The following is an 846,349-nucleotide window of genomic DNA, read 5'->3' as shown; positions in this document are numbered from 1 at the left end:
TACAACCGGTCGGAGGTGTCGTAGTCAGTGGACACGGTCTCCGGGTTGCAGTTGATCATGATGGTTTCGTAGCCGTCTTCACGCATGGCCAGGGCCGCGTGAACACAGCAGTAGTCAAACTCGATGCCCTGCCCGATCCGGTTGGGGCCACCACCAATCACTACGATCTTCTCTCGATCGCTGGCGTCGGCCTCGCACTCTTCCTCATAGGTGGAGTACATGTACGCGGTGTCGGAGGCAAACTCGGCGGCGCAGGTATCCACGCGCTTGTACACCGGGCGGATACCCAGGTCATGGCGCAGCTTGCGCAGGCTTACCTCGGAGATGCCCAGCAGTTTGGCCAGACGGGCGTCGGAGAAGCCCTTGCGCTTGAGGCGGAACAGGGTGGCCTGATCGATGTCGGCCTTGCCGGCGCTCTTAAGGGCCTGCTCTTCCTTGATCAGATCCTCGATCTGCACCAGGTACCAGGGGTCCACCTTGGTGTGAGCGAATACGTCCTCGACACTCATGCCGGCCCGGAAGGCGTCACCGATGTACCAGACGCGGTCGGCGCCGGGCACGTTCAGTTCCCGGGTCAGGGTTTCCCGGGCGTTTTCCGAGGTCAGTTCTTCCAGCTTTTCATCAAAGCCTTCGGAGCCTACTTCCAGGCCGCGCAGGGCTTTCTGCAGGGACTCCTGGAAGGTCCGACCGATGGCCATGACTTCACCCACCGATTTCATCTGGGTGGTCAGGCGGGCGTCGGCCTGGGGGAACTTCTCGAAGGTGAACCGCGGGATCTTGGTGACCACGTAGTCGATGGACGGCTCGAACGAGGCAGGGGTGACGCCGCCGGTGATTTCGTTGCGCAGTTCGTCCAGGGTGTAGCCCACGGCCAGTTTGGCGGCGACCTTGGCGATCGGGAAGCCGGTGGCCTTGGAGGCCAGGGCCGAGGAACGGGACACCCGCGGGTTCATCTCGATCACGACCATACGGCCGGTGTCCGGGTTGATGCCGAACTGGACGTTGGAACCGCCGGTTTCCACACCGATCTCACGCAGGACCGCCAGGGAGGCGTTCCGCATGATCTGGTATTCCTTGTCGGTGAGGGTCTGGGCCGGGGCCACGGTGATGGAATCCCCGGTGTGAACGCCCATGGCGTCGAAGTTCTCGATGGCGCAGACGATGATGCAGTTGTCGTTCTTGTCGCGAACAACTTCCATCTCGTACTCTTTCCACCCGATCAGGGATTCGTCGATCAGCAGTTCGTTGGTGGGCGACAGATCCAGGCCGCGGGTACAGATTTCTTCGAATTCGTCGCGGTTGTAGGCGATACCACCGCCGGAGCCGCCCATGGTGAAGGAGGGGCGGATGATGCACGGGAAGCCGATGTCGTCGGCCACTTTCCAGGCCTCTTCCATGGAATGGGCGATGGTGGCGCGGGGGCATTCCAGGCCGATCTTCTTCATGGCCTTGTCGAAGCGGTCCCGGTCTTCGGCTTTGTCGATGGTGTCGGCGTTGGCGCCGATCATTTCCACGCCGTGTTTTTCCAGAATGCCGTGGCGCTCAAGATCCAGGGCGCAGTTCAGTGCGGTCTGGCCGCCCATGGTGGGCAGCAGCGCATCCGGCTGCTCTTTCTCGATGATCTTCTCGACAGTCTTCCAGGTGATCGGCTCGATGTAAGTGGCATCGGCCATGACCGGGTCGGTCATGATGGTGGCCGGGTTGGAGTTCACCAGGATAACCCGGTAGCCCTCTTCGCGCAGCGCCTTACAGGCCTGGGCTCCGGAGTAATCAAACTCGCACGCCTGCCCGATCACGATGGGGCCGGCGCCCAGGATCAGGATGCTTTGGATGTCGGTACGTTTTGGCATGTCTTGGTAAACCTGTCAGCAACTTTTGAATTCTTGCAGCGCTACATATGGCGCCCGTGAGCTTTCCGTGGCGATCGACCTCAGGCCGATCGCGCTTCCATCAGGCGGATAAACTCGTCAAACAGCGGGGCCACATCATGAGGACCGGGGCTGGCTTCCGGGTGCCCCTGGAAGCTGTAAGCTGGCTTGTCGGTCCGGCGGATGCCCTGCAGGGTACCGTCAAACAGGGACTTGTGAGTCGCCTCGACGTTGGCCGGCAGTGTTGCCTCATCCACGGCAAACCCGTGGTTCTGGCTGGTGATCATCACGGTTCCCTTGGCGATATCCTGCACCGGATGGTTGGCGCCGTGGTGGCCATGGCCCATCTTCATGGTTTTCGCACCGCTGGCCAGGGCCAGCAGCTGGTGCCCCAGGCAAATGCCAAACACCGGGATCTCGGTTTCCAGGACTTCCTTGATGGCGGTGATGGCGTAATCGCAGGGCTCGGGGTCACCGGGGCCGTTGGAGAGGAAAATGCCGTCCGGATTCATCGCCAGCACTTCGGAGGCCGGGGTCTGGGCCGGCACCACGGTAATGTCACAGCCGCGGGAGGCGAGCATGCGCAGGATGTTGAGCTTTACACCATAATCCCAGGCAACCACTTTGAACCGGGATTCCTTACGTTCACCGTAGCCCTCGCCCAGGGACCACTCGGTCTCGCTCCAGGACCAGATCTTGTCGGAGGTAACTTCTTTCGCCAGATCCATGCCTTTCAGGCCGGGGAAGGCTTTGGCCAGCTCCAGCGCGCGCTCGGCGGTGGCGTTTTCTCCGGCCACGATGGCACCGTTCTGGGAACCTTTGTCCCGGAGGATGCGAGTAAGGCGACGGGTATCAATGTCAGCGATACCAACAATGTTGTTGCTTCGCAGGTAGTCGTCCAGGCTTCCCTTGCTGCGCCAGTTGCTGGCCAGCAGCGGCAGATCGCGAATAATCAGGCCGGCGGCCTGGATGCGGTCTGACTCGATGTCTTCTTCGTTCACACCGGTGTTACCAATGTGCGGGTAAGTCAGGGTTACGATCTGGCGGGAGTAGGACGGGTCGGTCAGGATTTCCTGGTAGCCGGTCATGGCGGTGTTGAACACCACTTCACCGCTGGTTTCTCCGTCGGCGCCAATGGCGCTGCCGTAGAACAGGCTTCCGTCTGCGAGTGCAAGGATTGCGGGTGTGCTCAAGGCTTGTATCCTCATCGAGTGGCGTATCGGTTCGTCACGAACAGGAACGCAAGCGCAAATTCAGGTTGCAAAAAAGCGAGACGGAGTCTTAACTCGGTCCCGCTTTTTCAGAAACTTTGTGCAAAGGTACGCTTGGTGCAGTCAAACCGCCTTATTGTAAAAAATATGGCGGTTTGTGTCCATGAGAAATGGACTCACTTCAGATCAAGCACGTCCTGCATATCATAAAGCCCCGCCGACTTGTCCTTCAGCCACAATGCCGCCCGCATGGCGCCCTTGGCAAAAGTCATCCGGCTGCTGGCCTTGTGAGTCACTTCGATGCGCTCACCCTCGGTGGCGAACAGAACGGTGTGATCGCCCACCACGTCACCGGCACGAATGGTCTCGAAACCGATTTCCTTGCGGGTGCGCTCACCGGTAAAGCCTTCACGGCCATAGACGGCGCATTCTTTCAGGTCGCGACCCAGTGCGTCGGCGACAACTTCGCCCATGCGCAGGGCCGTTCCGGAGGGCGCGTCTTTCTTGTGACGGTGATGTGCTTCGATGATTTCCACATCGTAGTCGTCACCCAGGGTTGCCGCGGCGGTGCGCAGCAGGTTGAGGACTACGTTGACACCCACACTCATGTTCGGGGCGAACACCACTGGCGTTGCTTCGGCGGCCAGAGCCAGCTGCTGTTTTTCGGCGTCAGACATGCCGGTGGTGCCAATGACGAGCATCTTGCCGTTGGCCTTGCAGAATTCAGCATTCTCCAGGGTCAGATCCGGAAAGGTGAAGTCGATGAGAACATCGAAATCGTCCTTCACATCGGCCAGGCTTCCGGCCATTTTCACGCCGGTTTTGCCAATACCAGTCATCTCGCCCGCATCGGCGCCGATCAGGCTGCTGCCCGGCTCGACGACCGCAGCGCCCAACTCAAGGCCTTCAGTGCCGTCAACGGCTTCGATCAGGACTTTTCCCATGCGCCCGGCGGCGCCGATGATTGCTACCCTCATGCTCGCGTTCCTTTTTGTCGGGCCGATCAGAATTTCATTTCGTCGAAGAAGCTTTTAACGCCTTCAAACCAGGAGCTCTTCTTCGGGCCATGCTCGGTGCCGTTGCTGCCATCCAGGGTTTTCTGGAACTCTTCCAGCAGTTCTTTCTGGCGCTTGGTGAGGTTCACCGGCGTTTCCACGATCACGCGACACAGCAAATCACCGGCCGGACCACCCCGAACCGGGCTGACGCCCTTGTTACGCAGACGGAACAGTTTGCCGGTCTGGGTTTCCGCCGGAATCTTCAGCTTCACCCGGCCATCCAGTGTCGGCACTTCGAGCTCTCCACCCAGGGAAGCATCAACGATGCTGATGGGCACTTCGCAGTAAAGGTTCCGGCCATCGCGCGTAAAGATGGAGTGTTCGCGCACTGCGATCTGTACATACAGGTCGCCCGGCGGCCCACCATCGACGCCCATCTCGCCTTCGCCAGAAAGGCGAATGCGGTCGCCGGTGTCCACGCCGGGGGGCACTTTAACCGACAGTGTTTTCTCTTCCTGAACCCGACCCTGGCCATGACAGGCTTTGCACGGGTTCTTGATGATCTGGCCCGAGCCTCGACAGGTCGGACATGCCTGCTGCACCGTGAAGAAACCCTGTTGCATGCGCACCTGACCCATACCCTTACAGGTACCGCAGGTTTCCGGCTGGGAGCCTTTCTCGGCACCGCTGCCGTCGCACACTTCACATTCACGATGCCCCGGAATCTTGATCTGGACCGTCTTGCCTTTTACAGCTTCCTCCAGATCCAACTCCAGGGTGTAGCGCAGGTCGGCGCCACGGGTGTTGCGGCCACGACCACCGCCACCACCGAAGATATCACCGAACACATCGCCGAAAATATCCGAGAAGCTGGCACCGCCGCTTCCGAATCCGCCACCGCCGGCCTGGCCGTCCACGCCGGCATGGCCGAACTGGTCATAGGCAGCCCGCTTGGACGGCTCTGCCAGTACTTCGTAGGCTTCGCTGGCCTCTTTGAACTTGTTCTCGGCTTCGGTGTCGTCCGGGTTACGGTCGGGGTGGTACTTCATGGCGAGCTTTCGGTAGGCTCGCTTGATTTCCTTCTCGTCCGCGTCCCGGGAAATCCCGAGAATCTCGTAATAATCGCGTTTGGCCATGCTTTTAAAACCCTGTTTTTAAACGCGGAAAACGCGGGGAGCTCCCCGCGTTTTCCAACTGCCTGATGTACGTCAGATTTACCGCTTGTCGTCGTCTTTGACTTCTTCGAACTCAGCGTCGACGGCGTCGTCAGACTGCTGGCCCTGGGCCTGCTCCTGCCCACCGGCCTGCTGCGCCTGATCAGCCTGATCTGCATACATCTTCTGGGCCAGCTCGGAAGAGACTTCAGTCAACTTCTGAGTCTTGGCTTCGATGTCTTCCTTGTCGGAACCTTCCAGAGCTTCTTCCAGCTCTTTGATGGAAGCCTCGATAGACTCTTTCTCGCTGTCGCTGACCTTGTCACCGGCATCTTTCAGGGTCTTGCGAACGGCGTGAACCATTGCATCACCCTGGTTGCGCACCTGAACAAGCTCTTCGAACTTGCGATCTTCCTCGGCGTTGGCTTCGGCATCGCGAACCATCTTCTCGATTTCATCATCGTTCAGGCCGGAAGAGGCCTTGATCACGATGGACTGTTCCTTGCCAGTAGCCTTGTCCTTGGCGGACACGTTCAGAATACCGTTGGCGTCGATGTCGAAGGTAACTTCGATCTGCGGTACGCCACGGGGTGCCGGCGGAATGTCTGCCAGGTCGAAGCGGCCCAGAGACTTGTTCTGGTTCGCCTGCTTGCGCTCACCCTGAACCACGTGAATGGTTACGGCAGTCTGGTTGTCGTCCGCTGTGGAGAAGGTCTGCGACTTCTTGGTCGGAATCGTGGTGTTCTTCTCGATCAGCGGAGTGGCTACGCCACCCATGGTTTCGATGCCCAGGGTCAGCGGGGTTACGTCCAGCAGCAGCACGTCTTTCACGTCGCCAGACAGAACGGCTGCCTGGATCGCAGCACCCATGGCCACGGCTTCGTCCGGGTTAACGTCCTTGCGGGCTTCTTTGCCGAAGAACTCTTTAACCTTCTCCTGAACCAGCGGCATACGGGTCTGACCGCCGACCAGGATAACCTCGTCGATTTCACCGGCCTTCATGCCTGCGTCTTCCAGAGCCACCTTACAGGGCTCGAGGCTGCGCTGAACCAGGTCTTCCACCAGGGATTCCAGCTTGGCACGGGTCAGCTTCACGTTCATGTGCTTGGGACCGGACGCATCGGCCGTGATGTACGGCAGGTTCACGTCGGTCTGCTGGCTGCTGGAAAGCTCGATTTTCGCTTTCTCGCCAGCTTCTTTCAGACGCTGCATCGCCAGGGAGTCGCCACGCAGGTCGATGCCGCTGTCTTTCTTGAACTGGTCTGCCAGGTACTCGATGATTTTCAGGTCGAAGTCTTCACCGCCGAGGAAGGTATCACCGTTGGTGGCCAGAACCTCGAACTGGTGCTCACCGTCCACGTCGGCAATTTCGATGATGGACAGGTCGAAAGTACCACCGCCCAGGTCGTATACAGCCACGGTGCGGTCACCGCTCTTCTTGTCCAGGCCATAGGCCAGGGCAGCCGCGGTCGGCTCGTTGATGATCCGCTTTACTTCCAGACCGGCGATCTTGCCTGCATCCTTGGTGGCCTGACGCTGGCTATCGTTGAAGTAGGCCGGAACGGTGATAACCGCTTCGGTCACTTTCTCACCCAGGTAGTCTTCTGCAGTCTTCTTCATTTTCTTGAGAACTTCTGCAGACACCTGCGGCGGCGCCATCTTTTCGCCTTTCACTTCTACCCAGGCGTCACCGTTGTCCGCCTTGGTAATTTTATAAGGCACCATCTTGATGTCTTTCTGAACAACATCGTCCTCGAAACGACGACCGATCAGACGCTTGATGGCGTACAGGGTATTGTTCGGGTTGGTTACCGCCTGACGCTTGGCTGACTGGCCCACCAGGGTTTCACCATCATCGGTGTAGGCGATGATGGACGGGGTGGTGCGATCACCCTCGGCGTTTTCAATTACCTTCACCTTATCGCCATCCATGATGGCAACACAGGAGTTGGTCGTTCCCAGATCGATACCGATAATTTTGCTCATTGAGTCACTCCAATTCTTCTGAATGCTTTCCCGGAGGGGATTAGCCTCCGCTTTCGCTATTTACTGGCTATATTGGCGCTTTAATCGGCTTTTCAAGCCTGCTCATCAATTTTTGGTGCGTCTTCCGCCTTGGCGACCATCACCATGGCCGGCCGCACAACCCGACCATTCAGCAGATAGCCTTTCTGAACCACGGCAACCACACTGTTTGGCTCTGCATCAGGCGCGGGCACCATGGACATGGCTTCGTGCTGCTGGGGATCGAACGGTTCGCCCACAGGGTTAAGCTGCTCAACGTTGAACTTCTTCAGACTGGACATGAACAGATTCAGTGTCATTTCCACACCTTCACGGATGGACGCAACCAACTCGCCCGATTCCTCGTGCCCTTCAGTGCTCTCGACCGCCTTCTCAAGACTGTCCGCAACCGGCAGCAACTCCTTGACGAACTTTTCAAGGGCAAACTTGTGAGCTTTCTCCACATCAATTTCGGCGCGACGCCGAACGTTCTGCATCTCCGCCTGGGAGCGCAGCATCTGCTCCTGAAACTCCTGAACCTGAGCCTTGAGCGCTTCCACTTCGGAGACTTCGCCGTTTTCTCCAGCCTCGCCTTCGGCTGATTGGGCTTCCTCTTTGGCAGCCTCGAGGGCTTCGTTCAGTTCCTCGTGCTCGTTCCGGTTCTCGTCAGTGCTCATGGCTACTCCTGCTTGTTCGAATGCGGCCCACTATCAGTGGCCGGTTAAACATGGGCTCCGGCCGCAGCGAGCCGGAAAATGTCGTTGCGAACGGATATGGGGCCCGCTCTTCAGGTTTCAACCACCAATGCCTGCATTCCTGAAGAAAATCCCATCCGCCGATTTGCAAACAACAAAAACCCTGTATATATTCACAGCAACTGTATACATCCACAGTGTTTTGCCGGTCTCAGGAAAAACGCGGAGGTTATCTGCATGCTGACTCAACTTACGGTTTCCAATTACGCCATCGCCGAACGGGTGGAACTCCACTTCAACAAGGGCATGACGGCGCTCACCGGCGAGACCGGCGCTGGCAAATCTATCGTACTGGACGCCCTGGGCCTGGCCATGGGCGGGCGCGCAGATGCCGGAGCAGTCCGCCATGGCGCCAAGCGCGCTGATATTACCGCCACCTTCGACGTGTCCGGCATTCCCGAAGCGGGAGACTGGCTCGCCCAGCACGAACTGGATGACGACAACGACTGCATCCTGCGCCGGGTGATCAGCAAGGATGGCCGCTCCCGGGCCTACATCAATGGCCAGCCCTGCCCACTGAACCATTTGAAGGAACTTGGCGGGCTGTTGATGGACATTCACAGCCAGCATCAACATCAGTCGCTGTTACGCAAGGACACCCACCGCAAACTGGTGGACGAGTTTGCCGGCGTTGAAGCCCTGGCCGCCGACACCCGCGAGGCCTGGAAAACCTGGAACCAGATCCGCCAACGGCTGACCGAGCGTCGGCAGAACGCCGACGAAGCGGAGGCCAAGCTGCAACTGCTGCGTTACCAGGTGGAAGAACTGGACCGCCTGGCTCTGGAAGACGGCGAACAGGAACAACTGGAACAAGAGCAGGCGCAACTGAGCCAGGCCGACGCGGTTCTGCACAGCAGCCACCAGGCTGCGCTGCTGTGCACCGAAGATGAGACCAGCGCAGCCGACCTGGTTCGCCAGGCACTGCAACAACTGGAACAGCTTCCCGTGGACGTGCCCGCGCTGGCCGACACCATCCAGATGTTGAACGAAGCCCAGATTCAGATCAGCGAAGCCGGCGACAATCTGCGTCATTTTGTCGAAGATTATGAGGCCGATCCGGCTCGCCTGGCGGAAGTGGAAGAGCGGCTCAGCGCTATTTACCAGATGGCCCGCAAACACCGGATCACACCGGAGGAATTACCGGAATTGCACCAGCAGCTGAGCGCCGAGCTGGCGGAGTTGGACGGCGGCGAAGGCAGCCTGGAACAGCTGGAAGCAGAACTGGAAAGCCAACGAGCACGTTTCGACGATCTGGCCGGCAAGCTGTCAGAAGCCCGCGCCAAAGCAGCAGCCGAACTCGATCAGCGGGTAGCAGCCGAACTTGCCCAGCTGAGCATGCCCAACATGCAGTTCATTACCCACCTGAATCGCAGCAACAGCGAAGAACCGATGCCCCACGGCCTGGAAGAGATTGAATTCCTGGTTAGCGCCAACCCGGGGCAACCGGCGCGGCCACTGGCCAAAGTGGCTTCCGGCGGTGAACTGTCGCGGATCAGCCTTGCCATCCAGGTGGTGGTAGCCCAGACCTCAACCACGCCGACGCTGGTCTTTGATGAGGTGGACGTAGGCATTGGCGGTGGCACAGCCGAAGTGGTTGGCCGACTGCTCCGGACGCTTGGCAGCAATGGCCAGGTATTGTGCGTTACCCACCTGCCGCAGGTAGCAGCCCAGTGCCATCAGCACCTGTTTGTCAGCAAGTTTACCGAGCAGGATGCAACCTTCTCGAAAATCGAGACACTGGACGATCAGGGCAGAATCAGTGAAGTGGCGAGAATGCTGGGAGGCGTTGACATGACCGAACACACGATCGCTCATGCCCGGGAAATGTTTTCGAAGGGGCAGGCAACCCATCACTGAGCCGCGAGCTACTTTCCACTACCCCTCTCGATCCTGAGAGCTGTTGGGGCGGGCAAAACCCGCCCCTTTTTTCGTCAGGCCGACTGGATCAGGCTCAGGACTTGATGGGCTTTACGTACAAAATCAGGCTGTGATCGACGATTTCGTAACCGTGCTCTTCGGCAATCTTCTTCTGGCGCTCTTCAATGATCTCGTCGACGAACTCGACGACTTCACCAGTCTGGGTGCAAACCATATGGTCGTGGTGATCGTCGCCAGCCATCTCGAACACGGCGTGGCCGCCTTCGAAGTTGTGGCGGAGAACCAGACCCGCCGCCTCAAACTGGGTCAGCACCCGGTAGACTGTTGCCAGCCCCACGTCATCGCCTTGATCCAGAAGCTTCTTGTACACATCTTCGGCACTGAGATGATGCTCTTCCGCAGTCTCCAGGATGTTGAAGATCTTTACGCGTGGTAGCGTCACTTTCAGACCGACTTTTCGTAATTCGGCGTTTTCAGATGACATGTTACTATTCACTCTTTGGTGTGCCTCACGGCTTCCGGTATGATGAAGCCGCCATTGAACGGTCAACCCGTGTCACACCTGCCTCTGGCAGGCGATTTCAAGATAGAGGATTTCCCCCGGCGATGCAAAAGCTCACAGCTCTGATTCTCACTCTCGTTCTATCCGGTTGCGTTTTCCCCGGCGTTTACAAGATCAACGTCCAGCAGGGGAACATCGTTACCGATGAGGAGCTGACGCAGCTGACCGAAGGCATGCCCCGCAGCCAGGTGCACGCCGTGATGGGAACGCCCCTTATGCTTAATCCGGTGGATCCGTCCCGCGAGTACTACGTGTATACGTTCCAGAGAGAGGGTGGAGACATCCAGGAACAAAGAATTATCGTGTACTACGAAGACGACCAGTACGCCTACTACGAGGCCCAACTGCTGGAAGAAACACCGGCTTACTGAGCCTGGTCTTTCTTTTTCGCCCGGTTCAATCGCGCCTGTTTGGGATCGATCTTCAGCGGGCGATACAGCTCCACCCGGTCGCCTTCACGCAGTTCGTGGGCCGCCGGGTCTTTGATCACCTTTCCGAACACACCCATATCGATGGTGTCAGGGTCAATTTCCGGAAAAATATCAGTGATTCCGGACAGCTTGGCGGCCTCAAGAGCACTCGTTCCCTCTGGCACATTCACCGGAATAATTTCCTGCCGGTCAGGCCTCGCATAGGCCACTTCCACCTGAATCATGCACCCTCCTTACGGTACAACTCATCGGCACGACGACAGAATGCATCTACCATGGTATTCGCCGCCTGACTGAATACCGGCCCGAAGGTCATCCTTGAAAGCGATCCGGAAAACTCGAACTCCAACGTAAGGATCACCTTGCAGGCATTCTCATCCAGGGATTTGAAGTGCCAACGGCCCGTCAGGTTTCGAAAAGGGCCGTCCACCAGATTCATCTCGATTGCCTCTGGCATCAGCAGCTGATTTCGGGTCGTCAACTTGTGGCGAACTCCACCCTTGGCGATCTCCAGGGACGCAGTTATCTGCTCTGGCTCCTGCTCGTGAATCTCCGCTCCCGCACACCAGGGCAGAAACTCCGGGTAACGGGCAATATCGTTGACCAGGTGAAACATGCGCTCGGCAGAGTGCATAACCAAAGCTGTTTTATCGATCTGATGGGGCATTGGAACCGGTTGTCCTGCTTGCAAACACGCTGTGAAAAGGTTGCAGACTTCTAGAAAGGAAGACAGCCTCAATCACACGCTATGATAAAGGATATCGTCCTGTTTTGGGGCTTTTTCGCCTGGCTTACCACCGCCTTCGTCCTTTTCGGACGACTTCTGGTCGGCCGCAGGCGTCGCACTGTCTCCTTCCGCCTGCTCATCGGATTCTGCTGATTTGCCAGCAGGCGAACGATCGGTCGATGGCGCCTCCTCAACCTCTGAGAGCAAGCTTGCGGGCCGTTCGCACCAGGCCGCCGCATTGCCATTGCTGCAAAGATTGGCCAGTGAAAAGGCCGTGTACTGCACCCCTATCCAGGCGACGACCAGAGGCAGTACAAGGCGCATCACCCAGAACCAGATGCCGGTAAACAGCTTCGGTGCAGCGCCCAGCATGGTACCGGAAAGATGCCTGGTCAGGCACCAGCCTGTAAACAGCGCTACCAGGATGGCCACAAGGGGAATCAGCAAACCACCGGTGACCAGTTCAAGCCAGCGGAACAGGGTAGCGCCGCCAATGCGCTGTTCGGCCCAGACATTGAATGAGAGCAGAGAGGCAAGCCCCGCCAGCCACACTGCCAGGCCAATGAGCAACACCGACAGTTTTCTCGGCGCGCCGGTCCACTCCCGGAACCAGCCAACAATCGGCTCAAGCAGATTCAGGGATGTGGTCCAGACAATCAGCACTACCAGCAAAAATACGGCCGCAATCACGAACTGGCTTGCCGGCAAATGGGCCAGAGTGACCGGCATGGAGACGAACAACAGGCTGAAGCCTCGCTCACCGTCAAAGCTGTTGCCGTCGGTCGCAATCGCGAAGATCATCAGGCCTGCCAGGATGGCCACCAGGGTATCCATCAGCACCACCGCCAGAATCGAGCGCTTCAGACGGGTGTGGGAGGTGGTGTAGGAACCCAGTATAGCCCAGACGCCCATGCCGAGACCGAGAGTGAAGAAGGCATGAAACAGCGCCGCCTTGAGGCTCTCCCAGGACAGATCCTCAGGATGCATTGCCAGGATGTGATCGATGGCGCCGTCGACCCGCCCGTGCCAGGCTGCCAGGGCAAAGAGCACAAGCATCAGCACCAGGGCGCCCGGCACCACCACTCGCAGGGCCCGCTCCAACCCTTTCACCACCCCCTGGGCCGAGACCCACAACACCAGCAACAGAAAAAAGACATGCCAACCCATGAAAACCCGGTATGCCTTGGGGTCGGACACCAGGCCGGCCAGAATGCCGGTTGCCTCCGGCTCGCCGGCACCGGAAAATCGGCCGAGCGCCCCGAAAAACACGTAAGCCAAGGCAATGGCGCCGAACACAGCGGTGAACGAAAGCACCAGGAACGCCGCCAGTATGCTGAGCCGGCCCACCGCCATCCAGGCACGGGACTGCTTGGCACTGCGGATCAGCCCGTCCATAGCGAGGACAATGCCGTGACGGGCATAGCGGCCAATGGCCGCTTCGGTCACCATCAGCGGCAGGGTAACCAGCAGCAGACAGGCAAGGTAAAGCAGGATGAAGAGGCCGCCACCATGCAGGCTGGCCAGGTAGGGGAACTGCCACAGATTGGCAAGCCCCACGGTAGCGCCCACCGCGGCCCAGAAGAAGGTTGATTTTCGGGTAAAGGACCCGATATGTGTCTGATACGGCGTAGGCATTCGCTTCCCTGAGGCCACTGAACAGGTCGGGGAGAAGGTCTGGGCCAGTATTGTAGCTGAAGGATCCCATCGCACACGAGCCAGAAACCGCCACAACGCTGAATTCGTGACCGGTCTGGCAGTGTTGGGCTACAATGCGCCTTTTTCCGGCTGCAGCAAAGCCGGCCCGTTCATTCGTCCGACCCCGGATTCATTGATTCATGAGCAAGAAAAAACCCGGAACGCCGAGCAACACGATTGCGCTGAACAAGAAGGCGAAGCACGAGTATCACATCGAGGAACGCTTTGAAGCGGGCCTCGCCCTCTTGGGCTGGGAAGTGAAATCCCTCCGCGCGGGCAAGGCCCAGCTGGTGGACGCCTATGTGCTGCTCAAGGACGGCGAAGCCTGGCTGCTCGGCTCCCACATTACCCCGCTGATCGCGGCATCCACCCACGTAATCGCAGACCCGACGCGTACCCGCAAACTCCTGCTGCACGCCAAGGAAATTGCCAAGATCGTCGGCAAGGTGAACCAGGCCGGTTATACCTGCATTCCGCTGGCGTTGTACTGGAAAAACAACAAGGTGAAGTGCGAAATTGCCCTGGTTAAAGGCAAGAAGCTGTTCGATAAGCGCGCCACCGAGAAAGAGCGCGACTGGAACCGCCAGAAGCAGCGTATCCTGCGCGAAGCCAACGTTTGATTCCATTCCCCACGAATTAGCAAATACCTGACGCCGGTCATGGCCGGCGTCGGCGGGTATGTCGCATACTCACTCTCTTTGTTCAGAGTTCCTACAGGCCTATACTCGGGAACTCTGGTGCAGGGCAAAGGGAGCCGCTTATGTCACCCAAACAGATACCAATGTCTGCCGTGGACCGCGCGTGGCTGCGCATGGACTCGCCCCAGAACCCCATGATGATCTGTGGGGTGTGGACTCTGGAGCGCCCGCTTTCAATGAGCCGCTTCCGGCATACGCTGGAGGAGCGATTTCTCTGCTTCGACCGGTTCAGGCAGCGGGTGATAGATACGGGCGACCGGGCCTACTGGCAGGACGACCCGCTATTCGATCTGGACAACCACCTGCACCGCATCGCCCTGCCGGGCAAGGCCGACAAATCCGAACTCCAGAAGCTGGTCAGTGATATGAACAGCACCTCGCTGGATTTCCGGCAACCGCTCTGGCAAATGCACTACATCGACAATTACGGCAACGGTGGCGCCCTTCTGATCCGTATCCACCATTGCATTGCCGATGGCATTTCGCTGGTGCGGGTAATGCTGTCACTCACCGACAAAACGCCGGAACCCAGGCTGGGGAAAGTGGCTCGCAAGCGTCGCTCGAAACACCGCCAGAGATCGACCTTCCAGAGCTTTCTGCACCGTGCCGTAGACAGCGCGGAAGCCGCCACCAATCAGGCAAAACTGTTCATCCAGTCTGTTCGGGAAGAGCCCAACTACCCGCTGAAACTGGCGACGACCGCCAGTGGCGTGGCTCTGGACCTTCTCAAACTCGGCCTGGCTCCGGTAGAGCCCAAAACCGGTTTGAAGGAACCCCTATCCGGACGCAAGCAGGTCGCCTGGGCGGATCCTCTCGATCTTGGGGAAGTGAAGGCCTGTGCCAAGGCCCTGGGCGGCACCATCAACGATGCCCTGCTCTGCACCGTCACCTTGGCTCTGCAACGACATTTCAAGGCCCACAAGGAAACCATCCCCGAATGCGGAATCCGCGTGGCCGTGCCCTTCAACTTGAGGCCGCTGGATCAACCGATAGAAACCCTCGGCAACAGGTTTGGCCTGGTACTGGTCACGCTGCCGGTGGAGATACGGGATCCGCTCATGTGCTTCCGCCAGGTGCAGGAGAACATGAACCGGCTCAAGCGCTCCTATCAGGCCCAGGTCACCTACAGCCTGCTTGATATTTTCGGGCGAGGCCCCGATGTTATTGAGCGGCGGGCACTGGATCTGCTGAGTAACAAGGCGTCCGCCGTGCTGACCAACGTGCCCGGCCCCAAAGAGCCTCTGTACCTGGCAGGCAGCAAGGTGACCCAGCCCATGTTCTGGGTGCCCCAGAGCGGCAGTATCGGTATCGGCATGAGTATTCTCAGTTATGCAGGCACCGTGCAATTCGGCATTACCGTGGACAAAGCCATTCATGCCGACCCCGATGCCGTGATGAGCTACTTCCGGGAAAGCTTCGAGGCACTGAGCCACGCTGCTCTGGCCGGCCGGCAGGATGCCATTGAACGCAAGGCAAGCTAGGACTGTAGGTACATCTACAGCCCTGAGAGCACAAAACTGCAACAAACAAACCTTGAAGTCCGGCAAACCGGACACATATACTGAACATAAGGGGACGACATGGCTTCGACGCCGGTGGCGAACCCTTGAGTGCATGTCGAGATGGCAGCCAATCTCGTTAATCCAAAGCTGCAACGCAATAGTCGCAAACGACGAAAACTACGCACTAGCAGCGTAAGCTGCTAGTCGTCCTGACCGGGTCGCCCGTAGCCCGGAAGCAACATCTCAGGACGTCATCGCTTACGGGATGCTCCGTTACCCAGAGTTCACTGGTTAACGGCTAAGATTTAAAGAACTCGGTTCTTGCACCCTGGCTCTCGGGTCGCTTGAACTTAAATCAATAGAGAGACGCTAAACATGTAGACCTCAAGGCTGAGTACTGGCGGACGCGGGTTCAATTCCCGCCGTCTCCACCAAACAACCAAGAGAAAGCCCCTGATTTCAGGGGCTTTTTTTCGTTATGCGTTCTGAAAAACCTGGCCGAACATCAACGAATCGCCAACGGGCATGCGCCCGAACCCATCTGCACCTCAGCCAGCCAAAAATCGCCGTTACCGCAAACATACCGATTCACAATGGCCGCAAAGGTCCCGTCGTCCAGCATTGCCTGCAGCACACGATCAAAATCCGCCACAAACTCGGAACTGACCGATGCTTTGGAGGAAGCGAAGAACGCCGGTTTATTGGACACGACCATCGAGCTGGGAGTAATCATGCCCGAGAGTCCCAACGCCTGAATTTCGTACAGGCCCGTGAGTCTGCTGGCGACCACACCGTCTACCCGGTTGCGGGCCAGCATTTTCCAGAGCGACTCCCGGCGGGAAACATACTGTATGTTTTTTTCGTAGTCCGGATTCTGGACAAGGGCACTGTATTCGTCGCTGTAGGACACGTTGATCTGGGCGCCGAGCCGGAAGTCCGATTTCAGCAATTCTCTCAGGCCGACCGGGTCGAATCTGGCCTCGTCAGAGCGCCGGATAAACAGGATATTGGGGGATACCAGGCCCACCACGTTGGAGTAATAGGCATATTGCTCTCTTTCGGGCGTCCGATAGGCACCGGAGAGCATATCCACACGCCCGTCACGCAGCTCCAGAAGCGCCCTCGCCCATGGCAGTTTCTTCAGAGTAAGACCGCACCCAAGCCGCTCCATGGCTTCACGAACCAGATCGGCGTCAATGCCAACCACCTCGCCCTCCTGGACCATGAAGTAGGGAGGATCATCATCCCAGCGCAAGGAAATGTCGCAGTCGGCATAGCTGGAGGCTGAAAAAAAGAGAACAGAAACCGGGACCAAAGCAAACTGACGCATGAACGGTCCGAACGAGGGCGAGGGCAAAAACCGTGAGAACGGAACTCCGTTACTCTTGCCTTGATACATCTTTGGTGCCGCCAACAAAGAGAGTTAGCTTCACTATAGACCACTGAGGCCCTCTCTCAAAACCGTCGACAAGACCGGTCCAGCACTTACGCTTCCGTCATACTGTGGTCATGCAATCACCATCAAATCAGGGTAGTGTCTGGAGCACACGGTAACGGAGCCCTGACCAACCCCATGAACCAGCCAGACGACCCAGCCAGCCTCACAGAGCTTCTGGAACGCCTCCGCTCGAATACCGCCGGACAGGTTCAGGTGTCTGTGGGCGATGTACTGGAAGCCGTCGGTGAGCGCTCATTCGGCCCGCTGGTTCTGATTGCCGGCGTGATCACCCTGGCGCCGCTGATCGGTGACATCCCCGGGGTACCCACCCTGCTGGGGCTGATGGTGCTGCTCACACTGGGACAACTGGTGTTCCAGCGACATTCGATCTGGATTCCGTCGAAGCTGGCCCGCCGGAACATTGAAAGAGAAAAGCTTGCCAGGGGCCTGGACTGGATGGTCAAGCCAGCCCGCTTTATGGATCGCTGGACGAAACAGCGGCTGCTCTGGCTGGTTCGCGGGCCGGGGCAATATCTTATCGCCATCATTTGCATGGCCGTTGCCGCTGCCATGCCACTGATGGAGGTAATCCCATTCAGCGCCAACGGTGCCGGCATTGCCCTGATGGCCTTTGGCCTGGCTATTGTGGCGCGGGATGGCCTGCTCGCCCTGGTGGCGATCATGGCGACCGGTGGCACTGCCTGGTTCGTTTGGAACAATCTTCCCTGGTGACACTCCTGCAATGAAAGGGTCTGTCACCATTTGAAACAATCCTTCTGAATCCCGATTTACGGTAAAGCTGCTACTATTGCTACATACCCTTGGCTTGCGGGCTTCAAAGGTGCCCGTTATTCAGCTTGCTGAACCCATTTCTTGAAAAGCTCCTGCCTCAGGGGCTTTTGCAGTTGAAAGGATCCGGTTTTATGTCCAGCAAAGCGAAGCAGACCCAGAAACTTCTGCTGTTCCGGCTTTCCGGCGAACGTCTGTTCGGGATCGGTACCCTGAAGATCCGGGAAATCCTGCCTTTCATGCGGCTGACAAAACTGCCCCACAGCCATCATGCGGTCATCGGTACGGCCACCTTCCGGGGTTCCGCCGTTCCGGTGATTGATATGGCCGCGGCCGTGGGCTACCCACCGCTGAGCAGGGAAGAACAGGAAAAGGCCTCGATTATTATCACGGACATCCAGCGCCAGGAAATTGGTTTTCTGGTGCGCAGCGTTCAGCAGATTATCGAAACCGACTGGAAGCAAGTGATGCCGCCGCCCAAGGCCCTAGGCAACAAGGCCTTTATCACCGGCCTGCTGGACGTGGATGGCGATATCATCCAGCTGCTGGACGTGGAATTGCTGCTGGCCAAGGTGTACCCGGAATCCCTGGACACCCAGGAGGTGGTTCTCACAGATGTGCAGAGCGAGACCCTCAAGGCCCTGAACATACTCATGGTGGACGATTCCCAGGTGGCCCGGAAGCAGCTCTCGGACGTGCTGGACAGCAAGGACATCCCCTATCAGGTAACGTCCAATGGCGATGACGCCCTGCAGATCCTGCTGCGCGATCACGAACTGGGCCGGCCCACGGATATTCTGGTCAGCGATATCGAGATGCCGGGGCTGGACGGGTACGAGCTGGCGTTCAATGTGCGGGACAATTCAGCACTGAAGCAGCCCTACATCATTCTGCATACATCATTGAACAGCGAAATGAGCCTGAGCTACGCCAATCAGGTTGGTGCCAACGAAGCCCTGACGAAGTTCGATGCCGAGGAACTGCTTCAGGCCATGCTCAGAGGTGCTGAACAGGCCCGCTAGGGCCTGAGCTGCTGGATGAATTCCTCAGCATCGGCGCGCATCTCAGCCAACTTTCTCTGCCACTCATCCTGATAACGTTCCTGGGTATCCTCACTCAGGCGGGTGAAGCGTTCGCCGGTTTCCGCCACCGTGCGGCTGGCGTTGGCGAGGGATTCCATGGTCGGTTCGCCCAATTCATCGGCCCGGCGATCCAGGTCCTGGGCAGCCTGTTCCAGGATCACCCGGTCATCCTCCGGTGTCGGCTCGCTGTCTTTCAGGGCTTCCTCCACCGACCGCTCAAGTTCCCGCATGGCTTCCTGCAGTTTCTGACCGAATTCATCCATGGCGCTTTCTGCCTGCTGGCCCATTTCATCAGAATAGGCTTCCAGGTCGCGAGCCAACTGCTCCATTTGCTGCTCAAACTCATCAGACGATGAGGAGAAACGGGCACTGAGCTCCTCGCCAAGCCGACTTAGCTCACCCATGATGCTGTTGAACGGTGAGGGATTGAGGATGGCCTCGCCGGTGCGGTCGTAATCCACCAGCCATTGCTCCTGGAGGCGCACGAGGTAAGTCACCAACTCCAGCCGCTCACCCCCAGTACCCGCCTCGGCGGGCAGGCGGGTTACGATGGTGGCTTCCCGATCTTCGATGATGACCCGCCCGAACGAAGGTACGGCATCGGTCCAGCTCCGCTTATAACCGTCGAACGCGGCGGTGTCCGACAGAGTGGAGTATTCCATAACGTCGCCAGCATCATTCTCGGCCATGGCCTGCCAGAACGCCGCCGCCACTTCCTGGGGCGTCTCGGGTCTACTGCAACCTGCGAGAATAGTGAGTGCAAAAACGGCGATCAGGCCACGGGTAAGGAGAAGGATCATTGCTGTGCTACCTCGGGTTCAATATCCGCAGAGCATGATACACCCCTTACAACCTGCAGGTCAGTTCCGCCAGTTCCTCGTCAAACACCCGCCGGTTTTCACTGTAATCCACCGGCACCTCCACCAGATGGACACCGCCTTCTGCCAGGGCCTTTTCCAGGGTTGGCTGCAAATCCTGCGTGCGGGTTATGCGATGGCCTTTGGCACCATAGGACTCGGCATAGGTGACGAAATCCGGGTTGCGGTAGTCCAGCCCGAAATCGGTATACCCCTCCTGCCCCTGCTTCCACTTGATCATGCCGTAGGCGCTGTCGTTGATAATCAACACCACCAGGTTGAGGTTCAGACGTACCGCCGTTTCCAGCTCCTGGCTGTTCATCATGAACCCGCCGTCGCCACACACCGCCATCACTTTCAGGTTCGGATACAGCATGGAGGCCATCATGCCGCTTGGCAGGCCAGCCCCCATGGAAGCCAGAGCGTTGTCGAGCAGCACGGTGTTGTTGTCGTAGGCCGGGTAATTGCGGGCAAACCAGAGTTTGTACATGCCGTTGTCCAGCGTGATGATCCCGTCCTCGGGCATCACCTGCCGGACATCGTGGACAATGCGCTGGGGAATCACCGGGAAGCGGTCGTCCTCGGCCCGTTCCTGCAGGTGGGCGTCCACCGCGTCTTTCACTTCCATCAGGCGAGTGAAGTCGTGGTTGGCGCATTGGCCACAGTTTTCGGCCATGTATTCCACGCTGTTGGCGATATCTCCCACCACTTCGTGCTGGGGAAAATAAACCGGGTCGACATCGGCAGCACTGAAGTTCACATGGATGACCTTCTTGCCGCCGGGCGTCATGAAAAAGGGCGGTTTCTCCACGACATCGTGGCCGACGTTGATCACCAGATCTGCCCGGTCGATCGCACAGTGCACAAAATCGCCGGCCGAGAGGGCCGCGTTCCCCAAGTAACGGGGGTGCCGTTCATCCACCACGCCCTTGCCCATCTGGGTGGTGAAGAACGGGATGCCGGTGACGTTCACCAGATGCAGCAGCGCCTGGGAGACCCGTTTCCGGTTGGCGCCGGCGCCGATCATGATCAGCGGGTGCCGTGCCTCGCGCAGCATTTCGCAGGCCATCTCCAGACTTTTCGGGCTGGCTGAGGGGCGGCGGGCATCACTGGGCTTGAAGATATGGGTGTCGGATTCAGGCACTTCGTCAGCGATGTCCTCCGGCAACTCCAGATGCACCGCACCCGGACGCTCCTCGGAGGCCAGGCGGAACGCTTCCCGCACCTTGGCGGGAATGGTGTTGGCATTGGTGATCTGCCGGGTGTACTTGGTGAGCGGACGCATCAGGTCCACCACATCCAGAATCTGGAACAGCCCCTGCTTGGAGGATTTGATGGGCTTCTGGCCCGAGATCATCATCATGGGCATTCCACCAAGCTGGGCATAGGCAGCTGCGGTTACAAAGTTGGTGGCACCCGGCCCTAACGTAGACAGGCACACACCCACGCGCCCCGTCAGGCGCCCATAGGTAGCGGCCATGAAACCGGCGGCCTGTTCATGTCGGTTGAGTACCAGCTTGATGCTGGAGGTTCTCAGGGCCTCAAGGAAGGCGAGATTTTCCTCGCCGGGCACCGCGAAAATGTATTCAACGCCTTCGTTTTCCAGCGCCCGGATAAACAACTCGGCCCCGTTACGGGCCGGCGAGTGTTCGTTGGCCATGGCCTTCCTCTTGATCTGTGGATTCCGGGTGATCGGCAGGTACCGGGATCAATCGGTTCTGGGCGGCTCCGCCTGAAGCGCTTCTGCCGGTACGCGATCCTGACCCCAGCTGCGATATACACCCTCTGTTACGCGCCGGAGGGCGTCTTCGTTCACTTCCGCAGGCTCGCCCCGCTCCAGGGGATCATAATGGAAGATGTACAGCCGCGATGTGAACTGCTCGAAAGGCAGCGACGACTCGCCGAAACGCTCGCCGTAACCGGAGGTGCTTACCTTGACGCCGTCGCCCCAGTTCTGGCCGCTGTCGTTGTTGGGGTTGAAGAAGTAAATCCGCATCTCTCCATCCGGGTCGAGCGCGGCCCGGAGAATGGTGATGGCGTGCCAGCCGATAAACCGGGCGGCACTGTCGGTAACGGCGATACCCGCCGGCTGCGGATGAATCAATGGCTGATTGCCATTGTAGTAGGGGTGATAGCTGGCGTAGAAGTGGCGGATAAAGCCTTCCAGATCGTGCAGTTTGCCAGTCGCCACATCGACGTTGATGGCAAAGCCGCGGCCAGCCGACCAGCCGTGGAATTCCGGGTTTACCCATTTATGGGGATCACCCTCGCGCTCGACACACAATCGGCCCATTTCCACATAAATGCGGTCCAGGTGTGGCACCACCACCAGCGAAACCGGATCCAGATCGAGTGTTACCTCGGAAGCCACGCCACCGACACTCCGGGCCGATGACACTGGCTGGCCCTCGAAGTGCATGACGATCTCGTTATCACGGGCGGCCCAGGCCACCATCTGCAACAGATAGTCCGGATCGTTGTAGGCCCACATAGACAAGGCGCGGGCCGACTGGCAAGTGGGGTTATTGCCCTGCCCTACACCCAGGGGCTGCCCGAGCATGTTCAGCACGCCCTGGATCAGCCAGGCACCGGGTTGTGGCTGGTAGCCATAGGCCAGCTCAAGGCGTTCCCGGGCGTGGGGGCAGAGGGACAGACGGGCCTGGCGCCAGAGCGCCGGCGCGACCGGAGGTTGATAGAGAATGCCCCGCTCCAGCAGCAGCGCCAAGCCATAGATGCCCTGGGCCGTTTCCGGATAAATACCTTCCTCGATCAAGGTGTGCACCAGCTCCCGGTAACACAACAGGCAGTCCCGGCCGGTACTGGACAGACCAAGCGCTTCACTTAGGAGGGTGTCCTGGTCGGCCAGAATGAACCGTATGAACGCGGCGTGGTAGGGCGACACCAGCCCGGTGTCGTGCATGGAACGCGCGAATCCGGTGGCCTCGTTCTGCAGGGCCTGGGCATCCATGGTTTCCAGTCTTTGCTGGTACACCACGGTTCCCGGGTCTTCACTGCAGGCGCGGGTGGGCCCGTAGAGGCTTGAGATCAGTCGGTCGGCACCTCGACCTGCGCTACCCAGGTCGGCGTGCGGGTCGGCCCGGCACAGAGCAATCTGCGTGATCATCCTGCGCACGTCCGACACCTGGATTGGTCGCTGTTCGAGGATCCGCCAGATTTCCTCGATCAGACTGTCAATCACATGTTCGTAGCCGATGTGGTGGGCCACATACTGAACAACAGCCTGGCTGATCAGTGCCAGCTTGCCCTGCTCCCGCTCGGCCTCACCGGTCATACCGAACAACAGACCCAGGTTGATGGCCAGCACCTGGGTCAGGTAGTGATGGGCCTGTTCGGATGAAACGGAGGGATGGAGGTAACTGCCCCGGGCCACGGCCAGCAGCCTCAGCTCGCTGAAGGCCTCGATGACCACGGTATCGGCATTCTGGCTTTGTAGCGAGTGGGTTGTCAGCGTGGGGAGCAGTATCCCGGGTTCGGCCCAGTCCGTACCGGCAAACACGCCGGCCAGTTCGAGGCGTTCGGCGCGCTCCTCGATAACCTGGCAGCCACCAGGCTGCAGCAGGACCCGTCGGGCGGTATCCAATACGCGCGGTAGCTTGCCGGCCCTGGCAAAGGACCGGCTTTCTTCCATGGCCTGGATTGCATCATCCAGACGTTGAACCAGCTTCTCGAAATTGACAGCTGGCGCTGCGCTGCCCGGTTGGTGATCGCTCAAACGATAGTCCTCAGGGCCTGGCACCAAACCCGTTTGTTATTAATGCTTCTCCTGATTATACATAGAAATCGAGGTCTTCCTGATGTTTCAGGAGGTCCCGCATGACGTAAGGATCTTCACCGAAGAAATACACCAGCCCCCAGTGGGTACCGAACGCAGTACGCTTGGTAACGGTTTCTTCCAGCGGCGGCGTCAGCTCGTGAGACTCGAAATATTCGTGATTTTCGGTCTCTTCCGGGATCTCCAGCCTGCTGACCACCCGGCGGCGCGGATACACCCCGAAGCAGCCGGCATAACCCTTGGCATCCACCACTTCCTTCGGGAAAAAGGCTTTGATTTCTTCTTCGGTGGTTTTCGGATCGAAGGCCAGGATCAGGCCCTGATAGGCGTTGAAGCCATAGGCCTTCTCCAGCAACTCGAACACCTTGAAGCCCGGCGGACGATAGGCCACCTCGCCAAAGTACATGGTCCGGTCGCTGGTTACGAAATACTCGGGATGGATAAATCCGAACTCGATATCAAAGGTCTTGATCAGCTTCTCGATTTCGCCCCGGATCTGGTCCCGGTATTTCTCGAGGTCGGGTGTTGCCGGCACGAACACGGAGTAGCCCAGGGTTACATACTCGGAGATATTCAGGAAGGCGATCTTGCCGTTGTGGATCCAGGCCTCGACCGCAAATTCCCAGCCATCCAGGTGCGACTCCATCAGAACCGGAAATTCTTCTTCCGGGATGGTGTCCACTTCGTCAGGCGTGCGGATCACCCGGTGGCCAAGACAGCCGGCCTTGTCGAACGCCTTGAGGTGGATCGGGTCGTTGGGGTCGCCATCCAGTTTCAGCAGAGTCTGATTTACCCGCTTGAGGAACCGGATAACGTCACCCTTGTCGTGGGCCTCTTCGAAGATACCCACCCGGATGCCACCGAGCTGGGCCCGGCGCTTCATCAGCGCCTTGTCACGCAACAACATGGCCTGACCGAACAGGCGCGGCTTGTCCATCAACACCGAGTTGATGGCACCGGCCCACTCCACGGTTTCCTCAAACAACGGGATGGCAACGTCAACGCCCATCTCCTTGAGGGTCTGTGCAATCTCCACAGAGCGGTCGTTCAGACGCTCAAAATTCCAGGGCACGTAGGGGATGTCGTGCTCTTCGCAGTAGGCTTCCGCCCAATCCGGTGCCACGACAACATACCGACGGTCAAATTTGTCGGCCGCTTCTACCGCATTCAGGCTCCAGCCCAACAGCGCAATGTACCCTTTCTCAGGATTGTACTTTTGCTCACTCACAGGCTCTCTCCTTTCCTAAGGGTTGCCTTATAACCCTACGCGGTAGCTGTGAAATCGCAAATTTCGCCCCCTTCTAAAACGCGAAAAGCACCGCGATCAGCGGGATAAAACCCAGTATTCGCAGTGCCTTTCGGTTTCTTAGACCGTTTGGGAATATCAGCCCAGTTTCAGGGTCGACAGGGTCCTCGCGCGGACTTCAGTCAGCAGTGCTTCGTCTTCAACCAGGGAGTGGCCGTAGGACGGCACCAGCTCTTTCATGCGCTCCTGCCACTCCGGCGTCTTGATCTTTTCCGGGAAGCAGCGCTCGATCACATTGATCATGGCGTTGGCTGCGGTAGAGGCCCCGGGGGAAGCGCCAAGCAGTGCTGCCAGGGTCCCGTCCTTGGCCGCCACGATTTCGGTGCCGAACTCGAGCTTGCCACCGCCGCCATCAACCTGCTTGATGATCTGCACCCGCTGGCCGGCCATACGCAGCTGCCAGTCTTCTTCCATGGCGTCCGGGAAGAAGTTGCGCAGCGAGGCCACCCGGTCACTGTGGGACTGGAACACTTCCCCGATCAGGTAGCGGGTCAGGTCCATGTTGCTCTTGCTCACCGAGAGCATCGGCTTGAGGTTGGTGGATTTCACCGAGCCGATCAGGTCAAAGATGGAGCCCTGCTTGAGGAAGCGGGTGGTGAAACCGGCAAAGGGGCCAAACAACAGGGCCGGCTCGCCGTTGATGATACGCGTGTCCAGGTGCGGCACCGACATGGGTGGCGCGCCAATCGGCGCCTTGCCGTACACCTTGGAATCGTGCTGCTGGACGATGTCGGGCTTGCCACACACCAGCCACTGACCACTGACCGGGAAGCCGCCATAGCCGCGGGCTTCCTCGATACCGGACTTCTGCAGCAGCGGCAACGCACCACCACCGGCCCCGAGGAAAACAAAACCGGTCTCCAGCTTGGTCAGCTCTCCGGTCTTCTGGTTCTTTACGCGAAGCTTCCAGCGGCCATTGTCCCTCTGGTCAATGTAGTGCACCGGCGAGCTGAGCATCAGCTCGAAGTTCGGCTGGGTTTCCAGCCAGCTCACCATGCTGCGGGTGAGAGAACCGAAATCCACATCCGAGCCGTGCTTGATCCGGGTCGCGGCAACACGCTGCATCGGGTCCCGGTTATTGACGATCAGGGGCATCCATTCTTCGAGATCCTTCGGGGACTCGGTGTATTCCATATCACGGAACAGATGATGGGCGCTCAGGCGCTCGTAGCGGCGCTTGAGGAAGGCCACGTCCTTTTCACCCCAGACAAAGCTCTGGTGTGGCGTGCGGTTAATAAAGGTGGATGGCTCGGGCAGGATGCCCTGCTCCACCAGATAGGACCAGAGCTGCAGCGACACCTCGAACTGGGCGTTGATCTGCAGGGCACGATCGATGGTCACGTCGCCATCGTCGGTTTCAGGGGTGTAGTTAAGCTCACAGTATCCGGCGTGTCCGGTACCTGCGTTATTCCATCCATCTGTGCTCTCATGGGCAACGTGGTCGAGACGCTCCACCATGACGATGTCCAGGGACGGATCAAGCTGCCTGAGCATCATGCCGAGAGTGGCGCTCATGACGCCACCACCGACCAGCACTACGTCTGCCTGTCTAACGGCCATTGGTTTTCACCCTAGCTAGTGTTGAGCCTTTTTGCCCCCTCACGATCAGCAAGGAGGCCTGTCGAAAGCCGGTCGGGCGCGAGGTAAACGGCGCCGCCGTCTGCTTCCGGTCTGAATGTGCGCGCAATTATCCCGATTTTCGCCGGGATAATAAATTGCGATTGTCAATCGTTGCGCCCTTATCAGGCTTTTACTGGTTCCACTTGCCGATACGTGCACTTGCGAACAGTGGTTTGCTTCGGGCCAAAGGTCTAAAATCCGCCCGCATGATCTGTCTGGCCGGCTTCGGCCTCTACTCTGACAAACCAGGACGGGATTTCCCAAATGTCTGCCCTTGATGCGATTCTGATTGTTCTCGCGGTTCTGGCGCTGTTGGGCGTCATATTTGAAGAAGTCATCCACATCAACAAAGCCAAGGTAACGCTGTTCTTTGGCACCATGAGCTGGATGCTGCTCTTCCTGTTCAGTGATAGCCCGGATGAAACGTCTGCCATTTCCGCCGGCCTGTCCGAGAGCATTGCCGAAATCGCCGGATTGTGGCTGTTTCTCGTCGCAGCCATGACATTCGTCGCCTACCTGAATAAGAAGGGTATGATCGAAAACGTGATTTACCTGATCATGCCGAAACAGGTAAGCGAGAGGCGGCTACTTTTCCTGACCGGTCTTTTTTGTTTCATTTTCTCCTCTTTGGCAGACAATATCACCGCCACTTTAGTCTCATGCTCGCTGATTCTGTCGCTGGATCTGGAGCTGAAAAAGCGCATCCAGTTCGTCACGCTGGTGGTTTTTGCGGTCAACTCAGGCGGCGTTTCCCTGATCACCGGCGACGTTACCACTCTGATGATTTTCCTCGCGGAAAAGGTGGAAATACTGACTCTGCTGACCCTCGCGATCCCGGCCTCGATTACGGTTTTCATCCTTGCTGTCTTCCTCTCACGGGGCCTGACAGGTACTGTGACACTTCGTTCCAACACCACCCCGGTGCGACGGGTTGATGCGGTCATCAGCGGACTGTTTTTGTTAACAATCCTGAGCACGATCGCCGGCAATGCCCTGTTCGGAATTCCACCGGTTCTGACCTTTCTGTTCGGCCTGTCCATCATGTTCCTGGTATCGCGATTCATGAGTGACGACTCGGACCTGGACCCGATTCTCGAATACATCCGTATCATCGAATTTGAAACCCTGCTGTTCTTCCTCGGCATCCTGCTGCTTGTGGGCATGCTCAAGGAGATTCATGCACTGGACTCGTTGGTGGCCATCTACGATGTCCTGCCACCGCTTTACGCAAACTACCTGATGGGTATCTTCTCGGCGGTGATCGATAACGTGCCGTTGACGGCAGCACTGCTGAAGGCCGGCATCGACATGAGTCCCGGCGAATGGATGGGACTGACTTACGCCGTGGGCGTGGGCGGCTCGCTGCTGGTGATCGGTTCGGCCGCCGGCATCGTGGCAATGAGCAAGGTCCCGGGGCTGACCTTTGCGGCTTATATGCGGTATCTTGCACACCTCCTGGCAGCCTACACCCTTGGCTATGCCGGGGTTTTCATGCTCGGACGTTTCATCAACTGAGGTCTATCTATGCTAATGGCATTTGGCGCAATCATCGCCGGCCTGGTACTGCTGGTCTGGAGTGCCGACAAATTTGTCGAGGGCGCTGCGGCGACCGCCAAACATCTGGGCATGCCCACCCTTTTGATCGGCATGGTGATTATCGGTTTCGGCACCTCGGCACCGGAACTGGCGGTCTCCGCCATGGCCGCCTCCGACGGCAACCCCGGCCTGGCGCTGGGTAACGGCTATGGCTCCAACATCACCAACATTGCCCTGATTGTCGGCCTCACGGCGGTTATCGCCCCGATCGCGGTGCACTCCCAGGTCATCCGAAAAGAGTTGCCGCTACTCATCGGACTCACTCTGATTGCCGGGGTCCAATTGTTGGACGGCCAACTCTCGCGCCTGGATGGCTGGGTGCTTCTGGCGGTCTTCGCGGCAGTCATGGGCTGGTCCATCTACCAGGGCCTGAGAGGCAAGGCCGACCCCCTGGCCGGTGACGCCGATGCAGAGATCATCGCCCATCCCATGCCCCTCAAAACCGCTGTTATCTGGCTGGTGATCGGCCTGGTACTGCTGATTGTCAGTTCCCGCCTGCTGGTGTGGGGTGCAGTCACGATTGCACAGAGCCTGGGTGTCAGCGACCTGGTTATCGGCCTGACCATTGTTGCCATCGGCACCTCCCTTCCCGAGCTTGCCTCGGCCCTGGCGGCGGTCAAGAAGAACGAGCACGACCTCATCCTGGGTAACATTCTGGGATCCGGCATCTTCAACACTCTGGCCGTGGTGGGGCTTGCCGCGGCTATCGAACCCCTGGCGGTGGATCCGGAAGTGCTTTACCGGGACTGGACGCTGATGCTGGCACTTACGGTGGGCCTGTTCCTGATGGGCTACGGCCTGACTGGCTGGCGCAAACTGGTGAGCCGAGTGGATGGCGGCATCCTGGTACTGGTCTACGTTGCCTATACCGGTTATCTGTTGTCCACGGTGGTGGCTGCAGGCACCGCCTGATTTAGCGTAACTGTGTGAGGCCGGTGCTAACCGGCTTCACCATCCCCCAGCAACTCAGTCAGCCTTGCGCGCACCTCGGTCATCACCTCATCCAGGTCGGCCTTGGTCTTGCCGGCCGTCTCCAGAGGCTCACCCACCCGGACGTCCACCGGTTGGCCAAGGTTGATTTGCCAGGTGCGGGCCGGCAACACCCGATGAATGCCACGCACGGCCACAGGCACAATCACCGCCTCGGTATCCAGCGCCAGATGAAAGCAGCCTTTCTTGAAGGGCAGAAGCTTGCCATCCGGTGAACGGGTCCCCTCAGGTGCGGCCCAGAGCACGATTCCGCTCTCCATCATGGCACGGGCCTTTTCCAGGTCTCGCACAGCACGTTGTCGGTTGGAACGGTCCACCGAGGGGAATTCAGCTGCACGCATGGCCTGCCCCAGCAGTGGAATACTGAACAGTTCCTTTTTCGCCAGCATTCGAATGGAGCCCGGCAACGACACGAAGGTGACCGGGATGTCGTAGTGGCTGGCATGGGTGCACATGATGATGTAGCGCCGGCCATCACCAAAATCCGGCACCTGGCCTCGCACCGTCAGACTGGCACGAACCAGCCGTAACAGCGACGCCGACCACTCCCGACAGTATTGATCAACGATGGGCCGGTTCAGCCTCCCGAACAGCGCCCGGAGCAACACCAACAGGGAGAAGAGTGCGGTTAGTCCAACACTGCCAAGAACCACACCCGCCCGCCGAAGAAGCGTTGCCGACTCCGTTAGCGGATTCATCTTCAATCGAATCATCACAGCGCCCTTCTCTGTTTCCCGGTTTCGCTCCCGGCCTTGCCGGGAATCTCAATAGCGGCGAATTATAGCGACTGAAAAACCCGTTGGATAACGCACAAAAGCATTGATTAATTTTTGATCATTATCTATAAGATATAAGGATATAACTCCAAAGAATCGAAAGAGCAGTCCCACCGTTCGACGACAAGCCTAAAAAGGAGACGGATCATGAAGCAGGAAACAGCTCTGATGCGTGGCCCGAATGACCCGGGCCTCCAGAACCCTACCCGGCGCACCCTGCTGCTTGGCAGCGCCGGGGCCATGGCGGCGGTTTCTGTGCTGGGGTTTACGCCTCTGGCCAAGGCCGATGAGCCAAAATCACTGCCGGATTACGCGGCCTGGAAAGAACGCAACGCCCTGATCGTTCACAGCACCAACACCATGGAAACCCAACGGGGGGCCATCGGCAACGGCGTCATCACCGCCAGTGACCGTTTGTTCGTACGCAACAACCTGCCGGCACCACCGGCCTCGGTGACCGACAACCCGGATGTCTGGGAGGTGCGGATCGAGGGCGTCAAAAACCCCCGAACCCTGACAGTCGGTGACCTGAAGCAAATGGGCGTAACCACCGTTGCGTCTGTACTGCAGTGTTCCGGTAACGGCCGGGCGTTTTTCCCTCACGGGGCAGGTGGCACCCAGTGGTCTGTTGGCGCCGCTGGCTGCATCATGTGGACCGGGGTGCCATTGAAGGACGTTGTAGAGGCTCTGGGCGGTCCTGTCGAAGGGGCACGCTACATCACCAGTACCGGCGGCGAGACACTGCCTGACGGTCTGGACCCGAAAACCGTGATCGTTGAGCGCTCGGTTCCCACCCGAGCCATGGAAAGCGCCCTGCTGGCCTGGGAAATGAACGACGAACCTCTGCCCCATACCCACGGTGGCCCTCTGCGCATGGTGGTGCCGGGTTACTACGGCGTGAACAACGTGAAGTACGTCAAGAACGTTGCCTTCACCGAAAACCAGACTGACGCCAAGATCCAGGCCTCCGGTTACCGGATTCGTGATGTTGGTGTAAAAGGCGCCCCGGATCAGCCCTCCATGTGGGAAATGAACGTGAAATCCTGGGTGACCGCCCCTCTGGAAAGCGGTCGGATCGGCCGAAACATGATTTACGGTGTGGCCTTTGGTGGCACCGTTGCCCTGGAAAAAGTCGACGTTTCCGTGGATGGCGGCAAAACCTGGAAACAGGCTCGCTTCCTGGGCCCGGATCTGGGTCCCTACGCCTGGCGGCCGTTTGTACTGGCAGCCGATTTAACCGCTGGAGAGCATCGAATTGTCAGCCGGGCCACAGACGTGGAGGGCAATACCCAGCCTGAGGGCCGGGTCGAGAATGAACGTGGTTACGGCCACAATGGCTGGAGCGACCACGGAGTTACGGTTGCCATCAGTTGATGACTGGTCGGGTCGGCCGGGAGTACGTCGACCCCGATCTTTGCGGAATGCAACAACATGAGAAAAACTGCATTATTTTTCGCGGTAGCCCTGATCGGGCTACCTTCACTGGTTGTAGCCAGTGAGCTGGAGAAAGGAAAGCAGGTCTTCACCCAGGAGGCACAACCCTCCTGCACGATATGCCACACACTCGCCGACGCAGGTTCAGCAGGTGCCGTCGGCCCGAACCTGGATGAACTCAAGCCAACCCTGGAACAGGTGGCCAATGCCGTCACCGGCGGGGTTGGTATTATGCCCGCGTTCAACGAGTCGCTGTCTGAGGAACAGATCCGGGCGGTGGCACACTATGTAGCCACTGTGACAGGCGGCAGTATATAGAATGGGGGCCTGGCGGCCCCCATCACTTCTCAGGCGTTTTCCTCAAACACCATGGCAACCGAGTTCAGGCAGTAACGCTGCCCGGTTGGCGGCGGGCCGTCGGGAAAAACATGGCCAAGATGACTGTCACATCTGGGACAGCGGATTTCGGTGCGGGTCATGCCCAGACTGGTGTCCTCGATGTACCGGATGTGTTCCGGGTCAAAGGGCTGGAAGAAGCTAGGCCAGCCGGTTCCCGAGTCAAATTTCGAGTCCGAACTGAACAGAGGCAGATCGCAGAGCCGGCAGTGGTAAACTCCGGCTTTCTTGTTATCCAGCAAGGTCCCGCAGAACGGGTGCTCGGTACCATGGTCCAGCAATACACGTCGCTCTTCCGATGTCAGATCTGCCGCCTTTTCCTCAACCTGAGCTTCGGTCAATGGCGTCAGGTCATAGCCTGCCTTGGATACTCCCATGGTCTGCCTCCTCAGGCGGTACTGCCTGTGTCGTTGTCTGTAAATTCCGGCTTCAGGCGGTCAGGATAGCTGTCTACGAGCTTTTCCATTTTCGGCGCGGCCACGGCCATGATGTAGGGCTGATAGGGGTTCCGGGCCGCAAAATTCTGGTGATATTCCTCGGCCGGATAAAACGCTTCGAGCGGTTCCAGGGTAGTCACTATCGGATCCGGGTATACCCCGGCCTGATTTAGCTGTTGGATGTAGGCCTCGGCCACTCGCCGCTGTTCCGCCGTTTCATAAAACACCGCCGAGCGGTACTGGGTGCCCCGGTCGTTACCCTGGCGATTCAGCTGGGTGGGATCATGGGCAACCGAGAAGAATACCTTGAGCAGCTCGCCAAAACTGACCTTGGCAGGATCATAGTGGACATCCACCACTTCGGCGTGGCCGGTAGTACCCGAGCACACGGCCTCGTAATTGGCGGAACTGGCATGACCGCCGGCGTAACCGGATTCGACGCTGGTGACGCCATCCATTGCCAGGAAAACCGCCTCCACACACCAGAAGCAGCCGCCCGCCAGCACAACCCGCTGCTCACCTTCTGCCGCTGACAGATCCTGCTCGGGGTCGGGAAAACGGCTGCGCGGAACGTTGAGACCCGGGATACTGCACGATGTCGTCATGATGACCTCTGCGTTCAAGTTTTCTGCCTGTAACGGCCCGATTGTGGCTGGAAACCTGCGGATTTGCCAACCCTTGTACCCGCCGGCGTTAGCCGGCTTATATGTACGCTGTTCAAGGCAGCAGGATCACCCCGCCCAGCGCACTTAGCGGCGCCAGCAGCCAGACCGGCACCCGCCATACGGCCAGGCACAACCAGAGAACCAGCACCAACCCCAGGTCCAGGGCGCTATGGACTGCCGAGGTCCATACCGGATCATAAAGCGCTGCCAGCAACAGGCCGACCACGCCAGCGTTGACGCCGGCCAGAGCAGACCTTGCCCGACGGTGCTCGCGAAGCCAGCTCCACAATGGAAGACCGGCAAAGACCAACAGGGTTCCGGGCAGAAAAACTGCGATAACGGCGACAACACCACCGATAGCACCGGCCTGTGAACCACCCAGAAATCCAGAGAAAGAAAACAGCGGCCCCGGCATAGCCTGAGCAACGCCATACCCCGCCAGAAAGGTGTCCGCGGCCATGGCACCGGAAGCCACGAAGCCTTCCTGCAACCAGGGCAGCACAACGTGCCCGCCACCAAACACCAACGCGCCGGCCCGGTACATTTCCGCAGCGATCCAGCCGAGGCTACCTGTCGCCTGTGGCAGGAAAGAAACCAGCAACAGGACCGCAAAAGCCACGGCAAGAAGCGCAGGCTTCCGGGATTGCAAAGGCACCTGAAGCGGTTCGGATGCCGCACTGCTCCCCAACTGCATAACAGAACCGACAGCTCCGGCGATGGCCAGGGCCAATATCTGCATCCAGGTTTCGCCGATTATCAGTAGACTCACGGCAACCAGCAAAGCCATGGCGATTCGGGGACGGTCCGGACACAGGGTTCGCCCCATCTGCCAGACGGCCTGGGCCACCACCGCCACAACAAACAGTTTGAGGCCGTGTATCCAACCGCCACTGCCGGCCTCGGGCCAGGCGCTCAACCCCAGCGCGAAGCTGATCATGATCAGCGCCGAAGGCAGGGTAAATCCCAGCCATGCTGCGAAGGCACCGCGGTAATGGCCGCGCAGGAATCCGATGGTCAGACCCACCTGGCTGGACGCCGGACCAGGCAACAGCTGGCACAGGGCCACGACTTCTCCGTAGGCACTGTCCGAGAGCCATCGCCGACGTTTCACGAACTCATCATGGAAGAACCCAAGGTGCGCTGCCGGCCCGCCAAACGAGGTCAGCCCGAGCCGGAGGAACAACAGAAAAATCTGCCACGAGGACAGCTCTTCTTCGCCTGGTGATGCAGTCATAAATACTCTGACTCTGATCGTTGGCCGGTTCGGCCTGCCAATATGTCATCAAACATGAACATTATGTCGTTTTGGTTGCATACCTTCGAGGGCCATCCATAATGAGAGTCAGGGTTTGCCACATTGCATATCGGCCATGCCCCGCTCGGCATACAAAGGAAGAAAAATGACGGCAAGGGCTCGCACACCGGAAAACCAGGATGAACTCCTGGAGTACCGCCTGAGCCTGCGGCTCGGCCCTGTTCACGCCCGCCAGAGGCTCGGCATTGAACGGGAGGCTGAAGCGAAGGTATTCGGGCAGGATCACAGCTCCTTCCATCTGGAAAACTGGGCCACGGCGCCCGGGTTTATACGCACCTGTCTGCGCATGGTTGGTCTCTGGGGCCGCGGCCAGAGCAACAGCCGACGTCTGAACACCGTGCATAATCGCTTCCACCTCCCCGGCCTGCCCGAGGCCTTTGAAGGCTTTCGCATTCTGCACCTGACCGATCTTCACGTGGACATGGACGAAGCCAACCTGCAGGCGGTGCTGCGCCAGATTGAACCACTGGACTATGACCTGTGCGTGTTGACCGGCGATTACCGGAAACTGACCTGGGGCCCCATCGAGGGGGCCCTGGACGGCATGGCAAGGCTGCGGGATGGCATAAAGGGGAAACCCTACGCCGTGCTGGGTAACCACGACAGCGTTCGCATGGTACCGGCGCTGGAAGACATGGGCTACCAGCTGTTAATGAACGAAATGGCACCCATTGAGCGCGACGGCCAGACCCTGTACCTGGCGGGCGTCGACGATGCCCACTTCTTCAAAGTCCACAACCTGCACCAGGCCGGTGACAAGATCCCGGCAGGGGGCACCAGCATTCTGCTCAGCCACACGCCGGAGATCTGGCGCGAGGCCGCCCACGCGGGCTATGACGTCTTTCTTTGTGGTCACACCCACGGCGGGCAGATCTGCCTGCCCGGTGGCATACCGGTGACCCTGGATTCTGACTGCCCGCGAACACTCGGACGAGGCTACTGGCGAATGAACGGTATGCAGGGCTATACCTCCCCCGGTTCGGGCACGTCTGTTGTCAATGTTCGGCTCAACTGCCCACCGGAAGTCACCCTTCACACCCTGACCCGTGGGCCGGATTAATGAGGTTGCCGACGGATCCCGAGGCGGTACAGCAGCGGTGAGCCGAAAATGTTGGACAGGGTAAAAAGCACCACCACAATCAGCACCACCCAGAAACTCACCGGCAGCCAGGCCATGGCCAGCAACATGGGCAGGAGTGCTTCAGGAATCTGATCCAGACCGATGGCCCTTGCGCTGGAGGCCAGACCCAGCCGACGCTTGATAAAACTGCTCAGCATATCTCCAGCCAGCCCGAGCAGGCCGAACAGAAGCCCGAAAAGGAACCCCAGACCGGTAAACAGCGCAAACACCGCACAGGCAAGTGCGCCGGAAACCACCCCCCGCCAGGTTTTGCTTTCACCGAAGACGGGCCGGCCATCGGACCAGAGTCTTCCGCCATCAACCGGCGCTGACCAGCGGTTTTTCAACAACCCGGCAGCGACCACCGGTGTACCGTTGGCCAGCACCAGCATCAAAAACAGCTCCAGAACGATCAGCAAGCGTTTGCGCCTCTCTGAAACGGCCGATCAGGCAATCCCGCCCCGGGTCAGCTTGAGCGGGTCCATCAACTCCTCAAGCCGTTCCCGGCTGAGGCCGCTGCGCTCCTCCGCCACATCAATGACCGGACGCCCCGTCTTGTAGGCCTCCTTGGCGATGTCTGCCGCCAGGCTGTATCCGATTTCCGGATTCAGCGCGGTTACCAGCACCGGGTTCTTGCCCACACCTGCATTGAGGTTGTCGGCATTGACCGTAAAGTCCTTGATCGCTTTGTCTGCCAGCATGATGGCTGCATTGGAGAGCAAATCGGTCATATCCAGCAGGTTCCCACCCACCAGGGGCAGCATCACGTTGAGCTGGAAATTACCGGACTGGCCGGCGATGGCCACAGCGCTATCCAGCCCCATCACCTGGGCGCCCACCATGGCAACGGATTCCGGGATCACCGGATTGACCTTGCCGGGCATGATGCTGCTCCCCGGCTGCAATGCCGGAAGACTGATTTCAGCCAGACCGTGAATCGGACCACTGTTCATCCAGCGCAGATCGTTGGCGATCTTGGTGAGCACAATGGCTGCACCGCGCAGCTGCGCCGACAGCGCCACCGGGGCGTCCACCGCGCTCTGGCCGATAAACTTGTGATCGAGCGACGTAAACGGATAACCGGTATTGGCCCGCAGGAACTTGACGAACTGACCGGAAAATTCCGGCAGCGCATTGATTCCGGTACCCACTGCCGTACCGCCCTGGGGTACCGCCAACAGTTCATCAGCGGCGGCCTCTACCCGCTTTTCAACGGCCAGAAGCTGTTCGCGCCAGGTCTTCAGCTCCTGGCCCAGCGTCACCGGCATGGCATCCATCAGGTGGGTTCGACCAGTCTTAACCTGACTGGAGAATGCCGCCTCCTGTTCATAGATCACTCCGCACAGATGCGACAGTGCCGGCAGCAGCTTCTCCTTGGCCGCAATCACCGCGCTCACGTGGATGGCCGTCGGAATCACATCGTTGGAGCTCTGGCTCATGTTCACATGATCGTTCGGGTGCACCTCGAAACCTGCATTGCGGGCAATACTGGCGATCACCTCATTCACATTCATGTTGGTGCTGGTGCCAGAGCCGGTCTGGTAGCGGTCCACAGGAAACTGATCGGCGTACTCGCCTTTCACAATATCCTCACAGGCCTGGGCAATGGCATCCCTGAGATCGTTATCGAGCAGACCCAGGCTGGTGTTGGCTTCTGCGGCTGCCCGCTTGATCTGCGCGACTGCGGCAATGAACGCCTGGGGCATTGGCTGACTACTGACCGGGAAATTCTCCACGGCGCGCTGGGTTTGCGCGCCCCAGAGCGCATCCCCAGGTACCTGGACGTCTCCGAGGCTGTCCGTTTCCGTTCTGAATTCGCTCATATTCCCTCCTGTCCGTCCATTTGCTGGTGGGCTTTGGGCGTGTACGATCCAGGGCCGGCCCTGGCTCAACCGCCGCCCTGCGACCTGAGCCGAACATGGTCGCAGATGCCCGTAACCTGTTCAAAATTCAGGATCAGGGTATGAACCGTGTTGGTGTAGGTATCATGTAGGTGGAATTTGTAGCGGTGCTGCTTTTCACCCTGCAGGAAGGCGTCGTATTCGCGGACCAGTTCACGCACATCGCCCCCGGAATCCTTGCTCCAGGTGGCATTGAACGGCCCCAGAACGGCACCGCCAGCCAGGCAGACTGTCACTTCGTGGTTCGTCAGACCATTTTCCGGAACTGTCATGGTTTTCTCCCTTTCGATAAACCTGTGATAAGTGTAGTCGCTCCTGACTTTGAAACAGGCCATAGTGCCAAGTCCGTCACAGAACAACGCTTCCAACATTGGACAGGCCCCATTTGTAAGAATTTCCTACACCACTAATTCTCTGCCGTTGCTAGTCTCTTCCAAAACCCATCAGCAGGCCCCCGCACAACAATGGCTACCAGCACAGTGGCGGAGATCCTTCTCCGATATGACGATGACCAGGAACGGCACCATTTCGAAACCCTGTTTGGCGACGATTTCGCGATTCAGGCATTCGCCTCTGATCAGACTGCCCTCGATCACCTCGCCTCCGCTTCCACACTACCGGCCGCCATCGTACTGATGCCTGACCAGCCTGATGGTCACCTCGAATCGTCGCTGCTATCAGAGGTCCGTGACCGCTACCCCTCGATCCTGAAGATACTGATCGGGGATGCCATTGCCCTGAACCTCCTGGTGACGCTGCTTGATGATCAGTTGATCGATCGCTGTTTCGAACAACCAGTCGATCTGGATGTCATCCGGTCTCACGTGTTGGCCGCCGCCCTAACCCGGGAAGCGCAATCATTCGCTCCGGATACCGGAGAGGCCCCGGAGGGCCCCAGCCCGGCGATTCTGATTGTCGATGACGAACCGACTGCCACCCGTTACCTGTCGAGGCAGCTGGCGCACATGCAGACCGAGTTCCGGGTGCTGAGCGCCATCAGTGCCGAAGAAGCCCTTCTTACCCTCCGGGGTGACGGCAGTGTTGCCGTGGTGATGACCGACCAGAGAATGCCCGGGATGCACGGCAAAGAACTGCTGGACGAACTCCGACAGTCGCATCCGACCATTGTCCGTATTCTCACGTCGGCCTGGGGCGAAGTGGATGTGGCGATGGATGCGGTGAACGAAGGCCGGATTTTCAGGTACCAGAGAAAACCCTGGCGCGCCGATGAACTGTTGAACCTTTTCCGCAAGGCACTGGCCCATCATCGTGCCCTGGTTGCAACACGGGACAGCTCCCGCTCAATGGCCGAGCAACAGTTTGCGGAACTGCGCCAACAACGACATGCCCGGCTGCTCGAACACCTGTCTGACAGAGTGGACAGTGTTACCGGCGAACCGACAACCGCCGATTTTCTGGACGCCCTGACAAGCATCCGCACGCTTCCGGCCCAGCCGCCTCACCTGCGGGCGAGCCGGGAAACCGCCCTGGAGCATGATCTGATGAGAGACTTTGTCGGGTTGGTGGGCCGGCAGTTGGACAACCTGGAACCAGACGCACCACCCAACCCCCTGACCAGACGAGCCTTTGCAAGGGCCCTGACCGACGCATTGGACAACCCCGCCGCCGCGAGCGAAACACAAACACCACTTATGATGCTCTGCCATTCACTGGCAACGCTTCTGAATGCGTCGGGCCTGAAGGCCACTGCTTTGGAGATCACTCAGGCCGGGGACCACCTAACTGTAACCAACCCAAATGCGTTTCATATTTACAGCCACCTGCTGGCGCCCATTACCCGGCTTTCACGCCCATTATTGGAACAGCAAACCGCCCTGCTGATGCTGTTCGTAAGTAGCCGGCTGCTGGCAGGCGACATCGATACCGACGGGGGCGACCAGAGTCTCTGGGTCAGCCTGCGACTGCCGGCCAGGGCCGACTGATGGTGGCGGGCCAGCGCAGACTCAGGCTGTACGTCACCATCGGGCAACGCCTGCTCCGTGACAGCCTGCTGTTCCAGATCCTGCTGGACAGCGAGGTCGAACTGGTCGGCGAATCCGAGACCGGCGTTGCAACCCTCAATCACCTGCAGGCGGCCAGGCCGACGGTGCTTTTGATTGAAGAAAACCTCCAGGACAACGACGGGCTGACCATCGCCGAGCATGCACTGACGATGAACCCTTCTCTCTCGGTATTGCTGATTTCGGACACGCCGGTCAGCAACGGGCGAATGGCGATCTATCTGGAAGCGGGCGTCAAGGCCGTGGTGTCCAAGGATCAGCCAATTCAGGAGTTGATCAAGACCCTGTTCTACATTCGAAACGGACAGGTTTATATCGGCAATTGGCGCCAGCAGCCCGAACCGGCGGGCGTGCTCGCATACCAGGCCCTGTCCGGACGGGAACGGGAAGTGGCGCAGCTTATGGCCAGCCGGCTTCCGGTGCGGGACATTGCCGGCCGGCTTGGCGTGTCCTGCAAAACGGTGCACTCCTACAAGGATCGGATATTCGTGAAGCTCGGCTTCGAACGCCTGCCCGAGCTGATACTGTTCATGCAACGACACCAACACGGAGCCGCCGAGTGAAACTGCTTTCCGGCATCGATCAGATCCGCCAACTGCCCGCTTGGCGCCAGCGGCGCTTCGAGCGCTTCTACCACACCCAGTATCGCTACCGGGTGCTGCCGCTGTTCGCTGACGTTTACCTGGTCATAGCCTTCATCGGCACCCTGCTGTTCCTGGGCGGGCTGGCGCTGAACCCGGACGCACCGGATATTTTCGGCACCTACCTGATCTACACAGCGATCCTGACCGGCCTGATTGCCGCTCACCGGTTCACGCGCCTGCGCCGGTCCGCGCCGATGATCGTCTACCTGGTATTTTTCAACATGGCCGTGTTCAGCTACCTGGGGTACATCACAACAGGTGCGACTCTCGCTCCCATCGTGGGGCTGTTCTTTTTTATCAGCTCCGTGGGCATCATTACCCTGTCTCTGCTGCACACCAGCCTGATTATCCTGATTAACCTGTCCCTGCTGGTGCTTTGCACGTTTTTGGCGGTAGACAGCCACGAAGTGGCCGAGACCCTGATCGGTATTCTGACCAACTGGCTGATTCTGATGTGCCTTGTCGTCGCGCCCCTGTCGGCCTGGTTCCTGTCGCAGTTCCTGCGCAATCTGCTGGCTCTCCAGTTCCTGCTGCGCGACCGGAACCGCCAGCTGTCCCGCACCCTGGAGACCCTGAAAGTCACGGAAGAGAGACTGGCCCAGGAGCAGAAACAACAGGCTCTGAGCCATATGGCCAAAGGACTGCTGCACGAAATCATGAATCCGCTGAACTGCGCCAGCCAGGCGGTGGATTTTGCAAGCTCGGTAAACCGGGATTCCGAAGTGGCAGATGCCCTGACGGACGCCAGCACGCACCACAAACGCATCGCCGATATTGTCTCTGACCTGATCGAATTTTCTCGTCCCGTGCCGGAACACAATCTGGAAACAGCCGATCTGCGCAAACTGGTGGCCACCGCAACCGGGTTTTGCCGGCATCAACTGAGAGGCGTGGAGCTTCACATGGACATTCCGGACGGGACCCTGCTTCCCTGCTACCCATCGGCGCTGACCCAGGTGTTCGTGAACCTGCTGCTAAACGGTGCCTCAGCCGTCAGCAACAGCAACGGGCACGGCAAAATCGAGATAACCGCCGAAAGCACCGACACCGCGCATCGCATCCGGATCCGGGACAACGGCCAGGGCATCGCGCCGGAGGATATCAAGCGCCTCGCTGATCCGTTCTATTCCACCAGCGATACACCGGACAACCTGGGGCTGGGCCTGAGCATCTGCCAGACCATCATGCGACATCACAAGGGCAGCATGTGGATTACCAGCGAGCCCGGGCAATGGACAGAGGTAACCCTCACGCTGCCTAAAACCGCAGTATGGCGCGGAGGGTAACAGCGTCTCCGTCCGGCGCGGCCATCAAGGTATTGCCGCGAATATCCGGTATCAGATAGTTGAGGCGCAGCTGGAACACCTCGCCCAGATACCAGGCAAAACCCAGTAGCGTTACATTCGCCTCGCCCCCCAGGTTCCTGTCTCGCAGGTCTACCGCACTGTGCCGGGCGACCAGTTCCAGGGCGCCCGCCCGATGCCGGGGTTCAATCCGGTCAAACTCTCCGCGGCTGTAATAGCGTTGATCGTCAGTCAGGAACACACCGGCCTGAAGGTAAGCGCCAGCGAACTGCCAGCGTGACCCGTCGGTTCGCCGCACGTTCTGGGCCATGGCTTCCGCCACGAGGGTCAGGCGATTATAAAGCCAGGCGGCTTCAAGGCCCGCCAGCCAGGCATCACGGGCTTCAAATCTCGGGCTGCGGATGACATTATCGGCGCTGAACACCTCCCCCTCATCCTTGATCTGGAAACGGCTGTCGCCGAGGTCACGGTAGGAGACCGCCGTGCCAAGATGCACGGTCTGGGTCTCTGAACGAACAGGGGCACGGGTCAGTCTCGCGGTTACGGCGTGAGTGGAGCCGCCATCGGGTTCATCGGTAAACAGACCCAGTGACCAGGTGCCTCGATTGCGATACTGCCCCGCCATAATACCGGTGGATCGCCCGGGTGCGAACGCCGAACTCACCAGCGAACGCTCGCTGGTGTTCAGGTTGGTGTAGCTTGCGAGGCGCTCCAGGCCGAAAGGTTCTTTGAAGCGCCCCACCTGGGCTTCGAACCGGCTCGGGCCATCGTAAACAAGGTAGGCATCACCAAGATCCAGCTCTTTCTTGTCGGCTTCGATCTTGTAGCTGCCGTCCAGCTCTGCCTCCCAGCGCTTTCCCCAGCTCAGTTCCAGTTCAAGCTTCGCATTTCGCAGTACGCCCCGGGTGGTGCTGGGCTCGCCATCCTCGTCATAAAACGCACCGTAATGGTCGACACCGGCGGCAACATAACCACCCAGTTCGGCTTCCAGCGGTGACGCCATAACAAGCAGGGGCTGCAGGCTAAACGCCAGGGTCAGACCGATAACCAGCAATGCCCATTTCAGCTCAGCGAACATGATCGGGCTCCTGTCGAAAGTGCATTCTCAACAAGGCGGTGTCCCGCAGGTAACTGACCGACACCACATCCACCCGGAACACATCCAGACCGGTGCGATCACGAAGGTCGGCAATGAGCAGTTCCCGACGGTCCCGATGGACGTTCTCGATCTTTTCGTACTCCACCTCTCGCTCGCTATGCCTGGGCAGCAGCACCCGGGTTTCGAGCACCAGCGCCAGGACAATGACCAGCAGATTGAGACACACCAGCTCCAGGTGGTGCATCGTGCCAACCGCCGCCAGCAGGGCCATGGCAATCACCAGAAACAGATAGGTCATTTCCTTGATGCCCAGCGCCTCGGTTCGGTACCGAAGCATAGAAAAGACAGCGAAGAGTCCGAAGGCAAAACCCATGGTGACGGTGACCGAATGCAGCAGGGCGGTCACCAGAAAAACGCCGACCCCGAACAGAATGAACGAGGCGGCGTTCTCCCTATGGCGGGAAAAGGCGTAGTAGCAACGGATCAGCACGAACACCGAAGCGGTATTGATTAAAAGCCGGATCACAAAATGGAAATCAACTGCCGATTCCATGGAGTCTCCTCAACAACGGTTTGAAGCGATTGGTTTTGCATTCGTGGCCGAACAACAGGCTGGTGCCAACGCAGTACTTGCTGAACTGCACGGGTCGGCAGCCAAGCTGACCAAGCCGGTCAAGCAGGGGGGAGCAGGGGATTTTCCGATCATACTTGACCTCGAAAACCGCAACGTCGGGCAAGCGAATACCGCTCTGGCGGTCGGCCGAATGAAACGCCAGTCCGGTATCCAGGGTGATGCGCTCAGTCCCCCTTGGGCTCATCAGGGTCATCCGACGATAGCTGACAAAAAGAGCCGGCAGCATCCTTGCCACCGGAAGGCCCAATTGCTCTTCCAGAAAATGGCTCACATGACCGCTCGCAACGGTTCGCGAGGTGAGCGGTAAACGGTTCTTGATGGTTCTCTCCCGATTGCTCTTTTTCTTCACCTCCAGGAAGCTATCCCCGGTTTCGCGGTAGTGGCGGACGCGGAACTTGAACCGGTTCAATTTGCCGTTGTGGTGATCCAGGTACAGCTGACGTCCGGGAGTGTCGAAATACAGGGTGTCGTAGGTGAATCGCCGGTTGCCGTCGATCTCCAACATGGAGTAGTGGTGCTCCAATCCACGCAGGCAAGCATCCAGCCGGTGGGCCGGCACCAGGAACTTGGTGTCGACCCGGTTCATCAAACGGGCCTGCATCTGATCAGCCAGGCTGTGCCCGCGGAATCCTTCCCGCGGGCCGGTGACGGCCATGTTCATTGGATGCCCGAATCGTATTCCAGGGTGGCATCCAGGGTCAGTTCCACGTCTCCCTCACTGGCGCCGGTGCCTGCTCGGGTGATGGTCATCGTGCCCTCCGCGCCCAGGGCCAGGGTACGCACATCGCCGGGCTGGCTTTCGTCCACTTCGAACAGCAGAGCGTTGGTGGCAAAGCCGTGGAACTGATGGGTACCGGGCACGTAATCGGATGCCTCGATAAACAGTTGCAGCACGTAGGGCGTGAAATTGTCGTTAACATCCGCGCCAATCAGCAGCAGGCTTATGACGGCCGGCTTCGACTCTCGATCGACCGAGTACACCAGGCTGTCCACCTCAAAGGCAGCAAAAGTCAGGCTCGCATTCACCGACTGACCACCCGGCAGCGTAAAGCGGAAGGCTCCCGTGTCGGCACCGCCCTCGGACTTGATGCTGCCGGTCAGGCTGGTTGTCGCCGGGGCACCGCAGTCAGGCTCTGTATCCGCAAGCCGATATACCTCCCCGGTGGGCGTTTCTTCGGCGATGGCCTGTTCAATGACGGCCCTGCGCGCTGGCCGGTAGTCGCCATCGCCGGGCTCACCGCGGCCGTTGATAAAGGTTTTCAGGCTGGCTGCCGCGTCCGCGGTGGTTCCCGTAAGTTCGCGAATCCGCTCCACTTCCGCCAGTAATGCGGTTTCGTCCCACTGGGTGGCCAGCAGGTCTTCGAGCTCGGCCTCATAGCGCGCCCGGTACTCGGGGATATTGAACAACCGGTCGGCCAGCGAGAAATTGCGATAGAGCACCCCCGTCAGGGGCTTGAGGGGATGCGCGCCACGGAATGCCGTATCGGCACCCCAGGGAATAAAATGGAACAGGCCGTCTGCGGGGTCCCGGTAGATGTGGAAGTTGTTGGCGTTACCCGTGGCGGAATCCCAGGCGCCCAATAGCGTTTCCACCGCCCAGAACCGGATAAACTCATCTACATCCACCAGCTGCGGCAATACATTCACCATCTGCTCATCGGGCAAAGCCAGAGCATCGGTAACCGCCTGCAGGTCAGTACGGTCGTTCTCTTTTTCGTTGGTTTTCTTCTCGAAACGCTGGCTCAGCCAGGTGCCGAAATCCGCCGTCTGGGCCTCGTACTGGTTGCCATCGTCGTCGCCGAATGCCCGTGCCAGAAACGGCTTCTTGATGGATTCGACATTGGTAAACACACCCAGATCCTGCCCATTCACCGACACCCTGGCGTAGTTGCATTTCGGCGCGGCGAGCCCGGCCTGGCGGAACTGGTCATAGGCCAGGCACTGGCGGGCATTGGATGGGTCCTGACGGTTATTGTTCAGGGTCATCCGGGTCATGTTCTGATAGGTGCGGCCAGGCCAGAGATCGTCAAAATCGAGCTTGAGAGAGGGAATGCTGGGGCTCAGCGAACCCATGTAGCCTTTCTTGCGCACAATCACCCGGTCCATGCGGTCACCGTCGATGGTGACACTGGCGGAAAATTCCGTGTAGTCGAACTCGGGGACACATTCCCGGTCGGTGCTGGCCAGGGTGCGGGCTTCCGATTTCAGTTGGCTGAAATCGGCAGGGCTCATGGTGACCGACACGTTTATCAGCCGATCAGGATCGTAAAGTTCGGCATCGCCGCCGATATTCACGGGCTCCGCAGGTGGTTCGAAATCGGAAGGGCTCGAAACCTCGGTGTCTCCACCTCCGCCACCACAGCCGGCCAGCAGCGCCATGCCGACAAACGCCAGTGACCAAAGCCCGTGTCCATAGCCGGTTTTCCGGCCAAACGTTGTTATTTTCATCTGTTACTCCCTCAGATGTTCTGAAACCTGCCGGTGTCGAAAACCGGTTGAGGGAGTATTTCGCGAAGGGGTTTGGGCTGTATGTAAGAACGTCTTACAGGAGCTGTCAGGCCGGGGCAGACGTCAGCAGGCTGGTCATCAGGGCCCTGAGCCGGTTCGGCTTCACCGGCTTGTTCAGGATTGGCAGGTACTGGGCGCGCAGTATCTTGCGGGTGTCGTCGCTGCGATCTGCGGTGATGATGGCGGCAGGAATATCCTTGCCAAGGAAGCGACGAACACCGTGCACGGCATCGTAGCCGGTTCGCTCATTGTTCAGGTGGTAATCCGCGAGAATGATCGCGGGAATCCGCCCGGTTTGCTCGAGAGTCTCTACAGCTTCGGCCTTGCTGGCGGCCGTCAGTACCTCACAGCCCCATCTCTCAAGCAGCAACTGCATGCTCTCAAGCACCGCCGGCTCGTTGTCGATCACCAGCACCGGTACGCCGTCAAAACCATCGGCGAAATTGTTCAGCGAATCGGCGCGAGCCAGATCCGGGCTGGCCTGGGCGGGTTCCAGTGGCAGGGTCAGTACGAACCGGGAACCACGGCCGGGCCTTGAGGCCACATCAATATCGTATCCGAGTACCCGGACCATCCGTTCCACGATGGCCAGACCAAGACCGACACCCTGACGCCCGCCAGTACCCTGGGGCAACAGCTGGTGAAACTCGGTGAAAATGTCCCTGAGCTTGTCTTCCTCGATTCCGACACCGGTGTCCCAGACTTCAATTCTCAGACGTTCGCCCCGAGATCTCAAAGCCATGACAACCCCACCCTTGCGGGTGTAACGGAAGGCATTGCTGAGCAGATTACGGAGGATACGGATGAGCATGCGCTGATCCGTTCGTACCATCGCCGGAATGGTCCGAACCCGGAACCCGAGGCCGGCATTGCTGGCAACGGCCTCGAACTCCTCTCCAAGGGATTTGGCCAGGGTGGCCACATCGGTATAAACCAGGTCCGGCTTCATTGCCTGTTGGTCAAGCTTGGAAATATCGAGCAGGTCTGCAAGTAGGTCTTCCGCGCCCTCCAGAGCCCGATGAACCTGGTGAACCATGCGGGTTTCCTGCTCGGGGAGCGTGCTGTCTTGAAGCGCGGAGATCATTAGACGGGCGGCGTTCAGGGGCTGGAGCAGGTCATGGCTGGCCGCGGCAAGGTACTTGTCCTTGCTGCGGTTGGCCTCTTTTGCCGCCTCCATGGCAACAAAGAGCTCGCGCTCAACCTTCTCGCGCTCCTCAATCTGGTAACGAAGACCCACGTTGGCATTCTGCAGCTCTTCAGTCCGCTCTTCGACGCGCCGCTCCAGGGTGGCGTTCAATTGCTCCAGTTTCTGCCGGGCCAACACTCGCTCCGTGATGTCCGCGACGAAAGCTTCCACCACTTCCGGACCAAGATCCGGGCGCCTCAACAGGGTGACCGCAACGTGGACCGGTGTGCGATCAGCACGCTGGAAGCGGGTTTCCCGGGCACTCAGGCTGCCCTCATCGAGGAGCTCCTGACGTATCGCATCGAACTCACTGGAACTGCAGAACAACTGTTCACGAAGCCGGATGACTTTCTCAGTTAACGCCTCGGGGCTGTCATAACCGCAGATTCTGGCCATGGCTGGATTACAGGCCAGAAATCCGCCTCGCAGGTTGGCCTGGAAGATTCCGTGCAGGGCATTCTCGAACAACCACTTGTAGCGGTTACGTTCCTGCTCCAGCTCGTCAATGCGTTCCTGCAGAGCGGGGTAATAGTTCTTACGGACAGACTGGCTGCCCAGCCCCAGAAGATCGCCAATTCCGTAGCCGCTGTCGTTTTCGCCGTCCTTGATGTCAGAGGGCTTCTTCATAGACAACCTGGACATCCCGCAGCGATGACTTACGGGGGTTGGTGAGAATACAGGGGTCCTGCAGGGCAAATCCGGACAAATGCGGTATGTCGGATACCGAAACACCAAGCTGGGCCAGCCGTGCTTCAAGTCCAACCCGACGTTTGAGTTCCACAATGCGGTTCATTAGTCGCTTCTTGATTTCCGGTTTGGCCATGCCACGGGTATCAATATCCATAGCCTCGGCGACCCGCCGGAAACGGTCCTCGGCAGACTGGAAGTTGTAAGCCACCACGTGCTCCAGGAGCAGCGCGTTACACAGGCCATGGGGCAAATCCAGGAACCCGCCCAGGCTGTGGGACATGGCGTGTACCGCCCCTAGAATGGCATTGGAAAACGCCAGCCCCGCCTGCATCGAAGCCAGCATGATCTGTTCCCGGAGGTAAGGATCTGCGGTGTTCTCCACCAGCAGTTCCAGATTCCGATTGATCAGGCGAATGGCCTCCAGAGCATGGGTATCGGTCAGCGGGCCACTGCCTGTGGACACATAGGCCTCAATGGCATGCACCAGGGCATCAACGCCAGTGCAGGCGGTGAGGTAGGCATCCATGGTCTCGGTGACTTCCGGATCGATCAGGGACACATCCGGCACCACGGCCTTGCTGATGATCGAGAATTTGAACCGGCGGTTGGGGTCCGAAATGATCGCGAACTGGGACACATCCGCGGAGGTGCCCGCCGTGGTGGGAATCAGGATCAGTGGCGGTGACGGGTTGGTGATGGTGTCGACGCCCTCGAATTCCAGGATACTGCGGCCGTGGGTCGCGACAATACCGATACCCTTGGCGCAATCCATGGGGCTGCCGCCGCCGATGGCGACGATGACATCGCATTCACTGGATTTATAGAGTTCGGCCCCGGTCATCACCTCATCCACCTTGGGGTTAGGTGATACGCCGGTGTAAACGGTCGAGCGGACACCCGCATCGGTCAGCAGCGTTACGATTTCATTGACCCAGCCAGCGGCCGCCACGCCGGGATCGGACACCAGAAACACATGCCGGGCACCGAAATTACTGGCGAAGTTGGCCACGGACTTCCGGGAGCCAGCACCAAACACAATTTCCGGTGACACAAACTTTCGCAAGGAAGAGATATCGTGACTCATCAGACTGCACCCGACCGCTTATTTTTATAGGAATAGTCGAGAGTTTAACTCAAGTTCTCTGTGCGATCATTGGCCTTTTGGCTATGCTTTCGGTAGAAGCTGAACATCCATTCGAGCATACCAGCCTGGTTGCCCTGGCGCCGGAAACCGTGCCCTTCATCTTCGAACCAGTGCAGCTCCGGCGCCCGGCCCGCAGCTTTCATGGTTTCTATCATCGCCCGGGTCTGTTCCGGCACCACCACTTTATCCTGCCCGCCCTGGAAAAAAATCATGGGCGCGGTGATACGTTCGGCTTGAAGCAAGGGCGTTCTTTCCTGCCACCGCTCAGGGTATTTGTCTGGCGAGCCCAGAAGCCAATCCAGGTAACCGGATTCGAAGCGATGGGTCATGGCCCGTAAACGCATGGGATCCGTGACACCGAACATGCTGGCGCCGGCGGTGAAACGCCGACTCCGTATCATCGCCATCAGGGCCGTGTAACCGCCGGAGCTGCGCCCTTGGATAAACACCCTCTGGCCGTCCGCCAGGCCAAAAGAGGCCAGGTGATCCGCTGCGCGCTCCATGTCCTCGACGTCCACCTCGCCCCATCGGCCCTGCAAGGCCATCCGGAATGACCGGCCGAACCCGCTGCTTCCCCGGTAGTTGATCTCGGCCACTGCAAAGCCCCGCTGGCACCAGTACTGAACCTGGGGATTGAACACCGGGTAGGCCGCCGACGTCGGGCCGCCATGGGCGATCAGAATCAGTGGCGGGAGGTCTGCGGAAGCGAGTCTCGGGGTGTAGAAAAACCCGTGGATGGAGCTTTCACCCGGCTTCAGTGCCGGAACCTCGATATCCAAAGGCAGAGCAGCACGGGCACCTGCCATGGCCTCTTCGCCTCCGGCAATGGTTCGAACCTGCCCGGTCTTTGCATCAATCATCAGAACCGCATCCAGACGGCTGGCGGCTCGTCCGATGCAATAGAGTTGTCCGCCAGCCGACTGCAGGCAGCGAAAGTCACCGAAGTCCCGGGCAACCCGGATTTCTTCACCGGTATCGCCGGAGCTCAACCAGAGCTCGCCGGTGCCATTGCAGTAGCGGACTCTCGCCCAACCACCCTCGCCTGTCGGGCAATGATGGGATTCGCCCAGTTGCCAGGGTGCGTTGGCGTGATCCCGCGCCGGCGCAGCGATAGTCTTCCAACCGCCCTCGCCCGAGGTCTCGATACGCCAGGGTTGCCACCAGTCTTCATGATCAGACAGTGCCCACAGCTCATCACCATCAAATACCGGCTGCTGAACAGACCCTTCGGTGGGCGTCGGCCAGTCCCGGCATTGGTCCAGGAGACCGTCACTGCCAACGTTTGCTGTCCAGAGCCGGGTGCGCAGCCAGGGCATATCCGGGAGCTGCCAGCTCGTCCAGGCTATCTCTCGGCCATCGGCAGAAACCGCCGGCGCGCTATAGAAGTCCTGACCCGAATGAAGCACCGTTCGTTCACCGGCCATGGAAACAGCCACCAGTTGCTGCTGGCCGCCGGCCTCCCGCACGGCGAGAACCCGTTCCCGGGATTCGTCGGCCACCAGACCGCCGTAGGCCGCGTCCGGGTCATCGGTCAGGCTGATGCATTGGTCTCCGGTGTGGTTGATGCACCGTATCTGCTGATCCTCACCCACAATGAAAACACCCATGTTTGACGCTGCGACAGCACCGCCACCGTAGCCATTCACCCGGCTGCGAATTGCAAGATGATCGGGGCCAAGACGGACCGGGCCATGATCGGAGAGATGCCAGAGCGTGTTGCGGCCCCTCGCCGGGTCAGTCTGCAGCCAGAACAGACCGGCCGAAGACACGGTCAATTCCCCACGCTGGATATGCATTGCGCAGGCCTCGTAGGCACTCATCACTGATTTGTTATGAGCAAGACCTGCAAAAGTAGAAGCTGAAATAGAGCTTTCCAGCCCGGCCAGGGAATCTTCAGCCCCGGAAGAATAACCGTGAATTGTCCGCATTTCGGTAAACCAGTCCAGTCAGGCCGGCCGTGGCGTGATCCGCAGCTTTCCTGGCTGCCAGTATTCGATCATGATACGACGATTTGTTGCATACTGGATCTGCATTATCCGCATTACCGGTCAAAAGATAGGCCTGGCAGCGACAGCCGCCGAAGTCTTTTTCCTTCTCATCGCAGGAACGACAGGGCTCCGGCATCCAGCTGTCGCCGCGGTAATGGTTGAATCCCGGGCTGTCGTACCAGATGTCCTGAAGATCCATGTCCCTGACATTGGGGAAATCAATGGGCAGAAGCCGGGCGCTGTGGCATGGCAATGCTGTGCCATCCGGCGCCACGGTCAGGAACAGATTGCCCCAGCCGTTCATGCAGGCTTTCGGCCGCTCCTCGTAATAGTCGGGAGTCACAAAGATCAGCTTCATGGCGGAGCCAGATTCCTGAAGCCGCTGCCGGTACTGGTTCACTTCCAGTTCCGCCTGCACCATCTGGGCTTTCGAGGGCATCAACCCTTCCCGGTTTTCAAACGCCCAGCCGTAATACTGGCAGGTGGCCAGCTCCACGTAGTCCGCACCCAGACGCTCGCAGAGGGACATGATGTCGTTCATCTGGTGGATGTTGTGCCGGTGGATCACGAAGTTGAGCACCATCGGGTAGCCCGCTTCCTTCACTGCCCGGGCCATGGCCAGCTTCTGGTCAAAGGCCTTGCGGGAGCCAGCCACGGCATTGTTCAGCTCCGGATCCGAAGCCTGGAAACTGACCTGGATATGGTCCAATCCGGCCTCGGCAAAAGCATCCACCTTGGCCTCCGTCAGGCCCAGCCCTGAGGTAATGAGGTTGGTGTAATACCCCAGGTGCCGCGCTTCGGCGATCAGCTCCACCAGATCCTGCCTTACCAGGGGCTCGCCCCCGGAGAAGCCCAGCTGCGCCGCGCCCATTTTCCGTCCCTGTCGAAGCACACTTACCCACTCCTCGGTGGTCAGTTCCCGTTCAGTCTGGGCAAAATCCAGCGGGTTGGCGCAATAGGGGCATTGCAGCGGGCAGCGGTAGGTCAGTTCTGCCAGCAGCCACAGAGGCGGCCCGGCATCATGCGGGTTATTGGGTTGATTGTGCGCGTGGGAGCAGCTCATGACAGTTCAATCCAGTGTTGTTGCCGGGCGTCCTTCAAGAACTCACTCACGTCTTGGCCAAGGGGGCCCGCGTCCGGGAACTGCTGTTCGAGGCTGGCGACGATGTCGGCCACGGTACGCTGACCGTCCACCTCGTTGAGAATGGCGCCTGCACTGCCGTTGAGCTTTACCATGCCCTCGGGGTACAGCAACACATAACTTTCCTGGGCCGGTTCCCACTGGAACCGGAATCCCCGGCGAAATCTTGGTATCTCCTGCATACCCACCTCCATCACAGACCCCGGTGCCAGACCTGGTCGTCGGTCACGGTGTGGTATGGCGGGGTACGGTGGCCGTAGGCCATGGTCATGGCATCCAGCATGGTCCAGAGAATGTCCAGTTTGAACTGCAGGATCTCCTGGGCCCGGGTCTGCTGGGCCTCGGTGGTGAAGTGGTCCAGGGTGATGGTCAGACCATGCTCCACGTCTCGTCTGGCTTCCGACAGGCGCTTGCGGAAGTAGCTGTAGCCGCTCTCCTCAATCCAGGGATAGTGGGCAGGCCAGCTGTCCAGTCGGGACTGGTGGATTTCCGGGGCAAACAGTTCGGTCAGGGACGAACAGGCCGCCTCCTGCCAGGTCGCCCGGCGGGCGAAGTTCAGGTAGGCGTCCACCGCAAAGCGGACACCGGGCAACACGTGGCGCTGGTCAATCACTTCCTCCCGGCTCAGGCCCACCGCTTCGGCCAGGGATAGCCATGCCTCAATGCCGCCGACGTCGCCGTCGTGGCCATCGTGGTCCAGAATCCGCTGCAGCCAGAGCCGGCGCACACCAGCGTCCGGGCAGTTGGCCATGATGGCGGAGTCTTTCTGGGGAATCTTGATCTGGTAGTAGTACCGATTGGCCACCCAGCCGCGGATCTGTTCGGGCGTGCACTGCCCGCCGTACATGGCTTTATGGTACGGGTGGTGGATGTGGTAGTACTGGCCCTTGGCGCGCAGGGCCTGCTCGAAATCCGTCCGGTTCATGGCGGTGTTGGCTTTGGCGTTCATGGCTGCCCCGACAGGTCGATGTGCATTCCGTCCCAGGACACCTCGATACCATGGCGGGTCAGCTCCGCCCGTTCCGGGGAATCCTCATCCAGGATCGGGTTGGTGTTGTTAATGTGTATCAGGATCTTGCGGCTGGCCGGCATGGCATCGAGCACCTCGATCATGCCGCCCGGGCCGCTCTGGGCCAGATGGCCCATGGCCTGGCCGGTCTTCGTGCCCACTTCCTGGCGGATCATCTCGTCGTCGTGCCAGACGGTCCCGTCTACCAGCAGCACGTCGGCCTGGCGCATCCAGCCGAGAATACAGTCATCCGGCTCGCCCAGTCCGGGGGCGTAGAGCACAGTCTGGCCGGTACGGGTGTCTTTCAGGAACAGACCAATGTTATCGCCCGGGTGTGGGTTGTCCCGGCGCGGTGAATACGGGGGTGCGTTGCTCAGCAGCGGAATGGCGGTCAGCTCGATGGATGGTGCGCAGGGAATGGTAAAGCGCGTCTGCTCGGACGCCTCTATGCGCTGCCAGTTCAGGCCACCGTTCCAGTGCTCGAGCATGGTGAAAAGGGGAAAACCACCGCTGAGGTCTTCATGCACCTGTTCGGTACACCAGACGTCCAACGGCAGTCCCTCGCGCAGGGATAGCAGGCCGGTGGTGTGGTCCACCTGGCTGTCCATCAGCACAATGGCATCAATACCGGTATCCCGCAGAGCACGGGCCGGCTGCATCGCTTCGAAGGATGCCAACTGAGCGCGAATGTCGGGGGACGCGTTAAACAGAATCCAGTGCTCGCCGTCTTCACTGACAGCAATGGAGGACTGGGTACGGGCCCGGGCGTTCAGGGTACCCTTGCGGAAGCCGTCGCAGTTGGCGCAGTTACAGTTCCACTGGGGAAAGCCACCGCCTGCGGCGGAGCCCAGAACGTGAATAAACATGGTGGGTCACTCCACAAGCAAAACGGCCAGCGCAAGGCTGGCCGCTTCAGCACTCAGCGGTTGGCGAAGTACATGGTGACTTCGAAACCGATGCGGAGATCTTCGTAGGCTGGTTTGGTCCACATAATGCTCACCTCTATTGTCATGATTGTTAGCGCATTGAGGGTGAATCAACGACATTGCCGATAACCCAGTTCCCATCCTATCGGCCGGGGCAAGGGGCCAATATGGTACTTTGGAACTGTTTTGGTGCCTCCCTAGGTCGCAAAAACCCGAAGTAGACTGGCGCCCTGGCCTGAAACGAAAAAAGGCCCTGGGAAGGGCCAAAAGAGAGTGACAGAAAAACCCGAACTCTCGTCAGAGAGTCGCCCCGGCCAGACACCGGGGGATGAAGGTGCACGTCCACTGTGCTGACTCACAGGCGGGCCCGTGTGGGAGGCCCGCCTACCGCTCACAAATTCAGAAGAAACCCAGCGGGTTGATGTCGTAGCTGACCAGCATGTTTTTGGTCTGCTGGTAATGGTCCAGCGCCATCTTGTGGTTTTCACGACCAACACCAGACTTCTTGTAACCACCGAAGGCGGCATGGGCCGGGTACTGGTGGTAGCAGTTAGTCCAGACACGGCCCGCCTCTATGGCGCGCCCCATCCGGTAGGCACGGTTGATGTCGCGGGTCCAGAGGCCGGCACCCAGTCCGAACTCGGTGTCGTTGGCAATGGCCAAGGCCTCTTCTTCGTCCTTGAAGGTGGTCACACCCACCACCGGGCCGAAGATCTCTTCCTGGAATACCCGCATGTTATTCCTGCCTTTCAGGAGGGTGGGCTGGACATAGAAGCCATTGTTGTACTCACCTTCCATTTCTTCGCGACCACCACCGGTCAGCACTTCCGCACCTTCCTGCTTGCCAATTTCCAGATAGGACATGATCTTGTCGAACTGTTCCTTGCTGGCCTGGGCGCCCACCTGCACATCAGTATCCAGCGGATTGCCGCGCTTGATGGACTTCGTACGCTCAACGACCTTGGCCATGAATTCGTCGTACATGTCTTCCTGGATCAGCGCGCGGGACGGACAGGTGCACACCTCGCCCTGATTGAAGAACGCCAGCACCAGGCCTTCCACACACTTATCGATAAACTCCGGCTCGGCTTTCATGATGTCGGAGAAGTAAATGTTGGGGGATTTTCCGCCCAGCTCTACGGTAGACGGAATAATATTCTCGGCAGCGCACTTCAGAATATGGGAGCCAACCGGAGTGGAGCCGGTGAAGGCAATCTTGGCGATACGCTTGCTGGTGGCCAGAGCCTGACCGGCTTCAATGCCGTAACCGTTGACGATATTTACCACGCCTGGGGGCACCAGATCGCCGATCAGCTCCATCAACACCAGAATGCTGGCCGGGGTCTGCTCGGCTGGCTTCATTACGGTGCAGTTGCCAGCCGCCAGGCATGGCGCGAGCTTCCAGACGGCCATCAGGAGCGGAAAGTTCCAGGGAATAATCTGGCCGACAACGCCCAGTGGCTCGTGGTAATGGTAGGCAACCGTGTTGTTATCAATGGCACTGGAGGTGTCTTCCTGGGCACGGATGCAGCCGGCGAAATAACGGAAGTGGTCCACGGCCAGCGGCAGGTCAGCGTTGATGGTCTCACGCACCGCCTTGCCGTTATCCCAGGTTTCGGCAACCGCCAGCATCTCGATGTTCTGCTCAATGCGATCGGCAATTTTCAGCAGGATGTTGGAGCGCTCCGTGGTGGAGGTCTTGCCCCAGGCCGGCGCGGCCTTGTGAGCCGCATCCAGGGCCAGTTCAATGTCTTCAGCGCTGGAGCGGGGAATTTCACAGATCACCTCACCGGTAACCGGGGTGATGTTCTCGAAGTACTGACCCTTCACCGGCGCGACCCACTCGCCACCGATGTAGTTCTCGTAACGGGATTTGAAAGAAACGACGGAGCCATCCTTTCCTGGTTGTGCGTAGATCATGGTCTCGACCTCTTGTTGTGTTTGTCGCAGGGCAACGCGGCCTTTCGCGTTTACTCATTCAATGTAGACCTCAATCTTCGAGGTTTGAATGATGCGATGGAGGCGAAAAACTCCTCCCTTGGTAGTAGATGGCTCGAAGGCCACGCCACCAGTGACCCGGCTCCGAAATCAAACTCCGAAAATAAACGCACGAAAAGCGCACTGATTGATGCACCAAAAAAGTGCACCCGCCCAGGCAGGAAGCACCTATACTCCACGCTCGGACCACGACCTCAATTAAATCAAACAGTTGGCGATTGGCATGGACTCTGCAGTGAACAGCGTACGCAGCGAGACGTCGGTTACTGAAACCACAATCAAAGCGCCACAATCTGACCAATGGTCAACTAGGGTTCCGGTCTGCCAACAGTGAAAGCAGACGACTGGTCCGAGAGTTGACGACCTTTTCCAAGGTTACACGGCGGGACAAAAGCCCGGGAGGATCGCTCAGTTACTGACGCCTCTCGCTTTTTTGGATGCCCTAACCAGGAGGAAAAGGCCATGTTGCAAACCGCAGCCTCCCCGTATGCAACACCCCTCTACGACGATCTGATTCCCGGCGGATCCCACTGGTCCTTTATCATGCGCCGCGGCCATGTGCTGCGCCTGATTGACGAAACCGGCGGGGCCAACGTCGGCATGTTGATGTACAACCCCGAGAATCCCCTCGAGCGTTACAACATGCCGGATACCCTGAAGAACCAGCACACCTTTCTGCTTACCAAAGGCCATGTCTTGTTATCCGACATGGGCCGGGTCTTTGCCTCCATCATCCGCGATGACCTCGGCTGGCATGACACCGTCGCCGGCACCTGCAATGCCGACCTGGTGGAAAAGCGCTGGGGCCAAAAGACCTACCAGGAAGCCCACAACCACTACCACCGTAATGGCTTCAACAGCTTCCTGAACGAGCTGGCGAAGTACGGCCTGGGCAAGAAAGACCTGACCGCCAACCTGAACTGGTTCAGCAAGGTGAAAACCGATGACGACGGCAACATGACCTTCGCCGAGGGGCACTCCCACGCCGGCGCCACCGTCGACCTGCGCTTCGAGATGGACACCATCGTGGTACTGCACACCTGCCCGCACCCGATGAACACGGCCAGCGAATACCCCCGCCATCCGCTGCGCTACCAGTTGTTCAAGGCAGCCCCAGTGACCGACGCCGATCCGTGCAAGATCTCGTCACCGGAGGCCGCCCGGGCCTTCGCCAACACCGCGCTCTATCACCTGATGCAGTAATGGGAGGCCCGATATGATCAAGCAAAGCAATTTGAAGCCTGAGAACGCTGCCTTCCGCGAAACCGTCCCGGCGGGCGAGTATTTCCTGAAAGTGGTAAAAGCCGGCGAAACCGTCCGCATTCTGGACCTGGAAGGCAACCAGGCCGCCGACACCCTGTTCTACAACGCCCACAACCCGACCGAACGCTATAGCGCCGTCGACACCATCCGCGAGCAGGGCAACGTGTACCTGACCGCCGGTTCGAAGCTGATGTCCTCGGAAAACAACGTGATGCTGGAAATCACCGCCGACACCTGTGGCCGGCACGACACCCTGGGTGGCGCCTGTGCCGCCGAGAGCAACACCACGCGCTACGCCCTCGAGAAAAAGTGCATGCACGCCTGCCGCGACAGCTGGCTGGTGGCCGTCACCGAACACGAAGAACTGGGCATGACCAAGCGGGACATCACCCACAACATCAACTTCTTCATGAACGTGCCAGTGACCGCCGACGGTGGTTTGACCTTCGCAGATGGCATTTCCAATGCCGGTAAATACGTGGAGATGGAAGCGAAGATGGACGTGCTGGTGATGATCTCCAACTGTCCGCAGCTCAACAATCCCTGCAACGGCTGGAACCCGACACCGATTGAGGTGCTGGTATGGAACTGACCGGCGCCCTCAATAACCCCGACAAAGTCCTGATCGCCAACCGCGGCGCCATCGCCTGCCGGGTGATCCGTACCCTGCGTGAGATGGGCCTGACCTCTGTTGCAGTCTACGCGGAAGCGGATTCCGATTCGCTGCATGTGCGTCAGGCGGACGAGGCCTATTCCCTGGGCGAGGGGCCAGCAGCGACCACCTACCTGGATCAGGACAAGCTGTTTGAAGTCATCCGTAAAAGTGGTGCCGGCGCCATTCACCCTGGCTACGGCTTCCTCAGCGAGAATGCCGATTTTGCCCGGCGCTGCGACGCCGAGGGCGTGGTTTTCCTGGGCCCGACACCCGAGCAGATGGAGCAGTTCGGTCTCAAGCATACGGCCCGGTCGCTGGCCCAAAGCGCCGGCGTACCGCTGTTACCAGGCACCGACTTGCTGACCAATCTGGAGGAAGCGCTTAAAGCCGCTGACACCATCGGCTACCCGGTGATGCTGAAAAGCACCGCCGGCGGCGGCGGTATCGGCATGTCCCGCTGCTACGGACCGGACGATCTGAGCAAGAGCTTTGAGTCGGTCCAGCGCCTGAGCCAGAACAACTTCAGCAACAGCGGCGTGTTCCTGGAAAAGTTCGTGGAACATGCCCGCCATGTGGAAGTGCAGCTCTTCGGCAATGGCGAAGGTCAGGTCCTGGCCCTGGGCGAGCGGGATTGCTCCGCCCAACGTCGCAATCAGAAGGTGATTGAAGAAGCTCCGGCACCCGGACTCACCGAGGACGTCCGCTCCCGCATGCACGCAACTGCCCGTCAGCTGGGCGAGAGCATTGCCTACCGCAGCGCTGGCACCGTTGAATTCATCTATGACCCGGACACCAACGAATTCTATTTCCTGGAAGTAAACACCCGCTTACAGGTGGAGCATGGTGTGACCGAGCAGGTGTATGGCGTGGACCTGGTTCGCTGGATGGTGGAACTGGGCGCCGGCACTCTGCCCGACCTTTCCGAACTGGGCAGCAAGCTTGTGCCTTCCGGCCACGCTATCCAGGCCCGGATCTATGCGGAAGACCCCAACAAGGATTTCCAGCCCGGGGCCGGCCTGTTGACCAATGTCGCCTGGGCAGACCAGGACAGCCTTCGCGTCGACACCTGGATTCAGCCTGGCACCGAGGTCTCGCCGCTTTACGACCCCATGCTCGCCAAGGTCATCGTGCATGAGGCCGATCGCGAGTCTGCCCGTAAGCGGCTGATTCAGGCCCTGGATGACAGCCAGCTCTATGGCATCGAAACCAACCTCAAGTATGTACGCCAGGTCCTGGACGATCCGCGTTTTGCCGAGGGCCGTCTGTTCACCCGCACTCTGAATGAATTCGATTACCAGCCGGCCACCGTGGATGTGATCAGCGGCGGCACCCTGACAACTGTTCAGGACTACCCCGGTCGCATCGGCTACTGGGAAGTCGGCGTGCCGCCGTCCGGCCCTTTCGACAGCTATTCCTTCCGTCTGGGTAACCGCCTGCTGGGCAATTCCGAAGGGGCTCCGGGCCTGGAAATCACCCTTAAGGGACCCGTGCTCACCTTCAACCGCGCCACCCAAGTTGCGCTGACGGGCGCCCAACTGGACGCGACCCTGAACGATGAACCGGTGGCGTTCTGGCAGGTAATCAACGTGCCCGCCGGCGCTACCCTGAAGCTGGGCGCCACCACGGCGGACGGCGCCCGGGCCTACGTGTTGTTCCGTGGAGGGTTGGACTGCCCCGAATACCTGACCTCCTGCAGCACCTTTACGCTCGGGCAGTTTGGTGGCCACTGTGGCCGCGCCCTACGTGCCGGTGATGTGCTGGCCCTGGCGGATTGCGAGCCAACCGGCCCGGCCGCCCTGCCTGCCGAACTGAAACCAACCATCGGCAAGAACTGGAAACTGCACGTCACCTATGGGCCCCACGGCGCGCCGGACTACTTTACCGACGAAGACATCAACACCTTCTTCGCCAGCGACTGGGAGATCCACTACAACTCCAGCCGCACCGGTGTGCGCCTGATTGGCCCGAAACCGCAGTGGGCGCGCAGTGACGGCGGCGAGGCCGGCATGCATCCGTCCAATATTCACGACAACGCCTACGCCGTGGGCACCGTGGACTTCACCGGCGATATGCCGGTGATTCTCGGCCCCGACGGCCCCAGCCTGGGCGGCTTTGTCTGCCCGGTTACGGTGATAAGCGCCGACCTTTGGAAACTGGGTCAGCTGAAAGCTGGTGACAAGGTGCAGTTTGTTCCGGTTAGCCAGGACCAGGCCGTGGCCCTGCGGGAAGCCCTGGACGAATCCGTGGCCACCCTGACTGCAGCGACAGCCCATATCAAACCGATCGCGCCAGCCTCTCCGATTCTGGCATCACTCAGTTCCGATGAACACGAGACCGGCGTGGTCTATCGGGCCGCCGGCGACAACTATGTGCTGGTGGAATACGGCCCCATGGAGCTGGATATCCGCCTGCGTTTCCGTGCCCATGCGCTGATGCTGTGGCTGCGGGAGCAGAATCACGAGGCTATTCTGGAGCTGACTCCTGGCATCCGTTCCCTGCAGGTGCACTACGACAGCCAGAAACTGAATCAGCGCACGCTCCTGGAACTGCTCATAAGCGCCGAAAAGGCACTGGAAAAACAGCCCGAGTGGGATGTGCCCGCGCGCATCGTGCATTTGCCCCTGTCCTGGGACGATGAGGCCTGCCAGACCGCCATCGCGAAATACATGCAGTCGGTCCGCAAGGATGCCCCATGGTGTCCCAGCAATCTGGAATTCATTCGCCGCATTAACGGGCTGGATAGCATCGACGAGGTCAAACGGACGGTGTTCGATGCAAGCTACCTGGTCATGGGCCTTGGCGACGTTTATCTGGGCGCGCCGGTCGCCACCCCGCTGGACCCGCGCCACCGGCTGGTGACCACAAAATACAATCCGGCCCGCACGTGGACCGCGGAAAACTCCGTGGGCATTGGCGGCGCCTACCTGTGCATCTACGGCATGGAAGGCCCGGGCGGCTACCAGTTCGTTGGCCGCACCCTGCAGATGTGGAATCGCTATCGCACTACCAGCCTGTTCGAGGCTGGCAAGCCCTGGCTGCTCCGGTTCTTTGATCAGGTGCGCTTCTACGAAGTCAGTGCCGAAGAACTGCAGCAGATCCGGCGGGACTTTCCCAACGGCGATTACCCGATAAAGGTCGAGGAAACCCGCTTCAACCTGAAGGACTACGAGCAGTTTCTGGCGAACAACAACGACGAAATCCAGACCTTCACCGCCAGGCGCAAACAGGCTTTCGATGAGGAACTGCAGCGCTGGATCGAGTCGGGCCAGATCAATTTCAGTTCCGAAGCACCGATCGAGGATACCGGCGAAGACGACATTGCCAACCTGCCAGCAGGCCAGCACGCGGTGGAAAGCCACGTAGCCGGCAACCTCTGGGAGTGCCTGGTCCAACCCGGCGACACCATCGATGCCCAACGGCCGGTAGCGGTCATTGAATCCATGAAGATGGAAATCGAGTTACTGAGCCCCGTAACCGGACGCGTGGTGGATGTGCGTCGGGAAGCGGGACAGGCGGTCTCGCCCGGAACACCGGTCGTGATCGTCGAAGAGATTACCGAGTAATGCCAGCAACCCAAAAAAACTGAAGAAAGACCAACCCTGCAAACACGGGCAAAGCCCGAGGAGAGACACCATGACTACACGCGACATCACCAAACGCCTGGCGGCCGGTCTGTTCACGGCCTCCCTGGGACTGGGATCCATGGGCGCAATGGCCCAGGAAAGGGACTCCTTCAGCATCGCCTGGACCATCTACGCCGGCTGGGTGCCCTGGCAGTATGCCGAGGACTACGGAATCATGAAGAAATGGGCGGACAAGTACGATATCGAAGTGGATATCGTGCAGGTGAACGACTACATCGAATCCATCAACCAGTACACCGCCGGCCAGTTTGACGGTGTGGTAGCCACCAGCATGGACGGCCTGTCAATACCGGCCGCTTCCGGCGTGGACACGACTGCACTTATCGTGGGCGACTACTCCAACGGCAACGACGGCCTCGTATCCAAGGATGCCAAGACCATCGAAGAACTGGAGGGTGAAACCGTACACCTGGTTGAGCTCTCCGTATCGCACTACCTGCTGGCACGGGCACTGGCAAGCGTCGGTCTCGAGGAGCGTGATCTGAGCGTGGTGAACATTTCCGATGCCGACTTGGTTTCTGCGTTCCAGACCGACGATGTCCGCCACGTGGCTACCTGGAACCCGCTGCTGGCCGAAGTGGAAGCCTATCCGGGAGCTACCAAGCTGTTCGATTCAAGCCAGATTCCCGGCCACATCAAGGATCTGACCCTGGTGAACACCGAAACCCTGGAAGATAACCCCAAACTTGGCAAGGCACTTGTAGGTGCCTGGTTTGAAACCATGAGTATTCTGGCGTCCGATTCCGAGGAAGGTGAGGAAGCCCGGGCGTTTCTGGGTGAGTTGTCCGGCACCGACCAGCTTGGCTACGAAGCTCAGCTGGATGGCATGAAAATGTTCTGGAAGCCGGAGAATTCTGTGGAGTTCATCCGCAGCGATGAGGCCCGTGAGGCGATGGACAGCGTTCGACAGTTCTCTTTCGAGAAGGGCCTTCTGGGTCAGGGCGCCATGAGCCCGGACTTTGTCGGCATCGAGTTCCCGGATGGCTCCATTATGGGTGACACCGGAAATGTGAAGCTTCGGTTTAACGACAGCTACATGGAGATGGCGGCTGACGGAGAGATTTGAGCAAGCCCCACCCCAAGGGTGAAGACCACGGGCACGAACATTCGTGCCCGTTTTTGTTTAAACTTCGCGGGAGGGTTGGTGTGGGGGAGCCTTTCCAAAACTGTGCGGAGCCATGGATGGCGGAGCCCAAGCGTCACATGGATGTGCCGCAAGGAGCGTGTTTTGGAAAGGCTCCCCCACACCAACCCGAAACTCCCAAGCCAGATTGAATAGACGACTCTCATGCGCCGTACCAAGGAAGATGCCGAGAAAACACGCCAGACGGTATTGGAAGCTGCTTTAAAACTCTTCAGCCGAGATGGTTACTCATTGACGACTTTGAGCCGTATCGCCAAAGAGGCCGGCTGCAGTCGGGGGCCGATCTACTGGCATTTCGAGAACAAGGACGACCTTTACGAGGCCGTACTGGCCTACTCCCAGGAACCGCTGGAAGCCCTGGTCGCGGAGTGTTCGGGCATGCGGGAAACGCCCATCGAAGCCATGGATCATTTCATAGAACGCTGGCTGGGCTTGCTGGCCAATGATCGCAAGTACCGTCAGTCCTTTGAAATTCTGCTGAACAAAACCGAACTCACCGATGCCATGAGTCGGACACTGAAACGGGAACGGGCGCTGACCCGGTCGATTATCGCCATGTTTCGGGATCTGGTGAGCCAGGCCATCGAGCGGGGCCTGATTAGTACACGGGAAGAGCCGGAGGACCTGGGACTGCTGAGCTACACCTATCTGATGGGCATTACCCAGACCTGGCTGTTTGCGCCGAAGCTGTTTTCACTGAAACAGGAAACGGCGTTTTTCCAGCGACAATTCTGGCGACTGTTAGGCAAATCCAACTGAATGGCTCATTCGGCCAGCTAATTCTTTCACCATTCCGGCACCATAATCTTTTGCATTGTTTTACCCTCTGGCGCCATTGCTCGGCTAAGCTAATTGTGAGCAACCTCGTTTTTCACTGGATTGGCCAGAGACTTTTACCGTCCCACACAACGCTCATTGGCTGGGTGTTGGCGGTTAATTTAAAAGGAACTTTTCGCTGTGACAAACGCCAGCATTCCCTACCCTTCAGATTCCAACACGGAACTCGCTTTTCCTTTCCCAGCTCTGGGAGGTGAGGACCTTCAAGCGTATAACACGCTTGTCAGCACCCTTTACCGCTGCCTCCATGACAACACCGGCTTTCAGCCCTTCTTTGATGCGTTCAAACACCATTTCAAAGCCCTGCAAGGTGGCATTCTGGGGCTCACCAGTAACCCTCAGCGCATGATATATGGCTGGACGTTTGGCTACCCGGAAGGGTTCGAAGAGTGGTATATCAACAGTGATCTGCCGGAACGGGACGAAGCGCTCACCCACTATGTAAAGCTTCCACCACGCCAGTTTGACTCCCTCCTTCGTGGTGACACCAGCCGTAGCATTCTCGATATTCTCAGCCCGGAAAGCCGTGCCTGGGTCGAGGAGGCTGGTATGGTCGATAGTGCCGGCATGTTGGTTACTCGTGAAACCGGTACCAATGTGGTATTCATTGCCAACCGACACAAAGAGTTCGGTCCCTACACTTCAGACGAACTTCTGCAGATGAATCTGTTGGCTCCGCATATCGAGAATGCCGTTGCTCTGCACCTGAAACTGTATGAGACGCGCAGCGACAATGAAAACCTGGCGACAGCACTCAACCACGTGAAAAAACCGCTCATTGTCTTCAATGCACTGGGCAATGTTGCCCAGGCAAACGACGCGGCGCAGGCTCTGATGGAAAACAGCAAAAGCCTGTCCATCAACGACTCCGAAAGACTGCAAAGCTCAGACAGTCAGATTACCCGCAAGCTTCAGGATGCCATTACCACCTGCATCGTCCTCTCGCACAAAGGCATTCTCTCACCACAAACGGTATTTACTTGTCGCGGCCAGGAGCGTATCGCGGTCTGTTTGACGCCACTGATTGCTGATAGCGCTGAGAATAACGGCGTATTGGCGGAGCTGTTCAGTTTTGACTCCTCGCTGGAACCAGATCATGACCGATTGCAGACGCTGTTCCACTGTACACCAACGGAGGCGGCTGTCGCCGCGCTTCTGGCCCAGGGCCTGAGCGCCAGTGATGTCGCCGAGAGAAAACAGATTTCCATCCATACCGCCCGCCAACACATCAAGAGCCTGCTCGCGAAAAACGGCTATCGCAAACAGACGGAGCTGGTGTCCATGCTGGTGCGGGCATTGGCGTAGAGCGCAAGCCGTCACTTGAACCAATAATTGTTTTGCCGCTTTTACAGTTGCCAGACAAACAGTTACACATTTCAGAAAAGCTATAGGTTCAGAGCACTTAGTCGCTTTTCGGTGCAGCATACGTCGCAGAATCGGCCTCTCAATCATGCCCATCCCTAAAATGGGTCATGTCTTGATATAAATCCGATGCTAGTTTCCCGATTACCCAATCAATCTGATATTCATCAAAAAGGTGTGGTTATGGGAAAGTTCAAGAAGTTGACTCTGGCGACGGCCATTTCCTCTGCGTTCGTTCTTACCGGTTGTGGTGGTAGCAGCGGCGGTTCTTCCAATGACAGCAACACGGGCGGCACAACCGCCACTGAAACGGGCATCTTCGTTGACGCCGCAGTTGCCGGCATCAATTACACCACCTCACCAAGCGGCACATCCGGCCAAACCAACGCACTGGGCGAGTACAATTACGAAGCTGGCGATACCGTGGTCTTCAGCATCGGCGGCATCGACCTGCCGGCCGTCGAAGCCACCGGCCGCATCACCCCGGCCGACATGGGTAGCGGTTCTACAGACTGGAGCTCTGACCAGACCGTCGTGAACATCCTGCGCCTACTGCAGACCCTGGATTCCGATGGCGATGCCAGCAATGGCATTACCATTTCCGACGCTGTGCATACCGCTTTGCAGGATATGGATCTCGACCCCTCGCTCAGCGAGGCGGACTTCGAAACCCAGGCCAACACGGCCATCAACGCCACCGGCAAGACCCTGATTGCAACAGCAGATGCGGTTGAACACTTCAAGAGCTCCCAATCCGGCGACCTGGTTGGCAGCTGGGTCTTTGAGGAAGCTAATGGCAACGTCAACGTGCTGACTTTCCTGAATGACAGCGAATACCTGATTGCACACTCCAAGGCTGATGACGGTGACCAGCGGGCCGCAAGTGCGGAGTACGGCACCTACACCTGGGACAGTGCCTCCGGTCAACTCGAGCTGACACTGATTGACGAATCAGACCTCAGTGGTGGTCTGATCGACAACAATTCCCCCGCAACCTGGACAATGCAACTGAGCGACGGCGCACTCATGCTGACGTCTGTCGGAGAAAGCGAAGAAGTCAGGTTTGAAGCAGTGCGTAATGCCCAGCAAAGCCTGATCGGTAGCTGGTACCTGGGCGAAGGTTTTAACGAACAGAAGCAAATCGATCGTCACAACGTGCTCACCATTCTTGATGACAGCAACTATGTTGTTGTCCACAATGACAATAGCGAGGTCTACGACGGCGACGTCGTCGAGCCGGTTTCCTCAGAGTGGGGCACCTACAGCTTCGACGGTTCCACGTTTGCGGTAACCTCCGTGTCGGCGGAACTGGACGGCCCGGGAGGCCTGTTTGACGACCCGGCGAAAGACGAAGGCGGAAATGGTTTCGTCGATGGTCCGTCAGAACTCCACCCGACAGGACAACTGACCCTTTCCGACAACCTTCCTGTTGCCGAAGGAGGCGAGCCATTCACCCTCCGTCGCCTGGGCCGTTATGCGGTCACGCTGAAGGACTTCGACGGCGACACCAAGCAGGTCTACGTCGAGGCCAGCGGCAACGACTTTATCGGTGGCGTTACCCAGACCCTCAGCTTTGCCGATATCGATGGCCGAACGCCAGCCGAGGCCGGCATCTACAACATGGATGCTCCGGATAGCGCGACCATTGATCTGGTGCTGAACCAGGATGGCAGCGGTTACATGGACTTTGATGTCACTGGCGACCAAAACCAGATCGACAGCAACGGTTGGTCCGTCCTGACTTCCGGCTCCCTCACCTACGTGGAGGGCGGCGCGGAATGGACCTACCTGCCGATTGAAGGTGACAGCCCCTACACCACGCTGGTGTACCAGGGCGACATGGATCTCATGTTCATCACGGAAGTGACCGAGGCCCCCCAGTAAAGCAGGAATCTTCTGCCCAATCAGAGCCCGTAACGTGGGCTCTCGAATGACTGAGGAACCCCGGTTTTCCGGGGTTCGCTTTGTTTGGCGTTACGCTCACGATTACGAACCTTGGCACTCTCTTTCAAGTAATTTCCGTTTGCGATCCAGCCCCCAGCGGTAACCGCCCAGGGAGCCGTCACTGCGCAACACACGATGGCAGGGAATCAGCACGGCGATGCGATTGCGACCGCAAGCCGAGGCCACAGCTCGAACGGCTTTGGGCTCACCCAGTCGCCTTGCCAGTTCCGTATAACTCACGACCTCGCCCTCGCGAACGCTCAAAAGAAGCTTCCAGACCCGTGTCTGGAAAGCAGTGCCACGGATATCCAGAGGAACCTCCGGGCGAGGCGTGTTCTGGCTGAGGTGGTCGTCCAGGGCGACAATCCAGGCATCCAGTTCTGGTGACATCTTTGCCTCAGAGGGGGAGAGTCGTGCCTTCGGGAATTCCTGTTTTAGCTGCTCTCGCAGGGCCACCTCGTCGTCCCCGAATTCGGCAAAACATACACCTTGATCAGTGGCGGCCATCATCAACAAACCAAGTGAGGATTGCCGGCAGGCATAGGTAATGGTTTCACCCTCTCCCCCCTTGCCGTAACGGGACGGCGGCATGCCGACCTGTCGGTCAGCCTTGCCATAGACGCGGCTGATCGAACCAAAACCGGCATCGTAGATTGCCTCAGTCACCGTTTGACCACGCTTCAGGCCCTGCTTGTAGAGGTTCAGGCGCAGCGCGTCCTGATAGGCCTTTGGCGAGACACCGAAGGCTTCCTTGAACACCCGCTGTACCCGCGATGGCGACAACCCAGCGACAGCGCCGAGGTCGGCAAGGCTCAACGATTCATCTGGCCGGCTCTCGATGTATCTGGCCAGAGCAACCATTCGATCGGCAACAGGGGTGGATGATTCCGCCTCGCTATCTCTCTCGTCACGCATCGGGATTCGGGAACTTGCCATGCTTTGACTCCTTCATGTGCACACAACCCAGCATCCCTATGATGCGCGTTTGCCTCGCCCCCTTCCATCCGATTCTTGCGGGCGCTAAATTGACGGTCAATCAACAACAAAACCAGACGTTTTCGAGGAGTCAGCATTATGTCCGAGCAATTGGCAATTCCATCCAAGAAGGATGAAGTAAGTGAGGAGGAGTGGCAGCTTCGCATTGACCTGGCCGCCGCCTATCGCCTGATTGCTCTCTACGGCTGGGACGACCTCATCTTCACCCACCTCTCCGCGCGGATTCCCGGTGAGGAGCATCATTTCCTGATCAACCCCTACGGCATGATGTTCGAGGAAATTACGGCTTCCAGCCTGGTGCGCATCGACCAGGACGGCAACAAGATCAATCCGGAAGATTTCGACATCAATCCGGCCGGGTTCACCATTCACAGCGCTATCCATGCGGTTCGCGAGGATGCCGCCTGCGTCATGCATACCCACACCACCGCCGGCGTGGCAGTTTCGGCGCAAAAGGAGGGCCTGCTGCCCCTGTCCCAACAAAGCCTGTTCCCATTATCCGGGCTGGCGTACCACGATTACGAAGGTGTGGCGCTGCGGGAAGACGAGAAAGCGCGCCTGCAGGCAGATCTGGGCCAGGCCCGGTTCATGATCCTGCGCAACCACGGACTGCTGACCACAGGCCCCAGCATTGCCGACGCCTTCCTGAATATGTACATCCTGCAGCGCGCCTGTGAGGTGCAGATCCAGGCCATGTCTGGTGGGCAGCCACTGGTGCGTATTCCGGACACCATCCTGAGCTCGATTCGTGAGCAGGCAAAGAAGGTCACCAGGGGCATGGGCGGCAACCTTGCCTGGCCCGGACTTCTCCGGAAGCTTGACCGCATCGATCCTGGCTTCCGGAGCTGACACCCTCCCGGACAGCTATCAGAACATTTTCAGGTAACGATCCACCTCCCAGGAAGATACGTGGTTCTGATAGCTCTCCCACTCGGCTTTCTTGAAGTCCACGAAGCTTTCGAACATGGCGTCACCGAAGACTTCTTTGGCCAGCGGATCGGCCTCGAATGCCTCCACCGCCTCGCCCAGGTTCCGGGGCAGATACTCGATGCCCTGCTCGGCGATTTCAGCATCGCTGTAGTTATACATGTTCTCGTGGTGGGGAGCGCCAGCGTCCAGGCCCTCACGAATGCCTTCGAGGCCCGCGGCCAGGATCAAGGCGCTACCGAGGTAGGGGTTGCACGCTATGTCGGCGGCCCGGCACTCGATGCGCCCGCCCATGCCGGGAATCCGGATCATGTTGGTGCGGTTATTTGAGCCATAACACATGAACACCGGCGCCCAGGTGGAACCGGACATGCTGCCCTGGCGCACAAGCCGCTTGTAACTGTTGACCGTAGGCGCGATCACAGCGCTGATGGCTGCGCCGTGTTTCAGTACACCCGCAGTAAAGTGATAGGCGATCTTGCTGATGCCGCAGTTGTGCAGATCGTCGCCCTCAGGCTCGAACAGGTTCTCGCCGGTTTTCAGATCCGCCAGCGACATATTGTAGTGGGCGCCACTGCCGGTGCGGTCGGCAAAGGGCTTGGGCATGAAGCTGGCGAAAGCGCCATGTTTGCGGGCAATCTCGTTGGCCATCATCCGGAAGAACACCAGGCGGTCGGACATGGTCAGGGCGTCGGCGTATTTGAAGTCGGTCTCGAACTGGCCGTTGGCATCTTCGTGATCAAACGAGTACACATCCCAGCCCAGTTCGTTCATGGCGTCTACCAGCTCATCCATGATCGGCAGGTTGTCCATGAGGGTGCGGGGGTCGTAACAGGGTTTGCCCAGGTTGTCGCGATCGCTCAGCGGCGCAAAGCCCCCATCCTCGGTATCCCGGAACAGGAAGAACTCCGTCTCGATGCCGAGGTTGAAGCGATACCCCATATCAGCTGCAGCACTCAGCTGGCGCCGGAGAATATTCCGGGAACAGGCCTCGAAAGGTTGGCCGTTCAGGAACAGGTTGCCCGGGAACCAGGCCAGCTGGCGATTCCAGGGGCAGATCGCCAGCCCATCGGGATCCGGCATGGAGGCCACCTCGTCGTCAGAGATATCCTGGGGCACGCCATCCAGGGCCGCGCCGGTGTAGAGCTCCGAGCCTTCCATCATTTGCCCCAGATGGGCCAAAGGCACGAACTTGCCTTTGGTCACACCATGGATATCCACATAGCTGGCAATGGCGTATTTCACGCCCGCCTCGCTGAGTTTCTCTTTCAGGGCCTGGGTATTGGTCAATTCCGTCATCCTGCTTTCTCTCCGGCCCGGCATGCGGGCAATCAGTTGGGGTTCTGGCACATTTCTTTCTTGGTTTTTGCCATTCAACATACATGCCAGCGTGTATATATAAGAGCGAAAGCGAGAAACTTCAGGCCACCAGCCAGCCTGAAAGCGAGGACAAAATGACGTCGAAGCAATGGCTTATAGAGGATTTTGAGGCGGGAGACCTGCCCCTGACCTCCGGCGAAACGCTTTACTCAGCAAGATTGCGGTACCACCGGATCGGCGAGCTGAACGCACCAAAAGACAACCTGATTCTACTGCCGACGTACTACGGTGGTGCAGCGGCGGGTAATTACCCGTGGGTCGGGAATAACAGCCCACTGGATCCGGAGCGTTACTGCATCGTCACTCCCTCCCTGTTAGGCGCCGGTGAATCATCCTCTCCCTCCAATACCTCCGGAGAACAGGGCGGCCCGTGCTTTCCCGCGGTGTCCTTATACGACAACGTGATGCTGCAAAAGCGGTTGGTGGAGGAGGCCTTTGACGACGCCGGCATTGCATTGGTGATGGGCTGGTCCATGGGCGGGATGCAGGCGCTGCAATGGGGCTGCCTGTTCCCTGGTCAGGTCCGCGCGGTGCTGGCCACCTGTTGCACCGCAAGGTGCTATCCCCATAACCGGGTATTTCTGGAGGGTGTAAAAGCGGCCCTGACCTGCGACCAAACCTATGAGGGTGGCCGCTACCGCACACCACCTGAGCGCGGACTACGAGCCTTCGGCCGGGTATACGCCGGCTGGGCCTATTCCCAGACGTTCTTCCGACAAGAGCTCTGGCGCAACCAGGGGTTCAACTCGATTGAAGAGCTGCTGGATTTCTGGGAAAAGGATCATCTGGGCCAGGACGCCAATGATCTGCTCTCCGTTCTGGACACCTGGCAAAAGGGCGATATCAGCGACAACCCCATATTTGGCAGGGATTACGAAGCGGCCCTTTCTGCCATCGTCATGCACACCCGGATGATGCCCAGCACGACCGATCTCTACTTTACCGAAGACGACGCCCGCGAGGATGGCAGCCGGATGCCCGGCGCAACCGTGGAGCCGTTGAAGTCGGACTGGGGCCACATCGCAGGTGGCGCCGGCCGGGAGTCCGCCAGCCATGATCGCGTCCTCGCGGCTGCCCGTTCCCTACTTTCGGGAGAGGCATCATGATTGAACACCCGAACCTGCAATGCACCAACCCGGTGCACATTTTTGCCGAGGCCTTTGCAGGAATGACCCGTTTCCGCCCTCTTCAGGAATATGGCATGCCATCTGCACTGTATCGGACTAACGGTTTTCAAAACCCCGATCCGTTTACAGCACTGTTCACAACACCGCAGACCAAGCGGCGAACACGACGGAAACAATGGGTGACTAGGGTTCCGGTCCGGGCAGTCAAGATTCCCGGATGGCTGGTCCGAGAGTTACCGACCTCTGGGGAGGTTACACGGCGGGACAAAAGCCCGGGAGACTGAATCGCAAGGGACGCTGTTACCCGCGATGAACTTGCCGTGTTGTGTAACCAGAGGAGACGATTCATGCGAATGATCAACCATCACCCCGGGCGAGTGTCCGCCACGCTGCTGGGTTTGCTTCCCTTCCTGTTGATCATGCTCATCTACAGCCTCGCCTCCCAGGAGCGGCTGGCAGAAAACCCCAATGACAAACTCCTTCCCGGCCTTGAGCAGATGACCGCCGCCGTGGAACGCATGGCGTTCCAGGAAGACCGCCGTAGCGGTGATTACCTGATGGTACAGGACACCACTGCCAGCCTGGCACGCCTCGGGATGGGCGTCGGCATCGCCGCCTTGCTGGCGTTGGTGGTCGGCATTCTCAATGGCGTATTGCCACTGGTCAGGGCCAACCTGGCGCCACTGGTTTCGGCACTGTCCATGGTGCCGCCGCTGGCGATATTACCCATCCTTTTTATTGTGTTCGGGCTGGGTGAGCTTTCCAAAGTCATGCTGATCGTAATCGGCACCGCGCCGATCATGATGCGCGATGTGGCCCAGCGGGTTCGCGAACTACCCGGCGAACAACTGATCAAGATCCAGACGCTGGGCGCCAACTCCTGGCAGGTTATTACCCGAATGGCGATGCCGCAGGTGTTACCGCGACTGATCGATGCTGTACGCCTGAGCCTGGGCCCGGCCTGGCTGTTTCTGATTGCTGCCGAGGCGATTGCCTCCACCGAAGGCCTGGGTTACCGGATTTTCCTGGTTCGGCGCTACCTGGCCATGGACGTAATCCTGCCCTATGTCATCTGGATCACCATTCTCGCCATCGTCATCGACCAGTGTCTGCGCCTTGCCAATCGCAGACTGTTCCCCTGGTACAACGCAGGAGGCCACTGATGAGCTTTATCACCGTCAACAAACTCTGGAAAGAATACGGCGACCAGGTGGTTCTGGAAAACCTCAGCCTGAGCGTGAAACAGGGGGAGTTCTGCACCCTGGTGGGCGCCTCCGGTTGCGGCAAATCCACCTTTCTGAAAATGCTGCTGGGCCAGGAAACCCAGACCCGTGGCGAACTGCTGCTGGAGGGCGAAGCCTTTCCCGGGGAACCCGACCGCAACCGGGGCATCGTGTTCCAGCGCTACTCGGTATTCCCGCACCTGACCGTGCGCCAGAACGTGCTGATGGGCCTGGAACTGGAACAGAAACCCTGGCTGGGCAAACTGTTCGGAAGCGCCCGCAAGGAGGCGCTTGAAAAGGTGGATGCGATGCTGGAGTCCGTGGGCCTGAGCCCCTCTGCCCACAAGTGGCCACATGAACTCTCCGGCGGCATGCAACAGCGCCTGGCCATCGCCCAGTCCCTGATCATGCGGCCACGGGTACTCCTGCTGGACGAACCTTTTGGTGCGCTGGATCCCGGTATCAGGGGCGACATGCACGACCTGTTGCTGAAGCTGTGGCAGGAAACCGGCACCACCATTTTCATGGTTACCCACGATCTCAAGGAAGGTTTTTACCTGGGTACCCGGCTGCTGGTGTTCGACAAGGTGCGGAACGACCCGCACGACCCACAGGCCTTTGGCGCGACCATCACCTACGATCTGCCGATCGGCCAGACCGACCGGCGCCTGTTCGAAGACATTAACCAGTCGGTCAGTGAGACAGCCCGGAATCAGGCGGCCTGATGTCATTGACTGCGCAATAAAAAAGGTCGCCCGAAGGCGACCTTTTTACTTCTGTCCGGATCAGTTGCTGGCAACCCGATCCTTCGGCAGTTTGAAGGTCCAGACCATACCGCCCTGGTTGAAGTCCTTCACCACCTTGGCGACTTCGCCACCCCAGAGCGGAACCGCGCCGCCCCAGCCGGAGGCCACAGAGACGTATTGCTCGCCGTCCATGGTCCAGGTGACAGGCGTGCCTACCACACCGGAACCGGTGTTGAAGCGGTAAAGCTCTTCGCCCGTCTTGGCGTCGAATGCCTTCAGATGGCCCTCAGGAGTACCGGTGAATACCAGACCACCGGCCGTGGTCATCACGCCACCCCACAGTGGAGCGGTGTTCTCGTAGCGCCAGACTTCCTCACCGGTTTTCGGGTCCATGGCCCGAAGTACACCAATGTATTCATCGTTGGCCGGCTTGATGGTAAAGCCTGCACCGAGGAACGCAGCGCCTTTCTTGTAGGATACCGGCTCATTCCAGATATCCATAGACCACTCATTGGAGGGCACGTAGAACAGGCCGGTCTGCTGACTGAAGGCCATGGGCATCCAGTTCTTTCCGCCCAGGAACGCGGGCTGCGCTACAACGGTTTCACCTTTTTTGCCGTCCATATCAGCCGGGTTACCCGGACGACCGCCTTCGGTGTATATGGGACGACCGGTCTCGGGATCCAGGCCTTTCGCCCAGGTGATCTTGTCCACGAACGGGAAGCCGCGAATAAAGTCGCCGTTCTCACGGTTCAGAACATAGAAGAAGCCGTTACGGTCCGCCGTGGCCGCCGCTTTGACGGTTTTGCCGTTTTCTTCGTAGTCGAAGGAGATCAGCTCGTTGACACCGTCATAATCCCAACCATCGTTCGGCGTGGTCTGGAAGTGCCACTTGATGCTGCCATCGTCCGGATCAATCGCCAGGCGGCTTGAGGAGAACAGGTTGTCACCCGGGCGCAGGTGTGAGTTCCAGGGAGCCGGGTTACCGGTACCGAAGAACAGGGAATCCGTGTCCGGATCGTAGGTGCCACCCAGCCAGGTTGCCGCGCCACCGTTCTTCCACATTTCGCCGGGCCAAGTTACGCCGGCTTTGCCACCGGAAATACCGTTTTCGATCTTCTTGCCGTCCTTGTAGACGTAGCCCATGTGACCTTCAACGGTAGGACGGGTCCAGACCAGATCGCCGGTATTGGCGTCGTAGGCTTCAACCTTGCCGACAATCCCGAATTCACCACCGGAAACGCCGGTAATCACCTTGCCCTTGACGACCAGGGGCGCCGCGGTGATCGCGTAGCCGGCCTGGTAGTCAGCCACCTTCTTGATCCACATCGGCTTGCCGGTGTCCTTGTTCAGGGCCACCAGTTTCGCGTCCAGGGTTCCGAAAATGATTTTGTCGCCGTAGATGGCGGCACCACGGTTAACAACGTCGCAGCAAGGCATGATGCCGTCCGGCAGACGGGCATCGTACTGCCAGATCTCTTCGCCGGTTTTGGCATCGATGGCGTAGATGCGGGAGTAGGAAGCGGTCACGTACATGACGCCGTCCTTAACCAGCGGCTGGGATTCCTGGCCGCGCATTTTTTCGCTGCCGAAGGAGAAAGCCCAGGCCGGTTGCAGATACTGAACGTTGTTGGTGTTCAGATCTTCCAGGATGCTGTAGCGCTGTCCCTGGGTACCCATGCCGTAGCTGACAATGTCCTCAGGGGTCTTGTGATCGTTGATGATGTCTTCGTCGGTTACCGCATGGGCCCCGTAGGATACTGCCATGGCCAGGGCGCTGGCCGCGATGCGAATCCCGAACTTGTTGGTTCTCATGGTTGCGCTCTCCAAGTCTCTTGTTTTCAGTTCTCTTGAGTTCGTTTCAGGCCGAACCGGGAACTTTTCCCGCCTCTGATACGATTCTTGGCTTTGTGGAAAAAACCAACAATTGCTCGCCCGAACAGGTTTTCTAATCACTTGGTAGTACGACTACCCCGGAACTTGAGGCCGGCGCACACCGATCGAACCATCAGAGCTCCCCTTCCGCCCTTGCTATAGCCTGTTCATCCAGAAACGCCCGATAGTAGCCCGGCACGCTGTACCTGAGATTCTGCTCAACCATGAGCTCATTCATTTCACCGGTTTTCACCAACCTGTCGACGATGGCTTCCAGGGCGTAGCCCAGCTGGCGATGGGTGTGTTTGATCGCCATGCCCACATCCCATACCTGTTTGCCAATACCAGGGAAGCCGTTACCGGCCGACTTGAAGCCGTCGTTCTCGGGTTTGGCCAGTTCATGGTCAATTTCCGAGCGCATACCCATGACGGCACTCACCTCGCCCCTACGCATGGCCTCGAACGCTTCGGCGACTTTGTGGAAATGGCGCACGTTCTCTCGCATGCGACCGCCAAACGCGGAAGTCAGGTAAAAATCGGGAAGGGTGTCGATCTCGACGCCGATGGGGTTGTATTGAAAGACCGCCACGGTTTCGACGCTCTCGAGCTTTTCGGGGTTGTAGGCGATCTGCCAGGTTTCCTGCTGATAAGGTCCGAACAGCACCACCTGTTCGTTGATGTACTCACCGGTGGAATCCTGCATATAGGCGTAGGTCTTATCGTAGGGCACCCGCAGCATCACATCGGCGAGTCGTTGCTTGGCCAGGTAATGCCCTTTCCAGACGTTGTTGCGCAGGTCGTCTCCGAGGTTTTCATCCGGGGTGATCCAGTGGACTTTGAACTCCACGCCCATTTCCTCGGCAATCCGGCGACCGAGTTCGACGTCGATGCCCCTGGGCTCACCATCCACCTCGTAAGAGTACGGAGGGAAATTCTCGTAGACGCCGACTTTCAGATAGCCGGAGTCCAGAATGATGTCGTAGGTGCGTTCGGCAGGTCGATTCAGGAGTTCGTTGCCGTCGTTAACTTCCTGAGCCAGGACCACCTGGGCAAACAGCAAAAGGGCAAGCATTCGAGTCAGTGTTTTCATTGTTATCTCCCAACGACGAAGGGCCGGCACAAGGCCGACCCGAATTCAGGCATACGTTTTGGTAGACGCCGCAACGGTTATTCCGGCTTAGGCAGCGATTCCACATACGTGCGGATTGCCCACATGGCATTCTGATCCATGCTTTTCTTCCAGGACGGCATGCCACGGTCGGTGCCATTCATCACCCGACCGATGTAGTACTCGTCGTCCCACTCGGTCAGCTCCCGGAGATCCGGTGTCAGACCGCCAGACATCGCCCGGATGCCATGACAGGCTGCACAGTTACCGGCATAAGCGCTTTCGCCGATTTTGGCCGCCTGGGCGTTGAATTCGCCGAACTCATTACCTTCACGGAAGGGGTTTTCGATGCGCACTTCGTCGCCCAGCTCCGGCAGATTGCCCGTATCCACTTCCTGTGGTGTGACATTGCCGTGCGCAATCGCGAAACCGGCCACGCCAGCCATGGCGGTTGCCATGATCGCTTTGAGTGAAAAGGACATTCCCATTGGTCTTACCTCTGTTATTGGATTCCCCGTGGTTGGCTATTGGATTTGTCTGATGCCAACTTGCTGATCCCCAGTCTAGGAATCCAGGAACCCAATCCGAATGCCACTTTGGGGGTTTTGGCTTAGTTCCTTGGTAGTAGACGGTCGGAGCGAAGGCCAAAGCACGAGGCATCCGGAAAAAACCCGGAAACTGACCACTTTTCATGATGAAGGCTGCGTTTCGGGAACTTTTCCCGGCTTTTAAGGCTATTTTCCCGCAACCCCGATGGCTTTTTCCGTCGCCACCAGCACGAGTACGCGCCAATACTCGGAGCGTCGATGCCATGAGCAAGACGATGGTTACAACAAAAACCAAGGGGAAAGATTATGAACATCAAAACACGCAAACACCCGCTGCTTCGCGGGATTGGAATGGCCCTGGCCCTGAGCTCAGCGGCCGGCCTCGCCAGCCAGGTTCACGCCAAAGACGTGACCTGGGACGACATTGCCAATGACGCGCAGACGCCGGAAAACGTCCTGGGCTATGGCATTGGTCCGAAGGCACAGCGTTACAGCCCCATGACCACCATCAACCGGGATAACGTCGAGCGCCTGGTTCCGGCCTGGTCGTTTTCGTTTGGCGATGAGAAACAACGGGGCCAGGAATCCCAGGCCCTGGTTCATGATGGTGTGGTCTATATTACCGGCTCTTACTCGCGTCTCTTCGCGCTGGACGCGAAAACCGGTGAACGCCTCTGGGAATACACCCACCGCCTGCCTGAAGGCATCCGCCCCTGTTGCGACGTGGTGAATCGCGGAGCGGCGATTTTTGGCGACAAGGTGTTCTTCGGAACCCTCGATGCCGGCATCGTTGCCCTGAACAAAGACACCGGCAAAGTGGTCTGGCGTGAGAAGTTTGCCGATCATGAAGCCGGCTACACCATGACCGGCGCCCCCACCCTGGTAAAAGATCAAAAAACCGGGAAGGTCCTGCTGATTCACGGCTCCTCGGGGGATGAGTTCGGCGTTGTTGGCAAATTGTTTGCCAGGGACCCGGATACCGGCAAGGAAGTCTGGATGCGACCATTCGTTGAAGGCCACTACGGCCGCCTCAATGGCGAAAAGAGCACGCCGACCGGCGACCCTCGTGCGCCCAGCTGGCCAGATGATCCCAACACCGAAACCGGCAAGGTGGAGGCCTGGAGCCATGGCGGCGGCGCCCCCTGGCAAAGCGCCAGCTTTGACGCGGAAACCAACACCATCATCATTGGTGCCGGCAACCCAGCGCCCTGGAATACCTGGAAACGCACATCCCCCGGCGGTGACCCTGCCGACTACGACAATTTGTACACCTCCGGCCAGGTGGGTGTAGACCCCACTACCGGCGAAGTGAAGTGGTTCTACCAGCACACGCCAAACGATGCCTGGGACTTTTCCGGCAACAACGAGCTGGTGCTGTTTGAGTACGACGAGAACGGCGAAACAGTCAAAGCTACGGCCCATGCCGACCGCAACGGCTTCTTCTACGTGGTCGACCGTGAGAACGGTGAATTCAAGAAAGGTTTTCCGTTTGTGGACAACATTACCTGGGCTGAACGCATTGGAGAGGATGGTCGTCCTGTAGAGCGGAAGGGGCAACGCCCGCCACCGGTTGCTGAAGGCGAAACCCGCGGCGAATCCATCGAGGTGTCTCCTCCATTCCTGGGTGGTAAGAACTGGAATCCCATGGCGTACAGCCAGGATACCGGGCTGTTCTATGTACCCGCCAACCACTGGAAAGAGGATTACTGGACCGAGGAAGTCACCTACAAGAAAGGCGCCGCCTACCTGGGCCAGGGTTTCCGGATCAAGCGCATGTATGACGACCATGTGGGCATCCTTCGCGCCATGAATCCGCTCACCGGTGAGATCGAGTGGGAGCACAAGGAGCGGCTGCCGCTCTGGGCCGGCGTCCTGACCACCAAGGGTGGCCTGGTGTTCACCGGGACCGGCGACGGTTTCCTGAAAGCCTTCGATGCGGAAACCGGGGAGGAGCTCTGGAAGTTCCAGACCGGCTCCGGAATCATCTCCTCGCCGATTACCTGGGAGATGGACGGTGAGCAGTACATCGGGGTTGCTTCCGGCTACGGCGGCGCGGTTCCTCTGTGGGGTGGCGACATGGCCGAGCTGACCAAGCCCATTTCTCAGGGCGGGTCTTTCTGGGTCTTCAAGATGCCCTCCTGGGCACAGGCCTCCCGCTAATTTTCCTCCGGTTCGGGCCTGGCGTCTCGCCAGGCCCCTTTTTAAGATCGATTCGGGAGTGAACCCATGAGACCCATCATAACAGCCTCACTGATACTCGCGTTTACACCAGCGCTGGCCGGCGATTACATGGCCGACCTTGATCAGGCGCCGGTCATCAACGGCTGCAAACTGGAAAGGGAGACCCGTTGCCCCGGCGCTGACCTTAAGGGCGTGGACCTGTCGAACATGGATCTGCGCTCCGCCAACTTCCGCGGTGCCAACCTGTCGGGCGCCAACCTGAGCCACACCAGCCTGCGAGGTGCCAACCTCGACGGGGCAAACCTCGACAACGTCACCGGATACCGCCTGCAGGTCTACCGGGCCAGCATGCGGGGCGCGTCACTGAGGAATGCCCGGTTACAGGGGATGCAGGGCGAATACCTGTTTGCCCAGGGTGCGGACTTCAGCGGCGCAGATCTGACCGGAGCAAACTTCGACTTCTCCCGCTTTTCAGGTGCCACGCTGGTCAACGCCACCATGCCGTTCAGCAGTTTCGAGATTTCCTGGATGCCGAAGGCGAATCTGGAGGGGGCCAACCTCAGGGGGGCAAACCTTCAGGAAGCCAAGCTGGGGCTGGCGAACCTGGCGGACGCGGACCTGACCGGAAGCCGGATCCACTACGCCACCTTCGAGGGCACCTACATGGAGGGCTGTACCGCCTGCCCCTTTGATTGGTGATCCGGGGCGGGCTCAGACCCGCCTCGCTTCCTCCAGTTGGCCATAGCGAATCAGGCCGGCATCGACCGCCAGGTGAATCAACTCCACGGAGGACGAAACCTGCAGCTTGCTTTTCAGCCCCGCCAGGTGGTTGGACACGGTCTTGCTGCTGACACACAGGCGTTCGGCGATTCCGCCCAGGCTCTCCCCTCTGGCGTACATCAGCAATACTTCCATTTCCCGCTGGGTCATATCCCGGAGGCGGTGATCGACCGGCCGCTCCTGATTCATCGCCAGACGTGTGGCAATCGGATGCTCGATGTACGGTTGGCCCGATGCCACCCGCTTCACAGCTTCCGCGAGTTCCTCGGGCGCGCAGCTCTTGGAGACAAAACCGAGCCCTCCCACATCCAGCGCCTGACGCACCATGGGCAATTCATCGTGCATGGTAAAGAACAGGATCGCCGCCCCCCGCCAGCGCTGGCGCAATCGTCGCCCAACCTCCAGCCCGGAGATATCCGGCAACCCCATATCCAGCAGCACCACATCGGGCCGCAGCTCGCCATAGCGGGCCACGGCATCCTGACCGTTGTCGACCTCGGTGATGGCCACTGCCGGCAGCATGGAGCGCAGCAGATTGGCAATGCCCTGTCGCACGACCTGGTGGTCATCCACAATCATCAGTTTCATGAAACACCTCCGGTACCTGGAGTCAGCGGCACGGCCAGCCGGATTCGGGTTCCCTCGCCCAATCGGCTCAGAAACTTCACTTCGCCCCCCAGGCAGCGGGCTCGCTCGCACATGGAACGCACGCCCAGGCCGGCATTGCCGGGCAGTTGATCATTGCCCACGCCATCATCGCGCAACTCGATGCTCAGCTCGTTATCATTGCGGGCAACGGCCAGCGTGGCGCAGGAAGCTTTTGCATGACGGGAAACATTATTCAGGGCTTCCTGAAGGAAACGATACAGGTGGGTCTGCTGCTCCCCGGTGAAATCGGGCAGGCGCTCCTCCATCGCCAGGCGACATTCAAGCCCGCTGAGCTGTTGCCATTGTTCAGTCAGATGGCGAATGGCACTGCCGAGGCCCAGCTGTTCCATCACCAGGGGATGCAGCTCCTGCAAAAGGTGCCGGAAGTGTTTCTGGACAGTCTCACAGTGTTCCGCCAGATCCCTGGCCTGCTGCTTCTGGCGGTCACCGAGGTCCGGATCGTAGAGCAGACTGCGGGCCTGGGCCCGAATGCCCGTCAGGTACTGGCCGAGATCATCGTGCAGCACCCGGGCGATGTGTTCGCGCTCCCGATCCTGTAATTGCAGGAGTTCGTTAAGCAGTCGGCTCACCGTTTGCTGTTCCGACTCGAGGGCCCCGGCCATGGAATTGAACCGGCAAACCAGCGCGTCCAGTTCCTGTTCGCCCTGACGGGGAAGCCGGGATGTCAGTTGACCTGTCGAAACCGCACCCATGGCCTCTGACAGACTGGCAAGAGTACGTACGCCGCGCCGAATGATGAAAAACAGGGCAAGAAAACAAAGGCCCATACCAATGGCATAGGCGCCCGAAATCAGGAGGAACCCTTCCCAGATTTCCTCCACCTCATCGGCGGGATCAACCTGCCAGCCGTTAATCAACGGCCGCGAGGCATCGCCGGCAATCAGCTCGAAAAACCAGGCCGGCACGTCCCCGCCTTTTCCGGATTCCTCGTTATCAGACGGCCTCAGATGACGAAGACCACTGACAACGGATCCGGGAAGACGTTCGGGGCTATCGAGACTCTGAGCCAGAACGGTAACGCCATCAAGTTCCCGCTGAACATCATGTCTGGCCTGCTGGGTATAGAGCAGCGCTCCAAGCAAGTAGACGAGCAGGAAAACCGCCAGCATCAACAGGGAAATCTTCCGGTATACGGTCATTGTTTTTATCCGTTGCGAGTAAACAGCGTCTCTACATCCATGCTAAGGGCGGGAGAATTCACCGGAATAGTTCTTTAGTACCGCCACTTTCCTACTTTCTGAATATTTTCGCTGCTTTTGCCCTTCTCTAAGCTGGAAGCACAACAACAAACCGGAGAAACCCATGTCTGTTCTTTCCCGGACAACGGCCACTTCACTGATCGCCCTGGTAGCAGCAACACCGTTGAAGGCGGAATCCCTCGATGTGCAGATCGGCTATCTGCAGTGGGTGCCGGATCAGGGACCGGTGCTGTCCAATGTGATCCCGGAACCTGAGGACGCCGGCCTGAGGGGCGCAGAACTGGCCATCAACGACAACAGCACCACCGGCAGGTTTCTGGGCCAGACTTACTCGATGCAGAGTAACGTGGCGGACTCGGAAGAAGCAGCTATTGCGGCCTTTGATGCCATGCGCGAGAACGGCCTGGAGTTGTTCGTGGTGAATGCGCCGGCGTCAACCCTGAAAACCCTTACCGAAAAAGCCGGTGATAACACCCTGATCTTCAACGCCGGGGCCAAAGACGATGCCCTACGCACCGGCCAGTGCCACGTCAATCTGCTGCACACCATGCCCAGCTATTCCATGCTCACGGACGCCCTCGGCCAGTGGCTGAATCAGCGACGCTGGGATGAGGTGTTTTTGATTACCGGGCCGACCGACGCCGATAAGGGCTGGGCCGATGCCTTCCGCCGCTCTGCCAAGCGCTTCGGACTCGAGATTGTCGAGGACAAGCCCTGGACCTTTGACGCTGATCTCCGCCGCACGGCCTCCAAAGAGCTGCCGCTGTTCACTCAGGCCAGCGATTACGACGCGGTGGTGGTGGCCGATGTGCGGGGCGATTTTGGCGAGTACGTGCCATTCAACACCTGGCTGCCACGCCCGGTGATGGGCACCCAGGGCATGTCGCCGGTCACCTGGCACCGGGTAGTGGAGAGCTGGGGCGCAGCGCAACTGCAGAACCGGTTCCGCGAACTGGCCGATCGGAACATGAACAGCGAAGACTACGCCGCCTGGGCGGCCATTCGCGCCATCGGTACTGCCGTGACCGACCTGAATTCCGCGAAGCCCGGCGAGATCCGGAACTTCCTGTTCAGCGACAAGTTCCAGCTGGCCGCGTTCAAGGGTCGCAAAGTCACGTTCCGGGACTGGAATGGCCAGATGCGCCAGCCCATTCCCCTGGTTCACCCCAGAGGGCTGGTGGCCACCGCGCCGTTCGAAGGCTTTCTGCACCCGAATACCGAACTGGACACCCTCGGCTTTGACCGGCCCGAGAGCGAGTGTCGGATCAACGGCTGACCCGCGGGTTGCCCATTTTCAGAACAAGAAGGAGTTACCCCATGAAAACCCTGTTCAAGCGCACTGCCCTGGCCGCGATGATCTGCCTGTCGACACCGGCTCTGGCCAGCGTGGCCTATGTCTCCAACGAGAAAGACAACACCCTCTCGGTGATTGATACCGAGACCCAGGAAGTGATCGAAACCATCGATGTTGGCCAGCGCCCCCGGGGCATCCTGCTCTCCAAGGACTACAGCAAGCTCTATATCTGCGCCAGTGACGACGACACGGTGCAGGTACTGGACCTGGCCACCCGCAAGATTGTTGACACCCTGCCCTCGGGCGAAGATCCGGAGCAGTTTGCGTTGCATCCGAACAACAAGCACCTGTACATCGCCAATGAAGACGATGCCATCGTGACCGTAGTGGACGTCGACACCAAGGATGTGCTGGCCCAGATCGACGTGGGCATCGAGCCGGAAGGCATGGCCGTGAGCCCGGACGGCAAGTGGGCGGTGAACACCTCCGAGACCACCAGCATGCTGCACTGGATCAACACGGAGACCTTCGAGATCGAGAAGAACATCGTCGTAGGTCAGCGGCCTCGCCATGTGGAGTTCACCAGGGACAGCAAGATTGCCTGGGCGTCTGCCGAAATCGGAGGCACCGTGCACATCATCGACGTGGACAACCTGGAGCAGATCCACGAGATGTCCTTCAAGGTACCCGGCGTAAACCAGGATCGGGTCCAGCCGGTGGGCATTGAACTGACCTCCGATGGCAAATACGCGTTCGTGGCGCTCGGCCCCTCCAACCACGTGGCCGTCGTGGATGCCCAGACCTACGAGGTTCTGGACTATCTGCTGGTTGGCGCCCGGGTGTGGCAGCTGGATCTCGACAAGGACGAAAAGCACCTCTACACCACCAACGGCGTGTCCGGCGATGTGTCTGTGATCGACGTGGAAGACCTGAAGGTCATTAAATCCATCAAGGTAGGCCGCTACCCGTGGGGTGTGGTGATCGATCCAACCTCATGACCATTGAAGCGAGCAACCTCAGCTTTCGTTACGGCGACAAGCCGGTGCTCCGGGAGGTCAGCTTTGCGCTGACCTCTGGCCGTTTTCATGCCCTGCTCGGGCCCAACGGCGCGGGTAAGTCTACCCTGTTTGGTCTGCTCACACGGCTTCTGGCTCTGCAGCAGGGCGACATTCGGCTGGGTGGCCAATCCCTGAAAAAGCAGCCGGCCGAGGCCATGCGCCAGATCGGCGTGGTGTTCCAGCAGAACGCGCTGGACCTGGACCTGACCGTTCGCCAGAACCTGCAATACCACGCCGCTCTGCACGGGCTGTCCCGCAAAGAAGCCAGAGCCAGGGGTGATCGGGAACTGGAACGCTTCAACCTGCTGGAGCGCGCCAAAGATGCCGTCCGCCAGCTCAACGGTGGCCATCGCCGGCGAGTGGAAATCGCCCGGGCTCTCCTGCATGAGCCCTCGCTGCTGTTGCTCGACGAACCCACGGTGGGCCTGGACGTTGCAAGCCGCAAGGCGCTCAACGAACACGTTCGAACGCTGTGTGAAGAAGACGGCCTGACCGTACTCTGGGCCACCCACCTGATTGAAGAAGTTCGCGCCGACGACCGGGTACTGATCCTGCACCAGGGCCAACTGCTGGCTGACGGTAATGGCCAGGCCATCTGCGACGCCGAAGGCACCCGCGATCTGGCCGAAACCTTCCACGCCCTGACCGGAGCCGGTTGATATGAAAGCAGCTCACTACTGGCACTGTTTTGTAGGTATCCAGACACGGGAATGGCTGCGCTTCTGGCAGCAGCGCACCCGCTTTGCCAGCGCTCTGGTCCGGCCACTGCTCTGGCTGGTGGTGTTCGCTGCCGGGTTCCGGGCGGTGCTGGGCATTTCCATCATCCCGCCCTATGAAACCTACATCACCTACGAGACCTACATCGCCCCCGGGCTGTGCGGAATGATCATCCTGTTCAACAGCATGCAGAGTGCCCTGTCCATGGTTTACGACCGGGAACTGGGCAGCATGCGGGTGCTGCTGATGAGCCCCCTGCCCCGGCCTTTCCTGCTGGTCACCAAACTGCTGGCTATGGGTGTGGTGTCCATCGGGCAGGTGTATGTGTTTTTGCTGTTGGCTCTGCTGGTGGATGTCGAGCCGCCGTTGTGGGGCTACCTGGCGGTGTTGCCGGCGTTGATTCTGACCAGCCTGATGCTGGGCGCGCTGGGGCTGCTGATCGCCACCTGGATCAAGCAGCTGGAGAATTTCGCCGGGGTGATGAACTTTGTCATCTTCCCGATGTTCTTCATGTCTTCGGCGCTCTATCCGCTCTGGCGCATGAACGAGGCCAGCCCCTGGCTGTACTGGATCTGCCAGTTCAACCCGTTTACCCACGCGGTGGAGGCGATCCGGTTTTCCCTGTATCTGGAGTGGAATCCGATGGCTTATGGGATTACCGCAGGTGTGACTGTTTTCCTGGCGTTTTTTGCCACAGCCGGCTTTCGTCCGCAACGCACGAAAATACTGGGCGGGAAGCATGCATAATGCCCGAAAGCTGACTTACACGGATTCAGGAGCCGGCCAAATCCAGGCCACGAAGCCTGCCAAGCAGCCCGTCGACCAACCCGGGTTCGCCTACCGAACTATCCCACTGTAACTGAGCGGGCTTGCCGTCGAGATACCACAGACGGTTCGCCAGGATCTCCGCATCCCCGCCATCATGGGTAACGCAAATCATCGCCATATCCGGATGCGAATCCAGAATCCCGGCTATCAGCGCCTTGAGTTCACCCGCCATGACCGGATCCAGTGACGCAAACGGCTCGTCCAGCAGCAGCAAGTCAGGTTTCACGGCCAGGCAACGGGCCAGTGCCGCCCTTCTGGCCATTCCCAGGGAGAGCTGATCCGGCAGGTAATCGCCGTAACCCGACAATCCCACCTGTTGTAACAAGCCCTTGGCCTCCTCTTCGCTGGCGCCAACCAGCCTCAGATTCGCATCCAGACTTCTCCACGGCAGCAGACGATGCTCCTGGAACAGATAGCCCACCCGAAGTTTGTCGCGCCCAATAACCGCCTCCTGTGGAACCGATTTGTCGAGACCGGCAATGGCGTTCAGCAGTGTGGTCTTGCCGATACCCGAAGGTCCAAGCAGGCAGATGCGGTCGCCTCGGTCGATGGTTGCAAACACCTCGCCAAGCACCGGCTGGCCGAAATCACGGCCGGCGATTCTGAGTTCAAGCATGGGCCGCCTCCGGCTGACGCCAGCGGCTGGATCGACGCTCGAGGGGCTGCAGGATGGCCAGTTCGATCAGCTGAACAACGGCTATGAAGGCCAGGCTATAGGCCAGAATGGCGGCCACGTCGAATACCTGAAACGCCATGTGTAGCTGGAAGCCGACGCCGCTGGAGCGGCCCAGCAGTTCCACTACAAGAACAATCTTCCAGATCAGGGCCAGACCACCCCGGGTGGCGGCCATGAGGTAGGGAAACAGCTGCGGCACCCACACTTCGCGCAACCGTTGCCAGCGGGTGAACTGGTACACGGTGGCCATTTCCTCAAGCCGGTAGTCGAGGCTGCGGGCGCCTTCGCGAACCGTCACCGCAACGTTGGGCACTTTATTGATCACGACCGCCATCACGGCAGCCACTTCCACCAGGCCGAACCAGACATACATAAGGATGATGGTGACCAGCGCCGGCAGGTTGAGTAACAACACCAGCAAGGGATCGAACAGGGCATTGGTGGTTTGTGAACGGCCCATCACGATGCCGATGGCGGTGCCAATAACCATGGCCAGAATAAAGGCGACCAACACACGGGCGAGGGTCGCGCCCAGATGATTCCAGAGCTCGCCTGTCGCCGATTCCCGAGCCAGGGTGTCCAGTACACTCAGGGGCGTTGGTAGCAGAGGCGACTGAAGTAGCCAGGCGGTTATCGCCCAGAGCACAACAAAAGAGGGCAGAACTATCCAGTAGCTCCATAGCGGCGGGCGGCCGACTCGGCCTTTCACGGCTGGCTCCGGTAAAACAGAGAAGCCGGCATAAGGTTGTTCGGGTCGGCGCCGGTGAGGGTCATCAAACGCTGCAGGTCCGCGATTCGCTGGTCTGTTTGGGGCGCAGGAGTCCCGGCGACGAAGCCCTCACGCAATGCCGTGAAGATGCCATCTTCAGGATTACCCATCAGGGGACGCAAGCGTTGCCAGGGTGATTCACTGTTCGACAGCTCGGCTTTGGCCTGTTGCAGGGAGGCTGCGAAACCATCAATCAGGGGGCCATGCTCTTGCGCCCAACGTTCTGAAAACACATATCCAAGCACCGGCAGGTTGCGATCCAGGTCAAGCTCAGTGAGCAGATCGGCCATGCTGAAAGCCGACCGCCAGCCACCCTCACCCCGGAGCCGGGCCGCGAAATGCCAGTAGGTGACGATTACGTCTACCTGTCCCCGCTTTAGAGCCTGGCTGAGCAGCGGCGGAGCAGCAAACTGGATCTTTGCGGATTCCTCCAGGTCGATGCCCTGCCGCTGCGCGACTTTCTGGAGCAGTATCCAGCCCTTGCTGTCCGGTCCACCGGCGACGCCGATGCGCTTACCCTGCAGATCTTCCACTGAGCGGATCAAAGAGGATTCATCAACGACGATATCGCCTATCTGGGATGAAAACGGAACATAAAGGTAGGGCGTGCCCGCCTGGAACCGGGACTGCGCCCACAGCAGGTCGGCCACAGCGCCATTCACCGAGCCGCTGGTGACCGCCAGCCGGGAGGCCGGCAGGTTGGCTACCGGTTTCAGGTCCAGCCGGTAGCCATTCTCCCGATCCAATCCCCGATGCAGTATGTGGTCAAGCTCCCAATGGGCCGTGCCGAAATGCAATACGCTGACGGACAGAACGGGCAGCTCTGAGGCCCTCTCCCCCGCCTGAGCACCACCTGCGAGACTGAAGATAAGGCACACCAGGGCGGCCACTCCCTTTTTGATCCAGCGATCGGCAAAAGAGGGTTGGGAGACTGGTGTTTTTGTTGGTTGTAGGCACATGGCTTCACGATACGAAGCCCATAGCCCGGCAAGAATAGTACTTTGGTGCCTGTTTTTTGGTGCGATGGTCGCATTCAACCCGAGACCAAGATGGCGTGTAATGAAACCATCACAATAATAAACAGAGGATCGGAACCGATTCCGGCGATTCTCTGCACAGGAGGCCGCCATGCTGAACGAGCTCGATGCCGCACTCTCTACCGAAAACTGCCATCATGCTTCCGAAAACCGCTATCATGATTCGGAAAAGATACCCGATACTGAAAACAAACAGGTAGACCCATCCATGGAGCCGGCTTACAAGATTCTGATTGCCGACGACCACCCACTGTTTCGTGAGGCCATCAGCAGTGTTATCGCTTCTGGTTTCGAAGGCAGCGAGATCATCGAAACCGACGATCTGGACAGTGCTCTCGACATTACCCGTGAGAACGACGACCTGGACCTCATCCTGCTGGACCTGAACATGCCCGGCATGCATGGGCTTAACGGCCTGATCACCCTGCGCAACGAAGCCCCGACCATTCCGGTGGTGATTGTCTCTGCCGAGGAAGACAAGCAGGTGGTGCTGCAAGCGATTACCTACGGTGCCTGCGGGTTTATTACCAAATCCTCGCCCCGGGCGCAGATGACCGAGGCCATCCAGCAGATACTGAACGGCAATGTCTACCTGCCCTCGGACATCATCCGAACCGGCAAGGAAAGCAATACCCGGCGCAGTCGCAATGAAGACAACCCGATTTCACCGGAGCTGCTCAACTCCCTGACCCGCCGCCAGCTACTGGTGCTCGAGCGCATGTCCAAGGGCGAATCCAACAAGCAGATCGCCTATAACCTGAACATTGCCGAGACCACGGTGAAGGCCCATGTGTCGGCGATACTGCGCAAGCTGGGGGTTCACAACCGGGTGCAGGCGATTCTGTCTGCCAGTGATGTGGATTTCAGTCAGTATCTGAAGCGGTAAGAGAGCCCTGCCTTGTTTGTCGGATTACGCCTTTGGCTAATCCGACCTACATTGCTTTGCCACCTCCCGAGTAGGTCGGGTTAGGCGAAGCCGTAATCCGACAACCATCTGTGCGCTCAGCTTCTCAGCAGATGACTCAACGCACTGCGTAACTTCAGGGGCTTCACCGGCTTGTTCATCAACAGGTGCCCAAGTTCGCGGATATGCTGCTTGAGCTCATTGGTGTAGTTGGCCGTAATCATCACTACCGGAGCCGGGCATGTCCTTCGCCCATTGATCTCCGCCACCACATCCACGCCGTTTTCATCGTTGTCCAGGTGATAGTCAGCCAGGATCAGGTCCACCGCACTGCTGGCTGGATCGAGCTGGCGTTCGAGATCCTCCAGAGACACCGCCGTCACCACCCGGCAGTCCCAACCCTCAAGCAGGGTTTGCATGCCCTGGCAGATCGACTGGTCGTTGTCGATCACCCAGATCCGGGCCCCGCCAAGACCACTATCGAAAGACACGGCCCGGTTCTGGTCGGCCGTCGGTTGCCGGGGCTTCAGTTTGCCGACCGGGACCCGAACGCTAAAGACTGAGCCCCTGCCCTCGATGGAATTCACCGTCACCTCGTGTCCCAGCATTCGGGAGATTTTGTCCACGATGGCCAGGCCAAGTCCAAGGCCTTTATCGGGCTGAGAGCCTGACGGGCGGATGCGTTTGAATTCCTGAAAGATCTCGGTGAGCTTGTCTTCGGGAATACCGGGGCCGGTATCCCACACCTGCAAAAGCACATGATCCTTTTGCCGACGAACGCCGAGCAGCACCCGGCCATTGCCGGTATAGCGGATGGCGTTGGTCAGGAAATTCCGGAGAATTCGCGCCAGCAACTGGGAATCCGACTCCACGATCGCCGAGCTGGCAACAAAGTCCAGTTGCAGGCCCTCGGCCATGGCCATCTGCCGGAATTCCCGGGCGATATTGTTGAGCAGATCGCGTAGATCGAAGGCGGTGACATCCGGCTTGATCACGCCGGCATCGAGCTTGGAGATATCCACCAGGGTGCCCAGCAGGTTTTCGACATCGTCCAGCGAGGTGCTCACCGACCGGACCAGGCCTTCCGCCTTGGGCCCGAAAGACTGTTCCAGCAGCGCACTTGTGAACAGGCGCGCTGCATTCAGAGGCTGCAGCAGGTCGTGGCTGACCGCAGCCAGGAACTTGGTTTTCGAGAGGTTGGCCCGCTCGGCCTCCAGCTTGGCATCCCGAAGCCGTGCCTCCACGGCAGCCCGCTCGGTGATTTCCTGGCGCAGCTGACTGTTCAGACCCGTGAGCGCCGCAGTACGTTCCTTCACCCGCCGTTCCAGGTTGTCATAGGCCTGTTCCAGTGCCAGTGCGGTCTTCCGGCGGTCGGTGATGTCCCGGATCAGTACAAAGAAACCGATGATGTCGCCCTGCTCATCGAAGTTCGGCACATAGGAGCGCAGCATATGGCGCACCTCACCCTGCTCTCCGGTCTCCTCGAACTCAAAAGTGACGTTGTGGCCGTCCATGACATCAAGAATCTGGGGAAGTAACCGCTGGTAGAATTCCGGCGAATGGACCTCGTTGAGCCGTTTACCCAGTGGCGACTCGCCTTTGCGCCCGTACCAGGAGGCATAGACCTTGTTGCAGAACTGGATGGTCATGTCGGCCCCGATGTAGGCAATCAGCGCGGGAACATGGTCGGTCACCACCCGGATCCAGCGCTCGCTCTCTTCCAGCGCCTTGATCCGCCGGGCCATTTCGCTGTTCTTCACATCGGTGATGTCGGAGTAGAGCACGACCAATCCACCTTCCCGGGTCGGTCTCTCGGTCACCTGAACCCAGCGGCCGTTGGCCAGCAGGAACACCACGCCTTCCGAGTCGGGGTGGCTGTGCTCCTCGAGAACCAGACCGCAAGCCACCGCCTGCCGCTTCACCTCTGAAATCCGGGTACCCTGGCCCGGCGCATCAACGCCGGCGTGGCGCCAGTAACTGCGGAACCGGCTGTTGCTCTGGATCAGGCAATGCTGGTTATCGAACAGCACAAAGCCATCGGCAATACTCTCGATGGCGTCGCTCAGTCTCTGACGGGTGGTTTCGGCTTCTTCCCGGGCGCGGTTCAGGGCCTTGTTGCTGCCCTTGAGCTGGTCCATGGCCTGATTCAAAGCCTCGGTTCGCTCGCGAACCTGCTCGGCCAGTACCACCGAGTGTTCAAAGGCGGCATAGGGCTCCGGCTTGTGGGCCGAGCCGGACTCCACCCGAACAATCAGAGCATCACGAATCCGCTTCAGGCGCTCGTTCTCTGCCTCAAGCTCGGCAATCCGCCGGTCCCGTTCGTCCTCGACGGGTGCTTCAATCTTGTCCGGAACGGACATCAGGCTGGCCAATGACCACCCCCGTAAACGTCTGGTTGATGTGCATACCGTCGAACTGCTCGCCGTAGGTATTAAAGCCAATCACATTGTGGTGGCGGAGGAACTCCGAGACCGCCTCCACCTCGCCGGTCAGCTCTGCCTCCAGGCGCCTCAGAAAGCAGTCGCAGCCGATAGTGACCAGGGGCGGCCCGACGACCTTCTCCGCCGCCTCGATCTGCGTGCGAACGCTGTCCAGCAGGGAATCCGGCTCCATGGCGGTCATTACAATCCCGGTTTCCACCGCACAGTAGAAGGTCAGGCTCTTGTCCGGGTTCACCCGCTGCACCGAGCGGACAAAATAGTGGCCGCCGATTTTCACGCCCATTGGCCGCAGCGCGAACACCTTGCGATCCAGGGCATCAACATCTACACCTACCGCCCGGGCATAGGCATCGGCCGCCGGCTCGGCATTGAGCTCGTACACCGTGCGGCTTTCCGCGCAGGCGTCCGTCACTACCAGCTTTTCACGACGCTCAACCATGTGGTGTGTGGAAAACACCCGGAAATCCAGTGGCGTGTTCACCAGCAATACCGTGGCGGCTCCGGTATGGAACTCGCCATCAAAAAACACATGGGTGTTGGCCAGGCGTTCATCGTCGCCGGCGGAACCGCCAAACTGGGGAATGCTGCCAAGGGCCGAGTTGAGCGTTGCCAGCACCAGCTCTTCACGGCTGGACAGGCCGTCCAGCAGCGTGATGGCAAAGGTGTTGCCCTTGACCGGTGCCAGCCTGGCATCCCGGCAAGTCGAAAGCAGGCCGTCGATCACGCCCTGGGCATCCTGCAGGGTGAACCGGTCCAGTTCGCGGATCAGCTCACAGTCGATGGCGAAATAGCGGCGGTCGAATCCGATGGCGGTGATGCATCCACGCCCATAGCCCTCCGGGGTGATCTCCCCGGCGGAGGTGCAGCCGCAGACGCGCACGCCCGGAAAGCTGTGTTCAAGGGCACTACCAAGTCGACCCAGGTCGTACTCCGCTGAACAGAAGAACAGCACACAGCCAAGGTGCTCGTGGCTGAGCTGGCTGGCGAGATTGGTAGCGGCCAACATCGGATCGCGAACACTGGAGCTCGCTACCCGGACCGCGGGCAGGGTCGTCGCTGGCTTCATAAACGCAGATCCCGAGAACGGATGACTTTTCACCGATTCTACGGCATCCGTAAACGCAGCCAATGCGACTTCAGTGCTTTTAATGGGCGCGCCAAAATGATCGTAAGCCATTGATTAAAATGCCTCCTGAATCAATGTCTGATGGCGCTGCCGGTTTCCCTTCAGGCAAACCGGCACTTTAGTCTTAGACAAACCGGCGCGGCGAGCGGCCTCCTGCCACCCGCAACGCCGGATAGTGCTTAGAACATCACGATGGCGCCAAGGGCGATGGTATCCGCCTCAGTGGTGGTTGCACCGGTGGTGCGGTTGTTGTCTTCGTACATGTTGTACTCGGCCACCAGCTTGAAGTTGCTGTTTACATCGTGGAAGAAGCCAAGCGTGGTGCTCTCGGTCTCCAGGTTCAGGATTTCCGCATCCGTCTCGCCGTAGGACAGCACCACACGATTGGCTCCGAAGGCGTAGGAGCCCTGAACCAGGAAGCCGTCGGCATCGTCTTCGGTCACCGCACCGTTGCCGATCAGTACCGGGTTGTCACCCTTGGAGGTGAAACCAGAAGCGGCCAGGGTCAGCCCCGCGACCGACGCCTTGACGCCGTAGCCAAGGCCTGTGCTGTCGACGGTGGTGGTGCCGTTTTCGGCAGACTGGTAGCGCCCGTTCACCCACCCGGTAATGGCCACATCGTTAAGGTTGGTGTTGTAGGTTACCTCGGACTCGAAACGGGGCGCTGAGTTTTCATCGTTGGCGCCGGTCACCGTGTCGGCGGGATCCAACACGCCGGCCGCGATTTTGAGGCCGCTCATATCCGGCGAGCGGTAGGTAATCTGAGCTGAGGGTGTCGGGTACGGATAGCCAGCGCGGATATTGCCGAAGGAAACGCCACCGGCAACGCCCGGGGAACCGAATCCCATCAGGATCTCGTCCAGGAAGATATTGGATCGGGCGTACAGGCCGAAGTCCTTACCGATCAGCACCTGGCCAAAATCGCCGTCCACCGTAGCGTAGAACTGCCGCACATCGATGGCAGTATCAGTGGGCGTGTCGAGGCTGTCATTGATAGTGGTCCAGAACGAAGAACGTCCCCCCAGGGTCAGATCACCCATGTCCTTGCTGAAGTTAAAACCGATAGTGTTCGGCAGGAAGCCCATCTTGATGCGGGAATCCCGAACGTCGTTCTGCTTGTCGTCGCGGTTTACGTAGAACGCGTTGAAGTAGCCATCCACGGAAAAGCTGGTGCCATCCTGGTTATACAGCTCGACAGCGGCATTGGCCCCTGCGCTTGCGCCCATGGCTGCTGCCATGGCGATGGCTAACCCTGACTTTCTGACGTTATTGTTTTTCATAGTTCCCCCGGTTGTTTTTGGAAATCTGGGATCGGAGATCCGGGTTATCCGGACACTCCAGGCGCGGTCTGTCGCCTGAATTCCATAGTCGGTGATGCACGGGAGGGGGAAAATGCTTCCAGGGAGCAGGTTTTCTGCTCATTTGGGAGGCAGTGGAAATGAAACTTTGGGAGTACGACCCGGCGGGTTAATCGCCGGGGAACTGCGCCAGTTCCTGCAGACAGTCGTTGAGGAACTCTTCGGGATCGGCCATTACTGCCTCATCGGCCACGACGCCAAACTGTACCTGGCCGGCGTAGCTGACAATGCTGATGCCCAGGCCGATGTCGCCGGCCTGGGGAACCCAGAACATCTGCTCAGCAATCCGGCAACCGGCAATGTAACGGGCCTCCGGGGTGCCCGGCACATTGGACACCACGGCACTGGCCTTGCGGTAGAACACCTCGGCCAGGGGCTCCCGCCAGGGCTCCGGTACGACAGTCGCACTTGCTGCCAGCCCCCAGGCAATGCCCGGCTGCCAGCTTTTCTTCAGGCGGCGGGTTTCATGCTTGATCCGGTACAGTCTCTCAAGGGGACTTTCGCCATCCACCGGCAGAGGCACAAACACCGTACCGAAGTAGTTGCCCAGGGCACCGGGAGCCGGCTTGAGCTCCTCCGGCAGGCGGCTGCGAATATCAACCGGAACGGCGGCATGCAGCACGGCTTCATCGAGGTCCTCGCCTTCAATGCCCAGGCGGGTTCGCACAGCCGCGGCTACACAACTCAGCAACACATCGTTGATGGTCACGTTGGTGATTCGGGCAATGCTCCGGAAACGTTCCAGAGGCACAGGTTCCGACCAGCGACAATGCCGTCGCCCGAGCAACGGGCGCCGGAGGTCGGTGTCTGAATCCTCCGGCTCCACCAGAAATTCCGAAAATTCATGGACCAGCTTGAGACTGTTCTGGGCAACCCGCTCCACCAGCCGGCCAGCATCCTGCCACTGGTTACCACCGGATTCATCGGCTCCTGCACCGTCATGGAGTTCTTCCCGGGAATCCCCGGAGGCCATCAGTTGACCGAGCCAGACCTTTGCCGCAGCGGTCCAGCGTGACAGCTCCGCGGTCTCGGGTGCGCCGTAGATGGCCGGATGCTGCTGGGGGGAAGGCGGACAGAGGCGATCAAAAATCCCCAGCAAGGACAGGCCATCGGCGTAACAGTGATGAATACGCAAAAGGAGCACCGCCCCGCCCTCGGCATTGGGCGCCAGCCAGAATTTCCAGCGTGGGCGATACATGGGCAGAGGCTGGTTCAACCGCACCGACACCCATTCCTGCAGGCTTTCCGGAGTGAAACGATCTACCACCACGTCAAGATGGTGGCGGACATCAAACATGGGGTCTGGCTCCCACCACCAGGCAGGCGAGCGCTTGACCGGCATGTACCGGAAACGCTCCCAGGCCATCCAGTACACACGGAGGAACTCTCGGAAACGGGGTGCGGTAAGACCATCAACCCGCAGCATCACGGTGATGGTCATGGGGTTTTCCGGGCGTTCCAGGGCCAGCCAGGCCGAATCCGCAGGTAGCAGGAGATGCGATTGTTCGTGACTCAAACCCGAACGTCCCTGGAAAAGTGGTGGAGGTAAGTAAAAACCGAACTCCGCATTGTGCCAGACAAGCCCCGTCGGCTCCATATGCGGCACCAGCGCACGCTGTTACAAAAAATTACACGTGAGTAACTGTTCAGTCCTATACTGGTTATAAGACTTGGTGCCATGGTTATTACACGCTGCCGATCCGTGATCGATTGGCCCTGAGACATCAAAAACTCTGCACTCAGAGCCAGTAACAAAGCGAGTTGATCGGGGTACAAAAGGCTTACCAGCACACCCTAATTCCAATAACAGGCCATTGCCGTGCTGGAAGGGAGAGCAGTTATGAAAGCGAGCCATGTTCGCAAGCTGATAAAACCGATTGAGAGCGCCTACTCGGAAATGTTCTCCGGGCGGGTGTATCGCGTTGGCAAGGGCGCGGTGTCCGTTCGCAACCACAGTGGCAAGGCCGAACAAACCGTGATCGGCGTGCACGGCTTTCTGGAAAACCACTGCTACTTTACCCAGGCCTACGAAGCACCCACCACTGAGCTAATTCTGCTCACCTGCAGCAATTACCACATTCCGGTGAACGGTGTTACGCCGGAGGCCCCGGACTGGGAAGTGCCGATCAAGCACCTGGAAGGCACCATCGAATACGATGCCTGCATTCTCAACCAGGCGCTTTCCAGCCTGCCCACGACTGACAACATCCGGGTACATGGTCACTCCCGGGGCGGGGCGGTGATCCTCGAGGCCATCAAACAATGGCCCGACCTGTATGAAGACGTTGAAGTGGTGCTTGAAGCGCCCGTACTTCCCGACGGCCGACTCTCGGCGCTGGTGACCACCATTCTGGAGCCGGTAAGCCATGGCATGTGGCCCTGGCTGATTCGTCTGATCAACAGCGCGCCCTCGTCTGCTTACGGACAGACCTTCTTTGGCAAGATGAACCCGCGCAAGAAGCAATTGCTCAGCAAACTGTTCTCTGCCACCAAGGATCATTTGACCATTGTTCGTAACATCGAAAACATCATGGACTGGATGGCGCGAACGGATACCAGCGTCTACAGCCACGTGCGCCACGGCACCTTCCTGATTCCAGCGGTAGACCGCATCCTGGATCGCTCATCCATGCTCGCCAGTGCCCGCCAGAGCCCGACCACCATGCGAATCGTCGAAACCGAGGCGCCGAGCCACTTCATCACCCTGGACAGCAAGGAATGGGTCCCGGGGTTCGAAACGCTGCCCGCAGCCGCACAGGGCTAGCCCGGGCATTGCCCTGCTGCAAGACCGCCGCAGCTCCGCTAGACTACGCTCTTTTCCTGAGGTTTAGTGGAGCCATCGCCCATGTACCGTGAGCGCCTTGTCGCTACCGAAGCCCGCACCGAAAGCGCTCGCCGGCTGCAAACACTGCTGTTGGACTACCATGATTTCAGGCGTCTGAAAGCCGAGCACCCACTGGTGGAGAATGCGTTCCACCTCGCCGACTGGCAGGCGGAACGGCTGAAGGCAACCCATGAAGACCTTTACCACCACCCCGGCTACCATCACGGCCTGGAGTTCCTGTTGACCGATCTGTACGCCCCCGCCGGCATGACCCGCCGGGACGACAATATTGATCGAGTGTTCCCGAAGATGGTGAAGTGGCTGCCGGATAATCTGCTGGACACGTTTGCCGGGCTGGTGGAGCTGAACCTGATCACCCAACGGCTGGACCTTGAGCTTGCCGAGCTGTTAGAGCAACAGGGCATCCGGGCCGACTCAATTAACACTGACGACTATTGTGCCGTCTACCGCCAGAGCCGGATGCTGAGTCAGAGGGAAAGACAGATCTCCCTGGTAGCCGAGGTAGGGCAGCAACTTGATCGCTATGTCCGCAACCGCACTCTGGGGTGGCTGCTGTCGATGACCCGGAGCCCGGCGGAAATGGCCGATCTGACCGATTTGCACAGCTTCCTGCACCGGGGCTACTCCGCCTTCCGCAAGATGGACGATGTGGAACTACTGATCGACCGGCTGGTGTCCCGGGAACAGCAGGTAATGCGCAACATTCTGAACCATCACCCGGACCCGTTCAGCCTGCCGGGCGACCTTTAAGCCGACATGCAGCAACGAATCAGGCCTTGATGATCTGGTCCAGCTGCGAGTGGATTTCCTGCTCGATGCGGGATTTGAAGGGCCGCAACATCAAGCCCAGTTCCAGATGAATGTGCAGATCCGTCGGGGTAATGTTCAGGTGCCCCTTGACGCCGCTTCGTTTGAATTTCAGGTGATCGCCTTCCCACTGGTAATGCACGTCGAACTGGCTGGAAAGGTCTTTGGCCAGGGATTCGGCAGCCTCTCTGGCGTGTTCTTTATCCAGGGCATGCGGGCGGTGTACATCAATGACGGACATGAAAACGTTTTCTCTCGGATTTGGACGAATTTACAGTTTAGGGCGCTATTTAACGCACCGCCACCCTTGTAGCAACCCCGTCAGCGGTTAGAATACGGGGTTCAGATTCTGACAGGACATCTCCCATGAGCGAGCAGCAAACGCCAGCCAACCAGGCCGCAAACAATAACGGCCAGGATGACGTCACCCACTTTGGCTTTCGCAATGTACCGAAAAGCCAGAAGGCGAGCCAGGTGGCCGAAGTATTCCACAGCGTGGCGGGCAAGTACGATCTCATGAACGACCTGATGTCCATGGGGATCCACCGGCTCTGGAAACGCTTTACCATTGAGCTTTCCGGGGTACGGCCCGGCCATCAGGTACTGGATATTGCCGGCGGCACCGGCGACCTCACCATGAAGTTTTCAGACCTGGTTGGTCCCTCCGGCAAAGTGGTGCTGGCTGACATTAACGCTTCCATGCTCCAGGTGGGCCGCAGCCGACTGACGGATCGTGGTTACGCCGGCAACATTGAGTACGTACAGGCGGATGCCGAGCACCTGCCATTCCCGGACAACAACTTCAATGCGGTCTCCATCGCGTTCGGTCTGCGCAATGTCACCGACAAGGACCAGGCCCTGCGTGACATGACCCGGGTTCTCAAGCCCGGTGGCAAGCTGATGATCCTGGAGTTTTCCAAGCCCACCAATCCGTTGCTGAGCAAAGCCTACGACACCTACTCGTTCTCCGCTCTGCCACTGATGGGTCAGCTGATCGCCGGCGACAGCGAAAGCTACAAGTACCTGGCCGAATCCATCCGCATGCACCCCGACCAGGACACCCTGAAAGGCATGATGGAAGATGCCGGCCTGGTGAACTGCAAGTACTACAACATGACCGGCGGCATTGTTGCCCTGCACGTGGGAATCAAGCCCTGATGTTTCCCGGCCCCACCCTGCTTTCGGCTGTCTCCGCGATCCTGGAAAGTGCCCTGAACCGGGCCCTGGAACTGGATCCGGCGGGGCATCGTGCCCTGATGGAAGCATTGGCGGGCCCGGTGCAGTTTAATGTCACCGATCCGGTTCCCCTGACCTACACGCTGGATAGGGCCGGAGAACGTATCCGGGTGGGCAGCCAACCTGTGGACCAACCGGCTCTTGAGATCACCGGCAAACCCATCGCCTTTGCAGCACTGGCCACCGGTGATGATCGGGTCTTTGCCGACGGTCGCCTGGAAGTGACGGGCGATACAGCGCTGGCCCACCAGCTGCAGCGCGCACTGAACCAGCTTGAGCCGGATTGGGAAGCCGCCATGGCCCAGCACATCGGTGATGTCCCCGCGCACTTTCTGGGCAAACGCATTCGCAGCGCCATCCGGTGGAGCCGGCAGGCCTTTCAGTCGCTGAATGCCAACATCGAAGAATATGTGCATGAAGAAAGTCGTGCCTTGCCCGGGCGACGGGAACTGGAAGCCACGTTCGAGGATATCGACGAACTGAATCTGCGCACCGAAAGACTGGAAGCCCGACTGAACCTGGTTGAGAACCGCGGCAAGACTGACGAACCGGAGAACCTGTGACCCGCCTGCAACGCCTGTTTCGAATTGCCTGGGTATTTTGCCGCTACCGGCTGGACACGTTCCTGCCCATCGCGGAACTGCCAGCGCCCCTGAAGGTGTTCTTCCTGCTTGCGCCATGGCATCTGTTCCCCAAACCCAAGCTAGACAGGGGTGATCGACTGCGGCTGGCCCTCGAGGAACTCGGGCCGGTGTTTGTAAAGTTCGGCCAGATACTCTCGACCCGACGGGATCTGTTGCCGGATGACATGGCCGAATCCCTGAAAAACCTTCAGGACCGTGTGCCGCCATTTCCGAGCGATGAGGCCCGGGGCATTATCGAAACCTCGCTGGGCGCCCCGGTGTCGGACCTGTTTGCCGAATTCAGCCCGGACCCGCTGGCCTCCGCCTCGGTTGCCCAGGTGCATGCAGCCACCCTGCCCAACGGCCAGAAAGTAGTGGTAAAGGTACTGCGCCCGGGTATCGAAAGGGTGATTCGCCAGGACCTTGCCCTGATGTACCTGATGGCCGGCCTGCTGGAAAAATACTGGTCCGAGGGCAAACGCCTGCACCCGGTGGAAGTGGTTGCCGACTACGATTCCACCATTCACGACGAACTGGACCTGCAGCGTGAAGCCGCCAACGCAAGCCAGCTGCGCCGGAATTTCGAGAACTCCTCCCTGATCTATATCCCGTTTATCGACTGGGACTACACCCGCAAATCCGTGCTGGTGATGGAGCGGATTCACGGCATCCCCATTGCCGATACCGCCGCCCTGAAAGCCGCCGGCGTCGATATGAAGGTGCTGGCCGAAAAAGGCGTGGAGATCTTCTTTACCCAGGTGTTCCGGGACAGCTTCTTTCACGCCGACATGCACCCGGGCAACATCTTCGTGGATACCTCCAACCCCTCGGATCCTCGATATATCGCCATCGATTTCGGCATCGTTGGCACCCTGGCACCGGACGACCAGAGCTATCTCGCCCGCAACCTTCTGGCATTTTTCCGTCGTGACTACCGGCAGGTTGCGCAGTTGCATATCCAGTCTGGCTGGGTACCACCGGATACCCCGGTGAACCAGTTTGAAGCGGCCATTCGTACTGTCTGTGAACCGATTTTCGAGAAGCCGTTGAAGGACATCTCCTTTGGTCACTTCCTTTTGCGCCTGTTCCAGACAGCGAGGCGATTCAACATGGAAGTGCAACCCCAGCTTGTTCTGCTGCAGAAAACCCTGTTGAACGTGGAGGGGCTGGGTCGACAGCTCTATCCGGATCTGGATTTGTGGAGTACCGCACAACCGTACCTTGAAACATGGATGCGCAAACGGATTGGGCCGTCGGGGTTGATCAAGTCGCTGCAGTCCCACCTTCCGTCCTGGCTGGAACAGTCGCCAGAAATGCCGCAACTGGTGCACGACGCCCTCCTCCAGCTGCGGCAGGCCGGGCCCACCGAGCCGCAGAACCAGGCTACACTGGAGTTGCTCCGTGAGCAGCAGGTTCGCACCGAGCGGCGCTGGCGGCGGGTTACACTGGCGGTACTTCTGGTTGCCGGAGGCATTCTGGGCACCCAGCCTGAGGGCCAGCAATGGCTTGAAAGCGTGCCCACCTGGAGCTGGGCCCTGTTTGCAATTGCCGGTGGACTCATGCTCCGCGGCAGCCGATAACCGACAAAGATTTCAGGATTCACAAAAATGCAAAATAGCTCGGATAACGTCGAGACCCCTGACTGGCTGGATGCCATTCGCTGGACAGAGGACGGCCTGGTGCCAGCCATCGCCCAGGATGCCGAAACCGGCGATATCCTGATGATGGCCTGGATGAACCGGGAATCGCTCAGGCTGACCGCCGAAGAAGGCCAGGCCATTTACTGGTCCCGCTCTCGAGGCAAGCTCTGGCGCAAGGGGGAAACCTCAGGACACCAGCAGGTCATTCGGGACATTCGACTGGACTGCGACGAGGACGTCATCCTGCTGAAGGTGGAACAAAAGGGCGGCATCGCTTGCCATACTGGCAGGCGCAGCTGCTTCTACCGGACCCTGGAAGATGGTCAGTGGGTCAGCGTTGACCCGGTGATCAAGGACCCCGGCACTATTTACGGCAGCAACTGAGGAGCACGGACAGTGAGCGATGTACTGGAAAACCTGGCGCGGGTTCTGGAGGCCAGGAAAGAGGCAGACCCGGAAACCTCCTATGTAGCCAGTCTCCACGCCAAGGGTCTGAACAAGATTCTGGAGAAGGTCGGGGAAGAGTGCACCGAAACCCTGCTGGCCGCCAAGGACGCAGAACACTCCGGTGAAACCCGGGATGTGGTTTATGAAACAGCCGACCTGTGGTTCCACAGCTTGGTGATGTTGTCCCGACTGGGCCTTGGCCCGAAGGACATCCTGGATGAGCTGGCCAGCCGGTTCGACCTGTCAGGCCTGGAAGAAAAAGCGTCACGGGAAAAGTGAGCGGTAATACCTCTAAAGGGGTTTCCGCGTAACCGTTCTGGTAACGTACAATGTCATTGAACAGAAACATTAAAACGAGGACCCCGTAATGGGTATCAGCATCTGGCAATTACTTATCGTACTCGGCATTGTCATTCTGTTGTTTGGAACCAAGAAACTGCGCAACATCGGCAGCGATCTGGGTGGCGCCATCCGCGGCTTCAAGAAGTCCATGAACGATGAGGACTCCAAGGCCGAGAACCAGGAATCCCTGGAAGGCAAGGAAAACGAGCAGCCGCAACAACAGGCCGCGGCCGAAGACAAGCCCCGGGACAAGTCCCACAGCTGAGACCAGGCTGAATGTTCGATATCGGCTTTCTTGAGCTGCTGATCTGCGGCGTCATAGCGCTGTTGGTACTCGGCCCCGAGCGCCTGCCCACGGCTGCCCGTGCTGCGGGCCGCTGGGTGGGTGGCGCGCGACGTATGGTCAGCCAGTTCACCTCGGAACTGGACCGGCAATTGAAAGCCGATGAGCTCCGCGAAGAGCTTCGCAAGGCAGGCGATGTTGGTCTGGATGATGTGCAGAAAACCGTGCGTGGCGCCCTCGACGAGGCTAAAAAGTACGAGCACATGATCCTGCCCGATAACGAAACCCAGAAGCCAAGGCCCGCGCCGGCGACACGACGTGTGTCTGGCCAGCCAAAGCCCTCCGAGTCTTCTGACCGGGAGCAGGCTGGTACCAGCGACGCTCCGCAGACGCCGGATACAGGCTCTGCCGGGAACGACCAACCCAAAAACGAAACCCCGCAAAGTCCGCCGGATAACCGTTCATGAATGCAAAACCCGACGGCAACCAGATGCCTCCGGAACACCAGGAAATGCCTCTGATCGAGCACCTGCTCGAACTGCGCAACCGCCTCCTGAAGATGGTTTTAGCGGTACTGGTGTGCTTCGCGGCCATCTATCCGTTTGCCAACGAGCTCTACCTGTTCCTGTCTGAACCGATCCGCTCCCTGTTGCCGGTTGGCCAGACCATGATCGCAACGGATGTAACCTCGCCCTTCTTCGCGCCGTTGAAGCTGGCGCTGGTACTGGCGGTGTTCGCCGCCATCCCGATCATTCTTTACCAGCTCTGGAGTTTTATTGCACCGGGCCTCTATGCCCACGAGAAGCGGCTGGCCTTTCCTCTGCTGTTTACCTCGGTAATCCTGTTCTATGCCGGCGCGGCATTCGCCTATTTTGTTGTATTCCCCCTGGTGTTCGGCTTCTTTACCGCGATCGGTCCGGAAGGCATCGTCGAATTGCCGGACATCACCAGCTATCTCAATTTCGTGCTCAAGATGTTCTTCGCCTTCGGTGTGGCCTTCGAGATTCCGATCGCCACCGTGCTGTTAATCCTCACCGGGGCCACCACGCCAGCGGATTTGGCGGCCAAGCGCCCCTATGTGGTGGTTGGCTGCTTTATCATCGGCATGCTGCTGACCCCGCCTGACATCATCTCCCAGACGCTGTTGGCTGTTCCCATGTGGATCCTGTTCGAGGTCGGCATCCTGTTCGGGCGACTGGCAAAACGGGAAGTGGCAGACGCGGACAGCGATGAGCCTGCCGGCGAATGAATCTGGCGTTACTGTTTGATGAGGATTTCATAGCACCCGACCGGGCCATATTAAGCGGCCGGCGCCTGGCTCACCTGCACTCGGTGATCAAAGTCGTTGCTGGCGATACAGTGCCGGTGGGCCGCGAGGGTGGCCAAATGGGCACCGGAGAGGTCGTCCGACTGACCGATACCGAGGCGGAACTCCAGGTAACCCTGGACCAGCCTCCCCCTGCACCACTGCCTCTCACCCTGGTTCTGGCGATGCCCCGACCGAAGATGTTCCGCCGGATACTGCAGACCTGCGCCGCACTTGGCGTGAAAGACCTGTGGTTGATCAACAGCTACAAGGTGGAAAAAAGCTTCTGGCAAACACCGTGGCTCTCAGACCAGCAAGTGCGAGAAAACCTCACCCTGGGGCTTGAGCAGTCCAAAGACACCCTGATGCCCCGGGTGCAGATCCGCAAGCTGTTCAAACCCTTTGTGGAAGACGAGCTTCCGTCGCTGGTGGCAGGCAGAAAAGCCCTGGTAGCCCACCCCGGCACGAGCACACCCTGCCCGACGCATCTGAACCAGCCGACGGTACTCTGCATTGGCCCCGAGGGTGGTTTTACAGATTACGAAGTAGGCAAACTCGAAGACGCCGGTTGCCAGGGTGTCCACCTCGGCCCCCGCATCCTGAGAGTGGAAACTGCGGTACCAGTGCTGGTTAGCCGGCTGTTCGACGCCTGTCTCTAGCAGCCTGCCACCACCGGGCCAGTGGCGTAATCATGGCCACCAGTAACGCCCCGGCCAACACCCCGAACAGGCCGTTGGCTATCGTCGGCACGAGAGCACCAACCACACCACTGAATCCCTCGGCAAAGTGATGAATGGCGTCGTAGACCGGCGTGAATCCGTGGGTGAGAATGCCACCACCCACCAGGAACATCGCCAGGGTGCCAAGAATGGAGAGCGTCTTCATCAGATAGGGGGCCAGCCATAGAATACCTGCGCCCAGCTTCTGGAGCACGGGGTTGTCCTGCTGACTGAGGTAGAGACCGCCGTCGTCCAGCTTGACGATCCCTGCCACCAGGCCGTACACAAAAACTGTGATCATGATGGCAACCACCGCCAGCACCATGAACTGCATGCCGATCGTCTGGGTTGTTACGGTGCCCAGCGTGATGGCAATAATCTCCGCAGACAGAATGAAATCGGTACGGATGGCGCCCTTGATCTTGTCTTTCTCGATCGCCCGAAGGTCGGTTTCCGGATTCTTCAGGGCTTCACGCAGCTGCCCTTTGCGCTTCTGATCTTCCTCCCGATGCAGAAACTTGTGCACCAGTTTCTCGAAACCCTCGAAACACAGGAAGGCACCGCCAAGCATCAGCAACGGCGTGACCAGCCAGGGCATGAAAAAACTGATCGCAAGGGCCGCCGGCACCAGGATGGCCTTGTTGATCATCGACCCCCTGGCTACAGCCCAGACCACGGGTAACTCCCGCGCAGGTTTCACGCCAGTTACCTGTTGGGCGTTGAGCGCCAGATCGTCACCCAGAACACCCGCCGTTTTCTTGGTGGCGGTCTTGGTCATCAGGGCGACATCGTCCAGCACCGTGGCGATGTCATCGATCAGAACCAGAAGACTGCTTCCTGCCATTACAGAATTCCTTTTCTGTTCAACCGTTAAGACCCATGGCCTCGGCCGCAATGCGGTTTTTCACCGGGCCCAGCTGATTGAGCCAGCGCAAACCGGTGTTGCGCAGCCAGCGTACCGGCAACTCATCACGACCAAACAGCTGCTTGAACCCCTCCATGGCCGCCATCATGGTCAGGTTTTCACCTTTCCTCCGGCGCTGATAGCGCGCCAGAACCAGTTCATCCGCTGGCCCCAGGCCTGCTTTCCTTGCCCGCGAAAGCTCGTCCAACAGAGTGCGTACATCGCCAAAGCCCAGATTGGCGCCCTGCCCCGCCAGCGGGTGAATGGTATGAGCTGCGTCGCCGACCAGGGCGAAACCGGGCGCAATGTAGTCTTTCGCGTGGCGCTGGCGAAGCGGAAAAGCAAACCTTTTGGAGACTGCCTGAACCGTTCCAAGCTCGCGCTCGATCGCCTGCTCAAGCTCGGCCACAAATTTCGTGTCCTCCAGAGCCATCAGGCGCCTGGCTTCGTCGGTATCCTGGGACCAGACAATGGAGCAGAAATGCTCAATGCCCGATTCGGGCAGCAAAGGCAGGAACGCCAGCGGCCCAGTCATTGAAAACCGTTGCCAGGCGGTAAAGCGATGACTCTGACTGGTTTGCACCGTGCACACGATGGCCTGTTGGTCGTAGTCCCATTCGCGGGTTGGCAAACCTACCCACTGACGCAAACGGGAATTGGCACCGTCACACCCCACGACCAATCCGGCCGCCAGGGATCGGCCACCCTCCAGCTCAAGGGCGTAACTCCCTGAGGACCGCCTGCAGCCGGTAATACTTGCGCCCTCGATCAGCTCAACCGGGCTTTGCTCCAGGGCGCGGAACAATGCCCGCACAATACTGCGGTTTTCGACGATCGTCCCAAGGGCCCGTGCCTGAAGCTCGGCAGCTTCAAACTGTATTCGCCCAGTACCATCACCATCCCAGACTGTCATGGTCTGATAAGGACAGTGTCGACCGGCGGTCACCTCGGACCAGACTCCGAGCTGCTCCAGCAAGCGTTGGCTGGCGACCGAAATGGCACTGACCCGAGGCTCGAAATCGACAACGGTGGCGGCAGGCTCCGGTGCCCTGACCAGGGTTTCGTGATCGGAGCCCTCCACCAGCGCCACATGCCAGCCCTGACGTGATAGCCCGAGAGCCAGGGCGGATCCGATCATGCCCCCGCCGGCCACCAGAATATCGAAGGTTTTCACTTCACTCATGACCAGGCGCCTCCCGGCCCAGATTTCCAGGCCGGTCAATCACCGCCCGGCGCCCTCCCAGGCCCATGGCCTTGCGCGCAAACCAGCGCTTGGCCCCGGGCAACAGATCAAGCCCCACCAGACCGGCATCGCGGGCAGCAGTTACCGGCAACATGGAGTGTCCGAACAGGCGTACAAGAGAATCCGAGAAGCGTACCGTCTGCTGCCAATCCTGGCGATGCAGAGCGTGGTAACGTTTGAGGACCTCGAGATCCCCGATGGATCTGCCCTGTTCTTCCGCCAGCCGGAACTGCTCCACCAGAGTCATCAGCCCTCGCAGGGCCAGATTGAATCCCTGCCCGGCAACCGGATGCAGGGCATGGGCCGCATTGCCCACCAGGGCAACCCCGGGGCGCACCGGCTCGTCTACCGTCGTCAGGGTCAGCGGGTAATGGTGACAGGTACCAATGCGGGTAAACCGGCCAAGACGCCAGCCAAACCGGTCCTGGAGCCAGCGGCATTTTTCCTGGTCGGGAAGTTCAAGAACTTCCTGCAATGCCTCGTCGGACAGGGTCCAGACCAGTGCCGACTGGTGCCCTGCACGCGTGGGAGAACCATGGGGCAAAAGCGCCATGGGGCCGGCATCGGTGAATCGTTCAAAGGCAGTGAAACCGTGGCTGTCACTTGTGGAGACATTGGCGATCAGGGCATTCTGGCCATAGCTGTGACGATCCGGCCTGAAGCCAAGCTTCTCACGCAGTCCGGAGCGACCGCCATCCGCCACCACCAGGCAGCGAGCCGTCAGTTCCGGGGCATCTTCGCCATCCTCCGACAGCCGGACCCGAACGCCGCCGGGAATGGGCGTCATATCAGTCACCTCTGCCGGCGCGCGCCACTGGACGTTGGTCTCCAGCAACTCACGCATCAGGCACAACCCCATCCAGCGGTTGTCAGCTACATAACCAAGGGCCTGCTGACCATGCTCGGCGGCATGCAACCGGGTGGCGCCGAAATGCCCCCGATCCGACACATGGATATGCTCAATGGGCGTGGCATGCTCGGCGAGACGATGCCACAGCCCAAGCTCTTCAAAAATCAGCCGGGAGCCCCACGCCAGAGCAGTGGAACGTGCGTCGTAGCTGGGCTGGTAACTGTCCGGCAGGGCATCGGGAGATAGCGGAAAGGCCTCGACTACGGTCACGTGCAGCGACGGCACCATCCGGGCCAGCGCCAGGGCGAGGGTTGCTCCGGCAAGGCCACCACCGGCAATGATCAGATCGGTATCGGGCTTGGTCACAGGGTGTCAGTCCGCCATCAGGGCTTCGATTTCGGCAATGGTTTTCGGCACCGCTTCGGTCAGGACCCGACAGCCGTCTTTGGTCACCACCACATCGTCTTCGATACGAATACCAATGCCACGCCATTTCTCATCCACATCGGTGTTATCCGGCGCGATATACAGCCCGGGTTCAACCGTCAGGGCCATGCCTGGCTCCAGCTGGCGCCAGGCATCACCGACCTTGTAATCGCCGACATCGTGCACATCCAGGCCCAACCAGTGGCCGGTGCGGTGCATGAAAAAGGGTTTGTAGGCTTCATTGGCAATGGCGTCTTCGAGGGTGCCAGACAACAACCCGAGATCGATCAGGCCCTGGGTCAGCACTTCCAGCGCCGCTTCATGGGGGCGGTTCCAGTGGTTTTCCGGCGACACAGCCTCAATGGCCCGATACTGGGCAGCCAACACCACCTCATACAACGCCCGCTGCTCGTTGCTGAACTTTCCGCTGACCGGGAAAGTGCGGGTAATGTCGGAGGCGTAGCACTGGTATTCACAGCCGGCATCAATCAGCACCAGATCGCCGTCTTTCAGCGGTGCACTGTTCTCAATGTAATGCAGGATGCAGCCATTGCCGCCTCCGCCCACAATCGACGGGTAAGCCGTTGAACGGGCGCCGTGTTCCATAAACGTGTGGATAAGCTCGGCCTCGAGGTTGTACTCGAAGCCACCCTTGCGGGCCCGCTTCATGGCGCGGCAGTGGGCTTCGGCGCTGATCTGGCCCGCCTTGGCCATAATCTTGATCTCGTTGGCGCTCTTGTAGAGCCGCAGGTCATGAAGCAGGTGCTCCAGGGACACGAATTCGCCGGGCGGATGGGCGCCGCTGCGAACCTTGCTGCGAATCATCTTTACCCAGTCCATCACCCGGGCGTCAAAATGATCGTCCTTGCCCAGGGGATAATAGACCCGGCTGCGCCCCTCGATCATGCCCGGGAGTATGTCGTCGATGTCGGCGATCGGGAACGCATCGTCCAGGCCGTAGCGTTCAATGGCGCCTTCCGGGCCCACCAGGAACCCGTCCCAGAGTTCCTTCTGAGGATCACGCTCTTTGCAGAACAGAACCGATTCCCCGTGTTCACGGCCAGGGATCAGGGCCAGCACGGCCTCCGGCTCGCCAAAACCGGACAGGTAATGAAAATCACTGTCCTGGCGGAACGGATGCAGCACATCGCGATTGCGAACGCGCTCCGGGGCGGCCGGAATAATCGCAATGCTGTCTGGCGCCATGCGCTCCATCAGCTTTCGACGGCGCTCGGCAAACTCCTTCACGGGAATCATGGAGTTCATAGTCTCTCCTGCAATCAGGACCCTGCTCAGTGCAGGGTCGGCGAATCAGACTTCGGCGGTTCGGGGGCGTTGAATTCGGTAAAGACGGCAAGCGCCCCAAGCCGGATGTACTCGGTAATCTCCAGCAACTGCTGCTCGCTTTCGTCGTCCGCTTCTTCCTCGTCGGACAACTGACTGATGGCGACCATATCCTCGATCAGCTCCCGGATCTCATCCGGTGCCTGGCCCAGCGATTCACCTGCTGACAATGCCATGCCTTCGAGAAATCCCCGCACCCAGGAAACCAGGGCCTCGAGGCGCTGCTCAATGGCGTAGTCGTCATCCGGTAACAAAGGATGGAAACTCATGTCTGCTGATTTCAAGAGCTCCAGTGTCTGCTCGTAGGCCCTGTTCATGAACGGAGCGAGATCGTCAGACTCCTCGACTGCGTCTTCAGCCAGGCCCATGTGCTCACATACCATGGCCAGCCACTCCGGCTCATTGATACGGGATCCGGCCGCCAGGCGACCACAAAGCGCACCGTGCAATTCGGATGGGTGGCTAAATGCCTTGTGAGCGGTAAAAACGTTGGCCCAGCGCTCGAATTCTGCGGCGCGGGCAGCACCGGAAGTGTCGGTTTCTGACATGAAACAGGCGAATCCTGTGTTGGTGGATTAGACGCCTACTTTAGCATTCAGGCGCCCTCAAGGCACTGCCTGTTGATTTTTAACCGGCGAGAGAACAATATGTTATAACATATCAATTAACGTGGAACTTCCTGCCATGAAGCGATCAAAACTCAACGCCGTATTTCTGGCTACCAGCAGTGCTCTGATGGCCCTTAGCGCGAATGCCAGCGACAATCCGGGAGCTCACCAACATGGTCATGCCGAACTGCAGGTAGCACTGGATGGCAATCAGATCGATCTGATTTTCACGTCGCCCGCCTACAACTTGCTCGGATTCGAACACCGCGCCCGGACAGACGACCAGAAGGCCCTGGTCAAGGAAACCGAAGAATGGCTCGAGCGCACACCGCTGATCAACACGCCAGATGCCAGCTGCAAGGTGGCGAGCGCTGAGGTTTATCATGAGGCTGGAGATGGGTCTGGCGACCACCACAACCATGGCCATGACAGTAATGGACACGACCACCACGAGCATAACGAACACGAGCATTCGGAAGGATACGGCCACTCGGATTTCGAAGTGACCCAGGTTCTGAATTGCACCGGACTGGCATCCGCAGAAGCGCTGCTGATTCCCCTCACCGAGCGTTTTCCCGAGATTGAAGATCTCGGTGTCCAGTGGGTGTGGTCAGGAGGTCAGGGATCAACGCGCCTCGAACAGCCAGAAAGCAGTTTCAGCCTGAAGGGCCAATAAGGCAGAGGACAGAGTTTTGCGAGCCCTACTCCGTATAGGGCTCAACATTCGTTGCAACCATCGAATAGGACGAGGTGCCAATGTCATTTTCGGTGCGGTCGATCACCAGCTTGCCTTCGATCCAGACCGGATCGTACAGGGCCTCAAGGGTGAAACCTTCCTTGTACTTCACGTGAATGATCTGGTTCGGCGGTGGTGGCGGCACATGAATACAGGCGCCGTAGTAAGGCACCAGGAAGAACTCCAGGATGCGCATGTCCTCGGTTGTTTTCAGGGGCACCACAAAGCCGGGGATGCGCCCCTCCACGTCGCCCATTTCCGGCACAACCCGGCCGGTCATGATCTCGTCCGGCAGCAGCGGCGGGCCATCGCCCTCGTGTTCAATCTCTGGCATATTCTCCAGCAGCGCCAGGTCCTCGGCAGGCATCAGCTCGAGCCAGTCGATTTCCCTGGTTTCGGCCTGACTGGCTGCCGGGAGCAAGAGCGCCAGGACAAGCGCAGTGATCGAGGGCAGCGCAAAGCGCGAACGCGCCGGGGCAAACATCATTGGACCACAAACTCCTGATACGGAAACTGGGAAACCGCCATCATACACCGGGCAGACAGCAACCAACATGACCAGCAAGACAGACTCAACCAGCAACAGTTCCCGAAGTACGTCAACCGCGATTGACGTCAGCGGGCTTGTGTTTTCCTGGGACCCGGCACAGGCACCCCTCAGTTTTCCGGATATCAACCTCAAGCGCGGCGAGCACCTGTTTCTACACGGCCCCAGCGGCAGCGGCAAAAGCACACTCCTGAGCCTCCTGGCGGGCATGCTTCGGCCCCACGCCGGCTCAGTGCGGATACTGGATACCGACATTCACCGGCTCGGCGCCGGCGCCCGGGACCAATTCCGCGCCGACCATCTGGGTGTTATCTTCCAGCAGTTCAATCTGGTGCCTTACCTGACGACCCGAGCCAACGTCACCTTACCCTGCGGATTGTCTGAACTGCGCAAACAGCACACCGAACCGACGGTCGCAGAGGAAGCTGAGAGATTGCTTGCCGCCCTGTCGATCCCCGAAGATCACTGGCAGCGAAAAGTCACCAGGCTGAGCATTGGCCAGCAACAGCGGATCGCAGCCGCCCGGGCACTGATTGGCGCGCCGGGTCTGATTCTCGCGGACGAGCCCACCTCAGCGCTGGATGCTGACAACCGTGACCGGTTTCTGGAACTGCTTCTGCACCTTGCCCACCGGCATAACACCTCCGTGCTGTTCGTCAGTCACGACCAGTCCCTCGCCCGCCATTTCGGTAATCAGCTGGAACTGCGGGGTAACCGGACATGAAAGCACGCCTTGCTTTGACACTGGCCCTGGCCAGCCTGTGGCACCGGAAAAAGGTACTGGCCCTGGTGTGCCTGACGCTTACCCTGAGTGTTTCCTTGCTACTGGGCATCCAGTACCTACGTACCGAAGTCAAACAGTCTTTCACCAGCACCATCAGTGGCACCGACCTGATCGTCGGCGCCCGCAGCGGTCAGCTAAACCTGCTGCTGTACACCGTGTTTCATATTGGCGATGCCACCAACAACATTCGCTGGTCTACCTACCAGAGCCTGAAGGATGATTCTCGCCTCGAGTGGCTGATTCCGATTTCCCTTGGAGACAGCTACCGGGGCAATCGAGTGGTCGCTACCGACGAGAACTTTCTGAAGCACTTCCGTTACGGCCGGGATCTGCCGCTTGAACTGGCAGAGGGCCAGTGGTTTGAAGGGGTCTTTGATGTTGTGTTGGGCGCAGGCGTAGCACGGTCGCTGGCTCATCAGGTGGGCGAAGAAATCATACTGTCCCATGGTGGCGGCAGAACCAGCTTCTCCAACCATGAAGACACGCCGTTTACGGTTACCGGCATACTGGCGCCCACCGGCACGCCGGTGGACCAGGCGGTTTACATTGGTCTGGATGGCATGGAGGCCATGCACGTGGGCTGGGAATCCGGGGTCGCCATTCCGGGCCGGACAATTACCCGGGAGCAGGCGGAAGGCCGTGATTTCACCCCCGATGCCATTACCGCCGCGTTTATCGGCATCGAAAGACAGGTGCTGACCTTCCGGATACAACGGGAAATCAACCAGTTCGCCGGTGAGCCGCTGTCAGCCATACTACCTGGCGTTGCGCTGAGCGAGCTCTGGCGGCTGATGGGCCAGTTCGAGCGGGCGTTGCTGGGCATCACCGTATTCGTCGTGATTACCAGCCTGATTGGACTCATCGCTGTTCTGTTAACCATACAGGCGCAACGGGCCCACGAAATTGCCGTACTCAGAGCTACCGGTGCATCTCCAGCGCTGATCGCCTCGCTATATATCATTGAATGTGTTGCCCTTGCTGTCGCGGCCTGCGTGCTGGCCCTTGCCATTGGTATGGCAGGCGTCTCACTGGCAAGCCCATGGCTGCTGGCCAACTATGGCCTGCAGATCGCGCTGCGTCCGCTGACTTCCGAGGAATGGGCATTGCTCGCTTCGGTGCCAATCGCAGCCTTCATCGTGGCGCTCGTACCGGCCTTCAGCACCTGGCGCCAGAGCCGCCGGCTGGGCTTTGGCGAACCCGCAGATCAGTGATGCGCATCACGCAGGGAACGCAATGACAAGCCTGTAAATTGACCGACTTAGCGTCCACACTTATAGTTAGTTGCAATTACCTCAAACCACTGCTGGGCACGTCATGGAACAGTCCGAAGTACAGGCATTAGCGGACAAGCTGGACAGGCTGATTGAGCGCTGTCAGAAACTTGAGCGGGACAACGCCACATTGCGGGAGCTGCAAGATGACTGGAACCGGGAACGGGCCCAGCTGGTGCAGAAGAACGATCACGCAAAGCACAAGATCGAAGCTATGATCAGCCGCCTTCGGGCCCTGGAGCATCACTGATGGCACAGCAATCCACCACGGTTGAGGTGAAGATCCTCGACAAGGAATACCTGGTCGCGTGCCCGGAAGAAGAGCAGGAAGCACTGCTGCGGGCTGCCCGCCACCTGGACAGCAAAATGCGCGAAATCCGTGCCAGCGGCAAGGTGTTCGGCACCGAGCGCATTGCCGTTATGGCAGCTCTGAACATTACCCACGAACTGCTCGAGCGGGACACCATGTCGGACGCCACCAGCACGCTGCTGCGTGCCATGGACAGTAAACTCGACGGTGCCCTGGGTGACGGCTCGGGCCGCTGAATCGGCAGAGAATCGGAGACAGGTGTTGCAATCGGCCCCGCCACTGCCCGTATAATAGAACCAACTTCCTGGGCTGTTCGGGATAGTCGGATACGTCCTCGAGCCGATGCGCACTACCCAGGTGGCTACTTCAGGGCATTGTGAGCACGTCCCCGACAGGGGAAAGCCTAATATGTCACAGCGGCCACCGACCTTGAACTCTGGGTTCAAGGGCCACATCCGATAACGGCAGCCCGGGAAGCTTTATTTTGAGCCAGTTTATCGAGCCTCAACCGTTCCAGACCCATCCTGACACCTTCTCACGCAGTGAACTTCGCAAGCACCTGCGAAAGCATCGCCGTGCGCTGAGTTTCGAGCAACAGCAACAGGCCGCCGAGTATCTCGCACTCAACCTGCTGAAGAATCCGGACCTTCACCGCGCCCGGCATATTGCCATTTACCTGCCCAATGACGGCGAGATTGATCCCCACGTCTACCTGGATATCGCCCGCCGCAAAGGCATCCGTTTCTACCTCCCGGTACTGCATCCGATCCATGAAGGCAGGCTGGTTTTCAGCCCCTATTACGACGGCGTGGAGCTCACTGCGAACCGGTTTGGCATACCCGAGCCGGCGTTCAGCAAAGGCCTGCGACGCCCGGCCTGGGCATTGGATGCGGTACTGTTTCCGTTAGTGGGATTTGACGAACAGGGCGGAAGACTGGGAATGGGTGGGGGCTTCTACGACAGAACGTTCGCCTTCAGCCGGATACGACCAAGGCTGGCGCCGAAGCTGATTGGCCTGGCCCATGATTTTCAAAAAGTGGAAAAGCTGCCAACAGAGCCCTGGGACGTGCCCCTGCACAGCGTGGTGACCGATAAACGACGTTACCGGTTCAGCGGCTGATTCATGACCTGAACGGAGCCGACCAGATTGGCCGCTCTTGCGTCTTTGTCTTCAGAGGCGTGGATGGATGTGAAACCAGTAATCACAAGGCCGATGGCAAAAATCAGCACAATGGCTTTGATGATGTCAGGCTTGCCGCCCATGGCTTCAGTTCCTCAAAATGCGCTTTAAAAGTGTCGGGAAATCAGTCAGCTATTCTTGACTTCAAGAATCAGAAGAAAGACTAACACCTATCTGCGCTTTTACAATTTTTGACAGATTAAAATTCAGTAAGCTTTGAAGTGAGGGACCGGCCAGGGTCTGACAGGACTTTCCAAAACGCGCTGTGGATACCTCCCTGTACGCTTGGCTCCGCCATCCATGGCTCCGCACAGTTTTGGAAAGCCCTGCCAAACTCTGACCTACCCAGAGTTAACCTGAACGCGCGTTCCCCTGCCCAAGAAACAGCTGATAAGCCTCATTATCCGTCATGTTTTCATAGCGGAAACCGACCTTATCGAGCATCTTCTCAAAATCCTGCACTTCATCGTCATCTACCTGGGCTCCCAGCAGAACGCGGCTGTAGGCCGCCCCGTGGTTGCGGTAATGGAACATGGAGATATTCCAGCGGGTACCCAGCGACATCAGGAACTTCAGCAACGCCCCCGGGCGCTCCGGGAATTCGAACTGGAACACTTTTTCGTTGGTGATAGTCGGCGCATGACCGCCCACCATGTGGCGAATGTGCTGCTTGGCCAGATCGCTGTCAGTCAGATCGACGACCGAATAGCCGTTCTCCCGCAGATCCTGCACCAGGTCTTCACGGCCGTGGCCGCCCGCTGCGATCTGGATGCCCACGAAAATGGTGGCATTGGTGGCGTCCGCGTAGCGGTAATTAAATTCGGTGATGCTGCGCTTGTGCAGGGCGTTGATAAAGGTTTTGAAGGCACCCGGCTTTTCCGGGATGGTCACTGCCAGGATTGCCTCGCGCTTCTCGCCCACTTCCGTACGCTCGGAAATGTAGCGAAGGCGGTCAAAGTTCATGTTGGCACCGCTGAGGGTGGCAATCAGGTTTTCGCCCTCCACTTTCTCCCGCTCGATGTACTTCTTGATGCCCGCCACACCCAGGGCACCGGCCGGCTCGGCAATGGAGCGGGTGTCCTCGAACACATCCTTGATGGCGGCGCAGATTTCGTCGGTGGATACGGTGATCACCTCGTCCACGTAGTCTTTACAGATTTCCCAGGGATGCTTGCCGATCTGCTTGACCGCCACGCCATCGGCAAAGATGCCCACCTCGTCCAGCACTACCCGCTTGCCGGCCTTCATGGCTGCCTGCAGACAGTTGGAGTCCTCCGGCTCAACGCCGATCACCTTGATTTCCGGACGCAGGTACTTGATGTAAGCAGCCATGCCAGCGATGAGACCGCCGCCACCAACGCAAATAAAGATCGCGTGAATCGGCTTGCTGAACTGCCACATGATCTCCATGGCCACCGTACCCTGACCGGCAATGACATCCGGATCATCGTAGGGCGGGATGTAGGTGTAGCCGTGTTTCTGGATCAGCTCCTGGGCGTGAGCAGCGGCTTCGTCAAAGGCGTCGCCTTTCAGGACCACTTTGGCACCATGGTCACGCACCGAACGCACCTTGATCTCCGGCGTGGTCTGCGGCATTACAATTACCGCCTTGATACCGAGGTTCTTGGCCGCCAGCGCCACACCCTGGGCATGATTGCCAGCAGATGCACAGATCACGCCCTTGGCCTTCTGCTCCTCGGAAAGCTGCGCAATCCGGTTGTAGGCACCGCGAATCTTGAAGGAAAACACCGGCTGAAGGTCTTCACGCTTGAGCAGAATATTGTTGCCAAAGCGCTTTGACAGACTACGGGCTTCAGTCAGGGGTGTTTCGATGGCCACGTCATAGACGCGCGCATCGAGAATCTTCTTGATGTAGCGTTGCGGCATAGCAGTTCCGGCTTTTGGTTGGTGTGTGATGGCTGGCTGAGAAAAACCCACAGTGTAGAAAGTTTGCACGGCAGCCGTCTATAAGCAGAGGGTGCTTAAGCGTTATAATCCGCCTAAATCCAACCTGATTTGCAGCCGGAGCCCCAGATGACCCAGGACGAACTGAAAAAAGCCGTCGCCAAAGCCGCCATTGACTACATCGCCCCTCGCCTGGATATCGACAGCGTGATCGGTGTGGGCACTGGCAGCACGGCCAATTTCTTCATCGACATGCTCGCGGAACTGAAAACCGAATTCGACGGCGCCGTCGCCAGCTCAGAAGCGACCGCCGAGCGCCTGAAAAGCCACGGAATCCCGGTTTATGATCTCAACAGCGTCAGTGGGCTGGAGTTCTACGTGGATGGCGCTGACGAAACCAACGAACGCCTGGAACTGATCAAGGGTGGCGGCGCCGCACTGACCCGGGAAAAGATCGTGGCAGCGGTGGCCAAGACGTTCATCTGCATTGCCGACGACTCCAAAATGGTTGGTATCCTTGGCGCCTTTCCCCTGCCCGTGGAGGTCATCCCCATGGCCCGAAGCCATGTTGGCCGGGAGATTGTAAGACTGGGCGGCGACCCGGTTTATCGTGAGGGGGTTGTCACCGATAACGGCAACATCATCATCGATGTCCACAACATGGATATTTCCCAGCCGATCCGGGTGGAAGAGCAGCTCAACAACATTGTTGGCGTGGTCACCAACGGCCTGTTCGCCCGCCGGCGCGCGGATCTGTTGCTGCTCGGCACCAAAGACGGGGTGAAAACTATCTCCAGCGAGGGCGCCTGACCGATTTCTATCACTGCTCGATTGTCGAAGCTGGCCTTTCGGGCCAGCTTTTTTATTGCCTGGAAGATCATAAACCAAGCGCTTGCTTGGTAGCAGCTTTTCGGCGAAACTGCCCTGCATTGATTCCGATCAGAGGGAGCTCCACCGTGTCCGACTACTTCAACGAAACCCACCATCAGGTCCGTGCGACCGCCCGCAAGTTCATCGAAACCCACGTACTGCCCCACATCGACGACTGGGAAGAAGCGGGCGAATTTCCCCGGGATCTCTACAAAAAAGCCGGGGATGCAGGCCTACTTGGAATTGGTTTTCCCGAAGCATTGGGTGGCATCGGGGAAGGCGACATTTTCCTCAAAGTGGCTGTGTCTGAAGAACTGATGCGTTCCACCTCCGGCGGCCTGGTGGCCGGCCTGGGCTCCCTGGATATCGGCCTGCCGCCGGTCGCCAAATGGGCGAAAAAGGAAGTCCGGGAAAAAATCGTGCCGCCGGTTCTGCGCGGCGAAAAAATCGCCGCCCTGGCAGTGACCGAACCCGGCGGCGGTTCCGATGTCGCCAACCTGAAAACCCGAGCGGTCCGCGATGGAGACCATTACATCGTCAACGGCAGCAAAACCTTCATCACCAGCGGCATGCGCGCCGACCACTACACCGTTGCCGTGCGCACCGGCGGCGAGGGCCACGGTGGCATCAGCCTGTTACTCATCGACCGCGACATGCCCGGTTTCTCCACCGGCAAGAAACTGCGCAAAATGGGCTGGTGGGCCAGCGATACCGCAGAGCTGTTTTTCGAGGACTGCCGGGTTCCTGCCGACCGCCTGATCGGCGCCGAAAACGCCGGCTTCATCGCCATCATGAGCAACTTTCTGGCCGAGCGCCTGAGCCTTTCCATCATGGCCTATATGACCGCCCAACTCGCCTACGAGGCAGCACTGGAATACACCCAGCAACGCAAGGCATTCGGCCGCAACATTGCAGGCTTCCAGGTGACCCGCCACAAACTGGTGGACATGGCCACCCAGATCGACGTAGCCCGTGAATACACCTACCGCTGCGCGGCCCTGATGCAGGCCGGGAAGAACCCCATCAAGGAAGTGGCCATGGCCAAAAATTTCTCGGTGGATGTCTGCGAAAAGGTCACCCGGGAAGCGGTGCAGCTGTTCGGTGGCATGGGGTACATGCGTGAAACCGTCGTCGAGCGCCTCTACCGTGACGCCAAAATTCTCTCCATCGGCGGCGGCACCACCGAGATCATGAAGGAACTTATAGCCAAGCAGATCAAGCTTTAATCTACCTTTACTTCACCGGCCTTTGAGCCCTGCCCCAGCTTGCCAATTTCGGGGGCGGGGCATGTCAGTGGCTTTTCCAAAACACGCTACGAGCACGTCCATGTGCGCTTGTTTCGGGCCATCCATGGCCCTCTACAGTTTTGGAAAAGCCACTGACACGCCCCGTTCGAACCCGGTGCAGCCCTCATGCTAAATAATGCGTTCTTGGTTTCGGGCTTACTTCAGCGGCCTTCCTCAAAGGTTCGGGCGGGTATCTGGCGGGACCTTCCGAAAACGTGGAGCGCCAAGGATGGCGCGACCGAGCCCTACATGGACGTATTCACGGGCGTTTTTCGGAAGGTCCCGCCAGATAGCCGCTTGCACCAAACTCAACGACCAAGGTTTAGTTTCGAACTGCAGGATACTCCCGTATAATTGCGCCCACTTTTTAACCGCAGTTAAACGTACCGTTAACGTACCAGGAAGGATCGCACATGCAATTCGACAACATCCCCGCAGGCAAGAACCCGCCGGAAGACATCTACGTTGCCATCGAAATCCCGGCCAACAGCTCCCCGGTGAAGTACGAACTGGACAAAGACATGGGCGCCCTGCTGGTAGACCGTTTCATGGCCACCCCCATGTTCTACCCGGCCAACTATGGCTTCATCCCGCACACCCTGGCCGACGACGGTGACCCCCTCGACGTACTCGTGGTCACACCCTACCCCGTGCAGGCCGGCTCCGTGATCCGTGCCCGTCCGGTGGGTGTTCTGAACATGGAAGACGAAGCCGGTGGTGATGCCAAGCTGGTAGCGGTACCCCACGACAAGCTGACCACTACCTACCACGATGTGAAGGAAATCACCGATCTGCCGGAGCTGCTGCGCGACCAGATCAAGCACTTCTTCGAGAACTACAAGACTCTCGAGCCGGGCAAATGGGTGAAGGTGCAAGGCTGGGATAACGCAGAAGCCGCCAGGAAAGCCATCGTAGATTCCGTGAACGCCTACAAAGGCTGAGCCGGACTTTTCGTGGCATTAAAAAACCGGGCCTTGTGCCCGGTTTTTTAATGTCTGGCTGGAAGCCCGTTGACCTCAACCCCGGGACAGCAGATCCCGCATATCACTGATTGCCGAGTTCGCCCGTGAAAGGTAAGCGGCCATCGTGAGAGAGTGATTGGCCAGCACGCCGAAGCCACTGCCATTCAGAATTACCGGGCTCCACATTTCGCCCTGGGCACCCTCAAGCTCGATAATGACCTGCCGTACGCTGGCCATGGCGTTCTTGTCCTGGAGAACTTTGCGAAAATCCACTTCGATCGCCCGGAAGATGTGCAGGAGCGCCCAGGAACTGCCTCGGGCCTCATAGAACACATCGTCAATCTTGGTCCATGGCGTTTTGATATCTTCTCCCGTGGTTTCTTCAGCCAGAGGATCTCCCGCATCCATATTCACCACGGCATCAGAAACGGAAGCTTTGCCCACACTTTCCCCCAGAGTCCGGGAGAGGCTGCCCAACCGGGTTTCCAGGTCTGCCAGCCAGTTACTCAGGTTGTCTGCACGCGCGAAAAACTGGGCATCAGCCTGTTCCGGGTTCGACAGACGATCAAGATAGCGCTTCAAAGCGGTGATACCCCGGCGGTACTCAGCCTCTGTTGAGGGAATGGCCCAGCTCTCGCTGTCGAAGTGGAACTGGGGCTCGGCAATGACCAGATCCTGATCCTCGGCCGACTGACTCTGGGAGCGGCTGATATCTTTGCGCATGGCACGCGAAAGGTCACGGAGCTGAACCAGCACGCCATATTCCCAGTTGGGCATGTTGTCCAGCCAAAGCCCGGGAGGGAAAACGTCGTTGGAGATGTAGCCACCAGGCTTGTCCAGCAGGGTTTCGCCAATTCGAATCATGGTCACCGTGGTGGCGAAGCCGGTGATGGGTTCCCTTTCCATGGAGTTGGCCACCGACCGGGTATGTTCGCGCACCGAGAAAGTTTCCGGCTCGCTGCTCCAGAACATGCCAAGCACCAAAGCCACCAGCAGGTAGACCACAACCAGCGCCAGAATCAGTTTGCCGATCACGCCGCTGCCACCGGCATAATCCTGAACATCGTCTTTCTTGTCCTTGAAGTACTGTCTGATTTTGCCTGGCATATGACTCTTAATCCCCTGTCTGTTGATTATCAGCGGCAAACGGCCGACCAAGATGGTAACCCATGGCTCCGTCGACACCCAGCTTACAGAGTACCGAGTATTCCGCGGCTGTTTCCACTCCTGTAGCGAACACTTTCACGCCGCGGCTGTGTGCGATGGCCACAACGGACTCTATGTAGAAGCGGTTATCCTCGTGGGTGTCGATGTCATGGATGAAACTGTTATCGATACGCAGGCCCTGAAACCTCAGATTTCTGAGATAACTGAATGGCACGCCACCAACGCCGAAGCGGTCTACCAGTACCGGCACCCCCAGGCGCCCCAGCGCCCTGACCAGCAGGCCCACTGCCGTGCGGTGATGGTGAATGGTCTGTTCGGAGATACCTATCCAGAGATTTCGGGCCAGAGAACCGGCCTGCCCCAGTTGTTCAAGCAAGTCCGTACGAAAGGCCTCGCTGGCCACGGACGCATTGCCAAGCGAGACGGCCAGTGGCTGATCGGGCAGGTCTTTCAAACGATCCAGTACCCGCTGTACCAACAGTCGATCAATATCGGAAATCAGGCCGAAGCGCTCGGCCATGGGCACAAAGGTACCTGCCTTCAGGGCCCCTTCAACGGAATCAATGCGGGAGAACACCTGGTGATAAACCGGCATGAGACGACCTTCGTGGACCATGGGTTGGAGCCAGAGCGAAAGTGTCTGTCGACGGATCGCCTCACTGATGATTACCCGCCAGGTCTCCAGATTGTGATGGCCATCCTTCTCGGGATCCGCCAGGTGACAGCCCGTGCCGTTGCTACTCTGGGCGGTCCGCAGGGCTTCGTCCGCAGCAGCCATGAGATCGCGGGCCCCGCGGCCCTCAAGCGTTCTCGCCAGCCCGGCATGCACGGCTGTATCCATGGGTGAGGCAAGATCCGAATACACCCCGTCGAGATCATTTACCAGTTGCCGACACCAGACACCGGCGTCGGCCGGCATGACACCAGGCAGGAAAATGGCAAACTCGGCACCGGTTCGTCGACCGGCAAACGATCCGGCATGCTGCCTGACGAACTCTGCAATCACGGTGGCCACTCTTAGCAGCAGCCGATCCGCTTCGCTCCGGCCATAGGCCTGGTTATACCCGGAAAAATCCGCCAGCTGAATCAGCATGAGAACCCCGGGCGCGGCCTTTTCCTCGGATTCCACTTCGACTTTCAGGCGCTGGTCAAAGGCACCCCGGCTGGCCAGCCCGGTGACCGAATCCTCGTTATTGACCCGCCGCAGGTGCTGGATGAGTTTGGCCTGGCCCTCGAAAAGCTGGCCCAGATCACCCGCCATCTGGTTCATGGCGTCCGTGACCTGGTTTATTTCACGGGTCGACTTGATCGACACCCGCTTCCTGAAATCCCTCTGGCCCAGGGCCCTGGCCTGATCCTCAAGAGCATGCAGCGGCCGCAGGGTCCGGCGAAGCAGCAGGAAAACCGCAAAGAGTCCAATACCGCCAATAACCGCAGTACTGGCAGTCAGACCAATGGTGATTCGCCAAAGGTCTTCGTAGGCCCGACCGGGGTGGCTGATTACCTGAACCGTGCCAAGTCTGCTCCAGCCGCGGACCACTGCTGCCTCGGCGATCGGCAGGGGTAGATCCGCAAAAGTGCGGAACCAGGCCGGCACAGCGACCTTGTTCAGAGTCATTGCGCGCCCGGCAACCTGCTCACCCTGATGATTCAGGTAGCTGACGGACAGGTATCGCCCACTGTCGAACACCGCATCAATCAATGACGCTGAAGCCACCGGGTCACGGCCATCGATGGCGTTGGAGAGTGACAATCCGATGGCCGTAGCCCCGTCACGGGCGTGGCCGGCCAACTGATCGGAGACATAATTCCGGAAGTACCCGAAGCTGGTAATGAAAACCGCAACCAGCAGGGTTACCAGCAAACCTCCGGTCAACACCAGAAGCATTGTTCGCAGAGTAACCACACCCTGCTGCCTGCGTTTCAAGAGGATTTGCTTCCGTGCCATGGGGAGCTTCTCCGGATTGGCTGTGAGCCAGCCGGCCAGGTGTTTGTGACCTGCACCGCAGAGTTGACAAACATTTACATAGCGCAACCTACGCCGACAACATTAAACACTATAGACTCTGCAAAAAGACTAAGGTTGAAAAATCGTCCGCACCGGGGAAGGACGACCAATAACGAAAAAGAGACAGGCCCGAGCCACATGAACGACGAAAGCCAGAAAGAAAAACTCAGGCAGCATTTCGCACGCCGTGTAACAACCCAGGCCCGGGTTGTTCTGGACACCTGGCAGAAAATTCACGAAGACCGGGACAAGGCCGCCGCCCATCGCAACGAGTTTGCCGCTGCCACCGACAAGCTGGTGCGTTACGCCCAGCGCTTCGAAATGGAAAGTCACGCCAGGGCCGGGCAAACCACGCTGGAATTGATCAACCAGTGGGAACCGGGTTCGGCACTGGACGAAGGCCTTGAGCGACAGCTCCAGGATGCCATCGAAACCCTCTCCCAGAGCACCCTGCGCAGGACGGACCGCAATAGTTCCGAGGCGCCTCACCAGTTTCGCCGCACCCCGGTCTACATTGCTCTGGCCAACCAGGAAATGGCAAGCCGCCTCATCCGGCAACTGGAGTTTTTCGGGTTTCGGGCTTCGGCCTTTGCCAACGCCGATGAACTGACCGAAGCCTGTGCACTCCACAAGCCCGAGACCATCCTGGTGGACGTAAATTTCGGCGGTTCTCCCAACGCCGGCATTACCACCATCGAACACCTGCAGGAACGTCACGATACGCCCATCCCGATCATCTTCATGAGCGATGAGGATGGCTCCATCGAAACCCGTCTGCAGGCCTCACGGTGCGGCGGGGAAGAGTTCTTCTATCCCGCCGTCGATCCGGGCCAGTTGATCGAGAAGATCGAAACCTATACCCACGGCAATACCGTGGAGCCTTACAAGGTTCTTGTTCTGGACGACTCCCGGGCCCAGGCCAAGTACATGGAAACGGTGTTGAAAAAGGCTGGCATGACCGCCCACATCATCACCGACCCGATGCAGATCATCCACGCGCTGGAAGAGTTCTCCCCGGAGATCATCATCCTCGACATGTATATGCCGGGCTGCACCGGGATGGAGATCGCCCGTGTCATCCGTCAACAGGATCGCTTCCACAGCGTCCCCATTATTTACCTGTCGGCAGAGGAAGACGTCAGCAAACAGCTCCATGCCATGAGTCTGGGGGGCGACGATTTCCTGACCAAGCCAATCGACCCGAAACACCTGATAGCCACCATCCACAACCGTGGCCGCCGCGCCCGCTCTCTACTGGCACTGATGATCCGTGACAGCCTGACTGGCCTGTTCAATCACACTCACACGCTACACCTGCTGGACCAGGAGATTGTGCGGGCTCGCCAGAAAGAGCAACCACTGTGCTTTGCGATGATCGACATCGATTACTTCAAGAAGGTAAACGACACCTTTGGCCATCCGATCGGCGACCGTGTGTTGCGAAGCCTGTCGATGTTCCTCAAACAGCGCCTGCGCAAAACCGATCACATCGGCCGGTATGGCGGTGAGGAATTCGCCATTATTCTGCCCAACACCCGCCCGAGCGATGCCCGGAACGTTCTCAATGAAATCCGGGAGCGGTTCTCGGAGCTCCAGCAGCCCGCCGGCGACCGGGAATTCAACGTCACCTTCAGTTGCGGAATCGCAGCCTGGGATGACGACACTTCCCAGGCATTGTGCGAGCGGGCAGACCGGGCGCTCTACAGCTCCAAGGAACTGGGCCGCAACTGCGTGACTCTGGCCGACACCTGATTCCGGGCCGTTCCGGCCCGCATCCCCCCGCGCAGACCTTCCAGAACAAATTTCGGTCGGGCATGGCTGAGTCCCTGCCCGGCTGCTACCTTTTATGAAACCAACGTCGTATAGAAGTTAGATCCTCCGTTCACGACAATGATTGTCATCAGCGGAAAGATCCCGTTTCGATTCATTTGCCGTCTTTTTTACGACCAATGGACAACAGGGAAGATTGTCAAAAAGTGTTGATCTGAACAAAACAAGCACGCACCATTGGGGGAACATGCCGTTAAATTCGGCGATCCTGTAAAAAGACACCAAGGCAGACAGAACCATGTCGACAATTCTCGTACTCCATGGACCCAACCTGAACATGCTCGGCACACGCGAGCCAGAGGTCTATGGCTACGAGACGCTGGCAAACATCGACGACCGGTTGCGTTCACAGGCGGCGGAGCACGGGCACCATCTGCTGCATCTGCAATCGAACGCCGAATACGAACTGATTGAACGGGTTCACGAGGCCCGGGCAGAAGGCGTGGACTTTATCATCATCAATCCAGCCGCTTTCACCCACACCAGCGTTGCCCTTCGGGATGCCATGCTGGCTTCGGGAATTCCTTTTATTGAAGTGCATCTTTCCAACGTGCATGCACGGGAACCGTTCCGGCATCACTCCTATTTCTCGGATATCGCCGAAGGCGTTATCTGTGGGCTGGGTAGCCAGGGGTACGATCTTGCACTCCAGGCGGCCCTGACACGCATTCACCGATAGACCTGACAAAACGGGACTGGACTGACTATGGATATTCGTAAAATCAAGAAACTGATCGAGCTGCTCGAGGAATCCGACGTCGAGGAGCTGGAGATTCACGAGGCGGACGATTCGGTGCGTATCTCCCGCCGCCGCGAGCCGGCCGCCGGCGCCCAGTACGTAAGTCATTACCCGGCCCCGGCGCCTGCACAGCAGCCAGCTCCGGCCCCTGCGGCGTCGGCCCCGGAGACTGAAGAGCCATCAGCGCCAGCGGGTCCGTCCGGACACACTGTAAAATCCCCCATGGTCGGCACGTTCTATCGCTCGCCGTCGCCCACCGCCAAGGCGTTCGTGGAAGTTGGCCAGACGGTCAACGTGGGTGATGTCATCTGCATAGTGGAAGCCATGAAGATGATGAACCAGATTGAGGCCGACAAGAGCGGCACAATCCAGGACATCCTGGTCGAGAATGGCCAGCCGGTTGAGTTTGACCAGCCCCTGGTCGTCATTTCCTGAACGCGGTGATAGCTACTCATGGCCATGTTAGAGAAAGTTCTGATCGCAAACCGGGGTGAAATTGCCCTCCGGATTCTGCGCGCGTGCAAGGAGTTGGGTATCAAGACCGTGGCAGTTCATTCCCAGGTCGATCGCGACCTGATGCATGTGCGCCTCGCTGACGAGTCGGTCTGCATTGGCCCCAACAGCGCCACCGACAGCTACCTGAACATCCCGACCATCATCAGCGCCGCCGAGGTAACCGATTCCGTGGGTATTCACCCCGGCTACGGCTTCCTTGCCGAGAACGCCGATTTTGCCGAACAGGTTGAAAAGAGCGGCTTCCGCTTCATCGGCCCCAAGGCCGATACCATTCGGCTGATGGGCAACAAGGTGTCTGCCATCAACGCCATGATCAAGGCCGGTGTTCCGACTGTGCCGGGATCGGATGGCCCGCTGGATGACGACGAAGAGCGGACCCTGAGAATTGCCCGCGAAATCGGCTATCCAGTGATGATCAAGGCCGCCTCTGGCGGCGGCGGACGCGGCATGCAGGTGGTGCACTCGGAGGCGGCCCTGTTAAAAGGTGTCCAGATCACCCAGAGTGAAGCCAAGAACGCCTTCGGCGACCCGACCGTTTACCTCGAGAAATTCCTGGAAGCTCCGCGCCACGTGGAGGTTCAGGTTCTGGCCGACATGCATGGCAACTGCATCCATCTGGGCGACCGCGACTGCTCCATGCAGCGCCGGAACCAGAAGGTCATCGAGGAAGCCCCGGCCCCGAACATCAACCAGGAATCCCGGGAGCGCACCCTGAAGGCCTGCGTCGATGCCTGCAAGGAAATCGGCTACGTGGGCGCTGGCACCTTCGAGTTCCTGTACCAGGACGGCGAGTTCTATTTCATCGAAATGAACACCCGGGTCCAGGTGGAACATCCCGTCTCCGAGATGGTCACCGGCGTGGACATCGTGCGTGAGCAGCTACGCATCGCCAGCGGCCTGCCACTGCAGTACACCCAGGACGACATCCGGATTTCCGGGCACGCAATGGAGTGCCGGATCAACGCCGAAGATCCGAAAACTTTCATCCCCAGCCCTGGAAAGGTCAAGCATTTCCATGCGCCTGGCGGGAATGGAGTGCGGGTGGATTCCCACCTGTACAGCGGCTACACGGTTCCGCCCTATTACGACTCCCTGGTGGCCAAACTGATCACCTGGGGCGACGACCGAGACATTGCCCGGCGCCGGATGAAAAACGCGCTGGACGAACTGGTGGTCGAGGGAATCAAGACCAACCAGCCTCTGCATCGGAAACTGGTACGCGATGGTGGCTTTAAACAGGTAGACTTCACCATCCACTACCTTGAGAAACTGATGCGGGATTAAACATGCCCTGGATACAACTCCAGATCCCGGCTGATCCGGACAACGCGGATCAGCTGGAAGATCTGCTCATGGAGATGGGCTCCGACGCCGTCTCCATGGAGGATGCCGCCGACCAGCCCCTGTACGAGCCCGACCCGGGCACCACCCCTCTCTGGAGCCAGACCACCGTCACCGGATTATTCGACTCCGATCGGGATATCGAACAGCTTTGCGCCGATATCCGGGATGCCTGGCACCAGCAGACCCAGCAGGCCTTGCCGGAAATCGAAGTAACGCTGGTTGAGGACAAGGACTGGGAGCGGGCCTGGATGGACGATTTTCAGCCCCTGAAATTCGGCGAGCGACTCTGGATCGTGCCCAGCTGGCATGACGCTCCGGACCCGGATGCCGCGAATCTGATGCTGGACCCCGGCCTGGCCTTCGGTACTGGCACCCATCCGACCACAGCCCTGTGCCTGGAATGGCTCGATGGCCAGGACGCCCAGGGTAAGCAGGTCATCGATTATGGCTGCGGCTCCGGCATTCTTGGCCTGGCAGCCCTGCTGCTTGGCGCCGACCATGTTATTGGCGTTGATACCGACCCACAGGCCCTGGAAGCCAGCCGGGAAAACGCCCGGCGTAATGGTGTCGAAGACAGCAAGCTGGACCTGTTTCTGCCAGAAGACGAACCCGAGACCAAAGCGGACATCATGCTCGCCAATATCCTGGCCCAGCCTCTGATCGGCCTTGCCTCTCACCTTGCTTCCCGGACCAGACCCGGCGGCGACCTCGTGCTATCCGGCATTTTGTCAAGCCAGGCCCGGGAAGTGATGGCCGCCTACGAGCCCTGGTTCGTAATGGACGAGCCCGAACAGCGGGAAGAGTGGATACGCCTCACAGGACGGCGCAACGACAGATGACGAAACCGGTCTTAACGACTAAACTCCGACACTCGTAGCCCAGTCGCTTTCAGGAAGAAGCATGACCCAGAGCAGCCTGCAGACACAGTGCCCCAATTGCCAGACCCGGTTCCGGGTAACCGAAGAACAGCTTGGCATTGCCAAGGGCAAGGTACGCTGCGGGAACTGCATGAAAGTGTTCAACGCCATCGAACACCAGGTTATTCCCGGCGGCGATAAACCACGAACCCAACCCAGCCCCGAGCAACCGGCGGGCACCCAATCACCGGCCGGCTCCGGCGTCAGCGAGGAAGATTTTGTCTTTGCTGACAACCCGGAAGAGGATGCGGCGGAAGGCCGGTACGCCGGCACAAAGCTGACCTTTTCCGATGACGAGCTCAGCGACAGCTTCCGCAGCTTCGACGAGCGCGACGAAGCAGACTACAAAGACGCTGAGACTGACAGTTCCGACGAGAATGTGGATGAAAGCTGGGCCGAAGCCATTCTGCAGGATGACGAGCCAGCGCAACGGAAGCCGTCTGCTGCAGAGCGGCCAGAACCGGAGCCCGAACCCGAGCCCGAGCCCGAAGAGCCAGCGTTCGAGCCACAAACCAGACGGGAACCCGACCACGAGTTAAGCCTCGAGGAAGAACCGGTGTTCGAGCAGACCCAAACACCCGCTTCCCGGGGCGACCGGACCGCCAAAGAGCCTGATCCTTTCGATGACTTTGTGGAGGAATCCGGTTTCGATTTCGATGAGCCGGATCGACCGGCCGACACCTTCCATGCCGACCCACCCTTCCGGGACCTGCGTCGCGACCCCGTTGCCGTCGATTCGGGCGGGAGCGGCATTCGAACCATCGTATGGAGTGTCATTGTGCTGGGCCTGATCGGTGTTCTGATCGCCCAGGTCACCTGGTTCCAGTTCGACCGCCTGTCGGCCATTCCCGAGTTGCGGCCGTTTTATGAAAAAGGGTGTGAACTGGCCGGATGCGAGCTCAAACCGCTGATCAATGTTGAGGCGATACAGAGCCGGAAACTGGTGGTTCGGACCGATCCGGATAACCGCTCGCAACTGGTGGTCGATGCCGTGATCATCAACCGGGCCGACTTCGAGCAGCCGTTCCCCGCCATTGCCCTGACCTTTTCCAACCTGAATGGCGATGTTGTTGCACAAAGCCTGTTCACGCCCGAAGAATACCTGGCCGGCGAGGGTCGAGAGCTGGAAGCCATGCCCACGGATACCCCCGTGCGCATTGCCATCAACATTCGGGATCCGGGCCGTGACGCAGTGAATTACAACATCCTCTTCCGCCCCCACACTCCCTGATCGAGTCAGGAAGTATTCACTCGACAGAGATGGCCGACGGCCATCGCACAGAACAAAAGTCAACCAGAAAGGGCGAAAAATAATCAGTTTTTTCACCGCCCAGCCCCTTCAATCATGGTCCACCCGGCGGTATCATTACCGCCCTTCGGATGCTGGATCGGTTACTTATTGAACAACCGCTCAGCCCGACCTTTGCTTAACCCGCTGTGACACGGACTCAGATCATGCTGCCAACGGCAAAAATCGGGCCGTACACCTTGCCCAACCCCTTGATTGTTGCGCCCATGGCTGGCGTAACAGACCGCCCTTTCCGTCTGCTTTGCCGGAGATTGGGCGCCGGTCTGGCGGTGTCGGAGATGGTCATAGCGGACAGCAAACTCTGGCATACGCGCAAATCCCGGACACGTCTGAATCATCAGGGTGAGCCGGAGCCCCGTTCGGTGCAAATCGCCGGCGGTGATCCGCAGATGCTCGCCGACGCCGCACGTCAGAATGCGGAATTCGGTGCCCAGATCATCGACATCAATATGGGTTGTCCGGCCAAGAAAGTCTGCAACAAGGCCGCCGGCTCTGCTCTGATGAAAGATGAAGCCCTGGTGCGCGACATTCTTGAGGCGGTGGTTCAGGCGGTTGATATTCCCGTCACCCTCAAGATGCGTACCGGATGGGACCGGGACAATCGCAATGCACTGGTCGTTGCCCGAATGGCGGAGGATGCTGGTATTCAGGCTGTTGCCATTCATGGCAGAACCCGTGCGGACAAGTACGAAGGCAACGCCGAGTACGACACCATAGCCGATGTGAAATCCCGCATCAGCATCCCGGTGTTTGCCAACGGGGATATTACATCCCCTGAGAAAGCCCGGGACGTGCTTCGACACACCGGTGCCGATGGCTTGCTGATAGGCCGTGCCGCCCAGGGTAGCCCCTGGATTTTTCGGGAAATCCGGCATTTCCTGGAAACCGGCAGCCACATGGCCGCACCGGAGCTGGACGAGGTCGAAGATATTCTGACCGAGCACCTCCAGGCACTGCACGCCTTCTATGGCGAGACCATGGGTGTGCGCATTGCCAGAAAACACGTGGGCTGGTACCTGCAATCCCACGATCCGGGTAAACAGTTCCGCAAGCGCTTCAACGCCATCGACGATGCGCTGGAGCAGAGAGACACGATTCAACGGTATTTTGCAGGCTTACGAAATGGAGAGGTATTCGCAGCATGAGCGCTGAGACTTTGGCAAACGATAACCTGAGCACCCCGGCCAACGATGATATTCATCAGTTGCAGACGGTGAACAGCAGCGGCAACACCGTCACCCTGCGTGACAGCGTGGAGGTTGCCCTGAAAAACTACTTCGCCCAACTGGACGGCGCTCCGGTGACCGAGGTCTACCAACTGGTACTGTCCGAGGTGGAAGCTCCGCTGCTGGAGCAGGTGATGAAATACACCCGCAACAACCAGACCAAGGCCTCCACCATGCTGGGCCTGAACCGCGGCACCCTGCGCAAGAAGCTGAAGCAGTACGGTCTGCTATAATCCAGACACCCTGATTTGACGAGGGCCTCCCGGACACCATTCGCGAGGCCCTTATTCGTTCATCTCCAGCGAAGAAAGTGACCCATGGCAAACCAGGCTAACACCTCCGTCCGTCGCGCCCTGATCAGCGTGAGTGATAAAACCGGCATCGTCGATTTCGGGCGTGCCCTGACCGAACGCGGCGTCGAGCTGCTCTCCACCGGTGGCACCTTCCGGCTCCTGAAAGAAAACAACATCCCGGTTACCGAAGTCTCCGACTACACCGGTTTTCCCGAGATGATGGATGGCCGGGTAAAAACCCTTCACCCGAAGATTCACGGCGGGATACTTGGCCGTCGGGGCACTGATGATGCGGTCATGTCCGAGCATGGCATCAACCCCATCGACATGGTCGTGGTCAATCTCTACCCCTTCGAGGAGACGGTTGCCAAACCCGACTGTGATCTGGCGACTGCCATTGAGAACATTGATATCGGTGGTCCGACCATGGTTCGCGCTGCGGCCAAGAACCACAACGACGTTGCCATCGTGGTGAACGCCTCTGACTACAGCCGGGTCCTTAAAGAGCTGGACGCCAACGATGGTCAACTGAGCTACAGCACCCGGTTTGATCTTGCGGTCAAGGCATTTGAGCACACTGCGGGCTACGATGGCGCCATTGCCAACTACCTGGGTGGCCGCACGCCGGACAACGACAACGCTGATTTCCCCCGTACCTTTAACGCCCAGTTCGTGAAGGTCCAGGACATGCGCTATGGCGAAAACCCGCATCAGCGCGCGGCCTTCTACGCCGAGCGTAACTCGAAGGAAGCTTGCGTAGCCACGGCCAAACAGCTCCAGGGCAAAGAGCTCAGCTACAACAACGTAGCCGACACCGATGCCGCCCTGGAATGCGTGAAGCCCTTCGCCGACCCGGCCTGTGTGATCGTCAAACACGCCAACCCCTGTGGCGTAGCCATCGGTGCAGATATCCGTCAGGCCTACGATCTGGCCTTCGCCACCGACCCCACCTCGGCGTTTGGCGGCATCATTGCCTTCAACCGGGAGCTCGATGCAGAGACCGCCAAAGCCATCATTGACCGCCAGTTTGTGGAAGTGATCATCGCCCCCACCGTCGCTCCGGAAGCGGTGGAACTGGTCGCCGCCAAGAAGAACGTGCGCCTGCTGGCCTGCGGCGAGTTTGATGGTGAACGCGCCCGTTCCATGGACTACAAACGGGTAACCGGCGGCCTGTTGGTCCAGGACCGGGATCTGGGCATGGTGGCCATGGAAGACGTCAAAGTGGTCACCGAGCGCCAGCCCTCCGAGCAGGAACTCAATGACCTGCTGTTTGCCTGGGAAGTAGCCAAGTACGTTAAATCCAACGCCATTGTCTATGCCAAGGCCGGCCGCACCATTGGCGTGGGCGCCGGCCAGATGAGCCGGGTCTACAGTGCCAAGATTGCCGGCATCAAGGCCGCGGATGAAGGTCTGGAAGTGAAAGGGTCGGTGATGGCCTCTGACGCCTTCTTCCCGTTCCGGGACGGCATCGACGCCGCCGCAGCAGCCGGCATTACCGCTGTGATCCAGCCTGGTGGCTCCATGCGCGATCAGGAAGTGATTGATGCGGCCAACGAACACGGCATCGCCATGGTCTTCACCGGCATGCGCCACTTCCGGCACTGAGGGATACGCAACATGAATATTCTCGTTATTGGCTCCGGCGGCCGCGAACATGCCCTGGCCTGGAAAGCCGCCCAGTCACCCAAGGCAGACCGTGTTTTTGTGGCGCCCGGCAACGCCGGCACGGCACGGGAAGGCGGCCTGGAAAATGTCGACATCGACGTGATGGACCTGGACGGACTGGCCAACTTCGCCGCCACCAACCACGTTGGACTGACCATCGTCGGCCCGGAAGCGCCGCTGGTGGCAGGCATCGTGGACAAGTTCGAACAGCGTGGCCTGCGGGTATTCGGCCCGAGTGCCGGCGCCGCGCAGTTGGAAGGCTCCAAGGCCTTTACCAAAGATTTTCTGGCACGCCACAAGATTCCGACGGCCGGCTATGGCAACTTCACCGACGTTGACGAGGCTCTGGCCTATGTCCGTCAGCAGGGCGCCCCTATCGTGGTCAAGGCTGACGGCCTGGCCGCCGGCAAAGGCGTGATCGTGGCCATGACCCTGGAAGAAGCCGAAGACGCCATTCGCGACATGCTGGCAGGCAACGCCTTCGGTGATGCCGGTAGCCGCGTGGTCATCGAGGAATTCCTTGACGGCGAGGAAGCCAGCTTTATCGTGATGGTGGATGGCAAGCATGTACTGGCCATGGCCACCTCCCAGGATCATAAACGGGTGGGCGATGGCGACACCGGCCCCAATACCGGGGGCATGGGCGCCTACTCCCCCGCTCCGGTGGTTACCGCCGATGTGCACCAGCGCATCATGGATGAGGTCATTTACCCGACTGTGCGTGGCATGGCATCTGAGGGCCACCCCTACAAGGGTTTCCTTTACGCTGGCCTGATGATCGACAACAGCGGCGCCCCGAAAGTGATCGAATTCAACTGCCGCTTTGGCGACCCGGAAACCCAGCCGATCATGCTGCGGATGAAGTCCGATCTGGTGGAACTGTGCGATGCCGCTATCGACGGCAAGCTGGACCAGTGTCCCTCAGAGTGGGACGACCGGGCCTCCGTGGGTATCGTACTGGCAGCCGGTGGTTACCCGGGCAGCTATAACAAGGGCGATGCCATCTCCGGCCTGCCGGAAACCGAAACCGAGGGCGAGAAGGTGTTTCACGCCGGCACTCGCCTGAACGGAGACCAGGTCGTTACCAACGGTGGCCGTGTACTTTGCGCCACCGCACTGGGCAACACCGTTACCGAGGCTCAGAAACGGGCTTATGAACTGGCCTCACGGATCCAGTGGGACGGCGCTTTCTATCGCAAGGACATCGCTTTTCGGGCCATTGCCCGCGAACAGTCCTGAGCCCTGGCAGAACCAGTCGGCGAAAACACAGCCCGGTCATTGACCGGGCTTTTTTATGGAGTAATGTAAACGCCTCGCAACGGATGCCGACAAGCCAACCCAAAGGAGCCCCTGATGCCACGCCCGCTAACCCTCAATCTGTTCCTGATTCTGACTGTCTCGCTGGTTCTGAGCGCCTGCTCACGCCAGGGCATCTACGAGACGGCCATCGGGCTCGAACGGTCCTCGGCGGGCCTGGAAGCAGATACCGTGACTGTCGATAGCATGGATATCGCCTACCTGCGGAATCACGAGGCGGTGGATGGCGACACCATCGTTATGATCCACGGGTTCGGGGCCAACAAAGACAACTGGACCCGCCTCGCCGGCCACCTGACCGGCGATTTCAATGTCTACGCGATCGATCTGCCCGGGCATGGTGAGAGCAGCAAACCCCTCGATATCGGCTATCGCCTGGAAGACCAGGCCGGTTACGTCGCACAGATTCTCGGCGCGCTTTCCGTCGATGACGCCCACATTATGGGCAACTCCATGGGGGGTGCGATTACGGCTCTCTATGCCGCCAACCATCCCGGTAAAGTAAAATCGGCGGTGCTGTTCGACCCGGCGGGTATTCTCGAGTATGAAAGCGAGCTGGTGGATCTGGTGATGGAGGGAGACAACCCCCTGATCCCCAGGAAACCCGGTGATTTCGAGCGACTCATGGAATTTGCACTTGAGAAAAAGCCCTTTGTGCCCTGGCCGATCATGGGTGTAATGGAAGAGCGGGCCATTGCCAATCGGGAAGTGAACGAAGTCATTTTTGCGGCCATCCGGGACGCCGGTTTCGAGTCGGACTTCCGCGACGCCATCACAGAGATTCAGGCGCCGGTCCTGATCATCTGGGGCAAAGAGGACCGGGTTATAAACTACCGCAACGGCGAGGTGTTTGCGGAAGCAATACCGGGTAGCCGCCTGGAGCTGATGGAAGGCATTGGTCACGCACCCATGGTGGAGGCCCCCGCAGAATCGGCAGAACTGTTCCGAACCTTTATCGGGCAACCAGCAGAATGAAGCCTTTGGGGGTTACTTTGCCTGCCTTCCACCTTCTGCGAGTACACGAGCAGAGGAAAACAGGGTAGCCTAGCAACTATTGTGTTTTTGACATCCGAATTGATACCCCATGCCTGAAGCGATCTGGATTACCTTTGCCTTCGGCCTTGGCCTGCTGGTCAAGCTTGTTGGACTCCCTCCGCTTGTTGGCTATCTGGCCGCAGGCTTCGTGCTCAGTGGCATCGCCGAGGCAACCGGTGTTGTGATCGAGGAGACCAACGTTCTCCAACACATCGCGCACCTTGGGGTACTCCTGCTGCTATTCACCGTCGGGCTTAAACTGAAGCTCCGTTCCATCGTCAGCCCGGAAGTGATTGGCGGTAGTTTGCTTCATTTCGGAATTACCTGCGCGGTCTTTACGCCCGGGCTGTACCTGCTCATGGATATCGAATGGTCGACAGCCTTGATGCTGGCCATTGCCCTGTCCTTCTCGAGCACCGTACTGGCGGCGAAGGTGCTTGAATCCAAACGGGAGCTACGGGCATTCCACGGTCGGGTCGCCATCGGCATCCTCATCATGCAGGACCTGATTGCCCTGGTCGTCATGAGTCTCGCGGCCGGGAAGACACCTTCCGAGTGGGCGCTGATTGTGTTCGGGTTGCCGCTACTTCGACCTCTTCTGTTCCGACTGTTGGATGCCAGCGGCCACGACGAACTGCTGGTTCTCTTGGGCTTGCTGCTTGCGCTTGTGGTCGGCGGACTTGGCTTCGAAGCGGTTGGTCTGAGTTCCGAGCTTGGCGCACTTGTTTTCGGCGCCATGCTGGCCAATCACCCTCGCTCCCAGGAGCTTTCCAAATCGCTCTGGAGCGTCAAGGAAGTGTTCCTCGTGGGCTTCTTCCTGCAAATCGGCATTGGCGGGCTGCCCGATGGCGACGCGCTCCTCTTTGCCGTGATTGCCGGCCTGGTCCTTCCGCTGAAAGGCATTCTGTTCTTTTTCCTGCTACTGGCCTTCCGCCTGCGGGCCCGCAGCGGCTTCCTGAGTGCGCTGGCACTGACCAACTACAGCGAATTTGGCCTCATTGTCGCCAGCGTTGCCTTGCCTGAATGGCTGGTACCTCTGGCCATTTCGGTGTCTCTGTCGTTCCTGGTATCAGCGCCCATCAACCGGTTCGCGCACGGCCTTTACGAACGCTACGCCCAGGGGCTTAGCCGGTATGAGGGCAGCAAGCATCATCCGGACGAACAACCGCTGTCATTGGGCGACACCCGGGTGCTGATCATGGGCATGGGGCGGACAGGCACCGCTGCCTACGACTGGCTGATCGATGACCAGCCCAAACTGATGGGGCTCGACTCCGACCCGGCTAAGGCCCAACAACACCAGAAAGAGGGCCGCAACGTGGTCTTTGCTGACGCGGAGGACGCTTCTTTCTGGAATGGTTTGCACATGCCGGCAGTGCAATCGGTGATCCTTGCCATGGGTGATATCGAGGGCAAGCTCATCGCCGCGCGTATGCTTCGTAAGCTGGGGTTCAAGGGGTTTATCGTGGCACACACCATGTATGAGGACGAAGCAAAGCAGATCCGGGAAGCTGGCGCCGACGAGGCTTATCTGACCATGAGCGAGACCGGCGTTGCGCTGGCCAGCCACCTGATCGACGAGACACCGGCAAAACCGTCCCTGGTGACGGGCAATCCGGAGTAGTGGAATCGGCCCGAACGCCTAACGTTTACTCTCGCTCAAGTGCACAGGTCCTGAAGCCGGTATAGACATCATTGCGCTGGGGCAGATAAGCCTGACGATAGGTGCCGCGGATCAGACAGGATGATGTCGCGCACCCGCCACCTTTGGTGACCTTGTGATCGCCGAACTGCAAGGTGGACATGAAAGGGTACATGTCCACCTTGAAGCCGTCATAAGGGAGGAACTGATCACTGGTCCACTCCCAGACCGTTCCGGTCATCTGGCGGCAGCCAAAGGGACTGTCGCCCTCAGGAAAATCAAACACCGGGTTCTGGGCCATGGCTCTCCCGTCCAGATCCGCGAGCTGACTGGTCGGCGCCTCATTCCCCCAAGGGAATCGCCGGAACGGCTCGCCCGGACGATTCCCCAGAGCGGCAACTTCCCATTCGTGTTCTGTCGGCAGCCGACGCCCTGCCCAACGACAATACGCCTCTGCTTCCCAGAACGTCACATGGGTAACCGGAGCGTCCGGATTCAGGGGCTGCCACCGGTCGAACACTCGCTCCTGCCACTGCTCATCATGCCAGCGCCAGTACAGCGGGTGACGTGGAGCGCGGAACAGGGGTTCCCGACTGCAATGAACAAGGGCCACGTCGGTTTCGGTCTGAAGCCATTTGCGTCCGCCAAATGACCAGAGGTCAGGGCGCCGATAGCCGCCGTCTTCCACGAACTCCAGGAACTGGCGGTTACTGACCAGGCATTTCGAAATGGCGAAAGCATCCAGCTTCACGCTGAAGCGCGGCTTTTCATTGTCAAAGGCGAAGTCGTCACTGGCATACCGTTGGGATTCGCCCGGCATCCCGATCAGCCACTCCCCCGCCGGAACCACCGCATCTCCGTGATGCGGTTCACCCGGTGCAGGCCGGTACAGATCGGTGTCTGGCGGCGCCGGGTAACCGATGGTCTGACGGCACCAGATCATCGACTCGATGTGCATGTTCTGGTGGTAGATCGCGTAGCGGTAAAGGTAACGGGCCTGATCGGTCAAAGGCTCTTTTTCGATCCGTTCAGCCACACGGTCATAGATAAGATTGAAGTAATCGAGGGTCTTCTGGCGCCCGGGAAACAGCTCCCGGTTCCAGCGATCCCGGTGCTCGATATGGAACGAATCCCAGAGATCGTCCATGGATGGATCGTGGCTGGGCGTGCCATCCAGCAGATTGAATACAAACACCTCGTAGAAGAAGGCAGCATGCCCCATCTCCCAGAGCGGTGGATTCACGCCCGGATGGTAGGGAACATCCAGCGCGCTTTCCTGCAGAGAACCTACAAGGGTTTCAGTACGCTTGCGTGTCCATTCAAGCTGATCCAGCAATTCCGCCTTTGCCGCATCGATTTGCTCAATCGCTGTCATCTTGCCAACCACTTATCATCAACGGTTTTGTCAGCATACCAGAGAGTGCCAAACCGCGTTAAACGGACTCACCCCCAGACTGCCAGAATGACAGGGACTGCCACCAGGGCCACCAGTAAAGACAGCGGAAGCCCCAGGCGCCAGTAATCGCCAAACCGGTAGCCACCGGGTTCCATAACGAGCGCGTTGGACTGGTGCCCCACGGGCGTCAGGAAGGCGCAGGAGGCGCCAATAGCCACTGCCATCAACATGGCGTCTGCGGCAATGCCCAACTGGCCCGAAAGACTCAGTGCAATGGGGGCGACCAGAATGGCCGCCGCCGCATTGTTCACGACGTTCGACAGCAGCATGGTCCCCATCAGTACAATCGTAACGACCACCCAGGCCTCGCCCCCGGAGCCAAGCATCAGCATCCAGGACGCTATCAGCTCCGCGCCACCGGTGGTTTCGAGGGCCTGACCCACCGGAATCATAGCCGCCAGCAAAACGATGACCGGCCAGTCGATCGCACGGTAGGCTTCCTGATTGCTGAGCACGCCACTGAGAACCATTGCGACGGCACAGGCAACCAGGGCAACAGGCGGCGACAACCAGCCCACAACGATTCCTCCGATAGCAGCCACAAACAGTCCACCGGCCAGTAAGGCGTTGCGCTCACGGCCGAACCGGAGTCCTCGTTCTGCCAGCGGAAGGCACCCGAGTTCCTGAAGGGTAACGCGCAGGGTGTCCTCCTCACCTTGCACCAGGAGAATATCACCAGCCTGAAAGCGAATGTCCCCCAGGCGGCGCTGCAACCGCTGCCCCTGGCGTGCAACCGCCACAATATTGAGGCCATTCTGCTCGCGAAGATTCAGCCTGTTGGCGGTTTTCCCGATCAGGCCTGATTCCGGCGTGATGACCGCTTCCAGCAATCGGACATCACCCTCGGACAGAGACTTTTCGCGCGGTTTTTCCGGTGCACTCTCCTGCTCGTCAGCCTCTTTGTAGGAGAACTCCTCTACATTCGCCAACTCAAGACCAGTGCTGTCGAGAAATTCCTGCAAAGCGTCGGTATCCGCCTCCACCAATAGCAGATCGCCACCACGCAAAACGGAAAACGTCGATGGTGCCAGAGACCGCTTGTCATCCCGGATCAACGCCAGCACCACCACATCCTTGTCGGCGTCAGCCCGGGTCAGCAGGCCATGGAGTGTGGCGCCAACATGCGAGGAATCGTCGGGAACCCGGAGTTCGGTCACATAATCCCCGACACTGAACAGCTTGCCGCCATCATCGGGTTTGCCTCGTCTTGGCGTCAGGCGCCACCCGACCAGCGTGATAAAGGCAATGCCTGCCAGGGTAATCGCCAGGCCTACCGGCGCGAAATCAAACATGCCAAAGGATCCCGCTTCCCGATAACTGGCAATGATGATGTTCGGGGGCGTGCCAATCAGCGTCATGGTTCCCCCCAGCAGAGAACCAAATGCCAGTGGCATGAGCAGCAGCGACGGAGAGCGCCCCGCTTCCCGGGACATCCAGATTGCCACCGGCATAAGAAGCGCAAGCGCACCGACGTTGTTGATGAAGCCCGAGCACAGGGCCACCACAGACGTCAGCATCAGCACCTGCAGGGTCGGCCGGTGCCCCACCTTACCGAGCAGGCGCGCCAGGCGGTCAACCACGCCGCCATTGACCAGCCCCTGGCTGATCACCAGAACCGCAGCCACGGTCACAACAGCCGGATGGCCGAAGCCATCGAATAGCTGATCTGCCGGCACGATCCCGGCGATGGCAACGGCGAGAAGCGCCATCAGGGCGACCAGGTCAAACCGGATTCGATTCCAGACGAACAGCACCAGGGCGATGCCCAGTATCGAAAAAACAATAGCCTGACTGACGCTCACTGTAACTCCATGCTTTCAGTCCCTGCCCGTCTGGTTTGCAGTCTGTGTCGGCAAACTTTACAGGGAGCCAGGAATGACAGAACCCTCTCTCTTTAAGCTCCTGAAAGGCCTACAAGTGTATAAACTGGCATACAAACTGAATGTCCGCCAGCAGGAGTTGTTTGCCTGTTTCCCCCAGCCGTATGCGGTCACAGGGCAGTGATCGGATCGAGCAGTTCCGGTATTACCAACATTTACTGAACGTCCAGCAGTTCGTTTTCCAGGCAAAGTCTCAGGGAGAGTCGCCATGAAGGAAAAACGACCGCTCGTTTGGTTGTCGGCGGTGTACCCGTGCCTTTCTGTCAGCGGGCCCTTGCTCAGGGACTGGCAGCTTGTTCACATTCCCATTTCAGACAAGCCCACGTCAGGTGAGACGCCCGTCCATGGGGCCAGAGTCGGCGTGTTTGATCTTGGCTCGTTAAGCGCCGATCAACTGACCCACCTGCCCGAATGGCTGGACACGATTCCGGTCCAGCACTGGATTGCCACGCTGGAGCCTCACCAGATCCGGAGCCCGGACGCCTGTGCCCTCATTAACCGTTACTGCACGGACTACCACACGAGGCCTCTGCAGGCCGAACGCCTCAATGCCATTCTTGGCCACCTTTGGGGTATGTCTGAACTTCAGGCGGAGGCGTCACGGACCAAGCCCGCCTGTTATCACGACGTTGCTCTTGAGGGTGACTCGGTGGCGATCCGACATGTCAGAGCGTTATTGCAGAAATTTGCCCGCACGGAGGAATCCGTACTGATCTATGGCGAGAACGGGACCGGCAAAGAAGCCGCAGCCCGTTTCATACACGATCATTCACCACGTAAAAACAAGCCACTGATCGCCGTGAACTGTGCAGCCCTGCCCCGCTCACTGACCCAAAACGAGCTCTTCGGCCACGAAAAAGGCGCTTTTACCCATGCCATGAGCGTCCAGAAAGGGCGCATTGAAGCCGCCAATGGCGGCACTTTGCTATTGCTCGGTGTCGACGAGCTTGAATCAGAGCAACAATCCGCCATTCTGCGCTTCCTCCAGGAAGGCCTGATCGAGCGCCTGGGCTCCAACCATCCCATCAGTGTCGACACTCGACTGATTGCAACAAGCACCAAGCCGCTTGAACAGCTGGTCAAGACCGGGGCCTTCCGCAGCGACGTATTTTACCGGCTTGGAAGCCTGCATGTGTTGTTACCACCGTTGCGGGAACGCAAGGAAGACATTCCCATCCTGGCCAGCCGGATACTGTCGGCCACACCCTCAGCCAGAGGCACCAGGCGCCTCACGGACGATGCAATGATTTGCCTGGCCGGGCACCCCTGGCCCGGCAACCTCAGGGAACTGCAGAACCGTTTGCGTCAGGCATTATTGCTGGGAGAAAGCCCACAGATCGGGGCCGAAGACATGGGGTTTTCCACCAACCCGGCGGATAACCACGACCGAAACCGAGACCTCTCACTGGATGCTTTCCGCTCCAGAGCCGATCGGCAGGCGATCTCGGTAAGTCTCGCGCTTGCCCACAACAACGTGTCGGCAGCTGCCCGGCTGCTGAATATTTCACGGGTTTCGTTCTACCGGCTGATGGACAAGCACCACGTGCCCCATGGCCCCTCAACCCGGCTCCAGAAAGACAGCTGAAGGAGTTTCGCATGAACAAAAACACACTATGGCTCATCCCGCTTGTTTCTCTGGGTCCGGCGATGCTGGTTGAAGCCGCTCAGGCAGACCGGGATACCGCCCCCCTGGCCACCGAAATCCGGACAACCTCTGACGCGGGTCACGACCCGGCGACCGATATCGCCTCCATAACCGCCGACCGCGGTATCGTCACCCGGCCGGGCCGGTTTTCCATTGAGCCATCCTTTTCCCATGCCCATAGCAACTCGACGGCAGTCGCGATCGAAGGCTACACCGTCATCCCTGCGCTGTTGATCGGACTGATCAATATTTCAGAAATCCAGCGCGATATTTTCGTCGGCGCCGTGTCACTCAAATACGGATTTACCAGCAAGTTTGAAGCGGCGGTCCGGGTGCCTTACCTGAGCATCAACGAGGACCTGAGAGAGCGTGAGGTTTTCCAGGGCACTCCGGTGGATACCCTGCGTGAGTCTTCTGGCGAGGGTCTCGGTGATCTTGAAGTATCAGCTCGCTATCAACTGACTGATGGCCTCGGGGGCTGGCCCTACGTAATCGGCGCGCTGCGTGTCAGGGCGCCAACCGGTGAAGGCCCCTACGATGTTAACCAGCGGGTCATCGAGGATAATCAGGGCAACCCGATTGGCGTCGAGCTGGAGAGCCGGCCAACAGGTTCAGGCTTCTGGGCATTCGAACCCGGACTCTCTTTCATCTACCCCACAGACCCGGCCGTGTTGTTCGGCAATCTGAGCTATGTCTGGACCCTCAAAGAGGAGCAGGGCTTTGAAAATGGCGGCACCGTTGACCCCGGCGACATCGTGCGCTTCGGCTTCGGGATGGGATTCGCGTTTAACGATCGCACATCATTCAGCCTCGGCTACGATCACTCGATCATTCGAAAAACCACATTCGAGAGAGACATTGATCTCTTCGAATCCAATTTCGACCGAATTCAGATCGGGTCTCTTTCATTCGGGCTGTCCCAGCGCCTGTCGCGATCCACATCTCTTAACCTGACGGTAAGTATTGGCGTTACGGAAAACGCGCCCAACAGCGAGATTACACTCAAGCTTCCAATCAGTCTCTAGCGTGGGATCGGGGTTCTTTCAGCGGCCAAGCAACTGAATCAGTTGATCACTGAATCGGGCCGGGAACTGATTTCCCGCACCCAGGTTATTCAGCTCGATATTCAACTGATGCATATTCTGAATGACAGTGCTGTCCAGGCTGTTCTGAACCACCGTCATCCAGCCACTGGGACCTGCCATATGGCTGGTCACCCGCGCACCACCACTACGGTTGGCACTGATCACTTCCAGTACTGTTTCCATCTGGTGGTCCAGCAAACGGTCATTAACGGGCTGGTTGAGGTTGGGAATAGTCAATCGGTTGATTACCAGGGTGTCACCATTAATACCAACAACCTGTTCCAGACCAATACTGATCTCCAGATTATCCATCAGGAAGCCACCCCGGAACTCCGAAAGCTCCCTGTCACTGATGGGGTCAACTCCGGGGTTCAGTTCCGCGTGAGCCATTGGCGTCAGGGCCAAACAGGCAATAACGAGTAATGCGACCGCGGGCATCCTGCCCTTCATGATCATCACCATTCCCTCGTGGAGGGCCAGTAGGGCAGCGTGTGACCGAGAGATGGCCCCCCGAGCCCTTTTTGCAAAGGGGCCCTGGCCACCTGTGGCCAATGGCCGTCGTCAAGAAAGTGGTCACGCCCCTGATCAAGGTGACTGCGGATAACGAAGGCAGTGCCATCCCAGTATTCGCTGAATGTTTCGTGGGGATAGACTTTCAGACCCCGGGCAGGATCGCCTATCAGTACCTCGTCATCGCTGATGCCCTTGATCAACACAAAATGACGGAAACCCTCGATGTTCAGCAAGACAATCATCGGCAGGCGCACCTTCTCCCTTAGCCCTTCCAATGGCAAGCGAAACCCATCGGCCCGATACCCTCTGGACCCCAGGTAACGTTTCATATCCAGCATGGAGAACCCATGCCGGCGCACCTTCTCTTCATCTGCCAAGGCCAACATGTCGATAAAGACTTCGTGCTCGGTGACCTGATCCTCGTAATGAAACGACAATAACGAGGCCACTGCCGCAGAGCCGCAACTGAAGTCGTACTGCTGGCGCAGAACACTGTCGAAGCGACGGCTTTCAAAACTCGTTACGGTAAGACGAAAATCCCCGCCTATACCGGGAACCATGACCGATCCGGCAAATGCGGTGGACCACAGCAGCCCGGCACTCGCGCAAACCGCGACAAGAACCTTCCTGGTCATGGCCCACCTCCGTCAGTGATTGATCAGTATGTTGATCTGGGTACTGTCCTGAATGACCACCTGATTACCCGTGTTCTGGATAACCGTGGCGACTCCGCTCATGTTGCCGAAGGCGTTGTCGGAAATACTGTTATTGCCAGTGACAACGTTTCCGGACAGCAGGTTATCGGAGACGTTCGCATTCTGCTGGTTATTGTTGATCTGCCATTGCAGCGGGATTCCCTGGCGACCGCTGGCATCTTCCAGTTGATCTTCCGACAGGGAATGGGCGTCCATCCACTCCTCGGCCGAAGCATATCCCGCTCCTGTAACCAATAGCGCCAGCAAGGCAGCCTTCAGTTTCCATCTGATGACGTAACCCATGGCAGTTCTCCCGGAATAACCGGGCCGCACCCGCCAAGGTGCGGCCTGGATTCCTTACTGGCCGCCACCACCGGTGGACAGGTTCGACATTACACTGACATTTGCCTGTGTAACGCTGCCGTTGCCGGCATTCTGGGCAAAGGCGCCAACGCCGGTGTAGTTCGCTGAGCCGCCGGCGATTTCGTTGCGGTTGCGAGCCTCGGTGTAGGATGCTCTGCCGTTGGCATCGCCATAGGTGGTTGAAGAGCCCGATACACTGCCGTCCAGATCAGCGTTGTTCAGGAACACGTCCAGATCCAGTGCCAATGAGTTATCGGAACTGTCATTACCGCTGTCGGAGACAGTCGTATTCCCGCTATCGGCAATGTTAGTGGAGTTATCGGAACTGTCGTTGCCACTATCCGAGACGCTGGTATTACCGCTGTCCGCTACGTTGGTGGAGTTGTCGGAATTGTCGTTTCCGCTATCCGCAACGTTGGTGGAGTTATCGGAACTGTCATTCCCGCTGTCTGCCACATTGGTAGAGTTGTCGGAATTGTCGTTTCCGCTATCTGCTACTGCGGTATTGCCGCTGTCAGCAACGTTGGTGGAGTTGTCGGAATTGTCGTTTCCGCTGTCCGCAACATTGGTGGAATTGTCGGAACTGTCATTTCCACTGTCGGCGACATTGGTGGAGTTGTCCGAACTGTCATTGCCGCTGTCCGCGACATTGATGGAATTATCGGAACTGTCGTTTGCGCTGTCTGCCACATTAGTGGAATTGTCGGAGTTATCATTTCCGCTATCGGCCACAGCTGTATTTCCGCTGTCAGCTACGTTGGTGGAATTGTCCGAATTGTCATTTCCACTGTCGGAAATCTTGAACGAATCGGCCACGTCGGTGCTGTTGTCGGAATTGTCGTTGCCACTGTCCGCAACATTGGTTGAGTTATCGGAACTGTCCGTGGAGTTGTCGTTGCCACTGTCGGCAATCTTGAACGAATCAGCCACGTTGGTGCTGTTGTCCGAGCTGTCAGTGGAATTGTCGTTACCGGAGTCAGTGTTGCCGGATTGGTCGTTGTTAGCGGTGGAGGTGTTGTCCGCATTGGTATTCGGATCACCGTCCCCGCCCTGATCGGCATAGGCAAAACCGGAAACGCCCATTGCCATCGCGATGGCAGCTGCTAGCAGTGTTTTTTTGGTATTCATGATGTCATTTCCTTTGAGTTGTTGGCTTTTAAGGGATCCGACCCAACCCGCTAGCCTTCGGGTAAGCCAAGGTTCAGACCCGCCAGAACAAAGGAGCGATTCCCGTGCCAATACCGAAAATTCGCATTCATAGCATTGTTTTTAATGGTTTTTCCTTTGAGCGCCTGAAATCCATCCGGTCTTGGTGATGACGAAACTGTTTCAGCGATGAAACAGCGAGTGCAAATGAAAAGGGGGATATGGGAGGTTTATGCGGTCGTTTCAGACACATACAGAAGAAATGAGGTGTCAGAAAAACAAAACCCCGCACAAGGCGGGGTTTTGTGGTTTGAAGCGAACCGGTCAGGCCCGCCTCAGCAACATCCGAACCGTCGATTAACCGAACTGGTTCATGGTGTTGTCTTTACCACCGGCCTTCAGGGCCGCATCACCAGCGAAGAATTCCTTGTGGTCGTCACCGATGTTGGAACCAGCCATGTCCTGGTGCTTAACGGTAGCGATACCTTGACGGATTTCCTTGCGCTGTACACCGGCAACGTAGGCCAGCATGCCTTTGTCACCGAAGTAGCCCTTGGCCAGGTTGTCGGTAGACAGGGCCGCAGTGTGGTACGTCGGCAGAGTGATCAGGTGGTGGAAGATACCCGCTTCGCGAGACGCGTCACGCTGGAAGTTCTGGCACCACTGGTCAGCCAGCTGACCCAGCTCAGTGTTGTCGTACTCTTCGCTCATCAGCTTGTCACGGTCGTAGGCAGATACGTCCTTGCCTTCTTCCTTCCAGGCGTCGAATACCTGCTGACGGAAGTTCAGGGTCCAGTTGAAGGACGGGCTGTTGTTGTAAACCAGCTTGGCATCGGGCACCACTTCACGGATGCGGTTAACCATGCCGGCGATCTGGCCAACGTGGGGCTTCTCGGTTTCGATCCACAGCAGGTCAGCGCCGTTCTGCAGGCTGGTGATGCAGTCCAGAACAACACGGTCTTCGCCAGTGCCCGGACGGAACTGGAACAGGCCGGAGGCCAGACGCTTGGGCTTCATCAGCTTACCGTCAGACTTGATGACCACGTCGCCGTTGTTGATCTCGGAAGCGTCCTCGATGTAGTCGCCGTCGAGGAAGCTGTTGTACTGGTCGCCCAGGTCGCCCGGCTCGTCGGTAACAGCCAGCTTCTGGGTCAGGCCAGCGCCCAGGGAGTCGGTACGGGCTACGATAACACCGTCATCCACGCCCAGCTCGAGGAACGCCAGACGAACGGCGTTGATCTTGGACAGGAAGTCAGCATGGGGAACGGTTACTTTGCCGTCCTGGTGGCCACACTGCTTCTCGTCAGACACCTGGTTCTCGATCTGGATGCAGCAGGCACCGGCTTCGATCATCTGCTTGGCCAGCAGGTAAGTGGCTTCGGCGTTACCAAAACCGGCGTCGATGTCGGCAATGATCGGCACAACGTGAGTTTCGTGGTTGTCGATCTGTTTGATCAGCTCTTCAGCCTTGGCGTTGTCGCCAGCTTTCTCGGCTTCTTCCAGAGCGCGGAACAGGTGGTTCAGTTCCCAGGCATCTGCCTGACGCAGGAAGGTGTACAGCTCTTCGATCAGGCCGGATACAGCGGTCTTCTCGTGCATGGACTGGTCAGGCAGCGGACCGAACTCGGAGCGCAGGGCGGCAACCATCCAGCCGGAGAGGTACAGGTAACGACGCTTGGTGGTACCGAAGTGCTTCTTGATGGACAGCAGCTTCTGCTGACCGATGAAGCCGTGCCAGCAGCCCAGGGACTGGGTGTACTGGGAAGTGTCCTTGTCGTAGTTCGCCATGTCTTCGCGCATGATCTTGGCGGTGTACTTGGCGATGTCCAGACCAGTCTTGAACTTGTTCTGGGCGCGCATGCGAGCGGCGTGCTTCGGGTTGATAGCGTTCCAGGTCGGGTGCTGCTTCAACAGGGAAGCAATCTGGTCAACGTCTTGTGCGTAGGGCATGGTCTCAATCCTTTCTACGTTGGTTTTCTAAGTCGTTAGGGAGAAGCGTACAGCAACTTCCGAAGCCAACAACCTGCTCACTTTTTGAGCAAAGCGATGACGTTGAGGGTTACTTTAGTGGTTTCAAATTTATAATTGAAATTTATATGATCTATTTTCGGCATTTTCCTGGTGAATGACGAATTGACGCCGGTCTTGAGCTGGATCAACACGGGAACCATGGCTACTGTTACGGTGTCCAACGAGCACTTTTAACCGGAACCCACCAGGCGCAAACAGTGTTCTATCTGCAAGCTTTCAGTCATTCCTTGCTGCATGCCCTGAAAAATCTGTTTCCGATCATCGCCGTCGTTGTCTTCTTCCAGCTTCTGATTCTCCAGCAAATACCCGAGAACATCTTTGTGATGGCGGCAGGCCTGCTGATTGTGGCAGTGGGTGTCGCCCTGTTTCTTCAGGGTCTGGAGCTCAGCATTTTCCCGGTCGGGAAAAGCCTGTCCAATCAGTTTGCCCGAAAGGGCTCGGTACCGGTGCTGTTGTCGTTCGGCTTCGCCATGGGTTTTTCCGCCGTGGTCGCCGAGCCGGCGCTTATTGCGGTAGCCCAGCAGGCCGAGGAAATCAGCGAGGGCAAGATCAAGTCACTGACGCTCAGGATTCTGGTAGCGGTGTCCGTCGGGCTGGTGGTTGCCCTGGGCGTGTTCAGAACCATTTTCGGTTACCCGCTGCAGTGGTTCATGATCATCGGCTATATCGTGGTGGTGATCATCACCTGGTTTGCGCCGCCCGAGATCGTGGGCCTTGCCTACGATTCCGGTGGCGTTACCACCAACATCGTTACCGTTCCCCTGATTGCCGCTCTGGGTATTGGCCTGGCAGCCTCAATCCGGGGGCGCAATCCGCTACTGGACGGCTTCGGTCTGGTAGCCCTCGCCGTCATGGTTCCGATGATCACCGTTCAGCTGTACGGGATTGTTGTGTATTCCGGTGCCCCCGCAGACCCGGTAGCTTTGCCAACGGCGGCCCAGACTGAAACAGTCGACCAGACACCCGTTGTGCTGGGCATGCTGCTCGATCTTGCCTGGATGGTCCGCGACGTCCTTCCCATCATCATTACTATTTTGTTTTTCCAGTATCTGGTTCTGCGTCGCGGGCTGACCAATCCCCGCAAGATCCTGTTCGGATTTGCGCTGGTGGTGCTGGGGCTGTATGCCTTCGTGGTCGGGCTCAAGCTTGGCCTGTTTCCCATCGGAACAAGCATGGCCCGACAGTTGCTGGGCATGGAGGGGTATCTGTTCGTCTACCTCTTCGCCTTCATGATCGGCTTTGCCACCACCATGGCCGAACCCGCGTTGATCGCGATCGGACACCAGGCGGAGCAGGCGGCCGCCGGCACCATCAACGGCAACGCCATCCGGATTATCGTGGCGGTCGGCGTCGCGGTGGGTATCACCCTTGGCGTTCACCGGATTATCAGTGGCGATTCCATTCACCATTACATCATTGGCGGCTATATTCTGGTCATCGTCCTGACCGCGCTGGCCCCCAGGTACATCATCCCCCTGGCATACGATCTTGGTGGGGTCACCACCTCAGAGGTGACCGTACCTCTGGTGACCGCACTGGGTATTGGCCTGGCAAGCAGCATCGAAGGCCGCAACGTGCTCATCGACGGTTTCGGCCTGATCGCCTTCGCCTCCATCTTTCCGATTGTGACGGTGATGAGCTACGCCATCATTGTTGAAATGCTCGCAAAGCAGAGGAAAACAGACCCATGAAATTTTCGGTACTGGTAGCAATCGTTCCCGAGGATCAGGAGCAGGACTGCGTTGATGCCGCAAGGGATCTTGGTGCCGGCGGCATCACGGTGCTTTCTGGTCGCGGTATCAGCAATACCGCCAAGAAAACCTTCTTCGGTCTGACCTACGATGGCAGCCAGAGCATTCTGCTGATGGTCCTGGAAAAGAGCCTTTCGCTCGATATTCTCAAAGCCATCCAGAAGATACTCATGCCTGACCATAGCGATTCGAAGGGGCTTGTATTCACACTTCCCCTGGAACATCTGGGTGGGATCGACATGTCACAAGTCGAAAAATTCGAACAACACCTGAAAGATTCACTGTAACCGGAGAACACCCATGAAACTGGTCAAAGATGTGATGGTTCGGGACGTGATCACCATCTCTCCGTTTGCCAGCATCCGCGAGGCGCTATCAAAGATGAAGCAGCATTCTTTGAAGTCGCTGGTGGTGGAAAAGACAAGCGAACACGATGCCTGGGGCCTGATCACCTACACCAATGTACTGAAAACCGTCATCGCCGAAGACGGCGATATCGATCTTCTCAACGTTTATGACGCCTGCGCCAAGCCGGTGATCAGCGTTGGTGAGAACCTGAACGTTCGGCATGCGGCAAGCCTGATGAGCAAGTACCGGGTAAAGCGCCTCCTGGTGCTGGCGGATAACGACCTCAAGGGCTTTGTGGTCATGGACGACATCATGGCGGCCCTGCTCGACAGCATCGACTGAGGGCGCTCAGGTCAGGCACAACACCACCAGACGGTCGCCCGGCTGCAACTCCAGGTACTCCTTACGGGACGGATTCAGTTGCAGGTGACGCCCACGTTCATTGGCCTTTTTGCGAAAGACACCGAGGGCAAGCTCACCCTCAGCGGCAACCGTCTTCTCCAGCACCTGAAAGGTCGCACTGGCGGGCAAGGGGTAATCCGCCGGGTCCCGGAACTGGATCTCGGCACCACCCACGGTAAACAGTTCATCCAGCACGATCCGAAGCTCCCGCCGCAGGGCCACCTGAGCCAGTACGTGACTCAGAATCATGGGACTGATCAACATTTCACTCTGGTGCCCATACAAGAGGTGGCGGTTGTCCGGGTCACTCAACTCCATGATCAGCTGGGGCCGTCGGGCAAAATCGGCCAGGATGTCCTCGAGCTGAAGATACCCCACCATTGCACGGGCATCGGCCTCTTCGCCGGAGGCCAGTCGGTCGCTACTGAGCAGGATCACCGTATCGTAGCCCGCTGGCCCGATCCGGCGCAGTTCTCCCTCCACCATATAATCCGCCTCGATATGCCGGCAGGTCAGGCGATCGGCATTCTCCACGTACTGGGCAATCGCCTGTTCCCGCTCGGCTTTCGGAACCACGGAAACCAGGTCCACCTCGAAGTGACGGTGTCCGTAACTGAGGAATTCCGCAATCAGGCTGGGCACCCGCCGATTCCACCCCAGCACCAGGACCCGGTGGTTGGCCTGGTCAGAAGGCCGGTCGACGCGCACCGCCTGCCCCCTTTCCAGCTCCGGCAAAGGTGTCTTTTTGGGATCGGGTTCGGTCTCGGAGTAGTCCCGGGCCATGATCACCACCCGATCGGCCGGATCAATTCGTGAGTCTGAGGGTGCCAGCAGCTGCACGTCCCAGCCTGCACCGCGCTGTTTCAAAAGGCCCAGCACGATAACCTCGGGCCGGGCCGCGGCCAGCTCACCAAGCGTTATTCCGCCCAGCGACTCTCCGCCCCGGATGTAGATCTCGTTGCCCTCACCGGCCGTGAGCAATTCGTTGTATACCTCTGATAGCCCGGGATGAAGAATATTCTGAACCATCAGACGACTGATCGTGGCATCGCCCGCTACCACTTCCACCGCGCCGGGATAGGCCCGCTCAATCACCGGAAGCTTGCGAACGTCCTGGATCTCGGCCACAACGAAAGGCAAGGAAGACTTGAGCTGTCTGGCCTGGGCCGCAATGGAGAGCAGTGCCTTGACGGTTTCCACATCCGAGGTCACCAGGCTTCCGGCCTCATGGGCGGCGCTGGGGACGATAACCGCCGCGGCATCCAGACAGGCCACCCGATGCAGGGCGTCCGGCTGGATTGCCGAGCCAGAACGCAGGATGATCTGCCGGGCCCTGCGACCGATGCCCGGTTCACTCCGCAGCTCGTGAACCTGGGCTGCGGAAGCCTCCTCCGACAGCACAACAAGATTCAGTTTCTGGGCATCGTGCTTTTCCAGAAAGCGGCGCATCCGGCCACTGGAGCCCAGCAATTCAGAAAGCAAGGGCAGGGTCTGGCTGGTCCAGCCCAGCACCACCACATGGTTTTTAAGAGTTACCGGTGTGAGACCGCGTTCCAGGTCCGCCATCTTGGCTATCAGCCATCGGGTCAGGATGGCCACCAGGGTGCCCATGAACACCACGTACCCCAGAACTGTCAGCAGCGTCGAGACGATTCGCTGCCAGGTGCCGACATCATCCCCCAGATATCCGGGATCGGTCAGCCGAAGGAAAGCCCACCAGATGGCTGAGCCCGGCTCCTCGAAGTCTCCGCCCTGGGGCACCACCAGAAGGCCGCCAATCAGGGAAATCAGGCCGATGAACACACCGACCACAAGAAGCTGGAACCCCGCCCCCTTTACCAGTTGGCGTTCCAGTATGAATTTCACTCGGTCGATCAGCCGGAAAGGCAGCATGGCATTCCTTCTTTTGCGCGTAGTCTTATCGCCTAAGGGTAAACCATTCCGGGACTTCGGGAATCAATGTTTTATCCGGGTGGCTGGCCAGATGCAGCGCCGGGTTCAGCAATCAGCCGCAAGGCTTCGTCCAGGGAGGGCGTGTAGCGGCTCACACCAGGCACCGGCATGACACCGGCGCGAGAGAGGGCTCGCAACGGCTGGAACTGAAGATCGGCGATCACAATTTGCGTACCGTCCCGCTCACAGGTGGCAATCAGTTTGTTCAGGGCAGACAGCCCTCCGGCATCGAGAATGGTGACGCCGTCCATATAGAGGACGAACCCGCGCGCGTTTCTGGCCATCAGCGCCAGCTCTCCGAAAATCCGGTCAGCGGCGGCAAAGAACAAGGGACCATTGATCTTGAAGACCTGCCACCCCTCGGGCAGTCGAGCTTCCGCAATCCGTTTGCTCAGCGTGATATCCGTGACCTTGGTCATCTGGGCCATTTCCCGCATGAACAGGACGGCCGCCAACAAGACTCCGGTGGTGATGGCAATTACCATGTCCAGCAGCACCGTAAGCGAAAAGCAGGTGATAAAAACCAGGATATCGCTGCGCGGCGCGGTTTTCAGCAGATGCAGTGACTTGGGCGCCTCACTCATGTTCCAGGCCACCATAATCAGCAGGGCCGCCATGGCCGGCATAGGCAGATAGGCCAGAAGGCCCGCCAGAGAAACCAGGGCAAGCAGCACCACCAGAGAGTGCACCATGGCCGATACAGGGGACTCGGCGCCAGCGCGGTAATTGGCGGCAGAGCGGGCGATAGCGGCGGTCGCGGTAATGCCTCCGAAAAACGGCGTGATGATGTTGCCAAGCCCCTGCCCCATCAGCTCGCTGTTGGCGCTGTGGCGTTTTCCGGTCATGCCATCCAGTACCACGGCACAGAGCAGGGATTCGATGGCGCCGAGCATCGCAATGGCAAACGCGGCAGGTAGCAGGTCACGAACCAGCGACCATGACAAGCCAATTGGCTCGCCTGATGCCCCCGCCTGCTGCCAGGGCCAGGCAAACTCTGGCAGGAAAGGCGGAATACCCGCCCCCATCGAGCCATCGGGCAGCAGATAGCTGAACCTTGAACCAATAGTTTCGACAGCAGCGCCCTGCGTATTCAGCCACAGCGCCAGAAGACTCCCGATCACCACAGCCGGCAGATGCGGAGGCACCGGGGTTTTAAATCTTGGCCAGAGCAACATTACAGCCAGGGTGACACCGGCCACGAGCGTGCTCATGGCATCAAACTCCGGCAATGCCCCTGCCAGCAACGCCAGTTTATCCCAGTAGTGCTCGGGCATATCGCCAACCGGCAGACCCAGAAAATCCCGGACCTGCAAAGTGGCAATCACCACCGCAATGCCTCCGGTGAACCCCAGGGTGACAGACTCCGGAATGTACTCGATGAATCGCCCCAGCCGCATCAGAGCCATGATCATCAGCAAAACGCCGGACATCAGGGTAGCCAGCAGCAAACCACCCAGACCATAGCTCTGGGCGATCGGATAGAGAATAACAACGAAGGCAGCCGTAGGCCCGGAGATACTGAACCGGCTGCCACCAGTCAGTGCAATTACAAACCCGGCAATAATGGCGGTGTAGAGCCCGTACTGTGGCGCAACACCACTGGCAATCGCCAACGCCATGGCCAGAGGTATGGCAATAATGCCCACCGTTACACCGGCCATCAGATCCCGTAGAAAACGCCTTCCGCGATAGGGCTCATCGATGCAGGCTTCTCGGAATGCGTGGGCTATCCGGAGTGAAAACAGGTGGGCGCGATGCGGCATAAAAGACTCGTTAATTGCAACTGATGCCTGTAAATTATATGCTCATAAAATATTCATTCAATGTTAATATGATTAACATATTTGGCAATCACCAAAGGTTATGAACAACTCCATGGAAAAGCGCACTGCCCGTCTGACGTTACTGATCGACCCGGAAAAAAAGGCCGCCTTTGAAGAACTGTGCAAGCAGGAAGACGTAACCCCGTCCCAGAGGGTGCGCCAATTCATCCGGGAATACGTGGAAGAAAGGCTGGGCCCCGACTGGCGAGAAGAACGCGAAAAAAGATCCTGAATGTGATCAAAACGTAAGGACTGTCATGAACGTTTTTGCGCCAGCCCTGCTCATTGCCACACTGTCCGCCCTGAACGGATGTACTGCCATGCCTTCATCAAAAGACCCTGATGCGGTTCTGACAGCACCGCAGACCCAGTACGATGCCCGCATCATTCAGCCTGAAAACAACACCGTTCTGACGCCTGAACAGCTGGCGCAGAAGCTGATCGACACAGATGTGGTCATTGTTGGCGAATACCATGGGCACCACGGCTCACATCTTCTTCAATCGCGGCTTCAGACCACCCTGTTCCAACAACGGCCAGAGCAGATTCTCAGCATGGAACAGTTCAACCTGGACCGTCAGGACCAGCTGAACCGCTACCTGGAGGGAGAAACCGGCGAAACCGAGATGATTGAAGATGCCGATGCCTGGGATAACTACCGGGCCTCCTACCGGCCACTGGTGGAATTTGCCCGCCGGCATAATCTGCCGGTGATCGCGGCGAATGCGCCGGCAGACGTCGTGCGCTGTGTCGGCCGGAAAGGTCCGGAATACCTCGAGCGTGTCTCGGACAGCCTGAAACAGAAGTTGCCCTCCGCCCCCTTCATGGACACCCCGGCCTACCGGGAAAAGTTCATGGCAGCCATTGGTGCGAGCCATCAGGCAGACGACACCATGAGCGAGCGCATGGAAAACACCTACAAGGCTCAGCTACTTCGCGACAACACCATGGCTGCCCGCATTCTGCAGGCCCGGGCAGAGCATCCGGGGCACCAGGTGCTGCACCTGACCGGCACGTTTCACAGTGAAGACGGCCTGGGAACCGTGGCGCTGTTGAAGCAACGTGCGCCGGAGCTGTCTGTCGCAGTAATCAGTCCGGTGTTCTGGCCATCGGACATCAACCAACCACCACTGGACAGCAATCGCCCGAAAGGTGACTTCGTTTACTTTATCCAACCCCTGCCCGAGGAATTCCGGGATGCCGAGCGGGAACGCGAAGCCATGAGGGCCCGTTTCAGCCGATCGACCGACAGGTCCTGTGACTAAGGTGACCTCTACCTACCGGAAAGGTCCGGTTCCAGCTTGAGGGCCTCATCGAATATGGAAAGATCCTGATCGCTGAAAAGAACAAACCGGACCAGGCGAACAGAGTTGAGATTTGCCAGGGTGTCGGCGACCGTTTTCATGGCCACAGCCGCTGCGTCTCTCAACGGATAACCGAAAACCCCGGTAGAAATGGCGGGAAAGGCAATGGACGACAGGTCGCGCTGGTCCGCCAGGCGCAGCGCGTTCCGGAAACAGTCCGCCAGCAGACGGTCTGACGGCTCATCCACCCCATAAACCGGGCCCAGGCAATGGATGACATGCCCGTTAGGCAGGTTGTGGGCGGAGCTGATCACCGCCTCGCCAGGACTGATGGGCGCCAAAGTCCGGCACTCCTCTGCCAGACCGGGGCCTGCGGCACCGTGAATGGCACCGGCCACACCACTGCCGGGCAGAAGTTCGGCATTGGTCGCATTCACGATGACATCGATATCCGGTTGTGCGGCAATATTGCCTTTGACGCACTCAACTTTCACAGCCGTCATGATTCCTCCCTTCCAGCTTTTGGGGTGAAGCGCTAATCTTGTTCCTGATATTCAGGATAGCAGCCATCAACCGGACGCTTTCCGGGACTTTCCGGAACTCTCCGGTGATGCCAACAGGGACACTCCATGAAGCTTCTTGCCTCGCTGATTCTCGGCATCAGCGCCATCATCTCCGCCGCCCTGATCAGTGACGGCCTGACTGACCTGAAAACCGGCGACCGCTATGTCACCGTCAAGGGTGTGGCTGAACGGCAAGTAACTGCAGATCTTGCCTTGTGGCCCATTCGCTTTGTTGCAACAGGGGCGTCGCTGAGTGAGGCCCAGGACAAGGCCAGAAGCAGCCGGGATGCAATCATTGCCTTCCTGAAACTGCAGGCCATTGACCAGGATGCGGTCGAACTCCAGCGCCTGGATGTCACCGATACCCGGGCCAACCCTTACCAGGCCAATAACGGCGAGCAGAAATTCATAATCAGCCAGACCCTGATGGTCCGTAGCACCGATATCGCCCGGATCCGCCAGGCCGCACAGGGGGTCAGTGAACTGGTGGACTCGGGAGTGGTGCTCTCTTCGGACTACGGCCCATCGGGGCCTACCTATCTGTTTAACGGACTCAACGATATCAAGCCCGAGATGATCGCCGAAGCCACGGCATCAGCGCGGGAAGCGGCAGCCCAGTTTGCCCAGGATGCCAAGGCGGAACTCGGGGGTCTGCGACGCGCCAATCAGGGTGTGTTCCAGATTCTGGCCCGGGATCAGGCACCGGGCATCATGGAAGGACAGCAACCCGTCAAAACCGTTCGCGTGGTCTCGACCGTTGAATATTACCTTCGCTAGCCGCGCGGGTTACTGGGTAGCCACCATCTCATCGGTAACCTGATATTCACCCGCCAGCCAGCGCAGAACCTCGTTGGCTGCAGGGTGGTCGAAGGCATCGTAGGTGTGCTGCAGACTCTGCCGCTTTTCAGCACTGATCCGGCCCAGGCCGGCGTCCTGCAGTACCAGCAAATCCGCCTGCAGCTGCGCCGCCAACTCCCGGCCCAGCACCTCCCGGGCCGCGTGGCGGAACGCCTGGCCGTATTGATAGGAGGGTCCCAGGCGATAGGATTCTGCCAGCGTGATGGCCGGAACTGCCGTTAACGTCGGCTGCAGTGCCGGATTGATCCCGTGGGCTGCCAGATGCGCGGCATTGGCCGCCGGTCGCCCGGTGAACGCGCGCAGGTGCAGATGCTGCGACATCCGGTCACCGTCATTGACCGGGTAATTGTCCCAGAGTACTGGCTTGCGCCCGAGCAGGTCCCCGATCCGCTTCAGGTGCCCGGGCGATACTTCCCTAGAGCACACCTCCTCCCCGGTCCAGAAGATATTCACCGAATGGTCCAGTTTGCGCCCGAGAGTCTCCAGATAATCTGCCGGACGCTCTCCAAACACCCGATCCAGTACGGGGTCGTCAGAATAGTAACTGGGACAGACGCTCAGAAACTTGATGGCTGTGTGCTCACGAACCCAGTGCACTATGTCAGCCTGAGTACCGGCAAGGTCCGGGGTATCGGAACGCATGTCGTCAAACAGGATCGCCAGTTCGTCAATGCCGATACGTTCCAGCAGCGCGAGCTTGTGTGCCAACGCCGTGCGGGCCTCGTCGTCGAACCGGTTGAATATCTCGAACGGGCTCAGCCCTATGCCAAAACGCATCCCCTCGTGACGACAGAAACGGGAAAACTCGGCCAGCTCCGAGGCCATAGCTGGCGGGTGTGGCTGCTGCCATTTTCGCCGGAGGAAGGCATCGGCCTTGGGAGCATAGAGATAAAAGCCGTAACCGTGGGGAGCCAGGGAGCGGACCAGGTATCGACGTTCCTGCCAGGTCCACATGGGGCCGTAGAATCCTTCAATGATGCCTAGTGTCGTTGTCATGGCCTATTTCCATTTCGCTGATGCCGGAGCCCGGCGGGTACCCCATAACCCTCAATTTTGACTAGACTTCTCTCTAATGCCAACTACAAACGATCCGCCCCGGTAAGGAGCAAAGCAATGGAGATAACAACTTTCGAGGACCTGATCGACTGGACACGTCAGCTGCACGCGCATCTGTCCCGTAGCCTTCATGAATCGGCCAAACTGAACAATGACGAGAGAGCCTCCGCGTTGCTCGATTACCTGTCGCGCCATGAGTCGCTGCTGGAGAAAGCCGTGCGTGAATTCGAGAACCAGGCCGAACCCAAGGCCATGAGCACACGCCTCTACGATTACCTGAACAACCAGCACAAACCGATTGGCCCCAGCGCCGACTCCTACACCCATTACGCGTCCATGTCTTTCGAGGACATCGCCCGGGAGGTCTTCCAGTTTCACGACCAGGTCATGGACCTCTACGATTCACTGATCGGCAAGGCGGAAATCCCCGAAGCCAAGTCGCTGCTGGAAGACCTCCTGGCGCTGGAAGAACACGAGGCGATGCGCCTCGCCAGCCAGATTGGCAGGATGCAAGACCTCTGATCCACCTTACGACCAAGGTCGTACATGCACCGGTTTTTGATTTCGTTTGTTAACGATAATTGCTAACGTGAACTAGCATCAAGAGTAGTTTTCCCCCAAAAGGGGGAACGCTCGACCCACAAAAAAGATAAGAGGATAGAAGAGCAATGAAGATCCGTTCTGTTCTTTCCGCGGCTGTGTTGGCTGTGGCAACTACCTTTGCCTCCTCGCAGGCGCTCGCCCAAGACACGTTCACCCTCCGCCTTGCGGAAACCTGGGGACCTAACTTTCCGATTTTCGGTGACACCACCAAGCGTTTCGCCGAAACCGTAGAAAAAATGTCTGACGGCCGCCTCAAGGTCCGCATTGATTCATCCAACAAGCACAAGGCGCCCCTCGGCATTTTTGACATGGTCAAAGCCGGCCAATACGACATGGGCCACTCTGCTTCCTACTACTGGAAGGGCAAGGTCCCCGAGACCCTGTTCTTCACCAGCATGCCGTTTGGCATGAACGCCATGGAACAGTACGCCTGGTTCTATCATGGCGGCGGCATGGAGCTGATGCAGGAAGTCTACGAGCCCCATAACATGCTGTCCTTCCCGGGCGGTAACACCGGCGTTCAGATGGGCGGCTGGTTCCGCAAGGAAATCAATTCGCTGGAAGACCTTCAAGGTCTGAAGATGCGTATTCCCGGTTTCGCCGGTGAAGTGTTCGCGGAAGTTGGCGTTAACCCGACCAACATCGCTCCGGGCGAGCTTTACACCGCTCTGGAACGTAACACCATCGATGCCGTTGAGTGGGTAGGTCCGGCCCTGGATCTGCGTCTGGGTTTCCAGCAGATTGCCGACTACTACTACACCGGCTGGCATGAGCCTGCGACCGAACTTCAGTTCCTGGTGAACAAGCGCGTCTGGGACAAGCTCCCGGCTGACCTGCAGGAAATCATGCGTGTTGCCATGCGTACAGCTTCCTACGACATGCTGGTTCACTCCCAGCACGCCAATGCCGAAGCCTGGGCCAACATTCGCGAGGAATATCCGAATGTCCAGATCAAACGTTTTCCGGACGAAATCTTTGATGCCATGTATGAAGCCAACAACAAGCTGCTGAAAGAAGCCGCTGCTGAGAGCGACATGGCTGCCAAGATTATCGACTCCCAGGAGAACTACCTTGAGCAGAGCCGCGCTTATACCAACATTTCCGAGCGCGCCTACCTCAACACGATGGCCGAAGTCGAGTAAGATATAGGCTTTAACGGAGCCGGGATCGCTCTCCGAGTGATCCCGGCTTTGTCGTTTATAGCAACGGATAAAAACGCCAGCTCTCCTGGCGGGGGATCATCAATGCGGTGGATCATCAAACTGGACGACGGGCTTGCCCGGCTGTCCATCTTCTGTGGGTGGGTTGCCTGTGTCGCAATGATACTGATGGCAGCCAACGTCTTTTACGACGTAGTGGCCCGCTACGCTTTCAACAACGTTTCAATCGGCATGCAGGAAATGGAGTGGCACCTCTATTCTGTGGTGTTCCTGCTGGGTATTCCCTACGCATTACGCACGGATGGTCATGTTCGGGTCGACGTTTTCTACACCAAATGGGGCAACAAGGCCAAAGCCTGGGTCAACCTGATTGGCGCCCTGATCTTTGTCATTCCATTTGCCTATCTGATTGGCATCTACGGTTACGATTTCGCGCTGGACTCCTACAACATGGGAGAAGGCAGCGGTGATCCTGGCGGCCTCCCGCACCGCTGGATCATCAAATCCGTTATCCCTGTCAGTGCCGTATTCATCGGCATTGCCGGACTGAACATGGCCACCTACGCCCTGCGAGTCATGGCAGGAGACAAGGAATACGAAGGTGAGCACAGCGCAGGAGGCCTCGCATGATCGGTATGATTATGTTCGGTGTCGCCCTGCTGATGCTGATGCTGGGCTTCCCCGTCGCTTTCACCTTCGGTGGCGTCGCACTGTTCTTCGGAATCTTCGCAGAGGGTATGGATCTCTTTGCCTTCATGCCCTATCGCATCATGAGCGTGATGCAGAATACCGTTTTGATGGCCGTGCCGCTCTTTATCTTCATGGGTGTCGTGCTTCAGCGCACCCGTTTGGCGGAGCAGCTGTTGACCTCTATGGGTCGACTTTTTGGTGGCCTTCCAGGCGGTCTGGCGATTTCGACCATCCTGGTTGGTGCCCTGCTCGCTGCTTCCACCGGCGTCGTTGGCGCCAGCGTGGTAGCCATGGGCCTGATTTCCCTGCCGGTCATGTTGGCCCACAAATACGACAAACGGCTTGCTACAGGCACCATTTGTGCGTCCGGTACGCTCGGCCAGATCGTTCCGCCCTCGATCATCCTGATCATCCTGGGTGACGTGCTTGGCCTTCCGGTCGGGGACCTGTTCAAGGCAGCGGTCTGGCCCGGCATCGTGCTGGTCGGGCTCTATATCGTGTATATCCTGGTTCTGACCAGGCTGAAGCCTGAAACCGCTCCGGCCATGCCGGATGAACCGGGCGTGTCCCGCAAGAAGGAAATCTTCAACGCGCTGCTGGCAATCATTCCGCCGCTGGCATTGATTGTGGTGGTTCTGGGCTCGATCTTTACCGGCATTGCAACACCCACGGAATCGTCCGCACTGGGCGGTGTTGGTGCCATCGTACTGGCCATCATCTACCGACAGTTTTCTTTCAAGATGGTATGGGATGCGTCCAAGGACACGGTGAAGGTAACTGCCATGGTCTTCGCGATCCTGATTGGTGCCACCGCTTTCTCCATGGTGTTCAGCTACACCGGAGGCGACTACCTGCTGGAAGAGTGGCTGCTCCAGCTGCCCGGTGAAAAGTGGGGCTTCATCATCCTGGCCATGGTGGTCATCCTGGTACTGGGTTTCTTCATCGATTTCGTGGAGATTTCCTTCATCATCGTGCCGATCCTTGCGCCGGTGGCCGAGGCTATGGGCATCAACATGCTCTGGTTCGCGATTCTGATTGCAATGAACCTGCAAACCAGCTTCCTGACGCCACCATTCGGGTTTTCGTTGTTCTATCTGAAGGGGGTAGCACCGCCCGAGGTGCGAACAACGGACATCTACAAAGGCGTGCTGCCCTTCATCCTGATACAGATGTTTGTGCTGGCACTGATAGTCATTTTCCCAGAATGGTTTGGTATGAGTTCCTCATACTGATTCGAAAAATACCGGGCCTGAGGGCCCGGTATTTTTTTCTGTCCCTCTCATTTCCTGCGCCTCTATTCTCACGATAGTTTTCTTCTTCATACGCCTCACCTGACAAAATCTGACTGTTTTCTATACTGAACGGACAAGCGGTGATTCTCAGACTGGTATTCGGGAACCCTGGAACACGCACGTCGGCAAAACATTGATGTTGAGGTTATGAAGGGAGAGTGGAGTCCATGAACCAGAGCACTGCCCAGAAACCCCGTGACCACGGGCAAGAATCCAAGAGCCATGTTCTGACCCTGCCACTGGAAAGCACCCACGTGGACCGGTCACCGCACACGTACGAGCGCTGGCTGATTGCCAAGCTGATGCGCATGGCCGGCTCACCGCCACTCCGGTTCCGGCTCTGGAACGGCGATGTCATCGAACCGGATGGCCAACATGCACAGTTCACTCTGCACCTCACCGACCCCAAGGCCCTGTACGCACTGGTGACCAACCCCAACCTGGCGTTCGGCGATCTCTACAGCGCAGGTCGCCTGGAGGTGGAAGGCGACCTGCCCGACCTGATGGAAACCCTCTACCGCTCAGTTCATCAGGCGCGCCAGAAGTGGCCGAAATGGCTGGAAGCACTCTGGCGCAATCACAACCCCCGGTCCACCGGAATCTCCGAAGCCAAAGAAAACATTAACCATCACTATGACCTGGGCAACGAGTTCTACCGGCTCTGGCTGGACAGCGCTGAAATGCAGTACACCTGCGCCTATTACGAGAGCCCCGAGCTGACCCTGGAACAGGCTCAACTGGCCAAGCTGGAGCATGTCTGCCGCAAGCTGCGTCTCAAACCCGGCATGACCGTGGTCGAGGCAGGCTGCGGCTGGGGTGGGCTGGCCCGTTACATGGCCCGTAACTACGGCGTCAAGGTGCACTCCTACAACATCTCAAAAGAGCAGCTGGCCTTTGCCCGGGAGGAGGCCCGCAAGCAGGGGCTGGATCATCTGGTGGAATACGTCGAGGACGACTACCGCAACATCAGCGGCCAGTACGATGCCTTTGTCTCCATCGGCATGCTCGAACACGTGGGAAAGGAAAACTACGAGGCGTTGTCCGAACTCATCAAGCGGAGTCTGAAACCCGACGGGATTGCTCTGCTCCACAGTATTGGCCGCAATCGCCCGATGCTGATGAACGCCTGGATCGAAAAACGCATCTTCCCCGGCGCCTATCCGCCCAGCATCGGCGAATTCATGGAAATCTGCGAACACGGCGATTTCTCGGTGCTGGATGTGGAGAACCTGCGCCTGCATTACGCCCAGACCCTGAGCCACTGGATGGATCGTTTCAACGAGAACGAAGATAAGGTAACGGCTATGTATGATGGCCACTTTACCCGGGCCTGGCGCATGTATCTGGCGGGCTCCATCGCTGCGTTCCGCGCCGGCTCACTGCAACTGTTCCAGGTGGTTTTTACCCACGGCGACAACAACAGTCTGCCGCAGAACCGCCGGGACCTGTATGAGTTTCCAGCGGCACCAGAGGAGGCCTGATGGATTATTACGACCTGATCATCGTGGGTGCCGGCCCAGCCGGCTCCACCCTGGCCAGTGCCCTTGAGACCAGCGGCAAAAAAGTACTGATCATCGACAAACAGGATTTTCCCCGGGATAAAACCTGCGCGGGCTGGGTGACTCCTGCCGTCATGGAAACCCTGAAGATTGATCTCGACGAGTACGCCAACGGACGGACACTCCAGCCCATTCGCCGGTTTCGCATTGGCATGATGGGGCAGCCGGCCGTGGAAAACGACCACGGCGATGTGGTCAGCTATGGCATTCGCCGGTGTGAATTCGACGATTATCTGCTCAGCCGCGTCACCGGTCCGAAACAGCTCGCCACGCCGGTCAAGTCCATCGTCCGGAAAGACGGCAACTGGCTCATCAACGACACCTGGGAAGCCCCCCTTGTCGTGGGTGCCGGCGGGCACTTCTGCCCGGTTGCACGGTTGCTTGGCGAAGGCCCGGGTAGCCACGAGACCGTTGTCGCCGCCAAGGAGGTGGAATTCGAAATGACACCCGAGCAGGCTTCCGCCTGCGAGGCCCGGGGCGACACCCCGGAGCTCTGGTTCTGCCGCGATCTCAAGGGTTATGCCTGGGTGTTTCGCAAGGGCAATTACCTGAATATCGGGCTGGGCCGGGAGGATAACCACAAGCTGAGCGGTCATCTAGAGGCTTTTGTCGATGAGATGAAGTCCGCCGGGCGCATTCCGGAGGACCTGCCCGGGCGTTTCAAAGGCCACGCCTACCTGCTTTATGCCCATGCCGAGAGGCCACTGGTGGACGACGGTATTCTGTTGATTGGCGATTCCGCCGGCCTGGCTTACACCCAGAGCGGTGAAGGCATCCGGCCCGCCATCGAATCGGCGCTGCTGGCGGCAGATGTGATACGGGACGCGCCGGATTATTCGGCCTCCTCATTGCAGATCTACGGCGATGCCATTGCCGAACGCTTTGGCAATCGGGCGGCAGACACGGATCAGGGCTGGCAGGTCCCGGACTGGATCAAGACGCCACTGGCCAGCAGCCTGATGCGCTCGCACTGGTTTACAAGAAAGGTGGTTACGGAGAAGTGGTTCCTCCATCAGGAAGTGCCGCCGCTGAAAGCCGCTGTCTGAGGCGGAAAACAAAAAAACCCGGGAGGATCGATAACGATGCCCCCCGGGTTTCTTTCAGACCCTGAACTCAGTTCGCCGTCAGTTCAATCACGTCAATACCGTACAGGGTGGTGGTTCCGCTGATTTCATTTCCCACTGCCAGCAAGGGCTGCCCATTCGGGCTGTCCTCGGCAGCGATGAAGGCAATGCCCTCCGGACCAAGATCTCCGGCCATACCGGCCTGCAGGTCTGCATCCGACACTGAGAAATCCCGATTGTTCAGGTACTGGACGAATTCCGGATTCTGGGGATTGGTCACGTCGTAAACCATGATTCCGCCAATTCGCTCAAGACCGATAAACGCGAAGGTCTGGCCGTTGATTGTGCCAACCGTGACGGCTTCCGGCTCAGGACCTTTGTCATCAGATCGGTTGTCGAAATTGTTCTCGTCATTGGTGGCGTTGAAGTTCTCAGGCAACAGACTGGCGGTGATCCGCTCGAATTCGCTGCCGCTGTCAAAGACCCTCTGGCCATCGGCAGACCAGATAGAGAAGGATCGTGCGCCGTAGGTGTAGATTTCGCTGTATTCGCAGTCTACTTCCGGATCTGTCGCCGGGTCAGAGGGATCGCAGCCATTGCTGACGCCCAGGGTCGAGGTCACGTTGATCCGGCCTAGGTTCTCCTCCAGCTGTCGATCGGCCGCATTTGGGAAGGCCGTGGCATCCAGGGTCAGATCCCCGAGCCGGAACTCTTCGGAGAAGCCATCGTAGTCCCGGGAATCACCCTCGTTGGCGGTGATGTAGTAGGTCTTGCCGTTGTAGCCGTAGCTGGTGATCGCGTCCGGCATATACATACCTTTTACCGGCCAGTTGCGAATGTTGATGCCGCTATCCCGGTTGCTGACGTCCAGCTCGTTTCCTATCACGCTGTGGTCCTTGAAACCGAGGGGCAGGATCGCATTGATCACCCCGGCCTCGATATCCAGCTCGGCTACGGCGTTGTTCTCCTGCAGGGCGACCCAGGCGGTCTTGTTGTCGAGGGAGACCGCAATGTACTCCGGCTCCATATCCTGGGCGACGGTTGCTCCCGGCCCAAACACCCGCACACCGCTGGCTTTCAGGGCCACCTCATCGGCATTGAAGGCTTCGAATCCTGCGGTGGTTACCGTTGCACCGGCAACGCCCGCTGACAGATCAATAATGCTGACGGATCCCACCGGATCGTTGGTGTAGTCGTCGCTTGGTTCACCCTCGTTGGCGACCAGCACTTTCATGCCGTCCCGGGTAAAGGTAACCATATCGGGCAGCGCCCCTACCGTAACTTCAACAACCTTGCCAAGATCAGTGGTGTTGTAGAAAACGACCTTGCCGTTGTCCTGCTTGACGTCGGCTTCGATGGCCACCGCCACCAGGCTGCCGAAGACAGCCACATTGTTGGCGGATGCACCCTCGGCGGTCGCATCGATGGTCTGCAAGAGAACCGGTTGGGATGGATCCTGGATATCAAGCACGTCTACCGTGGAGGCACCGGCGTTTACAACGAACAATCGCTGGTTGGCAGCATCGTGGGCAACAATTTCGGCAGCTCCCACGTCGAACACGTCGCCCGGGGCCTGATAGGTGCCCAGAACATTGAGTTCGATCAGTGATTTGCTGGTGCCGTTGATACCATCAGCGCCATCGTCACCATCATCGGTACAGGCGCTCAGGCCCAGCAGGGAAGACAGGATGGTTGCGGAAAGCAGGGTCTTACGGAACATGACATTGTGCCTCTGGCATTGCTTGGTGTAGGGAATCCCTACACACGCTAGGGCACAGGCGTGACAGTTCAGCGTCAGTTCCGAGTCATTGCGATTACGAATTGGTGAAAAGAACAAAAAAATGGCGACCCGAAGGTCGCCATTCCGTAACTTCAATCGACTCAGTGACCGAGGTAACTCCGATACATCCAGACAGTCTTTTCCTGCTGAGAGATGTAGTCACTCATAAGGGCAACTGTGCCTTCATCTTCCGCGTCACCCGCCAGACTGAGCAACGCACGCTGTTTGCCGATCAGTTTGGCAAAGCTTTCCACGATGTTCTCCATCGCTTCCTTGCCATCCGAAACATCTTTGCGCTCCGGCACTTCAGAGCGCTCAATGTAGGTGCTGTAGGCGTGAGCCGGCCGATGGCCAAGCGTCAGCACGCGCTCTGCAATCTCATCGATCTTGAGCAACAGATCATCGTACAGCTCCTCGAATTTGACGTGCAGCTCGAAGAAGTTGTCGCCCTTGATGTTCCAATGGTAGCCACGGACATTCATGTAGAAGATCTGGTAGTTGGACAAAAGATCATTCAGGGAATCAGCCAGTTGCGCTGTTTTCTCAGTATCAAGACCAATAAAGTTCTTACCCATAACGCATCTCCTTGGCAATTATGCGTGACGTTTTAAAAAGTATACGACCGACCAAACTCGGTCGGGAAGTTTAGTTTGCTAATCTCGTCAATAGCGACGATGAATAATGCTATGGAAGAAGTCAAATAAATAGTTCGAGCCTATCCCCACTCTCAATACAATTCATTTAACAATCATTCTCACCCGGCCTTAAATGGAGATGAACCACGAACGAAACCGGAGATGACCATGAGCGCGTTAAAACTGTTTGTACATAACCATGGCAGGAATGGCGACCAGTCGCTGATCAAAACGGTAACGTTCGCCCTCACCCACTTTACAGTGGCATTCACCGTGGCTTATCTGCTCACGGGTGACATCCTGATTGGCAGTTTGATCGCCATGGTGGAGCCAGCCATCAACACCGTTGCCTATTTCTTCCATGAAAAGATCTGGGCACGCCGCCAGCGGAACGCAAGGACAGCGACCGGAACTTTATCCCGGACTCAGCCCCACACCTGTTGATTCTGATCAAGGGCCGGCTCAAACACCCGGCCCACAATCGGTGCATCCCTCTTCTGGCGCCGGTCCGATACTGAGATTTCGGTTGAGGTCTTTCAGGGCCGTCCGCACCCCTTCCTCGATAACCGGATGGTAAAATGGCATCTCCAGCATTTCGCTGACGGTCAGTCGTCGCTGGGCCGACCATGCGAGCAGATGGGCAATATGCTCCGCCGCAGGACCGAACATCTCGGCACCCATGAACAGGCCGCTGCCATGCTCACCATAAACCCTCAGTAGCCCCCGGTTTTTGCCAATCACCCGACTGCGCCCCTGATCCTCGAACGATACCTCGCCCACAGCAAAACAGCCGCGACACCGCTCGTCCACCTGGTGAATGGTCAGGCCTACGGTCGCAATCTGCGGATCTGTGAATACCACCGCCAACGGGGTACGGCGAAGCCCGGTTCGCACATCCGGGTAAGACCCCGCGTTGTCGCCCGCTATACGGCCCTCGTCGGCCGCCTCATGCAACAGCGGCAGACTGTTATTGGCATCGCCGGAGATGAATATGTGGCTCTGGCCACAACGCAGGGTATGGGGATCAAACAGGGGCATACCCTTCTCACCCAGCTCGATACCGGCGTTCTGGATATCCAGCCCGTCCACATTCGGGCGACGGCCGGTGGCTGCTAACAGGTAATCAAAGGTTTCGATCTTTTCACCGGCATCCCCGTCCACAAACGTAATGGCAACACCGTTATCAACCCGCTCAACGTTCTTGACCTCCGCATCGGGATCCAGCGGGAACTCTTCGTTAAAGGTTTTAAGGGCGTAGTCCCGGATGGAGTCATCCTGGATGGGACCGACAGACCCGCCAACCCCGAACATTCGCACCCGGACACCAAGCCGGCTCAAGGCTTGCCCGAGCTCCAGGCCAATCACGCCCGGACCAAATACCGCCACCGAGTCCGGCAGATCCTGCCACTCGAAAATATCATCATTCACCACCAGCCGGTCTTTAGCCTCTTTCAGAAACCCGGGAATGTTGGGCCGTGAACCGGTAGCGATAATGATCCGGCCGGCCTGCACCTCAAGGTTGTTGCCAACCACCAGATGATTCGGACCGACAAACCGGGCGTGACCTCTCAACCGGTGCGCCTCCGGAAACTTCTCGACCGAGTTAATCACGCCAGAAACGAAACGGTCCCGCTCGGTTCGCACCCGTTCCATAACCCGTTTGCCATCAACTCTGATCGCTCCGGCAGACACGCCAAACAGGTCGCCAAGCTGCATCTGATGTGCGTTTTCGGCGGCCGCAATCAAAAGCTTGCTGGGCATACACCCGACTCTTGCGCAGGTGGTTCCGTACTGCTCGCCCTCAATCAGTACTACTCTGTCGGTCGCCTTGCGCACACGCTGATACGCCACCATTCCTGCGGTACCGGCTCCGATGATGGCAACGTCTACGGCTCGCTTTTCCATACAAGATCTCCTGACAGGCGTTCCCGGCATCGGGGAACACGGAAGGTTGGAACGGGTGAGACCTCAGTATAGAAGCCATGGCAGGTTTCACCCATACCGTGAAAAAAGACCGGATTCAGCCTATGCTGTCAGCCTTTTCAGACCTTGGCAGGCGCAGGAAAGGAGTTGGAACTATTCAGAGTTACTGGCCGGAATTTCTGACGGTGGCCCTCGTCCACTTGCTGGCAGTGGCAAGCCCCGGCCCGGATTTTGCGGTGATGCTCAGACAGGCGCTCTGCCAGAGCCGAAGGAACGCCCTGCTGACAGCCATCGGTATCGGCGGGGGAATTCTGGTGCATGTCTGCTATTCCTTGCTCGGAATCGGACTGCTGATCCAGCAATCGATCATGCTGTTCAATGTTCTCAAGGTGCTGGGGGCACTCTACCTTGCCTGGATTGCCGTTCAATGTTTGAGGGCCCGGGCCGGTGGCGTTCATGTAGAACAGGCCCCGACGGGAGGACAATCCGGTCTTGCCGCCCTGCGACTGGGTTTCCTGACCAATGCCCTGAATCCCAAGGCAACGCTGTTTTTTGTCTCCCTGTTCTCTGTTGTGATCAGCCCGGGCACGCCCATTGCGCTCCAGGCCGGCTACGGCATTTACATGGCTTTGGCCACGGGGCTGTGGTTTGCCATGGTCGCTGTTTTCTTCACCCTGCCCCGGATCCGCAGCGGGTTTAACCGGTTTGGCCACTGGCTGGACCGGCTGATGGGCGGTGTTCTGCTGTTACTGGCTGGCCAGCTGCTACTGTCTACAGTGAGCGGATCAGAGCCTCCGTCTGCGCCCATCCTAGACAAGGATCGGTAATCGAGCAGCCGTAGCGCAGGTCTTCACCATCGTCCTGGCGGCCCGGTTCCAGGAAACTTTCCAGCATCAAACCACGGATATGCTGGTTGCCGGCACGGCGCTGTGCCATTACTTCCCGGGCGATATCCAGCTGTCGTTCGGCCTGCTTGCAGGCATTGTCATGGCTGCAGTCCACCATCACCGCAGTCGACAATCCGGCTTCTGCCAGGGCCCCAACGGCCTGTTCAATACTTACAGCATCATAGTTGGTAATACCGCGGCCACCGCGCAACACCAGATGGGTATCAGGGTTGCCCCGGGTGGTAATCATGACCGGCGCCCCGGTCGCGGACACCCCAAGGTGGTGATGAGGATGGGATGCCGACTTCATGGCGTTGGTTGCCACGGCAATACCGCCATCGGTGCCGTTCTTGAAGCCGGTGGGCATCGGCAGGCCACTGACCATTTCACGATGTACCTGGGATTCGGTGGTTCGGGCACCAATGGCAGTCCAACTTACCAGATCACCCAGGTAATCCATGGCGGAGGGGCTCAGGGCCTCGGTGGCCAGCGGCAAACCCATCGCCGCCAGATTCAACAGCAGTCGGCGGGAGCGACGTAGCCCCTCATTCAGATCACCGTCCCCTGTGCGCTCCGGATCGTACAGCAGCCCTTTCCAGCCGACCGTGGTCCGGGGCTTCTCCAGATACGCCCGCATAACGATAAGAAAGCGGTCGCTGACATCGTCCGCCAGGGCCTTCAGCTTCTTCCCGTACTCTAGGGCCGCCACCTCATCGTGTATGGAACACGGCCCCATTACGATCAGGGTTCTGCTGTCCTCGCCCTGCAGAATGTCCCGGATGGCCTGTCTCTGCTCTTCTACCTGTTGGACGACAGCGGCACTGGCCGGCATCTCAAGCCTGAGCTCCGCGGGCGTCGGCAGAACCACTTCCTGTCGGTGCCGGACCTGGGGCTCCGCATCCTGGTGTGTCAGTTCAGTGTTCAAGGGCATGTTCATGTCAGTGTTCCCGTTTCCCTGCGTCAGAATCAAAAAAGCCCCGGCTGGGCTACCAGTCGGGGCTTTTTGAGTCCGGTGGCAGCCTGGGTTTTCTGCCGGGCTGCCTTCCTCGTTATTCGTTCGATGAAGATCCTAGGGGCGGCCCCGGCACTGGCTAAAATAAAAGCCATAACCAAACCACCAGAAAAACACAGCAGCGACGGCAGCCGCCGGCTTGGCGCCGAAAGCTTGCAAAACATTCAATTGACAGGTCGCGTGTGTCGTCTTCATGCTTTTCAATATATACCCCTGGTTTTCACCTTGGCAACCCGTGTGTCGGAGTTTTTTCGACTCCGACAGAAGGATTGGAGCACTGAATGGCCGTTATTGTCCGAGGATACCCCCTGCAGCTTTTTCTTGTTCTGCTGCTGGGACTTTGTTCCAGCCAGGCCCTGGCCCAGGCGGAATCTCGCGTGTACCAACTCAATAACCGACCAGGCGACGATGTGGCGGTGCAGATCCGCGAGCTTTACCAGGGCTCGCCGGTAACCGTGACCGCCCGGGGCCAACAACTGGTGGTACGCGGTGAACCGGCCCTGCTGGACGAAATCGGACGGCTTGTCGAAACACTGGATGTGGCGCCAGTTCAGGTAAGGATCACTGTTCGCTCCAGAACAGACAGCGGCGGCAAGCGCTCAGGTGCCGGCATTTCCGCGTCGAACGGCCAGGCTGAACTCTCAGCCGAACGTCGCGTTACCACGACCGGCAGCGCCCAGGAGCGGACTCTGGTGATGCAGGATGGCCAGTCGGCACACATTACCTCGGGCCAGATCCGGACGATTCCAGTCGCCATTCGCGGCGGTCGTAATCCGGCGGCCTTCCTGCAACAGGTCGAAACCCGCAGCGGGTTTCTGGTCAGTCCCCAGGTCATTTCCGATCAGGCGGTGGAACTGAGCATTGTCTCGTTCGAGGAGGAACCGGCAAACCTGGACGGATATGAAACGGAAGCGGTCGTTACCATCCGACGGGTTGAGCCGGGACAGTGGGTGTCACTGGGTAGCACAGCAACCCGTTCCAGCCAGGAGCGCAGTGGAATTACCTATCAGGTGAACAGTAGCCACTCGGACAATCGCAGCTTTGAAGTCCGAGTGGATATTCTGCCCTGAATCAGGCCTGTCGCTTGCCGAGAAGGATCTGTTTGGCTTCGTTCAGTTTGGCTGCAAGGTAATCGTTTCCGCCCCGGTCGGGGTGAAGTTTCTGCATAAGCCGGCGATGCGCCATCACGATTTCCTCTTCAGAGCAGCCGGCTTTTACCCCGAGGATATCGCAGGCCTCTCGTTCTGACATCTGCCCCGCCAGATCAGTGTCTGAGCCAGAGTGATTGCTCGCCTGCTCACGGCTTTCCTGCCCCTGTTTTCTCCCCATGAACCGGTTGATTTCCGGAGCAAATTTCAACAAGGCGGGAAGCTTGCGCAAGAGGGGAATCACAGCCGCAACCGCCGCCGTGAGCACGTGCACGCGTCCAGTCAGGACCATGAACACCAGCAAGGCTCCACCGACCACGAGGATCACCTTCCAGGTGGCCGCTTTTTTCTTTTCGGCGGACAACGCGCCCCACTGTTTCAGAATCACAAACACGGCGGCTGCCAACGCAAGCCCCAGAATCCACTGCATGGTTGATCCTCACCCTAAATACCGTCGTAATTCTGTCACTGACGCGAGATACATTACCAGTAGTCTGCAGGGAAAGCCGCCCCCCATGAAAACACCCAGACAGCCTTGATACTTGTCAAATCCGGCGAACCCGGAGTCTAGATAGAAATACTTACAACCCGGTGACAATAGCGACCCTGATTTTGTAGGATGCTATGCTTCCCAAAATCTGACACAGATCCCCAGGACCCGAACCATGCGCACTGCTTCCCGCTTTATAATCGTCATTATTTTTCTCGGCGTAGTGCTCGGAGGCATCTTCGGCTACAAGTTCTACCAGTTTGGCCAGATGCAAGAGCAGATGTCCCAGCCTCAGCCACCCGCCCAGATTTCCGCGGTTGAAGCCCAGAAAGAAGCCTGGACGCCCGCCATCAAGGCTGTTGGCAGTGTTGAAGCCATCAACGGCATCCAGGTGGCCAACGAAGTGCCCGGCGTCATTGAAACCATCAATTTCGAATCCGGTGACCAGGTCAGTCGTGGCGATGTATTGATCCGGATTGATTCAGCAATCGATGAGGCCGCCCTTAGGACACGCCGCGCCGAGGCACAGTTGGCCGAGCAGGAGTTCAAGCGGGTGTCCGACCTGCTCCCCAAACGCGCAGTATCCCAGTCCCAGTACGATGAAGCCAAGGCCAATTTCGACGCGGCCCGCGCAAGGGTGAATGAAGCCGAGGCACAACTGAACAAAAAAATCATTCGGGCGCCCTTCGATGGCACGCTGGGCATCCGGATGGTCGACCAGGGTGAGTACATTGCCACCGGCACTCCGATTGTCGAGATCAACATGCTGGACCCGATCTACGTCGACTATACCCTTTCCGAGAAAAACCTGCCGAACGTGAAGACCAGCTATCCGGTAGTCGCCACTGTCGCTGCCGTTCCGGAGCAGGATTTTGAAGGGTCCGTCAGCGCCATCAACACCTCGGTCAACCCGGAAACCCGGACTGTCCGTGTCCGCGCCACGCTCTCCAATCCGGATAACCTGCTGCGTCCCGGCATGTTTGCCACCGTCCTGACACAGCAGCCGGAAGACAACGAGGTTGTGACCGTGCCGCGCACTGCAATCTCCTACAACACCTATGGCGATTTCGTGTTTGTGGTAGAGGAGAACGACGAGGGCAATCTTGTCGTTGACCGCCGCACGGTAACCACCGGCGAAACCCGAAACACCCGTGTTGCAGTTCTGTCCGGCCTGGAAGCCGGCGAAACCGTCGTTGAGAAAGGTTTGCTGCGTCTGCGCGCTGGCCAGCAGGTGGCCATACAGGAAGAAGACCAGAAGCAGGGGGCGTCTGAGTAATGCGCTTCACCGACATATTTATCCACCGTCCCGTCCTGGCGACGGTGGTCAGCCTGCTGATCCTGCTCCTGGGCGCCCGGGCGGCCATGGAAATGGAGATCCGGCAATACCCCGAGCTCGAGAGCACCACCGTAACGGTCACTACGGCCTATCCCGGTGCCAGCTCAGACCTGATCAAGGGCTTTATCACCACACCGCTGCAGCAGGCCATCGCTGAAGCCAGTGGCATCGACTATCTGACATCCACCAGTTCCCAAGGCACCTCCACCATCGAAGCAAAGATGGTGCTGAACTATGACGCCAACGCGGCCCTGGCGGAAATACAGGCCAAGGTGGCAAGCCAGCGAAACGTCCTGCCGGCCGAAGCCCAGGATCCGGTGATCACCTCCACCACCGGTGATTCGACGGCGCTGATGTACATTGCCTTTTACAGTAACGAGTTGGCCGTACCCCAGATCACCGATTACCTCACCCGCGTGGTCCAGCCCAGACTCCAGGCGCTCTCCGGAGTGGGCAAAGCGGAACTGCTGGGCCGCAAATTCGCCCTGCGGGTGTGGCTGGATCCGGAACGCCTGGCGGCGGTGGACATGACACCCCAGGAGGTGGTGGCCAGACTCAGGGCCAATAACTACCAGGCTGCCGTCGGTAACACCAAGGGCACCTACACCGAAATCAGTATGACCAGCGACACCGATGTGGGTGATCCGGATGCGTTCCGCAACCTGGTGGTCAAGCAATCCAATGGCACCCAGATCCGCCTGCAGGACATCGCCCGGGTTGAGCTGGGTTCTGAAACCTACGATCAACTGGCTCTGTACAAAGGCCAACCGGCCACCTATGTCGCTATTGAGCTGGCTCCCGGAGCCAACCCTCTGACGGTCGCCGGTCTGGTAAAAGACCAGTTACCGGATATCGAAAGCCAGTTGCCTTCCGGGCTGGATGTGCGCCTGGCGTACGATGCCTCGGACTTCATCGAGGATTCCATCAACGAGGTTATCCAGACACTGCTGGAAGCCATGATCATCGTTCTGGTGGTGGTATTCCTGTGCCTCGGTTCCATCCGGGCGTCGATTGTTCCCTCCGTCGCCGTGCCACTGTCGCTGGTTGGCGGTGCGTTCATCATGCTGATGTTTGGTTTCTCGCTGAACCTGCTCACCCTGCTCTCCATGGTGCTGGCCATCGGCCTGGTGGTGGATGACGCCATCATCATGGTAGAGAACGTGCACCGACACATTGAACAGGGCGAATCGCGCTTCGATGCCGCCATAAACGGTGCCCGTGAAATGGCGGTGCCTATCATCGCCATGACCACAACGCTGGTGGCCGTCTATGCACCCATTGGTTTCATGGGCGGACTGGTGGGCTCGCTCTTTACGGAGTTTGCCTTCACGCTCGCCGGCACGGTCGTTATTTCAGGTATCGTGGCGCTGACCCTCTCACCAATGCTCTCGGGCATGGTTCTCAAGCCTCACGGCAACCCGGGGAAATTCGAAAATCTGGTAGAACGGTCTTTCAATGGAATCGCGTCGGGGTACAAATCAGCCCTGTCGTCCCTGATGCAAACCAAATCAGTGGTGATCTTCTTTGCTCTTGTAGTGCTTGGCTCGATCTACTTCATGGTCATGATGAGCCAGAACGAGCTCGCGCCCACTGAAGACCAGGGGATTCTGTTCTATCAAGGGCTTGGACCTCAGACTTCAACGCTTGATTATCTGACCGAGCATGGTGATGAGATACAGGAGCGCATGTCGACCGTTCCGGGTTACAACGAAGACTTCATGATCATCGGCATCACCGGACCGAACGCCGTGTTTGGCGGCTTCAAGATGGCTCCATGGAGCGAGCGTGACATCAGCCAGTTCGAAGCTCAGCCTTTGCTGGATGCGGAGCTCAAAAATGTCACCGGTCTTCAGACGGCGGTTTTCCCAAGGCCCTCACTGCCCGGTTCCGGCGGTGGCCTGCCGTTCCAGTTCGTGATTACCACCGGCAGCAGCTATGAGCAGCTGGACCAGGTTGCGGATGAGCTGCTGGGCAAAGCCATGGGCAGCGGCAACTTCATGTTCCTGCAGAAGTCCATCAACTTCGATCGGCCGATCACTCGCATCAACGTTGATCGGGACCGGGTTGCCGACCTGGGCCTATCCATGCAGGACGTCGGCCAGAGCCTGTCGAGCATGCTGGGCGGCGGATACATCAACCGGTTCAGCATGGAAGGTCGTTCCTACCAGGTGATTCCACAGGTTGACCAGCAGTTCCGGCTGGACGCCCAGGCGCTCAATGAGTACTACATTCGTGCCGACAACGGCGAACTGGTGCCACTGGGCAGCGTGGTGAGCTTCAGCCAGGATGTTGAACCGTCCAACCGGACCCAGTTCAACCAGCAGAACTCCCTGACACTCCAGGGCGTGGTTATGCCGGGGATTGCCGCCGGCACTGCCATGGACTTCATGGAGCAGACCGCAGCAGAGGTTTTCCCCCAGGGCTTCAGCTACGACTACACCGGTCAGAGCCGACAGTTGGCGACCCAGGGTAGCGCCCTGATGGTGACCTTCTTCCTGTCGCTGCTGGTGATTTACCTGGTGCTGGCGGCCCAGTTCGAAAGCTGGCGCGATCCGTTCATCATCCTGGTTTCGGTACCCATGTCGGTTGCCGGCGCCATGGCGTTCATCGTGCTTGGCTTCGCCACCATGAACATCTACACCCAGGTGGGGCTGATAACGCTGATCGGGGTGGTCTCCAAAAACGGCATCCTGATTGTCGAGTTTGCCAACCAGTTGCAGAAGGAACGCGGACTTAACAAGGTGGATGCAGTGATTGAGGCGGCGGCGATTCGCCTGCGGCCAATCATCATGACATCACTGGCTCTGATCTTTGCCATGGTGCCGCTGCTGATTGCCATTGGCCCAGGCGCGGAAAGCCGCTTTGCCATCGGCCTGACTATCAGCGCAGGTCTCGGTATCGGCACCCTGTTCACCATCTTTGTCTTGCCGGCGTTCTACATCCTGCTGGGCCGTGATCATCACGGTTCAGCCTCCGATGAGTACGGCAACGGGTCCGAATCCGAGGGTAAATCGGCCCCCGTCCACTGACCCGGAGTAAGACATCAGGCCCGGCCACGGCAACGTGAGCCGGGCTTTTTTTGTGAATCGCCTCAGGACAGCATCAGATCCGGCTCATCCACGATCTGTTTGCCAGCTCCACTGCCTTGAAGGTTTCGCCGCCATTGAACCGTTTCTCTGGGCAATTCCCCGAAATGTTCACGGTACAGGGCCGCGAACCGCCCCAGGTGGGAAAAACCTGCATCGGCGGCATACCATGAGATGTGTGGCACGTCGCACTGGCAGTCCACCAGACGCTGACGCACCCTTAGCAGCCGGTTTCGCTGGTACAACCGGTAAGGTGTCATACCAGTTTCCCGTTTCATCAGATAGTAGAGGTTACGTTCGCTGACGCCGGAATGGCTGGCCAGTTCCTGAAGGTTGAAGTCCCAGCTCGGCTCGCATCTGATTTTTTCGATGGCTCTGAGTAACCGACGATCGAGTTTCGGGCACTGACAGGTAAAATCCGATTTCACCGGGGAACGTGTCAGGTTGAGGAAAAGGTCATTCGTGAGCCTGATGGCATCTGAATCATCCCGAAAGAAGGGTGCCCGATGAAGATAACAGGTGATGAGCTCTTCGTACTTTGACAAACAGGCGTCACTTGCATCGTGAACAGTCGGGGCCGACAAGTCCGGTTCCAGCCTGACAATCAATACCCTCGATCTCGGCGTCAAACGCAATCGAAACCGGTCTTCCGGCCATGCCAGGGCCAGCCCGCTCAGGTATTGCCAGGGCTCATCGCGTGTTGCGATCTCAGGGTTGCCGGCCCTCGGTAACAGGAAAACAGGCTCAGTCGCCCGGCAGCCTGTAATTTCCATTCCCTCCTCGGCATACAGACAGATCAGGCGGCCACGCTCAGTGGTCAGCGTCGACAAGGCACCTACCTGATGGCCACTGCCCTCAAACAGGGAACAGTCTATGTCGTCACACCCGGACAACTCACGAATCGCGGCCAGCCACTCAGCAATGGAGGCACGATTAAGTCGAAGATAGGCATCGAGTTCCAGTTCTGGCGCAGTATTTGGCATAGAGATCCGGGATCAGAGTTTGCCCCTTATTAAAACAATCGGGGTGTCCGACCTAGCCAAATCTTGCAAAATGCCGATGGAAAGGCATTGAACTGACCTAATCTTGATTTCGATCAAAATATAAGGAGATCAGCTCCTGCCAGGGCGCTGGCCTGGCCATCAGGAAACCCTGCCCACGGTGGCAGTTCAACTCCCGCAGTTTGTCGTACTGGTCCTCGGTTTCGATACCTTCGGCAACCACTTCGAGATCCAGGGCCTCGGCAATTCCCAGGATCGCCGAGACAATTCGGGAATCGCGGCATTTTCCACCAAGGCGCCATATGAACTGACGATCAATCTTCAAGACCTGGACAGGAAGCGCATGCAAATAGGCGAGAGAAGAGTAACCGGTCCCGAAATCGTCGATCGCAACCACCACGCCCTGCTCGCCGAATTCCTGCAGCCGGTTCAGACATTGCCGCGATAAATTCATCAGATGGGTTTCGGTTATCTCGATTTCTGGTATCCAACCCACACCACGAATGCGCTCAAACAGCGGCGCCAGCAAGGCCTCCAACCGGGAATCGGTAATCTGACGCGCCGAAATATTGATCGCCAGGCCAAGCCCTTCAGGTAACCTTTCAGTCTTGTCTGAGAGATCGGCTAACACACACCGCACCAGATGCTCGGTCAGCTCATGAATGTGGCCCCGCTGTTCGGCAATGGCAACAAAATCCCCCGGTGATACCGGGCCGAATTCCGGATGATTCCAGCGAAGCAGCGCCTCCACCACAGCGACCTCTCCAGTCGAGAGGTGGTACTGGGGTTGATAGACCACGCTGAATTCCTCCGGGGCGGTCTTCACCGATGCGATCAACGCCTCGGAAAGACGCTGCCTGTAACGCCCCCTTTCGGTATCCACAGCACTGTAAATCCGGTAGCAGGACCGCCCCGCCATCTTGGCCGAGTACATTGCCCGATCTGCATTTTGCAACAGCTCAGCCCCGGTTCGGCCATGACCCGGGTAGACAGCAGCGCCAACCGACGCCGACAGAAAGTACTCCCGCGCACCTACGATGATCGGCGCCTGGAAAATCTGCGTCATGCGCTGACATACATTCTCCAGGTCCTCATCATTCTGAAGTTCGATGATAACCGCGAACTCGTCGCCGGAAAGCCGCGCAACCACATCGCCCTTTCGCAAAACGCTCTTTATACACTGGGCAGCCTGCTGAAGCACCTGATCGCCGCACTCATGTCCGTGCAAGTCATTAATTGACTTGAAGAAATCGAGGTCAACGTACACCACCGCAAAACATCCACCGTCACGCTCCCGCTGAGCCACACGAGCTTTGAGAAACTCCTGGAACAGCGAACGGTTCGGCAGCTCCGTCAGCGGATCGTAATAGGCCAGCGAAGCCAGACGTTCATCGCCGGCAGCAATGTCGCCAACATCGGTAAAGACACCGGCAAAGAACTGTCGTCCGTCGCGGATCACAGGATAAATCGTCAGCCATTGGGGATAGGTTTCGCCATTCTTGCGGCGATTCCAGATCACCCCTTCCCAACGCCCGTAATCACTCAGGCTTTTCCACATGGTTTGATAGAACTCCGGCGAATGAAGCCCGGAGCTGAGCACCGACGGCGCCTGACCAACCACTTCCTCCGCCTGGTACCCGGTTACCGACCGGAACATCCGATTCACATAGGCAATTCTGGGCTCGGTCGTCGACAGCATGATTGCCCTGGGATGGTTATCCACCAGCGCCCTGAAGTCTTGTTGTTGTAATGCCTGCATGCACCGCTCACTCCCTTTGTGCAGCCCTGAACCTGGTCAGACCAGTTGCAGTCACCAGCATAATCAGTATCTGTCGCCAACCTAGCCACATATTGCAAAAACACAATTGCTACGACCAAAGCAGAAGAAAACGTGAAGAAACGTTCAATTTTTGCAATAACCGGATATCGAACAGACAGAAGGAGGCCGATAGTTAGTCAACGTGACAAAAACCGATACCGAGGCAAGAATACTTCATGCGAATCAACGAACCCGTCACCCAAAAAGAACGGGGATACCCGGACCACTATCACCTGATCACCACCACCGACCTTCGCGGCAAGATCACCGCCGCCAATGAAGAGTTCGCCGAAGTCGCTGGCTACACAGTCGACGAACTGGTCGGTCAGCCCCACAACCTGATACGGCACCCGGACATGCCACCGGGCGCCTTCGAGAATCTCTGGCAGACCATAAAATCCGGTGAATCCTGGCGGGGTATGGTGAAAAACCGCTGCAAGAATGGCGATCATTACTGGGTGGACGCCTTTGTCACTCCGATCCGTAAAGACGGTGAAATTGTTGAATTTCAGTCTGTTCGCACCCGTCCCCGGCCAGACCAGGTTGCCCGGGCTGAAAAACTGTACGCAGCCTGGAACCGGGGCAAGGTGCCACGGCGATACCTGGCGATCAGCCCGCCGTTGTCACTGAAAATCGGCTGCCTCTATGGACTGCTCGCTTTCGCACTTGCCTGGTTTGGCCTGTCCGAGCTGACCCTGCCTCACCTGCTGATGTTGCAGGGGCTCGTGTTGTCGGTATTCATTGTCTTTTTCTGGCTGACGCTGCCGATGATGCGCAGTGCCAGGGCGGCCTGCTGCGAAGCGCATCCGGCCATGCCCTGGGTCTACACCGGCCGTCGGGATGAGGGTGCGTGGATCGAATTCGATCGTCAGAAACGGGACGCGGTACTCAGGGCGGTTTCCGCCCGCATGCATGCCAACGTCGGCAAGCTCCATGGCCGGAAACAGCGCACCGTCGAGTGGGTTGCCAACTCGGTGGCCAGCATTCGCAGCCAGCAGGATGATATCCAGGACATAACCCGGGCCTTCGAGGAACTGGCAGAGAGCGTTCGTCGGGTCAGTGAGCTGACCGCCCGTACTCACGAGGCAACAGACGATGCCCGCCAGTCGGCCGGCCAGTGTCGTGGCCAGATGAGGTCCATGAACCAGTCATTGTCGGATTTGAAGGAACAGCTTTCCGTTGCCAATGGACGCATGCAGACGTTGTCTGAAAAGAGCGATGCAATCGGCATGGTCCTGGACGTCATCTCGGATATCGCCGAACAAACCAATCTGCTGGCGCTGAATGCCGCCATCGAGGCCGCCCGGGCCGGCGAGTCAGGACGCGGCTTTGCCGTCGTTGCCGATGAGGTGCGGGGCCTGGCCCAGAGAACCCACGAATCCACCCGGAAGATCGAAGAGATGATCGGCGCCCTGCAAACCGAAACCCACGAAGTGGTCGAGGTGATCAACAGCGGCACCCAATGCTGTCAGCAGACGGCTGACATCGCCAGTGAAGCCAGTGAAACCCTGGAGGCGACACTGAAAGATGTCGATGTCATAACTACCTGCACCCACGAAGTCGCAGGTGCCACCGAGCAACAGGCCGCATTGAGCGTACAGGTGGAACGCCAGGCGGCACGGCTTCTTGAGCTGGGAAACCGCTCGGTCCAGAGCAGTGAAAACGCCCAGGAAGAATCCGAACACCTGGGCAATAACGTGGATCAGGCACAGCTACTTACCAGCCATTTCCTGCAGATGCTGGTCGATCGACTGTTACCGGCACCCGTACCTGAAAGTGGTAAGCGATTCCCCGAGCCGACACAATAGGGTAGGCTGGCGATCAATCCTCTGACCAACCGTGGAAGATCGCTGAAACCGTGACTCTTGGAACCCTGTTCTGGCTGTTCGTAGCCGGATTCGCTGTCTGGTACTGGTGGCGCGCCAAAGCCATCAAGGATTTCGTGCTCCAGGCGGCGCATAGCTACTGCAAAAGCATGGACGTGATGCTGCTGGATGATGCGGTATTCCTCCGTGGTCTCTGGTTCAAGCGCGACGACCAGGGAAAGATCCGCGTGTGGCGCCGTTTCCTGTTCGATTTCACGTCCACCGGTGAGGAACGCTACACCGGGCGTATCATCATGCTGGGCCAGCGCATCCAGCATATGGAACTGGAACCACACCGGTTTTCCTGAATACGCAGCGTCCCTGTCCTCACCCATTTGGGCGATTCCTGATCGTTCTTTACACACCAATAATCGACATCGCATCGACGACCGTCGGCTGCCTGATGCAGCCGTCAACAAAAACAACAGGAGTCACACATGCGTATTCGATTTACCACAGCAGTACTGCTGGGGCTGGCCTTGCTGTCCGCCTCGTTCTCAAGCTTCGCCGGCTATACCCAGACCCGCCATCCGATCGTTCTGGTTCATGGTGTCACCGGGTTCAACACCATTGGCGGTCTTGTAAATTATTTCCATACCATCCCCTGGAATCTTGAGCGCAGTGGCGCACGGGTCTATTCCGCCAGCGTTTCTTTCGTCAACAGCAGTGAGCAGCGGGGCCAGCAACTGGCGAACTACGTGAACAGCCTCGGGCATTCCAAAGTCAACCTGATGGCCCACAGCCAGGGCGCGCCAACCTCCCGGGTAACCGCAGCCCTAATTCCTCACCGCATTGCCTCTATCACCTCCATCGATGGCGTCAACAAGGGCTCCAAAGTAGCCGATGTGGTTCGGGGCATCCTGCCACCCGGCAGCTACGTCGAGGGCGGCGCCAACGCCATTGCCAACGCCCTGGGGGACCTGGTGAATGCATTGTCCGGTGCGGACAATCCTCAGAACGGACTGGCAGCCCTGGAGACCCTCACTACACCCGGAACAACCAGCCTCAACGACGCCCTTGGCTGGAAAGGCGTCAACAGGAATAGCTGCGCCGGCACCAGTGAAGATGTCTGGATCAATGGCAACCGCATCAAGTTCTTTTCCTGGACCGGGCGGGGCGTGTGGACCAATGTGTTCGACATTACCGACCCCTTCCTGGGCGTGACCGCCCTGGCTTTCGGCAGCGAGCCCAACGACGGTCTTGTGGGCGTCTGCTCCACCATGATGGGCCGGGTGATCGGCACCCACTACGACATGAACCATGTGGATGCCATCAACCACCTTCTGGGTGCGCGTTCTCTGTGGACCAATCCGGTCACCCTTTACCGCACCCAGGCCAACCGGCTTAAAAACCGCGGTCTGTGAGGTAACCATGAAACGGACATCCATCGAAGCCCGTCGATGGCTGTTTCCCGGTGCCCTGTCGGCCATTCTGGCCGGCAGTGGTCTCTGGTACGGCCTCACCGATACCGCACCATCACAAGCCAGCAGCGCGGTTTCAAAGCCAACGCAATCCGCCACCCTGGCCGACTCAACAAGACCTTCGCAGGAGTCTGGCGAGCAACGGGGCTTAGAAAATCTCAGTCAGGAGTCTGAGCCTGCCACGACTCCCGATTCGCTCGGACCGCAACCCTTTGCCGCCTCACTATCAGGCACGGAAATCGACGGTGCGCTGACCAGCGATGACAACGGTGAGCTTGTCATCAACCTCCAGGTCCGCGACTTCTTCGATTACTTCCTGAGCACAGTCGGCGAAGTCTCTCCGGAAACAGCCATTCAACAGATCGAGGCGATGGCCCGGACTCACTTGCCAGAGCCCGCATCTACTCAGGCACTGGCGTTGCTGGACCAATACCTCGCCTATAAGCAGGCATCCCTTCAGGTCATGCAGGCGCGCCTCGATCCTGCCCGGGCAGCCGAGCCGGCCTATCAGCTGGCTGCGCTGGGCGACGCCCTGGCACAGCTCAAGCAGCTGCGGTCTGCCACCTTCAGTTCCGAGGCCCACCGGGCTTTCTTCGGGCTCGAAGAGGCTTACAGCGAATACACCCTGGCGACCTTTGCCATTCAGCAACGCACGGACCTCAGCGAGCAGGGCAAACAGGCGCTCGTCCAATGGCACCGCAACCAGCTGCCGGAGCAACTGAGAACGACGGAACAACACCTGCATGCCAGCAGCCGGCAGCAGCAGGCCCGAACTGCAGCCATCGAATCGGCGTCTTCGCCCGAGGAGGCCGGACGGCAGCTGGCCGAGCTGGGCGTGAACCAGCAAGGCGTCGAGAGCGTCGTGAATTACCTGAAGCAGCGGGAACACTTTGACCAGCGTTTCAAAGACTTCCGGGAAGCGGTGGACCGGGAAGCCTCGTCAGGACTGGCTGAAGCTGATCTGGAGAAACAGCGGGAGGCATTACTGGAGCGACATTTCCCGCAGCAACAGGACAGAACCTGGGCACGACTGAAAATGCTGGGCAACGGCTGACCAGAATGTGCTCGGGTTCCCGAACACGTGGGCCGTGCCAGATACAATCCGGAGACCCACGCGATACTGGACACGGCCATGACGACCGAGCAGATCGAACAGCAGCAGACCGCCGGATTCCGCAACCTGCGTTTCACGCCAGACCTTGAAGAGGCCTACCGGCGATCACGGGCCGGCCTGATCAGGCATCGGGCCAGGCCAGTCTCGATCGCCGGGCTGATCCTGTTTTTGATCTACGCGGTGATGGATGCACTGACCCTCCCTGCCGAGCTGGCCCAGGTCACGATATCCATCCGGCTCGCCATTACCTGCCCTGTAATTGCCATTGTGATCTGGCTCGCCTACCGTCCAGTTCCTTCCGACATCAACTTTGAACGCATCTATACCCTCGCCTATCTAATGGGTGGCCTGAGCGTGGTGGCGATCATCGCGGCGGCGCGGCAGGCCGGTTATCCACTGCCCTACGAGGGCATGATCCTGATGCTCATGTTCGGATACTTCGCCATGGGGCTGCCGTTTTTCAGCGCGTCCCTGGTGTCACTGGTGCTGGTGATCAGCTACCTGATGATCGAGCTGTTAAACGGCATGTCCGGCGCCGCCCTCGCCACCAATCTGTTCTTTCTGACCACGGCCAACATCATTGGCATGGTAGGCGCCTGGACCAGCGAGTACCGTCACCGTGCACACTTCCTGGATCGTCAACTGCTGGATCGACTGCACCAGGCAACCAGGGATGAAAGCCGGCGAAAAACCGAACTGATCACCGCGGCCAGCCATGACCTTCGCCAACCCCTGAACGTGATCGACATAACGCTAGAGAACCTTTCACCTGCCCCGGACGGATCCACCACCCGGCAGTTGAAGGATATGGTCCGACATCTTCGCCGCCTTCTCGGCACCGTCTTTGACAGCGCCAGACTGAATGAAGGCATGGTGCAGGCTGATATCCGGCCCACCCCACTGGCGACGATTTTCCGGGACCTGAATGATCTGATGGCTGATTCATCGGGCAACAGTGACGTGACAGTAAAAATCGACCAGGGCACTGGCAACCTCAGAGTCATGGCCGATCCGTCCCTGCTGTCCCGGGTGCTCCAGAATCTGCTGTTCAATGCGGTGCAACACAGCGGTGGCAATCGTATTCACCTGTCCGCACGCAGCGTGGGTACGCAAGTTCTGTTGGAGGTTTCGGATAACGGAACCGGCGTGCCCCCCGAGCTGAACGATTCCCTGTTCTCCCCCTACGTCAGGGGCCAGGGCCAGACAGACTACCCCGGCCTGGGTCTGGGCCTGACCATCGTAAAGGAATTCGTTGTCCTGATGCAGGGAACCTGTGGCGTCGAAACAGGGACAGGACGGGGGTCGGTGTTCTGGGTGCGGCTACCGGCGGCCCTCACAGCCAACCGCGTGCACGAGCCAGATTCACGCACTCCGTCCGGTTATGAACACCAAGCTGGGTGAAGATGGCCTTGAGGTGAGTTTTTACCGTGTGCTCTGTCAGGTTCAGACTCTGGCAGATGCGTTTATTGGGGAAGCCCTGTGCCAGGAGGAGAAGCACATCCATTTGCCGTGGCGTCAATGACAGATCCTGCGCCACGGGTTCCAGACCGCCCGGGAAATAACCCTCACCACGACTCACAGACCGAACCATACTCACCAGAGCCGACCGACCGGCAGATTTCGCCAGAAAACCACTGGCACCGGCCGCCCTTGCTGCCCGCACCGTCGCCTCATCTTCACTGCTTGAAATGATCACCACCGGAGGTGGGTCCCGGTGGACTGCCAGTCTCGGCAGCAAGGCCAGCCCCGTCTCACCCTGGAGTGCAATATCGAGCAGGATCAGCTGAAAATCGTCCTGGCGGGCCAGGAGACCTGAGGCAACCTCAACCGAGCTGGCCGTTATAACAGATTCGGCCAGCCCCTCCTGCCGGATTAAACCGGCCAACCCCTGGGCAAACAGGGCATGATCATCAACCAGCAACACCTTGTTCAGAGGAAGCGGCTGAGTGGGACAGGCAACAGACTGCCCCGTTTCTGATGTGATGGCATCCATGGATGAGCCTCTGCCCGCTGTGTTTATTTTTGTTACGGCGGATGACTCACTATAGGCCAGCGCGCCCTTGCTCTCCGCGTACTGCTTAACATTTTTCTACAACCCCCGCCCGGGTACCTCCATTGTGTGGGACCAATGAAACACAACTGTCATATTCCTGAAGCATCCTTCTCGGCTCCAACCAACTGACTGGTAAAGGATTTTATCAAAATGCCGCGATTTACACGGATGACCTCAAAACTGCCGGGGCTGCTACTGCCAACGATAATGGCGTTCCAGGCCCAGGCCTATGATCTGGAAATTCATGGTTCCAATACCGTCGGCGCTACCCTGGCACCCATGCTGGTCACCAGCTACCTGGAAGAGCACGGCGGCGGGCAGGTTACGTCCAGGGGCACGGGCGTGGAGAACGAAAAAGTTCTGCGCACACCGGTGAACAACCGGGCGACGGAGGTGCTGGTGGCAGCGCACGGTTCAAGCACCGGCTTCAAGGCCCTGGCCGCCGGCAAAGCCCACATCTGGGCCTCTTCCCGGCCGGTAAAACCACAGGAGGCCGAGCAATTTCGTGCCAGGGCCGACCTCAATGCGCCAGAGAGCGAGCACGTCATTGCCATCGATGGACTGGCGATTCTGGTTCATCCCTCCAATCCCGTCAGCAAAATGAGTATCGAGACCCTGGGCCGGGTATTCTCCGGACAGATCCGGAACTGGTCAGAGCTGGGCGGCCCGGATCGCCCCATTCAACTCTACGCCAGGGACGACCGTTCCGGGACCTGGGACACCTTCAAATCCCTGGTACTGGGGAAAGAGTTCGAACTGGACAACACCGCCAGGCGCTACGAATCCAACGACCAGCTATCCGATGACGTTAGCCGGGATCCCTCCGGCATCGGCTTCTCCGGCCTGGCTTCGGTTCGAGACAGCAAACTACTGGCCATCTCGGAAGGCAATGCGCCAGCTCTGCGCCCCAATCAGCTCACCGTCGCCAGTGAGGACTACCTGCTGTCACGTCGATTGTTCATGTACACGCCGGGAAGTGATGTCCCGCCGCTCTCCGCCGGCCTGATCGGATTCGCCCTCGGCCAGCAGGGGCAGGCACTGGTGGCCGAATCCGGGTTCATTTCACAGAACCCCATCGCGGTGAAGCCGGAGTTCGACGACTCGACGCCCGAAAGCTTTCGCCGACTGACCGGTAACTACCATCGTCTGACCGTCAATTTCCGCTTCTCCGAAGGCCGAACCAAGCTCGATAACAAGGCGCGCCGCGACCTGCTGCGGGTTCAGCAGTACCTGCTCCAGAACGGTCGATCCGCTGATGACCTGTTATTGATCGGGTTTGCCGACACCCAGAGCCACGAGCTGCGAGCCCAGATGATCTCCGAACTTCGGGCCCTGTCGGTCCGCAAGGCACTGCAGGAAGTGAACGTGCCGGATGTTGCCTACACGGGTTATGGCCAGTACATGCCAGTGGGCGGCAGCGGCAACTCTCGCAACGGGCGCGTGGAAGTCTGGATCAAATCCCGTTAGCCGCGACCAAAGTCTGATGCCAAACTGCGGCAATCACCTATCCGCTGCGGCATCACACCTATGTTTGGGTTTTCTATACTAACGAGGTCATTTCCAACCAACAGACAGGGACAATGGACATCCAAAACGACCACCGTTACGCGATCAACCTGAACGTTCGGGGCATTCAGCCCTCAGCCACCCTTCGCATCAATGAGCTGAGCAATCACCTCAAATCCGAAGGCAAGGACATTATCAAACTCGGGCTGGGGCAATCCCCCTTCCCGGTGCCCGATCGCGTGGTGGAGGCGCTGAAAGAGCACGCCCACGAAAAGGACTACCTGCCGGTCAAGGGCCTCAAAGGCCTGCGTGAGGCCATCGCCGGTTACATCCGCCGGAGCGAACGCATGCACTGTACCTGGGAGGACGTGCTCATCGGCCCGGGTTCCAAGGAGCTGCTGTTCATGCTCCAGCTGGCCTACTACGGGGACCTCCTGATCCCCCGCCCGAGCTGGGTTTCCTATGCGCCGCAAGCCCGGATCATCGGGCGCTCCGTACACTGGCTGCCGACCCATGCCGAAAACAACTGGCAACTGACCGCCGAAGAGCTGGATATCATCTGTCGCGATGATCCCTCGCGGCCCCGGATCCTGATCCTGAACTACCCGTCCAACCCCACGGGTTGCACCTACACCGACGACCAGCTGCTGGCCATCGCCAACGTGGCCCGCAAATACAAGCTGATTCTGCTGTCGGACGAAATCTACGGCGAAGTGCATTTCGAGGGCAGGCACAAATCCATCGCCCGCTATTACCCCGAAGGCACCATCATCAGTACGGGTCTGAGCAAGTGGGCCGGTGCCGGTGGCTGGCGCTTGGGCACATTTATTTTCCCCCGGGAATTGAGGCCGCTGCAGGACGCCATGGCGATCATCGCCAGCGAGACCTATACCGCCACCAGCGCACCAATCCAGCACGCAGCGATCGCGGCGTTCAACGGCGGTGAGGACATTGATGAATACCTGAAACAGTCCCGCCGTGTGTTGAAGGTTGTGGGCGAGTACATGCATCGCCGCCTGACCGAGATGAGCGCCGTGGTCCAGAAACCGGAAGGTGCGTTCTACCTGTTCCCCGACTTCTCCGGGTTCCGGGAGCAACTGGCCAGGAAAGACATCAAAACCAGCCAGGCCTTCTGCCAGGCTCTGCTGGAAAACACCGGCGTCGCCATCCTGCCCGCCAGCGACTTCGGCTTTGTGCCGGATCATCTTGGGGCCCGACTGGCCTTCGTTGACTTCGATGGAACCGAATCCCTGCACCTCGCCGGCACTGACTATGCCGAACAGGAGCTGGGCGACGACTTTGTCAAGCAGGCGTGTCCAAGACTGGTTCTGGCCATGGACAAGATGGAGCAGTGGCTGAACAGCCTCTGATTCTGCCGTGTTAGACTGGCGTCCTCATTCCTAGGGGATATCAACGGGGGCGCCATGTCTGATTCTGTTTCTCTGCTCGAGATTACCGACTTTGCCGAAAACCTGGCCCGCGAAGCCGGCGAGCTGATTCGCCGCGAGCGGGACAACAACGCCCTGCGAACCGACTACAAACACCAGACCGAACTGGTCACCCACGCCGACGTGATGGCCGACGAATTCATTACCGGCGCCATCCGCAAGCGTTTCCCAGACCATCGAATCCTCTCAGAAGAAACCATGCCGGACCTGAGCCAGGCGGAAGAACTGGACACTCCTCTGTGGATCGTTGACCCCATCGACGGCACCGTGAACTATGCCTACGGCCACCCCCAGGTGGCGGTGTCCATTGCCTATGCCGAAAAAGGTCGGGTCCAGGCCGGTGTCGTCCACGCACCCTTCCCTGGCGAAACCTTCCGGGCAACCCGCTCAGAAGGCGCCACTCTCAACGGCCGCCCAATCCGGCACAGTGGCGCCACGGTTCCTCGTGACTCCCTGTTCGCCACCGGTTTCCCCTACACCAAAGACGCCCTGGAACCGTTGGTCAAACGCCTGGACGCCATGATTCACCAATGCCGCGACCTGCGCCGTATTGGCTCCGCGGCCCTGGATATCTGCTGGGTGGCCTGTGGCCGCCTCGACATCTACTACGAGAACGTCAGCCCCTGGGACTTCGCCGCGGCCCGCCTGATCGCCCTGGAAGCAGGCGCCACAGCTGGCCACTTCAGCGAGATACCTGAGGGTTATCCAGCCGACCTCTGGGGTCGCGATATCCTGATCTCGGCGCCGGCGGTTTGGGAGCCTGTTCGGTCTATTTTGCGGTCTGCCTCAGGGTACGACTGAGTGTGCAGGTAGGATTGAGGAGATATATCTCAAGAGTCTGATAGGCGGGGGCAGGAAGGGCTTTCCCGAAATGTCGGCGGCCATGGATGGCCGACGCCAAGCGCACATGGACGTGCTCGTAGCGGTTTCGGGAAAGCCCTTTCTGCCCTCGCCTAAACTCCAGACCAAGCAGGCTAGGAATCTTTAAGAGGCGAACGAAAAGGTCAGCCCCAAACACCCTCAGCAACCAACCCCCAACTCTCGTCGAAGTCAGTAGAAGGCAACCGCGAGAACGAAGACCGGATAAACCGCTGAATGCGGCCTTCAACGAACACCAGGACAAAATCGGCACCGCGGGCAGACGTAGTTCTTGGACGAAGCCCCTGGCGGATCTCACCCTCCTTGAGGGTTTGGCGCACCTGGGTTTCCAGGCGCTCGAAAAACTGGGAGGCACGCTTGCGCAAAGTGTCGTTCTCGCCCATCAGGGCATCTCCTGTCAGCACACAACACAGGCCAGGATTGCGCTCAGCGAACACCAGGACCAGGTGCACCAGTTGCTGAAGGCGAACCCGCACATCCTCCTGCTCCTGAAGGATCACCTGGCAGCGAGAGAACACCGCCTCCTCAGCAAACTCGATAAGTGCCTCGAACATCTTCCGCTTGCTGGGAAAGTGTCGGTACAGGGCCGCTTCGGTAACGCCAACGGATTTGGCAAGGCCGGCGGTGGTGATTCGGGCTCCAGGATCCGTCTCCAGGAGTTCCACAAGGGCATGAAGAATCGCCTCACGGCGACTGGGTTTCTGATCAGTCATGGCAGGACAGCAGCGCTCTGATTTATCGTTGTCGGGGCCGGTCGTTCAGCGCCGGCCCTCGGTTATCGTTAGTCAGGATTGTGCCCGAGATCAGAAGAAGGTGCCATCAATGGGCGAGGACGCACTGGCATAGAGTTTCTTCGGCATCCGGCCTGCCAGGTAGGCTTCCCGGCCAGCCTCGATGGCGAGGCGCATGGCATTGGCCATCTTGATCGGGTCTTTGGCCTGGGCGATGGCGGTATTCATCAATACGCCGTCGCAACCCAGCTCCATGGCGATGGTGGCATCTGAGGCAGTGCCGACGCCGGCGTCGACCAGTACGGGTACCTTCGCGTTTTCAACGATCAACCGGATGTTGTACCGGTTCTGGATACCCAGCCCGGAACCGATGGGCGCACCCAGCGGCATGATAGCCACACAGCCCATATCTTCCAGGCGCTTGGCCAGCAGCGGGTCGTCCGAGCAGTAGACCATCACCTTGAAGCCATCCTTGATCAGCTCCTCAGCGGCCACCAGCGTTTCGGTCATGTTCGGGTAGAGGGTCTTCTCCTCGCCGAGGACTTCCAGTTTCACCAGATCATGGCCATCGAGGAGTTCCCGGGCCAGCTTACAGGTGCGCACGGCATCCTTGGCGGTGTAGCAACCGGCGGTGTTCGGCAAAATGGTGTAGTGATCCGGGGAAACTACGTCCAGCAGGTTCGGCTCATCCGGATTCTGGCCGAGATTGGTGCGGCGAACTGCAACGGTAACAATTTCTGCACCGCTCGACTCGATGGCATGACCGGTTTCCATCATGTCACGGTATTTGCCGGTGCCAACGAGCAGACGGGACTGGTAAACCCGCCCGGCAATTTCTAGCGGTCTGTCTTCTGGAAGCTGGATTTCGGATGTCTCTGTCATAAAGTTCCTGAATAATTTGAATACGGGAGGATGGAAACCGCTGTGGTTGCCGGGCCGGGCGGACCGGCCAGTTTAACCGCCGCCAATCGCGTGAACGACTTCCACACGGTCGCCATCGCTCAGGGTAAATTCCGGGTGTTGGCTGCGTGGCACGATGTCCTCGTTTACCTCGACCGCCAGCCGCTTGCCCGCGAGAGCCATCTTTTCAATCAGCGTGGCAACGGTTGCGCCTTTCGGCAGCTCCATTGCATCGCCATTTACCTGAACCTGCATCGTGACTCTTGCACCTCTGTATTCATCACTTGTTCCGGCGGAGACCGGAGGTTATTAACAGCGCCCAGCCCAACATGAAAAACATGCCGCCCAGAGGCGTAATCGGGCCGATCCAGCGGATGTCCGTAAGCACCAACAGGTAAAGACTGCCGCTGAACAGCAGAATCCCGGCGAGGAAAAATCCAGCCGACCAACCAAGCCATTTCCGGGGAAGCCCCTGCCCGCTGAGCAAAGCCAACAGAACCAGCGCAATGGAATGATACATCTGGTATGTGACGGCGGTCTGGAAAACTTCAAGCCCCCGGTCACTGACCAGGCCGCGCAGGCCGTGGGCGCCGAAGGCGCCTGCCATTACCGCCAGAAGCGCCAGGAAAGCTCCCGCGACCAGAGGCCATACGAGGACCCGCCGGGGTTGATGTACGGACTCAGCAGTCACAGTGGATCTTTTCTCCGGTATCCAGATTCATCATGGTCAAGGCACCGCCCCAGACACAGCCGGTATCCAGTCCGATAAACCGGTCGCTGCCGGTTTTTCCTTCCAGGGCTGCCCAGTGGCCAAACACCACTCGGACATCGTCATTGCGCGGGAAATAAAACCACGGCTCGAAGCCCTCCGGGGCGCTGTCAACGGTTTCCTTGGCCGCCAGCTCCAGGGTGCCGTCCTCCGCAATGAAGCGCATGCGGGTAAAATAGTTGGTAATAACACGCCAGCGATCCATACCCTGCAACCTATCGTCCCAGCGCTCGGGTTGGTTGCCGTACATATGGGTGAAGTATTCCTCGGCGGCATCGCCCCGGATCACAGCTTCCACTTCCCGGGCGCAGTCCATGGCCTGACTGACCGACCAGACATGGGGCAAACCGGCGTGGGTCATCACCAGATTCCGGGCCGCATCGTGAACACAGAGTTTCTGTTGCCTTAGCCAATAAACAAGCCGGTCGTGATCGGGCGCGTCGAGGATATCCGACAGGGTGTCTTTGCGACGGGTCTGGTGGCCGCCCATCGACACCGCAAGCAGATGCAAATCGTGGTTGCCAAGCACCACAACCGCAGAATCCCCGAGGCTCTCGATATACCTGAGAGTTGCCAGTGAGGACGGGCCACGGTTGATCAGGTCGCCGGCCACCCACAAACGGTCTCGGGAGGGGGAGAAATCCACCTTGTCCAGGACGTCTCTCAGGCGTTCGTAACAGCCCTGAATATCGCCAATGGCGTAATCAGTCATCACTTACCTCGTTTGCGGGGCTGGCGGCCCCCTTCTCTTCGAAAAGCAGATCCGCGATGGCCACGTAATCGGCCAACCCCAGATTCTCCGGGCGCAGACCGTCATTGATTCCCAGGCTCTGGAGCTGTTCAACCGAGACCATACCGCCCAGGGCCTTGCGCAGGGTTTTACGGCGCGCGTTAAAGGCCGTGCGAACCACTGCCTGGAGCGTCGCCAGATCCTTCGCGGGATGGGGCAATGTTTTATGAGGCACCAGCCGGACGATGGCAGAATCCACTTTCGGCGCCGGGTGGAACGCGCCGGGTCCCACCTCGAACAGCGGCTGCACCCTGCAAAAATACTGGGTCATGATACCAAGGCGACCGTAATTGTTGTCGCCGGGCACCGCGGCCATCCTCTGAACCACTTCTTTTTGCAGCATGAAGTGCATGTCCTGCACCACGCCGGCCTGGGACAGCAGGTGGAAAATCAGGGGCGTGGATATATTGTACGGCAGGTTACCGATGATCCGCAGGGGACGATCCACCATGAGCTGGCTGAAATCGAACTTGAGCGCGTCCGCTTCGTGAATCCGGAACTCGGGATAGTTGAAGAACTTGGTGCGCAGCACCGGAATCAGGTCGCGATCCAGCTCCACTACCTGCAGCCTTGGATTCACGGCCAGTATCTCTTCGGTCAGCGCGCCCAGACCGGGACCAATTTCCACGATGGCGTCATCGGGTTTCGGATTGATCGCGCGGATGATCCGCTCGATGGTCCCTGGATCATGGAGGAAATTCTGGCCAAACCGTTTTCTGGCCTGGTGGCCGGCTTTGTTGCTCACGAACGGGTCTCTTCAATTGCAGATTTACGACAACGAGCCATTTGCTCGCCCACCTTCAAGGCCGTATGCAGGCTGCCGGCATCAGCCCGGCCGGTGCCAGCGAGATCCAGGGCCGTGCCATGGTCCACCGAGGTTCGGACAATGGGCAGGCCCAGGGTAATGTTTACGGCGCGCCCGAAGCCCTGAAACTTCAGTACCGGCAGTCCCTGATCATGGTACATGGCCAGAACCGCGTCGGCCTGGTCCAGCCAGTGCGGCGTGAAGAGGGTGTCGGCCGGCAGCGGTCCGGTCAGCGAAAGGCCTTCCGCGCGCAGACTCTCCAGAGTGGGCTCAATGGTGTCGATCTCTTCCCTGCCAAGGTGGCCGCCTTCCCCGGCGTGGGGGTTCAGGCCGGCCACCAGAATTCGGGGCCGCGCAATGCCAAAGAACTTTTTCAGATCGGTATCGAGAATCCGAGTCACCTGAGTCAGGCGGTCGGGGGTAATGGCGGCGGAAACATCCTTGAGCGGTAAGTGGGTGGTTACCAGCGCAACGCGCAGCTCTTCGGTCGCCAGCATCATAACCACTCGCTCCACGCCGCAGAGCTCCTGCAGGAATTCGGTGTGGCCGCTGAACAAAATGCCGGCATCATTGATCACGCCTTTGTGGACAGGCGCCGTTACCATGCCATCAAACTCGCCATCCAGGCAGCCATTGGCGGCAACCTCCAGCGTCCTGACCACATAGGCACTGCTGCCGGTATCCAGCGAGCCTGGCTGGTCATTGGCGCAACCTTCCACGTGCAGCACCGACAGCAGGCCCGCCTTCATTTCCGGCGCCTCTCCGGGCTGCCAGGGACGCAGTTCAACCGCCAGATTCATTTGCTTCGCGCGGGCCTCCAGCAGCGGCCTACTGGCAACCACCACGACACCACAGGTTCTGGACTCCAGCGCCAGCTGGAGGCACAACTCCGGACCAATTCCCGCAGGCTCGCCGGCGGTGAGCGCCAGAACCACAGGATTACTCATCAGGAGACCGGCTCTTGTTCTGCAGGTTCGTCCTTCGCGTACTCGCCCTTGAACTCGATAAAGGCCTCGTCGCGGATCTCCTGAAGCCAGTTTTGCAATTCGGTCTCGAACTTGCGCCGGTAGATGGCCTGGCGCGCCTCGGCGTCGCGCACATCACCGCTGATATCTTTCTGACGGCGCTCCTGAACCTGCAGGATGTGCCAGCCAAACTGGGAGCGGAACGGCCCTTGGAACTCACCGATATCGGCATTCAGCATGGCCTGCTCGAACGCGGGCACCATCTGACCGGGACTCACCCAGCCCAGATTGCCGCCATCGGAACCGGACACCGGGTCATCCGAATACTCCTTGGCCAGGGCACTGAAGCTGGCACCGTTCTGCAGTTGCTGATACAGATCCCGGATCATGGTTTCCGCCTGGCTGTCGGTGGTTGCTTCGGAAGGCCGCACCAGAATATGGCGAACGCGATGCTGCCGGATCAATTGCTGCTGCTCGCCCCCGCGTTTATCCATGACCATCACCAGGTGGAAGCCGCTGTTGTTTTCAAGAACTTCCGACGGTTGACCCACCGGCAGCTCCGGCACCACCGGGGCAACGAGAGACGGCAGCTGGCCTTCGGCACGCCAGCCCATATCGCCGCCTTCCAGGGCATTACTGGCATCGGACTCGGCAACAGCCACCTCGCGAAAATCACGGCCGCTGGCAATCTCATTGCGCAGACGCTGGGCCTTTTCCCGGGCCGCATCGACCTCCGCCTCGTCGGACGGATCATCAACGCTGACAAAAATATACGCCAGCCGGTACTGGGCGTTATTGCCACCACGGGCCTCCAGGCTCTCCAGATAGTTTTCCACTTCCCTGTCGGTTACCCGTACCCGGTTGCCAACCTGGCGCTGCTGAACGCGGCTGGTCAGCATCTCCCTTCGAATCTGCTCGCGGGCCTGGTTGTAGCTCACGCCTTCGGCGGCCAGCTGGTTTTCAAACTGGGCCAGGCTCATGCCGTTGCGCTCGGCAATGTTGGCCATGGTTTCGTTCAGCTCGTTATCGCTGATACGCATACCTGCGCGATCCGCCATCTGCATCTGGATGGATTCGGTGATCAGTTGATCAAGCACCCGCTCTTCCAGGATCTGCCGCGGCGGCAACGCCGTGCCCTGGGCGCTGAGACGACTGGTGATGGTACTGATTCGCGCTTCCAGCTCGGTCTGCAGGATGACATCCTCGTCGACAATGGCCACCACCTGATCCAGCAGCTTGCGCTCGGCCTGAACAGACAGCGGAGCCAGAACGGCAAGAAGAACCAGTAACGCTTGTACACCATGGCGAAGGGTCGCCTTCATAATCACCTCTGCAAATAGAATTTGAGCTTTTCTGGCGTTTTGGGGGCCTTAGTCCGGGATCCACTCAGGGAGTTCCAAAACGACGACGCTCCCTTTCATCGAAACCGTAAATGGCCTCGGAAATACTCGATGAAGCCCCATCACTGCCACCAAGGCCCTTCAGCTGGATCTGGAACAGTATACGGCTATCGAGCTCCCGGTCGTCGGTCAGATAGTTCTGGTGAACAACCTGAACACTCCAGCAGCAGTTATTGTATTCCAGTCCGGCCAGGGATCCGACGGTCCGGTCAAGGTCGGAATCATAGACCCAGCGGCCGATCAGACTAACACGGTCCGATACTGGGAAAACCGCCGCAATGTCCGACTGTTCCAGTTCGTCCCGGCTGTAGGTGTGCCCCACACTGGCCAGGTAGCGATAATCACTGGAGTGAAAGAGCAACTGACTCCGGCCTTCCTCCGTGTTACCCGTATCCGGATCCCACAGCCCGGAAGAACGGATCTCGAGGGTATCCAGCGGGTTTAGCACCACCTCGCCCGCCAGGGGAGAACGACTCCGGGTACCGGCACCCTCACCAAACAGGGTCACCTCCCGATCCTCAAAATACTGAACCTGGCCAATACTGAACCGGGCGCGCTCGGCGCCGGTAAGCAGATCATTGAAACCGCTGGTCAGGGCAACGGTCAACTGATTGGCATCACCGACGCGGTCACCGCCGGTGAAACGGTCCGGACGAAACAACTGCTCGAAACGAAAGGTCTGGAGGTCGGTGTCGAAATCCGGGATGTCGTTCTGGTCCGGATCGGCATCGGCCCAGGCGTAATAGAGGCGGGGCTCAAGGGTCTGGTTATAGGGCACATCGAACAGGCTGCTCTGCCGGTCGAAATACAACCCGTTATCCCATTCGGCAACTGGCACGGTGCGATCGAAGGCGCCATCGCCCAGGGTGTAGTCACCCAGATCGTAGCGAGTGTAATCCAGGCTCACCGAGGGCCGGCTGAATCCCCACAAGGCCCGCATCGGCAACGCCAGCTCCGGTCGCGCCCGGAAGCGCTGGCCGTTGGCACGATCGAGACCGGTCAGGGCCTCGTTATCCCGATAGAAGACCGTGTACTGGCTTTCCACACTGGCTTCCACAACACCGGCATCGGTCTGCCCCGCATAGATAATTTCAGGCAGCTGGGCATAGGGCTTGTCAACGTCGGCGATGCGGTCGCTGATGGTCTGGTAGTCATTGAGGTAGGCGTCAAAGTACTGCTGGTCGCTCCGGAAAGTCACCCCGCCCTTTCTCTGCAGGTGGGTGGCCTGGTTGATCTCCAGGCTGCGGTTGAGGTCGCTGAGATAGTCCTCGTCGCTTACCACGGAAAAATCCCCGTAGCCTCGCCAGCCACCGCCAAAGGCAGCCCGGGTAGTGGCATCCAGGGCCCAGCGCTCTCCGGACTCCCCGGGATTCTCCTCCTCGAACGCCGAATCATTGCCGATATATCCAAGCTGCAGGGTGGTTTCCCCGAGCGAACTGAGGTGCCGACCTTCAACTTCGTTGAACAGACCCCGGCCATGAATGTACTGGGGCGTCAGGGTTGCATCGTAGTGGGGTGCCAGATTGAAGTAGTAGGGAACAGCGATGAAAGCGCCACTGCCAGCACTGGAGGAGCCGAACTGAGGGTACAGGAAGCCGGATTTGCGGCGATCATCAATGGGGAAGCTGGCCCAGGGCCAGTAAAAAACCGGTACATCCAGGACTTCCAGCCGAACATGCTTGGCAGTGCCAAACCCCTCCGCCCGATCCAGGCGAATGTCCGAGGCGACGATGGCCCAGTCATTCTGTCTGGGGCCGCAGGTGGTGAGCAAACCATCTTGAATGACCACCTGCTCCTCGCTGATACGCGACAGGCTGCCGGCATTGCCACGCATTTCCGGCCCATGCAGCAGAAAGGTCGCCGTATTGATGTCTAGGCGACCGGTTTCCACATCATAATTAGCGTCCTCACCAGTCAGTAAAAAGCCTTCACCTCGACTGACCAGTGGCCCCTGGACCGAGACGGCGCCGCGCTCCTGACTGTAACGGGCTTCCGAACCGGTCACCTGGAAGCCGCCCTGGCGAATCCGGACGTCGCCCTGGAGAAACAGCTCGCGATCGATCTCATACCGCGCATTCAGGCCACTGGCTTCCAGCGGTTGTTCGGCATCGCTGCCATTGGCAAACGCACCGCCAACTCCGTCGGCACCACCAGAAGGCAAGTAGCCCCCTTCGCAGAACAAAGGCAGCGAAGACCGAACCTCATCTGGCAGTTCCGCCCTGGGGCGCCAGTCAATTTCCGCCGCCGACGGCGCTGCCTGGGCATAACCTGCGGAACTTCCACCCCCCAGAAACGCGGCCAGCAGCAAATGGCCATACCGGCTCTGCCACCGGCTTTGCGGTGATTGCAGTGGGCGTTCGGGACATGGCACGGTGGCTGGATCCTGTTCCGGGTGAATTGGAGGACGGGCGATAATAACCGCCGACTAGTTTACACGTGCCCTCCGGGGTTGTTAACGGAAACTCCGCTGCAAAACCGATTTACCCTCTTTATACTCCTCTGCTAACTTTCGCTGTCAGCGACAACTTATTTTCAGGATCGCAACCCGAGTTATGGATACCCGCCTGCAGTTGCTGACCAACTGGGTCAGACAGTTCCCCGGCTTCGAACAGAGCGAAGCCGAACCGGTCTCCGGCGATGCCAGTTTTCGCCGCTATTTTCGGGTCTGGCAGCACGCCGGTCAGGCGAAGACCAACGGTGGCGATGTTCCGTTTATTGTTATGGATGCGCCCCCGGAACACGAAGACTGCGAACCCTTCGTGGCCATCGCACGGCACTGGCATCAGCAGGGCATTGCCGTGCCCGAAATCGTCCAGGCTGATCTGGAACAGGGCTTCCTGTTGCTGGAGGATTTTGGCGACCGGCTGATGCTTGGCCAACTGAACGAGAAGTCTGCAGACCGGCTGTACCGGAATGCCCTTGAGGAACTCACTCTCATTGCCCGCCAGCCCTCTCCCGAGGCGTACCCACTGCCTCCCTACGACGCCACCCTCCTGGAGCGAGAGATGGCGCTGTTTCCGGACTGGCTACTGGAACAGCATCTGGGCATGCAGCTGGAAAACAGTGAGCGGGCGCTGCTGGACACCACGTTTTCCATGCTTCGGGAAAGTGCGCTGGCGCAACCGGAAGTAACGGTTCACCGGGACTACCATTCCCGCAACCTGCTGGTCCGCCCCAACGAACCGCGCCCCGGCGTCATCGATTTCCAGGATGCCGTCACCGGTCCGGTCACCTACGACGTCGTGTCCCTGCTGAAAGATTGCTACATCCAGTGGCCGGAGGCACGGATCTGCGACTGGCTGGAGGTGTTTCGACAGGGCAGCCGGGACGCAGGACTGCATCGGGCCGATCCGGAAACCTTCCGTCAGTGGTTTGAACTGATGGGCATGCAGCGCCACCTGAAGGCCGCCGGGATTTTCGCCCGGCTGTCGATCCGCGATGGCAAACACGGTTACCTCAATGACATTCCGCGCACCGTGCAGTACCTGATCGTTGCCAGCAGCCGGCAGCCGGCCCTGCGCCATTTCCACGAATGGCTCAGCGATACGGTTATGCCGCGCATCGAGGTGAGCATTGGCCCGGCCCCCGGCCAGGAGCATTCGCACCAGTGAAAGCCATGATCCTCGCCGCCGGCAAAGGTGAACGCATGCGGCCGCTGACCCTGGCCACACCAAAGCCCCTGCTCAAGGCCGCCGGCAAGCCTCTGATCAGCTATCACCTGGACCACCTGCGGCGAGCGGGATTCCGCGAGGTGGTCATCAACCACGCCTGGCTAGGCGACCAGATTGAGGAAACGCTGGGCAATGGCGATCAGTTCGGCCTGTCAATTCAATACTCCCGCGAGGGCGAGCCCCTGGAGACCGCCGGCGGCATAGTGCGCGCCCTGCCCCTGCTGGCCGATGATGAAACCGACTGGTTCCTGGTGATCAATGGCGACATCTGGAGCGATTTCGACCTGGCCCAACTGATCCCGCCGGCCGACGCCGACGCGCTGCTGGTGGTTACCCACAATCCGCCACACCATCCCGAGGGAGACTTTCATCTGACGGATCAGGGATTGCTCATGGACGACGGGCCGGACAAGTTGACCTTCACCGGCATCAGCCTGTTGCGCCGGTGCCTGTTCGACGGCCTGACAGATCGGGCGGGAAAGCTAGGGCCGGTGCTTCGCAATGCCATGAGCGATGGCCGTGTGAGAGGCCTTTACCATCCGGGAAAATGGGTAGACGTGGGCACCCCGGAACGCCTGCAAGCGCTGGACAGCCAACTGGGCAGAACGGAATCCGAAAGCCATGGCAGGCAGTAACAGACAACCGGTGTTGCCGGCCCGGATGGAAGCCGAGTTTTCCAGCCTGATGCGGGAACTCTCGGCGTGCGGCCACCAGGCTCCAGCGCTGATCGAACGCGCCCGCCTGCCCCGCTGGTGCAGACGCCCCCTGTTTTTCTTTCTGGGTTACATCGCCAAATCAGAGGGTCGTGTGACCGAAGCCGACATCGGCTATGCCGAATCCCTGATAAAGGCCATGAAGCTGTCCAAGCGTCAACGACGGCGCGCCATTGGCTGGTTCCAGGACGGCAAGTCAGCCGGGCAACTGCCCTTCATCCGCGGCCTGGCCATGCGCCTGTCCCGCCGTCTGTGGCCAGCACCGGCCCTGAAAACTGCCATCTGCCTGTGCCACGCCAGTCAGCTTAACGGCCGGCCCGGTAAGCCCAGACGCTACCGGTGCGAGGATGCCATTGATCAGATTGGTCTGCCGGTCAGCGTCACCGAGGACATCTTTGACAGCTATGCCAGCAAAGTCTGGACCCGGCACAGTGAGAATCTCTCCAGACCTACCAGTTATCAGCAAGCCTGCGAGATTCTAGGGGTTACCCGACGGGATTCTCTGGAGGTGATAAAACGGGCCTACCGCAAGAAGGTATCCGAGTGCCATCCGGACAAACTGGCCCAGCAGCAGATAAGCGCCCGTGACCAGAACCTCGCCAAAGAACGTCTGCTCTACTATCAGCAGGCCTGGGAGCTGATCAAGCGTCACAACACCTAGGCCACGCCTAGCGGGACTCAAGCCAGGCGGCAACGCGGCTGGCGACCGTATCGCCCAGAGTTCCGGGTGCGGGTGTGAGCCAGGGCACCGGCTGTCGCTCAAAGCCACTCATCCCGGCCCGACGCAACCTCATGCCAACACTCCAACCTGATCGATCATCAACGTCTCCGGAGGGATACAGCTCCAGCAATTCCGTGCCCAGCGACTCGAGACGTTCCGGCAGATCTGGCCTGTCGACCGGGTAAAACTGCGGAGCCACCCAGACAAGCGCAGAAGCATTGCCACCCTCCAACACCTGGTTGGTCACGTGTATGCTGGCCCGCCCGACTCCCAGAACAGCCGGTGCCTCATAGCCCCGCTCCACCAGAAGAGCCAGTCCGGCCGCGAGCATCTGGTTGATTCGATTTCTGTAGCGCGCCTCGAGATCGTCGGCGCTCTCTGAGGCCATAACGTCAATCATGACCGATTCCGATGCTTGCTGCTCCTCTGCATCCGCTTCAGCCGCCGGTTTCTCTGACACCGGCCGCATCAGGATCTCACTCAGTACCGGCGAAGGCGATTCCAGGCCCAGCGTGAGCACGGCCCATCCCCTCGAAGCCAGCCCCGCCGCCAGCGCTCCGGTCACCCCGGAGGCGGCGGTTTCGCCCTCGTCCGACAGAACCAGCACGGCACCACGGGCCGGCAGCCGGGCTTCCGGATAGAACAGCCCCAGCGCCCGGTCCCCCTCCTCAAGTTCCAGCCATACCGCCGCCTCGGGAAAGCTCTGGTTCAGGGAGCGCTCCCCGGTGCCCGTCCAGACCAGGGCCCGGCTTGCAGAATCGGTAGCCGGCGCCGCCGAATCTCCAGGCTCGGCGGCCTGATCACCCTCTTCCTGGCCGAAGACAGCCGAGGGCACGGCAAACATCAGGGCCAGGATGACAGACCGGAACACGACCGGCCGGTAAAACTCGAATCTCTGCACAGATACTGATCCTTTGACTGCGAAAAAACGCGACTGAGCTGTTAGACTAGCAGCCATCCTGAATGTGCGGCAGGGACCGCTGACCACGCCATTATCCATTGTTGTGAGAGAGCCGTCATGAACCCTTACCTGATTGCCCCATCCATCCTGTCCGCCGATTTTGCCCGCCTTGGCGAGGAAGTCGACAACGTGCTGGCCGCTGGCGCAGATGTCGTGCACTTCGATGTCATGGACAATCACTACGTGCCCAATCTCACCATTGGCCCCATGGTCTGCGAGGCCCTGCGCAAGCATGGCGTGACCGCCCCCATCGATGTCCACCTGATGGTATCGCCGGTGGACGACCTGATCCGTATGTTTATCGACGCCGGCGCCAGTTACATTACCTTTCATCCGGAAGCGACCAACCACATTGACCGATCACTGCAACTGATCCGCGATGGTGGCTGCCAGGCCGGCCTGGTGTTCAACCCGGCCACGCCCCTGCACTACATGGATCATGTGATGGACAAGCTGGACATGGTACTGCTGATGTCCGTGAACCCCGGTTTCGGCGGCCAGAAGTTTATACCGGGCACCCTCGACAAGCTCCGGGAAGCCCGCAAACGCATCGATGCCAGCAACTACAACATCCGCCTGGAAATCGACGGCGGCGTGAAGACCGAGAACATTCGGGAAATCGCCGAGGCCGGTGCCGACACCTTCGTGGCCGGTTCCGCCATCTTCAATACGGACGACTACAAGGCCACCATCGACGCCATGCGCGAAGAGCTGGAGCAGGCCCGCAGGGTGATCAGCCAATGAGCCTGGCGGGTTTGTTCAACGCCCGCTGGCCAGGGGTTGCCCTGTTCGATCTGGACGGCACCCTGGTGGACAGCGCGCCGGATCTTGCGGCAGCGATTGATCAGATGCTCGAGCATCTTGGCCGCTCCCCCGCCGGGATTGACCGGGTGCGGAATTGGGTCGGCAACGGCGCCAGCGTGCTTGTGCGCCGGGCCCTGGCAGGCCAGGTGGACTGGGAACCGGCGCGGCCGAAAGACGATGCCCTGTTCAACGATGCCCTGGCAATCTTCTATCACGCCTATGGCACCATCAATGGCCGGCATTCGGTGGTATATGCCGGCGTCGAGGCCTGTCTCACACATCTGAAAAACCAGGGCTGCCGGCTGGGCATTGTCACGAACAAGCCGGAACAGTTTGTGGCGCCGCTGCTTGAACAGATGGGGCTGGACCACTGGTTTGATCTGACCGTGGGTGGTGACACCCTGCCGGTCAAGAAACCGGACCCGACGCCCCTGCTTCATGCCATGGAGACGCTGGGGGGAACCCGGGGAACCACGGTAATGGTGGGCGACTCCGGGGCGGATATTAACGCCGCACTGGCAGCGGGCATTCCCTGCGTGGCGGTCCGCTACGGCTACAATTATGGGCCAGCCGTAGATACCCTGGGCGCGGATGCGGTTGTTGATTCGCTGGCCGAGCTTTTGTAATCTCACAAGGAACTTACATTGAGCACTTCTTTACGGGAGATTCCTGCCGTGCAGGGACTGAATCTGACTGCAGCGCGAGGCATCCTGACAACCCGCGCAACACGATGGTGGCGATGGCGCACCGGCTGAGCAAGCCCGGCGGCCGACCGGCTCCTGCCCGTCGAGCCCGCAGCACCTGATGGAAGCACTGGCTTCCGTCCACAATGCAGATCAGATTTCAGGAAACCGTACCATGACACCCGAGCAATTCTCCGAGCTCGCCAACGCCGGCTTTAACCGCATCCCTGTGTACCGCGAGGTTCTGGCCGACCTCGATACGCCTCTGAGCACCTACCTCAAGCTCGCCAGCGGGCCGTATTCCTATCTGTTCGAGTCCGTTCAGGGCGGCGAGAAATGGGGCCGTTATTCCATCATCGGCCTGCCCAGTCATGAAGTGCTAAAGGTTTTTGACCACCGGGTGGAGATCAGCCGCGGCGGCGAGATCGTCGAAACCGAAGAAGTCGAAGACCCTCTGGCGTTTGTCGAGGCCTACCAGAAGCGCTTCCACGCGCCCGACCTGGACGAACTACCCAGGTTCAACGGTGGCCTGGTGGGCTACTTCGGCTACGACACCGTGCGCTACATCGAAAAGCGCCTGCGCCAAAGTTGTCCACCGGACATGATCGGCACGCCGGACATTCTGCTAATGGTGTCCAACGAGATCGTGGTGTTCGACAACCTGCGTGGCAAACTGCACCTGATTGTCCATGCTGACCCGGCCGTTGAGGGCGCCTTCGAGAAGGCACACAGCCGCATTGATGAGTTGGAGAAGCACCTGCATCGGCAAACCGCCGACGCGCCGCGCACGCCTCAACACCTTCGCGGCAAAGCCGTGGACGAGAGCGACTTCGTCTCCGGCTTTACCCAGGACAAATTCGAAGCGGCCGTGGACAAGATCAAGGGCTACGTGCTCGACGGCGATGTCATGCAGACGGTGATTTCCCAGCGCATGTCGATTCCCTTCGAAGCACCGCCGCTCAACCTGTACCGCTCACTTCGGGTGCTGAACCCGTCACCGTACATGTACTTCCTGGATCTGGAGGACTTCCACATCGTTGGCTCCTCCCCGGAAATCCTGGCCCGGGTGGAGGACGAGGAAGTCACCGTTCGCCCCATCGCCGGTACCCGCAAGCGCGGCGCCACCGATGCCGAGGACAAGGCCCTGGAAGCGGAACTGCTTGCCGACCCGAAAGAGATTGCCGAGCACCTGATGCTGATCGACCTGGGCCGCAACGACGCCGGCCGGGTATCGGAAACCGGCACGGTCCGGCTCACCGATAAAATGATTGTCGAGCGCTACTCTCACGTGATGCACATTGTTTCGAACGTCACCGGCCGGCTGAAAGACAACACCAGCTGCCTGGACGTGCTTCGGGCCACCCTGCCCGCCGGCACCCTGAGTGGCGCGCCCAAGATCCGGGCCATGGAAATCATCGATGAACTGGAGCCGGTGAAGCGTGGGGTCTACGGTGGCGCCGTGGGCTATCTGTCGTTCAACGGCAACATGGACACGGCTATCGCCATCCGTACCGCCGTAATCAAGGACAACACCCTGCACATCCAGGCCGGCGCCGGCGTGGTGGCCGATTCGGTGCCCCGCCTCGAGTGGAAGGAAACCATGAACAAGGGCCGCGCCATTTTCCGGGCAGTGGCCATGACTTACAACGATTTCGACCACTGAGGCGGAGGAACGGATTATGTTGCTGATGATCGATAACTACGATTCCTTCACCTACAACGTGGTGCAGTATCTGGCCGAGTTGGGCGCCGATGTGCAGGTGTACCGGAACGATGAAATTACCATAGAACAGATCGAGGAACTGAACCCGGAACGGCTGGTGATTTCCCCTGGCCCCTGTACTCCGAACGAGGCCGGCATCTCCATGGAGGCCATCCGGCATTTCGCCGGCAAGCTGCCGATCCTGGGCATTTGCCTGGGCCACCAGGCTATCGGCCAGGTCTACGGCGGTGACGTTATCCGGGCCGGCCGGGTCATGCACGGGAAGGTGTCCCCGGTCTTCCACAAGGACACCGGCGTATTTCGGGGCTTGAGCAACCCGCTGCAGGCCACCCGCTACCACAGCCTGGTCATCGACAAGACCACCCTGCCGGACTGCCTGGAAGTGACCGCCTGGACCCGCAACGACGACGGCTCCATCGAGGAAATCATGGGGGTTCGCCACAAGACACTGCCGATTGAAGGGGTGCAGTTCCATCCGGAGTCTATTATGACGGAACAGGGGCACGAACTGCTGCGCAACTTTCTGAGATCACAATAAGAGGCCGACACATGGACATGAAAGAAGCTCTCAACCGCATTGCCTCCAACCTGGACCTGTCCCGGGAGGAAATGAAGGACGTGATGCGCATCGTCATGAAGGGCGAGGCCACCGACGCCCAGATTGGCGCGTTTCTCATGGGGTTGCGCCTGAAGAGCGAAACCATTGATGAAATCACTGGCGCCACCGAGGTGATGCGCGAGCTGGCCACCGGAGTAACGGTGAAGGCTGAGCCTCTGGTGGACATCGTCGGCACCGGCGGCGACGGCGCCAACCTGTTCAACGTGTCTTCCGCCGCCTCGTTTGTGGTAGCCGCTGCCGGCGGCTTTGTGGCCAAGCATGGTAACCGGGCGGTCTCGTCCAAGAGCGGCAGTGCCGACTTGCTGGAGAAGCTGGGTATCAACCTGAGCATGAAACCGGAAGAGGTGGCCCGCTGTGTCGAGGAAATCGGTGTCGGCTTCATGTTCGCTCCGGCTCACCACGGCGCCATGAAACACGCCATCGGCCCCCGCAAAGAGTTGGGTTGCCGGACCATTTTCAACATCCTGGGACCCATGACCAACCCGGCGGGCGTCAAGCGCCAACTGGTGGGCGTGTTCAACCGGGAACTCTGCCGCCCCATGGCGGAGGTGCTGCATCGCCTTGGGGCCGAGCACATCATGGTGGTTTGCTCCAAAGACGGCCTGGATGAGATCAGCCTGGCCAGCGCCACCCACGTGGCGGAACTGAAAGACGGCAAGGTCACCGAATACGACATCACCCCGGAGGATCTTGGCATCAAGAGCCAGGCTCTGGTGGGCCTGACCGTGGACACCGCCGACGATTCCTTAAAGCTGATCAAGGCAGCTTTCGGTCGTGGCCACGATGAAATGGCCGAGAAAGCCCGGGACCTGATTGCCCTGAACGCCGGCGCAGCCATCTACGTCGCTGGTTTGGCCAAGACGCCGAAAGAAGGTGTCGATATGGCCCTGGACGCCATGGGCTCTGGCCTCGCTGCCGGCAAGATGTCGGAGCTGGCTGATTTTTCTCAGTGCTTTTGATCCTGGTCTGCTGACTTCGCAGCCGGACGAGCCGGAGCGGAGGGAGCTTCCAAAACACGCCCGTGAATACGTCCATGTAGGGCTTGGCTGCAGCCATCCATGGCTGCAGACAGTTTTGGAAGCTCCCTCCGCTCCGACTCTCGCTAACTTTGTACAGGCCCGTTATGACTGAACGACATTTGGACAAGACTCCCACCATTCTTCGCAAGATCGTTGACCGTAAGTGGGAAGAAATTGACGAGCGGAAACCAAAAGTTTCGCTTGCTGACCTTAAGGCCATGGCTGGGGATCAACCGGCAGCCAGAGGTTTTGCCAACGCTTTGCGCAGCCGGATTGAACAGCAGACTCCCGCTGTTATCGCCGAGATCAAGAAAGCCTCACCAAGCAAAGGTATTTTGCGGGATCCGTTCGAGCCGGCAGTGATCGCCGAGAGCTATGAAAACGGCGGAGCGGCCTGCCTGTCCGTGCTCACCGATCACGACTTCTTCCAAGGGCATGAGGATTATCTGGTTGCCGCCCGCAATGCCTGCAGTCTGCCGGTAATCCGCAAGGATTTCATGGTGGCGCCCTACCAGGTCTACGAAAGCCGGGCCATAGGCGCCGACTGCATCCTCCTGATTGCAGCCTGCCTGACCAAAGACCAGATGCAGGAGTTAGAAGGCATTGCCCATGAGATTGGCCTGGATGTGTTAGTCGAAGTGCACGATGGTGAGGAACTGGACGATGCGTTGACGCTGACGACGCCTCTGGTCGGCATCAACAACCGCAATCTGCACACCTTTGATGTGTCTCTGGACACCACGTTTGATCTGCATGAGCGTATCTCCCAGGACCGGCTGACAATTACCGAAAGCGGCATCATGACGCGCAGCGACGTAGAAGCGATGACTGCTCGCGGGATTTACGGTTTCCTTGTGGGGGAATCATTTATGCGGGCGGAAGAGCCCGGTCAGAAACTCCAAGAATTGTTTTTTCCAGAAGGCTAACTCACAAGTTTGAACAGTTCAGCGGGTACGACCTGCCAAAATCGTGCGGAGCCATGGATGGCGGAGCCGAGCGTACAGGGAGGTATTCACAGCGTATTTTGGCAGGTCGTACCCGCTGGACTGTGCACAAAAGTACGCAGCAGGCAATTGATACTAGGCTTCGGCCAAAGCCTCCTGCAAAAGTTCCAGAAGATGCGCCGGCATGCCCTCGGCCAGCTTGAGTGCTGCCTCGTGCCCACGGGGCGACATCTTGCCCCAGGTCCGGCGGACAATGCGTAACCACTTTTCCCGGTCGTAGTCCGCCTTTTCCTCATAGAAATCCGCGAAGTACTTCTCCAGGAACACCATGCAGGCCACGTCCTCCAAGAGTTGCGTATCGGCATCCTGCCTTAGCTCCCGCTTGGTAAGAATGGTCTCCACCCGCTCACACTCCTCCTGCGGATAACCGCACTCCGCCATGATCTCCGCCGCCCGCCGGCCATGCATCCGGCCACAGGCCTGGCGCCATTGATAATAGGCTTTACGGCCTTCCGGATAGTCCTTCCGGGGCATGGTCCAGCGCTCAATGTGCTGGGCCCGGCAGGCGATCTGCATGCGTTCGGAAGGGTCGGATTCAAGCTCGAACAGCCAGCGGGTCATGTGCAGGCTGTAAGCGTATTCCTTCGGCAGGTGTTCGTCGCCAAAGGGTTCCAGGTTGGGATCGGCCTGGTTTGCTGTGTCGATCGCCGCCAGCGCGCACTGGAGTCTTGAATCCATTGTGGTCATTTACGTCTCTCTTTCGCTTACGACCTCAGGCCTGGGCCGAGGGGCGGGCCTTGATTCGGTCGTACCAGGCCTGCAGATTGGTCTGCTCCGGCTGGATCCGGATACCTACTACTCGGGCAAAGGCCACTGTTGTGAAGGCGTTGATATCAGCAGCTGTAAATCGATCGCAGCAGATGTATTCCTTGCCCTCCAGTTGTTTGTCGAGGAAATGCATGAACTTCTCGACACTCTTGCCGCACTCTTCTCCCCACTCCTTGATCGGGTTCATCCGGTCCTTGAAGTAGCCGGTGGTGTGCTGGAAGCACATGCCGGTAGGCATGAAGAAGAACAGCTCAATCCACCGCAGCCATTGCTCAAGCTGCGCCTTTTCGAGCGGAGTATCACCGAGAAGGCTCGGTGTATCCGGGTAGCTTTCCTCGAAATAACGGCAGATGGCCATGGTCTCGGCGATGCAGGTGCCGTCATCGAGCTCCATTACCGGCACTTTCTTCATCGGGTTTCGAGCAACAAATTCGGGGGTCAGGTTTTCACCCTTCTGCAGGTCGATTTCGATGAATTCGGCCGTGTCCAGCAACCCCTTCTCAGCCATGAACATACGGACACGACGCGGGTTGGGGGCGGTTTTGGTTTCGAAGATTTTCATTATTATGGGCTCCGTTCCTTATCAATGACGGCTTTGGCGGTTCAAAACGAGAAGACTGACGGGAAAGAAGAGTTGCGTCAAGCAACCGGCGTTACCGGGGCAGCCAGTTGCGGAGCTGCTGGATAATCCACTCCGGGTCGTCCAGCGGGAGATCATGCCCGGCATCAGGATGCAGTTTCATGGTCCATTGCCAGCGTTCTTCCAGCGCGGCACTGCAGCGCCAGTGAACAATGCGATCACCCCGACTGGCCAGCAAAAGAGCGTCTGGCATCGGTCGTTTTTCATCAGGCTTGTAGCGAGCGGCCGCCGTCAACTGGTTGAGGGCGTTCCGGGGATTGACAGGGCGTCGTCGCTGAATGCTGTACCACTGCTTTGCCAGTGACAATGGGACCTCTCGATTGGAAGTAAGTCTGAGGATGTCCCGCTCGCGATCAAACAGCTCCCTGCGCCCCAGGAGTCGTAGCACCCGAGGCCAGGCGCCCGGCCGCATGCGCTGCCAGGGTGGACTGAAACCCGAACTGGTATTGATCAGCACCAGGTTCTGAATCTGACCCTCGGGGACATGCTGGGCCCAATCAAGGGCCACCATGCCGCCCATCGAGAGTGCCAGGACGCTGAAGGGTCCGGGAATATGGCTGACCTGCCTGGAGACCTTCTGCCGGATAGCGGCCACGGTTGACGGGCTGTTTTCCAGATAGTGCACTCCCGTTCCGGGCAGATCGACCGTATGGAAAAGTTGATCGGGAAACGCCTCACGCAGACGGGACGGAAAGTTTCCCCAGTGCGCGTGTTCCCGCGTCAGCCCCCGCAACAGAATCCAGTGCATACAAGTGTTCCGTTTGATGAGTGCCCGGGCCCACCGAATCGCTAATTCGAATCGCGATACCAGTGCATGATCGCGGCCTCTCTCAGCATGGACTCCTCTTCGCGAACCGGCAACCAGTTCTCATGGCTGGCCGCGGCGTTAACCAGAAAATCCAGCCAGGCCAGGTGGCTGCGTAAAACCCGCTTGTGGCGATGGGGAACCAGGGGGTTGAAAAAACCATCCAGTCGAAGCAACTGGCGCGGACGCTTGCGGATCCATCGCCAGGACCCCATTTCCAGGGTGAGAGGCAGAAAAACACCGGCATTTTCACGATTGACCTGCTTGTAGAAGTAGTCCCACAAATCACCGTGTGTCAGGTAATGTCGGGATTGGGGCTCAAACCGGTAATCGTGGTTGGGATACGCCTGCTCCCAGATCAGTTTCAGCGCCATAACCGAAGCAATCCGGCGCATCGGTCGCCGCCGGTAGGCATAAGGAAACCAGATCTGATCCTGCATACCGAAACCGGAATGACAGTCCAGCGCCACGCTAAACGGTCGGCCGGGCAATAATTCCTCTATCACGGCCTCCAGCGCCTGGTTTTCAGGCTCCATGCCCTGCTCCGGATCGCCGGTGTACCACGGCAGGCGGGGGGAGATGCGCTGCCCCCCGAGCAGGAACGCACTGCGGTCCTGGGCAGTAATCGGCGCGTTGCGCATCAGATCCACACCATTGGGATTGCTGCGCTGATTCAGGTACATGCCGCCCGGATTGAGAATCGGCAACAGGGTAATGCGTACTTTCTGCAGTAGCCCGGCCAGATGCTCGTCCCAGGTTACCCGGGCGAGCAGCGACTTCAGCCACGCCATCACCACCTGACTGCCAATGCGCTCCAGCCCATGCACGCCCCCCACAATCAATACCGCCGGCACATCCGCTCGGGATGAGCCGATATCGACCCGGTAGATGGGTAGCGACAAATCCTTCAGGGCAATGCGCTCAACCACTCGCGTGGCTACGAGTTCCGGTGCTTCTGCCAGCAGACGTTCAAGACCGATCAGCTCCGGGAGAAAGGTTCGTAACAGTCTCCGCTGGCGACCATCACGGCTGCCCTGCTCCTGGGTAATCGACGTGTGAGGCGTCAGGTCGCGCAGCTCTGTCATGGCAATCTCCGGTATCAGTTCCGCGGAGTGTAGCCGCTGATTGCTACAGCTTATTGACAGCTATCGGAACGCATAATCTGTCTGATTTATAGATACATTTGGAATACGCCCTTGTAACTAAGCTGAGGTTCGTTATCCTAATATTAGGTATTAACCGAGATGTTCTGATTTGTTCGACCATAACAGCGACCATAAAACGGCTGTTCTCCCGATCCGTCCGGATCGCGGCACCCCTGTATCGGAACTAACACCGACCACACCCTTCAAAAATCACAAACCCTGAAGAAGGAGAAGTGACTATGCGAAAGCTACAGTCTGCTGCACTGCTTTGCGCGCTATCCGTACCCGTCGCCGCCCAGGCTGATTGCGGCGAAGTATCCATCACCGAAATGGGCTGGGCATCCAACACGGTCGTCACCAACGTGGCCACCTTTATCATGGAGCAGGGTTACGGCTGTGACGTCACCATTGTCCCTTCCGATACCGTCCCGGCTGTCACCTCGGTTGCCGAGAATGGCGAGCCCGACATCGTCACCGAGCTGTGGCTCAACTCCGCGGGCGAGGCCTACCTGCGCCTTGAAGAGCAGGGCAAGGTCGAGCGCCTCGGCAAAGTCCTGGATCCGGGCGGCGTTGAAGGCTGGTGGATTCCGACTTACCTTGCGGAAGAGCACCCGGAACTGAAAACCATCGAAGGCGTGATGGCTAATCCCGAGCTCGTTGGTGGCCGGTTCAACAACTGCCCGGACGGCTGGGGCTGCCGTGTTGTCAGTGACAACCTGATCCGCGCCCTGGATCTGGAAGAGTCCGGCATTGAGGTATTCAACCATGGTTCCGGCGAGACCCTCGCATCCTCCATGGCGTCTGCTGTCCAGAATGAGGAACCCTGGTTCGGCTACTACTGGGGCCCCACCGTTCCTCTCGGCAAGTACGACATGACCCGGGTTGACCTGGGCGAGATCAAACCGGACGTGCACCAGAAAAACCAGACACCGGATGTCGATAACCCGGGTGTTTCAGACTTCCCTGCGGCCACAATCCTGACGTCAGTAACCACTGACTTCAAAGACCGCGAGCCGGAAGTGGCCGAGATGCTCAGCAAGCTGACCTTCAAAACCGAGACCATGAGCGGCATTCTGGCCTGGATGGACGCGAACAATGCCTCCGGCGAAGAAGCTGCGGTTTATTACCTCAGCAACAACAGCGACGAGTGGTCAACCTGGCTTAACGACTCCGCCCGTGAGCGTCTGGCCAACGTTCTCAACTGATTGACCTGCCCCTCCCGGGGCATCCTCAGGGATGCCCCGGGCCGTTTCCCGAAAACCGTTCTGATTGCAGACGTGCGCAGGAGAGACTGACCGCCCATGGCAACCTACGACCCCCTTTTTTCATCGCTTGGCCTTGAGCAATGGTGCTCGGAAGGTCAGAGCAGCGGCCCGATGTCGATGGCCGATCTGCTGAACAAAACCAAGGGAGAGAGCGCCGAGCCGGCCTCTGTGTGGGAACTCCCGTTTCCGTCCATGGACGCCCTGAACGAATCCTGTGCCGCTTTCCCCCAGTCCAGGGAGCTTACCAAGGGCCTGGAACAGGGCTTTCTGGCCATCAAGGACAGCCTGAGCCTGGTTCTGGACCCGCTTACCCAACCGCTTAGCTGGTTCCTCGACGGCGCGCTGTACGCCATGCTCAATACCCCCTGGTGGATCGTGATTCCACTGTTATTGGCGGTTGTTTACCTGGTCACCAAATCCTGGAAACTGGTGCTGTTCGTCGGCGGCAGTATCGTGCTGCTGGCATTTATCGACCATTATGATTACGCCATGCAAACCCTTGCGATCATCTTTGTATGCGCCTTCCTGTGCGTATTACTGGGTGTTCCCATAGGCATTGCCATGGCGCGAAGCAACCCCCTGCAGCGCATGATCGTGCCGATTCTGGACATGCTGCAGACACTGCCACCCTTCGTATACCTGATCCCGCTGATCTTCCTGTTCAGTGTCACCGAATCGAAGCTTTACGGTATCGCCATCATCCTCTACGCCATCGTTCCGGTGATCCGGCTGACGAATCTGGGCATCCGCCTGGTGGATAAAGACGTGATTGAGGCTGCAGACGCCTTTGGCATGACGCCCCGACAGAAGCTCTACAAGGTGCAGATCCCGTTGGCGCTGCCCAACATCATGGCCGGGGTCAACCAGACCATCATGATGAGTCTTGCCATGGTCGTCATCGCATCCCTGGTATCGGCGCCCGGGCTTGGCGTTCTGGTCCTTCGGGGTATCCGCAACCTGGAACTGGGTGTTGGCCTGGTATCCGGCCTTGGCATCGTTATCCTGGCGGTTATTCTCGACCGGGTAACCAAGGCGTCCCTGGCACGAATCAACGTCTCCCAGAAGCAGTGAGGAACGCCCCATGGCAAAAGACATCAAGATTTCGATCCGAAACCTTTACAAGATCTTCGGCCCGACCCCGGATGTTGCCCTGGAGCACGTTCGCAAGGGCATGGGCAAAGCCGAGTTGCTGGAACAGCAGCGACACGTCCTCGGCCTTCGGGATATCAACGTCGACATGCATGATGGCGAGATCACCGTAATCATGGGCCTGTCCGGCTCCGGGAAATCCACTCTGATCCGCCACCTGAACCGGCTGATCGACCCCACCGCTGGCGAAATCCATGTCGACGGTGAAGACATCATGAGCTACACCGAGGAGCAGCTTCGAAAGCTGCGTCGTGAGCGGATGTCGATGGTATTCCAGAAGTTTGCACTGCTGCCCCACAAAACCGTGCTCGAGAACGCCGGCATGGCCAAGGACATTCGCGGCTACACAACCGCGGATTTTGAGGCCGATGCCCGGAAATGGCTCGCGCGGGTTGGCCTGGAAGGCAATGAATACCAGTATCCTCACCAGTTGTCCGGTGGCATGCAGCAGCGCGTGGGTATCGCCCGGGCCCTGGTGTCCGATGCCCCGATCATGCTGATGGACGAAGCCTTCTCGGCACTGGACCCGCTGATTCGCTCCGACATGCAGGATCTGTTACTGGAGCTGCAGGAAGAGTTGCAGAAAACCATCGTATTTATCACCCACGATCTGGATGAAGCCCTGAAGCTGGCGGACCACCTGGTCATTCTGAAAGACGGTGAGGTGGTACAACAGGGGGATCCCCAGGAGATTCTGCTCAATCCCGGCGACCCCTACATTGTCGACTTCATCAGCGATATCAACCGGGCGCGGGTGCTCAGGGTTCGTTCTGTGATGAGCCCGCCGGACGACGCTGACTCAGAGTTTGCCGGCGATATCTCGGAAAAAGACAATCTTGAGTCGATTCTGCTGAAATCGGATGGTGACATGTCCCTGAATTTCCGGGTTGTGCGGGACGGGCAGCACGTTGGCACCCTGCACATGAAGGATCTGGCCAAGGCGCTCGTGCCAACCGCGGCATCTGCCGAACGGGACAAAACCGCGGCCTAGCATTACAAAACGACATCCAGGGTCTATGCTTCAGGGAAAGCCGACGGTATCGGCATCCCGGTTTTATTACCATGGCAAAAACCCTGGCTCTTTTCATTGCGTTCTTTCTTGTCGCCTGCTCGCAGCCAGAGGACCCGCCACCACTGGTTCCTGAAACAGCAGCAAAGGTAACGAAGACCGCTCCCGCGGCACCAGCACCCTCAAATCCGCGCCAGCGCGTTGTCATCGCCGCCGATCCGTGGTGCCCCCATAATTGTGAGGCCGGTTCCGAGCACGAAGGCTACATGATCGATATCGCCAGGGAAGCGTTCAGCCTGGCAGGTATCGATGTGGAGTATGTCAACATGAGTTGGGCTCGGGCCCTGCAACAGGCCAGGGACGGCTATATTGACGCTGTTGTCGGGGCCCTTCCGGGGGACGCACCGGACTTTGTATTCCCGGACGCCGCAACCGGCTACTCAACGATTGCGCTTTACACCCACCCGGACAACGATTGGCAGTACGGTGGCATAGAGTCGCTCAGCGAGCTCACACTGCTTGCAATCAATGGCTATGCCTATTCGCCGGTATTGAACCGATATATCGAGCGCCACCAGGATGACCCGGAACGGGTCTGGATACTGTCGGGCCCGGCGCCACTCAGCAGGGCGATTGAACTCCTGCATCAGCAGCGGTCTGACGTATTCCCGGAGGATCGGTACGTAATGAATTGGCAGTTGCAGCAGGAAGGCGACACCGAGAGCCTGAGAATGGCTGCGGTAATCCACGAGTCACCGATCTACGTGGCGTTTTCACCGGTCGGCCGTGATTCCACCCAGCTCGCAGCACTCCTGTCTGAAGGGGCAAGAGCACTGCAAAGGAGCGGGCGGGTATCAGAGATCCTGGCTCGCTACGGCGTATCGTGGTCGGACTGAAACGCCTTGATTGTCTTGCCGTCGGCCGTCGACAGAAGCAGCTCACCATGTTTCCCGATACGCACTGAACTCACCTGATCCAGCAGGCTGAGGAACCGATCCTCCTGGTTCATCAGCGCGGGCGCGCAGGCCATGCGGGTCGATGCGACAGGTCCGACTGCGATGCCCTCGCCTCTAAGCTGGTAGCTGCCGGTGTACCGGTTGCATGAGGCTCGACCGGCCATCCGGTTGTCCTCAAGAAACTCGATGGTGATCCGCGACCGATCGATGATGCCGGCGCCAGCAAGATCCTCGACAACCCACACCGCACCGCGCAAGAGCCGTTGCCGATCCCCGCCACACCCGGTGTATTCATCATCGCCGACCGTCAGGCGCACCTGTGCCGGGTATTGCGCTCCGGACATACTGTCTTCGCAAAGCTGCCGGGCCACCGTGAGCGTGATGGGCAGGTCATCCAGTGTTGCCGTAAATTCCCGCCCATGGCGGTTGGCTGTTTTCACTTCAACCGGAACACGGCGGGTGCCCTGTTCCTCGAAAGGGCGTGTTAACAAAAGCTCGCCGCCCTCAATCGTCGCGTGCCAGAAAGGCTCATTGCCCCTCGCCTCGAATGGCATTTCCAGATCACCTGGCTGCAGGCACTCCGGGTAAGTCTGCCCACGTATGGTCAGGGTCGCTTTTTCACCTTTGTTCCAGAAACGGGTCTGGTCATCACCCGGGGCAACATACAAGGCCCCCGACGCGCTCACTTCCGGCTTGAGCAAAATCCGCCGATCCAGATAGTCCACACTGATCAGATCGCTGTTCTCGCTCCCGGATACCGCGATATCAAGTTGCCCGCAGGCATAGCTTCCGGAAACCGGCTGACTGGTTTCGGGTAGAGAAGAGCAGGCGAAAAGAGCAAGGCCCGAGGCCGTAACGACGGACAACATCAATACTCGTCGTGAGTGCATGGTCAGTTCCCTTGTAGGCATGTTTTCGGGCTACATTCTAGAACCCAACGACTGGCGAGGCCACCGCGAGTATTCGACGAGGCTTCTTCTCGCGCCTCACCGACAGTATGCTAGAACGCTGAACCGAGGAGACAAGCCCATGGCACTGAAACTGTACCAATTTGCCATTTCCCACTACTGCGAGAAAATTCGCTGGGCCCTGGAATACAAGGAGCTGAACTACGAAACGGTAAACCTGCTGCCCGGACAGCATGTAAAAACCATCCGGAAGCTGACCGGCCAGGCTTCTTCGGTCCCGGTGCTGGAGCACGATGGTCAGGTGGTCCAGGGCTCGGCGGCCATCCTGGATTACCTGGATCAGGCCTTTCCCGAGCATTCCCTGACACCGGAGGATCCGGACCTTCGCGAGCAGGCGCTGGCCTGGGAACGGCGACTGGACGAAGAAGCGGGCCCCGCCATTCGCTGCTACTCCTACCACCACTTCCTGCAGCGACCCAAAATCGTAGTGCCCATGCTGGCTGCCGGCACGCCCTTCTATAACAGGATTCTGCTCAGCCTGGCGTTCAGCCGGGTTGATGAAGTGATGCGTCAGTGGATGAAGATCAACGAGAAAACTTCAGAAAAATCCAGGCAGGTCATGGAGGATCTTCTCACTGAGCTGGCAGCGATCTATGCCGAGCGCCCGTTCCTGGTTGGCAATCAGTTCACCCGCGCCGACCTCACGGCCGCCGCCCTGTTTGCACCCATGTTCCAGCCAGCGCAGTACCCGGTTCCCTGGCCGAAACCTGCCCGGATTCCCAAAGACATCAAGACCTGGCTGGACCAGTGGCAACCTCAGATCCGGGCTCTGGAGAAAGTCTACAGTGATAATCGCCGGCCAGACTGAATCGGATCCTGTCGGAAATCGCCAGCCAATCTGGCGTGAACCGACATTCCGTTGGCCCAGCTGCGTGCGAGAATGGTCCTGTTACCAATGGAACCCGGCAGGAATTCGATGGCTCTGACCGACATGATGCTGGCCGTACTGGAAGAAAGCGGCCTGCTTGCCCTCTGGAAGGCGGCCTCTCCCTGGCTGGCGCTGGATGAACGGCAGCTGATCTTTGTGATCGCCACCCCCGTCTTCGTGGCCGTTACACTTTGGGAATACCTGAAGATTCGCCACGATCCGCGGCTGATGGATAGCCGTGAAGCGATTCGGAACTTCGCCCTGGGTGCCGGCTATCAGGTTACCGAGCTGCTCTTCGCCGGGCTGATTGCGTTTCCTGTCTACGCCCTGTGCTATCACTATCGGCTATTTGACCTGGAGCTGAACGGGTTCACGGTCCTGCTGACCTTTGTGGGCGTGGATTTCTGTTTCTACTGGATGCACCGGGCCAGTCACAGGGTACGCTGGTTCTGGGCCGCCCATGTGGTGCACCACTCCTCCGAGCGGATGAACTTCTCCACCGCCATGCGCCAGAATGCCACCAACATTTTCAACGGCATGTGGATTTTCTATCTACCCCTGGCACTGCTGGGGCTCAACCCTGTCTGGATCGGTGTGGCCTATGCACTGTCACTGGTGTACCAGTTCTTCATTCACACCACACTGGTCGGGAAGCTGCCCCGCTGGCTTGAACTTGTTTTCAACACCCCGAGTCACCACCGGGTTCATCATGGCCGCAACCCCGGCTACATCGACCGGAATTACGGCGGCACCCTGATCCTGTGGGACAGGTTGTTCGGCACCTTTGTTGACGAAGACGCCCAGCATCCGCCCGAGTATGGCATCACTCGGCCCGTCCGCTCCAACAACCTGATCGTGCTCTGGACCCACGAATACGTGGACCTGTTCCGCGACATGGCACAGCCAGGCGGATTATTGTCTCGCCTCACCCACCTATGGAAACCGCCGGAGTGGCAACGCCCGGCCACAGTGAAAAATAACAAGGAAACGGGCCGTGACAATCAACGAACATCCCCTGACGCTGAACGCCGGTGATGACCACACGATAACCGGGACAGTCTTTACCCCGGCGACACCAGGCGCCATTCTCATCATCAGCCATGGCATGGCCGAACACGGCGACCGTTACCAACCACTGGCCCACTGGCTTGGCGAAAACGGCATTGCGGTCATCACCTACCACCACCGCGGCCATGGTCGGAGTTGCCCTCCCGAGAGCCTGGGACACTATTCCGACCAGGGTGGCTGGGCCTGTGTGCTTGCCGACCTGCACCTGGTTGTTCAACACGCCCGCGCGCAATTCCCGCGGCTGCCAGTCAACCTGCTGGGCCACAGCATGGGTTCCTTTATCGCCCAGGCCTATGCCCAGACCCATGGCGACCAGCTGGACGCCCTGATTCTCAGCGCCACCAACCGGATTGACCGGGGCCATCTCGTGGCGTCCAGGACCCTGATCGGCCTGATTCGACTGGTTCGTGGCAAGCGGCACCGCAGCGGTCTGGTGGCCCGAATGACCTTTGAGCAGTTCAATCGCAAGTTCCGCCCGAACCGAACCGGGGCCGACTGGCTCAGCCGCGATCCGGACCAGGTGGACCTCTACGTTGCCGACCCTCTGTGCGGATTCGATTGCACGGTTGGCCTCTGGTGGGACTTTATTGGTGGTATGCTAGCGCTTGCGCCGTCTGCCTTCCGGAAAGATCTTCCCGTGCACCTGTTTTCCGGCACCGCGGATGCGGTTGGTGAGATGGGGCGTGGCGTACGCCGACATTTCCAGACAATCCGCGAAGCGGGGGTGGAGCATGTGACCCTGCGATTGTTTGAAGGCGGGCGTCATGAGATGCTCAACGAAACCAACCGGGAGGAGGTCTGGGAGTATCTCCGGTCCCTGTGCCTGACCTCGGAGTCGCCGTGGACGTCAGAGCAACCAGGGATGTCACTCCCGGACACTTGCCATCAATGATTGAACGAATAAGGATGTTGTGTGGGTTATCCTCGAGGCCGCAGGATCTTCCGTACCCTGATACTGTTTGTGCTGTCCGGCTCCGCGATTGCCGGAGCAGTGGCGGGCGAGGTTAGTCTCGGCGTCGCCGCCAACTTTACCGACACCACCCGGGAACTGGCCAAGCGCTTTGAAACCGAAACCGGTCATACCGTTTCAGCAAGCTACGGCTCCACGGGCAAGCTTTACGCCCAGATCAAAAACGGCGCCCCGTTTGATGTTTTCATGGCCGCAGACGCTCTGCGACCGGCACTGATTGAGGAAGAACAGGCGGGCGTTCCTGGCACCCGCTTCACCTACGCCCGGGGCAAACTGGCGCTGTGGAGCCCCACGGTCGCCGCCTTTGACAATGCCGAAGACTATCTTGCCCGCCAGCCGTTTTCGCGGCTGGCCATTGCCAACCCGAAAACCGCTCCCTACGGTCTTGCTGCACAACAGGTTCTGGAGCACCTGAATCACTGGGAGGCCCTGCAACACAAACTGGTCCGGGGGGACTCCATCGCCCAGACTTTCCAGTTTGTGGTCAGCCGCAACGCCCAGGCAGGCTTCGTGGCCCTGTCCCAAATCAAGGCCTGGCACGAAGATGATGGCACACTGTGGCACATACCCCAGGCCTATTATCAGCCCATTGACCAACAGGCCATCCTGTTGCAACACGGTGCAGACAAAGCCGCGGCCAAGGCCTGGATGGATTTCCTGAAATCAGACACCGCAACCACCATCATCCGAAACTACGGGTACGACACGGCCAACTGATGCTTGAAACCTACTGGGACCCGGTCTGGCTGACACTCAGGCTGGCCACGACGACAACCCTGCTGCTTTTACTGATCGGCACCCCCATTGCCTGGTGGCTGGCGCGAACCCGACACTGGCTTCGTCAACCGATTGCGGCCGTCGTAGCACTGCCCCTGGTTCTTCCGCCCACTGTGCTGGGGTTCTATCTGTTACTGGTCATGGGGCCGGAAGGCTGGGTTGGCCAACTGACCCAGTCGTTGGGTATCGGTCTGCTGCCGTTTACCTTCGAGGGTCTGGTGGTCGCGTCGGTCATCTATTCCCTGCCCTTCACCGTCCAGCCCCTTCAGAACGCGTTCGAGGCCGTCGGGGAGGGTTTCCTGGAGGTCGCTTCCACTCTCCGCGCAGCGCCCTGGGACCGGTTTCTGTTCGTTGCCGTGCCCCTGGCCCGGAACGGCTTCCTGACCGCAGCCGTATTAACCTTCGCCCATACCATTGGCGAGTTCGGGGTGATCCTGATGATCGGCGGCAACATTCCGGGTGAAACCAAGGTACTGTCGGTTGCCATCTACGACCATGTGGAGTCGCTGGAATACACCGAGGCCCATTGGTTGTCCGCCGGCATGGTGGTGTTTTCATTCGTGGTTCTGGTAACGCTCTACGCGCTGAACGGCAAAGCCCGCTCCGGAGCGATCAGATGACCGCCTCCAGCACCATCGACGCCCGCTTCCAATGCACGTTCCCCGGCTTCAGCCTGGACGTTGACATAACCCTGCCAGGCACAGGCATCTCCGCGCTGTTCGGGCACTCCGGGTGTGGCAAAACCACCCTGCTACGGTGCATGGCGGGCCTGCAAAGTGCCCCGGGTTCCATGACCGTTCTCGGCGAACCCTGGCAAACCGAGACGTTCGTTCGACCAGTCCATAAACGGCCTCTGGCTTATGTATTCCAGGAAACCCACCTGTTCCCTCACCTGAACGTGCGCAGGAACCTGGAATTCGGGTACCGGCGCATCCCGGCTGGCAACCGGCAGATCGGGTTCGACGAGGCAGTACGTTGGCTTGGCCTGGAATCTCACCTGGACCGCATGCCTGTCGGCCTCTCTGGAGGTGAACGCCAGCGGGTGGCAATCGCCAGGGCTCTGCTGACCAGTCCCCGGCTGTTGCTGATGGATGAGCCGTTGTCCGCCCTGGACCTCAACAGCAAACAGGAAATCCTCCCGTATCTCGAACGACTGCACGATACGCTGGCCATTCCGATCATCTACGTTTCCCATTCAACCGAAGAAGTTGCCCGGTTGGCGGATCATATTGTGATGCTGGAGGAAGGTCGTGTGGTTGCCCAGGGGCCACTGCGGGAAACCTTGGCAGGCATCGATAATCCTTTTCGCGTTCAGGACGACGCTGGTGCCTTGCTGGAAGGCCAGATTATCGAACTTGACGATCACTGGCACCTGGCACTGTTCCGGTTCGAGGGCGGCCAGCTCTGGTTACGGTGTGAGCATCGCGTAAAGCCGGGAGACCGGGTTCGGGTTCGAGTGTTGGCCCGGGACGTCAGTCTGGCCCTGAGCGAAAATTCCGACCAGAGCATCCAGAACCTGGTGCCTGCGGTCATCGACCAGATCGACCCGGATATTGCTCCTGGCATCAGCCTGGTGCGACTTCTGGCCGGACCGACGCCAATATTGTCCAGACTGACCTCCAGGGCCGTCGCCCAGCTCGGTCTTGAGCCAGGCATGAACGTCTGGTTGCAGATCAAATCCGTTGCCGTGATAGGGTAGCGCTGGCGGTCACAGCCGGCCAGGATGGTGGCTGCCAAACGCAAAAAGACCGCTGTTGATAGCGGTCTTTTCAAAAACAGGATGAACAGCAATAACGCTCAGCGCGTGCCGTAGACCACCATGGTCTTGCCCTTGACGCGCACCAGTCCCTGATCCTCCAGCGTTTTCAGCACCCGACCAACCATCTCCCGGGAACAGCCGACGATCCGCCCGATTTCCTGGCGCGTGATCTTGATCTGCATTCCATCCGGGTGAGTCATGGCATCCGGTTCCTTGCACAGGTCCAGCAGTGTACGGGCAACACGGCCGGTGACATCCAGGAACGCCAGGTCGCCGACCTTACGGGTAGTCTGGCGCAGTCGCGAGGCCATCTGTTCGCCAATGAAGTACAGGACCCTTGGATCCTGCTGGGCGATTTCCCGGAATTTGGTGTAGCTGATCTCCGCCACCTCGCACTCGGTTTTCGCCTTCACCCAGGCACTGCGGGAATCCATGTTGTCAAACAGGCCCATCTCACCGAAGAAGTCGCCGGCGTTCAGATAGGCCATGATCATCTCGCGACCATCATCATCCTCAATGATGACGGTTACTGATCCCTTGACGATGTAGAACAGTGAATCGCTCTTGTCACCGGCATAGATAATCGTGCTCTTGGCTGGGTAACGACGACGATGACACTGCGAAAGGAAATAGTCGAGATGCTTGGTTTTCTGCTCAACCGGCTTGACGATAGTGGCCATAATGCGAGTCGTGCCTCCTCAGATACTGGCGGGTCCCAATGTTTTTTATGCACCCGGCTTTCCTTGCGGGTTCGTTCTTTTTTACTGCAAAACTGCGCAACTTATAACAAGAAGGTCTGTTGCGGGCAACCGGAAAGAGTATACAACATGTATCCGGGATCAGCCTGCCTGGCGAGGCCGGTTGTGCTAGCATCCCGTCACAGATCATTTTCATCCGGGCCACCGCAAGTGTTGGTCCCGTCTTATTACAACGGAGAGTCGTCCCATGAAAGCAACCATTGACTGGACCGGCAACGCCAGTTTTAAAGCCACCAGCGGCAGCGGCCACAGTGTCCAGCTGGATGGTCCACCGGACCACGGCGGCCAGAACCTGGGTCCGCGCCCGATGGAAATGCTGCTGATGGGTCTGGGAGGCTGCTCTGCGTTTGATGTCATGAGCATCCTGAAGAAAAGCCGCCAGGACGTGACCACCTGCCATGCCGAACTTGAGGCAGAGCGTGCCGACGCGGTGCCCGCCGTGTTTACCCGCATTCACCTGCATTTCGTGGTAACCGGCAAAAACCTCAAGGAGAACCTGGTCAAGCGGGCCGTCAGCCTGTCGGCAGAAAAGTATTGCTCAGCTTCCATAATGCTGGAAAAGGCGGGCGTTGAGATCAGTCACACCTATGAGGTGCATGAGGCAGAATAGCAGGCCTGACAAGGCGCTTCGACACCATCCATGGGCCAGATTCCGTGGGTCGAATGCAGCGGAAATCACGGATGCTAAAATGTCATTGCAAATACTATTCAACGTCACTTGCGGTGTGCATAATACGCACCCTCTCCGCCGGTCTGCGCAAAAGGTGAACAACCCGGTCAGTAGTCGGTGGCGGCCTCGGCAGAGCGCAGCAATGCAGCTCTGCAGTCATTCATCTCCACGATCCGGAGGGGCTGAGCATGGAATCAAAACTCCAGCTGCATGGTTTTAACAACCTGACCAAATCCCTGAGCTTTAACATCTACGACATCTGTTATGCGCAGACCGAAGAGCAACGCAAGGCCTACATTGACTACATCGATGAGATGTACAACGCCGAGCGTCTCACCCAGATTCTGACCGACGTGGTCAAAATCATTGGCGCCAACGTCCTGAACATTGCGCGCCAGGATTACGAGCCACACGGCGCTTCGGTCACCATGCTGATTGCCGAGCATGAACTGACCAATGGCGAAGAACCGGACAACGAGGAATCCCCGGGGCCGCTGCCGGATACCATCGTTGCGCACCTGGACAAGAGCCACGTCACCGTGCACACCTACCCGGAAAGCCACCCCCATGATGGCGTAAGCACCTTCCGGGCTGACATCGATGTCTCCACCTGTGGTCTGATCTCACCGCTGAAAGTGCTGAACTACCTGATCCACAGCTTCGATTCTGATGTCGTCACTGTGGACTACCGGGTTCGCGGCTTTACCCGCGATGTGGACGGTACCAAACACTACATTGATCACGACATCAATTCGATCCAGAACTATCTGACCGAGGATACCCAGAACGCGTATCAGATGATCGATGTGAACGTGTACCAGGAAAACCTGTTCCACACCAAGATGATGCTGAAGAACTTCAATCTCGATAACTATGTCTTCGGGGTAAACGCCAGTGATCTCGACCCGGCGGAAGCACAGTCCATCGAAGACCGCCTGCGCCGTGAGATGCTTGAGATTTTCTATTCCCGCAACGTCGAATGATCGCCTCCCGTGACGCTCCGCCCGGGGCGTCACGGGTCCTTCAGTTTTTTTGATGTCACCCGCCAGAATTCTGCGTTTTATTCTCCCCTCGTCTGCCGTTTTAATGGAGTCATGAGCTAACGAGAGGAGGACACCATGACCCTGCGCTCCCTGAAACAGATTATTCCAGCCCTGGAAACTTCCGACGGTGCCGGCGTGCGCATCAAGCGCTCCATCGGCCAGCAACAGAATATCCGCCTGGATCCGTTCCTGATGCTGGACGAGTTCGGCTCCGCCGAGGCCGCCGACTATATCGCCGGTTTTCCATCGCACCCTCACCGGGGTTTCGAGACGGTGACCTATATGATCGAGGGGCACATGCTGCACGAGGATCACCTGGGGAACCGCGGCGACCTGCGCAATGGCGGCGTTCAGTGGATGACCGCCGGCCGTGGGATCATTCACTCGGAAATGCCGCAGCAGGAAGAAGGCGTGATGCGGGGTTTCCAGCTCTGGCTGAATCTGCCCGCGGCAGAGAAAATGACAGAAGCGGGTTACCGCGATATCCAGCCGGAAGAGATCCCTGAGATCGTCTTTGAAGGCGGCAAGGTAAAGCTCATCGCCGGCAACATGGAGATCGAGGGCCAGCTTCACGAGGGCTCAGTAGCGGATCGAAGCACCCAGCCAATCTACGCTGACATCCATCTCGAATCGGGTGCAAGTGTGACGCTGCCGGTTCCGGAGGGTCACAATGCCATGCTGTACCTGTACGAGGGCACCGCCAACCTGGCCGATCGCGCACTTCAACGCAGCGCTGCCAACATTCTGGGTGACAACGGAGACCGGATTGCTCTCACTGCCGGAGAATCTGGGGCGCGCCTGCTGCTGATCGCCGGCAAGCCCATTGGTGAACCTGTGGTCCAGTACGGCCCGTTCGTGATGAATACCCGGGAGGAAATTGAGCAGACGCTTCGGGATTACCGGGACGGCCGACTGACGGCCTGACGGATCAGGCGAATGGCTTTCTTGCCATCAGCCGCTGCACCATGGGCCTGACAATCAGGTCCATGGCCAGCGGCATTTTTGTGCCCGGAATCACGAGGGTGTCGTGTCGGGAAAGGCTGCTGCCAGAGATCACCTGCAGCAGGTAAGGAAAATCCACTTCAGATTGATCGCGGAACCGGATAACCAGCATGCTCTCGTCCTCGGTCGGAACGTCCCGGACAACAAAGGGATTGGACGTGTCCACCAGTGGAATGCGCTGGAAGTTGATGTGGGTATGAGAAAACTGGGGAACGATATCGTGAACATAGTCATCCATGCGGTTGATGATGGTTTCCACCACCGCTTCCTGGCTGTATCCCCGCTTGTGGGTGTCCCGGTGGATCTTCTGGATCCATTCGAGGTTCACAATGGGCACCACTCCGATCAACAGGTCCACGTACTGGGCAATATTGCAGGTTTCGCTGACGACGCCGCCATGCAGCCCCTCGTAAAACAGCAAATCCGTGTCCGGGGGTAAGGGCCCCCAGGGCGTGAAGGTTCCGGGCTTGTGTCCGGCTTCCACCAGCCGTCGGTCCTCGTCGTGGACATATTGCCGGTAACGGCCGTTACCGGTGTGACCGTAATCGTAGAAAAGGGCTTCGAGCTTGTCGATGTGATTGGCCGCCAGCGCAAAGTGGTTACGCTCACCGAACTGGCCCTTCGCAGCGAGCCTGGCCATCTGTTCACGGTTGTAACGGTGGAAGCTGTCCCCGCTGACCATGGCGGCGTTCAGCCCTTCACTGGCGAACATCCGGCTGAAAATCTGGCCGGTGGTGGTGGTTCCCGCACCGGATGAACCGGTTACCGCTATGATCGGATGGCGTTTTGACATAGGGGCAGATTGCCGGAATCAGGTGAGACTGTCGAGTAAACGGGGCTTCTCGACCACGAAGCCCTGGGCATAGTCGACACCCAGCTGCCTGAGCATGTCCAGGACGTCCCGGGACTCAACCTGGGAAGCAATCACTTCCCGACGCATGTAATGGGCCATATCCACCATAGAGCGCACCATTGCCCGATCGGTCTCGCTGGTTGCAAGCTGGCCGGTAAAGGCACTGTCAATCTTGATCAGATCCACGGGCAGGGAACGCATGAACTCGAACGAGCTTGGGCCACTACCGAAGTTGCCCAGACAGAACCGGCATCCGAGTTCTTTCATCTCGATAATGAAATCCGCGACTGACTGCACGTCGTTGATCGCCGAGGCTTCGGTCAGCTCGAACCACAACCGTTCTATGGGCGCATCCTTCTCACTCAGCTTCTCGTAGATGAACTCCAGCAGCGATTGATCGTTCATGGAGTAACCGGACAGGTTGATGCAGACACCACCAAAATGCCGTGGGTCCGGTGCCTGCTCCCTGAGCCAGTCCAGCATGTGGCCGACCACCCAGCGATCCACCGCCTGCATACGGTCATAACGCTCGGCCATCCGAACAAAGTCCCGACCGGTAATGAGGTTGCCGTCGTCATCGTACATGCTGATCAGCACCTCGTACTGCGCCGCCATGGAGGCTTTGGCGTGCAGAGGTATGATCTTCTGGCAACGCAGCAACATGCGTTCCTCATTCAAATCACTGAGACTGGCAACCTTGGCGGCAATCTGTTCCTGGCGAGCCTGATCCCCGGCATCAAGCGCATACTCCGACACCTTTCCATGACCCTGCTGCCGGGAAGCTGCCAGGGCCTCTTCAGAAGCCCGCAACCAGCGTTCGGCACTGACCAGTGCCGGCAAGGTGGGAACGACGCCGGCGCTGGCCGAAAGCCGGTAATCCCTGCCGCCAAATCTGAACTCGGCGGCCTCCACTGCCTTGACCAGATCCCTGGCGGCATCACTGGCACTCTCGGAGGGCACCAGCATGGCAAACTCATTGCCCGCCAGCCTGGCCACAGGCATACCATCCCCCACGTGACTGCGCAGAATATCCGCCACCCGTTTGAGGGTCTCATCGCCGGCCTGGTAGCCGGCAGTATCGTTCAGCAGGCGGAAACGGCGGAGATCCAGACGCACCAGGGAGCGCTCGTCTTCCCGGCGGGCCAGTTGCTGATCCAGCATCCGTTCGAACTCCCGGCGCCCCAGAAGTCCCGTCAGCTCATCATGGGTGGAAGCCCAGGACAGCTGGTCGTAGACCTTGCGAACCATGCGGTCGATGCTCTCATCCACCAGTGGTCGCTCGTACTGACTATCGGGGACGATAATCCCCTTGCGCATCTGACGGGCCAGGGCCTCAAGCTCGAGCTCCACCACCCGCATGCCCTGATGGTTCACAAACACGAACCGGCTGAACCCGCGGGCAATCCAGACCAGACGGATGTACTGGGGCTCCTTGGGGTTTTCCTGGTCCCGCAGCCAGTCACCGGTGCGCAGTTGCTGGGCCCGATTGATCCAGCGCTGAAGGCTGCGCTGTTCACGATCGGACAGTTTTTTCGTGTCCGGCTGCTCCGGCTTGGCCGGCGGCACCTCAACCAGCTCGGGGCTTTTTTCCGGGCTGCGAACCAGGAACTGCTTGAGCTCGTCACGGATCTGGGATGAGGGCATATGGTTACTGGAAATGGAAGCCAGGCCATCCTGAATGACCCGCAGCAATTCAGGCAGGTTAATCGTGCTGTTGGGGTCGTCGGCGAACGACAGCAGGGAATCAATCACCGCCAGGTAATCCTGCCAGAGCTGGCTGTCAGGCCCCTGTCGGATCCAGGTCAGCGAGAGCAGATCACGCCAACCGCCGTCCAACAGGCTCAGCACCGCCCTGGGAACCTTGCGCCCGCCCAGTTTCTGGTCCAGCACGTCGGCCACGGCCTTCTTGGATTCCGCTACCTTCTGGGCGCCTTCTGCTGCGGCCGTCACACGCTCCACATTCCTGCGATAGACAAGATTCTGGCGATCGATCAGGGTGTCCAGCTCTTGGACCGTATGCTCAAATACTCCGGTATCCTGCTCAAAATCCGTGGTGATCCGCTGCACCAGCTCATCAACCCGACGCTGGACCACCGGATTGATCCGGCCACCCTTGACACCCAATTGAGCCAGGCGGTTCATCACCCCACGAACCGGGCTGTCCTGGTCATCAAAAAACGCAGGGTCCCTCATGACCACTTTCAGAACGGGCACTTCCAGCTGCCGCATGCGCTGCTGGGCATATTCACTGAGTTTGGGGCTTTCCACCACCGACTTGAAAAAGCGGTCGACCACATCAACCGTTTCCTGCTGTTCTTCATCCAGCCTGTTGTCACCGCTCGCCTTGACCTTCTCTACCACACGGTCTTTTAACGGCGCGAGCTCTTCCCCGGCTTCGACGGTCTGTGACTGCAACTGCTGGAGTTCTCGCTGGAGCTCTCCGGGCGACAGTGGTCTGGCGTTTGGCTGGAACGGCATGGGTTCCGGATCGCCCCGGGCCACACGGCTCGCACTCAGGGTATTGAGAAGATTGCGTACAGTTGCAAATGCAGTCTGCGCGGCCTGGGCATAGCCCCGGAATTCGCCACCCAGCATTCCGGGTTTGCGGCGAGGTTGCGCCGATCTGGCGCTGTCCTGTTCCGCCTCTGGGGCTGGTTCCGATGCGTCAGGGGCACTCTCCGCCGATACCGGCTCTGGCTGAACCGTCTCCTTCTTTTGCTCCGGCTTCGCCCCGGCCTGCTCGCTCAGATACTTGCTGAGATCCAGGTCCGGCAAAACGCCGTGTCGAATCAGGATATCGTTGAGTTCCTTGTAAAGAGGCCCCAACTGCTGCAGCACGGTCTGCTCGAAGACCCGCAGGCAGACTTTCTCCACCTCCCGGGAAGCCTTGAGCTGATTTAGTCCATTGTGGAAGGCTTCACAGACCAGGGATGGTCCGAGAGGGTTGTGGTGGCCGGTGGCATTGGCGATGCCAAGCTTGTCCAGCCGGAGCTTGAGCTGCAGAAGGTCGCCGCGGTACTGGGTATCCGCTTTGGTCACCATCACCCGGATGGTCAGCCAGTCCTCGAACTCGCCCTTGTCCACCACCGAGAGCTCGGAGCCGGGAAAGCCTTTTGGGGCAGGCTTCAACGGCGATTCCAGGCTTCTCGCCATCTGGTGCCAGATGACCCGTTGCCGGGCCTGGATCTGCCCCGAGGCGTCCATGTATTCATTCGCCTGTTGATCATTTGAGGCTTTCTGGGCCGCCTGTTTCAGGCCCTCCACCATCTGCACAAAACAGGCGTCCATCAACGGCTCGATGAACTGGATCACCGCCTTGGCGGACTGATGCAGAACAAACTGGATCCGGTCGCTGGGGGCCCGGAGAGAGGAGCGATCCTGTCGGCGGGAGCCACCGCACTGCTGCAGCATGGCATCAACCGCTTCCGGGTTCGGGCGGCTGAAATTGACCCCCATGGCGCCATCAATCCGCCGGACAATACTGACGTGCAGTTCATGGCGGCGGGCGCCATCCAGGCCACGAAAACGAACCACCAGTTCCGGCGGCGTGCCGGATGCAAACGCCCGATCCAACTTCTTCGAGGTTTCACTCGAATAGCGAACGAAAAGGCCCTCTGCACAAAAATCGGCGATCTGGCACGGCCACGCCTCACCGGTTCCCAAATCAATCTGAGCGGCAAGCTTGATAGGTTGGCGGGGGCTGCTACGACGTTCTCTCGGATCCATGAACTACCTGATATCTCGCAAAGCCGGAACAGTCACCGGGGACACTGCCCGGTACCGACTCACGTCCCTGAAACGATGGCGGATGCCACCGGCTGCTACTATAGAGACCATGATTGTACTATAGCGGCCTGGCCCCCACAGGCAAACCAATCCACTATAACATCCTGACCCATGAAACAGCTTAGTCAGATCTATCTACTTTTGCTACTGGTAACAATGCTTAACGGCTGTTCGACCATTGGCTACTATTCGCAAGCTGTCAGTGGGCATATATCGTTGATAATGGCCGGGGAACCGGTGGAGAAGATCCTCGCAAATAATGAAAACCCACTGGAGTTGCGAGGAAAACTCTCGCTGACACAGCAGGCCCGACACTTCGCCGCCCAACGACTGGCCCTACCGGTGGGAGACGCCTTCAGCGACTACGTGGAGCTCAACAGACCCTGGGTGGTGGTCAATCTGGTGGCCGTGCCCGAATTCTCGCTGGAGCCACACCGCTGGTGCTACCCCGTTCTCGGCTGCCAGGCCTACCGGGGGTACTTCAATCTGGAAGATGCGCGTGCCGAGGAGGCGCAATTCCAGGACAGAGGCTTCGACACCTTCATTGGCGGTGTGACGGCCTATTCCACCCTTGGCTGGTTTGATGACCCGCTGCACACCGGCTTTACCCGATTGGCGGCAGACCGCATGGTCGCGCTGATGTTCCATGAACTGGCCCACCGGGTGGTCTACATTGCCGATGACACGGCCTTTAACGAAAGCTTCGCCACCGCCGTGGAGCTGGAAGGACTGAGACTCTGGCTCTCGGAGCAGGGCACCCCCGGTCAGTTCCGGCAAGCCCTGGACCGTCTCGCCCGCCGCAACCAGACACTGGCCCTGGTGGAGGACTTCAGCGCCCGCCTGCAGGCACTGTACGCCGAACAGGACCGCTTGTCTGATGACCAACTGCGAAACCGGAAAACGGCCATTTTCGAAGACCTGGCGCTAGCCTATCAGGAGCTTTCCGCAGACTGGCCCGAGCCGGGCCCTTTCGGACCCGCACCGGTCAGTCTGAACAATGCCAACGTTGCGCTGTTTCGCCAGTACAACCAGCATGTACCGGCATTCCGGCAGATGCTTCGAAATGCAGACTACGACTTTGCGAGCTTTTACAAGGCCGTCGAGACGCTGTCGGAGCAACCGGAACCCCAGAGGTCTGAACACCTGGCGGCCCTGTCACAGCGGTTTGAAGAACACCTTTGAGTTCCGCTGGGTATTGTAGGAGGCCAGCTTCGGCCCGGGCAGGGCCTGCACGGTGGAAGGCTGGAAGCCCCGCTCCCGGAACCAGTGCTCCGTCTGGGTGGTGAGCACAAACAGCTTCTGGATGCCCTGCCCCCTGGCCAGCTTCTCCACCATCGCCAGAATCTCGTCACCCCGCCCGGCGCGGCGATAGTTTGGATCCACGGCAAAACAGGACAGCTCGCCGGCACCTTCCTCGGGGTAACTGTAAAGAGCGGCACAGCCCACGATGGTCCCGTCTCGCTCTGCCACGACAAAACGGTCAATTTCGGTTTCCAGCATCTCCCGGGAACGGCGCACAAGAATGCCCTGCTCCTCCAATGGCTGAATCAGTTCCAGAATCCCGCCAATATCCTCAACCCTGGCCTGGCGGAACTGTTCGTAGTGATCGCCGCTCACCAGCGTGCCGGCACCGTCCCGAGTGAACAGTTCTTTCAGCAACGCCCCGTCGTCCACATAGCTAATGATGTGAGCACGCCGTACGCCCTTCACACAGGCATCACAGGCCGCCCTGAGCAGATCCGCATCGTGACCGGTTACCGCACCGGAAGCCAGACGTTCGGACGCCTGACGCGCTGACAGCTCCCTGATCAGGCTGCTGTCCTCTTCCTGCAAGCCGGGATCATCGATAAACACCATCAGCTTTTCGGCCTGCAGCGCCGCCGCTACCTGACTACCAACATCCTCGTAGGAGAGATTAAAGGCGTCCCCGGTGGGCGAATAACCCATCGGCGGTAATAGAACAATGTGCCCCAACTCCAGCAGTTTCTCGATGCCGGCCACATCCACCCGGCGCACCTTGCCGGTGTGGCCAAAATCAATACCATCCAGCACACCCACCGGCTTGGCGGCCACATAATTACCCCCACTCACCCGAATACGGGCATTGTGCATCGGCGAATTCACCAGCCCCATGGAAAGGTGGCTTTCCAGGTAAGCTCTCAGGCCACCGATGGCCTCCATCACCATGCCAAGGTGCTCTTGCGGTGTAATCCGCAGCCCTTTGGCAAACGACGATTCCACCCCGGCGCCATCCAGCCGCGCCTGGATTTGCGGGCGGGCACCGAAGGCAACGACCAGCCGCACGCCAAGGCTGCTCAGCAGCGCGATGTCATGGATGATGTTGATAAAATTCCCGTGTTCAATCGCATCCCCCGGTATGGTCAGCACAACCGTACGCCCGCGGTGGGCGTTGATGTAAGGGGATGAATGGCGGAATCCATGCAGCCAGTCGTTTGATTTCAATTCGAATACTCCAAGCTTTTTTCTTTACGCGGCCTGCAATTCAGTTTGACGAACACTGTCGGAAGCCCTCTCCAAAACCGTGGAGCGCCAGGGATGGCGCGACCGAGCCCTACAGGGACGTATTTACGGGCGTGTTTTGGAGAGGGCTCCCGACAGTGTTCAGCCCCCTATTTGACCCGGACTCCGTCTTAAAGGCAAAACTGTCGGATAAGCCCTCGCAGTACTTTAACGGTTGGCTCCAGCTGGGACAGCTCTATAAATTCATCCGGTTGGTGCGCCTGATCGATGGATCCGGGGCCCATGACCAGGGTTTCCAGGCCGAGTTTCTGTAACCAGGGCGCTTCTGTGGCGAAAGCGACTGCGTGGGCCGTGTGACCGGTGAGCTTTTCACAGGCTTTGACCAGGGCCGCATCGGCCGGGGTTTCGAAGGGTGGCACGCCGTCGAAGAGTGGCTCGAATTCCAGCGACAGCTCCCGACGCTCCGCAATCGGCTGGACCTTGCTCAGGATGGTCTGGCGCAGCGTTTCCATGTTCATGCCCGGCAGTGGACGCAAGTCAAAGTGCAGCTCGCACTGGGCGCAGATGCGGTTGGGGTTGTCACCGCCGTGGATGCAGCCCAGGTTCAGGGTTGGAAACTGCACTTCAAAGTTCGGGTTCCGGTATTTTTCCTGCCAGCCTGACCGGAGTGCCAGCAATTCTGTGAGCGCTTCGTGCATTCCTTCCATGGCATTGCGGCCGAGGGCCGGGTTGGAGGAGTGGCCGGACTGGCCCTCGAATTTCAGGCGCTCCATCATGATGCCCTTGTGCATGCGCACCGGTTTCAGGCTAGTGGGCTCGCCGATGACCGCGTAGCGGGCCTTGGGCTTGCCGGCTTCGGCCAGGGCCCGGGCGCCATCCATCGAACTCTCTTCGTCGGCCGTGGCCAGTATGATCAAGGGCTGCTTGAGATCTTCGTTCACAAAGGCCCTGGCCGCCTCGATGGCCAACGGAAAAAAACCTTTCATGTCACAGGTGCCCAGCCCGTACCAGCGGTTGTCCCGCTCGGTCAGGGTAAAGGGATCGCTCTGCCAGCGTTTGTCATCAAAGGGCACTGTGTCGGTGTGGCCGGACAGCACCAGACCACCCGGGCCGCTGCCGAGGGTTCCGATCAGATTGTACTTTCCGGGCATCCCCGGCACTTCCAGGATTTCCACAGAAAACCCGAGAGCCTCGAGCCATTCGGCCAGCGTTCGCACCACGGGCTCATTGCTGTGATCCCACTTCGCCGACGCGCTGCTGATGGAAGGCAGCGATATCAGGCGGGCAAGCATGTCACGAATGCCCGGCACCGTTGCGGATTTGCTATCGGACTGCGACATAGTTTCCTCTCAGATTCCCACTGGAATCATTGTGCACGGCCACGACGCCAGACTTCAAAGTTGACGATCGCCCTGGTCAACATCGGATAGGCGACTTCACCACCGGCAACCACGCGGGCCACTTCCAGCTCACGCTCGCTGACGCTCACCAGACGACCCTCCACAACATTATCGTTGGACAGGGTTACCCGAACCTGCCGGTCAATCCATTGTTCGGCGCTCTCCAGTTCCGCCGGGTACCAGCTTTCGGTCTCAGGATCTTCTCTTGGCACCACTGGCTCAACCGCCACTTCTGGTGTTTCCTGAACAACAGGCTCGGCCTCGGTCAGAAAGACGTCCGGTACGCCGGCACCATTGTAGCGAACTTGCCAGCTTGGGCCCTGGCCACCGTTGTCATCCACTCTGACAGGAACACCAAACATGGACTGATCCGGTTGCAGGTTCACGGTAAGCTCACCGCCCTCAAGCAGCCACTGCCGGTAAAGCGCCTTCAGCTGATCGCTGGCGGCCAACCCCCGGGCTTCGAGTCCAGCAACCAGCGCGGCCACCGCCCGCCCGGCCCATTCGCCGGTTTCAATGCCGGCTTCGCGGGCACAGTAGGCGGCGATTCGGCGCATCAGGCCGCCATCGCGCAGGGTCAAACGCATAGGCTCGTCACCGTCTAAAACGGACAGTTCGGAATCCTGAACCCGGATTCGGGCATCAGTCCAGTCCAGTTCGAGACTACCGGTGCTGATGGTATTCAGCTCCGCGTGGAGATTGCCTTGGGTCTGGCGCACGAAACCATCGCCGGCCAACGCGGTGATGCCCATGCGGATCAGATCGCCGCTCCCCAGTTGCTGCCGCGGATCTGGCGCACATGACAGGACAAACAGCGCCGGATCTCCCTCACTGTTAACGCCCTCTGCGGTGACCCAGTTCCGGAGCATGGTCGGGTCCAGAGTCAGGCCAAGGCCATCTAGTCTCAGGGTCCACTGGGCCGGCAGACTGGTCGGATCGGCGAGAGCAGACAGCAGGTCAACGGGTGAACCAGTATCAAACTCCGCCCGGGCGATATCCAGCGGCTGGGTAAGCTCGAAATCCTGCCAACTGGCATTGTTGAGAACCAGTCGGCCCTCAATACCGGAGCTGATGCTGCCTCGATGCAGCACACCGTAGGATTCCAGCGCCTGTCTTGCTTCAGCCATGCGCTGGTCTGCCAGCCACCAGACACCTGCCTTGAACGCGGCAAAGCCGATCAGAACCAGTACTACCAGCGTCGCAAGCAGGCGCTTCATCCGGAGACTCCTTGTCGGGTGCCGTCAGTTACGTGAAATCAGGGTGCCGACACCCTCATCGGTGAAGATCTCCAGCAAGCACGCATGAGCGACCCTGCCGTCGATGATATGGGACGTGCGTACACCATTCTCCACCGCACTGAGGGCGCACCGGATCTTGGGCAGCATGCCGCCATGAATCGTACCGTCTTCGATAAGCTCGTTAACCTGCTTGGCCGTGAGCCCGGTAAGCACCTTGTCGTCCTTGCTCTTGAGTCCGGCCACATTGGTCAGCAGGATCAGCTTTTCGGCTTTCATGGCCTCGGCCACCTTGCCTGCCACCAGGTCAGCGTTGATGTTGTAGGAAGCGCCATCGGGCCCCACGCCAATTGGTGCGATCACGGGAATCAGGTTGCTGCGAGTAAGCATGTCGATAACATCCACGTTCACACTGGCAACCTCACCAACATGGCCGATGTCGATGATTTCGGGCCGCTCCAGTTCGGGAGAACGGTTGACCACCTCCAGCTTGCGGGCCCGGATCAGGTTCGCATCCTTCCCGGTGAGCCCCACCGCCATGCCACCGTGGGAATTGATCAGGGAAACAATTTCCTTGTTGACCTGGCCACCGAGCACCATCTCCACCACGTCCATGGTTTCAGAATCGGTGACCCGCATGCCATTGACGAACCGGGACTGGATATTCAATCGTTCCAGCAACTCTCCGATCTGGGGCCCACCGCCGTGGACAACGATCGGGTTAATCCCTACCAGTTTCATCAACACCACATCACGGGCAAAACTGCTCTTCAGGTCTTCGTTTTCCATGGCGTTACCGCCATATTTGATGACCACGGTCTTGCCGGTAAATCTTTGAATATAGGGCAGCCCCCGGCTCAGTACCGAAGCCACCTGCATTGCTGTTTCACGATCCAGCGCCATGTTTTTGCCTTGTTAATCCTGAGTTGTTATCGATCTGCAAATCGTCAGTGGGCTTTCAAATCAAAACTCTGCCACCAGATCCGGCGCTGCCTTCTGCAGCTGGTCCCGGAACACAGACTTGATTCGCTCCAGTGCGTCCTCGGTCTCCGCCTCGAAGCGTAGTACCAGCACTGGCGTGGTATTGGATGCCCGACACAGCCCCCAGCCGTCGGCGTAGTCCACACGGATGCCATCAATGGTGCTTATGTTGCCGTCACCAAAGTCACCGGCCTCGCCGAGCCGTTTTATGATGTCGAACTTGGAGCTTTCGGTCACTTCGACATTCAGCTCCGGGGTGCTGATATCGTCCGGGAAATCCTCGAACACCTCATCACTGTGCCGGTCTTCAATACCCAGGATTTCCAGCAGGCGGGCGGCGGAATAGAGCCCGTCATCAAAACCGTACCAGCGCTCGCCAAAGAAGATATGACCGCTCATTTCCCCGGCCAGGAGCGCGCCAGTCTCTTTCATTTTTGCTTTCATCAGTGAATGTCCGGTTTTCCACATGATGGGCCGGCCGCCCGCTTCGGATATCACACCGGCCAGCCTGCGGCTGCACTTCACGTCATAGAGAACGTCAGCACCCGGATTGCGGGACACCACATCCCGGGCGAACAACATCATCAGGCGATCTGGCCAGATGATCTTGCCGGAATTGGTGACCACGCCGAGTCGATCGCCATCGCCGTCGAAAGCCAGCCCGATGTCAGCACCTTCCGATTCGACACGGGCAATCAGATCCGCAAGGTTTGCCGGTTTGCCGGTTTGCCGGGATCCGGATGATGGTTCGGGAAGTCACCATCCACCTCGCAGTACAACGGAATCACCTCACAGCCCAACTCTTCAATGAGCATGGGTGCGAGTTCGCCGGCAATGCCATTGCCGGCATCAACGACGACCTTGAGCGGTGCCGCTACCGCAATATCGCCAACAATCCGGTCCAGATAGGCACGGCGGACATCCTCGGTGCTCTGACTGCCCCGACCGCTGGCAAAATCGCCGGTCTGAATTCGCTGATACAGTTTCTGGATGGCTTCCCCCGAGAGGGTTTCCCCGCCCAGCATGATTTTCAGACCGTTATAATTGGAGGGGTTGTGACTGCCGGTGACCATGACGCCAGAACCAGTCTGGAGTTCGTGGGTGGCAAAATAGAGTACCGGTGTGGGCACGGCGCCCACATGAATCACGTTGCACCCGGTGGCCATCACTCCACGAGCAAGGGCATCCGCAAGATCCGGGCTCGAATGGCGACCGTCATAACCAATGCAGAGGCTGTCGACACCACGCTCCAGGGCTTCGGAACCAATGGCCCGGCCGATCACCTCAACGCCCTCGGCAGTCAGGGTTTCGCCGACAATGCCTCGAATGTCATAGGCCCGGAAAATATCCTGGGACAGCTCTACCTGAGGCAGTGCCACCTCTTCTACATCCGGGGTGTCGCCCGAACCAAAGACGGTATCTTCGCCACTGCCAAAACCGAGAACGTCCTCATCGCCATCAAGCATGTCGATATCGAGCATGTCCTTTTCCTGGAACAGAGGTTCATCGCTGCCCTTGGCGGTACCTGCACCGGCCTTCCCGGCAGCAGCCTGCTTTGGCTTCGCCGCTTCGCCAGCCTTGGCGACCCGCTTATCGACAACCTGCGACAACCGGTACAGCACCTCACCGGTTGACGCCACCATATCCCAGCGGAAGGTCGGCAACTTCACCCGCTCTCCGCCAAAAACCTTGTGAGCCCACTGGATCAGAGCGGTCACATCCTGGCGCAGACCTTTCTGGGCTCCGCCCAGCAGGACCCAGACAATAATGGCTGCGATCAGCGCGGGAACCCCAACCAGAATAGCGATCATAAACGTATCCACCGGCGCTGCGGAGGATCTGGCGGGGGTATAGGTTACCGTCCAGTCAGGATTGCCGAGCTTCCGGGATTCGGCGCTTCCGGATCCGTTGCCATTGCTGACTACGGTGCGGGACGAACCTGACACCGTCTGGACCAGCGCCAACTGGCCGCCGAGGCTGGAATTGACCACTTGCAGCAACGGCTGGATCTGGGCGGAGTCGAAGATGATCAGCAGGCTTCCGATGACCGCATTGCTTGTCGGGTTCCGCACCGGGGTGGCCATCTGGAAAAACCAGCGATCATCCCTCGGGAAGGCGTCCGGGAAGAGCCGCTGGCCGGTTTCAGCGCGCCGGGCCAGTTCAAGGCCCGAGAACCCCAACAGCCCCTCATTGCTTGAGGTACGGGGAATGTCACGGTAGGGAAACAGATGGACTGCCTCTATGCCGGGCAGTGAATCCGCCAGCTGCACTTCGGTTGGCGGTATCTCGTTCGGGCTGCTCAGCGCCTGAACCACATGCGGCTGGGTGGCAAGACCATTGACGCTTTTCTGGACCTGGTCGAAATACTGGTTCAGTCGAAGCGCTGCGGCATCGGCCTCGAGCGCTTTCAACGAGCCAAATCGTTCCGTTGCCGAAGGCTGGACCACCAGAAAATGAAGCAATGCAACGGCAATTACGCTCGCCAGAACCACGACCAGTGACTGGTTTACTGCCACGGTATTCAGCCGCTTGAGCTTGGGGCCCGAGGCACTGGCCTTTTCCTTTTTTACCGCCTTCTTCGACGGTTTTTCATCAACGGACGCGTCGGCATCTTTCTTTTTACCCAGCTTCATAGTCCATCCTGCAGTTGTAATTTTATCGTCCTGGACAAGCATTTACCCGCAAAGTATAGACGCCGGCGCGTGGTTCTGCGTGGCCGGCCTCCTGGTCACCGCGTGCCGGTGGAGCCAAAGCCGCCGTCACCACGGACACTGGCGTCAAATTCCGAAACCACCTCAAAATCCGCCTGGACGACCGGCACCAGTACCAACTGGGCCAGGCGTTCGCCTACATCCACGGTAAAGCTGGTGCGCCCACGGTTCCAGCAGGACACCATCAACTCGCCCTGGTAATCCGAATCGATCAACCCCACCAGATTGCCAAGGACAATGCCGTGTTTGTGGCCGAGCCCGCTTCTGGGCAGGATCATGGCCGCCAGGGAAGGATCTGCAATGTGGATCGACAAGCCGGTCCGGATCAGTTGGGTATCGCCCGGTTCCAGGGTCAGCGGCTCATCCAGGCAGGCTCTCAGATCAAGGCCCGCGGAGCCTTCGGTGGCATATTCGGGAAAGGGAATCTGGTTACCGATACGGTCATCCAGAATACGTACCTGAAGATTTTTCCTGCTCATGAGGTGTCCTGTCGATTGTGGTACCGGAACGCTTCGCTGAATTAGCGGGCGGCCTGGTCGAGATGTTCGCTTATCATTGCCACCAGCTCCCGGGCAATGTTCGTTTTGCTGTTCGGGCCGATAGACGTCTGACCACCTGGCCAGAACACGGTTACCGCATTATTGTCGCTGTTGAAACCAAGGCCCGGCGCCGATACGTCGTTGGCCACGATCATGTTCAGCTTCTTGCGCTGCATTTTGTCGATGGCATAGCTGGCCACGTCAGTGGTCTCCGCTGCGAACCCCACTGTAAAGGGCGCGTCGTCACGCCCGGCAATGGTTGCCAGCGTATCCGGGTTGCGCACCAGCGAGAGTGCCATGGCCTCACTGGATTTCTTGATCTTGTCTCCGGCGCAGGTTTCCGGACGGTAATCCGCCACCGCCGCCGTCGCAATAAAAAGATCGCAACCCTCATCCACGGCATTCGAGGCTTCTCGCAACATGTCCTCGGCCGTTAGAACCTGGCGCACTTCAACACCGATCGGAGGCGCCAGGGCCACCGGTCCGCTGACAAGAATCACCCGGGCGCCCGCCTTGCTCGCTGCACTGGCCAGGGCGTAGCCCATTTTCCCGGAACTGTGGTTACTGATATAGCGAACCGGGTCGATGGGCTCTCGGGTCGGACCTGCCGTAATCACCACGGTCTTACCGGAGAGCACCCCCTCGCTACCCCGATCAATAAGACCGAAAATGGCCTCTGGCTCCAGCATTCTCCCGGGACCGGTATCACCACAGGCCTGGGCGCCCTGGTCGGGCCCCCACAATTCGATTTGGGGATCTTCTTCCAAAAGCCGGATATTTCTCTGGGTACGGGCGTTGCTCCACATGGCCTGATTCATGGCCGGCACCACGGCGATGGGCGCCTCGGTTGCACAGCAGACAGTGGTTAGCAGATCGTCTGCCATCCCCTGGGCCAGACGGGCGATGAAATCCGCCGACGCCGGCGCTATCACCACCTGATCGGCCCATTTGGCCAACTCGATATGCCCCATGCCCGCTTCCGCCTCCGGGTCCAGCAAGGAGGTCCGAACTGGCTCGCCACTCAGAGCCTGAAAGGTCAGTGGTGCCACAAAAGCTTCTGCTCCTCGGGTCATCACAACCCGCACCTCATGGCCGGCCTTTTTCAGCTGACGCACAAGTTCGGCGCTTTTATAGGCTGCAATACCACCGGTCACTCCCAACAGGATTCGTCTGGCGGCCATAGGGGCTCCGTTTCCGCATAAAATGAAAGGCTTATAAGATAGCATGCTCAGGCCACAGCGACAGCCTGCCAGGCCAGGCATACGTTTACCGATTGTTACTTTTTGAAGTAACCTTTGTAACCCTGACAGGCCCGTCGCGGCGCAGGAAGCGCCCGGGGCCGGACTTGACCATCGCAAGGAAGCCAAGATGACAGATTCCACCTGGCCCACGGACGAACGTCCGCGGGAACGCCTGCTCGCCCACGGGGCGCCAACCCTCTCCGACGCCGAACTGCTCGCCATATTCCTGCGCACGGGCACCACTGGCATGCCGGTGATGGCACTGGCGCGCCACCTGATTGAGGAATTTTCGGGGCTCCGGGGGCTACTGACCGCCTCCCAGCGCCAGTTCTGCAATGTCAAAGGCCTGGGAACCGCCAAATACGCCCAGGTTCAGGCGGCCATGGAAATGGCACGCCGGGTCATGGAGGAACCACTACGCCAGGGGGACCCCCTGCGATCTCCCGAGGATACTCGGCGTTTCCTCACCAGCCGGCTGGGCACCTATCCCCACGAGGTGTTCGCAGGCCTGTTCCTGGACAATCGTCATCGCGTCATCCAGTACCGTGAGTTGTTCCGGGGCACCATTGACGGCGCGGCCGTCTACCCAAGAGAAGTGGTGCGACAGGCCCTGGAAGACAATGCCGCGGCAGTGATCTTCGCACATAACCATCCCTCGGGCGTGGCAGAGCCCAGCCAGGCCGACATTTCACTGACCCGTCGGCTGAAAGAGGCGCTGGGTCTGGTGGATATCAGGGTTCTTGACCATATGGTTGTTGGCCATGGTGAGGTAATATCCCTCGCTGAACGGGGTCTGCTGTAAAACCGTCTTCACGATGGTGAACGTCAATGCCGGAAAACTGGCCAAATTCCCAACAATTTTTTGCGTTGGGGTGCGAGTTCTGGTATAAAAGCGTCCCTTTCTGGCGGCGTCTGGCGAGCAGCGTTCAGTTTAGAGGCGCGAACGGGGGCGTGATGGCTCCTTTGCAACCAGAGACGCATTAAAAACGAATTCGTATTATTAAGACCATTGCTCAGGTCGGAGGCAAGTATGTCCAGAGTTTGTCAGGTTACCGGTAAGCGTCCGGTATCCGGTAACAACGTTTCCCACGCGATGAACCACACTCGTCGTCGTTTTCTGCCGAATCTGCAGAACCACCGTTTCTGGGTTGAGTCCGAGAAGCGTTTCGTGAAGCTGCGCGTTTCCACCAAGGGCATGCGCATCATCGATAAAAAAGGCATTGACGCTGTGCTGGCCGATCTTCGTGCCCGCGGCGAGAAATTTTAAGGAGCCGCATCATGCGCGAGAAAATCAAGCTGGTTTCATCAGCAGGTACTGGTCACTTCTACACGACCAAGAAGAACAAGCGTAACACTCCGGAAAAAATCGAGATCAAAAAGTACGATCCGGTTGTCCGCAAGCACGTTGCGTACAAGGAAGCCAAGATCAAGTAATTCCTGATCCGGCATCCACATAAAAGCCCGGCCAATGCGCCGGGCTTTTTTGTGGCTCTCTGACACTCAGAACTTCTCCAGGTAACCCTCGGGTAACGCCACGTCCATGGCAATAGGAAGGTGATCTGACATCGGATAGCTGACCACTTCTGAACGTCGGATCTCCAATGAGGGACTCACCAGAATATGGTCGAGGGCCTTCTCGGGCCGCCAGCTAGGAAAACTGTGGGCTGTGTCTGGCAAGGGCACCAGATCGGTTTCCTTGAGGGGTGTCTGGGTAAGCAGCTGCTCCGCATGAGCGTTCATGTCTCCCATCAGAACCACATGCTGGTAATCAGCGATCAACTCCCGGATGTAGCCTAACTGGCGTTGCTGGGCCGTCTTGCTCAGAGACAGATGCATCAGCACCAGCACCAGAGGGTCATGCTCGGTGCCATAGCGGGCGATGATCGCCCCCCTGCCCGGGATCAGCCCCGGTAACTTATGCTCGGTAACGTCGAGGGGCCGGTACCGGCTCAACAGACCATTGCTATGCTGAGCGATCTGGCCAAGATTCCGGTTCAGCTGCTGGTACCAATAGGGAATGCCGGCCGCTTCGGCCAGGTATTGCACCTGGTTGATGTAGCCGCTGCGCAAACTGCCGCCGTCGCACTCCTGCAAGGCCACCACGTCGTAGCTGCGCAGCAGAGAGGCAATCCGGTCCAGATTCTCGATTCGATTGCGATGGGGCAGTATGTGCTGCCAGCTTCGCGTGAGATAGTGACGGTAGGAAGAGGTATTGATACCCACCTGAATGTTGAAGGTGAGCAGGCGAATGTGTCGTTGCGGCTCAAACTCGGGGACATGCTCGGTCCCGGAGCAGGCACCCCTCGGCCCGCCGGCCGGCTTCAGGATGCCATTCAACTGCTTTCTTATATGCTTGTACATAGTGGCGGTCTCAACCGGCCGGCTGCTTGTTGAACTCGGTTCTGGCTCTTTGGCGCTCCCTTACTCCACCTCGCCCCGCTCTTTGGCGACAAGGTAGTCCACCACTTCCAGAACGGCCTCGTGGCTACCGGCCATGGATGCACTGACAGTGTACTTGCCATTAACCAGCATAGTCGGAGTTCCGGTGATCCGCGCGCCACGGATTTTCGACTGGGCTTTCTGCATGCGGGCATTCACACCGAAGCTTTTATAGGTGCTGACAAATTCATCCGGATCCACGCCATAATCTGCAACGAAGTCCGCCAGGGCTTCCGGCGAATTCAGGGGGCGGCGCTCGCCAGCAAGCGCATCGAACAGCGCATCATGGACCTTGTCCAGCTCACCCATGGCTTCCAGGGCGTAAAAGGCGTAGGCATGGGGCTCCCAGTTTCTGCCGAGCGCCGCAGGAATCTTCACATAGTTGACGTAATCCGGTGCATCGGCCGCCCAGGCCTCAACCAGGGGCTTGAAGTTGTAGCAATGGGGACAGCCATACCAGAAGACTTCGGCTACTTCGACACCAGAATCGCTATCGGTTCTTACCGGGTTATCCAGACGATTGTAATGAGCCCCTTCTTTCCACTCTGCGGCGTTGGCCAGGCCAGAAACCGACAGTGCCAACAGGAGCAGGAAAACCATTCTGAAGGATCGAAACATGAAACATCTCCGGTTATTTGAATATCGTTTTGGGAGGATTATGACCCAGCGTACCTGAAAAGTTCCACAGGTCGGCAGTTACAGAAACGAAAGGCAACAAAAAACCCCGCACCAGGCGGGGTTTTCGGTACAGTCCGGCGATTTCAGTTCAGGCCGGAGATGTAGCTGGAAACCGCTTCGATCTCGGCATCGGTCAGCTTCGAGGCGACATCCATCATGATCGATGCGTTCGTGCCGGCATCCCGGGAACCATCGCGATAGGCATTCAGCTGCTTGATCAGATACTCTGCGTTCTGACCACCGAGAGCCGGGTAACCGGCCGGCTCGTTGCCAACACCTTGCGGGTTATGACAGCCGGCACAGGCCGGTACGCCCGTTGCCATGTTGCCGCCACGGTAAAGTGCCGCACCCTGATCGACCAGATCCGGATCAGCCTGACCAACCACCATGTCCTGGGCGTTAAAGTAGGCAGCCAGGTCCTGCAGATCCTGGTCGTTCATGTTGTCCAGAATACCGGTCATTTCCGCGATATTCCGCTCTTTGTCCTTGATCAACACCAGTTGGCGATACAGGTATTTTTCGCCCAGACCGGACAGCTTGGGATAAGACCCCATAATGGGCTTGGCACCATTCTGGCCGTGACAACCGGCACATACCGCTGCGTTCTGTTCGCCTGCTTGAGGATCTCCCGCCCCGTGCGCCATCGCCGTGAGGCCAACACCGAGAACTACTCCTGCGATCAGTTTTTTCATGCTCGCTCCGCTTCTCTCATCTTTTAAGGGTATTCTTCGCTATGCAGCCGGTAGGCGCTGACCAGTTCAGGCTCAAAACCGGGGCTGACAGCGGTCGCGCGCAGCGCGCCGCCCGGAATTGGTGTAGCATTATACATTAATCCCTGCTAACTGAAATCCAAAGGAAAGCCAACCGCTGTGGACCCTGATCTGACTCAAAAAAGCCTCTCTTTCAACAGCGCCCGATTTCTCATCAGCGCTTCCCGTCTGGATGAGTGCCCGCCGGATTTCGGTGCCGAGGTCGCCTTCGCCGGCCGCTCCAACGCCGGAAAATCCAGCGCCCTGAACGCAATCACCGCCAACGGCAAGCTGGCCCGGACCAGTAAGACTCCCGGGCGTACCCGGCTCATCAACTTCTTCTCTCTCAACCGAGAGAACTGCCGAATGGTCGATCTTCCCGGATACGGCTACGCCAAAGTATCCAGGGACATGAAAGACGACTGGCAGCAACACCTCGGTCACTACCTGAATGACCGGCGCTGTCTGCGTGGCCTGGTTCTGGTGATGGACATTCGTCATCCGCTGACCGATTTCGACCAAATGATGGTGGAATGGTGCGAGCATAACAACCTGCCGCTGATGATTCTGGCCACCAAAGCCGACAAACTGAAGTTCGGCCAGGCCAAAACGGCCATGCTCGGCATCGCAAAGGATCTGAAAGCGTACACCTGCGTGGAACACCTGATCATGTTCTCTGCAACGTCAAAACGGGGCGTGGATGAGTGCCGGGAGGCGTTGATCGACTGGCTGGAAGGCCATCCCGGGGACGAAGGCGCCAGCCTCTGATGACATAAAAAAACCGGCCTGCCAGGTAGCAGACCGGTGAAACGTCAGGGTTTGCGACGTGCTAAAACCTGAGATCGCACTCAGGAGACGCAAGGAATGTCCGAATTCCCAACGTCACCCTTGTGACTCTAATCTTCGCGCAAAGTTCCAGGCTAGATCATTTTTTGACCAGATCTTCGGGTTTCACTTACACACTGCGGAACCTGGAACATCTCAGTCGTGCAATGCCGGGCGGTATTTTTCTCTCAGGGCCATCACGCGCTCCCGATACGCCGGTGTCAGATAGGGAATTTCGAGTGTCAGCACCTGATAGATGCCCTGCTTCAACTCGGTGAGGGTAAGGCAGGCGGATTCCTCGGCTGCATGGGCTGTTTTCAGGAACGCCATCCAGTTGGTAATCACCAGCCACACATTGAGCGACATCGCCGACCGCAGGTCCTCCTCCTGGGGCTCAATAATGCCGGCTTCCGCCAGTTTCTCGAAGATCCGACTGATGGATGCCAGGCAGCGATTGGTGAAATCGCGATAGTCCTGCCGCAACCTTTGATCGCTGTCCAGAAGGTATTCCAGATCCCGGTGGAAGAATCGGTAACTCCAGAGACCGTCAAAGACCGATTCCAGATAAAAGGTCATGTCGTCCAGGGTCATGGCCCGGTCTTCCGGAATATCCAGGTAGAAATCCACCAGCTTTTCGTATTCCAGGAAGATCTCGTAAATGATGTCCGACTTGTTGCGAAAGTGGTAATAGAGGTTGCCCGGCGAAATGGCCAGGTGCGCTGCAATGTGATTGGTGGTGACGTTGCGCTCGCCCCGTTCGTTGAACAGCTCCAGGCTGGAGAGCAGTATTTTGTCTCTTGTCTTCATAGACCCGTCGGCGTTTGTTGTTGTACAGCTCACAGATGGCCTGATTCGCCATCCGGCCCCGCTTGACTCACTAGAGTATATACTCTAATAATACCCCCAGACGCAAACTGAACACTTTTTCGCCAATTGTTCAGTATCCGAAATGCCAGGCCGCGAACCAACTCTGGTCGCCGCCACAGAGGAGCAAGCATCATGGGAGCCACTGTCGTTCAGCTCACCGAGAGCAAGAAACAGATCCAGCACACCCACCGGGTGTTCGAAGATCAGAAAAAGGCGTTCCGTAACAACCCCATGCCTTCCCTGGCGGAGCGGCAGGAGAACCTGAAGCGCCTTAAACGGGTACTGCTGAGCAACCAGGACCGGCTACTGGATGCCATTGACCGGGATTTCAGTTGCCGTTCGAAGGACGAATCCCTGATTGCCGAGGTCATGCCGTCAATCCAGGGCATCAACTACACGCTCAGGAACCTCAGTGGCTGGATGAAGCCATCCAAACGCCATGTTTCCGTGCTGTTCCAGCCTGCCAGCAACAAGGTCCACTACCAGCCCAAAGGCGTGGTGGGTGTGATCGTGCCCTGGAACTATCCCCTGTATCTGGCGGTGGGTCCTCTGGTCGCATCCTTGGCCGCAGGTAACCGGACCATGATCAAGATGTCGGAATACACACCCCATACCTCGGCCCTGTTCAAGGAACTGATCGAAGCCAGCTTCCCGGAAGACCTGGTCTCGGTGATTACCGGGGAGGCTGACGTGGCTGCGGACTTCTCGTCGCGCCCGTTTGACCATCTGCTGTTCACCGGCTCCACGTCAGTAGGCAAGCTGGTCATGAAGGCAGCGGCTGAGAACCTGACGCCGGTCACCCTGGAGCTGGGTGGCAAATCCCCGGCCGTGGTCTCGCCGGATGTACCGATGGAAGACGCTGCGCAGCGGATTGCCTTTGGCAAGGCGTTCAACGCAGGCCAGACCTGCGTGGCGCCAGACTACGTGCTTTGCCCCGCCGACCGGGTTCAGTCGTTTGTCGACGAATTCCGGGCCCGCTTTTCCGAGATGTATCCGAGCCTGCGGGACAACGACGATTTCACCGCCATCATCAATGAGCGGCAGTACGATCGCCTGCAAAGCTACCTGGAGGACGCCCGGGAGAAAGGCGCCGAGCTGGTGGAAATCAATCCGGCCCGGGAAAATCTCAAGGATGGCACCCGCAAAATTCCTCTGACACTGGTCCTGAAAACCACGCCGGACATGAAGGTGATGCAGGATGAGATCTTTGGTCCCATTCTACCGGTCGTCAGCTATGGTGGGCTGGATGAAGCCATCCATTACATCAATGACCGCCCGCGGCCCCTTGCCCTGTACTTCTTCGGATACGACAAGACCCAGCAGCAGCATGTGGTAGACAACACCCACTCTGGTGGCATGTGCATCAACGATTCACTGATGCACGTTGCCCAGGACGACCTGCCGTTTGGTGGCATCGGCGATTCCGGCATGGGGCACTACCATGGCCGCGAAGGGTTCCTGACCTTCTCCCATCACCGCGCCATTTTCACCAAGCAGAAATTCAACAGCGGCAAGTTTGTCTATGCGCCCCACGGGACTGCGGCGCACAAGATGGTTTACAAGTTCTTTATCCGCTAGGGCCCATTTGTGGGAGTCTGTCGAGGGCCGGTTCTGCCTTCCGAAACACGCCGTTAATACGTCCGTGTAGGCTTGAGCAAAACATCCCTGTTTTGCACAGTTTCGGAAGGCAGAACCGGCCCCCGACGATCAGGCAACGTCAGTGCCTTCAATAGAACAATAACGAGAATACACCCATGCAGAAACAGACCCCTGATCCGTCAGGACACCCTCAATTTAACGATCTCAACCGCCGAAGCTTTCTCAAAACCGGACTGGGCGGCGCTCTTTTTCTTGGTACCGTCAGTGTCACCGCCGGGCTGAGCGGTTGCGCGACGCAACCAGCGGGCAGACTCAGTGCCGTTGGCACCCGTATGGATGCCAGTTACCAGTTCCGGTTTTTGACCGAGGATGACATAGCGCTGTTCGAGGCCCTGCTGCCCGCCATGATTGGCCGGGGCTTGCCAGAGCAGCCCCAGGCCAGAAACATGGCTATTGCCGGAACAATCGAGCGTATTGATGCCGGCATCCACAAGTTCGGACCGGCCAACCAGAAGGAACTGCGGCGATTGTTTGATCTGTTGAACTTCGGGCTCACCCGCGTGACCGTTGCCCGGGTCTGGTCCAGTTGGCCGAATGTAACCACAGAGGAAGCGGATGCGTTTCTGGAACGCTGGCGCACCAGCCGTATCGGGCTGTTCAACAATGGCTACATAGCGCTGACCAAGATCAGCAACGTGGCGTTTTATGGCTATCGCGATTTCTGGCACTTGTCCGGCTACCCCGGACCGCCCCGGTATGCTGTCGACGCACTACCACAATTCCAAAACGCCTGATTGCCAGCTGATCTGACGGAGCAAAAGCATGTCATTAACCGATCGTATTGCCCGGGGCCTGGAATCGGGCTGGAAAGTCACCGATGGTGCTCGACTGACGGAAAGCCTGACCACGGAAGCCGACGTTGTTGTTATCGGAACCGGCGCCGGTGGTGGGACCACTGCAGAGATTCTCGCTCGCAGCGGATTGTCCGTCATCCTCGTTGAAGAAGGCCCGCTGTATTACCAGAAAGACTTCAAGATGGACGAGCAGACCTCCTACGCCAACCTCTATCAGGAAGGCATGAGCCGGGTTACCCGGGACGGAGCGATCGCCATTCTTCAGGGCCGCTGTGTTGGCGGCTCCACCACGGTGAACTGGACCAGCAGTTTCCGCACACCGGAGCCGACCCTGAACTATTGGGCCGACCAGTTTGGACTGGAAGACCTCCGCCCGGAGGCCATGGCGCCCTGGTTCGACGGTCGGGAAGAACGGCATTCCATGTCGCCCTGGCAGGTAGACCCCAACGTCAACAATGACATCCTGCGCCAGGGCTGTGAGAAACTGGGCTACAGCTGGCAGATCATTCCTCGCAACGTCAAAGGTTGCTGGAACCTGGGTTATTGCGGCGTCGGCTGCCCGACCAACGCCAAGCAGGGCGCCCTCATGACCACCATCCCCGGTGCACTCGACAACAACGCCCGCCTGTTCCACAGCCTGCGCGCCGACCGCCTGGTCATGAACCAGGACAAGATCGACCACCTGGAAGCCTCTGCCTTTGCGGATGATGGCGTCACCCCAACCGGGATCAAGGTCACGCTCAAAGCCCGACACTTCGTGGTCGCCGCCAGCGCCATCGGCAGCCCCGGCCTGCTGCTCCGCTCCGACATCCCGGACCCGAACCAGCGCATCGGCAAGCGCTCATTCATCCATCCGGTCAACGCCACCGTCGCCCAGATGCCTCAGCGCGTCGATCCGTTCTACGGCGCGCCCCAATCCATCTACTCCGACGAATTCAACTTCCGCGACGGCGTCGACGGACCCGTTGGCTACAAGCTCGAAGTACCGCCCTTGCATCCTGGCATGTCCAGCGGCGTCATCCCCGGCCACGGCGAAACCCAGATCAACAACATGGCCGGTCTGCCCCACATGCAGTCCGTGATCGCCCTGCTCCGGGACGGCTTCCACCCCGAAAGCCCCGGCGGCACAGTATCCCTACGCGACGACGGCAGCCCGGTACTGGATTACCCGGTCACCGACTACCTCTGGGAGGGCCTCCGCAAGGCCTTCCACACCATGGCCGAAATCCAGTTCGCCGCCGGCGCCGAAAAAGTCCGCCTCATGCACCTGGATTCCGACTGGTACACCAACTGGACCGACGCCAAAGCCGCCATCAACCAGCTCCCCATGGCGCCCCACCGCGTCCGCCTGTTCACCGCCCACCAGATGGGCGGCTGCGCCATGGGCGCGGATCCGGCAACCTCGGTCGTCAACGGTTTCGGCGAGCACCACCACGTCAGCAACCTCAGCGTGCACGATGCCTCGATTTTCCCCACCAGCATTGGGGCCAACCCGCAGCTGTCGGTTTATGCTTTGGCGGCCAGAAACAGCACCAGACTTGCACAAAGACTGTCTTGATCAGTGGGCTAACACTGCCCGTCGGGGAGACTCGCACGGGGATAACAGAGCCGGCTGGAAGGGCTGATCCGGGAATGTGAGAAGCCAGGGATGGCTTCGCTCAAGCGCACATGGATGTGCTCGTAGCGTTTCCCGGATCAGCCCTTCCAGCTGGCACTACCGCATAGCCGACATGCATCCTCCATTGTCCTGGCCGCCAACTACAGGTAGCCAAAAAATGCTGCTATCCTAGGCCCTTGCAAAGAAAGGAGCTGTGCATGTCCAAAGTCATCTACCCGGGCACCTTCGATCCCATCACCAACGGCCACACCGACCTGATCGAACGTGCCGGCCGAATGTTTGATGAAATCGTCGTCGCCATCGCCTACAACCCCAAGAAACAGCCACTTCTCGACCTCGAAGAACGCTGCGAACTGGTCCGCCAGGCAACTGCGCATCTCCCAAATGTCAGCGTCACCGGCTTCAGCAACCTGCTGGCCGATTTTGTCCGCGAACAGGGTGCCACCGTGATCCTTCGCGGTCTCCGGGCGGTGTCCGATTTCGAGTACGAATTCCAGCTGGCCGACATGAACCGCCGGCTCGCGCCTGAAGTCGAGAGCGTTTTCCTGACACCGGCCAACCACCTGTCCTATATATCCTCCACGCTGATCCGCGAAATCGCATCCCTGGGCGGCGATGTTTCGGAATTCGTCGATCCGGCGGTCGAGGCTGCCCTGAAAAAGAAGTTCAGCTGAACCTGAAACAAAAAAAGCCCCGATCAGCGGGGCTTTTTGTTGGCACTGAGCCAGCGGCATCAAAGCAACGGCGGCAAGGGAATCTCCACCCCGTTCACGTCCAGCACAAGCTCTTTCATACTGGCATCAAGCACCAACCGGTCGCCTTGCTCCACCAACAGCCCCTGCTTGATCAGCGGCGCCAGCTGTAACCGGAATTCCGGGTATTCCTCCGCGAGCGCAAGTGGCAGACTGAGATCCATTTCGCCGGTCAACTGCTGCATCACCATCAACATTTCAGCTTTCTGATCCGCCGTCAGCTCCGGATGGGCGATACGGGCGCTGCCCTCAATCACACCCTCCGGGGTGGTTACCGTCAGCTCTGGAAAACCAACCGAAAATCCGGCTGCTGCCAAATCCCGAACGGCGGCATTCACCTGCTGCATGGCGGCCATTTGCTGCTCAAACTGTTGGGGCCCGCCAGACGCCTGACCAATGGCCAGCGCCTGCATGGACGAAAGACTCTCGGTCAGGTTGCTCCAGGCAGTCACATCCAGCCCCGACAATGCGAACACCAGCCTTTGGGGACCATAACGCTCATCAGAGGCTGAAACGCCAGCGACCTCAAACGTCATTCGTGAATTGAGGCGCTCGCCATCATTGACCGGCTCGCTACTGCTTCGAACCGAAATCTCCTGAAGCGTGAACGGGGCTTCCGCCGTTGGGGTCACAGCAACCGATTCCACCGCAATCTCGCCGGAGCCGGTCCAGACTTCACCGGTCAGATGACTCATGGTCTGCTCGAGGCGGAAGTCGCTGACCCGAATATCCAGGTCCGGACCGGACAGGCTTAGCGCCGGCCAGACCATCAAGGCATCGGCCTGTGAACCAGCGTCGCTGATTTCAATTCTTGCCAGACCACCACTCGAGGCCAGGGTCTCTCCGGTCTCCGTATCTGTTACGGTCATCTCGGGCGCTTCGAGCTCGAGCACAGCGGTACCCCAGAGACGGGTTTCCAGGGTCAGTCTCGGCTCCTCACCAAAGAACCAGTCCGTATCGCCGGCGGACCAGCCATCCTCAGGCTGGAAGTCCATCAGACTGCCGGTTACGCCGTGACTCACATTGGCTCGATAGGCAAGCCTCTGGGATTCACCGGTTTCCGGATTGGTCAGGTTCACCGAACCACTGAACCGGGCACTGAGAATTCCCCTCTCGTAGTTATTGGTTTCCATGCGAAGGAAGGGTTGCGCACTGTTCACCTCCGCTGTTGCCTGGTGCCACTGCTGCTCAGTAACGTAGCCCACGACCCAGGGCAGGCCGCCAGCTACAGCCAGCACACCAGCGCCGGCAATCATCCATTTGGCGTTCAAACACATTCTCCAGTTCGGGGATCAGGTTTTTCCGGTCAGCCGTTCAAGCAACACCAATTGTGAGGCAAGGCGCTCTTCACCTTCTGCAGGCTGGTTCTGAATATAACTGCCGTCCGGTTGCAGTACCCAGGACTGGCAATTGTCGGCCAGGTAGGTATCCAGATCTTCTCTGACCCGGGCGGCAAGATCAGGATCGTCCAGGGGAAAAGCCGTCTCCACACGGCTGAGTAGGTTCCGCTCCATGCCATCGGCACTGGAACAGTAGACATCCGGCCGGCCATTGTTGCCAAAATAGTAAACACGGGTGTGCTCCAGGAAACGGCCAATGATGGACCTCACCCGAATATTCTCCGAGAGGCCTGGCACTTCCGGACGCAGACAACAGATACCACGGATGATCAGATCGATTTTCACCCCAGCCTGCGAAGCCCGGTAAAGCGCCTTTATCAGCTGGATTTCCGTCAATGCATTGAACTTGAGGATAATCCGGCCCTTCTCGCCATAGCCTGCTTCCCGCTCAATCAGGCTCAGGAGCCGGGAATGCAGGGTAAAAGGCGCATGGAACAGTTTCTTGATCTTCAGGGCTTTACCCATGCCGGTAAGCTGCTGGAACAGCTTGTTGACGTCGTCACCGATAGACTCATCACAGGTCATAAAGCTGTAATCGGTATACAGGCGGGCATTACCGGCGTGATAGTTACCGGTGCCCAGGTGAACATAACGACGCAGGCGCCCCTCTTCGCGACGGACAATCAGGATCATCTTGGCGTGGGTCTTGTAGCCGACCACACCGTACACCACGATCACCCCGGCCTCCTGCAGCCGGCTGGCCAGCTCCAGGTTCTCCGCCTCACTGAAACGGGCCCGCAGCTCGATAACAGCGGTAACCTCTTTGCCTCGGCGCGCGGCGTCCGCCAGGGCTTCAACAATTTCTGAATCGGCGCCGGTGCGGTAGAGGGTTTGTCGAATCGCCAGAACCTGGGGGTCCTTGGCGGCCTGGCGCAGCAGATCCACTACCGGGCTGAAATTCTCATAGGGATGCAGCAGCAGGATTGGACGCTTGCGGATGGCGTCGAACATTGATTCCTTGCTGCGAATCTGCCTGGGAATGGACGGTGAAAACCCGGAATAGGTCAGATCCTGACGGTCTACCAGCCCACCGACTGCCATGAGCCGCGTCAGGTTGACCGGGCCATGCACCTGATACAGATCCCGCTCGGTCAGACCAAACTCCTTGAGCAGGAACTGAACCAGCTCTTCCGGGCAGTTGTCGGCAACCTCAAGGCGCACACCATCACCGAACCGGCGGCTGAGCAGTTCACCACGAAGGGCCGAGGCCAGGTCTTCCAGGTCATCCTCCAGCTCAAGGTCAGCGTTTCGGGTCAGCCGGAACTGATAGCAGCCTTTCACCTCCATTCCGGGAAAGAGCTCATCGGCATGGGCGTGGATCATGGACGACAGGAACACCAGGTTGTCGCCACCGTTACAGACATCATCAGGAAGCCGGACCAGACGTGGAAGCGAACGGGGTGCAGGCACGATCGCCATACCGGTTTCCCGGCCGAAGGCATCCTTGCCGTCCAGTTCCACAATAAAGTTCAGGCTTTTGTTGACCAGGCGGGGAAACGGGTGCGACGGATCCAGCCCGATGGGGCTGACCACCGGAAGGATCTCCTCTTCGAAGTAAGTGCGCACCCACTCCGCCTGCTCCGGCGTCCACTCCCGGCGACGGACAAAATGAATGTTCTCCTGTTCCATTTCCGGAATCAGAACATTGTTGAGGATGTCGTACTGTTCGCGAATGTACTCGTGGGCAACACGGCTGATTTCCGCCAGCGCCTGCTCGGGCATCATGCCGTCGGCACCAACGGTTTCCCGGCCGTACTTCATCTGCTGCCGCAGGCCGGCAACACGGATCTCGAAGAACTCGTCCATGTTGCTGCTGAAGATGCAGCAGAAAATCAGACGGTTGATCAGTGGGTGGGTCGTATCCAGTGCCTGCTTGAGAACCCGGTAATTAAACTGGAGCTGGCTCAGTTCACGGTTGAAGTAGTTTTCGTTGGCGTCCAGGTTGATTTCCTCACCAACCGGGGGCACGTTCACCGGAGCAGGCACACTCCGCTCATCCCCTGCCGTCTGATTCTTCGCCGTATCCGTTGTCATGATTCCTCGATTCCAGTTTGCTCGCCGCTACCGGCGAATGACTTGCTTGACCTATCCGTGTTTTCGATCCCGCATCAGTCGGGCCGCGCGCACCGCAAAGTAGGTCAGGATTCCGTCGGCCCCTGCCCTTCGCATGGCCATCAGGCTCTCCATCATTACCGCATCGCCATCCAGCCAGCCGTTCTGGGCTGCCGCCATGTGCATGGCATACTCACCGCTGACCTGATAGACAAATGTCGGCACCCGCAATTCCGTCTTCACCCGATGCACGATATCGAGATACGGCATGCCGGGCTTGATCATCACCATATCCGCGCCTTCGGCCAAATCCATGGCAACCTCATGCAATGCCTCATCGCCGTTGGCAGGATCCATCTGATAGGTGGACTTGTTGCCCTTGCCGAGATTGGCCGCAGACCCCACCGCATCCCGGAAAGGTCCGTAATAACTCGAGGCGTATTTGGCAGAATAGGCCAGGATTTTCGTATTCACATGACCGCCGTTTTCCAGGGCTTCGCGAATGGCACCTATCCGCCCATCCATCATGTCTGACGGCGCCACCACATCGGCACCGGCGTCGGCATGGGAAAGCGCCTGATTGACCAGCGCCTCGACGGTGACGTCATTCAGCACATAGCCGTCGTTGTCGATGATGCCGTCCTGGCCATGGGTGGTGAAAGGGTCCAAGGCTACATCGGTAATCACACCGAGTTCCGGATGCGCTGCCTTCAGGGCGCGAACCGCCCTCTGCGCCAGCCCCTCAGAATCCCAGGCCCCGGAGCCGGACAGATTCTTGTTTTCGGACGGAACAACAGGGAACAGCGCAATCGCCGGGATACCCAATTCCACCAGCTCCGCCGCCTGCTCAACCAGCAGATCAATACTCAGGCGCTCCACCCCTGGCATGGAAGGTACCTGTTCCCGCTGTCCCTCGCCCTCCAGCACAAACACCGGATAGATCAGGTTGTCCGGCGTGAGCTGGTTTTCCCGAACCAGGCGACGGGAAAAGTCGCTGGCCCGGTTACGGCGCAGGCGGGTGGCGGGAAACGCACGGGGAGTCGGAATCGGCACTGACAACCTCCTGAATGGCTGAACAAATAATCTGATGGGCCAGCGCGGCATCGGCCGGGCGCCCTTTGCGTCATCATACACGGCCAGCGCCGCTGGTTGCAGACTCCCTCAGCAGGATAAGGCGATTAAATGACAGGCTGATTACCGGATCGAATCCAACGCCCGGGCACGGATCCGTTCGGTTTCATTGAAGTGGCTGGCTCTGAGTCGCTCCAGCGCTTCCCTGCGTTCCGGTTCGGCCAGCCCGGAGGACAACAACCGGTCCCGCTCCCCGGCATAGGCCTGCCAGCGGCGGTCCCAATCCTGTTGTTCCGCCTCAAGCCGGGCCAGCCTTTCCGCTGCTGCATCACCAAAAGCTTCCCGGCGCCAGGCCTCAAGAGCCCTGGGGTCATCCGACAGCTCCTGACGAACCTGCTCATAGTCCGCAAACCGGCGTGTTTCCTCCCGGGCCTTGCGGAGGGGTTCCGGAAGGGAGGACTCAGCCTGGCGCAGGGCTTCGGCTTTCTGCTCGTCGGTCAGACTGTCATCGCTTGCAATCCTGAGTTTCTCGACCTGGAAACGATCCACCGCTTCATCGTCGGCAAAAAAAGCGTTGGCCGTGTCGGCGTCCAGCCAGGTACGGCGCAGAGCCTGGATCTCTGCCATCCTGCGCTGCAGCTCCCCGGCCCCGAGCCCGGAAACCTCTCCGTAGCTCTGCTCCAGTTCCGAAACTGCCAGCTTGTAGTCCAGATAGGCGCCAAGGGTTACCAGGGCCTGGGCTCTCGCCGGCTCATCGAGAACCGACAGGGCCCTCTGTATGCGAGCCACCAACTGCGGCAGGGATTCCTCGCCCAGGGCAGAGAGAAAATACTCAAACAGCTGTCGCAGTTGCGGGGTTGGTATGAGATTGCCCAGCCGGTCCGTTCGGGCCCAACCGTCCGGCACTGACGTACCCGCCAGCGAGGCTGGTAACTGCTCAGGAACAGGAACCGAGGACGCGTTGTTCACCAACTTCGATGGTGCGGCAGCAACATCCTCCCGGGCCACTGATATCGGCGGTTCCCCGGTGGTCTGCGGCGCATTCGAGTCGCCATGGCTGGCAAGATCTGCTCTCATCAACCAGAAGCTGACAACAGCTGCTATTATCAGTAGCAAAACAAGCAAAAGACGGAAATGGGACTTCATTGCCACAGGAATTCCGGGTCTTCGGGTGACTGACGGCTTGCCCAGGTTACCGGCGCAAAACCACAGAGAATGAGGATAAACGAGGCTGGCCAGTCATACCGAGACAGGGATCAAAAATGGAGCCGGGGCGGAGTGCCCCGGACTGCCGCGCCAGCGTTCAGAGGGAGCGGTTGTTAAAACCCACATCCACCTTTCGCGGCGTGTCAGAGCGGAAGGAGGTATCCACCTCCTGAATTTTTCCGCCCTGGCTCAGGAAGGCTTCGATGTCTGCCTGCAACTGTGCACGAACACGTGCACGGCCGGCTATGGAATGGTTGTCGTCACTGTCGCTGGTCCAGCCTCCGGACTGCTCCAGGTTGCTTTCGTCGAATTCACTCATGATCTTTTCTCCATCAACGAAAACAGATGGTCGAGTGCTGCGACCCCGCAGGGGACCTCACTCCGTATCGACGAAGTCCGCCTGCGGCCTCGCCTTGGCGTCTTTATAATCTGCTTTTGGTGACCACGCTATTTCTTGGCAACGTCTTTTTTGTAATTTTTTGTAAACATTGACAACCAATTGAATTGCATGCGGAAATTTTACATTCGTCAGTAGATCAAAAAATTGACAAAAAGAATGAATAATGATTCACTATTTGTAGGGAGCCGGAATGGCCTATCGAGAAACAGAGAAAATGCGCCAGCGTAAAGCCGAGGCGCGAAAACGAATCGTGGAGTGCACTTATCAGTGCGTGGCCGAGGGCGGCTTCAGAAGCGCCCGCATTACCCGGATAGCCGGTTTGGCCGGCGTTGCCACAGGAACTATTTACCGGCATTTCGAGTCCAGAGAGGACCTGTTCGCGGAAATTTTCCGGTTGGCAACCCAGCGTGAAGTCGACAAGGTTGCCGAGGCCCTTGGCTCCCCCGGGAACGCAGCTGAACGACTGGAACGGGCACTCAGACAATTCGCCGAGCGGGCACTGAAAGGCCCGCAAATGGCCTGGTCGCTGATTGCCGAGCCGGTGGACCCGAAAGTCGAGGAAGAAAGGCTGGCGTATCGCAAGGCCTACGCCAACCTGTTTGAGAAAGCGATCCGCGAAGGCATTGAAGAAGGATGCATCCCGGATCAGGACGCTCTCCAGAGCAGTACATGCCTGGTCGGCGCCATCGCGGAAAGCCTGGTTGGCCCACTGTCACCCACACAGACCAGCCAGGCGAACAGCGCAAAAGAAGACAACAATGACCCGCTGGTCAATTCCATCATTCGCTTTTGTATGCAGGGGTTGACCGGCACCAGGAGGTAGCTATGAACGCGCGGCAGCCCCAGCCAGAGATGCCATTAAAAGACCAGGAAGATCGCTATCTGGCCAGCACCCACGAGGTCTTCAACCAGCCTCCGGCTCTGGAGAACTACAACCTGTTCGAGCAGGATATCGCCCTGCAGGAAGCAGCCCTCCGTGAAGGGGCCGGCAAGGCAGCCGAGGATCTCAAGGCATTCGGGGCTCTGGCCGGAGCAGCGGAAACCATCGACCTGGGGTTTCGCGCCAACGCCAACAAACCGGTGTTCAATACCCACGACCGCTACGGCCACCGCATTGATGAAGTGGACTTCCATCCGGCCTACCACGAGCTGATGCGCATCGCCTTCGACAACGGCCTGCACAGCAGCCCCTGGAGCCATCCAGGACAGGGTGCACATGTTGCCCGCGCTGCCAAGTACTACATGCACTCCCAGGTAGAGGCCGCCCACTGCTGCCCCGTGACCATGACCTTTGCCGCCATTCCGTCGATCCGGAAACAACCGGAGCTGGCGGCGGACTGGGAAGCTCGGATACTGGCCGACAGCTACGATCCCCGCAACCGGCCGGACAGCCAGAAAACCTCGGTTACCATCGGCATGGCCATGACCGAGAAACAGGGTGGCAGCGACGTTCGTGCCAACAGCACCAGAGCCTACCCGATCGGCACTGGCGGCCCCGGCCAGGCCTATGAGCTGGTGGGCCACAAATGGTTCGTTTCTGCCCCGATGTGCGACGCCTTTCTGGTGCTGGCCCAGACACAGGGAGGCCTGTCCTGCTTCCTGATGCCCCGCTGGCGCCCGGACGGCACCAAGAATCCCTGGCAGGTCCAGCGTCTGAAGAACAAGATGGGCAACGTCGCCAACGCCTCCAGCGAAGCCGAACTGCGGGGCGCACTGGCCTGGATGGTTGGCGAGGAAGGCCGTGGTGTCCCCACCATCATTGAAATGGTTGCCATGACCCGCTTCGACTGCATGATCGGCAGCTCCGCCGGCATGCGCCAGGCCATCGCCCAGGCCAGCCACCACTGCCGACACCGCAGCGCCTTTGGCGCCCGCCTGGTCGACCAGCCCCTGATGCAGAACGTCCTGGCCGACCTGGCCCTGGAAAGCGAAGCGGCGCTGGCCTACACCATGCGCATCGCCCGCGCCCTGGACAACCAGGACAAGGAACACGAGCGCCTGCTGGCACGCCTGGCCACCCCCGTCGGCAAATACTGGATCTGCAAGCGCACACCGAACCATGCCTACGAGGCCATGGAATGCATCGGCGGCAGCGGCGTGATGGAAGACTGCATCATGCCCCGGCTGTTCCGGGAATCGCCGGTCAACGCCATCTGGGAAGGCAGCGGCAATGTCCAGTGCCTGGATACCCTGCGCGCCCTGCAAAAAGAGCCCGACACCCTCGACGCCTTCTTCAAGGAAGCCGCCGAAGCCAAAGGCGCCGACCGCCGCTTCGACCAGTTCCTGGCCCAGCTACAACACGACTTCGCCGACATCAGCGATTTCCAGTACCGGGCCCGAAACCTCGTCGACCGCATGGCCCTGGCCCTGCAGGGCTCCCTGCTGCTGCGACACTCGGATGCCGCCGTCGCCGACGCCTTCTGCGCCTCTCGCCTGCAGTCCAATGGCGGGATGAACTACGGCAACCTGCCCTCGGGCACCGATCCGGCAGCCATTATCAAACGGGCGACGCCTGTAGTAGGCTAGACACAACAGAATCCAACTGAGAGATCGAGAACCGGCGGGGAACTCCTTTCCAAAACCTTGCGGAGCCATGGATGGCGGAGCAGAGCGTACAAGGACGTATTCACAGCGTGTTTTGGAAAGGAGTTCCCCGCCGGTTCCTGCACCCAAGTCTATGTCTGAAGCACTCAGAAAACTCCTGCGGGAAGGCCACGCTCCCCAGCAGCCAGTCATCACCCCCCACGTGGGCGTGCTGACCCTGCACTTCCAGCTTTACGGCTGCGACGACCTCAAAGCCAAGCGCAAAGTCTTCACCGCCCTGAAGGCCGTCTGGGGCAAAGAACCCGACCTGGCCGTCGCCGAAACCGCCGACCAGGAGGCCCTCGACTGCGCCACCTGGACCATTGCGGCCCTTGGCACCTCATCCCAGCAGATCACCCAACGCCTCGACCAGATCGAAAAAGCCATCGAAGAACGCGTGGATGCTGCCATACTGGATATACACCGGGAGATACTCTGACCGGAAAATCCCGGGCAGCAGCCGTGTGGCGTAACCCGTTGTCAGGCCGTATACTACGCCCCCTCAGGGATGCCAGTGCGCCTGCCAGCGGCGGGCGACCAGAAACCAATGCCGGACATGAATGCCGGCCTTATCCGCAGGGCATCCGGAACCGGCCCTTCGGATGACCACTGAGTGTGAGTGGCACCTATGACCGGAAAGAAAAAATCCGCCCAGGCTTCGGTAGAGGCCATGTATCGCGTATTCACGGTGCCTGAGGCGCCGGAATCGACGCTGAGCCGGATTGACCAGAACATCTCCAGCAATCTTGCAGGCTTTCTGCAGGAGCACATCGTAGCGGTTGAGCGGGATCTCTCGGATGTGGAGAAAGACTTCTCCGATTACAGCATCCCCGAGAAGCCTGTCTTCGTGTCTGAACAGGCCCAGTTCCTGCTCGACAAACTGGTGGCCAACTCCGTTCACACTGCGTCGCCGGCCTTTATCGGGCACATGACCTCAGCGCTGCCGTACTTCATGCTGCCGCTGTCAAAGATCATGATTGCCCTGAACCAGAACCTGGTCAAAACCGAAACCTCCAAGGCCTTCACGCCCATGGAACGCCAGGTACTGGGCATGATCCACCGCCTGGTATACCAGGAAGACGGCGCCTTCTACCGCAAGTGGATGCACGACCCCCGTTACGCCCTGGGGGCCATGTGCTCCGGCGGCACGGTCGCAAACCTCACCGCCCTGTGGGTTGCCCGCAACCGGGCGTTCCCCGCGGAAGGCAGCTTCCGGGGTCTGCACCAGGAAGGCCTGTTCCGCGCGCTGAAATACTACGGCTACGAAGGCGCCGCCATCGTTGTCTCGCGCCGCGGCCATTATTCCCTGCGCAAAGCCGCCGACGTACTCGGCCTGGGCCGCGAGTCCCTGATACCGGTGGATACCGACGACGAAAACCGCATCAATACCGATGCCCTGCGGGACAAATGCCTGGAACTGCAGCGTCAGAAGATCAAAGTCATGGCCATCTGCGGCGTGGCCGGCACCACCGAAACCGGCAACGTCGACCCTCTGGACGCCATGGCCGACATCGCCCGGGAATTCGGCGCCCACTTCCACGTGGACGCCGCCTGGGGCGGGCCGACCCTGTTCTCCCGCACCTACAAACACCTGCTGCGCGGTATCGAGAAGGCAGACTCCGTCACTTTCGACGCCCACAAACAGCTCTACGTCCCCATGGGCGTTGGCTTGGTGGTATTCCGCGACCCGAGCCTCGCCAGTGCCGTTGAACACCACGCCCAGTACATCATCCGGAAAGGCTCCCGGGATCTCGGCAGCACCACCCTTGAGGGCTCGCGGCCGGGCATGTCCATGCTGATCCACTCCGGCCTGAAAATCCTGGCCCGGGAAGGCTACGAGATCCTGATCGACCAGGGCATCGACAAAGCCAAGACCTTCGCGGACATGATCGAAGCCGAATCGGATTTCGAACTGGTCACCAGGCCCGAACTGAACATCCTGACCTACCGCTACTGCCCGGAAAACGTCCAGGAAGCCCTGGCCATTGCCGACCCCCTACAGGCGGAAAAGCTCAACACCTGCCTGAACCGGATCACCAAGTTTATTCAGAAAACCCAGCGGGAACGGGGCAAGGCATTCGTGTCACGGACGCGCCTGGAACCGGCCCGTTACTTCAACTTCCCGTGCATCGTGTTCCGGGTGGTACTGGCCAACCCGCTGACCACCAAAGAAATCCTGGCGGACATCCTCTCGGAGCAGAGAGAGTTGTCACGGGATGAGGGTATCGAGGATGAGATCAGCATCCTGCATCAGATGGCGGATGCGGTATTGAAGCAGGCAACGCCAAACGCCAAACAGGCTTGAGTACGGCGGGAAACACTGGAGCCTGAAGAGTCGGCTGGGGGGACGTTTCAAAAACTGTGCGGAGCCAGGGATGGCGGAGCCAAGCGTACAGGGACGTATTCACAGCGTGTTTTTGAAACGTCCCGCCAGCCGACTCCTCCCCGAGCTTTCAGGCCAAGAGCCTGGATTAGATCAGTAAAGCGCCTCTTCATCATCCAGCACATCGTGGATGATATCCAGGAACATCTTGTCCGCCTCACTCCAGTTCTCCGGAATCCGGATGTTGGTGCTGGCGCTGATCTCCTGTGCAATCAGCTCCTCGGCATTCGGCTGACCGCGATGCTTGCGAGCGATCTCCATGGATTTCACGGCAATAGTCGGATCGCTCAGAACCTTCTTGATAAAGGTCCTCAGCTCATCAATCATCTTCGCCTGACGGCTCTCAACGGATGAACTCATACTTCACTCCATGGACAAATAGGCTTGAGGGGTGAAACACCCCTTTTGAAAGATAGTATGACCAAACTCGGTTTATACAACCAGCCCGGTCAGATCAACAAGCCCCGCAGGGTGAAGAACAGAATCGCCGCCATGATGGCAGATGCCGGTACGGTGATGATCCAGGCTGCGGCAATGCGCACCAGATGCGAACGCTTCACCATTTCTTCCCGATAGATCTTCTTCAGGCGCTTGCGCTCCGACTTGGACAGGGGTACCTGCTTTTTCTTCTTCGCCTGTTTCAGCAGATTCTCCATCTCCTCAACCGAGGCATTGCGGAAATCATCCAGGAAAGGCTTTAGACGCTCCTGCTCTGCCGGATCATGGTGTTCCATGATCTTGTGCAACTGGGTTGCATAGTTGGACTTCAGGTACTCGCGAAGGAAGCCAACGCCGAACACGCCACCGATTGCGATATGGGTGGAGCTGACCGGCAGACCCAACTGGGACGCAAGAATGACCGTCAGTGCCGCTGACAGGGCAATACAGAAGGCCCGTGTCTTATCCAGTTCGGTGATCTCACTGCCAACGGTCTTGATCAGTCTCGGCCCAAACAGCATCAGGCCAACAGCCAGGCCCAGCGCGCCCACCATCATCACCCACATCGGGATACTGGCGGAAGTCACCACAGAATTCGCGGACAGGGCATCGTTGATCGCCGCCAGCGGACCAATGGCATTGGCAACGTCGTTGGCGCCATGGGCAAAACTCAGCAGTGCCGCAGCAAAAATCAAAGGCCAGGTGAAGAGGGTATTCACGCCTGCTGAACTGTTCTCCATGGTCGATGCCATGCGCCCCACCAGGGTACGCATGATGAAAAAGACCACGGCAGCCGCGGCAAGGCCGACGAGCGTAGCCTCAAGAAAATCGACTTTCACGATCTTCTTGACGCCCTTGATCATCAGATAGGTGCCAAAAGCCCACGCCATAATCGCGACCAGCCAGGGCACGAACGTGCGGGCGGCCGGAATGACTTCCTTGCGATAAAGCACGGTCTTCTTGATCGCGAACAGGAAGAGGGCCGCCAGCGCACCACCAAGAACCGGGGAAATCACCCAGCTGGCGGCAATCTTGCCCATCACCGCCCAGTCAGCGATCCCCCAGCCACCGGCGGCAATACCGGCGCCCAGAACGCCGCCAACGATGGAGTGGGTGGTGGACACCGGTGCACCCATCCAGGTGGCCAGGTTCAGCCAGAGGGCGCCCGCCAGCAGGGCAGCTGTCATCAGCCAGACAAAAGCCCGACTGTCTTCCAGATTGGAGGGATCGATGATGCCGCCCTTGATGGTGGACACCACGTCACCGCCGGCGATAATCGCACCACCGGCTTCAAAAATTGCAGCGATAACGACAGCCGCCCCCAGGGACAAGGCCCCGGAGCCCACGGCAGGGCCCACGTTATTGGCAACGTCATTGGCGCCGATATTGATCGCCATGTATCCGCCAATGACCGCAGCGGCCATCAACAGCATACTGTTGGGCATTCCCTGACTGAATGATCCGACAGTCAACCATACGCCAAGTAAAAAAAGCAGGCTGATGCCGACCCTGTATCGTTCCGTGGTAGGGCTGGTAAGAAGGGTATCCAGGTATCCGCTCGAACGGGCCATAACAGATCAGGTCTCGTTTAGTCTGTGAGGATTGGGGGCGACCTCAGTCGCGCGGCAACTATAAAATTTTTGACATGAAAATGAAATAAAACGGTCACAATTCGCACAGACTAAACACATCACAGACTGGAGTGCAAAAACCCATTAAATTGACTCATAATTCCAAAATTAGCGTCAAAATTACAAAAACAGCAAAATAAGGTCCTCATGCCCCATTCACCCTCCTCCGGACAGCTGGCTGCCGGCGAGCGGGAAGACGGCCAGGTTTCGCGACTGCTTACCTGGCTCTCGGCAACCGCTATCGTTTTTCTTATTGGCATCGGAACCAAGGCCTGGTTTGCCGGGCACTTGACCCATGCCTGGGTGCTCTGGTCATTCATCGGCCTGATCGCGCTGAATATGCTGTACTTCGCCAGCACCGGAAACCGTGCGCGCCAGAAAGCCGGGATGATCGTGATTGTGGGGCTGCTGTTCACCTACCTGATCGCCTCCGGCGGCGAGAGCAACACCGGGCCACTCTGGTTTTATGTCTTCCCTCCTCTGCTGTTTTATCTGACCGATCTCAAAACCGGCACGGCCGTTCTGCTGTTCTGTTACCTGATTGCCGTCGTGGTATTCCAGTTTCCGGAGTTGCCCCTGGTCTCCGCGGAATACAGCATGGATTTCAAGATCCGTTTTTTTGCGGCCCTGACCTTTGAATCGATTTTCTGTTTCGTCCTTGAGGCCAGCCGACTGAAAGCACGCAACGAACTTCTGATCCTTGCCGAAACCCACGAGCACGCCGCCCGCACCGATGAGCTCACCGGGCTGGCCAATCGCCGTGAAATGCAGAACCGCCTCAACATGGAGTTTTCCCGTTACCAGCGTTCCGGCCACCATTTTTCCATTGCCCTGATCGATCTGGACCTTTTCAAACAGATCAACGACCGGTTCGGACACGACGCTGGCGACCATGTCCTGCGGGAGTTCGCCGCATTGATGCGAACCGTGATTCGCCAGGCGGATGTCGCGGCCCGATGGGGAGGTGAAGAGTTTCTGGTCTTGTTGCCGGACACTTCCCTGCTCCAGGCCCTCACGCTGGCTGAGCGATTACGGTCCCAGGTTGCCCGCCATCCGTTCCGGTTCAGTGATCAGGCCTTGCCGGTGACCATCAGTGCCGGTGTCTGCTCCATTGCCAAGGCCCGCTCCCTCGACGATCTGCTCAAGCAGGCCGACCTGAACCTCTATAACGCCAAGGAAGCCGGGCGCAACCAGATAGCACCGCGGGTTCGAAGCCAGGAAAGCGGGACCTCCGCCAGTCTCTCGCCTTGAGGCAGCAAATTACTACCGCTATGATCGTGCGCCACCGAACAACCGTAACGTCATTTCCATGGCAGCGAACAGGTAACCTATGACATCACTCAGAATCCTGGTGGGCAGCGTCTACGGTGGCGCACTCCTGACGGCCAGAACCATCAAAAAGGAGCTGGAAAAAGAGGGGCACCACGTGACCGTGCTGGAAAATCCGGCGCTGGATGACATCACCTCGAACGATGATCCACTTCTGGTGTGCACCTCCACAACCGGGCAGGGCGAACTGCCGGCGAACCTGTTGCCCTTCTACCTGGACCTTCGGGATCAACTGCCCCAGCAGCCAGGCCGGCCGTTTGGCATTATCGTGCTGGGCGACAGCTCTTACGGTGATACCTTCTGTGGCGCCGGCGACCTGATTGAGGAAGCTCTGTACGAGACTGCCGCCCGCAAGGTTGGAGACACGCTTCGGATTGATGCACTCGAAACCATGGAACCGGAAACCGAAGCACTGCCCTGGGTCCGGTCGTGGCTGGAGCAGGTATGAGCCACAGCTACAAAAATTTGCCAAACAGGACCCGCCGGTGACTTGAGCCGCCAAAGGCGACACGCCATACTCGTCTGGACAACGACAATTAAACGGTACGACGTGGCATCCATTTACTGGCTTCGTTTACTGATAACGCTTCTGCTGTTATCGGGTCTGGCCGCCCCATCCCTCGGGGCTGAGGTTTCCTATGTTCCGCAGATCGAGTATCTGCGCACCGCCACCGATAACAAGCTCACAGCCAGTGAAGCCCTGGCTTCCGACGACTGGCAAACGCTCGAGGAAGAAAGCCCGAATTTTGGCTATATCCAGGACATCGTCTGGCTCCGGTTTCCGGTGGGCCACCCTGCGACGATCAATCTGCTGGAAGTTCGTTACTCACAACTGGACGAGCTGACCTTTTTCCTGCTTGAGAACGATCGGATCGCACAGCGCGTGGAAACCGGCGATCACGTTCCCTTTGACCAGCGCCCGATACTGCACCGTCATTTCCTGTTCCCTTTTGAACAGAGCATTGCCAGCGAGTATGAGATATTGCTTGAGGTGCGCACAGACGGTGCCATGCAGATTCCGGTGCGACTCTGGAACGCCCAGGCGTTTTTCGAGCACTCATCCACGGAAGACCAGATGCATGCGGTCTATTACGGCATCCTGATCACCGTCATTTTCTTCAATCTGTTTATTTTTGCCGCTCTACGAGAGCCGGTATACCTTCTCTACGTTCTTTCAACACTGGGCTACCTCCTGCTGATTGGCAGCCTGAACGGGACTACCTTTCAGTTTCTCTGGCCCCACAGCCCCGCCCTACAGAATCAGATCATGTTGCTGGCGGTGCCCTTCTCTCTGCTGTTCACGCTCATTTTTTCCCGTTCGTTCCTGAAGCTTGAAGCCACCGGCCCCGTTCTGAACCGGCTCGTAGTGTTCATGGTTTCCGTGAATGCAGTAGTTGGACTTATGACATTCTTCCTGGACTACAGCACCGGCAGTCGCCTGACCGTAGCCCTGGCAATACCCAGTTGTCTGCTGCTCACTGTGCTGGGGCCGGTGCAATGGTGGAAGGGAAACCCGCAGGCCGGCTATTACACCGTGGCCTGGGCCGCATTGACTCTGGGCAGCGCGATTACGGCGGCTAACAAATACGGTTTGCTGCCCAACAATTTTGTGACCACTTACGGTATGCAGATCGGATCGGCACTGGAAGCCATTCTGCTAACCCTGGCTCTGGCGGCACGGCTTTATCAGGAACGGCAGGACAAGGTCGAGGCGCGGGAAGCGGAACTGAAGGCTCTGGCGGCACGGCGGTCAGCAGAGCTGAAGCTGATGGATCATGCTTTGCACAACCCCCTCACCGGCCTTCCCAACCGGGGCAGTCTGGAGATGATGCTGAATGATCTGATGATTCGCAGCCCGGAGCGACGCTATGGCATTGCGGTCATCCACCTGAACAACCTGCAGTCGGTCACCAAAACCCTGGGGCATCGCAACAGTGACCGGATTCTGGAACTGGCATCCAAGCATTACAATGCCGTGGCGCGGGAGCTTCCGGGCACCCTACCGGTGGAACAGAGTGACCAGCGCAATTTTTACCTGGCATCACTGGATCCTCAGACCTTTGCGTTCATTGTCGACGCCGATGCCACAGGCGCCGTGCCGAGGGCCATTCTTAAGGCTCTGGAAGGCATACGCTACCCGATAGACTATCTGGGCATGCAGATTCCCCTGGACCCAAGACTTGGGGTGGCCATCTTTCCTGAACACGGCACGGATGCAAACACCCTGATACGCCGTGCCGTCATCGCCGAAGGCTCGGATTCCGCGTTAGAGCGGGGTATTGCCTATTACAAGTCCAAAAAAGACTCTTACAGTGCCGACCGGCTGACCATGGTGTCGGAGCTGCGACACGCCCTGAACACCAACGAGCTTGTCCTGTTCATGCAGCCCAAGCAGAGCCTGAAGACAGGTCGGATTGTCGGAGTTGAGGTTCTGATTCGCTGGCCTGGCCGGGCGAAACCGATCCGCGCCGATGAGATAATTACCCTTGCGGAACAGACGGGCCTGATCAAACCGCTGACCCGGTGGGTACTCGAGCAATCACTGGAGCTGCGTTCACGGTTGCTGGATCGTGGCTGGCCTATGAACATATCCATCAACATCTCGCCCAACAACCTGCGGGAACCGGACTTTCCCATTTTCGTTCAACGTTTGATGAACAGCTATCACAGCCATCAGGGCGCCATTATTTTCGAAGTAACCGAAACCTCCATGATGCAGGACCCGGGCAACTCTCTGAAAGCCCTCAACTCTCTGAGCGCCACGGGTATCCCGGTATCAATCGATGACTTCGGCTCCGGGTATTCCTCCCTGTCCTATATCAAGCAGTTGCCCGCAAGCGAGATCAAGATCGATCGTTCACTGGTTACCGAGCTCACCACCGAGGCGGAAGACCGTGTGATTGTCCAGACCACCATTGAAATGTGCCACAGCCTGGGCTACCAGGTGGTGGCAGAAGGCGTGGAGGATGACGTCACAGCCAATCTGCTCCGGGACATGGGCTGCGACATGATCCAGGGCTACCTGCTGACGCCGCCGCTGCCGTTTGATGAACTGTTGGAGTGGCTGGAGCGCAGTCAACAACAGCCCGAGCGGCGCAAGCTGGGGTGACTGGCTAGGACCTCTGCCGGATCAGCGCTTCCTGGGTGGTGGATGCCACCAGCACCCCCTCCTGATTGAAGAAATTACCGCGATTGAAACCCCGCCCGGCCGACGCGCTGGGGCTGTCCTTGTCGTACAGCAGCCATTCGTCCATGCGGAAATCCCGGTGGAACCAGATCGCGTGATCCAGGCTGGCCACCTGCAGCCCCTTACTCATGAAGGTCAGGCCGTGTGGGTTCAGTGAAGTGCCGAGAAACTGGAAATCCGATGCATAGGTCAGCAGGCAGCGGTGCAGCACGGGATCGTCGGGAAGATGCCCCTGTGCGCGGAACCAGCTCTGTTTATGGGGCGGGCGCTTCTCCGGCTTCAGGGGGTTGACCGGGTTCACCGGCCGAATCTCGATTGGGCGGTCGCGGGTCAGGATCGGCCGCATTTTTTCCGGCACCTGGGGGGCCAGCAGTTCGCCCCACTCCTGTTCCGAGCGCAGTGTTTCCGGGTCCGGCGCATCCGGCATGGTCAGCTGATGCTCGAAACCCTCCTCGGCCACCTGAAAGGACATCGACCCGGTCAGGATTTCCTTGCCATCCTGACGGGCAATCACCCGACGTACCGAGAAACTGCCACCATCGCGGACGCGCTGGACCTCGTAGTCGATGGGCATGCTCTGGTTACCAGGGCGCAGAAAATAGGCATGGAGGGAGTGGCACAGGCGACCTTCGACCGTCCGACTGGCCGCCATCAACGCCTGGCCGAGCACCTGGCCGCCAAACACGTTGGGAAAGCCCAGATCCTCACTGTCACCCTGGAAATGATCGTCACCGATGGGCGAGAGATCCAGCAACTCCACCAGTCTCTTGGTTACCTCAAGCATGCCTGCTCCTGTGATTTCGTTAGCACACGAAGGAGTTTTCTACCGCAAGCGGCGAAATTTCGCAACGGAAAGCCGTGATCGGTCATTATAAAACAGCCCCGTGGGAACGGGGCTGTCGCATGGAACGGGAGAGTCAGCCGTGTATCGGTGGCACTTCCTTCGAGAGGGCCTGCTTTTCCATGGCAAAGCTGCCGGTCACCGCAAATCCAAGGACATCGCCACCGGGGCTCTTGAACAGTGCCTTGACGCTGGTGCCATCCTGCTCCACCTCCCAGCTGCCCTCGGCCTCCGAGGGTGGCGGGCAAACCGCCGTGGGACAACAGGGGGTTTTGATCATCACCGGCATGGTGCCGTAGCTCACTTCAGTGCGCTCACCCAGCAGCGTTTTGGCAAGCGCCCGGGAACAGGCCATCAGCGGCAACACATACAGCAGGACGTGTCCGTCCACTTCGGCGCAGTCGCCGAGTGCGTAGACATCCGGTGCCGAGGTCTCCAGAGCGCGATTGACGACGATGCCACGGGACGTCTCGAGCCCGGCAGCCCGGGCCAGATCGGTCCTGGGACGCAGGCCGACAGCGGACAGTACCAGATCTGCCTCGAGAACTTCGCCATTGGCCAGGGTAAGACTGACACCATTACCCTGGCGGTCCACCCGTTCAACCACGGTACCCAGGTGAAAGCCAACCCCCAGATTCTCCAGCTCCTGCTGGACAGCGCTGGCCGCAGCCTCCGGTAGCAATCCGGGCATCACCTCCTCGGAGGGTGCAATTACCTCAACGTCATAACCGCCGTTGCGAAGGTCGTTGGCAAACTCACAACCGATCAGACCGGCCCCCATGATCGCCACCCGCTTACCCTCGCCCAGGGCTTCCCGGAAGGCGCGATAATCCATCAGGTCATTGATCGAGAACACATGCTCCTGAGCATCCCCGTCGAGGCTGAGCCGGATTACATCGGCACCCCAGGCGAGGACCAGCTTGCTGTAGGCAAGGCGTTCATCACCGAGAATCAGTTCGTGGGCGTCGGTATCAATGCCGGTAACCGTGGCAAAGGTGCGGATCCGGACGTTCAACTGCTCTGCCATGGCGGCGGTCGCGCCCTGGGCCAGCCCGTCAGCATCCTTCCCCTTGGTAAAGCCGGTGGACAACATGGGCTTTGAATAACTCACACCATCGTCGGCGGTCACCATCAGAACCGGTGACTCCTTGTCCTGCTTGCGGATTTCCCGTGCCAGCGAATAGCCGGACAACCCGGTACCAACGATGATGATGGGGGCCTGTTCAGTCATAACCGCATTCCTGTATTTAACGAACCCTGGCAGATTTCACCTGCCGCGCGCCGGTCAAGATCAGCCGATCTCGATCATCTCGAAGTCTTCCTTACCGACACCGCAATCGGGACAGACCCAGTCTTCCGGTACATCTTCCCACTTGGTACCAGGCTCAATGCCGTCCTCGGGCCAGCCCTCGGCCTCATCGTAAATCAGGCCACAAACCACGCACTGCCACTTCTTCATAGGTTTTCTCCAAAAAATCAGTCGGGCGCAATAATAATTGTCGGACAATCATGCACGCAAGTGTTTAGTTCGCATAACAGATACGAACAACTGTCGAATCAGGCCATCATACCCATCGCTCCGGAATTGACCAATGCCAATACCGACGGCCCCGCCGGGGGTTTTCTGCCAATAGCCACAATTACAGATCTGACAACAGAAGCCGCCCCTCCCTTCTGCCGCCCCTCTCCGGTATAATCGCCGGTTTTACGACAGGACCGACCGATATGACCGATACCGTCGCCGAAATGAACCGGGTAATGGCCGAGGCCGACTGCCTGGTCGATGAACAGCAGGTACAGACTGCAATCGGCAACCTGGCCGACGATATTACTGCCCGCCTGAAAGACAGCAACCCCCTGCTATTCTGTGTGATGAATGGCGGACTTATCCTTACCGGACAACTGCTTCCCAGACTCCGGTTTCCGGTCCAGGCCGAATACCTGCACGCCACCCGTTATCGTCAGGAAACCACAGGCGGCATCCTTGAGTGGAAGTTACAGCCCGAGGCCGACATGAACGGCCGTACCATCCTGATTGTCGATGACATTCTTGATGAGGGCACCACCCTGTGCGCCATCGCCGACTACTGCCGCGCCCACGGCGCCCGTGAAGTGCTGACGGCGGTTCTTGTCGACAAGCAACACGACCGCAAAGCCCGCCCGGATCTGAAAGCCGATTTCACCGGTCTGGAAGTGGAAGACCGATTCCTGTTCGGCTACGGCATGGACTACAAGGGCTACTGGCGTAACGCGCCCGGCATCTATGCTGTCAAGGGACTCTGACATCGACAGCCGCCTGACCATACCTCCGACGGACTGGTACCAATCGCTGACGGCTGCCGGCCTCCGAAATCCGAAAGTGCATGGGCCCGCCCGGTACTGGCTGCAGGTGGAGGGCTCATTTACCCGGGCCCTGCAGAAACAATGCAGCTGCTCCTTTCACGTTGAGGTCCGCCGCGAGGGTTTTGCAACGCCCACACAGGAAGAGGCCCGACATCTTGGCATTCCACACCGGCAGTTCGCGTGGATACGGGAAGTCAGCCTGTGTGGTGATAACCAGCCCTGGGTTTTGGCCAGAACGGTCATTCCCCTGAACTGCCTGGAAGGTGAGGGCCGACGACTGCTGCACCTGGGAAACCGGCCGTTGGGCGCCTACCTGTTCACAAGCCCCCATTGGCAACGGGGACCACTGGAAACCGGGCTCTGCAACCCGGCACTGCCCGGCCAGCCGGAACTGGCCCGTCGCTCCCTGTTCAGCGGCCACAACAGCTCCCTGTTGGTTGGTGAATACCTGCTGCCAACCCTGTTTCAGCGAAGCACGCTTTAACCGGCCTCCTGCGACTGGCTATAATCGCTGTTCTCATTCAATTCCCAGAACACCAGACGGACGCCCGCCATGCTGCCTGATGTTGTGCCAGAACCTATCCAGCGCCGGTTGGCCGATTATGCCAGCCTGCTGAGAATCGACCGCCCGATCGGCACCCTGCTCCTGCTGTGGCCAACCTACTGGGCGCTCTGGCTGGCCGGTGATGGTAGCCCCGGGCTTGGCAACGTTATTGTGTTCACCCTGGGCGTCTTCTTCATGCGTGCGGCCGGCTGCGCCATCAACGATTTCGCCGACCGGGACTGGGACAAGCACGTCAAACGCACCAAGGATCGCCCCCTGACCGCCGGCCGGGTCAAACCCTGGGAAGCGGTGGCGCTGTTCGCCGGCTTGTGCCTGGTTTCCTTCCTGATGGTGGTTCTGTTCACCAACCCGCTGACTCTGTATCTCTCCTTCGGCGGTGCGCTGCTGGCGTTTATCTACCCGTTCATGAAGCGCTACACCCATTTACCCCAGCTATTCCTCGGCGCAGCTTTTTCCTGGGCCATTCCCATGGCATGGGCGGCGGAAGCGGGGGAGCTGAGCCAGCTCACGTGGCTGCTCTTCACCGCGAACGTGCTCTGGACCGTGGCCTACGACACGCTCTATGCCATGGTGGACCGTGACGACGACCTGAAAGTGGGCATCAAATCCACGGCCATCCTGTTTGGCGATGCCGATAAAGCGATCATTGCCATGCTGCAGGGCATGGTGGTGCTGATACTGATCATGGTAGGCCACCGCGCTGAACTGGGCACTTTCTATTACCTGGGTGTTGTGGCCATGGCCTGCCTGTTCGTGTACCACCAGTACCTGGCGCGGGAACGGGAACGTGAGGGTTGCTTCAAGGCGTTTCTCAATAATAACTGGGCCGGCTTTGCGGTTTTTGTGGGCCTGGTGATTGATCTCATGGTCAACTGAACCTGTCATATACTTGTAACACTTGAGCGTTGTAATGAGGCAGCAACAAATCAAGGTCTGACACAGGTTAACGCCCATGAATGGAAAAACTGTCCTGATCGTCGATGACGAGGCACCGATTCGCGAGATGATCGCCGTGGCCCTCGAAATGGCAGATTATGACTATCTGGAGGCAGAGGATGCCCGGGAAGCCCATGCCCTGATTGTCGACAAACAACCGGATCTCGTGCTCCTCGACTGGATGCTACCCGGCACCAGTGGTGTGGAACTGGCACGTCGCCTGAAGAAAGAGGAAGCGACGGCCGACATTCCCATTATCATGCTCACCGCCAAGGTTGAGGAAGACAACAAGATCCAGGGCCTGGAAGTGGGTGCCGACGACTACATCACCAAACCCTTCAGCCCACGGGAGTTAGTTGCCCGTTTGAAAGCGGTCCTGCGTCGTGCAACGCCACCGGGCGTAGACAGTCCGATTGAAGTGGAAGGCCTGACCCTGGACCCGGTCGGTCATCGCGTCACCACCCAGGAGGGTGCCCTTACCATGGGCCCCACCGAATACAGACTGCTACAGTTCTTCATGACCCACCAGGAACGGGTATATACTCGCTCCCAGCTTCTGGACCAGGTCTGGGGTGGCAACGTCTACGTTGAGGAACGGACAGTCGATGTACACATCCGCCGGCTCCGCAAGGCGCTCGGCGACAAGTACGACCACCTGATCCAGACGGTACGGGGAACCGGCTATCGTTTCTCGACCAGAGCCGCGTAAGTAACTCCGGCCAGCTGAGCATCGGCCCCGGAACGGACACAAGGCAGTTTTTGATGCAGCACAACTGGTCGCGATACCTGCGCTACATTATCGGTGGCCTGATTGGCTCTACCCTGGTTGGCCTTTACTTCGGAGAGCCTGTCTACGGCCTGACCTTTGGTCTGATTGTCTACCTGTGGTGGACGCTGCTTCAGGCCCGGCGCCTTTACCAGTGGCTGACCAACCCCAGCGCCACCGACGAAGCACCCCAGAGTATCGGGCTCTGGGGCGACATCTTCGACAATCTCCACAAACTGCATCAGACCCACCTGAGAACCCAGGACCGGTTAAGAGCCCAGATTAACCGGGTGCAGGAGTCCACCAACGCCATGCGCGATGGTGTGATCATGACTGACTCCCGGGGAGCCATGGAATGGTGGAACGGTTCCGCGGAATACCTGCTGGGCTTTAGGCGAAATACCGACCAGGGGCAGTACATCCATAATCTGATCCGCACGCCAGCGTTCAAGACCTACTTCGATTCGCGGGATTACCGGGACCCCCTGGAAATACATTCGCCGGCCAAGCCTCACATCCACCTGCAGATTCAGATCAGCCTGTTCGGTGATGACGATCGCCTGATCGTCGCCAAGGATGTAACCCGCCTGTACCAGCTCGAACAGATGCGCCGGGACTTCGTCGGTAACGTTTCCCACGAGATGCGCACGCCTCTGACCGTCATCAGCGGTTACCTGGAAACCCTGGTGGACAACGCTGAAGACCTGCCCCCGAAGTGGCGCCGCGCCATCAACACCATGGCCGCCCAGTCATCCCGGATGGAAGCCCTGATAACCGACCTGATCCTGCTATCGCGGATCGAAACCGGGGAACAGACGGTGAACGACACGCTCACGGACGTGGACCAACTGCTGACTCAGATCTGCCATGACGCCCGGGCACTCAGTGGCGAAAAACAGCACGAGATTTCCGTGCATATCGGCGACCACCGGTTGCTCAAAGGCGATGAAAGCCAGCTACGCAGTGCGTTTTCGAATCTGATTTTCAATGCCGTGAAGTACACGCCTGCAAACGGCCAGATCAGCGTATCCTGGTCGACAAACCGGGAAGGCGCTCACCTGTCCGTGAAGGACACCGGCATCGGCATTGATCCGGTTCACATACCTCGCCTGACGGAACGCTTCTACCGGGCCGATCCCAGTCGCCATAAGGATACCGGCGGCACTGGCCTTGGCCTGGCAATCGTCAAACACGTATTGCTCAACCACGATGGCAACCTGGAAATTCGCAGCCGGATTGGCGAGGGCAGTGAATTTATCTGCCATTTCCCCCGGGAACGACTGGTCGAACGCATCCCGGAGAGTGCGGAAGGCTAGCGCATACCCGCACGGAAACGGGCGACAAACCTCGATAAGTCCTCAAGCTTTTTCGGGTCTTCATCGACAAAACGGATGGTGACGCTGACAAAATCCGTGTCCTGGCGTTTATCCACCGCCTGCAACTGGTGCACGTAACCATTGAGGCGGGCCATCTGGCCTTCGCCGGTCTCGATATCGACCACCGCCTGATCGAGAATGCCCGGAAACACCTGATCCCGCTTGGCAATCACCCGCACCTCGGTCAGGTTGATATCCTTGACCACCGATTTCAGGGTGCTTTCCGCAAAGCGTACCGAAGCCATGCTCATGGAACCGCGGGACGGGGTCTGTTTGGGCGTTGCGGCAGGGGCTGCCTGCGCAGGTGACGAAGGGGTTGAAGCAGGAGGGCTATCCGCCACGGTGTCCGGCTTGCGGGTGAGCAGATTGGCCGACTCCTTGAACGCATCGGCCGGGCTGGCCATGGACTTGCCACTGCGATCCATGGCGTCTTTCAGTTTGCGGCCCATCACCTTGATGATCTTTTTGCTCAAGCCCTCGGGACTGAACGGCTTGCCCAGGTATTCGGAAACGCCCCCCTTGACCGCTTCAATTACATGATCCTTGTCGCCGCGACTGGTGATCATGATAAACGGGACGTTTTCATATTGCGGCTGCTGGCGCATCCACTGCAACAACTCCAGTCCCGACATTTCGGGCATCTCCCAATCGCACAGGATCAGGTCAAACGCCGTCCGCGACATCAGCGACTGGGCCCGACGGCCATTCTGGGCATCGGTTGTCTCAATCACCGGAAAACGCTGGCGCACGGTTCGTTTAACCAGATCACGTACAAAGCTGGCATCATCAACGACCAGCGCTTTCAGCATTGCCATGGTTCAGACCTTCCCCTAGCTACAACCCGAATCTATGGTCCAACTATAGAACAAAGACTCGCGCCAGAAACCTGCCGGCAACAAAAAGACGACAATCAACAGAGTCCGGGAACCCGCAGGTTAAAGAATTGTCACTCCACCGGGCCCCGGACAGTGTTTCTCCGGCTGGAAAACGCGCTAACATGGGCTCAGGATCATTCCACCATCAGCCTGATAGAGGTTTTGTGTGCTGACCAGACCTGCAAGGATTCTTCGCCAGGGCTGCCTGACCAGCGGCTTGTTGTTTTCCGGTTTTCTCTCTTTCCTGTCACTGCCTGTTCTCGCCCAGGACGGCGCTTATTCCGAGCCGGCAGGCTTTGCTGAATGCAAAGCACGGCTTCAGGAGCAGGCCATTACTGCCGGCGTCAGCAGCAAGACCGCCAGCGAGGTGATGTCCGAGGTCAGGCACCTGGCCCGGGTGATCGAGCTGGATCGGCGTCAACCGGAGTTCACCACCACATTTGCCGATTACCTGAACCGGCGCGTGAACGACGCCCGGGTCAGCAAAGGCCGTGAGCTTCTGAAGGAACACCAGGAGCTGCTGGCCAGAGTCACGCGGGAAACCGGCGTGCCTGCGCCCTATCTGGTAGCCTTCTGGGGCCTGGAAACCAATTTTGGCAGCTATTTCGGCAAGATGCCGGTGCCCAGCTCCCTGACAACACTGGCCTGCGATCCGCGCCGCAGCACCTTCTTCACCGAGCAGCTGATCGCCGCCCTGCGCATTATCGACGAGGGCGCCATTCCGGCCGACCAGATGGAAGGCTCCTGGGCCGGCGCCATGGGCCATGTCCAGTTCATGCCCACCGTATTCCTGAAACACGCGGTGGATGCCGACGGCGATGGCCGGAGGGATCTCTGGAACAGCCTGCCGGACGCCATGATGTCGGCCGGCAGGTTCCTGGAATCCATGAACTGGAATGGCGACTATCGTTGGGGGCGTGAGGTGTTGCTGCCAGCGAATTTCGACTATTCCCTGGCAGATGGGCGTCGCCTGCCACTGAAAGAATGGCGAGAAATGGGGATCACCGATGCCTTTGGCAATGCCCTGGCCCGTGAACCGATTGATGCCGCCCTGGTGGTACCCGCAGGACATCGCGGCCCGGCGTTCCTTGCCTATGACAACTTCCGCGTGATCATGGGCTGGAACCGCTCCGAGTTCTACGCCATAGCCGTTGGTCATCTGGCGGACCGGATTGCCGGTGCCGGCAAGTTGCAGAACCCTCCGCCCGTGGATGCTCCAGCGCTGTCCCGCGACAACATCATCAGCCTGCAGAAAGCCCTTCAGCAAAAGGGCTATGAGCCCGGCAAGCCCGATGGGATCATGGGCCCGGCAACCAGGTCTGCGATCCGGCAGTTTCAGGCCGCTAACAACCTGGTGGCCGATGGCTATCCGGGAGAAGCGGTTCTGGCGCAGCTGGGAATACCGGCAGGCCAGTGATCCACGGGAGAGCCTTGGGCCTACTACTGCAGGTACCTTTCTTGACGCGAGACTGATCTGATATGGACTCCATAACGCAGGCTGCCCTGGGCGCCTCCCTGGCCGGCGCCGTAGCCGGCAAGACCCTTGGCCGCTCGGTTTTGCTGACGGGCGCCGTGCTGGGCACCCTGCCGGATCTGGATGTGGTCATCGACTACGGAACAGCGGTGGCTAACTTCACCCAGCATCGGGGGTTCAGCCACTCTCTCTTCATTCTCGCCCCTCTGGCGGTGGTGCTTGCCTGGCTGCTCTGGCACTGGAAACCGCAACTAAGTTTCCAGCGATGGCTAGCGCTGACTGGCCTGATCCTGATCACGCACCCACTGCTGGACTCCTTTACCACCTACGGCACCCAGCTGTTCTGGCCCATCGGCCCTCCGGTGGCCATCAGCAGCATTTTCATCATCGACCCGCTCTATACCCTGCCCCTGCTGGCCGGCTGTCTGTTATTCCTGGCCCGGCCGCCTGCCAAATCGGCGGTCATCGCGGGGCTGGCCGTCTCCACTCTCTACCTTGGCTGGAGCCTGATTGCGCAACAGGTCATTACCCAAAGGGTGCAACCCGCGCTCGCGGAAGCCGGGCTGGACGACCCCGACCTGCTTGTTCAACCCATGCCTTTCAACACCCTGTTGTGGCGCGCCACGGCTCTGCAGGGTGACCAGCGGGTAGAGATTGTTACCGGCTTTCTGGACGGCGATACCCCTCTGAATCTTGAATATTTTCCGCGCCGCACGGATCTGCAGGAGGCAGTGTCGGATCTGCCCGAGGCCCAGCGCCTGGAATGGTTCACCCGTGGCTTCCTGGATTACGACCAGGTTGGTGACCGCATCATGGCCACCGACATCCGGCTGGGAATTCCCGGCGCGCACCCCTTTACCTTTGTTCTGGCAACCCGGAATGGCAGCGGTATCGACCCGACGGCAAGCTTCCGGACTCCCCGACCCGATGTGAACACCGAAGCCCTGGGGCTGCTCTGGTCCCGGATGACGGGAGAAACCCCGGTGCTTTGCCTGGCCAGCCTGAGCTCGCCAGCACCGGGACAGCGCTGTTGAATCGCATGCGACTCGACCAGTTTATTGCCACCAGTACCGAACTCTCCCGAAAAGACGCCAAACGGGCTATTAGCCGAGGTGAGGTAACGGTCAATGAACAGATCTGTAAGGGCGCCAATACCCGGTTGGCGGGCCATGAACGGGTGGCATTGTCCGGCAAACTCCTGAACCTGCCGGGAGAGCGCTACCTGATGATGAACAAGCCAGCAGGGGTGGTGAGCGCAACAACCGACAGTGACCACCCAACGGCACTCGACCTGTTGCCTTCAGATGTCACCCGGAACCTGCACATCGCCGGCCGCCTGGACGCAGACACCACCGGCTTGCTGCTGCTGACCACTGATGGCAAGTGGTCCCATCGGGTCACCTCACCACGAACCGATTGCCCCAAAACCTACCGGGTAACGCTGAGCGAACCGCTGACCGACGCAGCGGCACAACAACTGGAGCGTGGGGTGGAGTTGCACAACGACCCGAAGCCAACGCGACCGGCCGGGGTAAAGGTTCTGGAAGAACGAATCATCGAGCTCACGATTTCGGAAGGGCGCTACCATCAGGTCAAGCGTATGCTGGCAGCGGTTGGCAACCACGTCGACGCGCTGCATCGACTGAGGATCGGGAAGGTTGAACTGGATACAGCGTTAGGACCGGGTGAATACCGGGAACTGACCCCAGAGGAAAAAGACAGCCTGGCGTGACATTCAGGTGCGCTCGAAACGCTGCGCCTTCAGGTTCTTGCGCACGGCTCCGGCCTCGAACACCTCGCCATTCATCGCGATATAGACTCCCGGTGGCAACAACTGCACTGCGGCCCAGGCAAACCCGATATTGAATACGGCATCGGTTCGACGCATGCGGGCCGGCTGCATGGCGCCGGTCAATACAATGGTCTTGTCCTTGAGGCGGGCCAACACTGCGGCCGTATCGGCCATGGTATCAGTGCCGTGGGTGATCACGATCCGGTCACAGTCACATTCCGTCGCCGCCGCCAGCACCAGTTGGCGGTCCTCATCGGTCATTTCCAGGCTGTCCTTGCGCAGCAGTTCCCGCAGGCGATAGCCCTCGTGGATGTTGGATTCCGACAACAGCTCCGGCAGCATGCTGTGCCCCACCTCGAACTCGCTGTTGGCATCGAAGTACACCTTGTCGATGGTGCCACCGGTCGTAAAGATCTGGATCATGGCGGAGTTCCTTTCAGGATCAGTTCACACTGACCGTGCTGTTACCTGCGGTCGCATAGGCCGCATTCTTTTCCTGTTCATAGCGTCTGGCCGCCGCAGCCACCGAACCCCGGGCTCCGGTATCGAGCCAGCGCTTGATACGCCCGGCATCGCCCATGGGCGAGCGCGTACCCAACGAATCCAGCAAAACGGTCACAACCTCTTTCCCGTTCATCTTCGAGATCATGACCAGACAACGCCCGGCCTCGGAGAGGTAGCCAGTCTTGCTCAATCCCACACCCCAGCTGTCGCGATGAACCAGGGCGTTGGTGTTACCAAACGACAGGCTGTAACGGGGCTGGCGGAACTGGCCACGGAAGTAACCGGTGGTGGAGTATTCACGGATTTCCGGATATTCAGCCGCGGCGTTTACCAGCTTCACAAGGTCCGCAGCGGTTGAAAGATTCTCGGACGACAGTCCGGTCGGATCGACAAACCGGGTGCCGGTCATGCCCAGGGCCACGGCCTTGGCGTTCATCGCCTCGATAAAGGCATCGAATCCACCGGGGTGGCTGCGGGCCAGGGTGTAGGCGGCAAAATTTTCAGAGGACATCAGTGCGATGCGCAATACATCTTTACGACGCATCTCCGAGTCGATACGGATCCGACTGTAAGCATTCGCGGCGGCGGGCGTGTGCCGCTCCCGGAAAACCAGCCACTCATCCAGCGGCTCTCCGGATTCCAGGACAACCAGGGCGGTCATGACCTTGGTGACCGAGGCAATGGGTACGGATCGGTCCGCATTCTTGCCGAAAATGAGTTCGTTATCGCCGGCCACCGCGACCGCCGCATTCACCGAAGCGAGCCTGGGGCCATTTTCTGTTTCCGCCTCCCGCTCCTGGGATTCGCCCCCCGTTTGATGTGCCACAAGCACCCCGGGCAGCCAGAGCAGCATCAAGATCACGATAGGAGAAAAGCCGGCAAGTCTCATTTGTACAGATCCTGTGATTTATTCATGCGTAACACTATCGGTCCAGAAACAGACTTCTACAGATATGGCGGTCAGGTCTAACTATAACAGCGAATACCTTGTTTGATCAGGTGAAAAGTTTCTTGCGCCAATTTCACACAGCGAATGCACGTGCGTTTAGAATCCATTAAAATTCTGCCTGATTCATTGAGTTAGAAAACACCACTCAGCGGGAATTGCACTTCATATGGACGACGGCACACAACAGACTGAAAAGGCCGTGCTGTCAGAACTCCGAGCCCAATCAGGGCTGACACCATTCCGACGCTGGCTGCCCTTTCTGTTTCTTTTCGCTTCTATGGCCTACGGCCTTCTGGCAGCCTTGCTCCATCAACCTGCAAACCCGCTTTCGCCGCTGCCGCATGTTGACGCTCCCGCCTCAGCACCTCAGTCCCCTCGCATTGTGCAGATCGACTATCTGGTTGCACCTCTGGAGCAAGTAATAGACAACGAAAACTGGCGCCGGCAAAACTGGCAAGCAGCCCCTTCAGAGAACTCCGGCATTGGCTACTACGACGGCCCCGTCACCTTCAAGGTGACCGTGGAAAACCCCGGAACCGAAGACGTCGAACAGTGGGCACTGGTATCCGCACCTTACATCGACCGGCTCAGGCCCGCCATTCTCGATGAAAACGGCGTTTTCCAGAGGCTTCGCGAAATGGGAGACATCTACCCGTTCGGTAACCGGCTGGTCTCGCTACCACCATGGATCTGGCCAGTTTCATTACCAACGGGCACGTCCACACTCCTGTTCGAGGTTCAGAATACAGGCCCCACGTTGCTGCCCATTACCATTATGGAACCGAACAACGTCGTGAGCAGCATCGCAGGCACCATGGCCTGGAAGGCATTCATTACCGGCCTCCTCGTCTTTGCATTGTTGCTGAACCTCAGTTTCATGATGAAGTTCAGGCTTCCGGGACTGGCCTGGCTGGGCGTTCTCACGCTATCCGTTATTCACGTGCAGCTGGTCATGGAGGGCTTTGGACTCTGGTTAATCTGGCCAAACTTACCGGAAGTAAACGCACTACTGAACATCAGCTTGTGTCTTTGCCTCATCTCACTTTGCCAAATCACGCCAAACTTCATCCAGGTCTCTAGACTCCCGAGGCTGCTACTGAATGCGACGAGTGTGCTCGGCCTGTTGCACCTACTGGCCATGCCATTGCAGCTATCGTTGCTCGGGCAGGACTCCTTCCTGATACTGGCCCTGGCCGGTGGTTCAATGATTCTGGCCCTGGCTCTCAAACAGGCCCGGCACGAGGTGTATGCCCGCTACTTTGCTCTATCACTGCTCTGTATTCTCCTGGGCACAGTGATATCGGCAGCCCGGACTGTCGGCTGGGTCCCGGTGAACAGTTTTACCGACTCTGCATTCTTTATCGGCGCGGCGGCCGCGTCTCTCATTCTGACCAGTGGCATTGGCCGTCAAATACTGGAAGAGCGCAAAAAAAGGCTGAATTCCGATATTCGCGCCCGCCAGGAACGAAAGCTGCGATCTCACGTTGAGCAGAATTATAAAAAACTCCTCAAAACCCATAGCGTAACCGGCAAACCCAATCGGGCCATGCTGGAGGAGTCATTGGTCCAGCTTGATAGCCAACAGCGGCCCTACACCGTCGCCATGATTCAATTGACCCGCTTTAACGAAATTGAGCAGGCACTTGGCTATCGTACGGCAGAGGATCTGCTCAGAAGCTATCTGTGGGAGCTGGACGGATTTCTCAAACGGATCATGGGGGATCGGCTGATCATGGTTGACGGCTATGCGCTTGCCAGCATTGATACCAGCAACCATGCCTTCGCCTTTTACCAGAGCGATACTGCAGACACTGATACGGAAAAACTGAAAACCATCGTGAACTGGTTGGGAGAGAACTTCCGCGAGGGCCGATTTTCGCTATCCTGGAGCCCTTCCGTGGGTATTGCTCATGCGCCGGAACATGGAGTCGACGCGTCAGCAATCCTGTCATCTGCCGGCTTTGCTGCCCTGAACACGCATCAGTCCCTGACGGTTTACGACCCGGCTATCGCAGACTTGCAGTACCAGCAGCAAATGCTGATGCTGGATATCGAAGAGGCGCTGGGCAACGGCTGCATATGGCTGGAATACCAACCGACAGTGCGCATAAAGGACGCAAGTATCGCGTCATTGGAAGCCCTGATCCGCTGGCAACATCCGGATTTCGGGACGGTTGCCCCGGATCGATGGATCCCGTTAGCCGAACAGGTCGGGATGATTCACCATGTTACGCTCTGGGTGGTCGACCGTGTCTGTGAAGACATGAGCGCCCTGAAGTCTCGACACGGAGACCACATTGCAGTCGCGGTCAATATTTCTGCAAACGATCTCACCTATCCAGACTTTCTTGAAAAGGTGAAGGGGATTGTTCAGCGCCATGGAGCACAGCCCTCCGACCTGATTCTGGAGATTACCGAAACAGCGATGATGGCCGACACAGTCCTGGCACAGGAAGTCATTCGGACCCTCAGCCACAGCGGGTTCAGAATTGCCGTCGATGATTTTGGGACGGGACACTCTTCGCTGGGAACCCTTGCCACATTCGAGCTGGACGAGTTGAAAATCGATCGTAGCTTTCTCAGTGGCATACTCACCCAACCGGCCCGACAACGAATATTCCGGGCGGCGCTGGACCTGGGTGAGGCCCTGGAGCTGGATGTCGTAATCGAAGGCGTGGAGGAGGAAGCTATCGCCGCCTGGCTGCAGCAGTTCCCCGGCCTTTACGGCCAGGGATATTACTGGGGTAAGCCAGAACCGTTGAAGAGCTGAGCTCCAGTTATATCACGGCAGATCGGTCACCGCCCCTTTTGAGGCCGAACTTACTGTTCGCGAATACTTCGCCAGTGTGCCTCGAGTAAATCGCGGAGGCGGCGCCTGCCAGGCCTGGCGCCGGCGTTCCAGCTCTTCACTGGAGACGTCCAGCTCAATCCGGTTGCTGACGGCATCAATGGTAATGGTGTCGCCATCCTCAACCAGTGCGATGGGGCCGCCCTCGGCCGCTTCCGGCGTAATATGACCAACTACAAACCCATGGCTGCCGCCGGAAAAGCGGCCATCGGTTATCAACGCCACATCACTACCCAGGCCCTTGCCCATGATGGCGGAGGTTGGGCTCAGCATCTCCCTCATGCCCGGTCCACCTTTGGGGCCTTCATAACGGATAACCAACACATCACCGGCCACCACCGTGCCGTCGAGAATCCGCTCCTGGGCCTCTTCTTCCGAATGGAATACCCGGGCACGGCCGGTAAAGTGAGTACCTTCCTTGCCGGTAATCTTCGCCACTGCCCCGGTTGGCGCCAGGTTCCCGAACAGGATCCGTAAATGGCTGTCCGCCTTGATCGGATTATCAAAGGCATGAATAATGTCCTGTCCCTCCGGATAGGGCGCCACGTCGGCCAGGTTTTCCGCAATGGTCTGGCCGGTTACAGTCAGGCAGTCCCCATGCAGCAGCCCATGATCGAGCAGCATCTTCATAAGCGGCTGAATGCCGCCAATGGCCACCAGCTCCGACATCATGTAGTGGCCACTCGGGCGAAGATCCGCCAGCACCGGCACCCGCTTGCCAATCTCGACAAAATCCTCCAGTTCCAGATCCACACCGATCGTACTTGCCATGGCCAGCAGGTGCAGCACCGCATTGGTGGAACCGCCCAGGGCAATCACCACGGTGATGGCGTTTTCGAAGGCTTTGCGGGTCATGATGTCGCTCGGTTTGATGTCTTTCTCCAGCAGATTCAGCACTGCGGCACCGGCACCACGACAATCCGCCGCCTTTGTATCTGATACGGCATTCTGCGCGGAACTTCCCGGCAGGCTCATGCCCATGGCCTCGATGGCCGACGCCATGGTGTTGGCGGTGTACATGCCACCACAGGAGCCTGGCCCCGGTATCGCGGTTTCCTCGATCTGCTTGACCTCGATCAGATCCAGGTCGCCACGGGCATGGGCACCCACGGCCTCAAACACGGAGATGATATCGGTATGGTTCTCGCCGGGCATGATCGTGCCGCCGTAGACAAACACCGATGGCCGGTTCAGGCGCGCCAACCCCATCATGCAACCGGGCATGTTCTTGTCACAACCACCGATCGCCACCAGGCCATCGAAGCCCTCACAGCCAGCAACAGTTTCAATGGAATCGGCGATCACCTCCCGGGACACCAGGGAATACTTCATACCCTCGGTACCGTTGGCTATGCCGTCCGATATCGTGATGGTATTGAAGATCAGCGACTTGCCGCCTGCCTCATCGGCGCCGGCAGCCGACTCTTCGGCCAGCTGATTGATGTGCATGTTGCAGGGCGTGAGGTTACTCCATGTAGACGCAATACCGATCTGGGGCTTTTTGAAATCCTCATCGGTAAACCCGACGGCCCGAAGCATGGCTCGGCTGGCTGATTTGCCAATGCCATCAACCACCGGAGCCGAATATTTACGGCGCTTGTCCTGGTTCTTGTCTTGCGTCATGGGAGTCTCCTTTTCAGATGCCTTGTCCGACCAGACTCTCAGAAACCATCGCATTCGGCAACGGGCGGGCGAGCAAGCCTGCCCGCAGAAAGATGCAGTTTCGACTGACCTGCATCAATGGCAGTTAACAGCGGTGGTTTTAAAATCCCCTGACATACTGACGCCATGGAGGCATCTCATGCCATCGCCAATTCACTCAGCACCGGCGGATCACACCGCTACCGACTGCCCGGATTACCGGCGCTGGTGCGATGGCTATGGCGTCATCGAGCACAACGAAACCACGCGACATCAGGTCAGTTTGCTGGCAGAGCATCTGGTTGCCGCCGGCCACCAGCCGGACGCCGCCACCGTTTATCGCAGGCTTGCCGATCTGGATCGGCTGACCAGTGCCGGGCTGTGGCTGGTGGTGCATATGACCTATGCCCGCCGGGTCGATGTCTCCGGTCAACCCCTGGCACCCCAGGACTTCAAAACCAATCCGGAAGGCCACACTGGCGGTGCACTGAATATGGTACCGGCCTATGCCGGCTATCTCGCACTGAACAACCTGACCGGACGGACGCGGAGCTGGTTGATGGGGCAGGGACATTGCGTGGCCGCGGTGGATGCCCTGAATGTCCTCACCGGAAACCTGCATCCGGAACAGGCAGAACGTTATCGCGGGCCCGACGGGCTTTCCACCCTGGTGGCCGATTTCTACAGCTACCGGCAGAAGCCGGATGGCAGCATGGCAGCCCCTCTTGGCAGCCATGTCAATCCGCACACCGCCGGTGGCATTCTCGAAGGTGGTTACCTGGGTTTTGCCGAACTCCAGTATGCCCACATGCCCTTGCCGGGAGAGTCCCTGGTGGCCTTCCTCTCGGACGGCGCTGCCGAGGAACAGCGCGGTAGTGACTGGATCCCCCGCTGGTGGCGCGCCGAGGACTGTGGCGCCGTGATGCCGGTCATGATTGCCAACGGCCGGCGCATCGAACAGCGCACCGAACTGGGTACCCGCGAAGGGCTCGAACGTTTTGAAGCACATCTTGAGCACCGGGGCTTCGTGCCCTTCCGTTTTGATGGCCGGGATCCTGCCGCCTTTGTCTGTGCCCTGTATGAGATGGAACAGGCACTGGCTACCAATGGCGAAGCCGCTCTGAGGGGCGAAAGCAGCTATCCCGTGCGGGTGCCCTATGGCATAGCGGAAACCAACAAAGGTTACGGGTTCTATGGTGCCAGCAGCAACGCTGCGCACAATCTGCCGTTGCCCGGCAACTCGCGCATGGACGCCAGAGCCAGAGAGCTGTTTAACGAACATGCAGCCAGATTGTGGGTGGCTCCGGACGAACTTCAAAACTGTATTGCTCAGCTGAACCAGCACGCCGGTCAATCACGCGCCCTGGAACGGGACCATGCCCTCGCAGTACGCAATCCACCGGATCCCGTGATCCCGAGACTGCCGGCCAATCCCGACCCCACCTCGCCCATGAAGGCCGTGGATGATTTTTTCCGGGCTTTGGTGGCTAACAACCCGGGGCTCAGGCCAAGGGTGGGGAATCCGGACGAACTGGCAAGTAACCGGCTTGAGGGGGTCCTTGAAGATCTGAAACACCGGGTAAACGAGCCCGAGAACGATCAGGAATCGGTCCATGGCAAGATCATCACTGCCCTGAACGAAGAAGCCGTGGTATCGGCTTGCCTGGCCAACAAGGCCGGGTTGAACCTGGTGGCCAGCTATGAGGCGTTCTGCGTTAAGATGCTCGGCGCCATCCGCCAGGAGCTGATCTTTGCCCGGCACCAGAAGGAAGTGGGCCGCCCTGCCCGCTGGCTCGGACTGCCGGTTATTGCCACCTCACACACGTGGGAAAACGGCAAGAACGAGCAGTCCCACCAGGACACCACCTTCTGCGAGAGCATGCTCGCGGAGATGAATGATGTGTCCCGCGTCCTGTTTCCGGCAGACTACAACAGCACCCTGGCAACACTGCCCTCGGTGTTCAGTGAAAGAGGCAGGATCACGTGCATGGTCATCCCGAAACGTGAACGCCCCTGTGTGTTTGACAGACGGGAAGCGGAACTGCTCGCCAGACATGGTGCCCTGGTGGTCGATGAGGACACCGCCGGGGGCGAACCATTGCTGCTCATGGCCAATGGTGCCTATCAGTTGTCCGAGGCCATCCGGGCGTGTGAACGATTGCGTGAAACCGGCACCCCATTCCGGCTGGTCTATATCCAGGAGCCGGGCAGGTTCCGCCAGCCAAGGGACACGATGGAAGCAGAGGTATGCCTGTCGGAATTCGAGAGGGAGCGTCTGTTCCCCCATCGCATTCACCGGCGGGTAGCCCTGACTCACATGCGCCCTGAGGTGTTCCGGGGCCACCTCTACCCGTTGTTCCCTGACCCGTCCCAATCCCGGGTTCTGGGCTACATCAACCGCGGGGGCACACTGAACGAGGCCGGCATGCTGTTTGCCAACGGCTGTTCCTGGGGCCATGCCCTGGCTGCCTGCGCGGGTGTTATGGACAAGCCACCGGGGGAGTGGCTGTCCAGCGCCGAGTTGGCAGCGGTTGAGGGCCGGGGCGACCCGGCCGTTATTACACGGGGTCTGCCATGAGTACGCCCTGACCCGCCAATACCCGTCGAGAAGCTGTTCGGCCCGCATCGATCTGGTACTCCCGGGACTTGATGGTGTCCACGAAGTACCAGTCCGCTTTTGCTTCTTCCGGAGTGAAGGTAACCAGCATGTATCCCCGCTGATTCACATTCAGGTAATCCAGATCATCGACCAGCAGACTGATCGCCTGTTCCGCACCCTGAATCATCTCATCCGGAATGCCCAGGTACTCCTCCAGACCGGGTGATGTCACCGAGGCCGTGGCGAATTCCACGCCAATCTGGTCCCCATTGATGTCCTTCAGATTGTTGGCCCAGGCATTGTGGGTATCTCCGGCCAGCACGACCAGATTCTTGTTCAGCGCCTTGGCGGTCCCCAGAACCACCTCCCGCTCATATTGGTAGCCATCCCAGGCGTCCAGATTGTAGGGGGCAACGGTGTTGATGCGAGCCAATTCCTCTTGCGTCAGAGACGGATCCCCCTGAAGGGCGCGACCTTTGAGCTGCGCCAATTCGGCCAGGTTTTGTGGCAGGCCCTCAAACTGCTCGGTAGCAATTGCTACCAGCAGTTCCGCGGGCAGATTCATACGGCCCATCAGTACCTGTTGCCCCAACACCTGCCACGTGGCCGTGGAATAGTTCAGGGAAGACTGCAGCCACAGCAACTGCTCCGCGCCCAGCAGGGTGCGGTTCTGACTGCCGACATCCGCAGTAAAACGAGCCGCATCCAGGCCTTCGCCTGTGAAGTAGTCCATATAGTCCAGTTGCTGGTCGCGCCCGATGATGCGGGTATCCAGCATGTGAAGATCCACCAGATTGCCGAACCGGAAGGTCCGGAAGATAGCTTCGTCGCTTCCTTCGATCACCGGCCGGATCGGCATCCACTCGAAATAGGCCTTGAGGGCATTGAGTTTGCGTTCGGTGAAATCCCCTTCTCCGTCATTATGGTTTTCGGCGCCCTCCTCCCAGGTGTCGTTGGCCACTTCATGGTCGTCCCACACCACGATAAACGGCACTCTGGCATGGAGAGACTGAAGATCCGGGTCTGACCGGTACGCAGCGTAACGCCTGCGATAATCCGCCAGTTCAATCAGCTCAAGGTTGTTGTTCTCGGGGAAGGTCCGGCCCAGGTCCTGGGCATCCTGAGCCGCATAGCTGCTGCTGTCAGAGCTGTATTCGTAGATGTAATCGCCCAGATGCACCACGGCATCCAGATCAGTCTGTTTACTGATTTCCCGGTAGACGTTGAAGTAACCGGCCGGGTAATTCGAACAGGACACCACGGCCAGACGCACCGAGTCGATACTGCCCTCCGGCAATGTCCGGGTTACGCCCACCGGTGACTGACGATCGGTCGTCTGGAAGCGATAATAGTAGGTTTGCCCGGGCACAAGACCGCGCACATCCACCTTGACGGTGAAATCATGGGCTGCAGCAGCCTCCGCTGTACCCGAATGCACCAGGTTCTCGAAATCCTCGTCCGTGGACACCTCCCAGGCCACGCCCACCGGGGCGCCGCCATTCGCAGGCGCTGCCCGGGTCCAGAGCATGACACCGTCAGCAAGCGGATCGCCACTGGCCACACCGTGAGTGAAGGTGATTGTGCGCTCATCCGAGCTGTCCAGCACACAGCCTGCCAGGCCGGTAGAGACCACCACGGCCCCCATACCCATGGCTGATGCCTTCAGAAAATCCCGTCGTGTCAATCGTTTCATTGTTATGTCTTCCCCTGCATTCATCCTTCATAGCCCGGCATCCTGCGATCCTTGCCGGTACTACTCCAACTGAAGAACCTAGTCGGGCTTCGTTAAGAACGCATTGCCAAATTGCGACAGGGGGATGGCAAATCACGACAGGCCTGCGCTAACTGCCAGAATTCATAAAAAAGGGGAGCTCGAGGCTCCCCCTTGGCATTCCGTTCAGATCCGGCCTATCCGCTGACGAATACCGGCCCTACGCCAAAGTTCCAGAGGATGACTGAGCCGACCCGTGTCGATACCAGAATCACCAGGGCAACAGTCAACAACGCACCGGCATACATGACGGCCCGTTCCTTCTCGATACCCATGACAATCGGCAGCCCGTCGTACATGAGGTAAGCCCCATAGCAGGCCGCAACCAGGAAAACGATGGCGTTGAACCAGGGCACCGGATACAGCAGGGCAAAACCCGCCAGGAACAGGGGCGTGCAGGAGTATGCTGCCAGGGCAATGCCGTTGGAGGGCACGTGTTCCTCCTTGGCACCATAGGTTTTCGCCATCCAGTTAATGGCATAGCCGAGTGCAAAGACGCCGACCAGCATTGCCAGATAGGTGAGCACACTGAGCTGCATCGCACTGATCTCGGTTAACTTGATCAGCCGCTCGTTGCCGACCGTCCAGCCAAAATAGGCCGTCGAAATGTAGGCGCAAACCGGTGCAATGGCCGCAAGAATCAGGACATAGGCCACGTAGACCCGGCGCGGTGTTTCATGTTCTTTTCGTATGGAAGCCCACTCTTCATCAGGATGGGTGAAGAGACCGAACGCATGTGACAGGAGCATGGACAACCCCCTTCTTCGCTGTTGTTGGTATTGTGAAATACGGGATGCGGAAACTGTCAGATCAGCAACCACTCCTTACTCTTAACTATAGTCAAGAATGGCGGATGGGAAAGGCAGAGTGCTCAAAAAATGCGCTGATAGGGGCTGAGGGGCGGCCGGCAGTGGCCGGCCGCCTGAAATCAGGCGTTGCGGGGATCAGTTTCTGCAACCCAGGGGTAATCCCTGTGGCTGTCACGGTAGGACAACAGGCTTTCCACGCCCGAGAAGTCCACCAGGTCCCTGAAGTCGAGCCAATCCACCAGGCAGTAAAGACAGATAGCGGGGTAATTCCAGGTTTCGAACTGACCGTCCTCCACCATCGCCGCCAGCGTACGCAAGGTGGTCATGATCCTCTCGCGCTGGAGGTTGTAGAACATCAGATCTGCGCCAGTATCGATACCGGATTTTTCCGAGAGCAGCATGGTGACCGCAGAATCATTGGCGCCGTCAATCATGGTCAGCTGGTTTTCCTGGTCCCAGGTCAGCGGATCACGGCCCTGCTTGGCACTGATATAGCGAGCAATGATCCGGGAATCATAGATCTCCTGACCGCCGTCTTCGAGCACAGGAATTTTCAGTGTCGGATTGTTGCGCCGCAGTTCATCCCGACCTTCACCATAGATATTGAGATTGACGAATTCATAGGGCTCTTCATCCAGCAGAATACGAATGCGCCGAACGTAGGGTGAAGTAGTGGATCCGATCAGTTTCATGGTTTCTCCGAGGGTTTCACACTCAGGATCCCAACAGGGATTCAGGGTTTGTGTATGGGTGCCCGGTCGCCTCTGCCACTTCCCTGTAGGTCACCTTGCCAGCGGCCACGTTCAGCCCGGCCCTGAGATGCGGATCTTCCTTCATCGCCCGGTCCGGGCCCTTGTTAGCCAGGGCTGCCACAAAGGGCAAGGTGACGTTATTCAGCGCCAGTGTGGACGTGCGCGCGACGGCACCCGGCATGTTCGCCACGCAGTAATGTACCACACCGTCGACAATATACGTGGGATCGTCGTGGGTGGTTGCCCGCGAGGTTTCAGTACAGCCGCCCTGATCAATGGCGACATCCACGATGACGCTACCCTCCGGCATCCGGCGAATCATGTCACGGGTAATCAGCTTGGGCGCCGAAGCTCCGGGAATGAGAACACTGCCAACGACCAGATCCGATTCCGTTACGGCCTGATCCAGAGTCTGGGCCGTGGAAAACAGTGTGGTTATGCGGTTGCCATACAGGTGGTCCAAGTTCCGGAGCACATCCATATTTCGGTCCAGCACCGTCACCTGCGCGCCAAGACCCACCGCCATGGCAACAGCGTTCTGGCCGACAACACCACCGCCAACCACCGCGACCCGAGCCGGACTAACCCCGGGCACACCGCCCAGGAGGACGCCGCGCCCACCCATGGCCTTCTCAAGACAATGGGCGCCTGCCTGGATTGACATACGCCCCGCCACTTCCGACATCGGTGCCAACAGGGGCAAATGGCCCCCGCGGTCGGTGACCGTTTCGTAGGCTATACAGGTAGCGCCGGACTTCACCAGGTCGTCCGTCTGCGCCTTGTCCGGGGCCAGATGCAGGTAAGTGAAGAGTGTGTGTTCAGGCTTCAACATGGCCCGCTCTTCCGCCTGAGGCTCCTTGACCTTGACGATCAGCTCGGCAGTGTCGAATACCTCTCTGGCGGTATCAAGAATCCGGGCCCCCGCCCGGCGGTAATCCTCATCAAAAAAACCGATGGCAACACCAGCCCCGGTTTCCACAAACACCTCATGATTGTGGCCACACAGCTCGTGAACAGCCGCCGGTGTCATGCCTACGCGATATTCGCGATTCTTGATTTCTCTCGGCACGCCGATTCTCATACACAACCTCCAAAACAGTCCGGATTCGCGAGTCTCTGAACGTAGTGTAGTCAAAAGGTCCTATACTGGATTGGCAACTGATTGCATCGGTTTACCGGTTCCCGGCGTAGGTTTCCCGACAAGAAGACAATCCGACCCACAAAGAGCAGGACAGATTATGACAACCCTGAAAATAACAGCGGCAGCCGCAACCCTCTCACTTACTCTGGCAAGCACGCAGGTACTGGCAGAAATGCAAACCAAGACCGTCGAATACAAGATCGGTGAGACCACCTTCACCGGCTACATGGCCTGGGACGACGAGTTCGAGGAGAAGCGCCCGGGCGTTCTGGTGGTTCACGAGTGGTGGGGCCACAATGAATTCGCCCGGGACCAGGCAGAGCGGCTTGCAGCATCTGGCTACACGGCGTTTGCCCTGGATATGTATGGCTCCGGCAAGCTGGCAGACCATCCCGATACCGCCCAGAAGTTCATGCAGGAAGCGACCAAGGATATAGACCAGGTAAAGGCGCGTTTCCTGAAGGCGATGGAAATCCTGCAGAATCATGAAAGCGTTGATGCTTCCCGCATTGCCGCACAAGGCTACTGCTTTGGCGGGGCGGTGGTCCTGAACATGGCCCGTATGGGCGTGGACCTGGACGGCGTCGTCAGCTACCACGGCGCCCTTGGAAGTCCAATCACCGCGGAAGCTGGAACCGTGAAAGCCAGGGTTCAGGTATATACCGGTGGCGCCGACAAGATGGTTCCTTCAGAGCAGGTCGCCGGTCTGGTAAAAGAGATGCAGGACGCAGAAGTCGACCTCACGCTGGTCAGTTTCCCGGGAGTACTGCACTCATTTACCAATCCCGGTGCTGACAAGGTCGCCGAGGAGTTCGGTATGCCGATTGGCTATGACGAAGAAGCCGCGAACCGCTCCTGGAACGGCACCATGCGTTTCTATGAGGAGATTTTCGCCCGGTAACACAGTGGGCTCTGAAAACCAAAACCCGGCCTGACCGCCGGGTTTTGGTTTTTAAAGGGAAGACGCAATGCTGTTGCGAACGTCCGTCATAAGGTCATCCAGAGGCAAAGCCCCGGAGGCCATCGGGGGATGGATGACGATTTCAATCTCACCGCTGCTGAACGCCGCAGAGCCCTTGGGTAAACGCTGGTGAGAACCGCAGATGGTGATCGGAAGGATCGGAAGCTGGCCGTCCTGGGCAATGACAAAACCACCTTTCTTGAAGGGCAGCAATTTGCCATCCCACGAACGGGTACCTTCCGGAAAAATCAGTATGCTAGTGCCATCCGGAAGCTGGCCAACCCCACGCTTGATGCTCTCCAGTGCGTCGCTGCCTTTGGAGCGGTCGATAAACAGGTTGCGGGAAGTCTCCAGGGCCAATCCGAACAGGGGTACCTTGCGCAGCTCCTTCTTGATCACCCATCGGTACTGCAGGCCGAGCGCAAGCACCAGCGCGGGCGGGTCAAAGTAGGATGCATGATTGCTAAGAATCACGTAGCGCTGGCCCGGCTCAATGTTTTCCTTGCCACGCACTCTGAGCCGAATACCGCAGACTTTCAGGATGATCCAGGCATAAACCTGGGTGCCATGGAAGGCTGCATCCCCCCGCTTTCCCACCAGGGCGGCAATCACAATCGGAAAAAACAGAATCAGGGTCAGCAGTATGGCCCAGAACAGGATCCAGGCAGCTTTTAGCACTCGGAGCATGTAACGATTCCTGGAGATCTCGACTTCCGCTTAAACGAGCAGCAGGCCCGTAAAGATTACACAAAGAAGGGATAATGACAAAAGCGAGGCATGACCCAATGTCCTTTTTCAGACATTAAAAAAGGCAGCCGAAGCTGCCTTTTTGGCGGTTATTGCCGAATCCGTCAGGGATTACAGGGCAACAACGTTCTCCGCCTGAGGACCTTTCTGGCCCTGGGTAACGGTGAACTCAACCTGCTGGCCTTCTGCCAGGGTCTTGAAACCGCTGCCCTGAATAGCGCTGTAGTGAACAAAAACGTCCGGGCCGCCTTCACGAGTGATAAAGCCAAAGCCTTTTGCTTCGTTGAAGAACTTAACAGTACCGGTAGTAGTAGACATACTTAAACTTCCTGAAATCAATCATATTATCTGCCGCCTCGCACCTGCATGGTGCCAGGTCGGCGTTTTGCGGAAATACAGAACTCGCGGAATCAAAAACAGGACGGTCACTACTAACTGCGGAGGTACGTCTTATTCATGAAATGCTTTGCTGAATCTTTCCTACGCCCTTCACTCTACTCCTGAATCAGAAGCTTGCCAAGGGTATTTTCGAGAATTTATGTAGGTAGTGGTACCCATCATCCCTTCAACAGACCGAAGGTGTAAATTCCCAACGCTGTCATGAGGATGGAGCCGATCACGTGCGCCAGGATGCCGGTAATCGCCATCGCCCATTTGCCCTCCTGGATGGCGGCAAACATCTCGAGCGAGAAGGTGGAAAAAGTGGTCAATGCGCCACACAGGCCGGTGATTGCAAACAGTCGCCATTCCGGTGCGAGCGCGCTGCCATGGCTAAAGTAGCCGATCAGCAAGCCGATCAGCCAGCCGCCGCTGAGATTGGCAACCAGGGTTCCGTAAGGCACGGCATGGTAGGTGGTGTTCAGCCACAAACCCAGGGCCCAACGCAGGTTGGCGCCGATCACGGCGCCAACGCTGACTGCTACAAAAGACAACCACATTTTAGGACAGATCCCTGTCAGGCGGGGTTGTGATCAATCACAGACTCCTTGTTCTGGGCAAAGGCATCAAAGGCAAAGTCATCGACCGTCAGCATTTCCAGTACCACAGTTTCGTACTGGCGCATGAAATCGGCCTCTTCCTTGGTGTAGACACCGGCCTCAAGCGCGGCCTCGAAACGTTCTTCCGGATGCAATGCTGTCATCGGCAGCTCGCCCTTGGCGTAGGCCTTGGTCACCTTCCGGTAAAGCTGCTCCGCCTTGTCGTAATCCTTCAGCAACCCGTTATAGCGGGCGACCGGATTCTCTACGGTTCCCTCGCTGTCGGTCGTCCACACACTGGCAATCAGCTTGTTGCGGATCGGTGTGTCAGTGGAGATCGCAAGGGCCAGCTTGCGGGCCAGATCGTCATGGGGGCTGTCCCAACGGCGACCCAGTGGCATGGTCACACCACGCAGAACCATCGCGACAGCGCGGTTCGGCAGATTTTGCAGGAACTCATCCAGTGCGTTTTCGGTGCGATGCAGCAGCAGGCTCATGCTGTATTCCATCACTTCCTTTTCACCTTCCACCGGCTGGGTCTCGTGCCAGTTCTTCAGCACCATGGAGGCGAGGTAGAGGTTAGACAGCATATCCCCCAAACGCGCGGAGATCAGTTCACGCATCTTCAGCTCGCTGCCGAGAGTGGTCATCGCCGCATCCGAACACAGACCAAAGGCGGCACTGAAACGGGCAACCGCCTGGGCGTACCTGCGGCTGGCGCTGTCAAACGGCACATCGGCCCGACCAAGCCCCAGAGCCTGGGTAAAGGCGCGGGCCGCATTGCCAAAGATCAGGCCGGCATGGCCGAAGAAGGCATCGTCAAACGCCTTGATATCGTCGTTATCCTTGGCCGCCAGCTCTTTCAGCACGTATGGATGGCAGCGAATCGCACCCTGACCGAAGATCATCAGGCTTCGGGTCATGATGTTGGCGCCCTCAACAGTGATCGAAACGGCCGCACCGCTGTAGCCAATGCCCAGGTAGTTGCGCGGGCCAAGGGTCACTGTCTTGCCACCGTGAACATCCATCGCATCGGTCAGGACACCGCGCTGGAACTCGGTGAGATGGTATTTAAGGATGGCCGACGGCACAGCCGGCTTTTCGCCCTTGTCGATCATGTTAGCGGTGTGGTTAACAGCCGCCTGGGCAATATAGGTCTTGGCGCCAATCCGGGCCAGCGGCTCCTGCACGCCCTCCATGTCTGCAACCGGGGTGTTGAACTGGCGACGGATACGGGTAAACCCGCCGGCGGTGCCGACCGAGTAGGCGGCTGCCCCTGCAGCGCCTGAGGGCAGCGTAATGCAACGGCCAACAGACAGGCATTCAACCAGCATGCGCCAACCCTGGCCGGCCATATCCACACCACCGATTATGTAATCCAGGGGGATAAAGACGTCTTTACCCTTGATCGGTCCGTTCAGGAACGGACTGCCAATCGGGCAGTGGCGACGGCCGATTTCCATGCCCTTGGTATCCCGGGGAATCAGCGCGCAGGTAATGCCGTAGTCTTCGGTGTCACCCAGCAGCCCGTCCGGATCGAACATACGGAAGGCCAGGCCCACAACGGTGGCGATGGGTGCCAGGGTAATCCAGCGCTTCTCGAAGTTGAGTCGGATACCGACCACTTCCTTGCCGTCCACCTTCTGTTTACACACGATACCGGTGTCCGGCAGCGACGTTGCATCAGAGCCTGCGCGAGGACCGGTCAGGCCGAAGCAGGGAATCTCGCGGCCATCCGCCAACCGGGGCAGATAATGGTTTTTCTGTTCTTCGGTACCATATTTCACCAGCAACTCACCCGGGCCGAGCGAGTTGGGCACACCGACAGATACCATCAATGATTCATTGGCAGCCAGTTTCTGCAGCACCGCAGTCTGGGCCTTGGCGGAAAACTCCAGGCCGCCGTATTCCTTCGGGATAATCATGCCGAAGAACTTCTCTTTCTTCAGGAAATCCCATAGCTCTTTCGGCAGGTCCGCCCGCTCGACGGCGACATCCCAGGCGTTGCACATGGAGATTGCCTGGGTGCATTGGTTGTCCACGAAGGCCTGTTCTTCCTCGCTCAGGCCTGTGTTGCGATTGATCAACAGGTTGTGCCAGTCGGGGCGACCGGTAAACAGCTCGCCATCCCAGCCTACGGTACCGGCTTCCAGGGCCACTTTCTCGGTATCGGAAACTTTCGGTGCGACTTTCTTGAACATCGCGAAAATGCGGGGTGTCAGCCAGCCCTGGCGGAACCCGGGCAGGCCGGCGGCAGCGGTGACGGCGGCACCAATAAACAGAACAAGGGCCAGCCAACCAGAGGCAAAAATCAGCGACAGCAGGCCGGTGATGGCCATGACGCCAATCGCGGACATTGCACCGGACTCGCGCCGCATCACTATCAGCAGGCCAGCCAGCGCCACAATAAACAGTATGAAAGTCATCATAGGTTCTCTCTGTCATCCATGGTTCGGGAATGTCGAAGACTATAAACCGTTACGTTTACGGTACCGCATCAGATGAGGGCTGACCAGCAAATGCCGCTCAGTCAGCCAGTTACAGCCGTCCCACCCCGATTTATGAGGTCACGATCACACGAATACCTTCCAGAGCCAGGCTGGCATGGCCTATGGCATCCCTCGCCGCTTCGAACTGGTTCCGGAAAAAGTCGATCTCCTCCTCGCGGATCGCAGGGTTCACTTTCTGCAACGCTTCCAGTCTCCGGATTTCCGGCTCGAAACTGGCAGCTAGCTGTTCAAGCGCCCGGGCTTTCAGGGGCTCCAGATGAGGCTCCGAGAGGCGCTCGACGTGATCCACCATGGTTTCGACCTGGGGCCGAATCTGGGGCACGATAGCCTGGGCCGTGCGCCGGCGGATGTTCGAGCACATCTCGTTCAGCCGGTTGTGGGGCAAAGCCCCCGACAGCTCCTTGCCATTCACGTCCACCAGCAGGCGCAACGGCGAAACCGGCAGGTAGCGGGTCAGTTGCAGAGCGTCTGGCGCCGGGCAGTGCACGGTAAACAGCGCTTCCATCAGCAGCGTTCCCGGAGGCAGGGCCTTGACCGACAGGCTGGCGAGTGCGGCTTTGCCCAGACCGGAGCTGGTCACCGAGTCCATCACCCCGGTGACCATCGGGTGCTCCCAGCTCATAAACGCCAGATCTTCCCGCTCCAGGGCATTCCTGCGATCCCAGGTCACGGTCATGCCATCTTCGGGCAATTCGGCGACATGGCCGGCCCGGTACTGTTCGCCCGGCCGCAGGATATCGGAGTGTTCGGCATGGTCTTCGACATCGACCCCGAGAATATCGAAGGCTTCCATCATGTAGTCCCGAACCTGCTCCTCAGATTCCTCTTCTTCAATGGCGGCAATCAGGTCCTCCGCCACGTCCGGGCGGCAGGAATTCAGTTCAATCAAGGCATCCCGACCGTTTTGCAGCAGGGTTTTCAGGCGCTCCGCCTCTTCGGCGGAGGCTTTAACCAGCTCGTTCGCAATGCTGGCATCGCCATCAATGGCCTGCTGCCATTGGGACTGGACCGCTTCCTGAACCGCAACGCCGACGGCGCAACTTTCGGCAAAAGCGTTCAGCCCCTCGTGGAACCATCGGAACTGGACCTCCTGGCTGGTATCACGCAGGTAGGGAAGATGAATATCGATGGTTTCGGTCTGACCAATCCGGTCCAGCCGACCGATGCGCTGTTCAAGCAGATCCGGGTTGCCCGGCAGATCGAACAGCACCAGGTGGTGGGCAAACTGGAAATTGCGGCCTTCGCTGCCGATCTCAGAACAGATCAGGGCCTGGGCTCCCTGTTCGGTGTCGGCGAAGTAGGCGGCAGCCCGGTCTCGCTCGATCAGGCTCAGGTGTTCATGAAACGCCGCACTGCGGATACCGGCGCGCAGCTGGAGATAGTGCTCCAGGGCCATGGCGGTCTCAGCGCTGGCGCAGATAACGACGACCTTTGCGGGACGCAGGCTGACCAGCTTTTTCTCGAGCCACGCCACCCGGGGATCGTCCGACAGCCATTGCTCCTCGGGCACCAGTTGCTCGGGGGTCAGCCCCTGAAGACCTGAAGCCTGCCCTTCGTACATGGCCGGGCATGGCAGAGGCTCCGGGTTGGGACGGCGTTCGGGGAATCCCTGGATGGCCGCCCGGGTGTTCCGGAACAGCACCCGCCCGGTACCATGGCGATCCAGCAGGGCATCAATGACCGCTTGCCGTGGATGGTCTCCGGTCAGCAGGTGGTCCAGCTCTTCTCCCAGCCATTCCCGCAGCAACTTCTGGTCTTCGGCGCTGATAGCGGATTCTTCGTCCAGAAGCCGGCGGACCACCGCGTTGATCGTCTCGTACTGCTGCTCCTCTTTCCGGAAGGCTTCCAGATCATGGAAACGGGCCGGATCCAGCAGCCGCAACCGGGCGAAATGACTGGCGACACCCACCTGCTCCGGCGTTGCCGTCAGCAACAGCAAGCCCCGGCTGATCGCCGACAACTCCTCAACAATCCGGTACTCCGGGCTGACTTCATCCGGGCTCCACGCCAGGTGATGAGCCTCGTCCACGATCATCAGATCCCACTCAGCCTTGCGGGCATCGTCCTGCGCCTTCTGGCTTTGCTTCAGGAAATCGAGACTGCAGAGCACCAGTTGCTCGCTCTCGAAGGGATTGACCGCGTCTTCGTCGCCAAAAATGTGGTTAACCAGGGCGTCGACATCGCTTTCCCGCTCTTTCAGGGCATCGTAGCGACCCTGATCCACGATCGAGAACCGCAGATTGAAGCGCCGAAGCATTTCAACCAGCCATTGATGGGTGAGGGAATCCGGCACCACGATAAGGGCGCGTTTCGCCCGCCCGGTGTGCAGCTGATAATGCAGGATAAGCCCCGCCTCGATGGTTTTGCCAAGGCCGACTTCATCGGCCAGAAGCACCCGTGGCGCATGGCGCCGGGCAACTTCATGGGCAATATAGATCTGGTGCGGCAGGTGCTGGGTACGTGCACCTATCAGCCCCTGGGCCGCAGACGCCCTCAGGCGGTTCATATGTTGAAGGGTCGCATACCTCAGACGAAAAGCGCCGTTGCGATCGAACTGGCCCGCGAAAAGCCGCTGGTGTGGCGCTGAAAAGTTCACCGAGCCCGCAAGTTTGACCTCGGAAATTTCATGCAGGTCGGTGCCATCGTCGGCGTGGTACATGAGCACGCCACCAATATCCTCGACCGCTCGAACGATGTACCGCTCGCCGTCAAAGGTCTCAATCTCCTCGCCCAGCTGATAGATGATGCGGGACAAAGGTGCGTTATCAATCGCGTAGGTGCGTTCCTCATCGGCAGCAGGAAACCCCAGGGTTACCCGACGTCCGGAGATATCCGTGACAATGCCCAACCCCAGGCCGGTATCACTGTGGCTGACCCAACGCTGACCAATAACAAATTCCGATGTATCCAAGAAACCTCCAGACCAATTACGTTCTTGTGGCGCCGTTCTCACGCACCCAGTAAGCCGTTGCCCCGCACACCGCCGCAGGCACCACGAACAGGTTCAGTACTGGCACCATGGCAGCCAATGCCACTGGCACTCCGAAGCCGAAAGCAGACAAGCGGGTATCACCGAGCAACCGGCGCAGGGCGGGGAAACTGACCTTGTGGTTGTCTGCCGGGTAGTCCACGTATTGCAGCGCCATCATCCAGCTGTTGAAGAGAAACCAGAGAACAGCCGCAACCAGATTGACGACGGGTATCAGACCGATAATCAGCAGGCCGATAGCCCTCGGCAGGTAATACAGGATTTTCTGAACCTCACGCCAGAGCGCACGTGGAATATCCTTGATGATGGCCGCCCAGCTGTCGTCGGTATTCACTTCCTGACCGGTCAGGTGCTTTTCCGTCAGCTCGGCCAGATAGCCGTAGAAAGGGGAACCAATCAGGTTGGCAACGATCACAAAGCCGTAGGCGAGCATGAGCACGATGACTGCGCCGTAAAGAATCCAGAATAGCCAATCCAGCGCCTGTAGCCACGCCCAGTCCGGCAGCCAGGCCATGGCGGCGGCAATCAGCCCGGCAAAAAGCTCTCCCATAAAGAAGAAGAGCAATCCGAAGAGCAAAATATTAATAACCAGTGGAATAATGACGAACAGCCGCAGACCGGGCTGACGAATCAGGCGGAAACCTTCCCCCAGGTAGCCCAGTCCACGAAAAAAATTACCCTTGAGCATCGCTGGCAGGACCTCCGCTTCCATGACAATGACGGGCCGCAAAGCATATCATGTTGACAACATTCCCACAGCCCGAGAGCACTCAGGGACTTCCGCGATGGATACACTGAAACAACAACTCACCAGTCTGCTGCAGTACCGGCCCCTTTGGCGGGCAGCCTTTGTGATTTCCGTGCTCGCCATCGGGTTTCTTGCAACAACCGACAACCCTTACCCCATTCCCTCCTCTTCAAGCGACAAGATAAACCACCTGGTCGCCTTCCTTGAGTTGACCATCCTGACACGACTGGCCTGGCCGGAACTGCGGGCAATCTGGTTTGTACCGGCGCTCCTCGGCTTTGGTCTGGGCATCGAAATCATCCAGGCAAATCTGCCCTACCGCGAATTTTCTCTGGCAGACCTGGCTGCCGATGGCGCAGGCATCGCACTTGGACTCCTCCCCTGGCCGGGCGTTCGAAAACTGGGAAAACCGGATTTGCGAAATTCGCCAGGATCTTTGTAAGAGATTTCTTACAAAGGCGTGAGATCTTGCAGTGATATCACGTGCGCAGTGGTGCGAATACGCCCTTAGCATAAACCTAACCCGTTGATAACCATATTTTATTGGATGCGACCTCGCTGAGAACACCTGCGCCCCGTGCACAGTTCACGCGTTTGTAAGAATTCAATTGGTATAGTGTTTACATCAAGGACGACAGGGAAAAGGACGACGCACTGGATGCACCCCGGCACGGAATGCAGGGAGAGGCAGGGACTCAAGGACGCCTCGCTTAAGGGATAACTATTCGGATAGCCGGCTCGGATGCCGGCACCACGGAGTGGCTCAAGGATCTCGCAACACGGCTGTTGCCCAATGCGCACGGATGCGCCGACCTGTTCCGAGAAAGGGTAACCGACTGGTTGCCCTTTATTTTTTATACGCTTCCTGCTGCATCCCCGTTATCTGGCGACGCCTTCGGCCAGATAGATGCGCACCTTATTGAACTCCTCGAATTCGTGAAGATCTGGCCAGGTCCGGGCCTCAATCGTTGTCTGCCTGCGATAGGCACTGTCACCCAACACTTTCATTCGTGAATCCGCCAGAAGCACTCTAGGTGCCGCCTCTCGAAAAACGCCGAGCAACGGTCGGTTTTCCGGGTCGTAGAGCACATCCGCCGCTGTTACGACATCGAGCTCATCCGGGCGATCTGCCCAGTCCTGGCAGAGGCCAACGGAAACGCCGTTAAGAGCCGCATTGGCACTGGCTGCGTCCAGCGCTGCCGGATCAATATCACAGGCGATGGCTTCACGGGCGCCAGCCATCGCCGCAGCCACGGCCACTATCCCGGAACCGGAACCAAAATCGAGAACCCGTTTGCCTTCGACCAACCCGGGGTTGTCCAGAATCCAGCTGGCGAGCACCTGACCACTGGCCCAGCAAAACGACCAGTAGGCAGGTTCGGCAACCACTGCCTGGGCTTCTTCGTGGGACAGGGGCCCCTCAAGAACGGTCGGGTCAAACAGATAAAGCGCGACGCGCTCACAGCCAGCGGGACGGGACACGGCAACCCGGCCACGGGCCAGCGTTTTGCGAAGATGCGCATTCAGACAGTCGGCTGACATGGGCTATCCAACCTCAGGTTTCAAGAAGGCGACATTGTACCCATGACAGGGACGGGAAACAGGGCGCGACAAGCAGAAAACCCCCATTTCCGCTATACTGCCGCCTCCATCTGACAACTGGTTTACCGCTGAAATGGCAAGCAGACCCGACACCGACGACTACCTTTCCCTGTTCCTGAATGACGTACCACTGATGGACGTCCGGGCACCGGTGGAGTTCAGCCGTGGCAGTTTTCCGAACACGGAGAACGCGCCCCTGATGAACGATGAGGAGCGCCACCGGGTCGGCATCTGTTACAAGGAAAAAGGCCAGGACAAGGCCATTGAGCTCGGCCATCAGTTGGTGTCCGGTGACAGCAAGGCCCAACGCATCGAAGCCTGGAAACGCTTTGTTGCCCGGCATCCCGAAGGTTATCTGTTCTGTTTCCGGGGCGGCCTGCGGTCCCGGCTTACCCAGGAGTGGATACGGGACGCTGGCATTGACTACCCGCTGGTCAAAGGCGGCTACAAGGCGCTGCGCCGGTTTCTGATTGACAGCCTGGAAGCGCAGGTCAAATCTGGTGAGTTCCGGATTCTCAGTGGTCGCACCGGCACCGGCAAGACGCGGGTTCTACAACAGCTGCCGAACCCGGTGGATCTAGAAGGCCTGGCCAACCACCGGGGGTCCAGTTTCGGGCGCCAGGTGACCCCCCAACCTTCACAGATCGATTTCGAAAACAGGCTGGCCGTGGCCATGCTCAAGGCCCACCACCTCAAGGGCGGCCCGATCTACCTGGAAGATGAGAGCCGGCTGGTGGGGCGATGCGCCCTGCCCGAATCCCTTAAAAACCGCATGGCGGAGTCGCCACTACTGATTCTCGAACAACCCATGGAAGAGCGCATTGGCATCATCCGGGAGGACTATGTCGAGGGCATGTTTGCGGATTACGTGAACCGCGACGGAACCGAAGCTGGCTGGCTGAACTTCCGGGACTATCTGCTGAGCGCCATCGATCGCATCCGCAAGCGCCTGGGTGGTGAACGTCACAGGAAACTGCGAGGCCTGATGGAAGAGGCGCTGCTGCAGCAGGAAACCACCGGACGGACTGGCACCCATGACGCCTGGATTGAGGCACTGCTGAAGGACTATTACGACCCCATGTACGACTACCAATTGGGCCAAAAGGAAGGCCGGATTCTGGTCCGCGGGGGCCCAAAAACCATTCTCCAGTGGGCCAGCGAGCGCTCAATTGCGTAAGCGACTGAATGAACATTTTTTCCTGCGACACACATCTCTGACATTTGTCTGCTATATACAGAAGTAGACGAATCACGTTGTTGCAAGATTTTGTCCGTTAATCCAATACTTATGAAAAATATCAACGAACAAGGAGTCCATTATGGAAGATCTCTTCGGCGCTGAGGGAGGCGCCTCGGAACTCATGAATCAGGCCACAGCTCTGGTCATGACCTACGCACCCAAGGTCGTTCTGGCCATTGTCACTCTGATTGTGGGTATGTGGCTGATCAACCGGTTTGTCGGTGTTCTCGACAACAAGCTGGGCAAGAAAGACCCTACCCTAAACAAGTTTCTCTGCGGCCTGATCGGAGCAATTCTCAAGATTCTGCTTCTGATCTCTGTCGCCTCCATGGTTGGCATTGCCACAACATCGTTCATTGCCATCATTGGTGCTGCCGGTCTCGCCGTCGGTCTTGCGCTGCAGGGCAGCCTCGCCAATTTCGCTGGCGGCGTGCTGATCCTTATCTTCAAGCCTTTCAAGGTTGGCGATACGATTGATGCTCAGGGCTACCTTGGCTCCGTCCGGGAAATCTCCATCCTTTACACCATTGTCGATACCTTCGATAACCGCCGGATCGTGATCCCGAATGGGCAACTGGCCAACGCCAGCCTGACCAACCTGAGCGCCTATGAAACCCGTCGTTGCGACATGAGCTTCGGCATTGGCTACGGCGATGACATCGACAAGGCCAAGGCCGTCTGCAAGCGCCTCATCGAAGAAGACGAGCGGGCACTGAAAGACCCAGCACCCCTCATCGTGGTGGGCGCCCTCGGCGAAAGCTCCGTCGACCTGACGGTTCGGGCCTGGACCAAGTCCGCTGATCTGTGGCCCTTCTACTGGGACATGCACGAGAAAGTGAAGAAAGCGTTCGACGCCGAGGGCATCAGCATTCCGTTCCCTCAGCGCGATGTGCATATGATCAAATCCGACTGAGATTCGCGATCGGTTTCTCATTGATACATCCGGTTACTCGCAAACTGCGTAACCTCGACTAAGCTGACCATTAATGGCGGGGTTTAGCGACCCCGCCAGGCCATCGGGGCCAGGCATTCTGATCCACACGGGCTCCGGAACGCTGTCATTGCTGGTAGGAGGTTGTCACTATGCCGGTACAGCAGTTGAAGGAATTCCTCGATGAGGCAGGTGTCGAGTACATGTGCCTCTCTCATCCCCCTGCGTATACCGCCCAGGAACTGGCCCACCACGTAAAAATCGCCGGCGACCGCGTCGTAAAAACGGTAATCATCGAGCTCGATGGCAAAATGGCGATGCTGGTGATGCCGGCGACCTGGCGAATCCGCTGGGACAGGCTATCCCGTATTCTGGACACCGACTTTATTGATCTTGCGGACGAACAGGAATTCAAAGACCGCTTCCCGGATTGCGAAGTAGGTGCCATGCCGCCCTTTGGCAACCTGTTCGGTATGACCGTGTACTGCGCCGAAGCCCTGACCGAACAGCCGGAACTGGCCTTTGCCGCTGGCAGCCACAGCGAATCGGTCCACATGAAAACTGCCGATTTTATTAACCTTGTGCAACCGATGGTACTGAACCAGGGCTTCAATAAACCGGGGGCCCAGAAGCCCGCCTGGCTGGTCAAAGGCCGTCGCCGGCCAGAGGAGGCTGACAAGCAGCGGGTATCAGGCATGGTCGGGTATTGAGGCTTTTTCTGCCGGCTTGATCCCGGTCTCTTGTCTGGCTGCCGCCATCGCGTAAACTTGGGGCATCAGACAGGAAACCTATATGACTCAAGCCTTTGATATTGTGGTAGTTGGCGCCGGTATGGTCGGTGCCGCACTGGCCACTGGCCTCGGCCAGAATGGTTTCAGTGTTGCACTCATTGATCGGTCTCCGCCGCCCGCCTTTAGTCCAGACACCGCCCCGGACATCCGGGTTTCTGCGCTTAGCGCCGGCAGCGAGCGCTATCTTCAGAGCCTCGGCGCCTGGGACCACATCCTTGGAATGCGCGCAACGCCTTACAAGCGACTGGCCGTCTGGGATGAAACCCGCTTTCCGCTACAGAATCTCGTGCCCCGGAAACTGGCCGAAGTCCAATTCGACGCCACCGAACTGGGCGCACACCACCTGGGACACATCGTCGAGAACTCGGTCACCCAGCAGGCACTCTGGCAAACCGCCGACGCTTGCCCCCATGTGACGTTGTTCCACGGCCATGGTGTTGCCTCCCTGGCACAGTCCGGTGATACGGCGACTGTTACTCTGGACGATGGCCGCGAGCTACTCGCAAGTCTGGTAGTCGGTTGCGATGGCGCCCAATCCCGAATCCGGGACGTCGCCGGCATCGGGACCACCCGGAACCAGTATGACCAGCAGGCCATGGTCATCTCCGTGCGTTATCAGGGGCCGGTTGAAGACATTACCTGGCAGGGCTTTCATCCCTCGGGGCCCCGAGCCTTCCTGCCATTGCACAGTGCCGGCCCGGAGCATGCCGGCGAAAGCTGGGGTTCCCTGGTCTGGTACGATTCACCCGAGGAACTCGCTCGCCTGAAATCGCTGGACGACAGCACCCTGATGAGCGAAATCCAGTCATCATTTCCCGCGAGCCTGCCACTGCTGACCCACATCGACAGCAAGGCCTCGTTCCCCATCGCCCGGCAACATGCCAAACAATACCATTCCGGACGCGTGGTTCTGGCCGGCGATTCCGCCCACACCATCAACCCCTTGGCCGGCCAGGGCGTGAACCTGGGCTTCCAGGATGCCCAATCCCTGCAATCCGCGCTCAAGGAAGCCAAGCGGGCCGGCGATGATCTGGCGGACCCGAAGTGGCTTACCCTGTATGAACAACAACGCCGGCCGGCGAACCGCCGAATGATGCTGACCATGGATCTGTTCTACCATCTGTTCAGCAACCGGATTCCGCCGGTCCATCTGCTGCGCAACCTGGGCCTGGGCGCCGCCCGCGCCCTGCCCTTCGCCCGCAACCGCGTGGCCCGCTACGCCATGGGCATCGACGAGGAACTGCCGGCCGTAGTCAGGCAGATAACTTCCCGGATTCCGGGCCTGAATCAGCTTTAACATCGAACAACAATCCCAAGGACAATTTAGAAGGAGTCACCATGTCAGAGACGATTTTCACCAAGATCATCAACCGCGAGATCCCCGCGGACATCCTCTACGAAGACGACATCGCCCTGGCGTTCAGTGACATCAACCCGCAGGCGCCAGTCCATTTTCTGGTCATCCCCAAGAAAGCCATCGCCACTATCAACGACATCACCGAAGACGATCGGGAACTGGTGGGGCATCTTTATCTGGTGGCAGCGAAGATTGCCAAGGAGAAGGGGTTTGCCGACGATGGCTACCGGGTTGTCATGAACTGCGGGGAGAACTCAGGGCAGACCGTGTTCCACATTCACCTGCACGTTCTTGCCGGCAAGCCGCTGGGCTGGCCTCCGTATACCGATAAGATGAAGCAGGGCTGATTGCTTTAGGCTTGGGTGGAGGGCCGGCCCAGCCCCTCCAGCCACCCAAGTCAAACGATCAGCGGCCAACGACTTTCTCAGCTTCCTCCACCGGCGTATGACGAACGTCCTCGCCTTTGACCATGAAGATCACGTTCTCGGCGATATTGCACGCGTGGTCACCTACCCGCTCCAGAGCACGGAGCACCCACATCACGGACATGCACCGTGAAATGTTGCGGGTATCTTCCATCATGAACGTCAGCAGGGTGCGCGCCGCGGCCTGATATTCCTCGTCGACGCGCTTGTCTTCCTTCATGATCCGCAGGGCCTGCTCGGAATCCAGGCGGGCAAAAGCGTCGAGGGCATCGTGGAGCATGCTGAGCACGTGGGTGCCGATGTGGCGCACTTCCACGTAGCCGCGTGGCGCCTGGCCTTCTTCCTGCAGCTTGATGGCCAGCTTCGCAATCTTCTTGGCTTCGTCGCCCACCCGCTCCAGATCGGCAACCATCTTGATGACCGAGATCACCAGTCGCAGATCCCGTGCCGTCGGCTGCCGACGGGCGATGATCAGAGTGGCTTCCTCGTCGATCTCCACTTCCATCTTGTCGACTTTCTTGTCGTTGGCGCGGATTTCGTCGGCCATGTGACCGTCACCATCCACCAATGCCTGAATGGCATTCTCGACCTGGGCTTCTACCATCCCACCCATTTTCAGGAACTCGGTCTTGAGCTCCATCAGTTCGTTGTTGAACTTGTGGGAGATGTGATCCCCGTAAACGTCGTCCTTCTTCGTAGGCATACTGTTCTTCTCCAAAATTCCTCAGGTCCGGAATCAGCCGAAACGGCCGGTGATGTAGGACTCGGTCAGTTCGTGTTCCGGGGAGGTGAATACCTTGTTGGTCTCGTTCACTTCCACCAGGTGCCCCAGGTGGAAATAGGCTGTACGGTGGGATACCCGGGCCGCCTGCTGCATCGAGTGGGTAACGATAACGATCGTGTAGCTCTCAGACAGCTCGGCAATCAATTCTTCCACTTTCGCCGTGGCAATAGGGTCCAGCGCCGAACAGGGCTCATCCATCAGAACCACTTCCGGGCTGACAGCAATGGCGCGCGCAATGCACAGACGCTGCTGCTGACCGCCGGACATGCCGGTTGCGTTGGCGTCCAGGCGATCCTTTACCTCATCCCAAAGGCCGGCCTTGCGCAGGCTGGTTTCCACAATTTCGTCCAGATCGGATTTGCGATTGGCCAGACCGTGAATTCGGGGGCCGTATGCCACGTTGTCGTAGATGGACTTGGGGAACGGGTTGGGCTTCTGGAAAACCATGCCGACCCGGGCCCGCAGCTCAACGACATCCCGTTTGGGATCGTAGATGTCGTGGTCGTCCAGTTTCAGGGAGCCCTTTACACGACAGATATCGATACTGTCGTTCATTCGGTTCAGGCACCGCAGGAAGGTGGATTTACCGCAACCCGACGGACCGATAAAGGCAATGACCTCGTTACGGCCAATGTCGAGGCTGATTTTTTTGATGGCGGGAGAATCGCCGTAGAATACCTCGACATCCCGAAGCTTGAACTTTGGGTCGTCCGAGAACGGCTTCCCGACGGTTTTCCCTTCCTCAATGATGGTTTCAGCGGGTTTGGATTCCTGAACTGGCACGGCGACCTCATCCGGTTGGGAAACTTCACTGGCAATGGTTGTATTCACACTATTCATCTTGATTCTCCTTACCACCGGCGCTCAAGGCGTTTGCGCATCCAGATGGCCAATGCATTCATGCTGATCAGGAAGGTCAACAGCACCATGATGGCTGCCGACGCACGTTCAATAAAGGCTAGTTCCGGGCTGCCGGCCCACAGGAAGACTTGTACGGGCAGAACGGTGGCCGAATCAAAGAAGCCGTCGGGCACATCCACAATAAAGGCCACCATGCCGATCAGCAGCAACGGTGCGGTTTCACCCAGAGCCTGGGCCATCCCGATGATGGAACCGGTAAGCATTCCAGGCATGGCCAGCGGCAGCACATGATGCAGAACCACCTGCATCTTGGAGGCGCCGATACCTTCGGCGGCCTCGCGGATCGAGGGCGGAACGCTTTTGATTGCGGCCCGGCTGGAGATGATGATGGTTGGCAGCGTCATCAGTGTCAGCACCAGGCCACCAACCACCGGAACCGAACGCGGCATCCCGAAAAGATTGATGAACACGGCCAGGCCCAGCAGACCAAAAATAATGGATGGCACCGCCGCCAGGTTGTTGATATTGACCTCAATGAAGTCGGTAAACTTGTTCTGAGGCGCAAACTCTTCCAGATAGATCGCTGCGGCAACACCAATCGGGAACGACAGGATCAGGGTAACGAACATGGTCAGCAACGAACCGACAATTGCGCCGAGAATACCTGCCTTGGATGGATCACGGGAATCGCCACCACTGAAAAACACATCATTGAACGATGTTTCGATGACATCCCGCTCCAAAAGCTCATCCACCCAGGCTTTTTGCTGATCATTCAGCTTGATCGAGTAGGCGTCATCCCCTGCGTGCTTGACGTAGACATCCACGTCGGTGTGCGTGAGGAATGTCATGGATTGGGTGGTACCCAGCCATTCCGGATTGGCCTTCAGTGCATCCCGGAGCGTCACCGATGCGTAGGGGTTTATCAGTTCGCGAACGTTTTTCCGGTCATCCTCCGTTGCACCAGGTATCTCCTTGATCAACGCCTGAACCAGCGGCTCGACAAAATCAGCCATCTTGATCTGACGCTCGTCCGTGGGATCATCCAGGTACATCATTTCACCATCCAGGTTTACATCCATGGTGATGGTGGTTTTGACGAAGCCGGTGTAACCCTTGCCGATGATATCGGTGAACAGGATTATCAGGGCCCCCAATGCAATGGCAATGGCCATGACGCCGTAGGCGCGGAAACGGCGTTCCTTACGGTAGCGGCGCTTGAGCGACTGGCGGACAATTTCCGCCTGTGAACGTTGATCAGTCATACTGTTCCCGATATTTGCGTACGATTTTCAGTGCAATGACGTTGAGCAACAGGGTTGCCAGGAAGAGCATGGCGCCCAATGCGAAGGCAGCCAGCGTCTTGGCGCTGTCGAATTCCTGGTCACCGGTAAGCAGAGTCACGATCTGGACAGTAACGGTGGTGACGGTTTCCAGCGGATTGGCAGTCAGGTTGGCCGCCAGGCCCGCCGCCATGACCACAATCATGGTCTCGCCGATAGCCCGGGAGACTGCCAGCAGAATACCGCCCATGATGCCGGGCAGCGCAGCCGGGAAAATCACCTTCTTCATGGTTTCCGACTGCGTCGCGCCCAACGCTAGGGAACCATCCCTCATGGCCTGGGGCACTGCATTGATAACGTCATCCGAAAGGGACGAAACGAACGGAATAATCATGATGCCCATAACGGCACCTGCTGCCAGGGCACTCTGGGACGACGCCTCAATACCAATCGAGGCAGCAAGGTCACTGATAAACGGTGCCACGGTCAAAGCGGCGAAGAAGCCATAGACCACAGTCGGAATACCCGCCAGCATTTCCAGTAACGGCTTGACCACGCCGCGAACCTTCTTGCCGGCATATTCGGACAGGTAAATCGCCGAAAGCAACCCGACCGGAACTGCCACAGTCATGGCGATGGCTGAGATCAGCAGGGTGCCGGTGAACAGGGGGATCATGCCGAAAGCACCCTCGGATGCTACCTGATCGGCCCGAAGGGCGGTCTGGGGACTCCAGTGGCTGCCAAAGAAAAACTCGGTGAACGGGACTTTGCCGAAAAACCGGAATGTCTCGAACGCTACCGAGAAAATGATTCCGACAGTGGTCAATATGGCCAAAGCCGCGCAGGCGAAAAATACCCATTTTAGTATGGATTCAACCTGGACACGGGCATTCAAATGCGGCCGGATTCTTAACCAGCCCAGAAAGCCCGCCAATACAGCAACCGAGACAACCAACGCAGACATCAGAAACTGGCTCTGGGAGCGCAGTGCCTTTAACCGTTCCGCAGCCTCGACAATGGGCGCTTCAACAAATCCAGGCGGCAATGCTCCGCTGGCGACGTTACTGATCTTGCTCAGCAAGAGACTTGCTTCACCATCGGTAGCAGGAACCATATCCTGAGGCAGGCCACCAATCACGATTAACTGAATCACTTTGCCTTGAAAAGCCATCCAACAGCCCAGTACCAGCAGAGCAGGGATAACGCTCCATAAAGCCGCCCGGGCGCCATAGTAAAAAGGCAGGGACTTCAGATGACGAATCCCGCCCATAGGCATCGCTAATGACCGGGAACGAGCATATCCAAGACCATAAGCCACGACGGCCATAACCAGGGTCAGTAATAAAAGATTAGCCGGTTGCATGAAAATTCCTGTATTCGACTTCGGATTGGCACACAGTTTACAGGCTCAGCCCTGCACTGGCACCGGATCACCCAAACGTGCAAAAGGCGCGAGCCTCGATCGAGACCCGCACCTCTGTTCCTGACCGGACTGCGGTCTTATTTGAGCTCGTCCAGGGTCAGGTTGGGCATATTCTCTGCCTTGTCCATCAGATCCATCAGCGCAGCGCGGGGCGGCACGATCAGACCAACATCTTTCAGGTAGCCGTTCTGGCCCATGGCGGCGTTGCTGGTGAACTCGCTGACATATTCCTGAATGCCGGGAACTACACCAACGTGTGCCTTCTTCACGTAGAAGAACAGCGAGCGCGCAACCGGGTAGTCATCGGCTGCAATCGCTTCAGCGGTCGGTATCTTGCCATTCAGAGTAGCGGCCTGCAGACGGTCGGAGTTCTCTTCCATAAAGCTATAGCCGAATACGCCGTACATGCCTTCATCGCCAATCAGCTTCTGCACGATCAGGTTGTCGTTCTCACCGGCTTCGATGAAGGCGCCGTCTTCACGAACGCTTTCACAGATGGAAGCGTGCTCGTCCTTGCTCAGATCGGCGGCCTCAGGCAGTTCATCGCAACCAGCGGCAAGAGCCAGCTCGTTGAAAGAGTCACGGGTACCGGAAGTCGGAGGAGGCCCCATCACACGGATCGGCTTGTTCGGCAGACTGGCGTCAACGTCGCTCCAGTTCTTGTTGGGGTTGGCGACCCACTCGCCGTTAACGGGAACCTTGGAACCCAGGGCCAGGAACAGCTGCTCCAGGGTAATGTCGAGGTTCTCGGCTTCCTTGGAGCTGGCGATCACGATGCCGTCAGAACCAATGCGGAATTCAGTGATGTCTTTGACACCGTTGCTCTGGCACAGTTCGAACTCGGAGGTCTTCATGCGACGTGACGCATTGGTGATGTCCGGGTGCTGGGTACCAATACCCTGACAGAACAATTTGAGACCGCCGCCTGAACCGGTGGATTCCAGCTTGGGGGTGCTGAAGTCGGTCTTGGTGCCGAAACGCTCGGCAACAACCGTGGCGAACGGATAAACAGTGGAAGAACCCACGATGCTGATGGTGTCACGGGCCATGGCCGGTGCAGACATGGCGGCTACAGAGCCTGCCAGCGCTACAGTCGCGAGTGCTTTGTTCAGTTTCATCACGTCAAGTCTCCATTATTCGGTTTGGACGTTGTGTAGGATGTGCTTTACCGATGAATGCAGACTAATGGCACTCTGTGACAACTTTGTTACAGCCTCTGAAATATAGTCAGGAATGTTCAAATTTGCTTGCAGCGGCGCTCCAGCCCGTTACCATGCGGGGTAAAACAATTCCAGGCTCGCAAGAAGGCAGTACTATGACAGCGTTAGACGACGACAAACCCACGCCCCGTGGTGATCTTACCCTCCAGGTCATTCCTCTCCCCGCCGATACCAATGCCAATGGCGATGTCTTCGCCGGCTGGCTGGTAAAACAGATGGATCTCGCCGCCGCCACCATGGCCGGGCGTATTTCCCAGGGTCGCAATGCCACGGTGGCTATGGATCGGATGGAGTTTTTGTCACCGTTGCGGGTCGGATCACAGGTAGGTTGCTACTGCGAGCTTGTCGATATTGGCCGCAGCTCCATGAAGATCAGCGTGGAAGTGTGGACCCTGGACCGGACGGCCAAGAACCCGCGCAAGGTGACCGAGGGTCTGTTTGTCTATGTCGCCATCGATGAGCATGGACGGATCCGGGAAGTCCCCGAACAGAACCTCTAGGCTGTCACTTCCAGCCGTGCAGCAGGCGGGCATAGTTGAGGCGCTCCCAGGTGCGACTGTTGGGCGCCTTGTCCATTGACAGCGCGCCTCGCGCCTCAGCCAGATCACGATAGCCCATATCGGACAAGCGCCGGCTCATACCGTGGTGTATTCGCCCCAGGGCATCGGGACCGTCCGCCAGGATCGCTGATACCACCTGAACAGCGGCTGCACCGGACAGGATTGCCTTGGCCGCATCATCACCGGTGTGAACCCCACCCGATATAGCCATCTCCAGAGACGTCTGGCCATAAAGCATGGCCGACGCGTGTAGCCGCATTGGCAGCTCGGCACTGGAAGACAGCACCACTTCCCGGCTCAATTCCAGCTCATCAAGGTCCATCTCCGGCTGATAGAAGCGGTTGAACAACACCAGTCCCCGGGCTCCTGCCGCTTCAACACCGGAGACAAAGGACGGCAAGGCCGAATAGAACGGCGACAGTTTGACGCTGACGGGAATGGTGACCTGTTCGGCCACCGAGCGCACCACCGCCAGTTGACGCTGTTCCAGACTGGCGGCTGTCTCGGAGGGATCGGTGGCCAGGTCATAGAGGTTGAGCTCAATGGCATGGGCACCGGCGGCCTCCAGCTCAAGGGCGTGTCCGGTCCAGCCTCCGGTGGAAATACCGTTGAGCGAGGCAATCACTGGCACATCCAGTGATCGACGCAACAGCTCCAGCCGTTGGAGGTAGCTGCCCGATCCCATCTCGAAAAGCTCCGACTCCGGAAAAAACGAGCGGGCTTCGGCGTCCGTATTGATCCGGGAATCAATAAATCGATGAGCCGCCATCTGCTCCTCGACCAGCTGCTCCTCAAACAGCGAGTGCATGACAACCGCACCGGCACCGGCCTTGACGCAGGCCTTCAGTGCATCCAGGTCGTCGGTCAGCGGACTGGCGCCGACCACCAGGGGCGAGCGGAGTTCGAGGCCCAGCCAACGGGTTGCCAGGTCAGTCATGACGTTCACCCTCTTGGTTATCTGCGCCGGAAGCTTCGTGGGGCTCAAAGTGGATCCCGGCCAGCTGTTTGTAGAGCTCGCGCTGTTCGGTGGCCGCCTCCGACGCCGCAGCCACCAGCTGTTCGTAGCGTTGGGGATCCCTCAGCTCCAGCATCCGGAAACGGGCCTCTTCCTGCATGTAGGCTTTCATGGTGATTTTCTGGCGCGGGGAATCCAGTTGCAGTGGCGGCAGCCCCTCGTGGGTGCGACGGGGATCAAACCGGTACAACGGCCAGGCCCAGCTGTCCACTGCCCGCTTCTGCTGTGACGGCGAGTGCACCAGATCGTAGCCGTGGGCAATGCAGGGGCTGTGGGCAATGATCAGTGCCGGGCCCTCGAAGCTCTCGGCTTCCTGCAGGGCCTTGGTGGTGTGGTTACTGTGGGACTGCATGGCGATCTGGGCCACGTAGACATGGCCGTAGCTCATGGCCAGCAGGCCCAGGTCCTTCTTGCGGGTCGCCTTGCCGGCGGCGGCAAACTTGGCAATTGCACCCATGGGCGTGGCCTTGGACTGCTGCCCGCCGGTGTTGGAATAGACCTCGGTGTCGAGCACCAGCAATTTCAGGTTCTGGCCCGAGGCCAGGGCGTGGTCCAGGCCGCCATAGCCAATATCGTAGGCCCAGCCGTCACCGCCAATCACCCAGACGCTCTTCGGGCAGAGCTCGTCGGCCAGGCTGTCGAGTTCCCGGGCCTCCTGCCCCTCCTGGTCCGTCAGCCAGCTACGGAGATCCTCGATGGCTGCGCGCCGAGACGCCATGGCGGTTTCATCGATTGTCGTGCAGGGCGAGGTCAGGTCCGCATAAAGCCCCCCGGGCAACTGACCCTGCACTGCGTCCAGCAACTGCCGGGCCCGGCCGACAAGCTTGTCCAGCCCCAGGCGCATGCCCAGACCCAGTTCCGCCGCGTCTTCGAACAACGAATTGTTCCAGGTGGGCCCCCGGCCGTCGGCATTCACCGTGTAGGGCGTGGTGGGCAGATTGCCACCGTAGATCGAGGAACAACCGGTGGCGTTCGCAATCAGCAGCCGGTCACCCACAAGCTGGGTCAGCAGACGGATGTAGGGTGTCTCACCGCAGCCGGAACAGGCGCCCGAATATTCGAACAGCGGAATCAGCAGCGGCAGGGCTTTGAAGTCGCGGGGGATGCGGTCTCTGGGCACATCCGGAATACTCCGGAAGAACGCCAGGTTCTCCGCTTCCACCTCACGGTGCTGCTCAATGGGCTGCATGTTGATGGCTTTGCGCTTTGGCTGGGCCCGGTCCTTGGCGGGACAGACCTCCACACACAGACCACAACCGGTGCAGTCATCCGGCGCCACCTGAATTCGGTAATCCAGGCCTTCCAGTTCAGAGGTCTGGGTTTCCGGCACGGCCTCGAAGCTCTCCGGCGCCCCCTTGGCCGCCTCGGGCTCGAACACCTTGCTGGTGATCGCGGTGTGCGGGCAGATCATTGCGCAGAAGTTGCACTGAACGCAGAGGTCGGACTCCCAGATCGGAATTTCCAGGGCGATGGTTCGCTTCTCGTACTGGCTGGTGCCGGTTGGCCAGGTTCCGTCAGGAGGAAAGGCGCTGACCGGCAGCTTGTCCCCCTGCCCTTCCAGTAGCAGGCGAGTGACTTTCTGCACAAAGTCCGGCGCACTCTCTGGCACTCTCGGTGGTCGGTTGCGGGTGGCCGTTACCTTATCCGGCACCGTTACTTCATGCAGGTTGTCCAGTGCCGAGTCCACCGCCTCCACATTTCGGCGCACCACTTCCGGCCCGCGCCGTCCCCAGGTCTTTCGGATGGACTCCTTGATGTGGGCAATGGCCTCTTCCCGGGGCAGGATATCGGCCAGGGCGAAGAAGCAGACCTGCATCACCGTGTTGATCCGCCGTTCCAGCCCCGCTTTTTCTGCCACCTCGGCGGCATCAATCACAAACAGTCGGGCCTTGAGCTCGACCAGCGCACGCTGGACCTCCACCGAGAGCCGATCCCAGACCTCGTTTTCTGGCCAGGGCACGTTCAGCAGCACCGTAGCGCCCTCGGCGGCGTGTTCCAGCACTTCAAACCGTTCCAGGAACTGGGGCGCATGAATGGCCACAAACTGGGCCGTGTTGATCTGGTAGCTGGAGCGGATGGGCAACGGGCCGAACCGCAGGTGGGATACCGTGGTCGCGCCGCTTTTCTTGGAATCATAGACGAAATGCCCCTGGGCAAAGAGGTCCGTGCCCTCGCCCAGAATCTTGATGCTGGCCTTGTTACTGCTGACAGTGCCATCAGCGCCGAGACCGAAGAACAGCGCCCGACGGGTTTTCGGAGACTCGATATCCAGCTCACTGTCCACGTTCAGCGAAAGATGGCTGACATCGTCCCGCACGCCAACGGTGAAACGGGTTTTCGGCGCCTCGGCCTTCAGTTCGTCAAAAATGGCGCACACCATGGCCGGAGTGAATTCCCGGGAAGACAGACCATAGCGACCGCCGATCACCCGGGGCAGCACCTTGCGCTCGCCCCGGCTCCAGGCTTCCATCAGGGCGCCACTGACTTCCAACAGCAGTGGCTCGCCCTGGGCACCGGGTTCCTTGGTTCGGTCCAGCACGGCCAGGTGCTCGACGGTGTCTGGCAGAGCATTCAGGAAACGGTCGGTCGCAAAGGGCCGGAACAGGCGCACCTTGAGCACACCGACTTTCTCGCCCTGCTCCAGCAGCCATTCGACCGTCTCGTGGGCGCATTCGGCGCCGGATCCCATAAGGATAATCACACGGTCAGCGTCGGGGTGGCCGACATAATCAAACAACCGGTACTGACGGCCGGTAATACCGGCAAACCGTTCCATTACGGATTCCAGCTTCTCCGGAAACGCCTCATAGAACGGGTTGATGGCCTCCCGGGCCTGGAAGAAGGCGTCGGGGTTCTGGGATGTGCCCCGAACCACCGGCCGGTCCGGCGTCATCCGGCGGCTCCGGTGTGCCTCCAGTCCTTCAAGGGGTACCAGAGCCCTCAGATCGTCATCGCTCAGGGCGGCGATCTTGGAAATCTCATGGGAGGTACGGAAGCCGTCGAAAAAATGCATCACCGGGACACGGCTTTCCAGAGTGACGGCGTGGCCGATGGCGGCCATATCCTGGGCTTCCTGGACCGAACCGGACGCCAATAGGGCAAACCCGGTACCGCGGGCACTCATCACATCGGAATGATCGCAGAAGATCGACAGGGCATGGGTGGCGATGCTGCGGGCGGCAATATGCATGCAGAAGGGCGACAGTTCACCGGCAATCTTGTACAGATTGGGCAGCATCAACAGCAGGCCCTGGGACGCGGTAAAGGTGGTCACCAGGGAACCGGCCTGCAGCGCCCCGTGCATGGCCCCGGCGGCACCGGCCTCGGACTGCATTTCCACCACGCTGGGAACCTGCCCCCAGAGATTGGGTTTGCCCAGGGCCGCCCAGTCGTCAGCGTGTTCGCCCATCACCGAGGCGGGCGTAATCGGATAGATGGCAATGGTCTCGCTCAGGCGATAAGCCACCGAGGACACCGCTTCATTGCCGTCGAGGGTATGGAACTCCATGGCCACGACTCCCTGTGGTGAGGCCGACAGACAGTTCTGAGTCTAGTATCGACGGTGACAACCGCAAGAGGGCAGGTTTGATCTGAGACAGGTTTGGGGAAGAAACAGGATCAGGGCTTGCCTGCTCAGGTTTTAATCAATCCATCAAACAAAGCCTGGTAGGCTCCGGCCAGTCTTGATGCCCGCCAACCCTCGGGCGGACAGGCTGGCACGTCTGTTTTGAGCAGTGCTTCGAGGCAGTCGGCGGCTGCTTCCGCCTCTCGCCTGGCATCCTGTTCATGGCTAACATAACGACACTGCTCCGGGACATATTCCTGATAGGCCAGTCGATTGGGGGCTAGCGGAACGCAACCTGAGGCCATGGCCTCCAGCATCGCCAGCCCCTGGAAATCGTGAAGTGCCGTGGAGACGACCAGGTCCGCCTGACGCAGCAAATGATCGTAGTCGTCACGGCTGTCCAGGAAGCCCCAGTGTTCGATTCGATGACTGAACTGTTCACGAATCCGGTCAAATGCCTCTGGATAGCTGCGAAACCGCTCCCCTACCACGCTCAGCCGGAAAGGCACCGCGCGCTGTTCCAGCACCTGCAGGAAGTTCAGCAGGCGATCGGGCCCTTTGTCGTATTCCCAGCGATGGTTCCAGAGCAGGTGCGGACAGGCCCGGCCCACCAGTAACGGGCGACCTGCAAACAGCCGGTCTTCAATGGGCACTGGAAGCACCCGCGACTTGCTACGCAGAGCCTCGATCAGCCCCTCGGGCACCCTGTCCGGCAGCTTCTGGCAGAAAGCCTCTACACCGCTCAGAAAACTGTCCCGATTCCAGCCACTGTTGAACACCACGCAATCGGCCGAAAGAGCACTGTACAGGTTGACCATCTGCGGATCCACACTGGTGTTCTGGCCACTGGATATCGGAAAGGCGAATTGGTTTTCGTGCATGTAGAGCAGGCAGGGGGTACGGGCCAGGCGAGGATTCAGGCCACGCAGAGTCGCCAGATCCACCATGGAGGTGGCGATGACCAGATCCCAGGGTTCCTGCAGGATCGGTTCATTCAGCCAGCTCAAGGGATTGCCGCGAATGCGCCAACGGAAGAATCTGGGAGGCAATACCAGGGCGTGCCAGCGAAATTCCGGCAACAGTGCTTCCAAGTGCTCACGCCAACGCTTATGACTGGCGGCATCATAACCGGACAGCAACAGTACTCGCGGCCTGGACCTATTGGATTCCCTCATACTCACAGCCATTACCCTGACTGGGCTTCAGGCCGGGCTCTGGAGAGCGACCACAACCCGAGCACGGGCCCCGGGAATAGTAGCAGAACCACCCAGACATCGAGCTGCCCCCACAATCCACTGGTCAGCCAGATCGCCGGCAGGGTCAGGCCGAACCCAACCGCATTCATCACCGCAAGCGAGGAGCCCACCGATTCCCTGGGTGCCGCGGCCGAGGCCAGCGCAGAAAACTGGGGGGAGTCTGCCACTACGGCAATACCCCAGACAATCAGCAACACCATCAAAACGACCGGCGAGAGCCCATTCAGCCAGGGATACACAAGACAGAAAGCACCGGAAATCATCAGTGCTCGGCGGGCTACCCACTCGCTGCCCAGGGTGCGACTGAGCCTGCCGCCACCGACACAGCCCGCCGCGCCAATCCCGATAACGGCAAACGACAACCAGGAAATGAGCGCGTCACTCTGACCTAGTCGCTGCAGCTCCCGACCGATGAGCAGCGGCGTGAGTGTCCAGAATGCATAGAGCTCCCACATATGGCCGAAGTAACCTCCGGCCACGGACCGGAATCTGGGGATACGCAGCGCCGCCAGCCCCTGGCTCAGAGGCAAACGCCCGCTGCTTTTGGGCAAGTGCGGGCCGTCCCCCAACAGATACACCAGAAGGCCCCCAGCCACCGCAAGGCAGGAGGCCGCCATCAACGGCCATTCCCAGGGCATGCCCAGAGTCGCTCCTCGCATCAGGTGTGGCAAGGCCGTGCCGAGGGTGAGCATGCCCACTAGCCAGGCCAGGGCGGCGCCGGCGTATTTCGGGGTCCAGGCGATTACCATTTTCATGCCCAGCGGGTAGATTCCAGCCAGACACAGACCCGTGGCAAACCGCAGAAGAAAATCGAGCGGCGGTGCACCGGCCGCGAAAATAAATCCGCCATTAACCAGTGCACCAACCAGACTCGACAGCGTAAAGATACGACTGGCGCCGAACCGGTCTGCCAGACCGGTCACTGCAATGGTCAGGGTACCGGCGATAAACCCGGCCTGCACCGCCAGCGTCAGCCGCCCCAGATCGGTTTCCGACAGGCCCAGTTCCGCGGACAGCGACAGCCAGACACCGTTGATACTGAACCAGAGCGAGGTGCCAAAAAGCTGGGCCAGCACAATCACCGGCAAGGGATAACGTCTTAGCAGGTCGATCATTGTTGTTGTCTTCTTCCACGCGATGGACCAAGCCTAGCCCCGGGAGACTTGCTTCGCCCATGCTACTTTGGTGTCTTGTTGACGTAAGGCTGCGGTTTCAGGGTTTCACCAATCGATCCAGCCGCAAGCGCTCCCGCTCATCGAACAGTCTTCGACCACCCCACGAAACCGCCATCAGTGAACCGAAGCCGGTGCCGACGGTAATAATCAGCATCACCAGAATCTGGTATTTGACCGCCACCGCCGGCGGGCTACCCGCAAGAATCTGGCCAGTCATCATACCCGGTAGGCTGACAATACCAGCGGCGGCCATCGCGTTGATGGACGGCATCATGCCGCTGCGCATGGCGTCCCGACGGATATCCTCCAGCGCCTGCTGCGAGGTTTGGCCCAGCATTAGCCGGTTTTCGATAACCGCCCGCTGCCGCCAGACCGATTCATTCAGACGGTCCAGCGCGAGACTGACGCCGGTCATGGTGTTACCGAGCATCATGCCCAGGAGCGGAATAGCGTATTGCGGGGCGTACCAGGGCTCGGGGCCGATGACCACAGTCAGGGCCAGAACGGTAACCGCAAAGGACGACACAAACATCGCCCCTGTGCCAATACTGAATGCCCACCAGCCCCGAAGCCGGCGTCCCTGGCGCGCGACAACCTCACGGCCTGCAACCAGGAGCATGATCAGTGCCAGCAGGGCAATCCAGTAGAACGCAGAAGACGCGAACAGGGCCTCCAGCACCAGTCCGATCAGGGCCAGCTGAATGATCGTGCGCAGGGCCGCAATCAGCAGGCTTCGGGTAATGCCGAGTCGAGCCAGATACCCGGTGCCGGCCAGCGCCAGAACCAACAGGGCCGCGAGCCCCAGCTTCCACCAGGCGAGATCAATGACCTCCATCGACGCGCTCCAGCGTGGTGCCATGAATCCGGTAGTGGGCATCCGCCACCCGATGGATCTGCGCCGGATCATGGGCAACCCAGAGCACAGCAATCTGCCGCCTCCGGATCTCGTCAAGCAGCCAGATTTCAAGGGCTTCCGTGCTGTCGTTGTCCAGATTGGCGGTAGGTTCGTCCAGTAGCAAAGCCTCTGGTTCAAGGGCCAGGGCACGCCAGAGTGCAAGCCGCTGCCGTTCTCCGGAGGACAGCCGACTCACCGACCAGCCCATGACCTCTGGGGTAAAACCCAGCGCTGACGGCAATCCTGCCTTCGCCTCATCGGGAAAGTGACCACCCACGTCATCAAACCACCATTGACTGTCTGCCGGAACCATGACTACTCGACTTCGCCACTGGTGTGCCGGAATGTCCAACTGACCGGTATCACCCAGAGAAACCCTGCCATCATGGGGTTCCAGGTCGGCCACAGCCCTGAGCAAACGACTTTTGCCGCTGCCCGAAGGCCCGGACACGCAGACAACCTCGCCACCGGGCACCCGTAATGACACGTTACTCAAAGTGCCAACGCTGAGATTTTCCAGCACCAGATCTGTCAAGATAGCATCACCAGGTTTAGCCCAAGTTCGTAACGGCTATACCATTACACAGTGTTCCGCCAACAACCAGTCGACATTCGCTCAGGCCAGGTAGGTATGAAGCTTCGATCTCTTGTCACGTTCACACTGGCATCTGCACTGATCGCCGCTCCGGTCGCAGCGGAAGTCAGCCTGGCGCCCTTTGCAGGATATCGGATGAGCAGTTCGGTGGATATCAGGACCGCCGGGGCCAGCACCTCAGACCAGATCGACTTCCGGGATACCCTCAGCCAGGGGCTGGTGTTCAATTTCGATCTGCCGGATCCCGGCAAGCAGGGAGAACTGTATGTCGGGCGGCAGACCACTTCGGCCAGACTGGACAATGGCCTGTTCGCTCCGGGTGTGGAATCCATCGATCTGACCATCTACCAACTCCAGTTTGGCGGACTGTATTTCCCTGGCGGCCAGAATCACGGCGGCTTTGTCTCGGGTGTTTTCGGGGTTACTCGTCTGGAACCGGACGATTCGAGATATGAAACCCACCACCGGGCCGCCCTGTCCATTGGCGGCGGCTACCAGTTTTTCCTGACTGAACAACTGCGCCTGAGGCTGGATCTGCGAGGTGTTTACACCGCCCTGAATTCGGGGGGTTCGGCCTTCTGCTCAGGGGGATGCGAACTCCGGTTCGACAGCAGCGGCTACCTGCAGGTAGAAGCCGCAGCCGGGCTGGCCATTCGGTTCTGAGGCCCGGTCAGGCTGTTACTGGCCGACGCTCGGGCAACATCAGCGACAGCAGCGCAGCGGTGGCCACCAGACCGAACGATATCCACAGGCAGGCCTCCAATCCGTAAGCCTGATAGACCCACCCCGACAGGATGGTGCCCAGCAAACGCCCGGCCGCGTTCGACATGTAATAGAAACCCACGTCCAGCGACACACCATCTCCACGGGCATAGCTGACGATGAGATAGCTGTGCAGCGACGAGTTGACGGCAAACAACACGCCAAACAAAAGCAGACCGCCAACGATCACGAACTGGGGTGACCAGCCTGCCGTCAGGCCAATGGCAATTCCTGCCGGAACCAGCGCCAGGGCCGCCGCCCAGAGCACAGCAGGCTGCTTGCCTTCCATGTCGCCGGTGATGCGTGGCGCCATGGTCTGGATAAAGCCATAGCCGATGATCCAGGTGGCCATAAAGCCGCCTACTTTCCAGAAGTCCCAGCCAAAGACCGTGTGCAGGTAGACCGGCAAAGCCACCACAAACCAGACATCCCGGGCCCCGAACAGAAACATCCGCGCCGCCGAGAGCACATTGATAGCCCGGCTTTTGGAGAGGATCTCGCGGAATTTAGGCTTGGCCTTGCTCTTGCCCAGATCCTGCCCCAACAGAAACAGGCTGGCCAGCCAGACCAGTCCCAAAGCCACGACCATGATGATCACGGCGCCTGTGAAGCCGGCAGCCATCAACAGCACACCACCAAGGAAGAAGCCAACGCCTTTCAGAGTGTTCTTCGAACCGGTGAGAATCGCCACCCACTTGTACAGCGTGCCCTGTTGCTCGTCCGGCACCAGCAACTTGATGCCGCTCTTGGCGGACATCTTGTTCAGGTCCTTGGCAATCCCGGAAAGTGCCTGCGCTGCCATCACCCAAGGCACCGTGAGCATGGCCGCCGGCACCGCCAGCATACCCAGTGCCACAATCTGCAGGAACAACCCGATGTTCATGGTACGGTTCAGCCCCATGCGGGCGCCCAGGTAACCGCCCACCAGGTTGGTCACCACCCCGAAAAACTCGTAGAAGATGAACAGCAAGGCGATTTCCAGGGGCGAGTAACCCAACTGGTGGAAATGCAGCACCACCAGCATCCGCAGGGCCCCATCGGTGAGGGTGAAGGCCCAGTAGTTGCCGGTAATCACCAGGTACTGTCTGATGGCAGCCGTCATATCAGGCAGTGCCTACCCTGCGAGCCAGTTCTGCAGTGCGGTTGGCGTAGCCCCATTCGTTGTCGTACCAGGCGTAGATTTTCACCTGGGTGCCGTTGACCACCATGGTGGACAGGGCATCGACGATGGACGAACGCGGGTCGGTCTTGTAGTCAATTGAGACCAGCGGGCGCTCTTCATAGCCCAGAATGCCTTTCAGCTCGCCTTCGGCCGCTTCTTTGAGCAGTTCGTTCACAGTTTCACGATCCGTGGCCTTCTCCACTTCAAAGACACAATCGGTCAATGAAGCGTTAGTAAGCGGAATTCGCACCGCATGGCCGTCCAGACGGCCTTTCAATTCCGGGAAGATCTCGATAATCGCCGTTGCCGAGCCGGTGCTGGTGGGGATCAGTGAGCTGCCGCAGGCCCTGGCCCGACGCAAATCCTTGTGGGGCGCATCAATAATGGTCTGGGTGTTGGTCAGGCTGTGAATGGTGGTGATGGAGCCGTGCTTGATGCCCAGCTTCTCGTGAATCACCTTGACCACCGGCGCCAGACAGTTGGTGGTACAGGAGGCGGCGGTGACAATGCGGTCGTTGGCCGGGTCGAAAATATCATCGTTCACGCCTACAACAATGTTTTTGGCACCCGACTCTTTCACCGGTGCGGTCACCAACACCCGCTTCACGCCCTGATCCAGATAGGCCTGCAGCACGTTGATCTTCCGATTTACACCGCTGGCCTCGATCACCAGATCGCAGCCGGACCAGTCGGTTTCACCGATGGTTTTGTTGTGAGTCATGCGGATGCGCTTCCCGTCGATTTCAATCTCAGTTCCGTCGGCAATGGCTTCCTGACTCCAGCGACCATGGATGCTGTCAAAGTTAAGCAGGTGGGCCAGCGTGGCGGCATCGGCGCCCGGGTCGTTAATGGCCACAAACTCCATATCTGGCCAGCCCCAGGCGGCCCGCAAGGCCAGACGACCGATTCGGCCGAATCCATTAATGCCTACTTTGATCTTGCTCATGGTGTACTCCTGATGAAACTGTTCAAACATTAAACCGCGCGAGGATTACAGGCATTGGACAGACGGGCGGTCTGCCATGGCCTGCAATCGTGCCAGCGGGTTCTCTATCAATCGGTTGTTATGGCTGGCGGTTTCATCCAGCACCCGTGCCAGCCACTGAGGAATGCCCGGGTTCAGGGAATAGTAGATCCACTGGCCCCGACGCTCTGTTGCCAGCAGGCCGACATCCCGCAACGTGGCCAGATGCCGGCTTACTTTCGGCTGAGGCGCTTCAAAGGCTTCAGTAAGCTCGCAGACGCAGAGTTGCTCTTGGCTTCGAATTAGCAGAAGGGCTGCCAGGCGGAAATCATCGGCCAGAGCCTTGAACACCGCGACCGGCTCATAGCTGGCGGGTTTCGCTCCGGTTTCTTTCTGGTGGACCAGCGCGAACAGCGCAATGCGCTCCCTGATTTCCTTGAGAGTAAGGGCAAAAGTGGAATGGCGGTTTGCCGGCACCGGATCGGCAAAATCCCAGGCAATCTGCTGAGCGGGCTGGCAGACCGTACCGCACTCGTTCGAGGCTTTCTCGCACAGGGTGATCACATAATCCCAGTATTGCCCCTGCACTTCGGCCAACTGCTTGCTCTGCAGACCTTCAGTCGATATTCCGGCTTCTTCCAGCACCTGCAGTGCCGTCGGGTGAGGACTGGTAGGCTCGGTACCGGCGCTGGCCACTTCGAACCGGTCTCCAGCCATATCCCTAAGCAAGGCTTCTGCCATCAGGGAACGGGCACTGTTGGCGGTACAAACAAATAAAACACGGCGTTTCATATCTGAATTTCCATATATTCGTTTTCACGCATATCTATATTTGTGCATAATAGTCACCGCATCTTCACGAGTAAAGGAATCCGGGCAACATGACTACCAACCCAGACATAGCCGAGACGGAAGGCTCAGGCGAAGGCATGGATCAGTTCGGCAGGTACCTGTCGGTGTGGGTGGGCCTGGCCATCATCGCCGGCGTAGCTCTGGGCCAGATCGCACCGGTGGTACCGGAAACCCTGTCCCGTTTCGAATACGCGCAGGTCTCCATCCCTATCGCCATTCTGATCTGGGCGATGATTTTCCCGATGATGGCGCAGATTGATTTCAGTGCGGTAGTCGGGGTACGCAAAGAACCGAAGGGCCTGGCGATCACTACCATAGTGAACTGGCTGATCAAGCCCTTCACCATGTTTGCCATTGCCTGGTTCTTTCTGATGGTGGTGTTCGAACCATGGATCGCGCCGGGACTGGCCAGCGAGTACCTGGCCGGAGCGATCCTGTTGGGTGCGGCACCCTGCACCGCCATGGTGTTCGTGTGGAGTTTCCTGACCAAAGGCGATGCCGCCTATACCCTGGTGCAGGTATCCCTGAACGACATCATCATGCTGTTCGCTTTCGCCCCGATTGTTGTGTTCCTGCTGGGCATTTCAGATATCCAGGTGCCCTGGGATACCGTGCTGTTGTCCGTCGTTCTGTACATCGTGATTCCGCTGACGGCCGGCTACCTGACCCGCCGCGCCCTGATCTCTCGCCACGGTCAGCAGTGGTACGACGATGTGTTTATGAAGCGGCTCAGCCCGGTCACCCCGGCGGCGCTGATCGTCACCTTGGTGCTTCTATTCGCCTTCCAGGGCGAGGTAATCCTGAACAACCCCCTGCACATCCTGCTGATTGCCGTGCCGCTGATTGTTCAGACCTTCCTGATTTTCTTCCTGGCCTATGGCTGGGCAAGGCTCTGGAAAGTACGCCACTGCATCGCGGCGCCGGGCGCCATGATTGGTGCCAGCAACTTCTTCGAACTGGCTGTGGCCGCGGCCATCGCCCTGTTCGGTCTGCAATCCGGAGCCGCGCTGGCTACTGTGGTTGGTGTGCTCGTGGAAGTACCGCTCATGCTGATGCTGGTAAAAATAGCCAATCGCACCCGGGACCGGTTTCCCGCCTGAACCCCGGTGGTCAGCACCGGGCTTTCAGTCACGGTGCTGACCTTACCCCGCTACCTGTTCAGCTCACGCCCACCCTGCTAATATCGCGCCGACATTTCTGACGCACCGAACCTGACGGAATCCACGCAATGGACGTTTTCCAGGCCCTTTTCCTTGGCCTTCTCCAGGGACTGACCGAATTCCTCCCGATCTCCAGCTCCGCCCACCTGATCCTCACCCCTGCATTGTTCGACTGGACCGATCAGGGCGTGGGTTTTGATCTTTCCGTACACGTGGGGACGTTATTGGCGGTCGTGCTCTATTTCCGGCGGGACGTCTTTGGCATCGCCCGGGACGGACTGATCTCCATTGGCCAGCGCAAAATCGTTGGCCAGGGCGCCCTGGCCTGGTACCTGGTCATCGGCACTATCCCGGCAGGCCTGGCCGGCCTGGCCTTGCTGGACATGATCGACAACGAATTGCGGGCCGTGGAAGTCATCTTCTTCACCACCCTGTTCTTCGGCCTGCTACTGGGCGTTGCCGACTGGCTGCCAAAACGCCAGCGCACCCTGGACAAGCTCAACTGGAAAGACGCCGTCCTCGTCGGCATCGCCCAGGCCATGGCCCTGGTACCCGGCACCTCCCGCTCCGGCGTCACCATCACCGCCGGTCTGTTCCTCGGCATGACCCGCGAAACCGCCTCCCGGTTCTCATTCCTGTTGGCAATTCCCATTATCGTGCTGGCATCAGCCGTGAAACTGCTGGAAGTGGCAACCTCGGACGTGATCGTCGACTGGGGTGGCTTCCTGATCGGCGGGGTAACTTCGTTCCTGATGGCCATCACCGCGATCCACTTCTTCCTGAAGTGGCTGAACAAGGTAGGAATGTGGCCTTACGTAATCTATAGAATTGTTCTAGCAGGTGTAATCTACGCGATTCTTATGTAGGAGCGGCTAGCAAATGGTCTGAAGCGCAGGTCGGGTAAGGGTTTCCAAAACTGTGCGGAGCCATGGATGGCGGAGCCCAAGCGCCACAGGGATGTGCCGCAAGGAGCGTGTTTTGGAAACCCTTACCCGACCTGTGCCACCTCCAAAGTAGAAATCAGCAGGCCTCCAAAGGCGCATAAGCCAAAACCAGCCACTTCGCGCCCTCATCAAAGTTCACCTGCACCCGAGTATGGTGCCCGGTGCCCTCGGAATTCATCACGATGCCTTCACCAAACTTGGGATGGCGAACCCGCTGCCCCAGGCTGAAGCCTGACTGCCGGGCCGAATCCTGGGCAAACAGGCTTTCGTTGGGACGCTCAACCATCGCCGGCCGAGTCACAGTATTTCGCAGCCGCACTTCCTGCAAACAATCGCCCGGAATTTCCCGCACAAACCGGGACAGAGCGTTAAACTTCTCCTGCCCGTACAACCGGCGGGATTCGGCGTAAGTAAGCACCAGCTTTTTCATGGCCCGCGTAATGCCCACGTAGGCCAGACGACGCTCCTCTTCCATGCGACCCGGCTCTTCCAGGGACATGCCGTGAGGGAACAAACCCTCCTCCACACCTGCCAGGAACACCATCGGAAACTCCAGGCCTTTGGCTGAATGGAGGGTCATCAGCTGCACGCTGTCCTCATGGGCTTCGGCCTGGGATTCGCCGGCGTCCAGCGCGGCCTGGGCAATAAATTCCGCCAGCGGGTCCACGCCGTCTTCCACCTCATAGTCAGACAAGGCGTTGACCAGTTCTTCCAGGTTCTCCACCCGCGCCTGACCTTTCTCGCCCTTTTCGCTGGCGTGATAGTCCTTCAGCCCGCTGTCCTCAATGGTCTGCTTCATCAACCCATGCAGGGTCGCATCCCCCACCATGCCGGACAGTTTTTCGATAATCGCAATAAACGACTGCAGCCCGGTTTTGGCGCGGCCTTTCACCTGCCCGGCTTCCAGCAGGTGCTCGGCGGATTCCCACAACGAGATGCTTTGCTCAGTGGCGTATTCCCGCAGCTGCGCCAGGCTCTTGGCGCCAATGCCACGGGGCGGAACGTTCACCACCCGCTCAAACGCCGCGTCGTCGCGGCGGTACTGAACCAGCCGCAGGTACGCCAGGGCGTTGCGTATTTCCTGGCGATCATAGAAGCGCAGGCCGCCGTAGACCCGATAGGGAATCCCCTGGCGCATCAGCGCCTCTTCCAGCACACGGGACTGGGCATTGGAGCGGTATAGAATCGCGCACTCACTGCGAAGATTGCCGTCCTGAACCCAGGCGGAAATGCTGTCGGCGATGTAGTTCGCTTCATCCTGTTCGTTGAACGCCGCGTACAGACTGATCGGCTCGCCTTCCGGGCCGTCGGTCCAGAGCTCTTTGCCAAGCCGACCCTGGTTATTGGCGATCACAGCGTTGGCCGCCTTCAGAATCATCTGGGTGGAGCGGTAGTTCTGTTCCAGGCGAACCAGCCGCGAATTGGGGAAATCCCGCTGGTACTGCTGGATGTTCTCGATCTTGGCGCCCCGCCAGCCGTAGATGGACTGATCGTCGTCACCCACCACCGTCAGCGGCACCCGGTTGCTGGCCAGCACCTGCAGCCAGGCGTATTGAATGGTGTTGGTGTCCTGGAACTCGTCCACCAGGATGTGCTGGAACCGGCCCTGGTAGTGGGCCAACAGCTCTGGCCGGTGCAGCCAGAGCTCGTGGGAGCGCAGCAGCAACTCGCCAAAATCCACCAGACCACCCTGCTGGCAGAGCTTCTCGTACTGGCGGTAAATCTTCAGCATGATCGACAGAAACTGATCGCCCGGATTCTCCTGGATATGATCCGCCCGCAGCCCCTCGTCCTTCTGGCTGTTGATAAACCACTGGGCCTGCTTCGGCGGCCACTTGCTCTCGTCGATCTGGTTTTCGCGCATCACCCGTTTGATCAGCCGCAGCTGGTCGTCGCTGTCCAGCACCTGGAAGTTCTCGGGCAGTCCGGCGTCTTTCCAGTGCGAACGCAGTAGGCGGTGAGCGATGCCATGAAACGTGCCGAACCAGAGTCCACGGGCCGGAATCTGCATCATCTGCTCGATGCGATAACGCATTTCCTTGGCGGCCTTGTTGGTGAAGGTCACCGCCAGGATGCCAGTGGGCGGAACCCGATCCACAGTCATCAACCAGGCGATCCGGTGCACCAGAACACGGGTTTTGCCGCTGCCTGCGCCGGCCAGAACCAAAAGGTGATCGTTCTGTGCGGTAACAGCTTCGCGCTGGGCATCGTTCAAAGGATCGATGATGTGGGAGACGTCCATAAAGATTCGGTTCGCTACTGGTTAAATAAACAGGTTAAGGAGTATAACAGGAGAAAAGCAGGATTTCCGGGTGGGAGTTTTTACTGGTTGCGCGTCGGATTACGCGTTGCTAATCCGACCTACGTAATGCCGAATCTAATGATTCGAAAAGCCCTCTCCCCATGTCAGAGAGAGCGCGGGGGAGGTTCCCCTTCAGGACTGTCTGTGGCCAAGGATGGCCACAGCCAAGCGCACATGGATGTGCTCGTAGCGTGTCCTGAAGGGGAACCTCCCCCGTGCGACACCCCCAGGAAAGAGGGCTGTTATTTCAGAAGTTAGAAGCCTCTCGGCACCGTCTGAGCTTCCACGAACTCGAACAGACCTTCCAGGCCACCTTCACGGCCAATACCCGAGGCCTTCATGCCACCAAACGGCGCTTCCGGGGTCGGGCCGGTGCCGGTGTTCCAGCCACAATGGCCGAAGCGAAGGCCGGCAGCCACGCGCTGGGCTCGCTCGGCGTCGTTGGTGAACACGTACGAGGCCAGGCCGAACTCGGTGTCGTTGCCGGCTTCGATCACTTCCTCTTCGGTGCGGAACAGCGCCATGGGCACCAGCGGGCCGAAGGTTTCCTCCTGGTAGCAGCACATATCGCGGTTTACCCCGTGTACCACCGTCGGCGGGAAGAACAGATCGTTGCCCAGCTCCTCCGGCTTCTTGCCGGCGACCAGGGTCGCGCCTTTCTCAAGGGCGTCCTGCACGTGGCGTTTGACCTTGTCGTAGCCAGCCTGGTTGATCAGCGGGCCAATATCCACGTCGCCGTTGATGCCGTCACCGACGGTCATTTTGTTGACCCGCTCGGCAAGCTTTTCACCAAAGGCATCGGCCACTTTCTCATGCACGAAGATCCGGTTGGCACAGACACAGGTCTGGCCACCACCACGGAACTTGTTGGCGATGAGGTTGTCCGCCGCGGCGTCCAGATCGGCGTCGTCGAAGACGATGAACGGCGCGTTGCCACCCAGTTCCAGGGCCAGTTTCTTGACCTGCTCGGCGGTGTCGACGATCAGCTTGCGGCCCACTTCTGTGGAGCCCGTAAAGCTGAGCATGGGTACATCCGGGCTTTCGCAGAGTAACTTTCCGATGACACTGGCCTTGCCCATCACCAGGTTCACCATGCCGTCGGGCATGTCCGTGTGCTTGTCCATCAGGCTGAACAGGGCAATCATGGTCAGCGGGGTTTCACTGGCGGGCTTGATCACGGACGGACAGCCCGCGGCCAGAGCCGCCGACAGCTTTTTGGCAATCATGCCAATCGGGAAGTTCCAGGGCGTGATCAGGCCGGCGACACCGATGGGCCGGTAGTGAACCGTCCAGGTGCAGTCTTTCGGTTTCTCGGGAATGGTGTGCGCGTCCAGGGCCTGGATGTGCTTGGAGCAGTAATCGAAGAATCCGGCAGCATAATCTACCTCGCCCTGGGCCTCTTGCAGCGGTTTGCCATGTTCCATGCACAAAATCCGACCGACTTCTTCCTTGTTGGCCTTGAGCGCGTCCCGTATGTCTTCCAGCCACTTGCGGCGGGTCTCGATGCTGTAAGGACTTGTAAGCCGAAGCGCCGACTTGCCGGATGCGATGGCAGCGTTCACTTCCTCTTCCGACATGGATGCGACCTGGGCGATCACCTTGCCCGTTGCCGGGTTATAAACATCGAAGGTGTTGCCATGCTCATTGTCAGTCCAGCGACCACCGATATAGCCGGTCAGCTTTTCCAGCAGGGGTGACTCGATCATCTCGGCTCCTCTTCTGTGATTGGCTCCGCCCCCGTGTGGAGCGCAGTATAGGTAATCTGGTTGCGTCAGTGTTTTATGTCTTCCATAGTGGATGTTGTATCCCGACCTGTAAAGTCAAGGGCAGGCTTTTGATCATCCCCTGAGTGTGCCTATACTCGGGGAATCAGACACTCAGGAGACCGGACAATGAAGGCATTTTTCCATCACGCACAGGATGAGCATATTCCACAGACGTACTTTACCCGTGGACAGATGCGCCAGCCCCAGGAGATCCCTGCTCGTACCGGTGAAATGTTGGGCGGACTGAAGGAAATGGGCATTTCCGTGCTGCAGCCAGCGGACCAGGGTGCGGGGCCCATCTCGAAGGTTCACGATCTGGGTTACCTGCGTTTTCTGGAATCCGCCCATCGGCGCTGGAAACAGATGGATGACTGGGGTGATGAAGTCATCTCCAATATCTTTGTCCGTTCCCCCAACCACCTGACAGGCATCCTGGCCGAAGCAGCCCGCTACCAGGCCGACGGCAGTTGCCCGATCGGCGAGAACACCTGGCACGCGGCCTACTGGTCGGCCCAGAGCGCGCTCGGTGCTGCCGATGCGCTGATAGCTGGCGATCGCACCTCCTACGCTGTGTGCCGCCCGCCGGGCCACCATGCCCGCCGGGATGCGGCCGGCGGGTTCTGCTACCTGAACAATGCCGCGATAGCCGCCGAGCACATGAAAACCCGGTTCCCCCGGATCGTGATCCTGGATACCGACATGCACCATGGCCAGGGCATTCAGGAGATCTTCTACGACCGCAGCGACGTGCTCTACATCTCAATCCACGGCGATCCCACCAACTTCTACCCGGTGGTCACCGGCTTCGAGAACGAGCGTGGCGAAGGGGAAGGCTTTGGCTACAACATCAACATGCCGATGCCCCACGGTTCAACGGAAGACGATTTCTTTGCAAAACTGGACGACGCCCTGGCGGCCATAAAGCTTTACCAGCCGGACGCCCTGATCCTCGCCCTCGGTTTCGATATCTACAAGAACGATCCACAGGCCAAGGTATCAGTCTCTTCCGAAGGCTTCTGCAGGCTCAGCACCCACGTGCGTCAATTGGGGCTACCAACCTTGGTGGTTCAGGAAGGCGGGTACGATCTGGACGCCCTGAGCGAGAACGTCCAGCAGTTCTTCAAAGGCCTGGCGGGCTGAAGCTTCAGGCGGCGGGCACGTAGACTTTCACGTTCGCGTGCCCTTCGGCCTTGAGGTGGCCCGCGTGCATCCGGCTCATGGTACCCCGATCGCAGTACAGCAGGTATTGCCGGTTGGCCGGCAACTCCGGCAACTGCTGGTTCAGCTCGTAAAACGGGATCTGAAGAATCTCGTTATTGGTGAGCTTGAGCGGTGACTGTTCGCCCTCCGAAGGGTGGCGCACGTCGATAATCACATCATCCACCGATGGTGTCTGCACCAGTTCCACTTCTTCAGGTGTCACGGTCGTCTCCAACAACCGGTTCACGGGTGTTTCCTCACGGGCCTCAATCGCACTGGCGAGCACCGAGGCGTCCATCTGGGCCTCGTCTTCCTCCACCCGGTGCAGCTTGGCTCTGGTAGCCGGCTTCTGGGAGATGACACCGCAATACTCGGGCATGTTGCGGGCATAGACTTCAGTGCCAATTTCACGGGCGATACGGATAATGGATTCCTTGTCCATGGACACCAACGGGCGAAGGACCACCTCGTCACTGGCGCGATCCACCACGTTAAGGTTGCTCAGAGTCTGACTCGACACCTGGGCTACCGCGTCGCCGGTCACCACCCCGGAGGCGTTGTTGTTTTTGGCAATCTCGGCAGCCGCCATCAGCATCTGGCGCTTCAGCACCACACCCCAGTGACGGTGACTGACCGAACGCATGATTTCGGCAACCACGCCCTCGAAGGGCACGGAGATAAATTTGGCGCTGTGGGAGGCGCCGTAGCGGTCCCACAGGTAATGCACCACCTGGCGTACACCCACCTCATGGGCGGCGCCCCCCAAATTGAAAAACAGGAAATGGTTGCGCAGGCCGCGGCGCATCATCAGATAGGCGGCTACCGAAGAATCGTACCCCCCGGAAATCAGAGTCAGGACATTTTCGACACTGCCCAGTGGATAACCGCCCAATCCGCGATGTTTGCGGTGGGCGATATGGAACTGGTCGTCATGCACTTCAATTCGCACTTCAACCTGCGGCGATTTCAGATCTACACCTCTGGCCTCCGATGCCTGCATCAGGGCGCCGCCGACCGTCCGCTCCAGATCGATGGAGCGGAAGTTGTGCTCGCCATGGCGCCGGGCCCTGACGGCAAAGGTTTTGCCTTTCAACCGGTCAGCAAACGCTTCAACGGCTTTGTTGGCCACATCGTCAAGGCTGACAAACGGAAATGCCCCGATTTCCTGAATCGTAGAAATACCCGGTATGCGCAAAAGCGCCTCCAGGGCAGGGCCGGAGAGTCCGCGGCCATCAGGCACTTCCACATCCACCCGGTCCCAGCTACCGTCCACCCGAATCTCGGGATCCAGTCGTGCCAGCAGTTTTCGGACGTTCTGCCGCAGGTGACGCATCTGCTGACGACGGACGGGTTTACTCTTGATCGCAACTTCCGGAGCGGGACGAATAAGCAGTTTCATAAATCGGAATTTTGTCGGGTGGCGTATTGAATGGAAAGGCCTTAGTCTACCCTTTTGACCCAATGCCTCAAAATCGGGCATTTCCGCAACATTCAGGAGTTTCACCGTTAATGCAGGAATCGACCATCAATGCTCTGGTTTCTCCCGAGGGCAGCCTCGAGATCCTCTCCAATCATGAGGTCAACCGCCTCAAGGACCGCAGCGAAGGGGGCTTGTATCGCCTTTTCCGCCAGTGCGCCCTGGCGGTCCTGAATACCGGGGTGGAAACCGACGACTGTCAGGCATTGATGGAATCCCATGCCGACTTCGATGTCCGCCTGGTGCCTCAGCCCCGGGGGCTGAAACTGGAACTGATCAATGCGCCGGCACATGCCTTCGTTGATGGAGAAATGCTTCGGGCGATCCGAGAGCACCTGTTCTCTGTCCTGAGAGACATCATTTACTCCCATTCAATTCCCCAGTCTGCCGCCGGTTTCCGGCGGGACGATCCGGAAGATCTTACAAACTATGTTTTCCACATACTCCGCAATGCCCGTGTGCTGCAGGCCGGGCGGCAGCCAGATCTGGTGGTCTGCTGGGGAGGCCACTCGATCGGTCATGACGAATACCAGTACAGCAAGGATGTGGGCCATCAACTGGGGTTGAGAGCCCTGAGTATCTGCACCGGATGTGGCCCGGGCGCCATGAAGGGGCCCATGAAAGGCGCCACCATCGGTCACGCCAAGCAACGGGTTAAAGACGGCCGCTACATTGGCATCACCGAGCCCGGCATCATTGGCGCGGAAGCCCCCAACCCCATCGTCAATGAACTGGTGATCATGCCGGACATCGAGAAACGCCTGGAAGCCTTCGTCCGCTGTGGTCACGGCGTGATAGTGTTCCCGGGAGGGGTCGGCACCGCCGAGGAGATTCTGTACCTGTTGGGCATCCTGCTGCATCCGGACAATGCTGATCTGCCTTTCCCGGTGGTGTTCACCGGTCAGCAGGAGAATGCGGAATACTTCGAAATGATCGACAAGTTCATTCGGAACGCCCTCGGGGACGAAGCCGCGAGCAAGTACGAGATCATCATTGATGATCCAGTGCGCGTGGCGCAGACCATGAAAAAGGGCATGAAGGAGGTGGAGACTTTCCGGCGCGCCATGCAGGATGCCTACTACTTCAACTGGATGCTGAAGATCGACCCGGTGTTTCAGCTACCGTTCGAGCCCAATCACGACAATATGCGAGCCCTGGAGCTTCACCGGGACCAGCCCGTGCACCTGATCGCCGCGAATCTGCGCAAGGCATTCAGTGGCATTGTGGCCGGGAACGTCAAGGAAGGTGGTATTCGACAGGTTCAGGAGAAGGGGCCATTTGAAATTGCCGGTGATCCCAGCCTGATCAAACCGCTTGAGGCCATGCTTGAACAGTTTGTAGCCCAGAATCGGATGAAACTGCCGGGTTCCTCGGCCTACAAACCCAGCTACCGTATCGTCAGCGGAGCGGCCTGAGCCGCCTCGCTGACCTTCACGCGTTTACTTACCGCCGTCTGCCGGCAGGCTGGCGTAATAGGCTGCCAGATTTGCGATATCTGTATCACTCAAGGCAGCAGCCTGACCCTGCATGATGGCCGCCTGGCCGCCGGAGCGCTGCTTGTTTTTGTACGCCTTCAGGGCCGATACCAGGTACTGCTCATTCTGGCCCGCCAGGTTCGGATAGGTCGGGATCTGCGCAAGACCATTCTGACCATGACACGCAGCGCAGACGGCCGCCTTGGCCTTGCCAGCTTCCGCGTCGCCGGCAGAAACTACTGCAGGCACAGCAGCGCCAAGCGCAAAAATTCCCGCAACAGCGTAGTGTTTCAGATTCATTGTCATTACCCTCTCATCATCGTTTTAAAGATTTTCAGGCCGGTTCGGACGCCGGACGGTAACCTGACTAGCACTTATAGCACAGAGCCGGGGAACCTCAAATGCGATAGGTCAAGGACGGCTTTTCGACGTTCGTCCTCTTTCCTGGCCGGGCTATTAAGGTGAAAGTACGTTCAATTCCGAATCCAAGATCGATTTAATTCTCCGGAGATAACGTCAATGTCTGTAGAGGCCCAGGAACTTGCCTGTCGCGAAGGCCACATCGGTGTTCTGACGCTCAACTCCCCAGGCACGCTCAATGCGCTTTCCGAGCACATGATCCAGCAAACCCAGGAAGTTCTTGATCGGTGGGCCGAGGACGACCGGATCTGTGTCGTGGTTATCCGGGGCGCGGGCGAGAGAGCCTTCTGCGCCGGTGGAGACATCCGCGAACTCTATGACGCCATTCAGAATCCGGAAGAGCCGGAGAAACCGGTGCGCTTTTTCACCCGGGAATATCGGATGGACTACAACATTCACCGTTTTCCCAAGCCGGTTTTGGGTATCGCCCACGGCGTGGTGATGGGCGGTGGTCTTGGTGTGTTTTCCGGCTGCCGGTACCGGCTGGTAACCCCGGATGTCACGCTCGCGATGCCCGAGATCACCATCGGCCTGTTTCCGGATGTTGGCGCCAGCTGGTTCCTCAAAAGGCTACCCGGCCGGCTGGGCCTGTTCATGGGCCTGACCGGTGCTCGCCTGAACGTGAGCGATGCACTTCGGGTCGGCCTTGCGGACATGGCCATTCTGCCTGAAGACCGGGACCGTTTGCTGGATCGCCTGGCCTCTGAACGGTGGACCGGGCAGACCGCCGCGGACGACAACCGACTTTTCCGCCTGCTCAATCAGATCCAGACACCGGATTACCGGTCGCTGCCGCCCAGCCATTTGGCAAAACACGAACAGCGGATTGCCCGGCTGAGCGCGGGCGATGAACTGCCGGAAATCGTCGATCAGTTGCTCACGGCGGAGGTGGACTGCGACTGGTGGCATGCCTGCATGAACACGCTGAGAATGGGATGCCCGGTGTCGGCCTGGCTGGTCTGGACCCAGTTGCAAAAGGCCCAGCAGATGTCCCTGAAGGACGCCTTCCGGATGGAGCTGGCGATGGTCTCGGAATGCATCCGCCGGCCGGACCTGGCCGAGGGCATTCGAGCCCTGGCCATCGATAAGGATCGGCAGCCGAAGTGGAGTTATCTGAGCGTTGCTGATGTACCGGAAGAGGTGGTTGCGGCCCATTTCACCCCGGAGTGGGATGACGAAACCGATCCGATGGGGCTGGAATAGCGTCCGGGAACTACAGCTGCGCGCCCGCCTGCACCAGTAGCATTTCCAGATCCCGGTTATTGGTGGCCCGGGCGATGTCCAGCGCGGTCTGGCCGTCGCTGGCCCGGTAATTCACGTCCGCCCCGGCAGCCACCAGCCTTTCCGCAGTCAGCAAGTCGCCATTGGCCACTATCTTCATGAGCAGGGATTCCCCACCCTGGCTGACATTGACGTTGGCACCGGCCGCCAGTAACACCTTGACCACCGAGAGATGGCCGTTTTCGGCCGCGCGCATCACAGGCGTATAGCCGTTGCGATCGCTGGTGTTCACATCGGCACCGGCGGAAAGCAACAGCTGCACGCGTCTTTTCTCGCCATTGCCTGCTGCAGTAATCAGCAGCGCGTCGGCCTCGGCCAGGGCCTCGGGGCTGAGAGCAACCGGCTGGCTCTGGGAAGCGCAGGCAGACAGGAAAGCAAGAAGCGGAAGCAAAATCAGCAAAAAACGGGGGGCGCCGGTTCCCTTGGCCATAGCAAACAGTCTCTGTGGGGCTTTGTAGAAGGATACGAGGCCCTATTCTGGGCAGACACCATCGGAAATTAAATCGAGCGAGTCACAAACCCGGACCGTCCTTGAGCAGATCGCGAACCAGCTGCCGCAAACGGTCTTCGCCATCCCTCTGCCCCAGGCACAACTTCTCGGCCTGAAGCGAGGACCATGGCGCACCCTGAAGTACACAGCGGCACCACAGGGCGCGGTCTGCATGGCCACGCAACCCTGCCATGGCACCGGGCGCCTGACTCAGCTTCCGCAGCACCGGAACCGTTATCTGAAACCCCCGGTGGCCGTTGGCGAAATTCCGAAGCTCCCTCAAATCATCGGAATCCAACGCCAACCCGGGTGGCAGTTCTGCGGTTATCTCCGCCAGCATATCCGCCCCCAGCCGCGGCCAGTTGTCCGGAACCAGGGTTAGCCAATGGCCAGCCAGCCGCTGGCGAATACGCCCTTCCAGTTCCCGGCCTGGCCGCGAGATACCCTGGATCATCTGCAGCGGGTACTCACCACTGGACGCTTCCTGTTGAAGACCCACTCTCACCACACGAAGACCACAGCTTTGCCAGAACGCCAGCAAATCAGCGCTGCCACCAAAACTGGTACCCAGGTAATCAACGCCCCGTTCGGCGGTATAGGCTCGTGCGGCCTCCACCAGGCTTCGGCCAATACCCGACCGCCTGGCGTCGTCTGACACTGCAATCCGGACCACCCGGAGCGCTTTCAGGGCAGCGGCTTCTGGATAGCCGCTGTGGCTGGCCAGTGACTGCGGCAGTAGATGGCCGCGAATTCGACGGGTCCCCAGACTGACCTGCTCCGCCAGCCCGGCCGAAAGCCCACCTTCGAGCGCACACCAGAGTATTCCAACCGTGCGTTCGCCAATTCTCGCCCGCCAGCTTCGGGCGGCAATATCATCCAGCCATTGCCGCAGATCAGCGGGACTGGTCCGGTAATGGGCATCCACCAGCAAGCCAAAGGCGTTCGACAACGCCTCGTCACTGGCGGTTGCCGGCTGCCAGGGCTCGATCACCAGTTCCCCGGCGCTGTTTTCGGTTTCCACGGCTGAACCACTGCCATCTGCCGCCAGCAGGAAGAGCTGGGTGATCAGGGTCTCCAGTGGATCCCCGCGGGCCCAGCGCACCGGTTCGGTCAGCGTTGCCGCTTGCCAGTGAGGCGTTGATTGCTCGAGGACCTGTCGAAAACGTATGGCAAAGCCACGGCCGGCGCCCTCGTAACCATGCACCGTGGTGGCAAACGCTACCCTGGGCCAGCCCAGAAGGATCGATTTCAACAGAGGCGCGGGAAGAGCCGCTGCCTCATCCACCAGAATCACCTCGGCCTCCGGCCGCGAGGCCAGGAGTTCCCGAACCGGAACATACCTCAGGCGCGCGCCCGACCTGGTTGTCAGCGTACCAGCGCTGGCCTGATCCAGTTGATCCGAAAGGGCATCACGGGCGTGACGGAACAGGGTGTCCACATTCTGTTTTGACGGCGCAGTAACAACAATTTCCTGCCTGCCTTTCTTCAGCAATTCCGCGGCCGCCATGCCCAGAGCGGCGGACTTGCCCCGCCCCCGGTCTGCCGTGACAACCAGCGGCCGGCGTCTTCGGCCCTGGCCAAACCGGACCAGGCGATAGATCAACTGTTCCTGGTCCGGGGTTGTTTCAATCCGGAAGCTTTGCTCCGGTATCTGCGGAATGGTCAGCGAGGGCGTTTCGGCACGGCCCGGGGATATGCGGATCACAGCCTCATGTTCGGCAAGAATGTCGGCCATGCGGGCGGCGAAAGGATGCTCGCCACCATGGTCCAGGCCGGTTCTCGTGTAATCCGGGTCGGCAAACCGGCGCCATTCATCCAGCGGTGGCATCAGCCAGAACAGCAGGCCGCCGGCGGTCAATGCCCCGGAGAGCGCCGCGAAGGCATCTGGAGGGTTTCCCTGCCAGCCGTCCCAGACAATCACGGAAACCTCACGGCCGAGCCAGTTTCTGGCCTCAGTTGGAAAATTTCCCGCCAGGCGAGGATCAGGGCTCTGGTCTGCCGGGCCGGTCCAGACGCCGGTTTGAATGTCGAGCTCAGGTAGCAGCCCAGAAAGCCACCTGAGGTTGCTCTCCCGATTGCCCTCCAGCAGGACCAGACGGCGTTCGCCTCTGGCGGCAAGACTGGCCTGCAGGGCACGCCAGATTGCATGATCTGGGGCGGCGTCGGGTTCGGGATGGCTCATCAGCTGAGGTCGGCACCGTGGGCTTTGAGGTCGTCCAGGGCGCATTTTTCCAGAGCGGCCCGGTGGGTGGCGCGCAGGCGCACTCTTGGTGCGCAACCAGCCTCAAAGGCTTCCTGCCAGCGGCCGGCGCACAGGCACCAGCTGTCGCCTGCTTTCAGGCCTTCGAAGCCAAACTCGGGCCTGGGGGTGCTGAGGTCGTTACCCTGGGCTTTGGAGAATTCCAAGAAGTCGTCGGTGACTACGGCGCAGACGGCATGCAGGCCAAAGTCATCGGGGCCGACGTTGCAGCAGCCATCGCGGTAGAAGCCGGTCATCGGGTCTTTGCCGCAGGTTTCCAGTTTTTCGCCGAGTACGTTTACGGATTCTGCTATTTCCATTATTCAGACCTTTTGGCTTGGGAGTTAGCGGGAGCTCGGGGGCAGCCAGTTGGTGAGCGGCCTTCCAAAACACGCTCCTTGCGGCACATCCATGTGGCGCTTGGGCTCCGCCATCCTTGGCTCCGCACAGTTTTGGAAGGCCGCTCACCAACTGACTGTCACACCTGTGAGTTGGCGTCCCCGAGTCTCAAACTGGGTCAATTATGCGGGAGCGGTATCCGCTCTACCAGCGGGCCGTTACAATACCGGCCATGCCGACCGAACCCCAAATTTCTGATACCACCAACCTGCCGGATTACCTTACCGATGAACAGCGGGCGATTATTACCGCTGGCTATGAACATACGGTGATTACCGCCGTGGCCGGCAGTGGCAAGACGTCGACGCTGGCGTGGCGGATTCGGTATCTGCTGGAACAGGGGCATGATCCGGATCGGATGCTGGTGCTGATGTTCAACCGCAGTGCCCGGGTGGATTTCGAGCGCAAGCTGCAAGAGGTTTGCGCACAGAGCGGGCTGGCGCTGCCGGAGATTCGGACCTATCACGCCATGGGCCTTCGGCTGTACAAACGGTTTGTTCGGGAGGGCTATTTGCCGGGGTTTTCGGAGAAGATCCTGACCGAGCAGGAGATCAGTTTTCAGGCCTGGCAGTTGACGCGTCGGCTGGCGCCGGAGGATCTGGCGGATGAGATCCGGCGCAACAAGAAGGATTTTGTCGAGACGGCGACGGGGTTTATTGACCTGGTAAAGACCACGCTGTCGCCAGCAGAGATTGTGTTTGAGGAACTGGGGTACTCGGACAAGCACAAATACCTGGTTGATCTGTTCCACAGTTTTGAACAGTGGCGCAAGAGCCAGGGTCGGATCAGTTATGCCGACATGCTGTATGAGCCGGTGATGGCCATTCACCAGAATCCTCCGTTGCAGCGGCTGGTTGGCAACAAGATGGATCTGATTCTGGTGGATGAGTACCAGGACACCAATGAGATCCAGCATTTGCTGTTGCGCTACGTGGCCGGGGACCGGGCCCGGGTGACGGTTGTTGGTGACCCGGATCAGACGATCTACGAGTTCCGGGGCGCGAAGCCGGAGTTTATCCTCAAACGGTTCAGCGATGAGTTCGAAAGCCCTTTGGAGCAGACTCTCAGCTACACCTTCCGGTATGGCCACCGGGTGGCACTGCTGGCAAACCATCTGATCTGCCACAACACGGGGCGCAAGGATGTGCTTTGCCACTCCCACCCTTCCACTCCGGGCACGAAGATCACCCTCCATCGGGCGGAGAGCGATGCCGATACCGTTTTGCAGATTCTGCAGGGTCAGTCGGAACCGGCTCTGGCAGGAACGGCGATTCTGTTCCGGGTCTGGAGTCAGAGTGTCCCTATTGAGCTGAAGCTGCTGGCCCGGCAGATTCCCTACCGGATCGATGCCGGCAAGGGCGCGCTGTTCAGTCGGGAAGTGCAGGCGATCACCGCGCTGCTGATGGTGGTGACCGGCAAGCTGGAAAACCTGCCGGACGAGGACAGGCTTGAGCTGGCACGGCAGTTGTTGCGTTTTCCCCACGTTGGTTTGAAAGAGCCCGAACTGGAGCAACTGGCACGGTTCCTGGCCGGGTTTTCCGGCGGCTGGCACGAGCGGTTGCTGGCTATGGATTTTGACGCTCTGGCACCGATGGCGGCGCGTAAGCTGCGAAAGCTTGGCGAGGTGCTTGCCCAGCTTCGCAGTTATGGGGGGCCGGTTGCAGGACTGATCAGTGTCTACGCCGAGCATACAGACCTCTATGAAGGCATCCGGAGCCTGGCCCTGACCCATGAAAGCGCTGAAGAGCGGATTGATACCGTGCAGGGATTCCGGCAATACCTGAAAAGCCTGGATGTCACCGCCGAAGGGGCCCTGGAGCATCTGAAAGCCCTGAAGCAACAGGCGGGCGAAAAGCGTCAGGGGGGCGTTTTGCTCTCAACGATTCATCGCACCAAGGGGCTGGAGTGGCCAACCGTGATCATTCCGGGCCTACAGGAGAAATACCTGCCTTACAGCCCCAAACCCCAGGACGATGCGCGGGGCTTTCTGGAGAGTGAGCGGCGGCTGCTCTATGTGGCCATGACCAGGACCCGCCAGCAGCTCCATCTGATTACCCGCCCTGCCAGCAAGCAACCGCATCTGGACGGCGATCAGGGCCCGAGCCGTTTTGTGGAAGAATTCTGCTTCGAACTGGCCGAGGAGTTCGGACGCTGGTTGGATGAACGCAGTCCAGCCCAATCCTCAACCATCCGGCTGACCGCCCCTATCACGCCGGTTAGCCAACGCTATGCCAACCGGGAAAATGTCGCCATCGAGGGTAATGCGGCAACGTCTGCCAATTCGATGGAACCACTCTGGCATCAGAAACGTCTTAGCCACGCCATTTTTGGTCCGGGCTCGGTGGTTACCGAGGATGAGAGCTCCTTCGAAGTGCACTTCGATAACGGCGAGATCCTCAATTTCAGCAAAAAGAGCGCGCATCTGTACTTTACTGCTCTGGCCTGAAACGACTTCCGGCTCGTAAAGGTCAACTGGGTACAATTGCGGAGGTAACAATCCGTATCATTTTTTTGTCTTTTTTGGCCTACTAGCCTAAATTCCGGGTATGCAAGCACTTTTCATGAGGAAGTGCGGTACCACAACGACAATGAACAGGAGGTTCTGCATGAACGTCATGCGTCCTATTTCCGCGGCTGTTCTAGCCGCCACCCTTGCAACTCCGGCCATCGCCGACCGTCAGGAAACCATTTATATCAACCCGTTTGCGGGTTTCCAGCTGTTTGACGACAAGCGCGACCTGAGCGAGACCGGCACGTTCGGGGTTGGCGTGGAATACCGTTTCCGTCCCCATTGGTCCGTTGAGGCGCTGTACTCGCGCGCGGATGCCGATCGCAAGTACGTGCCCGGTGAGTCCGAGTTCGACGAAGTCAGGGTCGATGGCACCTACTACTTTGCAGGCCCGGACGAAGCCTGGAACCCGTATGTTTCCCTGGGTGCCGGCCATGCAGACTTCGGTTCTGACAACAGCGGTGTCCGTACCGCCGGCAGCAACCACGATGAGACGCGAGTGAACGTCGGCACCGGCTTCCGCTATAACATCAGTGATTCCGTATCGCTGCGCGGCGATCTCCGTGAATTCCATGGCATTGATGAGAGCACCTTCGACACGCAGGTCTCCCTGGGCATCAGTTTCGCCTTCACTCGCACAGTGGCCCAGGCTTCTCCCCAGCCCGCGCAGCCAGCAGACGCTGACGGCGATGGCGTACCGGATTCCCGGGACCAGTGCCCCGGCACACTGGCTGGCGCAACCGTTGACAGCAATGGCTGCGAGCCGGATTCGGATCGCGACGGCGTTGTCGATAGCCGCGACCAGTGCCCTGACACACCGCGCGGTGCGGAAGTAAACAGCCGTGGCTGTGAGCTGGACAGCGATAACGATGGCGTGGTCAACAGCCAGGATCTGTGCCCGAACACCACCGCCGGCGCAGAAGTGGATGACACCGGCTGTGAGGGTGTCACCGAGACCATCCAGACCTTCACCATCGAAGTGAAGTTCCCGACCAACAGCTCCGTGATCGGCAACGCCTACGATGAGGAAATCCGTCGCGTGGCTGATTTCATGCAGGAAAACCCGGAAACCATCGTGGAGATTGCCGGTCACACCGACAGCGCCGGTGCCGCCGACTACAATCAGTTCCTGTCCCAGCGCCGTGCCGAAGCAGTTGCCGGCCGTCTGACAGGTCCTCTGGGCGTTGATCCGGCGCGGGTGGAAGCCGTAGGTTACGGCGAGGAACAGCCGATTGCCTCTAACGAGACAGCCGCTGGCCGCGCGGAGAACCGCCGGGTCGAAGCTCGCATTCAGGTTCGCCGTTAAGTTACGGGCGTTAGCTGAGTGAATTGAAAAGGCGCCTCCGGGCGCCTTTTTTGCGTCTGGAAACAAGTGGGGAACTCACGCCGCTTCTCAGTCCGGGTTTACAGACCCGCTATTACGGGGCGTTTTATGAGCTGACCTACGTGTATTTCAGGGATGGCTGTGTTGAACGGGTGGAGTACCGGAAACCCTGACCGCATCGATCAGCAGATTACGGGGCGTCAGAGCCCGATCGCAGAAGTGACCAAGACGTACCTGGTAGCCCTGCTCTTCCAGGAAGAGCGCATAGTCGAGCACCATCCAGAGTTCCAGTGGGCGCCGGAACAGGTGCCGGACCAGCTCATGACGGCGAACCTCTGCCAGCCGACGCTCGCCAAGCGCCAACCAGTGATCAAACTCGACCCTGTCGGGTAACTCAAGGTGCTTTTTCGCTGCGGCCCATCGACAAAAAGCTGGAAAGCCTTCCCTCAGCAGTCGCGCCGGATGGGAAGGTACAGGAAGGTATTCGTCCTGCCCCCGCAAGAACCGTTGCAGGCCATCGAACCCCAGGCGCCACTGGCTGATCAAACGAGTCTGTTCCCGAACCCGGGCAGGCGCCGTCACCGTTTCCTGGACCGCCAGCCGCAGATCATTTCGGCCCGGTTGCAGCACCCCCTGATAGCCCGACGCCCGCCGGGAAAGGGGGCGATAAGTGTCCTGGCCGGTCAGGTGGTAGCAGCAGGGTGAAATGCTCAGCCGGGGCAATCCAGCCTCGCTGCCTCGTGTGAGCAGCTGCCGGTGCAGATCGCCGCAGGCATGGAGTGCAACGCCATGGTAATCGTCTGGAAGCTTCAGTCCCGGGGCCATCACGTCCTGGCAGCCGATCGACACCCGATCCCCGAAGTGCTCGGCCAGACGGTTTCCATCATGAACCAGCTCCGGATTCCACTCGAAACCCTGGATCTCACCGGGGCACAACGGCGCCAGCGTCCGCGCAAGATGGCCCTTGCCGCAGCACCAGTCCAGGGCGGGGTGGTCCAGCGGTGCCAGTGCGGCGGCAAAGGCACCCGACTGCAGACGCTTTCGGCCGGGCATATCGGTGGCCCGGATTTCCGGCAGGGTCGCCTTTGATGCCTCATCGTCCGAGGGCAAAAGCGCCGGCACTTGCACGATGTCCGCATACCCTTCCAGGGACGGCAGCCACCGTGCTGCCCGAGCCGCCAATTCAACGGGCCTGTCATCCAGGTACTGGCATTCTGCATCGCTAAGCTCTGCCAGCATCGCTGCCAGTTCGGGATAAGCTTTTGTCCAGGCCGGCTGCGGTGTCATGAACGGCGCCGGCTGCCAGAACGCCTGGTGCTGCACCAGCCAGTCGTTCAGCTGCTGCCATCGCTGATAAAAAGATTCCGCGCCGTGGTGTAAACTCGCCGCCGGAGGTAACGTCATGAAACTGGCCTTTGTACTTGTTGAGCCCAAGGTTCCCGAAAATGTCGGTGCGGCCGCCCGTGCCCTGTGCACCATGGGCTTCGGCGAGCTCTGGCTGGTCAACTCGGACCTGCACACCCGCTCCGAAGCCCACTGGCTGGCTCACGGCAGCGACCACATCCTGGACAATGCGCGCATTTTCCCCGATCTGGCGGCGGTAAGAAACTCCGTAGACCTGCTAATGGGCACCTCCGCGAAGACCCGGCATCAACGCCAGGATTGGCACGGCCCCTCTGATCTGCGGAAGGTTCTGGCTACGAAGGGGGCGTCCGTGGCAACCGCAGCACTGGTGTTTGGCCGGGAAGATCGCGGGCTGTCCAATGAAGAGCTGGCACTCTGCGATCTGCTCACCGGCATTCCCATGAAGGTCGCCTACCCCTCCCTGAATCTGGCCCAGTCGGTGATGCTCTATGCCTGGGAAATGTCCGGGCTTTCAGAATCTATGGATGACGAACCTGAGCCTGCCGATGAACATCGGCTTGGCGCCCTCCGCAACCGGCTCGAAACCCTGCTACCAGAACTCGATACGCCGCCTGAAGGGAAGCTGTCCCAGTGGGTTTTCGAGCGGCTGCCATTGCTGTCTGATCGGGATATCGGGTTTGTTCATACGCTTTGCTCGAACATCGAGCGCGTTGTGGAGTGCAGGTCTCAGCCGCGCTCGGACCCCGAGGAAAAACAGGACGGATAGGCCCTCCCGGGATACGCTGTAAATACGTCCATGTACGCTCGACGAAAACATCCATGTTTTCGACGATCCCGGGAGGGACTATCCGTCCTGTTCTCGGGCCTTTTGCGCGCATCGGTTTGTTAAAACTACTCCTGGAATCTTCCTGGGCGGAAGGCATCCAGACAAATGGTGGGTTCCTCCCCTTCGATTACCTGGGCGATGACATCGGCACTGCCGGCTGACAGGGTCCAGCCGAAGGTGCCGTGGCCGGTATTCAAATAGAGATTTTCTCTGGGACCGCGGCCAATAATCGCCGGGCCGTCGGGGGTCATGGGGCGAAAACCTGTCCAGGTTTCAGCGGCATCGAGGTCGGCACAGCCGGGGAACCGGGATTCGACCGACTTCTTGATAGTTGCCAGTCGGGCTTCGGGAATCTCCCGATTAAAATCGGCCAGTTCAACGAAGCCGGTGGCCCGTAAACGGTTGCCCAGACGGGTAGAGACGACCTTGTAGTTGTCGTCGTGTATGGTCGATGACGGGCCGCGTTCAGGGTCTTTCATCGGGACGGTGAGGCTGTAACCTTTTACCGGATAGATTGGCAGTTCCAGGCCCAACGGCTGCACCAGATGATTGGACCAGCACCCGGCGCTGATTACGAAGGCATCCGCCTCCAGGGTTTCCATCACCCCTTCGCCGGTTCTGAGTGAAATTGCACTGACCTTCTGCTCATCGGCAATGAGTTTTTCCGCTTCCACGTTGTAACGAACGACAACCCCCTTTTCCTCGCAGGCTTTCGCTAGCTCCCGGGAGAACTTGTGACAGTCACCGGTGCCATCGCTGTCGTAGCTGAGGGCCCCGTATAGCGGGCCGTTGCCGACCATGCCGGGTTCGGCCTCGCGCACCTGTTCGGGGGTGAGCAGACGGGAAGGAATGCCGAGCTCCTTCAGAAGTTCATGGGTTGTCCGGTAGCCTTCCAGCGCCTCCGGGGTGCTGGCCAGGTGCAGCAGGCCCTGATGGTCGCCATCAAAGGCAAGATCCAACTCCTTTTCCAGCGCGAGAAACCGTTCCCGGCTGTGGATGCCCAGGCGCAACATGGCGCGACGATTCAGGCCGAACAGGCCCGGCGACCAGGCGTAACGGAGGGTGGCGAACATGAATTTCAGGGTTTCCACCGACGGCGGGAAGCGAAGCTTCAAGGGGCCGTCCTGCTTGAGGATCCAGGGGATGGCCTTGAACACAATTGAGGGATCCGCCCAGGGGTAGACCACGCCGTAGGAGCGCTGGGCCGCGTTGGCCTTGCTGGTTTCGTTGCCGGCAATTGCGTGACGCTCCAGCACAGTCACCTGGTGGCCCCGGCGATTCAGTTCGTAGGCCGTGGTCATTCCCACCACGCCGCCACCGACTACAACAATGTGCATGCATTCCTCCGCTGTGTTTATTTCACGCCATTTTTTGCCAACAGGCGTCGGTATTCTTTCAGGACAGTCTCATCTTCTTTCGGATAATCCGGCGCCAGCCTTTGCAGTTGCTCTGCCAGTATCGCCGCAACAATGGCACGGGCCTGGGGTTTCCGGTCACCCGGCACAATGAACCAGGGGGACTGCTCCGTATGGGTCTCGGCCAGGGCCTCTTCGGCGAAGGCTTCGTACTGGCGACGTTTCTCCCACCCGTCGATATCCGACTTGTCGAATTTCCAGCGCTTGCGCGGTTTGTCGAGGCGCTTCAACAGGCGCTGTCGATGCTCGTCTTCAGACAGGTTGAGCCAGATCTTGATGATTGTGGTGCCCTCTTCCACCAGATGGGTCTCGAAGTTCCGGATGGAGCGGTAACGGTTCTGCCAGTTGTAGCTGACGGGCTCATGGACCGGCCATACCCGCTCGGCGATCACAGCTTCGTGATGGCTGCGATTGAAGGCCACCATCTCGCCAAAGCCGGGCAAGAAGGGCGTGACCCGCCATAGAAAGTCATGGCGGGTTTCGGCACCCCTGGGCCGGCTGAATGACCAGGCGTGAAATCCGGCGGGATCTGCAAAGGTTGCCAGTGTGCGGATCAGGCTGTCCTTACCGCTGGTATCCGGTCCGTGTGTGACCAGCAGCACCGCCCTTGCCTGATTTGCCCAGAGTCGGCGCTGGTATTCACCAATCTGTTCCAGGCTGGCCTCAAGGCCGGGCAGCTCCGTTTCATCGCTGTCCAGCAATGTCGGGTAGTCCCGGAATCTGGGTTGTCGGGGGTCGAAAAGAAAAGAGCTGGCAAACGCCGACAGCTTCATCAAAGTGCTCCGTGCAACTCCCTATGGACGTAATACAGGTCAACAATCGAACAAGCTGGTAAACTTGTGAGACTGAATTCACAGAATAGCAGCCTGGACGCAGGTTGCGATGGAGTGTAGTACCCGGCAATGAGTAAGAAACGTCGCGAGATTCCCGTATTCGATCACCCGATCATCGAGACCCACTGTCACCTGGATTACCTCAAGGACCGCCCGCTTGAGGAGACACTGGAACAGGCACAGGGGGTCAATATCGAGAAGGTGATCACCATTGCGGTGTCCCCGGACAACCTTGCAAGGGTGCGCGAACTCAGCCAGGTGGCACCCTGGGTTTACGGTACCCAGGGAATCCACCCGCACGATGCCGAAAGTTATTCCGACGACGTGGAAGCGGAAATCCGCGCCCATGCCCGGGACGAAAAGATCGTTGCCGTGGGCGAGATTGGGCTGGACTACTTCTACGACAACGCCGATCGGGACGTACAGCGCGAGGTGTTCCGGCGTCAGTTGCAGATTGCCTGTGACACGGACCGGCCTGTCGTTATCCACAGCCGGGAAGCGGACGAAGATACCATCGAGATCCTTGGCGAGTTTGAGGCCACCCTGAAGCGCCGCGGTGTCATCCATAGCTTCACGTCCGGCCCCGGGCTTGCCCGGTATGCCCTGGATCAGGGCTGGTGCCTGGGCTTCAACGGCATCACCACGTTCAACAAGGCGGAGAACGTCAGGGACATCGTGCGCATGGCACCGATCGACCAGATCCTGTTGGAAACCGATTCACCGTTCCTCACCCCGGTACCCTATCGCGGCAAGGAAAATGCACCGTTTTACCTGCCCTTCGTCGCCGAGAAAATCGCAGAGGTGAAAGCGCTGCCTTTGGACGAGGTGATTGGTAAGACCTACCAGAACAGTCTGAGAACGTTCTTCCCCGGCGAATGATAAAGCGCGTCCCCATCTCCGCACTCAAGGTCGGCATGTACATAACCGACCTGAACAACGACTGGATTCCTCATAACACCCAGCGCAAGCGCGGTGTTATCAAAAAAGAGGAAACCATTGAGAAAATCCGCCGTATGGGGGTGGAGTTCGTCTATATCGACGCCTCTAAGGGACTCGATACCCAGGACTCGGAAACGGCCGCCGAAGTGGATCGCCGGAACGAGTCAGCCCTTCAAAAGGCGGGTGAATTGACCCCGGGGCTGCGGCCCCATGTTCCGCTTGCCGAAGAAATCGTCATCGCCCAGCAGATTCACAGCCAGGCCCAGAACCTGGTTGGCGACTTTATGAACCACGCCAAAGTGGGTGGCGCCATTGATATTGCGCCCATCCACGAGCTGGCGGATGAGCTCCAGCATTCCGTGCTTCGGAATGCCAATGCTCTCAGCTGCCTGGGACGAATCCGGGAGAAAGACAACTACCTACTGGAACACTCGGTCAATCTCAGTGTGTTGATGTCCCTGTTCGGGAATTATCGGGGGCTGTCTGCGGATGTGCTGCACCAGACGATCGTGGGCGCGCTGCTGCACGATCTGGGCAAAATCCTCACTCCCGACGAGATACTCCACAAACCCGGCCGTCTGACGCCGGAAGAGTTTGAAGTGATGAAGCTTCACGCTCGCCATTCACGAGACATTCTGGCTACCACCGAGGGCATAGGTGAGCTCACCGTCATCACGGCAGCTCAGCATCATGAGCGCCTCGATGGCACAGGCTACCCCGAGGGCCTGAAGGGCGACGAGATCTCGGAGTATGGTCGTATGGTCGCGATCAGCGATGTTTACGACGCCATCACCGCTGATCGAGTCTATCACAAGGGCATGACGCCAACGCAGGGCCTGAAGAAGCTTCTGGAATGGAGTGGCAGTCATCTGGATCCGGTTCTGGTCAAACAGTTTATCCGTTGCCTGGGCCTCTATCCGGTTGGTTCGATGGTGCTTTTGGAAAGCGGTCGCCTGGGCGTGGTGGTCGAAGCCAACGAGAGCGATCAGAGACTGCCAACTGTGCGCGTTATGTACCACACCAAATTCCGCATGCCGATCACCGTGGACACCATCGATCTTGCGAAGCCGGGAACCCAGGACCGGATTCTTCGTGCCGTGGACCCGGAAACCTACAAGATCGATGTCCGGAAATTCCTCGCCTGAGTATTCGCCTCGCCCAACCCGGGCTCTGCTAATCTGAAAGCAACCCAACTTCGAGCAACAAGTTCCGACATGACTGCAACTGTCTTTCAGATTCTCGGCGGCCTGGCCCTGTTCCTGCTCGCCATGGAGATGATGACCAATGGCCTGAAAAGCGCTGCGGGGCATCAATTGCGCCATATGCTCGGACATTGGACCCGCAGCCCTCTACGGGGGTTTGGTGCCGGTGTATTGATCACCGGCATCGTCCAGTCTTCAAGCGCGGTCACCGTCGCCACCATCGGCTTTGTGAACGCGGGGCTACTTAGCCTCAGTCATTCACTGGGGGTGGTTTTTGGTGCCAATGTAGGCACCACCATGACCGGCTGGCTGGTCAGTTTTGTCGGCTTCGGATTCAAGATCGAGGCGTTCGCCATGCCCCTGCTGGCAGCCGGTGTGGCCCTGAAGCTGCTGGCCCGGAGCCAGCGGAACCAGTCACTTGGGGAAGCCCTTGCCGGGTTTGCTCTGTTTTTCCTCGGGCTCTCGGTTCTCAAGGATTCCCTTGGGCAATTGACCGTCGGCCTTAATAGTTCCGAGTTTCTCGGCCAGGCCATCGCATTACCCCTTTTCGTTCTATTCGGGTTTCTGGCGACGATGCTGACTCAATCATCCAGCGCGGCCCTGGCCATCATCCTCAGCGCCGCCGCCAGCAGTCTACTCTCCCTTGAAGATGCCGCAGCAGCAGTCGTCGGCGCCAACCTGGGCACCACCTCCACCGCCGCCATTGCCGTACTCAAGGCCACCGCGAGTGCCAGACGCCTCGCTCTTGGTCATGTCATGTTCAATCTTGTCACGGGCGCGATCGCCATTCTGATACTGCCTCTGATGCTCTGGCTCATTGCCTCGTTAACCGACTGGCTGGACCTGGACACCAATGCCGCCCTGTCGCTCGCCATATTCCATACACTGTTCAACCTGCTTGGCGCAGCGATCATGCTGCCGCTGTTGAAGCCATTCGCACGTATCCTCGGGCGAATGTTCCGAAGCAAGGAGGAGGACAACGCAGAACCCCGATTTCTGGATGACACCCTGATCAACACGCCGGAACTCGCAGTGGGCGCCGTTGATCAGGAAATGAAGCGACTAATTGGCCTGACTCGGGGGCTGCTGAGAGTCTGCCTTGACCGGGAGGACCTGACTCCGGAAAAGATCAGGGCCACCATGGAAGCCGCGCAGAGTCTCAACAGCGCGATAACGGAGTACATCTCACGCCTTCGTGCCGAGAAGATGTTGCCTGCCACAGTCGATACCCTGACCCTCTCCATTCGAACCTGCCGATACCTTACGGAAGCGACAGAGCTGGCTCCTGCGCTCCTGCGGCTCCGACAGTCAGGGAAACTCCTGCAAACGGCACCACTGAAAGGTGAGATGGAGGCCTATACCAATCTATTGCGCCACTTGGTTGCGTCAGAAGTAAGGTTGCCGGAAGTTTTCGGGGAAACCGAGAAGATCTACCATATTCTGAAATCGCGAATGCTGGCCATGATCGTCAGACGGGAACTACCTGCCATCGTTGGCGAGCGGAGTCTTGATGACCTGAGTTCGGTTCGCAGGCTCTGTGATCAGTGGCACAAATCCCTGGATTGGCACCCGTCAACCGATCTGCTAAACGGTTTAGTTCAGGCCGAAGGCTCAGTGAACCGCACATAGCGGTTTCTGCCACGGCGTTTGGCCTGATACATCGCATGGTCCGCCTGTCGTAGAAGCTGGTCCCCATCCAGATCCTCGGCTTGAGGGAACAGGGTGTAGCCAATGCTGGCGGAGACCTCGACGTTGTGATCGGCCACCCAAACCGGAGTAGCCACCTGCTGTAGTAGCCGCGCCAACAGGCTCTCCAGAGCTGCTTCATCCTGCACGTTCATGATAATCGCCGCGAATTCGTCGCCCCCGATTCGCGCCAGAGAATCTTCTTCACGGAGTTCGGCGCGCATACGTGTGGCCACCTCAACCAGCAGTTGGTCACCAGCTTCATGGCCAAAAGCGTCGTTTACCGGCTTGAACTCATCGAGATCTATGTAAACTACGGCCAACTTACCATTCTGTCTTTTGGTCAGGGCCATGGCCTGTTGCAAGCGATCAGCAAACAAGACCCGGTTTGGCATGCCCGTCAGGGCATCGTAGTGCGCCATGATACGGAGTCTTCGCTCCTGCTCCTTAAGTCGGCTGATGTCACTGAAGATGCCCACAAAATGGGAGACTTCGCCATGATCACCAAGCACACTGCTGAGGGTCACCGATAACGTTATTCCCTCGCCATCGTTTCTGCGGCTGGCGAACTCACCAGACCAGAAACCCTGAGATCGTGCACTGGAAAAAATACCACTGCCCTCATCCACTGGCAGGGGGGGTAGGCGACCGATCGCCTTTTTGCGTGTCCGGCCGGTGATCGCAAGATAGGCGTCATTTACGTCGATGACCATTCCGTGATTATCGGTAATGAAAATGGCTTCGCGGGCGCATTCAAACACGCTTGCTGCCAGTCTTTGACGCTGCTCTGCTCGCTTCCGGCGGTTGATGTCATAGAGCGAACAAAGAATAAAGTCGTCCCTTCCGTCATCTGCATCGACTGGAGCCATGGTTAGCTCCACCCAGACTTCTGTTCCGTCAGAGCGATTCAATACCCACTCACATTGCTCCACCTGACCACCCTCGACACGGGCCATCATGTGCGCGAGTTTCTGCCAGGAAATGAGTCCGTCTGGCTGGTATTCGGGTGAAAAAACCGATAGATCCTTACCAATGAGCGACTCTCTGGAGGCGTAGCGAAGCAGATCGACGGAAGCCGGGTTGGTGTCAATAAACCGCCCGTCTCGAATGATCAGAGCTGGCTGGGGCCAACCTCGGATGAGTTGACGCAGGCGACGCTGTTCGGAGGCAAGCTGACGTTTACTGCGGGCCAGCCACAAGGACGAAGTGACAAGCAGAATGACCAGAACCAGGATCGTAAACACCCAGAGCCGATACTGCTGTAACGCATCAACCCAGGTCAGCTGGGGCACCTGATCATAGGGCGGGACACGCAGCGTCCGCGCCAGGTATTCAACGGACTGGTAATCCGCGGGCGGTGAAAAGCCGGCAATGCCAACGGCCAGCGCAACCCCATCTTCCGGTTCGATGGCAAAAAGCGCCGAAGCAATCTTGCGCACAGACCTTTCGTTCACATGGGGTAGGGCCACCAGGGGCCACTCTGGATAAAGCCGGGTTGAGACCATGTACGGGAACCCTGAAAGCCGCTGACGATTCAGAACCTTTACCCGGGTAAACAGGTCGGGGTCGGCCTGCGCCATTTGCTCCAGAATGCTGGTGCGGATAAAACCCACGTCTGCATCACCTGTCAGAACCGAACGGACGACCCGGTCGTGAGTGCCGAGAAAGCGAATCAGGTTCACTCTTCGGATATCAATGCCAGCGTCCAGAAGTTCCAGAACCTGGGTCTGATAGCCACCGAGAAAATGAACACCCGGCGAGGCGATCGTCTTGTTGCGGATATCGGCAAGATCCTGGATATCGTTGCGCTCGGCCTTGGCAAAGATCACGCCACCAAGACTCGTTGTGGAAGACTCGCCCGAGCGCCTGACCAGGGTAGCAAGAACCCCGGTCAAGCTGCGTTCGCTGCGGATGAGCAGAAAATGGCTGGGATTCGTAAGGAAAAAATCCAGCCGGTTGGCGGCGATCGCCCGGCTCATATTCTCCTGATTGAGAATCTCCAGCTCTACCTGAATGCCAGTTTCCCGGGAAAGGTAGTCGGTCAGAGGCTGGTAGCGTTCCTGCAGAACGCTATCTGGCCGATAGGCGAAAACGCCCAGGGTCAATGTTTCATCGGCATGGGCTGGTGCAATCGCGGTCAGCTCCGCGACCGTCAGCACGAATAAAAGGGTAGTTAACCGGAGAATACTCAAAGAATCCTCGCTGGCAGGAACGAAGGGTCAGATAAACGCTGGATTCCCGGTTTCTGGTCAATCATCCCTTCTGCCAACATAAGGAGAGACAGGGACTCGGCCATGTTTTCGATAGCGCCAGCCACCCTGAGGTAGCGTTGGTTTGCCGCCAGATCCGGTAGCATGACACTGGCCAGCGCTGCCCGGACCTCATCTGGGCTAATCCCCTGACGGGTCGCAATACGGTATACCGAGTCGTGCATGCTGCGCACCAGATGCTGCAGGCCTGTGAAATGCCCTGAGACCAAATCGCGCACTGCCCTGGAATTGCTGTCTGCTGCTTTTCGGGTCACCACCAGCAAATCGAAGATGGTTTCCGGAATCTGGCTGCTATCGAACAGCCTGACGCCCCCAGCGTTCTCTATGAGTGACGCTGTTGGCTCGTAGCAAACGGAAGCGTCCACTTCACCCCGGGACCAGGCCTGAGCATGCTGGCTTACTGGCAAATCCACTTTTGTCACGTCTTTCGGGCCAAGCCCCGCTAATTCAAGGATTTTAAACAGCATGATGCCCGAGACACCGTCCAGCTCCACCGCAATTCGATGGCCCTCAAGGGCACCCAGTTCAGTAATTGAAGGCTTGACCATCAATACATCGGCGCCCGCGGACACGTCTGCAACAGCAACCGCAACCAGATCCAATCCCCTGGAGCAGAGCCGTATGGTCTCATCCAGAGTCAGAGCAGCTCCATCAAGCGTCCCCGAAAGGAGTCCATCCATAGAGTCTTTTGCCGAGGTACCCTGCACCAGCGCAACCGTATCAGGCAGCCAGTTGAAATCATCGGCGAGGTAAAGCGGTTCATAGCCAACCCAGGGGTGAATACCGAATCTCAGCGGTCCAGAATCGCTGCAACCCGGCAATCCCGCCGCGGACAGTCCGGCTGCAATCGATAAAGCAATAAATTCACGGCGTTGCATCGGGATCCGGACCAGGCTAGGACATTAACAATTGTCAATAAACACTAGTTTACTGTGTCACATGCTACCCGTAAAACCGCAATATGCATTGCACCGTGTCAATTTATCCCAAAGACAGGAATACCCCCATCAGCACAGGGGAGAGAAAAGAAAGCAGAAAGCCGGAGGCGATGGCTACCGGCACGCAGGGCAACCCGCCACTGCTGCGGATCACCGGCAGCGTGAAGTCCATGGCGGTCGCTCCTCCGTAACCGATGGCCATGGCCGGCCGGCTGGCAATCAACAATGGAATAATGGCCAGCGCAACAATCTCCCTGAGCACATCATTGAGGAAGGCTACGCCGCCCCAGGCGGGCCCGAGGGCTTCGCCAATCACAATGCCGGACAGCGAGTACCATCCAAATCCGGAGGCGACCGCCAGGGCGTCGTGCCAGGGCAGCCCCAGCCACGGAATCAGAACGGCACCCGCAGCCAGGGAACTGACCGTCAGAGCCAGCGCGATACCCAGGCCCTGGCGGTTCATCAGCAGCTTGCGCAACGACAGACCGGCATTGCGCAACTGGAGGCCAATCAGGAACAGGAGGAACATCAGGGCCCAGGTAGCCAGCTTTTCAGCCATCGGCATGTCAGGCAGCAGGTAGTATCCGGCGAGCAGCCCGGCAATAACCGCTACCAAGGGTTTCAGGCCGGCGAGGAACAGTCTGCGGTAACCCGGGCTGACACTGCCTTCAACACGCTCAACCGACATTGGCTGCCAGCGGTGGAACAGCCACAGCCCCATCATGTTAGCGACGAAAAGCACCAGTACCAGCGCCATGACCTGGGCAGCCATACCGCCCAGTTGCGCCGCGAGCCCCTCCATCTGGCCAAGCCCCAGGCCAAGCAGCAGCAATATGAAATAAACCAGGCCTTCCACGGTGTAGTGAATGATGGTCATGGCCCTGCGATCCTCCAGGGCGATGGCAAAACCCAGGAACAGGGGCGCAAGAATGAGCAGGGCTCCGGTCAGCATGGTGTCCTCAAAGATAAAGGAGGTTGTCAGATCAGGGGTTTGAACTGGTCGGGGTCGGCCTCGGAGCTGGCCTGTTCAGCCCCTGAGGTTCCAATGGTGCGGGCAAGGCGCTGAGCAGTCACGGACCAAACCGCGTAGTCGCCTGGCTTCGGATCGTAACCCTTTCCCATCATAGTCCCGGCGATACTACGCAATACCGATTCGGCACTGGCAACGGTCCGCCAGGGACCACGCAGGAATTGGCCACCGGGGCGACCCTGGTCAGGGCCGGAGAGCGCCACCAGACCCCAAAGACCATCGCCAACTGGCCGGATGTGGAGCTCGATACGCTGATCCTCGCGAAGCATTACGAGATCTTTCAGTGGGCCCCGGCCGTGAAAATAATGCAGTTTCATAGAACCCTGCGCTTAGTGAAGCACATGACCAGAACGGTCCTGTACCAGCACCCAGGGCGCGACGACAACCGCCCAAAGCTCTGCATTCAGGTCGTACCAGGCCTGGGCCGTTTCGGGCGCTACGTCACCAACTTGCCCCTTCTCCATCCATTGGGCAAACCGTTGTTTATTGTCCGCAGCCAGTTCCGCGGCCACGTCCAGCAGATCGAGATCCGGGGACACGCGAACCACCTGCCCTCGTGCAAAGTAGGTCTGCAGTTCGTGCCAGTGAATACGGGAGGTTTCCAGATTGAGCTTTGCTTTCAGCTCATCCCGGGAAGGGGAAGACGACATCAAGGGGCCTCAAATACCGAAAAAGACCGCTACAGGTTAACCGAATCAAGCGCCGCAAAACCACCAGCCGTCAAAATTTCAGGGCCTGGCCAATGGTTCAATCGAGCTTTTCCCAGATTTCCCGAATCTGGTCCGAGAGTGTCATCGGGTCGAAGGGCTTCGGAATAACGTCCACGGCTCCCAGGGCCAGATAGCCCTTGACCTCATCTGGCTGCACCTTGGCCGTCATAAAAACAGCGGGGGTCTGGGCGAACTCGGGTTTTTCGCGGATAGCCCGCAGTGTACTTGGCCCATCCATGGTTGGCATCATTACATCCAGAAGGATTAGCTGCGGTCTGAAACCATCAAGATTCTCAAGAGCGTTGGCACCCGAATGACAGGCTTTCAGGGTGAACCCGCCGACCGCTTCCAACGCCAACTCGGCCACTGCCCGAATGTCTTCTTCATCCTCGACCAACATGATTTTTTCTAAAGGCATTCCAGACTCTGACATCTACCCACTCCCCGTATCCGATGTTTTTTTCCTGGACTCCAGCCAGTCCTCCAGCCCGAGATGCCTGAGAAGCCTGGAACACTCCGGGTTTTCTGCCTGACCTCCAGCAATCAGACCAGCCACCCGCATAATGAGCAGGTTCTGCCTGACATCCTCCCGTGCGAGATAATGTACCGCACCGGACATCTGCCGGATGGCCAGCGGCAGCCGCCACTGTACCTTCAGCGTGTTGCCATACTGCTTTGCCCATTCGCGAAGCCCGTTTTCAATATCCCCTTCAGTCAGCTCACCGCCTTGCTGAACAAACTGATCCATCACATTCAGCACGGCCAACTCGCCCATTCGGCTCAGCAATCCAGCGGTCTGAAATTCGAGCGCCTTTTTGCCCAATACGAGGGCGAGCTTCTGGGCTTCCGACCCTACAGCTTCGGCCTGAGCCTGGTGATGTCTGGCGCTTTGCGCCAGAGCAGGAGAACGGAAGGAGGACCCCGTATCCAGAGCCAAAGCCAGGGCCTGACTCAAAGCCATGGGCACTCCCATTACCGAAATGGCATCACGGACAGTCGCAACGGGCTCTCCAGTTCGCCGGAACGAGGACCGGTTTGCCACCTCCAGCAGTCTGGCACACAACGACGCTTCTTTTTGCCAACGTTCGGCCAGTTGGCCGCCAGAGAGGTCCTGAGCCCGCTCCATCAAACCAAGAATGCCGGAAACATCCATACGGGTAGGTATCTGCAAACCGGATTCCAGTTTCCGCGATAGCATCTCAGCCAGTGTTTCGACGCTTGTATCCTCGGGCAAAACCGCCTTGAGCATGCCGGAAAGACGCTCATGCAGCATTTCCACACTGAACGGCTTGCTGATGTAACCGCTGATTCCGTAATGGGCTGCTTTGAGAATGGAATCGCGATCTGCCCGGCCCGTTACCATTACGACTGGCATGTTTTTGTCAGCTGCGCGGATTTTCCTGAGAACATCCAGACCGGTACCATCTGGCAATGACCAGTCGATCACGAACAATCCTGGTGCCCTGCTACGCCACAAATCCAGAGCTTCGCTGACCGTGAACGCCTTGAATACTCTCAATGCAGGATGAAGACCCGCAACCACGGTCTCCAGAAGATCCGCCATCAAGTCGTCATCTTCGACGATAATTACGTTCATCCGGGTTCAGACTCCTTCTGGGCCCAATCCAGATCATTTATCGAGGTAACACCGTTCCTGCCGGCGGCTTTGCGAGCATAGAGCGCTCTATCAGCGGCCTCTATCGCGTCTTCAGGCTTTTCATAGTCCTCAAGAGGCGCCATACCGACACTCAATGTCACGGAAAACGTTCCATCGGAACCGCTAAACTCGATCTTCGACATCTGCTCGCAGACCGCTTCCATCGATCTACGCGCGTTTTCAAGCGTGCAGTTCGGCAGTGCGACAATAAACTCCTCGCCACCGTAGCGACCGATCACATCGGTTTTTCTCAGGCGATGCCGAAGGAGGTTTGCAAGGCCCTTGATCACAAGATCACCAACTCTGTGTCCATGCCGGTCATTCACCTGTTTGAAATGGTCAAGATCAAGCATGGCCACCACGGAGGGATAGTCGAGTCTCTGGCAACGGCCATGCTCTTTCCCGACTTCCGACTTGGCCAGCGAATGTTTCAGTAACCCGGTCAGGCTGTCCCGCGAAGCCAGCTTGTCCAGTTGCCTGGCCCGATAGCATCGGACTCTGGCCGCCTGCAACAGGATCCTGTCAGACACGGGCTTGGTGAGAAAATCATCGCCACCCTGGGACAGGGCATCAAACTGGAATTCACTATCCTCCTCGGAGGACAGGAAAATGATGTGCAGACCCACCCACTCGGGATCAAACCGGAGCATTCGTGCCAGGGTAGTACCGTTAAAGTTTCCCATCTGGACATCCATCAGAATGATGTCCGGCCGAAACTCTGACAGGGCGCTCAGGACAGTTGCGGGAGAGCTGACCCGTCGAACCTCGAAACCACCCCCTTCCAGAATCAGGCTGTAACGTTCCAACAACTCCGGGTCATCATCAATTACCATCACCCGGCCGGAACCGAACTCCATTTTTTCATTGATGAGCCGTTCCATATAATCCGCCAGCACCGGTACATCGACAGGCTCGCTGACAAACCCATCCACGCCCAGCGCCGCAATCCGATATCGTTCATCAAACGCATCACTGGAACCAATGCAAATGATGGGGGGGCGGTCTTGTGAAGGCCATGGAATCTGTTCCTGCGCAATCAACACATCATCACGGATGAGCACAACGGAAATCCGGGACAGATCCTTGGAAAAAAGTTCTCTTGGGGTCGCGCATTGGACGGAAAAACCATGGGGTACCAGCAGATTCGCCAGGTATTCACCGGATGTTTGTTCGGGTTCGATTATCAAGACCTCAGGCTGGCCGGCACTGTCGGTGTTGCTGTCCTTGGGAGTTTCAGTGGCTTCCCCTTCGCTTTCTTCGACGGCGAGCAGACTCTCCAGGCCGCGAACCCTGCCAATGAAGTTCTCGTTCAGAAGCATTTCGTGAATCTCGGACAGGTCCCCGGGAGCACCCGTCTCACTCTCCAGGTAGGGTTTGAGGACGAGCTCCAACGCCCGGGCTTCCTCTCCAAGCGCCCGAAAACCAAACGTGCCGGCCGAGCCGGCAAGTCGGTGCAGAACCTGGTAGGCACGCCTGACCTCTTCCTGCCCGCCCCGTCCAGCTGCGGCATCCATTGCCATCAATTCGATCAGATTAATATCCCCTGACGCCTTTTCCCTGAAGCGCGTTTTCAGGACATCAAGCTTGCGTAAAACGTCAGCCGCTTTCTCGTCAGACATACATCACTCAATCCGATCTGCACTTCACCTGATTTATGCCATACTTCCGCTGAAATACTTGCATCATTTTTTTCAGAGTACCACCGGGGAAATCGTTTTGCCGTCACTTTCGCTCGGGACCCGCCTGGCCATTATCGTAATCCTCGGATCCATAACCACCGTCGGGGCGGTGTTGGCTGTTGCCTACAAAGCCCTGGTCGATGATTTTGAGGAGCTGCTCACCGAGCAACAGCTTGTAGAGACTCGAAGAATCGCCTCCGAGGTAGAACAGCGGCTCGAACTGAAGCTCGATGTGCTTAGCGAATCGGCTGCCATGATGACAGACGGCAACAATCTCCATTCCCTGACCGAGCTCAACTACCAGCTAAACCGCCAAAGCCTTCTGCGCTCACTCTTTCCAGATGGCCTTATTGTCTTCGATGCAGGCGCAACCGCAATTGCAGAAAATATTCACGTACCCGGTCGGGTCGGAACGAATTACTCCGACAGAAACCACTTCCGGCGTGCCATCCGGAGCAGAGCACCCACCATCAGCCGACCAATCCTTGGTAGGACAACCGGCGTCCCACTGTTGTCTTTTCTGTCCCCCATACAATCCGATGAGAACGATCTTCTGGGATTCCTGGGCGGCACCGTCAATATTGGCCAGACCAGTCTGATACCGGAGGATATGCTCAAGCGACTGCGGGATGATCAGGATCGCTTCAAAGTGATCGATATCGAGAATTTTCTCTATATCGAGGGCGGCCCGTCACCCGGCAAGCGAGTGCAACCTCTACCAGAGCCAGGAGAGGATCCTCTGGTTGACGCAGCCCTGTCCGGCATCACGTTCGGAACCGTGACGGACAACAGCGGACAGCAACTGATTTACGCTGCCAGCCACCTGGAAGACCTCGGCTGGATGTTCGTCCGTTCAGTGCCCTACGAAAGGGCCACCGCGCCGGCAAACGACTCGTTCCTCAATTTTCTGTGGATCAGTATTGCCATCAGCCTGGTCATCGCCCTGCTGGGATTCTTTGCCAGCCGTTCCGCCGTCAGGCCACTGGCCAGGATGACCGAGACCATAGAGCAAATGGCCCAGAGTCCTTCCAGTGGACAGAGACTGGATGGAAAAGGGGCCAGTGAGACCCGCAAACTGGCCGCCGCCTTCAATCAACTGATGGCCGAGCGGGACGCCATCAGTACCATGAAGGAAAATTTTGTCTCCAATGTCAGCCATGAGTTAAGAACACCGCTGACATCACTGAACGGCGCGCTTCGTCTGATGGCGTCCGGGGCGGCCGGCCAACTGCCAGAAAAAGCGGAAGAAATGGCCCAACTCGCCCTGCGGAACGGCGATCGCCTTCATCTGCTGATTTCGGACCTTCTGGACTTCAGCAAACTTACTGCCGGCCAGATGAACGTGACATTGTCTGACCTGCCGCTAACGCCGATTATCGAGGCGGCTATCTCCGGCAATGCCGCACTCGCCGCGGAGCACGACTTGTCACTATCCACCGAAGGCCTGGGCGAACAAACGGTTTTTGCGGACGAGCACCGACTCCGGCAGGTTCTCGACAACTTTATCAGCAACGCCATCAAATTCTCGCCGCCAGACCAACCCATCACCATCTCGGTCCAACTGGCTGCCCCGGGTTTCACCCGCATTACCGTCTGCGATCGGGGCGATGGCGTACCAGAGCAGTTTGAAGACGAGCTCTTCGAGCGTTTCTCCCAGGCGGAGGTTGGCACATCAAAATCCATAAAAGGCACCGGCCTGGGCCTGGCGATCTGCCGGGAATTGGCGAAACTGATGAAGGGTCGGGTCGGCTACTTTTACGACAACGGCGCAAACTTCTGGATAGAACTACCTAATAACAAAACCGAGGACATCACCATCGATGAAAGCGCCGGACCTTCCTCCTGAGGAGCTTGAGCGCCAGGCGGCGCTTGAACGTACAGGCCTGCTCGATACCGAACCCGAAGAGCGTTTTGATCGTTTCACGCGGATGGCCTGCAACGCGTTTCGGGTACCCATTGCGCTGGTCAGCCTGGTGGACGAAAACCGGCAATGGTTCAAGTCCTGTCAGGGACTGTCGGCCTCCGAAACATCTCGCGGTATATCCTTCTGTGGTCACGCCATTCTCAACTCCAGCCTTTTGGTGATCGAAGATGCGTCGCTTGATCCACGGTTTTCAGACAACCCGTTGGTCACCGGCGATCCACACATACGCTTCTACGCGGGCGCGCCCCTACACAACAGCGAAGGGTTCAGATTAGGCACCCTCTGCCTGATTGACAGGGTACCGCGCACGTTTGGTGAAGAAGACGAATCCCTGCTGCGGGAAATCGCCGACTGCGTGGAACGGGAGATTAACCTTCGGGCCGCAGCGGAATTTTATAGGGACCTGAAACACAGCGAGCGCAGGGCCAGGGCAATTATTGATGGCACAAGGATCGGTACCTGGGAGTGGAATGTACAGACCGGTGAAACCGTCTTTAACGAGCGTTGGGCCAACATCTGCGGCTACACACTTGAGGAGCTGGAGCCAGTTAGCATCCAGACCTGGCTGGGTCTCGCGCACCCGGATGACCTTCCGGAATCGGAACGTTTGCTTAACGCTCACTTCGTTGGCGAACTACCGGAGTACGACTACCGATGTCGCATGAAACACAGGGATGGCCATTGGGTCTGGGTTCACGACCGGGGCCAGGTGTTCGAATGGACGCCGGACGGCAAGCCTTTGATGATGTACGGCACCCACGCCGATATCACCCAGGAGATGGACAACCTGAACAAGATTAAGCACCAGAACGAGGCACTGAGCATACTCAGCGATCTGGCTCTGGATGCCGAACCCAACGACGGCAGACGCATTGAGAAGGCCCTTCGTCTGGGAGCGGACTACCTGGATCTGCCTCTGGGAATCGTCAGTGAAATACACAGCAACGTCTATTCCATCCAGTGGTTTGTCGCTCCGGAAGGCTCTGGCCTCGAACAGAAAGCCAGCTTTCCGCTGAAAGACACCTATTGTTCAATGCTTCTGGGGTCCAGAGAGAGCCTCGCCATTGCCCACATGGCCAAATCAAGCTATCGCGGCCATCGCTGCTATGACAAGTTTGGTCTGGAAAGCTACCTGGCGGCTCCTATTTTTATCCGGGACCGTTTGTATGGAACGCTCAACTTTTCATCCCCCGACCCACGCGAAGAGGACTTCACAGAAACCGAGGTTACCTTTGTAACGCTACTGGCACGTTGGGTCGGCGCCCTTATCGAAAGACAGATCAGCGTCCGGATGATCACCAAGCTGGTAGAGCAGACCCCAGGAATGCTTTACCAGTATCGGCTCTGGCCGGATGGCCGTGGCGCGTTTCCATACAGCAGCCCGAGCATTAAAGACATCTATGGTGTCACCCCCGAGGAAGTGCAGGAGGATGCAACCATCTGCTTCACGAGGATTCACCCGGACGACCTGCCCAAAGTGGCTGCCAGCATCGACGAATCTGCTCAGACACTCTCGATCTGGCATTGCCATTATCGGGTCGACAATGGCCAATCTGGCTGGCGCTGGGTGGAGGGAAAATCATCGCCCGAGCTGATGCCAGACGGCAGCATTATCTGGCACGGCTACATTGCTGACATCGATGAGGCAAAACAAACTGAGCTCGCTCTTCAGGAGAGTGAGGCCCAGCTTCGCGGGTTTTATGAACTGTCGCCTATTGGCATCGCTTTGAACGATTACCGGACCGGTGCCTTTCTCGATGTAAACGATGCACTCTTGAGACCAACGGGTTACAACCGAAACCAGTTGATGGGCCTGGGTTATTGGCAACTCCTTCCGCCAGAATTTGAAGACCAGAAACAGCGAATCATTGCCGAGCTTCAAAATGGCAGGCATTTTGGGCCCCATGAGGTCGAGATCATGCGCGCTGATACTTCCACCTATCCTGCCATCGTGCGCGGCATGAGAATCAGCAGTCCATCGGGCCAACCGCTGATCTGGACGCTGATCGAAGATATCTCTGAGCGAAAGAAAGTTGACCGTATGAAGAGCGAGTTCATCTCGACCGTCAGCCACGAACTCAGAACACCGCTCACTTCCATATCAGGGTCTCTTGGCCTGGTCGAAAGCGGCACGCTTGGCGCACTCCCGGAAAAGGCAGAGCGCATGGTGTCGATCGCCCACCGTAATACCGAGCAACTGAAGGAACTGGTTAATGACCTGCTGGATATGGAAAAACTTGTTTCCGGCAAAATGACCATGAACCTGCAGCTCCACGAGCTTGATCCGGTGATAAAGGAAGCCGTGGAGCGCCTTGGAACCTATGCCCTGGAGAGTGGCGTTACTGTCAGAGTCCAAAGCAGCTCTCCAAAAATCGTGTCGAAAATCGATCGCTCGCGCCTGGGTCAGGCCTTCACCAACCTGCTGTCCAATGCCATCAAATTTTCCCCTCCTGACGGACAGGTCCTGGTGCAAATAAAGGTTGAGGACAGCCGTGTTCGTATTCGGGTAATCGACCAGGGGCCAGGTATCCCCGAGGGGTTTCGCGGTCGGATTTTCCAGAAGTTCGCCCAGGCGGACAGTTCCGACACCCGGGGCAAGCGGGGCACCGGCCTGGGCCTGGCCATCACGAAAGAAATCATGACCCAGATGGGCGGGGATGTCGGGTTCCAGTCCCGGGAAGGCAAGGGCTCAACGTTCTGGCTGGAGCTGGCGCAGGTGAAGACATAAACGATGATCAACACTCGAAGCCGGGCCATTTTTGCCCTTGTCTGGTTGGCGCGAGTCGCGGTCCTCGCGCTTCTGATCGCGGTGGCACTGGTACTCGACAGTACCGCAACCCAGAATCATCGGAGCGATGTTCGTCAGGAATGGCAAGCCAGGCTCAACGATAAGAGCCTGAAGCTGCAGAGTACTATTCTGCAGAACGTTCAGACCGTATGGGGGCTTGCTGCCAATGTCTCTGTGCAGCCAGCAATTTCCGAGGCCGATTTCCAGAAGCTCGCTGCAGTAATATTTGCTTTGGCACCGCAACTGCGGAACATCGGCCTGGCCCCGGACCTTACCATCCGCAATATCTATCCGCTGGAGGGCAATAGGGCAGCTCTGGGTCTTGATTTAACCAGTCAAAGTCTCTCCCCAACCCAGGTGGCGGAGCTCAAAGACTCGCGAAGGGCGCTGTTCAGCGGCCCGATCAACCTTGTCCAGGGCGGCCAGGGAATGGCGGCCCGGATTCCCATCTTCGAGAATGAATCCGGTCAGTTCTGGGGGGTCATTTCCGTGATACTCGATCTCAATCGCCTTTATAAAGCTGTGGAAATGACGCTTTCAGAACCCGGTCACCTGGCGCTTTTTCGAACGTCCGATCTGGCCCGGGAGGGTGATCCATTTTTCGGTGATGCCACAACGGACTGGCAGGACCCCGTCTCCACTGAACTCAGCATGCCTGGCATCGACTGGACACTCATCGCCCAACCCCTCCAGGGCTGGCCAGAACATCCGGAATCGCCAGTGTTCTTTCGATCACTTTTACTGCTGGTGGGTTCGCTGATATTTGCGGGCACCTTCTGGCTCACCAGCCTTCTGCTTCGGGACTATCAGATGCAGCGACGTTTCTGGGGCCTGTTCGAACTGGCTCCCTTTGGCATCGGGCTATACGAGAGCCAAAACGGAAAACTCCTGCGCGCCAACAACAGCTTTGCCAAGCTCTTTGGAAACAGGGCCAATTCCCTGGGTTTCTTCAATGATGTTTATGACCACGCGAACCGGATTGTCCCGGACAAGCCCGACATCTCTGGTCTTTTAAAACGAGATATGCGGTTCAGCGGATTGGAGGGTTATTTTCCAGACGCACACAATGAACTGAACCCGGTTCTGCTGCACGGCCTCGCCCTGGATGAGCAAAACGGCGCCCCGGTGATCTGGCTCATCGCCGAGGATATTTCAGAGCAAAAGAAGGCAGATCGGGCGAAAAGCGAGTTCATTTCCATTGTCAGCCATGAACTGCGAACGCCCTTAACGTCGATAGCCGGTTCCTTGGGCCTTATCTCGAATAACGCAGCCGGTGAACTTCCACCAAAAGCATCGCGACTGGCGGGCATCGCTTACAGGAACACCCAGCAACTGACGCTGTTGATCAACGACCTGCTTGATATCGAAAAACTGGTTGCCGGCAAAATGGCTTTCCACATGGATGAGTGCCCGGTGGCAGAGATGGTGCAGGAGTGTCTGGAACGCATCGAGAGCTATGCAGCAGACAGGCAGGTAACGCTGAAGACGGGGCATATGGATGATGTCTCTGTGAGGGCCGATCGCGGACGTCTCTGTCAGGCGCTCAACAACCTTCTGTCCAACGCTATCAAGTTTTCACCAGAGCAGTCGGAGGTGACAGTCTCTTGTGAGCAATTGGAGCAAACCCTACGCATCTCGGTGTGCGACCAGGGCCCGGGAATCCCTGATGAGTTCAGGGGCAGGATCTTCCAGAAGTTCTCTCAGGCGGATTCTTCTGATCGCCGCGCGAAAGGCGGCACGGGACTCGGGCTGGCCATAACGCGGGAATTGATGCACGCAATGGGTGGCGATGTCGCCTTTGAGTCTGAACCGGGCCAAGGAGCCTGTTTCTGGCTTAGCCTGCCCCTCGCCAGCACAGATGAAAAAGGCGCTACCTGACAGGCAGCGCCCTTATTCCTCACTGGATGGTTCTGATCAGCTATCCAGCCCTTCGAGCAGACCGGCCATATCGTCGGCGTGCTCCTCTTCCTGGGCCAGGATTTCCTCGATAATTCGCCGGGAAGTCGGATCCTGATCGCCAAGATAGCGGGCAATCTCACGGTAGCTGTCGATTGCAATGCGCTCGGCCACCAGATCCTCGACTACCATGTCCCGGAGCGTTTCGCCTTCGACGAACTCCGCATGGGACCGGGTCAACAGACCTTCCGGCGAAAAGTTGGGCTTGCCCCCCAGTTGCACGATGCGCTCCGCCAGCCAGTCGGCATGCTGCTGCTCCTGGTCTGCGTGCTCGAGGAATTCCTGGGCAGCAACATTGGCGTTGATGCCATCGGCACGGAAGTAGTGGCTCTTGTAACGCAGAGTGCAGACAATCTCGGTGGCCAGCGCCTCGTTCAGAATCTTCACCACATTGTCGCGGTTGGCGCCATAGCCCTCGGTCAGAGCCCCTTCTTCAATGTGTTTGCGGGCCCTTTCGCGAAGGGTTTTGACGTCCGTCAGAAACGGTTGATCGGTCATAAGGTCTCTCTCGTTTCTCTCATGTATTTCTTGAATTCGGCATGGCGGAAGCCCGCCATGCCATGTCCGCCCTGTCCATTCAGGCAGTGCGCAGCATTTCCCGCACCACGTAATGGAGAATGCCACCGTGCTTGAAGTAAACGGCTTCATTGGCGGTATCGATCCGTGATTTCAGCTCACAGGTCTCGGTGGAACCGTCCTTGTATTTCACCGTCATGGTCAGCGTCTGGCCCGGCTTGATCTCGCCAGACAGGCCTTCGATGCTGATGGTTTCTTCACCGGTGAGCTTCAGGCTCTTGCGATCGGTGCCTTCCGGGAACTGCAGCGGCATCACGCCCATGCCGATCAGGTTGGAGCGGTGGATACGCTCGTAGGATTCGGCCACCACAGCTTTTACACCCAGCAGACGGGTGCCCTTGGCCGCCCAATCCCGGCTGGAGCCGGTGCCGTATTCCTTGCCGGCAATGACTACCAGCGGCGTGCCCTGCTCATGGTATTTCATGGCGGCATCGTAGATGGCCATCTGTTCACCCGTGGGCACGAACTTGGTGAAGCCGCCTTCCACGCCGTCGAGCATTTCGTTCCTGATACGCACGTTGGCAAAAGTGCCGCGCATCATCACCTCATGGTTACCCCGGCGGGACCCATAGGAGTTGAAGTCTTTCGGCTCAACGCCGTGCTCCTGCAGGTATTTGCCGGCAGGGGTGTCCGCCTTGAAGGAACCGGCCGGTGAGATGTGGTCGGTAGTCACCGAGTCGCCCAGCAGTGCCAGTATGTTGGCATCTTTGATATCGTCGATCGCGTCCGGTTCTTCCTTGAGCCCTTCGAAGAACGGCGGATGCTGGATATAGGTGGACTTGTCGGACCACTCGTACACCTTGCTTTCCGGCACCTTGATGGACTTCCAGGTGTCATCACCGTCGAAGACCTCCGCGTACTCCTTGCGGAACATGTCAGTTTTCACCTTCTCCACGGCTTCCGCGATTTCCTGCTGGCTGGGCCAGAGGTCTTTCAGGTACACCGGGTTGCCATCCTTGTCGTTGCCCAACGGATCTTTTGAGAGATCCAGGCGCACGTTGCCTGCCAGCGCATAGGCAACCACCAGGGGCGGCGATGCCAGCCAGTTGGTTTTCACCAGCGGATGCACCCGGCCTTCAAAGTTACGGTTACCCGAAAGGACAGAAGCGACCGTTAGATCACCATCTGCGATGGCTTTCTCTACCTCTTCGGGCAGCGGACCCGAGTTACCGATGCAGGTAGTGCAGCCGTAACCCACCAGGTTGAAGCCAAGCTTGTCGAGATCGTCCTGGAAACCACCGACCCGCAAATAATCGGTGACCACCTTAGAGCCCGGCGCCAGGGAAGTCTTGACCCAGGGCTTAGTGCTCAGTCCCTTCTCGACGGCTTTCTGGGCAATCAGGCCCGCGGCCATCATCACGCTCGGGTTGGAGGTGTTGGTGCAAGATGTAATTGCGGCAATCACCACCGCGCCAGGATCCAGCCGGGACTTCTCGCCGTTCATATTGAGCGGTTGGCTGGACGGATGCTCAAAGTAGGCGCTCTGCGCGCCAACAGCCGTACCGCCACCCTCAGATTCGAGCTTGCTCTCACGAACTTCCGCCGGCCCTTCGGCAGTTTCCATCAGCAGCTCAAAGGACGACTTCATGTTCTGGAGGGCAACCCTGTCCTGCGGCCGCTTGGGCCCTGCAAGGCTGGCCTCGACATCGCCCATATCGAGTTCCAGGCTGTCGGTGTATACCGGCTCATGGCCAGGCTCACGCCAGAGTCCCTGAGCCTTAGCGTAGGCTTCCACCAGCTCCAGCTGCTCTTCCTCGCGGCCGGTCAGGCGCATGTAGTTGATGGTCTGCTCGTCCACCGGGAAGAAACCGCAGGTAGCGCCGTATTCCGGCGCCATGTTGGCAATGGTGGCCCGATCCGCCACTGGCATATCTTTCAGGCCATCACCGTAGAATTCCACGAACTTGCCGACCACACCTTTCTTGCGCAGCATCTCGGTGACCGTAAGCACGAGGTCCGTCGCGGTAATGCCTTCACGGAGCTTGCCGGTAATCTTGAAGCCCACCACCTCGGGGATCAGCATCGAGACCGGCTGGCCCAGCATGGCGGCTTCCGCTTCAATACCGCCGACACCCCAGCCAAGAATGCCCAGGCCGTTGATCATGGTGGTGTGAGAGTCGGTACCGACCAGGGTGTCCGGATAGGCGATGGTCTTGCCGTCCTGATCCTTCTGCCAGACGGTCTTACCCAGATACTCCAGGTTCACCTGATGGCAGATACCGGTGCCCGGCGGCACCACACGGAAATTGTCGAACGCTTGCTGACCCCAGCGCAGGAATTCGTAGCGCTCCTGGTTGCGCTCCATCTCGATGGTGACGTTGTCTTTGAACGCTGATGGATCACCAAACTTGTCCACCATCACCGAGTGGTCGATGACCAGATCCACGGGCGACAGCGGATTGATCATGGCCGGATCCTTTCCGGCAGACTTGACCGCCTCTCGCATGGCCGCCAGATCAACCACCCCGGGTACACCGGTGAAATCCTGCATCAACACACGGGCGGGACGGAACTGGATCTCGGTGTCGGAACGGCGGTCTTTCAGCCACTGGACCATGGCATCAATGTGGCTTCGATCAACAGTGGAGTCGTCCTCATTGCGCAGCAGGTTCTCCATTAACACTTTCAGCGAGAACGGCAAACGATTGAGGTCCCCGAGGGTGTCTGCAGCCTTGGGCAGGCTGTAGTAATGAAAGGTTTTACCGCCAGCATTAAGGCTGGAAAGGGTATTCAGGCTGTCTTTGCTGAGACTTTCGTTCGACATGTGGTGCCTCCTTTTTCGTCGTTATCCGCGTATTCCGGAAGGCTCTTTCGAAGCCCTTTCAGCAACGCATCGACCGGGAAAACGATCAAGAACCCGTCCATAGCCTGATGAAAGGACTCCACAGCGTGAAGTCACCTTTAACTATTGCAGCAATTAACGAGAGTTCAACCGCGAGCCAATGAATGTTCGGCATCATTACGGTGAATATCAGACCAACGTCGGAGAGCCCGGGGACTCTCCAACGTCAGCCTTTGGAAAGGTTAGATGCGATAAAGCTTGACCAGTTCATCGAGTTTTTCGGTGACTGACTCAAGCTCCGTGGCCATGGTCCTGACCCGCTCGGCCTCCGACACCACAACGTTGTTGCGGGTAGCAACGGAATGAATACTCTCGTTGATCTGGAGTGACGTGGCCGCCTGTTCTTCCGAGGACGAGGCAATCTGGTAATTCATTCGGGACACTTCGCTGATGGCAGCTTCCACCTCGCGCATGGCCTCGCCGGTTTCCCGCATGGCCCGTGTGGATTCTGCAGAACGGGTGCGACCCATCTGCATGGAAGCCTTGGTGGCTTCGGAGATGTCGCTCAGCTCGCCGATGGTTGCCCGAATCTGGTCCGTAAATTCCTGGGTGCGGAGGGACAGCGCCCTCACCTCATCTGCCACCACGGAAAAACCACGTCCATGCTCGCCGGCCCGCGCTGCCTCAATGGCGGCGTTCAGCGCCAGCAAGTTGGTCTGCTCGGAGATCGCATTGATGGAGCCGACGACAGAGGAAATGGACTCGATCTTCTCGCTCAGCTCATCCACCCGGTTTGCGCTGCTCTCGAGGGCCTCATCGGTGGACTCCGTGAGTTTCGACGCATTGGCCATGGCCTCGCCGCCCCTGGTGGCTGCCCCTGACGCATTACTGGCCGCGTCGGACGCCAGCTGCGCATTACTGGCCACTTCCTGAATACTGGCCGACATCTCGTTGGTCGCTGTGGCCGCCTGGTCAGTCTGGACCTGCTGCTCACTGGCAATTGTGGTGGTGGTGTCGCTCACGCTGGTCAGATCATCCGCGTTTGACCGGAGTTGGCCAGACAGCTCCCTGAGCTTGACGATCAACTCAACAAACCGCTCCAGCATGTTGTTGAAGGACGTGGCAGTTACACTCTTGTCCCCCTCATCGAGTCGGGCCGTCAGATCATGGTTGCTGTCAAATCCCCGGACAATCTCGATGATCTGTATCGACTGTTTTTGCTCCGCACCCATCCGAATCGCAAAGAACACAAGGATCGACGCCTCAAATACCACGAAGGCGGCGTGAAGGAACGCAATTGACCAGCTGCAATCGTAGTTAAAGATCATCAATGCCATGTCGCCGAGGGAGGCACCGCCGAGCTGAAGCGCAGTCAGCAAAAGGTGGTGAACGGCGATGGTACTTGCTGCAACAATCACCGGGAGCCAGTCCCTGTAGATAATCACCAGGGCAAGGGCAGCAAAAATATGGAAATGCATTTCGATTCGACCCATCTGGGCCTGGATCATGATGGCGGAGAACAACATCAGGCAGACCGCATACAGGCAGGACAAAGCCCGCGTACCCCGCATGATCCCGTAGCCCGCAGCTGCGAGCCCTCCGACCAGCAGAGACGCCACCAGTGCAAAGGTTGTTGTGCCATAGCCCATGGGCACGAACAGACCCACTACAGGAATATGTGCCAGAAGAAGAACCAGCATCTGAAGGTCGGTGCGTTCCCGGATTTCAGTTTCATAGGACTGACTGCGTGCCGCTGTCGTCATGTCGAGCTCTCACTTTTATTGTTAAGCAAACGGCGAAGGTCCTGTTCAACCCGTTCAAGATTCAGATCCGGTGTGGTGTACACCAGTCTCCTGCGAAAATCGGCTGTCACCACGTGCAGGGCTGCACTGTGGGTAATCGGGTTTTCCAGACCATGGCTCTTGGCAGCAAAGCCGTTATAAGCTGAAGCCAGTTTCTGGGCAGCGTTGAAGCTCTCGGGCCGGTAAGCCCTGAACGCCTCCCCCATACTTTTAACCATGTGTCGCAACGCATCCTCAGTGTCGGTTTCGGGATCCAGAGTGACGAACAGGAACTCGACTTTCTCGCCTTTCAGACGCTCACCAAGCTCCATTAGATTGACGCTTTGAACCGGGCAAACGGTTCCACACTTTTGGTAGCCGAAAAAGACGATGGCGAGCCCGTCCTCGGGAGGCCGGTAGTCACCAATGGCGGTTCCGGACTCATCGATCGCCATGCCATAAAAACCACTGTTATCAAGCAAATACGGCATGACAGGAAGTGCCGCTACCAAAAGAAACGCCGCACTGAAAAGCAGAATGGTTGAGGTTTTTTTGCGCACAAAGATTGCTCGTCGAAAACCGGATCAGATTCCGTTAGAAACCTTTACCCCGAATTTAGTTGCATTACTCAGACTATTAGCAGAGACAGCCTGACGTTGCTAACCAATACGGTCGCCGAATGCGACAGATCAATTTTTGTTGTAAGAGAGAGTAACGTTTGGAGGGTAAGCCTACATTTGCCGTTCGCCATACAGCTGCGCATACAGCCCTTCTCTGGCAATGAGCTCATCGTGATGCCCTTCCTCGATGATACGGCCGTCCTCGAAAACACAGGCACGATCTGCCTGTTTAACGGCGCTCAGTCGATGGGCAATGATCAGGGTAGTGCGCTGCTTCAGGAACGCTTCCAGGTCGCGATGGAGCTGGAATTCGGTTTCCGCATCCAGTGCTGACGTGGCTTCATCCAGGATCACCACTGAGGGGTCAGACAGGATCATCCGGGCAATGGCCAACCGTTGGCGCTGCCCGCCCGAGAGGCGGACCCCCTGACGGCCGATCACCGTATCAAGCTGATCATGCATGGCCGCAACCGTGGCATCCAATTGGGCAATGCGCAGGGCCTCCCACAGCTCGGCGTCGGGCTTCTCCCGCCCCAGGGTCAGATTCTGGCGAACGGTATCGTTGAACAGCGCCGGGTGCTGGAGCACGGTCGCCACATGCTCACGCAGGCACGGCAGGCCGATACGCTGAACCGGCACGCCATCAATCAGCACCTCACCCTGTTGGGGCGTATACATGCCGAGGATCACCTGTATCAGGGTCGATTTGCCGCCGCCACTGGCACCCACCAGAGCCACCTTCTCGCCCGGTGCCAACTCCAGATTGATGCCCCGCAGGACCTCTTCTTCCCCGTAGGCAAAGTGGATATTCCGCAGGGTCAGTCCCACGGTGTGACGGTCTCGGAAGGGGTTCTCAAGCGCCGGATAGCGTGGCTCTTCTTTCAGATCCAGCAATCGGTTAATCCGTGCCAGGGCCGCATTGGCGGCAAACCAGGCATACTGCATGTTCAGCATTTCCTGAACCGGCGTCAGCATGAACCAGAGGTAGCCGAAAATGGCGAACATCATGCCGATGCTCAGGTCGCTGAACAGCACGGTCACCATGGCAGCAGCCCGGAAGGCATCAACGCCAAACTGGAACAGAGCAAAACTGGCCCGGCTGGCGGCGTCGCTGCGCCATTCGAACTGTATGGCATGATCCCGAACATTGCGGGCCCGGTCGATCAACTGGCGCAGGTAGTGTTTTTCCCGGTTGGCCGCCCGCAACTGGTGAATGGCATCGAGGGTTTCAGTGAGGTCGCCCTGGAACTCCTCGTAAGCGCTGTTCTCCCGGCGCTTCAGTTCCTTGACCCGCTTGCCGATCAAAATCGTGGCGAAGATCACCAGCGGGTTGAACAGCAGAATCAGCAGGGCCAACTGCCAGTGAACCCAGAGCAGTACCAGGGCGGTGCCGAATACCGTGAGACTGGCCACCAGAAACCGGCTAATGGTGGTGCCCAGAAACTGGTCAACGGTATCCAGATCGGTAATAAAGTGGCTACTGATCCCGCCGGAGCCACGGGTTTCGTACTCCGACATGGCCACGCGCTGCAACCGCCCGAGCAACCGGGAGCGGATACGGAACACCACATCCTTGGAGACCTTGGAAAACTCCCGGGACTGCAATACATTGAACGACAGTGCCGCCACCCGGAGCAGAAACGCCGCCAGAACCATCAGCCCGATATAAACCACCGGTGTTTCCCAGCTGCCCGGCAGTATCGAATCCATAACGGGCAACACCGGGCCGGGTTCATCGAGCAACACTTCATCCACCAGAACCGGAAGCAGCAGGGGCACCGGCACACTCATGACGGTGGCCATGATCGCCAGCAGATTGGCGCGCACCAGCCTGGGCTTGTGCTTGAGCGCAAGCCCGAAGATATCCCGCCAAGTATACGGCTGTCGGGCTTCACGGGTGTCGATACCGGTTACGCTGCTTTGGGGGTGTTCCAAATAACCTCCGGAAAATGAAATCTGCCCGGTTGGATACGCCCGGGAACTGACAATAGTCTACCTGTTAACTGGTTTGCTGCGATCAAAACCGACATCTGTCATCATGAGCCAACGATTTTCTGATGGACCAGGACACAAGCACCTGTGAAACACGATTGCCACTACCATCCCGGCGACCCCGCAAAATGGCACTGCGGCGAGTGCCAGATCCACTACTGCAGCCGCTGCATGCCCGACGCCGACACTCGCCAGCGCCGCGCGCTGTGCCCGCACTGCAGCAAGGCCATGCGATACCTGGGCGCCGCCACCGAAGTGGTTCCGTTCTGGCAGCGACTCGGCGCGTTCTTTCGCTATCCGTTCCATACCGATCCGCTGATCGTCATCGCCATTTGTACCCTGGTGCCGGTCTTTGCACCTGCCAACCTCATCGGCATCCTGATCTGGCTGGTGCTGGCGCTTGCGCTCTTCAAATACACCTATGCGGTAATTAACCACACCGCCGAAGGTCACCTGAAACCGCCCGCCGTGTCCGTGGCCTTCACCGGCAGCGGGTTTGATATTGTCATCCTGCAGCTACTGGTGTTCGTGTTGATGGGCGGGCTGGTCGGCGCTGCCGCCATGCTCGGCGGCCCGATCCTGATGCTGTTGGCGCTGGCGTTTGTCATTCTGGCATTGCCGGCAAGCATCATGGTGCTGGCCATGGAGCGCTCAGTGGGCGCGGCGGTGAACCCAATGAATCTGGCGGTGCTGATCTCGCGAATCGGCACCCCCTATTTCCTGCTCTATGGCTATCTGATCCTGCTTACCCTCGCCTCTGGCGCGGCCCAGGACTTCGCCGTCAATCACTTTCCTTTCTGGGTGGCCCAGCCCCTCGCCGGTTTCCTGAACAGTACCTTCACCCTGATCCTGTTCCACATGCTGGGCTACCTGTTGTTCCAGTACCAGGAAGAGCTGGGATTTGCCTCGGACATTCAAGACGAAATTTCTGGGCAGGACACCCACCAGCGTGACCGAACTGCCCGTTTCGATGCCGATATCGACATGAACCTGAAAGACGGCAACTACGACCGGGTGCAGAGCATGTTGAAGGAAGCACTGAAGCGGGATCGGGACAACGCACTGAGAATCGGCCAGTTGTACCAGCTCCTGACGGCCCGTCAGGACACCGACGAACTCTACCGGTACCACCCACGCATCCTGGGCTGGCTGGCCGACCGCAATGACGGAGAAGGCATCGCCGGTGTGCTGAACACGCTTCAGCAAGCAGAACCCGGCTTTAAACTGGAGGATCCGGATCTCTCGGTACGCTGCGCCCGGGCCCTGTACCACCGGGGCCAGTTCAAGCCGGCCTTGCGGGTACTGCAGGATTTCCACAAGCGATTCCCGGACAGCGAACAACTGGCTCCCGCCTACCTCCTGGTGGCCCAGACCCTCGCCAACGGATTATCCCAGTGGGAAAAGGCGACGGCTTTCCTGACGTTTATTCAGAAGAAGTGCGTGAACCATCCGCTGCATGAGCAGATTACGGTGTATCTGGAGCAGGCTAAGAATCAAGAGCCATTGAAGGGACCGAAAGCAACGTTTTCTGTCCAGGACTGACGCAGGGTGTGGGAGGGGCTAGCCGGCCTGAAGAAGTTGGCGATAATGACGAGCTTTGGGCGCCATCTGCCGCTTTTCGAACTCTTCCGCCAGCAACCGACAGGCCTCAGTGGTCAACATATCATCGCCGGTGCTTTTCAGCCGCTCAAAGGCTTTCTCGGCAGCTTTCAAATCGTGCTGCTTCAGGCTGGTAAACAACACCCGGTTATGGTCCTCCGCCGCTAACGGCTGATAGCTCTCCCCCTTGCCCAGGTATTCCTGCCAGATAGCAAGCATCTGCTCCGGCTGTCGGCGGCTGAGGGCATCGTTCATAAGCTCTTTGGCCCGATCCCGGTACTCTGGTAGATCCGGCCGGAGCTTGGCCAAGTGGTATAGATGTTCCAGCAGAATATGGCGTTCCGGGTAATGCTCGCGCAGCGCCTCGAATTGCCGTCTCGCCAGATCGAACTCCATCCGGCCCAGGCTGGCCATAGCCTGGGCGTAACCACTGGTGAACCGGGCGTCCTGCTCTTCCTCTTCCGGCTCAAAGAACTCTTCGCGCACCTGCAACCAGCTCTTGCCGAGCAGCCAGACGAGTCCTGCGCCAGCAATAAGGCCGCCGGCATGTGCCATGTAGGCGATACCGGTGGCACCCGCGTACCAGTAATCGTAGATTTCCTTGCCCACCCATACGGGCAGCAGGGCGATGGCGGGGGCCCGGAAGTAATTGAAATAGACACCCAGAAAATAGAAGAAACGGATTTTCTGCAGCCCGTAGATGGCCACATACATACCCATGAGGCCAGAGATCGAACCGGACGCGCCCACCAATGGCACGTAGCTGCCCGCCGAGAATGCAGTAAACATCAGACCGGAGAGGGCGCCGCACACCAGATAGGCAATCAGGTACCGACCGGGCCCCAGCGCCTTCTCGACGGTAAAACCGAGCAGGAACAGGAAGATCAGGTTACCAATGATATGGCCCCAGCCGCCGTGTAGAAACTGGTAGGTAATCAGGGTGTACAGCGACAGATCCGCCGGCACCAGACCAAGCTGGTTGGCACTGAGTTTCTGGAGATAGTCCTGCTCGATGATGCTGCGTTGTTCCTGCCAGTGCGCCCGCTCCGCCGGTGCCCAGATGACATCGCGATTCTGCAGGAGGTACTGGTAGAACTCCCGATCCATCATCAGGTTGATGGCCAGCCAGAAATTTTCGTTCTCTTCCCGGAGTTGCTGGAACTGCTGGAGCTCGTAGACCCGGCTCTCCTCGCCCTGGAACTGGATTTGCCGCTGCAGGTAGTCCTCGTACGCAGGTGCCTCCAGCTCGTGAAGATCGGCGGACAGGTATTGTTCAACGGCCTGTTCGAGTTTGCGGCTGTCACCGCCCTGATAGAACAGGAAAACCAGCAGGCAGGCCATGATCAGGCCAAGGGTCACCCACGGCGGGCGTTTCCAGTTGATGGCGTTTTCAGCGGGGATAATCAGCATGGGCGGTCACAATTCATCACAATCTGTCCCTGAAACTCTGCTTTTTTACCACAGCCCGGCCTTCTTTTCGCGCTCAAATGGAATCCAGCGCGAAGGTCGTAACGGGTCAATCCCGGAAATGTGGCACACCCCACAGAGTCGGCAAAGCCCGTGACACTGGCACGGCTGTCATTCGGATGTCACACAAATGACATTAAATCGGTTTCATCGAGAGAGTGGACCGGGCCACATATCGACCTTTCGCCAATTGCCGTTGTTCCTGCTCCAGCCAATAGTGATCAGGAATAACAAGAAAAACCAGACACCGAACCAAGGATTTTTCAGATGACCGTACTCGTATTGGATAACCCGGAGCTGATAGCCAATGCCGCGATAGCTGCCGGCTTTACCACGGCCAACTTTGAAGCCGGAACCAGGCGCCCCCACCGCATGAAGTTCCATTACGGCTTTAACAAACACGCCCTGGGCAGCGACGACGTCGCTTTCCTGCGACAGCACGCAAGCTACCTCAGGAACCATCCTGCCATCTCCATCAGAATTCACGGCCACTCCGACAACTTCGGTTCGGAAGACTACAATCGGTTTCTTTCACGACTGCGCGCCAATGCGGTCGCCCGGTTCCTGATGCAGGAAGGTGTGGCTGAATCCCGGATTTTCATGAGTCACTGGGGCTCAACCCGACCTCTGGCAACGCCGGAAGACCGGGCAGCCAATCGCCGCGTGGAACTCGAATACCTGACTATGGATGTGGCCCGAGCACTCTGAACTGGCATTATGGAAACCAGTTTGCAGTAAAAAGGGGGCCAGGCCCCCTCTTTGTTCACTTCTTTGACTTATCCTAGCCCTGCTCAGCCATAGACCTGCCAGACATTCCACAGCAGCAACAAAGCAGCCACCAGAATCGACAGCCAGGTCATCAGAATGCCTATCATCCGGGCCCAATGGGTGCCGCCTCGCCCGTTGATCATACCGAAGGCATGGAGGATACGGCCAACCACAAGCGCCATGCCTGTCCAGTAAATCAGCCCGCTGGCAACGCCATTGAGTTCTGCGATGGCGAGCATGATCAGACCAATCGGCGCATACTCCACCAGATTGGCGTGGGCCCTTACCGCCGCCTCGAAATCCCGGTCATCGGTTACACCCAGGCCCTTCTTGTACTTCAGACGAAACTTGACGACCTGAGCCGACAACACCAGCAAAAGAATGCCGATAACGGCGGCAAACACTCCGGTTACGGGTACGATCATGCTCAGGCCTTCTTGATTGCACTAACAATAGCGAGAAGTAACACTGCGCCGACCGTCGCCGTTACCAGCTCACCGACAGCACCCTGGGCCGCCAGACCCAGAAGACGGAAAACAAAACCGCCGACAAACGAGCCAACAATACCAATACCGATGTTGGCCAGAACGCCGAAGCCACGGCCTTTCATGATCAGACCAGCCAACCAACCGGCTACACCGCCAATAATCAGAAACAGAATCAGATTCATCTCTTGCCTCTCCCTGAGGGTCGTTGAACGAAACGATCAGTCCCGCAAGACTGCCCTGTTTACCGAAGTGCTTCAAGCACTTCCAGACGAGGCAATTACAATGTGGCAATCGTCTCCAACATTTTACGGTGGCAACGTTCGATCAGTTCCGGAATATCGTCAACCGTAAGACCCTCGGTTTCGATGGGTGGCAGGATCCGAATGGCGACCGGCTCACGGCGGCCAGTCCAGCCGATGGCTTTGTCGGCATATTCCTGGACACAGACCATTGTGATGGGCGCCCCGGATGCCACGGCCGCGTGAAATGCGCCTTTCTTGAACTTTTGCAGTCCCCGCCCCCTGCTGCGGGTGCCTTCGGGGAACACCCAAAGGCTTTTGCGATCCCGAGCAATGGCACTGCTGGTGGCCTTCATAACCGCAATGGCCTTGTGGGAGCGCCCGCGGTTGAGGATAACGTTGCCGCCGAGCCAGAACACCTGGCCAAAGAAAGGCACCCAAACCAATGACGATTTACCAACCGTGACGGTGCGCGGCGGCAACAGGTCGCCCAAAACAAACAGATCGTCATTGTGCTGGTGATTGGCAATGACGACGGTGGGCCGGTCCTGCGGCATATTTTCCCAGCCTTCCAAAGGCCGCTCCATACCCAGGACTGCACGCCCGAAACGAGCCACAACCCACGCAAGATAACGGTTGTTATCCGGATTGAAGGGCCTTGCCGCGTAGAACACCAGCGCGAACAGGCAGATGATCGGCACGCTCAGCCAAGCCAGCAGTTTTCTGATAATACCCATGCAACCAAACTCTGCAGCACAATTTTGGCGCACAAGTGTACGCCAACTCTATATTCCGGCAACAGTGTCAATTTGTTCCGTTTGTTTACCCCTTGCCGAGGCCCTGACGACGTACCGCAGTGGCCCCCCGGCGTCGACACTGTCGAACGGGTAACAGGTCACCAGTAGAAGCGTCCCCTCCGGCAAACTTTGGGTATCGATAAGCTCTGAACGGCTGTCGACCACCCGGGCCCCTTCCACCAGGTAGCTTTGCCAACGACCATCCCGGGCCTGCAGACGCACTTCATTGCCGGTTTCCAGCGCTTTCAGACTCCGAAAATGGGTATCCCGGTGCCCCGCAATGATCACGGCTCCGCCGGTATTGTCTCCGCCGGTCAACCGACCTGGCCCGAAGGCGAGGCTTTCGCCATGGGTATCGGCCAGCACAATCATGGAATCGTTCAGCTCCGGAATAGCCAGTCGACCGACCGGCCAGGTGTCTGCCCAGGGCCAGGGCCGCGATTCCGTCTGGCGGGCCTGGCTTTCCGCCCAGGCAACCTCTAGCAATTCCTGGGCAATCACCGCCTTTAGGGGAATCCATAACCCGAATACCAACAAGGTAGCAGAGCTGGTCAACAACAGGAGCAGGAGCCTGGTCATGCGAATGCCCTCCTCTGCAGCAGCACGAGCGCCAGGCAAAACATCAGACCGACCACACCAAGCGCGATCAGCAACGGCGCCGACGTTGCCGTCTGTGGGTAGCGCAGCATGCCGGCCTGGCTTCCCGCTGGCAGGAGGGTGGGCAGATTATCCGAGACCATCGGCGTTTCTGTGCTGCGGGCCGGTGTGGAATCCACGGCGACAAAACTGGTATAGGCAGACATCAGTCCGTGCTTGACCGCCAGCCCGGTAATGCCGGCCCTGTCTGGCTCCCGGCCCGCCACCTTCGCCTCATCCTCCAGACTGTCGATCTTCTCTCTGGCCCAATGCCGATGAAGCCCGGTTGCGGAGGCAGCCTGTTGCAGATCCAGTGTCCTGTTCCAGTCCTGGCCACCTGGCAGGCGCCCCGACACCTTCAATTCCCCCATGGCCGGGACGCCCCGGACCACATGAATCAGGGGTTCGCCCTGGAACAGATCCCCCGGGCGTGCCGGGAAGGCCTCCCTGCCGGTTTCCTGGCCGGGCCAATTGACCCGGATATCCGTCAGAACCGGCGACTCCATGGCTGAAAACAGGGCCTGCAGAGGTCCGTCTACATCGGAAGGCGACTGGATCGCCGTATAGGTCCCCCGACCCCAGCGGGCGGCCTCACGCATGAAATGCCGGTTGGGCGCAGAGCCAATAGCCACGGTAAACAACCGCTGGCTGCCCAGCTGCTCGCGAATCTGCCGAAACAGCGCAGCCTCATTGCCCACTGCGCCATCGGTGATGAAAATCACCTGACGCACGCGCGCTCCCGCTTCAGTCTCCACCCCACTGTCCAGCGCCCTGGACAGGGCCGACGCCATTTCCGTTCCGCCATCAGCCCGAAGGCGATCCACGTACTGACGGGCTCGGGCAAGATTATTGCCGGTGGCCACTTCCGGCTGCATGAACAGGGAGTGCGTCTGGCTGTTGAACTGGATCACGTTGAAACGGTCCCGTGGTGTCAGTGTGTCCAGCCCCGCCTGAAGCGCACTTCGGGCCTGTCGGATCGACTCCCCCGCCATGGAACCGGAGGTGTCGATTACAAACACCAGATCCCGCGGCAGCACCATTGAACCGTTATCACCCGGCACCAGCATGGCCATCAAATAGTCCTCCCCCTGCCAGGACTGATGAAAGACCGCTGCGGAGGGTTCCAGCCCGGCAACCGGGCGCCACCGCACCACAAAATCGCGGTTCATAAGGATTTCGCCACCTTCGGGACTAACACTGAAGGTCTGGCCATCCTGGCGGCTAGCGAGACGGTGCGACGGACTGGAAACGCTCTCCAGCGGCAGCCCGGAATCAATCACCAGTTCAATGGAGGCACGATGGCTGTCTGTCGCCACATCGGTCGGGTTAACGTTAAACGGGCTGATCGCACTGGCATCCGGCACCTCGGTCGTGGGCAGCGCCCACCCACCTTGCCACTGATCCGGTGCCTTGCTGACCGGCCGTCCCGGCATGTATCGGGGCGTCAGCGTGGTGGGAACCGTGAGTTCGAACACCCCGGCCTGATACTGCACCGGCTGCTGGTATTTCAGCTCCACCGATACCGTCTCCCCCGGCGGGATATTGGCTACCCGGGCGGTAAACAGGTTCGGACGCTGCTGCTCCACATTCGCCGCATGCTGCCCGGCCTGTTTTGCCTTCTCATAGGTCTTACGCGCCGTTTCCTTCGGCTGCACCTTGCCCTCGATGGTCCGCTCCCCCACTTTCATGGTCAGGCCGTAGACGCTGGCCTTCTCCGGCAACGGGAACACGAACACGCCTTCCCGCCACTGGTTGCTGGTATTGCGGAAACTGCGAAGCAACCGGATGTCGGCAATCAGCCCGCTAACTTGTATGTCGAATTCACTGTCCAGCACCAGCGCCGGCTCCTGCCACTGCCCCTGACCATCAACAAAGTGCAGCTGGCCGACATTGTCTGCCTCGTTCGCGTCTGCATAGAGTGGGTGGACAAACAGCATCAACATGACTGCCAGCCAGAGACTCACACCTTCCATGAGACGTTTTAGCCGGAAGCGCTGGCGCTGTGAAACAGCGGCTGTTGAGTAAAGCCTGAGAGGAGAACAGGAAATAATCATGAGAGAATCCTTGTGACTGCATGACTGTGCGAAACATCGCCATTCCAGCAATCCGGAAAGGAACTCCCATGGCAGATTGCGACAAACCGCCCTCAAAAAATGATGAATTGTGGCAACAATGCCCTTCGAACTTGTTATCACCCTCTGCCGTGTTTAAATAGGCACACATCGGCAACGGGAAGCAGCCGCCACCATGAAAAAACACGTTGTACTGATCGAAGACGAACCCGCCATCCGCGACAACTACCGCGCCGCGTTCGAGCGCCGTGGCTACCGTGTAAGCGCCCATGGCGACCGGTCATCTGCGTGGCAGGTTCTGCGTCAGTCATTGCCCGATCTGGCGATTATCGACGTCGGTCTGGGCGATGAACCGGAAGGTGGGTTCGCCCTGTGCCAGGATCTGCGGTCACTGTCCCAGACCCTGCCCATCATCTTCCTCACTGCCAGGGACAGCGACATCGACTCTGTCCACGGCCTGCGTCTTGGCGCCGACGACTATGTCACCAAAGACATGAGCCTGGACCACCTGCTGGCACGGGTGACCGCCCTGCTCAGACGTGCCGATGCCTGGGCCGAAGCCCTGCAGAAGCCGGATGAAGTACTCCAGCGAGGCAAACTCACGCTCAACGTGGATCGCATGACCGTCGCCTGGAATGAGACGCCCATCGATTTGACCGTCACCGAATTCTGGATGCTGCACTCCCTGGTACAGCACCCGGGCCATGTGCGCAGTCGCGAGCAGTTGATGGAAGCCGCCAGCACAGTACTGGACGACAATACCGTCACCTCTCACATCAAACGTATCCGCCGCAAGTTCCTGCAACTGGATGAGACCTTCGATGGCATCCAGACCGCCTACGGCATGGGTTATCGCTGGAATGCCCGTGAGGTCTGAACCTTGAGTCTCAAACGACAGCTGTTCGTCGCCAGCCTGCTGATGCTGCTAATCCCCTGGGCAGGTCTGCAGTTCGTTCTGGAATTGGACGACGCGCTCCGACAGCAGGCCCGGCTGCAATTGCAGGCCCAGGCCGAGAGGCTGGCGGAAACCGCCGGCGATCAAATCATTGGTGCAACCGTCATCACACCCGAGGAGTCAGCCATCTATGTTGAGCCGCTAACGGGTAGCCTGAATCTGGATGGTTATGGTGCTGACTGGCCGGGCTTTGACGAAGAAAATCAGGACAGAAACTGGCAAGGCCAAACCCGCAGCCAAACCGGAGAGCACTCTCTTCAATGGCAGGCCATGACCGACCGGCGGCACCTGTTCCTGCTGATCCGCGTTAACCAGCGACAACCGGTGTTCTTCAACCCGGGCAGCCCAGACCAGGCCCATGATCGTCTCAGGCTGTGGCTGGAGCCAGCTCCGGGCAACCTGACTCCCGGTGCGCAACGGACATCCTGGCTGCTGCGCACGCCGGCTCCGGGTCAGCTGTATGGTCTGGAAGAAGCCAGCCAACAGCCGGACTACCGTATTTCCGGATTCATGCAACAAACCGGCAGCGGCTGGCAACTAGAGCTGAAGTTACCCATGCCTGCAAACCGCAGCCGCCTGGGTTTTGCGGCATTGTGGGGAAATGGCCAGGAAGCCGGCGTTTCTACGCCGGTCGATCCGCTGCCGATTCTGGTCAGTCGCAATCTGGCCCTTGAGCGCCAACTGGAACCGCAGTTAAACCAGGGCCAGCGGGTACGCCTGGTTGAACCGGCGGGCTGGGTGATCGCACGGCAGCATTCGGACACTGCGTCGCAAGCGCCGGATTTCGACAGCCTGAGCCCGTTGCAGGTGGTCGAGCAGATCAGTCTCAACGCCCTCCGGGGCCTGGTGCGCCTCTACCAGCCGGAGCCCACCGCCATTGAAACCGGCACAAACCGTGTGGCTATCGAGGCTCTCCCGGAGGAAGGCCTCGTTCGACACGAGGATGACAGCGTCTGGCTGCTAACCACGAGGGAGGTTTTCGGTGGTCGCACGCTGATCCTTGAACAGTCACTGGACCAGCTCCTGACTCTTTCCGGCTCTGCCCTGGGCTCGGTCATCGCCCGTAGCACACTGATCATTGTTGCTCTAACGCTGGTTCTGCTCGGCTACGCCAGCTGGCTGTCATGGCGAATTACTCGCCTGCAGCGCGCTGTCAGCGCCAGCATTGACGAAGATGGCCGGATTACCGGCCGGGTGCCGGATGCCCGAAGCAACGATGAATTGGGCCAACTGCAGCGGCACTTCAGCCTGATGGTGGACCGGCTCCACGGCTACAACCGCTACCTGGAGAGCTTCTCGAGGCGACTGTCCCATGAGCTGAAAACCCCTGTCGCGGTGGTTCGTTCCTCGCTGGAAAACCTCAGCCACAGCGACTCGGAAGAAGAACGCAGGCAGTACATTGAACGGGCTGCTTCAGCCACCGAGCGCCTTCGGCAGATACTCCACGGCATGAGCGAAGCCGCGCGGCTTGAGCAGAGCCTGGACCATGCGGATAAAGAACAGTTTGATCTGGCCGCAGTGGCCGCCGAAGCCACGGCCGCCTACCAGGCACTTGATCCCAGCCATCAGATTCGCTATTCGGGGCCCGATGCGGGCTGCATGATCACCGGCTCTCCGGAACTCATGGTGCAGCTTCTCGACAAACTGGTGGACAACGCCCGTGATTTCACACCGCAGGATGGCCTGATCGAGGTAGGTCTGGACTCAAGTTCAGAAGGCCTGCGCCTATCCGTTTTCAACCAGGGCTCGGCGCTGCCAGAAGACACCACAACGGACATTTTCAGCCCGTTTGTCTCGATGCGGGAGGGCCAGGAACAGGGCCACCTGGGGCAGGGTTTGCTGATCGTGAGTCTAATTGCCGACTACCATGGTGCCCGGGTGGAAGCCCGCAACCGCACCCAAGGTGGCATTGACGGCGTGAGCTTCCGGGTTATTATCCCTGCCATCCATTCTTGAAAACAGGAACTGCCCGCCGTGAGCGCACGCCTGGACTCCCTCGATATTCACCCGCTCAGGAACGATCTCTACAACGAGCTCCATTCGCGGCCGTTCCAGGTGTTGCCGACACCGGCGCGGGTCACCCAGATGGCGGTGCTGACCACGCCCGAGCAGCGGGAACAGCAATTCCGGCATCTGCAGGAGCTTCATCGGCTGATGGGGCACCCGGTGCCCGAAAAAGAAGTGGGCTGCTTCGAGCACACCTTTGGTTCTTTGCGGGTTCGGCGCGAGATGCACATGGAGTTTGCGTCCTACACCTTCATCAATCTGGACGCGGGCGATGAAGCACCATTTACCGAGACGGGTATTACGCCGCTGCCGGCAGGTTGGCTGGAACAGCTGACCGGCACAGTGATTGCTGCCTTCCATCTGGAAGTCCGGCCCGCCGCTGATGGCACCGAGGGCGACCTGGATTATGTCCGCAAGCACTTCGAAGGCATGCGACTGGTCGGCTCCAGCCCCCAGGAAGGCGCCGCCCGCGTGTGGGGCACCTTCCGGCTGCACAGTGACGGCTTTGGCCGCTTTATGGTGATGAACCACCACATGTCAGACAGCCAACTGGGTCGTCTTACCCAGCGCCTGATGGAAATTGAAACCTACCGCCTGATGTCGCTGCTGGCGCTACCGGTTGCCCGGGAAATCACGCCATCCCTGAACGATATGGACGAGAAACTGGCAGTGATTACCCGATCACTGGCCGAAAACGAAACGGTGGATGAAGAAAAGCTCCTGGCCCAGCTGACCAACATCGCGGCCCGTATCGAGGCCTTCCGAGCCCACTCCACGTTCCGGTTTTCCGCCACCAGAGCTTACCATCAGCTGGTACTGACCCGCCTGGAAGAACTGCGGGAAGACGAACTTTCAGGCCACCTGACCCTGACCGAATTCATGACCCGCCGGCTGACACCGGCGGTGAAAACCTGCGAGGCGGTCAGTGAGCGGCTGGAAGATCTGTCACGCCGGATCGACCGGGCGTCAGACATGATGCGCACCCGGGTGGAACTGGCCATTCAGAGCCAGAACCAGCAACTGCTCAGCTCCATGGACCGGCGCTCCAAAATTCAGCTGATGATGCAGCACACGGTGGAAGGTTTCTCCGTGGTAGCCATTACCTATTACCTGATTGGCCTGCTGAAATTCGGGCTGGATTCGGTTTATGAAGCTGGCGTGGCCTTCAACAAAACCTTGGTTCTCGGCATCGCCATTCCGGTGGTGATGACCCTGGTGTTTCTCGGGGTTCGTGTGGTCCACCACCACTTCATCAAGATGGCAAAACGGCAGTAGCTACTTCAGTTTGCCCAGCTCCCGCTCGCCGGCAAACTGCCGGTAGAACTGCTGGGCCGTTCGGCCGTTGCGCACGCCCTTGGCGGTGGCGAAGCGAATGGCCTCCCGGTGCAGGCCTTCACGGTCATCAAATTGCGGGAAAAGTGCATCCACGGCCTGTAGGAAGACGTCCTGCGAGAAGGCATAGAATGATAGCTGCAGACCGAAGCGGTCCGCCAGCGAGACCTGCTCTTCGATGGCCTCCGCCGGGTGCAGCTCCCCGTCCCGCATCTCGCTCTTGAGGTTGTCAGACATGAACTCCGGCATCAGGTGCCGGCGGTTGGAGGTGGCATATACCCGCACGTTCTCCGGCGGCAGTTCCAGGGAACCCTCAAGCACACTTTTCAGGGCCTTATAGCTGGACTCGCCCACGTCGAACGACAGATCGTCGCAGAAAATCACGAATCGGAACGGCAGATCGCAAATGTCGTCAACAATCTCTGGCAGATTGACCAGATCGTCCTTGTCCACCTCAATCATCCGGAGCCCGCGCTCCTTATATCGATTCAGCAATGCCTTGATCAGGGACGACTTACCCGTGCCCCGGGAGCCCCAGAGCAAGGCGTTGTTGGAGGGTTCACCAGCAAGAAAGCGCTCGGTATTGCGGGCCAGGGCTTGTTGTTGCCGGTCGATACCCTTCAGGTCCTGCCATTGCACCGGATCGAGTCGGCGGATGGCACGAAGCCCTGAACGATGGCGACGCCAGACCGCCGCCGGAGTGGATTGCCAGTCAAAGGGTGCATTCGCAGACATAAACCTCTTTCCTATTCCGTCGCGGGTCAGGCTGTGAAACACTGACCCTGAAAAAACCTTGATAACAGGAGACTTTACCCCAAATGGCCGTAAAATCCGTCGCTTTGGTGGCACACGACAACAAGAAAAAGGAGCTGGTGGACTGGGTTGCCGAAAACCGCACCCGCTTTGCCCCACTAAAACTCTACGCCACCGGCACCACCGGACGGCTGCTACGGGACAACCTGGAGCGGGATGACATCCATTGCCTGCTCAGTGGACCCCTGGGCGGCGACCAGCAAATCGGCGCAAAAATTGCCGAGGGCGAAATCGACCTGCTGGTGTTCTTCTGGGATCCACTCGAACCCCAACCCCACGACCCGGATATCAAGGCCCTGCTGCGGATTGCCGCGCTGTGGAACATCCCGGTGGCCTGCAACCGGGCAACGGCCGAATTCATTCTGACCTCAGCCTACATGACCGACGACCAGCACCAGCCGAAAAAGCCCGACTTCTCCGATTACACCGGTCGCTCGGTCAGCGCCTGAATAATGTTCAAACGGGCCGCTTACAGCTACACTAAAAAAGAAGCTGTAAAGGAACGCCGGCCTGCCGATGAAAACTCGCGCGACTCACAAAAATAGCGGATGCTGGATGGTGGCCGCTGCATTTCTCTGGGGCTTTTATCTTTTGCTGACAGCCCCATTGGCGTTTTCCGAGCAGCCCGACGAGACCATTACCGTCGGTATCGTTGGCGACAACAAACCCTACTCGTTCGATGATGGCCCCGGCGCCTCCGGCTTTTCTGTGGATGTTCTCAGGGAAGTGGCCCGACAGTCGGGCCTGAACTTCCGGTTCCGGGCCGGTAGCTGGCCGGAGATCTACGATGCGTTTCTACGGGGTGAGCTGGATGTTATTGATGGCATTTCATTCAGTGCCGAGCGCTCCGAACAGATTCGGTTCACCGAACCCTACCATCTTCGCCAGACTTATCTCATGCACAATAGCCAGGAGCCGGTGGGCCAGTTCAGCTCGCTATCGGACCTCGAAAACATGCGGATAGGCGTGGTGCGCGATGTCTATTACCGTGACTCTCTTGAGGAACACGGGCTATCCATTACCGGCTACGATTCTGTCCGCAGCATGATTCGTGCCCTCGCGTTTGGCTGGGTTGATGTCATTATTGGCCCGAGACTAACCCTTCAATATTATGCCAACCAGGCTGGCTTCGGTTTTCTCGAGATCATCGGAACCGCTCCACTGGGAGATCTGGCAACCGAGGACTTTCGCATTGGCGTACTCAAAACCAATGAGGATCTTTACCAGAAAATTGCCCTGGGCCTGGAACAGATTCCGGAAGAGCGTATTAACGAGCTGCTCAACCGTTGGCGGGAGCTGGGCGGCAATAACCTTGCCAATGGCGTCAGCTTTAGCCTGACTCGGGAGCAGCGCGAGTTTATCGCCGAGACCGGCCCTGTTCGCGTTGGCCTGATGCGGGACTACGCGCCCTACAGCTTCGAAAGCGCGACCCGGATTCACGGGTTGAGCGTTGATGTGCTGAGCCGAATATCAGATCTGACCGGTTTGCAGATCATCCCTGTCGAAGGCCAATGGATCGAACTGTTCCCGCTGTTCAGAGAGGGTGAAATCGATGTGCTGGCCAATATGTCGTACCGTCCGGAGCGCGAGGCGTTTACCCGCTTTACACAGCCCTATCACACGATTCCCAACGTTGCGTTTACCCGTGATCCGGCTTTACGTATCGACAGCCTGGAAGACTTGAAGACCCAGCGAGTAGCCTTCGGGTCAGGCATTTACTACGAAGAACCAGTGCGCAACGCATTGGGTGACAATGTCCGAACTTTTACAACCCAGGCCACCATGTTCCAGGCACTGGCCAGGGATGAGGTGGATGTAGTCCTCGCGGCTCTCCCCAACGGCAACTTCTGGGTCCGTGAGATTGGCATACCGGGTGTGCGAATCGCGGGTGAACTGGTCATCGATGGCCAGAGCGGGGAGGATCTCAGATTCGGAGTCAGGCCCGGCCTGTCGCCGCTGGTCGATATTCTGGACGAAGCACTGGCAGCAATCACCCCGGAAGAGATGCGTGCAATCGAAACCCGATGGTTGGGGGCCAGCGTCGATCCGGAAGTAGAAGCAACTGCCGAAGTAACTTTAAATGCGGCAGAGCTGGCGTGGCTGGAGGCCCGCAACTATGAAATCAAAACCTGTATCGATCCGGATCGGTTCCCTCTTGAAGGCCTCAATGCCGAAGGAAGGCACGAGGGGTTGTCAGCTGAAGTGGTGCGTTTGTTTTCCAAACGAACGCCCATTCAATTCGAACTGGTTCGTACCGAGAGCTGGACAGAATCCATTCTCAGCATCAAGAGAGGCGAGTGCGATATCTTCACGATGGCAATGCAAACGCCAGAGCGGTTGGATTACCTGAACTTCACCGACCCTTACCTTGAGGTGCCCACGGTTGTCCTCAGCCGAATTGAGGCTCCCTTTATCGAACGGGTTGGCGATCTCCGAGGGCAGAGGATTGGCATTGTTGAGGGTTACGCCTTCGAAGAACTTCTGCAAAGCCGCTATCCCTCATTGAACCTGGTTGAAGTGGCCAACGAGCAGGCTGGTCTACGGAAACTGCAGAACGACGATTTATATGGGTACGTTACAACACTTGCCACAGCCAGTTATTACATGCAGGAACTTGGCCTTGCCGATTTGAAAGTCATCGGCCGTATTCCGGCAGACTGGTCACTGTCGGTGGCAACTCGCAAAGAAGAGCCAGTGGTTTTTGGCATCATGCAAAAGCTGGTATCCAGCCTGACTTCCGAAGAACGGCAGAATCTTGAAAGGCAATGGCGCAATATTCGAATTGAGGAACCGGTGGATTACACGCTGATCTGGCGTTTATCCATCGCCGCGATACTCATAGCCGGCCTTCTTGTCTTCTGGAACCGAAAACTCGGTCGGCTAAACAGGGATCTGTCCCACGCCAACGAAACCCTCGCCCGGCTGAGCGTTACCGACGACCTGACCAAGCTGGGCAACCGAAGCTATTTCGACCAGGAATTCCGCAAGAGTTTCCAATGGTGCCAGCGCCACGGTTCGGGCTTTGCTGTCGCGATGGTGGACGCCGACCATTTCAAGATGATCAACGATAATTACGGCCACGAGACGGGGGATGTCTGCCTGCAAACACTGGCTGGCCTGATGCGTGAACACTTCCGCCGGGAAACCGACAGGCTCTCCCGCTTCGGTGGTGAAGAGTTTGTTATTTTTGCCAGCTACGAAGACAGGAACGAGATCAGGAATCGCCTCGAGACTTTCCGCAAGGCCGTACAGAAAAGCTGCTCGGTGTGCGGCGAACACGAAGTCAACCTGACCATCAGCATTGGCCTCGCCACGGGCATTCCCGGACCCGACGACTCGCCAGCGGAATTTCTGCGGCAGGCTGACCAGGCGCTCTATCAGGCCAAACAGAATGGCCGCAACCGCCTCGAAGCTCGTTCGGTGGGCTCCTGAGTGGTGCTAGACTAGAATAAAAACAAAGCTACAAGGAGAACACCATGGCACGCATTTACGAGGACAACTCCCTGTCCATCGGCAACACCCCGTTGGTCAGACTGAACCGCGTCAACGATGGCGCCACCATCTGGGCCAAGATCGAGGGCCGCAACCCGGCCTATTCGGTCAAATGCCGGATTGGCTCAGCCATGATCTGGGACGCCGAAAAACGCGGCACCCTGAAACCCGGTATGACCATCGTGGAGCCCACCAGTGGAAACACGGGCATCGCCCTGGCCTACGTGGCAGCCGCCAGGGGCTATAAACTGATCCTGACCATGCCCGCTTCCATGAGCCTGGAGCGTCGCAAGGTACTCAAAGCACTCGGTGCAGAGCTGGTACTGACCGAACCAGCCAAAGGTATGCCGGGCGCCATCGCCAAGGCTGAAGAAATCTTTGCCAGCGATCCAGACAATCATTTTCTGCCTCAGCAGTTCCAGAACCCGGCCAATCCCCGAATTCACGAGGACACCACCGGCCCGGAAATCTGGAACGACACGGACGGTGAGGTCGATGTCTTTGTGGCCGGGGTTGGCACTGGCGGCACACTGACCGGTGTTTCCCGCTACATCAAAGGCACCAAGGGCAAGAAAATTGCCACCATTGCCGTCGAACCCGCCGACTCGCCCGTGATTACGCAGGTGATGAACGGTGAGGACCCCAAACCATCCCCTCACAAGATTCAGGGCATCGGGGCTGGCTTCGTACCCAAGAACCTGGACCTGGAAATGGTCGATCAGGTGGAGACTGTCACCAATGAAGACGCCATGGACATGGCCCATCGACTGATGCAGGAAGAGGGCATTCTCTGCGGCATTTCCTGCGGCGCGGCGGTGGTGGCTGCAGTTCGAATCAGCAAGCAGCCGGAATACCAGGGTAAGAATATTGTGGTGGTGCTGCCGGATACGGCGGAGCGTTACCTGTCTTCGGCACTGTTCGCCGACCGGTTTGGTGAACTGGAAAACGTTCAATAGTTGTGAAAAGGCGCAGCATGTTGCTGCGCCTGTTTAGCCTCAATGCCTGCCCAGCCCCATGCAGTTGGCATAGAACGTAGTGGTAGCTGGCCAGTCCGAGAAGATACCAATCACCCCCACTTCACGGGCCAGAACATCAATCACGGTCAGCATATCGCCGTCGTTGTTAATGGCATCAGTCACTGTCTGGTAATACCAGCCACCGCCGTTTTCCAGCGGGCCGCTGCGCTCAACCGTCCAGGCGATCAGGTCCAGACCCGCGGTACGGGCATTTTCGGCGTACTCCGACGGAACAATCTCACCATAGCTATCAAGCGTCAGCATCTTCCAGAGGGCCGGAGCGAGGATATTCACGCCCTGTGCCTTCAGTCTCTCCATGTTGGCCAGCGAGGTGTTTTCCGGCGTAGGGACCGACTGATCAAGGAACACCGCCTGCCGGCCAAACCGGGGCGTCTCGTTTACCCAGAACAGCACATCGTCCAGATTGAATGACTGGGGCCATACATCCCTCGGCCGGACGCCCGCATCGAGGTAATCCTCGATCATCTGGCGGGCATAGTCCTGCTGGCTATAGTCACCCTCAAACGGCATATCCACCACCGGGGTTTTCAGCTCCGGGGTGAACTTGACGCCCAGAGCCTTGAAAAGCTCGATGCTCTCTTTATGGGTCATCAACGTGCCACGGCTGGCATAGAGGTCTGTACGCCAATCGGCCGTGCCAGCCAGATACTCCTCCGGCGTGGTTGCCATGGGGTTATAGGCGTCCATCTTGCCCTTCAGGGACTTGAACTCTGCGAGGGTAATATCACTGGTGCGGCACTCGGCACGGGCCGGTGTGCCCGATGCCAGATCGGCTGGTACAAACGGCTGGGTGCACTTGGCGTTCAGCTCCGGGACCGCGACGATGTTCGTTGTGGTGTGCAGGTCGTTCTGGGCGTGCCGGCAAACCAGTTCACGGTCCTTGGTGAATGCCACATCACACTCCACAATGCCTGCGCCCATCTGCGCTGCGGCAACGTAAGACTCCTTGGTGTGCTCGGGAAACTGCAGAGGGGCGCCACGGTGGCCGATAGAAAAATCCGAGCGCTTTAGATGGCGGGTATTGCAGGACTGCAGGCGCTCCTTCAAGGGGCCCTCATCCATATTATCGACCAGCCAGAACGGCCGAGGCCCCAGGTGGATCGGCTGCTTGTCCGCCGCGCGCTTATGCCAGGATTGGGCAGGCACATCTTTCCAGTCGTCCAGACCGGGCGGCACCCAGGATTCAGGATGGGACTTACCCGGCGCGGCCTGCGCCACAGAGAGGGCGGCCGAGCAGAGCGACAGCCCGAGGATCGTGCGTAACTTCATAACCAGCTCCTTGTGAAATGAATGATACTGCATCACCAGTGTTCACAAGGAGGGTTACGACGGTAAGACGTTTCCGTGAAGGCGGCGTGATACTCAGCTGGCCGTTGAGGCCTCGTATTCACGTATCATTGCGAACAACTGATCCTTGTGGTTCAGCCGTTTCTTCTTGAGCGTTTCCAGATAGTCGTCGGACGTGTTCTCAGCGCCCGTTTCGATGCGATGCACCTCATGATCCAGCTCATGATATTCATCAAACAGCTTGGCGAAGTGAGCGCTGTTGGTTTTCAGAAGGTGGATGGCCTCTTTGTATTCCGGCAGTTCGTGAATCAGATCGTGCTTTTCCAGGGACATTCGTGCAGTCTCCATGACTGTGGGGGATGAGATTAAATTCACTGATCCCAGTGTATGGCTCGCTGCTCTTGTCGGTCTTGATCCCCGTCAAGCCAGGGCGCTGATTGGGAACCAAGGCACCCTAGGGGTTGCCACAGGTTTTGCGCACCTTCGCCCGAAAATCCTCCCGAATCTGGGCGTTCTCGGCCTCATTCACATAGACCCGCTCGCCCTGATCGTTGATGTTGTAAAAAGTCGAGACGCTGGCCAGGAACTTCAGACGTGCCCGAAGCTTTTTACACAGCTCGGCCTGCTCCTGCGCTTTCTCCTCTGCTTTAGCATTCGCAGCTTGCCGGGCCTCACGCTCTTCCTGCTGCTGATCCAGAAAGTCGGTCATCTTCTGATGCCGCTCTCGTGCCCCCGCATCCACGCTGGCCGGGGCGGCATTTACTTTGACTTCACTGGATGCCGCCTGAGCCGGTGGACGGTCTCCAAAATGGGTCTGGCCGTTGGCGTCGACCCATTTGTAGACGCCGGCATTTGCGGAGAGGGAGATGGAACCGAGGAGCATTAAAACTACGAATGCTTTCATACAGATATCCTTTTCACCTTATTGCTTCCATGTCGCCATTACGAACGAAAGGCTGTTACGCGACTGAAAACTGTACCACCGCCGAGTCCACCAACTCCATGAACGAGTGAACAAAAGGCACGATTTGGGATATGATCCGGCATGGGACGACTTTCGGGGTTTTTCACTCCTTTTAAATAGTCGATCCAATGCTGGTATCCACGAGTATCATCGTACACTCCTCATTTCATCCAGATCGCCTTCCCACTCGATTTTGCCGCGCAGCTTTCGAATCCCCTGCTGCTTGCTTAGCTGAATCAGGAGTTTTAAACCCTGCTCAACGGCTTCTTTTTTGGATTCACAACCAGAGACTCTAAGGGCTTCAGCCATTAACTGATCATCAATAACGATATTGGTTCTCATGTTGCACCGTGTGTATAAGCCATAGCCTTTTTACCCGTTCTAGCAACTCATTGAGAACCAAACAATCGGCTGCACAGAAACTTGGACTTCTCTCATTTTCATGCGTGATGCAGACGCTTGGACTACCCTGCCGTTATGGGTGACGATGGAATTATACGAGTCCGTTCGCAAAACTCCGAAAAGACATCGGGGAATTGCCGATAATCTTCTGATCTAGGCCACAATTGGCATGAGAGCTCTGGAAGTTATACGCCCGCGACAAAACTGCCGCAGGAGCAATTGGGCGCATTACTCAAGCATCACGTATTGGAAACGGAGCGTTAGGCGCCTGATTATAGGGGAAAATGCATTTCCAGAACGTTCAGCGCTATGATTCTCCCAAATGCGAAATAGGCGAACGCGTTCGTATAATTAGCTGTTAGGCAAGAGAGTGATGGACCAATTCTTTTCGACAGTAATTACAAGTGCATTGGTTGCAACCGTAGCGGGCGCAGCCATAAACGCGTGGTGGGAAACTCGTAAAGACAAGCACAATGCTCGTTTTGATGCACTAACTGCGGCCATAACCCTTGAAGGTTATGCAATCGACTGTGCTGACCGAATTTCCGACAATGATCTCGCAGAGCAATCGGATGGTCATGCGGGTGCATTTATGGGTAGTGTCCCAGAGTTACCAAACCTGTCTATTCCTGCAGGGTTCTTGAGACCCAAAAAAGCTGAAGTCGCAGACAGGCTAATGATATTCCCTCAAGAAATTCGTCAAGCTGATCAAGTTGCTGCGTTTCAGTGGGATGTTACCGCGGATATTAGTGCAGTGCGCGAGACTGCAGTAGCCCAATCGGCAAAGGTTGGGTTAAAGGCATTGGACTTAGCTGCCGATCTCCGGAAAGCCTTTAAATTACCAAAGCGGACCCTGGTTTTCGGTGTTTTTGATGTAAGAAAAACTCTCGAGAAAAACCTGCGCAAGGCAGTATGATGCCTAACAAGGCCAGTGACGCGACGCCTGCCACATTGCAGCTTCGCCTTCATTTCCCAGCCGCGCATGCTGACTGGCGTTACGTGAGAAAGGAATCTTCGCGATGAAGGTATTAGACAGAATTCATCTCATTGACCGAATTGGGCGCGAGCTTCAGTCGAGGATGAGCTTTTCTGACATTGATGTTTACCTCGGAGCCTACGGCATTGACTGCAAGGATTTCCAACCGAGCGCGAATAGCAAGTGGGTTTACGTTAAGGAACTATTGGCTGATGCAAACGAAGATTTGGTACTCCGAATCGCGGATGAATTGGAGCTAGAACACGCGTACTCATCCAGCGCCCCCAGAGAGGCTACGTTCTGGAAAGTTGGGCATTTCAGGTTGTTTTTAAGCCACCTAGCATCCTTCAAGGTAAAGACTGGTCAACTCCAACATGCGCTACGAAATTACGCCATATCGGGGTTTGTGGCGCACGAAGACATTGAGCCTAGCAAGGAGTGGCAAACCGAAATAGAAGCGGCATTGCAAACAATGGATGCCATGGCTTGCCTGCTAATGCCAGGCTTTAAAGAAAGCAATTGGTGTGATCAGGAGGTTGGCGTTGCGGTCGGCCGTGACATACTCATTATTCCGGTTCGAAAAGGCCTAGATCCGTACGGTTTTATTGGTAAATATCAGGGAATACAGGCCGTTAATAAAACCGTTGCCCAAGTGGCTGAGGAAATATTCAATACAATCGTAAAATCGCCAAAGACTCGGGCGAAAATGATTCGCTGTATTTCGAATGCCATCTCTCAGTCAACTGAAGTAGACGATGCGCTAGAAAAGGTAGCTCTTCTTCAAGAGCAGCCGGATATACCAAAAGATTCCCTCGAAAGCCTACGTAGTGAAGTCAGCGACAATCAAGTGCTCACTAAATCTACAGGTTTCGTGAAGGAGCTGAACGGTCTCTTTGCCAAACATGGGATCGAGAATATTCCGGTAGGGGGTACACAAGAACCTGAGTGGGACGATGATATCCCGTTCTAATTTCCAAATAACCAGTGGCTGTTCGCGGCCGCGCCTGCGCTGCGCTCCAGCACGCTGCAAAGCTAAGCGCTATACGTAAATCATGAGTGCAGAGATGATCCGACAAATTGAGCACAGCATGATGTATTTGGCGACTTTCTCAAGATCATATTACTCGTTTTGTGCGTTGTGGGATCGCCTTGGTCAGCTTGACGAGGGAACGGGCTATTTTTTCCCTTTTCGCTCTATATGTAATGCACTTCTCTGTGATGCCGCTATCAGTTGGTGCAAGGTATTCGGTTCGAATACTGAAGAAACGCATTGGAAAGCAGTTGTTGGTGACGAGCAACGATTTAGAGAGCTTTTGTTCAGGCAGCTCAATGTGACAGATAAGGAATTCAAAGCTTACTGGCAGGAAATGACCAATTTTAGAAACAAAATTGTTGCTCATTTCGATTCAGACCATTTCAGCAAAGGAATCACTCCGTCTTTCGAGCTCGCAATGAAATCATCGGCCATTGCACATCGCTATCTTAGAGAGGAGTTTCCACGCAACGTCAACTACACCGGCCCCAAGTGCTTGGACGACTACGGAAGAAAGGTGGCATCCTTAGTGGTAAGTAAACTCATGGTATAACAAGTGGTTGCAGTTCGTTCCGGCCCTGGCGGGCCTCCACCGGACCGGTTTTCCGTTGCACTAAAAACCGGCCGCTGAACATTGGCGTTTTCCAAATATAGACCCTTACTGCCCGATGGCATCCCATTCGCTTTCATTAAAGCCCCAAAGCCAAAATCAGCCAATGACGGTCGAACAGCGGCTAGCTATACTCGCCCAACAAACAGGACCAAAGTAGAACCATACGGAGATCAACATGAGTGACCTGAAAACCCGCTTCGACGAAGCCGTCAACTACATCCAGACCGCCGAAGGCGACTTCAAGCCCTCCAACGAGATGAAACTGGAATTCTATGCGCTGTACAAACAGGCCACCGAGGGCGATGTGTCCGGCAAGCGCCCGGGCATGATGGATTTCGTGGGCCGCGCCAAATTCGATGCCTGGGAGAAACTCAAAGGCATGTCCAGCGATGACGCCATGCAGAAGTACATCGACAAGCTCGAAGCCCTGAAGTAATCGGCCTTCCAGCCCAGACTCTGGTCAGAAAATGACCAGAGTCAATCTTCCTGAATAAAGCTTTGCGCTCGTAAATCTCTTGTCATAAGATGCGCCCAAAATAAGAAAACCAATTCATCAGCAAGAGTTATTTATGGACATCACAGAAGCGCTGGAACAGTCCCAGCCAGGCTTGGTGGCACGGGTCAAGGACGCCATTCATCAGCACAAGCTCAATCAACGCTCAGAGCAGACCTACCTGCACTGGATCACCCGATTCGTGCTGTTCAGCGACATGAAAGATCCCGATGCACTGGCCAATGAAGACCGCCAGAAGTTTTTGGACTACCTGAACGAACGCATGCGGGTATCCCGGGCGCGTTTCAATCAGGCCAGCCAGGCGCTGACATTTTTCTACGAAGATGTACTTGGTAAGACGCCCGCGGCGGACAACGGCTGCGCAGCAGCCTGAACGCCTGTCTCAACGCTCGTTCATATTGATGTTCAGCGCGTCGTAGGTGCGGTTCTCGGGTGGGCGGATCACGTAGTTGTTGCTGTGAGTCTGCCCGGGAATGGATTTTGGATTGCTGAAACGGAACTCCACCGGGATCTGCGAGCGGCCAAGGTCAGTGCGGCTGTCACCGGGGCGAAGACCAAGCGGATCGAGGTAAAAATCGTCTTCGACCCTTGGTTTGAGCGGTACGCCCGCAGCCGGAGCTGTCAGACCCCCTTCAATGACCGTATTGGCCAGAGTTTCCTCCTCCATGGAATTCAGCTGGATGGTGTGAATGGTAGAGCGCTCTTCATACTTGAAAGCGCTTTCCTGATTGTCGCTCTGGGCAAACACCCCACCTGCAACGGCCCACGCCGCGACAAGCCCCGCCAACACTAACGGCCTGCTTATCCTGCGCTGAACGATTCCGACTTTTCCACGCTTACCCATGGCATTTCCCCGGCAGACGATCCTGTCTGCGACCAGCTGTGACAAATTTTGATCAGTTTATCGACAAATCCGTCAAACTGCCCGGGCACTCGCCAATTTTGTGACATCATTCACTTGTCGTCTTCAGGCGCCTGGTAGCGAATACCCACCACGAACACCGACTTCCAGCCTTCGGGGGTGCGAACGCTCACCTCGTCTTCCAGGCGTTTGCCAATCAGCGCCCGGGCCAGGGGGGAGTTGATGCTGAGATAGCCTTTGGTCAGATCGAACTCATCCGCGCCGACCAGACGATAGGTCTGTTCCTCACCGTCTTCATCATCCACCGTCACCCAGGCACCAAAGAACACTTTTTCCCGGTCATCCGGCAAACGGTCAACCACGGTCAGCTCTTCAAGGCGTTTGCTCAGGAAGCGCACCCGGCGATCGATTTCCCGCAACTGCTTCTTGCCGTATATGTATTCCGCGTTCTCGGACCGGTCGCCAAGGGCAGCAGCTTCACGTACGGCCTGGGTAACCTCCGGGCGTTTCACCTTCCAGAGATACTGCAACTCCTCCCGCAGGGCCTGTTCGCCCTCGGGCGTGATGTATCTGGGGCGCGGGCCACCATTACCGGGAACCTGACTCATTGGTCTTGTAACGTCCTCTGCAGCTGGAAATCAGAAAATTCAGGGCATAAAAAAACCCCGTAAAAACGGGGTAAGGCTAGCGCTGTGCTGGAGGGAGAAGCAAGCAACAAATCTGCAGGCTTCCAAAGCTACAGTTTCAATTATGCACACCGTTGGTTACACCATCGTGGCCGAGGAATTACCTTTTAGTCAGGGTATCGATGAACGCTGGCACCCGGAATTAGGTTGCAGACTCTAGGAACGAAGCATAGCGTTGGTGTTATACGTTTTTGCAGATTCCACTTTTGGAGAAATCAACATGAATACCGAAACGCTGCTGAATATGGCTCTCAATGGCGTGGATGCCCTTGGCTATCGTCTGGATCAGTACGGAATCACCGGCAAGGTCAACCGGCACAACATCGCGGCTTTCCTGGCGGCAGAACAGAAGCATCTGGAAGGCGAATGGGACAGCATTCAGGTACGGGTAAATCGTCGCCGTTCGCAATTTGAGAAGATTACCCACGAGATCGAATCCCGCAAAGATGCGCTGATCGGCCCGGTGCTTTCGAAGATCAACCGGTTCCGCGCCAGTCAGTGAGTCTTCACGCCGGTGGATTGAGAGGCGGCTTGGGTTTCCCCGGCCGCCGAATCTGCCGACTGCTCTGCCTGGGTCGCTCGAATGCGTTTGCGGGCCTCGCTAAAGGCAGGGATCTTTACAGCCACAGTCAGCCCCGGCGACTCTTCTCCCGGATGAGTATCGCTCAAAACGATCCGGCCCTGGTGAATTTCCGCAACAGCGCTCACCAGGCTCAGGCCCAGCCCGTTCCCCGGTAACGAACGGCTCTTGCCCACTCGATAAAAGCGCTGGAAAACCTGGTCTTTCTCCGCATCGGGAATACCGATGCCACTGTCGCGAACTTCGAAGACGGCTTCCGAATCTTCCCGCCGAACCGAGACGCCTATAACGCCGTGTTCAGGCGTGTATTTGATGGCATTATCAATCAAGTTGCTGACCATCTGGAACAGGAGGTCCCGGTCACCCTCGATCTTCACACCGCTTTGCAAATCCTGTTCAAACGATTGGTCTTTGTCCTCGGCCAGGGCTTCATAGAGTTCGCAGGCATCCGCAACCAGCTCGTCCAGAGGCACAGGTTTCATGTCCGCGGTATTGCCGCGGGTTTCCAGGCGTGCGATACGCAACAGAGCGTTGAAGGTGGCCAGCAACTGGTCGGCTTCCGCCACTGCGCGGCCCGCCTGCTCCCTTGCTTCATCGTTATCCACCGACATCAGTGTGTTTTCCAGCTGGTTGCGCAGTCGGGTCAGGGGGGTGCGCAAATCGTGGGCAATGCTGTCGGAGACGTGCCGGATGCCTTCCATCAGGTACACAATCCGGTCCAGCATCTGGTTCAGGTTTTCTGCCAGCTGGTCAAAATCATCGTCGGTGCCACGAGTTGGAATTCTCAGGGACAGATGGCCGTTCATGATCCGGCGGGAGGTGTTGTTGATAACCTCGATGCGCCGGGTCGTACTTCGGCTCATCAGGAAACCACCGAGTAACGCCAAGGCAAGGGTGATTCCCATTCCCCAGTTGATGGCGGTTTCGATCACCCGCTTGAGATTGGTTAGTTCGTCGACATCGCGCCCCACAAGCAGGCGCATGCCACCCTGCACCTCGAAGATGCGGGCTCGGGCCAGACGCTCGGGCCCGTTCCAGCCCACCGATTCGTTCAGGGTGAAATTGATCCAGCCACTTTCGGAACGACTGCCTTCCGGCCAGGTTTCAATATTTCCGGCCAGCTTGAGGAAATCGTCGGTCGTCAGCAGGTAGATGGATTTGGCGTTGGGGTCGCGGGCAACACGCTCACGGATAATAGTGATCAGGCCGTTCACACCACGGCCACGATACTGCTCCGCCAGACCGGCGATTTCCGCCTCGATGGTTTCGTCGGTCTGGGCGGTCATGAAGCCCGCCGTACGCCAGTAGATAAAGGCCAGTAACAGGAATACCGAGGTGGCAAACACCACCATGTACAGCAGGGCTAGCTGGAAGGATGATGTCCTGAGCTGGCTAAGCAGTTTCACGTAACATGTACCCTGCACCCCGGATGGTCTGCAGTAAGGGGGTATCGAATTCCTTGTCGATCTTGGCTCTCAGCCGGCTGATGTGCACGTCAATCACGTTGGTCTGGGGATCAAAATGATAATCCCAGACCTTCTCCAACAGCATGGTCCGGGTAACCACCTGACCGGCATTACGCATCAGGTATTCCAGCAAACGGAATTCCCGGGGCTGGACATCGATATTCTGTCCGGCCCGCTTGACAGTCCGCGCCAGCAGGTCCATTTCCAGATCCGCCACCCGCAATACCGTTTCGGTCTCTGCGGACTGGCGATTACGACGAACCAGGGATTCGATCCGAGCCAACAGTTCGGTGAACGAAAACGGCTTGGTCAGGTAATCGTCGCCACCGCCTCGCAAACCTTCAACACGGTCGTCTACATCACCCAGGGCACTGAGAATCAAAACCGGCACCTGGTTTCCAGTCGCCCGCACGGTCTTGATAATGGAGAGACCGTCCATGCCGGGAAGCATGCGATCTACAATCATGATGTCGTAATCTTCGCTGGCCGCCATCATCATGCCTTCCTTGCCATCGGCCGCATGGTCGACCACGAAGTCGGATTCCTTCAGCCCTTTGACAAGATAATTTGCAACGTCCTGATCGTCTTCGATTACCAGCGCTTTCACCGGTTCTCCTCCCGATAGCGGATTACAGTTAGGACAAGGGTACGAAGAAGTTGGCAACCCGGCCAGTTACGATCTTGTAAGAGGGTGTCGCCAATGGCGACGGTCAGAGCTTGCCTGAAAACCAGCCAAGACTGTCGCCCGTTGCCCCGGTAGGCCGGTATTCCGCGCTTACCCAGCCGTCATACCCCATGACATCGATGGCCGCAAAAACATTCGAAAAGTTAATCTCCCCGGTACCGGGCTCGTGTCGGCCGGGGTTGTCGGCAAACTGAATGTGGCCGATCCAGGGCAACAGGCACTCCATGGAGCGCACCAGGTCCCCTTCCATAATCTGCATGTGGTAAAGGTCGTACTGCAGGCGCACGTTGTCCGCATCCACTTCCTCAATCAACGCAAGTACCTTGCCGGAGGTATCCAGAACAAAGCCTGGCATGTCCACGCGCGAATTGATGGCTTCCAGACACAGGGTGATACCCTCCTCCGCAAGCCTGGGGGCTGCCCAGGCGACATTGTTCACCAGCGTGTTCCAGGCAATCTCATCTGAGGCATGATCGGGTTTCAGGCCCGCCAGGCAGTTTAGCCGCCGACAGCCCAGGGCTTTGGCATAGTCGATCGCCTGATCCACGCCGGCCTGGAACTCCTCCACCCGGTCCGGCAGGCAGGCGATACCCCTCTCCCCAGCATCCCAGTCGCCGGGCGGCAGGTTGAACAACACCTGGGACAGTTTGTTATCGTTCAAAAGGTCTCTGAGCAGGTCTTTGGGGTAGGCGTAAGGGAACAGATACTCCACCCCCTCAAAACCGGCGGCCCGGGCCATGGCAAAGCGCTCGGGGAAATCCACTTCCGTGAACAGCATCGACAGGTTGGCAGCAAAACGGGGCATGGCGTGGTTACTCCTTCGGGCCGCGACCAAGGGAGCCAAGCAGCGCACCGTTCAGATGCTCCAGCTCCAGCAACAGGCCGCTATGGTCGACATCACTGTGGCCATTCGCCACCAGCGACAGGTACTCGTTGTGAGTCTGCTGGGCCAGGGGCAAGGTCAGCCCTTCCGCCCGGGCCTCGTCCAGGATCATCCGCATGTCCTTGAGCTGAATGCGTGCTGGCGCACCGGGGGCAAAGTCACGGTCGATCATCCGCTGCCCATGCAGCTCCAGAATCCGGCTACCAGCAAACCCGCCCAGCAAGGCCTCCCGCACGGCCGCAGGATCCGCACCGCCTTTCGCCGCAAGCAGCAGCGCCTCGGACACGGCACCAATGGTGATTCCAACAATAGCCTGATTGGCCAGCTTCGCCAATTGCCCTGAACCCACAGGCCCGATACGGGTGCATTTGCCGAGCGCCTCAAACACCGGCTTAGCACGATCGACATCGGTTTCGGAACCACCCGCCATGATACTCAGGCGAGCTTCCGCAGCACCTACAGTACCTCCGGACACCGGCGCATCCACATAGCCGGCACCCCGCTCCGCCGCCAACTCAGCATGCCTTCGGGCCACAGAAGGCTGGATCGAGCTCATATCAATCACCAGCGCCCCCGGCTTCAGGTCCTCAAGAGCCCCCTGCTTAACCAGCACCTGCTCCACCACATCGCTGTTCTCCAACATGGTGATCACCACGTCCGCATTGGCAACCGCCTTCGCCGGAGATTTGGCAATGGTTGCTTCAGAAGCAAAGGGCTCGCACTTGCTAGACGTGCGGTTCCACAAGGTCATCGGGAAACCCGCGTTCAGGAGGTTACGGGTCATGGGCGCGCCCATGAGGCCGATACCGAGAAATGCGATATGAAGGTGTTTATCAGTCATATTTCAGGCCTTTGCACAAAGGTTTGAGAAGGGATTGGGTGGGCCTTTCCAAAACCGTGCGGAGCCATGGATGGCGGAGCCGAGCGTACATGGACGTATTCACAGCGTGTTTTGGAAAGGCCTACCCAATCGCTTCTGCCCCCAAGGTAAAGTTTCCGATTATACAAACAAAAACGCCACCAACCGGAACCGGTGGTGGCGTTTTAACGACTCAGTCGCGGGATTGGGCCGCCTGGTCAGGCCGCCTCAACCATCTGCATGCGAATCTTCTTCATCGCATTCTTCTCAAGCTGCCGGATTCGCTCCGCCGACACGCCGTATTTGTCTGCTAACTCATGCAACGTCGACTTGCTTTCGGACAACCAGCGCTCCCGAAGAATATCCTGGCTGCGCTCATCCAGCTGCTCCAGAGCCTGCATCAGCCTGCCGTTGGAATCGTCGGACCAATCGGCGTTCTCCAGTTGAGTGGCCGGATTGCTGCGAGCATCTTCCAGATAATACGCCGGTGCCTGATAGGCGTTATCGTCATCGTCGTCCTGCGGACCATCGAACGCCGTATCCTGGGAAGCCAGTCGGCCTTCCATTTCGCGGACCACCCGTGGCTCAACACCCAGATCTTCGGCAACCGCGTTCAGCTCATCATGGCTGAGCCAGGCAAGCTTCTTCTTCTGGCTGCGCAGATTGAAGAACAACTTGCGCTGGGCCTTTGTAGTGGCCACTTTCACAATCCGCCAGTTGCGCAGAATAAACTCGTGAATCTCTGCCTTGATCCAGTGAACGGCAAAGGACACCAGGCGCACACCGTATTCCGGATTGAACCGTTTGACCGCCTTCATCAGGCCGACGTTACCTTCCTGAATCAGATCCGCCTGAGCCAGACCATAACCCGAATAGCTCCGGGCAATGTGAATCACAAAGCGCAGGTGAGACATAACCAGCTGACGGGCGGCCTCTACGTCGCCCTCATAATGGAGCCTTTCAGCCAGCTCCCGTTCTTCGTCCACTGTGAGCACCGGGATGCGGCTCGCAGCCTGAATGTAAGACTCGAGATTCTGACCCGGAACCAGTCTGTCAACCAGTTGTAAACTCGTACCCATGCTCTAACCTCCGAACCCGACGGCCCTTAAATATACCAACTACTTTTTGGACCGCCAAGAACTCTGAAAGTTCCCGAAATCTCCAGTAAAACGTTCTAAATCAACTACCTGAAAATTTCACCTTGGCTTTGCTGGCTTCGAAATTACGCCAGCAGAAGCTGTTTCTTCAATACGGTTTTCCCGCTATCCGGATCATCCGCCTCCGGCAATATCACCCGGCTCCATGTCATCCAGATGACGTTTCACAGCGACCCAGGCGCCCAGCCAGCCTAGCAGCATCGCAACAATTATCAACGCCAGTGCCCCATCAAACTGCAAACCGTCGAGGGAAAAATCACTCCGATACAGCCCTGCCAGCCGCTCTATGGGCCCGCTGAGCCACCACAGAGACAACTGCAACAGAATCAGCGCCACAATCCCGCCACCGAGCCCAAACCATGCGCCGGTGTACAGAAAGGGCCTGCGGACAAAGCTGTCCGTTCCGCCCACCAGTTTCGCAACCAGAATTTCGTCCCGGCGACTCTCAATCGAAAGACGGACCGTGTTGCCGATCACCAGCACAACCGCAGCAGCCAGCAGAATCGCCAGTGCCCAGACCGCACGGGCCAGAAGATCCGTCATGGCGTTCAGACGCTGCAACCAGCCGAGGTCCACCTGAACCCGCTCGACGCCTTCCATGCCTTCAATAAACCGAACAAGGCCTTCCACCCCCTCGGTGGAACGGGCGCCTTCCTCAGGGGTAATCAGCAGGGTATGTGGCAGAGGGTTGTCTTCGAGATAATCCAGGGCATCTTCCAGGCCCGATGAGGCCCGAAATTCTTCCAGGGCCTGGTCCCGATCAACCAGCTCGACACCGGCCACCCGGCCGTCGCTGGCAATGTCACTGCTCAACACCCGTGCCCGCTCAAGCGGCACAGTCAGCTCAATGTAAGCGGTCACCCGGGCACTGCTTTCCCAGCCCGCACTTACGCCCTGGAGACTGGTGAGCAGCAACAGCAGCGCCACCGGCAAGGCCAGGGCAACGCCCATCACGGTCCAGGTCATCAAACTGGCCACCGGATTGCGCCAGAGACGCCGGGCACTATCCTCGGCAACCTTGCGATGATGGGTGAAATAGCTCTCAGCCTGCTCACGCCAGGGCGACCGGGCCTTGTTGGCGCCTCGTGCAGGTTGCGGCTTTTTACGCGGATCAGCGGCCACTGACACCTCCGCCAATAACCGAGGTGCCGCCAGCAACCAGGCGACCATGATCCAGCTTCAATGTTCGCCGCCCCATCTCATTGATCAGGGCAATATCGTGGGTTGCGATCAACACGGTAACGCCCACCTGGCTGAACTGCCCGAACAGATTCATGATGTCGGCGGACAGCGCCGGGTCCAGGTTACCTGTCGGCTCATCCGCCAGCAGTACCGGGGGTTTGTTGACCACCGCCCGGGCAATACCGACGCGCTGCTGCTCACCGCCGGAGAGCTGCATCGGGTTCATTTTTTCCTTCTGCAACAACCCGACCTTGTCCAGCGCTGCGCGCACACGCCGGCCGGTGTCTCTGGGTGAAGCACCCATGACTTCAAGGGGCATGGCGACGTTGTCGAAAACGGTGCGATCGAACAACAACTGGTGGTTCTGGAAGACCACGCCGATATGGCGTCGGATATAGGGAATCTGGCGGCGGGGCAAGCGGTTCAGAACCTGTCCACCTACCACCACCTCGCCGGCACTGGGGCGTTCCATCACCATGATCAGTTTCAGCAGGGTACTTTTACCCGCACCGGAATGGCCGGTCAGAAACGCCAGCTCGCCGCGCTCCAGGCCAAAGTTGACCTGACGCAGGGCGGTATGATCACTGTCGTAGCGCTTGGTGACCTGGCGAAACTCAATCATGGGCGGTTTCCGCGCGGCTGGATTCCGGGCTATTCGTCAAACAGGGCATCCACAAAGGTTTCGGCATCGAAGCTGCGCAGATCATCCACCTGCTCACCAACACCGATAAACCGGATCGGCAACTGCAACTGACGGGCAATGGCAAACACAATACCGCCTTTGGCCGTGCCGTCCAGTTTCGTCAATGTAATGCCACTCACGCCCACAGCCTGCTGGAACACCTGCGCCTGGCTCAGGGCGTTCTGGCCGGTGCCCGCATCCAGCACCAGCATGACTTCGTGGGGCGCAGATTCGTCCAGTTTCTTCATCACACGGACCACCTTCTCCAGCTCCTGCATCAGGTTATCCTTGTTCTGCAGACGACCGGCGGTATCGGCGATCACGACATCTACGCCACGGGATTTGGCTGACTGGATGGCATCGAAAATCACCGAGGCACTGTCAGCACCGGTGTGTTGTGCCACCACCGGCACATTGTTGCGCTCACCCCAGACCTGCAACTGCTCGACCGCCGCAGCACGGAAGGTATCGCCGGCGGCCAGCATGACCGATTTGCCTTCGTTCTGGAATTTCTTGGTAAGCTTGCCGATGGTGGTGGTCTTGCCCACGCCGTTCACGCCCACCATGAGGATGACGTAGGGGGTCTTGCCGGAGTCGATTTCCAGGGGCCTGGTCACATCCTTCAGCAGCCCGTGCAATTCATCCCGTAACGCCTGTCGCAGGGCCTCACCGTCCTTGAGCTGATTGCGCTCAAGTTTGTCGGTGAGCGATTCAATGATCTCAGAAGTGGCGGTAACGCCAACATCCGCCATTAACAGCGTGGTTTCGATTTCCTCGAGCAGGTCCTCATCAATTTTCTTGCTCAGGGAGAACAGGTCTGACAGACCACCGGTCAGGCTCGCCCGGGTCTTACCCAATCCCTTTTTGATGCGTTCGAAAACGCTGACCTGAGGCTCGGGTTCCGGTGCTTTCTGGGGCTCTTCTGCGGGCTGAGGCTCCAGGGCCGGCTCTGGTTCAGCCACCGACTCTGGTTGCGGCTCGGGAGTGGCAGGCGTTTCGCTCTCGGCTTTTTCCGGCTCCGGTGCCGCCCCTCTGGCAACCTCTGGCTTGCGCTGCGGCACCGGCTTCGGGCGCGGTGCCCGGCTGCGGTTTCCGGCGATATCCAGAACAAATACAAGCACAAGAAGGGCCAGAAGGCCGATTGAAATCCACTCTGCCGTCATAAAAGTCAATCCATCAGTCTGAATGGGCGGGACAAAGAAAGCCGACATTCTAGCAGACTGTCCCGATGAAGTGAGGGCCACCCGGATTATCGCGCGAGGCCCGGTTTCCGGTAAGATGCGCGCAGATACCCAGAACCCCGCACAGTCCCGGAGCTGCGACGATGGCGCGCCGAAAATCCACCAGCCACAGCATTTCGAAAAGAAACCCGACCGGTCGCGGTACCGGGGCCGCACCCGCTAATAACAGCACCGGCGAACTGCGCATTATCGGCGGTGACTGGCGCAGCCGGAAACTGCGTTTTCCGGATGCCGGTGGTGTGCGACCAACCCCCGCCCGCACCCGGGAAACCCTGTTCAACTGGCTTAACTTTCACCTGGCAGGCAGTGATTGTCTCGACCTGTTCGCCGGCTCCGGCGCGCTTGGCCTGGAAGCACTGTCCAGAGGTGCCGCAGGTGCCACCCTCGTGGATCATACGCCTGCCCTGGCCAAGGCACTCAGGGACAACCTCAGGTTATTGAAGTCTGACACCGGAGACGTGGTGTGCGCAGATGTCGAGAGCTACCTGCGTCAGAGAAACCGGCCGCCGTTCGACATCGTTTTCATGGACCCACCGTTCCGACAGGGCTGGCTGGAGAAACTGTTTCCATTACTGGATGAGCAGGGCTGGATTAAATCCGGCGGCTGGGTTTACGTGGAACACGAGAGCGAATTGCCAACACCGGCAGTGCCTGGGTCATGGCATCTGCATCGGCAAAAAAGCGCGGGGCAGGTCACCTACTGCCTTTTCCGAAAAGCCATAGACCCGGAATAGCAAGGGGCCTGAAAGAAAAAAGGGCCAGGTGAACGCGCTCACCCAACCCCTTGTTCAGCGACCTGACTGTCTCAGACAGCAGGGCGCAGCGAGTAGGCCCGAAGGTGCTCGGCGAACTCCTCAAGATACCGGATACCGCTGGCTTCCGCCTCCCGGCACCACTCCATCAACGCGTTGAGCTTGTCCTGGGGCTTGAGCCCACGCTGACGCCAGAGCGCCTGCAGTTCATGGCTCTTCTCGTAGATCTGGCGCAGCACCGCGTTGCGCTCCAGTACCGATTCAAGGGTTTCTTTTTCCTTGGGGTGGATCAGCGTAATCTCACGAGAAAGCAACTGCTTGAGCTTCCGATACCGCGGCCGAATCTCGTCGTCCATCAGAGACTTCTGCTGACGCAGCACCGGCTCCATAACACGCTTGCGGTACTGGCGCATGATGTCGAAACGATTATTGGCGATGGCCTGAACCGTTTCCACATCGACATGCAGTTTCCCCGGCACATGGTGGGCAATCGGTCGATAACCCTTGGGTTTGGCCAGTCCGAACAACTGGAACAGACGGATGTAACCCCAGCCGATATCCACCTCGAACCAGCGGCGAGACAACTTGGAAGAGTTCGGGTATGTGTGGTGGTTGTTGTGAAGCTCTTCGCCGCCAATCAGCAGGCCCAGCGGACTGATGTTGCGGGCGTTGTCGGCGCACTCGTAGTTCCGGTAACCCATCCAGTGACCAATGCCGTTCACAACGCCGGCCGCCCAGACCGGGATCCACATCATCTGTACCGCCCAGATCCAGATGCCGTGAACACCGAACAAGGCAAGGTTGATGACCGCCATCAAAGCGATGCCCAGCATTTTATGGCGGCTGTATACGTTCCGCTCCACCCAGTCTTCCGGGGTGCGCTGGCCGTAGCGTTCGAGCGTTTCCGGGGTCGCGGATTCGGCGTAGAGCTCGGCCCCTTGGAACAGAACCTTGCGAATGCCCAACACCACCGGGCTATGGGGATCTTCTTCGGTTTCGCATTTGGCGTGATGTTTGCGGTGGATAGCCGTCCACTCCTTGGTGTTCTGGGCGGTGGTCAACCACAACCAGAACCGAAAGAAGTGCTTTAATACCGGGTGCAGGTCCAGCGAGTTATGCGCCGAATGGCGATGCAGATAGAGCGTTACACTGACAATTGTGACGTGTGTCATTCCGAGGGTGACCAGAATGAGCTGCATCACCGACAGGTCAAGAAGACCATTAAACCACATAGAAAATCCTCAAAATCATTATCTTTGGCGCGAGGCCAACTCCGACACTTTAGCGTACAGCTGTAAGCCACAACAACAGCATTTGGATGCAAAATTGTTACTGATTACACTAACGCGTTTTCCATCGGAGATTCCCGCCCGTGCCCGAACTGCCCGAAGTAGAAACAACCCGGAGGGGCATTGCGCCCCACTGTGAAGGTGAGACGATTACCCGAGTCACCGTTCGCAACGGCAGTCTGCGCTGGCCTGTTCCGGCCGATTTGGGCGAGAGGCTGGAAGGTCAGGTTATTGAGAGTGTAGACCGCCGGGCCAAGTATTTGTTCCTGAACATGGACCGGGGCACGGTAATTGTTCACCTTGGCATGTCCGGCAGCCTGCGCATTATCACAGACAATACCCCTCCCCTGACCCATGATCATATTGACGTGGCTTTACAGTCCGGCGTCATCCTGCGATTCAACGATCCCCGCCGGTTTGGCTGTTGGCTCTGGGCCGACTCTGCCGAAGAGCACCCCCTGATAAGCCATCTTGGTCCCGAGCCCCTGGCCCCCGAATTCAATGGCGCGCATCTTTTCCGGCTCTCACGAGGCAAGAATACTCCAGTGAAGTCGTTCGTCATGGACAATCAGGTGGTGGTGGGTGCTGGCAACATTTACGCCAATGAAGCCCTGTTCAAATCCGGCATCCATCCCCGCCGAAAAGCGGGAAGAATCAGCCTCGACCGCTATCACAGGCTGGCTGAAGCTATCCGGGAAACGCTCAGTGCCGCTATCCTGATGGGCGGAACCACCCTGCGGGACTTTGTGAACAGCGACGGCAAGCCCGGCTACTTTGCCCAATCTTTGTTGGTCTACGGTCGCGGCGGACAGCCCTGCAAAGAGTGCGGGACGACGTTGAAAGAAATCCGAATGAACAACCGATCCACTGTTTACTGCCCACGTTGCCAGCGCTGAACGCTTACGAGAAGGCACATTCAGCAACGAAAAATCGTTTGAAAATGCGCAAATATGATTCATAGTTAACAGAGGATTTACGCCCAAGGTATACAATGGGGCGGTATTTAGGGCCAAAAAGCTCAGGAGACAGTACGATGACCCGCAAGATTTCACGCACTCTGGTGGCCACTGTGGCGGCCTGCCTGATGGCATTCTCTTCTCTCGGACACGCCCAGGCCGTGGATGAAACCCCGTCAGCGCTGGCCATGACCGGCGATGCGATTTTTGTTCGTCCGGCCCTGCTGGCAACCACCATTGTGGGCGGCGCTGTCTACCTGGTATCCCTGCCCTTCTCCCTGCTGGGCGGCAACGCCGACGAAGCCGGTGAGGTTCTGGTCATGGGGCCTGCCAAGGCGACATTCGTGCGCTGCCTGGGATGTACCCGCACCGGCAAGAAACCCGAAACGGTACAGACCAGCAACTGATCCGACTCCATCGGGCGCGCCTCCGTACTATCACGGCTTGCCCCGACGAGAGAACTGCGGCAGCCTGAAGCAAATTCTTCAGGCTGTTTTTGTTTATGGTTGACTGGTCCTCGCTTAACACCGTGTTCCTGGATATGGACGGGACACTTCTGGATCTGCATTTCGATAACCACTTCTGGCTCGAGCATCTGCCAGCACGGTACGCCGAGCACTATGACCTCCATCCCCAGGAAGCGAAAGACCGACTGATCCCGATGATCATGGCCGAGCGCGGCTCACTGAACTGGTATTGCACCGATTACTGGAGCGAGCGCCTGTCCCTAGACATTACCGGACTGAAAGCAGAGGTGGGCGACCGAATCGGATACCGCCCTCACGTAACGGATTTTCTCGATACCCTGAGGCAATCCGGGCTTCACTCGGTGATTGTCACCAACTGTCACCCCGACCCTCTGGCCCTGAAGCTGAAACGAACCGGCCTGGACACACGGGTGGATGCCATAGTCTCCAGCCATCAGCTAGGCAAGCCCAAGGAAGACCCATCATTCTGGCAGGATCTCCAGAAGGTAACGCCCTATGAGGCCGACAGCACCCTGATGGTCGACGACAGTTTCCCGGTATTGGAAAGTGCCCTGGCAGCCGGCATTGCCCAGTGCCTTGCGGTACTGGCGCCGGACAGTCAGCAGGAGGCCCGCCAACGGCACCCGGAAATCCCCTGCATCCATCACTTCGACGAAGTTCTCCCGGCCCTTCGCCAGCGGTCACCCCTGCCATCCGGCCGATGACAGGGTTATAATTGGCGTATAAGCCCATCAGGTGAGGAGACATGACGGCATCAACTGCTGACGACCAAAGGGTAAGACTGGATAAATGGCTCTGGGCCGCCCGCTTCTACAAAACCCGCTCCCTGGCCAAGGAAGCGATCGAAGGAGGCAAGGTCCACTACAACAGCCAGCGCTGCAAACCCGGCAAGCTGGTGGAAGCCGGCGCGAAACTCACGCTGCGTCTGGGTTGGCAGGAGAAGGTTGTCATTGTCGATGACATCAGCGACCGCCGCCGTGGCGCGCCCGAAGCCCAGAAGCTCTACCACGAGACGGAAGAGAGCGCCAAGAAACGCGAAGAAATGGCCTGGCAACGAAAAACTATGCAGGCAGCGCAACTCCCTCCGGCCAGACGCCCTTCAAAGAAAGACCGAAGGGATATCCAGCGCTTCCGCGAACAGAACGGCCTCTGAACACTTTTTAACACCCCCGCCCTCAGTCAACTTACAACGACCGGCATTCAGCATTCAGGAGAGACAACATGGCATCCCGCGACCAGTTCCAGCGCTTTATTTTTGAACACAGCCAGGTGCGGGGAGCCTGGGTGCGGCTGGCCGACAGCTACCAGGAAATCGGCAGCCAGGCGCCCTATCCGGACACGGTCCGCGAGCTCCTCGGCGAAGCCCTGGTGGCGAGCATCCTGATGAGCAGCACCCTGAAATTTGAGGGCACGCTGTCCGTTCAGGCGCAGGGAGAAGGCCCGTTACGCACTCTGATGGCAGAATGCAGCCACGACCGGCACATCCGTGGTCTGGCCCGTTTTGACGAGCACGCGGTCAGCGAAGACAGTTTTCATAATCTGCTCGGTGAAGGCCGGATGGCCATTACCATTACGCCGAACCGGGGTAATCGCTACCAGGGCGTCGTGCCCCGGGATCAAGAGACACTTGGCGGCTGCCTTGAGGAATACTTCGAACGCTCGGAACAGATTCCCACCAGCCTGTTCCTTTTTGCCGATGAAAACGGCGCCGCTGGCCTGATGCTCCAGCGCCTGCCGGGCGCCTCCGAGGAAGACGAAGATCTCTGGGATCGGGTTAACCACCTGGCGCGGACCGTGGAAGCCGCCGAGTTGCTGGAGCTGGATAGTGAAACCCTGCTCCATCGACTGTTCCACGAGGAAACCGTTCGATTGTTCGACGCCGAACCGGTTGCCTTCCGCTGCAGTTGCTCAAGGGAGCGCACCCTTGGCGCCCTGGAGGCCATTGGCCGCGAAGAATGCTACAGCATTCTGGAAGAACAGGGATCCATCGAGATGGACTGCCAGTTTTGTCACGCTCACTATCGCTTCGATAGAAATGATATTGATCATCTTTTCACCGGCCATACGCTACACTAGAAGCACGTTCGATTGGCCGGGAAACCGCTGATAGCAAGGGGTTCAGGGCAGTCGTTTTTTACCGGCGTCTCTGGCATAATAGCGCGCCTGAATTGACCCGATTGCTCAGATTTCCGTCAATTTTGGGGGGCGGCCTGAGCAATCACTAAGACATCCCGAGGGCGAGGTCGAAGTGAGCAGCACTTATAATGATCTGAGTACAGCACGACTGGTTGAGGTTGCACTGGCACGTGAAGAAGGCCAGCTGGCATCCAACGGTTCCCTGGTTGTAAAGACCGGTGACCGTACAGGCCGGTCTCCCATGGACCGCTATATTGTCGAGGAGCCTAGCACCTCGGACGATATCCACTGGGGTCCGATCAACCGTCCTTTCGACGCCGAAAAGTTCGACGCCCTCTGGGACCGTGTTGAAGCCTACATCGCCGAAAAAGACCAGTTCGTGTCTCACGTTCATGTCGGCTCCGACCCCGAGCACTACCTGCCGGTTAAAATGACCACCGAGACCGCGTGGCAGAACCTGTTCGGCCGCAACCTGTTTATCCGACCGGAAAGCTATAACCCGGCCGACAAGCAGGAGTGGCAGATCCTGAACGCCGCCAACTTCGAGTGCGTGCCCGAGCGCGACGGCACCAACAGCAATGGCTGCGTGATGATCAACTTTGCCAAGCGCAAGGTTCTGCTGGCCGGCATGCACTACGCCGGTGAAATGAAGAAGGCCATGTTCTCGGTGCAGAACTTCCTGCTGCCAGAGAAGGACGTGCTGCCCATGCACTGTTCCGCGAACGTGGGTGAAGACGGCGAGACCTGCCTGTTCTTCGGTCTTTCCGGCACCGGCAAGACCACTCTCTCTGCCGATCCGCACCGCTACCTGATCGGCGATGACGAGCACGGCTGGGGCCCGGGCACCGTGTTCAACGTCGAGGGCGGTTGCTACGCCAAGTGCATCGACCTGTCCCGCAAGAACGAGCCGATCATCTGGGATGCCATCCGTTTTGGCGCCATTGTCGAAAACGTGGTGATCGACCCGGAAACCCGCGAGCCAGATTACACCGATGTATCGCTGACCGAAAACTCCCGTTGCGCCTACCCGCTGGACCACGTTGAAAAGCGCGTGCTCGAGAACCGTGCCGGAGAGCCCTCTCACATCGTATTCCTGACCTGCGACATGACTGGCGTGCTGCCACCTGTGTCCATCCTCAGCCGCGAAGGTGCCGCTTATCACTTCCTGAGTGGCTACACCGCACTGGTTGGCTCCACCGAGATGGGTTCTTCCTCGAAGCTGAAGTCCACCTTCTCCACCTGCTTTGGTGCGCCCTTTTTCCCGCGCCCGGCCGGCGTTTACGCCGAGCTGCTGATGAAGCGCATGGACGAGTTTGGCAGCAAGGTCTTTCTGGTGAACACCGGCTGGACCGGTGGTCCTTACGGCGAAGGACAGCGTTTCAGCATTCCGACCACCCGCGCCATCATCGCCGCGATCCAGAACGGTGACCTGGACGATGTGGAAACCGAGCACCTGCCAACCCTGAACCTGGATGTGCCCAAGCATGTGCCAGGCGTGGATACCGAGCTGCTGAACCCGCGCAACACCTGGGTGAGCCCGGACTACTACGATGGCAAGGCCCAGGAACTGATCGCGCAGTTCGTCGAAAACTTCAAGAAGTTCGACGTGGCGGATTCCATCGTCGAGGCCGGCCCGAAGCTGAGCTAAGTCGATTCCTGAACGTAAAAAAGCGCCCTGCGAAAGCACGGCGCTTTTTTTGTATGATGGGGCAACACATTCAAGGAAACGGCTTCATGAAACAGCGTCTGCGCCAGCTCTTCTCGTTTATTCTCAAACCACTGGAATCCGGACAGGTTGGGCCCAGCTACAAGGAATCACACCGCACCGTGCTTAACGTGGTGGGCGCTCTGTTCCTCGTTCTGGCGACGGTGTCAGCAACCGCGCTGGTTTACACCGGTAAGCTGGGTGCCCTGATTCCGGTGCTTGTTTTCTTCGGGATTGGTGGTGTTTCGTTGATCGTTGGAACCCTGGGATCCGATGCCGCGGTTTCAAAAATGTGGGGCAATCGGTGATCTGAACTGCTTCCGACAAAAAGAATGTTTCGAGGGGGAAACTCTCATGGAGCTGAAGCGCAGTCTTCTCGATCAAGCCGCAAGCAAGCAGATCATCACGGACGAACAGGCTGAGCGGCTCTGGACGTTCTTATCGGAACAGCAGCAACAAACCCCCTCTTTCCGTTTCACCCACATCCTCTATTACTTCGGCGGCCTGATTGCCATCGGAGCCATGAGCCTGTTCATGACCCTCTCGTGGGAAAGCCTTGGGGGATGGGGTCTGCTACTGATAGCCCTCGTCTACGCCGGTGCCGGCCTGTGGCTCACCGAGTTTTTTCTGAAGCGGCTGGACCAGAAGATTCCCGCGGGGATCACAGCGACCTTTGTGGTTGTCCTCACACCCCTTGCCGTTTTCGGGTTCCAGGCCGGCATGGGCTGGTGGTCGGGCGGCCATGAATACCGGGACTACCACCGCTACATCGACTGGAGCTGGTTATTCATGGAACTGGCCACCCTGGCTTCAGGCGCAGGCATGCTCTGGCGTTACCGGTTGCCCTTCCTGGTCATGCCGGTGGCCGTCACGCTCTGGTACATGAGTATGGATCTGGCGCCCTTCCTGTTTGGCGCGGAGTACGTTTCCTGGGAACTCAGGAAATGGATTTCGCTGTGGTTCGGTCTCCTGATCGTCCTGCTGGCTTTCTGGGTGGATATCCGAAACCAGAGCAGCCGCGATTTTGCGTTCTGGTTATACATTTTTGGTGTCACGGCGTTCTGGAGCGGACTTTCATTGATGGAGTCTGATAGCGAATGGAGCAAGCTGTTCTACTGCCTGATAAATCTGGTGATGATCATGGCCGGCGCCATTCTGGGCCGGCGGGTATTCGTTGTGTTCGGCGGCCTGGGCGTCGCAGGTTACCTTGGCCATCTTGCTTATGAGGTCTTCGAGGACAGCCTTCTATTCCCAATCGCGCTTACGTTGATCGGGCTCGTGATCGTGTGGCTGGGTATTCTCTGGCAGCGGCACGAGCAGCGGGTTTCAGAACGGTTGCGAAGCCTGTTGCCCGCACCGCTCAGGGAACTGATCGAGCGCCGCCATTAGTCTGAGGGATTTCACCAAAAACCTCAGGCGTAAAACATCAGAGGCACAAAGGCCACCAGCAACAAAGAGATCCCCATGGCAATCAGCGGCATAATGATACGCTCGTGGCGCTGATAAAAGGTCCCCGTTTCCTGTTGCGCCGCGAGCACCTCTGCCTCTCCGACTACCTGGCGGGTCAACAGATGGTTCAGGGCGACCGGCGGACTCAGGTAGCCCAGTTCAAAGGCCACCAGGGTCACCATCCAGAAATGGATGGGGTGTATGCCGCTGGAGTAGGCAATCGTGGCAACGGTGGCTGTCACCAGGATCACGGCACCGAACGCGTCCATGATCATGCCCAAAATCACCAGAATCACCACCATCAAAAGCATGGCCGACCAGGCACTTTCAAACGATTGCGGGAAAGCCTCCATCAGGTGAGCCCGCTCGATTACCCCACCGATACTGACCGACAGACCGAGCAACAGCAGTAATGCGCCAATTTCCGCGGTTGTGTCGTTGGTGGCGCCACGGAGACTTCGTTCGAGCCCCTGATGGTTGATCTCTCCAGAGGCTTTGCCCTTCCGGTTTTTCAGGCTGACATGTTCATAGACGAGGATGGCCAGCATGATCACCGGCAACAGTCTTGGCGCCGAGAATTCGTCCATCCCCACATCCAGTGCCAGACGGTAGAACAGGACCACGGCAGCAATTACCAGGACATAGGGAATCAAAGGTTTGAGCGCCTGTGTCATGGCCGGGAAGGCCTCGGCAGAGGGCGCCAGGTTGAACTGGCTCTGGCGGTTCACACTCAGGGCCACAATCGCAAACATGGTGGCAGTGAGCACAAACACCCAGATACCCCAGCCGAAAAGTTCGTCGGTTGTGACTTCCCGATTCAGGTAGGCGATGACCACCACCAGCAGACAGGGCCGCAACACCACCCCCAAAGAGCCGGACATAGCGGTGGCTGCCAGGGCCAGATGCCGTCGGGCACCGGCCGCGCGCAGCTCGCTGTAGATAACCGCGCCCGCCGCGATCACAAAGATGCCGGACGCTCCAGTGTAGGCCGTGGGCACGGCGGCAACCAGAACCGCTACAACCGCCAGCATTTCCGGCGGCATGCGCCAGGGCCGGAAGACATTGAACACCAGGGTGGCAAGACGGGTCTGCTTCAGCATCATGCCCACCCAGACGTACAGGCCGACATTCAGGAACATGTCGGACAGTTCCATCATCTTGCCGAGATAGATACCAATCCCAGAGGCGTGTCCAATCAGAGCGAAATAGGTGCCAGAGATCAGGCACATCACGGTATACAGGGGAACAGCCAGGAAAGCCTTGTTCAGGCTGCCGCCCTCCTGAAGGTCATCGGGAACCCGGAACAGCCGGTACAGGCTGGCCAGGGTCAGGCAGGCGAAACCGATAATCCAGAAATTGTGCAGCAACAGCTCTTCCGATGAGACCGCCGTGTCCGAGCCAAGGCTGGATTGTCGGAAGATTGCACTCGAGCCCAACAACATGGCGTTGGCAATGGTTTGCAGGGTATGAGAGACGGTGTAATCCAGCCGTGTCTCCATGGCGCGCATGGCGATATGATGCCGGGTCAGGGTGGCTGTTACCGCACACAACATGACCAGGATGACCAGAATGAAGCGCTGAGACTCCAGACCGAAGGCAATCAGGTCGGCAATAAAGAGTTCAACGGCCCGATAGGCTTTCACTCCCGGTGTCAGTTGGTCCCTGAGGTTCTCAAAATTCCGGTGGGCTTCACGGCAATCCGCAACCGCCCGTTCGATGGCGATCCGGACATCGTCCGGATCTTTCTCCTCGGCCCCCAGCAACGCTGCCATGGGGTCGTCCGCGGAATCATCGGCGGCCATTTCGGCCGCGACCGCTGCCTCAATATCACGGTTTGGGTCACAGGTCGGTTGAACCGGGTCCATCCGCAACTTGTAGTAGCCACTCCAGAGCTGCTCGCCTCCGCGCAACATCTGGTTATGGATATCACTGCTTGTGGAGAAGATGACCACCGCAAGCAACAGCAGACAGGCCGGTAGCGATGAAAACCACTCCAGCCCGCTCCGATGAAAACCGCCCTTCGACATAACTGATTACTCTGGGTAGGAAGTGATTACAGCAGATCGTCCAGATCCATGGTTTCAACCTCTTCCTGCTGGTCATCCCAGAAGGTACCGAGCTGACCCATAGGCGTGCGATGCCCGGTATTCTCAACCCACAAACGATCAGACACCGCGACGATCATATCGGTGGCCATCGCATCCACGAATCGCCAGTCGTCGTTGGACGGAGTATTCTCGACGGATTCTGCGTGTTCCCTGATTACCTCCCGAACCATCGCCTCGTCCCCCTTGTTCAGGGCTGCGATAGCATGGAAAACATGAGGCAGGCGAACGCCCGCAGCTTCACCCTGCTCGTCGGCAATGGCCAGCCGTTCAAAGGCATCCTCACCGTCTGGCTGGGCACCGGGAATCATGGCCCAGACCGTTGCCCTCAGAGCCATGGGCGCACCCCACCATTTCTCGTTATCAAGGCAGCTGGTAGCACGGGCAGCAATGGAACCCACGTTTGCCGGCACGCCGATGGAGGAGGTGGACTGAATCTGGGCGTTGAGAGCCTGAAGACCGGAAAGCAGGCCGGCCATGTAGATAAACTCATCCATGTCGTCATCGAAATCCGGGCATTCGCCATCTGCAGGATTTCCGTAATGGGCATTGTGGTGTTGCCAGGCCGTGTAATAGCGCCGAGCGGCGAGGGTATGGGCCCGCTTCTGACGGATCATGGCATCTTCCGCGGCATTCCCGTTCATGGCGTGCAGAGCCGCAAGGGCAGCAAGCTCATGTTCCCGGGCCTCTTCCTCGGCACAGCCGCCGGCAGAGAGGTAGAGCATCACCGCAAGCTGGTCCGGCTCATTGGTGACTCGGCCAAAGGACATCAACAATGGCGCGGTCGCCTCGCTCATGGCGCACCCCATGGCCAGGTCGTTACTCTCCATCAGGAAGGGTACCGTGTGACTCCGCGAGAAGCCCTGCATCACATCACCGGTGGTCTTGTACATCATGTGATTGACCATACTACAGCCGCTCAGAACGACGCTGGCCGTGAACGCTGCCACGAGATTGCGGACACGGCGCGCCGTCAAAGGCGCCTTTTGGGAGGGATTCCGGAAATGGGTCATACCTTCTTCACCTTTTGCGTTTTTGTTCTGATGCAGTTCTGCGCCGATCCCGCGGGCCAGACTCCGTCGGATGAACCGGTTTGTTACAGACTGTAACCAGGTGGGCATTATGGCCCAGGAGTCCCGGCTTTTATGCGACCGATGCCGCAAATGACGCTAAATTAAACACACCGATGCCGCCCGGAGGTTTGCACAATGGGACGGAAGCCACTATAGATTGCAGCAACCGTGAATCGTTGTGATTCCGGCCAGGACAGAGACTGAAACAGCAGAAATACAATAAAAGGAGTATCCGATGCGCAAACCTGAACTCGCCGCGGCCATTGCCGACCGAACCGGCCTCACCCGGGACAAGGCCAGCGAAGTGATTACCGCGTTCACCGACCAGGTGTCGGCCGCTGCCTCCCGGGGCGAAGATGTCACCCTGATCGGCTTTGGAACCTTCAATATCCGCAGTCGTGAGGCGCGGGACGGACGCAACCCTCAAACCGGCGAGACCATTCGCATCCCTGCCAGTAAAACCGTGGGCTTCAAGGCCGGGAAGGCACTGAAAGACGAAATCCGCTAGTCAGCCGCAGGCCCGCTCATGCGGGCCTGATTCACTCTAGTGTCAGGTACCGGCGACGGAGGCACACTCGGAACGGGTGGCATCTACCCGGCACCGAATCGCCTTCATCAGCTTGATGGCCCGCTCATCGTAAACACCGTCTTCCAGTAACGACAGCCGCACCTTGCGCAGCATCTTGTCGTATTCGGCGGTATCTTCCCGCGGCAACTCCATCCACACGTCTTCAGGAATCTCCGCCTCTGCCTGGGCAATGATTTCATACGCCTCATCAATGCGCTTGATCGCCTGGTCCCGGACCATCTGGCCGGCGGAATCGGGGAACCGGTCGCGGTGGATGATCACCTGGAAGTTCATGTAGCCCAGGGCATATTTGACCACGGCCCCGTTGGGCTGGACGCCCTTGTATAACTCCAGCGGGGTATAGGCGACGGCCGGGGCGTAAGCCAGGTCAACGCTGCCGTTATTGAACTTACCGGCAAAGTTCGCGGAATTGGACCCCACCACGGAGGCGCCGACATGGCGAACCATCCGGACCGATGCCTGATCGTAGTCCAGGGTGGCAATCCGTTTGCCCTGAAGCTTTTCGACCGAATCGATACTGCGGTCCCGGGTGTGAAGGTAAATGGCGCCGCCAGGGAACACGCCTGCCACTTCGTAGGGGCCGTCAATCAGGAACGGCCGGGCCTTGGGCTGGCTCAGGGTGTTGTACAGCAGGCGCATTTCCTCTTCGCCAGGCACGGCGCCCATGGCTTCAAGGCTGCCGGTGAACTTGTTGAATTCACGGGCACGGGTGCCGGTAAGCAGAACAGCATCGCACTGCCCCGCCTTGAAGTCCTCGGCAGCCACCTTTTCATCGGTATAGGCACGAAGATCCAGCTTGATGCCATTTTTCAGGGCAACCGGCTGAAAGGTCTTGGTGATGGCAAACAGGGGGCCATTGGCACCAACCGGGTCAAAAACGCAAAAACTGCGTTCCAGAGGCTCATTCTGTGCCTGCGCCTGGCCCATTAAGGGGAAGACCAGACTGGCACAGAGGGCAGCCGCCATCGCTACCCGCTGGGGGAGGTTTGCTGATTTCACGGGATGACTCCTGGTTATTATTGTCGGGCGCCGGTCTGGGTTTCTGGACCGGCCAGGCCACGCTTTCCTTGGTCGACCATAGGGCGACGGCTACAAGAATACGTTGGCACAGGTGCCTGCCATCAAGGGTTTTTCAGCAACAGGGGGAGATTCTGTGATGGTGTCGACAGAGGTTTCGCAACCTCTGCCGCACTTTCAGACAGTTCGCCGGGATCAGATCACCGGCTGGGGCCAGGCCTTTCGACCCTCACTCAGGGTGAGTCTGATCACACCTGGCAGTTCGCGGTCCGTCACCGGCGCGTGACGGCCAGCCGATACCAGTGTTTTCGCGCTGGGCGTCCAGAAGGCATCGGGATCGAACAGGCAAATATCGGCGACTTCGCCCTCCGCCAGACGCGCAGTCCGGCCAAGCACGGAGGCCGGACCGGCAGTCAGAGCCCGGATCAGGTCGGGCAACGCCAGCTCATTCATTTCCACCAGCTCCAGACCCAGCGACAGCACACTCTCGATGCTGGACAGCCCCGGCTCGGTGGCAGCCATGGGCGCCTGCTTTGCAGCGGTATCATGAGGCTGATGCTGGCTGACGATAGCATCAATTACCCCTTCCCGGACACCGGCTATCAGCGCCTTGCGATCGCTCTCGCCACGCAGTGGCGGGCGGACGTGGAAGCGGCTGTCAAAGCCCGCAAGCGCCTCCTCCGTGAACACCAGTTGATGCATGGCCACATCGGCGGTGACCGCGATACCCCGGCTGCGGGCATCGGCCAGCATTTCAACACTGCGACCGCAGGAAAGCTGGCTGAGGTGCAAACGTACCCCGGTTTCCTCGGCCAGTAACAGCATCTCCATCACCGCAGCGGTTTCCGCCACTTCCGGAATACCAAGCAGGCCCAACCGCGAGGTCACCAGGCCATCATGGGCGTAGCCGTCGGCGGCCAGGGCCTGGTTCTCGGGGCTGAACATCACCGTCAAACCAAACGTCTGGGCGTAGGCCATACACCGGCGCAATATGCGGGCATTGCGCACGCCCCGGGAACCATTACCCACGGCAACACAGCCGGCTGCGGCCAGGCCAGCCATATCACTGAGCAGATCGCCCTCAAGGCCCCGGGTGATAGCGCCAATGGGCAAAACCCGGATGGGCGAACGGCTGGCAGCACCATCACGGATCAGGTGGGTGACGGCACTGGAATCGTTTACCGGCGAGGTTTCCGGCGAGGCACACACGGTGGTAAATCCGCCGTGGGCCGCGGCAAGGGTCTCCGAAGCGATGTTACCTTTCTGACCATTGCCCGGCTCACGGACATTACAGCAAAGATCGACAAACCCCGGTGTGATTACACCATGGTCTGCGCTGATGGTCTCGTCGGCTGTCTCCCGGGCGGCGGCTTCGCCCATCGCAACAATACGGCCATCCCTTATCAACAGTGCGGTATTCTCCTGCTCTGCGCCCTGGCCATCGAACAGGCGGCCTCCGGTGATTTTCAGACTGCTTCCGGATGTATTGACACTGCTCATGCCTGGCCCCTCTCACTCAGTTTCTGCTGGCGCTCGGCGACCTGACCGCCCATGGCCATGGACATGACCGCCATCCGGATGGCAATGCCGTTAGTAACCTGGTTCAGAATCACCGATTGCGGCCCGTCGGCCACCGCCGACTCAATTTCAACGCCGCGGTTGATGGGCCCCGGATGCATGACGATGCATTCCGGATGCGCCAGCGCCAGTTTCTGCTGGTTCAGTCCGTACAGCCGGTAAAACTCCCGCTCGCTGGGCAGCAAAGCGCCTTCCATCCGCTCTTTCTGAAGCCGCAGCATGATCACCACATCCAGGTCCCTCATGCCCCGGTTCATATCGTATTCAACCGTGCAGCCAAGACTTTCCACGTCTTTGGGAAGCAGCGTCCCGGGAGCAATGACCCGTACCTCTTCGGCACCCAGCTCGTTGAGGGCCCTGATCTGGGAACGGGCCACCCGGGAGTGCAGGACGTCACCGACGATAGCGACTTTCAGGCCCTCGAACCGCCCCTTGTGCTGGCGGATCGTCAACATATCCAGCATGGCCTGGGTCGGGTGGGCGTGACGGCCATCACCGGCGTTGATAATGGCGACGCCGGGGGTCACGCTCTCGGCGATAAAATGCGGCGCACCACTCTGGGAGTGGCGGACCACGAACATGTCGCTGGCCATGGCTTCCAGATTGAGCAGCGTGTCAGACAGGGATTCGCCCTTGGAGGTGGCCGAGGTACTAATGTCCAGGTTAAGCACATCCGCAGACAGTCGCTTGGCCGCCAGCTCAAAGGTACTGCGGGTGCGGGTACTGGATTCAAAAAACAGGTTCACCACGGTCCGGCCCCGGAGCAGCGGCACTTTCTTGATGGTGCGCTCCCCCACCTCGATAAAGGAATCCGCCGTGTCGAGGATGTCGGTCAGCAAGGCGCGATCCAGGCCGTCGAGAGTAAGGAAGTGCCGCAACTGACCATCCCGGGTCAGCTGCAAGTGGTGCGGGGAAGAGTCGTTCGCGGTCATGGGTCGCCTGTTATCTGATTCGGAGGTTTATTGTCCGGCTTCCTGGAGCTCGATGCGGAGCGGGTCGGGGCCACGCAGTTTGACTCGCTGATGGGATTCCAGCGCCATCGTCTTGCCAGCCACGTCGGGCTGGATGGGCAGTTCCCTGGCGCCGAGGTCAATCAGGGTGGCCAATATGATACTGGCTGGGCGGCCATAATCGAAGATCTCATTCATCGCGGCGCGGATGGTCCGGCCGCTCATAATGACATCGTCAATCAGGATGATGTCCCGACCCTCGGTATCGAAGGGCAGGCTTGAGGGTTTGACCCGGGGATTGAGGCCAATGCGGCTGAAATCGTCGCGGTAGAATGAAATGTCCAGTTCGCCGAACGGCTCTTCGATACCCAGGCGCTTGCTGAGCACATCCGCCAGCCAGACACCACCGGTACGGATACCGATCAGAACCGGCGATTCCACGCCCCTTTGCTCCAGCGTCTGACGCAGCCCGGACTCCATCTGGTCAAGCAACTGATCAATATCAAGCAATGCCGTCATTCGGTCCTCACTGTTGAAAAAAGGTTTCCAGGATCAGCACCGCGGCCCGGTCGTCGACTCCGTGACGTCCAAAATCACGACTGCCCCCGGCGGCCATCACTTCGCCCTTGGCTTCGAAGCTGGTGAGCCGCTCATCCACCATCTCGACCGGCACGTGGTAACGCCCGTGCAGGCGCTTGCCGAACTTGCGCGCCCGGGCACACATATCGTTTTCGGTATCGTCCATGTTCAGAGGCAGGCCAACCACCACCAGGTCCGGGCGCCACTCCTCAAGCAGGGATTCAATCTGTTGCCAGTCCGGAATACCGTCGCGGGCGGGAATCAGCGCCACTGGCTGGCCGGACCCAAGCAATTCCTGGCCGACGGCAACGCCAATCCGGCGGGTACCAAAATCAAACGCCATAACCCGGCGACTGGTTGTCTTAGGCATGGCCGACCGATTCGCTGAGCTGGTTGAGATCTATGCCGATCAGTTTGAGTACGGCCTTGTAACGCTCTTCCCAGGGGGTACGGAACAGGATCTCCGTGGTGGCCGGGCAAGTGAGCCAGGCGTTACTGCCCAGCTCCTCTTCCAGCTGCCCCTCGCTCCAACCGGAGTAGCCCAGGGCCACAAGATATTCCTCGGGGCCCTCACTACGGCCAATCCCTGCCAGTATGTCGCGGGATGTGGTCAGCAGAACATCCTCGGTGACCTTTGCCGTGTTCTGCCAACTGGTTCCGGGGGGATGCAGCACAAAGCCCCGCTCCGGCTGCACCGGACCACCGCTGAATACCGGCAGATCCAGTTCGCCCCCTGGCAGGTCCAGTTGTTCCAGAATCTCGCCCAGGTGAATGTCCAGCGGGTGATTGATCATCAAGCCCAGGGCACCGTCGTCGGAATGCTCACAGATGTAAATAACGCCGCCATGGAAACGGGGATCCGCGAGATAGGGTGATGCCACCAGAAAATGGTGCCGCAAGCTGTGGGGAGAGTGTTTTGATGCTGTCATCCGGATGTCAGCCCCCGACGCTGGAAGGACCAGGTACGTATGATTTCGAGTTCATCCACCTCTTTCCGCATTTCGTCCGGAAACGGTGCAAAAGGCGCGGCCATCCTGACAATGCGTATTGCTGCATCATCCAGCACGGTGCTGCCGGAAGACTGCAGGATAGCCACCTCTTTTATGGTGCCGTCCTTCTTCAGCGACACCAGCAACCTCAGTGTGCCATAGATTCCGGCATTGCGCGCCTCGGTGGGGTAATTGATGTTGCCCACCCGGGTTACCTTGCTGACCCAGTTCTGGACGTACCAGGCGTTGGTAGACTTGAGCGTGGAGGCAGCGGTAACACGCATCACCCTGGGTTTGCGGGCATAGGCCTGCTGCTGGGCATCGAAGCGGGCCTCCAGGCTGGCAATTTCAAGGCTACGCTCCATCAGGCTCTTTTTCTCCCGCACGGGCAGGGGCTCTTCTTCGGGCGTGGTGCGTTCCTCAGGCGCCTGAACCTTCTGACTGGACGCGCTCTCGGTCTGCACCACCTGTTTTTCCTGGCGCGGCTGCGGCTGGGTCTGGGACGGCGGCTCGGGCTGAACCTGAGCCACTTCAGGCTGACTGACCTCCGCCGGCTGGGGCGTGGTCATTTCCCGAACCTCTTCCTGGGTACCGCTGCCCTTCTGACTGGTCTGGGCCAGAAAATCCGCTTTCTCGGGAGCTTCTTCGTCGTCGAACTGGGACAGGGTGATCTCCATGGTCTGAGCCGAGGAACGGGGCGACTCAGGCGCAAAGGTGATACCCAACACCACAATGGCGTGCACTGCCAACGCCATGAAAAGGGTGAAGGAAAACCGGTCGAAGTCGCTTACCTGAACTGCCATTCCTGATACGGATCCTGTCGTTAAACCTGCCCGGTGACCACTACCGGATTAAGCCTGGCCCAGGCGTTTTGCGATTGCATCCATCAACAGACCACCAATATCGATCCCGAAGGCGGCATCGAGTTCCCGGATGCAGGTCGGGCTGGTGACATTGATTTCGGTAAGATAATCACCGATCACGTCCAGGCCGACAAATATGAGGCCCTTCTCTTTAATCACCGGCGCAACGCGCTCGCAGATCTCCCGATCCCGGGCGGTCAGTTCCCGACCTTCGCCGCGGCCGCCGGCGGCAAGATTGCCCCGATTCTCCCCTTGGGATGGGATTCTCGCAAGGGAATAGGGTACCGGCTCACCGTCGATCAACAGGATACGTTTGTCACCATCGCTGATTTCCGGAATGTACTTCTGGGCCATGGCCTGGTGAGTGCCATAGTTGGTGAGGGTTTCGATAATGACCCCGAGGTTGAAATCGTTTTCCTTGATACGGAAGATCGAATGGCCGCCCATTCCGTCCACCGGTTTCATGATCACATCGCCGTGTTTGGCGTAAAACTCGCGGAACCGGGTCGCCGAACGGCTGACCAACAGCGGGGGTGTCAGGTCCTCGAACTGCGTGGCAAACAGCTTTTCGTTGCAGTCGCGTAGCGTGGCGGCCGGGTTGACCACCAGTGCGCCCTGCTGCTCGGCCGCCTCCAGAATATAAGTCGCCATCAGGAACTCCCGGTCAACCGGGGGATCCTTGCGCATGAGAATGACATCCAGATCGCCCAGGGCCCGATCCTGGCTTGGGCCGAAGCTGTACCAATTCTCCGGGTCCATGTGGACAGTCAGGTCGCGGGTGTGCGCCATGGCACGGCCGCCATCAAGATACATGTCATGCAACTCCATGTACTCGATTTCCCAGCCCCGGTTCTGGGCAGCCACCAACATGGCAAGGGAACTGTCTTTCTTGAAATGGATATCTTCAATCGGATCCATCACGATCCCGAGTCTGACGGTCATGGGCGTTCCTGCACTCCTGAGGATTAAAAACACGAACCGGTCTGCAAAGCGGACCAGGCATTAAGTGCTATGCTGTGAAAGTCAGATGGTATTGTACCCGAGCTGCAAATGCATCCGGAGAAATCCTCAGTCAGTTACGTGACGTTGCGGGCAGAAGTACATTTGGTCACAAACTAATACTTTTTATCCGGCCATTGATAATCTATAAATGAGCGGGGTTTATATGAAGAACCCTAAGGTTTGTGTTAAAACCCCCGTTTTAAAATAACGACAGTCGCTGAGCGCAAGGCAGTTGGACAATGGATGACAACTTCGAGAATTTGAAGATCATGGTGATCGACGACAGTAAAACCATACGTCGCACCGCAGAAACCCTTCTGAAAAAGGTCGGCTGTGAGGTCATCACCGCGACTGACGGCTTTGACGCTCTTGCAAAGATTGCCGATTCCCAGCCGGACATCATTTTTGTCGATATCATGATGCCCCGCCTGGACGGCTACCAGACCTGCGCACTTATCAAGAACAATTCCTCCTTCAAAAAGACGCCGGTTATCATGCTCTCCAGCAAGGACGGGCTGTTCGACAAGGCCAAGGGCCGGATCGTCGGCTCGGACCAGTATCTGACCAAGCCGTTCAGTAAGGATGAGCTACTCAATACCATCCGCCAGTATGTTCCACAGGCGGAACAGTAAACCTGCTGACCCCAAGAACTTTCGAGGAAACCATGGCCCGCATTCTGATTGTTGACGATTCCCCTACCGAGGTTAAGAAAATTTCCACGATCCTGGAAAAACACCAGCACGAAGTGCTGACCGCCGATAACGGTGCCGACGGTGTTGCCAAGGCCCGTGCCGAAACCCCGGATCTGGTTCTGATGGATGTGGTTATGCCCGGCCTGAATGGCTTCCAGGCAACCCGCCAACTGACCCGCGCACCGGAAACCGCCTCCATCCCGGTGGTCATCGTAACCACCAAGGATCAGGAAACTGATCGCGTATGGGGCACCCGCCAGGGCGCCAAGGGTTACCTGGTCAAGCCGGTTAACGAAGACGACCTGATCAAAACAATCAACAGTCTGATTGCCTGATCCCCAACCGTGGAGTACGCATGTCCGCCCAGGCCGCCCCTTTTGCCGTTCTGACGGATATCGCCGAGCGCAGCCGGTCTCTGGCTGCCGGCCTGCCGGAGCAACAGGAAGCCGTTGAACTCTGGAACGGCATCGGTTTTGTTCTCGCAGGTGAACGCTACGTTGCCCCCATGGGCGAAGTCACTGAAATCCTACATGTCCCCAGGTTCACCCACATACCTGGGGTTCGCCCGTTTTTGCTTGGCGCCGCCAATGTTCGTGGCCGCCTCCTGCCTCTGGTTGATCTCGCCGGCTTTTTCGATATTCCCCGCTCTTCCCGCAGCCAGCGGGAGCGGCGAGTGCTGGTTGTTGAGCAGGGCGATATTTTCAGCGGGCTGGTAGTCGACAGTGTCCTGGGTATGCAGTACTTCGCAACTGACAGTTTCAAGGATTCGCCCGAGGGCGTACCTGAAAACGTTCAACCGTTTGTCTCAGGCGGATATGAACGCAACGAGGAAGTCTGGAAAGTGTTTTCGGCCGTCGACCTGCTCGAGGACGAACGATTTCTGGACGTCGCACAGTGGTAAGGGTGGTGACAATGGCAGGAACATCACCCTGACCGCCTGAAACCCGAAAAAACAAACTTGCCAATTTCTTGAAGAGGCCGGGAGCCAGAAAATGAAGAACAGAGCCGGAAGACTCAGTATGGGACAGGGAGGCAACAAGCTGGTTGCCGGCCTGATCGCCGCGCTGATCGCACTCACCATCCTGCTCGTTGTCGTGCTGTTCATTATCAATCAGGACAGCCAGAACGAACAGGAGTACATCGCCAACACCGCCGAGCTGAGGGTACTCTCTCAGGAGATCGCGAAGAACGCGACCGAGGCTGCCGGCGGTACCGCCGAGGCCTTCAACCAGCTGCGCCGCTCCCGTGACGAATTCCAGCAGCTCTGGACCAAGGTAACCGAGGGTAATCCGGAAACCGGTCTGCCGCCGAGTGAACTGGCCCAGCAGAGTGGCGTTCAGGAAAACTGGAACACCGTGCGGGAAAACGCCGACAGCATCCTCTCCACCCAGGATGCGGTACTCGGCCTGCACGAGGTAGCCCGGACCCTGAACGAAACCATCCCGCAGCTGCAGGTTGAGTACGACGATATCGTACAGATCCTGCTCGACAATGACGCGCCTGCCGAACAGATCGCACTGGCCCAGCGTCAGTCGCTGCTGGCGGAGCGGATTGTTCGCTCGGTCAACAACGTACTCTCCGGTGACGAAGACGCGGTTATTGCCGCTGACCGTTTCGGTCGCGACGCAAGCCTGTTCGGTCGAGTGCTCGAGGGCCAGCTGAACGGCAACCCGGCGATGGGTATCTCTCAGGTTAATGACGAAGACGCCATCTACGGCCTCGAAGCGGTCGATGAACTGTTCCAGTTCGTTTCCCAGAACGTAGACGCGATCCTTGAGGCCTCTCCCGACCTCTTCAAGGTTCGTACTGCCGCCAGCGACATCTTCCAGAATTCAGAGATCCTGCTTTCCGAACTCTCGGTACTGGCTGAAAACTTCCGGACCCAGTCCGGCTCACGACTGGTCAGCCCGACCCTGGCCTTCGCCATCCTGGCCGCCATGGTGGCGATCGTTGTCTTCATCGGTCTGGCCCTGTACCGCGAAGCCCAGGCCCGACTGGCTGCCACCCAGGAGCAGAACGAGCAGAACCAGAACGCGATCCTGCGACTGCTGGACGAACTGGCCGACCTCGCTGATGGTGACCTGACCACCGAGGCCACGGTTACCGAGGACTTCACCGGTGCCATCGCCGACTCCATCAACTACGCAATCGACCAGATGCGCGGACTGGTACAGGCCATTCGTGGTACTGCGGTACGGGTAGCGTCAGCGGCCCAGGAAACCCAGGCTACGGCCATGCACCTTGCCGATGCTTCCGAGCACCAGGCCCAGGAAATTGCCGGCGCCTCCGCCGCGGTTAACGAGATGGCTGTGTCCATCGACCAGGTATCCTCGAACGCCGCCGAATCCTCTGCGGTTGCGGAGCGGTCGGTTGCGATCGCGAAGAAAGGCGCGGAAGTGGTACAGAACACCATCCGCGGCATGGACAACATCCGTGAACAGATCCAGGAAACGTCCAAGCGGATCAAGCGTCTGGGTGAGTCTTCCCAGGAAATCGGTGACATCGTATCCCTGATCAACGACATCGCCGACCAGACCAACATCCTGTCCCTGAACGCCGCGATCCAGGCCTCCATGGCCGGTGACGCGGGCCGGGGCTTCGCGGTGGTTGCGGACGAAGTTCAGCGACTGGCGGAACGTTCCTCCGCGGCTACCAAGCAGATTGAAGCGCTGGTTAAGACGATCCAGTCGGATACCAACGAAGCGGTTATCTCCATGGAACACACCACCGCCGAGGTGGTCCGTGGTGCCCGTCTGGCCCAGGACGCGGGTATCGCACTCGAGGAAATCGAGAACGTATCCATGTCTCTGGCGGAACTGATCCAGAACATCTCCAACGCCGCGCGTCAGCAGTCGTCGTCGGCCGCGCACATTTCCAACACCATGAACGTTATCCAGGAAATCACGTCCCAGACCTCCTCGGGTACCAATGCGACCGCGAAGTCCATCGGTAACCTGGCAGAAATGGCGTCCGAGCTGCGGTCTTCCGTTGCCGGCTTCACCCTGCCGGAAGAAGACGTGGCGGAACAGGAAGAAGAGGAAGACAGCGACGTTCCGGTGGTGGGCTGATTTCCGTTCCAGGGCTGTTGACGGTTTATGGCGCAAATGCATAACAACCTGTCACCTGCCGAGGGCATCTGGTCACTGCGCCGACTCCCGGATATGGACGAGGCGCAGTTCAGCCAGTGGCAAACCCTGCTGGAACACCGAACCGGCATAACCCTGTCCGCGGAACGCCGTTCGTTTCTGGAAACGAACCTTGGCATCCGGATGCGGGAGATCGGCTGCAGCAGCTTTCAGGCCTACTACGAAAAAATCGTATCCGGGCCCGATGCAATCCGGGAATGGTCAACACTGGTCGATCGGCTCACGGTTCAGGAAACCCGGTTTTTCCGCGACCCCGACGCCTTCCGGCTGGTTTCCGACTACGTCCTGACCCGGCCTCGGGAGCAGCTGAAAAAGCGCCCCCTGGAGGCCTGGAGTGTCGGATGTAGCACCGGAGAGGAACCGTACACTCTGGCCATGGTGCTGAATGAATGCATGAGCCGGCTGGCGTTGCAGCCGCTGTTCGGTGTCACCGGCTCTGATATCAGCAAGCCGGTGATCGAGAAAGCCCGGAACGGTCAGTTCAATCCCCGCAAACTGCTGGGAATGGATGAAGACATGAAAGCCCGGTATTTCCGCCCGGCCGAGCGGAATACCGTAGAAATTGTGAACAGCATCCGTGACAGGGTGTGCTTTACCAGACTGAATGTTCTGGATCTTGATAAAGCGCCCATGCACGGGATGAACATCATCTTCTGCCAGAATCTGCTGATTTATTTCCGTCGCTGGCGCCGGCGGGAGATTGTCAAGCGACTTGCAGAGCGGCTGGCGCCCGGGGGGTTGCTGGTTCTGGGCCAGGGAGAGCTGACCGATTGGCAGCCTCCCGGGTTACAGAGAGTCCCCTCGGAACATGTGCTGGCGTGGATCAAACGCCAGACTGACGAAGAATAACCGGAGTGGTTATGGGCAATCACCATGACAGCATCGCCCTCGACTGGGTTCGGGGAGAGATACAGGACACGCTGACCCAGGGTCAGCATGCACTGGAAGCGTATGTCGAGAATCGTGACGACACCGCGCGCCTGCGCTTCTGCCTGAATTATCTCCATCAGGTACACGGCACCTTGCAAATGGTCGAGCTCTACGGTGCAGCCCTGCTCACCGAGGAGATGGAAAAGCTCACCCAGGCCGTACTCAACGAAACCGTTGCCAATACCGACGAGGCGGTTGAGGTCCTGATGCAGGCCATTCTGCAGCTGCCCCAATACCTCGAGCATCTGGCCAGCAGTCAGGACGATTTTCCGATGGTGCTGCTGCCACTGCTTAACGACCTTCGGGCCGCCCGTGGCGAATCCCTGCTGTCTGATACTTCATTGTTCAAACCGGATCTGGCGCCCTCACGAATCACAGTGACCGGCAAGGTATCGCAGCGCCTGCAAGACCCCACCGTTCTGGGCCACATCCGCAAGCTGCGCCAGATGTACCAGTTTGCGCTGGCCGGCGTCATCCGGGAAGCGGATCTCGATGCCCATTTCGAGTACATGCAGAAGGTGATCCAGCGGCTGATCCGTTTGTGCCAGAAAACGCCCCGGGGTGAGCTCTGGAAAGCGGCCAGTGCGTTCGTGGAAACACTGCAGGCACACGTCAATCCGGTGAACGCAGCAGTGAAATCCCTGCTCAGGGAACTGGACAGTGAAATCCGCCGGCTTACCGACGAGCATGCGGATATCCTCCAGCAACCGGTACCGGAAGCGCTGCTAAAACACCTGCTCTATTACGTTGCCCGTGCCCGGGACCTGGATTCGCCTCAGGTCAGCGCCCTGCGGGAGGCCTACCAGCTGAACCAGGCACTGCCATCGGAAGACGATGTTGATGCCGCCCGAACCCGGGTATCTGGTCCGGGCCGGGACGCCATCCATTCGGTGGTGGGTGCGCTCAACGAAGAGCTGGCCAAGCTCAAGGACCAGCTGGACTTGTTTGTTCGCTCAGAGCTGCGCCAGAACAGTGAGCTTGAGGACCTGCTCCCAGGTTTGCGCCAGGTGGCCAATACCCTGGCCGTGCTGGGTCTGGGGATACCGCGAAAAGTGGTGACCGAGCAGGTCGAACTGGTAGAAAACCTGAGCGCCCAGTCCGAACAGGTTGATGATGGCACCCTGATGGACATCGCCGGCGCACTGCTTTACGTCGAAGCCAGTCTCGCTGGCCTGGACAGTGACGGACAACAGGAGTCGTCCACAGAAGAGGCCTCCGATGCCCCGGTGAACCTCGGCTCCAGGGAGCTGGGCGAGGCCAGTGGCGCGCTGCTCCGCGAATCCCGGAACACCCTGGAGCAGGTCAAGTCCGCCATCGTGAATTTCATTGCCTCGCAATGGGATACCCGGGAAATCGAACACGTCCCGGGCCTGCTGCACAGCATTCGCGGCGGCCTCAGCCTGATCCCGCTGGATCGGGTTGCCGGCATGCTGGCCTCGGCAGAGCGCTACATCACCGACGTGTTGTTGGGCAGCAAACAGGTTCCGGACTGGAAACAGCTGGACATCCTGGCCGATGCGGTCACCAGCATCGAGTATTACCTTGAACGTCTGGCCGAGGGTATTGGCGAAAACGACTCGATTCTCAGAGTTGCCGAGGACAGCCTCGCATCCCTCGGGTTCCCGGTCGGCGCAGAGCCCACCTGGACCGAAACTGCCGCAGAGGACGTGCCGGTTGTTGAACCGGCTGAAGAGCAACCGGAAACCACCGTTACGGCGGCCCCAGAAGAAACCAAGAGCTCGGATTCGGAGCTTCTGGACGATGAGATTCTCGGCATTTTCGTTGAGGAAGCCGAAGAAGTTCTGGAAACCATCCACGAATTCTATCCCCGGCTGCGCCAGAACCACGATGACCGTGAAGCGCTGACCGAGGTTCGTCGTGCCTTCCACACGCTTAAGGGAAGCGGCCGACTGGTTGGCGCCACCAGTATTGGCGAACTGGCATGGTCTGTTGAAAACCTCTTGAATCGTGTGATTGACCAGACCATTCGACCCACCGACGACATGTTTACCCTGGTGGACGAGGTCAATGCCCGCATTCCCTCACTGATCCGTGAATTCAAGGAAGGCCAGACCGCTGGCGACGTTGAAACACTCATCAGCCGCGCCGAGGCCATGGCGACAACCCGCCGCACCGACGATGAAGCCGTCGAGACACCGGCAGTTGCCGAAGTGGAAGACACAGCGGTCGATGCGCAAGAAGAGACCCTGGAAACAGAGTCCCCCGTCGAGGAAAACGACACCGCCGAGTCCGCATCCGAAACGTCTTTCGATGAAGACGACCTGATTGACGATGAAATACTCGAAATTTTTGTTGAAGAAGCCGGCGAGGTGCTGGAAACCATCCGCGAATACCTGCCGATGCTTCTGCGTCAGCACGATGACCGCAGCGCCCTGTCGGAAGTTCGCCGTGCCTTCCACACGCTGAAAGGCAGTGGCCGCATGGTCGGCGCATTGGTTGTCGGCGAATTGGCGTGGTCCGTTGAAAACATGCTGAACCGCGTGATCGACGGCAGCATTTTCATGAACGATGACATTGCCAGCCTGCTGGAAGATGTCACCGCCAACCTGCCGGCCCTGGTCGAAGATTTTGAAAAACGCCGTGCGCCGTCGGTCGACACGTCCAACCTCGAAGCCCGTGCCAACGCCCTGGCCAACGGCGAAATTCCCGATGCCAGCATGATGCCGGTGGCGGAGTCCGATGGCTCGGAAGCCATGGCTGAAAACGAATACGCAGCGGCTGAGGAAGAGGCCGGGAGCACAGACGAAGATGCGGTCGACCCGGTATTGCTGGATATTTTTGAAAGCGAAACCGAGACCCACCTGCAAACACTGAAGGACTTCCTGTCGGCAGCAGGTGACAAAACCACGGTTGCCTATACCGATGATCTTTCCAGGGCCCTGCACACGCTCAAGGGCAGCGCACATACCGCCGGCATCGCCCCGATCGCAGCGGTGATCACGCCTCTGGAACGATTCGTCAAGGAATCCCGGGCTCAGAACAAGCGTGCCAATCGTGACGTGCTCTCACTGATCGAATCCGCCTGCGACTTCCTGACCCAGGGACTTGCCCAGATTCGTGAAAACCCGCAGGCCTCGCTCCAAGGCACCGAAGCGTTCCTTGGGAAGCTGGATCAACTGACGGAGGAAACGCTCCGCAGCCACAGCGAGGAGGCGCCAAGCCAGCATCCGGAGCAGGCACCATCGCAGCTGGTCCAGCTGTTCCTGAACGAGGGTCTCGACATTGTTCTTGATGCCGACCGGATCCTGGATTACTGGGCCGACAACCCCGGCGAAATGGCGTCGTTGAATCCACTACGCTCCGAACTGGAACAGCTGACCTCCGGCGCTTCCGAAGCCGGTCTCGGCGAAGTCGCCGCGCTTTCGGGTGCATTGAAAGAAACCTATGACGAGGCTGCACGGCGCGACCAGGCACCGGACCAGACTTTCTTTGAAACTGTCCGCGCCGCTCACGAACAGCTGATCAACATGATGGACCAGGTGGCAGCCGGTCTTGCCACCGAATCCAGCGAGGATATGGTCGCCGCCCTCGAAGGCCTGAAGCAGGTCCAGATCCCGGAAAATCAGGAACCGGACGCCTTCGACCAGGAATTCACCGGCGACCTCGAGGAGATCGATCTCAGTCTTGAGATGGACGAGACCGAGACACCAGCCAGTGAAGACGCCCAAACCGCAGAGCAACCGCCGCTCCCGGAAACCACTGAATCCGACGACGAAATGGATGAGGAACTGGCGGAAATCTTCCTGGAAGAAGCCCGCGACCTCATCGACAGCACAGCCGAAGCGCTCCAGAACTGGAGCGAGAATACGGCCAACCTTGATATCCTGCGCCTGCTTCAGCGGGACTTGCATACCCTCAAGGGCGGTGCACGGCTGGCAGACATCCCGGCCGTCGGCGATCTCTCTCACGAACTGGAAAACCTGTTCGAGGGGCTGACTGAACAGCGGTTGTCGATCAACGACGAGCTCTCGGACTTGCTGTTCCGCTGCCACGATCGTCTGGCCGGCATGGTCGAAAACCTGGAAGCCAAGGAGCTTCCGCGTCCTGCGCCGGATCTGATCGCTGAAATCCAGGCCTATATGGACAACGCCACCGGAACGCGGCCGGTTACCAGCGTAGCCAGCCCTGATGAAGAATCTGAGCCGGCTGAAACGGCAGAAGAACAGGCGCCGCTCCCTGACGTGGAAGAACCGGAAGAGACTGATGTTGCCGGAACCGATGAAGCTGCCGGGTCGGAGGAAGGCGTTGCCGATCTCTCCCACCTGGATCCTGAGCTGGTCGGCATCTTCCTGGAAGAAGCCTACGATCTGATCAATTCCACGGGCAGCGCGCTGCATACCTGGACCGAAGATCCCTCGGATCGCAGCATTGCCGCAGAACTCCAACGGGATGTTCACACCCTGAAAGGCGGCGCCCGGATGGCCGGAGTAGAGGCCATCGGCGACCTGACACATGTGCTGGAAGACCTGTTCGAAAAGGTTGCGGAAGGTCAGCTGGAAGCCAGCGAGTCCATGAACGACCTGCTGTTTGCCTGCCATGACCGGTTAGCGCAGATGGTCGAACAGGTGGCTACCCAGAAGCCATGCCCGCCGGCCAATGAGCTGGTCGCACGGGTCCAGTCCATTTTGCGGGGCGAGGCAATGCCTTCAGATGCCCGCGAGGAGGAGCCGGAACAACCGGCAGAAACAGAGCAAACCGTATCGCCGGCCGAGGAAGTGCCGGAGGCCGCCAGCCTCAGCGAGACTCTGACCCAGGCCAGTGACGACGATCTGATTGGCATCTTCCTGGACGAAGGTCTGGAAATCTTTGACGCCATCAGCGAATGTCTCGATCAGTGGCGCGACGAGCCGGAAGAACTGACCGGCCTGACCGAGCTGCAGCAGGAACTGCACACCCTCAAGGGCGGCGCACGGCTTTCCGACGTTGATCCGATTGCCAACCTGGCGGAGGCCTGGTCAGACGCTCTCGACCCACTGATTTCCGGTTCCAACAACCAGAAGACGCTGCTAAGCCTCAGTGATCGCGCCCTGATCAGCCTCAAGGCCATGCTCAACACCCTGGAGGAAGGCAACAAGCCGGAACCGGATACCGGGCTTATTGAAGACTTCCGGGCCGCCCACGAGGTGGCAGCCGAAGAAACCGCTGCGCCCCGTGAAGAGTCCGAGCAGGAGGCCATTGACCCGGAAGTACTGGAGATCTTCCTGGAGGAGGCCGGCGAAATCATGGATCAGCTCGAGCAGCTGCTTGATGACTGGCGCAAGGAACCGGCAAACCACAACTTCAACCAGGAAGCCCAGCGGGCACTCCACACCCTCAAGGGCGGCGCCCGTCTGTCCCAGCTGACCGAGCTTGGCGACAAGGCACACGCCTTTGAAACCCGTTTGATTGATCTGGGCGGCAATGCCCCGGATGAATCACAGTGGCAGTCGATCACCGAAGATCACGACGCCATCATTGCCCTGGTCGCAGATATCCGTAAGGGCTATGAGTCCGGCTCGGGCGTGCCTGCACCGGCGAAGGCCGAAACACCGGCACCTGTCGCACCGGAACCCAAGAGGCCCGAAGAGCCAACACCGCCCGCCAAGGCGGAAAAGCCGGTGGCACCGGCGCCGAAGCCCGGAAAATCTCCGGCCAAGGCCCGCAAGCAGGCGGCCGAAGCGCAGCGCGCTGCCCAGGAAACCATCCGGGTCTCCGCACCGCTGCTGGATGACCTGGTCAACCTGGCGGGTGAAACCAGTATCACCCGTGGCCGACTGGAGCAGCAAACCAGTGATTTCGGCCACACCCTGGACGAAATGGCCGCCACCATCGAACGTCTGCGTGAGCAGCTGCGCCGGATGGAAATCGAGACCGAAGCGCAGATCCTGTTCAGTGCCGAGAAAGAACACGGTCCGGATTACGGTGACGACTTCGACCCGCTGGAAATGGACCGTTACTCGTCCATCCAGCAGCTGTCCCGCGCATTGACTGAATCCTCGTCGGATCTGGCCGATCTTCGTGAGACCCTGTCTGACCGGGTTCGCGACACTGAAACCCTGCTGGTACAGCAGTCCCGGATCAACACGGAACTCCAGGAAGGTCTGATGAAGACCCGGATGATTCCGTTTGCCTCCATGGTGCCACGTCTGCGCCGCATTGTTCGCCAGATCAGCGGCGAGCTGGGCAAGAAGGTGGATTTCGATGTCCGCAACGCCGAAGGCGAGATGGACCGGAACATCCTCGAGCGCATGATCGCGCCCCTGGAACACATGCTCCGGAACGCCCTGGACCATGGTATCGAGAGCCCGGCCGACCGGAAGAAAGCGGGCAAGCCGGAGACCGGCGAGGTGACCCTGTCACTGACCCGTGAAGGCGGCGATGTGGTCCTGCGCATGATCGACGATGGCGCCGGTATCCCCTCTTCGGTGATCCGCGACAAGGCAATCCGTCAGGGCATGTTGCGAGAAGATGAAGACCTGTCCGAACGGGAAATCCTGCAGTTTATCCTGCAGCCGGGCTTCTCCACCGCCCAGCAGGTCACCCAGATTTCCGGCCGGGGCGTGGGCATGGACGTGGTTGCCAGTGAAATCAAGCAACTCGGCGGCAGCCTGGATATCGATTCCGCCGTGGGCCGCGGCACCACCTTCACCGTGCGCCTGCCGTTCACGGTGTCTGTGAACCGGGCCTTGATGGTTTCCACGGGCGAGGATTTCTACGCGATCCCGCTGAACACCATTGAGGGTATCGTTCGGGTCAGCACTTACGAGCTTGAGGAATATTACAAGCCGGATGCGCCGCTGTATGAATACGCCGGCCAGGAATACCGGCTCCAGTACCTGGGCAGCCTACTGAACAGTGACCACCATCCGAAGCTGCAGGGACAGGCTCTGCCGCTGCCGGTAATTCTGGTGCGCGGTGCCGAGCAACCCATGGCCCTGCAGGTGGACAACCTGATGGGCAGCCGGGAGATTGTTGTTAAATCCCTCGGGCCCCAGTTCAGCTCCGTTCGCGGCGTGTCCGGTGCCACCATCCTGGGTGACGGTAACGTGGTTGTGATTCTCGACCTGCCGGCCATGATCCGTTCCGACATCCTGTCCGAACGCCAGCGCCTGGCCAATCTCGAGAAGGCTCGCGAGTCCGCCCGGTACGAGGAACAGGCCACCGTGGTCATGGTGGTGGACGACTCGGTTACGGTGAGGAAGGTCACCTCGCGGCTGCTGGAGCGAAACGGCATGGAAGTCATCACCGCGAAAGACGGGCTCGATGCGGTGGCACAGCTGCAGGACCACAAACCGGACATTATACTGCTGGATATCGAGATGCCGCGGATGGACGGTTTCGAAGTTGCCAGCTTTGTTCGCCACGACGATAACCTGCGTGAAACACCGATCTGCATGATCACCTCCCGGACCGGCGAGAAACACCGCGAACGTGCGCTGGCCATTGGTGTCAACGAGTATCTCGGCAAGCCGTTCCAGGAAACCGAGCTGCTTGAGACCATTGAGCGGCTGACCGGAAGGCAGTGATGACCGGCCAATGTGGCCGGCCAAAGGTCGGGATCGTCTCGGATGTGGTCCTGCAGCGTCATCGGCTGCAGGCCGCCACATCCAAGTTCGGTCTCGAGGTGCGCTTTTCCGGGGATCCGGACCGGTTGCTGGGTTATCCCGAGTTTCCCGATGCCAGCCTCTGGCTGGTAACCCTGGAGGACGAGGCCGACCACCCGTTACTGTTCGATCACCTGCTTGAAAACACGGAAGCGCCGGTGCTGTTCGGGCTGGACGAAGCACCCAAGCCCGGGAGTACAGAGTACTTCCGGTGGGAGCGACGGTTGCTGGGCAAGCTGGAACAGCAACTGGGGCACCTGGAAGAGCTGGATTCGGAAGCCACACTGGCAGAGCTGGAGCAGGACACGCCGGCGGCGACTCCATCACCGGACCTGCCACACTGGATTCCTCCGGCTGCCCCCGGATCGGTCGCTGAGGAAGTCTGGATTCTCGGCGCCTCGCTGGGCGGGCCCGCGGCGGTCAAGACGTTTCTGGATCACCTGCCTCCGAATCTGCCCGTTGGCTTTATCTATGCCCAGCACATTGATGGCAACTTTACCGAGGTTCTGACCCGGGTGCTCGGGCGTCACGCCCACTATCAGCTCAAGCGGGCGGAAGAGGGCTACCAGGTCAAGAATGGTGACGTCGTGCTGATGCCGGTGGAGCACGAGTGGAAAGTGAGTGAACAGGGTACCCTGACGGAAACCAGCACCGCCTGGCCAGGTCCCTACGGGCCCTCTATTGATCAGGTTTTGCTGAACGTCGCTGATCATTACGGCCAGCGCTGCCATGCTATTCTTTTTTCCGGCATGGGTAATGATGGCGCCATTGCGGCGCCGTTACTGAAAGCTTACGGTAGCCGGATCTGGGTGCAGGAGAGCACAAGCTGCGGCAACAGCTCCATGCCCGAATCCGTGGCCGCAACCGGTTGTGCCGGTTTTTGCGGCACCCCGGAGCAGCTGGCCCGGGAACTGGTTAAAACCATTGAAGAATCCTGCCTGCTCAAGAGCAGGCAGAAACGGGACTCCGCCTGAGGTAACAAGCAATGAATGACAACAGCCAATCCCTCTCCTGCGTCATGATTCCCATGAGCGGACGGCAACTGTTGCTGCCAAACGTCTCGATTGCGGAAGTGGTCGACTACGCCAGCTCTGACGCGGGCGCCAACACACCCGATTGGCTGGTTGGCTACCTGGACTGGCGGGGCCTCCAGCTCCCGGTGATTTCCTACGATGCGGCCAACGGCGGCGTGCTCACCGTCCCTGGTGACAACCGTGGCCGGATTGTTGTGCTCAACACCATCGGAGACCATCACAAGGAAATTCCCTTTATGGCCCTGGTAACCCAGGGCATTCCCAGCCAGGCCCGTTTGAGCGAGGAACAGGTCAGGAAACTGGAGGGTGAGCCGGGCCCGGCAGATCTGATGCTGGTTGAGGTAGAGGGTGAGAACGCCTGGATCCCGAACCTGGAATATCTCGAATCCCTGGTACTGAAGTCCAGACACTAACCGGTTATCCGTTCTGCTGCCGGGCATGGCAGACATCCCTGCAAATGTTATAATGTTTCAAATTTTGCAGGATTTTGACCATGTCCGCCCGAGCCATTCCCTATCGGCCACACAACCACGACGCCTGTGTCAGCCAGGCCCTGACTGACGCTCGGGCCATTTGCCAGCGTCAGAATGCCCGTCTGACCCCGATTCGGGAACGGGTGCTGGAACTGATCTGGCAGTCCCACAAGCCGTTGGGTGCCTACGATGTGCTGGCAGAGCTTTCTTCCGATGGTCATAACGCTGCTCCGCCCACCGTTTACCGCGCACTGGATTTCCTTCAGCAGCATGGGCTTGTGCACCGCATCGCGTCGCTCAACGCTTTTATCGGCTGTACCCACGCGGGTGAAAGCCACACCGGCATGTTTCTGATCTGTCGCGCCTGCGGTAATGTTCTCGAGCTGACCGCTCCCGAGGTGTCAACAGAAGTGCGCAGGGCCGCCTCCGGCCAAGGCTTCCTGGCCGAGAACACTACCCTCGAGATAGCCGGGCTTTGCCCCGGTTGCCAGGCGGAGCCGGAGCATGAGTGAACCTCTGGTCAGCCTTGAGAATCTCACCGTCCAGTTCGACTCACGGCCCGTGGTCGACCGGGTCAACCTCAAGATCCATCGAGGCGATATCATCACCATTATCGGGCCCAACGGTGCCGGCAAAACCACGCTGATCAAGGCAGTCCTGGGCATTCAGAAGGTGTCCTCAGGACAGGTGTCAGTCAAGAAGAACCTGGTAATCGGCTACGTTCCCCAGCATCTGACTCTCGAGGCCACGCTTCCCCTCAGCGTCAAACGTTTCATGCTGCTCAGCGGCCGGTCGCTCGGCGAATGTCAGACCGCGCTTGCCCGTACCGGTGTTGGCCACCTGCTGCACGCCTCGGTACACCATTTGTCCGGTGGTGAAAAACAGCGGCTGTTACTGGCCAGGGCCCTGGCCCGAAAACCGGATCTTCTTGTGCTCGATGAACCTGCCCAGGGGGTCGATATCAATGGCCAGGCGTCGCTGTATGAACTCATTCGCCAGCTTCGGGACGACCTGAACTGCGGTGTGATCATGATCTCCCACGACCTGCACCTGGTGATGGCAGCCACGGACAAGGTTATCTGTCTGAACCAGCATGTCTGCTGCAGCGGTTATCCCGAAGACATTTCCCATGACCCGGCGTTCATCGAGACGTTTGGCCGCCCGGTGGCAGAATCCCTGGCGGTTTACCACCATCACCACAACCACAGTCATGATCTGCACGGGAACGTGGTGGACAGCGAGTCTCAGAACGCCTCCTCCGGACACGGCGGACACACGGAATGTAATCATGCCCATCATTAATGCCGTTCTGGACGATTTCTTCTGGCGTGCCTTGATTGGCGGCCTCGGCGTTGCCCTCGTGGCGGGCCCCCTGGGCTGTTTCGTGGTCTGGCGACGAATGGCCTATTTTGGCGATACCCTGGCGCATTCGGCACTGCTGGGGATTGCCCTGAGCTTTCTGATCAGCGTGCCACTGAACCTCGGTGTGATCATAACCTGCGTGGTCCTGGCTATGGCCCTGGTGTTGTTATCCCGAACGAGAGCCCTGGCAACGGATACGCTGCTCGGGATTCTCGCCCACAGTGCCCTGGCCATCGGCCTGGTGACCCTGAGCTTCATGCCGGATGTTCGCGTCGACCTGACCGGTCTGCTGTTCGGCGATCTGCTAGCCATGAGCCGCGAGGACCTGTTGTGGATCTATGGCGGCGCGGCACTGATCCTGTTCCTGTTGTCGGTACTCTGGCGCGGATTGCTGATGAGCACGATTCACGAGGAGCTTGCCCGGGTGGAAGGCGTTGCCGTCGAACGCCTCCGTCTGGTTCTGATGCTGATGTTCTCTCTGGTGATCGCGGTGGCCATGAAAATCGTCGGCGTGCTGCTGATTACCGCCCTGCTCATCATTCCCGCGGCCACCGCCCGGCGCCTGGCCCACAATCCGGAGATCATGGTGGCCATGGCAATCGGTTTCGGGTTTGTTGCGGTAAGCGGAGGCCTGAGCCTGTCATGGCATCTGGACACGCCTGCTGGCCCGTCCGTTGTGGTGACCGCTTTTGCCGTTTTCCTGCTGGTTTACGGTGCTGCCGGCAAAGTCCGCAGTTGAGCATTTCCCTCTGTTCCCGAGCTGGACTAGAGTATAGGGATACAGTCGGCCTGACCCACAGGTAATGGCCTCGCCGCACAGGACGCCCGGCATGGAAAGCTCAGTTCCAGGCCGGTTCCGCAGACCGGTACTTTGGCCAGGAGTCTGGATCCCACTGCTTCTGGTCGCAGCCGGGCTGCTGGTAACCGGAATCACGGCAAATATCGAAGGACGGCGGGCCATGGCCCTGGCCGAAGCGCGCTACTATGCCCAGCATCAGGCCCTGGTCAATCACCTGCTGGCCAACGTGCCGAATCGTCCGGGCGCGGGCGACAGCAGCCAACCGGTCTCAGCCTGGCTCCACGCTCTGTTCAGCGACACCCTACCTGATTCCCTCGGCCTGCGTATCGATACACTCGAACGACACACCAAGACGCCACTGCTGGAGATACGAGCCAACGGTTCGGTGGACCCTACACGGGCATTGCGCACCGAAGTGTCACCGCTGGACCATCACTGGATACTCACCACCGTGCCCTCCCCCAAAGGCCTGGAAGAGGTCGCCCGGGCTGCCTCGCAGACCGTCTGGCTCGCCGGTTTCGCGCTGTCCGTGTTCGCTGCCTCGCTTGCTCTGCTACTCAACCGCCGGCTTCATCTTCAGGCGCTCCATATCCGTGGCCTGGAACAGCGGGAAATCGGCGCTGACCATCAGATCGCCAACTTTCAGGTCGAGAAGTCGATATTGCGCCAGGCACTGAATGACAGTGAACAGCGAAGTCGCGATCTGGTAGCCCTGTCTGGGGCCGTGATCTGGGAACTGGATGAAAATGGCAGAATCGGCTTTGTTTCAACGCAAATCGCCGAACTTCTGGATCGAGCGCCCGCTGACCTGGTGGGACAGCCACTGGAAGAACTGGTTGCGCCGGCCTTTCAAGACAATTTCAGGCGGGCCCTCGCGGCCGCTCGCAGTGACAGCTCCATTGAGCGGATTGATCTTCCTCTCCTTCACCGGGACCAGGAAGCAGAGGTGCCAGTCGTGCTCAGGGTCCGGGCTTTGAAAGATCCGGTCCACGGACTGTCAGGTTTCCGGATAAGTACCCTGCAACGTATGACCCACTAATCGAGGGTCTTGTGGGTGCCGTCGCACAGGGGGGCATTGCCTGTTTGCTTGCATCCGCAGAACCAGACCCACTCTTTCTTTTCCGCCTCATACTTGACCGGCGTTATACCGGTACCCTTGTGGGAACCGTCACAGAATGGCTGGCTGTTACTGCGGCCACAGGCACACCAGAGGTAGTTCTTTCCTGCCTCCACCATGACGGAGTAAGGCGTCTTACTGGCGATCAACGGTTTCTCATCGGACATAATCTGTTCCTCGAGTCATGACTGTAGTCAACCAGTATAGCCACTCATGGAGAAACACTGCGCTCAGAGCGGCCTGACGATATCCGCAAGGCGCCCGGTCTCGATAAACTCCATAAACTCGTCGCCCAGACGGTCACTTTCCGCGATCGCCGCCCGCCAGGCCCGTTCTCGGCCAGCATCATCACCCACATAGCGCTCAAAATCCTTACGGTCCGGTAGTTTGCGGTCAGGCAGGGATTCCAGATACTCCTTTGACGGTGCAATCAACAGTACATCCTGCAACCGGGTGGCGTCACCCCGCCGCCAGGGCAAGGACTTATCGAACCAGCCGGGCACCACCTTGTCGGTGAAGTGTGGGTATAGCACGATGCCCGGCTGCTGGTAGGGCAGATCCAAGTGATAATCCAGAAGCCCACCGTCACGATAGATGCCTTCTGGAGCACCGGGTATGTTGCGGACACCGGACATCACCAGGGGGATAGACGCAGAAGCCAGGAGGGCCGGCAGCAGGTTCTCCCGGGTAAAGGCGACCTCGTGGCTGGGGAAATCCACCAGCTTCGCCACGGGCGTTTTCAGACGGGCGTCGTGGATGATGCCCCGCTCCATGAAACGCCCCAGATGCCGGCGACTGACCATGTTGGCGCTGATCGCACCCATGAGGCCCAGCCCCAAGCGGCCTCGCGCATCCTCCGCCAGCATGCCAAGACTGCGAACCACCACAACGTTCAGCCGGTACCAGGGGTGATTCAGAATGGCGTCTTCCCGGCCACCCAGTAATTCTTCCAGGAACAGCACGCTCTTGCGGCTTACTTCAGCACTGCTGACGCCCTTGGCAAACCGCTGGGCGGTATAGAGTTCAGCCAGCCGACCAAGCTGCTCTTTCGGGTCATCGGACGAGGCCACGGCGGCAAACCGCCAGCTGCCAATCGACGAGCCGATCAGCGATCGCTCCTGTGGAACCTGCGGCAGCCAGTCACCAAATATAGCTTTATCCAGGCCGCTGATTCCCAGAGCCTTGGGACCACCGGCAGCGCCCGGAATCACGTGCACGTCTTCCGGTGACAGCGGCTTTTCCTTGAGTCGTTGCATCGCGCGACGACCGGCCCGGATGGTCAAGGCCGGTTCTCGGGTGTGAATAGCAGTCATTGGGTGATCCCTGGGCGTGTCCCTGAAGTAATCTGGCGGAGTTTAGCGAAGTGGACGATGCCCGGCCAACTGAACAAAACTAATGGTGGTCATAAACAGCACTATCTGCTTAATTAAACCAATGGCCATGCTAGATTTCACTACACTCCCGACACAGGACGCGGGCGGATACGACTCTGACAGCAGGAGTATGCTGTGAATTTTTCGGTACCACCCTCTACCTTTGCAAGCAATCCGACGCTCGCGGTGCTCGGCTTCAAACGCCAACTGGTCTACCACCTGCACTTCTGGGCGTTCATCGCGGTAGCGCCGCTGGTAATGGTTCAATGGCAGCAATCCCACTACCTGCTGTCTTCCGTACTGGTGCTTTTTTGCGTCAATGCCCTTCTGGTGATCGCGTTTCTGCGGTTGCGCGGCACCTATTTCCTCAAAGGCCGATTATTCCCTCTGCTCGCGGTGGTTAGTGCCGCCTATTCGACACATATAAATGGCCACGCTGGCCTTTACTGGGCCTACCCTGCCGCTACGGCCCTGTTTTTCCTGCTGCCGCTGAGGGAAGCCATCGGCAGTAACATCGTCTTTGTGGTTGTCATGGCGGTCGTGTCGTTCCTCCGCTTTCCCGAAGCCGACTTTTGGAGAATCACCTTTTCCCTCGGCCTGACTTGCCTGTTTGCCATGATTTTTGCGTTTCTGGTAGGCAAACTTCAGCAAGAACTCACACGACTGGCCACCACCGACCCATTGACCGGCTGCCTGAACCGGTCGCAACTTGCCGATATTCTCAACGGCCAGATTCAGATGCGGGAACGGTATGAGCGGGTATCCAGCCTGATTTTGCTGGATCTGGATTACTTCAAGACCATCAACGATCAGTGGGGCCACCTGGCCGGTGACAAGGTTCTCACCGAAATGGCTCTGCGTTTGCGCAAACGACTTCGGGAAAGCGATCAGCTGTTCCGGATCGGGGGCGAGGAATTCATGATCGTGCTACCGGAAACCCGGCAAAAAGACGCAGATGCCCTTGCCCACCAGCTTCTGACCAGCATCAGTGCCCGGCCATTCCTTGACGATATCAAGGTGACTGCCAGTGCCAGTGTCGCTGAAGTCAGCAAGGGCGAGACCTGGTCGATCTGGCTGAACCGGGCTGATCAGGCCCTTTACGAAGCGAAATCCCGGGGTCGCAACCAGGTAGTCAATGCCGCTCGACCGCTTCCGGTTGTGGGCCGGGGCGCCGAGGACATGCCCGATTCAGCGTCGGGCTGAAGTACAGCACCTACCGTTTCGCCTTTACTGTTCGCAGCGTTTACGAAATTCCCGGTAGGCGCTGAAAACCTCCCAGGGGCACTCAAAATGAGGGTAATGCCCGATGTTCCTCAGGGTGACCACATCGCCCTCCGGTATCAGTTCGCGATACCGACGCGCCATGCCGGCGCCAGAGACGGGGTCGGCCGTACCTGAGATCAGCCGCATCGGTTGCGTCGCCTTCTGCAGAGCGCCAACCCAACGATTCCGATGACATCGACGTTCCTCCATAAACTGTATCAGCTGGTGCAGGATGCCCCGACCATTGTTGTAGGTCAGCAGGTGCCAGAAGTCTTCCATGTCCTGACGATCCGGCGGATTCTGGCTGCCGAACAGGCGGCGAAAGTTGCGCTCGAAACTGCGCCGGGTCAGACCACGGCTGATCAAGCCGCCAAAGGGGCTTCTCAATAGCTTCTGAATCAGCAACGGATTATGGACTTCCGGGAAAAGGGCACCATTGAGAAAGCAGACACTGGCAATCCGGAAAGGCAGTCCGTCTTCCTGCTCCCGCGCCAATAGCTCCTGGGCCACACTGCAACCGTAATCGTGAACCAGCAGATGCACCGACGGGAGGCCAAGCCCCTCGATCCAGCCCTGGAACAGATCGGCCTGGTCTTCAATACTGTAGTCGTAGTTGGAGGGCTTGTCCGAAAAGCCGAAGCCCAGCATGTCCAGCGTCAAAACGTTGTTGTGCTGCACCAGCATCGGCCAGACACGGTTCCAGTCCCAGCTGGCGGTAGGAAAGCCATGGATCAGCACCAGCGGTTCCCCCGAGCCCGCCATCCGACTGAAAATGGCATGTCCCTCAAAACTGAACCACTTACCTCCCTGTTGCCACCCTTCAAGGGTGCCTTCCACGCGCGCTGCGGCGGAACCCCCACCGACGGTGGGCATCACCTCTTCCATGTATTGTCCCCGGCGAACATTTACAGCCTGAAACTGTAGAACAAAGCAGCCCCCACTGCCATAGCCGTACTGCCCAGACCGCCGGGCGGGTCAGCCAGAGTGGTCTTTTCCTGCAATGACGTCGTAAACGTAGAGATGGTGGGCAAATTGCCTTAAGCTTTGGCCCTCGTAAGACACTGCTAACCGGAAATGACTATGAGCAAACTCCTTGACGACCTCTCCGGACACTTTCGTGCCATTATTGATGGCCTGGGCGAAGACCCGGACCGCGAGGGTCTGCAAGACACTCCAATGCGCGCCGCCAAGGCCATGCAGTTCCTCACCTGCGGTTACAATCAGGATCTGGGCGACCTGGTGAACGATGCGGTATTCGAGTCGGCCATGGACGAAATGGTCGTGGTACAGGACATCGAGTTGTACAGCATGTGCGAGCACCACATGTTGCCGTTCATCGGTAAGTGTCACATCGCCTACCTGCCCGCTGGCAAGGTGCTGGGACTTTCCAAATTCGCTCGCATCGTCGATATGTACGCCCGTCGCCTGCAGATCCAGGAAAACCTGACCCGGCAGATTGCCGAAGCCGTCGAGAGCGTAACCGGTGCGAAGGGTGTGGCGGTGGTTATCGAGGCACAGCACATGTGCATGATGATGAGGGGCGTGGAGAAACAGAATTCCCGCATGAAGACGTCGATGATGCTGGGGCAGTTCCGTAAATCCCAGGCAACTCGCACCGAGTTTCTGACCCTGATCAGTAACAACCGCTGAAGCACCTGACCACTGGGAGGCCGCATGACAGACGTTCACGGGAATCATCTCGCAAAGGTCCGCATCAAGGATCTTCTTTTGAGAGCCTACATCGGCATCAAGGAAGAGGAAATCAACAATCAGCAGGACGTATTGATCAACGTTGCGCTGACGTACGATGCCTCTGAGGCGGTGAACCGGAACGAAATCTCGGCCGCCCTGAACTATCGCACCATCACCAAGCAGATCATCCATCATGTGGATGGCAACCGGTTTGCCCTTCTCGAACGCCTGACCCACGAGGTTCTGACAATCGTTATGGAGCATGAGGCGGTGCAGTGGGCCGAAGTGGAAATCGACAAGCCTCACGCGCTACGCTACGCGGAGTCCGTGTCTGTATGTCTTCAGGCACACCGTTAATTCAAAGAGGCTCTGCCAGCAACATGCCCAGCAACACCCCGGACCAGATTCGCGACATCCTGACGACGGTCAAAACCATTGCCCTGGTGGGCGCCAGTGAGAAGACCAGCCGCCCCTCTCACGAAGTTATGGAGTTCCTTCAGAACCAGGGTTACCGGATCCTCCCGGTGAATCCCCGTCTGGCAGGCAAGACGCTACTCGGTGAAACCGTGTACGCCGACCTTAACGGTCTGCCGGAACCTGTAGACATGGTTGATCTTTTCCTGGCACCGGAACGCACCGACGCCGTCATCGACCAGGCCATCGAACTCAACATCCCGGTGGTGTGGCTGCAGATTGGTGTGGTCAATGACGAGGGTGCAGCCCGGGCAGAGGCTGCGGGGCTGAAGGTTGTAATGGATCGCTGCCCGAAGCAGGAAATCCCCCGTCTGGGTATTCGCAGGGTTGCCGAACAGCCCTGAAACCTGATCTGAATCAGGAACTACGTCACACTTCCGGCACTCTTCTGTAACCGGTCTGTCAGGTCTGACATAATCACCGGACATAAACAGAAGACTGGTAGAGCCATGTGGTTCCGACGTAAATCCAGCCGACTGCACCGAACTCCGATCGGCGCTGTGCGCCCTTGCCAGCACTTCAATTGATGGCGTTTATCAGTCGATATGCCTCATAATTGCGAGGGTGTAGCCCATCAGTTAGCAACACCCGCTCAAGTCACGGAGTAATGTGTGGATCAACCTGCATCACCCCCCAAAGCTGTGGTTTCGGGCCTATTGAGCCCGGCGTTTCCGGTGGTGATTTTCCTGGTTTTCCTCGGCCTCGCAGCCGGCCTGCGCTATGGCCTGGTACAACAGGACAGGAATCAGGTTGAGGCAAACCTTGCCAACGAAGCCAGGGCCATGGCCAATCACCTTGAACGGGAATTCCTTATACACGCCGAAGCAATCCGGCGCATGGCCAAACGCCTGGAGACAGACCCTTCCAAAACCGAACAGGAATGGCGACGGGATGCCCGCAACTACCTCGACGATTTCGGCGTCTACCAGGCCATCGAGTGGATTGACTCCGATTTCATCATTCGCTGGCTGGAGCCAGTCACCGACAATGAAGAGGTCATTGGCTACAACGTCGCCTTCAACGAGGAGCGACGCCAGGCACTGGAGCGGGCAAAGCAGTCCGGCACCTGGGATCTTTCCGGTGTGATCAATTTGCGCCAGGGCGGCAAGGGCATGGTCATCTATGCGCCAGTGGGTGCCGGCCCCGAGAACAACGGCTTCATGGCGGGGGTATTCCGAATGGAAGTGCTGGCCCGCCAGCTTCTCACCGAACGGGTGCTGGAGTCTTTCCGGATCGAAATCCTCGAAGCCGGACAAGTGAGCTATGAGCTGAACGCGTCGCAGCCGGTCAGTGGCGATTTCTCTCGAGAACAAGCGGTTGATCTGCCAACACTGGACTGGACCCTGACCCTGCGCCCGTCCACCGAATGGGTGGAAAGCCAGTACAGCCACTGGCCAGCGCTGACCTTTACCACGTTTCTGTTAATGGGCCTGCTGACCAGCCTGACCACTCTGCTGGTGCAACTCATCCTGAAACGCAACCGGGCCCTGTTGAAGACCCGCCGGGAGCTGGACCAGGAAATCGAGCAGCGCACGGCCATTCAGAAGGATCTGGCGAGGCTGGAATCCACCGATACTCTCACCGGGCTGGCCAACCGTCGGTTCTTTATGGAGGACCTGTCCCACACCCTGAACATTGCCGACCGCCAGATGCGCCAGGTTGCCCTGGTGATGCTGGATCTGGACCGTTTCCAGACGCTCAACGACTCCCTCGGCCACCAGTTCGGGGACGAACTGCTCATCAAAGTGTCCGAGCGCCTGAACCGTCTCAGCAACGAACGCCTGCTGGTGGCCTACTCCGGGGGCGATGAGTTCATGTTCTGTCAGCAACAGGTGGACGACATTGATGACATCATCCACTTGCTGGGTCAGATCAAACAGTGCTTTGATCAGCCCTTCGAGGTTCAGGGCCAGTCCCACAGCATTACCGCCACCATGGGTATTGCGGTGTACCCACAAAGCGGCCTGGACGCGGATACACTGTTGCGAAATGCAGACATAGCCCTCTACCGCGCCAAGGAACAGGGCCGAAATACCTACCAGTTCTATACCGAGGGCATGCAGGAGCGCGAGGTCATGCGCCTTGAGCTGGACAAGGATCTGAGCCAGGCCCTGGCCAACAATGAATTCGTGCTCTTCTACCAACCTCAACTGAACCTGGACACCGGTGAAATCCAGAGTGTCGAGGCGCTCATCCGCTGGCGCCATCCGCGCCGCGGGCTTCTGCCGCCGGTGGAATTCATCCCGCTGGCGGAGGAGAGTGGGCGTATCACCGATATTGGCCGCTGGGTGGTCCTCGCAGCCTGTCGGCAGCTGGCGGCGTGGAGAGGCACGCCGCAGGAGAACTTGCGCATTGCGGTCAATCTTTCCGGCCGGGAGCTGGACGACGAAGATCTGGTCGACCACATTCGGGAAGCCCTGGCGGCGGAGAATGTGCCGGCCGATCGTCTGGAGGTTGAGCTTACCGAGGAGATTTTCATCCAGAATATCGAGCACAACCTGAATCAGCTGTCCCGTCTGCACCAGTTGGGAGTGCACCTTGCTATCGATGACTTCGGTGTGGGCTATTCGTCCCTGGGTTACCTGCGAGATTTCCCGGTCGATCTGCTGAAAATCGACCGGTCGTTTATCACGGAAGTCACGGAGCGCCATGACGACGCAGTGATCACCAGGGCAGTCATCAACCTGGCTCATAACCTGGGTATTGAGGTGGTGGCCGAGGGGGTTGAAACCGAGGAGCAGCTGAATTTCCTCAAGAGCTACCGTTGTAACTTTGCCCAGGGTTACCTGATCAGCCGACCGATTCCGGTTTCAGACCTTGAAAAGGCGCTGGCCTCGGGCGTTCTGGTGGCAGATATTACGGCCGATTCCGGATTGTAATTGCTGCGGCCCGTCCCCAAGATACGGGTAAATCATTCTGGTGAAATTCTATGGCTGCCCAATACCTGACTCCGGAACAGGACGAGAAGATCCGCCAGTGGGAACGCTGGAACCGGAACTATTTCATTTTTGCGTTTGTGGCGCTGACCATCATTCTGGTGTTCAGCAGTCAATTGGGGTTGTCCAGTGGTGAAAGCTGGGGCCCTCTGGGCGTTCTGATCGCTGCCCTGATCACGCCGATCATTGTTCTGCAGCTGAAGCTGGCCTGTCCGGCCTGCGGCCAGAAAATTGGCTGGCAGGCGAAGTTGATGGCGCCGGATCAGTGCAAGACCTGCGGGACGTTTTTGCGTTCGCGGGATTAATAACCCTTCCTCGATTTTCCTCCGAAGAAAACCTTTGACCTGTGAGTTGCTCACAGGTTTTAGTCTAATCCTACTGGTTTGGAGTTTGCCGTGCTGAGGTGGGTACGGCTTCCGAAAACCGCTGTGAATACGTCCCTGTACGCTTGCTCTGAACCTTCCCTGGTTCAGAGCATTTTCGGAAGCCGTACCCACCTCAACACTCCGCTGACTTCAGTCTTTGGTTCCTGAAGCCACTATTTTTGGCACGTTGAGAACAAGACGATGAAAGTAAAAGAGATTGCAGAAGCCGCCGGCGTTAACCCGGATACGGTTCGGTTCTACACCCGCGAGAACCTGCTGAAACCGACCCGTAACCCTGAGAATAACTACCAGCAGTTTGATGCCGAGGATCTCCGGCGGCTTCGATTTGCCCGGAAAGCACGGCAGCTGGGATTTTCCTTGCCGGAGATTCGACAGATTCTGGATCAGGCGGACGATCATCATTCGCCCTGTCCGATGGTTCGTGATGTATTCCAGCACCGGTTGGCGGAAGTTGAGCGGGAGATTCGGGAGCTGCAGCAGTTGCGCAAGCGGATGACCGCCGCGCTGGCTGCCTGGCAGGACATGCCGGATGGCACGCCCGATGGCCATACCATTTGCCGGTTGATCGAACACTGGGATGATCCGGCGCCCTGTTGCGGGGCAAGCGAACAGAACGAGGAGTGATTCTGGATGACTGACACACCTGTTTTGCAAACCACGCTGAGCATTTCCGGGGCTTCATGCCAAGGCTGCGCCAAGAAGATTCGCAATGCGCTCGAGCCGTTGACCGGCGATACCGGGCTGGTTGAAGTGGATCTGGAAAACCAGACGGTGGCCTTGCCGGAGGGAGTGGATGCCGCTGAGGCGGCGCGTATTGTTACCGAGACCGGCTATCCTGCCGAGCCTTTCGAGGAAGATGCCCAGCCAGCCAGTTGCTGTGCTTCCGGGAACAAGAGCGAGAACCTTGCCGGCGACGATTCCGAAGACCATGCAGTGACCGAAGAATCGGTTCAGTCGAGCCCTGAATCGGCAACAGCGGCCGACGGGCAGGTTCATCTGTCGGTGACCGGTGCCACTTGTGCCTCCTGCGTCAACACGATTGAAAAAGCCCTGATGTCCGTCTCGGGTATTCACCATGCCCATATGAACCTGGCAGACAATACCGCCACGGCCACAGGTGATGCCGACCCTGAGGCACTGGTGAAAGCAGTGGAAAGTGCCGGCTATGGCGCCAGCGTCATCGAAGACGAGGACGAAGCCGACGACCGGAAGCAGGAGGAAGACCGCAAGCAATACAGGTCACTGCTGGTGAAGATGGCGGTCAGTCTGGGCCTGGGGCTTGGGCTAATGGTCTGGGGTATGGGCTTCGGCACCATGATGGTGACCGACGCCAATCAGGGTACCTGGCTCGGTCTGGGTGTGCTGACATTGATCGTGATGGCCGCCACCGGCGGGCATTTCTATACCGGCGCGTGGAAGGCGTTCCGGCACCACAACGCCAATATGGATACCCTGATTGCCCTGGGTACCGGAACCGCCTGGCTCTATTCCATCGTGGTGGCCAGTGTTCCGGGCGCGTTGCCGGAGATGGCCCGTCATGTGTACTTCGAGGCCTCGGCCATGATCATCGGTCTGATCAATCTGGGTCAGGCGCTGGAGCTTCGGGCCAAAGGCAAAACCTCGGAGGCGGTGCGCCGGCTCCTGGACCTGCGGGCGAAAACCGCCCGGGTGATTCGCAACGGGGAAGAGCAGGACATTCCGGTCGAGGAGGTCCGCAAGGGCGATCGTATCCGGGTCCGGCCCGGGGAAAAACTGCCGGTGGATGGCCTGATCGCCGAAGGCTCGACCCGCATTGACGAGAGCATGCTCACTGGCGAGCCGATGCCGGTCAGCAAGTCGGAAGGCGATGAAGTGTCCGCCGGCACGCTGAACACACACGGTTCCATCGTCTATGAGGCCACTCGGGTGGGCAGTGAAACCGCGCTGGCCCAGATCATCAAGCTGGTGAAAAAAGCCCAGGGTTCAAAGCCCGCTATTGGACGTCTTGCGGACAAGATTTCCTCGGTATTCGTGCCGACGGTCATGCTGATTGCTGTCGTGGCGGCGCTGGTCTGGTACAACGTCGGACCAGAACCTGCGGTGGTTCATATGATGGTGGCCGCCACCACGGTGCTGATCATTGCCTGCCCCTGCGCTCTGGGCCTGGCGACACCCATGTCGGTGATGGTCGGCGTTGGCAAGGCCGCTGAATACGGCGCGCTGATCCGCCAGGGTGATGCCCTGCAAACCGCGGGCAAGCTGGATCTGGTCATTCTGGATAAGACCGGCACCATTACCGAGGGCCATCCGGCGGTTACGCGGCTTCACGCCAGCGACGGTGACGAGAAGCGCCTGCTGACCCTGGCGGCCGGGCTGGAACAGCACTCAGAACACCCTCTGGCCGAAGCCATCCTGGCGAAGGCCAAAGAGAAGCAGGCTGATCCCGAGAAGGTAACCGATTTTAAAGCCCTGAACGGCAAGGGCGTACAAGGCGAATTCGAAAGCAAGCCACTGCGCCTGGGCAACCGGCGGTGGCTGGAAAGCGAGGGTGTGGAACTTGCCGACCTTGCAGGTGCTGCCCGCTCGATTACCGAAGAAGCCGGCACGCCCCTGTTCCTGGCATTGGGCAATGAGGCTCTGGGCGTCATTGGAGTGGCCGATGCCATCAAACCGGACTCCAAGGCGGCCATCCAGCGTCTTCACGACGCCGGCATCAGGGTGATGATGGTGACCGGCGATGTCGACGCCACCGCCAAAGCCATCGCGAAAAAGGCCGGCATCGATGACTATCGCGCGGAAGTTCTGCCTGAAGACAAGGCCGAGGTGGTCAGTGAAATGCGCGGCAAGGGCCACACAGTCGCTATGGTCGGCGACGGCATCAATGATGCGCCGGCCCTGGCGGCGGCAGACGTCGGCTTTGCCATCGGCACCGGCACGGATGTCGCCATTGAGAGCGCCGGTATCACTCTGATGCGAGGCTCGCTCCACGGCGTTCCCGATGCCATCGAGATTTCCCGCGCCACTGTGAAGAACATTCACCAGAATCTGTTCGGCGCATTCGTATACAACACAATGGGTATTCCGGTGGCCGCCGGCCTGCTCTACCCTGTCTGGGGAATACTGATGAGCCCGATACTGGCCGGCGCTGCCATGTCCCTGTCTTCGGTCACCGTAGTCTCGAACGCCAACCGCCTGAGATTGTTCCGGACCAGTCACCGCCTGGAACGGAGCGACAGCGACAGTGATCCAAAACAGCAACAGGAGCGGAACTGATGGAAACACTACTGGTCAACGTCGGAGGTCTTGCCCTGATGACAGCCATCGTCTGGTGGTTCTGGCTTTCCGGTTCTGACGACACAGGCTCAAGTGAACATCAACATCACCACTGAGGTACTTGCCATGAAAAAACACACCCTGGCTTTTGGCCTGATGGCTGCCCTGGGATTCAGCACCACCACGGTGGCGGCCGGCGCTGCCCAGAGTATCCACGTCTACAAATCCCCCACGTGCGGCTGCTGTGAAGACTGGATTGATCACCTGGAAGACAATGGCTTCGAGGTAGAGGCGACCAACACCAACGATATGGGCAGGATCAAAGCCGACGCAGGTCTGCTTGCCGGTCTTGGCAGTTGCCATACCGCGTTTGTCGGCGATTACGTCATTGAAGGCCACGTACCAGCCGATGACATCAAACGCCTGATCAGCGAAGCACCCCGGGCCACCGGCCTGAGCGTACCCGGGATGCCTATAGGGTCACCCGGCATGGAGATGGGCGACCGGAAAGATCATTACAAGGTCATCCTGTTCAACGAAGCGGGACAGACCCGAATCTTTTCCCAGCACAATTAACGGGAATCACCAGACAAGGGCCGGCATTTACCGGCCCTTGCTACCGCTTTTTCCTTCCGGTTTACACCTATCCCTGTCTGTTTTTCCTACACTCTGGTTAACCAGTGTTCTATCATTGGCGCCCAGAAACCCGGAAAATCCGAGAGGGATACTCGTTGAGTCTTAAAACCCGCATCCTTGGTCTGGCTGCCACTCTCATCATCGTGGCTTCTGCGGCTTCGTGGCTGGCCTATCGGGAGCTGTCCGAGAGCATCATCGAACGCTGGGGCCAACAGGTCGCGGAAATACAGGTGCGCTACGACAGCGCCCGCCTGCTGCAATCCCTGGAGCGGGAAATCGGCTTGGCCAAACAAATGGCAAGCTCGTCCGCCCTGATCAACTGGGCCGCCAATCCGGATGACGCCGCGCTCCAAGCGGAAGCCATCCGCCAGATGGAAAGCTTTCGCTCCAATTTCAGGGACAACAACTACTTCGTTGCCCTCGTCCAGAATGGTCACTATTACTACAACAACGAAGAGAACGAATACGCTGGCAACCAGTTCCGGTATGTTCTCGATGAAGAAAAACCCGATGACGCCTGGTTCTTCCAACTCATTGAGGAAGGTCGCGACTTTCACCTCAACGTAAACCCGGATACGGAGCTGGGTGTCACCAAACTCTGGATCGATGTGCTGATGCGCGATGAGGCTGGCCAGATCGTCGGCATGGTCGGCACCGGCCTTAGCCTGGACGCTTTTCTGCAGGATATTGTCGACATCGGTCAGGATGGCATCACGACCCTGTTCGTGGATTACAACGGTGCCATCCAGCTGTACCGCGACCGGAACTACATCGACTTCGCCAGTATCATCAAACCCGAAGGCCAGAAGAACACCGTCGATCTGCTGTTCGATGATCCCCAGGACAAGCAGCAGATCCTCGGTATGCTGCAGCTGCTCAAGAAGCGGAGTGACCAGGCAGGCCAGGTGGAGAGTGGCTTTGTGACCGTAGATGGCCGAAAGCATCTGGCCGGCGTTGCCTTCCTCCCGGCCATTGGCTGGTTTGAGATCACCCTGCTCGACCTCAACACCCTCCTGCCAACCAGCTATCTGTGGCCGCTGGTAGCCGTGTTCCTTGGCACCTTGCTGATCACCCTGGTACTGTTCCACCTGATTATCCAGACCCGGATTCTCAAGCCCATCATGAGTCTGGAGCACGCCGTGGAAAAAGTCCGGGAAGGCAGCTTTGATCTGCCACGGCTGGATAAGCCGGATAATGAGATCGGCTGGCTGGCCGATCACTTCGAGAAAATGACCCAGAGCCTGGGTCACTCCACCCGGGAACTTGAGGAAAAAGTCGCACAGCGAACCGACGAGTTGAATCGACTGGCCCGGGTTGACCCCCTCACCGGTCTGAAAAACCGTCGGGGCCTGGACGAGGTTCTGGATGAGGAAATCCAGCGGGCCCGCCGCCAGGAGTCCGGCTTTGGCGTGATCTGGCTGGACATCGACCATTTCAAGAGCATCAACGACAACCTTGGCCACCAGGCCGGTGATCAGATCCTGTGCCGCGTTGCCCTCTGGCTGAAAGCCGGCGTTCGCCCCTACGATCATCCCGGACGCTGGGGCGGCGACGAATTCGTGGTTCTGCTCTCACCCTGCGACCCGGAGACCCTGGGCCGTATCGCCCGTCGTATCCGCGAATCCGTGGAACAGGAAAGCCGCAAAACCGGGACTGCCGTCACTGTGAGTGTTGGTGGTTACTTCGCCCTGCCCGGCGATAACAGTGACACCATTCTTCGTCACGCGGATCGGGCCCTCTATCAGGCCAAGCATGAGGGGCGCAATCGGGTCTGTATCACCGTCTCGGAAGACCCGGAGATTAACCCGGCGTAACAGGTCTGACTCATACCGCCATAACCGTTATACTCCGCCCCATCATCCATTTTTCTACCAGCCAGGTTACTTCATGCTCAATGCCGACGCCCTCAGCCAGTTGCGCCAGCTGAAATCGGATATCAAGGACAATAAGGTGGTGTTTCCCGGGACGGTCAAAGCCACCAATGGCCGCTTCGGATTCGTTACGCTCGACGAGGGCCGGGACGTCTTTCTGCCACCTGAGGAAATGCAGAAAGTGCTGCCCGGGGACCGGGTGAATGTCACCGAGCAGGAAGTTGAGAAAGGCAAAACCCAGGGCGTGGTGGACGAATTGCTGGAAACCCGCCTGAACACGTTTGTCGGGCGCTATCTGATCAAGGGCAAAGGGCATTTCGTGGTACCCGAGACGCCGGGTATCAACCGCTGGATCTTCATTCCCCCCAAGGAACGGATGAACGCCCAGCAGGACGATTACATTTACTGCCAGATTCACCGGCATCCGATCAAGGACGGCAAAGGCCAGGCCAGGGTCCTGCGGGTGATCGGCAAGGCCGGGGAACCCGGTATCGAACGTTCCTTCACCCTGGCGACGTTTGATCTGGCAGACACCTGGCCCGATGCGGTGCGCGCGCAGGCCGACAGCCTCAGTGACAGCGACATTGAATCCCGGGAAGCCGGGCGGGAAGATCGCACGGACCGACCCTATGTGACCATCGATAGCCCGGGCACCCAAGACATGGACGACGCCCTGCTGGCCGAACCCAACGCCACCGGCTGGACCCTGTCGATTGCCATTGCCGACCCGACCGCCGTGATCGAGACCGACAGCCCGGCGGAGCAGGAAGCGTTCAATCGCGCCACCGCCATTTACTTCCCGGGCGAGCCCCTGCCCATGCTGCCGGACAGCATCAGCACCCGACTGTGCTCATTGATGCCGGATATGAAACGCCTGGCTCTGGTGTGTGATCTGCAGGTCAACAACGATGGCAGCCTGGGCGATTACAGCTTTCACCAGGCGGTTATCCGGTCCAAGGGCAAGCTCAGCTACGAGTTGGTCTCCAACCTGATTGAAGGCCGGGAAGACGATGAGATCAAGGCGCTCCCGGACGCCGTTGCCAACAGCCTGGATCAATTGCACCAGGCAGCGACAGCGCTCAGGAAATGGCGCAGCGAGCATGCGTTGCTGAGCGGCGACCGGCCGGAATTCCGGCTCCGCCTGGATGAAAACAAGCGTATCCGGCTGATCGAGCCGTCTATTCAGAACGAAGCCCACCGCCTGGTGGAAGAGTGTATGGTTGCTGCCAACCGATGCGCCGCGGATTTTCTTGCCAACCAGACAGCGGGCTTGTTTATCCAGCACCCCGGGCTTCGGGATGATCGCGCCGATAACATCCGGGCGCTGCTCGACAGCCACGCCCCACACCTGTCCGGGGTTGATGCCCATCAGGCCGAGGGCTTCCGCAAACTGATGAAAGAAACCGACGCCCTGGAAGCCGAGGTACCGGTCAAGGCCATACTGTCCCGCCAGCTTGCCCGGGCCGAGCTGAGCTTCAAGCCGGCTCCTCACCAGGGAATGGGCCTGGATGCCTACACCACGTTTACCTCGCCACTGCGCAAGTTCTCGGACTTTTACGTGCACCGGCTGATCAAGTCGGCGCTGTGGGATACTCCCATGAAACCCCTGACCGAGGATCAGCTTGAAGCCCTGCAAGCCGCCCAGATCCGCGCCCGTCAGGCGGCAAACAGCCTGGAAGCCTGGCTCAAGAGCGACTTTGCCAAGACACTGAGCGAAGAACCCATGACCGGGGTGATCAGCCGCACGGTGCCCGCCGGTTTCTTTGTGCGGCTGGACGCCAACGGGCTGGAAGGGTTTGTCAGCTGCAAGGACCTGGCCGGCAAATACAGCTTCGATCCGGTCACCCTGCGCCTGATCCATAACAAGAACGGGCGCATCTTCCAGCTGGAGCAGCCGGTGACGGTTAGCTTTGCCGGGGTAGACGAAGAACGCAGGCAGATTAATTTCAAGCTGGTGGAAGCGCAGGAGATAGCCACCGGATCCAGTTCCAAAGACGGTTGAAAAACCACGCTGGCGGGCGCATCGTATCATTCAGGACATGTTCCTTTGATGGAGGTGCGCCATGCCCATCAGCCCTGACGAATTTCTCAGAAAGTACGGTTTCGACAAGGAGGAGGAAGAACGGGACCACAGCCTCCGCCACAACGCCATGGAGCACGCCAAACACCTCCGCCGGCCCCATGCGGGAACGCCTCATGACTGGGAAGAGTGGGAACGCTACAAGCGGGAGCATCCGGATGAGGTTGAAGACGATGATCAGTGAACGATAAACGCCTCAGCAAGGCCTGTTTCTGGCGTGGTTAACAAATTTTTGCATTGTTTTTCATTTCTCTATATTTCCGGAAAGCCCCCAAGAATCTTATACATTTCATTTAGTTAGAAAAAACACCTTCCTGCCCGAACCATGCCACAGTGGCCCATGCCTCATGATGGTGCGCCTGAGGCAAGACGGGGTCATTAAAAATTGTTTATACATTTACCCGAATTCCGGAGTGTCGCTGTACCGGACTCATTACAACCAGTGGAATTTGGGTATCAAAATGAAGTTCAGTCGTTTTCAAACCTTACTGAAAAAAGCCATAGCGGCCTCCGCCGTCGGGAAAGCGCTTGTCAGCCTTGCCACGGTCTTTTTACTGGCAGGATGTCAGGTGTACCAGTTTGACCGGAGCAGCGTGAGCGCCAACAGCACAGGCTCCTACGATACAGGGACAGTCCCTTTCACCATTGTCGGAGATGAGCGTCCTGACTGGCTTGTTCCGGAATCCCCCACAGCTCCCCAGGTAGTCGTCAGCCGGACCACAGAAACCAAGGGATCGACGGGCTTCAATGGCGCCAGCTTCCTCGGCTACATGGTCACCCTGTCACTTATTCCCTACTACGATGAGGTGCAGTACGAGGATGTCTACGCACTGAGCTGGCAAGGTGAGACCTTGCTGGAAAGCCGCGTTACCTATTCCATTGACTCCTACCTGTCCCTGTATTTCCCGACGCCCATGATGTTCATGGGGTCACTGAATGATGAAGCGGCCGAGCAGGCGGTGGCACGAGACTTCATCACCGATCACCACAAGGACAGCGTCCTGGCAACAATCGATCAGCAACGCAGGGACTTCGAGCAGGCAAACCCGCAAACTGCCGCCGACATTGCCGCCTATCTGAATGCGGGAGGAGCCAATTCAGTCTATCGCCCCTCGGCTGTCCTCAGGTTGATTGAACTGGCCCCTGAAACCGACACGCTTTCCTACCACGCCGCCAACAGCCAGGTACCGGGCTACGTCGAGCTGCTGCCTGCCCGCTACCAGGCCTGGTTGATTGGTCCGGAGGGTCTGCGTGGCATTGATTTGAAGACACAACTCGCCAACGGTGTCGATGCCGATCAACTGCTGGTACGCATGCTTAATGCCTATCCGGAACAGACTGGTGACATTCAGTCCGGTTATTACACCGGCATGACCCGGGCGCATCGGGAGTTGCTGAAAGAAGCGGGCCTGCCCGACGGACTCGTCGATCGCATGACCAATGAAGCGCCCTCCGCCCAGCTGTTGGCCGCCGCGAAAACCGGTAAACTTCGCGACAAGGATGGCAACATCCGGATTCCCACCGAAGAAGAACTGCTTGAACAGCTGGTGCGCCAGGACAATCTCGGCAAATATATGAGCCCCTATACCAGTGATGATGTTCTGGCTGAGTGGGTAAACTCCGCCATCAATGCCAACATTGGCGCGACGGTTGGCACGGGACTCGGAGCCGCGGCAGGCGCCTATGCAGGAGAGAAGGCCCTGGAGCAGATACCTTTCGTTGGTGGCTTCCTCGGCGGTGCCGTGGGGGCTGAAATCGGCAAGTCTGTTGGTCGGGAAACGGCGATCAGCGCCTCAGGCGGCTGGGAAGCCATTCGCGCCTCCTCAGACCGCAGCTTTGATGACATTCATTCCATGGCTCGCTACCTGAAGGCAAAATACGGCCACACCGGCAACTTTGCAGATGCCATGAAAGCCACCCGACAGATCTACCCGGAATTGGCAGAAGCCCTCGCGCGTGCCTACTGACCTAATTGGAGATATACATGTTCAGCAAAAACACCTTTAAACCGGCCTGCGCTCTGGTACTGACTTCCCTGGTTCTTTCCGGCTGTGCCAGCAAGATCGAAAACGTACAGGGCAAGCCCAGCGTCTATGAGGACGTATCCACCACAGGCAGCGTGGGCGGCGTCGGTATCGAGAGCCAGGACGTGGTCGCGATGACCGACCAGATGATGCGCGACATGCTGGCCAACCCGATGCTCACCGGTCGCTCAACACCACCCCGGATCATTATCGATAACGAATACATCAAGAACGAAAGCACCTCCGTGATCAACACCAATATGCTGACCGATCGCCTGCGCATCGAACTGAATCGCGCCGCCAACGGTCGGATGATCTTCGTGGGTCGTCACTTCTCCGACATGGTCCAGAAAGAACGGGATCTCAAGCGGGATGGCGCGGTAGATGGCGGTACCATTCGTCAGACCGCGGCCCAGGCAGGTGCTGATTTCCGCCTTGGGGGCCGCATCTCGTCACTGGATGCCATCGATCGAAACACCGGAACCCAGTCCCGGTACAGCCAGGTCACCTTCGAGATGGTCGATCTTGAGCTGGGCACCATCGTCTGGAGCGGACTCTATGAAATGAGAAAGGCGGCCCGTGACAATGTGGTTTACCGATAAAACCTGGCTAAAGCCGGTGCTGGCGACAGCGATTGCCGGCACACTGGCTGGCTGCGCCAGCGGCCCGAAAGTCTACGATCGGGCAGCACTGGCACCGGCCGAACAATCGCTGATAGAGAGCAAACCCGCGGTTCTTCAGGCCGACTTCCAGAACCTCTTCGAGGAAGGCCAACGGAACAAGGTCCTGAACCTGATGGAGATCGGGGTCAAGGCATACCGTGCCGGCTATCGACAGGAAGCAAAAAACACGCTGACCCAGGCACGCCTGGAGATCGAGAATGTTTATGCTGACAGTGACGCCGCGCGAAAGGCGCGAAGCATCTGGTACGAAGAAGCCGAAAAGGACTTCAAGGGCGAGCCCTATGAGCGCGCCATGGTCTACCTGTATCTGGGCCTGATTTACCTGGAAGAAGGCGACTACGGCAACGCACGAGCCAGCTTCCTGGCTGGATTGCTGCAAGACGCGTTTGCCGAGGAGGAGCAGAACAGTACTGACTTCGCACTGCTGCTGTACCTGGCTGGCTGGTCCGCCATGCAGATGGGCAGTGACCAGCTCGCACGGGAGCATTTCGAGGAACTGAAACTCTATCGGCCGGACGCCCCCATCCCGGAAGCCGACGACAACGCGCTTTTGATCGTGGAAACCGGCAAGTCCCCCAGAAAACTGGGTGACGGTGTCGGCCACTATCAGCTGGTCTATCGGCGTGGCAAGAATTTCCGGGATGTGGCTGCCGAAGTCCGCAACGGTGAGGAATGGTCCGCGCTGTACCCCATGGAAGATATCTTCTTCCAGGCCTCCACTCGTGGGGGCCGGGCTATCGATCGGATTGTAGAGGGCCAGATCCAGTTCAAGGAAAATACCCGGGCCGTCGGTTCAACCCTCAGCAGCGTCAGCCAGGACAGCATGCTGGCCGGCTTCAGTAGTGCGGCCGGCGGTGCCGTTGGCGCCGGATACGCTGCCATCAGCCTGATCAGCGTTGCGGCGGAAGGTATGTCAGCGTCCGCCAATACCCGGGCAGATATCCGGTACTGGGAGGGCCTTCCCGACACCATACATCTGTTGCCCGTGACGGCCGCCGAGGGCGATCCGGTCACTGTCCGCTTCCTGGATAAAAACGGTCAGCCTGTGCCAGGCCTTGCCGACACTACCGAATTCAAATTTGATGGTCGCGGGGCCGGCCTGGCCTTTGCCACGTCCCGCCGTCCGGATTCCGGAGGAACCCAATGAAAACACTGATTAAATCCATGGCCACAGCGGCGATCTGTCTGGGTCTGCTGTCTGGCTGTGCCGCTAAATCCGCCAGCAGCACGGACCTGATTGAGCGCACCGCGCCCATCACCATGAACTCCGTGGCATTCACCGACTACAACCTGAAGCGCACCTACACCCGCGGTTTTGGCCAACTGGAGGACGGCGAACGCTATCGACTGTCACTGGTCCAGCACGGCCAACGGCCGACCGCAACCGGAACCACAGAGGTGTACGTGGTTCTGCGCAACCACACGGATTACGACTACCGGATCGAAGCCCGCACCCAGTTCTTCGATCAGGACGGCGTACCCACCGATGTGAAACCGACCTGGCAGCGCTCGACCATCCCGGCCAACAGCATCGCTACCTATCGTGAACTGTCTACCACCACGCAACCTCTGCAGTATCGCGTGGAAGTCCGGGAGCTCAACTGATGAAGCGATTTGCCCTGGCACTCTGCGTGCCTTTGCTGGCGCCAGGTTTTGCCCTGGCCGCCGGCCAGACCCATGAAGCAGCGCCGATGATGGCGCCGGCCCAGAAGCCGTTGACCGCGGACGATCTCGTCAATGAGGCGAACGCGCCTCAACGTTCGGAATCGGCCAAAACGATCCTCGACCGTTTCACTGCGGGCCTGGGACAGACCAACCCCCGAATTGCCATCTTCTGGAACCGGGCGTTCAACGACCAGATCAGTGACTGGGCTAGCCGCCGCCGGGTGGTGGTATCCGGCACCGGCAGCGTGCGTGGCGAAGTACCGGAGGGGGATCTGAACCTGGACGGCGAATCCCGCGCGGCGGTGCAAAGTGAAACCCGCTCCGGGCGCAGCTCGGGGCCTGCTGCACCAGCCTTTGATTTGCAAAGCGGCTTCGTCTCCCAGTTGAGCCGCGCAGGCGTCAGAGTCGTCGACCGAAACGCGATCATGCGCATCACCGATAACGCACTCGAAGACGGCACCTTCGAACGACTGTCACCGGACCAGGCCCGCCTCGAAATGCGCGCGCTGGATCAGCACGCCGATTATCTTCTGGTGCTCAGCGAAGTGGCCGCTGATCAGTTCCAGATTCGCGTACTCAGCGTCAAAGACGGCTCGGTGGCCGCCCTGGTCAGCTCCAATGGCATGCCGCCCGAAACCGAGGAAGATCGCCGCTGGGTCGCCACCGACCGCGGCTTTGAGAAGCGTGAGAGGCGCGTATCGTTGAAGGATGTAGGCCAGGAGCTGGCGCTTCAAACCCTTGAGGCGCTGTAAAAACCCTGGCCCGTAACTGCGCAACCACCGTAGGGACTCACATGATAACCCGCGTTTTAAAGCATTTTCTGCCGTTCAATCTCGTTTCAGTCTGCACACTGATGCTTCTGGGTTGCGCCTCGTTCGGACCTCAGATCGGTGATGGACGAATCGGTATACAGGTGGAAGATAGAGGTGGTCAGTGGTATGTCGCCAAGGTGGTTGAGAACGGCGCTGTCTATCGAACAGGTCAATTAAGCGAAGGGGACCTTTTGGTCGCGGTTGCCGAATTGAGGGATGAGCCGCAACCGGTAAGCGGTATGTCGCTCAACGAGCTGGCCTCGAGAATTTCAGGAGAACCGGGCACGGCCGTCGATCTGGTGATCAAACCAGCCAACAGCGAGATCACCCGGAAGGTGACAATCACACGGGCGCGATTTGGCTCCCGGGAAACGGCCCAGCCCGAAATGCGGCAAAATGCCGAAGCGCGGCTGGCCGCCGGATCTTTGGTGATAGAAGGCACCAGCGGGAACTTTATGAGCCCCTATACCAGTGATGGCGTCACCGCAGAATGGGTCAACAAGGCGATTAACGCGAACATCGGCTCAACCGTTGGATCAGGCGTTGGCGCCGCAGCTGGCGCCTATGCCGCCGAGCAGGCACTCGATTCTGTTCCATTCGGTGGATTCATTGGCGGCATGATCGGGTCAAGCCTTGGCAAGTCGGTCGGTCGCGACGCAGCCATCGAAGCTTCGGGAGGCTGGGATTACATTCGCTCGACCTCCGATCAGAGCTTTCGCTCTCTGGCAGACATGGCCCGTTATCTGACACTGACCTACGGCAATGAGCCCACTTTTAACGAGGCAATGGCGGCCGCAGCGCAGGTTTATCCAGAATTATCAGACGCGCTCGCCAATTATTGACGCAGCATTACGGATAGACGTTCATCCTTTGCCGTCCAGATCTCTCCGAGCCAGTTCTTCACGTTTCGGCGGTGCTCCGCATCCGTTGAGTAATCCCGGCCTTTCAGGTGGTCCGGGATATCAACGGTGTGGATTTCCAGTTTCACTTCCTTCACCCGGCCACAGATAAACTCCCAGAAGGTGGGTGCGCCACCCGGATAGGCGATGGTCACATCCACCAGCGTCTGGATAGAGTCCCCCATGGCGTCGAGTACGAAGGCGGCACCGCCGGCCTTGGGTGTCAGCAGGTGCTTGTAGGGCGACTTTTGCTTGTCGTGTTTGGCCTGGGTGAAGCGGGTGCCTTCCACAAAGTTCATGACGCTCACCGGGGTATAGCGGAACTTCTCACAGGCCCGGCGGGTTGAACGAAGATCCTCGCCCCGCTTCTCCGGGTGCTTGATCAGATATTCCCGGGTGTAGCGCTTCATGAAGGGGAAATCGAGGCCCCACCAGGCAAGACCGATGACCGGTACCCAGATTAGCTGCTGCTTGAGGAAAAATTTGAGAAACGGCGCCCGGTGGTTGAACACCCGCTGCATGGCAAAGATATCCACCCAGCTCTGGTGATTAGCCAATACCAGGTACCAGCTTTCCCGCTTCAGGTTTTCGGCCCCTTTCACGTCCCAGTTCGTGCCATGGGTCAGCTTCATCCAGCCGGTGTTGCAGGCCACCCAGGCCTCGGCAATCCAGATAATCACCTTGGTGCACAACACCCGGAAGCCGGTGATGGGAATAATCAGTTTCAGGATGGCCGGGATGTAAAGCAGGATGCACCAGAACAGGGTGTTGATTCCCAGCAGGATGGAATTGATGACACCAATCACGGGGGCGGGTAGAAAGCTGAGCATGGCGATCCTGTTTTCTGGTTATTCTTTGCAAATGGGGGCTAATGATAGCAACCCCGGGGCCCCTTGGGCAGTGGCCTGAAGTGACCGGTTTGCCCTTCGCTTTGGACACTTCTGCCATGGTGATTTCCGCCTCACCATGGATAATCCCAGTTTGCAACCTGCAAGACCAGGTCTTCAGAAATCAGTAAAGTGTGCTTCGAATTCTCCATGGATACCCCCATGCCCAATCTCTTCAAATCAGCTGCTGACCGCGCGGCAGGCGTTACCCGGCAAACGGCCCTCTATGCCGGCAATGCCTTCGACCGTATCTTCCGAGCCGCCAGTCTGGTCCAGGCCGGACAGACGCCGTTTGAGACGCTCCATACCGATGGCCTGGTCAGCCTGCGCTACTATCCGCCGCTGGCCGAGGATTTCATCGAGCTGGACGGTGAGACCATTGCGGTGGAGAGGACAGCCCACAAGACCCCGATTGTGATCGTGCCGCCCCTGGCGGTAAACATGCTGATTTACGATCTGTTCCCTCAACGCAGCCTGGTGCGATTTCTTCGCGCCAAAGGGTTCGAGGTCTATCTGATTGACTGGGGCATGCCAACGCGGGAGCACAGTCACTACAACCTGCATACCTATGTGGCGGAGCTGTTACCGGCGTACCTTAACCGGGTTCGGGAGCACAGCGGTGAGCAGGAGCTGTCGCTGCATGGCTGGAGCATGGGTGGCATGTTTACGTTGTTCTATTCGGCGCTCAGCAACGATCAGCACGTGCGCAACGCCATTGTGCTGGGCTCGCCGATTGACAGTCACGCGTCGGGGATTCTCGGGCTTTTGAACCAGCGTATGGCGGACGTGGCCGGCTTTGTCCGCAAGCGCACCGGGTTCCGTCTTCACGATGTGAAACCGCACTGGTTTCATACCCCGGGCTGGGCCAACACCATCGGGTTCAAACTGACCAATCCGATTGCCAGCGTAATGAGCTACTGGGAGCTGATTATCCGCCTGGGTGACCGTGAGTTTGTCACCAGTCACGCGACCACGTCGGCGTTTCTGGACCGCATGGTGGCCTATCCCGGCGGGATCATTCAGGACACGGTGGTGCGGGTGTGGATCGACAATCAGCTGTCGAAAGGTGAGATCCAGATTGGGGAGGATATCGCCAGGCTGGAAAATGTAAGTGCCAACTTACTGGCTATCGCAGGTGGCGACGATACGCTCGTGACGCCGGGTGCGGCCAAGCGGGTGATGGATCATGTGAGCTCTACGGACAAGACGTTCAGGGTCGTTCCGGGTGGGCATATGGGCATTCTTGCGGGGAGCAAGGCGCCGCGTCAGAGTTGGCTGGAGTTGGCGGAGTGGCTGGCTGTTCGGTCGGACTGATTTTCTGCCTCGGACACTTCGGAGGTTAGAGTTCGCCGGCAGATGTCGGGAGCGCTTTCCAAAACACGCTCCTTGCGGCACGTCCATGTGACGCTTGACTGTCGCCATCCTTGGCGACAGACAGTTTTGGAAAGCGCTCCCGACACCTGCCTCCTCTTGCTTCAGAGGTTCTTCAGGATTGCCTCTAGTTCTGAAAGACTGTTGATCACTGCTGAAGGCTGTATGCCCCAATCTTCAAAAATTTTATCCGGATCCCTCTGTACCCAGATGGCGAGTAATCCCGCAGCTCGGGCACCGATGACATCCCAGGCATTGCTCGAAACGAGACACAAAGGTTTTTCCCAACAGCCCGTGGCCCTACGGGCATAGGTGTAGACAGCCGGATCGGGTTTGAAGGTTTTGATGTCATCTACTGACACCAGGCCTTCAAACTGGTCCAACAGATCGTTATGCCCCAATACCTTCTCCAGCGCAGGATAACTTCCATTGGAAAACGCGAACAGCGGATACTGCCCTTTCAGTGTTTTCAGTGCCGGCAAAGCGTCGTCGAAGGCGGGCAGGGACAGGTAGGCCGCCATCAGGGCGTTTTCGCGTTCTTCGGACAGGATCAGTTTGTGGGTGGCCATGGCGTAGCGCAGGGCTTGGCGGGTGCAGACACCGAAGTCTTCGTACACTTTCATCAGGCCCTTTCGGAACGAGAACTCCAGCTGTTTCTCCCGCCAAAGTGCGGCTACGGCTTCTGCCCTGTCGCCAGCGTCCTCCGCCAGGAGGAGGGACATGCCCATGGGGTCGACCAGGGTTCCGTAAACGTCGAAAGCGAGAGTCATGCTCATCGGTGGGGCTCCTCATCCGGAAGGGGGTTCGGGGTCGTATTCTGAGGTCACAGTATCGGGATTTGAACGATCACTCAACACAGCCAGCAATGACGACGGTTTAAACGAAAGGAGCGAATCTGACTCGGCAGCTATGACTATCCTCAGGAATCTGCTCGTTTTACTGGTGCTGGGCACCACCGCGGCCTGTGCCACCAGCACTCAACTCTATACCCCCGGGCCTTCAACATTGGGCGCCGAACCCGTGTCCGATTTCGACCGCTATGTCGAATCTGCCAAAGCCTATGTCGATACCAATCTGTTGCCGGTGGAAGGGTTTAAGCGGGAGCAACAGGTGTTGTGGAACCTGCCATACCGGTTATCGCCGGCCGCCGACTGCAACTCCGGAGATCACACCGGGCTGTTGCTGGTGCACGGTCTGAGCGATTCGCCCTTTGTGTTCCGGGATCTGGCCCGTTACCTGGCGGATCAGTGCATTGAAGTCCGGACCCTGTTGCTGCAGGGGCATGGTACACGGCCCGGCGATATGGTGACGGCCAGTGCCGATGTGTGGCGTGAGCAGGTGCGCAATCACTTCGTCGCCCTGTCGAAGGAGGTGGACCTGGCGTTTATTGGGGGCTTTTCACTGGGTGGTGCTCTGGCCACGGATTATGCCCTTTCGAAAACCGGGCCCAGACCGGAGGGCCTGGTTGCGGTCGCACCCGCCTGGCAGCTCAACGGTCTTCGGGACTACCTCTGGTTGGCGCCAATTGCCGACGTGTTTGGTGACTTTGTGGAGAAAGAGCCGGAGCTGAACCCGGTAAAATACGAGTCGTTTTCGTTTAACGCCGGCAGTCAGATCGGCGATGTTATCTCGTCAGCTCAGGGCCGCATCGTCCAACAGGAAAATATTGATATGCCGTTGTTCCTGGCTGCGACAGAGGCCGACTCGGTGATCAACCTCGATTATCTGGTCACGCAGTTCCGAAAACGGTTCCGCCAGCCCGGGAACGCCATGATGATTTTTCGGGATAGCCGAACCCCCTGGCCCGACGCACAGGCTGATGAACGCATCCGGTTTATGAACAGCTACCTGCCTGATGCCAATATTCTGGAATTCTCTCATCAATCCCTGCTGATCTCGCCTGACAATGAGCTCTATGGTCTGGGGGCGCCGCTGCAACGCTGCCTGGAACCGAACAATATTTCCCTCGAGGGTTGCCGCCGGCTGCCGGAGCAAGACCTCTGGTTCAGTGCCTGGCACGACACGGAACGCCCGGTATACACCAGCCGGTTGACCTACAACCCCTGGTTCGATGATCTGGCAGAGGCGATTGGGGCATTTATTCGTACACACGCTTCAGCCGAGGGGCCGTAGCGCCACCGAGGACATCGGGTTACACTGCCATTCATGAACCCGATTGATACATTCAACCTGGATTTCCGGGCCCTGAGCACGTTTCTGGCAGTGCTCGATGAAGGCAGCGTGTCCCGCGCTGCGATTCGGCTAGGCGTTACCCAGTCCGCGGTGAGTCACACCCTGGAACGCCTCCGCCAGGCATTGGGCGATCCGCTGTTCGTGAAGTCGGGGCGAGGCATTGTGCCAACCCGCTACGCACTCCAGGCAGGCCCCCATGTTCGCCAGATTCTGGACGACCTGCAGTCGCTGTCTTCTGGCCCTCCGTTCAGTCCTGCCACGGCCGAGTTCACGTTCACAATTGCTGCCAATGACTACCAGCGAGATCTTCTGCTGCCCGGTCTCGTGCGTACGTTGCGGCAAGAGGCCCCGGGTATCAGTCTGCAGGTTATTCCTTCTGGCATTCCCCGGGCTGACCTGTTGCGGAAGGATGTATGCGATCTGGTGATTTCGCCCCACGCGCCGGAGGCGACGGACATTATGCAGCGGGGCTTGATGGCTGATCGGATGGTGGTGTTCTACGATCCCGAACACCGGAAACCGCCAGTGGATCTGCCGGAATACCTAAAGGCAGACCACATCGCCCTGTTATTCGCTACCGGCGAGAAACCCACGGTGGAAACCGCGATTGAGGCGCGTGGACTGGTTCGTCGCAATGTGGTGACGGTGTCCAATTTTTCGGGTCTGCCTGAGTTTCTGCGGGGTACCGACATGCTGGCGACGGCGCCTGAAGGCATGAGCAAACACTTACTTCGCGACTTCGCCTGGGTTCCCCTGCCCTTTGATTTCAAGCCGTTCACCTTGCTTATGCTGTGGCATCGCCGCAATCAGAATGACCCTGCCCACAAGTGGCTGCGCAATCAGGTGAATGCCGTGGCCGCTACGCTCAACGGTCTGAAAAGTTAATCAATTAGTTTTGCTCATAGGTTGTATGAGCCTTCTTGCCGTTATCTTCCATCTCCTTCTGCCCTAGACTGCGTTTACTCCCGTGTCGGCCAGGTCGGGTAGGGCTCTCCAAAACACGCTCCTTGCGGCACGTCCATGTGACGCTTGACTGTCGCCATCCATGGCGACAGACAGTTTTGGAGAGCCCTACCCGACCCGGCCTGTTGGACTTTTTGAGATAACACATCAGGAAAACCATGCTGACTTTAACCAGTGTCTGGACAACGATACTTCTCGCCGCCGCTGTGGCCCTTGGGCCGCTGGCGACGGATATGTATCTGCCGGCGCTGCCACAAATCGGTTCAGACTTCGGCACCGGTCCCGATCAGGTTCAGCTGACGCTGAGTCTTTATTTGGTGGGGTTTGCCATTGCTCAGCTGATTTGCGGTCCGTTGGCCGACCGTTTTGGTCGCAAGCCGATCATGATTGGCGGTTTTGTGCTGTTCGCCATTGCCAGTATTGGCTGTGCCCTGGCGACCAATATTGAAACCTTGATCCTGTGCCGTTTTCTGCAAGCGCTTGGTGGTTCTGCCGGGCCGGTTCTGGGTAGGGCGGCGATTCGAGATATTTACACGCCCCGCGAAGCCGCGAAGATCCTGGCGATTCTGGCCAGCATCATGGCCCTGGCGCCGGCCGTGGCGCCGACCATTGGTGGTCTACTAACCGCCAGCCTTGGCTGGGCTTCTGTGTTCCTGGCGTTGGGTGGCTATGCCCTGGTCATGGCGTTGGTAGTGGCCTTCGGCATTCCCGAGCCCATGCGCCCGGAGCATCGGCAATCTTTGAAGCTCTGCAGTCTGCTGCGGAACTATCGGACTATCGCGAAGGACATCAGCTTCGTGGGCTACACCCTGACCAATGCGCTGATTTTTTCCGGTCTGTTCGCCTTCCTGTCTGGTTCTTCGTTCGTCCTGATCGATTTCCTGGGCGTGCCAACCGAGCAGTTCGGTCTTTACTTTGCGTGCATGGTGGCCGGGTACATCGTAGGCAACCTGACTGCCGTCCGTCTCGGCCGTCGCCTGTTGCCGGACCAGATCCTGATGCGGGGACTAATCATTGCCGTGGTTGGTGGCAGTCTGATGGCCGTGCTGGCACTGAGTGAAGTGTTCAACGTCTGGGCGGTGATCCTGCCCCAGGCCCTGTTCATGATCGGAACCGGGATGGTGCTGCCCCAGACCATGGCCGGCGCCCTGGCCAACTTCCCGAGCATGGCGGGCTCCGCTTCTGCCCTGTTCGGCTTCACCCAGATGGCCGTCGCGGCCATCGCTGGCATGCTGGTCGGCCATCTGCACGACGGCACCTCTCTGGTCATGGCCCTGATCATTGCAGCCTGCGCCGCCATCGCCATGGGCTGTTATCTGGTGCTGGTTCAGCGTTATCCTGCAAAAGGTTTCGAGCCACAAGGCGCGACCGGCAATTAAGGCAAAATCATCCAAAGTGGTCTACACAGAGTACTTAACACTCTAAACCAGACACCAAGGAGCAAAGACTATGAGCAGCGTTAACCTGGACGGCAATCCCATTGAACTGAGCGGCAAATTTCCGGAAACAGGCGACAACGCGCCTCCCTTTACCCTGACCAACAGCGGCCTGGAAGAAGTCAAACTCGACAACTGGGCCGGCAAGCGCAAGATCCTGAACATCATCCCCAGCATCGACACCGGCGTCTGCGCCGCGTCTACCCGGAAGTTCAACGAAAAAGCCGGCAGCCTGGACAACACCGTGGTACTCGTCGTCTCCGCCGATCTGCCCTTCGCGGCCGCCCGCTTCTGCGGCGCTGAAGGCCTGAAAAACGTCGAAACCCTCTCCACCTTCCGGAACTACAGCTTCCAGCAGGACTACGGCGTCGCCATCCAGGACGGCCCCCTTGCCGGTCTCTGCGCCCGGGCGGTGGTTGTACTGGATGAAAACAACAAGGTCATTCACAGCCAACTGGTTGATGAGATCAAGGACGAGCCGGATTACGATGCGGCGCTGAAGGTGCTTTAAGCGCTCGAACTAAAGCTCTGCAGTTGGAAAGACCACCAAAAGTTGGGGCGAAGGTGCCGGAGCGGCCCGCCAGGAGTGTCATTGCCATGGATGGCAATGCCAAGCCCCCAGGGATGGGTTTACGGCGTCTCCTGGCGGGTCGCTCCGGCACCTTTGCTAACACCAAAAGCCAGACCTGTTAGAATCTCGCCTCCCAGCCAAACCCAAGGCATCAAAAACCAGTGCAGACCACCACCCAAAACCCATCCCTGGCCCGCCAGCTCTACAGCATGACCTGGCCCATGCTCTTCGGGGTACTGTCCCTGATGACCTTCCAGCTGGCCGACAGTGCCTTCGTGGGTCAACTGGGTCGGGATCCGCTGGCGGCCCTGGGCTTTACCCTGCCGATGCAGCAACTGATCATCGGCCTTCAGGTGGGTCTGGGCATTGCCACCACGGCGATCGTTTCCCGCACATTGGGTGCCGGCGATGAGCTTAGAGCCTATCGCCTGGGCGGTCTAATCATTACCGTTGGCGGCAGCCTCGTTTTTGTTATCTGCGTGGCTCTGTGGTTTCTACAAAGCCAAATCATGACCGCCCTTGGCGCGGAAGACTCACTGCTGCCGCTGATCCGCCAATACTGGGTGCCCTGGCTGATGGCCGCCTGGACCGGCGCGTTCCTGTATTTTGGCTACAGCGTTTGCCGGTCCCATGGCGACACCAAATTGCCCGGGTACATGATGGTGGCTACCAGCCTTACCAACATCGCCCTGGACCCGCTGTACATTTTCGTTTTCGGCTGGGGCCTGCCCGGTGCCGCCTGGGCCACCATTACCTCTTTTGGTATCGGCAGCCTGGTGATCTACCCGAAACTCCTGAAACGCCACTGGGTTCGGTTCGATCTTCAGGAGCTTGCGCTCTGGAAGGCCCTGAAACAGCTCAACGGCATCATGGCGCCGGCCATGGTCAGCCAACTGATGCCGGCGGTTTCCGCGATGCTTGCGACGGCCCTGGTAGCGGGATTCGGCTCGGCCTCGGTGGCCGCCTGGGGCCTGGGCACCCGCCTGGAATTCTTCTCGATTGTGGTGGTACTGGCACTGACCATGTCGATGCCGCCGATGATTGGCCGCATGCTGGGGGCTGGCGATATCGAGCAGATCCGGAAGCTGGTTCGTCTGGCCGTGCGTTTCGTGGTGGTCTGGCAATTGGCCATTGGCCTGGCCTGGGTGGTGGCATCGGGGTTGGTGTCCGAGCTGTTCTCGAGCGACGGTGACGTTCAGGAGGTTCTGGCCGGCTATCTGTTGCGGGTGCCACTCAGTTATAGCGGTCTGGGTGTGTGTATGCTGATGGTGTCGGTGTGCAATGCCCTGGGGCTGGCAATGCGGGCCCTGCTGGTGTCCACCCTGCGCCTGTTTGTGTGCTTCCTGCCTCTGCTCTGGCTGGGCAGCCAGATCAATGGCATCTCTGGCCTGATGAGTGGTGCGCTGGTCGGCAATCTGTTTGCCGGCGCCATGGCGTACAGCTTTTACCGGTCCGGCATGGCGCGCTTGAAGGCCGAGGTGGCCTCAGGCAAAGCGTGAACGGAAGCTTTCGGGTATTGGCACCACTTCTTTGCGGTGGTAGTTGAAGAAGACGAAGCCGTATTTCGCCAGGGCCACGGGCTGGCCGCTTTCGGCCTTGGTGACCCGGAATACGAAATCCCCGCCATACTTGTTGAAGTCCATAACGCCTACTTCAAACCTGAGCATTTCCGGAAAGAAGGATTCGGACTGATACATGGTGGCCAGGTCGGTGACGATGATGCCGGTGCCATCCTTGCTGGCTTCCTGGATGCCATAACTGACCAGGAACTGGGCCCGGGCTTCGGACAGCATGGAGATCAGGGCGTCGTTGCCAAGGTGGTTGGCGCCGTTGATGTCGGTGATTCTGACCGGCATTCTGGTTTCGAAGCAGAAGGCGTCGTCCGGGAAGGAGAGTTTGATTCGGGCCACTGGGGTTCCTGTTTTCGTTTCTTATCTTGGGGCGAATCATACGCTGTTCGACTTTAGTGTTCATCTCGGGATCTTCTGAGTTAAATCAGTTATCTTGCTGTCAGACCTTTGCGCATCGAGCCTGGTGGAGCGATGGCTGGGAAAGGCCTTCCAAAACGCGCTCCTTACGGCACGTCCATGTGACGCTTGACTGTCGCCCCTCAGTGCTAAATGCTCCTGCGTCGCACTGAGGGTCCGGGGCAGGCCATCCGTGGCCAGCCCGTGAAGGGCTTTCGCCCTTCACCCATGGCGACAGACAGTTTTGGAAGACCTTTCCCAACCATCGTTCGTACTTTGTTCGCGCACTGAATAATAACGAACGCATCTGGAGTCTTATGGAAATTCGTCCTGCTGCCACACTGGTTCTGGTTCGTGATACGGCCGATGGCCTTGAAGTCCTGTTGCTGCAACGCACTTGGGACGCAGTGTTCATGCCCGGCTATTTTGTGTTTCCTGGCGGGCGGGTCGAGGAAGACGAGACTCATGGCCAGGACCATATTGTCGGGCCCGGAGATGCCGAGATCAGTCAGACCATGAGTGTCGATGAAGGCGGTGCGGACTACATGCTGGCGGCGGTTCGGGAGTGTTTTGAGGAGTCCGGGGTTCTGGTTGCCGTGGACCAGCAGGGCCTTCCCATAGCCGGGGATCATCCGGTCCACGCTGACCGAAAGTCCGTGTTCGATGGCGAGCTGTCGTTGGCCAATCTATGCGAAAAGCATGGGTTGGCGATTCCCCTGGACCGGCTGGCTTATCTGGGCCACTGGATCACGCCACCGGGACCACCAAGGCGTTTTGATACGCGGTTTTTTGTAACCCCCGCTCCCGATGGCCAGGTGGCCAGTCATGACGGGGTGGAGACCATTGATCATGTCTGGATTCGCCCGGAGCAGGCCCTTGAGGATCATCGGAATGGCCAGCGGTTGCTGGGGTTGCCGACGATCCGGACGCTGCGGGTGCTCAGTGATTTCGACACCACTGAGGCGCTGATGCGCTACGCCCATGCCAATCCGCCGGAGCCCTACCCGAGTCAGCCCTGGCCGGCCCTTAAAAAGGGCAAGGCGGTGACGCTGGAACCGGGGGCGCCAGCCTATGATGAGGCGGCGAAGCTGGATCCGGAAGGTGAAGGCTCAACCCGGGCAGAGATTATTCCCGGTGAACCGGTTGAGGTTGCGGCTCGGGTGATACGGCTGACGGCGCCCAATCCGGGCATGATGACAGGGCCGGGCACCAACACCTATATCCTGGGCCATGAGCGTTTCACGGTGATTGATCCAGGTCCCGCCAACGATTCTCATATCGAGCGGATTCTGGAGGTGACCGGTGGCGTGGTTGATCAGGTTCTGGTGACCCACACGCATCAGGACCATTCGCCGGCCGTAGCCGCCCTGAAAGAGCGCACCGGCTGCCGGGTATTCGGTTGGCCGGCGCCCGAAGGTGCGGGGCAAGACCAGACCTTCCGTGCCGACGACGAGCCGGAGCACGGCGATCTGATTGTCACCGAGGCCGGGATTCTGAAGGTGCTGCATACCCCGGGCCATGCGTCGAACCACCTGTGTTTTCTGCTGACCGAGCAGAAGCTGCTGTTTTCCGGCGATCACATCATGCAGGGCTCAACGGTGGTGATTAATCCGCCGGACGGCGACATGAAGGCGTATATCGAGTCGCTTTACGAGTTGCTGGCCGAGTCCGTTCGTTACATTGCGCCAGCACACGGTTTCCTGATGGGCCATCCCGAGGCCGTTATTGATTTCCTGATTACCCATCGATTGTCACGTGAGCACAAGGTGGCCCGGGCGCTGGAGGCCCTGGCTCCAGCGGATCTGAAAACCCTCACAGCGAAAGCCTATGACGATGTTCCGGCCGCCATCCATGGCCTTGCGGCGCGATCAGCACTGGCGCATTTGCTGAAACTGGAGGCCGAACACCGGGCGTTCCGGGAGCACGACCTTTGGCACGCCGTACACGACAGCTAACGCGGCAGTAACGAAAGCACACCGGATTTCGCAAAATAACCATATAGTTGCTCGCTTTTGGGGCGTATAACTGTTGCCGTTAACACTTGCCCGGATTTCATGAAAGTGGCATTAAACCTTTGTCACAGCAGTATTCATGACCGCCAGAGGCACTCTATCCTTGAGCGCACACTGACGAACCGTGAGGAAATATGCTGTTTGAGCGGCTTCAAAAACCATCCCACCGGACCCTGCTGATTGCCCTGGTTATTCCCTGGCTCTCGGCCCCCCTGTTTGCCGAAACCGATTCGAAAGAAGCCGGCAAAAAATCCGAGGTGCTGATTGCGGAGCTGGCCGAAGACGAGAGCGTCGAGGATGTCGAGCATTCGGCTCCGCTGCAGCGGGACGGACAGAAAGAAAAAGCGCCGAAACCAAAAACCTCACGGGGCGGTGCCGGTATTGATACCCCCTCATCAGCTTCCCGCAAGGTGGCTCCGAACATCGATCTGAAAGAGGTGGCGCCACCACCCGAGGCTCAGGCCTCTGCGCCGCCTGAAACCGATGCGGACGCTGCCGAATCCGAGGTCATGGCAACGGAAGCGTTGGCTGAACCCGAGCCGCAACCCGAGATTCGCGAGGGCAAGGTGTTTACCCTGCTCGACAACGATGTCATGCCTGGCACCTCTACCCGCCTGGCGTGGACACCCGGCATCCAGATTGCCGGCCTGTCCCAGACAACCCCGGTTCTGGTGGTCAACGGTATCAACGCCGGCCCCACCCTGTGCCTCACCGGCGCCATCCACGGGGATGAGTTGAATGGCATCGAGATCATCCGCCAGACCATGTACGACCTGAACCCCGAAAAACTGTCGGGTACGGTAGTGGGTGTGCCGATCGTGAACCTGCCGGGGTTCCAGCAGGGCAGCCGGTATCTGCCCGATCGTCGCGATCTCAACCGGCATTTCCCGGGCAGCCCCGACGGCAGCCTGGCCGACCGCATTGCCCATTCGCTGTTCGAGAACGTGATTCGCAAGTGCGACATGCTGGTGGACATCCACACCGGCTCACTGAAGCGCACCAACCTGCCGCAACTTCGTGCCGACATGAACAACCCGGACGTGGCGGAATTCACTCGCGGCTTTGATCGCATGGCAGTGGTGCACAGCACAGGTTCGGCAGGCATGCTGCGCACGGCGGCTGTGGAAGCCGGGATTCGAACAGTCACCCTGGAAGCCGGCGAGTCTCACCGCATCCAGCAACACCAGATCAGCGCCGGCGTGAACAGCCTGACCAGCCTGATGGAACGCCAGGGCATGATCTCCCGGATGTTCGTCTGGGGCGATCCGGAACCGGTCTATTACGATTCCGACTGGATCCGCGCGGACCACGGCGGAATCCTGTTCAGCGAAATCGAGCTGGGGGCAAACGTGTCGGAAGGGGAAATTCTCGGTTACGTCTCCGACCCGATCACCAATGCCCAGCACCCGATTCGGTCCACCAGCGATGGCCGGGTTATCGGCATGGCCGTGGATCAGGTGGTGATGGCCGGTTTCGCCGCCTACCACATTGGTACGGAGGCAGAAGTTCCCGGAGAGTAGTATGCTAGGCTTTTTTCGGGCACCACCAACCCCACAGGAGCCTTTGTGTCTTCCGAGAACGCCGGAGTCTTGTCACGTATTCCCGGCCTGGCCTACATTGGCCTGGTTCTTACACCCCTGTTCTGGGCCGGCAACGCGGTTGTGGCCCGGGGCACGGTAGAGAGCATACCGCCACTCTCCATGTCGTTCTGGCGCTGGGTGATCGCCCTGGCTATCCTGCTGCCTTTCGGGCTTCCGGGAATATGGCGCCACCGCGAGGTTATCCGTCAGCGCTTCGGCTCCATGCTGGCCCTGGCGACTTTCAGTGTTGGCGCGTTCAATACTCTGCTGTATCTGGCGGCCACCACAACCACCGCCACCAATATTGCCCTGATCAACGCCACCATTCCCATTTTCGTCGCACTGCTGGCGTGGATTCTGCTCGGGGACCGCACCCGTCCGATCCAGGCCTTCGGGATAGCCCTGGCCATTACAGGCATCGTTACCGTAATCGCCCGCGGTGACCTCTCGGTGCTGACCAGCCTTGAAGCCCAGCCGGGGGATCTGATCATGGTGGCGGCGGTATTCAGTTGGGGACTGTTTTCAGTGCTGTTGCGGCGACAGGCCGTGCCTCTGCCTGCGTTGACCTTTCTGACCACGCAGATCCTTCTGGGAACCCTGGTTGTACTGCCGTTCTACCTGACCGATCTGATTTTCTTTTCCGGTGGCTTCGAGCTTTCCCGGAGCACGGCACTGCCACTCCTGTATTTCGCAATCTTCCCGGGGATCCTGGCCTATGGATTCTGGAATCATGGTGTGCATAAAATTGGCCCGGCCCGAGCGGCCATCTTCATGTACCTGACGCCTGTCTTCGCCTCGATTCTGGCGAGCATTTTCCTGGCCGAATCCCTCGGGCTGTTTCACATTATTGGAGGTGCGCTGATTCTTGCCGGGCTGGTGCTGGCCACGCAGACCCGAAAACGCACCCACTACCCAACCCCAGAACAGTCAGCAAAAGGAGACCCCAATGATTAGATCTATCCCAGGAAACGCTCACAGCTTCTTTTGCCTGGTTCTGGTCCTTCTGGCCGCCGGCCTGTCTTTGCCGGCTGCCGCAGAACCCTGCGATCCTGAAGAGTCCAAGTGGGTACCCAGCCGCTACTACCCGGCAGGCTCCGCAGTGTTTCACAAGGGCAACTGGTACGAATCCCGCGAACTGCATCAGGGGCTGGAGCCAGGCATTACCTTCGACTGGAAAGAGCTGGATTCTGTGCCGGACTGCGAGGGCCGTAAGCAAGCGGTTGAACAGTCCCAGACCGAAGAAGGTCAACAGGGACCCGAGGCCGGTACCAGCCAGACTGCCGGCAAGAGCAAGCGGGGCGAGACGGCTTCCGGCATGTGCGTCCGGCCCGACCCATGGCTCTTCTCCAAAAGCTACACGGTTGGCAGCCTCGCTACCCATGGCGGTCAGATCTGGGAGGCCATTCGGCCAACCAATGGCGATATGCCCGGCATGAACAAGCCTCCGCGCTGGAAACTGGTGGAGGATCACTGTTCCATGGAGCGACAGTAACCCTCCTGGCCAGTAGTCAGAGAGCCGCTTCTATCCGGCCGACAACCTCTTCCAGAACCGACCGCGGGCAGCCGATGTTCAGGCGCATAAAGCCGCTGCCCGGATCGCCGAAGGAAATCCCCGGGTTCATGCCCACCCCGGCTTGCCGGACGAAAAAGCGTTTCAGGCCTGCATCGTCCAGGCCCAGTTCGCGACAATCCAGCCACATGAGGTAGGTGCCCTCGGGAGAGGACACTCGAATACCGGGCAGTCGCTGGCCAACAGCTTCCACCACATAGTCCCGGTTTGCCTGCAAATAGACCATGAGGTCGTCCAGCCATGGGCCGCCGTGCCGATAGCCGGCCTCAAACCCGGCAATACTGAACGGATTGCACTGGGGCAGATGCATGGACTCGAACACTGTCTTCATCACCTTGCGTCGGTCCGCATCGGGGATCACAAGGGCTGACAGACCCAACCCTGGCATGTTGAAACTTTTGCTGGGTGCGACTGCCGTGACCAGTGCGTCGTCAGGGCCGGCCAGGTTCGCCAGCATCGTGTGGCGGGGTTTGTCAGGGAACGTCAGGTCGCAATGGATCTCGTCGGACACCACCACCAGCTGGTGTCGTCGCGCAATATCGAGAACTGTCCCCAGTTCCTCCTCCGACCACACCCGGCCAACCGGGTTATGGGGCGAACACAGCAGCAGAATTCGGGCATCGGGGCGGGCCGCACACTGCTCCAGGTGATCCAGATCCATGCGGTAATGACCCGTATCTCCGGTATCCGGATCTTCCGGCACCAGCGGGTTCTCGATCACCACCCGGCCACTGTGCCGCACCGAACTGAAAAACGGCGGGTAGACCGGGGGCTGGATGATGACCCCCTCACCGGGCCCGGCGTAAGCCATGCAGGCTGCGTTGATCGAGGGCACTACGCCGGGCGCCATCAGTATCCACTCTCGCTGGATTTCCCAGCCATGTCGACTGGCGAACCAGTCAATCATCGACTGGTATAGACTGTCCGGAAACAGCGTGTAGCCATAGACCGGATGTTTGGCCCTCTCGGCCAGCGCCTGGGTGACAGCCTCCGGTGCCGCAAAATCCATATCGGCCACCCAGACCGGAATCACATCCTCGGTGCCAAATACCGCCTTGCGGGCATCAAATTTGACGGAACAGGTATGTTCCCGGCGAACGAGGTGATCAAACGGGCTGGACACAAGCACTCTCCAGGGCAGATAACGTGGTAAAAAACGATATTGTGGTGGGCCCGTGCCACCATCGCAACTGTCGTCCAGAGATGTCGTCAACGTGTTCATATCCGGCTTTGGTCGAACATCGTCGATAAACACTTGCCCAGGCAGGGCAATACTTGCGAACCTAACGGTTTATCCAATAACAATGCCGAATTTTCTCCCGGAGCCTTTTTAATGATTGGCCAGATCCTGTCCACCATGTTGCCGGTATTCCTCATCGCCGGTTGCGGCGCCCTGTACGGTCGCTATCGGACGCCCGACATCCAGGGGCTGAACGTACTCAACATGGAGCTGTTTGTACCCATGCTGGTCTTTGCCGTGCTCGCAGACCAGCAGGCCCCGCTGCAGGAGTATGCCAGGCTGGCATTGGCCGCCACGGTGGTTGTACTCGGATCGGGGATTGTCCTGTATCCACTGGCCAAGGTTCTGAAGCTGAACCTGAAGACCTTCCTGCCACCGATGATGTTCAACAATTCCGGTAACATGGGCATTCCGCTGCTGGTTCTGGCCTTCGGTGATGAGGCCCTGCCGGCAGCCATCGTGCTGTTCATCGTGGAAATGCTGCTGCACTTTTCGGTGGGGTTGTACATGCTCGACCCCCATACCTCCATCATAAAACGCCTTAAGCTGCCCATCGTCTTTGCCAGTATTGCCGGGCTGTCGGTCAATCTCGGCGGCGTGCCCCTGCCAGAGTGGCTGCTGGAAACCTTGAACATGCTCGGTGGTGTGTGCATTCCGCTGATGCTCTTTGCCCTCGGTGTGCGCATGCTGGATATCGATTTCAGCGACTGGAAAATGGGCATGCTGGGGGCCATTGCCTGCCCTGCCAGCGGCCTGCTACTGGCCTGGCCAATGATTGCGATTCTCGATCTTCCCGGGTTGCAGGTGGCAGCGCTCTGGGTATTCGCAGCCTTGCCTCCGGCGGTGCTCAATTACATGGTGGCGGAACAGTATCGTCAGGAGCCACACACGGTCGCCTCGCTGGTATTATTAAGCAACCTGGGCAGTCTGGTGGTGATGCCCGTTGTGCTGGGCCTAGTGTTTGCCGCCGGCTACGTGTGAACGCCTGCCCGGTGACCGGCTCTGTTAGCTGAGGAAAGAACGGATGTCTGAAACCGTTGCGGTGGTGCGCGCCTCCCGACCCAATTTTCTGGTACTCGCACCCCTGTGCGCCGGCCTTGGCGTGGCGGTAGCCTGGCACCAGGGCGAACCACCCACCCTGATCAATACTCTCCTGGTTCTGATTGGCGCCCTGCTGGCTCATGCCGCCGTCAATCTGCTCAACGAATACGAGGACTTTACCTCCGGGCTGGATCTGATGACCCGCCGCACCCCGTTCTCCGGCGGCAGTGGGGCCTTGCCGGAAGTGCCCTCGGCCGCCAGACAGGTTTTGCTGGCCGGGTTTGGCACCCTGGGACTGGTGATAGCCATTGGCCTCTACTTCCTCTGGCTCCGGGGCCTGCCCATGCTGGTGCTAGGCGCCGCCGGCGTGGCACTGGTGCTCACGTACACCCGCTGGATTACCCGTTCTCCGCTGATTTGCCTGCTGGCTCCGGGGCTGGGCTTCGGCCCGGTCATGATTCTCGGCAGCCTGATCGCCCTGGGGGCACGGTTGGATGCAACTGCCGTGACTGTGTCTGCCATCGGCCTTTTGCTGGTCAGCGAATTGCTGTTGATCAATCAGATTCCGGACGCCGACGCCGACCGGAAAGTCGGCCGTCGGCATCTGGTTATTACCCTGGGGCAGCCAGCCGCGGCCCGCCTGGTAGCGCTCCTGTTACTGAGCAGCTACGGCCTTCTCGAGGCTGCAATCTGGATCGGCTGGTTGCCGGTATGGGCCACTCTTGCCCTTGCGCCTCTGCCGGCAGCGCTCTGGGTAAGTGTCAAACTGCCAGGTGCGCTCGCCAACCCGGTACAGCTGAATACCCTCCTGGGAATCAACGTCGCGGTGCTGCTCGCAACCCTGGCGCTGTTGATCTGCGGGCTCAGCCTTTAAACCGGAACACACTGACCCGGGAACGCAGTTGCCCGGCCAGCACCGCCAGATCCCGGCTGGCCCCGGCCACCTGCTCAGAGCCGGCTGAAGTTTCCACCGTGGCATCGTGAATGCGGCTGATATTGCGGTTAACCTCTTCCGCCACGGAACTCTGCTCTTCCGACGCACTGGCAATCTGAGCGTTCATGTCGTTGATGGCGCCGACCTCGCTGCGGATTCTGGCCAGGGCAGCCTCCGCCTCACTGGTCTTGTCTACCGTGGTGCGCGCCAGTTCCCGGCTGCTTTCCATAACCTCGGTCGCCTCGCCGGCACCGGCCTGGAGGTTTCCAACCATTTCCTGAATTTCCCGGGTGGAATCCTGGGTCCGGGATGCCAGGGAACGGACTTCGTCGGCCACAACGGCGAAGCCCCGGCCATGTGTACCGGCCCGGGCCGCCTCGATTGCAGCATTCAGGGCCAGCAGGTTGGTCTGTTCGGCGATGGCGTTGATCACCTCGATGATCTTCTCGATGTTCGCGCTGTCCTCCGACACCCGCTGTACGGTCCGGGTTGCCTGCTCCAGGGTCTCGGCCAGCTCTCCGATGGAAGCAGCCGTTTCCTGCACCACGCGATTGCCACTTTCTACTTCGGTATCGGCTTTCTGGGTGGCGGTTGCAGCGCTGGCGGCGAATCCGGCCACTTCGTTCACCGTGGCCGCCATCTGGTTCACGGCCGTGGCCATCTGTTCCGCTTCGCTGGCCTGCAGACGGATCTGCTGGCTGTTGTTGTCCGAGGTGTTTTCAAGTTCAGACGAAGAACTGGATAGCTCTTCGGCCGCCGACCGGACTTCCCGGATAATGCCGCCCAGTCGCTCAACTGTATCCTGCAACGCGCCCATCACGCTGTCGGGATATCGGGTTTGAATATCCTGGTCCAGCTCCCCGTCAGCCAGTTGGCGAATGGCCCGTGCAACATCCTCCGGCTCACCGCCAAGAATCTTCTTCAGTCGGCGGATGATCACCAGGGCTACCAGAGCACCGAGAACCACCGCAAGACCGGTCACTGACAGGTTCAAGGCATTGAATGTACTGGCGGCCTCCCGTACTTCATCGACGCCGGTGGTGACCACGTCTTCCTGGTAATCGATAAAGGCGTTCACCCGCTTCAGCCACTCAGAGTAGGCGCCGGACACATCGCTGAGCAGAAACGACCGGGCCCGGTCGATGTTGCCGGCCAGTCTGAGATCTAGGAGTTCGTCGGTCAGGGTCAGGGCCCTGAGCTCTATCTCTTTGATCGCGGCCAGAAGTTCCTTTTCCCGGCTGGTTGCGCCTTCTTCCCGGAACATGGCATCCATCGGGCCCGCGGAATCCCGGTAAAACGCTTTCAGCCGCTCGATGTCGGCTAGGTGCCGTTGCAGATCCCGGTCGTTCTCCACCAGCACCGCATCGCGGATGGCGATGGCCCGATCGTGGACACTGCCGCGAAAATTGATCGCGTATCGCTGTTTTACGGCAGCGCCATCGCCCACGTCGGTGAGGGTCCGGTCGATAAAACCGACCCGCTGGTTGCCAATCAAACTGACCGCAATGACCAGGGACAGAATCAGACCAAAGCCAAGGGCGAGGCGTTTCGCAACGGTGAGCTGGCCAAACATGTTTACACTCCGGACACTTTTTATTGAATGAGGCTATGTGTTCTCTAAAAGTTGCAGTCTGGATCAATCAATAACCTCTTCAGCCCGGTTTTTTGACAAGACTTTTCATTACCGCAATCAATCTTTACATACCGCCCCGGAACCCCTTGCAACCGCATGGACTTTGACCGATGGTTAAAGTTGATTCTGAGCGATTGCATTCACGATACGGAGGTCTCCCCATGAGTGTTCTTCTCCTGCTGGTCAGCGCCCTGGTGCTGATCTATCTGGGTATAGGGGGCAGCACAGCCGCTGCCGTCATGTCCATTGCCACCGTTGTGGGCCTGTTCCAGGATGAATGGCACCTGATCAGCATTCTGTGCGGCGGCGTTCTGCTGGCCCTGGCGCTGATACTGGTGATTCCCGGCGATTTGCGCCTCGACAAGCTCAGCCGCCCCCTGCTGGGCTGGGTGCGCAGCCGGCTGCCGAAACTCTCGGATACCGAAGCCGAGGCCCTGAAATCCGGCTCGGTGGATTGGGACGGCGAACTCTTCTCAGGCAAGCCCAGGTGGAACAAGCTGCTAGACGCCAAGCCCGCGCATCTGACCAGCGAAGAGCAGGCCTTTCTGGATGGCCCGGTAGAAAAGCTCTGCGCCATGCTCGACGACTGGAAAATCACTCACGAGCAATACGACTTGCCAGACAAGGTCTGGAAGTTCATCCGTGAGAACGGTTTTTTCGGTCTGGTGATCCCAAAAGAAGACGGCGGCCTGGGTTTCTCGAACACCGCCCATTCCGAAATCGTGATGAAGATTTCCACCCGGAGCGTGTCGGCCGCGGTCACCGTAATGGTGCCCAACTCCCTTGGCCCGGGCGAGTTGCTGATGCATTACGGCACTGATGCGCAGAAACAGCACTACTTGCCCAGACTGGCCAGCGGCGACGAGATTCCCTGTTTCGCACTGACTTCGCCAGTGGCCGGCTCCGACGCCGGCGCCATTCCAGACAAAGGCATCGTCTGCAAGGGTAAATGGAACGGCGAGGAAGTGCTGGGCCTGAAAGTCACCTGGAATAAGCGCTACATCACCCTGGCCCCGGTGGCGACACTGATCGGCCTGGCCATCAAGGTCTATGATCCGGACAAGCTGCTGGGCGATTCCGATGAAATCGGTGTGACCTGTGTACTGGTGCCGAAGGACACAGACGGTGTCAACGCCGGTGCCCGCCACCTGCCCATGAACACCGTATTCATGAATGGTCCCACCTGGGGCAACGACGTGTTCATTCCCATGGAACAGGTCATCGGCGGCCAGGATATGCTCGGCAAGGGCTGGACCATGCTGCTGGAGTGTCTGTCTATCGGCCGCTCCATCTCCCTGCCCGCCCTCGGCACCGGTGCCGGCAAGGTGGCCAGCCTGGCCACCGGCTCCTACGCCTACACCCGGGAGCAGTTCGGCCGGACTATCAGCCAGTTTGAAGGCGTGCAGGAAGCCCTGGAGCCCATCGCAGGCTACACCTACATGATGGACGCTGCCCGGCTGCTGACGTCCGGCATGCTGGACCGTGGCGTGCGGCCCTCGGTACCGTCCGCCGTGCTGAAATACCGCAATACCGACCTGATGCGGGAAGTCATCAACCACGCCATGGACGTGGTGGCGGGCCGCGGCGTTATCACAGGGCCTCGCAATTTCCTGGCCCGGGCTTACCAGGCGGTGCCCATCGGTATCACCGTGGAAGGCGCCAATATCCTTACCCGAAGCCTGATGATCTTTGGCCAGGGGTCCATCCGCTGCCATCCATTCATTGTTGAAGAAATTGAAGCCGCGGGTATGGAAGATGAGGACAAGGCGGCCAAAAAATTCGACGGTATCTTCTATCGTCACCTGGCCCACACCACCCGCAATGCCCTGCGAGCATTACTGCTGGGGCTGACCCGGGGCTGGATTGAATCGGTGCCACGGCAGGGCGATATCAAGCCCTGTTACCGGCAACTGGCCCGGTTCTCTGCGGCTTTCGCCCTGATGACCGACGTTACCCTGTTGACCGTTGGTGGCGGCCTCAAGGCCCGCCAGCGGCTCTCCGGTCGGATGGCCGACTGCCTGGTACAGCTTTACTACGCCACCGCCGTCATCAAGCAGTGGCATGAGGAAGGCTACCCGGACGACCAGCGGCCGCTGGTGGAATGGTGCCTGAAGACCTGCCTGAGAGACCTCCAGGACTCCATGCGCGAGGCCATCATCAACTTCCCGGTACCGGCCCTGCGCTGGCCCTTGCGCCTGCTGGTGTTCCCGCTGGGCGCCACCGGCCTGAACGGTCCGGATGACAAGCTCGGCGCAAAGGTCGCGGAATCCATCGTCAAGGACACCCCGGTACGCCAGCGCATCAGTCGCGGCGCCTTCACCACCATGGAGCCGGACGATCCGCTCGGCCGCGTACTGAACGCCTACAAGCTGGCCAACGAAACGGCGGACATGCGTCACCGGCTCCACGATGCCATGCGCAACCGCGATGAGGACGAACTGGGCGGCATTGACCTGTTGATGGGCCATCAGCGCAAGGAGCTGGTGGACTGGGCCTGCGCCCAGGGCGTGGTCAAGGCAGACGAATGCGACAAACTGCTGGAAGCACTGGAGGCACTCTACGATGTGATCCGCGTGGATGCGTTCGATGCCGATGGCCTGAAAGCGCTTTCACGCTGCGCCAAGGGCAAGCGCAAGGTCGTCGAACGTCCGCCACGGGAAGAGAAATAAGGTGCAGATCAGCCCATGACCGACCCCGGAGATCTGCGACCCAACGAGGAGGCCGTGGAACTTGAACCGGCCTCCGATGCCTCGCTTCGCTTCATCGGCACCATCCGCACGCCCTGGCGCGACCGGAAAGACTGCCCGCGCCAGGGCAACATCGATGGTCCGGAATGCCAGCTGGTTCTGGACCCGGTCTGGCACCAGGCCCTGGTGGGCCTTGAAAACTATGACACCATCGAAGTGCTCTACTGGCTTGACCAGAGCCGCCGGGATCTGATCCGGCAAAGCCCTAGAAGCGATGGCCAGACGCTTGGCACCTTTGCCCTGCGATCGCCGGTTCGGCCCAACCCGATCGGCACCTCCATGGTCAAACTGGTTCGCGTCGAAAAAGGAACGCTGGTTGTGCGCGGCCTGGACTGTCTGGACGGAACGCCACTACTGGATATCAAACCGGACCGGTGCGCCTTCACCCCGAAGGCGCCGGATAAACCGGGTGTTTACTGAGATACCTCTTCCGGACGCAAACCTGAACTGATCGCCTCTGCGACCAGCCACCGGCGAAGGAGCTGAATCCCTCGTTCAAGGCGCCGGCTGGTTTTCCATGCAAAATAGAAAATATCGCCCGTCATGACGGAGTGGCAGGGCAAGCGCACGAAGTCGCTGGAATCCTTGCGGGTACTGAGCATGTAATCGTTGGTCAATGCGATTCCCTGGTGGAAGCGCGCGGCTTCCAGCGACAGCAGCATATGGCTTGAATGCAGCAAACGGCTCGATCGGGGCAGTTCCAGGCCCGCCTCGCGGTACCAGGCTTCCCAGTCCCCGCCCTGCCGGTCATAGATACTGTAGGTCGATAACAACGGAAACTCCGCCACCATTTCCGGCGTCAACGAGACCGATGACGGGTCGCCAGCCACTTCCTCCAAGTCCAGTTCCCGACGAATCTTCTGCCAATAGTCCTGACTGCACACCGGGAACAGACGCTCCTCGTAAAGCAGTTCATAGCTGAACGCCGGCGACGTGGGTTTAACGGTAACAAAGCAATCCGCCACCCGATCCGACAACACCGGATTCTGACTGCTCATTTCCAGCGACAGATCCAGCTGCGGATGCAACCGCTTCAGATCCGGCAACCTGGGCACCAACCACCGAACAGCAAACGAGCTGAACACCGACAGCCGCAGCAAGGACTCCTCATGGCCCAGCAACTGCTCACTGGCCCGCTCAATCTGCAGCAGCGCCGAGCTGACTGCATCCAGATACTGCCGCCCCTCATCGGTCAACGACAGCGTTCGCCCACTGCGCCAGAACAACTGCTCCCCCAGATAGGTTTCCAGCTGTTTGATCTGGTGACTGACCGCACTCTGGCTCACCGCCAGCTCTTCTGCTGCAAGGGAAAAGCTGTTTAGACGGGCAACAGCTTCGAATACGGGCAGGGCTTTCAGGGGTGGTAGCTTCATTATCTAATTTTCTAATCGGTCGTGAATAATGATCATTTTATCGGATATTAAAGCCCAAATAGAATGCCTGAGCCAGTTAGGGGAGCCCGGGCAGCAAATGGCTTCCGAAAATGCTCGGAGCCATGGAAGGCGAGGAGCAAGCGTACATGGACGTACTCGCAGCGGTTTTCGGAAGCCATTTGCTGACCGGGCTCGTGCACCCAGAGTCGTAGAATTGAGGAGAAAAACATGTCAGGAAAAACCGTAAACAGCGCCATCCTTCTGCTGGTGATCGGCAACGCCATGGCATTGATCTCTGACGTATTCATCAAACTGCTTGAACCCGGCGCCCCGGTGTTCCAGTTTGCTTTCCTGCGCTGCCTGATCACCCTGGCCTTCCTTTTACCGCTGGCCAAACAACTGGACCGGAAAAACCTGTTCGCCGGCCTGAAAATCCACACCTTCCGGGCTCACGTTCACCTGGCTGGAATTCTGTGCATGGTGATCGCCCTGGGCAACCTGCCCCTGGCGACTGCCAACGCCGTGTTCTATGCAGCGCCGATCCTGGTCATGGTGCTCTCGGTGTTCCTGTTCCGGGAAAAGCTGACTCCACTGAGCGTCACCGCTGTGTTCAGCGGCTTTGCCGGCATCGTGCTTATCCTTCGGCCGGTGGAATTCAACTGGGCGGCCGTGGCGGCACTCGCCTCAGCCTTTGCCCTGGCCATCAACGCCGTACTGGTGAGGAAACTGCCGAAACAGCAGAGCACCGTCCACAAACTGTTCCTGAACTACCTGCTGATTCTGCCAGCGGCTAGTGCCCTGGCCTGGTGGGAAGGTGCCGAATGGGATTCGGGCATCCTGATCGGCGCCATGGGCTCGGCGCTGTTCATTCTGGGCTACAACATTACCGTGCTGCTGGCCTACCGGCAGGTGGATGCCAACCAGGTTACCAGCGCCGAGTACACTGGTCTGATCTGGGCCGTGGGGATTGGCTGGATCTGGTTCGGGGAAGTGCCCGACCTGTGGTTCCTGGCGGGCAGCCTGATGATTGTTGTGCCCTTGCTGCTGATCGGGTTGCAGCACCGGCGCAGGGAACCGCCCAGGGGATTCAATCCGGCCCCTGAGCAACAGGAACCCAGGGGCCGGGAGGCGTCATTCAGTGCCGGGAAGATTCGATTAGCACATGAGTGTCGTGAATGATCCGACCGATCCTGGCCTCCGGTGGCAATCCGTCACCGTAGCCCAGCTTGATGCGGTAATGGCCCGAATGGTGGCGATGCCAGTCACGCCGGCGGTCATAGCGGTCACGATAGACATCGCGCTTGTGTTTCTTGCCCCAGTGGCGCTTGTCAGCATGATATCTGTGGCGATCGTGGTACTTTCGGTCCCACTTATGCTGCTTGTGGTGCCGGGGCTTGTGATGATGCCGATCATAACGGTCGTCGCGGTAATGGGCCTGCAGGAACTTTTTCTGTTGGCCCGGCGGCAGGGCATTGCCCCGCTCATGGTGCTTTTGCCAGCCGTGACCACGGCGGTCATCGTCGGCCATCACCGGAGCAGATCCCATCAGGAAGGCCGTTATCAGGCTTCCGATCAACAATCGTTTCATGATGATTCTCCCGTTCTGTTCAGAGACGGATCCTGCATCCGGACCCAGTGCCGGATGCCTCTGAACCCAGATTATCGAACCGGGAGAGAATGTCAGTGCCCCGGGGCGGGCTTTGCAGGATCTTTACGAAATGCCCGGTCTGCTTGACGTTCTAGTGGCCCTTCGTGTCGTTTTCGAAGGCAGACTTCAGGTGGGATTCAAGGGCAAACGTGTGGGGACAATCGGCACCGAGGGCGCGGAGCGATTCAGCCAGCCGTAACAGATACTCGGCATTGGGACCACTGGGCCCCGAGGCAGAGGCGATTTGCTTGGCAATGTCGGCGTCCGGCGCATGGCCGAGGAAGGCTTCGTTGTCTTCGGTGGCAATGTAAACCAGACCCTCGGCATGGCTGCCATCGTCGAAGGTGAGCCTGGTACTCAGGCGCAGATAGCCGTTCTTCTCCCGGACATCCAGATGTTCGAACACATTGGGCGACACCCGGAATGCCATACCCTTGCAGACGGCCTCCGGTTTTTCTATCAGGGTTACCACCCTGCCAGGCGCCTCGGGGGTTCCCCGGTGATCGTGGGACCCCTGCCAGAACCGCCGCTCCCAGCCCCGAATCGACGCCGGACGCTGTTCCAGGAAGGGAAAATCGACCTTGTAGATCAGAGAACCATAACCAAACAGCCAGACCGACTCGACACCGGCAAAATCGTGCCTTTTGCGATTGTGTTCAATGGTATTGGCAGACATCAGACACCCTGCAGCAACAACGGAACGCCGATTACTTTAGGTGGAGGCAATAAAACCGGCAATACCCGTCAGGACAATTTCAGCCGCCATGGCCGAGAGGATCAGACCGCTGATCTTGGACATGATGTTCAGGCCGGTCTTGCCCAGCACTTTCTCAAGATAGCCTGACAGGTGCAGCAGAACCGCCAGGATCAGCAGGCTGGAGACCAGCCCCAGCAGCCCGCCAACCACCTCGGAGACCCGGTTGAGTTCCGCACCGTATACCATGATTGCACCAATGGTGGCCGGGCCAATCATCACCGGAATGGCCAGGGGCACGACGGCAATATCGTCCCGATCCTCATCAGGCAATCCTGTGGCGTGATTCCGGGTACCACTGGTCACCAAGCTGATGGCGGTCAGAAACAGCAGGCTGCCAGCACCGATCCGGAACGAATTAAGAGTAATGCCAATGGCGCTGAACAGCAGCGGACCTGCAAAGAACAGGATCACGCCGAGAATAAACGCCGACACACAGGCACGGCGAATGATCGATGTCTTCTCGGTTGCCGGCAAACCCCGGGTCAGTGCCAGAAACATGGTCACCACGAAAAATGGCGCCAGCAGGAACAGAAAGCGAATGGTGCTGCTGATGTAGGTGGAGAAAAACGTCTCAATCATTCCATGTCGTCCGGGTGCCATCGAAAGCCAGCAAGCATAGCTTGCTACGCGGCACTCTGCCGTAAGGAAGTGAACGTATGGATAAGCTTAACCACAGCCGGACGGGTGAATTCGGTTAAGTCGACAGTTCTTCCAGATAGGTTTCGCCGTCGCCGTACAGTGAGGCGAACTCTTCCTCGGGCACCACGGTCACGGCAATCTCCGGTTCATGTTCACCGCCGCCCAGCAGCACGCCCCGCATCGGTGTGATATCGGAAAAGTCACGGCCCCAGCCGAGGGTGATGTGTTCCAGATCCGGCCTCAGGGCATTGGTGGGATCCAGCTCCAGCCAGCCAAAATCCGGTACGAACACAGCCACCCAGGCATGGGTGGCATCGGCCCCGACCAGTCGCTCCTTGCCCTCGGGCGGATGGGTGAGGATATAACCACTCATGTAGCGGGCAGCCAGGCCGACCGATCGCAGGCAGGCAATCATGATGTGGGAGAAATCCTGGCAAACGCCTCGACGGGCCTTGAAGGCCTGTTCCACCGGGGTAAAGGTTTCCGTTGCCGAGGCATCGAACTTGAAGTCCCGATGGATCATCCGCATCAGGGCATCTGCCGCCTCCACCAGGGGCCGGCCCGGAAGAAAGGCCTCTCGTGCGTAGGCGGCATACTGGGAATCAATGGGCACGTTGGTGGAGACAAATCGGAACGCCGTGGCCTGAAGATGGTCCGGCGGGAACTTCCTGTCTGCACGGTACCGCAGGCTATCGCGCACGGCCTCCCAGGGCACCTTGGCAGCCGCAGCCGAGGGCTTCGGCCGGTCGCGCAATTCCACCCAGAACTCGCTGACGATCTCCAGGTACTCGTGGTCACCGGTGAAATGAATCTTGGTGATCCGGTTGCCGAAGCAGTCGAGAAACGAGCGCCGTGCCGACGGCTCCGGCGAGATCGCCAAGTGGTGCTCAAGGTTTCTCTGCCACGGAAGCGCCCGTGGCGTCAGCCTCAGCAAATGATGGGACTCCCCCACCACCTGGTCGTACTGGTACAGGGTCTCATGACGCACATGGTAACGGACAAATGTCATGACAGCCCCCTCAATCCGGTTTCACAGGCCGGTCCGAATACCGGGTGTGAATGAAACACTGCCGCTGGATTTCATCCGATACACGATAGGCCTCCGACCGGATGTCGTACAACAACTCCGCCAGAACCTCGCAGGCTTTGTCCGGTCGTTTGCGCTCAAATGGGTGCAGATCAAGTGCCTGGAGACGCTGAAGTGATTCGTTCAGGTCCGGGGGGAAGAGTTGGCCGGTTTTCCGGCTCATCTCCGGCAGATCCTTCTGTAGCTGCCGCAGCTGGAACATCACCGAATGGGGGTTGCTCGCGTCGATCACCAGGGTATGAATGACGCCCAGCAACTCCGGTGTCCTACGGTATCGGGTCCGATAGGTCACTTCCGAGTTGGCCACTTCCAGCAGCCACTCCAGCATCGCCTGACGGCTGAATCTGTCGCTCAACAACGGCACGCAGATCAGGGTACAGAGATTGGCAAGGCGCTCCAGGCGCCGACCGATCACCAGGAAAACCCAGCTGGCATCCCGTGTGATGTCATCCATGGCGAAGCCGGCCAGGGAGATACAGTCCAGCAACACCAGATTCAACGCCCGGATGGACTGGTCCGGGGTGGTTGGCGCCGGTCTCAGGGGCTTACCCACCCGATTAAGCGTGTGCCAATTGTCGGAGGACAGCCGATCCCGAACCTGGCTGGCATTGAACAGCAGCGCCTGGAGAATGGCCGCGATCGAACCAGGGGATGTCACGTCGCTCACCGCCCTGAGCAAGACGTCTGGAAGCGGCTCGGGTACCGCGTCTTCTTCAGGTTCCGGTAGAGTGCCGAACTGCTCGGCCGCCTGCTGGAGCCCGAGCAGGGCTTCCTCGCTGGCCTGGTCGTGCCCCGACAGGCGGTTGAAAGCCGCCCGCAACAACCGGGCGGTACCTTCCGCCCGCTCCGAGTGCCGGCCCATCCAGAACAGGTTTTCGCCCACCCGCGAGGGCGTGTCCCGCTCTCCGTCCAGCAGGTCGGAAACCTGCAGACGTTTCTTGATCAGCGATTTGGAGGGTGCCGTATAGCGAGCCTGCACCCAGGTATCCTTTGAAAGTCCACCCCGCTGCATGGAGATGACTTCCACACCCTCATCCATAGCCACCCGGGTCAGCCCACCGGGCATGACCCGCCAGCCCGAAGGCGTGGCTGCCGCGAACAACCGCAAGCCGATAGACCGGGTTTCCAGTGGCTGGTTCGGGTCTCCCTTCCAGACCGGTGCCTGCGACAGGTGCACCAGTTCCTGCCCGACAAACGCATGGGGATGGGCGTGCATCTTCTTGATCAGCGCCTCCCGCTCGGCACCTTTCACCTGATAGCCGAATACCGGTTCCATGCGCATGCTCGCGAACGCTGGCTTGATCACCAGTTCGTCCAGGTGCTCGATCACATAGTCCAGGGCCGGTTTCTCACCACACCACCAGGACGCCACCGATGGCATGACAAGAGACGAGCCCAGCAATTTCTTCGAGATCTCGGGCAGGAAGCCGAACAACGCGGCACTCTCGAGAACGCCTGATCCCAGGGCATTTGCCATCAGCACCTTGCCTGCCCGCACCGCACCCAGCAGCCCGGGAATACCCAGCACCGAATCGGCGCGAAGCTCCAGCGGATCACAGAAACCGTCGTCCAGCCGGCGATAGATGGCATGCACCCGGCGCAGGCCCTGGAGGGTTTTCAGGTAGACGGTGTCATCACGCACGGTCAGATCCTGGCCTTCAACCAGGGGGAACCCCAGATAACGGGCCAGGAACACGTGTTCGAAATAGGTTTCGTTGAACCGCCCGGGGGTCAGAAGCACGCAAAGCGGCGATTCGGTTCCGGCTGGCGACATACCCGCCAGGCTGTTCTGAAAGCCCTGGAAAAACTCAGAAAGGTTGGTCACCGGCAAGTTGTGGAACGGCGCCGGGAACGCCCGGGAAATCACCAGCCGGTTCTGAAGCGCGTAACCAGCCCCGGAAGGCGCCTGGGTTCTGTCCGCCATCACCCACCAGCCGCCGTCCGGCGCGCGCGCCAGATCCACGGCGTACAGGTGCAGGAAACGGCCACCCGCAGGCTGGATGCCCTGGCAAGGCCACTGGAAGCCCGCCTGTCCATAGACCAGGGCCGGTGGCATAAGCCCTTCTTTTAAAAGCGACTGTTCGCCATAAAGATCGGCCAGAACGCTGTCCAGCAGCTCCGCCCGCTGGGCGACGGCTTTCGAAAGCCACTGCCACTCATGAGAACCCAGCACCAGCGGAAGCAGGTCCACTTCCCACGGGCGGGTATCGCCACGAGGGTCTTCGTAGACGTTGTAAGTTACGCCGTCCTCGGCGATGGCGTTGGATACCGCCTGGGCCCTGAGGTTGAGACCGGCCACTGACTCCAGGTTCAGCTGCTGCAATAACGGCCGCCAATGGGATGGCGGCACGGAGCCCATGGAGCCAAGCTCATCGAACCGATGCGGCACCGGGTGGTACTGGCGGAGGATGTCAGTTACTGCGCGCTGCTTCGCCACCGTGAATTCAGGCTCCGTTGGTCAGTGAGCTGGAAGCATAGCCGCTTTACAGTCCCCTGAGCCAGTATCAAACGGTAAGTTCCCACATGTTATTTGTGATACCGCAAATCCAGGGTGAACGGGAACTCTCGGTGCTCCGGCACCGGCCGCAGGGGTTGCTGGCCTGAGCTGTGGCCCATCCGGAAGAAACGGGCCATACGGCGGCCTTCAGCTTCGAACGAATTCACCGGCAGCGTCTCGAAATTCCGGCCACCGGGATGGGTCACGTGATACTCACACCCGCCCAGGCTGCGTTCATTCCAGGTATCCACGATATCAAACACCAGCGGCCCATCCACCCCGATGGTAGGGTGCATGCACTGCGACGGCTGCCACGCCCGGTAACGGACACCAGCAACCGATTCACCCACCATGCCGGTAGGCTGAAGTGGCAGCGGCACCTGATTGCAGGTGATCTGGTAGCGATCCGGCGCGGCGCCGCGCACCTTCACCTGCAAACGCTCCAGTGAGGAATCCACGTAACGGGCAGTACCGCCAATTGCGCCGTGCTCACCGGTGACATGCCATGGCTCCAGGGCCGAACGCAGCTCAAGGGTGATGCCCTTGACCTTGTAATCGCCGATCCGGGGGAACCGGAACTCGAAATGGGGCGCGAACCACTCACTCTCGAGCGGGTAACCACGGGCCTTCATATCGTCGATCACATCTTCGAAGTCCTGCCAGACATAGTGGGGCAGCAGGAAACGGTCGTGCAGTTGGGTGCCCCAACGCACCAGCTCTGGCGGCTTGTAGGGTTGCTCCCAGAAGCGTGCCACCAGCGCGCGCAACAGCAGCTGCTGGGTCAGGCTCATGCGGGCATGGGGCGGCATCTCGAAGGCACGCAGCTCCAGCAAACCGTGACGCCCGCCCGGACCGTCCGGGGAATAGAGCTTGTCGATACAGAACTCGGCTCGATGGGTGTTGCCCGTGACATCCGTGAGCAGATCCCGGAGCAAGCGGTCCACCACCCAGGGCGCGACTTTTTTGCCCACCGGGCAGAGCCGCTCCATCTCCTTGAAGGCCAGCTCCATTTCGAAGACATGGTCGTTACGGGCCTCGTCAATCCTGGGGGCCTGGGAGCTGGGGCCGATGAACAGGCCGGAAAACAGGTAGGACAGACTGGGATGGTTATGCCAGTAGCTGATCAGGCTGCGCAACAGATCCGGGCGCCGCAGGAACGGAGAATCCTCGGCCTTTTGCGAACCCAACACAAAATGGTTGCCGCCACCGGTGCCGGTATGACGGCCGTCCATCATGAACTTCTCGGACGTGAGCCGGCATTCGTAGGCGTCTGCATAGAGCGTCTCGGTCTGTTCAACCAGCTCATCCCAGGTCTTGACCGGCTGTACATTCACTTCGATCACCCCCGGATCCGGCGTAATCCGGAAATGACTCAACCGTGGGTCGGAGGGTGGCTCATAGCCTTCCAGCAAGACCGGCTGTTTGAGCTCTGCAGCGGTTTTCTCGATGGCCGAGACCAGCGCAAGATAAGGCTCAAGCTCCGCCAGCGGCGGCATGAAGACGCGAAGGATGCCATCCCGGGGCTCCACACAAAGGGCTGTACGGACAATCTCGGGTGCCGACTTGCCTTTGACAGGTGGCTCCAGCTCCGAAGACGGCTGGCCAGCCTGGCTGTGGCTGTTCCACTGACGGATCTGTTCGCTGACAGGCAAGGGCCCGCGAGGGGCAAACGGGTCCTGTTCGTGGATCCAGGGGTAATCCGCTTCTTCCACCCAGGGCTGACTGTCCAGGGGCAGCCGGTGGCCCATGGGGGAGCCGCCCGGAATCAGGTAGCAACGCTCACTGCGCAGGAACCAGGGTCCGGTCTCCCAGGCCTTCTCCTTTTCGGAAACACGCAGTGGCAGCACGTAGCCGACGGGCTCATCCAGACCCCGGCTGAAAATCTGCTGAAGCTGCTTCCGCTCAAGGGCATTCTCAAGCTTGGCATCAAAGGGATCGACGTTGACCGGCAGCCGTCGTTCCCGCCAAAGGTAATAAAAGGCATCCTCGAACCCCGGGAACAGGTGCTTTTCATCAACACCCAGTTCCGTCGCCAGGGCCGACAAAAACCGGTGAGCCTCCTCAGGGCCTGCCTTGCCTTCCGTGCGTTCGTCCGCCAGCCAACGCTCGTCATGCCAGATCGTCTCGCCATCCTTGCGCCAGAAACAGTTCAGTGACCACCGGGGCAGCGGCTCTCCCGGGTACCATTTGCCCTGGCCGAAATGCACCAGCCCACCGGCACCATAGCGGTCCCGCATCCGGTGATAGAGCTCAATGGCCTTCTTGCGCTTTGTGGGGCCCATGGCCTCGGTGTTCCACTCGGGCTCATCACGGTCGTGATTGGCCACGAAAGTGGGTTCACCGCCCTGAGTCAGACGCACATCGAGCTCGGTCAGGCGCTGGTCCACCTCATGCCCCAGATCCACGACGCGTTGCCACTGCTCCTCGGTGTAGGGTTTGGTCACCCGCGGCGCTTCCCAGATGCGCTGGACGCCCATCTGATGCTCGAATTCGACCTCGCAGTCCTCCACCATGCCGGATATGGGCGCGGCCGAAGACGGATCCGGGCTGCAGGCCAGCGGAATGTGACCTTCCCCGGCAAACAGGCCAGACGTGGGATCCAGTCCCACCCAACCGGCGCCGGGCAGGAAGACCTCGCACCAGGCGTGCAGGTCAGTGAAGTCTTCCTCCGCGCCCGAGGGGCCATCCAGTGCTTTCAGGTCCGCCTTGAGCTGAATCAGGTAACCGGAGACGAACCGCGCTGCCAGCCCAAGGTGCCGAAGCGTCTGGACCAGCAGCCAGGTGGAGTCCCGACAGGATCCGGAGCCTTTTTTCAGGGTCTCTTCCGGCGTCTGCACGCCCGGCTCCATCCGGATCAGATAATCAATCCGGTTGGCTAGCCGCTGGTTTACGCCCACCAGGAAATCGACGCTGGGCGTTTCCTTGCGGTCTATGGTGGCCATCCATTTCCGAAATTCCGGTGTTTCCGGCAATTTCTGCAAGTAAGGCGCCAGCTCCGCCGTCTGCCATTCCTCATACTCGAAGGGAATGGTCTCCGCCCGGGGTTCCAGGAAGAAATCGAACGGGTTGATCACCGCCATCTCGGCAACCAGGTCCACCGTGATCTTCAGCTCGTCCGTCTTTTCCGGAAACACCAGCCGGGCCAGATAATTGGCCTGCGGGTCCTGCTGCCAGTTCAGAAAGTAACCTTCCGGCTCAACCTTCAGTGAGTAACTGAGAATTCGGGTTCGCGCATGTGGACAGGGGCGCAAACGAACGATCTGCGGCCCCAGGGTGATGGGCCGCTCGTAGCGATAGTGAGTGGTGTGGCTCAGGGCAACGTGAATCGACATGGAACCTATCTCGCAGGCGAATAGTGTTGGGAGTTTCAGGCTGTCTCGTAGACAGGAAACCAGGTCTCTGCAATGTCGTCGTGAAGCTCACCGATCTCCAACTGCAGGTTCTCCAGAAACAGGATCACGTCCTCCTTGCGGATCAACGCATCCACGTCGCCTTCACGGGTGTGACGGACCGCCTGCAGCGCCGTGCGCAGCGGAATCTCGTTCCTCGGCAGGCGGCCCAGGGCACCGGCGACCTCACTGAGACTATGCAGCACAGACCTCGGGAACGGCTCGTTCTGAAGCAGGAAGCGAATAACCAGGGGCCCGCTGACCTTGCGCCGCACGTTGTGGCGGTACATCTGGAAGGCACTCTGGTAGCGCAGAACGCTGGTCCACAATAGCCCGCCGTAGGTTTCCGTGCCGTCCCAGCCATCGAGGAACTGCAGGGCGCCCACTTCAATCTGACGGGTGGCCATGTCTGCCCGCTCAAGGTTGCGACCCACCCGGATGAAGTCGTAGCCCTCGTCATGACTCATACAACCGGCCAGCAAACCATTGAGCATCTGGCAGCGACCGACGATCTCGTTCAGGAATTCGTACCGCGCCCGTTTCCCCACCCCCTGGTCGATGTGCTCCTGGATGTAACGGTAAAGTTCATTGATGACTTCCCAGGCGTCGGTCGGCACCTGGTCCCGGGTGGTGCGCACATTCTCCCGGGCGGCCTTGATGCAGGAGGCGATGGAACTCGGGTTGTAACTGTCGGCCATCAGAAACTTCACACAGTTGCGCTCATCGGCCTTCTGGTGGTGCTGGTCAAACAACGCGCCCATGCCCGTCACCGCCACCAGCCCCTTCCAGGACAGCTGGGTCTCCTTGGGCATATCCAGCGCCAGGGAATTGAAAGCCATGATCATCCGGGCGTTGTTCTCGGCCCGTTCAAGGTATCTGGCCATCCAGTACAGTCTTTCCGCTACACGTGACAGCACATCAGTTCTCCTCGTCCACGATCCAGGTATCCTTGCTTCCACCGCCCTGGGAGGAATTCACCACCAGGGAGCCCTTGCGCATCGCTACCCGCGTCAGCCCGCCGGCCGTTACATAGGTTCGCACGCCCTGCAGCACAAAAGGCCGCAAATCCAGATGCCGTGGCGCCAACCCCTCGTCGCACAGGGTGGGCGCCACCGACAGGCTCAGCGTAGGCTGCGCGATGTAATTGCGCGGGTTCTTCTTGATCAGGCGGGCGAACTCGGTGCGTTGCTTCTTGGTGGAATGCGGCCCCACCAGCATGCCGTAGCCCCCGGATTCGTTCGCCGGCTTCACCACCAGCTCGTCGAGGTGCTCAAGCACATACTCCTGATCCTGCTTGTTTACGCACATATAGGTGGGCACGTTCGGGATGATCGGCTCCTCATCGAGGTAGTAGCGGATCATGTCCGGCACGAAGGCGTAGATCACCTTGTCATCGGCCACGCCGGCACCGGGCGCATTGGCAAGACCAACCTTGCCGTTGCGCCAGGCCCGCATAAGCCCTGGTACACCAAGAGTGGAATCCGCCCGGAACACCTCGGGGTCCAGGAAGTCGTCATCAATTCGGCGATAGATCACATCGACACGCTCCAGTCCCTCGACCGTGCGCATGTAGACACAATCGTCCTCACCCACCACCAGGTCAGCTCCCTCCACCAGTTCGGCGCCCATGCGCTGGGCCAGGAAGGAATGCTCGAAATAGGCGGAGTTGAAAATACCCGGCGTGAGCACCGCAATCTTCGGGTGATCCTGGGGCCGGGGCGAGATTGACGCCAGCATGTCGAACAGCTGATTGGTGTAGTCATCCACCGGCAGGATGCTGGTGTTGTCGAACAGCTCCGGGAACACCCGCTTGGTGAGCTGACGGTTCTCCAGCATGTAGGAAACGCCCGAGGGAACCCGCAGGTTGTCCTCCAGGACATACACTTTGCCGTCCTTGTCCCGTACCAGGTCCGATCCGCAGATGTGGGCCCAGACCCCCAGGGGTGGCGTAAAGCCCCGGCACTGCTCGCGGAAGTTCTTGGAGTTGGCGAACACGTACTTGGGGATCACCTTGTCCTTGACGATGTTCTGATCGTTGTAGATGTCATTGATGAACATGTTGAGGGCGGTCAGGCGCTGGGCAAGTCCCTGCTCAATGGTCTCCCACTCGCGGAGCGAGATCACCCGGGGAATGATGTCGAACGGCCAGGCCCGGTCGATATTCTCGCCCTCACTGTAGATGGTGAAGCTGATCCCCATCTCCAGTATCGCCAGCTCGGCCGCTTGCTGGCGTGCCTGGATTTCCTCTGAACCGAGATTGCCCAGGTAGTCGGTAATCGCCGTGGCCGCGCGTCGGGGCTTCCCCTTTGCAGCGATCAGCTCATCGTAGAAGTCATTTGGATCGTAATTTTTCCAGTCTATAGATTTGTTCTTTTTCATTTGGGGTCCTTTCGTTAACCACCGCGTGCTATTCGGTGCACCAGACGGAGCTTTTCGACCACCGGAGCTGCCAGCACGAAGGGGTAGGCGTCCTCGTGCCCCATGCTCCGGTTCAGGCTGTTGAGTGCGAGCGTGAGGGGAAACCAGTGCTTGATCAGCGCATCGAAGTCGTCTGCCTGATAAGGATCAAAGGCAGGATCAAGTTCACTGCGCGTCGGGCTCTGTTCGGCATGCAGTCGCAGGCCGAACTGCCAGGCCGTTTCCAATGTGTCCACCATATGCAGGTAGTGTGCCCAGGTCTCGGCCCAGTCTTCCCAGGCATGGCTGCTGGCGTAGGCGCTGATGTACCAGCTCTGCCAGTCACCCGGCGGGCCGTACTGGTAATGCTGGTCCATCGCCTGTTTATAGTCTCTGGTGTCATCGCCAAACATCTCCCGGACCGGTCCGAGCCATGGCCCGGACCGGACCAGAAGATCCCAGTAGTAATGGCCGGATTCGTGGCGGAAATGCCCCAAAACGGTGCGATAGGGTTCAGCCATCTGGCTGCGCATCCGTTCCCGTTCCACCGGGTCCGCCTCGGCAATGTTCACAGTGATCACGCCATTGGCATGGCCGGTTTTTACCTTCGACCGCTCGTCAAACATCGCCGGCTGGTCGGCCAGAAAATCGAATGCCATGCCGTACTGATCTTCGTTCCTGGGTTCGCAGGGCAGCTTGAGACGCAACACGGAATACACCAGGCGCCGTTTTTCCTTCTCAAGACGGCGCCAGAGATCCTGATTTTTGGGGACACTGAGATCGGGAATAGTGCGATTGAGGCGACAGGCAACGCAGAAAGCGTGAGGGTCGGTTTGAGGGATCAGCCAGTTGCAGGTGCCCTGGCTCTGGTAGTTGCCACAGAGCCGGTAAAGATCGCCCCGGGCGACTGCCGCCCAGGTGCCATCATCTTTTGGCTCGATAGCCAGCAAGTCCATGACATCGGGTGCAAAGCCGAGGCCAGACCCGCAACTGGTACAACGACAGTTTTCAAAATACAGCAGGTTGGCGCATCGGCCGCAGTGAAACAGCTTCATCGGGGGACATCCTTGGCCGATACCGGCAAGACCATTGCTTCAAGTATTGGCCATTCGGGCCAAAACGCAACTTAACTACCACGAAACCCGACCGGATGCCCCCGAAAATCCGACGCTAGACAGCCATGGCAGTCTCAGTTCCGGAAACGCTGTCACTCGCGCCTTTACACAGGTATTGCTCTGAGTCGAAGCGCCGCGTCTGGTTCCGGAACTGCCACGTAAAGCCCGGCCACAGTGTGGTGTTCTTACCGTTTTCATTCACGTACCAGCTCTTGCAACCGGTTTGCCACACGGAGTCGCCCAGCCTGGCATGAACAGAGGCGTTGTAACGGCTCTGAGCATCCGGTTTCACGTCGATGCTGGTCCACTGCTGCCGGCGCATCTGTTGGAGGGCATCCAGCACGTACTGGATCTGACTCTCGATCATATACACCATGGAGCTGTGGCCCAGACCGGTGTTCGGTCCCATCAGCATGAAGAAATTCGGGAAGCCACTGACGGTGGTGCCTTTGTAAGCCTCGGCGCCGTCTTTCCAGGCATCCAGCAGGTCCTGGCCATTGCGGCCAAAGATCATGCCCGCAGGGATCGGATCCTGGGCCCGGAAACCGGTTCCGTAGATGATGCAATCCACCTGCCGCTCATTGCCCTGACCGTCGATCACGGTGTTGCCCTGAACCTCACGGATACCCTCGGTCACCACATCCACATGGTCCTGTGCCAGCGCCGGATAGTAGTTGTTGGAAATCAGCACCCGCTTGCAGCCGAAATGGAAATCCGGGGTGACCTTCCTGCGCAGTGCCTTGTCCGGAATCTGGCTACGGATATGCCGGCGGGCCTGCAGCTCACCCAGCTTTAGAATCCGCGGATTGCCCACAAAGCCCAGCACCCGCGCCTCAAGCGACCAGTAGATACTCTGGCGGAAGGCATTGAGTGTTTGCGGGAACGCCCGGAACAGTCGTTTCTCCAGCGGCCGGATGGCCCGATCGGGTTTGGGCATGATCCAGGGCGGCGTGTGCTGGTACAGGTCCACCCGTGCCGCCTGCTTCGCCACTTCCGGCACAAACTGAATGGCAGAAGCCCCGGTGCCGATCACCGCCACCCGCTTGCCGCGCAGATCGTAGTCGTGATCCCAATCCTGGGAGTGGAAACGCTTGCCCGTGAAGGACTCGATTCCCTTGATCTCCGGATAGGCTGGCGTACTCAATCCCCCCATCCCGGAAACAAGGATATCGGCCTTCAACGTGGTGAATTCGGGCAGCTTTTCATCGGTGCGATCCAACCGCTCTCCAGGCTTCATACCCTTGTCCTGCATATACGCCCACAGCGCAGGTGCATCACTGGTCTCAAGGGTCCACCGCTGTCGGTTTTCGTCAAATCGCGCCCCGGCCACATGGGTGTTCAGGCGGATGTGCTTCATCAGGCCGTATTTCTCGGCACAGTGCTTCAGATAGGCCTTGATCTCGTGCTGCTGGGCATACATCCGGCTCCAGTTGGGGTTCTGCTCGAAGGAGAAGGAGTAGAGTGCAGACTGCACATCACAGGCACACCCCGGGTAGTGATTCTGGTGCCAGGTGCCGCCAATGTCGTCACTCTGCTCCAGGATCACGAAGTCGTTGTAGCCGGCTTCCTTGAGTTTGATGGCCATGCCGAGGCCGGAGAAGCCGGTGCCGATGATGGCGATCTGTGTGTTCTGTGTCATTGCTGCACTCCTGTGTTGGCCTGCCTGGCCTTGTCTGTTGTTATCCGGCGAGTCATCATGACCGGTAGACACATGTATACACAGGTTGGTAGACAGCCGTATACCGACTTGGCAATGAATGGCCTACGTTGACTGATGCTTGGCCTGTTCGGCCGGCTCTGGTTTTGGGGGCTGGCCGTTTGTGGGAAGGTGGCCCCGACAGCCGCTCTTGCACCCCACCAAGAGGAAAAGATGAACGGATTAACCGGCGGAAAACTCAAACTCATTCAGGCGGCGCTTCGGCTGATTACCGAAACCCGGAGCCTGACGTCTCTGGGACTGCGGGAACTTGCCCGGGAGGCGGGGCTGAATCCGAATACGTTTTACCGGCACTTCAAGAGTCTGGATGAATTTGGGCTGACGGTATTGGGCTACATTGCCGAAGAGATGAAAGCCGGCGTCCGGGATTTGCGGCAGATGGCGGACTCGTCCGAACAGGCATCGCGAGATACGGTGGCGTTCGTGTATCACTACTTTCTCGCCAATCCGGCGGCAACTACGGTGGCTGTCCGGGAACTCCACGGCCCTTCCCCGATACTTCGCCGTGCCCTGGAATCACAACTTGAAGCCAGCGCCCGGGAAATGGCGGAGGATATTATCGAGCGGCAGCTGGTGAGCGCCGTGCCGCCCGAGACCATTCATGAAATCTCCCGCATGACGATCCGCTACATCCTGTTCCGGGCCATGGATTACATCGAGAAACCCGCCCAGCGGGAAACCATCCAGACCGAAACCGAGCACTTCATCAATCGGCAGTTCCGCGGGGCGATGCTTGATCACCTGTCGCAGACAGAAGTCGAACGCCTCGCCCTGAAACACGGCTGAAAAACCTGCGATAACTCCGCTTTCCGGGCAGATCTGGCAACCTGCACTAGTATGTAGATAACCAGAACAAGTGATTGATCGGGAAATCCGGAGGCACACCAATAATGAAAATCGGTATCCCCAAGGAAATCTTTGAGGACGAGCGGCGAGTAGCCGCGACGCCACCCTCTGTTCACAAGTTGATCGGGCTCGGCTACGAGGTGATCGTTGAAAGCGGCGCCGGCGAAGCCGCGAACTACTCCGATACTGCCTATGAGAAAGTCGAGGCAGCCATCGCAACGGATACCAGCTCTCTCTGGAAAGAGGCCGACTTCATCCTGAAGGTTCGCGCGCCCATGGAGAATCCGGCACTGGGCAAGCACGAAGCGGATCTGATGAAGGAGGGCGCATTTCTGGTGAGCTACATCTGGCCGGCGCAAAACCCGGAATTGCTGGAAAAGCTGGCGGCCAGAAAAATTACGTCTTTCGCCATCGACAGCCTGCCCCGGATCAGCCGCGCCCAGAAAATGGACGCTCTCAGTGCCATGGCCAACATTGCCGGCTATCGGGCGGTGATTGAAGCGGCCAACCACTTCGGGCGGTTCTTTACCGGCCAGGTCACCGCCGCAGGCAAAGTACCTCCGGCGAAAATTATGGTGATCGGTGCCGGGGTTGCAGGCCTCGCAGCGATCGGCGCCGCCAACAGCATGGGCGCGATCGTGCGGGCCTTTGATACCCGTCTTGAGGTGAAGGAACAGGTCGAGAGCATGGGGGCCGAGTTCCTGGTTCTGGACTTTGAGGACGAGGATGGCAGCGGCAGTGGCGGCTACGCCAAGCAGATGAGCGACGAGTTCATCAAGGCGGAGATGGCGCTGTTCGCCGAACAAGCAAAAGAAGTGGACATCATCATCACCACCGCCCTGATTCCCGGCAAGCCGGCGCCGAAACTGATCACGGCCGATATGGTGAAATCCATGAAGCCTGGCAGTGTCATCGTGGATCTGGCGTCCGAGCGCGGCGGCAACTGCGAACTCACCGAGCCAGGCAAGGTGGCGCACCATCAGGGCGTTACCCTGATCGGGTACACCGACCTGCCCAGTCGCATGGCCAAGGTGGCCAGTGAACTCTACGCCACCAACCTGGTGCACCTGCTTACCGAGCTGACCCCCGAGAAAGACGGCAAACCCGTGGTGAACATGGATGACGAAGTCATCCGGGGCCTGACGGTGGTGCACGAGGAGGACATCACCTGGCCGCCACCAAAACCGGAATCGCCGGTCAGCCCCAAGCCTGCACCCGGCACCGAGGAACCCTCGGCCGCCGACAAGGCAGCGGCCAAGAAAGACGCCGATCGCAAAAGCCTGATTGGCAAAACCGTTCTTCTGGTTGTAACGGCCCTCGCCCTCTACGGCGTTGGCGCTCACGCACCGGAGAGCTTCCTGCAACACTTTACGGTGTTTGTTCTGTCCTGCTTCATCGGTTGGCAGGTCATCTGGAACGTTACGCCTTCCCTGCATACGCCACTTATGAGCGTCACCAATGCGATCAGTGGCATCATCGTTATCGGCGCCATTCTGCACCTGGCCCAGGCGGAGAACATTGCCGTCGGCATCATGGCGTTTGTCGCGGTGCTGATCGCCAGCATCAACGTGGGGGGCGGCTTCCGGGTCACCCATCGCATGCTCAAAATGTTCCGCAAGTAGGAGGCGCCCGATATGAGCACAGGACTGGTGAGCGTGGCCTACGTGGTCGCAAGCATTTGTTTCATTCTCAGCCTGGGTGGTCTCAGCCACCAGGAATCCGCGCGGCGCGGCAATCTTTACGGGGTCGCCGGCATTATCATCGCCGTGGGCGCAACCCTGGCCAGTGTTGACGGCGGTATCGTTTCGATCGTGATTGCCGTGTTGCTGGGTGCGGGCATTGGCATTGCCATCGCCAACAAGGTGGAAATGACCCAGATGCCACAACTGGTGGCCCTGCTGCACAGCTTCGTGGGCGCGGCTGCCGTGTTTGTCGGCTTTTCCGGCTACATCGAGCCGTTGATTGCCACCTCCGGTGCCGAGCACACCATCAAACTGGTGGAAGTCTACGTTGGCATCTTCATTGGCGCGGTGACTTTCACCGGCTCCCTGGTTGCCTGTGGCAAGCTCGATGGTCGCATCGACAGCAAGGCCCTGACCCTACCCGGCCGGCATATGATGAACCTGGTGGCCGTTATTGTCTGCGTGTTTCTGGGCGCCTGGTTCCTCGGTACCGACAGCATGGCCCTGGGCATCGTGGCGCTCGTTCTGATGACAGCCATTGCGTCCGTCCTCGGTATTCATCTGATCATGGCGATCGGCGGTGCCGATATGCCGGTAGTGGTCTCCATGCTCAACAGCTATTCCGGTTGGGCCGCGGCCTCCATCGGCTTCATGCTGGGTAATGATCTTCTGATTGTTACCGGTGCCCTGGTGGGCAGCAGTGGTGCCATTCTCAGCTACATCATGTGCAAGGCCATGAACCGCTCGTTCATCAGCGTGATTCTTGGTGGCTTCGGCCAGACCAGCAGCAGTTCGGCGGCCGCCGATGCCGACCAGACGGTGCACGAATCCAGTGTCGACGACGTCTGTGAAGAGCTGCGCAACGCCCAGTCGGTGATCATCGTGCCCGGTTACGGCATGGCGGTGGCCCAGGCCCAAAACGGCGTCAGCGAAATGACCAAGATCCTGCGGGACAAGGGTGTGAACGTGCGTTTCGGCATCCACCCGGTCGCCGGTCGCCTGCCCGGACACATGAACGTTCTCCTGGCAGAAGCCCATGTGCCCTATGACATCGTGCTGGAGATGGACGAGATCAACGAGGATTTCCCGGATACCGACGTGGTACTGGTGATTGGTGCCAACGACACGGTGAACCCGGCCGCCGCCGAGGATCCGGGCAGCCCGATTGCCGGCATGCCGGTGCTGGAGGTCTGGAAGGCTCATCAGGTGGTTATTCTCAAGCGAGGCATGGCCACCGGTTATTCCGGGGTGGAGAACCCGCTCTTCTTCAAGGATAACGCCCGCATGCTCTTCGGCGATGCCAAGGAAAGCATCGACAAGCTGGTGTCAGGTCTGCGGGGCTGAGCCAGCCCCGCGCCTGTTTACCTCAGTGATTACTCAGTCGTGTTGTAAACGTAAGACGAGACAGTGCCGTCCTGGTTGAACCGAACGACCAGGTCGGTGGTTTCCGCATCACCAAAGGCAGACCACTTGTACTTGCCATAGGTCCAGGTGCGTTTGCCATCCTCGATACCGGTACGCCACGGCTCGCCGAACAACTCCTGGATATCGGCTCGCGTGGTTTCACCAATCTGGATCTGGTCGACATTGTGGGTGGCAAAGTCTTTACCAACGGTCGCACAACCCACCATGGCAACCATCACAAGTGCCACAGACAGCGCTTTCATCGAACTAATCATCGACATACTGATCCCTCATATTCGGGTGAATTTCATCCATCATAACGTGTCTCTGAGCAGACGCGATTACGAAGACGACAGGTTCATCGGATAAAAAAAGCCGCAGCCCCGAAGGCACTGCGGCAAGTGTCGATCGTCCGATCGAAGGGGATAGTCAATACAGTTTGGCGAGGGACTTCTTGGCGAAGGATTCCACTTCGTTCAGGCGGCCTTCTTTAACCTTGATCAACCATTCAGGGTCTTGCAGAAGTGCCCTACCAACGGCGATCAGCTCAAACTCGTGGTTGTTCATCCGCTCCACCAGTTCATCGATACCGGCCTTCTCAACCGCTTCCTGCTTGCTGGCAAAAGTGCCGCTGATGAAATCCTCAGTCAGCCCGACACTGCCTACCGACATGGTGGGCTTGCCCGAAAGCTTCTGGGTCCAACCAGCGAGGTTCAGATCCGAGCCCTCGAATTCCGGCTCCCAGAAACGGCGGGTGGATGCGTGGAAAATGTCCACACCGGCTTCCACCAGAGGCTTCAGGAACCGCTCGAGTTCCTCGGGGCTATGAACCAGTTTGGCTTCGTAATCCTGCTGCTTCCACTGGGAGAAGCGCAGCATGATCGGGAAGTCGGGGCCTACCCGGTGACGCACTGCTTCCACAATCTCGACCACAAAGCGCAGGCGATTTTCCAGGCTGCCGCCGTACTCGTCATCGCGCTGGTTGGTGCCCTCCCACAGGAACTGGTCCAGCAGGTAACCATGGGCGCCATGGATCTCCACGCCGTCAAAACCGAGGGCTTTGGCATCCTGGGCTGCGTCGGCAAACGCGGTGATCACGTCTTCAATGTCTTCTTTGGTCATGGCCTTGCCGTTGGGCTTGCCCGGGGCAAACAGACCGGAGGGGCTGTAGCCCGGAACCGACGGATCCGGTGGTGTTCCTTCCTTTCTGACCGCGCCCACGTGCCACAGCTGCGGGAAAATCGCACCACCCGCCTCGTGTACCGCGTCTACCACGTTCTTCCAGCCTTCGAGGGCCTCAGATCCATGGAACGCCGGTACGTTCGGATAGCCATTGGCAGCCGGGTGATTCACGGTTGTGCCTTCTGTGATGATCAGGCCAACACCCGCCTCGGCCCGACGACGGTAATAGGCCACCACGTTTTCCCCCGGAACACCATCCGGCGAGAAGTTGCGGGTCATGGGCGCCATGGCCACACGATTGCGCAGTTTGAGGTTGTGGAGTTCAAAGGGTTCGAATAGCGGTCCAAGATTCATGCTCATGGTAATGTGCAACCTCACTAATTTGGTTTCGTAAAGCAACCCTATTGAATCTGGTTTTAAAATGCAACCCTATTCGGTACACTCCGGACATGGCCAGAAAACGTTTTGATGATTCCAGCTGTTCCGTCGCCCGCGCCCTCAATGAAGTGGGTGACTGGTGGTCCCTCCTCATTGTGCTGCACGCGATGTATGGCACCCGGCGCTTCGTCGATTTTCAGCAGGAGCTGGGCATTGCCAAGAATATCCTGTGCGATCGTCTGGCACGGCTGGTGGACAATGACGTGTTGCGCAAAGTTGACGTGGGCGAGCATGGATCACGTTTCGAATACCGCCTGACCGAAAAGGGCCGGGACCTCTTTCCGGTGGTTATTGCCCTTCGTCAGTGGGGGGATAAATGGAATCCGGCTCCAGACGAGCCCCCCCTCGACCTGCGCGACCGCGCCACCGGTCGACCGATTCACACGGTGGAAGTTCAGGACGCCGACGGCCAGGCCCTTTCCATTCGGGATGTGTTTGTCCCGGAAGAGAGCTTGCCAGCAGGGAAAAAGCACTCGGCCTGACCATCCGCAATATCCGCAGTCAAAGCACCACCGTCTGTTTTTTTGAGTTGAATCAATCCGCCGATCAACCCCGTGCAACTGCCCGGGCATTCTTGCGCTAAATCAAGTTTCCATTTCCCGATGTCATTAATCTGCAGTCATCAACGATTCAGGTTAAGGAGATGGATATGTCCCGTACATTCAAACTTGGTGTTCTGGCTGCAGCAGTGATGGCGGCAGCTCCGGCTGTTCAGGCGTACGAAGCCGGTGATTTTATTGGTCGCGTTGGTGTGGCAACGGTTGATCCGGATTCCTCCAGCAGCAACTTGAACTCCAACGCTCTCGGCGAAATTGATGGCGCCAAAGTGAGCGTCGATTCCAACAGCCAGTTGGGCCTGACTGCAACCTACATGCTGACTGACCAGATCGGTGTTGGCGTGCTGGCGGCGACTCCGTTCAAGCACGACATCAAGGGTGACGGCGCAGCTCTGGGTGGCACTGGCAAGCTGGCAGAAACCAAGCACCTGCCGCCCACCATCACGCTGCAGTACTTCCCGATGCCCAGTGGTAGCAAATTCCAGCCCTACGTTGGTGCCGGCGTAAACTACACCAACTTCTTTGAAGAGAAGACCACCCAGACGCTGACCACCACCTATGATGCGGTGGCAGGAAACCCGGGTATCAATGACACCGACATCGAACTGGATGACAGCTTTGGTCTGGCCGCCGAGATTGGTCTTGATTACATGATCACCGAAAACGTGGGTATCAACGCAGCGGTCTGGTGGATCGACATCGACACCGAAGCCACCATCAACGCTTATGCAGGCAATGCCGTTGCTGATACCAGCACCATTGATGTGGATATCGACCCCTGGGTTTACATGGTAGGCGTTTCCTACAAGTTCTGATCCCCGTGCCTCCGCCAGTCGCCACGGTCTGTTGGCTGGCGGGAGGTGCGCTTTCCTATGCGGGGCTTCTCCGGCCCCGCCTTTTTTTGCCCGTCTGAAAACAGAAAAACGGAGCCGAAGCTCCGTCTTTAGTCACTGCTTATCAGCCCGTCAGGCACTCTGGCGCTGGGCAGGACGACTTCGCTGACCACCGCCATTCTGGCTACGGCCACCGCTACGACCACCTGGTTTGGCGCCGAAGCTCTTCGGCTTTCCGCCGGGCCGAGCATTGCCACCGCCGTTACCATTCCGGTTACGGGCGCGGCTGGGATCGGCCTTTGCCTTGGGCTTGAGCGGCAGGTTGTTTTTCGGCTCAAAGCCTTCGACTTCCTTACGCGGCAGTTGCTTCTTGATCAGCTTCTCGATACCCGCCAACAATTTGCCTTCGTCGGCGCTGACCAGGGACAGGGCGTGACCGCTCTCGCCGGCACGACCGGTTCGGCCGATACGGTGCACATAGTCTTCCGGCACGTTCGGCAGCTCAAAGTTCACCACCTGGGGCAGCTGTTTAATGTCCAGGCCGCGGGCGGCGATGTCCGTGGCCACCAGCACACGCACTTCACCGGCCTTGAAGTCCGCCAGCGCGCGAGTACGGGCACCCTGTGACTTGTTGCCGTGAATGGCGGCAGCGGTGATGCCGTCCTTTTCCAGTTTCTGGGTCAGGCGGTTGGCGCCATGCTTGGTGCGGGTAAACACCAGCACCTGATCCCAGCTGTTGTCCCGCACCAGTTTGCTCAGCAGCGCGGTTTTCTGGCTCTGGTCTACCGGGTAGACAGACTGCTTCACTTTTTCGGCCGTGGTATTGCGAGCGGCAACCTCTACCTGCACCGGGTTATCCAGCAAGCCTTCGGCAAGCTTGCGAATGTCGTTGGAGAAGGTGGCAGAGAACAACAGGTTCTGGCGCTTGGCCGGCAGCAGCGCAAGAATTTTGCGAATGTCGCGGATAAAGCCCATGTCCAGCATGCGGTCGGCTTCGTCCAGCACCAGGATTTCCACTTCGTTGAAGCGCACCGCGTTCTGCTGATACAGGTCCATCAGACGGCCAGGTGTTGCCACCAGCACGTCCAGGCCCTTGCGCAGCTTCATCATCTGCGGATTAATTTTCACACCCCCGAAGACCACGGCAGCCTTGGTGGGAATGTATTTGCTGTAAAGATTCACGCTGTCATGAACCTGCGCCGCCAGTTCACGGGTGGGCGTCAGGATCAGGGCGCGGGGACCTTTGCCGGTGCGCGGATTTTCACCCAGACGCTGCAGCAGGGGCAAGGTAAAGCCGGCGGTTTTGCCGGTGCCGGTCTGGGCAGCAGCCATCACGTCCCGGCCAGAAAGTACGGCGGGAATGGCCTGGGCCTGGATAGGAGACGGGGTGTCATAACCCTGGTCAGACGTGGCACGAACCAGCTGCTCGGACAAACCGAGTGAAGAAAAACTCATATAAGATCAACTCTTGATTATTCTGCCTCCACGACCACCGTTCTCGGCGAATGCGGGCAGATGCCATGAATATTCATGGAATGAAAGACGACTACGGTCACGCGCCGTTATCGGGGTGACGTCCTCTGACAGGTCGTATGGAAAGGTCGCACGGGCTTAAAGCCTTAAACTGCGGAATCCCTAGAGGCAGGATGCAGGCACAGTAACAGAGGCCCGGCCAATTAGCCATAGGTGATTATAATAAGCATCCGAAGGAACCTGGCGCACTTCCCAAAGTCAGAGTGTTCTGATCACCATAACCCGATACGAATCTCTATAAGGTAGTAACAGGAATGAGCGTCAGCATCGGTCCCTTGAGCCTGTCCATCGGCCACCTGCTCCTGGTTATCGCCTTCGGCCTGGCTCTGCTGGTTGGAGGGGTACTCGGCCGCAAGTACCGGGTACCGGTGGCCGGATCGGTGGCCGATATCTTTGTGGTAGCGATGCTCAGCGCCCGGATCGGTTTCGTGATCAGCTACTTCGAGCATTACCAGAACGACCTGCTGGGCATCATTGATATCCGGGACGGCGGTTTTGATGTGCTCTGGGGTGTCATCGGCGCCCTCGTCTTCACCGGTTTTTTGATGTGGCGCAGGAAAGAACAACGCAGGCCACTGGCCACGGCTGCATTAACTGGCTTCCTGTTCTGGGCCGGCACAGCAGGAACGATCACGCTGATCGAACAACAGGCCCGAGGCATGCCGGACGTTACCCTACGATCGCTCAATGGCGAAGCGATCAACATGTCCCAGTTGGCTCCGGGCCAACCCCTGGTAGTGAACCTCTGGGCCACCTGGTGCCCACCCTGCATCCGGGAAATGCCGGTGCTGGAGGAGGCCCAGCAGATCTATCCGGATATCGCATTTGTGTTTGCCAACCAGCGGGAACAGCCGGAAACCATCCGTTCGTTTCTGGAAGAAAACCGCCTGAACCTGAACAACCTCTATCGGGACGACCAGGCCCAACTGGCCCGGGCCGTGGGGAGCAGTGGCTTACCAACCACGCTTTTCTACAATGCCGAGGGCCAATTAATCGATTCCCACATGGGCGAACTGTCACGGGCGACTCTGGCCCGGGGCCTGGAGAAGATCCGCAAACCGGAAGAATGATCCTGACTCGATTTCCCGATGGCAGCCTGAGGTTTATCTACTGGGTGGCCGCTTTGGCAAAATTCCCCAGTGCAACGCTCACTTTGTCGAGCACCTCATCGCACCCTTCAATGCTATGACGGTTTTTCAAGTACTCGGGATTGTTGTACCCCAGCCAAACCTCGCCATTGGCATCCGCCCAGATCAGCGCTTTCTGGGGCAGGTCAATGGCGACACTCTGGGCGCACTGCATCAGCGGAGTGCCGACTTTGGGGTTGCCGAAAATAACCACTTCGGTCGGACGAAGTTCCAACCCGGCTTTTTCAGCGCCCTGCTGATGGTTAACCCGGGCCATGACCGTCATGCCTTTTTCCTTCAGCACCGACTCGAGCTTGTCCGCCGTGGCTTTGACGTCGTGGCTGCTTTTGACCGCGACTAACCCGTCTGCCGCCTGTGCGTGCATTGCGAACAGCAGAGTTGAAGTCATCAGGGCAAGTCTGAACATACAGCGCATGGTGTCCTCCGGAGATTTTGCAGAGGATTTCAGCATAGAACACAAGTCAGCAATGCGCTTTCAGGAGGGTTAGAAGACGAGCAGATCTGAATTGAGGAATCCGAAAGCGCAGATTGCGAGTACTATGATAGGGAGATACGTGTTTATACGTAGACATTATCCCAAAATACCAAAAAAGGTTTGCTATGTCCCGACGGAAGTTCGCACCCGGTATTCTGATTTTGCCGCTGCTGTTCGCCGGCTGCAGTGAAAACAATAGCCAACAGACGACAACTCAGCAGACAGCAGAGCTCAAACCGCCATCGGAAACCGGCATTCTCAAAGTCGCCACCCGCAACGGCTCCACGACTTATTACCTGGATCGGCATGAAAACCCCGTCGGCCCCGAGCACGCGCTAATCAGCGCCTATGCCGAGCAACGTGGATGGGAGGTGGAATGGACCATGCTGGAGTCCACCAGCCAGGTTCTCGATGCGCTTGAGTCCGGCAGCACCCATCTGGCGGCAGCGGGCCTGACTCACCTGGCCTCACGGGATGAACGCTTTGCCCGTGGACCGGCCCACACCGAGATTACCGAACAACTGGTCTGCCATCGCGATTCGCGACCCATGCCCCGCAAACCCGAGGACATCCCCGGCACCGATATCGTCGTGACTGCCGGTTCCAGCTATGTCGAAACCCTGAACACGCTCAACGAGCAACACCCCGGCATCGAATTCGAAGAGGATGCAGACCGCACCACAGAGGTGATTCTCTCGGACGTTGCCGAGCAGGAGGTGGGCTGCACCGTGGCCGATTCCAACATCGTTCAGGTGATGCGCCGGCATTTCCCGCACCTGGAAGTCGCCATGACGCTGACGGACGGTCGGAACCTGGGCTGGTACCTGCCCAGGAACCAGCAGGCGCTGGGAGACGATGCCCATGAATGGATGAACAGCGTCGATGGCGATGAAGCCATCGGACTGATGGAGAACCGATACTATTCCTACATTGGTGATTTCGATTTTGTCGATCTGCGCGCGCTGAACCGGCGAATTGAGGATCGGCTGCCGGAGTTCATTGATCAATTCCGGGAAGCGGAAGCCAAAACCGGCATGCCAGCCGACCTGCTTGCCGCTTTGGCTTACCAGGAATCTCACTGGGATCCCGCCGCGAAATCGCCTACTGGCGTCCGGGGTATCATGATGCTGACCCAGCGCACTGCCGAATCACTGGGCGTGACCAACCGGCTGGACCCTGAGGCGGCCATTGATGGCGGTGCACGCTATCTGGCTGACAGACACCGCCGCCTGCCGGAAACCATTCCGGAGCCGGACCGCACGTTCCTGGCCCTGGCCAGCTACAATATCGGACGTGGACATCTGCTGGATGCCCGCGCGCTCGCCAGGACCCTGAACAAGAATCCGGACTCCTGGCAGGACATGACCGAGGTGTTACCCCTCAAGGCGGACAAACGATACTACCCAAGCACCCGCTACGGATACGCCCGGGGCTACGAGCCAGTGCATTATGTGCAGCGAATCCGTAACTACCGGGACGTGATTCGTTCCGCCTTCGAATAACCTGTTGATAATTAAAAGGGAGCGCGGCACCGAAACGGGCCGCAACAAGCTATGGTAAACAGGATTTTCACTTGTTTTTTTTTGCTCACACTGGCGATCTCAGTCCAGGTCCATGCCCAGACCTCCCCTCTGAGGGTCGGAATTACCGAGGTGCCGCCCTTTGCAATGAAGAACGGTGACGGACGCTGGGAAGGCATCAGCGTTGACCTCTGGCAGGAAGTGGCAGCCGGGATTGACCGGGAGTTCAAATGGGTACCGATGAGCTTCAACGAACTGTTGAACGCCACCGAAAACGGCGAGATTGATGTGGCCGTCGGCGCCCTTACCATGACCGCAGACCGCGAAGGCCGGTTTGATTTCAGCCACCCTTTCTATCAGACCGGTCTATCCATAGCAGTTCCGCCGGTGCCGGAGCAGAGCCTCCTCGGTAGCCTGCGAGCCATGGTCAGTTGGCAGTTCGTAAGCGTGGTACTGGCTCTCGGCGCTCTGCTCCTGGCCGTCGGCTTCCTGCTCTGGCTGGTTGAGCGACGTCGAAATCCGGAACAGTTCGGGGGCTCTGCGGCCGAAGGGATCGGTTCAAGCTTCTGGTGGGCGGCTGTCACCATGACCACCGTCGGTTACGGAGACAAGGCTCCAGTTACTTTCCCGGGCCGGTTGATTGCCCTGGTGTGGATGTTTGCCGGTTTGATCATGGTCGCCAGCTTCACGGCGGCCATCACCTCCTCTCTGACCGTCAGCAACCTGCGCACCGGTATCGAGGGCGTTGGGGACCTGCCAGGAAAAATTGTCGCCACCATTGGCCAGACTGCCAGCCAGCGCTATCTGGAAGAAGAGCGCATTCGCTATCAAACCTACCCCAACCTCACTGCTGCCATGACCTCGGTTGCCGACGGCGAGAGCGATGCCATCGTTTACGACCGGCCGCTGATGCAGTACCGCAACCAGCAGCTGGGCGAGAAGCGGCTGACTATCCTGCCGGGGGTATTTGCAGAGCAGCTTTATGCATTGGCCTTGCCCGAGGGCAGTCCAATTCGGGCACCGGTTTCCCAGGAGATACTGCGAGTGACCGAATCCGAGGAATGGGTTGCCATTCAAGCCGCGTACCTTGGCAGGGAATGACTTAAGAGCCTGAACGGCTTCCGTGCTCAGGCCCCGAACAGGGCCGAGCGCAGAGGCCGAAGGAAACCACCGGATTCCTTGTGACTCGCATGGGTCCGCTTGCCATCGAATTCCAGATAGCCATCTTCGATCGGCTCGAATCTCAAGATTTTCACATCCTCCAGGTAATTCTGGGACGATTTCCAGGGCCCATGGGTACCCTGTCGGGGCAGGCGATCCGCAGCGCGATGGATGTAGCCAGAATTGAGAGAGCCCAGGACGGTATCCTCGCCCCGGCTGTTTTCGGTATCACGGGCTACCACGGTGCGATACCCTCGCTTGTCCATGAGGTTCATCAACCGGCAGAGGTACTCGGCGGCAATATCCACCTTCAGTGTCCAGGAGATGTTGGTATAGCCGAAGATCATGCCGGCATTGGGCACGCCCTCTACCATCACGTTCTTGTAGATGATCTTGTCTTTCATCACCACTTCCCGGCCATCCACGGTCGGTCGGATTCCGCCCAGCATCTGGATATCCAGGCCGGTGGCCGGAATGATGATATCCGCCGCCAGTTCCTCGCCGGACTTCAGGCGTATGCCGGTTTCCGTAAAGCGATCAATATGATCAGTGGCGATGGAGGCCTTGCCGGCTTTCATGGCCTGGAAAAGGTCCCCGTCTTTCACCACACACAGGCGTTGGTCCCAGGGATTGTAATCCGGCGTGAAGTGCCGCATGTCGGCGGTGTCGCCAACCTTGCGTTTGATGATGCCCAGGAACAGCCGTCGCATGAACTGCGGGCTCTTTCTGGAACGCTGGTAGAGAAAACGCGAAATAGAAATATTCCTGGCCCGGGTCAGCCGGTAGGCGGTCTTCTCGGGCAGGACCTTTTGCAAGGCCAGAGTGACCTTGTCGGTCGACGGCAGAGGCATCAGATAAGTGGGTGAACGCTGGAGCATGGTCACGTGGGCGGCCCTCTCCGCCATGGTCGGCACCAGGGTAATCGCGGTTGCGCCGCTGCCGATAACCACCACCTTCTTGCCCGTGTAGTCGAGATCTTCGGGCCAGTGCTGGGGATGCACGATCTGGCCGCGGAAATCACCTTCGCCCGGAAAGTCCGGTTTGTAGCCCTGATCATAATTGTAGTAACCGGTGCACCCGACCATGAAGTTGGCAGTGTAGTGCTCGGTTTCACCGGTTGTTTCGTTCAGGGCCGTGAGCTTCCAGCATTTGTCCACGCCCGACCAGTCTGCCGTCTTGACCGCCAGCCCGAAACGAATGTGGCGCTCCACGTCGTGTTCCCTGGCGGTCTCCGACACATAATTCTTGATCGACGCACCATCCGCCAGCACCTTGCCGCCGGTCCAGGGACGGAAGTTGTAGCCGAAGGTGAACATGTCGGAATCCGACCGGATACCCGGATAGCGGAAAAGGTCCCAGGTGCCCCCCAGGGCTTGCCGGCGCTCGAGGATGGCAAATGATTTCCCTGGGCACTCGCGCTTCAGGTGACACGCCATGCCAATGCCGGAAACACCGGCGCCGATGATCAGTACATCGAAATGCTGGTTGCTCATTGCCTACCCACTCGGATTCCAGTCCGCTTTTTATAATCAATGGTCTGTCATCAAGATAGCGCAGGCCTGGCGACCCGGGAATTGGCCAAAGCGGTCCCCGACCCTGGTTGTTTCAGCCAGTCGTCTGCCGGGGGCGTAGTGGGAGGGAGGATCTGCAGAATCGAAACCCCGCCTACAATGGCAATTCCTAGCGGATTGCGGACAAGACCACCATGACAAAACCGATCCTTATTCTCGGCGGTGCCTCGCTGGATACCATCATTCACCTGCCGGCACTGCCAACGCCGGAGCCACAGACCATCTGGCCCAGGGAAAGCTACCGTGCCCTGGGCAGCACCGGTGCTGGCAAAAGCCTGAACCTGGCTGCTCTTGGGCAAACCGTGGTCTTTCACACAGTGCTGGGCGGGGATCCGGAAGGCCAGCAGATTCAGGCCGCACTCGGCCACCCCGGGATCTGTCTTCTGACGGAACAGACCGACGCCCCGACCGAACAGCATGTGAACCTGATGTCCGCGGACGGCAAACGTATTTCCCTGTTCATCCAGCCGCCACCGGAGCCGGAACAGGTGGACTGGAACCAGGCGCAACAGGCTTTGGCAGAGTGCGCCGTGGCGGTGGTAAACATCCTCGGTTACACCCGCTCTGCCCTGCCGTGGCTGAAGGCTTCAGGCACGCCCATCTGGACCGACCTGCACGACTACGACGGCCACAATTCCTACCACGAACCCTTTATCGACGCCGCGCGGGCCATCTTCCTGTCCAGCGACAATCTTCCGGACTACCGCACCACCATGGAAGGGTTGATAGCTCGGGGTAAGGAGTTCGTGGTGTGCACCCACGGATCGGAGGGGGCGACGCTGCTGAACAAGGAAGGACGGTGGCTGGAGCAACCCGTGATGCCAGTCTCCGGGGTGGTCGATACCAACGGCGCCGGCGATGCGTTTTTCAGCGGTTTTCTGCACCGTTACCTGCAAGGCGCCGAACTGGCAGACTGCCTGAGGGCCGGCGCAATCTGCGGAGCGCTCTGTGTGACCAGCCGTGAGCTTGCATCACCAGAGCTGAGCCCGGAACGGCTGGCCTGACACCCGGGATCAGCTGCCTGGGGTGAAATCGGGGTATTTCTTCTTAAGCCGGTAGAGGCGGATGATGGTGATGATATTGGTGACCAACACCATGCCCTCGGCCAGTGTGCCACCCACCGAGCCGATCACGATGTTGTTGAGCATCCACGCCAGGGCAGCCAGCCCGAGAACGATACGCAAGGGAATACCCCGGAGCATGAACATGCCCACAGTGCCGAAAACCGCGGCGGCCAGGGGGAAAACGTCGGTGATCGATTTCCAGGTCGCCCAGGCGACAAGCAGGTTCACCACCAGCATGCCCAGCATAATGGCCCAGTTGCCTTGGTACCTGCGGGCCAAGGCGATCCTTAAAATCACCAGAACCGTCAGTGCCGACGCTGTCCAGCTCTGGAAAAACGCGAACATCAGGGCAAAGGCCACATTGGCGGAAATCAGCAGCACCATCAGCCGGTCGTCGTTCTTGTTGGCGAAACCGGCTATGCAGAAACCCAAGGCTACCAGACCGCACACCTGGCCCAGCACCTCGGCGAGGGTCATGTCCGCGATCAGCTCAATCATCCTTTACCGGCCTGTCGCTCGTCGCCATATCGGTAATCACCTCTGTCTGCAAAAAGTTTCAGCCTGCCACAATCAGTGCCTTTGAGCCATCAAGCTCCCTGTGCCAAAGTGCACACGTCATTCAGCAAGGACCCACCCAGGACCATGAAAACCGTATTCTCTCCACTGCACAGCCGCCGACACGTCAAAACCGAACTGGACGGTGGGCTGCTGATCGAACCCCACGAGAAGCCTTCCCGTGCCGAAACCATCCTGGCAAGGGTGAAGGATCAGGCGCTGGGGGAGATTCTGGAACCGGAGGAATTTGGCCTGGAGCCCGTGAAACGGGTGCACACGGCCGATTATGTGGCCTTCCTGGAAACCTGCTGGCAGGACTGGCTGGCGGCCGGCAAACCGGGCGAGGCGATTCCGGCGGTCTGGGCCGGGCGCGGCATGCGCCACCGGCTACCGAGAGACGTCGACGGCCGGCTAGGATACTACAGCTTTGCGGCGGAGACCTCGATTTCGGACGGCACCTGGGAAGCGGCCCGGGCCTCCGCCAACGTGGCCTTGACCGCCCAGAAACTGGTGGCCGAAGGCGAACGCGCCGCCTTTGCCCTGTGCCGCCCGCCCGGCCACCACGCCCACGCCGACCTTTTTGGTGGCTACTGTTTCTTCAACAATGCCGCCATCGTGGCCCAGGCCTTCCGCGACCAGGGTTATGGCAAGGTCGCGGTCCTGGATGTGGACTTTCACCACGGTAACGGCACCCAGGCGATTTTCTATGATCGCAACGACGTGCTGACCATCAGCCTGCATGGCGATCCAGACCTGGTGTTTCCCCATTTTCTGGGCTTCGAAGACGAGATTGGCGAGGGCTCAGGCGAAGGCTACAACCTGAACATTGTCTACCCGCCCAACACGCCATACAGTGTCTGGAGTCAGGGGCTGGAGAAAGCCTGCGAGCGGATCCAGTCATTCCAGCCAGACGCCCTGGTAGTTGCCCTGGGCGTCGATACCTTCGAAGAAGACCCGATCTCGTTCTTCAAACTGAGCTCCGGCGATTATCTGACCCTGGGCCAGCGCCTCGCACAGCTTGGACTACCAACGGTATTTACCATGGAAGGCGGTTACGACGTCGACGCCATCGGCGTCAATGCGGTGAACGTGATGCAGGGATTCGACCGGGCTGCAGGCTGAATCAGCCCTTGAAGCCCTTGCCGAGGACGTAGACTTCCCGGGAGCGGGAGCGGGAGGAATCCGGCTTTCGCACCACCACCTTGTCGAAGACGGCGCGTACGGATTTCAGGTACTCGTCGTACCCTTCGCCCTGAAACACCTTGGCCAGGAAACTGCCCTTGGGCTTGAGCACCTGACTTGCCATGTCCAGCGCCAGTTCCACCAGGTACATGGACGAGGCCTGGTCGGCAACGGTCACGCCGCTGATGTTCGGCGCCATGTCGGAAATCACCACGTCGACCGGGTCATCGCCCAGGGTGGCCATGATCGATTCAAACACGTCGTTCTCGGTGAAATCACCCTGGATAAAATCGACGCCGGCAATGGCATCCATGGGCAGGATATCGGAGGCGATGACACGGCCCTTGTGGCCCACCAGTTTGGCCGCCACCTGGGACCAGCCACCGGGGGCGGAGCCCAGATCCACAACCACCATGTTGGGGTGGATCAGCCGATCCTTCTTGTTGATCTCAAGTAGCTTGTAACTGGCACGCGAGCGGTAGCCATCCACCTGCGCCTGCTTCACGAAGGGGTCGTTGACGTGCTCTTCGAGCCAGCGGTTACTGCTTTTGGATCGGGCCATGGGGTCTCTTCAGAACGGGAAAGCCAAGCGCTCATTGTACGTGCCGCGCCGGGCCGCGGCAAAACCCTGACAACCGGGCTGGCCACACGTACAATCCGGCCAGCATTCTGTGATTTTTCAGAACCGACCAAGCCCACCTCACCGGAGACTCCCCTCGTGAATCTGGCCGACATCAAAAAGCTGCACCAGAAAAAATACCGGCAGTCGTTTGGCCACTACCTCGTTGAGGGTGAACACCTGATTCTTGAGCTGCAGAAAGCCGCTACCCGCCAACCCGCCCTTGAGGCCTCGGAGCTTTACGTCAGCGGATCCTATGAGCACTGGCAGAGCCCGTTCAAAACCCATGTCATTAGCGATCGCCAGATGGCCCAACTTGCCGACACCCGAACACCCCAGGGGATTCTGGCGGTTGTGCCCATCCCGGAGTGCCCAGCGGAACCGGTACCCGGGGAAAAAGCGATTTATCTGCACGAGGTTCAGGACCCCGGCAACCTGGGTACCATACTGCGCACTCTGGCCTGGTTCGGCGGTTTCCGGTGCCTGCTAAGCCCTGGCAGTGTCGACCCCTTCAACCCGAAGGTGGTGCGTGCCAGCATGGGCGCGATCTTTCACGTGCCTCTTGAGACCGACGTTAATCTGGCCAGCCTTGCCGACCGATACCAGAGCCTTGCCTGCCTGGACCTCAATGGCAGTTCGATGACATCGCAGGCTTTCCGCCAGCACGACTGTTATCTGTTTGGTAACGAAGCCCGGGGTGTGCCGCGCGAAGCTCTCGACCATCTGAAGGCGGCGCCCTACAGCATTCAAGGCCAGGGCCAGATCGAATCCCTGAACCTGGCATCGGCGGTCAATATGTGCACCTACGAATTAATGCGAGAGCTTTAGGCTGCAAACCGAATTCTGTGAGCATTTTCGGCAATGGTTCTGGCGGATACCGCCATTGCCTGACGATTGCCAATTGAGCAGGATCAGAAGTTGATCCCGAAACCGGACCGATGACTATGGAACGCTATCTCCAGCCCACCGCCTTTTTCGACTATGACCACCCCCGGCTGGCCGCCTGGATTGAGTCACAGCTGGAGGGTGTTCCTGATGAGCCGGTGGAGCAGATCAAGACGCTCTATCTCGCCGTTCGCGACAGTATTAGCTATAACCCTTACGTGTTCCGGACTGATGCCAACACGTTCAGTGCCAGTTATGCCCTGGAAAGCGGCGAAACCTACTGCATCCCCAAGGCCGTTCTTCTGGGGGCAGCAGCTCGCTCAATTGGCATTCCCAGCCGGCTTGGGCTGGCCGATGTGCGCAATCATCTCTCAAGTCCGAAACTGATCGAATGGCTGCAGTCGGACATCTTCCGAATGCACGGTTACATCGAGCTGTTCCTGAACGGCCAATGGGTCAAGGCGACCCCTGCGTTCAACCGGCAACTGTGCGAGCTGATGAAGGTGGAACCGCTGGAATTCGACGGGGTGCACGATTCCATGTTTCAGGAGTATACCGAGGACGGTCATGCGCACATGGAGTATGTGAACGACCACGGCCTGTTCGACGACGTGCCCCACGAATTCATCGTCTCCGGTGTGCGTGAGGCCTACGGCCATCTCTTCGAGGACGAGGAAGAACCTGACATGCCCAAGGGGAGTCTCGAGCAGGATATATCGAGGCCCTAGAGCCTGCTCGCTACCGAGCCCGTTTCCTGCCTTGTCAGCGCTCCGGTGATCGCATCCAGCACGGCATCAGGGTCAGGCACGGCCTTCGCAGTCTCAGACTCGCCAACACGGCTGAACTGTCGGAAATCAACACTGCCCCAATTCTCCGGATCCGCAATGCGCTGTACCTGGTCGATATTGTCACGGGTTGCCGGTTCCAGCTTGTAGCGGAACACATAGTCCGGTGACATATCATCGAAGTCCCGGCCATTGTGGTAGTCATGCAGGAGGAGCAAGGCAAGCCCACCACCCATGAAATGCCGCCCCAGGCTGACCAGTAACTCCCCGGACCGAATTTTATCCAGGGCTTCGGGTTGCCAGTCGACACTGCCCACCAGCAGATCCTGCCCCGGGACCCGGCCGGCATTCCGGGCAGCTTCAATGGCCCCCAGTGCCATGCCATCGCTCGCGCTCCAGACAGCGGCAGTGTTCGGATAGCGCTCCAGCAGGACTTCTGTTTTTTCCCTGGCCAGCTCACGACTCCAGTTGGCGTATACCAGCTGCAGGAGCTCACTGCGCTGCTGGACGGCAGCCGCCAGTAACCCCCGATCCCTATCCTTGGCAGCAGAGGAATCCAGCGTTCCCGAGAGGGCCACCATGGGGATGCTGGTTCGGGGGGCGAGCGCCAGTTGTTCGGCCTGTTTGCCCAGCAGCGTTACCAGTGTGCGGCCGGCAGCAATATTGTCCGGAGAGAGATGGCCCAGCCAGCCTGGCAAGACGGTTCGCGGCATACCGATGCTGGCTCGGGCAGCGTCAGGCACATCGGTATTGAAAGTGAACGCCTTTACCCCCGCCCCATCCGCGAGCCTGAGCATGGGTTCGGTGACATTCTCCTTGCACATGAACAGCAGGTAGTCCGGCTTTTCGTCACGGCCCAGCACGTCCTTCGCCATGCGAAGATAGCTGAATCGATGACTCTCCCGGTCGTACTGAACCTCCAGGTCTACCTCGAGATCCTCCGCCACCGCCTCCATGAAACCGGCCACCAGTTGCCAGAAACGGGAGTCGTCCGGAGACAGAAAAACAACACTGGGTCTGAGACTGGCGTTTGCAAGAGGAGCTGCAAGCAGGAGCAGGAAACTGATCAACAAGCGGGCTGGATAAGACCTCATGAAACAAATCACCCTCTGGAGGATCTGCCTGGGTTGGCTTTCGTGGAGCCTAAGCTACCGACCTGCCGTGTAACAGACAAGCGGAGATGCGTAACCGAAGTCTCAGTTCAGGGAAGAAGGTTCAGCCGCGGCGGCCGGCTCTTCAAATTCGACATAGAGCTTTCCGGCCAGTTGTTCATAGACGCCGGCGTTTTTCAGGCGCTTCATCTCGGCCGACAGGCTTCTGAGGAATTGCCGGTTGGCTTGTGTGTTGTGACAGGTTAGCCGGTCATAACTTTCAAGCAGCGGACTTGCAGGATCGTAGCTGAGCTTGTCCAGGAACGGACGCACATCGGGAACGGCAGCGATCATAGCGCCAAATCGCTGATGCTCAAGCATGGCCAGATTCTGGGCATCACTCTTGGACCAGACCACATCGACATTGTGAGCCTCCAGAACCCCATCCAGATAGGTCTCATGGCCAATGACCGCCCCTACGGTTTTGCCCTCCAGTTTGGACAAAGCACTGACGGGCTCGTCACCCGGCGGGGTAAACAGATAGTAAGTGAACTTGCCGAGGGGAAAACTCGCGACAACGGCGTCTTCCCCCAGCCGCCGCTCGAGAACTTCGGTAAAAGAATAGATGCAGTCGGCGCCCCGCTGCTCGAACACCAGCATCGCCCGTTTGTAGGGATAGAACTCTTCACTCACTGTGACGTCCAGACCATCCAGGGCCCGATAGAGGATTTTCTGGTAAACACCGTCGCCGTTTTCGGTCAGCAGACTGGTGATGTCCGGAACCGCAATCCGAACGGCCGGATCGGCCACTGCAGGGGCGCTCAGGACGCTTGCGTCAAACAGTAACGCAAGGATAGACAGGAGGAAGCGTTTCATACCACGCGCATCGGTCCATGACGGTAAAAGTGACTATTTTTCATACAGGACTGGAAGTATGACAACGACGTTTCACTTGTGCCAGAAAAACCTTGTTAAACCTGTGGGTTTAGCCATAAAAAAAGCACCGGATCGCTCCGGTGCTTCTCTCTCATCAGGCGGCTGTTTTCTGGTTTACGCCGCTTCGCCCTCGCTTTCATCCACGGAGTTGCGGATCAGGAAGTCAAAGGCGCTCAAGGCGGCCTTCGAACCCTCACCCATGGAGATGACGATCTGCTTGTAGGGCACAGTGGTCGCGTCGCCCGCCGCAAAGACACCCGGAATAGAGGTTTCATTGCGATCGTTGACGATGATCTCACCGTGCTGGCTCAGTTCGATGTCACCCTTGAGCCATTCGGTGTTGGGCACCAGGCCAATCTGCACGAACACACCTTCCAGGGAGATGTGGTGCTGCTCACCGGACTTACGGTCGGTATAGTTCAGGCCATTTACCTTGCCGTTTTCACCGGTGATCTCCGTGGTCTGTCCGGAGGTGATGATTTCCACGTTCTTCAGGCTGCGCAGTTTCTTCTGCAGGACCTCATCAGCGCGCATTTCGGCACCGAACTCGATCAGGGTCACGTGGCCCACGATGCCGGCCAGGTCGATGGCGGCTTCCACACCGGAGTTACCACCGCCGATTACGGCAACACGCTTGCCCTTGAACAGGGGACCGTCACAGTGCGGGCAGTAGGCCACGCCCTTGTTGCGGTACTCTTCCTCTCCCGGTACGCCCATCTGGCGCCAGCGAGCACCGGTGGACAGAACCAGACTGCGTGCCTTGAGGGTGGCACCGTTTTCCAGACGCACTTCGTGGGGCATGCCCGGGCGCGAGGCTGGAATCAGCTTCTCGGCGCGCTGCATGTTCATGATATCCACGTCGTACTCTTTGACGTGCTGCTCCATGGCCGAGACCAGTTTCGGGCCTTCGGTATAAGGTACGGAGATCAGGTTTTCGATGCCCATGGTGTCAGCCACCTGGCCACCGAAACGCTCGGCTGCGATGCCGGTAGAGATTCCCTTACGGGCTGCGTAGATGGCCGCAGAGGCGCCGGCCGGCCCGCCACCAATCACCAGAACCTCGAAGGTATCCTTCTGGTTGATCTTCTCGGCGTCTTTCTCGCTGGAGCTGGTGTCCAGTTTGGCGACAATCTCTTCCAGGGTCATACGGCCCTGGCCCCAGGGCTCACCGTTCATGTAAACGCTGGGCACCGCCATGACTTCGCGCTGCTCCACTTCATCCTGGAACAAGGCTCCGTCGATGGAGGTGTTCTTGATGTTCGGGTTCAGCACGCTCATAAGATTCAGTGCCTGAACCACATCCGGGCAGTTCTGGCAGGACAGGGAGAAGTAGGTCTCGAACTCGAACCGACCTTCCAGCGACTGAATCTGCTCAATCACATCCTGGGAAGCCTTGGAGGGGTGGCCGCCCACCTGAAGCAAGGCCAGTACCAGCGAGGTAAATTCGTGGCCCATGGGAATGCCGGCAAAGCGAACGCCAATATCGGTGCCTACACGGTTAATGGCGAAGGAAGGACGACGCACATCATTGGATTCTTCGGTGCGCAGGCTGATCTTGGAAGACATGGGTTCCAGTTCTTCCAGCAGTTCCCGGAGTTCCTGGGACTTCTTGCTGTCGTCATAGGCCGCAACCAGCTCGATCGGCTGCTGCAGCTTGTCCATGTAGGCCTTGAGCTGTTCCTTGATATTGGCATCCAACATATTCCGACTTCTCCTTTAAATTTCGAAACTAAGTATTTGAAAAAATACGGTGGTCAATTGAAGTTGGTGCAAAGATACGGTCCGGCTACCCGATGCTCAAATTAATTGACCCAAACTGTTTGATAGAACTTTGCTATACCTTGAGACTTGCCTCTGCCCGGGACTTGACCAATAGCGCATATCCACCGAAAGCCTGCCGCAGTATGATGTTGTCATAATGTCGCAACATCATTCTCCGGTACCCAGAATAGGCAACGCATGTTTCTAGACCGTTTCCACTCCGTCCAGGACGGACACGTCGTAATTTCCGCTCTGCAAGCCAGCCAGTTCGCCAAGGAAATCGCCGGGGATTTCAATCCCATCCATGATCCGGATGCCCGCCGTTTCTGTGTTCCAGGCGACCTGCTGTTTGCTATCGTGCTGGCCCGCTTCGGACTGTCGGAAAACATGACCTTCCGGTTCCGCAGCCTGCTCGGAGAGAATGTACCTCTCAAATTCGTCGAAACCGAGGATACGATTGAGGTCTGCGACGATGCCGGCAAGGTCTATATTGAAGTGGACCGCAGTGGCGCCACAACAAACGACCAACAGCTGATCGAGGCCATTACCCGCGCCTATGTGGCGGCCTCGGGGAAGAATTTCCCCCACACCCTGAAACCATTGATGGAGTCGAACGGGGTGATGTTCAATCCCGATCGCCCCATGGTGATGTACGAGAGCATGAGCCTGGCTCTGGACAACCTCGATCTTCCGTCCCCTGAGCTCGAATTGCACAATGCGACACTGGAAGAGGCCGGCAAGCGCGGCAATGTCTTCCTGGAATACCGCCTTACCGCTAACGGCAAACCGGTGGGCGAAGTGACCAAACGGCTCGTATTAAGTGGTCTGCGACCGTATTCCGAAGAGGCGATGGCCGGCGTGATTGAAGAGTTCTATCGCCTCAAGGCCCGCGGCGCAGACTATTTCAACAAGAACAACCGTGGAGACCAGAGCAATGCCAATTCAGCCGGGTGATACCCTGCCAGATATCGAACTTCAGGTAATGGGCGAAAAGGGTCCGGAGAGAATCCGTACCAGCGAGCTCTTTGCCGGTAAGAAAGCGGTACTTTTCGCCGTACCGGGTGCGTTCACACCGACCTGTTCAGCCGCTCATTTGCCTGGCTTTGTGGTGAACGCCGACAAGCTGCGCGCGAAGGGCGTGGATACCATCGTGTGCACCTCGGTCAACGACGCCTTCGTGATGGACGCCTGGGGCAAGGCCCACAATGCCGACGAAATCGTCATGCTGGCCGATGGCCTGGCAGAGTTCGCCAAGGCTCTGGACCTGACCCAGGACCGCACCGCCAACGGCATGGGCATTCGCAGCCAGCGTTATGCCATGATCGTCAACGACGGCAAGGTGGAGCTGCTGCACGTAGACCCGCAGGGGCTGGACCTCACCAAGGCCGAGACCATTCTCGAGTCGCTCTGAGCGATACCTTATATCCAGACACAAAAAACCCCGGAAAATCCGGGGTTTTTCGTTCATAAGCTTTCCGGAAGGAGAGCTTAGATCTTGCCAACCAGGTCCAGAGACGGAGCCAGAGTTTCTTCGCCTTCTTTCCACTTGGCCGGGCATACTTCGCCAGGATGCTTGCGAACGTACTGTGCCGCTTTGACCTTGCGCATCAGGTCGTCTGCATCACGGCCAATACCTTCGGCAGTGATTTCCATAGCCTGGATAACGCCATCCGGATCGATCAGGAAGGTGGCACGGTCTGCCAGGCCCTGGCCTTCACGCATTACACCGAAGTTGTTGGTGATGGTGCCGGTCTGGTCGCCTACCATGTAGTACTGGATCTTGCCGATAGTCTCGGAAGCATCGTGCCAAGCCTTGTGGGTGAAGTGAGTGTCGGTGGACACAGAGAACACTTCAACGCCTAGCTTCTGCAGCTCTTCGTACTTGTCTGCAACGTCGCCCAGCTCAGTCGGGCAAACGAAAGTGAAGTCGGCCGGGTAGAAGAAAAATACCGCCCACTTGCCTTTTACATCGGCTTCGCTGATCTCAACGAACTCGCCGTTTTTGAAAGCGGTAGCGTTGAACGGCTTGATCTCGCTGTTAATGATGCCCATTAAAGATAACTCCTTGTTGATGGATTCAATAAGTGGATGAATTTACGGCGCTAAAGGTACTGGCATGCAGCGCCGCGATAAAATTGATAATTTCCAAGCCAAGGATAGGCTCTGCCTATTTATGGGGTCTTAACCGGCAAGTTCAATCTTGCCAAAGTCCAGAATATTCTCTTTCGGTGACGCTTTGATGGCAGCCACTTCGGCCCGCTTCTTCGCCAGGATGTAGACGAAACAGCCGAAATACAGTGCGATCACCAGGGCGCCTACCCACTGAATCCGGAGAAAATCCAGCTGGAACAGCATGGTCAGACCCACCATCGCGAGGAAATTGAACACCACGTAATTCGCCCGTCCCAGGCGCTGGGCGGTGAGATTCAGGTTGTCTGTGTACAGACGGATCAGCGAATCCAGTGAGTTCACCACCATCAACACGCCCACCGAGATCATGGCAAGGTTGGTAAACGCCGCAATCTGCAGGCCTTCCGCATGATAGTGGTAAAGCACGGTAAACCACACACCAATGGCGATGGACGGCACCACCAGCATGGCAATCAGCAACTGCCAGGTACGGATACCGCTAACGAAGCGGGCCGTAAACTGACCGATCATGATGCTCCAGGCAAACCACCAGAACAGGTAGAACTCGTGGTAGTCATTGATGGGCAGGACAAACTGATGAATGTTGGCAAAGTATTCGCCGATCAATCCGGCGGTGCCGAGGAAATCTGCCGGCGAGCCGGCCCCCATGACAAACGCCCGGAACCACATGCCCGCAATCAGAGCGATGAACAGCAGGCTCGAGCCCAGACTCAGGATACGCACATACTTGATCTTGGAGCTGGAGTAGACCGCCAGCCCAATCGCAGCAAACACGATAAAGTAGAACGCCGGTACCACGGACTCGCCGTCACCCAGCATGGGCAGATACCAGGGCAGGTTCACCAGCAACAGATAGGCGGTGAAAGCGCAGGTGCCGATGATCACAACGTTGTTCACGATCTTCACCAGCGGAATTTCAAAGAACTTCACCCGCGGCTCGATGATCGCGAAGTAAAAACAAGTCAGGAAATAGAAGCCCCAGATCAGAAATGCCCAGAACCCGAACTCAATGGCCAGCGGGTTGGCAAAACCATACTCCGGGCTGGCAGACAGATCGCCATAACCACCAAACTCGGTGAGCGGGAACATGATCAGGCCCACATCAAGACCGGACGTGAACAGTATGGCGATAAAGGTGAAGGTGCGAACCGGCGTGACGCCAATGCACTGGATGTCCCACCATTTGTACAGAATCAGGGCAATGGCGGCGAAGGTAAATATCAGACCTGCGGATAACCAGAGTGTCATAACGTCCTCCGGTTACTTTCTTTCTTTTTGATAAACAGCATGGGTGTTCCTCCTCTACTTGGTTCGAATCGGACACAAACCCAGGACTTGCCTATCCGGCGCCCGAAAACGGCAGAACACCGTCGCGCTGATAGGGAAATCCTGAGGGCTTGCAAAACCCCGGGCGCGTTGCACGCCCGGGCGGGATGACGACGCGCTATGCGAGCGCGCGCTTTGCCTGTCCCGGGCGCTGACGCACCTGCCACTGGTCGTCCATAACCACAGGGGCATCAGAAGGTTGCAGGGGCTCCCTGCCCCGAATCAGGTCGGCTGCCCGCTCGGCCACCATGATGGTGGGCGAATTCAGGTTGCCATTCGGTATGGTCGGGAAGATGGACGAATCCACCACCCTGAGATTCCGGATGCCGTGTACCCGCGTCTCCGGATCCACCACCGCCAGCTCGTCGGTGCCCATCTTGCAGGAGCAGGACGGGTGGTAGGCGCTTTCCACCGCCTGGCGGACAAACGCATCGATTTCCTCGTCGGTCTGGACCTCGGCACCGGGCTGGATTTCCGCGCCCCGGTACTCGTCCATTGCCGGCTGATTGATGATTTCCCGGGTCAGGCGCACACAATCCCGGAAGCCTTCCCGATCTGCCTCGTGCTGCAGATAGTTGAAGCGGATGGTCGGTGCCTGTTTCGGATCGGCCGATTGCACATGCACAAAACCACGACTTTTCGGCTTGTTGTGACCAATGTGCAGCTGGAATCCGTCTCCGTTGAAGGCTTCTTTACCGTCGTAGCGCATGGCCGCCGGCAAAAAGTGATATTGCAGGTCGGGCCACTCGACGCCGGCCTTGGACCGGATAAAGCCACAGGACTCAAAGTGGTTCGTGGCGCCCAGGCCGTCCTTGCGGAGAATCCAGCGAATACCGATCTTCAGCTTGTTCCACCAGTCCAGCTTGCGGTTGAGTGAAACCGGCTGTTGGCAGCGGTACTGAAAGTAAAACTCCAGGTGGTCCTGCAGGTTCTCACCAACGCCGGGTAGCTCGTGCGCTACCTCAATACCAGCCTTTTCCAGTACCTCACGCTTGCCAATTCCGGACAGCTGAAGCAGGTGCGGTGAGCCAATGGAACCGGCCGACAGGATGACCTCCTCGGCGGCCTTCGCCTCGTGCACCTTGCCGCCCTGCTCGTAACGGACACCGGTGGCGGTTTTGCCGTCCAGCAATACCTTGTGCACCAGAGCATGGGTGACCACCGTCAGGTTCGGGCGCTCCATGGCCGGGCGAAGATAGGCGTTGGCGGTGGACCAGCGACGACCGTTCTTCACGGTCATATGCATGGCGCCGAAGCCTTCCTGCTGGGTTCCGTTGTAATCGCCGGTTTCGAAATAACCAGCATCGGAACCCGCCTGGATAAAGGCCTTGTAGAGCGGGTTCTGCATGTTGTTGCCGTTGTTCACACCGAGCGGGCCTTTATCACCCCGGTAATCATCGCCGCCAAACGCCCAGGTTTCGGCTTTTTTGAAATACGGCAGGACATTCCGGTAATGCCAGCCGGTGGCGCCTTCGGAATCCCATTCGTCAAAATCCCGGGCGTGGCCACGGACATACACCATGCCGTTGATGGAGGAAGAGCCCCCCAGAACCTTGCCCCGGGGGCAATGCATACGGCGGTTGTCCAGATACGGCTCCGGCTCGGTCTCGAACTGCCAGGCGTATTTCTTGGTGTTCATGGGAATGGACAGCGCGGTGGGCATCTGGATGAAGATGCTCTTGTCACTGCCGCCGGTTTCCAGCAGCAGCACCCGGTGGCGTGCGTCCTCGGTCAGGCGGTTGGCCAGTACACAACCGGCGGAACCCGCACCCACGATGATGTAGTCGTATCGGTTTTCTGTCATACGCATTCTCCTCTGTGGCTTGCGGGCTTAAAACGGGGCATCCAGATCCTGCATGCCGATGTAGACGGACTTGATCTGGGTGTAATGCGCTATGGTCTCGCGCCCGTTTTCCCGGCCGATGCCGGAGAGTTTGTAGCCGCCCACCGGCATTTCCGCCGGGGAGGCACCGTAGCTGTTGATCCAGCAGATACCGGCCTGGATCTGGTGAATCACCCGGTGGGCCCGGCGGATGTCGTTGGTGAACACGCCCGCGGCCAGACCGGTGTCGGTGTTGTTGGCCCGGGCAATCACCTCGTCCTCGTCGCGGAAGGTGAGCACCGACATCACCGGCCCGAAGATCTCTTCCTTCACGATGGTCATGTCATCGGTGCAGTCGGTGAAGATGGTGGGCTCCACGAAATAGCCGCCTTTGGAATCCTCCGGCTCAAAGGCCCGCCCGCCGTGGCTGAGGGTGGCCCCTTCAGACAGGCCTTTGGCGATGTAATCGAGCACCAGATCCCGGTGTTTTGCCGAGATGAGGGCGCCAAAATTGGTGTCCGGATTCATCGGGTCGCCGGGTTTGATGTTCTTGCGGGTGCGCTCCAGCAGGCGTTCCATGAAACGCGGGTACAGATCTTCATGGACAAACACCCGGGTACCGTTGGTGCAGATCTCGCCCTGGGTGTAGAAGTTGCCCACCATGGCGGCAGAGATGGCGTTTTCCAGGTCGGCATCGTCAAAGATGATCAGCGGAGATTTTCCGCCGAGTTCCATGGTGACGTCTTTCAGGGTGGAGGATGCCGCTGCCATTACCTTCTTGCCGGTAGCCACTTCGCCGGTGAAGGAGACCTTGGCAATCTCCGGATGATGGGTCAGCCATTGGCCCACCTCGGCGGCGCCCTGCACCACGTTGAACACACCTGCGGGCACGCCTGCCTCGGTAAAGATCTCCGCCAGCTTCACCGCACCCATGGGGGTTTCCTCGGAGGGCTTGAAGATCATGGCATTACCGCAGGCCAGGGCCGGCGCGGATTTCCAGCAGGCAATCTGGATCGGGTAGTTCCAGGCCCCAATGCCGGCGCAGATGCCCAGGGGCTCCCGGCGGGTGTAGTAAAAATCACCGCCCAGGTCCTGTTGGTTACCTTCGATGGAGGGTGCCAGGCCGGCAAAGAACTCAACCGCATCGGCACCGGTGACCACATCCACGGCTTCTGCTTCCTGCCAGGGCTTCCCGGTATCGCACACCTCTGCGGCAGCCAATTCGTCATTACGCTCTCTCAGAAGCGCAACCGCCCGAAGCAAAATCCGGCTGCGCTCAATGGCAGTCATGGCAGACCACTCGGCAAAACCGGCGCGGGCACTTTCAATGGCAGCCTGCTGCACGGATTCATCCGCCACTTCCACTTCGTAGATAACCTGGCCTGTGGCCGGGTTTACCACGGGGAAGGTTTCGCCGGTGCTGTTGGCCAGGAAACGGCCATGGACGAAATTCTGAACAACAGGAAGAGATGCAGACATAGTAATCAGATACCTCGGTTCGGTGTCTTCAGGCCTTGTGGGCCATTTGAATCTATCGCGGCTCAGGCGGTGGCCTGAGCCAGTGTCTCGTGGACAAATTTCTTGCAGAGCCGCTCGCCGGCTTCAAAGCTTTCTGCCGGGTCCAGGCTCAGGGCACTGCGCAGCCAGAAACCGTCAATCATTGCTGCGGTTTGCCGGGCCGCCTCTGTCGCCGCAGCCGGTTCGAGCACCTGCGCAAACGAGTACCGCAGGTTGCTGTACAGCCGGGCATTGTTGATCTGCTGCAGCCGCTTCAGGCCAGGCTCATGCATCGACCGGGCCCAGAAGCTCAGCCAGGTCTTGGCGGCCAACGCCGAGCGCTGGAACTCAGAAAAGTTTGACTCGATGATGCAGTTCAGCCGCTGCTCGGGGGAGCGGTCGGTCCTGGCCATGCGCTCCCGCAGTTCCTTGCCCAATTGATCCAGCAGATAACGCAGAGCCGCCTCAATCAGACCCTGCTTGCCACCGAAGTAGTGGCTGATAATCCCTGAGGACATACCCGCCCGCTTGCTGATGCTGACAATGGTGGTGTTCTGCATACCCAGCTCAGCAATCGAATCCATGGTGGCTTCAATCAGCTGCTGCTTGCGTGTGTCTTTAACCCCAACTTTTGGCATGGCGGCTTCGGTTTCTCGTCTTGATTCCGGTGTTGAAAAGCAGCGCGACTTGGCCCTGCTTTTTATTAATTGAACGTTCAATTAACAAAAAGCTTACAGAAGCAGGATGTGAAATTCAAACCTGTGTGAAAAATAGCCACTCTCAGGGCGACGCTAGCGCGACACTGTGGTGGCTACAGGAGGGGTAAGCAAGTGTCAGCTTTGTCGGCGGTAGTCGGGATTGGTCCAGCACACAGGAAGCGCTTCACCTGAGGGAAAGGCAAGGTCCGATTTTGCAAAGGATTCCGGGTCCTGCGCCTCTTCCCCGTAATGGAGGCTGCCGCGAACCTCTTGGACATGGGGGTCAAACAGTGCCTGGGTATCCAGCACTTCTATCAGGTGCCCGGTTGCTTTTTCAGCGACAAACATGGAGGCCTCCTCGGGATAGGTTTTACCCCTTAAACGTAGCAGATGCGCCGCCATCCAGACAGGCGAGCCTGGTCACCGGGAGCCCAGGGCGCGCGCAGGAAACGCTGGAAAACTCGAAATATGAGACATTTCGCTACATTAAATATCGGTTGGCGGCTTTTCTGGCGCAGAAAGATTGATAAGCTGAACTTTGAGACAAAAATAAAAGCCTGCTGGCTAAATAACGGGGTCTACTGTTCGTGATCCTAAGCAATGCTCTGCGTATCCTTGTTCTGATGCTGGCCTTGAGCGTGTTCCAGTCTGTCCACGCGGATGCCGGCCCGGTTTCGGTGGTCTCTGGCACACCGATTGAGAGCCACTTCCAGTACTGGGAAGACACCGGTGCCAACGCAACACTGGCCGAGGTTCGCGCTCTTCCCGAATCCGCCTGGCAACACAGGCTCACTGGCAAAGCCACCTTTGGCATCACAGATTCCGCCTATTGGCTGCAGGTTGAGGTGCATAACCAAACCGATCGTGACCAATTGCTGATCGCCGAGCTGGCCTACTCGCAGCTCGATGACGTGGTGTTCCACGAGCTCTCCGGGGGCACAGTGCTTCGCGAATTCCGCACCGGGGATACCCGCCCCTTCTATCCGAGGGATGTTGACCATCCCAGCATGCTGTTCAGGTTCCAGGTGGCACCGGACAAGCTGAAAACGCTCTACGTACGGGTGGCGACACAAGGCTCGATGGTGGTGCCGCTGCAGATATGGCATCAGAGTGATTTTTACGAGGCCGCCGCCAACGAGCAAAAACTGCACTTTTTCTACTACGGCAGCCTGGCGGTCATCATTCTGATCAACCTGGCCGTGTTCCTGACCCTGCGTGAACGGCTGTACCTGTACTACGCGCTGGCCATATCCGGGTATTTCCTGTTTTTTGCCGCGGTTCGCGGTTATACCCTCCAGCATATCTATCCGGAGTCACCGTTTCTGCATGCCCATGTGTTGATGCTCTCCATCCCTTTCCTGGCGATGTTTTCACTGCTGTTCTGCATGGAGTTTCTGAAAGTCCGCTCACACAGCCCGCGGCTTTACCGCGCTCTGCAAGCTATGTTGGTGTTCGAGATCCTGTACTTCCTTAGCGCTCCGCTTTTGAGCTACGACACCGGCATCCGGGTTGCGGCGATCTCCGCATTCGGATTCTTTTCGCTGCTACTGGTAGCAGGTCCTGTCACCTGGGCCGCCGGTGTTCGGGCCGGGATTTTTTTCACCATTGCCTGGACACCACTCACTGTAGGAGTATCGGCAACAGCCGGTCGCGCTCTTGGCCTGTTGCCGGAGAACTTCTTTACCGAGTACGCCATGCAGATAGGATCCGGGCTCGAAGCTTTCATTCTGACACTCGCCCTTGCCGACCGCCTTTATCGGGAACGGGAGCAGAAAATCCAGGCCCAGGCCGACATCCTGCAACAGCAGAAAGCCCGCAGCGATGCCCAGACCCGGTTGAACGAGGCGCTCACCCATGATCCGGTTACCGGTCTTCCAAACCGCAACCGCTTCGAGTGGATGGTGGATGAGCAATTCCGGCAACACCCCAATGGCCGCTTCATGGTTGGGGTTACCCGGATAACCCAGCTTGAGGAAATCAACCGCACCCTGGGCCTCGACCGCAGTGAGCGCCTGCTCAAAGCAATGGCAGAACAGATGATCAAGCTGGCAGCGGAACTACCGATGGTTCACTCCACCGTCAATTCCGAAGGTCGTGAGGAGCTCGTCTACCAGCTTTCCGGAGACAGCTTTGGCCTGCTGGTGGATATCGGCAAAACGGGGGACGATTTCAAGTCATTGGATAATGCACTGAAGCAACTGGCCGAACCGGTGTTACTGGACAACATCGCCATAGAACCCAACCCCCGGTTCGGTGCCGCCAGCTTTCCGGAACATGGAAAAAAAGCGGCTCTCCTGATCCGCAACGCCCACGTTGGCATGGAAATGGCCCCTCACGGTCCCTATGAGACCGGTCTGTATTCCCGGAAAAACGATATCTATGACGAGAGCCGGCTGACATTGATGTCTGACCTTCGGGAGGCTCTGCACAACAATCAGACCCAACTCTACTACCAACCCAAAACCAGTCTGGCCACGGGCAAGGTGGTGGGTGTGGAAGCCCTGATTCGCTGGCACCATCCGGAAAGAGGCTGGGTGCCACCGATCGACTTCGTTCCCATGGCGGAGAAAACCGGTGTGATCAAACACCTGACTCGCTGGGTGGTGGATCAGGCGATGAACGATCTCAAAGCACTCCACGAGATTGATCCGGAGCTGACCATCTCAGTGAATATCTCCGCTCGCGACCTCAGTTCTCCAGAACTGATTGGCCTGTTTGAAACCCGCATAAAGCGATATCAGCTACAGGCGGAACAGGTCATCATCGAACTCACCGAAACCGCGGCCATGGACGATCCACACCGAGGCCTGAAAGCCCTGAATGAATTGACGGCGATCGGGCTCAAGCTCTCGATTGACGACTTCGGCGCCGGTTACTCCTCACTCTCCTACCTGAAGAAGCTGCCAGCCAGCGAAATAAAGCTGGACCGCACCCTGCTGCAGGACATCGAGTCCAGCGACAGCGCCCGGATGATCGTGGAAACCGCCATCAGTATGGGCCAGGGCCTCGGTTATCGGGTGGTTGCCGAAGGCATTGAGACCGAAAAATCGGCACGCCTCCTTGAATCGCTCGGAGCGGAAATGCTCCAGGGGTACTGGATCTGCCCACCGAAGTCTCTGGACGATCTCAAGGCATGGCTGGAGGTTGAAAGAAAGACGACGGGCCTCCAAGGACTACGCTAAGAGTAAATTTCTTGGGAAAGGATTGTTCTTTCTATGAGCCTTGATCAGATTCAGGCCCTTATCGACACCTGGACGGGCTTGGGCATCTGGCTGGCACTCGTTGGCGCCAGTGTTGCCTGGGTGATCTACGACCTGAAAACCAGCAACAGCCATATCGCCTCCATGATGCAGTGGGTTTGGGGGCTGACCGTGCTTTACTCGGGACCGATAGGCCTTGCCATCTACCGATATTCCGGGCGCAAACAGATCCCCACGGACAGTCTTGCCCGCAAGGGTTTTCGTTCGGTGGCCCATTGCTATTCGGGCTGCGGCATAGGCGAGATTCTCGGGGTGATCATCTCGGTTGGCCTGTTTGCCATGGGCAACTTCTGGGCAGCCATCATCACCTTTACCCTCGCGTATATATTCGGCTTTGCCCTGAACATTGGCCCGATGATGCAGAACGGGATGCCCTTCAAGGAAGCCTTCAAGGGCGCGTTCGTTGCGGAAACCATCAGTATTGTGGTCATGGAGTCCGTGGCAATCACCACCGACCTATATCTGGGCGGAGAAGCAACCATGGGTGATGCCCTGTTCTGGTCATCACTTTACGTATCGCTCTCACTTGGGTTGTTTGCCGCCTGGCCGGCCAATCTGCTTTTGATCAAATACGGCCTCAAGGGCGGCATGGGCGACCCACGGGATGAGGACGCTGCTTCCCACGCGCACTGCCACTGACCGCTCCATGGCTTGGGCCTGCGTGAACCTGCTCGGGAAGCAATCAGCTTCCGGCCGCGCGCAGGGCCTGCCCCAGAGCTGAATAATATCCCTGGAATGCACGATTAACCCGTTCCCGTTGCGCGCCAACCGGATAGAGCCCCAGTTTTGCCTCTTCGGATTCCCTGGTTCCGCTTACCAGAAAGGCATTCTTTACGTCGGCATCCTGCACAAAGGCTTCAAACGCCCGGGCGCAGAGTTCTTCGGGCAGGCTGAAGTACTGAATCCCGGCCGCTTTGTCGGCCTTTATCGAGCAACGGAAGAGTTCGCTGGGCTCTGCGCCTTCCTCGTCCAGCAAAACCGCTTTAAAGCAGGCCTGCAGATGGTCATTCAAAGGGTGACGAATCGCATCGTCGCGGCCTAGCCAGAGTTTCGACGCAAACTGGCCTCTCTGGGCCTCACCGAAAAGCTTCTCGCCGATGTAATGGTCGAAGGCGTGAAACCACTCGTGGGCGATGCTGCCGGGCCCGGCATTCTTGGCCAGTGAGAAGCTGCGCGTGGCCGGCGTGTAATGGGCCGACACGCCGGGCCGGCCGCCAATGCCGTACTGCAACGCCAGGGTGCCGCGCAGGGACACCAGCGACTCGGTGCCGCCAAGAATGGTCGTCAGGTCGCACAGGGCATCGTAGAACAGCAACGCACTGCGTTGTTTCTCCGGCTCGGTGACCCAGCGACCAAGCTCGATTGAACGGAACTGGAAACGACGGCGGACGTCGAGAAAGGTAACCGGCGCTCCGGCACGATGGTCCGGGCCCCGACGGTAAAAGGTTTTAGCCATGGCGCTATTGTACGATGAAATTCCGGCCTGTCTTTCAGGCACCGGGAGAAACATCATTTGGCGGGATTGACCGGTTTTATGTGAATTATGACCGTCTGATTTTTCGCCGGCCTGTGCCACACTGCCAGAACCAATAATGACAATATCCCGAGTGAGTGTTTGCCATGACCGACACCCAGACCCATTACCGCACCTGCAATATCTGTGAAGCCATGTGTGGCCTCGAAATCCAGCATCGGGGTAACGAGATCCTGTCCATCAAGGGCGACAACAACGACCCGTTCAGCCGCGGCCATATCTGCCCGAAAGCTGTTGCACTGCAGGATTTCTACAATGACAAGGACCGCCTGAAAGCACCCATGAAGCGCACCGCCGACGGCTGGCAGGAAATCAGCTGGGATGAGGCTTTTGAGGAAATCGCCTCCCGTTTCCGGGCTATCCAGCAGGAACATGGGCAGGATGCGGTCGGGGTGTATCTGGGCAATCCGAACGCCCACAACTTTGGCAACGCCATCATGCTACCGCGGTTCTTCAAGGCGCTGGGCACCAACAACCGCTACAGTTCCGCCTCCGCCGACCAGTTGCCACACCACGTGGCTTCCAACTACATGCTCGGCGCCGGCATGCTGATTCCGGTGCCCGACATCGACCACACGGATTTCATGCTGATCATTGGCGCCAACCCGATTGTTTCCAACGGCAGCCTGATGACAGCACCCGGCGTCGGCAAACGCCTGAAAGCCATCCAGCAACGGGGCGGCAAGGTGGTGGTGGTTGATCCACGGCGCACCGAGACCGCGAAAAAGGCCGACCAGCACCTGTTCATCCGCCCGGAAACCGATGCCCTGTTCATGCTGGCCATGGTCCACACCCTGTTCGAGGAACAGCTGGTTACCCTTGGCCACCTGGAAGACCGGATTGACGGGCTGGAACAACTGGCCGAGGCCGTCAGACCCTATTCTCCGGAATCCGTGTCGGACGCCTGCGGTATGAGCGCTAGCGCCATTCGCGAGCTGGCACGGGAGATGGCCGCTGCCAAGAGCGCCGTTTGTTACAGCCGTATGGGGGCTTCCACTCAATCCTTCGGTGGCCTCTGCCAGTGGCTGAACAACGTGCTGAACATTCTCACCGGCAACTTCGATAGCCGCGGCGGCGCCATGTTCCCCCAGCCGGCCTTTGATCTGGTGCGGGACAAAAAGGGCAAGCCCAGTTCCTATGGCCGTTACGAGTCCCGTGTTAGAAAGCTCCCCTACTTCAACAACGAATTCCCCGTGGCCACCCTGGCGGATGAGATCCTGAGCCCGGGCGAGGGCCAGATCCGCGCGATGATCACCATCGCCGGCAACCCCGTGCTTTCGGCACCCGGCGGAGCCCGACTGGAAGACGCCTTCGATGCATTAGATTTCATGGTGTCGGTGGATATCTACCTGAACGAAACCACCCGCCATGCCGACATCATCCTGCCGGCCACGACAGGGCTGGAAGTGCCCCACTTCGATGTGTTCTTCAACTCTTTCGCCGTGCGCAACACCGCCAAGTTCTCCGAGCCAATGTTCGAGAAAACCCCGAACCAGAAACACGACTGGGAAATTCTCCGGGACCTGGCCTTGCAGTTAACGGGCCTGGAAGACGATGGCGTAACGCCGGAGGCAATGCTGGATCTGGGCCTGAAACACGGCGCCTACGGAAAAGAGGGCATGAGCCTGGAGACCCTGAAAGCCAACCCCCATGGGGTGGATCTGGGGCCGCTTCAGCCCTGCCTGGCGCAGCGCATCCAGACCGAGGACGGCAAGATCCGCATTGCCCCCGAGCTATACCTGAAGGATCTGAAACGCCTGGATGCCTCGGGCCTGTTGCAGGCAGATGAGAACAGCGAGTATCCGTTCACGCTGATCAGCCGCCGCCTGCCCCGCAGCCACAATACCTGGACCCAGAATTCCCACCGGCTGGTAAAAGGCAAAAACCCGTGCACTTTGCAGATGAACGCGTCAGATGCCCTCAAAATCGGGCTTGAAGACGGACAACTGGCCACGGTTACGTCGGCTTCCGGGAGCATCAACCTGCCGGTGGAAATCGATGACGATATGTTCGAGGGTGTGATCAGTATGCCCCAGGGCTGGGGCCACAACCGGCCGGACACCGCCATGTCGATCGCCGAGGGACAACCCGGCGTGAGCATGAACGACGTCACCGATCCCGGTCGCATTGACGCGCTGACGGGCAATGCGGCGTTCAATGGAACGAGGGTAGCCGTACGCGCAGCCTGATGTGAGATATGGCGTGGATAGGGTGGCGCTTCTTGCTGAACGGGGGAAGGCTTTCAGTCAGTCCTGGTTGGGACTACGGGACTGATTGGCACGCAAGTAATCGTCACTGACTTCCAATTCATAAACGGTTTTCGATTGAACCAGGCAGTCGAGCATTTGTTTGCGTGCCCTGTGATATTTTTCATCGATTACGTGACGATCTTTCTGCCACGTTTCCCGATCAGGCCACTGAGCATAACCAACCAGGATATTCGGCTTGTCTGAAGTGTGGAGTCTTGAACCAAAACTACCACAGTGCTCATAGATCGCTTTCGTTACCTCAAGCCACGCTTCTCGAAATGAAGTCTCTGTGCCTTCCTTGATTTCAAACTCATAAACGGCAACAAACATTCATTTTCTCTCTGAGTGCTAACGCCCGGCTCACGCGCCGGTCTGGAGCCGCGAAGCGGCGGAAAACCGGTCGCTGTGCAGCCGATGATTATGCCCTGCGCCCGATTTCTGATACAGCATTCCACGGGCGAATATTCTTAAGCTGATCCTCCAGAGCATCTTCTGCAATCTCAGTGTCGTAGGCAGCCTGAGCTCGCAACCAGTAGCCATTGGACAAACCGAAGAAACGACAGAGTCGAAGGTCCGTGTCTGCGGTTATCGAACGCTTTCCCGCAATAATCTGGCCGATCCTCTGAGCAGGCACCCCAATCTCCTTAGCCAATCGGTATTGAGAAATACCCATAGGCTCAAGGAACTCCTCCTTCAGTAACTCGCCTGGCGTTACAGCTTCAATGTTGCGCATGAGTTACCTCCTAATGGTAATCAACAATTTCCACATCTTCCGCGCCAGCCTTGGTCCAACGGAAGCAAACCCGGAACTGCTTGTTAATTCGAATGCTGTGCTGACCTTGGCGGTCACCATGCAACGGTTCCAACATATTCCCGGGCGGTACTTTAAGATCATCCAACTGGCTTGCAGCCTGGAGTTGCCGAATTTTCCTCAAAGCAACTCGTTCATAACTGACGAAGCGTCTGACGCGGCGTCCGCTTGCCAGCTTCTCGGTATCCTTACACTTGAACGATATGATCATGAGGAAATAATGACGCAGCGCGTTATTATAGTCAAGCGTTACTATTCAGAATAGTGTGTGGAGAGGGGCATAACGCCCGCAATCAGGCGCTTGTCGCGTGGATTGCATTGTTATGGCAGCTGGATCAAAATGTACCAATTATTGGTACTAGCGAGGTGGCATCATGCAAAAGAACACCAGCATCACTTTAGGCCAACATTTTGATGCGTTCATTGCAGAACAGCTCAAAAATGGCCGATACAGCTCAACCAGCGAGGTAGTTCGTGCAGCACTACGCCTACTTGAGGAGTCCGAAACACGCCTGACCACAATTCGTAAACTGCTCAAGGAAGGCGAGGACAGTGGTTTTGAAGACTACTCCTATGACTCGTTTATTCGCGAACTGGACAACGAAGGGCGCTGATGCCAAAGTTTAAGCTTTCCAAGAAGGCCAAAGCTGACCTCAAATCTATTGCCCTATACACGGAACGTGAATGGGGCCGTGATCAACGAAACCACTATATTCTTCAGTTTGACCAATGCTTCCACCTTCTGGGTGAAAATCCAAGTCTGGGGCAAGCATGCGATGAGATAAGTCCAGGCTACCGACATTACCCTCAGGGAAGCCACATCATATTTTATCGGCTAGCCACCGAGGGTATTGTTGAAATTATCCGCATCCTGCACAAACGCATGTTACCTGAGGGGCATCTGCTTTAGGGCATAACAGCTAATTATACGAACGCGTTCGTATATCACCCGTTCGTAAAACTCCAATAAAAAATGCTCAAGACAAAACGAATTTATTAGATAAAACAATCGTTTGAGCACCAACTACCACGGCTACCGCCGGAGTAATGCGAACGTGTTCGTACAACTCCGGCCGTTCAGGCGGGCTACCACTCCAGCTGAGCCCCGGTCTGGTATTCGATCACCCGTGTCTCGAAGAAGTTCTTTTCCTTGCGCAAGGTGGCCTGTTCATCCAGCCAGGGCGAGACATTCTTCGCACCGGGGAACGGCTCTTCCAGGCCGACCGTGCGGGCACGGCGGTTGGCGACGAAGCGAAACTGCTCGCTGTGGTACTCGGCCGAATAACCGAGAATCGGGTCCCGCAGGATGTAATCTGCATAGGCCTTCTCGGCGGCTTCGGATTCGTCCCACATCTCGCGCACGGCCTTCGGATCGAAGGTGATGTTCTCCTCCTCCACGATCTGGTTCACCACCTTCAAGCCAAAGGAGAAGTGCATGGCCTCGTCCCTCAGGATGTATTGCAGTTGCTCGCCGGTGCCGCGCATCAGACCCCGGCGCTGCAGGGCGAAGATGGGGCTGAAGCCGTTGTAGAACCAGGTGCCTTCAAACACGGCCGCGAAAAACAGGTAGGACATGATGAATTTCTGCAGGTCGTCCTTGTTACGCAGGTTCATGTCTGGCCGCATGGCCGCATCCAGCCGGCGGTTAGCGATCTGGATCTTGCCGTTGATGGCAGGCACCACGCGGTAACGGTTGTAGATCTCGCTCTGGTCCAGGTTGAGGGTTTCGATGCAGTGCTGGTAGGCCCAGGTGTGCATGGCTTCCTCGTATACCTGCCGGGCCTGGTAGATCTGCAGCTCGGGCGCGCTCATCTTCTCCATCACCGCCAGGCCGATGTTGCGCATGGCCAGGATGTCGGAGGTGGTGAGGTAAGCCAACACGTTCTCGTACACATGTTTTTCCGGCGCAGTCAGCCGGTGGTGGTAGTCGTGAACGTCCTGGGCCATGTTCACGTCCAGGGGGGTCCAGTGGTTTTTGTTGGCGTTCATGAAGTACTCCCAGGCCCAGGGATACTTGAACGGCGCCAGCTGGTTGATGTCGGTCTCGCCGTTGATGACGCGTTTGTCGTCCACATTTACCGGCGCCGGAGCGCCGGGACTCGCCACTTTGGCTTCGGTTTTTGGTTCGTCGTCCCAATCAAGCATGGTTGTGCCTCGCAATCGTTGAGTGAGCAGTTACTGACAGGCTTCGCAGTCGGGGTCGTCGATGCTGCATACCTGGGGCTGCGGCGCTGCGACCGGGGCCGTTTTTTCGGCACCGGTGGCGCCCAGGGAGCGCAGGTAATAGGTGGTTTTGAGTCCACGTTCCCAGGCCAGCTGGTACAGGGCGTCCAGCTTTTTGCCGCTGGGTTCGGCCATGTACAAATTCAGGCTCTGGGCCTGGTCCAGCCACTTCTGGCGCCGGGCGGCGGCTTCCACCAGCCATCTTGCGTCGATTTCGAAGGCGGTGGCGTAACGGGCCTTGAGTTCCGCCGGGATGCGGTCGATCTGCTGAACGCTGCCATCGAAGTACTTGAGGTCGTTCACCATCACGTTGTCCCACAGACCTTCGGCCTTGAGGTCACGAACCAGCGATGGATTGACCACCGTAAACTCGCCGGAGAGGTTCGATTTCACGAACAGGTTCTGGTACGCCGGCTCAATGGACTGGGACACACCCACGATGTTGGAAATCGTGGCCGTGGGGGCAATGGCCATGACGTTACTGTTGCGCATGCCGTTTTTCGCGATCAGTTCACGCACCGGCGACCAGTCCAGCCGGGCGTTGGTGTTTACGGACAGGTCCCCTTCCCTGCGGTTCTCCTTCAGCAGGTTGATGGAGTCGATCGGCAGGATGCCCTGCTGCCAGAGAGAACCTTCGTAGCTTTCATAGGCGCCTCGCTCACCTGCCAGCGTGGCCGACGCACGGATGGCGAAGTAGCTGAGCTGCTCCATGGCCACGTCGGCAAACTCCACCGCTTCCGGGCTGGAGTACGGCAGGCCCAGTTGATAGAGCGCGTCCTGGAAACCCATGAGGCCAAGGCCGACCGGGCGATGCCTGAGGTTGGAGTTCCGGGCCTGGGGTACGGCGTAGTAGTTGATGTCGATAACGTTATCGAGCATGCGCACGGCGGTGTTCACCGTCTGTTCCAGGCGCTGCACATCCAGCTCGCCGTTGGCGATATGCGCGGCCAGGTTCACGGAACCGAGGTTGCATACGGCGATCTCTTCGGCACTGGTGTTCAGGGTGATTTCCGTGCACAGGTTAGAGCTGTGCACCACGCCCCGGTGCTGCTGTGGCGAACGCAGGTTGCACGGGTCCTTGAAGGTGATCCAGGGGTGGCCGGTTTCGAACAGCACGGTGAGCATCTTGCGCCACAGCTGCTTGGCCGGGATTTTCTTAAACAGCTTGATCTTGCCCTGTTCGGCCAGCGCCTCGTAATGCTCGTAGCGTTCCCGGAAGGCGTTGCCGTACAGGTCGTGCAGATCCGGCGCATCGCTGGGGGAGAACAGGGTCCAGTCACGGTCTTCGCGCATGCGCTCGATCAGCAGGTCGGGCACCCAGTTGGCGGTATTCATATCGTGGGTGCGGCGGCGTTCGTCGCCGGTGTTCTTACGCAGTTCCAGGAATTCCTCGATGTCCAGGTGCCAGCTTTCCAGGTAGGCGCACACCGCGCCCTTGCGCTTGCCGCCCTGGTTTACCGCCACCGCGGTGTCATTGACTACTTTCAGGAAAGGCACCACACCCTGGCTCTGGCCGTTGGTGCCCTTGATGTGGGAGCCCAGCGCACGGACTGGCGTCCAGTCGTTACCCAGACCGCCCGCCCATTTCGACAGCATGGCGTTGTCGCGGATGGCGCCGTAGATGTCTTCAAGGTCGTCGCCCACCGTCGTCAGGTAACAGGACGACAGCTGGGAGTGGCGGGTACCGCTGTTGAACAGCGTGGGTGTGGACGCCATGTAGTCGAACGACGACAACAGGTTGTAGAACTCGATGGCGCGGGCGTTCGGGTCGTCTTCCCGCAGGGCCAGGCCCATGGCCACGCGCATGAAGAAAACCTGTGGCAATTCGAGGCGGGCCTTGTTCCAGTGCAGGAAGTAGCGGTCGTACAGGGTTTGCAGGCCCAGGAAGCCGAACTGCAGGTCACGCTCCGGTTTCAGGGCGGCTCCCAAACGCTCCAGGTCGAAAGCGGCCAGGGCTTCGTCCAGCAGTTCATAACGAATACCTGCCTCGATAAAGGCACTCAGGGCCTGTGGATAAATCTCCGCCAAGGGCAAACTGATGGGCAGGCCAAGGGCGGCGGCATTCTCCAGGCGAAGTTGCTCAAGGAGCAGGCGCGCGGTGACGGCACTGTAGTCCGGCTCCCGCTCAATCCGGCTGCGGGCGGTCATGATCAGCGCCGACAGAACGTCTTCTTCAGCGATGCCGTCATAGAGGTTGGTCAGGGCATCTTCCACCAGGGAGTCACCGTCGATGCCCTCCAGCCCTGTGGCGGCCTGCTCCACCTGCAATTTCATCAGGCCCAGGTCCAGGGGAGCGATTTCGCCGCTAGTCTTTTTCACCGTCAGATGGGGGTGTGCCTCAACCGGGGCGTGACGGGCACGCTCGCGGGCATGCTCCTCCCGGTACAGCACGTAGGCGCGGGCCACCTTCTGTTCTTCGGCCCGCATGAGAGCCAGTTCCACCTGATCCTGGATGTCTTCGATATGAACCTTGCCACCGGCTTTCAGGCGGCGACCGATGGCCTGGATCACCTGGTCAGTCACCCGATGTACGGCATCGTTGATTCGGGCAGAGCCGGCGGCCTTGTCACCTTCGACGGCGAGGAAGGCTTTGGTCACGGCAATGCTGATCTTCGACGGGTCGAAGCCGACAAGGGTGCCGTTGCGCTTGATGACCTGAAGGGATTCGGTGTCGGTGTGCGAAGTTGGCCGGGGTTCGGCCAGGGCTGAGGCAGACATGTGTGTTCTCCTGAATACGCGTTGAATTCCTTTCACCATCGCGTACGCAGGGGCACACCTCGCCAGAGGAATGGCTGGGCATAACCGGTCTGCTCACCCTGGGTCGCGAAGGTGCAGTCAGGAGCTGTGAAGCTCCGTATCCCTGGCAGGTCTTCGGACTCAGGGGCGTGAATCGTTCGATTCGGCCTCGCTCGGCGACTTCCCGGTATCAACCAGTGTCGTAATGCCGTGCTTGTTCCCCAATACCGCTGCGCGTCAGTTCCGGAGTCTCACCGGATTCCCGATACCAGAATGTGTGGGGTGATCACGCGCTGACCGATTTGGTTACGCACTGATCACTACATCTGGTATTTGACCAAGGATGAAAACACTATATACGGGTAGCTTTTGCAGGACAAGGCACTTTCCGGTAAAAGATTTGTCTGCAACGGAAATACCCCGAAAGAGGAGAGGCACGATGAAGAAGGTCGGTTACGGAACAATCTGGGGCCTGCTCCTCGTTTCCTTGATGCTGTCTGCGCCCGCCAGTTCGCAGGAGGCCGCTTTAACACCCTTCTCCCGGATGCAGTCCCTCAATGACGGCTGGGAACCTCTGGAGTTTCCCAAGATCGATGAGCTCAGTCGGTATGAACTGACCACCGAAGATGGTCAGCAGGTTGTCAGGGCCACCACCGAAGGTGGGGCATCTGGCCTCATTGCCCGGGTACGATTGGAGCCCGCCGATTCACTGATTCTGCAGTGGCGCTGGAAGGTCTCGAACGTGTTCGAGAAGGGTGATGCCCGGGAAAAGTCAGGTGACGATTATCCTGCCAGGATCTACGTTGCGTTCGAGTTCCAGCCTGAAAAAGCAGGCTTCTTCGAACGCGCCAAACGCAAGACGGTTGAAGTGTTATTCGGAGAGTCCCTCCCGGGCAACGCTCTGAACTACATCTGGGCCAATAGCCTGCCCAAGGGCGAGATCGTGCCCAACCCTTACACCGAGAAAACCATGATGATCGCGGTGAATTCAGGATCAGAACAGGTCGGTGAATGGGTCACCGTGGAACGTGACATTATGGCCGACTACCGGAAAGCGTTTGGTGAGGAACCACCACCGGTGGTCGGAATTGCCATTATGTCGGATTCCGACAACACCGGGGAAAAAGCAACGGCCTGGTATGGGGATATCTTTCTTGATCCCGAATCGTGAACACCAAAAGATGGTTATCGGTATTGTTCTGGAAAGCCCGGTATCACAAAGCTCTCGTCGAACTCCCGTATCGGGGGCACTTCACCCTGTTCAGCCAGACGCAGGTAGGCATCGTCAAACTCTTCACGCAAAATCGCTGCTCTGGGATTAGCAAGCGAAAACAGCCAGGTTAGATTTCTTAAACGAATCTCTGATTCGCGAATCTTCTCGTCTTCGGACATTGCCAGAGTTTCCAGAACTGGATCCCGGTGTCCGAACAAGTATTGTCCGCGGCCAAGCTTGAGCATGTCCAAAGCCGCTCGAAAATTGGGTGCCTGAGTGACGTCAATTGAACTCTCGCCTTCCAGCCAATACAAAAGCCCGCCATAGGTGTAACCAGCAATCGTGATTACTGTCTTACCCTGCAACTGATCAAAATGGGACAGTGGTTCTGTTCCCTCCAGATACCAGGCGCTCAATTGGGAAGCGAAGGGACTCACCCAGGTTTCGAGAACTTCACCCTTTAGAGCCGGGACGTTGGCTGATCCAGGCCAAACATCAATCCGGCCGTTGCGCAAATACAGGTAAACACGACTGATGGGAAGGTGGAGAAATTCCGGTTCATAGCCCGCTTCGATCGCCACTTTTCGGGTAATCTCAATGAAAGTACCCGCCGGACTGCCATCGGCTTTCTGATAGGTCATCGGTGGAAAGTCGACATAGGCGATTTTGAGCAGTTTGCTGGCTGTTCCCGCTTCAGCGAGCGCGCCCGATGCTAAAAATAATCCTGCCAGCAATGCACAAATTCGGATACTGACAAAGCGCATGGCTTCAGACATCAGGGAAAGGCGGGCTGGGAAGTTTCTTGGCATGGAATCCGTGTTGTTGTGATCTGTTTAAGCAAAGATTAACAGACCCGCGCAAATCTGCACTGACACCGCCCGCAAAAATCTGAACAGAATGTCAAATATGGTTAATAACCATGTACAGGCCCACACCGCCCATTACCAGCATATAGGGAAACGCCATGATCACCATCTTGCCGTAGGACAGACGAACCAGCGGCGCAATGGCAGACGTCAGCAGGAACAGGAAAGCCGCCTGGCCATTCGGAGTCGCCACACTGGGAAGATTGGTACCGGTGTTTATGGCAACCGCCAGCTTCTGGAAGTGATCATAGCTGATAGCACCTGCATCCAGGGCCTGCTTCACCTCACTGATATACACGGTGGCAACAAACACGTTATCGCTGATCATCGACAGTACGCCATTGGCAATAAAGAACATGCCCGGCTGCCGGGCTTCGGGAAGCGACAGAACGTAATCAATGATCGGCTTGAACAGGTGCTGTTCGTGGATCACTGCAACCACCGCGAAGAACACCACCAGCAGAGAGGTAAACGGCAGGGATTCCTGGAAAGCCTTTCCAATCTGATGTTCGTCGGTGACACCGGTAAATGAGGTAATCAGGATAATCACCAGAAGGCCAATCAAGCCGACCTCGGCCAGGTGGAATGCCAGGCCCACCACCAGAACTGCCGCAGCAAACGCCTGCACCCACAGTGCCGCCTGATCAGCCTTGGTACGCTCGGCCCGCTCGTTCTCGGCAAACTCTTCCAGCACCCGGCGCACGGGCTTGGGCAGGCGCCCGCCGTAGCCAAACCAGCGCAATTTCTCCAGAACCCAGCAGGTAAACAGCCCGGCCGCGAGGACCGGCAGACTCACCGGCGCCATATGCAGGAAGAAGCCGGCAAAATCCCAGCCCACCACCTTGGCAATCAGCAGGTTCTGCGGCTCGCCCACCATGGTGGCCACGCCACCCAAGGCTGTACCGATTGCACCGTGCATCAGCAGGCTGCGCAAAAAGGCCCTGAAGTTTTCCAGATCTTCCCGGTGCAGTTCGATCACTTCGTCGTCACTGCCAGCGTTGTGATCCTTGTGCTGATAGCCCTTACCGGAAGCCACCTTGTGGTAAACCGAGTAGAAACCCACTGCGACGCTGATGATTACCGCGGTCACCGTCAGGGCGTCCAGGAAAGCCGAAAGGATCGCCGCCGCGCAGCAGAACAATAATGACAGAGCCGACTTGGAGCGCACACCCACCAGAATCTGGGTGAACGTCACCAGCAGCAGCTCCTTCATGAAATAGATGCCCGCCACCATGAACATCAGCAGCAGGATAACCGGGAAATTGGTGAGCACTTCCAGATAGACCGCGTCCGGCGTGGTCAACCCGATCAGCAAGGCCTCCACGGCCAGCAGACCACCCGGCAGCAGCGGGTAGCACTTCAGGGCCATAGCCAGGGTAAAAATAAACTCCGCAATCAGAAGCCAGCCGGCCGTTCCCGGCCCCAGGGTCCACATGACAATCGGGTTGGCGACAAGAAACAACAGGATGACCTGCTTGTACCAGACAGGCGCCTTGCCAAGGAAGTTGTGGGTAAAGCCGGAAATAACGGTAGTGGGCATTACGGAAATCTTCTGAGAAAACGGGTTATTGGTATTGTGTGGCAGCAGGCCCGAATCTTCCTTGATATTTGCGTACCGGGGTATGGTCCAAAGGTACAAATCTGAGACCACTTTTGGTCTTAATAACAAAAAGAAAAGCTCAAAGGTCTCGCCAACACGACTATTTTCGTAACATTACTTAAATTAAACCCCTAATGCGACGGCATTTTAACCGATTTCCGCGGTCATGCGGTGATTTCATTAAAAATTTACCGTGTCATTTCTGTTCAAAACCACTGCATCTAAATGATATTCGTTTGCATTACGATTTATTTAAGAATAATATTCGGCGGATTTGATGACTTTCACCACTTAACCACTGTCCGCTATGAAGGTGTTCCCATTATGCCCGCCGTCGTTTTACCCAAGCCTTTGGCCCTCGCAATCCGTCTGACCCTGAGTATTGGTATTGCGACGGCGTCAACGCCACTTCTGGCGCAGGACGAAGCCGAAACCAGCCTGGATGCACTCGTGGTCTCAGCCACCGCACTGAAAGTTGAAACACCGCTGGTTGAAACACCAAGGCCAGCTTCCGTGGTCGATGAAGAAGAGCTTCGTGAGCGCAACGTACAATCCCTTGATGAAACATTCCGCTATCGCGCCGGCGTGGTTTCCGGCCACTACGGCGCGGACAACGACACTGACTGGTTCAAAATCCGGGGTTTCGACCAGGCCACCTATCAGGACGGCTTGCGCATCTATCGCGAGGGTTTCTATCAGTGGCTGCCGGAAACCTATGGCCTTGAACGCGTGGAACTTCTCAAGGGACCCGCGTCCATTCTTTACGGTGAGGCACCCCCGGGCGGCGTAATCAACGCCATCAGTAAACGCCCGACCGATCAGGCGCAGGGAGAACTGCAGATTCAGGCTGGCACCAACGAGCACCGCCAATTGGGTCTGGACACCTCAGGCCCGATTGGAGACAGCGACTCGGTCAGCTATCGCCTGGTTGGCCTGTACCGTTCCGCCGACGGTGATATTGACTATACCGAAAACGAGCGCTATTACCTGGCGCCCAGCCTGCGCTGGGATGTGTCCGAGGATACCTCCCTGACGTTCCTGGCGAGCCTTCAGAAGGATGATGCCGTACCCTACAATGGCTTCAAGCTGGCTTACGGCACGATCCAGGACACGCCCTTTGGCAAGGTTGAACCTTCCACCTTTTACGGCGAACCCGGATACGACACCAACGAACGTACCCAGTCCTCTGTCGGTTATAGCCTTTCACACCGCTTCAACAACACCTGGGAGTTTCAACAGGACACCCGTTACAGCGAGCTCGACCTGCTACTGCGCAGTATCTACATGTCTTTCCAGAGTGGCCCGAGAGAAGGGACCCGCGGGATCGTCTATCGCGATGGGGATCTGTCCAGCTGGACGGTGGATAATAGGCTGGTGGGCACCTGGTTTACTGACCGCACTGAAAACACCCTGTTGATTGGTGTGGACTATCAGGACCTCGAAACCAACGGTCTGGAGCTGGATAATTTCTCCTTTTCCACGATCGACATCTTCGACCCGACTTACGGTAATTTCACGCCGGTATCGCCTGCAGACCTGACCCGCCGAAACATCACCAAGGAGCAAACCGGCCTTTATCTCCAGAATCAGCTCCGACTGGACGACCGCTGGATTTTTCTCGCGGGCGCGCGGTACGACCAGGCTGAAGTGGTTGATCGCAACCTGACCGCGGATTCCCGGCAGAGAGCCGATGACGATCAGATATCTCTCTCCGGTGGGGTTATGTACCTGGCGGACAATGGCTTCTCGCCATACCTTTCGTGGACCGAGTCGTTCCAACCGATTGCCGGCGTGGATAACAACGGCAACCTTTACGAACCGCGGGTTGGTGAACAGTTGGAATTCGGCGTCAAATACGCTCCGAACAGTCTGGACGGCTATGTGACGGCGGCCATCTATAACATTGAGGAAGAAAACTCACTGGTCACCAGTCCTTCCGGCTTTCAGGTTCAGGAAGGCGTCAGGGAAACCCAGGGCTTTGAACTTGAGAGTGTCGCCTATCTGACCGAACAGCTCGAATTGACAGCTGCCTACACCTACAACGACGCGACAACGGACAACACCTCCGACAACCAGCCCGCGGCCGCTGCGAATCTGATCCCCCGTCATTCTGCGTCGGTTTGGCTGGACTACGCCTTCCAGGATTTTGCGCCGGGTCTGAAGCTCGGTGGTGGCGCCCGGTACGTTGGCAGTACCGACGACAGCTTCACAGGAACCGAGGTGCCTTCTTACACGGTGGTGGACCTGATGGCGCAGTACCAGTTCATGGAGAACTGGGTGGCACAGCTGAACGTGAACAACGTTGCTGATCGCGAATACGTCGCCAGCTGTGAGTTCTACTGTTACTACGGTGAAGAGCGCAGTGTAGTCGGAACCCTGAGCTATCGCTGGTAAATCCCCTGCCCGGTAACAGGAGTCCCCGATGACCCCGTCAAGCCGGCAAACCCAGCTGGGGAGGATCGGGAAGGTTCTGGATTACATCCACCTGAACCTGGACAAGCCGCTGGCCGTTACCAGCCTTGCCAGGATCGGGGGATGGTCCCGCTGGCAATTCAACCGCGTGTTCGCGTTCGAGACCGGTCAATGCGTCGGGCAGTATGTGAGGGAACTGCGGCTGAGCCTGGCGGCGGAAATGCTGCTGTTTACCAATCAGCGCATCATCGATATTGGTCTGGCCTGCGGCTTTGGCTCCGACATCAGCTTCAGCCGCAGTTTCAAACAGCATTTCGGGTGTCCACCGGCCCAATACCGGCGCCGCGGACTGCCGTGCCTGCTGAGCACGCCTTTATGTCTCGACCCGGCCCTTCTGCCAGATGCCTCCCTCCGGGCCCGAGTCCCTGCCATCCGGCTTGATTCAAGGCCGGCGTTCACCGTGGCCGGTCGCTCCGAGAAGATACGGGGACTGTTCTCGTCCAATCCTGATTTCAACGTCAAGGTCCCTGCGCTCTGGGGTTCGTTATCGGCCGCCGGGCTGCTACCAGAGGCGCAACCCAGGTTTGGCGTTATTGATCTCTCCGGGGGAGCGGGTCCCGAATTCCACTATCTGGCTGGTATTGAAACCGGTGAAGCCCATGCTTCTCAAGGTCTCGAAGTGCTTCAGGTGCCTGCCCAGAATTACGCGGTGGTCTCCTTTCAGGGCCCCATCCGCTCACTCGCTGAAATCCTGAAATGGTTTTTCAATGCCTGGCTTCCACATGCCGGCTGCAAGGCGGTCTATGGATTTGATGTGGAGGTCTACCCTCCGGAATTCGACACCCAGGCGCCGGAAGTGAGCATGGAATACTGGATTCCAGTCGTGCTTGAGACACCATTAATTACCGGCATGCACCAATCGGTTAAGTCCTGTTCAACCAGACAAATATAATGGGAATGATTCGCACTTAATTATTCGAGGTTTAACAGGACCCATTATGCATTCACACGTTATCAAACCCTCCGCACTGGCTGTTGCCATTGGCCTGGCTGTCAGCCAGATGGCTGCCGCAGACTCCAATGACCCCCTGGAACTGGACACCATGACGGTGTACGGCGAGACCTACCGAAACACCGCCACCAAGACGGCACTGGAACCGGGCGAAACCCCGCAAAGCATCTCCGTTCTGGACCAACAGGCCCTGGAAATGCGCGATGCGGACTCGGTTGCCTCAGCGCTTCGTTATGCGCCGGGTGTGAACACCGAGTTGCGAGGCGGGGCTGTGGGCCGACTGGATCTGTTCAGCATCCGCGGTTTTATCAACTACCAGAATTATTATGACGGCCTGCAACTGCTCTACAACGACTGGAATCTGCAGCCCCAGATTGATCTGAAGGCTGTGGAGCAAGTTGAGGTCTTCCGGGGCCCTACCTCGACGCTATACGGGTCCATGCCGCCGGGCGGGATGGTGAATCTGATCGGCAAACAGCCCTCCACCGAGAGCTTTAACAAGATTGAGGTGGCGGGTGGTTCCCGCAATCTGGCGGAAGCCTCCGTTGAGAGCCGGGGTCAACTGGGCGATTCCAGCCTGTCCTACAGCCTGGTGGGTCTGACCCGTACCCGGGATGGTCAGGCCGAAACCTCCGAGGAGGAGCGCCGCATGATCGCGCCGTCCGTGGATTGGCAGGTGAGCGAGGACACACTCATCAACTTCAACCTTTACTACCAGAACGATCCGGCCATGGGGATTTATACCACCCTGCCCGCTTCCGGTCTGTTCCTGCCCAACCCCAATGGCGAACTGCCGCAGGATGCCTTCTCCGGCGACGCCAACTGGAACGAGTTTGAAAAAGAGGTGTTGCTGGCCGGCTACAAGGTCAACCACAACATCAACGACAACTGGAATTTCCTGCAAAACTTCCGGTACACCGACGCGGAAGCGTTTCAGACCAACACCTACGGAACGGGTCTGGCCGCGGATGGCAGGACTCTCTCCCGACAGGCCTATCTTACAGATGAAACGACCACCGGCTTCACCGTGGACAACCAGTTTTCGGGACGCTTTCAGACCGGATCGGCCCGGCACAATATACTGGTGGGCCTGGATTACCTCAGTCTCGACTCAGACGTAATCTACGAGGATACCGCAGCCCCCGCCATCGATCTGTTTGATCCGGACTACTACCAGATCTCTCAAGACAACATAAATATAGAGAACACCGCACTGTCTTCTGACTTCAATATTCGCAAGAAGCAGCTTGGCATCTATTTCCAGGACCAGATCGAACTGAATCGGTTCGTGATCATTGGCGGCGTCCGCTGGGATGATTTCACCGGTGAGGAAAAAGGCAGACAATACGGTGGCACGGTCGACAGGAAGCTTGACCAGGACAACGTTTCCACTCGCGCGGGCGTGATGTATCGGGGTGCCAACGGCCTCTCTCCTTACATCAATTATGCCGAAAGCTTTGAGCCACAAACCGGCAGTGACCGCAATGGCAATGAGTTTGATCCGTCGACAGGCGACCAGTGGGAACTGGGTTTGAAATACCAGTCCCAGGATCAGCAAACATCAGCCAACCTTGCGTTTTACCAGATTACCAAGGACAACGTGCCGACTCGCGACCCCAACGGTGGCCCTTATGATCAGATCCAGGCCGGGGAAGTACGTTCCCAAGGCATCGAACTTGAAGCCCGGGCACAGCCCATCGACAGCCTGTTGGTTACCGCCAGCTACACGCTGCAGGATGTTGAGGTCACCAAGGACAATACCGGACTGAAAGGTCGAACGCCGGTCTGGGTACCCGAGCACCTTCTGTCTGTGTGGGCCGATTATGGCTTTTATGACGGACCTTTGAATGGCCTGGTTGCAGGCATTGGTGCCCGGTACATCGGCGAAGCTGAATACAACGCCGCCACCAATGAGGGGAAAGTACCGGATACAACACTGGTGGATATCGCCCTGCGTTATAGCCTCGGCCGAGTCTCCCACACGTTGCGAGGTACCGAACTGGGCCTGTCAGTTAACAACCTCACCGATGAGCGCTACTACAGCTGTTTCGACAGTTCCAACTGCTGGTTTGGGGAGGAGCGAACGGTAGAGGCGTCTGTTTCCTATCGCTTCTGAGGTTCTGCGGCTCTGACTGAAAAGCCCCGCGTATGCGGGGCTTTTTTCATTCAACGGTAACGCTTTTCGCCAGATTGCGGGGCTGATCCACATCAGTACCCTTCAGCACCGCCACATGATAGGACAGCAACTGCAACGGAACGGTGTAGACAATCGGGGCCGTAATCGGATGCACAGAAGGAATCTGCATCACGTGAAGGCCCTCTTCGGCTTTCACATCGGCCTTCTTATCCGCAAAGACAAACAGCTCGCCGCCGCGGGCTCGCACTTCTTCCAGGTTGGACTTCAGCTTCTCAACCAGATCATTGTTGGGCGCGACGGTGACCACCGGCATTTCGCTGTCGACCAGGGCCAGAGGACCATGCTTCAGTTCACCCGCCGGATAGGCCTCGGCGTGAATGTAGGAGATTTCCTTGAGCTTGAGGGCACCTTCCAGGGCAACCGGGAACTGGGAACCGCGGCCCAGGAACAGGCTGTGATTCTTGTCCATGAAGGCTTTGGACATTTCGGCAATCTCGGCATCCAGGGCCAGCACATCACTGACCTGGCCAGGCAGAAGATGGATGGCCTCAACGATCTCTGCTTCCTGCTCTTCCGGCAGCCCGTTGTGACGGGCCAGGGCCAGGGTGAAAAGGAGGAGTGCGGTCAATTGGGTGGTAAAGGCCTTGGTGGAGGCCACGCCGATTTCCGGTCCGGCCTGGGTCATGATCACCAGGTCGGATTCCCGCACCAGGGAACTGCCAGGCACGTTACAGATGGCCAGTGCCGCCCGGAAGCCGGCCTTCTTGGCCTGGCGCAGGGCCGCCAGGGTATCGGCGGTTTCGCCGGACTGGGAGATACACAGGAACAGGGTGTCCTGCTGGATCACGTGCTTGCGGTAGCGAAACTCAGAGGCCACTTCCACCGAGCAGGCAATACCAGCCAATTCCTCGATCCAGTAACGGGCCACCATACCGGCATGGTAACTGGTGCCGCAGGCAATGATCTGTACGTGACGAACGTTCTCAAGCAGATTTGCTGCCTCGGTACCCAATGCCTGTTCCAGCACCCGGGTTTTGGTGACCCGGCCTTCCATGGTGGCCTTGATCACTTTGGGCTGCTCGTAAATTTCCTTGAGCATAAAATGACGGTATTCGCCCTTGTCGGCCGAATCGGCGCCATGTTCGAAACGGGTTACTTCCCGCTCCACCGACTGACCCTCGCGATCGAGAACAGTGATGGCATCCTTGCGGACGTCGGCAATGTCCCCTTCCTCCAGGAACATGAAGCGATCGGTGACCGGCAGCAGCGCGAGCTGGTCCGACGCGATGAAGTTCTCACCGATACCCACGCCGATCACCAGGGGGCTGCCCTCACGGCACACCACCAGATGGTCGGGTTCATCGGCGTGAACAACGGCCAGGGCATAGGCGCCACGAAGACGGGCAATGGCGGCCCGTACCGAATCATGGAGATTCCCCAGGGTCCGATAGTTCTTCTCGATGAGGTGGGCAACGACTTCAGTATCAGTCTGGGAGGAAAACTCGAAACCATCCGCCCGCAGCTCTTCGCGCAGCTCCTGATAGTTCTCGATAATGCCGTTATGGACGATTGCGAGCCGCTCGCCGGACATGTGCGGGTGGGCATTGATCTGGGACGGCTCACCGTGGGTGGCCCAGCGGGTGTGCGCAATGCCCAGATGACCTGCAAGCGGGTTGGCTTTCATGGCGTCGCCGAGCGCGGCAACCTTGCCGACTTCCCTTGCACGCTGGACGCTGTGGTCACCACCGATCACGGCCATGCCCGCGGAGTCATACCCTCGATATTCCAGACGGCGCAGACCCTCAAGAAGGATGCCCTGAACGTCCCTTTCCGAAACCGCGCCTACAATTCCACACATGCTGCTCTACCTGTCTGTCGATCGTTTAAATCAGTGTTTCTTCGGCTTTTCCCAACCGGAGATATTCCGCTGTCGGCCCCGCGCCACGGCCAGCTCATGGTCTGCTACGTCACGGGTGATGGTCGACCCCGCACCAATGGTCGCCTCCGCGGCAACAGTCACCGGAGCTACCAGGGCCGTGTTGGAACCAACAAAGACCCCATCGCCGAGCACCGTCTGATACTTGTTAACACCATCATAATTACAGGTGATGGTTCCTGCACCCACATTCACATTACGACCCAGTGAGGCATCGCCCACGTAGCTCAGGTGGTTGATCTTGCTGCCTTCACCGACGATCGCCTTCTTGGTTTCCACAAAGTTGCCAACCTTGGTATTTGCGGCCAGTTCGGTGCCCGGACGAATTCGGGCAAATGGCCCAATCTGCGCGTGAGCGCCAATCACTGCCCCTTCGATCACACTGTTGGCCTTGATCTCGGCACCATCGGCAATGGTCGTATCCTTGATAACACAGCCCGGGCCAATGGACACGTTGCTGCCCAGGTTGACCTTACCCTCGAAGACCACGTTCACATCGATCCAGAGATCATTGCCAATTGTCAGCTCGCCACGAACATCCAACCGGGCAGGATCGGCGAGCGTGGCGCCTTCTGTCATCAGTCGGTCAGCCTGCTGACGCTGGAACCAGCGCTCCAGTTCCGCCAGCTGCAGGCGATTATTAACCCCCTGCACTTCAAAGGGATTCTCCGGCTGGGATACCGAAACACCCAGACCCTGATCCACTGCCATGGCAATGATGTCAGTCAGGTAGTATTCACCCTGGGCATTACTGTTGGAGAGGGTCGGCAGCCAGTTCTTCAGATGTTTTGCGGATACCGCCAGGATGCCGGTATTCACCTCGCGGATCTGCTGCTGCTCGGCAGACGCGTCTTTCTGCTCCACGATGGATTGCACCTTGCCATCAGCGTTTCGGACGATCCGACCGTAGCCCTGGGGGTTGTCCATAGTCACGGTCAAAAGTCCCAGGGTGTTGTCGTCAAGTGTCCCAACCAAGCCATCAAGGGTTTCATGTCGGGTGAGAGGCACATCACCGTACAGCACAAGAACCCGGGCATCATCCGGAAGATCCGGTAGCGCCTGCGCCACAGCGTGACCGGTACCCAGTTGTTCGCTCTGGGTTACCCAGTTTACCGAGGCCTCATCGGTAGTTTCGCGAACTTTCTCGGCGCCATGACCAATCACAGTGTGAATCTTTTCCGCGCCAAGCTGTTTCGCCGTTGCAATCACATGATGAAGCATGGGGCGGCCGGCAATCGGATGCAGCACCTTTGGCAATGCGGATTTCATTCTGGAACCCTGGCCGGCGGCCAGAATGACGACGTGTAGCGGGCTCATGGAAAAGTCAGGCTCCTGGAGTGTTGAGTCTCTGAATACTGAAAATAAAAAAACCGCACCCTTCAGGGCCGGATGGCCAACGTACCACGTTGGTCTTCCAGCCGCTCAGGATGCGGCTTCGGTGTTCGGCAAACCCGAAACGGAAATGCTTATCGCATTTTGTTACGCAGCTGCTGGATGGTACGAAGCTGAGCAACAGCTTCGGCCAGCTCTGCAGCTGCACGGGAGTACTCGAATTCACCGGTCTTGTTGGCAAGTGCTTTCTCGGCTTCTTTCTGAGCTTCGAGCGCGGCTGCTTCGTCCACATCCTTTGCACGAACCGCGGTATCCGCCAACAAAGTCACCAGATTGGGCTGAACTTCCAGATACCCGCCGGACACGTAAAGAATCTCTTCTTCACCGCCCTGCTTGATGATCCGAATAGGGCCCGGCTTCAGCTGGGTCAGCAGCGGAGTGTGACCCGGGGCAATACCCAGGTCACCTTCAGAACCGGCTGCGATCAGCATTTCCACCAATCCGGAATAGATCTTTGTTTCGGCACTTACCACATCACAATGCACGGTCATACCCATGTCAGTTGCCTCTTTGATCGATCCGGAAACAAATGCGTCGGCTCAGATTAGCTCTTTGCCTTGCTCTTCATTTCCTTCGCTTTCTCGACCGCTTCCTCAATGGTACCAACCATGTAGAACGCCTGCTCGGGCAATTCGTCATAGTCACCATTCAGGATGCCCTTAAAGCTGCTGATGGTTTCCTTGAGGGAAACGTACTTACCGGGGGAACCGGTGAATACTTCAGCAACGTGGAACGGCTGGGACAGAAAACGCTCGATCTTACGGGCACGGGCAACGGTCAGCTTGTCTTCTTCTGACAGTTCGTCCATACCCAGGATGGCGATGATGTCTTTCAGCTCCTTGTAGCGCTGCAGGTTAGTCTGCACGCCACGGGCCACTTCGTAGTGCTCCTGGCCGATAATCAGCGGATCCAACTGACGAGAGGTGGAATCCAGCGGATCGATCGCCGGGTAGATACCCTTGGAAGCGATGTCACGGCTCAGTACCACGGTCGCATCCAGGTGCGAGAAGGTGGTTGCAGGCGACGGGTCAGTCAAGTCATCCGCCGGTACGTAGACCGCCTGGATGGACGTGATGGAACCGTTCTTGGTGGAGGTAATACGCTCCTGCAGCTGACCCATCTCTTCAGCCAGAGTCGGCTGGTAACCTACCGCAGACGGCATACGGCCGAGCAGTGCGGATACTTCGGTACCGGCCAGGGTGTAACGGTAGATGTTGTCAACGAACAACAGTACGTCACGACCTTCGTCCCGGAACTTCTCAGCCATGGTGAGACCGGTCAGGGCCACACGCAGACGGTTTCCAGGGGGCTCGTTCATCTGGCCGTAAACCATGGCAACCTTATCGAGAACGTTGGACTCCTTCATTTCGTAGTAGAAGTCGTTACCTTCCCGGGTCCGCTCACCAACACCTGCGAATACGGAGAGACCGGAGTGCTCTTTCGCGATGTTGTTGATCAGTTCCATCATGTTTACGGTTTTACCAACACCGGCACCACCGAATAGACCAACCTTACCACCCTTGGCGAACGGGCAGATCAGGTCGATAACCTTGATGCCGGTTTCCAGTAGGTCCGCAGACGCTGCCTGGTCGGCATAGCCCGGGGCCTTACGGTGAATCGCCCAACGCTCTTCTTCGCCGATATCGCCGGCTTCGTCGATGGGGCGACCCAGAACGTCCATGATACGGCCCAGAGTCTGGGTACCAACCGGTACCGAAATCGGGTTACCGGTGTTTTCTGCTTTCAGGCCACGCTTCAGGCCTTCGGTGCTGCCCATGGCGATGGTACGAACAATGCCGTCACCCAGCTGCTGCTGGACTTCCAGAGTTGTTTCGCCACCTTCAAGCAGCAGTGCGTCATATACTTTGGGTACGGAGTCACGTGGGAATTCCACGTCGATAACCGCGCCAATGATCTGAACGATTTGTCCGCTACTCATGCTCGGTTCCTCGTTATCTTGATAGTCAATAAAACCAGTTGGATTGTGGGCTGGATCAGACCGAAGCGGCGCCGCTCACAATCTCCGATATCTCTTGGGTAATGGCTGCCTGACGCGCCTTGTTATAAGCCAGCTGAAGCTCGTCGATAATGCTACCGGCGTTGTCAGTTGCGCTCTTCATGGCGATCATCCGGGCTGCCTGTTCACATGCCAGATTTTCTACCACACCCTGGTACACCTGGGATTCAATAAAACGTGGCAGAAGGCCATCGAGGATCTGCCTGGCATCGGGCTCGTAGAGATAATCCCACTGGTTCTTGATCTCTTCCTCGTCTTCGCTCTCCGGCAGGGGCAGAAGCTGCTCCACCTTCGGGCTTTGGGTCATGGTGTTAACGAACTCGTTGCTGACCACGTACAGGCGATCAATCTTTCCTTCCGAGAACGCATCCAGCATAACCTTGACGTTGCCGATGAGTTTTTCAGAGCTCGGGCTGTCCCCCAGATGGGTCAGCGCCGCGACGACATTGCCGCCGTAGCTCCGGAAAAAGGAAGCCCCTTTCTGCCCGATGGCGCACAGATCGGTTTCCACTCCTTTTTCTTTCCACGCTTTCATTTCACGGACAAGCGCTTTGAACAGGTTAATGTTCAGACCACCGCAGAGGCCACGATCAGTTGACACCACGATATAGCCCACGCGCTTGACCTCGCGCTCGACCATGAACGGGTGTTTGTACTGAGCATTCGCCTTGGCAATGTGCCCGATCACCTGACGCATCTTGTCGGCATACGGGCGGGTTGCCTGCATGCGCTCCTGAGCCTTACGCATTTTACTCGCAGCCACCATTTCCATGGCGCTGGTGATTTTCTGCGTGCTCTTGATGCTTGATATCTGGTTACGTATTTCTTTGCCGACGGCCATAACTCACTGCCTTCTCAAGTTAGACACTCGTTGCTACGAAAAGCGGCCCGCGACAGTTGCCGCAGGCCCGTTTTCTTACCAGCTCTGAGTGGTCTTGAATTTCTCAAGTGCAGCTTTGAGGCCGGCAGCGATTTCGTCGTTGTAATCGCCTTTCTCGTTGATCTTGTCGAGGAGGTCTTTCTGCTCGGAGCGCATCCAGTCGAGCATCTGCGCTTCAAACTTCACTACCTTGTCGACATCAACGTCGTCCAGGAAGCCTTCGTTGGCTGCGAACAGAACCGTACCCATTTCAGCCACAGACATCGGGCTGTACTGGTTCTGCTTCATGAGTTCCGTTACACGCTGACCGTGCTCAAGCTGCTGACGGGTTGCTTCGTCGAGGTCGGAAGCAAACTGTGCGAAAGCGGCCAGTTCACGATACTGGGCCAGAGCCAGACGGATGTTACCGCCGAGCTTCTTCATGATCTTGGTCTGGGCGGAACCACCTACCCGGGATACGGAGATACCGGCGTTCATCGCCGGACGGATACCGGAGTTGAACAGGTTGGTTTCCAGGAAGATCTGACCGTCGGTAATGGAGATTACGTTGGTCGGTACGAACGCGGACACGTCACCAGCCTGGGTTTCGATGATCGGCAGGGCGGTCAGGGAACCGGTCTTGCCTTTCACTTCACCATTGGTCAGCTGCTCAACGTAGTCAGCATTTACACGGGACGCACGCTCCAGCAGACGGGAGTGCAGATAGAATACGTCACCCGGGTAGGCTTCACGGCCTGGCGGACGACGCAGCAGCAGGGAGATCTGGCGGTAAGCCACGGCCTGCTTGGACAGATCATCATAGATGATCAGGGCGTCTTCGCCACGGTCACGGAAGTATTCACCCATGGAAGTACCGGAGTACGGAGCCAGGAACTGCATCGCTGCAGGATCGGCGGCACCGGCGGCAACCACGATGGTGTGATCCATCGCACCGTGCTCTTCCAGCTTGCGCACAACGGCAGCGATGGAAGACTGCTTCTGACCGACGGCAACATAGATACACTTGATGCCGGTGTCTTTCTGGTTAATGATCGCGTCGATGGCGACAGCGGTCTTACCGATCTGACGGTCACCGATGATCAGCTCACGCTGGCCGCGACCGATCGGCACCATGGTATCGATTGCCTTCAGACCAGTCTGAACCGGCTCATCAACGGACTGACGTGCGATAACGCCCGGTGCAACCTTCTCGACCGGAGAGGTCAGGTCGGTACCGAGGTCACCCTTGCCGTCGATGGGGTTACCCAGCGCGTCAACAACGCGGCCCATCAGTTCCGGACCAACCGGCACTTCCAGGATGCGACCGGTGCAACGAACTTTCTGGCCTTCAGCCAGATCTTCGTAGTCGCCCAGCACAACCGCACCAACGGAATCACGCTCCAGGTTCAGAGCCATACCGAACGTGCCGTTGGCAAATTCAATCATCTCACCGTACATAACGTCGGCAAGACCGTGGATCAGCACGATACCGTCGGAAACCGACAGGATCGTACCTTCGTTCTTTGCTTCGGAAGAGATATCGAGTTTTTCGATTCTCTTCTTGATGATGTCACTGATCTCGGATGGATTCAGTTGCTGCATGCCAATATCCTCAAACCTTGTGCTGAAATCAGGAGCCCAGAGCGTCGGCCAGCTTGGTCAGCTTTCCGCGTACAGATGCGTCAATGACCAGATCGCCGGTGCGAATAATCACGCCGCCAATCAGAGACTTGTCCAATGACGCTGCGAGTGACACTTGCCGCTCGAGTTTCTTCGAAAGTGCCTGGGCGAGCTTCTGTTGCTGTTCGTCCGTCAGCTCGAAAGCCGCGGTGACATCGATATCAACAGTGCGCTCCAGATCAGCCCGGTACGTGTTGAAGAGCGCTGCAATCTCAGGAAGAAGAGTCAGCCGGCGGTTTTCAGCCAGTACAGCGAAAAAGTTGCGGACCTGATCGGTGACGCCCTCTTCGGCGACCTCCAGAATCAGCTCTGCCTTCTTCTGCTCTTCCAGACCCGGATTCGCGAGAAGCTGTCGAATGTCTTTGTTCGCGGTGACCTGCCCGGCAATTGTCAGCACCTGGGACCACTCAGCCAGCTGTTCATGCTCCTGAGCGGCACTAAATGCTGCCTTTGCGTAGGGACGGGCCAGCGTTCTCAGTTCTGCCATGATGAACCTCGTCGTTTAAAGTTCTGCCGCCAGTTTTTCCAACATCTCGTTGTGCTTGGAGGCATCGACAGAGGTTTCCAGGATCTTCTCAGCACCGGCAACGGCAATGGTGGCAATTTCTGCACGCAAAGCGTCACGAGCCTGATTGCGCTCCTGTTCAATTTCGGCCTTGGCCTGCTCAATCAGCTTCTGGCCTTCCTTGCGGGCGTCATCCTTGGATGCTTCCACAATCTGGGCCGCGCGCTTGTTGGCCTGTTCAATCAGACCAGCAGCTTGCTGCTTGGCTTCACGCAGTTCCTGAGCTGACTTTTCCTGAGCCAGTTCCAGATCGCGCGCAGCGCGGTCTGAGGCAGCCAGTCCGTCAGCGATCTTCTTTTGACGCTCCTGCAGTGCGGCCATGATTGGCGGCCACACATATTTCATGCAGAAGACGACAAAGATAAAGAACGCGATGGCTTGACCAATCATCGTCAAATTAATGTTCACGTCTTCACCTCTCGCCTGTTTTGTTAAGAATCATCTGACCGGGGCGAAACCCCGGCTCTGGCGACTCGATTAACCGGCGATCTGGCCGACAAACGGGTTGGCGAAAGTGAAGAACAGAGCGATACCAACACCGATCATGGTTACGGCGTCCAGCAGACCTGCAACGATGAACATCTTAACCTGCAGCATCGGGGTCATTTCCGGCTGACGCGCAGCGCCTTCCAGGAACTTGCCACCGAGGATACCAAAGCCAATCGCAGTACCCAGGGCACCCAGGCCAATCAGCAGTGCAACGGCAATAGCGGTCATTCCAACTACAGTTTCCATGATAACTCCCAGTTTTCAGTTAGGTTTTTCAGTTTAAGGGTTTAGGGTTTAGAACTACGGCTTAATGGTGTCCGATCAGTGACTGTCTTCGTGAGCCATGCTCAGGTACACGATCGTCAACATCATAAAGATAAATGCCTGCAGGGTGATAACCAGGATGTGGAAAATCGCCCAGGGAACAGACAGTGCCCACTGCGCCCAGAAGGGAAGCAGCGCAATCAGGATGAAGATCAGCTCGCCGGCGTACAGGTTACCGAACAGACGCAGTGCCAGTGAGATCGGCTTGGCGATCAGGCTCACGCCTTCCAGCAGCAGGTTGACCGGAACCAGAAGGATCTTCAGGAACATATTGTCGGAAGAGAAGGGGTGCAGTGTCAGTTCACCCACGAAGCCACCAACTCCTTTCACCTTCAGACTGTAGTAGATGATCAGCGCAAAGACAGACAGGGACATGCCCAGGGTCACGTTCACATCCGTGGTCGGAACCACCTTCATGTATTCCAGACCCATCAGGTGGAACAGCTGCGGCAGGAAATCCACCGGAACCAGGTCCATCAGGTTCATCAGGAATACCCAGCAGAAAATGGTCAGTGACAACGGAGCAATGACCTTGTTCTTTCCGTGGAAGGTTTCTTTCACGCTCTGGTCAACAAACTCGACCATCACTTCAACGAAGTTCTGGAGGCCCCCGGGCTGGTCCGAGGTAGCACGCTTGGCGGCCATTCGGAAAATGAACAGGAACAGGGCACCGAGCGCTACCGCCCAGCCCAGTGAGTCAATGTGCAATGCCCAGAAGCCCATGTCGGATGCTTCCTTGCCGGTGTGAGCCAGCGTCCAGGTTGCATCTTGAAGCACGGTTCCGTCGGCACGCTCATAGCCTGCCGGCAGCTTACCGTAGGTGAGGTTCTGGAGGTGATGCTGGATATATTCGGATGCACTTCCTGCCATAACGGTTTCCCAGGTCCAGTTAGCTTTGCTGCGTATTGCTGCCCGCCAGTAGCGGTGTCAACCAGTTGGTGACCAGCATGATCGCAAATGTTAAAAAAAGTGCCGCTATATCAAGCGGCTGAATCCATTTGAACACCATCGTGAAAAGGATGGCGCACAGGATGAGCTTGCCGGCCTCACCCTGGTAAAAAGAAGTCATGATCTTCTTGGCAGACCGCGCGCCGGCGTAGCGGAATGCCTTGAGCGCAAAATAACCATGGGGGATCAGAAAGATAAGTCCGCCCAGCAGCGCTGAATAACCGGAAACCTGGCCTCGCAAGAGAAACGCCAGGCTGACGAAGACAAGTACCACACCTTCTATTACAAACCATCGTGCGATGGGCGGGCGGCGAATACCGCCTGAAACTGCCTTCGTCATGTTCGTCCCGGAAGTACGGTGCTTTTCAGTCGATGTCGTTTAAAAAGTAAGCAAATACACCGATACGAGCGCCGCAGATTATATGTGTTCAATGTGCACGAATCAACAAAACCGGGCGCGGGCTGATCCGTCAAACACGGCGGAATGACTGGGTTTCGGCAATTTCAGTCACAAATAGACGGCCGTTCAGATTTTCACCACTACATGTTGTGTGCGTGGCCAGATACGAACTTTCGTAGGGGGGGCGGAAGGCTTACAAAACCCCGACGTTTTATTTGATATGGCCCAGAATACCGTCCAGCTCGTCCAGCGAGCTGTATTCAATGACCAGTTTGCCCTTACCGCGCTGGCCATGATCGATTGATACCCGGGCGCCCAATCGTTCGGCCAGATCATCCTGCAAGGCGCGAATGTTCGGATCCAGCGTTCCCTTTTTCCGGGATTTGCTGTCCGGGGTTTCCTGTTGCACACGTCGAACAAGAGCCTCGGTCTGGCGTACCGATAGCGATTTTGCCACCACCTGTTTGGCCACCTGCATCTGCAGTTCCGGGGCGAGAGTCAGCATCGCGCGGCCGTGGCCCATCTCGAGATCACCATGCTCGAGCATGATACGAACGTCTTCCGACAAACCGATCAGTCGCAACAGGTTGGTAATGGTGGTGCGGGATTTACCAACGGCCTCGGCAACCTGAGCCTGGGTCAGACCAAACTCATCCTGCAGGCGCTGGAGGGCGAAGGCTTCTTCGATCGGATTGAGATTTTCACGCTGGATGTTCTCGATCAGCGCCATGGCGATGGCGGCTTCATCGGGCACATCCCGGATGATCGCAGGAATACTGTCCAGTTCGGCCATCTGGGTGGCACGCCAGCGACGCTCACCGGCGATCAGCTCGTAGCGACCTTCTGCGATCGGGCGAACGACCACCGGCTGCATCACGCCCTGCTGGCGAATGGAATCCGCCAGTTCCTGCAGGGCTGCAGGATCCATATCGCGCCTGGGCTGATACCGGCCACGCTGGATCAGATCAATGGGAACTTCGCGGAGCTCACCGTCGTGGTCTTTCAGCTCCTGGTCAAGATTGACCTTGGAGCCTGCCAGCAGGGCGCCCAGTCCACGCTCACCCAGTCCTCGTTTCTTCGCCGCCATGGTGTCAGTCATTCTTCCCGTTGAAAATCGTTGTGCTTAAGTGAGTGACAGGGCGGTATGTTACACCGCAACCGGCGCGGATGTCTTTTTTGAACCGTGGCGGCGGACCATTTCACCGGCCAGCGCCAGATAGGCAATGGCACCCTTGGAGGCGCGATCGTATTTCAGGGCCGGAACGCCGTAGCTGGGCGCTTCCGCCAGGCGAACATTGCGGGGAATCACCGCTCGATACACCTTGTCGCCAAAGTACTCACTCAGCTGACCGGACACATCGAGAGTCAGACTGTTCCGGGGGTCGTACATGGTACGCAGAATGCCTTCCACCTGCAGATTCGGGTTCACCGTCTCCTGAATCTGCTCTACGGTGTTCATCAACGCTGCCAGCCCCTCCAGTGCGTAGTACTCGCATTGCATGGGGATCAGCACGGAGTCTGCGGCGGAAAGGGCATTCACCGTCAACAGGCTAAGTGAAGGTGGGCAATCAATCAGAATGTAATCGTAATTGTCGCGGACTGTATTCAGCGCCAGGCGCAGGCGATGTTCCCGGCCAATTTCGTTCATCAGCTCAACTTCGGCGGCTGTGAGATCGCCGTTGGCCGGCAGGATATCGAAACCGGACGCCTCGGCCGGAATAATAACCTCGGCGGCGCTGGCGCGCTTGGTCAGCATGTCGTAGCCGGACAGTTCCAGAGCGTTTTTATCCACACCGCTGCCCATGGTGGCGTTACCCTGGGGGTCCATATCCACCAGCAGTACCCGGCGCTTGGTGGCGGCCAGGGAGGCAGCAAGGTTGACGCAGGTGGTGGTTTTGCCCACACCGCCTTTCTGATTGGTCACTGCAATCACGCGCGCCATGTCCTGCCTCCTTGTTGATAGGTTAGCGGTATTGAAATTCGACTGCCGAATTACCCGGAAATCGTCGCCCGGGCGACCACCAGGAGATGGCGCTCGCCATCGGCACCGGGAACGTCCAGGGGATGGCTGGATTTTACCTGCCAGCCAGCCGGGAGGGCAGCCACTTCATCATCCGGAAACTGGCCTTTCATGGCAAGGAACTCTCCCTCATTTGCCAACAGATCGCCACACCAGTTCACCAGGTTTTCCAGAGCGGTAAAGGCGCGGCTGCTGATCTGGGCAAAGGGTTCCGGGGGGCTGCAATCTTCCGCCCGACCGTGAATCACCTCGACATTATCCAGGCCAAGCTCCAGGACACACTGATTGAGAAAGCGGGTTTTCTTGCCGTTGCTATCAAGCAGGGTAAATCGCTTTTCCGGCAGGGCAATCGCCAGAGGGATACCGGGCAGACCGCCTCCGGCACCCACATCCAACAGATGCTCCGCGGTGATCCAGGGCAGAATGCTCAGGCTGTCGAGCAGTTGCCGGGACACCATCACACGCTCATCACGCACAGCCGTGAGGTTGTAAGCCCGGTTCCACTTGTTAAGCAGGCCCAGAAAAGCCAGCAGCTTTTCCTGCCGATCTTCATCCAGGGACAGGCCCATTGTGGCCAGTCCATCCCGGAGCTGGCCGTGCCAGAGTGACTTGGTCATGGGCGCAGATCAGGCCGACTGTTTGCGCAGCAGGTCGCGCTTTTTCAGGTGCACCAGAATCTGGCTGACCGCCGCCGGGGTCACGCCCTGGATGCGTGAAGCCTGGGCAACGGTTTCCGGCCGCACGGTCTTGAGCTTCTGCTTGATCTCGTTGGACAGGCCACCGATCACGTCGTAGTCCAGATCCACCGGCAGGGCGGTGTTTTCATTCTTGCGCAGCCGCTCGATCTCGTCGGTCTGGCGGGAAATGTAACCCTCGTACTTGATTTCGATTTCAACCTGGTCGGCGACCACTGGGTCGTCGGCCTGCTCGGCACCGATCTCGGCGATATGGCCGTAGACAATCTCGGGGCGACGCAGCAGCTCGGCCAGGGACTGGTCCCGGGTCATGGGCTGCTTGAGATAACCGTTGGCGCGCTCGCCGGCTTCGGTGTTCGGATGAATCCGGGTGGCCTCCAGGCGGCTGCGCTCGGCCGCGATGGCCTCACGCTTGTCATTGAACTTCTGCCAGCGCTCGTCATTCACCAGGCCGAGTTTGCGACCGGTTTCGGTCAGACGCAGATCGGCATTGTCCTCGCGCAGGATCAGGCGATACTCGGCGCGGCTGGTAAACATGCGATAGGGCTCGGACGTGCCCATGGTGATCAGGTCATCCACCAGTACACCCAGGTAAGCCTCGTCCCGGCGCGGATACCACTCATCCTTTTCCTGGGAACGCAAAGCCGCGTTGATTCCGGCCAGCAGGCCCTGGGCCCCCGCTTCTTCATAACCGGTGGTGCCGTTGATCTGGCCGGCAAAATACAGACCCTGGATAAATTTGGTTTCCAGGGTATGGCGCAGGTCCTGCGGATTCAGGTAATCGTATTCGATGGCGTAACCCGGACGGGTGATATGAGCATTCTCAAAGCCGGGAATGGAACGCACCGCTGCCAGCTGAATATCGAACGGCAGGCTTGTGGAAATCCCGTTCGGGTACAGCTCGTTGGTGGTCAACCCCTCGGGCTCCACAAAGATCTGGTGGGAATCCTTGTCGGCAAAGCGGTTCACCTTGTCCTCGATGGACGGGCAATAGCGCGGGCCCACGCCTTCAATGCTGCCGGCGAACATCGGCGAGCGGTCGAAACCGCTGCGGATAATATCGTGGGTCTGTTCGGTGGTCCGGGTCACGTAGCAGCAGACCTGTTCCGGGTGCTGGCTACGGCTGCCGATAAACGACATCACCGGAGTGGGGTCATCCCCCCACTGCTCCTGCATCACCGAGAAATCCACAGATCGAGCGTCGATGCGCGGCGGCGTGCCGGTTTTCAAGCGGCCGACGTTGAACGGCAGTTCCCGCAGACGCTGGGCAAGGGCATTGGCCGGCGCATCGCCGGCACGGCCACCGGCATGGTGTTGCATGCCGATGTGAATAACACCGCCGAGGAAAGTACCGGTGGTGAGTACCACTGTTTTGGCGTTGAAGCGGATACCGGTCTGGGTAACAACGCCAGTCACCTGGTCGTTTTCCACAATCAGGTCGTCCGCCGCCTGCTGGAACAGGGTCAGGTTCGGCTGACTTTCCAGGGTATGGCGGATCGCCGCCTTGTAGAGCACGCGATCAGCCTGGGCACGGGTGGCTCGCACGGCCGGCCCCTTGCGGCTGTTCAGTACCCGGAACTGGATGCCGGCCTTGTCGGTGGCTTCAGCCATGGCGCCACCGAGGGCGTCAATCTCTTTGACGAGATGGCTTTTACCAATACCGCCGATGGCCGGGTTACAGGACATCTGACCCAGGGTTTCAATGTTGTGGGTCAGCAGCAGGGTTTGGGAACCCATGCGTGCAGCCGCCAAAGCGGCCTCGGTACCGGCATGGCCACCACCAATGACAATGACATCGAAACGGGTCGGAAAATCCACAGCTCACCTCGGAAATCGGGGATAAAATAGGGCGGCGAGTATAACGCCTCACCCAAGAAATTGCAGTCAGAATGTGCAAATTTTAACCAGAGGTAGCCGGGGTTAAAAGCTCATTGCCCCCATGCGCCGTCACCGAGCGCCTCCCTGGCCAGGTTCAGAGGATAGTGGAAAACCGAAATTCATGGCTTTTCAGACGCTTGGATAAGTCTTTTTAGAAAAGTTTTCAAGAAAGTTATCCACATGCACGACTACTTGTTAAACACCCTTAAAAGCGTTCTAACCTTCTGTTTAAAATACCTATTTTATAATTTATCCGGCGTGTTTCCGCAGGTTTTCCAATTAATTATCCACAGAATGTGAGGCGGTTTTTCGTCGAAGCCGCCAGACCACCAGCAACACCAGGCCATTGAGCAGCGAGAGCAGCAGGAAAAACCCGGGAATGCTAAAGCCCAACACACCCAGCATCAGAATTCCGGCCAGGGCACTCACCACCATGAATAACGCATTGATGACGTTCAGCGCGGCGATAATACGGGCGCGTTTGGCCCGGGGCGTTTCGTGCTGAATAAAGGCATACAGGGGAACGATGAACAGACCACCGCAGATGCCGATACCCACCAGATCCACGAGCACTCTCAGGTAGACTGGATCGGTCAACAGGGTCACCCAGGTGGAAGCCACAGGATCGCCCGGCACCGCAAAATACAGGTCAATGCCAAAAAGACTCAGGCCCAGAGCCCCCCAGGGCACAGGCCCCAGAGTGATCCGGTGTTTGGTGAGCCGCTCACACATCATGGCGCCGATGGAGATACCGATGGTGAACATGGCCAGCAACAGGGTGACAACGGTTTCATCACCCAGCAGATTGGTGCGGGCAAAGTTAGGAAACTGGGTCAGGTAGGCTGCGCCAAGAAACCAGAACCAGGAGATGGTCAACACCGCCAGCAACACTTGCCGACGCTCGGCGGCCAGGGCCATCAGCCGCCAGGTCTCCACCACCGGCCGAAAACGCACCGTAACGCAGGAACCATCAGGCTCGGTTGCGGGCACCTGGCGCGCCGCCAGGTAGCCAAGCACCGCCATCACCACGACCCCAATCGCCGTCAGGCGCGCAGCCGTCTCGAAGCCCATCAACAGGCCTGCGGCAATGGTGCCCAGCAGGATTGCAACAAAGGTGCCCATACCTACGAGGCCATTACCACCGACGAGCTCATCGTCCGACAGCACCTGCGGCAGGATGGCGTACTTCACCGGACCAAAGAAGGTGGACTGGGTGCCCATCAGAAACAGTAGCACCAGCAACAACTCGTACCAGCCGAACCAGAGCCCAACTGCGGCAACAGACATGATCACAATTTCCGCCAGCTTCACATTGCGGATGATCCGGGCTTTTTCATAGCGGTCCGCCATTTCGCCGGCAATGCCCGAGAACAGAAAAAACGGCAGAATGAACAGGAAGGCTGCCAGGTTGACCACCACATTCACCGAAAGCCCCATCAGACCGCCGGCGCTGTAGGTGATCAGCAGCAGCAGCGCGTTCTTGAACAGGTTGTCGTTGAAGGCGCCGGAAAACTGGGTCAGGTAGAACGGCAGAAAGCGGCGTTGACCCAGCAGACGGAACTGACTTTGTGATGGCATCAAGAAATCCTGTTTTGGTGCATTGCCAACCCTGCCGCTCGGAATCTGCCCGGCTCTGGTGCAATATTTTGGAAACCGATAGCGCAGTTCATTTATTTGACGGAACTAATCTAACTTAAACGTTTGATTTTTGGCTATCTGGTACGAAATTAGCTTTACCTGCATGTTCAGACACTCATAAACATCAGGCCAGGATGGCCAGAACATCGGCAGTTTAAAGGTTCCTGACCATGAGCAGCGTAGTCCGACTTCCCCGACGCATCTATCGCGGAGCCGAAATAACCTGGGCTCCGGACATGATCAACAACTATGATTTCAGTTCGGTTTACCAGCCTATACTGAGTCCGACCCATCGAAAACTGGTGGGTTACGAAGCACTGGTAAGGGTCCGGAAAGATAACGAGAACATCTCTCCGTTCGAGCTTTTTGAGCAGGCGGAAGCCAAAGACCTGACAGCCGAACTGGACAGACATCTGTTGCAGATTCATCTGGATAACTTTGCCGCAAGCTCGCAGCCCGTGTGGCTGTTCCTCAATATAAATCCCGGCACCTGCATTCATCCAGAAGCCTCCCTGGAAAAGCTGGCGCTGCAGTGCCAGAGCAGCGGAATCGATCCTGAAAAAGTGGTTCTGGAACTGGTGGAGACAGCATCCGACAATCCGGCAGCATTGCTGGAGTTCATCCTGAAAGCCAAGGCCCACGGTTTCCAGATTGCCATTGACGATTTCGGTATGGGCGATTCCAATTTCGAGCGTTTGTGGCGCATCAACCCACTGATCGTCAAACTTGACCGCAGCCTGTTGGTAAACGCGGAGAACCACAGCCGGGCCCGAATACTGTTGGAGAGCCTGGTGAAAATGATTCGCGAGAGCGGAAGCCTCGTACTTCTGGAAGGCATCGAGAACAGCACACAGGCTCATATCGCCCTGCAAACGGAAGCGGACCTGCTGCAGGGGTTTCTGTTTGCCCGGCCAACCAGGCTGCAAGAGCATGAGCCGGAACTGATAGAACTCGCCTTGAAGGGCGTTATAGCTGACTCCAGTGAGTCTTCGGCCCAGGATATCCGGGACCAGGAGAGCTACTTTCGGCTTCTTCGCTTCGAAATTCTGGAAGCCTGCCACTCCCTGAGCCGGGAGCTACCTTTCAATTCAGCCTGTGAAAAGCTGTTGGGCGTCGACGGTGTGAAACGCTGTTTCCTGCTCAACCCCCAGGGTATCCAGCAGGGTAACCTTGCCCGGGCCAACCCGGACATCCATCGCGGAAAGTTCAATCCTCTGTATCACTCGGCCGGCGCCCGATGGACGCACCGGGAATACTTCCGTAATGCGCTGGAACGGCCGCAGCATATCAGCAGTTGTCGGCCCTACGTCGGCCTTCCGGACGCAAAACGTACGGTAACTCTCTCGACCATGCTGCCTGGACAGCGAGTATTCTGCGTTGATATCCATCCGGATGAGATTTTCGGTGGCCAGCTCGAATTCCCGGCTACCCTGTGATCCAGAACTGATCAGAAATCATCCGCTCGTTTCTGGGGCGCCGCCGCCAGGCCCGTACCACCGGCCTGGCCCGACGCCTGGCGTTCCAGTTCCTTCTCGACGGCGTTGGACGATTTGGCAAACCGCGCCAACAGGTTATAGAGCACTGGAATGATGAACAGGGTCAGCGTGGTGGCGAAAATCAGGCCACCGAGGATCACCATGCCGATGGCTGCCCGACTCTCGGCGCCGGCACCGGTGGCAATCACCAGTGGCACAGCTCCGAAGATGGTTGAGATGGTGGTCATCAAAACAGGCCGGAACCGGAGGCTCGCTCCCTCGATAATGGCCTCCCGCACCTCATAGCCCTTGTCCCTGAGCTGGTTGGCGAACTCCACAATCAATATTCCGTTCTTGGCCATCAACCCCAACAACATGATGATGCCGATCTGGCTGTAAATGTTGAGACTGATCCCGGTCCACCAGAGCGCCAACAGGGCCCCGGTCACCGCCAATGGCACCGACAGCATGATGATCAACGGATGGATCCAGCTTTCGAACTGGGCCGCCAACACCAGGAACACGATGACGAAGGCCAGCGCAAAAGTAACGTAGATGGCCGCCGAGGATTCCTGGAATTCCCGGCTCAGGCCCTTGTAACTGACCCGGGCTTCCGGCGGCAGGTTATCCACAGCCAGGTTGTTCAGGTAAGTCAGTGCCGAACCCAGGTCATAGCCATCGGCGAGAGAGGCACTGATGACCACGGCGGGCAGGCGGTCGATGCGGCGCAGGTCCGGGTTGGCGCCGATTTCCTGCACCGAGACCAATGCCTGCAGGGGGATGAGATTGCCGCCCTCCCGAGGCCGCAGGAAAATCTGGCCCAAATCTTCCGGCGTTGCCCGGTTGGATTCCTCGGCCTGGACGATCACATCATACTCCCGCCCCCGATCGATGTAGGTGGTTACCTGCCGTGAGGCCAGCATGGTCTGTAAGGTAAGGCCGACGTCTTCTACCGTAATATCCAGATCCGCCGCCCGCTCCCGGTCGATATTGACCCGCAGCTCAGGCCGGGTCAGCTCGAAGTCGGTGTCCAGATTCTGCAGATTCGGGTTTTCCTTGGCCCGTTCCACGATTTCCTCGCTCCAGGCCTGCACCGATTCATAGTCCGGACCCGCTACCACAAACTCAACTGCCTGACTGAAACCCCGTTGGCCCAGACCCGGCGGATTCACGGCCACGGTCCGGATGCCAGACACATCGGCCAGTTTCTTGCGGATTTCGCTGGTCACTTCCTGCTGCTTGATGTCCCGCTCTTCCCAGGGCACCAGGCCCATGATCAGGAACGCATTGTCCTCCTCGTTGCGGAACCCGACGATGGAGAGCAGGCGATTGGCGATGCCCTCATCCAGATACGGCAACAAAGACTCTTCCACCTGGCGCACGTAGTGATCGGTGTATTCCACCGTTGAGCCCCGGGGCGCGCTGGTGGGCATGATAATCACCGCACGGTCTTCGGTCGGCGCCAGTTCCTGGGGCAATTTTGGGTAGACCACGGCCGCAATGACCAGCCCCACCAGACCGAGGCCCAGCAACAGGCCCGGCTGCCTGAGGGAGAACTGCAACAGCCTGCGGTAACCGTTGGTCAGGCCGTTCAGGACCTTCTCGCTGGCCGCCCACAGACGATGCCCCTCCGCCGATTCCGGGCTGTGCCTGAGCCACTTCGAACACAGCATCGGTGCCAGTGTCAGGGCAACAAGACTGGAAAACACCACCGCCGCGGCCAGGGTGAACCCGAATTCGGCAAACAGCCGGCCGATATTGCCGCCCATGAACGAAATGGGCACAAACACCGCCACCAGGGTCAGGGTGGTGGCAATCACCGCAAAGGCGACCTGTTTTGCGCCCCGGTAGGCGGCCAGCAAGGGCGGTTCACCCTCATCAATCCGGCGCTGGATGTTTTCCAGCATCACGATGGCGTCGTCCACCACCAGGCCGATGGCGAGGATCACCGCCAATAGGGTCAACACGTTAATAGAAAAACCGAGAAAGCCGAGGCCGATAAACGCACCAATCACCGCCACCGGAATGGTAACGGCAGGAATCAGGGTGGCGCGCCAGGAACGCAGGAACAGGAAAATCACCAGGATAACCAGGGACACCGCGATGGCCAGGGTGGTGACCACTTCCTTGATCGAGGCACGAATGAAGATGGATTCGTCGTAGCTTTCCGCGATGGTGACTTCCGGCGGCAGGGTTTCGCGGATTTTCTCCAGCTCGGCACGGACCGCATCCGAAACAGCCACGGTGTTGGCCTTGGACTGGCGAATAATCCCCATGCCGATGGCGGTCTGGCCGTTGGCGCGCAGGCGGCTGACATCCGACTCCACGCCCATCTGGACATTGGCCACTTCCCCGAGCCGCAACAGATCATTGCCATCCCGTCGAATCACCAGCTCGCGGAACTCTTCCACATTCGACAGCCGGCCTTCGGCACGAACCGTGAAGTTGCGGGTGGAGGAATCCACCGATCCGGCCGGCAACTCCACGTTGTTGGCCCGCAGGGCCCGTTCAACTTCCGCCACGGTGATATCCCGGGCCGCAAGCCGCTCACGATCCAGCCACACCCGAATGGCGTAGCGCCGTTCGCCACCAATACGCACATCGGCAACACCGTCGAGCACCGACAGACGATCCGCCAGAACCCGGTCAGCAAAGTCGCTGAGCTCGGCACTGTCCCAGACATCACTGCGCAGGGTCACCCACATCATCGGGCGGGCATCGGAATCCGCCTTACGGACAACAGGCGGATCGGCCTCATCCGGCAGCTGGTTGGCGACACGGGACACCGCATCACGGACATCATTGGCGGCAATATCCACATCCCGGGCCGTGGTGAATTCGATGCTGGTTCGGGATTCGCCCTGCTCGGTGGAGGATTCGATGGAGCGAATACCCTCGATGCCACTGATGGCGCCCTCGATCACCTGGGTAATCTGGGTATCCACCACTTCAGCCGCCGCGCCGGTGTAATCGGTGGATATGGAAACGACCGGTGGGTCGATATCCGGGTATTCCCGCACTGGCAGGCCCAACAGGGCTGCCAGCCCGAACACCACGATCAGGAGGCTGAGAACCGTTGCGAATACCGGCCGCTTGATGGAAACGTCAGAAAGGACCACCGGTTACGACTCCCGGGCCGAAATAAAACGGTTCTCGGGGATGGCCTTGTCATTTTCAAGTACCCGGACCCGGTCGCCGCTGCTCAGACGATCCTGACCGGTCACGATAACAGGATCGTCCTGGCTCAAACCCTTCGAAACCTCGACAAAACCGGGCATGCGCGACCCCAGGTTGACCGAAACGCGCCTGGCGACACCGTCTTCAGCGACAAACACATACTGTTCGTCACCGCGGATCATCACCGCCTGTTCGGGGATCACCAGTGCTTGCCGTTCCCGAAGCGTCAGCGTCGCAGACATGAACTGCCCCGGACGGAGCAACCCGTCCGGATTATCGATCAGTGCCCGCACCGGCAACGACCGGCTCAACTCGCTAATCCTCGACCCCAGCTCAACCAGCTGACCGGAAAACGTCTGATCCGGATAGGCCGGCGATGCGCCGCGAACCTGTTGTCCAAGACTCACCTGCCCCAGAAAACGTTCCGGAATCGAAAAACCCAGCTCCATACGGTCTGTGGCATCGAGAGTAGTTACCGAGGTTCCAGCGGTGATGTAGGCCCCCACACTGATATCACTCAACCCGACCACACCGGCAAACGGCGCTTCTATCCGGTGATTCTCCAGGCGCACTCGTGCCGACTGGCGCTGGGCCTCCGCCACATCGACGGCCGTTCTCAGTTCATCCACCTGGGACTGGGAAATACTGTTGTTGGAGCGCAACCGCTGCGCCCTCTCGAACTGCCGGCGGGCATCCGCCAGTTGCGCCTCGATCACCTGCAGATCCGCCCTGGCCTGGCGATCGTCCAGCCGCAGCAGCACCTCGCCCTGCTCGACCCGGCGGCCGGTTTCCAGGTTCAGTTCTACCACCCGGCCACTGACTTCCGTGGTCAATTCCACCGCGTTCAGGGCTTTCAGACTGCCAACGGCGTTGACCACATCACGCACCCTATCCATCTGCGGAAGCATGGTGTTAACCGCGCTTGCGGGACGCTCACCACCGCCCTGGGCGGCATCACCATCGTCCAGGTTCTGGTAGACAAAGGCACCACCGACGGCCACAGCCACCAGCACCAACGCAATCAACCACTGCTTCCACATAGGACTTCCAGCTATTCCGGGTTTTAGTTAGTCGTCTGTTCTTTTTTCTGGATCACCAGTACTACTTCACCCACGTCGACGCCCCACTTGCTCATAGTGGTCTGGTTGATCAGCGTGTCGGGCGTAATCAGGTACATCCAGTCGTCCATCCGCACATCCAGGGTACCGTCACCGTAGGCCACGCGGAGAAGGTAATTCATATGAATGGCATTGCCGCTCCAGCGCATGGTTCCTGGTTCAACCACATCGCCAGCATCGGCATGATACCCCTCGTCGATCGGCGTCAGGGTCCAGACCCGCGTCTGCACCTCGCCGTCATCGAAGCGGAACACCTCATCCAGGGTGCCCACACCCTCATCGTCCCACGACGCGCTGATGTCCGCATCGAAGGTGCGGATCACCTCACCGGAGAAATTCTTGACCACTCCCCGGGCGGAAAGTTCGCCGGCGAAAAACTCTTCAGGAACCAGCTCGGGCGTGCGGTCTGCGTAGTCCTCAAGGGAGGGGCTGGCACAGCCACTGAGCAACAGTGCCGAAGCCAGTACCCAGAGTATAGGTGTCGACAGACGTTTCGATATCTCAGTTAACAGGCTTTGCATGACTTTTACACTCTCCGAACAGGTTTATTGCGGATCTACAAACAATTAAATACGTCTCAATCGACTCTAGCGATCAGCAACAGGAATGGCCGGAGTTTGGCTACGTCATTTCGGCCAATTGTCCATTCTGACAGTCCGCTGAGCGCTTTTCGTCAATGGCAGTGCGCGGCTATTGGCGTAAAACAGCGGGTAATGGGCAGAGATTGCCCACCTGAGATACCGAGAAAGAGACAGAGGATTCCGCTATGCCGGTTTACAAGGCGCCCCTGCGCGACATGAAATTTCTGCTGAACGAAGTGTTCGACTACCCGGGCCATTACGCTACCCTTGCCAGCGGTGAAAACGCCACACCGGATATCGTGGATGCAATTCTCAGCGAATGCGCAAAATTCTGTGAGGAAGTACTGAGCCCACTCTATCTCTCCGGCGACGAGGAAGGCTGCAAACTCGAGAACGGTGAGGTCACGACACCCGCCGGTTATCGCGAAGCCTACCAGCAATACGCCATGGGTGGCTGGCAGGGACTGTCGGCACCGGAGGAATATGGCGGCCAGGGCCTGCCGGCGTCCATGGGATTGCTGAAGCAGGAAATGATGGGCACCGCCAACTGGCCCTTCTCCATGTACCCCGGCCTGTCCCTCGGCGCCATGAATACCATTTTTCTGCACGGTTCCGACGAACAGAAGCAGACCTACCTTGCACCTCTGACCGAAGGCCGCTGGGCCGGCACCATGTGCCTGACCGAACCCCAGTGCGGCACCGATCTGGGCCAGGTGAAAACCAAGGCCGAACCACAGGCCGACGGCAGCTATCGCCTGTCGGGCACCAAGATTTTCATTTCCTCCGGCGATCACGACCTGACCGAGAACATTGTCCACATTGTCCTCGCCCGTCTGCCGGACGCTCCCAAGGGCACCCGGGGTATCAGCCTGTTTATCGTGCCCAAGTTCCTGCCCAACGAACAGGGTGGCCTGGGTGCACGTAACGCGGTGGTCTGTGGCAGTCTGGAAAAGAAAATGGGCATCAAGGCCTCGGCCACCTGCGTGCTCAATTTCGACGGGGCCACCGGTTACTTGATCGGGCCCGAGAACGAAGGGCTGAACTGCATGTTCACCTTCATGAACACTGCCCGGATCGGCACTGCCATTCAGGGTGTCGGGCCAGCGGAACTGTCCTATCAGTGGGCGCTGGCCTATGCCAAGGATCGACGCTCCATGCGGGCACTCTCGGGCAAAAAAGAGCCGGATCAGGTGGCCGATAGCCTGATTCACCATGCCGATGTGCGCCGGATGCTCCTGACCCAGAAAGCCATCGCCGAGGGCGGTCGGGCCATGCTGTATTACGCGGCCCGGCTGGCCGATCACATGGTGGAGGGCTTCACTGAAGGCGACGATAAAAAGGCGGACAGATACGACGACAAGCTGGGGTTCCTGACGCCGATCCTGAAAGGGTTTCTGACCGAACTCGGTTGCGAAGCGGCCAATCTGGGGGTTCAGGTCTTTGGGGGCCACGGTTACATCCGTGAACATGGCATGGAACAGATTGTCCGGGATACCCGCATCGCCACACTTTACGAGGGCACCACGGGTATCCAGGCACTGGATCTTCTAGGTCGGAAGGTATTGCTGATGACCCAGGGCGGCGCGGTGCGCGAATTCACCCTGAAGATTGCCAATTTTGCCCGCAAGCACCTCACTGACAAACGTCTGCGACCCTGGGCGCTTGAGTTGCTCAAGCTGACCGGCCAGTGGAACCTGTTGACGGTCCGGATCATGCTCGCAGCCCGCAAGGACCGGGATGTGGTGAGCTCTGCAGCGTATGATTTCCTGATGTACAGCGGCTACGTCACCATGGCCTATATCTGGTTGCGCCAGGCTGCCGTGGCTGTGGATAAACTCGACAATGAGGGCGAAGAGTCAGCGGGCTTTTACCAGGCCAAACTCGGCACCACCGAATTCTATTTCGAGCGCTTGCTGCCCCGGGCCCAGAGCCACGCTGCCAGCATGCTCAGCCCCAGCAAAAACCTGATGCAACTGAATGCCGAGGATCTGGCCTTTACCGGATGACTCATCCGGTAGCTCTTACTCCCGGGCAAGGCCCGGGATTTTTTTGCCCTTGAAATACTGCCGCCCGACCCCACTTCACAGGTGCATTTCCACTTCGGAGACATTAACTTACTGAATTAAATGAAAAACATTTGAATTGTGAATAAAAGAAGGAGGTTCGAATATGGACACTCGTGCTGACGACTTTTATCCAACCCGCCTGGAACGTCCGACCAAAAGCTTTGAGCGCAAGGACCCCGTGGTACACAGCAGCGGTTCGCACCGAACCGATGGACCACTGAGTGAAACCGAGCTGGCACAGTATGAACGCGACGGCTTTCTTGTGTTCAACAGCTTCCTCGACCAGAACACCGTTCGTCAGTTCCGTGAGGATCTCCGCGCCTACGAAGACGATGAGAGCATCCTTCGCTCAGAGGGCACCATCACTGAGCCCGGCAAACAGGAAATCCGCTCGATATTCGGCATTCACGAACTGTCCGATCGCTTCGACCGTCTGACCCGGGATCCGAAAATTCTGGCAATGGTACGCCAGCTTCTGGGTAGCGACGCCTATATCCACCAATCCCGGATCAACTTCAAACCCGGCTTCCACGGCAAGGGCTTTGACTGGCACTCGGACTTTGAAACCTGGCACGCCGAAGACGGCATGCCACGGATGCGGGCAGTGAGTTTTTCCATCGCCCTCACCGACAACACGCCCTTCAACGGCCCGTTGATGCTGATTCCCGGTTCCCACAAGACCTTTGTGCCCTGCGTTGGCCGCACGCCGGAAGACAACTACCAATCTTCGCTGAAAAAGCAGGAACTGGGTGTCCCCAACGATCGGGATCTTGCCGCCATGGCGGACGAATACGGTATCAAGGCGCCAACCGGTCCTGCCGGCTCGCTGATCATCTTCGAGTGCAACACACTCCACGCCTCGAATGCCAATATGTCGCCCTGGCCGCGTAGCAATCTGTTCTTCGTCTATAACAGTGTGGAAAACCAGCTCCAGGCCCCGTTCTGCGGCAACAAACCACGGCCGGATTTTTTAGGCAATCGCAGTAACACCGAAGCACTGGTACCAGTGTCAGACGACGAACGCCGGAAAACCGGTTAGTCCTATTTCCCGATGCAGAAACTGCTGAAGATCTTGCCCAAAAGCTCATCGGGCGTAAGATGCCCGGTGATCTCGCCCAGACTGTCCTGGGCTGCTCGTAGATCCTCAGCCAGCAACTCACCGGCACCAAACCCTTCCAACTGGCTCTGGCCCTGAATCAGCAGGGCCTGGGCCCGCTCCAAAGCATCCAGGTGCCGGCGCCGGGCCAGGAAGCCACCTTCAGTGGTGCTGGCAAAACCCATGCACTGCTTGAGATGGTCCCTCAGGATTTCGAGCCCTTCGGCGGATTTGGCAGCCAACCGGATAACCGGTGCGCTCTGGTGATCTTCGGCACTGATACCCACGGCTTCACCGGACAGATCCACCTTGTTGCGAATAACAGTGACTGGCGCATTGGCCGGCAACTGGTCGATGAAATCCGGCCAAATTTCGTGGGGACTGGTTTTCTCGGTGGTGGTGGCATCCACCATCAGAAGGATGCGATCGGCCTGACGGATTTCCTCCCAGGCCCGGGCAATACCGATCTGTTCCACTTCGTCCGGGCTGTCCCTCAGGCCTGCGGTATCGATAATGTGCAGGGGCATTCCATCGATGTGGATATGTTCCCTGAGTACATCACGGGTTGTGCCCTCAATCGCCGTCACAATGGCAGCCTCGCGACCAGCCAGGGCATTGAGCAGGCTGGATTTGCCGGCATTGGGCCTTCCGCCGATCACCACTTTCATGCCGTCACGCAGTATGGTTCCCTGCTGGGCTTCGGCCAGGATTTTCCCGAGCCGGTCGAGCAGGTTCTGAAGATCACTGGCTACCTTGCCGTCGGCCAGGAAGTCGATCTCCTCCTCAGGAAAATCGATCGCCGCCTCGACGTAGATGCGCAGATGAGTGACCGCCTCCACCAGATCCTCGATCTGTCGGGAGAACACTCCCTGCATCGAACGAACCGCACAGCGCGCCGCCTGTTCGGAGCTGCTTTCAATCAGGTCGGCAATGGCTTCGGCCTGGGCCAGGTCCAGTTTGTCATTCAGAAACGCCCGCTCGGAGAACTCACCTGGACGAGCCAAACGTGCTCCCTGATTACATACTTCCCTTAGCAGGAGATCCAGGATCACGGTGCCACCGTGGCCCTGAAGCTCGAACACATCCTCGCCGGTGAATGAGTGGGGGTTGGGGAAAAACAGCCCGATACCCTCATCAATAAGCTCACCCTGACTATCCAGAAACGGGCCGTAATGGGCATAGCGTGGTTTTGGCTCAAACCCCAGTATCTGTCTGGCAATAGGCCCGGCCTTGGGTCCGGACACGCGAACGATGCCGACCCCGGCCTGTCCGGGAGCGGTGGCTATGGCTGCGATGGTGTCAGAATTCTGGCTCATGCTTTTTCCACAGGCTGAAAACAACAAAGGCTCCACACAGGAGCCTTTGCCGGGTCGGTTCGGGCACCGGTCAGTGCTTCTTGCCGGCCATTTCTGCTTCGATCTTGCGGGTAATGTACCACTGCTGGGCAATGGACAGAATGTTGTTCACCAGCCAGTACAGAACCAGACCGGCCGGGAACCACAGGAAGAAGACCGTGAAGATCAACGGCATCATCTTCATGATCTTGGCCTGCATCGGATCCGGTGGAGTCGGGTTCAGACTCATCTGCAGGAACATGCTGGCGCCCATCAGAATCGGCAGGATGAAGTACGGGTCCATGACCGAAAGATCCTGGATCCAGAGCATGAATGGCGCGTGGCGAAGCTGAACACTTTCAAACAGAACCCAGTACAGGGAAATGAACACCGGCATCTGCACCAGGATCGGCAAGCAGCCACCGAGCGGATTGATCTTCTCCCGCTTGTACAACGCCATCATTTCCTGGGACATGCGCTGTCGGTCGTCCCCGTACAGTTCTTTTAGCCGGGTCAGCTGCGGCGCGACTGCGCGCATCTTGGCCATGGACTTGTAACTTGTGGCGGACAGATGGAAAAACACCGCCTTCACGAGGACCGTCAGCAGAATGATGGCGACACCCCAGTTGCCAACCAGACCATGGAACCATTCCAGAATGATGAACAATGGCAGTGAGATGAAGAACAGCCAGCCGAAATCAACGGTACGGTCAAGGTTTGGCGCCAGGCTCTCGAGACGATCAATAATCTTGGGGCCGACGTAGGCGCGGGCGCCAACCTCGGCGGTCTCACCCGGTGCCACGCTGGTTGCCGGGTAGACAAACCCCATTACATAGTTGTTGCCACGACGTGTGGTCTGGAACTGGGCCGGGATGTCCCTCTCGGGTACCCAGGCAGACAGGAAGTAATGCTGGAGGAAGGCCAGCCAACCGTTGGTAACCGACTGGTTGATCTGGGTTTCCTGCAGGTCGCTGAAATCAAACTTCTCGTACGGATCTTCAGGTGAGCTGACCACCAGCCCAAGAAATGCCTGGATGCCCATGCTGGTCTGGGAGGTCGGATCCGGAGACTGGTCACGGACGATCTTGCCTGTGAAATTAGCCTGCCAATTGTCACTGGACTGGTTGTTCACCAGGTACTTGACGCCAATCTCATAACTGTTGCGCTCGAACAGATAGCGCTTGGTGATCGTGACACCGTTATCGGTGGTGTAAGTCAGGTCAACCTGAAGTTGGTTGTCATCTTCAGCCAGCTCATAGCTTGAGGCCTCGGCATTGTATACGGGAGCGGAGCCGTTCTTTCGGCTGTCAGGACCATCACGACCGATCAGACCGCTTTCCAGAACGTAGAGACGGTTCTGGGTATTATTAAGGAGTGTGAGCGGTTCTTTGCTGTTAAGCGACTTGTCGTAGTTGAGTAGCTGAGCCTTTACAACGTTGCCACTCACCCGATCAATCTGCAGATCATACACGTCGGTCCGAACCGTGATGAACTGGTCACTTACCGTGCTGTTGTTTTCCGTTGCGCTGACTACAGCCTGTCCCGTTTCCGGAGTAGTGAATTCGCCATCACCGTCCACCTGCGCTGCATTTTCTTCCGGGAGCACCATATCGTCTGAACCGGCCATGCTGCCGTTCGACTGCGAAGGCTGGGATTCAGCGACTTGAGCCGTCTGCGGCTGCTGGTGGTAGTCCTCATTCCAGGCAAGCACCATCAGATAACTGACAATAGCCAGGCCGGCAAATAATACGATGCGTTGAATATCCATAGAGTTACTGTCTGGTCTGGGTTGTTGTGTGGGAATGATCAGCGTGTACGCAGTTTGCGACGGTTTCCTGACTCCGGGGGTCTGCGGTTCCCGGTACTGGATCATAACCGCCTTCCGCCCAGGGATGACACCTTAACAGACGCCGGATTGCGAGAAATAATCCTTTAAGCGCGCCATGGTGGGTTATGGCTTCAACGGCGTATTGTGAGCAGGTGGGGTAGTGGCGGCAGTGGCTGGCCATCAGTGGGCTGATTGCATACTGGTAGAAGCGGATGGGCAGAAGCAGGAGCTTACGCATTAATCCGTTCCTCGACCGGCAGTTTCTGATGTCGCTGCCAAAGATGGCTGAGATTGAGCGTACTTTTTCTTGAGACGTCGCCAGAGATCGTCCATGGACGTCCTCAGCGACGGGTTGTCCAGGGAAACCAGCCCTTGGCGTCCCAGAACTACCAGGTCGAGACCGGGTAGATCCGTCTGGTGCCGGAAGCTTTCTCTGACCTGGCGTTTAACCCGGTTTCTCTGGACAGCAAGCTTCAGGTTCTTCTTTGAGAAGATCAAACCGATCCTGGCGTGACCGAGGTTGTTCGGTGTTGCCAGGATCAGAAAATTCCGGTGTGGAACCTTCAGCTGCACGTCGTTGAAGACTTTGCCGTAATCAGCTGGTCGCAGGAGACGATGTGATTTCGGGAAACTCAAAGCCTTCATGAGGCAATCAGAGCTTACGCGGACAGACGTGCGCGGCCCTTGGCACGACGACGGGAAATAACCTTGCGACCGTTGGCAGTGGCCATACGGGCACGGAAACCGTGAACGCGCTTACGCTTCAGGACGCTTGGTTGAAACGTTCTTTTCATGGTGATGATCTCACAATTCGTAAGTTGGAAATTCAGTAACTGGCTGGAAAATGAACAGCCAAAACAGGAGCGGCATTCTATGCAAATACCGATGGGAATTCAATGCTTATTGCTAGTGGGTTGTGCGCATGCTGGTAATTCCGCAACGCCCTGGCCAGGTAATAAATTCAGTAAGTCTTTTTAGAATTCTTTTAAGGATTAATTATTACTGTTATTAGCATCGAGGGTTTTTGTGGATAAGCCAAAAAAATTATTAAAAAACAGATCACTGAAAGGTTTATAAGGGTATTGATAAGGTGACGTGAGTTCTGTGGACGATCGCAGGGCGGAATGTGGGTAAGTCGGGTTTGGTGGATTCATTCAAGTTATCCCCGTTTGCGTCCCGGGGTTCCTCACAGGGTTAAACCCGGCCTGTACACACAGGGCTGTGGGTAACTTCTCAAGAAGATATTTTCTGTACACAAGGTTGTAGGTAAGTTTGTAAAAATCTGAAATTTAAGGAGATTAATTTCCACAGGCTGTTCATGAACCGGCTTTGGCTCTTTCACTGACAGGCCGGTCGGGTTAGAATCCGGGGTCATCTCACTGGACAGGAAGTCCCTTGTCCGTTCAGAGACATTTCAGGGTTATCGGGAGCAGGCTGTCGTGCCAAACAGTATGTGGCATCAATGTCTTGAAGTACTCCGGGACGAGTTTCCCGCACAACAGTTCAATACCTGGCTCAGGCCCCTGCAATCCGATCATCGGGAGGGGCAACTGATGTTGTTCGCGCCCAACCGTTTCGTAATGGATTGGGTTAATGAAAAGTATCTGCGGCGCATCGAAGAGGTGCTTAAGGATCTGAACGGCGGGCAGGCTCCCCGGGTCAATATGAAAGTGGGGTCGGCACCCCGCGAAGATGAACCTGTCAAACGCTCGGAAGCACCGGCGCCTGTTAATGGACAGGTCCACGAAGAAGCTGGCAGCCGGGTTACGGAAGAAGAGAAGGGTGTGGCTGCCACAGTTGCCGGTTCTCCCTCTGTTCGGCCGAAAAGCGGAAATGAGCGGCGCCCAGTTCAGGTGGAAGGTGATATAAAGCACCAGAGCTTCCTGAATGAGGGATTTACTTTCGAAACCTTCGTTGAAGGTAAATCCAACCAACTGGCACGTGCCGCCTCCATGCAAGTGGCCGAGAATCCGGGTGGTGCCTACAATCCATTGTTCCTGTATGGCGGTGTTGGTCTGGGTAAAACACACCTGATGCACGCCATCGGAAATGAAATTGTCCGTCGAAATCCCAAAGCCAAAGTGGCTTATCTCCGTTCGGAACGGTTTGTGGCAGACATGGTGAAGGCGCTGCAGCTGAATGCGATCAATGAGTTCAAACGCTACTACCGGTCGGTGGATGCCCTGTTGATCGACGATATCCAGTTCTTTGCCCGTAAGGAGCGCTCCCAGGAAGAATTCTTCCACACCTTCAATGCTTTGTTGGAGGGGGGGCAGCAGGTTATCGTGACCTGTGACCGTTTCCCGAAAGAAATTGTCGACATGGAAGAGCGGCTCAAATCCCGGTTTGGCTGGGGCCTCACTGTGATGGTTGAGCCACCGGAACTGGAAACGCGGGTCGCGATTCTGATGAAGAAGGCCGACCAGGCCAATGTGAAGCTTAGCAGCGAAGCGGCTTTCTTTATTGCCCAGAAGATTCGTTCCAATGTCCGGGAGCTTGAAGGAGCGCTGCGCCTGGTGATAGCGAATGCTCACTTCACCGGTTCGGAAATCACCCCACCGTTTATCCGTGAAAGCCTGAAAGACCTGTTGGCGCTGCACGAGAAGCAGGTGAGCATCGATAATATTCAGCGCACGGTGGCGGAGTACTACAAGATCAAGGTGGCCGATCTGCTCTCCAAGCGTCGAACACGAACGGTCACCCGGCCCCGGCAGGTGGCCATGGCGCTGTCGAAGGAACTGACCAATCACAGTCTGCCGGAGATTGGCGACGCGTTTGGCGGTCGCGACCATACCACCGTGTTGCATGCGTGCAAGAAAATCGTGGAACTGCAGGAGACTGATCCGGGCATCCGCGAGGATTATCAGAATTTTATGAGACTGCTGACCACCTGATGCAGGGCGTTGGCGAATAACATTCACCCTTCCAACATAAAGAAAGCTGAGTGCCATGAAACTGACGATCAGCCGTGAATCCCTGCTTACCCCGCTGCAAAGTATTGCCGGCGTGGTGGAAAAGAAACAGACCATGCCCGTGCTGTCCAACGTGTTGCTGGTGGCCGAGGACAATACCCTGACCTTGACCGGTACCAACATGGAAGTGGAACTGGTGGCGCGGGTAACACCGGTACATGTGGATCAGCCCGGGCGGATTACCGTACCGGCCCGCAAGCTGTCCGATATCTCCCGGGCCCTTGGTGATGAAGCGCCAATGGAGTTGTCCCTTGAAGGCGATCGGTTGCATCTGCGCTGTGGCGCCAGCCATTTCACCTTATCCACACTGCCGGCCGAACATTTTCCGAATGTGGAAGACGAAGACGAGAGCTTCCGTCTGGAGCTGCCCCAGAAAGAACTTGGCCGGATGCTGGATGCAACGGCTTTCGCCATGGCCCAGCAGGATGTTCGTTACTACCTGAACGGCCTGTTGCTGGAAGTGGACAAGGACCACGTTCGGACGGTGGCCACCGACGGTCACCGACTGGCCATGGCACACCTGGAACTGGCAACCAATTGCCCGGAGTTGCGACAGGTAATTGTCCCGCGCAAAGGGGTTCTGGAGCTTTCCCGTCTGCTTGATGATGTGGAAACACCGGTTACTCTGGTTATTGGTGACAATCATCTACGGGCGACGGTTGGGTCCTATACCTTCACGTCGAAGCTCATCGAGGGCAAATTCCCCGATTACAACCGAGTTATTCCCCGTGGTGGCGACAAGGTAGTTCTGGCCGATCGCGCGACGCTGAAGAATACCCTCCAGCGTGCAGGGATTCTGTCGCATGAGAATATCCGGGGTGTGCGACTGAACCTGGCATCCAATGAGCTCCAGGTGTTTGCCAACAACCCCGACCAGGAACAGGCCGAAGACGCGCTGCCGGTGGACTATCAGGGCGAATCACTCCAGATCGGGTTTAATGTAGGCTATCTGGTGGATGTCATGAACGCGCTGGATGAGGATCAGGTAAAGATTACCCTGTCCAACCCGAACAGCAGTGCGTTGATCGAGGCGCAAAATGATAACCGCTGCCTCTATGTCGTCATGCCCATGAGGCTGTAGGAGGAGAGTCGATTGATGAGTACCGTAACGAATGGAATCAAAGGCGCCTTCCGGATTGGCCAGACTGTGTCGGTACTCGGGCGCACCGGGATCAATTGGCTGCGGGGGGATCGGCCTCCTACGCCCAGGCTGTTAAGGCAAACGTTTGAATCACTCGGTGCGACCTACATCAAGCTGGGACAGTTTATTGCCAGCTCTCCCACGTTTTTCCCCAAGGAGTATGTGGAGGAATTCCAGTACTGCCTCGATAAGACCCCTAACCTGCCCTTTGGTGTGATCAAGAAGATCATCCGGGAGGAACTGGGTCGACCGCTGGATGAAGTCTATGCGGAAATTGATCCGGTGGCGCTGGCGTCGGCCTCGATTGCCCAGGTTCACGCCGCCCGATTGGTGACCGGTGAAGAAGTGGTGATAAAGGTCCAGAAGCCGGGGGTGGAGAACATTTTGCTGACGGATCTGAACTTTCTGTATCTGTCTGCCCGCATTCTTGAAACCTTGGCGCCGAAACTGTCCTGGACTTCCATGTCCGGTATTGTGGAGGAAATCCAGCGGACGATGATGGAAGAGTGTGACTTCATCAAGGAAGCCAACAACCTGAAGGTGTTCCGGGATTTCCTGCACGACACTCATAACGAAGATGCGGCGGTGCCAAGGGTGTTTGAGCACTGCAGCACTCGCCGGATTTTGACCATGGAACGCTTCCACGGTGTTTCCCTGACGGATCTGGAAAGTATTCGCGGCTATGCCCGCGATCCGGAACGCACGTTGATCACCGCCATGAACACCTGGTTTGCCAGCCTGACTCAGTGCGAATTTTTCCACGCGGATGTCCACGCCGGTAACCTGATGGTTCTGAAGGATGGCCGGGTCGGTTTTATTGATTTCGGGATTGTCGGTCGGATCAAGCCGGACACCTGGCAGGCGGTCAGTGATTTTATTTCGGCGGTCATGGTCGGCAACTTTGAGGGGATGGCTGATGCCATGATCCGTATCGGCATTACGCGCCAGACGGTTCGGGTTGAAGACCTCGCGAGGGATCTTAGAAGACTGTATCAGCAGATGGACAAGATGGTGCCGGACGAAGTGCCCTATGAGGCGGACCAGGCGGAGGATGACGTTAATCACATTCTCATGGACATGGTTAAGATCGGTGAAAGCCATGGTCTCCATTTCCCCAGGGAGTTTGCCTTGCTGTTGAAACAGTTCCTGTATTTCGATCGCTACGTTCACATCCTGGCTCCGGAAATGGACGTGTTTATGGACGAACGGTTGAATATGCTCCACTAAGGCTGTCGCCTTGAGCGAGTGGCTTTTGTACACTAGGGCAGCGTTACTGAAGGGAGGTAACGCTGCCTTTTTCGTTCTACGAGTGTTCCGGTTCCTTCCCCTCCCCTTCGAGTTTGCTTTTCTATGGCGCTTGTAAAATTCCAGACTGAAAATTTTCGCAATCTGTCGTCTGCGCCCGTCAGTTTTTCGCCTTCCTTCAATCTGCTTTATGGAGAAAACGGCAGCGGTAAAACCAGCGTTTTGGAAGCAATTGGTTACCTGGGATTGGGACGCTCCTTTCGAGTGAATCGACACCAAGCGGTGGTCAGTCATGGCCAACAACGACTCACGGTGTTCGGCGGTCTGGATCATGGTCTCGAGGGAAATAGCCAGGGTAATGACTGTGAACTTGTGCATCGGCTTGGAATAGCCCGGGATGTGGGGCAGAAGGAAACGGTGTTGCGGGTGGATGGCGAAGCGGTTCGCAGCTTGTCCGGTCTTGCAAAACATCTCCCGGTATCGGTCATAGACCCTGGTGTGTTTGATGTGGTTGCGGGCGGGCCGGGAAAGCGCCGGCAGTTTCTGGATTGGTTAGTGTTCCACGTGGAACCTTCGTTCGGATCTGTGTGGCAGCAATGCCAGAGAGTTACATCACAGCGGAATCAAACGCTGAGAAATGGTAGACTAGACGAAGCTTTAATGCGGGTCTGGGACCATCAGTACGCTACCCTGAGTGAACGTATTACCGAGGCTCGTTCCGGCACCTTTGACCGGTTCAAGGCGGCTTTTGTAAAGCTGGTTGGGGAAGTGGAAGTACCCTGGACCGAAGGACTCAAGCTGGAATACTATCCGGGCTGGGATGTCACCCGTCCACTGGTGGAATTGCTTGCAGACCACCGGGAGCAGGAGCGTAAGGTTGGACACACCCTGTATGGTCCGAACCGTGCGGACATCCGGTTGAAGTTTCAGGGAAGGCCTGTTGCCGAAACCTTCTCCCGGGGCCAGCAGAAAACCCTGGTGATTTTGATGAAGATTGCCCAAGGCATGGTGTTGAGTGACATGGGCAAGCAGGTGACGTTTTTGCTGGACGACATCAACGCCGAACTGGATGAGGGGCATCGGGCCATGCTCGCCAGCAGGTTGCAGGCATTACGTTGTCAGGTGTTTATTACCTCTATCGAGCGCCCTCTGGTGGAGCAGCTCTGGCCCGACGGTAAGGCACCGGATTACAGATTGTTCCACGTGGAACATGGCAAATTGACGGAAGAATAAGTCCGGTGCGAGGAATCAGACAGCCCCGGCCTATCACGCTTCAGGAGTTTCCGAATGAGTGAATCGAACTACAATTCCTCCAGTATCAAAGTCTTGAAAGGACTCGATGCGGTGCGAAAGCGGCCAGGCATGTACATCGGGGATACCGATGATGGTACCGGCCTGCACCACATGGTCTTTGAGTTGGTGGATAACTCCATCGATGAAGCGCTCGCGGGCTACTGCTCGGAGATTGGTGTGATTATTCACCCGGACGAGTCGGTGACGGTCAAGGATAACGGCCGTGGAATTCCGGTGGATCTGCACGAAGAGGAAGGCGTTTCCGCCGCGGAAGTTATCATGACCGTGCTGCACGCCGGTGGTAAATTCGACGATAACTCCTACAAAGTGTCTGGTGGTCTGCACGGCGTTGGTGTTTCTGTAGTGAACGCACTGTCCTCTACTCTGACCCTGACTATCCGTCGCGACAACAAGGTCTACGAGCAGACTTACACTCACGGTGTTCCCAACGCGCCTCTTGCGGCGGTTGGTGAAACCGATGCCTCCGGCACCAAGGTGCACTTCATTCCGTCGCCGGAAACCTTTACCCACATCGAATTCCATTACGACATTCTCGCCAAGCGCCTTCGCGAGCTGGCCTTTCTGAACAGTGGTGTGCGAATCCGTCTGACCGACGAACGCTCTGGCAAGGAAGAAGTCTTTGAATACGAAGGTGGCCTGCGAGCCTTTGTTGAGCATTTGAACGCCAACAAGACGCCGATCAACCGGGTGTTCCACTTCAACCGCGAACGCGAAGACGGGATTGCGGTGGAAGTGTCCATGCAGTGGAATGACGCCTTCCAGGAGAATATCTACTGCTTCACCAACAACATTCCCCAGCGGGACGGTGGTACCCACCTCGCCGGTTTCCGCGCCGCCCTGACCCGTTCTCTCAACAACTACATTGAGCAGGAAGGTCTGGGCAAGAAAGCAAAAGTTGCCACATCAGGCGACGATGCCCGTGAAGGCCTGACCGCCATCATCAGCGTCAAGGTTCCGGATCCGAAGTTCTCCTCCCAGACCAAGGACAAGCTGGTGTCTTCCGAGGTGAAAACCGCGGTCGAGCAGGAGCTGTACCAGAGCTTTGCGGAGTACCTGCAAGAGCAGCCGAACGAAGCCAAGCTGATCGTTAACAAGATGATCGAGGCTGCACGGGCCCGTGAAGCCGCCCGGAAAGCGCGGGACATGACCCGCCGAAAAGGCGCCCTGGACATTGCCGGCCTGCCCGGAAAACTGGCGGACTGCCAGGAGAAAGACCCCGCCCTCTCCGAACTTTACATTGTGGAGGGTGACTCGGCCGGTGGTAGCGCAAAACAGGGCCGCGATCGTAAAACTCAGGCCATCCTCCCGTTGAAGGGTAAGATCCTGAACGTGGAAAAAGCGCGCTTTGACAAGATGCTCTCTTCTGCGGAAGTGGGCACCCTGATTACGGCACTGGGGTGCGGCATTGGACGGGAAGAGTTCAATCCGGACAAGCTGCGTTACCACTCCATTATTATCATGACGGATGCGGACGTGGACGGGTCCCACATCCGGACCCTGCTGCTGACCTTCCTGTTCCGTCAGATGCGCGAGATCATTGAGCGTGGCCACGTCTTTATCGCGATGCCACCGCTGTACAAGGTCAAGCGTGGCAAGCAGGAGCAATACCTGAAGGATGAGAAAGCCAAGGAAGCCTACCTTACCCAGACCGCACTGGAAGGCGCCCAGCTCTTTGTGAACCCCGAGGCTCCGGCCATCAAGGATTCTGCGCTGGAAACCATGGTCAAGGACTACCAGGCCGTCATGAACATGATTGGTCGCCTGTCACGGGCCTACCCAGCCAAGGTGCTGGAGCAGATGCTTCAGAATGTCACGCTCAAGCCTGAGCACCTGAAAGAAGAAGCAGAAGTGGCACGTTGGGTAGCGCGCCTGGGTGATGGTCTGGATCTGGACACTCGCACCGGCACCAAGTACACCTTCTCGGTGACCAAGGATACTGAACGGGGTCTGTTCCTCCCGAAAGTCACGATCTATGTTCATGGCATTCCTTACGAGCACGTGTTCAGCCATGAGTTCTTTGAATCGTCCTCGTACGCGGCCATAGCCCGGATGGGTGAGACTCTGGATGGTCTGATTGAAGAAGGCGCCTTTATCCAGCGTGGTGAGCGCAAGCAGCCGGTTCTGTCCTTTGAAGGCGCCCTGGACTGGCTGATGAAAGAGGCCCAGCGTGGCCTGAACATCCAGCGCTACAAAGGGCTGGGCGAGATGAACCCGGAACAGCTGTGGGAAACCACCATGGATCCGGAGACCCGTCGGATGATGAAAGTGACGATCGAGGACGCCATCGCGGCAGACCAGATCTTCACGACGCTGATGGGCGACGACGTAGAGCCTCGTCGTGACTTTATCCAGACCAATGCTCTGGAGGTGACCAACCTGGACGTCTGATCACTGGTCCAGGTTGTCATAAAAAAAGCGGCGGAGGCTTCCAAACCTCCGCCGCTTTTTTGCGGTTGGTCTTATCGGAATATCTGAGAAACCGTTACTTCCCGGTGGTGGATTCCGAAGATTTGTTCCTTTGTTTCTCTTTTTCAGCCAGATGCGGCGCCATCACCTCTTCCAGGGTGTACCCGGTCAGACGGCGAATGGTCCGCCACAGATAATAGAAAATCAGAATCATCATGATCATTGAAGGAATCGCGATCATGGGATAGCTCACCAGGGTCATCCGGCCCAGCTCCTCATTAAACGCCTGGGTGCCGGAGGGGCTGACCACAATCCATTTGGCCAGCACGTAGTTCATGATCGATGAGAACAGGAAGGTGCCTGCAAAGAAATAACTGGCCTTCAGAAGTCGTGCTTCGAACTCTTCCACACGGTTGTTTTCCTCGAGCGTCTTGTGGATCTTATCCACATCCAGAACACTCGGGTTATATAGCAGCGTTCGTACCAGCGGATACTTGGTCCTAGTGGAGGCCAGTACCGCCAGGCCAATGACTGCGGGAATCGCGGCCTCTTTGATAGCTAGCCAGCCGGCATCCAGTTCCAGCAGGCCAATGCCTCCGGTCAAGCCCACGCTGACCAGACCCAGCACTGCAATGAAGTTCTTTTTCCGATATTTGATCAGCTCGAACAGGCCCCAGCCCAGAGGAAACGCCAGGCCAATGAGAAGGGCGTTGACGTTGCCCAGGTGTTCGTCGCCACTGAATTTCATCAGAATTACGGAAGGAATGATAATGCTGACCAGCAAATCGACCCAGGGTCTTGGCTTGTGGTCCGGTCTGTTCGCGGAACTCGGAGAGGTCATGTTCTAGCCTGTTTGGTGAAACTGGAGCAGGCCGAACGGCACTGCTGGAGAACTTTCGGAAGTATACGATGAATCCGAGCCCGGACGTAACCGCTGCCAGCGCGCGTCAACTCTGGGGCTGCCAGCTAAAGAACCGGCTCGAGAATTCTATTTTCGTTATAAAAAAGCCGGGCTTATGCCCGGCTTTCTCATTCCTCTTGAAGCCCAGTGCCCAATCAGGCACCGACCTCCTTGAGGCTTTCTTCCACAATTGCCAACCCTTCTTCCAGTACATCATCTTCGATGGTGACCGGCATCAGGAAGCGCAATGTGTTGCCGTACATGCCACAGCTTAGAAGAATCAGTCCCTTCTCCTTCGCTTTTTTGGTTACCGCCGCCGCCAGTTCCGGTTTCGGTGTCCGGCTTTCTTTGCTTTCCACCAGTTCGAACGCTGCCATGGGTCCGAGATTTCGGACGTTGTCGACATGGGCAAACTGTTCCTGCCACTGGCCGAAGCGCTGCTTGAGCTTCTCGCCCAGCGCTTGGGATTTGCCGAGGATATCCTCTTCCTTGAACACATCAAACACGGCCAGTGCTGCGGCACAGGCTGTCGGGCTACCCGTATAGGTGCCGCCCAGCGAGTTCGGGCCAGAAGCATCCATATACTTGTCGGTGCCGACGATTGCGGATATCGGCATGCCATCGGCCATACTCTTGGCCATGGTCATCAGATCTGGCTCAACGCCACTGTGCTCGATGGCAAACATCTTCCCGGTCCGGCCAAAGCCGCTCTGGACTTCATCCACCACCATCAGGATGTCGTTTTCATCGCAGATCTTGCGGATTTCCTTGAGGAAACTGGTCGGTGCCGCGTAGAAACCGCCCTCACCCAGAACCGGCTCGATGACGATCGCAGCCGTGTTGTGGGCCGGGGAGTCCGCCTTCATGGCCATCTTCAGGCCACGCAACGCTTCCTCTTCGCTGACCCCGTGATAAGGCACGGGATAGGGGGCACGGTAGACGGTACCGGGCATGGGACCGAAGTCTGTCTGATAAGGGGCCGCCTTGCCGTTCATCGCCATGGTGTAGAAGGTACGGCCGTGATAACCGCCGTCAAAGCAGATTACGTTGGTCTTGCCAGTTGCCGCACGGGCAATCTTCATGGCGTTTTCCAGGGCTTCGGCACCTGAGTTGGCCAACATCACCTTGGCATGGCCGCGTACCGGTACCACGCCGCTGAGTTTTTCAGCCAGCTTCACATAGCCCTCATAGGGCATGACCGTCTGGCAGGTATGCATCAGCTTGTCCAGCTGCGCTTTGACCGCTTCCACCACCTTCGGGTGGCGATGGCCAATGTTCAATACACCAATGCCGCCGGCAAAATCGATCATGCGTTTGCCGTCTGCATCCCACAATTCTGCATTCGTTGCATGGTCGGCAAACTGTTCATTGGGACTTGCCGCGCCCGCCGCAACGTAGCGTTCTTTGAGTGCCTGCAATTCTTTATTGCTCACTTTGCCATTCTCCCTGGGTTCAGGTTCGAAAGTTTCATCTAACAGTGTAAGTAGTACGGTGACAGGAAACAAACCGACTATTGTATTCCTCAGGCGGCATCGTCCCGGAATTGCAGTTTTGCCAGCCGCTGATACAAGGCATTGTGGCGAATCAGTTCGTCGTGGCTGCCTACCGCCAGCAGGCGTCCCTCGTCCAGTACCGCAATGCGGTCAGCATCACGCACGGTAGCCAGACGATGGGCAATCACCAGGGTGGTTCGCCCTGCGGTAAGGGCCGGCATGGCCTGCTGGATCAGGTTTTCGCTTTCTGCATCCAGGGCACTGGTGGCTTCATCCAGAAGCAGGATTGGTGCATCCGCCAGCAGGGCCCGGGCAATGGCAAGGCGCTGCTTCTGGCCACCGGAAAGACCGAGGCCGGCATCTCCAAGCGGCGTTTCATAGCCTTTTGGCAGGCTCTGGATGAAATCATGGGCATGGGCGATCGTCGCCGCCCGCTCGACGTCCTGCTGGCTGGCATCGGGTCTCGCGTAGCGGATGTTATCGGCTACGGTGCCATGGAACAGGGCTGGATTCTGGGGCACCAGGGAAAAACACCGTCGCAGGGCCTCAAGAGACAGACCCGCGGCGTCCATTCCGTCGATGAGCACTTTGCCTTCCGTCGGTTGATAGAAGTGCAGAAGCAGATCAAACAGGGTGGATTTACCAGCCCCGGACGGGCCCACCAGGGCCAGGGTCTCACCAGCCCTGACCGTTAGAGAGCAATCCGACAGCGCCGGCTTTTCGGTGCGTCCCGGATAGCTGAAGCTCAAGTGGTCGATGCGGATTTCACCTTTGACCGGTTCCGGAAGGCCTCCGGTTGCTTCTGTGCGTTCAAACGCCGGCTCGGTCTGTAATAACTCGAATAGCCGTGCTGCTGAACCGGCGGCCCTCTGCAGCTCGCCGATCACCTCACTGATGGCACCTGCGGCTACACCCACCAGCAGGCTGTAAAACACGAAGGCGGCCAGCTCGCCAGGACTGATACGGCCATTAATTACATCCAGGCCCCCAATCCAGATAACGATGCCAACAGCACCCATGACCAGGGAAATGGCCAGTGTGGTCAGCCAGGCACGCTGACGGATGCGCTGACGGGCAATATCAAAAGCCCGTTCAGAAACTTCGGAGAAGTACCTGCGATCATGGGGTTGGTGATTAAAGGCCTGAACCGTCTTGATCTGGGTAAGGCTCTCGCCCACATAGCTGCCGACATCAGCCACCCTATCCTGACTGAGCCGGGACAGCGCACGAACCCTCCGGCCAAAAAACAGGATGGGCGCGATGACCAGGGGGAAGCCCAACAGAATAATGCTGGCCAGCTTGGCGTTAGTAATGAAGAGCAGGAGCAAGCCACCGATCAACATCAGGGCGTTCCGGAGGGCAATGGACACCGTGGAGCCAATCACCGACTGGAGAACAGTGGTGTCTGCCGTAAACCGCGACTGGATTTCCAGGGCCCGATTCTGTTCGAAAAAGCCTGGATGAAGATCAATCAGGTGGTTGAACACTTTCTTGCGAATATCCGCCACCACCCGTTCACCGATCCAGGACACAAGGTAGAACCGGGCGAACGACCCGAATGCCAGGCCAAGCACCAGTACGAAGAACAGCCCGATCGCCCTGGCCAGATTCTCCGGCGACTCGGTGGCTAATCCCTGATCCACCAGGATACGTAAACCCTGCCCTAACCCCAGCGTGATACCTGCCGTGAAAACCAGCGCCACCAAGGCACCGGCGACAGCTCGGCGATAGGGGCTGATAAAGTCGATGACCAGTTTCAGGGCTTTTCGGTGACGGGTGTTGATGATGTGCCTCCACGGTAATGGCTACTGTAGACTCCACTCCAATACGGTTTGTACTGGCAATAAGACCTATCATACAGCTACGCAAGAGCTGCTCCACCCGCGCGCTCGACTACTCTGAAGCGAAAGGAACATGAATTGAGAGCCTACGCCGACAACGACTACCCGGCAGATCATAAACCGGACTGGAAAATAATTTCAGGCCTCTGGCCCTACCTCGCCGAGTTCCGTGGCCGGGTGGTCCTGTCCCTGGTTTTGCTGGTGCTGGCCAAACTGGCCACCGTTGCCACACCCATCGCCCTGAAATACATCGTCGACTACCTGGACCAGAACCGGGGCGCCGATATGCTCCTGTGGATTCCGGTGATCCTGGTGGTCGCCTACGGTTCACTGCGCTTTGGTGCAACCCTGTTCAACGAGCTCCGGGATGCCGTCTTCGCCCGGGTGGCTGAACGGGCCATGCGCCGGGTGTCCCTGCGGGTGTTCGAGCACCTGCACCAGCGGGAACTGGCCTTCCACCTGGACCGCAAGACCGGCGGCCTGGCCCGGGATATTGAGCGGGGCACGAATGGAATCAGCTTCCTGCTCCGTTTTACCCTGTTCAACATCGTGCCCACCCTGCTGGAGATCCTGCTGGTGGCCTGCATCCTGTTCGTCGTGTTTAACGTCAGCTATGTGCTGGCGATCCTGGTGGCTGTCGTGGTGTATGTGGTTTTCTCCATCAAGATCACCGAATGGCGGACCAAATTCGTGCGCGAAGCCAATGCCCGGGATAATCAGTCCAACTCGCGGGCCATAGACAGCCTGCTCAACTACGAGACGGTGAAATATTTCAACAACGAGCGCTATGAGGCCGAAGTTTATGACCGGGACCTGGACGACTGGGAACAGGCCCGATTGAAGAACCGGCTGTCACTGGCCGCCCTGAACTCTGGCCAGGCGCTGATTATTGGTCTGGCCATGATTGTCATCATGGCTATGGCGGTGCGGGAGGTGGCCAGCGGCGAGATCACCCTCGGGGATTTCACCATGATCAACGCCTATCTGCTGCAGCTGTTCATACCCCTGAATGCCCTGGGTTTTGTCTACCGGGAAATCCGACAGGCCCTGGTGAACGTCGAGCGTCTGTTCAAGCTGCTGGGGGATAAGCCGGCCATTGAGGATGCCCCGGACGCAACGAAACTGGCTGTGGATAAAGGCGAAGTGCAGTTCGATCATATCCACTTTGCCTACCGCCCGGACCGGCCGATCCTGCGGGATGTGAGCTTTTCCATCCCGGCGGGACACACGGTGGCGGTGGTGGGGGCCAGTGGCGCCGGCAAGTCCACCCTCGCCCGCCTGCTGTTCCGCTTTTATGAAGTTGATCAGGGCGCTATCCGTATCGATGGCCAGGATATCCGGACGGTAACTCAGGACAGCCTGCGGTCGGCGATTGGTGTGGTGCCCCAGGATACGGTGCTGTTCAACGATACCCTGTACCGGAACCTGGCCTACGGCCGGCCGGAAGCCACCGAGGAGGAGGTCTATCGGGCGGCCCGCATGGCTCACCTGGAAGACTTTATCCACAGCCTGCCGGAGGGCTATGAAACCAAGGTGGGCGAGCGTGGCCTGAAGCTCTCCGGGGGTGAAAAACAGCGGGTGGCCATTGCCAGGGTGATTCTGAAGAACCCGCCGTTGTTGATTCTGGATGAGGCCACGTCCTCCCTGGATTCACTGTCGGAGCAAGCGATTCTCGGGGCGCTCAAGGAAGTCAGCCAGAGAAGAACAACCCTGGTGATCGCTCACAGACTGTCCACGGTTATGGACGCGGACAGCATTCTGGTGATGGATGGTGGGAAAATCGTGGAAAGCGGACATCATCAGGAACTTCTGGCACAAAACGGCCATTACGCCCGCCTGTGGCTACAGCAACACCAGCATGATCGCGGGGAAGCCGGGATTTAGCCGGGATCCGACAGGGTCTGATCAAATACGACCACCTGATTGCGTCCTTGCGCCTTGCCCCGGTACATCGCCTGGTCGGCCCGCACGAGGATCTGGCTGGGTTTCTCGTCGGCTTTATCGGAGATGGCCACGCCGCAGGTGATGGTTCCGCGGAGTTCCGTAAAGCCGACGAATTCCAGCTCTTCGACAGACTGGCGAAGGCGTTCAGCCAGCTGCCGGGCGCTCGCTTCATCGCTTTGGGGCATGAGAACGGCAAATTCCTCACCCCCGATGCGACCCAGGGTGTCGCCGGAACGCAGTTCATTCTTGATGCGGTTGGCGGTTTCTTTGAGGACCAGATCGCCGACATGGTGTCCGTAGCGGTCATTGACCTTCTTGAACCAGTCGAAATCAATCAATACCACGGCGTAGCCCGCGCCGTTTCTTTTCAAGCGCTGAAATTCCCATCCGAGTACTTCGGTAAAGCGGCGGCGGTTGGCTGTTCCGGTCAGATCATCGGTGGTTGAACTCTGTCGCAGTTGTTCCTCGAGGGCTTTCTGGGAGGTGATATCCAGGATGGCGCCGTGCCAGAGCACGGTACCGTCGGGTTTGAACTCTGGTTTCGAACGGCCCAGAACCCAGTTGGTAACCCCTTCGTTGACCACACGGTATTCGCAAATCCAGTTTTCACCGCTTTACCGGGATAGGTTGATCGTCTGGTTTACGTACTTGCGATCCTCGGGATGGATGGCGTTGAAAACGATGGAACCATCCGCTTTCGCCTGCTCGGGCGTCACGCCGTATACCCGCTCGATTCCGGCACTGGCGTATGGAAAGCTCATGGTTCCGTCTGGCGCTACCTCGAACTGGAAAATCACACCTGGCAGCAACGACGACATTTTTTCAAAGTGCTCGATCGTTTGCTGTTGCTCGGCTTTGATCAGCTCAAGCTTCTGCTCGTAATGTTTGCTGCTGGAGATCTCTATGTGGGTTCCTGAAATCCACTCCGGCTCCCCTTCCGGCGTGCGGCTGACCAGGCGCCCATAGTCGCGGACCCAGACCCAGTGGCCGTCACGATGCCGCATTCGGGCTTCGCACTCATAGTATTCGGTGTCGCCGCGGAAATGGGCGTTCAGCCGCTGATCGGAAACTGCCAGATCGTCAGGGTGAGCGAAGGCCATCCAGGTTTCGATGGAGGTGGGTTGCAGCTCTTCCAGCGAGTAACCGATGATTTCGGCCCAGCGTTCGTTAAAGATGGTCTCACCTGTCTGAACGTTCCACTCCCAGGTGCCGGCACCGGTGCCTTCGAGAATGGTTTTAAGACGGGACGCTTCGTCTTGCTGAAGGTACGAGGAATCGAAGGCCATACGCTGCACTACTTGTCACGGAAAACCAGACGATCATATCGAAACATGTAGCGCAAGGCGATACTCCTTAATCAGTAGATTCCCTGACCGCGATGGCCAGGCCAGAAGCACGGGTAACCTGCTGTGCCACGGCATCCTCCAGAATTTGTGGGTGAGACGCTATCAAACTGAACCAGTTCCGGGCCCGGGTGATGCCGGTGTAGACAAGTTCCTTTGTCAACACAGGGCTGAGCCGGTCTGGCAGCACCAGACAGGTGTGATTGAACTCCGAGCCCTGGGATTTGTGCACCGTCATGGCGTACACGGTTTCCAGCTGCTGCAGCCGACTGGGCGAGATCCACCGAATACCGCCGGGTGTGTCGCTGCTGGGGAAGGCCACCCTCAGCGTGTATCGGGGCTCCCCGGTTTCCGTCCGGTCCCAGGGCACGCTGACGGTAATGCCGATATCGCCGTTCATCAGGCCCAGGTTGTAATCGTTGCCGGTGATCAACACTGGCCGGCCCGGGTACCAGCCCTCGGCGCGCGGAATCAGCTTTTCAGCCAGCAACTGCGTGGCGATCCGGTCGTTCAGCCCTTCCACGCCCCAGGGCCCCTTGCGCAGGGCACAGAGCACCTGGAAGTCACTGAAAGCTTCAAGCAGCTGCACTGCCATCGCATCCCAGTCGCCCCGGGAGCTGTTTTCATCCAGGTCATGATTCTGTAGCTGCTCCAGATAATGACGGTAGCCGACCGGTGGCGGCAACGGCTGATCGTTCACCTGTCGACCCTGTCCGGCGTTGCGGAAGGCCTCCGGCGAGCCGGTGATGGCATGTTTGCACACCAGCTCCAGGGTGTCTTCCGGATCCGGTTTTCCGGGTGGGCTGCTGAGCAGGATGACATCGTCGAACGCCGCCTCCCGGATCCGGCGCACCATGGCGCGATCCAGCGCATTGGTATTCACGGCTTCGGCAAAGGCACGGATACCGCTGTCTTCCCGGAACCGGTAGCTCTTGCGCAGCATGGCCACGGACTGATCCAGGGGATGGCCCGATTCGTCAACCAGTGACTGAGGTAGCCGGCTACCGGTCATGGTGGCCAGCCACTGCGCTGTTTGCGGTGTGTAGTGAGCCTGGAAGGCCCGCTGGCACAGCTCACCGAGTACTGCGCCGGCATCTACCGAGGCCAGCTGGTCCTTGTCGCCCAGCAGGATGAGCTGGGCGTTGGCGGGCAGGGCATCGAACACCGATGCCATCAGGTCGACGTCCACCATGGAGGCTTCGTCGATCACCAGAATATCTACCAGCAACGGGTTATCACGGTTGTGGCGGAATCTGCGGGTATCGGGCCGGCTGCCCAACAACCGGTGCAGGGTGGTGACCCTGGTGGGAATATCCGCCAGCTCCACGTTGCCGGGTAAGTCGGCCAGCGGCAAGCGGCTGACCGCACCGCCGATGGATTCGTTCAGTCGGGCGGCAGCCTTGCCGGTCGGGGCCGCCAGCCGGATACGGTATTTCCGGCCCGCCCTGTCCGGGGATTCACCGGCAACCGCCTGCAAAGCCGCCAGCAGGTTAACCACCGTGGTGGTCTTTCCGGTGCCGGGTCCGCCGGTGATGACCGCGAAACGGTTTCGGGCTGCCAGGGCGCAGGCCAGTTTCTGGTAGTCCACCGGTTCTGACGACTGGAACAGCTGGTCGAGGGCGCGGGACAGGGTACGGGCAGGGCCGGATTCCGGATCCGCCATGGGCGACGGCAGAGTCAGCCGTTGCCGAATTCCCTCGGCAATGCATTGCTCGTAGCGCCAGAATCGTCGCAGATAAAGCCGGGTATCGTTTAACACCAGTGGTGTAGTATGTGAGCCATCACTTACGGCGCAGGATCCTCCCAGCAATGCCAAACACTCCGGCAGCGTCACTGTTGCCAGCACGTCGGCGGGCTTTGGCTGATCCGGTTTACCTGTGCCGGAATCGGTGGGTGGGTGATGAATCGACTCCTCCGGCGGCAGTGACAGGGTCTGCCCGGCGTCGGCCAGGAGATTGCCAAGATCAACGCACACATGGCCGCGCCCCACCTGATGGGAGGTCAGCGCTGCCAGCAGCGGAACCAGCGGGTCCGGCTGTTCGCCCTGCTCTTCCGACAGCTCCCGGATCAGCCGGGCAAAACCAACATCCAGTGGGCGGATCCACTCTGCCTGTTGCCAGTGCTGTAGAAGCGCCTCGGTGTTATCCAGGCTGTTGAGCAGGCCCCTGATCTCGATCAGATTATCCCCGCCTTTCGCCATGGTTGGCGATTCCGGGGTGTTATCGTCGGCGAACAGATCAATCTGGTGGTCGGAGTTTTTGATGTGAGAACGGGAACGGCTCATGCGGCCACCTCCCCGGATACGGACTCGCCATCGAATAGGGCATCGAGTTGTTCAATCAGGGTTCTGGGTGGTTTGTCAGAGAATGCACCACCACCCGGGGATTCAACGCCCCGCAGGAACAGATACACCGCGCCGCCAATGTGCTGGTCGTAGTCGTAATCCGGCAAACGGGCTTTCAGCAGCCGGTGCAGGGCAAGCAGATAGAGTACGTACTGCAGGTCGTAGCGTTTATCCAGAATGGCGTCGCCCATGGCCTGGTCGGTGTAGGCGCTGTCGTCCTCCCCCAGGGTATTGGATTTGTAGTCCAGCACGTAATACCGCCCCTCGTGTTCGAACACCAGATCGATGAAGCCCTTGAGCATGCCGTTGAAGCGGGTCTCCTCCACCCGGGGCCGGTCTGCGCCGTTCAGGGTGTGTGCGGTCACCAGCTGGTCGAGCTTCCGCACGCTGACGTTGCGGCTCTCGAACCAGAATTCCAGTTCGGGGCGCAGGGTGGTCAGATTCGCCAGACTGACACGTTCGGTGCCGGCCCGGTCGAGGCTCAAGGGTTTGCTGATCAAAGCCAGCAACCAGCGCTCCAACGGTTCCACCCAGTCACTCCAGCCACGGGTGCCGCAGCGACGGGTCAGTTGCTCGTGAAGCAGGGACGGGTTGTCCACAACCCGCTGAAACCCCTGCTGCGTGCACCACTCCAGCAGTTCGTGCAGGAAGGTTCCGGGGCCAGCGCCTTTTGGGAAATGGTGTTGGTTGCGGTGAACGGCCAGCTGAGCCGTCTCGTTGCTCTCTTCCTGGCTGCCTTCCTGACTGCTCTCTTCCAGCAGGTTCTGGGTCTCGGCGTCTTCCACCTCACCGGTAAAGGCAATACCGGTGCCGGTCATGCCGGTGTATTCGATGGAGGAGTAACTGGCGATCCACCAGTCCTCTTTAGCCTCCCGTTCGGAGATCAGTGCCGGTCCGAGGGCTTCCGGGGCCTGCTCTTGATACTGCGTTTCGTCCGGATCCGGTAACGGAGTAATCCCGATCTCTGCTCTGCCCTGCGCCAGTTCTTCCAGGCAGTCGCTGATGCGGCTCTGGCCCCCGCCGGCAATCAGGTAGCCCAGACCGCTTTGCTGCCAGTTATCCAGGGCCGCCGTGCCCACCCAGGTGGCAAAGCGGGACCGGGTGAGGGCCACGTAGAGTTTTCGGATATCCTCGCCCAGGCGTTCCTGGTCGGCCCTGGCCACATCCTCAGGTTCTGGATCGAACACCGTGATCAGCCTGCCCCCGTCATCGTGATAGCGAACGAAGGCCTGTTTTTCACTCTGGGCACGAAACGCCGTGCCGAAGGGCAGGAACACCAGGGGGTATTCCAGACCCTTGGACTTGTGCACGGTGATAACCTTCACCAGGCCGGCATCACTTTCCAGCCGCAGGGTGCGGTGCTCGTCTTCTTCGTCGGCCGCCCGCAGTATCTGGGTGTAGTGATGCACCAGGGCATGTTCGCCGTCCAGTTGCAGGCTGTCCTGCTGCAACAACTCGGCAATGTGCAGAATATCCGTCAGCCGCCGTTCGCCGTCCGGGCGTTGCAATAACCGGCCCGGTACCTCGAAATCCATCAGGAAACTGCGCAGCATGGGCAGCACACCCTGCTTCTGCCACTGCTGCTGATAGCCGATAAATCGCTCGATTTCCCGCTCCAGCACCAGCTCGTCGGTGAGCAGCTGATTCAGGGCATCCCAGGACTGACCGAGGGTTGGCGTGGCCAGCGCGGCGCGTATGTAGGCCAGTTGCCGGGGCTCGGCAAACGCCCGCAGCCAGCACAGCATTTCCTTTGATTCCCGGGAAGTCAGTACAGAATCCCGGTCTGACAGGTAGACGCTCTTGATGCGCCGGCGACCCAGGGCGTCCCGCACCGCGCTGGCCTCGTTGCGATTGTTGACCAGTATGGCGATGTCTTTCGGGGCAACCGGGTCCAGATCTTCCGGATTCTCAGGCAAGGCGAAACCAGCCTGCCCGGCCTGGCCCAGGGTCAGCAAGCGGGCGATCTCGCTGGCGCAGGTTTCTGACACATCGGCCGTGGCAGTGCCCTTGGCCATACCTTTCGGGTTGCCGTCCTTGTCCTCTTCGCCGGATTCGTGGGTCCAGAACACCAGGCTGGGCTGCTCCTCCCCGTTGATCGCCCAGACCCGTTTGGTGCCGTTGGCGTCGACACCCTGGAACGGCAGCGGTGAGTTATCGCCTTTGCCGAACAGGAAGGCGCCATCCTGGCTGTGCTGGTCGCTGTGTTCGAAGACCCGGTTGACCGCCGCCACCATGGTTTTGGCGGAGCGGAAGTTTTTTCCCAGTGTGTAGGTGCGTTCTTTCACGCCCTGCCTTGCCTGCAGGTAGGTGTAGATATCGGCACCCCGGAACCCGTAGATAGCCTGCTTGGGATCGCCGATCATCAGCAGGCAGGTGTCGGGGTCGCCGCCCGCCACATTGTAGATGCGGTCGAAAATGCGGTACTGCACCGGGTCGGTGTCCTGGAATTCGTCGATCAGGGCCACCGGAAACTGGCGCCGGATAGTGGCTGCCAACTGATCGCCACGGGGGCCGTGCAGGGCTTCGTCCAGCCGGGTAAGCAGATCGTCAAAGCCCATTTCCGAGCGTTTCTGCTTTTCCGATTCCAGCCGTTCCGCTATCCAGTGGCTGGCGTGGCGCAGAATGTCGGATTTGGCGCTGGGCTGGTTCTGGCTGAAATCCAGCAGCGCTTCGATGGCGTCGAAGGCAGGATGATGGGGGGCAGATTCATCGCCTTTCAGAATCTTGTCGAGACCGTCGGGCGTCTGATTCTTGAAGCCTGCGGCACTATCGATCTTTTCGGGCAACAGGTCGTCTGATTCTGCCCAGGCAAACAAAAAGTCCCAGACCTTGATCATGGCGTTCTTACTCCCGCCATGGAGTCGTTTGGCCTTGTTCAGATCGTTCAGCAGCTGGGTCACTTCCTCGCGCCACTGGCCCCAGGGATGAGCCTTGAGGGCCTGTGACTGTTCCAGGCGCCGCCTGACCACCTGATCGATGGCCTGGTGAACGCTGTCGGGCGGTGTGCCCAGGCTCTGGGGATCGTCAATCAGGTTGCGAACACCCTGGCGCAGATCCCCGGGTGTTTTCCAGTGACTCAGTGCCTCGTCCATCAGCATCGGGGGCAGAGGATAGACAAAGGTGCGCCAGTAATCCCGGGCGACCTCGTCCAGCAGCTCGCTCTGGTCGGTTTCCAGGGTCAGCTTGAACAGGCTGCCGCTGTCGAACGCGTGCTCGCTGAGCATGCGGTTACAAAAACTGTGGATAGTAGATACCGCCGCCTCGTCCATCCACTCTGCGGCCAGCAGCAGCTTTTTGCGGCATTCCGGCCAACTGGCCGGATCCGGATAACTCTCATTCCTTAGCTGGTAGATCAGTGCCGTTTCTGCAGGCGGATCAGACTCGTCGGCCGCCTCCGAAAACACCTCCGCGGCCTGGGTCAGCCGGGTGCGGATACGGTCTCGCAGTTCCTTGGTGGCGGCCTCGGTGAAGGTCACCACCAGCAGGTTGGGCGGCAGCAGATTCTGCAGCGGGCTGTCCGGGGACTGGCCGTGGCCAAGCACCAGGCGCACGTAAAGAATGGCTATGGTGAAGGTTTTGCCGGTGCCGGCACTGGCCTCGATCAGGGCGCTGCCGTTCAGGGCGAGGGCCAGGGGATCCAGATTCGGGTTCCGGTTGTTTTTCTGTTCCGTCATTCCACACTCCCGATCTGGTCCGCCGCTGATTTGCCCTGCTCGGCTTCCCAAACCGGCACGTAGAGCTGATGCAACAGGGCTTCGAATTCGCCGCTGGCCATCAGCCGTTCCGGCGTTTCAAATGTGCCCATCAGGTAACCAACGTCCCGCTCAAGAGCGGTGGTATAGGCTTGCTCGGCCTCGTTGATAGCCCGCTCGTGGTCACCGACGTACTTTTTACCGCCGTAGTAACTGGTGATCCAGGCAAAGCCGGCCTCGCAGTGAATGGGCAAGGCACGTGTGGTGGCCTCCATCCACCGGGTGAGCACAGTTTCGAACAGCGGTCTGGCCTGTTCCGGCGTAAACGCCGCAAAGTGAAAGCGGCGGCCCTCCTCCTTAGCCAGGATCAGGGTGTCGAACGGCTGACCTCGCATTTGCCCGGCCAGGTGAATCAGCCAGTCCCGCATCAGGTTGGCATAGCGCACTTTCCTGCTGGAACCGGAGCCGGTCAGCAGGCTGGAGCTGGCCACCACCAGACGGCACAGATCGCCCGCGGCATTGGAGCGAAGACGGTCGATCAGATCGGCAACGGCGACCGAACCCAGGGCATTCTCAAACTGGTAGTCAAAAGGCAGAGGCTCGGCGACCGCCTCCGGCCAGTCTGCCAGTGCACTCTGGTACCGGTCGAACAGGTCCGGCAAGCGCCCGGCCAACTCGGAACGCAGGCGGTGCTCGGTCACGCCCATGCCCAGGTCCCCGCGGCGGGCCATCCGGTCCAGGATTGTTTGCAACCGGTCTTCCAGTTCTTCTTCATTGCCGGCTTTCAGCAGTCCGTCCTGAATCAACTCATTGTCCAGGCGCCAGCGGTCGAGGCCGTCCAGGTCGAAATTCTCGTTGTCGGTGTCGTCGTCCTCAACATCCTCGAAGTGCACCTGCAGTCGACGTTGATAGAAGGTGTCGATGGGCTTTTTCAGGAAAGCCGCCAGATCGCTCAGGCTGATGGGTTCTTCGGGCGTCTGGTACGGTAGTGCAGACTCGGTGTGTTCCGCAGCTTCACCACCATGGGCACTGCGCCACTCCCGCTCGTAAGTGAATAGATGGCGGGCTTGCAGAACCTCCGCCAGAGGCCGCGGTTCACTGTCTTCGCCCTCTGTCAGGCCATTGGCTTTCGGGAAATAGGCCCGGCTGAAGGGTTGCAGCGGATGCTGGGTGGTGAGCACTTCTGTGACTTTTGCGTCCGGTAGCCCTGCCACGGACCACAAGCTGTCGAGATGATCCTGCAGCTGGCCCACCAGCACCGACGGCGGTCGTTCTGAATCGTCTTTGATACTCCGGCCCACCCAGCTGATGTAAAGCTGCTCCCGGGCGGATAACAAAGCTTCCAGGAACAGATAGCGGTCGTCCTCCCGGCGGGAGCGATCCCCAGGGCGGTAATCCTGGGCCATCAGATCAAAATCCACCGGTGGTCGGGAACGGGGATAATCACCGTCGTTCATGCCCAACAGGCACACATTCCGGAAGGGAATGGCGCGCATCGGCATCAGGGTGGCGAAATTCACTTTGCCGGCGAGGAAGCGCTGGTTGAGGCCGCCCTCATCCAGGCCTTCCAGCAGCACATCCTTGACGATATTCAGGGGCAGGGTCTGTTCCCCAAGGCCAGCGGCCAGGGCGTCTTCCAGCCACTGCTCCAGCTGGCGGCGGAACCGGTTCAGCAGCAACAGGTCGCTGCCTTCCACCTTGTGGAAAAACTGCCCGAGCATGTCTGAAAACAGGTGTTCCCAGTCTTCGGGCGTGCGGCGGGTCTGCAGCGCCAGCCAGAGGGTTTCCAGCTGATGCACAAAGTCGTTCAGGCGGCCCGCCAGGCTGGCCTGCAGGCCGCCGATCTCGCCGAAGGGTTCCACGCCACCCCAGGGCTCATCGTCGCCCATCCCATACCCCAGCAGCATCGAGCGCAGCCCGGATTGCCAGGTGTTGCGCTCCAGTTCGGCGGGCAGATCCAGGCTTTCCCGGTGCAGCCCATGCAGCCCCCAGCGGATATTGGCGCCCTCCACCCAGCGACGGGCCAGGGGAATCTCGTCTTCGCCGATCCCGAAGCGGTCCCTTATGCCGGGCACCTCCAGCAGGCTGATGATTTCGCTCACCGCAAAGCGGCTGCGGGGCAGTGACATCAGGGTTTCCAGGGCAATCAACACCGGTTCGTGGTGGCGCTGGCCCTGATCAGAAATGGTAAAGGGAATGTGGCGCTTGCGCCCAGGCTGGTAACGGCCGAACACCGCCTGTATATGAGGCGCGTACACGTTGATATCGGGCACCATCACGATAACATCCCGGGGCCGCAGCGTTGGGTCGGCGTTGAAAGCCGCCAGGAGTTGGTCGTGCAGAATCTCCACTTCACGCTGGGGGCTGTGGGCCTGGTGGAACGCCAGGGAGTGATCCTGCCGCAAATCCAGTTGTCGATGCTGCTGGCGGATTTCCCGGAGGGGCGTCAGGTTGTGGATATCGTTCTGCAGCTGGTGCAGGAGGCGCGGTGCGTCCTGGTTGCCGTGGTCCGAGAAGATATCGATTTTCTGATCCGGGGTCTGGAAGCTGCCCCGGTATTCCTCCGGGTTGTCGAACTCGTCCAGCAGGCGGATGTAGTCACGGCCCTGCTTGCCCCAGGCGGCCAGCAACGGGTTGGCGTGCTGGTGTAGCTGGTCTGGATCTTCAACGTCGGACAGCGTGGGATGGGTTCTGCCCCGCTTGCGTTCGGCCGTGAGCAGCTCCCGATCGCTGATGATATCGGCCCAGTAAAACTGGCAGGGGTTGTGAACACAGAGCACCACCTGGCTGAACCGGCTCAGTACATACAGCGCCTCCAGTGCCTGCCGCGGCAGCGAGGAAACGCCGAATACGACGATCCGGTTCGGCAGGCGCGACGGATTTGCCGGTGCCGGGATACGCTGGCCCTGCTCCATAAACCGGGTGTGGATCTGCGATCGGCTGGTGTGGGCTTCCGCGCCCACATCCTCTACGAGCCGGCGCCAGAGCAAAGGCTGCCAGCGGGTTTCTGCATCCAGCGGCTTTTCCTCCGCCCGGGCTGTGATAATCACATTCTTGCCCTGCTCCCAGGCGGCCAGCCAGTCGGCCCGGAACACCTGGTACTGGTCAAACAGATCCGCCACTTTTTCCGCTAGCTGGAAATCGCGCAGGTCCGGATCGTTGCCCTCCAGAAACCGGGCCAGAGGTGTGAAGGCTTCGTCCTGACCGACGAGGCTGGGTAGTAACCGGTACAGCCGCCACACCAGGCGACGCTTGTCGAAGGGTGACTGTTCCGGCACCTCGCCGTCCGGTAGGACCGCCCGGTAGGCCTGCCAGATAAACCGGGCCGGAAACAGGAAATCCATGCCGGCGGCAATACCCAGACCGCCGTCCATGCCATCGTCCGTGCGTTTCTCCGCCAGCGCGAGCTTCAGCCACTGGGCAATGCCGTTGCTCTGCACCAGGAAGGTCTCGCTCTCCAGTGGCGGCATGGGATTGTTCCGACAGATGTAGACCACCGCCCGGCGAAGGTCTTCCAGATGGTTGGCGTGGATCGCGTGAAACCCGGGGTCGATGGTAGCGGGCTTATCGGTGGACAGAGCAGCCATGAATTTCCTTGTCTGGTATGCAGTTCAATCCTGTTGCCACAGGTTACCGTATGTGACCACAGATGCGGACAGTCTGAAACGTTTGATCACCGCAAATTATCGCGGCCCGCTGCGACAGACGGTGTCGTGAACCATCTGCGAAGGAGAGAGGCATTATGTGGACACTGATCACCGGCGCCGGTTCGGGCATCGGGCGGGCTCTGGCTCTCGAGCTTGCCCCCCGCGGCCATAACCTGATTCTCGCTGGCCGTACTGTGCGAAAGCTGGAGGACGTGGCAGACACAGTCCGCGTTGAAGCGCCTGACTGTGAATTGATGACCCTTGAAGTTGACCTGGCGGATCCAGAGAGTACTCGTAACCTGGCCCACCAGGTCGGTGATGCGGTCGACCACCTTTCAGCGTTTGTCTACTGTGCCGGTGTGGGTGAACCCGCAGCCGATTTCGCCAGCCTTGGTCTGATTGATTTTCAGGAAGCCCTGGCCGTTAACGTATCTGCGCCCCTGTTACTCACCCAATCCCTGCTTCCGCTTTTAAAAGGCGGAGACCCGGCGTCGAGGATTGTGATGATCGGTGCTGGAATGGACAAGCACGCACAGCCCGGAACCGGGAGCTATGGAATCAGCAAAATGGCGTTGCGTCGGCTGGTGCGCCAGATGTCTGTGGAATTCGACACCATGCCGGACGGACCGGTTGTAAGTCTGTTCCAACCGGGTCTCGTGGATACGCCGGGCATCCGCAGCCACATCAAGAAGGCCGGTGACCTGAACCTGCCGCACGCAGAGTGGCTGGCGGGGCGCCTGGAGGCGGGGGAATGCCTGACCGCCGAGCAGGCGGCCAGTGCGCTGGTGTTTACGCTGAATCAGGTTCCCGACAGTGATTTTCACGGCGCGGTCTTCAACGGCGCCGATCTGGTGGATTCCCTGTCATTCGCTGGAAGCTGAGCGACCGTCAAGCGGGGCCCTACAGGGGCACCCGCATGGTTTCCGAGCCGCTGTCGGGCATGCCGATCATTTCATCGGTTCCGGTTGGCGGAATCACATCGGTGTGCTCAACTTCATATTCATGGAAGTACTCTCGTACGGCACAGGCCCCGGTAAACATGACCGGCTTGTCGTAGGCGTCGGTGAGTACGTAGCCCTGACCATCCAGGTAGAACCTCGCCATGTAATAGCGCCCCTCCATGGAGACGATCTCCAGCAAGGAAATGGTGTCGTGCTTGTGCTTCTTCAATTCGCCAGTGTCCATATGCATCGGAAGTCTCCCGCAGGTTTGTTGTCGTAAGAGCTTCTACGAAATGCTTTCCGTTACAGGTCATAAAACGAGCAACCATGAGCAGGATTGATTTGGTCAAAACCGCCGTGGACGAGCAGTTGAATGACTGCTATGACCTGTTGGCCATGCGGATGCTGTTTCCACCGGATCAGGTGGAAGTGACGATTGAGCAGGAAATCAAGGATCTGTACGTGTACCCGGAGAGGCTGCAGACCGGCTATCGCCTTCCCGGATCCAAAGCGTCGGGCACTGATGAAGATCATCTGGCCGGAGCGTGGGAGTCGGTGAGTTCAACGCCCTGACAGGTGGGCGAATCCGGAGTCCTGATCTGGGCGTATTGTTTAAAAGATGAACAATAGCGAGGTGCCATCATGGGTCACCAAAATATCCGTTTCGGAAAGTGGCTGATTCCCGTCCTGCTGGCTTTCATGGGCTTGGCCATCTTCGGGTCATCACAGACCGTCGCCAGTGACAAGGACGCGGAAATTCGAGACACCATCCTTCGCCAGATCGAAGCCTTCGCCAACAACGATCAGGAACAGGCCTGGGCTCACGCCTCCGAGGGCATCAAGCGTCGATTCGGCTCGTCACAGGTGTTTGTCGACATGGTTCGTGAAGCCTACCCGGCCGTGCACAACGCCACTGCCATCGAATTTACCCAGCGCGTGCCCCACGGCGCCTTTGAAATCCAGGTGGTTCGGTTGCAGGGGCCGGAGGGCAAGCGTTGGGATGCCTATTACCGGATGGTGCTCACTGAAGGTGCCTGGAAGGTGGCCGGCGTGAGACTCCAGCCGGCCGAACTGGGCATTTAATGGTCTCAGACCAGATGCCGTCCGCCATCTAAAGGTAGCGTCCGACCGGTGATGTAGGGGTTGTCCAGTAGAAACTGCAGGGTGGCGACAGCGACCTCTGGCCCGGGCTCGATGCCCATAAGCGACTTCTTCAAGGTTTTCTCCCGGTAAGCCTCGCTGTCGCCCTGGTTGAACATGATCAGGGACGGCGCTACGGCGTTCACCTTCACACTGGGCGCCAGTAACCGTGAAAAAGACAAGGTGAGGTTGGTCAGTGCGGCCTTGCTGGCGGCGTAGGCGATATGCTTCGCGCTGCCCTTCTCCACCACATAGTCCGTCATATGGACGATGTCGGTTGTCGACTCACCCTGCTCCAGCATCGACCGGCAGGCAAGGTTGATCAGGTAGGGCGTGGTTACATGAATCTGCATCATCGCGCTCATCACATCCGCCGGATCTGAATCCTCGCTTTCTGGCAGCCAGTCCGAAGCGTTGTGAATAATCGCACGCAAGCTGTCGGTCCGGGATTTCAGAGTTTGAATGAACGCTTCGATACCATCGTTCGTGGCAAAGTCCGCGTGGATACATTCGGCACCGGCTTTCTGTAGTGCATCAATCGCCGGTCGATAGGTGCGGTAGGTGACGATGATGGGCTGGTCCCGGTCCAGGCAGGCCCTGGCGAAGGCCAGGCCAATTCGTTGGCCGGCGCCGGTGATCAGAATGGGTGCGGTCATGATGCTCTCCTGTAATCAGTCATAGACTTACGTTAATGTCCGGTCTCCGGCTCAACGTGGTAGCGTCATACTCCGGAACCAACTCGAAGGAAGATCCTCCAGGCCATGTCATCGGCGAAGCCACAGAGCAAACAACCGGGTACCGCAGATCTCAATAATCCGCTGTACTACCTCGAAAATATGGAAACCCTCCTTGGCTGGGTACAGCGCCACCACGGCGATTTGCTGACCGGGGACGAGCTGGATCGACTTGCGAGCTTCCATTCCCTTTCCCGGCCGGCGCGGGCTCTGCTGACCCGCATGGTGATGCGCACAGGCGATCTGTTTCGCTCGGAAAAACTCAATTACCCGGAGCTGGGCGTTCCGGAAAGCCGCGCCCTGGAAGAACTTGATGGTGAGGACTGGCTGGATACCGACCCCCTGCTCAGCCTGGATGAACTTTTCCGGCTGTTTACCCTGGGAGAGCTGCGGCCTGCTGCGAGGCCTTTGCTGGAGGCGGCCGGAAAGCCTGCCAACCTGCCCAAAGGCCAGATGCGCGATGCACTGCTTCCGCAATTTCCCGACCCTCTAACCGTTGCTGACTGGCTGGGTCAGCACGCCAGGCCAGTGATTCGGCTCAAAACCATGGCCCTGTTTGATCGGGTTCGCCTGATGTTTTTTGGCAATCTTCGCCAGAGCTGGTCGGATTTTGTGCTGGTGGAACTGGGTCATCAGCAGTACGAACCAGTTTCGTTTACACCGGATTCCCGGGCGTTCCAACATCGTTCCGAGGTTGATCTTTACCTCGCCATGCATCGGTGCCGGGAAAGGCTGGATGAAGGCGTACCTGCCGCAGAGGTCTGGTTCGACGTACCTGGCCCTTGTGAAAATGCCTGGTTGACCAGCCGCCGGGACCGGTTATTGCTGGAATTGGGTCGGCAGGCGGAGCGCCAGGGAGAGCGGGAGCTGGCGGCGGATGCCTTCGCCAGCAGCGGCCATCGGGAAGCGCGGCTGAAGCAGCTTCGGTTGCTCGAGAGGATGAAACGCCACGAGGAAGCCTGGGCCATTGCGTCGGAGTGGCAGAGCCATGATCTGAGCGACGCCGAAGCCCAGGGCCTGGCACGGATCCTGAAACGGCTCGCAAGCAGGCTTGGCAAGACACCACCAGTGCCGCCAGCGCGACCAGCCATCCGGGACATCACCTTTACCCTGCCGAAGCCGGCAATGGGATCGGTTGAATACGCCGTACAGCAACACCTGCATCGGGAAGAGACGCCTGCGTTCTATGTGGAAAACACCCTGATCAATGGCCTGTTTGGCCTGCTCTGCTGGCAAACCATCTTTGCCCCGGTGGCGGGGGCGTTTTTCCATCCGTTCCATGTCGGCCCTGCGGACCTGACCCGGGAAGATTTTGTCAGCCGCCGTCAGGCCGCGTTCGAACAGTGCTTCGCTCGGCTGGCCGATGGCAGCTACCGGGAGCGGATTCTGGCGAATTACCGGGCGAAACAGGGTACCACCAATCCTTTCGTGATCTGGCCCGTCATCAACGAGGAACTCCTCAGCCTGGCCTTGGACTGCATTCCAGCAGCGGATCTGGAAACCCTCTTCCGCCGCCTGTTACGGAATATCCGGGAGCATCGCAGTGGCTTCCCCGATCTGATTCGTTTCTTTCCCGGCGCCACAGATACCGAAAAGCGTTACGAAATGGTTGAAGTGAAAGGGCCGGGCGATCGGCTGCAGGACCATCAGATACGTTGGCTCGAATTTTTTGCCGTTGAGGGTATCCCCGCCAGTGTCTGCTATGTGCGCTGGCAAGAGGATGGGGTGCTGGAATGACGGTGAAGGTAGCCGTCCGGACCCTGTGCGAATTTGCCGCCCGTAGCGGCGATCTGGACTTTCGCTACACCCCGGCTCCCAGTGCCGAAGAGGGCATCGCCGGCCACCAGGCAATACAATCCCGTCGCGGCTATGGCTATAAAAGCGAGTATTTACTGACTGGTGAATGCCGGGGGTTATTGCTTTCCGGGCGCGCCGATATCTACAACCCGCACCGCTGCCGGCTGGAAGAAATCAAGACCCATCGGGGAGACCTGTCCCGAATCCGCGAGCATCAAAGGGCGCTCCACCGGGGCCAGTTGCGAGCCTACGGCGCGCTTTTGTGTCGACAGGAAAACGTCAAAACCCTGGAGCTGGCGCTGATCTATTACGACACCGGCAGGGACAAGGAAACACCGGTGGTGGAGACCGCCAGTGCCGATGAGCTCTGGCAGGAACTGGAAACCCTTTGCGGTCAATACAAGGCCTGGGCGGAACAGGAAGATCATCACCGCGAACAGCGCAATGCGCTGCTCGCCGGCCTTGCCTTTCCCTTCCCCGAATTTCGTCCCAGGCAACGCCAGCTGGCGGAGACGGTATACAAGAACGCGGTAAAGTCCGGCACTCTGCTTCTGGAAGCCCCGACCGGCCTGGGCAAGACCCTCGGCACACTGTTTCCGGCGCTGATGGCCATGGCCTCTGCCGGACAGGACCGGCTGTTCTATCTCACCTGTCGCAATACTGCCCGTCAGCTGGCCATGGATGCGGTGGCTCGCCTGCGTTCGGCTCAAGCGGGCCCGACCTGGCCCCTGAGAACCCTGGAACTGGTCTCCAAAGACGACGCCTGCGAACATCCGGACAAAGCCTGTCATGGCGATTCCTGCCCACTGGCCAAAGGATTTTTCGATCGGCTGCCCGATGCCCGGGCGGAAGCGGCCCAGACCGAAGGGATACTGGATCAGCACACATTGGCGAAGATCGCTGCCGGTCACGACATCTGCCCCTACTTCCTCGCCCAGGAAATGGCCCGGTGGAGCGATGTGGTGATCGGTGACGTGAACCGCCTGTTCGACCAATCCGCCCTGCTCCATGGTTTGATTCGCCAGAACAACTTGAAGGCCAGCGTGCTGTTAGATGAAGCCCACAACCTCGTGGATCGGGGCCGAGGCATGTATTCGGTCCGGCTGGATCAGCAGCGCTTGCTGAGGATCAAAAAGACCGCGCCAAAACCGCTGAAATCCGCCATCGACCGGACCGCACGGGCCTGGCAGAGCCTGATCCGCGATCATCAGGCAGACTCTGAACGCCTGGAGTTCCTGGCAACATTGCCGGCCCAGTTGCTCGGTGCCCTGCAGTCGATGGTTTCGAATCTGACTGATTACCTGGCCGATAATCCCCCGGATCTGGCATTGCAGGAACTCTTGTTCGAAAGCGTGGCTTTCATGAAGCTGGCGGACGCCTTCGGTGATCATTCCCTGTGTGAATTTCAGCGCGCTGGTCGGGGGCGGGCCAGCCTGACGATCCAGAATTTGATTCCGGCGGATTTCCTGCGGGAGCGGTTCGAGGCAGCGCATTCAGTTCTGCTTTTTTCCGCCACCCTGAGTCCCGGTGTTTACTACCGGGATTTGCTCGGGCTGCCTGAGGATTCGCGTTTTACCACGCTACCCAGTCCGTTCAGCGCAGACCAGTTGCAGGTGCACTTCACGCCGGAAATCAGCACGCGCCAGGTTCATCGGGAGGCATCACTCAAACCCATCGCCGAGCTGATCGCCCGGCAGTTCACGGAGCGGCCCGGGCATTACCTGGCGTTTTTCAGCAGCTTCAAGTACGCGCAGCAGGTTAGTGATGCCCTGGCCCGGCAGGCGCCGGATATTCCCCAGCGGGCACAGGCGCCGGGCATGTCGCCGCAACAGAGAGCTGAGTTTCTGGCAGGTTTCAGGGAGCCGGGTGGCAGCGTGGCGTTCGCTGTTCTGGGTGGGGTGTTCAGCGAAGGCATCGATTTGCCCGGGGATCAGCTCATCGGGGCGTTTGTTGCGACCCTGGGCTTGCCACCGTTTGATGCCTGGCACGACATTCTCAAGGCTCGACTCGAACAGCGCTTTGGCGCCGGTTATGACTACACCTATCTGATTCCGGGCTTGCAGAAAGTGGCCCAGGCGGCCGGTCGGGTGATTCGCACCCCGGAGGACCGGGGTGTGATCTGGCTGATCGATGACCGGTTTTTGAAGCCGGCCACCCATCGGCTGTTGCCGCGCTGGTGGTTCAACGCAGCAGAGTAGTTAACCGAATACAAAAAACGCCAGCTTGTTACCGTCGGGGTCCTTCACGTAGGCGCCGTAGAACTGGTTGGGAATCCGTTGCCCCGGCTCACCGTCGCAGGTGGCACCCAGCTCGATGGCTTTCTTGTACAAGGCATCCACACCTTCTTTCGACTCCGCAGGCAGGGCAACCATGTTGCCGTTGCCGGGATGGTTGGGTTCTTCATTGAAGGGAACGCAAACCGCGATCATGGGCGCTTTCATGCTCTTACCGATAAAGGCGATACGCCCCATATCCAGCAGCAGCCTCGCTCCCTGGTCGCTCAACAGTTCCGCATAGAATGCCTTTGCCCGTTCCATATCACTGACGCCAAGGGTGACGTATCCGATCATGCTTTTTCTCCATTCGGGTTGTTGTCGAACGCCAGAATACGCTGTTTTTTGGCTGTCAGCTCTATTCAGCGCCGATTTCGCTGACGACGACCTGATTTCTGCCTGCCCGTTTTGCCTGGTAAAGCAACTGGTCGCATGCGGACAGCAGATCCCGCACACCGTTTATGCTTTGGTCCCAGCATACGACCCCGGCACTCAAGGTAACGTTGAAGGGGGTGTCATCTTCACTGAGAAAACTCTCTGTCTCCATACCGATACGTAGGGATTCGGCAACCTGGCAGGCATCACTCAAGGTGGTGTGAGGCATCAGAACGATAAACTCTTCGCCTCCGGTGCGTGCAACAATGTCGGTTTTGCGAGTCCGCGTTTCGATCAGATTGGCCACCGTGCGCAATACCTTATCGCCGGTGAGATGGCCCCAGGAATCGTTGACGCTTTTGAAGAAATCGATGTCCAGGGAAAGCAACGAGAACGGATGGTTGTAGCGGGCGGATTGGTCAGCCAGTTCCTCAAGTTTTCTGAGCAGGTATCTCCGGTTGTAGAGTCCTGTCAGTTCATCGGTAATCGTGAGGGCTTCCAGCTGGAATTCCAGGCGCTTCTGGTCGTCGATATCCGTAATAACGCCATGCCAGGTAGTACTACCGTCGGGATTTCTCTCCGGCTGGGAAACCCCTCGCAACCATTGGGTCTGGCCATCTTTGATGATGCGGTATTCACAAACCCATTCGCTTAGCGTCTTGCGGGAGAGTTCGATAGTCTCGTGAACTTTTGCGACATCCTCTGGGTGAATGGTTTCGAACATCCGTTCCGGGTTGGTCTGGGTTTCCGCGGCCGTTACGCCATAGAAATCCTTGGCCTTGCGGCTCATATAGGGGAAGTGAAAACTGCCATCTTTATTGAGAGTAAAGGTATATATGACCCCGGGGAGAGATTCGGCAAGCTGCTGCAGCTGGTGCTGGGAAACTTTCTCTTCCGTGACATCAAGATGCGTACCCATCAGCCAACGGCTTTCTGCCGTCTGGTCATTGTTGAACAGGGTTCCGCGGGTGTGGATGTAACGCCAGTCACCGTCCTTGTGAAGCATGCGAACTACGCACTCGAACTTGGTGGCCTCCCGGTTAAGGTAAGCATTGAGAGCCTCGTGCGCTGATTCGACATCGCTGGGATGACTGAGGCGCTCCCACGTCTCGAAGGATAGAGGTTCAAGCTCTTCCAGGGTATAGCCGAGCATACTGGCCCAGCGTTCGTTGAAGATAATTTCGCCGGTGTCCAGATTGTATTCCCAGGTACCCGCGCCAGTACCATCGAGAATGGCATTGAGCCTTGTTTCTGCAGACAGATGCATGTGATCCCTCACACGAAGGCCGCGATTTCGCGGCTAGTTCTGGCCCGAACGATAACGGGCCCAAGTGAAAGTGTTGGCCCATTCGAGCGCTTCTGCAAGTGGAAGCGGTGGGCTGTAACGATAACCCTGGCCAACATCGCAGCCAAGAGACAGTAGACGCTCCTCCTGTTCGGCCGTTTCTACCCCTTCTGCCACAGTACGCCTCTGAAAACTCTGGGACAGGCGCAAAATCGCTTCTACGATCATCGAGTTATCCTGGTTCCCGATCAGATCTCCCACGAAGGTTCGATCTATTTTCACTTCCTGGGCCGGCAACGTCCGGAAATAGTTCAATGATGAGTAACCGGTGCCGAAATCGTCCAGGGAAATGCCCAGTCCGGCATTGCGGCAAACACTGAGGTTTTTCATGACCGTGGTGGTGTCGTCCAGGGCAGTGGTTTCAAGGATTTCTATGATCAGCCGGTCCCGCACCTCGTGAGGGCATTCGTTCATGGTGCCGGTGATGTCATCCGGGAAGTGTTCGCTCAGGAAGTGGGAGGGGCTCAGGTTGATGCTGACGGTATACGGCAACCCCAGGTTCATGAATTCGCAGATCACGCCGACTGCGCTTTCCATCACGAACAGGCCAACCTGTCTGGCGTATTCGGTGAATTCAAGGTGCTCCAGGAATCGGGCCGGCGACAGAAGCCCCTCCTCCGGGTGGTTCCAACGGATCAGTGCCTCAAAACCCTCTACCGATCCGGTGCGGTAGTTGATCTTGGGTTGGTAGTAGAGCTCGAACTGCTTTTTCGCCAGTGCCTCGTCAACCTGCTCGAGAACGCGGACACGCTCTTTCCGGGTATAGTGGGAGGCGAGGTCAAACAGGCTGTAGCTGTCTTTGCCCGCATCTTTTGCCGCATACATCGCTTGGTCGGCATGCCGGAGCAGTGTATCCGGATCCTCGGCGTCGTCAGGATAAACGGTCACACCCATGCTGGCCGACAGTTTCATGACAGAATTCTGGTAACTGATCGGGCGGCGTACAACTTCCAGAATGCGGTTGTAGACCGTCGAATCCTCCACATCCCGGAGTATGGCGACAAATTCGTCTCCCCCGAGACGACCGATGGCGTCATGTTGCCTCACAGTTGCTTTCAGGCGTTCGGAGATGATTTTCAGGACTGCATCACCAACTGCGTGGCCATGTTGGTCGTTGATGCCTTTGAAGCCATCCAGATCGATAAAACAGAGGGCAACTGTGCCTTCTCGCAGGTTCGCCTCGTGCAGCTCCTGGGTGAAAATCTCAGTGAGTTTCCGGCGGTTGGGCAAATCGGTGAGGGCATCGTAGTTCGCCGCTTTTTCAAGGCGTTTCTGGTGTTGCTGCTTCTCATGGTGCAACCTTTTGCGCTCGATCAGGTTGCCGAGGGTTTGCAGCAAAGGCTCGAGCTCTTCGGCCAGTTTTACTTTGTATCCGCCGAGACGGTTCGCCAGCCCCACCAGTCCAACTTGTTGATCTCCGGAAAACACCGGAATACCGATATAGGCATCAATATCTGGGTGCCCCTGAGGGAGCCCGCCGCGGCGAGGGTCGGTCGCGACATCGCTGGAAATGACCACCTCCCCCGAGGTCATGGGAAGTGCAATCAGGGTGTCCAGGCGATCGAACACAAGCCCTCGTCGTTCGACCTGTTGATACAACGCCTGGGTTTTGGGGTTCCAGGCAATATTGGTGATCGCTCCGATTTTCAGATAAGGGACGCCATTCTCTTTTGACAGGGTTTCGCCAATAAACCCGAACTGGCTGCCGGTGAGCGACAGGAGATCGTTGAGCATCTGCTCGAAGGCCGCATTCTGGTTGTCACTGGTCAGAAAGACATTCAAAGCTCGCTGGATCGATCGGTTCAGGTGAGACACTTCCACGAATTCATGGTTCTCGATCGACAGGTACGTTCGCTCGAGCTCGTCCTCGATCATCGTGGCAAGGTTTCGGAGGATGTCCAGATCCAGCTCCCCGAAATCACGGGGCTGATCGTCGATGATGCAAATGGTGCCAATTTTGAAACCGGTCGGCTCACGTACCGGCATGCCGGCATAGAAGCGGATGTTGGGATGTCCTGTAACCAGTGGGTTCTGTGAAAAGCGAGGGTCCTTTGTAGCGTCGCAGACGATAAACGCCTTGTCCTGCTGAATGGCATAATCACAGAAAGCAACAGGGCGGGGGGTCTCGCTGACATCAAGGCCCTGACGCGACTTGAACCATTGACGGTTGGCATCAAGCACCGAAAAAAGAGCCGTTTTTACACCATAGTACTGGCGGGCAATCCGGGTAAGCCTTTCAAAACGGTCTTCCGGGGGCGTATCGAGAATGCCCAAACGCTCAAGGGCGGTGAGCCGTCGTTTTTCCAGGGTACTGCTATCCATGGTCGTGACTCACTTTGCTAGGCCGGGTGGTTATTTATTGAACAAAGCTCGGCGGCGTCCATCCTCCTGTCACTTGAAACGTACGACCAGCTCGTGCAAATCGTTCGCAATCTGCTCAATGTTTTTAACGCACTCGGTGGACTCTTCACCTTTGGACAGGTTGTTGGATGCCAGATCCGAGATTTTCTCCACTTGCTCGTTGATCTGATCCGACACCTGGGCCTGCTCCTCCACGGCAGCTGCCATCTGCATTGCCATTTCGGCAATGTTGGAGACGGATTCAGCAATGTCATTAAGGGTGCTCTCGGCCGAAAGCATTTTTTCCATGCCCTCGTCTGCCGAAAGCTTGCCCTCGTCGGCTTTCTGGTTGGCCTCCTCGGAGCGGGCAATCAGTTCGCTGACAATGCCATGGATTTCACTCGTTGAATTGCGGGTCCGGGATGCCAGGCCCCTTACCTCTTCGGCCACAACGGCGAATCCGCGTCCATGCTCGCCGGCCCTCGCCGCTTCAATGGCGGCATTCAGGGCCAGCAGGTTGGTCTGCTCTGCAATCTCTTCGATAATTTTTGCGGCTGAGGCTATCTGCTGAGTCTGCTGAGCCAACTCGCCAACGGAAGCGCTAATGCCATGAACGGAACCTTTGAGAGATTCAATGGCTTCCCGGGTCCCGCGCACAACGGAACGCCCCTCATTGGCAAACTCTTTTGCGCCATCCGCCCGCTCTGCCGTGGACTGGACGTTCGAGGAGACCTCCGCAATGGTATGGGACATCTCGTGTACGGCTGCCGCAACCTGTTCGGTTTCGGCCTGCTGCTGTTTGAGGGCCTCCTGAGCTTCGAAGCTGACTTCGCGACCTTTCACAGAATACAGTCGCATCTCATCGGCGGAGTCTTCAAGCCGGGTGAGTACCGCATCAAGGTGAGCTTGTTGGGCCTTTACTGCAACCTTGATACGCCCAAGTGGCAAATCGTCATCAGTGTAGCTTCTTGCGGCCAGATCATCTGTGAAGCTGTGTGCCAGTAGCCTGGTGACCGAGCCCATCAGCTGTTTTCTGGCCAGATGCATCCAGCCGGCATAGGCAATCACGCCCCCAGCCAGCACAAGCTCGGACAACATTTTCTGATCGGCAAGAAACAGTGCCCCTGTGACAATGAAAACAAGCGCCAAAAAGATGGTGGGGGGTTGGACGCGGCGCCAGAAAGGGGTTCCTGTTCTGCCCGCCCTCAGGGCTGCGTACAGCTTTTCTGCGCGCTCGACGTCCTTCCTGTCGGGACAGGATCTCACGGACTCGTAGCCGACTACCTTGCCGTTTTCGGTGACCGGGGTAACGTAGGCACTGACCCAGTAGAAATCGCCGTTCTTGCAACGGTTCTTTACCAGGCCCATCCAGGGCTGTCCGGCCTTAAGGTGTGCCCACATGTTCTCATAGGCGGCGGGTGGCATATCGGGATGCCGGACAATGTTGTGAGGCTGGCCAATCAGCTCGTCCCGGCTGAAACCACTTATCTCCACAAAGGCCGAATTACAGTGCCTAATCTTACCTTTGAGATCTGTGGAGGAAATAAGTTTCTGATTGGGTGAGAAGGTTTTTTCGTTGTCCGTAACCGGTAGGTTTCTGCGCATTATCAACCCTGACATTAGCGTAAAAGACTTATTACCAAGTCAGGGTAGGACAAATATTGCAATAACTCTATCGGTGGGAACGGTGAAGGGCCTCAGGAATTTCCCTAATGACAACGCCCGAGGCGCTACCCGCCAACGCGATACGTGGCGCTGGCGGGCTGTTTGTTCGTGGGGCAGCCTCCATTGGTAAGCCTCTCCCAGGGGTTAACGCTTTGCTGGCCGGGCCAGCCACTCATGCCCCTTCAACATCCCGTGCCAATACAGCGTTGGCAGCTGCTTGGCCTTCAACCACCAGGCGGCCCGGGTGGCCTTGGTGCCATCGTTGATCCATTTCGGGAAGCTGGGCTGCAGTACTCCGCCATATCCGAACTCCGCCAGTACAATTTTGCCGTTTTCCACCGTCAGCGGGCAGGAGCCGTAGCCCAGATACGCGGCCTCAAGCGGCTGGTTTCGGAGCGTGGCCACCAGGTTCTCAGCCACCACTGGCGCCTGTTTACGCACTGCAGCGGCGGTTTTGGCGTTGCCGGTTCCGCTAACGTCCCCAAGCCCAAAGACATTGGTGTAGGTTTTATGGCGCAGGGTATCGTCCTCAAGATCCAGCCAGCCGCCTTCGTTGGCCAGGGCAGATTCACGAATCAGCTTTGGTGCCCGCTGGGGTGGGACGGCGTGCAGCATGTCAAAGCTGATCTCGCGCTCCTGGCTGTTGCCCTCGCTGTCGGTTGAGCGGAATACCGCTGTCTGTGCGGGCCCGTTTACGGCAACCAGTGTGCTCTGGAAATTCAGGGCGATGCCGTATTTTTCGATATAGGCTTCCAGGGCCGGGACGTAATCGGCCACACCGAACAGAACGGCGCCGGCGTTATGGAACTGGATATCCAGATTGTTCAGCACGCCGTGTTTGAGCCAGTAATCGGCAGACAGGTACATGGCTTTCTGGGGCGCGCCTGCACATTTGATCGGCATGGGAGGCTGACTGAAAAGCGCTCGGCCGTTCTTGAGATTCTGGACGAGATCCCAGGTGTAGCTGGCCATGCCCTCGCGGTAATTGGACGTGACCCCATTGGAGCCCAACGCCTCCTCCAGGCCTTCGATGCCGCCCCAGTTCAGCTCCAGCCCCGGAGCGAGCACCAGGGCTTTGTATTCCATGGAAGAACCGTCACCCAGAGTAACCCGGTTGTTGTCCTGGTCGATGGCGCTTACCGGTTGCTGGTACCAGGAAACAAAAGCGGGCATGACTTCTGCCATAGGCTTGGAGGTGACTTCCGGCCGGAAAACCCCACCACCCACCATGGTCCAGCCCGGTTGGTAATGATGCCGGGTAGCGGGCTCAATGATGGCAATGTCGATATTGCTGTCCCGCTTATGAATGCTGGACGCCACCGAGATACCGGCCGCCCCGCCGCCTACGATTACGACCGTATGGGTTTTGACGTTGCCCGTGGTGGTTGTGTTGCTGGTCATGCCTCGAACCTCTTGTCTTTGTTTGCTGCGCGCGAGTGAGCTTGAGATATATCAAAGGGTACCAAACTTATGAGTCTATCGTTAGAATAAAAGGAAATATAAGGGCGGGGTCAGCTTTAAGGCAGGCATAGCTCTGAAAGTGACTTTGTCACTGAAGCTCATTCCCTGGCCAGATACATTGATTTTGAAGTCTTTCGATCAACCAAAAAGGAGTTTTTCCCATGATCAAATCAATCAAGGCCGTCGCCGCAGCTGCACTGATTGCAGCCGTCCCTTTCAGTGTTCAGGCCGACAGCCACAAAGGCGGCGTCGAAGAGGTGCTGGTCATCCTGTCCAGCGATTCGCTGCAAACCCAGGGCATGGCAATGGTGCTTTCGAACACCATGGCCCAGCAGGGAGCCAAGGTAAACGTGTTGCTTTGTGACAAAGCCGGTGACCTGGCACTCAAGTCCTACGAAGCGCCTGCGCTCAAACCCAAGAATGTAACGCCGGGGCAGATGCTGCGCGGCCTGTTGAAAAACGGTGGTGATGCTAAAGTCTGTGCGCTGTATTTACCGAACAGTGAATACAGCAAAGATGATCTGATTGATGGCGTTGGGGTGGCCATGCCGCCGGAAATGGCCGGCCAGATGCTGAACCCGAAGATGCGTACATTCACCTTCTGAGGGCGGAAGCCCGGGGCTGGGCCGACCCCGGGCGTTTACATTCCAATCACGGGCGATAGATTTTCTCTGGATTGAGCGTCATAGACCATGGCAGGCCTTCATTCTGCCAGCCATTCACAATTCTCATGCCTTTCTTTTTACCTTCTTTGGCACCACTGCCCTGAAAGCCGTGGTCAATGTATTTCACATTGGTGAAGCCCCGCTCCATCAGGTATTCGGCGCTGGGCTTGCCGCGGCTGGAACCGGAACGACACATGGTAATGACCAGGTCATCCCTGGTGAGGCCTTTTTCTCTCAGGGCTTCTTCTATCTGTGAAGCGAAATCCCGATTTGTGTTCATGGCAAACCGGCCTTTATCCGAGAGAAAGTCTGAGCGATCCGCCAGTTTGAACGGGATATTCTTGTCGACCATATCGGTGAAGCCGATAAACATAATTTCAATCGGATCCCGGACGTCGACAAATAGCAGGCGATCACCTTGCTCCTGAACGAGGTCATAGGTTTCCTGTGGGGTCAGGGATAGCGCGTCTTCCGCCTGGGCGTTGAAGCCGATGGCAAGGGTGACAAGCAGAGCTGTCAGTATCAGTTTCATGGGGGGCCTCCTGCATTGGGGGGGGCCGCCAAACGGCGGGCCCCGATATTATCCGCGAACCGGATCAGAGCTTGGTGGTGCGGAGGTACGGACGGATCTCATTCCAGCCCTGTGGGAACAGGCCTTTGGCTTCCTCATTGGAAATGGAGGGCGGAATGATCACATCGCCTCCTTTGCGCCAGTCGGCCGGCAGGGCAACCTTGTTGGCATCACCGGTTTGCAGGGCATCGATGACCCGGAGGATTTCGTCGAAGTTGCGGCCCACCGCCATCGGGTAGGTCATGGTCAGACGAATCTTCTTGTCTGGGTCGATGATGAACACGCTGCGTACGGCGGCGGTTTCGCTCTCGCCGGGGTGGATCATTTCGTATAGTTCGGCCACTTTGTGGTCTGCGTCAGCAACGATCGGGAACTGGAGATTGCAGTTCTGGGTGTCGTTGACATCGTCAATCCACTTTACGTGCTCTTCCACGGTGTCAGTGGAAAGGCCCAGGGGCTTTACGTTGCGGGCTTCGAATTCTTTCGCCAGCTGAGCGGTGCGGCCCATTTCAGTGGTGCACACCGGCGTGAAGTCGGCCGGGTGGCTGAAGAAGAATACCCAGGAATCGCCGGCCCAGTCGTGGAAGTTGATCTGGCCTGCAGTACTGTCGATGGTGAAGTTCGGGGCGGTAGAGCCAAGCAATAAACTCATGATGAATCTCCTGTCGGGTTTTACTGGTGGAGGCTGTTGGCCTCTTGATGTTGGAATAACAATAACCCGTTCAGCAGCCGTTATCCAATATAGTTATATCTATAGAACAAATAGGTTTAACGAATTGAAGCCGCGAACCTCAGTATTGAATTGACAATATTTTGGAAACGCAGCTCTGCAACCTGTCCAACAGGTTTCTTTGTGCCATGATTCCAATTGATTGATTCATCACGCGATGGCTCCCTGTATAAATGATCCTAAGCCGAACAACCTTCACGCTGACGCTCTTCCTGCTGACGAGTCTGTTGACCGGCTGCGCACTGCCCTCTCTGAAAGACCGGTCACAGTCTGAAGCTTTCTCGCAGGAGCAGACAGCAGGCACCCGCCTTGGCCGGGCAGTTGGCTACGAAGTCGAAAACCACCCTGGCCTGAGTGGTATTGCGACACTGCAGAGCCCCCTTGATGCTTTCGTTGCCCGAGCGTTGCTTGCCGAGGCCAGCGATCGATCCCTGGATGTTCAGTACTACATCTGGCAGGACGATATTACTGGCAAGCTGCTTCTGTACTCGCTGTATCGGGCCGCCGAGCGCGGCGTGCGGGTCCGGCTGCTTCTGGATGACAACGGCATCGCAGGCATGGATGAGTGGCTGTCTGCGCTGAATCATCATGACAACGTCGAGGTTCGGCTGTTCAATCCGTTCGTCATTCGCAGTTCCCGGGCCCTCGGTTTCCTGACCGACTTCGGCCGCCTGAACCACCGCATGCACAACAAGTCATTTACGGCTGACAACCAGGCCACCATTATTGGCGGCCGGAATGTTGCCGATGAGTATTTCGGGGTTGGCAGCGGTGCCCTGTTCTCGGACCTGGATGTCCTGGCCATCGGGCCTGTCGTGGACCGTGTTTCGCAGGATTTTGATCGTTACTGGGCAAGTGAGTCCTCGTACCCGGCGGATCGGTTGTTGTCTGCAGTCGGCGATGAAGATCTGGATGCGTTGGAAACCAGTCTTGCGGCCGTTGAACAGAATGCCGAGGCTCGTCGTTTTGTAGCGGCTTTGCGCAATTCAGAGTTCCTTCAAGAGTTACTGGACCAGGAGGTTTCGTTTGTCTGGGCGCCGGTCGAGATGGTGAGCGATGATCCGGCCAAAGCCCAGGGGCTCGAAGAGGAGCACGGTTTATTGAGCCAACAGCTGGCCCTGGCCCTCGGTGAACCCGAAAAGACAGTAACCCTGGTTTCGCCCTACTTCGTTCCCGGCAACCTCGGCGTAGAGTTATTCCGCGATCTGGAAGCGAGCGGCGTGGAGGTGCGGATTCTCACCAATTCCCTGGAAGCCAACGACGTTGCCCTGGTGCATTCAGGCTATGCGAAATACCGGGAGGCTCTATTAGAAGCGGGTGTTGAACTGTTCGAATTGCGTAAATTCAGGTCGGAAAATGAGGACGAGCACCAGAGCTCTGGCGGCATGGTTGGCAGCTCTGCGGCCAGCCTCCACGCCAAAACCTTTGCCGTGGATGGCGAGACGCTCTTTGTCGGTTCCTTCAACTTCGACCCCCGTTCAGCAAACCTCAACACCGAGCTGGGCTTTCTGATCAAGAGCCCGGAACTGGCCAATGCTCTGGAGTCGGCCTTTCCCGAACAGGTCAGGCTGGCGGCCTACGAAGTAATACTGGACGAGGACGGCGAACTGCGTTGGCTGGAATTCAATGGAACGGACACGATCGAGCACCATCATGAGCCCAATGTCGGCGCCTTCAAGAGGGCATTGGTGTATCTGTTTTCGTTGTTGCCGGTGGAGCCGTTGCTTTAAGCCAGGTGTGGTTTGGAGTCCCATATTGCAGGGTTGGGTTGTTGAACACTTGGTAGCAAGTGGGCTGGTGCCCTTCTATAATCACAACTATGAAAAAGCTGATCTTGAAATTGAATGACCGCACCCCTGAAACGCTCTCGATGAAGCGCTTGGGACAGTACATTACCCATCTCTCCGATATGCTCGGAGAAGTGGAGCATGTGCATTTTGATTCGGTCAGCAAGGGTAGTGCCATGCTGAATGTGGATATTGAAGACCTGTATTATCAGAAGGTTCTTACACATGTGCGGGAAGTACCAAATGGCATGGGCACAAGAAAACAGCAATCGGCACATCGTAGTTTGAAGCAGCTTATGGATGAGGATGGCACAGGAGGTGCGATTTTGAACGATGCGGATACTCAAATACTGTCGTTCAGGAAACGGCCGGATGATGAAAAATCCCTGATGGTCAATAAGTCGGGTTCCGTCCAGGGGCGTTTGTACCGTGTTGGCGGCAAAGACGAAACTATACCCGTGAGTCTGGAAGGCGCTAATGGCGAAACACTTCGTTGTGAGGCATCTATCGAGATTGCCCAAGGGTTGTCATCATTGCTGTTCAAACAGGTTCGGGTCAGTGGCCATGGAACCTGGGAGCGCTTGCCGGAAGGTGGCTGGAGGCTCAAAAAGCTCAGAATCGAATCTTACCAGGAGCTGGATACGGCCAAGATGGGTGATGTGGTCGGTCGGCTCCAGGCGATCGGCGGTTTGAAATGGGCGGACATGGAAGATCCGCATGGAGTGGCCAGGGATCTGAGAGGCTGATTTGAAGTTATTAGTTGATAACAACATCCTGATCCAGATTCTCGCCCCGAACAAAACGGGTCTTACCCATCCCGAAACGAAGGTTGTACTGGATCGTTTGGAGGAACGTGCGCAGGCCTTTGTCGCCGAGGCTGAGAGACGTAAAGCCCTGATTCTGATACCGGCACCGGTACTGTCGGAATTCCTGATTGGTGTGGAAGCATCGAAGTATCAGGCGTATCTGGATGTCCTCAACGGCAGTGCCTGTTTGGAAGTGGTAGATTTCGATACCGCTGCCGCGATTGAGTGCGCCCAGCTTCCTGACAAGAGGGAGCTTGCCCAGATCTCTCCGGAACAGTATGCCAAGAAGCTTACTTATGATCGCCAGATCGTTGGAATCGCGCTTGCCACCACGGCAGATGAAGTCTGGTCCCATGATGACTCACTTCGCAAGATTGCCAGCTCAAGAGGCTTAACGGTCAAATCGTTAGCGGATATTGAGCCGCCGGCAGTTCAGAGCCAGATGTTTCCACCTGATGATGACAGCTGATTACGGGCTTGCTCACCGGTATTCTGTGTATCTGACCTTCCCCGGGCGCTTGTAATTGCTGCTAGCTAGATCTGTCCCCTTACGGTCGGCATGGGCGAAGATTTGGTCTACCCGGCGGACGATCTCGGTCTGCTCCTCTAACTTGGGCGCATGAATCACGAAGGCTCCTAGTGAGGATGTATTCAAGTCACGCGTGTGCAGTTACGGAAAACGAGAACAAGATGGGAAAGAAAAGCGGGAAAATGGTCGGCGTGGCAGGATTCGAACCTGCGACCCCTTCGTCCCGAACGAAGTGCGCTACCAAGCTGCGCCACACGCCGATCAACGGCCGGTATTATACGGATTCGCTCTGGTTTTACCAGCCCTCGGCGGACAAAAGGGCATCCGTAAATTTGCTGAGATTATCGTAGATACTGACATCGGCGCCCGGTATGGGCCTGGCGTCCAGGTGGCGCTCGGTTTCCTCGCCATTGCCAGTTCGTACCAGTACCGGGTGGCAGCCTTCTGCGTGCCCGGCTTCGAGGTCTTTTCGGCTGTCGCCAACCATGATGGCCCCTTCGAGGCTGGTCAGGTGGAAGTGCTGTCGAATCTGTTCCAACAGGCCGGTCAGTGGCTTGCGGCAGCCACACTGATCGTCGGGATGGTGGGGACAAAAGGCAATGAAATCGATGCAGCCCCCCTGGGCTTCCACCAGCTGCTCCAGCTTTTCATGCATGGCATCCAGCTCGTCGGTGTCGTAATAGCCTCGACCGATGCCGGACTGATTAGTGGCGATGGCAATCCGGTGGCCGGCATGACAGAGCCGGGCCACCGCTTCTATGCTGCCGGGAATGGGATGCCATTCATCCGCCGAGCAGATGTAATTGCCATCGTATTCATTGATGACCCCATCCCGATCCAGAATGATCAGCATCGCTGTGTGCGCGCCCCTTCGTCCGGCCTCAACCTGCTGTGGGCAGCAGGGAGATATCCGCAACGCGCAGGAACAGGTTCCGCAGCCGGTTCAGCAAGGCCAGACGGTTGTTCCGGATGGCCTCATCGTCGGCCATCACCATCACCTCGTCAAAGAAGTTGTCCACCGGTTCCCGCAGGCTGGCCAGGGAGCTCAGGGCACTGGCGTAATCGCCGTTCTCGAACAGCGGCAGGACCCTGGCGGACTGCTGGTCGACCTGCTCGGCCAATGCCTTTTCCGCGCTGTCCTGCAGCAGGCTGGCGTCGACGGTTTCTCCGATGCTGTCACCACCCTGCTTGGTCAGGATGTTTGAAACTCGCTTGTTGGCGCCGGCCAAAGCCTGCGCTTCAGGCAGCTGGCGGAAGGCTTCCACCGCCTTAACTCGGCGGTCGAAATCCAGCGGGCGAGTCGGACGGCGGGCGTGAACGGCCAGGTAAACCTCGGCACCAATGCCCTGCTCGTCGTAATGGGCGCGGAAACGCTCCAGCATGTATTCGACAACCGTGCTGGCGGTATTCTGCTCAGTCAGCACCGTGAAGTTCTGTTCCGCCCACTCGCAGCAGGTCTGCAGGTCCAGCGGCAGCTCACGCTCGATGATGATCCGCAGCACACCCAGAGACGCGCGGCGCAGGGCGAACGGATCCCGGGTACCGGACGGTGGCTGGTTGATGCCGAACAGACCCACCAGAGAGTCCAGCCGATCGGCAATGGCGATGGCACAGCCGGTGAGGGTAGTCGGCAGGTCGTCGCCGGCGAAACGGGGCATGTACTGTTCGTTCAGCGCCTTGGCCACGTCTTCCGGCTCGCCATCGTTGGCAGCGTAGTACTGGCCCATGATGCCCTGCAGATCGGTGAACTCCAGGACCATTTCGGTGACCAGGTCGGTCTTGGCAAGCATGGCGGCGCGCTCGGCCAGGGCCGGATCACTGCCGATTGCGTCGGCAATTTTCCTGGCCAGGGCCGCTACGCGTACGGATTTATCGTAGATACTACCCAGCTTCTCCTGGAACACGATGGGCTTGAGGGCGTTGATGCGATCCTCAAGCCTGGTCTTGCGGTCGGTTTCATAGAAGAACGCGGCGTCGGAAAGACGGGGCCGGATCACTTTTTCGTTACCGGAGATCACCTGGGACGGATCCTTGCTCTCGATGTTGGCAACGGTAATGAACAGCGGCAGCATTTCCCCGTCGGCGGCCACCACGTGGAAGTACTTCTGGTGTTCCTTCATGGAAGAAATCAGCGCTTCTGCCGGTACCTCGAGGAAACGCTCCTCGAAGCGGCCCATCAACGGCACAGGCCACTCGTTCAGTGCGGTGACTTCGTCCAGCAGGTCTTCATCAATGACCGCTTTGCCACCGGCTTCCTTCTCGGCCAGTTCGGTCACGCCGGCACGGATCTGTTCCCGGCGCTCCGCGAAGTCAGCGATCACATAGCCTTCCTGTTTGAGAACGACTTCGTAATCATTCGGCGTGGGCACGATCAGGGATTTCGGGCAGTGGAAGCGATGACCGCGGGTTTTGTTGCCCGGGTTCAGCCCCATGATCGGCGTTTCAATCACCTTGTTGCCAAACAGCATGACGACCCAGTGCACCGGGCGAACGAACTCGGTGCGGTGGGCGCCCCAGCGCATGCGCTTGGGAATCGGCAGGCTGGCCAGGGATTGCTCCACCAGTTCCGGCATCAGTTCCACGGTGGGCTTGCCCTGCTCGACCGTGCGGTATACCACCCAGGCACCCTTGTCGGTTTCCAGGGTGTCGAGCTGGTCCGGGGTGACGCCCAGGGAGGTGGCAAAGCCGGTCAGCGCGCGGGTCGGGTTGCCTGCATCGTCGAATGCCGCCTTGACGGCAGGACCACGCTTTTCAACCGACTTGTCCTGTTGGGAATCGGCCAGATCCCGGATGCGCACGGCCAGACGGCGCGGAGCGGCAAAACTTTCAACCTTTGCGAATTCGACGCCTGCTTCTTCCAGACCCCGGGCAATGCCCTGGGTGAAGGCATCAGAAAGCGGCTTGAGGGCCTTGGGGGGCAACTCTTCGGTGCCCAGTTCGACCAGAAAATCCTGTGTAGCCATGGTTATGCGTTCCCCTGTTCCTGCTGTGCCTTCTTCGCTTTTTTGCCCTTCTTGCTTTTCGCCTTGTCGTCGGTGGCGTCAGCCGCGGCGAGGACTTCCTTGCGCAACGCCTCGGGGGCGAGCGGGAAGCCGAGCGAGCGGCGGCTGTCGAAGTAGGCCTGGGCAACGGCTCGAGCCAGGGTGCGAACCCGAAGAATGAAACGCTGACGCTCGGTCACCGAGATGGCGTGGCGGGCGTCCAGCAGGTTGAAGGTGTGGGAGGCTTTGAGTACCTGCTCGTAGGCTGGCAGTGCCAGGCCCGCTTCAATCAGGCGAGCGCTTTCCCGCTCGTGCACGTCGAAGCTGTGGAACAGGAACTCGGTGTCGGCGTGCTCGAAGTTGTAGGTGGACATCTCCACTTCCTGCTGGTGGAACACGTCACCGTAGGTGACCACACCGTCAGGGCCTTCCGTCCAGACCAGATCGTATACGCTGTCCACACCCTGCAGGTACATGGCGATGCGCTCCAGCCCGTAGGTCAGCTCGCCGGTGACCGGGAAGCACTCCAGGCCGCCAACCTGCTGGAAGTAGGTAAACTGGGTGACTTCCATACCGTTCAGCCAGATTTCCCAGCCCAGGCCCCAGGCGCCCAGTGTCGGGGACTCCCAGTTGTCTTCCACAAACCGGATGTCGTGCACCAGCGGGTCCAGGCCCAGGGCACGGAGGGAATCCAGATACAGTTCCTGAATGTTGTCCGGCGATGGCTTCAGAACCACCTGGAACTGGTAATAGTGCTGCAGGCGGTTGGGGTTCTCACCGTAACGGCCGTCGGTGGGGCGGCGGCTGGGCTGTACATAGGCAGCGTTCCAGGTTTCCGGCCCGATGGCACGCAGGAAGGTGGCCGGGTGGAAGGTGCCGGCACCCACTTCCATGTCCAGGGGCTGAAGAACCACGCAGCCGTGCTGCGCCCAGAAATTCTGCAGAGCCAGGATCAGGCCCTGGAAGGTCCCGATATCCGGAGTAGTCTGTTTTGTTGCCTTGTCTGTCACGACGGTTGCCTGCTGATCAGTCTGTGTGTGGCGCCCCGGTTATCCTTCGGGACGCTCTGAAAAAAGAAAGGCGCATTATACGCGTGCTGGCTGTGTATTTCTAAGTCAGAAGAAGGTGAGCCCAACCTGGAACAGTTTTTCCACATCGCGGATGCGGGTTTTATCGACCAGGAACAGGATAACGTGGTCATCCGGCTGTATCCGGAGGTGATCGTGGGCGATCAGAACTTCGTTGCGACGGACAATGGCACCGATGGTCGTGCCTTCCGGCAGGTTGATTTCATCCAGCCGTTTGCCCACCACCTTGGACGATCGATGGTCGCCGTGGGCAATTGCTTCGATCGCCTCGGCAGCGCCCCTGCGCAGTGAGTGAACGTTTACCACGTCGCCCCGGCGTACGTGGGTCAATAGACTGCCGATGGTGGTTTGCTGGGGCGAGATGGCCACGTCGATGTCGCCACCCTGGATCAAGTCCACGTAGTCCGGGTTGTTGATCAGGGTCAGTACCTTGCGGGCACCGAGGCGCTTGGCCAGAAGTGACGCCATGATGTTGGCTTCATCGTCGTTGGTCACCGCACAGAATACATCGGTGTTTTCGATGTTCTCTTCCAGCAGGATGTCCTTGTTGGCGGCGTTGCCTTCGAGCACCACGGTCTTGCGCAGGTTTTCTGAAAGCATCACACAGCGCTCGTGGTCCCGTTCCAGCAGCTTGACCTGGTAACGGCTTTCCAGGGTGTTGGCCAGGCGCTGGCCAATGTTGCCACCGCCGCAGATAAAGATGCGCTTGTAGGGTTTTACCAGCGGCTGGAGCTCACTCATGACAGACTTGATGTGGTCGGCCGCAGCAATGAAGAACACCTCATCGCCGTCCTCAATTACCGTGTTTCCTTCGGGCATGATTGCCCGGTCTTTCCGGAAAATTGCCGCCACCCGGGTATCGATCTTGGGCATGTGTGTGCGCAGGTAAGACAGCTCATGGCCCACCAGTGGCCCGCCCTTCGTGGCACGGATGGCCACCAGACGGGTCAGCCCCTTGGAGAACTCAAGCACCTGTAAGGCGCCGGGGTTTTCGATCAGCCGGGTAATGTGCTTTGTCACCAGGTGCTCGGGGCTGATCAGAACGTCGATCGGGAAGCCGCGGAGACTGTCCAGATCCTTGGTCTGGTCACGCTGGTAAAACAGCTCCGATTTTGCCAGGTAGGCGTTGGCCCGCACCCGGCAGATGGTAGTCGGTGTCTTGTAGAGAAGCTTGCTGACCTGGCACGCCACCATGTTGGTCTCGTCGCTGTTGGTCACTGCGATGAGCATGTCGGCATCTTCGGCCCCGGCCTGGCGCAGTGACGTCGGATAGGACGCCGCACCCTGGACCGTGCGGATATCAAGCCGGTCCTGCAGCTCCCGCAACCGGGCACTGTCGGAGTCGATGATGGTGATGTCGTTGGCTTCGTTGGCAAGGTTTTCGGCGAGTGTTCCGCCGACCTGGCCGGCCCCGAGAATCAGGATTTTCATGGTTCGGGTTTCTCCAGCACGGCATAGAAGAAGCCGTCATGGCTGTCCGGATCGGGGAGCAGTTGCCGCCCCGCACCCATATCGCGCCCCCACTGAGCCTCTGGCTCAACAAGGATGGCATCGGTCTGCTGCTTGCAGAACCGCTGAATTATACGGTGGTTTTCCTGGGGGAACACCGAACAGGTGGCATACACCAGCCGGCCTCCGGGTTTCAGGATAGCCCACATCGCGTCCAGTAACCCGAGCTGTATAGCCGCAAGGGGAGTAATGTCCGATTCACGGCGTAATAACTTGATATCGGGATGACGGCGAATCACGCCGCTGGCGCTGCAGGGCACGTCCAGCAGAATGCGATCGAATGCCTCGCCGTCCCACCATTGGTCGGTCGCAGCGGCATCGGCCTGTTTCAGAGTGGCGTCCAGATCCAGGCGATCGAGATTCTCCTGGACCCGGGGCAGGCGTTCCGCGGATTCATCTATGGCGACCACTTCTGCCAGTTCGCCACAACTTTCCAGGATTGCGCAGGTTTTGCCCCCAGGCGCGGCGCAGGCATCCAGAACTCTCTGGCCTGGCGACAGATCCAGCAGGGTCGTGCACAGCTGCGCCGCTTCATCCTGCACGCTCACGGCGCCGTCAGCGAACCAGGGTAGTTGGTCGACAGGCGCAGGATGGGCCAATTGAATGCCGTGGGGTGCAAAACGGGTCGGGCTGGCCTCAATGCCAGCTTCTTTCAGCAGGCCGAGATACTCGTCACGGGAAAAACGCAACGCGTTCACTCTCAATGTCATGGGCGCCTGCGCATTGTTGGCGTTCAGAATCTGCTGCCAGTCTTCCGGCCAGTTGTGGCGGAGTTTTTCCACCATCCAGACGGGGTGACTGAAACGGGCAGAATCGTCTGCTGGCTCGGGTGCGCCTTCCCGTTCTGCGGCCCTGAGTACCCCGTTCACCAGGCCGGTCAGGTGCGGTTTGTCCAGGGCCCGGCAGGCTTCGACGGTTTCATTGAGTATGGCGTAGGTGGCCTGTTGGCTGAAGCGTAACTGGAACAGGGCCACCAGCATCAGGTGATGGACGACGCGGTCCGGTTTGCGCAGGGGCTTTTTCAGCCGGCCATTGAGTTCGCCCTCCAGTCGGTGAAACCAGCGGCACGTACCATAACAAAGCGCCTGGAGTTCGGGGCGTTCGTTGGCGGGCAGGCGGTTCAGGGCTGGCGGAAGGCACTGGGACAGGGATTGACCGTTTTCCACGGCCAGCATCACGCCGGCGGCGATGGCGCGCATGGGTTGTTGTCGGTCCCCCATGTCAGCGCAGCTCCTGGCCGGGCATCAGCAGTTCTTTGCCGCCGTTGATCAGGTCATTCACGCTCTGGGCGCGGGAGCCTGGCAGTTGCAGGCGGGTGATGCGCAGGGTGCCGTTGCCGCAGGCAATATCGATCCCGTCCCGATCCCTATGCACCACGGTGCCGGGAAACGCGTCGCTGTCTGTCACAAGGGCGCGGGCTTCGTGAATGCGGATCCGTTGATCGCCCAGATCGGTGTAGGTTCCGGGCCAGGGGTTGAAAGCTCTAATCAGCCGTTCAATGGCTGTGGCTTCCGTGGCCCAGTCAATATGGCCCTCGGTTTTGCTCAGTTTGCTGGCGTAGCAGGCGAGGTCGTCGTTCTGCGGTTCCCCGGTAAGTTCACCTTTCTTTAAAAGCTCCAGGGCCTTGATGATGGCCTTGCCACCAAGCTCCGCGAGCCGGTCGTGCAGGCTGCCCCCGGTGTCGCTCGTATCGATAGCGGTCAGGGATTTCAACAGCATGGCCCCGGTATCCAGGCCTTCGTCCATCTGCATGATGGTGATGCCGGTCTCTGAATCGCCTGCGGCGATCGCCCTCTGGATGGGAGCGGCACCGCGCCAGCGTGGCAGCAGCGAGGCGTGGATGTTCAGGCAGCCGTGGGTGGGAATGTCGAGCACCGCCTTTGGCAGGATCAGGCCGTAGGCGGCGACGATCATCACGTCCGGCTTCAGGTCGGCCAACTGCTTCTGCGCTTCGGCTGTTTTCAGTGTTTCGGGCTGGAAGACCGGGATCTCATGGTCCAGCGCCACCTGCTTGACCGGGCTGGGCTGCAGCTTCCGGCCACGGCCGGCGGGGCGGTCCGGCTGGGAATAAACGCCAACGATGGTGTGGCCGGCGGCAATCAAGGCTTTGAGCGCGGTTGCCGCGAAATCCGGGGTGCCAGCAAAAACAAGTCGCACGGTGTTGTGATCTCTGTTTCGTTGTAATACGAAAAGACCGGGTCATGACCCGGTCAGGAAGATAGTGTCTGGTTATTCGCTCGCCTGCAGCCTGATCAGGCGCTCTTCTTGTGCTGCTTCTCCAGCTTCTTGCGAATCCGGTTACGCTTTAGCGAGCTGAGGTAGTCAACGAACAGCTTCCCGTTCAGGTGATCCATCTCATGCTGGATGCAGACTGCGAGCAGACCTTTCGCCTCCAGTTCAAACGGTTTGCCGTCCCTGTCCAGCGCCCGGATCATACAGTGTTCGATCCGTTCGACATCTTCGTAGAATCCCGGAACCGACAGGCAGCCCTCCTGCATGGCCTCTTTCTCGCCATCCAGCACGGTTACCTCCGGATTGATAAACACCCGCGGCTCGCTCTTGTCCTCCGACAGATCCATGACAATGATCTGTTTATGAACGTTGACCTGGGTCGCCGCCAGGCCAATACCGGGCGCATCGTACATGGTCTCGAACATGTCGTCGATCAGCTTGCGGTCGGCGTCCGTGACCTCTTCTACCGGCTTGGCAATGGTGCGCAGACGGGGATCCGGGTATTCGAGAATCTCAAGTATCATAGGTCGGTCTTTTTGCCTGTGTGTCGGGAGGCCAGCATGATCATGTCGGCCTCTCTTTTGACTTTGCTGCTCTTTGTAACAGTCTGAAACTGATGTCCGAAATGCGACAGCGTACTGCGCAAATTTTCGCCCTGCCTCTACTATTATCGGGGCAAGGCCCCAGCTTTCAACGGCTGGAGGGGTTATCAGCGCTAATAAGCCTATTATCCAATAATTCGTCGATTGAGTACAAACTGATCAGTTAATAGTTAAAATCTTTCAGCGGCGGGATAGAATTTACTGGAAGAACAAAAGATAACATCACAATTTGCGAGACTTCTTCTATAGTAACTGGAATAACAACGTAATAAGCTGCAGGTAACTGACTGCATCCCAACAGAATGCAAAGAATCAAGGCACGCGATCAAGGACTTACACAATGAGGAAACTGCTGTACGCTCTGGCAGCAACTACGCTGCTTATAACCTCCTGGGCCCATGCTGCACCGGAGCTGCGGTCCGATCATCCCGAGCGTTACACCGTTGTGAAGGGTGACACCCTCTGGGACATCTCGGCCCGTTTTCTGAATAATCCCTGGTACTGGCCGGAAATATGGCATGTGAACCCGCAGGTCGCCAACCCTCACCTTATTTATCCTGGTGATCGCCTTGCCCTGGTTTACATCGACGGCAAACCCCGAATTACCAAGGTGGCCAGCAGCGAAGTGGTGAAGCTGTCGCCGAAGGTTCGGTCCGAGCCCATCGACACGCCGATCCCGGCTATCCCGCTGGATGCCATTGGCAGCTTCCTCACCGACACCCGTATTGTCAGCCCGGAAGAAATCAATGGCGCCCCTTACGTTCTGGAAGGGGAAGATGGCCGGATTATTACCGGTGCCGGCGACAAACTCTATGCCCGTGGCGAGAAGCCTGCGGACAAAGTGGGTATCTTCCGCCGCAGCAAGGAGTTCCGCGACCCGGAAACTGGCGAATTCCTTGGTCTGGAGGCCCGGAGTATTGCCCGTGGTGACGTGGCCCGGGAAAACGGCGACGTGCTGACCGTAAATCTGACCAGCTCCAGCGAAGAAGTTCGCATTGGTGACCGGCTGATGGTGAGCGAAGACCGTCGTCTGACCACCAGCTTTGTGCCCAGCGCTCCTGACCAGGATGTGGAAGGACAGATGATCTCCGTCGACGGCGGTGTGAGCCAGATCGGTCAGTTCGATGTGGTGGCCATCAACCGCGGCACCCGGGAAGGGCTGGAAGCGGGCAACGTGATGGCCGTTCTGAAAAGCGGCAATCTGGTTCGCGATCCGGTAACCGGAGAAACCATCGAACTGCCCTCCGAGCGTGCCGGGCTGCTGATGGTGTTCCAGGCCTACGAAAAAATGAGCTACGGCCTGGTACTTCAGGCCACCCGTGCTTTGACAGTGGGTGACAAGGTTGCCAACCCCTGATTGACTGATTACCGACAGATGCAACGGCCGGACCAGGAAGGTCCGGCCTCGCTTTTTCCAAGGACGATGCCGTGTTTTCCTCTGCCACAGCCCAATGGCTGTTTCTGACCTGCCTGCCAGACGTTGGCCGTGCCCGTCGGCGTGAACTGCTGACAGGATTTCCTGACCTGCCCCGACTCCTTTCAATGAATGCCGCCACCTTGCGGGCCATGGGCATGACTGCAGACGCCACGGCGGCAATCCAGGCCTGGCAAAAGCAGGATGATGCCCATCCGGCGGTACGTGAGGTCCGGGCGATCAGGGACAATTGCTGCAAGCATGGCATCGGGATTCTGACCTGGCCGGATAGTCATTACCCGGAGCAGTTGCGGCACATCCACGACGCGCCCCTGGTGCTGTATACCCTCGGTGATACGGGGCTTATGGCCCGGGACCAGATCGGTATTATCGGCAGCCGGAAGGCCACGCCGGCCGGCCTGGACCATGCCCGACGGTTTGCTGCGGAACTCAGTTCCCGGGAGTTACTGGTGACCAGTGGTCTGGCGCTTGGTGTTGATGGTGCTGCCCACGCCGGTGCGCTCGATGCCGGGTTTCCGACCATCGCGGTGGTTGGTCGCGGCCTGGACCGCATCTACCCCCATCAGCATCGACGGCTTGGTGAGCGGGTCATTCAGCATGGTCTGATGATTTCCGAGTATCCCCCCGGTACGCCGGCACGAGCCGCCCACTTTCCCCAGCGCAACCGTATTATCAGCGGCCTGAGCCGGGGCGTGCTGGTGGTGGAGGCGGGTCTGCGCAGTGGCTCCCTGATTACTGCGCGAATGGCGTTGGAACAGGGGCGTGAAGTTTTCGCTATTCCCGGGTCGGTGCACAGTCCGGTTGCCCGGGGCTGTCATCACTTGATCAAACAGGGTGCTCGACTGGTTGAGACGGTGGACGACATTCTCGAAGAATTGGGTGCCTGGTGGTCTCCGCCGCTTAAGGCCGGCCCTGACTCGGCGCCAGAGCCAAAGCCGCAGGGCAAAGGACTCCTGGCCGGATTGGACAGCCGGGAAATCGCGGTATTTGAGGCTTTAGGGTATGATCCACAATCAACCGATGCACTGAGTTCAGCGACCGGTCTTCCCGCCGACCAGCTCATGCAGTCCCTATTGCTTCTCGAGTTGCAGGGGCTCATCAGTTCGGCCCCGGGGGGCTATCAGAAAGTCGCGTGAAACCGGTGTGAACATCTACCCTGATCAACCCTGACAGAGGCGCATGCCCGATTCCCATCCCCTTTCTGACTGGCAACTGCATTGTGCCCGCCGCACGATTTTCAGTGGCGGTGTTATCGCCTATCCCACCGAGGCTGTCTGGGGCCTGGGTTGTGATCCCTGGGATCAGGAGGCGGTGGAGCGGATTCTGGAGCTGAAGCAGCGCCCGGTTGAGAAAGGCGTGATTCTGGTGGCTTCGTCTGTCGACCAGTTCCGCTTCCTTCTGGAGCCCCTGTCTCAGGCGCTTCAAGACGAGGCAGAGCGCTACTGGCCGGGACCTGTGACCTGCCTCCTGCCCGATGTCGAGCGGCAGATCCCGGAATGGGTGCGCGGGAAGCACACCTCCATCGCGGTGCGGGTCAGCGAGCACCCCGTGGTGGGCGCCCTGTGTAAGGCGGCGGGAATGCCCCTGGTTTCCACCTCCTGCAACCCGGCAGGGCGCCAGCCGGCCCGGCATATCTGGCAAGTCCGGCGCTATTTCGGCGATCAGCTTGACTGGATCGTGCCCGGCGCATTGGGCGGTAATCGCAAACCCAGCCGTATTATTGATATTGTCAGCGGTCAGCAACTTCGTTAGGAGCGTTTATGCCACAGCAACCCGATAGCCAGGCGGTAAAGCAGTATCTGCTGGGATTGCAGGAGTCGATCTGTAGCCGGCTGGAGGCCCTCGATGAGGGCGCATCTTTCATTCGGGATGCCTGGGACCGACCGGAGGGTGGCGGTGGTATAAGCCGTGTTATTACAGAGGGTCGCGTGTTCGAGAAAGGCGGTGTCAATTTTTCCCATGTGATGGGTGACACCATGCCGGCCTCCGCCACCGCCCACCGCCCGCATCTGGCCGGTGCTCCCTGGCAGGCCATGGGCGTGTCGCTGGTTATCCACCCCAACAACCCTTTTGTGCCGACGTCCCACGCCAACGTCCGGTTTTTCATCGCCACACCGAAGGGCAGTGAGCCAGTGTACTGGTTTGGTGGTGGCTACGACCTCACGCCTTACTACGGTTTCGAAGAAGACTGTGTGCACTGGCACCAGACAGCCCGTGACGCCTGCGAGCCGTTTGGAGAGGGCACCTACAAGCGCTTCAAGGATTGGTGCGATGATTACTTTTATCTGAAACACCGGGATGAACCCCGGGGTGTTGGTGGTCTGTTTTTTGATGACCACAACACAGGCGACTTCGAGCAGGATTTCGGCCTGATGAAAGCGGTAGGTGACAGCTATATTGAAGCCTACGAGCCCATTGTCCGGCGCCGCATGGACCACCCATACGGTGACCGCGAGCGGGACTTTCAGCTCTATCGTCGAGGACGGTACGTGGAATTCAATCTCGTCTATGACCGCGGTACGCTGTTTGGCCTGCAATCCGGCGGTCGGACGGAATCCATCCTGATGTCCCTGCCGCCGCTGGTGCGCTGGGATTACAACCGGACCGCGGAGCCTGGCTCGGAGGAAGCCCGGCTAACCGACTATTTCCTGACCGGCCGGGACTGGCTGGAGGCGCAGCATGACTAACGATCTATACGCGGTGGTTGGCAACCCCATCAGCCACAGCAAATCACCGAGGATTCACAGCCTGTTTGCCAGGGAGACCGGTGAGCCGGTTGAGTACACGGCGATACAGGCGCCGCGGGATGATTTCGCCGGCACCGTAAAACAGTTCTTCGAGCGGGGCGGGAAGGGCCTCAATGTGACCGTGCCTTTCAAGGAAGAAGCCTGGAAGCTGGCGGACCGTCGTACCGAGCGTGCCGAGAATGCCGGGGCCGCCAATACCCTGTACCTGGATGGTGATGGCGTGCTTGTCGCTGACAATACCGACGGGTGCGGTATTGTCCGTGACTTGCTCATAAACCACGGTGTCACCCTGAACGCAGCGCGGATTCTGGTGCTGGGTGCCGGAGGCGCCGTTCGGGGTGTTCTGGGTCCGATCCTGGCGGAGCATCCTGGCGCCATTACCATCGCCAACCGAACCGTTGCCAAGGCTGAGGCCCTGGTTGAACTGTTTACACCCGTGGCTGGCGAAACCAGGCTTTCTGCCTGCGGATTCGAACAGCCCTCTGAGCCGTTTGATTTGATCATCAACGGTACCAGCGCCAGCCTCCAGGGCGATTTGCCCCCGCTGTCACCGAAGGTGATTGCAGAGAAAACCGTGGTCTACGACATGATGTATTCTCTGCAGACCACCACCTTTAACCGGTGGGCACTTGAACAGGGCGCACAGATCGTTCACGACGGGCTTGGTATGCTGGTGGAGCAGGCAGCGGAATCGTTCCGGATCTGGCGCGGGGTGAGTCCTGCCACCCGCCCCGTCATCGATGAATTGCGTAACGACTGAGCCGCTGTGCCCGTGATGGGCTATGCTCATGGTCAACTTCCGTAGGGATTTTCGATGGACATTCTTACCCTTGTCGGGCTTGTCGCCGGTGTTCTTATCGTCATTCTGGCGATGCTGGCCAATGCCTCCTTCCTGACGTTCCTGAATCTTCCGGGGCTGGCCATCGTGTTGGGTGGCACCTTTGCGGTTACCCTGATCAAATTCCGCATGGCATCGGTGATGAGCGCTTTCCGGCTGGCCATGTCTGCTGCCTTTACCGACCGTATGGCGCGGCCAACGGAACTGATCCGGGAAGTGGGCTCGCTGGCCATGGTGGTGCGTAAGGAAGGCATTCTGGGCCTGGAGAACCACCAGACTGACAACGCGTTCCTTCAGAAGGCGATCAATCTGTGTGTCGACGGTCACCCGCCGGAACTGGTGGAAGAGGCGCTGGCCCAGGAAACTCAACAGACTGCCGAGCGGTACGAAGTGGCCGAGCGGGTGTTCCGTGGTATCGGTGAATCCGCCCCGGCTATTGGCATGCTGGGCACCCTGGTGGGCCTGGTACAGATGCTTAATACCCTGGATGACCCATCCTCCATTGGTCCGGCCATGGCGATCGCCCTGCTCACTACCCTATACGGTGCGTTTATTGCCCAGCTGATTGCCCTGCCCCTGGCCGACAAGCTGCAACTGAAAGCCGAGGATGAGTCCCGGAACCAGATGCTTATCATCACGTCCATCAAGAACATCATGCGCGGCGAAAATCCCCGGGTGATGACCGAACTGCTGTCCTCGTTTGTCCACCCCGAACAGCGCACCGGCCTGGCGCCGGAGCGGGAGGCCTGAGGGTTTGGAACTGGTCCAGAAGAGAAACCGGAAGCGTTTGCAGAACCAGACGCCGGGCTGGATCGTTACCTTCGCCGATCTGGCCACCCTGCTGCTGACTTTTTTCATCCTGCTGCTGTCGTTTGCCGAAATGGACGTTGAGAAGTACCGTGCCATGGCGAATTCCATGGCGGTGGCTTTTGGCTCCAGCAACGTCCTGGCCGAGGATATCGGCGGCTCCCCACTGACCATGATCGAATCGGATTCCGTCTCCCTGCCCGAGCCCACCGAGTCCCAGACCCGGGAGCCCGAATTCATCGATGAGCGGGCCGAGGGGGCCGCGCCCACGCAGATTCCCGGTGGTGTGATTGATCTGGCCAGCCGGATGATCCGGGAGCTGGAATCGGAGGTGGCCTCCGAAGCGTTGAGTGTCAATTACGACCAGAACCAGGTGGTGATCCGCTTTTCCGAGGAGGCCACTTTTCGATCCGGTGATGCCGCCATCAAACCGGAAATGATCCCGATCATCGAACGGGTGGTGAACGTGCTCTCGGCGTGTACCGGCGATGTGTTGGTGTCCGGTTACACCGATGACCGGCCGATTTCCAGCGACCGCTACCGCTCCAACTGGGATCTTTCCGCGGCCCGTGCCGTGTCGGTGGTGCACGAGCTGGTGATGAACCGTCAGGTACCGGCTGAGCGGGTGGTGGCGGCCGGGCGTGCCGAGACCAACCCGCTTGCGCCCAACGACACGCCGGAGAACCGGGCCCTGAACCGGCGAGTGGAAATCGCCATCCGCAACCCCGAATGCAGCGATGAGGTTCCCACTGGCGACCTGCCTGTCGAAATCATGCCCTGAGTCTTATAGCCGGTGCGTAGCTTCTCATGAGCAATCCATATAACTGTCCTGCTTTCAGGGCTTTATACTGTGCGCCCGATAACTGACTGGCACAGCAAAGCGAGAGAGCAACCATGAGTGGACCGGACAAGCCAAAAGTAATTGGCGAAGAATGGAGCGACGAGCGGGTGAGGAGTTTTCTGGATATCCGCCCCTGGGATGCTAACGAAAATGCTGATTACCATGCCCTGTTGAAAGCCTATCAGGCCATGCGGGCGGAAGACTTTGAACGCTTTATCGGGTTTTTCGTTGCCGAAAATCGGGATCTGAATGCCCCTGGTCCGGACGGAGAGACCATTCTGGACTTGATCTCCCGGCATCGGCGCAGTGTGGATTACGCCAGTGCCCTGGAAAAGGCCGGCGCCAGAACAACGACCGCAGCCGGAAACTGAACCCGGTGCGGCCGTCTGTCGCTGACTGAGATTTCCGGCGTTTACTGCACGTCGACCTCGATGGCCTTGGGTTCTTTGGGCTCGGCCTTCTGGAGCGTCAGGGTCAGCATGCCGTCCTTGAAGTTCGCCTTCACGCTGTTTTCATCAACGTTTTCCGGCAGCGTGAAGCGACGCAGGAAGCTACCGTAGAAACGCTCAATCCGGTGGTGCTTCTTGTCCTTGGTCTCGTCTTCACTCTTGCGCTCACCCTGAATGCTCAGAACGCCCTCGTGCACTGTCACCTTCACGTCCTCCTTGGACATGCCCGGCAGCTCGGCCTCAATGGTAAAGGCTTCCGGAGTCTCCTTGATGTCCACGGCCGGAGCCCAGTCGCTGCGGCTGAACAGGTCCTTGCCTTCGCGCTCGCCGCCTGAGCGGGTCAGGCCGAACATGCGGTTATAGCGGTTCATCAGGTCTTCGAACTCATTGACCGGATTCCAGCGGGTAAGATTGCTCATAAGGCAGCCCTCCTTTTTTAAACGAAACGAATCTGAATAGTTGAGCATCAGCTTCGATCGCGGAACTGCTCCATGCCGGTGGCGCCACCCGGATGGTTATCCGTGAACCTCTGCTATTTCCGAATGTAGGTGCATAGCGGATGTTTTCAAGGGTGAGGTTGATGGAATTTTGATCAGGGTCAAATCGGGTTCAGGGTTGACCGAAATGGCGGTGCAGAAAGGGGCGGAAACGGCTCATTGTGGCTCCGGGTGTTTCCGGATCGGGCCGGATACCGGGTCGAAATCCCGGCAGTTCACCGGACAAAAACGGTTCCACCAGTTTCGGGTCTGCACTGACGACATGAACAATGACATCGCGGCTGGCGTCCTCACCCGTGATCAGGGGGGCTGGCTGATGGTCACCCAGGATGATCATCAGCGCGTTCTGGCTCAGATAGTGGGCGGCAAAGCCTCCGGCAACCTCCAGGGCATAGGCAATGGCCTGTCCGTAATGCTGGCGGACCCGGTCCGGGTCGCGCCATAGCGAAACCGGTGCCTCGCCAGCGCCTTTCCAGCGCTGGAACACCTCTCCGTTGCCAATGCTTTGCCAGTCATCAAGCACCGGCAGGATTGGAACCCAGGGCGCGTGGCTGCTGATCAGGGCAAGTTCAGCGAACAAAGGACCCTGATGGCTGTCACGAATGGCCTGAAACCGGTGCCAGGTATATTGATCGGGCATGGTGACCCAGTTGAACGGTGGCCCCTGGTAATCCAGATCGTCGTGATCGTAGATCCGGTCGTAGCGAAACAGTCGGCCCTCGGGCCAGGCCCGGGTGATCGCCGGCATCACGGCCAGGGTTGTGTGTCCGGTACTTCGGAAGTCATCGATCAGGGTGGCGTAGCCGCTGCTGAGCAGGGTTTCGTAGGCAAGCTGGTTGTGAATCCACTGGCCGCTGAGCACGGAAAGGTGGCCGAGCCAGGACTGGCCACCCTGGATTGGCGACTGCAGTCGGCCTGTGGCGACCGTGAGCCCCGCAGCGTCAAGCGACTGGCCCATCGCTTCGAGGCCCGGGCCGACCAGGGAGCGGTAGCGTTCGTCCGTAACAGTCGAGACGCCATAGGACTCAATGAACCCCAGAATCACATCCGTTTGCGCCAGCTTCGCCAGCGGTGAGGGTTGGCTCTGTCGACCGGGCCCGGCGTTCAGCTCTTTGGCAAAGTTTCGGGTGGTCTGGTGCGTGTGAGTGATCAGGGAGGCCTGATTGGCAACGAAGGCCAGCGCCGGGCTGCCAATCCACGGGGTTACGGCCCCGGCCAGGAACAGGCCGGATACCAGCCAGAGCGGTTTGCCAAGGCGAGCCGGAGAGTGCTGTGCCAGCCGTTCCAGTCCGTACCGAAACAGGCGACCCACCCCGGCAAGTAAGGCTGCCAGAATGATGAGGGCCAGCACCGCCAAACCGGCACCCAGGTTGGTATCCAGGAGGCTCCAGGCCGCGTCCAGCAGACCCAACTCCAGATACAGGTTAAGACCACGGCCCAGACTTTCCCGCACCAGGGCATCCGCCAGGACAAGAAGAACCAGTAGTCCATAAAGAACAGCCAGTACCTGGCCGACGCGATACTTTTGCTCGGGCTTCCTGAGTCCGCAAATGAGGGCCCAGACGATCAGGGCCTCCGGAGAAAACCAGGGCGTGTCGCCGGGCAAAGCCAAGGAAGGCAAAAGGAATAATCCGTTCAGAAGCAGCAGCCAGACCAGTATCACGAAGCTGCCTCTACCCATGTCAGGGCTGCTGGCTGGCGGGGCAAGGACACCGGTGCCGGAGGCCTTTGCTCAAGAGACCGGGCCATGCGGACCAGCACCTCCCGCCAGGGTGATTCGTGCGAGGCATGCCAGGCTCGGCAATGCAGCGCTTTCAGGGCTTCCGGATGGTTGCAGATCAGACTGAGTTCGCGGTGACTAAGGGCCTGTTTGCCTTCAATGGCGCAGCGATCAACCAGGCGCGCCAGCGCCCGTGCCTTTTTACCGGTGGCTGGCAGTGCGTCGTAGTCTGTAACCCCTGCAAAGACAGGCGACAGAACCACCTGTTCAAACCAGCTCAAACGACCCGGATCATGGCTGAGTGGGCCGGTGGTCTCGGCCAGCTCAATCACTCGGGTGGTTTGCTCATCCTCTGGCACTTGCAGCCAGGTGCCCAAGCCTGGGGTTCGACCAAGCCAGCAGGCCAGGCCCGGTGCCAACAACACCGGTGCCATGACCGGCAGGGCCCAGGGCGTCAGCGTTGGCGCATGCCAGTAAATGAGGGTCAGGCCTGCCGCCGCCGAGGCGAGGAGCAGGCCATAGTGCCGGAGGCTCAGCCCCGGAGTGAGCCCGCCGGACCTGTTTTGCCCCTGCCAGCCCACTTTGAGATTCAGTACAGCCTGAACCACATGGAGCGTGTGAACCAGCATCCGGATGGGCGCCAGTGCCAGGGCCGCGAGTGTTTCGAGAAAGGTATTGGCACAGAGCCTGAACAGACCTCCGAATCTGGCAGTTCTTCCAGCCAACCAATGGTCCCCTACGGCCAGAAGTCGTGGCCCAAAGAGTAGCAGTGCGGTCACGGCGACCAGCAGAGCCCCTGCGCTTGAGCCCGCCTCCGTTGTGGCCATCACCCCCGGCAGTGCCGGCGTCGCCGACGGTCCGGCCAACGCCACAAATCCGGACAGGCCCAGGAAAACCAGCCAGAGTGGCGACGCCAGGTAAGAGAGAATGCCGGTTACCAGGGCCATCCGGTGGCCCAGCCGTAGTTTGCCCATGGTTGCCAGCAGCCAGAGGTGCTGGAGATTGCCACGACACCAGCGCTGGTCCCGGACCAGATCGTCTTCCAGGGTTGGTGGTGATTCCTCAAAACTGCCGGCGATGGCAGGTTCCAGCCACACTTCGTAGCCTGCCCGGCCCATCAGCGCAGCCTCGATAAAATCATGGCTGAGTACCGGCCCCCGGAACAGGCCCGGGCCCTGAAGCTTGCGCAGACCGCAGTGGGCCATGAACGGGGCTACCCTGATGATCGCATTGTGGCCCCAGTAGGTGGCCTCCCCCAGTTGAATGGCCGCCAGTCCTGCGCTGTAGAGCCTGCCATAGCAGCGGTTGGCAAACTGTTGCAGGCGGGCAAACCGGGTTTCTGCACGGGCCAGTCGGGGTGTGGTCTGGATAATCCCGGCCTCAGGCCGGGCCTCCATCAGCTGGATAAGCCGGGTAATGCAGTTGGCACTGAGCAGGCTGTCGGCGTCCAGAACGACCATGTAGCGGTAGCGGCGGCCCCATCGACGCAGGAAATCGGCAATATTGCCGCTCTTGTAGTTCAGGTTGACGTTGCGACGCCGGTAGAACAAATGTTGATGGGGGCCAAGCTCCCGACGAATTTGCTCGCAGGTTGCCTGTTCTTCGAGCCAGATGTCCGGGTCCCGACTGTCCGATAGCACGTAGAAATCCACAGGGCGGGCTTGTCCCTTTTGCCCAAGGTCCTGGATGATCGCTTTCAAGCCACCGAGAGTATGTTGCACCGGTTCATGGCAGATGGGCATCACAACGGCGGTTGGGGCCGACAATAACTCCCTGCACCCTTCGGGCTCTACACGCCTGGAAAGGCTCCAGCCGTCCCCGCCGAAGCGCAGGGCGACGAACCCGAAAACCGCCGTCCAGAAACCCACCCCAATCCAGGCAAACAGAACCCCGAACACCGTCAACAGCGCCGCGATTGTTACGGAACCTGCCTGCTCCGGCACAGTCCGGGAAAACAGCAACATGCCCACCAGTGTCTGAGTGGCCACAATGAAGACAAGCAGAAAGCGCCGCCGCAGGGCAACGGGGCGCCAGGAATCGGAACTACTCACGGGGGTACCCGATACTGGCCCGGGTAATGGGTGGGAGATGATGACCCTGTCGAGGCCCGGGCAAGGCGAACCACTGAGGCATCAGCTCCAGCAGTTGCCCGGTACTCAAAGCGCGGCATCCAGCCCCTCGAGCCTGCAGCATGCTCTGCAACCGTGCCCGGGTTTCCGGACCGGTATCGTGGCCTGCCGCACGCAGGTACAGCAAAGCTCTATTAAAGGGTTCGTCCAATGTGTCCACAGAGGCCTCCGCCATGCAGCAGGGTTACCCCGTTTCTTACGGCTACGGGCTCACGTTCAGACCACTGGCTTACTGATCGTTAAGGTATTCATCCTTGAGGCGGACGTAATTGGCAGCGGTGTATTTAAAGAACCCCCGCTCCTTCTCGGTCAGCGCCCGGGCTTTCTTACAGGGTGATCCCACATAAAGGTGCCCGGATTCCAGGGTCTTGCCCGGCGGCACCAGACAGCCCGCTGCAACAATCACCTCGTCCTCCACCACGGCACCATCCATAATGATGCAGCCCATGCCTACCAGGACCCGGCTGCCAATGGTGCAGCCATGCAGCAGCGCCTTGTGACCCACCGTCACATCGTCGCCCAGGGTGAGCGGATAACCACCGGGATTGTAGTCACTGGCGTGAGTAATATGCAGAACCGACCCATCCTGGATGCTGCACCGGTGCCCAATGCGGATCTTGTGCATATCGCCACGCACCACGGTCATCGGCCAGATGGAAACATCATCGCCGGTTTCCACATCGCCAATCACCACGGCACTTGGATCTACCCATGCCCGTTCCCCAAAATGTGGCGCGATACCCTTGTGTGAACGTATATTCGTCATTACATAGTACCTGTTGCTTTGAATGTTCAGGTGTACTCCGAGGCCCGAGGCAGCTGTGGGAGGGGCCTTTCCAAAACTGTCTCTCGCCATGGATGGCGAGAGCCAAGCGTCACATGGACGTGCCGCAAGGAGCGTGTTTTGGAAAGGCCTCTCCCACAGATGCCAGCCCCAAAACCTGAATAAACCAAACTACCCAAGATTCGACTAGCTGAGAAGGGGACCTATGAATAACCCGTTACTGACTGACGACCTGTTGCCGAAGTTCGACCATGTTCGCACCGAGCACATGGAAACGGCAATCGACCAGATTCTCAGTGAAAACCGGATGAAAATCAGCCAGCTTGCCGAGCAGGAAGATCCCACCTGGGAGACCCTGGCACAGCCCATGCAGGCGCTGGACGACAAACTGAGCAATGCCTGGTCCGTTATTTCCCACCTCAACGGTGTGATGAACAACGACGAGCTGCGCAAGGTTTACAAGAACTGCCTCGAAAAGCTCACCGAGTACAGCACCGAGGTGAGCCAGAACGCAGCCCTCTGCAACGCCTGGAAGAAGCTTGCCGAACGGGACGATTTCAAGGACCTGAACGAAGCCCAGCGTAAGGCCGTGGAAAACACCTTGCGGGATTTCCACCTCGGCGGTGTCGACCTTCCGGAAGACAAGAAAAAGCAGTATGCCGACTTGTCCCGGGAGCTGTCCGAGCTGTCCAACAAGTTCAGCGACAACGTCCTGGATGCCACCCAGCACTGGTATAAGCAGATCACTGACGTGGATGAACTGGCTGGCGTCCCCGAGACTGCCATCGAAAGCGCCAAGCAGACCGCCCGCCAGAAAGAGCTGGATGGCTATGTGATCACCCTGGACTTCCCCAGCTTTTACCCTGTGATGACCTACTGCGACAACCGGGAACTGCGCCGCGAAGTCTACGAGGCCTTTGTAACCCGTGCCTCTGACCAGGGCCCGGATGCCGGCCAGTGGGACAACACCCCGGTGATGGCGGAAATCCTCAAGCGCCGCCACGCCCAGGCCAAACTGCTCGGCTTCGACAACTACGCCGAGCGCTCCCTGGCCACCAAGATGGCCCGCAGCAGCGATGAGGTGCTGGGCTTCCTGAACCAGCTGGCGGCCAAGTCCAAGCCCCAGGCCGAGAAAGAGTTTGCCGAGCTCAAAGCCTTTGCCAAGGACGAGTACGGCGTGGAAGACCTGCAGGCGTGGGACATCGGCTATTACAGCGAAAAGCTGCGCCAGAAGCGCTACGACATCTCCCCGGAAACCCTGCGCCCCTGGTTCCCGGTGAACAAGGTAGTGCCCGGCCTGTTCCGGGTGGCAGAGAAGCTCTTCGACGTACAGATCGAAGCGAAACCGGAAGTAGAAACCTGGCACGAGGACGCGACTGCCTACTGCATCAGTCGCGACGGCGAGCCCCTGGCCTGGTTCTATCTCGACCTCTATGCCCGTCAGGGCAAGCGTGGCGGCGCCTGGATGGCGGACTGCCGGGTGCGCTGGCGCAACCTCCGTGGCCAGCTCCAGCTGCCGGTAGCCTTCCTGACCTGTAACTTCACCCCGCCGGTGAACGGCAAGCCGTCGCTGCTGACCCACGACGAAGTGACCACCCTGTTCCACGAATTCGGCCATGGCCTGCACCACATGCTGACCCAGGTGGATGTGCTGGATGTCTCCGGCATCAACGGCGTGGCCTGGGATGCCGTCGAGCTGCCCAGCCAGTTCCTGGAAAACTGGTGCTGGAACCCGGAATCCCTGGCCCTGATCGCCTCGCACCACGAAACCGGCGAACCGCTGCCAGAAGACCTGCTCCAGAAACTGCTGGCGGCCAAGAACTTCCAGTCTGGCATGGGCATGGTGCGCCAGCTCGAGTTCTCCCTGTTCGACTTCCGACTGCACGCGGAATTTACCGACGAGGCGCCGACCAACCCGCTGGACATGCACCGGAAGGTTCGCAGCGAGATCGCCGTGGTGGAAGCACCGGAATTCAACCGCTTCCCGAACGCCTTCTCGCACATCTTTGCCGGCGGCTATGCGGCTGGTTACTACAGCTACAAGTGGGCGGAAGTACTGGCCGCCGATGCCTTCTCCCTGTTCGAGGAAAAAGGCATCTTCGACCCCGAAACCGGCAAGGCCTTCCTCCACAATATCCTGGAGAAAGGCGGCTCACAGGAGCCCATGGAACTGTTCAAGGCCTTCCGGGGTCGAGAACCGCAGGTGGATGCGCTGCTGAAACAAACCGGCATCACGGACGAAGCTGCCTGACCCAATCTGAGCCGGCAGTCGTAATGGCTGCCGGATGTTTTATCGGGAGTTTTACTATGGCGAGTCCAAAACGCTTTATCGCCGGCGCCGTCTGTCCCCGCTGCGCGGAGATGGACAAGATCATGATGTACACCACCGACGACGATGAGCAGATTCGCGAATGCGTCGCCTGTGGCTTCACCGATGCTATGTCGGACTCCGAGCAACCGACCAATCCGGAACTCGAAACGCGGGTGAACAAGCGCAAGAACGAGGACGATCACACGGTCAAGCAGGTCGTGTTCTTCAAGTCTTCGGCCGACGACGAGTAAGCTGTTCTTCCTAGCCTGCAGGTTTGCGGGCGGAGAGGCCATGGGAATGCTTTTCTTCTGGGGAAAAGCAACTCGCTTCGCTCAGACATCTTTTCCCCGCCAGAAAAGCACACCCACACCCTCTCTACCTGACTCAAGAGATATTTCTTTAGGACAAGGTCTTTTCAGCGATATCCGTGAGTTCTTATGTGAGGGGGCCGGATTATTTTTCCCGCCGGAAATTGATGTCTGAGCGCAGCGAGTTGCCATTTCCAAGGGAAAAATAATCCGGCCCCCTCGCAACTCCCCTCAACACGAAGGCTACAAAGCCACCTCCGAACTCAAAGAACCATAGCCGCCAACCACCCAAAGCCAAGCAATGGCAGATTGTAGTGCAGGAACGTCGGCACCACGGTATCCCAGATGTGGTTGTGCTGGCCGTCGGCGTTCAGGCCGGCGGTGGGGCCGAGGGTGGAGTCGGAGGCCGGGGAGCCGGCATCTCCCAGGGCGCCGGCGGTGCCGACCAGCGCCACGATGGCCAGCGGGCTGAAGCCGAGTTGCAGGGCCAGCGGCACGTACAGGGCCGCGATGATGGGGATGGTGGAGAAGGACGAGCCGATACCCATGGTGATCAGCAGACCTACCACCAGCATCAGCAGTGCGGCCATCGCCTTGTTCTCACCAATTACGCCCACGGAGCTGTCCACCAGGCTGGCGATTTCTCCGGTTTCCCGCATCACCTCGGCAAAACCTGACGCGGCAATCATGATGAAGCCGATCATGGCCAGCATTTTCATGCCCTCGGTGAACAGGTCATCGGCCTCTTTCCAACGCACCACCCCGGACAGGTTGAACAGCACGAAACCCGCCAGCGCGCCAAGGATCATCGACCCGAGCCAGAGCTGCACCACGAAGGCGGTGACGATGGCGACCAGGGCCATCACAAGGGTCCGAGGGCTGTAGCTGGTGTCTACCCGTTCGGCCTTGGTGATGGTTTCCAGGTTATAGGAGCGGCCACCGCGGTAGCTGAAAAAGACGGCAATCAGCAAACCGAAGAGCATGCCTAGTGCCGGCAGCGCCATGGCTTTCATGACGCTCAGGCCGGAGGCGTCGACACCGTTGGCGTTGATCTTGGCGATCAGGATTTCGTTCAGGTAGATGCCGCCAAAGCCGACGGGCAGGAACATGTAGGGGGTGATCAGGCCGAAGGTCAGCACGCAGGCCACCAGGCGGCGGTCCATGTTCAATTTTGCCATCACGTACAATAGCGGCGGTACGACCAAGGGTATGAAGGCAATGTGAATCGGCAGGATGTTCTGGGACGAGATGGCAATGGCCAGCAGCAGGCCGATGATCAGAAAGCGCATGCCATTCACGGCGGCGCCTTCTTCCTGCCGTCCGACCAGTGCCAGGGCCCTGTCGGCCAGGGCGTGGGCCAGGCCGGATTTGCCGATGGCAACGGCAAAGGCACCGAGAGTCGCGTAGGACAGAGCCACGGTGGCACCGCCGCCCAGGCCATTATTGAAGGCTTCGATGGTGGCTTCCAGGGACATTCCGGCAATCAGGCCGCCGGATACGGCGCCGATGATCAGGGCAACAACAACGTGAATGCGGCACAAACTCAGGACGAGCATGATGGCAACCGCAGCTACAACGGCATTCATGGCAAAACTCCGGGTAGGAATTAATGGTTATCCCGGCCCCTTGTGGGGGCCGGCATCATGAAAAGCGCGGTAATGTGCAGGAAATGATCGCGGTAGTCAAAACGGTTGTGTAACCGTCAGGCTTCGTCGAGGCGGGCAAATCGGGGTACCTGCTCGCCGGCTACTTCCACGGTTTCGCGGAACATGGTCAGTGGGCGCACCCAGAGGCTGTAATCGCCGTACAGACAGCGATACACCACCATCTGCTCTTCGGTTTCACTGTGTCGGGCAACGCCAAGGACTTCATAATCCTTGCCCTTGTAGTGTCGGTATTTGCCGGAACGAATACTGTGTTTTTGAGTGTTCATGGAATGACTCAAGGGTAGTGGCCGATTAATTGATTCAGAACCTGACGAAAAGACTCCCGGAGGTCTATACTCCAACCCGTGGCACAGAAGTATGTGGAGCCTTCGTCCAGCCTGCCTCCAGTGTAATCGAAGCTTTTGAGCGCGCAAATCGGAACTTGCTATGAGTCGAACCGCTAGCTATTCAGTCCGGGCCCAGGCGGTTGTATTGATGCTGTTTTTGGCTGCACAAGTCAGTGCAAGCGGCTATGACGTCCGATGGTTCAAGGATGATACCCGTCGCATGAGTCTGGAGGACATTCGGTCGCTGTCTCCCACCGCTTGGCAGAGTTATCCGAATTCGGGGACGCTGAATTTCGGATTCTCTGAAGGCGCCGCATGGCTGCGGGTCGTCGTCCCTCTTCCGCCGGTCAGGGGTGATGATGTTCTGGCCATTCGCTATCCCCTGCTTGATCGGTTGTCAGTATACTGGTTCCGCGGGAACGCGCTGATCGAACGTCATGAAACCGGTGATAGTCGGCCTTTTGCCACCCGCCCAATCCTGCATCGCCATTTTATGTTTCCCGTGCCCGCCGGAACCCAGGGCCTCGTGGCCTACCTTCGGGTGCAAACCGACGGGTCGCTGCAGATCCCGATACGTATATTGCCAGCGGCCGAGTCCTTCGAGTCAGAAGTAAAGGCTTACGGCTGGCACGCGATTTTTGCGGGCATCATTGTCTCAATGTCGCTGTACAACCTGTTTGTATTTTTCATGGTGCGGCAACGCGCTTATCTCTGGTACGTCGTTGCGGTTGCCACGGCGGGCCTTGCCCAGCTGCATTTCCAGGGCCTTCTGTTTCAGTGGCTCTGGCCGGATCGACCGGGCTGGAACAACAACTTTACCGTGTCAGTGCTGTCGTTAACCCTGATGGCTTCGATGCTGTTTACCCTGAATTTCCTCGCTGTCCACCGACACAGTCGAAAGGGGTACCGCTTGCTCCAGATACTGTTCGGCGCGGCTCTGTTCTGTCTGCTCTATGGTCTGTTTGGTTCCTATCAGGTCAGTATAACCCTGATTGCGGTGGTCTCGGCATTGGCGACGCCGGCGGCCTGGCTCATTGGCATCATGGTCTGGCGTAAGGGCCAGGCCCAGGCTGGATTCTATGTTCTGGCCTGGACCCCGCTATTGCTCGGCTATCTTCTGTTGGCCCTGAGCAAGCTCGGCTACCTGCCCCGTACTTCTCTTACTGAAACGGCTGCCCAGATCGGTGTCGCTCTGGAAGTTATTCTGCTGTCTTTTGCACTGGCTTACCGGATTAACCTGGAGCGGCAGAAGCGCCTTGAAGCTCAGAAGCGGGCCCTGTTGATGGAGCGCAAGGCCAACGTGACCCTGGAGAAGCGGGTTCAGGAGCGCACCGACGAACTGGAAAGGGCCAACGAGCAGCTAAAGGCCATCAGTCTCACAGATGGGCTGACCCGCATCGCCAACCGTCGCAGGTTTGATGAGAAACTTGAGGATGAGTGGAAACGGGCCCAGCGACACGGCCATCCGGTGAGTCTGTTAATGCTGGATATCGATCATTTCAAGCGGGTAAATGATGAACTGGGCCACCTGGTCGGCGACGATTGTCTGACTGAGGTGGCCGCCCTGTGTGCTGCCGAGGTCCAGCGATCCGGGGATCTGCTGGCCCGCTACGGCGGTGAGGAATTCAGCATTCTGCTACCGGCCACCCCGGAAGAGGGAGCGGTTCGGGTTGCCGAGCGAGTGCGTCAGGCGGTGGCCCGTTCGCCGGTGCACTCAGGTGAACGGGTAGCTCCGGTCAACCTTACCATCAGCGTGGGCGTTGCCTGCCTGGTGCCAGACCCCGGCATGGAGCCCCAAGAGCTGATCCGTCAGGCCGATGAGGCGCTGTACGCAGCCAAGGAGTCCGGCCGCAACCGGGTCATGGTAGCCAGGGACTTCAGGGCCGCGACTGTGCCCGGCACCTGACGTCCCTTCGGATACTCAGTTCTTGAGCTTGTACCGGCCCGGCCCAAGGAAGATCACTGCCACCGCCGTGAACAGGAAGAAACCCTGTAGTTCAAGCGCCCATCCGCCGCTGCGCCCAAGGCTGAGGAGCTCGTTGCCATGGACCAGGATGATGGCGAACAGCACGTTGAAAATAATCAGCAACGCACCGATCCGGGTCTGATAGCCAAGAATGACCATCAGGGGCGCAATGATTTCGCCCACGTACACACCGTAGGCCAGGAAGGTCGGCAGGCCATGGCTGGCCAGCTCGCCTTCTATGAAGCCGACGCCGTTCAGCAGCTTGGCTATGCCATGGAACAGCATCAGGCCGCCCAGCGTCAGGCGGACAATCAGTTTTCCCAGATCAGCGTTTTCGAGCAAGGTGGGGTTCTCCGTTCTATAGATTGCGAATGTCAGGGTACAGCGGCAGCAGCCGTTTGATCAGCCGGTTCTGGGCGCCGGTGGGTATGTCGTTCTCTTCCATCGCCAGTATCAGGTTTTCCGCCAGGGCATTGAACTGGGTGTCGGTGATGGCCATGTCGGAATGCAGCTCCCGCATCTCCCGACCGGTATAGCTGCAGGGGCCGCCACTGAGCTCGCACAGCTGATCCGTCAGGTTGTGGTGGAACTGGGCGACATCCATGCCCTTGAACTGCTGGTTGATGCGATCGTCCTCGACAATCAGATACAGCAGGTCTTCCACCACGTCGGCAATGCCTTCTCGTTCACCGAGTTGCTGATACAGGGAGGCATCGGCTTGGCCGCTCATACTCTGGCAGCCAACCAGAACCATTGTCATCCCCAGCAGCAGGGGGGCAATCAAGCGCTTGGGGTTCAGGTTTGTCATGATCAAAAGCTCCCCTGCAGCGAGAGATAAAGACCTTGCTGGTCCTCCAGTGTGGCGACGTCACCCAGGTTGACCAAGGCTCCGGTGACCGCCAGGCGCCGGTCCGGCACCCAGGCTACGAACAGGTCCCACCAGTCATCCTCGGTGGCAAAGCCCAGATTGTCCGGCTTTTGCCGGTACTCCGCACCCACCAGCCACTGACGGTTCAGGAACAGTCCTACGCTGCCCTCCATCACCAGTTCGTGGCTGTTATTCCGGTCACCGCCAAAACCCAGAAGGCCGCCCTGGTTGGCCCGGGTTGCCCGGGTGGTCAGATTAACCAACAGGTTCCTCTCCATCACCGCCGCGAAGAACAGCTTGCTGCCGCTGACATACACATCGGTGCCACTGTCATCCCGGGCGCCGATGGCAGAAGGCACGGTGAAATCCCGTTGGCGCTTGTACTGAATGCCGGCAGACCATTGGCCCCAGGGAGTGTAAAGGACATCACCGGCGAGCCGAACCTTGGCGCCGAAAATGTCCTGATTCAGTTCGTCCTGCTCCAGTCCGAAGCCGTCTTTGAGGGTAAACACCAGGCTGTCCAGATCCAGGGTCTGCCGTGCCACGGTGATTTCCAGACGGTTGTTCCAGTTCAGTCCCGCGCCGGTGACCGAGAGCGAGTAATCGTCCACTTCGGCCCGGCTGAGCGCCAGCGTGCCGCCCCACTCTTCATCGCTGGCGTAACTTCCCAGAAGGGCCCAGGGGACCAGGCCACCACCGGCAGTGCCTTCAATGGTAGTGACACCTCCGGTCGCCCAGATCCGGCTGCCGATGTCGGCCACGGCGGTCTGGGCTACCAGAAGCGCCAGGGTCACAGTTATGAAGGGTCTGGCTGTCATTCTGAATACTCCGGGTTGCGGTGGGTCAGTTCCCGTTCTCGGGCGGCCAGGGAGCGGGCAGTCTCTGGCAAATCCTCGGGGGCTACCGGCCGGCTCAGGTAGAAGCCCTGGCCCAGATTGCAGCCCCAGTGTTGCAATAGCCGCCAGGCCTCCAGATTCTCGATGCCCTCGGCGACGACCTTTAGCCCAAGGCCGTGGGCCATATCGATGGTGGAGCGCACGATGAGTTGGTCCTGGGGCTCGGAATCGAGTTTCAAGACGAAGGACTTGTCGATTTTCAGCTCCTGTACAGGCAGTTTGCGCAGTTGGGACAGCGAGGAATAGCCGGTGCCGAAGTCATCTACCGACAAGGTCACGCCCAGCTCACGGAGCCGGTTCAGGGTCGCCATGGCCTCTTCCGGATCTTCCATCAGGGCGCTCTCGGTGACTTCCAGGGTGATCCGCGCCAGATCGTGGTGCCAGTCCTTGAAGGTATCGCGGATGTATTGGATCAGGGCAGGCCAGGTCAGGTCCATGGCGGACAGGTTGATGGCCACACCCGCGTCAACACCCTGGTTATGCCATTGCCGCGCATCGCTGGCCACCCGTTGAAGGATATGGGCTGTCAGATCATGAATCTGCCCGGATTGCTCGGCGAGGAAGATGAACTCCTCCGGGGATATGAATCCGAGCTCCGGGTGAATCCACCGCACCAGGGCCTCTACCTGAACCAGCTCGCCGGTCTGGCTGTCGAGTTTCGGCTGATAGTTCATATGCAACCCGTTATTCAGGATTGCCGCGTGCAGATCGGTGATCAGCTTCAGTTCCCGGAGATGGCTTTCATCCTGGCCGGGCTTGTAGCGGGTGAAGGCATCGGGGTGGGCCTCGGCCTGCTCGAAGGTAAGATTGAGCCTGCGACGCAGGGCATCGGTATCCGAGGCATCTTCCGGCAGTTCCATGGTGACTATGGTGACCCTGAGGGAGAAGGGGGTCTGGTCCACCTGCAGAGGGGATTCAACCAGCTCGTGCAGTTGTCGGATTCGGTGACTGCTTTGCTCCTGGGGCAGTTGGGGAATTAGGGCCAGGAACTCACCGCCCCCGGTACGGGCGACGATACGCGCGTCTGGAAGCTCTTCCTGCAGGCGCCTGGCGATGCCAATAAGGACTTTGTCGCCGAATTCGAGGCCCAGGGTATCGTTTATGTCGGAGAGGTCGTTCAGCCGTATACCTACCAGCGTGCCCCGTTCACCCTGCTCAAAAAGCCTGGCGGCGTCTTGCATCAGGGCGTTTCGGTTTTTAAGCCCGGTGACATCATCATGGGTCGCCGCATACCGGATCTGGGCTTCCCGTTCCCGAAGACCGGACAGCATGTCCCTCAGGGCGTTCCGGAGCTGGGTCAGTTCGCCGCCGGCCCGGATGGCTGGTGCCTGGGGCGTATTGCCCTCACCGATGGCCCGCGCGTAGCTTGCCAGTTGCAACACCGGACGACCCAGATTCCGGGCAATAACCAGGGCAAGCAGGATGGCAAAAACAAGGATGGCGCTCACCAACAGGGCGATTTCCACGGCCCGCCGGTAATAATTCTGGAGCGTTGCATCGCGACTGATCAGCAGCACGGCCTGGATGGCTGCAGGTTCCGAGTCGCCAAGGTTGATGATGCGGGTGAAATAGCCAGCACTTTCGATGAACCTGGCGTTGCCAGGTGCCCCTTTGAGCTCTTGTTCTAGATTGTCGTCGATGCGGGTGGTCGCGGCAAAGCTGCTCAGGCCCTCTGTTTGATCGGATCGCGCCCGGAAAATCACCGAGGTCCCACTGAGACGGGCGATCACTTCCGCGAGGGATTGGTCCAGGGCAAAACCGGTGACCAGCCAGGCCCGAAGGCCTGGTGCCTCAATCGGGGTTATAAGAACCTCAAAGCCCATGCCGTCGATAGCGCGCAATGACCGGGTAAACCCGTTGCGCCGAGTATTGGCTAGCTGTTCGGATGTGATTTCAGGGAACGGGCGCTGTAAGGTCGAGGCCAGGGGCTGCCCCTGACTGTCCAGCAGGAGCGCGAAGTCGGCACCTACCCTTCGGCTGTGGTTCTCAAGAGCGCTGTCGATGGTGGCCGGGTCGCGGCTGGCAATGGCGGAGCGAAAGCCGAAATCCTGAACCACGACGCTGAGCCGGGACAGTTCCAGTTCGGTGCGCCGGTCAATGACTTCGTTGGTCAGCCGCTCACCGATGGCCAGTTGCTCCAGGGCCCGGCTTTTTTCATCCTCGAACAGGTACACCATCAGCAGGGCCACGATCACCAGACTGACCAGGGCCACCAGTGAAATCATGGCGGCAATCAGTCGGCCGCGGAATCCGAGACGAGACGCCAAACCCATCAAAGCTCCCGAAAGCGCTGCTGGAGTCGGTCCAGCGAACCTTCTGCGGCAGGCTCAGGTTCGAGGTTGAGCGTTACGATTGCTGACTCATCGCCAGCCTCGATTTCACGGGTGACCGGGCGGGTGTTGTCCGGCAGTCGTGGGTGCCAGATCTCCAGTGTCACCTTCTCAGGGCTGCCTTCGGTACCCTGCGACTCGATGGACAGGGTGACCTGGCCGGAGGCATCCGTCTGGCCGGTCGCGGCGGTATCAGTAACCACCACAAACCCTTGCATGTGATCGTGAATGTTGCAGCCCAGCTCAACGATGCCTGGTTTATCGAACACGATCGGAGCCGCCGGGCGGTCGGCGTAGAGTTCAATGTTGAAGGTTTTTGCCGGCGAGAAGGAGTAAACGTGGTGCTGGGTATTGTCGCGATTCGGGAAATCCACGCTGGAGCCAACGGGAACCACCAGCACATGAGGATGGAAGGCACGATCCTTCTGATAGATTTCGGCAGAAACCGGGGTGCCCTGACGGCCGCTGTCCACGGAAACCACGGCATTGGCCACGGGCTCGGTGCTGCCATCCAGGGTAACGGTTACAGACAACTCGTAGGCGTTGGCTGTCACTGCCATGGCAGACATCAAAAGGCCCGCCAGTACTGCAATCGCTGATACTCTCATTAATCCTCTGAACCTGTCAGGCCAGACCGGAACCGAGGGAAAATCGAATGTGGTTCCTTACCAGCAGATTTTCCCAGTAATGCCGCATCCAGTCCCAGGCGGCGTTGTTCACCTGCTCGACAAACGGGTCGAGGTTCAGTTCGTAATAGTCCGGCGTGCCTGCTATCTGCAACACGGTTACGGTGATGGAGTCGTCCAACTCATTGGCAAAGGGCTCGCCGATCAGCTGATGAGCCAGAAGGTTAGCACGAGTGGCTTCTATATCCACGATTTCACTGGCCCGGGTACACCGGTTATTTTCGTACATTTCTTCCATCAGCCTGTGGCACAGGTAGGCGCGAATCAGCAGGCCATCAAGGCCGTCATAGCGCACCAGAAGCGCCGACGGCTGGGTGAAATAGCGGATGGCGGCGTTCACGAATGGCTCAAACAGATCGGCTTTCCCCGCCTCACGGGCGCAGGCTTCGACGCACTCAATCAGCCTCGGCGCCATTTCAATGTATTCGACCACAAACTGGAACAGGCAGGTGGCAGGCTGGTAACCCTCGATGGTAACGGCAGACGGCAACACAGCAACCTTTTCATGAAGCTGCCGGAGGAAGGTTCCGGAGCGGGCTTCCTTGCGTCGCGCCTGGTCAATAATCTCTAGGACTACCTGTGGTGTCATTTCAGGAGAAGCCGATGTCTGAACGAATTGAGGTCGCAAGGCGCCTCCCGTTGTTAGCAACTGATAGCAACGAGTTCCCGGGCAGGAGAGGAGGGCTGGCTACCACATCTTGCCTGCCTGTTCAGACAAGTGTAGCCGAGATTTTTCCAACTGCTTTTATGCCATGGTGTAAATAGTGAGCCGTAATGTTACAGATTGAATCCGGGTCACTGGCTCTGGAACCACCGGCCATGACGCGTGTGGGACCAGCAGAGCCACCCCATACTCACGGCCCGTGCAATCATCAGGGAGATCAGTGCGAACCAGAGCCCGTGATTGCCCCAGCCTGTGGTCAGCCACCAGACCGGCGCGAAAACGGCGAGGGCGGAAAACAGCATGGTGTTCTGCATGTCCCGGGTCCGGGTTGCCCCGATAAACACGCCGTCCAGAAGAAAACTCCAGACTGCGGCAAACGGTAGCAGCCAGAGCCAGGGCAGGAAGCGCCAGGCGGTGGCCCTGACCTCTTCGATACCGGTAAGCAGCGAGATCAGCCAGTGCCCTCCGGCGACAAAAACAATGGTCAGTAGCAGGGCGCCCCAGAGTGACCATCTCAGGGCACTGCGGAAGACCACCCGGAACCGGCGCCGGCTGCCTTTGCCAATGGCTTCACCAATCAGCGCCTCGGCGGCATTGGCAAAACCGTCCAGGGCGTTGGAAATCAGCAACAGAAAAGTGATCAGAACTGCATTTGCCGCGAGGATGGTGTCTCCCTGTCGCGCGCCCTGGGCGGTAAAGAACGCCAGCACCAAAAGCAGGGCGATGGTACGAACCATGATGTAGCGGTTCACCCGGAGGATCTTCAGGTAATCCTCCAGCTTGCCAAACAAAGCCCGGGTGAGTGTCTGCCCCTCGGGCATCCGGCTCAGCACGATCAGGAATCCGATCGTGGCGGCACCGTACTCGGCAATCACCGTGGCGATGGCCACGCCTCTGCTGTTCCAGCCAAGCACGGTAACAAAGAGGATATCCAGCACGATGTTCAGGCCATTGGCGGCAATCAGCATGATCATGGGGCCCCGGGGAAACTGGGTGCCGATCAGCCAGCCAACCAGCGTGTACTGGCACAGAACGGCCGGCGCGCTCCAGATCCGGATAGCTGCATACTCGGCTGCCAGCTCGGTAACGCCCTGACTGGGATTCATCAAGGTCAGCCCGGTCTGGATCAGTGGCTGGTGACACAGAATCAGCAGCACGCCAATACCCGTTGCCAGCAGCACCGAGCGCAGCAGTAATGCCACCTGGCTGAAGCTGTCGCGCTTGCCCCATGCCTGGGCCGCCAGGCCGGTCGTGCCCATCCGCATGAAGCCAAAGGTCCAGTACAGGATACTGAACAGATTGGCACCAACGGCCACGGCGCCCAGGTATTCGGGACTTTCCAGATGTCCGAGCACGGCAGTATCCACCAGCCCCAGTAGAGGAACGGTGAGGTTGGTGAGCATCAGAGGCCATGCCAGAGCCCAAAGGCGTCGGTCGGTTGCCGGGAGGTGAAAAGTCATATTCTTTTTGATTCTTAAAATTCCGTGGTTAGCTTTTTTGGATTTAGCCGATTTTTTAGTCTTTTTTTGATCTGTGTCTATACTCGAATCTGAGGTATCCGTAAGCAGGCTTCCACTCTGGTTTTTCCGGTGTATGCGAGCGCCAGAGAGACCGGTGGGATAACGCAAAATCCGACAAGAATAACACTCTGTGGAGACACAGTATGCGCGTGCACGCTCAGCGGGCAGGTGCCCTTTTAGGCGGTCTGATGTTCCCCGCCTGGTCCATGGCGGACTGGACACTGAACATGACCCCGGGGGTGACCGGCACCAGTAATGAAATTTTCAGCCTTCACATGACCATACTCTGGATCTGCGTCGTCATTGGCGTCGTGGTCTTCGGAGTCATGTTCTGGTCTATATTTGCCCACCGAAAATCCCAGGGCGCCAAACCGGCGAACTTTCACGAGAACACCCTGGTAGAGATTCTCTGGACCATCATACCTTTTGTCATTCTGGTTGTTATGGCGATTCCTGCCACGGCAACCCTGGTCGATATGTATGACACCACCGAATCGGAGGTGGACATCAAGGTCACCGGCTACCAGTGGAAGTGGCAATACGAATACATCAATGAGGATTTTGGCTACTTCTCCAACCTTTCCACGCCACGGGAACAGATCGAGAACCGCCAGGCCAAAGGCGAGAATTACCTGCTGGAGGTGGATAACCCGCTGGTGATTCCGGTGGGCAAGAAGGTCCGCTTCTTGCTGACGGCCAACGATGTCATCCACTCCTGGTGGGTGCCGGATTTCGGCGTCAAGAAGGATGCCATTCCCGGCTTTATCAACGAGACCTGGACCCGTGTGGACGAGCCCGGTATCTATCGCGGTCAGTGCACCGAACTCTGCGGCAAGGATCATGGCTTCATGCCGGTGGTTGTCGAGGCGGTTCCCGAGGAGGAATACAACGCCTGGGTCGCCGAGAAGAAAGAGGCCGCGGAGCGTGAACGCCAGTTGACCCAGAAAGACTGGACCATGGCCGAGTTGATGGAGCGCGGCGAGAAAGCCTACCAGACCGCCTGCGCCGCCTGTCACCAGGCAGATGGCAGCGGTGCACCCCCGGCCTTCCCGGCGCTTAAAGGCAGCCAGGTAGTGTTGGAAGACATGGCCGCCCACATCGACATTGTGGTTAACGGTGTCTCCGGAACGGCCATGCAGGCCTTCGGTGGCCAACTCAGTGAAGTGGACCTCGCCGCGGTGATTACCTACGAGCGCAATGCCTGGGGTAACAACACCGGTGAAATGGTCACTCCGAAAGAAATTTTTGATTACAAGAACCAGCAGTAATCAACGCCAGATAACAGATATCACCAGCCACAATAAATGGCGGTAACGGGGGTTTTCATGAGTGCGGTTGCAGATACCCACGCCCAGGATCATCATCACGGCCCGGCCAAAGGCATCAGCCGCTGGCTGCTGACCACGAACCACAAGGATATCGGGACCATGTACCTGATATTCAGTTTCGCCATGTTCCTTCTGGGCGGAACCATGGCCATGGTCATTCGGGCAGAGCTGTTCCAGCCCGGCCTGCAGATTGTGCAGCCCGAGTTCTTCAACCAGATGACCACCATGCATGGCCTGATCATGGTCTTCGGTGCGGTCATGCCGGCCTTTGTCGGCCTGGCCAACTGGATGTTGCCTCTGATGATCGGGGCACCCGACATGGCGCTGCCACGGATGAACAACTGGAGCTTCTGGCTGCTGCCCTGTGCCTTCCTGATCCTGGTCTCCACGCTGTTCATGGAAGGTGGCGCGCCGAACTTCGGCTGGACCTTTTACGCGCCCCTGTCGACGACCTACGGGCCGCCGAGTACCACCTTCTTCATCTTCGCCGTCCACATCATGGGTATCTCCTCGATCATGGGCGCCATCAACGTGATCGCCACCATCCTGAACCTGCGGGCACCGGGCATGACCCTGATGAAGATGCCCCTGTTCGTCTGGACCTGGCTGATCACGGCGTTCCTGCTGATTGCGGTGATGCCGGTACTGGCCGGGGTGGTCACCATGATGCTGATGGACATCAACTTCGGCACCAGCTTCTTTGACGCCTCTGGCGGTGGTGATCCGGTGCTGTTCCAGCATGTGTTCTGGTTCTTCGGGCATCCCGAGGTGTACATCATGATCCTGCCGGCATTCGGGGCGGTGTCCCATATTATTCCGGCGTTCTCGCGCAAACCGCTGTTTGGCTATGCCTCCATGGTCTATGCGGTGGGTGCAATCGCCCTGCTTTCCTTCGTGGTCTGGGCGCACCATATGTTCACCGTGGGCATTCCCATCGTTGGCCAGCTGTTCTTCATGTACGCCACCATGCTGATTGCGGTACCCACCGGGGTGAAGGTGTTCAACTGGGTGGCCACCATGTTCCGGGGTTCCCTCACCTTCGAAGCGCCAATGCTGTTTGCGGTGGCGTTCGTGATCCTGTTCACCATCGGTGGTTTCTCTGGCCTGATGCTGGCCATTGCGCCGGCTGACTTCCAGTACCACGATACCTACTTCGTGGTTGCCCACTTCCACTATGTGCTGGTGCCGGGCGCCATCTTCGGGATCTTCGCTTCCGCCTACTTCTGGCTGCCCAAATGGACCGGCCATATGTATGACGAAACCCTGGCCAAGACCCATTTCTGGCTCTCGTTTATCGGTATGAACCTGGCGTTCTTCCCGATGCACTTCCTGGGCCTGGCCGGCATGCCGCGACGGATTCCGGACTATGCCCTTCAGTTTGCGGACTTCAATATGGTTTCCAGTGTTGGCGCGTTCATGTTCGGCGCGACTCAGCTGTTGTTCCTGCTGATTGTGGTCAAGTGCATCAAGGGTGGCAAAGAGGCTGCGGCCAAGCCATGGGATGGTGCTGAAGGTTTGGAGTGGACCGTGCCTTCGCCGGCGCCTTACCACACCTTCTCGACACCACCGGAAGTGAAGTAACCGGAGGCCGGTGCCATGTCGAACCAGCAGGCAAATAATGCAGGCTCTTCCCGTAGCACCAACCGGGTTGTCGGTTGGTGCCTGGCCGGGGTGGTTGGCATGTTTGCCTTCGGCTTTGCCATGGTGCCGCTCTACGACGTGTTCTGCGAGATTACCGGGATCAACGGCAAGACCGGTGGCCGGTACGAGTCCACCGAGGTGGCCGAAGCGGACATGACCCGCACGGTGAAAGTCCAGTTTCTGGCCTCCAATGGTCCGGGAATGACCTGGAAGTTTCGACCGGTTGTGCGTTCCGTGGAGGTACATCCCGGGGAGCCGACGACCGTGAACTTCTACGCCGAAAACCCGACAACCGAGGCCATGGTCGGGCAGGCGGTTCCGAGCCTTGCCCCGTCGGAAGGCACGTTGTACTTCCACAAGACCGAATGCTTCTGCTTCAACCAGCAACCGCTTGAAGCGGGTGAAAGCACCGAAATGCCGCTCATTTTCATCGTCGACAAGGACCTGCCCGAACACATCACCAAGCTTACGCTTTCATACACGCTGTATGACCAGGGCAAGCAGCCGGCGGTAACGCAAACTTCCCGGAAAGACACAACAACAAACGATAACGGATAAGCCATCGGAGACTGTCATGGCGGAAAACCAGACCTATTACGTTCCGGAACAAAGCAAGTGGCCCATCATCGCGACCGTTGGCCTCGGGGTGACCCTCTACGGGGTCGCCGCCATCATGGTCAACGGCAAGCAGGGCGAGAGCACGACCGGCGCCTGGATCATGTTCCTGATCGGCGCCCTGATCATGGCTTATATGCTGTTTGGCTGGTTCGGGAACGTCATTAAAGAAAGCCGCGCTGGGCTGTATAGCGAACAGATGGACCGCTCGTTCCGCTGGGGGATGAGTTGGTTCATCTTCTCGGAGGTGATGTTTTTCGCGGCGTTTTTCGGCGCCCTCTTCTACGTTCGCGTGTTTGTCGTGCCCTGGCTCGGCGGCGAGGGTGACAAAGGCAGTACCAACATGTTGTGGGAGGGGTTTTCCGCCAATTGGCCGCTGATCAACAACCCCAATCCGGAAGCTTACCCCGGCCCCAAGGAAGTGATCAGCGCCTGGGGTTTGCCGCTGATGAACACCATTTTGCTGGTCACCTCGTCATTCACGATTACGGTGGCTCACCATGCCCTGAAAGTGGGTAATCGGGCGAAAACCAAGCTCTGGCTGGCAATTACCATTGCTCTTGCACTGGTGTTCCTGTTCGTACAGGGCTATGAGTACATGCACGCCTATCAGGATCTGGACCTGACCCTCGCCTCCGGCATATATGGCAGCACCTTCTTTATGCTAACCGGGTTCCATGGTGCGCATGTAATGCTGGGTTCGTTGATGCTCATCATCATGCTTGTTCGCATCAACAAGGGGCACTTCACCGCCGAAAAGCATTTTGGCTTCGAGGCAGCGGCCTGGTACTGGCACTTCGTGGATGTTGTCTGGCTGGGCTTGTTCGTTTTCGTCTACATCATTTGAGGTTTGCGGGTCAGGGCGTCGGATTTAATGTCAGGGCGCCCTGCCACAGAGCGATCAGAATCACTGCCAGGAGCAGTATGCTAAGCGCGACCCGCACGGCAAGGGAGTTGACCACCCGATGGGTCTTGCCGCCATCCTTGATCAGAAAGAAAAGGCCGCTGAACAGGCTCACCACCACAGCAAGCATCAGGAAAACGATAAAGGCCTTGAGCATGAGAGTTCCTGTTTTTATTGGTGTTGTGAATGTACGGGGCGGAACAGGTTCCGGACTCGCTGAGGTCACTATAGCAGAGCATGTCTGATTCGCAGCGCACACACCGCCAATGGCACTTTGACTGGCGGTTGCTGGTGTTCAGCGGCGTATTTCTGCCTTTGCTGGTCAGCCTGGGTGTCTGGCAGCTGAACCGGGCCGAGGAAAAGCAGGTCCTGCTGGAGCAGTGGCAGCAGGAAGCAGAAAACCTGGCATGGCAGGACATGGTGTCCGGAGATCTGACCAGTGGCCGGCCAGTGTCCTTAACCGGCATGTACGGAAGCCGAAACTGGCTTCTGGACAACCGGACCCGGGAAGGAGCTCCCGGGTATGAGGTGCTTACAGAGTTTCGACCGCTTGAGGGGCCGCCGGTGGTCATCAATCGCGGTTGGGTACAGGCGCCGCGAACCCGGGCTGAGCTCCCGGACATCGCAACGCCCGAGGGCATTTTCACCCTGGAAGGGCGGATCAGCGATTACCCGGTACCTCCGGTGCTGGTGGACCAGCCGGCGGCCGAGGATCAATGGCCCCGGCGAGTGCAGAGTCTCTCCGAGCAGGCTGCGCGGCTGGAGATCCCGGAACTTCCCGACAGGATTGTGCGGCTTTCCGGGGAGGGCCAACCGGGCGCTTACCGCGCGGATTGGGAACCGGACCTGATGGGGCCGCAAACCCATTACGGATATGCCACGCAATGGTTTGCGCTGGCCGTGGCGCTGACTATATTGACGGTAGTGGCGAGCTATAGAAAGCGCGAGTTATCGAAAGACAGGAGCCAATAATGACAATGACAATGGCTAACCGGATATCCAACCAGGAACAGAACGAAGGGCCAACCCCGGAGCAGGCCCGTCGCGGCCGCCGCACAGCGTTCCTGCTGTTTGCATTGGGTTTTGGGCCGATGATTGTCGCAACCATCATGTTTTACACCGGCTGGCTGAACCCTGCCGGCCATACCAACAACGGCGTTCTGCTCCAGCCCGTGGCGCCGGTATCGACGCTCAACCTTGAAACCGCGTCCGGCACTCCGCTGGCAGAGCGCTTCGGTCCGGATAAAGCCGACCCGGACTGGCTGATGATCGTGGCTGCCGGACAGTGTGGCAGCCAGTGCGAGGAACTGCTCTATCTGGCCAGACAGGTGAATATTGCCCTTGGCAAGAACGCCAATCGTGTCTCCAGGGCGGCGGCACTGGGGAGTGTGCCTTCTGATCTTCAGGCGCGTTGGTCTTCCGAGTACAGCTCCATGGAACGCCTTGTGCCGGCCGCAGGTGCCCAGCCCAACTGGCCATCCGGTATCAACCCGGACGCCGAGCCCCGCATCCTGCTGGTCGATCCCTTCGGTAATGTGATGATGCATTACGGCTCCGAACATACCGGCAAGGATATGCTGGAGGATCTCAAGCATCTGCTCAAACTGTCGCAGATCGGTTAATGGTCACAGTGGGGATCCAGCCTTGAATCAGTCTCTTCAATCATCCTCCCAAGCCGCCCGGAAGATGGCCAAGTGGGCCACGTTCGCCGTTCTGCTGGCGGTTGTCGTCATCATGCTGGGTGCCTGGACCCGTCTGGTGCATGCCGGGCTCGGCTGTCCGGACTGGCCCGGATGCTATGGCTTTCTGACGGTACCCCAGAGCGAATCCAGCATTGCTATCGCCAATGCCCGTTTCCCGGATACGCCGGTGGACGTGGAAAAAGGCTGGCCGGAAATGATCCATCGCTATGCCGCCGGGACTCTCGGTCTGGTGGTCTTTGGGCTGGCGGCCTATGCCGTTCGCCACCGTCGCGACGGTGTTCCTGTGAAGCTGTCGCTGTTTATTGCCGGGTTTATCATACTTCAGGGTGCCTTCGGCATGTGGACCGTTACCCTGAAACTCTGGCCCCAGGTGGTGGCGTTACACCTCCTCGGTGGCTTTACCACCCTGAGTTTGCTGACACTGCTTACCTTCCGGTTGCGACGGCAGGCCAGCCAGAAGCGGGACCAGGAGCCGCCGCCGTCGACTGCACTGGCCGGTTTCCGGCCCTGGCTGTATGGCGGGCTCCTCCTGGTGGTGATGCAGATTGCACTGGGAGCCTGGACAGCGGCCAATTACGCCGCCGTTGCCTGTACCGACCTGCCTACCTGCCAGGGTCAGTGGTGGCCTGCGGGTATGGATTTCCGGCACGGCTTTGATGTCACCCAGCACGTTGGACCGAACTATCTCGGGGGGCAGCTTACGGCGGACGGGCGAGTCGCCATCCATGTCACCCACAGGCTAGGCGCCATGGTGGTGCTGGTTTATTTCACGGCATTGCTCGCACTGATGTGGCGTCGACGCGGCGACTCGAGACTCGACAACGCCATCAAGCTGGTGGCGGTGGTATTGGCGGCCCAGATCCTGTTAGGGCTGGCCAACGTTATCTTCCATATTCCCCTGTCCATTGCCGTGGCCCATAACGCCATGGGCGCAGGACTTCTTTTGTCAGTGATTCACCTGATCTGGCAGCATCAACTGTTGCCAAAAACGCACACCGCCACAGCACCAAACACAACAACAATGACCCAGGAGGTTACGGCATGAGCGAGCAAGTGGAAGCACTGCCGGCCCAGGCAATTGCGAGCGACTCCAACACATCCATTTCCTGGCGTGACTACCTGGAGCTGACCAAGCCCAGGGTGGTCGCGCTGATGATCCTCACCTCGGTGATCGGCATGCTGCTGGCGGCGCCGGGGGTGCCCGGTTGGGGCGTGCTGATATGGGGTAACCTGGGTATTGCCCTGCTGGCCGGCGCTGCCGCGGTGGTGAACCATGTGGTGGACCAGAAAATCGACACGGTGATGGCACGTACCCGCAAGCGGCCAGTGGCCACCGGCAAAATTGCGCCCATGGACGCGTTCCTTTTTGCGGCCATCTTGGCGTGTGTCGGTATGGCGGTACTGATGTGGCAGGTGAATCATCTCACCGCCTGGCTGACCCTCGCCTCCCTAGTGGGCTACGCCGGTGTCTATACCCTGTTCCTGAAGCGTGCTACGCCCCAGAACATCACCATAGGCGGTCTGGCCGGTGCCATGCCCCCGCTGCTGGGTTGGACCGCCGTGACCGGCCAGGTTGAGGGCCATGCCCTGTTGCTGGTGCTGATCATTTTTGCCTGGACGCCTCCACATTTCTGGGCACTGGCCATCCACCGCAAGGAAGAATACGCGAAGGCGGGTATTCCGATGCTGCCGGTCACCCACGGCAACAAGTTCACCGAGCTGCACATCCTGCTCTACACTCTGATGCTGCTGGCTGTCAGCCTGCTACCTTTTGTCACAGGTATGTCCGGCGGCATTTACCTGGTAGGCGCCCTGGCCCTTGGCCTGCGCTTCCTGCAGTACGCGGTGCGGCTGTTGAAGGGGGATGACCGCCGCGTTGCCCTGAATACCTTCAAGTATTCCATCACTTACCTCATGGCGCTGTTTGTGGTATTGCTTGTGGATCATTTTGTATTCTTCTGAGTCAGACATTGTGCTGACGCAGGCGGGGATGGCTTCCCGAAACACGCTGTGAATTCGTGTACGCTCGGCTCCGCCATCCCCGCCTGCTTATCTGATCAACGAAGTGGACCACGCATGAAAAGCTCCAGCTCTATTCGCCTTACCCTGTTCTTCCTTCTGCTAATCGTTGTTCTGATCTTTGGACTGGTTGTGGGTCGGCAGGTATTTCTGGTCGGAAACCAGGAGCCGATTCCGGCGCCGGAGCTGACCGATTTCAATACGTATGTCTATGATCAGCCTCGGCAATTGGCAGAGTTCACGCTGACGAATGAGAACGGTGAAACGGTTACGCGGGAGAGCTTGCGGGGTCGCTGGACCTTTGCCTTCGTGGGCTACACCAATTGCCCGGATATCTGCCCGGCGGCCATGGCCAATCTGCGCCAGACCGACAAGCTGCTTTCGAAGGAACTGCCCCAGCCGGACTATCTACTGGTGAGTGCGGATCCAGAGCACGACACCCCGGAGAAACTCAAAGCCTACACCGATTTCTTCGGTGAGAACTTCCACGGCCTGACCGGCGATCTCGACACCCTCCGGACATTGGCTAAAAGCCTGAGCGCTGTGTTCGTGCACCGGGAGGTGGACGGCGAGCTGCTGGTGGATCACAGCGGCCACTTCGCCCTGCTGAATCCCGATGGCGAACTGGCTGCGGTGATCCAGCCGCCTCATAATCCGCACAACCTGGCCGAGGCCTTCGAGCGGATCTACCAGTGGGCGAAAGCCAATCGCGACCGGGTAAGCTCCTGACGCCATAGAACCCGGAACCGATGCTCCCGATTGATGCCATTCTCCCAGAGTTACAAGCAGCTCTGGAGCAAACTAGTACCGTGCTCCTGCAGGCCCCACCGGGCGCCGGCAAAACCACCCGTGTTCCCCTCGCGCTCCTCGATGCGTCCTGGCGCGGCGATGGCAAGATTCTTATGCTCGAGCCCCGTCGCCTGGCGGCGCGGTCTGCGGCCCGATTCATGGCCAGGCAACTCAGTGAAAAGCCAGGCCAGACGGTTGGCTATCGCACACGGCTGGATACACAGGTTTCTCCCGCGACCCGCATTGAAGTGGTGACCGAGGGCATCCTGACCCGGCTGATCCAGGCCGACCCGATGCTGGAGGACTACGCGGCGGTCATCTTCGACGAGTTCCACGAGCGCTCGCTTCAGGCGGATCTTGGCCTTGCCCTGGTGAGGGAGTCGCAGCAGGCGTTGCGGGAGGATCTGCGGCTGCTGGTGATGTCCGCGACCCTGGATACCGCACCCATCGCAAGGGTGCTGGGCGACGTGCCCGTTATTACCAGTGAGGGGCGCGCGTTTCCGGTGGAGGTCCATTACCGGCCGATGTCTCGCAACAGCCGCCCGGTGGACCAGGTTACGTCGGTGGTTCAGGAGGCCTTGAGGGATCAAACCGGCTCCCTGCTGGTGTTCCTGCCCGGTGCCGGAGAGATTCGCCGGGTCGAGCAGCAGCTGATTGGCAACCTGCCAGCCCGTGTGATGGTTGCACCGCTCTACGGCAACCTGAAATCGGAGCAGCAGGATCAGGCCATCTCTCCCGCGCCCGTGGGCCAACGTAAGGTGGTGCTGGCCACGGCCATCGCCGAAACCAGTCTGACGATTGAAGGCGTCCGGGTTGTGATCGACAGCGGCCAGCAGCGCCGGGCGGTGTTTGATCCCAACAGCGGCATGACGCGACTGGTGACCGGTCGGGTGTCGAAAGCGTCGGCGGAGCAGCGCAAGGGCCGGGCCGGTCGGGTCGAACCGGGGGTTTGTTATCGCCTTTGGAGCGAATCGGAACAGTTCGGTCTGGCCGACTACACGCCCCCTGAAATTCTGGAGGCCGATCTGGCGCCTCTTGTTCTGGAGCTGGCCCAATGGGGTGCCCGGGAGGCCGCGTCCGTTGCCTGGATCGATCAGCCACCGGCCGCTCACTGGCAACAGGCGGTGACACTGCTGCAATGGTTGGACATGCTCGAACCCAATGGGGCCATTACGGATCACGGCAAGGCGGCCCGTGACCTGGGAATACACCCGCGCCTGGCACATATGGTGTTGAAAGGCCGCGCTATCGGCCTTGAAGGGCCTGCTGCTGCACTGGCTGCCCTGCTGGAAGAGCGGGATCTTCTGGGCTCTGGTGCCGGGGCAGACATGCACGAGCGGATTCGTGTTTTCTATGGGGAGCGACGTGATCGCACGCTGGATGCTGCTCGCCTGAAGGCTTTGCGCCAGTCCGCCAGGCGTCTTGCAGGGCCTGCTGCGACGGATGCGCCCATGCCGTCCGAGACGGAGGTAGGGCGGTTGCTGGCCCTGGCCTATCCGGATCGTATCGCGCGACGACGCCCGGGCAAGGCGCCCAGGTATCAACTCAGCAATGGCAAAGGCGCCGCACTGAGAGAGGATGATCCCCTGGCGCGGCACGAGTGGCTGGTGGCTGCGGAGCTGGATGGCAGGGCCCGGGAAGCCACCATTTACCTTGCGGCGCCGGTGGATATCCCGGATCTGGAGTCGGATCTGGCTGACCATATCCGCGAGACCGAGGAGGCACTGTGGGACGAGGGCCAGGGCAAGATTATCGCCAGAGAGGTCCGTAAGCTGGGCGAACTGGTGCTGCAGGAAAAACCCATTGCGCAGGTTGACCCGGAGCTGGTTCAGCAGGGCCTGATCAATGCCATCCGGAAAAAGGGCCTGGCAAGCCTGCCCTGGACTGACGATAGCCGTCAGTGGCGGGCCCGTGTGCGGTTGCTCGCCGGGTCTTTCCCTGATGATGGCTGGCCGGACACAAGCGATGTGGCCTTGCTCGAGAATCTGGAGCACTGGCTTGGACCGTTTCTGGCCGGCATGAGCCGGTGGTCTGATCTGGCCCGGATCGACCTGCTGCAGGCCCTGAACAGTCTGCTTGATTATCCGGCCCAGCAGCAGCTTCAGGCCCTGGCGCCGACGCACCTGACCATCCCGACGGGACAGCGGGTGCGCCTGGACTATACCGCCGACAATGGTCCGGTTCTGGCGGCCAAGCTGCAGGCCCTTTTCGGCTGGACGGAGACTCCGACCGTGGCAGGCGGGCGGAAACCGGTGGTGATCCATCTGCTGTCACCGGCCCAGCGCCCCCTGGCGGTCACCGCGGATCTGGCCAGTTTCTGGTGCAACGCCTATCCCGAGGTGCGCAAGGACATGCGTGGACGGTACCCCAAGCATTCTTGGCCTGAAGATCCCCTTACCGCCGAGGCCCAGCAGGGTACGAAAAAACGCCCTGCTCGCTGATCCGATGGCTGACCAAGGCGTGCGGCACCCGCTCAAAATAGACGTTCCGGTGAGTTATCCACTCCCCTTCAGGTGCGTTGAGCTCGTCGGCTGGCATTTCCTCAAGCTCGACCAAACCGGGGTTCGCGTCGCTATTGCGGAAGCTGTCCGCGAGAACCCAGAAAGATTTGCCGGCGGCCCGTGCTGCCAGGGCCAGCAGGTAGGTTCCGCTTTTGTTGATAAAACAGCCATCGTCCAGCCAGGTATCACACCCGGTGATCACCACATCGGCTTCCGGGACAAAGAGGCCCATCTGCGCATCCGTAATCAGCGTGACAGGCACTGAGAGTTCATCCAGGGCACGGGCCAGGGAGTGACCCTCAAACCCCGGACTGCTCTGGGTACAGATAACGGAAAAGCTCTGCTGGTTCTCGGCCATGCTCCGGAACAGGGCCAGGACGACTGAGCTGGCACTGTGGGTCATGATCACGGGGGTTGTCGGCAAATGCTCGCGGGCGTGCCGGGCAATGGTGGTGGTGGCCTCCTGTAACTGATCGCGCGTATCGATGATGGCCGCTCGCGCGGCGTGTGGATCGCTGCTCAATCGCTGTTCGATCATGGCCAGCGCATTGCCGATCACGATCATGCTAGGCCGGGCCGTCCTCAGTTCCGCCAGCAGACGGGAAAGGATCTCGACGTCCGGTCCGACCTCGTCCAGATAGGACAAGAGTGCGTTGAGGGTATTCAGCGCCAGTTGGGTGGCGCCGGACTGAACGTCTGCTCGTAGCGCAGCCAGGATAGACTGTGCTCTGGAATCAAGTTCCTGCATTATGCCTGCCCCCTCACCTTGCATGATTCAAGGGTAGCACCAGTAAGGCTTTTTCCTGATGCCCGGCCGTGAAAATACCGCTTGCCTGAAGTGTATCCCTGTATAAAATACGCGCAATTCAATCCTCGAGTGCGCAGTATCCATGCACCTTGTTTCCTTCGATATTTTCCGGACCCTGGGCTTTCCCAACACCACCGTTCTGAAGCCGGACCAGTTTCTGCGCCATAAAGAATTGTTGCGGGAGGCTGACTGGGTCCTGTTCCCCGAATACTGGCAGTTGAACGCGCTGGTACATGGACTCAAATGCCGGGTATTTCCGAGTGTTGCAAGCTACCGTATCGGCCATGACAAGGTCGAGATGACTCGTGCATTCCAGGCAGTGGCCCCGGAACACACCCCCTGGACCATGATTGAGGCCAACGGACCGGTGGAACGGGATCTGATCTGGGATGCCATGGCTCACCCCTTCGTCGCAAAGCTGCCGAAGGCCAGCATGGGCGAAGGAGTTTGGTTGATCGAAACCCGTGAGGATTGGCGGCGCTATTGCGAGTGCACTGATGTTCTGTATGCCCAGGAATACCTGCCTTTGGACCGCGATGCCCGTGTTGTGGTGGTTGGTGATCGGGTGTTGACGGCCTACTGGAGAACCCAGGCGGACCAGGGTTTTTACAACAACGTGGCCCGGGGTGGCCGTATCGACAACAGCCCGGTACCCAAGGTGATGACCGATCTGGCGTTGAGGCTGGCCCGGGAGTTGGGTGTCGATCATGCAGGCTTTGATATTGCCCTGGTAGACGGTCACCCGTATGTCCTGGAATTCAACCGGCTGTTCGGAAACAAAGGGCTGGGTCAGGTCACGGAACTTCAGGAAGCGATCCTGGGCTATCTGAGGAATCAGACCGAGCCCAGAGATCCCGATGGACCCACCGAACCAACCCCCCTCTGGCCGATCGCTGTTTAAGCATTTTCCACCAGAATTCATGCCATTGGCGGTGCTTACGTCGTTCATTACTTATGGGTAGATATGCTCATATCCGGGCCTGAAAAAAAGCCCGATGATCGCGCCATCTTATGGGTGCTGCAGCCTTGCTGTGGCGCCTTTTTTTATGTCTGTTTGCCCTGTGGAGGGACACACCACCCATGACCGAAGCCGCTAACGCTAACATCGCCGATTACTACGAAGCTGAGACTTTCAAGCGCATCAAGGACTTTGCCGACGGCAAGGAAACCCCGTTTGTGGTGATTGATACCGCAACGATTGACCGTCAGTACGACGAGCTCATCGAGGGTTTTCCCTACGCCAAGGTCTACTACGCGGTGAAAGCCAATCCGGCGCCGCAGATACTAACCATGCTGCGTGATAAAGGTGCCTGTTTCGATATCGCATCGGTGTATGAGCTGGACAAGGTGATGGCCCTGGGCGTGACCGGTGAGCGGATCAGCTACGGCAATACCATCAAGAAGGCGAAGGACATTCGCACCTTCTACGAGAAGGGTGTTCGGATGTTCGCCACAGACTCGGAAGCAGACCTTCGCAATATCGCCAAGGCGGCCCCCGGCTCGAAGGTGTACGTGCGCATCCTGACCGAAGGCACCCTGACCGCCGACTGGCCGCTGTCCCGCAAGTTCGGCTGCCAGACTGACATGGCCATGGATCTGCTGATCCTGGCCCGTGACCTGGGCCTGGTACCTTACGGTGTGTCGTTCCACGTGGGTTCCCAGCAGCGGGAAATCGGCGCCTGGGATGCGGCCCTGAACAAGGTGAAGGTGATTTTCGAGCGCCTGAAGGAAGAGGACGGCATCGAGCTGAAGATGATCAACATGGGTGGCGGTTTCCCGGCCAATTACATCACCCGCACCAACGAGCTGAAGGTGTACGCGGAGGAGATTGCCCGGTTCCTGCACGAGGATTTTGGCGCGGAGCTGCCGGAGATCATCATCGAGCCGGGACGTTCGCTGATTTCCAATGCCGGTGTGCTGGTGAGCGAGGTGGTGCTGATTTCCCGGAAATCCCGCACTGCCCTGCACCGCTGGGTGTTTACCGATGTGGGCAAGTTTTCAGGCCTGATCGAGACGCTGGATGAGGCGATCAAGTTTCCGATCTGGACCGAGAAGGTGGGCGAAGGCGAGGACTGTGTGATTGCCGGGCCGACGTGTGACAGTGCCGATATCATGTACGAGCACCACAAGTATCCGTTGCCGTTGAATCTGGCGATTGGGGATCGGATGTATTGGTTGTCTACCGGTGCTTATACCACGACGTATAGCGCCATTGAGTTTAACGGGTTTCCTCCGTTGAAGGACTATTACATCTGACCATGTATTAGTTCGGAGTCTGGCCGCGGGGCGGGGGTGTCCTTTCCTCTGGGAAAAACAACTCGCTTTGCTCAGACATTTTTTCCCGGCGGAAAGGACACCCCCGCCCCACGGCCGTTCCGGCTGGATACGGGGAGTCCGCGAAGGGAAAATTGGTATTCAGAGAAGGATCAGCTTTCGGGCTGGTCCTTTTTTCGTTCCAGATTCAGGGTAAAGGCTCGGGGCAATACCAGCAGGCCGTAGGTGATCATCAGCATCAGGGCGTGGCGGGCATCGCCTGTCCAGTCGGCGACGACACCGCCAAGCATGGGCACGCAAAAAGCGACGGTGTAACCGACCAGAAAGGTGCCGGCGGAGAGGCGGCCAGTTTCGGCGGCGGAGACCACCAGCGGAGGTATCGCGACAAGCAGGATCAGGAGCATGCCGGCGACCAAGCTCATGAGGGTGGCACTGACGATGGACCACCAGCCGTTGAGCATGACCGCGCCAATGGCGCCGAGCAGGCTGATGCTGGCCAGTGTGGCGATGACGCCACGACGGCCGACCCAGTAGCGCGCCATTTTCAGCATGATCAGGGAAGCGAAGACCTGGGCAAGGTTGTACCAGAACAGGGCGTCCGGCAGTTTGTCGAACTGACCCTGATGCTGCAGAAGGTTGCCCATGTACGCGTTGAGGCCAAAAAACAATGAGCCGGAGAGGCCGAGCAGAAGACCGATTCTCAGGGTCAAGGGGTTATGCCAGTCCGGTAGCCAGGCCACTTTTCGCACCGGTTTGGCCCGGTCCCGTTTGGGTAGGAACAGGGCCGCAGCAATCAGCAGCCCCGGGAGTGACCAGGCCAATAGGGTGGCGCGCCAGCTGTTATCCAGCAGGGGCATGAGCACAGGCAGCGTGATGCCGGCACCGATGAACTCCCCCATCAGCATGCCGTTCATGTAGATCGCCGAGCCTAACGCGAGGTGGTGGGGTTCCAGCCATCGGGGCAGCAGTGCCGGCAGTGACGGTTGCATCATGGAGACGCCGATACCCATGACTGCACTGGCAATCATCAGGGTCAGGGTGTCGGGCATCAGGCCGCGCCCGGCGGAGCCGATCACCATGATCACCATGGCCAGAGCCAGGGTATTGCGGGGGCCAATCCGGGCAATGGCCAGTGAGCCGGGCATGGAGCCTATGGCCAGCATCAGGATGGGCAGGGTGGTCAGGGCGCCGGTGAGGGCCTGGGTTAATGCCAGTTCATCACCAATGAACGGCGCCAGGGGCGGTGCAACCAGTACGGGTATGCGCAGGTAAACTCCGGCCAGCCAAAGCAACACCGCCACCGGCAGCAGCCTGGCTGGCGGTGGCGGTGTGGTCGCGGCCTGGGGTTCAGCCACGCTCAAAACGAATCAGTCTTCGCCGGTATCTGGCAGGTAGGCGCCGTCTTCGTCGTGGACTTCACGGCCGGTTACCGGCGGGTTGAAGGCACAGATCAGGCGCATGTCCTCGGTGCCACCGTACAGGGTGTGCTGGTCATGCTTGTCGAGTGCGTAGAGGGTGCCGTCGGTGATCTCGTGAGTTTCACCAGTGGCTTTGTCTAGAATTTTGCCGTTACCGGCAACGCAGTAGACCGCTTCCAGGTGGTGTTTGTACCAGAGGTTCAGTTCGGCGCCTGCCGGGATAATGGTCTCGTGGAAGGAGAAGCCCATGCCGTCTTTCTTGAGCAGCATGCGGCGGCTTGTCCAGCCGGGGCCGTGTACTTCGCGCTCGGTACCGATGATGTCTTGCACTCGTACGATTTTCATTCGCATTCCTCATTTTGTGATGGAATAGCCTTTAAGTATAAACATCGTTTTCAGTTGCGGTTCAACCGCCAATCGTCGTAAACGGCCATGGCCTGTTCGATCGAGTTGGCGAATTTTTCCCGCTGATGTTCATCCAGAGGGCGCCGTTTCCGGCTTTTATCGAAGGCTTTCTGAATCTGTTGCCGGCTCGATTTTTCCAGGCGTTCGAGCCAGTGATGGTCTGCCGGCTCGAGGTCCAACAGGTCACGGCCAGCGTGATTGCGGTGGGAGATGTGCCACCAGTGATCCACTGCCCTTCCTAATACAACATAGCCGAACTGACTGTCCTGTACAGGGCCAAAGGTAGCTGTTTTCAAACCGTCCCGAAGTACCCCGATGTTCAGCGCCGGCAGGGCCAGCCGATCACCGTAGAAATAACTCCCGGCGGCACCGATGAGTCCGCCTACCAGAGCGCCGGTTCCGAGGGAGGAGCCGAAGGTCAGTGCGTCGATCCCGGCACCGCTGACGGCACCGGCGCCGAAGCCGGCGGTGGCCAGGTAGCGTTTGCTGACGGCCCAGGCTTTGCGGCTGTCTTCCGAGAACAGGTCGTGCTCACTGTGCCATTCCAGTTCGGCTTCCTGACGGCGGATGCGCTGGTGCTGATACAGGTGTTCGATATCCACACGCAGCGTCTGCTCCCGCTTCCGCTGATGGCGGTACCAGTTCCGGCGCAGCTGGTCTGCCAGTGAATCGTCACTGGTCCCGGCCGCCTGGCCAGCGGTCAGGGTGCGTTTTTCCTGGAACGACATCATGTCCTCAAGTGCCCTGGCGATCAGTGCAGCGGCCTGCTGGCGGCGCTGTTGGCGCTGGGCGGACAGATAATGCGTGGCCTGCTCCAGAGGCGCTTCCCAGTCTGGCTCCAGTTGTCCGAATGCCCGTAAAAGGCCGAGATGTTGCTCGAAAGGAGCGCGAACGGCGTCGAAGCGGCGAACAACCTGGAAGAATTGGCCCAGTGCTGACTGCCAGGTGTCACTGTAATCGTCGGCGCCGATGCTGTTGATCAATGCCAGGCTGGGCCGGCCGGTCCAGCGCAGGATGGTCATTTCCGCCTCGTGTTCGGCGCTGTATGGTACCGAGCCATCCACCACGTAAATGATTCCGGCGCCCTCGATCAGGGGCGTCAGAAGCTCGCATTCATCGGTGAAACGGCCATCCCCCTGATGTTGAGTCACAAAGGCTTTGACCGTGTCGGCGTGGTCTGACGCGGAGACACTGTGGGCTTCCAGCCATTCCAGTACCCGGCGCGGGCGCTGGAAACCGGGGGTGTCTACCAGTGTGTAGAGGATTTGCCCATCCACTTTCAGGGGATAGGCCTGGCGCTTGCGGGTGGTGCCGGGCTCCAGGGCAATGGCGATGGCATCATTCTGGGACAGAGTGGCAACCACGCTGGATTTGCCTTTGTTCGGGTGCCCAACGACGGCAAACGTAGGTGCCTTTGTCATAAATGCTCCCCGAGTGCTGAATAGGGATCTCGCATCTGGAGGGGCGGTAGCGACACCTGAACGAAATCGCTGCCAACCCGTTCGGCAAATCGGAGCCAGGGCTGAATCTGATGGGCATCAGGCTCCTGGCTGCTATCCGGGGCCAGGGGTACCAGAGCGACCCTGGATCCGTCGGGCCAGATGCCGCGGGCACTCTCCAGAAAGTCCGCCAGTTCACCCGTGGGGGGCTGCCAGCTGCGCACCAGCAGGATAACGGGTTTTGGGCGCGCTCTCAGATGCACAGCGATTGACTGCATGGCCTGATCATCGTCCGAGAGGCTCGCGGTGCCGCCGGCATGAAGTACAAGCTGTTTGCCTGAACGAAGCCCCTCTGGCAATTCCGGTTCGCCGGCGCCAGCCCAGCAAAGCAGGACGTCGCTGTCCGGCAGTGGCAGACAATCGCTTCGAGCGTTCGTATCCGGCAGGTCGTCGGCATCATGGTGGCTGTTTCCGGTGTCCAGGGCAGGTGTTTCCAGACGATACATGAGGGCATGCATGGCCGGGTGACTGGCGAGCAACCGGCGTGCCTTTTGTCGGGTCTGGGTGAGGGCGAATCCCCAGAGAAGCAAACGTGGTAGCAGAATCCAGGTTGTCCAGAGCATGGTGACAAAGGGCCACCACTGGCCCCAGAGGGCCGGGTCCGGATTTGTCGCAGGTTCTCCGGCCCGGAAAAAACGCGTTGCCTCGACCAGGCTGAGATCCGGGGCGGCCGCCGGCCAGAGCCAGGCCCAGGGCGTTGCGACCGCGCTCACCAGTTCGTGGTAGCTCGCCGCAGCGGTATCCAGGGTCGTGCTCCAGCCAAAGGCAAGATCCTGGACCACCACCATGGCCAGCAGGGTGATCAGCCCGGCACAGGCGAACGCGATGCCGCCCAGGTGAGCGGCCCTGGCCATCAGCAGTGGCTGGAGTCTGTTGAATTCCCCATGGCCAGGGTTGACCCCGAAACGCTGTAACAGCCAACGCCAGGGCTGCCATCCGGCCAGGGACTGCACGGTGGTAAACAGGGCAAGGACCAGATGCAGTAAAACGAAGGCCAGAAACACCGTGATGTTGATGCGCTGGCCGCCGTCGTAGAACAGCAGTCCCGCCATGGTCAGCACGCCGGCGATCAGCCCCATGGCCATAAAACCTGTGGCAATCCGGCGCCAGGACCGCAGAATCGGGTCGGCGGATGTCTGGGTTGTTCCGGGTCCGCTGAGCCGGTTCAGGTGGGCCAGCCAACGGGCAGCGTCCGGGGCTACGCCCTGCTCTTCGCACATCAGTGCGAACTTGCGGTCGCGGCGATGCAGGAAGGTGGGGGGCTGTGATCTGTCCCGTTGCGCCTGGTTTTCAAACTCCAGCAGTAATCGAAGGGAGCTGTCGGTCATTCAGAGTTCCGGTGTCGAATTCGGGCAGTCGGGCCCGGTCGGGCTTTAGTGCTAGGATATAGGGATACCCGCACCCGATACCAGACAACGAGAGTCCATGCCCCACCATCTGATGAACCTGCGCCATGTACCCGATGACGAGGCCGATGAAATCCGGGCTCTGTTCGATGCCCACGAGGTGGCCTACTACGAGACACCACCCAGCCGCTGGGGCATCAGCATGGGCGGTTTCTGGGTTCATGATGACGATGAGGCAGCAAGGGCCCGGGCACTGCTGGATGAGTATCAGCGGCAACGCTACGAAACCCAGCGGCAGGCCTACGAGGAGCACCTGGCCCGGGGCGAATCCGGCGGTTTCTGGTTCATGCTCAGGCAGCGGCCAGTCCGGACCCTCGCCGCCTGCATTGCCATCCTGGTGATCATGGGCCTGAGTCTGCTTCCGTTCATCCGGATCGGGTAGCGGACAGGGTCTTAGCCCTCTTGCTGGCGGGCTTGCGGACCAACGAGGAACCCGATCGCTGCGTCCACCGCTTCGCCTGCGGTCAAAAAGCTGGTGACGTGCCCCCGCAGGTGCATTTCATACAGTTCGCTGTAAACCTGATGATCCTCAAGCGCTTCCTGAAATCGCTTTGCCTGGTCGAATGGCACCAGCATATCCATGGCACCGTGAAACAGGAAAAAAGGCGGTGAGTCGGCGGTCACATGGCTGATTGGTGATGCTTTGCGATAGATTTCCGGTATGTCCTGCTGCTCGCCACCCAGGAATTGCCGGATCAGCTTGCCCGAACCAAAGGCCATCAGGTCGGAAGGCAGGCCCCCTGTGACGACCGCATGCAATCGGGTTTCCGGCCCGCCGTGGGGCTGGTTCAGGTCGCTGTCGGAGCTCGCCACCAGGGCAAGGAGCGCAATCAGATGGGCGCCGGAGGAAAAGCCAAAGCCGCTTACCCGACCTGCGTCCAGTTGATACTCGTCGGCGTGCCGGTTCAGCCACTGTCGGGCCAGTTGCAGATCATAGAGCTGGGCCGGGAAGGTGTGTGCCGGGGCAAACCGGTAGTCGATGTTCAGCACTGCAAAGCCGTGGCTGGCCACTTCCTCCGCGATCCAGGCCATGTCTTCCCGGGATCGGCGTTGCCAGCCACCACCGTGGACCATCAGAACAACAGGGTGGCGGGCCTCTGAGACCTGCCCGGTCGGGAGGTAGAGGTCGGCGAACAGGGCTTCTGGCCAACCATCGGGAGAGAACCGCAAATCCTGTTCTACCCGGAAGGGTCCTTCATCCGGGAGGCTGGCGGTGGTTGACCCATTGTGATGGGTCGCGCAGCCTGCGAGGATCAGCAGACTCCCGATCAACCCGAATATCCCACCACGTCTCAGTCGTGTCTGGTAGACGGACAATGGCATCTCCTCTATAAAGCGCCTGAAAGCGTCTGTCTGATTTACGAAGCGGCAATGATGGTGGATGTTGGTCTGGCGACTGAGCCGACCCAGACACCATTGTCCGACATTCCATACAGCGTCCGGTTTTCAGGACAATCTGCTCAGAGTGCGCTCTCACAGTCTTTCATGCTCATCGATTGGCAAGAGACTGTCCGGAAATCCGGAACAATTGTTCGAAGCACATCCGAAAGATGGATTAAAGGTATATAAATCAGAAGGATAGCTGGTTGGCACAGGATCCGCATGGCGTTCCCGGGGCCTGGCTTGAGGCCTGGTCTGTTCGTTTACAACAACAAACAAGGAACGATCATGAAACGAATAATGCTCTGCGCCCTCATCGGCGCCACGGGGATGACCCTCACTGCCTGCAAGGATAACCCTCCCTTCAACAAGATCCCTGATTTTATCCAGGGCGACATAACCCAGACCAGTTATGACGGGATAAATGATGACCTGTTGACCGCCGGCCTTGGTGCCAGCGGTCTGGCCAGTACGCCCGCGCCGGCATTCGCGGATCCTCTGAACCCGACCGCGACGGAACTCCGCCGGTTGGCGATCTATAACAACTACCGTGCATTGGTGGATACCGCGCCCGGCGGAGGGTATGGCACCTTCTTTGGCCCCCAGGTGGGCGCCAGCGGTGAAGGACTTATTCCGGGCGACGAATACATCGCCTACATGGCGGTTCCGGGTACCGACGTGCCGGTGACGGTCATGGCCCAGGTGCCTGATAGCTTTGATCCCGATCGCCCCTGCATGGTGACGGCGCCGTCGTCCGGCTCCCGTGGCATCTATGGCGCCATAGGTACGGCCGGCGAATGGGGACTGAAAAAGGGATGTGCCGTTGTCTACACCGATAAGGGTACCGGCACTGGCTCCCATAACCTGGCCACCAACACCGCCCAACGCATTGATGGCACGCTGACCTCTGCCGATGAGCCAGTGCAGTTCCGGGCTGATCTTACGGATGAGCAGCGCGCAGATTTCGACAGCGTCTGGCCGGACCGGTTTGCCTACAAGCACGCACACTCCAAAGCCAACCCGGAAGCCGATTGGGGGCTGCATGTGTTGCAGTCTATTGAATTCGGGTTTTACGTGCTGAACGAGAAGTTTGGTCGGGAACTGGGCAATGGCGAAACGCTGTTGACCATCAATCCCAAAAATACCGTGGTGATTGCCTCCAGCGTCTCCAATGGAGGTGGTTCTTCCGTTCGTGCGGCCGAGCAGGACACTCGCGGACTGATTGACGGCGTGGCGGTGTCCGAACCCAACGTGAATCCGGAAGTGGACCGCAGTTTCACTATTCGCCAGGGCGACGGCCCGGTCATTGCCGAGCACAGCCGGAGCCTGCTGGATTACACCACGGCCCTTGCCGTTTATCAGGGCTGTGCCAATCAGGCGCCGGCGATCCGGGACGATGCGCCATTGAACGCCACCTTCAATCCCCCACAGATCGGCGAGAATATCTGTAACTCGCTTGCCAACAAGGGGCTGGTAAGCGGCGCCACCCTGGATGACCGGGCCACCGACGCCCTGCGTATCCTCAACGAAGAGTTCGGTATTCAGCCAGAGCAGAATCTGCTGGCGCCCGTGCACTTTGGCCTGGCGGTGGCTCCGAGTATTTCCATGACCTATGCCAATGCCTATGGCCGGGCCGGTGTCGAGGATCGGGTCTGTGACCTCAGCCTGGCGGCCACCGATTCCGCCGGAGCGGTGACCCAGCTGGCGCCCACTGCAGAGGAGGCCCTGTTTTCGGCCAGCAATGGCATTCCGCCGTCGGCCGGGGTGAACATCGTCTACGACGTTGCCGACGGCCAGCCCACCAATCTGCCTGCCAGTGCGTCTCCCAGCACGAACCAGTTGGACTACGGCCTGGATGCGCTGTTGTGTCTTCGTAGCCTTGCCCAGGGCAGCGACGCCATCAGCGGCGCTGATTTGCAGGGCTCCGACGCCGAGCTGGCAACGGACATTGCCGGCGGTATTGCCGAAGTTCGTGCCTCGGGCGATCTGCAGGGCAAGCCGACGGTTTTCGTGACCGGTCGCGCCGATGCGATTCTGCCAATTAACCACACGTCCAGACCCTATTTCGGCCTGAACCAGCGGGTAGAGGGGAAGAAAAGCAACCTTCGGTATTACGAAATCCTCAACGCCCATCACCTGGATGTGCTCAATGGTTTCCCGGGCGTTGCTGACCGTTATGTGCCGCTGCACCACTACTACTTCCAGGCGCTGGATCTGGTCTGGGCCAATCTGACCGAGAAGCAGGCGTTACCGCCAAGCCAGGTGGTTCGGACCGTGCCCCGGGGCAATATTACGACACCGCTGGCAGAGGCCAACCTGCCGGCGATCAATCCCGCGCCGGATCCCGCAGACCAGATTGTCTTTGAAGATGACCAGGTCCGGATTCCGGAATAAAGCAGCCAGTGGCCGGCCCGGTATCGGGCCGGCTTCGTTTGCCCCCGATCCGGGGGCCCCATATACTTCCGTGACTGCACCCGCCTGCCGGGTGCCAGGGTTAATACCATGAATGACATTCGACCCGTTGGTGCGCGGTACATGACAGAGCTGTTTTCCGACAAGAACAAGAGTGGACTGACCCGGGACCTGATCGAAGCCCTGTTCCCGATGTTTGAGGAAGCCAGTGCCGGAGCGATCGCTGTCGACCGGAGTGCCCGCATCACCTGGATCAACAGCAGTTATTCCCATCTTCTGGGTCTTGGGGATCCGTCCACAGTGATTGGCAAACCGGTGCGCCAGCTGATCCCCCATACCCGAATGCCTGAGGTGGTTGAGTCTGGTAAACCCCTGCTGCTGGACATCATGGAACATAACCAGCAACAGCTGGTGGTGACGCGGCTGCCCTATTTTGACGATGGGGGCCAGATTGTCGGTGCCGTTGCGTTTGTCCTGTACGACGATCTGCAACCCCTGACACCGCTGGTTTCCAAGTACCGGCGACTGCACCAGGATCTGGCAGCGGCCCGCAAGGCTCTGGCCAGGAAATCCCGGGGCACCCGTTACAGTCTTGGCGATTTTGTCGGGGCCAGTCCGGCAGCGTTGGAGGTGAAGCGCAGGGCGCGGCTGGCGGCCGGCCGCGATATGCCGGTTCTGCTGCTGGGAGAAACCGGCACCGGTAAAGAAGTGCTTGCCCAGGCGATTCACACCGTCTCGGGTCGTGCAGAGAAGCCGTTCGTGGGTGTGAATGTTGCTGCGATTCCGGACAACCTGCTGGAGGCAGAATTCTTCGGCGTGGCTCCTGGCGCCTACACCGGCGCCGATCGCCGAACCCGGGATGGCAAGTTTCAGCTGGCCAACGGCGGCACGCTGTTCCTGGATGAAGTTGGCGACATGCCGCTGCCCCTGCAGGCCAAGCTCCTGCGTGCCTTACAGGAAGGCGAGATCGAGCCCCTCGGCTCCAACAAGGTGGTGTCGGTGGATGTGCGGGTTATTGCCGCCACCAGTCGAAACCTCGAGGTCATGATTGCCGAGGGCACCTTCCGCTCGGATCTCTACTACCGTCTGAATGTTCTGGAAATTCCCATTCCTCCGTTACGGGATCGTCTGGCGGATCTCGGTGTGCTCTGCGAGGCACTACTTGAAGAGATCTGCGAAGGACTGGAGTTGCGCGGCGAAATTACTGACGCCGGCGTCTCGGCTCTGGGCAGTTACGACTGGCCAGGCAATATCCGGGAGCTGCGCAATGTTCTGGAGCGGGCAATGACCATGGGTGAAGAGGGCGGACTGCTGGATGCCGACGCCATTTTCAAGGTCCTGCCCCGTGGAGGAACGCGCCCGGTTTCTTCGCTGGCTCCACAACCTGTCAGGCCTCTATCCCAGACCCTGGCCGAGGCCGAGGCCCAGGCCATTGAAGAGGCCCTCGTGGCGAGCCGCGGCAATCGCACCCGTGCTGCCAAGCTGCTGGGCATCTCCAGATCCGTACTTTACGAAAAGCTGGCGAAGCTGTCCTGAATTCCGGACGGCTGTCTGGCAGTCCGTACAACTACCTACGACTGATGTCTAAGACTGTCTGGATATCCGGACATTTCGTTTTGTTTCGATTTTCTCTTCAGCTTTTAACCTTTTGAATTATCTGAATAAATATAATCTGGCACGGTGTCTGCTAAATCCGTCACGCAGGACGTCAGAACAATGCAGAGAACAAGGCTGACGCTAACTGTTGGACCCCCAAGACTTACCCTGTCCGTCTGTTCCTGCGTTTTCTGACTATACTCAGATCAGGCCCCGGCTATCCGCGCCAGGCCAGATACAATAACAATGCTAGGAGACTTGCCAATGAAACTTCTCAAGGCTCTCACCGGTGTGGCCGGTGCGATCGCTCTCACCACGGGCTCTGCGTTTGCTGACGATCTGCGCTGGAAAATGCCCGTAGCCTTCGCTACCAACCTTCCGGGCCTCGGTTCTCCCGCTGCCTGGGTTGCAGACAACCTCACTACCGCCTCAGACGGCAGCATCCAGGTCCGTGTTTACGAGCCCGGCAAGCTGGTTCCTCCGTTCGACATCCTGCAGTCCGTATCTGACGGCAAGGTTTCGGCTGGCTACACCTGGATCGGTTACGACCAGGGCAAAGTGCCCGCGATTCCTCTGTTTGCGGCAGTTCCCTTCGGTATGAAGCCCTGGGCCTATATCGGCTGGTACTACTACGGCGGTGGTCATGAAATGCTGCAGGAAACCTACGCCAACAAGGGCTTCAACGTGCATGCCCAGCTGTGCGGCATCATCGGGCCCGAAACAGCCGGTTGGTACGCCGAGCCGATTGAATCACTGGAAGACTACCAGGGTCTGAAGATCCGCTTTGCGGGTCTGGGTGGTAAGGTCCTCGAAAAGCTGGGCGCTTCCGTCACCATGATGCCAGGCGGTGAGCTTTACCAGGCGCTGGAGAAAGGCACCATCGATGCCACCGAGTTCTCCATGCCCGCCATCGACCAGATTCTGGGCTTCAATCAGGTGGTCAAGTACAACCTGTTCCCGGGCTGGCACCAGCAGTTCACCGCTCAGTACATGCTGATCAACCAGGACGAGTGGGATCGTGCCACTGAGGCGCAGAAGGCTCTGGTTGAGGCTTCCTGCACCGCGGCCACAACCCGTGGTCTGGCTGAGGGCGAGTACAAGAACGGTAAGGTTCTGGCTGAGTTCCAGGACAAGGGCGTTCAGGCTGACCAGATCCCCCGCGACGTTCTGCTCAAGCTGAAAGACGTAACCCAGGAAGTGCTTGAGGAAGAAGCCGCCAAGGATGCTGACTTCAAGCGTGTCTATGAAAGCCAGCAGGAATTCATGGAAACCTACAAGGTGTGGGATACCCGCGCTTATGTACCTGCGGACCTGTAAGGTTCGGGGCTGACCCAGAGCACCGGATGAAAGTCCGGTGTTCATGTATCTAGTCTGGATGGCCCTTCGGGGCCATCCTTGTTTCATGGCAGGCTTTGTGAACGAGGAACTGTTGTATGACAGTGTCTGATAAAGGCTCACCGCCCGAGGTGCATGCGTCGGCGTCGGACGCCGGTCAATTTATTCATCATCACACCGAGTTCCCGACGACCCGGTTCAGCCGGATCCTGGACGGGGTCATTTCCGCAATTGGCAAGAGCGCTTCCTGGCTCTGGATTGTGGTCACGGGCGTGATTATCTACGCGGTGGTGGGGCGCTATGCCTTCGGCATGGGCTCGGTCACCCTGGAAGAAGTGCAATGGCATCTGGCCGGCGCGGGCTGGTTGTTGGGGCTGGGCTACACCCTGGTGACCGATGATCACGTCAGGGTCGACGTTATCCATGAACGCCTGTCGCTTAAAGGCCAGGCCTGGATTGAACTGTTTGGCCTGGTATTCCTGTTGTTACCTTTTCTGGTTCTGGCGGTGTACGAAATGATTCCCTACGCGGTGAGCTCCTGGGAACAGGGCGAGACCAGTCAGGCACCCGCGGGGCTTCCCTACCGCTGGATTCTCAAGGGCATCCTGGCGCTGTCTTTTGCGCTTCTGATCGTTGCGGGCCTGTCCCGTCTGCTGAAAGTTACCGCTTTGCTTTTCGGCTTGCCAAAGCCAATCCGGGTCGAATCCGGTGAGAACAAGAAAGAGGATGCGTCCTGATGGAGCTTGAAACCCTTTTTGTAATCGGCATGTTCCTCACCTTCGGGGCGCTGTTGATGACCGGTTATCCGGTCGCGTGGGTATTGGGTGGCACCGCGGTTATCTGGACCGTCGTCGGTGTCGTCGCCGTTGAAAATTTTGGTGCCAATCTCTGGTTTGATTACCAGTCTTCAATGGGCCTTGTCCCTGAACGAATATGGAAGGTGGTCAGCAGCGAAACCCTTGTCGCCCTGCCCATGTTTATCTTCATGGGCATCATGCTTGACCAGTCTGGTGTGGCCGAGCGGCTGATGAACAGCATGGTCAAGCTGTTTGGCGCCGTTCGCGGCGGCTATGCCGTCACGGTAATCGTGATCGGCGTTCTGCTGGCCGCGACCACCGGCATCATTGGTGCGTCCGTTGTACTCCTGGGGATGCTGTCCCTGCCGGTCATGATGGAGAACAAGTACGACAAGGGGTTTGCCGTGGGTACCGCCTGTGCCACTGGTACCCTGGGTATCCTGATCCCGCCTTCCATTATGCTGGTCTTGATGGCTGACCGCCTGGCGGTTCCCGAGGCCTCGGTGGGTGACCTGTTCATGGGCGCGTTCTTTCCCGGTTTGATGCTGGGTGCCATGTACGTGGCCTACGCCATCCTCCGTCCCATGCTGCAGCCGAACATCGCGCCGGTGCCGGCAGGCACGGAGAAAGTGAGCTGGGCCATCGTCTGGGAAGTAGCCAAGGCAGTGGTGCCAACGGCGGCCCTGATTCTCGGCGTGCTGGGCTCCATCTTCGCCGGTGTGGCAACACCGACCGAGGCGTCTGGTGTGGGTGCTCTGGGTGCCCTGTTGTTGGCATTGATGTCTGGCCGACTGAACCTGAAGGTTCTGAACTCCTCCATGCAGCAGACCACCCGGACGGCTGCGTTCATTTTCGCCATTTTCCTGGGCGCAACCGCGTTCTCTGTTGTCCTGCGCGGACTGGGTGGCGATCAGGTGATTGAAGACGCCCTGCTGGGTCTGCCCTTCGGGCCTTATGGCGTGGTCCTCACCATTTTGCTTGGCGTTTTCCTGTTGGGCTTCTTCCTGGACTGGGTCGAGATCACCCTGATCATCCTGCCCCTGGTGGCGCCGGTTGTCCAAAGTCTCGGTTTTGATCTGGTGTGGTTCACCATCCTGTTTGCCATGTGTCTGCAGACATCGTTCCTGACACCGCCGGTCGGATTTGCGCTGTTCTACATCAAGGGCGTGGCGCCGCCGGAGATCGCAGTTACCGATATTTATCGCGGCGTTATTCCGTTCATCATCATCCAGCTGGTAGCTCTGGCCATCGTGTTTGTGGTGCCGGAAATCGCAACCTGGCTGCCCAGCGTGGCTTACGATTAAGGAGAAAATAACAATGCGTCTGGAAAACCGGATTGCCCTGATTACCGGTGCCGGTCGCGGCATCGGCCGGGCCATTGCCGAAGCTTATGGCCGCGAAGGCGCCAAGGTTGCGGTGGCTGACCTTACCATGGAGGCGGCGCAGGATACTGTGGCGGCTATTGAGCAGGCTGGCGGCACTGCGATTGCCCTTGAAATGGATGTGACTGATGAAGATGCAGTTGACGTAAACGTCAACTCTGTGGTTAAACAGTGGGGTGGCCTGGATATCGCTATCGCGAATGCTGGCATCCAGCACATCGACCCGGTGCACAAACTTGCCTATTCCGACTGGAGCAAAGTCATGAATGTGCATCTCGATGGCGCCTTCCTGGTGACTCGCGCGGCACTCAAGCACATGTATGAGAGCGGCGGGGGCACCATGCTCTACATGGGGTCGGTGCATTCTCTGGAGGCCTCGCCCCTGAAAGCACCCTACGTTGCTGCCAAGCACGGCATGTTGGGGCTGTGCAGAGCAGTGGCGAAGGAGGGCGCGGAACACGGGGTGCGAAGCAATATTATCTGCCCCGGATTCGTGCGCACGCCCCTTGTGGACAAGCAGATCCCGGAGCAGGCCAAGGAGCTGGGCATTTCCGAAGAGGAAGTGATCAGTAAAGTGATGCTCAAGAACACTGTGGACGGGGAGTTCACCACCCTGGAAGACGTGGCAGAGCTGGCCGTTCATCTGGCCGCATTCCCCTCTGCCGCCCTGACTGGCCAGTCTATCGTGGTCAGCCATGGCTGGCATATGCAGTAACATTCAGGAGATATGGATGAGCAATGAAGAACAATCACCCGTAGTCTGGTCTCCGTCGGCAGACACCCTGGCCAATTCCCGCATGGGCCAATTCAAGGCTTGGCTGGAGCAGCAGGGCTTCGGTCCCTTTGCCGATTACCATGCCTTGCACCAGTGGTCCATTGATGAATTGGAAACCTTCTGGCAGAAAGTCTGGGACTACTGCGGCCTGGTCTGCGATACCCCGGCCGAGAAAGTACTGGGCAAGCGTGAAATGCCGGGCGCCGAATGGTTCCCGGGTATGAAGCTGAACTTTGCCGCCAACCTGCTTCGGCTGGCGGACGGCGAACACGCAGATCGGGAAGCGGTGGTAGCGTACTGCGAAACACGCCCGGTTTTGCGCCGCACCTACGCACAACTCAAAGCGGACGCGGGTGCCCTGGAAGCTTTCCTGCGTGACAAGGGTATTCAGCAGGGCGACCGTGTGGCCGGCGTTGTCACCAATGGCTACGAAGCCCTTGTTGGAATGCTCGCTGCGACAAGCATGGGTGCCATCTGGAGTTCTGCCTCCCCCGATTTTGGCATTGGGGCCATTCTTGACCGCTTTGGCCAGATTGAACCGTCAGCGCTGATCGTGGTGAATGGCTACGGCTATGGCGGCAAGGTATTCGCCCGTCAGCAGGATTTCGCAGAGCTGATTGCCGGGCTGCCCACGCTCAAATCGGTTGTCAGTGTCCAGCAATTGCCGGACGAGCCCCCGATTGCCGGTGACCTGGTGACCACCTGGGACGACGTACTGGCCTACGGCAAAGGCAATGCGCCATCATTCACGCCGCTGCCCCCGGATCACCCGGTCTATATCCTGTATTCCTCCGGTACCACTGGCAAACCCAAGTGCATCGTACATGGCAACGCCGGCCTGCTGGTCAATCATGCCAAGGAACTGATGCTCCATGGCGACGTTGGTCCTGAAGATCGGTTCCTGTACTTCACCACCTGTGGCTGGATGATGTGGAACTGGCAGGCCTCCGCCCTGATGACCGGCGCAGCCGTGATCACCGTGGATGGCTCCCCGGGTTACCCGAGCCTTAACTTCTTGTGGGACACCGTGGCGGAGGAAAAAGTCACCCACTTCGGCACCAGCGCAAGATTCATCGCCGGCTGCCGCAAAGGCGAACTTCAGCCCGCAAAAACCCTGGACCTGAGCAACCTGCGAGTGGTGTTTTCCACCGGCTCCCCGCTGCTGCCAGAAGACTATGACTGGGTTTACAGCGACGGCGCCCCCGGCGCCCTGCTCGGTTCCATCGCCGGTGGCACTGACATCTGTGGCTGCTTCGTAGGCTCAACGCCGCTGTTGCCCGTGCGTCGCGGCGAAATCCAGTGCCGCTTCCTCGGGGTCGATGCTGTCGCCTATGGTGACGACGGCCAGCCGGTCAGCGAAGGCCGGGGCGAACTGGTCTGCCGACAGCCGCTGCCGTCCATGCCGGTCAGCTTCTGGCAGGACCCGGATGGTGAGCGTTACAAGGATGCCTACTTCAACACCTTCCCCGGCGTCTGGGCGCACGGTGATTTCATCGAATTCACCGAACACGGCGGCGCCATCATTTACGGCCGCTCCGACGCCACCCTGAACCCGGGCGGCGTCCGCATCGGCACCGCAGAAATCTACCGCCAGGTGGAAACCGTCGCGGAGGTCAAAGACAGCCTCGTAGTTGGCCGCCAGATCGACGGCGACGTGGAAGTGGTTCTGCTGGTGGTTCCGGCCGATGGCCAGGAAATCACCGACGACCTGTTGAAACAGCTAAAGAGCCGAATCCGCGAAGGCGCCAGCCCACGGCACGTGCCCAAGCACATCGTGCAGGTGAACGACATTCCGTACACCCGCAGTGGCAAGAAAGTGGAACTGGCAGTGGCCCGGTTGATCAACGGCTCGAAAAAGGCCGACAACCGGGACGCCCTGGGGAATCCCGAGGCGCTGGATCATATTCGGGAGCGGTTGGCTGAGGTTGGGTTGTTGCCCGATTGAAGGTCTGAAATCTGAGGGTGGTTGTCGGATTACGCCGCTGGCTAATCCGACCTACTGTCGGTTTGAGGCTTATTTTGTTGACAATCAACCACCGAAGGCGGGCCAAACTCGTCTTTCGGAACCCAACTGAAAAGCTTGAATAGCGGGGCGGGTAAAGCCTCCCAAAACTGTGCGGAGCCATGGATGGCGGAGCCCAAGCGCCACAGGGATGTGCCGCAAGGAGCGTGTTTTGGGAGGCTTTACCCGCCCTGCGTCCACTCCGAAGCAATGTTAGAAAGTTTCGTAAATTCCCGCCATTTCATCGTCTTGTAACCGAAGATCAGGCATTTTTAGTCCGTTCTTATACTAAGATCGTAACCAAAATTAACGAAAAAATGGTATCTTAGTAGGTCTATCAAAAGTTCCTAATCAGTCATTGCCCAGGTCGGACGTTCAAAAGACGCCTGACCCCGCCATGACCGTCCTGAACCCACCCATTAGCCTGAGGACGAAAATGACATCATCCAAAGCCAAGATTGTCTACACACTGACCGACGAGGCCCCAGCCCTCGCAACACGGTCGCTTCTTCCCATCCTGGAAACCTATGCCAAGCCGGCTGGTATCGAATTCGAAACCAGCGACATCTCTCTCGCGGCGCGTATTCTGGCGAACTTCCCGGATTATCTTGAAGAAGATCAGCGGGTTCCGGATGCGCTGGCTGAACTGGGTGAATACACCAAGGACCCGGACGCCAATATCATCAAGCTGCCGAACATTTCTGCGTCCATTCCCCAGCTCCGTGCCGCCATCAAGGAGTTGAACGAGCAGGGTTACAAGGTGCCCGAGTACCTCGAGCACCCGAAGACCGACGAAGAGAAAGAAATCCAGTCCCGCTACGCGAAGGTACTGGGCAGTGCCGTAAACCCGGTACTGCGTGAGGGCAACTCCGACCGTCGTGCGCCGGCCGCGGTAAAAGCCTTTGCCCGAAAATACCCGCACACCATGGGCGAATGGAGCCCTGCGTCGCGTACCCACGTGGCCCATATGCGCGGTGGCGATTTCTACTCCAGTGAGCAGTCTGTAACTCTCGACAAGGCCACTAAAGCCAACATCGTGTTCGAGAACAAACAGGGCAAGCAGACGGTTCTGAAGTCCGACCTGCCGCTGCAGGAAGGCGAAGTGCTGGACGGCATGTTCATGAGCAAGAAGGCGCTGGTGAAGTTCTTCGAGGACGCTATTGCCGATTGCGAGAACACCGGTGTTATGTTCTCCCTGCACGTCAAAGCCACAATGATGAAAATCTCGCACCCGATCGTATTCGGGCACGCGGTAAAGGTTTTCTACAAGGACCTGTTCGACAAGTACGGCGACCTGTTCGACGAGATCGGCGTGAACCCGAACAACGGCCTGTCCAGCGTGGTCGAGAAGATCAAGCAGCTGCCGGAATCCAAGCAGGAGCAGATCCAGGAAGACCTGCACGCCTGCTACGAGCATCGTCCGGAAATCGCCATGGTGGATTCGGTCAAGGGCATCACCAACCTGCACGTCCCCAGTGACGTTATCGTTGATGCGTCCATGCCGGCCATGATCCGTAACTCCGGCAAGATGTGGGCCCGGGACAATAAGCTCAAGGACACCAAGGCAGTTATGCCGGAGTCCACCTACGCCACCATCTACCAGGAAGTGATCAACTTCTGTAAGACCCACGGCGCCTTCGATCCCACCACCATGGGTACCGTGCCGAACGTTGGTCTGATGGCGCAGAAAGCCGAGGAATACGGCTCCCACGACAAGACCTTTGAAATCAAGGAAGACGGTGTTGTTCGCATCGTTGCCGAAGACGGTACTGTGCTGACCGAGCATAACGTCGAGCAAGGCGACATCTGGCGCGCCTGCCAGACGAAAGACCTGCCGATCCGTGACTGGGTCAAGCTGGCGGTCAATCGCGCCCGTGCCACTGGCATGCCGGCGGTGTTCTGGCTCGACGACGAGCGTGCCCACGATGCGCAGCTGATTAAGAAGGTGAACACCTATCTGAAGGATCACGACACCGAAGGCCTGGATATCCGCATCATGTCGCCGGTTCGCGCCATCCGCTGGACCATGGAGCGTCTGATCCGCGGTCTGGACACCATTTCCGTGACCGGTAACGTTCTGCGTGACTACCTCACCGACCTGTTCCCGATCCTGGAGCTGGGCACCAGCGCCAAGATGCTTTCCATCGTTCCGCTGCTAAACGGCGGCGGCCTGTACGAGACCGGTGCCGGCGGTTCCGCGCCCAAGCACGTGCAGCAGCTGATTCAGGAAAACCACCTGCGCTGGGATTCCCTGGGTGAATTCCTGGCCACCGCGGTGTCCCTGGACGAACTGGGTGAGAAACAGGATAACGAGCGGGCGCGCCTGCTGGGGCAGACCCTGGACAAGGCCACCGAGCGTCTGCTGGAAAACAACCAGTCGCCGTCCCGCGTCACTGGCGAGCTGGACAACCGGGGCTCCCACTTCCACCTGGCCCGCTACTGGGCGGAAGAGCTGGCCAACCAGGACAGCGATAAGGAACTGAAGGAATTCTTCGCCAAGCTGTCGAAACAGTTGGAGGAGAACAAGGACAAGATCCTGGAGGAAATGACCGTGGTCCAGGGTCACCCCGCGGATATCGGTGGTTACTACCACCCGCCGATGGAAAAGGTCTGCGAAGTGATGCAGCCCAGTGCCACGCTGAACAAGATCCTTGAAGATGCCCGTGCATCTGTAAAGTAAGTCAGCGATAACGCATCCCGGGCAAGGCTCTGGGTGCAGGAAAAGCCGGACAAACCTGACGGGTTCTCCGGCTTTTCTGTGGCCAGCGCCAGGGTCAGTCTTCGTCCGGTTCGTCCTGGTAGCCTTTGCCGGTTTCGCCGGCACGCCGCAACTGGATCAGCGTGAGCGGTGGTCCCACCAGTTCGAAAATCACCGTGGCGCCAATCACCAGAGGCAAAATGTAAGTCAGCTCCGGCAGCCGCTCTGTGGCCAGAAGTGCCAGGCCAAGGGCAACGCCGGCCTGCGGCATCAGGCAGGCACCGATCCGTTTACGGGTATGGGGTTCGGAACCGGCCAGGTAGCCGCCGAACCTTCCGCCTGCCAGCCTGCCTGCAATCCGGGCGGCAACATAGGCCAGGCCCAGCGCACCAAGGGTTGGCAGCATCGCCCATTCAAGCTGGTAGCCGGCCATGAAAAAGAAAAGAGCCAGGAAGGGTTCGGAGATGCCTTCAATCGAGCGGAATGGCCGAACATGATGCCGTGCGCGGTTGGCGACAACGATGCCCAGGGTCATACAGGTAAGCAGATAAGAGAGGCCTAGAAACGACGCAATACCGGCGGCGACGAAGACAAAACCGGCAGACTCCAGCAACATGGGCTCACCGGGCCGCAGTCGGCCGGTGAGCCAGGCCATGGGCAGACCCAGGACCATGCCCAGCAAAACCGCGCCTCCGACATCCAGAAATCCGATCCCGAGGGTTGAGAGCCCGGTATCGCCATTTCCAAGTAGCAGTTGGGCGCCGACCAGGGTGACACTGAACAGGATCGCGCCCCAGGCGTCGTCAATCGCGACGACCTGGAAGACCAGACGGGTCAACGGGCCATTGGCGCCCGCTTCCTTCAACGTGTCCAGGGTTGCCGCCGGCGCCGTTGCCGTTGCGATGGAACCAAGCAGCAGGGCAGCGGCAAGATTCCGGGTAACCAGCCAGACTGCGACGGCAACAAATGCCGCTGTTACAAGGGTGACGGCGAGGCTGACGATCACCGCCTCGCGCCCATCTGCCAGGTTCTTCACCGCCATCCGTTCACCCAGCAGGAAGCCGACCATGGCCAGGGTTAACTGGGTAATGAATCCGAAGTGGGCGTCGGCGCCCGGTGGCAGAAGATCCAGCAGATCCGGTCCGGCAAGCGCGCCAAGCAACAGCAGCAGGGTGACTCTGGGCACATGAATGCGCTGGCCGATGCCGTGCGCGGCCAGGGCCAGCAGCAGGGTGCCGCCGATCAATAGCAGGTCCGTTGCGTGGTTCAAGGCTTACTCCTGGTGGAGTGGGAAAAAACCGCCGTTCACCAATGTGGCCAGATCCCGGGGTGCAAGCTCAATTTCCAGGCCCCGGCGCCCGGCGCTGACATAAATCGTGTCGAACTCCAGGGCTGAGTCGTCGATAAAGGTTTTCAGCTTCTTCTTCTGCCCCAGTGGGCTCACGCCACCCAGAACATAGCCGGTAGTACGTTCAACCGCTTCTTTTTCAGCCATGGCGGCTTTCTTTCCGCGCGCTGCCCGGGCAATCAGTTTCATGTTGAGCATGGCGGTCACCGGCACGATGCCCACTACCAGTTCCTTGCCGTCGATAGACACAACGAGCGTTTTGAACACCCGCGCCGGCTCCACACCGGTTTTCTCGGCTGCCTCGATGCCATAACTCTCGCTGGCCGGATCGTGTTCATATTCATGAATCGTGTGGGGCACTGCGGCCTTGCGCGCCGCGTTAATGCCTGGCGTCATGCTCGACTCCTCCATGGGGGACAGAGATCGGGAATTAAAGCAGCTAAGCGGCACTGCAACAACTGCCAGGGGCCGGGGGGTAACGCACGATTTTACCGAGCATGACATTTGTCACTCGACTTAACGTTCTGTTGTGACTATTTTTCGTACATTATAAATGTTCAAACCCCATGGCTGTGTGTTCATGGTACCTCAGCGGCCAGACTCTCAAGGAATGACAAGATTGAACGAAAACCGGACACCCCTGCGGCGAGCTGGGTGGGCTGCGCTGGTCTATCTGATTGCCGGCTTTGCATGGATTGCTTTTTCCGATACTGCTGCTGAGGCCTGGTTCCCCGACCCTCAAACCCTGTCCCTGGTTCAGACCTGGAAGGGTTTCCTCTTTGTCCTGACCACGGGCCTTGTGCTGTTTGTGGTCCTTTTGCGTCAGCTTACCAAGGACCGTGCCCTGCTTACTCTGCAGCACAATCAGCGCCAGGCCCTGCGCAAGCGAGAGCGTCAGCTACAGGTCCTGATGGATAACCTCCCCGGCATGGCATACCGGTGCCGGTATGATCCCCATTGGACCATGTTGTTTGTTTCCCAGGGGTGTGCCCGCCTCACTGGTTATGAGCCGGAAGATCTGATCAATAACCGGGTGGCCAGCTATGCCAGCCTGATGGATGACGGGGACAGTGAGCGGATTGTGGCTGAGGTGCAGGCGGCGCTGGACAAGGACGAATCTTTCTCACTGGAATATGCCCTTACCCGCCAGGATGGCAGCCGCATCTGGGTCTGGGAGCGTGGCCGCGGCGTCGAGGAGGAAGATGGCTCGGTTGTGCTCGAGGGTATCGTATTGGACATATCCGATCGCAAGACCCTTGAAAATGAGTTGGAGGAACTGGCCACACGGGATCCGTTGACCGGGTTGTTCAACCGCCGCGAAATGTCCAGGGTTCTGGAGGAGGAGCTGGAGCGGGCCAGGCGTTATCAGAGACCCATGGCCGTGCTCTGGGTTGATTTTGACCATTTCAAGGATGTGAACGACACCTTTGGCCATGCCGCCGGGGATTCGGTTCTCCGGTCCATCAGCCGCCTGTTGTTGGGGAGTGTGCGCAGCGTCGACACCATCGGCCGGTTCGGCGGTGAAGAGTTCGTTATCGTCTTGCCGGAGATGGATCTTGAAGAGGCCCGTGAGACGGCCGAGCGGCTCCGTCGCAGAGTGGCCGACGAGCCGCAGCCGCTTGGGAATGGCCAGACGGTGCCCCTGACCATCAGCGTCGGTATTGCGGTCTATCCCGATCACGGACAGACTGCCTCCGCGCTCTGTGCCGCGGCCGACACGGCCATGTATCTGGCCAAGGAACGCGGTCGCAATTGTGTTGCCATGGCGCACCTGCACGACCGGGTCCATAATCAATAATGAGACCTTCGTTCCGGATAAGATGGAGGTGCTGACGTCCGCCCGATTGCGTCCCGGCCAATGTACAACGGGTCGGTTTCTCTGAAGATAGAAAAACAACAAGTTACTGAAAAAGGTTTGAAAAAAATGAACCGACTTGCCCGCCGTGCCCTCCACACCAGCCAGATTCCCGAGGACCTTGAAACCGTCACTTTCCGTGACACCGCTGGTGAAAACCCGGCTGCTGCAGGCGTCAGCCAGGAAACCGTCGATGCCCTGTGGCGCAGCGTCCAGAGCCTTTACCGGACCGGCGTCCATCCGGGGATTCAGATCTCCATTCGTCACAGGGGCGAACATGTCCTGCACCGGGCCATCGGCCATGCCAGTGGTAACGGCCCTCATGATCCGCGAGATGCGGTCAAAGTCCCGATGACCACCGATACCCCGATCTGCTACTTCTCTGCCTCCAAAGCAGTTACCGCGCTGCTGATGCATATGCTGGCCGAGCAGGGGCTGGTGAACCTGATGGATCCGGTGTCCTACTACTGCCCGGAGTTCGGGGTGAACGGCAAACGGACGATCACCGTTCACCAGATTCTTTCCCACCGTGGTGGCATTCCCGCCATTCCGCGGGAAACGCCGATAGATGTGCTCTGGGACAACGACGAAATCTGGCGCCTGCTTTGTGCCGCGCGACCGGTGGAGGTTGATGGCGCCAAGGTGGCCTATCACGCGATCACCGGCGGCTTCGTACTTCAGCGGGTACTGGAACGCGTGACCGGCGATACCATCGAGCATTATCTCGATAAACACCTGCGTCGCCCCATGGGTATGAAGTGGTTTACCTACGGCATTACGCCCGAGCACCTGAATGATCTGGCTTCCAACTACGCGACGGGTCCAACGCCCCGGTTCCCGGTGTCCTGGGTGGTCAACCGGGCACTTGGCGGCGATATCCGCACAGTGGCGCAGGTGACCAACGATCCACGGTTCCAGGAAGCGGTGATTCCGGCGGGAAACCTGTGCGGGACGGCAGAGGAAATGAGTCGTTTCTTCCAGATGATGCTGAACGGCGGGCTCTGGAACGGCCGGAGAATCTGCAGCGAAATCACCATTCGCCGGGCCATTCAGCAGTTCGGTTCCTTGCAGATCGACCGTACCATGATGGTGCCCATGCGTTTCAGTGCCGGCATGATGCTTGGTGGCAATCCGGTGGGGCTCTGGGGCCAGAATAGCCGGTTTGCCTTTGGGCACGTAGGTCTGATCAACAAGCTGTGCTGGGCAGACGCTGCCCGTGATATTTCGGTCAGCCTCCTGAACACGGGTATCCCGATTGTCGGCCACCATCTGCCGGCGCTCGCGAAGTTCGTTTATACCGTGGGTAACCGCTTTCCGCTGATACCGGAACACCGGCGGCCGTTGATCGCCGCCTGAGTCGTTTCGTTCAGAGGGTCCGGAGCTGGGCTTCCAGGATGCCCAGAACTGACGACAGGATGTCGCGGAAATCGGTCAGAGTCTGGGTGCGCTGGATCACGTCCTCGCGGTTTTCATCGAGTCGCTCCAGTTTCGGTACGACCCGGCGGATGCCCTCGGTAATGACCTCATAGGGGTAGTGGTGGTCCTGGGTGCTGAGCTTGTTTATCTCGGCCACTTCCTGGCTGAAGATGCTGATGATGTCGTACAGCATGTCCTTGTGGTGAATGCTGCTGGCTTCCCAGTAGGCGTCGTCCAGAAGTTCCAGCAGCGACAGATATTCACGGAGGGTATCCGCCACGGATGTCTGGGTCATGAGAGCTCCTGTCGGTGGGCAATGTTGTATCTACTGGGAACTATAGCAGGGCTTCGGTCGTGTGAATGACAGGAAGACCATCACGACAGAAAACAAAAATGAAACTCTATTCATTTTAATTGCACTCTGTCAGACAGTTGTGCAAACTTGCGTGATGGGATAAGGATCTTTCACGACTCAATGGACGAGAAGCCGAATGGACAAGCCCGCACCCCCCAGCCACCAGCAAGCCTCCCGCGAGGTTAAACTGGACCACCACGACAGTGTCCGTCATCACGTGCATCAGCAGGTGCGCTCGGAAGTCGAACGGCTCGAACGCCGGATTGAAACCCTCCGTCTGGTCAAAGCGCCCCACGCGGCCATCATGATTTCCACCTATGAACGTATGATCGACCGCAAGAAAGGTTTCCTGCAAAACTGGGATCTCAGGGACGGGGGCGCCCGCTAGCGCCCGGCGACAGGCACCGTTGTCCAGCTGGTAATCGCGTCCGCGTCTTCCTGATAGGTGCAATTGTCCGGATTGGCAATGGTGTCCTGCTCGTCTGTTGAATCGGGATCGTCAATGCGGGCGGGCTCGCCATCCGAGGCAAAAATTCTCACCTGCTCCATGTTGTAGTCCAGCTCGATCCTCAGGCAGTCGGGATGGTTGTCCTCCCGCGTGTATCCCGGATAGCGGTCCAGCGCGATGACTTCGGCATCGTCGTTCTTGATAAACAGCGTGTCGGTGTTCTCGTCAATGAAATCCTGGCGCAATTCAATGCTGCCGTGATTCCGGCTCAGGAAGTCGGCCGTGGCGAACTCGGTTGGACTGTAGCCCAGAGTCATGAAACTGTTGGCATCAAACCGGCTTCCTGCCAGCACACTGACCAGTTCCGGCTGGGCCGCCTGTTCGTCTTCCGCCACGCTCCGGCTGACGTACTGGATTGTGCGATACACCTTGTTGTCGAGATCCGACCCCCCCGGGCCATCCGGCAGGTAGCGCCAGTCCAGGGTGGGATAGATCCAGAGTTGATCGTTCAGCGGCAGATCCGCAATCACCGCCGACTGGTCTGTGAACCGGATCTGGGCACCGTTGCCCCGGGTGTTGTAGGTGCCTGCGGCATCATCGGCAATGCGCTGGCTGATGTACCGCTTGCCCTCCTGGAAGTTGGTGACTTCGCCTGAGGCGAGCACCTGGTTCATCAGGTCCAGCGGATTGCGCACGCTGTCATAGCTGGTGCCGGAGTCGGTTGCCGTGGCGCGGGTAAAAATCTCGATGTGACCACGTATTTCGCTGGTGGTCGCCAGGTCGTCGGAGTCTTCTGCCGCGGGCTGGATGCCCCTGTAAAAGTCCCAGAAACGCGTGTAACTCAGGTTGTCCGGGGCCACCTCGGTGTTCTGGAGGTCGAAACTCGAGAAGGTCAGGTCGACATTGGTGGCCGGATTGAACGCGGAAGGGCCGGTATCCTCAAGTCCGCAGCCAGCCAGGGCAAGCGTGGTCATGGAAACAGCGGCGAAAATGCAGGAATGTCTCATTTCAGAAGGCCCCGGGGTGCGGAAAACGGTGTAAACGGCTAAAGTGAGTCACCAGGACGGTATTGCCCGGCGCGGTTACTGACAGTAAAACAAAAAACAGGTATCTACCCTCGCGGAGATCACATTTTGCGGCAATGGCTTGAATTGGCGCTCCCAGCGGTGACGTCTTTTATGGTGGCCCTGCTGCTTCTGGCCACGGCGATGATGCCGTCCCCGGCCAGTGCAGCCGTGCCCTGCCGTGATGGCGAGATTGTCCTTGATGAAGGTGTCGAGAGCATCCGCGATCTGGGCGGCTGTATCTGGTACCTGGAGGATCCCGGGCAGTCGCTCTCACTTGAGGAGGTTCGCCAACTCGAATCGGGTGCCTTTACCCGCCACGAAGGTGGGGTGTTGAACCTGGGCTACACCGAGTCGGCATACTGGGTGCGCCTCGACCTGCGTTCTGCCGGAAGCCTGGACCAAAACGGCTGGATCCTGGAGCTTGCCCTGCCATTGGTGGATGAAGTCGCCCTGTTCATGGTTCGTGACGGTGACCTGGTCGAGCAACGCCAGGCCGGTTACGAGGACAACTGGCGGGAACGGGACCTGGCGGTGCCCAATCCCACATTCCGACTTTCCCTGGCACCCGATTCGCTGAGCCACGTCTATCTCCGGGTGGTTAACACCAACACCTTCCGTTTACCAATCAGTCTTTGGCACCCGGACAGCTATATTGAAAAAGTCTCTGTGGATGAGCTGGTTCGGGGCATTCTGCTCGGTGCGGTGCTCGCCATTCTCGCCTACAACCTTTTCGTCGCGGTTTCGGTGCGTGAGCGAAGCAATATCTATTACGTGCTCTATCTGATATTCGCGACCACCTTTATCTTCACCGAACAGGTCCACGGTATCCAGTTGCTGGATAGCCGCCCCGCCCTGTTCGACAAGCAGTTCCTGCACTTCCAGATCATCCTGACCTGGTTCTGGGGCCTGTTGATGGCACGGTCACTGCTGGAGACCCGGGAGCGGTCTGCCGACCTGGACCAGGTGATCCGCCTCTGTCTCTATTCGGTGGTTGCGACCTTTGTGCTATCCCTGTTCCTGCCCTACCACGTGGCCATGGAATGGATTGTGGTTGGCTCCGTGCTGCTGAGCCTGATCCTGATTGTGGTCAGCTACCTGTCCTGGCGTTATTACAACCCGGCGGCCCGTTCCTACTTCTTTGCCTGGACACTGGCCCTGGTGGGCTTCGGTATCTACGCCCTGACGGTGATGGGTATCTTGCCGTTGAACACCTTCACTGCCTACTCGCCCCAGTTTGGTCTGACCGCACAGATTATTCTGTTCTCGTTTGCCCTGGCCGACCGGATCAAACAGGTTCAGGGCGAGGCGCTGGGCTGGAGCCAGCGGGCGTTGTCGAATCTTCAGCGCTACCAGTCGCTGTTCGACAATGCCATTGAGGGTGTCTTCCAGATGTCTCCGGACCGGCGATTCGTTACTGCCAATCCGGCGATGGCGCGCCTGTTGGGCTACAACAGCAGCCGCGAACTGCTCAAACGGAATCCGGACGTGCTGGAAACCTGCATCGCCGATGACCGCCTCCGGCGGCTGGTGATCGAACAGCTGGAGGCCCGGGGGACAGTCAAGGGCATAGAGGCCCGATACCTGACCCGGGACGGCGACGAGCGCTGGGCCACCATCTCGCTCCATACGGTTTATGACAGCGACGGCGATCCAACTCACCTGGAAGGCACCTGCATTGATGCTACGGAGAGTCACAACCGGCAGCGAATCGAGAGGGAGCGCGAGCAGGAGCGGCTCGAAAAGGAGCTGGCCCGAAACTCGGCCGAGGCCAAGAGTCAGTTCCTGGCGAATATGAGCCATGAGATACGCACACCGCTGGCGGCGATCATTGGTTACGGTGAAACCCTGCTTGATCCGGACCTCAGTGATCCGGAGAAACGGAGCAGCGCAGAGACCGTGGTGCGCAGTGGTCGTCATCTGCTGGACCTGGTCAACGACATCCTCGACCATTCGAAGATCGACGCCAACAAACTGGATGTGGATATCGTCTCGGTCAATCTGCCGGAACTCCTCGATGAAATCCGGGCCTTTTTCGCCCCCCGGGCCCGGGAAAAGGGGCTGGATTTCAGTATTATCTGCGAGTACCCCTTGCCGGAACAGGTCCTCACCGACCCCACCAGGCTGCGCCAGATCATCATCAACCTGTGTGGTAATGCCCTGAAATTTACCGATAAGGGTTCCATCTCCCTGGTGGTCCGCTGCGATCGCGAGCAGGAACTGCTGGTGGCCAGGGTGGTGGATACCGGCATTGGCATGAAGCCGGAACAACTGGGAAGGCTCTTCGATCCGTTTGCCCAGGGTAGCGCTGCCATTTCCAGACAGTATGGCGGTACCGGTCTCGGGCTCAGTATCTCAAGGCGTCTCGCGGAAATGCTCGGCGGCAGTATCCGGGTTAACAGTACCTATGGCGAGGGCAGTGAGTTTGAGCTGTCGATCCGGACCGGACCACTGGATTCGGTGCATTTCCTGCGCGATGCGTCTGAGTTGAGCCAGCGCCGCAGGGCCATACCCATGGTGGTCGCTCCGAGACTGTCCGGGCGAATCCTGTGCGCTGAAGACAACGACGTGAACCGGCGTCTTGTGTCCCTGCTGGTGTCGCGAACCGGCGCGGAGCTGGTGCATGTAAGTAATGGCGCTGAAGCCCTGGAGCTTGCCATTCGCGAGCCTTTTGATCTGATCTTGATGGATATCCAGATGCCGGTGATGAACGGCCGCGATGCCACGGCGGCCCTCCGCGAGGCCGGGGTGAATACGCCGGTGATTGCCCTGACTGCGAATGTGATGTCTGAAGACATTGCCGATTATCGGCTGGCGGGCTGCAATGAGCATCTGGCCAAGCCCATCGACAAGCAGCGGTTCTATGAAGCCCTGGCCCGGTATCTCTCCGTTGCCCAGGAGTTTGTCGAGAGCCCCGCGCCGCGCTATCAGGGCAAGGTGCTGGTTGCCGAGGACAATACCGAGAACCGGCAGCTGGTGGAGCGCATGCTACGCCGGGCGGGTCTGGATGTGCTGTCGGTTACCACTGGCGACGAAGCGGTCCGGACGGCGCTGTCCGATACCGTTCATCTGGTTCTGATGGACCGTCACATGCCCGGGATGGATGGGGTCGCTGCAACCAGGTTGCTGCGCCAGGCCGGGTTCCGGCGGCCGGTGATTGCCTTTACGGCTGGTGATCAGCAGGAAACCGATGCTCTGCTTGATGCCGGTTGTGACGGGGTGCTGAACAAGCCCATCGATCAGTCCCACCTGACGTCCCTGCTGGATCGACTGCTTGGTGCTGGTGCGGTTGCCGGAGCGGACGCCAGCGAGGATGACGAAATTGCCCATCTGGTTGCACAGTTTCTTGACGGCCTGGCCGCACGCCGGGCGCGGATGGAAGACGCCCTGGCGACAGCGGATCGGGAAGCAATGAAAACCGAAGCCCACCAGATCAAGGGCACGGCGGGGGCCATGGGCTATCCGCTGATGACCCGACAGGCGGGTGTATTGGAAGACCTGGTAAAAGTCACCGAACCGGACTGGGACCGGGTTCGCAGCGAACTCCGGGGGCTCGGTGAAATGATAGATCGTGCCCTAACTGCGGCAAAGGCCCCGGGCTGATGTGTGTCGAGAACAACCAACAGGAATAACCCGATGAGTGAATTGCCGGAACGCCGAGAACACCATTCCCTGAGCATGATGTACGGAACCTACGCAGACATCCTTTTTGTGCTGTTTCCGTTTCTGATCATTGGCATGCAAAGGCTGTGGGAAGGTCGGCTTTATGAAACCCTGCTTCGACCGGACCTGAGTATCGCCGCCGCCATTCTCGCGGGCCTTGCTATCGGCAAGTTCGTCCTCGGGTTGGTGACCAATCGGGATCTCGGGCGTTACAAGGAGCGGATCGTTTTCTTCATCGCGCTGACCCTGTTTGTGGTGCTGGGCCCGGCAATCATCCTGATATTGAGTATACTGGGGAGCGCAGAGGTGCCCGCTTTCGTGACCTTTGTTCAGCCGATCCTTCTGATTATTGCCATTTCTCTGTATACAACGGCGGTGAGCATCAGCAATATCCTCACACGATTTGGCATGGAAGAGGCGAGAACCGTGAATGACGAGAGCTCGGCCTGGTCTGGCGACAGCGAAATGGGTAAACCTCGCCCGGCGCCACTGGATCTGCCCCGGCGCACCGGCAACGACCCGACAGCTTGACAGGAGCAACCCCCATGACGGATCTGAGAGTACTGGTAGTGGAAGATGAGCCGGTGATGCGCGAGCGGCTGGTGGATATGCTCTACAAGGCTGGTGCAACCAAGGTGATCGAGTGTGTCGATGCGGCGTCAGCCAGGGCCGCCTTCAAGGCTGGGGAGTTTCAGATTATCCTGCTGGATCTGGGCCTGCCGGATGGCGACGGCCACGAGCTGATGCTGGAGTTCAAGGATGCCCGCGAAGAGCAGCACATTGTGCTGGTGACGGCGGACGATTCCATAGAGAGTATTCAACGGGCGATCAGTGCCGGCGCTAATGGCTACGTGGTCAAGCCCTATTCCCAGGAAAAGATCCACGATGTGGTGAATAACTACGCCATGGTTCACGGTGGCGACATGGCAATGATGCAGGGTCTGAACCGGCGCCACTGACCGGTTCAGACCCTGCAGGAGTCGAATCAGGCGACCTGCTTTGCAATCCAGGAATTGTAGCGGGTAGCCAACGCTCTCACGTACCGTGCCTCTGCGTCGTTCAGGTTGCCCAGAACGCCTTTGAAGATCCAGCCCCGCTCGTAAACACCCAGCACCCGCTGTTCGTCGTCCAGGTTGACGCGCTGATTCAGTTTTTTACAAATTGCATCCAGCAGCGGCAGCTTTTCCGGGCGCTTGATCGGGCCCTGACGATTGTTCATGGGCTGGTTTGCTGCGCGAGTTGTCGGATGTCTTTTCATGATGTTCTCCTTGTCGTTTTGCGGCTGCAAAAACAAAAACCCCGGCGCCTGAAGCAACCGGGGTTTCGCGGAGAATCTGACCCGGTCGCTACGAAGGCTCCCGGGACTGACCGAAAGCCGTTAGATGTCTTTCACCATGGCGCGAACAGACTGCACTGCATGGCAACCTGCTGCTGGGTAAGCAATAAACTGTGGAATCATTCTGGTCATACCGGCTCTTATGTTTCGGTTCGACTACCAGTGTATAGGCTAACGGGCGGTTTGCAATAGGTCTTACTCTTCGGCAAACCCCTACAGACGGCGCCAGGAGCGCTTGCCATAATGCGCAGCGTCACGTGTTTTACGTTGTGCAATCCTGACTGCCTGCCGCGCCAGGCAGTCAATGGATCTCTCCTTTCTACGCAGCCTTTATGGCTGCGTTTTTTTTTGGGTAGTGGAATCTTCGTAGCCACTACTTCGTACAGATGTTCTTCTCTGTTCTGGCGATAATTTGCACAATATCTTTTAATTCATTGCCAGACAAAGACAGAGGTTGAAACCTAGCAAAATGTCCGACGACGCCGGATCTGCCAGTAGAAAATTCCGTTCGCACGCATTGATCGAGCTCGCCCTGATTGTTGCCCTGGGCCTTTACCTGTTCGCCGCCAAGGAGCAGGTTGTGGGTGAGAATCTGGTGTTTACAGTAACAGGGGCCGCGCTGATGGCGCTGGTTACCTACTGGACGCTGAATACCCTTCGGGACGGTCTTGAAGTCATCGCATTGCGGGTCCGCCACGTCAGGCACTGATCGCCTGAAACCGCCTCAGGCCTGGCGGCTTTGACCCGTTAACGGCACCATGGCTTCATGGTCGAGGGCAATCCGTTCCCAGGTTTTGTGAAGGATCAGGGCGTCATTTGCCGCCCGGTGCACTGGCAGGCCAAGTTCGGTAATCACCTGCTGGCGAATCGCCGACCACTGGCGTACCTGTTGGGTATCCAACAGGGCTGAAATCGACTCAAGTTGAAATGCCGGAGTGATGCGGGCAGCCCTGAACAACCGGTGCAGCCAGAAGCTGTCGAACGTCCAGGCATCGCAAAAAACCTGCGCCGGCAAAAGCTCATTGAGCGCCCTCGCCACCTCACCGACGGCAATGCCGTCCGCCTCCAGAGTCTGGCGGGTAATCCCGTGAATCTGCTCAGCGCTTTCCGACCAGTCCTGCCAGAGGACATGGGGGCAGATCAGCCAGCTATGAAGGGTGCCGTCTGGCATGCAGATCCCCACCTCAATGGGGTAGCTCGCGATCAGATCAAGGCTGGATGCCTCGAAATCGATGAATGCCGGCTGGATAGTGGTCATGGAGTCAGTGTAGCTGATGAGTTGTTTTTCGCAGAGTTTACCCGCCCCGCAACCGAGACGCGAACCCAACCTGTGCCTGCACTGTTACAATATGTCCATTCATTGTAAAAGCCCGATGACAGCAACAGGCAACGGGCGCGACAGTAAACCAGCCCAAACCCAATCGCACCATACGGGGAGCCCGAATGACAGACACCGTGGTTGTAATCTATTCCGGAGGCATGGACTCCTACACTCTGCTGCATCTGGCCAGGGAACGTGGGCATCAGGTTCATGCGCTGTCGTTCAACTACGGGCAGCGTCACGTCCGGGAGCTGGAGTGCGCGCGTTCGGTGTGTGAGTCGCTGGGTATTCCCCACAAAGTGATCGACATCCGCGCCATGAGTGAGGTGATGGCCGGTTCATCGCTGACCTCGGATCTCGATGTACCGGAAGGTCACTATGAGGAAGACAGCATGAAAGCGACGGTGGTGCCGAATCGCAATATGATCCTCCTGTCGCTGGCAACCGGTTACGCCGTGACGGCGGGAGCCGGTGCTGTGTGGTACGGCGCTCACGGTGGCGACCATGCCATCTACCCCGACTGTCGCCCGGAATTCGTCGAAAAAATGGACGCGGTCTGCCGGGTTGCCAACTACGAACCGGTGGCCATTGAGGCGCCCTTCATGGCCATGGACAAGGGCCAGATCCTGGCCGAAGGTCTCCGTCTGGGCCTGGATTATTCCCAGACCTGGACCTGTTACAACGGCCGTGAACAGGCCTGTGGTCGTTGTGGGTCGTGCGTTGAGCGGCTGGAAGCGTTTGCCGCCAATGGTGTGGATGATCCTCTGGACTACGAGGACGCCAGCTGATGTACCGGGTAAAGGAAGCCTTTTACACCCTTCAGGGCGAAGGTGCCCAGGCGGGCCGTGCTGCTGTGTTCTGCCGTTTCAGCAAGTGCAATCTCTGGACCGGACGCGAGAAAGACCGTGCCGGTGCGGTCTGCAATTTCTGTGATACCGATTTTGTGGGAACGGATGGCCAGAATGGCGGCCGCTTTGAGACAGCGGAAGCCCTTGTCCGTCACATACGGAATCTCTGGCCGGACGCACCCGGCAAGCCCTACGTGGTCTGCACCGGCGGCGAGCCCCTGCTGCAGCTGGATGCCCCCCTGATTGAGGCATTTCATCGGGAAGGGTTCGAGGTCGGGGTAGAGACCAATGGTACCCTGCCAGCCCCCGAAGGCATTGACTGGCTCTGCGTGAGTCCCAAGGCCGATGCCCCTGTGGTTATCGAGGCCTGTGACGAGCTGAAGCTGGTTTATCCGCAGCCCCTGGCGATGCCGGAGCGATTCCTCGGCATCCGCGCGAGCCATTATTTCCTGTCGCCGATGGCCTCACCTTCAATGCCGGAAACGGCGGTGGATGAGATCAAGCAAAGCAACACCCGCCGCGCTACCGATTACTGTCTTGCTCACCCCCAGTGGCGTCTCACCCTGCAGATGCACAAGATTATCGGGATCGACTGATCACCCGGTGGCCAGTGACCGCTCCGCGGGCGTCGAGGCGGAGCGGGTGGGCGCGCTTCGGTAGTGGCTGGGGCTGGCCCCCGTCCAGCGCTTGAAGGCGCGGGTGAAGTTCGCCGCATCGGCGTAGCCCAGGGCATCTGCAATCTGGCTCAGATTCATGCCGGTGCTGCGGAGCAGATCCTGTGCCCGCTCCAGCCGAACCTGGTCCACCAGCTGCTGGAAGCTGGCTTCTTCCTCCTGCAGCCGGCGTTTGAGCGTCCTTTCGGAGACGAACAAGGTGCCCGCAACCCTGGCCAGTTTCGGGGGGAAGGGGTGGCTGGTTTCGATCACCCGCCGAACCCGGCAGGCAAATCCGGCATCTTCGGTCAGCTGCCGCAGGGCCTCCTCGCACTGAGCTTTGGATGAGGCGGCCAGTTGATCGTCGGTAAAGCGCACGGGCAGGTCCAGGCGCGCGGTGGGGATCACCAGGGCATTCTCCGTGGCACCAAACTCTACGGGTACCGGGATCTGTGGTCGGAACCGATGGAAATACGCCGGCTCCGGGCCCCGGCGCACAATTCGCAACCCATCAACCACCGAGCCAGTCAGTTGTGCGCCCATTGAAACGCATCCGAACAGCATGGCGTCCATGATAAATCCTTGCAGGGGGCCGAGATCGATGTCACAACTGACAATGTACCAGGCCAGTTTTCCGGTTTCCCTTTTGCAGACCTGAAGATGGGGTACCCGCAGTGTCAGGTACCGGGTCATCAGCTCCATGGCATCGCCAAGGGTCCGGCTGCTCATGACCGCCGTACCCAGGGCGCCGTGCAGTGGCAACTTCAGTTCCCGTGCCAGCATGATCCCGAGCCCCGGTTCGCCGCTTTCGATGATGGCCCGGGTAACAAATTCGCTGGCCTGGGTCTGACTGACCCGCAGATCGGTGGATTGCAGGCGGGCCGGGTCGAGTCCGACCCGAAGCAGAAGGTCCTGTTCATCAACGCCGATGGTATTCAGCAGTTCGGCCAACAGATGCAGATAAATGGCCGGCATGCCCAGGTCCTGTGCCGTTGAAACGGAGGCTCGCATGGGGGTTCCTCGTCTTATTCTGTTCTTGTTATGTCGCAGAGCGCGCAGTTTCAACGATTATGGCGGCTACCGGCCCGTTCCCCCATGACTCCACTGACGAAATAAATGGCCTGAAAGGCCAATCAATAGCTGGCAGGCACACTTGGCCTGACCGGCTTACCGGCCATGGCGGTGGACGAATCGCTCAAGAGTCGCGGCGGATCGCGCGGGTGTCTCCAGCATGGGCAGGTGCCCCACGCCCCGGAATACGTGGATTTCCGCGTCTGGCGTGGCCGAGCCGAACCAGTCGATGCAGCGGGTGGGGGTGATCACGTCCCGATCACCCCACTGAACCTGAAGTGGCGGTGTGTCGGGGCCCAGGTAGCGCGCTGGTGCCAATGCGTCTGCCACCATGTCACTGAAGATGTGACGCAGCGCGTCGGTGCGGCCCAGCAGGTCCGGCCCCAGAAGGCCGGCCATGGCCAGCCCGGAGACCGTGGGCTTGCCGGTGCCGACGCTGTTGAACATGCGGTAGACGCCTTTCCAGTCCTTTGGAATCAGGATGCCGTCCCGGTCGGACCTCAGGGGCGCGTGAATGTCGACATCCTTATGTTCTGGGATTCCAGCGCTGTTGAGCAGCGTTACCGAACGGGGCTTCGGATCCAGTGAGTGGGCGAGCACGGCGGCTATAGCACCGCCCATGGAACTGCCGGCCAGATGAATATCGTTGGTGTTAAAGCCCGCAAGCCATTGTTCCAGTCGCCGTGCCTGGGTCTCATAGCGGTAACAGGCGTGGGGCCGGTAATCACTCTCCCCGAAGCCAGGCAGATCCGGTACCAACAGATGCCAGTGCCTGGGCAGCCGTTGCAGCCACAGGGCCCAGTTTTCTTTCATGGCGGCAAAGCCGTGAATCAGCACGACGGTAGGGTTCCCCGAGCCGGGAGCGCCCCGCTCCAGGAAAACCATCTTGTGGCCATCCACAAGCGCTGTGCGGCGGCGAGCCTGAAGAAGAAAACGTTGTCCTGTGCGGGCAGCGGGCCAGAGGTTGGGTGCAGGGATTCTCATGGTTGTCAGCGATCACCGGTTTTGGGTCTTGTCGCCAGTCTACCGGTATCGGCCTCCCGAGCCTTGGCCAACACGCCCGCAGGCTCCGGCGGACGGGCAACCAACCGATAGCCGCAATGGACAGGATTCGGGCTCAGAGCTCCAGGTCGACAATCACCGGGTTGTGGTCGCTTGACCGCCAGGGCCCTTGACCGTCAACCACGAAGTCGCTCTGGTAACCGAAAACTCTGGGCTCATCGGCATTGACCAGCCAGGTTCGCGCGCCCACAACCCGTGGCTTCAGTCCCTCGGAGGCCAGGGCGTAATCCAGCGACCCTTTCGCGCCACGGTATCGGTATGTGTACTGGCGACAGCTGGTTACGGTGCAGGGATGAAAGTGGTGCACCATGCTGACAAAACCCGCCCTTGCCAGCATCGTAATGGGATGTTCCCGGGCATAGCTGTTCAGGTCACCGATAATCAGGGTGCCGGCGGAATCGGGGCCTTCGTTATCAATGCCGGGCCATTCGGCCAGCGCTTGTGCTTCGTCCGTTCGCCGGCCGGCGTAACAGCCCTGGCCATCCGCCTCATCCCGATTATCCCCCCTGGCACCCCGACAGGATTTTGATTTCAGGTGAGGCACGATCACCCGGACCCTTGTCTCACCATCGACACGACTGAAATCCTGGGCCAGCGGAGGTCGACCGGCGGATGCGAAAGGCCCACTGGTAAGCCTTTCAGGCTCACCGATGGTGCGTACCCGGTCGCCGCGATAGAGCAAGCCGGTCCGGATCTCGTCATCGCCGTCCTGGCCCGGCGTGCTGACAAACCGCCAGGGGCTGCCCAGGGCATCGGCCAGGCTGGCGATGGAGCTGTGCGGACCGTAGCCGTCGTTCTCGAGTTCCGTGACCGCAAGAATGTCCGGGTCCGGTGCCAGTAGCGTTTGCACCAGTCGCTGTTGCTGGCGCTGAAACTCTGCCAATGTCTTGGCACCCCGGGTTGTTGGAAACTCGCCGCCCCGACCATCGCCGTTGAAAAAGTTGCCGAGATTCAGCGCCATGATCCGCACGGAATCACCGGGCGGCGACTCCGGCGCAGGTTCTCTCTCGTTGGTATCCAGAAAGACAGGTTCCCGGGCGGGCTGGATTTTCCAGGCATCGAAACGGAAGTCCAGCACCCCGGTGAGCCCCGTAATCTGGTCGCCAGCGCGCACGGATCCTGAGGACAAACCTTCGGGCGGCCAGGGTATGGGCCTCGGATTTCTGATGGACCGATTGTCGTCCAGCAGTACGCGGTTCTGACGGTTGCGGAGGGATGCCCTGTGGGCGCTCTCGCCCGGCGTAAGGTACTCGGTGGGCTGGATCTGATCGGCGCCCGCCAGCGCCAGCTCGCCGTAGCGGTCGAGGTTGTAGTTGTCGACCACCGTCAGGGGCTGGCGGAAGGTCACCCTCATATTCTCCAGGTGTTCCGGATCCACCGTCCACGGCAGCGTCACCGGAATGGCGGCCGGCAGCGCTTCCTGTCCGCACATATCAATGGTCCGGACCGCGACCAGTTCAGTCAGTCCGTGGTATTCCTTCACCTTGCCGGTAACCCGCAGCCGCATGCCGGTTTTGCCGACCTTGCGGTCGGTATAGACAAACAGGGCCTCGGACGTGGTGGGATCATTGTCGGTCTGGTGGTCGGCCTGCTGAAGATAGAAGCCGCCAAACCCGCCTTCTGATCGGGAATCCTGAGTCAGGATACCCTCCACCGTGACCGTCTTGCCTGTCAGAAGTGAGGCCGAGCCGGTCCCTTGTACTTCGGAAATTGGTGTTGCGGGTTTGCCACAGGCTGATTCCGCCGTTGCCGCCATGGGCAGGAACGGCAGAATCAGGAAGCAGAGATAGGAATAGCGTCGAATTTTAGAATTCACATCGGCAGTTTAGCTGAGACCGGCAACGGCCTTCAGAGCCTGTTCACGTTTGCTGCCAAAGCCCAGCTGGTCCGGATTGGCCAGTTCAAGCTGCTGTACCAGAGGATCCGGATGCTCGTTGTCGAATGTAATTCCGAGGCGGGACAGTACGTAGGGAGCCAGTGCAGCGCGGGTGGCGACCTCCAGGCGGCCATGTTCCATGCCATAGTCTCGGGCGATGATCTGTTGCTGGGCTTCGGTCAGGCGTCTGTCCGGCGTAACGACCAGGGTAACCTCACGGTTCCAGTGCTCGTCCTGCTCCCGGCTGTGCCTGGCCCGCTGCCGCAATGCCTCGGGCGAGGTACGGAAACGGCTCAGGGCGAAGTCCCGGAACTCCCGATTGGAGTCGCACCAGGCACGCAAGTGCCAGCTATTGCCGGCACAAACCAGTGTGTGGGGCTCCAGAATGCTTTCCACCGCTTCAGGTCGACTCAGGGAGGCGTAGCTGGCGCGCAACTGTCTGCCCTGGCGTGTGGCGGTCACCACGGCACGCATGGTTTCCGGTGCAATCACCCGGTTCGGGCCCTGAACCACGGTGCTGTCCGGCAGGTCTATATTCAGTGATTCAAAGGTATTGCTCAGGTTCTGCTGGCGGGCCAGCAGGTCCAGATACTCGTTTACCACGCCACGGGTAACCACCGGACGAAATTTCTCGGCCGGCACGTAGCCTTTCAGATGGCGGTCATAAACCAGATTACCCGGCGCCAGTTCGCGCAGATAGGTGTTGATGTCCTTGGACGCCTGCTGGCGACCGATGCCGAAACTGTGGCAGATGTGGTTGGTGGTCAGGCGACCTTCCCACAGGGCAATGGTTTCGATCAGTCGGTAGCGAAGCAGCAGATCCCAGCGTATGGGCCAGTCCGTTTTTTTCATAACCAGGCGCTCACGGTCCAATGAATAGCTCGCTTTCATGTTACCTGCTCCGGCCCTTAGGGTCTGTTACGGCACATTAATGTAAAACCCTGTTAAACCGCTCTGCGGCGGCCTTTGCAGGTTTTTGTGACGCGGTTAGCAGGTTTCGGGAAGTGCCTAGTGGTTTCGTTTTCCGCGCCTGATCTAATACGCGGCCGGCAGAGTCCGGTGCTTGCTGCTATTTTGTCTTTCATCGAAACGAAAATACCCTGTTACGCCCGGAGCTGCTGTAATGACCCGAATGGTCACCTCCCTTTCTGCCCTGATTCTGAGCATCATTCTGCTTGTCAGCGGTAATGCTTTCCTGATGACGCTCCTGGGCATACGTCTGAGTATAGAAGCGATATCACCGGACATTATCGGCTGGATTCTGGTCTGCTATTCCATCGGGTTTGTGCTGGGCACGCTGTATGTTCACCGGATTATAGGCCGGGTTGGTCATATCCGTGCCTTTGCCGTGTTCGCTGCAGGGGCAGCCGTTACCTCACTGCTTTACCCAATGGCCGTATCCGAGATTTTCTGGGCGGTGTTGCGGGTGCTGTCCGGGTTCAGTATTGCCGGTGTGCTCGTGGTGATCGAAAGCTGGTTCTCAAGCCGGGCTACCAATGCCAATCGCGGTGCCTTGTTCGCGGTTTACCAGATAGTGTTTTACCTGTCCGCCGCCGGCGGCCAGCTCATCGTAAACGTTGGCGACCCGGCCAACTTCATGCCGTTTTCGATTGCCGCGATCCTGCTGGCAATGGCCCTGATGCCGCTTGCACTAACCAAAATGGAGGCGCCTGTTATTGAGCAGGTCCAGCGTATCTCTATCTTCACTCTGGCCAGAGAATCCTTCAGCGGTGTGGCCGGGGCTCTCATTTGTGGCGTGATGATTGGCGGCTTCTATGCGCTGGGGCCTGTGTACGCAACCCTGGTGGGGCTGGACGTTGCCCGGACCTCGACGTTCATGGCCAGCGCCATTGTTGCCGCAATGATTCTTGCCTGGCCCCTGGGCCGGCTCTGCGACCGTTTTGACCGGCGCCGGGTAATGTTCTGGATTGCTCTGGTGGCCGCCTCCGCCGCAGGCGGTGTTGGCGTCCTTGGGGCTGGCAATGCGTGGCTGTTGACCCTTCTGGTTGGACTGTTTACCGGCCTGTCCGCGGCCCTCTACCCGGTTGCGGTCGCCATTACCAATGACCGTATGGAAAGTTCCCGCATCGTGGCTGCCAGCGCGACGCTGCTGCTCAGTTACGGGGTGGGCAGCGTCATCGGGCCGGTGGTCATGGCTGAACTGATCAACCTGCTCGGGCCCAAAGGCCTGTTCTTTGGCAATGCGGGCTTTCTGGTGCTGCTGGCGCTGATCACCAGCTATCGGATCAGTCACACCGAGGATGTCGCGGTTGCAGATCAGGAGCATTTCGTGCCGGCCATGCCCGAAGCGTCGCCGGTTCTCGCCGAGATCGATCCGCGAAATACCGAGTTCCACGAGTCTCCGGAAGTCGAGGAGATGCACGAAGAACAGCGTCAGGCGAGCTGACGCTGCTTTCGGTTTTCCCCAATTTTGTTTTTACTTCCGTATCTGTTTTTATCACAATGGTTAGCATACTATTGGTGACTTTCCGATAATGTGATGAATTGGCCGAGTGCGCGGCAGCGCCCGGCCCGGGCCAGGCCCTTTTTTGAGATGGAGTGACGATAAATGAGAGACCAGTTTCCTTTTGCAGTAGCGCGGGTTACCCGACGCTGGAGAAAAATGCTCGATGAGCGCCTGAAGGATCTGGGCGTCACCCAGGCGCGGTGGAGCACCATGGTGTACCTGCAAAAAGGCGGCGAAGGCCTTACCCAGCGTGAACTGGCCAGCCTCATGGCGATCGAGAATCCGACCCTGGTTCGTCTGCTTGATAGCCTGGAGCAACAAGGTTTGATCGAGCGTCGGCCGTGCCCGCACGATCGCCGGGCCCGGCGCCTGCATCTGACCACTGCTGGTCGAGCGTTCATGGATGACCTTTCCGAGCGAGCCGAGGTGCTGCGTGAGGAGATGCTTGAAGGCATCAGCGACAAAGAGATCGAGTGCACCGTGAAGGTCTTCCACAAGATCCTGGAAAACGCCGAAAAGCAGAAGTAATCCTTGGCTGATAACTCGGTTGAGGGCCTGAAGGCGCGCTACGGGGACCGCTGGCGCTGGCTGGCGGTGGCCACGGTGATGATCGGCACCATGGCCACCGTTCTCAGCGCCACCGTGGTCAACGTGGCGCTGCACGACATCATGGTGGAGTTCGGTATTCGTCAGGGCCAGGTCCACTGGCTGGCAACCGGCTTTATCGCGGCCATGACCACCACCATGCTCGCCTCCTCCTGGCTGCTGGATCACTTCGGGGTTCGCAAGACCCTTGCCGCAGCCATGTTTCTCTTTACCCTGATTTCCCTCGCCGGTGGCTTTGCCGAGACACCGGGACAGCTCATTGCTGCCCGTATAGGTCAGGGCGCCATGGCCGGCCTGATGCAGCCCATGGGTATGTACCTGGTGTTCCGGATTTTTCCACGTGATCGCCGCGGCCAGGCCATGGGGATTTATGGCATGGGGGTGATCCTGGCACCGGCCCTTGGCCCGGTATTGGGGGGCTTCCTGGTTGATCAACTGGACTGGCGCTATGTGATGTTCGCGCCGGCTCCTGTCACCCTGGTGGGTGTTTTCATGGCCTGGCGATTTCTGCCGTTGCCGGTTTCCCGGCCGGCACCCTATCGTTTCGATCTGCCTGGCCTGATCCTGCTCGGATTTACCATCGCCGTGTCCCTTGACACTCTGAACCGGTTACAGCACGCAGCGGGCCAGGAAAACCGGATCCTCGCCGGAACAGTACTGGCGCTTGGCGGGTTGTTGCTCTTCGTGCTGCGCGAGCGACGAACAGAGCATCCGCTGGTAAACATGGCCCTGCTGCGCAAACCGGTCTTTGTCTTCGCCTGTCTCGGTGCCGTGGCCCTGGGGCTGGCGCTGTTCGGGTCCACCTACCTTATTCCTCTGTTAGTGCAAACAGCGCTCGGATTCAGTGCGACCGAAGCCGGTTTGCTGATGCTGCCGGCAGGGATTGTCCTGGGTATGACCTTTCCCCTGGCCGGTCGGCTGGCGGACAGGCATAGTGCCCGGGTTCTGGTGGTCTTCGGCATTGGCGCCTTTGCCCTTTCCGCCATGCTGTTTGCGCTGTCCGACCTTGAGCTGGCTTTCGGCTGGCTGGTGCTCTGGACGGTCCTCGGCCGAATCGGGATCGGCTTCATGCTTCCCGCCCTGTCCACCGGCGCCCTGAATCCCCTCGAGCCTCAGGAGCTGGGGGCCGGCTCCAGCACGCTCAACTTCATGCGCCAGCTCGGAGGCGCCTTCGGGGTCAATCTGGTGGCACTGACTGTGGAATTCGGCGAGCACTCCTCCGGGATGCCCACAATCAATGCGTTCCATTCCGCCTGGTGGCTGGTGGCGGTATTCGTGGCGGTGGCTGCGATTCCGGTATGGAGAATGCGAACCTAGGTTGCGGCCCTGCTTCGGATTCATTACTATGCCGACATCTCTTCAGGGGAGTAGCCTCCGCACCGGAACTGCCGGTCGGATGATAGTCAACATACTTGGGGCCAAATCCCCATGGCTATCATGTTTCACCGAGATTCCGGTGATATTGGCAAGACCTGAGGCGGTTTCACCTCCATTGGGCGGAAGGTGGGCTGCCTCATGTCTGGTTATCCGCCCTGGAGTTTTTCATGGACGCTTTCCTCGCCTCAACGGTTGCTGTTGCCATAGCGGAAATTGGTGACAAGACCCAACTGCTTTCGCTATTCCTGGTTGCCCGCTACGCCACTCGCCTGCCCATTATCCTCGGCATTTTTGTCGCAACGGTTCTCAATCATGCCCTGTCGGCCTGGCTTGGTGCCTGGGTTGCTTCCTTTATTCCACAAGCCTGGTTACCGTGGATTCTGGCTGTCAGTTTTGTTGCGATCGCGCTCTGGTTGCTGGTGCCGGACAAGGATGACAGCGAGGATTCAAAGTTCCTGGGCATGGGGGCGTTCATGGCCACCACCATCATGTTTTTCCTGGCGGAGATCGGCGACAAGACCCAGGTGGCGACCGTTGTTCTCGCCGCCCGCTTCACCGAGACTTTCTGGGTGATTCTGGGCACCACGGTGGGGATGCTGTTGGCCAACATACCGGTTATCATGGCAGGACGCTGGCTGATGGAGAGGTTGCCCCTCGCCACAGCGCGGATTGGTGCAAGTGTGCTGTTCGTCGCGCTTGCCGTCGTAACAGTATGGGCTACCTATGTGAACTCCTGAGGGTACTTGCTGTCACTGTACCCGGTTGCCTGATGCTTTCGGAACGTTTTCTATGTGGTTCAGATTTTTAGCGGTTTTTTCCCTGGCGCAGTTCCTCGTGTTTCCGACCGCGGGGTCGGCGGAGCCCCTGGACGCCGCCAGCGGCCCGGAAGCGCCGGACAGAAGTCCCCGCGTGCCCACCTTCCCGGTTCAGGGTGATCTGGCCGGTGAGCTTGGTGTTTTTGAAACCCGCTATGAAGACACCTTTGCCGGCATCGGTAACCGGTTAGCGATGGGCTATCTGGAGCTGGTGAAGGCCAACCCCGGTGTGGATCCGTGGCTACCCGGAGAAGGTACCACCATCACCCTGCCGCGCCAGTATGTGCTGCCGGATGCGCGGCGCGAAGGTATTGTCATCAACCTCGCCGAGTATCGTCTCTATTATTTCACCGATGAGGGTGTGCAAGTTTACCCCGTGGGCGTCGGTACGGCGGAGAACCCCTCCCCCCTGACCGACGCAGAGGTCACCATGCCACTGGAGTCTCCGGCCTGGTATCCGCCGGCGAGCATCCGGGCGGAATACGAGGCGTCCGGTGAGTATTTGCCCCGGATGATTCCCCCCGGTCCCGGCAATCCGCTTGGTACCCACGCCCTGTTGCTGAGTGAAAAAGGCTATCTGATCCACGGTACCAACAAGAAGTTTGGCGTGGGTATGCCGGTCAGCCATGGCTGTTTCCGGATGTACAACGAAGATATCTCCCGGTTCGTGTATCAGGTGGAGAAGGGTACGCCGGTTCAGGTTGTCCACGATGCGGTCAAGATCGGTTTTTCGAACGGTGAAGTCTGGCTTGAGGTGCATCGCCCCCACGAAGACTACCCCCGCGAGGATCGGGATCGGCTCTGGAACCAAGTGTTTGCCGAAGTCGAAGCCTTCCGCAGCCAGCACCCGGGAGTGGAGGTCAAGCGTGGCGCCATTGAGCTGGCAGTGGACCAGGCCGATGGCCTGCCAACGATGATTGGTGAACGTGTGACCCGAATGGCCGCCGACAAGACCGTGGAAGAGAAATCGCCGGAACCGACGGGCGAACCTGAGCAGCGGCTATACTTCTAAGGCAGGCGTCCGGGCACGGGTGCCGTCTTGCAGGGAAAAACCGCGGCCACTGAGCCACCGTATATCCAGGCATTGAAGTTGTTCCGGTCCAGGGAGGCATTATGCAGGCACACCATCCCGTGCGATCACCGAATCCCGCCCGCCTTCGGCTCTGGGCCCTGGTGCTGCTGACAGGCGTTATGCTCGCACTGGGTTCTCTGGCACATCAGGTCTTTGCCCAGCAAAAATCATCTCAAACGGCCCTGGTACTTACTGTCGAGGGCGCCATTGGCCCTGCCACCATGGACTACGTTACCCGAGGCATTCGTAGGGCTGAGTCCGAGGGCGCTGGTCTGGTGATCATCGAAATGGATACGCCGGGCGGTCTGATGGACTCCATGCGGGATATCATCAAGACGATTCTTGCCTCTGAGGTTCCCGTGGCTACCTATGTCTCTCCGCAGGGCGCGCGGGCGGCCAGCGCTGGCACCTATATCCTCTACGGCAGTCACATTGCCGCCATGGCTCCGGCGACCAACCTGGGCTCGGCGACGCCGGTCCAGATGGGCGGTCTGCCGGGTAGTCCCGAACCGGAGAGCGATCCGGCCCCCGGCGAGCCAAAATCCGGGGAAGGTTCGGATTCAGACTCCGGTTCTTCGTCGGACGGCGAACAGCAGGCCGGCGACGATGACGGCAAACGGCGCGGTGGCACCGCCATGGAGCGCAAGGTTCTGGAGGATGCGGTCAGTTACATTCGCGGGCTGGCCGAACGCCATGGCCGCAACGCCGACTGGGCTGAAGAAGCCGTCCGTGAGGCTGTGAATCTGGGTGCCGATGAGGCCCTTGAGAAGAACGTTATCGACGTGGTTTCGCCCAACATCCGGGATCTGCTCCAGCAGGTGGACGGCCGCACCGTTCGGATGGCGTCGGGCGACACGACCCTGAACACGGCCAGCCTGGAAATTGTCAGGTCCCAACCGGATTGGCGCACGCGCCTGCTTTCCGTGATCACCAATCCGAACGTCGCCTATTTCCTGATGATTATCGGCTTCTACGGCATCATCTTCGAGCTGGCGAACCCCGGTGCGGTGGTGCCGGGCGTGATTGGCGCCATCTCCCTGATCCTTGCGCTCTTCGCTTTCCAGGTCCTGTCGGTGAATTACGCCGGCCTGGCACTGATTCTGCTCGGACTGGCGTTCATTGTGGGCGAGGCCTTCGTGCCCAGCTTCGGGATACTGGGGGTTGGCGGAATAGTTGCCTTTGTTACCGGCTCGATCATCCTGATGGACGGCAGTCACCGGGATATTTCCCTGCCAACGATCGGAGGCACCGCCGTGGTGGCTGCCGGGTTTATCCTCTGGACGGTGACCCGGTTTATCGGTCTGCGTCGGCGGCATCCGGTCAGTGGCACCGAACAGTTGACCCATGAAGAGGGCGTGGCCCTGGATGAGTTCTCCGAAGAACATGGCCACTACCGGGGCCACGTGCGGCTCAGTGGTGAACGTTGGAATGCCATCAGCGAGGGAGCCGTCAAAGAGGGCGACCGGGTTCAAGTGACAGCGATTGAGGGCTTAACGGTAACTGTCAGGGTCATTCCGGACAACGACTGAACCGGCAGACAAAGTAACGGCAATACAAGGAGGCCGTATGATTGGCGATCTGATTCCCTATCTGGCACCTACGGTGGTGTTACTGCTCATTCTTGCTTCGGCGATCAAGATCCTGCCGGAGTATGAACGTGGCGTTGTGTTCTTTCTCGGGCGTTTCCAGGGCGTCAAAGGTCCGGGGCTGATCATTGTTATTCCGGGCATTCAGCAGATAGTCCGGGTAGACCTGCGGGTGATCACCCTGGATGTCCCCAGTCAGGACGTGATCTCCCGGGATAACGTGACTGTGCGGGTGAATGCCGTGCTGTACTTTCGAGTTGTGGATCCCGAGCGTGCCATTATCCGGGTGGAGGATTTCAATTCCGCAACCAGCCAGCTGGCCCAGACCACGCTGCGGTCGGTGCTCGGCAAACACGATCTCGACGAGATGCTGTCAGAGCGGGACAAGCTCAATTCCGATATCCAGGAGATCATCGATGCCCAGACCGAGGAATGGGGCATCAAGGTGGCCAATGTGGAAATCAAACATGTGGATCTCAATGAATCGATGATCCGTGCCATTGCCCGTCAGGCAGAGGCAGAGCGCGAACGTCGCGCCAAGGTCATCCACGCCGAGGGCGAATTGCAGGCGTCCAAAAAGCTGGTGGAAGCGGCGGATGTCATGTCCACGAATTCCGGTTCCATGCAGCTGCGTTACCTGCAGACGCTGGCGGATATGAGTAACACCAACTCATCCACCATTGTGTTCCCATTGCCAATGGAGCTGATTACCACGTTCCTCAAGGACAACAAACCTGCCAGCCTTGACAAGTCCGATCCGGACAAACCGGATACCGGGGCATAAAAAAGGCCGGCAATGCCGGCCTTTTCGTTACGTATCAGCCTTACTTCTGGCTGGCACGCTCGAGCATACGCTTGGCACGCTCGTTTGCCTCATCGGCAGCCTTCTGGGCTGCACGAGCAGCGGCCAGGGCTTCTTCCGCAGTCTGCTGGGCAGTGCGGGCAGAGCTGGCAGCGCTGTTAGCGGTGTTCAGTGCATTTTCTGCAGTGCGCTCAGCGGAGCTGGCGGTTGCATTTGCTTCGTCGATGGCGCCCTGGTCAGTGGTGGCACAACCTGCAGTCAGAGCAGTGGCCAGTGCAATCCCGGCGATCGTCAGTTTACGCATTGTAAATCCCCTTATTGGTCGAGTTATTTCCTGTGATCCGAAAGTCAGTATAGACGACTTCCTGTCAACCTGCGCAGCATCGCTTGTCAGGTAGTGACTACCGGAGTCGTAAAACAGTGTAAAACACTGTAAGCAGGAATGTTAACTAGAGATACGTAAATTTGCTAAGCATATGACAACAACTTAATGCTGCCGTCAGGTTTGCTTCAGGGATGAATGCTGATGGGCGTTCCGTTGGAGACCAGTTGCCAGATTTCGTCCATCTCTTCGTTGGTCACGGCGATACAGCCGTCGGTCCAGTCAAGACCGGCATAAGCAAAAGCCATATCGCCTACGTTATTGGGCAGGCCATGAATCATGATGCTGCCACCCGGGTCCAGGCCCCAGGCAGATGCCAGTTCGCGATCCCGCTCGCTGGGGTACGAGATATGGATGGATTTGTAGAAGTCGCTCTCGGCGTTGCGCCAGTCCAGCGTGTAATCGCCTTCCGGCGTGCGCTCGTCACCTTCGTACAGCTTGTGACCTTCCGGATTGTCGCCAAGGGAAATTCGGTAGCTGCGAATCACCTCCTCGCCATCCATCAGGTACAGGCGGCGCTCTCCCTTGCGAACGACCACCTTGCTGACACTCTCGATATCCGCGGGCTTGTATATGGTGGCAGCCGGCATACGGGTGTCGGCCTTGGCCAGCAGTTCGGTGGCCAAAGCGCTCGGAGCCAATGCCAGAAAGAGCAGGGCAATGGTGGCTGGGAGGGCGCGGAAAATGCTCATGTCCTCAACTTACCAATGATTAATGTTTGTTCAGACGTTTTATACCATAGGCCAAAAGGGATCTGTTAAGGGGTTTTGTTAACTTTTTTGGCTATCTGGTTTGCTCTTCACACATTTTGTGAACTGTCCATCTTCAGGCCCACCTTGGTGACCTTGTCGGCGCTGGTAGCCCGGGCAACCAGTGTCACCGGGCCGAGGGTTACTACGTCACCAACAACCGGGTGCCCTTTTGTCCTTTTGGCAAAGCATTCGGCGAGGGAAAGCTCCGGCGGCAGGTCATCGAACTCAATGCCGTAGACTTGCTCCACGTCACCCAGAAGCGCATCGCCGTTGAGTACGAAATCCCCGAAAAACGCACGTTCGGCCAGGTACTTGGGTGCGTGTCTGCCACTCAGGGCCTTGCCGAGTTCAGGCAGAACACTGGGAGTTGCAAACATTGCGACCATGTCGCCACTGGATACTTCCAGGTCCGCTTTTGGCTGCAGACAGACCCGGTTGCGGAAGACCCCGGCCACAGCCGTGTTCTCCGGAAAGCGCAACTGGCCCAGCCGACGTGGCGTTTGCCAGGTTTCGCCGCGCAACGGGAACAGCATCAACTCGTGGTCTCCCGCCGCTGGAGCATCCAGAGGGAGTCTTCGATAGGGGTCCTCGCCGGCCGGCACCTCCAGGCGAAGCTTTCTGGCCAGAGGGGTCATGGTGGTGCCCTGAACCAGAAGAGAGACCAGGACGATAAAGAAAGCGGCGTGGAACACCAGCTGGGCTTCCGGCAAGTCTGCCATGATCGGAAACAGGGCCAGAACGATGGGGACAGCCCCACGCAGGCCGACCCAACTGATAAACCCCATCTCGCGACGGTTAAAAGCAAAAGGCCAGAGGGTCAGCATGACCGTCAGCGGTCGGATGACGAAGATCAGAGCCAGGGCCAGTATCAGCCCTCCGCCAGCCAGGGGGATCAGGTCTGACGGAGTGACCAGCAGCCCCAGCATCAGGAACAGGCACAACTGGGCCAGCCAGGCCAGGCCGTCGTGAACCTGCAGGATCATCGGCATCATCCGGACGTGACGGTTACCTATCACCACGCCGGTCAGGTAAATGGCCAGAAATCCGCTGCCGCCGAGAGCGTTGGTGGCGGAGAACACCGAGATGCCCGCGGCCGCCACCAGCAAAGGGTACAGAGAAGGGGTCAGGCGGATTCGATTGGCCAGCTCCACCACGGCAAAACCGCCAATAATCCCTGCAATAGCGCCGATGCCGAACTGCTGTACCAGCATGGAAAGAGCGGCCCAGCCCGCCTGGTCGCCGTCGTTGCCAATCAATGTAACCAGCATGAGCGTCAGGAAAATCGCCATGGGGTCGTTGCTGCCGGACTCAATTTCCAGGGTTGCACTGACCCGCTCGTTCAAGTGCAGCCCCCGCCCCTGCAGCAGGGAAAAAACGGCGGCGGCATCGGTAGAGGAAATGATGGCGCCAATCAGCAGGGCCGTCAGCCAGTGCAGATCGAACACCCACCAGGCCACTACCGCAGCGCCAGCGGCGGTCATGGCGACCCCGAGGGTGGCCAGTACCAGGGCGGGTTTCAGGCCTACCCTGAAAGTCTCCGCCCGGGTGCGCATGCCACCGTCCAGGAGAATCACGCCCAACGCGAGATTGGCAATCAGAAAGGCCAGTTCAAAGTCATCGAACTGGATGCCACCCGGGCCGTCCTCACCCATCATCATGCCCACCACCAGAAAGATCAGCAGTACCGGCATGCCCACCCGGCTGGAAAGCGGGCTGAGCACGATACTGATGACCAGCATCAGGGCGCCAATCAGGGTCAGGGTGGGGTCCATTGTTGCTCCAGACAGAATGCTTGCCCAATGCCGGGCTGACCGCTTATATTGCTGTCGCGGCCCTATTTTTGCGGGTGTAGTTCAATGGTAGAACGGCAGCTTCCCAAGCTGCATACGAGGGTTCGATTCCCTTCACCCGCTCCACTCCCTCGCTGGCCCGCTCTCCCTTTAGTGTAGTTTGAGTCGTGGCTGCATGGCACGGCTGATTTTATCCATCAACCATATGATGCCGGTGCGGAACATGCCGTGCAGGGCCACCTGGTGCATCCGGTAAAGGGACAGGTAGAACATGCGGGCCACTTTGCCTTCGACGTACATGCTGCGGCCGGAAAGATTGCCCATCAGGTTGCCGACGGTGGTGTAGCGGCTGAAGTTGATCAGCGAACCATGGTCGTTGTACACGAAGGGAACCGCCTCACCATTGTCCAAGCGATTGCACAGAGTCTTGAACAGCGTGTCGGCCTGCTGGTGCGCTGCCTGGGCCCGAGGCGGAACCGGCCGGTCGGAATCCGGTTGCGGGCAGGCCGCGCAGTCGCCAAAGGCAAAGATGTCCGAATCCTGGGTAGTTTGCAGGGTCTGCTCCACAACCAGCTGGTTGCCCCGGTTAACCTCCAGGCCCTCAAGCTCCGCCAGGAACGCCGGGGCCTTGATGCCCGCCGCCCAGATGGTCATTTCCGAGGATAGTTCGGTCCCGTCTTTCATCACGACCGTATTCGGTCGCACCTCGCTCACTGGCTGGCCGGTCAGTACCTTCACTCGCTGGTGTTCCAGTTCCTTGGTAGCCGCCGCAGACAGCCGACCGGGCAGAGCCGGGAGAATGCGGTCGGCGGCCTCAATCACGGTAATGGAAACGTCCGAGGGCTGGAGATGGTTCATACCGTAAACTGGCAGCTCGCGGGACGCCAGTCGCAGCTCTGCGGCGAGCTCCACGCCGGTGGCGCCAGCCCCGATGATACTGATGTTCAGGGTGTGGTCGGCCCCCTGGAATGCCTCGTGATTCTTGCGCAAAAAGGCGTTGAGCATCAGGTTGTGAAAGCGCCGGGCCTGATCCAGGCTGTCCAGGAACAGGCAGTTGTCCTGGGCGCCGGGGGTGCCGAAATCGTTGGCGGTGCTGCCGACCGCGATGACCAGTGTGTCATAGGGGATGTGTCGCTCGGGAACCACTTCTGTGCCGTCGACATCGTGAAACGGGGCTATAACCACGTGTTTGTTCTGACGGTCCAGACCGCTCATTCGGCCCAGCTGGAATTCGTAGTGGTGTTTGCGGGCATGGGCGCGGTAGTTGATCTCGTTCGCGCTGGCATCCAGGGAGCCAGAGGCCACCTCATGCAACAGAGGTTTCCAGACGTGGGTCAGGCCGGCATCCACCAGCGTGATCCGCGCCTTGCGTTTTTTACCCAGTTTGTTGCCAAGGCTGGTAACCAGTTCGAGACCGCCGGCGCCACCGCCGACCACAACAATGTGATGAAGGTTATCCATAACAATCAGACCTGTAAGTGAAGAGAGCCAAGCACTCTTCAGGCAAGAATGCTTGGCTGTCCTCACTGTGGGGACCAGCCGTGTCGCCAGGACTCGGTCGGGAAACAGCGCAGGGTCTGAGCCGGGCGCTAATGTTAACGCGGCCCGGGCAGTGGGCACAATTCTACGGAAGTGCTCATACTTTCAGCCCCGGTGTGTGCTCTCTCACCGGGGCGCTGGAAGGGGAGGATCAGTGCTGGGTGCGGTATCCGTCGAGGATGGCTGCCATGTCGTCACCCAGATCCTTCATGGCTTGGGGATCCAGGAGGCGTTCACCCATGGATCTCAGGCCCATGATCTGCGCCTGAATAAGCCGGGCAATACGCCGGCTGTCTGCAGACTGAACCAGCTCACCTTTTACCCGGGCCTGCTCAACCAGGTCCGCAATGGAGTGCTCAATGGCAGCAAGAATGCTGTCGGCCTGCTGGGCCAGCTCCGCGTGGGTGTTTTTCGATTCCAGCAGTGTTTTCACAATCATGCAGGCCCGGGCGGGTGTCGCGTTCTGGTCGCCGCAACTACATGCGATGCCGCGCAGATAGTCCTGGAGACCGTCAACGATCGAATCATAACCTTTGAGGTGCACGGCCAATTCTTTTCCACCCTGTTCGGCGTAGGCGGCCAGTGCTTCTGAAAACAGCCCGTCCTTGCTGCCAAACGTGGCGTAAATGCTACCGGGGCGCATGTCCAGGGCCTGCTCGATCTGTTTCATGGAGCTGCCGTGATAGCCCTTCTCCCAGAACAGGCCAACGGCTTTTTCCAGGGCGGTCTTTCGGTCATAGCGTGCGTGTCTGGCCATAACAACACTTCACCATTGTCGTGTTTTGAATGACCACTCAATTATATCTTGAATGATCACTCAATAACAGTTAGCCTGAAGTTGAAATTGAGCAATTATTCAATAATGGAGTTGGCAATGACAGATTTTCCCCTGCATGACAAAGACACAGCACCGGAACAATCCAAACCCCTGCTGGATAACTCGCTCAAGGCTTTCGGCATGATCCCTGGCCTGCACGCCGTAATGGCGGAAGCGCCCGGCATCCTTGAGGGGTATCAGAAGTTGCACGAACTGGTGCTGGACAGCAGCTTTGATAACGACGAGAAGACCGTGGTTTGGCAGACGATCAACGTGGAAAACGCCTGCCACTATTGCGTTCCCGCACACACGGGGATTGCCAAATCCATGAAAGTGTCTGATGACATTACCAATGCTCTGCGGGACGAAGCGCCGCTTCCGAGCGAGAAGCTGGAGGCACTCAGAACCTTTACCCTCGCTGTCATGCGCAAGCATGGCAATGTCAGCAAGGAGGACCTGGATGCCTTCTATGAAGCCGGGTACCAGCATCGCCAGGTACTGGAAGTGATTCTGGTGTTGTCCCAGAAAGTGATGAGTAACTACGTGAACCACATCGCGGAGACGCCGGTGGATGAGCCGTTCAAGAGGTTTGAATGGCAGAAGAAGTAATCCGGGCTTTGCGGCAACGGAGCGGGTCAGCCCGCGTCCGTTGCCAGAATGTTCGCCTGTTTTGACCTCTTTTTACTCTCGAGGCGTTTATCGACGCACCGGGTGTCGTCTTCGAGAATAACCACGCACTCAAGGCACTGAATGCACTCGTCGTAGTCGATCCGGCCATCCTTGCGAATGGCATTGATGCCGCATTCGTTTTTGCAGTGCTGACAGGGGTTTCCACAGAGCTCAACCCGGTCCAGCCAGCTGAACAGCCGGAACCGGCCAAGCACCGCAAGGCCGGCACCCAGCGGGCACAGGTAACGGCAATAGAACTTGTGGATGAACATGCCGATCACCAGCAGGCCAACGGCATAGAGCACGAAAGGCCAGGAGCGCACAAAAAACAGGGTGATACTGGTTTTGAAAGGCTCCACCTCTGCCAGTTTTTCGGCGATGGTCAGGGAATAGAAAGCGGTGCCCACCAGAGCGAGCAGGATCGGATATTTGAGCAGGATCAGGCGCCGGTGCCATTGCTCGGGAACCTTGATCTGGCGGAACTTCAGTTTTTCGCCAAGCCAGGCGGCCATTTCCTGCAGGGCGCCAAAGGGGCAGAGCCAGCCACAGAAAAGGCCGCGGCCCCAGATGAACAGGGTGATGAATGTATAGACCCAGAGAATGAAAATGATCGGATCCAGCAGGAAGACGTTTAGGGAGAAACCGTCCCAGACTGCCAGGAACAGGGTGTAGATGTTAACCACCGAAAGCTGACCCTGGGCGTAGAAACCGATAAAGAACAGGGTGAAGAACAGAAATCCCCAGCGGAACCGGTGTACCAGCTTCGGGTTGCGGCTCAGGGTTTTCTGGCGGGCGAAAAACACGGTCAGAACGGTCAGGCCGAGAACCAGCAGTGAAATCTGCCACCAGCGTTCCTTCCAAAGGCCGATCCAGACTGGTTGACGGGTGTCCTCCGGGTTGGGAGCAATCTCGACGGCCTCAAACAGTTCTTCGTTGAACCGAACCGGGATATTCAGGGAGGTGCGGTCCACCATCAGGTGATTGCGGGCCAGTTCGACATTGAGCTTCAGGTTGGCGTCCGCTCCGGGGTTGAAGCCGGCGTTACCACCCACGCGGAACAGGTTCCCTGCATCGAACGATGGGATGCCAGCGGCCCGAAAATCGAGATTCTGATCCAGCAGGTTCAGGTCGCGCATTTCCACGGCCAGGTTGTTCTGGGTCAGACCAACACGGTCCGGAGAGCTGCCGGGTACGAACTCGCGGGAAACATGGGGAAAGGCGCCCCGGGACATGACCGCCAGAACCTGTGCGCCCTCGTCTATCCGTTGCATGAGGCGCTGGTAACCATCGTCGCCGAGCAGGTTCCGTCCCACCATGGGCGAATTGATGTAGGCGAAGAAAAGCTCGGTAAAAGGTTCGCCGTCTGCGGGCTGTATGTCCATGGGGTAGTCGGAAAGAGGCCGGCCCAGCTCGGCCTCGATGGACTCGGCGGTAATCTGCCAGTGTCCGATATAACCTCGGTCCAGGAGCTGCTGCCACGACAGTGGCTGGTAGAAATCCGGTTTTGCCTTTGTGGGCGCGCTCTGGGCAAAGCCCTCGAGTTTCTTGCGGGCCACCTTGAGAGCAGAAGAGAGTACGGTGTCGTTAATGATCAGCACCGAGACCGTGGCCTTGCTGACACCGTCAAAGTGCACGACGTTGCCTTCACTGGTTCGACCTGAACGGCTGGAATTGGAGGTGCTGACAATGATTTGCTCTTGTAACGAATGCCCTTCGTATTGGTCTACAAACTCGAACAGGGGAGCTTCGCCCAGGCCATGTAGAAAGACCGGCTCGTGGTGATTCAGGACTTTGATACCGGTAAAACGGCCTTTGGTGTCCAGACCAATCAGCATGCTTATCGGTTTGCCGGCAAAGCCCTGAAGGCGGCTGTGATCTATGGATTCGTAAGCATAGCCGAGCAGTTCCTGGAGTTGATACACCGGATACACTGGGAAATCCGGCAGCTTGTCTTCAATGATGGTTGCCGAGGGAAACAGCTCCTGGATCAGCGCCCGCTTGCTGTCTGACAGCTCGGCCTGGACCAGGGGCATAACAAACAGACAGGCAAGAAGGAGCACAATGCGCCCTGCCATGGGGTACTCCTGTGGTTCTTTTTGTTTGATCTTCCATGCTAGAGTTTTCGGCTCCGGGCTCAATGCGACCTCGGAGCCAGCTGACTGCTACTTTGTGAGGAGAAATGCCATGACCGACGCTACCTACACGCCGCCCAAAGTCTGGAAATGGGACTCCGAGAGCGGGGGGCGGTTTGCCAGCATCAACCGCCCGATCGCCGGCCCGACCCACGACAAGGAGCTGCCGGTTGGCAAGCACCCGTTGCAGTTGTACTCGCTGGCCACCCCCAACGGCGTGAAAGTGACGGTGATGCTCGAGGAGCTGCTGGAGCTGGGTATCAAAGACGCCGAGTATGACGCCTGGCTGATCAAGATTACCGAGGGCGATCAGTTCGGCAGCGGCTTTGTGGAGGTGAACCCCAACTCCAAGATTCCCGCCATGATGGACCACAGTGTCACCCCGTCCATCCGTCTGTTCGAATCCGGGTCGATTCTGCTCTACCTGGCGGAGAAATTCGGGGCCTTCCTGCCCAAGGACGTTGCCGGGCGTGCCGAAACCATGAACTGGCTGTTCTGGCAAATGGGCAGCGCACCCATGCTTGGTGGCGGCTTCGGTCATTTCTACGCCTATGCGCCGGAATACTATGAGTACCCGATCAACCGTTACACCATGGAGGTCAAGCGTCAGCTCGATGTACTGGACCGTCAGTTGGCAAACAACCGATACATCGCGGGCGACGAATACACCATTGCCGATATGGCCATCTGGCCTTGGTACGGCGCCCTGGTGAAAAACAAGGTGTATGACGCGGCCGAGTTCCTGGAAGCTCACACCTACACCAACGTGATTCGCTGGGCCGATGAGATCGCTCAGCGCCCGGCGGTCCGGCGTGGCCGGATGGTTAACCGGGCCTGGGGTGAGCCGAGCAGCCAGCTGCACGAACGCCACGATGCCAGCGATTTCGAGACCCGGACCCAGGACAAAATCGGGGACGGTGAATGAAGGTCGCGGTCTATTGTGGCTCCCGGTCCGGCAACGATCCGCTATACGCGGACAAGGCCCGGGAGCTGGGTGATTACTTCGGCCGTAACGGTATCGAGCTGGTGTTCGGCGGTGGTCACGTCGGCCTGATGGGTGTGGTGGCCGATGCGGTACTGGCGGCCGGTGGCCGGGTTCACGGGGTAATCCCGGAGCACCTGCGGGACCGGGAACTGGCCCATTCCGGCCTGACCGAATTGCATGTGGTCAAGAACATGCACGAGCGCAAGGCCCTGATGGCCGATCTGGCCGATGGTTTCGTGGCGCTGCCGGGCGGCATTGGCACCCTGGAAGAGCTGTTCGAGGCTTGGACCTGGGGTCAGCTGGGCCTGCACCACAAGCCTTGTGCCATCTACAACGTCAACGGGTTTTTCGATCCACTGTTGGCGATGGCGCAAACCATGGAGCAGGCCGGGTTTCTCAAGCAGCAGTATATCGACATGCTGATCCAGGCCGATCAGCCAGACACTCTGCACCGGGCTTTCCTGCACTATCAGAGCCCGGGAGAAAAATGGTCGTGACCGCTCCAGGGCCCGGCGCAGCCGGGCCCTATTCCTCGTTTTCCTTGGCTTTGCGAATAGCTTCCAGCTTCTCGTGCAGCAGGGCTTCCAGTTTGATCAGCTTTTCCCGGTTTTTCTCATTGGGCCGGTTGGTGTAGAGATCGACATAGGTCTTGGTGACCTCGCTCAGTACCGGATGAAGCTTTTTGTAGTCTTCCTCACTCATGGTCAGCACTCCTGATGAAAACAATGGACTCCATGACAGTAACTATGGATCATCCCCGGCAATCATCAAGGACCTGGATCAACTCCAGAACGGTTTTCCCCCTTATTCCATCCGGCTGACTTTGGCCATCAAGCGACGCCAGTCTATGGGCAGCCGGTTCTCCAGATCTGTCAGCACCGGGTCTTTCGGGTGTACGGACTGGAAGTGCTGTTTGCTGGCATAAACCACGGTGTTGTTGCTTTTGCTTCGAAAGCCCAGAAGCACGGCAAAATGCCTCCTCAGCCTTCGGAAGTAGGCGCCTTCGACATCCGGTGTTCTGTGGTAGTTCAGCACCAGCCAGCCGTCATCGGTTAACACACGGGCACATTCGTCCACGAACTGCTTCTGGGCCTGCGCCGGGCTCATCCGGTCTGCGTTATACAGGTCAGCGAGAACCATATCGGTGCTTGCGTCCGCCAGCTTTTCCAGGGCATCCCGGGCATCGGCAATGGTGACCTCAAGGCGCTCGCTGTCTGGCAAGTCGAAAAACTCTCTGGCCGTATCCAGTACCGCCTGGCGAAGTTCCACAGCGTGTATTCGGCATTCGGGATAGAGATGGTGAAATGCACCGGCCATGACACCGCCGCCCAGGCCCAGAATGGTCACGTGGCCGGGGTTGGCAAACACCGCCGGCAGCATCATGGCCCGGTTGTACTCGTGTACCGGCAGGTAGGGATAACGACGGTCGATCTTGCTCTGCTCGAATACCGAATTGAAGGTGAGTACCCGATGCTTACGGTAATCGACCACCAGGATGCTGCCCAGGGCATCCCGGGTGTGGTGGACAATCTCGCCTTTGTTGAACATGCCGGCTTACTGGCTGTGTTCTTCGAACAGACGTCGCACGCTGTCGTTTTTTGCCAGCGACCATGCAGTGTTACCGTTGCTGTCCTCGGCGTCGCGATCAGCACCTTTTTCGAGCAGCAGGCGCACGGTTTCCGGATGGCCGTGTTTGCTGGCCAGGATCAGCAGGGTCTCGCCCTCGCTGGTGCGCATGTTGACCGGGACTCCGGCATCAAGCATCACGCTGAGTGGCCCGGCTCCGCCGTTGCGGGCAAGCTCGAAAATACCCTGGGCAAAGGCAACCGCGTCCTCGTCTTTCCGGTTTGCGGGCTTTTGCGGCTTTCCGGGTTTCTGTTGGCTCATCGGGGCTCCGTGGTCAGTTGAATCGATTTTGTGTTAAAACCGTATTATCACAGAATGAGACTGTCCCAGACACAGTTAGTGAGCCAACGGCCCAAACGACAGGAGGCAACGCCGTGAAACTTCAGGTTCAAGGCATAGATGAAGGCCAGCCGATTCCCGAGAAATTCGCATTCGGGGTCTACAGTGAAGAAGACCATATGAGTTTTGGTCCCAATCGGAACCCCGAGATCGTCTGGGACGATGCGCCGGAGGGCACCAAGAGCTTCGTGGTGATGATGTTCGATCCGGACGTGCCCAGCGTCGCGGACGACGTGAACCAGGAGGGCAAGACGGTTTCAAAGGACATTCCGCGAGTCGACTTTTTCCACTGGCTGCTGGTGGACGTACCCGCCGGCACCAGTCGTATCCCGGAAGGCGAGGACAGTGATGGCGTCATCCCCAAGGGCAAGGCGCCGGGTCCCGGTCCCATCGGTATCCGTGGCGTGAACAACTACACCCAGTTCCTGGCTGGCAACCCCGACATGAACGGCACTTACGCGGGATACGATGGTCCCTGCCCGCCCTGGAACGATGAGATCATTCATCACTATCACTTCGAGGTGCACGCACTGGATGTGGATACGCTTGCCCTGGATGGTGAGTTCGATGGCAACGACGTGCGTGAGGCCATGGCAGGGCATGTGCTGGCCAGTGCCCGTGTAACGGGGACTTACACCCTGAACCCGGACCTGCGCTAACGGCTGTCCTTCCATGGTCCGGTAACCTGCGGGTTACCGGATTTCCCATTTCCTGCCAATGTTTCCCCTCTAAACGTCACAGAACTGTCTCTTCGTTGTCATTTGCCCGTCACCGGATCTTGCCAAGGTGTCAGCATCCGGACTGGTTGAAAGACGGGAGACACCATGCGGAGCTATCGGAGCGTTTTCATTTCCGACGTACACCTGGGCACGGCGGACTGCCAGGCGGAATACCTGCTGGATTTCCTGAGTCACGTACGCTGCGAAACGCTCTACCTGGTGGGCGACATCATTGACCTGATCGCAATGCAACGACGGGTGCATTTCCCCGATGCCCACCAGGCCGTTATCCACAAACTCATCGAACTGGCGGCCAGTGGAACCCGCGTGGTTTACGTGCCCGGCAATCACGACGATTTTCTGCGCCGGTTCTGCGGCCAGACCATCGCCGGCATAGAACTCCGATACAAGGCGGTGCATACCACCGCCGATGGTCGGCGGTTCATGGTCTGCCACGGCGACCAGTTTGATCAGGTGGTGCGCTGCAGCCCGTTGATGCTGCTGGTGGGTGACCGTGCCCACGGTCTCCTTCTGCGTTTGAACCGCTGGTTCAACGCCTGGCGTCGACTGAAGGGCAAGCCCTACTGGTCCCTGGCGGCCTGGGTGAAGAGCCGAATCGGCAAGGCCCGCACCTTTATCCGCCGGTTTGAACTGGCAGCGCTCACGGTGGCCGAGAAAGGTAACTACGACGGCTTCATCTGCGGCCACATCCACTCTGCCGGGTTCCTGCGCAGCGAAGAAGGACTTTACTGCAACGACGGGGACTGGGTGGAGCACTGCACGGCTCTGGTCGAGCAGGAGAACGGCAAGCTCGAATTGCTGCACTGGTCGGAGTCGCCGGTGGTGCTGGCAAAAGAGCCGGACGCTCCGAACCCGGATGTGTGCGGCGATGCCCGGCCGGTCATCGACACCCTGCCAACCGCGTTTGTGGAACAGGTGAACCGTCTGGCCAGCTAAAAAGACAAGCTGGGATCTCGCCTGCCTCTATGTATTCCTATCTTCGGGGCGACTGTGCGTTCCTTCCAGGTGGCCATTTTTCATAACGCCGCCGTATACCTTATACTCCCGTTCCCGTCCCGCCCTTCATAGGCTCTATGGCTGAACATACGACATCACAAACAAGCGATCTGACAGGCTCCGGTCTTGCAACCGATGGCGCCGGTCGTCGCGCCCACCGTTTCAGCGCCTGGACAGTCAGCACCTTCCTGATTGCGTTGCTGGTGGCCCTGCCAGTGCTGGTTATATTGGCCCACGTGTTTTTCCCGTCCGGTGAGGTCTGGGACCATCTGGTCAGTACCGTTCTCGGCAGATATCTGAGCAACACGGTGGTTCTGAGTCTCTCGGTGGCTATTGGTACCACCCTGATCGGCACTGCATGTGCCTGGCTGGTGGTCATGTGCCGGTTTCCCGGCAGGCGCCTGTTCGAGTGGGCGCTCCTGTTGCCGCTTGCCGTACCGACCTATGTGATTGCTTATGCCTACACCGATTTCCTGCAGTTCGCCGGGCCCTTGCAGAGTGCTCTGCGTGACTGGTTTGGCTGGCAGTATGGCGACTACTATTTCCCGGATATCCGGTCGCTGGGTGGTGCGTCACTGTTGATAACCATGGTGCTTTATCCCTACGTTTACCTGCTTGCCCGTGCCTCCTTCATGGAGCAATCGGTGAGCGCTCTCGATGTTGGTCGGACTCTGGGCCTTGGCCCGTGGCGCATGTTCAAGCGCATTGCCCTGCCGCTGTCGCGTCCCGCCATTATCGGTGGGGTCTCGCTGGTACTGATGGAAACACTGAACGAGTTCGGGGCGGTCCAGTTCTTTGGTGTAGATACCTTTACCACCGGTATTTACCGGACCTGGTTTGGTCTGGGAGAGCCGGTTGCGGCTGCCCAACTGGCCGCCTGTCTGCTGGTGTTCGTGGTGCTGGTGGTGGTTCTGGAGCGGGTGTCCCGAGGTGGCAGGCAATACCACACCTCGGCGCGCTATCAGGTCTTGCCGGAGTATTCGCTCACATCCGGACAGGCCGCGCTGGCTTTTCTGGTCTGTTTCCTGCCCATTCTGATCGGGTTCATTGTGCCTGCGCTCATCTTACTGGAGATGGCCATTACCACTGGCGATGCACTCTTCGGTACCCGTTTCCTGGAGTTTGCGTTCAACAGCTTTATCCTTGCATCGAGCGCGGCGCTGGTGGCCGTTGGTCTTGCGGTTATGCTGAGCTATGGGGCACGCCTGAATCCCAGTGCTTGGGTCAGGAGCGCCAACAGGGTAGCGGCCATGGGGTATGCCATCCCTGGTTCGGTTGTTGCGGTTGGCATCATGATCCCCCTGGCCTGGGCAGACCAGCAGTTGAATCTTTTTCTCCGGGACAGCTTCGGAGTTATGGTGGGGCTGGTACTTAGTGGCAGTGCATTTGTCCTGATCTACGCCTATACCGTGCGTTTCCTGGCGGTGTCGTTCAACACCGTCGAGGCCAGTCTCGGGAAAGTGACGCCGTCCATGGACGCAGCGGCCCGAACCCTGGGGCAAACGGCGGGTGGCACCCTGCGCAAGGTGCACACGCCCATCATGCGCAGCAGCCTGCTGGCGGCCGGCATACTGGTGTTCGTGGATGTGATGAAGGAACTGCCGGCCACGATCATTCTCAGGCCGTTCAACTTTGATACGCTGGCGGTGCGTGCCTACAGCCTGGCTTCCGACGAGCGGCTGGCGGAATCCGCCATGTCCTCCCTGGCCATTGTTGCAGTGGGCATCATCCCCGTGGTTATTCTCAGCCTGGCGATGCGCCGATCCCGTCCGGGCAGTGACCGGGGTTAACGCCAGGTTTCTGCCTCAAACAGGAACACCTGGGACATATCCAGCTCCAGGGAGACGGCCTGTCCTTCCTCTGGCAGAAACACTCCCGGCACCTTGGCGTGCAAATGCATCTCCTGACCGTCTGGTCCATGGGCACAAATATGCAACAGGCTGGTGGGCCCCAGCAGGCGGGACATAATGACATGGCTGGTGCGATCATCAGCGGCCTTTCCCTCCAGTGGCGTCACTTTGACGGCCTCCGGTCGAATCAGAATCCTGACATTCGCGCCTTCGTCGAATCGTGACGCGTCCAGTCGGCCCAGTGGCGTCGCTACCTGGCCGTCATGCACAATCCCGACGTGTTCATTCACCTGACCGAAGAAATTGACCACGAAGGGCTCCACGGGGTTGCAGTAGAGTTCCGTGGGCGAGCCGGTCTGCACAATTTCGCCGTTGCGCATCAGGGCGATCCGATCGGCCATGAACATGGCTTCCTCGGGGTCGTGGGTAACCAGGAGGGTTGCAGTGTTGAGCTCTTTCAACACATGCAGCGTGTCGTCGCGGATCTGATCGCGCAGGCGGGCGTCCAGGCTGGAAAAGGGCTCATCCAGCAGCATGACCCTGGGCGATGGGGCAAGGGCCCTGGCCAGGGCAACCCTCTGCTGCTGGCCGCCGGACAGCGTGTGCGGGTAAACGTTGGCGGATCCAGCCATACCCAGACGCTCCAGCAGATCCAGTGCGCGGGCCTGTTTCTGCTTCTTGGGCAGGTTGCTGATGCCAAAGCAGACGTTTTCCAGAACAGTCAGGTGAGGAAAGAGCGCAGACTCCTGGAAGGCAAGGCCGACATTTCGTTTTTCGGGTGGCACCTGGACGCCGCCGGGTGCCGAGACCAGCGACCGGCCCAGAAACACCTTGCCACTGGAGGGCATCTGAAGCCCTGCTGCAATGCGCAGCAGGGTGGTTTTGCCGCAGCCTGATGGCCCAAGCAGGCAAACCACCTCACCCGCTTCCAGGTGTAGACTGATGTCCCTGACAACGGTATCGCCATGGAACTGGCAATGAACACGGTCAAGCATGAGTGAAGGGCCCGACAGACCGTTTTCGAGTTGGTCATTGTAGGTGGGGCTTTGCTGATAAATGCTCATGTGCCGATCCAGCCTTCCGGTACAAACTTTGGTGACGACCACATTGTAATCTTGTTGCGTCTGATTGTGTATTGAATACGTAAAAGCGACTGATTCCTATTCATTGACTTCTACAGGAAAGTTGGGTCTAATCGCCGTAAATACAAATCGTTATCACCATTAATAACGCTCAACAACCAAGGAGATTGATCCCGTGGTATCTCATAAAGCGAAACTGGCGGCCTCTGCACTGGCGACAACTCTGGCGGCAACCAGTGTATCTGCGAGTGAAGTGAACCTGTACTCGGCACGGCATTACGATTCCGACCAGGCCATTTACAATGCCTTCACTGAGGAAACCGGCATCAAGGTTAACCTGATCGAAGGCAAGTCCGACGCTCTCATCCAGCGGATCAAGCGCGAGGGCGTCGCCAGCCCCGCTGATATCCTGATCACGGTTGATGCGGGCAATCTCTGGCGTGCTGACCAGGAGGGCATTTTTCAGCCGGTTGATTCTGAAACCCTGAACAGCCGTCTTCCGGACTCCCTGCGTCATCCCGAAGGTCACTGGTTCGGTTTCAGTCAGCGCCTGCGTGTGATCTACTACGATCGCTCTGATTTCGATCCGTCCCAGATCAGCCAATACGAAGACCTGGCAAAGCCCGAGTTCAAGGGCGAGATCTGCATCCGCTCTTCCAGCAACATTTATAACCAGTCCCTGCTGGCCAGCCTGGTCGAGTACCACGGCACTGAAGGCGCACAGGAATGGGCCCAGGGTGTTGTCGACAACATGGCCCGTGATCCCCAGGGCGGTGACACTGACCAGATTCGTGCCGTCGCTGCCGGTGAATGTAACCTGGCCGTGGGCAACCACTACTACTATGCGCGCCTGCTGAACTCCGACGATGTTGCCGATCGTGAAGTGGCCCGTGAGGTTGGCATTATCTTCCCGAACCAGGACGGCCGTGGCGTACACGCCAACATCGGTGGTGCCGGTGTGGTAGCCACAGCACCGAACAAGGACAACGCGGTTCGTTTCCTGGAGTTCCTGTCCTCCGATACCGCCCAGCAGATCTTTGCTGAAAGCAACCACGAGTTCCCTGCGGTAGAAGGCGTACTGAAGAACCCGGTACTGGACTCCTGGGGTAACCTGAACATTGATGACATCAATGTCAGCGTGCTGGGTACCAACAACCCGGAAGCGGTGAAGATCTTCGACCGTGTAGGCTGGCGTTAATTGTAATGCCGCAGCGCTGATTCGATAACAGTTTCGAACGGCTGCGTCCTGAAGGGCCGGGTGTCAGTATGGCATCCGGCCTTTTGCGTTCTGGAGGGCAATGGTATTGCTTACTGTTTTGGGTATAGCGCGTAGAATAGGCACATGACCCGTTCGCAGTTGGTTTTCCGTTTCTCCCTTCTGGCAATTATCGCGCTGCTGATGGCGGCGATCTGGTTTTTGCTGCGGAACCTCGGCATGCCCGCCAGTTTTACGCCGTCGGTGCTGTCCGACTGGTTTTCCAGCCAGGGCGCTCTTGGGCCGGTATTACTGATGCTACTGATGATTCTCGCGGTGGTGGTCGGCCCGATCCCCACCTTGCCGATCAGTGCAGCCTCTGGCCTGGTTTACGGTATGTTCCATGGGACAGTGATTGCAGTGGTTGGCGCCCTGGCGGGTTCGCTTGTCGCGTTTTATCTGGCCCGGGTGCTCGGGCGTGATGCTGTTCAGCAGAAGCTTGAAAACAATCCGGTATTCTCGGCTCGCGGTTCGCAGCGGTTCCTGTTCATCGCCGTTTTCCTGACCCGGCTCATTCCGCTGTTCTCTTTTGCACTGATCAGCTATGCAGCCGGCGTAACTGCCATACACCTGTGGCGGTATGCCCTGTCCACCTTGCTTGGAATGCTGCCGATGACGTTTGTGTTCGCCGGCCTCGGCCATACCTTCGAAATGAACCCCGCCTTGACTGTAGTTGCAGCTGGGACGGTTCTTCTGGTTATGAGCGCGTTGCCTTTGTATCTTCGCCGCCGCCCGCAATCCAGGCTTTCCCGCTGGTTACAGCTGGACGGTCGAATATAAGGGTACGCTCCCCATCACTCGTATCCGCCTTCCAGGTCCCATCCGATAGTTACGTTGAGCAAAGAAGACTAGCACGAGCTAACCTTATCGATATTGCCGAGTTAAACCCTCGATTTTCTCTGTAGGAGCCACTCTATGAGCAAGGTATGCGCAGTTCTCGGTGTAGGTCCCGGCAATGGTGAGGCGTTTGTTCGCCGGTTCAGTGAGGAGGGCTTTCAAGTGGCCATGTTGGCCCGTAGCGAGTCCTATCTCCTGGACCTGGAGGCTGCAATACCAGGCGCCAATGCCTTTCTCTGTGACCTGATGCAACCCGAACGGATTACCTCTGTATTGGCGGCGATTGAGAGCAAGCTTGGACCGATATCGGTGTTGCTTTACAACGCTGGCGGAGGCACTTTCAAAACCGTTGAGCAGGCCAGTCTTGAAGACTTCGAGGCAAACTGGCGGATCAACGTGCAGGGTCTGGTGGCCGCCACCAAGGCGGCGCTGCCCCAGCTCAGGCAGCATAAAACGGCAAGCATCGTTGTAACCAGTGCCTCGGCCGCAACCCGGGGCCGGGCGAACACGGCCCCATTTGCATCAGCCAAGGCGGCACAGCGCAGCCTGGCGCAGTCCCTGGCACGCCAGCTGGGGCCGGAGAAGATTCACGTGGCCAACGTGGTGATTGATGGCGTGGTGGACTTGCCACGAACGCGCGAAATGTTGCCGGATAAACCGGACGATTTCTTTGTGCAGCCTTCGGCCGTGGCGGAGGCAGTCTGGAGCCTTTGCCAGCAGAACCCCTCGGCCTGGACCCATGAACTTGATATCAGGCCGTTCGGGGAAAGCTGGTAGCAGAATTTACGAACCGTAGACCAGCGATTCGATATCCTGATACACGCTAGCGGCGTCCGTTAGCCTGGCAAGCCAACTGAGGGGAATGCCCGTCTCACCGCCCACCTCATCGATGGCTGCCATGGCGGGGCCAATTAGCCACGCCCGTCCGCAGGAGTCACCGCCACAATGAATGTTGGCGCGAATGGCTTCGGTGTAGCTGCGGGCGTGGGAGAGTATATGGAAACTGACCGGCATGGCTTCATGCAGATAGCAGGTTCGGCCGAAGCTTTCGCCGGCAGCTACACCATCCAGTTTTGAGGTCCTGCGGGCGCGCTCAAGGGAGTCCCGGTCCGGAGCCTCGGTCATGGCCGCATCCATTGATGCGGAGAGCCCCTCGCCCCGAAAGAGCCCATCCAGAAGCACCGCAGCGCACTTCGCCCAGGCGACGGCATCGTCGTTATGATTGGTCACCCGCACGGCCGCTTCCACGACATCCAGAAGGTTGCTGGTTCCGCAATGGGAGGCAACCAGTGGCGGCAGTTTGGACACCGCTGGAAGCTGCATATCATCGGCACCGCTTTCCCGCACCATATGGCGGTCAATGGTCTGTGCCAGGTGAATACCGGCCTCCTGCACTTCCGCTTCTTCATAGGTGAGGCTGATGGCCTCGCGTACCGGTTGGGCCAGTTGGTCGCCACTCAGCCGGCGGGTGTAGGGCATCACCTTCTGCACCAGCACCCGCTTCTGCTTCTCGGTAAGGCCATCCGGCATGCTGGATTGTGCTTTTTCGACCGCCTTGCGCTCGATCGCGTTGAAATTCTCAAGTGTTATCCGAGTCGGGTTATCTATGAAGCCCTGCCAGCGTCCGCCGGGCCCAAAAAAAGAACGGAACCGGCGCTGGTAATCGCGGATGTCCAGACTGCCGTTGCTGGCCAACAGGCTATTTGTGAGCACGCCGGTTGCGGCGCCGTAGTGACTCACATCACCGACCTGCTTGCCCTCATGGGCAAAATAGCCAAATCCCTTGGTGTAATAGTCGGCCCGTGGAGGCAGGAACTCGGGTGTCTGACCACCGACCTCCGCGATGCGTTCACTGCTATAGAGCCAGTGCAGACCCAGGCTTGCGGCGTCGGCGACCCAGCCGCCCGCCAGGGCAGCGGTGATGGCGGCTTTTTTATCGTGCGGGAGGTTAGCGGCCATAGGGGATCCTTGATGTTCGGTGTATCAGTCCGACCTTGAGGCTTATTCGATAACTTCGCTGATCTGGACCGTTGGCTGAACGTTGGTGAAGTTCGGGATGTCGCCAAGAATTTCTTTGGCGTGCGGCCCGAAGGCGGCCTGGAAATCGCCAACTGAATCAAAATACATGTGCCCCATGGCCATATAGGTAGGGCCCTCTCCAGGTGCTCCGCCCGAGAGTCCAGACTCAATTGCAGTTCGCTTGCAGGCATCTCCCAGCTTTTCCCGGACCAGCGCCATGTGCGTATCACGGTAGTAGGAAAGGTCAAAGCTGCTTTCGGCGGTTTTGGGATACATAACACTGACTTTGATCATTTCGACTCTCGGTTTGTAGAAGTTTGGGATCCTTCTTTTAGCGCCTCGCCCACTCGCTCGTCAATTCTGCGGATAAGCTCCTCATCTGCCTGTCCGGACGAAAGCGCTTTCATAAGCTCGGTACTCGCCCGCAGGTTGCCAATAAAGGTCCGGCAGTCCCTGCACATCAACAGGTGCATTTTCACCGACATTTTCTGGAAAACGGGCAGTTCGCCATCAATGTAATCGCTGGCGATAACCGCGAGATCCCTGCACATCAGCATTCGCCGGTCTCCTGAAAGGTTTCCACCATAAGAAAGATTTTCTGTCTGGCCCGGTGCAGAAGCACCCGCAAGTTAGAGGCACTGACATCGAGAATGTTACAGACATCATCGGATTTGTGCTGATGGGCTTCGTAGAGCATCAGGGCCGAGCGCTGGGCTTCCGGCAGAGCAGAGAGGTGTTTGTCCAGGCAATCACTGAGGGCGCCGTTTTCCATAAGGGTGTCGGCTGAGTCGTGAAACTGCAGTTTTGGGGGCAGATCCCATCGACCCTTGGCGTTAAACCGCTCCCCCAGTTCCGGCTCCAGGGCTTCTGAGAAATCCGTAGAGACCTCTCGTTTGGTTGAGCGAAGACGGTTCTTGCAGCGGTTGGCGACAATTCGATGTAGCCAGGTTTTCAGGCCGGACCGCCCCTCAAACTTTTGGACGGCATCAATAACTGTGACCCAACAATCCTGGACAATCTCTTCTGCACTGGAATTGTCCAGATAAAACCGGGCGACGGCGAGCATACCGGGAGTAAAAGTCCGCACTGCTTCTTTGTAGGACTGCTCGTTTCCGGTTTTCAGGCCCTCGATCAGGGCCTGCTCCTCGTTAAGAGCTGAATGGGCCATCGCTATCCCTTTAAGTGAGCAATTGTTCAAGAATAGCAGTAAGTTTCGAACGCGGCTGAAAAGTTCCCCACACTCGATGATTAGGATGCGTGATTAAATTGTTAGATATTCATGAGCATTCGTTGACACAATGCGTGGCTGAACGACGTACAACATCGTAAAGCAGGTAACGAAAACAGAACTGATGGCCTGATGTAACACTTTCAGAACTCGGGGGTCTCTTCGTTATCACGTTCAAGGTAGGAAGGACGATTTCATGACACTCAAGAAATGGATTCTGGTCGCGCTGATCGCGGCTGTGGTCACCGGGTTTATCGCCAGTGGCGGGAGTGAGCTCCTGACTCTCGAAAATCTGAAAGAAAACCAGCAGTCTCTCGGTAACTGGATTGATCAGAATCTGTTGGTTGCGGTGCTGGGCTTTGTCGCAGTTTATATCGTGGTAACGGCGCTTTCGCTCCCCGGTGCTACCATCATGACCCTGGCCGGTGGTGCCTTTTTTGGCAATCTCTACGGTCTGGCTGCCGTTTCGATTGCGTCAACCATCGGCGCCTCACTCGCATTTCTTGTGGCCAGGTTCCTGATGCGGGATACCCTGCGCAAGCGCTACGGCGAGACGGTGGCCAAGATGGACCGGGGCATTGAAAAAGATGGTGCTTTCTACCTGGCAACCCTGCGCCTGGTGCCGGTTTTCCCCTTCTTCCTGATCAACCTGGCCATGGGCCTGACGGCCATGAAGCTTCGCACCTACGCACTGGTAAGCTGGATTGCCATGCTGCCAGGCACCTTCGTGTATGTGAACGCCGGTACCCAGCTGGGCCAGATCCAGTCCACCGGCGACATTGTCTCGGCCGACCTGGTGTTGTCCTTTGCCCTGCTGGGCCTGTTCCCGTTGATCGCCAAGTTTGTGGTGGGCTTTATCCGCCGCCGGAAGGTGTACGCCGGCTGGCAGAAACCCGGGCATTTTGATTACAACCTGCTGGTCATCGGCGGTGGCTCAGCCGGTTTGGTCTCCGCGTACATTGCAGCTGCAGTGAAAGCCAAGGTGGCCCTGATAGAGAAACACAAGATGGGTGGCGATTGCCTGAATACCGGCTGCGTGCCCTCCAAGGCCCTGATCCGCAGCGCTAAAGCCGCGGATACCCTGCGCCACGCCAATCGGTACGGGCTGGAGTCGGTGCCGGTTAAAGGATCGTTCAAGACCATCATGAACCGGGTCAAGGATGTTATTGCGAAAGTTGAGCCCCACGACTCTCCGGAGCGCTACCGCAAGTTGGGAGTGGACTGCATTGCCGGCGAAGCCAGCTTTGTGTCGCCCTGGGAGCTTGAGGTCCGGCACAACGATGGCCGCACGGAGCGCCTGACCGCCCGCAGTATCGTTGTTGCTACTGGGGGCAAGCCGGCCGTACCTCCGATCCCCGGTCTCAAGGACATGCAGCCGCTGACGTCCGATAACCTGTGGGAGCTGGAAGAGCAGCCCGAGCGTCTGTTGGTGCTGGGCGGTGGTCCGATTGGCTCCGAACTCGCCCATGCGTTTGCCCGCCTGGGCAGCAAGGTGACTCAGGTGGAAATGGGCGAGCGCATTCTGGCCAGGGAAGATGAGGATGTCTCCGAACTGGTTCTGAAGCAGTTCCAGGCAGACGGCGTGGATGTCCGGCTGAAACATTCCGCCGCCGAGTTTCGTATAGAGGAAGGAGAGAAGGTTGCCTACTGCGAGCACGAGGGTGAGAGGGTACGCATTCCTTTCGATCAGGTGCTGGTTGCTGTTGGCCGTGCGGCCAACACCGCCGGCCTGAATCTCGAGCGGATTGGAGTGGATACCCTGCCCAACGGCACCGTGCCGGTGGAGGAGGACATGAGCCTGCGTTACCCGAACGTATTCGCCTGCGGCGACGTGGCGGGACCCTACCAGTTTACCCACGCCGCGGCGCATCAGGCCTGGTACGCAGCGGTGAATGGGCTGTTTGGACAGTTCAAACGGTTCAAGGTGGACTACCGGGTGATGCCGTGGGTTACTTTTACTTCGCCGGAAGTGGCGCGGGTAGGACTTAGCGAAGCCGAAGCAAAAGCGCAGGGTGTCGCCTACGAAGTGACCCGTTATGGTATCGACGACCTGGACCGGGCCATTGCGGAGAGTGAGGACCACGGCTTCATCAAGGTTCTGACCCCGCCGGGCAAGGACAAAATCCTGGGCGCCGTCGTGGTGGGCGCCCACGCCGGTGAGATCCTGGCCGAGTTCACCCTGGCGATGAAACACGGCCTGGGGCTGAACAAAATCCTGGGCACCATTCACCCCTACCCGACCTGGAACGAGTCGGCCAAGTACGCCGCCGGTGAATGGAAGCGCGCTCATGCCCCCGAAGGCATCCTGAAGCTGCTGGAGAAACTGCACGGCTGGCGCCGTGGGAAAAACACGAATACACCGAGGAGCATTTATGCCCCTGATTGAAACCAGAACGGCCCGGAAACAACGCATTCCGGCCGTGGAAGTCCTGGAACCCCGGGCCCGCGACAGCTGGACCCACACCCGCAACGGAGACCCGCGTGGTTACATTGATGCCGACAAGCTCAAAGAGCTCTGGATCCACACCGGTACCGCCTGCAACCTGGCCTGCCCGTTTTGTCTGGAGGGGTCGCACCCCGGCGATGGCCGCATTCCGGGCATGAAACTGAGTGACGTAAAGCCGTTTATCCACGAAGCCATCGACATGGGCGTGGAGCAGTTTTCCTTCACCGGTGGCGAGCCCTTCGTAATCCGCGACTTCGTCAATATCCTGGACTACGCCAGCCAGCACCGGCCCTGCTTCGTGCTCACCAACGCCACCGAGCCGCTGCACAAACGCCAGCATCAGGTGTTGCCATTGTTGGACAACCCCTACCCGATCCATTTCCGGGTCAGCCTGGATTTCCCCGACCGGGCCCGGCACGACAAGGACCGTGGCGATGGCAGCTTTCATGAAGCCCTTCAGAACATCCGTTGGCTGATTGAGCAGGGCTTCAAGGTGTCCATTGCCCGCCAGACCGACCCGGAAGAAATTCCCTCGGACGTCGAAGCCGCGTTCCGTGAGATCTTCCGGGAATGGGGCATTCCGGAGGACCTGGCGTTTACCGCGTTTCCGGATCTGGGGACGCCGGGCTCGGAAGACGGAAGCCCGGAGATTACCGAGACGTGTATGGAGAAGTATCCGACGAAGGAATCCCGGTCGCACTTTATGTGCACCTATACGCGGATGCTTGTGAAGAAGGGCGATCAGGTTCGGGTGTATGCCTGCACGCTGGTGGATGATGACCCGCAGTATGACCTGGGGGGGACGCTGGCTGAGAGTATGGATGAGCGCATTATGTTGCGGCATCACCGGTGTTTTTCCTGTTACCGCTTTGGGGCCAGCTGTTCGGCTCCTGCCTGAGTTTTGGTTCTGGGCCTCTTAGGACTGATGGCTGGTCATTGGCGGCCTGGGAGGTGAGATTATTTTCCCTTGGGAAAAACAACTCGCTTCGCTCAGACATCTTTTTCCTGGCGGGAAAATAATCTCACCTCCCCGACCGCGGATAGGACTTTGCCATTCGTTTGTTTGATGGGAAGAAACGAAAGAAAAACAGGATCGAGAGAAAGAGTTGGCTAAGTGGTTTGAAGGCTGATTCCTTCGCCGGGGAAACCAGAACAAAAGTTGAACAAGGGGCAGGCCGGATGGGGTTTCAAAAAATGTGGAGCGCCAGGGATGGCGCGACCAAGCCCCCCATGGATGGGTTCACGGGCGTTTTTTTGAAACCCCATCCGGCCTGTCCCGAAAGGCACCCAAACCAGAAACCCCGGAATAAGCCCCGGAAGACGAGAAAGAACAAAGGAAAGAAAACATGAACTTCACAGAGGCCTCCCTGTTCTGGGGTTTCCTGCTGGTCTACGGCGTGGTGATGTATGTGCTGTCGCCCAAGAGCAAGAACGCGAACTCTTTCTATAAGGGCGCCGATGACCAGGGTAACCCGGTGGGTCAGTGGTCGCTGACGGCGAGTATTTTCATCAGCTGGATTTTTGCCAAGTCGGTGACCAACGCGGCGAACCTGGGGGCGGCTTATGGTGTGGTGGGCGGTCTGGCTTATGCCAGTTACTGGCTGTCGATTCCGGTGGCGGGCTATGTCATCTACCTGATCCGGACGCAGACCGGGGCCAAGAGTCTGCAGGATTTCCTGACTTCCCGGTTTGGTCGGCTGGCGAGCCTGGCGTTTGCGGCGGCGATTCTGATCCGTTTGTATAACGAGGTCTGGAGTAACACTGCGGTGGTGGGCGGCTATTTCGGGCTGCCCGGTGAGTGGGAGTATTACGCGGCGGCGATGTTGTTTACGGTGTTTACGCTTGCCTACAGCCTGAAGGGTGGGCTGCGGTCGTCGATTTTTACCGATGTGATTCAGGCGTTCGTGTTTGTGTTCTTTGTGGGGGCGGTGTTGTTCCTCATCATCCCCGCCAACGATACCAGTGCCCTGCTGACCAACGGCGAGTTCCGGCTTAATGCCGGGTTTGATCTGCTGTTGGTGGCGTTGCTGCAGCTTTTCAGCTATCCGTTCCACGATCCGGTGCTGACCGACCGGGGCTTTGTGAACAAAGAAAAGACCATGCTCAAGAGCTTTGTGGTGGCCGGGCTGCTGGGCTTCGTGGCGGTGTTTATCTTCAGTCTGGTGGGTGTCCATGCCCGGCTTAACGGCATTGAGGCCATGGGTAACGCGCCCGCGGCAGTAGGTCAGTCTCTGGGGCTGGCGGCGTTGTTCTTCATGAGTGTGGTGATGATGACCTCGGCCGGTTCCACTCTGGATTCCACCTTTACCTCGCTGGCCAAGTCGCTGGCGGTCGATCTGCCCCGGCTGGCGCAACGTGCCTCTGACAAGCTGCCGAGTATGAGGGTGGGTGCTGTGGTGATGGTGATCTTTGCGTTCCTGGGTAACCTGCCGATGTTTGCCGGTACCGATATCCTCAAGGCCACCACTATCTCCGGGACGATGGTGATGGGCCTGGCGCCGGTGTTCCTGTTCTACGGTTTCACCAAGTGGTCGCCCTGGAGTTTCCATTTGAGTTTCTGGACCGGTCTGGGCCTGGGAGTGTTGCTGGCGGTTGGTCTGATTCCAGCAAGCTGGGCCATTGGCGATGGCAAGTACGCCATGTTGCTGGGCGTGAACGCCTATGGCTTTCTGATCTGTACGGCCGGCTTCTTTGCGCCCCTGTTGCTTCGACGGCTTGCCGGGCGCTCCCTGGCAGCGGGTGAGGCCTGAGATTATGAGCGAAGGTCGCAGCTGTCCACTGGCGTACCGCTATTCTGCCGAAGATCTGTGTCAGGAGCCGCGCACTGTCTCCGAGGACGTGCTCTATATCATCGGCGGGCTCTATGGGAATCCCTGGGCCCTGGATGAGATCGAACAGATGGCGCTGGCGGAGGAGCGGCAGGGACACCGGGTGAAGCTGGTGTTCAATGGCGATTTCAACTGGTTCAACGCCAGCGAAAGCCTGTTCCGGGCCATCAATAATCGGGTGCTGGATCACACGGTTTCCCTTGGCAATGTGGATTACGAACTGGCGAACCCCAGCGCCGGTGCCGGTTGTGGCTGTGCCTATCCGGATTTTGTTGATCAGGGCGTGGTGGAACGCTCGAACCGGATCATGGAACGGCTCCAGGGTATTGCCGTCGAGCATCCGGATATCCAGCGGCGATTGTCATTGTTACCAAGGTATCGCTGCCTGATCTTTGGAGGCCTAAAGGTTTTGGTGGTGCACGGGGACCTGGACTCCCTGGCCGGTTGGGGTCTGGCTCACGAATCCTTTACCGAGGGGAACGACGGCAAGCTTACCGAGTGGTTCCTGGCCTCGGGGGCCGATGTAATTGCCTCCACCCACACCTGCCTGCCGGTGCTCTGGTCCGGGCTGGTGGGTGAGCAGAGCCGGGTGGTGGTGAACAACGGCTCTGCGGGCATGGGCAACCTGCAGTCTGATCCGCGTGGGCTGATTACCCGGATCGGCTTCTCCAGCCCCGTCACTGAGCCTGTTGCCGGCATTGAGCGGCACGGGCTGAATGTGTCACTGCTGCCGGTGTGCTATTCCCTTGAGGCCTGGTTGCCGGAGTTTGACCGGTTATGGCCGGCCGGCTCGCCCGCCGCCGTGTCCTATCGGAACCGGATTCGGAATGGCACCTCCCTGCATGCCGACGATGTGATTTTCCCTTCATCAATTTAACGATTTTGTCACTGGCGAATGCTTCAATCCGGTCTATTCTGAAAGAGTGAGTTGGGGCCTTGCCGTGGGCGGGTTCCGGGGCCAACTTGAAATATATTTTGTGGTCTATATAATTCACCTCTAACTTTTGCCACGAACTGATCACGTTATGACATCAGAAGGATCGAATACCACCGCCATCACGCTTCGCACACCGGTGAAGGATGATGGCTACAGGCTCCACCAGCTGGTGGCCGAGTGCCCGCCGCTGGACCCCAACTCGATTTACTGCAACCTGTTGCAGTGCAGCCACTTTGCCGAAACCGGCGTGGCCGCGGAGAAGGAAGGCGATCTGGTCGGCTTTATCTCCGGATACATCCCTCCCCAACAGCCCGAAACCGTGTTTGTCTGGCAGGTGGCGGTTCACGAAAAAGGTCGTGGACAGGGCCTCGCCAAGCGGATGCTGAAAGAAATCGTTGGTCGTGATGCGTGCAAGAACGTCAGCCACATGGAGACGACCATCACAGAAGACAACGAGGCCTCATGGGCGCTGTTCCGTTCATTCGCCCGTGATATGGGAGCCGAGCTCACCTACCACGAGCACTTCGAGAAAGAGACCCACTTTGGCGGAAACCATGATTCCGAGTTTCTGCTGCGTATCGGGCCTTTTACGAAGCCAGTCTGAGAGCCGCGGTCCAGGATCGGCCCCGTCATCTGATTGCGGGGCTGTGAACGACTGTAAAGCTGTGATTTGAATTAGCCGGCGGGCCACTGAGGTAGGTCTGTCAAAAGGCTTTAATCAACGCACGGTGGGCCTTTTACGAACACATCCGTAAGTATTGCTAAGCCGCCGCGCATCTACCTTGAACCTGACATGCTAAGAGGCAAGACGATGGAAATTTTCAAGTCGACTGAATCCGAAGTACGTGTATACAGCCGTGCGTTTCCGGTTATCTTCAACCGCGCCAAGAACGCGCATCTGTATACCGAAGATGGCAAGGAATACCTGGACTTTCTCGCTGGCGCCGGTTCCCTGAATTACGGCCACAACAACGATACCCTGAAGAAAGCACTGCTTGAATACATCGAGGCAGATGGCGTAAGCCAAGGCCTGGACATGTTTACAACGGCCAAGCACGACTTCATTGAAGCCTATAAGAAGCACATCCTGGATCCCCGCGGCCTGGACTACAAAATGCAGTTTACCGGCCCCACCGGCACCAACTGTGTCGAAGCGGCCCTGAAACTGGCCCGCAAGGTGAAAGGCCGCAGTGGCATTATTTCCTTCACCAATGGTTTCCACGGCGTCACCATGGGTGCCGTTGCCACCACCGGTAACAAGCACCACCGGGGCGGTGTTGGTACGCCGCTGGGTAATGTCGATTTCATGTTCTACGACGGCTACCTGGGCGATGATGTCGATACCCTGGCGATCATGGACAAACTGCTGAGCGACGGCTCTTCGGGCTTCGAACTGCCAGCGGCGGTGATTGTGGAAGCCGTCCAGGGCGAGGGTGGTCTGAACGCCTGTCGCGCGGAATGGCTGAAGGGGCTGTCTGAGCTTTGCAAGAAGCACGACATCCTGCTGATTCTGGATGACATCCAGGCGGGTAATGGCCGCACCGGTGAGTTCTTCAGTTTTGAATTCGCCGGCATCAAGCCGGACATCGTAACGGTTTCCAAGTCCCTCAGTGGCTATGGTCTGCCAATGGCGCTGGTGTTGTTCAAGCCGGAGCTGGATATCTGGGATCCGGGCGAGCACAACGGTACCTTCCGTGGTAACAACATGGCCTTCATCACTGCCCGTGCCGCGGTTGAGAACTACTGGAAAGACGACGCCTTCGCCAACGAGGTCAAGGCCAAGACCAAGGTTCTGGGCGATGCGCTGCAGGCGATTTGCGACAAGTACCCCGGTCAGTTCAAAATGAAGGGGCGCGGTTTGATGCGTGGTATTGAAGCAACCCACGCGGACATCACAGGCCCGATTACCAAACGTGCCTTCGAGCACGGCCTGATCATCGAGACCAGTGGTCCGAATGATGAAGTCATCAAGTGCCTGATGCCGTTGACGACCAGCGAGGAAGACCTGAAGAAAGGGGCTGCCCTGCTGGCGAAAAGTGTGGACGAAATCATGCAGGAAGGGCTCAGCGAGGCGTCGTAAGGCGCCCGCACTTCCAGACATTCATGCTGCAGGATAGCAAAGGCAAGATTATGACCAGCCAACTACATACCGTTGAAAAAATCGGCGGCACCTCGATGAGTAACTACGAGGCCGTCCGTGACAATATCATTATCGGTAATCGCAAGAAGGACAATCTGTACCAGCGCATTTTTGTGGTCTCTGCCTACGGTGGCGTGACCAACGAGTTGCTGGAGCACAAGAAGACCGGTGAGCCGGGCGTCTATGCCCTGTTTGCGGATGCCGAGTCGGACTGGGCCTGGGGCGACGACCTCACCAAACTGGTCAAGTTTCTGACTGATATCAACGGTGAGCTGTTCGAAGACCCGATGCTCAAGCAGCAGGCGGACCAGTTCATCACCGACCGCATCGAGGGTGTGCGGGGCTGCCTGATCGACCTGCAGCGCCTGTGTTCCTACGGCCAGTTCCAGCTGGAAGAGCATCTGCTCACTGTACGTGAAATGCTGGCCGGCATCGGTGAGGCCCACAGTGCCTTCAACACCGCCCTGAAGCTCCAGCAGGAAGGCATCAATGCCCGCTTCGTGGATCTGACCGGCTGGCGCGACAACGAGCTGCTGCCGCTTGACGAGAAGCTCAAGCAGGCCTTCGATGCCGTGGACCTGAGCCGCGAACTGCCGATCGTGACCGGTTATGCCCAGTGTAAAGAAGGTCTGATGCGGACCTTCGACCGCGGCTACAGTGAGATGACCTTCAGCCGGGTGGCCGTGATCACCGAGGCCCGCGAGGCGATCATCCACAAGGAATACCATCTGAGCTCTGCCGATCCCAACATCGTTGGCGCGGACAAGGTGGTACCCCTGGGCCGCACCAACTACGACGTGGCAGACCAGCTGGCCAACCTGGGCATGGAGGCGATCCATCCCCGTGCCGGCAAGGGCATGCGCCAGAACGAGATTCCGCTGCGGGTGATGAATACCTTTGAACCGGAGCACACCGGTACCCTGATCACCGGCGATTACGTCAGTGAGAAACCCCAGGTGGAGATCATTGCCGGCGCCAAGGGTGTGTTTGCCGTGGAAGTGTTCGATCAGGACATGCAGGGCGAGCCCGGTTCCGACCGCCGTATCCTGGATGTGTTGAGCCGTTTTAAGGTTCGGTTCATGTCCAAGGACACCAACGCCAACACCATCACCCATTACGTGGGCAGCACGCTCAAACACGTCAAGCGGGTGGTCAAGGCGCTGAAGGAAGAGTTCCCCAATGCCGAGATCAACACCCGGAAAGTGGCTGTGGTTTCGGCGATCGGCAGCGATATGAAGGTTCCGGGCATTCTGTCCCGCTCCGTCAAGGCGCTGGCTGATGAGGAAATCAGCGTTCTGGCGTTGCACCAGTGCATGCGTCAGGTGGATATCCAGTTTGTGGTGGATGAGGATGACTACGAGAAGGCGATCGTTGCTCTGCACGGCGTACTCATCGAGCCTCATAACCACGAGTACGCCATTGTCGCAGCCTGAGCTGCCATAGCTTTGCAGGCGATGCCCACAGGCCGACCGCTCGTGTCGCCTGTGGGTTTTTACTGACCCTCCCCCGGTAAATCCATCAGCTTCTCCACGTCGTATTCCCTGATGTAAATTTTGACCGGTACCTTAGCCATGCGAACGACTGAAAGGCTGGGACCGTCTCCGACAACGCCCAACGATGGTGAAAGGGATTCCCTGGTCGGGCTGTACTTCAGGGATGCGTCCCGGTATGAACTGCTGACAGACGAGGCTGAACGCCGCCTCTCCCGCAAACTGACTCTGTGTTACCAAATCATCAGTACCGAACTGGTCCTGCCGGCGGACACCCCGCAGACGTTCCGGGAAGTGATTGGTAGCCTCGGAGATGCCTGTGCGTTTTCGTCCCGATGTCGTCGGGCGTTCCACCTCGCCACGGCCTGTCGGCGCAAGCTTATCCAGAGCAACCTTCGTCTGGCGGTGCATATCGCCCGTCGCTACGGGCAGCACGGCATCCCCATGTCAGACCTGATTCAGGATGCGAACGTGGGCCTGATCAAGGCCGTGGAGCGGTTTGATCCCACCAAGGGCTTCCGCTTCTCGACCTACGCCTACTGGTGGATCAGTGAGGAGGTCAAACGCTGCCTGCAGCGCGGTACCCGTCTGGTGCATACGCCGGAAAACGTGGTGGATGAAATCCGTCAGCTGCAGAAGCTGTCTTTGAGGCTGCACCAGAGCCTGGGCCGGACGCCGTCCCAGACCGAGCTGGCCCGCGAGATGGAAGCCAGCCCGTCCAGGATTGGCGAACTGAGAGCCCTGGCAACCAGGGAGCTGTCTACGGATGTTCCGCTGGTGGAGGACGGTTCGGTCACCCTTGGCGATAGTCTGGACGCCGGCGATCAGATGGCGCCCGACCATCCAATGTCTGATCGCGATCGTCGACGGACGCTCAAATCCATGCTCAGCGAGCTGAGTGATCGGGAGAAGGACATCCTGTCGCGTCGGTACGGTCTTGGACTGCCGGAGCCGGAAACCCTGCAGGTGATTTCCGATGATCTGGGTATCAGCCGGGAGCGGGTGCGCCAGATTGAGAAGACCGCATTGAGGAAACTGCAAAGTCGCTACGAAACACCTGAAGACGCCTTTGGAGCCTGATAGTCCATCAGGCTCTGCACTTCCCGGAAAGACTCAGTGCGCCGCGTGGAGAAGGAAAAACCAGGCGGCCGCTGTGAGCTGACAAACTACAACCACTGAGGTAAGAAGAAGTCGAAGCCGCAAATACCAGGCGGGCCAGTAAACCTTCATCCAGCGGGCGTCCACCATGTAGAGCGCCAGATAGGCGATGGTGTAGAGCACAATCTGACCGGTTACCGGCAAGAGCAAGCCGAGGCCTGCTGAGACAAAAAATACCTGGCTAAGCAGTATGGTAACGATGGGCGAGAGGGGATAGGAGCAGTTGTCCAACTGCATGGCAATGGGCCAGTAGACGCCAGCCATGAAGGCCAGGATACCGGCACTGTACAGATAGAAATAGCCCAGCAGCGCCACGCTGTACTGAGGCATCAAGAACAGCCCTGCGAGAAGGCCGATAAAAGGAACCAGCCCCGCGATGCCAACAAGGATGGCGAGTCTTGCTACTGCAATCACGGTTTTTGCCTCTGAACCCGGATTCTCATGGGTTCAACTTCTGAAGGTTCCATGCCAACCATTTCGTGGTAGGCGGAAGGGTGCACAACCTGGGTTTCACGGATATCAAACGAAGCCAGGGTATCCTGGACTTGCCAGGCGCTTCGGAACAGTGAGGTAGTGCCGTTTTTTTCAGAGAGCAGCAGAGGTTGGTCATCAATGCTGAGGCGCGCCATGTAATGTTGGCCCTCAAGCGAAAGGATCTCAAGCAGGTCGATAACCGGACTCTGCATGCTTCTGAGTTGGTCGAGGGTGATTCGCACAGACAAGCTCCGTGGTTCATAACACTCCAGAACTTACGACCCCTCAGCCTATTGAGATCATTGGCTCAGTAAATAGCACTCCCGATGTTGTGGGCACGCCACCAGATGGTCGTTCACCATGCCCGTTGCCTGCATAAACGCGTAGACGATGGTAGGACCGACAAAGGTGAACCCGGCGCGTTTCAGGGCTTTCGACATGGCTTCGGATTCCGGCGTGGCCGTGGGAACCTCGGAAAAGGAGCGCCAGCGGTTCTGGATCGGCTGGTGTTCAACGAAGGACCAGAGAAAGTCACTGAACCCTGTGCCTTTATCACGCAAATCCAGATAGCCCCGGGCATTCTTGATGATTGACTGTACCTTCAGCCGGTTGCGGATAATGCCCGGGTTGCTGAGCAGCGCCTCAATCGTGCTCTCGTCGTATTGCACGATCTTTTCCGGATCGAAGTGATCGTAAGCCGCGCGATAGTTCTCCTGTTTTCGCAGGATGGTGATCCAGCTCAGGCCGGCCTGTTGACCGTCCAGGCAGAGTTTTTCGAACAAGGCGAGATCGTCGTATTCGGGGCGGCCCCACACGGTGTCGTGATAGTGCACGTAGAGTGGGTCGTCGCCACACCATGGGCAGCGTTCCGGGGTGTCCATAAACTGACCTGTTTTATCTGTGTCTGGCCCGAGTCACGGGGTTTTGCAACGGATAGTGCGCTGGAACAGTGGCTCCCAGGAGGCGTCGATGGGTTCTGCATCCACCAGTGAGAAATCGTGGGGCGGCGGTTCAAGCAAGGTAATTTCCGGCCATACCGGCCGGCTTCCCCGAAACACCACGGTTACCAGGTAGCCCTCAATGTAGCAGCAGGCGGCTTGCCAGTCCTGTTCCGGCTGGTCGCCGTAGATCTCGAAATTCTTGCGCACCTCCAGGGTCTGGAGGTTGCCGGCAATGCCGCGCCCGGTTGCCTTCAGCCAGGCTTCTTTGAGGGTCCAGACCTTGAGGAAGGTATTCGAGTCGTCTTCCCGGAACAGCCATTCCTGTTCGACCGGGGAGAACCAGCGTTTGACCACTTTCTGCCACTGGGCATGGCGCTGGCAGGGCTCGAGATCCAGTCCGATGGGTGAGTCTGCCCGAGTGGCGCAGGCGGAGAGACCCTGGCTATGGCTGAGAGACAACCGCCAGCCCTCGGGTGAACCGGAAGCGTTGGGGCGGCCGGCCACCGGGCAGCAATGGTTGGGCGGAACCATGGCGGATTTGCCAATGGCCTGGCGAATAAGCCAGCGACTGGACAGGTATTCCCGCTCCCGGGGGCCACTGAATTTGCCCACGGTCTCGCGTTCATAGTCGGTCAGCCAGGCCGGGTGGGCGATCTCGGGCCCATCTGTCTGGTGGCAAAGCCAGACAGATGGGCGGTCATCAGGGCTGAAGTCGTTGGATGAGCCAGCCATCGCCGTCCCTCACATATTCAAAGCGGTCATGGAGCCGGCTGGGCCGGCCCTGCCAGAACTCGATACGGTCGGGGACAATGCGATAACCACCCCAGAAACTTGGGAGGGGCACTTCGCCGTCACTGAATTTGCGTTTGATTTCGGCCACCTTCTGTTCGAGCAGCCCTCGGGAGGTGATGGTCTTGCTCTGTTCGGATACCCAGGCGCCAATCTGACTGCCCCGGGGTCGTGATGCAAAGTAGCGCAGGGATTCTGCTTTGCTTACCTTCTCAACGGCCCCCTGAATCCGTACCTGACGATTCAGTCCGATCCAGGGAAATAGCAGGGCTGCTTGGGGGTTCTCTTCCATTTCCCGCGCCTTCCGGCTGCCGTAATTGGTGTAGAAGACAAAACCCTCGTCGTCGAAGTATTTCAGCAAGACCGTGCGCAGGTCCGGCATGCCATCCCGACCTGTGGTCGCCAGCGACATGGCGTTGGGCTCGAGAATGCCTGCCTCCCGGGCATCTTCAAACCAGACCTGGAACTGCCTGACCGGATTACTGTCCAGCGCATCGCGATCCAGCCCCTCACTCTCGAAATCACGACGCATATCGCCGATATCCATAATGCTCCCTCTCATTCGAGTTCTACTGGCCCGGGATAAATACGATTCCGAAGCATATCGGGTTCAGGCCTGTCTGTCAGCGATGCTTATGTCGGAGTCTGTTACATAAAGCCAACAATAGAATGAGACCCAATTCACACTTAGCCCGTATCTAACCGGACGTTGATCTAGGTCAGCATTGAGCAACCGGGAAATCTGACCCGTTCCAACACACCACTAAAAGGTCGAACGAGATGATGTCCGAATATAATTTGCCCCTTGTGGCTGCTTCCTTTCTGGTCGCTGTGCTGGCTGCATACGCTGCCCTGTTCTTCGGCGCCAGATTGACCAACGCCAAAGATGGCGAGCGTATAAAATGGCTGGCCGCTGGTGCCGTGTTGATGGGAACCGGCGTTTGGACCATGCATTTTGTCGGAATGCGTGCTATGCCGATGGACGTCGCCATGACATTCGATGTCCTGATGACGGCGGTTTCCTGGCTCGCGGCTGTGGTTGCCTCAGGCATTGCCCTGCATATTATCGGGCGGGAGCGATTGGGAGCGCCTCTGTTTGCTGGTGCGACGCTCTTCATGGCCGGCGGCATTGTTGTCATGCATTACCTGGGAATGTACGCGATGCGAATGTCTGCGCCGCCGACATTCAACATTGGATTTCTTGCCGTTTCCATCGTGATTGCCGTTGTCGCATCCGGTGTCGCGCTTGCACTGTGCCGCAAGCTTCAGGGCATGGACGGAGCGGGATCCCTGGCCATTCAGTTTGTGGCTGCCCTGGTGATGGCTGCGGCAATCTGTGGCATGCACTACACCGGCATGATGGCGATGACTTTTCCTGAAGGTGCTGTTCCTGCAGTGGACAACGGCCTGCGCGGGGACTGGATGGGCATCCCGCTGGCCGTTTTCTGCATTGCGCTGCTTGCTGTCGCGTTGGTGGTCACTGTCCTGGATGTGAAACATCAGCGTGCCGTTGCGGTACGCAAGGCGGAGGAAGATCAGCGGGTGGCAGAGCTGGCTTTTGTAGACACCGTGACCGGCCTGCCCAACCGTTCAGCACTGGAGGAACGTCTGCTGGATATCCTTGCCCGGGACAACGCCGGCGGTAACCCATTTGCCCTGATTTATCTGGATATTGCCAACTTCCGGGAGCTTTCCAGCAGCATGGGTGAAGGATCGCTGAATACGGTGGTCAAGGAAATCAGTGCGGCGCTGCTGGACCAGATGTCGGACCCGATTTATCTGGCCCGGTATTCAGCCAGCGCCTTCTTTGCCCTGGTGCCCGATCATGAGGACAGCCAGCACGCGTTCATGTACAAACGGCTCCGCCAGATCAATGAGCGTATTGGTACTCCGGCTATGCCGGTCACCTGGCGTGTCGGCCAGTCTGCTTACCCGGCAACCGGAAATTCCACGCGCAAGCTGATCCGCGCTGCCATGGTGCCAAGAGACCCCGAAGAGATTGGCCAGTTTTCCAACATGGTCACTGACCCGGAGCTGGTGTTGCCGGGTCATAAGCTACAGAGCTGACAAACCGGCACAAGGCCGACTATCCTTGTGAACAGGCAGGTGGGCAAGATTGCCCCGGGAATCCGCCGGTTATAAGGAGATGTCTGTGGCCCAGAGCCGTAAAAGCAGTCGCATGCCCAGGAATCTGTTGATCGGATTCCTGGGGCTTCTGATTCTGTACACCCTGGCAGGGTTCCTGCTGCTTCCCTGGTGGCTGGAGCGGATGGTGCCAGAGCAGCTGGACCAGCGTATGGGCTGGCAGGCAGAAATCACCGATATCCGTACCAATCCCTTTACCCTTCGGGTAGAAGCTCTGGGACTGTCTGCGGCCGATGCGGAGGGCGAGCAGGTGGTTGGCTTTGACCGGCTCATGGTGGACATGAATTTTTTCCAGCTGATTCGCGGAATTGCCGGTTTTGAAGCCATTCAGCTGGACGAGCCTTACGTTCGGGTAGACCTCCTGGAGGATTACAGCGTTAATTTTGCCAGGGACTGGCAGGCGGCCAATTCGGAGGCCGTCCAGGATCAGCCCCCGGCCGCGCAAGCCGAGGAAACCGGCCCACCCAGGCTCTATTTTGGTCAAATTGCGCTGAACGGCGGCGAAATGCTGTTCCGGGACTTCACCAAGCAGGAAATGGCAGAGTTTCGGATTACCCCGCTGGATCTGACACTGAACGACCTCGCCACCTGGCAACGGGACGGGCAGGACAGCGATTACTCCCTGCTGGCGGCTTTGGGTAGCCAGACCGTCGAGTGGCAAGGGGATCTGAGTGTCGCGCCATTCTATTCCAACGGTACCCTCAAAGTGTCGGCGGTGGGCTATGAAACCCTGGCGCACTTTCTGGCGCCGTTTTTCCCCTACGACCTGCGTGGCGGCAGCGTTACTCTCAGCTCGGACTATGAAATCCAGGCCGGAGACGCCTTTTACCTGGAAACGACCAACGGTCAGCTGAAACTCGAGAATCTTGCCGTCGCCCTGGATGAGCAGAGTGATCAGGCCAGGCTGACGAACGCCCTGCTGTCGGTGGATGCCATCGGTTTCGACCTCAACCGGAGGGAGGTCCGTATCGGCCAGGTGTCCCTGGACAAGCTCGATCTCGCCCTGGCGCGAAGTGCAGCGGGGGAAATCGACTGGTTGGCGCCGCTGGCCTCCGAACAGGGAGAGGCTGAAAGCGCAGACGACGCATCGTCTGCCGGGCAGCCGTTCCGCTGGTCAGTCGCGGGCCTGGCGCTCTCCGACGGTCGGGTTTTCTGGCAGGACAGTCAGCCGGAGACGGCGGCTGAAATTGCTCTTGAGCAACTCTCGATTTCGGTAGGGCGGATAAGTCACGAGCTGGAGGAACCGGTTACTTACGAAGCCCGGGGAACCCTGGCCAGTGGTGGGCAGTTGTCGCTGAATGGCCAGGTTACGCCCGCGCCATTTACCCTGGAAGCGGCCATATCCGGGAGCGGTGTCGCGCTGGCGGCCTTCGAGCCATACGTGCAGGAGGGCGCCAACCTCGCCATAACCAACGGTACTCTGGGCCTCGATGGCAATCTGGACCTCGATGGCCAACAGGACCCGCTCACCGGCACCTTCAGCGGAACTGCGGAAGTGGCCGGCCTGGACCTGAAACTGCCTGACAGTTCCGGATCGCTGGTGTCATGGCAAACGTTGCGCCTGGCGCCGATTGAATACAACGTCCACCCTGCCCGGTTGGAAATCGGCACCGTGACCCTGGCCCAGCCGAGGATCAACATTGTCCGCAATACCGACAGCGTCCATAACGTGGAGCGCATTGCCAAGGGGGCCGGTTCCGCCGGGGAACAAGAACCGGCCCCGGAGGCCGCAGAGGGAACCGGCGACTCCGAGCCCGAATTCATTTTCCGCATTGGACAGCTGATGCTTGAGAACGGTGAGCTGGCCTACACCGATCGTACGCTGGATCCCGCCTTCACCACATCGTTTGGTGAGCTGAATGGCAGCGTAACCGGATTGAGCAACATTTCCCCGCAGCAGGGCAAGGTATCCATAAGGGGTCGGGTCGGCGGCGTGGCGGACCTCGATTTTGAAGGCACCATTGGGACCCTCGGCACCGAGGATGTCAGCGATCTCCGGTTGATCATGCAGGATCTGTCGCTACCGGCGCTGTCGCCGTATTTCGGGCGATACCTGGGCTACGGCGTGGACAGTGGCAAGCTGAATCTTAACCTGGATTACGAGATTGCCGGCTCACGAATCGATGCCTCCAACCTGGTGGTGATGGATCGGCTGGAACTGGGTTCCGCCATAGCCAGCGACGACGCCGTCAATGCGCCGGTCAAACTGGGTCTGGCCCTGCTCAGGGACAGCAAAGGGGTTATTGAAGTGGACCTGCCGATCAGCGGCGACCTGGCCGACCCGGACTTCAGTGTCGGCAAGGTGGTGATGCGGGCATTCGTAAACCTGTTGGCGAAGGCCGCGGCGTCACCGTTCAGTATGCTTGGTTCGATTGCGGAGCTGGCCGGGTTGAGCGGGGAAGAGTTGGGCAAGGTGAGCTTTGTTCCCGGCAGTATCCAGCTGGCCGAGGGTGAGGCCGAAAAGCTGGCGGCGTTGGCGGACGCCTTGCTGGAACGCCCGGACCTGTTGCTGAATATTCGGGGTAATGTTGAGCCCCAGGCTGACGGACTTGCGCTGTTGCGGGACGATCTGACCGCTGGTGGTGAACAGGAACTGTCCGAGGAAGAGTGGCAGGAGGCCCGGGAAGCCTATCTGGCCGGTGAGCGGTCACTGGCGCCGGAAGCATTGAGTAACCTGGCCTCCTCACGAGGGGTAACCTTGCGGAATGTCCTGCAGCAAACGCACGGAGTACCGGCTGATCAGCTATTCCTGCTCGATCCGGCCCGTAATGCCGAAGTGGGTGGCGAAGGTAACGTGATCGTCGCCTTTAACCTGGATGTGCGTTGACCTCAGGGTGCCTCGAAGCTGGTCAGAAAGCCCGCTGGTAACTGGAGCCCCCAGTTTTCGACGAGTTGCCGGTATCGGCCATTGTCCACCAGTGGCGCCAACAGTTCGAGCATCTGGTCTGCACTGGCGGCGCCGCCCTTCCGGGCAATGATCCTGAGCTGGTAGCGCTGGTCCGGTTCACTCGATATCAGCAGTTTGTCCCAGTCTTCCGGATGCCTGGCCAGGTGCCGCTGCAGGTAGGAGTGACTGACAATCGCAACTTCCGCAACGGAAGGCCGATCGGCCTTGATAAGATTTATGTTGCGGCTGTGGCTGTCGGAAAATTCGATGTCGAATTTCTGCTCCAGCACGGAGTTGTCGGTTTCGTACCCGGTAAAACCGTAGTGATAGCCGGAAATAGCGACGATGGATCGCTTGTTCAGATCATCGAAGAATGAGGAATCTCTGCCGTCCTTTTTGAGAGCGACGTACAGTTCTTCGTCGGCCAGGATTGGACGGGTGATGTCCACGTCCTTCTCTGTCCAGCCCCAGTCTGGGCTTTCAAAGAAGATAACGTCGTAGAGCCCGGCATCGAAATCCAGGTATCGGCGCTTGGGAGAGGTATGAAACACCTGGAAGGAGAACGTTGGGTGGGCGTGTTCGAGTTCCTGAAGCAGGTCGCCCAGCAGGCCTGTGGCTTGCCCGCTACCGTCAACACTGGCGATCGGGGGAAAATGGTAAACGCCCACAGTGATTTCGGTTTCATCTGCCTGGATCGGCGCCGTTACCAGCATAATAGAGGCAGCAAGGGTGGCCAGTAGTCTCCGAATGTGGGATCGAGCGGACACAATATTCCCGGTTATGTAACAATTGAATACGTATTGAGAATAGCATGGGGATTTTGTGTACCTGAAGCAAAAGATTATGAACTAATGCAAAACAGGTCTGTAACCGATGGGTAATGTTGCCAGCCACTTTTTCGCCTATGTCTCCCGCTTGCGTTGGATCAAACGCTGGGGGCTTATGCGCAATGCTATTGAGGAGAATGTGGCTACCCATTCCTGGGAGGTGGCAACCCTGGCCCATGCGCTTGCCATCATCCGCAACCGGCATTTCGGTGGCCAGGTGAACGCCGACCGTATTGCCGCAGCAGCGCTTTACCATGATGCGACGGAGGTGATTACCGGTGATATGCCGACACCGGTGAAATACCATTCAAAGGTGATGCGAGAGGCATTCGGGGACATCGAGCATAAGGCAGAGGCGGAACTGTTGGCGCTGTTGCCCGAGGACCTGCGAGAGGATTTTTCACCTTATGTTCGGGAGTCTCGGCTACCGTCAGAAGACCGGGAGCTGATCAAGGCCGCCGACAGGCTGTCGGCATGGCTCAAGTGCCAGGCGGAGATCCGGGCCGGCAACGAGGAGTTCGAGCCGGCCGCCCAACAGATCCGCAACCGCCTGGAGGAAGACGGATTGCCAGAGGTTGCCTATTTCCTGAAGGTATTCGCCCCCAGTTACGACCAACCCCTGGACAATCTGCTGGGTTGATGGGTTCTCGGGGCTTAGCTGTTGCCTGCCGCGCCGACCATCCCGCCGCGCAGGCCATCGCGCTGCAGATGCTGGCGAACCGTGTCCTCGGGGCTGCCGGCCAGTTCGCGGAACATGCCCATGGAGCCGAGCAGCGCTGAGGATTCGTAGGGTACGAACACCCGCTCGCCCTCTTTCGCCATATTGGGCAGAACCTTGATATAGCTCTGGCCCAGAAGGTAGCCAATAACCGTCTGCTTGTTCTCTTCAGAGTCGCCCATTGCGCTGAGTACCAGACGGATGGACTCCTGCTCACCCTGGGCCCGGAGAATGGCCGACTCCTTGTCGCCCTGGGCATTCAGAATGGCGGATTCGCGCTGGCCCTGTGCCATGGCGATAGCCGCCGACTTTTCCCCCTCCGCTTCGGTGACCGTGGCCCGGCGCTTGCGCTCTGCAGCCATCTGCAACCGCATGGCTTCCTCCACTTCTTCCGGCATGCTGATGTCCTGGACTTCCACCCGGGTAAGCTTGACGCCCCACTTGGAAGCGGCCTCTTCCATCTCGGCCTGGATGGCGTTGTTCACCTCGCTGCGGGATTCAAACAGCTTGTCCAGCTCCATCTTGCCCACCACCGAGCGCAGGGTGGTTTTGGCCAGAACCTCCACCGCCTGGCTCATGTTGGCGACTTCGTAAACGGCCCGGCGCGGGTCAATGATCTGGTAATACAGGGCGCCGTTGATCTTCACCGTGACGTTGTCGGTGGTCACCACCGGCTGTCCAGGGAAGTCCATAACCGTTTCCCGGCGGTCAATCCGGACCTCATCGCTCATCACCGGATGGTAGTCTTCGCCCATGCGGACGTAGCGAATCATGGTGATTGGGCGTGGCCGCTCGATGAAGGGGATGATGATGTTCACGCCACTTTCAAGAATGCGATTGAAAGAACCCAGCCGCTCAATGACCATGACTTCGGATTGGCGAACGATGACCAGTCCCTTGGCAATGATGAAGATGCCAATAGCGACCAGGATCAGGCTGATGATCAGCCCGGGTGAAAGATACTGTTCCATGCTTACTGTTCCTTGTGTGTGATCGTCTCAACAACGGCGGTCGTGCCGTCAAACTGTTTGAAAATGACGTCGGTTCCTTCCGGAAGGTCGGTTTCTCCGGTGTCAGTGACCCGCAGGCGATAGAAATCGCCGTTGACCTTGATGCCCGTGGCACCATCGAAATCCCGTTTCTGGGTCTGGTAACGCCGGCCCTGCTCCACTCCGGTGCCGGTCGTGCCATAGGCCACGCCTTTGGGAGAGAAGCGCGGTCGTATCCAGCGAATGGCGACAGGCACCAGGATTCCCGAGAACACCCCCATGCCGGCCAGCTGCCACTCAAATGGTACGCCCAGAAAAGCCAGCAAGGCGGTCAGCGCCGCGGCAATGCCCAGGGCCAGAAGTAACAGAACACCCGAGGCCAGTTCAGCCAGGCTCAGCACCAGCGCCAGGATCAGCCAGAAATGCGTAAGACTCCATTCCATAAAGAAAATCCACAGGTTCGGGGAAGGGGGAGGCTCGGTGTCGCACACCGGCCGTCGGCATCGGATTGTACCGGAAACCGGATGCCGCGTCAGAGGGTGGCCGGAGTGCCATGTGGCCTGGTTCACTAAAGCCATATCCCCCGGACAGGCAATTGTTAGAGTATCTGCTTTAATTGCCAGAGCACACAACAAGAGGTCCGTGACCATGAAGAATCTGAAGAACAAAGTTGCCGTTGTTACCGGTGCCGGCTCGGGTATCGGGCGCGCGCTCGCCAAGTCCCTGGCGGACCGGGGCTGCCGGCTGGCGCTGTCTGACGTCAATGAGGCCGGCCTGGCTGAAACGGCGGAAGCGCTCGGGAATGCCGACGTGAAGACCTACCGGCTGGATGTCTCGGATCGGGATGCCATCTTTGCCCATGCCGAGGAGGTTGTAAAAGACTTTGGTCAGGTCAATCTGGTCATCAACAATGCGGGCGTGGCACTGTCTGCAACGGTACGTGAGATGACCGACGAGGACTTCAAATGGGTCATGGACATTGACTTCTGGGGTGTTGCCCACGGCACCCGTGCCTTCCTGCCACATCTGATTGCCTCGGGCGATGGCCATGTGGTGAATGTGTCCAGCGTGTTCGGACTGATCGGCGTGCCCAAACAGAGCGCCTACAACGCCGCCAAGTTTGCGGTACGCGGATTCACCGAAGCCCTCAGGCAGGAAATGAAGCTGGAAAACCAGCCGGTGGCGGTGAGTTGTGTGCACCCCGGTGGCATCCGCACCAACATTGCCAATGCCGCGCGTATGGGCAAGTCCGAGAATGCCGTCGCCCAGCGCAAGGGTTTCGACAAGCTCGCCATGACCACGCCCGAGAAAGCGGCGGAGACCATTGTGAAAGGCATCCTCAAGAACGAGTCCCGCATCCTGGTAGGCCCGGACGCCTGGGGTATCGACGCCATCAACCGTCTGCTGGGTTCGGCTTATCAGCCTTTGGTGGAACGCTTCTCTCGCAAGAACCTGTATGTCTGATGCGTGCGGCTGAGTGTCAGGGGCCCGTGAAGAACCGGGCCTGCTGTACATTTTACAAACAGTGTTTCGGGGCTATACTCGTAAGCTGATCCAAGGAAGAGTCAGCATGAATACGCCTCACCATTCCGACCTGGGGGCCACACTGGAACAGAGCCGCTCAGGTCTGCGGGACAGCCATCGCCGCTCGTTGATGCGGCTGCTTTTTCTGATCACTGGCTCGGCACTGGTGGTTTTCGCATGCCTGCAGATTCTCAATGGTTTCCTCTGGGTGGGCATTGGTGAACTCTGTGCCAGCGCGTTGCTGTTTTTCGGCGTCTGGCGCCTGAAATCCACGCCTCACCTGCAGCAATGGGTTTATGCCTATCTGGTGCCTCTGTTCGCATTTTTCCTCGTGATAATGCTGCTGCCAGAAGCCTCGGTGTCCGCTTTCGTCTGGGTGCTGATGATGCCGGTTCTTGCCTACCTGCTGCTCGGCAAGAAAGAAGGCATGATTCTCAGCGCGCCCTTCATGATCGTCGGCGGCGTTATCTACTACATCCACCTTGGCCAGGTCGGCAGCCCCCACGCGATGATCGATCTGCTCAACATGGTGTTGTGCGGTGCCCTGATGCTGGCCTTCATTCACCTGTATGAGGGCCGCCGCGAAGAGGCCGAGCAGCGCCTGGTGGATATGGCCCAGACTGATGCGCTGACGGGCCTCGCCAATCGCAGCAACTTCCAGGGCACATTGAATCGGACCATCGCCGAGTGTGATCGCAGCGGAGCCGGTTTTGCTCTCGTGGTCATGGACATTGACCACTTCAAGCTTGTGAACGACACCCTGGGCCACGAGGCCGGAGACTATGTTCTCAAAAACATCAGCCGATGCCTGACCGAGCGCCTGAGAAACACGGACTTCGTCGGCCGCCTCGGTGGCGAGGAGTTCGGCCTGATTCTGCGGGATGTGAAGCCGGCGGATGCGTTTGTCCTGATGGATGAGCTGCGCCAGCGGATTGCTGAACGCGATTTGCCCTATGGTGATGCCCGTATCCGGGTGACCGCCTCCTTCGGGGTTGCCCAGTGGCCAGATCACGGCCGGGAAGCTGAAGGCCTGCTCCGGGTTGCGGACCGCTGGCTGTACAGTGGCAAGCGGGCCGGTCGAAATCGGGTTGTGGGGGCTGGTCACAACCCACGCCAGCTCGAGATTCTGACTGTCGAAGCAGGCTGATTGCGGTATTCTTGGGGCCATCATTTCCTTGCAAGATTGACCTAGCCCATGTGTGAACTGCTGGCCATGAGCGCCAATACGCCCACTGACCTGTGTTTCAGCTTCACCGGCCTCACCCGCCGCGGCGGCCAGACCGGCCCCCACAAGGACGGTTGGGGTGTGGCCTTCTACGAGGGCAAAGGCGTCCGGGCCTTCCACGACGCCGATGCCAGCGCCAGTTCCCGAATCGCCGAAGTGGTCCAGACCCACCCGATCAAGAGCGAAGTAGCCATCTGCCACATCCGCCAGGCAAACGTCGGCGACATCTGCCTGGCCAATACACATCCGTTCATGCGGGAACTCTGGGGCCGCTACTGGGTGTTCGCCCACAACGGCCAGCTCTCCGGTTTCCGTTCGAATCCCGGCTTTTACGAGCCGGTCGGTACCACCGACAGCGAAGCCCTGTTCTGCGACATCCTTAACCACTTACGCAGCCATTGCGACCGGAACACCCCGACCGACGACATCATCGATCGGCTCGTAACCCTGTCGAAGGCGTATGCCAGCCAGGGCGTGTTCAACCTCCTGCTGAGTAACGGCGACTGGCTGTTTACCTACTGCACCACCAAGATGGCCAGCATTACCCGGCGGGCCCCGTTCGGTCCCGCTCGCCTGAAAGACGCGGACGTGACGGTGGACTTTGAATCGGAGACGACGCCAAACGATATCGTCAGCGTGATTGTGACGGAGCCACTGACCACCGATGAAAAGTGGGATGTCTACCAGCCGGGTGAATGGCGGTTATGGAAGAAAGGAGAAGTCATTCGATCCGGCGTCGCTGAGCCGAATGCCTGACCCGGGAGTTGGGAATCGGGCGGGGAGGTCTTTCTTCCGGGAAAAGGCAACTCGCTGTGCTCAGACATCATTTTCCCTGCACAAAGACCTCCCCACCCGATTCCCTTCAGGGCTGGGAGTTGCTTCCGTGGTTTACTGAAGCGTCCTGCGATTACCTTTCTTGTATTGCGGTGCGATGTGCGCCTGGATTTCTTCCTTGAAACGGGCAATCAGGTCGCTGTTGTCGTGATCCCAGGGATGAAAACCGGGCTTGAAATACTCCAGCCATGTGGGAATCAGGCTGGAGAAGGTGCCGTTCAGGCCCCACAGGCGCCAGAGACCTGAGGCCGTGTCTTTCAATGAGAAATTCTTGCGGTCGTTCAGCATCATCCGGCTGGTGAAGTAGGTGCTCATCACCCCCAGGGCGGCGGTGCTGAAAGCGAGATAAAAGGTTCTTTCGGCGTAGGTGCCGCCTGCTGCCTGGAATACGTCGTAGGCTACCGCCTTGTGCTCCGTTTCCTCGATTGCATGCCAAACCCATAGCGGGCGCATGGTCTCGTCCATGTCCTGGCGAACATCGTCACGTTCCAGCAGCATGTCGGCCATCATAGCGGTCAGGTGCTCCAGGGCACAGGTGATGGCCAGCTGATGCCGTTTGGGCAGTTTCTTGGCGATGCCCAGAACCACCTCCAGATGCTTTTCCAGCTCTTCCACCGGCATGCCCTGGTCTCGGACGTGCTGGTTCATAGCAATGTGCTCCAGGGAGTGCATGGCCTCCTGGCCAATGAACCCGCGTATCTCCTCTTTGAGCTTGGGATCGGAGATCTTGTCCCGGAACGCCCTTACCGAATCGACAAAGAACTGCTCGCCCTGGGGGAACAGCACCGAGAGCGCATTCATGATGTGGCTGATGGTGTAGCTGTTGTCGACCCAGTAACGGGGTACCTGCTCGCCAAACTCGAACCCCATGCGCTGGGCGGTGATGGTGACGTTGTCCGGGGTGTTCGAGGCCCGGGTAACCGGAGCCGCTTTGTTTTCTGCGGTTTTGTTGCTCAGCATGTGTGTACTCCTCACTCTGGCTGATGTCATGGCTCCAGTGTGGGGCAGTCAAGGTCAGGCAGGAATGCGCAAAGGGGACGGCAGTCGATCAGGATGGGACACGGCCCGGGATTTGATTGGCCATGCTGACGGCGAGCATGGTGTACCGGGCCCCACTGTAGCGGCAAGAGGCATCTGATAGAGTCAGTTGAAGTGCTTCAGCCACCCCAATAATAAGGAATGCCAATGAGCCCAATTGGTCCGGACAAAGAACGGCAGATGCTGGGATTGTTCCTGGTGCCGGGCGCTTACCTGCGGGTCTTGGCCGAAACCGTCCGGCAACTGGGGTATAACGACCGGTCACTCTATGAAGGGCTCGAATTCTCCCCGGACGATCTCAAGTCCAACGACAGCCGGGTCTTTGTCACCGATGCCATCATCATGGCCAAGCGGGCCGTGAACCTGGCCGGGCAGGACGGTCTCAGTTTCATGCTGGCCCGCGAACTGCGCCTGACCATTCACGGCACCCTGGGCTTCGCGGCCCTCACCAGCCCCACCTTCGCCGATGCCCTGGATTCCGTGCGCCGTTACCTGCATTTGCGGGTGCCGTTCCTCAGTATGAGCCAGTCCGAAGCAGGGGATCAGGTGCTGGTAAAGCTGTGCACCGAATTCGAAGTGCCCGGCCTCTATCCGTTTCTCGCCGAGACCGTGAGCGCCACCCTGATCCTGCTGACCGAACAGCTCCTGGACCGGGAAGACGCTGCCAGACACGGCTTTGCTTTGGAAGACGGCAAGCTCCCGGGCGTCACCGTTCGCCTGAGCGCGCCGGAGCCGCCCTGCTACCGGCAGTTTGCGAACCAGCTACCGGTCCGATTCGAATACGGCCAGCCGGATGAAATGATGGTGTTCCCCCGGGAGCTTCTGGAAGTGCGCATGCGCCTGGCCGACGCCGAAGCCTCCCGCATGGCCCGAGATCAGTGTGAGTTCGAGCTCCAGAAGGCCCTGAAAGAGCAGGGTGACATTGTCCTGGCCATCCGGAACATGCTCCGGATGATGCCCGGCCCCTTGCCGTCTCTGGAAGCCATGGCCGAGCGTTTCTGCGTCTCGTCCCGAACCCTGAAACGCCGCCTGGCCGACCGCGATACCAGCTACCGTGAAATCCTCGAGTCGGTTCTGCAAGACCGGGCGATCCAGTTACTCCGCTATACCAACCAGTCCGTCAGCGAGATTGCCTATGAGCTGGGTTATGCGGACCTGTCCAACTTCAGCCGGGCTTTTCGTAAGTGGACGGGTAAGTCGGCCAGCGAGTTTCGTGAGGGTGGTCCGGACCCTGCGCCCGAGGTGGGGCCCTAATTTCAGGGACCTCACGTTTGGGAGCGTGGTCGCAGGGCGGGGCTTTATTTTTTCGGGTAAAAACAACTCGCTTCGCTCAGACATTTTTTCCCCGAAAAAATAAAGCCCCACCCCACGCCCTGCTGACAGCTGAGAATGCCGTCAGAAGAGTTATTGCTCGTTCTTAATTTGTTTTTCTGATCCCATGCCACAATGGTTCGACGGACGGGGGGAAGGAATTTTTTCCCGACAGGAAAAAGATGTCTGAGCGAAGCGAGTTGTTTTTCCCGAGGGAAAAAATTCCTTCCCCCCGGCCAGCCCCCAAATCAACCAGGCTAGGGCCATAATTGAAACCAGACACCAACCCAAGAGGATGAAAACGAACATGACCCAAAGGCCAGACACCCACAGCAAACTCATCGGCTACCTGCTCTGGATCTTCGGATTCCTGGGCTCGCACCGGTTTTACTACGGCAAACCCGTTACCGGCACCATCTGGTTCTTTACCCTGGGGCTGTTGTTCATCGGCTGGATCATCGACCTGTTCCTGATCCCGGCCATGGACCGGGAGGCGGACCTGCGGTTCCGGGAAGGTGAAGTCAGTTACAACATCGGCTGGATCCTGCTGACCTTCCTGGGTGTGTTCGGGATTCACCGGATGTACATGGGCAAGTGGATTACCGGAATCATCTACCTGTTGACCGGCGGCCTGTTCCTGATTGGTGTGCTGTATGACTTCTGGACCCTGAACAACCAGATCTCCATCCGCAACGAAGAGCGCCGCTTCGGCTGATCGAGCTGCTTACAGGCCGGCGGCGGTCTCCAGTTCAACCAGGGCTTCCTCCAGGTAGTCGAGCATCCGCTGCAGGCTGGGTAGCGTTCGGCGGCAGCCGATGAGGCCGAATTCTACCTGGTCGCCGTAACTGGTCAGGGTCATGTTCAGGGCCAGGCGGTCCATGGCGATGGAGACCGGGTACATGCCGTCCAGGGTTGCGCCGTTCCAGTAGCAGGTCTCCCGTGGCCCAGGCACGTTGGAGATCACCACATTGAAGGTCTGCCATTTCGGAGCCATGCCGGTGAGCAGATGGAACGCTGCCGGCGCCAGGGTGAGAGCGGTGTAGTTGATGATCTCTTCCGGGGACATGTGGGCGTAGCGGTCCTTGGCGGCTTTCACATCCTCATGGATCTGCATCAGCCGGGTGACCGGGCTGGTGACATCGGTGTGCAGCGAGGCGAGGATAACACCCACCTGGTTACCGCCTGAGCTGTCATCCCGGCGCAGGGATACCGGGACCATAGCGATCAGCGGTTTCTCTGGCAGCGCGTCCCGGTTCATCAGATAGCTGCGCAGCGCAGTAGCACACATGGCCATCACCACGTCATTCACCGTGGTCCTGTAGATTTTACATACCGCCTTTATCCGACTGAGTTCATAGGATTGCGCCGCGAAGCGCCGGGAGCCGGTAATCTTCTGGTTCAGGATGCAGCGGGGTGCGTGGAAGATGGAGGAGTAGGCCGGGTCCTTGCGGGCGTTGTTGATGGTTCTAAGCAGTTCCCGGGCCACGGTGGGCACCGTGCCCAGTTGTTTGCCGGATTCACCCAGTAGATGGCCGACACTGCGCCACAGGGAGGGGCCACCATCCTCCTTTTCACGGGACGGGCGGGGTGGCATGGCCCAGATCGGCGGCATGTCCCGTTCGCCGGTATCCTGGCATAGCATCCGGGTGACCATCCGCATGGCCGATACGCCGTCCACCAGGGCATGATGTACCTTGATATAGACGGCAAACTGGCGCTCCCCCAGCCCTTCAATCAGATGGAACTCCCACAGTGGTCGCTCCCGGTCCATCAGGTGGGAATGTTCCGCCGAAACAAACGACAACAGCTCTCTTACCCGTCCCGGCGTCGGTAGCGCTTCGAAACGGAAGTGGTGCTCCAGATCCAGATGCTCGTCTTCCACCCAGACTGGCTGGCCGAGCCGGTAATCCAGGCGCTGGTTGAACGGCGGCGTTACTTTGGTGAATTGCCTGAGCCGGTCTGCGAGCTGGGCGACGTAATCATCCGGTGCGTCCTCGGGAAAAGAAAACAGCTGAAGACCGCCCACATGCATGGGCTGCTGCCGCTTTTCCAGCCATAGAAAAAGCTGATCCGTCGGGCTGAGAGGTTTCACGGGGCGTCCTTGTAATTGGTGTTGCCACAATAGTAGCTCAGATGGCTGGCAACGGAATTGACCCCGGTTCGCATTCCCTCACCCGGATGGGCCAAACCGTGTCCAAGGTCCGGACGGGGTTTTTCAACGTAAGCCATGAACTAAGGTTAGTAATTGCATCCATCAAAATGAATCTTGGAGAAAGGACGTGGGAACTCTCATGAAGAGCCTGCAGGGCGTTCTCTTGTTTGCGTGCGGCCTGTTTCCGTTGTCTACCGCTGCCCAGGACCTGCCAGGTGTCCAGCTGGAAACCGTCTCGTCGGAAAATATCATCGAGGAAGTGACCCTGAACGGCACGGTAAATGCCCTGCGGGTCTCCGGTTTGTCGGCGGCAGTGGCCGGCCTGCTGGAGGCGGTTCGGGTGGAAACCGGGGACCGTGTTTCCCGGGGCGATGTGCTGGTCGAGCTCGACGATGAGATGGTCACCTGGGAGCTGGCGGCCGCGAGGGCCGATGAGGAAGAGGCACGCAGCCGTCTTGATGAGGCGCAGCGCCGGCTGCGTGAGGCCAGGTCTGTGGGTGCAGGCCGTAATATTGCGGCTACCGAAGTCAGTGCCCGGGAAAGTGAAGTGGCGGCCAGCGAGGCGGCGCTTGCACGCCTGGAAGCCGTCCGCCGACAGGTGGAAGTCCGGGCCGATCGCCATCGCGTGACAGCGCCCTTTGACGGTGTGGTCAGCCAACGCTCACGGGATATTGGTGAATGGGTCACCCCGGGCGACCAGCTGCTGACGCTGGTTGATACCGACAACCTGCGTCTGGATTTCCGGGTACCCCAGTCCTTCTACAAACGTATCGACGACAACAGCCGGCTTCTGGTGCAGAACGGGCAGGAGCTGACCAGAGCAACCATCAATGTTCTGGTGCCGGTCAATGATCCCCAGTCCAGAACCTTTCTTCTCCGCGCGATAAAGCCCGAGTCGGTGAAGCTGCTCCCGGGAATGTCGTCACAGGCGGTTCTGCGGGTGACGACCGGTGAACGTGGCCTGACGGTCTCGCGGGATGCCATCAACCGGTATCCCGAAGGGCGAACCACCGTATGGATCGCCGAACCGGAGGATGAAACTACCTGGACCGTGACCGAAAAGCGGGTGCGTCTTGGTACCGGCTTTGAGGGCCGGGTAGAGGTCACCAGCGGCCTTGAGGCAGATCAGAAGGTGGTGGTCCGTGGCAACGAGTCCCTGAGCGAGGGCATCAGCGTTCGCATTGCCGAGCGGGAGAGCCGCTGATGTTTGCCGGCATAATCCGCCACGGCACATTGGTCGCCGTGATTGCCCTGATTGTGGCCATCCTCGGGGCCGCCGCCGCACTTCGAATTCCGGTCCAGATGATTCCGGATCTGGAAGTGCGCACGGTGACGGTGGAAACCAGTTGGCCCGGCGCCACTCCCCAGGACATCGAGAAAGACATCCTGATCGAGCAGGAACGTTTCCTGCGCAATGTTCCCAATCTCAGTCGAATGACCTCCACCGCGTCCAGCGGTGCAGCCGAAATCGAGCTGGAGTTCCCGTTCGGCGTCGATATCACCGAGACGCTGATCCAGATTAATAATGCCCTGAGCCAGGTCCCGGATTATCCGAGAAACGTCGATGAGCCGCGCATCGTGGCGGCGTCCTTCTCCTCCAACGCGTTCATGTATTTCCGCATCGCCACCCTGGAGGGCAACCCCAGGGAACTGGATATCGAACTGATGCGCGATTTTATTGAAGACCGCGTTCGGCCAAGGATGGAGAGTGTTCCGGGTGTTTCCGAGGTCACCGTCGGCGGCGGTGCCGACCGGCAGATGCAGGTTATTGTGGACGAAGCGGCCCTGGCCCAGCGGGGCCTGAGCTTGCTCGATCTGCGTGATGCCATTGTCAGTCGCAACCAGGACATTTCCGGTGGCGAGATTGATGCCGGCAAGCGCCGGTACCTCCTGCGCACGGTTGGGCGCTTTGATGACGTTGAATCCCTGGAGCAACTGGTGGTTCGAAGGCAGGGTGACAGCGTGGTGCGCCTGGGTGAGGTTGCCGAGGTTCGGCAGGGGCATTCACGCATTCGGGAATTGTCCGTTGTTAACGGACAGCGGGTGATTGGCCTGCAGGTTCGTCGCGAGAGTGGGTCCAACGTCATCGATATCAAGCACGCGATGATGGATGAAGTGGCCGCGATCAACCGGGAGGTGCTTGAGCCGGCCGGCATGAGACTGGGCCTGACCGCAGACGATGCCCGTTATGTGGAAGCCTCTGTAGCCAACGTCTGGACCAACCTGGGCATTGGCGCCGCCTTCGCAACCCTGGTGATGTTCCTGTTTCTGCGATCAGGTAGAGCGACGTTTGCGGGTGTGGTGGGCATCCCTTTGTGCGCCATTGCCGCGTTTATCGGGCTGCTGATCACCGGTCGTACGATCAACGTGATTTCCCTGGCGGGCATCGCCTTTGCCATCGGTATGACCGTCGACAACAGCATCGTGGTGCTGGAGAATATCGAGCGACACCGACGTCTGGGGCTGGACCGTTTCGAATCGGCCCTCAAGGGCGTGCGGGAAGTCTGGCCGGCGGTGCTGGCGTCCTCCACCACAACCATCCTGGTATTCCTGCCGATCCTGTTCATCGAGGAAGAAGCCGGACAGCTGTATTCCGACGTGGCAATTGCGATCTCCGCCGCCATTCTGGCGTCCATGCTGGTGGCCATAACCATCATACCCACCCTTTGTGCCCGGCTGGATTTCGGTCGCCGGGGTATGCAAACGGATGAATACGGCAATGAGACCTCGGGTCGCTGGAGTCGGGCCGCCATGGCGGCGGTGCGCTGGCTGGTGAATGGCGCGGTGCGTCGTGTTCTGGTCATAGCGGCAACCGTGGGTGTCAGCCTCTGGGTGATCTTCGTGCTGACTCCGCCCGCCGAATACCTGCCGGAGGGTGAGGAACCCAAGACCTTTGCGGCCATGTCCGCGCCGCCCGGCTATAACCTGCAGGAGATGGAAGCCATTGCCCGACAGGTAGAGGATTATTTCCTGCCCCACGTGAACGCCGATGGCCAGGCCTATGCCGCCGGCGAGACCAGCGTGCCGCCCATGGCCTATCTCAATATGCAGGTAACGCCAACCCGGATCCGGATCATTGCAGAGACCCTGAACCCGCGGCATATCGAAGCCCTGATGGACGAGATCACCCGGTTCTATGAACAGTTCCCGGGCATGCGAGCCTTCGCGGCCAAGGGCTCCATCATTTCCAGCAACGACGGCGGCACCCGCAGCATCAACCTGGACATCTCCGGCCCGGATCTGGTCTCGGTATACAGCGCCGCGAATGCCGCCTACCAGCGGGCGGAGGAAATCTTCGACAATCCCCGCATCCAGAGCCAGCCCTCCACGCTGTCTCTGGCACAACCGCTGATCCAGATCATGCCCGACTGGGATCGTGCAGCGGAGCTTGGCCTGGGTGCCGAAAGCATTGGATTCACCGTGGCCTCCCTGACCGAGGGCAGCTACGTGGACGACTTCTTTCTGGACGACGAAAAGATCGATATCTATGTGTATGGCAGCGAGGGTCGCAATCCGTCACTGGACAGTCTGCCCGATGTCATGGTGCACACGCCCCAGGGCGCGACCCTGCCCCTGTCCAGCCTCGCCACCATAGAGGAAACCGTGGATACCAGCACCGTCCGCCGGGTGGATGGTCGCCGCACCGTGACCCTGAACGTGATTCCCCCGGACGATGTGCCGCTTGAGGCCGGCGTTGAACGGGTACGCACGGAACTGCTTCAGTCCATGCGCGAAAGTGGTACCTTGCCGGCGAATGTGGACGTCGATATCTCCGGTGCCAGCGACCAGTTGAACGCCACGCGGGAAGCGCTGACCGGCAATTTCATCATCGCCATCGCCATTGTCTACCTGCTGCTGGTGGCCATCTTCGCCCACTGGGGCTTCCCGCTGCTGATCATGACCGCCATCCCACTTGGTGTGGCTGGCGGCATCGTGGGCCTGGCCCTGATGAACCTGGTGGGTGGCCTGCTGCCCATGCTCGGCCTGCAGCCTCTGAGGCAGCCCTTCGACATGATCACCATGCTGGGCTTCCTGATCCTGATGGGCACGGTGGTGAACAACCCGATCCTGGTGGTGGACCAGGCCCGCCAGAACCTGCGCCAGAAAGGCGTTACCGTGGTGCAGGCCGTCACCAGCGCCGTACAGACCCGCCTGCGGCCCATCGCCATGACCACCCTGACCACCATCTGCGGCCTCTCGCCTTTGGTGTTCCTGCCCGGTGAGGGCACCGAACTCTACCGGGGCGTTGGCGCCATCGTCCTGTTCGGCCTGCTGGGGGCTGCCATCGTAACGGTGACCTTCCTGCCGTCACTGACCATCTTCGTTCTGGGCTGGCGCGAGCGGTGGCGGTTGCGCCGTTCTGGGGAGGTCTGACCTGGGAGTAGCGCCGTCACGCGCCATGGGAGTTCTTTGTTCCGGGGAAAAGCAACTCGCTTCGCTCAGACATCTTTTCCCCTGCACAAAGAACTCCCATACCACGCGCCGGCTTCCGCCGGCATTGTTAAGGGCTCAGGCCGCGATGGATTCTCGCTGGTTGGCCCGGACCTCCAAGCGGATCTGGTTGCCGTCCAGCAGGACAGGGTAGGTTTTGACCCGTACTGCATCGTCTTCCAGACAGACCCCGGTGCGCAGACTGAAATGCTGCTTGTACAGCGGCGAGGCCACCACCGGCTCCCCTTTCAGATCCCCGGTAATCCCCCGGGCCAGCACATTGGCGCCGCTGAACGGGTCAGTGTGACTGATGGCAAACAGTGCGGGCAGCCGGTGCGGAAGATAAAACACCGCGACCGGGCCGTCCTCGGTCCAGACCGCGATGCCGGATTCCGGTACCAAATCGTCTACGGTGCAGACGGCTTCCCAACGAGTGCGTGGTTTCATATGTTCCTCCAATGTCTTTATTAGCTGTTCAAGCCGATTCGTCCTAGAAAATTCTGGCTTGTTGCACCCAGGCGTTAACTCTTGGCCGGGTGAGCGTGGGGGTAGATATCTTTCCCCGACAGGAAAAAGGTGTCTGAGCGAAGCGAGTTCTTTTTCCCGAGGGGAAAGATATCTACCCCTGCGCTCCGCCCCTCAACCAAAAATCTACGCGGATTCCAAAACAGGCCGCCGCTGCCCCCGCTCAACGGTCCACTCCTGCACCGGATCCGACTGCGAAGGCGCATTAACAAACTCCCGGAACCGCTTCCGCTTTTCCGGATCCTCGACGGCCGTCTTCCACTCACACTGGTAGGTACCGACAATCCCCTCCATGTGCTCCTCCAGCTCCGCACCAATCCCCAGGCTGTCCTCCAGCACCACCTGCTTCAGGTACTCCAGGCCGCCTTCAAGGTTCTCCATCCAGACGCTGGTGCGCTGCAGCCTGTCGGCGGTGCGCACGTAGAACATCACCACCCGATCAATGGTGCGGATCAATTCCTCGTCCGACAGATCCGTGGCAAACAGGTCGGCGTGGCGGGGCCGCATGCCGCCGTTGCCGCAGACGTACAGGTTCCAGCCGTTTTCCGTCGCAATCACGCCAAAGTCCTTGCTCTGGGCTTCGGCGCATTCCCGGGTGCAGCCGGACACCGCCATCTTCACCTTGTGGGGCGCCCGCAGGCCCTTGTAGCGGTCCTCCAGGCGAATCGCCATGCCCACGCTGTCCTGCACGCCGTAGCGGCACCAGGTGCTGCCGACGCAGGATTTCACGGTACGAAGTGACTTGCCGTAGGCGTGGCCGGTCTCGAAGCCGGCGGCGATCAGCTTTTCCCAGATCTCCGGCAACTGGCTCAGGGTGGCGCCAAACAGGTCCACCCGCTGGCCGCCGGTGATCTTGGTGTACAGGTCGTATTCCTTGGCCACTTCACCCAGCACGATGAGTTTGTCCGGCGTGATCTCACCACCCGGGATGCGCGGCACAATCGAGTAGGTGCCGTTCTTCTGCATATTGGCCATGAAGGTGTCGTTGGTGTCCTGCAGCGGCACGTGATCCGTGGCCAGGATGTGCTCGTTCCAGCAGGTGGCGAGGATCGAGGCCACCGCCGGCTTGCAGATGTCGCAGCCGTGGCCCTTGCCATGCTGGCTGATCAGAGTGCGGAAGGTGCGAATGCCATTCACCTTCACAATGTGGAACAGCTCCTGGCGGCTGTACGGGAAGTGCTCGCACAGATCCTTGCACACTTCTACACCGCGTTTTTCCAGCTCGCTGTCCACCACGTTCTTCAGGAGCGCTGTACAACCGCCGCAGCCGGTACTGGCCTTGGTTTCGGCCTTGACGCTGCCAAGGTCTGAGCAGCCGGCGTCGATGGCGCCACAGATATCGCCCTTGGTGACGTTGTGACAGGAACAGATGGAGGCAGTCTCCGGCAGGGCGTCGGGGCCCAGGGCCGGTGCGCCGCCCTGGTTTTCCGGCAGGATCAGGGTTTCCGGATTCTCCGGCAGAGTGAGGCCGTTAAGGGCGTATTGCAGCAGAGTGTCGTAGTGGCTGTTGTCGCCCACCAAAATGGCACCCAACAGGGTTTTGCCGTCTTCACTGATCACCATCCGGCGGTAGTGGCCGGCCTGTTCATCGTTAAAGCGGATGTTGCGGGCGCCCGGGGTCTGGGCATGGGCGTCGCCAATGGAACCCACGTCCACACCCAGCAGCTTCAGCTTGGTGCTCATGTCGGCGCCGGTGAAACTCGTCTCCCGATCGCCGTTCAGGGCGGCCGACAGGGTGCGGGCCATGGTATAGCCCGGAGCCACCAGGCCGAAAATCTTCTGCTCCCAGAGCGCGCACTCGCCAATGGCGTGCACATGGGGATCGGACGTGGTGCAGTGATTGTTGATCACGATGCCGCCGCGCTCGCCGATCTCCAGGCCACTGGCTCGGGCCAGGGCATCCTGGGGACGAATGCCGGCCGAGAACACGATAAGGTCTGTTTCCAGGAAGGACTCGTCGCTGAAGTTCATCCGCAATCGGGCGTCCTGGCCGTCGACAATGGCAGTGGTTGCCTTCTCTGTGTGTACCTGAACGCCGAGTTCCTCGATTTTGTGACGCAGCAAGGCGCCACCGTCCGCATCCAGTTGCACCGGCATCAGCCGGGGCGCAAATTCCACCACGTGGGCTGCAAGTCCCAGGCTCTTGAGCGCATTGGCCGCTTCCAGACCCAGCAGGCCACCGCCGACGACCACGCCGGTACGGGCACCTTCGGAGCTGGCGCGAATGGCATCCAGGTCATCCAGGGTGCGGTAAACCAGGCAGTGGGGCCGGTCATTGCCCTCAATCGGCGGCACGAACGGATAGGAACCGGTGGCCAGCACCAATTCGTCGTACCGGTAGCTGCCCCGGGGCGTTTCAAGTGTGCGATTTTCCCGGTCAATGCCGGTCACCTGCTCGTTCAGGTGCAGTTGAATGCCTTGCTCGGTGTACCACTCCAATGTGCCCATCGCGAGATCGGCGTGGGTGGAACCACCGAAATACTCCGACAGATGAACTCGGTCATAGGCCAGCTGTTTCTCCTCGCCAAACACGATGATTTCGTAGTCGTCGGCCGCCGGACTGGCGCAGAACTGCTCCAGAAAGTGATGGCCGACCATACCATTGCCGACGACGATCAGGGTTTTCTTGCTCATGGGTCTGTCCTCTTTCGGGGCAGCTGGCTGAAGGCTCATGCCGCTGCTTCGCAGTAGTTCTTGCCGAATGCTATGAAGTCCCGGTAACGGGAAATATCGTCCTGTTGCAGGATGCGCTGGCTGTACCAGGGGCCGTCCCGGGTATCACCAAGCAACACCGCGCCGGTGAGGCGCTGGTTGCGGATAAGTAGTCGGCAATAGTGATTCTGTTCGTGGTCCTGCCAGACCACCGATTCGGTGTCTCCATCGGGGCTGATCTGGCCGCAGGAAAAAATCGGAACGCCGCTGATTTTCAGGCGGGTTGGTGTATCCACCGGCCGATACTTGGCGTCTGGAGTGCTTCCGCTGAGCACGCCTGCAAGCACCTCGGCCTGCTGGTACCCGGGTTCCACCAGCCCGAAGGTGATGTCTCCCAACTGGCAGCACTCGCCCAGCGCAGAGATTGCCGGGTCGCTGGTACGTAGTTGTCCGTCCACCAGAATGCCGCGATCGCATTCCAGGCCCGCAGCCCGGGCAAGCTCTGCAGACGGTGTGATGCCAGTGGCGAAGAGAACCAGATCGGTGCTGATCAGGGTTTCGTCGTCCAGTTGCACCGCCCTGACCATTGATCGTCCAAGCAGAGCCCTGGGAGCAACCGCGGTGCGAACACTCACGCCGCGTTCTTCCATGTGTTGTTGGAGGAGTTGGCCGCCGATCTCGTCGAGTTGGCGGTTCAGGAGATGACTGCTGCGGTGCAGGAGAGTGACGGCCATACCGCGTTGGCGCAGACCCTCAGCGGCCTCCAGGCCCAGGAAACCGCCGCCAATCACCACTGCTCGGCGGTGCTTGCGAGCAGCATCGATCAGGGTTCTGGCGTCATCCAGATCCCGAAAGGTCATCACGCCCGGGAGATCCTGGCCCGGCAGCCCCGGTTTCGCAGGGCGCGAACCGGTCGCAAACACCAGATGGGTATAGCGCTGAACCCGACCGGTTGTGGTGGTCACCGTCTTATTTTCACGATTGATGGAGACCACCGGTTCGCCAGTGCACACCTCAATGCCGTTGTCCCGAAACCAGTTGTCCTGCTGTAAGGTCAGAGCGGCTTCGTCTGTTTCACCGGCAAGCAGTCCGGAGAGTTGGATCCGGTTATAGGCAGCGGATGCCTCGCCATTGAACACGATGATGCGGGCAAACGGTCTGATTCGCTCACGGCAGAAAGCTTCCAGCAGGCGTTGCGAAACCATGCCGTGCCCGCAAATCACCAGTGTCGATTCAGTGTGTCCTTTCATTTCGCTCGAACCTGTACTTTTCCGACCAAACAAAAAAAGCCGGAGCATCTATTCCCAGAAGGGAAATCGATGGTCCGGCGCCAATGCCAACAACAATGATCTGATGGTCCGGCCTGATCCTTGGCCGGGACGTTCGTCCTTGCTTCTTGCAAAGCGATCTTCGTGCCAGTTCTTGGAAACCTTTAAAATCAGATGGTTAGCTTTTTACCGGTTTGCTCCGGGCACTGTGAGAAGGCGAAAGCTGCCCTGCGACGGGGCGGATTGCACGGTTTTGGGCCAGATGCGGTGGCGCGGTAATTGCTGAGCAGGGGGTATGAGGCTGGTTACAAGGACAACCGGCCTGAACCCGATTGTCGTAATTGAGGCGGTCTGCCTCCGGAGTCTGTCATGAACACCAAACGTGCCCCTGCCCCTAAATCGCCCTCGGCAGGTGACTACCTGATTGCCTCGAAAACCTGCGAGTTGATGAATCTCCAGTACTTCCTGCAGATGGGCAAACTGGTGCAGTGCATCAGCAATCTGGTGCATGCACTGCAGTGCGAGCGGGGTGCCTCTAACGTGTTTCTTGGTTCTTCCGGCGAAAAATTTGCCCAGGAGCGGAAACACCTGGTCGCGACGTCGGATCGGCTCCGTTCGGAGTTCGAGCAGGCCCTTGCCGAGATTCACGAGGAACTGACGGCGCATCCAGTCAGTAGTCGCCTGCTTAACCAGCTTGCGAGTGCCCTTCACGGCCTTGAGGGGCTGCCGGAACTTCGGAGGTGTGTGGTTGCCCGGAAAGTCACGGCGGCCTCTGCCACCGAGGATTACAGCACCCTGATCCACAATCTGATTGCGGTGGTCTTTGAAGCTGCGGATACCGCCGTCGATCCCACCATAGCCGGGCTCCTGGTAGCCATGGTGCACCTGATGAACGGCAAAGAGTTTTGTGGGCAGGAGCGGGCTGTCGGTTCGGCGGGATTCTCGAGTGGCAGGTTTGATCGTGCACTGTCAGAGCGCATGGCGCACCTGATTGAGGCGCAAGAGCGCTGTTTTGAGGTGTTTAACAGCTTTGCCGATGACGGTTCCCTGGATCTGTGGGAAAAACTGCGCGAAAACCCTCGTGAGGCGGAGATTGAAAGGCTTCGTCAGCGAGGCACTGCCATTGGACGTTATAAAGATCTGGATCCGGCCCTGGCCGATGAATGGTTCAGGCTAATGTCCGAGCGGATGGATGAACTCAAAACGATAGAGGATTCCGTAGAGGGCTGTTTTCACGCCCGCTGCACCGAGCGTTTTGCCGACGCCAGAAACTCGCTGGCCCACCAGGAAACCCTGGTTGCCTCCCTGGGCGCCCAGGAACCGTCGTCCCAACCCATGTTGGTGCTGTGCGATTCCGGAAACGACCAACAGGCCGGCGAATCCTGGGCCAGCGATGGTATCGGCCAGCAGTTTGGCCGTTCCATCTTCGACCTGGTTCAGGAGCAGACCCGGCGCCTGCAACAGATGACCGATGAGCTGCAAAGTGCCAGAGAAGCGCTGGAAGACCGCAAAACCCAGGAAAAAGCGGTGCTGCTGCTGATGGAGCATCGCAGGATCAGCAACGACGAAGCTCACCGGGTATTGCGAAAACTCGCCATGGACCAGGGCCGGAAATTGCCCGAGGTAGCCCGGGCCCTGGTATCCATGGCTGACGTGCTGAAGTGATGGAACAGTCCTAGGCCCTGGCAGCGCGGGCCTTCGGTTGTTTGTCGTCTGAGGCTTCCGGCCTTTCCGGACGGCGTGACGAGATGTGTTCCAGCTTGCGCTGTTTCTCGTAAAGGAAACGCAGTACCTCCTGCCGGTAATGAACGTACTCCGGGTTGTCCGCCAGAGTCACCCGGTTGCGCGGCCGGGGCAGATCAATGTAGAGATCCTCGCCCACGGTAGCCTCGGGCCCGTTGGTCATCATGATAATCCGGTCTGACAGCAATACCGCCTCGTCCACGTCGTGGGTGATCATGATGACGGTGTTGTTCAACTCCTGCTGAATCTCCATCAGTGAGTCCTGCAAGTGGGCCCGCGTCAGAGCATCCAGCGCGCCGAACGGCTCGTCCATCAGCAGCACACTGGGTTTCATGGCCAGCGCCCGGGCAATGCCCACCCGCTGGGCCATGCCACCGGATACCTCACCCGGTCGCTTGTCTGCCGCGTGGGCCATGTTCACCAGTTCCAGATTGTGATGAATCCAGTCACGCCGCTCCTGCTTGCCCATGGACTTGCGGAACACCTGCTGTACTGCCAGCTCAACGTTCTCGTACACCGTCAGCCAGGGCATCAGCGCATGGTTCTGAAACACCACTGCCCGTTCCGGCCCGGGCGAATTCACTTCATGGCCATCCAGTACACAGCCGCCCTTGGTGGCCTGAAGCAGTCCGGCGACAATGTTCAGCACCGTGGACTTACCACAACCGGAGTGGCCAATCAGGGATACGAATTCGCCTTTCCGGATTTTCAGATTGATGTTGTCCAGGGCGATAAATGCCCCCTTGGGTGTATCGAACGCCATTTCGACGCCGGTCAGCTCCAAATGTGCTTTGCTCATGTCACTCTCCCATCCAGATATTTATTCGTTCCAAGCAACTTTGCGTTGAATCAGGAGCATCACCCGGTCCAGCACAAACCCGATAAAACCGATGGCCAGGACCGCCACCATAATCCGACTCAGGGACTGGCTGCTGCCGTTCTGGAATTCATCCCACACGAACTTGCCCAACCCGGGACTCTGGGCCAGCATCTCGGCCGCGATCAGCACCATCCAGGCGATGCCAAGTGATACACGCAGACCGGTGAAAATCATCGGTACTGAAGACGGCAACACCACCTTGCGGACATGGGTCCAAAAGGACAGTCGCAGAACTCGGGACACGTTCAGCAGGTCCGGATTGACCGCAGCCACACCAACGCTGGTATTGATCAGCGTGGGCCAAAGGCTGCACAGGGTGACCGTAATCATGGAGGTCAGGAAGGACTTCTCGAACATCGGGTCATCGCTCACATAGGTTGCCGAGACCACCATGGTTACCAGAGGCAGCCAGGCCAGCGGCGAAACCGGTTTGAACACCTGGATCAGCGGGTTGACCGCCGCCTGGAAGTGGCGGTTCAGCCCCACCACGATGCCCAGGGGCACTGCGATGGCAGTGGCCACGATGAATCCGGCCAAAACCGTGATCAGGCTGGTTATGATCTGATCGGGGAAGGTTGGGGCGCCCGGGTAGCTTCGGATCTTGACCTCAGCTTCTGGATTGTCTGCCAGAATGCGGGCGTTCCGCTCTTCCTGCATGGCAATGAATTTGTCGGCCCGCTCGCGCTGGTTGACGTGCTCCTGCCAGAGTTGTCCCGATTGCTCCCAGACCTGTGCCGGGCCCGGAAAGCTGCCCAGGGAGGTGTCCACCTGGGGCGCGGCCATGTGCCAGAAACCGATAAACACCAGGATCCCTATCAATGGCAGCAGCATCTGGCGCCCGGTAGTGGCGAGCTGAGCGGGTTTCAGCGATGCACCGATGGACTTGAGTCTCTGGCCCAGCCAGCGCGGCGGCTGGGGTGTGTTTCTGGCCGAAGTGATCGTAGTCATGGTTAAAATCTCCTTGCTAACCCGCTTACGGGGTTTGCGAACCTTTCAGGCCGATGTCGAAACTGTCGATATAGGCGTTTGGTGTCCGGGGGGTGAAGGCGACACCGTCAATCAGCTCTCCCTGGTGCGGGCGCTGGAAGTTTTCGGTCTCGAAATCCGGGAAGTCCGATGCCTCCAAGGTGCCGTCTGCAATGAGTGAACGGGCCGCCTGCTCGTAGATGTCCGCCCGGTAAACCCGGGCTGCGGTTTCCATATACCAGTCGTCTGGCTTGGCCTCGGGTATCTGGCCCCAACGGCGCATCTGGGTGAGGTACCAGATGGCATCGGACGGATAGGGGTAGGTGGCGTGATACCGGAAGAAGACATTGAAGTCCGGAACCTCGCGAATGTCGCCTTTTTCATACTCGAAGGTGCCGGTCATGGAGTTGGCGATCACCGCCTCATCGGCACCCACGTAGCTGGGCCGGGCCAGGATTTTTACGGCCTCTTCCCGGTTGGCGTTGTTGTTCTCATCGAGCCAATGTGCCGCCCGAATCATGGCGCGCAAAAGTCGCAGGTGGGTGTTGGGGTAGTCTTCGGCCCACTGTCGGGTAACACCAAAGACCTTTTCCGGGTTATTCGGCCAGATTTCGTAATCGGTGATCACCGGCACGCCGATGCCCATGAAAACCGCTTGCTGGTTCCAGGGCTCACCCACGCAGTAGCCCTGGATAGTGCCCGCCTCCATGGTGGCGGGCATCTGCGGCGGCGGAGTTACTGAAAGGTGCACGTCGGCTTCCAGGGTGCCGCTGGTATCGCCTCGTTGGGGCGCGTAGTAGCCGGGATTCAGTCCACCGGCCGCCAGCCAGTAGCGAAGCTCGTAATTATGGGTGGACACGGGAAACACCATGCCCATCCGGACCCGTTCGCCCCGATCCCGGGCTGCTTCCACGACCGGCCGCAGCGCGCTGGCGCTAATGGGATGTTCAGGCTTGCCGTCGGCATTGTCGGGGATATGCTGGCTCATGGTGTCCCAGACATCGTTTGAAACCGTAATGCCATTGCCGTTCAGGTCCATGCTGAAGGCCGTGATGATATCGGCCCGGGTGCCGTAGCCGATGGAGGCGCCAAGAGGCTGGCCAGCGAGCATATGGGCGCCATCCAGTTCTCCGGTGATGACCCGGTCCAGCAGCACCTTCCAGTTCGCCTGCGCTTCAAGTTCCACGAAAAGGCCTTCGTCCATAAAGAAGCCCTGTTCCCAGGCAATTGCCAGGGGCGCCATATCGGTCAGTTTGATAAAACCGAGCTTGAGGTCCGGCTTCTCGGCTGGACCAATCTCCGCCTGAGTCACCGTGCTGACGGTCCAGAAAGTGGCTGTTAGCAGAATTCGAGTCAGCCAGCGGGTGGTTTGTCGTGTAACTGTGGACATGGATATTCCTCATTCTGTGTGGCCCAAACGCAAAAACGCCTGCCCTCCGTTGCCGGAAAGCAGGCGCCTGTGCCTGGGGATCAGTTTTCTGTTGAGTCGTAACGCGCGTCTCTGATTCAGGTCTTGCACGGGGCGTGCCAGATCGGAGTGGCACCTTAAATCAGTGAGTTAGAGGGGCGTTTTCGCTGAGCGGCGGGAATGGGCTGTGGTTACAAGTCTGGTTTTAGTGCGTGGGAGAGCGGATTTGCACCACTTTGATACCGGAGTTGTTGGTTGACCGGGAGCCTCTGTTACGTTGATGAGGGGGATGGAATCGTTGAGAGCCGCCTTATCCGGTATCTGACATCCGCTACCTTCCCCCGTGATCCGAATGGCCCTTTTATTGCAGTCGTAAATACGACTGTTCACGACAACTTAATTCCATTGGCAAAGAAGCCCGCCCCAGATGCGCTTTAAAGGCATCCGGATTGGCGGGCTTTTTTTATGAAACACGAGGAGATCCTGTGACCGGTATCAACCAGAGACCGGCGACGGTTAAAACCACCTGTCCATATTGTGGCGTGGGTTGTGGAGTGAATGCGGCGCCGTCTGCAACGCGTGGGGACGAGACTCATCCGGCGAACCTGGGCCGCCTGTGCGTGAAGGGCTCCGCATTGCACGAAACCCTGACCCCGGATCGACGACTATTGAGGCCCGTTGTTCATGGGCAAGAAAGGACCTGGCCGGAGGCCGTCGCGGAAGTGGCCCGGCAGATTCGTGAATCCGTGGCTCTTCATGGGCCCGGTTCAGTGGCCCTCTATCTTTCCGGTCAGTTATTGACGGAGGACTATTACGTGGCCAACAAACTGTCCAAGGGGTTTATCCGAACGCCAAACGTGGATACCAATTCCCGCCTGTGTATGTCGTCTGCTGTTGCTGCCCACAAACGGGCCTTTGGTGGGGATCTGGTTCCTGGCTGTTATGAAGACCTGGAGCTGGCCGACCTGTTGGTGCTGGCGGGCAGCAATGCCGCCTGGGCGCATCCGGTGCTTTATCAACGAATGCAGGCTTCCAAGCGACCCGGCCGCCGGGTCGTGGTGATTGATCCGCGCAAGACCGCGACCAGTGACCTGGCGGATCTCCACCTTGCTCTCCGTCCTGGGACAGATACCGTGCTGTTCAATGGTCTGCTGGTCTGGCTGGCGGATCACCACGCTCTCGATCAAGGTTACCTCGCGCACCACTGCGAGGGATTTGACGCCAGCCTCAGTGCTGCCAGATCTGCGGCCCCCTCGCCCGATGCGGTGTCCAGGGTCTGTGAACTGCCGGTCGAAGATGTCATCACCTTCTACCGATGGTTCGCAGAAGAGCAGCGCACGGTGACGGCGTTCTCCCAGGGCATCAACCAGTCTTCAGCCGGCACGGATAAAGGCAACGCCATTATCAACTGCCATCTGGCTACAGGCCGGGTGGGCAAACCAGGCGCCAGCCCCTTTTCCCTGACCGGCCAACCCAATGCCATGGGAGGCCGGGAAGTTGGCGGGCTGGCCAATACCCTTGCCGCCCATATGGACTACGACAGTCCGGGTGCACGGGACCGCGTGGCCCGGTTCTGGGAGACGGAGGCGGTCGCGGATGGGCCGGGCATGAAAGCCGTCGACCTGTTCGATGCGGTTGAGCGGGGTGACATCAAGGTGTTGTGGATCATGGCCACCAACCCTGCGGTCAGTTTGCCGGAGACCCATCGTATCCGGCGGGCCCTGGACCTGTGCCCCACTGTCATTGTGTCGGACTGCGTCAGGAATACGGACACCGCCAGCCATGCGGACATCCTGTTGCCGGCGGCGGGTTGGGGTGAGAAAGACGGCACGGTTACCAATTCCGAACGCTGCATTTCCCGTCAACGGCGCTTTCTGCCGCTGCCCGGAGAGGCCCGGCCGGACTGGTGGATAGTCAGTGCGGTGGCCCGCGCGCTGGGACACCAGGCGGGGTTTGACTATGAGCGTCCTGCGGACATTTTCCGGGAACATGCCCGGTTGTCGGGGTTCGAGAATGACGGTCAACGTTTTTTCAATATATCCGGGTTGGCGGATCTGACCGACGAACAATACGAGGCCATGGAGCCTGTGCAGTGGCCGGTTACCGGACCAACCTCCGATTCCAGGCGACTTTTCACTGACGGTCGGTTTGCTACCGCCACCGGTCGAGCCCGCCTGATCCCGATTGCCTCTCGATTACCGGCCGGAAATCCTGGTGAAGCGTTTCCGTTGATCGTGAATACGGGCCGTATCCGTGACCAGTGGCACACCATGACGCGAACAGCCCGGTCCAGCCGGTTGCTGGCCCACCGCCCCGAACCGTTCATTGAGGTGCATCCCGAGGATATTCGGGCGCTTTCCCTCACGCCCGGGGTATTGGCGACACTGAACAGTGCCCATGGGCACTTTATCGGCCGGGTGCGCAGTGCGCCGGAGCAGCGGCGTGGTGAGGTGTTTGTGCCGATCCACTGGAACGATCAGTTTACCGGGCAGGGTCTGGCTACAGCGCTTACTGACAGCCTGGTGGACCCGATATCCGGGCAACCGGAGGCCAAGTACGGTCGTGCTACCCTCACCCACTGGCCTGCCCGCTGGCATGGACGTTTGCTGGTGCGACGGGATCGTCCGAAACGCTGGAAGGCAGACTACTGGGCCAAACAGGTCCTGCCCGATTGCGATAGCTGGTTCGTTGCCGGGCAGTGCAGCATGGATTGGGAAAGTGCTGTGCCGGACTGGCTCGGCGGCCAGCCGCAGCTGGTGATGGAGGATGTCCGCGAAGGCCGCTTCCGGGCCGCGCGCTTGCGCAATGGCCAGTTGGAGGCTGTGCTCATGGTGGATCGTGACCCGGACGCTCTGCCATCGGTGGACTGGCTGGTCAGCTGCTTTAGCCAGCCAGAGCTTGACGAGGCGAGTAGGCGTGGCCTGCTGGCGGCAAAGGCCGTGGATGGGGATGATGCAGGCAACCTGGTTTGCAGCTGTTTCCAGGTCGGGGACCGACAGATTCAGCGGGCAATCGGGCGGGGAGCCAACAGCGTTGATGCTCTGGGTCGGGAGCTTCAGTGTGGCACCAACTGCGGTTCCTGTGTGCCAGAGATCCGGAGCCTCCTCGATTCGGCTACCGAGGCGGTGTAAGCGGGCTCAACATCTGCACGGGGACCCTGTAACGAACTCCTTTTGAGTGCCCGATACCGTCCACGGTACAGGTCTTGCGATTGACCCGGATAATCTGCCCGTGCAGTTCCCGCCGGCCGGTACCGAATCGTACGGTATCTCCCACCTGCCAGTGGGCCATCTGTTGCCTTGTGTCCACAGGTTCGAACGGCGTATCCGGTAGCGTCAGACCCTGTTCCCTTGCCCTTCCTGCCAGGGCCTTACGGGTAGTTTGCGCAGCCCCGCTCTCGTGCAGCTCATCAAGAATGGTGTAGAAATGGCGGTTGTGCACCGATCCCCGATACCGCTGACCGGCACTTTGCTGGAGGAGATGCGCAAACTCATGGCAGCAGGTGTGCGCCAGCAGATTCAGGGTGCTCAGTTCCCCACCAAAGTACCCACGTTTCCGGATCTCCCGACCCGACAACCAGCCGCTGGCCGTCTCCGGCTGGTGCTTGGCGGCAATCATGCGGGCGCCGTAGGTGATCACATGCTGTCGATCGCGAGAATCGTAACGGTGGTAGGTGGCCTGGCCTGACCCAACCCGGCAATGCAGGACGCTGCCCGGATTGCGTTCTTGGACCCACTGCTCCGCCGGTTGCCAGAGCCAGTCCCGGGTGACGGTGCACATGAGCTCACCAAGGCTGATGGCGGTCTGGGTTGGTAGGGGCGTTTTCTGCAAACTCGGGTACCTGGTTACTTCACGGATGCTTATGAACAGACAAGCTTAACGTTCGAATTTGGGGTTTGCTATGGTCTAGCTCGGCAATATTATGCGGTGGCACTGATTATCGACCTTGGGAAAGGTCAAGCTAAGTCGATACTTGAATGACATATTCCATTCAGACAAACTGTCACCATATATAAATAAGTGGTGACGATTTGTCTGGCTCCGACTCCGCCCGATCTTCGAGGTCAGAACTCCAAAGCCTGTTCCGAGAGCACGGCGGCCAGCTCCGCCTGAGCGAGGCGCTGGCTCGCGGCTATAGTCGTTACCAGTTCTACCAGCTCCGGGACGAAGGGCTGATCGAGCCGTTCAGCCGTGGCCTCTACCGGCTGGCGGATCTGCCCCAGGTCGAAAACCCGGATCTGATGGCCGCCGCCACGCGTTTCCCCCATTCTGTACTTTGCCTGATTTCCGCGCTGGACTGGCACGGCATCACCACCCAGATTCCTCACCAGGTACATCTGGCTGTGGAACGGGATGCCCGCCTGCCGGTGCTGGACTATCCGCCGGTGGCAGGATACCGGTTCTCCGGGCGGGCTTTCAGTGCAGGCATTGACCGTGTGGACGTGGATGGCATCGTCCTCAACGTCTACAACCCTGAGAAAACCCTGGCGGACTGTTTCAAGTTCCGCAATCGCATCGGCATAGATGTTGTGCTGGAGGCCCTGGAGCTTTATCGCACCCGTAAAACCTTCCTACCGGGTAGACTAATGGAATACGCCAGAATCTGCCGGGTCGCCAATGTGATGGCGCCCTATCTGGAAGCCAAACGAGAGATGCCGGCCAAGGTCTTGTAGTAGTCTCTTGTCGATTGAGTAAAAAAGGAATATTTTATACTCATGGACGTGTTTGAATTTGACGGAACCAAAAGCCAGGCCAACCTGGACAAGCACGGTATTGATTTCGTGGATGCCCAGCAGCTGTGGAAAGACCCGTATTTGCTGGAAGTAAAGGCAAAGTGCGTGGATGAGCCCCGATATCTGCTAATTGGCAAGATTGGGGACAAGCACTGGTCGGCCGTTGTGACTTACCGGGCGGGGCGTACTCGCCTGATTTCGGTCAGGCGTTCCCGCAAGAAAGAGGTTGAGCTTTATGAAAGCTAAAGATTTTGACAAGAAGTTTGATGAGGGCCAGGAAGATATTGTCGGGGATCTTGATCTGTCTTCTGCAAGGCGGGTGAATCAGGAACAAAAGCGAATCAATGTTGATTTTCCGGCCTGGGTCGTGGAGTCTCTGGACCGTGAGGCAGCACGTATTGGCGTTACCCGCCAATCGATTATCAAGGTCTGGCTGGTGGAGCGTTTACAGGCTGAGGCGGCTAATAAGCCGCTCAATTAAGACAATGCCAGTGGTGTTAACTAGCGGCAAATATTATTGGTGCCTCTCGTGAACCGTCAGTGTGGATAAAACTTCGTAGAAAACGTCATCATCGGTGCTAATCGTAATCCATGATGACGGGTGGCTCGACGTGGCGATAAACGCAGTGGTGTAGCCGTTTACAGTCGCAGAGAACCCATAGACTCCTTCGCCCAAATCCAGTTCTGTCACGTCACCAAAGGATTTCTGTGCTTCGCTGAAACCCTTTCTGACCTCCTCTAATGCCGTTGAAAACTCGGCGTTGGTTTCCATCGTCGCTACAGAGCCCACTAATTCCGAGCCGCGCCAAATCTGTGTTTCAGAAGGTTGGATATCGACAGTATCGAATTGTCTGCTATTGAACTCGAACGCAATACCATTGGAAGTGCGAAACTCGGTGGCTTGTTGATGAAGAGAAGCACAACCCGAGATCAGGCTGATCAAAAAAATCCCGCAAGCGATGAGCGCTTTCTTTGACTCGATGCCAAAGCAGTTCATAGGGCCGTCCCTGCTCTTCGTTCCTTGAAGCTCCAAAGCTGGTGCTCCGAGAACCCTCTGGTCTCCGGAGCACCTATTCCGCTCACTGCGAATACACTTACGCCTCGATTGGCGAACGCCAGTCATCAGCACCGGAAGTACCGGCAACGGCGTGCTCCCAGGTTACCTTGCGGTAGGACAGGGAAACGGTCACCAGCTGGGTGAAGTCGGCGTTGCCGGCATCCTGGCAGTGGGGCATGTTGCAGTTGATGTCGATGATGGTGGCATCTTCGAGGATGGTGGAGAAGAAGTGCTCCTGCTTGCCCTCAACGGAGGTGCGGTACCATTTCAGCTCGACCTTGGGCAGCATCTCGCCGGAGGCGAGGGCGTTGTACATCAGCGGGGTGGCCTTGTTCAGGGCGGAGGTGAACTTGAACGGCTTGTGCACGCGCTGACCGGATGGCTGACCGGACTGGGGATCGGTCGGTACGGTAACAACGTGGCTGAATTCCTGCACCAGCACTTCGTCTTCGTGGCCTTCCACGTAGATGTTACCGACAGAATCGGACGTGAATGCGCCGGCGGTGATGTTGCCCTGGTTCTGGCCTTCGATGCTGATATAACAAGGAGTTGGCATAGTCTGCTCCATGACTTGTGAATGAATAGTGTCCCCGGGTGTTCCCTGGACGCGGACTTTCATTACAAAGCCTGTGCCAGAAGAGGAAATAGTTTTTAAAACAGTGGGTTATCTTTTTTCTCGGAGATGTCCCCGGCGGGCCAGGCAACCGCGCGCCCGAACGCCGGGCGAAGGATTGCTGGTGGGGCAAAAACTTGCTCGGGCAATACCCGCTTCAGCCCAGGCCGAGGGCTGCCAGCAACGCCAGGAGCAATAACGCGGATACACCCTGCCAGAAGGCCACGGGATTGCGCTCCATTAACGGCGGCCGATGACGCTTGTGCCAGTCGACGGATGGGTGTCGCAGGTTGTACAGGTATTCCGAGAGCGCCGGGTAACGTCTGTGGGCCTGAGGGTGAACCGCTTTTTCAATTGTATCGTCGACCCAGGCGGGAAGATTCTCACGTAAGTGTCTCGCGGGCCGGTAGTTCAGCCCGCGAAGCTGGTTCCGGCTATGGATTTTCGGTACTTCCGCGCCATAGGGAAGCTGGCCGGTGAGCAACTGGTAGGTAATCACGCCCAGGGAGAACTGGTCTGATAGCCAGCTGCCGGGCTCGCCGAGAAAGGTCTCAGGGGCACTGTAAAGGGCGGCCCCCCGAGGAACCGCCTGTTCGCCGATCTCAGAGTCCTCAAGGCCGGCGACCCGGGTGGCACCGAAATCAATCAGCGTGACAGTGCCATGGGGATCCACCAGCACGTTTTCCGGCTTCAGGTCCTGGTGCACCATTTCAAGCCGGTGGAATGCCCTCAAGCCTTTACCAATCTGCTCAACGAGATCACGCACGGTATCAAGTGTCGGAGCCGGGTTGTCCAGCATCCATTGCCGCAAGGTACAGCCTTCCACGAACTCTGTGGCCTGGTAGAGAAAGCTGGGTCGTTGGCTGGACTGGAACGGTCTTGCGACATGAGCGCTGCTGATTCGCCTGGCAATCCACTGCTCGGTGGAAAACTGTTCCAGGTAGACCGGATCGTGTCTCTGTTCCAGTGAGGGCATCTTCAGCACCACCCGGGTATCGGTTTCCTCATCCACCGCCAGGTAGACATGGCTGCGGCTGCTGGCGTGAATCTGTCTCAGAATCCGGTAACCGTCCAGATGTTGGCCCGGCTGAAGTTCCGGCGCAAAGGGCAGCTGGGCCAGCTGGTGAAACAGCTCGCTGCTTTCCGGAACCGCGGGAACCGAGTTCACCCGGATGATCTGGGCGGTCAGGTTGTCATCACTGCCCTGTTCGAGGGCCTGGGCTGCCAACCGGCGGGCGGCAGCGTCCAGATCATCGCCAGATTCCCGGATGATACCGGCCATGGTTCGCTCATCCAGGTGCTCATGGATGCCGTCGGTCGTCAGCAAAAAGGTATCGCCGGGCTGGACCGGCAGGCTTCGATAATCGATATCCAGTTGATGGCCAATGCCCATGGCCCGGGTCAGGCAGCTCTCTTCCGGGGAGAGCCAGAGCCGGTGATCGGTGCTGAGCCGTTCAAGCTGGTCGTGGTGAACCCGGTAGATGCGGGTGTCGCCGATATGAAACAGATGTGCGGTGGCGGACCTGAGCACCATCACGCTCAGGGTACAGACATAGCCTCGGTCGCGGTCATAGCGGTATTGGCTTTGCCGGGTCTGGGCATGAAGCCAGGCATTGGTTGCGAGCAGCACCCGTTGGGCGGACTGTTTCACCGACCAGCTTTCCGGAGTGGAAAAGTAGTCGCTGAGGAAACCCGCGACGGCGGACTCGCTGGCAATCTGGCTGACATTGCTGGAGCTGATGCCGTCGGCGATGGCAACGGCGATGCCTTTGGTGATCAGTTGGTGGCCCTTTGGCACCAGTAAACCGTGGAAGTCCTGGTTGACTGGTTTGACGCCAGCGTCGGAGTACTGGCCGGCGGAAATGGAAAGGGAGCTGGTCATTGGGAAACGGCATTTCCTTGATCAAGGAAAGCGCAACTCCGGCGAGTGCGGCAGCCGGAGTTGCAGGACGCCCAGACTCAGTTGGTGCGGGCCAGGGCAGCGTCGTTGTACGCTGCCGCAACCTTGCGCTTGGGCGCAGTGCGCACATGGGTGGTGTAGAGGGTCAGGCCGGTAAAGGCGAGGCCGCCCACCAGGTTACCAAGAACGGTGGGAATCTCGTTCCACCACAGGTAGTCCATCACCGAGAACTCGCCGCCCATGATGATGGCAGACGGGAACAGGAACATGTTCACGATGGAGTGCTCGAAACCCATGAAGAAGAACAGCATGATGGGCATCCACATAGCCAGTACCTTGCCACTGACGCTGGTGGAAATCATGGCGCCAACCACGCCCATGGAGACCATCCAGTTGCACAGCATGCCGCGAATGAAAATGGTGGCCCAGCCGGCAGCACCGAACTCCGCGTAGCCAAGCGTGCGCGCTTCACCAACACTGGCGATCTTCGCGCCAACGGCACCGGGATCGGTATTGAAACCGTAGGTGAAGATAAACGCCATCATGAAGGCGACGGTCAGTGCGCCGCCCAGGTTGCCAAGGAATACCCAACCCCAGTTGCGCAGTATGGCTGCCGGGGTCACTCCGGGGCGTTTATCAAGCAATGCAAGGGGCGTGAGCATGAACACGCCGGTCAGCAGGTCGAAGCCCATCAGGTAAAGCATGCAAAAGCCGATCGGGAACAGGATGGCGCCGATCAGGAACACGCCGGTCTCGACCGCTACGGTAATGGCAAACGCGGCAGCCAGCGCCAGAATGGCGCCCGCCATAAAGGCCCGAATCAGTGTGTCCCGCGTTGACATGTAGATCTTGGATTCGCCGGCGTCGACCATTTTGGTGACGAACTCCGAAGGCACGATGTAAGACATAATGTTTCCCCTGACTTCTCTCGGATGGCCGGACTTTTCAAGCGGCCAAAAAAAACGGCGGTACCCGGTGCCTGCAATTTGCAGGTGCGAGTAGACGCCGTCGTCTGAATGAATCTGTCGCTGTGAGCAGAACCGACATTGGTTCCGCTAACCGAGTGGGTGCAGAGACTGTGCCAGCTTGGCGGTCTGCCGGGGAAAACGGATATAAATCAAAAGAGTAACGTTCTGAGAGGGATGTCGCGCGAAGCGGGTGAAGACGCGATTGCTGATCCGACGCACCCGATCGGTGCGTGAATGGTTAAGGCTGCTGCAACCTGGCGCAGCCATGGCGAGGCTCAGCGAAGGCTGAAGCGCACTGGCAAGGCGTAGCGGAATTTTTGTCCGGCAATCTCGTCGGGTACCTCAGGCAGAGGTGCTGCCTGCTCCAGCATGGCCAGTGCCGACTCGTCCAGAAGCTGGTGTCCGGAGCTGGTTCTCAGGCTGTGGGCGATCAGCGAGCCATCCCTCTGGAATTCGAACACAATGACAGGAGTGCCTTCCTGACCCAGGCGCCTTGCCCGTCGGGGGTATTCATAATACCGGGCAAGGTGGCGGCTGAGTCTGGACAGGTAATTGTCCACTTCTGATTTGACGCCAGCGTTCTGCAATGGAACGGTCGCCTGCGATTGTTGCTCCGTTGCGGTTTCTGCCGGCTCACCGCTCGGTGCTTGCGCTTCGGCGGTCTCTGGCTCGGGCGTGGGTTCCGCTACCGGCTGAGGTTCCGGCGCTGGTTCAGGTTCAGGTTCTGGCTCTGGCTCTGGCTCCAGCTCTGGTTTTGGTTCTGGTTCTGGTTCTGGTTCTGGTACTGGTTTGGGTTCCGGTTGGGGTTCGGGTTCTGCCTTTGGCGCAGCCTCGGGTTTCGGCGCGGTTTCACCGGCCAGCTTTATGCGAATAGCGGGCGCCGTATTGACCGCGGATTCGCCCAAAGTGTTGAGCTCCACCGTCTTTTCGGGAGACGCGAACACCAGGGCGACAAGAGTGATCATGAATGCCAGCAGCAAGAGTGCCCACCGGAAGGGCGGTTGTTGCGGCATCATTGGCCAGGCTCCGTCAACAACAGAATATCCTTGTATCCGGCTTCCTCAAGCAACCGGAACAGTGTCTCCAGGTCCGCCATGGTGATTCGTTCTGCAGCGGCGATTTTCAGGGGCTGCTCTTCGCCAGGTTCTGGCAGTCTGGCAACCAGGGAGTCCCTGTCGAGTAGCTCGCCGTTCACTTTCCACTCGCCCTCGGCACTGACAATCATGTCCGCGTGCGGCGACTGCCGGTCCTCCGCCTGCTGCGTGGCAGGCAATTCCGGAAGTGGGTCATCGGTCAGTTGGCCGGCAACAATGAAAAACATGAGCAGCAGAAACACAAGGTTGATCAACGGCAGAAGTGCATCTTCCACACGTTCCATCAAGGTTTTGCCGGAGGTAAACGGAGGTGGAACCAGATCGCTCATGGTGTTGTTGCGTTCGTCCGCTTCCAGTGGCTGTCGATACCCTGGTCAACCAGGCTGCTGAGCGCCCGGGTGAAGGCTCCCAGCGGTGTGTCGCCGGTTGTTGCGAGGTTTACTTCGGTAATACCGGCGTTGCCCAGCTCGGTCATGAGCTGGTCGAGGGCCATGGCCTGTCCCTGCCACTGCACCTTGCCATTGGCAGTCACTGTCAGCTCGGGCAGCGGCTCGCCAGTGATCGGGCTGCGGTTCGAGGTGTTGTTGGCCAGCTCCAGGTAATCCACGGGCAGTAGCCGGGTGGTCAGCATAAAGAACACCAGAAGTATGAACACCACATCAATCAGAGGCGTAATCCGGATCGGAATCGGACGACTTGGTCTCGGTTCAACCAGTTGCATGGGCGAATCGCTGACCCCGGACGGTTGAATAGCGATCAGGCTCCTCGCTGGCTGTCTCTGTATCAAGCTGTTGCGCCGGAGACTGGTACGACGTGTCTGCGGCCTCCAGAGTCTGCTCCGGCACGATATGCAGAACTGAAACCAGGGTGCTGTTGATGGTCTTGTGGATGCGGCGCAGACGGAACTCGATCCAGGCAGCCAGGGCGGCAAAGGGTATGGCGACAACCAGGCCCGCCGCCGTAGTGGTCAGCGCCTCATAGATGCCGCCACTGAGTTGAGTGGCGTTGGCCCGGCCTTCGGTAGCCGCCATGGCGCTGAAAGCTTCCATCATGCCGAGCACGGTTCCCAGCAGACCGAGCAGTGGCGCCAGGGCTGCGATGACTTCAATAATCTTGAGGGGTGCCTCGAACGGCTCGAGAGAATGTTGCGCATCCCGCGCGGCGGTTTCCCGAATCTGGCGATCATCCTGGCCGTTCTGAATGGCCTCAATCGTATCGGTGATGAGCCGCTGCAGCGGATTCATCTGCCGCCATCGTCCGGCCTGATGTCGAATCTCGGGCGGTCGGACTGACGCCGGATCCCTCTGCCAGTTCATTACGGTTTGTTTAAGCCGGCCAGACAAACGCGGTGCATAGAGGGCCCCGAGAAGCATCAGATACACGAAGGTAACGAAGCCAATGACGGCAAGCACCACCAGAACAATCATGACAGGGCCACCCATATCAATAAGTTGGGTGATCGGGCCGGCATTCAGGGGCAAAGCGAAGTCCGTCATGCGAAGAGTTCTCAATGTGCAAAAATGGAACTAAATAATAACGATTATCATTGAATTTGCAAGCATGTAACCTGACTTCGCAAAGCCCTCTGTTAGACTTGAGTTAAATGTAAGAGACGCAAAAGAAAGAGAAAACGGAGGTCAGATCATTACCGGTTGTCGAACCCGCTGCGGGGTCTGGAAGTCATGATGATCAGGAAATGGTTGGGTAGCCTGGCAAATCGGGCTGTTGCCCTGGTGGTTGTTGCGATCATCCTGACGGCCCTGCTGGTAACCGTTGCCGGTTTCCTGCTGAGCCGCTCCGAGCTGGAGCAGCAGGCCCGTAACCAGGTGGAAACGATTGCCACGCTTATTGCGGGGGAGCTGGACGACAAGCTGGCCCTGCGACTGGAGGCACTTAACCACGTGGCCCAGAATCTCACCATGTCCGGTGATGTTCTCGAAACCAGGGCCCGGATCCTGATCCGCCGACAAACAGCCCTGGAGCATCTGTTCGATGCGGTTTTCCTGATCGATGAAAACGGTCTGGTCATAGCCGAGAATCCCGAAGATTACCGGCAGGCGGGACTGAATGTCAGTAACCGGCAGTATTTTCAGCGGATTTCCTCCACGCTCACCCCGGTGATCAGCGAGCCCTACATCTCTCACTATCAGGACAAGCCGGCGATCATGGTGGCTGCGCCGATTTTCGACCACCGCCAGCGTTTCATTGGTGTGATTGGTGGTGCCATCGCACTGGATGGCAACAATTTCCTGGATCAGTTCATCAACATCCGTATAGGAACGACCGGCTATCTCGGTGTGGCAACCCGCAGTGGTTTTGTGGTGGTTGACCAGCGGGACCACCAGCCCATGGCGCCGGTGAGGGTTGCGAATCCTGTACTTCGGGATGCGATGGAGGGGTTCGAGGGCACCTTGGAGACCCGTAACAGTAATGGTGAAAAAACCATCATGTCAGTGCAGCAGCTGACCCAGGTGCCCTGGTTTGTTTCCGCCTCCTGGCCTGCCCGGGAAGCCCTTGCGCCAATTACCCGCACGGTGGATGCCTTCGTTTGGATCCTGCTGCTGGTCATCCTCTTGATTGCGCCCGTGGCACTGTGGCGTTTCCGGCGGCTGATGGCGCCGCTCAAGACATTGGGCATCCAGATCCGTGAGCGCCACCTGGGTATGCGTTCCGATCCGGTGGATGTCGCCGGGGGTAAGGAAATCCGCCAGGTTGCCGAGATCTTTAACACGGTGACCGATGAGCGTGATGAAGTTCTGGTGTCTCTGGCAGAAAGAGAGGCATTTTTCCGTTCCCTTACCCAGAGTGCGCCCATCGGTATTGTCCAGACCGACGTCCTGGGCCGTATCGAGTTTGCCAACCCGGCTTTCGAGGCGATCGTCGGCAAACCGGCGGAAGATCTCACATACAGTTACCTGGCCGATCGTGTGGACAATGCCGACCGGCAGGAGGCGATTGCCGGTTGGAAGAATGCGATCAGGAGCCAGAGCGTTTTCCGGGGCCGGTTGAGACTGGCGGCTCCGGATCGGGTGATCTGGGCCGATGTGATGACGGCGGCAATCCAGACGCCTGAAAAGGCTCTCGGCACCATCACGGTCGTTCGCGATATATCCCATGAGCTGGAAGTGGAAGAGGCACTCAAGACCGAGCAGCAGCGCGCGGAAACCATACTCCGCGTTCTTCAGGAAGGCGTCCTGATGGTCGATGTCGAGGGGGTTATCCGGTTTGCCAACGATGCTGCCTGCCGCCTGCTGGGCACGGAGGGCGAGTGCGTGCTCAGAAACTTCTTCCAGTTGGTCACCATCGAGACGGAGGAGCGGGAACTGACGGCACAGGAGTTCCTGTCCGGGGAGGACCTGGACAGCCTCTACGTCACCCTGCGGAACTCATTGGGCGTTCCCTTCCCCATAGACCTCACCATGCTGCACATTCGCCAGGGGCGAGAGGATGAGCGTCTGGTTTTCGTGCTGAGGGACGACAGCGATCGCCGTCGTCAGGAAGAACGGCTGTCCTGGGAGGCGACCCACGACAGCCTGACCCATTTGCTGAATCGGCGCGCGTTCAATGCGTCGCTGGTCCGTTGCCTGGGCGAGGCCGGGCGCCAGGAAGCACGTTCGGTGTTGATGCTCATTGACCTGGACTACTTCAAACCGGTCAATGATGAGGGCGGCCACCTGCTCGGCGACGATTTGCTCAAACGGCTCGCCGAACTGTTCAAGGAATCGGTTCGCCAGTCCGATACCGTGGCCAGACTGGGTGGGGATGAGTTCGGTATTATTCTACCGGCTTGTGGCATGGCCAGGGCTCAGGCCCTGGCGGAACGGATTCGCGCCGATGTTGAAGCGCTTCGCATTGAACATGACGGCCGGTCCTTCGGTGTCACCACGAGCATTGGTCTCACGGAACTGACACCGGAAGATAGCGGCCCGAGAGAGGTCATGGCCCGGGCCGATGAGGGTAGCTACATCGCCAAATCCCGGGGGCGCAATACGGTTGTCGTCGTCCCGTCACCACCAGCCGGCTGAGACACTGGCCTGCCACAGCAGACGAATGGCCAGCGCGGTCAGCACGATATTAAAGATCAGTGTGAACTTATGGTTGCTCAGGGACTTCAGTACATGGAGTCCGAGCCAGGTGCCGGCAAAGCCGCAGATGATCATGGCAATTATGAATGGCAGCCATTCGAAGAAGATGAATCCGGCGGCTCCGAATACGAGCGCCTTGGGGGCGTGCTGCAGCGTCATGGCCGTGGCGAAGGTGGCCACCGTTTTGAATCTGTCGTTATGGATCTGCTTGATGAACGCAGCGACCAGAGGCCCGGTGGCGCCCACGAACAGGCTGACAAAACTGGTCAAGGCCGACGCCACAAACACGCCCGGAGCCCCGAACGCGCCTTTTGGCAGAGCCGGCCCCCAGCAAAGGTAGAGAACGAACAGGGCGATGGTCAGCTGCCAGATATGGGCCGGAAGATTCACCAGCAACCAGGCGCCCAGGGCCGCGCCTACCATGACGCCGGGCAGGAACGCGGCAATGACCCGCCAGTCCACGTGTCGCCAGGTCAGTGCTGCCCGACCAACATTGGAACCCAGCTGGATCATGCCGTGAACCGGAATAATGGCGGCGGGCGGCATCCAGCTGGCCATAAGTACCAGCAGCAGAACCCCGCCACCCGCGCCGAGACTGGCAGTGATCATCGAGGTGATGGTGGAACTGGCTAGCAGGAAAACGGCGACTGGAAGGCTCAGGCTTTCGGGTATCAGTTGGTGGAGTACTTCCATTCGCAGAATTCCGTTGATTTCAGTTTGGCCGTGCGACACAGGGCCTCGGTTGCCAGTTGAACGTCGGCCACATAGTAGAGCGACGCAAGACCGAGGCGGTCCCGCCCCAGATTGTGAAAAATCAGGCCGAAGGCAATATCGCCGGCGGTAAAGCGTTCATGGTTGGCGGCAAAATACTCTGCTGGTTGCGACAGCACTGGATCGTCCAACAACGCCTGAACCCGTCCGGCGCCGCCATGATACGCCTGAACCAATAGAAGGGTGAACAGACGGTCCCTCTTGGCTTCTGGCAGATGACCAAACCGTTGCTCGAAAACCGGTGCCAGATTGCGGGCATTCTGGTTCATCAGCCGCAGGGCGCAGTCGATCTGTGCCAGCCGATGCCAGAAATTGTTGGGGGCAATCTGGCAGTCGGACAGAGCCGCAGGTGACAGCTGCAGGATGCCCCTGGCGTTTGCCCTGGAATGGGCTCTTGCCTGTGCGCCACTCTCAATCAGGATTTGACCCGCCAGGTAGCGGGGCAAGGCTTGTGGCAGAGTCAGGCGGTTCTGACTGCTACGGTGCTCGTACACGTAGATCAGTGCATCATGAAGGCTTTCCGGAGCACTGCTGTCGGCAAAATTGAGGTCGTCCCAGGCGCCCCAGATCCGGTCCGCCGGCAGGGTGCCAAGATACCGCGCAACGGCCTCGTCGACGTTCACATGGGGTTGGTCGCAGGAAAGGGCGAACGGATAGCCGGTCTGGCCGGTCTCGCCGGCAACCCAGTCTTCCACCTTGTCATTCTCATACAGTGATTTTCGGGTGGTGTTCAGCAGGCGCTGGGTGGCCTCGCGGTCTTCGCCATCACTGATCCAGGCCAGAAAGCGCCCCCGCATATCGTAGAGGACGTGGCGCTCGGCACTGGCGCAATAGCCGGATTCTTTTAATACCCAGCGCCGGATGGTGAGGATGTTTTCAAATACCCCCTGGCTGACCCAGTAGGGCGAGGACCGGACCACGCGAGTCCAGTCGCTGTCTTCACTGGCCGCTGGCGGCGGGTCCTGGGCGGCAACGGCAACCGGCGCTGCCAGGATGAAAATCACGGCAAGCTGGCGTAAGCTCTTGAGAATTCTGACCATAGACGATATACCCGTGACCTTCCTCAAAACAGAATAACAAAGGGAACCTGCCATGAAGCAATCTGAATATCTTCGTTACGATGCTACCGCACTCGCTGATCTTGTCCGTCGGGGTGAGGTCACTTCAAGGGAAGTATGCGAGGCAGCGGTTGAGCGGGCAACCCGCGTGAACAGCACACTTAATGCGATCTGCTATCCGCAGTTCTCCGAGGCGCCAGCACAGCACTTCCCCGAGCAGGCGGTTTTTGCCGGCGTGCCCCTGCTGCTCAAGGACCTCGCCCAGGAGCAGGCGGGTCACCCGTGTACCTACGGCAGCCGGGGGCTGATAAAGAATATTGCGCCCCAGGATTCGGAATTTGTCCGCCGGGCACGGGACGGTGGGCTGGTTTTCCTGGGGCGAACTGCCACGCCGGAGTTTGGTCTGAAAGCGGTGACCGAGTCTGAGCTCTGGGGGCCAACCCGCAACCCCTGGAACACGGAGCTGACCCCGGGTGGCTCAAGTGGCGGCTCCGGCGCGGCGGTGGCGGCCGGCATTGTACCCATGGCCGGCGCCAACGATGGCGGCGGCTCCATCCGCATTCCAGCTGCCTACAATGGCCTGTTTGGCCTCAAGCCGTCCCGGGGACGCATTTCCTCGGGTCCCTTTATGGGTGAAGCCTGGACCGGTGCGTCTACCGACCATGTGGTCAGCCGGACGGTGAGAGACAGTGCGGCGATGCTGGATGTGCTCAGTGGGCCGGCTCCGGGCGACCCGTTCGAGATTCCCGGGCCGTCTGCGGCCTACTCCGAGCTCATGCAGCGGTCTCCGGGCAAGTTAAGAATCGGCGTGTTCACGTCTTCACCCTACAATACGGAGGTAGCACCGGAGTGCGTTGCAGCCGTGGAGGAAACGGCCCGGGTTCTCGAGAATCTGGGTCACAGGGTTGAGTATGCTGCGCCGGAATTCGACGGCATGGCCCTGGCCCGCTGTTACCTCGGCCTGTATTTCGGTGAAGTGTCGGCGCTGATGGCGAAGGCGAAAGAGCTATTCGGCGCCACCGACAGCGATTTCGAGCTGGATACCCGGCTGATCGGCATGCTTGGTGAGACGATGCCGCTGTCCGACTATGTCCGGCGGCGCCAGCAGTGGAACGAGTTTGCCAGGGCGCTGGGTGCATTTTTCGGGAGTTACGATCTCTACCTCAGCCCGACCACCGGGCAGTTGCCGGCCGCCATCGGCGAACTGGAAACGCCGGCCCACCTCAAGTTCGCTGCCCGCCTGATGCTAAAATTGAAGGCCGGCAAACTGGTTCATCGTACTGGCCAGGTGGATCAGATGGCCCTGGAAAGCCTGGCCCGGACGCCGTTTACCCAGTTGGCAAACCTGACCGGGACACCTGCCATGTCGGTACCGATGCACTGGACTGCCGAAGGTTTACCGGTCGGGGTCCAGTTTGGCGGTCCCCACGGCGCCGAAGCGACCCTGCTTCAGCTGGCGGGCCAACTGGAAGAGGCCAATCCCTGGTTCAGCAACTACGAAAGGCTTGAGGACGCGTTCTGAGGTATCCGGGGTTGTGATCCGGCTGGGGAAACTCCACGTTTATCTTTGTAGCCGGAACAGGCTATGCTGTTAGTCAGGAAGACCCCTTCTTCCTGAACGACCCTGATGGCATCGAGGAGGCGAGCGTATTATGAACCAACCGATGGCAATCGACGAACTGGTATCAGTAGCACAGGCCGAGGCCATGGGGGAGTTAGACGCCCCCATGATGGCCATCGTCCTGTCCAGCGAACAAAGCTATGACTTGCCCATCAATTCCCTTGAAACCGATGCCGACAAGGCCCGCTGGGGGTTGATCCTCCGCGCCGCCCGCGAGCATGTTGAAGCGGATGCCGTGGCCGTGCTGTACCCGGCCTGGACTACCATCCGTCACAAGAAACCCGAAGTGGAAGCCGAAGCGGCCCCGGAAGCCATTGAGGAAGAAGCCGAGGGCGCCGACGATTCAGACGGCCCCATCGACACCCTGTTCGTGCAACTGCACACCAGGGATCACGTCTACTGGCGGGGTTTTGAACAGATTCGGGATCCCAAACATCAGCGCATCATCGGCTTCCGCCGGATCAAGGCGCTGTCCACCGATTACAAACGGGACGAAGCACCCTCCGTAGCCTCCTGGCTTAGCACCCTGTTCGAGCCGTTGCCGGAAGAAGGTGAAGAGACTAACGTAGACCGCGAGCTGGCCGACCTGCTGGAAGAGCCGGAAGTCAGCGCCGCACTCTACCCGCGCCAGATGCGGGCCCTGCATTAAGGTCATCCGGTGCGCGCTCAGGACAGGGGCGCGCGCTGGACAACCCAGAACAGACTGATTGCTCCAATGCCTGCCAGCATCAATGGCACGGCACCCTTTTGGTACAGCCGATTTTTACCCAGGTAATACAGTACCGGGAATCCCACCACCAACAGGGCCAACTGACCGAGTTCCACACCGAGGTTGAAACCTGCCAGCGCCACTGCCAAGCCGGATACACCACTCGTTAGATCGCCCAGAACGCTGGCGAAGCCAAAACCGTGTACCAGACCGAAACCGAAGGCCAGCTTCCAGGTTTTATGCCCCAGAACCGGCCAGGCGACATTCAGTGCGGCCAGTCCGATGGATAATGCGATAACCGTTTCCACCCATGCGATCGGCAGTGACACGATATCGAGGGCGGCCAGGGCCAGAGTGATTGAGTGCGCCAAGGTAAACGCGGTAACAATGCCGGCCAGTTCAAGCAGGCGGCCCCGTAAGGCTTTTGATTGGACGCCGTGTGTGAGGTCTTTGTGAGTGGACAGCGTGGCCGGGATGATCAGAACCAGCAGGAACAGAATGTGGTCCAGGCCGATCAGCAGGTGAATAACACCCTCATAGACAAACGTTTTGAAGACACTGAAATAGCTGGGAGTGTCCTTGCCTGCCAGATCCAGAGTGCGGGAATCAGGCCCTAGTACGGCCAGACGCGTTTGCCCGTTGTAGTCCAGGCTCACCAGGCCCCGGTGCAGTGCATCCTGCCCAAACAGGAGGTCGTACTTCAGCGCTTCGGGTGGCTCACCGTCGGGGCAACGAATGGCGTAACGGGCGGCGGAATAGACTCCGTCACTATGCTCGCTGATACCCCATTTCTTGCCGGCCAGATTGCAGTTGCCACTGCTGTTCGAAAAGATGAGCGCGGATTCGATGGTCCGCGTAATTTCTGGTCTTGCCTGTCGCAGTTCCTGACCGGATATTTCGTTATCTCCGTTGCTATCAATGCTCACGAGCAGCGCGAGGTCCCGCAGTGCAACATCCATTCGGAGCTCCGTCGGACCGCTGTTCAGGTAAAGAAAGCTGTCGCTTGCCTTGTGTGCTGCTGCCATCCCACTGGCTGATATCAGCGCTATTGTGGTCAAGGCGAGCCAGATTCTTATCGTTATCCTCATTGTTTGAACTCCGGAAAGCGGGCATCGATCTGACCCTGCTGACTGAGCCAATCGCTCACTCTTTGGTGCTGGGCACTGTCACCTGAAGCCAGGGCAGCTCTCAGCAAAAGCCGGGTGTCCAGGGGCTCCCTCTGACTCTCCCAGTTTTCGATCGCCAGTTTCAGGGCATCGCGCGGCTGGTTCTCTACATCTAGCAGGAAACGGGCAACATCTCTGGCGTGCAGTAAAGTGCCTCGCCACCGGGCCTCTTCAAATCGTTGCCGTAAACGACGGATCAGTTCGTCACTGCCCGGTTGGCCCGTGCGTTTCATGGCGATGGCCCGAATCACGGCCAGTGTGTCAACGGCCTCGAATCCCCGGGTGAGTGTCAAAACGCGCTCGAACTGGTCCTGCTCAAGGTGCCAGTCGGCAAGTTGGGCTCGGATATACAGGTCGCTCGGAGATGCCTGCAGAACCCTTCGCCAATGCCGTTTGGCTTCGGGCAGGCCTGCCTGGGCCGCGATATCGCCAAGTGTGCCCTCGGTCCAGAGTCGACTGGTGGAATCAGCAGGCTGGCGGCCTGTCGCCTCGGCGAGTTGTTGCGCAAGATTCCGGTAGGCTTTTTGAGGGTCGGCTGTCCTCGCCTGCACGGACGCCAGGCAGCTCTTCGCTATCAGGCCGGGATAGTCCGACTGAAGTGCCTGACAATGCCGCCCGGCCTCGGTGTAACGACCTTGAACCAGCTGGAGATTGGCAAGGGTCAGGCGAGCCTGGATACGCTGTTGATTGTCCGAAGAGCTTGAAAGTACCCGTTCAAGATCGGCGCGGGCGGAATCAAATTGATGCAGGCTCTGGCGCAGGGTTGCCCGTAGCACTCGCAGCCGGTCGGTCAGCTGCTCGTCCGGCCAGCGGTTAATCAATGTCTGGGCGTACCCCATGTATCTCGGATCACCACTGGCCCTGGCCCGTGTGATCAGCATTTGCAGACGGTCCCCAACCACTTCGGGGGAATCCGTCTCCCGTAGGAGCTCGTTGGCGGCGCCGGGTAACTCGGTCAGTATTTCATTGTCATTGAACTCCGTGATGATGGGATCCGGGGCGGCGTGTATCTGGAGGGGCGCGAAAACCGCGATCAACCAAAAAATCCTGCCCCGAAGGGCAGGCAAGGGTATGGCCGGCCCGAAACAACGGGGAAACCGGCCAAGTGGAGTGTTATTGAAGCAGGTCATCGAATGCCTGTGGATTATTCTGGTCATTGAAACTCAGGTCGATGCCGTTGACGTTCGCCGGCTGGGCGTCGTCGCTTGTCCGGGCGAACTGGGTTTTAACAAACGTTGTAAAGTCGACGGTCTCAGCCGGCCTTTCCGATCGGCTGTTGGAGCCGTCGAAGCAACCTGCCATCAATAACGCAATCGCGCAGACGGCCGTAAGTTTTGTGAGGGACCTCATGGCTACCTCCCGGTTATTCGTTGGGTGAACCGGCGATGGGTGTCGCCAGGTAAGGGAACGACTCATAGTCTGCGGGCAGGCTGGTAGGATCCGCTGCCAGCTGGACGCCGTCGGTGTACTCGAGGCTGCCATCAGGCGCATCTGCAGGGTCTGCCAGTACACCCATGGCGACGCGAAGCGCAATGTCGACGGTGTCATCGTAGGGCCGACGGCCATTCGGGAAGCCGGCGTTGTCACCCGCCAGAACACCGAGATCGTTCTGGCTGTTCAGCGGCGTTGGTGCAACGGCGGGCGTCAGTCGCAACATTTCGGAGGCAGTTACGCCCTCAGGCATGTTGACTCCCGGTACGCCGGTGAGGAATGCCGTGACAAGATCGTTGCGCGGGAAGTTGTTCGGTGCAGTTACGGGGAACAGCACTTCCAGAAGCTCCGGCAGTGTCGGGTGTGTGACATAGGTGGCGAACTGCCCATCATCTTTTGGTTCACTGGCGTTGAAACGGTCTTTGTCCTTGAGCCCGATAACCACCTCATTTACCAGTGGCATGCCCAGACGCGAAACCTGGGTATAGGCTCCACCTTCAACGGTTGCACCCCGGCCTGCGGTGCTGGGAGCAGGGTTGATGATACGTGCCTGCCGGACGCTCGCTGTAGTCCAGGCACCGATTACGGGCTGGCCGTTGGAGTTCATGGCGGTGCCGGTCAGGCAATCGGTAGGCACCTCAAGGGCAAAGGAGGTGACGTTCTTGTCAGCCAGATCACCGGGGCCTTCACCATTCCGGGGGCCAAGGGGGTTGGTGTTAACCAGGTCGAAGATTTCACCCAGGTTCACCGCAAACGCCTCCTGGCGCTGCCCGACAAATACCCGACCGTTGGTTCCGCAGCCGGGAATGGCGATGTCAAACACGTGCTGGCTGGCGTAGCCGGCGTAATCACCAAAGGACTTTGCACCGATGTTATCCAGGGGTTTGTCAAAGACTTCGGTACCGGTGTTCACGTTGGTGGCTGCCTGCACGGAACCGGTGCGACGATCCCCGGAAATGACATCCACTGTGTAGGTTTGTCGCAATTGAACGTTGGCCCCGTCACTTGCATCGCCAATGTTTTTGAGGGGCACAGATACCATCCGCTGGTCGCCATCCGGCCCGACCGGCAACTGAATGTCGTTCAGGTTGTCTTCCAGCTGGAAACGGAACGTCAGGTCCTCAACGGCATCGCCGTCGTTGTCGACGTGAATTTCATAGATGGCGTCGTCATCCAGATCAAAATAATTGGGACCGCCATAGGCATCCTGCAGTGGCAGGTAATTGGCAATCAGGGTCACGAAGTCGCTTCTGCCACTTTCGTAGCTCCGGAACATATAAAAGTCCGTGCCGTCGACCTTGGGGATTTCGGTGATGAAGGGCGCCTCACGGTGACTCGAAGCCTGGGCCAGGCCGGTGGCGAGGCAGGTTCCGGCCACGGCGATAGCGAGACTGGACCGCTTCAGAATTGTTTTCATGTTGTTTTCCTCTCTGTGTTTGGGTGCGTCGGGGGAAGGAACGGGTGGTGGACGTCAAAAGTTGCAGCTGTTGCAAAAAAAACTTTCTTGGTAGACACGCAACTTCCGCGTTCCCGCGCTCGTACCTTTTGCAGTTACCAGAACAATGAGGGTGTTTATGGCTTATGCCGAGGTGAATCAGGACGAGTTGATGCGCTTGCTGCGGTCAGTGGCAAGGAAGGACCGGAAAGCGTTTCAAGAACTCTATAGCAAGGTCGCGGCGAGGATGTTCGGCCTTTGCATCAAGCTGGCAAACCATCGTGAGCTGGCCGAGGAAGCAATGCAGGAGAGCTTTATTCAGATCTGGCATCACGCGGGCGAGTACCATCGGGACAGGGGTGCGCCGCTCGGTTGGATGATGACCATTGCGCGCTACCGGACCCTGGACCTGATGCGAGCCCGCAAAGTACGGCAGACGACCGGAGATGAGCACCTTGACAAGGTTGAGGACAACCGTGGTGGACCTCTGGATGACTCCTTGCGGATCTCCGGGTCGGCCCAGCTCACGGGGTGCCTTGAAGAGCTCAGTGATGTCCAGCGTGACAGCATTCTGCTCGCCTACTACCGGGGTTTCACTCACGATGAGCTGTCGAAAACCCTGAGCTCACCCGTTGGGACGGTGAAAAGCTGGATTCGAAGGGGGCTTATGGCATTGAAGAGGTGTCTTGAGCGATGAAAAAAACACCCGAGCGCGTAGAGATTCTTGCGGCGGAATATGTTCTGGGTTCTTTGAAAGGCCCTGCTCGCCTCCGCTTCGAGGGATGGATGATGGAATCCGGTCGGGTTCGTCAGGAAGTCTGGTTCTGGGAGCAGCAACTTGGTGCCCTGTCGACGATTGCCACCCCGGAAACGCCCCCGCCAAGCATCTGGTCGAACATCCAGCAACGTTTGTGGCCCGAACAGTCCAAACCGAAACCCCCGGTTTCCTCAAGAGCCGGTTGGTTTTGGCCAGGCTGGGGATTGACGGCAACCGCAGCGGCGGTCTTTTTCGCCGTTCTGTTAGTTTTACAGCCGTCTCCCGTTCCAGAAAGGCCCATGTTAGCCGGGGCGATCATCGAGGCCGAACTTGGCGACCCGCTGTGGCTGTTAAGTGAAACGGATCGTGGCAACCTGCTGAAATTGCGCGCTGTTGCCGCAGGCTCCGCGGAGTCCGGTAAGGATTATGAGCTCTGGGTTGTACCAGAGGAGGGGCCGCCTCTTTCGCTAGGGGTCCTGCCGGCGAGTGAAACTCACCAGGTGGGGCTGTCGGATGAAGCTCAGAGCTCATTGAGCGGCAGCCGGACCCTTGCGATCAGTCTCGAACCCGAAGGTGGCTCACCGACTGGGGCTCCAACCGGGCCGATTCTGCACGTCACCAAGCTCTACGAGCTGTGAACGAGCGTTAATGTGTAGAGATCAGGTTCAGGCAGAGCTGCGCATTCTGGATAAAGTGGCCAAACGCTGATAACTGCTCTTTTGAGGGTAGGTAAGCGCCGGCTGCATTGTCCGCGTAAAACAGGCCGATCAGGCGACCATTCGCCTTGATCGGCCCGATAAGCGCCGGCACTTTGCCAAGCCACTGATCGTAAGGTACGCCTTCCGAGTTCCGTTTGGGTTCGTAGATGCTGCAATGGGCATGGGGCAGAAGCGAGCCCAGTGGCCCGCTGCCATCCTTACGGATTACAAACTGCTGTCGCCATTCTTCGGTGCCGCGGCCTCCGAGCTTTCGGGGCACCAGTTCGTTGCCGGTTCGGTCACTCATCAGCAGAGCGACTCGCTGCATACCGACAGCCCTGTGGATGCCCTCAATGACCAACTGGCATACTTCGTTGATGTCCGGTTTCTCCGCCAGGCAATGGCTCAATTCACGCAGAATTTCCAGCTGAAGTTCCGGGTCCATTTCCGGAGCCTGCGCCCCGCTGTCGCCGGCCTTGCCTTCGGCGCCCGGCATCATGGCGGTTACCTGGGGGATGCCGAGGGAGACTGCCACCCGAGTCGCCTCCGAGGCGTTTACCTTGAGCCGGTCGCGAACCACGGCCGGGCTCTCGCCAATGTCCTTGCCCAGGCGTTCGAGTAGCTTATCCATTTCCGGACCGCTCCAGCCCTGTTCCGACAGACGGGCCATTTCCACGGAATTCCGGACCAGGCTCGAGGCCATGGAATTGGCCTGCCCCGGCGAGACGACATCCTTGATGAATGGTCCCAGGGACCAGGCATCCACGAGGCCCCGGGTAATTTCGGTAAAGGTAGAGTGCAGCACGGCCTTTTGCGCCTCTACCGGGGGCTCTTCAAGGCGCAGCCGTTCTTCCAGTTCGGCGGCCTGGTCGGTTTCGCAGGACCAGAAGGCCAATTCACCAATGTTCATCAGCAAGGCCCCGATAAACACCTCTTCAAGCGCGGTCTCGTTGCGTTTCGGCATCAGACACCTGGCCTGAACCGCGGCGTGAATTGCACGGGCCAGACAGCGCAACAGATGAGGACGGTCGTTGCGTTTCAACAGCGTGTCGACAATCAGGGAGGAGATGGCCATGGATTTCACGGCATCGAAGCCGATCAACGTAATGGCGCGGCTGACGGTGCTGACCTGGGTGCGGGTCTGGTTGTAAAAGACGGTATTCGACAGCCGCAGAACCTGTGAGGTGAGCTGGGCATCGTTGAGAATTACATTGGCCAGCTCGTTGACCGTGCTGTTCTGGCTGTCGGTCAGCTCGCTAATGCGTCGCAGCGTATTGGCCAGTACCGGCAGCTCGACTTTGCTGAGGTAGGTAACCCATGCCTGGGTAGAGTTCATCCTTGAGGGCGTTGGTTGTTTTTCGTTGGTCACGTTAGTGAGTCTCTGGGCAGCGCGTCTCTGGAAGAGCTCCGGGGAAATGTAAGGTTCTTTTGCTTTCCAAGTTTAGTTCACCAGGCTGCGCGGTGTCAGGTAACCGTTTGTGTAAGGATATCTACCCACACTGAGAATCATTCCGGAATTCGGGTTTGCCGACCGTTTGGGCTATAATCGCCGGTTTTAACGCTGCACCCACAAGGCGCTGACCGTGATTGTATTTGACCAGGTACAGAAGTCGTATCAGGTAGGCGGCCGGGCGATCCCCGCGCTTCACCCCACTGATATGACCATTGAAACCGGCGAGGTGTTCGGCATCGTAGGCCATTCCGGCGCCGGTAAATCGACGCTGGTGCGTCTGATCAACCTGCTGGAACCACCCACTGGCGGCCGTATTCTGATCGACGGCGAGAACATCACCGACTACGACGCTGCCGAGCTTCGCGCCTTTCGCCGCAAAGTGGGAATGATCTTCCAGCACTTTAACCTGTTGTCGTCGAAAACCGTGGCGGACAACATTGCCTTCCCCATGAAGCTTGCGGGCATCTACTCGAAGGCCGAGATCCGGGATCGGGTTCAGGAGCTGCTGGCTCGGGTCAGCCTCACAGACCACGCTAACAAATACCCGTCGCAGCTCTCTGGCGGCCAGAAGCAGCGAGTGGGCATCGCACGGGCTCTCGCCTGTCGACCTACTATCCTTCTTTGCGACGAGGCTACCAGCGCCCTGGATCCGCAGACCACCCAGTCGGTGCTGAAGCTGCTGGCCGATATCAACCGGGAACTGGGCCTGACCATCGTACTGATCACCCATGAAATGGACGTGGTGCGCCGGGTCTGCGACCGCGTGGCCGTGATGGACGCTGGTGAAGTGGTTGAAATGGGCCCGGTCAGCGAAGTGTTCCTGCATCCGAAACACCCGACCACACGGGACTTCGTGTTCGAAAGCGAGAGCATTGACCGGGACGAACTTCAGGAAGACCTGAGCAAGGCCAACGGCCGGATCCTCCGCCTGACCTTCAAGGGCGAATCCACCTACAAGCCGCTGCTGGGCAGCGTCGCCCGGGAGTCTGGCGTGGATTTCAGCATCCTTTCCGGCCGTATCGACCACATTAAGGACACCCCCTACGGCCAGCTGACCCTGTCACTGGTGGGCGGTGATCTCGAGGTGGCCATGGAGGCGCTGAAAGCTGCCGACGTTCACGTGGAGGTACTGCGCTGATGGAAGCCCTGTTAAGCAATGTAGACTGGACCGAAATCGGCTGGGCCAGCTGGGATACCCTGGTGATGGTGGGCATGTCCCTGCTGTTCAGCGTCCTGATCGGTCTGCCCATCGGCGTGCTGCTGTTCCTCTTCGGCAAACGCCAGCTGCTGGAACAGCCGGTGGCCTATGCGGTGCTGTCGTTCGTGGTGAACGTACTCCGTTCCGTGCCGTTCATCATCCTGCTGATCGTTATGATTCCCTTTACAGTAATGCTGATCGGCACGTCGCTGGGCGTAGCCGGAGCAATCCCGCCGCTGGTGGCTGGCGGCGCGCCGTTCTTTGCTCGGTTGGTAGAAACGTCTTTGCGGGAAGTTGATCGCGGAATCATCGAAGCCACCCAGGCCATGGGCGCCAGTGTTAAACAGATCATCTTCGGAGCTCTGTTACCGGAAGCGCTTCCCGGGATCATCGCCGGTGTCACCGTTACCGCCATCACCCTGGTGTCGTACGCGGCCATGTCCGGCGTTATCGGTGGCGGCGGTCTCGGCGACCTGGCCATCCGCTTCGGCTATCAACGATTCCAGACCGACGTAATGGTCATTACAGTCGCCCTACTGGTTATTTTTGTCCAAGTCCTACAGATGGTTGGCGACCGTCTGGTTTTGTACTTCAGCCGCAAATAGGCATGCCTTGGTGCAAGCCGCTGGCGGGGAAGCCCTTCCGAAAAACGCCCGTAAATACGTCCCTGTAGGGCTCGGTCGCGCCATCCCTGGCGCTCCACGTTTTCGGAAGGGCTTCCCTGCCAGCGGCCCGGGCTATTCAGGTAAGCCAACACGTTTTGTTAACTGTTAAGAGGAGTATCTATTTATGAATCTGAAGAAATCACTCGCAGCCTTGGCTGCAGCAGCTACTTTCTCAGGTGCCGTCGCTGCCGAAGAGCTTTCTGTAGCCGCGACACCGGTTCCCCATGCCGAGATTCTGGAATTCGTGAAGCCTCAACTGGCTGAGCAAGGTGTTGAGCTGGACGTTAAAGTATTTACCGATTACATCCAGCCGAACATCCAGGTGGACCAGAAGCGGATGGACGCTAACTTCTTCCAGCACCAGCCGTACCTGGACGAGTTCAACGAAGGCCGTGGTACCAACCTGGTAACCGTGACCGGCGTTCACGTTGAGCCGTTTGGCGCTTACTCCAGCAAGATTGAATCGCTGGACGCTCTTGAAGACGGTGCGGTTGTCGCCATCCCTAACGATCCCACCAACGGAGGTCGTGCCCTGCTGCTGCTCCAGAAGGCGGGTCTGATCACACTGAAGGACGAGAGCAAGATCACAGCGACTCCCCGTGACATTGCCGAGAACCCTAAAGATCTGGACTTCAAGGAGCTGGAAGCAGCCACATTGCCGCGGATCCTTAATCAGGTAGACATTGCGCTGATCAATACCAACTATGCCTTGGAAGCGGGTCTTAACCCGACTGAAGATGCACTGGTGATTGAGGGTTCAGATTCGCCCTACGTAAACATCCTGGTGGCCCGTCCGGATAACAAGGACAGCGAAGCCATGCAGAAGCTGGCAGAGGCCCTGAAGTCCGATGCCGTTCGCGACTTCATCATGGAGAAGTATGAGGGTGCCGTTGTTCCGGCATTCTGATCGTTCAGGTATCGAGGTCAGGTGAAGGTATTCACCTGGCCTCAGTCGCACAAAAAAGGCCGGGCAGCGCAAGCTGCCCGGCCTTTTTAATTGCTCTGGAGGCTGGTGATCAGTCACCGCTCCAGTTGGCTTTCGGGTCGGGTGTCATCCGCAGGTAGGATTTCACCGCCTTGTAGCCCTTCGGGAAGCGTTGCTTGATTTCTTCCTCGTCCTGCAGGGACGGGACGATAACCACGTCGCCGCCACGCTCCCAGTTGCCCGGTGTGGCGACCTTATGTTCGTCGGTCAGCTGCAGCGAATCGATCACGCGCAGAACTTCGTTGAAGTTACGACCGGTGCTGGCCGGGTAGGTAATCATCAGGCGCACTTTCTTGTTCGGATCAATCACGAACAGCGAACGCACCGTGAGGCTGCTGTCGGCATTGGGGTGGATCATGTCGTACAGCTGCGACACTTTGCGATCATGGTCCGCGATGATCGGGAAGTTCACCGAGCAACCCTGGGTTTCGTTGATGTCCTTGATCCACTCGTGGTGGGAGTCAACGGGATCGACACTCAGGGCGATGGCCTTCACACCGCGCTTGGCGAACTCATCCTTCAGCTTGGCGGTCAGGCCCAGTTCCGTGGTGCAGACCGGGGTAAAATCCGCCGGGTGTGAAAACAGCACGCCCCAGCTGTCTCCCAGCCAGTCGTAAAACGAAATCTTCCCTTCACTGGAGTCCTGCTCAAAATCGGGTGCGGTATCTCCGAGACGTAAAGTCATGTGTACTCTCCTTCGATCATGGTAGTGACAATTTCGTTTGTTATACCGGCGAGAAAACTGCCGGGTTGTATTCTGCTTGTATACGTCAAACCTTGGTGCCAGATGAGGCAATTACAAGGGGCTCAAACCCCCAATGCCTTCTCTTTCTCAAAGTGCTCCCGGGTAAGCTTGAACACGACCGGGCTCAGCATCAGCAGGGCTATCAGGTTTGGCAGCGCCATCATGGCATTCAGGGTGTCTGCCACCAGCCAGACGAAGCCCAGGTTGAGGGTGGCGCCAACGGGGATGGCCAGAATCCATGCAACGCGGTAAGGCACAATCGCCTTTACGCCGAACAGGAACTCGATACAGCGTTCGCCGTAGAACGACCAGCCAAGAATGGTTGTAAAGGCAAAAACTGCCAGGGCGATAGCTACAAGATAGTTGCCAACGCCGGGTAGCGCCTCCTGAAACGCCATGGATGTCAGGGCAGCGCCGGATTCCCCGGAGGTCCAGGTGCCGGAGGTAATAATCACCAGGCCGGTGATGGTGCAGATAATAATGGTGTCAATGAAGGTGCCAAGCATGGCCACCATACCCTGGTTGATCGGGTTACGGGTTTGCGCCGCGGCGTGGGCAATGGGCGCGGAGCCGAGGCCCGCTTCATTGGAAAAGATGCCTCGCGCCACACCGAAACGGATTGCGGCCCACACGGCTGCACCGGCAAATCCACCCTCGGCGGCGATGGGGCTAAAGGCGTGCTTGATCACCAGGGAAAAGGCGGCGGGAATGTCGGCGGCGTTAATCGCCAGCACCACCAGCCCGGCAATCAGATAGGAAACCGCCATCAACGGCACCAGGGCACTGGCAACATGGCCGATCCTGCGGATGCCACCAATCAGGACCATGCCCACCAGGACCATGAGCACCAGGCCAGTCAGCCAGTGTGGCAGTCCGAAGTTGGTTTCCATGACATCCGCCACCGAATTGGCCTGAACCGTGTTGCCGATGCCGAAGCCGGCAATGGCGGCAAATACGGCGAACAGGACACCAAGCCAGGCCCACTTGCGGCCCAGCCCGTTGCGGATGTAGTACATGGGGCCACCAACGTGATCACCGCGCTCGTCCACCTCCCGGTAGCGCACGGCCAGCACTGCTTCGGAGTACTTGGTGGCCATGCCCACCAGGGCCGTGAGCCACATCCAGAAGAGGGCCCCGGGGCCGCCGAGGAACACCGCGGTTGCAACACCGGCAATGTTGCCGGTGCCCACAGTGGCAGAAAGGGCTGTCATCAACGCCTGGAACGGCGGGATTTCACCCTCGGATTCGGCTCCGGCGGCAGTACGACCTTTCCACATCAGCCGGAAGCCGGCGCCCAGCTTCAGCACCGGCATCAACTTGAGGCCGAGACTGAGGAAGAGCCCGACGCCCAGTATCAGAACCAGCATGGGTGGGCCCCAGACCAGTCCGTTTATCTGTCCTACAAATTCAGAAATAGCTTCCATGGGATCTCCCTCTGTATGCCATGGATTGGTATGGATTTTTGACCCGGGTTGGGTATAACCGGTTGAGTTTAGTCAGATATCTTTCCGTGTAAACCGACGGCCCGGGAAAATTGGTGGATTCGGGTGTGATTGCCTATGCTCATAGCAATGGCGACTATCCAACAAGGGGAGGGAATCTGCCCATGCGTTCACTGAAAGTGTCAGATGTCATGTGGAACCACATCGAGCCGGTCCGCTGTGGCACGCAGCTCACCAAGGTGGTGAAGACGCTGCTCCACAATCACGTAACCGGCCTTCCGGTTGTTGATGACCAGCGCCATGTTATCGGATTCATCTCCGAGCAGGACTGTATCCATGCCCTGCTGGTCAGCGGCTATCACCGTGAGGGCGATCCACTTGTTGACGACGTCATGTTCCGGAAACCGGTGACGATTTCGGCAGAGATGGCCGTAGTGGATCTTGCCCAGAACCTCGGTGCGGGCAAGCCAAAGGTGTACCCTGTTGTGGATCACGGCAAACTGATTGGTATTGTCACCCGTACTGCTATCCTGGCCGAGCTGGCGCGCACCGGTTTCGGTCTCGAGCCGCCAAAGCACGCCAGTGCCCTGGACTGAAACACACCTATTTTCTGAATTGAGGACACTATGGAACTCCTATCCACGAACGTCTGTTTCGAAGGCGAGCACCGCCGCTACCGGCATACTTCCGCTACCCTCGAATGCGACATGGAGTTTGCGGTGTACCTGCCGCCCGTGGCAGTGAGCTCCAACCCGAAGAAGGTGCCGGTTCTCTACTGGCTATCAGGCCTGACCTGCACCGACCAGAATTTCATGCAAAAGGCGGGTGCCCAGAAACGGGCTGCACAGCTCGGCATGGCGATTGTGTGCCCGGACACCAGCCCCCGTGGGGTAAACCTGCCGGGCGAGGACGACAGTTACGATTTTGGCTCCGGAGCCGGTTTCTACATCAACGCCACCGAGCAACCCTGGGCACCCCATTACCGGATGTATGATTATGTGGTGAAGGAATTGCCGCAGCTGATCGAGAACGAATTGCCGGTTACGGACAAACGATCTGTCAGCGGTCATTCCATGGGTGGCCATGGTGCCTTGATCTGCGCCCTGAAAAACCCCGGCCGCTATGCTTCGGTGTCTGCCTTTGCACCCATTGCCAACCCCACCGAATGTCCCTGGGGCCAGAAAGCCTTCAAGGGCTATCTGGGGGATGATCCTCGTAGCTGGGAAGAATGGGATGCCACCCTGCTGATCCCGACCGCCCGCGAACGATTGCCGCTACTGGTGGATCAGGGCACGGCGGATGAGTTCCTGGACAGTCAATTGAACCCGGATGTTCTGGCAGATACCTGTGAAAAGTTCCACCATCACATCAACCTGCGCATGCATCGGGGCTATGACCACAGCTATTTCTTCATTGCCTCGTTTATTGATGATCACCTGGATCATCATGCCGAAGCACTGGGTCTTTGAGCAGGCTCTATCGGAGGATGAAGCAGGTCAGGAGCGGAAGCCCCAGACCAGGCTGAAGTCCATGGAGGGCATGATTTCGGGCTCCTCGAGAGCCTGGATACCAAAGTCAGGCTCGCTGGTATCCCGCTCGAAAGTGCCGGAATAACGGTTGCCGCGAGGGCCGAAAATGGCTTTAACGAATGGCCCCCGGGCCCGCACTGGCCGGCGAGTTACCACGCCCACTTCGTTGTTTTCCAGCCGAACCAGAATGCCGGGCGGGAACTCGCCCAGAACCTGCAGCAGGGCCTTGGGTATGGCCGGGCGATACTTGCCGTCTGCAAGATTGGCAATCAACTTGCGGGCGTTGGCCACGTTCATGCGCTGCCGGTAGGCCCGTTTGGTGATCATGGCCACGTAGCGCTCTGCCAGTGCCAGAATTTCCGCTTCTGGCCGTATTTCGGTGCCACTGAGGCCTTTTGGATAGCCGCTGCCATCAGCCTGTTCGTGGTGTTGGGCGATGATGGTGAGCAGTAGCTTGTTGTCGATGCCTGCGGCCCTGAGGGCCTGGATGCTGCGTTGCGGGTGCTTGCGAATCACGCTCCGTTGCTCGTCGTTGAGGACCGTATTGGACGCATTCAGCTTGTCGGCAATGGGCACCAGTGCAAGATTGGCCGTCAGGGCCGCGGCAGTCAGTACGGCAACCCGGCTCTCCTCAAGACCGAACTGACGGCCAATGAACTGGCACAAAATGGCGTAGAACAGGATTTGCTCGTGAATGACCGGACCGATCGAGTAAAGATGAACCAGCGCCAGGGTTGCGTCGGGTGACTCGGTGCAGGTGCGCTCAATCATCCGGGCCAGGCCCAGCAGGCGTTTCTGTGCCGAGGGGTCGGATTCGGTGATGGCGTTCAGGGTTGCTTCAAGGGAATGCAGCAGATCCGGGTAATCGGCAAACGGGTTGCGATCCCGTGTATCCTCGAAGACCTCTTCCTGGGGACGCTCTATCTTGCGGGGTTTGAATCGGCCCCGTTCGAACAACTGTTCCAGCTGGGAGTTGGTCTGAATCACGTAGCCCTGGCGCAACAGGATATTCCCGTCGGTGTCATAGACATCCCAGGGCAGGGGGCGGCCGATGGTCAGCGCGCCTGGAGCGATTCGAACAAGTTCGGTCAAAACAGGTGTCTCGGGTACAGGTTAGTTATGTAGCTTTGCAAGTGTAACCCCGAATGGCCATGGCCCTCCACTGGAGCCGCAATTCTGTGAGCATGGGGCGGTATGGTTTTACCTGATTTTACGGCTGTTACTGTTTTCTGATGCAAAAAAATGAGCATGCGTTCACACTTTGTCTTTTTTGAAGGACAATGTGTAAAGAATCGTTGCTTCGTAACGATCATTCAAATTGATTGCGCTATTCTGGGATACAGAATAGTTTTTTTGATGGAAATTAACGCTGAATGCTTCATCGCCTTAAGACCGATTTCAGGTTGTCGATCATTACTTTGTTGGGTGCTAGCGCGATTTTGGGCATTACGCCTTTCGCTGCCATGCGCTTTATGCAGGGCAATACCCTTGCGGGTTCTGTCGACACGGCAATTCTTGTCGGCATTCTTATCACGCTGATATACGCGTGGGCCAGTGGGGATACCCGTCGAAGCGGCCTGGTGCTTGCGGTTATTGCCTGCAGCGGCGCGGTAACGGTTGGTGCCGTGGTGGGCGAACCCGGGCTTTTTTGGCTTTATCCCTGTCTTGTAACTACTTTCTTTCTCGCCAACCCTCGTATCGCGGTTTTTTTGAACGTCGCTTCCGTCGTCGTACTCATGATTCATGGCGGTGCCTTCCGCTCTGATGTCCAGATGTGGTCCTTTGCCTCAACGGCGTTTGTGGTCAGCGCCTGTGCCTATGTGTTTGCCCACAGGAATCATGATCAGCGGGAGCGTCTGGAGCATCTGGCAACGATTGATCCGCTTACCGGTATCAAGAACCGGCGCTCCATGGATCAGGAACTGGATCTGGCTGCAGCGAATGCCGAGCGCACCGGACTGCCCTATGCCCTGGTTCTGCTGGATATCGATCATTTCAAGAGAATCAACGATGAGCATGGGCATGGTGTCGGCGATGACGTGCTGACTGATCTTGTGGCCCTGCTGAAACAGAACACGCGCAAATCAGACCAGTTGTTCCGGTACGGCGGCGAGGAGTTTGTGCTGCTTTTGCCAGGGGTGGATGGTATCGGCCTCAAGGCGGTAATGAATAACTTGCAGCAGGTGCTGCGCAAATATATGAAACACCCCGGTGGGGCCGTCACCGCGTCGTTTGGCGTGGCGCTGCTGCGCCATGGCGAGGGCGTCGACAGCTGGCTGGCCCGGGCTGATGCAGCACTGTATGAAGCCAAGGAAACCGGTCGGGACCGGATCGTATTTGCGGATCTTCATGAGGCGCCGGAACCGGCAGCCGATGCCGTCTGACTGTTATCAGGCGCATACAGGAACAGTCTCCAGCCCAACAGAATGCTGGCAGATGCCAGTCCACCAGTCAGGCCCACCCAGAAACCGGCAGCGCCCATGGCCGGCACCAGCCAGTCTGTGAACGTCAGCAGATATCCCAGTGGCAGGCCTACACCCCAGAATGAAAACAGCATGATGAACATCGGAATACGGGTGTCCTTGTAGCCACGCAATGCACTGATGCAGGTTACCTGGATAACATCGGCAATCTGGAACAGGGCAGCGAACATCAGAAGCCTCACGGTCACCGCCTGAACCTCTGAATCACTGGTGTAGAGTGCTGCGATTTCCCGTGAAAACACAAACAGCAGTATTGCAAAAACCAGCGCCGTGGCGGCGGCGAGAATCAGGGAACTGCGGGAGATCAGCCTTGCAGTGGCAGGCGCCCGGGCACCCATCAGGAAGCTGACTCGCAGCGTCAGTGCCATGCCTATGCTCAGTGGCAGCATGAATAGCAAAGACACCACATTCAGCGCTATCTGATGGCCGGCCACCACCACCGGGCCAAGGGGAGCCAGAAACAGGGCGATCACCGAGAACAGACTGGCCTCGACGAAAATGGTAAAGCCGATGGGCACGCCGATGCCCAGGATATAGCGCATGCCTGCCAGATCCGGCTTGACCCAATCAGCAATCAGGTGGAACTGGCGGTACACCCGGCTGCGGTTCAGGTAGACCAGCAAGGCTGCTGCCGCGACGCCATTGGAAATGGAGGTGGCCCAGCCGCAGCCAACCCCGCCCATTGCTGGCAGCCCCAGCTTGCCGTAGATGAAGATGTAGTTCATCGGTAGGTTGATCAGTGTGCTGAGCACGGAGAAGGCCATGATCACGCGGGTGTGCCCGAGGCCATCGGTCAGGCCCCGAAGTGCTGTCAGTAACAGCAGGGCCGGAATACCCCAGGCAAAGGCATTGAGGTAGCCCTGGGTAATGCGTGCGATGTTGGCCTCCAGGTTCAGAAGCGCCAGCACCGGGTGTACGTGGGTCAGCAACAGGATCATGATCAGGGACCCGGCGGCGGCCAGATACAGTCCCTGCCAGGTGGCGGGCATGATTTTCCCAACCTCCCGGGCGCCGTTGTAGCCGGAAATGATGGGTTGCAGGGCTCCCAGCATGCCCATGAAAAACAGGAACAGGGGCATCCACAGGCTACTGCCAATACCCACCGCAGCCAGGTCCTCGGCACTGGCGTGGCCGGCCATGATGGTATCGATCACGCCGTTGGCCATCTGGGCGACCTGCGCAATCAGGATCGGCCCGCCCAGAATGGCGAGGGTTCGCCACTCGGTGAGGGTTCGGGCCACCAGAGGCTGCCTGGGTTCCGGTAATGGCTGGTGGATTTCATCCATTGGGTGCTATCCGGTGCTTCTGCACTGCAAGTTTCTCCCAAAACCGTTAAAGTACGCGCCTTGATCACAACAGATGGCAGTGGCGATGGGACTTCTGGTTTTTGTTACCGTTCTGTGGGCGTTTTCTTTTAGTCTGATCGGCGAATTTCTGGCCGGCCAGGTAGACAGCGATTTTGCGGTGCTCAGCCGTGTTCTGCTCGGTGCTCTGGTGTTTTTGCCGTTCACCCGCTGGCGTGGCGTGGCTCCGGGACAGAAGCTGGGCATCCTGGTAACCGGCATGTTGCAGTTCGGTATTACCTACCTGTGTCTTTACCGGTCTTTCAGCTACCTGACTGTTCCGGAAGTGCTGCTGTTCACGATTTTCACCCCGCTGTATGTGACCCTGCTGGATGACGCGCTGTTTCGCCGGTTTTCACCGGTGGCGCTCCTTGCGGCGGCCATCGCAACTGTTGGCGCGGGTATCATACGCTACGATGGGCTCAGTGAGGACTTTATCACTGGCTTCCTGTTGCTGCAGGTGGCGAATTTTACGTTTGCCGCCGGCCAGGTGGGATACAAGCATGTCATGCAGCATTACCCTACCGGCATGCCTGCTTACCGCACCTTCGGCTATTTTTTCTTCGGCGCCCTGATCATTGCGCTGCCATCCTTCCTCATTTTCGGTAACGCCGAGAAACTGCCCACCACCCCGGTGCAGTGGGGCATCCTGGCGTGGCTGGGGCTTGCTGCCTCGGGCCTCGGTCTTTTCCTCTGGAACCGCGGTGCCTGCGTGGTGGATGCCGGTACTCTGGCAATCATGAACAATGCCCTGGTGCCTGCGGGCCTGGTGGTCAATCTGCTGATCTGGAACCGTGATGCCGACCTGCTGAGGCTGGCGGTCGGTGGCGGGGTTATCGTCTTCTCCCTGTGGGTAAACGCCCGTTTCCATCCCCGGGCACGGCTGGCTGTTTCGACATAAGTAACTGCACGCACTAAGGTTCCGTCACCCTCTGCCGTTAAACTCCCATACGCAGGGTAACTTTTGATGAATATCAATGGTGTTCATCAGGGGCTACTCTTTTGCGCCTGTTTCATTTTCCTTGGTCAGCTTCGAGTCAGAAGGTCCGTTTATGCGTAAGAATCTCCCGGTAACCCAGCGTGAAATCAAGATGCGAAAAGGCGGGCGGTTGATCAGCACCACGGATTTGAAGGGCGTTATCACATACTGCAATGACGAGTTTGAGGAAATCAGCGGTTTCTCAAGGGAGGAGCTGATCGGTCAGGCCCACAACATCATCCGTCATCCTGACATGCCCCAGGCTGTGTTCAAGGATATGTGGGATTACCTCAAGGCCGGCAAGGCCTGGATGGGTGTGGTCAAGAACCGGGCAAAGAGTGGTGACCACTACTGGGTCAGCGCTTACGTTACGCCGATCCGTGAGAACGGCCAGATGGTGGGCTACGAATCCGTGCGGGTCGAGCCGACCCGCGAGCAGACTGCCCGTGCCGAGCGGCTGTATGCCAAGATCTCTGCCGGAAAGATGACCTCATCGTTCAGCAATCGTGCCTCGTCGATGCTTCGTTCTGGCTGGCCATTCCTGGTTTCTCTGGTTTTGAGCCTGGGAGCGCTTCAGCTCAACCAGCCCTGGCTGGCAGCGGGTTTGATTGTCATCGGTCATGCCCTGGGCTTCGGTCTGGTGTTCAGTTCCCTGGCTGCCCGTTTGCGCAGGCTACTGGATCTTCGCCCCGATGCCTTCCGCGATCCGATTGTCGCCCGCACCTACAGTGACGAGCGGGGGCTGTTCTCACAGGTGTCGCTGATGCTAGTCAGTGAGGAGGCCAGGGTTCGTACTGCACTGGCACGGATTGATGATCAGGCAGAACTGCTCTACGAGCAGGCACGTGCTTCCCACGGCTATATCAGCGATGGCGCAGCGGCGATTGCCCGGCAGCGCGCGGAAACCGACCAGACTGCTTCGGCCATCAACGAAATGACGGCCTCAATCCAGGAAGTGGCGGAGTCGGTAACCAGCAACGCCCGTGAAGCCGAGGAGGCTAATCGTCTGGCGGGTGTGGGTAGCGATCGGAGCGCCGAGGCACTGGTGTCTATTGAGGAGCTGGTAACCCGCGTAAATGGAATTGGTTCGACAATCAGCAAGCTGGGTGAGTCCACCAACAGCATCGGTGAGGCCGCCAACCTGATTTCCGAGATTGCCGAGCAGACCAACCTCCTGGCACTGAACGCGGCTATCGAAGCGGCGCGTGCCGGTGAACAGGGCCGCGGTTTTGCGGTGGTCGCGGATGAAGTGCGCTCACTGGCCCGTCGGACCCGGGAATCCACCGTGCGGATCCAGAATGTGATCGACGACTTCCGCCAGCAGGTGGATTCCGCGGTCCAGGCAACCCGCGACGGCGAAGCCGTGGCAGGTCAGGGGCTTGAGAAAGTGCGGGAGGCGGAGAGCTCCCTGAAGGATATCGTGACCTCGATCGAGACCATTTCCGACAGCTTTATCAGTATGTCTGCGGCCTTTGAAGAGCAGAGTCAGGTGTCGGACGAGATCAATCGCCAGATCACCAACATTGCCGAGTTGGCCGATCACAGTGACGCCCAGGCCGACTCTGCCAAGCAGAGCAGTGACCGGCTCAGCACTATGTCCCGTGGCCTGAAAGACCTGATTAGCAGGTTTATCAGCAAAAACGGCTAGTTAGCTTTATCTTCCTTGCCCCACGCCGGAACCCAGCCGGCTCGGGAGCTCGCCAGCACTGGCATCACAGCGTCAGTGCTGGCAGAATCCCGCCCCAATTGCCGCGGCAAGTCCGTGGCTCGCCCTTTTTAAAGCCATTCCTCAGCTGAAAGCACAGGAACACAACATGACTCAGTCCAACTCGGTTTCGGGCAACGGTTCAGGGGCCACCCGCGGTCTCTGGTCCTCCCGGTTGGCGTTTATTCTGGCGGCAACCGGTTCGGCCGTTGGTCTCGGTAATATCTGGAAGTTTCCCTACGTTACCGGCGAAAACGGTGGTGGCGCCTTTGTACTGGTTTACCTGCTGTGTATCGCCGTAATCGGTATTCCCATCATGATGGCGGAAGTGTTTATCGGCCGGAATGGGCGCCATAACCCCATCACCAGTATGCGTCTGGTGGCCGAGCGCAATCTCAGCGCCCCGGGCTGGCGGATTTCGGCCATCATCGGGATGATTGCGGCCTTCGTGATCCTCTCCTTTTATTCGGTGATTGGTGGCTGGGCTGCGTCCTACGTGGGGCATGCCGCCATGGGTGACTTCACCGGCGGTACCGCAGATTCCATTGGTGAGTTGTTCGGTGGCTTGCTGGCCAGCCCGGGTCAGTTGCTGCTCTGGCACACCGTCTTTATGGCGCTGGTGATCCTTGTGGTTTCCCAGGGGCTGAAAGGCGGTCTTGAGCGGGCCGTTACCATCCTCATGCCGGCCCTGTTTATTCTCCTTCTGTTAGCCGTTGGCTATGCCACCACGACAGGTCATTTTGGCGAGGCCGTCAGCTTCCTGTTCACACCGAATTTCGGCGCTCTGACCTTTAACGGAGTGTTGATTGCCCTTGGCCACGCCTTCTTCACCCTCAGCCTGGGTATGGCCATCATGATGGCCTACGGTTCCTATCTGGGTCGGGATGTGTCCATCGGCCGCACCGCGGTGAGCGTGGCCATCATGGATACCGTCGTCGCGCTCCTGGCCGGCCTGGCCATTTTTCCGGTGGTGTTCGCCAATGGCCTGGAAGCCGGTGCCGGCCCTGGGCTGATCTTCCAGACCCTGCCGCTGGCCTTCGGCAACATGCCGATGGGTGGACTGTTTGGCACCTTGTTTTTCATTCTGCTGCTGTTCGCCGCCTGGACTTCCGGTATCTCCCTGCTGGAGCCGGTGGTTGAGTGGGTCGAGGAAAAGACCAGCCTGGCGCGCACAGGCAGTGCCATCCTGGTTGGTGTGCTTTGCTGGGCGCTGGGGATTGCCTCGATTCTGTCGCTCAATCTCTGGTCCGATGTGGCCCCGCTGGCCATGTTCGAGCGCTTTGAAGGCAAGACCATCTTTGACTTGCTGGACTTCTTCACCGCGAATGTGCTGTTGCCGCTCTCCGGGCTGCTGACGGCGGTGTTTGTGGGCTGGTTCGTAGCGAAGGAATCTCTGAAAACGGATCTGGCCCTGGAGGGCGGAGCCTTTACCCTGTGGTACAACCTTATCCGGTTTGTCACGCCCCTCGCCGTTGCCATCGTGTTTGTCTACAACCTGATGTCCTGACCCGAGGGATCAGCTTTACGGTTGAATGCAACGTGGCAATGAAAAAGCCCGGCAAGTCACACTGCCGGGCTTTTTGTTTTCAGGAGTGCTTTTTACTCTTCGCCTAGCTGCCTGAGTGCCTCCACATGGGGGCGCACCGCCTCGATATCTTCCGCCGGAGCATTGCTCGCGCTCTGCATGGCACCCATCGCACTCTCCATCATGGCGCGCATCTGGGCTTTCTGTTCGGCCGTCATGTGCGGGCTGTTTTCCATCTCGGCCAGTGTGGCCTCCATCTCTCGTCTCGCTGCAGGATTCTGCTCTGCCATTTCGATGGCCATCCAGGCCTGGAAAACACGGTCGCCCGTGGCACCCCAGGATTCCAGGCTGTCGAAGCCGTGATCCTGCACCACGTCTTCCAGGCGGCCATAGGCTTCATGGCCTTTCATCTGCTCCAGGGAGTCCGACACGATCCGGGAGAAATCCGGCATGGTGCTCTCGTTCTGGTTGTCCATCTGACGCTCCAGCTCCTCAAACTCCGGAGCCAGTGTTTGTGCCGCCCGAACGCTTTCGATAAACGAAGCCACTTTCTGGTCGGACAGGGTGTCGGCGTGGCTTTCGGTAGGGAGTAGTGGAAGCAGAAAAAAAACGGCTGTGAGGATAATGCTGTTCAACACCAGCATCGGCTGTCGTTGCGGGTTATGCATGGCTGTTCTCCTTGTGTGGGCTTCCGGTTCCTTTGTCCGGAAGTCCCACGAGATTAGCGCTTACCCGCTTTGTCTGGCAACTGTGCTGTTATGTCAGCTTCAGAACAACAACTCCGGCAGCCAGGTGGCAATTTCCGGGAAGATCATGATCAGGATGATGCCGATGATTTCCACAATCACGAAGGGAATGATCGACTTGTAGATATCCTTCATGGTGATCGACGGCGGCACGATGCCCTTGAGATAGAACAGGTTGAAGCCGAAGGGTGGCGTCATGTAGCCGATTTCCATGTTGATCACGAACAGGATGCCGAACCAGATCGGATCGAAACCGAGGGATTCCACGATCGGCATGAACACCGGCAGGGTGATCAGCATAATACCCACGGGGTCCAGCACCATGGCCAGCAGGAACACAATTACCATCATGGCGATGATGATGCCCCAGGGCCCGCCGGGCACCATGTTCATCAGGCCTTCGATCAGTTCCTGGGCGCCCATGCTCTGGTAGGCTGCGCTGAAGGCATGGGCGGCAAACAGGATCCACATGATCATGCCGGTGAGCTTGAAGGTGCGGATAGCCGCCTCCTTCAGGATGCTCCACTTGAACTGTTTGTAGACGGCCGCTGAGATGAGCGCGCCCAGAACGCCCATGGCAGCGGCTTCGGTCGGGGTGGTGATACCGCCGATAATCGAGCCCAGAACCATGACGACAACGCCGATAGGTAGCAGCACGGCTCGCAGAGCCCGCAATTTCTCTGGCCAGGTGCCTCGCTCTTCCTTGGGCAGCGCCGGCGCCAGGTCCGGCTGCAGGTGGCAACGCACAAGGATGTAGATGGCGGTCAGCACCATCAGCAGAATGCCCGGCATAATGCCGGCAGCAAACATCTGGCCGACGGAAACGCCGGTGATCAGCGCGTACAGGATCATCAGGATACTGGGCGGAATCAATATGCCCCAGCCACCGCCGGTATTGATCACGCCCAGGGCCATGTTTTTGTCATAGCCCCGTTCCAGCATCGACGGCAGGGCGATGGTGCCCATGGCCACCACTGCAGCACCGCTGATGCCCACCATGGCAGCAAACACCGCACAGATCCCAAGAGTGCCCAGAGCCAATCCGCCTCTAAGGCCACCGCACCAGAGATGCATCATCCGGTAAAGATCCCGGGCGACACCGGTACGCTCCAGAATCATGGCCATGAAGACGAACAGAGGGATGGCAACCAGGGTGAAGCTTTCCATGGTGCCCCAGATCTGCGAGGCCACCATATAGAAAGAGTCGAAGCCCCAGGTGAAATACAAGAACACCACCGATACGCCACCGAGAACAAATGCCAGCGGCAGGCCTAGCAGCAGGAAAAACAGCAGCGAACCGAAAAACAGGAGAGTCAGGGCTTCAATGCTCACAGCTGATCTCCTTCAGACTCGGCTTCTTCGGGCGTGTAGTAATCCAGGTTAAAGGCCACGGCGATGTCTTCAAGCAGTTTGACCAGTCCCTGCAGAACCAGCAGAGCGGTGCCGACGGGAATGGCCAGCTTCACCGGCCAGATGGGGGGATTCCACGCCGAATAGGAGGTTTCCCAGCTGGACATGGATTCCTGCGCCATGTCGATCCCGAACCACAGCAGGGCAAGCGTGAAAATGAAAAAGACCAGGGAGGTAACGATGTCCAGGGCCGCGCGCTTGCGGGGCTTCAGGTGCGAATGCAACAGATCCACATTTACGTGGCCCCGATGGGCCATGATGTAGCCGCCGGACATCACCGCGTAGATGCCGAAAAGCATCTGGGTCAGCTCGTTGGTCCAGACCGTGGGGGAGTTGAGCAGATAACGGAATCCAACTTCCAGAAGCAGGAACACGAACATCGCGAAAATGAGGAGGGCCACCCACCGGCCGATAAAATCATTGAGACGGGTAACCCCCCTCATGAATGCGGCGATCATCACACTCACGGCAATCTCCCACGGGATGCTGGTTTGGTTCGGGGAAAGAAAGGCCGGAGTCGAAGACCCCGGCCCTGGTCAGAACACTGGTCGATCAGAGATAGCCGAGGTCGGCCAGGTAACCTTTCAGCATGTCGAGTGCCTTCTTGGCGTTCTCGCTGCGCTTGCCTTCCTCATCCCACATGGCCTGGGCCGTGGCGACCAGTTTGTCCTGAACTTCGTCCGGCAGAACATTCAGTTGCACACCCTGCTCTTCGATAGCCTTGGCCAGGGTGATGCGCTCTTTGTACTGGTATTCGTTGGTGCGGATCCAGAACTGCTCGTTGAGGGCGTCCTTGACGATCTTCTGCATGTCTTCCGGCAGCTTGTCCAGAGCCTTCTGGCTGACGATGATCACGTCGGTGCCGGCAATGTTCAGGGCAGGCTGAACGTGGTGTTTGGCCACTTCATACAGGCCCATGCTATAGGCGCCCTGTGCCGCACCCCAGTGGGCACCGTCGACAATGCCGGAATCCAGTGCCGAGTAGAGTTCACTGCCGGGAATGTAGGATGCCGCGGCGCCAGCCTCGGTCAGGAAGGTTTGCAGAGCGCCGGAGGAGCGGATCTTCAGGCTGTTGAAGTCTTCCACGCTTTCAATGGGTTCCTTGACCACCATTTCGGTCGGGTAGACCTTGTCGGTCGCCCAGTAAACGCCGTGCTCTGCGGCTTCGTCACGGAGCATCTGCTCGAACCCCAGGTTCTGGTGGAAATAGGCGGCTTCCCAGACATTACGGAACGCGAACGGCAGACCGGAGGCAATGCCCGCGAGTGAGACCTTGTCCTGGGCATAGGCCGGGGAAATGGTGCCCATTTCCAGGATGCCACGACTCACCGCGTTGAAGGTGTCCGTGGCCTTGAACAGTGCGCCGGCCTCGTAAAGTTGCAGTTTCAGGCGGCCATCGGTGCGCTCTTCGAGCACTCGTTTGATGCGGCCAAGGCTGTCAGTGTAGGAGCTGCTGGATCCGGGCCAATGGGACTGAACCTTCCAGGTGAAGGTGTCCTGGGCCGCAGCGGGTGCTGCCGAGAGCGCGGCGGTAATACCGAGGGTAAAGGCTGACGCATACACCGTCAGAGTCTTGCGAGCAGTAGCAAAGAGTTTCATGAGCTTGCCTCGTTGATTGTTGTAGTGGCTTTGCCTTGTTTCACTGTGCAGAACTCACAACTGCAGGGTGAATTGTATTCTCTGAATCTATCACATCATTCGGGCTTTGCAATAGGATGTTTGTCGTTCCGATTTGCAGCTGCGCGTGGTCGAAGAGTAGCTCAAAAGAACCGTTTTCACCGTCGCGGACCTGCGACATCAGCGCCTGACGCCTGATCATGGAAGGCTGTAAGCGGCTTTGATAGCCAAAAAGTTCCGCCCGCTACTCGTTGCACTTTTCATTTTTCGTCGATCTTTCTCTATTGTGTTTTGCTAGATGAAACAACCTTTCAAATATATTGACTCAAAACCGTAAGGCGTGACAAATTACAAAAACAACAGAACTACAAAGACAACATTAGCCGCCTGGCCCATCTGGAATGAATGTCTGATGAATGAGGAAAGCCGCCACATTACCCACGGGCAGGATCTGCCCGGTTTTCACAGTCTGCTTGGCTACCGTCAGGCGTCCTGGGAGGAAAATGAAGCGGTCGTCGAGCTTGAGCTTCGGCCCGTGCATCTGAATCTTGGCGGCGTTATCCATGGTGGTGTGCTGACGTCGCTGTTGGACATAGCCATGGCACAGGCCGGAACCTACTGTCCCTTTCCGGGCCGGATGCGCAAGGCAGTCACCCTGTCGCTTACCACCACGTTTACCGGCCAGTGTTCCGAGGGAGTGATTCGGGTAACCGGCAGAAAACGCGCCGGGGGGCGCCGGATCTTCAACAGCACCGGCGAAGTGCATGACGACAAAGGCAACCTGCTGGCCATTGGCGAGGGCACCTTTCGTATCCGCTCTGGCAGCGACAAGCCAGAGGGTGTTCCGATCTGACGGCCGGCCTGGCAGCTCGATGGCCGAAGAACCAATACCAACAAGAGGAAGCGGACATGTTCGATCTGTCTGATAAAGCGAAAGCGCTACAGTCGCAGCTCAGGGCCTTCATGGATGAGCACATCTATCCCAACGAGCACCTGCATCACGAGCAGATCGCGCAGGCCGAGAACCGCTGGGCTCCGGTTCCGATCATCGAAGAACTGAAAGCGAAAGCAAAGGCCGAGGGCCTCTGGAACCTTTTTCTCCCCGAAAGCGACTACGGTGCCGGGCTGAGCAATTACGAATACGCCCATCTGTGCGAAATCATGGGCCGCTCGGAGATGGCACCGGAAGTGTTCAACTGTTCCGCACCTGATACCGGCAACATGGAAACCATTGCCCGCTTTGGCAACGCCGAACAGCAGGAGCAGTGGCTCAAGCCGCTGCTTGCCGGGGAAATCCGATCCTGCTTCTCGATGACCGAGCCCGATGTGGCTTCCTCCGACGCCACCAACATCGCCTGTGAAATCCGCCGCGAGGGTGATGAGTATGTGATCAATGGCCGGAAGTGGTGGTCCTCCGGCGCCATGACTACGACATCGAAAATTGCCATCGTTATGGGCAAGACCGACCCCACCGCCGAGAAACACAAACAGCAGTCGATGATTCTTGTGCCACTGGATACGCCGGGTGTGAAGATGATCCGACCGCTGACCGTGTTCGGTTACGACCATGCGCCTCACGGTCACGCCGAGATTCACTACGACAACGTGCGGGTACCGGCCAGCAATATTCTGCTCGGTGAGGGCCGGGGCTTTGAGATTGCACAGGGCCGGCTCGGGCCGGGCCGGATCCACCACTGCATGCGCACCATCGGTGTTGCCGAACGGGCCCTGGAGTTGATGTGTCGTCGTGCCGGCGAGCGAGAGGCCTTCGGCAAGCCGCTGTCGAGTTTCGATTCCATCCGCAAGGACATCGCCCGCAGCCGCATCGAAATCGAGCAGGCGCGCCTGATGACACTCAAGGCGGCGCACATGATGGATACCGTGGGCAACAAGGTGGCGCGCCAGGAGATCGCCATGATCAAGGTGATCGCACCGAGTATGGCGCTGAAGGTACTCGACCGGGCGATCCAGGTTCACGGCGGTGCCGGAGTCAGCCAGGATACCTTCCTCGCTTCAGCCTGGGCCAAGGTACGGACCCTGCGACTGGCGGACGGCCCGGATGAGGTGCATCTGGACTCCGTGGCCAAGATGGAACTTCGTCAGTATCGCTGATTCACCGGCAAGAGGATTGAACCATGACCAATTCGCTGTTTGATATGGCCGGCAAGGTCGCTGTCATTACCGGCTCAACCAAGGGCATTGGCCGCGCTATCGCCGAGGAAATGGCACGTCTCGGCGCCCGGGTGGTGATTTCCAGCCGCAAGGCGGACGCCTGCGAGCAGGTGGCTGCCGAACTGAAAGCGCAGGGCTTCGAAGCCATGGCCGTGCCCTGCCATGTGGGCCGGAAAGACGATTTGCAGAATCTGGTCGACCGGACCAACGAAGCCTGGGGCCCGATCGACGTGCTGGTGTGCAACGCGGCCACGAACCCCGTTTACGGCACCACGGCGGAGATGAGCGATGAGGCCTGGGACAAGATCATGGACACCAACGTGAAGGGCACCTTCTGGCTCACCAACATGGTCCTGCCCCAGATGGCGGAGAAGGGTGAAGGGGCGGTGGTTCTGCTGTCCAGCATTGCCGGCCTTCGGGGAAACACCACCATCGGAACCTACGGGGTGTCGAAAGCCGCCGAGGCGGCCCTGGCCCGCAACCTGGCGGTGGAGTGGGGGCCAAAAGGGATCCGCGTTAACAGCATCGCCCCGGGCCTGATCAAGACCGACTTCGCCAAGGCCCTCTGGGAAGATCCGGTTCGGGTGAAGCGGGCGGAGGACAAGACCCCGCTGCGCCGGATCGGTGATCCGGTCGATATCGCCGGCCTGGCCGTGTTCCTGTCCACCAGGGCGAGTGCGTACATCACCGGCCAGGTTATCGTTGCCGACGGTGGCGAGACCATTTGCTAACGGACTCTATAGAGACGCTATGACAACAGCACCAGAGCTGGTAGACGTTTTACCGGCACACAGGTTTGACGAGGAGCGGCTGCTGGCCTGGCTTCAGGCAGAACTGCCCGAGGTGGGTGAGCGGCTGGACGTTCGGCAGTTCCAGGGTGGACAGTCCAACCCGACGTTCCTGCTGGATACCGATGGCGGGCAATACGTCCTGCGCAAGAAGCCGCCCGGGAAAACCCTTCCCTCGGCCCATATGGTGGAGCGCGAATACCGGGTTATGAAGGCCTTGGCAGACCACACCGGGGTCCCGGTTCCCAGGGTGAGGGTGCTGTGCGAAGACAGCGCCGTTATTGGGACACCGTTCTATGTCATGGACTTTCTGCACGGCCGGATCATCAGTCATTCGGCATTGCCTGACCTGGTCCGGGAGGACCGCCTGCTGGCCCACCGCTCGGCCGTCGATACGCTGGCGACCCTGCACTCGGTGGACGTGAACGCGATCGGCCTCGGAGATTACGGCCGTCCGGAAGGTTACGTGGCACGACAGGTAGCCCGGTGGAGCAAGCAGTATCTGGCTTCGAAGACGGACGAGCTGCCCGCCATGGACAAGCTCATGGCCTGGTTGCCGGAGAATATTCCGGCCGCGGACGAAACCGCCATCGCCCACGGCGACTACCGGTTCGGCAACCTCATGCTGGCGCCGGACAAGCCCGAGGTGATCGGGATCCTCGATTGGGAGCTGTCGACGCTGGGCCATCCGCTGGCGGATCTGGCCTACTTCTGCCTGCCGTACTATCTGCCCTCCGATATGGAAGGCATGCGCGGTTTGCAGGGAGAGGATCTGGAGGCATTGGGTATTCCCGATGAACAGACGACGATCGCCCGCTACTGCGCGCAGACCGGGCGCGACGGTATTGATGACTGGCACGTGTTCCTGGCGTTTTCCCTGTTTCGGCTGGCTGCGATCCTGCAGGGGGTCTACAAGCGGGCGCTGGACGGTAACGCCGCCAATGCCAACGCGCTGAATGTCGGCAGGCGGGCCAGCCTGTTGGCGGACATCGGCTGGCAGATTGCCAGCGAGCACCAATGAATAATAGCTGGCTGCACCTGTGGCCGACTGACTGAACCCTGGAGAGCAACACGCATGTTCACACGCCATTTCAAGGTCTGGCCCCGAGAACTGCCCAAGACCATGACCCTGCCGGAAACCAGTGTTTTCAGGAACCTGGAAATATCTGCGCTCCGCTACCCGGACCATAACGCGATCATCTTCTACGATGCGCCCCTTACCTACCGACGTCTTCTGTCGGAAGTGGAAACCATGGCGGGCTACCTGCAGTCACAGGGCGTCGGGAAGGGGGATCGGGTGCTGCTCTACATGCAGAACTCGCCGCAGTACGTGATCGCCTACTACGCCATCCTGAGGGCAGGCGCCGTGGTGATTCCGGTCAATCCGATGAACCGTGCCGCCGAGCTCGAGCATTTTATTGCCGACACGGGAGCCTCAATCTGCCTGGCCGGCCAGGAGCTGGCGGACTTCATCATTCCTCTGTTGCCGGAAACGGATCTGAAGCAGGTTGTGGTGGCCTCCTACAGCAGCTACATCAAACCGGATACCGATCTCGATCTTCCGGCGGAAGTTGCGGCCCCGGTCTGGTCCCGGGGTGTACGGGGTGTGGTGACCTGGGAGGCTGCCCTGGCGGCCGGGTACGAGCCGTCAGCCCACACGGCTGGACCTGCCGATCTGGCCGTCATCCCCTACAGCTCGGGTACGACCGGTGCGCCCAAGGGCTGTATGCATACCCATCGCTCGGTCATGGCAACGGCGATGCACCGTGCCTTCTGGAACCTGAGCACACCGGATACGGTGCAACTGTCCACACTGCCGTTCTTCCATGTAACCGGCATGACTGGCTCCATGAACAGTCCCATCTACAGCGGTTCGACGTCGGTGATCATGACACGCTGGGACCGCACTACGGCTGCCCGTCTGATCGAGCGCTACCGGGTGACCGGCTGGACCAACATCGTGACCATGGCGGTGGACTTCCTGTCGAATCCGGACATTGGCCAGTACGACCTCAGCAGCCTGAATACCATCGGCGGGGGAGGGGCGGCCATGCCGGCGGCGGTGGCGGAAAAGCTGAAAACCATGACTGGGCTGGATTATATCGAGGGCTACGGCCTGTCCGAGACCATGGCCGCTACGCACATTAACCCGGTCAAGCAACCCAAGGCCCAGTGCCTGGGTATCCCTGTTTTCGATGTGGACAGCCGGATAATCGATGTGGATACCCTGGAGGAAAAGGGCCCCGGTGAAACCGGTGAAATTGTATCGTCTGGCCCGCAGGTCACCATCGGGTACTGGAACCGGCCGGCGGAAACCGAAGCCGCGTTCGTGGAGATCGACGGCAAGCGTTTCTTCCGTACCGGGGATCTCGGCTACTACGACGAGGACGGCTATTTCTTCATGGTGGATCGGGTCAAGCGCATGATCAACGCGTCCGGTTTCAAGGTCTGGCCCTCCGAGGTGGAGGGTCTGATGTACCGGCACCCGGCCATCCACGAAGTCTGCATCATCTCTGCACCAGACCCGAAACGGGGTGAAACGGTCAAGGCCTGCATTGTCCTGACATCCGAGGCGGAGGGAAAAACCTCGGCAGAAGACATCATCAACTGGTGCCGTGAGCAGATGGCGGCCTACAAGATACCGACCATTGTGGAGTTTGTGGAGGCACTGCCGAAATCCCCTACTGGCAAGCTGATGTGGCGGGCCCTGCAGGAAGAGGAATGGAAGCAGAATGCCTGAACAGGCGGAGAGTCGAGCCTCGTTCGGGCTCCCGCCGATCCGGGCCCGTCAGGCAACATACATCATCAGAGTCTCTGCCACACAGGCAGGCCTGTCTTCACCCCGGATCTCAATAGTGGTCTTGTAGGTGGCTAGCTGGCGCTGATCATCCACCTGATCAACAGAGAGTAGTTCCACGCGGGTACGAATGTCCGAGCCGACTTTCACCGCCGATGGGAAGCGCAGCCGGTTCAATCCGTAATTGATGGTGGCGGACGGCCCGGTCACCCGGAGCGCTTGGGGGTTCAGTTTCGAGATGAGCGAGACCGTGAGATAGCCATGGGCGATGGGGCTTTTCCAGGGTGATTCGCGCCTGGCCCGCTCCACATCAATGTGAATCCATTGATGATCACCGGTCACATCGGCAAAGGCATTGACCATCTCCTGGGTGATGGTGAGCCAGGGGCTGTGGCTCTCCAGTTGCCCCGCCAGACCTGCCAGTTCCGTAAGATTTATCTCTTTCATGAGCGCTCCCTGGTGATAACCGTTGTCCGCCTCCGGATTAAAAAAGGGGTGGTCTGGCGACCACCCCTCAAAAAGGCCTCAAAATGACAAGGCCCCAGGCTCACTGATGAGGGGATTCTAGCTTGCCTGTAAAAGAGTGGCGTAAGCCTCCAGATGGAAGTCGTCATCGCCGAGCTGATGATTGATCATCACCAGGCGCTTGGCGTAGTGGGCGAAGTTGTACTCCCAGGTCATGCCGATACCGCCGTGGGATTGGACGCCCTGTTCGGAGATGAACTGGCCGCTGCGGCCGATCACGTTCTTGGCGGCGGCCAGGATTCGACGGCGCTCGTCGCTCTGGGGCTCGTCGGCCACGCTAGCCGCCAGGATGGCCATGGAGCGGGCCTGTTCCAGCTCGGACATCATGTCCACCATCCGGTGCTGAAGCACCTGGAATTTGCCGATGGGCACGCCGAACTGCTTGCGCTGCTTCAGGTATTCCAGAGTCAGGTCACAGGCCACTTCCATGGCGCCTACGGCTTCGCCGCACAGGGCGGAAATGGCGCGTCCGGTTTGGTATTCAATCACTTCGGCAGCTTTGCCTTCCTCGCCGAGCAGGGCTTCGGGACCCAGCTGAACGTTGTTCAGGAACAGGTCACAGCCTTTGGAACCGTCAATCGTCGGATAAGTCCGGCGCTCGAGGCCTTCGGCGTCAGCCGGAATCAGGAACAGGCTGATGCCATCTGCATCGCGGCTGTCACCGGAAGTTCGGGCAGATACCACCAGCACGTCGGCACAATGCCCGCCGATCACGACCGCCTTGCGACCATTCAGCAGGTAACCGTCACCGGACTTCTCGGCGCGGGTTTCCACATCGTTCAGGTTGTAAAAGCTCTGGGCCTCCTGAAGTCCAACAGCAGCGCGAAGCTCACCGCTGGCAATGCCGCCAAGCCACCGTTCCTGTTGTTCGCTGTTGCCGGCCTGGCTGATCAGCCCGCCGCCCAGAACCACCGATTGTAGATAGGGCTCAACGCAAAGGCCGCGGCCCAACTCGGTCATCACGCTCTGTACTTCAACACCGGTTCCGCCAAAGCCCCCCAGCTCTTCCGGGAAGGGCACGGCGGTCAGGCCCAGCTCACCCAGCTGTTTCCAGAAATCGGCGCTGAAGCCTAGCTCCGATTCGCTGAACTCCAGGCGCTTTTCAAAACTGTATTCACCGCGTACCAGGCGGGCCACGGTGTCCTGCAGCATCTGCTGCTCTTCATTCAGTCGGAAATCCATGGTCGCCTCCTTAAAGCCCGAGAATCATTTTCGACACGATGTTCTTCTGGATCTCGTTGGATCCGCCGAAAATCGACAGCTTGCGGTTGTTAAAGTACTGGGGAGTAATCGGGGCGGCGTTTTCGTCCGACAGGAAGTCGCCCTCGTAATCCAGGTCCAGTTCCTCTTCCACGAAGGGAATGGCGTAGGGGCCAATGGCCCGGCGAGCCAGATCGTTAATGGTCTGGCGAATCTCGGTGCCGCGGACTTTCAGCATGGAGCTTTCCGCTCCCGGCATGCCGCCGCCCTCCACGGACGCGATGATCCGCAGGTTGCTGATTCCCGCAGCCATCAGGTCAATCTCAACCTGGGCAATGCGCTGGCTGAATGAAGGATCCTCAATCAGCGGGCGACCATTTTTGATCCGGCGGGTTGCCAGCTCCTTCAGGTGCTGCAGCGCAGCCTTGGAAATGCCAATGCCGGCCAGGCCGGTTCGCTCGTATGTGAGCAGGTACTTGGCGTAGGTCCAGCCCTTGTCTTCCTCGCCCACCAGGTTTTCTGCAGGAACCTTCACGTCCTCGAAGAACACTTCGTTGACTTCGTGCTCGCCGTCCAGAGTGATGATCGGGCGCACGGTAATGCCCGGGGTGTTCATGTCGATCAGCAGGAAGGAGATGCCCTCCTGGGCCTTCACTTCGGTGTTTGTGCGAACGAGGCAGAAAATCATGTTGGCGTGCTGGCCCAGAGTGGTCCAGGTTTTCTGGCCATTCACAATGTAGTGGTCGCCCTCGCGCACGGCCCGGGTCTTGAGTGAGGCCAGGTCCGAACCGGCGCCCGGCTCGGAGTAGCCCTGACACCACCAGTCTTCGCCGCTGAGGATTCTTGGCAGGTACCTCTGCTTCTGCTCTTCGGTTCCAAACTTGATAATCACCGGCGCCACCATGTTGACGCCGAAAGGCACGGAACGGGGCGCCCCATAACGAGAGGATTCCTCATCCCAGATGTGCTTCTGAACCGGGCTCCAATTTACACCGCCGTATTCTTCCGGCCAGTGAGTGGCGTACCAGCCCTGCTCGCTGAGTATTTTCTGCCAGCGCTGGTGGTCCTCCTTGGACAGCCGGCGGAACCCTTTTACCTTGGCGGAGATATCCCCCGGCAGCTTTTCATCCAGGAACGCGCGGACCTCATCACGGAAGGCGAGCTCCTCGGTAGTGTAATTCAAGTTCATGAATAGCCTCTCTTGCTTCAAAGCGAAAACATATACCGCGTGGCAGAATATCTACATATTCGGAGATAAGAGCGGTACATGTCAATATAAATGCAAAAGTGTGTACCGCTAGGCGAAACATGGTATTCGGTGAGGAAGTAAAATCCAGGGCTTACCGAAAAGTCTTTCGCTGTCCATGCACTCTGAACCCCGTATTACATTGCGGAGTTTTAACCCGGAGTTGAGCTTGCATCCGGCCTGAAAGGCTATATGTTTGTATGAGCAAGTGCCTTTCCGCTATCAGCGCAGACACCAATTATGGCGAGTGGTTCCGTTAACAGAAGCACCCTGAAGTTCAGCCTGCTGGCATTGCTGGTGACAGGCCTGCTTGTGGTGTTTCTCAATGGAACGTCGCATCCGGCACTGGATCCCCAGCTGGACGATCACTTTGCCCCCACGCTGATTTCAGTGGATGGGACAAGCGAACCTTCGTCGCCAGATGCATCTTTCTCGATCACCTCGCCCCTTCTGTTCCCTGCAGGGGACTTCCGGGCCGTCTACTCGGACAGCCTCGACTTTATCCAGCCACCGTTCCGGCTGCTGAGCTATCCGGCGCTACCTCAGGGCCCTCCCAGTCTCGTTTAACTCTGACCATTGCGGATTTGTCCCTGCAGACGCAGGGGTCTCCAACCTGAATTCAGATTTACGAGGTTTGTCATGAACAGTGTATTCAACGCATTGCCAGTTCAGAATCTGGCGCGGACCGGCGCGCTGCCTACCGCAAAACCCCAGTCCCACATCGGAAGCGACGATTCGGCCGTTCACCTGCTGAGGGATTTCGCTGAGCATAGATTGTCCGTCTTGAGTTCCGATATGTCCGTGTCCGAGGCGAGGCTGTGGATGAGGCTCGCCGACACGTCCTTTAAAGTAGTGGAAAACCAGGCGGGCGATTGCCTGGGGATTCTGGCCATCGAGGATGTGAATGGAGAGAAGGCCATGAGTGTCGCCAATCGACAAGGCGTCCCCCTGAAGGACGTTCGAGTGCGGGATATCATGCGCCCGATAAGTGAGTTGCCGGCTATTCATT

General features: G+C 58.7%; 755 protein-coding genes, 2 tRNA genes, 2 other RNA genes, 1 pseudogene and 4 riboswitches (1 of these 764 cut by a window edge). Of the genes and pseudogenes, 377 read left to right on the top strand and 383 right to left on the bottom strand.

Going from position 1 to position 846,349, the window contains the following annotated elements; all coding sequences use genetic code 11:
- From carB to grpE, 6 genes are all read right to left on the bottom strand, one after another.
- A partial coding sequence (gene carB / locus WA411_RS05380; protein WP_336119304.1) for a carbamoyl-phosphate synthase large subunit occupies nt 1-1,850 on the bottom strand: 1,850 nt, incomplete at its 3' end.
- Nucleotides 1,851-1,930: 80 nt separating this feature from the next.
- Nucleotides 1,931-3,061, bottom strand: coding sequence for a glutamine-hydrolyzing carbamoyl-phosphate synthase small subunit (gene carA / locus WA411_RS05375; protein ID WP_194839040.1), 1,131 nt, complete (start codon nt 3,059-3,061; stop codon nt 1,931-1,933).
- Nucleotides 3,062-3,255: 194 nt separating this feature from the next.
- Nucleotides 3,256-4,056: a 4-hydroxy-tetrahydrodipicolinate reductase gene (dapB, locus tag WA411_RS05370; RefSeq protein WP_069181920.1), complete on the bottom strand. Its 801-nt coding sequence runs from the start codon at nt 4,054-4,056 to the stop codon at nt 3,256-3,258.
- Nucleotides 4,057-4,082: 26 nt separating this feature from the next.
- Nucleotides 4,083-5,213, bottom strand: a complete 1,131-nt coding sequence (gene dnaJ / locus WA411_RS05365; protein ID WP_291908284.1) for a molecular chaperone DnaJ — start codon at nt 5,211-5,213, stop codon at nt 4,083-4,085.
- Between the two features lie 78 nt (nt 5,214-5,291).
- The gene (gene dnaK / locus WA411_RS05360; RefSeq protein ID WP_069181922.1) at nt 5,292-7,217 is read right to left on the bottom strand and encodes a molecular chaperone DnaK; all 1,926 of its coding nucleotides are present in this window, start codon (nt 7,215-7,217) and stop codon (nt 5,292-5,294) included.
- 92 nt (nt 7,218-7,309) lie between these two features.
- Nucleotides 7,310-7,912: a nucleotide exchange factor GrpE gene (gene grpE, locus WA411_RS05355; protein WP_069181923.1), complete on the bottom strand. Its 603-nt coding sequence runs from the start codon at nt 7,910-7,912 to the stop codon at nt 7,310-7,312.
- A 255-nt stretch (nt 7,913-8,167) separates the two neighbouring features.
- Here grpE and recN point away from each other — a divergent pair, with 255 nt between their 5' ends.
- Nucleotides 8,168-9,847 carry a DNA repair protein RecN gene (gene recN / locus WA411_RS05350; RefSeq protein ID WP_291908282.1) on the top strand — a complete coding sequence of 560 codons (1,680 nt, stop codon included), beginning with the start codon at nt 8,168-8,170 and terminating at the stop codon, nt 9,845-9,847.
- A gap of 94 nt (nt 9,848-9,941) precedes the next feature.
- Here recN and fur read toward each other — a convergent pair whose 3' ends face one another.
- Nucleotides 9,942-10,352, bottom strand: coding sequence for a ferric iron uptake transcriptional regulator (fur, locus tag WA411_RS05345; protein ID WP_069181924.1), 411 nt, complete (start codon nt 10,350-10,352; stop codon nt 9,942-9,944).
- A gap of 122 nt (nt 10,353-10,474) precedes the next feature.
- Here fur and WA411_RS05340 point away from each other — a divergent pair, with 122 nt between their 5' ends.
- Nucleotides 10,475-10,801, top strand: a complete 327-nt coding sequence (locus WA411_RS05340) for an outer membrane protein assembly factor BamE (protein ID WP_069181925.1) — start codon at nt 10,475-10,477, stop codon at nt 10,799-10,801.
- Here the strand turns inward: WA411_RS05340 and WA411_RS05335 are convergent.
- The 3 genes from WA411_RS05335 to WA411_RS05325 all read right to left on the bottom strand — a co-directional run bounded on the left by WA411_RS05335 (nt 10,795) and on the right by WA411_RS05325 (nt 13,223).
- Nucleotides 10,795-11,085 (bottom strand): RnfH family protein, encoded by a 291-nt coding sequence (locus WA411_RS05335; RefSeq protein ID WP_291908280.1) that lies wholly within the window; start codon nt 11,083-11,085, stop codon nt 10,795-10,797. The two genes, WA411_RS05340 and WA411_RS05335, sit on opposite strands and share 7 nt — an antisense overlap.
- Nucleotides 11,082-11,528 carry a type II toxin-antitoxin system RatA family toxin gene (locus WA411_RS05330; protein ID WP_209400075.1) on the bottom strand — a complete coding sequence of 149 codons (447 nt, stop codon included), beginning with the start codon at nt 11,526-11,528 and terminating at the stop codon, nt 11,082-11,084. The genes WA411_RS05335 and WA411_RS05330 overlap by 4 nt, the downstream gene beginning before the upstream one ends.
- A 72-nt stretch (nt 11,529-11,600) precedes the next feature.
- A complete protein-coding gene (locus WA411_RS05325; protein WP_291908277.1) occupies nt 11,601-13,223 on the bottom strand; it encodes a sodium-dependent transporter in 1,623 nt (540 codons plus the stop codon).
- Nucleotides 13,224-13,423: 200 nt separating this feature from the next.
- Between WA411_RS05325 and smpB the strand changes: the two genes are divergently transcribed.
- The 3 genes from smpB (at nt 13,424) to ssrA (ending at nt 15,917) form a co-directional block, all read left to right on the top strand.
- A complete protein-coding gene (smpB, locus tag WA411_RS05320) occupies nt 13,424-13,903 on the top strand; it encodes an SsrA-binding protein SmpB (protein WP_064229984.1) in 480 nt (159 codons plus the stop codon).
- A gap of 140 nt (nt 13,904-14,043) precedes the next feature.
- On the top strand, nt 14,044-15,462 hold the full coding sequence (locus tag WA411_RS05315; RefSeq protein WP_291908276.1) for a wax ester/triacylglycerol synthase family O-acyltransferase: 1,419 nt from the start codon (nt 14,044-14,046) through the stop codon (nt 15,460-15,462).
- Between the two features lie 90 nt (nt 15,463-15,552).
- Nucleotides 15,553-15,917, top strand: a transfer-messenger RNA (tmRNA) gene (ssrA, locus tag WA411_RS05310).
- Nucleotides 15,918-15,988: 71 nt separating this feature from the next.
- Here ssrA and WA411_RS05305 read toward each other — a convergent pair.
- Nucleotides 15,989-16,813, bottom strand: coding sequence for a substrate-binding periplasmic protein (locus WA411_RS05305; RefSeq protein WP_291908275.1), 825 nt, complete (start codon nt 16,811-16,813; stop codon nt 15,989-15,991).
- Between the two features lie 243 nt (nt 16,814-17,056).
- On the opposite strand from WA411_RS05305, the gene WA411_RS05300 reads away from it, so the two are divergent.
- On the top strand, nt 17,057-17,653 hold the full coding sequence (locus tag WA411_RS05300) for an exopolysaccharide biosynthesis protein (protein ID WP_291908274.1): 597 nt from the start codon (nt 17,057-17,059) through the stop codon (nt 17,651-17,653).
- 191 nt (nt 17,654-17,844) lie between these two features.
- Nucleotides 17,845-18,732, top strand: coding sequence for a chemotaxis protein (locus tag WA411_RS05295; protein ID WP_136629248.1), 888 nt, complete (start codon nt 17,845-17,847; stop codon nt 18,730-18,732).
- On the opposite strand, the gene WA411_RS05290 is transcribed toward WA411_RS05295, so the two are convergent.
- The 5 genes from WA411_RS05290 to mqo all read right to left on the bottom strand — a co-directional run bounded on the left by WA411_RS05290 (nt 18,729) and on the right by mqo (nt 26,308).
- On the bottom strand, nt 18,729-19,592 hold the full coding sequence (locus WA411_RS05290; protein WP_291908273.1) for a hypothetical protein: 864 nt from the start codon (nt 19,590-19,592) through the stop codon (nt 18,729-18,731). The two genes, WA411_RS05295 and WA411_RS05290, sit on opposite strands and share 4 nt — an antisense overlap.
- Before the next feature lie 46 nt (nt 19,593-19,638).
- Complete coding sequence (locus tag WA411_RS05285; protein WP_291908272.1) at nt 19,639-21,309, bottom strand: acetolactate synthase large subunit; 1,671 nt, start codon at nt 21,307-21,309, stop codon at nt 19,639-19,641.
- Nucleotides 21,310-21,357: 48 nt separating this feature from the next.
- The gene (locus tag WA411_RS05280) at nt 21,358-23,382 is read right to left on the bottom strand and encodes a hypothetical protein (protein ID WP_291908271.1); all 2,025 of its coding nucleotides are present in this window, start codon (nt 23,380-23,382) and stop codon (nt 21,358-21,360) included.
- A gap of 55 nt (nt 23,383-23,437) precedes the next feature.
- Complete coding sequence (locus WA411_RS05275; RefSeq protein WP_136629244.1) at nt 23,438-24,670, bottom strand: ATP-grasp domain-containing protein; 1,233 nt, start codon at nt 24,668-24,670, stop codon at nt 23,438-23,440.
- A 156-nt stretch (nt 24,671-24,826) separates the two neighbouring features.
- Complete coding sequence (gene mqo / locus WA411_RS05270) at nt 24,827-26,308, bottom strand: malate dehydrogenase (quinone) (RefSeq protein WP_069181936.1); 1,482 nt, start codon at nt 26,306-26,308, stop codon at nt 24,827-24,829.
- A 324-nt stretch (nt 26,309-26,632) separates the two neighbouring features.
- Here mqo and nhaD point away from each other — a divergent pair, with 324 nt between their 5' ends.
- Nucleotides 26,633-27,883, top strand: coding sequence for a sodium:proton antiporter NhaD (gene nhaD / locus WA411_RS05265; RefSeq protein WP_291908270.1), 1,251 nt, complete (start codon nt 26,633-26,635; stop codon nt 27,881-27,883).
- Nucleotides 27,884-27,892: 9 nt separating this feature from the next.
- Entirely contained in the window at nt 27,893-28,876 is a 984-nt protein-coding gene (locus tag WA411_RS05260) for a calcium/sodium antiporter (protein ID WP_174805015.1), read from the top strand.
- A gap of 26 nt (nt 28,877-28,902) precedes the next feature.
- Here WA411_RS05260 and WA411_RS05255 read toward each other — a convergent pair whose 3' ends face one another.
- Complete coding sequence (locus WA411_RS05255; protein ID WP_209400039.1) at nt 28,903-29,667, bottom strand: lysophospholipid acyltransferase family protein; 765 nt, start codon at nt 29,665-29,667, stop codon at nt 28,903-28,905.
- Nucleotides 29,668-29,877: 210 nt separating this feature from the next.
- On the opposite strand from WA411_RS05255, the gene sorT reads away from it, so the two are divergent.
- Both sorT and sorU read left to right on the top strand, forming a co-directional pair.
- Nucleotides 29,878-31,104 carry a SorT family sulfite dehydrogenase catalytic subunit gene (gene sorT, locus WA411_RS05250; protein WP_291908269.1) on the top strand — a complete coding sequence of 409 codons (1,227 nt, stop codon included), beginning with the start codon at nt 29,878-29,880 and terminating at the stop codon, nt 31,102-31,104.
- A 57-nt stretch (nt 31,105-31,161) separates the two neighbouring features.
- Nucleotides 31,162-31,482, top strand: coding sequence for a SorU family sulfite dehydrogenase c-type cytochrome subunit (gene sorU / locus WA411_RS05245; protein WP_291908268.1), 321 nt, complete (start codon nt 31,162-31,164; stop codon nt 31,480-31,482).
- Between the two features lie 29 nt (nt 31,483-31,511).
- Here the strand turns inward: sorU and msrB are convergent, their stop codons facing one another.
- From msrB to chrA, 3 genes are all read right to left on the bottom strand, one after another.
- The gene (msrB, locus tag WA411_RS05240) at nt 31,512-31,937 is read right to left on the bottom strand and encodes a peptide-methionine (R)-S-oxide reductase MsrB (protein ID WP_069181941.1); all 426 of its coding nucleotides are present in this window, start codon (nt 31,935-31,937) and stop codon (nt 31,512-31,514) included.
- A gap of 11 nt (nt 31,938-31,948) precedes the next feature.
- Nucleotides 31,949-32,602 carry a peptide-methionine (S)-S-oxide reductase MsrA gene (msrA, locus tag WA411_RS05235; protein ID WP_136629236.1) on the bottom strand — a complete coding sequence of 218 codons (654 nt, stop codon included), beginning with the start codon at nt 32,600-32,602 and terminating at the stop codon, nt 31,949-31,951.
- 112 nt (nt 32,603-32,714) lie between these two features.
- Nucleotides 32,715-33,896, bottom strand: a complete 1,182-nt coding sequence (chrA, locus tag WA411_RS05230; protein WP_291908264.1) for a chromate efflux transporter — start codon at nt 33,894-33,896, stop codon at nt 32,715-32,717.
- A gap of 166 nt (nt 33,897-34,062) precedes the next feature.
- On the opposite strand from chrA, the gene WA411_RS05225 reads away from it, so the two are divergent.
- Entirely contained in the window at nt 34,063-35,037 is a 975-nt protein-coding gene (locus tag WA411_RS05225) for a metallophosphoesterase (RefSeq protein WP_069181943.1), read from the top strand.
- Here the strand turns inward: WA411_RS05225 and WA411_RS05220 are convergent.
- The 3 genes from WA411_RS05220 to WA411_RS05210 all read right to left on the bottom strand — a co-directional run bounded on the left by WA411_RS05220 (nt 35,034) and on the right by WA411_RS05210 (nt 37,270).
- Nucleotides 35,034-35,516, bottom strand: a complete 483-nt coding sequence (locus WA411_RS05220) for a CDP-archaeol synthase (RefSeq protein WP_222465401.1) — start codon at nt 35,514-35,516, stop codon at nt 35,034-35,036. The two genes, WA411_RS05225 and WA411_RS05220, sit on opposite strands and share 4 nt — an antisense overlap.
- A 27-nt stretch (nt 35,517-35,543) precedes the next feature.
- A complete protein-coding gene (locus WA411_RS05215) occupies nt 35,544-36,920 on the bottom strand; it encodes a class II fumarate hydratase (protein ID WP_291908261.1) in 1,377 nt (458 codons plus the stop codon).
- Nucleotides 36,921-36,985: 65 nt separating this feature from the next.
- Nucleotides 36,986-37,270 carry a hypothetical protein gene (locus WA411_RS05210; protein WP_069182785.1) on the bottom strand — a complete coding sequence of 95 codons (285 nt, stop codon included), beginning with the start codon at nt 37,268-37,270 and terminating at the stop codon, nt 36,986-36,988.
- A gap of 192 nt (nt 37,271-37,462) precedes the next feature.
- On the opposite strand from WA411_RS05210, the gene WA411_RS05205 reads away from it, so the two are divergent.
- From WA411_RS05205 to WA411_RS05195, 3 genes are read left to right on the top strand one after another with little or no spacing between them, the layout of a single operon-like run.
- Nucleotides 37,463-38,941 (top strand): response regulator, encoded by a 1,479-nt coding sequence (locus WA411_RS05205; RefSeq protein WP_291908260.1) that lies wholly within the window; start codon nt 37,463-37,465, stop codon nt 38,939-38,941.
- Complete coding sequence (locus WA411_RS05200) at nt 38,941-39,582, top strand: LuxR C-terminal-related transcriptional regulator (RefSeq protein ID WP_291908258.1); 642 nt, start codon at nt 38,941-38,943, stop codon at nt 39,580-39,582. The genes WA411_RS05205 and WA411_RS05200 overlap by 1 nt, the downstream gene beginning before the upstream one ends.
- Nucleotides 39,579-40,949, top strand: a complete 1,371-nt coding sequence (locus tag WA411_RS05195; RefSeq protein ID WP_291908256.1) for a sensor histidine kinase — start codon at nt 39,579-39,581, stop codon at nt 40,947-40,949. The genes WA411_RS05200 and WA411_RS05195 overlap by 4 nt, the downstream gene beginning before the upstream one ends.
- Here WA411_RS05195 and WA411_RS05190 read toward each other — a convergent pair.
- The 13 genes from WA411_RS05190 to exaC all read right to left on the bottom strand — a co-directional run bounded on the left by WA411_RS05190 (nt 40,921) and on the right by exaC (nt 55,212).
- The gene (locus WA411_RS05190; RefSeq protein ID WP_291908254.1) at nt 40,921-42,045 is read right to left on the bottom strand and encodes an OprO/OprP family phosphate-selective porin; all 1,125 of its coding nucleotides are present in this window, start codon (nt 42,043-42,045) and stop codon (nt 40,921-40,923) included. The genes WA411_RS05195 and WA411_RS05190 overlap by 29 nt on opposite strands.
- Entirely contained in the window at nt 42,035-42,619 is a 585-nt protein-coding gene (locus WA411_RS05185; RefSeq protein ID WP_069181950.1) for a DUF4956 domain-containing protein, read from the bottom strand. Before WA411_RS05185 ends, WA411_RS05190 begins: the two co-directional genes overlap by 11 nt.
- Nucleotides 42,603-43,361 carry a polyphosphate polymerase domain-containing protein gene (locus WA411_RS05180; RefSeq protein WP_291908252.1) on the bottom strand — a complete coding sequence of 253 codons (759 nt, stop codon included), beginning with the start codon at nt 43,359-43,361 and terminating at the stop codon, nt 42,603-42,605. The genes WA411_RS05185 and WA411_RS05180 overlap by 17 nt, the downstream gene beginning before the upstream one ends.
- Entirely contained in the window at nt 43,358-45,148 is a 1,791-nt protein-coding gene (locus WA411_RS05175; protein ID WP_291908250.1) for a CotH kinase family protein, read from the bottom strand. The genes WA411_RS05180 and WA411_RS05175 overlap by 4 nt, the downstream gene beginning before the upstream one ends.
- Nucleotides 45,149-45,254: 106 nt before the next feature.
- Nucleotides 45,255-47,021: a PAS domain-containing hybrid sensor histidine kinase/response regulator gene (locus WA411_RS05170; RefSeq protein WP_291908248.1), complete on the bottom strand. Its 1,767-nt coding sequence runs from the start codon at nt 47,019-47,021 to the stop codon at nt 45,255-45,257.
- Complete coding sequence (gene ercA, locus WA411_RS05165; RefSeq protein WP_291908246.1) at nt 47,005-48,168, bottom strand: alcohol dehydrogenase-like regulatory protein ErcA; 1,164 nt, start codon at nt 48,166-48,168, stop codon at nt 47,005-47,007. Before ercA ends, WA411_RS05170 begins: the two co-directional genes overlap by 17 nt.
- A 44-nt stretch (nt 48,169-48,212) precedes the next feature.
- Nucleotides 48,213-50,024 carry an alpha/beta hydrolase family protein gene (locus tag WA411_RS05160; protein ID WP_291908244.1) on the bottom strand — a complete coding sequence of 604 codons (1,812 nt, stop codon included), beginning with the start codon at nt 50,022-50,024 and terminating at the stop codon, nt 48,213-48,215.
- A 97-nt stretch (nt 50,025-50,121) separates the two neighbouring features.
- A complete protein-coding gene (pqqE, locus tag WA411_RS05155; protein ID WP_291908242.1) occupies nt 50,122-51,279 on the bottom strand; it encodes a pyrroloquinoline quinone biosynthesis protein PqqE in 1,158 nt (385 codons plus the stop codon).
- Nucleotides 51,276-51,554: a pyrroloquinoline quinone biosynthesis peptide chaperone PqqD gene (pqqD, locus tag WA411_RS05150; RefSeq protein WP_174805016.1), complete on the bottom strand. Its 279-nt coding sequence runs from the start codon at nt 51,552-51,554 to the stop codon at nt 51,276-51,278. The genes pqqE and pqqD overlap by 4 nt, the downstream gene beginning before the upstream one ends.
- Nucleotides 51,551-52,306: a pyrroloquinoline-quinone synthase PqqC gene (gene pqqC / locus WA411_RS05145; RefSeq protein WP_291908240.1), complete on the bottom strand. Its 756-nt coding sequence runs from the start codon at nt 52,304-52,306 to the stop codon at nt 51,551-51,553. The genes pqqD and pqqC overlap by 4 nt, the downstream gene beginning before the upstream one ends.
- On the bottom strand, nt 52,303-53,232 hold the full coding sequence (gene pqqB, locus WA411_RS05140; protein ID WP_291908238.1) for a pyrroloquinoline quinone biosynthesis protein PqqB: 930 nt from the start codon (nt 53,230-53,232) through the stop codon (nt 52,303-52,305). Before pqqB ends, pqqC begins: the two co-directional genes overlap by 4 nt.
- Nucleotides 53,233-53,285: 53 nt before the next feature.
- Nucleotides 53,286-53,357: a pyrroloquinoline quinone precursor peptide PqqA gene (gene pqqA / locus WA411_RS05135; RefSeq protein ID WP_007153157.1), complete on the bottom strand. Its 72-nt coding sequence runs from the start codon at nt 53,355-53,357 to the stop codon at nt 53,286-53,288.
- Between the two features lie 334 nt (nt 53,358-53,691).
- The gene (exaC, locus tag WA411_RS05130) at nt 53,692-55,212 is read right to left on the bottom strand and encodes an acetaldehyde dehydrogenase ExaC (RefSeq protein WP_291908236.1); all 1,521 of its coding nucleotides are present in this window, start codon (nt 55,210-55,212) and stop codon (nt 53,692-53,694) included.
- Nucleotides 55,213-55,587: 375 nt separating this feature from the next.
- A riboswitch (guanidine-I (ykkC/yxkD leader) is annotated at nt 55,588-55,694 on the top strand.
- 58 nt (nt 55,695-55,752) lie between these two features.
- On the opposite strand from exaC, the gene WA411_RS05125 reads away from it, so the two are divergent.
- From WA411_RS05125 to WA411_RS05095, 7 genes are all read left to right on the top strand, one after another.
- Nucleotides 55,753-56,493, top strand: coding sequence for an urea amidolyase associated protein UAAP1 (locus tag WA411_RS05125; RefSeq protein ID WP_291908234.1), 741 nt, complete (start codon nt 55,753-55,755; stop codon nt 56,491-56,493).
- A 13-nt stretch (nt 56,494-56,506) separates the two neighbouring features.
- Entirely contained in the window at nt 56,507-57,145 is a 639-nt protein-coding gene (locus tag WA411_RS05120; protein WP_291908232.1) for an urea amidolyase associated protein UAAP2, read from the top strand.
- Nucleotides 57,136-60,771 (top strand): urea carboxylase, encoded by a 3,636-nt coding sequence (uca, locus tag WA411_RS05115; protein WP_291908230.1) that lies wholly within the window; start codon nt 57,136-57,138, stop codon nt 60,769-60,771. Before WA411_RS05120 ends, uca begins: the two co-directional genes overlap by 10 nt.
- Before the next feature lie 70 nt (nt 60,772-60,841).
- Nucleotides 60,842-61,918, top strand: a complete 1,077-nt coding sequence (locus tag WA411_RS05110) for a putative urea ABC transporter substrate-binding protein (protein WP_291908228.1) — start codon at nt 60,842-60,844, stop codon at nt 61,916-61,918.
- Nucleotides 61,919-62,140: 222 nt separating this feature from the next.
- Entirely contained in the window at nt 62,141-62,755 is a 615-nt protein-coding gene (locus WA411_RS05105) for a TetR family transcriptional regulator (RefSeq protein WP_291904299.1), read from the top strand.
- 198 nt (nt 62,756-62,953) lie between these two features.
- Complete coding sequence (locus WA411_RS05100; protein ID WP_153637175.1) at nt 62,954-64,138, top strand: helix-turn-helix transcriptional regulator; 1,185 nt, start codon at nt 62,954-62,956, stop codon at nt 64,136-64,138.
- Between the two features lie 240 nt (nt 64,139-64,378).
- The gene (locus tag WA411_RS05095; RefSeq protein ID WP_291904302.1) at nt 64,379-66,079 is read left to right on the top strand and encodes a hypothetical protein; all 1,701 of its coding nucleotides are present in this window, start codon (nt 64,379-64,381) and stop codon (nt 66,077-66,079) included.
- Nucleotides 66,080-66,181: 102 nt separating this feature from the next.
- Here the strand turns inward: WA411_RS05095 and WA411_RS05090 are convergent, their stop codons facing one another.
- Complete coding sequence (locus tag WA411_RS05090) at nt 66,182-67,075, bottom strand: bifunctional transcriptional activator/DNA repair enzyme AdaA (RefSeq protein ID WP_291904303.1); 894 nt, start codon at nt 67,073-67,075, stop codon at nt 66,182-66,184.
- A 138-nt stretch (nt 67,076-67,213) separates the two neighbouring features.
- Between WA411_RS05090 and WA411_RS05085 the strand changes: the two genes are divergently transcribed.
- Nucleotides 67,214-67,984 carry a class II aldolase/adducin family protein gene (locus WA411_RS05085; RefSeq protein ID WP_291904304.1) on the top strand — a complete coding sequence of 257 codons (771 nt, stop codon included), beginning with the start codon at nt 67,214-67,216 and terminating at the stop codon, nt 67,982-67,984.
- An 18-nt stretch (nt 67,985-68,002) separates the two neighbouring features.
- Here WA411_RS05085 and glnT read toward each other — a convergent pair whose 3' ends face one another.
- Nucleotides 68,003-69,361, bottom strand: a complete 1,359-nt coding sequence (gene glnT / locus WA411_RS05080) for a type III glutamate--ammonia ligase (protein ID WP_291904305.1) — start codon at nt 69,359-69,361, stop codon at nt 68,003-68,005.
- 155 nt (nt 69,362-69,516) lie between these two features.
- Between glnT and WA411_RS05075 the strand changes: the two genes are divergently transcribed.
- From WA411_RS05075 to WA411_RS05065, 3 genes are all read left to right on the top strand, one after another.
- Nucleotides 69,517-70,548 (top strand): alpha/beta fold hydrolase, encoded by a 1,032-nt coding sequence (locus WA411_RS05075; protein WP_291904306.1) that lies wholly within the window; start codon nt 69,517-69,519, stop codon nt 70,546-70,548.
- A 193-nt stretch (nt 70,549-70,741) separates the two neighbouring features.
- Nucleotides 70,742-70,850: riboswitch (guanidine-I (ykkC/yxkD leader) on the top strand.
- A gap of 66 nt (nt 70,851-70,916) precedes the next feature.
- A complete protein-coding gene (locus tag WA411_RS05070) occupies nt 70,917-71,732 on the top strand; it encodes an ABC transporter permease (protein WP_291904307.1) in 816 nt (271 codons plus the stop codon).
- Nucleotides 71,732-72,517, top strand: a complete 786-nt coding sequence (locus WA411_RS05065; protein WP_291904308.1) for an ABC transporter ATP-binding protein — start codon at nt 71,732-71,734, stop codon at nt 72,515-72,517. Before WA411_RS05070 ends, WA411_RS05065 begins: the two co-directional genes overlap by 1 nt.
- Before the next feature lie 60 nt (nt 72,518-72,577).
- On the opposite strand, the gene WA411_RS05060 is transcribed toward WA411_RS05065, so the two are convergent.
- The 3 genes from WA411_RS05060 to pedF form a co-directional block, all read right to left on the bottom strand.
- The gene (locus WA411_RS05060; RefSeq protein WP_069181972.1) at nt 72,578-74,353 is read right to left on the bottom strand and encodes a PQQ-dependent methanol/ethanol family dehydrogenase; all 1,776 of its coding nucleotides are present in this window, start codon (nt 74,351-74,353) and stop codon (nt 72,578-72,580) included.
- 193 nt (nt 74,354-74,546) lie between these two features.
- Nucleotides 74,547-75,503 carry a transporter substrate-binding domain-containing protein gene (locus WA411_RS05055; protein ID WP_069181973.1) on the bottom strand — a complete coding sequence of 319 codons (957 nt, stop codon included), beginning with the start codon at nt 75,501-75,503 and terminating at the stop codon, nt 74,547-74,549.
- Between the two features lie 77 nt (nt 75,504-75,580).
- Entirely contained in the window at nt 75,581-76,009 is a 429-nt protein-coding gene (pedF, locus tag WA411_RS05050; protein ID WP_273083508.1) for a cytochrome c-550 PedF, read from the bottom strand.
- 366 nt (nt 76,010-76,375) lie between these two features.
- Between pedF and WA411_RS05045 the strand changes: the two genes are divergently transcribed.
- The gene (locus tag WA411_RS05045) at nt 76,376-78,229 is read left to right on the top strand and encodes a methanol/ethanol family PQQ-dependent dehydrogenase (RefSeq protein WP_083231721.1); all 1,854 of its coding nucleotides are present in this window, start codon (nt 76,376-76,378) and stop codon (nt 78,227-78,229) included.
- Nucleotides 78,230-78,295: 66 nt separating this feature from the next.
- Nucleotides 78,296-78,949, top strand: coding sequence for a pentapeptide repeat-containing protein (locus tag WA411_RS05040; RefSeq protein ID WP_069181975.1), 654 nt, complete (start codon nt 78,296-78,298; stop codon nt 78,947-78,949).
- Nucleotides 78,950-78,961: 12 nt separating this feature from the next.
- On the opposite strand, the gene WA411_RS05035 is transcribed toward WA411_RS05040, so the two are convergent.
- Entirely contained in the window at nt 78,962-79,618 is a 657-nt protein-coding gene (locus tag WA411_RS05035) for a response regulator (protein ID WP_069181976.1), read from the bottom strand.
- Nucleotides 79,615-80,838 carry a HAMP domain-containing sensor histidine kinase gene (locus WA411_RS05030; RefSeq protein ID WP_291904309.1) on the bottom strand — a complete coding sequence of 408 codons (1,224 nt, stop codon included), beginning with the start codon at nt 80,836-80,838 and terminating at the stop codon, nt 79,615-79,617. The genes WA411_RS05035 and WA411_RS05030 overlap by 4 nt, the downstream gene beginning before the upstream one ends.
- A 163-nt stretch (nt 80,839-81,001) precedes the next feature.
- On the opposite strand from WA411_RS05030, the gene WA411_RS05025 reads away from it, so the two are divergent.
- From WA411_RS05025 to WA411_RS05010, 4 genes are read left to right on the top strand one after another with little or no spacing between them, the layout of a single operon-like run.
- The gene (locus WA411_RS05025; protein ID WP_069181978.1) at nt 81,002-82,174 is read left to right on the top strand and encodes an ABC transporter substrate-binding protein; all 1,173 of its coding nucleotides are present in this window, start codon (nt 81,002-81,004) and stop codon (nt 82,172-82,174) included.
- A gap of 41 nt (nt 82,175-82,215) precedes the next feature.
- Entirely contained in the window at nt 82,216-83,190 is a 975-nt protein-coding gene (locus WA411_RS05020; protein WP_069181979.1) for a YVTN family beta-propeller repeat protein, read from the top strand.
- Complete coding sequence (locus tag WA411_RS05015; protein WP_069181980.1) at nt 83,187-83,909, top strand: ABC transporter ATP-binding protein; 723 nt, start codon at nt 83,187-83,189, stop codon at nt 83,907-83,909. The genes WA411_RS05020 and WA411_RS05015 overlap by 4 nt, the downstream gene beginning before the upstream one ends.
- Before the next feature lies 1 nt (nt 83,910).
- The gene (locus tag WA411_RS05010) at nt 83,911-84,714 is read left to right on the top strand and encodes an ABC transporter permease (protein ID WP_291904310.1); all 804 of its coding nucleotides are present in this window, start codon (nt 83,911-83,913) and stop codon (nt 84,712-84,714) included.
- Between the two features lie 25 nt (nt 84,715-84,739).
- Here the strand turns inward: WA411_RS05010 and WA411_RS05005 are convergent, their stop codons facing one another.
- Genes WA411_RS05005 through WA411_RS04995 form a run of 3 tightly spaced genes read right to left on the bottom strand, consistent with a single transcriptional unit; the run spans nt 84,740 to nt 87,130 of the window.
- Nucleotides 84,740-85,411, bottom strand: a complete 672-nt coding sequence (locus WA411_RS05005; protein ID WP_069181982.1) for an ATP-binding cassette domain-containing protein — start codon at nt 85,409-85,411, stop codon at nt 84,740-84,742.
- Nucleotides 85,404-86,180, bottom strand: coding sequence for an ABC transporter permease (locus WA411_RS05000; protein ID WP_291904311.1), 777 nt, complete (start codon nt 86,178-86,180; stop codon nt 85,404-85,406). The genes WA411_RS05005 and WA411_RS05000 overlap by 8 nt, the downstream gene beginning before the upstream one ends.
- The gene (locus WA411_RS04995; RefSeq protein ID WP_291904312.1) at nt 86,177-87,130 is read right to left on the bottom strand and encodes an ABC transporter substrate-binding protein; all 954 of its coding nucleotides are present in this window, start codon (nt 87,128-87,130) and stop codon (nt 86,177-86,179) included. The genes WA411_RS05000 and WA411_RS04995 overlap by 4 nt, the downstream gene beginning before the upstream one ends.
- A 355-nt stretch (nt 87,131-87,485) precedes the next feature.
- Here WA411_RS04995 and WA411_RS04990 point away from each other — a divergent pair, with 355 nt between their 5' ends.
- Complete coding sequence (locus tag WA411_RS04990) at nt 87,486-88,163, top strand: response regulator (protein ID WP_062786421.1); 678 nt, start codon at nt 87,486-87,488, stop codon at nt 88,161-88,163.
- 116 nt (nt 88,164-88,279) lie between these two features.
- Here WA411_RS04990 and WA411_RS04985 read toward each other — a convergent pair whose 3' ends face one another.
- From WA411_RS04985 to WA411_RS04970, 4 genes are all read right to left on the bottom strand, one after another.
- Nucleotides 88,280-90,541 (bottom strand): hybrid sensor histidine kinase/response regulator, encoded by a 2,262-nt coding sequence (locus WA411_RS04985; protein ID WP_291905782.1) that lies wholly within the window; start codon nt 90,539-90,541, stop codon nt 88,280-88,282.
- Entirely contained in the window at nt 90,519-91,688 is a 1,170-nt protein-coding gene (gene nosP, locus WA411_RS04980; protein WP_418766800.1) for a nitric oxide-sensing protein NosP, read from the bottom strand. The genes WA411_RS04985 and nosP overlap by 23 nt, the downstream gene beginning before the upstream one ends.
- 239 nt (nt 91,689-91,927) lie before the next feature.
- Nucleotides 91,928-93,028, bottom strand: a complete 1,101-nt coding sequence (locus tag WA411_RS04975) for a porin (RefSeq protein ID WP_291904314.1) — start codon at nt 93,026-93,028, stop codon at nt 91,928-91,930.
- Nucleotides 93,029-93,215: 187 nt separating this feature from the next.
- Nucleotides 93,216-94,622 carry a WS/DGAT domain-containing protein gene (locus WA411_RS04970; RefSeq protein WP_069182791.1) on the bottom strand — a complete coding sequence of 469 codons (1,407 nt, stop codon included), beginning with the start codon at nt 94,620-94,622 and terminating at the stop codon, nt 93,216-93,218.
- 324 nt (nt 94,623-94,946) lie between these two features.
- Between WA411_RS04970 and WA411_RS04965 the strand changes: the two genes are divergently transcribed.
- Complete coding sequence (locus WA411_RS04965) at nt 94,947-95,870, top strand: alpha/beta hydrolase (protein WP_069181986.1); 924 nt, start codon at nt 94,947-94,949, stop codon at nt 95,868-95,870.
- A gap of 81 nt (nt 95,871-95,951) precedes the next feature.
- Nucleotides 95,952-96,701 carry an FFLEELY motif protein gene (locus tag WA411_RS04960; protein ID WP_069181987.1) on the top strand — a complete coding sequence of 250 codons (750 nt, stop codon included), beginning with the start codon at nt 95,952-95,954 and terminating at the stop codon, nt 96,699-96,701.
- Nucleotides 96,702-96,720: 19 nt separating this feature from the next.
- On the opposite strand, the gene WA411_RS04955 is transcribed toward WA411_RS04960, so the two are convergent.
- On the bottom strand, nt 96,721-96,999 hold the full coding sequence (locus WA411_RS04955) for a polyhydroxyalkanoic acid system family protein (RefSeq protein WP_069181988.1): 279 nt from the start codon (nt 96,997-96,999) through the stop codon (nt 96,721-96,723).
- A 125-nt stretch (nt 97,000-97,124) separates the two neighbouring features.
- Here WA411_RS04955 and ubiE point away from each other — a divergent pair, with 125 nt between their 5' ends.
- The 9 genes from ubiE (at nt 97,125) to WA411_RS04910 (ending at nt 103,294) form a co-directional block, all read left to right on the top strand.
- Nucleotides 97,125-97,916, top strand: a complete 792-nt coding sequence (gene ubiE / locus WA411_RS04950) for a bifunctional demethylmenaquinone methyltransferase/2-methoxy-6-polyprenyl-1,4-benzoquinol methylase UbiE (protein WP_069181989.1) — start codon at nt 97,125-97,127, stop codon at nt 97,914-97,916.
- Nucleotides 97,916-98,557 (top strand): ubiquinone biosynthesis accessory factor UbiJ, encoded by a 642-nt coding sequence (locus WA411_RS04945; RefSeq protein ID WP_069181990.1) that lies wholly within the window; start codon nt 97,916-97,918, stop codon nt 98,555-98,557. Before ubiE ends, WA411_RS04945 begins: the two co-directional genes overlap by 1 nt.
- Nucleotides 98,554-100,197 carry a ubiquinone biosynthesis regulatory protein kinase UbiB gene (gene ubiB, locus WA411_RS04940; RefSeq protein WP_069181991.1) on the top strand — a complete coding sequence of 548 codons (1,644 nt, stop codon included), beginning with the start codon at nt 98,554-98,556 and terminating at the stop codon, nt 100,195-100,197. Before WA411_RS04945 ends, ubiB begins: the two co-directional genes overlap by 4 nt.
- Nucleotides 100,198-100,224: 27 nt before the next feature.
- On the top strand, nt 100,225-100,641 hold the full coding sequence (gene hisI, locus WA411_RS04935; protein WP_069181992.1) for a phosphoribosyl-AMP cyclohydrolase: 417 nt from the start codon (nt 100,225-100,227) through the stop codon (nt 100,639-100,641).
- 12 nt (nt 100,642-100,653) lie between these two features.
- Complete coding sequence (locus WA411_RS04930; RefSeq protein WP_069181993.1) at nt 100,654-100,983, top strand: phosphoribosyl-ATP diphosphatase; 330 nt, start codon at nt 100,654-100,656, stop codon at nt 100,981-100,983.
- Between the two features lie 88 nt (nt 100,984-101,071).
- Nucleotides 101,072-101,311 carry a Sec-independent protein translocase subunit TatA gene (gene tatA / locus WA411_RS04925; RefSeq protein ID WP_069181994.1) on the top strand — a complete coding sequence of 80 codons (240 nt, stop codon included), beginning with the start codon at nt 101,072-101,074 and terminating at the stop codon, nt 101,309-101,311.
- 11 nt (nt 101,312-101,322) lie between these two features.
- Complete coding sequence (gene tatB / locus WA411_RS04920; RefSeq protein WP_069181995.1) at nt 101,323-101,796, top strand: Sec-independent protein translocase protein TatB; 474 nt, start codon at nt 101,323-101,325, stop codon at nt 101,794-101,796.
- Nucleotides 101,793-102,578 carry a twin-arginine translocase subunit TatC gene (tatC, locus tag WA411_RS04915; protein WP_069181996.1) on the top strand — a complete coding sequence of 262 codons (786 nt, stop codon included), beginning with the start codon at nt 101,793-101,795 and terminating at the stop codon, nt 102,576-102,578. The genes tatB and tatC overlap by 4 nt, the downstream gene beginning before the upstream one ends.
- A complete protein-coding gene (locus WA411_RS04910) occupies nt 102,575-103,294 on the top strand; it encodes a 16S rRNA (uracil(1498)-N(3))-methyltransferase (RefSeq protein WP_291904315.1) in 720 nt (239 codons plus the stop codon). The genes tatC and WA411_RS04910 overlap by 4 nt, the downstream gene beginning before the upstream one ends.
- Here the strand turns inward: WA411_RS04910 and WA411_RS04905 are convergent.
- The 5 genes from WA411_RS04905 to WA411_RS04885 are packed head-to-tail and all read right to left on the bottom strand — an operon-like array spanning nt 103,266 to nt 108,669.
- Nucleotides 103,266-104,198, bottom strand: coding sequence for a DUF808 domain-containing protein (locus WA411_RS04905; protein ID WP_069181998.1), 933 nt, complete (start codon nt 104,196-104,198; stop codon nt 103,266-103,268). The two genes, WA411_RS04910 and WA411_RS04905, sit on opposite strands and share 29 nt — an antisense overlap.
- 19 nt (nt 104,199-104,217) lie before the next feature.
- Complete coding sequence (locus tag WA411_RS04900) at nt 104,218-105,441, bottom strand: FAD-dependent monooxygenase (protein ID WP_291904316.1); 1,224 nt, start codon at nt 105,439-105,441, stop codon at nt 104,218-104,220.
- Nucleotides 105,434-106,717 carry a 2-octaprenyl-6-methoxyphenyl hydroxylase gene (ubiH, locus tag WA411_RS04895; protein WP_291904317.1) on the bottom strand — a complete coding sequence of 428 codons (1,284 nt, stop codon included), beginning with the start codon at nt 106,715-106,717 and terminating at the stop codon, nt 105,434-105,436. Before ubiH ends, WA411_RS04900 begins: the two co-directional genes overlap by 8 nt.
- A 6-nt stretch (nt 106,718-106,723) precedes the next feature.
- Entirely contained in the window at nt 106,724-108,043 is a 1,320-nt protein-coding gene (gene pepP / locus WA411_RS04890) for a Xaa-Pro aminopeptidase (protein WP_291904318.1), read from the bottom strand.
- A gap of 26 nt (nt 108,044-108,069) precedes the next feature.
- On the bottom strand, nt 108,070-108,669 hold the full coding sequence (locus WA411_RS04885; protein ID WP_069182002.1) for a UPF0149 family protein: 600 nt from the start codon (nt 108,667-108,669) through the stop codon (nt 108,070-108,072).
- Nucleotides 108,670-108,805: 136 nt separating this feature from the next.
- Here WA411_RS04885 and WA411_RS04880 point away from each other — a divergent pair, with 136 nt between their 5' ends.
- Entirely contained in the window at nt 108,806-109,405 is a 600-nt protein-coding gene (locus tag WA411_RS04880) for a ZrgA family zinc uptake protein (protein ID WP_291904319.1), read from the top strand.
- Nucleotides 109,406-109,430: 25 nt separating this feature from the next.
- On the opposite strand, the gene WA411_RS04875 is transcribed toward WA411_RS04880, so the two are convergent.
- Nucleotides 109,431-109,952, bottom strand: a complete 522-nt coding sequence (locus tag WA411_RS04875) for a DUF3299 domain-containing protein (protein ID WP_136629832.1) — start codon at nt 109,950-109,952, stop codon at nt 109,431-109,433.
- Nucleotides 109,953-110,019: 67 nt separating this feature from the next.
- On the opposite strand from WA411_RS04875, the gene WA411_RS04870 reads away from it, so the two are divergent.
- The 6 genes from WA411_RS04870 to WA411_RS04845 all read left to right on the top strand — a co-directional run bounded on the left by WA411_RS04870 (nt 110,020) and on the right by WA411_RS04845 (nt 113,497).
- Nucleotides 110,020-110,736: an ABC transporter ATP-binding protein gene (locus tag WA411_RS04870; RefSeq protein WP_069182004.1), complete on the top strand. Its 717-nt coding sequence runs from the start codon at nt 110,020-110,022 to the stop codon at nt 110,734-110,736.
- Nucleotides 110,733-112,007: an ABC transporter permease gene (locus tag WA411_RS04865; protein WP_291904320.1), complete on the top strand. Its 1,275-nt coding sequence runs from the start codon at nt 110,733-110,735 to the stop codon at nt 112,005-112,007. Before WA411_RS04870 ends, WA411_RS04865 begins: the two co-directional genes overlap by 4 nt.
- A gap of 103 nt (nt 112,008-112,110) precedes the next feature.
- On the top strand, nt 112,111-112,317 hold the full coding sequence (locus WA411_RS04860) for a TIGR02449 family protein (RefSeq protein ID WP_008170964.1): 207 nt from the start codon (nt 112,111-112,113) through the stop codon (nt 112,315-112,317).
- Nucleotides 112,317-112,613 carry a cell division protein ZapA gene (locus tag WA411_RS04855; protein WP_069182006.1) on the top strand — a complete coding sequence of 99 codons (297 nt, stop codon included), beginning with the start codon at nt 112,317-112,319 and terminating at the stop codon, nt 112,611-112,613. Before WA411_RS04860 ends, WA411_RS04855 begins: the two co-directional genes overlap by 1 nt.
- 62 nt (nt 112,614-112,675) lie before the next feature.
- A non-coding RNA gene (ssrS, locus tag WA411_RS04850) (6S RNA) lies at nt 112,676-112,857 on the top strand.
- Between the two features lie 4 nt (nt 112,858-112,861).
- Complete coding sequence (locus tag WA411_RS04845) at nt 112,862-113,497, top strand: 5-formyltetrahydrofolate cyclo-ligase (RefSeq protein WP_291904323.1); 636 nt, start codon at nt 112,862-112,864, stop codon at nt 113,495-113,497.
- On the opposite strand, the gene WA411_RS04840 is transcribed toward WA411_RS04845, so the two are convergent.
- A complete protein-coding gene (locus WA411_RS04840; RefSeq protein WP_008170953.1) occupies nt 113,479-113,640 on the bottom strand; it encodes a hypothetical protein in 162 nt (53 codons plus the stop codon). The two genes, WA411_RS04845 and WA411_RS04840, sit on opposite strands and share 19 nt — an antisense overlap.
- Before the next feature lie 268 nt (nt 113,641-113,908).
- Entirely contained in the window at nt 113,909-115,444 is a 1,536-nt protein-coding gene (ilvA, locus tag WA411_RS04835; protein ID WP_291904324.1) for a threonine ammonia-lyase, biosynthetic, read from the bottom strand.
- Between the two features lie 147 nt (nt 115,445-115,591).
- On the opposite strand from ilvA, the gene rpiA reads away from it, so the two are divergent.
- The 3 genes from rpiA to ppa all read left to right on the top strand — a co-directional run bounded on the left by rpiA (nt 115,592) and on the right by ppa (nt 118,559).
- Entirely contained in the window at nt 115,592-116,272 is a 681-nt protein-coding gene (gene rpiA / locus WA411_RS04830; protein WP_291904325.1) for a ribose-5-phosphate isomerase RpiA, read from the top strand.
- A gap of 146 nt (nt 116,273-116,418) precedes the next feature.
- A complete protein-coding gene (locus WA411_RS04825; protein WP_291904326.1) occupies nt 116,419-117,558 on the top strand; it encodes an acyl-CoA dehydrogenase family protein in 1,140 nt (379 codons plus the stop codon).
- Between the two features lie 473 nt (nt 117,559-118,031).
- On the top strand, nt 118,032-118,559 hold the full coding sequence (ppa, locus tag WA411_RS04820; protein WP_069182011.1) for an inorganic diphosphatase: 528 nt from the start codon (nt 118,032-118,034) through the stop codon (nt 118,557-118,559).
- 75 nt (nt 118,560-118,634) lie between these two features.
- Here the strand turns inward: ppa and WA411_RS04815 are convergent, their stop codons facing one another.
- Together WA411_RS04815 and WA411_RS04810 are read right to left on the bottom strand one after the other, a co-directional pair.
- A complete protein-coding gene (locus WA411_RS04815; protein WP_069182012.1) occupies nt 118,635-119,687 on the bottom strand; it encodes a DUF2333 family protein in 1,053 nt (350 codons plus the stop codon).
- 7 nt (nt 119,688-119,694) lie between these two features.
- The gene (locus WA411_RS04810; protein WP_291904329.1) at nt 119,695-121,695 is read right to left on the bottom strand and encodes a bifunctional diguanylate cyclase/phosphodiesterase; all 2,001 of its coding nucleotides are present in this window, start codon (nt 121,693-121,695) and stop codon (nt 119,695-119,697) included.
- Nucleotides 121,696-121,893: 198 nt separating this feature from the next.
- On the opposite strand from WA411_RS04810, the gene WA411_RS04805 reads away from it, so the two are divergent.
- From WA411_RS04805 to WA411_RS04750, 12 genes are all read left to right on the top strand, one after another.
- The gene (locus WA411_RS04805; protein ID WP_069182014.1) at nt 121,894-123,507 is read left to right on the top strand and encodes a diguanylate cyclase; all 1,614 of its coding nucleotides are present in this window, start codon (nt 121,894-121,896) and stop codon (nt 123,505-123,507) included.
- A 316-nt stretch (nt 123,508-123,823) separates the two neighbouring features.
- On the top strand, nt 123,824-124,264 hold the full coding sequence (gene aroQ, locus WA411_RS04800) for a type II 3-dehydroquinate dehydratase (RefSeq protein WP_069182015.1): 441 nt from the start codon (nt 123,824-123,826) through the stop codon (nt 124,262-124,264).
- 27 nt (nt 124,265-124,291) lie between these two features.
- Nucleotides 124,292-124,759 carry an acetyl-CoA carboxylase biotin carboxyl carrier protein gene (gene accB, locus WA411_RS04795; RefSeq protein ID WP_291904331.1) on the top strand — a complete coding sequence of 156 codons (468 nt, stop codon included), beginning with the start codon at nt 124,292-124,294 and terminating at the stop codon, nt 124,757-124,759.
- Between the two features lie 18 nt (nt 124,760-124,777).
- Complete coding sequence (accC, locus tag WA411_RS04790; protein ID WP_069182017.1) at nt 124,778-126,124, top strand: acetyl-CoA carboxylase biotin carboxylase subunit; 1,347 nt, start codon at nt 124,778-124,780, stop codon at nt 126,122-126,124.
- Between the two features lie 2 nt (nt 126,125-126,126).
- Nucleotides 126,127-127,023 (top strand): 50S ribosomal protein L11 methyltransferase, encoded by an 897-nt coding sequence (prmA, locus tag WA411_RS04785; protein ID WP_291904334.1) that lies wholly within the window; start codon nt 126,127-126,129, stop codon nt 127,021-127,023.
- A gap of 61 nt (nt 127,024-127,084) precedes the next feature.
- Nucleotides 127,085-128,332, top strand: coding sequence for a DUF3426 domain-containing protein (locus tag WA411_RS04780; protein WP_291904336.1), 1,248 nt, complete (start codon nt 127,085-127,087; stop codon nt 128,330-128,332).
- Between the two features lie 224 nt (nt 128,333-128,556).
- Nucleotides 128,557-129,555, top strand: coding sequence for a tRNA dihydrouridine synthase DusB (gene dusB / locus WA411_RS04775; protein ID WP_069182020.1), 999 nt, complete (start codon nt 128,557-128,559; stop codon nt 129,553-129,555).
- On the top strand, nt 129,552-129,869 hold the full coding sequence (gene fis / locus WA411_RS04770; RefSeq protein WP_008170934.1) for a DNA-binding transcriptional regulator Fis: 318 nt from the start codon (nt 129,552-129,554) through the stop codon (nt 129,867-129,869). The genes dusB and fis overlap by 4 nt, the downstream gene beginning before the upstream one ends.
- Nucleotides 129,870-129,953: 84 nt before the next feature.
- Entirely contained in the window at nt 129,954-131,534 is a 1,581-nt protein-coding gene (purH, locus tag WA411_RS04765; protein WP_291904338.1) for a bifunctional phosphoribosylaminoimidazolecarboxamide formyltransferase/IMP cyclohydrolase, read from the top strand.
- A gap of 12 nt (nt 131,535-131,546) precedes the next feature.
- A complete protein-coding gene (gene purD, locus WA411_RS04760; protein WP_291904339.1) occupies nt 131,547-132,833 on the top strand; it encodes a phosphoribosylamine--glycine ligase in 1,287 nt (428 codons plus the stop codon).
- A gap of 114 nt (nt 132,834-132,947) precedes the next feature.
- Nucleotides 132,948-133,886 carry an alpha/beta fold hydrolase gene (locus tag WA411_RS04755; protein ID WP_291904340.1) on the top strand — a complete coding sequence of 313 codons (939 nt, stop codon included), beginning with the start codon at nt 132,948-132,950 and terminating at the stop codon, nt 133,884-133,886.
- Between the two features lie 109 nt (nt 133,887-133,995).
- A complete protein-coding gene (locus WA411_RS04750; RefSeq protein WP_069182024.1) occupies nt 133,996-135,570 on the top strand; it encodes a cation:proton antiporter family protein in 1,575 nt (524 codons plus the stop codon).
- Nucleotides 135,571-135,595: 25 nt separating this feature from the next.
- Here the strand turns inward: WA411_RS04750 and senA are convergent, their stop codons facing one another.
- Together senA and WA411_RS04740 are read right to left on the bottom strand one after the other, a co-directional pair.
- Nucleotides 135,596-136,963, bottom strand: a complete 1,368-nt coding sequence (gene senA / locus WA411_RS04745) for a selenoneine synthase SenA (protein WP_291904343.1) — start codon at nt 136,961-136,963, stop codon at nt 135,596-135,598.
- 68 nt (nt 136,964-137,031) lie between these two features.
- A complete protein-coding gene (locus tag WA411_RS04740) occupies nt 137,032-138,846 on the bottom strand; it encodes an SLC13 family permease (protein ID WP_291904344.1) in 1,815 nt (604 codons plus the stop codon).
- 286 nt (nt 138,847-139,132) lie between these two features.
- Here WA411_RS04740 and WA411_RS04735 point away from each other — a divergent pair, with 286 nt between their 5' ends.
- Nucleotides 139,133-140,509 (top strand): sigma-54 dependent transcriptional regulator, encoded by a 1,377-nt coding sequence (locus WA411_RS04735; protein ID WP_291904345.1) that lies wholly within the window; start codon nt 139,133-139,135, stop codon nt 140,507-140,509.
- Nucleotides 140,510-140,520: 11 nt separating this feature from the next.
- Nucleotides 140,521-141,594 (top strand): transporter, encoded by a 1,074-nt coding sequence (locus tag WA411_RS04730; protein ID WP_291904348.1) that lies wholly within the window; start codon nt 140,521-140,523, stop codon nt 141,592-141,594.
- Nucleotides 141,595-141,612: 18 nt separating this feature from the next.
- Here WA411_RS04730 and WA411_RS04725 read toward each other — a convergent pair whose 3' ends face one another.
- The 5 genes from WA411_RS04725 to WA411_RS04705 all read right to left on the bottom strand — a co-directional run bounded on the left by WA411_RS04725 (nt 141,613) and on the right by WA411_RS04705 (nt 146,321).
- Nucleotides 141,613-142,104, bottom strand: a complete 492-nt coding sequence (locus tag WA411_RS04725; RefSeq protein WP_291904350.1) for a hypothetical protein — start codon at nt 142,102-142,104, stop codon at nt 141,613-141,615.
- 5 nt (nt 142,105-142,109) lie between these two features.
- A complete protein-coding gene (locus WA411_RS04720; RefSeq protein ID WP_291904351.1) occupies nt 142,110-142,802 on the bottom strand; it encodes a C39 family peptidase in 693 nt (230 codons plus the stop codon).
- Nucleotides 142,803-142,814: 12 nt separating this feature from the next.
- Entirely contained in the window at nt 142,815-143,165 is a 351-nt protein-coding gene (locus WA411_RS04715; protein WP_069182029.1) for a hypothetical protein, read from the bottom strand.
- 54 nt (nt 143,166-143,219) lie between these two features.
- On the bottom strand, nt 143,220-144,353 hold the full coding sequence (locus WA411_RS04710; protein ID WP_291904354.1) for a hypothetical protein: 1,134 nt from the start codon (nt 144,351-144,353) through the stop codon (nt 143,220-143,222).
- Between the two features lie 375 nt (nt 144,354-144,728).
- Complete coding sequence (locus WA411_RS04705; protein ID WP_291904356.1) at nt 144,729-146,321, bottom strand: isocitrate lyase; 1,593 nt, start codon at nt 146,319-146,321, stop codon at nt 144,729-144,731.
- 278 nt (nt 146,322-146,599) lie between these two features.
- Between WA411_RS04705 and WA411_RS04700 the strand changes: the two genes are divergently transcribed.
- From WA411_RS04700 to WA411_RS04690, 3 genes are read left to right on the top strand one after another with little or no spacing between them, the layout of a single operon-like run.
- Nucleotides 146,600-148,093 carry a DUF1538 domain-containing protein gene (locus WA411_RS04700; protein WP_291904358.1) on the top strand — a complete coding sequence of 498 codons (1,494 nt, stop codon included), beginning with the start codon at nt 146,600-146,602 and terminating at the stop codon, nt 148,091-148,093.
- Nucleotides 148,090-148,440, top strand: a complete 351-nt coding sequence (locus WA411_RS04695; RefSeq protein ID WP_291904359.1) for a P-II family nitrogen regulator — start codon at nt 148,090-148,092, stop codon at nt 148,438-148,440. Before WA411_RS04700 ends, WA411_RS04695 begins: the two co-directional genes overlap by 4 nt.
- A gap of 13 nt (nt 148,441-148,453) precedes the next feature.
- Complete coding sequence (locus WA411_RS04690) at nt 148,454-148,843, top strand: CBS domain-containing protein (RefSeq protein WP_069182034.1); 390 nt, start codon at nt 148,454-148,456, stop codon at nt 148,841-148,843.
- 6 nt (nt 148,844-148,849) lie between these two features.
- Here WA411_RS04690 and WA411_RS04685 read toward each other — a convergent pair whose 3' ends face one another.
- Both WA411_RS04685 and dauA read right to left on the bottom strand, forming a co-directional pair.
- Nucleotides 148,850-150,796, bottom strand: coding sequence for a CASTOR/POLLUX-related putative ion channel (locus WA411_RS04685; RefSeq protein ID WP_209399859.1), 1,947 nt, complete (start codon nt 150,794-150,796; stop codon nt 148,850-148,852).
- A 71-nt stretch (nt 150,797-150,867) separates the two neighbouring features.
- Nucleotides 150,868-152,619, bottom strand: coding sequence for a C4-dicarboxylic acid transporter DauA (dauA, locus tag WA411_RS04680; protein WP_291904364.1), 1,752 nt, complete (start codon nt 152,617-152,619; stop codon nt 150,868-150,870).
- A 112-nt stretch (nt 152,620-152,731) separates the two neighbouring features.
- Here dauA and WA411_RS04675 point away from each other — a divergent pair, with 112 nt between their 5' ends.
- Both WA411_RS04675 and WA411_RS04670 read left to right on the top strand, forming a co-directional pair.
- Complete coding sequence (locus WA411_RS04675) at nt 152,732-152,911, top strand: CopG family transcriptional regulator (RefSeq protein WP_069182795.1); 180 nt, start codon at nt 152,732-152,734, stop codon at nt 152,909-152,911.
- A 25-nt stretch (nt 152,912-152,936) separates the two neighbouring features.
- Entirely contained in the window at nt 152,937-153,944 is a 1,008-nt protein-coding gene (locus WA411_RS04670) for a ChaN family lipoprotein (protein ID WP_418140807.1), read from the top strand.
- Nucleotides 153,945-153,952: 8 nt separating this feature from the next.
- Here WA411_RS04670 and WA411_RS04665 read toward each other — a convergent pair whose 3' ends face one another.
- The gene (locus tag WA411_RS04665) at nt 153,953-154,486 is read right to left on the bottom strand and encodes a macro domain-containing protein (protein WP_291904367.1); all 534 of its coding nucleotides are present in this window, start codon (nt 154,484-154,486) and stop codon (nt 153,953-153,955) included.
- 126 nt (nt 154,487-154,612) lie between these two features.
- Here WA411_RS04665 and WA411_RS04660 point away from each other — a divergent pair, with 126 nt between their 5' ends.
- On the top strand, nt 154,613-155,323 hold the full coding sequence (locus WA411_RS04660) for an SIMPL domain-containing protein (protein WP_069182038.1): 711 nt from the start codon (nt 154,613-154,615) through the stop codon (nt 155,321-155,323).
- 9 nt (nt 155,324-155,332) lie between these two features.
- Here the strand turns inward: WA411_RS04660 and WA411_RS04655 are convergent, their stop codons facing one another.
- On the bottom strand, nt 155,333-156,400 hold the full coding sequence (locus WA411_RS04655; RefSeq protein WP_291904368.1) for a beta-N-acetylglucosaminidase domain-containing protein: 1,068 nt from the start codon (nt 156,398-156,400) through the stop codon (nt 155,333-155,335).
- Nucleotides 156,401-156,517: 117 nt separating this feature from the next.
- On the opposite strand from WA411_RS04655, the gene WA411_RS04650 reads away from it, so the two are divergent.
- The 6 genes from WA411_RS04650 (at nt 156,518) to WA411_RS04625 (ending at nt 162,810) form a co-directional block, all read left to right on the top strand.
- Complete coding sequence (locus WA411_RS04650) at nt 156,518-156,982, top strand: ATPase (protein ID WP_222465463.1); 465 nt, start codon at nt 156,518-156,520, stop codon at nt 156,980-156,982.
- Nucleotides 156,983-157,128: 146 nt separating this feature from the next.
- The gene (locus WA411_RS04645; protein ID WP_153637167.1) at nt 157,129-158,205 is read left to right on the top strand and encodes a TRAP transporter substrate-binding protein; all 1,077 of its coding nucleotides are present in this window, start codon (nt 157,129-157,131) and stop codon (nt 158,203-158,205) included.
- Between the two features lie 102 nt (nt 158,206-158,307).
- Entirely contained in the window at nt 158,308-158,853 is a 546-nt protein-coding gene (locus tag WA411_RS04640) for a TRAP transporter small permease subunit (RefSeq protein ID WP_136631371.1), read from the top strand.
- Nucleotides 158,850-160,145 (top strand): TRAP transporter large permease, encoded by a 1,296-nt coding sequence (locus tag WA411_RS04635; protein WP_136631372.1) that lies wholly within the window; start codon nt 158,850-158,852, stop codon nt 160,143-160,145. Before WA411_RS04640 ends, WA411_RS04635 begins: the two co-directional genes overlap by 4 nt.
- Nucleotides 160,146-160,372: 227 nt before the next feature.
- Complete coding sequence (locus tag WA411_RS04630) at nt 160,373-161,686, top strand: SAM-dependent methyltransferase (protein ID WP_291904373.1); 1,314 nt, start codon at nt 160,373-160,375, stop codon at nt 161,684-161,686.
- A complete protein-coding gene (locus WA411_RS04625) occupies nt 161,686-162,810 on the top strand; it encodes an NAD(P)/FAD-dependent oxidoreductase (RefSeq protein ID WP_291904374.1) in 1,125 nt (374 codons plus the stop codon). The genes WA411_RS04630 and WA411_RS04625 overlap by 1 nt, the downstream gene beginning before the upstream one ends.
- Nucleotides 162,811-162,877: 67 nt before the next feature.
- Here WA411_RS04625 and WA411_RS04620 read toward each other — a convergent pair whose 3' ends face one another.
- The gene (locus WA411_RS04620) at nt 162,878-164,548 is read right to left on the bottom strand and encodes a choice-of-anchor I family protein (protein ID WP_291904375.1); all 1,671 of its coding nucleotides are present in this window, start codon (nt 164,546-164,548) and stop codon (nt 162,878-162,880) included.
- 161 nt (nt 164,549-164,709) lie between these two features.
- Nucleotides 164,710-165,183 (bottom strand): Dps family protein, encoded by a 474-nt coding sequence (locus WA411_RS04615; RefSeq protein WP_069182047.1) that lies wholly within the window; start codon nt 165,181-165,183, stop codon nt 164,710-164,712.
- Between the two features lie 228 nt (nt 165,184-165,411).
- Here WA411_RS04615 and WA411_RS04610 point away from each other — a divergent pair, with 228 nt between their 5' ends.
- Nucleotides 165,412-165,687: a DUF2061 domain-containing protein gene (locus tag WA411_RS04610; RefSeq protein WP_291904378.1), complete on the top strand. Its 276-nt coding sequence runs from the start codon at nt 165,412-165,414 to the stop codon at nt 165,685-165,687.
- A gap of 18 nt (nt 165,688-165,705) precedes the next feature.
- Here the strand turns inward: WA411_RS04610 and WA411_RS04605 are convergent, their stop codons facing one another.
- Complete coding sequence (locus tag WA411_RS04605; protein WP_291904381.1) at nt 165,706-167,148, bottom strand: dihydrolipoyl dehydrogenase; 1,443 nt, start codon at nt 167,146-167,148, stop codon at nt 165,706-165,708.
- 122 nt (nt 167,149-167,270) lie between these two features.
- Between WA411_RS04605 and WA411_RS04600 the strand changes: the two genes are divergently transcribed.
- Entirely contained in the window at nt 167,271-167,993 is a 723-nt protein-coding gene (locus WA411_RS04600) for a LysE family translocator (RefSeq protein WP_442915586.1), read from the top strand.
- Here WA411_RS04600 and WA411_RS04595 read toward each other — a convergent pair.
- Nucleotides 167,938-168,990, bottom strand: coding sequence for a 3-deoxy-7-phosphoheptulonate synthase (locus WA411_RS04595; protein WP_291904382.1), 1,053 nt, complete (start codon nt 168,988-168,990; stop codon nt 167,938-167,940). The genes WA411_RS04600 and WA411_RS04595 overlap by 56 nt on opposite strands.
- A 356-nt stretch (nt 168,991-169,346) precedes the next feature.
- On the opposite strand from WA411_RS04595, the gene WA411_RS04590 reads away from it, so the two are divergent.
- Nucleotides 169,347-170,135 carry a secretin N-terminal domain-containing protein gene (locus WA411_RS04590; RefSeq protein ID WP_291904384.1) on the top strand — a complete coding sequence of 263 codons (789 nt, stop codon included), beginning with the start codon at nt 169,347-169,349 and terminating at the stop codon, nt 170,133-170,135.
- Between the two features lies 1 nt (nt 170,136).
- Here the strand turns inward: WA411_RS04590 and WA411_RS04585 are convergent, their stop codons facing one another.
- Nucleotides 170,137-170,643, bottom strand: a complete 507-nt coding sequence (locus WA411_RS04585) for a DnaJ domain-containing protein (RefSeq protein ID WP_291904386.1) — start codon at nt 170,641-170,643, stop codon at nt 170,137-170,139.
- Between the two features lie 235 nt (nt 170,644-170,878).
- On the opposite strand from WA411_RS04585, the gene WA411_RS04580 reads away from it, so the two are divergent.
- Together WA411_RS04580 and WA411_RS04575 are read left to right on the top strand one after the other, a co-directional pair.
- Nucleotides 170,879-171,979 carry an efflux RND transporter periplasmic adaptor subunit gene (locus WA411_RS04580; RefSeq protein ID WP_291904388.1) on the top strand — a complete coding sequence of 367 codons (1,101 nt, stop codon included), beginning with the start codon at nt 170,879-170,881 and terminating at the stop codon, nt 171,977-171,979.
- On the top strand, nt 171,979-175,068 hold the full coding sequence (locus WA411_RS04575; RefSeq protein ID WP_291904390.1) for an efflux RND transporter permease subunit: 3,090 nt from the start codon (nt 171,979-171,981) through the stop codon (nt 175,066-175,068). The genes WA411_RS04580 and WA411_RS04575 overlap by 1 nt, the downstream gene beginning before the upstream one ends.
- A gap of 62 nt (nt 175,069-175,130) precedes the next feature.
- On the opposite strand, the gene WA411_RS04570 is transcribed toward WA411_RS04575, so the two are convergent.
- Together WA411_RS04570 and WA411_RS04565 are read right to left on the bottom strand one after the other, a co-directional pair.
- Complete coding sequence (locus tag WA411_RS04570; protein ID WP_291904392.1) at nt 175,131-176,108, bottom strand: AraC family transcriptional regulator; 978 nt, start codon at nt 176,106-176,108, stop codon at nt 175,131-175,133.
- Between the two features lie 97 nt (nt 176,109-176,205).
- Complete coding sequence (locus tag WA411_RS04565) at nt 176,206-177,885, bottom strand: putative bifunctional diguanylate cyclase/phosphodiesterase (RefSeq protein ID WP_291904394.1); 1,680 nt, start codon at nt 177,883-177,885, stop codon at nt 176,206-176,208.
- Nucleotides 177,886-178,121: 236 nt separating this feature from the next.
- On the opposite strand from WA411_RS04565, the gene WA411_RS04560 reads away from it, so the two are divergent.
- The 5 genes from WA411_RS04560 to WA411_RS04540 all read left to right on the top strand — a co-directional run bounded on the left by WA411_RS04560 (nt 178,122) and on the right by WA411_RS04540 (nt 183,746).
- Nucleotides 178,122-179,753, top strand: a complete 1,632-nt coding sequence (locus WA411_RS04560) for a methyl-accepting chemotaxis protein (protein ID WP_291904395.1) — start codon at nt 178,122-178,124, stop codon at nt 179,751-179,753.
- Nucleotides 179,754-179,803: 50 nt separating this feature from the next.
- Entirely contained in the window at nt 179,804-180,118 is a 315-nt protein-coding gene (locus tag WA411_RS04555; protein ID WP_291904397.1) for a DUF3301 domain-containing protein, read from the top strand.
- A gap of 129 nt (nt 180,119-180,247) precedes the next feature.
- Complete coding sequence (locus WA411_RS04550) at nt 180,248-181,174, top strand: esterase/lipase family protein (protein WP_291904399.1); 927 nt, start codon at nt 180,248-180,250, stop codon at nt 181,172-181,174.
- Nucleotides 181,175-181,181: 7 nt separating this feature from the next.
- Entirely contained in the window at nt 181,182-182,285 is a 1,104-nt protein-coding gene (locus tag WA411_RS04545) for a lipase secretion chaperone (RefSeq protein WP_291904401.1), read from the top strand.
- Between the two features lie 78 nt (nt 182,286-182,363).
- Entirely contained in the window at nt 182,364-183,746 is a 1,383-nt protein-coding gene (locus tag WA411_RS04540) for a sensor histidine kinase (RefSeq protein ID WP_291904403.1), read from the top strand.
- Here WA411_RS04540 and WA411_RS04535 read toward each other — a convergent pair.
- Complete coding sequence (locus tag WA411_RS04535; RefSeq protein WP_291904405.1) at nt 183,679-184,338, bottom strand: response regulator transcription factor; 660 nt, start codon at nt 184,336-184,338, stop codon at nt 183,679-183,681. The two genes, WA411_RS04540 and WA411_RS04535, sit on opposite strands and share 68 nt — an antisense overlap.
- 210 nt (nt 184,339-184,548) lie before the next feature.
- Between WA411_RS04535 and WA411_RS04530 the strand changes: the two genes are divergently transcribed.
- The 3 genes from WA411_RS04530 (at nt 184,549) to WA411_RS04520 (ending at nt 188,153) form a co-directional block, all read left to right on the top strand.
- Entirely contained in the window at nt 184,549-185,865 is a 1,317-nt protein-coding gene (locus WA411_RS04530) for a substrate-binding domain-containing protein (RefSeq protein WP_291904406.1), read from the top strand.
- Between the two features lie 113 nt (nt 185,866-185,978).
- Nucleotides 185,979-187,274 carry a pyridoxal phosphate-dependent aminotransferase gene (locus tag WA411_RS04525; RefSeq protein ID WP_291904407.1) on the top strand — a complete coding sequence of 432 codons (1,296 nt, stop codon included), beginning with the start codon at nt 185,979-185,981 and terminating at the stop codon, nt 187,272-187,274.
- Between the two features lie 54 nt (nt 187,275-187,328).
- On the top strand, nt 187,329-188,153 hold the full coding sequence (locus WA411_RS04520) for an inositol monophosphatase family protein (RefSeq protein ID WP_291904408.1): 825 nt from the start codon (nt 187,329-187,331) through the stop codon (nt 188,151-188,153).
- 203 nt (nt 188,154-188,356) lie between these two features.
- Here WA411_RS04520 and slmA read toward each other — a convergent pair whose 3' ends face one another.
- From slmA to WA411_RS04475, 9 genes are all read right to left on the bottom strand, one after another.
- On the bottom strand, nt 188,357-188,944 hold the full coding sequence (slmA, locus tag WA411_RS04515) for a nucleoid occlusion factor SlmA (RefSeq protein ID WP_008173360.1): 588 nt from the start codon (nt 188,942-188,944) through the stop codon (nt 188,357-188,359).
- A 90-nt stretch (nt 188,945-189,034) separates the two neighbouring features.
- Nucleotides 189,035-189,844: a thiazole synthase gene (locus tag WA411_RS04510; RefSeq protein WP_069182068.1), complete on the bottom strand. Its 810-nt coding sequence runs from the start codon at nt 189,842-189,844 to the stop codon at nt 189,035-189,037.
- Between the two features lie 72 nt (nt 189,845-189,916).
- Nucleotides 189,917-190,117, bottom strand: a complete 201-nt coding sequence (gene thiS / locus WA411_RS04505; RefSeq protein WP_069182069.1) for a sulfur carrier protein ThiS — start codon at nt 190,115-190,117, stop codon at nt 189,917-189,919.
- A gap of 25 nt (nt 190,118-190,142) precedes the next feature.
- A complete protein-coding gene (locus WA411_RS04500; protein ID WP_291905788.1) occupies nt 190,143-190,469 on the bottom strand; it encodes a DUF423 domain-containing protein in 327 nt (108 codons plus the stop codon).
- Nucleotides 190,470-190,542: 73 nt separating this feature from the next.
- Nucleotides 190,543-191,343 carry a symmetrical bis(5'-nucleosyl)-tetraphosphatase gene (locus tag WA411_RS04495; RefSeq protein WP_291904413.1) on the bottom strand — a complete coding sequence of 267 codons (801 nt, stop codon included), beginning with the start codon at nt 191,341-191,343 and terminating at the stop codon, nt 190,543-190,545.
- Nucleotides 191,336-192,166 (bottom strand): 16S rRNA (adenine(1518)-N(6)/adenine(1519)-N(6))-dimethyltransferase RsmA, encoded by an 831-nt coding sequence (rsmA, locus tag WA411_RS04490; protein WP_291904415.1) that lies wholly within the window; start codon nt 192,164-192,166, stop codon nt 191,336-191,338. Before rsmA ends, WA411_RS04495 begins: the two co-directional genes overlap by 8 nt.
- The gene (gene pdxA, locus WA411_RS04485; protein WP_291904417.1) at nt 192,163-193,173 is read right to left on the bottom strand and encodes a 4-hydroxythreonine-4-phosphate dehydrogenase PdxA; all 1,011 of its coding nucleotides are present in this window, start codon (nt 193,171-193,173) and stop codon (nt 192,163-192,165) included. The genes rsmA and pdxA overlap by 4 nt, the downstream gene beginning before the upstream one ends.
- Nucleotides 193,173-194,513 (bottom strand): peptidylprolyl isomerase, encoded by a 1,341-nt coding sequence (locus WA411_RS04480; RefSeq protein WP_209399797.1) that lies wholly within the window; start codon nt 194,511-194,513, stop codon nt 193,173-193,175. The genes pdxA and WA411_RS04480 overlap by 1 nt, the downstream gene beginning before the upstream one ends.
- A 64-nt stretch (nt 194,514-194,577) precedes the next feature.
- Nucleotides 194,578-196,899: an LPS-assembly protein LptD gene (locus WA411_RS04475; protein ID WP_291905790.1), complete on the bottom strand. Its 2,322-nt coding sequence runs from the start codon at nt 196,897-196,899 to the stop codon at nt 194,578-194,580.
- 244 nt (nt 196,900-197,143) lie between these two features.
- Between WA411_RS04475 and WA411_RS04470 the strand changes: the two genes are divergently transcribed.
- Genes WA411_RS04470 through WA411_RS04460 form a run of 3 tightly spaced genes read left to right on the top strand, consistent with a single transcriptional unit; the run spans nt 197,144 to nt 199,636 of the window.
- Complete coding sequence (locus WA411_RS04470) at nt 197,144-198,202, top strand: aminoglycoside phosphotransferase family protein (protein ID WP_291904419.1); 1,059 nt, start codon at nt 197,144-197,146, stop codon at nt 198,200-198,202.
- A complete protein-coding gene (gene murU, locus WA411_RS04465) occupies nt 198,199-198,897 on the top strand; it encodes an N-acetylmuramate alpha-1-phosphate uridylyltransferase MurU (protein ID WP_291904420.1) in 699 nt (232 codons plus the stop codon). Before WA411_RS04470 ends, murU begins: the two co-directional genes overlap by 4 nt.
- A complete protein-coding gene (locus WA411_RS04460) occupies nt 198,884-199,636 on the top strand; it encodes a DnaJ domain-containing protein (protein ID WP_153633978.1) in 753 nt (250 codons plus the stop codon). The genes murU and WA411_RS04460 overlap by 14 nt, the downstream gene beginning before the upstream one ends.
- Before the next feature lie 7 nt (nt 199,637-199,643).
- On the opposite strand, the gene WA411_RS04455 is transcribed toward WA411_RS04460, so the two are convergent.
- On the bottom strand, nt 199,644-200,597 hold the full coding sequence (locus WA411_RS04455; RefSeq protein ID WP_291904424.1) for a DUF3530 family protein: 954 nt from the start codon (nt 200,595-200,597) through the stop codon (nt 199,644-199,646).
- Nucleotides 200,598-200,714: 117 nt separating this feature from the next.
- On the opposite strand from WA411_RS04455, the gene rpe reads away from it, so the two are divergent.
- The 6 genes from rpe (at nt 200,715) to trpC (ending at nt 206,431) form a co-directional block, all read left to right on the top strand.
- Nucleotides 200,715-201,401: a ribulose-phosphate 3-epimerase gene (rpe, locus tag WA411_RS04450; protein ID WP_153633980.1), complete on the top strand. Its 687-nt coding sequence runs from the start codon at nt 200,715-200,717 to the stop codon at nt 201,399-201,401.
- Complete coding sequence (locus WA411_RS04445) at nt 201,398-202,087, top strand: phosphoglycolate phosphatase (protein WP_069182080.1); 690 nt, start codon at nt 201,398-201,400, stop codon at nt 202,085-202,087. Before rpe ends, WA411_RS04445 begins: the two co-directional genes overlap by 4 nt.
- Before the next feature lie 232 nt (nt 202,088-202,319).
- Nucleotides 202,320-203,807, top strand: a complete 1,488-nt coding sequence (gene trpE, locus WA411_RS04440; protein WP_291904428.1) for an anthranilate synthase component I — start codon at nt 202,320-202,322, stop codon at nt 203,805-203,807.
- Nucleotides 203,808-203,823: 16 nt separating this feature from the next.
- On the top strand, nt 203,824-204,405 hold the full coding sequence (locus WA411_RS04435) for an aminodeoxychorismate/anthranilate synthase component II (RefSeq protein WP_136630036.1): 582 nt from the start codon (nt 203,824-203,826) through the stop codon (nt 204,403-204,405).
- Between the two features lie 11 nt (nt 204,406-204,416).
- Nucleotides 204,417-205,445 (top strand): anthranilate phosphoribosyltransferase, encoded by a 1,029-nt coding sequence (trpD, locus tag WA411_RS04430; protein WP_291904432.1) that lies wholly within the window; start codon nt 204,417-204,419, stop codon nt 205,443-205,445.
- Between the two features lie 164 nt (nt 205,446-205,609).
- Nucleotides 205,610-206,431, top strand: a complete 822-nt coding sequence (trpC, locus tag WA411_RS04425) for an indole-3-glycerol phosphate synthase TrpC (RefSeq protein ID WP_136630034.1) — start codon at nt 205,610-205,612, stop codon at nt 206,429-206,431.
- 153 nt (nt 206,432-206,584) lie between these two features.
- Here trpC and WA411_RS04420 read toward each other — a convergent pair whose 3' ends face one another.
- From WA411_RS04420 to WA411_RS04405, 4 genes are all read right to left on the bottom strand, one after another.
- A complete protein-coding gene (locus tag WA411_RS04420; protein WP_136630033.1) occupies nt 206,585-207,196 on the bottom strand; it encodes a DUF4202 domain-containing protein in 612 nt (203 codons plus the stop codon).
- Between the two features lie 25 nt (nt 207,197-207,221).
- Entirely contained in the window at nt 207,222-207,839 is a 618-nt protein-coding gene (locus WA411_RS04415; RefSeq protein ID WP_291904436.1) for a glutathione S-transferase family protein, read from the bottom strand.
- A 91-nt stretch (nt 207,840-207,930) separates the two neighbouring features.
- Nucleotides 207,931-208,665, bottom strand: coding sequence for an alpha/beta fold hydrolase (locus WA411_RS04410; protein WP_136630031.1), 735 nt, complete (start codon nt 208,663-208,665; stop codon nt 207,931-207,933).
- A gap of 41 nt (nt 208,666-208,706) precedes the next feature.
- Entirely contained in the window at nt 208,707-209,807 is a 1,101-nt protein-coding gene (locus WA411_RS04405; protein ID WP_291904438.1) for a M14 family zinc carboxypeptidase, read from the bottom strand.
- A gap of 299 nt (nt 209,808-210,106) precedes the next feature.
- On the opposite strand from WA411_RS04405, the gene WA411_RS04400 reads away from it, so the two are divergent.
- The 4 genes from WA411_RS04400 (at nt 210,107) to WA411_RS04385 (ending at nt 214,186) form a co-directional block, all read left to right on the top strand.
- Nucleotides 210,107-211,072, top strand: coding sequence for an ABC transporter substrate-binding protein (locus WA411_RS04400; RefSeq protein WP_291904440.1), 966 nt, complete (start codon nt 210,107-210,109; stop codon nt 211,070-211,072).
- A 96-nt stretch (nt 211,073-211,168) separates the two neighbouring features.
- Entirely contained in the window at nt 211,169-212,203 is a 1,035-nt protein-coding gene (locus WA411_RS04395; RefSeq protein WP_222465497.1) for an ABC transporter permease, read from the top strand.
- A 10-nt stretch (nt 212,204-212,213) separates the two neighbouring features.
- A complete protein-coding gene (locus WA411_RS04390) occupies nt 212,214-213,272 on the top strand; it encodes a quaternary amine ABC transporter ATP-binding protein (protein WP_069182103.1) in 1,059 nt (352 codons plus the stop codon).
- 71 nt (nt 213,273-213,343) lie between these two features.
- Nucleotides 213,344-214,186 (top strand): substrate-binding periplasmic protein, encoded by an 843-nt coding sequence (locus tag WA411_RS04385; protein ID WP_291904444.1) that lies wholly within the window; start codon nt 213,344-213,346, stop codon nt 214,184-214,186.
- Here the strand turns inward: WA411_RS04385 and WA411_RS04380 are convergent.
- Entirely contained in the window at nt 214,162-215,136 is a 975-nt protein-coding gene (locus tag WA411_RS04380; protein WP_291904446.1) for an META domain-containing protein, read from the bottom strand. The two genes, WA411_RS04385 and WA411_RS04380, sit on opposite strands and share 25 nt — an antisense overlap.
- Before the next feature lie 139 nt (nt 215,137-215,275).
- Here WA411_RS04380 and WA411_RS04375 point away from each other — a divergent pair, with 139 nt between their 5' ends.
- The 6 genes from WA411_RS04375 to modC all read left to right on the top strand — a co-directional run bounded on the left by WA411_RS04375 (nt 215,276) and on the right by modC (nt 220,596).
- Complete coding sequence (locus tag WA411_RS04375; protein WP_291904448.1) at nt 215,276-216,022, top strand: glutathione S-transferase family protein; 747 nt, start codon at nt 215,276-215,278, stop codon at nt 216,020-216,022.
- Between the two features lie 108 nt (nt 216,023-216,130).
- Entirely contained in the window at nt 216,131-217,117 is a 987-nt protein-coding gene (locus WA411_RS04370; RefSeq protein ID WP_288367965.1) for a sterol desaturase family protein, read from the top strand.
- Nucleotides 217,077-218,042, top strand: coding sequence for an alpha/beta hydrolase (locus WA411_RS04365; RefSeq protein ID WP_291904452.1), 966 nt, complete (start codon nt 217,077-217,079; stop codon nt 218,040-218,042). Before WA411_RS04370 ends, WA411_RS04365 begins: the two co-directional genes overlap by 41 nt.
- 21 nt (nt 218,043-218,063) lie before the next feature.
- A complete protein-coding gene (gene modA / locus WA411_RS04360) occupies nt 218,064-218,837 on the top strand; it encodes a molybdate ABC transporter substrate-binding protein (RefSeq protein WP_418140840.1) in 774 nt (257 codons plus the stop codon).
- A complete protein-coding gene (modB, locus tag WA411_RS04355; protein WP_069182108.1) occupies nt 218,837-219,517 on the top strand; it encodes a molybdate ABC transporter permease subunit in 681 nt (226 codons plus the stop codon). Before modA ends, modB begins: the two co-directional genes overlap by 1 nt.
- On the top strand, nt 219,514-220,596 hold the full coding sequence (gene modC, locus WA411_RS04350; RefSeq protein ID WP_291904454.1) for a molybdenum ABC transporter ATP-binding protein: 1,083 nt from the start codon (nt 219,514-219,516) through the stop codon (nt 220,594-220,596). Before modB ends, modC begins: the two co-directional genes overlap by 4 nt.
- A gap of 98 nt (nt 220,597-220,694) precedes the next feature.
- On the opposite strand, the gene crp is transcribed toward modC, so the two are convergent.
- On the bottom strand, nt 220,695-221,336 hold the full coding sequence (gene crp / locus WA411_RS04345) for a cAMP-activated global transcriptional regulator CRP (protein WP_007153756.1): 642 nt from the start codon (nt 221,334-221,336) through the stop codon (nt 220,695-220,697).
- A 265-nt stretch (nt 221,337-221,601) separates the two neighbouring features.
- On the opposite strand from crp, the gene WA411_RS04340 reads away from it, so the two are divergent.
- From WA411_RS04340 to WA411_RS04330, 3 genes are all read left to right on the top strand, one after another.
- Nucleotides 221,602-222,024 (top strand): OsmC family protein, encoded by a 423-nt coding sequence (locus WA411_RS04340; protein WP_069182110.1) that lies wholly within the window; start codon nt 221,602-221,604, stop codon nt 222,022-222,024.
- A gap of 248 nt (nt 222,025-222,272) precedes the next feature.
- Nucleotides 222,273-223,067 (top strand): adenosylmethionine decarboxylase, encoded by a 795-nt coding sequence (gene speD / locus WA411_RS04335; protein ID WP_069182111.1) that lies wholly within the window; start codon nt 222,273-222,275, stop codon nt 223,065-223,067.
- A gap of 135 nt (nt 223,068-223,202) precedes the next feature.
- Complete coding sequence (locus WA411_RS04330) at nt 223,203-224,051, top strand: pirin family protein (protein WP_291904463.1); 849 nt, start codon at nt 223,203-223,205, stop codon at nt 224,049-224,051.
- Between the two features lie 4 nt (nt 224,052-224,055).
- Here the strand turns inward: WA411_RS04330 and WA411_RS04325 are convergent, their stop codons facing one another.
- On the bottom strand, nt 224,056-224,922 hold the full coding sequence (locus WA411_RS04325) for a phosphoribulokinase (RefSeq protein ID WP_069182113.1): 867 nt from the start codon (nt 224,920-224,922) through the stop codon (nt 224,056-224,058).
- Nucleotides 224,923-224,940: 18 nt separating this feature from the next.
- A complete protein-coding gene (locus tag WA411_RS04320; RefSeq protein ID WP_291904466.1) occupies nt 224,941-228,708 on the bottom strand; it encodes a DUF1631 family protein in 3,768 nt (1,255 codons plus the stop codon).
- Between the two features lie 171 nt (nt 228,709-228,879).
- Between WA411_RS04320 and WA411_RS04315 the strand changes: the two genes are divergently transcribed.
- Nucleotides 228,880-229,950: an aminopeptidase gene (locus tag WA411_RS04315; protein WP_291904467.1), complete on the top strand. Its 1,071-nt coding sequence runs from the start codon at nt 228,880-228,882 to the stop codon at nt 229,948-229,950.
- On the opposite strand, the gene argA is transcribed toward WA411_RS04315, so the two are convergent.
- The 7 genes and pseudogenes from argA to coaBC form a co-directional block, all read right to left on the bottom strand.
- Entirely contained in the window at nt 229,924-231,231 is a 1,308-nt protein-coding gene (gene argA / locus WA411_RS04310) for an amino-acid N-acetyltransferase (protein ID WP_291904469.1), read from the bottom strand. The genes WA411_RS04315 and argA overlap by 27 nt on opposite strands.
- Nucleotides 231,232-231,419: 188 nt before the next feature.
- Nucleotides 231,420-232,589 (bottom strand): acetylornithine deacetylase, encoded by a 1,170-nt coding sequence (gene argE, locus WA411_RS04305; protein ID WP_069182117.1) that lies wholly within the window; start codon nt 232,587-232,589, stop codon nt 231,420-231,422.
- Nucleotides 232,590-232,615: 26 nt separating this feature from the next.
- The gene (locus WA411_RS04300; protein WP_069182118.1) at nt 232,616-233,866 is read right to left on the bottom strand and encodes an acetylornithine deacetylase; all 1,251 of its coding nucleotides are present in this window, start codon (nt 233,864-233,866) and stop codon (nt 232,616-232,618) included.
- Nucleotides 233,867-233,890: 24 nt separating this feature from the next.
- Nucleotides 233,891-234,787 (bottom strand): acetylglutamate kinase, encoded by an 897-nt coding sequence (gene argB, locus WA411_RS04295; RefSeq protein ID WP_209399722.1) that lies wholly within the window; start codon nt 234,785-234,787, stop codon nt 233,891-233,893.
- 60 nt (nt 234,788-234,847) lie between these two features.
- Nucleotides 234,848-237,498, bottom strand: a pseudogene (locus WA411_RS04290) (phosphomannomutase/phosphoglucomutase).
- Nucleotides 237,499-237,593: 95 nt separating this feature from the next.
- Entirely contained in the window at nt 237,594-238,055 is a 462-nt protein-coding gene (gene dut / locus WA411_RS04285; protein ID WP_069182121.1) for a dUTP diphosphatase, read from the bottom strand.
- A 41-nt stretch (nt 238,056-238,096) separates the two neighbouring features.
- Nucleotides 238,097-239,296 (bottom strand): bifunctional phosphopantothenoylcysteine decarboxylase/phosphopantothenate--cysteine ligase CoaBC, encoded by a 1,200-nt coding sequence (gene coaBC / locus WA411_RS04280; protein ID WP_209399720.1) that lies wholly within the window; start codon nt 239,294-239,296, stop codon nt 238,097-238,099.
- Nucleotides 239,297-239,483: 187 nt separating this feature from the next.
- Between coaBC and radC the strand changes: the two genes are divergently transcribed.
- The 3 genes from radC to rpmG all read left to right on the top strand — a co-directional run bounded on the left by radC (nt 239,484) and on the right by rpmG (nt 240,790).
- Entirely contained in the window at nt 239,484-240,158 is a 675-nt protein-coding gene (radC, locus tag WA411_RS04275) for a RadC family protein (RefSeq protein WP_069182123.1), read from the top strand.
- Nucleotides 240,159-240,386: 228 nt separating this feature from the next.
- Nucleotides 240,387-240,623, top strand: coding sequence for a 50S ribosomal protein L28 (gene rpmB / locus WA411_RS04270; RefSeq protein WP_008173462.1), 237 nt, complete (start codon nt 240,387-240,389; stop codon nt 240,621-240,623).
- Nucleotides 240,624-240,634: 11 nt separating this feature from the next.
- Nucleotides 240,635-240,790: a 50S ribosomal protein L33 gene (rpmG, locus tag WA411_RS04265; RefSeq protein ID WP_008173465.1), complete on the top strand. Its 156-nt coding sequence runs from the start codon at nt 240,635-240,637 to the stop codon at nt 240,788-240,790.
- A gap of 66 nt (nt 240,791-240,856) precedes the next feature.
- Here rpmG and WA411_RS04260 read toward each other — a convergent pair whose 3' ends face one another.
- The 3 genes from WA411_RS04260 to WA411_RS04250 form a co-directional block, all read right to left on the bottom strand.
- Entirely contained in the window at nt 240,857-241,717 is an 861-nt protein-coding gene (locus WA411_RS04260; protein ID WP_069182124.1) for an endonuclease/exonuclease/phosphatase family protein, read from the bottom strand.
- A gap of 60 nt (nt 241,718-241,777) precedes the next feature.
- Nucleotides 241,778-242,413, bottom strand: a complete 636-nt coding sequence (locus WA411_RS04255) for a thiol:disulfide interchange protein DsbA/DsbL (RefSeq protein ID WP_291904479.1) — start codon at nt 242,411-242,413, stop codon at nt 241,778-241,780.
- Between the two features lie 143 nt (nt 242,414-242,556).
- Nucleotides 242,557-243,165 (bottom strand): c-type cytochrome, encoded by a 609-nt coding sequence (locus WA411_RS04250; protein ID WP_069182126.1) that lies wholly within the window; start codon nt 243,163-243,165, stop codon nt 242,557-242,559.
- Nucleotides 243,166-243,342: 177 nt separating this feature from the next.
- Between WA411_RS04250 and yihA the strand changes: the two genes are divergently transcribed.
- On the top strand, nt 243,343-243,990 hold the full coding sequence (gene yihA, locus WA411_RS04245; RefSeq protein ID WP_209399715.1) for a ribosome biogenesis GTP-binding protein YihA/YsxC: 648 nt from the start codon (nt 243,343-243,345) through the stop codon (nt 243,988-243,990).
- A gap of 213 nt (nt 243,991-244,203) precedes the next feature.
- Here the strand turns inward: yihA and WA411_RS04240 are convergent, their stop codons facing one another.
- The gene (locus tag WA411_RS04240) at nt 244,204-244,854 is read right to left on the bottom strand and encodes a TetR/AcrR family transcriptional regulator (protein ID WP_069182131.1); all 651 of its coding nucleotides are present in this window, start codon (nt 244,852-244,854) and stop codon (nt 244,204-244,206) included.
- Nucleotides 244,855-245,046: 192 nt separating this feature from the next.
- Here WA411_RS04240 and WA411_RS04235 point away from each other — a divergent pair, with 192 nt between their 5' ends.
- From WA411_RS04235 to coaD, 4 genes are all read left to right on the top strand, one after another.
- Nucleotides 245,047-246,492 carry a coniferyl aldehyde dehydrogenase gene (locus WA411_RS04235; RefSeq protein ID WP_291904480.1) on the top strand — a complete coding sequence of 482 codons (1,446 nt, stop codon included), beginning with the start codon at nt 245,047-245,049 and terminating at the stop codon, nt 246,490-246,492.
- Between the two features lie 176 nt (nt 246,493-246,668).
- Nucleotides 246,669-247,307: a hypothetical protein gene (locus WA411_RS04230; RefSeq protein ID WP_291904481.1), complete on the top strand. Its 639-nt coding sequence runs from the start codon at nt 246,669-246,671 to the stop codon at nt 247,305-247,307.
- Between the two features lie 28 nt (nt 247,308-247,335).
- Nucleotides 247,336-248,925: a GMC family oxidoreductase gene (locus WA411_RS04225; protein ID WP_291904482.1), complete on the top strand. Its 1,590-nt coding sequence runs from the start codon at nt 247,336-247,338 to the stop codon at nt 248,923-248,925.
- Nucleotides 248,926-249,182: 257 nt separating this feature from the next.
- A complete protein-coding gene (gene coaD / locus WA411_RS04220) occupies nt 249,183-249,659 on the top strand; it encodes a pantetheine-phosphate adenylyltransferase (protein ID WP_008173494.1) in 477 nt (158 codons plus the stop codon).
- 59 nt (nt 249,660-249,718) lie between these two features.
- On the opposite strand, the gene WA411_RS04215 is transcribed toward coaD, so the two are convergent.
- From WA411_RS04215 to WA411_RS04195, 5 genes are all read right to left on the bottom strand, one after another.
- Nucleotides 249,719-251,014: a DUF945 family protein gene (locus WA411_RS04215; RefSeq protein ID WP_291904483.1), complete on the bottom strand. Its 1,296-nt coding sequence runs from the start codon at nt 251,012-251,014 to the stop codon at nt 249,719-249,721.
- Between the two features lie 15 nt (nt 251,015-251,029).
- A complete protein-coding gene (gene ppk1, locus WA411_RS04210) occupies nt 251,030-253,171 on the bottom strand; it encodes a polyphosphate kinase 1 (protein ID WP_291904484.1) in 2,142 nt (713 codons plus the stop codon).
- Between the two features lie 51 nt (nt 253,172-253,222).
- Nucleotides 253,223-254,242 carry a porphobilinogen synthase gene (gene hemB, locus WA411_RS04205; RefSeq protein WP_153633991.1) on the bottom strand — a complete coding sequence of 340 codons (1,020 nt, stop codon included), beginning with the start codon at nt 254,240-254,242 and terminating at the stop codon, nt 253,223-253,225.
- A 141-nt stretch (nt 254,243-254,383) separates the two neighbouring features.
- Nucleotides 254,384-255,337, bottom strand: a complete 954-nt coding sequence (locus WA411_RS04200; RefSeq protein WP_291904485.1) for a lipase secretion chaperone — start codon at nt 255,335-255,337, stop codon at nt 254,384-254,386.
- 226 nt (nt 255,338-255,563) lie between these two features.
- A complete protein-coding gene (locus tag WA411_RS04195; RefSeq protein ID WP_069182139.1) occupies nt 255,564-255,785 on the bottom strand; it encodes a hypothetical protein in 222 nt (73 codons plus the stop codon).
- A gap of 271 nt (nt 255,786-256,056) precedes the next feature.
- Between WA411_RS04195 and WA411_RS04190 the strand changes: the two genes are divergently transcribed.
- The 4 genes from WA411_RS04190 to panP all read left to right on the top strand — a co-directional run bounded on the left by WA411_RS04190 (nt 256,057) and on the right by panP (nt 260,754).
- Nucleotides 256,057-256,689: a TetR/AcrR family transcriptional regulator gene (locus WA411_RS04190; protein WP_136629886.1), complete on the top strand. Its 633-nt coding sequence runs from the start codon at nt 256,057-256,059 to the stop codon at nt 256,687-256,689.
- A 2-nt stretch (nt 256,690-256,691) separates the two neighbouring features.
- Nucleotides 256,692-258,392, top strand: a complete 1,701-nt coding sequence (locus WA411_RS04185) for an isovaleryl-CoA dehydrogenase (RefSeq protein ID WP_222465522.1) — start codon at nt 256,692-256,694, stop codon at nt 258,390-258,392.
- A gap of 151 nt (nt 258,393-258,543) precedes the next feature.
- A complete protein-coding gene (locus tag WA411_RS04180) occupies nt 258,544-258,888 on the top strand; it encodes a DUF503 domain-containing protein (RefSeq protein ID WP_014578525.1) in 345 nt (114 codons plus the stop codon).
- Nucleotides 258,889-259,077: 189 nt separating this feature from the next.
- Nucleotides 259,078-260,754: a pyridoxal-dependent aspartate 1-decarboxylase PanP gene (panP, locus tag WA411_RS04175; protein WP_069182142.1), complete on the top strand. Its 1,677-nt coding sequence runs from the start codon at nt 259,078-259,080 to the stop codon at nt 260,752-260,754.
- 171 nt (nt 260,755-260,925) lie between these two features.
- Here panP and WA411_RS04170 read toward each other — a convergent pair whose 3' ends face one another.
- Together WA411_RS04170 and WA411_RS04165 are read right to left on the bottom strand one after the other, a co-directional pair.
- A complete protein-coding gene (locus tag WA411_RS04170; protein ID WP_069182143.1) occupies nt 260,926-261,192 on the bottom strand; it encodes a hypothetical protein in 267 nt (88 codons plus the stop codon).
- An 89-nt stretch (nt 261,193-261,281) separates the two neighbouring features.
- Nucleotides 261,282-262,841, bottom strand: a complete 1,560-nt coding sequence (locus WA411_RS04165) for an inorganic phosphate transporter (RefSeq protein WP_291904487.1) — start codon at nt 262,839-262,841, stop codon at nt 261,282-261,284.
- A gap of 207 nt (nt 262,842-263,048) precedes the next feature.
- On the opposite strand from WA411_RS04165, the gene WA411_RS04160 reads away from it, so the two are divergent.
- From WA411_RS04160 to WA411_RS04150, 3 genes are all read left to right on the top strand, one after another.
- Entirely contained in the window at nt 263,049-264,152 is a 1,104-nt protein-coding gene (locus WA411_RS04160) for a GGDEF domain-containing protein (protein WP_291904488.1), read from the top strand.
- Nucleotides 264,153-264,231: 79 nt separating this feature from the next.
- The gene (locus WA411_RS04155; protein WP_069182146.1) at nt 264,232-264,678 is read left to right on the top strand and encodes a flavodoxin; all 447 of its coding nucleotides are present in this window, start codon (nt 264,232-264,234) and stop codon (nt 264,676-264,678) included.
- A 102-nt stretch (nt 264,679-264,780) separates the two neighbouring features.
- Nucleotides 264,781-267,339 carry an EAL domain-containing protein gene (locus tag WA411_RS04150; RefSeq protein WP_222465526.1) on the top strand — a complete coding sequence of 853 codons (2,559 nt, stop codon included), beginning with the start codon at nt 264,781-264,783 and terminating at the stop codon, nt 267,337-267,339.
- Nucleotides 267,340-267,343: 4 nt separating this feature from the next.
- Here the strand turns inward: WA411_RS04150 and WA411_RS04145 are convergent, their stop codons facing one another.
- The 3 genes from WA411_RS04145 to WA411_RS04135 all read right to left on the bottom strand — a co-directional run bounded on the left by WA411_RS04145 (nt 267,344) and on the right by WA411_RS04135 (nt 269,717).
- Nucleotides 267,344-268,201 carry an acyl-CoA thioesterase gene (locus WA411_RS04145; protein ID WP_069182148.1) on the bottom strand — a complete coding sequence of 286 codons (858 nt, stop codon included), beginning with the start codon at nt 268,199-268,201 and terminating at the stop codon, nt 267,344-267,346.
- Between the two features lie 133 nt (nt 268,202-268,334).
- A complete protein-coding gene (locus tag WA411_RS04140; protein WP_291904489.1) occupies nt 268,335-269,489 on the bottom strand; it encodes an NAD(P)/FAD-dependent oxidoreductase in 1,155 nt (384 codons plus the stop codon).
- A gap of 60 nt (nt 269,490-269,549) precedes the next feature.
- Nucleotides 269,550-269,717 carry a rubredoxin gene (locus tag WA411_RS04135; protein ID WP_008173532.1) on the bottom strand — a complete coding sequence of 56 codons (168 nt, stop codon included), beginning with the start codon at nt 269,715-269,717 and terminating at the stop codon, nt 269,550-269,552.
- Between the two features lie 266 nt (nt 269,718-269,983).
- On the opposite strand from WA411_RS04135, the gene WA411_RS04130 reads away from it, so the two are divergent.
- The 5 genes from WA411_RS04130 to phoR all read left to right on the top strand — a co-directional run bounded on the left by WA411_RS04130 (nt 269,984) and on the right by phoR (nt 274,184).
- The gene (locus tag WA411_RS04130) at nt 269,984-270,541 is read left to right on the top strand and encodes a hypoxanthine-guanine phosphoribosyltransferase (protein WP_291904490.1); all 558 of its coding nucleotides are present in this window, start codon (nt 269,984-269,986) and stop codon (nt 270,539-270,541) included.
- A complete protein-coding gene (locus tag WA411_RS04125) occupies nt 270,522-271,085 on the top strand; it encodes a chorismate--pyruvate lyase family protein (RefSeq protein ID WP_291904491.1) in 564 nt (187 codons plus the stop codon). The genes WA411_RS04130 and WA411_RS04125 overlap by 20 nt, the downstream gene beginning before the upstream one ends.
- 69 nt (nt 271,086-271,154) lie before the next feature.
- Nucleotides 271,155-272,042 carry a 4-hydroxybenzoate octaprenyltransferase gene (ubiA, locus tag WA411_RS04120; protein ID WP_136629879.1) on the top strand — a complete coding sequence of 296 codons (888 nt, stop codon included), beginning with the start codon at nt 271,155-271,157 and terminating at the stop codon, nt 272,040-272,042.
- 76 nt (nt 272,043-272,118) lie between these two features.
- Nucleotides 272,119-272,811 carry a phosphate regulon transcriptional regulator PhoB gene (phoB, locus tag WA411_RS04115; RefSeq protein ID WP_069182153.1) on the top strand — a complete coding sequence of 231 codons (693 nt, stop codon included), beginning with the start codon at nt 272,119-272,121 and terminating at the stop codon, nt 272,809-272,811.
- Nucleotides 272,812-272,864: 53 nt separating this feature from the next.
- Nucleotides 272,865-274,184: a phosphate regulon sensor histidine kinase PhoR gene (gene phoR / locus WA411_RS04110; RefSeq protein ID WP_069182154.1), complete on the top strand. Its 1,320-nt coding sequence runs from the start codon at nt 272,865-272,867 to the stop codon at nt 274,182-274,184.
- Here the strand turns inward: phoR and WA411_RS04105 are convergent.
- Complete coding sequence (locus tag WA411_RS04105) at nt 274,181-275,059, bottom strand: response regulator (RefSeq protein WP_291904492.1); 879 nt, start codon at nt 275,057-275,059, stop codon at nt 274,181-274,183. The genes phoR and WA411_RS04105 overlap by 4 nt on opposite strands.
- Nucleotides 275,060-275,285: 226 nt before the next feature.
- On the opposite strand from WA411_RS04105, the gene WA411_RS04100 reads away from it, so the two are divergent.
- The 3 genes from WA411_RS04100 (at nt 275,286) to rsuA (ending at nt 278,325) form a co-directional block, all read left to right on the top strand.
- On the top strand, nt 275,286-276,536 hold the full coding sequence (locus tag WA411_RS04100; protein WP_291904493.1) for a lytic murein transglycosylase: 1,251 nt from the start codon (nt 275,286-275,288) through the stop codon (nt 276,534-276,536).
- A 62-nt stretch (nt 276,537-276,598) separates the two neighbouring features.
- The gene (locus WA411_RS04095) at nt 276,599-277,627 is read left to right on the top strand and encodes a metal-dependent hydrolase (RefSeq protein WP_291904494.1); all 1,029 of its coding nucleotides are present in this window, start codon (nt 276,599-276,601) and stop codon (nt 277,625-277,627) included.
- 5 nt (nt 277,628-277,632) lie between these two features.
- On the top strand, nt 277,633-278,325 hold the full coding sequence (rsuA, locus tag WA411_RS04090) for a 16S rRNA pseudouridine(516) synthase RsuA (RefSeq protein ID WP_291905794.1): 693 nt from the start codon (nt 277,633-277,635) through the stop codon (nt 278,323-278,325).
- Between the two features lie 3 nt (nt 278,326-278,328).
- Here rsuA and WA411_RS04085 read toward each other — a convergent pair whose 3' ends face one another.
- Nucleotides 278,329-278,808, bottom strand: a complete 480-nt coding sequence (locus WA411_RS04085) for an asparaginase domain-containing protein (protein WP_136629875.1) — start codon at nt 278,806-278,808, stop codon at nt 278,329-278,331.
- Nucleotides 278,809-278,827: 19 nt separating this feature from the next.
- A complete protein-coding gene (gene pbpG / locus WA411_RS04080; RefSeq protein WP_291904495.1) occupies nt 278,828-279,778 on the bottom strand; it encodes a D-alanyl-D-alanine endopeptidase in 951 nt (316 codons plus the stop codon).
- A 226-nt stretch (nt 279,779-280,004) separates the two neighbouring features.
- On the opposite strand from pbpG, the gene WA411_RS04075 reads away from it, so the two are divergent.
- On the top strand, nt 280,005-282,608 hold the full coding sequence (locus WA411_RS04075) for an EAL domain-containing protein (protein ID WP_291904496.1): 2,604 nt from the start codon (nt 280,005-280,007) through the stop codon (nt 282,606-282,608).
- A gap of 12 nt (nt 282,609-282,620) precedes the next feature.
- On the opposite strand, the gene ilvD is transcribed toward WA411_RS04075, so the two are convergent.
- On the bottom strand, nt 282,621-284,309 hold the full coding sequence (ilvD, locus tag WA411_RS04070; protein WP_291904497.1) for a dihydroxy-acid dehydratase: 1,689 nt from the start codon (nt 284,307-284,309) through the stop codon (nt 282,621-282,623).
- Nucleotides 284,310-284,487: 178 nt separating this feature from the next.
- Here ilvD and WA411_RS04065 point away from each other — a divergent pair, with 178 nt between their 5' ends.
- A complete protein-coding gene (locus WA411_RS04065) occupies nt 284,488-286,905 on the top strand; it encodes a xylulose 5-phosphate 3-epimerase (protein WP_291904498.1) in 2,418 nt (805 codons plus the stop codon).
- Here the strand turns inward: WA411_RS04065 and WA411_RS04060 are convergent.
- The 4 genes from WA411_RS04060 to ald form a co-directional block, all read right to left on the bottom strand.
- Nucleotides 286,886-288,619, bottom strand: coding sequence for an alkaline phosphatase D family protein (locus WA411_RS04060; RefSeq protein ID WP_291904499.1), 1,734 nt, complete (start codon nt 288,617-288,619; stop codon nt 286,886-286,888). The two genes, WA411_RS04065 and WA411_RS04060, sit on opposite strands and share 20 nt — an antisense overlap.
- Nucleotides 288,620-288,834: 215 nt before the next feature.
- Complete coding sequence (locus WA411_RS04055; RefSeq protein ID WP_222465536.1) at nt 288,835-289,446, bottom strand: Yip1 family protein; 612 nt, start codon at nt 289,444-289,446, stop codon at nt 288,835-288,837.
- 179 nt (nt 289,447-289,625) lie between these two features.
- Nucleotides 289,626-290,198: a glutathione S-transferase family protein gene (locus tag WA411_RS04050; RefSeq protein ID WP_222465537.1), complete on the bottom strand. Its 573-nt coding sequence runs from the start codon at nt 290,196-290,198 to the stop codon at nt 289,626-289,628.
- Nucleotides 290,199-290,220: 22 nt separating this feature from the next.
- Nucleotides 290,221-291,339 (bottom strand): alanine dehydrogenase, encoded by a 1,119-nt coding sequence (gene ald / locus WA411_RS04045; protein WP_291904500.1) that lies wholly within the window; start codon nt 291,337-291,339, stop codon nt 290,221-290,223.
- Between the two features lie 157 nt (nt 291,340-291,496).
- On the opposite strand from ald, the gene WA411_RS04040 reads away from it, so the two are divergent.
- Nucleotides 291,497-292,300, top strand: a complete 804-nt coding sequence (locus WA411_RS04040; RefSeq protein WP_291904501.1) for a dienelactone hydrolase family protein — start codon at nt 291,497-291,499, stop codon at nt 292,298-292,300.
- A gap of 51 nt (nt 292,301-292,351) precedes the next feature.
- On the opposite strand, the gene WA411_RS04035 is transcribed toward WA411_RS04040, so the two are convergent.
- From WA411_RS04035 to cysZ, 6 genes are all read right to left on the bottom strand, one after another.
- Nucleotides 292,352-293,047 (bottom strand): lysophospholipid acyltransferase family protein, encoded by a 696-nt coding sequence (locus WA411_RS04035; RefSeq protein WP_136629868.1) that lies wholly within the window; start codon nt 293,045-293,047, stop codon nt 292,352-292,354.
- Nucleotides 293,048-293,218: 171 nt separating this feature from the next.
- The gene (locus tag WA411_RS04030) at nt 293,219-293,425 is read right to left on the bottom strand and encodes a cold-shock protein (protein ID WP_008172950.1); all 207 of its coding nucleotides are present in this window, start codon (nt 293,423-293,425) and stop codon (nt 293,219-293,221) included.
- A 239-nt stretch (nt 293,426-293,664) separates the two neighbouring features.
- Nucleotides 293,665-294,045 carry a fluoride efflux transporter CrcB gene (crcB, locus tag WA411_RS04025; RefSeq protein WP_069182168.1) on the bottom strand — a complete coding sequence of 127 codons (381 nt, stop codon included), beginning with the start codon at nt 294,043-294,045 and terminating at the stop codon, nt 293,665-293,667.
- A gap of 17 nt (nt 294,046-294,062) precedes the next feature.
- A complete protein-coding gene (locus tag WA411_RS04020; RefSeq protein WP_291904502.1) occupies nt 294,063-296,513 on the bottom strand; it encodes an acyl-CoA dehydrogenase in 2,451 nt (816 codons plus the stop codon).
- Nucleotides 296,514-296,643: 130 nt separating this feature from the next.
- Nucleotides 296,644-299,505 carry an RNA polymerase-associated protein RapA gene (gene rapA, locus WA411_RS04015; RefSeq protein ID WP_291904503.1) on the bottom strand — a complete coding sequence of 954 codons (2,862 nt, stop codon included), beginning with the start codon at nt 299,503-299,505 and terminating at the stop codon, nt 296,644-296,646.
- Between the two features lie 16 nt (nt 299,506-299,521).
- Nucleotides 299,522-300,271 (bottom strand): sulfate transporter CysZ, encoded by a 750-nt coding sequence (gene cysZ, locus WA411_RS04010; protein WP_069182806.1) that lies wholly within the window; start codon nt 300,269-300,271, stop codon nt 299,522-299,524.
- Between the two features lie 97 nt (nt 300,272-300,368).
- Between cysZ and WA411_RS04005 the strand changes: the two genes are divergently transcribed.
- Nucleotides 300,369-300,773 (top strand): VanZ family protein, encoded by a 405-nt coding sequence (locus WA411_RS04005; protein WP_291904504.1) that lies wholly within the window; start codon nt 300,369-300,371, stop codon nt 300,771-300,773.
- A 437-nt stretch (nt 300,774-301,210) separates the two neighbouring features.
- Here the strand turns inward: WA411_RS04005 and WA411_RS04000 are convergent, their stop codons facing one another.
- A complete protein-coding gene (locus WA411_RS04000; protein WP_291904505.1) occupies nt 301,211-301,873 on the bottom strand; it encodes a class I SAM-dependent methyltransferase in 663 nt (220 codons plus the stop codon).
- 133 nt (nt 301,874-302,006) lie between these two features.
- Between WA411_RS04000 and mnmH the strand changes: the two genes are divergently transcribed.
- The 5 genes from mnmH to WA411_RS03975 all read left to right on the top strand — a co-directional run bounded on the left by mnmH (nt 302,007) and on the right by WA411_RS03975 (nt 306,599).
- Nucleotides 302,007-303,110 (top strand): tRNA 2-selenouridine(34) synthase MnmH, encoded by a 1,104-nt coding sequence (gene mnmH / locus WA411_RS03995; protein ID WP_291904506.1) that lies wholly within the window; start codon nt 302,007-302,009, stop codon nt 303,108-303,110.
- A 142-nt stretch (nt 303,111-303,252) separates the two neighbouring features.
- Entirely contained in the window at nt 303,253-304,086 is an 834-nt protein-coding gene (locus WA411_RS03990) for a mechanosensitive ion channel family protein (protein WP_222465545.1), read from the top strand.
- 170 nt (nt 304,087-304,256) lie between these two features.
- Nucleotides 304,257-304,814 carry an aminoacyl-tRNA deacylase gene (locus WA411_RS03985; protein ID WP_136629862.1) on the top strand — a complete coding sequence of 186 codons (558 nt, stop codon included), beginning with the start codon at nt 304,257-304,259 and terminating at the stop codon, nt 304,812-304,814.
- A gap of 82 nt (nt 304,815-304,896) precedes the next feature.
- Nucleotides 304,897-306,192: an FAD-dependent monooxygenase gene (locus WA411_RS03980; RefSeq protein ID WP_291904510.1), complete on the top strand. Its 1,296-nt coding sequence runs from the start codon at nt 304,897-304,899 to the stop codon at nt 306,190-306,192.
- Between the two features lie 41 nt (nt 306,193-306,233).
- The gene (locus WA411_RS03975; RefSeq protein WP_291904511.1) at nt 306,234-306,599 is read left to right on the top strand and encodes a histidine triad nucleotide-binding protein; all 366 of its coding nucleotides are present in this window, start codon (nt 306,234-306,236) and stop codon (nt 306,597-306,599) included.
- A 58-nt stretch (nt 306,600-306,657) separates the two neighbouring features.
- On the opposite strand, the gene phoU is transcribed toward WA411_RS03975, so the two are convergent.
- The 5 genes from phoU to WA411_RS03950 all read right to left on the bottom strand — a co-directional run bounded on the left by phoU (nt 306,658) and on the right by WA411_RS03950 (nt 312,146).
- Nucleotides 306,658-307,380: a phosphate signaling complex protein PhoU gene (gene phoU, locus WA411_RS03970; protein WP_069182178.1), complete on the bottom strand. Its 723-nt coding sequence runs from the start codon at nt 307,378-307,380 to the stop codon at nt 306,658-306,660.
- Nucleotides 307,381-307,413: 33 nt separating this feature from the next.
- Nucleotides 307,414-308,301 carry a phosphate ABC transporter ATP-binding protein PstB gene (gene pstB / locus WA411_RS03965; RefSeq protein ID WP_069182179.1) on the bottom strand — a complete coding sequence of 296 codons (888 nt, stop codon included), beginning with the start codon at nt 308,299-308,301 and terminating at the stop codon, nt 307,414-307,416.
- An 11-nt stretch (nt 308,302-308,312) separates the two neighbouring features.
- Nucleotides 308,313-309,587, bottom strand: coding sequence for a phosphate ABC transporter permease PstA (pstA, locus tag WA411_RS03960; RefSeq protein ID WP_069182180.1), 1,275 nt, complete (start codon nt 309,585-309,587; stop codon nt 308,313-308,315).
- Complete coding sequence (gene pstC / locus WA411_RS03955; RefSeq protein WP_069182181.1) at nt 309,580-310,968, bottom strand: phosphate ABC transporter permease subunit PstC; 1,389 nt, start codon at nt 310,966-310,968, stop codon at nt 309,580-309,582. The genes pstA and pstC overlap by 8 nt, the downstream gene beginning before the upstream one ends.
- A 137-nt stretch (nt 310,969-311,105) precedes the next feature.
- Nucleotides 311,106-312,146: a substrate-binding domain-containing protein gene (locus WA411_RS03950; RefSeq protein ID WP_227549479.1), complete on the bottom strand. Its 1,041-nt coding sequence runs from the start codon at nt 312,144-312,146 to the stop codon at nt 311,106-311,108.
- A 197-nt stretch (nt 312,147-312,343) separates the two neighbouring features.
- On the opposite strand from WA411_RS03950, the gene WA411_RS03945 reads away from it, so the two are divergent.
- Nucleotides 312,344-312,748: an acyl-CoA thioesterase gene (locus WA411_RS03945; RefSeq protein WP_069182183.1), complete on the top strand. Its 405-nt coding sequence runs from the start codon at nt 312,344-312,346 to the stop codon at nt 312,746-312,748.
- 4 nt (nt 312,749-312,752) lie between these two features.
- Here WA411_RS03945 and WA411_RS03940 read toward each other — a convergent pair whose 3' ends face one another.
- The 6 genes from WA411_RS03940 to WA411_RS03915 form a co-directional block, all read right to left on the bottom strand.
- Entirely contained in the window at nt 312,753-313,745 is a 993-nt protein-coding gene (locus WA411_RS03940; protein WP_291904518.1) for a dihydroorotate dehydrogenase-like protein, read from the bottom strand.
- Nucleotides 313,738-317,331 (bottom strand): pyruvate:ferredoxin (flavodoxin) oxidoreductase, encoded by a 3,594-nt coding sequence (nifJ, locus tag WA411_RS03935; protein ID WP_291904520.1) that lies wholly within the window; start codon nt 317,329-317,331, stop codon nt 313,738-313,740. Before nifJ ends, WA411_RS03940 begins: the two co-directional genes overlap by 8 nt.
- 125 nt (nt 317,332-317,456) lie before the next feature.
- Nucleotides 317,457-318,563 carry a tRNA-queuosine alpha-mannosyltransferase domain-containing protein gene (locus tag WA411_RS03930; protein ID WP_291904522.1) on the bottom strand — a complete coding sequence of 369 codons (1,107 nt, stop codon included), beginning with the start codon at nt 318,561-318,563 and terminating at the stop codon, nt 317,457-317,459.
- An 11-nt stretch (nt 318,564-318,574) separates the two neighbouring features.
- The gene (locus WA411_RS03925; RefSeq protein WP_291904524.1) at nt 318,575-319,759 is read right to left on the bottom strand and encodes an MFS transporter; all 1,185 of its coding nucleotides are present in this window, start codon (nt 319,757-319,759) and stop codon (nt 318,575-318,577) included.
- Nucleotides 319,760-319,856: 97 nt separating this feature from the next.
- Complete coding sequence (locus WA411_RS03920; RefSeq protein WP_291904526.1) at nt 319,857-320,654, bottom strand: ABC transporter permease; 798 nt, start codon at nt 320,652-320,654, stop codon at nt 319,857-319,859.
- The gene (locus tag WA411_RS03915; RefSeq protein WP_291904527.1) at nt 320,641-321,249 is read right to left on the bottom strand and encodes an ABC transporter ATP-binding protein; all 609 of its coding nucleotides are present in this window, start codon (nt 321,247-321,249) and stop codon (nt 320,641-320,643) included. Before WA411_RS03915 ends, WA411_RS03920 begins: the two co-directional genes overlap by 14 nt.
- 96 nt (nt 321,250-321,345) lie before the next feature.
- On the opposite strand from WA411_RS03915, the gene WA411_RS03910 reads away from it, so the two are divergent.
- Nucleotides 321,346-321,972, top strand: coding sequence for a hypothetical protein (locus WA411_RS03910; RefSeq protein WP_291904528.1), 627 nt, complete (start codon nt 321,346-321,348; stop codon nt 321,970-321,972).
- Nucleotides 321,973-321,979: 7 nt separating this feature from the next.
- Here the strand turns inward: WA411_RS03910 and arsJ are convergent, their stop codons facing one another.
- The 3 genes from arsJ to WA411_RS03895 are packed head-to-tail and all read right to left on the bottom strand — an operon-like array spanning nt 321,980 to nt 324,989.
- Complete coding sequence (gene arsJ, locus WA411_RS03905; protein ID WP_291904529.1) at nt 321,980-323,173, bottom strand: organoarsenical effux MFS transporter ArsJ; 1,194 nt, start codon at nt 323,171-323,173, stop codon at nt 321,980-321,982.
- Between the two features lies 1 nt (nt 323,174).
- Nucleotides 323,175-324,179 (bottom strand): ArsJ-associated glyceraldehyde-3-phosphate dehydrogenase, encoded by a 1,005-nt coding sequence (locus WA411_RS03900; RefSeq protein ID WP_291904530.1) that lies wholly within the window; start codon nt 324,177-324,179, stop codon nt 323,175-323,177.
- A gap of 45 nt (nt 324,180-324,224) precedes the next feature.
- A complete protein-coding gene (locus WA411_RS03895; protein WP_291904531.1) occupies nt 324,225-324,989 on the bottom strand; it encodes a metalloregulator ArsR/SmtB family transcription factor in 765 nt (254 codons plus the stop codon).
- A gap of 89 nt (nt 324,990-325,078) precedes the next feature.
- On the opposite strand from WA411_RS03895, the gene arsB reads away from it, so the two are divergent.
- Entirely contained in the window at nt 325,079-326,149 is a 1,071-nt protein-coding gene (arsB, locus tag WA411_RS03890; protein ID WP_291904533.1) for an ACR3 family arsenite efflux transporter, read from the top strand.
- A 128-nt stretch (nt 326,150-326,277) separates the two neighbouring features.
- On the top strand, nt 326,278-327,075 hold the full coding sequence (locus WA411_RS03885; RefSeq protein ID WP_291904535.1) for an undecaprenyl-diphosphate phosphatase: 798 nt from the start codon (nt 326,278-326,280) through the stop codon (nt 327,073-327,075).
- Between the two features lie 154 nt (nt 327,076-327,229).
- On the opposite strand, the gene uvrD is transcribed toward WA411_RS03885, so the two are convergent.
- Nucleotides 327,230-329,395, bottom strand: coding sequence for a DNA helicase II (gene uvrD, locus WA411_RS03880; RefSeq protein ID WP_291904537.1), 2,166 nt, complete (start codon nt 329,393-329,395; stop codon nt 327,230-327,232).
- A gap of 314 nt (nt 329,396-329,709) precedes the next feature.
- Entirely contained in the window at nt 329,710-331,161 is a 1,452-nt protein-coding gene (locus tag WA411_RS03875) for an NAD-dependent succinate-semialdehyde dehydrogenase (RefSeq protein WP_291904539.1), read from the bottom strand.
- A gap of 186 nt (nt 331,162-331,347) precedes the next feature.
- Between WA411_RS03875 and WA411_RS03870 the strand changes: the two genes are divergently transcribed.
- Complete coding sequence (locus WA411_RS03870; protein WP_222465562.1) at nt 331,348-332,361, top strand: histone deacetylase family protein; 1,014 nt, start codon at nt 331,348-331,350, stop codon at nt 332,359-332,361.
- A 4-nt stretch (nt 332,362-332,365) separates the two neighbouring features.
- Here WA411_RS03870 and thiI read toward each other — a convergent pair whose 3' ends face one another.
- On the bottom strand, nt 332,366-333,820 hold the full coding sequence (gene thiI / locus WA411_RS03865) for a tRNA uracil 4-sulfurtransferase ThiI (RefSeq protein WP_291904542.1): 1,455 nt from the start codon (nt 333,818-333,820) through the stop codon (nt 332,366-332,368).
- 110 nt (nt 333,821-333,930) lie between these two features.
- Here thiI and ppnN point away from each other — a divergent pair, with 110 nt between their 5' ends.
- Nucleotides 333,931-335,313 carry a nucleotide 5'-monophosphate nucleosidase PpnN gene (ppnN, locus tag WA411_RS03860; protein ID WP_136631164.1) on the top strand — a complete coding sequence of 461 codons (1,383 nt, stop codon included), beginning with the start codon at nt 333,931-333,933 and terminating at the stop codon, nt 335,311-335,313.
- Between the two features lie 24 nt (nt 335,314-335,337).
- Here ppnN and WA411_RS03855 read toward each other — a convergent pair whose 3' ends face one another.
- A complete protein-coding gene (locus WA411_RS03855; protein ID WP_153634420.1) occupies nt 335,338-335,673 on the bottom strand; it encodes a c-type cytochrome in 336 nt (111 codons plus the stop codon).
- Between the two features lie 219 nt (nt 335,674-335,892).
- Here WA411_RS03855 and WA411_RS03850 point away from each other — a divergent pair, with 219 nt between their 5' ends.
- Nucleotides 335,893-336,996 (top strand): enoyl-CoA hydratase/isomerase family protein, encoded by a 1,104-nt coding sequence (locus WA411_RS03850; RefSeq protein ID WP_291904546.1) that lies wholly within the window; start codon nt 335,893-335,895, stop codon nt 336,994-336,996.
- A gap of 10 nt (nt 336,997-337,006) precedes the next feature.
- On the opposite strand, the gene WA411_RS03845 is transcribed toward WA411_RS03850, so the two are convergent.
- The 3 genes from WA411_RS03845 to WA411_RS03835 form a co-directional block, all read right to left on the bottom strand.
- Nucleotides 337,007-337,504: an ankyrin repeat domain-containing protein gene (locus tag WA411_RS03845; RefSeq protein ID WP_153634023.1), complete on the bottom strand. Its 498-nt coding sequence runs from the start codon at nt 337,502-337,504 to the stop codon at nt 337,007-337,009.
- An 82-nt stretch (nt 337,505-337,586) separates the two neighbouring features.
- The gene (locus WA411_RS03840; RefSeq protein ID WP_291904550.1) at nt 337,587-339,746 is read right to left on the bottom strand and encodes a tRNA(Met) cytidine acetyltransferase TmcA; all 2,160 of its coding nucleotides are present in this window, start codon (nt 339,744-339,746) and stop codon (nt 337,587-337,589) included.
- Nucleotides 339,746-340,123, bottom strand: a complete 378-nt coding sequence (locus tag WA411_RS03835; protein ID WP_291904552.1) for a DUF2237 family protein — start codon at nt 340,121-340,123, stop codon at nt 339,746-339,748. Before WA411_RS03835 ends, WA411_RS03840 begins: the two co-directional genes overlap by 1 nt.
- Before the next feature lie 203 nt (nt 340,124-340,326).
- Here WA411_RS03835 and WA411_RS03830 point away from each other — a divergent pair, with 203 nt between their 5' ends.
- Nucleotides 340,327-342,648: an ATP-dependent helicase gene (locus WA411_RS03830; protein WP_291904553.1), complete on the top strand. Its 2,322-nt coding sequence runs from the start codon at nt 340,327-340,329 to the stop codon at nt 342,646-342,648.
- Nucleotides 342,649-342,808: 160 nt separating this feature from the next.
- Entirely contained in the window at nt 342,809-344,017 is a 1,209-nt protein-coding gene (locus tag WA411_RS03825) for an OmpA family protein (RefSeq protein ID WP_291904554.1), read from the top strand.
- A 147-nt stretch (nt 344,018-344,164) separates the two neighbouring features.
- On the opposite strand, the gene WA411_RS03820 is transcribed toward WA411_RS03825, so the two are convergent.
- Entirely contained in the window at nt 344,165-345,439 is a 1,275-nt protein-coding gene (locus WA411_RS03820) for a methyltransferase (RefSeq protein WP_291904556.1), read from the bottom strand.
- Here WA411_RS03820 and WA411_RS03815 point away from each other — a divergent pair.
- Nucleotides 345,438-346,166, top strand: a complete 729-nt coding sequence (locus WA411_RS03815; protein WP_136631170.1) for a tRNA/rRNA methyltransferase — start codon at nt 345,438-345,440, stop codon at nt 346,164-346,166. The genes WA411_RS03820 and WA411_RS03815 overlap by 2 nt on opposite strands.
- Nucleotides 346,167-346,291: 125 nt before the next feature.
- Here the strand turns inward: WA411_RS03815 and WA411_RS03810 are convergent, their stop codons facing one another.
- Nucleotides 346,292-347,563 carry a D-amino acid dehydrogenase gene (locus WA411_RS03810; RefSeq protein ID WP_291904559.1) on the bottom strand — a complete coding sequence of 424 codons (1,272 nt, stop codon included), beginning with the start codon at nt 347,561-347,563 and terminating at the stop codon, nt 346,292-346,294.
- A gap of 17 nt (nt 347,564-347,580) precedes the next feature.
- Nucleotides 347,581-348,414 carry a polyphosphate kinase gene (locus tag WA411_RS03805; protein WP_291904561.1) on the bottom strand — a complete coding sequence of 278 codons (834 nt, stop codon included), beginning with the start codon at nt 348,412-348,414 and terminating at the stop codon, nt 347,581-347,583.
- Nucleotides 348,415-348,543: 129 nt separating this feature from the next.
- On the opposite strand from WA411_RS03805, the gene WA411_RS03800 reads away from it, so the two are divergent.
- From WA411_RS03800 to WA411_RS03790, 3 genes are all read left to right on the top strand, one after another.
- Nucleotides 348,544-349,353, top strand: a complete 810-nt coding sequence (locus WA411_RS03800; RefSeq protein WP_291904562.1) for a TatD family hydrolase — start codon at nt 348,544-348,546, stop codon at nt 349,351-349,353.
- Nucleotides 349,350-350,558 (top strand): HD-GYP domain-containing protein, encoded by a 1,209-nt coding sequence (locus tag WA411_RS03795; RefSeq protein WP_291904563.1) that lies wholly within the window; start codon nt 349,350-349,352, stop codon nt 350,556-350,558. The genes WA411_RS03800 and WA411_RS03795 overlap by 4 nt, the downstream gene beginning before the upstream one ends.
- A 69-nt stretch (nt 350,559-350,627) precedes the next feature.
- Nucleotides 350,628-352,244: a Na/Pi cotransporter family protein gene (locus tag WA411_RS03790; RefSeq protein ID WP_291904564.1), complete on the top strand. Its 1,617-nt coding sequence runs from the start codon at nt 350,628-350,630 to the stop codon at nt 352,242-352,244.
- Here the strand turns inward: WA411_RS03790 and WA411_RS03785 are convergent.
- The 8 genes from WA411_RS03785 to WA411_RS03750 form a co-directional block, all read right to left on the bottom strand.
- A complete protein-coding gene (locus tag WA411_RS03785; RefSeq protein ID WP_291904565.1) occupies nt 352,214-354,493 on the bottom strand; it encodes a diguanylate cyclase domain-containing protein in 2,280 nt (759 codons plus the stop codon). The genes WA411_RS03790 and WA411_RS03785 overlap by 31 nt on opposite strands.
- Nucleotides 354,490-355,449: an ABC transporter substrate-binding protein gene (locus tag WA411_RS03780; protein ID WP_291904567.1), complete on the bottom strand. Its 960-nt coding sequence runs from the start codon at nt 355,447-355,449 to the stop codon at nt 354,490-354,492. The genes WA411_RS03785 and WA411_RS03780 overlap by 4 nt, the downstream gene beginning before the upstream one ends.
- Before the next feature lie 103 nt (nt 355,450-355,552).
- Nucleotides 355,553-356,461: a lysine exporter LysO family protein gene (locus WA411_RS03775; protein WP_291904569.1), complete on the bottom strand. Its 909-nt coding sequence runs from the start codon at nt 356,459-356,461 to the stop codon at nt 355,553-355,555.
- Between the two features lie 26 nt (nt 356,462-356,487).
- Nucleotides 356,488-356,856 carry a PA4575 family protein gene (locus WA411_RS03770; RefSeq protein WP_209399602.1) on the bottom strand — a complete coding sequence of 123 codons (369 nt, stop codon included), beginning with the start codon at nt 356,854-356,856 and terminating at the stop codon, nt 356,488-356,490.
- A 12-nt stretch (nt 356,857-356,868) separates the two neighbouring features.
- On the bottom strand, nt 356,869-357,189 hold the full coding sequence (locus WA411_RS03765) for a DUF2288 domain-containing protein (protein ID WP_291904570.1): 321 nt from the start codon (nt 357,187-357,189) through the stop codon (nt 356,869-356,871).
- 97 nt (nt 357,190-357,286) lie between these two features.
- Nucleotides 357,287-357,667, bottom strand: a complete 381-nt coding sequence (locus WA411_RS03760) for a response regulator (RefSeq protein WP_264766279.1) — start codon at nt 357,665-357,667, stop codon at nt 357,287-357,289.
- A gap of 15 nt (nt 357,668-357,682) precedes the next feature.
- Nucleotides 357,683-358,846, bottom strand: coding sequence for a response regulator (locus WA411_RS03755; RefSeq protein WP_291904572.1), 1,164 nt, complete (start codon nt 358,844-358,846; stop codon nt 357,683-357,685).
- Nucleotides 358,843-360,525, bottom strand: coding sequence for a diguanylate cyclase (locus WA411_RS03750; RefSeq protein ID WP_291904574.1), 1,683 nt, complete (start codon nt 360,523-360,525; stop codon nt 358,843-358,845). Before WA411_RS03750 ends, WA411_RS03755 begins: the two co-directional genes overlap by 4 nt.
- A gap of 97 nt (nt 360,526-360,622) precedes the next feature.
- On the opposite strand from WA411_RS03750, the gene WA411_RS03745 reads away from it, so the two are divergent.
- The 3 genes from WA411_RS03745 to WA411_RS03735 are packed head-to-tail and all read left to right on the top strand — an operon-like array spanning nt 360,623 to nt 367,175.
- Nucleotides 360,623-362,431: a sensor histidine kinase gene (locus WA411_RS03745; RefSeq protein ID WP_291904576.1), complete on the top strand. Its 1,809-nt coding sequence runs from the start codon at nt 360,623-360,625 to the stop codon at nt 362,429-362,431.
- A complete protein-coding gene (locus tag WA411_RS03740) occupies nt 362,406-365,237 on the top strand; it encodes a PAS domain-containing protein (protein WP_291904578.1) in 2,832 nt (943 codons plus the stop codon). Before WA411_RS03745 ends, WA411_RS03740 begins: the two co-directional genes overlap by 26 nt.
- A gap of 3 nt (nt 365,238-365,240) precedes the next feature.
- Complete coding sequence (locus WA411_RS03735) at nt 365,241-367,175, top strand: ATP-binding protein (protein WP_291904580.1); 1,935 nt, start codon at nt 365,241-365,243, stop codon at nt 367,173-367,175.
- 36 nt (nt 367,176-367,211) lie between these two features.
- Here WA411_RS03735 and WA411_RS03730 read toward each other — a convergent pair whose 3' ends face one another.
- The 5 genes from WA411_RS03730 to WA411_RS03710 all read right to left on the bottom strand — a co-directional run bounded on the left by WA411_RS03730 (nt 367,212) and on the right by WA411_RS03710 (nt 374,947).
- Entirely contained in the window at nt 367,212-367,751 is a 540-nt protein-coding gene (locus WA411_RS03730) for a ferritin-like domain-containing protein (protein WP_069182226.1), read from the bottom strand.
- Nucleotides 367,752-367,830: 79 nt separating this feature from the next.
- Entirely contained in the window at nt 367,831-370,593 is a 2,763-nt protein-coding gene (gene acnA / locus WA411_RS03725; protein ID WP_291904583.1) for an aconitate hydratase AcnA, read from the bottom strand.
- A gap of 260 nt (nt 370,594-370,853) precedes the next feature.
- Nucleotides 370,854-372,374: a methyl-accepting chemotaxis protein gene (locus WA411_RS03720; protein WP_291904585.1), complete on the bottom strand. Its 1,521-nt coding sequence runs from the start codon at nt 372,372-372,374 to the stop codon at nt 370,854-370,856.
- Nucleotides 372,371-372,952 carry an SCO family protein gene (locus WA411_RS03715; RefSeq protein ID WP_291904587.1) on the bottom strand — a complete coding sequence of 194 codons (582 nt, stop codon included), beginning with the start codon at nt 372,950-372,952 and terminating at the stop codon, nt 372,371-372,373. Before WA411_RS03715 ends, WA411_RS03720 begins: the two co-directional genes overlap by 4 nt.
- 171 nt (nt 372,953-373,123) lie before the next feature.
- Complete coding sequence (locus WA411_RS03710) at nt 373,124-374,947, bottom strand: ABC transporter ATP-binding protein (protein ID WP_209399586.1); 1,824 nt, start codon at nt 374,945-374,947, stop codon at nt 373,124-373,126.
- A 144-nt stretch (nt 374,948-375,091) separates the two neighbouring features.
- On the opposite strand from WA411_RS03710, the gene WA411_RS03705 reads away from it, so the two are divergent.
- Entirely contained in the window at nt 375,092-376,546 is a 1,455-nt protein-coding gene (locus WA411_RS03705) for a hypothetical protein (RefSeq protein WP_291904590.1), read from the top strand.
- An 18-nt stretch (nt 376,547-376,564) separates the two neighbouring features.
- Here the strand turns inward: WA411_RS03705 and WA411_RS03700 are convergent, their stop codons facing one another.
- On the bottom strand, nt 376,565-378,013 hold the full coding sequence (locus WA411_RS03700; RefSeq protein WP_291904592.1) for a rhomboid family intramembrane serine protease: 1,449 nt from the start codon (nt 378,011-378,013) through the stop codon (nt 376,565-376,567).
- Between the two features lie 324 nt (nt 378,014-378,337).
- On the opposite strand from WA411_RS03700, the gene WA411_RS03695 reads away from it, so the two are divergent.
- On the top strand, nt 378,338-378,778 hold the full coding sequence (locus WA411_RS03695) for an OmpA family protein (RefSeq protein WP_291904594.1): 441 nt from the start codon (nt 378,338-378,340) through the stop codon (nt 378,776-378,778).
- A gap of 83 nt (nt 378,779-378,861) precedes the next feature.
- Here the strand turns inward: WA411_RS03695 and WA411_RS03690 are convergent, their stop codons facing one another.
- From WA411_RS03690 to WA411_RS03670, 5 genes are all read right to left on the bottom strand, one after another.
- Complete coding sequence (locus WA411_RS03690; protein ID WP_291904595.1) at nt 378,862-379,263, bottom strand: MAPEG family protein; 402 nt, start codon at nt 379,261-379,263, stop codon at nt 378,862-378,864.
- 2 nt (nt 379,264-379,265) lie between these two features.
- Nucleotides 379,266-379,508, bottom strand: a complete 243-nt coding sequence (locus WA411_RS03685) for a GlsB/YeaQ/YmgE family stress response membrane protein (RefSeq protein WP_069182235.1) — start codon at nt 379,506-379,508, stop codon at nt 379,266-379,268.
- 95 nt (nt 379,509-379,603) lie between these two features.
- Nucleotides 379,604-380,302, bottom strand: a complete 699-nt coding sequence (locus tag WA411_RS03680; protein ID WP_291904597.1) for a lysophospholipid acyltransferase family protein — start codon at nt 380,300-380,302, stop codon at nt 379,604-379,606.
- A 48-nt stretch (nt 380,303-380,350) separates the two neighbouring features.
- Nucleotides 380,351-380,941, bottom strand: a complete 591-nt coding sequence (locus tag WA411_RS03675) for a class GN sortase (protein WP_069182237.1) — start codon at nt 380,939-380,941, stop codon at nt 380,351-380,353.
- Nucleotides 380,938-383,052, bottom strand: coding sequence for a marine proteobacterial sortase target protein (locus tag WA411_RS03670; protein ID WP_291904600.1), 2,115 nt, complete (start codon nt 383,050-383,052; stop codon nt 380,938-380,940). The genes WA411_RS03675 and WA411_RS03670 overlap by 4 nt, the downstream gene beginning before the upstream one ends.
- A gap of 193 nt (nt 383,053-383,245) precedes the next feature.
- Between WA411_RS03670 and pdsR the strand changes: the two genes are divergently transcribed.
- From pdsR to WA411_RS03655, 3 genes are read left to right on the top strand one after another with little or no spacing between them, the layout of a single operon-like run.
- Entirely contained in the window at nt 383,246-383,947 is a 702-nt protein-coding gene (gene pdsR, locus WA411_RS03665; protein WP_069182239.1) for a proteobacterial dedicated sortase system response regulator, read from the top strand.
- A 3-nt stretch (nt 383,948-383,950) separates the two neighbouring features.
- Nucleotides 383,951-385,981 (top strand): ATP-binding protein, encoded by a 2,031-nt coding sequence (locus WA411_RS03660; RefSeq protein ID WP_291904603.1) that lies wholly within the window; start codon nt 383,951-383,953, stop codon nt 385,979-385,981.
- Between the two features lie 18 nt (nt 385,982-385,999).
- A complete protein-coding gene (locus WA411_RS03655) occupies nt 386,000-387,307 on the top strand; it encodes a DUF3422 family protein (RefSeq protein WP_069182241.1) in 1,308 nt (435 codons plus the stop codon).
- Here the strand turns inward: WA411_RS03655 and WA411_RS03650 are convergent, their stop codons facing one another.
- Nucleotides 387,308-388,099: an ATP-binding protein gene (locus WA411_RS03650; RefSeq protein ID WP_291904606.1), complete on the bottom strand. Its 792-nt coding sequence runs from the start codon at nt 388,097-388,099 to the stop codon at nt 387,308-387,310. It abuts the gene before it with no gap.
- A gap of 83 nt (nt 388,100-388,182) precedes the next feature.
- On the opposite strand from WA411_RS03650, the gene WA411_RS03645 reads away from it, so the two are divergent.
- From WA411_RS03645 to cysK, 3 genes are all read left to right on the top strand, one after another.
- A complete protein-coding gene (locus WA411_RS03645; protein WP_104321209.1) occupies nt 388,183-388,626 on the top strand; it encodes a methylglyoxal synthase in 444 nt (147 codons plus the stop codon).
- Between the two features lie 106 nt (nt 388,627-388,732).
- Complete coding sequence (locus WA411_RS03640; RefSeq protein WP_291904610.1) at nt 388,733-391,609, top strand: transporter substrate-binding domain-containing diguanylate cyclase; 2,877 nt, start codon at nt 388,733-388,735, stop codon at nt 391,607-391,609.
- 44 nt (nt 391,610-391,653) lie between these two features.
- The gene (cysK, locus tag WA411_RS03635; RefSeq protein WP_069182244.1) at nt 391,654-392,625 is read left to right on the top strand and encodes a cysteine synthase A; all 972 of its coding nucleotides are present in this window, start codon (nt 391,654-391,656) and stop codon (nt 392,623-392,625) included.
- A 39-nt stretch (nt 392,626-392,664) separates the two neighbouring features.
- Here cysK and WA411_RS03630 read toward each other — a convergent pair whose 3' ends face one another.
- The 4 genes from WA411_RS03630 to WA411_RS03615 all read right to left on the bottom strand — a co-directional run bounded on the left by WA411_RS03630 (nt 392,665) and on the right by WA411_RS03615 (nt 395,299).
- Entirely contained in the window at nt 392,665-393,975 is a 1,311-nt protein-coding gene (locus WA411_RS03630; RefSeq protein ID WP_291904613.1) for a glycerophosphodiester phosphodiesterase family protein, read from the bottom strand.
- 93 nt (nt 393,976-394,068) lie between these two features.
- A complete protein-coding gene (locus tag WA411_RS03625) occupies nt 394,069-394,326 on the bottom strand; it encodes a YdcH family protein (protein ID WP_069182247.1) in 258 nt (85 codons plus the stop codon).
- Between the two features lie 121 nt (nt 394,327-394,447).
- Nucleotides 394,448-394,897, bottom strand: a complete 450-nt coding sequence (locus WA411_RS03620) for a DUF4124 domain-containing protein (protein ID WP_291904615.1) — start codon at nt 394,895-394,897, stop codon at nt 394,448-394,450.
- Nucleotides 394,898-395,104: 207 nt separating this feature from the next.
- Nucleotides 395,105-395,299, bottom strand: a complete 195-nt coding sequence (locus WA411_RS03615; protein ID WP_291904617.1) for a type II toxin-antitoxin system VapB family antitoxin — start codon at nt 395,297-395,299, stop codon at nt 395,105-395,107.
- Between the two features lie 433 nt (nt 395,300-395,732).
- Between WA411_RS03615 and WA411_RS03610 the strand changes: the two genes are divergently transcribed.
- The 5 genes from WA411_RS03610 (at nt 395,733) to WA411_RS03590 (ending at nt 398,868) form a co-directional block, all read left to right on the top strand.
- Entirely contained in the window at nt 395,733-396,275 is a 543-nt protein-coding gene (locus WA411_RS03610; protein ID WP_291904619.1) for a hypothetical protein, read from the top strand.
- A 103-nt stretch (nt 396,276-396,378) separates the two neighbouring features.
- Nucleotides 396,379-397,305: a toll/interleukin-1 receptor domain-containing protein gene (locus tag WA411_RS03605; RefSeq protein ID WP_291904620.1), complete on the top strand. Its 927-nt coding sequence runs from the start codon at nt 396,379-396,381 to the stop codon at nt 397,303-397,305.
- A 94-nt stretch (nt 397,306-397,399) separates the two neighbouring features.
- The gene (locus WA411_RS03600) at nt 397,400-397,921 is read left to right on the top strand and encodes a hypothetical protein (protein ID WP_291904623.1); all 522 of its coding nucleotides are present in this window, start codon (nt 397,400-397,402) and stop codon (nt 397,919-397,921) included.
- A 235-nt stretch (nt 397,922-398,156) separates the two neighbouring features.
- Nucleotides 398,157-398,417, top strand: a complete 261-nt coding sequence (locus WA411_RS03595; RefSeq protein ID WP_069182250.1) for an acyl-CoA-binding protein — start codon at nt 398,157-398,159, stop codon at nt 398,415-398,417.
- A 133-nt stretch (nt 398,418-398,550) separates the two neighbouring features.
- Nucleotides 398,551-398,868, top strand: coding sequence for a site-specific integrase (locus tag WA411_RS03590; protein WP_291904625.1), 318 nt, complete (start codon nt 398,551-398,553; stop codon nt 398,866-398,868).
- 9 nt (nt 398,869-398,877) lie between these two features.
- On the opposite strand, the gene WA411_RS03585 is transcribed toward WA411_RS03590, so the two are convergent.
- The gene (locus WA411_RS03585; protein WP_291904627.1) at nt 398,878-399,339 is read right to left on the bottom strand and encodes a hypothetical protein; all 462 of its coding nucleotides are present in this window, start codon (nt 399,337-399,339) and stop codon (nt 398,878-398,880) included.
- Between the two features lie 110 nt (nt 399,340-399,449).
- A complete protein-coding gene (gene greB / locus WA411_RS03580) occupies nt 399,450-399,965 on the bottom strand; it encodes a transcription elongation factor GreB (RefSeq protein WP_291904629.1) in 516 nt (171 codons plus the stop codon).
- Nucleotides 399,966-400,263: 298 nt separating this feature from the next.
- On the opposite strand from greB, the gene WA411_RS03575 reads away from it, so the two are divergent.
- On the top strand, nt 400,264-400,545 hold the full coding sequence (locus WA411_RS03575; RefSeq protein WP_136630881.1) for a hypothetical protein: 282 nt from the start codon (nt 400,264-400,266) through the stop codon (nt 400,543-400,545).
- On the opposite strand, the gene WA411_RS03570 is transcribed toward WA411_RS03575, so the two are convergent.
- From WA411_RS03570 to ftsY, 8 genes are all read right to left on the bottom strand, one after another.
- Nucleotides 400,539-402,029 carry a HAMP domain-containing sensor histidine kinase gene (locus WA411_RS03570; RefSeq protein ID WP_153634074.1) on the bottom strand — a complete coding sequence of 497 codons (1,491 nt, stop codon included), beginning with the start codon at nt 402,027-402,029 and terminating at the stop codon, nt 400,539-400,541. The genes WA411_RS03575 and WA411_RS03570 overlap by 7 nt on opposite strands.
- Nucleotides 402,016-402,696, bottom strand: coding sequence for a winged helix-turn-helix domain-containing protein (locus WA411_RS03565; RefSeq protein ID WP_008175694.1), 681 nt, complete (start codon nt 402,694-402,696; stop codon nt 402,016-402,018). The genes WA411_RS03570 and WA411_RS03565 overlap by 14 nt, the downstream gene beginning before the upstream one ends.
- A 103-nt stretch (nt 402,697-402,799) precedes the next feature.
- Nucleotides 402,800-403,579, bottom strand: a complete 780-nt coding sequence (gene hyi, locus WA411_RS03560) for a hydroxypyruvate isomerase (protein ID WP_291904634.1) — start codon at nt 403,577-403,579, stop codon at nt 402,800-402,802.
- A gap of 7 nt (nt 403,580-403,586) precedes the next feature.
- Entirely contained in the window at nt 403,587-404,498 is a 912-nt protein-coding gene (locus WA411_RS03555) for an NAD(P)-dependent oxidoreductase (RefSeq protein WP_291904636.1), read from the bottom strand.
- 236 nt (nt 404,499-404,734) lie between these two features.
- Entirely contained in the window at nt 404,735-405,595 is an 861-nt protein-coding gene (gene rpoH / locus WA411_RS03550; protein WP_069182258.1) for an RNA polymerase sigma factor RpoH, read from the bottom strand.
- Between the two features lie 192 nt (nt 405,596-405,787).
- Entirely contained in the window at nt 405,788-406,795 is a 1,008-nt protein-coding gene (gene ftsX, locus WA411_RS03545; RefSeq protein ID WP_069182259.1) for a permease-like cell division protein FtsX, read from the bottom strand.
- Nucleotides 406,785-407,477, bottom strand: a complete 693-nt coding sequence (gene ftsE / locus WA411_RS03540; protein ID WP_136630885.1) for a cell division ATP-binding protein FtsE — start codon at nt 407,475-407,477, stop codon at nt 406,785-406,787. Before ftsE ends, ftsX begins: the two co-directional genes overlap by 11 nt.
- A gap of 29 nt (nt 407,478-407,506) precedes the next feature.
- Nucleotides 407,507-408,700, bottom strand: coding sequence for a signal recognition particle-docking protein FtsY (gene ftsY / locus WA411_RS03535; RefSeq protein WP_069182261.1), 1,194 nt, complete (start codon nt 408,698-408,700; stop codon nt 407,507-407,509).
- A gap of 161 nt (nt 408,701-408,861) precedes the next feature.
- Between ftsY and rsmD the strand changes: the two genes are divergently transcribed.
- On the top strand, nt 408,862-409,512 hold the full coding sequence (gene rsmD, locus WA411_RS03530; protein ID WP_141697176.1) for a 16S rRNA (guanine(966)-N(2))-methyltransferase RsmD: 651 nt from the start codon (nt 408,862-408,864) through the stop codon (nt 409,510-409,512).
- Nucleotides 409,513-409,583: 71 nt separating this feature from the next.
- Here the strand turns inward: rsmD and WA411_RS03525 are convergent, their stop codons facing one another.
- Nucleotides 409,584-410,762: a DesA family fatty acid desaturase gene (locus tag WA411_RS03525; RefSeq protein ID WP_291904644.1), complete on the bottom strand. Its 1,179-nt coding sequence runs from the start codon at nt 410,760-410,762 to the stop codon at nt 409,584-409,586.
- Nucleotides 410,763-410,902: 140 nt separating this feature from the next.
- Here WA411_RS03525 and mutM point away from each other — a divergent pair, with 140 nt between their 5' ends.
- From mutM to WA411_RS03485, 8 genes are all read left to right on the top strand, one after another.
- Nucleotides 410,903-411,715, top strand: a complete 813-nt coding sequence (mutM, locus tag WA411_RS03520) for a bifunctional DNA-formamidopyrimidine glycosylase/DNA-(apurinic or apyrimidinic site) lyase (protein ID WP_291904646.1) — start codon at nt 410,903-410,905, stop codon at nt 411,713-411,715.
- 137 nt (nt 411,716-411,852) lie between these two features.
- Nucleotides 411,853-412,182, top strand: coding sequence for a hypothetical protein (locus tag WA411_RS03515; RefSeq protein WP_069182264.1), 330 nt, complete (start codon nt 411,853-411,855; stop codon nt 412,180-412,182).
- A 95-nt stretch (nt 412,183-412,277) separates the two neighbouring features.
- A complete protein-coding gene (gene yrfG, locus WA411_RS03510; protein WP_291904649.1) occupies nt 412,278-412,967 on the top strand; it encodes a GMP/IMP nucleotidase in 690 nt (229 codons plus the stop codon).
- Nucleotides 412,968-413,008: 41 nt separating this feature from the next.
- Nucleotides 413,009-413,416 carry a ribosome-associated heat shock protein Hsp15 gene (hslR, locus tag WA411_RS03505; RefSeq protein WP_136630890.1) on the top strand — a complete coding sequence of 136 codons (408 nt, stop codon included), beginning with the start codon at nt 413,009-413,011 and terminating at the stop codon, nt 413,414-413,416.
- 68 nt (nt 413,417-413,484) lie between these two features.
- Nucleotides 413,485-414,339: an Hsp33 family molecular chaperone HslO gene (gene hslO, locus WA411_RS03500; protein ID WP_069182267.1), complete on the top strand. Its 855-nt coding sequence runs from the start codon at nt 413,485-413,487 to the stop codon at nt 414,337-414,339.
- 172 nt (nt 414,340-414,511) lie between these two features.
- Nucleotides 414,512-416,047, top strand: a complete 1,536-nt coding sequence (locus tag WA411_RS03495) for a phosphoenolpyruvate carboxykinase (protein ID WP_069182268.1) — start codon at nt 414,512-414,514, stop codon at nt 416,045-416,047.
- Between the two features lie 86 nt (nt 416,048-416,133).
- The gene (locus WA411_RS03490) at nt 416,134-416,412 is read left to right on the top strand and encodes a hypothetical protein (RefSeq protein ID WP_291904653.1); all 279 of its coding nucleotides are present in this window, start codon (nt 416,134-416,136) and stop codon (nt 416,410-416,412) included.
- Between the two features lie 46 nt (nt 416,413-416,458).
- Nucleotides 416,459-417,493, top strand: a complete 1,035-nt coding sequence (locus WA411_RS03485) for a DUF2157 domain-containing protein (protein WP_291904655.1) — start codon at nt 416,459-416,461, stop codon at nt 417,491-417,493.
- A 23-nt stretch (nt 417,494-417,516) separates the two neighbouring features.
- Here the strand turns inward: WA411_RS03485 and WA411_RS03480 are convergent, their stop codons facing one another.
- Nucleotides 417,517-419,580, bottom strand: a complete 2,064-nt coding sequence (locus WA411_RS03480) for a TRAP transporter large permease subunit (RefSeq protein ID WP_222465633.1) — start codon at nt 419,578-419,580, stop codon at nt 417,517-417,519.
- 26 nt (nt 419,581-419,606) lie between these two features.
- Nucleotides 419,607-420,671: a hypothetical protein gene (locus tag WA411_RS03475; RefSeq protein ID WP_069182812.1), complete on the bottom strand. Its 1,065-nt coding sequence runs from the start codon at nt 420,669-420,671 to the stop codon at nt 419,607-419,609.
- A 295-nt stretch (nt 420,672-420,966) separates the two neighbouring features.
- Between WA411_RS03475 and WA411_RS03470 the strand changes: the two genes are divergently transcribed.
- Nucleotides 420,967-421,239, top strand: a complete 273-nt coding sequence (locus WA411_RS03470; RefSeq protein ID WP_064229608.1) for an HU family DNA-binding protein — start codon at nt 420,967-420,969, stop codon at nt 421,237-421,239.
- Between the two features lie 42 nt (nt 421,240-421,281).
- Here WA411_RS03470 and WA411_RS03465 read toward each other — a convergent pair whose 3' ends face one another.
- The 8 genes from WA411_RS03465 to gshB form a co-directional block, all read right to left on the bottom strand.
- The gene (locus WA411_RS03465) at nt 421,282-422,247 is read right to left on the bottom strand and encodes a putative solute-binding protein (RefSeq protein ID WP_370686081.1); all 966 of its coding nucleotides are present in this window, start codon (nt 422,245-422,247) and stop codon (nt 421,282-421,284) included.
- 285 nt (nt 422,248-422,532) lie between these two features.
- Nucleotides 422,533-423,837: a dihydroorotase gene (locus WA411_RS03460; RefSeq protein WP_209399493.1), complete on the bottom strand. Its 1,305-nt coding sequence runs from the start codon at nt 423,835-423,837 to the stop codon at nt 422,533-422,535.
- Nucleotides 423,834-424,847 carry an aspartate carbamoyltransferase catalytic subunit gene (locus tag WA411_RS03455; RefSeq protein ID WP_069182274.1) on the bottom strand — a complete coding sequence of 338 codons (1,014 nt, stop codon included), beginning with the start codon at nt 424,845-424,847 and terminating at the stop codon, nt 423,834-423,836. The genes WA411_RS03460 and WA411_RS03455 overlap by 4 nt, the downstream gene beginning before the upstream one ends.
- A gap of 27 nt (nt 424,848-424,874) precedes the next feature.
- Nucleotides 424,875-425,384: a bifunctional pyr operon transcriptional regulator/uracil phosphoribosyltransferase PyrR gene (gene pyrR, locus WA411_RS03450; protein WP_222465635.1), complete on the bottom strand. Its 510-nt coding sequence runs from the start codon at nt 425,382-425,384 to the stop codon at nt 424,875-424,877.
- A 7-nt stretch (nt 425,385-425,391) separates the two neighbouring features.
- A complete protein-coding gene (gene ruvX, locus WA411_RS03445) occupies nt 425,392-425,814 on the bottom strand; it encodes a Holliday junction resolvase RuvX (protein WP_291904664.1) in 423 nt (140 codons plus the stop codon).
- Nucleotides 425,807-426,373 (bottom strand): YqgE/AlgH family protein, encoded by a 567-nt coding sequence (locus tag WA411_RS03440; RefSeq protein ID WP_174805020.1) that lies wholly within the window; start codon nt 426,371-426,373, stop codon nt 425,807-425,809. Before WA411_RS03440 ends, ruvX begins: the two co-directional genes overlap by 8 nt.
- Nucleotides 426,370-427,236 carry an energy transducer TonB gene (locus WA411_RS03435; protein WP_069182278.1) on the bottom strand — a complete coding sequence of 289 codons (867 nt, stop codon included), beginning with the start codon at nt 427,234-427,236 and terminating at the stop codon, nt 426,370-426,372. Before WA411_RS03435 ends, WA411_RS03440 begins: the two co-directional genes overlap by 4 nt.
- Before the next feature lie 48 nt (nt 427,237-427,284).
- A complete protein-coding gene (gshB, locus tag WA411_RS03430) occupies nt 427,285-428,238 on the bottom strand; it encodes a glutathione synthase (protein WP_291904669.1) in 954 nt (317 codons plus the stop codon).
- A 299-nt stretch (nt 428,239-428,537) separates the two neighbouring features.
- Between gshB and pilG the strand changes: the two genes are divergently transcribed.
- From pilG to WA411_RS03370, 12 genes are all read left to right on the top strand, one after another.
- Nucleotides 428,538-428,930 (top strand): twitching motility response regulator PilG, encoded by a 393-nt coding sequence (pilG, locus tag WA411_RS03425; RefSeq protein ID WP_008175635.1) that lies wholly within the window; start codon nt 428,538-428,540, stop codon nt 428,928-428,930.
- A gap of 32 nt (nt 428,931-428,962) precedes the next feature.
- The gene (gene pilH / locus WA411_RS03420; protein WP_008939836.1) at nt 428,963-429,325 is read left to right on the top strand and encodes a twitching motility response regulator PilH; all 363 of its coding nucleotides are present in this window, start codon (nt 428,963-428,965) and stop codon (nt 429,323-429,325) included.
- A gap of 20 nt (nt 429,326-429,345) precedes the next feature.
- Nucleotides 429,346-429,891 carry a chemotaxis protein CheW gene (locus WA411_RS03415; protein WP_069182279.1) on the top strand — a complete coding sequence of 182 codons (546 nt, stop codon included), beginning with the start codon at nt 429,346-429,348 and terminating at the stop codon, nt 429,889-429,891.
- Between the two features lie 91 nt (nt 429,892-429,982).
- Nucleotides 429,983-432,058 carry a methyl-accepting chemotaxis protein gene (locus WA411_RS03410; protein ID WP_291904678.1) on the top strand — a complete coding sequence of 692 codons (2,076 nt, stop codon included), beginning with the start codon at nt 429,983-429,985 and terminating at the stop codon, nt 432,056-432,058.
- A gap of 27 nt (nt 432,059-432,085) precedes the next feature.
- The gene (locus tag WA411_RS03405) at nt 432,086-432,985 is read left to right on the top strand and encodes a CheR family methyltransferase (RefSeq protein ID WP_291904680.1); all 900 of its coding nucleotides are present in this window, start codon (nt 432,086-432,088) and stop codon (nt 432,983-432,985) included.
- An 11-nt stretch (nt 432,986-432,996) separates the two neighbouring features.
- Nucleotides 432,997-440,592 carry an Hpt domain-containing protein gene (locus tag WA411_RS03400; protein WP_291904682.1) on the top strand — a complete coding sequence of 2,532 codons (7,596 nt, stop codon included), beginning with the start codon at nt 432,997-432,999 and terminating at the stop codon, nt 440,590-440,592.
- Nucleotides 440,592-441,644 (top strand): chemotaxis protein CheB, encoded by a 1,053-nt coding sequence (locus WA411_RS03395; protein ID WP_209399489.1) that lies wholly within the window; start codon nt 440,592-440,594, stop codon nt 441,642-441,644. Before WA411_RS03400 ends, WA411_RS03395 begins: the two co-directional genes overlap by 1 nt.
- 11 nt (nt 441,645-441,655) lie before the next feature.
- Nucleotides 441,656-442,117, top strand: a complete 462-nt coding sequence (locus WA411_RS03390; RefSeq protein ID WP_291904684.1) for a chemotaxis protein CheW — start codon at nt 441,656-441,658, stop codon at nt 442,115-442,117.
- An 80-nt stretch (nt 442,118-442,197) separates the two neighbouring features.
- Complete coding sequence (locus WA411_RS03385; protein WP_069182285.1) at nt 442,198-442,689, top strand: Fur family transcriptional regulator; 492 nt, start codon at nt 442,198-442,200, stop codon at nt 442,687-442,689.
- Entirely contained in the window at nt 442,682-443,479 is a 798-nt protein-coding gene (gene znuC, locus WA411_RS03380; RefSeq protein WP_136630902.1) for a zinc ABC transporter ATP-binding protein ZnuC, read from the top strand. The genes WA411_RS03385 and znuC overlap by 8 nt, the downstream gene beginning before the upstream one ends.
- Nucleotides 443,466-444,278, top strand: a complete 813-nt coding sequence (locus tag WA411_RS03375; protein ID WP_069182287.1) for a metal ABC transporter permease — start codon at nt 443,466-443,468, stop codon at nt 444,276-444,278. The genes znuC and WA411_RS03375 overlap by 14 nt, the downstream gene beginning before the upstream one ends.
- A gap of 91 nt (nt 444,279-444,369) precedes the next feature.
- Complete coding sequence (locus tag WA411_RS03370) at nt 444,370-445,377, top strand: PAS domain-containing protein (RefSeq protein WP_291904687.1); 1,008 nt, start codon at nt 444,370-444,372, stop codon at nt 445,375-445,377.
- Here the strand turns inward: WA411_RS03370 and WA411_RS03365 are convergent.
- Together WA411_RS03365 and WA411_RS03360 are read right to left on the bottom strand one after the other, a co-directional pair.
- Entirely contained in the window at nt 445,374-445,622 is a 249-nt protein-coding gene (locus WA411_RS03365; protein WP_153634095.1) for a CDGSH iron-sulfur domain-containing protein, read from the bottom strand. The two genes, WA411_RS03370 and WA411_RS03365, sit on opposite strands and share 4 nt — an antisense overlap.
- Before the next feature lie 63 nt (nt 445,623-445,685).
- Complete coding sequence (locus tag WA411_RS03360) at nt 445,686-446,768, bottom strand: patatin-like phospholipase family protein (RefSeq protein ID WP_291904689.1); 1,083 nt, start codon at nt 446,766-446,768, stop codon at nt 445,686-445,688.
- A gap of 195 nt (nt 446,769-446,963) precedes the next feature.
- On the opposite strand from WA411_RS03360, the gene WA411_RS03355 reads away from it, so the two are divergent.
- Nucleotides 446,964-448,031, top strand: a complete 1,068-nt coding sequence (locus tag WA411_RS03355) for a GGDEF domain-containing protein (protein WP_291904691.1) — start codon at nt 446,964-446,966, stop codon at nt 448,029-448,031.
- 24 nt (nt 448,032-448,055) lie between these two features.
- On the opposite strand, the gene WA411_RS03350 is transcribed toward WA411_RS03355, so the two are convergent.
- Complete coding sequence (locus tag WA411_RS03350) at nt 448,056-448,976, bottom strand: alpha/beta fold hydrolase (protein ID WP_291904693.1); 921 nt, start codon at nt 448,974-448,976, stop codon at nt 448,056-448,058.
- A 189-nt stretch (nt 448,977-449,165) separates the two neighbouring features.
- Between WA411_RS03350 and folE the strand changes: the two genes are divergently transcribed.
- The 17 genes from folE (at nt 449,166) to WA411_RS03265 (ending at nt 467,444) form a co-directional block, all read left to right on the top strand.
- Nucleotides 449,166-449,741: a GTP cyclohydrolase I FolE gene (folE, locus tag WA411_RS03345; protein ID WP_227514428.1), complete on the top strand. Its 576-nt coding sequence runs from the start codon at nt 449,166-449,168 to the stop codon at nt 449,739-449,741.
- A 24-nt stretch (nt 449,742-449,765) separates the two neighbouring features.
- The gene (folX, locus tag WA411_RS03340) at nt 449,766-450,140 is read left to right on the top strand and encodes a dihydroneopterin triphosphate 2'-epimerase (RefSeq protein ID WP_064229586.1); all 375 of its coding nucleotides are present in this window, start codon (nt 449,766-449,768) and stop codon (nt 450,138-450,140) included.
- Between the two features lie 23 nt (nt 450,141-450,163).
- Nucleotides 450,164-450,601, top strand: coding sequence for a CoA-binding protein (locus WA411_RS03335; RefSeq protein ID WP_291904697.1), 438 nt, complete (start codon nt 450,164-450,166; stop codon nt 450,599-450,601).
- A gap of 267 nt (nt 450,602-450,868) precedes the next feature.
- On the top strand, nt 450,869-453,136 hold the full coding sequence (locus WA411_RS03330) for a putative bifunctional diguanylate cyclase/phosphodiesterase (protein WP_069182294.1): 2,268 nt from the start codon (nt 450,869-450,871) through the stop codon (nt 453,134-453,136).
- 50 nt (nt 453,137-453,186) lie between these two features.
- Nucleotides 453,187-453,498 carry a hypothetical protein gene (locus WA411_RS03325; protein WP_069182295.1) on the top strand — a complete coding sequence of 104 codons (312 nt, stop codon included), beginning with the start codon at nt 453,187-453,189 and terminating at the stop codon, nt 453,496-453,498.
- A 261-nt stretch (nt 453,499-453,759) separates the two neighbouring features.
- The gene (locus WA411_RS03320; RefSeq protein ID WP_069182296.1) at nt 453,760-454,203 is read left to right on the top strand and encodes a MerR family transcriptional regulator; all 444 of its coding nucleotides are present in this window, start codon (nt 453,760-453,762) and stop codon (nt 454,201-454,203) included.
- 6 nt (nt 454,204-454,209) lie between these two features.
- Nucleotides 454,210-456,831 (top strand): heavy metal translocating P-type ATPase, encoded by a 2,622-nt coding sequence (locus WA411_RS03315; RefSeq protein ID WP_291904702.1) that lies wholly within the window; start codon nt 454,210-454,212, stop codon nt 456,829-456,831.
- Between the two features lie 126 nt (nt 456,832-456,957).
- Complete coding sequence (locus tag WA411_RS03310; RefSeq protein ID WP_209399475.1) at nt 456,958-457,407, top strand: DUF411 domain-containing protein; 450 nt, start codon at nt 456,958-456,960, stop codon at nt 457,405-457,407.
- 155 nt (nt 457,408-457,562) lie between these two features.
- A complete protein-coding gene (locus WA411_RS03305) occupies nt 457,563-459,281 on the top strand; it encodes a diguanylate cyclase (protein ID WP_291904705.1) in 1,719 nt (572 codons plus the stop codon).
- 73 nt (nt 459,282-459,354) lie between these two features.
- Entirely contained in the window at nt 459,355-461,340 is a 1,986-nt protein-coding gene (locus WA411_RS03300; RefSeq protein ID WP_291904707.1) for a ribonuclease R family protein, read from the top strand.
- A gap of 61 nt (nt 461,341-461,401) precedes the next feature.
- Nucleotides 461,402-461,602 (top strand): hypothetical protein, encoded by a 201-nt coding sequence (locus WA411_RS03295; protein ID WP_069182301.1) that lies wholly within the window; start codon nt 461,402-461,404, stop codon nt 461,600-461,602.
- 385 nt (nt 461,603-461,987) lie between these two features.
- Nucleotides 461,988-463,385, top strand: a complete 1,398-nt coding sequence (locus WA411_RS03290) for a carboxyl-terminal protease-like protein (RefSeq protein WP_291904709.1) — start codon at nt 461,988-461,990, stop codon at nt 463,383-463,385.
- 17 nt (nt 463,386-463,402) lie between these two features.
- Nucleotides 463,403-464,044 carry a penicillin-binding protein activator LpoB gene (locus WA411_RS03285; protein ID WP_069182302.1) on the top strand — a complete coding sequence of 214 codons (642 nt, stop codon included), beginning with the start codon at nt 463,403-463,405 and terminating at the stop codon, nt 464,042-464,044.
- Nucleotides 464,028-465,272, top strand: a complete 1,245-nt coding sequence (locus tag WA411_RS03280) for a hypothetical protein (protein ID WP_291904712.1) — start codon at nt 464,028-464,030, stop codon at nt 465,270-465,272. The genes WA411_RS03285 and WA411_RS03280 overlap by 17 nt, the downstream gene beginning before the upstream one ends.
- Nucleotides 465,269-465,730 (top strand): YcfL family protein, encoded by a 462-nt coding sequence (locus tag WA411_RS03275; RefSeq protein WP_069182304.1) that lies wholly within the window; start codon nt 465,269-465,271, stop codon nt 465,728-465,730. The genes WA411_RS03280 and WA411_RS03275 overlap by 4 nt, the downstream gene beginning before the upstream one ends.
- Entirely contained in the window at nt 465,730-466,542 is an 813-nt protein-coding gene (locus tag WA411_RS03270) for a hypothetical protein (protein WP_291904714.1), read from the top strand. The genes WA411_RS03275 and WA411_RS03270 overlap by 1 nt, the downstream gene beginning before the upstream one ends.
- Before the next feature lie 41 nt (nt 466,543-466,583).
- Complete coding sequence (locus WA411_RS03265) at nt 466,584-467,444, top strand: S41 family peptidase (protein ID WP_291904716.1); 861 nt, start codon at nt 466,584-466,586, stop codon at nt 467,442-467,444.
- On the opposite strand, the gene WA411_RS03260 is transcribed toward WA411_RS03265, so the two are convergent.
- Entirely contained in the window at nt 467,438-468,331 is an 894-nt protein-coding gene (locus WA411_RS03260) for an acyltransferase (RefSeq protein ID WP_291904718.1), read from the bottom strand. The two genes, WA411_RS03265 and WA411_RS03260, sit on opposite strands and share 7 nt — an antisense overlap.
- A 219-nt stretch (nt 468,332-468,550) precedes the next feature.
- Here WA411_RS03260 and WA411_RS03255 point away from each other — a divergent pair, with 219 nt between their 5' ends.
- The gene (locus WA411_RS03255; RefSeq protein WP_291904720.1) at nt 468,551-469,702 is read left to right on the top strand and encodes an alpha/beta fold hydrolase; all 1,152 of its coding nucleotides are present in this window, start codon (nt 468,551-468,553) and stop codon (nt 469,700-469,702) included.
- 161 nt (nt 469,703-469,863) lie between these two features.
- Here WA411_RS03255 and WA411_RS03250 read toward each other — a convergent pair whose 3' ends face one another.
- Nucleotides 469,864-470,535 carry a haloacid dehalogenase type II gene (locus tag WA411_RS03250; protein ID WP_291904722.1) on the bottom strand — a complete coding sequence of 224 codons (672 nt, stop codon included), beginning with the start codon at nt 470,533-470,535 and terminating at the stop codon, nt 469,864-469,866.
- 133 nt (nt 470,536-470,668) lie between these two features.
- Between WA411_RS03250 and WA411_RS03245 the strand changes: the two genes are divergently transcribed.
- From WA411_RS03245 to WA411_RS03225, 5 genes are all read left to right on the top strand, one after another.
- On the top strand, nt 470,669-471,892 hold the full coding sequence (locus WA411_RS03245; protein ID WP_291904723.1) for an alpha/beta hydrolase: 1,224 nt from the start codon (nt 470,669-470,671) through the stop codon (nt 471,890-471,892).
- Nucleotides 471,893-471,925: 33 nt separating this feature from the next.
- Nucleotides 471,926-472,837 carry a LysR family transcriptional regulator gene (locus WA411_RS03240; protein WP_291904725.1) on the top strand — a complete coding sequence of 304 codons (912 nt, stop codon included), beginning with the start codon at nt 471,926-471,928 and terminating at the stop codon, nt 472,835-472,837.
- A 236-nt stretch (nt 472,838-473,073) separates the two neighbouring features.
- Nucleotides 473,074-474,294 (top strand): Bcr/CflA family multidrug efflux MFS transporter, encoded by a 1,221-nt coding sequence (locus WA411_RS03235; protein WP_291904727.1) that lies wholly within the window; start codon nt 473,074-473,076, stop codon nt 474,292-474,294.
- A 70-nt stretch (nt 474,295-474,364) separates the two neighbouring features.
- Nucleotides 474,365-474,862, top strand: coding sequence for a thiol peroxidase (gene tpx / locus WA411_RS03230; RefSeq protein WP_209399462.1), 498 nt, complete (start codon nt 474,365-474,367; stop codon nt 474,860-474,862).
- Between the two features lie 221 nt (nt 474,863-475,083).
- Nucleotides 475,084-476,421: an MATE family efflux transporter gene (locus tag WA411_RS03225; RefSeq protein ID WP_291904729.1), complete on the top strand. Its 1,338-nt coding sequence runs from the start codon at nt 475,084-475,086 to the stop codon at nt 476,419-476,421.
- Here WA411_RS03225 and WA411_RS03220 read toward each other — a convergent pair.
- A complete protein-coding gene (locus WA411_RS03220) occupies nt 476,407-476,832 on the bottom strand; it encodes a thioesterase family protein (RefSeq protein WP_209399461.1) in 426 nt (141 codons plus the stop codon). The two genes, WA411_RS03225 and WA411_RS03220, sit on opposite strands and share 15 nt — an antisense overlap.
- Nucleotides 476,833-477,206: 374 nt before the next feature.
- Here WA411_RS03220 and WA411_RS03215 point away from each other — a divergent pair, with 374 nt between their 5' ends.
- The 4 genes from WA411_RS03215 to WA411_RS03200 all read left to right on the top strand — a co-directional run bounded on the left by WA411_RS03215 (nt 477,207) and on the right by WA411_RS03200 (nt 481,973).
- Nucleotides 477,207-478,844, top strand: a complete 1,638-nt coding sequence (locus tag WA411_RS03215) for an MBL fold metallo-hydrolase (RefSeq protein ID WP_291904733.1) — start codon at nt 477,207-477,209, stop codon at nt 478,842-478,844.
- A 191-nt stretch (nt 478,845-479,035) separates the two neighbouring features.
- Entirely contained in the window at nt 479,036-480,421 is a 1,386-nt protein-coding gene (locus WA411_RS03210) for a M14 family metallopeptidase (RefSeq protein ID WP_136630926.1), read from the top strand.
- A gap of 45 nt (nt 480,422-480,466) precedes the next feature.
- Nucleotides 480,467-481,435 carry a DMT family transporter gene (locus WA411_RS03205; protein ID WP_153634101.1) on the top strand — a complete coding sequence of 323 codons (969 nt, stop codon included), beginning with the start codon at nt 480,467-480,469 and terminating at the stop codon, nt 481,433-481,435.
- Nucleotides 481,428-481,973 carry a carbohydrate-binding protein gene (locus tag WA411_RS03200; protein ID WP_153634102.1) on the top strand — a complete coding sequence of 182 codons (546 nt, stop codon included), beginning with the start codon at nt 481,428-481,430 and terminating at the stop codon, nt 481,971-481,973. Before WA411_RS03205 ends, WA411_RS03200 begins: the two co-directional genes overlap by 8 nt.
- Nucleotides 481,974-481,989: 16 nt before the next feature.
- On the opposite strand, the gene WA411_RS03195 is transcribed toward WA411_RS03200, so the two are convergent.
- Nucleotides 481,990-483,174, bottom strand: coding sequence for a MalY/PatB family protein (locus WA411_RS03195; protein WP_291904739.1), 1,185 nt, complete (start codon nt 483,172-483,174; stop codon nt 481,990-481,992).
- A 210-nt stretch (nt 483,175-483,384) separates the two neighbouring features.
- Here WA411_RS03195 and WA411_RS03190 point away from each other — a divergent pair, with 210 nt between their 5' ends.
- Both WA411_RS03190 and WA411_RS03185 read left to right on the top strand, forming a co-directional pair.
- On the top strand, nt 483,385-484,272 hold the full coding sequence (locus WA411_RS03190; protein WP_209399457.1) for an AEC family transporter: 888 nt from the start codon (nt 483,385-483,387) through the stop codon (nt 484,270-484,272).
- A 43-nt stretch (nt 484,273-484,315) separates the two neighbouring features.
- Complete coding sequence (locus tag WA411_RS03185) at nt 484,316-485,206, top strand: prenyltransferase (RefSeq protein ID WP_291904742.1); 891 nt, start codon at nt 484,316-484,318, stop codon at nt 485,204-485,206.
- On the opposite strand, the gene WA411_RS03180 is transcribed toward WA411_RS03185, so the two are convergent.
- Complete coding sequence (locus tag WA411_RS03180) at nt 485,196-486,839, bottom strand: methyl-accepting chemotaxis protein (protein ID WP_291904744.1); 1,644 nt, start codon at nt 486,837-486,839, stop codon at nt 485,196-485,198. The two genes, WA411_RS03185 and WA411_RS03180, sit on opposite strands and share 11 nt — an antisense overlap.
- Before the next feature lie 221 nt (nt 486,840-487,060).
- On the opposite strand from WA411_RS03180, the gene WA411_RS03175 reads away from it, so the two are divergent.
- Nucleotides 487,061-489,568 carry an acyl-CoA dehydrogenase gene (locus WA411_RS03175; protein WP_291904746.1) on the top strand — a complete coding sequence of 836 codons (2,508 nt, stop codon included), beginning with the start codon at nt 487,061-487,063 and terminating at the stop codon, nt 489,566-489,568.
- Nucleotides 489,569-489,583: 15 nt separating this feature from the next.
- Nucleotides 489,584-490,066 (top strand): tRNA (N6-threonylcarbamoyladenosine(37)-N6)-methyltransferase TrmO, encoded by a 483-nt coding sequence (gene tsaA, locus WA411_RS03170; protein ID WP_291904747.1) that lies wholly within the window; start codon nt 489,584-489,586, stop codon nt 490,064-490,066.
- Here the strand turns inward: tsaA and WA411_RS03165 are convergent.
- Nucleotides 490,060-491,019 carry a LysR family transcriptional regulator gene (locus WA411_RS03165; protein WP_291904749.1) on the bottom strand — a complete coding sequence of 320 codons (960 nt, stop codon included), beginning with the start codon at nt 491,017-491,019 and terminating at the stop codon, nt 490,060-490,062. The genes tsaA and WA411_RS03165 overlap by 7 nt on opposite strands.
- 228 nt (nt 491,020-491,247) lie before the next feature.
- Here WA411_RS03165 and WA411_RS03160 point away from each other — a divergent pair, with 228 nt between their 5' ends.
- The gene (locus WA411_RS03160) at nt 491,248-492,198 is read left to right on the top strand and encodes a DMT family transporter (protein WP_291904751.1); all 951 of its coding nucleotides are present in this window, start codon (nt 491,248-491,250) and stop codon (nt 492,196-492,198) included.
- On the opposite strand, the gene WA411_RS03155 is transcribed toward WA411_RS03160, so the two are convergent.
- From WA411_RS03155 to WA411_RS03110, 10 genes are all read right to left on the bottom strand, one after another.
- On the bottom strand, nt 492,155-492,607 hold the full coding sequence (locus tag WA411_RS03155) for a hypothetical protein (protein WP_209399451.1): 453 nt from the start codon (nt 492,605-492,607) through the stop codon (nt 492,155-492,157). The two genes, WA411_RS03160 and WA411_RS03155, sit on opposite strands and share 44 nt — an antisense overlap.
- A 151-nt stretch (nt 492,608-492,758) precedes the next feature.
- Nucleotides 492,759-493,343, bottom strand: a complete 585-nt coding sequence (locus tag WA411_RS03150; RefSeq protein ID WP_291904753.1) for a gamma-glutamylcyclotransferase — start codon at nt 493,341-493,343, stop codon at nt 492,759-492,761.
- A gap of 36 nt (nt 493,344-493,379) precedes the next feature.
- Complete coding sequence (locus WA411_RS03145) at nt 493,380-494,003, bottom strand: MarC family protein (RefSeq protein ID WP_222465671.1); 624 nt, start codon at nt 494,001-494,003, stop codon at nt 493,380-493,382.
- A gap of 115 nt (nt 494,004-494,118) precedes the next feature.
- Entirely contained in the window at nt 494,119-495,072 is a 954-nt protein-coding gene (locus WA411_RS03140) for a transglutaminase family protein (protein ID WP_291904757.1), read from the bottom strand.
- A 10-nt stretch (nt 495,073-495,082) separates the two neighbouring features.
- Nucleotides 495,083-497,509, bottom strand: a complete 2,427-nt coding sequence (locus WA411_RS03135) for a circularly permuted type 2 ATP-grasp protein (protein WP_370385326.1) — start codon at nt 497,507-497,509, stop codon at nt 495,083-495,085.
- 167 nt (nt 497,510-497,676) lie between these two features.
- Nucleotides 497,677-500,979 (bottom strand): transglutaminase family protein, encoded by a 3,303-nt coding sequence (locus WA411_RS03130; RefSeq protein WP_291904760.1) that lies wholly within the window; start codon nt 500,977-500,979, stop codon nt 497,677-497,679.
- A 35-nt stretch (nt 500,980-501,014) separates the two neighbouring features.
- Nucleotides 501,015-501,953, bottom strand: coding sequence for an alpha-E domain-containing protein (locus WA411_RS03125; RefSeq protein ID WP_069182332.1), 939 nt, complete (start codon nt 501,951-501,953; stop codon nt 501,015-501,017).
- A 1-nt stretch (nt 501,954) separates the two neighbouring features.
- The gene (locus WA411_RS03120) at nt 501,955-503,415 is read right to left on the bottom strand and encodes a circularly permuted type 2 ATP-grasp protein (RefSeq protein ID WP_069182333.1); all 1,461 of its coding nucleotides are present in this window, start codon (nt 503,413-503,415) and stop codon (nt 501,955-501,957) included.
- Between the two features lie 14 nt (nt 503,416-503,429).
- Entirely contained in the window at nt 503,430-504,488 is a 1,059-nt protein-coding gene (locus WA411_RS03115) for a zinc-binding metallopeptidase family protein (RefSeq protein ID WP_069182334.1), read from the bottom strand.
- 115 nt (nt 504,489-504,603) lie between these two features.
- A complete protein-coding gene (locus WA411_RS03110; RefSeq protein WP_291904763.1) occupies nt 504,604-506,187 on the bottom strand; it encodes a flavin-containing monooxygenase in 1,584 nt (527 codons plus the stop codon).
- A 231-nt stretch (nt 506,188-506,418) separates the two neighbouring features.
- Here WA411_RS03110 and WA411_RS03105 point away from each other — a divergent pair, with 231 nt between their 5' ends.
- The 3 genes from WA411_RS03105 (at nt 506,419) to pntB (ending at nt 510,137) form a co-directional block, all read left to right on the top strand.
- Nucleotides 506,419-507,051, top strand: coding sequence for a TetR family transcriptional regulator (locus WA411_RS03105; RefSeq protein WP_291904765.1), 633 nt, complete (start codon nt 506,419-506,421; stop codon nt 507,049-507,051).
- Nucleotides 507,052-507,155: 104 nt separating this feature from the next.
- Complete coding sequence (locus WA411_RS03100) at nt 507,156-508,733, top strand: Re/Si-specific NAD(P)(+) transhydrogenase subunit alpha (RefSeq protein ID WP_291904767.1); 1,578 nt, start codon at nt 507,156-507,158, stop codon at nt 508,731-508,733.
- Nucleotides 508,734-508,745: 12 nt separating this feature from the next.
- Nucleotides 508,746-510,137 carry a Re/Si-specific NAD(P)(+) transhydrogenase subunit beta gene (gene pntB, locus WA411_RS03095; protein WP_153634122.1) on the top strand — a complete coding sequence of 464 codons (1,392 nt, stop codon included), beginning with the start codon at nt 508,746-508,748 and terminating at the stop codon, nt 510,135-510,137.
- Nucleotides 510,138-510,166: 29 nt separating this feature from the next.
- Here pntB and bamE read toward each other — a convergent pair whose 3' ends face one another.
- Both bamE and WA411_RS03085 read right to left on the bottom strand, forming a co-directional pair.
- Nucleotides 510,167-510,472 (bottom strand): outer membrane protein assembly factor BamE domain-containing protein, encoded by a 306-nt coding sequence (gene bamE, locus WA411_RS03090; protein ID WP_291905798.1) that lies wholly within the window; start codon nt 510,470-510,472, stop codon nt 510,167-510,169.
- Nucleotides 510,473-510,626: 154 nt separating this feature from the next.
- Nucleotides 510,627-511,739, bottom strand: coding sequence for an NADH:flavin oxidoreductase (locus WA411_RS03085; RefSeq protein WP_136629928.1), 1,113 nt, complete (start codon nt 511,737-511,739; stop codon nt 510,627-510,629).
- An 89-nt stretch (nt 511,740-511,828) separates the two neighbouring features.
- Here WA411_RS03085 and WA411_RS03080 point away from each other — a divergent pair, with 89 nt between their 5' ends.
- Both WA411_RS03080 and WA411_RS03075 read left to right on the top strand, forming a co-directional pair.
- On the top strand, nt 511,829-512,299 hold the full coding sequence (locus WA411_RS03080) for a winged helix-turn-helix transcriptional regulator (RefSeq protein WP_153634124.1): 471 nt from the start codon (nt 511,829-511,831) through the stop codon (nt 512,297-512,299).
- Nucleotides 512,300-512,466: 167 nt separating this feature from the next.
- A complete protein-coding gene (locus WA411_RS03075) occupies nt 512,467-513,189 on the top strand; it encodes an OmpW/AlkL family protein (RefSeq protein ID WP_291904770.1) in 723 nt (240 codons plus the stop codon).
- Nucleotides 513,190-513,339: 150 nt separating this feature from the next.
- On the opposite strand, the gene WA411_RS03070 is transcribed toward WA411_RS03075, so the two are convergent.
- The gene (locus WA411_RS03070) at nt 513,340-514,662 is read right to left on the bottom strand and encodes a DEAD/DEAH box helicase (protein WP_291904771.1); all 1,323 of its coding nucleotides are present in this window, start codon (nt 514,660-514,662) and stop codon (nt 513,340-513,342) included.
- Nucleotides 514,663-514,994: 332 nt separating this feature from the next.
- On the opposite strand from WA411_RS03070, the gene WA411_RS03065 reads away from it, so the two are divergent.
- A complete protein-coding gene (locus tag WA411_RS03065) occupies nt 514,995-515,810 on the top strand; it encodes a TlpA disulfide reductase family protein (protein ID WP_291904772.1) in 816 nt (271 codons plus the stop codon).
- Between the two features lie 37 nt (nt 515,811-515,847).
- Here WA411_RS03065 and WA411_RS03060 read toward each other — a convergent pair whose 3' ends face one another.
- A complete protein-coding gene (locus tag WA411_RS03060; protein WP_291904773.1) occupies nt 515,848-516,303 on the bottom strand; it encodes a DUF302 domain-containing protein in 456 nt (151 codons plus the stop codon).
- 185 nt (nt 516,304-516,488) lie between these two features.
- Between WA411_RS03060 and mltF the strand changes: the two genes are divergently transcribed.
- Nucleotides 516,489-517,865 (top strand): membrane-bound lytic murein transglycosylase MltF, encoded by a 1,377-nt coding sequence (gene mltF, locus WA411_RS03055; protein ID WP_291904774.1) that lies wholly within the window; start codon nt 516,489-516,491, stop codon nt 517,863-517,865.
- Nucleotides 517,866-517,916: 51 nt separating this feature from the next.
- Nucleotides 517,917-518,984 (top strand): transporter substrate-binding domain-containing protein, encoded by a 1,068-nt coding sequence (locus tag WA411_RS03050; protein ID WP_291904776.1) that lies wholly within the window; start codon nt 517,917-517,919, stop codon nt 518,982-518,984.
- Between the two features lie 26 nt (nt 518,985-519,010).
- On the opposite strand, the gene WA411_RS03045 is transcribed toward WA411_RS03050, so the two are convergent.
- Nucleotides 519,011-520,537: a flavin-containing monooxygenase gene (locus WA411_RS03045; RefSeq protein WP_291904778.1), complete on the bottom strand. Its 1,527-nt coding sequence runs from the start codon at nt 520,535-520,537 to the stop codon at nt 519,011-519,013.
- Nucleotides 520,538-520,749: 212 nt separating this feature from the next.
- Between WA411_RS03045 and WA411_RS03040 the strand changes: the two genes are divergently transcribed.
- Nucleotides 520,750-521,619, top strand: coding sequence for a carbohydrate kinase family protein (locus WA411_RS03040; RefSeq protein WP_291904780.1), 870 nt, complete (start codon nt 520,750-520,752; stop codon nt 521,617-521,619).
- 9 nt (nt 521,620-521,628) lie between these two features.
- Here WA411_RS03040 and WA411_RS03035 read toward each other — a convergent pair whose 3' ends face one another.
- A complete protein-coding gene (locus tag WA411_RS03035) occupies nt 521,629-522,177 on the bottom strand; it encodes a YgjV family protein (RefSeq protein ID WP_291904782.1) in 549 nt (182 codons plus the stop codon).
- 144 nt (nt 522,178-522,321) lie between these two features.
- Here WA411_RS03035 and WA411_RS03030 point away from each other — a divergent pair, with 144 nt between their 5' ends.
- Nucleotides 522,322-523,356 carry a histone deacetylase family protein gene (locus tag WA411_RS03030; protein ID WP_291904784.1) on the top strand — a complete coding sequence of 345 codons (1,035 nt, stop codon included), beginning with the start codon at nt 522,322-522,324 and terminating at the stop codon, nt 523,354-523,356.
- Between the two features lies 1 nt (nt 523,357).
- On the opposite strand, the gene rlmE is transcribed toward WA411_RS03030, so the two are convergent.
- Nucleotides 523,358-523,978: a 23S rRNA (uridine(2552)-2'-O)-methyltransferase RlmE gene (rlmE, locus tag WA411_RS03025; protein ID WP_069182353.1), complete on the bottom strand. Its 621-nt coding sequence runs from the start codon at nt 523,976-523,978 to the stop codon at nt 523,358-523,360.
- A 156-nt stretch (nt 523,979-524,134) separates the two neighbouring features.
- Between rlmE and WA411_RS03020 the strand changes: the two genes are divergently transcribed.
- A complete protein-coding gene (locus tag WA411_RS03020) occupies nt 524,135-524,863 on the top strand; it encodes a TrmH family RNA methyltransferase (RefSeq protein WP_291904785.1) in 729 nt (242 codons plus the stop codon).
- A gap of 116 nt (nt 524,864-524,979) precedes the next feature.
- Entirely contained in the window at nt 524,980-525,648 is a 669-nt protein-coding gene (locus tag WA411_RS03015; protein ID WP_222465689.1) for a transglutaminase-like domain-containing protein, read from the top strand.
- Here WA411_RS03015 and WA411_RS03010 read toward each other — a convergent pair.
- The 3 genes from WA411_RS03010 to ahpF form a co-directional block, all read right to left on the bottom strand.
- Entirely contained in the window at nt 525,645-526,799 is a 1,155-nt protein-coding gene (locus WA411_RS03010; RefSeq protein WP_136630134.1) for an ABC transporter substrate-binding protein, read from the bottom strand. The genes WA411_RS03015 and WA411_RS03010 overlap by 4 nt on opposite strands.
- Nucleotides 526,800-526,901: 102 nt before the next feature.
- On the bottom strand, nt 526,902-527,672 hold the full coding sequence (locus WA411_RS03005; RefSeq protein ID WP_291904789.1) for a hypothetical protein: 771 nt from the start codon (nt 527,670-527,672) through the stop codon (nt 526,902-526,904).
- Nucleotides 527,673-527,846: 174 nt separating this feature from the next.
- Nucleotides 527,847-529,433 (bottom strand): alkyl hydroperoxide reductase subunit F, encoded by a 1,587-nt coding sequence (gene ahpF / locus WA411_RS03000; protein ID WP_069182358.1) that lies wholly within the window; start codon nt 529,431-529,433, stop codon nt 527,847-527,849.
- A gap of 258 nt (nt 529,434-529,691) precedes the next feature.
- On the opposite strand from ahpF, the gene WA411_RS02995 reads away from it, so the two are divergent.
- Nucleotides 529,692-530,447: a DUF3581 domain-containing protein gene (locus WA411_RS02995; RefSeq protein ID WP_136630132.1), complete on the top strand. Its 756-nt coding sequence runs from the start codon at nt 529,692-529,694 to the stop codon at nt 530,445-530,447.
- Entirely contained in the window at nt 530,428-530,904 is a 477-nt protein-coding gene (locus tag WA411_RS02990) for a peroxiredoxin (RefSeq protein ID WP_291904794.1), read from the top strand. Before WA411_RS02995 ends, WA411_RS02990 begins: the two co-directional genes overlap by 20 nt.
- Before the next feature lie 77 nt (nt 530,905-530,981).
- Here WA411_RS02990 and ahpC read toward each other — a convergent pair whose 3' ends face one another.
- The 6 genes from ahpC to WA411_RS02960 form a co-directional block, all read right to left on the bottom strand.
- Entirely contained in the window at nt 530,982-531,545 is a 564-nt protein-coding gene (ahpC, locus tag WA411_RS02985) for an alkyl hydroperoxide reductase subunit C (RefSeq protein WP_069182361.1), read from the bottom strand.
- Nucleotides 531,546-531,674: 129 nt separating this feature from the next.
- Nucleotides 531,675-532,892, bottom strand: coding sequence for a choline transporter (locus WA411_RS02980; protein ID WP_069182362.1), 1,218 nt, complete (start codon nt 532,890-532,892; stop codon nt 531,675-531,677).
- Between the two features lie 196 nt (nt 532,893-533,088).
- Nucleotides 533,089-534,774 (bottom strand): choline dehydrogenase, encoded by a 1,686-nt coding sequence (gene betA, locus WA411_RS02975; protein ID WP_291904796.1) that lies wholly within the window; start codon nt 534,772-534,774, stop codon nt 533,089-533,091.
- Between the two features lie 27 nt (nt 534,775-534,801).
- A complete protein-coding gene (gene betB / locus WA411_RS02970) occupies nt 534,802-536,271 on the bottom strand; it encodes a betaine-aldehyde dehydrogenase (RefSeq protein WP_291904798.1) in 1,470 nt (489 codons plus the stop codon).
- Between the two features lie 62 nt (nt 536,272-536,333).
- Nucleotides 536,334-536,927, bottom strand: coding sequence for a transcriptional regulator BetI (gene betI, locus WA411_RS02965; RefSeq protein ID WP_069182365.1), 594 nt, complete (start codon nt 536,925-536,927; stop codon nt 536,334-536,336).
- A gap of 195 nt (nt 536,928-537,122) precedes the next feature.
- On the bottom strand, nt 537,123-537,335 hold the full coding sequence (locus WA411_RS02960) for an acetyltransferase (protein ID WP_069182366.1): 213 nt from the start codon (nt 537,333-537,335) through the stop codon (nt 537,123-537,125).
- Between the two features lie 239 nt (nt 537,336-537,574).
- Between WA411_RS02960 and WA411_RS02955 the strand changes: the two genes are divergently transcribed.
- Entirely contained in the window at nt 537,575-540,169 is a 2,595-nt protein-coding gene (locus tag WA411_RS02955) for an EAL domain-containing protein (RefSeq protein WP_291904802.1), read from the top strand.
- Between the two features lie 33 nt (nt 540,170-540,202).
- Nucleotides 540,203-540,886 (top strand): DUF4396 domain-containing protein, encoded by a 684-nt coding sequence (locus WA411_RS02950; protein WP_053113333.1) that lies wholly within the window; start codon nt 540,203-540,205, stop codon nt 540,884-540,886.
- Nucleotides 540,887-540,929: 43 nt separating this feature from the next.
- On the opposite strand, the gene WA411_RS02945 is transcribed toward WA411_RS02950, so the two are convergent.
- Nucleotides 540,930-541,703, bottom strand: coding sequence for a CLCA_X family protein (locus WA411_RS02945; RefSeq protein ID WP_291904804.1), 774 nt, complete (start codon nt 541,701-541,703; stop codon nt 540,930-540,932).
- A gap of 164 nt (nt 541,704-541,867) precedes the next feature.
- Between WA411_RS02945 and WA411_RS02940 the strand changes: the two genes are divergently transcribed.
- The gene (locus WA411_RS02940) at nt 541,868-543,970 is read left to right on the top strand and encodes a molybdopterin-dependent oxidoreductase (protein ID WP_291904806.1); all 2,103 of its coding nucleotides are present in this window, start codon (nt 541,868-541,870) and stop codon (nt 543,968-543,970) included.
- 57 nt (nt 543,971-544,027) lie between these two features.
- Here the strand turns inward: WA411_RS02940 and WA411_RS02935 are convergent, their stop codons facing one another.
- The 3 genes from WA411_RS02935 to WA411_RS02925 all read right to left on the bottom strand — a co-directional run bounded on the left by WA411_RS02935 (nt 544,028) and on the right by WA411_RS02925 (nt 545,052).
- Nucleotides 544,028-544,360: a putative quinol monooxygenase gene (locus WA411_RS02935; protein ID WP_291904808.1), complete on the bottom strand. Its 333-nt coding sequence runs from the start codon at nt 544,358-544,360 to the stop codon at nt 544,028-544,030.
- Nucleotides 544,361-544,448: 88 nt separating this feature from the next.
- Complete coding sequence (locus tag WA411_RS02930; RefSeq protein WP_136630123.1) at nt 544,449-544,763, bottom strand: HigA family addiction module antitoxin; 315 nt, start codon at nt 544,761-544,763, stop codon at nt 544,449-544,451.
- Between the two features lie 10 nt (nt 544,764-544,773).
- Nucleotides 544,774-545,052 (bottom strand): type II toxin-antitoxin system RelE/ParE family toxin, encoded by a 279-nt coding sequence (locus WA411_RS02925; protein ID WP_136630122.1) that lies wholly within the window; start codon nt 545,050-545,052, stop codon nt 544,774-544,776.
- Between the two features lie 163 nt (nt 545,053-545,215).
- Between WA411_RS02925 and WA411_RS02920 the strand changes: the two genes are divergently transcribed.
- A complete protein-coding gene (locus WA411_RS02920) occupies nt 545,216-545,455 on the top strand; it encodes a type II toxin-antitoxin system ParD family antitoxin (RefSeq protein WP_291904812.1) in 240 nt (79 codons plus the stop codon).
- On the top strand, nt 545,455-545,751 hold the full coding sequence (locus WA411_RS02915; RefSeq protein ID WP_291904814.1) for a type II toxin-antitoxin system RelE/ParE family toxin: 297 nt from the start codon (nt 545,455-545,457) through the stop codon (nt 545,749-545,751). Before WA411_RS02920 ends, WA411_RS02915 begins: the two co-directional genes overlap by 1 nt.
- A 176-nt stretch (nt 545,752-545,927) precedes the next feature.
- On the opposite strand, the gene WA411_RS02910 is transcribed toward WA411_RS02915, so the two are convergent.
- Nucleotides 545,928-546,986, bottom strand: coding sequence for a ribonucleotide-diphosphate reductase subunit beta (locus tag WA411_RS02910; protein WP_291904816.1), 1,059 nt, complete (start codon nt 546,984-546,986; stop codon nt 545,928-545,930).
- Nucleotides 546,987-547,016: 30 nt separating this feature from the next.
- Complete coding sequence (locus tag WA411_RS02905; RefSeq protein WP_291904818.1) at nt 547,017-549,782, bottom strand: ribonucleoside-diphosphate reductase subunit alpha; 2,766 nt, start codon at nt 549,780-549,782, stop codon at nt 547,017-547,019.
- Between the two features lie 127 nt (nt 549,783-549,909).
- Nucleotides 549,910-550,088, bottom strand: a riboswitch (cobalamin riboswitch).
- A gap of 202 nt (nt 550,089-550,290) precedes the next feature.
- Here WA411_RS02905 and WA411_RS02900 point away from each other — a divergent pair.
- Entirely contained in the window at nt 550,291-550,971 is a 681-nt protein-coding gene (locus WA411_RS02900; protein ID WP_291905800.1) for a DUF3047 domain-containing protein, read from the top strand.
- Nucleotides 550,972-550,985: 14 nt separating this feature from the next.
- Here WA411_RS02900 and WA411_RS02895 read toward each other — a convergent pair whose 3' ends face one another.
- Complete coding sequence (locus WA411_RS02895) at nt 550,986-551,789, bottom strand: substrate-binding periplasmic protein (protein WP_291904820.1); 804 nt, start codon at nt 551,787-551,789, stop codon at nt 550,986-550,988.
- A 124-nt stretch (nt 551,790-551,913) separates the two neighbouring features.
- Complete coding sequence (nhaB, locus tag WA411_RS02890) at nt 551,914-553,419, bottom strand: sodium/proton antiporter NhaB (RefSeq protein ID WP_291904822.1); 1,506 nt, start codon at nt 553,417-553,419, stop codon at nt 551,914-551,916.
- 384 nt (nt 553,420-553,803) lie between these two features.
- Between nhaB and WA411_RS02885 the strand changes: the two genes are divergently transcribed.
- Genes WA411_RS02885 through WA411_RS02875 form a run of 3 tightly spaced genes read left to right on the top strand, consistent with a single transcriptional unit; the run spans nt 553,804 to nt 559,019 of the window.
- Nucleotides 553,804-555,873 carry a TonB-dependent siderophore receptor gene (locus tag WA411_RS02885; protein ID WP_291904825.1) on the top strand — a complete coding sequence of 690 codons (2,070 nt, stop codon included), beginning with the start codon at nt 553,804-553,806 and terminating at the stop codon, nt 555,871-555,873.
- Nucleotides 555,874-555,901: 28 nt separating this feature from the next.
- A complete protein-coding gene (locus WA411_RS02880) occupies nt 555,902-556,843 on the top strand; it encodes an AraC family transcriptional regulator (protein WP_291904826.1) in 942 nt (313 codons plus the stop codon).
- Nucleotides 556,844-556,889: 46 nt separating this feature from the next.
- Nucleotides 556,890-559,019 carry a TonB-dependent siderophore receptor gene (locus WA411_RS02875; RefSeq protein WP_291904828.1) on the top strand — a complete coding sequence of 710 codons (2,130 nt, stop codon included), beginning with the start codon at nt 556,890-556,892 and terminating at the stop codon, nt 559,017-559,019.
- A gap of 46 nt (nt 559,020-559,065) precedes the next feature.
- On the opposite strand, the gene glmS is transcribed toward WA411_RS02875, so the two are convergent.
- From glmS to WA411_RS02795, 16 genes are all read right to left on the bottom strand, one after another.
- On the bottom strand, nt 559,066-560,898 hold the full coding sequence (gene glmS, locus WA411_RS02870) for a glutamine--fructose-6-phosphate transaminase (isomerizing) (protein ID WP_291904831.1): 1,833 nt from the start codon (nt 560,896-560,898) through the stop codon (nt 559,066-559,068).
- Between the two features lie 30 nt (nt 560,899-560,928).
- Nucleotides 560,929-562,293, bottom strand: coding sequence for a bifunctional UDP-N-acetylglucosamine diphosphorylase/glucosamine-1-phosphate N-acetyltransferase GlmU (gene glmU / locus WA411_RS02865; protein WP_291904832.1), 1,365 nt, complete (start codon nt 562,291-562,293; stop codon nt 560,929-560,931).
- Between the two features lie 149 nt (nt 562,294-562,442).
- Complete coding sequence (locus WA411_RS02860) at nt 562,443-562,865, bottom strand: F0F1 ATP synthase subunit epsilon (RefSeq protein WP_008172596.1); 423 nt, start codon at nt 562,863-562,865, stop codon at nt 562,443-562,445.
- A 47-nt stretch (nt 562,866-562,912) separates the two neighbouring features.
- Nucleotides 562,913-564,307, bottom strand: a complete 1,395-nt coding sequence (gene atpD, locus WA411_RS02855) for a F0F1 ATP synthase subunit beta (RefSeq protein WP_069182392.1) — start codon at nt 564,305-564,307, stop codon at nt 562,913-562,915.
- Between the two features lie 55 nt (nt 564,308-564,362).
- The gene (gene atpG, locus WA411_RS02850) at nt 564,363-565,226 is read right to left on the bottom strand and encodes a F0F1 ATP synthase subunit gamma (RefSeq protein ID WP_008172593.1); all 864 of its coding nucleotides are present in this window, start codon (nt 565,224-565,226) and stop codon (nt 564,363-564,365) included.
- 75 nt (nt 565,227-565,301) lie between these two features.
- Nucleotides 565,302-566,846, bottom strand: a complete 1,545-nt coding sequence (gene atpA / locus WA411_RS02845) for a F0F1 ATP synthase subunit alpha (protein ID WP_136630338.1) — start codon at nt 566,844-566,846, stop codon at nt 565,302-565,304.
- 28 nt (nt 566,847-566,874) lie between these two features.
- Nucleotides 566,875-567,411, bottom strand: a complete 537-nt coding sequence (locus tag WA411_RS02840; RefSeq protein ID WP_069182394.1) for a F0F1 ATP synthase subunit delta — start codon at nt 567,409-567,411, stop codon at nt 566,875-566,877.
- A gap of 15 nt (nt 567,412-567,426) precedes the next feature.
- Complete coding sequence (locus WA411_RS02835) at nt 567,427-567,897, bottom strand: F0F1 ATP synthase subunit B (protein WP_174805021.1); 471 nt, start codon at nt 567,895-567,897, stop codon at nt 567,427-567,429.
- Between the two features lie 69 nt (nt 567,898-567,966).
- Nucleotides 567,967-568,224, bottom strand: coding sequence for a F0F1 ATP synthase subunit C (gene atpE / locus WA411_RS02830; protein ID WP_012138088.1), 258 nt, complete (start codon nt 568,222-568,224; stop codon nt 567,967-567,969).
- Nucleotides 568,225-568,299: 75 nt separating this feature from the next.
- Complete coding sequence (gene atpB / locus WA411_RS02825) at nt 568,300-569,172, bottom strand: F0F1 ATP synthase subunit A (protein ID WP_069182395.1); 873 nt, start codon at nt 569,170-569,172, stop codon at nt 568,300-568,302.
- Nucleotides 569,173-569,191: 19 nt separating this feature from the next.
- Nucleotides 569,192-569,590 (bottom strand): F0F1 ATP synthase subunit I, encoded by a 399-nt coding sequence (locus tag WA411_RS02820; RefSeq protein ID WP_069182396.1) that lies wholly within the window; start codon nt 569,588-569,590, stop codon nt 569,192-569,194.
- A gap of 271 nt (nt 569,591-569,861) precedes the next feature.
- A complete protein-coding gene (locus WA411_RS02815; protein WP_069182821.1) occupies nt 569,862-570,737 on the bottom strand; it encodes a ParB/RepB/Spo0J family partition protein in 876 nt (291 codons plus the stop codon).
- A 60-nt stretch (nt 570,738-570,797) separates the two neighbouring features.
- A complete protein-coding gene (locus WA411_RS02810; protein WP_008172572.1) occupies nt 570,798-571,592 on the bottom strand; it encodes a ParA family protein in 795 nt (264 codons plus the stop codon).
- A gap of 50 nt (nt 571,593-571,642) precedes the next feature.
- A complete protein-coding gene (gene rsmG, locus WA411_RS02805; protein WP_291904851.1) occupies nt 571,643-572,287 on the bottom strand; it encodes a 16S rRNA (guanine(527)-N(7))-methyltransferase RsmG in 645 nt (214 codons plus the stop codon).
- Between the two features lie 9 nt (nt 572,288-572,296).
- Nucleotides 572,297-574,183, bottom strand: coding sequence for a tRNA uridine-5-carboxymethylaminomethyl(34) synthesis enzyme MnmG (mnmG, locus tag WA411_RS02800; RefSeq protein WP_291904854.1), 1,887 nt, complete (start codon nt 574,181-574,183; stop codon nt 572,297-572,299).
- Between the two features lie 339 nt (nt 574,184-574,522).
- Nucleotides 574,523-575,821: an MFS transporter gene (locus WA411_RS02795; RefSeq protein WP_291904857.1), complete on the bottom strand. Its 1,299-nt coding sequence runs from the start codon at nt 575,819-575,821 to the stop codon at nt 574,523-574,525.
- A gap of 230 nt (nt 575,822-576,051) precedes the next feature.
- Here WA411_RS02795 and WA411_RS02790 point away from each other — a divergent pair, with 230 nt between their 5' ends.
- Entirely contained in the window at nt 576,052-577,317 is a 1,266-nt protein-coding gene (locus WA411_RS02790; protein WP_291904860.1) for an EAL domain-containing protein, read from the top strand.
- Nucleotides 577,318-577,328: 11 nt separating this feature from the next.
- On the opposite strand, the gene WA411_RS02785 is transcribed toward WA411_RS02790, so the two are convergent.
- The 3 genes from WA411_RS02785 to WA411_RS02775 are packed head-to-tail and all read right to left on the bottom strand — an operon-like array spanning nt 577,329 to nt 582,172.
- Nucleotides 577,329-580,475 (bottom strand): efflux RND transporter permease subunit, encoded by a 3,147-nt coding sequence (locus tag WA411_RS02785; RefSeq protein WP_291904863.1) that lies wholly within the window; start codon nt 580,473-580,475, stop codon nt 577,329-577,331.
- Between the two features lie 3 nt (nt 580,476-580,478).
- Nucleotides 580,479-581,573: an efflux RND transporter periplasmic adaptor subunit gene (locus WA411_RS02780; protein WP_136630216.1), complete on the bottom strand. Its 1,095-nt coding sequence runs from the start codon at nt 581,571-581,573 to the stop codon at nt 580,479-580,481.
- Nucleotides 581,574-581,596: 23 nt separating this feature from the next.
- On the bottom strand, nt 581,597-582,172 hold the full coding sequence (locus WA411_RS02775) for a DUF3833 domain-containing protein (protein WP_291904869.1): 576 nt from the start codon (nt 582,170-582,172) through the stop codon (nt 581,597-581,599).
- A gap of 245 nt (nt 582,173-582,417) precedes the next feature.
- Between WA411_RS02775 and WA411_RS02770 the strand changes: the two genes are divergently transcribed.
- Together WA411_RS02770 and thpD are read left to right on the top strand one after the other, a co-directional pair.
- Nucleotides 582,418-584,238, top strand: coding sequence for an acyl-CoA dehydrogenase C-terminal domain-containing protein (locus WA411_RS02770; RefSeq protein WP_291904871.1), 1,821 nt, complete (start codon nt 582,418-582,420; stop codon nt 584,236-584,238).
- Between the two features lie 163 nt (nt 584,239-584,401).
- The gene (gene thpD / locus WA411_RS02765) at nt 584,402-585,337 is read left to right on the top strand and encodes an ectoine hydroxylase (RefSeq protein ID WP_291904874.1); all 936 of its coding nucleotides are present in this window, start codon (nt 584,402-584,404) and stop codon (nt 585,335-585,337) included.
- 2 nt (nt 585,338-585,339) lie between these two features.
- Here thpD and mnmE read toward each other — a convergent pair whose 3' ends face one another.
- The 5 genes from mnmE to rpmH all read right to left on the bottom strand — a co-directional run bounded on the left by mnmE (nt 585,340) and on the right by rpmH (nt 589,350).
- Complete coding sequence (gene mnmE, locus WA411_RS02760; protein WP_291904878.1) at nt 585,340-586,710, bottom strand: tRNA uridine-5-carboxymethylaminomethyl(34) synthesis GTPase MnmE; 1,371 nt, start codon at nt 586,708-586,710, stop codon at nt 585,340-585,342.
- 70 nt (nt 586,711-586,780) lie between these two features.
- Nucleotides 586,781-588,496: a membrane protein insertase YidC gene (yidC, locus tag WA411_RS02755; protein ID WP_291904881.1), complete on the bottom strand. Its 1,716-nt coding sequence runs from the start codon at nt 588,494-588,496 to the stop codon at nt 586,781-586,783.
- Between the two features lie 4 nt (nt 588,497-588,500).
- A complete protein-coding gene (yidD, locus tag WA411_RS02750; RefSeq protein WP_209399385.1) occupies nt 588,501-588,794 on the bottom strand; it encodes a membrane protein insertion efficiency factor YidD in 294 nt (97 codons plus the stop codon).
- Nucleotides 588,794-589,201 carry a ribonuclease P protein component gene (gene rnpA / locus WA411_RS02745; protein WP_291904886.1) on the bottom strand — a complete coding sequence of 136 codons (408 nt, stop codon included), beginning with the start codon at nt 589,199-589,201 and terminating at the stop codon, nt 588,794-588,796. The genes yidD and rnpA overlap by 1 nt, the downstream gene beginning before the upstream one ends.
- Nucleotides 589,202-589,215: 14 nt before the next feature.
- On the bottom strand, nt 589,216-589,350 hold the full coding sequence (rpmH, locus tag WA411_RS02740) for a 50S ribosomal protein L34 (RefSeq protein WP_008172542.1): 135 nt from the start codon (nt 589,348-589,350) through the stop codon (nt 589,216-589,218).
- Between the two features lie 645 nt (nt 589,351-589,995).
- On the opposite strand from rpmH, the gene dnaA reads away from it, so the two are divergent.
- From dnaA to gyrB, 5 genes are all read left to right on the top strand, one after another.
- Nucleotides 589,996-591,450 (top strand): chromosomal replication initiator protein DnaA, encoded by a 1,455-nt coding sequence (gene dnaA, locus WA411_RS02735; RefSeq protein WP_069182409.1) that lies wholly within the window; start codon nt 589,996-589,998, stop codon nt 591,448-591,450.
- 55 nt (nt 591,451-591,505) lie between these two features.
- Nucleotides 591,506-592,609, top strand: coding sequence for a DNA polymerase III subunit beta (gene dnaN, locus WA411_RS02730; protein WP_069182410.1), 1,104 nt, complete (start codon nt 591,506-591,508; stop codon nt 592,607-592,609).
- Between the two features lie 15 nt (nt 592,610-592,624).
- Nucleotides 592,625-593,896, top strand: a complete 1,272-nt coding sequence (locus tag WA411_RS02725) for an ABC1 kinase family protein (RefSeq protein ID WP_291904891.1) — start codon at nt 592,625-592,627, stop codon at nt 593,894-593,896.
- 123 nt (nt 593,897-594,019) lie between these two features.
- Complete coding sequence (recF, locus tag WA411_RS02720) at nt 594,020-595,147, top strand: DNA replication/repair protein RecF (RefSeq protein WP_291904894.1); 1,128 nt, start codon at nt 594,020-594,022, stop codon at nt 595,145-595,147.
- A 54-nt stretch (nt 595,148-595,201) separates the two neighbouring features.
- Nucleotides 595,202-597,616, top strand: a complete 2,415-nt coding sequence (gyrB, locus tag WA411_RS02715) for a DNA topoisomerase (ATP-hydrolyzing) subunit B (protein WP_209399382.1) — start codon at nt 595,202-595,204, stop codon at nt 597,614-597,616.
- Nucleotides 597,617-597,710: 94 nt separating this feature from the next.
- Here the strand turns inward: gyrB and WA411_RS02710 are convergent, their stop codons facing one another.
- The 3 genes from WA411_RS02710 to WA411_RS02700 form a co-directional block, all read right to left on the bottom strand.
- Nucleotides 597,711-598,475, bottom strand: coding sequence for a VC0807 family protein (locus tag WA411_RS02710; RefSeq protein WP_291904898.1), 765 nt, complete (start codon nt 598,473-598,475; stop codon nt 597,711-597,713).
- 215 nt (nt 598,476-598,690) lie between these two features.
- Nucleotides 598,691-599,968: a 4-aminobutyrate--2-oxoglutarate transaminase gene (gene gabT / locus WA411_RS02705; RefSeq protein ID WP_291904901.1), complete on the bottom strand. Its 1,278-nt coding sequence runs from the start codon at nt 599,966-599,968 to the stop codon at nt 598,691-598,693.
- Nucleotides 599,969-600,057: 89 nt separating this feature from the next.
- Entirely contained in the window at nt 600,058-601,788 is a 1,731-nt protein-coding gene (locus tag WA411_RS02700) for an ABC transporter transmembrane domain-containing protein (RefSeq protein WP_291905802.1), read from the bottom strand.
- A 159-nt stretch (nt 601,789-601,947) separates the two neighbouring features.
- Between WA411_RS02700 and WA411_RS02695 the strand changes: the two genes are divergently transcribed.
- Nucleotides 601,948-603,753: an ABCB family ABC transporter ATP-binding protein/permease gene (locus WA411_RS02695; protein WP_291904904.1), complete on the top strand. Its 1,806-nt coding sequence runs from the start codon at nt 601,948-601,950 to the stop codon at nt 603,751-603,753.
- Here WA411_RS02695 and WA411_RS02690 read toward each other — a convergent pair.
- From WA411_RS02690 to recC, 5 genes are all read right to left on the bottom strand, one after another.
- Nucleotides 603,750-604,397: a GGDEF domain-containing protein gene (locus tag WA411_RS02690; RefSeq protein ID WP_291904907.1), complete on the bottom strand. Its 648-nt coding sequence runs from the start codon at nt 604,395-604,397 to the stop codon at nt 603,750-603,752. The genes WA411_RS02695 and WA411_RS02690 overlap by 4 nt on opposite strands.
- Nucleotides 604,398-604,427: 30 nt before the next feature.
- Nucleotides 604,428-605,099, bottom strand: coding sequence for a PAS domain-containing protein (locus WA411_RS02685; RefSeq protein WP_291904910.1), 672 nt, complete (start codon nt 605,097-605,099; stop codon nt 604,428-604,430).
- A gap of 67 nt (nt 605,100-605,166) precedes the next feature.
- Nucleotides 605,167-607,440, bottom strand: coding sequence for an exodeoxyribonuclease V subunit alpha (recD, locus tag WA411_RS02680; RefSeq protein WP_291904912.1), 2,274 nt, complete (start codon nt 607,438-607,440; stop codon nt 605,167-605,169).
- Nucleotides 607,437-611,174, bottom strand: coding sequence for an exodeoxyribonuclease V subunit beta (gene recB, locus WA411_RS02675; RefSeq protein WP_291904914.1), 3,738 nt, complete (start codon nt 611,172-611,174; stop codon nt 607,437-607,439). The genes recD and recB overlap by 4 nt, the downstream gene beginning before the upstream one ends.
- Nucleotides 611,171-614,779, bottom strand: coding sequence for an exodeoxyribonuclease V subunit gamma (gene recC / locus WA411_RS02670; RefSeq protein ID WP_291904916.1), 3,609 nt, complete (start codon nt 614,777-614,779; stop codon nt 611,171-611,173). Before recC ends, recB begins: the two co-directional genes overlap by 4 nt.
- A gap of 155 nt (nt 614,780-614,934) precedes the next feature.
- Between recC and WA411_RS02665 the strand changes: the two genes are divergently transcribed.
- Complete coding sequence (locus tag WA411_RS02665) at nt 614,935-615,720, top strand: SDR family NAD(P)-dependent oxidoreductase (protein WP_069182421.1); 786 nt, start codon at nt 614,935-614,937, stop codon at nt 615,718-615,720.
- 19 nt (nt 615,721-615,739) lie between these two features.
- Here the strand turns inward: WA411_RS02665 and WA411_RS02660 are convergent, their stop codons facing one another.
- On the bottom strand, nt 615,740-616,030 hold the full coding sequence (locus WA411_RS02660) for a DUF6482 family protein (RefSeq protein WP_069182422.1): 291 nt from the start codon (nt 616,028-616,030) through the stop codon (nt 615,740-615,742).
- A gap of 77 nt (nt 616,031-616,107) precedes the next feature.
- Between WA411_RS02660 and WA411_RS02655 the strand changes: the two genes are divergently transcribed.
- Entirely contained in the window at nt 616,108-616,353 is a 246-nt protein-coding gene (locus WA411_RS02655) for a hypothetical protein (protein WP_291904921.1), read from the top strand.
- Between the two features lie 69 nt (nt 616,354-616,422).
- On the top strand, nt 616,423-616,863 hold the full coding sequence (locus tag WA411_RS02650; RefSeq protein ID WP_069182423.1) for a DUF4864 domain-containing protein: 441 nt from the start codon (nt 616,423-616,425) through the stop codon (nt 616,861-616,863).
- A 5-nt stretch (nt 616,864-616,868) separates the two neighbouring features.
- Here the strand turns inward: WA411_RS02650 and folM are convergent, their stop codons facing one another.
- Nucleotides 616,869-617,576 (bottom strand): dihydromonapterin reductase, encoded by a 708-nt coding sequence (gene folM / locus WA411_RS02645; RefSeq protein ID WP_291904924.1) that lies wholly within the window; start codon nt 617,574-617,576, stop codon nt 616,869-616,871.
- A 105-nt stretch (nt 617,577-617,681) separates the two neighbouring features.
- Between folM and WA411_RS02640 the strand changes: the two genes are divergently transcribed.
- Nucleotides 617,682-619,391: a VRR-NUC domain-containing protein gene (locus tag WA411_RS02640; RefSeq protein WP_291904927.1), complete on the top strand. Its 1,710-nt coding sequence runs from the start codon at nt 617,682-617,684 to the stop codon at nt 619,389-619,391.
- Entirely contained in the window at nt 619,388-621,649 is a 2,262-nt protein-coding gene (locus tag WA411_RS02635) for an ATP-dependent DNA helicase (protein ID WP_291904930.1), read from the top strand. Before WA411_RS02640 ends, WA411_RS02635 begins: the two co-directional genes overlap by 4 nt.
- Here WA411_RS02635 and WA411_RS02630 read toward each other — a convergent pair whose 3' ends face one another.
- The 5 genes from WA411_RS02630 to WA411_RS02610 all read right to left on the bottom strand — a co-directional run bounded on the left by WA411_RS02630 (nt 621,650) and on the right by WA411_RS02610 (nt 628,850).
- Entirely contained in the window at nt 621,650-622,021 is a 372-nt protein-coding gene (locus tag WA411_RS02630) for a VOC family protein (RefSeq protein WP_069182428.1), read from the bottom strand. It lies immediately after the preceding gene.
- A gap of 61 nt (nt 622,022-622,082) precedes the next feature.
- Nucleotides 622,083-623,366 carry a sensor domain-containing diguanylate cyclase gene (locus WA411_RS02625; RefSeq protein ID WP_291904935.1) on the bottom strand — a complete coding sequence of 428 codons (1,284 nt, stop codon included), beginning with the start codon at nt 623,364-623,366 and terminating at the stop codon, nt 622,083-622,085.
- A gap of 33 nt (nt 623,367-623,399) precedes the next feature.
- Complete coding sequence (locus WA411_RS02620) at nt 623,400-625,766, bottom strand: sensor domain-containing phosphodiesterase (RefSeq protein ID WP_069182430.1); 2,367 nt, start codon at nt 625,764-625,766, stop codon at nt 623,400-623,402.
- A 69-nt stretch (nt 625,767-625,835) separates the two neighbouring features.
- Nucleotides 625,836-627,389 (bottom strand): methyl-accepting chemotaxis protein, encoded by a 1,554-nt coding sequence (locus WA411_RS02615; RefSeq protein WP_273157780.1) that lies wholly within the window; start codon nt 627,387-627,389, stop codon nt 625,836-625,838.
- A 204-nt stretch (nt 627,390-627,593) separates the two neighbouring features.
- On the bottom strand, nt 627,594-628,850 hold the full coding sequence (locus tag WA411_RS02610) for an NAD(P)/FAD-dependent oxidoreductase (RefSeq protein ID WP_136630753.1): 1,257 nt from the start codon (nt 628,848-628,850) through the stop codon (nt 627,594-627,596).
- Nucleotides 628,851-629,071: 221 nt separating this feature from the next.
- Here WA411_RS02610 and WA411_RS02605 point away from each other — a divergent pair, with 221 nt between their 5' ends.
- A complete protein-coding gene (locus WA411_RS02605) occupies nt 629,072-629,515 on the top strand; it encodes a hypothetical protein (protein WP_136630754.1) in 444 nt (147 codons plus the stop codon).
- A 46-nt stretch (nt 629,516-629,561) separates the two neighbouring features.
- On the opposite strand, the gene WA411_RS02600 is transcribed toward WA411_RS02605, so the two are convergent.
- Together WA411_RS02600 and WA411_RS02595 are read right to left on the bottom strand one after the other, a co-directional pair.
- On the bottom strand, nt 629,562-630,107 hold the full coding sequence (locus tag WA411_RS02600) for a rhodanese-like domain-containing protein (protein ID WP_136630755.1): 546 nt from the start codon (nt 630,105-630,107) through the stop codon (nt 629,562-629,564).
- 64 nt (nt 630,108-630,171) lie between these two features.
- Complete coding sequence (locus WA411_RS02595; protein ID WP_222465764.1) at nt 630,172-630,798, bottom strand: peroxiredoxin; 627 nt, start codon at nt 630,796-630,798, stop codon at nt 630,172-630,174.
- A gap of 251 nt (nt 630,799-631,049) precedes the next feature.
- On the opposite strand from WA411_RS02595, the gene WA411_RS02590 reads away from it, so the two are divergent.
- From WA411_RS02590 to WA411_RS02580, 3 genes are all read left to right on the top strand, one after another.
- Entirely contained in the window at nt 631,050-632,606 is a 1,557-nt protein-coding gene (locus tag WA411_RS02590) for a phospholipase D family protein (protein ID WP_291904948.1), read from the top strand.
- An 89-nt stretch (nt 632,607-632,695) separates the two neighbouring features.
- Nucleotides 632,696-633,409 (top strand): hypothetical protein, encoded by a 714-nt coding sequence (locus WA411_RS02585; protein WP_291904950.1) that lies wholly within the window; start codon nt 632,696-632,698, stop codon nt 633,407-633,409.
- A 1-nt stretch (nt 633,410) separates the two neighbouring features.
- Nucleotides 633,411-633,938, top strand: coding sequence for a type II toxin-antitoxin system VapC family toxin (locus WA411_RS02580; protein ID WP_291904952.1), 528 nt, complete (start codon nt 633,411-633,413; stop codon nt 633,936-633,938).
- Nucleotides 633,939-634,181: 243 nt separating this feature from the next.
- On the opposite strand, the gene WA411_RS02575 is transcribed toward WA411_RS02580, so the two are convergent.
- The 8 genes from WA411_RS02575 to def form a co-directional block, all read right to left on the bottom strand.
- A tRNA-Pro gene (locus WA411_RS02575) sits at nt 634,182-634,258 on the bottom strand.
- 35 nt (nt 634,259-634,293) lie between these two features.
- On the bottom strand, nt 634,294-634,851 hold the full coding sequence (gene gmhB, locus WA411_RS02570) for a D-glycero-beta-D-manno-heptose 1,7-bisphosphate 7-phosphatase (RefSeq protein WP_291904955.1): 558 nt from the start codon (nt 634,849-634,851) through the stop codon (nt 634,294-634,296).
- 28 nt (nt 634,852-634,879) lie between these two features.
- Nucleotides 634,880-636,961: a glycine--tRNA ligase subunit beta gene (gene glyS / locus WA411_RS02565; protein WP_291904959.1), complete on the bottom strand. Its 2,082-nt coding sequence runs from the start codon at nt 636,959-636,961 to the stop codon at nt 634,880-634,882.
- A gap of 2 nt (nt 636,962-636,963) precedes the next feature.
- Nucleotides 636,964-637,989: a glycine--tRNA ligase subunit alpha gene (gene glyQ, locus WA411_RS02560; RefSeq protein ID WP_291904961.1), complete on the bottom strand. Its 1,026-nt coding sequence runs from the start codon at nt 637,987-637,989 to the stop codon at nt 636,964-636,966.
- A 105-nt stretch (nt 637,990-638,094) separates the two neighbouring features.
- The gene (trkA, locus tag WA411_RS02555) at nt 638,095-639,498 is read right to left on the bottom strand and encodes a Trk system potassium transporter TrkA (RefSeq protein WP_069182440.1); all 1,404 of its coding nucleotides are present in this window, start codon (nt 639,496-639,498) and stop codon (nt 638,095-638,097) included.
- Nucleotides 639,495-640,796 carry a 16S rRNA (cytosine(967)-C(5))-methyltransferase RsmB gene (rsmB, locus tag WA411_RS02550; RefSeq protein WP_291904965.1) on the bottom strand — a complete coding sequence of 434 codons (1,302 nt, stop codon included), beginning with the start codon at nt 640,794-640,796 and terminating at the stop codon, nt 639,495-639,497. Before rsmB ends, trkA begins: the two co-directional genes overlap by 4 nt.
- Before the next feature lies 1 nt (nt 640,797).
- Nucleotides 640,798-641,733, bottom strand: coding sequence for a methionyl-tRNA formyltransferase (gene fmt / locus WA411_RS02545; RefSeq protein WP_291904967.1), 936 nt, complete (start codon nt 641,731-641,733; stop codon nt 640,798-640,800).
- A gap of 95 nt (nt 641,734-641,828) precedes the next feature.
- On the bottom strand, nt 641,829-642,332 hold the full coding sequence (def, locus tag WA411_RS02540; RefSeq protein WP_069182443.1) for a peptide deformylase: 504 nt from the start codon (nt 642,330-642,332) through the stop codon (nt 641,829-641,831).
- 418 nt (nt 642,333-642,750) lie between these two features.
- Between def and WA411_RS02535 the strand changes: the two genes are divergently transcribed.
- The 8 genes from WA411_RS02535 to WA411_RS02500 all read left to right on the top strand — a co-directional run bounded on the left by WA411_RS02535 (nt 642,751) and on the right by WA411_RS02500 (nt 649,449).
- Nucleotides 642,751-643,767, top strand: coding sequence for a LysM peptidoglycan-binding domain-containing protein (locus WA411_RS02535; protein WP_291904970.1), 1,017 nt, complete (start codon nt 642,751-642,753; stop codon nt 643,765-643,767).
- Nucleotides 643,768-643,838: 71 nt separating this feature from the next.
- Nucleotides 643,839-644,981: a DNA-processing protein DprA gene (dprA, locus tag WA411_RS02530; RefSeq protein WP_136630991.1), complete on the top strand. Its 1,143-nt coding sequence runs from the start codon at nt 643,839-643,841 to the stop codon at nt 644,979-644,981.
- Nucleotides 644,982-645,024: 43 nt separating this feature from the next.
- Nucleotides 645,025-645,597, top strand: a complete 573-nt coding sequence (locus WA411_RS02525; protein WP_291904975.1) for an L-threonylcarbamoyladenylate synthase — start codon at nt 645,025-645,027, stop codon at nt 645,595-645,597.
- 8 nt (nt 645,598-645,605) lie between these two features.
- The gene (hemF, locus tag WA411_RS02520; protein WP_291904977.1) at nt 645,606-646,532 is read left to right on the top strand and encodes an oxygen-dependent coproporphyrinogen oxidase; all 927 of its coding nucleotides are present in this window, start codon (nt 645,606-645,608) and stop codon (nt 646,530-646,532) included.
- Complete coding sequence (gene aroE / locus WA411_RS02515; RefSeq protein ID WP_136630989.1) at nt 646,525-647,352, top strand: shikimate dehydrogenase; 828 nt, start codon at nt 646,525-646,527, stop codon at nt 647,350-647,352. The genes hemF and aroE overlap by 8 nt, the downstream gene beginning before the upstream one ends.
- Before the next feature lie 54 nt (nt 647,353-647,406).
- Nucleotides 647,407-648,180 (top strand): motility protein A, encoded by a 774-nt coding sequence (locus tag WA411_RS02510; RefSeq protein ID WP_069182449.1) that lies wholly within the window; start codon nt 647,407-647,409, stop codon nt 648,178-648,180.
- 4 nt (nt 648,181-648,184) lie between these two features.
- Nucleotides 648,185-649,018: a flagellar motor protein MotB gene (locus WA411_RS02505; protein WP_291904981.1), complete on the top strand. Its 834-nt coding sequence runs from the start codon at nt 648,185-648,187 to the stop codon at nt 649,016-649,018.
- Between the two features lie 113 nt (nt 649,019-649,131).
- Entirely contained in the window at nt 649,132-649,449 is a 318-nt protein-coding gene (locus tag WA411_RS02500; RefSeq protein ID WP_136630987.1) for a PA4642 family protein, read from the top strand.
- A gap of 41 nt (nt 649,450-649,490) precedes the next feature.
- Here the strand turns inward: WA411_RS02500 and WA411_RS02495 are convergent, their stop codons facing one another.
- From WA411_RS02495 to WA411_RS02475, 5 genes are all read right to left on the bottom strand, one after another.
- Nucleotides 649,491-649,946: an Hsp20/alpha crystallin family protein gene (locus tag WA411_RS02495; RefSeq protein ID WP_069182452.1), complete on the bottom strand. Its 456-nt coding sequence runs from the start codon at nt 649,944-649,946 to the stop codon at nt 649,491-649,493.
- A 190-nt stretch (nt 649,947-650,136) separates the two neighbouring features.
- Nucleotides 650,137-651,705: a sulfatase gene (locus WA411_RS02490; protein ID WP_291904986.1), complete on the bottom strand. Its 1,569-nt coding sequence runs from the start codon at nt 651,703-651,705 to the stop codon at nt 650,137-650,139.
- Nucleotides 651,684-653,795 carry a glucans biosynthesis glucosyltransferase MdoH gene (mdoH, locus tag WA411_RS02485; RefSeq protein ID WP_291904989.1) on the bottom strand — a complete coding sequence of 704 codons (2,112 nt, stop codon included), beginning with the start codon at nt 653,793-653,795 and terminating at the stop codon, nt 651,684-651,686. The genes WA411_RS02490 and mdoH overlap by 22 nt, the downstream gene beginning before the upstream one ends.
- Nucleotides 653,788-654,033, bottom strand: coding sequence for a hypothetical protein (locus WA411_RS02480; RefSeq protein WP_291904991.1), 246 nt, complete (start codon nt 654,031-654,033; stop codon nt 653,788-653,790). Before WA411_RS02480 ends, mdoH begins: the two co-directional genes overlap by 8 nt.
- Nucleotides 654,034-654,102: 69 nt before the next feature.
- The gene (locus WA411_RS02475) at nt 654,103-654,639 is read right to left on the bottom strand and encodes a gamma carbonic anhydrase family protein (protein ID WP_291904993.1); all 537 of its coding nucleotides are present in this window, start codon (nt 654,637-654,639) and stop codon (nt 654,103-654,105) included.
- A gap of 223 nt (nt 654,640-654,862) precedes the next feature.
- Between WA411_RS02475 and prlC the strand changes: the two genes are divergently transcribed.
- The 3 genes from prlC to WA411_RS02460 are packed head-to-tail and all read left to right on the top strand — an operon-like array spanning nt 654,863 to nt 657,451.
- Complete coding sequence (gene prlC, locus WA411_RS02470) at nt 654,863-656,908, top strand: oligopeptidase A (protein ID WP_291904995.1); 2,046 nt, start codon at nt 654,863-654,865, stop codon at nt 656,906-656,908.
- 56 nt (nt 656,909-656,964) lie between these two features.
- Nucleotides 656,965-657,219: a YheV family putative zinc ribbon protein gene (locus WA411_RS02465; RefSeq protein ID WP_291904997.1), complete on the top strand. Its 255-nt coding sequence runs from the start codon at nt 656,965-656,967 to the stop codon at nt 657,217-657,219.
- Nucleotides 657,220-657,259: 40 nt separating this feature from the next.
- Nucleotides 657,260-657,451, top strand: a complete 192-nt coding sequence (locus WA411_RS02460) for a hypothetical protein (RefSeq protein ID WP_136630981.1) — start codon at nt 657,260-657,262, stop codon at nt 657,449-657,451.
- Between the two features lie 88 nt (nt 657,452-657,539).
- Here WA411_RS02460 and WA411_RS02455 read toward each other — a convergent pair whose 3' ends face one another.
- Together WA411_RS02455 and WA411_RS02450 are read right to left on the bottom strand one after the other, a co-directional pair.
- Nucleotides 657,540-658,862, bottom strand: coding sequence for a Na+/H+ antiporter family protein (locus WA411_RS02455; protein WP_291905000.1), 1,323 nt, complete (start codon nt 658,860-658,862; stop codon nt 657,540-657,542).
- Between the two features lie 116 nt (nt 658,863-658,978).
- The gene (locus WA411_RS02450) at nt 658,979-659,209 is read right to left on the bottom strand and encodes a DUF1653 domain-containing protein (protein ID WP_291905003.1); all 231 of its coding nucleotides are present in this window, start codon (nt 659,207-659,209) and stop codon (nt 658,979-658,981) included.
- A 160-nt stretch (nt 659,210-659,369) separates the two neighbouring features.
- Between WA411_RS02450 and WA411_RS02445 the strand changes: the two genes are divergently transcribed.
- Complete coding sequence (locus WA411_RS02445) at nt 659,370-661,175, top strand: sensor domain-containing diguanylate cyclase (RefSeq protein ID WP_291905006.1); 1,806 nt, start codon at nt 659,370-659,372, stop codon at nt 661,173-661,175.
- Nucleotides 661,176-661,190: 15 nt separating this feature from the next.
- On the opposite strand, the gene WA411_RS02440 is transcribed toward WA411_RS02445, so the two are convergent.
- The 7 genes from WA411_RS02440 to WA411_RS02410 form a co-directional block, all read right to left on the bottom strand.
- The gene (locus WA411_RS02440) at nt 661,191-661,577 is read right to left on the bottom strand and encodes a DoxX family protein (RefSeq protein ID WP_291905009.1); all 387 of its coding nucleotides are present in this window, start codon (nt 661,575-661,577) and stop codon (nt 661,191-661,193) included.
- Between the two features lie 16 nt (nt 661,578-661,593).
- Entirely contained in the window at nt 661,594-662,043 is a 450-nt protein-coding gene (locus tag WA411_RS02435; RefSeq protein ID WP_291905012.1) for a group I truncated hemoglobin, read from the bottom strand.
- A 2-nt stretch (nt 662,044-662,045) separates the two neighbouring features.
- Complete coding sequence (locus tag WA411_RS02430) at nt 662,046-662,921, bottom strand: DUF3034 family protein (RefSeq protein WP_291905015.1); 876 nt, start codon at nt 662,919-662,921, stop codon at nt 662,046-662,048.
- A complete protein-coding gene (locus WA411_RS02425) occupies nt 662,918-665,272 on the bottom strand; it encodes a putative bifunctional diguanylate cyclase/phosphodiesterase (RefSeq protein ID WP_291905017.1) in 2,355 nt (784 codons plus the stop codon). The genes WA411_RS02430 and WA411_RS02425 overlap by 4 nt, the downstream gene beginning before the upstream one ends.
- Nucleotides 665,272-665,937 (bottom strand): methylamine utilization protein, encoded by a 666-nt coding sequence (locus WA411_RS02420; RefSeq protein WP_291905018.1) that lies wholly within the window; start codon nt 665,935-665,937, stop codon nt 665,272-665,274. Before WA411_RS02420 ends, WA411_RS02425 begins: the two co-directional genes overlap by 1 nt.
- A gap of 16 nt (nt 665,938-665,953) precedes the next feature.
- Complete coding sequence (locus WA411_RS02415) at nt 665,954-666,604, bottom strand: hypothetical protein (RefSeq protein ID WP_291905804.1); 651 nt, start codon at nt 666,602-666,604, stop codon at nt 665,954-665,956.
- 206 nt (nt 666,605-666,810) lie between these two features.
- Nucleotides 666,811-668,139 carry an MATE family efflux transporter gene (locus tag WA411_RS02410; protein ID WP_291905020.1) on the bottom strand — a complete coding sequence of 443 codons (1,329 nt, stop codon included), beginning with the start codon at nt 668,137-668,139 and terminating at the stop codon, nt 666,811-666,813.
- Between the two features lie 203 nt (nt 668,140-668,342).
- Between WA411_RS02410 and coxB the strand changes: the two genes are divergently transcribed.
- From coxB to WA411_RS02390, 4 genes are read left to right on the top strand one after another with little or no spacing between them, the layout of a single operon-like run.
- Nucleotides 668,343-669,467 carry a cytochrome c oxidase subunit II gene (gene coxB / locus WA411_RS02405; RefSeq protein ID WP_153637109.1) on the top strand — a complete coding sequence of 375 codons (1,125 nt, stop codon included), beginning with the start codon at nt 668,343-668,345 and terminating at the stop codon, nt 669,465-669,467.
- 57 nt (nt 669,468-669,524) lie between these two features.
- On the top strand, nt 669,525-671,108 hold the full coding sequence (gene ctaD / locus WA411_RS02400) for a cytochrome c oxidase subunit I (RefSeq protein ID WP_069182467.1): 1,584 nt from the start codon (nt 669,525-669,527) through the stop codon (nt 671,106-671,108).
- A 15-nt stretch (nt 671,109-671,123) separates the two neighbouring features.
- The gene (locus WA411_RS02395; protein WP_153634174.1) at nt 671,124-671,726 is read left to right on the top strand and encodes a cytochrome c oxidase assembly protein; all 603 of its coding nucleotides are present in this window, start codon (nt 671,124-671,126) and stop codon (nt 671,724-671,726) included.
- Nucleotides 671,727-671,742: 16 nt separating this feature from the next.
- On the top strand, nt 671,743-672,630 hold the full coding sequence (locus tag WA411_RS02390; protein WP_069182469.1) for a cytochrome c oxidase subunit 3: 888 nt from the start codon (nt 671,743-671,745) through the stop codon (nt 672,628-672,630).
- A gap of 10 nt (nt 672,631-672,640) precedes the next feature.
- Here WA411_RS02390 and WA411_RS02385 read toward each other — a convergent pair whose 3' ends face one another.
- The gene (locus WA411_RS02385) at nt 672,641-672,844 is read right to left on the bottom strand and encodes a twin transmembrane helix small protein (RefSeq protein WP_069182470.1); all 204 of its coding nucleotides are present in this window, start codon (nt 672,842-672,844) and stop codon (nt 672,641-672,643) included.
- A gap of 80 nt (nt 672,845-672,924) precedes the next feature.
- On the opposite strand from WA411_RS02385, the gene WA411_RS02380 reads away from it, so the two are divergent.
- From WA411_RS02380 to hrpB, 6 genes are all read left to right on the top strand, one after another.
- The gene (locus WA411_RS02380; RefSeq protein ID WP_291905028.1) at nt 672,925-673,659 is read left to right on the top strand and encodes an SURF1 family protein; all 735 of its coding nucleotides are present in this window, start codon (nt 672,925-672,927) and stop codon (nt 673,657-673,659) included.
- A gap of 11 nt (nt 673,660-673,670) precedes the next feature.
- Complete coding sequence (locus WA411_RS02375) at nt 673,671-674,309, top strand: hypothetical protein (RefSeq protein ID WP_069182828.1); 639 nt, start codon at nt 673,671-673,673, stop codon at nt 674,307-674,309.
- Nucleotides 674,310-674,373: 64 nt separating this feature from the next.
- Nucleotides 674,374-675,435 carry a COX15/CtaA family protein gene (locus tag WA411_RS02370; RefSeq protein ID WP_291905806.1) on the top strand — a complete coding sequence of 354 codons (1,062 nt, stop codon included), beginning with the start codon at nt 674,374-674,376 and terminating at the stop codon, nt 675,433-675,435.
- Complete coding sequence (gene cyoE, locus WA411_RS02365) at nt 675,432-676,352, top strand: heme o synthase (protein ID WP_222465784.1); 921 nt, start codon at nt 675,432-675,434, stop codon at nt 676,350-676,352. Before WA411_RS02370 ends, cyoE begins: the two co-directional genes overlap by 4 nt.
- 114 nt (nt 676,353-676,466) lie before the next feature.
- Nucleotides 676,467-677,138 carry an SCO family protein gene (locus WA411_RS02360; protein ID WP_291905031.1) on the top strand — a complete coding sequence of 224 codons (672 nt, stop codon included), beginning with the start codon at nt 676,467-676,469 and terminating at the stop codon, nt 677,136-677,138.
- A 20-nt stretch (nt 677,139-677,158) separates the two neighbouring features.
- Nucleotides 677,159-679,639: an ATP-dependent helicase HrpB gene (hrpB, locus tag WA411_RS02355; protein WP_291905033.1), complete on the top strand. Its 2,481-nt coding sequence runs from the start codon at nt 677,159-677,161 to the stop codon at nt 679,637-679,639.
- Here hrpB and WA411_RS02350 read toward each other — a convergent pair.
- Nucleotides 679,593-680,447: a translation initiation factor eIF-2B gene (locus tag WA411_RS02350; RefSeq protein WP_291905036.1), complete on the bottom strand. Its 855-nt coding sequence runs from the start codon at nt 680,445-680,447 to the stop codon at nt 679,593-679,595. The two genes, hrpB and WA411_RS02350, sit on opposite strands and share 47 nt — an antisense overlap.
- Before the next feature lie 142 nt (nt 680,448-680,589).
- On the opposite strand from WA411_RS02350, the gene WA411_RS02345 reads away from it, so the two are divergent.
- Both WA411_RS02345 and WA411_RS02340 read left to right on the top strand, forming a co-directional pair.
- Nucleotides 680,590-681,408, top strand: a complete 819-nt coding sequence (locus WA411_RS02345; protein WP_291905038.1) for an ATP-grasp domain-containing protein — start codon at nt 680,590-680,592, stop codon at nt 681,406-681,408.
- A 179-nt stretch (nt 681,409-681,587) separates the two neighbouring features.
- Nucleotides 681,588-682,763 carry a type III PLP-dependent enzyme gene (locus WA411_RS02340; RefSeq protein WP_069182477.1) on the top strand — a complete coding sequence of 392 codons (1,176 nt, stop codon included), beginning with the start codon at nt 681,588-681,590 and terminating at the stop codon, nt 682,761-682,763.
- Nucleotides 682,764-682,933: 170 nt separating this feature from the next.
- Here WA411_RS02340 and WA411_RS02335 read toward each other — a convergent pair whose 3' ends face one another.
- The 4 genes from WA411_RS02335 to WA411_RS02320 are packed head-to-tail and all read right to left on the bottom strand — an operon-like array spanning nt 682,934 to nt 687,431.
- The gene (locus WA411_RS02335) at nt 682,934-684,136 is read right to left on the bottom strand and encodes an MFS transporter (RefSeq protein ID WP_291905042.1); all 1,203 of its coding nucleotides are present in this window, start codon (nt 684,134-684,136) and stop codon (nt 682,934-682,936) included.
- Nucleotides 684,137-684,148: 12 nt separating this feature from the next.
- Nucleotides 684,149-684,544 carry an ectoine synthase gene (locus tag WA411_RS02330; RefSeq protein WP_069182478.1) on the bottom strand — a complete coding sequence of 132 codons (396 nt, stop codon included), beginning with the start codon at nt 684,542-684,544 and terminating at the stop codon, nt 684,149-684,151.
- A gap of 50 nt (nt 684,545-684,594) precedes the next feature.
- Nucleotides 684,595-686,025: a GTPase/DUF3482 domain-containing protein gene (locus WA411_RS02325; RefSeq protein ID WP_069182479.1), complete on the bottom strand. Its 1,431-nt coding sequence runs from the start codon at nt 686,023-686,025 to the stop codon at nt 684,595-684,597.
- Nucleotides 686,022-687,431, bottom strand: coding sequence for a DUF2868 domain-containing protein (locus WA411_RS02320; RefSeq protein ID WP_069182480.1), 1,410 nt, complete (start codon nt 687,429-687,431; stop codon nt 686,022-686,024). The genes WA411_RS02325 and WA411_RS02320 overlap by 4 nt, the downstream gene beginning before the upstream one ends.
- Before the next feature lie 97 nt (nt 687,432-687,528).
- On the opposite strand from WA411_RS02320, the gene WA411_RS02315 reads away from it, so the two are divergent.
- Nucleotides 687,529-687,891: a DUF6164 family protein gene (locus tag WA411_RS02315; RefSeq protein WP_069182481.1), complete on the top strand. Its 363-nt coding sequence runs from the start codon at nt 687,529-687,531 to the stop codon at nt 687,889-687,891.
- Nucleotides 687,892-687,902: 11 nt separating this feature from the next.
- Here WA411_RS02315 and WA411_RS02310 read toward each other — a convergent pair whose 3' ends face one another.
- Nucleotides 687,903-688,826 (bottom strand): alpha/beta hydrolase, encoded by a 924-nt coding sequence (locus tag WA411_RS02310; RefSeq protein WP_227514440.1) that lies wholly within the window; start codon nt 688,824-688,826, stop codon nt 687,903-687,905.
- A gap of 351 nt (nt 688,827-689,177) precedes the next feature.
- Between WA411_RS02310 and WA411_RS02305 the strand changes: the two genes are divergently transcribed.
- From WA411_RS02305 to WA411_RS02270, 8 genes are all read left to right on the top strand, one after another.
- Nucleotides 689,178-691,283, top strand: coding sequence for a 3-hydroxybutyrate oligomer hydrolase family protein (locus tag WA411_RS02305; RefSeq protein WP_291905068.1), 2,106 nt, complete (start codon nt 689,178-689,180; stop codon nt 691,281-691,283).
- 141 nt (nt 691,284-691,424) lie between these two features.
- Nucleotides 691,425-692,837 (top strand): sigma-54 interaction domain-containing protein, encoded by a 1,413-nt coding sequence (locus WA411_RS02300; RefSeq protein WP_069182832.1) that lies wholly within the window; start codon nt 691,425-691,427, stop codon nt 692,835-692,837.
- Between the two features lie 324 nt (nt 692,838-693,161).
- Nucleotides 693,162-694,214 carry a TRAP transporter substrate-binding protein gene (locus WA411_RS02295; RefSeq protein ID WP_069182483.1) on the top strand — a complete coding sequence of 351 codons (1,053 nt, stop codon included), beginning with the start codon at nt 693,162-693,164 and terminating at the stop codon, nt 694,212-694,214.
- 116 nt (nt 694,215-694,330) lie between these two features.
- Nucleotides 694,331-694,969: a TRAP transporter small permease subunit gene (locus WA411_RS02290; protein ID WP_069182484.1), complete on the top strand. Its 639-nt coding sequence runs from the start codon at nt 694,331-694,333 to the stop codon at nt 694,967-694,969.
- On the top strand, nt 694,969-696,333 hold the full coding sequence (locus WA411_RS02285) for a TRAP transporter large permease (protein ID WP_069182485.1): 1,365 nt from the start codon (nt 694,969-694,971) through the stop codon (nt 696,331-696,333). The genes WA411_RS02290 and WA411_RS02285 overlap by 1 nt, the downstream gene beginning before the upstream one ends.
- 13 nt (nt 696,334-696,346) lie before the next feature.
- A complete protein-coding gene (locus WA411_RS02280; RefSeq protein ID WP_291905078.1) occupies nt 696,347-697,126 on the top strand; it encodes a 3-hydroxybutyrate dehydrogenase in 780 nt (259 codons plus the stop codon).
- A 16-nt stretch (nt 697,127-697,142) separates the two neighbouring features.
- Entirely contained in the window at nt 697,143-699,131 is a 1,989-nt protein-coding gene (locus WA411_RS02275) for an acetoacetate--CoA ligase (protein ID WP_291905081.1), read from the top strand.
- A 493-nt stretch (nt 699,132-699,624) separates the two neighbouring features.
- Nucleotides 699,625-701,868 carry an NADP-dependent isocitrate dehydrogenase gene (locus tag WA411_RS02270; protein ID WP_069182488.1) on the top strand — a complete coding sequence of 748 codons (2,244 nt, stop codon included), beginning with the start codon at nt 699,625-699,627 and terminating at the stop codon, nt 701,866-701,868.
- Between the two features lie 94 nt (nt 701,869-701,962).
- Here WA411_RS02270 and WA411_RS02265 read toward each other — a convergent pair whose 3' ends face one another.
- Together WA411_RS02265 and ybaK are read right to left on the bottom strand one after the other, a co-directional pair.
- Nucleotides 701,963-703,156: a cation:proton antiporter gene (locus WA411_RS02265; RefSeq protein WP_222465795.1), complete on the bottom strand. Its 1,194-nt coding sequence runs from the start codon at nt 703,154-703,156 to the stop codon at nt 701,963-701,965.
- Between the two features lie 3 nt (nt 703,157-703,159).
- Nucleotides 703,160-703,630: a Cys-tRNA(Pro) deacylase gene (gene ybaK / locus WA411_RS02260; protein WP_291905087.1), complete on the bottom strand. Its 471-nt coding sequence runs from the start codon at nt 703,628-703,630 to the stop codon at nt 703,160-703,162.
- A 214-nt stretch (nt 703,631-703,844) separates the two neighbouring features.
- Here ybaK and WA411_RS02255 point away from each other — a divergent pair, with 214 nt between their 5' ends.
- Together WA411_RS02255 and WA411_RS02250 are read left to right on the top strand one after the other, a co-directional pair.
- Nucleotides 703,845-705,032 carry a GGDEF domain-containing protein gene (locus tag WA411_RS02255; RefSeq protein ID WP_227514441.1) on the top strand — a complete coding sequence of 396 codons (1,188 nt, stop codon included), beginning with the start codon at nt 703,845-703,847 and terminating at the stop codon, nt 705,030-705,032.
- Nucleotides 705,033-705,158: 126 nt separating this feature from the next.
- The gene (locus tag WA411_RS02250; protein WP_069182833.1) at nt 705,159-706,445 is read left to right on the top strand and encodes a serine hydrolase domain-containing protein; all 1,287 of its coding nucleotides are present in this window, start codon (nt 705,159-705,161) and stop codon (nt 706,443-706,445) included.
- Between the two features lie 10 nt (nt 706,446-706,455).
- Here WA411_RS02250 and WA411_RS02245 read toward each other — a convergent pair whose 3' ends face one another.
- Nucleotides 706,456-706,800, bottom strand: coding sequence for a hypothetical protein (locus tag WA411_RS02245; RefSeq protein WP_291905093.1), 345 nt, complete (start codon nt 706,798-706,800; stop codon nt 706,456-706,458).
- 196 nt (nt 706,801-706,996) lie between these two features.
- Between WA411_RS02245 and WA411_RS02240 the strand changes: the two genes are divergently transcribed.
- Complete coding sequence (locus tag WA411_RS02240) at nt 706,997-707,248, top strand: hypothetical protein (RefSeq protein ID WP_069182493.1); 252 nt, start codon at nt 706,997-706,999, stop codon at nt 707,246-707,248.
- Here WA411_RS02240 and WA411_RS02235 read toward each other — a convergent pair.
- Complete coding sequence (locus tag WA411_RS02235; protein ID WP_291905095.1) at nt 707,245-708,315, bottom strand: hypothetical protein; 1,071 nt, start codon at nt 708,313-708,315, stop codon at nt 707,245-707,247. The two genes, WA411_RS02240 and WA411_RS02235, sit on opposite strands and share 4 nt — an antisense overlap.
- Before the next feature lie 171 nt (nt 708,316-708,486).
- On the opposite strand from WA411_RS02235, the gene WA411_RS02230 reads away from it, so the two are divergent.
- From WA411_RS02230 to WA411_RS02220, 3 genes are read left to right on the top strand one after another with little or no spacing between them, the layout of a single operon-like run.
- Nucleotides 708,487-711,975, top strand: a complete 3,489-nt coding sequence (locus WA411_RS02230) for a response regulator (RefSeq protein WP_227549331.1) — start codon at nt 708,487-708,489, stop codon at nt 711,973-711,975.
- Nucleotides 711,976-712,008: 33 nt separating this feature from the next.
- On the top strand, nt 712,009-712,566 hold the full coding sequence (locus WA411_RS02225) for a hypothetical protein (protein ID WP_069182496.1): 558 nt from the start codon (nt 712,009-712,011) through the stop codon (nt 712,564-712,566).
- 14 nt (nt 712,567-712,580) lie between these two features.
- Nucleotides 712,581-712,994, top strand: a complete 414-nt coding sequence (locus WA411_RS02220; protein ID WP_069182497.1) for a response regulator — start codon at nt 712,581-712,583, stop codon at nt 712,992-712,994.
- A 26-nt stretch (nt 712,995-713,020) separates the two neighbouring features.
- On the opposite strand, the gene WA411_RS02215 is transcribed toward WA411_RS02220, so the two are convergent.
- Complete coding sequence (locus tag WA411_RS02215) at nt 713,021-713,293, bottom strand: hypothetical protein (RefSeq protein ID WP_069182498.1); 273 nt, start codon at nt 713,291-713,293, stop codon at nt 713,021-713,023.
- A gap of 532 nt (nt 713,294-713,825) precedes the next feature.
- On the opposite strand from WA411_RS02215, the gene WA411_RS02210 reads away from it, so the two are divergent.
- Nucleotides 713,826-714,080 (top strand): hypothetical protein, encoded by a 255-nt coding sequence (locus WA411_RS02210; protein WP_227514442.1) that lies wholly within the window; start codon nt 713,826-713,828, stop codon nt 714,078-714,080.
- A 15-nt stretch (nt 714,081-714,095) separates the two neighbouring features.
- Here WA411_RS02210 and WA411_RS02205 read toward each other — a convergent pair whose 3' ends face one another.
- Nucleotides 714,096-714,629 (bottom strand): 3'-5' exonuclease, encoded by a 534-nt coding sequence (locus WA411_RS02205; RefSeq protein WP_136630962.1) that lies wholly within the window; start codon nt 714,627-714,629, stop codon nt 714,096-714,098.
- Between the two features lie 185 nt (nt 714,630-714,814).
- Here WA411_RS02205 and queC point away from each other — a divergent pair, with 185 nt between their 5' ends.
- Both queC and queE read left to right on the top strand, forming a co-directional pair.
- Nucleotides 714,815-715,480: a 7-cyano-7-deazaguanine synthase QueC gene (queC, locus tag WA411_RS02200; RefSeq protein ID WP_136630961.1), complete on the top strand. Its 666-nt coding sequence runs from the start codon at nt 714,815-714,817 to the stop codon at nt 715,478-715,480.
- Nucleotides 715,480-716,136: a 7-carboxy-7-deazaguanine synthase gene (gene queE, locus WA411_RS02195; protein WP_136630960.1), complete on the top strand. Its 657-nt coding sequence runs from the start codon at nt 715,480-715,482 to the stop codon at nt 716,134-716,136. Before queC ends, queE begins: the two co-directional genes overlap by 1 nt.
- Here the strand turns inward: queE and WA411_RS02190 are convergent, their stop codons facing one another.
- The 4 genes from WA411_RS02190 to WA411_RS02175 form a co-directional block, all read right to left on the bottom strand.
- On the bottom strand, nt 716,137-717,204 hold the full coding sequence (locus WA411_RS02190) for an AraC family transcriptional regulator (protein ID WP_136630959.1): 1,068 nt from the start codon (nt 717,202-717,204) through the stop codon (nt 716,137-716,139).
- A gap of 156 nt (nt 717,205-717,360) precedes the next feature.
- Nucleotides 717,361-718,248 carry an alpha/beta fold hydrolase gene (locus WA411_RS02185; protein WP_209399332.1) on the bottom strand — a complete coding sequence of 296 codons (888 nt, stop codon included), beginning with the start codon at nt 718,246-718,248 and terminating at the stop codon, nt 717,361-717,363.
- A gap of 133 nt (nt 718,249-718,381) precedes the next feature.
- A complete protein-coding gene (locus tag WA411_RS02180; protein WP_291905108.1) occupies nt 718,382-720,142 on the bottom strand; it encodes an ExeM/NucH family extracellular endonuclease in 1,761 nt (586 codons plus the stop codon).
- A gap of 9 nt (nt 720,143-720,151) precedes the next feature.
- Complete coding sequence (locus WA411_RS02175; RefSeq protein WP_069182504.1) at nt 720,152-721,093, bottom strand: helix-turn-helix transcriptional regulator; 942 nt, start codon at nt 721,091-721,093, stop codon at nt 720,152-720,154.
- Between the two features lie 232 nt (nt 721,094-721,325).
- Between WA411_RS02175 and WA411_RS02170 the strand changes: the two genes are divergently transcribed.
- From WA411_RS02170 to WA411_RS02140, 7 genes are all read left to right on the top strand, one after another.
- On the top strand, nt 721,326-722,609 hold the full coding sequence (locus WA411_RS02170) for an MFS transporter (protein WP_291905111.1): 1,284 nt from the start codon (nt 721,326-721,328) through the stop codon (nt 722,607-722,609).
- A gap of 162 nt (nt 722,610-722,771) precedes the next feature.
- On the top strand, nt 722,772-723,197 hold the full coding sequence (locus tag WA411_RS02165) for a MarR family transcriptional regulator (protein ID WP_291905113.1): 426 nt from the start codon (nt 722,772-722,774) through the stop codon (nt 723,195-723,197).
- 3 nt (nt 723,198-723,200) lie between these two features.
- A complete protein-coding gene (locus tag WA411_RS02160) occupies nt 723,201-724,592 on the top strand; it encodes a DHA2 family efflux MFS transporter permease subunit (protein WP_291905118.1) in 1,392 nt (463 codons plus the stop codon).
- 40 nt (nt 724,593-724,632) lie between these two features.
- Nucleotides 724,633-724,815, top strand: a riboswitch (yybP-ykoY riboswitch).
- A gap of 4 nt (nt 724,816-724,819) precedes the next feature.
- Nucleotides 724,820-725,389, top strand: a complete 570-nt coding sequence (locus WA411_RS02155) for a TMEM165/GDT1 family protein (RefSeq protein WP_136630955.1) — start codon at nt 724,820-724,822, stop codon at nt 725,387-725,389.
- Nucleotides 725,390-725,441: 52 nt separating this feature from the next.
- On the top strand, nt 725,442-726,479 hold the full coding sequence (locus WA411_RS02150; RefSeq protein WP_153634196.1) for a L,D-transpeptidase family protein: 1,038 nt from the start codon (nt 725,442-725,444) through the stop codon (nt 726,477-726,479).
- 101 nt (nt 726,480-726,580) lie between these two features.
- Nucleotides 726,581-728,068 carry an NfeD family protein gene (locus WA411_RS02145; protein ID WP_291905122.1) on the top strand — a complete coding sequence of 496 codons (1,488 nt, stop codon included), beginning with the start codon at nt 726,581-726,583 and terminating at the stop codon, nt 728,066-728,068.
- A gap of 37 nt (nt 728,069-728,105) precedes the next feature.
- Nucleotides 728,106-728,909: a slipin family protein gene (locus WA411_RS02140; protein ID WP_291905125.1), complete on the top strand. Its 804-nt coding sequence runs from the start codon at nt 728,106-728,108 to the stop codon at nt 728,907-728,909.
- 40 nt (nt 728,910-728,949) lie between these two features.
- Here WA411_RS02140 and WA411_RS02135 read toward each other — a convergent pair whose 3' ends face one another.
- From WA411_RS02135 to WA411_RS02125, 3 genes are all read right to left on the bottom strand, one after another.
- Nucleotides 728,950-729,231: an Lpp/OprI family alanine-zipper lipoprotein gene (locus WA411_RS02135; RefSeq protein ID WP_064229359.1), complete on the bottom strand. Its 282-nt coding sequence runs from the start codon at nt 729,229-729,231 to the stop codon at nt 728,950-728,952.
- 206 nt (nt 729,232-729,437) lie between these two features.
- Nucleotides 729,438-730,001 carry a L,D-transpeptidase family protein gene (locus WA411_RS02130; RefSeq protein WP_291905130.1) on the bottom strand — a complete coding sequence of 188 codons (564 nt, stop codon included), beginning with the start codon at nt 729,999-730,001 and terminating at the stop codon, nt 729,438-729,440.
- A 107-nt stretch (nt 730,002-730,108) separates the two neighbouring features.
- Entirely contained in the window at nt 730,109-731,833 is a 1,725-nt protein-coding gene (locus tag WA411_RS02125; protein ID WP_291905133.1) for a potassium/proton antiporter, read from the bottom strand.
- A 70-nt stretch (nt 731,834-731,903) separates the two neighbouring features.
- On the opposite strand from WA411_RS02125, the gene WA411_RS02120 reads away from it, so the two are divergent.
- Nucleotides 731,904-731,977: transfer RNA gene (locus WA411_RS02120), tRNA-Gly, on the top strand.
- 24 nt (nt 731,978-732,001) lie between these two features.
- Here the strand turns inward: WA411_RS02120 and WA411_RS02115 are convergent.
- Together WA411_RS02115 and WA411_RS02110 are read right to left on the bottom strand one after the other, a co-directional pair.
- Nucleotides 732,002-733,312, bottom strand: coding sequence for an NAD(P)/FAD-dependent oxidoreductase (locus tag WA411_RS02115; protein WP_291905135.1), 1,311 nt, complete (start codon nt 733,310-733,312; stop codon nt 732,002-732,004).
- Nucleotides 733,313-733,541: 229 nt separating this feature from the next.
- Nucleotides 733,542-734,147: a TetR/AcrR family transcriptional regulator gene (locus tag WA411_RS02110; RefSeq protein WP_291905137.1), complete on the bottom strand. Its 606-nt coding sequence runs from the start codon at nt 734,145-734,147 to the stop codon at nt 733,542-733,544.
- Between the two features lie 117 nt (nt 734,148-734,264).
- Here WA411_RS02110 and WA411_RS02105 point away from each other — a divergent pair, with 117 nt between their 5' ends.
- A complete protein-coding gene (locus WA411_RS02105; protein WP_291905140.1) occupies nt 734,265-734,816 on the top strand; it encodes a carboxymuconolactone decarboxylase family protein in 552 nt (183 codons plus the stop codon).
- Between the two features lie 26 nt (nt 734,817-734,842).
- Here the strand turns inward: WA411_RS02105 and WA411_RS02100 are convergent, their stop codons facing one another.
- Nucleotides 734,843-736,951: a NosR/NirI family protein gene (locus WA411_RS02100; protein ID WP_153634202.1), complete on the bottom strand. Its 2,109-nt coding sequence runs from the start codon at nt 736,949-736,951 to the stop codon at nt 734,843-734,845.
- A 109-nt stretch (nt 736,952-737,060) separates the two neighbouring features.
- Between WA411_RS02100 and yghU the strand changes: the two genes are divergently transcribed.
- Together yghU and WA411_RS02090 are read left to right on the top strand one after the other, a co-directional pair.
- A complete protein-coding gene (yghU, locus tag WA411_RS02095) occupies nt 737,061-737,933 on the top strand; it encodes a glutathione-dependent disulfide-bond oxidoreductase (RefSeq protein WP_069182518.1) in 873 nt (290 codons plus the stop codon).
- A complete protein-coding gene (locus tag WA411_RS02090; RefSeq protein ID WP_136631457.1) occupies nt 737,930-738,490 on the top strand; it encodes a TIGR00730 family Rossman fold protein in 561 nt (186 codons plus the stop codon). The genes yghU and WA411_RS02090 overlap by 4 nt, the downstream gene beginning before the upstream one ends.
- A 28-nt stretch (nt 738,491-738,518) precedes the next feature.
- Here WA411_RS02090 and WA411_RS02085 read toward each other — a convergent pair whose 3' ends face one another.
- From WA411_RS02085 to WA411_RS02075, 3 genes are all read right to left on the bottom strand, one after another.
- Nucleotides 738,519-738,695, bottom strand: coding sequence for a hypothetical protein (locus tag WA411_RS02085; protein WP_228290042.1), 177 nt, complete (start codon nt 738,693-738,695; stop codon nt 738,519-738,521).
- 102 nt (nt 738,696-738,797) lie between these two features.
- Nucleotides 738,798-739,541, bottom strand: coding sequence for a spermidine synthase (locus WA411_RS02080; RefSeq protein ID WP_153634204.1), 744 nt, complete (start codon nt 739,539-739,541; stop codon nt 738,798-738,800).
- A 6-nt stretch (nt 739,542-739,547) separates the two neighbouring features.
- Complete coding sequence (locus tag WA411_RS02075) at nt 739,548-739,880, bottom strand: ankyrin repeat domain-containing protein (RefSeq protein WP_136631455.1); 333 nt, start codon at nt 739,878-739,880, stop codon at nt 739,548-739,550.
- Nucleotides 739,881-739,993: 113 nt separating this feature from the next.
- Between WA411_RS02075 and WA411_RS02070 the strand changes: the two genes are divergently transcribed.
- From WA411_RS02070 to WA411_RS02060, 3 genes are all read left to right on the top strand, one after another.
- Nucleotides 739,994-740,617, top strand: a complete 624-nt coding sequence (locus tag WA411_RS02070; protein WP_136631454.1) for a YbhB/YbcL family Raf kinase inhibitor-like protein — start codon at nt 739,994-739,996, stop codon at nt 740,615-740,617.
- A gap of 165 nt (nt 740,618-740,782) precedes the next feature.
- Nucleotides 740,783-741,634 carry a UDP-2,3-diacylglucosamine diphosphatase gene (locus tag WA411_RS02065; RefSeq protein WP_069182523.1) on the top strand — a complete coding sequence of 284 codons (852 nt, stop codon included), beginning with the start codon at nt 740,783-740,785 and terminating at the stop codon, nt 741,632-741,634.
- A 137-nt stretch (nt 741,635-741,771) separates the two neighbouring features.
- Complete coding sequence (locus tag WA411_RS02060; protein ID WP_291905161.1) at nt 741,772-743,484, top strand: ABC transporter permease; 1,713 nt, start codon at nt 741,772-741,774, stop codon at nt 743,482-743,484.
- Here the strand turns inward: WA411_RS02060 and WA411_RS02055 are convergent.
- Nucleotides 743,481-744,608, bottom strand: a complete 1,128-nt coding sequence (locus WA411_RS02055) for an ABC transporter ATP-binding protein (RefSeq protein WP_291905163.1) — start codon at nt 744,606-744,608, stop codon at nt 743,481-743,483. The genes WA411_RS02060 and WA411_RS02055 overlap by 4 nt on opposite strands.
- Nucleotides 744,609-744,801: 193 nt before the next feature.
- Here WA411_RS02055 and WA411_RS02050 point away from each other — a divergent pair, with 193 nt between their 5' ends.
- The 3 genes from WA411_RS02050 (at nt 744,802) to WA411_RS02040 (ending at nt 747,495) form a co-directional block, all read left to right on the top strand.
- The gene (locus WA411_RS02050) at nt 744,802-745,824 is read left to right on the top strand and encodes a Fe(3+) ABC transporter substrate-binding protein (RefSeq protein WP_136630440.1); all 1,023 of its coding nucleotides are present in this window, start codon (nt 744,802-744,804) and stop codon (nt 745,822-745,824) included.
- Between the two features lie 144 nt (nt 745,825-745,968).
- A complete protein-coding gene (locus WA411_RS02045; protein ID WP_291905165.1) occupies nt 745,969-746,661 on the top strand; it encodes a TVP38/TMEM64 family protein in 693 nt (230 codons plus the stop codon).
- 135 nt (nt 746,662-746,796) lie between these two features.
- Nucleotides 746,797-747,495 carry an SDR family NAD(P)-dependent oxidoreductase gene (locus tag WA411_RS02040; RefSeq protein WP_291905166.1) on the top strand — a complete coding sequence of 233 codons (699 nt, stop codon included), beginning with the start codon at nt 746,797-746,799 and terminating at the stop codon, nt 747,493-747,495.
- Nucleotides 747,496-747,501: 6 nt separating this feature from the next.
- On the opposite strand, the gene WA411_RS02035 is transcribed toward WA411_RS02040, so the two are convergent.
- Genes WA411_RS02035 through WA411_RS02020 form a run of 4 tightly spaced genes read right to left on the bottom strand, consistent with a single transcriptional unit; the run spans nt 747,502 to nt 749,905 of the window.
- The gene (locus WA411_RS02035) at nt 747,502-748,677 is read right to left on the bottom strand and encodes an ADP-ribosylglycohydrolase family protein (protein ID WP_291905168.1); all 1,176 of its coding nucleotides are present in this window, start codon (nt 748,675-748,677) and stop codon (nt 747,502-747,504) included.
- 42 nt (nt 748,678-748,719) lie between these two features.
- Nucleotides 748,720-749,031: an EthD family reductase gene (locus tag WA411_RS02030; RefSeq protein WP_291905169.1), complete on the bottom strand. Its 312-nt coding sequence runs from the start codon at nt 749,029-749,031 to the stop codon at nt 748,720-748,722.
- Entirely contained in the window at nt 749,028-749,294 is a 267-nt protein-coding gene (locus WA411_RS02025) for an anti-sigma factor family protein (RefSeq protein ID WP_291905171.1), read from the bottom strand. The genes WA411_RS02030 and WA411_RS02025 overlap by 4 nt, the downstream gene beginning before the upstream one ends.
- Nucleotides 749,288-749,905: an RNA polymerase sigma factor gene (locus WA411_RS02020; protein ID WP_209399311.1), complete on the bottom strand. Its 618-nt coding sequence runs from the start codon at nt 749,903-749,905 to the stop codon at nt 749,288-749,290. Before WA411_RS02020 ends, WA411_RS02025 begins: the two co-directional genes overlap by 7 nt.
- 256 nt (nt 749,906-750,161) lie before the next feature.
- Between WA411_RS02020 and WA411_RS02015 the strand changes: the two genes are divergently transcribed.
- The 8 genes from WA411_RS02015 to WA411_RS01980 all read left to right on the top strand — a co-directional run bounded on the left by WA411_RS02015 (nt 750,162) and on the right by WA411_RS01980 (nt 760,886).
- Entirely contained in the window at nt 750,162-752,351 is a 2,190-nt protein-coding gene (locus tag WA411_RS02015) for an FAD-dependent oxidoreductase (protein WP_291905173.1), read from the top strand.
- On the top strand, nt 752,338-753,309 hold the full coding sequence (locus WA411_RS02010) for a radical SAM protein (protein WP_291905174.1): 972 nt from the start codon (nt 752,338-752,340) through the stop codon (nt 753,307-753,309). The genes WA411_RS02015 and WA411_RS02010 overlap by 14 nt, the downstream gene beginning before the upstream one ends.
- A 448-nt stretch (nt 753,310-753,757) precedes the next feature.
- Entirely contained in the window at nt 753,758-755,161 is a 1,404-nt protein-coding gene (locus tag WA411_RS02005; RefSeq protein WP_153634210.1) for a sodium:solute symporter family transporter, read from the top strand.
- Nucleotides 755,162-755,165: 4 nt separating this feature from the next.
- Nucleotides 755,166-756,116 (top strand): hypothetical protein, encoded by a 951-nt coding sequence (locus WA411_RS02000; RefSeq protein ID WP_291905179.1) that lies wholly within the window; start codon nt 755,166-755,168, stop codon nt 756,114-756,116.
- Nucleotides 756,117-756,264: 148 nt separating this feature from the next.
- Complete coding sequence (gene ectA, locus WA411_RS01995) at nt 756,265-756,780, top strand: diaminobutyrate acetyltransferase (protein WP_291905181.1); 516 nt, start codon at nt 756,265-756,267, stop codon at nt 756,778-756,780.
- Nucleotides 756,781-756,987: 207 nt separating this feature from the next.
- On the top strand, nt 756,988-758,256 hold the full coding sequence (gene ectB / locus WA411_RS01990) for a diaminobutyrate--2-oxoglutarate transaminase (RefSeq protein ID WP_291905184.1): 1,269 nt from the start codon (nt 756,988-756,990) through the stop codon (nt 758,254-758,256).
- A 50-nt stretch (nt 758,257-758,306) separates the two neighbouring features.
- Complete coding sequence (locus tag WA411_RS01985) at nt 758,307-759,749, top strand: aspartate kinase (protein WP_069182836.1); 1,443 nt, start codon at nt 758,307-758,309, stop codon at nt 759,747-759,749.
- A 138-nt stretch (nt 759,750-759,887) separates the two neighbouring features.
- Nucleotides 759,888-760,886 carry a sigma-70 family RNA polymerase sigma factor gene (locus WA411_RS01980; protein WP_291905187.1) on the top strand — a complete coding sequence of 333 codons (999 nt, stop codon included), beginning with the start codon at nt 759,888-759,890 and terminating at the stop codon, nt 760,884-760,886.
- 33 nt (nt 760,887-760,919) lie between these two features.
- Here WA411_RS01980 and WA411_RS01975 read toward each other — a convergent pair whose 3' ends face one another.
- Genes WA411_RS01975 through pdxH form a run of 5 tightly spaced genes read right to left on the bottom strand, consistent with a single transcriptional unit; the run spans nt 760,920 to nt 763,715 of the window.
- A complete protein-coding gene (locus tag WA411_RS01975; protein ID WP_153634214.1) occupies nt 760,920-761,378 on the bottom strand; it encodes a DUF3429 domain-containing protein in 459 nt (152 codons plus the stop codon).
- On the bottom strand, nt 761,375-761,680 hold the full coding sequence (locus tag WA411_RS01970) for a DUF6482 family protein (RefSeq protein ID WP_291905189.1): 306 nt from the start codon (nt 761,678-761,680) through the stop codon (nt 761,375-761,377). The genes WA411_RS01975 and WA411_RS01970 overlap by 4 nt, the downstream gene beginning before the upstream one ends.
- A 57-nt stretch (nt 761,681-761,737) precedes the next feature.
- Nucleotides 761,738-762,319, bottom strand: a complete 582-nt coding sequence (locus WA411_RS01965) for a DNA-3-methyladenine glycosylase I (protein ID WP_291905191.1) — start codon at nt 762,317-762,319, stop codon at nt 761,738-761,740.
- Nucleotides 762,320-762,352: 33 nt separating this feature from the next.
- A complete protein-coding gene (locus WA411_RS01960; protein ID WP_291905195.1) occupies nt 762,353-763,111 on the bottom strand; it encodes a 4'-phosphopantetheinyl transferase family protein in 759 nt (252 codons plus the stop codon).
- Nucleotides 763,080-763,715 (bottom strand): pyridoxamine 5'-phosphate oxidase, encoded by a 636-nt coding sequence (gene pdxH, locus WA411_RS01955; RefSeq protein ID WP_291905810.1) that lies wholly within the window; start codon nt 763,713-763,715, stop codon nt 763,080-763,082. The genes WA411_RS01960 and pdxH overlap by 32 nt, the downstream gene beginning before the upstream one ends.
- Before the next feature lie 236 nt (nt 763,716-763,951).
- On the opposite strand from pdxH, the gene WA411_RS01950 reads away from it, so the two are divergent.
- Nucleotides 763,952-765,235, top strand: coding sequence for an MHYT domain-containing protein (locus tag WA411_RS01950; protein ID WP_291905198.1), 1,284 nt, complete (start codon nt 763,952-763,954; stop codon nt 765,233-765,235).
- Nucleotides 765,236-765,314: 79 nt separating this feature from the next.
- Complete coding sequence (locus WA411_RS01945; RefSeq protein WP_291905811.1) at nt 765,315-768,140, top strand: DUF748 domain-containing protein; 2,826 nt, start codon at nt 765,315-765,317, stop codon at nt 768,138-768,140.
- A gap of 2 nt (nt 768,141-768,142) precedes the next feature.
- Here WA411_RS01945 and WA411_RS01940 read toward each other — a convergent pair whose 3' ends face one another.
- The gene (locus WA411_RS01940; protein WP_291905199.1) at nt 768,143-768,967 is read right to left on the bottom strand and encodes a substrate-binding periplasmic protein; all 825 of its coding nucleotides are present in this window, start codon (nt 768,965-768,967) and stop codon (nt 768,143-768,145) included.
- A gap of 106 nt (nt 768,968-769,073) precedes the next feature.
- Between WA411_RS01940 and yfbR the strand changes: the two genes are divergently transcribed.
- Nucleotides 769,074-769,667 carry a 5'-deoxynucleotidase gene (yfbR, locus tag WA411_RS01935; RefSeq protein WP_291905201.1) on the top strand — a complete coding sequence of 198 codons (594 nt, stop codon included), beginning with the start codon at nt 769,074-769,076 and terminating at the stop codon, nt 769,665-769,667.
- Between the two features lie 14 nt (nt 769,668-769,681).
- On the opposite strand, the gene WA411_RS01930 is transcribed toward yfbR, so the two are convergent.
- Together WA411_RS01930 and WA411_RS01925 are read right to left on the bottom strand one after the other, a co-directional pair.
- Nucleotides 769,682-770,716 carry an SPFH domain-containing protein gene (locus WA411_RS01930; protein ID WP_136630425.1) on the bottom strand — a complete coding sequence of 345 codons (1,035 nt, stop codon included), beginning with the start codon at nt 770,714-770,716 and terminating at the stop codon, nt 769,682-769,684.
- A gap of 2 nt (nt 770,717-770,718) precedes the next feature.
- Nucleotides 770,719-771,177, bottom strand: coding sequence for an NfeD family protein (locus WA411_RS01925; protein WP_069182545.1), 459 nt, complete (start codon nt 771,175-771,177; stop codon nt 770,719-770,721).
- Nucleotides 771,178-771,382: 205 nt separating this feature from the next.
- Here WA411_RS01925 and WA411_RS01920 point away from each other — a divergent pair, with 205 nt between their 5' ends.
- From WA411_RS01920 to WA411_RS01910, 3 genes are all read left to right on the top strand, one after another.
- The gene (locus WA411_RS01920; protein ID WP_069182546.1) at nt 771,383-772,198 is read left to right on the top strand and encodes an SDR family NAD(P)-dependent oxidoreductase; all 816 of its coding nucleotides are present in this window, start codon (nt 771,383-771,385) and stop codon (nt 772,196-772,198) included.
- Nucleotides 772,199-772,304: 106 nt separating this feature from the next.
- Complete coding sequence (locus tag WA411_RS01915; protein ID WP_291905208.1) at nt 772,305-773,405, top strand: GGDEF domain-containing protein; 1,101 nt, start codon at nt 772,305-772,307, stop codon at nt 773,403-773,405.
- Between the two features lie 48 nt (nt 773,406-773,453).
- Nucleotides 773,454-774,239: a class II glutamine amidotransferase gene (locus WA411_RS01910; RefSeq protein ID WP_291905209.1), complete on the top strand. Its 786-nt coding sequence runs from the start codon at nt 773,454-773,456 to the stop codon at nt 774,237-774,239.
- 132 nt (nt 774,240-774,371) lie between these two features.
- Here WA411_RS01910 and WA411_RS01905 read toward each other — a convergent pair whose 3' ends face one another.
- A complete protein-coding gene (locus tag WA411_RS01905) occupies nt 774,372-775,277 on the bottom strand; it encodes a metal-dependent hydrolase (RefSeq protein WP_136630421.1) in 906 nt (301 codons plus the stop codon).
- 225 nt (nt 775,278-775,502) lie between these two features.
- On the opposite strand from WA411_RS01905, the gene WA411_RS01900 reads away from it, so the two are divergent.
- Both WA411_RS01900 and WA411_RS01895 read left to right on the top strand, forming a co-directional pair.
- The gene (locus tag WA411_RS01900) at nt 775,503-776,609 is read left to right on the top strand and encodes a helix-turn-helix domain-containing protein (RefSeq protein WP_291905213.1); all 1,107 of its coding nucleotides are present in this window, start codon (nt 775,503-775,505) and stop codon (nt 776,607-776,609) included.
- Between the two features lie 364 nt (nt 776,610-776,973).
- Nucleotides 776,974-777,381: an NINE protein gene (locus tag WA411_RS01895; protein ID WP_069182551.1), complete on the top strand. Its 408-nt coding sequence runs from the start codon at nt 776,974-776,976 to the stop codon at nt 777,379-777,381.
- Nucleotides 777,382-777,390: 9 nt separating this feature from the next.
- Here the strand turns inward: WA411_RS01895 and WA411_RS01890 are convergent, their stop codons facing one another.
- Nucleotides 777,391-778,758, bottom strand: a complete 1,368-nt coding sequence (locus WA411_RS01890) for a WS/DGAT/MGAT family O-acyltransferase (RefSeq protein ID WP_136630418.1) — start codon at nt 778,756-778,758, stop codon at nt 777,391-777,393.
- Nucleotides 778,759-778,957: 199 nt separating this feature from the next.
- On the opposite strand from WA411_RS01890, the gene WA411_RS01885 reads away from it, so the two are divergent.
- Together WA411_RS01885 and WA411_RS01880 are read left to right on the top strand one after the other, a co-directional pair.
- Nucleotides 778,958-780,022, top strand: coding sequence for an efflux RND transporter periplasmic adaptor subunit (locus WA411_RS01885; protein ID WP_136630448.1), 1,065 nt, complete (start codon nt 778,958-778,960; stop codon nt 780,020-780,022).
- Complete coding sequence (locus WA411_RS01880) at nt 780,022-783,192, top strand: efflux RND transporter permease subunit (RefSeq protein ID WP_291905217.1); 3,171 nt, start codon at nt 780,022-780,024, stop codon at nt 783,190-783,192. The genes WA411_RS01885 and WA411_RS01880 overlap by 1 nt, the downstream gene beginning before the upstream one ends.
- Nucleotides 783,193-783,327: 135 nt before the next feature.
- Here the strand turns inward: WA411_RS01880 and nirD are convergent, their stop codons facing one another.
- The 3 genes from nirD to WA411_RS01865 all read right to left on the bottom strand — a co-directional run bounded on the left by nirD (nt 783,328) and on the right by WA411_RS01865 (nt 787,676).
- Nucleotides 783,328-783,696 carry a nitrite reductase small subunit NirD gene (gene nirD / locus WA411_RS01875; RefSeq protein ID WP_291905219.1) on the bottom strand — a complete coding sequence of 123 codons (369 nt, stop codon included), beginning with the start codon at nt 783,694-783,696 and terminating at the stop codon, nt 783,328-783,330.
- Nucleotides 783,697-783,900: 204 nt separating this feature from the next.
- Complete coding sequence (nirB, locus tag WA411_RS01870; protein ID WP_291905222.1) at nt 783,901-786,408, bottom strand: nitrite reductase large subunit NirB; 2,508 nt, start codon at nt 786,406-786,408, stop codon at nt 783,901-783,903.
- Between the two features lie 35 nt (nt 786,409-786,443).
- Nucleotides 786,444-787,676: an NAD(P)/FAD-dependent oxidoreductase gene (locus WA411_RS01865; protein WP_291905225.1), complete on the bottom strand. Its 1,233-nt coding sequence runs from the start codon at nt 787,674-787,676 to the stop codon at nt 786,444-786,446.
- A 387-nt stretch (nt 787,677-788,063) separates the two neighbouring features.
- Here WA411_RS01865 and WA411_RS01860 point away from each other — a divergent pair, with 387 nt between their 5' ends.
- The gene (locus WA411_RS01860; RefSeq protein ID WP_291905227.1) at nt 788,064-789,359 is read left to right on the top strand and encodes a nitrate- and nitrite sensing domain-containing protein; all 1,296 of its coding nucleotides are present in this window, start codon (nt 788,064-788,066) and stop codon (nt 789,357-789,359) included.
- A gap of 10 nt (nt 789,360-789,369) precedes the next feature.
- Here WA411_RS01860 and WA411_RS01855 read toward each other — a convergent pair whose 3' ends face one another.
- The 3 genes from WA411_RS01855 to WA411_RS01845 are packed head-to-tail and all read right to left on the bottom strand — an operon-like array spanning nt 789,370 to nt 792,673.
- Nucleotides 789,370-790,236, bottom strand: coding sequence for an ABC transporter ATP-binding protein (locus tag WA411_RS01855; protein WP_291905230.1), 867 nt, complete (start codon nt 790,234-790,236; stop codon nt 789,370-789,372).
- Nucleotides 790,237-790,257: 21 nt separating this feature from the next.
- Nucleotides 790,258-791,265 carry an ABC transporter permease gene (locus WA411_RS01850; RefSeq protein ID WP_136630417.1) on the bottom strand — a complete coding sequence of 336 codons (1,008 nt, stop codon included), beginning with the start codon at nt 791,263-791,265 and terminating at the stop codon, nt 790,258-790,260.
- Nucleotides 791,266-791,290: 25 nt separating this feature from the next.
- Nucleotides 791,291-792,673, bottom strand: a complete 1,383-nt coding sequence (locus WA411_RS01845; protein WP_291905233.1) for a CmpA/NrtA family ABC transporter substrate-binding protein — start codon at nt 792,671-792,673, stop codon at nt 791,291-791,293.
- A gap of 503 nt (nt 792,674-793,176) precedes the next feature.
- Here WA411_RS01845 and WA411_RS01840 point away from each other — a divergent pair.
- Nucleotides 793,177-795,822 (top strand): nitrate reductase, encoded by a 2,646-nt coding sequence (locus WA411_RS01840; protein WP_291905236.1) that lies wholly within the window; start codon nt 793,177-793,179, stop codon nt 795,820-795,822.
- Here WA411_RS01840 and WA411_RS01835 read toward each other — a convergent pair.
- Nucleotides 795,806-796,471, bottom strand: a complete 666-nt coding sequence (locus WA411_RS01835) for a hypothetical protein (RefSeq protein ID WP_291905813.1) — start codon at nt 796,469-796,471, stop codon at nt 795,806-795,808. The genes WA411_RS01840 and WA411_RS01835 overlap by 17 nt on opposite strands.
- A 251-nt stretch (nt 796,472-796,722) precedes the next feature.
- Between WA411_RS01835 and WA411_RS01830 the strand changes: the two genes are divergently transcribed.
- Genes WA411_RS01830 through brnA form a run of 3 tightly spaced genes read left to right on the top strand, consistent with a single transcriptional unit; the run spans nt 796,723 to nt 797,905 of the window.
- Nucleotides 796,723-797,364, top strand: coding sequence for a type IV toxin-antitoxin system AbiEi family antitoxin domain-containing protein (locus WA411_RS01830; protein ID WP_291905238.1), 642 nt, complete (start codon nt 796,723-796,725; stop codon nt 797,362-797,364).
- 42 nt (nt 797,365-797,406) lie between these two features.
- Nucleotides 797,407-797,670: a BrnT family toxin gene (locus WA411_RS01825; RefSeq protein ID WP_069182562.1), complete on the top strand. Its 264-nt coding sequence runs from the start codon at nt 797,407-797,409 to the stop codon at nt 797,668-797,670.
- Nucleotides 797,660-797,905 (top strand): type II toxin-antitoxin system BrnA family antitoxin, encoded by a 246-nt coding sequence (gene brnA, locus WA411_RS01820; protein WP_136630415.1) that lies wholly within the window; start codon nt 797,660-797,662, stop codon nt 797,903-797,905. The genes WA411_RS01825 and brnA overlap by 11 nt, the downstream gene beginning before the upstream one ends.
- 33 nt (nt 797,906-797,938) lie before the next feature.
- Here the strand turns inward: brnA and WA411_RS01815 are convergent, their stop codons facing one another.
- The 8 genes from WA411_RS01815 to WA411_RS01780 form a co-directional block, all read right to left on the bottom strand.
- Nucleotides 797,939-798,421 (bottom strand): hypothetical protein, encoded by a 483-nt coding sequence (locus tag WA411_RS01815; RefSeq protein ID WP_291905244.1) that lies wholly within the window; start codon nt 798,419-798,421, stop codon nt 797,939-797,941.
- A 97-nt stretch (nt 798,422-798,518) separates the two neighbouring features.
- Nucleotides 798,519-799,037, bottom strand: coding sequence for an Hcp family type VI secretion system effector (locus WA411_RS01810; RefSeq protein ID WP_291905246.1), 519 nt, complete (start codon nt 799,035-799,037; stop codon nt 798,519-798,521).
- A gap of 214 nt (nt 799,038-799,251) precedes the next feature.
- Complete coding sequence (locus tag WA411_RS01805; RefSeq protein ID WP_291905249.1) at nt 799,252-800,976, bottom strand: bifunctional protein-serine/threonine kinase/phosphatase; 1,725 nt, start codon at nt 800,974-800,976, stop codon at nt 799,252-799,254.
- Between the two features lie 77 nt (nt 800,977-801,053).
- The gene (locus WA411_RS01800; protein ID WP_069182566.1) at nt 801,054-801,902 is read right to left on the bottom strand and encodes a formate/nitrite transporter family protein; all 849 of its coding nucleotides are present in this window, start codon (nt 801,900-801,902) and stop codon (nt 801,054-801,056) included.
- 335 nt (nt 801,903-802,237) lie between these two features.
- Nucleotides 802,238-802,978: an energy transducer TonB gene (locus WA411_RS01795; RefSeq protein WP_291905254.1), complete on the bottom strand. Its 741-nt coding sequence runs from the start codon at nt 802,976-802,978 to the stop codon at nt 802,238-802,240.
- On the bottom strand, nt 802,975-803,385 hold the full coding sequence (locus WA411_RS01790) for an ExbD/TolR family protein (protein ID WP_008176968.1): 411 nt from the start codon (nt 803,383-803,385) through the stop codon (nt 802,975-802,977). The genes WA411_RS01795 and WA411_RS01790 overlap by 4 nt, the downstream gene beginning before the upstream one ends.
- Nucleotides 803,382-803,777, bottom strand: coding sequence for an ExbD/TolR family protein (locus WA411_RS01785; protein WP_291905258.1), 396 nt, complete (start codon nt 803,775-803,777; stop codon nt 803,382-803,384). Before WA411_RS01785 ends, WA411_RS01790 begins: the two co-directional genes overlap by 4 nt.
- Nucleotides 803,764-804,552 carry a MotA/TolQ/ExbB proton channel family protein gene (locus tag WA411_RS01780; protein ID WP_291905261.1) on the bottom strand — a complete coding sequence of 263 codons (789 nt, stop codon included), beginning with the start codon at nt 804,550-804,552 and terminating at the stop codon, nt 803,764-803,766. The genes WA411_RS01785 and WA411_RS01780 overlap by 14 nt, the downstream gene beginning before the upstream one ends.
- A gap of 186 nt (nt 804,553-804,738) precedes the next feature.
- Between WA411_RS01780 and WA411_RS01775 the strand changes: the two genes are divergently transcribed.
- Nucleotides 804,739-807,081 carry a sensor domain-containing diguanylate cyclase gene (locus WA411_RS01775; RefSeq protein ID WP_291905263.1) on the top strand — a complete coding sequence of 781 codons (2,343 nt, stop codon included), beginning with the start codon at nt 804,739-804,741 and terminating at the stop codon, nt 807,079-807,081.
- On the opposite strand, the gene WA411_RS01770 is transcribed toward WA411_RS01775, so the two are convergent.
- Complete coding sequence (locus WA411_RS01770; protein ID WP_053113583.1) at nt 807,064-807,834, bottom strand: sulfite exporter TauE/SafE family protein; 771 nt, start codon at nt 807,832-807,834, stop codon at nt 807,064-807,066. The genes WA411_RS01775 and WA411_RS01770 overlap by 18 nt on opposite strands.
- Nucleotides 807,813-808,952 (bottom strand): hypothetical protein, encoded by a 1,140-nt coding sequence (locus WA411_RS01765; RefSeq protein WP_069182571.1) that lies wholly within the window; start codon nt 808,950-808,952, stop codon nt 807,813-807,815. Before WA411_RS01765 ends, WA411_RS01770 begins: the two co-directional genes overlap by 22 nt.
- A 52-nt stretch (nt 808,953-809,004) precedes the next feature.
- On the opposite strand from WA411_RS01765, the gene WA411_RS01760 reads away from it, so the two are divergent.
- Both WA411_RS01760 and WA411_RS01755 read left to right on the top strand, forming a co-directional pair.
- Entirely contained in the window at nt 809,005-810,492 is a 1,488-nt protein-coding gene (locus WA411_RS01760; RefSeq protein ID WP_291905271.1) for an amidase, read from the top strand.
- 130 nt (nt 810,493-810,622) lie between these two features.
- Entirely contained in the window at nt 810,623-811,240 is a 618-nt protein-coding gene (locus WA411_RS01755) for a hypothetical protein (protein ID WP_053113587.1), read from the top strand.
- A gap of 17 nt (nt 811,241-811,257) precedes the next feature.
- On the opposite strand, the gene WA411_RS01750 is transcribed toward WA411_RS01755, so the two are convergent.
- The 4 genes from WA411_RS01750 to WA411_RS01735 form a co-directional block, all read right to left on the bottom strand.
- Nucleotides 811,258-812,259, bottom strand: coding sequence for a HupE/UreJ family protein (locus WA411_RS01750; protein ID WP_291905275.1), 1,002 nt, complete (start codon nt 812,257-812,259; stop codon nt 811,258-811,260).
- Nucleotides 812,260-812,384: 125 nt separating this feature from the next.
- A complete protein-coding gene (locus tag WA411_RS01745) occupies nt 812,385-813,503 on the bottom strand; it encodes a tetratricopeptide repeat protein (RefSeq protein ID WP_291905278.1) in 1,119 nt (372 codons plus the stop codon).
- Between the two features lie 76 nt (nt 813,504-813,579).
- Complete coding sequence (locus WA411_RS01740) at nt 813,580-813,816, bottom strand: hypothetical protein (RefSeq protein ID WP_291905281.1); 237 nt, start codon at nt 813,814-813,816, stop codon at nt 813,580-813,582.
- Between the two features lie 13 nt (nt 813,817-813,829).
- Nucleotides 813,830-815,314, bottom strand: coding sequence for a DUF4331 domain-containing protein (locus tag WA411_RS01735; protein ID WP_291905284.1), 1,485 nt, complete (start codon nt 815,312-815,314; stop codon nt 813,830-813,832).
- 157 nt (nt 815,315-815,471) lie between these two features.
- Here WA411_RS01735 and WA411_RS01730 point away from each other — a divergent pair, with 157 nt between their 5' ends.
- A complete protein-coding gene (locus WA411_RS01730; RefSeq protein WP_092033033.1) occupies nt 815,472-816,029 on the top strand; it encodes a sigma-70 family RNA polymerase sigma factor in 558 nt (185 codons plus the stop codon).
- On the top strand, nt 816,026-816,727 hold the full coding sequence (locus tag WA411_RS01725; protein ID WP_291905289.1) for an anti-sigma factor: 702 nt from the start codon (nt 816,026-816,028) through the stop codon (nt 816,725-816,727). The genes WA411_RS01730 and WA411_RS01725 overlap by 4 nt, the downstream gene beginning before the upstream one ends.
- 7 nt (nt 816,728-816,734) lie before the next feature.
- Here WA411_RS01725 and WA411_RS01720 read toward each other — a convergent pair whose 3' ends face one another.
- The gene (locus WA411_RS01720) at nt 816,735-818,156 is read right to left on the bottom strand and encodes an HDOD domain-containing protein (protein WP_209399283.1); all 1,422 of its coding nucleotides are present in this window, start codon (nt 818,154-818,156) and stop codon (nt 816,735-816,737) included.
- A gap of 214 nt (nt 818,157-818,370) precedes the next feature.
- On the opposite strand from WA411_RS01720, the gene WA411_RS01715 reads away from it, so the two are divergent.
- The 3 genes from WA411_RS01715 (at nt 818,371) to WA411_RS01705 (ending at nt 821,010) form a co-directional block, all read left to right on the top strand.
- Nucleotides 818,371-819,378: a methionine ABC transporter ATP-binding protein gene (locus WA411_RS01715; RefSeq protein WP_291905293.1), complete on the top strand. Its 1,008-nt coding sequence runs from the start codon at nt 818,371-818,373 to the stop codon at nt 819,376-819,378.
- Nucleotides 819,378-820,043: a methionine ABC transporter permease gene (locus tag WA411_RS01710; RefSeq protein WP_069182575.1), complete on the top strand. Its 666-nt coding sequence runs from the start codon at nt 819,378-819,380 to the stop codon at nt 820,041-820,043. The genes WA411_RS01715 and WA411_RS01710 overlap by 1 nt, the downstream gene beginning before the upstream one ends.
- 184 nt (nt 820,044-820,227) lie before the next feature.
- Nucleotides 820,228-821,010: a MetQ/NlpA family ABC transporter substrate-binding protein gene (locus WA411_RS01705; protein WP_069182576.1), complete on the top strand. Its 783-nt coding sequence runs from the start codon at nt 820,228-820,230 to the stop codon at nt 821,008-821,010.
- Between the two features lie 109 nt (nt 821,011-821,119).
- Here WA411_RS01705 and WA411_RS01700 read toward each other — a convergent pair whose 3' ends face one another.
- Both WA411_RS01700 and WA411_RS01695 read right to left on the bottom strand, forming a co-directional pair.
- Nucleotides 821,120-821,773 (bottom strand): peroxiredoxin, encoded by a 654-nt coding sequence (locus tag WA411_RS01700; protein ID WP_069182577.1) that lies wholly within the window; start codon nt 821,771-821,773, stop codon nt 821,120-821,122.
- A gap of 122 nt (nt 821,774-821,895) precedes the next feature.
- On the bottom strand, nt 821,896-823,257 hold the full coding sequence (locus WA411_RS01695) for an alanine/glycine:cation symporter family protein (protein WP_064229278.1): 1,362 nt from the start codon (nt 823,255-823,257) through the stop codon (nt 821,896-821,898).
- Between the two features lie 182 nt (nt 823,258-823,439).
- Here WA411_RS01695 and WA411_RS01690 point away from each other — a divergent pair, with 182 nt between their 5' ends.
- Complete coding sequence (locus WA411_RS01690) at nt 823,440-823,871, top strand: CBS domain-containing protein (protein ID WP_008176998.1); 432 nt, start codon at nt 823,440-823,442, stop codon at nt 823,869-823,871.
- Nucleotides 823,872-823,901: 30 nt separating this feature from the next.
- Nucleotides 823,902-824,744 carry an S-formylglutathione hydrolase gene (fghA, locus tag WA411_RS01685; RefSeq protein ID WP_069182579.1) on the top strand — a complete coding sequence of 281 codons (843 nt, stop codon included), beginning with the start codon at nt 823,902-823,904 and terminating at the stop codon, nt 824,742-824,744.
- Between the two features lie 27 nt (nt 824,745-824,771).
- Here fghA and WA411_RS01680 read toward each other — a convergent pair whose 3' ends face one another.
- On the bottom strand, nt 824,772-825,896 hold the full coding sequence (locus tag WA411_RS01680; RefSeq protein ID WP_069182580.1) for an HD-GYP domain-containing protein: 1,125 nt from the start codon (nt 825,894-825,896) through the stop codon (nt 824,772-824,774).
- A 281-nt stretch (nt 825,897-826,177) separates the two neighbouring features.
- Between WA411_RS01680 and WA411_RS01675 the strand changes: the two genes are divergently transcribed.
- The gene (locus tag WA411_RS01675; RefSeq protein ID WP_153634243.1) at nt 826,178-827,188 is read left to right on the top strand and encodes a GGDEF domain-containing protein; all 1,011 of its coding nucleotides are present in this window, start codon (nt 826,178-826,180) and stop codon (nt 827,186-827,188) included.
- On the opposite strand, the gene WA411_RS01670 is transcribed toward WA411_RS01675, so the two are convergent.
- A complete protein-coding gene (locus WA411_RS01670; protein WP_291905304.1) occupies nt 827,152-828,573 on the bottom strand; it encodes an MATE family efflux transporter in 1,422 nt (473 codons plus the stop codon). The genes WA411_RS01675 and WA411_RS01670 overlap by 37 nt on opposite strands.
- An 85-nt stretch (nt 828,574-828,658) precedes the next feature.
- Here WA411_RS01670 and WA411_RS01665 point away from each other — a divergent pair, with 85 nt between their 5' ends.
- From WA411_RS01665 to WA411_RS01655, 3 genes are all read left to right on the top strand, one after another.
- Complete coding sequence (locus WA411_RS01665; protein WP_153634245.1) at nt 828,659-829,531, top strand: carboxylate/amino acid/amine transporter; 873 nt, start codon at nt 828,659-828,661, stop codon at nt 829,529-829,531.
- A 151-nt stretch (nt 829,532-829,682) separates the two neighbouring features.
- On the top strand, nt 829,683-831,257 hold the full coding sequence (locus WA411_RS01660; protein WP_291905307.1) for a methyl-accepting chemotaxis protein: 1,575 nt from the start codon (nt 829,683-829,685) through the stop codon (nt 831,255-831,257).
- A gap of 166 nt (nt 831,258-831,423) precedes the next feature.
- Nucleotides 831,424-832,821 carry a sodium-dependent transporter gene (locus tag WA411_RS01655; RefSeq protein ID WP_209399276.1) on the top strand — a complete coding sequence of 466 codons (1,398 nt, stop codon included), beginning with the start codon at nt 831,424-831,426 and terminating at the stop codon, nt 832,819-832,821.
- Between the two features lie 92 nt (nt 832,822-832,913).
- Here WA411_RS01655 and WA411_RS01650 read toward each other — a convergent pair whose 3' ends face one another.
- The 4 genes from WA411_RS01650 to dctP form a co-directional block, all read right to left on the bottom strand.
- A complete protein-coding gene (locus WA411_RS01650; RefSeq protein ID WP_291905310.1) occupies nt 832,914-833,507 on the bottom strand; it encodes a hypothetical protein in 594 nt (197 codons plus the stop codon).
- Nucleotides 833,508-833,606: 99 nt separating this feature from the next.
- Nucleotides 833,607-834,917 (bottom strand): TRAP transporter large permease, encoded by a 1,311-nt coding sequence (locus WA411_RS01645; protein WP_153634248.1) that lies wholly within the window; start codon nt 834,915-834,917, stop codon nt 833,607-833,609.
- Nucleotides 834,914-835,453, bottom strand: a complete 540-nt coding sequence (locus WA411_RS01640) for a TRAP transporter small permease subunit (RefSeq protein ID WP_153634439.1) — start codon at nt 835,451-835,453, stop codon at nt 834,914-834,916. The genes WA411_RS01645 and WA411_RS01640 overlap by 4 nt, the downstream gene beginning before the upstream one ends.
- A gap of 94 nt (nt 835,454-835,547) precedes the next feature.
- Nucleotides 835,548-836,594 carry a TRAP transporter substrate-binding protein DctP gene (dctP, locus tag WA411_RS01635; protein ID WP_069182587.1) on the bottom strand — a complete coding sequence of 349 codons (1,047 nt, stop codon included), beginning with the start codon at nt 836,592-836,594 and terminating at the stop codon, nt 835,548-835,550.
- 430 nt (nt 836,595-837,024) lie between these two features.
- Here dctP and WA411_RS01630 point away from each other — a divergent pair, with 430 nt between their 5' ends.
- Genes WA411_RS01630 through WA411_RS01610 form a run of 5 tightly spaced genes read left to right on the top strand, consistent with a single transcriptional unit; the run spans nt 837,025 to nt 842,312 of the window.
- A complete protein-coding gene (locus WA411_RS01630) occupies nt 837,025-837,465 on the top strand; it encodes a PaaI family thioesterase (protein ID WP_291905313.1) in 441 nt (146 codons plus the stop codon).
- A gap of 56 nt (nt 837,466-837,521) precedes the next feature.
- Nucleotides 837,522-838,724 (top strand): acyl-CoA dehydrogenase family protein, encoded by a 1,203-nt coding sequence (locus tag WA411_RS01625; RefSeq protein ID WP_291905316.1) that lies wholly within the window; start codon nt 837,522-837,524, stop codon nt 838,722-838,724.
- A gap of 23 nt (nt 838,725-838,747) precedes the next feature.
- Nucleotides 838,748-839,515, top strand: coding sequence for an SDR family NAD(P)-dependent oxidoreductase (locus tag WA411_RS01620; protein WP_291905319.1), 768 nt, complete (start codon nt 838,748-838,750; stop codon nt 839,513-839,515).
- Nucleotides 839,516-839,534: 19 nt separating this feature from the next.
- The gene (locus WA411_RS01615; RefSeq protein ID WP_291905322.1) at nt 839,535-840,593 is read left to right on the top strand and encodes a phosphotransferase; all 1,059 of its coding nucleotides are present in this window, start codon (nt 839,535-839,537) and stop codon (nt 840,591-840,593) included.
- A gap of 54 nt (nt 840,594-840,647) precedes the next feature.
- On the top strand, nt 840,648-842,312 hold the full coding sequence (locus WA411_RS01610; RefSeq protein ID WP_291905325.1) for a long-chain fatty acid--CoA ligase: 1,665 nt from the start codon (nt 840,648-840,650) through the stop codon (nt 842,310-842,312).
- Between the two features lie 48 nt (nt 842,313-842,360).
- Here the strand turns inward: WA411_RS01610 and WA411_RS01605 are convergent, their stop codons facing one another.
- The 3 genes from WA411_RS01605 to WA411_RS01595 all read right to left on the bottom strand — a co-directional run bounded on the left by WA411_RS01605 (nt 842,361) and on the right by WA411_RS01595 (nt 845,283).
- A complete protein-coding gene (locus tag WA411_RS01605) occupies nt 842,361-842,816 on the bottom strand; it encodes a MaoC family dehydratase (RefSeq protein WP_291905328.1) in 456 nt (151 codons plus the stop codon).
- Between the two features lie 117 nt (nt 842,817-842,933).
- Nucleotides 842,934-844,076, bottom strand: a complete 1,143-nt coding sequence (locus tag WA411_RS01600) for an acyl-CoA dehydrogenase family protein (protein ID WP_153634252.1) — start codon at nt 844,074-844,076, stop codon at nt 842,934-842,936.
- Nucleotides 844,077-844,086: 10 nt separating this feature from the next.
- Entirely contained in the window at nt 844,087-845,283 is a 1,197-nt protein-coding gene (locus WA411_RS01595) for an acyl-CoA dehydrogenase family protein (RefSeq protein WP_291905330.1), read from the bottom strand.
- A 297-nt stretch (nt 845,284-845,580) separates the two neighbouring features.
- Here WA411_RS01595 and WA411_RS01590 point away from each other — a divergent pair, with 297 nt between their 5' ends.
- Both WA411_RS01590 and WA411_RS01585 read left to right on the top strand, forming a co-directional pair.
- The gene (locus tag WA411_RS01590; RefSeq protein ID WP_291905333.1) at nt 845,581-845,907 is read left to right on the top strand and encodes a hypothetical protein; all 327 of its coding nucleotides are present in this window, start codon (nt 845,581-845,583) and stop codon (nt 845,905-845,907) included.
- A gap of 72 nt (nt 845,908-845,979) precedes the next feature.
- Nucleotides 845,980-846,349: the 5' portion of a hypothetical protein gene (locus tag WA411_RS01585; protein ID WP_069182598.1), read on the top strand. It continues 230 nt past the right edge of the window; only the first 370 of its 600 coding nucleotides appear in the window; it begins with the start codon at nt 845,980-845,982; the stop codon falls past the right edge of the window.

The sequence above is a fragment of the Marinobacter sp. CH_CUG1437-1 genome, assembly GCF_037029655.1.
In the GTDB taxonomy this organism is placed as follows: domain Bacteria; phylum Pseudomonadota; class Gammaproteobacteria; order Pseudomonadales; family Oleiphilaceae; genus Marinobacter; species Marinobacter salsuginis.
Note: the sequence above shows the minus strand (reverse complement) of the source record. Positions and strands in the feature narration are given on the sequence as shown.

Coding starts and splice junctions, on each gene's coding strand:
- dapB (WP_069181920.1), bottom strand. CDS start 4,056: ATGAGGGTAGCAATCATCGGCGCCGCCGGGCGCATGGGAAAAGTCCTG.
- dnaJ (WP_291908284.1), bottom strand. CDS start 5,213: ATGGCCAAACGCGATTATTACGAGATTCTCGGGATTTCCCGGGACGCG.
- dnaK (WP_069181922.1), bottom strand. CDS start 7,217: ATGAGCAAAATTATCGGTATCGATCTGGGAACGACCAACTCCTGTGTT.
- grpE (WP_069181923.1), bottom strand. CDS start 7,912: ATGAGCACTGACGAGAACCGGAACGAGCACGAGGAACTGAACGAAGCC.
- recN (WP_291908282.1), top strand. CDS start 8,168: ATGCTGACTCAACTTACGGTTTCCAATTACGCCATCGCCGAACGGGTG.
- fur (WP_069181924.1), bottom strand. CDS start 10,352: ATGTCATCTGAAAACGCCGAATTACGAAAAGTCGGTCTGAAAGTGACG.
- WA411_RS05340 (WP_069181925.1), top strand. CDS start 10,475: ATGCAAAAGCTCACAGCTCTGATTCTCACTCTCGTTCTATCCGGTTGC.
- WA411_RS05335 (WP_291908280.1), bottom strand. CDS start 11,085: ATGATTCAGGTGGAAGTGGCCTATGCGAGGCCTGACCGGCAGGAAATT.
- WA411_RS05330 (WP_209400075.1), bottom strand. CDS start 11,528: ATGCCCCATCAGATCGATAAAACAGCTTTGGTTATGCACTCTGCCGAG.
- WA411_RS05325 (WP_291908277.1), bottom strand. CDS start 13,223: ATGCCTACGCCGTATCAGACACATATCGGGTCCTTTACCCGAAAATCA.
- smpB (WP_064229984.1), top strand. CDS start 13,424: ATGAGCAAGAAAAAACCCGGAACGCCGAGCAACACGATTGCGCTGAAC.
- WA411_RS05315 (WP_291908276.1), top strand. CDS start 14,044: ATGTCACCCAAACAGATACCAATGTCTGCCGTGGACCGCGCGTGGCTG.
- WA411_RS05305 (WP_291908275.1), bottom strand. CDS start 16,813: ATGCGTCAGTTTGCTTTGGTCCCGGTTTCTGTTCTCTTTTTTTCAGCC.
- WA411_RS05300 (WP_291908274.1), top strand. CDS start 17,057: ATGAACCAGCCAGACGACCCAGCCAGCCTCACAGAGCTTCTGGAACGC.
- WA411_RS05295 (WP_136629248.1), top strand. CDS start 17,845: ATGTCCAGCAAAGCGAAGCAGACCCAGAAACTTCTGCTGTTCCGGCTT.
- WA411_RS05290 (WP_291908273.1), bottom strand. CDS start 19,592: ATGATCCTTCTCCTTACCCGTGGCCTGATCGCCGTTTTTGCACTCACT.
- WA411_RS05285 (WP_291908272.1), bottom strand. CDS start 21,309: ATGGCCAACGAACACTCGCCGGCCCGTAACGGGGCCGAGTTGTTTATC.
- mqo (WP_069181936.1), bottom strand. CDS start 26,308: ATGGCCGTTAGACAGGCAGACGTAGTGCTGGTCGGTGGTGGCGTCATG.
- nhaD (WP_291908270.1), top strand. CDS start 26,633: ATGTCTGCCCTTGATGCGATTCTGATTGTTCTCGCGGTTCTGGCGCTG.
- WA411_RS05260 (WP_174805015.1), top strand. CDS start 27,893: ATGCTAATGGCATTTGGCGCAATCATCGCCGGCCTGGTACTGCTGGTC.
- WA411_RS05255 (WP_209400039.1), bottom strand. CDS start 29,667: ATGATTCGATTGAAGATGAATCCGCTAACGGAGTCGGCAACGCTTCTT.
- sorT (WP_291908269.1), top strand. CDS start 29,878: ATGAAGCAGGAAACAGCTCTGATGCGTGGCCCGAATGACCCGGGCCTC.
- sorU (WP_291908268.1), top strand. CDS start 31,162: ATGAGAAAAACTGCATTATTTTTCGCGGTAGCCCTGATCGGGCTACCT.
- msrB (WP_069181941.1), bottom strand. CDS start 31,937: ATGGGAGTATCCAAGGCAGGCTATGACCTGACGCCATTGACCGAAGCT.
- msrA (WP_136629236.1), bottom strand. CDS start 32,602: ATGACGACATCGTGCAGTATCCCGGGTCTCAACGTTCCGCGCAGCCGT.
- chrA (WP_291908264.1), bottom strand. CDS start 33,896: ATGACTGCATCACCAGGCGAAGAAGAGCTGTCCTCGTGGCAGATTTTT.
- WA411_RS05225 (WP_069181943.1), top strand. CDS start 34,063: ATGACGGCAAGGGCTCGCACACCGGAAAACCAGGATGAACTCCTGGAG.
- WA411_RS05215 (WP_291908261.1), bottom strand. CDS start 36,920: ATGAGCGAATTCAGAACGGAAACGGACAGCCTCGGAGACGTCCAGGTA.
- WA411_RS05210 (WP_069182785.1), bottom strand. CDS start 37,270: ATGACAGTTCCGGAAAATGGTCTGACGAACCACGAAGTGACAGTCTGC.
- WA411_RS05205 (WP_291908260.1), top strand. CDS start 37,463: ATGGCTACCAGCACAGTGGCGGAGATCCTTCTCCGATATGACGATGAC.
- WA411_RS05200 (WP_291908258.1), top strand. CDS start 38,941: ATGGTGGCGGGCCAGCGCAGACTCAGGCTGTACGTCACCATCGGGCAA.
- WA411_RS05190 (WP_291908254.1), bottom strand. CDS start 42,045: ATGTTCGCTGAGCTGAAATGGGCATTGCTGGTTATCGGTCTGACCCTG.
- WA411_RS05185 (WP_069181950.1), bottom strand. CDS start 42,619: ATGGAATCGGCAGTTGATTTCCATTTTGTGATCCGGCTTTTAATCAAT.
- WA411_RS05180 (WP_291908252.1), bottom strand. CDS start 43,361: ATGAACATGGCCGTCACCGGCCCGCGGGAAGGATTCCGCGGGCACAGC.
- WA411_RS05175 (WP_291908250.1), bottom strand. CDS start 45,148: ATGAAAATAACAACGTTTGGCCGGAAAACCGGCTATGGACACGGGCTT.
- WA411_RS05170 (WP_291908248.1), bottom strand. CDS start 47,021: ATGAAGAAGCCCTCTGACATCAAGGACGGCGAAAACGACAGCGGCTAC.
- ercA (WP_291908246.1), bottom strand. CDS start 48,168: ATGAGTCACGATATCTCTTCCTTGCGAAAGTTTGTGTCACCGGAAATT.
- WA411_RS05160 (WP_291908244.1), bottom strand. CDS start 50,024: ATGCATATCCAGCGTGGGGAATTGACCGTGTCTTCGGCCGGTCTGTTC.
- pqqE (WP_291908242.1), bottom strand. CDS start 51,279: ATGAGCTGCTCCCACGCGCACAATCAACCCAATAACCCGCATGATGCC.
- pqqC (WP_291908240.1), bottom strand. CDS start 52,306: ATGAACGCCAAAGCCAACACCGCCATGAACCGGACGGATTTCGAGCAG.
- pqqB (WP_291908238.1), bottom strand. CDS start 53,232: ATGTTTATTCACGTTCTGGGCTCCGCCGCAGGCGGTGGCTTTCCCCAG.
- exaC (WP_291908236.1), bottom strand. CDS start 55,212: ATGATCTACGCACAACCAGGAAAGGATGGCTCCGTCGTTTCTTTCAAA.
- WA411_RS05125 (WP_291908234.1), top strand. CDS start 55,753: ATGTTGCAAACCGCAGCCTCCCCGTATGCAACACCCCTCTACGACGAT.
- WA411_RS05120 (WP_291908232.1), top strand. CDS start 56,507: ATGATCAAGCAAAGCAATTTGAAGCCTGAGAACGCTGCCTTCCGCGAA.
- uca (WP_291908230.1), top strand. CDS start 57,136: ATGGAACTGACCGGCGCCCTCAATAACCCCGACAAAGTCCTGATCGCC.
- WA411_RS05110 (WP_291908228.1), top strand. CDS start 60,842: ATGACTACACGCGACATCACCAAACGCCTGGCGGCCGGTCTGTTCACG.
- WA411_RS05105 (WP_291904299.1), top strand. CDS start 62,141: ATGCGCCGTACCAAGGAAGATGCCGAGAAAACACGCCAGACGGTATTG.
- WA411_RS05095 (WP_291904302.1), top strand. CDS start 64,379: ATGGGAAAGTTCAAGAAGTTGACTCTGGCGACGGCCATTTCCTCTGCG.
- WA411_RS05090 (WP_291904303.1), bottom strand. CDS start 67,075: ATGGCAAGTTCCCGAATCCCGATGCGTGACGAGAGAGATAGCGAGGCG.
- WA411_RS05085 (WP_291904304.1), top strand. CDS start 67,214: ATGTCCGAGCAATTGGCAATTCCATCCAAGAAGGATGAAGTAAGTGAG.
- glnT (WP_291904305.1), bottom strand. CDS start 69,361: ATGACGGAATTGACCAATACCCAGGCCCTGAAAGAGAAACTCAGCGAG.
- WA411_RS05075 (WP_291904306.1), top strand. CDS start 69,517: ATGACGTCGAAGCAATGGCTTATAGAGGATTTTGAGGCGGGAGACCTG.
- WA411_RS05070 (WP_291904307.1), top strand. CDS start 70,917: ATGCGAATGATCAACCATCACCCCGGGCGAGTGTCCGCCACGCTGCTG.
- WA411_RS05065 (WP_291904308.1), top strand. CDS start 71,732: ATGAGCTTTATCACCGTCAACAAACTCTGGAAAGAATACGGCGACCAG.
- WA411_RS05060 (WP_069181972.1), bottom strand. CDS start 74,353: ATGAGAACCAACAAGTTCGGGATTCGCATCGCGGCCAGCGCCCTGGCC.
- WA411_RS05055 (WP_069181973.1), bottom strand. CDS start 75,503: ATGAAAACACTGACTCGAATGCTTGCCCTTTTGCTGTTTGCCCAGGTG.
- pedF (WP_273083508.1), bottom strand. CDS start 76,009: ATGGGAATGTCCTTTTCACTCAAAGCGATCATGGCAACCGCCATGGCT.
- WA411_RS05045 (WP_083231721.1), top strand. CDS start 76,376: ATGAACATCAAAACACGCAAACACCCGCTGCTTCGCGGGATTGGAATG.
- WA411_RS05040 (WP_069181975.1), top strand. CDS start 78,296: ATGAGACCCATCATAACAGCCTCACTGATACTCGCGTTTACACCAGCG.
- WA411_RS05035 (WP_069181976.1), bottom strand. CDS start 79,618: ATGAAACTGATGATTGTGGATGACCACCAGGTCGTGCGACAGGGCATT.
- WA411_RS05030 (WP_291904309.1), bottom strand. CDS start 80,838: ATGACCGTATACCGGAAGATTTCCCTGTTGATGCTGGCGGTTTTCCTG.
- WA411_RS05025 (WP_069181978.1), top strand. CDS start 81,002: ATGTCTGTTCTTTCCCGGACAACGGCCACTTCACTGATCGCCCTGGTA.
- WA411_RS05020 (WP_069181979.1), top strand. CDS start 82,216: ATGAAAACCCTGTTCAAGCGCACTGCCCTGGCCGCGATGATCTGCCTG.
- WA411_RS05015 (WP_069181980.1), top strand. CDS start 83,187: ATGACCATTGAAGCGAGCAACCTCAGCTTTCGTTACGGCGACAAGCCG.
- WA411_RS05010 (WP_291904310.1), top strand. CDS start 83,911: ATGAAAGCAGCTCACTACTGGCACTGTTTTGTAGGTATCCAGACACGG.
- WA411_RS05005 (WP_069181982.1), bottom strand. CDS start 85,411: ATGCTTGAACTCAGAATCGCCGGCCGTGATTTCGGCCAGCCGGTGCTT.
- WA411_RS04990 (WP_062786421.1), top strand. CDS start 87,486: ATGGAGCCGGCTTACAAGATTCTGATTGCCGACGACCACCCACTGTTT.
- WA411_RS04985 (WP_291905782.1), bottom strand. CDS start 90,541: ATGTCCGTTCCGGACAAGATTGAAGCACCCGTCGAGGACGAACGGGAC.
- nosP (WP_418766800.1), bottom strand. CDS start 91,688: ATGAAGCCAGCGACGACCCTGCCCGCGGTCCGGGTAGCGAGCTCCAGT.
- WA411_RS04975 (WP_291904314.1), bottom strand. CDS start 93,028: ATGAAAAACAATAACGTCAGAAAGTCAGGGTTAGCCATCGCCATGGCA.
- WA411_RS04965 (WP_069181986.1), top strand. CDS start 94,947: ATGAAAGCGAGCCATGTTCGCAAGCTGATAAAACCGATTGAGAGCGCC.
- WA411_RS04960 (WP_069181987.1), top strand. CDS start 95,952: ATGTACCGTGAGCGCCTTGTCGCTACCGAAGCCCGCACCGAAAGCGCT.
- WA411_RS04955 (WP_069181988.1), bottom strand. CDS start 96,999: ATGTCCGTCATTGATGTACACCGCCCGCATGCCCTGGATAAAGAACAC.
- ubiE (WP_069181989.1), top strand. CDS start 97,125: ATGAGCGAGCAGCAAACGCCAGCCAACCAGGCCGCAAACAATAACGGC.
- WA411_RS04945 (WP_069181990.1), top strand. CDS start 97,916: ATGTTTCCCGGCCCCACCCTGCTTTCGGCTGTCTCCGCGATCCTGGAA.
- hisI (WP_069181992.1), top strand. CDS start 100,225: ATGCAAAATAGCTCGGATAACGTCGAGACCCCTGACTGGCTGGATGCC.
- tatA (WP_069181994.1), top strand. CDS start 101,072: ATGGGTATCAGCATCTGGCAATTACTTATCGTACTCGGCATTGTCATT.
- tatB (WP_069181995.1), top strand. CDS start 101,323: ATGTTCGATATCGGCTTTCTTGAGCTGCTGATCTGCGGCGTCATAGCG.
- tatC (WP_069181996.1), top strand. CDS start 101,793: ATGAATGCAAAACCCGACGGCAACCAGATGCCTCCGGAACACCAGGAA.
- WA411_RS04910 (WP_291904315.1), top strand. CDS start 102,575: ATGAATCTGGCGTTACTGTTTGATGAGGATTTCATAGCACCCGACCGG.
- WA411_RS04905 (WP_069181998.1), bottom strand. CDS start 104,198: ATGGCAGGAAGCAGTCTTCTGGTTCTGATCGATGACATCGCCACGGTG.
- WA411_RS04900 (WP_291904316.1), bottom strand. CDS start 105,441: ATGAGTGAAGTGAAAACCTTCGATATTCTGGTGGCCGGCGGGGGCATG.
- pepP (WP_291904318.1), bottom strand. CDS start 108,043: ATGAACTCCATGATTCCCGTGAAGGAGTTTGCCGAGCGCCGTCGAAAG.
- WA411_RS04885 (WP_069182002.1), bottom strand. CDS start 108,669: ATGTCAGAAACCGACACTTCCGGTGCTGCCCGCGCCGCAGAATTCGAG.
- WA411_RS04880 (WP_291904319.1), top strand. CDS start 108,806: ATGAAGCGATCAAAACTCAACGCCGTATTTCTGGCTACCAGCAGTGCT.
- WA411_RS04875 (WP_136629832.1), bottom strand. CDS start 109,952: ATGATGTTTGCCCCGGCGCGTTCGCGCTTTGCGCTGCCCTCGATCACT.
- WA411_RS04870 (WP_069182004.1), top strand. CDS start 110,020: ATGACCAGCAAGACAGACTCAACCAGCAACAGTTCCCGAAGTACGTCA.
- WA411_RS04865 (WP_291904320.1), top strand. CDS start 110,733: ATGAAAGCACGCCTTGCTTTGACACTGGCCCTGGCCAGCCTGTGGCAC.
- WA411_RS04860 (WP_008170964.1), top strand. CDS start 112,111: ATGGAACAGTCCGAAGTACAGGCATTAGCGGACAAGCTGGACAGGCTG.
- WA411_RS04855 (WP_069182006.1), top strand. CDS start 112,317: ATGGCACAGCAATCCACCACGGTTGAGGTGAAGATCCTCGACAAGGAA.
- WA411_RS04840 (WP_008170953.1), bottom strand. CDS start 113,640: ATGGGCGGCAAGCCTGACATCATCAAAGCCATTGTGCTGATTTTTGCC.
- ilvA (WP_291904324.1), bottom strand. CDS start 115,444: ATGCCGCAACGCTACATCAAGAAGATTCTCGATGCGCGCGTCTATGAC.
- rpiA (WP_291904325.1), top strand. CDS start 115,592: ATGACCCAGGACGAACTGAAAAAAGCCGTCGCCAAAGCCGCCATTGAC.
- ppa (WP_069182011.1), top strand. CDS start 118,032: ATGCAATTCGACAACATCCCCGCAGGCAAGAACCCGCCGGAAGACATC.
- WA411_RS04815 (WP_069182012.1), bottom strand. CDS start 119,687: ATGCCAGGCAAAATCAGACAGTACTTCAAGGACAAGAAAGACGATGTT.
- WA411_RS04810 (WP_291904329.1), bottom strand. CDS start 121,695: ATGGCACGGAAGCAAATCCTCTTGAAACGCAGGCAGCAGGGTGTGGTT.
- WA411_RS04805 (WP_069182014.1), top strand. CDS start 121,894: ATGAACGACGAAAGCCAGAAAGAAAAACTCAGGCAGCATTTCGCACGC.
- aroQ (WP_069182015.1), top strand. CDS start 123,824: ATGTCGACAATTCTCGTACTCCATGGACCCAACCTGAACATGCTCGGC.
- accB (WP_291904331.1), top strand. CDS start 124,292: ATGGATATTCGTAAAATCAAGAAACTGATCGAGCTGCTCGAGGAATCC.
- accC (WP_069182017.1), top strand. CDS start 124,778: ATGGCCATGTTAGAGAAAGTTCTGATCGCAAACCGGGGTGAAATTGCC.
- prmA (WP_291904334.1), top strand. CDS start 126,127: ATGCCCTGGATACAACTCCAGATCCCGGCTGATCCGGACAACGCGGAT.
- WA411_RS04780 (WP_291904336.1), top strand. CDS start 127,085: ATGACCCAGAGCAGCCTGCAGACACAGTGCCCCAATTGCCAGACCCGG.
- dusB (WP_069182020.1), top strand. CDS start 128,557: ATGCTGCCAACGGCAAAAATCGGGCCGTACACCTTGCCCAACCCCTTG.
- fis (WP_008170934.1), top strand. CDS start 129,552: ATGAGCGCTGAGACTTTGGCAAACGATAACCTGAGCACCCCGGCCAAC.
- purH (WP_291904338.1), top strand. CDS start 129,954: ATGGCAAACCAGGCTAACACCTCCGTCCGTCGCGCCCTGATCAGCGTG.
- purD (WP_291904339.1), top strand. CDS start 131,547: ATGAATATTCTCGTTATTGGCTCCGGCGGCCGCGAACATGCCCTGGCC.
- WA411_RS04755 (WP_291904340.1), top strand. CDS start 132,948: ATGCCACGCCCGCTAACCCTCAATCTGTTCCTGATTCTGACTGTCTCG.
- WA411_RS04750 (WP_069182024.1), top strand. CDS start 133,996: ATGCCTGAAGCGATCTGGATTACCTTTGCCTTCGGCCTTGGCCTGCTG.
- senA (WP_291904343.1), bottom strand. CDS start 136,963: ATGACAGCGATTGAGCAAATCGATGCGGCAAAGGCGGAATTGCTGGAT.
- WA411_RS04735 (WP_291904345.1), top strand. CDS start 139,133: ATGAAGGAAAAACGACCGCTCGTTTGGTTGTCGGCGGTGTACCCGTGC.
- WA411_RS04730 (WP_291904348.1), top strand. CDS start 140,521: ATGAACAAAAACACACTATGGCTCATCCCGCTTGTTTCTCTGGGTCCG.
- WA411_RS04725 (WP_291904350.1), bottom strand. CDS start 142,104: ATGAAGGGCAGGATGCCCGCGGTCGCATTACTCGTTATTGCCTGTTTG.
- WA411_RS04720 (WP_291904351.1), bottom strand. CDS start 142,802: ATGACCAGGAAGGTTCTTGTCGCGGTTTGCGCGAGTGCCGGGCTGCTG.
- WA411_RS04715 (WP_069182029.1), bottom strand. CDS start 143,165: ATGGGTTACGTCATCAGATGGAAACTGAAGGCTGCCTTGCTGGCGCTA.
- WA411_RS04710 (WP_291904354.1), bottom strand. CDS start 144,353: ATGAATACCAAAAAAACACTGCTAGCAGCTGCCATCGCGATGGCAATG.
- WA411_RS04705 (WP_291904356.1), bottom strand. CDS start 146,321: ATGCCCTACGCACAAGACGTTGACCAGATTGCTTCCCTGTTGAAGCAG.
- WA411_RS04695 (WP_291904359.1), top strand. CDS start 148,090: ATGAAATTTTCGGTACTGGTAGCAATCGTTCCCGAGGATCAGGAGCAG.
- WA411_RS04690 (WP_069182034.1), top strand. CDS start 148,454: ATGAAACTGGTCAAAGATGTGATGGTTCGGGACGTGATCACCATCTCT.
- WA411_RS04685 (WP_209399859.1), bottom strand. CDS start 150,796: ATGCTGCCTTTCCGGCTGATCGACCGAGTGAAATTCATACTGGAACGC.
- dauA (WP_291904364.1), bottom strand. CDS start 152,619: ATGCCGCATCGCGCCCACCTGTTTTCACTCCGGATAGCCCACGCATTC.
- WA411_RS04675 (WP_069182795.1), top strand. CDS start 152,732: ATGGAAAAGCGCACTGCCCGTCTGACGTTACTGATCGACCCGGAAAAA.
- WA411_RS04670 (WP_418140807.1), top strand. CDS start 152,937: ATGAACGTTTTTGCGCCAGCCCTGCTCATTGCCACACTGTCCGCCCTG.
- WA411_RS04665 (WP_291904367.1), bottom strand. CDS start 154,486: ATGACGGCTGTGAAAGTTGAGTGCGTCAAAGGCAATATTGCCGCACAA.
- WA411_RS04660 (WP_069182038.1), top strand. CDS start 154,613: ATGAAGCTTCTTGCCTCGCTGATTCTCGGCATCAGCGCCATCATCTCC.
- WA411_RS04655 (WP_291904368.1), bottom strand. CDS start 156,400: ATGACAACGACACTAGGCATCATTGAAGGATTCTACGGCCCCATGTGG.
- WA411_RS04650 (WP_222465463.1), top strand. CDS start 156,518: ATGGAGATAACAACTTTCGAGGACCTGATCGACTGGACACGTCAGCTG.
- WA411_RS04645 (WP_153637167.1), top strand. CDS start 157,129: ATGAAGATCCGTTCTGTTCTTTCCGCGGCTGTGTTGGCTGTGGCAACT.
- WA411_RS04640 (WP_136631371.1), top strand. CDS start 158,308: ATGCGGTGGATCATCAAACTGGACGACGGGCTTGCCCGGCTGTCCATC.
- WA411_RS04635 (WP_136631372.1), top strand. CDS start 158,850: ATGATCGGTATGATTATGTTCGGTGTCGCCCTGCTGATGCTGATGCTG.
- WA411_RS04630 (WP_291904373.1), top strand. CDS start 160,373: ATGAACCAGAGCACTGCCCAGAAACCCCGTGACCACGGGCAAGAATCC.
- WA411_RS04625 (WP_291904374.1), top strand. CDS start 161,686: ATGGATTATTACGACCTGATCATCGTGGGTGCCGGCCCAGCCGGCTCC.
- WA411_RS04620 (WP_291904375.1), bottom strand. CDS start 164,548: ATGTTCCGTAAGACCCTGCTTTCCGCAACCATCCTGTCTTCCCTGCTG.
- WA411_RS04615 (WP_069182047.1), bottom strand. CDS start 165,183: ATGGGTAAGAACTTTATTGGTCTTGATACTGAGAAAACAGCGCAACTG.
- WA411_RS04610 (WP_291904378.1), top strand. CDS start 165,412: ATGAGCGCGTTAAAACTGTTTGTACATAACCATGGCAGGAATGGCGAC.
- WA411_RS04605 (WP_291904381.1), bottom strand. CDS start 167,148: ATGGAAAAGCGAGCCGTAGACGTTGCCATCATCGGAGCCGGTACCGCA.
- WA411_RS04600 (WP_442915586.1), top strand. CDS start 167,271: ATGCTGTCAGCCTTTTCAGACCTTGGCAGGCGCAGGAAAGGAGTTGGA.
- WA411_RS04595 (WP_291904382.1), bottom strand. CDS start 168,990: ATGAACATGCCCTTGAACACTGAACTGACACACCAGGATGCGGAGCCC.
- WA411_RS04590 (WP_291904384.1), top strand. CDS start 169,347: ATGGCCGTTATTGTCCGAGGATACCCCCTGCAGCTTTTTCTTGTTCTG.
- WA411_RS04585 (WP_291904386.1), bottom strand. CDS start 170,643: ATGCAGTGGATTCTGGGGCTTGCGTTGGCAGCCGCCGTGTTTGTGATT.
- WA411_RS04580 (WP_291904388.1), top strand. CDS start 170,879: ATGCGCACTGCTTCCCGCTTTATAATCGTCATTATTTTTCTCGGCGTA.
- WA411_RS04575 (WP_291904390.1), top strand. CDS start 171,979: ATGCGCTTCACCGACATATTTATCCACCGTCCCGTCCTGGCGACGGTG.
- WA411_RS04570 (WP_291904392.1), bottom strand. CDS start 176,108: ATGCCAAATACTGCGCCAGAACTGGAACTCGATGCCTATCTTCGACTT.
- WA411_RS04565 (WP_291904394.1), bottom strand. CDS start 177,885: ATGCAGGCATTACAACAACAAGACTTCAGGGCGCTGGTGGATAACCAT.
- WA411_RS04560 (WP_291904395.1), top strand. CDS start 178,122: ATGCGAATCAACGAACCCGTCACCCAAAAAGAACGGGGATACCCGGAC.
- WA411_RS04550 (WP_291904399.1), top strand. CDS start 180,248: ATGCGTATTCGATTTACCACAGCAGTACTGCTGGGGCTGGCCTTGCTG.
- WA411_RS04545 (WP_291904401.1), top strand. CDS start 181,182: ATGAAACGGACATCCATCGAAGCCCGTCGATGGCTGTTTCCCGGTGCC.
- WA411_RS04540 (WP_291904403.1), top strand. CDS start 182,364: ATGACGACCGAGCAGATCGAACAGCAGCAGACCGCCGGATTCCGCAAC.
- WA411_RS04535 (WP_291904405.1), bottom strand. CDS start 184,338: ATGGATGCCATCACATCAGAAACGGGGCAGTCTGTTGCCTGTCCCACT.
- WA411_RS04530 (WP_291904406.1), top strand. CDS start 184,549: ATGCCGCGATTTACACGGATGACCTCAAAACTGCCGGGGCTGCTACTG.
- WA411_RS04525 (WP_291904407.1), top strand. CDS start 185,979: ATGGACATCCAAAACGACCACCGTTACGCGATCAACCTGAACGTTCGG.
- WA411_RS04520 (WP_291904408.1), top strand. CDS start 187,329: ATGTCTGATTCTGTTTCTCTGCTCGAGATTACCGACTTTGCCGAAAAC.
- slmA (WP_008173360.1), bottom strand. CDS start 188,944: ATGACTGATCAGAAACCCAGTCGCCGTGAGGCGATTCTTCATGCCCTT.
- WA411_RS04510 (WP_069182068.1), bottom strand. CDS start 189,844: ATGACAGAGACATCCGAAATCCAGCTTCCAGAAGACAGACCGCTAGAA.
- thiS (WP_069182069.1), bottom strand. CDS start 190,117: ATGCAGGTTCAGGTAAATGGCGATGCAATGGAGCTGCCGAAAGGCGCA.
- WA411_RS04500 (WP_291905788.1), bottom strand. CDS start 190,469: ATGGCAGGCGCCTTCGGCGCCCACGGCCTGCGCGGCCTGGTCAGTGAC.
- WA411_RS04495 (WP_291904413.1), bottom strand. CDS start 191,343: ATGACTGATTACGCCATTGGCGATATTCAGGGCTGTTACGAACGCCTG.
- pdxA (WP_291904417.1), bottom strand. CDS start 193,173: ATGAGTAATCCTGTGGTTCTGGCGCTCACCGCCGGCGAGCCTGCGGGA.
- WA411_RS04480 (WP_209399797.1), bottom strand. CDS start 194,513: ATGAAGGCGACCCTTCGCCATGGTGTACAAGCGTTACTGGTTCTTCTT.
- WA411_RS04470 (WP_291904419.1), top strand. CDS start 197,144: ATGGATACCCGCCTGCAGTTGCTGACCAACTGGGTCAGACAGTTCCCC.
- WA411_RS04460 (WP_153633978.1), top strand. CDS start 198,884: ATGGCAGGCAGTAACAGACAACCGGTGTTGCCGGCCCGGATGGAAGCC.
- rpe (WP_153633980.1), top strand. CDS start 200,715: ATGAACCCTTACCTGATTGCCCCATCCATCCTGTCCGCCGATTTTGCC.
- WA411_RS04445 (WP_069182080.1), top strand. CDS start 201,398: ATGAGCCTGGCGGGTTTGTTCAACGCCCGCTGGCCAGGGGTTGCCCTG.
- trpE (WP_291904428.1), top strand. CDS start 202,320: ATGACACCCGAGCAATTCTCCGAGCTCGCCAACGCCGGCTTTAACCGC.
- WA411_RS04435 (WP_136630036.1), top strand. CDS start 203,824: ATGTTGCTGATGATCGATAACTACGATTCCTTCACCTACAACGTGGTG.
- trpD (WP_291904432.1), top strand. CDS start 204,417: ATGGACATGAAAGAAGCTCTCAACCGCATTGCCTCCAACCTGGACCTG.
- trpC (WP_136630034.1), top strand. CDS start 205,610: ATGACTGAACGACATTTGGACAAGACTCCCACCATTCTTCGCAAGATC.
- WA411_RS04420 (WP_136630033.1), bottom strand. CDS start 207,196: ATGACCACAATGGATTCAAGACTCCAGTGCGCGCTGGCGGCGATCGAC.
- WA411_RS04415 (WP_291904436.1), bottom strand. CDS start 207,839: ATGAAAATCTTCGAAACCAAAACCGCCCCCAACCCGCGTCGTGTCCGT.
- WA411_RS04410 (WP_136630031.1), bottom strand. CDS start 208,665: ATGCACTGGATTCTGTTGCGGGGGCTGACGCGGGAACACGCGCACTGG.
- WA411_RS04405 (WP_291904438.1), bottom strand. CDS start 209,807: ATGACAGAGCTGCGCGACCTGACGCCTCACACGTCGATTACCCAGGAG.
- WA411_RS04400 (WP_291904440.1), top strand. CDS start 210,107: ATGCGAAAGCTACAGTCTGCTGCACTGCTTTGCGCGCTATCCGTACCC.
- WA411_RS04395 (WP_222465497.1), top strand. CDS start 211,169: ATGGCAACCTACGACCCCCTTTTTTCATCGCTTGGCCTTGAGCAATGG.
- WA411_RS04390 (WP_069182103.1), top strand. CDS start 212,214: ATGGCAAAAGACATCAAGATTTCGATCCGAAACCTTTACAAGATCTTC.
- WA411_RS04385 (WP_291904444.1), top strand. CDS start 213,344: ATGGCAAAAACCCTGGCTCTTTTCATTGCGTTCTTTCTTGTCGCCTGC.
- WA411_RS04380 (WP_291904446.1), bottom strand. CDS start 215,136: ATGCACTCACGACGAGTATTGATGTTGTCCGTCGTTACGGCCTCGGGC.
- WA411_RS04375 (WP_291904448.1), top strand. CDS start 215,276: ATGGCACTGAAACTGTACCAATTTGCCATTTCCCACTACTGCGAGAAA.
- WA411_RS04370 (WP_288367965.1), top strand. CDS start 216,131: ATGGCTCTGACCGACATGATGCTGGCCGTACTGGAAGAAAGCGGCCTG.
- modB (WP_069182108.1), top strand. CDS start 218,837: ATGCTTGAAACCTACTGGGACCCGGTCTGGCTGACACTCAGGCTGGCC.
- modC (WP_291904454.1), top strand. CDS start 219,514: ATGACCGCCTCCAGCACCATCGACGCCCGCTTCCAATGCACGTTCCCC.
- crp (WP_007153756.1), bottom strand. CDS start 221,336: ATGGCCACTATCGTCAAGCCGGTTGAGCAGAAAACCAAGCATCTCGAC.
- WA411_RS04340 (WP_069182110.1), top strand. CDS start 221,602: ATGAAAGCAACCATTGACTGGACCGGCAACGCCAGTTTTAAAGCCACC.
- speD (WP_069182111.1), top strand. CDS start 222,273: ATGGAATCAAAACTCCAGCTGCATGGTTTTAACAACCTGACCAAATCC.
- WA411_RS04330 (WP_291904463.1), top strand. CDS start 223,203: ATGACCCTGCGCTCCCTGAAACAGATTATTCCAGCCCTGGAAACTTCC.
- WA411_RS04325 (WP_069182113.1), bottom strand. CDS start 224,922: ATGTCAAAACGCCATCCGATCATAGCGGTAACCGGTTCATCCGGTGCG.
- WA411_RS04320 (WP_291904466.1), bottom strand. CDS start 228,708: ATGGATCCGAGAGAACGTCGTAGCAGCCCCCGCCAACCTATCAAGCTT.
- WA411_RS04315 (WP_291904467.1), top strand. CDS start 228,880: ATGAAACAGCTTAGTCAGATCTATCTACTTTTGCTACTGGTAACAATG.
- argE (WP_069182117.1), bottom strand. CDS start 232,589: ATGTCGCAGTCCGATAGCAAATCCGCAACGGTGCCGGGCATTCGTGAC.
- WA411_RS04300 (WP_069182118.1), bottom strand. CDS start 233,866: ATGAAGCGCCTGCTTGCGACGCTGGTAGTACTGGTTCTGATCGGCTTT.
- argB (WP_209399722.1), bottom strand. CDS start 234,787: ATGGCGCTGGATCGTGAAACAGCAATGCAGGTGGCTTCGGTACTGAGC.
- dut (WP_069182121.1), bottom strand. CDS start 238,055: ATGAGCAGGAAAAATCTTCAGGTACGTATTCTGGATGACCGTATCGGT.
- coaBC (WP_209399720.1), bottom strand. CDS start 239,296: ATGGCCGCCAGACGAATCCTGTTGGGAGTGACCGGTGGTATTGCAGCC.
- radC (WP_069182123.1), top strand. CDS start 239,484: ATGACAGATTCCACCTGGCCCACGGACGAACGTCCGCGGGAACGCCTG.
- rpmB (WP_008173462.1), top strand. CDS start 240,387: ATGTCCAGAGTTTGTCAGGTTACCGGTAAGCGTCCGGTATCCGGTAAC.
- rpmG (WP_008173465.1), top strand. CDS start 240,635: ATGCGCGAGAAAATCAAGCTGGTTTCATCAGCAGGTACTGGTCACTTC.
- WA411_RS04260 (WP_069182124.1), bottom strand. CDS start 241,717: ATGTACAAGCATATAAGAAAGCAGTTGAATGGCATCCTGAAGCCGGCC.
- WA411_RS04255 (WP_291904479.1), bottom strand. CDS start 242,413: ATGTTTCGATCCTTCAGAATGGTTTTCCTGCTCCTGTTGGCACTGTCG.
- WA411_RS04250 (WP_069182126.1), bottom strand. CDS start 243,165: ATGAAAAAACTGATCGCAGGAGTAGTTCTCGGTGTTGGCCTCACGGCG.
- WA411_RS04240 (WP_069182131.1), bottom strand. CDS start 244,854: ATGAAGACAAGAGACAAAATACTGCTCTCCAGCCTGGAGCTGTTCAAC.
- WA411_RS04235 (WP_291904480.1), top strand. CDS start 245,047: ATGGGAGCCACTGTCGTTCAGCTCACCGAGAGCAAGAAACAGATCCAG.
- WA411_RS04230 (WP_291904481.1), top strand. CDS start 246,669: ATGCAGAAACAGACCCCTGATCCGTCAGGACACCCTCAATTTAACGAT.
- WA411_RS04225 (WP_291904482.1), top strand. CDS start 247,336: ATGTCATTAACCGATCGTATTGCCCGGGGCCTGGAATCGGGCTGGAAA.
- coaD (WP_008173494.1), top strand. CDS start 249,183: ATGTCCAAAGTCATCTACCCGGGCACCTTCGATCCCATCACCAACGGC.
- WA411_RS04215 (WP_291904483.1), bottom strand. CDS start 251,014: ATGTGTTTGAACGCCAAATGGATGATTGCCGGCGCTGGTGTGCTGGCT.
- ppk1 (WP_291904484.1), bottom strand. CDS start 253,171: ATGACAACGGATACGGCGAAGAATCAGACGGCAGGGGATGAGCGGAGT.
- WA411_RS04200 (WP_291904485.1), bottom strand. CDS start 255,337: ATGAGAGCAGATCTTGCCAGCCATGGCGACTCGAATGCGCCGCAGACC.
- WA411_RS04195 (WP_069182139.1), bottom strand. CDS start 255,785: ATGAGTGAATTCGACGAAAGCAACCTGGAGCAGTCCGGAGGCTGGACC.
- WA411_RS04190 (WP_136629886.1), top strand. CDS start 256,057: ATGGCCTATCGAGAAACAGAGAAAATGCGCCAGCGTAAAGCCGAGGCG.
- WA411_RS04185 (WP_222465522.1), top strand. CDS start 256,692: ATGAACGCGCGGCAGCCCCAGCCAGAGATGCCATTAAAAGACCAGGAA.
- WA411_RS04180 (WP_014578525.1), top strand. CDS start 258,544: ATGTCTGAAGCACTCAGAAAACTCCTGCGGGAAGGCCACGCTCCCCAG.
- panP (WP_069182142.1), top strand. CDS start 259,078: ATGACCGGAAAGAAAAAATCCGCCCAGGCTTCGGTAGAGGCCATGTAT.
- WA411_RS04170 (WP_069182143.1), bottom strand. CDS start 261,192: ATGAGTTCATCCGTTGAGAGCCGTCAGGCGAAGATGATTGATGAGCTG.
- WA411_RS04165 (WP_291904487.1), bottom strand. CDS start 262,841: ATGGCCCGTTCGAGCGGATACCTGGATACCCTTCTTACCAGCCCTACC.
- WA411_RS04160 (WP_291904488.1), top strand. CDS start 263,049: ATGCCCCATTCACCCTCCTCCGGACAGCTGGCTGCCGGCGAGCGGGAA.
- WA411_RS04155 (WP_069182146.1), top strand. CDS start 264,232: ATGACATCACTCAGAATCCTGGTGGGCAGCGTCTACGGTGGCGCACTC.
- WA411_RS04145 (WP_069182148.1), bottom strand. CDS start 268,201: ATGCTTGAGGTAACCAAGAGACTGGTGGAGTTGCTGGATCTCTCGCCC.
- WA411_RS04140 (WP_291904489.1), bottom strand. CDS start 269,489: ATGACTGAACAGGCCCCCATCATCATCGTTGGTACCGGGTTGTCCGGC.
- WA411_RS04135 (WP_008173532.1), bottom strand. CDS start 269,717: ATGAAGAAGTGGCAGTGCGTGGTTTGTGGCCTGATTTACGATGAGGCC.
- WA411_RS04130 (WP_291904490.1), top strand. CDS start 269,984: ATGACCGATACCGTCGCCGAAATGAACCGGGTAATGGCCGAGGCCGAC.
- WA411_RS04125 (WP_291904491.1), top strand. CDS start 270,522: ATGCTGTCAAGGGACTCTGACATCGACAGCCGCCTGACCATACCTCCG.
- ubiA (WP_136629879.1), top strand. CDS start 271,155: ATGCTGCCTGATGTTGTGCCAGAACCTATCCAGCGCCGGTTGGCCGAT.
- phoB (WP_069182153.1), top strand. CDS start 272,119: ATGAATGGAAAAACTGTCCTGATCGTCGATGACGAGGCACCGATTCGC.
- phoR (WP_069182154.1), top strand. CDS start 272,865: ATGCAGCACAACTGGTCGCGATACCTGCGCTACATTATCGGTGGCCTG.
- WA411_RS04105 (WP_291904492.1), bottom strand. CDS start 275,059: ATGGCAATGCTGAAAGCGCTGGTCGTTGATGATGCCAGCTTTGTACGT.
- WA411_RS04095 (WP_291904494.1), top strand. CDS start 276,599: ATGGACTCCATAACGCAGGCTGCCCTGGGCGCCTCCCTGGCCGGCGCC.
- rsuA (WP_291905794.1), top strand. CDS start 277,633: ATGCGACTCGACCAGTTTATTGCCACCAGTACCGAACTCTCCCGAAAA.
- WA411_RS04085 (WP_136629875.1), bottom strand. CDS start 278,808: ATGATCCAGATCTTTACGACCGGTGGCACCATCGACAAGGTGTACTTC.
- pbpG (WP_291904495.1), bottom strand. CDS start 279,778: ATGAGACTTGCCGGCTTTTCTCCTATCGTGATCTTGATGCTGCTCTGG.
- WA411_RS04075 (WP_291904496.1), top strand. CDS start 280,005: ATGGACGACGGCACACAACAGACTGAAAAGGCCGTGCTGTCAGAACTC.
- ilvD (WP_291904497.1), bottom strand. CDS start 284,309: ATGACGCAAGACAAGAACCAGGACAAGCGCCGTAAATATTCGGCTCCG.
- WA411_RS04065 (WP_291904498.1), top strand. CDS start 284,488: ATGCCATCGCCAATTCACTCAGCACCGGCGGATCACACCGCTACCGAC.
- WA411_RS04060 (WP_291904499.1), bottom strand. CDS start 288,619: ATGAAACGATTGACACGACGGGATTTTCTGAAGGCATCAGCCATGGGT.
- WA411_RS04055 (WP_222465536.1), bottom strand. CDS start 289,446: ATGCTCCTGTCACATGCGTTCGGTCTCTTCACCCATCCTGATGAAGAG.
- WA411_RS04050 (WP_222465537.1), bottom strand. CDS start 290,198: ATGAAACTGATCGGATCCACTACTTCACCCTACGTTCGGCGCATTCGT.
- ald (WP_291904500.1), bottom strand. CDS start 291,339: ATGAGAATCGGCGTGCCGAGAGAAATCAAGAATCGCGAATATCGCGTA.
- WA411_RS04040 (WP_291904501.1), top strand. CDS start 291,497: ATGACAACCCTGAAAATAACAGCGGCAGCCGCAACCCTCTCACTTACT.
- WA411_RS04035 (WP_136629868.1), bottom strand. CDS start 293,047: ATGCTCCGAGTGCTAAAAGCTGCCTGGATCCTGTTCTGGGCCATACTG.
- WA411_RS04030 (WP_008172950.1), bottom strand. CDS start 293,425: ATGTCTACTACTACCGGTACTGTTAAGTTCTTCAACGAAGCAAAAGGC.
- crcB (WP_069182168.1), bottom strand. CDS start 294,045: ATGTGGTTGTCTTTTGTAGCAGTCAGCGTTGGCGCCGTGATCGGCGCC.
- WA411_RS04020 (WP_291904502.1), bottom strand. CDS start 296,513: ATGATGACTTTCATACTGTTTATTGTGGCGCTGGCTGGCCTGCTGATA.
- cysZ (WP_069182806.1), bottom strand. CDS start 300,271: ATGCTCAAGGGTAATTTTTTTCGTGGACTGGGCTACCTGGGGGAAGGT.
- WA411_RS04005 (WP_291904504.1), top strand. CDS start 300,369: ATGGATACACTGAAACAACAACTCACCAGTCTGCTGCAGTACCGGCCC.
- WA411_RS04000 (WP_291904505.1), bottom strand. CDS start 301,873: ATGTCAGCCGACTGTCTGAATGCGCATCTTCGCAAAACGCTGGCCCGT.
- mnmH (WP_291904506.1), top strand. CDS start 302,007: ATGGCAAGCAGACCCGACACCGACGACTACCTTTCCCTGTTCCTGAAT.
- WA411_RS03990 (WP_222465545.1), top strand. CDS start 303,253: ATGGAAGATCTCTTCGGCGCTGAGGGAGGCGCCTCGGAACTCATGAAT.
- WA411_RS03985 (WP_136629862.1), top strand. CDS start 304,257: ATGCCGGTACAGCAGTTGAAGGAATTCCTCGATGAGGCAGGTGTCGAG.
- WA411_RS03980 (WP_291904510.1), top strand. CDS start 304,897: ATGACTCAAGCCTTTGATATTGTGGTAGTTGGCGCCGGTATGGTCGGT.
- WA411_RS03975 (WP_291904511.1), top strand. CDS start 306,234: ATGTCAGAGACGATTTTCACCAAGATCATCAACCGCGAGATCCCCGCG.
- phoU (WP_069182178.1), bottom strand. CDS start 307,380: ATGCCTACGAAGAAGGACGACGTTTACGGGGATCACATCTCCCACAAG.
- pstB (WP_069182179.1), bottom strand. CDS start 308,301: ATGAATAGTGTGAATACAACCATTGCCAGTGAAGTTTCCCAACCGGAT.
- pstA (WP_069182180.1), bottom strand. CDS start 309,587: ATGACTGATCAACGTTCACAGGCGGAAATTGTCCGCCAGTCGCTCAAG.
- pstC (WP_069182181.1), bottom strand. CDS start 310,968: ATGCAACCGGCTAATCTTTTATTACTGACCCTGGTTATGGCCGTCGTG.
- WA411_RS03950 (WP_227549479.1), bottom strand. CDS start 312,146: ATGAAACTGAACAAAGCACTCGCGACTGTAGCGCTGGCAGGCTCTGTA.
- WA411_RS03945 (WP_069182183.1), top strand. CDS start 312,344: ATGACAGCGTTAGACGACGACAAACCCACGCCCCGTGGTGATCTTACC.
- WA411_RS03940 (WP_291904518.1), bottom strand. CDS start 313,745: ATGACTGACCTGGCAACCCGTTGGCTGGGCCTCGAACTCCGCTCGCCC.
- nifJ (WP_291904520.1), bottom strand. CDS start 317,331: ATGGAGTTCCATACCCTCGACGGCAATGAAGCGGTGTCCTCGGTGGCT.
- WA411_RS03930 (WP_291904522.1), bottom strand. CDS start 318,563: ATGAGGGAATCCAATAGGTCCAGGCCGCGAGTACTGTTGCTGTCCGGT.
- WA411_RS03925 (WP_291904524.1), bottom strand. CDS start 319,759: ATGATCGACCTGCTAAGACGTTATCCCTTGCCGGTGATTGTGCTGGCC.
- WA411_RS03920 (WP_291904526.1), bottom strand. CDS start 320,654: ATGGAGGTCATTGATCTCGCCTGGTGGAAGCTGGGGCTCGCGGCCCTG.
- WA411_RS03910 (WP_291904528.1), top strand. CDS start 321,346: ATGAAGCTTCGATCTCTTGTCACGTTCACACTGGCATCTGCACTGATC.
- arsJ (WP_291904529.1), bottom strand. CDS start 323,173: ATGACGGCTGCCATCAGACAGTACCTGGTGATTACCGGCAACTACTGG.
- WA411_RS03900 (WP_291904530.1), bottom strand. CDS start 324,179: ATGAGCAAGATCAAAGTAGGCATTAATGGATTCGGCCGAATCGGTCGT.
- WA411_RS03895 (WP_291904531.1), bottom strand. CDS start 324,989: ATGAAACGCCGTGTTTTATTTGTTTGTACCGCCAACAGTGCCCGTTCC.
- arsB (WP_291904533.1), top strand. CDS start 325,079: ATGACTACCAACCCAGACATAGCCGAGACGGAAGGCTCAGGCGAAGGC.
- WA411_RS03885 (WP_291904535.1), top strand. CDS start 326,278: ATGGACGTTTTCCAGGCCCTTTTCCTTGGCCTTCTCCAGGGACTGACC.
- uvrD (WP_291904537.1), bottom strand. CDS start 329,395: ATGGACGTCTCCCACATCATCGATCCTTTGAACGATGCCCAGCGCGAA.
- WA411_RS03875 (WP_291904539.1), bottom strand. CDS start 331,161: ATGATCGAGTCACCCCTGCTGGAAAAGCTGACCGGCTATATCGGTGGT.
- WA411_RS03870 (WP_222465562.1), top strand. CDS start 331,348: ATGAAGGCATTTTTCCATCACGCACAGGATGAGCATATTCCACAGACG.
- thiI (WP_291904542.1), bottom strand. CDS start 333,820: ATGAAACTGCTTATTCGTCCCGCTCCGGAAGTTGCGATCAAGAGTAAA.
- ppnN (WP_136631164.1), top strand. CDS start 333,931: ATGCAGGAATCGACCATCAATGCTCTGGTTTCTCCCGAGGGCAGCCTC.
- WA411_RS03855 (WP_153634420.1), bottom strand. CDS start 335,673: ATGAATCTGAAACACTACGCTGTTGCGGGAATTTTTGCGCTTGGCGCT.
- WA411_RS03850 (WP_291904546.1), top strand. CDS start 335,893: ATGTCTGTAGAGGCCCAGGAACTTGCCTGTCGCGAAGGCCACATCGGT.
- WA411_RS03845 (WP_153634023.1), bottom strand. CDS start 337,504: ATGGCCAAGGGAACCGGCGCCCCCCGTTTTTTGCTGATTTTGCTTCCG.
- WA411_RS03840 (WP_291904550.1), bottom strand. CDS start 339,746: ATGAGCCATCCCGAACCCGACGCCGCCCCAGATCATGCAATCTGGCGT.
- WA411_RS03835 (WP_291904552.1), bottom strand. CDS start 340,123: ATGGAAATAGCAGAATCCGTAAACGTACTCGGCGAAAAACTGGAAACC.
- WA411_RS03830 (WP_291904553.1), top strand. CDS start 340,327: ATGCGGGAGCGGTATCCGCTCTACCAGCGGGCCGTTACAATACCGGCC.
- WA411_RS03825 (WP_291904554.1), top strand. CDS start 342,809: ATGAACGTCATGCGTCCTATTTCCGCGGCTGTTCTAGCCGCCACCCTT.
- WA411_RS03815 (WP_136631170.1), top strand. CDS start 345,438: ATGAAACTGGCCTTTGTACTTGTTGAGCCCAAGGTTCCCGAAAATGTC.
- WA411_RS03820 (WP_291904556.1), bottom strand. CDS start 345,439: ATGACGTTACCTCCGGCGGCGAGTTTACACCACGGCGCGGAATCTTTT.
- WA411_RS03810 (WP_291904559.1), bottom strand. CDS start 347,563: ATGCACATTGTTGTAGTCGGTGGCGGCGTGGTGGGAATGACCACGGCC.
- WA411_RS03805 (WP_291904561.1), bottom strand. CDS start 348,414: ATGAAGCTGTCGGCGTTTGCCAGCTCTTTTCTTTTCGACCCCCGACAA.
- WA411_RS03800 (WP_291904562.1), top strand. CDS start 348,544: ATGAGTAAGAAACGTCGCGAGATTCCCGTATTCGATCACCCGATCATC.
- WA411_RS03795 (WP_291904563.1), top strand. CDS start 349,350: ATGATAAAGCGCGTCCCCATCTCCGCACTCAAGGTCGGCATGTACATA.
- WA411_RS03790 (WP_291904564.1), top strand. CDS start 350,628: ATGACTGCAACTGTCTTTCAGATTCTCGGCGGCCTGGCCCTGTTCCTG.
- WA411_RS03780 (WP_291904567.1), bottom strand. CDS start 355,449: ATGCAACGCCGTGAATTTATTGCTTTATCGATTGCAGCCGGACTGTCC.
- WA411_RS03775 (WP_291904569.1), bottom strand. CDS start 356,461: ATGCTGACCGGAGCCCTGCTCATTCTTGCGCCCCTGTTCCTGGGTTTT.
- WA411_RS03770 (WP_209399602.1), bottom strand. CDS start 356,856: ATGAAACTGCATTATTTTCACGGCCGGGGCCCACTGAAAGATCTCGTA.
- WA411_RS03765 (WP_291904570.1), bottom strand. CDS start 357,189: ATGTCGTCTTCCCCTTCCCGGGATGAGCTGAAAGCAAAGCTCAATCTG.
- WA411_RS03760 (WP_264766279.1), bottom strand. CDS start 357,667: ATGCCTTTAGAAAAAATCATGTTGGTCGAGGATGAAGAAGACATTCGG.
- WA411_RS03755 (WP_291904572.1), bottom strand. CDS start 358,846: ATGAACGTAATTATCGTCGAAGATGACGACTTGATGGCGGATCTTCTG.
- WA411_RS03750 (WP_291904574.1), bottom strand. CDS start 360,525: ATGTCTGACGAGAAAGCGGCTGACGTTTTACGCAAGCTTGATGTCCTG.
- WA411_RS03740 (WP_291904578.1), top strand. CDS start 362,406: ATGAAAGCGCCGGACCTTCCTCCTGAGGAGCTTGAGCGCCAGGCGGCG.
- WA411_RS03735 (WP_291904580.1), top strand. CDS start 365,241: ATGATCAACACTCGAAGCCGGGCCATTTTTGCCCTTGTCTGGTTGGCG.
- WA411_RS03730 (WP_069182226.1), bottom strand. CDS start 367,751: ATGACCGATCAACCGTTTCTGACGGACGTCAAAACCCTTCGCGAAAGG.
- acnA (WP_291904583.1), bottom strand. CDS start 370,593: ATGTCGAACGAAAGTCTCAGCAAAGACAGCCTGAATACCCTTTCCAGC.
- WA411_RS03720 (WP_291904585.1), bottom strand. CDS start 372,374: ATGACGACAGCGGCACGCAGTCAGTCCTATGAAACTGAAATCCGGGAA.
- WA411_RS03700 (WP_291904592.1), bottom strand. CDS start 378,013: ATGCTGATTATCCCCGCTGAAAACGCCATCAACTGGAAACGCCCGCCG.
- WA411_RS03695 (WP_291904594.1), top strand. CDS start 378,338: ATGACCGTACTCGTATTGGATAACCCGGAGCTGATAGCCAATGCCGCG.
- WA411_RS03690 (WP_291904595.1), bottom strand. CDS start 379,263: ATGATCGTACCCGTAACCGGAGTGTTTGCCGCCGTTATCGGCATTCTT.
- WA411_RS03685 (WP_069182235.1), bottom strand. CDS start 379,508: ATGAATCTGATTCTGTTTCTGATTATTGGCGGTGTAGCCGGTTGGTTG.
- WA411_RS03680 (WP_291904597.1), bottom strand. CDS start 380,302: ATGGGTATTATCAGAAAACTGCTGGCTTGGCTGAGCGTGCCGATCATC.
- WA411_RS03675 (WP_069182237.1), bottom strand. CDS start 380,941: ATGACCAGGCTCCTGCTCCTGTTGTTGACCAGCTCTGCTACCTTGTTG.
- WA411_RS03670 (WP_291904600.1), bottom strand. CDS start 383,052: ATGATTATTTCCTGTTCTCCTCTCAGGCTTTACTCAACAGCCGCTGTT.
- pdsR (WP_069182239.1), top strand. CDS start 383,246: ATGAAAAAACACGTTGTACTGATCGAAGACGAACCCGCCATCCGCGAC.
- WA411_RS03650 (WP_291904606.1), bottom strand. CDS start 388,099: ATGTCTGCGAATGCACCCTTTGACTGGCAATCCACTCCGGCGGCGGTC.
- WA411_RS03645 (WP_104321209.1), top strand. CDS start 388,183: ATGGCCGTAAAATCCGTCGCTTTGGTGGCACACGACAACAAGAAAAAG.
- WA411_RS03640 (WP_291904610.1), top strand. CDS start 388,733: ATGGTGGCCGCTGCATTTCTCTGGGGCTTTTATCTTTTGCTGACAGCC.
- cysK (WP_069182244.1), top strand. CDS start 391,654: ATGGCACGCATTTACGAGGACAACTCCCTGTCCATCGGCAACACCCCG.
- WA411_RS03630 (WP_291904613.1), bottom strand. CDS start 393,975: ATGAAGTTACGCACGATCCTCGGGCTGTCGCTCTGCTCGGCCGCCCTC.
- WA411_RS03625 (WP_069182247.1), bottom strand. CDS start 394,326: ATGTCCCTGGAAAAGCACGATCTGATTCACGAACTGCCGGAATACAAA.
- WA411_RS03620 (WP_291904615.1), bottom strand. CDS start 394,897: ATGAAAGCATTCGTAGTTTTAATGCTCCTCGGTTCCATCTCCCTCTCC.
- WA411_RS03615 (WP_291904617.1), bottom strand. CDS start 395,299: ATGAGAACCAATATCGTTATTGATGATCAGTTAATGGCTGAAGCCCTT.
- WA411_RS03610 (WP_291904619.1), top strand. CDS start 395,733: ATGGACCAATTCTTTTCGACAGTAATTACAAGTGCATTGGTTGCAACC.
- WA411_RS03605 (WP_291904620.1), top strand. CDS start 396,379: ATGAAGGTATTAGACAGAATTCATCTCATTGACCGAATTGGGCGCGAG.
- WA411_RS03600 (WP_291904623.1), top strand. CDS start 397,400: ATGATCCGACAAATTGAGCACAGCATGATGTATTTGGCGACTTTCTCA.
- WA411_RS03595 (WP_069182250.1), top strand. CDS start 398,157: ATGAGTGACCTGAAAACCCGCTTCGACGAAGCCGTCAACTACATCCAG.
- WA411_RS03590 (WP_291904625.1), top strand. CDS start 398,551: ATGGACATCACAGAAGCGCTGGAACAGTCCCAGCCAGGCTTGGTGGCA.
- WA411_RS03585 (WP_291904627.1), bottom strand. CDS start 399,339: ATGGGTAAGCGTGGAAAAGTCGGAATCGTTCAGCGCAGGATAAGCAGG.
- greB (WP_291904629.1), bottom strand. CDS start 399,965: ATGAGTCAGGTTCCCGGTAATGGTGGCCCGCGCCCCAGATACATCACG.
- WA411_RS03575 (WP_136630881.1), top strand. CDS start 400,264: ATGAATACCGAAACGCTGCTGAATATGGCTCTCAATGGCGTGGATGCC.
- hyi (WP_291904634.1), bottom strand. CDS start 403,579: ATGCCCCGTTTTGCTGCCAACCTGTCGATGCTGTTCACGGAAGTGGAT.
- WA411_RS03555 (WP_291904636.1), bottom strand. CDS start 404,498: ATGACTGATAAACACCTTCATATCGCATTTCTCGGTATCGGCCTCATG.
- rpoH (WP_069182258.1), bottom strand. CDS start 405,595: ATGGGTACGAGTTTACAACTGGTTGACAGACTGGTTCCGGGTCAGAAT.
- ftsE (WP_136630885.1), bottom strand. CDS start 407,477: ATGATTGAGTTTCGCCAGGTCACCAAGCGCTACGACAGTGATCATACC.
- ftsY (WP_069182261.1), bottom strand. CDS start 408,700: ATGACGGCAGAGTGGATTTCAATCGGCCTTCTGGCCCTTCTTGTGCTT.
- rsmD (WP_141697176.1), top strand. CDS start 408,862: ATGGCGCGCCGAAAATCCACCAGCCACAGCATTTCGAAAAGAAACCCG.
- WA411_RS03525 (WP_291904644.1), bottom strand. CDS start 410,762: ATGTGGTTTAATGGTCTTCTTGACCTGTCGGTGATGCAGCTCATTCTG.
- WA411_RS03515 (WP_069182264.1), top strand. CDS start 411,853: ATGACCCGCAAGATTTCACGCACTCTGGTGGCCACTGTGGCGGCCTGC.
- yrfG (WP_291904649.1), top strand. CDS start 412,278: ATGGTTGACTGGTCCTCGCTTAACACCGTGTTCCTGGATATGGACGGG.
- hslR (WP_136630890.1), top strand. CDS start 413,009: ATGACGGCATCAACTGCTGACGACCAAAGGGTAAGACTGGATAAATGG.
- hslO (WP_069182267.1), top strand. CDS start 413,485: ATGGCATCCCGCGACCAGTTCCAGCGCTTTATTTTTGAACACAGCCAG.
- WA411_RS03490 (WP_291904653.1), top strand. CDS start 416,134: ATGAAACAGCGTCTGCGCCAGCTCTTCTCGTTTATTCTCAAACCACTG.
- WA411_RS03485 (WP_291904655.1), top strand. CDS start 416,459: ATGGAGCTGAAGCGCAGTCTTCTCGATCAAGCCGCAAGCAAGCAGATC.
- WA411_RS03480 (WP_222465633.1), bottom strand. CDS start 419,580: ATGTCGAAGGGCGGTTTTCATCGGAGCGGGCTGGAGTGGTTTTCATCG.
- WA411_RS03475 (WP_069182812.1), bottom strand. CDS start 420,671: ATGACCCATTTCCGGAATCCCTCCCAAAAGGCGCCTTTGACGGCGCGC.
- WA411_RS03470 (WP_064229608.1), top strand. CDS start 420,967: ATGCGCAAACCTGAACTCGCCGCGGCCATTGCCGACCGAACCGGCCTC.
- WA411_RS03465 (WP_370686081.1), bottom strand. CDS start 422,247: ATGGGCCAGGCGCAGGCACAGAATGAGCCTCTGGAACGCAGTTTTTGC.
- WA411_RS03460 (WP_209399493.1), bottom strand. CDS start 423,837: ATGAGCAGTGTCAATACATCCGGAAGCAGTCTGAAAATCACCGGAGGC.
- WA411_RS03455 (WP_069182274.1), bottom strand. CDS start 424,847: ATGACCGCGAACGACTCTTCCCCGCACCACTTGCAGCTGACCCGGGAT.
- pyrR (WP_222465635.1), bottom strand. CDS start 425,384: ATGACGGCATTGCTTGATATTGATCAGTTGCTTGACCAGATGGAGTCC.
- ruvX (WP_291904664.1), bottom strand. CDS start 425,814: ATGCCTAAGACAACCAGTCGCCGGGTTATGGCGTTTGATTTTGGTACC.
- WA411_RS03440 (WP_174805020.1), bottom strand. CDS start 426,373: ATGACAGCATCAAAACACTCTCCCCACAGCTTGCGGCACCATTTTCTG.
- WA411_RS03435 (WP_069182278.1), bottom strand. CDS start 427,236: ATGGCAGTTCAGGTAAGCGACTTCGACCGGTTTTCCTTCACCCTTTTC.
- gshB (WP_291904669.1), bottom strand. CDS start 428,238: ATGACCGTCAGACTCGGGATCGTGATGGATCCGATTGAAGATATCCAT.
- pilG (WP_008175635.1), top strand. CDS start 428,538: ATGGATGACAACTTCGAGAATTTGAAGATCATGGTGATCGACGACAGT.
- pilH (WP_008939836.1), top strand. CDS start 428,963: ATGGCCCGCATTCTGATTGTTGACGATTCCCCTACCGAGGTTAAGAAA.
- WA411_RS03415 (WP_069182279.1), top strand. CDS start 429,346: ATGTCCGCCCAGGCCGCCCCTTTTGCCGTTCTGACGGATATCGCCGAG.
- WA411_RS03410 (WP_291904678.1), top strand. CDS start 429,983: ATGAAGAACAGAGCCGGAAGACTCAGTATGGGACAGGGAGGCAACAAG.
- WA411_RS03405 (WP_291904680.1), top strand. CDS start 432,086: ATGGCGCAAATGCATAACAACCTGTCACCTGCCGAGGGCATCTGGTCA.
- WA411_RS03400 (WP_291904682.1), top strand. CDS start 432,997: ATGGGCAATCACCATGACAGCATCGCCCTCGACTGGGTTCGGGGAGAG.
- WA411_RS03395 (WP_209399489.1), top strand. CDS start 440,592: ATGACCGGCCAATGTGGCCGGCCAAAGGTCGGGATCGTCTCGGATGTG.
- WA411_RS03390 (WP_291904684.1), top strand. CDS start 441,656: ATGAATGACAACAGCCAATCCCTCTCCTGCGTCATGATTCCCATGAGC.
- WA411_RS03385 (WP_069182285.1), top strand. CDS start 442,198: ATGTCCGCCCGAGCCATTCCCTATCGGCCACACAACCACGACGCCTGT.
- znuC (WP_136630902.1), top strand. CDS start 442,682: ATGAGTGAACCTCTGGTCAGCCTTGAGAATCTCACCGTCCAGTTCGAC.
- WA411_RS03375 (WP_069182287.1), top strand. CDS start 443,466: ATGCCCATCATTAATGCCGTTCTGGACGATTTCTTCTGGCGTGCCTTG.
- WA411_RS03370 (WP_291904687.1), top strand. CDS start 444,370: ATGGAAAGCTCAGTTCCAGGCCGGTTCCGCAGACCGGTACTTTGGCCA.
- WA411_RS03365 (WP_153634095.1), bottom strand. CDS start 445,622: ATGTCCGATGAGAAACCGTTGATCGCCAGTAAGACGCCTTACTCCGTC.
- WA411_RS03360 (WP_291904689.1), bottom strand. CDS start 446,768: ATGACTGCTATTCACACCCGAGAACCGGCCTTGACCATCCGGGCCGGT.
- WA411_RS03350 (WP_291904693.1), bottom strand. CDS start 448,976: ATGGAAGAGGTGATGCCCACCGTCGGTGGGGGTTCCGCCGCAGCGCGC.
- folE (WP_227514428.1), top strand. CDS start 449,166: ATGACTATGAGCAAACTCCTTGACGACCTCTCCGGACACTTTCGTGCC.
- folX (WP_064229586.1), top strand. CDS start 449,766: ATGACAGACGTTCACGGGAATCATCTCGCAAAGGTCCGCATCAAGGAT.
- WA411_RS03335 (WP_291904697.1), top strand. CDS start 450,164: ATGCCCAGCAACACCCCGGACCAGATTCGCGACATCCTGACGACGGTC.
- WA411_RS03325 (WP_069182295.1), top strand. CDS start 453,187: ATGGCTGCCCAATACCTGACTCCGGAACAGGACGAGAAGATCCGCCAG.
- WA411_RS03320 (WP_069182296.1), top strand. CDS start 453,760: ATGAAAGTAAAAGAGATTGCAGAAGCCGCCGGCGTTAACCCGGATACG.
- WA411_RS03315 (WP_291904702.1), top strand. CDS start 454,210: ATGACTGACACACCTGTTTTGCAAACCACGCTGAGCATTTCCGGGGCT.
- WA411_RS03310 (WP_209399475.1), top strand. CDS start 456,958: ATGAAAAAACACACCCTGGCTTTTGGCCTGATGGCTGCCCTGGGATTC.
- WA411_RS03300 (WP_291904707.1), top strand. CDS start 459,355: ATGCTCAATGCCGACGCCCTCAGCCAGTTGCGCCAGCTGAAATCGGAT.
- WA411_RS03295 (WP_069182301.1), top strand. CDS start 461,402: ATGCCCATCAGCCCTGACGAATTTCTCAGAAAGTACGGTTTCGACAAG.
- WA411_RS03285 (WP_069182302.1), top strand. CDS start 463,403: ATGTTCAGCAAAAACACCTTTAAACCGGCCTGCGCTCTGGTACTGACT.
- WA411_RS03280 (WP_291904712.1), top strand. CDS start 464,028: ATGTGGTTTACCGATAAAACCTGGCTAAAGCCGGTGCTGGCGACAGCG.
- WA411_RS03275 (WP_069182304.1), top strand. CDS start 465,269: ATGAAAACACTGATTAAATCCATGGCCACAGCGGCGATCTGTCTGGGT.
- WA411_RS03270 (WP_291904714.1), top strand. CDS start 465,730: ATGAAGCGATTTGCCCTGGCACTCTGCGTGCCTTTGCTGGCGCCAGGT.
- WA411_RS03265 (WP_291904716.1), top strand. CDS start 466,584: ATGATAACCCGCGTTTTAAAGCATTTTCTGCCGTTCAATCTCGTTTCA.
- WA411_RS03260 (WP_291904718.1), bottom strand. CDS start 468,331: ATGCTCAGCTTTCTACCCGCCCCCGTGATTGGTGTCATCAATTCCATC.
- WA411_RS03255 (WP_291904720.1), top strand. CDS start 468,551: ATGCCCAATCTCTTCAAATCAGCTGCTGACCGCGCGGCAGGCGTTACC.
- WA411_RS03250 (WP_291904722.1), bottom strand. CDS start 470,535: ATGAGCATGACTCTCGCTTTCGACGTTTACGGAACCCTGGTCGACCCC.
- WA411_RS03245 (WP_291904723.1), top strand. CDS start 470,669: ATGACTATCCTCAGGAATCTGCTCGTTTTACTGGTGCTGGGCACCACC.
- WA411_RS03240 (WP_291904725.1), top strand. CDS start 471,926: ATGAACCCGATTGATACATTCAACCTGGATTTCCGGGCCCTGAGCACG.
- WA411_RS03235 (WP_291904727.1), top strand. CDS start 473,074: ATGCTGACTTTAACCAGTGTCTGGACAACGATACTTCTCGCCGCCGCT.
- tpx (WP_209399462.1), top strand. CDS start 474,365: ATGAGCAGCGTTAACCTGGACGGCAATCCCATTGAACTGAGCGGCAAA.
- WA411_RS03215 (WP_291904733.1), top strand. CDS start 477,207: ATGGAAATTCGTCCTGCTGCCACACTGGTTCTGGTTCGTGATACGGCC.
- WA411_RS03210 (WP_136630926.1), top strand. CDS start 479,036: ATGCTGTTTGAGCGGCTTCAAAAACCATCCCACCGGACCCTGCTGATT.
- WA411_RS03200 (WP_153634102.1), top strand. CDS start 481,428: ATGATTAGATCTATCCCAGGAAACGCTCACAGCTTCTTTTGCCTGGTT.
- WA411_RS03190 (WP_209399457.1), top strand. CDS start 483,385: ATGATTGGCCAGATCCTGTCCACCATGTTGCCGGTATTCCTCATCGCC.
- WA411_RS03185 (WP_291904742.1), top strand. CDS start 484,316: ATGTCTGAAACCGTTGCGGTGGTGCGCGCCTCCCGACCCAATTTTCTG.
- WA411_RS03180 (WP_291904744.1), bottom strand. CDS start 486,839: ATGTTTGGCCAGCTCACCGTTGCGAAACGCCTCGCCCTTGGCTTTGGT.
- WA411_RS03175 (WP_291904746.1), top strand. CDS start 487,061: ATGAGTGTTCTTCTCCTGCTGGTCAGCGCCCTGGTGCTGATCTATCTG.
- tsaA (WP_291904747.1), top strand. CDS start 489,584: ATGACCGACCCCGGAGATCTGCGACCCAACGAGGAGGCCGTGGAACTT.
- WA411_RS03165 (WP_291904749.1), bottom strand. CDS start 491,019: ATGAAGCTACCACCCCTGAAAGCCCTGCCCGTATTCGAAGCTGTTGCC.
- WA411_RS03160 (WP_291904751.1), top strand. CDS start 491,248: ATGTCAGGAAAAACCGTAAACAGCGCCATCCTTCTGCTGGTGATCGGC.
- WA411_RS03155 (WP_209399451.1), bottom strand. CDS start 492,607: ATGAAACGATTGTTGATCGGAAGCCTGATAACGGCCTTCCTGATGGGA.
- WA411_RS03150 (WP_291904753.1), bottom strand. CDS start 493,343: ATGTCTGCCAATACCATTGAACACAATCGCAAAAGGCACGATTTTGCC.
- WA411_RS03145 (WP_222465671.1), bottom strand. CDS start 494,003: ATGATTGAGACGTTTTTCTCCACCTACATCAGCAGCACCATTCGCTTT.
- WA411_RS03140 (WP_291904757.1), bottom strand. CDS start 495,072: ATGACATTTGTCCGTTACCATGTGCGTCATGAGACCCTGTACCAGTAC.
- WA411_RS03135 (WP_370385326.1), bottom strand. CDS start 497,509: ATGGGCTCCGTGCCGCCATCCCATTGGCGGCCGTTATTGCAGCAGCTG.
- WA411_RS03130 (WP_291904760.1), bottom strand. CDS start 500,979: ATGTCGATTCACGTTGCCCTGAGCCACACCACTCACTATCGCTACGAG.
- WA411_RS03120 (WP_069182333.1), bottom strand. CDS start 503,415: ATGAAAAAGAACAAATCTATAGACTGGAAAAATTACGATCCAAATGAC.
- WA411_RS03115 (WP_069182334.1), bottom strand. CDS start 504,488: ATGAAGCTGTTTCACTGCGGCCGATGCGCCAACCTGCTGTATTTTGAA.
- WA411_RS03110 (WP_291904763.1), bottom strand. CDS start 506,187: ATGACACAGAACACACAGATCGCCATCATCGGCACCGGCTTCTCCGGC.
- WA411_RS03105 (WP_291904765.1), top strand. CDS start 506,419: ATGAACGGATTAACCGGCGGAAAACTCAAACTCATTCAGGCGGCGCTT.
- WA411_RS03100 (WP_291904767.1), top strand. CDS start 507,156: ATGAAAATCGGTATCCCCAAGGAAATCTTTGAGGACGAGCGGCGAGTA.
- pntB (WP_153634122.1), top strand. CDS start 508,746: ATGAGCACAGGACTGGTGAGCGTGGCCTACGTGGTCGCAAGCATTTGT.
- bamE (WP_291905798.1), bottom strand. CDS start 510,472: ATGATTAGTTCGATGAAAGCGCTGTCTGTGGCACTTGTGATGGTTGCC.
- WA411_RS03085 (WP_136629928.1), bottom strand. CDS start 511,739: ATGAGCATGAATCTTGGACCGCTATTCGAACCCTTTGAACTCCACAAC.
- WA411_RS03080 (WP_153634124.1), top strand. CDS start 511,829: ATGGCCAGAAAACGTTTTGATGATTCCAGCTGTTCCGTCGCCCGCGCC.
- WA411_RS03075 (WP_291904770.1), top strand. CDS start 512,467: ATGTCCCGTACATTCAAACTTGGTGTTCTGGCTGCAGCAGTGATGGCG.
- WA411_RS03070 (WP_291904771.1), bottom strand. CDS start 514,662: ATGAGTTTTTCTTCACTCGGTTTGTCCGAGCAGCTGGTTCGTGCCACG.
- WA411_RS03065 (WP_291904772.1), top strand. CDS start 514,995: ATGAGCGTCAGCATCGGTCCCTTGAGCCTGTCCATCGGCCACCTGCTC.
- WA411_RS03060 (WP_291904773.1), bottom strand. CDS start 516,303: ATGCGCTGTATGTTCAGACTTGCCCTGATGACTTCAACTCTGCTGTTC.
- mltF (WP_291904774.1), top strand. CDS start 516,489: ATGTCCCGACGGAAGTTCGCACCCGGTATTCTGATTTTGCCGCTGCTG.
- WA411_RS03050 (WP_291904776.1), top strand. CDS start 517,917: ATGGTAAACAGGATTTTCACTTGTTTTTTTTTGCTCACACTGGCGATC.
- WA411_RS03045 (WP_291904778.1), bottom strand. CDS start 520,537: ATGAGCAACCAGCATTTCGATGTACTGATCATCGGCGCCGGTGTTTCC.
- WA411_RS03040 (WP_291904780.1), top strand. CDS start 520,750: ATGACAAAACCGATCCTTATTCTCGGCGGTGCCTCGCTGGATACCATC.
- WA411_RS03035 (WP_291904782.1), bottom strand. CDS start 522,177: ATGATTGAGCTGATCGCGGACATGACCCTCGCCGAGGTGCTGGGCCAG.
- WA411_RS03030 (WP_291904784.1), top strand. CDS start 522,322: ATGAAAACCGTATTCTCTCCACTGCACAGCCGCCGACACGTCAAAACC.
- rlmE (WP_069182353.1), bottom strand. CDS start 523,978: ATGGCCCGATCCAAAAGCAGTAACCGCTGGCTCGAAGAGCACGTCAAC.
- WA411_RS03015 (WP_222465689.1), top strand. CDS start 524,980: ATGGAACGCTATCTCCAGCCCACCGCCTTTTTCGACTATGACCACCCC.
- WA411_RS03010 (WP_136630134.1), bottom strand. CDS start 526,799: ATGAGGTCTTATCCAGCCCGCTTGTTGATCAGTTTCCTGCTCCTGCTT.
- WA411_RS03005 (WP_291904789.1), bottom strand. CDS start 527,672: ATGAAACGCTTCCTCCTGTCTATCCTTGCGTTACTGTTTGACGCAAGC.
- ahpF (WP_069182358.1), bottom strand. CDS start 529,433: ATGTTGGATGCCAATATCAAGGAACAGCTCAAGGCCTACATGGACAAG.
- WA411_RS02995 (WP_136630132.1), top strand. CDS start 529,692: ATGTTTCTAGACCGTTTCCACTCCGTCCAGGACGGACACGTCGTAATT.
- WA411_RS02990 (WP_291904794.1), top strand. CDS start 530,428: ATGCCAATTCAGCCGGGTGATACCCTGCCAGATATCGAACTTCAGGTA.
- ahpC (WP_069182361.1), bottom strand. CDS start 531,545: ATGGGCATCATTAACAGCGAGATCAAGCCGTTCAACGCTACCGCTTTC.
- WA411_RS02980 (WP_069182362.1), bottom strand. CDS start 532,892: ATGACACTCTGGTTATCCGCAGGTCTGATATTTACCTTCGCCGCCATT.
- betA (WP_291904796.1), bottom strand. CDS start 534,774: ATGACAGAAAACCGATACGACTACATCATCGTGGGTGCGGGTTCCGCC.
- betB (WP_291904798.1), bottom strand. CDS start 536,271: ATGTCTGCATCTCTTCCTGTTGTTCAGAATTTCGTCCATGGCCGTTTC.
- betI (WP_069182365.1), bottom strand. CDS start 536,927: ATGCCAAAAGTTGGGGTTAAAGACACACGCAAGCAGCAGCTGATTGAA.
- WA411_RS02960 (WP_069182366.1), bottom strand. CDS start 537,335: ATGTTTGTCGCTGAAAAAGCAACCGGGCACCTGATAGAAGTGCTGGAT.
- WA411_RS02950 (WP_053113333.1), top strand. CDS start 540,203: ATGAGCCTTGATCAGATTCAGGCCCTTATCGACACCTGGACGGGCTTG.
- WA411_RS02945 (WP_291904804.1), bottom strand. CDS start 541,703: ATGGCTAAAACCTTTTACCGTCGGGGCCCGGACCATCGTGCCGGAGCG.
- WA411_RS02940 (WP_291904806.1), top strand. CDS start 541,868: ATGACCGACACCCAGACCCATTACCGCACCTGCAATATCTGTGAAGCC.
- WA411_RS02935 (WP_291904808.1), bottom strand. CDS start 544,360: ATGTTTGTTGCCGTTTATGAGTTTGAAATCAAGGAAGGCACAGAGACT.
- WA411_RS02930 (WP_136630123.1), bottom strand. CDS start 544,763: ATGCGCAACATTGAAGCTGTAACGCCAGGCGAGTTACTGAAGGAGGAG.
- WA411_RS02925 (WP_136630122.1), bottom strand. CDS start 545,052: ATGATCATATCGTTCAAGTGTAAGGATACCGAGAAGCTGGCAAGCGGA.
- WA411_RS02920 (WP_291904812.1), top strand. CDS start 545,216: ATGCAAAAGAACACCAGCATCACTTTAGGCCAACATTTTGATGCGTTC.
- WA411_RS02915 (WP_291904814.1), top strand. CDS start 545,455: ATGCCAAAGTTTAAGCTTTCCAAGAAGGCCAAAGCTGACCTCAAATCT.
- WA411_RS02910 (WP_291904816.1), bottom strand. CDS start 546,986: ATGCTTGATTGGGACGACGAACCAAAAACCGAAGCCAAAGTGGCGAGT.
- WA411_RS02905 (WP_291904818.1), bottom strand. CDS start 549,782: ATGTCTGCCTCAGCCCTGGCCGAACCCCGGCCAACTTCGCACACCGAC.
- WA411_RS02900 (WP_291905800.1), top strand. CDS start 550,291: ATGCTGTCTGCGCCCGCCAGTTCGCAGGAGGCCGCTTTAACACCCTTC.
- WA411_RS02895 (WP_291904820.1), bottom strand. CDS start 551,789: ATGTCTGAAGCCATGCGCTTTGTCAGTATCCGAATTTGTGCATTGCTG.
- nhaB (WP_291904822.1), bottom strand. CDS start 553,419: ATGCCCACTACCGTTATTTCCGGCTTTACCCACAACTTCCTTGGCAAG.
- WA411_RS02885 (WP_291904825.1), top strand. CDS start 553,804: ATGCCCGCCGTCGTTTTACCCAAGCCTTTGGCCCTCGCAATCCGTCTG.
- WA411_RS02880 (WP_291904826.1), top strand. CDS start 555,902: ATGACCCCGTCAAGCCGGCAAACCCAGCTGGGGAGGATCGGGAAGGTT.
- WA411_RS02875 (WP_291904828.1), top strand. CDS start 556,890: ATGCATTCACACGTTATCAAACCCTCCGCACTGGCTGTTGCCATTGGC.
- glmS (WP_291904831.1), bottom strand. CDS start 560,898: ATGTGTGGAATTGTAGGCGCGGTTTCGGAAAGGGACGTTCAGGGCATC.
- glmU (WP_291904832.1), bottom strand. CDS start 562,293: ATGAGCCCGCTACACGTCGTCATTCTGGCCGCCGGCCAGGGTTCCAGA.
- WA411_RS02860 (WP_008172596.1), bottom strand. CDS start 562,865: ATGGGTATGACCGTGCATTGTGATGTGGTAAGTGCCGAAACAAAGATC.
- atpD (WP_069182392.1), bottom strand. CDS start 564,307: ATGAGTAGCGGACAAATCGTTCAGATCATTGGCGCGGTTATCGACGTG.
- atpG (WP_008172593.1), bottom strand. CDS start 565,226: ATGGCCGTCGGCAAAGAAATACGTAACCAGATATCAAGCATCAAGAGC.
- atpA (WP_136630338.1), bottom strand. CDS start 566,846: ATGCAGCAACTGAATCCATCCGAGATCAGTGACATCATCAAGAAGAGA.
- WA411_RS02840 (WP_069182394.1), bottom strand. CDS start 567,411: ATGGCAGAACTGAGAACGCTGGCCCGTCCCTACGCAAAGGCAGCATTT.
- atpE (WP_012138088.1), bottom strand. CDS start 568,224: ATGGAAACTGTAGTTGGAATGACCGCTATTGCCGTTGCACTGCTGATT.
- atpB (WP_069182395.1), bottom strand. CDS start 569,172: ATGGCAGGAAGTGCATCCGAATATATCCAGCATCACCTCCAGAACCTC.
- WA411_RS02820 (WP_069182396.1), bottom strand. CDS start 569,590: ATGACGAAGGCAGTTTCAGGCGGTATTCGCCGCCCGCCCATCGCACGA.
- WA411_RS02815 (WP_069182821.1), bottom strand. CDS start 570,737: ATGGCGGCGAAGAAACGAGGACTGGGTGAGCGTGGACTGGGCGCCCTG.
- WA411_RS02810 (WP_008172572.1), bottom strand. CDS start 571,592: ATGGCGCGCGTGATTGCAGTGACCAATCAGAAAGGCGGTGTGGGCAAA.
- rsmG (WP_291904851.1), bottom strand. CDS start 572,287: ATGACCAAGTCACTCTGGCACGGCCAGCTCCGGGATGGACTGGCCACA.
- WA411_RS02795 (WP_291904857.1), bottom strand. CDS start 575,821: ATGCCATCACAAAGTCAGTTCCGTCTGCTGGGTCAACGCCGCTTTCTG.
- WA411_RS02790 (WP_291904860.1), top strand. CDS start 576,052: ATGAGCAGCGTAGTCCGACTTCCCCGACGCATCTATCGCGGAGCCGAA.
- WA411_RS02780 (WP_136630216.1), bottom strand. CDS start 581,573: ATGTGGAAGCAGTGGTTGATTGCGTTGGTGCTGGTGGCTGTGGCCGTC.
- WA411_RS02775 (WP_291904869.1), bottom strand. CDS start 582,172: ATGCAAAGCCTGTTAACTGAGATATCGAAACGTCTGTCGACACCTATA.
- WA411_RS02770 (WP_291904871.1), top strand. CDS start 582,418: ATGCCGGTTTACAAGGCGCCCCTGCGCGACATGAAATTTCTGCTGAAC.
- thpD (WP_291904874.1), top strand. CDS start 584,402: ATGGACACTCGTGCTGACGACTTTTATCCAACCCGCCTGGAACGTCCG.
- mnmE (WP_291904878.1), bottom strand. CDS start 586,710: ATGAGCCAGAATTCTGACACCATCGCAGCCATAGCCACCGCTCCCGGA.
- yidC (WP_291904881.1), bottom strand. CDS start 588,496: ATGGATATTCAACGCATCGTATTATTTGCCGGCCTGGCTATTGTCAGT.
- yidD (WP_209399385.1), bottom strand. CDS start 588,794: ATGCGTAAGCTCCTGCTTCTGCCCATCCGCTTCTACCAGTATGCAATC.
- rnpA (WP_291904886.1), bottom strand. CDS start 589,201: ATGAAGGCTTTGAGTTTCCCGAAATCACATCGTCTCCTGCGACCAGCT.
- rpmH (WP_008172542.1), bottom strand. CDS start 589,350: ATGAAAAGAACGTTTCAACCAAGCGTCCTGAAGCGTAAGCGCGTTCAC.
- dnaN (WP_069182410.1), top strand. CDS start 591,506: ATGAAACTGACGATCAGCCGTGAATCCCTGCTTACCCCGCTGCAAAGT.
- WA411_RS02725 (WP_291904891.1), top strand. CDS start 592,625: ATGAGTACCGTAACGAATGGAATCAAAGGCGCCTTCCGGATTGGCCAG.
- recF (WP_291904894.1), top strand. CDS start 594,020: ATGGCGCTTGTAAAATTCCAGACTGAAAATTTTCGCAATCTGTCGTCT.
- gyrB (WP_209399382.1), top strand. CDS start 595,202: ATGAGTGAATCGAACTACAATTCCTCCAGTATCAAAGTCTTGAAAGGA.
- WA411_RS02710 (WP_291904898.1), bottom strand. CDS start 598,475: ATGACCTCTCCGAGTTCCGCGAACAGACCGGACCACAAGCCAAGACCC.
- WA411_RS02685 (WP_291904910.1), bottom strand. CDS start 605,099: ATGGCCTTCGATTCCTCGTACCTTCAGCAAGACGAAGCGTCCCGTCTT.
- recD (WP_291904912.1), bottom strand. CDS start 607,440: ATGAGCCGTTCCCGTTCTCACATCAAAAACTCCGACCACCAGATTGAT.
- recB (WP_291904914.1), bottom strand. CDS start 611,174: ATGACGGAACAGAAAAACAACCGGAACCCGAATCTGGATCCCCTGGCC.
- recC (WP_291904916.1), bottom strand. CDS start 614,779: ATGGCTGCTCTGTCCACCGATAAGCCCGCTACCATCGACCCCGGGTTT.
- WA411_RS02665 (WP_069182421.1), top strand. CDS start 614,935: ATGTGGACACTGATCACCGGCGCCGGTTCGGGCATCGGGCGGGCTCTG.
- WA411_RS02660 (WP_069182422.1), bottom strand. CDS start 616,030: ATGCATATGGACACTGGCGAATTGAAGAAGCACAAGCACGACACCATT.
- WA411_RS02655 (WP_291904921.1), top strand. CDS start 616,108: ATGAGCAGGATTGATTTGGTCAAAACCGCCGTGGACGAGCAGTTGAAT.
- WA411_RS02650 (WP_069182423.1), top strand. CDS start 616,423: ATGGGTCACCAAAATATCCGTTTCGGAAAGTGGCTGATTCCCGTCCTG.
- folM (WP_291904924.1), bottom strand. CDS start 617,576: ATGACCGCACCCATTCTGATCACCGGCGCCGGCCAACGAATTGGCCTG.
- WA411_RS02640 (WP_291904927.1), top strand. CDS start 617,682: ATGTCATCGGCGAAGCCACAGAGCAAACAACCGGGTACCGCAGATCTC.
- WA411_RS02635 (WP_291904930.1), top strand. CDS start 619,388: ATGACGGTGAAGGTAGCCGTCCGGACCCTGTGCGAATTTGCCGCCCGT.
- WA411_RS02630 (WP_069182428.1), bottom strand. CDS start 622,021: ATGATCGGATACGTCACCCTTGGCGTCAGTGATATGGAACGGGCAAAG.
- WA411_RS02625 (WP_291904935.1), bottom strand. CDS start 623,366: ATGCATCTGTCTGCAGAAACAAGGCTCAATGCCATTCTCGATGGTACT.
- WA411_RS02620 (WP_069182430.1), bottom strand. CDS start 625,766: ATGGATAGCAGTACCCTGGAAAAACGACGGCTCACCGCCCTTGAGCGT.
- WA411_RS02615 (WP_273157780.1), bottom strand. CDS start 627,389: ATGCGCAGAAACCTACCGGTTACGGACAACGAAAAAACCTTCTCACCC.
- WA411_RS02610 (WP_136630753.1), bottom strand. CDS start 628,850: ATGACCAGCAACACAACCACCACGGGCAACGTCAAAACCCATACGGTC.
- WA411_RS02605 (WP_136630754.1), top strand. CDS start 629,072: ATGATCAAATCAATCAAGGCCGTCGCCGCAGCTGCACTGATTGCAGCC.
- WA411_RS02600 (WP_136630755.1), bottom strand. CDS start 630,107: ATGAAACTGATACTGACAGCTCTGCTTGTCACCCTTGCCATCGGCTTC.
- WA411_RS02595 (WP_222465764.1), bottom strand. CDS start 630,798: ATGAGTTTATTGCTTGGCTCTACCGCCCCGAACTTCACCATCGACAGT.
- WA411_RS02590 (WP_291904948.1), top strand. CDS start 631,050: ATGATCCTAAGCCGAACAACCTTCACGCTGACGCTCTTCCTGCTGACG.
- WA411_RS02585 (WP_291904950.1), top strand. CDS start 632,696: ATGAAAAAGCTGATCTTGAAATTGAATGACCGCACCCCTGAAACGCTC.
- gmhB (WP_291904955.1), bottom strand. CDS start 634,851: ATGCTGATCATTCTGGATCGGGATGGGGTCATCAATGAATACGATGGC.
- glyS (WP_291904959.1), bottom strand. CDS start 636,961: ATGGCTACACAGGATTTTCTGGTCGAACTGGGCACCGAAGAGTTGCCC.
- trkA (WP_069182440.1), bottom strand. CDS start 639,498: ATGAAAATCCTGATTCTCGGGGCCGGCCAGGTCGGCGGAACACTCGCC.
- rsmB (WP_291904965.1), bottom strand. CDS start 640,796: ATGGGGGACCGACAACAACCCATGCGCGCCATCGCCGCCGGCGTGATG.
- def (WP_069182443.1), bottom strand. CDS start 642,332: ATGATACTTGAGATTCTCGAATACCCGGATCCCCGTCTGCGCACCATT.
- WA411_RS02535 (WP_291904970.1), top strand. CDS start 642,751: ATGAGGAAACTGCTGTACGCTCTGGCAGCAACTACGCTGCTTATAACC.
- WA411_RS02525 (WP_291904975.1), top strand. CDS start 645,025: ATGCCCGATTCCCATCCCCTTTCTGACTGGCAACTGCATTGTGCCCGC.
- hemF (WP_291904977.1), top strand. CDS start 645,606: ATGCCACAGCAACCCGATAGCCAGGCGGTAAAGCAGTATCTGCTGGGA.
- aroE (WP_136630989.1), top strand. CDS start 646,525: ATGACTAACGATCTATACGCGGTGGTTGGCAACCCCATCAGCCACAGC.
- WA411_RS02510 (WP_069182449.1), top strand. CDS start 647,407: ATGGACATTCTTACCCTTGTCGGGCTTGTCGCCGGTGTTCTTATCGTC.
- WA411_RS02500 (WP_136630987.1), top strand. CDS start 649,132: ATGAGTGGACCGGACAAGCCAAAAGTAATTGGCGAAGAATGGAGCGAC.
- WA411_RS02495 (WP_069182452.1), bottom strand. CDS start 649,946: ATGAGCAATCTTACCCGCTGGAATCCGGTCAATGAGTTCGAAGACCTG.
- WA411_RS02490 (WP_291904986.1), bottom strand. CDS start 651,705: ATGGGTAGAGGCAGCTTCGTGATACTGGTCTGGCTGCTGCTTCTGAAC.
- WA411_RS02475 (WP_291904993.1), bottom strand. CDS start 654,639: ATGACGAATATACGTTCACACAAGGGTATCGCGCCACATTTTGGGGAA.
- prlC (WP_291904995.1), top strand. CDS start 654,863: ATGAATAACCCGTTACTGACTGACGACCTGTTGCCGAAGTTCGACCAT.
- WA411_RS02465 (WP_291904997.1), top strand. CDS start 656,965: ATGGCGAGTCCAAAACGCTTTATCGCCGGCGCCGTCTGTCCCCGCTGC.
- WA411_RS02460 (WP_136630981.1), top strand. CDS start 657,260: ATGGGAATGCTTTTCTTCTGGGGAAAAGCAACTCGCTTCGCTCAGACA.
- WA411_RS02455 (WP_291905000.1), bottom strand. CDS start 658,862: ATGAATGCCGTTGTAGCTGCGGTTGCCATCATGCTCGTCCTGAGTTTG.
- WA411_RS02450 (WP_291905003.1), bottom strand. CDS start 659,209: ATGAACACTCAAAAACACAGTATTCGTTCCGGCAAATACCGACACTAC.
- WA411_RS02445 (WP_291905006.1), top strand. CDS start 659,370: ATGAGTCGAACCGCTAGCTATTCAGTCCGGGCCCAGGCGGTTGTATTG.
- WA411_RS02435 (WP_291905012.1), bottom strand. CDS start 662,043: ATGACAAACCTGAACCCCAAGCGCTTGATTGCCCCCCTGCTGCTGGGG.
- WA411_RS02430 (WP_291905015.1), bottom strand. CDS start 662,921: ATGACAGCCAGACCCTTCATAACTGTGACCCTGGCGCTTCTGGTAGCC.
- WA411_RS02425 (WP_291905017.1), bottom strand. CDS start 665,272: ATGGGTTTGGCGTCTCGTCTCGGATTCCGCGGCCGACTGATTGCCGCC.
- WA411_RS02420 (WP_291905018.1), bottom strand. CDS start 665,937: ATGAGAGTATCAGCGATTGCAGTACTGGCGGGCCTTTTGATGTCTGCC.
- WA411_RS02415 (WP_291905804.1), bottom strand. CDS start 666,604: ATGACACCACAGGTAGTCCTAGAGATTATTGACCAGGCGCGACGCAAG.
- WA411_RS02410 (WP_291905020.1), bottom strand. CDS start 668,139: ATGACTTTTCACCTCCCGGCAACCGACCGACGCCTTTGGGCTCTGGCA.
- coxB (WP_153637109.1), top strand. CDS start 668,343: ATGCGCGTGCACGCTCAGCGGGCAGGTGCCCTTTTAGGCGGTCTGATG.
- ctaD (WP_069182467.1), top strand. CDS start 669,525: ATGAGTGCGGTTGCAGATACCCACGCCCAGGATCATCATCACGGCCCG.
- WA411_RS02395 (WP_153634174.1), top strand. CDS start 671,124: ATGTCGAACCAGCAGGCAAATAATGCAGGCTCTTCCCGTAGCACCAAC.
- WA411_RS02390 (WP_069182469.1), top strand. CDS start 671,743: ATGGCGGAAAACCAGACCTATTACGTTCCGGAACAAAGCAAGTGGCCC.
- WA411_RS02385 (WP_069182470.1), bottom strand. CDS start 672,844: ATGCTCAAGGCCTTTATCGTTTTCCTGATGCTTGCTGTGGTGGTGAGC.
- WA411_RS02380 (WP_291905028.1), top strand. CDS start 672,925: ATGTCTGATTCGCAGCGCACACACCGCCAATGGCACTTTGACTGGCGG.
- WA411_RS02375 (WP_069182828.1), top strand. CDS start 673,671: ATGGCTAACCGGATATCCAACCAGGAACAGAACGAAGGGCCAACCCCG.
- WA411_RS02370 (WP_291905806.1), top strand. CDS start 674,374: ATGGCCAAGTGGGCCACGTTCGCCGTTCTGCTGGCGGTTGTCGTCATC.
- cyoE (WP_222465784.1), top strand. CDS start 675,432: ATGAGCGAGCAAGTGGAAGCACTGCCGGCCCAGGCAATTGCGAGCGAC.
- WA411_RS02360 (WP_291905031.1), top strand. CDS start 676,467: ATGAAAAGCTCCAGCTCTATTCGCCTTACCCTGTTCTTCCTTCTGCTA.
- hrpB (WP_291905033.1), top strand. CDS start 677,159: ATGCTCCCGATTGATGCCATTCTCCCAGAGTTACAAGCAGCTCTGGAG.
- WA411_RS02350 (WP_291905036.1), bottom strand. CDS start 680,447: ATGCAGGAACTTGATTCCAGAGCACAGTCTATCCTGGCTGCGCTACGA.
- WA411_RS02345 (WP_291905038.1), top strand. CDS start 680,590: ATGCACCTTGTTTCCTTCGATATTTTCCGGACCCTGGGCTTTCCCAAC.
- WA411_RS02340 (WP_069182477.1), top strand. CDS start 681,588: ATGACCGAAGCCGCTAACGCTAACATCGCCGATTACTACGAAGCTGAG.
- WA411_RS02330 (WP_069182478.1), bottom strand. CDS start 684,544: ATGAAAATCGTACGAGTGCAAGACATCATCGGTACCGAGCGCGAAGTA.
- WA411_RS02325 (WP_069182479.1), bottom strand. CDS start 686,025: ATGACAAAGGCACCTACGTTTGCCGTCGTTGGGCACCCGAACAAAGGC.
- WA411_RS02320 (WP_069182480.1), bottom strand. CDS start 687,431: ATGACCGACAGCTCCCTTCGATTACTGCTGGAGTTTGAAAACCAGGCG.
- WA411_RS02315 (WP_069182481.1), top strand. CDS start 687,529: ATGCCCCACCATCTGATGAACCTGCGCCATGTACCCGATGACGAGGCC.
- WA411_RS02305 (WP_291905068.1), top strand. CDS start 689,178: ATGAAACGAATAATGCTCTGCGCCCTCATCGGCGCCACGGGGATGACC.
- WA411_RS02300 (WP_069182832.1), top strand. CDS start 691,425: ATGACAGAGCTGTTTTCCGACAAGAACAAGAGTGGACTGACCCGGGAC.
- WA411_RS02295 (WP_069182483.1), top strand. CDS start 693,162: ATGAAACTTCTCAAGGCTCTCACCGGTGTGGCCGGTGCGATCGCTCTC.
- WA411_RS02290 (WP_069182484.1), top strand. CDS start 694,331: ATGACAGTGTCTGATAAAGGCTCACCGCCCGAGGTGCATGCGTCGGCG.
- WA411_RS02285 (WP_069182485.1), top strand. CDS start 694,969: ATGGAGCTTGAAACCCTTTTTGTAATCGGCATGTTCCTCACCTTCGGG.
- WA411_RS02280 (WP_291905078.1), top strand. CDS start 696,347: ATGCGTCTGGAAAACCGGATTGCCCTGATTACCGGTGCCGGTCGCGGC.
- WA411_RS02275 (WP_291905081.1), top strand. CDS start 697,143: ATGAGCAATGAAGAACAATCACCCGTAGTCTGGTCTCCGTCGGCAGAC.
- WA411_RS02270 (WP_069182488.1), top strand. CDS start 699,625: ATGACATCATCCAAAGCCAAGATTGTCTACACACTGACCGACGAGGCC.
- ybaK (WP_291905087.1), bottom strand. CDS start 703,630: ATGACGCCAGGCATTAACGCGGCGCGCAAGGCCGCAGTGCCCCACACG.
- WA411_RS02255 (WP_227514441.1), top strand. CDS start 703,845: ATGACAAGATTGAACGAAAACCGGACACCCCTGCGGCGAGCTGGGTGG.
- WA411_RS02250 (WP_069182833.1), top strand. CDS start 705,159: ATGAACCGACTTGCCCGCCGTGCCCTCCACACCAGCCAGATTCCCGAG.
- WA411_RS02245 (WP_291905093.1), bottom strand. CDS start 706,800: ATGACCCAGACATCCGTGGCGGATACCCTCCGTGAATATCTGTCGCTG.
- WA411_RS02240 (WP_069182493.1), top strand. CDS start 706,997: ATGGACAAGCCCGCACCCCCCAGCCACCAGCAAGCCTCCCGCGAGGTT.
- WA411_RS02235 (WP_291905095.1), bottom strand. CDS start 708,315: ATGAGACATTCCTGCATTTTCGCCGCTGTTTCCATGACCACGCTTGCC.
- WA411_RS02230 (WP_227549331.1), top strand. CDS start 708,487: ATGGTGGCCCTGCTGCTTCTGGCCACGGCGATGATGCCGTCCCCGGCC.
- WA411_RS02225 (WP_069182496.1), top strand. CDS start 712,009: ATGAGTGAATTGCCGGAACGCCGAGAACACCATTCCCTGAGCATGATG.
- WA411_RS02220 (WP_069182497.1), top strand. CDS start 712,581: ATGACGGATCTGAGAGTACTGGTAGTGGAAGATGAGCCGGTGATGCGC.
- WA411_RS02215 (WP_069182498.1), bottom strand. CDS start 713,293: ATGAAAAGACATCCGACAACTCGCGCAGCAAACCAGCCCATGAACAAT.
- WA411_RS02205 (WP_136630962.1), bottom strand. CDS start 714,629: ATGACCACTATCCAGCCGGCATTCATCGATTTCGAGGCATCCAGCCTT.
- queC (WP_136630961.1), top strand. CDS start 714,815: ATGACAGACACCGTGGTTGTAATCTATTCCGGAGGCATGGACTCCTAC.
- queE (WP_136630960.1), top strand. CDS start 715,480: ATGTACCGGGTAAAGGAAGCCTTTTACACCCTTCAGGGCGAAGGTGCC.
- WA411_RS02190 (WP_136630959.1), bottom strand. CDS start 717,204: ATGCGAGCCTCCGTTTCAACGGCACAGGACCTGGGCATGCCGGCCATT.
- WA411_RS02185 (WP_209399332.1), bottom strand. CDS start 718,248: ATGAGAATCCCTGCACCCAACCTCTGGCCCGCTGCCCGCACAGGACAA.
- WA411_RS02175 (WP_069182504.1), bottom strand. CDS start 721,093: ATGAAAGCGAGCTATTCATTGGACCGTGAGCGCCTGGTTATGAAAAAA.
- WA411_RS02170 (WP_291905111.1), top strand. CDS start 721,326: ATGACCCGAATGGTCACCTCCCTTTCTGCCCTGATTCTGAGCATCATT.
- WA411_RS02165 (WP_291905113.1), top strand. CDS start 722,772: ATGAGAGACCAGTTTCCTTTTGCAGTAGCGCGGGTTACCCGACGCTGG.
- WA411_RS02155 (WP_136630955.1), top strand. CDS start 724,820: ATGGACGCTTTCCTCGCCTCAACGGTTGCTGTTGCCATAGCGGAAATT.
- WA411_RS02150 (WP_153634196.1), top strand. CDS start 725,442: ATGTGGTTCAGATTTTTAGCGGTTTTTTCCCTGGCGCAGTTCCTCGTG.
- WA411_RS02145 (WP_291905122.1), top strand. CDS start 726,581: ATGCAGGCACACCATCCCGTGCGATCACCGAATCCCGCCCGCCTTCGG.
- WA411_RS02140 (WP_291905125.1), top strand. CDS start 728,106: ATGATTGGCGATCTGATTCCCTATCTGGCACCTACGGTGGTGTTACTG.
- WA411_RS02135 (WP_064229359.1), bottom strand. CDS start 729,231: ATGCGTAAACTGACGATCGCCGGGATTGCACTGGCCACTGCTCTGACT.
- WA411_RS02130 (WP_291905130.1), bottom strand. CDS start 730,001: ATGAGCATTTTCCGCGCCCTCCCAGCCACCATTGCCCTGCTCTTTCTG.
- WA411_RS02125 (WP_291905133.1), bottom strand. CDS start 731,833: ATGGACCCCACCCTGACCCTGATTGGCGCCCTGATGCTGGTCATCAGT.
- WA411_RS02115 (WP_291905135.1), bottom strand. CDS start 733,312: ATGGATAACCTTCATCACATTGTTGTGGTCGGCGGTGGCGCCGGCGGT.
- WA411_RS02110 (WP_291905137.1), bottom strand. CDS start 734,147: ATGGCCAGACACGCACGCTATGACCGAAAGACCGCCCTGGAAAAAGCC.
- WA411_RS02105 (WP_291905140.1), top strand. CDS start 734,265: ATGACAGATTTTCCCCTGCATGACAAAGACACAGCACCGGAACAATCC.
- WA411_RS02100 (WP_153634202.1), bottom strand. CDS start 736,951: ATGGCAGGGCGCATTGTGCTCCTTCTTGCCTGTCTGTTTGTTATGCCC.
- yghU (WP_069182518.1), top strand. CDS start 737,061: ATGACCGACGCTACCTACACGCCGCCCAAAGTCTGGAAATGGGACTCC.
- WA411_RS02090 (WP_136631457.1), top strand. CDS start 737,930: ATGAAGGTCGCGGTCTATTGTGGCTCCCGGTCCGGCAACGATCCGCTA.
- WA411_RS02085 (WP_228290042.1), bottom strand. CDS start 738,695: ATGAGTGAGGAAGACTACAAAAAGCTTCATCCGGTACTGAGCGAGGTC.
- WA411_RS02080 (WP_153634204.1), bottom strand. CDS start 739,541: ATGTTCAACAAAGGCGAGATTGTCCACCACACCCGGGATGCCCTGGGC.
- WA411_RS02075 (WP_136631455.1), bottom strand. CDS start 739,880: ATGAGCCAACAGAAACCCGGAAAGCCGCAAAAGCCCGCAAACCGGAAA.
- WA411_RS02065 (WP_069182523.1), top strand. CDS start 740,783: ATGCGGAGCTATCGGAGCGTTTTCATTTCCGACGTACACCTGGGCACG.
- WA411_RS02060 (WP_291905161.1), top strand. CDS start 741,772: ATGGCTGAACATACGACATCACAAACAAGCGATCTGACAGGCTCCGGT.
- WA411_RS02055 (WP_291905163.1), bottom strand. CDS start 744,608: ATGAGCATTTATCAGCAAAGCCCCACCTACAATGACCAACTCGAAAAC.
- WA411_RS02045 (WP_291905165.1), top strand. CDS start 745,969: ATGACCCGTTCGCAGTTGGTTTTCCGTTTCTCCCTTCTGGCAATTATC.
- WA411_RS02040 (WP_291905166.1), top strand. CDS start 746,797: ATGAGCAAGGTATGCGCAGTTCTCGGTGTAGGTCCCGGCAATGGTGAG.
- WA411_RS02035 (WP_291905168.1), bottom strand. CDS start 748,677: ATGGCCGCTAACCTCCCGCACGATAAAAAAGCCGCCATCACCGCTGCC.
- WA411_RS02030 (WP_291905169.1), bottom strand. CDS start 749,031: ATGATCAAAGTCAGTGTTATGTATCCCAAAACCGCCGAAAGCAGCTTT.
- WA411_RS02025 (WP_291905171.1), bottom strand. CDS start 749,294: ATGCTGATGTGCAGGGATCTCGCGGTTATCGCCAGCGATTACATTGAT.
- WA411_RS02020 (WP_209399311.1), bottom strand. CDS start 749,905: ATGGCCCATTCAGCTCTTAACGAGGAGCAGGCCCTGATCGAGGGCCTG.
- WA411_RS02015 (WP_291905173.1), top strand. CDS start 750,162: ATGACACTCAAGAAATGGATTCTGGTCGCGCTGATCGCGGCTGTGGTC.
- WA411_RS02010 (WP_291905174.1), top strand. CDS start 752,338: ATGCCCCTGATTGAAACCAGAACGGCCCGGAAACAACGCATTCCGGCC.
- WA411_RS02005 (WP_153634210.1), top strand. CDS start 753,758: ATGAACTTCACAGAGGCCTCCCTGTTCTGGGGTTTCCTGCTGGTCTAC.
- WA411_RS02000 (WP_291905179.1), top strand. CDS start 755,166: ATGAGCGAAGGTCGCAGCTGTCCACTGGCGTACCGCTATTCTGCCGAA.
- ectA (WP_291905181.1), top strand. CDS start 756,265: ATGACATCAGAAGGATCGAATACCACCGCCATCACGCTTCGCACACCG.
- ectB (WP_291905184.1), top strand. CDS start 756,988: ATGGAAATTTTCAAGTCGACTGAATCCGAAGTACGTGTATACAGCCGT.
- WA411_RS01985 (WP_069182836.1), top strand. CDS start 758,307: ATGACCAGCCAACTACATACCGTTGAAAAAATCGGCGGCACCTCGATG.
- WA411_RS01980 (WP_291905187.1), top strand. CDS start 759,888: ATGCGAACGACTGAAAGGCTGGGACCGTCTCCGACAACGCCCAACGAT.
- WA411_RS01965 (WP_291905191.1), bottom strand. CDS start 762,319: ATGGACACCCCGGAACGCTGCCCATGGTGTGGCGACGACCCACTCTAC.
- WA411_RS01960 (WP_291905195.1), bottom strand. CDS start 763,111: ATGGCTGGCTCATCCAACGACTTCAGCCCTGATGACCGCCCATCTGTC.
- pdxH (WP_291905810.1), bottom strand. CDS start 763,715: ATGGATATCGGCGATATGCGTCGTGATTTCGAGAGTGAGGGGCTGGAT.
- WA411_RS01950 (WP_291905198.1), top strand. CDS start 763,952: ATGTCCGAATATAATTTGCCCCTTGTGGCTGCTTCCTTTCTGGTCGCT.
- WA411_RS01945 (WP_291905811.1), top strand. CDS start 765,315: ATGTCTGTGGCCCAGAGCCGTAAAAGCAGTCGCATGCCCAGGAATCTG.
- yfbR (WP_291905201.1), top strand. CDS start 769,074: ATGGGTAATGTTGCCAGCCACTTTTTCGCCTATGTCTCCCGCTTGCGT.
- WA411_RS01930 (WP_136630425.1), bottom strand. CDS start 770,716: ATGGAACAGTATCTTTCACCCGGGCTGATCATCAGCCTGATCCTGGTC.
- WA411_RS01925 (WP_069182545.1), bottom strand. CDS start 771,177: ATGGAATGGAGTCTTACGCATTTCTGGCTGATCCTGGCGCTGGTGCTG.
- WA411_RS01920 (WP_069182546.1), top strand. CDS start 771,383: ATGAAGAATCTGAAGAACAAAGTTGCCGTTGTTACCGGTGCCGGCTCG.
- WA411_RS01915 (WP_291905208.1), top strand. CDS start 772,305: ATGAATACGCCTCACCATTCCGACCTGGGGGCCACACTGGAACAGAGC.
- WA411_RS01910 (WP_291905209.1), top strand. CDS start 773,454: ATGTGTGAACTGCTGGCCATGAGCGCCAATACGCCCACTGACCTGTGT.
- WA411_RS01905 (WP_136630421.1), bottom strand. CDS start 775,277: ATGCTGAGCAACAAAACCGCAGAAAACAAAGCGGCTCCGGTTACCCGG.
- WA411_RS01900 (WP_291905213.1), top strand. CDS start 775,503: ATGAGCCCAATTGGTCCGGACAAAGAACGGCAGATGCTGGGATTGTTC.
- WA411_RS01895 (WP_069182551.1), top strand. CDS start 776,974: ATGACCCAAAGGCCAGACACCCACAGCAAACTCATCGGCTACCTGCTC.
- WA411_RS01885 (WP_136630448.1), top strand. CDS start 778,958: ATGAAGAGCCTGCAGGGCGTTCTCTTGTTTGCGTGCGGCCTGTTTCCG.
- WA411_RS01880 (WP_291905217.1), top strand. CDS start 780,022: ATGTTTGCCGGCATAATCCGCCACGGCACATTGGTCGCCGTGATTGCC.
- nirD (WP_291905219.1), bottom strand. CDS start 783,696: ATGAAACCACGCACTCGTTGGGAAGCCGTCTGCACCGTAGACGATTTG.
- nirB (WP_291905222.1), bottom strand. CDS start 786,408: ATGAGCAAGAAAACCCTGATCGTCGTCGGCAATGGTATGGTCGGCCAT.
- WA411_RS01865 (WP_291905225.1), bottom strand. CDS start 787,676: ATGAAAGGACACACTGAATCGACACTGGTGATTTGCGGGCACGGCATG.
- WA411_RS01860 (WP_291905227.1), top strand. CDS start 788,064: ATGAACACCAAACGTGCCCCTGCCCCTAAATCGCCCTCGGCAGGTGAC.
- WA411_RS01855 (WP_291905230.1), bottom strand. CDS start 790,236: ATGAGCAAAGCACATTTGGAGCTGACCGGCGTCGAAATGGCGTTCGAT.
- WA411_RS01850 (WP_136630417.1), bottom strand. CDS start 791,265: ATGACTACGATCACTTCGGCCAGAAACACACCCCAGCCGCCGCGCTGG.
- WA411_RS01845 (WP_291905233.1), bottom strand. CDS start 792,673: ATGTCCACAGTTACACGACAAACCACCCGCTGGCTGACTCGAATTCTG.
- WA411_RS01835 (WP_291905813.1), bottom strand. CDS start 796,471: ATGTGCACCGTCACCCGGGACTGGCTCTGGCAACCGGCGGAGCAGTGG.
- WA411_RS01825 (WP_069182562.1), top strand. CDS start 797,407: ATGGACGTGTTTGAATTTGACGGAACCAAAAGCCAGGCCAACCTGGAC.
- brnA (WP_136630415.1), top strand. CDS start 797,660: ATGAAAGCTAAAGATTTTGACAAGAAGTTTGATGAGGGCCAGGAAGAT.
- WA411_RS01815 (WP_291905244.1), bottom strand. CDS start 798,421: ATGAACTGCTTTGGCATCGAGTCAAAGAAAGCGCTCATCGCTTGCGGG.
- WA411_RS01810 (WP_291905246.1), bottom strand. CDS start 799,037: ATGCCAACTCCTTGTTATATCAGCATCGAAGGCCAGAACCAGGGCAAC.
- WA411_RS01805 (WP_291905249.1), bottom strand. CDS start 800,976: ATGACCAGCTCCCTTTCCATTTCCGCCGGCCAGTACTCCGACGCTGGC.
- WA411_RS01800 (WP_069182566.1), bottom strand. CDS start 801,902: ATGTCTTACATCGTGCCTTCGGAGTTCGTCACCAAAATGGTCGACGCC.
- WA411_RS01795 (WP_291905254.1), bottom strand. CDS start 802,978: ATGATGCCGCAACAACCGCCCTTCCGGTGGGCACTCTTGCTGCTGGCA.
- WA411_RS01790 (WP_008176968.1), bottom strand. CDS start 803,385: ATGAGCGATCTGGTTCCACCTCCGTTTACCTCCGGCAAAACCTTGATG.
- WA411_RS01785 (WP_291905258.1), bottom strand. CDS start 803,777: ATGCAACTGGTTGAACCGAGACCAAGTCGTCCGATTCCGATCCGGATT.
- WA411_RS01780 (WP_291905261.1), bottom strand. CDS start 804,552: ATGACGGACTTCGCTTTGCCCCTGAATGCCGGCCCGATCACCCAACTT.
- WA411_RS01775 (WP_291905263.1), top strand. CDS start 804,739: ATGATGATCAGGAAATGGTTGGGTAGCCTGGCAAATCGGGCTGTTGCC.
- WA411_RS01770 (WP_053113583.1), bottom strand. CDS start 807,834: ATGGAAGTACTCCACCAACTGATACCCGAAAGCCTGAGCCTTCCAGTC.
- WA411_RS01765 (WP_069182571.1), bottom strand. CDS start 808,952: ATGGTCAGAATTCTCAAGAGCTTACGCCAGCTTGCCGTGATTTTCATC.
- WA411_RS01760 (WP_291905271.1), top strand. CDS start 809,005: ATGAAGCAATCTGAATATCTTCGTTACGATGCTACCGCACTCGCTGAT.
- WA411_RS01755 (WP_053113587.1), top strand. CDS start 810,623: ATGAACCAACCGATGGCAATCGACGAACTGGTATCAGTAGCACAGGCC.
- WA411_RS01750 (WP_291905275.1), bottom strand. CDS start 812,259: ATGGATGTTGCACTGCGGGACCTCGCGCTGCTCGTGAGCATTGATAGC.
- WA411_RS01740 (WP_291905281.1), bottom strand. CDS start 813,816: ATGAGGTCCCTCACAAAACTTACGGCCGTCTGCGCGATTGCGTTATTG.
- WA411_RS01735 (WP_291905284.1), bottom strand. CDS start 815,314: ATGAAAACAATTCTGAAGCGGTCCAGTCTCGCTATCGCCGTGGCCGGA.
- WA411_RS01730 (WP_092033033.1), top strand. CDS start 815,472: ATGGCTTATGCCGAGGTGAATCAGGACGAGTTGATGCGCTTGCTGCGG.
- WA411_RS01725 (WP_291905289.1), top strand. CDS start 816,026: ATGAAAAAAACACCCGAGCGCGTAGAGATTCTTGCGGCGGAATATGTT.
- WA411_RS01710 (WP_069182575.1), top strand. CDS start 819,378: ATGGAAGCCCTGTTAAGCAATGTAGACTGGACCGAAATCGGCTGGGCC.
- WA411_RS01705 (WP_069182576.1), top strand. CDS start 820,228: ATGAATCTGAAGAAATCACTCGCAGCCTTGGCTGCAGCAGCTACTTTC.
- WA411_RS01700 (WP_069182577.1), bottom strand. CDS start 821,773: ATGACTTTACGTCTCGGAGATACCGCACCCGATTTTGAGCAGGACTCC.
- WA411_RS01695 (WP_064229278.1), bottom strand. CDS start 823,257: ATGGAAGCTATTTCTGAATTTGTAGGACAGATAAACGGACTGGTCTGG.
- WA411_RS01690 (WP_008176998.1), top strand. CDS start 823,440: ATGCGTTCACTGAAAGTGTCAGATGTCATGTGGAACCACATCGAGCCG.
- fghA (WP_069182579.1), top strand. CDS start 823,902: ATGGAACTCCTATCCACGAACGTCTGTTTCGAAGGCGAGCACCGCCGC.
- WA411_RS01675 (WP_153634243.1), top strand. CDS start 826,178: ATGCTTCATCGCCTTAAGACCGATTTCAGGTTGTCGATCATTACTTTG.
- WA411_RS01670 (WP_291905304.1), bottom strand. CDS start 828,573: ATGGATGAAATCCACCAGCCATTACCGGAACCCAGGCAGCCTCTGGTG.
- WA411_RS01665 (WP_153634245.1), top strand. CDS start 828,659: ATGGGACTTCTGGTTTTTGTTACCGTTCTGTGGGCGTTTTCTTTTAGT.
- WA411_RS01660 (WP_291905307.1), top strand. CDS start 829,683: ATGCGTAAGAATCTCCCGGTAACCCAGCGTGAAATCAAGATGCGAAAA.
- WA411_RS01655 (WP_209399276.1), top strand. CDS start 831,424: ATGACTCAGTCCAACTCGGTTTCGGGCAACGGTTCAGGGGCCACCCGC.
- WA411_RS01650 (WP_291905310.1), bottom strand. CDS start 833,507: ATGCATAACCCGCAACGACAGCCGATGCTGGTGTTGAACAGCATTATC.
- WA411_RS01640 (WP_153634439.1), bottom strand. CDS start 835,453: ATGATCGCCGCATTCATGAGGGGGGTTACCCGTCTCAATGATTTTATC.
- dctP (WP_069182587.1), bottom strand. CDS start 836,594: ATGAAACTCTTTGCTACTGCTCGCAAGACTCTGACGGTGTATGCGTCA.
- WA411_RS01630 (WP_291905313.1), top strand. CDS start 837,025: ATGAATGAGGAAAGCCGCCACATTACCCACGGGCAGGATCTGCCCGGT.
- WA411_RS01625 (WP_291905316.1), top strand. CDS start 837,522: ATGTTCGATCTGTCTGATAAAGCGAAAGCGCTACAGTCGCAGCTCAGG.
- WA411_RS01620 (WP_291905319.1), top strand. CDS start 838,748: ATGACCAATTCGCTGTTTGATATGGCCGGCAAGGTCGCTGTCATTACC.
- WA411_RS01615 (WP_291905322.1), top strand. CDS start 839,535: ATGACAACAGCACCAGAGCTGGTAGACGTTTTACCGGCACACAGGTTT.
- WA411_RS01610 (WP_291905325.1), top strand. CDS start 840,648: ATGTTCACACGCCATTTCAAGGTCTGGCCCCGAGAACTGCCCAAGACC.
- WA411_RS01605 (WP_291905328.1), bottom strand. CDS start 842,816: ATGAAAGAGATAAATCTTACGGAACTGGCAGGTCTGGCGGGGCAACTG.
- WA411_RS01600 (WP_153634252.1), bottom strand. CDS start 844,076: ATGGATTTCCGACTGAATGAAGAGCAGCAGATGCTGCAGGACACCGTG.
- WA411_RS01595 (WP_291905330.1), bottom strand. CDS start 845,283: ATGAACTTGAATTACACTACCGAGGAGCTCGCCTTCCGTGATGAGGTC.
- WA411_RS01590 (WP_291905333.1), top strand. CDS start 845,581: ATGGCGAGTGGTTCCGTTAACAGAAGCACCCTGAAGTTCAGCCTGCTG.